This is a genomic window from Micromonospora sp. HB375, from assembly GCF_017872985.1.
GTDB lineage: Bacteria > Actinomycetota > Actinomycetes > Mycobacteriales > Micromonosporaceae > Micromonospora > Micromonospora chalcea.
In genome coordinates this window covers 786,733-1,701,089 of the sequence record NZ_JAGGJO010000001.1, presented here as the reverse complement: position 1 = coordinate 1,701,089, position 914,357 = coordinate 786,733, and the positions used below count along the sequence as shown (strand labels likewise).

General features: G+C 73.1%; 827 protein-coding genes, 14 tRNA genes, 1 other RNA gene, 5 pseudogenes and 1 riboswitch (2 of these 848 only partly in view). Of the genes and pseudogenes, 322 read left to right on the top strand and 525 right to left on the bottom strand.

Annotated elements, in window-relative coordinates; translation table 11 throughout:
* Both J3R08_RS08140 and J3R08_RS08135 read left to right on the top strand, forming a co-directional pair.
* A protein-coding gene (locus J3R08_RS08140; RefSeq protein ID WP_209960555.1) for a phosphoketolase crosses the window boundary here: on the top strand, positions 1-1,969 show its 3' portion. 434 nt of this gene lie to the left of the window's left edge; the window shows 1,969 of its 2,403 coding nt (coding positions 435-2,403); the start codon falls outside the window, past its left edge; its stop codon occupies positions 1,967-1,969.
* Positions 1,966-2,829, top strand: coding sequence for a universal stress protein (locus tag J3R08_RS08135; RefSeq protein WP_209960554.1), 864 nt, complete (start codon positions 1,966-1,968; stop codon positions 2,827-2,829). Before J3R08_RS08140 ends, J3R08_RS08135 begins: the two co-directional genes overlap by 4 nt.
* Before the next feature lie 6 nt (positions 2,830-2,835).
* On the opposite strand, the gene J3R08_RS08130 is transcribed toward J3R08_RS08135, so the two are convergent.
* A complete protein-coding gene (locus J3R08_RS08130) occupies positions 2,836-5,184 on the bottom strand; it encodes a heavy metal translocating P-type ATPase (RefSeq protein WP_187694496.1) in 2,349 nt (782 codons plus the stop codon).
* Between the two features lie 91 nt (positions 5,185-5,275).
* Between J3R08_RS08130 and J3R08_RS08125 the strand changes: the two genes are divergently transcribed.
* Positions 5,276-6,313, top strand: coding sequence for a nitroreductase (locus J3R08_RS08125; RefSeq protein ID WP_245254686.1), 1,038 nt, complete (start codon positions 5,276-5,278; stop codon positions 6,311-6,313).
* A 93-nt stretch (positions 6,314-6,406) separates the two neighbouring features.
* Positions 6,407-8,074, top strand: a complete 1,668-nt coding sequence (locus J3R08_RS08120; protein WP_176722880.1) for a GAF domain-containing sensor histidine kinase — start codon at positions 6,407-6,409, stop codon at positions 8,072-8,074.
* Positions 8,075-8,081: 7 nt separating this feature from the next.
* On the opposite strand, the gene J3R08_RS08115 is transcribed toward J3R08_RS08120, so the two are convergent.
* Positions 8,082-8,720 carry a response regulator transcription factor gene (locus tag J3R08_RS08115; protein ID WP_013284884.1) on the bottom strand — a complete coding sequence of 213 codons (639 nt, stop codon included), beginning with the start codon at positions 8,718-8,720 and terminating at the stop codon, positions 8,082-8,084.
* Positions 8,721-8,906: 186 nt separating this feature from the next.
* On the opposite strand from J3R08_RS08115, the gene J3R08_RS08110 reads away from it, so the two are divergent.
* Positions 8,907-9,881: a hypothetical protein gene (locus J3R08_RS08110; RefSeq protein WP_064447202.1), complete on the top strand. Its 975-nt coding sequence runs from the start codon at positions 8,907-8,909 to the stop codon at positions 9,879-9,881.
* Positions 9,882-9,932: 51 nt separating this feature from the next.
* Here the strand turns inward: J3R08_RS08110 and J3R08_RS08105 are convergent, their stop codons facing one another.
* The gene (locus J3R08_RS08105; RefSeq protein ID WP_209960550.1) at positions 9,933-10,934 is read right to left on the bottom strand and encodes an NAD-dependent epimerase/dehydratase family protein; all 1,002 of its coding nucleotides are present in this window, start codon (positions 10,932-10,934) and stop codon (positions 9,933-9,935) included.
* A gap of 1,028 nt (positions 10,935-11,962) precedes the next feature.
* Between J3R08_RS08105 and J3R08_RS08100 the strand changes: the two genes are divergently transcribed.
* Positions 11,963-12,538, top strand: coding sequence for a hypothetical protein (locus J3R08_RS08100; protein ID WP_209960548.1), 576 nt, complete (start codon positions 11,963-11,965; stop codon positions 12,536-12,538).
* Between the two features lie 64 nt (positions 12,539-12,602).
* On the opposite strand, the gene J3R08_RS08095 is transcribed toward J3R08_RS08100, so the two are convergent.
* From J3R08_RS08095 to J3R08_RS08085, 3 genes are all read right to left on the bottom strand, one after another.
* Complete coding sequence (locus J3R08_RS08095; protein WP_209960545.1) at positions 12,603-14,252, bottom strand: PKD domain-containing protein; 1,650 nt, start codon at positions 14,250-14,252, stop codon at positions 12,603-12,605.
* A 153-nt stretch (positions 14,253-14,405) separates the two neighbouring features.
* Positions 14,406-14,477, bottom strand: a tRNA-Val gene (locus J3R08_RS08090).
* 11 nt (positions 14,478-14,488) lie between these two features.
* Positions 14,489-14,561: transfer RNA gene (locus J3R08_RS08085), tRNA-Gly, on the bottom strand.
* A gap of 159 nt (positions 14,562-14,720) precedes the next feature.
* Here J3R08_RS08085 and J3R08_RS32625 point away from each other — a divergent pair.
* Positions 14,721-14,966, top strand: coding sequence for a DUF6458 family protein (locus J3R08_RS32625; protein ID WP_158559994.1), 246 nt, complete (start codon positions 14,721-14,723; stop codon positions 14,964-14,966).
* 76 nt (positions 14,967-15,042) lie between these two features.
* Here the strand turns inward: J3R08_RS32625 and J3R08_RS08075 are convergent, their stop codons facing one another.
* The 6 genes from J3R08_RS08075 to J3R08_RS08050 form a co-directional block, all read right to left on the bottom strand.
* Positions 15,043-15,711: a hypothetical protein gene (locus tag J3R08_RS08075; protein WP_209960543.1), complete on the bottom strand. Its 669-nt coding sequence runs from the start codon at positions 15,709-15,711 to the stop codon at positions 15,043-15,045.
* Between the two features lie 96 nt (positions 15,712-15,807).
* Positions 15,808-17,193, bottom strand: a complete 1,386-nt coding sequence (locus J3R08_RS08070; RefSeq protein WP_209960541.1) for a response regulator transcription factor — start codon at positions 17,191-17,193, stop codon at positions 15,808-15,810.
* A gap of 124 nt (positions 17,194-17,317) precedes the next feature.
* Positions 17,318-18,136: an isocitrate lyase/phosphoenolpyruvate mutase family protein gene (locus tag J3R08_RS08065; RefSeq protein ID WP_209960539.1), complete on the bottom strand. Its 819-nt coding sequence runs from the start codon at positions 18,134-18,136 to the stop codon at positions 17,318-17,320.
* 111 nt (positions 18,137-18,247) lie between these two features.
* A tRNA-Val gene (locus J3R08_RS08060) sits at positions 18,248-18,322 on the bottom strand.
* Between the two features lie 12 nt (positions 18,323-18,334).
* Positions 18,335-18,405, bottom strand: a tRNA-Cys gene (locus J3R08_RS08055).
* Between the two features lie 34 nt (positions 18,406-18,439).
* Positions 18,440-18,512 (bottom strand) — tRNA-Gly (locus tag J3R08_RS08050).
* Between the two features lie 275 nt (positions 18,513-18,787).
* On the opposite strand from J3R08_RS08050, the gene J3R08_RS08045 reads away from it, so the two are divergent.
* Positions 18,788-19,390, top strand: a complete 603-nt coding sequence (locus J3R08_RS08045; protein ID WP_043330511.1) for a TetR/AcrR family transcriptional regulator — start codon at positions 18,788-18,790, stop codon at positions 19,388-19,390.
* Between the two features lie 39 nt (positions 19,391-19,429).
* Here J3R08_RS08045 and J3R08_RS08040 read toward each other — a convergent pair whose 3' ends face one another.
* Positions 19,430-20,257, bottom strand: coding sequence for a hypothetical protein (locus J3R08_RS08040; RefSeq protein WP_064447271.1), 828 nt, complete (start codon positions 20,255-20,257; stop codon positions 19,430-19,432).
* A 189-nt stretch (positions 20,258-20,446) separates the two neighbouring features.
* Between J3R08_RS08040 and J3R08_RS08035 the strand changes: the two genes are divergently transcribed.
* The 4 genes from J3R08_RS08035 to J3R08_RS08020 all read left to right on the top strand — a co-directional run bounded on the left by J3R08_RS08035 (position 20,447) and on the right by J3R08_RS08020 (position 24,108).
* On the top strand, positions 20,447-21,115 hold the full coding sequence (locus J3R08_RS08035; protein WP_209960538.1) for a methyltransferase: 669 nt from the start codon (positions 20,447-20,449) through the stop codon (positions 21,113-21,115).
* A gap of 9 nt (positions 21,116-21,124) precedes the next feature.
* Positions 21,125-22,288 carry a cytochrome P450 gene (locus J3R08_RS08030; RefSeq protein ID WP_174537630.1) on the top strand — a complete coding sequence of 388 codons (1,164 nt, stop codon included), beginning with the start codon at positions 21,125-21,127 and terminating at the stop codon, positions 22,286-22,288.
* A gap of 69 nt (positions 22,289-22,357) precedes the next feature.
* Positions 22,358-23,290 (top strand): ABC transporter ATP-binding protein, encoded by a 933-nt coding sequence (locus tag J3R08_RS08025; protein ID WP_043325584.1) that lies wholly within the window; start codon positions 22,358-22,360, stop codon positions 23,288-23,290.
* Positions 23,287-24,108 (top strand): hypothetical protein, encoded by an 822-nt coding sequence (locus tag J3R08_RS08020; RefSeq protein ID WP_064447191.1) that lies wholly within the window; start codon positions 23,287-23,289, stop codon positions 24,106-24,108. The genes J3R08_RS08025 and J3R08_RS08020 overlap by 4 nt, the downstream gene beginning before the upstream one ends.
* 15 nt (positions 24,109-24,123) lie before the next feature.
* Here J3R08_RS08020 and J3R08_RS08015 read toward each other — a convergent pair whose 3' ends face one another.
* From J3R08_RS08015 to J3R08_RS08000, 4 genes are read right to left on the bottom strand one after another with little or no spacing between them, the layout of a single operon-like run.
* Positions 24,124-24,801, bottom strand: a complete 678-nt coding sequence (locus J3R08_RS08015; protein WP_064447190.1) for a response regulator transcription factor — start codon at positions 24,799-24,801, stop codon at positions 24,124-24,126.
* The gene (locus tag J3R08_RS08010; protein ID WP_231915535.1) at positions 24,798-26,456 is read right to left on the bottom strand and encodes a sensor histidine kinase; all 1,659 of its coding nucleotides are present in this window, start codon (positions 26,454-26,456) and stop codon (positions 24,798-24,800) included. Before J3R08_RS08010 ends, J3R08_RS08015 begins: the two co-directional genes overlap by 4 nt.
* Positions 26,457-26,502: 46 nt before the next feature.
* Complete coding sequence (gene bioD, locus J3R08_RS08005; protein ID WP_064447189.1) at positions 26,503-27,234, bottom strand: dethiobiotin synthase; 732 nt, start codon at positions 27,232-27,234, stop codon at positions 26,503-26,505.
* Positions 27,231-28,367 carry an 8-amino-7-oxononanoate synthase gene (locus J3R08_RS08000; RefSeq protein WP_064447188.1) on the bottom strand — a complete coding sequence of 379 codons (1,137 nt, stop codon included), beginning with the start codon at positions 28,365-28,367 and terminating at the stop codon, positions 27,231-27,233. Before J3R08_RS08000 ends, bioD begins: the two co-directional genes overlap by 4 nt.
* A gap of 156 nt (positions 28,368-28,523) precedes the next feature.
* On the opposite strand from J3R08_RS08000, the gene bioB reads away from it, so the two are divergent.
* From bioB to J3R08_RS07985, 3 genes are read left to right on the top strand one after another with little or no spacing between them, the layout of a single operon-like run.
* A complete protein-coding gene (bioB, locus tag J3R08_RS07995; protein WP_064447187.1) occupies positions 28,524-29,519 on the top strand; it encodes a biotin synthase BioB in 996 nt (331 codons plus the stop codon).
* A gap of 7 nt (positions 29,520-29,526) precedes the next feature.
* The gene (locus tag J3R08_RS07990; protein ID WP_064447186.1) at positions 29,527-29,742 is read left to right on the top strand and encodes a hypothetical protein; all 216 of its coding nucleotides are present in this window, start codon (positions 29,527-29,529) and stop codon (positions 29,740-29,742) included.
* 3 nt (positions 29,743-29,745) lie between these two features.
* A complete protein-coding gene (locus tag J3R08_RS07985) occupies positions 29,746-30,252 on the top strand; it encodes a GNAT family N-acetyltransferase (RefSeq protein ID WP_043325589.1) in 507 nt (168 codons plus the stop codon).
* 68 nt (positions 30,253-30,320) lie between these two features.
* On the opposite strand, the gene J3R08_RS07980 is transcribed toward J3R08_RS07985, so the two are convergent.
* Both J3R08_RS07980 and J3R08_RS07975 read right to left on the bottom strand, forming a co-directional pair.
* Positions 30,321-32,774: a non-reducing end alpha-L-arabinofuranosidase family hydrolase gene (locus J3R08_RS07980; protein ID WP_209960536.1), complete on the bottom strand. Its 2,454-nt coding sequence runs from the start codon at positions 32,772-32,774 to the stop codon at positions 30,321-30,323.
* Positions 32,775-32,983: 209 nt separating this feature from the next.
* A complete protein-coding gene (locus tag J3R08_RS07975; RefSeq protein ID WP_209960533.1) occupies positions 32,984-35,863 on the bottom strand; it encodes a glycoside hydrolase family 9 protein in 2,880 nt (959 codons plus the stop codon).
* Between the two features lie 428 nt (positions 35,864-36,291).
* On the opposite strand from J3R08_RS07975, the gene J3R08_RS07970 reads away from it, so the two are divergent.
* Positions 36,292-37,857, top strand: a complete 1,566-nt coding sequence (locus J3R08_RS07970) for an aldehyde dehydrogenase family protein (protein WP_113973399.1) — start codon at positions 36,292-36,294, stop codon at positions 37,855-37,857.
* A 177-nt stretch (positions 37,858-38,034) separates the two neighbouring features.
* Here J3R08_RS07970 and J3R08_RS07965 read toward each other — a convergent pair whose 3' ends face one another.
* Positions 38,035-39,174 (bottom strand): GNAT family N-acetyltransferase, encoded by a 1,140-nt coding sequence (locus J3R08_RS07965; protein WP_245254685.1) that lies wholly within the window; start codon positions 39,172-39,174, stop codon positions 38,035-38,037.
* Positions 39,175-39,254: 80 nt separating this feature from the next.
* Entirely contained in the window at positions 39,255-39,959 is a 705-nt protein-coding gene (locus tag J3R08_RS07960) for an amino acid-binding protein (RefSeq protein WP_069089404.1), read from the bottom strand.
* Between the two features lie 151 nt (positions 39,960-40,110).
* Here J3R08_RS07960 and J3R08_RS07955 point away from each other — a divergent pair, with 151 nt between their 5' ends.
* On the top strand, positions 40,111-41,181 hold the full coding sequence (locus J3R08_RS07955) for a phosphotransferase family protein (protein ID WP_166455432.1): 1,071 nt from the start codon (positions 40,111-40,113) through the stop codon (positions 41,179-41,181).
* Positions 41,182-42,393, top strand: a complete 1,212-nt coding sequence (locus J3R08_RS07950) for an acyl-CoA dehydrogenase family protein (protein ID WP_113973401.1) — start codon at positions 41,182-41,184, stop codon at positions 42,391-42,393. It begins immediately after the preceding gene.
* A gap of 20 nt (positions 42,394-42,413) precedes the next feature.
* Here J3R08_RS07950 and J3R08_RS07945 read toward each other — a convergent pair whose 3' ends face one another.
* From J3R08_RS07945 to J3R08_RS07920, 6 genes are all read right to left on the bottom strand, one after another.
* Positions 42,414-43,460 (bottom strand): LacI family DNA-binding transcriptional regulator, encoded by a 1,047-nt coding sequence (locus J3R08_RS07945; protein WP_043325601.1) that lies wholly within the window; start codon positions 43,458-43,460, stop codon positions 42,414-42,416.
* Positions 43,461-43,544: 84 nt separating this feature from the next.
* Positions 43,545-44,978: a GH1 family beta-glucosidase gene (locus J3R08_RS07940; protein WP_043325603.1), complete on the bottom strand. Its 1,434-nt coding sequence runs from the start codon at positions 44,976-44,978 to the stop codon at positions 43,545-43,547.
* Positions 44,975-45,775 carry a carbohydrate ABC transporter permease gene (locus tag J3R08_RS07935; protein ID WP_197494916.1) on the bottom strand — a complete coding sequence of 267 codons (801 nt, stop codon included), beginning with the start codon at positions 45,773-45,775 and terminating at the stop codon, positions 44,975-44,977. The genes J3R08_RS07940 and J3R08_RS07935 overlap by 4 nt, the downstream gene beginning before the upstream one ends.
* A gap of 105 nt (positions 45,776-45,880) precedes the next feature.
* Positions 45,881-46,861: a carbohydrate ABC transporter permease gene (locus J3R08_RS07930; RefSeq protein ID WP_043325606.1), complete on the bottom strand. Its 981-nt coding sequence runs from the start codon at positions 46,859-46,861 to the stop codon at positions 45,881-45,883.
* A 119-nt stretch (positions 46,862-46,980) separates the two neighbouring features.
* Positions 46,981-48,300, bottom strand: coding sequence for an ABC transporter substrate-binding protein (locus J3R08_RS07925; RefSeq protein ID WP_043325608.1), 1,320 nt, complete (start codon positions 48,298-48,300; stop codon positions 46,981-46,983).
* Positions 48,301-48,533: 233 nt separating this feature from the next.
* A complete protein-coding gene (locus J3R08_RS07920; protein WP_187693783.1) occupies positions 48,534-49,079 on the bottom strand; it encodes a plasmid pRiA4b ORF-3 family protein in 546 nt (181 codons plus the stop codon).
* Between the two features lie 150 nt (positions 49,080-49,229).
* Here J3R08_RS07920 and J3R08_RS07915 point away from each other — a divergent pair, with 150 nt between their 5' ends.
* The 10 genes from J3R08_RS07915 (at position 49,230) to J3R08_RS07870 (ending at position 61,218) form a co-directional block, all read left to right on the top strand.
* Positions 49,230-50,051, top strand: a complete 822-nt coding sequence (locus J3R08_RS07915; protein ID WP_209960531.1) for a pyrimidine reductase family protein — start codon at positions 49,230-49,232, stop codon at positions 50,049-50,051.
* A gap of 472 nt (positions 50,052-50,523) precedes the next feature.
* Entirely contained in the window at positions 50,524-52,272 is a 1,749-nt protein-coding gene (locus tag J3R08_RS07910) for an ATP-binding protein (RefSeq protein WP_043325613.1), read from the top strand.
* Between the two features lie 11 nt (positions 52,273-52,283).
* Complete coding sequence (locus tag J3R08_RS07905) at positions 52,284-53,432, top strand: exonuclease SbcCD subunit D (protein WP_209960529.1); 1,149 nt, start codon at positions 52,284-52,286, stop codon at positions 53,430-53,432.
* Positions 53,432-55,906 carry an AAA family ATPase gene (locus J3R08_RS07900; protein ID WP_209960527.1) on the top strand — a complete coding sequence of 825 codons (2,475 nt, stop codon included), beginning with the start codon at positions 53,432-53,434 and terminating at the stop codon, positions 55,904-55,906. The genes J3R08_RS07905 and J3R08_RS07900 overlap by 1 nt, the downstream gene beginning before the upstream one ends.
* Positions 55,903-56,874: a hypothetical protein gene (locus J3R08_RS07895; protein WP_209960525.1), complete on the top strand. Its 972-nt coding sequence runs from the start codon at positions 55,903-55,905 to the stop codon at positions 56,872-56,874. Before J3R08_RS07900 ends, J3R08_RS07895 begins: the two co-directional genes overlap by 4 nt.
* Positions 56,874-57,731 carry a spermidine synthase gene (locus J3R08_RS07890; protein WP_043325620.1) on the top strand — a complete coding sequence of 286 codons (858 nt, stop codon included), beginning with the start codon at positions 56,874-56,876 and terminating at the stop codon, positions 57,729-57,731. The genes J3R08_RS07895 and J3R08_RS07890 overlap by 1 nt, the downstream gene beginning before the upstream one ends.
* An 82-nt stretch (positions 57,732-57,813) precedes the next feature.
* Positions 57,814-58,512, top strand: a complete 699-nt coding sequence (locus J3R08_RS07885) for a sigma-70 family RNA polymerase sigma factor (RefSeq protein WP_030503038.1) — start codon at positions 57,814-57,816, stop codon at positions 58,510-58,512.
* Positions 58,509-59,291, top strand: coding sequence for an anti-sigma factor (locus tag J3R08_RS07880; protein ID WP_030503037.1), 783 nt, complete (start codon positions 58,509-58,511; stop codon positions 59,289-59,291). The genes J3R08_RS07885 and J3R08_RS07880 overlap by 4 nt, the downstream gene beginning before the upstream one ends.
* A 205-nt stretch (positions 59,292-59,496) precedes the next feature.
* Positions 59,497-60,156: a hypothetical protein gene (locus J3R08_RS07875; protein WP_064447175.1), complete on the top strand. Its 660-nt coding sequence runs from the start codon at positions 59,497-59,499 to the stop codon at positions 60,154-60,156.
* 147 nt (positions 60,157-60,303) lie between these two features.
* Complete coding sequence (locus J3R08_RS07870) at positions 60,304-61,218, top strand: DNA-3-methyladenine glycosylase (protein ID WP_064447174.1); 915 nt, start codon at positions 60,304-60,306, stop codon at positions 61,216-61,218.
* 4 nt (positions 61,219-61,222) lie between these two features.
* On the opposite strand, the gene J3R08_RS07865 is transcribed toward J3R08_RS07870, so the two are convergent.
* Positions 61,223-61,744, bottom strand: a complete 522-nt coding sequence (locus J3R08_RS07865; protein WP_209964044.1) for a DUF1990 family protein — start codon at positions 61,742-61,744, stop codon at positions 61,223-61,225.
* Positions 61,745-61,799: 55 nt separating this feature from the next.
* Between J3R08_RS07865 and J3R08_RS07860 the strand changes: the two genes are divergently transcribed.
* On the top strand, positions 61,800-62,288 hold the full coding sequence (locus J3R08_RS07860; RefSeq protein ID WP_209960523.1) for an N-acetyltransferase: 489 nt from the start codon (positions 61,800-61,802) through the stop codon (positions 62,286-62,288).
* Here the strand turns inward: J3R08_RS07860 and J3R08_RS07855 are convergent.
* Together J3R08_RS07855 and J3R08_RS07850 are read right to left on the bottom strand one after the other, a co-directional pair.
* On the bottom strand, positions 62,263-62,685 hold the full coding sequence (locus J3R08_RS07855; protein WP_209960521.1) for an SRPBCC family protein: 423 nt from the start codon (positions 62,683-62,685) through the stop codon (positions 62,263-62,265). The two genes, J3R08_RS07860 and J3R08_RS07855, sit on opposite strands and share 26 nt — an antisense overlap.
* 268 nt (positions 62,686-62,953) lie before the next feature.
* Complete coding sequence (locus J3R08_RS07850) at positions 62,954-63,166, bottom strand: hypothetical protein (protein ID WP_069089394.1); 213 nt, start codon at positions 63,164-63,166, stop codon at positions 62,954-62,956.
* Between the two features lie 136 nt (positions 63,167-63,302).
* On the opposite strand from J3R08_RS07850, the gene J3R08_RS07845 reads away from it, so the two are divergent.
* Together J3R08_RS07845 and J3R08_RS07840 are read left to right on the top strand one after the other, a co-directional pair.
* Positions 63,303-64,415 (top strand): ATP-dependent DNA ligase, encoded by a 1,113-nt coding sequence (locus J3R08_RS07845; RefSeq protein ID WP_209960520.1) that lies wholly within the window; start codon positions 63,303-63,305, stop codon positions 64,413-64,415.
* Positions 64,416-64,449: 34 nt separating this feature from the next.
* Positions 64,450-66,039, top strand: coding sequence for an alpha/beta hydrolase (locus J3R08_RS07840; RefSeq protein ID WP_307849373.1), 1,590 nt, complete (start codon positions 64,450-64,452; stop codon positions 66,037-66,039).
* A gap of 51 nt (positions 66,040-66,090) precedes the next feature.
* On the opposite strand, the gene J3R08_RS07835 is transcribed toward J3R08_RS07840, so the two are convergent.
* Positions 66,091-67,365, bottom strand: coding sequence for a YncE family protein (locus J3R08_RS07835; protein WP_140946375.1), 1,275 nt, complete (start codon positions 67,363-67,365; stop codon positions 66,091-66,093).
* Positions 67,366-67,528: 163 nt separating this feature from the next.
* On the opposite strand from J3R08_RS07835, the gene J3R08_RS07830 reads away from it, so the two are divergent.
* Together J3R08_RS07830 and J3R08_RS07825 are read left to right on the top strand one after the other, a co-directional pair.
* Positions 67,529-68,677 carry a helix-turn-helix domain-containing protein gene (locus tag J3R08_RS07830; protein ID WP_064447170.1) on the top strand — a complete coding sequence of 383 codons (1,149 nt, stop codon included), beginning with the start codon at positions 67,529-67,531 and terminating at the stop codon, positions 68,675-68,677.
* Between the two features lie 123 nt (positions 68,678-68,800).
* The gene (locus J3R08_RS07825; protein ID WP_069089391.1) at positions 68,801-69,253 is read left to right on the top strand and encodes a GNAT family N-acetyltransferase; all 453 of its coding nucleotides are present in this window, start codon (positions 68,801-68,803) and stop codon (positions 69,251-69,253) included.
* Positions 69,254-69,320: 67 nt separating this feature from the next.
* Here the strand turns inward: J3R08_RS07825 and J3R08_RS07820 are convergent, their stop codons facing one another.
* The 7 genes from J3R08_RS07820 to J3R08_RS07790 all read right to left on the bottom strand — a co-directional run bounded on the left by J3R08_RS07820 (position 69,321) and on the right by J3R08_RS07790 (position 79,163).
* Entirely contained in the window at positions 69,321-70,046 is a 726-nt protein-coding gene (locus J3R08_RS07820; RefSeq protein ID WP_030503025.1) for an ABC transporter ATP-binding protein, read from the bottom strand.
* Positions 70,046-71,035 (bottom strand): ABC transporter ATP-binding protein, encoded by a 990-nt coding sequence (locus tag J3R08_RS07815; protein WP_064447169.1) that lies wholly within the window; start codon positions 71,033-71,035, stop codon positions 70,046-70,048. Before J3R08_RS07815 ends, J3R08_RS07820 begins: the two co-directional genes overlap by 1 nt.
* A 1-nt stretch (position 71,036) precedes the next feature.
* A complete protein-coding gene (locus J3R08_RS07810) occupies positions 71,037-73,766 on the bottom strand; it encodes an FtsX-like permease family protein (RefSeq protein WP_209960516.1) in 2,730 nt (909 codons plus the stop codon).
* The gene (locus J3R08_RS07805) at positions 73,763-76,948 is read right to left on the bottom strand and encodes an FtsX-like permease family protein (RefSeq protein WP_209960513.1); all 3,186 of its coding nucleotides are present in this window, start codon (positions 76,946-76,948) and stop codon (positions 73,763-73,765) included. Before J3R08_RS07805 ends, J3R08_RS07810 begins: the two co-directional genes overlap by 4 nt.
* A 298-nt stretch (positions 76,949-77,246) precedes the next feature.
* Positions 77,247-77,948, bottom strand: coding sequence for a hypothetical protein (locus tag J3R08_RS07800; RefSeq protein ID WP_209960511.1), 702 nt, complete (start codon positions 77,946-77,948; stop codon positions 77,247-77,249).
* A gap of 146 nt (positions 77,949-78,094) precedes the next feature.
* Positions 78,095-78,277 (bottom strand): DUF397 domain-containing protein, encoded by a 183-nt coding sequence (locus J3R08_RS07795; protein ID WP_209964041.1) that lies wholly within the window; start codon positions 78,275-78,277, stop codon positions 78,095-78,097.
* A gap of 4 nt (positions 78,278-78,281) precedes the next feature.
* Positions 78,282-79,163, bottom strand: coding sequence for a helix-turn-helix transcriptional regulator (locus J3R08_RS07790; RefSeq protein WP_209960509.1), 882 nt, complete (start codon positions 79,161-79,163; stop codon positions 78,282-78,284).
* 202 nt (positions 79,164-79,365) lie between these two features.
* Between J3R08_RS07790 and J3R08_RS07785 the strand changes: the two genes are divergently transcribed.
* From J3R08_RS07785 to J3R08_RS07775, 3 genes are read left to right on the top strand one after another with little or no spacing between them, the layout of a single operon-like run.
* Positions 79,366-79,620, top strand: coding sequence for a hypothetical protein (locus J3R08_RS07785; RefSeq protein ID WP_209960507.1), 255 nt, complete (start codon positions 79,366-79,368; stop codon positions 79,618-79,620).
* On the top strand, positions 79,617-79,880 hold the full coding sequence (locus tag J3R08_RS07780; RefSeq protein ID WP_104114385.1) for a DivIVA domain-containing protein: 264 nt from the start codon (positions 79,617-79,619) through the stop codon (positions 79,878-79,880). The genes J3R08_RS07785 and J3R08_RS07780 overlap by 4 nt, the downstream gene beginning before the upstream one ends.
* The gene (locus tag J3R08_RS07775) at positions 79,868-80,119 is read left to right on the top strand and encodes a hypothetical protein (protein ID WP_209960504.1); all 252 of its coding nucleotides are present in this window, start codon (positions 79,868-79,870) and stop codon (positions 80,117-80,119) included. Before J3R08_RS07780 ends, J3R08_RS07775 begins: the two co-directional genes overlap by 13 nt.
* 12 nt (positions 80,120-80,131) lie before the next feature.
* On the opposite strand, the gene ligD is transcribed toward J3R08_RS07775, so the two are convergent.
* A complete protein-coding gene (gene ligD, locus J3R08_RS07770) occupies positions 80,132-81,157 on the bottom strand; it encodes a non-homologous end-joining DNA ligase (RefSeq protein WP_209960502.1) in 1,026 nt (341 codons plus the stop codon).
* Between the two features lie 47 nt (positions 81,158-81,204).
* Here ligD and msrB point away from each other — a divergent pair, with 47 nt between their 5' ends.
* Entirely contained in the window at positions 81,205-81,615 is a 411-nt protein-coding gene (gene msrB / locus J3R08_RS07765) for a peptide-methionine (R)-S-oxide reductase MsrB (protein ID WP_030503019.1), read from the top strand.
* 8 nt (positions 81,616-81,623) lie between these two features.
* Here the strand turns inward: msrB and J3R08_RS07760 are convergent, their stop codons facing one another.
* Positions 81,624-81,899, bottom strand: coding sequence for an isoamylase early set domain-containing protein (locus J3R08_RS07760; RefSeq protein WP_043325634.1), 276 nt, complete (start codon positions 81,897-81,899; stop codon positions 81,624-81,626).
* A 155-nt stretch (positions 81,900-82,054) separates the two neighbouring features.
* Between J3R08_RS07760 and J3R08_RS07755 the strand changes: the two genes are divergently transcribed.
* The 3 genes from J3R08_RS07755 (at position 82,055) to J3R08_RS07745 (ending at position 84,052) form a co-directional block, all read left to right on the top strand.
* Positions 82,055-82,315 carry a hypothetical protein gene (locus J3R08_RS07755; RefSeq protein ID WP_030503017.1) on the top strand — a complete coding sequence of 87 codons (261 nt, stop codon included), beginning with the start codon at positions 82,055-82,057 and terminating at the stop codon, positions 82,313-82,315.
* Positions 82,316-82,383: 68 nt separating this feature from the next.
* Positions 82,384-82,827: a GNAT family N-acetyltransferase gene (locus tag J3R08_RS07750; protein WP_069089386.1), complete on the top strand. Its 444-nt coding sequence runs from the start codon at positions 82,384-82,386 to the stop codon at positions 82,825-82,827.
* 106 nt (positions 82,828-82,933) lie between these two features.
* The gene (locus J3R08_RS07745; protein WP_113971730.1) at positions 82,934-84,052 is read left to right on the top strand and encodes a lytic polysaccharide monooxygenase; all 1,119 of its coding nucleotides are present in this window, start codon (positions 82,934-82,936) and stop codon (positions 84,050-84,052) included.
* Positions 84,053-84,147: 95 nt separating this feature from the next.
* On the opposite strand, the gene hemQ is transcribed toward J3R08_RS07745, so the two are convergent.
* The 3 genes from hemQ to hemE are packed head-to-tail and all read right to left on the bottom strand — an operon-like array spanning position 84,148 to position 87,356.
* Positions 84,148-84,849: a hydrogen peroxide-dependent heme synthase gene (gene hemQ, locus J3R08_RS07740; RefSeq protein ID WP_043325639.1), complete on the bottom strand. Its 702-nt coding sequence runs from the start codon at positions 84,847-84,849 to the stop codon at positions 84,148-84,150.
* Entirely contained in the window at positions 84,846-86,255 is a 1,410-nt protein-coding gene (gene hemG, locus J3R08_RS07735) for a protoporphyrinogen oxidase (RefSeq protein ID WP_166455457.1), read from the bottom strand. Before hemG ends, hemQ begins: the two co-directional genes overlap by 4 nt.
* A 9-nt stretch (positions 86,256-86,264) precedes the next feature.
* The gene (hemE, locus tag J3R08_RS07730; RefSeq protein WP_209960500.1) at positions 86,265-87,356 is read right to left on the bottom strand and encodes a uroporphyrinogen decarboxylase; all 1,092 of its coding nucleotides are present in this window, start codon (positions 87,354-87,356) and stop codon (positions 86,265-86,267) included.
* A gap of 172 nt (positions 87,357-87,528) precedes the next feature.
* On the opposite strand from hemE, the gene J3R08_RS07725 reads away from it, so the two are divergent.
* Positions 87,529-88,098 (top strand): DUF3000 domain-containing protein, encoded by a 570-nt coding sequence (locus J3R08_RS07725; RefSeq protein ID WP_043325643.1) that lies wholly within the window; start codon positions 87,529-87,531, stop codon positions 88,096-88,098.
* A gap of 64 nt (positions 88,099-88,162) precedes the next feature.
* Here the strand turns inward: J3R08_RS07725 and J3R08_RS07720 are convergent, their stop codons facing one another.
* Together J3R08_RS07720 and J3R08_RS07715 are read right to left on the bottom strand one after the other, a co-directional pair.
* Complete coding sequence (locus tag J3R08_RS07720) at positions 88,163-88,966, bottom strand: hypothetical protein (RefSeq protein WP_209960498.1); 804 nt, start codon at positions 88,964-88,966, stop codon at positions 88,163-88,165.
* A 93-nt stretch (positions 88,967-89,059) separates the two neighbouring features.
* Positions 89,060-90,655 carry a trypsin-like peptidase domain-containing protein gene (locus tag J3R08_RS07715; RefSeq protein ID WP_209960495.1) on the bottom strand — a complete coding sequence of 532 codons (1,596 nt, stop codon included), beginning with the start codon at positions 90,653-90,655 and terminating at the stop codon, positions 89,060-89,062.
* 234 nt (positions 90,656-90,889) lie between these two features.
* Here J3R08_RS07715 and J3R08_RS07710 point away from each other — a divergent pair, with 234 nt between their 5' ends.
* The 4 genes from J3R08_RS07710 (at position 90,890) to J3R08_RS07695 (ending at position 96,536) form a co-directional block, all read left to right on the top strand.
* Positions 90,890-92,212 (top strand): ribonuclease D, encoded by a 1,323-nt coding sequence (locus tag J3R08_RS07710; protein ID WP_209960493.1) that lies wholly within the window; start codon positions 90,890-90,892, stop codon positions 92,210-92,212.
* 101 nt (positions 92,213-92,313) lie between these two features.
* Positions 92,314-93,510, top strand: coding sequence for a thiolase family protein (locus J3R08_RS07705; protein ID WP_064447157.1), 1,197 nt, complete (start codon positions 92,314-92,316; stop codon positions 93,508-93,510).
* Positions 93,507-95,570 (top strand): 3-hydroxyacyl-CoA dehydrogenase NAD-binding domain-containing protein, encoded by a 2,064-nt coding sequence (locus J3R08_RS07700; RefSeq protein WP_209960491.1) that lies wholly within the window; start codon positions 93,507-93,509, stop codon positions 95,568-95,570. Before J3R08_RS07705 ends, J3R08_RS07700 begins: the two co-directional genes overlap by 4 nt.
* A gap of 183 nt (positions 95,571-95,753) precedes the next feature.
* The gene (locus tag J3R08_RS07695; protein WP_064447155.1) at positions 95,754-96,536 is read left to right on the top strand and encodes a hypothetical protein; all 783 of its coding nucleotides are present in this window, start codon (positions 95,754-95,756) and stop codon (positions 96,534-96,536) included.
* A gap of 56 nt (positions 96,537-96,592) precedes the next feature.
* Here the strand turns inward: J3R08_RS07695 and J3R08_RS07690 are convergent, their stop codons facing one another.
* From J3R08_RS07690 to J3R08_RS07675, 4 genes are all read right to left on the bottom strand, one after another.
* Positions 96,593-96,979, bottom strand: a complete 387-nt coding sequence (locus J3R08_RS07690) for a VOC family protein (RefSeq protein ID WP_043325653.1) — start codon at positions 96,977-96,979, stop codon at positions 96,593-96,595.
* A 248-nt stretch (positions 96,980-97,227) separates the two neighbouring features.
* Positions 97,228-99,774: a malectin domain-containing carbohydrate-binding protein gene (locus J3R08_RS07685; RefSeq protein WP_166455461.1), complete on the bottom strand. Its 2,547-nt coding sequence runs from the start codon at positions 99,772-99,774 to the stop codon at positions 97,228-97,230.
* A gap of 205 nt (positions 99,775-99,979) precedes the next feature.
* Positions 99,980-101,137 (bottom strand): cell wall metabolism sensor histidine kinase WalK, encoded by a 1,158-nt coding sequence (locus J3R08_RS07680; protein ID WP_176722869.1) that lies wholly within the window; start codon positions 101,135-101,137, stop codon positions 99,980-99,982.
* Between the two features lie 2 nt (positions 101,138-101,139).
* Positions 101,140-101,805 (bottom strand): response regulator transcription factor, encoded by a 666-nt coding sequence (locus tag J3R08_RS07675; RefSeq protein WP_043325656.1) that lies wholly within the window; start codon positions 101,803-101,805, stop codon positions 101,140-101,142.
* Positions 101,806-102,440: 635 nt separating this feature from the next.
* Here J3R08_RS07675 and J3R08_RS07670 point away from each other — a divergent pair.
* A complete protein-coding gene (locus J3R08_RS07670) occupies positions 102,441-103,631 on the top strand; it encodes a C39 family peptidase (protein ID WP_245254682.1) in 1,191 nt (396 codons plus the stop codon).
* On the opposite strand, the gene J3R08_RS07665 is transcribed toward J3R08_RS07670, so the two are convergent.
* Positions 103,632-104,924, bottom strand: a complete 1,293-nt coding sequence (locus J3R08_RS07665; RefSeq protein ID WP_140946383.1) for a PQQ-binding-like beta-propeller repeat protein — start codon at positions 104,922-104,924, stop codon at positions 103,632-103,634. It lies immediately after the preceding gene.
* A complete protein-coding gene (locus J3R08_RS07660) occupies positions 104,921-106,156 on the bottom strand; it encodes a PQQ-binding-like beta-propeller repeat protein (RefSeq protein ID WP_166455463.1) in 1,236 nt (411 codons plus the stop codon). The genes J3R08_RS07665 and J3R08_RS07660 overlap by 4 nt, the downstream gene beginning before the upstream one ends.
* A 93-nt stretch (positions 106,157-106,249) precedes the next feature.
* On the opposite strand from J3R08_RS07660, the gene J3R08_RS07655 reads away from it, so the two are divergent.
* Positions 106,250-108,118: a hypothetical protein gene (locus J3R08_RS07655; RefSeq protein ID WP_181373762.1), complete on the top strand. Its 1,869-nt coding sequence runs from the start codon at positions 106,250-106,252 to the stop codon at positions 108,116-108,118.
* 13 nt (positions 108,119-108,131) lie between these two features.
* Here the strand turns inward: J3R08_RS07655 and J3R08_RS07650 are convergent, their stop codons facing one another.
* Both J3R08_RS07650 and J3R08_RS07645 read right to left on the bottom strand, forming a co-directional pair.
* Positions 108,132-109,919, bottom strand: coding sequence for a hypothetical protein (locus J3R08_RS07650; RefSeq protein WP_209960489.1), 1,788 nt, complete (start codon positions 109,917-109,919; stop codon positions 108,132-108,134).
* Positions 109,877-111,628 (bottom strand): hypothetical protein, encoded by a 1,752-nt coding sequence (locus J3R08_RS07645; RefSeq protein WP_280841730.1) that lies wholly within the window; start codon positions 111,626-111,628, stop codon positions 109,877-109,879. Before J3R08_RS07645 ends, J3R08_RS07650 begins: the two co-directional genes overlap by 43 nt.
* 333 nt (positions 111,629-111,961) lie before the next feature.
* Between J3R08_RS07645 and J3R08_RS07640 the strand changes: the two genes are divergently transcribed.
* Positions 111,962-113,152, top strand: coding sequence for a hypothetical protein (locus J3R08_RS07640; protein ID WP_209960485.1), 1,191 nt, complete (start codon positions 111,962-111,964; stop codon positions 113,150-113,152).
* A 302-nt stretch (positions 113,153-113,454) separates the two neighbouring features.
* On the opposite strand, the gene J3R08_RS07635 is transcribed toward J3R08_RS07640, so the two are convergent.
* The 5 genes from J3R08_RS07635 to J3R08_RS07615 all read right to left on the bottom strand — a co-directional run bounded on the left by J3R08_RS07635 (position 113,455) and on the right by J3R08_RS07615 (position 120,663).
* Positions 113,455-113,961, bottom strand: a complete 507-nt coding sequence (locus tag J3R08_RS07635; protein ID WP_233514555.1) for a GNAT family N-acetyltransferase — start codon at positions 113,959-113,961, stop codon at positions 113,455-113,457.
* Between the two features lie 129 nt (positions 113,962-114,090).
* Positions 114,091-116,034 (bottom strand): 1-deoxy-D-xylulose-5-phosphate synthase, encoded by a 1,944-nt coding sequence (gene dxs / locus J3R08_RS07630; RefSeq protein ID WP_064447144.1) that lies wholly within the window; start codon positions 116,032-116,034, stop codon positions 114,091-114,093.
* A gap of 58 nt (positions 116,035-116,092) precedes the next feature.
* Complete coding sequence (locus J3R08_RS07625) at positions 116,093-117,253, bottom strand: anhydro-N-acetylmuramic acid kinase (RefSeq protein WP_209960483.1); 1,161 nt, start codon at positions 117,251-117,253, stop codon at positions 116,093-116,095.
* A 45-nt stretch (positions 117,254-117,298) separates the two neighbouring features.
* Positions 117,299-118,579, bottom strand: a complete 1,281-nt coding sequence (locus tag J3R08_RS07620) for a class I SAM-dependent RNA methyltransferase (protein ID WP_209960481.1) — start codon at positions 118,577-118,579, stop codon at positions 117,299-117,301.
* A complete protein-coding gene (locus tag J3R08_RS07615; RefSeq protein ID WP_043325667.1) occupies positions 118,576-120,663 on the bottom strand; it encodes an APC family permease in 2,088 nt (695 codons plus the stop codon). The genes J3R08_RS07620 and J3R08_RS07615 overlap by 4 nt, the downstream gene beginning before the upstream one ends.
* A gap of 158 nt (positions 120,664-120,821) precedes the next feature.
* On the opposite strand from J3R08_RS07615, the gene J3R08_RS07610 reads away from it, so the two are divergent.
* Positions 120,822-121,487 carry a TrkA family potassium uptake protein gene (locus J3R08_RS07610; protein WP_043325668.1) on the top strand — a complete coding sequence of 222 codons (666 nt, stop codon included), beginning with the start codon at positions 120,822-120,824 and terminating at the stop codon, positions 121,485-121,487.
* A 3-nt stretch (positions 121,488-121,490) separates the two neighbouring features.
* Positions 121,491-122,174, top strand: a complete 684-nt coding sequence (locus J3R08_RS07605) for a TrkA family potassium uptake protein (RefSeq protein ID WP_043325670.1) — start codon at positions 121,491-121,493, stop codon at positions 122,172-122,174.
* Positions 122,175-122,181: 7 nt separating this feature from the next.
* On the opposite strand, the gene J3R08_RS07600 is transcribed toward J3R08_RS07605, so the two are convergent.
* From J3R08_RS07600 to dut, 4 genes are all read right to left on the bottom strand, one after another.
* Complete coding sequence (locus J3R08_RS07600; RefSeq protein WP_043325672.1) at positions 122,182-122,862, bottom strand: DUF3159 domain-containing protein; 681 nt, start codon at positions 122,860-122,862, stop codon at positions 122,182-122,184.
* Positions 122,859-123,239, bottom strand: a complete 381-nt coding sequence (locus tag J3R08_RS07595; RefSeq protein WP_043325675.1) for an OB-fold nucleic acid binding domain-containing protein — start codon at positions 123,237-123,239, stop codon at positions 122,859-122,861. Before J3R08_RS07595 ends, J3R08_RS07600 begins: the two co-directional genes overlap by 4 nt.
* Positions 123,240-123,411: 172 nt before the next feature.
* Positions 123,412-124,035 carry a DUF3710 domain-containing protein gene (locus J3R08_RS07590; RefSeq protein WP_043325677.1) on the bottom strand — a complete coding sequence of 208 codons (624 nt, stop codon included), beginning with the start codon at positions 124,033-124,035 and terminating at the stop codon, positions 123,412-123,414.
* 25 nt (positions 124,036-124,060) lie between these two features.
* On the bottom strand, positions 124,061-124,558 hold the full coding sequence (dut, locus tag J3R08_RS07585) for a dUTP diphosphatase (RefSeq protein WP_030502984.1): 498 nt from the start codon (positions 124,556-124,558) through the stop codon (positions 124,061-124,063).
* Positions 124,559-124,643: 85 nt separating this feature from the next.
* Between dut and J3R08_RS07580 the strand changes: the two genes are divergently transcribed.
* The gene (locus J3R08_RS07580) at positions 124,644-125,135 is read left to right on the top strand and encodes a DUF3093 domain-containing protein (protein WP_064447141.1); all 492 of its coding nucleotides are present in this window, start codon (positions 124,644-124,646) and stop codon (positions 125,133-125,135) included.
* A gap of 62 nt (positions 125,136-125,197) precedes the next feature.
* On the opposite strand, the gene J3R08_RS07575 is transcribed toward J3R08_RS07580, so the two are convergent.
* On the bottom strand, positions 125,198-126,016 hold the full coding sequence (locus J3R08_RS07575; protein WP_374102400.1) for a hypothetical protein: 819 nt from the start codon (positions 126,014-126,016) through the stop codon (positions 125,198-125,200).
* Between the two features lie 260 nt (positions 126,017-126,276).
* Positions 126,277-126,573, bottom strand: a complete 297-nt coding sequence (locus J3R08_RS07570; protein WP_013284790.1) for a DUF4193 domain-containing protein — start codon at positions 126,571-126,573, stop codon at positions 126,277-126,279.
* Between the two features lie 438 nt (positions 126,574-127,011).
* Between J3R08_RS07570 and J3R08_RS07565 the strand changes: the two genes are divergently transcribed.
* Positions 127,012-127,527, top strand: coding sequence for a LytR C-terminal domain-containing protein (locus tag J3R08_RS07565; protein WP_181373764.1), 516 nt, complete (start codon positions 127,012-127,014; stop codon positions 127,525-127,527).
* 71 nt (positions 127,528-127,598) lie between these two features.
* Here J3R08_RS07565 and J3R08_RS07560 read toward each other — a convergent pair whose 3' ends face one another.
* Positions 127,599-128,420: an inositol monophosphatase family protein gene (locus tag J3R08_RS07560; protein ID WP_069089366.1), complete on the bottom strand. Its 822-nt coding sequence runs from the start codon at positions 128,418-128,420 to the stop codon at positions 127,599-127,601.
* A 287-nt stretch (positions 128,421-128,707) separates the two neighbouring features.
* Between J3R08_RS07560 and J3R08_RS07555 the strand changes: the two genes are divergently transcribed.
* Together J3R08_RS07555 and J3R08_RS07550 are read left to right on the top strand one after the other, a co-directional pair.
* Positions 128,708-130,312, top strand: coding sequence for an RNA polymerase sigma factor (locus J3R08_RS07555; RefSeq protein ID WP_064447138.1), 1,605 nt, complete (start codon positions 128,708-128,710; stop codon positions 130,310-130,312).
* A gap of 244 nt (positions 130,313-130,556) precedes the next feature.
* Complete coding sequence (locus J3R08_RS07550) at positions 130,557-130,790, top strand: hypothetical protein (protein WP_013284786.1); 234 nt, start codon at positions 130,557-130,559, stop codon at positions 130,788-130,790.
* Positions 130,791-130,941: 151 nt separating this feature from the next.
* On the opposite strand, the gene J3R08_RS07545 is transcribed toward J3R08_RS07550, so the two are convergent.
* The 3 genes from J3R08_RS07545 to J3R08_RS07535 all read right to left on the bottom strand — a co-directional run bounded on the left by J3R08_RS07545 (position 130,942) and on the right by J3R08_RS07535 (position 133,764).
* Entirely contained in the window at positions 130,942-132,663 is a 1,722-nt protein-coding gene (locus J3R08_RS07545) for a DEAD/DEAH box helicase (RefSeq protein WP_043325686.1), read from the bottom strand.
* Between the two features lie 191 nt (positions 132,664-132,854).
* Entirely contained in the window at positions 132,855-133,505 is a 651-nt protein-coding gene (locus tag J3R08_RS07540; protein ID WP_043325688.1) for a trimeric intracellular cation channel family protein, read from the bottom strand.
* Positions 133,506-133,545: 40 nt separating this feature from the next.
* Positions 133,546-133,764, bottom strand: a complete 219-nt coding sequence (locus J3R08_RS07535; RefSeq protein WP_030502976.1) for a DUF3039 domain-containing protein — start codon at positions 133,762-133,764, stop codon at positions 133,546-133,548.
* Positions 133,765-133,852: 88 nt separating this feature from the next.
* Between J3R08_RS07535 and J3R08_RS07530 the strand changes: the two genes are divergently transcribed.
* Together J3R08_RS07530 and J3R08_RS07525 are read left to right on the top strand one after the other, a co-directional pair.
* Complete coding sequence (locus tag J3R08_RS07530) at positions 133,853-134,779, top strand: pseudouridine-5'-phosphate glycosidase (protein ID WP_209960478.1); 927 nt, start codon at positions 133,853-133,855, stop codon at positions 134,777-134,779.
* Positions 134,776-135,672 carry a carbohydrate kinase family protein gene (locus J3R08_RS07525; protein WP_064447137.1) on the top strand — a complete coding sequence of 299 codons (897 nt, stop codon included), beginning with the start codon at positions 134,776-134,778 and terminating at the stop codon, positions 135,670-135,672. The genes J3R08_RS07530 and J3R08_RS07525 overlap by 4 nt, the downstream gene beginning before the upstream one ends.
* A gap of 40 nt (positions 135,673-135,712) precedes the next feature.
* Here the strand turns inward: J3R08_RS07525 and J3R08_RS07520 are convergent, their stop codons facing one another.
* Positions 135,713-136,069 carry a DUF3099 domain-containing protein gene (locus tag J3R08_RS07520; protein WP_013284780.1) on the bottom strand — a complete coding sequence of 119 codons (357 nt, stop codon included), beginning with the start codon at positions 136,067-136,069 and terminating at the stop codon, positions 135,713-135,715.
* 107 nt (positions 136,070-136,176) lie between these two features.
* Here J3R08_RS07520 and J3R08_RS07515 point away from each other — a divergent pair, with 107 nt between their 5' ends.
* Both J3R08_RS07515 and J3R08_RS07510 read left to right on the top strand, forming a co-directional pair.
* Positions 136,177-136,488, top strand: coding sequence for a hypothetical protein (locus tag J3R08_RS07515; protein WP_043325691.1), 312 nt, complete (start codon positions 136,177-136,179; stop codon positions 136,486-136,488).
* Positions 136,478-136,789 (top strand): hypothetical protein, encoded by a 312-nt coding sequence (locus J3R08_RS07510; RefSeq protein ID WP_030502972.1) that lies wholly within the window; start codon positions 136,478-136,480, stop codon positions 136,787-136,789. The genes J3R08_RS07515 and J3R08_RS07510 overlap by 11 nt, the downstream gene beginning before the upstream one ends.
* 4 nt (positions 136,790-136,793) lie before the next feature.
* Here J3R08_RS07510 and J3R08_RS07505 read toward each other — a convergent pair whose 3' ends face one another.
* Both J3R08_RS07505 and J3R08_RS07500 read right to left on the bottom strand, forming a co-directional pair.
* Positions 136,794-138,026: a low temperature requirement protein A gene (locus J3R08_RS07505; protein WP_209960476.1), complete on the bottom strand. Its 1,233-nt coding sequence runs from the start codon at positions 138,024-138,026 to the stop codon at positions 136,794-136,796.
* Between the two features lie 72 nt (positions 138,027-138,098).
* The gene (locus tag J3R08_RS07500; RefSeq protein WP_043325693.1) at positions 138,099-138,683 is read right to left on the bottom strand and encodes an HhH-GPD-type base excision DNA repair protein; all 585 of its coding nucleotides are present in this window, start codon (positions 138,681-138,683) and stop codon (positions 138,099-138,101) included.
* Between the two features lie 92 nt (positions 138,684-138,775).
* Between J3R08_RS07500 and J3R08_RS32620 the strand changes: the two genes are divergently transcribed.
* The 3 genes from J3R08_RS32620 to J3R08_RS07485 all read left to right on the top strand — a co-directional run bounded on the left by J3R08_RS32620 (position 138,776) and on the right by J3R08_RS07485 (position 143,050).
* Positions 138,776-140,134, top strand: a complete 1,359-nt coding sequence (locus tag J3R08_RS32620; protein WP_209960475.1) for a DUF2716 domain-containing protein — start codon at positions 138,776-138,778, stop codon at positions 140,132-140,134.
* Between the two features lie 131 nt (positions 140,135-140,265).
* Positions 140,266-141,849 carry a DUF262 domain-containing protein gene (locus tag J3R08_RS07490; protein ID WP_069089363.1) on the top strand — a complete coding sequence of 528 codons (1,584 nt, stop codon included), beginning with the start codon at positions 140,266-140,268 and terminating at the stop codon, positions 141,847-141,849.
* 1 nt (position 141,850) lies between these two features.
* Entirely contained in the window at positions 141,851-143,050 is a 1,200-nt protein-coding gene (locus J3R08_RS07485; protein WP_043325695.1) for a type II toxin-antitoxin system HipA family toxin, read from the top strand.
* Positions 143,051-143,123: 73 nt separating this feature from the next.
* Here J3R08_RS07485 and J3R08_RS07480 read toward each other — a convergent pair whose 3' ends face one another.
* Positions 143,124-144,344, bottom strand: coding sequence for a S8 family peptidase (locus tag J3R08_RS07480; protein WP_043325696.1), 1,221 nt, complete (start codon positions 144,342-144,344; stop codon positions 143,124-143,126).
* Positions 144,345-144,524: 180 nt separating this feature from the next.
* On the opposite strand from J3R08_RS07480, the gene J3R08_RS07475 reads away from it, so the two are divergent.
* Both J3R08_RS07475 and dtd read left to right on the top strand, forming a co-directional pair.
* Positions 144,525-146,009, top strand: a complete 1,485-nt coding sequence (locus tag J3R08_RS07475) for a methyltransferase (RefSeq protein ID WP_209960472.1) — start codon at positions 144,525-144,527, stop codon at positions 146,007-146,009.
* Complete coding sequence (dtd, locus tag J3R08_RS07470; protein WP_064447133.1) at positions 146,009-146,431, top strand: D-aminoacyl-tRNA deacylase; 423 nt, start codon at positions 146,009-146,011, stop codon at positions 146,429-146,431. Before J3R08_RS07475 ends, dtd begins: the two co-directional genes overlap by 1 nt.
* On the opposite strand, the gene J3R08_RS07465 is transcribed toward dtd, so the two are convergent.
* Positions 146,428-147,216, bottom strand: coding sequence for a sporulation protein (locus J3R08_RS07465; RefSeq protein ID WP_043330535.1), 789 nt, complete (start codon positions 147,214-147,216; stop codon positions 146,428-146,430). The genes dtd and J3R08_RS07465 overlap by 4 nt on opposite strands.
* A 220-nt stretch (positions 147,217-147,436) precedes the next feature.
* Here J3R08_RS07465 and sigB point away from each other — a divergent pair, with 220 nt between their 5' ends.
* From sigB to J3R08_RS07445, 4 genes are all read left to right on the top strand, one after another.
* Entirely contained in the window at positions 147,437-148,423 is a 987-nt protein-coding gene (sigB, locus tag J3R08_RS07460; protein WP_043325701.1) for an RNA polymerase sigma factor SigB, read from the top strand.
* Between the two features lie 103 nt (positions 148,424-148,526).
* Complete coding sequence (locus tag J3R08_RS07455; protein ID WP_199495896.1) at positions 148,527-148,868, top strand: helix-turn-helix transcriptional regulator; 342 nt, start codon at positions 148,527-148,529, stop codon at positions 148,866-148,868.
* A complete protein-coding gene (locus J3R08_RS07450; protein WP_051611190.1) occupies positions 148,865-149,356 on the top strand; it encodes an SRPBCC family protein in 492 nt (163 codons plus the stop codon). Before J3R08_RS07455 ends, J3R08_RS07450 begins: the two co-directional genes overlap by 4 nt.
* Positions 149,353-149,760: a VOC family protein gene (locus tag J3R08_RS07445; RefSeq protein ID WP_043325703.1), complete on the top strand. Its 408-nt coding sequence runs from the start codon at positions 149,353-149,355 to the stop codon at positions 149,758-149,760. The genes J3R08_RS07450 and J3R08_RS07445 overlap by 4 nt, the downstream gene beginning before the upstream one ends.
* 196 nt (positions 149,761-149,956) lie before the next feature.
* On the opposite strand, the gene J3R08_RS07440 is transcribed toward J3R08_RS07445, so the two are convergent.
* The 3 genes from J3R08_RS07440 to J3R08_RS07430 are packed head-to-tail and all read right to left on the bottom strand — an operon-like array spanning position 149,957 to position 154,623.
* Positions 149,957-152,512, bottom strand: coding sequence for a bifunctional GNAT family N-acetyltransferase/acetate--CoA ligase family protein (locus J3R08_RS07440; RefSeq protein ID WP_209960471.1), 2,556 nt, complete (start codon positions 152,510-152,512; stop codon positions 149,957-149,959).
* Positions 152,513-152,536: 24 nt separating this feature from the next.
* Entirely contained in the window at positions 152,537-153,718 is a 1,182-nt protein-coding gene (locus J3R08_RS07435) for an acetoin utilization protein AcuC (RefSeq protein WP_166455470.1), read from the bottom strand.
* Positions 153,719-153,765: 47 nt separating this feature from the next.
* On the bottom strand, positions 153,766-154,623 hold the full coding sequence (locus J3R08_RS07430) for a sulfurtransferase (protein ID WP_069089358.1): 858 nt from the start codon (positions 154,621-154,623) through the stop codon (positions 153,766-153,768).
* 98 nt (positions 154,624-154,721) lie between these two features.
* On the opposite strand from J3R08_RS07430, the gene J3R08_RS07425 reads away from it, so the two are divergent.
* Entirely contained in the window at positions 154,722-155,408 is a 687-nt protein-coding gene (locus tag J3R08_RS07425) for a metal-dependent transcriptional regulator (protein WP_082931031.1), read from the top strand.
* Between the two features lie 6 nt (positions 155,409-155,414).
* Here the strand turns inward: J3R08_RS07425 and J3R08_RS07420 are convergent, their stop codons facing one another.
* The 4 genes from J3R08_RS07420 to J3R08_RS07405 form a co-directional block, all read right to left on the bottom strand.
* The gene (locus J3R08_RS07420; RefSeq protein WP_209960469.1) at positions 155,415-155,963 is read right to left on the bottom strand and encodes a hypothetical protein; all 549 of its coding nucleotides are present in this window, start codon (positions 155,961-155,963) and stop codon (positions 155,415-155,417) included.
* Between the two features lie 86 nt (positions 155,964-156,049).
* On the bottom strand, positions 156,050-156,283 hold the full coding sequence (locus tag J3R08_RS07415) for a DUF5522 domain-containing protein (protein ID WP_069089357.1): 234 nt from the start codon (positions 156,281-156,283) through the stop codon (positions 156,050-156,052).
* Between the two features lie 58 nt (positions 156,284-156,341).
* Positions 156,342-156,992, bottom strand: coding sequence for a class I SAM-dependent methyltransferase (locus J3R08_RS07410; protein ID WP_209960467.1), 651 nt, complete (start codon positions 156,990-156,992; stop codon positions 156,342-156,344).
* A gap of 160 nt (positions 156,993-157,152) precedes the next feature.
* Positions 157,153-158,088 carry a DUF2332 domain-containing protein gene (locus J3R08_RS07405; RefSeq protein ID WP_209960465.1) on the bottom strand — a complete coding sequence of 312 codons (936 nt, stop codon included), beginning with the start codon at positions 158,086-158,088 and terminating at the stop codon, positions 157,153-157,155.
* Between the two features lie 113 nt (positions 158,089-158,201).
* Here J3R08_RS07405 and J3R08_RS07400 point away from each other — a divergent pair, with 113 nt between their 5' ends.
* The gene (locus tag J3R08_RS07400; protein WP_209960462.1) at positions 158,202-159,002 is read left to right on the top strand and encodes a maleylpyruvate isomerase N-terminal domain-containing protein; all 801 of its coding nucleotides are present in this window, start codon (positions 158,202-158,204) and stop codon (positions 159,000-159,002) included.
* A gap of 92 nt (positions 159,003-159,094) precedes the next feature.
* On the opposite strand, the gene J3R08_RS07395 is transcribed toward J3R08_RS07400, so the two are convergent.
* Together J3R08_RS07395 and nrdR are read right to left on the bottom strand one after the other, a co-directional pair.
* Positions 159,095-161,992, bottom strand: a complete 2,898-nt coding sequence (locus J3R08_RS07395) for a vitamin B12-dependent ribonucleotide reductase (protein WP_187693256.1) — start codon at positions 161,990-161,992, stop codon at positions 159,095-159,097.
* A 34-nt stretch (positions 161,993-162,026) separates the two neighbouring features.
* Positions 162,027-162,527: a transcriptional regulator NrdR gene (gene nrdR / locus J3R08_RS07390; protein ID WP_013284751.1), complete on the bottom strand. Its 501-nt coding sequence runs from the start codon at positions 162,525-162,527 to the stop codon at positions 162,027-162,029.
* 489 nt (positions 162,528-163,016) lie between these two features.
* Between nrdR and lexA the strand changes: the two genes are divergently transcribed.
* Positions 163,017-163,799, top strand: a complete 783-nt coding sequence (lexA, locus tag J3R08_RS07385; RefSeq protein ID WP_043325711.1) for a transcriptional repressor LexA — start codon at positions 163,017-163,019, stop codon at positions 163,797-163,799.
* Between the two features lie 56 nt (positions 163,800-163,855).
* Here the strand turns inward: lexA and J3R08_RS07380 are convergent, their stop codons facing one another.
* Positions 163,856-165,553, bottom strand: coding sequence for a hypothetical protein (locus J3R08_RS07380; protein WP_209960460.1), 1,698 nt, complete (start codon positions 165,551-165,553; stop codon positions 163,856-163,858).
* A 50-nt stretch (positions 165,554-165,603) separates the two neighbouring features.
* Entirely contained in the window at positions 165,604-167,094 is a 1,491-nt protein-coding gene (gene hflX / locus J3R08_RS07375; RefSeq protein ID WP_231915529.1) for a GTPase HflX, read from the bottom strand.
* Between the two features lie 169 nt (positions 167,095-167,263).
* Between hflX and J3R08_RS07370 the strand changes: the two genes are divergently transcribed.
* Positions 167,264-168,736 carry an NAD-dependent malic enzyme gene (locus J3R08_RS07370; RefSeq protein ID WP_064447117.1) on the top strand — a complete coding sequence of 491 codons (1,473 nt, stop codon included), beginning with the start codon at positions 167,264-167,266 and terminating at the stop codon, positions 168,734-168,736.
* A gap of 679 nt (positions 168,737-169,415) precedes the next feature.
* Here J3R08_RS07370 and dapF read toward each other — a convergent pair.
* From dapF to J3R08_RS07355, 3 genes are read right to left on the bottom strand one after another with little or no spacing between them, the layout of a single operon-like run.
* A complete protein-coding gene (dapF, locus tag J3R08_RS07365; RefSeq protein WP_209960458.1) occupies positions 169,416-170,294 on the bottom strand; it encodes a diaminopimelate epimerase in 879 nt (292 codons plus the stop codon).
* Positions 170,295-170,301: 7 nt separating this feature from the next.
* Complete coding sequence (gene miaA / locus J3R08_RS07360; protein ID WP_209960457.1) at positions 170,302-171,207, bottom strand: tRNA (adenosine(37)-N6)-dimethylallyltransferase MiaA; 906 nt, start codon at positions 171,205-171,207, stop codon at positions 170,302-170,304.
* A complete protein-coding gene (locus J3R08_RS07355) occupies positions 171,204-171,923 on the bottom strand; it encodes a hypothetical protein (RefSeq protein WP_209960455.1) in 720 nt (239 codons plus the stop codon). Before J3R08_RS07355 ends, miaA begins: the two co-directional genes overlap by 4 nt.
* Positions 171,924-172,128: 205 nt before the next feature.
* On the opposite strand from J3R08_RS07355, the gene J3R08_RS07350 reads away from it, so the two are divergent.
* Both J3R08_RS07350 and J3R08_RS07345 read left to right on the top strand, forming a co-directional pair.
* Positions 172,129-173,337: a DUF349 domain-containing protein gene (locus tag J3R08_RS07350; protein WP_064447113.1), complete on the top strand. Its 1,209-nt coding sequence runs from the start codon at positions 172,129-172,131 to the stop codon at positions 173,335-173,337.
* 331 nt (positions 173,338-173,668) lie between these two features.
* On the top strand, positions 173,669-175,291 hold the full coding sequence (locus J3R08_RS07345; protein ID WP_209960452.1) for a cellulase family glycosylhydrolase: 1,623 nt from the start codon (positions 173,669-173,671) through the stop codon (positions 175,289-175,291).
* Between the two features lie 91 nt (positions 175,292-175,382).
* Here the strand turns inward: J3R08_RS07345 and miaB are convergent, their stop codons facing one another.
* Positions 175,383-176,882 carry a tRNA (N6-isopentenyl adenosine(37)-C2)-methylthiotransferase MiaB gene (gene miaB, locus J3R08_RS07340; protein ID WP_209960450.1) on the bottom strand — a complete coding sequence of 500 codons (1,500 nt, stop codon included), beginning with the start codon at positions 176,880-176,882 and terminating at the stop codon, positions 175,383-175,385.
* A gap of 52 nt (positions 176,883-176,934) precedes the next feature.
* Here miaB and J3R08_RS07335 point away from each other — a divergent pair, with 52 nt between their 5' ends.
* A complete protein-coding gene (locus J3R08_RS07335; protein ID WP_043325723.1) occupies positions 176,935-177,162 on the top strand; it encodes a DUF2277 family protein in 228 nt (75 codons plus the stop codon).
* Between the two features lie 79 nt (positions 177,163-177,241).
* Here the strand turns inward: J3R08_RS07335 and J3R08_RS07330 are convergent, their stop codons facing one another.
* The gene (locus J3R08_RS07330; protein ID WP_043325725.1) at positions 177,242-177,721 is read right to left on the bottom strand and encodes a hypothetical protein; all 480 of its coding nucleotides are present in this window, start codon (positions 177,719-177,721) and stop codon (positions 177,242-177,244) included.
* Positions 177,722-177,934: 213 nt separating this feature from the next.
* A complete protein-coding gene (gene selD / locus J3R08_RS07325; RefSeq protein ID WP_064447111.1) occupies positions 177,935-178,924 on the bottom strand; it encodes a selenide, water dikinase SelD in 990 nt (329 codons plus the stop codon).
* A 198-nt stretch (positions 178,925-179,122) separates the two neighbouring features.
* Between selD and J3R08_RS07320 the strand changes: the two genes are divergently transcribed.
* The 4 genes from J3R08_RS07320 to J3R08_RS07305 all read left to right on the top strand — a co-directional run bounded on the left by J3R08_RS07320 (position 179,123) and on the right by J3R08_RS07305 (position 182,470).
* Positions 179,123-179,878 carry an amino acid ABC transporter ATP-binding protein gene (locus J3R08_RS07320; protein WP_030504151.1) on the top strand — a complete coding sequence of 252 codons (756 nt, stop codon included), beginning with the start codon at positions 179,123-179,125 and terminating at the stop codon, positions 179,876-179,878.
* Between the two features lie 52 nt (positions 179,879-179,930).
* A complete protein-coding gene (locus J3R08_RS07315; protein ID WP_121685686.1) occupies positions 179,931-180,866 on the top strand; it encodes a glutamate ABC transporter substrate-binding protein in 936 nt (311 codons plus the stop codon).
* A 78-nt stretch (positions 180,867-180,944) separates the two neighbouring features.
* Positions 180,945-181,601, top strand: a complete 657-nt coding sequence (locus J3R08_RS07310; protein ID WP_013284735.1) for an amino acid ABC transporter permease — start codon at positions 180,945-180,947, stop codon at positions 181,599-181,601.
* A complete protein-coding gene (locus J3R08_RS07305; protein ID WP_209960448.1) occupies positions 181,598-182,470 on the top strand; it encodes an amino acid ABC transporter permease in 873 nt (290 codons plus the stop codon). Before J3R08_RS07310 ends, J3R08_RS07305 begins: the two co-directional genes overlap by 4 nt.
* A 1,026-nt stretch (positions 182,471-183,496) precedes the next feature.
* Here J3R08_RS07305 and J3R08_RS07300 read toward each other — a convergent pair.
* From J3R08_RS07300 to J3R08_RS07265, 8 genes and pseudogenes are all read right to left on the bottom strand, one after another.
* A complete protein-coding gene (locus J3R08_RS07300; RefSeq protein WP_209960446.1) occupies positions 183,497-183,673 on the bottom strand; it encodes a hypothetical protein in 177 nt (58 codons plus the stop codon).
* Positions 183,674-184,417: 744 nt separating this feature from the next.
* Complete coding sequence (gene rny / locus J3R08_RS07295; protein WP_030504155.1) at positions 184,418-186,184, bottom strand: ribonuclease Y; 1,767 nt, start codon at positions 186,182-186,184, stop codon at positions 184,418-184,420.
* A 719-nt stretch (positions 186,185-186,903) separates the two neighbouring features.
* Positions 186,904-187,608 carry a 3-keto-5-aminohexanoate cleavage protein gene (locus J3R08_RS07290; protein ID WP_209960444.1) on the bottom strand — a complete coding sequence of 235 codons (705 nt, stop codon included), beginning with the start codon at positions 187,606-187,608 and terminating at the stop codon, positions 186,904-186,906.
* A 111-nt stretch (positions 187,609-187,719) separates the two neighbouring features.
* Positions 187,720-188,412 (bottom strand): regulatory protein RecX, encoded by a 693-nt coding sequence (locus J3R08_RS07285; RefSeq protein ID WP_209960442.1) that lies wholly within the window; start codon positions 188,410-188,412, stop codon positions 187,720-187,722.
* Between the two features lie 11 nt (positions 188,413-188,423).
* Complete coding sequence (gene recA / locus J3R08_RS07280; protein WP_013284729.1) at positions 188,424-189,473, bottom strand: recombinase RecA; 1,050 nt, start codon at positions 189,471-189,473, stop codon at positions 188,424-188,426.
* A 185-nt stretch (positions 189,474-189,658) separates the two neighbouring features.
* Positions 189,659-189,859 (bottom strand): DUF3046 domain-containing protein, encoded by a 201-nt coding sequence (locus J3R08_RS07275; protein WP_030504158.1) that lies wholly within the window; start codon positions 189,857-189,859, stop codon positions 189,659-189,661.
* A pseudogene (locus J3R08_RS07270) lies at positions 189,850-191,162 on the bottom strand (MFS transporter). Before J3R08_RS07270 ends, J3R08_RS07275 begins: the two are co-directional and overlap by 10 nt.
* Before the next feature lie 67 nt (positions 191,163-191,229).
* Positions 191,230-192,372, bottom strand: coding sequence for an acyl-CoA dehydrogenase family protein (locus tag J3R08_RS07265; RefSeq protein ID WP_043325741.1), 1,143 nt, complete (start codon positions 192,370-192,372; stop codon positions 191,230-191,232).
* Between the two features lie 89 nt (positions 192,373-192,461).
* On the opposite strand from J3R08_RS07265, the gene J3R08_RS07260 reads away from it, so the two are divergent.
* Positions 192,462-193,112, top strand: coding sequence for a 4a-hydroxytetrahydrobiopterin dehydratase (locus J3R08_RS07260; protein ID WP_209960438.1), 651 nt, complete (start codon positions 192,462-192,464; stop codon positions 193,110-193,112).
* A gap of 1 nt (position 193,113) precedes the next feature.
* Here J3R08_RS07260 and J3R08_RS07255 read toward each other — a convergent pair whose 3' ends face one another.
* Both J3R08_RS07255 and J3R08_RS07250 read right to left on the bottom strand, forming a co-directional pair.
* A complete protein-coding gene (locus tag J3R08_RS07255; RefSeq protein WP_166455483.1) occupies positions 193,114-193,812 on the bottom strand; it encodes a UdgX family uracil-DNA binding protein in 699 nt (232 codons plus the stop codon).
* An 81-nt stretch (positions 193,813-193,893) separates the two neighbouring features.
* A complete protein-coding gene (locus tag J3R08_RS07250; protein ID WP_209960437.1) occupies positions 193,894-195,231 on the bottom strand; it encodes an aminotransferase class I/II-fold pyridoxal phosphate-dependent enzyme in 1,338 nt (445 codons plus the stop codon).
* 38 nt (positions 195,232-195,269) lie between these two features.
* Here J3R08_RS07250 and J3R08_RS07245 point away from each other — a divergent pair, with 38 nt between their 5' ends.
* Positions 195,270-196,517 (top strand): bifunctional pyridoxamine 5'-phosphate oxidase family protein/GNAT family N-acetyltransferase, encoded by a 1,248-nt coding sequence (locus J3R08_RS07245; protein WP_209960434.1) that lies wholly within the window; start codon positions 195,270-195,272, stop codon positions 196,515-196,517.
* The gene (leuE, locus tag J3R08_RS07240; protein ID WP_043325749.1) at positions 196,514-197,176 is read left to right on the top strand and encodes a leucine efflux protein LeuE; all 663 of its coding nucleotides are present in this window, start codon (positions 196,514-196,516) and stop codon (positions 197,174-197,176) included. The genes J3R08_RS07245 and leuE overlap by 4 nt, the downstream gene beginning before the upstream one ends.
* Positions 197,177-197,237: 61 nt before the next feature.
* On the opposite strand, the gene J3R08_RS07235 is transcribed toward leuE, so the two are convergent.
* The 10 genes from J3R08_RS07235 to J3R08_RS07190 all read right to left on the bottom strand — a co-directional run bounded on the left by J3R08_RS07235 (position 197,238) and on the right by J3R08_RS07190 (position 207,553).
* Positions 197,238-198,167, bottom strand: coding sequence for a sporulation protein (locus tag J3R08_RS07235; RefSeq protein ID WP_043325751.1), 930 nt, complete (start codon positions 198,165-198,167; stop codon positions 197,238-197,240).
* A gap of 198 nt (positions 198,168-198,365) precedes the next feature.
* Complete coding sequence (locus tag J3R08_RS07230) at positions 198,366-199,430, bottom strand: hemolysin family protein (RefSeq protein ID WP_209960432.1); 1,065 nt, start codon at positions 199,428-199,430, stop codon at positions 198,366-198,368.
* Positions 199,427-200,782: a hemolysin family protein gene (locus J3R08_RS07225; RefSeq protein WP_043325755.1), complete on the bottom strand. Its 1,356-nt coding sequence runs from the start codon at positions 200,780-200,782 to the stop codon at positions 199,427-199,429. Before J3R08_RS07225 ends, J3R08_RS07230 begins: the two co-directional genes overlap by 4 nt.
* Before the next feature lie 163 nt (positions 200,783-200,945).
* Positions 200,946-201,281 (bottom strand): monovalent cation/H(+) antiporter subunit G, encoded by a 336-nt coding sequence (gene mnhG, locus J3R08_RS07220; protein ID WP_166455486.1) that lies wholly within the window; start codon positions 201,279-201,281, stop codon positions 200,946-200,948.
* On the bottom strand, positions 201,278-201,541 hold the full coding sequence (locus J3R08_RS07215) for a monovalent cation/H+ antiporter complex subunit F (RefSeq protein ID WP_043325758.1): 264 nt from the start codon (positions 201,539-201,541) through the stop codon (positions 201,278-201,280). Before J3R08_RS07215 ends, mnhG begins: the two co-directional genes overlap by 4 nt.
* On the bottom strand, positions 201,538-202,188 hold the full coding sequence (locus J3R08_RS07210) for a Na+/H+ antiporter subunit E (protein ID WP_209960431.1): 651 nt from the start codon (positions 202,186-202,188) through the stop codon (positions 201,538-201,540). Before J3R08_RS07210 ends, J3R08_RS07215 begins: the two co-directional genes overlap by 4 nt.
* Complete coding sequence (locus tag J3R08_RS07205) at positions 202,185-203,690, bottom strand: Na+/H+ antiporter subunit D (RefSeq protein WP_043325762.1); 1,506 nt, start codon at positions 203,688-203,690, stop codon at positions 202,185-202,187. Before J3R08_RS07205 ends, J3R08_RS07210 begins: the two co-directional genes overlap by 4 nt.
* Entirely contained in the window at positions 203,687-204,166 is a 480-nt protein-coding gene (locus J3R08_RS07200; protein WP_043325764.1) for a Na(+)/H(+) antiporter subunit C, read from the bottom strand. The genes J3R08_RS07205 and J3R08_RS07200 overlap by 4 nt, the downstream gene beginning before the upstream one ends.
* Positions 204,163-206,997, bottom strand: coding sequence for a Na+/H+ antiporter subunit A (locus J3R08_RS07195; protein ID WP_209960429.1), 2,835 nt, complete (start codon positions 206,995-206,997; stop codon positions 204,163-204,165). Before J3R08_RS07195 ends, J3R08_RS07200 begins: the two co-directional genes overlap by 4 nt.
* Before the next feature lie 235 nt (positions 206,998-207,232).
* Positions 207,233-207,553, bottom strand: a complete 321-nt coding sequence (locus J3R08_RS07190; protein ID WP_030504176.1) for a hypothetical protein — start codon at positions 207,551-207,553, stop codon at positions 207,233-207,235.
* A 178-nt stretch (positions 207,554-207,731) separates the two neighbouring features.
* On the opposite strand from J3R08_RS07190, the gene J3R08_RS07185 reads away from it, so the two are divergent.
* The 3 genes from J3R08_RS07185 to J3R08_RS07175 are packed head-to-tail and all read left to right on the top strand — an operon-like array spanning position 207,732 to position 213,844.
* Entirely contained in the window at positions 207,732-212,480 is a 4,749-nt protein-coding gene (locus J3R08_RS07185) for a DEAD/DEAH box helicase (protein ID WP_209960427.1), read from the top strand.
* Between the two features lie 30 nt (positions 212,481-212,510).
* On the top strand, positions 212,511-213,014 hold the full coding sequence (locus J3R08_RS07180; RefSeq protein WP_064447100.1) for a GNAT family N-acetyltransferase: 504 nt from the start codon (positions 212,511-212,513) through the stop codon (positions 213,012-213,014).
* Positions 213,011-213,844, top strand: a complete 834-nt coding sequence (locus tag J3R08_RS07175) for an S-adenosyl-l-methionine hydroxide adenosyltransferase family protein (RefSeq protein WP_064447099.1) — start codon at positions 213,011-213,013, stop codon at positions 213,842-213,844. The genes J3R08_RS07180 and J3R08_RS07175 overlap by 4 nt, the downstream gene beginning before the upstream one ends.
* A gap of 103 nt (positions 213,845-213,947) precedes the next feature.
* Here J3R08_RS07175 and J3R08_RS07170 read toward each other — a convergent pair whose 3' ends face one another.
* The gene (locus tag J3R08_RS07170) at positions 213,948-215,198 is read right to left on the bottom strand and encodes a hypothetical protein (RefSeq protein WP_064447263.1); all 1,251 of its coding nucleotides are present in this window, start codon (positions 215,196-215,198) and stop codon (positions 213,948-213,950) included.
* 108 nt (positions 215,199-215,306) lie between these two features.
* Here J3R08_RS07170 and J3R08_RS07165 point away from each other — a divergent pair, with 108 nt between their 5' ends.
* Complete coding sequence (locus tag J3R08_RS07165) at positions 215,307-216,098, top strand: DNA-formamidopyrimidine glycosylase family protein (RefSeq protein WP_064447098.1); 792 nt, start codon at positions 215,307-215,309, stop codon at positions 216,096-216,098.
* A gap of 170 nt (positions 216,099-216,268) precedes the next feature.
* Positions 216,269-219,895 (top strand): multicopper oxidase domain-containing protein, encoded by a 3,627-nt coding sequence (locus tag J3R08_RS07160; protein ID WP_064447097.1) that lies wholly within the window; start codon positions 216,269-216,271, stop codon positions 219,893-219,895.
* A gap of 644 nt (positions 219,896-220,539) precedes the next feature.
* On the opposite strand, the gene J3R08_RS07155 is transcribed toward J3R08_RS07160, so the two are convergent.
* The 7 genes from J3R08_RS07155 to J3R08_RS07125 all read right to left on the bottom strand — a co-directional run bounded on the left by J3R08_RS07155 (position 220,540) and on the right by J3R08_RS07125 (position 226,682).
* Entirely contained in the window at positions 220,540-221,313 is a 774-nt protein-coding gene (locus J3R08_RS07155; RefSeq protein WP_043325768.1) for a hypothetical protein, read from the bottom strand.
* Between the two features lie 16 nt (positions 221,314-221,329).
* Positions 221,330-222,181 (bottom strand): PspA/IM30 family protein, encoded by an 852-nt coding sequence (locus J3R08_RS07150; RefSeq protein ID WP_030503385.1) that lies wholly within the window; start codon positions 222,179-222,181, stop codon positions 221,330-221,332.
* 127 nt (positions 222,182-222,308) lie between these two features.
* Positions 222,309-222,749 (bottom strand): helix-turn-helix domain-containing protein, encoded by a 441-nt coding sequence (locus tag J3R08_RS07145; protein WP_043325770.1) that lies wholly within the window; start codon positions 222,747-222,749, stop codon positions 222,309-222,311.
* A 210-nt stretch (positions 222,750-222,959) separates the two neighbouring features.
* Complete coding sequence (locus J3R08_RS07140) at positions 222,960-223,505, bottom strand: CinA family protein (RefSeq protein WP_209960425.1); 546 nt, start codon at positions 223,503-223,505, stop codon at positions 222,960-222,962.
* Between the two features lie 71 nt (positions 223,506-223,576).
* Positions 223,577-224,158 carry a CDP-diacylglycerol--glycerol-3-phosphate 3-phosphatidyltransferase gene (gene pgsA / locus J3R08_RS07135; RefSeq protein WP_187693674.1) on the bottom strand — a complete coding sequence of 194 codons (582 nt, stop codon included), beginning with the start codon at positions 224,156-224,158 and terminating at the stop codon, positions 223,577-223,579.
* Positions 224,159-224,205: 47 nt separating this feature from the next.
* A complete protein-coding gene (gene rimO, locus J3R08_RS07130) occupies positions 224,206-225,708 on the bottom strand; it encodes a 30S ribosomal protein S12 methylthiotransferase RimO (RefSeq protein WP_043325775.1) in 1,503 nt (500 codons plus the stop codon).
* 50 nt (positions 225,709-225,758) lie between these two features.
* Positions 225,759-226,682 carry an ornithine cyclodeaminase family protein gene (locus J3R08_RS07125; protein ID WP_187693670.1) on the bottom strand — a complete coding sequence of 308 codons (924 nt, stop codon included), beginning with the start codon at positions 226,680-226,682 and terminating at the stop codon, positions 225,759-225,761.
* Between the two features lie 96 nt (positions 226,683-226,778).
* A riboswitch (guanidine-III (ykkC-III) riboswitch) is annotated at positions 226,779-226,844 on the top strand.
* A gap of 57 nt (positions 226,845-226,901) precedes the next feature.
* On the opposite strand from J3R08_RS07125, the gene J3R08_RS07120 reads away from it, so the two are divergent.
* Positions 226,902-227,216, top strand: a complete 315-nt coding sequence (locus J3R08_RS07120) for a multidrug efflux SMR transporter (protein ID WP_043325778.1) — start codon at positions 226,902-226,904, stop codon at positions 227,214-227,216.
* 88 nt (positions 227,217-227,304) lie between these two features.
* On the top strand, positions 227,305-227,547 hold the full coding sequence (locus tag J3R08_RS07115) for a hypothetical protein (protein WP_043325780.1): 243 nt from the start codon (positions 227,305-227,307) through the stop codon (positions 227,545-227,547).
* Between the two features lie 64 nt (positions 227,548-227,611).
* Here J3R08_RS07115 and J3R08_RS07110 read toward each other — a convergent pair whose 3' ends face one another.
* Positions 227,612-230,068: a DNA translocase FtsK gene (locus J3R08_RS07110; RefSeq protein WP_043325782.1), complete on the bottom strand. Its 2,457-nt coding sequence runs from the start codon at positions 230,066-230,068 to the stop codon at positions 227,612-227,614.
* 113 nt (positions 230,069-230,181) lie between these two features.
* Between J3R08_RS07110 and J3R08_RS07105 the strand changes: the two genes are divergently transcribed.
* Both J3R08_RS07105 and J3R08_RS07100 read left to right on the top strand, forming a co-directional pair.
* Complete coding sequence (locus tag J3R08_RS07105) at positions 230,182-230,661, top strand: YbjN domain-containing protein (protein WP_043325784.1); 480 nt, start codon at positions 230,182-230,184, stop codon at positions 230,659-230,661.
* The gene (locus J3R08_RS07100; RefSeq protein WP_124779015.1) at positions 230,658-232,304 is read left to right on the top strand and encodes a YbjN domain-containing protein; all 1,647 of its coding nucleotides are present in this window, start codon (positions 230,658-230,660) and stop codon (positions 232,302-232,304) included. The genes J3R08_RS07105 and J3R08_RS07100 overlap by 4 nt, the downstream gene beginning before the upstream one ends.
* 89 nt (positions 232,305-232,393) lie before the next feature.
* Here J3R08_RS07100 and J3R08_RS07095 read toward each other — a convergent pair whose 3' ends face one another.
* From J3R08_RS07095 to J3R08_RS07070, 6 genes are all read right to left on the bottom strand, one after another.
* Positions 232,394-233,944 (bottom strand): S1 family peptidase, encoded by a 1,551-nt coding sequence (locus J3R08_RS07095; protein ID WP_209960422.1) that lies wholly within the window; start codon positions 233,942-233,944, stop codon positions 232,394-232,396.
* 174 nt (positions 233,945-234,118) lie between these two features.
* Positions 234,119-235,807: a ribonuclease J gene (locus J3R08_RS07090; RefSeq protein WP_043325788.1), complete on the bottom strand. Its 1,689-nt coding sequence runs from the start codon at positions 235,805-235,807 to the stop codon at positions 234,119-234,121.
* Between the two features lie 51 nt (positions 235,808-235,858).
* A complete protein-coding gene (gene dapA / locus J3R08_RS07085) occupies positions 235,859-236,785 on the bottom strand; it encodes a 4-hydroxy-tetrahydrodipicolinate synthase (RefSeq protein WP_043325790.1) in 927 nt (308 codons plus the stop codon).
* Between the two features lie 52 nt (positions 236,786-236,837).
* Positions 236,838-237,575 carry an FAD-dependent thymidylate synthase gene (thyX, locus tag J3R08_RS07080; RefSeq protein WP_043330542.1) on the bottom strand — a complete coding sequence of 246 codons (738 nt, stop codon included), beginning with the start codon at positions 237,573-237,575 and terminating at the stop codon, positions 236,838-236,840.
* 134 nt (positions 237,576-237,709) lie between these two features.
* Positions 237,710-238,303: a DUF2752 domain-containing protein gene (locus J3R08_RS07075; protein WP_280841726.1), complete on the bottom strand. Its 594-nt coding sequence runs from the start codon at positions 238,301-238,303 to the stop codon at positions 237,710-237,712.
* On the bottom strand, positions 238,293-239,522 hold the full coding sequence (locus J3R08_RS07070; protein ID WP_043325793.1) for a winged helix-turn-helix domain-containing protein: 1,230 nt from the start codon (positions 239,520-239,522) through the stop codon (positions 238,293-238,295). The genes J3R08_RS07075 and J3R08_RS07070 overlap by 11 nt, the downstream gene beginning before the upstream one ends.
* Before the next feature lie 79 nt (positions 239,523-239,601).
* Between J3R08_RS07070 and J3R08_RS07065 the strand changes: the two genes are divergently transcribed.
* Complete coding sequence (locus J3R08_RS07065; protein WP_069089334.1) at positions 239,602-240,147, top strand: GNAT family N-acetyltransferase; 546 nt, start codon at positions 239,602-239,604, stop codon at positions 240,145-240,147.
* Here the strand turns inward: J3R08_RS07065 and J3R08_RS07060 are convergent.
* On the bottom strand, positions 240,052-241,356 hold the full coding sequence (locus J3R08_RS07060) for a glycosyltransferase family 87 protein (protein ID WP_166455498.1): 1,305 nt from the start codon (positions 241,354-241,356) through the stop codon (positions 240,052-240,054). The two genes, J3R08_RS07065 and J3R08_RS07060, sit on opposite strands and share 96 nt — an antisense overlap.
* A 35-nt stretch (positions 241,357-241,391) precedes the next feature.
* Here J3R08_RS07060 and J3R08_RS07055 point away from each other — a divergent pair, with 35 nt between their 5' ends.
* Positions 241,392-241,985, top strand: a complete 594-nt coding sequence (locus J3R08_RS07055; RefSeq protein ID WP_064447090.1) for a GNAT family N-acetyltransferase — start codon at positions 241,392-241,394, stop codon at positions 241,983-241,985.
* A gap of 166 nt (positions 241,986-242,151) precedes the next feature.
* On the opposite strand, the gene J3R08_RS07050 is transcribed toward J3R08_RS07055, so the two are convergent.
* The 7 genes from J3R08_RS07050 to truB all read right to left on the bottom strand — a co-directional run bounded on the left by J3R08_RS07050 (position 242,152) and on the right by truB (position 249,946).
* Positions 242,152-242,622, bottom strand: a complete 471-nt coding sequence (locus tag J3R08_RS07050; RefSeq protein WP_209960420.1) for a GNAT family N-acetyltransferase — start codon at positions 242,620-242,622, stop codon at positions 242,152-242,154.
* Positions 242,623-242,697: 75 nt separating this feature from the next.
* The gene (dapB, locus tag J3R08_RS07045; protein ID WP_209960418.1) at positions 242,698-243,459 is read right to left on the bottom strand and encodes a 4-hydroxy-tetrahydrodipicolinate reductase; all 762 of its coding nucleotides are present in this window, start codon (positions 243,457-243,459) and stop codon (positions 242,698-242,700) included.
* 108 nt (positions 243,460-243,567) lie between these two features.
* Positions 243,568-244,902, bottom strand: coding sequence for a pitrilysin family protein (locus tag J3R08_RS07040; protein ID WP_209960416.1), 1,335 nt, complete (start codon positions 244,900-244,902; stop codon positions 243,568-243,570).
* Between the two features lie 153 nt (positions 244,903-245,055).
* Entirely contained in the window at positions 245,056-247,431 is a 2,376-nt protein-coding gene (locus J3R08_RS07035; protein WP_174536233.1) for a polyribonucleotide nucleotidyltransferase, read from the bottom strand.
* A 220-nt stretch (positions 247,432-247,651) separates the two neighbouring features.
* On the bottom strand, positions 247,652-247,921 hold the full coding sequence (rpsO, locus tag J3R08_RS07030; protein ID WP_013284678.1) for a 30S ribosomal protein S15: 270 nt from the start codon (positions 247,919-247,921) through the stop codon (positions 247,652-247,654).
* Positions 247,922-248,102: 181 nt separating this feature from the next.
* Positions 248,103-249,029 (bottom strand): bifunctional riboflavin kinase/FAD synthetase, encoded by a 927-nt coding sequence (locus tag J3R08_RS07025; RefSeq protein ID WP_030503409.1) that lies wholly within the window; start codon positions 249,027-249,029, stop codon positions 248,103-248,105.
* Between the two features lie 32 nt (positions 249,030-249,061).
* Positions 249,062-249,946 carry a tRNA pseudouridine(55) synthase TruB gene (truB, locus tag J3R08_RS07020; RefSeq protein ID WP_043330544.1) on the bottom strand — a complete coding sequence of 295 codons (885 nt, stop codon included), beginning with the start codon at positions 249,944-249,946 and terminating at the stop codon, positions 249,062-249,064.
* A gap of 108 nt (positions 249,947-250,054) precedes the next feature.
* Between truB and J3R08_RS07015 the strand changes: the two genes are divergently transcribed.
* The 3 genes from J3R08_RS07015 to J3R08_RS07005 all read left to right on the top strand — a co-directional run bounded on the left by J3R08_RS07015 (position 250,055) and on the right by J3R08_RS07005 (position 252,412).
* Positions 250,055-251,050 (top strand): hypothetical protein, encoded by a 996-nt coding sequence (locus J3R08_RS07015; RefSeq protein WP_209960415.1) that lies wholly within the window; start codon positions 250,055-250,057, stop codon positions 251,048-251,050.
* Positions 251,051-251,092: 42 nt separating this feature from the next.
* Positions 251,093-251,386, top strand: a complete 294-nt coding sequence (locus J3R08_RS07010; RefSeq protein WP_043325804.1) for a hypothetical protein — start codon at positions 251,093-251,095, stop codon at positions 251,384-251,386.
* Positions 251,387-251,470: 84 nt separating this feature from the next.
* Entirely contained in the window at positions 251,471-252,412 is a 942-nt protein-coding gene (locus J3R08_RS07005) for a hypothetical protein (RefSeq protein WP_209960413.1), read from the top strand.
* Positions 252,413-252,419: 7 nt separating this feature from the next.
* Here the strand turns inward: J3R08_RS07005 and J3R08_RS07000 are convergent, their stop codons facing one another.
* The 12 genes and pseudogenes from J3R08_RS07000 to rimP form a co-directional block, all read right to left on the bottom strand.
* Entirely contained in the window at positions 252,420-253,742 is a 1,323-nt protein-coding gene (locus J3R08_RS07000) for an MATE family efflux transporter (RefSeq protein WP_209960411.1), read from the bottom strand.
* Between the two features lie 47 nt (positions 253,743-253,789).
* Complete coding sequence (locus J3R08_RS06995) at positions 253,790-254,110, bottom strand: hypothetical protein (protein WP_209960409.1); 321 nt, start codon at positions 254,108-254,110, stop codon at positions 253,790-253,792.
* A gap of 475 nt (positions 254,111-254,585) precedes the next feature.
* Complete coding sequence (locus J3R08_RS06990) at positions 254,586-254,795, bottom strand: DUF6186 family protein (protein WP_176722875.1); 210 nt, start codon at positions 254,793-254,795, stop codon at positions 254,586-254,588.
* Positions 254,795-255,202 (bottom strand): hypothetical protein, encoded by a 408-nt coding sequence (locus tag J3R08_RS06985; RefSeq protein ID WP_043325811.1) that lies wholly within the window; start codon positions 255,200-255,202, stop codon positions 254,795-254,797. The genes J3R08_RS06990 and J3R08_RS06985 overlap by 1 nt, the downstream gene beginning before the upstream one ends.
* A 136-nt stretch (positions 255,203-255,338) precedes the next feature.
* Positions 255,339-256,385, bottom strand: coding sequence for a bifunctional oligoribonuclease/PAP phosphatase NrnA (locus tag J3R08_RS06980; protein WP_064447083.1), 1,047 nt, complete (start codon positions 256,383-256,385; stop codon positions 255,339-255,341).
* On the bottom strand, positions 256,382-256,864 hold the full coding sequence (gene rbfA / locus J3R08_RS06975; RefSeq protein ID WP_043330546.1) for a 30S ribosome-binding factor RbfA: 483 nt from the start codon (positions 256,862-256,864) through the stop codon (positions 256,382-256,384). Before rbfA ends, J3R08_RS06980 begins: the two co-directional genes overlap by 4 nt.
* A 181-nt stretch (positions 256,865-257,045) precedes the next feature.
* A complete protein-coding gene (locus J3R08_RS06970) occupies positions 257,046-257,339 on the bottom strand; it encodes a DUF503 domain-containing protein (RefSeq protein WP_043325814.1) in 294 nt (97 codons plus the stop codon).
* Between the two features lie 41 nt (positions 257,340-257,380).
* Positions 257,381-258,424: a TRM11 family methyltransferase gene (locus J3R08_RS06965; RefSeq protein WP_064447082.1), complete on the bottom strand. Its 1,044-nt coding sequence runs from the start codon at positions 258,422-258,424 to the stop codon at positions 257,381-257,383.
* An 82-nt stretch (positions 258,425-258,506) separates the two neighbouring features.
* Positions 258,507-261,512 (bottom strand): translation initiation factor IF-2, encoded by a 3,006-nt coding sequence (gene infB / locus J3R08_RS06960; protein ID WP_069089329.1) that lies wholly within the window; start codon positions 261,510-261,512, stop codon positions 258,507-258,509.
* 93 nt (positions 261,513-261,605) lie between these two features.
* Positions 261,606-261,942, bottom strand: a pseudogene (locus tag J3R08_RS06955) (YlxR family protein).
* A gap of 15 nt (positions 261,943-261,957) precedes the next feature.
* Positions 261,958-263,001 carry a transcription termination factor NusA gene (nusA, locus tag J3R08_RS06950; protein WP_030503423.1) on the bottom strand — a complete coding sequence of 348 codons (1,044 nt, stop codon included), beginning with the start codon at positions 262,999-263,001 and terminating at the stop codon, positions 261,958-261,960.
* Positions 262,998-263,654, bottom strand: coding sequence for a ribosome maturation factor RimP (gene rimP / locus J3R08_RS06945; protein WP_043325821.1), 657 nt, complete (start codon positions 263,652-263,654; stop codon positions 262,998-263,000). The genes nusA and rimP overlap by 4 nt, the downstream gene beginning before the upstream one ends.
* A 263-nt stretch (positions 263,655-263,917) precedes the next feature.
* Between rimP and J3R08_RS06940 the strand changes: the two genes are divergently transcribed.
* The 7 genes from J3R08_RS06940 (at position 263,918) to J3R08_RS06910 (ending at position 270,339) form a co-directional block, all read left to right on the top strand.
* A complete protein-coding gene (locus tag J3R08_RS06940) occupies positions 263,918-264,367 on the top strand; it encodes a hypothetical protein (protein ID WP_209964033.1) in 450 nt (149 codons plus the stop codon).
* Positions 264,364-264,807 carry a ferritin-like domain-containing protein gene (locus J3R08_RS06935; RefSeq protein ID WP_209960408.1) on the top strand — a complete coding sequence of 148 codons (444 nt, stop codon included), beginning with the start codon at positions 264,364-264,366 and terminating at the stop codon, positions 264,805-264,807. The genes J3R08_RS06940 and J3R08_RS06935 overlap by 4 nt, the downstream gene beginning before the upstream one ends.
* A gap of 69 nt (positions 264,808-264,876) precedes the next feature.
* Positions 264,877-265,458, top strand: a complete 582-nt coding sequence (locus tag J3R08_RS06930; RefSeq protein WP_030503427.1) for a PadR family transcriptional regulator — start codon at positions 264,877-264,879, stop codon at positions 265,456-265,458.
* Between the two features lie 19 nt (positions 265,459-265,477).
* Positions 265,478-266,209: an ABC transporter ATP-binding protein gene (locus J3R08_RS06925; RefSeq protein ID WP_043325826.1), complete on the top strand. Its 732-nt coding sequence runs from the start codon at positions 265,478-265,480 to the stop codon at positions 266,207-266,209.
* Positions 266,206-268,884 (top strand): FtsX-like permease family protein, encoded by a 2,679-nt coding sequence (locus J3R08_RS06920; protein WP_209960407.1) that lies wholly within the window; start codon positions 266,206-266,208, stop codon positions 268,882-268,884. The genes J3R08_RS06925 and J3R08_RS06920 overlap by 4 nt, the downstream gene beginning before the upstream one ends.
* A gap of 153 nt (positions 268,885-269,037) precedes the next feature.
* Positions 269,038-269,505 carry a nitroreductase family deazaflavin-dependent oxidoreductase gene (locus tag J3R08_RS06915; RefSeq protein WP_043325828.1) on the top strand — a complete coding sequence of 156 codons (468 nt, stop codon included), beginning with the start codon at positions 269,038-269,040 and terminating at the stop codon, positions 269,503-269,505.
* A gap of 105 nt (positions 269,506-269,610) precedes the next feature.
* Positions 269,611-270,339, top strand: coding sequence for a nucleotidyltransferase domain-containing protein (locus J3R08_RS06910; protein ID WP_166455507.1), 729 nt, complete (start codon positions 269,611-269,613; stop codon positions 270,337-270,339).
* Between the two features lie 13 nt (positions 270,340-270,352).
* Here J3R08_RS06910 and J3R08_RS06905 read toward each other — a convergent pair whose 3' ends face one another.
* Both J3R08_RS06905 and map read right to left on the bottom strand, forming a co-directional pair.
* Positions 270,353-271,069, bottom strand: coding sequence for a VIT1/CCC1 transporter family protein (locus J3R08_RS06905; RefSeq protein ID WP_030503432.1), 717 nt, complete (start codon positions 271,067-271,069; stop codon positions 270,353-270,355).
* The gene (gene map, locus J3R08_RS06900) at positions 271,066-271,923 is read right to left on the bottom strand and encodes a type I methionyl aminopeptidase (protein WP_043325831.1); all 858 of its coding nucleotides are present in this window, start codon (positions 271,921-271,923) and stop codon (positions 271,066-271,068) included. Before map ends, J3R08_RS06905 begins: the two co-directional genes overlap by 4 nt.
* A 94-nt stretch (positions 271,924-272,017) precedes the next feature.
* On the opposite strand from map, the gene J3R08_RS06895 reads away from it, so the two are divergent.
* Positions 272,018-272,332: an STAS domain-containing protein gene (locus tag J3R08_RS06895; RefSeq protein ID WP_069089251.1), complete on the top strand. Its 315-nt coding sequence runs from the start codon at positions 272,018-272,020 to the stop codon at positions 272,330-272,332.
* Between the two features lie 22 nt (positions 272,333-272,354).
* Here J3R08_RS06895 and J3R08_RS06890 read toward each other — a convergent pair whose 3' ends face one another.
* From J3R08_RS06890 to J3R08_RS06865, 6 genes are all read right to left on the bottom strand, one after another.
* Positions 272,355-273,602, bottom strand: coding sequence for an aromatic acid exporter family protein (locus J3R08_RS06890; protein ID WP_069089250.1), 1,248 nt, complete (start codon positions 273,600-273,602; stop codon positions 272,355-272,357).
* A 54-nt stretch (positions 273,603-273,656) separates the two neighbouring features.
* Positions 273,657-277,325, bottom strand: coding sequence for a SpoIIE family protein phosphatase (locus J3R08_RS06885; protein ID WP_209960405.1), 3,669 nt, complete (start codon positions 277,323-277,325; stop codon positions 273,657-273,659).
* Positions 277,326-277,529: 204 nt separating this feature from the next.
* Positions 277,530-278,240, bottom strand: a complete 711-nt coding sequence (locus tag J3R08_RS06880; protein WP_209960403.1) for a gamma-glutamyl-gamma-aminobutyrate hydrolase family protein — start codon at positions 278,238-278,240, stop codon at positions 277,530-277,532.
* Complete coding sequence (locus tag J3R08_RS06875; RefSeq protein WP_043330553.1) at positions 278,237-279,004, bottom strand: 3-oxoacyl-ACP reductase; 768 nt, start codon at positions 279,002-279,004, stop codon at positions 278,237-278,239. The genes J3R08_RS06880 and J3R08_RS06875 overlap by 4 nt, the downstream gene beginning before the upstream one ends.
* A gap of 5 nt (positions 279,005-279,009) precedes the next feature.
* Positions 279,010-280,356, bottom strand: coding sequence for an aldehyde dehydrogenase (locus tag J3R08_RS06870; protein WP_374102399.1), 1,347 nt, complete (start codon positions 280,354-280,356; stop codon positions 279,010-279,012).
* 155 nt (positions 280,357-280,511) lie between these two features.
* Positions 280,512-281,876: a glutamine synthetase family protein gene (locus J3R08_RS06865; protein ID WP_166455512.1), complete on the bottom strand. Its 1,365-nt coding sequence runs from the start codon at positions 281,874-281,876 to the stop codon at positions 280,512-280,514.
* Positions 281,877-281,962: 86 nt separating this feature from the next.
* On the opposite strand from J3R08_RS06865, the gene J3R08_RS06860 reads away from it, so the two are divergent.
* On the top strand, positions 281,963-283,135 hold the full coding sequence (locus tag J3R08_RS06860; protein WP_209960399.1) for a sorbosone dehydrogenase family protein: 1,173 nt from the start codon (positions 281,963-281,965) through the stop codon (positions 283,133-283,135).
* A 31-nt stretch (positions 283,136-283,166) separates the two neighbouring features.
* Here J3R08_RS06860 and J3R08_RS06855 read toward each other — a convergent pair whose 3' ends face one another.
* Complete coding sequence (locus J3R08_RS06855; protein ID WP_043325839.1) at positions 283,167-283,415, bottom strand: hypothetical protein; 249 nt, start codon at positions 283,413-283,415, stop codon at positions 283,167-283,169.
* Positions 283,415-283,708 (bottom strand): hypothetical protein, encoded by a 294-nt coding sequence (locus tag J3R08_RS06850; protein WP_223201207.1) that lies wholly within the window; start codon positions 283,706-283,708, stop codon positions 283,415-283,417. Before J3R08_RS06850 ends, J3R08_RS06855 begins: the two co-directional genes overlap by 1 nt.
* 452 nt (positions 283,709-284,160) lie before the next feature.
* On the opposite strand from J3R08_RS06850, the gene J3R08_RS06845 reads away from it, so the two are divergent.
* Together J3R08_RS06845 and J3R08_RS06840 are read left to right on the top strand one after the other, a co-directional pair.
* Positions 284,161-284,910, top strand: a complete 750-nt coding sequence (locus J3R08_RS06845; RefSeq protein ID WP_051611197.1) for a helix-turn-helix transcriptional regulator — start codon at positions 284,161-284,163, stop codon at positions 284,908-284,910.
* Positions 284,897-285,097: a DUF397 domain-containing protein gene (locus J3R08_RS06840; protein ID WP_043325844.1), complete on the top strand. Its 201-nt coding sequence runs from the start codon at positions 284,897-284,899 to the stop codon at positions 285,095-285,097. The genes J3R08_RS06845 and J3R08_RS06840 overlap by 14 nt, the downstream gene beginning before the upstream one ends.
* 13 nt (positions 285,098-285,110) lie before the next feature.
* Here J3R08_RS06840 and J3R08_RS06835 read toward each other — a convergent pair whose 3' ends face one another.
* From J3R08_RS06835 to pcaF, 6 genes are all read right to left on the bottom strand, one after another.
* The gene (locus tag J3R08_RS06835) at positions 285,111-285,488 is read right to left on the bottom strand and encodes a nuclear transport factor 2 family protein (protein ID WP_043325845.1); all 378 of its coding nucleotides are present in this window, start codon (positions 285,486-285,488) and stop codon (positions 285,111-285,113) included.
* 30 nt (positions 285,489-285,518) lie between these two features.
* Positions 285,519-287,093 (bottom strand): amino acid permease, encoded by a 1,575-nt coding sequence (locus J3R08_RS06830; RefSeq protein ID WP_043325847.1) that lies wholly within the window; start codon positions 287,091-287,093, stop codon positions 285,519-285,521.
* A 262-nt stretch (positions 287,094-287,355) separates the two neighbouring features.
* Positions 287,356-287,856 (bottom strand): DUF456 domain-containing protein, encoded by a 501-nt coding sequence (locus J3R08_RS06825; RefSeq protein WP_043325848.1) that lies wholly within the window; start codon positions 287,854-287,856, stop codon positions 287,356-287,358.
* A 90-nt stretch (positions 287,857-287,946) separates the two neighbouring features.
* On the bottom strand, positions 287,947-290,097 hold the full coding sequence (locus J3R08_RS06820) for a bifunctional diguanylate cyclase/phosphodiesterase (RefSeq protein WP_043325850.1): 2,151 nt from the start codon (positions 290,095-290,097) through the stop codon (positions 287,947-287,949).
* Between the two features lie 4 nt (positions 290,098-290,101).
* Positions 290,102-290,920, bottom strand: coding sequence for an SAM-dependent methyltransferase (locus tag J3R08_RS06815; RefSeq protein WP_043330555.1), 819 nt, complete (start codon positions 290,918-290,920; stop codon positions 290,102-290,104).
* A gap of 115 nt (positions 290,921-291,035) precedes the next feature.
* Positions 291,036-292,241 (bottom strand): 3-oxoadipyl-CoA thiolase, encoded by a 1,206-nt coding sequence (pcaF, locus tag J3R08_RS06810; protein WP_209960398.1) that lies wholly within the window; start codon positions 292,239-292,241, stop codon positions 291,036-291,038.
* Positions 292,242-292,329: 88 nt separating this feature from the next.
* On the opposite strand from pcaF, the gene J3R08_RS06805 reads away from it, so the two are divergent.
* From J3R08_RS06805 to J3R08_RS06790, 4 genes are all read left to right on the top strand, one after another.
* The gene (locus tag J3R08_RS06805) at positions 292,330-293,295 is read left to right on the top strand and encodes a glutathione S-transferase family protein (protein ID WP_043325853.1); all 966 of its coding nucleotides are present in this window, start codon (positions 292,330-292,332) and stop codon (positions 293,293-293,295) included.
* Positions 293,288-293,956, top strand: coding sequence for a DUF998 domain-containing protein (locus J3R08_RS06800; RefSeq protein WP_209960397.1), 669 nt, complete (start codon positions 293,288-293,290; stop codon positions 293,954-293,956). The genes J3R08_RS06805 and J3R08_RS06800 overlap by 8 nt, the downstream gene beginning before the upstream one ends.
* Positions 293,957-294,092: 136 nt before the next feature.
* On the top strand, positions 294,093-295,373 hold the full coding sequence (locus J3R08_RS06795) for a dicarboxylate/amino acid:cation symporter (protein ID WP_181373726.1): 1,281 nt from the start codon (positions 294,093-294,095) through the stop codon (positions 295,371-295,373).
* A gap of 72 nt (positions 295,374-295,445) precedes the next feature.
* Positions 295,446-296,513, top strand: coding sequence for an NADH:flavin oxidoreductase/NADH oxidase (locus J3R08_RS06790; protein ID WP_209960396.1), 1,068 nt, complete (start codon positions 295,446-295,448; stop codon positions 296,511-296,513).
* 82 nt (positions 296,514-296,595) lie between these two features.
* On the opposite strand, the gene J3R08_RS06785 is transcribed toward J3R08_RS06790, so the two are convergent.
* From J3R08_RS06785 to J3R08_RS06760, 6 genes are all read right to left on the bottom strand, one after another.
* Positions 296,596-300,081 carry an ABC transporter ATP-binding protein gene (locus tag J3R08_RS06785; RefSeq protein ID WP_209960395.1) on the bottom strand — a complete coding sequence of 1,162 codons (3,486 nt, stop codon included), beginning with the start codon at positions 300,079-300,081 and terminating at the stop codon, positions 296,596-296,598.
* A gap of 90 nt (positions 300,082-300,171) precedes the next feature.
* Positions 300,172-300,765 carry a TetR/AcrR family transcriptional regulator gene (locus J3R08_RS06780; protein WP_209960394.1) on the bottom strand — a complete coding sequence of 198 codons (594 nt, stop codon included), beginning with the start codon at positions 300,763-300,765 and terminating at the stop codon, positions 300,172-300,174.
* A 10-nt stretch (positions 300,766-300,775) separates the two neighbouring features.
* Positions 300,776-302,926, bottom strand: a complete 2,151-nt coding sequence (locus J3R08_RS06775; RefSeq protein ID WP_064447065.1) for a YhgE/Pip family protein — start codon at positions 302,924-302,926, stop codon at positions 300,776-300,778.
* The gene (locus J3R08_RS06770) at positions 302,923-303,639 is read right to left on the bottom strand and encodes an ATP-binding cassette domain-containing protein (protein ID WP_209960393.1); all 717 of its coding nucleotides are present in this window, start codon (positions 303,637-303,639) and stop codon (positions 302,923-302,925) included. Before J3R08_RS06770 ends, J3R08_RS06775 begins: the two co-directional genes overlap by 4 nt.
* A 93-nt stretch (positions 303,640-303,732) precedes the next feature.
* Complete coding sequence (locus tag J3R08_RS06765) at positions 303,733-304,572, bottom strand: DUF4081 domain-containing GNAT family N-acetyltransferase (RefSeq protein WP_209960392.1); 840 nt, start codon at positions 304,570-304,572, stop codon at positions 303,733-303,735.
* A gap of 76 nt (positions 304,573-304,648) precedes the next feature.
* Positions 304,649-305,875, bottom strand: a complete 1,227-nt coding sequence (locus J3R08_RS06760; protein WP_209960390.1) for an MFS transporter — start codon at positions 305,873-305,875, stop codon at positions 304,649-304,651.
* A 121-nt stretch (positions 305,876-305,996) separates the two neighbouring features.
* On the opposite strand from J3R08_RS06760, the gene J3R08_RS06755 reads away from it, so the two are divergent.
* On the top strand, positions 305,997-306,584 hold the full coding sequence (locus J3R08_RS06755) for a PadR family transcriptional regulator (protein WP_030504225.1): 588 nt from the start codon (positions 305,997-305,999) through the stop codon (positions 306,582-306,584).
* A gap of 48 nt (positions 306,585-306,632) precedes the next feature.
* Here J3R08_RS06755 and J3R08_RS06750 read toward each other — a convergent pair whose 3' ends face one another.
* Positions 306,633-307,451: a class I SAM-dependent methyltransferase gene (locus tag J3R08_RS06750; protein ID WP_209960388.1), complete on the bottom strand. Its 819-nt coding sequence runs from the start codon at positions 307,449-307,451 to the stop codon at positions 306,633-306,635.
* 129 nt (positions 307,452-307,580) lie between these two features.
* On the opposite strand from J3R08_RS06750, the gene J3R08_RS06745 reads away from it, so the two are divergent.
* Positions 307,581-308,255 carry a helix-turn-helix domain-containing protein gene (locus tag J3R08_RS06745; RefSeq protein ID WP_209960386.1) on the top strand — a complete coding sequence of 225 codons (675 nt, stop codon included), beginning with the start codon at positions 307,581-307,583 and terminating at the stop codon, positions 308,253-308,255.
* 57 nt (positions 308,256-308,312) lie between these two features.
* Here J3R08_RS06745 and ispG read toward each other — a convergent pair whose 3' ends face one another.
* The 5 genes from ispG to J3R08_RS06720 form a co-directional block, all read right to left on the bottom strand.
* Entirely contained in the window at positions 308,313-309,488 is a 1,176-nt protein-coding gene (gene ispG / locus J3R08_RS06740; protein WP_030504228.1) for a flavodoxin-dependent (E)-4-hydroxy-3-methylbut-2-enyl-diphosphate synthase, read from the bottom strand.
* 9 nt (positions 309,489-309,497) lie between these two features.
* Complete coding sequence (locus J3R08_RS06735; protein ID WP_030504229.1) at positions 309,498-310,745, bottom strand: RIP metalloprotease; 1,248 nt, start codon at positions 310,743-310,745, stop codon at positions 309,498-309,500.
* Positions 310,742-311,956: a 1-deoxy-D-xylulose-5-phosphate reductoisomerase gene (dxr, locus tag J3R08_RS06730; protein WP_209960384.1), complete on the bottom strand. Its 1,215-nt coding sequence runs from the start codon at positions 311,954-311,956 to the stop codon at positions 310,742-310,744. The genes J3R08_RS06735 and dxr overlap by 4 nt, the downstream gene beginning before the upstream one ends.
* 154 nt (positions 311,957-312,110) lie before the next feature.
* Positions 312,111-313,340, bottom strand: a complete 1,230-nt coding sequence (locus J3R08_RS06725) for a PP2C family protein-serine/threonine phosphatase (RefSeq protein WP_209960382.1) — start codon at positions 313,338-313,340, stop codon at positions 312,111-312,113.
* Positions 313,341-313,402: 62 nt separating this feature from the next.
* A complete protein-coding gene (locus J3R08_RS06720; RefSeq protein WP_043325869.1) occupies positions 313,403-313,948 on the bottom strand; it encodes a GNAT family N-acetyltransferase in 546 nt (181 codons plus the stop codon).
* A 51-nt stretch (positions 313,949-313,999) separates the two neighbouring features.
* Between J3R08_RS06720 and J3R08_RS06715 the strand changes: the two genes are divergently transcribed.
* Positions 314,000-314,842: a YhjD/YihY/BrkB family envelope integrity protein gene (locus J3R08_RS06715; protein ID WP_043325870.1), complete on the top strand. Its 843-nt coding sequence runs from the start codon at positions 314,000-314,002 to the stop codon at positions 314,840-314,842.
* Positions 314,843-314,851: 9 nt separating this feature from the next.
* Here J3R08_RS06715 and J3R08_RS06710 read toward each other — a convergent pair whose 3' ends face one another.
* Positions 314,852-316,021 carry an alkaline phosphatase PhoX gene (locus J3R08_RS06710; RefSeq protein ID WP_209960380.1) on the bottom strand — a complete coding sequence of 390 codons (1,170 nt, stop codon included), beginning with the start codon at positions 316,019-316,021 and terminating at the stop codon, positions 314,852-314,854.
* Positions 316,022-316,125: 104 nt separating this feature from the next.
* Complete coding sequence (locus J3R08_RS06705; protein ID WP_043325875.1) at positions 316,126-316,545, bottom strand: 50S ribosomal protein L7/L12; 420 nt, start codon at positions 316,543-316,545, stop codon at positions 316,126-316,128.
* 66 nt (positions 316,546-316,611) lie between these two features.
* Here J3R08_RS06705 and J3R08_RS06700 point away from each other — a divergent pair, with 66 nt between their 5' ends.
* Positions 316,612-318,222: an NAD(P)/FAD-dependent oxidoreductase gene (locus tag J3R08_RS06700; protein WP_209960378.1), complete on the top strand. Its 1,611-nt coding sequence runs from the start codon at positions 316,612-316,614 to the stop codon at positions 318,220-318,222.
* Positions 318,223-318,278: 56 nt separating this feature from the next.
* Here the strand turns inward: J3R08_RS06700 and J3R08_RS06695 are convergent, their stop codons facing one another.
* Together J3R08_RS06695 and J3R08_RS06690 are read right to left on the bottom strand one after the other, a co-directional pair.
* Positions 318,279-318,917 (bottom strand): TMEM175 family protein, encoded by a 639-nt coding sequence (locus J3R08_RS06695; RefSeq protein WP_051611534.1) that lies wholly within the window; start codon positions 318,915-318,917, stop codon positions 318,279-318,281.
* Positions 318,918-319,024: 107 nt separating this feature from the next.
* Positions 319,025-320,593 (bottom strand): Rieske 2Fe-2S domain-containing protein, encoded by a 1,569-nt coding sequence (locus J3R08_RS06690; protein WP_209960376.1) that lies wholly within the window; start codon positions 320,591-320,593, stop codon positions 319,025-319,027.
* 247 nt (positions 320,594-320,840) lie between these two features.
* On the opposite strand from J3R08_RS06690, the gene J3R08_RS06685 reads away from it, so the two are divergent.
* On the top strand, positions 320,841-321,065 hold the full coding sequence (locus J3R08_RS06685) for a hypothetical protein (RefSeq protein ID WP_082931019.1): 225 nt from the start codon (positions 320,841-320,843) through the stop codon (positions 321,063-321,065).
* A 69-nt stretch (positions 321,066-321,134) separates the two neighbouring features.
* On the opposite strand, the gene J3R08_RS06680 is transcribed toward J3R08_RS06685, so the two are convergent.
* The 11 genes from J3R08_RS06680 to J3R08_RS06630 all read right to left on the bottom strand — a co-directional run bounded on the left by J3R08_RS06680 (position 321,135) and on the right by J3R08_RS06630 (position 341,950).
* Positions 321,135-322,325, bottom strand: coding sequence for a DivIVA domain-containing protein (locus tag J3R08_RS06680; RefSeq protein ID WP_069089228.1), 1,191 nt, complete (start codon positions 322,323-322,325; stop codon positions 321,135-321,137).
* Positions 322,326-322,347: 22 nt separating this feature from the next.
* Entirely contained in the window at positions 322,348-323,493 is a 1,146-nt protein-coding gene (rlmN, locus tag J3R08_RS06675) for a 23S rRNA (adenine(2503)-C(2))-methyltransferase RlmN (RefSeq protein ID WP_104113933.1), read from the bottom strand.
* A gap of 104 nt (positions 323,494-323,597) precedes the next feature.
* Positions 323,598-324,920 (bottom strand): phosphatidate cytidylyltransferase, encoded by a 1,323-nt coding sequence (locus J3R08_RS06670; protein ID WP_209960374.1) that lies wholly within the window; start codon positions 324,918-324,920, stop codon positions 323,598-323,600.
* Positions 324,921-325,171: 251 nt separating this feature from the next.
* On the bottom strand, positions 325,172-325,729 hold the full coding sequence (gene frr, locus J3R08_RS06665) for a ribosome recycling factor (protein WP_043325889.1): 558 nt from the start codon (positions 325,727-325,729) through the stop codon (positions 325,172-325,174).
* An 87-nt stretch (positions 325,730-325,816) separates the two neighbouring features.
* Positions 325,817-326,584 (bottom strand): UMP kinase, encoded by a 768-nt coding sequence (gene pyrH, locus J3R08_RS06660; RefSeq protein ID WP_043325891.1) that lies wholly within the window; start codon positions 326,582-326,584, stop codon positions 325,817-325,819.
* A gap of 158 nt (positions 326,585-326,742) precedes the next feature.
* Positions 326,743-327,570, bottom strand: a complete 828-nt coding sequence (gene tsf, locus J3R08_RS06655; RefSeq protein WP_064447054.1) for a translation elongation factor Ts — start codon at positions 327,568-327,570, stop codon at positions 326,743-326,745.
* 130 nt (positions 327,571-327,700) lie between these two features.
* Positions 327,701-328,552: a 30S ribosomal protein S2 gene (gene rpsB / locus J3R08_RS06650; protein WP_043325892.1), complete on the bottom strand. Its 852-nt coding sequence runs from the start codon at positions 328,550-328,552 to the stop codon at positions 327,701-327,703.
* A gap of 323 nt (positions 328,553-328,875) precedes the next feature.
* Positions 328,876-329,940 (bottom strand): hypothetical protein, encoded by a 1,065-nt coding sequence (locus J3R08_RS06645; protein ID WP_113971807.1) that lies wholly within the window; start codon positions 329,938-329,940, stop codon positions 328,876-328,878.
* Positions 329,941-330,229: 289 nt separating this feature from the next.
* Positions 330,230-330,562, bottom strand: coding sequence for a hypothetical protein (locus J3R08_RS06640; protein WP_158559959.1), 333 nt, complete (start codon positions 330,560-330,562; stop codon positions 330,230-330,232).
* A gap of 32 nt (positions 330,563-330,594) precedes the next feature.
* Positions 330,595-341,406 (bottom strand): LamG-like jellyroll fold domain-containing protein, encoded by a 10,812-nt coding sequence (locus J3R08_RS06635; protein WP_209960372.1) that lies wholly within the window; start codon positions 341,404-341,406, stop codon positions 330,595-330,597.
* 79 nt (positions 341,407-341,485) lie between these two features.
* Positions 341,486-341,950: a hypothetical protein gene (locus J3R08_RS06630; RefSeq protein WP_209960370.1), complete on the bottom strand. Its 465-nt coding sequence runs from the start codon at positions 341,948-341,950 to the stop codon at positions 341,486-341,488.
* A 279-nt stretch (positions 341,951-342,229) separates the two neighbouring features.
* On the opposite strand from J3R08_RS06630, the gene J3R08_RS06625 reads away from it, so the two are divergent.
* The 4 genes from J3R08_RS06625 to J3R08_RS06610 all read left to right on the top strand — a co-directional run bounded on the left by J3R08_RS06625 (position 342,230) and on the right by J3R08_RS06610 (position 345,932).
* Positions 342,230-342,589, top strand: a complete 360-nt coding sequence (locus tag J3R08_RS06625; RefSeq protein WP_069088764.1) for a YraN family protein — start codon at positions 342,230-342,232, stop codon at positions 342,587-342,589.
* A 1-nt stretch (position 342,590) separates the two neighbouring features.
* Complete coding sequence (locus J3R08_RS06620) at positions 342,591-344,111, top strand: YifB family Mg chelatase-like AAA ATPase (protein ID WP_166455530.1); 1,521 nt, start codon at positions 342,591-342,593, stop codon at positions 344,109-344,111.
* The gene (locus J3R08_RS06615; RefSeq protein ID WP_104113927.1) at positions 344,108-345,286 is read left to right on the top strand and encodes a DNA-processing protein DprA; all 1,179 of its coding nucleotides are present in this window, start codon (positions 344,108-344,110) and stop codon (positions 345,284-345,286) included. The genes J3R08_RS06620 and J3R08_RS06615 overlap by 4 nt, the downstream gene beginning before the upstream one ends.
* A gap of 259 nt (positions 345,287-345,545) precedes the next feature.
* Positions 345,546-345,932 (top strand): hypothetical protein, encoded by a 387-nt coding sequence (locus J3R08_RS06610; protein ID WP_064447049.1) that lies wholly within the window; start codon positions 345,546-345,548, stop codon positions 345,930-345,932.
* Positions 345,933-345,970: 38 nt separating this feature from the next.
* On the opposite strand, the gene J3R08_RS06605 is transcribed toward J3R08_RS06610, so the two are convergent.
* Positions 345,971-346,312 (bottom strand): hypothetical protein, encoded by a 342-nt coding sequence (locus J3R08_RS06605; RefSeq protein ID WP_043325899.1) that lies wholly within the window; start codon positions 346,310-346,312, stop codon positions 345,971-345,973.
* A 426-nt stretch (positions 346,313-346,738) separates the two neighbouring features.
* On the opposite strand from J3R08_RS06605, the gene J3R08_RS06600 reads away from it, so the two are divergent.
* Positions 346,739-347,665 carry a tyrosine recombinase XerC gene (locus J3R08_RS06600; protein WP_209964030.1) on the top strand — a complete coding sequence of 309 codons (927 nt, stop codon included), beginning with the start codon at positions 346,739-346,741 and terminating at the stop codon, positions 347,663-347,665.
* 49 nt (positions 347,666-347,714) lie between these two features.
* A complete protein-coding gene (locus J3R08_RS06595; RefSeq protein WP_209960368.1) occupies positions 347,715-348,896 on the top strand; it encodes an aminotransferase class V-fold PLP-dependent enzyme in 1,182 nt (393 codons plus the stop codon).
* On the opposite strand, the gene J3R08_RS06590 is transcribed toward J3R08_RS06595, so the two are convergent.
* Positions 348,810-349,490, bottom strand: a complete 681-nt coding sequence (locus J3R08_RS06590; RefSeq protein ID WP_374102398.1) for a murein hydrolase activator EnvC — start codon at positions 349,488-349,490, stop codon at positions 348,810-348,812. The genes J3R08_RS06595 and J3R08_RS06590 overlap by 87 nt on opposite strands.
* Positions 349,491-349,684: 194 nt before the next feature.
* Between J3R08_RS06590 and J3R08_RS06585 the strand changes: the two genes are divergently transcribed.
* Positions 349,685-350,344: a methyltransferase domain-containing protein gene (locus J3R08_RS06585; protein ID WP_209960366.1), complete on the top strand. Its 660-nt coding sequence runs from the start codon at positions 349,685-349,687 to the stop codon at positions 350,342-350,344.
* Positions 350,341-351,447, top strand: coding sequence for a sulfite oxidase (locus tag J3R08_RS06580; protein ID WP_209960364.1), 1,107 nt, complete (start codon positions 350,341-350,343; stop codon positions 351,445-351,447). The genes J3R08_RS06585 and J3R08_RS06580 overlap by 4 nt, the downstream gene beginning before the upstream one ends.
* 23 nt (positions 351,448-351,470) lie before the next feature.
* On the opposite strand, the gene J3R08_RS06575 is transcribed toward J3R08_RS06580, so the two are convergent.
* The 12 genes from J3R08_RS06575 to proS form a co-directional block, all read right to left on the bottom strand.
* Positions 351,471-351,794, bottom strand: a complete 324-nt coding sequence (locus J3R08_RS06575) for a DUF2469 domain-containing protein (RefSeq protein WP_011905215.1) — start codon at positions 351,792-351,794, stop codon at positions 351,471-351,473.
* A complete protein-coding gene (locus J3R08_RS06570; protein WP_209960362.1) occupies positions 351,791-352,666 on the bottom strand; it encodes a ribonuclease HII in 876 nt (291 codons plus the stop codon). The genes J3R08_RS06575 and J3R08_RS06570 overlap by 4 nt, the downstream gene beginning before the upstream one ends.
* A complete protein-coding gene (locus J3R08_RS06565; RefSeq protein ID WP_043325908.1) occupies positions 352,660-353,127 on the bottom strand; it encodes an NUDIX hydrolase in 468 nt (155 codons plus the stop codon). Before J3R08_RS06565 ends, J3R08_RS06570 begins: the two co-directional genes overlap by 7 nt.
* A 90-nt stretch (positions 353,128-353,217) precedes the next feature.
* Positions 353,218-353,850 (bottom strand): signal peptidase I, encoded by a 633-nt coding sequence (gene lepB / locus J3R08_RS06560; protein ID WP_043325910.1) that lies wholly within the window; start codon positions 353,848-353,850, stop codon positions 353,218-353,220.
* The gene (gene lepB / locus J3R08_RS06555; protein WP_043325911.1) at positions 353,847-354,731 is read right to left on the bottom strand and encodes a signal peptidase I; all 885 of its coding nucleotides are present in this window, start codon (positions 354,729-354,731) and stop codon (positions 353,847-353,849) included. Before lepB (J3R08_RS06555) ends, lepB (J3R08_RS06560) begins: the two co-directional genes overlap by 4 nt.
* A 168-nt stretch (positions 354,732-354,899) precedes the next feature.
* Positions 354,900-355,259 (bottom strand): 50S ribosomal protein L19, encoded by a 360-nt coding sequence (gene rplS, locus J3R08_RS06550; protein WP_013284591.1) that lies wholly within the window; start codon positions 355,257-355,259, stop codon positions 354,900-354,902.
* A gap of 143 nt (positions 355,260-355,402) precedes the next feature.
* Entirely contained in the window at positions 355,403-356,191 is a 789-nt protein-coding gene (gene trmD, locus J3R08_RS06545) for a tRNA (guanosine(37)-N1)-methyltransferase TrmD (RefSeq protein ID WP_043325913.1), read from the bottom strand.
* 27 nt (positions 356,192-356,218) lie between these two features.
* The gene (rimM, locus tag J3R08_RS06540; protein ID WP_043325915.1) at positions 356,219-356,758 is read right to left on the bottom strand and encodes a ribosome maturation factor RimM; all 540 of its coding nucleotides are present in this window, start codon (positions 356,756-356,758) and stop codon (positions 356,219-356,221) included.
* Positions 356,758-357,018: an RNA-binding protein gene (locus J3R08_RS06535; protein WP_026268109.1), complete on the bottom strand. Its 261-nt coding sequence runs from the start codon at positions 357,016-357,018 to the stop codon at positions 356,758-356,760. Before J3R08_RS06535 ends, rimM begins: the two co-directional genes overlap by 1 nt.
* Positions 356,993-357,442, bottom strand: a complete 450-nt coding sequence (rpsP, locus tag J3R08_RS06530; RefSeq protein ID WP_209960360.1) for a 30S ribosomal protein S16 — start codon at positions 357,440-357,442, stop codon at positions 356,993-356,995. Before rpsP ends, J3R08_RS06535 begins: the two co-directional genes overlap by 26 nt.
* Before the next feature lie 242 nt (positions 357,443-357,684).
* Positions 357,685-358,332, bottom strand: coding sequence for a DUF402 domain-containing protein (locus J3R08_RS06525; RefSeq protein ID WP_209964024.1), 648 nt, complete (start codon positions 358,330-358,332; stop codon positions 357,685-357,687).
* Positions 358,333-358,408: 76 nt separating this feature from the next.
* Positions 358,409-359,815 carry a proline--tRNA ligase gene (gene proS, locus J3R08_RS06520; protein ID WP_113971817.1) on the bottom strand — a complete coding sequence of 469 codons (1,407 nt, stop codon included), beginning with the start codon at positions 359,813-359,815 and terminating at the stop codon, positions 358,409-358,411.
* A gap of 92 nt (positions 359,816-359,907) precedes the next feature.
* On the opposite strand from proS, the gene J3R08_RS06515 reads away from it, so the two are divergent.
* Positions 359,908-360,483 carry a TetR/AcrR family transcriptional regulator gene (locus J3R08_RS06515; RefSeq protein WP_064447041.1) on the top strand — a complete coding sequence of 192 codons (576 nt, stop codon included), beginning with the start codon at positions 359,908-359,910 and terminating at the stop codon, positions 360,481-360,483.
* Between the two features lie 36 nt (positions 360,484-360,519).
* Here J3R08_RS06515 and J3R08_RS06510 read toward each other — a convergent pair whose 3' ends face one another.
* The 8 genes from J3R08_RS06510 to ftsY form a co-directional block, all read right to left on the bottom strand.
* Positions 360,520-361,599, bottom strand: coding sequence for an amidohydrolase family protein (locus tag J3R08_RS06510; protein WP_113971818.1), 1,080 nt, complete (start codon positions 361,597-361,599; stop codon positions 360,520-360,522).
* Positions 361,600-361,617: 18 nt separating this feature from the next.
* Positions 361,618-362,199 (bottom strand): Uma2 family endonuclease, encoded by a 582-nt coding sequence (locus J3R08_RS06505; protein ID WP_209960358.1) that lies wholly within the window; start codon positions 362,197-362,199, stop codon positions 361,618-361,620.
* Positions 362,200-362,265: 66 nt separating this feature from the next.
* Positions 362,266-363,819, bottom strand: a complete 1,554-nt coding sequence (ffh, locus tag J3R08_RS06500; protein WP_209960356.1) for a signal recognition particle protein — start codon at positions 363,817-363,819, stop codon at positions 362,266-362,268.
* A gap of 186 nt (positions 363,820-364,005) precedes the next feature.
* The gene (locus J3R08_RS06495) at positions 364,006-366,270 is read right to left on the bottom strand and encodes a [protein-PII] uridylyltransferase (protein ID WP_209960354.1); all 2,265 of its coding nucleotides are present in this window, start codon (positions 366,268-366,270) and stop codon (positions 364,006-364,008) included.
* Between the two features lie 17 nt (positions 366,271-366,287).
* Complete coding sequence (locus tag J3R08_RS06490; protein ID WP_174537509.1) at positions 366,288-366,626, bottom strand: P-II family nitrogen regulator; 339 nt, start codon at positions 366,624-366,626, stop codon at positions 366,288-366,290.
* Between the two features lie 25 nt (positions 366,627-366,651).
* Positions 366,652-367,947 carry an ammonium transporter gene (locus tag J3R08_RS06485; protein WP_231915538.1) on the bottom strand — a complete coding sequence of 432 codons (1,296 nt, stop codon included), beginning with the start codon at positions 367,945-367,947 and terminating at the stop codon, positions 366,652-366,654.
* 227 nt (positions 367,948-368,174) lie between these two features.
* Positions 368,175-369,038 (bottom strand): aminoglycoside phosphotransferase family protein, encoded by an 864-nt coding sequence (locus tag J3R08_RS06480; RefSeq protein WP_174537508.1) that lies wholly within the window; start codon positions 369,036-369,038, stop codon positions 368,175-368,177.
* An 8-nt stretch (positions 369,039-369,046) separates the two neighbouring features.
* Entirely contained in the window at positions 369,047-370,228 is a 1,182-nt protein-coding gene (gene ftsY / locus J3R08_RS06475; protein ID WP_043325927.1) for a signal recognition particle-docking protein FtsY, read from the bottom strand.
* A 148-nt stretch (positions 370,229-370,376) separates the two neighbouring features.
* Between ftsY and J3R08_RS06470 the strand changes: the two genes are divergently transcribed.
* The 5 genes from J3R08_RS06470 (at position 370,377) to J3R08_RS06450 (ending at position 375,309) form a co-directional block, all read left to right on the top strand.
* The gene (locus tag J3R08_RS06470; RefSeq protein WP_069088767.1) at positions 370,377-372,089 is read left to right on the top strand and encodes an alkaline phosphatase D family protein; all 1,713 of its coding nucleotides are present in this window, start codon (positions 370,377-370,379) and stop codon (positions 372,087-372,089) included.
* A 13-nt stretch (positions 372,090-372,102) separates the two neighbouring features.
* The gene (locus J3R08_RS06465; RefSeq protein WP_043325928.1) at positions 372,103-372,528 is read left to right on the top strand and encodes a MarR family winged helix-turn-helix transcriptional regulator; all 426 of its coding nucleotides are present in this window, start codon (positions 372,103-372,105) and stop codon (positions 372,526-372,528) included.
* 110 nt (positions 372,529-372,638) lie between these two features.
* A complete protein-coding gene (locus tag J3R08_RS06460) occupies positions 372,639-374,228 on the top strand; it encodes an MDR family MFS transporter (protein ID WP_209960352.1) in 1,590 nt (529 codons plus the stop codon).
* A gap of 2 nt (positions 374,229-374,230) precedes the next feature.
* Positions 374,231-374,719 carry a universal stress protein gene (locus J3R08_RS06455; protein WP_043325931.1) on the top strand — a complete coding sequence of 163 codons (489 nt, stop codon included), beginning with the start codon at positions 374,231-374,233 and terminating at the stop codon, positions 374,717-374,719.
* 62 nt (positions 374,720-374,781) lie between these two features.
* The gene (locus J3R08_RS06450; RefSeq protein WP_043325933.1) at positions 374,782-375,309 is read left to right on the top strand and encodes a DinB family protein; all 528 of its coding nucleotides are present in this window, start codon (positions 374,782-374,784) and stop codon (positions 375,307-375,309) included.
* A 6-nt stretch (positions 375,310-375,315) separates the two neighbouring features.
* Here the strand turns inward: J3R08_RS06450 and J3R08_RS06445 are convergent, their stop codons facing one another.
* The 3 genes from J3R08_RS06445 to J3R08_RS06435 form a co-directional block, all read right to left on the bottom strand.
* Positions 375,316-375,933 carry an HAD-IA family hydrolase gene (locus J3R08_RS06445; protein WP_043325934.1) on the bottom strand — a complete coding sequence of 206 codons (618 nt, stop codon included), beginning with the start codon at positions 375,931-375,933 and terminating at the stop codon, positions 375,316-375,318.
* Positions 375,930-379,529, bottom strand: coding sequence for a chromosome segregation protein SMC (smc, locus tag J3R08_RS06440; protein WP_209960350.1), 3,600 nt, complete (start codon positions 379,527-379,529; stop codon positions 375,930-375,932). Before smc ends, J3R08_RS06445 begins: the two co-directional genes overlap by 4 nt.
* 315 nt (positions 379,530-379,844) lie before the next feature.
* A complete protein-coding gene (locus J3R08_RS06435) occupies positions 379,845-380,039 on the bottom strand; it encodes a hypothetical protein (RefSeq protein WP_013284566.1) in 195 nt (64 codons plus the stop codon).
* A 373-nt stretch (positions 380,040-380,412) separates the two neighbouring features.
* Here J3R08_RS06435 and J3R08_RS06430 point away from each other — a divergent pair, with 373 nt between their 5' ends.
* Together J3R08_RS06430 and J3R08_RS06425 are read left to right on the top strand one after the other, a co-directional pair.
* Positions 380,413-381,600: a CAP domain-containing protein gene (locus J3R08_RS06430; protein WP_209960348.1), complete on the top strand. Its 1,188-nt coding sequence runs from the start codon at positions 380,413-380,415 to the stop codon at positions 381,598-381,600.
* Between the two features lie 77 nt (positions 381,601-381,677).
* Complete coding sequence (locus tag J3R08_RS06425; RefSeq protein ID WP_209960346.1) at positions 381,678-382,547, top strand: endo alpha-1,4 polygalactosaminidase; 870 nt, start codon at positions 381,678-381,680, stop codon at positions 382,545-382,547.
* 271 nt (positions 382,548-382,818) lie between these two features.
* Here the strand turns inward: J3R08_RS06425 and J3R08_RS06420 are convergent, their stop codons facing one another.
* The 9 genes from J3R08_RS06420 to rsmD form a co-directional block, all read right to left on the bottom strand.
* Positions 382,819-385,044, bottom strand: coding sequence for an MMPL family transporter (locus tag J3R08_RS06420; protein ID WP_209960344.1), 2,226 nt, complete (start codon positions 385,042-385,044; stop codon positions 382,819-382,821).
* Positions 385,045-385,283: 239 nt separating this feature from the next.
* A complete protein-coding gene (gene mutM, locus J3R08_RS06415; protein ID WP_104113906.1) occupies positions 385,284-386,141 on the bottom strand; it encodes a bifunctional DNA-formamidopyrimidine glycosylase/DNA-(apurinic or apyrimidinic site) lyase in 858 nt (285 codons plus the stop codon).
* Positions 386,134-386,922 carry a ribonuclease III gene (gene rnc / locus J3R08_RS06410; RefSeq protein WP_043325941.1) on the bottom strand — a complete coding sequence of 263 codons (789 nt, stop codon included), beginning with the start codon at positions 386,920-386,922 and terminating at the stop codon, positions 386,134-386,136. The genes mutM and rnc overlap by 8 nt, the downstream gene beginning before the upstream one ends.
* Complete coding sequence (locus tag J3R08_RS06405; protein ID WP_176722757.1) at positions 386,919-387,878, bottom strand: phosphate acyltransferase PlsX; 960 nt, start codon at positions 387,876-387,878, stop codon at positions 386,919-386,921. Before J3R08_RS06405 ends, rnc begins: the two co-directional genes overlap by 4 nt.
* Before the next feature lie 132 nt (positions 387,879-388,010).
* Positions 388,011-388,184, bottom strand: a complete 174-nt coding sequence (gene rpmF, locus J3R08_RS06400; RefSeq protein WP_030500827.1) for a 50S ribosomal protein L32 — start codon at positions 388,182-388,184, stop codon at positions 388,011-388,013.
* Between the two features lie 5 nt (positions 388,185-388,189).
* On the bottom strand, positions 388,190-388,753 hold the full coding sequence (locus J3R08_RS06395; protein ID WP_043325942.1) for a DUF177 domain-containing protein: 564 nt from the start codon (positions 388,751-388,753) through the stop codon (positions 388,190-388,192).
* A 123-nt stretch (positions 388,754-388,876) separates the two neighbouring features.
* Positions 388,877-389,374 carry a hypothetical protein gene (locus tag J3R08_RS06390; RefSeq protein ID WP_043325943.1) on the bottom strand — a complete coding sequence of 166 codons (498 nt, stop codon included), beginning with the start codon at positions 389,372-389,374 and terminating at the stop codon, positions 388,877-388,879.
* Positions 389,375-389,531: 157 nt separating this feature from the next.
* Complete coding sequence (gene coaD, locus J3R08_RS06385) at positions 389,532-390,008, bottom strand: pantetheine-phosphate adenylyltransferase (RefSeq protein ID WP_043325944.1); 477 nt, start codon at positions 390,006-390,008, stop codon at positions 389,532-389,534.
* A complete protein-coding gene (rsmD, locus tag J3R08_RS06380) occupies positions 390,005-390,568 on the bottom strand; it encodes a 16S rRNA (guanine(966)-N(2))-methyltransferase RsmD (protein WP_069087646.1) in 564 nt (187 codons plus the stop codon). The genes coaD and rsmD overlap by 4 nt, the downstream gene beginning before the upstream one ends.
* A gap of 249 nt (positions 390,569-390,817) precedes the next feature.
* On the opposite strand from rsmD, the gene J3R08_RS06375 reads away from it, so the two are divergent.
* Positions 390,818-391,756 carry a cell wall anchor protein gene (locus J3R08_RS06375; RefSeq protein ID WP_166455543.1) on the top strand — a complete coding sequence of 313 codons (939 nt, stop codon included), beginning with the start codon at positions 390,818-390,820 and terminating at the stop codon, positions 391,754-391,756.
* A gap of 83 nt (positions 391,757-391,839) precedes the next feature.
* On the opposite strand, the gene J3R08_RS06370 is transcribed toward J3R08_RS06375, so the two are convergent.
* Genes J3R08_RS06370 through J3R08_RS06360 form a run of 3 tightly spaced genes read right to left on the bottom strand, consistent with a single transcriptional unit; the run spans position 391,840 to position 396,644 of the window.
* Positions 391,840-392,772 (bottom strand): serine hydrolase, encoded by a 933-nt coding sequence (locus J3R08_RS06370; RefSeq protein WP_209960342.1) that lies wholly within the window; start codon positions 392,770-392,772, stop codon positions 391,840-391,842.
* 60 nt (positions 392,773-392,832) lie between these two features.
* Positions 392,833-395,034 (bottom strand): ATP-dependent DNA helicase RecG, encoded by a 2,202-nt coding sequence (gene recG, locus J3R08_RS06365; protein WP_064447024.1) that lies wholly within the window; start codon positions 395,032-395,034, stop codon positions 392,833-392,835.
* Positions 395,031-396,644 carry a DAK2 domain-containing protein gene (locus tag J3R08_RS06360; RefSeq protein ID WP_166455546.1) on the bottom strand — a complete coding sequence of 538 codons (1,614 nt, stop codon included), beginning with the start codon at positions 396,642-396,644 and terminating at the stop codon, positions 395,031-395,033. Before J3R08_RS06360 ends, recG begins: the two co-directional genes overlap by 4 nt.
* A gap of 210 nt (positions 396,645-396,854) precedes the next feature.
* Between J3R08_RS06360 and rpmB the strand changes: the two genes are divergently transcribed.
* Both rpmB and J3R08_RS06350 read left to right on the top strand, forming a co-directional pair.
* Complete coding sequence (gene rpmB, locus J3R08_RS06355; protein ID WP_011905179.1) at positions 396,855-397,046, top strand: 50S ribosomal protein L28; 192 nt, start codon at positions 396,855-396,857, stop codon at positions 397,044-397,046.
* A gap of 184 nt (positions 397,047-397,230) precedes the next feature.
* Entirely contained in the window at positions 397,231-398,487 is a 1,257-nt protein-coding gene (locus J3R08_RS06350) for an ATP-grasp domain-containing protein (RefSeq protein ID WP_043325949.1), read from the top strand.
* Here J3R08_RS06350 and J3R08_RS06345 read toward each other — a convergent pair.
* Positions 398,484-398,951 carry a GNAT family N-acetyltransferase gene (locus J3R08_RS06345; protein ID WP_064447021.1) on the bottom strand — a complete coding sequence of 156 codons (468 nt, stop codon included), beginning with the start codon at positions 398,949-398,951 and terminating at the stop codon, positions 398,484-398,486. The genes J3R08_RS06350 and J3R08_RS06345 overlap by 4 nt on opposite strands.
* A 62-nt stretch (positions 398,952-399,013) precedes the next feature.
* Positions 399,014-399,964 carry a thiamine-phosphate kinase gene (locus J3R08_RS06340; protein WP_209960339.1) on the bottom strand — a complete coding sequence of 317 codons (951 nt, stop codon included), beginning with the start codon at positions 399,962-399,964 and terminating at the stop codon, positions 399,014-399,016.
* 163 nt (positions 399,965-400,127) lie between these two features.
* Here J3R08_RS06340 and J3R08_RS06335 point away from each other — a divergent pair, with 163 nt between their 5' ends.
* Both J3R08_RS06335 and J3R08_RS06330 read left to right on the top strand, forming a co-directional pair.
* Positions 400,128-400,361, top strand: coding sequence for an Lrp/AsnC ligand binding domain-containing protein (locus tag J3R08_RS06335; RefSeq protein WP_013284547.1), 234 nt, complete (start codon positions 400,128-400,130; stop codon positions 400,359-400,361).
* On the top strand, positions 400,362-400,946 hold the full coding sequence (locus tag J3R08_RS06330; protein ID WP_043325952.1) for a DUF3515 family protein: 585 nt from the start codon (positions 400,362-400,364) through the stop codon (positions 400,944-400,946).
* A gap of 16 nt (positions 400,947-400,962) precedes the next feature.
* On the opposite strand, the gene J3R08_RS06325 is transcribed toward J3R08_RS06330, so the two are convergent.
* Together J3R08_RS06325 and J3R08_RS06320 are read right to left on the bottom strand one after the other, a co-directional pair.
* Positions 400,963-402,066, bottom strand: coding sequence for a D-alanine--D-alanine ligase family protein (locus J3R08_RS06325; RefSeq protein ID WP_043325953.1), 1,104 nt, complete (start codon positions 402,064-402,066; stop codon positions 400,963-400,965).
* A 172-nt stretch (positions 402,067-402,238) separates the two neighbouring features.
* Complete coding sequence (locus J3R08_RS06320) at positions 402,239-402,463, bottom strand: hypothetical protein (protein WP_064447019.1); 225 nt, start codon at positions 402,461-402,463, stop codon at positions 402,239-402,241.
* A 278-nt stretch (positions 402,464-402,741) separates the two neighbouring features.
* Between J3R08_RS06320 and J3R08_RS06315 the strand changes: the two genes are divergently transcribed.
* Together J3R08_RS06315 and J3R08_RS06310 are read left to right on the top strand one after the other, a co-directional pair.
* The gene (locus tag J3R08_RS06315) at positions 402,742-403,587 is read left to right on the top strand and encodes a helix-turn-helix transcriptional regulator (protein ID WP_043325956.1); all 846 of its coding nucleotides are present in this window, start codon (positions 402,742-402,744) and stop codon (positions 403,585-403,587) included.
* Positions 403,588-403,592: 5 nt separating this feature from the next.
* Entirely contained in the window at positions 403,593-403,793 is a 201-nt protein-coding gene (locus J3R08_RS06310) for a DUF397 domain-containing protein (RefSeq protein WP_064447251.1), read from the top strand.
* A gap of 10 nt (positions 403,794-403,803) precedes the next feature.
* Here J3R08_RS06310 and J3R08_RS06305 read toward each other — a convergent pair whose 3' ends face one another.
* The 5 genes from J3R08_RS06305 to J3R08_RS06285 all read right to left on the bottom strand — a co-directional run bounded on the left by J3R08_RS06305 (position 403,804) and on the right by J3R08_RS06285 (position 408,802).
* On the bottom strand, positions 403,804-404,868 hold the full coding sequence (locus tag J3R08_RS06305; protein WP_043330564.1) for an ROK family protein: 1,065 nt from the start codon (positions 404,866-404,868) through the stop codon (positions 403,804-403,806).
* A 110-nt stretch (positions 404,869-404,978) separates the two neighbouring features.
* Positions 404,979-405,770 carry a putative protein N(5)-glutamine methyltransferase gene (locus tag J3R08_RS06300; RefSeq protein ID WP_043325957.1) on the bottom strand — a complete coding sequence of 264 codons (792 nt, stop codon included), beginning with the start codon at positions 405,768-405,770 and terminating at the stop codon, positions 404,979-404,981.
* A 172-nt stretch (positions 405,771-405,942) separates the two neighbouring features.
* The gene (locus tag J3R08_RS06295; RefSeq protein WP_043325958.1) at positions 405,943-407,061 is read right to left on the bottom strand and encodes a cystathionine gamma-lyase; all 1,119 of its coding nucleotides are present in this window, start codon (positions 407,059-407,061) and stop codon (positions 405,943-405,945) included.
* Between the two features lie 11 nt (positions 407,062-407,072).
* Entirely contained in the window at positions 407,073-408,080 is a 1,008-nt protein-coding gene (locus J3R08_RS06290; RefSeq protein WP_209960338.1) for an NAD(P)H-dependent glycerol-3-phosphate dehydrogenase, read from the bottom strand.
* On the bottom strand, positions 408,077-408,802 hold the full coding sequence (locus tag J3R08_RS06285; RefSeq protein WP_043325959.1) for a 1-acyl-sn-glycerol-3-phosphate acyltransferase: 726 nt from the start codon (positions 408,800-408,802) through the stop codon (positions 408,077-408,079). Before J3R08_RS06285 ends, J3R08_RS06290 begins: the two co-directional genes overlap by 4 nt.
* Before the next feature lie 95 nt (positions 408,803-408,897).
* On the opposite strand from J3R08_RS06285, the pseudogene cofC reads away from it, so the two are divergent.
* The 4 genes and pseudogenes from cofC to J3R08_RS06270 form a co-directional block, all read left to right on the top strand.
* A pseudogene (gene cofC, locus J3R08_RS31855) lies at positions 408,898-409,518 on the top strand (2-phospho-L-lactate guanylyltransferase); the annotation flags it as partial.
* A 21-nt stretch (positions 409,519-409,539) separates the two neighbouring features.
* On the top strand, positions 409,540-409,737 hold the full coding sequence (locus tag J3R08_RS31850; RefSeq protein WP_043330566.1) for a cold-shock protein: 198 nt from the start codon (positions 409,540-409,542) through the stop codon (positions 409,735-409,737).
* A 54-nt stretch (positions 409,738-409,791) separates the two neighbouring features.
* Positions 409,792-412,089, top strand: a complete 2,298-nt coding sequence (locus J3R08_RS06275) for an RNA degradosome polyphosphate kinase (protein WP_369799305.1) — start codon at positions 409,792-409,794, stop codon at positions 412,087-412,089.
* Between the two features lie 7 nt (positions 412,090-412,096).
* Complete coding sequence (locus J3R08_RS06270) at positions 412,097-413,014, top strand: NUDIX hydrolase (RefSeq protein ID WP_064447016.1); 918 nt, start codon at positions 412,097-412,099, stop codon at positions 413,012-413,014.
* 6 nt (positions 413,015-413,020) lie between these two features.
* On the opposite strand, the gene J3R08_RS06265 is transcribed toward J3R08_RS06270, so the two are convergent.
* From J3R08_RS06265 to leuC, 4 genes are all read right to left on the bottom strand, one after another.
* Positions 413,021-414,997, bottom strand: a complete 1,977-nt coding sequence (locus tag J3R08_RS06265; protein WP_209960336.1) for an endonuclease/exonuclease/phosphatase family protein — start codon at positions 414,995-414,997, stop codon at positions 413,021-413,023.
* A gap of 135 nt (positions 414,998-415,132) precedes the next feature.
* The gene (locus tag J3R08_RS06260; protein ID WP_091419419.1) at positions 415,133-415,738 is read right to left on the bottom strand and encodes an HU family DNA-binding protein; all 606 of its coding nucleotides are present in this window, start codon (positions 415,736-415,738) and stop codon (positions 415,133-415,135) included.
* A 159-nt stretch (positions 415,739-415,897) separates the two neighbouring features.
* Positions 415,898-416,485: a 3-isopropylmalate dehydratase small subunit gene (gene leuD, locus J3R08_RS06255; protein ID WP_043325965.1), complete on the bottom strand. Its 588-nt coding sequence runs from the start codon at positions 416,483-416,485 to the stop codon at positions 415,898-415,900.
* 15 nt (positions 416,486-416,500) lie between these two features.
* A complete protein-coding gene (leuC, locus tag J3R08_RS06250; protein ID WP_043325966.1) occupies positions 416,501-417,943 on the bottom strand; it encodes a 3-isopropylmalate dehydratase large subunit in 1,443 nt (480 codons plus the stop codon).
* Between the two features lie 49 nt (positions 417,944-417,992).
* On the opposite strand from leuC, the gene J3R08_RS06245 reads away from it, so the two are divergent.
* Positions 417,993-418,679 (top strand): IclR family transcriptional regulator, encoded by a 687-nt coding sequence (locus J3R08_RS06245; RefSeq protein ID WP_013284529.1) that lies wholly within the window; start codon positions 417,993-417,995, stop codon positions 418,677-418,679.
* A gap of 148 nt (positions 418,680-418,827) precedes the next feature.
* On the opposite strand, the gene J3R08_RS06240 is transcribed toward J3R08_RS06245, so the two are convergent.
* The 4 genes from J3R08_RS06240 to J3R08_RS06225 form a co-directional block, all read right to left on the bottom strand.
* Positions 418,828-418,900: transfer RNA gene (locus J3R08_RS06240), tRNA-Glu, on the bottom strand.
* 161 nt (positions 418,901-419,061) lie between these two features.
* Positions 419,062-419,134 (bottom strand) — tRNA-Glu (locus J3R08_RS06235).
* 76 nt (positions 419,135-419,210) lie between these two features.
* Positions 419,211-419,282 (bottom strand) — tRNA-Gln (locus J3R08_RS06230).
* A 107-nt stretch (positions 419,283-419,389) separates the two neighbouring features.
* Positions 419,390-420,193, bottom strand: a complete 804-nt coding sequence (locus J3R08_RS06225; protein WP_013284528.1) for a fumarylacetoacetate hydrolase family protein — start codon at positions 420,191-420,193, stop codon at positions 419,390-419,392.
* A 214-nt stretch (positions 420,194-420,407) separates the two neighbouring features.
* On the opposite strand from J3R08_RS06225, the gene J3R08_RS06220 reads away from it, so the two are divergent.
* On the top strand, positions 420,408-421,826 hold the full coding sequence (locus J3R08_RS06220; protein ID WP_209960334.1) for a hypothetical protein: 1,419 nt from the start codon (positions 420,408-420,410) through the stop codon (positions 421,824-421,826).
* 34 nt (positions 421,827-421,860) lie between these two features.
* Complete coding sequence (locus tag J3R08_RS06215; protein ID WP_209960332.1) at positions 421,861-422,745, top strand: 3-methyladenine DNA glycosylase; 885 nt, start codon at positions 421,861-421,863, stop codon at positions 422,743-422,745.
* 24 nt (positions 422,746-422,769) lie between these two features.
* Here J3R08_RS06215 and J3R08_RS06210 read toward each other — a convergent pair whose 3' ends face one another.
* From J3R08_RS06210 to J3R08_RS06170, 9 genes are all read right to left on the bottom strand, one after another.
* Positions 422,770-423,903: a cellulose binding domain-containing protein gene (locus tag J3R08_RS06210; protein ID WP_209960330.1), complete on the bottom strand. Its 1,134-nt coding sequence runs from the start codon at positions 423,901-423,903 to the stop codon at positions 422,770-422,772.
* Between the two features lie 87 nt (positions 423,904-423,990).
* The gene (locus J3R08_RS06205; RefSeq protein ID WP_209960328.1) at positions 423,991-424,563 is read right to left on the bottom strand and encodes a GNAT family N-acetyltransferase; all 573 of its coding nucleotides are present in this window, start codon (positions 424,561-424,563) and stop codon (positions 423,991-423,993) included.
* Positions 424,564-424,612: 49 nt separating this feature from the next.
* Positions 424,613-425,038 carry an alternative ribosome rescue aminoacyl-tRNA hydrolase ArfB gene (arfB, locus tag J3R08_RS06200; RefSeq protein ID WP_043325975.1) on the bottom strand — a complete coding sequence of 142 codons (426 nt, stop codon included), beginning with the start codon at positions 425,036-425,038 and terminating at the stop codon, positions 424,613-424,615.
* A 9-nt stretch (positions 425,039-425,047) separates the two neighbouring features.
* Positions 425,048-425,344 carry a hypothetical protein gene (locus tag J3R08_RS06195; protein ID WP_043325976.1) on the bottom strand — a complete coding sequence of 99 codons (297 nt, stop codon included), beginning with the start codon at positions 425,342-425,344 and terminating at the stop codon, positions 425,048-425,050.
* A 152-nt stretch (positions 425,345-425,496) separates the two neighbouring features.
* Positions 425,497-426,357 (bottom strand): S1C family serine protease, encoded by an 861-nt coding sequence (locus J3R08_RS06190; protein WP_209960326.1) that lies wholly within the window; start codon positions 426,355-426,357, stop codon positions 425,497-425,499.
* 39 nt (positions 426,358-426,396) lie between these two features.
* Positions 426,397-427,356 carry a VWA domain-containing protein gene (locus tag J3R08_RS06185; RefSeq protein ID WP_104113889.1) on the bottom strand — a complete coding sequence of 320 codons (960 nt, stop codon included), beginning with the start codon at positions 427,354-427,356 and terminating at the stop codon, positions 426,397-426,399.
* The gene (locus J3R08_RS06180; protein WP_064447005.1) at positions 427,353-428,369 is read right to left on the bottom strand and encodes a DUF58 domain-containing protein; all 1,017 of its coding nucleotides are present in this window, start codon (positions 428,367-428,369) and stop codon (positions 427,353-427,355) included. Before J3R08_RS06180 ends, J3R08_RS06185 begins: the two co-directional genes overlap by 4 nt.
* Positions 428,366-429,415, bottom strand: coding sequence for a MoxR family ATPase (locus tag J3R08_RS06175; protein ID WP_043325980.1), 1,050 nt, complete (start codon positions 429,413-429,415; stop codon positions 428,366-428,368). Before J3R08_RS06175 ends, J3R08_RS06180 begins: the two co-directional genes overlap by 4 nt.
* A 192-nt stretch (positions 429,416-429,607) precedes the next feature.
* Positions 429,608-430,129 (bottom strand): hypothetical protein, encoded by a 522-nt coding sequence (locus J3R08_RS06170; protein WP_043325982.1) that lies wholly within the window; start codon positions 430,127-430,129, stop codon positions 429,608-429,610.
* Positions 430,130-430,410: 281 nt separating this feature from the next.
* On the opposite strand from J3R08_RS06170, the gene J3R08_RS06165 reads away from it, so the two are divergent.
* Entirely contained in the window at positions 430,411-431,403 is a 993-nt protein-coding gene (locus tag J3R08_RS06165; RefSeq protein ID WP_113971836.1) for an endonuclease/exonuclease/phosphatase family protein, read from the top strand.
* 1 nt (position 431,404) lies between these two features.
* On the opposite strand, the gene cimA is transcribed toward J3R08_RS06165, so the two are convergent.
* The gene (gene cimA / locus J3R08_RS06160; RefSeq protein ID WP_209960325.1) at positions 431,405-433,003 is read right to left on the bottom strand and encodes a citramalate synthase; all 1,599 of its coding nucleotides are present in this window, start codon (positions 433,001-433,003) and stop codon (positions 431,405-431,407) included.
* A gap of 318 nt (positions 433,004-433,321) precedes the next feature.
* Between cimA and J3R08_RS06155 the strand changes: the two genes are divergently transcribed.
* The 4 genes from J3R08_RS06155 (at position 433,322) to J3R08_RS06140 (ending at position 435,863) form a co-directional block, all read left to right on the top strand.
* A complete protein-coding gene (locus J3R08_RS06155; RefSeq protein ID WP_030500869.1) occupies positions 433,322-433,882 on the top strand; it encodes a peroxiredoxin in 561 nt (186 codons plus the stop codon).
* A gap of 2 nt (positions 433,883-433,884) precedes the next feature.
* Complete coding sequence (locus J3R08_RS06150) at positions 433,885-434,415, top strand: carboxymuconolactone decarboxylase family protein (protein WP_104113885.1); 531 nt, start codon at positions 433,885-433,887, stop codon at positions 434,413-434,415.
* A 192-nt stretch (positions 434,416-434,607) separates the two neighbouring features.
* Entirely contained in the window at positions 434,608-435,072 is a 465-nt protein-coding gene (locus J3R08_RS06145; RefSeq protein ID WP_030500871.1) for a hypothetical protein, read from the top strand.
* A 50-nt stretch (positions 435,073-435,122) separates the two neighbouring features.
* The gene (locus J3R08_RS06140) at positions 435,123-435,863 is read left to right on the top strand and encodes a tyrosine-protein phosphatase (protein ID WP_069087634.1); all 741 of its coding nucleotides are present in this window, start codon (positions 435,123-435,125) and stop codon (positions 435,861-435,863) included.
* 52 nt (positions 435,864-435,915) lie between these two features.
* Here J3R08_RS06140 and J3R08_RS06135 read toward each other — a convergent pair whose 3' ends face one another.
* The gene (locus J3R08_RS06135) at positions 435,916-437,010 is read right to left on the bottom strand and encodes a branched-chain amino acid aminotransferase (RefSeq protein ID WP_043325988.1); all 1,095 of its coding nucleotides are present in this window, start codon (positions 437,008-437,010) and stop codon (positions 435,916-435,918) included.
* A gap of 194 nt (positions 437,011-437,204) precedes the next feature.
* Positions 437,205-438,236 carry a 3-isopropylmalate dehydrogenase gene (locus J3R08_RS06130; RefSeq protein ID WP_030500874.1) on the bottom strand — a complete coding sequence of 344 codons (1,032 nt, stop codon included), beginning with the start codon at positions 438,234-438,236 and terminating at the stop codon, positions 437,205-437,207.
* Positions 438,237-438,455: 219 nt separating this feature from the next.
* Between J3R08_RS06130 and J3R08_RS06125 the strand changes: the two genes are divergently transcribed.
* Both J3R08_RS06125 and J3R08_RS06120 read left to right on the top strand, forming a co-directional pair.
* The gene (locus J3R08_RS06125) at positions 438,456-439,328 is read left to right on the top strand and encodes an FAD:protein FMN transferase (RefSeq protein WP_043325992.1); all 873 of its coding nucleotides are present in this window, start codon (positions 438,456-438,458) and stop codon (positions 439,326-439,328) included.
* A 296-nt stretch (positions 439,329-439,624) separates the two neighbouring features.
* Positions 439,625-439,978 carry a hypothetical protein gene (locus J3R08_RS06120; RefSeq protein ID WP_030500876.1) on the top strand — a complete coding sequence of 118 codons (354 nt, stop codon included), beginning with the start codon at positions 439,625-439,627 and terminating at the stop codon, positions 439,976-439,978.
* Positions 439,979-440,039: 61 nt separating this feature from the next.
* Here the strand turns inward: J3R08_RS06120 and serA are convergent, their stop codons facing one another.
* The 5 genes from serA to J3R08_RS06095 form a co-directional block, all read right to left on the bottom strand.
* A complete protein-coding gene (gene serA / locus J3R08_RS06115; protein WP_043325995.1) occupies positions 440,040-441,638 on the bottom strand; it encodes a phosphoglycerate dehydrogenase in 1,599 nt (532 codons plus the stop codon).
* 315 nt (positions 441,639-441,953) lie between these two features.
* Positions 441,954-442,967: a ketol-acid reductoisomerase gene (gene ilvC, locus J3R08_RS06110; protein WP_043325996.1), complete on the bottom strand. Its 1,014-nt coding sequence runs from the start codon at positions 442,965-442,967 to the stop codon at positions 441,954-441,956.
* Positions 442,968-443,026: 59 nt separating this feature from the next.
* Positions 443,027-443,542 (bottom strand): acetolactate synthase small subunit, encoded by a 516-nt coding sequence (gene ilvN / locus J3R08_RS06105; protein ID WP_018786257.1) that lies wholly within the window; start codon positions 443,540-443,542, stop codon positions 443,027-443,029.
* On the bottom strand, positions 443,543-445,438 hold the full coding sequence (locus J3R08_RS06100; RefSeq protein ID WP_166455561.1) for an acetolactate synthase large subunit: 1,896 nt from the start codon (positions 445,436-445,438) through the stop codon (positions 443,543-443,545).
* 180 nt (positions 445,439-445,618) lie between these two features.
* Positions 445,619-448,066 (bottom strand): bifunctional diguanylate cyclase/phosphodiesterase, encoded by a 2,448-nt coding sequence (locus J3R08_RS06095; RefSeq protein WP_209960323.1) that lies wholly within the window; start codon positions 448,064-448,066, stop codon positions 445,619-445,621.
* Positions 448,067-448,176: 110 nt separating this feature from the next.
* Between J3R08_RS06095 and ilvD the strand changes: the two genes are divergently transcribed.
* Positions 448,177-450,024, top strand: a complete 1,848-nt coding sequence (gene ilvD, locus J3R08_RS06090; RefSeq protein ID WP_083296934.1) for a dihydroxy-acid dehydratase — start codon at positions 448,177-448,179, stop codon at positions 450,022-450,024.
* Between the two features lie 94 nt (positions 450,025-450,118).
* Positions 450,119-450,829 carry a hypothetical protein gene (locus J3R08_RS06085; RefSeq protein WP_209960321.1) on the top strand — a complete coding sequence of 237 codons (711 nt, stop codon included), beginning with the start codon at positions 450,119-450,121 and terminating at the stop codon, positions 450,827-450,829.
* 76 nt (positions 450,830-450,905) lie between these two features.
* Here the strand turns inward: J3R08_RS06085 and J3R08_RS06080 are convergent, their stop codons facing one another.
* From J3R08_RS06080 to J3R08_RS06070, 3 genes are all read right to left on the bottom strand, one after another.
* Complete coding sequence (locus J3R08_RS06080) at positions 450,906-451,079, bottom strand: hypothetical protein (protein ID WP_166455563.1); 174 nt, start codon at positions 451,077-451,079, stop codon at positions 450,906-450,908.
* Between the two features lie 97 nt (positions 451,080-451,176).
* Positions 451,177-452,571: a stress response protein gene (locus J3R08_RS06075; RefSeq protein WP_069087631.1), complete on the bottom strand. Its 1,395-nt coding sequence runs from the start codon at positions 452,569-452,571 to the stop codon at positions 451,177-451,179.
* 219 nt (positions 452,572-452,790) lie between these two features.
* Positions 452,791-453,483, bottom strand: coding sequence for a TetR/AcrR family transcriptional regulator C-terminal domain-containing protein (locus J3R08_RS06070; RefSeq protein ID WP_069087630.1), 693 nt, complete (start codon positions 453,481-453,483; stop codon positions 452,791-452,793).
* A gap of 97 nt (positions 453,484-453,580) precedes the next feature.
* Between J3R08_RS06070 and J3R08_RS06065 the strand changes: the two genes are divergently transcribed.
* Positions 453,581-454,264: a DUF4386 domain-containing protein gene (locus J3R08_RS06065; protein ID WP_209960319.1), complete on the top strand. Its 684-nt coding sequence runs from the start codon at positions 453,581-453,583 to the stop codon at positions 454,262-454,264.
* Here the strand turns inward: J3R08_RS06065 and J3R08_RS06060 are convergent.
* The 6 genes from J3R08_RS06060 to J3R08_RS06035 form a co-directional block, all read right to left on the bottom strand.
* Positions 454,261-455,955: a SulP family inorganic anion transporter gene (locus tag J3R08_RS06060; RefSeq protein WP_043326022.1), complete on the bottom strand. Its 1,695-nt coding sequence runs from the start codon at positions 455,953-455,955 to the stop codon at positions 454,261-454,263. The two genes, J3R08_RS06065 and J3R08_RS06060, sit on opposite strands and share 4 nt — an antisense overlap.
* Positions 455,952-456,290, bottom strand: a complete 339-nt coding sequence (locus J3R08_RS06055) for a helix-turn-helix transcriptional regulator (RefSeq protein ID WP_069087627.1) — start codon at positions 456,288-456,290, stop codon at positions 455,952-455,954. The genes J3R08_RS06060 and J3R08_RS06055 overlap by 4 nt, the downstream gene beginning before the upstream one ends.
* An 81-nt stretch (positions 456,291-456,371) precedes the next feature.
* Positions 456,372-458,822: a glycoside hydrolase family 2 protein gene (locus tag J3R08_RS06050; protein WP_209960318.1), complete on the bottom strand. Its 2,451-nt coding sequence runs from the start codon at positions 458,820-458,822 to the stop codon at positions 456,372-456,374.
* Positions 458,819-459,679, bottom strand: coding sequence for a carbohydrate ABC transporter permease (locus tag J3R08_RS06045; RefSeq protein ID WP_069087625.1), 861 nt, complete (start codon positions 459,677-459,679; stop codon positions 458,819-458,821). Before J3R08_RS06045 ends, J3R08_RS06050 begins: the two co-directional genes overlap by 4 nt.
* On the bottom strand, positions 459,676-460,677 hold the full coding sequence (locus J3R08_RS06040; protein ID WP_069087624.1) for a carbohydrate ABC transporter permease: 1,002 nt from the start codon (positions 460,675-460,677) through the stop codon (positions 459,676-459,678). Before J3R08_RS06040 ends, J3R08_RS06045 begins: the two co-directional genes overlap by 4 nt.
* 70 nt (positions 460,678-460,747) lie before the next feature.
* Positions 460,748-462,031 (bottom strand): ABC transporter substrate-binding protein, encoded by a 1,284-nt coding sequence (locus tag J3R08_RS06035; RefSeq protein ID WP_069087623.1) that lies wholly within the window; start codon positions 462,029-462,031, stop codon positions 460,748-460,750.
* A 339-nt stretch (positions 462,032-462,370) separates the two neighbouring features.
* Here J3R08_RS06035 and J3R08_RS06030 point away from each other — a divergent pair, with 339 nt between their 5' ends.
* Complete coding sequence (locus J3R08_RS06030; RefSeq protein ID WP_209960317.1) at positions 462,371-463,396, top strand: LacI family DNA-binding transcriptional regulator; 1,026 nt, start codon at positions 462,371-462,373, stop codon at positions 463,394-463,396.
* A gap of 11 nt (positions 463,397-463,407) precedes the next feature.
* Here the strand turns inward: J3R08_RS06030 and J3R08_RS06025 are convergent, their stop codons facing one another.
* Positions 463,408-465,765: a GGDEF domain-containing protein gene (locus J3R08_RS06025; protein WP_280841729.1), complete on the bottom strand. Its 2,358-nt coding sequence runs from the start codon at positions 465,763-465,765 to the stop codon at positions 463,408-463,410.
* Between the two features lie 371 nt (positions 465,766-466,136).
* On the opposite strand from J3R08_RS06025, the gene J3R08_RS06020 reads away from it, so the two are divergent.
* Positions 466,137-466,520: a PH domain-containing protein gene (locus tag J3R08_RS06020; RefSeq protein ID WP_064446987.1), complete on the top strand. Its 384-nt coding sequence runs from the start codon at positions 466,137-466,139 to the stop codon at positions 466,518-466,520.
* Here the strand turns inward: J3R08_RS06020 and J3R08_RS06015 are convergent.
* Positions 466,514-467,440, bottom strand: coding sequence for a 2-hydroxyacid dehydrogenase (locus J3R08_RS06015; protein ID WP_187694517.1), 927 nt, complete (start codon positions 467,438-467,440; stop codon positions 466,514-466,516). The genes J3R08_RS06020 and J3R08_RS06015 overlap by 7 nt on opposite strands.
* Positions 467,441-467,582: 142 nt before the next feature.
* On the opposite strand from J3R08_RS06015, the gene J3R08_RS06010 reads away from it, so the two are divergent.
* The 3 genes from J3R08_RS06010 to J3R08_RS06000 are packed head-to-tail and all read left to right on the top strand — an operon-like array spanning position 467,583 to position 472,282.
* A complete protein-coding gene (locus J3R08_RS06010) occupies positions 467,583-469,388 on the top strand; it encodes a SpoIIE family protein phosphatase (protein ID WP_209960316.1) in 1,806 nt (601 codons plus the stop codon).
* A gap of 45 nt (positions 469,389-469,433) precedes the next feature.
* Positions 469,434-470,609, top strand: a complete 1,176-nt coding sequence (locus tag J3R08_RS06005; protein ID WP_166455567.1) for a sorbosone dehydrogenase family protein — start codon at positions 469,434-469,436, stop codon at positions 470,607-470,609.
* 53 nt (positions 470,610-470,662) lie between these two features.
* The gene (locus tag J3R08_RS06000; RefSeq protein ID WP_104113640.1) at positions 470,663-472,282 is read left to right on the top strand and encodes a metallophosphoesterase; all 1,620 of its coding nucleotides are present in this window, start codon (positions 470,663-470,665) and stop codon (positions 472,280-472,282) included.
* A 339-nt stretch (positions 472,283-472,621) separates the two neighbouring features.
* Here the strand turns inward: J3R08_RS06000 and J3R08_RS05995 are convergent, their stop codons facing one another.
* From J3R08_RS05995 to ligA, 7 genes are all read right to left on the bottom strand, one after another.
* Entirely contained in the window at positions 472,622-474,979 is a 2,358-nt protein-coding gene (locus J3R08_RS05995; protein ID WP_069087618.1) for a pyruvate dehydrogenase, read from the bottom strand.
* Positions 474,980-475,090: 111 nt separating this feature from the next.
* Entirely contained in the window at positions 475,091-476,584 is a 1,494-nt protein-coding gene (gene gatB, locus J3R08_RS05990; RefSeq protein ID WP_209960315.1) for an Asp-tRNA(Asn)/Glu-tRNA(Gln) amidotransferase subunit GatB, read from the bottom strand.
* Between the two features lie 99 nt (positions 476,585-476,683).
* A complete protein-coding gene (locus J3R08_RS05985) occupies positions 476,684-477,832 on the bottom strand; it encodes a putative Ig domain-containing protein (RefSeq protein WP_245254676.1) in 1,149 nt (382 codons plus the stop codon).
* Between the two features lie 192 nt (positions 477,833-478,024).
* Entirely contained in the window at positions 478,025-479,500 is a 1,476-nt protein-coding gene (gatA, locus tag J3R08_RS05980) for an Asp-tRNA(Asn)/Glu-tRNA(Gln) amidotransferase subunit GatA (RefSeq protein WP_043326045.1), read from the bottom strand.
* A 76-nt stretch (positions 479,501-479,576) separates the two neighbouring features.
* Positions 479,577-479,882: an Asp-tRNA(Asn)/Glu-tRNA(Gln) amidotransferase subunit GatC gene (gatC, locus tag J3R08_RS05975; RefSeq protein ID WP_013284468.1), complete on the bottom strand. Its 306-nt coding sequence runs from the start codon at positions 479,880-479,882 to the stop codon at positions 479,577-479,579.
* A gap of 98 nt (positions 479,883-479,980) precedes the next feature.
* Positions 479,981-482,551 carry a bifunctional diguanylate cyclase/phosphodiesterase gene (locus J3R08_RS05970; RefSeq protein ID WP_069087616.1) on the bottom strand — a complete coding sequence of 857 codons (2,571 nt, stop codon included), beginning with the start codon at positions 482,549-482,551 and terminating at the stop codon, positions 479,981-479,983.
* Positions 482,552-482,703: 152 nt separating this feature from the next.
* Positions 482,704-484,857, bottom strand: a complete 2,154-nt coding sequence (ligA, locus tag J3R08_RS05965) for an NAD-dependent DNA ligase LigA (protein ID WP_083296931.1) — start codon at positions 484,855-484,857, stop codon at positions 482,704-482,706.
* Between the two features lie 179 nt (positions 484,858-485,036).
* Here ligA and J3R08_RS05960 point away from each other — a divergent pair, with 179 nt between their 5' ends.
* Positions 485,037-485,582 carry a type II toxin-antitoxin system PemK/MazF family toxin gene (locus tag J3R08_RS05960; protein WP_209960313.1) on the top strand — a complete coding sequence of 182 codons (546 nt, stop codon included), beginning with the start codon at positions 485,037-485,039 and terminating at the stop codon, positions 485,580-485,582.
* 19 nt (positions 485,583-485,601) lie between these two features.
* Here the strand turns inward: J3R08_RS05960 and J3R08_RS05955 are convergent, their stop codons facing one another.
* From J3R08_RS05955 to J3R08_RS05925, 7 genes are all read right to left on the bottom strand, one after another.
* A complete protein-coding gene (locus J3R08_RS05955) occupies positions 485,602-486,636 on the bottom strand; it encodes an ADP-ribosylglycohydrolase family protein (RefSeq protein ID WP_043326052.1) in 1,035 nt (344 codons plus the stop codon).
* 26 nt (positions 486,637-486,662) lie between these two features.
* A complete protein-coding gene (locus J3R08_RS05950; RefSeq protein ID WP_181373736.1) occupies positions 486,663-487,031 on the bottom strand; it encodes a VOC family protein in 369 nt (122 codons plus the stop codon).
* 36 nt (positions 487,032-487,067) lie between these two features.
* Positions 487,068-488,072: a methionine synthase gene (locus J3R08_RS05945; RefSeq protein ID WP_209960312.1), complete on the bottom strand. Its 1,005-nt coding sequence runs from the start codon at positions 488,070-488,072 to the stop codon at positions 487,068-487,070.
* A gap of 30 nt (positions 488,073-488,102) precedes the next feature.
* Positions 488,103-489,179 (bottom strand): tRNA 2-thiouridine(34) synthase MnmA, encoded by a 1,077-nt coding sequence (mnmA, locus tag J3R08_RS05940; protein ID WP_069087612.1) that lies wholly within the window; start codon positions 489,177-489,179, stop codon positions 488,103-488,105.
* Positions 489,180-489,216: 37 nt separating this feature from the next.
* A complete protein-coding gene (locus J3R08_RS05935) occupies positions 489,217-490,392 on the bottom strand; it encodes a cysteine desulfurase family protein (protein WP_113971863.1) in 1,176 nt (391 codons plus the stop codon).
* A gap of 98 nt (positions 490,393-490,490) precedes the next feature.
* Entirely contained in the window at positions 490,491-491,156 is a 666-nt protein-coding gene (locus J3R08_RS05930) for a class F sortase (RefSeq protein ID WP_209960310.1), read from the bottom strand.
* Complete coding sequence (locus J3R08_RS05925; RefSeq protein ID WP_069087611.1) at positions 491,153-491,986, bottom strand: DUF4397 domain-containing protein; 834 nt, start codon at positions 491,984-491,986, stop codon at positions 491,153-491,155. The genes J3R08_RS05930 and J3R08_RS05925 overlap by 4 nt, the downstream gene beginning before the upstream one ends.
* A 240-nt stretch (positions 491,987-492,226) precedes the next feature.
* Between J3R08_RS05925 and J3R08_RS05920 the strand changes: the two genes are divergently transcribed.
* Positions 492,227-492,832, top strand: coding sequence for an RNA polymerase sigma factor (locus tag J3R08_RS05920; protein WP_013284457.1), 606 nt, complete (start codon positions 492,227-492,229; stop codon positions 492,830-492,832).
* Positions 492,786-493,559 (top strand): anti-sigma factor, encoded by a 774-nt coding sequence (locus tag J3R08_RS05915; protein WP_064446974.1) that lies wholly within the window; start codon positions 492,786-492,788, stop codon positions 493,557-493,559. The genes J3R08_RS05920 and J3R08_RS05915 overlap by 47 nt, the downstream gene beginning before the upstream one ends.
* 95 nt (positions 493,560-493,654) lie before the next feature.
* Here J3R08_RS05915 and J3R08_RS05910 read toward each other — a convergent pair whose 3' ends face one another.
* From J3R08_RS05910 to J3R08_RS05895, 4 genes are all read right to left on the bottom strand, one after another.
* Positions 493,655-494,614 (bottom strand): electron transfer flavoprotein subunit alpha/FixB family protein, encoded by a 960-nt coding sequence (locus J3R08_RS05910; RefSeq protein WP_209960307.1) that lies wholly within the window; start codon positions 494,612-494,614, stop codon positions 493,655-493,657.
* Between the two features lie 12 nt (positions 494,615-494,626).
* Positions 494,627-495,406: an electron transfer flavoprotein subunit beta/FixA family protein gene (locus J3R08_RS05905; RefSeq protein WP_209960305.1), complete on the bottom strand. Its 780-nt coding sequence runs from the start codon at positions 495,404-495,406 to the stop codon at positions 494,627-494,629.
* Between the two features lie 177 nt (positions 495,407-495,583).
* Positions 495,584-495,988 carry a hypothetical protein gene (locus J3R08_RS05900; protein ID WP_030500918.1) on the bottom strand — a complete coding sequence of 135 codons (405 nt, stop codon included), beginning with the start codon at positions 495,986-495,988 and terminating at the stop codon, positions 495,584-495,586.
* A gap of 2 nt (positions 495,989-495,990) precedes the next feature.
* A complete protein-coding gene (locus J3R08_RS05895; protein ID WP_043326068.1) occupies positions 495,991-496,788 on the bottom strand; it encodes a GNAT family N-acetyltransferase in 798 nt (265 codons plus the stop codon).
* A gap of 41 nt (positions 496,789-496,829) precedes the next feature.
* On the opposite strand from J3R08_RS05895, the gene J3R08_RS05890 reads away from it, so the two are divergent.
* The 3 genes from J3R08_RS05890 to J3R08_RS05880 are packed head-to-tail and all read left to right on the top strand — an operon-like array spanning position 496,830 to position 497,934.
* Positions 496,830-497,216, top strand: coding sequence for a YidH family protein (locus tag J3R08_RS05890; RefSeq protein ID WP_030500920.1), 387 nt, complete (start codon positions 496,830-496,832; stop codon positions 497,214-497,216).
* Positions 497,213-497,512 (top strand): DUF202 domain-containing protein, encoded by a 300-nt coding sequence (locus J3R08_RS05885; protein WP_030500921.1) that lies wholly within the window; start codon positions 497,213-497,215, stop codon positions 497,510-497,512. Before J3R08_RS05890 ends, J3R08_RS05885 begins: the two co-directional genes overlap by 4 nt.
* A 26-nt stretch (positions 497,513-497,538) precedes the next feature.
* Positions 497,539-497,934, top strand: coding sequence for a PLD nuclease N-terminal domain-containing protein (locus J3R08_RS05880; RefSeq protein ID WP_030500922.1), 396 nt, complete (start codon positions 497,539-497,541; stop codon positions 497,932-497,934).
* Positions 497,935-497,990: 56 nt separating this feature from the next.
* On the opposite strand, the gene J3R08_RS05875 is transcribed toward J3R08_RS05880, so the two are convergent.
* Both J3R08_RS05875 and J3R08_RS05870 read right to left on the bottom strand, forming a co-directional pair.
* Positions 497,991-499,613 (bottom strand): acetolactate synthase, encoded by a 1,623-nt coding sequence (locus tag J3R08_RS05875; RefSeq protein WP_209960303.1) that lies wholly within the window; start codon positions 499,611-499,613, stop codon positions 497,991-497,993.
* Between the two features lie 70 nt (positions 499,614-499,683).
* Complete coding sequence (locus tag J3R08_RS05870) at positions 499,684-500,457, bottom strand: enoyl-CoA hydratase-related protein (protein WP_043326074.1); 774 nt, start codon at positions 500,455-500,457, stop codon at positions 499,684-499,686.
* A gap of 130 nt (positions 500,458-500,587) precedes the next feature.
* Here J3R08_RS05870 and J3R08_RS05865 point away from each other — a divergent pair, with 130 nt between their 5' ends.
* Positions 500,588-501,151, top strand: a complete 564-nt coding sequence (locus J3R08_RS05865; RefSeq protein ID WP_043326076.1) for a DUF6232 family protein — start codon at positions 500,588-500,590, stop codon at positions 501,149-501,151.
* Here J3R08_RS05865 and J3R08_RS05860 read toward each other — a convergent pair.
* Positions 501,097-501,528, bottom strand: a complete 432-nt coding sequence (locus tag J3R08_RS05860; protein WP_209960301.1) for a nuclear transport factor 2 family protein — start codon at positions 501,526-501,528, stop codon at positions 501,097-501,099. The two genes, J3R08_RS05865 and J3R08_RS05860, sit on opposite strands and share 55 nt — an antisense overlap.
* Before the next feature lie 58 nt (positions 501,529-501,586).
* Between J3R08_RS05860 and J3R08_RS05855 the strand changes: the two genes are divergently transcribed.
* On the top strand, positions 501,587-502,069 hold the full coding sequence (locus J3R08_RS05855) for a DUF6232 family protein (RefSeq protein WP_064446971.1): 483 nt from the start codon (positions 501,587-501,589) through the stop codon (positions 502,067-502,069).
* 15 nt (positions 502,070-502,084) lie between these two features.
* Here the strand turns inward: J3R08_RS05855 and J3R08_RS05850 are convergent, their stop codons facing one another.
* Entirely contained in the window at positions 502,085-503,560 is a 1,476-nt protein-coding gene (locus J3R08_RS05850; protein ID WP_209960299.1) for an alpha/beta fold hydrolase, read from the bottom strand.
* A gap of 94 nt (positions 503,561-503,654) precedes the next feature.
* Between J3R08_RS05850 and J3R08_RS05845 the strand changes: the two genes are divergently transcribed.
* On the top strand, positions 503,655-504,419 hold the full coding sequence (locus J3R08_RS05845; RefSeq protein WP_064446969.1) for a hypothetical protein: 765 nt from the start codon (positions 503,655-503,657) through the stop codon (positions 504,417-504,419).
* Between the two features lie 45 nt (positions 504,420-504,464).
* On the opposite strand, the gene J3R08_RS05840 is transcribed toward J3R08_RS05845, so the two are convergent.
* A complete protein-coding gene (locus tag J3R08_RS05840; RefSeq protein ID WP_069087606.1) occupies positions 504,465-505,361 on the bottom strand; it encodes a ribokinase in 897 nt (298 codons plus the stop codon).
* Between the two features lie 17 nt (positions 505,362-505,378).
* Positions 505,379-506,218 carry an ABC transporter ATP-binding protein gene (locus tag J3R08_RS05835; RefSeq protein ID WP_064446967.1) on the bottom strand — a complete coding sequence of 280 codons (840 nt, stop codon included), beginning with the start codon at positions 506,216-506,218 and terminating at the stop codon, positions 505,379-505,381.
* A gap of 132 nt (positions 506,219-506,350) precedes the next feature.
* On the opposite strand from J3R08_RS05835, the gene J3R08_RS05830 reads away from it, so the two are divergent.
* Both J3R08_RS05830 and J3R08_RS05825 read left to right on the top strand, forming a co-directional pair.
* Positions 506,351-507,361 (top strand): ABC transporter ATP-binding protein, encoded by a 1,011-nt coding sequence (locus J3R08_RS05830; protein ID WP_043326083.1) that lies wholly within the window; start codon positions 506,351-506,353, stop codon positions 507,359-507,361.
* A complete protein-coding gene (locus tag J3R08_RS05825) occupies positions 507,358-508,368 on the top strand; it encodes an ABC transporter permease subunit (protein ID WP_043326085.1) in 1,011 nt (336 codons plus the stop codon). Before J3R08_RS05830 ends, J3R08_RS05825 begins: the two co-directional genes overlap by 4 nt.
* A gap of 85 nt (positions 508,369-508,453) precedes the next feature.
* Here J3R08_RS05825 and J3R08_RS05820 read toward each other — a convergent pair whose 3' ends face one another.
* Positions 508,454-509,659: an ROK family transcriptional regulator gene (locus J3R08_RS05820; protein WP_209960297.1), complete on the bottom strand. Its 1,206-nt coding sequence runs from the start codon at positions 509,657-509,659 to the stop codon at positions 508,454-508,456.
* Between the two features lie 124 nt (positions 509,660-509,783).
* Here J3R08_RS05820 and J3R08_RS05815 point away from each other — a divergent pair, with 124 nt between their 5' ends.
* From J3R08_RS05815 to J3R08_RS05800, 4 genes are all read left to right on the top strand, one after another.
* Positions 509,784-511,235 (top strand): glycoside hydrolase family 3 protein, encoded by a 1,452-nt coding sequence (locus tag J3R08_RS05815; protein ID WP_209960296.1) that lies wholly within the window; start codon positions 509,784-509,786, stop codon positions 511,233-511,235.
* 83 nt (positions 511,236-511,318) lie between these two features.
* On the top strand, positions 511,319-511,756 hold the full coding sequence (locus J3R08_RS05810) for a hypothetical protein (RefSeq protein WP_209960293.1): 438 nt from the start codon (positions 511,319-511,321) through the stop codon (positions 511,754-511,756).
* The gene (locus tag J3R08_RS05805) at positions 511,753-512,235 is read left to right on the top strand and encodes a thiol-disulfide oxidoreductase DCC family protein (protein ID WP_043326091.1); all 483 of its coding nucleotides are present in this window, start codon (positions 511,753-511,755) and stop codon (positions 512,233-512,235) included. The genes J3R08_RS05810 and J3R08_RS05805 overlap by 4 nt, the downstream gene beginning before the upstream one ends.
* Positions 512,174-512,875: a TetR family transcriptional regulator gene (locus J3R08_RS05800; protein ID WP_043326093.1), complete on the top strand. Its 702-nt coding sequence runs from the start codon at positions 512,174-512,176 to the stop codon at positions 512,873-512,875. Before J3R08_RS05805 ends, J3R08_RS05800 begins: the two co-directional genes overlap by 62 nt.
* A 174-nt stretch (positions 512,876-513,049) precedes the next feature.
* On the opposite strand, the gene J3R08_RS05795 is transcribed toward J3R08_RS05800, so the two are convergent.
* Entirely contained in the window at positions 513,050-513,715 is a 666-nt protein-coding gene (locus J3R08_RS05795; protein ID WP_113971868.1) for a GNAT family N-acetyltransferase, read from the bottom strand.
* Positions 513,716-513,944: 229 nt separating this feature from the next.
* Between J3R08_RS05795 and J3R08_RS05790 the strand changes: the two genes are divergently transcribed.
* The 4 genes from J3R08_RS05790 to J3R08_RS05775 all read left to right on the top strand — a co-directional run bounded on the left by J3R08_RS05790 (position 513,945) and on the right by J3R08_RS05775 (position 515,497).
* Complete coding sequence (locus J3R08_RS05790; protein WP_209960291.1) at positions 513,945-514,130, top strand: DNA repair protein; 186 nt, start codon at positions 513,945-513,947, stop codon at positions 514,128-514,130.
* A gap of 63 nt (positions 514,131-514,193) precedes the next feature.
* Positions 514,194-514,451, top strand: a complete 258-nt coding sequence (locus J3R08_RS05785) for a type II toxin-antitoxin system VapB family antitoxin (protein WP_043326097.1) — start codon at positions 514,194-514,196, stop codon at positions 514,449-514,451.
* Entirely contained in the window at positions 514,451-514,870 is a 420-nt protein-coding gene (locus J3R08_RS05780) for a PIN domain nuclease (RefSeq protein WP_043326099.1), read from the top strand. Before J3R08_RS05785 ends, J3R08_RS05780 begins: the two co-directional genes overlap by 1 nt.
* A gap of 108 nt (positions 514,871-514,978) precedes the next feature.
* A complete protein-coding gene (locus J3R08_RS05775) occupies positions 514,979-515,497 on the top strand; it encodes a hypothetical protein (RefSeq protein WP_043326101.1) in 519 nt (172 codons plus the stop codon).
* A 48-nt stretch (positions 515,498-515,545) separates the two neighbouring features.
* Here the strand turns inward: J3R08_RS05775 and J3R08_RS05770 are convergent, their stop codons facing one another.
* Positions 515,546-516,283: a Clp protease N-terminal domain-containing protein gene (locus J3R08_RS05770; RefSeq protein WP_043326103.1), complete on the bottom strand. Its 738-nt coding sequence runs from the start codon at positions 516,281-516,283 to the stop codon at positions 515,546-515,548.
* Positions 516,284-516,349: 66 nt separating this feature from the next.
* Between J3R08_RS05770 and J3R08_RS05765 the strand changes: the two genes are divergently transcribed.
* Positions 516,350-518,059, top strand: a complete 1,710-nt coding sequence (locus tag J3R08_RS05765) for a Na+/H+ antiporter (protein WP_209960289.1) — start codon at positions 516,350-516,352, stop codon at positions 518,057-518,059.
* Positions 518,060-518,086: 27 nt separating this feature from the next.
* Here the strand turns inward: J3R08_RS05765 and J3R08_RS05760 are convergent, their stop codons facing one another.
* Both J3R08_RS05760 and J3R08_RS05755 read right to left on the bottom strand, forming a co-directional pair.
* Complete coding sequence (locus J3R08_RS05760) at positions 518,087-520,741, bottom strand: DUF4132 domain-containing protein (protein ID WP_280841859.1); 2,655 nt, start codon at positions 520,739-520,741, stop codon at positions 518,087-518,089.
* Positions 520,742-521,050 (bottom strand): hypothetical protein, encoded by a 309-nt coding sequence (locus J3R08_RS05755; RefSeq protein ID WP_209960287.1) that lies wholly within the window; start codon positions 521,048-521,050, stop codon positions 520,742-520,744.
* Positions 521,051-521,162: 112 nt separating this feature from the next.
* On the opposite strand from J3R08_RS05755, the gene J3R08_RS05750 reads away from it, so the two are divergent.
* Both J3R08_RS05750 and J3R08_RS05745 read left to right on the top strand, forming a co-directional pair.
* A complete protein-coding gene (locus J3R08_RS05750) occupies positions 521,163-522,632 on the top strand; it encodes a sigma-70 family RNA polymerase sigma factor (protein ID WP_280841860.1) in 1,470 nt (489 codons plus the stop codon).
* 21 nt (positions 522,633-522,653) lie between these two features.
* Positions 522,654-523,634, top strand: coding sequence for a DUF2804 domain-containing protein (locus J3R08_RS05745; RefSeq protein WP_209960283.1), 981 nt, complete (start codon positions 522,654-522,656; stop codon positions 523,632-523,634).
* Here the strand turns inward: J3R08_RS05745 and J3R08_RS05740 are convergent.
* From J3R08_RS05740 to amcA (J3R08_RS05710), 7 genes are all read right to left on the bottom strand, one after another.
* Complete coding sequence (locus J3R08_RS05740; RefSeq protein ID WP_209960281.1) at positions 523,619-525,376, bottom strand: glycoside hydrolase family 2 protein; 1,758 nt, start codon at positions 525,374-525,376, stop codon at positions 523,619-523,621. The genes J3R08_RS05745 and J3R08_RS05740 overlap by 16 nt on opposite strands.
* Positions 525,373-526,701: an MFS transporter gene (locus J3R08_RS05735; protein ID WP_166455586.1), complete on the bottom strand. Its 1,329-nt coding sequence runs from the start codon at positions 526,699-526,701 to the stop codon at positions 525,373-525,375. The genes J3R08_RS05740 and J3R08_RS05735 overlap by 4 nt, the downstream gene beginning before the upstream one ends.
* A gap of 138 nt (positions 526,702-526,839) precedes the next feature.
* Positions 526,840-527,502 carry a pentapeptide repeat-containing protein gene (locus tag J3R08_RS05730; protein ID WP_209960279.1) on the bottom strand — a complete coding sequence of 221 codons (663 nt, stop codon included), beginning with the start codon at positions 527,500-527,502 and terminating at the stop codon, positions 526,840-526,842.
* 61 nt (positions 527,503-527,563) lie between these two features.
* Complete coding sequence (amcA, locus tag J3R08_RS05725; RefSeq protein WP_209960277.1) at positions 527,564-527,746, bottom strand: multiple cyclophane-containing RiPP AmcA; 183 nt, start codon at positions 527,744-527,746, stop codon at positions 527,564-527,566.
* A complete protein-coding gene (amcB, locus tag J3R08_RS05720; protein ID WP_209960275.1) occupies positions 527,743-528,879 on the bottom strand; it encodes a cyclophane-forming radical SAM peptide maturase AmcB in 1,137 nt (378 codons plus the stop codon). Before amcB ends, amcA (J3R08_RS05725) begins: the two co-directional genes overlap by 4 nt.
* A complete protein-coding gene (locus J3R08_RS05715) occupies positions 528,876-529,223 on the bottom strand; it encodes a hypothetical protein (RefSeq protein WP_064446953.1) in 348 nt (115 codons plus the stop codon). Before J3R08_RS05715 ends, amcB begins: the two co-directional genes overlap by 4 nt.
* Complete coding sequence (amcA, locus tag J3R08_RS05710; RefSeq protein WP_209960273.1) at positions 529,220-529,384, bottom strand: multiple cyclophane-containing RiPP AmcA; 165 nt, start codon at positions 529,382-529,384, stop codon at positions 529,220-529,222. The genes J3R08_RS05715 and amcA (J3R08_RS05710) overlap by 4 nt, the downstream gene beginning before the upstream one ends.
* Positions 529,385-529,754: 370 nt before the next feature.
* Between amcA (J3R08_RS05710) and J3R08_RS05705 the strand changes: the two genes are divergently transcribed.
* Positions 529,755-530,981: a helix-turn-helix domain-containing protein gene (locus tag J3R08_RS05705; RefSeq protein WP_176722749.1), complete on the top strand. Its 1,227-nt coding sequence runs from the start codon at positions 529,755-529,757 to the stop codon at positions 530,979-530,981.
* Between the two features lie 6 nt (positions 530,982-530,987).
* Here the strand turns inward: J3R08_RS05705 and J3R08_RS05700 are convergent, their stop codons facing one another.
* Complete coding sequence (locus J3R08_RS05700) at positions 530,988-531,668, bottom strand: YdcF family protein (protein WP_181373748.1); 681 nt, start codon at positions 531,666-531,668, stop codon at positions 530,988-530,990.
* Between the two features lie 693 nt (positions 531,669-532,361).
* On the opposite strand from J3R08_RS05700, the gene J3R08_RS05695 reads away from it, so the two are divergent.
* Entirely contained in the window at positions 532,362-533,249 is an 888-nt protein-coding gene (locus J3R08_RS05695; RefSeq protein ID WP_043330585.1) for a hypothetical protein, read from the top strand.
* Here J3R08_RS05695 and J3R08_RS32810 read toward each other — a convergent pair.
* From J3R08_RS32810 to J3R08_RS05680, 3 genes are all read right to left on the bottom strand, one after another.
* On the bottom strand, positions 533,242-533,667 hold the full coding sequence (locus J3R08_RS32810) for a DUF4326 domain-containing protein (RefSeq protein WP_084789521.1): 426 nt from the start codon (positions 533,665-533,667) through the stop codon (positions 533,242-533,244). The two genes, J3R08_RS05695 and J3R08_RS32810, sit on opposite strands and share 8 nt — an antisense overlap.
* Before the next feature lie 143 nt (positions 533,668-533,810).
* A tRNA-Lys gene (locus J3R08_RS05685) sits at positions 533,811-533,886 on the bottom strand.
* Between the two features lie 63 nt (positions 533,887-533,949).
* Entirely contained in the window at positions 533,950-537,009 is a 3,060-nt protein-coding gene (locus J3R08_RS05680) for a VWD domain-containing protein (protein WP_209960270.1), read from the bottom strand.
* A gap of 77 nt (positions 537,010-537,086) precedes the next feature.
* On the opposite strand from J3R08_RS05680, the gene J3R08_RS05675 reads away from it, so the two are divergent.
* Positions 537,087-537,821: a trans-aconitate 2-methyltransferase gene (locus J3R08_RS05675; RefSeq protein WP_209960268.1), complete on the top strand. Its 735-nt coding sequence runs from the start codon at positions 537,087-537,089 to the stop codon at positions 537,819-537,821.
* Between the two features lie 64 nt (positions 537,822-537,885).
* Here the strand turns inward: J3R08_RS05675 and J3R08_RS05670 are convergent, their stop codons facing one another.
* The 4 genes from J3R08_RS05670 to J3R08_RS05655 form a co-directional block, all read right to left on the bottom strand.
* Positions 537,886-538,719, bottom strand: coding sequence for a MerR family transcriptional regulator (locus J3R08_RS05670; RefSeq protein WP_209960266.1), 834 nt, complete (start codon positions 538,717-538,719; stop codon positions 537,886-537,888).
* A gap of 47 nt (positions 538,720-538,766) precedes the next feature.
* Positions 538,767-539,297, bottom strand: coding sequence for a kinase (locus J3R08_RS05665; protein ID WP_209960264.1), 531 nt, complete (start codon positions 539,295-539,297; stop codon positions 538,767-538,769).
* 109 nt (positions 539,298-539,406) lie between these two features.
* On the bottom strand, positions 539,407-539,661 hold the full coding sequence (locus J3R08_RS05660) for a hypothetical protein (RefSeq protein ID WP_043326130.1): 255 nt from the start codon (positions 539,659-539,661) through the stop codon (positions 539,407-539,409).
* A 269-nt stretch (positions 539,662-539,930) separates the two neighbouring features.
* Positions 539,931-540,006 (bottom strand) — tRNA-Lys (locus J3R08_RS05655).
* A gap of 187 nt (positions 540,007-540,193) precedes the next feature.
* Here J3R08_RS05655 and J3R08_RS05650 point away from each other — a divergent pair.
* From J3R08_RS05650 to J3R08_RS05640, 3 genes are all read left to right on the top strand, one after another.
* Positions 540,194-541,471 (top strand): Ig-like domain-containing protein, encoded by a 1,278-nt coding sequence (locus J3R08_RS05650; RefSeq protein WP_209960262.1) that lies wholly within the window; start codon positions 540,194-540,196, stop codon positions 541,469-541,471.
* A 161-nt stretch (positions 541,472-541,632) separates the two neighbouring features.
* A complete protein-coding gene (locus J3R08_RS05645) occupies positions 541,633-542,946 on the top strand; it encodes an Ig-like domain-containing protein (protein WP_113971879.1) in 1,314 nt (437 codons plus the stop codon).
* 147 nt (positions 542,947-543,093) lie between these two features.
* Positions 543,094-543,375 (top strand): hypothetical protein, encoded by a 282-nt coding sequence (locus J3R08_RS05640; RefSeq protein WP_069087504.1) that lies wholly within the window; start codon positions 543,094-543,096, stop codon positions 543,373-543,375.
* Between the two features lie 281 nt (positions 543,376-543,656).
* Here J3R08_RS05640 and J3R08_RS05635 read toward each other — a convergent pair.
* Positions 543,657-543,729: transfer RNA gene (locus J3R08_RS05635), tRNA-His, on the bottom strand.
* A gap of 90 nt (positions 543,730-543,819) precedes the next feature.
* Positions 543,820-544,410: an oligoribonuclease gene (gene orn / locus J3R08_RS05630; RefSeq protein ID WP_082931010.1), complete on the bottom strand. Its 591-nt coding sequence runs from the start codon at positions 544,408-544,410 to the stop codon at positions 543,820-543,822.
* A 74-nt stretch (positions 544,411-544,484) separates the two neighbouring features.
* On the opposite strand from orn, the gene J3R08_RS05625 reads away from it, so the two are divergent.
* The gene (locus J3R08_RS05625) at positions 544,485-545,780 is read left to right on the top strand and encodes a glycosyltransferase 87 family protein (RefSeq protein ID WP_209960260.1); all 1,296 of its coding nucleotides are present in this window, start codon (positions 544,485-544,487) and stop codon (positions 545,778-545,780) included.
* Between the two features lie 100 nt (positions 545,781-545,880).
* Here J3R08_RS05625 and J3R08_RS05620 read toward each other — a convergent pair whose 3' ends face one another.
* The 3 genes from J3R08_RS05620 to J3R08_RS05610 form a co-directional block, all read right to left on the bottom strand.
* On the bottom strand, positions 545,881-546,732 hold the full coding sequence (locus J3R08_RS05620) for a hypothetical protein (protein ID WP_209960258.1): 852 nt from the start codon (positions 546,730-546,732) through the stop codon (positions 545,881-545,883).
* 140 nt (positions 546,733-546,872) lie between these two features.
* Complete coding sequence (locus J3R08_RS05615) at positions 546,873-547,607, bottom strand: YcnI family protein (RefSeq protein WP_043326141.1); 735 nt, start codon at positions 547,605-547,607, stop codon at positions 546,873-546,875.
* Positions 547,608-547,623: 16 nt separating this feature from the next.
* Positions 547,624-549,291 carry a copper resistance CopC/CopD family protein gene (locus J3R08_RS05610; protein WP_043330589.1) on the bottom strand — a complete coding sequence of 556 codons (1,668 nt, stop codon included), beginning with the start codon at positions 549,289-549,291 and terminating at the stop codon, positions 547,624-547,626.
* A 222-nt stretch (positions 549,292-549,513) separates the two neighbouring features.
* Between J3R08_RS05610 and J3R08_RS05605 the strand changes: the two genes are divergently transcribed.
* Genes J3R08_RS05605 through J3R08_RS05590 form a run of 4 tightly spaced genes read left to right on the top strand, consistent with a single transcriptional unit; the run spans position 549,514 to position 552,453 of the window.
* Positions 549,514-550,101, top strand: a complete 588-nt coding sequence (locus J3R08_RS05605; protein WP_064446940.1) for a sigma-70 family RNA polymerase sigma factor — start codon at positions 549,514-549,516, stop codon at positions 550,099-550,101.
* Positions 550,102-550,131: 30 nt separating this feature from the next.
* A complete protein-coding gene (locus J3R08_RS05600) occupies positions 550,132-550,656 on the top strand; it encodes a MauE/DoxX family redox-associated membrane protein (RefSeq protein ID WP_043326143.1) in 525 nt (174 codons plus the stop codon).
* Positions 550,649-551,365 carry a thioredoxin domain-containing protein gene (locus J3R08_RS05595; protein ID WP_043326145.1) on the top strand — a complete coding sequence of 239 codons (717 nt, stop codon included), beginning with the start codon at positions 550,649-550,651 and terminating at the stop codon, positions 551,363-551,365. Before J3R08_RS05600 ends, J3R08_RS05595 begins: the two co-directional genes overlap by 8 nt.
* Positions 551,362-552,453, top strand: coding sequence for a hypothetical protein (locus J3R08_RS05590; RefSeq protein WP_280841865.1), 1,092 nt, complete (start codon positions 551,362-551,364; stop codon positions 552,451-552,453). Before J3R08_RS05595 ends, J3R08_RS05590 begins: the two co-directional genes overlap by 4 nt.
* A 200-nt stretch (positions 552,454-552,653) precedes the next feature.
* Here the strand turns inward: J3R08_RS05590 and J3R08_RS05585 are convergent, their stop codons facing one another.
* Genes J3R08_RS05585 through J3R08_RS05570 form a run of 4 tightly spaced genes read right to left on the bottom strand, consistent with a single transcriptional unit; the run spans position 552,654 to position 555,350 of the window.
* Positions 552,654-553,415 carry an energy-coupling factor ABC transporter ATP-binding protein gene (locus J3R08_RS05585; protein WP_064446939.1) on the bottom strand — a complete coding sequence of 254 codons (762 nt, stop codon included), beginning with the start codon at positions 553,413-553,415 and terminating at the stop codon, positions 552,654-552,656.
* Positions 553,412-554,182: a cobalt ECF transporter T component CbiQ gene (cbiQ, locus tag J3R08_RS05580; RefSeq protein ID WP_043326150.1), complete on the bottom strand. Its 771-nt coding sequence runs from the start codon at positions 554,180-554,182 to the stop codon at positions 553,412-553,414. The genes J3R08_RS05585 and cbiQ overlap by 4 nt, the downstream gene beginning before the upstream one ends.
* Before the next feature lie 2 nt (positions 554,183-554,184).
* Positions 554,185-554,634 (bottom strand): PDGLE domain-containing protein, encoded by a 450-nt coding sequence (locus J3R08_RS05575; RefSeq protein ID WP_209960256.1) that lies wholly within the window; start codon positions 554,632-554,634, stop codon positions 554,185-554,187.
* On the bottom strand, positions 554,631-555,350 hold the full coding sequence (locus tag J3R08_RS05570) for an energy-coupling factor ABC transporter permease (protein ID WP_043326154.1): 720 nt from the start codon (positions 555,348-555,350) through the stop codon (positions 554,631-554,633). Before J3R08_RS05570 ends, J3R08_RS05575 begins: the two co-directional genes overlap by 4 nt.
* Before the next feature lie 123 nt (positions 555,351-555,473).
* Between J3R08_RS05570 and bcp the strand changes: the two genes are divergently transcribed.
* The 3 genes from bcp (at position 555,474) to J3R08_RS05555 (ending at position 556,740) form a co-directional block, all read left to right on the top strand.
* Positions 555,474-555,944, top strand: coding sequence for a thioredoxin-dependent thiol peroxidase (bcp, locus tag J3R08_RS05565; protein WP_043326156.1), 471 nt, complete (start codon positions 555,474-555,476; stop codon positions 555,942-555,944).
* Between the two features lie 108 nt (positions 555,945-556,052).
* Positions 556,053-556,128 (top strand) — tRNA-Leu (locus J3R08_RS05560).
* 84 nt (positions 556,129-556,212) lie between these two features.
* The gene (locus J3R08_RS05555; RefSeq protein ID WP_064446937.1) at positions 556,213-556,740 is read left to right on the top strand and encodes a GNAT family N-acetyltransferase; all 528 of its coding nucleotides are present in this window, start codon (positions 556,213-556,215) and stop codon (positions 556,738-556,740) included.
* A gap of 147 nt (positions 556,741-556,887) precedes the next feature.
* Here the strand turns inward: J3R08_RS05555 and J3R08_RS32375 are convergent, their stop codons facing one another.
* Together J3R08_RS32375 and J3R08_RS05545 are read right to left on the bottom strand one after the other, a co-directional pair.
* Complete coding sequence (locus J3R08_RS32375; protein ID WP_209960253.1) at positions 556,888-557,877, bottom strand: expansin EXLX1 family cellulose-binding protein; 990 nt, start codon at positions 557,875-557,877, stop codon at positions 556,888-556,890.
* Positions 557,878-557,948: 71 nt separating this feature from the next.
* A complete protein-coding gene (locus tag J3R08_RS05545) occupies positions 557,949-558,248 on the bottom strand; it encodes a hypothetical protein (protein ID WP_043326160.1) in 300 nt (99 codons plus the stop codon).
* A 165-nt stretch (positions 558,249-558,413) separates the two neighbouring features.
* Between J3R08_RS05545 and J3R08_RS05540 the strand changes: the two genes are divergently transcribed.
* Together J3R08_RS05540 and J3R08_RS05535 are read left to right on the top strand one after the other, a co-directional pair.
* Positions 558,414-559,481, top strand: coding sequence for an LCP family protein (locus tag J3R08_RS05540; protein ID WP_043326162.1), 1,068 nt, complete (start codon positions 558,414-558,416; stop codon positions 559,479-559,481).
* A 109-nt stretch (positions 559,482-559,590) separates the two neighbouring features.
* Positions 559,591-561,033 carry a sugar transferase gene (locus J3R08_RS05535; protein WP_069087512.1) on the top strand — a complete coding sequence of 481 codons (1,443 nt, stop codon included), beginning with the start codon at positions 559,591-559,593 and terminating at the stop codon, positions 561,031-561,033.
* Here J3R08_RS05535 and rfbD read toward each other — a convergent pair.
* Positions 561,002-561,880: a dTDP-4-dehydrorhamnose reductase gene (rfbD, locus tag J3R08_RS05530; protein ID WP_030501823.1), complete on the bottom strand. Its 879-nt coding sequence runs from the start codon at positions 561,878-561,880 to the stop codon at positions 561,002-561,004. The two genes, J3R08_RS05535 and rfbD, sit on opposite strands and share 32 nt — an antisense overlap.
* Positions 561,877-562,878, bottom strand: a complete 1,002-nt coding sequence (gene rfbB / locus J3R08_RS05525) for a dTDP-glucose 4,6-dehydratase (protein WP_064446935.1) — start codon at positions 562,876-562,878, stop codon at positions 561,877-561,879. Before rfbB ends, rfbD begins: the two co-directional genes overlap by 4 nt.
* Before the next feature lie 86 nt (positions 562,879-562,964).
* Between rfbB and rfbA the strand changes: the two genes are divergently transcribed.
* The 8 genes from rfbA to J3R08_RS05485 are packed head-to-tail and all read left to right on the top strand — an operon-like array spanning position 562,965 to position 570,688.
* Positions 562,965-563,846 (top strand): glucose-1-phosphate thymidylyltransferase RfbA, encoded by an 882-nt coding sequence (gene rfbA / locus J3R08_RS05520; protein WP_043326169.1) that lies wholly within the window; start codon positions 562,965-562,967, stop codon positions 563,844-563,846.
* A complete protein-coding gene (locus J3R08_RS05515; RefSeq protein ID WP_064446934.1) occupies positions 563,843-564,445 on the top strand; it encodes a dTDP-4-dehydrorhamnose 3,5-epimerase family protein in 603 nt (200 codons plus the stop codon). Before rfbA ends, J3R08_RS05515 begins: the two co-directional genes overlap by 4 nt.
* The gene (locus J3R08_RS05510; protein WP_233607867.1) at positions 564,442-565,710 is read left to right on the top strand and encodes a hypothetical protein; all 1,269 of its coding nucleotides are present in this window, start codon (positions 564,442-564,444) and stop codon (positions 565,708-565,710) included. Before J3R08_RS05515 ends, J3R08_RS05510 begins: the two co-directional genes overlap by 4 nt.
* Before the next feature lies 1 nt (position 565,711).
* On the top strand, positions 565,712-566,563 hold the full coding sequence (locus J3R08_RS05505; protein WP_113971887.1) for a glycosyltransferase: 852 nt from the start codon (positions 565,712-565,714) through the stop codon (positions 566,561-566,563).
* Positions 566,560-567,636, top strand: coding sequence for a glycosyltransferase family 4 protein (locus tag J3R08_RS05500; protein ID WP_209960252.1), 1,077 nt, complete (start codon positions 566,560-566,562; stop codon positions 567,634-567,636). The genes J3R08_RS05505 and J3R08_RS05500 overlap by 4 nt, the downstream gene beginning before the upstream one ends.
* A 5-nt stretch (positions 567,637-567,641) precedes the next feature.
* On the top strand, positions 567,642-568,550 hold the full coding sequence (locus J3R08_RS05495; protein WP_244206178.1) for a glycosyltransferase family 2 protein: 909 nt from the start codon (positions 567,642-567,644) through the stop codon (positions 568,548-568,550).
* Positions 568,550-569,380: a glycosyltransferase family 2 protein gene (locus J3R08_RS05490; RefSeq protein WP_209960251.1), complete on the top strand. Its 831-nt coding sequence runs from the start codon at positions 568,550-568,552 to the stop codon at positions 569,378-569,380. The genes J3R08_RS05495 and J3R08_RS05490 overlap by 1 nt, the downstream gene beginning before the upstream one ends.
* A gap of 15 nt (positions 569,381-569,395) precedes the next feature.
* A complete protein-coding gene (locus J3R08_RS05485; RefSeq protein ID WP_209960250.1) occupies positions 569,396-570,688 on the top strand; it encodes an acyltransferase in 1,293 nt (430 codons plus the stop codon).
* Here the strand turns inward: J3R08_RS05485 and J3R08_RS05480 are convergent.
* Positions 570,604-572,352, bottom strand: a complete 1,749-nt coding sequence (locus tag J3R08_RS05480) for an O-antigen ligase family protein (protein WP_209960248.1) — start codon at positions 572,350-572,352, stop codon at positions 570,604-570,606. The genes J3R08_RS05485 and J3R08_RS05480 overlap by 85 nt on opposite strands.
* Before the next feature lie 153 nt (positions 572,353-572,505).
* On the opposite strand from J3R08_RS05480, the gene J3R08_RS05475 reads away from it, so the two are divergent.
* A complete protein-coding gene (locus J3R08_RS05475; protein ID WP_209960245.1) occupies positions 572,506-574,110 on the top strand; it encodes a hypothetical protein in 1,605 nt (534 codons plus the stop codon).
* Positions 574,111-574,123: 13 nt separating this feature from the next.
* Here J3R08_RS05475 and J3R08_RS05470 read toward each other — a convergent pair whose 3' ends face one another.
* Entirely contained in the window at positions 574,124-575,317 is a 1,194-nt protein-coding gene (locus J3R08_RS05470) for a hypothetical protein (protein ID WP_209960243.1), read from the bottom strand.
* A 114-nt stretch (positions 575,318-575,431) separates the two neighbouring features.
* On the opposite strand from J3R08_RS05470, the gene J3R08_RS05465 reads away from it, so the two are divergent.
* From J3R08_RS05465 to hutH, 6 genes are read left to right on the top strand one after another with little or no spacing between them, the layout of a single operon-like run.
* On the top strand, positions 575,432-576,280 hold the full coding sequence (locus J3R08_RS05465) for a MurR/RpiR family transcriptional regulator (protein ID WP_113971894.1): 849 nt from the start codon (positions 575,432-575,434) through the stop codon (positions 576,278-576,280).
* A 12-nt stretch (positions 576,281-576,292) separates the two neighbouring features.
* Positions 576,293-577,939 carry a urocanate hydratase gene (hutU, locus tag J3R08_RS05460; RefSeq protein ID WP_209960242.1) on the top strand — a complete coding sequence of 549 codons (1,647 nt, stop codon included), beginning with the start codon at positions 576,293-576,295 and terminating at the stop codon, positions 577,937-577,939.
* A gap of 11 nt (positions 577,940-577,950) precedes the next feature.
* Positions 577,951-579,171, top strand: coding sequence for an allantoate amidohydrolase (locus J3R08_RS05455; protein WP_209960240.1), 1,221 nt, complete (start codon positions 577,951-577,953; stop codon positions 579,169-579,171).
* Positions 579,168-580,532 carry a formimidoylglutamate deiminase gene (locus tag J3R08_RS05450; RefSeq protein ID WP_064447244.1) on the top strand — a complete coding sequence of 455 codons (1,365 nt, stop codon included), beginning with the start codon at positions 579,168-579,170 and terminating at the stop codon, positions 580,530-580,532. The genes J3R08_RS05455 and J3R08_RS05450 overlap by 4 nt, the downstream gene beginning before the upstream one ends.
* Entirely contained in the window at positions 580,529-581,698 is a 1,170-nt protein-coding gene (gene hutI, locus J3R08_RS05445) for an imidazolonepropionase (protein ID WP_064446923.1), read from the top strand. Before J3R08_RS05450 ends, hutI begins: the two co-directional genes overlap by 4 nt.
* The gene (hutH, locus tag J3R08_RS05440) at positions 581,695-583,233 is read left to right on the top strand and encodes a histidine ammonia-lyase (protein ID WP_043326196.1); all 1,539 of its coding nucleotides are present in this window, start codon (positions 581,695-581,697) and stop codon (positions 583,231-583,233) included. The genes hutI and hutH overlap by 4 nt, the downstream gene beginning before the upstream one ends.
* A gap of 2 nt (positions 583,234-583,235) precedes the next feature.
* Here hutH and rdgB read toward each other — a convergent pair whose 3' ends face one another.
* The 9 genes from rdgB to J3R08_RS05395 all read right to left on the bottom strand — a co-directional run bounded on the left by rdgB (position 583,236) and on the right by J3R08_RS05395 (position 589,980).
* Positions 583,236-583,853, bottom strand: coding sequence for an RdgB/HAM1 family non-canonical purine NTP pyrophosphatase (gene rdgB / locus J3R08_RS05435; protein ID WP_043326198.1), 618 nt, complete (start codon positions 583,851-583,853; stop codon positions 583,236-583,238).
* Positions 583,850-584,578: a ribonuclease PH gene (rph, locus tag J3R08_RS05430; protein ID WP_043326200.1), complete on the bottom strand. Its 729-nt coding sequence runs from the start codon at positions 584,576-584,578 to the stop codon at positions 583,850-583,852. The genes rdgB and rph overlap by 4 nt, the downstream gene beginning before the upstream one ends.
* 73 nt (positions 584,579-584,651) lie before the next feature.
* Positions 584,652-585,398 carry an MBL fold metallo-hydrolase gene (locus tag J3R08_RS05425; protein WP_043326202.1) on the bottom strand — a complete coding sequence of 249 codons (747 nt, stop codon included), beginning with the start codon at positions 585,396-585,398 and terminating at the stop codon, positions 584,652-584,654.
* Positions 585,399-585,621: 223 nt separating this feature from the next.
* The gene (locus J3R08_RS05420; protein ID WP_069087527.1) at positions 585,622-586,587 is read right to left on the bottom strand and encodes a PLP-dependent cysteine synthase family protein; all 966 of its coding nucleotides are present in this window, start codon (positions 586,585-586,587) and stop codon (positions 585,622-585,624) included.
* Positions 586,588-586,598: 11 nt separating this feature from the next.
* Positions 586,599-586,937 (bottom strand): MoaD family protein, encoded by a 339-nt coding sequence (locus tag J3R08_RS05415; RefSeq protein WP_030501846.1) that lies wholly within the window; start codon positions 586,935-586,937, stop codon positions 586,599-586,601.
* Between the two features lie 67 nt (positions 586,938-587,004).
* Positions 587,005-587,493: a Mov34/MPN/PAD-1 family protein gene (locus J3R08_RS05410; RefSeq protein ID WP_030501847.1), complete on the bottom strand. Its 489-nt coding sequence runs from the start codon at positions 587,491-587,493 to the stop codon at positions 587,005-587,007.
* A gap of 54 nt (positions 587,494-587,547) precedes the next feature.
* The gene (locus tag J3R08_RS05405; RefSeq protein ID WP_030501848.1) at positions 587,548-588,051 is read right to left on the bottom strand and encodes a DUF2017 domain-containing protein; all 504 of its coding nucleotides are present in this window, start codon (positions 588,049-588,051) and stop codon (positions 587,548-587,550) included.
* Complete coding sequence (gene clpS / locus J3R08_RS05400; protein ID WP_030501849.1) at positions 588,048-588,338, bottom strand: ATP-dependent Clp protease adapter ClpS; 291 nt, start codon at positions 588,336-588,338, stop codon at positions 588,048-588,050. Before clpS ends, J3R08_RS05405 begins: the two co-directional genes overlap by 4 nt.
* Positions 588,339-588,453: 115 nt before the next feature.
* Positions 588,454-589,980: a hypothetical protein gene (locus tag J3R08_RS05395; protein WP_064446922.1), complete on the bottom strand. Its 1,527-nt coding sequence runs from the start codon at positions 589,978-589,980 to the stop codon at positions 588,454-588,456.
* 192 nt (positions 589,981-590,172) lie between these two features.
* Here J3R08_RS05395 and J3R08_RS05390 point away from each other — a divergent pair, with 192 nt between their 5' ends.
* Genes J3R08_RS05390 through J3R08_RS05375 form a run of 4 tightly spaced genes read left to right on the top strand, consistent with a single transcriptional unit; the run spans position 590,173 to position 596,010 of the window.
* Positions 590,173-592,845, top strand: a complete 2,673-nt coding sequence (locus J3R08_RS05390) for a LuxR C-terminal-related transcriptional regulator (protein WP_209960237.1) — start codon at positions 590,173-590,175, stop codon at positions 592,843-592,845.
* A gap of 16 nt (positions 592,846-592,861) precedes the next feature.
* Complete coding sequence (locus tag J3R08_RS05385; protein ID WP_043326210.1) at positions 592,862-594,148, top strand: nicotinate phosphoribosyltransferase; 1,287 nt, start codon at positions 592,862-592,864, stop codon at positions 594,146-594,148.
* An 11-nt stretch (positions 594,149-594,159) separates the two neighbouring features.
* A complete protein-coding gene (locus J3R08_RS05380) occupies positions 594,160-594,741 on the top strand; it encodes an isochorismatase family protein (RefSeq protein ID WP_043326212.1) in 582 nt (193 codons plus the stop codon).
* 39 nt (positions 594,742-594,780) lie between these two features.
* A complete protein-coding gene (locus J3R08_RS05375; protein WP_069087529.1) occupies positions 594,781-596,010 on the top strand; it encodes an MFS transporter in 1,230 nt (409 codons plus the stop codon).
* Positions 596,011-596,686: 676 nt separating this feature from the next.
* On the opposite strand, the gene ctaD is transcribed toward J3R08_RS05375, so the two are convergent.
* Complete coding sequence (gene ctaD / locus J3R08_RS05370) at positions 596,687-598,444, bottom strand: cytochrome c oxidase subunit I (protein WP_043326216.1); 1,758 nt, start codon at positions 598,442-598,444, stop codon at positions 596,687-596,689.
* A gap of 127 nt (positions 598,445-598,571) precedes the next feature.
* On the bottom strand, positions 598,572-599,678 hold the full coding sequence (locus J3R08_RS05365) for an FAD-dependent monooxygenase (protein WP_064446918.1): 1,107 nt from the start codon (positions 599,676-599,678) through the stop codon (positions 598,572-598,574).
* 329 nt (positions 599,679-600,007) lie between these two features.
* On the opposite strand from J3R08_RS05365, the gene J3R08_RS05360 reads away from it, so the two are divergent.
* Positions 600,008-601,144, top strand: a complete 1,137-nt coding sequence (locus tag J3R08_RS05360; protein ID WP_064446917.1) for a cellulose binding domain-containing protein — start codon at positions 600,008-600,010, stop codon at positions 601,142-601,144.
* Between the two features lie 63 nt (positions 601,145-601,207).
* Here J3R08_RS05360 and J3R08_RS05355 read toward each other — a convergent pair whose 3' ends face one another.
* Positions 601,208-601,990, bottom strand: coding sequence for an aldo/keto reductase (locus J3R08_RS05355; RefSeq protein WP_043326222.1), 783 nt, complete (start codon positions 601,988-601,990; stop codon positions 601,208-601,210).
* Between the two features lie 78 nt (positions 601,991-602,068).
* On the opposite strand from J3R08_RS05355, the gene J3R08_RS05350 reads away from it, so the two are divergent.
* Both J3R08_RS05350 and J3R08_RS05345 read left to right on the top strand, forming a co-directional pair.
* Positions 602,069-603,103: a DNA polymerase ligase N-terminal domain-containing protein gene (locus tag J3R08_RS05350; RefSeq protein WP_064446916.1), complete on the top strand. Its 1,035-nt coding sequence runs from the start codon at positions 602,069-602,071 to the stop codon at positions 603,101-603,103.
* 8 nt (positions 603,104-603,111) lie between these two features.
* Positions 603,112-604,293, top strand: a complete 1,182-nt coding sequence (locus J3R08_RS05345) for a threonine synthase (protein WP_209960235.1) — start codon at positions 603,112-603,114, stop codon at positions 604,291-604,293.
* Positions 604,294-604,341: 48 nt separating this feature from the next.
* On the opposite strand, the gene J3R08_RS05340 is transcribed toward J3R08_RS05345, so the two are convergent.
* A complete protein-coding gene (locus tag J3R08_RS05340) occupies positions 604,342-604,734 on the bottom strand; it encodes a cupin domain-containing protein (RefSeq protein WP_113971905.1) in 393 nt (130 codons plus the stop codon).
* 250 nt (positions 604,735-604,984) lie between these two features.
* Positions 604,985-605,389: a hypothetical protein gene (locus J3R08_RS05335; protein ID WP_043326228.1), complete on the bottom strand. Its 405-nt coding sequence runs from the start codon at positions 605,387-605,389 to the stop codon at positions 604,985-604,987.
* A 209-nt stretch (positions 605,390-605,598) separates the two neighbouring features.
* Here J3R08_RS05335 and J3R08_RS05330 point away from each other — a divergent pair, with 209 nt between their 5' ends.
* A complete protein-coding gene (locus tag J3R08_RS05330) occupies positions 605,599-606,690 on the top strand; it encodes a hypothetical protein (RefSeq protein WP_209960233.1) in 1,092 nt (363 codons plus the stop codon).
* Position 606,691: 1 nt separating this feature from the next.
* On the opposite strand, the gene J3R08_RS05325 is transcribed toward J3R08_RS05330, so the two are convergent.
* A complete protein-coding gene (locus J3R08_RS05325) occupies positions 606,692-606,973 on the bottom strand; it encodes an iron-sulfur cluster biosynthesis family protein (protein WP_030501863.1) in 282 nt (93 codons plus the stop codon).
* 192 nt (positions 606,974-607,165) lie between these two features.
* On the opposite strand from J3R08_RS05325, the gene dacB reads away from it, so the two are divergent.
* Positions 607,166-608,749, top strand: coding sequence for a D-alanyl-D-alanine carboxypeptidase/D-alanyl-D-alanine-endopeptidase (gene dacB, locus J3R08_RS05320; protein ID WP_209960231.1), 1,584 nt, complete (start codon positions 607,166-607,168; stop codon positions 608,747-608,749).
* Positions 608,750-608,771: 22 nt separating this feature from the next.
* Here the strand turns inward: dacB and J3R08_RS05315 are convergent, their stop codons facing one another.
* From J3R08_RS05315 to J3R08_RS05295, 5 genes are all read right to left on the bottom strand, one after another.
* The gene (locus J3R08_RS05315) at positions 608,772-609,083 is read right to left on the bottom strand and encodes a hypothetical protein (RefSeq protein ID WP_043326231.1); all 312 of its coding nucleotides are present in this window, start codon (positions 609,081-609,083) and stop codon (positions 608,772-608,774) included.
* 88 nt (positions 609,084-609,171) lie between these two features.
* Positions 609,172-610,077 (bottom strand): hypothetical protein, encoded by a 906-nt coding sequence (locus tag J3R08_RS05310; RefSeq protein ID WP_231915516.1) that lies wholly within the window; start codon positions 610,075-610,077, stop codon positions 609,172-609,174.
* 125 nt (positions 610,078-610,202) lie between these two features.
* Positions 610,203-611,771, bottom strand: a complete 1,569-nt coding sequence (locus J3R08_RS05305; RefSeq protein WP_209960229.1) for a hypothetical protein — start codon at positions 611,769-611,771, stop codon at positions 610,203-610,205.
* Positions 611,772-612,104: 333 nt separating this feature from the next.
* Entirely contained in the window at positions 612,105-612,557 is a 453-nt protein-coding gene (locus tag J3R08_RS05300) for a pyridoxamine 5'-phosphate oxidase family protein (RefSeq protein ID WP_113971908.1), read from the bottom strand.
* 43 nt (positions 612,558-612,600) lie between these two features.
* Complete coding sequence (locus tag J3R08_RS05295) at positions 612,601-613,194, bottom strand: pentapeptide repeat-containing protein (RefSeq protein ID WP_209960227.1); 594 nt, start codon at positions 613,192-613,194, stop codon at positions 612,601-612,603.
* A gap of 56 nt (positions 613,195-613,250) precedes the next feature.
* Between J3R08_RS05295 and J3R08_RS05290 the strand changes: the two genes are divergently transcribed.
* Both J3R08_RS05290 and J3R08_RS05285 read left to right on the top strand, forming a co-directional pair.
* Positions 613,251-614,483 carry a serine hydrolase gene (locus J3R08_RS05290; RefSeq protein ID WP_209960225.1) on the top strand — a complete coding sequence of 411 codons (1,233 nt, stop codon included), beginning with the start codon at positions 613,251-613,253 and terminating at the stop codon, positions 614,481-614,483.
* A 54-nt stretch (positions 614,484-614,537) separates the two neighbouring features.
* Positions 614,538-615,179, top strand: a complete 642-nt coding sequence (locus J3R08_RS05285) for an NAD(P)-dependent oxidoreductase (protein ID WP_043326240.1) — start codon at positions 614,538-614,540, stop codon at positions 615,177-615,179.
* Between the two features lies 1 nt (position 615,180).
* Here J3R08_RS05285 and J3R08_RS05280 read toward each other — a convergent pair whose 3' ends face one another.
* Together J3R08_RS05280 and J3R08_RS05275 are read right to left on the bottom strand one after the other, a co-directional pair.
* On the bottom strand, positions 615,181-615,645 hold the full coding sequence (locus J3R08_RS05280; protein WP_030272926.1) for a PPOX class F420-dependent oxidoreductase: 465 nt from the start codon (positions 615,643-615,645) through the stop codon (positions 615,181-615,183).
* Positions 615,646-615,676: 31 nt separating this feature from the next.
* Positions 615,677-616,318, bottom strand: coding sequence for a DUF6642 family protein (locus J3R08_RS05275; protein ID WP_209960223.1), 642 nt, complete (start codon positions 616,316-616,318; stop codon positions 615,677-615,679).
* Positions 616,319-616,574: 256 nt separating this feature from the next.
* On the opposite strand from J3R08_RS05275, the gene J3R08_RS05270 reads away from it, so the two are divergent.
* Positions 616,575-617,354, top strand: coding sequence for a D-Ala-D-Ala carboxypeptidase family metallohydrolase (locus J3R08_RS05270; RefSeq protein WP_209960221.1), 780 nt, complete (start codon positions 616,575-616,577; stop codon positions 617,352-617,354).
* A gap of 124 nt (positions 617,355-617,478) precedes the next feature.
* Here the strand turns inward: J3R08_RS05270 and J3R08_RS05265 are convergent, their stop codons facing one another.
* The 4 genes from J3R08_RS05265 to J3R08_RS05250 all read right to left on the bottom strand — a co-directional run bounded on the left by J3R08_RS05265 (position 617,479) and on the right by J3R08_RS05250 (position 621,549).
* Positions 617,479-618,063: a hypothetical protein gene (locus tag J3R08_RS05265; protein WP_209960219.1), complete on the bottom strand. Its 585-nt coding sequence runs from the start codon at positions 618,061-618,063 to the stop codon at positions 617,479-617,481.
* An 87-nt stretch (positions 618,064-618,150) separates the two neighbouring features.
* On the bottom strand, positions 618,151-619,575 hold the full coding sequence (locus J3R08_RS05260; RefSeq protein ID WP_280841867.1) for a DUF234 domain-containing protein: 1,425 nt from the start codon (positions 619,573-619,575) through the stop codon (positions 618,151-618,153).
* Between the two features lie 70 nt (positions 619,576-619,645).
* Positions 619,646-620,338, bottom strand: coding sequence for a response regulator transcription factor (locus J3R08_RS05255; RefSeq protein ID WP_222948720.1), 693 nt, complete (start codon positions 620,336-620,338; stop codon positions 619,646-619,648).
* Entirely contained in the window at positions 620,314-621,549 is a 1,236-nt protein-coding gene (locus tag J3R08_RS05250; RefSeq protein ID WP_069087538.1) for a sensor histidine kinase, read from the bottom strand. Before J3R08_RS05250 ends, J3R08_RS05255 begins: the two co-directional genes overlap by 25 nt.
* Positions 621,550-621,681: 132 nt before the next feature.
* Between J3R08_RS05250 and J3R08_RS05245 the strand changes: the two genes are divergently transcribed.
* The 10 genes from J3R08_RS05245 (at position 621,682) to J3R08_RS05200 (ending at position 631,417) form a co-directional block, all read left to right on the top strand.
* A complete protein-coding gene (locus J3R08_RS05245) occupies positions 621,682-622,581 on the top strand; it encodes an ABC transporter ATP-binding protein (protein WP_064446907.1) in 900 nt (299 codons plus the stop codon).
* The gene (locus tag J3R08_RS05240) at positions 622,578-623,363 is read left to right on the top strand and encodes a hypothetical protein (protein WP_069087540.1); all 786 of its coding nucleotides are present in this window, start codon (positions 622,578-622,580) and stop codon (positions 623,361-623,363) included. Before J3R08_RS05245 ends, J3R08_RS05240 begins: the two co-directional genes overlap by 4 nt.
* Before the next feature lie 2 nt (positions 623,364-623,365).
* Entirely contained in the window at positions 623,366-624,070 is a 705-nt protein-coding gene (locus J3R08_RS05235) for a hypothetical protein (RefSeq protein ID WP_209964008.1), read from the top strand.
* Between the two features lie 154 nt (positions 624,071-624,224).
* A complete protein-coding gene (locus tag J3R08_RS05230) occupies positions 624,225-625,031 on the top strand; it encodes a CDP-alcohol phosphatidyltransferase family protein (RefSeq protein ID WP_205795783.1) in 807 nt (268 codons plus the stop codon).
* Positions 625,028-626,797 (top strand): sulfatase, encoded by a 1,770-nt coding sequence (locus J3R08_RS05225; RefSeq protein ID WP_209960216.1) that lies wholly within the window; start codon positions 625,028-625,030, stop codon positions 626,795-626,797. The genes J3R08_RS05230 and J3R08_RS05225 overlap by 4 nt, the downstream gene beginning before the upstream one ends.
* A 13-nt stretch (positions 626,798-626,810) precedes the next feature.
* Complete coding sequence (locus J3R08_RS05220) at positions 626,811-627,554, top strand: FkbM family methyltransferase (protein ID WP_064446905.1); 744 nt, start codon at positions 626,811-626,813, stop codon at positions 627,552-627,554.
* A gap of 37 nt (positions 627,555-627,591) precedes the next feature.
* Positions 627,592-628,131 carry a DUF1697 domain-containing protein gene (locus J3R08_RS05215; RefSeq protein ID WP_043326260.1) on the top strand — a complete coding sequence of 180 codons (540 nt, stop codon included), beginning with the start codon at positions 627,592-627,594 and terminating at the stop codon, positions 628,129-628,131.
* 42 nt (positions 628,132-628,173) lie between these two features.
* Entirely contained in the window at positions 628,174-629,355 is a 1,182-nt protein-coding gene (locus J3R08_RS05210) for an endonuclease (RefSeq protein ID WP_209960214.1), read from the top strand.
* 115 nt (positions 629,356-629,470) lie between these two features.
* Positions 629,471-630,325 (top strand): aldo/keto reductase, encoded by an 855-nt coding sequence (locus J3R08_RS05205; protein WP_209964006.1) that lies wholly within the window; start codon positions 629,471-629,473, stop codon positions 630,323-630,325.
* Positions 630,326-630,433: 108 nt separating this feature from the next.
* Positions 630,434-631,417 carry an aldo/keto reductase gene (locus tag J3R08_RS05200; protein ID WP_166455619.1) on the top strand — a complete coding sequence of 328 codons (984 nt, stop codon included), beginning with the start codon at positions 630,434-630,436 and terminating at the stop codon, positions 631,415-631,417.
* Positions 631,418-631,480: 63 nt separating this feature from the next.
* On the opposite strand, the gene J3R08_RS05195 is transcribed toward J3R08_RS05200, so the two are convergent.
* Positions 631,481-633,022 (bottom strand): collagen binding domain-containing protein, encoded by a 1,542-nt coding sequence (locus J3R08_RS05195; RefSeq protein ID WP_209960212.1) that lies wholly within the window; start codon positions 633,020-633,022, stop codon positions 631,481-631,483.
* Between the two features lie 352 nt (positions 633,023-633,374).
* Between J3R08_RS05195 and J3R08_RS05190 the strand changes: the two genes are divergently transcribed.
* Complete coding sequence (locus tag J3R08_RS05190) at positions 633,375-634,388, top strand: ATP-binding cassette domain-containing protein (protein ID WP_064446900.1); 1,014 nt, start codon at positions 633,375-633,377, stop codon at positions 634,386-634,388.
* A complete protein-coding gene (locus J3R08_RS05185) occupies positions 634,385-635,239 on the top strand; it encodes an ABC transporter permease (protein WP_043326269.1) in 855 nt (284 codons plus the stop codon). The genes J3R08_RS05190 and J3R08_RS05185 overlap by 4 nt, the downstream gene beginning before the upstream one ends.
* A 51-nt stretch (positions 635,240-635,290) precedes the next feature.
* On the opposite strand, the gene J3R08_RS05180 is transcribed toward J3R08_RS05185, so the two are convergent.
* From J3R08_RS05180 to J3R08_RS05160, 5 genes are all read right to left on the bottom strand, one after another.
* Positions 635,291-638,500 (bottom strand): AAA family ATPase, encoded by a 3,210-nt coding sequence (locus tag J3R08_RS05180; protein ID WP_209960210.1) that lies wholly within the window; start codon positions 638,498-638,500, stop codon positions 635,291-635,293.
* Between the two features lie 43 nt (positions 638,501-638,543).
* Positions 638,544-638,951 (bottom strand): hypothetical protein, encoded by a 408-nt coding sequence (locus tag J3R08_RS05175; RefSeq protein ID WP_030501892.1) that lies wholly within the window; start codon positions 638,949-638,951, stop codon positions 638,544-638,546.
* Positions 638,948-639,208 (bottom strand): hypothetical protein, encoded by a 261-nt coding sequence (locus J3R08_RS05170; RefSeq protein WP_030501893.1) that lies wholly within the window; start codon positions 639,206-639,208, stop codon positions 638,948-638,950. The genes J3R08_RS05175 and J3R08_RS05170 overlap by 4 nt, the downstream gene beginning before the upstream one ends.
* Before the next feature lie 13 nt (positions 639,209-639,221).
* Positions 639,222-639,935, bottom strand: a complete 714-nt coding sequence (locus J3R08_RS05165; protein ID WP_064446897.1) for a hypothetical protein — start codon at positions 639,933-639,935, stop codon at positions 639,222-639,224.
* A gap of 138 nt (positions 639,936-640,073) precedes the next feature.
* Positions 640,074-640,460, bottom strand: a complete 387-nt coding sequence (locus J3R08_RS05160; RefSeq protein WP_280841868.1) for a globin — start codon at positions 640,458-640,460, stop codon at positions 640,074-640,076.
* Between the two features lie 116 nt (positions 640,461-640,576).
* Between J3R08_RS05160 and J3R08_RS05155 the strand changes: the two genes are divergently transcribed.
* Positions 640,577-641,143, top strand: coding sequence for a snapalysin family zinc-dependent metalloprotease (locus tag J3R08_RS05155; RefSeq protein ID WP_064446896.1), 567 nt, complete (start codon positions 640,577-640,579; stop codon positions 641,141-641,143).
* 27 nt (positions 641,144-641,170) lie between these two features.
* Here the strand turns inward: J3R08_RS05155 and J3R08_RS05150 are convergent, their stop codons facing one another.
* From J3R08_RS05150 to J3R08_RS05110, 9 genes are all read right to left on the bottom strand, one after another.
* The gene (locus J3R08_RS05150; RefSeq protein WP_209960208.1) at positions 641,171-642,259 is read right to left on the bottom strand and encodes a hypothetical protein; all 1,089 of its coding nucleotides are present in this window, start codon (positions 642,257-642,259) and stop codon (positions 641,171-641,173) included.
* Entirely contained in the window at positions 642,256-643,620 is a 1,365-nt protein-coding gene (locus J3R08_RS05145; protein WP_280841869.1) for a hypothetical protein, read from the bottom strand. The genes J3R08_RS05150 and J3R08_RS05145 overlap by 4 nt, the downstream gene beginning before the upstream one ends.
* Positions 643,617-643,922: a DUF6403 family protein gene (locus tag J3R08_RS05140; protein ID WP_043326275.1), complete on the bottom strand. Its 306-nt coding sequence runs from the start codon at positions 643,920-643,922 to the stop codon at positions 643,617-643,619. The genes J3R08_RS05145 and J3R08_RS05140 overlap by 4 nt, the downstream gene beginning before the upstream one ends.
* Positions 643,923-643,969: 47 nt before the next feature.
* On the bottom strand, positions 643,970-644,227 hold the full coding sequence (locus J3R08_RS05135) for a hypothetical protein (RefSeq protein WP_209960204.1): 258 nt from the start codon (positions 644,225-644,227) through the stop codon (positions 643,970-643,972).
* 76 nt (positions 644,228-644,303) lie between these two features.
* On the bottom strand, positions 644,304-645,596 hold the full coding sequence (locus tag J3R08_RS05130) for an AAA family ATPase (RefSeq protein WP_209960201.1): 1,293 nt from the start codon (positions 645,594-645,596) through the stop codon (positions 644,304-644,306).
* A gap of 60 nt (positions 645,597-645,656) precedes the next feature.
* Positions 645,657-646,037, bottom strand: a complete 381-nt coding sequence (locus J3R08_RS05125; RefSeq protein ID WP_209960199.1) for a hypothetical protein — start codon at positions 646,035-646,037, stop codon at positions 645,657-645,659.
* Between the two features lie 19 nt (positions 646,038-646,056).
* The gene (locus J3R08_RS05120) at positions 646,057-646,311 is read right to left on the bottom strand and encodes a hypothetical protein (RefSeq protein ID WP_209960197.1); all 255 of its coding nucleotides are present in this window, start codon (positions 646,309-646,311) and stop codon (positions 646,057-646,059) included.
* Complete coding sequence (locus J3R08_RS05115) at positions 646,304-646,546, bottom strand: DivIVA domain-containing protein (RefSeq protein WP_043326289.1); 243 nt, start codon at positions 646,544-646,546, stop codon at positions 646,304-646,306. The genes J3R08_RS05120 and J3R08_RS05115 overlap by 8 nt, the downstream gene beginning before the upstream one ends.
* Entirely contained in the window at positions 646,543-646,773 is a 231-nt protein-coding gene (locus tag J3R08_RS05110) for a hypothetical protein (protein WP_209960196.1), read from the bottom strand. Before J3R08_RS05110 ends, J3R08_RS05115 begins: the two co-directional genes overlap by 4 nt.
* 311 nt (positions 646,774-647,084) lie before the next feature.
* On the opposite strand from J3R08_RS05110, the gene J3R08_RS05105 reads away from it, so the two are divergent.
* From J3R08_RS05105 to J3R08_RS05095, 3 genes and pseudogenes are all read left to right on the top strand, one after another.
* Positions 647,085-648,521, top strand: a complete 1,437-nt coding sequence (locus tag J3R08_RS05105; protein WP_209960194.1) for a helix-turn-helix domain-containing protein — start codon at positions 647,085-647,087, stop codon at positions 648,519-648,521.
* Complete coding sequence (locus J3R08_RS05100; RefSeq protein WP_209960192.1) at positions 648,518-649,417, top strand: phosphotransferase enzyme family protein; 900 nt, start codon at positions 648,518-648,520, stop codon at positions 649,415-649,417. Before J3R08_RS05105 ends, J3R08_RS05100 begins: the two co-directional genes overlap by 4 nt.
* 187 nt (positions 649,418-649,604) lie before the next feature.
* Positions 649,605-650,770 (top strand): annotated as a pseudogene (locus tag J3R08_RS05095) (IS701 family transposase).
* A gap of 145 nt (positions 650,771-650,915) precedes the next feature.
* Here J3R08_RS05095 and J3R08_RS05090 read toward each other — a convergent pair.
* The 5 genes from J3R08_RS05090 to J3R08_RS05070 all read right to left on the bottom strand — a co-directional run bounded on the left by J3R08_RS05090 (position 650,916) and on the right by J3R08_RS05070 (position 655,505).
* Positions 650,916-651,581: a GIY-YIG nuclease family protein gene (locus J3R08_RS05090; RefSeq protein WP_209960191.1), complete on the bottom strand. Its 666-nt coding sequence runs from the start codon at positions 651,579-651,581 to the stop codon at positions 650,916-650,918.
* A 328-nt stretch (positions 651,582-651,909) separates the two neighbouring features.
* Positions 651,910-652,359 carry a very short patch repair endonuclease gene (locus tag J3R08_RS05085; RefSeq protein WP_209960189.1) on the bottom strand — a complete coding sequence of 150 codons (450 nt, stop codon included), beginning with the start codon at positions 652,357-652,359 and terminating at the stop codon, positions 651,910-651,912.
* A gap of 3 nt (positions 652,360-652,362) precedes the next feature.
* Positions 652,363-653,502, bottom strand: a complete 1,140-nt coding sequence (locus tag J3R08_RS05080; protein WP_209960187.1) for a DNA cytosine methyltransferase — start codon at positions 653,500-653,502, stop codon at positions 652,363-652,365.
* A gap of 903 nt (positions 653,503-654,405) precedes the next feature.
* Entirely contained in the window at positions 654,406-654,948 is a 543-nt protein-coding gene (locus J3R08_RS05075; RefSeq protein WP_245254673.1) for a hypothetical protein, read from the bottom strand.
* Positions 654,945-655,505 (bottom strand): DUF1772 domain-containing protein, encoded by a 561-nt coding sequence (locus J3R08_RS05070; RefSeq protein WP_280841870.1) that lies wholly within the window; start codon positions 655,503-655,505, stop codon positions 654,945-654,947. Before J3R08_RS05070 ends, J3R08_RS05075 begins: the two co-directional genes overlap by 4 nt.
* Positions 655,506-655,674: 169 nt before the next feature.
* Between J3R08_RS05070 and J3R08_RS05065 the strand changes: the two genes are divergently transcribed.
* Positions 655,675-656,847 carry a sensor histidine kinase gene (locus J3R08_RS05065; RefSeq protein ID WP_209960185.1) on the top strand — a complete coding sequence of 391 codons (1,173 nt, stop codon included), beginning with the start codon at positions 655,675-655,677 and terminating at the stop codon, positions 656,845-656,847.
* Positions 656,844-657,506 (top strand): response regulator transcription factor, encoded by a 663-nt coding sequence (locus J3R08_RS05060; RefSeq protein WP_166455634.1) that lies wholly within the window; start codon positions 656,844-656,846, stop codon positions 657,504-657,506. Before J3R08_RS05065 ends, J3R08_RS05060 begins: the two co-directional genes overlap by 4 nt.
* 22 nt (positions 657,507-657,528) lie before the next feature.
* Here J3R08_RS05060 and J3R08_RS05055 read toward each other — a convergent pair whose 3' ends face one another.
* Positions 657,529-659,691: an MMPL family transporter gene (locus J3R08_RS05055; protein ID WP_209960183.1), complete on the bottom strand. Its 2,163-nt coding sequence runs from the start codon at positions 659,689-659,691 to the stop codon at positions 657,529-657,531.
* Between the two features lie 587 nt (positions 659,692-660,278).
* On the opposite strand from J3R08_RS05055, the gene J3R08_RS05050 reads away from it, so the two are divergent.
* Positions 660,279-660,644, top strand: coding sequence for a VOC family protein (locus J3R08_RS05050; protein ID WP_069087558.1), 366 nt, complete (start codon positions 660,279-660,281; stop codon positions 660,642-660,644).
* 32 nt (positions 660,645-660,676) lie between these two features.
* The gene (locus tag J3R08_RS05045) at positions 660,677-661,411 is read left to right on the top strand and encodes a YqjF family protein (RefSeq protein WP_209960180.1); all 735 of its coding nucleotides are present in this window, start codon (positions 660,677-660,679) and stop codon (positions 661,409-661,411) included.
* Positions 661,412-661,501: 90 nt separating this feature from the next.
* Here the strand turns inward: J3R08_RS05045 and yidD are convergent, their stop codons facing one another.
* Positions 661,502-661,873 carry a membrane protein insertion efficiency factor YidD gene (yidD, locus tag J3R08_RS05040; protein WP_280841871.1) on the bottom strand — a complete coding sequence of 124 codons (372 nt, stop codon included), beginning with the start codon at positions 661,871-661,873 and terminating at the stop codon, positions 661,502-661,504.
* Positions 661,874-661,994: 121 nt separating this feature from the next.
* Here yidD and J3R08_RS05035 point away from each other — a divergent pair, with 121 nt between their 5' ends.
* A complete protein-coding gene (locus tag J3R08_RS05035; RefSeq protein WP_064446879.1) occupies positions 661,995-662,855 on the top strand; it encodes an AraC family transcriptional regulator in 861 nt (286 codons plus the stop codon).
* Here the strand turns inward: J3R08_RS05035 and J3R08_RS05030 are convergent.
* Both J3R08_RS05030 and J3R08_RS05025 read right to left on the bottom strand, forming a co-directional pair.
* Positions 662,852-664,024, bottom strand: a complete 1,173-nt coding sequence (locus J3R08_RS05030; protein ID WP_209960178.1) for a phosphotransferase family protein — start codon at positions 664,022-664,024, stop codon at positions 662,852-662,854. The two genes, J3R08_RS05035 and J3R08_RS05030, sit on opposite strands and share 4 nt — an antisense overlap.
* Before the next feature lie 42 nt (positions 664,025-664,066).
* A complete protein-coding gene (locus J3R08_RS05025; protein ID WP_043326319.1) occupies positions 664,067-665,221 on the bottom strand; it encodes a hypothetical protein in 1,155 nt (384 codons plus the stop codon).
* 244 nt (positions 665,222-665,465) lie between these two features.
* Here J3R08_RS05025 and J3R08_RS05020 point away from each other — a divergent pair, with 244 nt between their 5' ends.
* Both J3R08_RS05020 and J3R08_RS05015 read left to right on the top strand, forming a co-directional pair.
* Positions 665,466-667,007: a gluconokinase gene (locus J3R08_RS05020; RefSeq protein WP_069087562.1), complete on the top strand. Its 1,542-nt coding sequence runs from the start codon at positions 665,466-665,468 to the stop codon at positions 667,005-667,007.
* 22 nt (positions 667,008-667,029) lie between these two features.
* Positions 667,030-668,538, top strand: coding sequence for an SLC13 family permease (locus J3R08_RS05015; RefSeq protein WP_043326323.1), 1,509 nt, complete (start codon positions 667,030-667,032; stop codon positions 668,536-668,538).
* A gap of 4 nt (positions 668,539-668,542) precedes the next feature.
* Here the strand turns inward: J3R08_RS05015 and J3R08_RS05010 are convergent, their stop codons facing one another.
* The 12 genes from J3R08_RS05010 to J3R08_RS04955 all read right to left on the bottom strand — a co-directional run bounded on the left by J3R08_RS05010 (position 668,543) and on the right by J3R08_RS04955 (position 680,246).
* Complete coding sequence (locus J3R08_RS05010) at positions 668,543-668,827, bottom strand: putative quinol monooxygenase (RefSeq protein ID WP_013474158.1); 285 nt, start codon at positions 668,825-668,827, stop codon at positions 668,543-668,545.
* A gap of 27 nt (positions 668,828-668,854) precedes the next feature.
* Complete coding sequence (locus J3R08_RS05005) at positions 668,855-669,613, bottom strand: MerR family transcriptional regulator (RefSeq protein ID WP_069087564.1); 759 nt, start codon at positions 669,611-669,613, stop codon at positions 668,855-668,857.
* A 110-nt stretch (positions 669,614-669,723) separates the two neighbouring features.
* Complete coding sequence (locus J3R08_RS05000) at positions 669,724-670,356, bottom strand: hypothetical protein (RefSeq protein ID WP_043326326.1); 633 nt, start codon at positions 670,354-670,356, stop codon at positions 669,724-669,726.
* Positions 670,357-670,486: 130 nt separating this feature from the next.
* Complete coding sequence (locus J3R08_RS04995; RefSeq protein WP_181373807.1) at positions 670,487-672,766, bottom strand: bifunctional diguanylate cyclase/phosphodiesterase; 2,280 nt, start codon at positions 672,764-672,766, stop codon at positions 670,487-670,489.
* Positions 672,767-672,912: 146 nt separating this feature from the next.
* Positions 672,913-674,418, bottom strand: a complete 1,506-nt coding sequence (locus J3R08_RS04990) for a hypothetical protein (protein WP_043326328.1) — start codon at positions 674,416-674,418, stop codon at positions 672,913-672,915.
* Positions 674,415-675,485: a hypothetical protein gene (locus J3R08_RS04985; protein WP_043326330.1), complete on the bottom strand. Its 1,071-nt coding sequence runs from the start codon at positions 675,483-675,485 to the stop codon at positions 674,415-674,417. Before J3R08_RS04985 ends, J3R08_RS04990 begins: the two co-directional genes overlap by 4 nt.
* A gap of 72 nt (positions 675,486-675,557) precedes the next feature.
* Positions 675,558-675,734 (bottom strand): hypothetical protein, encoded by a 177-nt coding sequence (locus J3R08_RS04980; protein WP_157539057.1) that lies wholly within the window; start codon positions 675,732-675,734, stop codon positions 675,558-675,560.
* Between the two features lie 2 nt (positions 675,735-675,736).
* Complete coding sequence (locus J3R08_RS04975; RefSeq protein WP_043326332.1) at positions 675,737-675,970, bottom strand: zinc-ribbon domain-containing protein; 234 nt, start codon at positions 675,968-675,970, stop codon at positions 675,737-675,739.
* Between the two features lie 78 nt (positions 675,971-676,048).
* A complete protein-coding gene (locus tag J3R08_RS04970) occupies positions 676,049-676,876 on the bottom strand; it encodes an SRPBCC domain-containing protein (protein WP_187693774.1) in 828 nt (275 codons plus the stop codon).
* Entirely contained in the window at positions 676,869-677,429 is a 561-nt protein-coding gene (locus J3R08_RS04965) for a helix-turn-helix domain-containing protein (protein WP_187693773.1), read from the bottom strand. The genes J3R08_RS04970 and J3R08_RS04965 overlap by 8 nt, the downstream gene beginning before the upstream one ends.
* A gap of 91 nt (positions 677,430-677,520) precedes the next feature.
* Positions 677,521-678,864 (bottom strand): class I SAM-dependent methyltransferase, encoded by a 1,344-nt coding sequence (locus tag J3R08_RS04960; protein WP_209960176.1) that lies wholly within the window; start codon positions 678,862-678,864, stop codon positions 677,521-677,523.
* A complete protein-coding gene (locus tag J3R08_RS04955; protein WP_064446871.1) occupies positions 678,861-680,246 on the bottom strand; it encodes an FAD-binding oxidoreductase in 1,386 nt (461 codons plus the stop codon). The genes J3R08_RS04960 and J3R08_RS04955 overlap by 4 nt, the downstream gene beginning before the upstream one ends.
* A 91-nt stretch (positions 680,247-680,337) precedes the next feature.
* Between J3R08_RS04955 and J3R08_RS04950 the strand changes: the two genes are divergently transcribed.
* The 3 genes from J3R08_RS04950 to J3R08_RS04940 are packed head-to-tail and all read left to right on the top strand — an operon-like array spanning position 680,338 to position 681,908.
* Entirely contained in the window at positions 680,338-680,808 is a 471-nt protein-coding gene (locus J3R08_RS04950) for an aminoacyl-tRNA deacylase (protein WP_069087588.1), read from the top strand.
* A 40-nt stretch (positions 680,809-680,848) separates the two neighbouring features.
* Positions 680,849-681,133, top strand: coding sequence for a DUF427 domain-containing protein (locus J3R08_RS04945; RefSeq protein ID WP_043330617.1), 285 nt, complete (start codon positions 680,849-680,851; stop codon positions 681,131-681,133).
* 58 nt (positions 681,134-681,191) lie between these two features.
* Positions 681,192-681,908, top strand: a complete 717-nt coding sequence (locus tag J3R08_RS04940; RefSeq protein ID WP_113971947.1) for an RICIN domain-containing protein — start codon at positions 681,192-681,194, stop codon at positions 681,906-681,908.
* A gap of 15 nt (positions 681,909-681,923) precedes the next feature.
* Here the strand turns inward: J3R08_RS04940 and J3R08_RS04935 are convergent, their stop codons facing one another.
* A complete protein-coding gene (locus J3R08_RS04935) occupies positions 681,924-683,222 on the bottom strand; it encodes an MFS transporter (RefSeq protein ID WP_064446869.1) in 1,299 nt (432 codons plus the stop codon).
* Between the two features lie 71 nt (positions 683,223-683,293).
* Between J3R08_RS04935 and J3R08_RS04930 the strand changes: the two genes are divergently transcribed.
* Positions 683,294-684,379 (top strand): GlxA family transcriptional regulator, encoded by a 1,086-nt coding sequence (locus J3R08_RS04930; protein WP_209960174.1) that lies wholly within the window; start codon positions 683,294-683,296, stop codon positions 684,377-684,379.
* A 38-nt stretch (positions 684,380-684,417) separates the two neighbouring features.
* Here J3R08_RS04930 and J3R08_RS04925 read toward each other — a convergent pair whose 3' ends face one another.
* The 5 genes from J3R08_RS04925 to J3R08_RS04905 form a co-directional block, all read right to left on the bottom strand.
* The gene (locus J3R08_RS04925) at positions 684,418-684,894 is read right to left on the bottom strand and encodes a hypothetical protein (protein WP_064447233.1); all 477 of its coding nucleotides are present in this window, start codon (positions 684,892-684,894) and stop codon (positions 684,418-684,420) included.
* A gap of 149 nt (positions 684,895-685,043) precedes the next feature.
* Entirely contained in the window at positions 685,044-685,619 is a 576-nt protein-coding gene (locus tag J3R08_RS04920) for a hypothetical protein (RefSeq protein ID WP_209960172.1), read from the bottom strand.
* A 969-nt stretch (positions 685,620-686,588) separates the two neighbouring features.
* Entirely contained in the window at positions 686,589-688,544 is a 1,956-nt protein-coding gene (locus J3R08_RS04915) for a VWA domain-containing protein (protein ID WP_209960170.1), read from the bottom strand.
* 2 nt (positions 688,545-688,546) lie between these two features.
* Entirely contained in the window at positions 688,547-690,028 is a 1,482-nt protein-coding gene (locus J3R08_RS04910; protein WP_209960168.1) for a magnesium chelatase, read from the bottom strand.
* 58 nt (positions 690,029-690,086) lie between these two features.
* A complete protein-coding gene (locus tag J3R08_RS04905) occupies positions 690,087-691,055 on the bottom strand; it encodes an aldo/keto reductase (RefSeq protein WP_209960166.1) in 969 nt (322 codons plus the stop codon).
* Between the two features lie 57 nt (positions 691,056-691,112).
* On the opposite strand from J3R08_RS04905, the gene mgrA reads away from it, so the two are divergent.
* On the top strand, positions 691,113-692,102 hold the full coding sequence (mgrA, locus tag J3R08_RS04900; protein ID WP_209960164.1) for an L-glyceraldehyde 3-phosphate reductase: 990 nt from the start codon (positions 691,113-691,115) through the stop codon (positions 692,100-692,102).
* A gap of 1 nt (position 692,103) precedes the next feature.
* On the opposite strand, the gene J3R08_RS04895 is transcribed toward mgrA, so the two are convergent.
* Positions 692,104-693,009 (bottom strand): lytic polysaccharide monooxygenase, encoded by a 906-nt coding sequence (locus tag J3R08_RS04895; protein WP_140946168.1) that lies wholly within the window; start codon positions 693,007-693,009, stop codon positions 692,104-692,106.
* A 155-nt stretch (positions 693,010-693,164) separates the two neighbouring features.
* Between J3R08_RS04895 and J3R08_RS32370 the strand changes: the two genes are divergently transcribed.
* Positions 693,165-695,597, top strand: a complete 2,433-nt coding sequence (locus J3R08_RS32370; protein WP_209960162.1) for a DUF4153 domain-containing protein — start codon at positions 693,165-693,167, stop codon at positions 695,595-695,597.
* Positions 695,598-695,632: 35 nt separating this feature from the next.
* On the opposite strand, the gene J3R08_RS04885 is transcribed toward J3R08_RS32370, so the two are convergent.
* Both J3R08_RS04885 and J3R08_RS04880 read right to left on the bottom strand, forming a co-directional pair.
* Positions 695,633-695,974: a VOC family protein gene (locus J3R08_RS04885; protein ID WP_043326359.1), complete on the bottom strand. Its 342-nt coding sequence runs from the start codon at positions 695,972-695,974 to the stop codon at positions 695,633-695,635.
* Positions 695,971-696,915, bottom strand: a complete 945-nt coding sequence (locus J3R08_RS04880; protein ID WP_209960160.1) for an AraC family transcriptional regulator — start codon at positions 696,913-696,915, stop codon at positions 695,971-695,973. The genes J3R08_RS04885 and J3R08_RS04880 overlap by 4 nt, the downstream gene beginning before the upstream one ends.
* Positions 696,916-696,985: 70 nt before the next feature.
* Between J3R08_RS04880 and J3R08_RS04875 the strand changes: the two genes are divergently transcribed.
* Positions 696,986-697,474: a DUF1772 domain-containing protein gene (locus tag J3R08_RS04875; protein WP_209960158.1), complete on the top strand. Its 489-nt coding sequence runs from the start codon at positions 696,986-696,988 to the stop codon at positions 697,472-697,474.
* Between the two features lie 94 nt (positions 697,475-697,568).
* Here the strand turns inward: J3R08_RS04875 and J3R08_RS04870 are convergent, their stop codons facing one another.
* The 3 genes from J3R08_RS04870 to J3R08_RS04860 form a co-directional block, all read right to left on the bottom strand.
* A complete protein-coding gene (locus J3R08_RS04870) occupies positions 697,569-698,696 on the bottom strand; it encodes a hypothetical protein (protein ID WP_209960156.1) in 1,128 nt (375 codons plus the stop codon).
* Positions 698,697-698,759: 63 nt separating this feature from the next.
* On the bottom strand, positions 698,760-705,425 hold the full coding sequence (locus J3R08_RS04865; protein ID WP_209960154.1) for a polymorphic toxin-type HINT domain-containing protein: 6,666 nt from the start codon (positions 705,423-705,425) through the stop codon (positions 698,760-698,762).
* A gap of 79 nt (positions 705,426-705,504) precedes the next feature.
* Entirely contained in the window at positions 705,505-709,857 is a 4,353-nt protein-coding gene (locus J3R08_RS04860; RefSeq protein ID WP_146074810.1) for a LamG-like jellyroll fold domain-containing protein, read from the bottom strand.
* Positions 709,858-710,276: 419 nt separating this feature from the next.
* Between J3R08_RS04860 and J3R08_RS32615 the strand changes: the two genes are divergently transcribed.
* A complete protein-coding gene (locus tag J3R08_RS32615; RefSeq protein ID WP_167435536.1) occupies positions 710,277-710,498 on the top strand; it encodes a type II toxin-antitoxin system prevent-host-death family antitoxin in 222 nt (73 codons plus the stop codon).
* Positions 710,499-711,140: 642 nt separating this feature from the next.
* Here J3R08_RS32615 and J3R08_RS04850 read toward each other — a convergent pair.
* Both J3R08_RS04850 and J3R08_RS04845 read right to left on the bottom strand, forming a co-directional pair.
* Positions 711,141-711,213 (bottom strand) — tRNA-Ala (locus tag J3R08_RS04850).
* A 90-nt stretch (positions 711,214-711,303) separates the two neighbouring features.
* The gene (locus tag J3R08_RS04845) at positions 711,304-711,894 is read right to left on the bottom strand and encodes a YqgE/AlgH family protein (RefSeq protein WP_043330624.1); all 591 of its coding nucleotides are present in this window, start codon (positions 711,892-711,894) and stop codon (positions 711,304-711,306) included.
* Positions 711,895-712,042: 148 nt separating this feature from the next.
* Here J3R08_RS04845 and J3R08_RS04840 point away from each other — a divergent pair, with 148 nt between their 5' ends.
* On the top strand, positions 712,043-712,843 hold the full coding sequence (locus J3R08_RS04840) for an S-methyl-5'-thioadenosine phosphorylase (RefSeq protein WP_064447741.1): 801 nt from the start codon (positions 712,043-712,045) through the stop codon (positions 712,841-712,843).
* Between the two features lie 109 nt (positions 712,844-712,952).
* Positions 712,953-714,545, top strand: coding sequence for a benzoylformate decarboxylase (gene mdlC, locus J3R08_RS04835; protein WP_209960152.1), 1,593 nt, complete (start codon positions 712,953-712,955; stop codon positions 714,543-714,545).
* Between the two features lie 3 nt (positions 714,546-714,548).
* Here mdlC and J3R08_RS04830 read toward each other — a convergent pair whose 3' ends face one another.
* The 9 genes from J3R08_RS04830 to pruA form a co-directional block, all read right to left on the bottom strand.
* Complete coding sequence (locus tag J3R08_RS04830; RefSeq protein ID WP_043326369.1) at positions 714,549-715,493, bottom strand: hypothetical protein; 945 nt, start codon at positions 715,491-715,493, stop codon at positions 714,549-714,551.
* A 41-nt stretch (positions 715,494-715,534) separates the two neighbouring features.
* Positions 715,535-715,957 carry a hypothetical protein gene (locus J3R08_RS04825; protein ID WP_209960150.1) on the bottom strand — a complete coding sequence of 141 codons (423 nt, stop codon included), beginning with the start codon at positions 715,955-715,957 and terminating at the stop codon, positions 715,535-715,537.
* Between the two features lie 175 nt (positions 715,958-716,132).
* Positions 716,133-716,508, bottom strand: a transfer-messenger RNA (tmRNA) gene (gene ssrA / locus J3R08_RS04820).
* A 103-nt stretch (positions 716,509-716,611) separates the two neighbouring features.
* Complete coding sequence (smpB, locus tag J3R08_RS04815) at positions 716,612-717,091, bottom strand: SsrA-binding protein SmpB (RefSeq protein WP_030501421.1); 480 nt, start codon at positions 717,089-717,091, stop codon at positions 716,612-716,614.
* Positions 717,092-717,222: 131 nt separating this feature from the next.
* Complete coding sequence (gene ftsX, locus J3R08_RS04810; protein WP_030501420.1) at positions 717,223-718,098, bottom strand: permease-like cell division protein FtsX; 876 nt, start codon at positions 718,096-718,098, stop codon at positions 717,223-717,225.
* A gap of 65 nt (positions 718,099-718,163) precedes the next feature.
* Positions 718,164-718,844 carry a cell division ATP-binding protein FtsE gene (gene ftsE / locus J3R08_RS04805; protein WP_013284225.1) on the bottom strand — a complete coding sequence of 227 codons (681 nt, stop codon included), beginning with the start codon at positions 718,842-718,844 and terminating at the stop codon, positions 718,164-718,166.
* A 118-nt stretch (positions 718,845-718,962) separates the two neighbouring features.
* A complete protein-coding gene (prfB, locus tag J3R08_RS04800) occupies positions 718,963-720,084 on the bottom strand; it encodes a peptide chain release factor 2 (RefSeq protein WP_043326373.1) in 1,122 nt (373 codons plus the stop codon).
* A gap of 45 nt (positions 720,085-720,129) precedes the next feature.
* The gene (locus tag J3R08_RS04795; RefSeq protein WP_043326375.1) at positions 720,130-720,645 is read right to left on the bottom strand and encodes a PadR family transcriptional regulator; all 516 of its coding nucleotides are present in this window, start codon (positions 720,643-720,645) and stop codon (positions 720,130-720,132) included.
* A gap of 134 nt (positions 720,646-720,779) precedes the next feature.
* On the bottom strand, positions 720,780-722,408 hold the full coding sequence (gene pruA / locus J3R08_RS04790) for an L-glutamate gamma-semialdehyde dehydrogenase (RefSeq protein ID WP_064447768.1): 1,629 nt from the start codon (positions 722,406-722,408) through the stop codon (positions 720,780-720,782).
* A gap of 568 nt (positions 722,409-722,976) precedes the next feature.
* Between pruA and J3R08_RS04785 the strand changes: the two genes are divergently transcribed.
* Complete coding sequence (locus tag J3R08_RS04785) at positions 722,977-724,095, top strand: hypothetical protein (RefSeq protein WP_209960148.1); 1,119 nt, start codon at positions 722,977-722,979, stop codon at positions 724,093-724,095.
* Between the two features lie 9 nt (positions 724,096-724,104).
* On the opposite strand, the gene J3R08_RS04780 is transcribed toward J3R08_RS04785, so the two are convergent.
* Entirely contained in the window at positions 724,105-724,614 is a 510-nt protein-coding gene (locus J3R08_RS04780) for a hypothetical protein (RefSeq protein WP_043326377.1), read from the bottom strand.
* A 195-nt stretch (positions 724,615-724,809) separates the two neighbouring features.
* On the opposite strand from J3R08_RS04780, the gene J3R08_RS04775 reads away from it, so the two are divergent.
* Both J3R08_RS04775 and J3R08_RS04770 read left to right on the top strand, forming a co-directional pair.
* A complete protein-coding gene (locus J3R08_RS04775; RefSeq protein ID WP_030501414.1) occupies positions 724,810-725,037 on the top strand; it encodes a helix-turn-helix domain-containing protein in 228 nt (75 codons plus the stop codon).
* Positions 725,038-725,132: 95 nt separating this feature from the next.
* The gene (locus J3R08_RS04770; RefSeq protein ID WP_043326379.1) at positions 725,133-725,711 is read left to right on the top strand and encodes an Rv3235 family protein; all 579 of its coding nucleotides are present in this window, start codon (positions 725,133-725,135) and stop codon (positions 725,709-725,711) included.
* Between the two features lie 218 nt (positions 725,712-725,929).
* Here the strand turns inward: J3R08_RS04770 and secA are convergent, their stop codons facing one another.
* A complete protein-coding gene (secA, locus tag J3R08_RS04765; RefSeq protein ID WP_043326381.1) occupies positions 725,930-728,827 on the bottom strand; it encodes a preprotein translocase subunit SecA in 2,898 nt (965 codons plus the stop codon).
* Positions 728,828-728,996: 169 nt separating this feature from the next.
* On the opposite strand from secA, the gene J3R08_RS04760 reads away from it, so the two are divergent.
* Positions 728,997-730,154, top strand: coding sequence for a GNAT family N-acetyltransferase (locus tag J3R08_RS04760; protein WP_209960146.1), 1,158 nt, complete (start codon positions 728,997-728,999; stop codon positions 730,152-730,154).
* On the top strand, positions 730,151-731,257 hold the full coding sequence (locus J3R08_RS04755) for a GNAT family N-acetyltransferase (RefSeq protein WP_209960144.1): 1,107 nt from the start codon (positions 730,151-730,153) through the stop codon (positions 731,255-731,257). Before J3R08_RS04760 ends, J3R08_RS04755 begins: the two co-directional genes overlap by 4 nt.
* A gap of 45 nt (positions 731,258-731,302) precedes the next feature.
* Here the strand turns inward: J3R08_RS04755 and hpf are convergent, their stop codons facing one another.
* The 5 genes from hpf to mtrA all read right to left on the bottom strand — a co-directional run bounded on the left by hpf (position 731,303) and on the right by mtrA (position 737,165).
* Complete coding sequence (gene hpf / locus J3R08_RS04750) at positions 731,303-731,947, bottom strand: ribosome hibernation-promoting factor, HPF/YfiA family (protein WP_064447737.1); 645 nt, start codon at positions 731,945-731,947, stop codon at positions 731,303-731,305.
* A 250-nt stretch (positions 731,948-732,197) separates the two neighbouring features.
* Positions 732,198-732,902, bottom strand: a complete 705-nt coding sequence (locus tag J3R08_RS04745) for a ComF family protein (protein WP_209960142.1) — start codon at positions 732,900-732,902, stop codon at positions 732,198-732,200.
* A gap of 6 nt (positions 732,903-732,908) precedes the next feature.
* Positions 732,909-734,708: an LpqB family beta-propeller domain-containing protein gene (locus J3R08_RS04740; RefSeq protein WP_043326390.1), complete on the bottom strand. Its 1,800-nt coding sequence runs from the start codon at positions 734,706-734,708 to the stop codon at positions 732,909-732,911.
* Complete coding sequence (gene mtrB, locus J3R08_RS04735; RefSeq protein ID WP_374102378.1) at positions 734,705-736,459, bottom strand: MtrAB system histidine kinase MtrB; 1,755 nt, start codon at positions 736,457-736,459, stop codon at positions 734,705-734,707. Before mtrB ends, J3R08_RS04740 begins: the two co-directional genes overlap by 4 nt.
* A 16-nt stretch (positions 736,460-736,475) precedes the next feature.
* The gene (gene mtrA, locus J3R08_RS04730) at positions 736,476-737,165 is read right to left on the bottom strand and encodes an MtrAB system response regulator MtrA (RefSeq protein WP_030501405.1); all 690 of its coding nucleotides are present in this window, start codon (positions 737,163-737,165) and stop codon (positions 736,476-736,478) included.
* A 214-nt stretch (positions 737,166-737,379) separates the two neighbouring features.
* Between mtrA and J3R08_RS04725 the strand changes: the two genes are divergently transcribed.
* From J3R08_RS04725 to J3R08_RS04705, 5 genes are read left to right on the top strand one after another with little or no spacing between them, the layout of a single operon-like run.
* Complete coding sequence (locus J3R08_RS04725; RefSeq protein WP_209960140.1) at positions 737,380-738,225, top strand: hypothetical protein; 846 nt, start codon at positions 737,380-737,382, stop codon at positions 738,223-738,225.
* Positions 738,222-738,821 (top strand): DUF4129 domain-containing protein, encoded by a 600-nt coding sequence (locus J3R08_RS04720; RefSeq protein ID WP_209960137.1) that lies wholly within the window; start codon positions 738,222-738,224, stop codon positions 738,819-738,821. The genes J3R08_RS04725 and J3R08_RS04720 overlap by 4 nt, the downstream gene beginning before the upstream one ends.
* On the top strand, positions 738,818-740,116 hold the full coding sequence (locus tag J3R08_RS04715) for a DUF4350 domain-containing protein (protein WP_209960135.1): 1,299 nt from the start codon (positions 738,818-738,820) through the stop codon (positions 740,114-740,116). The genes J3R08_RS04720 and J3R08_RS04715 overlap by 4 nt, the downstream gene beginning before the upstream one ends.
* Entirely contained in the window at positions 740,113-741,090 is a 978-nt protein-coding gene (locus J3R08_RS04710; RefSeq protein ID WP_064447732.1) for a MoxR family ATPase, read from the top strand. The genes J3R08_RS04715 and J3R08_RS04710 overlap by 4 nt, the downstream gene beginning before the upstream one ends.
* Positions 741,087-742,397, top strand: coding sequence for a DUF58 domain-containing protein (locus J3R08_RS04705; protein ID WP_209960133.1), 1,311 nt, complete (start codon positions 741,087-741,089; stop codon positions 742,395-742,397). The genes J3R08_RS04710 and J3R08_RS04705 overlap by 4 nt, the downstream gene beginning before the upstream one ends.
* Here J3R08_RS04705 and J3R08_RS04700 read toward each other — a convergent pair.
* A complete protein-coding gene (locus tag J3R08_RS04700; RefSeq protein WP_043326396.1) occupies positions 742,375-743,328 on the bottom strand; it encodes a stage II sporulation protein M in 954 nt (317 codons plus the stop codon). The genes J3R08_RS04705 and J3R08_RS04700 overlap by 23 nt on opposite strands.
* Before the next feature lie 23 nt (positions 743,329-743,351).
* Here J3R08_RS04700 and J3R08_RS04695 point away from each other — a divergent pair, with 23 nt between their 5' ends.
* Positions 743,352-744,344 (top strand): RDD family protein, encoded by a 993-nt coding sequence (locus J3R08_RS04695; RefSeq protein ID WP_209960131.1) that lies wholly within the window; start codon positions 743,352-743,354, stop codon positions 744,342-744,344.
* A gap of 26 nt (positions 744,345-744,370) precedes the next feature.
* Here the strand turns inward: J3R08_RS04695 and efeB are convergent, their stop codons facing one another.
* From efeB to J3R08_RS04625, 14 genes are all read right to left on the bottom strand, one after another.
* Positions 744,371-745,693, bottom strand: coding sequence for an iron uptake transporter deferrochelatase/peroxidase subunit (efeB, locus tag J3R08_RS04690; RefSeq protein ID WP_209960128.1), 1,323 nt, complete (start codon positions 745,691-745,693; stop codon positions 744,371-744,373).
* Positions 745,690-746,820 (bottom strand): iron uptake system protein EfeO, encoded by a 1,131-nt coding sequence (efeO, locus tag J3R08_RS04685; protein WP_209960126.1) that lies wholly within the window; start codon positions 746,818-746,820, stop codon positions 745,690-745,692. The genes efeB and efeO overlap by 4 nt, the downstream gene beginning before the upstream one ends.
* Before the next feature lie 27 nt (positions 746,821-746,847).
* Positions 746,848-747,735 carry an iron uptake transporter permease EfeU gene (gene efeU, locus J3R08_RS04680; RefSeq protein WP_209960123.1) on the bottom strand — a complete coding sequence of 296 codons (888 nt, stop codon included), beginning with the start codon at positions 747,733-747,735 and terminating at the stop codon, positions 746,848-746,850.
* 175 nt (positions 747,736-747,910) lie between these two features.
* The gene (ahcY, locus tag J3R08_RS04675) at positions 747,911-749,410 is read right to left on the bottom strand and encodes an adenosylhomocysteinase (RefSeq protein WP_043326405.1); all 1,500 of its coding nucleotides are present in this window, start codon (positions 749,408-749,410) and stop codon (positions 747,911-747,913) included.
* A 298-nt stretch (positions 749,411-749,708) separates the two neighbouring features.
* Positions 749,709-750,869 (bottom strand): mannose-6-phosphate isomerase, class I, encoded by a 1,161-nt coding sequence (manA, locus tag J3R08_RS04670; RefSeq protein WP_209960122.1) that lies wholly within the window; start codon positions 750,867-750,869, stop codon positions 749,709-749,711.
* Positions 750,870-750,872: 3 nt separating this feature from the next.
* Positions 750,873-751,895 (bottom strand): cation diffusion facilitator family transporter, encoded by a 1,023-nt coding sequence (locus J3R08_RS04665; protein ID WP_069087457.1) that lies wholly within the window; start codon positions 751,893-751,895, stop codon positions 750,873-750,875.
* A 28-nt stretch (positions 751,896-751,923) separates the two neighbouring features.
* Positions 751,924-753,120, bottom strand: a complete 1,197-nt coding sequence (locus J3R08_RS04660; RefSeq protein WP_043326408.1) for an SIS domain-containing protein — start codon at positions 753,118-753,120, stop codon at positions 751,924-751,926.
* Entirely contained in the window at positions 753,117-753,323 is a 207-nt protein-coding gene (locus J3R08_RS04655) for a Trm112 family protein (protein WP_030501390.1), read from the bottom strand. Before J3R08_RS04655 ends, J3R08_RS04660 begins: the two co-directional genes overlap by 4 nt.
* A 199-nt stretch (positions 753,324-753,522) precedes the next feature.
* A complete protein-coding gene (locus J3R08_RS04650; protein ID WP_113971974.1) occupies positions 753,523-754,494 on the bottom strand; it encodes a hypothetical protein in 972 nt (323 codons plus the stop codon).
* A gap of 105 nt (positions 754,495-754,599) precedes the next feature.
* Entirely contained in the window at positions 754,600-755,319 is a 720-nt protein-coding gene (nfi, locus tag J3R08_RS04645; RefSeq protein ID WP_209960120.1) for a deoxyribonuclease V, read from the bottom strand.
* A 16-nt stretch (positions 755,320-755,335) separates the two neighbouring features.
* Complete coding sequence (locus tag J3R08_RS04640; RefSeq protein WP_043326415.1) at positions 755,336-755,779, bottom strand: hypothetical protein; 444 nt, start codon at positions 755,777-755,779, stop codon at positions 755,336-755,338.
* Positions 755,776-759,984, bottom strand: a complete 4,209-nt coding sequence (locus tag J3R08_RS04635; protein WP_245254994.1) for a toxin glutamine deamidase domain-containing protein — start codon at positions 759,982-759,984, stop codon at positions 755,776-755,778. Before J3R08_RS04635 ends, J3R08_RS04640 begins: the two co-directional genes overlap by 4 nt.
* A gap of 24 nt (positions 759,985-760,008) precedes the next feature.
* Complete coding sequence (locus J3R08_RS04630; RefSeq protein ID WP_113971977.1) at positions 760,009-760,365, bottom strand: hypothetical protein; 357 nt, start codon at positions 760,363-760,365, stop codon at positions 760,009-760,011.
* 3 nt (positions 760,366-760,368) lie between these two features.
* Entirely contained in the window at positions 760,369-760,782 is a 414-nt protein-coding gene (locus J3R08_RS04625) for a YbaB/EbfC family nucleoid-associated protein (protein ID WP_043326418.1), read from the bottom strand.
* Between the two features lie 78 nt (positions 760,783-760,860).
* Between J3R08_RS04625 and J3R08_RS04620 the strand changes: the two genes are divergently transcribed.
* Positions 760,861-762,096: an SUKH-3 domain-containing protein gene (locus J3R08_RS04620; protein ID WP_209960117.1), complete on the top strand. Its 1,236-nt coding sequence runs from the start codon at positions 760,861-760,863 to the stop codon at positions 762,094-762,096.
* Between the two features lie 10 nt (positions 762,097-762,106).
* Here the strand turns inward: J3R08_RS04620 and J3R08_RS04615 are convergent, their stop codons facing one another.
* Positions 762,107-763,546, bottom strand: a complete 1,440-nt coding sequence (locus J3R08_RS04615) for an aldehyde dehydrogenase family protein (protein WP_209960114.1) — start codon at positions 763,544-763,546, stop codon at positions 762,107-762,109.
* 142 nt (positions 763,547-763,688) lie between these two features.
* On the opposite strand from J3R08_RS04615, the gene J3R08_RS04610 reads away from it, so the two are divergent.
* Positions 763,689-765,125 (top strand): gamma-aminobutyraldehyde dehydrogenase, encoded by a 1,437-nt coding sequence (locus J3R08_RS04610; protein WP_209960113.1) that lies wholly within the window; start codon positions 763,689-763,691, stop codon positions 765,123-765,125.
* Between the two features lie 5 nt (positions 765,126-765,130).
* Positions 765,131-766,402: a 4-aminobutyrate--2-oxoglutarate transaminase gene (gabT, locus tag J3R08_RS04605; RefSeq protein ID WP_064447722.1), complete on the top strand. Its 1,272-nt coding sequence runs from the start codon at positions 765,131-765,133 to the stop codon at positions 766,400-766,402.
* Positions 766,403-766,468: 66 nt separating this feature from the next.
* On the opposite strand, the gene J3R08_RS04600 is transcribed toward gabT, so the two are convergent.
* The 6 genes from J3R08_RS04600 to J3R08_RS04575 form a co-directional block, all read right to left on the bottom strand.
* A complete protein-coding gene (locus tag J3R08_RS04600; protein WP_064447721.1) occupies positions 766,469-767,128 on the bottom strand; it encodes a hypothetical protein in 660 nt (219 codons plus the stop codon).
* Positions 767,129-767,203: 75 nt separating this feature from the next.
* A complete protein-coding gene (locus J3R08_RS04595; protein WP_209960111.1) occupies positions 767,204-767,839 on the bottom strand; it encodes a M15 family metallopeptidase in 636 nt (211 codons plus the stop codon).
* Positions 767,836-768,969: a D-alanine--D-alanine ligase family protein gene (locus J3R08_RS04590; RefSeq protein ID WP_209960109.1), complete on the bottom strand. Its 1,134-nt coding sequence runs from the start codon at positions 768,967-768,969 to the stop codon at positions 767,836-767,838. Before J3R08_RS04590 ends, J3R08_RS04595 begins: the two co-directional genes overlap by 4 nt.
* Positions 768,966-771,068 carry a pyridoxal-phosphate dependent enzyme gene (locus tag J3R08_RS04585; RefSeq protein WP_209960106.1) on the bottom strand — a complete coding sequence of 701 codons (2,103 nt, stop codon included), beginning with the start codon at positions 771,066-771,068 and terminating at the stop codon, positions 768,966-768,968. The genes J3R08_RS04590 and J3R08_RS04585 overlap by 4 nt, the downstream gene beginning before the upstream one ends.
* A 116-nt stretch (positions 771,069-771,184) precedes the next feature.
* On the bottom strand, positions 771,185-772,237 hold the full coding sequence (locus J3R08_RS04580; RefSeq protein ID WP_209960104.1) for a HAMP domain-containing sensor histidine kinase: 1,053 nt from the start codon (positions 772,235-772,237) through the stop codon (positions 771,185-771,187).
* Positions 772,234-772,899, bottom strand: coding sequence for a response regulator transcription factor (locus J3R08_RS04575; RefSeq protein ID WP_209960102.1), 666 nt, complete (start codon positions 772,897-772,899; stop codon positions 772,234-772,236). Before J3R08_RS04575 ends, J3R08_RS04580 begins: the two co-directional genes overlap by 4 nt.
* Before the next feature lie 235 nt (positions 772,900-773,134).
* On the opposite strand from J3R08_RS04575, the gene J3R08_RS04570 reads away from it, so the two are divergent.
* The 4 genes from J3R08_RS04570 to J3R08_RS04555 all read left to right on the top strand — a co-directional run bounded on the left by J3R08_RS04570 (position 773,135) and on the right by J3R08_RS04555 (position 776,852).
* Positions 773,135-774,418, top strand: a complete 1,284-nt coding sequence (locus J3R08_RS04570; protein ID WP_209960100.1) for a transcriptional regulator — start codon at positions 773,135-773,137, stop codon at positions 774,416-774,418.
* A gap of 40 nt (positions 774,419-774,458) precedes the next feature.
* Positions 774,459-775,964 carry an aldehyde dehydrogenase gene (gene adh, locus J3R08_RS04565; RefSeq protein WP_043326441.1) on the top strand — a complete coding sequence of 502 codons (1,506 nt, stop codon included), beginning with the start codon at positions 774,459-774,461 and terminating at the stop codon, positions 775,962-775,964.
* Positions 775,964-776,311 carry a DUF779 domain-containing protein gene (locus J3R08_RS04560; RefSeq protein ID WP_043326443.1) on the top strand — a complete coding sequence of 116 codons (348 nt, stop codon included), beginning with the start codon at positions 775,964-775,966 and terminating at the stop codon, positions 776,309-776,311. Before adh ends, J3R08_RS04560 begins: the two co-directional genes overlap by 1 nt.
* A gap of 97 nt (positions 776,312-776,408) precedes the next feature.
* The gene (locus J3R08_RS04555) at positions 776,409-776,852 is read left to right on the top strand and encodes a hypothetical protein (protein ID WP_209960099.1); all 444 of its coding nucleotides are present in this window, start codon (positions 776,409-776,411) and stop codon (positions 776,850-776,852) included.
* 19 nt (positions 776,853-776,871) lie between these two features.
* Here the strand turns inward: J3R08_RS04555 and J3R08_RS04550 are convergent, their stop codons facing one another.
* The 9 genes and pseudogenes from J3R08_RS04550 to J3R08_RS04510 form a co-directional block, all read right to left on the bottom strand.
* Positions 776,872-777,183, bottom strand: coding sequence for a helix-turn-helix domain-containing protein (locus tag J3R08_RS04550; protein WP_013284175.1), 312 nt, complete (start codon positions 777,181-777,183; stop codon positions 776,872-776,874).
* Entirely contained in the window at positions 777,180-777,572 is a 393-nt protein-coding gene (locus J3R08_RS04545; RefSeq protein ID WP_209960096.1) for a type II toxin-antitoxin system RelE/ParE family toxin, read from the bottom strand. Before J3R08_RS04545 ends, J3R08_RS04550 begins: the two co-directional genes overlap by 4 nt.
* Before the next feature lie 40 nt (positions 777,573-777,612).
* Complete coding sequence (gene speB / locus J3R08_RS04540) at positions 777,613-778,626, bottom strand: agmatinase (RefSeq protein WP_064447714.1); 1,014 nt, start codon at positions 778,624-778,626, stop codon at positions 777,613-777,615.
* Positions 778,623-779,824: pseudogene (locus J3R08_RS04535) on the bottom strand (saccharopine dehydrogenase C-terminal domain-containing protein). The gene speB and the pseudogene J3R08_RS04535 overlap by 4 nt, the downstream one beginning before the upstream one ends.
* Positions 779,824-781,245: an FAD-binding oxidoreductase gene (locus J3R08_RS04530; RefSeq protein ID WP_209960094.1), complete on the bottom strand. Its 1,422-nt coding sequence runs from the start codon at positions 781,243-781,245 to the stop codon at positions 779,824-779,826. The pseudogene J3R08_RS04535 and the gene J3R08_RS04530 overlap by 1 nt, the downstream one beginning before the upstream one ends.
* Complete coding sequence (locus J3R08_RS04525; protein WP_083296919.1) at positions 781,242-782,075, bottom strand: ABC transporter permease; 834 nt, start codon at positions 782,073-782,075, stop codon at positions 781,242-781,244. Before J3R08_RS04525 ends, J3R08_RS04530 begins: the two co-directional genes overlap by 4 nt.
* Positions 782,072-782,980: an ABC transporter permease gene (locus J3R08_RS04520; RefSeq protein WP_209960092.1), complete on the bottom strand. Its 909-nt coding sequence runs from the start codon at positions 782,978-782,980 to the stop codon at positions 782,072-782,074. The genes J3R08_RS04525 and J3R08_RS04520 overlap by 4 nt, the downstream gene beginning before the upstream one ends.
* A gap of 76 nt (positions 782,981-783,056) precedes the next feature.
* On the bottom strand, positions 783,057-784,214 hold the full coding sequence (locus J3R08_RS04515; RefSeq protein WP_166457251.1) for an ABC transporter ATP-binding protein: 1,158 nt from the start codon (positions 784,212-784,214) through the stop codon (positions 783,057-783,059).
* Complete coding sequence (locus J3R08_RS04510; protein WP_043326462.1) at positions 784,211-785,395, bottom strand: spermidine/putrescine ABC transporter substrate-binding protein; 1,185 nt, start codon at positions 785,393-785,395, stop codon at positions 784,211-784,213. Before J3R08_RS04510 ends, J3R08_RS04515 begins: the two co-directional genes overlap by 4 nt.
* Before the next feature lie 206 nt (positions 785,396-785,601).
* On the opposite strand from J3R08_RS04510, the gene J3R08_RS04505 reads away from it, so the two are divergent.
* The 3 genes from J3R08_RS04505 to J3R08_RS04495 all read left to right on the top strand — a co-directional run bounded on the left by J3R08_RS04505 (position 785,602) and on the right by J3R08_RS04495 (position 788,994).
* Positions 785,602-786,114, top strand: a complete 513-nt coding sequence (locus J3R08_RS04505; RefSeq protein WP_030501361.1) for an Lrp/AsnC family transcriptional regulator — start codon at positions 785,602-785,604, stop codon at positions 786,112-786,114.
* A gap of 148 nt (positions 786,115-786,262) precedes the next feature.
* Positions 786,263-787,609 carry an aspartate aminotransferase family protein gene (locus tag J3R08_RS04500; protein ID WP_043326464.1) on the top strand — a complete coding sequence of 449 codons (1,347 nt, stop codon included), beginning with the start codon at positions 786,263-786,265 and terminating at the stop codon, positions 787,607-787,609.
* Positions 787,610-787,614: 5 nt separating this feature from the next.
* On the top strand, positions 787,615-788,994 hold the full coding sequence (locus J3R08_RS04495) for an FAD-binding oxidoreductase (protein WP_113972357.1): 1,380 nt from the start codon (positions 787,615-787,617) through the stop codon (positions 788,992-788,994).
* A 100-nt stretch (positions 788,995-789,094) separates the two neighbouring features.
* Here the strand turns inward: J3R08_RS04495 and J3R08_RS04490 are convergent, their stop codons facing one another.
* Positions 789,095-789,469 carry a DUF3499 domain-containing protein gene (locus tag J3R08_RS04490; RefSeq protein WP_043326466.1) on the bottom strand — a complete coding sequence of 125 codons (375 nt, stop codon included), beginning with the start codon at positions 789,467-789,469 and terminating at the stop codon, positions 789,095-789,097.
* A gap of 153 nt (positions 789,470-789,622) precedes the next feature.
* On the opposite strand from J3R08_RS04490, the gene J3R08_RS04485 reads away from it, so the two are divergent.
* On the top strand, positions 789,623-790,072 hold the full coding sequence (locus J3R08_RS04485) for a metallopeptidase family protein (RefSeq protein WP_018787548.1): 450 nt from the start codon (positions 789,623-789,625) through the stop codon (positions 790,070-790,072).
* Positions 790,073-790,154: 82 nt separating this feature from the next.
* On the opposite strand, the gene J3R08_RS04480 is transcribed toward J3R08_RS04485, so the two are convergent.
* The 6 genes from J3R08_RS04480 to J3R08_RS04455 form a co-directional block, all read right to left on the bottom strand.
* Complete coding sequence (locus J3R08_RS04480) at positions 790,155-790,415, bottom strand: WhiB family transcriptional regulator (protein ID WP_013284161.1); 261 nt, start codon at positions 790,413-790,415, stop codon at positions 790,155-790,157.
* A gap of 460 nt (positions 790,416-790,875) precedes the next feature.
* Entirely contained in the window at positions 790,876-791,214 is a 339-nt protein-coding gene (locus J3R08_RS04475) for a hypothetical protein (protein WP_043326469.1), read from the bottom strand.
* A 12-nt stretch (positions 791,215-791,226) separates the two neighbouring features.
* Positions 791,227-792,624, bottom strand: coding sequence for a DUF4331 domain-containing protein (locus J3R08_RS04470; protein ID WP_187694040.1), 1,398 nt, complete (start codon positions 792,622-792,624; stop codon positions 791,227-791,229).
* Positions 792,625-792,697: 73 nt separating this feature from the next.
* The gene (locus J3R08_RS04465) at positions 792,698-792,994 is read right to left on the bottom strand and encodes a hypothetical protein (protein ID WP_030501355.1); all 297 of its coding nucleotides are present in this window, start codon (positions 792,992-792,994) and stop codon (positions 792,698-792,700) included.
* A gap of 153 nt (positions 792,995-793,147) precedes the next feature.
* On the bottom strand, positions 793,148-795,673 hold the full coding sequence (locus J3R08_RS04460; RefSeq protein ID WP_113971995.1) for a bifunctional FO biosynthesis protein CofGH: 2,526 nt from the start codon (positions 795,671-795,673) through the stop codon (positions 793,148-793,150).
* A gap of 159 nt (positions 795,674-795,832) precedes the next feature.
* Positions 795,833-796,783: a hypothetical protein gene (locus J3R08_RS04455; RefSeq protein ID WP_043326476.1), complete on the bottom strand. Its 951-nt coding sequence runs from the start codon at positions 796,781-796,783 to the stop codon at positions 795,833-795,835.
* A 98-nt stretch (positions 796,784-796,881) separates the two neighbouring features.
* On the opposite strand from J3R08_RS04455, the gene cofD reads away from it, so the two are divergent.
* Both cofD and J3R08_RS04445 read left to right on the top strand, forming a co-directional pair.
* Complete coding sequence (cofD, locus tag J3R08_RS04450; protein ID WP_209960090.1) at positions 796,882-797,829, top strand: 2-phospho-L-lactate transferase; 948 nt, start codon at positions 796,882-796,884, stop codon at positions 797,827-797,829.
* On the top strand, positions 797,826-798,911 hold the full coding sequence (locus tag J3R08_RS04445) for a coenzyme F420-0:L-glutamate ligase (protein WP_209960088.1): 1,086 nt from the start codon (positions 797,826-797,828) through the stop codon (positions 798,909-798,911). The genes cofD and J3R08_RS04445 overlap by 4 nt, the downstream gene beginning before the upstream one ends.
* A 16-nt stretch (positions 798,912-798,927) precedes the next feature.
* Here J3R08_RS04445 and J3R08_RS04440 read toward each other — a convergent pair whose 3' ends face one another.
* Complete coding sequence (locus J3R08_RS04440) at positions 798,928-799,917, bottom strand: helix-turn-helix transcriptional regulator (protein ID WP_043326482.1); 990 nt, start codon at positions 799,915-799,917, stop codon at positions 798,928-798,930.
* 298 nt (positions 799,918-800,215) lie between these two features.
* Between J3R08_RS04440 and J3R08_RS04435 the strand changes: the two genes are divergently transcribed.
* On the top strand, positions 800,216-800,791 hold the full coding sequence (locus J3R08_RS04435) for an NUDIX hydrolase (RefSeq protein WP_209960086.1): 576 nt from the start codon (positions 800,216-800,218) through the stop codon (positions 800,789-800,791).
* Between the two features lie 28 nt (positions 800,792-800,819).
* Here the strand turns inward: J3R08_RS04435 and J3R08_RS04430 are convergent, their stop codons facing one another.
* On the bottom strand, positions 800,820-801,911 hold the full coding sequence (locus tag J3R08_RS04430) for a mannose-1-phosphate guanylyltransferase (protein ID WP_043330633.1): 1,092 nt from the start codon (positions 801,909-801,911) through the stop codon (positions 800,820-800,822).
* Positions 801,912-801,976: 65 nt separating this feature from the next.
* A complete protein-coding gene (locus tag J3R08_RS04425; RefSeq protein WP_209960083.1) occupies positions 801,977-803,122 on the bottom strand; it encodes a glycosyltransferase family 1 protein in 1,146 nt (381 codons plus the stop codon).
* A gap of 150 nt (positions 803,123-803,272) precedes the next feature.
* Here J3R08_RS04425 and J3R08_RS04420 point away from each other — a divergent pair, with 150 nt between their 5' ends.
* Positions 803,273-803,962, top strand: a complete 690-nt coding sequence (locus J3R08_RS04420; protein WP_209960080.1) for a TIGR03089 family protein — start codon at positions 803,273-803,275, stop codon at positions 803,960-803,962.
* 118 nt (positions 803,963-804,080) lie between these two features.
* Here the strand turns inward: J3R08_RS04420 and J3R08_RS04415 are convergent, their stop codons facing one another.
* Together J3R08_RS04415 and J3R08_RS04410 are read right to left on the bottom strand one after the other, a co-directional pair.
* Complete coding sequence (locus J3R08_RS04415) at positions 804,081-806,072, bottom strand: acetoacetate--CoA ligase (RefSeq protein WP_209960078.1); 1,992 nt, start codon at positions 806,070-806,072, stop codon at positions 804,081-804,083.
* 318 nt (positions 806,073-806,390) lie between these two features.
* Positions 806,391-806,906 carry an acyl-CoA thioesterase gene (locus J3R08_RS04410; protein ID WP_030501344.1) on the bottom strand — a complete coding sequence of 172 codons (516 nt, stop codon included), beginning with the start codon at positions 806,904-806,906 and terminating at the stop codon, positions 806,391-806,393.
* Positions 806,907-806,929: 23 nt separating this feature from the next.
* Here J3R08_RS04410 and J3R08_RS04405 point away from each other — a divergent pair, with 23 nt between their 5' ends.
* A complete protein-coding gene (locus J3R08_RS04405) occupies positions 806,930-807,583 on the top strand; it encodes a hypothetical protein (protein ID WP_209960076.1) in 654 nt (217 codons plus the stop codon).
* A gap of 52 nt (positions 807,584-807,635) precedes the next feature.
* Here J3R08_RS04405 and J3R08_RS04400 read toward each other — a convergent pair whose 3' ends face one another.
* A complete protein-coding gene (locus tag J3R08_RS04400; RefSeq protein ID WP_043326488.1) occupies positions 807,636-808,799 on the bottom strand; it encodes an acyl-CoA dehydrogenase family protein in 1,164 nt (387 codons plus the stop codon).
* A 248-nt stretch (positions 808,800-809,047) separates the two neighbouring features.
* On the opposite strand from J3R08_RS04400, the gene J3R08_RS04395 reads away from it, so the two are divergent.
* Together J3R08_RS04395 and J3R08_RS04390 are read left to right on the top strand one after the other, a co-directional pair.
* Entirely contained in the window at positions 809,048-810,475 is a 1,428-nt protein-coding gene (locus J3R08_RS04395; RefSeq protein ID WP_043326489.1) for a UDP-glucose/GDP-mannose dehydrogenase family protein, read from the top strand.
* 162 nt (positions 810,476-810,637) lie between these two features.
* Positions 810,638-815,545, top strand: a complete 4,908-nt coding sequence (locus tag J3R08_RS04390; RefSeq protein WP_209960074.1) for an SCO7613 C-terminal domain-containing membrane protein — start codon at positions 810,638-810,640, stop codon at positions 815,543-815,545.
* 418 nt (positions 815,546-815,963) lie between these two features.
* On the opposite strand, the gene purE is transcribed toward J3R08_RS04390, so the two are convergent.
* The 6 genes from purE to mca all read right to left on the bottom strand — a co-directional run bounded on the left by purE (position 815,964) and on the right by mca (position 823,690).
* The gene (purE, locus tag J3R08_RS04385) at positions 815,964-816,455 is read right to left on the bottom strand and encodes a 5-(carboxyamino)imidazole ribonucleotide mutase (RefSeq protein ID WP_104114281.1); all 492 of its coding nucleotides are present in this window, start codon (positions 816,453-816,455) and stop codon (positions 815,964-815,966) included.
* A complete protein-coding gene (locus J3R08_RS04380) occupies positions 816,455-817,612 on the bottom strand; it encodes a 5-(carboxyamino)imidazole ribonucleotide synthase (protein WP_209960072.1) in 1,158 nt (385 codons plus the stop codon). The genes purE and J3R08_RS04380 overlap by 1 nt, the downstream gene beginning before the upstream one ends.
* A gap of 64 nt (positions 817,613-817,676) precedes the next feature.
* Complete coding sequence (locus J3R08_RS04375) at positions 817,677-819,713, bottom strand: thioredoxin domain-containing protein (protein WP_209960070.1); 2,037 nt, start codon at positions 819,711-819,713, stop codon at positions 817,677-817,679.
* Between the two features lie 50 nt (positions 819,714-819,763).
* Complete coding sequence (locus J3R08_RS04370) at positions 819,764-822,253, bottom strand: bifunctional diguanylate cyclase/phosphodiesterase (protein ID WP_069087480.1); 2,490 nt, start codon at positions 822,251-822,253, stop codon at positions 819,764-819,766.
* Positions 822,254-822,475: 222 nt separating this feature from the next.
* Positions 822,476-822,760, bottom strand: a complete 285-nt coding sequence (locus J3R08_RS04365; RefSeq protein ID WP_043326501.1) for a hypothetical protein — start codon at positions 822,758-822,760, stop codon at positions 822,476-822,478.
* Positions 822,761-822,808: 48 nt separating this feature from the next.
* Entirely contained in the window at positions 822,809-823,690 is an 882-nt protein-coding gene (gene mca, locus J3R08_RS04360) for a mycothiol conjugate amidase Mca (protein ID WP_043326504.1), read from the bottom strand.
* Between the two features lie 238 nt (positions 823,691-823,928).
* Here mca and J3R08_RS04355 point away from each other — a divergent pair, with 238 nt between their 5' ends.
* Both J3R08_RS04355 and greA read left to right on the top strand, forming a co-directional pair.
* Positions 823,929-824,363: a DUF4307 domain-containing protein gene (locus J3R08_RS04355; RefSeq protein WP_043326506.1), complete on the top strand. Its 435-nt coding sequence runs from the start codon at positions 823,929-823,931 to the stop codon at positions 824,361-824,363.
* A 144-nt stretch (positions 824,364-824,507) separates the two neighbouring features.
* On the top strand, positions 824,508-825,008 hold the full coding sequence (gene greA, locus J3R08_RS04350) for a transcription elongation factor GreA (protein ID WP_043326508.1): 501 nt from the start codon (positions 824,508-824,510) through the stop codon (positions 825,006-825,008).
* A 151-nt stretch (positions 825,009-825,159) separates the two neighbouring features.
* Here greA and ilvA read toward each other — a convergent pair whose 3' ends face one another.
* The 4 genes from ilvA to J3R08_RS04330 form a co-directional block, all read right to left on the bottom strand.
* Complete coding sequence (ilvA, locus tag J3R08_RS04345) at positions 825,160-826,380, bottom strand: threonine ammonia-lyase (protein WP_043326509.1); 1,221 nt, start codon at positions 826,378-826,380, stop codon at positions 825,160-825,162.
* On the bottom strand, positions 826,377-827,207 hold the full coding sequence (locus J3R08_RS04340; protein ID WP_280841791.1) for a DUF4328 domain-containing protein: 831 nt from the start codon (positions 827,205-827,207) through the stop codon (positions 826,377-826,379). The genes ilvA and J3R08_RS04340 overlap by 4 nt, the downstream gene beginning before the upstream one ends.
* Positions 827,208-827,354: 147 nt before the next feature.
* Positions 827,355-828,767 carry an amidase gene (locus tag J3R08_RS04335; protein ID WP_043326513.1) on the bottom strand — a complete coding sequence of 471 codons (1,413 nt, stop codon included), beginning with the start codon at positions 828,765-828,767 and terminating at the stop codon, positions 827,355-827,357.
* 16 nt (positions 828,768-828,783) lie between these two features.
* A complete protein-coding gene (locus tag J3R08_RS04330; protein ID WP_043326515.1) occupies positions 828,784-829,926 on the bottom strand; it encodes a cystathionine gamma-synthase in 1,143 nt (380 codons plus the stop codon).
* Positions 829,927-830,026: 100 nt separating this feature from the next.
* Between J3R08_RS04330 and J3R08_RS04325 the strand changes: the two genes are divergently transcribed.
* The 4 genes from J3R08_RS04325 (at position 830,027) to msrA (ending at position 832,322) form a co-directional block, all read left to right on the top strand.
* Positions 830,027-830,356 (top strand): hypothetical protein, encoded by a 330-nt coding sequence (locus J3R08_RS04325; RefSeq protein ID WP_223201236.1) that lies wholly within the window; start codon positions 830,027-830,029, stop codon positions 830,354-830,356.
* Positions 830,356-831,048, top strand: a complete 693-nt coding sequence (locus tag J3R08_RS04320; protein WP_245254980.1) for a nucleotidyl transferase AbiEii/AbiGii toxin family protein — start codon at positions 830,356-830,358, stop codon at positions 831,046-831,048. The genes J3R08_RS04325 and J3R08_RS04320 overlap by 1 nt, the downstream gene beginning before the upstream one ends.
* 124 nt (positions 831,049-831,172) lie before the next feature.
* Positions 831,173-831,586 (top strand): HIT family protein, encoded by a 414-nt coding sequence (locus tag J3R08_RS04315; protein ID WP_209960066.1) that lies wholly within the window; start codon positions 831,173-831,175, stop codon positions 831,584-831,586.
* Positions 831,587-831,662: 76 nt separating this feature from the next.
* Positions 831,663-832,322 carry a peptide-methionine (S)-S-oxide reductase MsrA gene (gene msrA / locus J3R08_RS04310; RefSeq protein WP_209960063.1) on the top strand — a complete coding sequence of 220 codons (660 nt, stop codon included), beginning with the start codon at positions 831,663-831,665 and terminating at the stop codon, positions 832,320-832,322.
* Between the two features lie 69 nt (positions 832,323-832,391).
* Here msrA and J3R08_RS04305 read toward each other — a convergent pair whose 3' ends face one another.
* Together J3R08_RS04305 and J3R08_RS04300 are read right to left on the bottom strand one after the other, a co-directional pair.
* Entirely contained in the window at positions 832,392-832,745 is a 354-nt protein-coding gene (locus J3R08_RS04305) for a hypothetical protein (RefSeq protein WP_209960061.1), read from the bottom strand.
* Positions 832,742-833,209, bottom strand: coding sequence for a hypothetical protein (locus tag J3R08_RS04300; RefSeq protein WP_245254670.1), 468 nt, complete (start codon positions 833,207-833,209; stop codon positions 832,742-832,744). Before J3R08_RS04300 ends, J3R08_RS04305 begins: the two co-directional genes overlap by 4 nt.
* 205 nt (positions 833,210-833,414) lie before the next feature.
* Between J3R08_RS04300 and J3R08_RS04295 the strand changes: the two genes are divergently transcribed.
* The 5 genes from J3R08_RS04295 to J3R08_RS04275 all read left to right on the top strand — a co-directional run bounded on the left by J3R08_RS04295 (position 833,415) and on the right by J3R08_RS04275 (position 839,972).
* Complete coding sequence (locus J3R08_RS04295; protein ID WP_104114275.1) at positions 833,415-835,205, top strand: N-acetylglutaminylglutamine amidotransferase; 1,791 nt, start codon at positions 833,415-833,417, stop codon at positions 835,203-835,205.
* Between the two features lie 2 nt (positions 835,206-835,207).
* Entirely contained in the window at positions 835,208-837,046 is a 1,839-nt protein-coding gene (gene ngg / locus J3R08_RS04290; RefSeq protein ID WP_209960059.1) for an N-acetylglutaminylglutamine synthetase, read from the top strand.
* Positions 837,043-838,227, top strand: a complete 1,185-nt coding sequence (locus J3R08_RS04285) for an osmoprotectant NAGGN system M42 family peptidase (RefSeq protein ID WP_030501323.1) — start codon at positions 837,043-837,045, stop codon at positions 838,225-838,227. Before ngg ends, J3R08_RS04285 begins: the two co-directional genes overlap by 4 nt.
* Before the next feature lie 309 nt (positions 838,228-838,536).
* On the top strand, positions 838,537-839,466 hold the full coding sequence (locus tag J3R08_RS04280) for a ribonuclease Z (protein ID WP_209960057.1): 930 nt from the start codon (positions 838,537-838,539) through the stop codon (positions 839,464-839,466).
* A complete protein-coding gene (locus tag J3R08_RS04275) occupies positions 839,463-839,972 on the top strand; it encodes a GNAT family N-acetyltransferase (RefSeq protein WP_209960055.1) in 510 nt (169 codons plus the stop codon). The genes J3R08_RS04280 and J3R08_RS04275 overlap by 4 nt, the downstream gene beginning before the upstream one ends.
* 89 nt (positions 839,973-840,061) lie before the next feature.
* Here the strand turns inward: J3R08_RS04275 and J3R08_RS04270 are convergent, their stop codons facing one another.
* Together J3R08_RS04270 and J3R08_RS04265 are read right to left on the bottom strand one after the other, a co-directional pair.
* The gene (locus J3R08_RS04270) at positions 840,062-841,432 is read right to left on the bottom strand and encodes a cystathionine beta-synthase (protein WP_043326537.1); all 1,371 of its coding nucleotides are present in this window, start codon (positions 841,430-841,432) and stop codon (positions 840,062-840,064) included.
* A 76-nt stretch (positions 841,433-841,508) separates the two neighbouring features.
* Positions 841,509-841,865 (bottom strand): YkvA family protein, encoded by a 357-nt coding sequence (locus J3R08_RS04265; protein WP_013474058.1) that lies wholly within the window; start codon positions 841,863-841,865, stop codon positions 841,509-841,511.
* A 141-nt stretch (positions 841,866-842,006) separates the two neighbouring features.
* Here J3R08_RS04265 and J3R08_RS04260 point away from each other — a divergent pair, with 141 nt between their 5' ends.
* The 4 genes from J3R08_RS04260 to J3R08_RS04245 are packed head-to-tail and all read left to right on the top strand — an operon-like array spanning position 842,007 to position 846,746.
* Entirely contained in the window at positions 842,007-843,053 is a 1,047-nt protein-coding gene (locus J3R08_RS04260) for an SGNH/GDSL hydrolase family protein (RefSeq protein WP_209960053.1), read from the top strand.
* 34 nt (positions 843,054-843,087) lie between these two features.
* Positions 843,088-843,900 (top strand): SGNH/GDSL hydrolase family protein, encoded by an 813-nt coding sequence (locus J3R08_RS04255; protein WP_209960051.1) that lies wholly within the window; start codon positions 843,088-843,090, stop codon positions 843,898-843,900.
* A gap of 58 nt (positions 843,901-843,958) precedes the next feature.
* On the top strand, positions 843,959-845,221 hold the full coding sequence (locus J3R08_RS04250) for an acetyl-CoA C-acetyltransferase (RefSeq protein WP_043326544.1): 1,263 nt from the start codon (positions 843,959-843,961) through the stop codon (positions 845,219-845,221).
* 40 nt (positions 845,222-845,261) lie between these two features.
* Positions 845,262-846,746 (top strand): CYTH and CHAD domain-containing protein, encoded by a 1,485-nt coding sequence (locus J3R08_RS04245; protein ID WP_209960049.1) that lies wholly within the window; start codon positions 845,262-845,264, stop codon positions 846,744-846,746.
* Between the two features lie 100 nt (positions 846,747-846,846).
* Here J3R08_RS04245 and J3R08_RS04240 read toward each other — a convergent pair whose 3' ends face one another.
* The 4 genes from J3R08_RS04240 to J3R08_RS04225 form a co-directional block, all read right to left on the bottom strand.
* Complete coding sequence (locus J3R08_RS04240) at positions 846,847-847,167, bottom strand: hypothetical protein (RefSeq protein ID WP_069087424.1); 321 nt, start codon at positions 847,165-847,167, stop codon at positions 846,847-846,849.
* Between the two features lie 38 nt (positions 847,168-847,205).
* Positions 847,206-847,964: a Bax inhibitor-1/YccA family protein gene (locus J3R08_RS04235; RefSeq protein ID WP_209960046.1), complete on the bottom strand. Its 759-nt coding sequence runs from the start codon at positions 847,962-847,964 to the stop codon at positions 847,206-847,208.
* Positions 847,965-848,087: 123 nt separating this feature from the next.
* Positions 848,088-848,933 carry a Bax inhibitor-1/YccA family protein gene (locus J3R08_RS04230; RefSeq protein WP_043326550.1) on the bottom strand — a complete coding sequence of 282 codons (846 nt, stop codon included), beginning with the start codon at positions 848,931-848,933 and terminating at the stop codon, positions 848,088-848,090.
* A 110-nt stretch (positions 848,934-849,043) separates the two neighbouring features.
* A tRNA-Leu gene (locus tag J3R08_RS04225) sits at positions 849,044-849,124 on the bottom strand.
* Between the two features lie 101 nt (positions 849,125-849,225).
* Between J3R08_RS04225 and J3R08_RS04220 the strand changes: the two genes are divergently transcribed.
* Entirely contained in the window at positions 849,226-851,043 is a 1,818-nt protein-coding gene (locus J3R08_RS04220) for a hypothetical protein (protein WP_280841792.1), read from the top strand.
* Between the two features lie 54 nt (positions 851,044-851,097).
* Here the strand turns inward: J3R08_RS04220 and J3R08_RS04215 are convergent, their stop codons facing one another.
* The 8 genes from J3R08_RS04215 to J3R08_RS04180 form a co-directional block, all read right to left on the bottom strand.
* Positions 851,098-852,429: an NAD(P)/FAD-dependent oxidoreductase gene (locus J3R08_RS04215; protein WP_043326553.1), complete on the bottom strand. Its 1,332-nt coding sequence runs from the start codon at positions 852,427-852,429 to the stop codon at positions 851,098-851,100.
* A 103-nt stretch (positions 852,430-852,532) separates the two neighbouring features.
* Complete coding sequence (locus tag J3R08_RS04210; protein WP_043326554.1) at positions 852,533-853,096, bottom strand: hypothetical protein; 564 nt, start codon at positions 853,094-853,096, stop codon at positions 852,533-852,535.
* Between the two features lie 55 nt (positions 853,097-853,151).
* Positions 853,152-854,513: a DUF58 domain-containing protein gene (locus J3R08_RS04205; RefSeq protein WP_209960041.1), complete on the bottom strand. Its 1,362-nt coding sequence runs from the start codon at positions 854,511-854,513 to the stop codon at positions 853,152-853,154.
* A complete protein-coding gene (locus tag J3R08_RS04200; protein WP_043326556.1) occupies positions 854,513-855,511 on the bottom strand; it encodes a MoxR family ATPase in 999 nt (332 codons plus the stop codon). The genes J3R08_RS04205 and J3R08_RS04200 overlap by 1 nt, the downstream gene beginning before the upstream one ends.
* On the bottom strand, positions 855,511-856,095 hold the full coding sequence (locus tag J3R08_RS04195; RefSeq protein ID WP_043326557.1) for a hypothetical protein: 585 nt from the start codon (positions 856,093-856,095) through the stop codon (positions 855,511-855,513). Before J3R08_RS04195 ends, J3R08_RS04200 begins: the two co-directional genes overlap by 1 nt.
* Positions 856,092-856,823, bottom strand: a complete 732-nt coding sequence (locus tag J3R08_RS04190) for a DUF4129 domain-containing protein (RefSeq protein ID WP_069087419.1) — start codon at positions 856,821-856,823, stop codon at positions 856,092-856,094. Before J3R08_RS04190 ends, J3R08_RS04195 begins: the two co-directional genes overlap by 4 nt.
* Positions 856,824-856,843: 20 nt before the next feature.
* On the bottom strand, positions 856,844-857,557 hold the full coding sequence (locus J3R08_RS04185) for a uracil-DNA glycosylase (protein ID WP_209963995.1): 714 nt from the start codon (positions 857,555-857,557) through the stop codon (positions 856,844-856,846).
* Positions 857,558-857,576: 19 nt separating this feature from the next.
* Complete coding sequence (locus tag J3R08_RS04180; RefSeq protein WP_043326560.1) at positions 857,577-858,281, bottom strand: dienelactone hydrolase family protein; 705 nt, start codon at positions 858,279-858,281, stop codon at positions 857,577-857,579.
* A gap of 176 nt (positions 858,282-858,457) precedes the next feature.
* On the opposite strand from J3R08_RS04180, the gene J3R08_RS04175 reads away from it, so the two are divergent.
* Both J3R08_RS04175 and J3R08_RS04170 read left to right on the top strand, forming a co-directional pair.
* Positions 858,458-858,820, top strand: a complete 363-nt coding sequence (locus J3R08_RS04175) for a type II toxin-antitoxin system RelE/ParE family toxin (RefSeq protein ID WP_113972017.1) — start codon at positions 858,458-858,460, stop codon at positions 858,818-858,820.
* On the top strand, positions 858,817-859,134 hold the full coding sequence (locus J3R08_RS04170) for a helix-turn-helix domain-containing protein (RefSeq protein WP_113972018.1): 318 nt from the start codon (positions 858,817-858,819) through the stop codon (positions 859,132-859,134). Before J3R08_RS04175 ends, J3R08_RS04170 begins: the two co-directional genes overlap by 4 nt.
* An 81-nt stretch (positions 859,135-859,215) precedes the next feature.
* Here the strand turns inward: J3R08_RS04170 and J3R08_RS04165 are convergent, their stop codons facing one another.
* From J3R08_RS04165 to eno, 7 genes are all read right to left on the bottom strand, one after another.
* Positions 859,216-860,172, bottom strand: a complete 957-nt coding sequence (locus J3R08_RS04165) for a hypothetical protein (protein WP_104114259.1) — start codon at positions 860,170-860,172, stop codon at positions 859,216-859,218.
* Positions 860,169-860,501, bottom strand: coding sequence for a PadR family transcriptional regulator (locus tag J3R08_RS04160; RefSeq protein WP_209960039.1), 333 nt, complete (start codon positions 860,499-860,501; stop codon positions 860,169-860,171). Before J3R08_RS04160 ends, J3R08_RS04165 begins: the two co-directional genes overlap by 4 nt.
* A 180-nt stretch (positions 860,502-860,681) precedes the next feature.
* Positions 860,682-861,611 (bottom strand): Ppx/GppA phosphatase family protein, encoded by a 930-nt coding sequence (locus J3R08_RS04155; RefSeq protein WP_209963994.1) that lies wholly within the window; start codon positions 861,609-861,611, stop codon positions 860,682-860,684.
* A gap of 46 nt (positions 861,612-861,657) precedes the next feature.
* Entirely contained in the window at positions 861,658-862,167 is a 510-nt protein-coding gene (locus tag J3R08_RS04150) for an amino-acid N-acetyltransferase (RefSeq protein ID WP_043326570.1), read from the bottom strand.
* Between the two features lies 1 nt (position 862,168).
* Positions 862,169-862,723, bottom strand: coding sequence for a DUF501 domain-containing protein (locus J3R08_RS04145; RefSeq protein ID WP_064447681.1), 555 nt, complete (start codon positions 862,721-862,723; stop codon positions 862,169-862,171).
* A 23-nt stretch (positions 862,724-862,746) separates the two neighbouring features.
* Positions 862,747-863,382, bottom strand: a complete 636-nt coding sequence (locus tag J3R08_RS04140) for a septum formation initiator family protein (protein WP_043330639.1) — start codon at positions 863,380-863,382, stop codon at positions 862,747-862,749.
* Between the two features lie 28 nt (positions 863,383-863,410).
* The gene (gene eno / locus J3R08_RS04135) at positions 863,411-864,694 is read right to left on the bottom strand and encodes a phosphopyruvate hydratase (protein ID WP_064447680.1); all 1,284 of its coding nucleotides are present in this window, start codon (positions 864,692-864,694) and stop codon (positions 863,411-863,413) included.
* 213 nt (positions 864,695-864,907) lie between these two features.
* On the opposite strand from eno, the gene J3R08_RS04130 reads away from it, so the two are divergent.
* Together J3R08_RS04130 and J3R08_RS04125 are read left to right on the top strand one after the other, a co-directional pair.
* Positions 864,908-865,600, top strand: a complete 693-nt coding sequence (locus J3R08_RS04130; protein ID WP_064447679.1) for a hypothetical protein — start codon at positions 864,908-864,910, stop codon at positions 865,598-865,600.
* A complete protein-coding gene (locus J3R08_RS04125) occupies positions 865,597-866,436 on the top strand; it encodes an NAD(+) diphosphatase (RefSeq protein WP_209960037.1) in 840 nt (279 codons plus the stop codon). The genes J3R08_RS04130 and J3R08_RS04125 overlap by 4 nt, the downstream gene beginning before the upstream one ends.
* A 4-nt stretch (positions 866,437-866,440) precedes the next feature.
* On the opposite strand, the gene J3R08_RS04120 is transcribed toward J3R08_RS04125, so the two are convergent.
* The 4 genes from J3R08_RS04120 to mfd form a co-directional block, all read right to left on the bottom strand.
* On the bottom strand, positions 866,441-868,060 hold the full coding sequence (locus J3R08_RS04120) for a DUF885 domain-containing protein (protein WP_209960035.1): 1,620 nt from the start codon (positions 868,058-868,060) through the stop codon (positions 866,441-866,443).
* A gap of 353 nt (positions 868,061-868,413) precedes the next feature.
* The gene (locus J3R08_RS04115) at positions 868,414-869,388 is read right to left on the bottom strand and encodes a nucleoside triphosphate pyrophosphohydrolase (RefSeq protein WP_064447676.1); all 975 of its coding nucleotides are present in this window, start codon (positions 869,386-869,388) and stop codon (positions 868,414-868,416) included.
* Positions 869,385-870,155, bottom strand: coding sequence for a SurA N-terminal domain-containing protein (locus J3R08_RS04110; protein WP_043330641.1), 771 nt, complete (start codon positions 870,153-870,155; stop codon positions 869,385-869,387). Before J3R08_RS04110 ends, J3R08_RS04115 begins: the two co-directional genes overlap by 4 nt.
* Before the next feature lie 47 nt (positions 870,156-870,202).
* Entirely contained in the window at positions 870,203-873,850 is a 3,648-nt protein-coding gene (mfd, locus tag J3R08_RS04105; protein WP_209960033.1) for a transcription-repair coupling factor, read from the bottom strand.
* A gap of 155 nt (positions 873,851-874,005) precedes the next feature.
* Here mfd and J3R08_RS04100 point away from each other — a divergent pair, with 155 nt between their 5' ends.
* Positions 874,006-874,914, top strand: coding sequence for a cyclase family protein (locus J3R08_RS04100; protein WP_043326589.1), 909 nt, complete (start codon positions 874,006-874,008; stop codon positions 874,912-874,914).
* Between the two features lie 204 nt (positions 874,915-875,118).
* Here J3R08_RS04100 and J3R08_RS04095 read toward each other — a convergent pair whose 3' ends face one another.
* A complete protein-coding gene (locus J3R08_RS04095; protein ID WP_209960030.1) occupies positions 875,119-876,159 on the bottom strand; it encodes a S66 peptidase family protein in 1,041 nt (346 codons plus the stop codon).
* A gap of 85 nt (positions 876,160-876,244) precedes the next feature.
* Here J3R08_RS04095 and J3R08_RS04090 point away from each other — a divergent pair, with 85 nt between their 5' ends.
* Both J3R08_RS04090 and ppc read left to right on the top strand, forming a co-directional pair.
* On the top strand, positions 876,245-877,273 hold the full coding sequence (locus tag J3R08_RS04090; RefSeq protein ID WP_064447671.1) for a hypothetical protein: 1,029 nt from the start codon (positions 876,245-876,247) through the stop codon (positions 877,271-877,273).
* Between the two features lie 123 nt (positions 877,274-877,396).
* Complete coding sequence (gene ppc, locus J3R08_RS04085) at positions 877,397-880,183, top strand: phosphoenolpyruvate carboxylase (RefSeq protein WP_064447670.1); 2,787 nt, start codon at positions 877,397-877,399, stop codon at positions 880,181-880,183.
* 125 nt (positions 880,184-880,308) lie between these two features.
* Here ppc and J3R08_RS04080 read toward each other — a convergent pair whose 3' ends face one another.
* Positions 880,309-881,109 carry a hypothetical protein gene (locus J3R08_RS04080; RefSeq protein WP_209960027.1) on the bottom strand — a complete coding sequence of 267 codons (801 nt, stop codon included), beginning with the start codon at positions 881,107-881,109 and terminating at the stop codon, positions 880,309-880,311.
* Positions 881,110-881,163: 54 nt separating this feature from the next.
* Here J3R08_RS04080 and J3R08_RS04075 point away from each other — a divergent pair, with 54 nt between their 5' ends.
* Positions 881,164-882,342 (top strand): DNA recombination protein RmuC, encoded by a 1,179-nt coding sequence (locus tag J3R08_RS04075; protein WP_209960024.1) that lies wholly within the window; start codon positions 881,164-881,166, stop codon positions 882,340-882,342.
* A gap of 148 nt (positions 882,343-882,490) precedes the next feature.
* Positions 882,491-885,784, top strand: a complete 3,294-nt coding sequence (locus tag J3R08_RS04070) for a S8 family serine peptidase (RefSeq protein WP_209960022.1) — start codon at positions 882,491-882,493, stop codon at positions 885,782-885,784.
* A 58-nt stretch (positions 885,785-885,842) separates the two neighbouring features.
* Here J3R08_RS04070 and J3R08_RS04065 read toward each other — a convergent pair whose 3' ends face one another.
* Both J3R08_RS04065 and J3R08_RS04060 read right to left on the bottom strand, forming a co-directional pair.
* Complete coding sequence (locus J3R08_RS04065; protein WP_043326603.1) at positions 885,843-886,253, bottom strand: hypothetical protein; 411 nt, start codon at positions 886,251-886,253, stop codon at positions 885,843-885,845.
* 37 nt (positions 886,254-886,290) lie between these two features.
* The gene (locus J3R08_RS04060) at positions 886,291-887,280 is read right to left on the bottom strand and encodes a 4-hydroxy-3-methylbut-2-enyl diphosphate reductase (protein ID WP_064447666.1); all 990 of its coding nucleotides are present in this window, start codon (positions 887,278-887,280) and stop codon (positions 886,291-886,293) included.
* Between the two features lie 87 nt (positions 887,281-887,367).
* Between J3R08_RS04060 and xseA the strand changes: the two genes are divergently transcribed.
* Together xseA and J3R08_RS04050 are read left to right on the top strand one after the other, a co-directional pair.
* Positions 887,368-888,624: an exodeoxyribonuclease VII large subunit gene (gene xseA / locus J3R08_RS04055; RefSeq protein ID WP_209960020.1), complete on the top strand. Its 1,257-nt coding sequence runs from the start codon at positions 887,368-887,370 to the stop codon at positions 888,622-888,624.
* A 13-nt stretch (positions 888,625-888,637) separates the two neighbouring features.
* Positions 888,638-888,847, top strand: coding sequence for an exodeoxyribonuclease VII small subunit (locus J3R08_RS04050; RefSeq protein ID WP_064447665.1), 210 nt, complete (start codon positions 888,638-888,640; stop codon positions 888,845-888,847).
* 40 nt (positions 888,848-888,887) lie between these two features.
* Here the strand turns inward: J3R08_RS04050 and J3R08_RS04045 are convergent, their stop codons facing one another.
* Positions 888,888-889,727 carry a hypothetical protein gene (locus tag J3R08_RS04045; RefSeq protein WP_209960018.1) on the bottom strand — a complete coding sequence of 280 codons (840 nt, stop codon included), beginning with the start codon at positions 889,725-889,727 and terminating at the stop codon, positions 888,888-888,890.
* A gap of 92 nt (positions 889,728-889,819) precedes the next feature.
* Positions 889,820-890,509 carry a DUF4245 domain-containing protein gene (locus J3R08_RS04040; protein WP_043326612.1) on the bottom strand — a complete coding sequence of 230 codons (690 nt, stop codon included), beginning with the start codon at positions 890,507-890,509 and terminating at the stop codon, positions 889,820-889,822.
* Positions 890,510-890,656: 147 nt separating this feature from the next.
* On the opposite strand from J3R08_RS04040, the gene glpX reads away from it, so the two are divergent.
* Positions 890,657-891,688, top strand: a complete 1,032-nt coding sequence (gene glpX, locus J3R08_RS04035) for a class II fructose-bisphosphatase (RefSeq protein WP_043326614.1) — start codon at positions 890,657-890,659, stop codon at positions 891,686-891,688.
* Between the two features lie 25 nt (positions 891,689-891,713).
* On the opposite strand, the gene J3R08_RS04030 is transcribed toward glpX, so the two are convergent.
* Positions 891,714-892,649, bottom strand: coding sequence for an NAD-dependent epimerase/dehydratase family protein (locus tag J3R08_RS04030; protein ID WP_209960016.1), 936 nt, complete (start codon positions 892,647-892,649; stop codon positions 891,714-891,716).
* 139 nt (positions 892,650-892,788) lie between these two features.
* Here J3R08_RS04030 and J3R08_RS04025 point away from each other — a divergent pair, with 139 nt between their 5' ends.
* The gene (locus J3R08_RS04025) at positions 892,789-893,475 is read left to right on the top strand and encodes a TetR/AcrR family transcriptional regulator (protein WP_113972034.1); all 687 of its coding nucleotides are present in this window, start codon (positions 892,789-892,791) and stop codon (positions 893,473-893,475) included.
* Positions 893,476-893,482: 7 nt separating this feature from the next.
* On the opposite strand, the gene J3R08_RS04020 is transcribed toward J3R08_RS04025, so the two are convergent.
* The 7 genes from J3R08_RS04020 to J3R08_RS03990 form a co-directional block, all read right to left on the bottom strand.
* Positions 893,483-895,075: a hypothetical protein gene (locus J3R08_RS04020; RefSeq protein ID WP_209960013.1), complete on the bottom strand. Its 1,593-nt coding sequence runs from the start codon at positions 895,073-895,075 to the stop codon at positions 893,483-893,485.
* A gap of 58 nt (positions 895,076-895,133) precedes the next feature.
* Positions 895,134-896,102 (bottom strand): NAD(P)/FAD-dependent oxidoreductase, encoded by a 969-nt coding sequence (locus J3R08_RS04015; protein ID WP_043326622.1) that lies wholly within the window; start codon positions 896,100-896,102, stop codon positions 895,134-895,136.
* Between the two features lie 106 nt (positions 896,103-896,208).
* Entirely contained in the window at positions 896,209-896,868 is a 660-nt protein-coding gene (locus J3R08_RS04010; protein WP_043326624.1) for a rhomboid family intramembrane serine protease, read from the bottom strand.
* A gap of 103 nt (positions 896,869-896,971) precedes the next feature.
* Entirely contained in the window at positions 896,972-897,655 is a 684-nt protein-coding gene (locus J3R08_RS04005) for a transglycosylase SLT domain-containing protein (RefSeq protein WP_043326625.1), read from the bottom strand.
* A 231-nt stretch (positions 897,656-897,886) separates the two neighbouring features.
* A complete protein-coding gene (locus J3R08_RS04000) occupies positions 897,887-899,296 on the bottom strand; it encodes a PhoH family protein (protein ID WP_043326627.1) in 1,410 nt (469 codons plus the stop codon).
* Between the two features lie 318 nt (positions 899,297-899,614).
* Positions 899,615-900,040, bottom strand: coding sequence for a hypothetical protein (locus J3R08_RS03995; RefSeq protein WP_064447659.1), 426 nt, complete (start codon positions 900,038-900,040; stop codon positions 899,615-899,617).
* A complete protein-coding gene (locus J3R08_RS03990; protein WP_064447658.1) occupies positions 900,037-900,378 on the bottom strand; it encodes a hypothetical protein in 342 nt (113 codons plus the stop codon). Before J3R08_RS03990 ends, J3R08_RS03995 begins: the two co-directional genes overlap by 4 nt.
* 264 nt (positions 900,379-900,642) lie before the next feature.
* On the opposite strand from J3R08_RS03990, the gene J3R08_RS03985 reads away from it, so the two are divergent.
* The 3 genes from J3R08_RS03985 to otsB all read left to right on the top strand — a co-directional run bounded on the left by J3R08_RS03985 (position 900,643) and on the right by otsB (position 902,494).
* On the top strand, positions 900,643-901,083 hold the full coding sequence (locus J3R08_RS03985) for a helix-turn-helix transcriptional regulator (RefSeq protein WP_030501268.1): 441 nt from the start codon (positions 900,643-900,645) through the stop codon (positions 901,081-901,083).
* 163 nt (positions 901,084-901,246) lie between these two features.
* Complete coding sequence (locus tag J3R08_RS03980; protein ID WP_013284062.1) at positions 901,247-901,600, top strand: hypothetical protein; 354 nt, start codon at positions 901,247-901,249, stop codon at positions 901,598-901,600.
* 69 nt (positions 901,601-901,669) lie between these two features.
* Positions 901,670-902,494, top strand: coding sequence for a trehalose-phosphatase (otsB, locus tag J3R08_RS03975; protein ID WP_043326635.1), 825 nt, complete (start codon positions 901,670-901,672; stop codon positions 902,492-902,494).
* Between the two features lie 101 nt (positions 902,495-902,595).
* Here the strand turns inward: otsB and J3R08_RS03970 are convergent, their stop codons facing one another.
* From J3R08_RS03970 to J3R08_RS03955, 4 genes are read right to left on the bottom strand one after another with little or no spacing between them, the layout of a single operon-like run.
* A complete protein-coding gene (locus J3R08_RS03970) occupies positions 902,596-903,366 on the bottom strand; it encodes an isoprenyl transferase (RefSeq protein ID WP_043326637.1) in 771 nt (256 codons plus the stop codon).
* Positions 903,367-903,397: 31 nt separating this feature from the next.
* Positions 903,398-904,558, bottom strand: a complete 1,161-nt coding sequence (locus J3R08_RS03965; protein WP_166455854.1) for a geranylgeranyl reductase family protein — start codon at positions 904,556-904,558, stop codon at positions 903,398-903,400.
* A gap of 36 nt (positions 904,559-904,594) precedes the next feature.
* On the bottom strand, positions 904,595-905,440 hold the full coding sequence (locus J3R08_RS03960) for a hypothetical protein (RefSeq protein WP_209960011.1): 846 nt from the start codon (positions 905,438-905,440) through the stop codon (positions 904,595-904,597).
* 40 nt (positions 905,441-905,480) lie between these two features.
* On the bottom strand, positions 905,481-907,322 hold the full coding sequence (locus J3R08_RS03955; RefSeq protein ID WP_043326644.1) for a phosphoenolpyruvate carboxykinase (GTP): 1,842 nt from the start codon (positions 907,320-907,322) through the stop codon (positions 905,481-905,483).
* Positions 907,323-907,813: 491 nt separating this feature from the next.
* On the opposite strand from J3R08_RS03955, the gene J3R08_RS03950 reads away from it, so the two are divergent.
* Positions 907,814-908,350, top strand: coding sequence for a GtrA family protein (locus tag J3R08_RS03950; RefSeq protein ID WP_043330644.1), 537 nt, complete (start codon positions 907,814-907,816; stop codon positions 908,348-908,350).
* A 62-nt stretch (positions 908,351-908,412) separates the two neighbouring features.
* Positions 908,413-909,105, top strand: a complete 693-nt coding sequence (locus J3R08_RS03945) for a GtrA family protein (RefSeq protein ID WP_043326646.1) — start codon at positions 908,413-908,415, stop codon at positions 909,103-909,105.
* Between the two features lie 63 nt (positions 909,106-909,168).
* Here J3R08_RS03945 and J3R08_RS03940 read toward each other — a convergent pair whose 3' ends face one another.
* Both J3R08_RS03940 and J3R08_RS03935 read right to left on the bottom strand, forming a co-directional pair.
* A complete protein-coding gene (locus J3R08_RS03940) occupies positions 909,169-909,738 on the bottom strand; it encodes a PH domain-containing protein (RefSeq protein ID WP_043326648.1) in 570 nt (189 codons plus the stop codon).
* 142 nt (positions 909,739-909,880) lie between these two features.
* The gene (locus tag J3R08_RS03935) at positions 909,881-910,753 is read right to left on the bottom strand and encodes a biotin--[acetyl-CoA-carboxylase] ligase (protein ID WP_043330645.1); all 873 of its coding nucleotides are present in this window, start codon (positions 910,751-910,753) and stop codon (positions 909,881-909,883) included.
* A gap of 72 nt (positions 910,754-910,825) precedes the next feature.
* Here J3R08_RS03935 and J3R08_RS03930 point away from each other — a divergent pair, with 72 nt between their 5' ends.
* A complete protein-coding gene (locus J3R08_RS03930; RefSeq protein ID WP_069087137.1) occupies positions 910,826-912,409 on the top strand; it encodes an acyl-CoA carboxylase subunit beta in 1,584 nt (527 codons plus the stop codon).
* Between the two features lie 43 nt (positions 912,410-912,452).
* Here the strand turns inward: J3R08_RS03930 and J3R08_RS03925 are convergent, their stop codons facing one another.
* From J3R08_RS03925 to J3R08_RS32610, 3 genes are all read right to left on the bottom strand, one after another.
* Positions 912,453-913,325 (bottom strand): hypothetical protein, encoded by an 873-nt coding sequence (locus tag J3R08_RS03925; RefSeq protein ID WP_043326653.1) that lies wholly within the window; start codon positions 913,323-913,325, stop codon positions 912,453-912,455.
* Complete coding sequence (locus J3R08_RS03920) at positions 913,318-913,818, bottom strand: SigE family RNA polymerase sigma factor (protein ID WP_043326656.1); 501 nt, start codon at positions 913,816-913,818, stop codon at positions 913,318-913,320. Before J3R08_RS03920 ends, J3R08_RS03925 begins: the two co-directional genes overlap by 8 nt.
* A gap of 62 nt (positions 913,819-913,880) precedes the next feature.
* A protein-coding gene (locus J3R08_RS32610) for a ketopantoate reductase family protein (protein ID WP_043326659.1) crosses the window boundary here: on the bottom strand, positions 913,881-914,357 show its 3' portion. It continues 507 nt past the right edge of the window; the window shows 477 of its 984 coding nt (coding positions 508-984); the start codon falls outside the window, past its right edge; the stop codon is at positions 913,881-913,883.

The window sequence follows — 914,357 nt, the reverse complement described above, 5'->3', positions numbered from 1 at the left end:
CCACGAGGGCGGCGAGCTGGGGTACGCGCTGAGCCACGCGTACGGCGCCGCGTTCGACAACCCGGACCTGCTGGTGGCCTGCGTGATCGGCGACGGCGAGGCGGAGACCGGCCCGCTGGCCGGGAGCTGGCTGTCGAACGTGTTCCTCAACCCGGCCCGCGACGGCGCGGTGCTGCCGATCCTGCACCTCAACGGCTACAAGATCGCCAACCCGACCGTGCTGGACCGGATCCCCCGTGTGGATCTGCGCGAGATGATGCGCGGCTTCGGCTACCAGCCGTACGTGGTGGAGGGCGACGACCCGGCGACAGTGCACCAGTCGCTCGCCGCCACGCTGGACCGGGCGGTCGACGAGATCGGCGAGATCCAGCGCCGCGCCCGCTCCGGTGAGCGCGTGGAACGCCCACGCTGGCCGATGATCGTCCTGCGTACGCCGAAGGGCTGGACCGGGCCGTCCCGGGTCGACGGCAAGCAGGTCGAGGGCACGTTCCGCGCCCACCAGGTGCCGATCTCCGGCGTCCGGGACAACCCGGAGCACCTGGCCGAGCTGGAGCGCTGGCTGCGCAGCTACCGTCCGGAGGAGCTGTTCGACGCCACCGGCGGCCCGGTCGCCGAGGTGGCCGACCTGCCGCCGACCGGTGACCGCCGGATGAGCGCGAACCCGGTGGCCAACGGCGGCCGGCTGCTGCGCGACCTGGAGCTGCCCGACTTCCGCGACTACGCGGTCGACGTGCCGACGCCGGGCGAGCCGATGGCCGGCGCGACCGGTGTGCTCGGCCCCTGGGTCCGCGACGTGATCGCGCGTAACCCGGAGACGTTCCGCCTGTTCGGCCCGGACGAGGTCGCCTCGAACCGGCTCGGCGCGGCGTTCGAGGTGACCGGCCGCGCGTTCATCGGCGCGGAGGTGCCCGGTGACGACCATCTCTCCCCCGACGGCCGGGTGATGGAGGTGCTCTCCGAGCACCTGTGCCAGGGCTGGCTGGAGGGCTACCTGCTGACCGGCCGGCACGGCATCTTCACCAGCTACGAGGCGTTCATCCACATCGTCGACTCGATGGTCAACCAGCACGCCAAGTGGCTGAAGGTGACCCGGGACATCCCGTGGCGGGAGCCGGTGGCCTCGCTGAACTACCTGCTGTCCAGCCACGTGTGGCGGCAGGACCACAACGGCTTCTCGCACCAGGACCCGGGCTTCATCGACCACGTGATGAACAAGAAGGCCGAGGTGGTCCGCGTCTACCTGCCGCCGGACGGCAACACGCTCCTGTCCACCATGGACCACTGTCTGCGCAGCCGGCAGTACATCAACGTGGTGGTGGCCGGCAAGCAGCCCGCGCCGAACTGGCTGACGATGGACGAGGCGATCCAGCACTGCCGCCGCGGCCTGGGCATCTGGGACTGGGCCAGCACCGACGACGGCGTCGAGCCGGACGTGGTGCTCGCCTGCGCCGGCGACGTGCCGACGCTGGAGACGCTCGCCGCTGTCGACCTGCTGCGCCGGCACCTGCCGGACCTGAAGGTGCGGGTGGTCAACGTGGTCGACCTGATGCGCCTGCAACCGCCGTCGGAGCACCCGCACGGTCTGCCGGACAACGAGTTCGACACCATCTTCACCCGCGACAGGCCGGTGATCTTCGCCTACCACGGCTACCCGTGGCTGATCCACCGGCTCACCTACCGCCGGACCAACCACGAGAACCTGCACGTACGCGGCTACAAGGAGGAGGGCACCACCACGACGCCGTTCGACATGGTGATGCTCAACGACCTGGACCGCTTCCACCTGGTCATCGACGTGATCGACCGGGTACCGGGGCTGCGGTCGCGGGCCGCGCACCTGCGTCAGGACATGGTGGACGCCCGCCAGTCCTGCCGCGACTACACCCGGCGCTACGGCGAGGACGACCCCCGCGTCGCCGAGTGGCGCTGGGTCTGCGAGAACGATCCGGCGGTAAGGAGTGGCGAATGAACGAGGAGATCCTCGTCGGGTACGACGGCTCCCCTGACGCGGTTGTCGCCCTGAACTGGGCGCTGGACGAGGCGGGCCGCTCGGGCTGGCCGGTGCGGCTGGCGTACGTCTTCGAGTGGTTGACGGTGACCGGCTGGATCGGTCCCGGGGTGGCCCCGGGGGTGTGGCCGGACGAGGCCGCCCGCCGGCAGGTCGAGGAACTGGTCCGCAAGGCGGCGGCGGACGCCGCCGCCGACCGGCCCGGCCTGACCGTGCACGGCGAGGTGTTCGACGGCCCGCCCGCGCTGGTGCTGCAGGAACGGTCCGCCGAGGCCGGGATGCTGGTGCTCGGCAGCCGCGGCCACGGCGGCTTCGGCGGGCTGCTCGCCGGCTCCACAGCGGTCTCGGTGACAGCGCACGCCCACTGCCCGGTGGTGGTGGTCCGCGACGGTCAGGCCGCCACGTCCGGGCCGGTGGTGGTCGGCTCGGACGGCTCGGAGACGGCGCTGCGGGCGCTCGGCTTCGCGGTCGAGCGGGCCGCCCAGCGGGACGTGCCGCTGCGGGTGCTGCGGGCCTGGGAGCCGCCCGGCGACAGGTGGGTGCCGCCGGGCTTCGACCCGGAGGAGACCGCCGCCGCCGAGCGGGCCGCCGCCGAGGCGGAGCTGGCCACCTGGCGGGAGAGCTTCCCCGACGTGCCGGTGGAGGTCGAGGCCGTTCCCGGCAGCCCGTCGGCGCTGCTCGTGGAGGCGAGCCGGTCGGCACAGCTCGTGGTGGTCGGCAGCCGGGGCCGGGGCGGGTTGCGCGGCATGCTGCTCGGCTCGGTCAGCCAGCAGCTCATCCAGCACTCGCACTGCCCGGTCGCCGTGGTACGCGAGCGCTGACCACCCTCAGCGGCCGGACGCGGTGGAGCCCTCCTCCGGGTTGAGCGAGAAGTAGTCCTCCTCCTCCTGCGCCAGGTGCAGGCGCAGCACCGCGTCCAGGCCGTAGAGCGCGGCGAGCAGATCCGGCACCTCGTCACGGCGCAGCCGCCCGTCCGGCTGCGCCGTGAGATGCCCGCCGATCCGCTCCACCAGCCGCACGATCTCCACGTGCGCCCGGCTCATCGTGGAGGTCGCCTCGTCGCTGCCGAGCGGCCCGGCCAGCGCCGGGTACAGCTGCCGGTCCTCGGCCGCCTCGTGCGGCAGCACCTCGTCGACCAGACGCCGGTGCACCTCCCGCAGCGCCGGCAGGCACGCCGGGTCGTCCGGTCGGGTCGCCACCATGTCGGCGGTGTCCCGCAGCCGGGCCAGCACGTCCCGGATGCCACCGTGCTCGCCCGCGTACCTGTCGATCAGCTCCGCCGTGTGCGGGGGCAGGTCCCGCCGCCGCAGGCCACCGCCGAGCGCGCGCAGCGCATTGAGGATCACCAGGACGTCGATGCCCTCCTGCAGGAACGCGCCGGCCACCGGGGGCAGCCGGCCCGCGGCCGCCACCAGCATCGCCAGCACCGCCAGGCCCATCCCGACGGTGGCGCTCTGCACCGCGATGCGGCGGGCGTACCGGGCGATCTCGACCGCGTCCGCGAGCCGGTCCAGGCGGTCCACGGTGAGCACCGCGTCCGCCACGTCGGCCGAGGCGGTCGCCCCGGTCGCGCCCATCGCCACCCCGACGTGCGCCTCGGCCAGCGCGGGCGCGTCGTTCACGCCGTCGCCGACCATCACTGTCACCGCGTGCGCCGACTCCTCGCGTACCCGCTCGGCCTTCTCCTGCGGCGAGCAGCGCGCGATCACGTCGTCCACGCCCACGATCTGCGCCACCTGGCGGGCCGTGCCCGGACGGTCGCCGGTCACCATCACCAGCCGGGTCAGGCCCGCCTCGCGCAGCCGCCGCACGGTCCGCCGGGCGTCCGGGCGCACCGGGTCCTCCAGCAGGATCGCGCCCAGCGGCCCGTGGTCGTCGCTGACCCAGACCGCGGAACGCCCGGCCCGTTCGGCGCGCTCACCGAGCCGGCCCGCCCACTCCGGCGGCTCACCCGCGAACTGCCCGACGTGCACCGTCCGCCCGTCGACGCGCCCGCTCACGCCGTGCCCCGGCTCCTCGGTGACATCGGTCGGCTCGGCCAGCGCCAGCCCGCGCTCGCGGGCCTGCCGGACCAGCGCGGCGGCCAGCACGTGCGGGGAGAGCTGCTCGACCGAGGCGGCCAACCGCAGCACCTCGTCCCGGTCGCCGCCCGGCGCCACCACCACCTCGGCCGCCCGGGGCCGCCCGGCGGTGAGCGTCCCGGTCTTGTCCAGCAGCAGCGTACGAGCGCGGCCGAGCTGCTCCAGCGAGCCACCGTCACGCACCAGCACGCCGCGCCGGGCCACCCGGGACAGGCCGGACACCACGGCGATCGGGGTCGCCAGCAGCAGCGGGCACGGGGTGGCCACCACGAGCACCGCCACCGCCCTGGTGAACTCGCCGGACAGCAGCCATGCCAGCCCCGCCAGCACCAGCGTGAACGGCACGAACGCGGCGGCGTACCGGTCGGCGAGCCGTACCATCGGCGCCTTGCGGGCGGTGGCCTCCCCGGCCAGGCGGACGATGCCGGCGTAGGTGCTCTCCGCCGCGTTGCGGCGGGCCCGCAGCCCGAACCCGGCGCCCGCGTTGACCACGCCGCTGGCGACCTCGTCGCCCGCCGCGCGGGTGACCAGCTGCGACTCGCCGGTGACCACCGACTCGTCGAGCGTGGCCGCCTCCTCGACCACACCGTCGACAGGCACCACGTCGCCCGGCCCGACCACGAGGCGGTCCCCCACCTCGACGCGGTCCAGCGGCACCACCTCGATCCCGCCGTCCGGGGTCCGCCGCCGCGCCTGCCGGGGCGCGCGTTCCAGCAGCGCCCGCAGGTCACGGGTGGCGCGGCGCTGGGCGTACTCCTCCAGCGCCCGCCCGGTCGCGACCATCACCGCGATCACGGCGCCGGCCAGGAACTCCCGCACCAGCAGCGCGCCGAGCAGCGCCAGCACCGCGATGACGTCCACGCCGAACTGCCGCAGCCAGAGCTGGCGCAGCGTGGTCCAGGCGGCCGGGACGAGCGCGACCACCGTGACCGCCGCCCAGACCAGCCGGGCGGCGTCGTGCGCGCCCACGAACCACAGCGCCGCCCCGGCCAGCACGGCCGCGGTGAGCAGCACCAGCGGCGCCCACTCGGCCCACGCCCACCGCCGGGCACGGGCCGGCTGCTCGGGTACGCACTCGCGTGGTTCGCTTCCCACGTGTGGATCGTCTCAGCCGGACGTGGGGCGGGCGGGCCGACACGGGTAATCCGGGGGATGGAACGGCGTCCCCACCCGGGCGTGGGGCACGATGGGGAAAACAGGAAAGGTCGTGACGATGAGCCACGAGACGCCGGCCGGCGATCGCCCGTTGACCACCGCGCTCGCGGAGGCCGCCGGAATGGCCGGCCATGCTCCCTCGGTGCACAACACGCAGCCGTGGCACTGGACGGTCCTGCCCGACGCGCTGGAGCTGCGGGTGGTACGCGAACGGCACCTCAGCGCCATGGACCCGGAGGGTCACCTGCTGGTGGTGAGCTGCGGCGCCGCGCTGCACCACGCCCGGGTGGCGCTGGCCGCCGAGGGCTGGACCCCGGTGGTGGAGCGGCTGCCCGACCCGGCCGAACCCGACCTGCTGGCCCGGATCACCAGTCTGAAGCACACCGGAGCCGACCCCGACGCCATGCGCGTCGTGCAGTGCATGCAGGTCCGGCACACCGACCGGCGGCCGGTCAGCGACGAGCCGATTCCGACCGCCGCGCTCGATGACATCGACCGGGCCGCCACCCGCGAAGGCGTGAACCTGCAACTGCTCGACGACACCCAGAAGATCCAGCTCGCCGCCGCCGCCCAGCAGGCCGCCGCCGTCGAGGCGGACAGCCCGGAACTGCGCGAGGAACTGGCGTACTGGACCAGCCGGGCCGGCACCGGCACCGGGCTGCCGCCGGAGGTGCTGCCCGAGCAGGCCCCCCAGACGACCGTTCCGGCCCGCGACTTCGGCCGCGCCGGATCGCTGCCGATCGGCCCCGGCCACGACAAGACCGCCGTGTACGGGATCCTCTGGGGCGCCGACGACGAGCTGATGAGCTGGCTGCGCGCCGGTGAGGCCCTCTCCGCCGCCTGGCTCACCGCCACCCGGCACGGGGTGTCGCTGGTGCCGCTGTCCGGCGTGGTGGAGGTCGAGGGCACCCGCGAGGTGCTGCGCCAGATGCTCGCCGGCCTGGGGTTCCCGTACATCAGCATGCGGCTGGGTGTGGCCGACCCGAACCACGCCGGCCCGCCGCACACCCCCCGGCTGGACGTCGCGCAGACCGTCGACACCTCGGCGGTCCGCGACCGGCTCACCTGACCGGTCTCGATCAGGGCGGCCGCCGGGCGATACCATCGCCCGGTGGCCGCCGCACCCCAGCCCCAGCACGAGCACGTCGCGCCGTCGCTCGGGCTGACCCCGCTGTCCCGCGTCCGCCTGGACGAACTGCTCCAGGAGATGCTCGACCGCGTCGGCGAGGTGGTGACCAGCCGCGAGCGGCTCCGGGCGCTGCTGGACGCCGTCGTCGGCATCGGTTCCGACCTCGACCTGCGCAGCACGCTGCAGCGGATCGTGCAGTCGGCGTGCGAGCTGGCCGGCGCCCGCTACGGCGCGCTGGGCGTGATCGGCCCCGACCGGATGCTGCACGACTTCATCGTCCACGGCATCAGCCCCGAGCTGCACGCGAAGATCGGCGAGCTGCCGCACGGCCGCGGCGTGCTGGGCCTGCTCATCGACGAGCCGAAGCCGGTACGCATGCCGGACATCACCAAGCACCCCAACTCGTACGGTTTCCCGCCGCACCACCCGCCGATGCACAGCTTCCTCGGCGTGCCGGTGCGCATCCGCGACCACGTCTGGGGCAACCTCTACCTGGCCGAGAAGCAGGGCGCCGCCGAGTTCACCGAGGACGACGAGGAGATCGTGGTGGCGCTGGCCGCCGCGGCCGGCGTGGCGATCGAGAACGCCCGCCTCTACGCGCTGGCGCACCGGCGCGAACGCTGGCTCGCCGCCGCCGCCGAGATCACCTCGGTGCTGCTCGGCGAGGTACGCCGCACCGACGCGCTGACCCTGGTGGCCCGCCGCGCCCGCGAGGTCGCCGAGGCCGAGCTGGCGTTGGTGCTGCTCTACGACGAGGACGAGGCGCAGTTCACCGTCGAGGTGGTCGACGGCGCCGACCCGGTCACCCGGGAACTGGTCGGCGCGGTGCTGCCGGCCGCCGAGACCAGTTTCGCCGCGTCCGCCACGTCGGGCCGGCACGACCAGGTGGAGAACCTGGCCGCCGCGGCGCCCTGGCCCCGGCCCGTGGTCGCCGGCCCGGCAGTGGTCTCCCCCCTCGCCGCCGCCGACACCCTGCACGGCGTCCTGGTGATCGGCTACCGGCCCGACCACGGCCCCGCCGCCGACGACGACCTCGCGCTGCTGGCCAGCTTCGCCGGGCAGGCCGCGCTGGCCATGGAACGGGCCCGCGGGCAGGAGGAGCGGGAACTGCTGGTGGTCCTGGAGGACCGCGAACGCATCGCCCGCGATCTGCACGACGTGGTGATCCAGCGGCTGTTCGCCACCGGCCTGCAACTGCAGAGCGGCGCGATGAACGCCCGCCCCGAGGCCGCCAAGCGGATCAACCAGGCGGTCGACGACCTGGACGCCACCATCCGCGACATCCGCCGCACCATCTTCGAGCTGCGTACCCCGATGAGCGCGGCGCTGCGCACCGAGATCCGCGAGGCCATCGAAGTGGCCGCCGAGTCGCTCGGCTACCGGCCCGACCTGGAGCTGGTCGGCCCGATCGACAGCGCCGTGCCGGACGAGCTGCGCGGCGAACTCACCGCCGTGCTGCGCGAGGCGCTGTCCAACGCGGTACGCCACGCGCAGGCCGACCGCGTGTCGGTGCGCGTACGCGTCGACTCCGGCCGGGTCGAGATCACCGTCACCGACGACGGGATCGGCTGCGACCCGGAGGCGGCCCGCAGCGGGCTGGTCAACCTGCGGGAGCGGGCCGAGCGGCTGGGCGGCGAGTTCTCGCTGCGCCGGGCCGAGCCGCGCGGCACCGAGGTGCGCTGGAGCGTCCCGCTCGGCTGAGGCGGCGTCAGGTGTTCTTGCCGAGCAGCCGGGTCGCCAGCACCGCCGCCTGGGTGCGCCGCTCCAGACCGAGCTTCGCCAGCACGCTGGAGACGTAGTTCTTCACCGTCTTCTCGGCCAGGAACATCTTCCCGGCGATCTCCCGGTTGGTGAGCCCCTCCGCCACGTACTCCAGGATCCGCCGCTCCTGCTCGGTGAGCGACTTCAGCTCCCGGGGCTGCTCCACGCCGCTGCGGATGCGCTCCAGCACGCGGGTGGTGATCGCCGGGTCGAGCAGGGACTGCCCGGCCGCCACCCGGCGGACCGCGTCCACCAGGTCGGTGCCGCGGATCTGCTTGAGCACGTACCCGGCGGCGCCCGCCATGATCGCCGCGAACAGCGCCTCGTCGTCCTCGTACGAGGTGAGGATCAACCCCTTGATCGAGGAGTCCACGGCGCGGACGTCCCGGCACACGTCGATGCCGTTGCCGTCGGGCAGCCGGGCGTCGAGGATCGCCACGTCGGGGCGCAGCGCGGGGATGCGGCGCGCCGCCTCCTGGGCCAGGCCGGACTCGCCGACCACCTCGATGTCGCCGCTGCTCTGCAGCAGGTCGGCAAGGCCACGACGGACGACCTCGTGGTCGTCGAGCAGGAACACCCGGATCATCAGTCCTTTCTACCCGCTTTCCCGCGTCAGTAGCACGGGTCGAAAGTCCCGTCCTGCACGCGCCGGCCGGGACCGACGGCCGGGCCCAGGTGGGGACCTCCGGCCCTGCTCACCGCGCCGCCCGCTGACGCACCGTAGTGGTGTACCGGACGGGGGAGCCGGCGCCGCACGAGAGGAAGCACCACCATGACGACCGAATACACCACCGCGGACCTGCGGGCCGCGGTCGCCGACGCGGTCCGGGCGCCGTCGCTGCACAACACCCAGCCGTGGCGGTTCCGGGTGGTCGACGGCGGCATCGAGGTGTCCGTCGACCCGCTGCGCGGCCTGCCCGCCACCGACCCGACCGGCTGGGGCGCGCGCATGGCGGCCGGCGCGGCGCTGTTCAACCTGCGGCTCGCGCTCGCCGTGGCGGGCACCCCGGCCACGGTGCGGCTGCGCCCGTACCCCTCCGACCCGGACGTCGTGGCCCGGCTCGTGCCGGACGTGCCGCGCCGCCCCACCCCGACCGAGCAGAGCCTGTACGGGGCGATCAACCGCCGGTTCAGCAACCGCGCGCCGTTCTGGCCGGACCCGGTGCCGGCCGAGGCCCGCTGGCGGCTCGGCGAGGCGGCCCGGGCCGAGCAGTGCTGGCTGGAGCTGGTGATCGGCACCAGCGCGGTGAACGCGGTCGCCGAGGTCGCCCGCAGCGCCCACCGGGTGCTGGAACGCGACCCCGCGTACGTGGCCGAGCGGGCCGAGTGGATCCGCTCCGAGCCGGCCCCGGACGGCGTGCCCTCCGGCGCCGGCGGACCGCAGAGCGAGCCGCAGGACCTGCTTCCCCAGCGCGGCTTCGGCGGCCGCAACCGCGCCCCCGGCCGCGACTTCGAGCCGGAGCCGCTCGTCGCGGTGCTCGGCTCGGCCGGCAACACCTCCGCCGACCAGATCCTCGCCGGGCAGGCGTTGCAGCGGGTGCTGCTCACCGCCACCGACGCCGGGCTCAGCGCGTCGATGCTGTCCCAGCCGATCGAGGTGCCGGCCGCCCGGGAGGCGCTGCGGATGTCGCTGGGCCGGTTCGGCACCCCGCAGATGGTGATGCGGATCGGGTACGGCCAGCCGGGCCGCGCCACCCCGCGTCGCCCGGTCGAGGAAGTGCTCGACCTGCCGGTCGTGCCGGCCTGACCCGAACCCCTCCGCGGGTCAGGCCGGCCGCACGGCCCCTTCTGTGCCGGTTCAGGCCGGGAGCGAGGCCAGCAGGGTGGCCTCCCGCTCCGGCGCCAGGCCGACCGGCGCGCGCGTGGGCCGCCCCGCCCGGGCCGGCACCTGCCCCACCTCGCGCAGCCACCGCCAGGTGTCGGCGACCGTCTCGGTCACCGGCCGGCACACCAGCCCCGCCGCGTACGCCCGCTCGACGTTCCGCTCCTGCAACCACCGGTACTCGTGCCCCCGCGGCACCCAGACCGGCAGGTCGTTCCACGGCACCACCCCGGCCGCCAGGATCGGCTCCGGCGGCGTCCACCGCAGCGTCGCGCCCGACCCGGTCGCCGCCACCGCCGCGTCGAGCAGCTCACCCATCGTCGCGTGCCCGGTGCGACCGATCACGTTGTACGCCCCGCCGACGCCCTCGGCCCCCCGGTCCAGCAGCCAGGTCGCCAGGTCACGGACGTCCACGTACTGGATCGGCAGGTCACGCGGCCCGGGCGCCAGCACGTCCCCGCCCCGGGCGATCCGGTTCAGCCACCACGGCAGCCGCCCGATGTCCTCCCCCGGCCCGAGGATCAGCCCGGCGCGCACGAGCAGCGCCCGGTCACCGAACACCCGCGTGGCGGCGAGTTCCCCGCCCGCCTTGTTCTCCGAGTAGTCGCCGTCGTCGGCGTCCGGGTCCGCCGCCACCGTCGGCGCCTCCTCGCCGGTGCCGAGCTCGACGGGTGGCGCGTACACCGAGCCGCTGGACACGTAGACGTAGTGCGGCACCGCGCCGACGAGCGCCGACGCCGCATCCCGGACCGCCCGGGGCGCGCCGTCCCAGGTGTCCACCACCAGATCCCACTCGCCGCCGGCCAGCGCGGCCAGCCCGTCCGGCGCCGTCCGGTCACCCCGCAACCGGTGTACGCCGGGCGGCGCCTGCCCGTGTACGCCCCGGTTGAACACTGTCACCTGCCAGTCGCGGCGTACCGCCTCGGCCACCACGGCACCACCGACAAAGCCCGTACCACCCAGCATCAGCAGTCGCATGCGTCCCAGCCTGCCGCCGCCCGCCGGCCATGGCGCCCCTTGTTCACGGTGAGCGGATCTGCCAGCGGCAGAACCCGGTCCGAGGGCAGCTCGGCCCGGACGGGGCGGCGGCGCATGTCTTTGTCCGCCGATCTTGGAGTAATGGTGCCCAGTATGCCCGGTTGACACCCTTCGCAAAGCACCACAACTCCAAGATCGGCGCACCCGCCCAAGACCACGGCGGTTTCCGAGCCCTCTCAAACAGCCCTCGCCCCAGTCCTCCGCGATCTTGCACTTCGGTATCCCGCATAACGCGCAAACGGGGGCATCCGAAGGGCTGCACCTGCAAGATCGACGCGGTACTACGCCGCCCTTCGGTCCGATCCGGCCCCGCCCCGCCCCGCGCGAGCCGCCCCAAGGGCGTCGATCATGAAGTTGACGGCACTTGGTGTCCGGTTTGTCGCCGCCAACCTCATGATCAACCGATGGCGGGGTGCCTGGGGAGGGCTTGTTCGATCTTGGAGTTGTGGTGCCCAGGATGCCCGGCTTGACATCGTTCGTGAGGCGCCACAACTCCAAGATCGCGGTGATCAAGGAGTTTGTGTGCTCGTGGGTGCCGGAAAGGGCCGCAAACTCCTTGAGCACCTGTGCAGAGCGAGGTGCCGGGTGGGGTGGGTGTGTCTGGTCGGTGGTGGGCGGGGTGTCGGGTTCGGGGGTGGTGGGCGGCACTCTGGTGGCGGAATCGTGGGCGGGTGCGGGGCGTTGTAACCGGGTGAACGACCGAGCAGGACCGCCCCCGAGCGGTCGGCTGAGGGAACACGGCCTGCGGGTCGTTGAGCCTGGTTCCGACGACGTGAACCCGCGCCCGGGTGGTGTGAGGTGCCCGGGAATGATGCCGGGTCGCAGGTCGTTGGACATCCTTCCGGCGCCGCGTAGAGGCCCCCGCCCCGCGAGCAGCCGGGATCCCCTTGAGACTTTCTTGAGCGCCTGACGGTGCCCACGTATCCCGTCCCCCACGGGTGCGTCGACCCCCGAATGGAGCCCCCATCATGAACACGATTCTGCGTAAGAGCATCCTGGGTATTGCTGGTCTGGCTTTCACCGGTGGCGTGTTCGCCGGCCCGGTCGCCGCCCACGCGGCCGACACCACCCACGCCGTCAAGCCGGTCACGGCCACGGTGCAGTCCGACAAGCTGATTCCGCACGGCGTGCAGGGCGACCAGTCCCGCATCGACCTCAATGACGAGCAGACCAAGAACGTAAAGGCGATCATCGCGGCGACGAAGAAGGCCGGCATGGACGAGCGTGCCGCGGTCGTGTCGATCGCGACCGCGTTGCAGGAGTCGAAGCTGGAGAACCTCGGCCACCTCGGTGACCGTAACGACCACGACTCGCAGGGCCTGTTCCAGCAGCGCCCCTCCTCCGGTTGGGGCACGGTGGAGCAGATCACCGACCCCGAGTACTCCACGACCGCGTTCCTGAAGGGTCTGAAGCAGGTCGACGGCTGGCAGGACATGCCGCTGACCAAGGCCGCCCAGACCGTCCAGGTGTCCGCGTACCCGGACCACTACGCCCAGTGGGAGCAGCAGGCCGCCGACCTCGTCGCCCAGCACTGGAACAAGTAAGAAAAAACGTGAAGGCCGGCACCCCGCACCAACGGGGTGCCGGCCTTTTCGCGTACCCGATGGGTCAGGCCGGGGGCAGGACGAACGTCCAGGTGGTCGTGGTCGTGCTGGCCGCGGCCCCGGTGGCGGTGAGCCCGCCGTAGCTGCCGGTCGGCACGCTGCTCGCCGAGTCGGCGAGCAGGCCGGTCACCCGGCCGCCGCCGGTCTGCGAGGTGTTGCTGCGTACCGCCACGCCGGCCGGCGGGGTCAGCGCGGTGGAGGTGCTGTCGCCGTGCAGCCAGTACGACACGGCCCAGCTCTGCGCGGTGGTCACCGGCGCGTACGGGGTGATGCGGGTGGCGGTGCTCGCCGGGTCGGTGGCCCGGGTGAAGACCGGCGCGCCGGGCGCCACCCCCCGGTACGCGGCCAGCACCAGGTTGCCCTTCGCCTGACTGTCCAGCGTCACCCGGACCGCAGTGCCCGCGTCACCGGCCCCGGCGGTCTTCCACCAGGCGGTGGTGGTGGCGAAGCCGCCGTCGAGGCGGTCGAGCCTGCTCCAGCCGGTCACGCCGGCCGGCTCGCCGGTGCCGGTGTGCGTGTTCTGGCTGAGCAGGAGCAGCAGCATGTCACCGGCCTGCACGCCCGCCGGGACGGTCACGGTGTGGCTGGTCCAGTTGGCGTTCGCGGTGGCCTGGCCGACGAACGAGATCCGCTCCGGTACGGGCGCGACAGTAACCTCGACGGTCGCGGTGCCGGTGGCGCCCCGGTCGTCGGTGACGGTGAGCGTGACCGGGTAGGTGCCGGCCGCCGCGTACGTGTGCGACGTGGTCGGTACGGAGGCGGTGCCGGTGGTGTCGCCGTCGCCGAAGTTCCAGCTGTGGTCCTGGATCGCGCCGTCGGCGTCGGTGGAACCCGCGCCGGTGAACGTGCACACCAGCCCGGAGCAGGTGGGCGTCAACGCGGCCACCGGCGCCTGGTTCGCGGGGCCGCCCGATCCCTTCAGGATCTTCACGTAGTCGATGTCGCCGGCGAAGTAGTCGCAGGTGACCTTCGTACCGTCGCACTGGCTCTTGCCACCGACGGACAGCGGCCAGGTGTTCGCGATGGTGCCGGTCGGCCCGTTGAGGCGGCTGGTCCGCACGCCGTCGACGTACATCTCCACGTACGCGGAGGTGCGGTTGCAGGTGATCGTGTGCCACTGGCCGTCGGAGATCGGCACGTCGGTGTAGCCGGTACGGGAGGCGCCGTCCGCGCCCCGGAACAGGCACTTCGGCTTGCCGTTCGGGGCCTCGAACTTCCAGTAGCCGCCGGCCGTGTTGCCCTGTCCCTTCTGGAGGATGTTGCCGAAGGAGTACGTGGTCCGGTAACGGATGGTCACCGAGAAGTCCCCGGCGTCCGGGTTGAAGTCGGTGGTGTGCGGCACCAGGTCGACGTGGCCCGGGACGTACTCCTTGTCGGTGGGCAGGTGCGTGGCGAAGCGGTGACCGGTCGCCCCGGCGTAGAGCGCGCCGGTGACCACCTCACCGCCGATCGTGCCGTGGCGGCCGTTGCCGCTGTAGTCGGTCAGCACCGTCGACGACGACGCCGGCTCGTCCATGCTGTAGAACGCCACCGTCCGCGTCGCGGTGGCCTGCGCGGGCGCGGCCGATACCGTCACCCCGGCCGCCGCGACGACAGTCGCCACCCCTAATCGTGCGGCCGTCCGCCGCCACCGTCCCCGCTCGATCGTTGCCATGTGACCGCCTCCCTGCGCATCGGGCCTCACAGTGACACGCGCGATGGCAGCGGCAGAATAATCCGCACGGTGGACCTGGGAGACCGATGTAGCCGGTGCCGGCTGTCCGGTGGGAGACGACCGCCTGTCGACCGGCGGCGTGGTGACTCTCGGTGGGCGATACTGGGTTTGAACCAGTGACCTCTTCCGTGTCAAGGAAGCGCGCTCCCACTGCGCCAATCGCCCGGGCAATCGCGAGCGGACGACGGGATTCGAACCCGCGACCCTCACCTTGGCAAGGTGATGCGCTACCAGCTGCGCTACGTCCGCGTGCCGCCGGTTCGCGCCGGCGACGGGGTGAACTCTACCCGATGCCAAGATCGCCGTGCGGCAGACCCCCGCCGCGCCAGGTGGCCGTGTGGTTGCGCCGCTCACCGCCGGGGTACTGAGGCCGGTGACAGCACAACCATCCCCCCGAAGGAGGCTGTCGTGGGTATCGGTACGAGCATTTTCCTGATCGCGGTCGGCGCGATCCTCACGTTCGCGCTCAACGCCAGCGTCGGCGGGGTCGACCTCGACGTCGTCGGCTGGATCCTCATGGCGGCCGGCGTCCTCGGCCTGATCATGACCACGCTGGTCTGGGGCCGGCGCCGTCAGGTGGTCGCCACGACCGCCGACGAGCCGGTGGAGTACCGCCGGGTCGAGGAGCGCCGGGACGTCGCGCCGCCCATGTGATCGTGAGCGGGGCCGACGGAGCTGATCGGTCCCGGGACCGGACCGGCCGGATCGAACATCCGGCCGGTCCGGTCTGCTATGCCCGCTCGCCGTCGGTGGCGGCGCGCAGCCCGTACCAGCCGATCGCAGCCACCAGCGCCACCTGCGCCAGGTAGCTCGCGACGACCACCGCGCGAGCGGCGTCCTGCGGCACCAGCACGAACGCCACCACGTAGACGAGCGCGGCGACGACCAGCGGACGCGGCATGGTCCGGCCGATCAGGATCCCGACGAGCGCCAGGACCATGCCGAGGACGATCGCCACCTGGCTGCCGAGGACGGCCGGGAGCAGCTCGTCCAGTTGGTCGTTGAACACGTCGAACAGCGCCCGTCCCTGCGCCTCCGGCACGACCGCCGGGTCGGCGGCGTAGGCGAACGGCAGCACCTCCGCGGTGATCGCCAGCGCGAACACCACGCCGCCGAGGCCGGCCAGGAAGGCACCCACCAGGTTCAGCACGCCCGCGCGGCCCCGGGCCAGCCCGACGATGAACACCGCCGCGGCGATCCAGGACACCGCGTACGCGGGCCCGCCCAGGTAGAGGTTCATCGGCCAGTACGCGGACCCCAGCTCGCGGACGTCGTCGTAGTGGATCGCGCCGTCGAACGGCGGCTCCCACAACATGAAGACGGTCCGTCCGGCCAGGGACGCCAGGAGCAGGACGAAAAGGGCGACGAGCGCGGCACGGCGCAACTTCGGTACGGGCACGATGAGAGCCTCCGTCGATTCAGGTGTCGCCCCACCGTGCCGAGGTACCGCCCGCGCGGGCATCGGCCTCAGCACCTATCTTCGGAAAATCCCTGCTCAACGCGGTTGTCGGGCGTGCTCCAGCCAGATCCGCGCGGCCCGCACCCGACGGTTCGTGCCGCCGCCGGGCGTCAGGTCGAGCTTGACGAAGATCGCGCGCAGATGGGCGTCGACGGTCCGCTCGGAGACCACCAGCTGCGCGGCGATCCCCGCGTTGCTGGCGCCGTCGGCGAGCGCGGCGAGCACCTCCCGTTCACGCGCCGTCAGCCCGCCGACCGACACCGGGCCCGCGGCATCCACCGCCGCCCTGGCCGGGGCCGCCGGCTCGATGACGTTCGTCGTCTCCGCCGCACCGCCTCCCGTCGTACCCTCTGCGCCGCCTCGCGGCGTCACCGGCGCTGTCGGCGCGGCGGTGAGCAGCGCCGACAGCCGGCCGGTGCCGGCCCACGCCCCGCCGACGACGGCGACGGTCAGCGCCGACACGACCAGGGCGACCGAGGTCGGGCCGAGGGACGTCCCGGGAGCGGCCACGAGTGTGCCGACGCCGACCACCAGCAGGGCCGCGGCGGCCAGGCCGGCGCCGCGCACCACGGCGCCGACCCGGCGCGGCTCGGTGGCGCCGCGGGCGGCGGTGACCGCGCACGCGGCGGCGAACACGGCGGCCCCGGCCAGCGCCACCAGGAAGGCGACCGAGCCCAGCGACGGTTCGACGTCGCCGGGCGTGCGGGCGACGGCGAGCAGCAGGCAGAAGACGACTGTCAGCGGCGCGGCGGTGGTGGCCGCCGCGGCCACGCCGAGTCGCGCCCGGACGGCGTGGTGCGATCCGAGAGCGGCCCGCCAGAGCGTCACCGGGAGCAGGAACAGCGCCACCGCTGCCAGCAGGGTGACGGCGGCGCCGACCGGCGCGAGCGCGGTACGCCAGGATTCCGCGGCGATCGTCGGAACCCCCGCGAACGGCTGGGTCGCCGTGGTCAGCAGCGCGTTGACGAGCGTGGCCACGCCCAGAGTGAGGCCCACGAGCCGGTGCGTCCACGGGACGGCGTCGCCGGTGCGGACGGCGGCCGAGGCCGTCAGCTGAAGGAGTGCCAGCGGCGGGATCCACGCCGAGTTCCACGCCGCGACGGCCGGCCCGGCCCACGGGTGTCCGGCCGCGACGGCGGCCACCGCGACGACGGCGAGCGCCAGATACGCCAGCAGCGACGCGGCGAGCCCGGCCGCCAGCCGGCCGGCGGCACGGTGACCCGACCGGCTGAGCCGGAGCGCGGCGAGCGCGGTGACCACGGCTGCCGTCGCGAGGGCAATGGCGCCGACCGGGTCGCTCGCGAAACCGCCGTGCCCGGCCGCGCCCAGGACGGCGAGCGCCGCGACGCCGAGGGTCGCCGTGGCGGCGGTGAGGACGGCCAGGCTCCGCAGCGCGGGCACCGGGCGGACGACCGCCGTCATCCGTGGTGATCCCGTCGGGACGGGCGCCGGGGACAGCCGGTCGCCGTCCGCCGGCTCGGACGCGGGACAACGGCCACCAGCACATTCAACCCGGTCCCCCGCCCGAGGTCGATCCCGTGGCCGGTCAGTCGCGCATCAGCTCGTTCAGCTCGCCGAAGTCGAGCCCGCCGGCGAGCGCCTCGTACGTCCCGGCGCCGAGCACCTCCGCCGCCGCGCGCCGGACCACCGCGTACGCCGTCTCGGCCAGCGCCGGGCCGAGGCTCACCCGGGCCACCCCGAGCCGCGCCAGCTCGGCCACCGGCGGCGCGCCCGGCCCGGCCAGCACGTTCAGCGGGGCCGGGATCGCCGCCGTCAGCGCGGCCACCGTCTCCGGCTCCACGGTTCCGGGTACGAAGATCCCGTCCGCGCCGGCGGCCAGGTACGCCTCGGCGCGCTCGACCGTCTCCGGTACGCCCCCGGCGCCCCGCAGGTACGTGTCGACGCGGGCGTTGACGTACAGCGGGATGCCGGCGCGGTCGGCGGCGGCCCGGACCGCGGCGAGCCGGGCGACCTGCTCGTGGATCGGGCGCAGCGGACCGCCGCCGTCGTGCCGGGCGTCCTCGACGTTGACGCCGACGGCTCCGGCGGCGAGGACGGCGGCGACGGTCTCGGCGACCTGGTCGGGGTTGTCGCCGTACCCGGATTCGATGTCGGCGGTGACCGGAAGGCGGACCGCGTCGGCGACGCGGCGGATGACGTCGACGGCGGTGTCGCGGGCGAGCAGGTCGCCGTCGGGGGCGCCGCGACTCCAGGCGACGCCGGCGCTGGTGGTCGCGATCGCGTGGGCGCCGGCCGCGGCGACGAGCCGGGCGCTGACCGCGTCCCAGGCGTTGGCCAGGATCAGTGGGTCACCGGGCCGGTGCAGGGCGCGGAACCGCTGGGCTCGGGTCTGTTGATCGTCCACCGGGCCAGTCTGGGTGGGGCACGCGGGTGCGGCAATGGCCAGCGGCGCGGCACTGGACTGATCGATGGCGACGAGAAAGGCCGTGTCGAATGATCGACACGGCCTTTCCGCTGGTGGGCGATACTGGGTTTGAACCAGTGACCTCTTCCGTGTCAAGGAAGCGCGCTCCCACTGCGCCAATCGCCCTCGTCTACTGCGAGGTGGAGACGGGATTTGAACCCGTGTACACGGCTTTGCAGGCCGTTGCCTCGCCTCTCGGCCACTCCACCGAGGTTGCCCCCGAACTGCGTGGCGGCATCTCCGAGCGGACGACGGGATTCGAACCCGCGACCCTCACCTTGGCAAGGTGATGCGCTACCAGCTGCGCTACGTCCGCACGCCCCCGGTGTTATCCGGTGACGGATGAGAACTTTAGCCGAGCCCGGGAACGGTTGCCAAATCGGGTTCCGTTTCCGGCGCGTCCGGTGGTGGCGGACCCCGCTCCCCCTCGGCTTCCTAGGAGCCTGGGTGGCTTCCGTCCGAGAGCACCGGCGAGCGCTCCCACCTGCGGAAGCAGACCGGCGCGTCGAGTGTCCGGCATCCGACTGCCCGCCCGCCGACCAGCCGCTTCGGTAACTCCCCGTGGTCATGCGGATGGGTTACCGTAACGCCGTGACGAGACGAGCCGCCGAGATCCGCCTGGACGCGCTGCTGCGTACGGCCTGTGAGGTGATCGCGGAGCGAGGGCTCGCCAACACCCGCACGGCCGACGTGGCGGAGGCCGCCGGGGTGAGCCAGGCGCTCGTGTTCTACCACTTCGCCACCAAGGACCGACTGCTCGCGCAGGCGTTCGCGTACGCCGTCGAGCAGGACCTGGCCAAGCTCGACGCGGTGCTCCGCTCCTCCGCGCCGCCGCTGGCGAAGCTGCGCCGCATGCTGCGCCTGTACGCGCCGGCCGGCCGGGCCACCTCCTGGTCGATGCGCATCGACGGCTGGGCGGAGTCGCTGCGTACCCCGGAACTGGAGAAGCTCTCCCGGCGGCTGGACCTGCGGTGGCGGCAGGACCTGGCCGCGCTGATCACGGACGGGGTCGCCGAGGGCACGTTCGACTGCCCCGACCCGGCCGGCGCGGCCTGGCGGATCAGCGCGGTGATGGACGGCCTCGCGGTCCAGCTCGCGGTGCACGAGCGGGTGATCACGCGCCGCCAGATCGCCGAGTGGATCCGCCTCGTCGCCGCCCGCGAACTGGGCCTCGAACCCAGTCAGCTCGACTGACCGGGCCCCGCCCCCGGCCCGCGCAGGCGGGTCCGCCGGTCAGGGCCAGGTCGGGCGGGGGCGCTCGAAGGGCGGTGGCAGGGTTTCCGGTTCGGTGACGGCGGCCGGGCGCAGCAGGCGGCGCATCCGCAGCAGCAACCCGGCGCCGAGGAACAGCAGCAGCCCGCCGAGCAGGAACGCCGCCTGCACGAGGCCGAAGCCGCCGCTGTCCGCGACCGGGCGTCCGGCCACACCACCGGGCGGCGGCGGCTCCACCACTGCCGCGTCGGTCGGCTCGTCGGTCACCGGGTCGTCGGTGGGTGGCTCCTCGCTCGGCGTCTCCGAGGGCTCCGCGCTGGTGGGCGCCGGCGTCGGCGAAGCCTCCTCCCCCACCACCTCACGCGAGGCGGTCCGCCGGGCCAGCAGCCGCAACTGCGGGTCGTACGCCTCGGCGGCGAAACTCACCCGGCCGCGCGCGACGTCCTCGGCGAACGCCACCCGGTAGCGGGCGGTCACGGTCCGGCCCGGGCAGAGCACACCCGGGTCGAGTTGCCGGTCGGTGAGCCGGGCGGTGTCTCCCTCGGTGCGGATCTCCAGCGGGAACGACCCGCTGTCCTCCACCCGGTCCACCTTGAGCTGGTCCAGCCGCAGGCCCTGCACCCGCACCAACATCGACCAGCGCACCTTGACACAGCCGCCCCCGTCGGAGCGGGACACCACGGCGGACAGAGTCTCCACCCGGTTCCCGGCGGTGAACTCGTCCGGCAGACCGCTCAACTCGGTGGAGAAGGCCGCCGCCGCCCGCGCGGGCAGGGCTCCCCCGTACCCGGTCCCGGCCACGAAGGTCAGCACCAGTCCGATCCGTAGCGCGTGCCGCCACCCGCTCACCACGCCTCCTCACCCTCGGTCGTGTCCACAGGCAACGCTAGGAGCGCGCCGGGCACGCCGGTAGACGGGCGTGTTCGCATCCAACGCCACAACACGGGGGCCATTTCACCGAGCGTGGTGAACCGGTCACGGCCCTGCCGCGACACGCCCGGGATCGGGCCCGGCCGGCGGGTGGGACACAATTCTCCGGTGTCCGAGCTGTCCGCCGCGTTCGTCCGGCTGCACGCCCGCCTCGCCCCCGTGGCGTTCGTACCCGAGGTGCGCCTGCACCAGGCCGACGAGCCGATCGGCCTGTGGGAGCTGACCGAGGGCGAGTTCCGCAGCGCCCAGCCGCCGCCGTTCTGGGCGTTCGCCTGGGCCGGCGGGCAGGGCCTGGCCCGCTACGTCACCGACCACCCCGAGGTGGTCGCCAGCCGCCGGGTGCTCGACCTGGCCTCCGGCTCCGGCCTGGTCGCCATCGCCGCCGCCCGCGCCGGCGCGGCCGCCGTCCGGGCGGTCGAGGTGGACGAGCGGGCCGTCGCGGCCGTCGCGCTCAATGCCGAGGCCAACGGGGTACGCGTCGACGCCGAACTCGGCGACATCCTCGACGCCGACGCGGGCGACGCCGAGGTGGTGCTGGCCGGGGACGTCTTCTACAGCGAGGCGATGGCCCGCCGGATGCTGCGCTTCCTGCTCCGGGCCGCCCGCGCCGGCGCCCGGGTGCTGGTGGGCGACCCGGGCCGGGCGTTCCTGCCCCGCGAGCGCTTCCACGAGCTGGCCGCGTACGACGTGCCGGTGTCCGAGGCGCTGGAGAGCGTACGGGTGAAGCACGCCACCGTGTGGGAGCTGGACCCGAACCCGCCGGGCGCCCGCCGCTAGCGTTACCGCGTGCTGTTCCGGGGCTGGGGGGAGTCCGTCGACGGGCAGTGGCCGGACGTGGCCACCGTTGTCGACCACGTCGGCGTGCCGCACCTGGTGGTGACCCGGCACGCGCTCGTACGCAAGGTGCTCACCGATCCGGTGACGTTCCGGCCGGACAACGCGCTCGACGCGGTCACGCCGATCCCGGTGGCCGCCCTGCGGGTGCTCGCCGGGCACCGGTTCCGGCTGCCGCCGACGCTGGCGAACAACGGCGGCGCCAGCCACCCGGAGATCCGCGGCATCGTCGCCGACGCGCTGCACCCGCACCGGGTGGCGGCCCAGCGCCAGTGGCTGACCGGGCTGGTCCGGGAGCGGGTGGCCGGGCTGGCGGCGACGCTGGACGAGGGCCGCCCGGTCGACCTGTACGCCGGGCTCGCCGCCGACCTGCCGCTGCTGGTGCTGGCCCGGCTGGTCGAGCTGCCGGACGCGCCGGTCGGCGCGGTGAAGGACTTCGCCCGGGCCGCGCTGGAGCTGTTCTGGGCGCCGCTGGACTCCGCCCGGCAGCTCGCGCTGGCTGCCGAGGTGGGCCGGTTCCACACCGTGCTGCGGGAGTTCGCCGCGACCGGGGGCGGGCTCGCCGCGCGGCTGCGCGACGCCGGGCACTCCCCCGACGTGGTCGTCGGCGCGCTGTTCTTCCTGCTGGTCGCCGGCCAGGAGACCACCTCGCAGTTCCTGACCCTGCTGCTGCACCGGCTGTCCGGCGAACCGGCGGTACGGGCCGGCCTGCGCACCGGCACTGTCGCGGTGGACGACGTGGTCGAGGAAGGGCTGCGGCTGGAGCCGCCGATCGTCACGTGGCGGCGGGTGGCGGCGGTCGACACGACGCTCGGCGAGCTGCCGGTGGCGGCGGGCACCAGCGTGGTGGCGTGGCTGGCCCGCGCCGGGCGCGACCCGGCGGTGGTCGGCGCGCCGGGCGAGTTCCGCCCGGGGCAGCCCGGCTCGCGGCGGCACCTGGCGTTCGGCGCCGGGCCGCACCGCTGCGTCGGCGCGCAGCTGGCCCGGATGGAGGCCGCCGTGGTGGTCGCCGAGGCCACCGCGCTGCTCGACGGCGTGACGGTGGTGCGTCCGCCGTGGTGCCCGGACAACCTGACGTTCCGGATGCCCGACGCGTTCGTGGTCCGTCGCACCTGACGAAAGTCGGTGTCGGCCGTTGCCGTTCGACGGCAGTGTGGCGCCACCGCCGCGCAATAGCGTCGCCGCATGATCACACTTCGTGGGTTGACGAAACGGTTCGGCGCCGTGACGGCCGTCGACGACCTGACCGTCGAGATCCGCCCCGGCCAGGTCACCGGGTTCCTCGGCCCCAACGGCGCCGGCAAGTCCACCACCATGCGGATGGTGCTCGGCCTGGACCGGCCCACCGCCGGGCAGGCGCTGGTCAACGGGCGGGACTACCGCACGCTGCGGCACCCGCTGTACGAGGTGGGCGCGCTGCTCGACGCCACAGGCGTGCACCCGGCCCGCTCCGGCGTGGCGCACCTGCGGGCGATGGCGCGCAGCAACGGCGTACCGGCCCGGCGGGTGACCGAGGTGCTCGACCTGGTCGGCCTGGACGCCCGCGCCGCCGGCAAGCCGGGCCGGGCGCTGTCGCTGGGCATGGGCCAGCGGCTGGGCATCGCCGGCGCGCTGCTCGGTGACCCGCCGGTGCTGCTGCTCGACGAGCCGGTCAACGGGCTCGACCCGGACGGGGTGCGGTGGATCCGCGGGTTCACCCGCCGTCTGGCCGACGAGGGGCGCACCGTCCTCGTCTCCAGCCACCTGATGAGCGAGATGCAGCAGACCGCCGACCGGGTGGTGGTGCTGGGGCGCGGCCGTCTGGTCGCTGACGCGCCGCTGGCCGAGCTGATCGCCGCCCGGCCCGCCGCGTCGGTCCGGGTGCGCGGGCCGGAGCCGGCCGCGCTCGCCGCGCTCGGTGACCGACTGGCCGCCGAGGGCGCGACTGTCACCGCCGACGAGGGCGGGATGTCCGTCGCCGGCAGCACCGCCGGCCGGGTCGGCGACCTGGCGCACGAGATGGGGGTACGGCTGCACGAGCTGACCCCCGTCGCACCCTCCCTGGAGGAGGCGTTCCTGGAACTGACCGCCGACAGCGTGGAGTACGCCGCCGGCTCGACCGGAGGTGGCACCCGATGACCGCACAGTCCACGCTCGACCCGGCCCGTCAGTCCGCCCGGCCCGCGCCCACCGGGAATCCGCTCGCCGGGGCGGTGGCCGCCGAGTGGACGAAGCTCTGGTCGGTCCGCTCCACCTGGTGGACGCTGCTCGCGGCGGTGCTGACCATGGCAGCCACCAGCGCCCAGCTCGCCATCTACGCGCAGAACGCCAACACCGACGACGACCCGGCCAACAACCCGGGCGTGGTGGACGTCGGCGAGATCGTGGCCGGGTCGCTGGAGCTGACCCAGTACGTGGTGCTGGCGCTCGGCCTGTTCGCGATCACCAGCGAGTTCACCACCGGCACGATCCGCACCACGCTGCGGTGCACCCCGTCGCGGGGGCGGGTGCTGGCGGCCAAGGCAGTGGTGGTGGGCGCGGTGACGTTCGGCGTCGGGCTGCTGCTCGGCACCGTTGGCGCGGTGACGGCCCGGCCGGTGCTGGGCGAGTGGGGCCGCGCCCCGCTGGGCGCGACGGTGGCCGACGTGGTGGCCGCCGCGGCGTACCTGGCGCTGATCGGCGTGCTGGCACTCGGCCTGGCGGCGGCGCTGCGCGGCGCGGTGCTGGCCCTGACCGTCCTGCTCGCGCTGCTGATGATCGTGCCGCTGTCGTTGCAGGAGCCGGACATCACGGTGCTCACCCGGATCGCCGACGCGTTCCCCGGGGTGGCGGGCAACCACTTCCTGGCCGGGGACACCGAGCCGTACCCGGCGGTGGTCGGGCTGCTGCTACTCGCCGGCTGGGCCGCCGCCGCGCTGGCGCTGGGCCGGTGGGCGCTGGCACGGCGCGACGCCTGAACGGGGCGGGGCTGGTCAGCCGGTGGGCGGGACCAGCCCTGCCTCGTACGCGAGGATCGCCGCCTGCACCCGGTTGCGCACGTCCAGCCGGGTGAAGATGCTGGTCAGGTAGCTCTTCACGGTGCCCTCGACGAGGTGCAGCCGGCGGGCGATCTCGGCGTTGGACAGTCCCGCGCCGACCAGCGCCAGCACGTCGCGTTCCCGGTCGGTGAGCCCGGCCAGCCGGTCCCGCGCGTACGGGCCGCGGGCCAGCCGTCCCCCGCTCAGCTCGATCACCCGGCGGGCCACCCGTGGCGACAGGTACGCCCCGCCCTCGGCCACCGCCCGCACCCCGGCCAACAGTTCGCGCGGGTCACCGGACTTGAGCAGGAACCCGGCGGCGCCGTGGCCGAGCGCGCGGGCGATCAGGTCGTCGTCGCCGAACGTGGTGAGCATGACCGCCGCCGTCTCCGGCACCAGCCGGCGGATCTGCGCGGCGGCGCTGAGCCCGTCGCCGCGGGGCATCCGGATGTCCAGCAGCGCCACCCGGGGGCGGTGCGCGCGGACCAGCTCGACCGCGGCGAGGCCGTCGCCCGCCTCGCCGACCACCTCGATGCCAGGGTCGGCGGCCAGGATCGCCCGTACCCCAGCCCGGACCAGCGCCTCGTCGTCGGCGAGCACCACCCGCAGCGGGCGGTCGTGGTCGTCGCTCATGGTGCGATCTGCTCCTTGCTGACCAGCCGCCCGTCGGCGAAGCAGAGCCGCCAGGTCGCCTGGGCGAACGGGAAGTTGCCGTCGGTGTAGAACTCGCAGCCCGGCGCGGCGCCGGTCGCGGGCGGATCGGCCTGCCGGCGGGGCAGACCGAGCGCGTCGCGCGGCTCACCCAGCCGCAGCCGTTCGTAGCCGGACCGGTCCAGCACCGCGCCCGCAGTGGCGAGCGGGTAGTAGACGAGCGCCAGCACCAGCGCCAGCCCGGCGGGCGCGCCGATCGCCACGAGCAGGCTGCGTCGCGCCCGCCGCCGGGCCTCCCGCAGCCGCCGGGCCGCGTCCCCGTGTCCGTCCCGGCCGGGTACGCCGACGCGTCCGGCGTCGAGCGGGTCGATCTCCGCGAGGTCGTCGTCGCCGGATCGCGGGGCGGTCGCCCCGGAACCGTCAGCCGGGCCGGTGACCGGCGGACCGGCGTCGGCGAGGGCCGGCGTCCCGGAGGCTCGGATCGGGTCGGCGACCGGTGAACCGGCGCCCGCGCGGCCGGGCGGCGGCGTGCCGGGACGGGCCGCATCAGCGAGCGGGATGTGTGCGGTGACCGCCCAGCCGCCGTCGCACGGGCCGGCGTCCAGGGCGCCGCCGGCGAGGCGTACCCGCTCGCGCAGCGCCAGCAACCCGGAGCCGTGCGACGGCGGCCCGGGCAGCGGACCGGCCGGCGGTGGCGCGTTCACCACCGCGACAGTCACCGCGTCGTCGTCGCGTGCCACAACGACGGTGACCGGAGCGCCGGGGGCGTAGCGGGCGGCGTTGGTGAGCGCCTCCCGGACCACCCGGTGCACCGCGTGCGCGGGCAGCGGCGGCAGGTCCGCCTCGTCGGCGCGCAGGTCGACTGTCATCCCGGCGTCGCGCGCGCCGTCGACCACGTCGGCGACCGTCTCCCCCGGCGGCCGCAGCGTGCGCTCCTCGCGCAGCACGCCGATCACGTCGTGCAGGCGTTCGGTGGCGGCGGCGACGCTGGCCCGCAGCTCACCGGCCGCCGCCCGGTGCGCCGCGGACAGGTCCGGCGCCAGTTCCAGCGCACCCGCCCGCAGCGCGATGAGGCTCAGGTCGTGGCCGAGCGAGTCGTGCATGTCCTGCGCGATGCGGGCCCGCTCGCGCAGGCGTACCCGCTCGATCTCGGCCCGGCGCTGCGCCTGCGCGTGCCGCAGTCCGGCGTCGGCGAGCGCGCGGTGCTGCCGCCGCAGCCGGCCCAGCAGCCAGGGGAACACCCCGGCGAACAGCAGCACCGAGGCGAGCAGGAACCAGGTGGACGGCTCGGTGCCGAGCAGCCCCAGGTTGAGCACCGAGCCGGTGACCGCGATGGCGGCGAAGACGGCGGCGGCCGGCGCGGCCCGGTCGCTGCGCCGCCCGGCGAGGTAGCCGAAGACCGGGATGGCGAACACGACGTTGCCGTCGACGAGCGAGCCCGCCACCACTGCGAGCACCGCGACCAGCGGCCACCGGCGCCCGATCCACACCGCCGTGCCGAGCAGCGCCAGCGCGGCGGCCAGCGGCGGAAGCTCGCCGATCTGCGGCGGGGTGAGCCGGCCGTACGCCACCGGCGCCGCCAGCACTGCCCAGAGCAGCAGGTCACCGGCCCGGCACTGTCGTTCGCGGGGTTCCACGGCGGTCACGCTACCCACGCCCGGCCGGGCCGGGCACCGACGAAAGTCAGGTCTCCTCGGCCCAGGCGCGCCAGTCGTCGAGCACGCCGTACAGGGCGGGGGTGAGCCACCCGGGAGCGGACCGGCGGAACACACCGGGGTCCATCCCGCCCGCGCCGGCCGGTACCGCGCCGAGCAGGTTCGGCAGCAGCTCGGACAGGTTGAGCCAGTGCACCAGTTCCGGTTCGGTCGGCCAGGCGCCGATCACCACACCGGCCGGGACGGCCCGCCGCTCCAGCGCCTCCAGCGTCAGCGCGGTGTGGTTGAGCGTGCCGAGCCCGGCCCGCGCCACCACCACCGCGGGCGCGCCGAGCGACACCGCGAGGTCGGCCACCGTCCACGGCTCGCCGGACGGGCGCAACCCCATCGGTACGAGCAGCCCGCCCGCGCCCTCGATCAGCACCAGGTCGTGCTTGTCCGCCTCCTCGCGGATCGCGTCGACGGCGTTGTACAGCTCCAGCGGCGGCAGGTCCGCCACCCGGGCCGCGGCCAGCGGCGCGAGCGGGTCGGGATAGCTGGCGAGCGTCCGGCCGGTGAGCGGGGCGGCCAGCCGGGTCACCGAGTCGACGTCGCCGGGCTCGCCGGTGGCCGTACCGGTCTGGCCGGGCTTGACCACCGCTACCCGCAGCCCGGCGGCCTGCGCGGCGGCGGCGACGGCGGCGGTCACCACCGTCTTGCCGATCTCGGTGTCGGTGCCGGTCACCAGCACCGGCCCGGTCCAGGCGTCGCCGAGGCTCATGGCGCACACTCCACGATCACGTCCAGGGCCCGGTCGAAGTCGGCCCGGTCCACCCCGGCGCTGACGGTGAGGCGCAGCCGGGAGCGGCTGTCCGGTGTGGACGGCGGACGGAAGCAGCCGACCGCCACACCGCGCTCCCGGCAGGCGGCGGCCCAGGCGGTCGCCGCCTCCGGTCCGGGCGCGGTCACCGAGATCACGGCGCCGTCCGGGGCGGACACGGACAGCCCGGCAGCGCCGAGGCGGCGCACCGCCGTCGCGACCCGGTCGGCCAGCTCGGCGCGCAGCGCGTCGCCGTCGCGGGCCAGGCGCACCGCGGCGCGTACCCCGGCCACCACGGCGGGCGGCGGCGCGGTGTCGAAGATGAACGTGCGGCCGGTCTCCACCAGGTGGCGGACGAACTCGGCCGGCCCGGCGACCACGCCGCCGGCCCCGCCGAGCGCCTTGGACAGCGTCGCGGTGACCACCACGTCGGGCGCGCCGGCCAGCCCGGCGGCGGCCACCCCGCCGGCCCCGGCCGGGCCGGTGACGCCGAGCGCGTGCGCGTCGTCGACGAGCAGCAGCGCGCCGTGGCGGCGGGCCACCTCGTGCAGCTCCGCGAGCGGGGCCAGGTCGCCGTCGACGGAGAAGACCGACTCGGTCACCACCACGGCCGGGCGGCCCGGCGCGGCGGCCAGCGCCGCGGCCACCGCTGCGACGTCCGCGTGCGGCGTCACCAGCGTCTCGGCGCCGGAGATCCGGCAGCCGTCGATCAGCGAGGCGTGGTTGTGGGCGTCGGAGACGAGCAGCGTACGCGGCTGCGTCAGTCCCCGGACGGCGGCGAGGTTGGCCAGGTAGCCGGAGGAGAACACCAGCGCCCGGTCGACGCCGAGCCAGTCGGCCAGGTCGTCCTCCAGCGCGTGGTGGGCGTCGGTGGAGCCGCGCACCAGGCGTGACCCGGTGGCGCCCAGCCCGTACGCGGACAGGGCCTCCGCGGCGGCGGCGGTGACCTGCGGGTGGGTGGCCAGGCCGAGGTAGTCGTTGCCGGCCAGGTCGACCACCGCGTCGTCGGCGGCCCGGGGACGCAGCGTGCGGGTCAGTCCCGCCCGGGCCCGCAGCTCGGCGCGGCGGTCCAGGGCCGCCAGCCAGTCCGCCACCGTGCCGTCCCCTCCCGCCGACCACCGCCCCGCCGGGCGCTTCCGCGGGGCGAAGTTACCACCCGTCCCGAGGGCTCCGGCGTGGCGCGGTCCCGGCTCGCCGGGGCTGCTGGCGGCGGTTTCCCGGCCCCTCGGTGGCCTGTTAGGTTACGAGCCATGCCAGAGATCCTCGACCAGGCCCGGGAGCGGGTGCTGGGCAACGGTGTCGGCCTCGACGAGGCCGGTGTCCTCGCGGTGCTGAACCTTCCCGACGAACACCTGCCCGCCGCCCTCCAGCTCGCGCACGAGGTCCGGATGCGCTGGTGCGGTCCGGAGGTCGAGGTCGAGGGCATCGTCTCGCTGAAGACCGGCGGCTGCCCGGAGGACTGCCACTTCTGCTCGCAGTCCGGCCTGTTCACCTCGCCGGTCCGGTCGGTCTGGCTGGACATCCCGGCGCTGGTCGAGGCCGCGAAGCAGACCGCCGCGACCGGGGCGACCGAGTTCTGCATCGTGGCCGCCGTGCGCGGTCCGGACGCCCGGCTGATGAAGCAGATGCGTGAGGGCGTCGCGGCCATCCGCGCCGCTGTCGACATCCAGGTCGCCGCGTCGCTCGGCATGCTCACCCAGGAGCAGGTCGACGAGCTGGTCGAGATGGGCGTGCACCGCTACAACCACAACCTGGAGACCTGCCGCTCCTACTTCCCGAACGTGGTCACCACGCACTCGTGGGAGGAGCGCTGGGAGACGCTGCGGATGGTCCGCGAGTCCGGCATGGAGGTCTGCTGCGGCGGCATCCTCGGCCTCGGCGAGACGGTCGAGCAGCGGGCCGAGTTCGCCGCGCAGCTCGCCGAGCTGGACCCGCACGAGGTGCCGCTGAACTTCCTCAACCCGCGGCCGGGCACGCCGCTCGGTGACCGTCCGGTGGTGGAGGGCAAGGACGCGCTGCGCGCCATCGCCGCGTTCCGGCTGGCCATGCCGCGCACCATCCTGCGGTACGCGGGCGGCCGCGAGCTGACCCTCGGTGACCTGGGCACCCGCGACGGTCTGCTGGGCGGCATCAACGCGGTGATCGTCGGCAACTACCTGACCACGCTGGGTCGCCCGGCCAACGCCGACCTGAAGCTGCTGGAAGACCTGAAGATGCCGGTGAAGGCGCTCTCGGCGACCCTGTGAGGCAGCGGTGACCGATCTTTCCCCCGCCCCGGCCGCGCCCGTGGCGCTGTGGTGCGACAGGTGCGGCGAGTCGGTGGCGGCCGGGCCGCATCCGGCGTGCGAGGCGGCCCGGGCGTGGGAGCCGCCGCGCTGGTGCGCGTCCTGCCGGCGGCGGATGAAGGTGCAGGTCGTACCGGCCGGCTGGTCGGCGGTCTGCGTCGAGCACGGCGAGCGGCGGGGCTGAGGGGTGCTGCGGGGGCGGGCGGTGACGCTGCGGCCGGTGACCGACGCCGACGTGCCCGCGCTGGCCGCGATCCGGGCCACCCCTGAGGTGCGCCGCTGGTGGCGCGGCGGGGACGATCTGGCCGAGTCGGTCCGGGCCGACCTGGCCGATGACGCGGTGACGATCTACGCGGTCGAGCACGACGGCCGGCTGGTCGGGGCGATCCAGTGGTACGCCGAGACCGACCCGGACTATCGCCACGCCAGCCTGGATGTCTTCCTCGACCCGGCGGTCCGCGGCTCCGGGCTGGGCGGCGACGCGATCCGCACGCTGGTCCGGCACCTGATCGACGAGTACGGCCACCACCGGTTCACGATCGACCCGGCGGCGGCGAACACGGCGGCGATCCGCGCGTACGCGAAGGTGGGGTTCCGTCCGGTGGGCATCATGCGCCGCTACGAGCGCGGGGCGGACGGGCGCTGGCACGACGCGCTGCTGATGGATCTGCTGGCCGAGGACCTGGCCGGCTGAGCTGACGGACGGGCGTGCCCGGCACCACGCGGGTGCCGGGCACGCTCTCCGGTAACTGTGTGACGGTGTCAGCGCTGGAGGGTCAGCACACCCGGCCGCCACGGCAGCAGGTTGTAGTCGCCGCCCGCACTGGGGTTCTTGCCCTGGTACAGGAACTGCAGGTTGCAGGGGTCGATGGTCTTGGTCTGGTCGGGGTTGTTGCGGACCAGGTCACCGTGGCTGATGTCGTTGGTCCAGGTCGCGCCGCTGTTGGCCTTGCCGGCGAACGGGTTGCTCTCGGTGGCGGCCTGCGGGGTCCACGAGCCGCTCAGGCTGTTGGACGTGAACGACCGGAAGTAGCGTCCCTGGCTTCCGATCGCCTCGACGATCATCAGGTACTGGTTCTGGCCCGCCACCTTGTAGACCTCGACGCCCTCGAAGAGGTTGTTCGTCGAGTCCGACATGATCGTCGTGTAGCTCGAGCCGAAGCTGCCCGGGAAGTTCCCGAGCGGCATGCTCGACCGGTAGATCTTGCCGTTGTCCCCGGCGAAGAACAGGTACATGTTCTGGTCGTCACCGATCAGGGTCTGGTCGATGACGCCGTACGGGGCGTCCGGCAGGGTGGCGGTGGACAGCGTCTGCGCCGAGGACCAGCCGTTGGCGTTGGTCGGGTCGCTCGACGTCTTGTAGCTGAACGAGGTCGGTCCCCACTGGTACGCCAGCACCCAGATGTTCTTCGGGGCGAAGTACAGCAGCGTGGGCGCCACGGTGCCCTGGCTCATCCCGTTCTGGCCGGCCGAGGCCATGTCGGACCAGTTGGTGAACGGGGTGAAGTTCATCGAGCTGTACTGGCCGCTGCTGTTGACGTACGACCCGTAGACCAGGTGCTTGCCGTTGTGGACGACGTTCGTGAAGTCCTTGAGCGAGACCCAGCCGTTCTGCGGGTTGGCCAGCGCGCCGGTCGACGACCACCGGTAGGTCGACGGGAGCGAGCAGCCCCCCGGCGGGGGCGTCGTGGTTGGCGGCGGCGTGGTCGGGGACGGCGAGGTGCCGCCACCGAAGTCGGTCCGCCACTGCTGGTTGGTCTGTCCGTGGCAGTCGTACAGCTGGATCTGCTGGCCGTTGCCGGTGCCCCAGACGTCCAGGCAGCGACCGGACTGCACGCCGCTGATGGTGCCGTTGGAGTTGATGTTCCACTGCTGGTTGGACTGGCCGTTGCAGTCCCAGATGATGATTCCGGTGCCGTTGGCGGTGGCCGCGCCGTTCGCGTCGAGGCACTTGGTGCCGTAGACCATCAGCTGCTTGCTGGAGGTGTACGTCCACTGCTGGTTCGACTGACCGTTGCAGTCGTAGAGCTGGACCCGGGTGCCGTTCGTCTGGGTGGCGTTCGGCACGTCGATGCACCGGCCCGACTGCACGCCGACGATCCGCCCGGCGCCGCCGCTCGGCGGCGGTGCCGTGGTCGGGGTCGTGGTCGGGGTCGTGGTCGGCCCGGAGGTCGGGGCGGCCGCGTTGAGCGCGTTGAGGACCGAGTTGTACGCGGCCTTCTTGTTGCCTCCGCCGTCGAACAGCAGCGGGCTCTCGTTCGAGCGCCACGAGTCGCTGTCGCGCACGCCCCACACGGTGATGCCGATGCAGCGCGGCACGTTGATGCACGCCTGGGTCAGCCCCGCGTACTGGCTGGTCGAGGAGTTCGTGACGTCGACCTCGGTCAGCGCCACGTCCACACCCAGCGCGGCGAAGTTCTGCAGCGTGGTCTGGAAGTTGCCCGGCAGCGAGCTGCCGCCGGTGAAGTGGGTCTGCAGACCCACGCAGTCGATCGGCACACCCCGGGACTTGAAGTCCCGGATCATGTTGTAGACGCCCTGCGTCTTGCCGTACGACCAGTTCTCGATGTTGTAGTCGTTGTAGCACAGCTTCGTCGACGGGTCGGCCGCCCGCGCGGTGCGGAACGCCACCTCGATCCAGTCGTTACCGGTGCCCTGCAGGTTCGACTGCCGACGGCTGCCGTCCTCGTTGAACGCCTCGTTCACCACGTCCCACGCGGCCAGCTTGCCCTTGTAGTGGGCCATCACGCCGTTGATGTGGTCGATCATCGCCTGACGCAGGTTGCTGCCGTTCAGGCTCTGCATCCAGCCCGGCTGCTGCGCGTGCCACGCCAGCGTGTGGCCACGGACCTTCAGGCCCCGCTGGGTCGCCCAGTTGTAGATCTGGTCGCCCGAGTTGAAGTTGAACTGGCCGCGCTGGGGCTGCGTCGCGTCCGGCTTCATCTCGTTCTCGGCGGTGATCATGTTGAACTCACGCGCCGCGATCGTGCTGTACGTCGAGTCGCCGAGCCGGCCCGCCGCGATGGCGGTGCCGAAGTAGCGGCCCGACTGCGCGGCGGCCGCGCCCAGCGTGCTCGCGGCGGCGTTCGCCGCCGGCATCATCACCGCGACGGCGGCCACCGTCACGGCGCTGACCGCGCCGGCGAGCAGCGCTCGGACGGCTGGTGATCGCCGTCGCCGACTCCCGCCGCGATGAGCGGATGGGCTCATTGCCATCTTGGCCTCCTTACTGGCCAACACCCAGGCCGTCGGGGCGGGACGACTGGACGTTTCGGTTGGGGTATCTAGCTTTGTCGATGCTTCCACCACGCATCGGTGGGGACAATGGTGTTTCGGAAAAGTTTCGGAACGTTTTTGGCCGCGCGGGGCCGAGTGCGGCGTGGCCGGTCACACGGGGTGCGGTACCGGCCACGCCACGTCGACGGTCAGGAGACCGTGCAGGCGGTCCCGTTGAGCGTGAAGGTCGCCGGCCTCGGGTTCGAGCCGGTGTGGGTGCCGTTGAAGCCGAAGCTCGTCGACGCCCCGGGCGCCAGCGTCCCGTTGTAGGACAGGTTCGTCGCGGTCACCGCCGTGCCCGTCTGGGTCACGTTCGCCGACCAGGCCTGCCCGACCTTCTGCCCGGTGTTGCCGAACGTGAACGCCAGCGTCCAGCCGTTGATCGCCGTGGTGCCGGTGTTGGCGACGGTGATGTTCGCGGTGAACCCGGTGTCCCAGGAGTTCGCCGTCCAGGTCACCGCGCAGGTGCCGCCGGCCGGCGGCGCGGTGGTGGTCACCGTGACGCCGGGCGAGGCGGGTGAGACGTTCCCGGCCGCGTCCACCGCCACCACCGTGAAGGTGTACGTGGTGGAGGCGGTCAGCCCGGTCACCGCCAGCGTGGTGCCGGTGGCGGTGCCGACCAGGACGTTCCCGCCCCGGTAGACGCGGTACCCGGTGACGCCCACCGCGTCGGTGGACGGACCCCAGGTCAGCGTCAGTCCGGTCGGGCCGATCGCGGAGGCGGTGGGGGTGCCCGGCGCGGTCGGCGGGGTGGTGTCGGGCGCCGGGCCGGCCGGCGTGGTGACGCTGACCGCAGCCGACGACGCGGATCGGTTGCCGGCGCCGTCGAGCGCCCGCACGGTGAACTGGTACGTCCGCTCGGGTGCCAACCCGGTCACGGTGAGGGTGGTGCCGGTCGAGGCGGTGACGACCGGGTCGGCGCCGGCCGAGGTACGGGTCACCTCGTACCCGGCCAGCCCGCTGCCACCGGTGTCGGTGGAGGCGGCCCAGGTCAGCGTTAGTCCGCTCGACGTGACGGCGGACGCGACAGGGGTGCCGGGCACCGAGGGCGCGGTGGTGTCCGGGGTGACCGGGCCGGGCTCCTCGCCCCAGACCCGTACGCCGCCGGAGTAGAGCGGCACCTTGCGGTTGGGCCCGGCGGTGGCCTGGTACGACGGGTCGTTGGTCGGGTCCCAGGTGCCGCCCTCCGGCACGCCGATCTTGAACTGCACCTCCATCCGGTGCTGGGACTGCCCGGCGGGCGCGATGGTGTAGCCGGTGCAGTCGACTTCGACGTACCAGATGTCGCCGGAGAACTGCTTCGCCGTCGACGGCGACGGGCAGCCCTGGGTGTAGCCGGGGGTGACGGTGACCGGTCCGGTGCCGTCGGGCCGGAAGAAGTACCGGAACTTTCCGGTGGTCAGCGCCCGGGCCGGGAACGCCGACTTGTTGTAGATGATCGCCTTCAGTCCGGTGGCGCGCGGCTCGGCCTGCATGACTGTGGTCTCCACGGTCATCTCGTCCATGTCGGGCGTCTCGGCGGACGGGAACCCGGCGCGCGGGCTGCCGCCGTACTCGTTGGCGAGCCGGGCCAGCGCGGAGGTGAAGCCGGCGTTGTAGTCGGTGGCCACCTCGTTCATCACGTAGTCGGACCGGCTGTCGGTGTACGCGTCGTTTGCCGATGACGGGCCGCCGACCAGCGCGCCGTAGAGCACGTGCCGGGTCTCGGTGGGCACGGTCTGGCTGTCCCACCAGGAGCCGTGCGCGGTGCGGTGGTGCGGGTTGCGCGGCGAGTTCGTGCCGAAGCCGATCTGGTAGCTGGAGTTGCGCGGGTTGTCGCCGAGCGCGTAGTTGATCTGCCGGACCGCGAAGTCGTGGTAGCGCGCCTTGCGCGTGGTGTCGGTGGTCTTGTCGCTGTAGACCAGCGCGGCGAACGCGGTGTTCGAGGCGTACCGCAGCGCGCCCCAGGAGTCGAGCACCGCCATCCCGCCGGGCGAGTACGGCACCCGCTGCCCGTTGACGCCCACCGTCCAGTAGTCCAGCCACCGGTTGGCGTCGTCGGCGTACTTCTGCTTGCCGGTCAGGTTGGCCAGCAGCACGTACGCGCCGAACTGCTTGTTGTCCCAGGCGATGGTCCACTTGTAGGAGCGGGTGGTGGACTGCGGCTCGGTGCCGAGCTTGTCGTACTCGCTCTCGGCCTTGGCCAGGTAGGTGGCGTCGCCGGTGGCCCGGTACAGCCAGATCGCGCCCCAGACCAGCTCGTCCTGGTAACCGCTCCACGACTTGTAGAAGCTCGTCGCGTCGGTGATGCACTCGTGGTAGCTCTTCCGCACCGTGTCGGCGAACGTGTAGAGCTGCTTGGCGTGGCCGAGCAGCTTGTCCGCGTAGGTCGCGTCGGTGGGGCGGAACACCATGGACGAGGCGGCCATAGCGGCCGCCGTCTCCCCCGCCAGGTCCGCGCCGCCGCAGCTCGCGTCGATCTTGTACGCGGGCCGCGCCATCGGCATCACCTCGGCCGGTCCCCACCACTTGTGGTCGTCGTCGCCCTTGCCGACCTGTCCGTAGAGGACGTTCGGCGCGGGGTGCGCCTTGACGAAGTAGTCGTTGACGAAGCGCAGGTTGTTCAGCAGGTGGGTGAGCTGCCCGGAGGCGACGTAGCCGTCGCGGTACTCGACCGCGCCCCAGGCCAGCATGGTGGCGCTGAACGCCATCGGGAAGCCGAACTTCACGTGGTCGCCGGCGTCGTACCAGCCGCCGGTGAGGTCGACGCCGACGTCGGCGCCGTCGGTGAGCGCCGAGTCGCCGCGCCAGGAGACGCGGTTCCACGAGGGCTTGGGGCCGGACTGCTGCGCCTCGTAGAAGAACAGCGACTTCTGCAACGCCTCGGCGTAGTTGAACGTGGCCGCGGCCTGCGCGGCGGGCACCTCGACGGCCGACGCGGGCGGCGCGGCGGCGACGGCCGTGGCCAGGCCGACGGCCAGCGCGGCGCCGGCGGCGAGCAACCGGCGCAGCCGCGACCGGCCTCCGGGCGGCGGTATCGGACGGGGCATGGCGAGCTCCTGTGGCTGGCGCCGCGCGGCAGCCGGAGCGGGGACGGCACTCGGGGCTCCGGCTGCCGCGAGGCAGTGGTGGTGGGGTGACCGCAGGAGCCTCGGGAGCGCTCCCATGGATAAGCGACAATGTAATGCGCGGGCAACATGTTGGGAAGGCCACCGTCGGCGGGGCCCGCTCGGCGTACCGACGGGTAACAAACGGGAGCTGGATCACACCATCGATGCAGCTCGATATCTAGCCGACTCGTTCCCAGCTCAGCGGCATCGCGGTGACGACGAACGCGCCGCGGACGACCCCGTCCGGGCCGCCGCCGTCCTGGCATACGAGCGTACGGTTGCCCGCCCGCTCGGCACCGCGCGACAGTACGCCTCACCTGCGGTGCCATCGACGCCGCCGCTCCCCGGACGACACTGAGGAGATCGCGATGGCTCTACGACTCGCCGAGGGCACCTCCTGGTCCGACACGCTCGCCCGAGCGGTGGCCGCCACCCCCGAGGCCTTCGACACCACCTCCGACGGCGTGCCCACGCTCCACAATCTCGTCCAGGGGCAGTGGCGCGCGCTCGGCACACCGGCGCCGGTCCGTACCCCTGTCGACAACACCGTCCTCATCCACCTGGCCCGGCTCGACGCCGAGGCCGCGCGCGGCGCGGTCGCCCACGCCGCGGCGGCGCACCGGGAGTGGGCGCAGACCCCGCTGGCCGAGCGCGTCGCCCGCGTCACCGACGCGCTGGACGCGCTCACCGGGCACCGCGACCTGCTCGCCCTGCTGCTGGTCTGGGAGATCGGCAAGCCGTGGCGGCTGGCCTGCGCCGACGTGGACCGGGCGCTGGACGGCGTGCGCTGGTACGTGGACGAGATCGAGCGGATGCTCGCCGACGGCCGGGAGCCGCTGCCCGGCCCGGTCAGCAACATCGCCTCCTGGAACTACCCGATGAGCGTGCTGGTGCACGCCGAGCTGGTGCAGTTGCTGGCCGGCAACGCGGTGATCGCCAAGACGCCGTCCCAGGGCGGCGCGGTCTGCCTCACCGTCGCCCACGCGCTGATGCGCCGTGCCGGACTGCCCGCCACCCTGCTGTCCGGCAGCGGCGAGGAACTGTCCGAGGTGCTCGTCCGCGCGCCGGAGATCGGCGCGGTGGCGTTCGTCGGCGGGCGCTCCAACGGCGGCAAGGTCGCCGCCGCGCTGCTCGACTGCGACAAGCGGCACTTCATCGAGCAGGAGGGCCTCAACGCCTGGGGCATCTGGAACTTCTCCCAGTGGGACTCGCTCGCCGCGCACCTGCGCAAGGGCTTCGAGTACGGCAAGCAGCGCTGCACCGCGTACCCCCGGTTCGTGGTCCAGCGCGACCTCGTCGACGAGTTCCTCGACACGTACCTGCCCGTGGTCCGCTCAATCCGCTTCGGCCACCCGCTCGCGGTCGACGAGACGTGGCGGGCCGGCGACCCGCTGCCGGAGCTGGACTTCGGTCCGCTGATCAGCGCCGCCAAGGCCGAGGAGCTGCGCCGCAAGGTCGAGGAGGCGGTACGCGGCGGCGCCGTACCGCTGCACCGGGGCAAGCTCGACGGCGCACCGTTCCTCGACGGGCAGGACACGTCCGCGTACGTCGCGCCCGCCGTGCTGCTGGCCCCGCCCGGCCGGTCCCGGCTGATGCACGCCGAGCCGTTCGGCCCGGTGGACACCATCGTGGTGGTGGACACCACCGACGAGCTGCTGGCCGCGATGAACGCCTCCAACGGCGCGCTCGTGGCGTCGCTGGCCTGCGACGACGAGGAGCTGGCCGGCAAGCTGGCGGTGGACCTGCAGGCGTTCAAGGTGGGCATCAACAAGCCCCGCTCCCGGGGCGACCGGGACGAGCCGTTCGGCGGCCGGGGCGCCTCCTGGAAGGGCGCGTTCGTCGGCGGCGACCTGCTGGTGCAGGCGGTGACGGTGGGCGGAGACGGCCGGCTCTACGGCAACTTCCCCGACTACAGCAGCTACCCCGCCACCTGATCCCCGCGAACACGGACGGGGCCCCCGCATCGGGGGCCCCGCCGTGTCACCGTCCCCCGCATCGGAGGTCGGTCCGGGTGGCGCGCGAACGCGCCGGTTGCGGCCCTCCGGCCGGACCCCTCGGGCGTGCCGCGCCGTTGCGGCTCACCTCCGTGGTCCGGCCGGACGGCCGTCAGCTCATCCCGGCCGCTGCGCCGGCACGACCGCGCCGGCACGCGCGCCGCTACCGGCCACCGCCGGTGCGCCGGTCACCGCGTCACCGCCGGACGCCGGCTCGCCCGTCGACGGCGCGGGAACCAGCGGAAGCGTCGCGGTCAGCACCGCGCCGTCGCGTTCCAACGCCACCGGCCGGTCCAGGCGGCGCAGCGTCCGCAGCATCGGGGTGTTCTCGGCCTGCACGTGCAGCAGCACCGCGGCGTACCCGGCCCGGTCGGCGTGGTCGAGCAGGCGGCGCAGCAGCGCCGAGCCCAGGCCGCGGCGCTGCCAGTCGTCGCGCACCAGCAGCGCCGCCTCGGCCTCGTCGCCCTCCCCGAGCAGGTTCGCCATCGCCACGACCGGCTCCGCCGCCCCGCCGGAGCCCGCCGTCGCGAGCAGGGTCACGCCCCGGACCGGCTCCAGCAGCCGGCGCAGCCGCGCCGGCGCCGGGTCGGCCGCCCCGCTCAGGTAACGCCGCTGCCGGCTGCGCGGCGAGCAGGCCGCGTGCAGCTCGCGTACGCCGGGCACGTCCTCGGCCGTCGCCGCGCGCACGGACACCTCCCCGCCGTCGGGCAGCACCAGCGTGACCCGTTCGGTGTCCCGGCGGGCCAGCATCGCCGCCAGCTCGACCACTGCCTGCGCCCGGGCGTACTCGGCCGGGGTGAAGCTCGGCTCCCGGCGGCACAGCTCGTACGCCCCGCCCGACGGGTCCGCGAGCGCCATGGTCGTGCCGCCCACCCCGCCCGGCGCGGTGGCCGGCGTCGGACGCCAGGTCACGGTGTCGGCGCCGAGCAGCGTGCGCAGCGCCGCGCCGGTCGCCTCCGGGTCACGGGCCAGCCGTCCGGCGAGCCCGAGCACCCGGGTCGGCTCGTCGGCCAGCCCGCGCGCCTCGCTGCGCGCGACCCAGCAGTCCCGGCCCCGGCCGCGCTCCACGGCGGCCCGCAGCTCCGCCTCGGTGACCTGCTCGGGCGCGTCGGCCAGGAAGTCGTCGACCGCGCCGGCCTCGGTGGTGTGCACCTGCACGCTGAGGATGTTGACCCCGCGCAACGCGAGGCTCGCCGTGAGCACCGACAGGTAACCCGGCCGGTCGTCCACGGTGGCTCGGATCCGCCACAGCGCCATGGTTGTCTCCCTTCCTCGGCACCGACCATGCCGTGCCCCTGTTGCGGGCCCGTTGCCCCGGGGTGACGCGGCCCGTCCGGTCAGGTGACGGTGGTCACGGGTGGCGTGCCGACCAGGTCCAGCCGGTCGCCGAGGATCACCGCGCCGGCGCGGACGATCTGGGCGAGCCGGTCCACCTCGGTGGAGTGGAACCCGGCCGCGGCCAGTGGCTCGCTGTGGTCGCGGGCGACCACCAGCACCAGGCCGGCCCGGCCGAACGGCGCGACCGCGTAGTGGTGCCCCTCCGGGCTGGTCATGGCCCGCGCCCGCAGCGGGGTCACCTCCGGCAGCCGGGGCGGCGCCGGGGCCCGCCAGCTCGCGTGCCCGATCGCGGCGACGCCCGCCTCGCCACTGCGCGAGGCCCAGTCCAGGGGTACGACGGCGGCCACCGCCCAGTCGGCGGCGAGCAGCCCGGGTGCCGCGTCGACGAGCGTGGCCACCCCGTCGGCCGGGTTGGCGGCCACCTGGGCGAGCAGTTCCGCGTCCTGCCCGGTGGTGGTGGGCGCGCCGATCGCCCGCCACACGCCGTCCACCCGCACGCCGGGGATCGCGGCCAGCCCGGCGAGCATCCGCTCCACCCGCGCCGCGCCCGGCCACACCACAGTGAAGTCGTCCACCGCCCGGCCGCCGAGCCGTTCCAGGACCACCACCTGCACGATGTCGGCGCCGGAGACGCCGAGTGTCCGGGCCACCTGGCCGAGCGTGCCCGGACGGTCCGGCAGGGTCACCCGAACTCTCAGCAGCATGTCTGATCCCCTCCGCTCGGCGGGCCGGCCGAGCGGCCGGCAGGCTGGGGCCCAGCCTGCCGGTTGACCATTTCGCCCCTGTTGCAGCGGCATGTCCCGCCGGGAAAACCCCGACCTTGACAACAAAGCTGAGCTGCCATCAACTAATCGGATGACCGATCCGGCCGCCGCTGCCCGGCTCTCGGCCGGCTCGGCACCCCGCGGGCTCGACCTCGACCGGCTCGCCACCTACCTGGCCGCGCACCGGCCGGACCTGACCGGCCCCCTGTCGGCGCGGCTGATCGCCGGCGGCAAGTCCAACCTCACCTACCTGCTGCGCGCCGGTGACCGCGAGGTGGTGCTGCGCCGGCCACCGCTGGGGCACGTGCTGGCCACCGCGCACGACATGGCCCGGGAGCACCGGGTGATCTCGGCGCTCGCGCCGACCGGCGTACCGGTGCCGGAGGCGCTGGCGCTCTGCGCCGACGAGAGCGTCATCGGCGCGCCGTTCTACCTGATGGCGAAGGTCGACGGCGAGGTCTACCGGCGGCGCGAGCAGACCGACACGCTCACCGCCGCCCAGCGGCGCGACCTCGCCATGGCGATGATGGACACGCTCGCCACGCTGCACCGGGTCGAGCCGGCCGAGGTCGGGCTGGCCGACTTCGGCCGTCCGGAGGGCTACCTGGCCCGGCAGGTACGCCGCTGGGCCGGCCAGCTCGACAGGTCCCGCAGCCGGCCGCTGCCCGGCATCGACGAGCTGCGCGACGCGCTGGCCGCCAGCGTGCCCGAGGGCGCGAACGCGGGCCGGATCGTGCACGGCGACTACCGGCTGGACAACCTGCTCGCCACCGTCGACCCGCCGGCGGTGCGGGCGGTGCTCGACTGGGAGATGGCCACGCTCGGCGACCCGCTGGCCGACCTCGGGCTGCTGCTGACGTACTGGGACGTGCTCGGCGACAGCGACCACGGCGAGGGCAACCCGGTGGCCGACGGCATCGGGCCGCGCGCCGGGTTCCCCACCGGGGCCGAGCTGATCGAGCGGTACGCCGGGCGCAGCGACGTCGACGTCGGCCCGCTGCACTGGCACGTGGCGCTCGGCTGTTTCAAGCTCGCGGTGATCTGCGAGGGCATCCACTACCGGCACACGCTCGGCCAGACCCTGGGCGAGGGCTTCGACCGGATCGGCGACATGGTGGCGCCGCTCGTGGCACACGGGCTGCACGCGGTGAGGGAGAGCTAGATGGAGTTCGCGTACGACGACCGGACGGTCGAGCTGCGGCAACGGCTGGAGGCGTTCCTCACCGAGTGCGTGTACCCGGCCGAGCCGGTGCACCACGAGCAGGTGCTCGCGGCCGGCGACCCGTGGGCCCGCCCGCCGGTGATGGCGGAGCTGAAGGCGCAGGCGCGCGAGCGCGGGCTGTGGAACCTGTTCCTGCCCGACGCCCGCTACGGCGCCGGCCTGACCAACCTGCAGTACGCGCCCCTGGCCGAGCTGACCGGCCGCAGCCCGCACCTGGCCCCGGAGGCGCTCAACTGCGCCGCGCCGGACACCGGCAACATGGAGCTGCTCGCCGAGTTCGGCTCCGAGGAGCAGCGCAAGCAGTGGCTCATGCCGCTGCTCGCCGGGGAGATCCGGTCCGCGTTCTGCATGACCGAGCCGGAGGTGGCCTCCTCCGACGCGACGAACATCGGCACCCGGATCACCCGCGACGGCGACCACTACGTGATCAACGGCCGCAAGTGGTGGTCGTCCGGGGCGATGGACCCGCGCTGCGAGATCTTCATCGTGATGGGCAAGACCGACCCGGACGCCGACCGGCACCGCCAGCAGAGCATGATCCTGGTGCCCCGGGACACCCCCGGCGTGACGGTACGCCGCGGCATGCGCGTCTTCGGCTACAGCGACGCCCCGCACGGCGGGCACGCCGAGATCGACTTCTCCGACGTACGGGTGCCGGTCGAGAACCTGGTCGGCGAGGAGGGCACCGGGTTCGCCATCGCCCAGGCCCGGCTCGGCCCCGGCCGGATCCACCACTGCATGCGCCTGATCGGCATGGCCGAGCGGGCCCTGGAGCTGCTCTGCCGGCGCGTGCTCGACCGGGTCGCGTTCGGCCGCCCGCTCGCCGAACAGGGCGTGGTACGCGAGTGGATCGCCGAGTCGCGGGTCCGGATCGAGCAGGCCCGCCTGCTGGTGCTCAAGACCGCGTGGCTGATGGACACCGTCGGCAACAAGGGCGCGCACACCGAGATCCAGGCCATCAAGATCGCCACGCCGCTGATGGCCGAGTGGGTGATCGACAAGGCGATCCAGGCGCACGGCGGAGCCGGGGTCAGCCAGGACACCCCACTGGCCGAGCTGTGGGCGGCGGCCCGCACGCTGCGCCTGGCCGACGGCCCCGACGAGGTGCACCGCGCCTCGCTGGCCCGCCGGGAGCTGCGCCGCTATTCCTGACCGGCTCCCGCCGGGCGTGGTCAGGCGGAGGCGCGGTGGATCAGCTCGGTGTCCAGCAGCACGTGCGGCGAGGGAACCTCCTCGCCGCGGATGCGGGAGACCAGCAGCCGGGCCATCTGCCGGCCCATCTCCTCCACCGGCTGGAACACGGTGGTCAGCGGCGGCTCGGCCTGACGCGCGATCGGGGCGTCGTCGAAGCCGATCACCGCGACGTCCTCCGGCACCCGGCGGCCCGCCTCGCGCAGCGCGCGCAACGCGCCGAACGCCATCAGGTCGGAGGCGACGAACACGGCGTCCAGTTCCGGGCAGACGTCCAGCAGCCGGCGCATCGCGGCGGTGCCGCTGCCCTCGCTGAAGTCCCCGTACGCGATCAGGCCCGGGTCGATCCGGCCGCCGGACGCCCGGACGGCCTCCTGGTAGCCGGAGAGCCGGGCCAGGCCGGCGCCCATGTCCTGCGGGCCGGCGATGGTGGCGACCCGCCGGCGGCCCTGGCGGAACAGGTGCTCCACCGCCTGCCGCGCGCCGCCGACGTTGTCCATGTCGACGAACCACGCCGGCTGGGCGTTCGGGTGCAGCATCCGCGCCGGGCGGCCGCCGAGCACAGTCGGCAGGCCGCGCTCCTCCAGCAGCGTGGGCAGCGGGTCGGCGTCGTGCAGCGAGAGCAGGAGCACGCCGTCGACGTGCTGGTTGGTCAGGTGGTGCTCGACCCGTTCCCGCTCGATCGGCGACTGCACCATGGCCAGCCAGAGCTGCATCGGCGTCTCGACCAGCCCGGAGCTGACGCCCCGCACGATGGCCGCGAAGAACGGCTCGGTGAAGACCCGCTCCCCCGACTCGGAGACGACCAGGGCCACCGAGTCGGTCCGCTGGGTGACCAGCGCACGGGCGGCGCGGTTCGGCACGTACCCCAGCTCGGCGATGGCCTGCTGGACGGCGGCCCGGGCCTCCGGGCTGACCTGCGGCGAGCCGTTGACCACGCGGGAGACAGTGCCGCGCCCGACGCCGGCGCGGGCCGCGACCGCGTCGAGGGTCGGACGCCCGAGCGAGCGGGTGCGCTGCGTTGTCATCGTCTGTTGCTCCTCCGACGGTCGGGCGGGCCCGGCACCGATTGAGGCGTCGGCGCCGGGCCGCCCGTTACTGGCTGGCCCAGCTTATTGTGCGGGCAGTCCGTTGCGTCGGATCACGTCGGCGTACCACCTGGCGCTGGACTTCGCGATCCGGGCCTGGCTGTCGTAGTCGACATAGACCATGCCGAACCGCTTCGTGTAGCCCCAGGCCCACTCGAAGTTGTCCATCAGCGACCAGGCGAAGTAGCCCTTGAGCGGCACGCCGGCCTCGATCGCGGCGTGCGCCGCCCGCAGGTGCGCGGCGAAGTAGGCCAGCCGGTCCGGGTCGTCCACCCGGCCGTCGACCAGCTCGTCGACGAACGCCGAGCCGTTCTCGGTGACGTAGAGCGGCAGGTCGGTGTACTCCCGGTGGACCCGCTCCAGCGTCTCCACCAGGCCCGGGGCGTCGATCTCCCAGTCCATGTCCGTCACCGGGACACCCCGGGTGACGAACCGGACGTCCTCGCTGCCCGGCCAGCAGGACGGCGCCCGCCAGTAGGGCTCCGGCTCCGCGCCCTCGACCGGCGCGGCGACCACGTGCCGGCTGTAGTAGTTGATCCCGACCATGTCCAGCGGCGTGGCGATGGTCGCCAGGTCACCGTCGCGCACGTGCCCCATGTCGGTGATCTGGCGCACGTCGGCGACCAGGTCCGCCGGGTACGCCCCGCGCAGCACCGGGTCGAGGAAGAACCGGTTCGCCAGCGCGTCGATCCGGCGGGCCGCGTCGGCGTCCGCCGCCGAGTCGGTCGCCGGGGTGACCGGGTACAGGTTGACGGTGATCCCGAGCTGCGCGTCCGGGCGGACCGCGCGGACCGCCTGCACGGCCAGGCCGTGACCGAGCATCAGGTGGTGCCCGGCCCGCAGCGCGTCCGCGCCGTCGCGGCGGCCCGGCGCGTGCACGCCGGAGCCGTAGCCGAGGAACGCCGAGCACCACGGCTCGTTCAGCGTGGTGAAGTACTTCACGCGGTCGCCGAGCGCGTCGGCGACCAGATGCGCGTACTCGGCGAACCGGCCGGCGGTGTCCCGGGCCGGCCAGCCGCCCGCGTCCTCCAGCGGCTGCGGCAGGTCCCAGTGGTAGAGCGTCAGCCAGGGCTCGATGCCGTGGCCGAGCAGCTCGTCGATCAGGCGGCGGTAGAAGTCCATGCCCTCCTGGTTGACGCCGCCCGTGCCGCCCGGCTGCACCCGCGGCCAGCTCACCGAGAAGCGGTACGACCGCAGCCCCAGGTCGGCCATCAACCGCACGTCGTCCGGCATCCGGTGGTAGTGGTCGCACGCCACGTCGCCGGTGTGCCCGGCCACCGTCCGCCCCTCGGTGTGGCTGAAGGTGTCCCAGATCGACGGCGCACGGCCACCCTCCGCCGCCGCGCCCTCGATCTGGTACGCGGCGGTGGCCGCGCCCCAGAGGAAGTCCGGCGGGAAGGTCAGGGCCGGACCGGCGTCGAGGAGACCGACGGCGGGCGGGCTTGCTGGATTGCTCACGACTTGACGGCGCCTTCCATGATGCCGCCGATGATCTGGCGGCCGAACAGAACGAACACGACGAACAGGGGCAGGGTCGCGATCAACGTACCGGCGAAGATCTGCGAGTTGTCGGCGAAGTAGGCGGTGTTGAGGCTGCGCAGCGAGATCTGGACGGTCGGGTTGGACGGGTCCGCCAGCACCACGAACGGCCAGAAGAACTGGTTCCACTGCTCCATGAAGGTCAGCAGACCCAGCACCGCGGCGGCCGGACGCAGCGCGGGCGCCACCACGTGCCAGTACACCCGCCAGGTGGAACAGCCGTCCACCCGGGCCGCCTCGATCAGCTCGTTCGGTACCGCCTGCTCGGCGTACTGGCGCATCATGAAGATGCCGAAGCCGCCGATCAGGAACGGAACGGTCACCGACGGCATGGTGTTCAGCCAGTCGAGCTTGGCCATCAGGATGTACAGCGGCAGCACGCCGAGCTGGATCGGCACCATCATCGAGGTGAGGATGATCAGCAGCAGCGCGTTCTTGCCCCGGAAGCGCAGCTTGGCGAACGCGAAGCCGGCCAGCGAGCCGAAGAACACCGTCGCGACGGTGATCGTCCCGGCGACCAGGAACGAGTTCATCAGGCCCTTGAGGATGTTGGCGTCGCTGTTGGCGAGCACCCGCTCGATGTTCTCGCCGAGCTTGCCGCCGGGCAGGAACGGCGGCGGCCAGGAGTTGGCCGCGTCGTTCGTCCGGCTGGCGATCACGATCATCCAGTAGAACGGGAACAGGGAGAGCAGCACGCCGAAGATCAGGCCGATCATGGTGAGCGGGCTGGCTTTCCAGAGCCGCTCGGCCCGGTGGGTGGTCTTCACCGGCGCGCTGTGCCGGGTGGGCGGGCGGACCGCGGTGGTCGTCATCTCGTCACCTCACTTGTCGGAGCTGATGCGGCGGGCGAGCAGGTAGTTGATCGCCGACATCAACGCGATGAGCACGAAGAGCACGAGCGCGACCGCTCCGGCGTACCCCCACCGGAAGCGCTGGTTCATCACGTCGAGCAGGTACATCGTGATGGTCTGGAACTGCCCCTCCGAACCACCGGAGAGACCGCCCGAGCCGCTGGTGAACAGCAGGGGCTCGGTGAACAGCTGAAGGCCGCCGATGGTGGAGATGATCAGCGTGAAGATGATCGTGGGGCGCAGCTGCGGGACCGTGATCGACCAGAACTGCCGCCGCCGGGAGGCGCCGTCCAGCGCCGCGGCCTCGTACATGTCCTTGCTGATCGACTGCATGGCGGCGAGGTAGATCAGCGCGTTGTAGCCGACCCACCGCCAGTCGACCATGGTGGAGATGGCGAACCATGAGGCGAAGCGGTTCGCCCGCCAGTCGATCGGGTCCAGGCCGATGCTGTCGAGCAGCCAGTTGACCAGGCCGAAGTCCTTGGCGTAGAGCATCGAGAAGATCAGCGCGACCACGGCGGTCGAGGTGATGATCGGCATCGCGATGGCCATCCGGAAGAACGTCTGCGCGCGCAGCTTCCGGTTCAGCGCGTTGGCGAGCATCAGCGCCAGCAGCAACTGGGGCACTGTGGAGAGCGCGAACATGCCGAACGTGTTGACCACCGCGTTCCAGAACTGCGGGTCCTCGGTGATCAGTTCGACGAAGTTGTCCATCCCGACGAAGGAGATCGTCGGGTTCAGCGGCGACCGGTCGGTCAGCGCGATCCAGACCGTGTACGCGATCGGGTACACGCCGAACACGGCGAAGATCACGAAGAACGGCAGGACGTACAGGTAGGGCGAGTACTTCAGGTCCAGCCGGGTCATCGAGGCGGCGCGGCGGCGTGTGTGACGTGCGGAGCGCGGCGCGCCGGGCTCGGGCGGCGCCGCGGCGTGCAGGTCGAGGCTCATGGGGAGTCCTTCTCCTCGGCCGGCGTCACCCGCCACACGGGCGACGCCGGACTCTGCGGGCACCGCGGGTGGCGCCGGCAGCATGGGCTGCCGACGCCACCCGCGGGCGGCTCAACCGGTCACTTACCGGCGGCCGCACCGTTCTTCAGGGCCGCCTGCCACTGCTCGCCGGCCGACTTGCCCTGCTCCACGGCGCGCAGCGTGTTCTCCACGGCGGTGCGGACCGCGTTGTTCTTCGGGCCGAGGTAGACCGGCTTCAGCTCGGTCGCGCCGGCGGCGAAGATCTTGCCGACCGGGGCCTTGCTGAAGTAGTCGTTGGTCGAGTCGGCGACGGCCGGGTCGGTGAGCGCCTGCGGGTTCGACGGCAGGTTGCCGACCGCCTTGTACGCGCCGATCTGACCCTTGGCGCTGGTCAGGAACTTGGCCAGCTCCGCGGCCTCCTTCTGGTGCTTGCTCGACTTCGGCACGCCCAGGAAGGAACCGCCCCAGTTGCCACCGGCGCCCGGCGCCTTGGCGATGTCCCACTTGCCGGCCGCCGCGTCACCGGCCTGGCCCTTGATGACACCGGTCATCCAGGCGGGGCAGGCGATGGTGGCGAAGGTGCCGTTCTTGAAGCCGGCGTTCCACTCGTTGGAGAACGACTGGAGGTTGTTGGACAGCCCGGCGGCGATCATCTTGGTGGTGAGGTCGTACGCCGTCTTCACGTCCGGGTTCTGGTCGATGACCATCTTGTTGCTCTTGTCGTAGTACGTGTAGCCGCTGCCCTGGCCCGCGACCTGCATCAGCACCACGTTGTAGAAGTTGGTCGCCGAGTCGACGAACTTGTGCTTCTTGTCCGCGGCGGCGAACTTCTGGCCGGTGGCGATGAACTCGTCCCAGGTCGGCCAGAGCGCGCCGACCTGCTCGCGGTCGGTGGGCAGCCCGGCGGCCTTGAACAGGTCGCTGCGGTAGCACAGCGCCATCGAGCCGACGTCGGTGCCGAGGCCCAGCACCTTGCCGTCGGGGGTGGTGCCCTGCTCCCACTTCCACGGCAGGAAGTTGCCCTTGAGGTCGTTCGCGCCGTGGTCGGCGAGGTTCACGAACTTGTCGGCCTGGGCGTAGAACTGGACGATGGTGCCCTCTTCCAGGGCCACCACGTCACCGGCGCCCGAGCCCGCGGTGATCTGCTGGGTCAGACGGGTGTTGTAGTCACCGAGGCCGAGACCCTTGCCCCGCTCCTGGATCTTGACGTTCGTGTGCTCCGCTTCGTACTGCTTGTACAGCTCTTCGTAGCCGAAGCCCTGGTCGCCGAAGACGTCGACGACCAGCGTGATCGGGCCGTCGCCGCTGCCGCTGTCGCCGCTGTCCGAGTCGTCGCCGCAGGCGGCGGTGGTGCCGAGCACGACGACGGACGCGAGCGCGATGGCCGCGAACCGCCGACGACGGATTGGGACGCTCATCCGAGACCCCTCTTTCGGTGGTGAGGCGATATCTGCTGTGTGGTGGGGGGTGCGTTGCGCGCGGGCCGGAGCGGGGCAGGAGGGAGATCCGCACCACTCTCGGGAGCGCTCCCATGAGGTTGCCGGGAGGTGACAGGGGTGTCAATAGACCGTTGGGAGCGTTCCCATTTCGTTACCGCGCCGCTGGCGACCCCTCCTCGGAGCCCGCGATCAGCGGCGCGCGGACGGCGCGATCAGCAGCAGCGGCGCAGCAGGACGGTGGCGCGGCCGGCGTCGAACGCGGCCGGATCGAACGCCGGGCCGGCCCACTCGCGCATCGTCACGTGTTCCGGGTGCGCCGGGTCGGCGAGCGCCGCGAGCAGGACCGCGTACCCGGCCGGGCCGCCCACGTCCTCCGGCGGGCAGGCCCGCTCCCCGTCCAGGCAGACCGGGTAACGCTCGTCCGGGTCGGCGGCGCAGCAGTCCTCGACCACCAGGTCGTGCTCCCACCAGTCCCCGAAGTCGTAGGTGTAGCGGAACCGGTCGCCCTTGCCCACTACCGTGTCCAGCCGGACGTCCAGTTCGTCGCGCAGCGCCAGCTCGCCGTCCGGGTCGGGTTCGCCGTACTGCCGGCCGTCCACGTCGAACGAGTGCAGGTGGCAGTCGCGCCAGCCCATCGCGTGCTGGATCACCCGGTGCAGCCGGTCCAGCGTGTAGCCGCCGGGCACCAGCACCCGCCGCCACACCGGCGGCCGGACCCCGGCCAGCGACACCATGAGCTGGAAGATCTGACGCGACACGACGTCCCATCCTTCCTCGGCATAGGCTGCCTGCATGATCTGCCGAGCCTGCCGGGAACGGCGGCACGACGACTGTCCTGGCCGGAAGTGGTGCGACTGCCAGCACCGTACCCCCGAACCCACCCCTCCGGTCACCGGTCCGGCCGGCGAATGAGCGTCGGAACCCCGATCGAACGGATCTGGCCCGCACCCGTCACCGGCGCGCTGACCGATCCGGAACTCACCGCGCTCTACGGCCGGGCGGCCCGCCCGCACCTGCGGGTCAACTTCGTCGCCAGCGCCGACGGGGCGGTCACTCTGGACGGCTACTCCGCCGGGCTCTCCGGCGAGCCGGACAAGCGGGTCTTCGGGCTGCTGCGGATGCTCTGCGACGCTCTCGTGGTGGCCGCCGGCACGCTGCGGCACGAGGGCTACCGGGCGGTCCGGCTGAGCCCGGAACGCCGGGCCTGGCGCCGCGAACGCGGGCTGGCCGAGTTCCCGACGCTCGTGGTCGTCTCCGGCTCACTCGACCTCGACCCGGCCCAGGCCGCGTTCGCCGACGCCCCGGTCCGGCCGATCGTGCTCACCCACGCCGACGCCGTACCGCCGCCCGGCCTCACCGACGTCGCCGACCTGGTCCGCTGTGGCACCGGCCCGGTCACCAGCACCGACCGGGTCGACGGCAGCGGCCGGGTCGACTTGGCCGTGGGCCTGGCGGAGCTGCGCCGCCGAGGGCTGGACCAACTGCTCTGCGAGGGCGGCCCGCACCTGTTCGGCGCGCTCACCGCCGCCGACCTGGTCGACGAGCTGTGCCTGACCGTGGCGCCGCTGCTCGCCGGCGCCGGCCCGGGCCGGATCACCGCCGGGGACGCCAGCCCGCCCCGGCACCTGCCGCTGCGCCACGTGCTGGCCGCCGCCGACGGAGTGCTCATGTTGCGGTACGCCCGCGACCCCGCCGACCCCACACCCGCCGGATCCGCCCCCGCCGCCTGACCAGCTCCCGGCTCCCGGCTCCCGGCTCCCGGCTCCCGGCTCCCGGCTCCCGGCTCCCGGCTCCCGGCTCCCGGCTCCCGGCTCCCGAGATCTTGGTACCAAACGGCCCCTATGAGGGCGCTCTCGTACCAAGATCTCCGAGCGTCCCGGAGAGCGGGACGTGGGTCTCGACATTGGGGGCGGCTCTCGCGCGCCAAGCAACCCGGGGTTCGCGGGGCGAGTGGAACGTCATGGGTGTCAGAAGCGCGCGGAGACACCCATGACGTTCCACCGAGTCGGCCGGGCCGGGGGCCGGAGACAGCGCCGGAGCGGGCAGAAACGTACGCACCGTGGCCGGGCGGATCCAGGCGGCTACCGTTCGGCGCACGCTCGGCGTGGCGTCCGCCGCGTCGCGTGGCAACCTGTCGCATCCCTCGGGCAGGATGCACGACGTGCACCGCCAACGGTACGACCAGCCGACCGGAGACCGCCGATGACCGACGACCAGCTCGACGGGCCCGGCGAGGGTGTCGGCCGGGTGCTCGGCACCGCCGACGCCACCCCGCTCACCTTCTGGACGGCGGTCGCGCCGGGCAGCTACCTGCAGCTGGACGACGTGGTGGTGACCCGCCGCGACCTGCCCGACCGGGAGCCGGTGACGATCGCCGGGGTGGTGACCCAGGTGCGTGCCCGGCACGAGGGGGCGCAGTTCGACTCCGACGTCTTCGCCATCGCCGACGGCACGCTGCCGGCGCAGGTGCAGGAGGCGGCCGAGGTGACGACCACGCGGGTCGACCCGGAGTTCTACGTGCCGCCGACGCCGGGCGCCGTGGTGCACCGGGCCGAGGGTGACGCGCGGGCGCGGGCGCTGCACTTCGACCGGATGGAGCGGCGGATCCCGATGGGGATGGGCCGCGACGGGGTGCCGGTCTACCTCAACGCCGACTTCCTCGACGGCACCCGGGGCGCGCACGTGTCGATCTCCGGCATCTCCGGCGTCGCGACCAAGACGAGTTTCGCCACGTTCCTGCTCTACTCGGTGTTCCGCTCCGGCGTGCTGGGCGGCGACGCGGTCAACGCGAAGGCGCTGATCTTCAACGTGAAGGGCGAGGACCTGCTCTTCCTCGACCACCCGAACAGCCGGCTCGACGATCCGACCCGGGCGGCGTACGCGAAGCTGGGCCTTGATGCCGGCGCGTTCCCGGACGTGCGGGTGTACGCCCCGCCGCGGGTCGGCGACTCCTCCGGCACGCCGGATGTGAGCAGCCGGCTCACCGGGGTGGACAGCTTCTACTGGACGCTGTCCGAGTTCTGCGCCGACCGGCTCCTGCCGTACGTGTTCGCCGACGCGGACGACGAGCGCCAGCAGTACACGATGGTGGTCCACTCGGTGGCCGCGCACCTGGCCCGTTACGCCCAGCCGGCCGACGGCGGGGTGAGCATCGACGGGGTGCGGCTCGGCTCGTACGCGGATCTGGTCGACCACGTGGTCGAGCAGCTCAACGACGACGAGACGCGCGGCGAGTGGGCGGGCAGCGCGGTCGGGCTGGGCACCGTGAACGCGTTCGCCCGGCGGCTGATCGGCAGCAAGAAGGACCTGGGCCGGTTGATCCGTGGTGACCTGGCGACCCGCCGCCCGCACTCGATCAACACGGCGGAGAGCGCGCAGGTGACAGTGGTCGACCTGCACAACCTGCCCGATCGCGCGCAGCGGTTCGTGGTCGGTGTGACGCTCAAGAGCGAGTTCGAGCGCAAGGAGAAGGCGGGCACCGCCAAGCCGCTGCTGTTCGTCGTACTCGACGAGCTGAACAAGTACGCGCCGCGGGAGGGCTCGTCGCCGATCAAGGAGGTGCTGCTCGACATCGCCGAGCGGGGCCGCTCGCTGGGCGTGATCCTGGTCGGCGCGCAGCAGACCGCCAGCGAGGTGGAACGGCGGATCGTCACCAACTCGGCGATCCGGGTGGTGGGCCGGCTCGACCCGGCCGAGGCGTCCCGCCCGGAGTACGGCTTCCTGCCGCCCGCCCAACGGCAGCGGGCGCTGCTGGCCAAGCCGGGCACGATGTTCGTCAACCAGCCGGACATCCCGGTGCCGCTCTGCCTGGAGTTCCCGTTCCCGGCGTGGGCCACCCGGGTCTCGGAGGCGGGCCGCGCGCCCTCGGAGACGCTACGGTCGATCACGCAGGCCGCCGATCCGTTCGCGGTGGTCGGCTCCGGCTCCTCCGACGACGACATCCCGTTCTAGGCGGCACCCAGATGAAGATCCTGCACACCTCCGACTGGCACGTCGGCAAGGTCCTCAAGGGGCAGTCCCGGGCCGAGGAGCACAAGCAGGTCCTCGCCCAGGTCATCGAGATCGCCCAGCGTGAGCGGCCGGACCTGGTCATCGTCGCCGGTGACCTGTACGACACCGCCGCGCCCACCCCGGAGGCGACGCGGCTGGTGACCCGGGCGCTCACCGCGCTGCGGCGTACCGGCGCGGACGTGGTGGCGATCGGCGGCAACCACGACAACGGCGCGGCGCTGGACGCGCTGCGCCCGTGGGCCGAGGCGGCCGGGATCACGCTGCGCGGCAGCGTCCGGGAGAACCCGGACGAGCACGTCGTCGACGGGGTCACCGCCGGTGGGGAACGCTGGCGGCTGGCCGCGCTGCCGTTCCTGTCCCAGCGGTACGCGGTGCGCGCGGTGGAGATGTACACGCTCACCCCGGCCGAGGCGAACCAGACGTACGCCGACCACCTGGGCCGGGTGCTGGACCGGCTCGCCGAGGGGTTCACCGAGCCGGACCGCGTGCACCTGGTGACCGCGCACCTGACAGTGGTCGGGGCGAGCACCGGCGGCGGCGAGCGGGACGCGCACACGGTGCTCGGATACGCGGTCCCGGCCACCGTCTTCCCCGGCAACGCGCACTACGTGGCGCTGGGTCACCTGCACCGCTCGCAGCGGGTCGTCGGCCCGTGCCCGATCCGCTACAGCGGCAGCCCGCTCGCCGTCGACTTCGGCGAGCAGGAGAACGTCAGCTCGGTGACGATCGTGGAGGTCACCGCCACCACGGCCGCCCGCATCCGGGAGGTGCCGGTGCCGGGCGCGGTGCCGCTGCGCACGGTACGCGGCACGCTCGCGCAGCTCGCCGAGATCGAGGCGCCGGAGGGCTGGCTGCGCGTCTACGTCCGGGAGCAGCCCCGGGCCGGGCTGCGCGAGGAGGTGCAGGAGCTGCTGCCCCGGGCGCTGGAGATCCGGATCGACCCGGAGCTAGTGCCCGCGCCGGGCAGCGGGACCCGGACCGCCCAGCGGGCCGGGCGGTCGCCGGGCGAGTTGTTCGGCGACTACCTGGACAGCCGCGGGCACGCCGACGAGGGTGTCCGGGAACTCTTCGACGAGCTGCTCGAGGAGGTGGAGCACTGATGCGGCCGATGCGGCTGGACATGGCCGGGTTCACGGTGTTCCGCGACGAGACCACTGTCGACTTCACCGACGCGGACTTCTTCGCGCTGGTCGGGCCGACCGGTTCGGGCAAGTCGACGGTGCTCGACGCGATCTGCTTCGCGCTCTACGGCACGGTGCCGCGCTGGGGCGGCGCCCGGGGGCTGGCGAACGCGCTGGCGCCGTCGGCCACCGAGGCGCGGGTCCGGCTGGTCTTCGAGTCCGCCGGGGACCGTTACGTCGCGACCCGGGTGGTGCGCCGGGACGGCCGGGGCACCGTGAAGACGGCCAACGCCGGGCTGCAGCTCATGCCGCCGGGCTTCGACGTCACCAAGCTCGACACCGGGCTCAGCCCGGAGGATCTGGGCGAGGTGGTGGCGGGCACCCCGGCCGAGATGGAACAGGCGGTGCTGGACGCGGTCGGGCTGCCGTACGAGCAGTTCACCTCCTGCGTGGTGCTGCCGCAGGGGCAGTTCGCCGACTTCCTGCACGCCAAGCCGGCCACCCGGCAGCAGATCCTGGTGAACCTGCTCGGGCTGGGCGTCTACGAGAACGTGCAGAAGAAGGCGGTCGAGCGGGCCGGGCAGGCCGAGGCGAAGCTGGAGACCGTCGACAAGCTGCTCGGCGGGCTCACCGACGTCGACGACGAGAGTCTGGCCGCCGCCCGGGAGCGGGTGGACGCGATGCGGGAGCTGGCCGCGGCGGTCGCTGCCGCCGTACCCGAATGGGAGCGGGCCCGGGCGACGGCGGGTGAGCGGGCCGCGGCGCTGGCCGCCCTCGACGCGGAGCTGGGTGTGCTGGCCGGGGTGCGACCGCCGGACGGCACCGCCGAGCTGGCGCGGGCGGTGGCGGCGGCCCGGGTGGCCGCCGACGAGGCGGCGGCCACGGTCGGGCTGGCCGAGGAGCGCGAGGAGAAGCTGCGCGGGGAGCTGACCGCCGCCGGTGACGAGAGCGCGTTGCGGTTGCACCTGAAGGCGTACGCGGACCGGGACCGGCTGACCGCGGAGGCGGCGACTGTGCGCGCGGCGGTGGACGCGGCGCGCGGCGAGCACGACGCGGCGGTGGCGGCGCTGGCGGCGGCGCGGGCGGACGCGCAGCGGGCCGAGACGGAGCTGGAGTCGGCGTTCCGCGCGCACGAGGACGCGAAGGCCGCCGACCAGGCGGCGGCGCTGCGGGCGCACCTGGTCGACGGCGCGCCCTGCCCGGTGTGCGAGCAGACGGTCACCACCGTGCCGGCGGTGCCGAAGGGTTCGGCGGTGAGCCGGGCGATCGAGGCGGGCAAGGCGGCGCGGGCGGCGAGCGAGGCGGCGAAGCGGGTGGTGCAGGAACGCGACGCCGCGGCCCGCGAACTGGACCGGGTGCTGCTGCGCGCCCGGACCCAGCACGACCAGCTCGGCGCGCGCCTGGCCGAGCTGGACGAGCAGCTCACTGACGCGCCCACGCCGGAACGGCTGCGGGAGGCGCTGGCCGAGCACGCCCGGCTGCGCGCCGCGCTGGAGGAGGCGGCCGGCGCGGTGCGGGCCGGGCGGGAGGCGGCCCGGCGGGCGCGGGGCGCGCTCGACGCCGCGCAGGATCGGCTGCGCCGGGCCTGGCGTGACTTCGACGCGGTACGCGACGGGCTGGCCCGGTTCGGGCCGCCGGCCGCCGACCGGGACGACGTGGCGGCGGCGTGGACGGCGCTGGCCGACTGGGCGGGCGAGCAGGCGCGGGCGCGGCGCGCGGACCGCGACGGGCTGGCCGAGTCGGTGGAGGCGGCGCAGCGGGCCGCGGCCGAGGTCGCCGACGGGATCGCCGCGTTGTTCACCGCGGCCGGGCTGGACGCCCCGCAGGACGCGTCGCGCGACGTGGCGGTGGCGGTGGAGCGGGCCGAGGCGGAGTTGCGCCGCCTGGACGAGCGCCGCGAGCAGGCCGCCGGGCTGCGGGAGCAGCGGGCCGGGCACGAGCACGAGGCGCGGGTGGCGCGGGCGCTCGCCTCGCACCTGCGGGCGAACAACTTCGAACGCTGGCTGCTCACCGAGGCGCTGGACCTGCTGGTCGACGGCGCGTCGCGGATCCTGCGGGAGCTGTCCGGCGGGCAGTACGACCTGGTGCACGACAAGGGCGAGTTCTTCGTGGTCGACCACCACGACGCGGGGCTGCGGCGCGGGGTGCGCACGCTGTCCGGCGGGGAGACGTTCCAGGCGTCGCTGGCGCTGGCGCTGGCGCTGTCCGAGCAGCTCGCCGGCATGTCCACCACCGCGGCCAGCCTGGAGTCGATCGTCCTGGACGAGGGTTTCGGCACGCTCGACGCGGCGACGCTGGACACGGTCGCGGCGACGCTGGAGAACCTGGCCGCCCGGGGCGACCGGATGGTCGGCGTGGTCACCCACGTGCCGGCGCTGGCCGAGCGGATCCCGGTCCGGTTCGAGGTGCGCAAGGACGCGCGGACGGCCCGCGTGGAACGGACCGGCCTGTGACGTCACAGTCGCCGGCGTTCTTCGTCGACGCCTGGGATCCGGCGTACGGCGCGTCGTTCGAGGCTGCGGGCGGGTCCGGTCCGGCCGCGCCGAGCAGCGCCCAGGTGGACGCCGACGTCGAGCTGCCGGCCGCCGACTGGCGAGCGATCGGCCCCCGCGCGGGCGTGCGGTCGCCGGACGTGGTGCTGCTCGTCGACGGGGTACGGCGGATCGACGCGAGCGTCTGGACGGCCGAGGAGGACGGCGGCTCGTTCCCCGGCATCGCCGCCTCGTACGCGGCCGGTGTGGTGCGCTGCGACCTGGACCGGGGCGCCGCCGAGATGGCCGGCGCCCGGGTGGGCCGGGGCCTGTTCACGGCGAGCCCGTCGGCGCAGGACGTGGTCGCCGGGACTGTGCGTTACCCGGTGCACCGGGTCAGCGGCACCGGTGAGCTGAGCAAGCTGCCCGCGGCGGTGCAGGCGCCGCTGACCGCGCTGGAGGTGGCCGTCTCCGACGCGGTACGCACCGACGGCGACCTGCTGGTGGTGGACGGTCCGCTGCGCAGCCGGCGGAACCTGCCGCGCACGCTCGGGTACATCAAGACGCAGCACAGCCAATACCTGGACGGGCGGCTGACCGCCGTGGTGACCGGGCTGGCGCCGGGTGAGCGGTGCCCGGTGTTCCGGCTGGGCACGGCGTGGGGCGGCTGGTCGTGGTATCTGCGCCTGCCGGTGCGCGCCGGGGCGCCGTGGGCCGGGATCGTGCGGGTGGAGTGCTCGGCCGACCTGACCGTGCCGGAGGCGATCGCGCTGGCCGACCTGTCGCTGGTGACGCTGCCCCGGTTCGCCTCCACCCCGTACAAGGATCCGCGTGCCCCGCAGAACCTGGTGCCGATCGCCGGGCTGGAACGCCGGTTGCGCGGGATGCTCGGCGACGCGCGGCTGCTGCACCGGGTGCTCACCGCGGCGGCGCGCGGAATGCGGCGCTGATGGGCCGGCGACGCGACGCCGACCGGGTAGTGGCCGACGTCGACACCGGGCGGGCCGAACTGGTGCCGGACCGGGACCGCCCGGGCTCGTGGACGTTGCTGCTGGACGGCGCGCCGCAGTCGCATGTGGACCTGACCGATCCGGCGCACCTGGAGTTCGAGTACGTCCGGCGGCTGGCCGCCGCGCTGGACCTGGTGGCACCGGCCGGGGCGCCGCTGCGGGTGCTGCACCTGGGCGGCGGCGCGCTCACCCTGCCCCGGTACGTGCAGGCCACCCGCCCGGGTTCGACGCAGCGGGTGTCCGAGGTGGACGGCGCGCTGGTGGAGCTGGTCCGCCGCGAGCTGCCGTGGCCTGCCGATCCGCGCCTGCGGGTACGGGTGGCCGACGCGCGGGCGACGCTGACGTCGAGCCGGGACGGCGCGTACGACGTGATCGTGGCGGACGTGTTCGCGGGTGCCCGTACCCCCGCGCACCTGACCTCGGTGGAGTACGCCGCCGAGGTGGCCCGGGTGCTGGCGCCCGGCGGCAGCTACCTGGCGAACGTGGCCGACGGCCCGCCGCTGCGGCACGCGAAGGCGCAGGTCGCCACAGTGCGTACCGTGCTGCCCCGGGCCTGCCTGGTCGGCGACGCGGCGGTGCTGCGCGGCCGCCGCTACGGCAACCTGGTGCTGGTGGCGTCCCGGGTGGAGCCGCCGGTGCCGGAGCTGGCCCGGCGGGCGGCCGGCGACTGGTTCCCCGGCCGGGTGCTGGCCGGCGCGGAGCTGGACCGCTTCACCGGCGGCGCGGCGGTGGTCCACGACGCGGGCGCCGTCGACTCCACTCCCCCGCCGCCCGGAATTTTTTCCGTCAAACGTTGATCCGATCGGCTGGTGGCTGCGTATCACCGGGCGGCCATGCCCGTGGGGGGCCGGCTGATGTCATTGGACAGCGGAGGTCTGCATGCATGCGGTGGCGGCCGGCTGGCACGGCGAAGTGGCGCGGCCCGAGTGGATGTTCGCCCGGGCACAACCACACTCGCGCGCCTCGCGTTCCCGCCGGGGGGTCGACGCCCGGCCCGCCGATCGCCAGAATGACCCGGTGCCGCCGCGACCCGCTCCCGGACGCCACCAGGCGACCTCCGCCGAGGCCAGCCACTCCGACCAGCTGATCCGCCTGCTGTACGCCGAGCACGCCGGCCCGCTGCTGATGTTCGTGATGCGGCTGACCGGCGGGGACCGGCAGCGGGCCGAGGACATCGTGCAGGAGACGCTGCTGCGGGCCTGGCGCAACGCGCACCGGCTCGGCGTGCAGGGCCAGGGCTCGTTGCGTCCCTGGCTGGTCACGGTGGCCCGGCGGATCGCCATCGACGAGCACCGCAGCGAGCAGGCCCGCCCGCCGGAGACGTACGACCGGGATCTGACCGCGTTCGCCGAGGCGGACAGCACCGACCGGGTCCTGCGCACGATGACGGTGGCGGACGCGCTGCGTACGCTGAGCCAGTCGCACCGGGAGATCCTGGTGGCGACGTACTTCCGGGGGCGCACCGTGCCGGAGGCGGCCGAGGAGCTGGGGCTTCCGCTCGGCACCGCCAAGTCGCGGGTCTACTACGCGCTGCGCGCGCTGCGCACGGCTCTGCAGGAGAGGGGGGTGACCGAATGAGCCGGGCCGACCACATGGACGTCGCCGCGTACGCGCTCGGCGTGCTGGACGCGGAGGACGCGGAGCGGTTCGAGGAGCACCTGGCCACCTGCTGGGCCTGCGCGGCGGAACTGGAGACGATGGTCCCGGTGGTGGGGCTGCTCTCCGGCATCGACGGCGAGGCGATGGCCGCGCTGGAGCAGACGCACACCGATCCGGCGCTGCTGGACCGGACGCTGGTGGCGGTGCGGCGGGACCGCCGTCGTACCCGGGTGCGGCAGTTGCTGGCGACAGCGGCGGCAGTGGTGGTGTTCGGCGGCCTGAGCGGGGTCGCCGCCGGGATGCTCGGCGACGAGCCGGGGCCGACGCCGCAGGCCGGGCCGACGCAGACCGCGCCGACCGCGGCGCCGAGCGGCGAGCCGGGCAACCCGAACGACCCGGGCGTCGGCGGGGAGAAGCCGATCGAGGGCGACCAGCACAACGCCACCGACGCGGGCACCGGCGTGCAGACCACGATGTGGCTGGCGCGCAAGGAGTACGGCACGCAGATCTCGGTGCAGCTGAGCCGCCTGCCCGGGCCGCGTGTCTGCCGGCTGGTGGTGGTGCGCAAGAACGCCACGAGCGAGGTCATCTCCACCTGGTCGGTGCCGGCCGGCGGCTACGGCACGAACCAGAACCAGCTTCCGCTGGAGCTGACCGCGTCCACCTCCGCCCCGGTGCGCGACATCGACAAGCTTCAGGTGCAGTCGGTGGACGCGAACGGGGTGGCGAGTCCGCTGGTGACGGTGGACGACATCTGATCCGGTACGACGACGGCGCCGGGCGGCTGGACCGCCCGGCGCCGTCTTGTCGTGTCCGGGCCGGCAGACCCCCTCGTGCTGACGCACGCGCCAGAACGGCTGTCGGTTCAATCAGTCCACTGTGAAATGTGCCACCGTTTCGACTTCAACCTTGACAGTGCCGCGCCCGTACTACTCGGCGAACTGCCAAGAACGAGGAGGGCACGTGGCACACCACAAGCGGACGACCGTCATCGTCGCGAGCGCGATGGTCGCACTTACGGCCTGCGCCCCCGCAGGCTACAACGGGGCGAACTCGAGCGCGGCCGAGCCGGTCGCCGTCGCCGCGGCCGAACCCACCGCGGCGGCCGAACCGGAGGCGTCGGCGGCTCCCGAGGAGGAGCCGGTCGCGGACAAGGCGCCCCCGGCCAACGTGAAGATCACCGACGAGCTGGTCGGCAAGAAGCTGCCCCGGATGGGCCGCGTCGTCACCGACCAGGACGGCTGGGTGCTGTACCGGTTCGACAAGGACTCCGACGACCCGCCGCAGTCCAACTGCGTGGACAAGTGCGCCGAGGTCTGGCCGCCGTCGCTCACCGACGGCAACCCGAAGCTGCGTGGCGTCTCCGACGACAAGGTCGGCACCATCACCCGCCAGGACGGCACCCGGCAGCTCACCATCGGCGGCTGGCCGGTCTACCGCTACATCGGCGACAAGAAGCCGGGCCAGTGGAAGGGCCAGGGCGTCGGCGGCACCTGGTTCGTGGTCGACCCGAACGGCAAGAAGAACCTGACCTGCCTGCCCACCGGCACGCCCAAGCCGGTCGCGCCGCCCGCGGCGGGCAGCTCGAACAGCTCCGGCGGCGGGTCGGACTACTCGTACTGACGCACCAGGTCACGGTGACCGGTCGCCGCCGGGGAGGGCGCGGCCGGTCATCGTCGGGAACCCGGGAGGCGGGGCGCACCGGCATCGCCCCGCCTCCCGGCTCGGCGTGTCCGGCGTCACCGCCGGGACGCGTGGCAGAGTGGCCGGGTGACCTCGCCCGCCGCCCGCCGCACGCTGCGCCCCCCGGCCGGCTACCGGCTGGCCGCGTCGGTGCGGGCGCTCACGTTCAGCCCGTACGACCCGTGCGCGCGGATCGCCGCCGGCACGTTCTGGTGGGCCACCCGCACCCCGGACGGACCGGCCACGCTGGCGCTGCGCCCGGAGGCCGGCGAGCTGACCGCCGAGGGGTACGGCCCCGGCGCCGGCTGGGTGGTCGAGCGGGCCGACCGGATCGCCGGACTGCGCGACGACCTGACCGGGTTCGCCGCGCTCGCCGCCGCGCACCCGCTGGTGGCCCGCCTCGCCCACACGCACCACGGGCTGCGGATGCCCGCCACCGGCCAGATCTTCCCCCGGCTGCTGCGGGCCGTCTTCGAGCAGAAGGTCACCGGCAAGGAGGCGTACCGGGCGTACGCCGCCACCGTGCGGCACTTCCGCGAACCCGCCCCGGGTCCGCTGCAACCACTGCTGCTGCCGCCAGAGCCGGCCGCGGTGGCGGCCACGCCGTACTGGGTGTTCCACCCGTTCGGCGTGGAGCAGCGACGCGCCGACACGCTGCGCCGCGCGGCGGCCGTCGCGGACCGGCTGGAACGCTGCGCCGACTCGGCCGAGGCCACCCGGCGGCTCACCGCGATCCCCGGCATCGGGCCGTGGACCGCCGCCGAGGTGGTGCGCATCGCGTACGGCGACCCGGACGCGGTCAGCGTCGGCGACTACCACGTGCCGAACACGGTGGCCTGGGCGCTGGCCGGTGAGCCGCGCGGTGACGACGCCCGGATGCTGGCGCTGCTGGCGCCGTTTCGGGGGCACCGGGGCCGGGTCTGCGTGCTGCTGGAGGCGGCCGGGATCCAGGCGCCGAAGTACGGCCCGCGCGCCCCGATCCGCTCCTTCGCCCGCTACTGACCGCTCAGCGCCGCCGGCACAGCCGCCGCAGCGTCCGGCCCAGCCACCAGGCGTACGCCCGCTGGAAGCCGAGCACGACCGGCCCGCCGGCCCGCACGTACCAGTGGGCGGGGCGACTGAACGCGGTCACCTCGAACCAGACGCCGTCGGCGCCCCGGGTGACCAGGAACGCCTCCTCACCGACCTCCGGGTGCCCGGGCAGCGTGCCGTAGCCGAACCCGGCCCGGTCCGGCTCGTCCACCACCCAGACCACCTCGGTCGGGCCCCACAGCCGCGCCGGGCCGACGCCCAGTCCCGGCGTGACACGTACCCCGGGCGCCGCGCGCGGCGCGTCCGCGCGCATCACCACGCCCGCGGCGCGGTGCAGCCGCCAACCCAGCAGCGCGTCCGCCGCGACCGGGAAGCCGCCGTCCGGCAGCCGGACCCGGTGGCGCAGGTGGTGGTAGCCGGCCGGCAGGCCGCCGGCGCGGGTCGCGCCCACCTCCGGGTACGTCAGCTCGGGCACGCCGGTCACCTCCACGCTGATGGGAACACCCCCGCCAGCGTACGGCCGCTTCTGAGCGCTGTGGTGAGCTGAGCCGGTGACCGACGTGACCATCGCCCCCGCCGACGTCGCCGACGCCGGTGAGATCCTCACCGTGCAGCGCGCCGCGTACCTGGTGGAGGCGCAGCGCTACCGGGACGTGTTCCTGCCCCCGCTGACCGAGACGCTGGACGAGGTCCGGGCGGCGCTGGCCGGCCCGGACGTGGTGCTCGCCGCGCGTAGCGGCCCCCGCCTGGTCGGCTCGGTACGCGCCCGCGTCGACGGCGACACCGCCCACGTGGGCCGCCTCTCGGTCGCGCCGGACCAGCAGGGCCGGGGCGTCGGCGGACGGCTGCTGGACGCCGTCGAGCACGCCTGCGCGGGCCGGGTGACCCGGTTCGCGCTGTTCACCGGCGCGGACAGCGCGGCGAACCTGGCCCTGTACGCGCGGCGCGGCTACCGGGTGGTGGCACACCGGCCGGACGAGAACGGCAACCGCCTCGCCGTGCTGGAGAAGACGGTCAGCCCTGCTCGCAGCGGCGCCTGAGCCCGTCCGCCTCCTGCCGCAGGTAGCGGCGCATCATCGACCCGGCGAACAAGCCGATCAGGCCGGCCAGCGGCCCGGTCTGCACCAGGGCCAGCTCGGCCCGGGTGCGCCCGTCGCCGAGCGCGACGAGGCGGTGCTCACCCCGGCTGCGCACGCCGGCGCTCGTGGACTCCCAGACGAACGAGTACGGCGGCTCGATCTCGGTGACCCGCCACACCGCCGGGGGCAGGCGCGGCTGCTCCAGCCGGGCGGTCGAGCCGAGCGCCAGCGGACCGGGCTCCAGCCGGCGGGCGGCGGTGACCGAGGGCGTCCACTCCGGCCAGCGCTCGACGTCGCTCTGCACCGCCCAGACCCGGTCGACGTCGGCGGCGATCTCGACGGACTCGACGAACCGCATCGGCGTTCCTCCCCCGTGGACGGTCCGCTCAGGCTACGCCCGCACTCCACCCGCCCGCCGTCCCGCGCGCGCCCCGCTCCGCCCTCGCCCCGCCCCCGCTTCGTCGATCTTGGACTAAGGGTGCCCAGGATGCCCGATTGACGAACTTTACGAGGCACCACAACTCCAAGATCGGCGGCTTGCCGGGGCGGAGATGCCGGGGCGGAGGGGCAGCCGGCATTCCGTCGCTCGGCGCCGGCCGGCGGGCAGCGGGTCGCCGGGCGGAGGGTCAGGCGGCCTCGTGGAGGTCGGCCAGGGTGACCGGGGCGTAGCGCTTCAGCAGGCGTTCCAGCTCGGTGATCGAGCCGACCTCGCCGAGGACGTTCGCGCCGCCGCCGTGCTCGGCCGGATAGCGGTGCGCCAGCCGGTAGCGGTAGCGGCCACGGATCAGCTCGACGCTGACCCGCCAGCGCCCGCAGCATCCGCAGCTCCACTCCGGCACGCCGCGAAGGTAGCTCTGACCTGCGGTTTCACCATCCGGGCGGCGGTGACGAAGGCGACCGGTACGGGACACGCCGCCCGGCCACCCCGGGTGATCTGCCTCACCACTGTCGGTGGGGTCTGGTTGACTGGTCGCCGTGGACCTGCCGATCAACCCTCCGGTCGAGCCGATGCTGGCCAAGAGCGTGTCCGAGCTGCCCACCGATCCCGGCCTGACCTACGAGCCGAAGTGGGACGGCTTCCGCTGCATCGTGTTCCGCGACGGTGACGAGGTCGAGCTGGCCAGCCGGGGCGGCAAGTCGATGACGCGCTACTTCCCGGAGGTGGTCGAGCAGGCGCGCCGGCAGCTCCCGCCCCGGTGCGCCGTCGACGGCGAGCTGATCGTGATCCGCCGGGACGGGCCGGGCGGGCACCCCCGGCTCGACTTCGAGCTGCTGGCCCAGCGGATCCATCCGGCCGCCTCCCGGGTGAAGCTGCTGGCCGAGACCACCCCGGCCGACTTCGTCGCGTTCGACCTGCTGGCCATCGACGACGAGTTGCTCACCGGGCAGCCCTATCCGCGGCGCCGCGAGCGGCTGGAGCAGGCGTTGTCCGGGGTGCGGCCGCCGGTGCACGTGACCCAGGTGACCACCGACCCGGAGACGGCCCGCCGCTGGTTCGAGGTGTTCGAGGGCGCCGGCCTGGACGGGCTGATCGTCAAGCAGGCCGACCTGCCGTACGAGCCGGGCAAGCGGCTCATGTTCAAGGTCAAGCACGCGCGCACCATGGACGCGGTGGTGGCGGGCTTCCGCTGGCACAAGTCCGGCCCGGTGGTGGGCTCGCTGCTGCTGGGGCTCTACGACGACCAGGGCGTGCTGCACCACATCGGCGTCAGCTCCTCGTTCACCATGGCCCGCCGCAAGGAGCTGCTGGACGAGCTGGAGCCCTACCGCGAGGTGGGCGGCGAGCACCCGTGGGTGCACGGCGACCACGAGCGCGGCCAGCGCATCCCGGGCGGGGTGAGCCGGTGGACCGGCGGCAAGAACCTGGAGTGGGAGCCGCTGCGTCCCGAGCTGGTGGTCGAGGTGGCGTACGACGCGATGGAGGGCGACCGGCTGCGGCACACCGCCCGGTTCGTGCGCTGGCGCCCCGACCGTGATCCGCGCTCCTGCGACTACGGCCAGCTCGACCGCCCGATCCGCTACGACGTCGACGAGGTGCTGCGCGGCGATCCGGCGGCGACGGTCGGTGACGCGGCCGGCCGGGCGTAGCCTGGCGGTCGACACGATCATGGAAGGCGCCCACGTGACAGGCTTCCCCGACCGGACCCGCCGGTTCCGGCCCGCCCTCGCCGCGTTCGTCGCGGCGGTGGTGCTCACCGCCGGCTGCACGCTGCCGGCGTTCGCGCCGCGCGCCGAGAGCGAGGGCGAGGCCGCCCCGCCGGGCACCGCCCCACAGTGGCGGGCCTGCCCGGAGGTGCCGAACGAGCTGGTCGGCCGGGGTGCGGCGGACATGCGCTACGACTGCGCCCGCATCGCCGTGCCGCGTAACTGGGGCACCGGGGCAACCACCGGCGCGACCGCCGGGCCGGGCGCGGGAGAGACGTTCGAGATCGCGCTGATCCGGGCCCGTTCGACAAAGCAGCGCGACCGGATCGGGTCGCTGGTGGTCAACCCCGGCGGGCCGGGGGCCTCGGGCGTGGACACCGCCGTCTACCTGTCCTTCGGTCCGGCGTTCGGCGGGCTGCCGACGTCGGTCACCGACCGGTTCGACATCGTCGGCTTCGACCCGCGCGGGGTGGCCCGGTCCAGCCCGGTCAAGTGCATCTCCGACGCCGACCTGGACGCCAGCTTCGGCTACGACCCCGACCCGGAGAGCCAGTCGTCGTTCGACGGCTTCGTCGGCCTCAACCGGCGCATCGGCGAGCGGTGCGGCGCGAAGTACGGCGACCAGCTTCCGCTCTACGGCACCGAGCAGGCGGCCCGCGACATGGACGCGGTCCGGGCGGCGGTCGGCGACGACAAGCTGACGTACCTCGGCTACTCCTACGGCACGCTGCTCGGCGCCACCTACGCCCAGCTCTATCCGCAGCGTGTGCGCGCCCTGGTGCTCGACGGCGCGGTCGACCCGCAGCAGAAGCTGATCGCCGGGTCGGAGAGCCAGGCGAAGGGCTTCGAGCGGGCGTTCGACAACTTCTCCCGCTGGTGCGCGGCGAACGCCGGCCGCTGCCCGATCGCGCCGGACGCCCGGGGCGCGGTCACCGACGCGATCGCCAAGGCGAAGACCTCTCCGGTACGCGGGCAGGACGGCCGGGAGGCGACCTCCGGCTGGGTCTTCTACGCGGTGATCTCCTCGCTCTACACCGAGCAGGGCTGGCAGGAGCTGGCCCGGGCGATCGACGAGTTGCAGGGCGGTGACCCGGACGGCGTGTTCAAGCTGGCCGACTCGTACGCGGGCCGGGAGCCGGACGGGCACTACTCCAACCTGTTCGACGCGAACCTGGCGGTCAACTGCGCGGACGAGACCGAGAAGCCGACCCGGGAGCAGGTCCGCCAGTTGCAGTCGCAGTGGCGGCAGAAGTACCCGCTGTTCGGTCCCGCCCTCGCGGTGGGGATGCTCGGCTGCGTGGAGTGGCCCGGCGAGCGGGACCCGTATCCGACCGGCCGGGCGAACGGCGCGCCGCCGATCCTGGTGGTCGGCACCACAGGTGATCCGGCCACGCCGTACGAGCAGACGCCCGCGCTGGCCGCGATGCTGGGCGTGGGTCGGGTGCTCACCTGGGAGGGTGAGGGGCACACCGCGTACCCGCAGACGCCGTGCGTGACGTCGGCGGTCGACGCGTACCTGATCTCGCTCACCGTCCCCCGGGAGGGGCTGCGCTGCCCCGCCCGGTGACGGTCCGGCCGGCGGCCGGGAGCCGGACGCCGGCCGGTCGAACGTCGGCGGTCAGCCGGCGGCCGGGGGCGTCCAGTCCTGCGGCACGTGTCCGATCCGGACGCGCTGGGGGTGGTCGCCGACCGGGACGCTCGCGACCTTCTGCCCGGTCGCGAAGTTGATCGCGGTGACCTGGTCGGCGCCGGATTCGGAGATCACGCAGTCCCGGCCGTCCCCGCTGACCGTGGCCCAGTACGGCTTGTTCGCGGGCACCAGCGGCCCCTCGCGCAGCGTGGCCCGGTCGAGCACCGTGGCGTAGTCGTCCATGGTCCCGGCGACGCAGATCCGGGCGCCGTCGGGGCTCATCGACAGGCCGTGGTGCCGAGAGTCGTTGACCCAGGTGGTGCGGTCCTCGCTGGTGGCCGGGTTCTTCGGCAGCGTGGCGACGCGGGTGATCCGGTCGGTTGCCACGTCGTACTCGACCACGCCGTTGAAGAAGGACACCTGGAAGTAGAGCCGGCTGCCGTCGGGGGTGAACACGGCCGGGCGGACCGCGTCGGAGAGGTCGCGGCGGCCGGCGGCGTCGAGACGGTCCCGCATGTCGATGACCTTGACCACCTGGTACGTGCTGGTGTCGGCGACGGTGATCCGGCGGTCGCCCTTGGTCCAGTCGAGCCAGGGCGCGTCCAGGTCGGTGTTGACCTCGCCGATGGACATGTTCCACAGCCGGGTGCCGCCGTCGGTGTAGATGTTCTCGTGCGGCTTGTCGCCGGCGCCGAACGAGCCGAGCTGCGTTCCGGTGCGGATGTCCAGCACGTGCACGGTGTTGGAGGTGGAGGCGGAGACCGCGACGCGCGTGCCGTCGGGTGACACGGCCATGTGGTCGGAGCGGTAGCCGGAGACCGGGAACCGCCAGCGCAGCGCGCCGGTGGCCAGGTCGATCGAGACGACGTCGGCGAAGCTGGGCCGGGACACCACCACCGCGCTGCCGTCGGGGGTGGTGTACATGTCGTCGACGAACTGGTCGTGGCCCTCCCCCGGGCCCTGCCGGATGCCGAGGAAGTACGCCAGTTTGATCGGGTTGAGGTAGATCTCGCGCAGCCGCGCGGCGCGGTCCGGGATGACGTTGATCCGGCCGAGCTTGGCGTAGTCACCACGGGACCGGATGACGTCGGCGGTGCCGTCCCAGTTGTTGCCGACGAACATCACCTCCTGGAGCGGGACCGCGGCGGCGGCCGGCGCGGGCGCCGTCAGCAGCGGGGCCGGGGCGACGAGGGCGAGCGCGGCCAGCACGGCGAGCGCGGCGCGGCGGCGGGGTCGGGGCGGGCGGAGTGGCACGGGGGTCATGGACGCCTCCTGGCAGCCGGTACGACATCGACGTTTCTCAGTGGCGCGAACGGTGTTACCTTGCGGTAACAACCAGGAGAGCAACCGGCCGGCTACCGGGGCTAGGGACCGGACGCCAACGCCCGCGCGACCCGGTTGTGCCGCGACGACAACGGGAGGCGGCGTGACCCGGACCGGGAACGTCCCCACGTTCGGCACGCTGCTGCGCGACCTGTCCGCCGACCCGGCCGCCGTCGACGAGGTGGCGCGGGCGGCCCGCGTGAACTCCCCCGAGGTGGCCCGGCTGCCCGCCGACGAGGTACGCCGCCAGGTCGTCCTGCTGCTGACCAGTGGCCTCGGCGCGCTGGAACGCCACGAGGACCCGGCCGGACGGGACTTCGCCGAGGCACGCCGGCTGGGCGCGGACCGGGCCGCGCAGGGCGTCACGGTGGCCGGGCTGCTGCGCGGGGTGCAGGCCGGGCGGGACCGCGCGGTGGAGCTGGTGGTCCGGCACGGCCGGGCCGCCGGCATCCCGGACGAGGTGCTGCTGGAGGGGCTGCTCACCATCGGCCGGTACGCCGCGGCGGTGGAGCGGGCAGTGGTCGACGGGCATCGGGCCGCCGAACGGGACCTGCTCCGCACCGGCGCGGCGGCCCGGGCGCACCTGCTGCGGCGGCTGCTGCGCGACGGCCCGGCGGGCCTGCCACCGGCCGAGCTGACCCGGTTCGGGCTGCGGCCGGACGGGCGCTACCACTGCCTGGTCGCCGCGCCACCCGACCCGGTACGCGCGCACGCGCTGCACCGGCAGCTCATCCGGCACGGCGGGCTGCTCGGCACCGTCGACGACCGGCTCGCCGGGCTGCTCCCGCGACCGCCCGACGCCGTACCGGCCGACCTGCTGACGCTGGTGACGCCCGCACAGCCGCTGGCGCGGGCACCGGCCATGTACGCGCTCTGCCTGGCGGCGCTGGCCACGGCGGCGCACCGGCGGCTGCGCGGCCTGCGTCAGGTCACCGACCTGGCCGGGGAGACCGCGCTGGCCGCCCAGCCGGTCCTGGCCGAGCTGCTGCGCGGCACGCTGCTCGGCGCGCTCGACCCGGCCGACGACTTCCACCGGGACCTCGCCGGCACCGCGCTCGCCTGGCTGCACCACGGCCAGCGGCTGGACCAGACCGCCGCCGCGCTGCACGTACACCCGAACACGGTGCGCTACCGGCTGCGGCGGCTGCGGGAGCTGACCGGCGGGCCGCCGGTCGAGGAGGGAGCGCGGTGCACGGTGCCGGAGACCGTGCACTGGTGGTGGGCGTTGCGCAGCTGGCTGGACGGCGGCTGACCCCGGACGGCGCAACCGGACGCCGCGCCCCGGCGACGCGGCCGGACGAGCGACACGACCGGACGACCCGTCCGGACGCCGCCCGGGCCACGCCGGCGCACGGCACTGTGCCAGGCTGGCCGGATGACCGAGGTGATCTTCCGGGAGGCGGTCCGCGCCGACCTGCCGGCCGTGCTCGCGCTGCTCGCCGACGACGTGCTGGGGCGTACCCGTGACCTGCCCGAGGTGGACGCGGCGTACGAGCGGGCCTTCGCCGACCTCGACGCCGATCCGCGCAACGAGCTGATCGTCGCCGACGACGGCGGGGAGCTGGTCGGCTGCTTCCAGCTCACCTACATCCCCGGGCTGGGCCGGCACGGCGCCGAGCGGTGCCTGATCGAGTCGGTGCGGGTCCGCTCCGACCGGCGCGGCCGTGGGCTGGGCGGGACGATGATGCGCTGGGCGATCGACCGGGCCCGGGAGCGCGGCTGCGCGCTGGTGCAGCTCACCACCGACAAGCAGCGCGCCGACGCGCACCGGTTCTACCGCGACCTGGGCTTCGTGGCCAGCCACGAGGGCATGAAGCTGGCGCTCTGACCGGGCCGCGACCGCCGCGACCCGGCACCGGGCCGCCACCCGAAGGCGCGCGGCCCGGTCACCCGGGTCAGTCCTCCGGCGCCAGCCGGCCGTCGCGCAGCGTCAGCGTCCGGTCGGCCATCTCGATCAGCGCCGGATCGTGCGTGGCCACGAGCGCGGTCATCCCCCGCGCGTGCACCACCGCGCGGAGCAGGTCCATGATCGAGCGGCCGGTCTCGGAGTCGAGCTGGCCGGTCGGCTCGTCGGCGATCAGCAGGTCCGGCTCGTTCGCCAGCGCCCGGGCCACCGCCACCCGCTGCTGCTGCCCGCCGGACAGCTCGTACGGGCGCTGCGCCGCGTGCCCGCCCAGCCCGACCAGCTCCAGCAGCACCGCCACCCGCTGCTCCCGCTCGGCCGCCGGCACCTTGGCCAGCCGCAACGGCACCCCGACGTTCTCCGCCGCGGACAGGATCGGCACCAGGCCGAACGTCTGGAACACGAACCCGATCGTGCCCCGCCGCAACGCCAGCAGCTCCCGCTCGCCCGCGGCGGTGACCTCGTGCCCGGCCACCCGGATCAGGCCGGCGTCCGGGCGGTCCAGGCCGCCGACCAGGTTCAGCAGCGTGGTCTTGCCGGCGCCGGAGCGACCCCGCACCGCCACCAGCTCGCCGCGCCGCGCGGTGAACGAGACGTCCCGTACGGCGTGCACGGCGTGCTCCCCCTTGCCGAAGGTGCGGCTCACCCCCTCGACCCGGACCACGTCCTCGACTGCCGTCCCCGGCACCGCCGGCAGCACCACTGTCTGGTCGGTCATCACTCACTCTCCTCGGCGTGCGTCCGGTCACCGGGGCGCACCTCGACGTGATCGGGTTCCAGATTGAGGCGGACCCGGTCACGCAGCGACAACGCCTCCACGAACTGCGCCGGCAGCTGCATCCGGCCGGTGCGGTCCAGCACCGCGTACTCCTCGCTGACCATCTCGGTGCCGCCGTCGGCGGTGACGCGCGCGGTCCGGCGTACCTCGGAGGCGGTCCGGCCGTCGCGGATCGCGACGGTACGGCGGACCTGGCCGGCCACGGCGTGGTCGTGGGTGACCACCACGATGGTGACCCCCAGCTCGGCGTTGATGGTGCGCAGCGCGGCGAACACCTCCGCGCCGGTGGCCTCGTCCAGCTCACCCGTGGGTTCGTCGGCGAAGAGGATCTCCGGGTCGTTCGCGACCGCCACGGCGACCGCGCAGCGCTGCTGCTCGCCGCCGCTCATCTGGCCCGGACGGCGGTCCGCGCAGTAGCCGACGCCGACCATGTCCAGCAGCTCGCGGGCCCGTTCCCGCCGCTTGCGCCGCCCGCCGGCCCGCCCGGCCAGCTTCATCGGCAGCTCCACGTTCTCCAACGCGGTCAGGTACGGCAGCAGGTTGCGGCCGGTCTGCTGCCAGATGAAGCCGACCACCTCCCGCCGGTACGCCAGCCGCCGCTTGTTCGACAGCGACAGCAGGTCGTAGTCGGCGACCCGGGCGATGCCGGCGGTCGGGGTGTCCAGGCCGGACAGGATGTTCAGCAGGGTCGACTTGCCGGAGCCGGAGGCCCCGACGATCGCGACCAGCTCACCCCGGTCGATGACCAGGTCGAGGCCCTGCAGGGCGACGACCTCGACGCCCTCGGTCTTGAAGATGCGTACCAGGCCGTCGCAGACGATGTGCCCGCGCAGCCGGTCCCGCCCTCCGGCCCGTTGCGCGGCCCGTTCGGCCGCGCGTTGCTGCAGGGACGCCAGGTCCGGTACGGACGTCTCGGCGGTCGCGGTCATCTCAGCTCTCCTCTCCGAGCCGCAGCACCTCGCCGAGGCGCATCCGGCGGTTGTTCACGGCCTCCACGGTGATCGCGAAGCCGAGGGCCAGCATGGCCAGGACCGACACCCCGGCGACCAGGCCGGGTTCGAACTGCGGGCGTACGTCCACGCCGCCGGTGAAGGCGGGCAGCCCGAGCACCGGCGTGAGCAGCAACGGCAGCAACGCGCCGACCACCGCCCCGGTGAGCACCGACACCAGCACCAGCGGGGTCAGCTCGACCATCAGCATGCCGCGCCACTGCCGGCGGGACAGGCCCATGGTGCGCAGCCGGGACAGCACCTGCCCGCGCGAGCGGGCCCCGGCGAGCACCGCGAGCGCGAGCCCGAGCAGCCCCAGCACGGCGCCGCCCCCGGCACCGAGCGCGAAACCGAACACCAGCAGGCCGTTCACGCCGGTGCCGCCCAGGTCCGCGCGGACGGCCGAACGGGTGGTGACCTCCGGCGCGCGGGCCTTGTCCCCGGTGCCGACCCCGCCGATGCGCAGGTAGCGGTTCTGCCCCTCACGCGCGACCCGGTCCACCTCGGCGGCGTCCACGCCCGCGCCGGCCAGCACGAACCCGGTGGGCGCGAGCTGGTGCGGCGCGTCCGCCGGCAACGCCGGCCACGGCAGCACCACGAACCGCGCCACGCCGTCGCCGACGAGCGCGAACTCGTCGACAGTGGCGGCGGTGCGCACCGGCAGCCGGTTGCCCTGCACGTCCAGCCAGGCGGGCCGGTCCCCCTGGGCGTCGGCGAGCCCGGCGTCGGCCAGCTCGTCGGCGACCGCCGGGGACACCAGCGCCGGCAGCGGCGTGCTCCCGTCGGCGCGGGCCCGCACCGGGTCGGGCACGCTCACCGGTACGCCTGCCGCACTGGCCACCTCGGCGAACCGCTCGCCGTCCACGAGCACCACGCGCAGCTCGGTGACCGGCGCGGGGCGTCCGGCGCGGTCGGCGTACGGCCGCTCGGCCGGCACCGTGAGCAGCGGCGCGACAGCGCGTACCCCGGGCAGCTCAGCCAGTTTCCCGGCGGTGTCCGGCGCGAAGCGCTCCCCGCGTACCAGCAGGTCACCCGGCACGGCCTGGGCGGCGGCGGTGTCCCGGCCGCTCTCGATGCCGGTCGCCACCACGCCGCAGAACGCGGCGGTGGCGACGGCCAGCACCACCACGACCAGCGGCCCGGTGCTCGCGGCCCGGCCCGCGCGGGCGGCGCCGAGGAACGCGACGCTGCCGCGCGCCCGGGCCGCGACGCGGCTGAGCAGCCGCAAGGGCCAGGGGTACGCGCGCAGCGCCACCAGCGCCGCCGCGATCGCCAGCAGCACCGGCACGGACACCAGCAGCGGATCCACCGAACCGGCGGTGAGCCCGCGGCGGCGCAGCAGGAACGCGCCGAGCACGGCCAGCCCGAGCACCGCCACCTCGACGGTGAGCCGGACGGCGGGCGACCGGCCGCCGAGGTCGGAGCGGCCACCGGCGCGTCGGCCGACCGCAAGCGCGGCGAGTGGCGGCAGCAGCGTGGCCAGCAGCCCGGCGATCAGCACCCAGAGCCACGGCGACCCGGCGCCGGGCAGCAACCCGCCGAGCAGCCAGCCGATCCCGGCCGCGGCCGGCAGCACCAGCAGCGACTCGGCCAGACCGCGGCGCAGCACGTCACCGGTCGAGCCACCGCGGGCCCGGATCAGGTGGAACTCGGCGCGGCGTCGGTTCGCGGCCAGCCGGGCGGCCAGCAGCGTCAGCCCGGCCAGCGTGGCGAGCAGCCCGGCGGCGATGACCGCGAGCAGGGTACGCGCGGCGGCGAGCGAGTCGGCGAAGCGCCGCAGCGGGATGTCCACGCCCTGGCTGAGGGTCACCTTGACCTCGGTGGGCAGGGCCCGGTCCAGCCCGTCGACGCCGGCGATCAGCGCGTCGAGGCGGCCCGGTTCGAGCCGGTCCGGTGCGATCCGGTACCGCCAGCCGAAGGCCACCGGCCATTCCCCGGCGGTGATCGAGTTCAGACCCGCGTCGGCGGTGTACGCGACGCCCACGAACGGTTGGCCGTCGCCTTCCGGCGGGCTGAGCTTCAGCATCGACGGCAGCGTGTCCCAGACACCGCCGGCCGGGTCGTTCGGCCGCCACACGCCGACCAGGTCGACCGGGCGGGAGTTGAGCACGTTGTTGTCGGCGTCCAGCAGCGAGAGACGGAACCGGTCGCCGGCCGCGACGCCCAGCGTGGTGGCGATCGTCTCGGCGAGCGTCACCTCGATCGCGCCGGCCGGGGTGACGCCGCGTTCCGGCCACCGCCCGTCGACCAGGGTGGCCGCCTCCCGGATGCCGGTGCCGGCGCGCAGGTGCAGGTCGATCAGCCCCTTGTCGTCGCTGAGCGTCGGACCGCGCAGTCGCCCCGGGACGGTCTGCGCCGCGAACCAGCGCTCGCCGATCGTGTCGCGCACCTCGGCGGGCATCTTCTCCTCGATCGCCGCGAGCAGGGTCCCCCGGCTGGCGGCGACGGGCTGCTCCGAGGCGGGCACGACGTCCGGCGCGGTGCTGTACGTGAGGTCCCGGCGGGCCACCGGCTGACCGGCCACGTACTCGGTGAGCCCCTGCCCGGTCAGCCGGTCGGCGACCCGGGGCACGCCCGTGATCAACAGCGCGGTCACCAGGGTCAGGACGGCGAGCAGCAGGAACTGCCCCCCGTATGCGCGGACCCGGCGCGCGGCACCAGGAAGGCTCATCGTTCTCCTCCGATCCGGAGCTGCGCGGCGGCGACCCGCTGGCGGATGCCGGTGGTGATGACGGCGGCGAAGGCGAGCGCGGCGAGCAGCAGCCCGGCGGCGGTCGCCCCGATCGGCACCCAGGGCACTGTGAAGACCGCCTCGGGCACCGGCCGGCCGGCGGCCGGGGTGAGGATCACAAGCGGCACCATGGTGGCCGCGACGAGGGCGCCGACCAGCAGCCCGACGCCGACTCCGATCGCGGCCAGGAAACCCTGCTCGGCGAGGTAGGCGCGGGCCAGCAGCCGGGTGTTCGCGCCGAGCGTGTTGAACACGGCCAGTTCGGTGAGCCGCCGCCGGGTGGTGGCCCACACGTCGACCGCCAGGCCGACCAGCGCCAGCAGCACCGACCCGAGCGCGGCGGCGAGCAGCCCGGTGCGGGCGCCCTGCCAGTACGGGTCCCCCGCGGCCTCCTCCGCCACGCGCTGCCGGTCCAGCAGCACCGTGCCGCCGACAGCGGCGAGGGCCTCGGTCGCGGCGGCGTGCCCACCCGGCGTGGTACGCAGCCACCACTCGGCCACCGGCCGTATGCCTCCGCTGCGTTCCAGCAACTGGGTACCGGCGGTGGGCAGGTCCAGCAGCACGCCGTCGCCAGCGGTGCCGGGGATCGCGGCGACCTGGCCGACCACCGTGGCCTCGATCGTCACCTCGGAGACCGACAGCTTGACGGTGTCACCGGTCTGCACGCTCAGCGCGGCGGCGACCCCCGGTGTGATCAGCACCGGCACCGGCGGGTCCTCGGCCATGGGCACCACGGCGAACCGGGACGACGGCACCCGGGCAAACTGCAACAGCCCCGCGGGCACGTCGAAGCCCTGCGTCGCGTCCACCTCGGTGGGGGTGGCCCGGGCGTCCCGGCGCGGCCCGCTGCCCGGGTCGATCACCCGCCACGCCCCCTCCACCGGCAACGGCAGCGCCGCGCCGCCGCCGTCGGTGAGCCGCAGGTCGCTGAGCAGCAGCCGGTACGAGTTGCCGGTGGCGTCACCGCCGTCGGCCTCGAAACCGGCCAGCCGCAGCGGGGCGCCGCCGGTGTCGGGCAGCGGCACGGAGAAGCGCACCGGCCGTCCCTCGCCGCCGGCCTCGGCCAGCCGGACCCGCCACGTGGCCCCGGCGTCGGTGGCGAACAGCGCGGTCACGGCGACGCGCGGCCGGTCGTACATGCTCTCCACCGGGGTGCGGACAATGCCGGAGAACGTCTTCGCCCCGGCCGGCAGGACACCGCCGACCGGCGCGCCCCGGCCGCGCGCGAGCCGGTCCAGCAGGGCACCGGTGGACGCCCCGCCGTCGGCGTCGTCGAGCCGGATCATCCCCTTCGCGGCGGCGGCGTCCAGGGCCACCACCGTCGCCGGCCGGGCCTCGCGGCCCAGGCGCACGTCGTCACGCCAGGCGGGCAGCACCCGGTCGATCCCGGGCACCGCGGCCAGCTGGGCGGCCCGGTCGGCCGGGGCGGTGCCGTCCCGTTCGGTCAGCCGCAGGTCCGTGCCGACGGTGTGCTGCGACTGGTCGCGCTGCGAGCGTTCCCAGGAGGCGACGAGCGACCACGCGAGCGTGCTGCCGCCGACGGCGAGCGCGAGCAGCAGCACCGGGCCGGCGTGCGGGCGGCGACCCGCCTGCCACATGCCGAACATGGTGGCGTTCCACGGCCGGCGGTCGACGAAACGTTCCGCGAGCCGGGTGGTCGGCGGCAGCAGCCGCAGCGCGATCACCGCGCCGGCCAGCACGCCGATCGTGGGCGCGGCGGCCAGCAGCGGGTCGATGCCGAGGTTGCCGTTCGCGCCGGCGAGCGGCGAGGAGTACTGCCGCAGCTGGGTCCACGCGAGCACAGCGAGCGCCACCAGCACCACGTCCACGCTGGCGCGCTGCACGGCGGCGCTGCGGGACGGGCGGGACCGGGCCGCCATGTCGGCGACGTAGGTGCCGGCCCGGCGCAACGCCGGCAGCACCATGGCGAGCAGGCAGCCGACCGCCGCGCCCACCGCGACCACCCAGACCCGGGCCAGATCGCCGTCGGCCAGCCGCAGGTCCGCGCCGAGATACCGGACCGCCTGCCCGGTCAGCGCCGGAGCCAGCAGCAGCGCCGGCGCCACCACGAGCGTGGCCTCGCGTACGGCGAATCCGGCGATCTGCCGACGCGCGGCGCCCCGGGCCCGCAGCAGCGCGGTCTGCGCCCGCCGGTCCTCGTTGAGCAGCGCGGCCACCAGCACCAGCGCGTACCCGCCGAGCACGACGATCAGCAGCAGCGGGGTGAGCAGCGCGGAGCGGCCCACCAGGTCGGCCCGGCCGAGCCGGTCCACCAGCCGGTCCAGGTGGCTGACCTGCTGCGTCGAGGAGCCCAGGCCGGTGGCCTCGGGCAGCTTCTCGGTGATCTCGTTCAGCGCTGTGGTCACGGCCGGCAACCGGGCCGGCTCGACGGCCACCAGGTCGGGGTCCACCAGCCAGGCCGCCGAGGTCGAGCCGGGGAAGGTACGGGCGAAGTCGGCCGGGTCGAGCGCGAACGGCCCGTACGAGGTGACCTCCGCGTCGCCCTGGCTCTCCCCCACCCCCGGGGCGAGCCGCCAGTACGCCTCGGCCGCGTCCCGGGGCCGCCACGTGCCGGCCACCACCACCGTGCTGGCCCGCTCCGCGCCCCGGTCGTACAGCGGCACCCGCTCGCCGACCTCCAGGCCCAGTTGCGCGGCCACCTTCTCCGGCAGCGTCACCTGCAGCGGGTTGCTGCCGGGCACCGGCCACGCCCCGGCGGTCAGCTCGGCGTGCGCGGGCAGGTCGTCGAGCGTGGCCAGGTTGGCGAACATCGGGTCGTCGTCGGTGCGGGCGGCGCCCACGTCACCGGTCAGCTCCCGCCCGGTGCCGGAGCGGATCCCGGCCACCGTGACCGGCGCCCCGCCCAGCCCGTTCGCGAACTGTGCCCGTACCGCCCGGTCCCGCTCCGCGTACGCGGCGGCGTCCGCCCCGCCGGAGCCGCTGATCAGCAGGCTGCGCTCCTCCGCCGGGGCGGCGTCGAGCACCGCCCGGGCGCCCGCGTCCACCGCCCGGCGGTTGTAGTCGGAGAGCCCGGTGACCAAAGCGACCGCGACGAGTGCCGCGACAGCGGCGGCGAGCAGCAGCCCACGGGCCTCTACCGCCCGCCTCCACACCAGCTTCATCCGACGTCCTCTCCTGGCCCCGGCGGGCCGATGCCGAGAGAGAGCAGTGACACCCACGAAAAGGTTCGCGCCCGTTACATGATCGTTATCGGGCTCCGGCTCGCCGCTCCGAGACACGGGGAGCATTCGTACGACGTGCTACGCCGTGACCGGTCCCCACCCGCGACAGGCGGTACCCGAACCCGCCCTACCAACGGGGATGCGACGCATGAGCATCGCCGCCCCGAAGCCTCGTCAAGCCGAGGCCCGGGGCGGCGATGCTCATGCGTCAGCGGGCGTCAGCGGGCGTCAGCGGGCGTCAGAACTGCCCCTTGTAACGAAGCACCACGTCCCCCAAACGAGCATCGGGGTCTCCGCTGCAGGCGTAGGAGATAGCCGGTGGCGCCAGCGGGCTGCCAGTCCTAACGCCGAGTTCCGTGCCCACTTTCCGCAATCCTCGCAGCGCCTCTTCCGAAGGCGCCTCAAGGAACTCCTGACAGGTGGAGTCCTGGGTGATCTCACCCCCGGATGAGAACTGTCCGGCAATGTAGAACAAGAAAATCGCGAGCAGGCCGACGAGGAGGACTCCGCCACCGAACTTGAAATTGTTCGATTTGCTAACCCTGTCGCCGATCTGGGCATCGCCGTGAAAATTCCCGCTCATGACGCTGGACTTACCGCTGGCCGTAACCACGCTGCTCACCTGGTCACCGAGCACGGCGTTGCCCTCGTGCACGATCGAGAGGGCCCTGGCCTCCTCAATCAACTCTCGCAGTTTTCTTTCGAAGTCGGGGTAGTCCCGGGCCAGAAACCCGATTGCCGCAGCAAGGTCGCCCTGCCGGTCGACGTTCCTCGGATCCCCTGCCCACCGCTCAAATATTTCATCGCTGTCGACATCCAGGAGCTGAGCGTGAATCCGCGAGTGCAGTTTCTTAGCTGCCGCTTGCAGACCGGCGCTCGCGGTGCCCCCCAGCGCAGCAACCAGGATACCGACGGCCGCCTTACCGAGTTCTTCATCCATGACACCCGAGTCTTGGGCAGAGACGATGAGAAACAAGCCAGCCGATTAGCCCTCGTTGATGTAAGAAAACCGACAGGACGAGACAAGAAAGATCGCCTGCCGAACCGCGGGTGACGCTGGTACTTCGGCATCACCCGCGTCACGGCTCAGGCCCGTTCGTTCCACCGTCCCCCGCGAACCGCCCCGACGAATCGGGCCCAGGCCCTCGGGTCGAAGCTCAGCGCCGGCCCCTGCCGATCCTTGGTGTCCCGCACGCCGACCGCGTCGGCGAACCCGGCCACCTCGACGCAGTCGCCATTACTGCCGGACCGAGACGACTTGCGCCACACTCCGTCACGTTCCATCGACAATCTCCTTCGCTATCGCCCCGATGAACTCACGGGATTCATCCGCATCGAGTGCTCGCTCCATGAGCGAGCGCCACGCTTCTTCGTAAATCTGGATCTCGTGTGGCTTGTCAAGGTAAACGGCGCCGCAAGGGCCATCCATGTAGATCGTGGTCGGCTCCGGTGCCCGCACCTCCGTTGGGAAGTCGAGCATCGTGAAGGTACCGGTGGACGCCCATCGCGACAGGCCCGCCTGCAGGGGGAGGACTCGAACGCTGATGTTGTGTCGCCGCCCGTTTACCACAAGCGCGTCCAACTGCCGCCCCATCGCCACGCGGTCCCGCAGCGGCCGACGCAACACTGCCTCGCTGAGGATCACGTCGAGATAGGGGGCTCGCGGTACCGCCCGCGCCAACAGTCGCTGCCGACGCAACCGAACATCGATTTTCGCCTGACGCTCGGCCTCCGACAAGCCAGGTTGGTCTGCCGCGATCAGTTCGCGCATGTACTCGACCGTCTGCAAGAGCCCTGGGATCAGATCAGCCTCATACTTGCGGATCTTGGTCGCCGCAGATTCCAGACCCACGTAAAGCTTGAACCAATCCTCTACTGCCTCCCCGTAGCTGTGCCACCAGCCGTGCGCCTTGGTTTCCCGGGCCAGAGAGCGCATGGTTTCGATGGTTTCTCGCGACGCGCCGTAAACGCGGCACATGGCTTCCACGTCGTTCGGGTGCATCGGCACCTGGCCCGTTTCGTAACGCCAGATCCGGGGCGCCGACCATTCCAGCTCCTTGGCCGCCGCTGTCACCGTGACGTGCGCGCCTTCGCGAAGTTCTCTCAGATATCTGCCGAGCTGCCTACGCGGGACGGTGCTTCCCGAGTCGTCCACGTCATCTCCTTTGGTGTTGTCGCGTAAGGCACCTCATCCCTTGGTCTGCATTCTGCCGCGAAAGATTGTCCCGGGCCAGAGGGGAATTGACCATTGTGGTGCCCGCCGGGGACGCGGCGGGTTTCGCGGGGACGGATGCCTTTCCCCGAACCTCATCCCGGCATCCGTCCCCGCACCTGACGTATATCCACAAGGGAGAGTCATGGACTCGATCGATCGTATCCTCGGCGACATTCCACTTCCGCCCTACATCACCGCCGAGGATGTCACCTTCGCGGTCCGGGCGATCACCGTGCACGCCCCCGAGCAGTGGCCCGAGGGACCGCGCTGTCGCAACGACCGGGCGCCCCACCCGTGCCGGCTGCACCGCTGGGGCCGGCGGGTGCTCGACCAGCGCGGGCTCACCGACCGGCAGATCCGCGCGCTCGTCGCCGAGCAGACGGCGCCCGTGCGGTGATCTACGTGACCGGGGAACGCCTGCTCCCGCACCACGTCCGGGCCGCCTACTTCGACCGGCGCTGGCGCGGCCTCGACCCGACCCAGGTGCGCGACCACCTCGACCGGGTGGCCGACGAACTCGAACGCCTGAGCCGTGAGCTGGTCACCACGCGGACCGAGGCCGAGCGCGTCCGCCAGGCGCTGCGGCAGTGGCAGTCCCAGCATCGCGCCTGCCGTCTCCGCGACCCGGACGCCCCGCCGGGCGGATGGCCCCGATGACGGCACAGCGCTGGATCATCCACCTGCCCACCAAGCTGACCAGCGCCGACGAGGCGGCTGCCCTCGCGGTGACGCTGCGCGACTCGCTCGGCCACGTCACGGTCATCGACTTCGGCGAGACCACGCTGAGCGAGGAGGACAGCCAGTTCGTGCGTACCCGGGTCTGGTGCGACGCCCGGCTCGACGGCGCCGGCCGGTGCGGCCACCTCAACGACCATGACGGCCCGTGCGCGGCGTGAGCGCGGCGGGCGTCAGGGGCGGGGGCGGTCGCGGTCCTTGGACGGCTGGACCCGCTTCGGCTCGCCGGGCATCTTCGGGTATTCCGGCGGGTACGGCATGTCGCCCAGCCCGTCCGCCGCGTCCCGCTCGGCCCACTCCAGCAGCGGCGTGATGTCCCACGGGGCGTCGTCGATGCCGGCGTGCGGGTCGCCGCGCTCGGCGAACCGGGCCGGCACCGTGCCCAGGTGGAAGTCGTCCGGGTCTACCTGGGGTAGTTCGTCCCAGTCGACCGGGGTGGAGACGGTGGCGCGCGCGTTGGCGCGCAGCGAGTACGCGCAGGCGATTGTGCGGTCCCGCGCCATCTGGTTGAAGTCGACGAAGACCCGTTCGCCCCGTTCCTCCTTCCACCAGGCGGTGGTGACCAGCTCGGGGCGGCGTCGTTCCAGCTCGCGGGCCAGCGCGATGGTGGCGCGGCGGACCTCCACGAACGTCCAGCGCGGCTGGATGCGCAGGTAGACGTGCACGCCCCGGCCGCCGGAGGTCTTCGGCCAGCCGGGCACGCCCAGCTCGTCGAGCAGGGCGCGTAGCTCACCGGCGGCGGTCACCGCGTCGGCGAAGTCGGTGCCGGGCTGCGGGTCGAGGTCGACGCGCAGCTCGTCGGGGCGGTCGGTGTCGGCGGCGCGCACCGGCCACGGGTGGAACACGACGGTGCCCATCTGCGCCGCCCAGGCCACGTGCGCCAGGTCGGCGGGGCACAGCTCGTCGGCCGGGCGGCCGCTGGGGAAGGCGATCCGCGCGGTGCGGACCCACGGGGGTACGCCCCGCTGCGGCACCCGCTTCTGGAAGAACATCTCCCCCTCGATGCCGTCGGGGAAGCGCTGGAGCGTGGTCGGCCGGTCACGCAGGGCGCGCATGATCCCGTCGCCGACGGCCAGGTAGTAGCGGAAGACGTCGGCCTTGGTGAAGCCCCGCTGGGGGAAGATCACCCGGTCGGGGCTGCTCAACCGCACCGTGTGCCCGGCTACCTCGATCTCTTCGACCGTGCCCTTGCCCGCCATCACGCGACCATATGCGATGCCACCGACAGCCGACGTACCGTGAAGGGGTGAGTCTTTCCGACAACGAACTGCCCCGTACCGAGGACGAATGGCGCGTGCGGCTGAGCCCCGAGGAGTTCCGGGTGCTCCGCGAGGCCGGCACCGAGGCGCCCTGGACCGGTGAGTACGTCGACACCAAGACCCCCGGCGTCTACCACTGCCGGGCCTGCGGGCTGGAACTGTTCCGCAGCGAGGACAAGTTCGACTCGCACTGCGGGTGGCCGAGCTTCGACGACGCCATCCCGGGCGCGGTCAAGGAGATCCCGGACAACACGCTCGGGATGCGCCGGATCGAGATCCGCTGCGCGCGCTGCGACAGCCACCTCGGGCACGTCTTCGAGGGTGAGGGCTTCACCCCGAAGGACACCCGGCACTGCGTCAACTCGATCTCGGTGCGGCTGGAGCCCAGCGCCGGCTGACGGCGGCGTCACAGCCGCAGCAGGCCGCCGGCCTCGTCCACCCGGTCGGCGGCCTCGTCGTCCAGCCACACGCCGCCGGTGGCCAGGTAACGGAAGCGGTACTCCCCCGGCTTCAACCGGACCGTCACGGTACGGGTGCCGTCGCGGCGCGGCACCAGCTCGTGCCGGCCGGGCTCCCAGCCGTTGAAGCAGCCGACCACGCTCACCGTGCCGGGCGGGGTGTCCCGGGGCAGCGAGAACGTCACCCGGGTCTGGTTGCCGAAGAGCTTGTTGCGCTTGATCACGAATCCTCCGGGGATTTTCGGCGGTCACCGGAGTCAACGCTCGACACGCCGGGAGCGACTCGCCGTAGGGCCGGATCAGGTTCGCCGGTTCCGGTTGCTCGATGGTGTCGTCTGCGCGACTCTCGGATGACAGGTCCGTTTTCGGGGGGTTTCGCATGGCAACCTGCGAGGTTTGCGGTAACGACTACTGGATGGCGTTCGAGGTGCGCACGGTCGACGGGTCGCGGCACACGTTCGACTGCTTCGAGTGCGCGGTGCACAAGATGGCGCCGATCTGCGAGCACTGCCAGATCAAGATCGTCGGCCACGGCGTCGAGGTCTCCGGCCGCTTCTTCTGCTGCGCCCACTGCGCCCGCGCCGTCGAGGGCGAGCAGGGCGCCGAGGTACGCGACGCGGTCGGCGCCCGCCCCGCCTGACGCGGGCGCTCCCCGGCCGTCCCGCACCCGGCCCGGCCGGACCGCGGGGCGCCGCCTAACCTGGGCCGATGCCCGTCGAGTCCCACCTGGCCGGTTTCGCCGACCTGGACGCCCGCACCTTCCACGACCTGCTCCGGCTGCGCATCGACGTGTTCGTGGTCGAGCAGTCCTGCCCGTACCCGGAACTGGACGGCCGGGACGTCGAGCCCGGCACCCGCCACCTGTGGCTGAGCAGCGACGGCGCCGTGGTCGCGTACCTGCGGATCCTGGCCGACCCCGGCGGCGTGGCGCGGATCGGGCGGGTGGTGGTGGCGCCGGCGGCCCGCGGCGCGGGCCTGGCCGGCGCGCTGATGGCCGAGGCCCTCGCGGTGGTGGGTGACCGGCCGTGCGTGCTCGACGCGCAGACGCACCTCGTGGGCTTCTACGAGGGCTGCGGTTTCACGGTCGACGGCCCCGGTTACGTCGAGGACGGCATCCCGCACACCCCGATGCGCCGCGACCCAACTCATTGACGTTTGTCACTTTTTGTGGCAACGTGCGGGCGGAGCCGCCACGCGGGAGAGGGCAACTCCCGACAGTCCGGGCGTCGTGCACCGACACCCATCCCGGAGGCTTTCCATGTCCACTCCGTACCGCCGCCCGTTACCGCTCGCGGCGGCGATTCTCGGCGTCTGCGCGGTCGTCGCGGCGCTGCTCACCACCGCGTTCTCCGGCCCGGCCTCGGCGCACGGGTCGGTGGTCGACCCGGCCTCGCGCGCCTACAGCTGCTGGCAGCGCTGGGGCGGTGACTTCCAGAACCCGGCCATGGCCACCCAGGACCCGATGTGCTGGCAGGCGTGGCAGGCCGACCCGAACGCCATGTGGAACTGGAACGGCCTGTTCCGCGAGGGCGTGGCCGGCAACCACCAGGGCGCCATCCCGGACGGTCAGCTGTGCAGCGGCGGCCGCACCCAGAACGGCCGGTACAACGCGCTCGACACCGTCGGCGCGTGGAAGACCGTGCCGGTCACCAACAACTTCCGGGTCAAGTTCTTCGACCAGGCCAGCCACGGCGCCGACTACATCCGGGTGTACGTGACCAAGCAGGGTTTCAACGCGCTCACCTCGCCGCTGCGCTGGAGCGACCTGGAACTGGTCGGCCAGATCGGCAACACCCCGGCCAGCCAGTGGACGCGTGAGGTGGACGGCGTGTCCATCCAGATCCCGGCGAACGCGCCGGGCCGCACCGGCCGGCACATCGTCTACACCATCTGGCAGGCCAGCCACCTGGACCAGTCCTACTACCTGTGCAGTGACGTGGACTTCGGCGGGTCCGGCCCGACCACCCCGCCGCCCACCAGCACCCCGCCGACGAGCACCCCGCCCACCAGCACGCCGCCGACGAGCACGCCGCCGACCAGCCCGCCGCCGACCACGCCGAACCCGGCCGGCGGCTGCACCGCGACGTACGCGATCACCGGTTCGTGGGGCGGCGGCTTCCAGGCCGACGTGAAGGTGACGAACAACAGCGGCTCGCCGATCCGCGGCTGGTCGGTGAGCTGGAACTACCAGAACGGCCAGCAGGTCAGCTCGGCGTGGAACGCCACTGTCACCACGAGCGGAACACTGGTGACGGCACGAAACGCCGCCTACAACGGCTCACTCGCGCCGGGTGCGAGCACCTCGTTCGGCTTCACCGGATCGGCCGGTGCGACGAACCCGGTGCCCAGCATCGTGTCCTGTACGACGACCGCCTGACGCCGGTCTTCCCGGTCGGGGCCCTGCTCGACACCCGCTGGGTGTTAAGCGGGGCCCCTTCCTCTACCGCAGGCGTTAAGAAGGTGCCCTTCCTTTCACACCAGGCAGTTCACGATGTCGGCCACCGAGCGGCGGCGGCCGGTGTAGAACGGGATCTCCTCCCGCACGTGCCGCCGGGCGCCGGAGGCGCGCAGGTCACGCATCAGGTCCACGATCCGGTGCAGCTCGTCGGCCTCGAACGCGAGCATCCACTCGTAGTCGCCGAGCGCGAACGACGCCACCGTGTTGGCCCGCACGTCCGGGTAGCCGCGGGCCATCTTGCCGTGCTCGGCCAGCAGCTCGCGCCGCTCCGCGTCGGGCAGCAGGTACCACTCGTACGAGCGCACGAACGGGTAGACGCACAGGTAGGGGCGCGGCTGCTCGTCGGCGAGGAACGCCGGGATGTGGCTCTTGTTGAACTCGGCCGGGCGGTGCAGCGCCATCTGCGACCAGACCGGGGTGAGCGCCCGGCCCAGCGTGGTGCGGCGGAACCGCAGGTACGCGTCCTGCAGCGCGTCGCTGGACGACGAGTGCCACCAGATCATCAGGTCGGCGTCGGCGCGCAGCCCGGCCACGTCGTACGTGCCCCGCACCGTGACGTCCTTGCCGGCCAGCTCGGTGAAGAGCGACTCGACCTCGTCGACGACGTTCTCCCGCAGCGACGGCAGCGGGCTGGTGGCCCGGTACACCGACCACATCGTGTAGCGGATGGTCTCGTTGAGCTCCCGCAGCCGCGCCGCGTTGGTCTGCTCGGTCATGCTGCCGATCCTTCCAGTGCCGTGATGATCTCTTCGGCCGCCGTCTCGCCGGAGCGGACGCACACCGGGATGCCGACGCCGTCGTAGCCGGCCCCGGCCACCGCAAGCGTCGGGTACGCGGCGCGCAGCGCCGCCCGGACCGCCGCCACCCGGGCGGTGTGCCCGGGCGTGTACTGGGGCAGCGCGCCGCCCCACCGCTGCACGTGCCGGGCCACCGGAGTCGGCAGCGGCGCGCCGAGCACCGCCGACAGCTCCCGGTGCACCGCGTCGGCCAGGTCGTCGTCGGTGAGCTGCAGCGACGTCTCGTCGCCGTACCGGCCGACCGAGGCGCGCACCAGCGCCAGCCCGTCCGGCCGCCGCAGGTGCCCCCACTTGGTGGTGAAGAACGTGGACGCCTTGATCGTCAGCCCCTCACCGGCCGGCACCAGGAAACCGGACAGCTCCGGCAGGGCCGGACCGGGCAGGGCCAGGGTGATCAGGGCGACGCTGGCGTAGTCGAGCGCGCCCACCGTCTCGGCCGCCTCGGGCGCGGCGGCGGCGAGCAGCCGGGCGGCCGGGCGGGCCGGCACCGCGAGCAGCACCGCGTCGGCCTCGACGTGCTCGGCGTCGCGGGTCGGCCCGACGGTGAGCCGCCATCCGGACGGGGTGCGGCGCAGCTCGCGTACCGCGGCGCCGCGCCGGATCGTCGCGCCGCTCGCCGTCGCCGCCGCCTCGACCAGCGTGCTCAGTCCACCGGCGAGGGTGCCGAAGACCGGGGCGCCGGGCGCGCGCGGCGCGGCGGCCTGCGCGGCGCGTACCGCACCGACAAGCGTGTGCTCGGCGCGTGCCGCGCGGGCCAGCGCCGGCATCGTGGTGACCAGCGACAGGTCGTCGGCCCGCCCGGCGTACACGCCGCCGAGCATCGGGTCCACGAGGCGGTCCACCACCGCGTCACCGAGACGCTTGCGGACCAGCTCACCGACCGAGGTGTCCTCACCGTCGGCCAGCAACGGGTGGCCCGCGTCGCGGTCGGCGTCCGCGGCCGGCGGCGCCACCGCCGCCACCTTCTCCAGATCCCCGGGTACGCCGACGAGCGTGCCGCCCGGCACCGGGCGCAACGTGCCGTCGACGAGCAGGGCCGCCTGCCCGACGGTCGGGTGCACGATCGCCTCGGCCAGCCCGAGGCGCCGGGCCAGCGTCACCGCCGCCGACTCGCCACCGGCCGGGTCGCGCATCAGGAACGACTCCGCGCCGAACTCGACCGGCCCGCCGGCGAGCTCACCGGTGAACAGCTTGCCGCCGAGGCGGCCGGACTGCTCGTACACGGTGACCTCGGTGCCCTCGGGAGCACTGTCGCGCAACCGGACGGCGGCGGCCAGCCCGGTGATCCCGCCACCGACGATCGCCACCCGCCACGGTCGCACCACTGTCGCCTCCTAGCGCTCCGGTCGCGCGGTCAGCTCGTGCACCAGCGCGACCACCCGGGTCAGCACCTCGGGGTCGGTCTCCGGCAGGACGCCGTGGCCGAGGTTGAACACGTGGCCGGGAGCGGCCCGGCCCTGCTCGACGATGCGCCGCACCTCGGTCTCCACCACCGGCCAGGGCGCGAGCAGCACAGTCGGGTCGAGGTTGCCCTGCACCGCCTTGTCCGGCCCGATCCGGCCGGTGGCGACGTCCAGCGGCGTACGCCAGTCCACGCCCACCACGTCGGCGCCGGCCTCACCCATCGCGCCGAGCAGCTCGCCGGTGCCCACCCCGAAGTGGATCCGCGGCACGCCGGAGTCAGCGAGCCCGCCCAGCACGTACGTCGAGTGCGGCAGCACGAAGCGGCGGTAGTCGGCCTCGGAGAGCGCGCCGGCCCACGAGTCGAACAGCTGCACCGCGGAGACCCCGGCGTCGATCTGCACCTGGAGGAACGCCAGCGTCACCTCGGCCAGCCGGGCGCACAGCGCGTGCCACAGGTCCGGGTCGCCGTACATCAGCGCCTTGGTCTTGGCATGGGTACGCGACGGCCCGCCCTCGACCAGGTAGCTGGCGAGCGTGAACGGGGCGCCGGCGAAGCCGATCAGCGGGGTGCCGCCCAGCTCGACGACGAGCTGGCGGACCGCCTCGTCCACGTACGACACCTCGTCGCGGCCGATCGGGGAGATCCGCTCGACGTCGGCGGCGGTACGGATCGGCTCGGCCACCACCGGGCCGGTGCCGGGCACGATGTCCAGGTCGATGCCGGCCGCGGCGACCGGCACCACGATGTCGCTGAACAGGATCGCCGCGTCCACGCCGTGCCGGCGCACCGGCTGGAGCGTGATCTCGGTGACCAGGTCCGGCCGGCGGCAGGACTCCAGCATCGGCACGTTCGCCCGGATCTCGCGGTACTCCGGCAGCGACCGGCCGGCCTGGCGCATGAACCAGACCGGCGTGTGCGGGCCCGGCTCGCGCCGGCAGGCGCGCACGAAGGGCGAGTCGGCCGGCCCGCCGCGGCGGGGTTCTCCGTCTCGGGCGGCAGTGCCCGTGGTGTCGGTGGTCATCGCGGCAATCGTGCCACGCCCCCGGCAGGCGCCCGCGCTCACCGTCCGCATTTGTGACGTAGAAGGAAGGGCCCCCGCTTAACGCCTCCGGTAGAGGAAGGGCCCCTTCTTAACCGTCGATCACCCGGCGCGCCGTCGCGCGCCGTACGGTGGGCGCGCATAGGCTGCCCGCATGGCCCCCCCGATCGCGCTCCCGGAAACGTTCGCTCGCGCGGTCGCGGGGCTGCGGTCGGTGACACCCCGCCCGGAGATCATCCTGGAGGAGGTCGGCGCCCCCCAGCGGCTGGCCCCGTTCGCGTTCGCGCTCTCCGCCGCCGTGATGCGCGACGACGACGAGGTGGCCACCGGCCGGCTGATCCTGCTGCACGACCCGGCCGGGCACGAGGCGTGGCAGGGCACGTTGCGGCTGGTCACGTACGTCACCGCCGAGCTTGAGGTCGACCTGGCCAGCGACCCGCTGCTGCCGGGCGTCGGCTGGACCTGGCTGACCGACGCGCTGGACGCGCAGGGCGCCGGGCACCGGGCGATCGGCGGCACCGTCACCCAGACGCTCTCCACCCGGTTCGGCGAGCTGGCCGGGCCGCCCGCCGCCGGTGACATCGAGATCCGCGCCTCCTGGACGCCGCTGCGCGCCGACCTGGGGCCGCACCTGCTCGGCTGGTGCACGCTGCTGGCCTCCACGGCCGGCCTGCCGCCGCCCGGCGTCACCGCGCTGCCCCGGCGCTCCGCCGGCGCCGCCTGACCACACCCGGCCGGATACGCGAAGGCCGCCCCGGCGAACCGGGGCGGCCTCGGGCGAGTACAGGTCAGAGATAGTTCTCGGCCTCGTCGCAGACCTTGTCCAGACCCTTGTTCGCCGCCTCGAAGGCAGCCCGGTCGCCACGCGACGCGGCGGCGATGGCGGTGGTCAGCTTGTCCAGGCAGCTCGCGATGACCTTCTTCTGCCGGGCCTGCTCGTCCCGGTCGTTCTTGGTGCCGGTCAGGTCCTGCTGGGTGTCCGACAGCCGCTCCTGCACCGTCTTCAGCTCACCCTTGAGCTTCTCGATCTCCTGCTGGTTCGCCGAGATGGTGCCGTCGCGCTGGCTGACCAGCCGCTGGGACTTGTCCAGCTCGCCGTCCGTGGAGACGTACAGGAAGGTCATCACGCCACCGAAGACGAACAGCAACGCGGCGACGAGGCCGAGGACCAGCGGGGCCCACCTCCGGCCGCCGCCGGCGGGCGCGCCGCCGGCCGGTCCGTAGGGGCCGGGCGGCCCGGACATCGGCGGCGGGCCGTAGCCGGGGCCGGACACCGGTGGGGCGGACTGCGGCGGGGCCGACAGCGGCTGCGGGTAGCCGGGGCCGGAGACCGGCGGTACGGAGACCGGCGGCGCCGACATCGGCGGGGGCACCGGAGCGGCGCCCGGCGCGTAGCCCGGCTGACCCGGCGCGGCGGGCTGGTATCCGCCGTACCCGGGTGCGCCGTCGGGCGCGGTGGGCTGGTGCAGGGTCGGGGCGGGCTGGTTCGGGTCGTACTGCTGGGGCGCGGGCCGGCTGCCGTACACGTTGCCGTAGACCGTGCCCCCCGGCGCCGGGGGCGGGTTGTCGCCCCCGGCCGGTGGGTAGGACATGTCGTTCCTCCAGATGAGCTGGTCCCCCGCGGGGTGGCCCGATGGGCCGGGGTCGATGCGCTGCGGTCGCCCCACACCGGCGTGGGCGACCGGTCAGCAGAGGCGGAACCGGTCACAGGCGGTCTTGATCGGCACCGCCAACCCGATGCCCTCGGCGTTGCGGGCCTTGGCCGTGGCGATGCCGACGACCTCCTTGGCGCCGTTGATCACCGGGCCGCCGGAGTTACCGGGGTTGATCGGCGCGTCGAACTGGATCACCGGGCCACCGCCGCGCTCGTCTTCGCGGAACGCGCTGACCACGCCCGTGGTGACGCTGTCCTGCAACCCGAGCGGCGCGCCGACCACGATGATCTGCTGGCCGGACCGCACCGGATCACTGGCCGCGACCAGACCGGCGAACTTGGCGGTGGTGCGCAACTGCGCCAGGTCCTTGTCCTTGTCGGTGGCGATGATCGTCGCCTCGAACCGCTGGTCCTTGCGCTCCAGGAACACCTTGCGCTCACCGGCGGTGAAGACCGACTCGACCACGTGGAAGTTCGTCAGCAGCGTGGTGCCGCCGCCGGACGGGGCCTTGCCGACGGCGAACGCCGTACCGGTGAACTGCCCGGCCCGCACCCGGAACACGCTCGGCAGCACCGCGCTGGCCACCGCCTCCGGGTTGAAGGCGGCTCCGGCCTGCTTCTCCAGGCTGCCGGCGCGCTGCTCCAGGCCGTCGAGCCGGCTGGCGTCCGCGCCCTGCCCCTCGGCCATCCGCTTGTCGGCGGCGGCGAGCCGGTCGTCGAGCCGGTAGATCTGGTACGCCTGCACGCCGCTGACCACCGCCAGCACGGCGGCCAGGGCCAGCGCCACCACCGCGAGCCGGCTGCGCCGGGGGGCGCGCTCCGGCGGACCGAGCGGCGCGCCGAAGCCGGAGACCTGCTGACCCGGGTACGCCGCCGGCTGGCCGGGATAGGACGGCGCGGACACCGGCTGGCCCGGATAGGCGGGCGCGGAGACCGGCCGGCCCGGGTAGGACGAGCCGGAGCCGGACGGGGCGCCGGAGTGCCGGTCCGCGTACGGCGACGAGGCCTGGCCCGGGAACGACTGTGACCCGGCGGGCGCCTGGCCCGGGTAGGCGGCGGACTGGGCCGGTGCCGAGCCGAAGGAGGACTGCCCCGGCTGGGCCGACGGCGTGCCGTAGGAGGACTGCCCCGGCTGGGCCGGCGCGCCGCCGAACGACGACGGGCCCGGCTGGGACGGCGCGGCGCCGAACGACGGCTGGGACGGCGCGGGCGAGGTCGCGACACCCGACGACGCGGAGTAGGCGGCCGACGGCGACGCCCCGGCCGCGTCGGCGCGGCCCGGGTAACCGGCGGACGGCTGCGCGGCGGCCCGCGCCGGATAGCCCGCGCCCGAGGACGGGGCGGGGTAGCTCGTGCCCGAGGACGCCGGGTAGCTCCCCCCGGACGATCCCGGGTAGCTCGCGCCCGGCGACGTGGTCGGGTAGCCCGTGCCCGACGCCGCGTGGCCGGGGGCGCCGCTCCACGCCGGACCGCCACCGCCCGCTGCCGACCCGGGCAGGGCCGGCCCGGACAGCGGAGCCGGACCGCCGGGCGGGTCGAAGCGCGGCGGCAGCGGGCCCGGCCGATCGGCCGTCGGGTCACCGCCCTGCCCCGGCACGCCGTCGCCGGTTCCGTACCCGCCTGTCATGCTCGACCGTCCTCCCCGTCGGCTTCGCCGACGCCCCCGACCGCTGTCGTCCGGCCCTGTGCGCCGCTCGCGGCTCGATGGACCGTACCGGCGGAAACGGGCTTTGTCTCCCCCGCTGTCCGACCCTCTCACGGCCCCGCAACCCGGTTCGTTCCGGACACCTGACGGACACCGCGCCGACACGCGCCGGACCGGCTGCGCACACCGGATCGTCCGGCCTACTAGGGTTGTCAGGTGACCGACGAACCACCCCTGCGCCGTCGGGCCGCCGAAAGCCGTACGGGAGAGGTCTCCGCCGATCCGACGTCGGCCCTGCCGGAGCCGGCGGACGCGGGGACCGAGACCGAGCCGGGCGCGGCCGTCCCCCTGACCGCGCCGCGCGACGGCACGCCCGCCCCGGTGGCCACACCGACCGAGTTGAACGAGGTCGTGGCCCGTTTCGCGGGCGGCACCGGCCCGGTGGCCCTGGACGCCGAACGCGCCTCCGGCTACCGCTACAGCCAGCGCGCCTACCTGGTGCAGTTGCGCCGCGTCGGCGCCGGCACCGCGCTCATCGACCCGCTGCCGCTGCCCGACCTGTCCGCCCTCGACGAGGCGATCGCCGAGACCGAGTGGGTGCTGCACGCGGCCAGCCAGGACCTCGCCTGCCTGGCCGAGCTGGGCCTGCGCCCGCGCCGGCTGTTCGACACCGAACTGGCCGCCCGGCTGGCGGGATTCGAGCGGGTCGGCCTGGCCGCGCTGACCGAACAGCTGCTCGGGTTCAGCCTGGAGAAGCACCACTCCGCCGCGGACTGGTCCAGCCGGCCGCTGCCGGAGTCCTGGCTGACGTACGCGGCGCTGGACGTCGAGCTGCTGGTGGACCTGCGCGACGCGCTGGACGAGGAGCTGGGGCGGCAGGGCAAGTCCGGCTGGGCGGCGGAGGAGTTCGACGCGCTGGTGCGCAACGGCGCCCGTCCGCCGCGCGTGCGCGCCGAGCCGTGGCGGCGCACGTCCGGCATCCACCGGGTACGCGGCGCGCGCGCCCAGGCCCGGGTGCGGTCCCTCTGGTACGCGCGGGACCAGATCGCCGCCCGCCGGGATGCCGCGCCGGGCCGGGTGCTGCCCGACTCGGCCATCGTGGCCGCCGCCGAGCTGGACCCGAAGGACGAGAAGACACTGCTCACGCTCCCCGGTTTCGGTGGGCGCTCGGTGCGCCGGCTGGCACGTACCTGGCTGGCGGCGCTCGACGACGCGCGTCAGTTGCCGGACGACGCGCTGCCGGTGAGCCCGACGGTGGAAGGGCCGCCTCCGCCGCACCGCTGGGCCGAGCGTGACCCGGTGGCGGCCGGGCGGCTGGCCCGGGCCCGGGAGGTGGTGGTCGGCACCGCCGGGGCGCACCGGCTGCCGGCGGAGAACCTGATCGCGCCGGACTCGATCCGCCGGCTGGCGTGGCAGCCGCCGGAGGAGATCACCGACGACACCGTCGCGGAGGCGCTGCGCGCCTTCGGCGCCCGGGAGTGGCAGATCGGGCTGCTGCTGCCCGCTCTTACCGAGGCGCTGCGCACCCCCCAGCAGTAACGTCGGCGGCAGGTGTGAGGTGGGCCACGCGGGGGGTGGTGCCGCGTTTGGTTACTGGCGAGTAGCATCCGGGGAAATGCCCGTGCCGAGGGAGGCTCCAAGTGCCCCGTGAAGTCCGGGATGTCGTCTTCGTCGACGGCGTCCGTACCCCGTTCGGCAAGGCGGGTGGGATGTACGCCAACACCCGCGCCGACGATCTGGTGATCCGCTGCATCCGCGAGCTGATGCGCCGCAACCCGCAACTGCCGCCGGAGAAGGTGGAGGAGGTGGCGATCGCCGCCACCACCCAGATCGGTGACCAGGGCCTGACCATCGGCCGTACCGCCGCACTGCTGGCCGGCCTGCCCAAGACCGTGCCGGGCTTCGCCATCGACCGGATGTGCGCCGGCGCGATGACCGCCGTCACCACCGTGGCCAGCGGCATCGCCATGGGCGCGTACGACGTCGCGATCGCCGGCGGCGTCGAGCACATGGGCCGCCACCCGATGGGTGAGGGCGTCGACCCCAACCCGCGCATCGTCGCGGAGAAGCTCGTCGACCCGTCCGCCCTGGTGATGGGCTCCACCGCGGAGAACCTGCACGACCGGGTCCCGCACATCACCAAGGAGCGCACCGACGCGTTCGCGCTGGCGTCGCAGCAGAAGACCGCCAAGGCGTACGCCAACGGCAAGCTCCAGGGCGACCTGGTGCCGGTGGCGGTGCGCGACCCGGAGGCGGGCTGGGGCCTGGCCACCGTGGACGAGGCGCCCCGCGACACCTCGATGGAGAAGCTGGCCGGGCTGAAGACGCCGTTCCGGCCGCACGGCAAGGTCACCGCAGGCAACGCGGCCGGCCTGAACGACGGCGCCACCGCCGCGCTGCTGGTGGCCGAGGAGACCGCTCGTGAGCTCGGCCTGCCGGTCGGCATGCGCCTGGTGTCGTTCGGCTTCGTCGGCGTCGAGCCCGAGGTGATGGGCGTCGGCCCGATCCCGTCGACCGAGAAGGCGCTGCGCATCGCCGGCCTCAGCATCGACGACATCGGCCTGTTCGAGCTGAACGAGGCGTTCGCGGTGCAGGTGCTCGCCTTCCTCGACCACTTCGGCATCGCCGACGACGACCCGCGGGTCAACCCGTGGGGCGGCGCGATCGCCATCGGTCACCCGCTCGCGTCCTCCGGCGTCCGGCTGATGACCCAGCTCGCCCGCCAGTTCGCCGAGCACCCCGAGGTCCGCTACGGCCTCACCGCCATGTGCATCGGCATCGGCATGGGCGGCACCGTGATCTGGGAGAACCCGCACTGGGAGGGTGGAGACAAGTGAGCCTCGCCGCACCGAACGAGGTCGTCACCAAGGCGCTGCTGCGCCAGGTGGCCGTACCCGGGCTGGACCGGCCCGCCGCCCTCATCACGCTGGACAACGGCTTCGACCACACCAAGCCGAACACCTTCGGCCCGGCCGGTCTGACCAGCCTGGACGAGGCGATCACCGCCGCGCTGGCGGCGGAGCCGGCGTTCATCGCGGTCACCGGCAAGCCGTACATCTTCTGCGTGGGCGCGGACATCACCAGCCTGCCCGCCCTGGAGAACCGCGAGCAGGCGCTGGAGATCGGCCGGCTCGGCCACCGCGTGTTCGCCCGGCTCAAGGACAGCGCCGTCCCCACCTTCGCGTTCGTCAACGGCGCGGCGATGGGCGGCGGCCTGGAGCTGGCGCTGCACTGCCACTACCGGACGCTGTCGGCGGGCGCGGCGGCGCTGGCGCTGCCCGAGGTCTCGCTCGGCCTGATCCCCGGCTGGGGCGGTACGCAGCTGCTGCCGAACCTGATCGGCATCCCGGCCGCCACCCAGGTGATCATTCAGAACCCGCTGATGCAGAACAAGATGCTCAAGCCGAAGCAGGCGGCCGAGATGGGCATCGCGGACGTGCTGCTGGAGCCGGCCGACTTCCTGGAGCGGTCGCTGGAGTGGGCCGCCGGCGTGGTCCGGGGCGAGGTCGCCGTGACCCGCCCCGAGGTCGACAAGGACATGTGGGCGGGCGTGCTCTACTTCGCCCGGCAGACCCTCGACCAGCGGCTGCACGGCGCGGTCCCGTCCGCGTACAAGGCGCTGGACCTGCTGGAGACGGCGAAGGACGCCGACTTCGCCACCGGCACCGCGGCGGAGGACGAGGCCCTCGCGGACCTGGTCTTCTCCGAGGAGCTGCGCAGCGGCCTGTACGCCTTCGACCTGGTGCAGCGGCGGGCCAAGCGCCCGGCCGGCGCGCCGGACAAGGGCCTGGCCCGCCCGGTCACCAAGGTCGGCATCGTCGGCGCCGGCCTGATGGCCAGCCAGCTCGCGCTGCTGTTCGCCCGGCGGCTGCAGGTGCCGGTCGTCATGACCGACCTGGACCAGTCGCGGGTGGACAAGGGTGTCGGCTACGTGCACACCCAGATCGAGAAGGCCGTCAGCAAGGGCCGGATGGACAAGGGCACCGCGGCCAAGCTGTACGGCCTGGTCAGCGGCTCGGTCGACAAGTCCGTCTTCGCCGACGCCGACTTCGTCATCGAGGCCGTGTTCGAGGACCTGGGCGTCAAGAAGCAGGTCTGGGCCGAGCTGGAGAAGATCGTCAAGCCGGAGGCGGTGCTCGCCACCAACACCAGCTCGCTGTCCATCACCGAGATGGCCGCCGACCTGGAGCACCCGGAGCGGGTGGTCGGCTTCCACTTCTTCAACCCGGTCGCGGTGCTGCCGCTGCTGGAGATCGTCCGCGGCGAGCGGACCGACGACGCCACGCTGGCCACCGCGTTCGCTGTCGGCAAGCAGCTCAAGAAGTCGTCGGTGCTGGTCAAGGACGCCCCGGCGTTCGTGGTGAACCGGCTCCTGACCCGCTTCCTCGGCACCGTGTTCGCGGCCGTCGACGCCGGCACCCCGCTGGACGTGGCGAACAGCGCGCTGGACCCGCTGGGCCTGCCGATGCGTCCGCTGGCGCTGCTGCAGCTCGTCGGGCCGGCCGTGGCGTACCACGTCGGCGGCACCCTGCACGAGGCGTTCCCGGACCGGTTCGGCGTCAGCGAGAACCTCAAGCGGATCGCCGACTCGGGCCAGCCGATCGTGGTCGACGACCAGATCAACGACGAGGTGGCGAAGCTGCTGGTGGTCGGCGACGAGCCGCTCACCGCCGAGCAGGTGCGGCAGAACGCGCTGGACGCGCTGGCGCAGGAGATCCGGCTCATGCTCGACGAGGGCGTCGTCGCCGAGGCGCAGGACATCGACCTGTGCATGATCCTCGGCGCCGGCTGGCCGTTCCACCTGGGCGGCGTGACGCCGTACCTGGACCGGACCGGCACCTCCGAGCGGGTGACCGGCAAGCGGTTCCTGCCGCGCGGCGTGGCCAGCCTGCGCTGACCGATACCGCATCGATCGCGGTGGTCGGGCTGTCCGAGACGGACGCCCGGCCACCGCGATCGGCGTTTCGCGGGCAGGTCACGGGTCGGATGCGGTTTCGTCCCACCGGCCTTCCACGGACAGCGGCATGTCGGTGCTCCTGGCTACGATCACGCCTTCAGTTTTCTCACAGGAGCTGCCTACATGTCCCAGCCGCCGTCCAATCCCTACCCCGGCCACTACCCGCCGCCCCAGCACCAGCCCGGCGGCTTCCAGCCGCCCCAGCAGCCGCAGTACGGCGGTGGCTACCCGCAGGCTCCGCAGCAGCCCCAGTACGGCGCTGACTACCCGCAGATCCCGCAGCAGCCCCAGTACGGCAACCAGTTCGGCGCGCCGGTCCCGCCGAAGAAGTCCGGCGTCGGCAAGATCCTGCTGATCGTCCTCGCGGTGGTCCTGGTGCTCTGCGTCGGTGGCGGCATCGTCACCTGGCTCGTCACCAAGGACACCGTCGGCGAGGTGGTCACCGCCACCAAGACCCGGGTGGTCGAGCCGCAGACGCTCGGTGGCCGGCCGAAGGTCACCGACCCTCAGCTGCAGAACGCCGCGACGCAGATGAAGGCCTCGCTCAGCAAGGACGTGCCGGACGCGACGAGCACGGCCGGCGCCTTCTACGGCAACCCGGAGAAGAAAGACCTGGTCATGATCGTCGCCGTGTCCGGCGTCATGGCCGACCCGAAGAAGGAACTGGACGACGCCGCCACGGCGGTCACGCCGGACCTGGCCACCAAGGACTTCAAGACGGTCGACCCGGGCCCGCTTGGCGGCGACGCCAAGTGCTCCGACGGCAAGGCCTCGGGTGAGCAGGTGGCCGTCTGCATCTGGGCCGACCGGGGCAGCCTCGGCATGGTGGTCGTCTACTTCAAGTCCGCGGCCGAGCTCCAGAAGGAGTTCGTCACGATGCGCGGCGAGATCGAGAAGCAGGGCTGACACCGCTACGCACCGGGCCCCCGCCGCGACGGCGGGGGCCCGGTGTCGTTTCCGGATCAGGCGGACTCGGCCCGTTCGGCAGGGCTCCGGCAGACGCAGAACTCGTTGCCCTCGGGGTCGGCCAGCACCACCCAGCCGCTGCCGTCCGGCCGGCGCCGGTCGGCCACCAGCGTGGCGCCGAGGTCACGCAGCCGCGCCACCTCCTCGTCGCGGGTGCCCTCGGCCGCGTGCAGGTCGATGTGGAACGCGCCCTTGCCGTGCCGCTCGCCCACCCGGACGAACAACAGGTCGGGGCCGTCGCCGGCGGGCGCGGCGAGGACCGCCTCCGGGTCGTCCGGGTGGTCGTCGTCGGCGAGCCGGCGGTCGAGCACCCGGGCCCACCATCCGGCGAGGGTGTACGGGTCGTCGGACTCGACTGTCACGCAATGGAACTGTGCACTCATCGGTGCTTCCTCCTGTGGGGTACGCGCCCCGGCGGAGTGGGAACGTCAGCGGGGAACGCGGGGCGCGGGACGGTTCACGAAAGACATCGACCACACCCCCTTCCACCTCATCGGGCTGACCGGTTGATCATTCCACCGCCCTCCGGCGCCGGCAACCCCGCCCCACCGCAAGGAAGGGCCCCTTGTTAACAGCTGCGTGTTAACAAGGGGCCCTTCCTCTACCGAAGGCGTTAAGAAGGTGCCCTTCCTTACGGGCCGACGAACACCGCCTTCGCGCGCCAGTCGACGCCGTCGACCGCCGGGCCGCTGCGCACGGTGAACGTCGCGGCCGGCACGCCGTTCACCCAGTCGGTGGCGGCCAGGTCACCGGTGTTGCGGTTGACCTTGTAGAGCGTGCCGCCGGAGACGAATACCGCGCCCGCGTCGGCGAACCCGCTCGCCCCGGACACCGTGAACCGGTCGGCGCCGACGACGCCGCTGTCCGGGGTGAACCAGCGCCAGAACAGTCCGTTCTGCCCGTTGAGCGTGTAGTAGAGCCGCCCGCCGGAGAAGAACATGCCGGTCACGTTCGGGATCTCGGCGTAGAAGCCGGTGGTCGCGCCGACGTACGTCTGCCCGGTCGGCCCGGAGTTGGTGATCACGTTGTCCCAGTACGGGTCGTGGTACGGGTCCACCAGTTCCGGCGCACCGAACGTGGTGCCGTTGAACGTACGCCGCCACAGCGCGCCGTCGGCGCCGTAGAACACCGTCCCGCCGACCCAGAACGCGTTGCGCGCGCCCGCCCAGACGGTGCCGTTCGGGTCGGTCACCGGGTCCGGCGCGCCGACCGTGCTCTGCCCGTCGTACGAGCGCACCTGCACCGGCGAGCTGGCCGGGGCGGGCGGGGGCCCGGTCTTGACGATCTCGACGGCGTTCACCAGCGGGTTCTCCCGCACGTGGCGGAACTCCACGTCGATCGAGCCGTCGCTGACCACCGTGAACTCCCGCATGGTGCCCACGTTGTGCCCGGCGGTGGCGGACAGGTCGAGGTCGTCGAGGACGACAGCACCCTCCAGCGCCACGTCGAAGATCCGCGTGCCGGCGTTGGCGGTGCCCGCGTACCGGTTGGCCATGTAGAGCCGCACGTGCACCTCGGTGCCGTTGGGCACCGGGAACTGCCAGGTCATCTCCGCACCGCCGGACGGGTCGTACCGCTCGTGGTTGTAGAGCTCGACCGGGGTGCCGGCCGGTACCGTCGAGTCCAGGCTCGCGGCGGTGGTGTAGCTGGAGACGCTGCTGCCGGTGTTGTGGTACGGGCTGGGGCTGGAGCTGGTGTCGGCCGCCCAGTCCGGCCCGCCGTCGGTGGCGGCGACGGACGAGCCGCCGGCGTTCACCCGGTACAGCACGTTCGTCGGCTGCGGCAGGCCCGCCTGGTAGATGTTGCCGGGCAGGGTGGCCGTGGTGGTGGGGTGCACCGCCGTCCCGCCGGCCAGCGGGAAGAACGCGATCCGCTCCCGGCGGTACTGGAAGTTGCCGATCCACAGCGTGTCGCCGCCGACCCAGAGCCCGGTCGGCGTGACGAGCATCTCGGAGGCGCCGATGCCGCGCGGGTGGCGGCCGGGGTTCCAGGACAGCGGCAGGCCGTTGGCCGGGTCGAGCGCGGCGATGCTGGCCCGGCCGACCGCGCCGGCCCGGGCGTTGTCGGTGCCGGTGGTGTTGTTGAGCCAGCGGAGGTGGCCGCCGACGTAGACCGCCTCTTCGCTGATGCCGACGGACAGGAACGTGTCGCCGCCGCTGTAGTCGACCCAGGTCGGCTGGAGAGCGGAGCCGGTCGCGCCGGCCTCCCAGCGGGCCGCGGTGTCGCAGAGCGTTCCGCTGTACGGCGCGCCGGTGGTGACCACCACGAAGTAGCTGTTGTCCGGGGAGAACGCGACGTCACGGACGTACGAGTCGAAGGACTGCCACTTGCAGCGCGGCGTGTAGCGGGCCGTGTTCCAGTCCGCGACGGTGGCGGCGGTGGCACCCAGGTCGATCTTGACGATCTGGTCGTGCAGCACCCCGTCGGCCTTCTTGAAGTTGCCGATGACGACGAGCTGCGTGCCGTCCGGGGAGACGGCGAGCTTCTCCGCGCCGACGCCGGCCTTGGCGCCGCTGACCCCGTCCCAGTTGTGGTTCTCGGTCAGCGTGGTGGTGAGGTAGCTGTCCACGGCGCCGGTGGTGGCGTTGAGCGACGCGAGTCCGCCGCGCGGGTTGGGGTTGCCGGCCGTGGTGAAGATGCCGCCGACCAGCAGCCGGTTGCCGACCAGCGCGATGTCCTTGATGAGCCCGTTGAACGCGGGCGGCGCGAAGCTGGTGACGACCGCCCCGGTGTTGACGTCGAGCAGGGCCACCTTGCGCCGGGTCACGCCGTTGACGGTGTTGAACTTGCCGGCGACGAAGACCGTGTTCGCCGTGGGCCCGCCCGTGACCGCTGTCACCTCGTTGTCGAGCGTGGGCGCGAACGCGGTGTCCACCGCGCCGGTGGCCTTGTCGAACGCGAGCAGGTAGTCGCGGGGGATGTCGACGTCGGAGTTGCGGTTCTGCACACGGGTGAAGGAGCCGCCCGCGATGATCTTCGTACCGGCGTCGTGGATCGCGTCGACCGAGCCGTCCTGGACGTCGGGCGAGGCCGTGGAGGGGACGGTGTGGACCACTTTGTCGTGGCCGGGCGCGGCGGCGGCCGCGGGCGTGGCCGGAGAGAGGCCGACGACGGTGAGGGCGCCGGCGGTGAGGACCGCGAGAAGACGGCGGCGGCGCGGGGCCGAGAGGTGGGTCACGGGCAGCTCCGGTGGGTGAGCAGGGTGAGGCGTCGCTGCGCTTACTCTCCGTTGATCACCGCTCCGCGTCCAGCGTGAGCCGAGCATTCTGCCCGACCACCGTGCCGCCGGGGGCCGACCACCGCCGGGTCCGGCCAGGACAGCCGAGGCTGTCCGCACGAAAAGGTGAGGCCGCCTCACCGGCTGGACGGATCGGGATGGGCGGTCAGGTGGCCGCGGGCGGGTCGGCCGACGGAAGCGTGACGGTCACCTCCAGGCCGCCACCGGGCTGGGCGACCGCCTTCACCGTGCCGCCGTGCGCGTCGCAGACGGCCCGCACGATCGACAGACCGAGCCCGGAGCCGCGAGCACCGGTGCGTTCCTGGCCGCCGCGCCGGAACGGCTCGAACAGCCCGGGTACGTCGGCGGGGGCGACCTCGAAGCCGGTGTTCCCCACCACCAGCCAGGACCGCTGCCCGTCGGTGCCGGTGCGCACCCAGATCCGCCCGTGCAGGTGGTTGTAGCGGACCGCGTTCTCCACCAGGTTGCCGGCCAGCCGGTCCAGCAGCCCCGGGTCACCGACCACCGGCGCCGGACGCAGCGACGTGTGCACCTTCAGGCCGATCCGCTCGACCTCCCGGGACACCGCGGACAGCGCGTTGGCGGTGCCGACGGCGAGGTCCGACTCCGCGCGCCGGGCCAGCCGCCGGCCGGTCTGGGCCTCGCTGCGGGCCAGCACCAGCAGCGCGTCGACCAGGCCGTTGGCCCGCTCCGAGGCGTCCCGCACCACCCCGGCCATGCGGCGGTACTCGGCGAGGTCGGCGTCGTCGTCGCTGAGCGTCACGTCGATTTCGGTACGCATCACCGCGAGCGGTGTCCGCAGCTCGTGCGAGGCGTTCGCGACGAACCGTTTCTGTGCCTCGAACGCGCCGCTGATCCGGTCCAGCATCGCGTCGAACGTCTCGGCCAGCTCGGCCACCTCGTCGTCGGCGCCGGACCAGCCGATCCGCTCGTCGAGCGTGGCCTCGCCGAGCCGGCGCGCGGTGGCTGTCACCTGGTGCAGCGGGCGCAGCGCCCGGCCGGCCACCAGGTACGCCCCGGCCACCCCGACGACGCTGATCGCCACGAGCGCGAGCAGTCCCTTGACCAGCAGTTCCTGCGACGCCGCGTCGACCAGTTGCCGCTGCCACTGCCCGGCGTCGAGGGTGCGGCCGTCGGTGAGCACCACTGTGGTGCCGGGCAGCAGCTCGTCGGTGGGGCGCAGCGCGTCGCGGACCAGCAGCCAGGCCAGCAGCACCAGGATCGCCCCGGCGCCGACCAGCAGGACGCCGTTGAGCAGGGTCAGCCGCAACCGCAGCGTCGGCCGCACCCGCCGGGTGCCCACGCTCACTGCGTGCGGCCGATCCGGTAGCCCGCCCCGACCACCGTGTCGATGAGCGGCGGGTCGCCCAGCTTCTTGCGCAGCGTCATCACGGTGACCCGGACGATCGTGGTGAACGGGTCGGTGTTGGCGTCCCAGACCCGTTCCAGCAGCTCTTCGCTGGACACCACCGCGCCGCGCGCCTTGAGCAGCTCGGCGAGCACGCCGAACTCCTTGTTGGTGAGGTCGAGCGGCACGCCACCACGGGTGACCACCCGCCGGGCCGGGTCGAGCACCAGGTCGGCCACCTCCAGCACCGGCGGCGCGGCCGGGGTGGCCCGGCGCCCGAGCGCCTGCACCCGCGCCACCAGCTCGTCGAACGCGAACGGCTTGGCCAGGTAGTCGTCGGCGCCGAGCTGCAGCCCCTCCACCCGGTCGGCGACGGTGCCGCTCGCGGTGAGCATCAGCACCCGGGTCAGCGCGCCGGAGGCGGCCAGATCGGCGCAGATCTGGTCGCCGTGCACACCCGGCAGGTCGCGGTCCAGGATCACCACGTCGTACCGGGTGACGAACGCCGCCTCGTGGCCGGCGTCGCCGTCGTAGGCGACGTCCACCGCCATCCCGCGCTTGCGCAGCCCGCGCGCGATCGCGTCGGCGAGGTTGCGCTCGTCCTCGACCACCAGTACCCGCATCCCGGCCCTCCCGCCTCGTGACCTCTGACAACCTAGTGCCGCCGGCCAAGCGTGTCGCCGGAGGAGCTGTCCCGGCGGCGCATGATCCGCCCGCCGTCCACCGGGTCGCTCTTCCTCGCACGCGCGGATTTCTGTGACTGTCCGTGAGATTGGCGACGGCGCGCCGCTGCGTCACGCACTGTCACCGACGGTTGCTCCTCCACGCGAGACTGCCGCCGAGTCAGAAGCCGTTGACCTGCAGATACGCCAATTCAGCCGTCGGGGTCTGCGATGCCCTTCCGTCGACTTTGCTCTGCAGCCCGATACGCACTTGTTGCGGTGAGTCACCGTTGCGTCGATGGCTGCAGAGCAAAGTCGGCGCAGGGTGAACCCCGGGAGCTCACGTCACGGTTACCTTCGGTGACGAAAATGCTGTCAGGTGGGCCGCCCCATCGACTCGCTACGCCCCTGATCACACCGGGCCCGGCGAGCAGGCGGACCCTCCCGCGCGGCTGGCCCGAACCCACTGGCCGACCGGTCCAGCGCGGGGCCCGCACCCACCGCCGTTGCACAAAACCTTCGGGTACGCGATGCTCAGCGGCAATGATCGACAAGCACGCGGTCGAGACACCCGATCCACGCCGGGCGGCACCCCGATGACCGGCCGCGACATCGCGTACCGCCGGTTCCGTTTCCCGGCGGACCGGGACGTGGGCCTCGCCGACGGGCTCACCGCGGGGCCGGACGGGCTGGTGCTCGACGGCGCGCCCGGCCGCCTGACCCACACCGATCCGCACTCCGGGACCACCGCCGAGTACGCCGCCGGGAGCTGGACCTCCCCGGTGACGCCGCTCGGCTTCGCCGCCGTCGAGCTGGTGCCCTCCTGGACCGCGCACACGCCGGCCGGCTGCTGGCTGCGCGTGGAGCTGCGCGGCTGGGCCGGCGACGCGGCCTCCACCGGCTGGTACGAGCTGGGCAACTGGGCCGCCGACGACAGCACGGTGCACCGGGCGTCCGTACCCGGGCAGGCGGACGACCGGGCGCGGGTGGCCGCCGACACGCTGCGGGTGACCGGCGCGACGGTGACCGGCTGGCAGGTGCGGGTGACGCTGCTGCGCCGCCTCGACGCGGCGGACGGCCCGGCGCTGCGCACGATCGGCGTGGTCGCCTCCACCGACCCGCCCGGCGTCGGACAACGAGCCGTCGCAAGAACCGATGCCGGCGCGGGCGGCGCGCGAGGGCGGGTGCTGGACGTGCCGCGCTACGCGCAGCGGCTGCACGCCACCGGGGAGACCCGCTGGGGCGGCGGTGGAGACTCCTGGTGCAGCCCCACCTGCGTGTCCATGGTGCTCGACTTCTGGGGCGCCGGCCCCACCCCGGACCGGTACGCCTGGGTGACGCCGCCCGGCCCCCGCCCGCGGGTGGTGCACGCCGCCCGGCACTGCTTCGACCACGCGTACGCCGGAGCGGGGAACTGGCCGTTCAACACCGCGTACGCGGCGACGCACGGGGTGGACGCGTTCGTCACCCGGCTGCGTTCGCTGGCCGAAGCGGAACTGTTCGTGGCCGCCGGCATCCCGCTGATCGTCTCGGCGGCGTTCACCGCCGGGCAGGTGCCGGGGCTGGACTACGACACCCGGGGGCACCTCATCGTGCTGGCCGGCTTCACCGCCGACGGCGATCCGGTGCTGAACGACCCGTACGCGCCGGACGACGAGCGGGTCCGCCGCACCGTGCCGCGCGCGCCGTTCGAGCATGCCTGGCAGGTGGGCAGCGGCGGCATCACGTACGTGCTGCGGCCCGAGTCGACGCCCCTGCCGCCGCCACCGGCGCAGGCCAACTGGTGATCAGCGTCCGGCCGGCCAGATCGCCATGCCGCCGGTCGGGCGCAGGCACACCAGCTGCGTACCCGTGTCCGCGCACTCGGACCAGGCGCCGGGCAGGATCCCCCGGATCCGCACCTGCCCGGCCGCCACGTCCAGCGCGCCGACGAGCGTCCGGTCCTCGGTGAGCGTGCGCAGCCCGAGCAGCGGCCCGGACGGGAGGTCGTTGCCCGAGACGCGCCAGCGGCCCAGCCGGGCCAGCACCCGGCCGGTCGGCGGGTCCAGCGCCGACAGTTCCAGCTCCTCCCCGACCCCGCGCTCGGCGGCGATCAGCCGGTCGCCGACCGGTCCCATCCCGAGCCACCGCTCGTCGGTCCAGGCCGGGCGGCCGGTGGCCGGATCGAGGGCCTGCGCGCCGCCCACCTGGTTGCGCAGGCACACCATCCCGGCGCAGTCGGCGAACCAGAGTCCGGCGCGGGAGCCCACCGGCAGGCTCCACCGTTCCTCAAGCCGGTCCAACCCGTACCCGGTGACCGAGCCCCGGGCGTCCTCGACCAGCAGCAGATCGGCCACCACCTGGGCGTACCGGTAGGCGGCACGGCCGGCCGCGGGCGCCACCCGGCCGGTGTGCGCGACGGTGCCCGCGTCCGCGTCGTACACGGTCACCCGGCCCTGCGGGGTGACCAGGACGAGCTGTGTCACCCCGTGGTCGTCGCGGCGGTACCCCACCTCCTGGCCCGGTACGGGCAGCGTCCACCGCACCGCGCCGGAGGCCGGGTCCACGGCCCGTACGGTGCCCGCGCCGGGCGGGCGGGGGTTCTCCAGCAGCAGCCCGCCGGAGGCGGTCGGGACCGGGTATCCGGGATGCCGCCAGCGCAGCGTGCCGGTCGCCGGGTCGAGCATCGCCGACACCGAGTCACCGTCCCCGGCCGGGCTGCTCGTCACCAGCAGTCCCCCGGCCACGGTGGTGAGGCCGAGCACGTGGTCGCCGTCGGTCAGCGCGAACCGCCACGCCGGTTCCCCGCCGGGCAGCCGGTACGCGGCGACCACCCGCCCGCCCCGGCCGGTCGCGCCGGGGCCGTCGGCCACCACCACCCGGTCCGGCCGCACCACGAACGCCGCGCCCTGCGGGGCGGGAATCCGGATCGGCACGGGCCGGCGCGGCGGCCCGGCGGCAGCGTGCACGACGAGCAGCACCAGTACGCCGAGCAGCGCCACCCGGACCGCCGGGCCGGGCGGCCGACGGGGCGGCGCGGGTTCCGGCTCGTCGGCGGACTCGCCGTGCCGCATCTCGCCCAGTTCGATCACCGGGCTCACGGCAGCCGCCGCACCACGTAGTCACCTGCGGGCCTGCGGCAGACCAGCAGCGTCACGCCGGTCGTGCAGTCGGTCCCGGTGATCACTCCCCTGATCGGGGGCGGACCGCCGGACAGGTCCATCTCGGCCAGGAGCTGCCGGCCGCCGCCCAGCAGCCGGGTGGCCAGCAGCGGGCCGCCGGACCCGTGCTGCGGGGCCAGGGTCCAGCCGCCCAGCTCGGCGATCAGACGCCCGTCGGCCTGGCCGAGCACCGCCAGGCCGCCGGCGCCGATCGCGGTGTCGCCGACGAGCAGCCGGTCGTCGCGCGCCGCCACGACGCGTGCCCACCGGTCCACGCTCCAGCGCACGGCGCCGGTCGCCGGGTCGAGCGCTGTCATCCCGGCGCCCGGCCGGACGGCGCAGAGCAGGGCGCCGCACCTGTCGACGTAGTCGACGAGCTTCTGTTCGACGGTCCAGCGCGGTCGCAGCGTGTCCAGGTCGTACGCCTCGATGAGCCCGCCGCCGATCTCCAGCAGCAGCCCGGCCACGGTCATCACGTGGCGCGGGCCGGGCGGTCGCACCGGGTGCAGGTCCCGGGCCGCGACCCGCGCGCCGGTGCGCGCGTCCACGACCACCACCTGCCCGGTGGCCGGCCACAACAGCATGCGTTCCGTCCCGGAGCCGTAATCGAACCCCAGCATGCCCGTCGAGGGCAGCGTCCACATCGTCCTTCCGTCGGCGGGGTCGACCCGGGTGATCGACGGGCGGGGGTCGGACGCGGCGGACTGCGACAGCAGCACCCGGCCGACCGCGAACGCGACCCCGCGCCGGCGCCAGACGTCCGCGCCGGTGGCCGCGTCGTACGTCACCGTCTCCCAGTCCTCGTCGCCGCCGGCCGGGCCGGCCACCATCACCCGGCCGTCCTGCTCCCACACCGACACGGCGGTGCCGATGCCGGGCAGCGGACTGCGCCACAGTTCCCGCCCTTCGCGGTAGGCGACGATCTCCCGCCCGTCACCGCGGTTCGGCCGCACCACGTACACCACGTCGCCGGAGACGAACACGGCCGAGCCCAGGCCGCCGGGCAGCGTCCACTCCGCCGGTCCTCGCGGCGGCGCGGCGGCGGCGAGCGTGAGCAGCGCCAGCAGCAGGAGCGCCAGGGTGCGGGCCGGCCGCCCGACGCTGCGCGGCGGGCGGGGGGCCGCCGGGGGCGGAGCGTCGTGACGCAACTCCCCCAGATCGATGACGGTCACGACCATCCTCTCCCGCGCGCCCGGCCGCCGTCCGGCCGTGACCGGCATTGCCACAATTCGCCTGTACGATGGCGCGTCGTGGCCGTGCCCGTGGTGGACCCCTCGTTGAACCCCTCGTCCGTCGAGACGGACGCCGTCGTGGCCGATCCGCCACGCCGTGCCCGTCGCCGGCCGGCCCGCGCCGATCTGCTGGCCATCGGAGCCTATGTGCTGCTCGGTGTTCTCGTCTGCCTCAACTACTGGGGCGACGTGGAGCACCGGGTCTCCTCGCACCTGCCGACCGACCACAGCTGGTTCGAGTGGCTGTTCGCGCACGGCGCGTACTCGGTGCAGCACCTGGAGAACCCGCTGTTCACCACCCGGCAGAACGCGCCGGACGGGGTGAACATGATGGCGAACACCTCGCTGCTCGGGGTGACGCTGCCGCTTGCGCCACTGACGCTGCTGCTCGGCCCGCAGGTGATGTACGCGCTCTACCTGGGCGCGGCGCTGTCGGCGACCGCCGCCACGTCGTACTGGGTGCTGTCGCGGCACCTGGTCCGGTCCCGGGCCGCCGCGTTCGCCGGTGGCGCGTTCCTCGGCTTCGCGCCGGGCATCGTCCACCACGCGAACGGCCAGCCCAACTTCGTGTCGAACTTCCTGCTGCCGCTGATCGTGGCGCGGGTGCTGCGGCTGGGCGAGCCGGGGCGGTGGCGGCGCAACGGGCTGGCGCTCGGGCTGCTGGTGGCGTACCAGGTCTTCATCAACGAGGAGATGCTGCTGCTCACCGCGCTGGCCTGCCTGGTAGTCGTGGTGGCGTACGCGGTGCAGCGGCCCCGGGCGGCCCGCGAGCGGGCCGGGTCGTTCCTGGCCGCGCTCGGGCTCGGCGGCGGGCTGGCGCTGTTGCTGACCGCGTACCCGATCTGGTTCCAGTTCAACGGGCCGCAGTCATACCGCGGGTTGCAGGGCGGCGTCTTCCACAACTGGGGCGAGGACCTGGTGGCCTTCGTCACGTTCGCCCGGGACACGATCGCCGGTGACGAGGCGGTGGAGAAGACCATCGGGCTGACCGAGCAGAACACCTGGTTCGGCTGGCCGCTGGTGCTGGTGGCGCTGGGCGCGCTGGTGCTGCTGGTCCGCCGGTCGGTGCCGGCCCGGATCCTGGCCGTGCTGGTGGTCGTCTTCACGATCGCCTCGATCGGCCCGGTGGTGCGGTTCAACGGTGTGGAGACCGACGTCGACGGGCCGTGGGCGTACATTCCGGACGACCTGCCGCTGGTCGAGATGATGATGCCGACCCGGTTGAGCCTGGTCGTGGTGGCCGCCGTGGGTGTGCTGCTCGCCCTGGCGTGGGACGCGCTGGCCGGTGCCGGCCGTCCGCCGGTGCCCGCCCCCCGCGCCGCCGCCGACGACAGCACGGACGGCGACGGCGACGGGACGGCCGCGCGCGACACGCGCCGCCGGGTGCTGCGGCTGGCCGGGTACGCCGCGATCGTGGCCGCCCTGGTGCCGCTGATCCCGCGTCCGCTGCCGGCGGAACACATCGACCCGCCGCCGCGCTTCATCACCGCCGGTGGCTGGCGGCCGTACGTGCCGGAGGGCCGCACGCTGGTGCCGGTGCCGATCCCGAGCAACGTGCACGGGCTGCACACGCTGCGCTGGAGCGCGCTGACCGGGCACGAGTTCCCGATTCCGGGCGGCTACTTCATCGGCCCGAACGAGCGCGGTGAGGGTGTCTTCGGCGCGCCGAACCGCCCCACCAGCACGCTCATCTACTCCACGATGGACGCCAACGCGGTGCCGGAGATCACCGAGGAGAACCGCCGCCAGGCCGTGGACGACCTGCGCTTCTGGCGGGCGTCGGTGGTGGTGCTCGGGTCCGGTCCGCGCGAGGCGGTGCTGCGTGACCTGATGGCCGAGCTGCTCGGCCCGCCGCAGCGGGTGGACGACGTGTGGCTCTGGGACGTGCGCGACCGGGTCTGAGCCGGCGTCCCGGTCAGCCGGTCAGCGCCCGGACGTCCCACAGGTGCCCGCCGGGCACGTCCCGGCCGGGGCCGAGAAGTGCGTCCAGCGTGGCGCGTACCGGGTCGGCCGGCGTCGAGTCGGCCTGCACCAGCGCCGCCGCCCGCCAGTGCCGCAGGTCGGCGACCGCCTGCCGGCGTTCCGCGTCGCCGACCGGCGGCACCTGGCCGGTCTCGGCGGCCCGGCGCAGCAGCAGCGACGTGGGCCGGTCCGGCGCGCCCCAGCGGGCGGCCGGGTCGTCCGCCGAGCGCGGGCCGATGAAGTAGCCGCCCGGCGCGTCGAACGCCAGCGCGGTGCGCGCCGACCAGAACATGGCCGGGCTGACCGCCGCCCCGGTCACCGGCGGCACCGGAACCAGCGTGCGGCCCGCCGGCACGTACGCCTGCCAGCCGCCGCCGGACACGACGGCCGGGACCGGCGCGACCGGCACCGTGCGGATCGGGGTCGGCGCCAGCGGCAGCAGCGCGGCGGCGACCGCGCCGGCCCACGGCGCCCAGGCGCGCACGGCGCCGTGCCGGACCCGGTCGACTGCGAGCGCCAGCAGCACCCCGAGCACCGGTACGCACACCAGCGCGAAGCGCGCCGGCACCACCAGGTCCAGCAGCGGCACCCCGGCGAGCAGACGGTACGGGCCGGGCAGTCCGGTGTCGTCGCGGTTCACCACCACCGAGGCGCCGAGCGACAGCGCCGCGAACAGCAGGCCGCACGCGGCGAGCGCGCGTACCAGCGGCCGCCGCCACAGCCGTACCACGACGAGCAGCGCCAGCAGCGGCAGGAACGGGCCGAAGAACGAGTTCTGCTCGGTCGGGTTCGGCGACAGCAGCCCGGCCCGGTGCGCGTCTCCGGCAACTGTCTGCCGGGCGGAGGCGACGAACGAGACCAGGTCCAGCCGGTAGCCCCCGGTGTGGAACGGCATCCCCCGGTAGTGGCCCGGCCCGGCGAACTGGAACCACAGCGGGTACGCCAGCAGCACGCCCGCCACCAGCGCGCCGATGCCAAGCCGGCGGGCCACCACCGGCGCCAGGCGACGCGCGGCGGCCCGGTCGGCGAGCGCGTACGCCCCGGCGAACACCCCGGCGGCCAGCGCCAGGAAGACGAGCACCTCCTCGCCGAGGAACACCTGGTACGCGACTGCGAGCCCGAGCAGCACGCCGTCGCGGCGTACCCGGTCGGTGGCCGGGCGGAACACCAGCGCGAGGATCACCGGCACCAGGAACTGGGCGGCCATGTGCAGGTGCGCGCCGGCCTGCGCCACCATGCCCGGGGCGAAGCCGCAGACCAGGCCGCCCACCGCGGCGGCGGCCCGGGAGCGGACCAGCCGGCGGGCGAGCAGCGCGTACCAGGCGGTGGCGGTGCCGGCGAGGCTGATCGTCACGGCGACGAGGAACGCCGCCTGGGAGCCGAACGCGACGGTGACCGGGGTGAGCGGCACGCCCAGCCCGAGCACCGACGTGTTCGCCATCAGGTTCACCCCGTCCGGGGCGTTCAGCGCGGCGCTGTGCAGCAGGTTCTCGCCGCCGGTGACCGCGCGGGCGGCCCGGGCCAGCATCCACTCGAACAGGATCTGGTCGCCGGCCTGGTGGAACAGCCGTTCCGGGCGGCGCCACTGGTCGCTGGTGAGCAGCACCGCGAGCGCGAGGTAGCCGGCCACCACCAGCGCGTCGACCGGCCGGCGGCGGGGCGCGGGAGCGGGAGCGGGAGCGGGCTGCTCGGGTGCGGTCAGGCGGGCCGGCTGGTCAGTTTCCGCACGTCCCACAGCCACACGTCCAGCTCCTGCCGTCCGGGCCCGACCAGTTGCTCCACCGTGCGGCGCAGCGGCTCGGCGTTCTGCTCGGCCAGCGGCAGCACCACCACCGCCGCGTTCCAGTGCCGCAGCTCGTCCAGGTAGCGGCGGCGCTGCCGGTCGTCGAGCTTCGGCGTCCGGCCGGTGGACGACACCTCCCGCAGCATCTCGCCGATGCCGCTGGGCCGCCCGCCGAAGCGTCCCGGGTCTCCGGTGACGCCGTTGCGCGGGGCGAGGAAGTAGCCGCCGGGGATCTTGAAGTCGAGGTTGGTGCTGGCCGCCCAGCGCATCGGGTCGGTGTTGCCCATCGCCGGCACCGGCACGGACACGAGCGTCTGGTCCGGGCCGACGTACTGCCGCCACCGGTCGGCGGTGATGAACTTCGGCACCGGCTCCCGGGTGGTGACCCGCAACGGCATCGGCGCGATCGGCAGCAGCGCGAGGATCAGGCCGGCGGCGGTGAGCTTGCGGGCCGTCCGCCGGTCCACGCCCCGCAGCGCCCAGGCGCGGCGCACCGCGTACGCGAGCAGGATCGCCACCGTCACGCTGGTGATCAGGCCGAAGCGGGTGGGCACCACGGCGTCCAGCAGCGGCAGCCGCACCAGGAACTCCCACGGCCCGGTGACGAGTTCCCGGTCCCACCAGGAGATCCGCTCGCCGAGGGAGAGCACGGCGAAGAACAGCCCGGTCGCGGCCAGCGCCCGGACGATCACGTCGCGCCGCAGCCAGATCACGATGCCCACGGCAATCAGCGACAGGCTCCAGCCGAAGAACGCGTTCTCCTCCGAGTAGTTCGGGGCGAGGTTGACGTTGGCGCGCTCGTTGCCGCCGAACGTGGGCGAGCCGGGGGCGAAGTACGCGGCGATGTCGTTGCCGTAGTCGCGTACCGCGTCGCTGAGCCCGTGGTACGCCATCGGGCCGGCGAACTGCACATACAGCGGGTACGCCAGCAGCGCGCCGGCCAGCGCCGCGCAGACCGCCAGCCCGGCGCCGAGCGGACGCCACGCGGTCGTCCACCGCTCGCGCTGCTGCACCACCACGGCGATCAGGAACACGCCCAGCGCGAGCGCGGTGAAGAGCAGGATCTCCTCGTTGATGAACGCCTGCGCGGTGACCAGCAGCGCCAGCAGCACGCCGTCGCGCACCGGCCGGGTCGAGCGGGTCAGCACCAGCACCCGCCACACGATGAACGGCAGCAGGAACTGGCTGATGATGTTCGGATGCCAGTTGGCGTGCGACAGCATGGCCGGCGAGAACCCGCAGAACCAGGCCGCCACGGCGGCGGCCGGGCGGTGCCGGATCACGTGCCGGGACAGCACCCGGTACCAGGCGGCGGCGGTGCCGGCCAGGCCGAGCGTGACCAGCGTGACGAAGGAGACCGCCGGTCCGAACAGGAGGGTCACCGGCACCATCGGGATGCCGAGCGCCAGGATGGCGGTGTTCGCCATCAGGTTGACGCCGTCGGGGTAGTTGAACTGCTCGGTGAAGAACGGGAACTCGCCGTGCAGCACCACCCGTACCGAGTGGGCCAGGAAGAACTGCACCTGCGCCGGGTCGCTGCTGTAGAGCGCGGCCACCCGCCCGGCCGGGTCGGCCCAGATGCCGCTGGTCACCCAGATCGCGGCGAGCAGGAATCCGCCGTACACGATGAGGTCGATCCGGCGGCGGGTCCACCGCCACCGGCGCACGCGCCGCGCGCCCGGCGTGGCCGGCGCCTCGGGCTCGGCCGGCGGTTGCGGAGGTGTCGTGGTCGCCGGCTCCGGCTCGGCGACGGTGACCGGTGGTGGATCAAGGGTGACGGAGCGGTGGCCCGTCGGGGCGGCGGCGTCCGGCGTCGAGGCGCCGCGGGTCTCGGCAGGCGTCACAATCGGCGGAGTCTACCGGAGCCGGATATTGATACCCGAATCGCCCGTCACGTTCCGCAGTGGTCACTCGACCGAAAGGGTGAGCCGGGCGCGGCCGGGCGGCGGGCCGTCTCGTACCATGTGGGCTTCCGACCGACGACCGGCGAGGGGATCAGGGTGCTTTCAGCCCGCCGAAGCGCTACGACGGGCACCGCGCTGGCAGCTCTGCTGCTGGTCACCGCGGGTTGCGGACCGATCGCGGACCGGAAGCCGGCGGATCTGCGGGTCGGCTACGACAGCCTGGACGGCAACCTCGCGGTGTGGCCGCCGCGCGGCAGCCTGGCCGGCGACGCGGCGGCGACCGCCGCGATCACCACAGCGGTACGCGAGTGGCGCTCCCCGGTGGACGACCGGGTACACGTGCCCACCTCCGGCATCCTCTTCTCCGGTCAGGTGGCCGGCTCCGCGCTGGCGCTGGTCGCCGCCGATGTGCCCGGTGACGCCGCCTCCTGGCTGCTGCAACTCGACCGGGACGGGCAGCGGTGGCGGGTGGCCCACGCCACCGAGTACACCGATCCCGGCTACCTGGTCTACTCCGACGTGCTGCCGGTGCGCGACCCGGACGGCCGCCGCTACCTCACCTCGGCCCGCGTCGCACGCCTGCTCGGCCCCGACGGCAAGGCCGTCGCCAGCACCGACGGCGTCACCGAGCCGGTCGCCGTGCCGGACTGCCGGGCCGTCGAGCTGACCGCGGCGCTGCGGCCCACGACGTCACTGCCGCGCGGCAAGGCCGCGGACCGCGTCCTGGACCTGGGTACGGCCACCGAAGCGCCCCGCTACCCCCTGGTACGCGACGACACGGGCGCCGGGAAGCGCGCGCTGACCGGGCTGGACACCTGCGTGCTGGCCGGTGAGCGGGGCCCGTTCGGCAGTGTGCCGCGCCGCATCGGCGACCGGGACGCGCCCCGTTCCGCGCCGGAGTCCTGGCCGATGGCGAAGATCGCCACCCGTTCGCTCGGCTCGGTGGCGCTCGGCGACGGGGAGCCGGGCGAGTTGGAACAGTTGAGCTGGGACAGTCCCAGCGGGACGATGACCGCGGTGGTCTACCGGCCCGCGGACGGCGGCACGCCGGTGGTCTCCCCCGCCGACCGGTCCACCACGCTCCAGGCGTACCACCTGCCGATGCCCGGCCGGCCGCTGGCGGTGCTGAGCTGGCGTACGGGCGAGGTGTCGTTCTCCGCCCCGCCCGGCACCACCCGCCTGGTGGACCGTCCCGGCCTGGTGGTCGTCGAGCACACCGAGCAGCGGCAGACGTTCAGCCTGGCCGGCACCGAGAAGACCTGGTACCGCTCCCTCCCCACCCCGTAACCCCGCCGTGGTCCCCGTCGATCATGAACTTGACGGCGACAAACCGGACACAATCCACGGCCAACCTCATGATCACCCGACTGGCTCGGTGATCAAGGAGTTTGTGTCGTCCGGGAGGCTCTCCACGCACCCAAACTCCTTGGTCAACAGGGCAGGCCAGGGCGGGGCCAGGGCTGGAGGGACTCGGCGATCTTGCAGTGAGGGCCCCGCCGATCAGGGCAAAACCGGCAACCTCGGGGTCGGAAGTGCAAGATCGACGGGTTCAGGGCGGGCTGAGGTGAAGGTGAGGGCTAAGCGACGGGCTAAGGGTGGGTCAGCTGCATGCCTACGTAGGGGGTTCGGGCCGGGCCGGGGCGGGAGGTGCCGTCGGGGCGCCAACCGTGGCGCGTGTAGAACGCGCGGGCCCGGGTGTTGCGCTCCCACACCTCCAGCACGCCCAGCACCAGCCCTTCGTCCGCCAGGTGCCGCACGAACATCGCGTGCAGCGCGCCACCGACGCCTCGGCCCCAGAGTCCCGGATCGACGTGGATCTGGTAGAGCTGCGCGGTCGTCCGCGGATCCAGGTCGGACGAGTGCGGCGGACCCATGGCCAGCACCCCGGCCAGGACACCGTCCACGATGGCGACTCGCACCTGCTTGCGCGCCGAGGTGATTGCCGCCGCCCAGCCCTCCCGCTGCTCCCGAGCCAGCTCCGGAGTGAGGATCTCCTCGGTCGGCAACCCACCGGCCCCGTAGTAGGCGACCCGCGCCCGGCTGTGCAACTCGACGATCCCCGAAAGATCCCCGAGCCCGGCCTCCCGAATCTCCACCGCCCCTCCCTCGACACAAGACATCCAGCGATCTTGCGGTTGCGGCCCTCCCTTATCGGGCGAAGCCGACATCAGGAGGGCCGCAAGTGCAAGATCGACGCGGGCGGGCGGGCGCGACGGAGAGCGGGGTCAGCTCTGGGCTCGGGCTCCGTTCGCGGCCGGGTCGACCGGGGTGGCGTCGAGGCTGGAGATCCAGCCGGTGACGTCGCGTGCCACGTCCTGCGCGGTCAGCCGCAGGTCGGCCAGGATCTGCGCGCGGCTGCCGTGCGGGTGCCAGTCGGCCGGCACGCCCATGTCCTTCACCGGTACGCGGACGTCCGCGTCGCGCATCGCCTGCGCCAGCGCGGAGCCGACGCCGCCGATGCGTACGCCGTCCTCCACGGTGACCACGAGCCGGTGCGCGGACGCCAGCTCGACCAGTTCGGCCGGCACCGGGCGCACCCAGCGCGGGTCGACCACAGTCACGCCGTACCCCTGCTCGGCGACCCGGGCGGCGACCTCGACACCGAGGCCGGCGAACGAGCCGACCGCCACCAGCAGCACGTCGGTACGCGCCGACTCGGCCAGCACGTCGACCGGGCCGACCCGGCGTACGGCCGGCAGGTCGGCGGCGACGGTGCCGGTCGGGAAGCGCAGGATGGTCGGGCCGTCGTCCACGGCGATCGCCTCGCGCAGCTCCTCACGCAGCGTGGCCGAGTCGCGGGGCGCGGCGATCCGCAGGCCGGGCACCACGCCGAAGACCGACATGTCCCAGATGCCGTAGTGGCTGGGCCCGTCCGGGCCGGTGATGCCGGCGCGGTCCAGCACGAACGTGACGGGCAGCTTGTGCATCGCCACGTCCAGCAGGACCTGGTCGAACGCGCGGTTGAGGAACGTGGCGTAGACCGCCACCACCGGGTGCAACCCGCCCATGGCTAGGCCGGCGGCGGAGGTGGCCGCGTGCTGCTCGGCGATGCCCACGTCGTAGACCCGCTCCGGGTACTTGCGGGCCAACGTGGCGATGCCGGTGGGCTCGGCCATGGCGGCGGTGATGCCGACCACGTCGGGCCGCTCGTCGGCGATCGCGACCAGCTCGTCGGCGAAGACGTTGGTCCACTTCACCGACGGCACGGCGAGCAGCTTGCCGGTCTCGGCGTCGAACGCGCCGGGGCCGTGCAGGCAGTCGGCCTCGTCGTCCTCGGCGGGACGGTAGCCGTAGCCCTTGCGGGTGACCGCGTGCACGATCACCGGGCCGCCGAAGTTCTTGGCCGCGCGCAGCGCCGCCTCGACCGCCGGCACGTCGTGGCCGTCGACCGGGCCGACGTACTTGATGCCGAGGTCCTCGAACATGGCCTGCGGGGCGACCGCGTCCTTGATGCCCTTCTTGACCGCGTGCAGCACCTCGTACATCGGCTTGCCGACGAACGGGGTGTTGCCCAGCGCGTCCTTGACCGTGTCGAGCACCTTCTCGTAGCCGGGGTTGAGCCGCAGCGACGACAGGTGGTCGGCGAGGCCGCCGATGGTCGGCGAGTAGGACCGGCCGTTGTCGTTCACGACGATCACCAGCGGGTTGCCGGCGGTGGCGATGTTGTTCAGCGCCTCCCAGCACATGCCGCCGGTGAGCGCGCCGTCGCCGACCACGGCCACCACTGAGCGCTTCTCGCCGCGCAGCGCGTACGCCTTGGCGAGGCCGTCGGCGTACGACAGGGCGGTGGAGGCGTGCGAGTTCTCGATCAGGTCGTGCTCGCTCTCCGCCTGGCTGGGGTAGCCGGAGAGGCCACCGCGCTGGCGGAGCTTGTCGAAGCCCTCCTGCCGGCCGGTGAGGATCTTGTGTACGTACGCCTGGTGGCCGGTGTCGAAGAGGAGCCGGTCGCGGGGGGAGTCGAAGACCCGGTGCATCGCCAGGGTCAGCTCGACCACACCCAGGTTGGGGCCGACGTGGCCGCCGGTGCGGGAGACCTTGGCGATCAGGAAGTCACGGATCTCGGCGGCGAGGATGTCCAGCTGCTCGGCGGTCATCCGCTTCACGTCCTGCGGGCCGCGGACGGTGCCCAGCAGCCGACCGTGGTTGGCCGTGCCCTCTTCAACACTCATGACCGGAGAGTCTATCGGCCGCGCGACAGTCCGCAGCCCGGCCGTGCATCGACCCAGGTCAGGCGTCGACCACCAGCCGCCGGGGCGCGGGTGGGCGCGGCGCGGCGGCGGACGGGCCGGCCGGCGTCCAGGAGCCGAGCACGGCGGCCCGGGACGCGCCGGTCACCGACGGCACCGCGCCCGGCAGGCCGTGCCAGGACAGCCAGCCGAGCAGCGCGAACGCGTACGCCTCCTTGGCCTGGGCCGGTATGCCCAGCTCGTCGGTGGTGCGCAGCCGCCAGCGTCCCACGCCCAGCGCGGCCAGCCGCGCCCGGAGTGTGGGATTGCGCACTCCCCCGCCGGCGGCCACCACCTCGGTGACCCGGTGCCGGTCGCAGGCGTCGGCCACCGTGCGGGCGGTCAGCTCGGTGAGCGTGGCCAGCACGTCGTCGGCGGCCACCGGCTCGCCGAGCGCGGCCAGCGCGGCGTCCACGTAGCCGCCGTGGAACAGCTCCTTGCCTGTCGACTTGGGCGGCGGCGCGGCGTAGTACGGCTCGGCGAGCAGCCGGGCCAGCAGCGCCTCGTGCACCCGCCCGGCCGCGGCCCGCGCTCCGTCGACGTCGCAGGGCCGGTCCAGGAAGCGCCGGGCGGCGGCGTCCAGCAGCGCGTTGGCCGGGCCCACGTCGTACCCGAGGACGGGCGCGCCGGGCGCGACCACGGTGAGGTTCGCGATCCCGCCGAGATTCAACGCCGCACGTGGGCCGGCAGCCGGGTCGAGCAGCAGCGCGTCGAACGCCGGGACCAGCGGCGCGCCCTGGCCGCCGGCCGCCACGTCCGCCGAGCGCAGGTCGTGCAGCACGGGTACGCCCACCCGGGCGGCCACCCGGGCCGGCGCGCCGAGCTGGAGCGTGCCGCGCACCCGGCCCGCCTCGACCCAGTGGAAGACCGTCTGCCCCGGCGACACGACCGCGTCGGCAGCGCCCCCGGCCAGCTCGACGCCGGCCGCCGCCGCCTCGGCGAACACCTCGCCGAGCCGGTTGTCCAGCCGGCAGACCGCCTCGATGGTGGTGGCCGCCGGGGGCAGCAGCGCGCTGATCTCGGCCCGCAGGTCGTCCGGGTACGCCAGCTCGCGGTGCCCGAGCGGCCGCAGCCGCAGCGTGTCGCCGGCGGCGGTGAACTCGGCGGCCACCACGTCCACGCCGTCGTAGGACGTGCCCGACATCAGCCCGACGATGCGCAAGGAAGGGCCCCTTCTTAACGGATCCGGTAGTAAAAGGGCCCCTTGTTAACGCGCGGGGCCGGGGCCGTGCGCGGGCAGGAACAGGCCGACCAGCTCCGCGTGCTGGGTCATCGGGAACAGGTCGTACCCGCGCAACTCGGCCAGCCGCCACCCCGCCTCGCGGAACGTGCGGACGTCCCGGGCGAAGGCGGCCGGGTCGCACGCCACGTACGCGACCGCGCGCGGCCCGGCGGCCACCACGTCGCGGACCACCGGCGCGCCCGCGCCGGAGCGCGGCGGGTCGAGCACCACCAGGTCGACCGGGCCGGTGATCCGGCGCCGGGCCAGCGCGGTCTCCACCCGCGCCGCGACCACCTCGACGCCGCGCAGGTCGGCGAGGTTCTCCCGGGCCGCGGCCACGCCGTCCGGCGCGGACTCGACGAGCGTCACCCGGGCCCCGTCGACCCGTTCGGCGAGCGCGGCGGCGAACAGCCCGGCGCCGCCGTACAGGTCCCAGGCCGTCTCGCCCGGTTGCGGGTCGAGCAGGTCGAGCACCGCGCCGGTCAGCGCGTCCGCCGCCGCCGGGTGCACCTGCCAGAACCCGGAGGCGGGCAGCGTGAAGGACCGCCCGGCCGCCGTCTCCCGGACCCGCTCCGGCCCGCTCACCGCCGTCGGAACCCCCTCGGCGTACGCGACCACGGCGACGTCCCCGCCGGTGCTGGCGACGGTCTCCACCGCGTCGGCGTCGGGCCAGCGGGCGCCGGTCGGCGGGAGCACCGGCAGCCCCTGGATCGCCGGGTGCGCAATCAGGCACCGCTCGATCGGCACCACCTCGTGCGAGCGGTGCTTGAGCAGCCCGGCCCGCCCGGCCGCGTCGACCGCGTAGCGGACCCGGGAGCGCCAGCCCAGCGGCCCGCCGGGCAGCGCCTCGACGCGTACGCCGAGCGCGTCGATCTGCTCCGCGGTGAGGCCGCCCAGCCGGGTGAGCTGCTCGCGCACCACGGCGAGCTTCCAGTCGAGCTGGGCGGCCGGGGCGACGTGCTGGAGGTCGCAGCCGCCGCACCGGCCCGGCCGGGCGTACGGGCACGGCGGGGCGACCCGGTCCGGTGCGGCGTCCAGGATCTCCACCGCGTCGGCGCGGGCGAAGCCCCGGTGCAGCTCGGTCACCTCGGCGATCACCCGCTCGCCGGGCAGCGCGTGCCGGACGAAGACCACCTGCCCGCCGACGCGGGCCACGCAGTGCCCGCCCGGCGCGACCGCGTCGACTGTCAGCTCGACCCGCTCGGCCTCCTCCAGCCCGGGGCGTTCCGCCGTCGGCACCGGACCGGGACGCTCGTCGGCGCTCACGGCCGCTCCTCCCGCTCGGCGGAGGGCGCGGACGGCGTGGAGGGCGCGGACGGCGCGGACGGGGTGGACGCCACCGGCGGCGGCAGCGTGCTCTGCGGCGCCACCCGGGGGCCGCGCGCCGGACCCCGGCTGAGCGTGGCGTCCAGGCGGTCCAGGTTCTTGCTGGCGGTGGAGGCGAGCTGCCAGGGCACGCTCGTCACCATCACGCCCGGCTCGAACAGCAGCCGCCCCTTGAGCCGCAGCGCGCTCTGGTTGTGCAGCAGGTTCTCCCACCAGCGCCCCACCACGTACTCGGGAATGAAGACGGTGACCACGTCGCGCGGCGACTCCCGGCGCACCGACGCGACGAAGTTGAGGATCGGCCGGGTGATCTCCCGGTACGGGGAGTCGATCACGGTGAGCGGCACCGGCAGCTCGCGGCGCTCCCAGTCGGCCTGCAGTTCCCGGGTGTCCTGCTCGTCCACGTTCACGGTGACCGCGGTGAGCGTGTCCGGCCGGGTCGCCCGGGCGTACGCGACCGCCCGCAGCGTCGGCTTGTGCAGCTTGCTGACCAGCACGATGGCGTGGTTGCGGGCGGGCAGCACGCCCCGCTGCTCGGTCGGCTCCAGCTCCTCCGCGACCCGGTCGTAGTGCCGGCGGATGCCGAGCATCACCACGTACATCACCGCCATCGCGACGATCGCGATCCACGCCCCGAGCAGGAACTTCGTGGCCAGCACGATGACCAGCACCACGCCGGTCATCACCATGCCGAACGTGTTGATCGCCCGGGAGCGCAGCATGCGGCGGCGCGCCTCCGGGTCCCGCTCGTTGCGAAGGTGCCGGTTCCAGTGCCGGATCATGCCGGCCTGGGAGAGCGTGAACGAGACGAACACCCCGACGATGTAGAGCTGGATGAGCTTGGTCACCTCGGCCTGGAAGCCGATGATCAGCACCACCGCGAAGACGGCCAGGAACAGGATGCCGTTGGAGAACGCCAGCCGGTCGCCTCGGGTGTGCAGCTGGCGCGGCAGGTAGCGGTCCTGCGCGAGGATCGAGCCGAGCACCGGGAAGCCGTTGAAGGCGGTGTTGGCGGCCAGGAACAGGATCAGCGCGGTCATCCCGGCGACCACGTAGAGCAGCACCGAGCCGCCGCCGAACACGGTCTCCCCGAGCTGCACGGTCACCGTCTTCTGCACGTAGTCGACCGGGCCGGAGACGATCTGCGTCCTCGGGTCCTCGACGAACTGCAGGCCGGTGAGCCGGGACAGCCAGATGATGCCGACCAGCATGGTGACCGCGATGCCGCCGAGCAGCAGCAGCGTGGTCGCCGCGTTCTTCGACTTCGGGGCCTTGAAGGCGGGTACGCCGTTGGAGATCGCCTCCACGCCGGTGAGCGCCGCGCAGCCCGACGAGAACGTGCGCAGCAGCAGGAACACCAGCGCGAACCCGGTGACGCTGTGCTCGGCCTGGATCTCCAGGCCGGCGCTCGGCGCGCGCAGGTCGTCGCCGAGCACGAAGACGCGGACCAGCCCCGTCAGCAGCATGCCGCCGATGACGATCACGAAGCCGTACGTGGGGATGGCGAAGGCGGTGCCGGACTCGCGCAGGCCGCGCAGGTTGATCGCGGTGAGCAGCACCACCGCGCTGACCGCGATGAGCACCTTGTGGGTGGCCACGAACGGCACCACCGAGCCGAGGTTCGCCACGCCGGAGGAGACCGAGACGGCGACGGTGAGCACGTAGTCGACGAGCAGCGCGCTCGCCACCGCCAGGCCGGCCTTGGGACCGAGGTTGACCGTCGCGACCTCGTAGTCGCCGCCGCCGGAGGGGTAGGCGTGCACGTTCTGCCGGTAGCTCGCCACCACCGTCAGCATGACCACGACCACCGCGAGCGCGACCCACGGCGAGAAGAAGAACGCCGAGGCGCCGGCGATGGACAGCGTCAGGAGGATCTCGTCCGGCGCGTACGCCACGCTGGAGAGCGCGTCGGAGGCGAAGACCGGCAACGCGATGCGCTTCGGCAGCAGCGTGTGCTGCAGGCGGTCGGACCGGAACGGTCGACCGAGGAGGAGTCGCTTCAGCAGCGAGGTGGGTCGGGCCACAACCGCCAAGCGTACGACCACCTGGTGCCGGGCGCGGGGGTGGTCGATCTCCGGCCTGCGCGCCCGCGCGGTACGGTTCGGTCCCCCGTCCCGTGGAGGGACGTGGCAGGCTCGCAGGCGACGGGTCGGCGGGCGGCGCCGTGGGAGGAGCGGACACCGTGCATGTGGTGATCATGGGCTGCGGCCGGGTCGGGTCGACCCTGGCCCACAGCCTGGAGTCGCGCGGCCACTCGGTGGCGGTGATCGACCAGGACGCGGACGCGTTCCGCCGTCTCGGGCCGGACTTCGCCGGCATCACCGTGACCGGCGCGGGCTTCGACGGTGAGGTGCTGCGCCAGGCCGGCATCGAGCGGGCCGACGCGTTCGCGGCGGTCTCCAGCGGTGACAACTCCAACATCATCTCGGCCCGGCTGGCGCGGGAGACGTTCGGCGTGTCCCGGGTCGCGGCCCGCATCTACGACCAGCGCCGCGCGCAGGTCTACGAGCGGCTGGGCATCCCCACCGTGGCGACCGTCCGGTGGACGGCCGACCGGATGCTGCGCCACCTGGTCCCCGAGGGCAACGTGGAGATCTTCCGCGACCCGACCAGCACCGTGTCGATCATGGAGGTGCCGGTGCACAAGGACTGGATCGGCCGGCCGCTGCGGCAGCTGGAGCAGGCCGCCGGCGCCCGGGTGGCCTACCTGAACCGGTTCGGCATCGGCACCCTGCCCACCGCCTCCACCGTGGTGCAGGAGGGCGACCAGGTCTTCATGCTGGTGACCGACGACATCAACGGCCCGGTCACGTCGGTGGCGGCGGCGCCGCCGGAAGGGGGGCACTGAGCCATGCGGATCGCCATCGCCGGCGCCGGCAACGTGGGCCGCTCGATCGCCCAGGAGCTGATCGACAACGGCCACCAGGTGATGCTGATCGAGCGGCAGCCGAAGATGCTGCGGCCCGACCGGGTGCCCGCCGCCGACTGGGTGCTCGCCGACGCGTGCGAGCTGGCCAGCCTGGAGGAGGCCGATGTGGCCGGGTGCGACGTGGTGGTCGCGGCCACCGGCGACGACAAGGTCAACCTCGTGGTGTCGCTGCTGGCCAAGACCGAGTTCGCGGTGCCCCGCGTGGTGGCCCGGGTCAACCGGGCGGAGAACGAGTGGCTGTTCACCGAGCAGTGGGGCGTCGACGTCGCGGTCAGCAAGCCGCGCGTGATGGCGGCGCTGGTCGAGGAGGCGGTCACCGTCGGCGACCTGGTCCGGCTGATGACGTTCCGGCAGGGCGAGGCGAACCTGGTCGAGATCACCCTGCCGCCGACCGCGCCCTACGTGGGGCAGGCGATCCACGCGGTGCCGATCCCCCGGGACGCGGCGCTGGTGGCGATCGTGCGCGGCAAGCGGGTGCTGGTGCCCACCCCGGACGACCCGATCGAGGCCGGCGACGAGCTGGTGTTCGTCTGCACCGCCGCGGTGGAGGACGACGTACGCGCGGTGATCCTCGGCCCGGCCAGCGCGGACCGCCACCGTTCCTGAAGCGGCCTCAGGCGCCCGGCAGCGGGGTGGGCGCGCCCTCCCGGGTGACCCGGCGCACCACCCAGACGGTGATCAGCAACAGCAGCGCGTACGGCGGGTAGCCCAGCGCGAGCCGGGCCACGCCCAGCGCGGTGTCCTGGTGGGCCAGGTAGAGCCCGGCCTGTACGCCCACCTTGGCCAGCCACACCACGCCCCACAGCACGGTGAGCTGGGTGAAGGTGCGGACCAGCCTGGGGTCGTCGCGCCACTCGGAGCGGCCCTTGGCGACCAGCACCGACCAGATCCAGCCGACCAGCGGCTGCCGGATCGCGGCCGAGAGCAGCAGCGCCAGGCCGTAGCCGATGCCGTAGAGGATGCCGGGCAGGTAGAAGTCGCGCTCGTCGCCGGTACGCAGGGCCAGCAGCGCGCCGATGCCGACGCCGAACAGGCCGTTCACCGCGTGCCGCACCGGCTTGCGCTGGGCCAGCCGCAGGCCGGCGATCAGCAGCGCCACCGCCACCGAGGCGTACACGGCGGGGCGCAGCTCGCCGATCACGTTGGCGACCACGAAGACCACCACCGGGATGCTCGACTCGACCAGCCCGCGCCATCCGCCGAGCTGGTCGGCCATCTGCTCGGCGAGGCTGGGCAGCCGCTCCTCGTCCTGCGGGCCGAGACCCGACGGGGTGTGCTGCTGTCCGGTCGTCACTTCGGCGACTCCAGCTCGTAGTACGGGTTGTAGATCACCTTGCGGTCGTCACGCACCGCCACCCGGCCGCGCGCGGTCAGGTGCCGGCCCGGCTCGATCCCGGCGATGTGCCGACGGCCCAGCCAGACCAGCGTGACGACGTCGGTGCCGTCGTAGAGGTCCGCCTCCAGCGTGGGCAGGTTCGTGCGCGGCGTGTAGACGACGGTGCGCAGCCGCCCGGCCACCGACACCACCTGGCCCCTGTTGCACTGGCGGGCCGGCGTGCCGCCGGACTCGGCGCTCTCCCGGCGCAGCTCCTGCGCCTCGATCTCGGCCTCGCTGGCGGTGAGCCGGTGCAGGAGCCGCCGCAGCGACCCCCGGCTCTCGTCGGTCGTCATGACCTCCGCGTCACCCTCTCCACAGCGGGGCCCCGCTGGTGGCGGAACCGTCCCGCCAGAGTACGCCGACACGGCCCGCCGGCGGGAGCGCCGTGGTACGCGTACCGCCGCCCGGGACGCCGGCACGCCGCGGGCCCGGCGCCGTTCGACGCCGGGCCCGGGCACGTGTGGATCAGACCTCCTGCTGCTCGGCGGCGGCCTGCTGCTCGGCGACCTCGCGGGGCAGCCGCAGCGGCAGCGGCTCGCGCACCGGCTTGGCCTCCTGCCCGCGGTCGACCACCAGGCCGTCCAGGCAGGCCGTCAGCGGCCCGGCGGTGGCCGCCTCGGTGGCCGCGAGGCCCTGGAAGACGCCGCGCACCATCCAGCGCGGGCCGTCGATGCCGACGAAGCGCAGGTCGGTCGGGCCATCCGGGGTACGCACCCGGGCGCGCAGCTCGGGACCGCGCTCCCCGTCGACCTCCTGGACGGTGGCGCCGTCGGCGACGAGCGACTGGCGGATCTCCTCGCGCACCTCGTCCCAGATGCCCTCGGAGCGGGGCGCGGCGAAGACGCCGAGCTGCAGCGCGCTCTGCCCGTGCACCAGCACCACCTGCTGGATCACGCCCTGCGGGTCGGCCTGGACGCGCACCTCCACGTCCGGCACCGCCGGGATCTGGAGGCTGCCCAGGTCGAGCCGGGGCGCGTCGGGGGCCTCGCTGACGTCGTACGGTCCGCGGTCCGGCGCCGACGGGGTCTCCTCGGCGTCGAGGACCCCATTGTCACGCGCCTCGTCGGCCCGCTTCCGGGAGAAGATCACTGCGCCCACCCTCCGCTGTTCGCACTCACCCTGCCACCTCTTCGCTCTGCCCGCCGGACGGCGCCGGGACCAGGCCGGCGTGCCCGCCGGTGGACCCATGCCCGCCCGTGCCACGCCGGGACGCGGGCAGCTCGGCCACCGGCCGGAACTCGGCCCGGGCGACCCGCTGGACCACCAGTTGCGCGATGCGGTCGCCCCGGCTGATCTTGGCTGGCGTGTCCCGATCGTGGTTGATCAGGTTGACCAGGATCTCACCCCGGTAGCCGGCGTCGACCGTACCGGGCGCGTTGAGCACCGTCACGCCGAGCCTCGCCGCCAGACCGGATCGGGGGTGGACCAGCCCGACGTACCCGTCGGGCAGCGCCACCGACACGCCGGTGGGCACCAGGGCCCGGCCGCCGGGGGGCAGCTCGACGTCCGCGGCGGCCACCAGGTCCGCGCCGGCGTCACCGGGATGGGCGTACGCCGGCAGCGGCAGCTCCGGGTCGAGCAGTCGCACGGGCACGGGTACGACGTCTGTCACGGTCATCCTCTTCCGTCCGGTCCTGCGGGGGTGCCCTGTCATCCTGCCGGTTGCCGGGCCCGCGACGCGCCGTACCCTCGTCAGTGTGCGTCAGTCGTCATCTCCGGCCGCGCCGCCGGCCACCGCCGCGCCGTACGCGGAGCGCCTCGGTCTGCCCTGGTGGGCCTGGCCGCTCGGGCTGGCCGCGGCCGCGCTGCTCGCGGTCGAACTGTGGATGGGCGCGACCGGCGTCCGCGCCTGGCTGCCGTTCGTGCTGCTGATCCCCGCCGCAGTGGCCGCCCTGTGGTGGCTGGGCCGGATCCGGGTCGAGGTGCGCGACGGCGAGCTGCGGGTGGACGACGCCCACCTCCCGGTGCGGTACGTCGCGGACGTGGTGCCGCTGGACGCGGCCGGCCGGCGCGAGGTGCTCGGCGTCGGCTCCGACCCGCTGGCCTTCGTGGTGCAGCGTCCGTGGATCGACGGCGCCGTGCAGGTGGTGCTGGACGACCCGGAGGACCCGACCCCGTTCTGGGTGGTCAGCACCCGGCACCCGGTCCAGCTGGCGGCCGCCGTCCTGGCCGCCCGCGACGCGGCCTGATCCGACGCCGCCCCGAGGCGGCCTGACCCGACGCCGCCCGCGAGCGGCCGGTCCGCCGCCGGTCAGGACGGCTTGTCCGGCAGTGCCCGGGCGGTCCGCCGCAGGTCCTTGCGCAGTTGCTCGCCGAGCGCGCGGGTGGCCCGGCGGTTGAGGTAGCCGGCCACGGCGGCGCCGGTCAGGAACGGCCCGAGCGTGGTGAGGTTGCGCCCGAATCGGCGCATCAGACTGTCCCGCAGCTCGCGGCGGGCGGCGGTGCCGAGCACCGCGCTCACTCCGACGCCCGGCATCATCGGGTTGACCCCGCGCTGGGTGGCCCAGGACTGCACCAGCGACACCGCGCGGCCGGTGCCGCCGGCCGGCAGCGGCACCCGGTGGACCTCGTGCAGCTCGCCGATGAGTTTCAGCTCGATCGCCACCACCGCGACCGTCTCGGCGGCCAGCAGGACGGGGGCGGAGAGCAGCGTGGGCGTCACCGCCCACTCGACGGCTGCCACTCCGCCGCCGGCCGCGCCGACCCCGGCGGTGGCCCGGGACGCGTTGCGGACCAGCCGGTCGGCGAGCGCGTCGTCGTCCAGGCCGGGGAAGTGCCGCCGCAGCGTGGCGAGGTCGCGGATCGGCACGTGCGGGGCGATCTCGGCGACCGTGTCGGTCATCCAGCGCACCGCCGCCCGCGGCTTGAACAGGTCGGTGATCCCCCGGGCGCGGGCCTGCCCGACCAGCCGGGTCAGCAGTTGCCGCCGGCGGGCCGGGGCGATGTCGTCGGCGGTCAGGGCGGCGACCGTCGCGCCGAGTTCCCCGGCGTCCGCGCCCGGCTCACCGGACATCGAACCGGAGCCGGTAGTGGCCGCCGTCGCGGCGATTTCGGTGGAGGCCGGCGGCACGGTGGAGCCGCCAGGTGCGGGCACGGCGGAGCCGGTCGGTGTCGCATCCGGCCCGGTCGGTGCCGGTCTCGCCGCTGGAGCCGGGGTCCGGTCGGCGCCGGTCCCCTCGCTGCGCTCGCTCACCCGTCCGCCCTCCTTGCTCCGCGCGGCGTGGCAGCCGCCCGTAACGAGTCAAGCAGCAACCGGCCACCGGCGCACGGCGGCGGCTCGAACAGCGGCGGCCCCGTCGAGGAGGCCGCCGCTGGTGTCCCCGGTCGGGATCAGACGCACTCGCGGCAGATCAGGTCGCCGTTGCGCTCGACCGCCAGCTGGCTGCGGTGGTGGACCAGGAAGCAGCGGGCGCACCGGAACTCGTCCTGCTGCATCGGAAGGACCTTGACCGTGAGCTCCTCGTCGGCCAGGTCGGCGCCGGGCAGCTCGAAGCTCTCGGCCACCTCGGCCTCGTCGACGTCCACGGCGCCCGACTGTGAGTCGACCCGCCGGGCCTTGAGCTCTTCGAGGCTGTCCTCGCCGAGGTCGACCTCGTCGCGACGCGGGGCGTCGTAGTCGGTGGCCATCGGTTTCACTCTCCAATATCGATATTGTCGCTGCCGGTTGTAACGCCGGACGACGCCGTTTCGGTTCCCCTGACCGGCCACCATCTCTGTCGGGCACCCGACCCGACGAGCGGTGGGCCGGGCTCGCCGGTGCGAAATGCCCCCGGTGAGCGCGGAACCTTACCCCCCTGTGGGCGAGGCATGTATACCGCCCTCGCGGGGGAGATGTACGCCTCGGCGCCCGAAGTTGTTCCCAATGTGACTCAGGCGACACGAAGATAGGGGTAGTCCTACCGGTTCACCGCGTGGCGCGCCGGTATGTCGGACTGTTTCCACGCCTGAGCCGGACAACGGTTAACCTCAGCGGCGTACTGGACGGCCGACCGGTCGCGGCCCGACCGCGTCGCCCGCCACCACCCAATCACTGTCCGGGGAGCGCCCAGGATGAGTTTTGCGCGAGTGCGGGCACTCGTTGTCGTCGGACTGCTGGCGGTCGTCGCCCTGGTCGTCGTGGTCGTCGCCGTGTTGAAGGACAGTCAGGGCACAGCCGGTACGGCGGCCGCCTGCCCGGACGGCTGGCCGCTGGTCGACCTGCGGCTGCGGGAGCAGAAGGACGTCAAGATCAACGTCTACAACGCCACCGACGAGGCCGGCCGGGCCGGCAGCGTCGCGGACGACTTCCGCAACCGCAAGTTCCAGGTCAAGAAGGTCGGCAACGAGAAGAAGGCGTTCGACGGCGTGGCCGAGTTGCGGTTCGGGCCCAACGCCGTGGGGTCGGCGCACCTGCTGCGCGCGTACTTCCTGAACGAGGCCAGCCAGAAGTTCGACGCGAACCGCAAGGACGACGTGGTCGACGTGGTCCTGGGCAACCAGTTCCAGCAGCTCGCCACCACCACCGAGGTCAACCAGTCGCTCGGCGACCTGGGCGCCCCGCAGGCGCCGCCGGAGACCTGCCCGAAGCCGGTCGAGAAGTAGGCGACCGGCGGCCCGACGACGCAGGGCGGTCCTCCTCCGGGAGGGCCGCCCTGTCGCGTGTGCGGGGCAGGTCACGGCCCGCCGGAGGCATCCAGGTCGGCCAGCCGGGCGTGCAGCGGCCCGTGCAGCGCCGGCGGCGCGGCGAGCACCAGGTCCGGTCCGGCCGGGCGGCCGGACAGGCCGGTCACCAGCAGCCCGGCCTCCCGGGCGACCAGCCCGCCGGCGGCCAGGTCCCAGTCGGCCAGGCCCTTCTCGTAGTACGCATCCACCCGCCCCTCGGCGGCCAGGCAGAGGTCGAGCGCGGCGGCGCCCATCCGGCGGATGTCCCGGATGTGCGGGATCAGCTCCGTCACCACCCGCGCCTGGTGGGCCCGGCGGCCGGCGTCGTAGCCGAAGCCGGTGGCCACGAGCGCCTGGCCGAGATCGGTCGCGGTCGAGCCGCTCAGCCGCTGCCCGTCGCGCCAGGCGCCGCCGCCGAGCGTCGCGGTCCACTCCTCGCCGGTGACGACGTTGCGGACCACCCCGGCGACCACCTCGCCGGCCACCTCAGCGGCCAGCGAGACCGCGCAGTAGGGCAGCCCGTACAGGTAGTTGACGGTGCCGTCGATCGGGTCGAGGATCCAGCGCACCCCGTCGGCGCCGGCGGGGCCGGTCTCCCCCGCGCCGTACTCCTCGCCCAGCACCGCGTCGCCCGGCCGCCGCTGCCGCAGCGCGGCCAGCACCTGCCGCTCCACCGCCCGGTCGGCGGCGGTGACCACGTCGGTCACCGTGCTCTTCGTCGCGGCCACCGAGACACCCTCGACCCGCATCCGGTACGCGGTGGCGGCGGCCTCCCGGGCCACCTCGACCGCGATCGTGAGCAACTCCCGCGCCGTAGGCGTCGCGGTGATCATGTTTGTCCCCTTCCCGCACGATCGGGACCGGCCCACCCGTGCGCGGGTATCATCCTTACAAAGTCCACATCTGCGCCGATTCGGCGGTCCCGGACCGCCGGTCCGCCGTGCGGCGCGGGATGATCGCGGCAGACGGCGTTACAATTCACCCTGCCCACGCGCCACGGACCGCCAGCGACCGGACGGCCCGGGACACGGGGGTCCTCAACGACTCGCCCGGCACGGCCGTCCCATGCTGCGCCGGACGACCCGGCCGTGCTCGCTCTTTTCGCCTCCGGAAGGTCTTCGTGACAGATCCCCGCCAGACCGGCGCCGACGTTCGCTCGCTCACCGACACCCTGATCGCCCACGCGCAGAGCGCCGGCGGTCAGCTCACGTCGGCCCAGCTCGCGCGCACCGTCGAGTCCGCTGAGGTGACCCCGGCCCAGGCCAAGAAGATCCTCCGCGCGCTCTCCGAGGCGGGCGTGACGGTGGTGGTGGACGGCTCGGCGAGCACCCGCCGCCGCGTCGCCGCCGCCCGGTCCGCCACCCCGGCCTCCCGCGCGACCACCGCCAAGACCACGAAGAAGGCCGCCGCGCCCGCCCCGAAGCAGGCGCCGGCCGCCGAGGAGGCGCCCGCCGCCCCGGCCCCCCGGAAGGCGACCGCGCGCAAGGCCACCACGGCCGACGTCGCCAAGGCCGCCGCCCCGGCGAAGGCCACCAAGGCGACCCGCGCCACCAAGGCCACGGTGGCCGCCAAGACCGCCGCGGCGAAGCCGGGGAAGGCCGGCGGCAAGGCGGAGGGCCCCGACGGCGAGATCGACCCGGAGGAGCTGGCCGCCGAGATCGAGGACGTGGTGGTCGAGGAGCCGGCCGAGCTGACCCAGGCCGCCGAGGCCGACGCGGCCAGCTCCGCCACCGACAACGACTTCGAGTGGGACGACGAGGAGTCCGAGGCGCTCAAGCAGGCGCGCCGGGACGCCGAGCTGACCGCCTCCGCCGACTCCGTGCGGGCGTACCTCAAGCAGATCGGCAAGGTTCCGCTGCTCAACGCCGAGCAGGAGGTCGAGCTGGCCAAGCGGATCGAGGCCGGCCTCTACGCCGCCGAGCGGCTGCGCGCCGCCGACGAGGGCGAGGAGAAGCTGGTCCGCGACCTGCAGCGCGACCTGATGTGGATCTCCCGGGACGGCGAGCGCGCCAAGAACCATCTGCTGGAGGCCAACCTCCGCCTGGTGGTCTCGCTGGCCAAGCGCTACACCGGTCGCGGCATGGCCTTCCTCGACCTCATCCAGGAAGGCAACCTCGGCCTCATCCGCGCCGTCGAGAAGTTCGACTACACCAAGGGCTACAAGTTCTCCACCTACGCCACCTGGTGGATCCGCCAGGCCATCACCCGCGCCATGGCCGACCAGGCCCGCACCATCCGCATCCCGGTGCACATGGTCGAGGTGATCAACAAGCTCGGCCGGATCCAGCGCGAGCTGCTCCAGGACCTGGGCCGCGAGCCCACCCCGGAGGAGCTGGCCAAGGAGATGGACATCACACCGGAGAAGGTGCTGGAGATCCAGCAGTACGCCCGGGAGCCCATCTCGCTCGACCAGACCATCGGTGACGAGGGTGACAGCCAGCTCGGCGACTTCATCGAGGACTCCGAGGCGGTCGTCGCCGTCGACGCGGTGTCGTTCTCGCTGCTGCAGGACCAGCTCCAGCAGGTCCTCCAGACGCTGTCCGAGCGTGAGGCGGGCGTGGTGCGCCTGCGCTTCGGCCTCACCGACGGTCAGCCGCGCACCCTGGACGAGATCGGCCAGGTGTACGGCGTGACCCGGGAACGCATCCGGCAGATCGAATCGAAGACCATGTCCAAGTTGCGGCACCCCTCGCGTTCCCAGGTGCTCCGCGACTACCTGGACTGACCGCGTACGTCAACAATTCGTGCCGGTTTGATCACCAGCCGTAGAACACTCATCAGTGATCGATCGGTTGCCTGTTTGTGATCGTTGACGTGGCACCCTTGGTGCACGGCACACTGTCCCCCACGCCATGTGTGACCTCGGTCCCCCGCGGGCACACAGGGAAGGCAGGGCCCGAGATGGGTGTTGCACGATAGGTGAGCAACCGAAGAGAGTGTTCATCGGTGACGACCAGAGGAGGAAGGCGATGACCCCGACCCTCACGCCGCCGCCCGAGACGGTGAGCCCCCCGGCCGCCGATGAACGGTGCGACCGCTGCAATGCTGCCGGCAAGCTCCGGATCACTCTGGCGGGTGGGAGTGAGCTGGTGTTCTGTGGGCACCACGCGAACAAGTACGCGGAGGATCTCGTGAAGATCACCGTGCGCTACGCGTCGGACCCGGAGTTCAGCTGGCGTGGCGCCGATCTCATGGCGAACTGAGGTCCGACAGGAAATCCACATCACGACATAACCGGCCGGAGGCACCCACGCGGGTCGCCTCCGGCCGGTTTTTCGTGCCGGTGCCGCCTGCGCCGCCCGGTGTTAAGAAGGGGCCCCTGCTCTACCGGAGGCGTTAACAGGGGGCCCTTCCTTACAGGGTCTGCACGGTGGCGATGCGCTCTTCGAGCTGCTCGATCGTCGCCTGCGCGCTGGGTGGGCCGCCGCAGATCCGGCGCAGCTCGGCGTGGATCTTGCCGTGCGGCTGGCCGGTGTGGTGGTGCCGGGCGGCCACCAGAGCGTTCAGCTGCCGCCGTAGCGCCACCCGGCGCTGGGCGGCACTCATCGGTGGGGGCGCCGCCGCCGGGGCCGCAGCGGCCGGCTCAGCGGTCCGCTGGGCGGCCCGGCGCTTCTGCGCGGCGAGCTGCTCGGCCTGCCGCTTGGTCAGCAGCAGCGAGACCTGGTCGGCGGTGAGCAGACCGGGCAGGCCGAGATATTCCTCCTCCTCCGGCGTACCGGCCTGGGCGGCGGTGCCGAAGGACGCGCCGTCGAAGATGACCTGGTCCAGCTCGGCGGTCGCGGAGAGCGCGGCGAAGCGCTTCTCCAGCTCGCCGCTGGCGCCGTCGTCGCGCTGGGCGCGCTCCAGCAGGTCGTCGTCGAAGCCCTCGCGGTCCTTCGGCTTGCCGAGCACGTGGTCCCGCTCGGCCTCCATCTCGCTCGCCAGCCCCAGCAGGTGCGGCACGCTGGGCAGGAACACCGACGCGGTCTCGCCGGGACGGCGGGCCCGGACGAACCGGCCGATCGCCTGCGCGAAGTACAGCGGGGTGCTGGCACTCGTCGCGTACACGCCGACCGCGAGCCGGGGGATGTCGACGCCCTCGGACACCATCCGCACCGCTACCAGCCACCGTTGCTGCGAGGCGGCGAACGTCGCGATCCGCGCGGACGCGCCCTGGTCGTCGGAGAGCACCACGGCTGCCTTCTCACCGGTCACCTGCTCCAGCAGCTTCGCGTACGCGCGGGCCACCTGCTGGTCGCTGGCGATGACCAGGCCGCCCGCGTCGGGCATGCCGTTGTCGCGCAGCACGCTGAGCCGGGCGTCGGCGGCGCGCAGCACCTGCGGCATCCAGTCGCCGGCCGGGTCCAGCGCGGTACGCCACGCCTGGGCGATCAGGTCCTGCGTCATCGGCTCGCCGAGGCGGGCCGCCAGCTCCTCACCGGCGTTGGTGCGCCACCGGGTCTCCCCCGAGTACGCCAGGAACAGCACCGGCCGGACCACGCCCTCGCGCAGCGCGTCGGAGTAGCCGTAGACCGAGTCGGCGCGGGAGCGCAGCAGCCCGTCGCCGCCGCGCTCGTAGCTGACGAACGGGATCGGATTGTCGTCGGAGCGGAACGGCGTGCCGGTGAGCATCAGCCGGCGTACCGCGGGCTCGAAGGCCGCCTTGACGCCGTCGCCCCAGGTACGCGAGTCGCCGGCATGGTGGATCTCGTCGAGGATGACCAGCGTGCGTCGGGTCATGGTGCGCCGCCGGTGCACCTGCGGCGCCATGCCCACCTGCGCGTACGTGACCACCGCGCCGTGGAAGTCGGCGGCGGAGTGCAGGTCGGCGTTGCGGAACGCGGCGTCGAGCTGGATGCCGACCCGGGCGGCGGCCTGCGCCCACTGGGTCTTCAGGTGCTCGGTCGGCGCGACCACGGTGACCGCCTCGACGGTGCCGTCGGCGAGCAGCTCGGCGGCGATGCGCAGCGCGAACGTGGTCTTACCGGCGCCGGGCGTGGCGACCGCTGTGAAGTCCTCGGTCCGGCGGCGCAGGTATTCCACGAGCGCCTTGCGTTGCCAGGCGCGCAGGGGCGGGAACGTGTCGAGCGCCGGCATCCGCGGTGGCACGCGTAGCTCCTCTCCGCCGCGGACGGCGGCGGGCCCGACCGGGGCCACGGGAGCCGCCGCCCATGAAAACGCCCTCGCGCATCCGGTGCCGCGAAGGCGGACTCAGCATAACCAGCGCGGGCCGTACGCCCCACTCGACGCCACGCCTGTCACATCCGCCCACCCCGGTGGGAAGCGGGTCAGGGCAGTGGTCCCCGGGTGCCGGTGCGCGGCGGCCGCAGCGTCGCCACCGGCGCGGACCAGCGTCGGCGCAGCGCGATCAGGCGCAGCCCGAACACGAGCAGGGCGGCGGCGGTGAGCGGCACGGCGGTCGCCTGTCCGGACGCCGACAGCAGCGCCACGGTGACCGCGCCGGCGAGCGCGGCGAGGGCGTAGATCTCCCGGCGCAGCACCACCGGGATCTCGCCGGTGAGCAGGTCGCGGCCCAGCCCGCCACCGATCGCGGTGAGCATGCCGATCATGCAGGCGCCGACCGGGGGCACGGCGGCGTCGAGGGCCTTGAGCGTGCCGATGACGGTGAACAGGCCGAGGCCGGCGGCGTCGAGCACCAGCACCGTGGTGCGCAGCCGGGCGAGCTGCGGGTGAAGCCAGAACACGGCGGCGGCGGTGACGGACGCGGTGGCGGCGTACCGCCAGTCGGCGAACGCCAGCGGGGGCACCTCGTCGATCGCCAGGTCACGGAAGATTCCTCCGCCGAGCGCGGCGACCACGCCGACGAAGACGACGCCGAACAGGTCGAGCCGTTTCGCCACCGCCGCGGAGGCGCCGGAGGCGGCGAAGACCGCCACGCCGGTGAGGTCGGCGACAAGCAGGGCGGTGGAGGTGGTCACCGCCGCAGGTTACGTCGAGGGGCGGCGGAGCCGCCCGCTGTCACTCGGCGTACGAGTCGTAGATCTCCTTGCACTTCGGGCACACCGGCGAGCCGGGCTTGGCCGCCTTGGTGACCGGGAACGTCTCGCCGCAGAGCGCGACCACGAAGGTGCCCATGACGGCACTCTCAGCGATCTTCTCCTTACGGACGTAGTGGAACATCTCCGGACCAGTGTCCGCGTCCTTCAGCTCGGGACGCTCGAGAACCTCTGTGCTCACGACTCCACCTCCGGCGTTCCAGTTTTCCAGGTCGGTCCGTCCTGGTCCACCTGGGCCCCGGGCGGGAGCGGGCCGTACGGTAGCCGACGTGACCAACTTTCACATCAGTCTCGGTAGTGAGGTGGCCGACGCCCTGCGCGACGGCCGCCCGGTCGTGGCGTTGGAGAGCACGATCGTCTCGCACGGGCTGCCCCGGCCGGACAACCTGCGCGTGGCGCGCGAGATCGAGCAGGCGGTACGGGACGCGGGCGCGGTGCCGGCCACCATCGGCATGGTCGCCGGCGAGTTGCGGGTGGGGCTGGACGACGCCCAGCTCACCCGCCTCGCCACCGTCGACGGCGTGAGCAAGCTCTCGGTCCGCGACCTGGCCCCGGCGGCGGCCACCGGCGCGGACGGCGCCACCACCGTCGCGGCCACCAACGCGGTCGCTGCGGCGGCCGGGATCGGCGTGTTCGCCACCGGCGGGCTCGGCGGCGTGCACCGGGAGGCGGCGCAGACGTTCGACGAGTCGGCGGACCTGGTCACGCTGGCCCGGACCCCGATCGCGGTGGTCTGCGCCGGGGTGAAGTCGATCCTCGACGTGGGCGCCACGCTGGAGCGGCTGGAGACGCTCGGGGTGGGCGTGGTCGGCTACCGCACCCGCCGCTTCCCCGGCTTCTACCTCACCGACGCCGGCTTCGACCTGGACTGGTCGGTCGAGTCGCCGGAGCAGGTGGCGGACGTGCTGGCCGCCCGCGCGGCGCACGGCGTGCACCACGGCGGCCTGGTGGTGGCCAACCCGCTGCCCGCCGACGAGCAGCTCGACCCGGCGCTGCACGACCGGACGCTCGCCGAAGGGCTGGCCGCGCTGGCCCGCGAGGGGATCACCGGCAAGGCGGTCACCCCGTTCCTGCTGTCGCACTTCCACTCGGCGACCGAGGGCGCCAGCCTGGCGGTGAACGTCCGGATCATCCTGCGCAACGCCGACCTCGCGGCCCGGATCGCGGTCGCCGCGGCGACCCGTCGCGCCCCATGAGCGCCACGCCGCGCATCGTCGTCGTCGGCGACGTGATCACCGACGTGCTCGCGGTGCTGTCCGGGCCGCTCGCGACCGGCTCGGACACCGCGGCCGGGATCCGGTTCAGCGGCGGCGGGCAGGCGGCGAACACCGCGGCCTGGCTCGCCGGGCAGGGCGCGGCGGTGACGCTGGTCGCCGCCGTCGGCGACGACGAGACCGGCCGGGAACGGGTGGCCGAGCTGACCCGGATCGGTGTGGACTGCGCGGTGGAGCGGCACGAGGGCTACCCGACCGGCACCGTCATCGTGCTCGCCCACGACGGGGAGCGCACGATGATCAGTCAGCGGGGCGCGAACCTGCGGCTGACCGCCGCGCACGTGGACGCGGCGCTGGCCGCCGCGCCCGACGCCGGGCATCTGCACCTGTCCGCGTACACCCTGTTGGACGTCGGGTCGCGCGGCGCCGGCCTGCGCGCGCTGGCCACGGCCCGCGAGCGCGGGCTGACCGTCAGCGTCGACGCGGCGTCCGCGGCGCCGCTGCGGCGCGTCGGCGGGGCGTTCCTGACCTGGGTACGCGACGTCGACCTGCTGCTGGTCAACACGGACGAGGCGACGGTGCTGGCCGGCGGGCTGGACCCGGCGGCGCAGGCGCGGGCGCTGACCGCGGTGGCGCACCGGGTGGTGGTCAAGCGCGGCGCGGCGGGCGCGGTGTGGGTGGAGCGCGGCGGTGTGGTGGAGTTCGCGCCGGCACCCGGGGTGGACGTGGTGGACGTGACCGGAGCCGGGGACGCGTTCGCCGCCGGGCTGCTCACCGCGTGGCTGGCCGGCGCCGACCCGCGCGCCGCGCTGGCCCGCGCCGGTGACCTGGGCGCGCTCGCCGTGACGACGGTGGGCGCCCGCCCGGCGCCCTGACGGCGGTGGCCGGTCCGGGCGGGTGCTCCGCCCGGGCCGGTCAGGGCTCGGCGTCGATGATCTTGTGCGGGTTCTCCTCGGCGGTGAGGGCGGTGGGTGCGGGCTCCTCGCGGCGCCGGTTCTGGAACCGGTTCGCCAGCCGGTGCTCCTCCTTGGGCGGACGGTCGTTGGCGAGCAGCACGGCGAGCCAGGGCACGAGCACCATGCCGAGCGCGCACAGCGGCAGCCAGAGCCAGAGCAGCGGTGCCTTCGCGCCGACCAGGATCGCGCCCGCCACCAGACACGCGACCCGGATGGCCATCATCAGCACGTAACGCTTCTGCCGGCTGTTGAGCTGGTCGTCCTGGCTGCGCGGGGCGTCGGTGATCAGGATCGGCTGGTACGCCTGACGCTTCACCACGGACCTCCTACGAGGGGATACGGCCCATCCTGTCACTCCGGACGGATGATCGGCGAAATTCGTGACGAGCGGTCGCGTGTTACGTGGGTGGTACGCTTCAATCCGTGGCCAACCGGTTCAGCTTCACCGACGAGGCGCTGGCGAACCTGCGGGTCTACGACGTCACACCCGGGGAAGTCTGGGAGGCCCTGCACAGCAGGCACCGGGTCATCCGGCACCTCGGTGACGACGTGATGGTGGTCTACGCCACCGAGCACCGCGGCCGGCGACTCGCCGTGCTGCTGGCCGAGGCCGACGGCACCGACAACGACTGGGACATCCTCTCCGCCCGCGAACTGAGCGACGTCGAGGCCAAGCGCTACGACGAGGCGGTGCGGAACTCACGCCGACGAGGAGGCGGTCACGATGCACCGTGACGAGGCGACCAAGCGGTTCCACGCCGGGGGCGACACGTTCGCCGACCTGATCGACGACACGTCACCGGCCCAACTGCCCACCCCCGACACCGACGTGCCGATGGTGAGCCGGTCGGTCCGGCTCCCGCTGGAGACGTACGAGCGCGTCCGCGCCGCCGCCGACGCGCGCGGCATCGGCGTGACCACGCTGATGCGGCAGTGGATCGAGGCCGGCCTGGCCGACCTGGACGACTCGGCCACCGTCTCGCTGGCCGACGTACGCCGCGCGCTGGCCTCGCTGTCCCGCCCGACCGCCGCCTGACAACTCACGCCTCGGGGCCACCCTCGCCGAGCGCCTCCCGCCCGATCGGCGAGGCGGAGGACTCCGGCGGCCGGTGCCAGGCCCGGCGGGCGTCGGCGAACGCGACGAGCGCCAGCAGGACGGCCACCGCGCCGAGCGCGAACATCGCCGGCACGGCCATCAGCGCGGGCAGGAGCAGCACCAGGGCCAGCAGCCCGGCGAGCCGGGGGCGGGACACCCGGCCGAAGATCTCGTACTCGAACCGGGAGCGGGCGGCCAGGAACAGCGCCGGACCGCCCACCACGAAGACCAGCCAGTCGGGCCGGGCCGTGTCGTACGGGTGGGCGATGACCAACTCGTAGCCGACCGCCGCGCCGATCACCCCGAGCACCATGAACAGGTGGGTCTGCGCCGCCGACTCGGCCAGCCGTCCCGGCGTGCCGGCCGTCCGCAGCGCCTGCGCGAGCAGGTGACCGGCCCGGTAGAAGTAGATCCGCCAGAGCAACGCCGTGATCACGAACGAGATCGCGAACGCCACCGCGGCGTCGCCGGAGAACTCCTTGCCGCTGTAGGTCACGCCGATCACCAGGATCGACTCGCCGAGCGCGATGAGGAAGATCTGCTGGTAGCGCTCGGCGAGGTGCTCCCCGGCGACGAGCCACTGCCGGACCCGCGAGGCCCCGAGCCGGGGCAGCGGCCAGCCCAGGAGCGTGCCGAGATGGTCCACCGCCAGCGCGACGACCCACAGCGCCAGGCGCGGACCGGGCATCAGCGCGCCGGCGAGCCAGAGCGGGGCGCTGAATCCCGCCCAGGCGGCCAGCCGCAGCGGGACCATGCGGCGCGGATGCCCCCGCAGCGCCACCGCGATCAGCAGCGGCCGGCCGACCATCACCGCGACGTACGCGAGCGCGAACGGCAGCGCCCGTTCCTCCAGCGCCCGGGGCAGCGTCACCCCCAGCACCAGGCTGCCGAACATGGTGCCGACCACCACGACCTGGATGACCGTGCGCTCCGGCTCGTACCGGCTGGTCACCCAGGTGGTGAGGGTCCAGACCTGCCAGAGCACCAGGAACAGCAGCAGGGTCTTGCCCACATCGGCGGCCACCGCACCGGCCGAGCCGTCGAGCCCGTCGATCAGGCGCTGCGAGACCCGGGTCAGCGCGAACACGAAGACCAGGTCGAAGAAGAGCTCCAGGAAGGTGGCCCGGCCGGGGCTGGACGCGGTACGCAGCAGCGCCCCGCCCCGCTGCTCGGTCATCGTCCGCCCCCGTCCCCCGTCCTGGCAACAAACGACAGGGGCGGCGGGCCGGTTGCGGCGGCGGGCGGCGGATCAGCCCTTCGCGGCCTTCGCCTCCGCCTTCATCCGCTGCTTGAACTCGCGTACCCGGCGCAGCGACTCCGGATCGGTCACGTCCGCCACCGACCGGTGGGCGTCCGCGTCGCCGTAGTCACCGGCCGCCTCGCGCCAGCCGTCCGGAGTGACTCCGAACCGCTTCCCGAGCAGCGCGACGAAGATCTGCGCCTTCTGCCGGCCGAACCCGGGCAGCTCGCCGACCCGGCGCAGCAGTTCCCGCCCGTCGGCCACGTCCGACCAGAGCCGGGCCGGGTCGCCGTCGTAGCGCTCGACGAGCATCCGGCACACCTCCTGCACGCGGGCCGCCATCGCCTTCGGGAAGCGATGCAGCGCCGGCGGCCGGGCGAAGAGCTCCACCAGCGCCTCCGGGTCGTACCCGGCCAGTTCCGCGGCGTCCGGCTCGTGGCCGAGCCGCTGCGCCAGCACGTACGGGGAGGAGAACGCCTTCTCCATCGGCACCTGCTGGTCCAGCACCATGCCGAGGAGCAGGGCCAGCGGGCTGCGCGCCAGAAGTTCGTTGGCCTGCGGGTCGATGGGCAGTGACAGCGTCATGGCGAACATGCTGTCACCCCGCATCGGCCGACGACGGGGACACGCGTACGGCACACAGGAGGAATACTTACGGATCCAGTACGGGAACGGGGGAACAGCCGGTGCCGTCCGTGGCCGATGAGTTGCTCGCCGCCTACGACACTCAGTTGCGGGCCTGGACACCGCCGGCCCTCGGCCCACTCGGAGTCGTCTTCGAGCAGGACGGACCCGTCGTACGGGCGCATTTCGGCACCCACGGCACGGTGGACCACCGTGACCTGCCCGGGGCCGGGCTGGGCGCCCTGATCCGGCGGCAGCAAGAAGCCTTCGCCGCAAGCGGCGAGCCGGTCGAGTGGAAGGTCCACGCGTACGATCCACCGCAGCTCGCCGAGCACCTCGTCGCCGCCCGATTCACCCCCGGCTGGGAACGTCACGTGCTGGTGGCTCCGATCGACTCCCTGCCCTCCGCACCGTTTCCGCTTCCCGTCGGACAGCGCGTCCGGGAGGTCACGTTCGGGGAGCACCCACTGCTGGCGCGGGTACAGGCGATGGCTGCGGCCTCCGGCCCGCACCGGACGACGCTGGCGCAGTCGGAGGCGGACGGCGACGCCATCGGCTGGTGCCGAAACCTGGCGGTGCGAGAACTCGACGGATGGGCTCTGGCAGCCGGCTGGGCCATCCTCGTCGACGGCACCGAGTTCGTCTCCATCGGCGGCATGACCTTGCCTGAGCCCGCATTCCTGCCCGGTTGGCGGGCCTGGATCGACCTGCGTACCCGGCACCCGGGGGATTCTCGTCCGCCGGATGGCTGCCGATGGCGATACATTGTCGCGGAGGCCACCGGTGATCTCCGGGCGATGCTTCTCGGCGTGGGCTTCCATGATGTGACGACGGTCCGTTCCTACCACTGGTCTCCCCCGAACCCGCCGGCGCGGGAGCGTCCGGTGGTGCTGGTCTTCGACGATCCGCAGGGGGATGAGATCTGGGGGCGATTCGCCTCTCAGTGGGAGTTCTCGGCCGCGACGCAGGCTCATCCTCGGCTGGTGGAGCCGCCGGAGTCGGTGGCCTGGCACCTCGCCGCGATCGAGGAGGACGAGGCAGGCATCGCGGCACTGGAGTCGATCGTCCAGCGCGGCCTGCGGGCCACCGTTCGCCCCGGCGAGCGCGTGTATGCCCTTCATCCGTTCGTCCAGGGATACCACTTCGACCCGCGACGGACCGGCGGGCCGGGGCAACCGCCTACGCCGCGCTGCGCCTTCCCGGACCGCGGCGACCACCGCCTTTTCACCACAGCCGACCTGCGGCTGGGCACGTTCGGCGACCCGTGGGGCCAATCGCTCTGCGTCTTCGGCGGTGATCTGCTCGCCGAGGTCGAGGCCGACCTCACCGCCCTGCTCGGAACCGTTCTCCGCCGTGGGGGCCGTCCCGTGGGCAACATCTGGAGTTTCGGCCCGGACGGGCACAGCGTCAGCGGCCCGTGAACGTCTCCCTGGGTTGCCGCTCTGGTCGGCGGTCGTGGGTGCCGACTCTCCGACAGGAGACATCGAGTGCCTGAACAAGCCGCGAGGAGCAGAACGGTTACCCTCGGTGCGTCGTCCCAACGGAGGTTGCCGTGCCGAGTCTGGAGAGGCCCCGCGTCGAGTACCGCACGCCCGAAGATCTGGTCCGGGACGTCACGGCAGGGCTGGTGCGGATTCCCCCCTTTCAGCGCTCCTTCAAGTGGGAGGGATCGGACATCGTCCGGCTCTTCGACAGTCTGTTGCGCGGATTTCCAATCGGGAATCTGCTTCTCTGGCAACGCCCCGCACCGGCCCAGCGGCTCCAGGTGGGGCCGCTCGACATCGAGGCTCCCGAGGTAACCGCCGCCCTCTGGGTGGTGGACGGGCAGCAGCGCATCGTGTCCATCGTCGGCGCGCTGACCATGGCTGACCAAGCTGTCGATCCACGATTTCGCATCCACCTCGATCTCGACACCGGCGAATTTCACACCGCCGGCACCCGTCAACGGCCCCCACGTACCTGGGTGCCCGTCAGCTTCCTGCTCGACACCGCGGTCCTGCTCCGCTGGATGCGCGACAACTCGTGGCTGTCAGAGAGCCAGCTAGCGCTGGCCGACCAAGCCGCCAAAGCGATCCGCGAGTACCAGATCCCGACCTACGTGGTGCACTCCGCCGATGAGCACGCGCTGCTCGAGATCTTCACGCGGATGAACTCGACCGGCAAACGCCTGACCAAGTCCGAGGTCTTCCAGGCTCTGCATGCCGGCGCCGTCGGCGACGAGTTGAGCAGCCTGCACGAACTGGGTCAGGTTCCCGCCGTCCTGGGATTCGGCGCGCTTGACGATCGGTTGACCCTCCGCTGCGTCCTGGCGTACCGAGGTGGAGACATCTTCCGGGAGGACTTCCGCCAGGAGTTCGGGCCGCGGGACGACCCGGGCGAGACGCTGCGCGAGGTCGCCGCACGACTGCGTGAGGCCGTCGAATTCCTCCGCGGTACCTGCGGCATCCCACACATCAGGCTGCTGCCCTACTCCCACGTGCTGCCGATCCTGGTCCGTTTCATCCGCTTGCACGGCGTACCGGCCGGCCGGCCGGCGACTCTGCTTCGACGCTGGGTCTGGCGGAGCGCGGTCGCTGGAACGCGGGCCCGCGCAGTGAGCGTCGCGGACATCCGCAGCCAGGTCGAGGCGGTCGGCACCTCCACCGCGCAAGCTGCGGCAACGAACCTGCTGCGGCAGGTGCAGCAGTTCCCGGATTTCGTCGCGGAACTGGACAAGGTCCACTTCAATCACGCGATGGCGAAGCTCAACACCCTCGGGTTGCTCTCTGCCGAACCTCGCGACCCGTTCCGGGGCGAGATTCTGGACGTCAGCCGCCTGCTCGACCAAGGGAGCCCGTTGAGACCACTCCTGGCCGTCAGTGGACACGCTGGCGGAACGATCGCCAACCGGTTCATCCTGCCGCCCGGGGAACGCCCGTCACCGCAGCTCCTCGCGTCGGCTGAACCGGCCGTCGCCGCCAGCCACCTGATCGACGAGCAAGCGCAGGAACGATTGGCGCGCGAAGACTGGCCAGCCTTCCTCGAGCTACGCGGCAGGTCGTGCGAGCGGACCATCACCGAGCACGTCAACCGCATGGCCGAGTGGGGCGCGCGGGACGGCCGCGCGATGGCTGACATTCTCCGACCGGTCGCCTGACATGGCAGTCGTCACTGCCGAAGTACGGCTGCACGGTAGACAGGTAGGCGAGCTGAGGTTCCGGCAGGGCGGCTCGGAGTTCAGCTACGACGACGATCTCGCCTCGCCCCGGCACCAAGTGCTGGGGCAGGTCTTCGAGGACGATCCGCGGGCGATCCGGCGGGCGAGGGTGGGCCTGCCCGCCTGGTTCGCCAACCTCCTGCCGGAGGGTGCCCTCCGCCGCCAGATCGTCCGGGAACTGGGCGGGGGGAACATCGGCGACTTCACGCTGCTGCTACGTGTGGGCGGCAACCTGCCGGGGGCGGTGACGGTTCACGCCGATGTCGAGCCGGCGGATGACGTGATCTCCAACGCGCTGGATGAAGCGAACCATCCTCTGCGGCATTCCCTGGCAGGCGTGCAGCTCAAGTATTCGATCTCCGCAGACCGCCTGGCTGTTCCCGTGAGCGGGCAGGGTTCCTGGTGGATCGTGAAGCTGCCCGACCAGGGCCTGCGAAATCTTCCCGTCAACGAGTACCTCACGATGAGTTGGCTTCGCGCGGCTGACTTCCCGGTGCCGCCGGTGGACCTGATCCGGGCGGATGCCGTGAAGGGTCTCCCCGACGGAATGATCGATCCCGGTGACCTCGTCTACCTCATCCGGCGGTTCGACCGGTCGACCACCGGGCGTATCCACGTGGAGGACTTCGCCCAGGTTGCGGACATCGGGCCGATGTTCAAGTACAGCGAGTCGGGCGCGAGCTACGACACGTTGGCCGCAGCGATCCTCCAACTCACCGGAGAGGACGGCTACCTCGACTTCATCAGCCGCTTGGTCGCGATGCTGGTGGTCGGAAACACCGACGGGCACCTGAAGAACTGGGCCCTGATCTATCCGGACGGCCGCACGCCACGCCTGGCTCCGGTCTACGACTTCCACTCACTGTCGGTCTATTCCCGTTACCGCTGGTCGCCGTTGGCGCTCAGCCTCGGTGCCGAGACCGTCCCGGCGCTCATCGACCAGGAGCACTTCCACCGACTGGCGGACGGTGCAGGCGGTGATCCGGGCCGCACACTGGAGACGGTCGCCCGGACGGTGGACCGCCTCCGCGAGGCGTGGCACAGCGGCCTGATGAACGAGACTCATGCCCGTTTTCCGGCCCTGGCCGACCACTACTCCCAGCGGCTGACGAGCCTGCCGATCTGTCAGTCCGCTCACTGACGTGACGCGGCCCGGCGGACCCCTGGAGGTCCACCGGGCCGCGGCCCACGGTGTGGTCAGGTCACCCGTGTCGTCAGTTGACGACGAAGAGCAGCCGGTTCGGCGAGCCCGAGCCCGGGCTGGTCACCTTGCCGGTGGTGGCGTTGCTGGTCAGGTAGCTGGCCACCTGAGCCGGGGTGTAGGAGGTGTTGGCGGACAGCACGAGCGCCGCCGCGCCGGCCACGTGCGGGGACGCCATCGAGGTGCCGCTGATCGAGTTGGTGGCGGTGTCGCTGGTCCGCCACGCCGAGGTGATCGACGAACCCGGGGCGAAGATGTCCACGCAGGAGCCGTAGTTGGAGTAGGAGGCACGGGCGTCGGTGCTGGTGGTGGCGCCCACCGTGATCGCCGCGGCGACCCGGGCCGGCGACGAGTTGCAGGCGTTGGCGCTGGAGTTGCCGGCCGCGAGCGCGTACGTGATGCCGGAGTTGATCGAGTTGGCCACCGCGTTGTCCAGCGTGGTGCTGGCGCCGCCGCCGAGGCTCATGTTGGCCACGGCCGGCTTCACCGCGTTCGAGGTGACCCAGTTGACGCCGCTGATCACGCCGGCGGTGGTGCCGCTGCCGGAGCAGTTGAGCACCTTGACGGCCACTAGGCGCACGCCCTTGGCCACGCCGTACTTGGTGCCGCCGACGGTGCCGGCGACGTGGGTGCCGTGGCCGTTGCAGTCGGTGTTGTTGGTGTCGACCGTGTTGGTGCCCCAGGTGGCCCGGCCGCCGAAGTCGCTGTGCGTGGTGCGGATGCCCGTGTCGATGATGTAGGCGCGCACGTTGCTGGCGGTGTTCGGGTAGGTGAAGGTGCTGTTCAGCGGCAGGTTGCGCTGGTCGATCCGGTCCAGGCCCCAGGTGGCCCCGGTCTGGGTGCCCTGGGTGGTCATGACGCGGTCCTGCTCGACGTACGCGACCGCCGGGTCGGCGGCGAGCCGGCGCGCCTGGGCGGCGGTCATCTTCGCGCTGTAGCCGGTGAGAGCGGAGCTCCACACCGTGCCGACGTTGCCGCCGTAGCGCTTGGCCAGGCCGGCGGCCCGGTCCGGGACGGCGGTACGGGCGGCGAGGGTGTTCGCGGTGCCGACCGCGTCGCCCTTGAGCACGACCACGTAGCTGCCGCTGACGGCGTCGGCGGCACCGGCGTACCGGATCTCCCCGGTGGGCGCGGCGAGAGCGGGCGTGGAGGCGGCGGCGGCGAAGGCCGCAGCGGCGGCCGTGACGGCGAGCGCACGCAGCGCGCGGCGCCGGGGAAGGGACACGTCGGGCATCGTCTGGCTCCCTACCGGGGCAGCCCGGTTTGTGGCCGGATCACCCCATCGACGGATGTTGGCAGGAATGCTAACCAGAGATCGACAAACATGAAAGAGATAGTTGCCGATAGATACGGTCCACGTTATGGATCGGCGGGTGCGCGCCACGCCGGACGGCGCCCGAGGCAGGATGAGCACGTGGACCGTCACGACATGCTGCTCTCCCCCGCCGGGGTCGACGCGCTGCGCACCGCGCTGACACTCGCCCGCTTCACCGCCAACGGGATCGCCGACCGCCTGGGCCCGCAGGGCACCGGCGGCGTGGCCCGCAACGACTACCGGGCCGCGCTGCGCGCCACCGAGGACCGGGACCGGCTGGCCACGCTGATCCGCGTCTTCATCTGCGACCAGACCGAGCCGGAGGCGGCGGTCGCCGACGCGCTGGCCCCGCTGGCGCTGGACGAGGCGCTGGCCGGGGGCATCGTCGAGCGGCACGGCGACGGCCTTCGCGCCGCTGTCGACCTGGAGCCGTACGGCGACGACTGGTGGGTGCTCGCCGACGTGCCCGCCAGCGCCCGGCCCGGCCGTCCGCTGCACGCCGAGCACGTGCTGGGCATCGGCGGCGCGACCCAGACGCTGATCTCGGCGGCCGTACGCCCGGTCGTGGACACCGCACTCGACCTCGGCACCGGCTCCGGCGTACAGGCGCTGCACCTGGGCACCCACGCCCGCCGGGTCACCGCCACCGACGTCTCCGAGCGGGCGCTGCGGTTCGCCGCCACCACCGCCGCGCTCAACGGGCAGGACTGGGAACTGCTGCGCGGGGACATGGTCGCCCCGGTGGCCGGACGCCGCTTCGACCTGGTGGTCAGCAACCCGCCGTTCGTGGTCGGGCCGGGCACCACCACGCACGTCTACCGGGACTCCGGGCGGGTCGGCGACGCGATCGGCGCGGAACTGGCCGCCGCCGCGCCGGACCTGCTCACCGAGGGCGGCACCATGCAGTACCTGGCGAACTGGGTGCACGTCACCGGTGAGGACTGGGCCGAGCGGGTCACCGGCTGGTTCGCCGGCACCGGCCTGGACGCCTGGGTCATCCAGCGCGAGGTGGCCGACCCGATGGCGTACGTGAACCTCTGGCTGACCGACGTCGGCGAGAGCGCCGACCCGCAGCGGATGGCGGCCTGGCTGGACTGGTTCGACGCGCACAAGGTGGAGGCGATCGGTTTCGGCATCGTCTCGCTGCGCCGCTCCGGCCACGCCCGGCCGGTCGTCCGGGTGGAGGACCTGCGCCAGCGGGTCGAGCCGCCGCTGGGCGACCGGATCGGCGAGTGGTTCACCAGGCAGGACTGGCTGCGCGCCCGGGACACCGAGGGCCTGCTCGCCGCCCGCTACCGCGCCGCCGAAGGGCTCCAGCTCCGGCAGGAGGCCACCATGGGCGACGACGGCTGGGCGGTGGACCGGCAGGTCCTGGCCATGCCGCGCGGGCTGCGCTGGTCGGAGGAGATCGACCCGCTGGTGCTCGCCCTGGTCGGCGGCGCGGACGGCCGGCTGCCGCTGCGCGACCAGCTCTCGCTGCTGGCCGCCGCGCACGACGTGGCGCCGGACGAGCTGGCCGAGGCGGCCGGGCCGATCGTGGCGCACCTGGTCGAGCGCGGCATCATCGAGCCGGTGACCGACTGATGCGGGCGGTGGTGCAGACGGTCGGCCGGGCCCGGGTGACAGTCGACGACGAGGTGACCGGTGAGATCACCGACGGGCTGCTGGTGCTGCTCGGCGTCACCCACACCGACACCCCGCAGGTGGCCGCCACGATGGCCCGCAAGCTGCACGAGCTGCGCATCCTCGACGACGAACGCAGCGCCGCCGACGTCGGCGCGCCGCTGCTGCTGGTCAGCCAGTTCACGCTCTACGGCGACGCGCGCAAGGGCCGGCGGCCGAGCTGGACCGCCGCCGCTCCCGCCGAGGTGGCCGAACCCCTGGTGGACGCGGTGGTCGAACAGCTGCGCGCCCGGGGCGCGAAGGTGGAGACCGGCCGCTTCCGCGCCCACATGCTGGTGGAGAGCGTCAACGTCGGTCCCCGGACCCTCGTGCTCGATCTCTAGAAGAACAGCCCACGGCGGGACAGCGACTGCCGCAGCCAGCCGTCGAGCTGGGCGGCCCAGTCGGTCTGCTCCGCCGTGGCGTGGTCCACGGTGAACCGGCCGAAGGCGTCGCGGCCCTCGGTGAACAGGCCGCCCCGCTTGTCCAGCTCCAGCACCACGTGCACCTGCTGCGGATCGGTGACGAAGGTGACCTCGAGCTGGTTCATCGCGCCCGCGTACTGCGGCGCCGGGTAGAACTCGATCTCCTGGTAGAAGGGCAACTGCTGGCGTACGCCGTAGATGTGCCCACGCTCGACGTCGGCGCGCGCGAAGCGGAAGCCCAGCCGCAGCAGCGCCTCCAGCAGCCGCTCGTGGGCGGGCAGCGGGTGCACCGACACGGCGTCCATGTCGCCCTTGTCCACCGCCCGGGCCACCTCCAGCTCGGTACGCAGACCCATCGTCATGCCGTGCAGGTGCTGGCCGTACAGGTCGGTGAGCGGGGTCTCCCAGGGCACCTGGTAGCGGAACGGCACGTCGTAGCGCTGCCCCGGCTCCAGCCGGAACGCGCCGGTCATCTGGGCGCGGCCGAACTCCTGGTTGACGTCGTACTCCGAATCGGAACTCTCCACCTCGACCCGGGTGACCAGACCGAGCGCGACGTAGCTCACGTCCACCGGGTGGTCGCCGCCGACCACCTGGATCCGGCCCTCCAGAACGCCGCCCGGGCGACAGTTCGGGTTGGCCAGGACCGTCTCCACCGACGGTCCGCCCACACCCATCGCCTGCATGAGCCGCTTGAAGACCACCACGTTCTCCGATCATCAGTGCCGGGCCGGCCCCGACGGCCGGTCGGTGGCACGGTAACCGCGCCGGACAAGGGAATGCCGGATTCCCACGTGGATTCCTGTCGGGTCCCCGATCGCCTCACTCCCGTCTCACGCCCCGACCGCCAAGCTGTTTGTCATCGGCCCCCACCGCGTGGGCGGCACGGGACCGGTAGGCACGTCGGACACGGGGAGAACAGAGATGACCCAGCAGATGATCGAGCACCAGGACATGGACGTCACCCTCACGGACCTCGACGCCACCGACGAGCGCGGCGTCTCCACCGACCTGGTCCGGGCGTACCTGAACGGCATCGGCCGCACCAAGCTGCTCACCGCGGCGCAGGAGGTCGAGCTGAGCAAGCGGATCGAGGCCGGCCTCTTCGCCGAGGAGAAGCTGGCCACCTGCACCCCCGTCTCCGCCGAGCTGCGCGCGGACCTGGCGCTGATCGCGGCCGAGGGCCGCGCCGCCAAGGACCACCTGCTGGAGGCGAACCTGCGGCTGGTGGTGAGCATCGCCAAGCGCTACACCGGTCGCGGCATGGCCTTCCTCGACCTCATCCAGGAAGGCAACCTCGGCCTCATCCGCGCCGTCGAGAAGTTCGACTACACCAAGGGCTACAAGTTCTCCACCTACGCCACCTGGTGGATCCGCCAGGCCATCACCCGCGCCATGGCCGACCAGGCCCGCACCATCCGCATCCCCGTGCACATGGTCGAGCAGGTCAACCGGATGGTCCGGGTGCGCCGTGAGCTGTCCGTGTCGCTGGGTCGCGAGCCCACCGTGAGCGAGGTGGCCGTGGCGCTGGAGATCCCCGAGTTCCAGGTGATCGAGCTGATCTCCTACGACCGGGAGCCGGTCAGCCTGGACCAGGCCGTCGGCGAGGACGGCGAGAGCGCGCTCGGCGACTTCGTCGCCGCCGTCGACCCGCGTACCGAGCCCGGTGACGCCGCCACCAACGGCGAGCTGCGCAACGAGGTCCGGATCGTGCTGGCCACGCTGTCCCAGCGCGAGCAGGCGGTGATCCGGCTGCGCTTCGGCCTGGACGACGGCCGGCAGCGCACGCTGGACGAGGTGGGCCGCGAGTTCGGGCTGTCCCGGGAGCGGATCCGGCAGATCGAGAAGGTGACGCTGCTGAAGCTGCGCGACCCGGAGCGGGCGAACCGGCTGGAGGCGTACGCCTGCTGAGCCACCCCTACCGCGACAGGCCCCGGCGGTTCGCCGGGGCCTGTCGCGCTTGACCCGGGCACTCCCAGCGTATAGAACCGAATGATTAAACAACCAGGAGGTTATGAAAGTGCCCCCGGATGTGCTCGACGCCACCTTCGCCGCGCTCGCCGACCCCACCCGGCGGGCCATCCTCGCCCGGCTGGCCGCCGGGGAGGCCACAGTCACCGAGCTGGCCGAGCCGTTCGCGATGAGCCAGCCGGCCGTCTCCAAGCACCTCAAGGTGCTCGAACGCGCCGGCCTGGTCACCCGGGGCCGGGACGCGCAGCGCCGCCCCTGCCGGCTCGACGCCCGGCCGCTGCGGGAGGCCGTGGCGTGGCTGGCGAACTACCGGGACTACTGGGCCGAGAGCTACGCGCGCCTGGACGAGGTGCTCGCCGAACTGACCGCCGAGGAGCAGCGGTGACCGACCTGACCGTGACCCTGCACGGCGACCGGGAGATCCGCCTCAGCCGCGACTTCGCCGCTCCCCGGCATCTGGTGTTCGCCGCCTTCACCCGCCCCGAACTGCTGATGCGCTGGTGGGGCGCACGCGGCTGGCATCTCGTCGAGTGCGAGGTGGACCTGCGGGTGGGCGGACGCTGGCGGTTCGTCTCCCGCGGGCCGGACGGCGACCTGATGGCCCAGGGCGGCACGTACCGGGAGATCGACCCGCCGGCGCGGCTGGTCTGCACCGAACTCTTCGACGACCAGTCCTACCCGGGCGAGACGCTGGTGCGGCACGACTTCACCGGCTCGGCGGACCGGACGACAGTCGTCACCCACCTGCGCTACGCCACCCCGCAGGGCCGCGACACCGTCCTGCGCTACCCGATGATCCGCGGCCTGAGCGAGGCGTTCGACCGGCTCACCGCCGTGCTGCACACCGACTCGACAACAGGAGCGACAACATGAACTGGACGCTGGAAGTGGTGGTCGTACCGGTCTCCGACCTGGACCGGGCCAAGGAGTTCTACGCGCAACGGCTCGGCTTCGCCGTCGACCACGACACCGATCTCGGCGGGATGGGGCGGATCGTGCAACTCACTCCCCCGGGCTCCGGCTGCTCGATCGTCCTCGGCCGGGGCGTCGTACCGGAGATGCCGCCGGGCTCACTCAAGGGCCTGCAACTCGTCGTGGCCGACCTGGAACGGGCGCGCGCCGAACTGGTCGAGCGGGGCGTCGAGGTGAGCGAGATCCAGGTGATGGGCCAGAACCCGCACCCGGTGCCGCACCCGCTGGACAACGTCGGCTTCGTCTTCTTCCGTGACCCCGACGGCAACGGGTGGTCGGTGCAGCAGATCTCCGCCCGCGGCTGAGCGCTGCGGCGCCCGCGGTCGGGCGCGGCGGCGCGCGGCCGTCGCGCGGGCGGGCGCTGCGGGTCGCGCGGGCGGGCGCTGCGGGTCGCGCGGGCGGGCGCTGCGGGTCGCGCGGGCGGGCGCTGCGGGTCGCGCGGGCGGGCGCTGTTAAGAAGGGGCCCTTCCTCTACCGGAGGCGTTAATAAGGGGCCCTTCCTTACAAGCGGCGGGGGCCGGTGTCGGGGCGCGCGACCTCCGCGCCGGTGCGCACGGTGGCGTGCAGCACCGAGATGCCGTCCGGCCTGGCCAGCACCGGATTCAGCGTGAGCGACCGCACCCGGGGCTGCTCGTCGGCGAGCCGCCCGACCCGCACCAGCAGGTCGACCAGCGCCGCCCGGTCCACCGGCGCGGCGCCCCGGTGCCCGCGCAGCAGCGGCGCGGCCCGGGGCTCGTCGACCAGTTCGGCGGCGTCCCGGTCGGTCAGCGGCACCGCCCGCCAGGCCCGGTCGCCGAGCAGCTCGGTCGCCACGCCGCCGAGCCCGAACCCGACCACCGGCCCGAACGCCGGATCCTCCACCAGCTCCACCACGCACGCCACGCCGGGCGCGACCATCGGCTGGACCAGCACCTCCGCGCCGAACACCGGGGCCATCTCGGCGTACGCGCGGCGCAGCGCGGCGGCGTCGGCCAGGTCGAGGCGTACCGCGCCGAGGTCGAGGCGGTGCCGCAGCCCGGGGGCGGCGGCCTTGAGCGCCACCGGCCAGCCGAGCCGCTCGGCGGCGGCCAGCGCCTCCTCCGTCGTGGTCGCCGGGACCGACTCCACCACGTCGATGCCGTACGCGCGCAGCAACGCCGCCGCGTCGGCCCCGTCGGGCCGCAGCGCGGCGTGCCCGGCCGTCCGGTCCACGTCAGCCAGTTCCGGCAGCACGCCGGCGGGCCGGCGCAGCCAGTCCGCGTACGCGGTGACCCGGCCCAGCGCGCGTACCGCCTCCTCGACGCTCGGGTACGCCGGCACCCCGGCCGGCACCAGCCCGGCGAGGAACGTCGCCACCACCGGCTTGCCGGTGACCCGCGCGTCGGGCAGCGCCGAGGCGAAGTCGGCCACCGGGTCGGCGAGCTGCCCCGGCAGCGGCGGCGCGAACACCGCCACCACGGCGTCGACCCGCTCGTCGGCGACCGCGTCACCGAGCGCGGCGGCGTACGCGGCGGCCCCGGCGCTCGGCCCGACGTCCCGCGGGTACCCGTCGGCGACCGTCAGTCCCTGAGCGGCGCAGGCGGTGGCGGCCAGCCCGGTCAGCGCCGACGAGTTGCCCACCACGGCGACCCGCCGCCCGGCGGGCAGCGGCTGGTGGGCCAGCAGCACACCCACGTCGAGCAGCTCGGACACGGTGTCCACCCGGATCACCCCGGACTGGGCGAACAGCGCGCTCACCGCCGCCGCGTCCAGCGCGGGCGCCTCCCCCACGCCCGGCGGCCGGGCCAGCGAGGCGAGCGCCACCACAGGCTTGCTACGGCCGATGCGCCGGGCCAGCCGGGCGAACTTGCGCGGGTTGCCGAACGTCTCCAGGTAGAGCGTGATGACGTCGGTGGCCGGGTCGTCCTGCCAGTACTGCAGCAGGTCGTTGCCGGACACGTCGGCCCGGTTGCCGGCCGACACGAAGCTGGACAGGCCGAGCCCGCGCCGGGACGCCTCGGCCAGCAGCGCCACCCCGAACGCGCCGGACTGGCTGAACACGCCGACCCGGCCCGCCGCGGGCAGCACCGGGGCGAGCGTGGCGTTGAGGCGTACCGCCGGGTCGGTGTTGGCGACGCCGAGGCAGTTCGGGCCGACCACCCGCATGCCGGCCAGGTGCGCGGCGCGGACCAGCGCGCGCTGCGCCGCCGCACCGGCCGGGCCGGACTCGGCGAACCCGGCCGAGATCACCACCAGGCCGTGCGCACCGGCGCGTGCGGCGTCGTGCACCACGTCGGTCACCGCGTCCGGCGGCACCGCCACCACGGCGAGGTCGACGTCCTGGCCGGCGTCGGCCGCCGACGGGTACGCGGGCAGCCCCGCCACTGTCGCCGCGCTCGGGTGCACCGGCACGATCGCGCCGGTGAACCCGCCGTCGCGCAGGTGCCCGAGCAGCGCCGCGCCGACGCCCTGGCCGGTGGTGCTGGCGCCGTAGACGGCGATGCCGCGCGGCGCGAGCAGCCGGGCGATCGAGCGGGCCTCGGTACGGTGCTCCCGGCCGCGCTGCACCTCGAGCGTCGCCTCGGTCGGCGCGATCGGGAAGGTCAGGTGCACCACGCCGTCGGCGTACTGGCGCTGGACCTGGTAGCCGAAGTCGGCGAAGACCCGCAGCATCGCCCCGTTGGCCGGGAGCACCTCGGCGACGAAGTGCACGATGCCGTTGCGTCCGGCCGCGTCGGCCAGGTGCTCCAGCAGCACCGAGCCGATGCCCCGGCCCTGGTAGGCGTCCTCGACCACGAACGCCACCTCGGCCTCCGGCGAGGCGGGGCCGAGGCGCTCGTACCGGCCGACGGCGACGATCCGCTCGCCGGCCAGCACCACGAACGCCTCCCGGTCGCGGTGGTCGACGTTGACGAAGCGCTTCAGGTCGCGTTCCGGGATACGCGGGTACGGCGAGAAGTAGCGCAGGTAGCGGGTGCGCTCGGAGAAGCGGCCGTGCATCGCCACGATCTCGGGCGCGTCCTCGGGACGGATCTGTCGCAGCTGGACGGCCGTACCGTCGCTGAGCAGCACGTCCACCGGTTGTTCGACGGTGGTCACCGGTCGGTCCTCCCTGCCGCCGGCTCAGTCGCGCGGGTCGTGCGGGTCGAGCCCGAGCAGCGGGAAGACGGCCTTGCGGGTGGCCGCGACGGCCCGGTCCACCGCGTTCGGCTCGCCGCTGGGCTGCCACGGCAGGTACGACGGGTCGACGTCGTCGGTCATCCGCAGCGGCACCTCGTGCCCGGGTCGCCGCCGCGCGGCCAGGTCCCGCCAACCCGGCGGGGTCAGCGTGGCCGGGTCGACCGGCTCGCCGGTCGCGATCGCGAGCAGGTGCGTCCAGGCCCTCGGCACCACCTCGACCAGCGCGTACCCGCCGCCGCCCGTGGCGATCCAGCGGCCGTCGCACAGCTCGTCGGCGAGCGCGCGCAGCGAGCGGTAGGTGGCCCGCTGCCCGTCCACCGACAGGTGCAGGTCGGCCAGCGGGTCCTTGCGGTGCCCGTCGGCGCCGCACTGGGTGACGAGCACCTGCGGCCGGTACGCGCGCAGCACCGACGGCACGACCGCGTGGAACGCGCGCTGCCAGCCGGCGTCGCCGACCCCGGGCGGCAGCGGCACGTTGACGGCGGTGCCCTCCGCGCCCGGCCCGCCGGTCTCGTCCGGGAACCCGGTGCCGGGGAACAGCGCGAGCGGCGTCTCGTGCAGGCTGATGGTGAGCACCCGCGGATCGCGGTAGAAGATCTCCTGCACGCCGTCGCCGTGGTGCACGTCCACGTCCACGTACGCGATCCGCTGCGCACCGAGGTCGAGCAGGCGGGCGATGGCCACGGCCGGGTCGTTGTAGACGCAGAAGCCGGCGGCGCGGGCGGGCATGGCGTGGTGCAGCCCGCCGGCCACGTTCACGGCGCGGCGGGCGTCGCCGCGCCAGACCGCCTCGGCGGCGGCCACTGTGGCGCCGGCGATCAGCGCGCTCGCCTCGTGCATGCCGTCGAAGACCGGATTGTCCGAGGTGCCCAGGCCGAACCCGGCGAACAGCGGGTCGCGCGGCGCGGCCCGGACCGCGTCCAGATAGGCCGGATCGTGGACGCGGGTGAGCAGCGCGTCGTCGGCCGGCTCGGGCTTGACCAGCCGCACGCCGGGCCGGTCCAGCACGCCCAGCTCGCGGGCGAGCGCCATGGTCAGCTCGACCCGGACCGGGTCCAGCGGATGGTCGCCCATGTCGTAGGTGAGGAGAGCCTCGTCCCACACCACCACCGTGTCGTCGGCCATGCGGCCATCGTCGCACGTGGGGCCGGGTGCGCCCACCTGACGTACGCTCACCGGCCGGACGTGCCACCGGTGGCGACCGGACGGTCCGGGTCGGCCACCCACTCGCTCCACGAGCCGACGTACAGCGCGGCGTCCGGACGGCCGGCCAGGTGCAACGCGAGCACGGCCTGCGCGGCGGTCACCCCGGAGCCGCAGTACGCGCCGACCGGCGCGCCCGCGTCCACCCCGGCGGCGGCGAACCGCTCCCGCAGCGCGTCCGCGTCCGGGAACCGGCCCTGCGTGACGTACTCCGGGGCGGGCAGGTTGACCGCGCCCGGCACGTGCCCGGCGACCGGGTCGACCGGCTCGTGTTCGCCCCGGTAGCGCGGCGCGGCCCGTACGTCGAGCAGCACCCCGGGCTCGGCGGCGGCGAGCCGGGCGGCCCGCGCGGCGTCCAGCACCGGCAGCGCGCCCGGCGCCACCGTCACGTCGCCCGGCGCCGGGGCGGGTACGCCGGTGTCGACCGGCAGGCCGGCGGCCGTCCAGGCCGGGTAGCCGCCGTGCAGCACGCGCACCTGCCGGTGGCCCGCCCAGCGCAGCGTCCACCAGGCCCGGGCGGCGGACATCCCGTCGCCGCCGTCGTACACGACAACGGGGTGACCGGCGCGGACGCCCGCCGCCCGCAGCGCGGCCTGCAACGCCGCCGGGTCCGGCAGCGGGTGCCGGCCGGCGGCGCCGGGCCGCCCGCACAGCTCGGTGTCCAGGTCGACGAAGACCGCGCCGGGCAGGTGGCCGGCAGCGTAGTCCGCGCGGCCGGGCGGCCCGGTGAGCCGCCAGCGGACGTCGAGCAGGGTCGGCGGGTCGGCATGATCGAGTTCGGCGGCGAGCCGGTCGGGCTCGACCAGCAGGTCTGCGGTGGCGGACATGCGGTCCAGTCAACACCATCCGGGCCGCCACCTCCGGCTTCGCCTGCCGTCGATGGTCGGTGGTAACGGGTACCATCGGTGCCCGGGAGGCCGCTGACGTGAAGCACGACCTTGTTGACACGACCGAGATGTACCTGCGCACCATCCTCGAACTCGAGGAGGAGGGTGTGCCGCCGCTGCGTGCCCGCATCGCCGAGCGGCTCAAGCAGAGCGGCCCGACCGTCAGCCAGACCGTCGCGCGGATGGAGCGGGACGGCCTGCTCACGGTCGAGGGCGACCGGCACCTGAGCCTCACCCCGGCGGGTCGCAACACCGCCGTGTCGGTGATGCGCAAGCACCGGCTGGCCGAGCTGCTGCTGGTGAACGTGATCGGGATGCCCTACGAGGAGGCCCACGAAGAGGCCTGCCGGTGGGAGCACGTGATGAGCGACGCGGTGGAGAAGCGGGTCTTCGACCTGCTCAACCGCCCCACCCGCTCGCCGTACGGCAACCCGATCCCGGGCCTGGAGGAGCTGGGCGACCCGGGCCAGCCGCCGGTCGAGGCCGGCGAGAGCGAGCGCAACCTGGCCTTCCCGGGCCTGTCCGGCCAGGTCGTGGTGCGCCGTATCTGCGAGAGTGTGCAGACCGACTCGGACGTGCTCCGGCAGTTGCACGCAGCCGGTGTCGACCCGGGCGCGACGGTGACCGTGGCGCAGGAACGCGACGGCGTCTCCATCGACCGCTCCGGCGACCGGGTCCGCCTGCCCCGCGAGGTGGCGTCCCGGGTGTTCGTCGCGGCCCGCTGACCCGGGTCAGAGCTGGCGGGTGTCGATCACCTTGGCCAGCGTGACCAGCTTGCCGGCCGTCTTGTCCGCCTCCGCCTTCGCGGTGCCGGTGGGAGCGGTCCAGCGTAGGGTGGCGAGCCGGCCCTCGGTGGCCAGCCAGCCGACCTCGGCGACCGGGCCCGCCTTCGCGGTCTTGGGCAGCGTGCGCCGGTAGCCGGCCTTACCCAGCTTGGTGATCTTCGTGGCGCCGCTGGGCTGCACGTCGAGGGTGAACGTGGCCGCGTCGATCGACGTCTCGGTGACCGACAGCGTCAGCTCCGGCAGCACCGCCCCGGCCGCGCGCACCACGCAGGTGTGCGTGTCGCCCCGCTCGGTGGCGGCGGCCACGTCGAACTCGCCACCGGTGTGCTCGGCGATCACCGCGAAGTCGAGCAGCCGGCAGGCGCCGCCCGAGGAGGCGGCCGCGACCGCGACCGGTGGGCGCGGTTCCGTCGGCACGTCGACCGTCGGGGCTTCCTCGGCGCAGCCGGCGGCGAGCAGGACGGCCGGCAAGGCCAGCCAGATTCGGGCACGCACGGGAGACCTCCGCGGTCGGCGGCGGGTCCGACCCGCCGGAGTTCCGTCGGACACCGTACGGCGTGCCCGCGCGGGGACGGAAGCCCCTAATCGGTTACGTACGGACAGTGCCGACATCCTCGCCCGCAGCACGTCCCTCGCCGGGCCAGGAAGCCCGCGCTGAGCACGAACAGTCCGGTCTCCGGGTCCAGGTAGCCGGCCTCCCCGGCGGCCAGGGCGGCGGCGTGCACGGCCAGGATCCGGTCCCGCCCCGGGTGATCCGGCGACAGCCGCGACGGGTGCGGTTCGGTAAGCGGCCGGTCCGCCAGCTCGTCACGCACCGCTGAAGTGTAAGGAAGGGCCCCTGCTTAACGTTTTTTGCATAGGAGGGGCCCCCTTTTAACATCCCCCACGGATGATCCGCTCGGCCAGCAGGAACGCCTGGGACTGCCGCTCCGTGGCGACCGGCGCGCGGACCAGCGTCGCCGAGACCGTGAACCCGGCCGTCGCGAGTTGCGCGGCCAGTCGTTCCGGCGGCAGCCAGTGCACGTCGTACGCGACGTCGTGGCCGTACGCCCGCTCCAGCCGTACGCACCGGTCACCGGCCTTGACCGCGAGGAGCAGGTGACCGCCCGGGGCGAGCGCCCGGTGGAAACCGGCGAACACCCCGGGCAGCAGCTCCGGTGGCATGTGGATGATCGAGTACCAGGAGACCAGCCCGGCCAGCGAGGCGTCGGGCACGGTCAGCTCGGTCAGCGAGCCCACCTCGAAACGCAGCTCCGGGTACGCGCGGCGGGCCACCGCCACCATGCCGGGCGACAGGTCGACGCCGCCGATGTCCAGGCCGAGCCGGTGCAGGTGGGCGGTGACGCGACCGGTGCCGCAGCCCACTTCCAGCACCGGCCAGCCCGGCCCGACCGTCTCGGCGTACGCGGCCAGCAGCGCCCGATCCAGCGGCGGCTCCACCACATCGGGCAGCAGCCGCGCGTAGTCCTCGGCGACGGCGTCGTAGGCGGCACGCGTCTCGACCAGCCAGGCAGGTTCGGTCACGCCCGCCGACCCTAGTTCAACGCCCGCCCGCGCCCCGCCCGCCCGCGCCCCGCCCGCCCGCCCGCCTTCGTTGACCATGAAGTTAGCGGCCACCGCATCGGCGTGTCGCGCCGTCAACTTCATGATCGACGAGGACGGCGGGCCGGGCGGGGGTGGGCGGTCAGCGGAACCAGGTGAGGGACTGGCCGTGGCCTGTCGTCCAGGCCACGGGACGGCCGTCGAGGGCCAGGACGTTGTGGAAGCCGTCGGTGGGCGGCTCCGGCAGGTCGGCGTGGGGCAGAACCGACGGGTCCTCGTTGGCTATCCAGTGGCCGGGCAGGGTCCGGACCAGCGCGGTGAACGCGTCCCGCCGTGGCTGCGGCACCTGGTAGAGCACCGAACTGTGGAACACCACGAGCGTCGCCCCGGGCGGGGCCTGCGCCGCCAGCGCGGGCAGGTCGTCGACCAGGTCCCCGCGTACCAGCAGTGGCGGATCGGCCGCCGCGACCGCCGCCGCGGCGCGCAGCCGGTCCCGGCGGCGCCGGTGCTCCGGCCAGATCAGCGCCTCCAGCCAGGCCACGTCGGCCGGGTCGGTGACGTCGAGCGGGTTCAGGTCCAGCCCGGCCCGCCACACCACCTCCGGACGCCGCTCCGGCGGCTCGGCGCCGGTCAGGTCACAGTCGAGCACCGGCTCGCCCTCGCCGAGCCGGTGCTCGCCGTAGCGGTAGGCGTACCGGTCCGGGTAGAGGCACAGCCCGGCGGAGGCGCCGACCTCCAGCAACGCCAGCGGCTGCGGCAACGCGGCGAGCACCGGCAGCAGAGCCGCGCAGCGTCCCGCCTCGTTCGTCTGCGTCGCCCGCACCCGCATCTGCGCCGCCACGTCCGGCCAGTGCCCCATCACGTACGCGCGGAACGCCGCCGGGTCGTCCACCGGCCCGCCGCGCAGCCGCACCACCCCGAACAGCAGGTTCGGCTGACGCTTGGCCGGCGGCAGCGTGTCGAGCAGGGCGAGCAGCTCCGGGTCACCGGCGACCACCCGCGACAACCGCTCGTACGCCGGGGACACGCCGCGCGTCTCACGCTCGGCGAAGACCCGATAGATGTCTGTCGTGCTCATCCCCCGAGCATTCCAGCTCGCGTACGCGATGGGCTGTGACCGCCGGCACCGCCCGCCGCGTGCGCGGCGAAACTCGCTGTCGATTTGTCGAGGAACGCTGATAGACAGCCCGGGTGCACACGAATCTCACCTTTGCCGATCACCTGCGGCTGATCGACGACCGGTCGACTGCTTTCCGCGCCGCGGTCGCTGCGGCGCCCAGCCTCGACACGCCGGTGCCGAGCTGTCCGGAGTGGACGCTGTTCGATCTCGTACAGCACCTGGGCATGGGCCGCCGCAGGTCGGCCGCCATCGTCGCCGCAGGGCCGGCCGACGGTCCCCCGGACAAGTCCGTGTGGGACGACGGCACGGGTGCGCCTCGGGAACGCGAGGCTCTCCTGGCCTGGTGGACCGAGTCCGTCGAGCGGCTGACGAGCGTGCTGCGCGAGGCCGGCCCGGACCGCCGGTGCTGGACGTGGTGGGGTGATTCGCAGTCACCGGAAACCTCCGGTGCATGGGCTCGGCGCCAGGTCGCCGAGATCGCTGTGCACACCCACGACGCTCAGCTCGCCGTGGGGACCCCGGAGCCGCTGCCGGACGAGGTCGCCCTCGACGCTTTCGACGACTGCCAGTTCACGCTCTGCTCGACGGATGTCGCCTGGCCGCACGAACCCGCCGTCGTCGAATACCACGCCACCGAGGGCCGCTCGTGGCGCCTTCGCCTGTCCGGCGACGGCGCACAGGCCAGCCGGCTCGGCGAGCCGGCCGCCGGTGAGGACCCGGACCGGGACACGGCCTTCGTCTCCGCCCGGGGCACGGCCAGTGACCTGGTCCTGTTCTTCTACGGCCGCATCACGCCGGATTCCCCGAAGCTGGAGCTGGACGGCGACCGCCGCATCTTCGACCAGCTCATTGCCTGGGACCCGTCCGTCTGACGATCGACGACACCTCGTACCTGCCGCAGCGACCGCCCGACCCCTGGAGGATCGGGCGGTCGCTGTCGCAACAGATGCGACTCAGCTCGATGTCAGCTGCAGCCGCTGGTGGAGCCGCAGCCCTCGCAGACGTAGCAGCTACCGGCGGGCCGCATCTTCGTGCCGCAGGTGAAGCAGAGCGGCGCGTCGGCGGCCTTGCCGATCACGGCCTCCAGCAGCTCCGTGCTGGAACCCACCACCGGAGCGGGCTTGACCGCGGCGACGTCGGCCATCTCCTGCGCCGGCTGCGCGACCGGGCCGGTCTTCGGCTCCGGCGCCTCGACCGGGGCGGAGGCGGCCATCGCGGTGAGGTCCGCACCGCTCGCCTCCGCCTCCGCCTCGGCCGCGAGCTGGGCGGCCCGCTCCTTGGCGGTGAAGATGCCCAGCTCGGCGCGGCGGTCGTACGGCAGGAAGTCCAGCGCCAGGCGACGGAAGATGTAGTCCATCACCGAGGCGGCCATCCGCACGTCCGGGTCGTCGGTCATGCCGGCCGGCTCGAAGCGCATGTTGGTGAACTTGCTGACGTACGTCTCCAGCGGGACGCCGTACTGGAGACCGATGGAGATGGCCACCGAGAAGGCGTCCATCACGCCGGCCAGGGTCGAGCCCTGCTTCGACATCTTGAGGAAGACCTCGCCGAGACCGTCGTCCGGGTACGACGAGGCGGTGAGGTAGCCCTCCGCGCCGCCGACCGAGAAGGAGATGGTCTCCGACGGGCGCTTCTTCGGCAGCCGCTTGCGCACCGGGCGGTACTCGACGACCTTCTCCACGACCTTCTCCGGCTCGGCGGCCGGGGCCTGGGTCTCGACGGTGCTCTTGTTCTTCTTCGCCGCCGACAGCGGCTGGCCGACCTTGCAGTTGTCCCGGTAGATCGCCAGCGCCTTGAGGCCGAGCTTCCAGCCCTCGAAGTAGATCTTCTCGACGTCCTCGACGGTGGCCTGCTCCGGCATGTTCACCGTCTTGGAGATGGCGCCGGAGATGAACGGCTGGACGGCCGCCATCATCCGCACGTGGCCCATCGGCGCGATCGAGCGCTCACCCATGGCGCAGTCGAAGACCGGGTAGTGCTCCGGCTTGAGGCCCGGGGCGTCCACCACGTGGCCGTGGTCGGCGATGTGCTCGACGATCGCCTCGACCTGCTCCTCGGGGTAGCCGAGGCTGCGCAGGGCGCGCGGCACGGTCTGGTTGACGATCTGCATCGAGCCGCCACCGACCAGCTTCTTGAACTTCACCAACGCCAGGTCCGGCTCGACGCCGGTGGTGTCGCAGTCCATCATCAGGCCGATGGTGCCGGTCGGGGCGAGCACGCTGGCCTGCGAGTTGCGCCAGCCGTGCTTGTCACCGAGCTTGTTGCCCAGCGTCCACTGCTTGGTCGCCTCGCGCTGCACGGCGGTGGCCACGGTGCCGGTCGGCTTGATCGCGTCGTTGGCGGCGGCGTGCTTGCGCATGACCCGCTTGTGCGGCTCGGCGTTGCGGGCGTAGCCGTCGTACGGGCCGACGATGCCGGCCAGCTCGGCGGACCGGCGGTAGGCGGTGCCGGTCATCAGCGAGGTGATCGCGGCGGACACCTCCCGGCCCTGCTCCGAGTCGTACGGCAGGCCGGAGGCCATCAGCAGCGCGCCCAGGTTGGCGTACCCGATGCCGAGCTGCCGGTAGGCGCGGGTGGTCTCACCGATCTTCTCGGTCGGGAAGTCGGCGAAGCAGATCGAGATGTCCATCGCGGTGATGACGAACTCGACCGACTTGACGAACTTCTCCACCTCGAAGCCGCCGTCGGCGCGCAGGAACTTCATCAGGTTCAGCGAGGCCAGGTTGCACGAGGAGTTGTCCAGGTGCAGGTACTCCGAGCACGGGTTCGACGCGGTGATCCGCCCGGTCTCCGGGCAGGTGTGCCAGTCGTTGATGGTGTCGTCGTACTGCAGGCCCGGGTCGGCGCACTCCCACGCGGCCTGGGAGATGGTGCGGAACAGCTTCTTCGCGTCGATCGTCTCGATGGTCTGCCCGTCGAGCCGGCCGCGCAGGTCGAAGCCGCCACCGTTCTCCACGGCGGTCATGAACTCGTCGGAGACGCGGACCGAGTTGTTGGCGTTCTGATACTGCACGCTGACGATGTCGGCGCCGCCCAGGTCCATGTCGAACCCGGCGTCGCGCAGCGCGCGGATCTTGTCCTCCTCGCGCGCCTTGGTCGCCACGAACTCCTCGATGTCCGGGTGGTCGACGTCGAGGATGACCATCTTGGCCGCGCGCCGGGTGGCGCCGCCGGACTTGATGGTGCCGGCGGAGGCGTCCGCGCCGCGCATGAAGCTGACCGGGCCGGAGGCGGTGCCGCCGGAGGAGAGCAGTTCCTTCGAGGAACGGATGCGGGACAGGTTCACCCCGGCGCCAGAGCCGCCCTGGAAGATCCGCCCCTCCTCCTTGTACCAGTCGAGGATGGAGTCCATCGAGTCGTCGACCGACAGGATGAAGCAGGCGCTGACCTGCTGCGGCGACGGCGTGCCGACGTTGAACCACACCGGCGAGTTGAAGCTGAACACCTGGTGCAGCAGCATCCAGGTCAGCTCGTGCGCGAACACCTCGGCGTCGGCCGGGGTGGCGAAGTAGCCGTACTCCTCACCGGCGGTGCGGTAGGTGTCGACCACCCGGTCGATCAGCTGCCGCAGCGACCACTCCCGCTCCGGGGTCCCCACCGCGCCCCGGAAGTACTTGGTGGTCACGATGTTCGCCGCGTTCACCGACCAGGACTCGGGGAACTCCACCCCGCGCTGCTCGAAGTTGATCGAGCCGTCCCGCCAGTTCGTCATGACGACGTCGCGGCGCTCCCAGGTGACCTCGTCGTAGGGATGCACCCCCTCGGTCGTCCAGACGCGCTCGATCTTCAGCCCCGCCCCGGCCTTGTTCCGTGACCTGCTGGTCGTCACGCCCTCGCCCCCCTCGTCGGCACGGTCACCCACCGCGCCTCGTGTACCTGTCAGAAACCCGAAAATGTCAGCTGATCGCGCCGGCGGCGTCCGCCGCACCGGCACCGGCGCCCTCCCGGGCGCGCGCGGCGGCCCGCAGCGTCTCGATCTCCCGCTCGAAGTCGGCGAGCGAGTCGAAGGACCGGTAGACGCTGGCGAACCGCATGTAGGCCACCTCGTCGAGGTCGCGCAACGGGCCGAGGATGGCCAGGCCCACCTCGTGGCTGGGGATCTCGGCCGCCCCCTTGGCCCGTACGGTCTCCTCGACCTTCTGTGCCAGCAGCGCGATCGAGTCGTCGTCGACCGGCCGCCCCTGGCACGCCTTGCGCACCCCGCCGATGATCTTCGTACGGCTGAACGGCTCGGTCACCCCGCTGCGCTTGACCACCGCGAGCACCGCCTCCTCGACGGTGGTGAACCGTTTGCCGCACTCCGGGCAGGACCGCCGCCGCCGGATGAGCTGGCCGTCGTCGGCCTCCCGCGAGTCGACCACCCGGGAGTCGGCGTGCCGGCAGTACGGACAGCGCATGGGCCCGACCTCCTCCGTCGATCGCGGGCACACCTACCGACTCCCGGGCACACGTCGGCACGGCGGAGTCATCGTCCGATGACCGTCGCCGGATGCGCGGTGCGGGAGTGCGTTCGGTAGTTGAACCCAACCTGTGGGCGACTTACGCCCGTGTGACTACTACATCTAGGGGTCGACCGTATGCCGAACCCCAAGCGAGGTCAAGTTGGCGGGCGTGTCCGGCGCGTCATCAGAATCACGGTCGGCGCGACCCCGCCGAGGAGCCCAACGGACGGCCTCCCGCGCTGGACACGGCCCGCCGCAATGGAACATCTGTACGAGCGGCGTACTCTTCTATCAGAACAACAGTTCGGAAATCCAGGAATTCGGCACGACACGCCGACAGCAGGTCGTACAGATGTTTGAAAATGACCGATCTCACCTATACGGTCAGACCACACGCACCACGAGCCGACGAGGCACCCCAGCGCCGACCAGGGAGGGACGGACGTGACCGAGGACCGGGCCAGCCGGCAGAAGAACCCGCAGCCGAACGACGGGGCGGGTCCTCCGGCGACCCGCCGCCCCCGCGCCGCCCGCAGCCGCACCGCCCCGGCGGCGGTACGCCCGGTCACGCCGGTGGTGAGCAGTTTCCCCGACCCGACGAGCGTCGACCTGACCGCCCGGCAGCGGCGGATCCTGGAGTTCATCCGCACCTGGGTCGAGCGGCACGGCTACCCGCCGAGCGTGCGCGAGATCGGTGAGGCGGTCGGCCTGGTCTCCCCGTCCAGCGTCGCCTACCAGCTCAAGGAGCTGGAGAAGAAGGGCTTCCTGCGCCGCGACCCGAACCGGCCACGCGCCGTCGACGTCCGGGCCCCGGGCGAGGCCGACGACGAGGCCGCCCGCGCGCAGCGCCCCACCCCGGCGTACGTGCCGATGCTGGGCCGCATCGCCGCCGGTGGGCCGATCCTGGCCGAGCAGGCGGTGGAGGACATCTTCCCCCTCCCCCGCGAGCTGGTCGGCGAGGGCGAGGTCTTCATGCTCCAGGTCAAGGGCGACTCGATGCTCGACGCGGCGATCTGCGACGGCGACTGGGTGGTCGTCCGGCAGCAGCCCAACGCCGAGGTCGGCGACATCGTCGCCGCGATGCTCGACGGCGAGGCGACGGTCAAGACCTACCGGCGGCGGGACGGGCACGTCTGGCTGATGCCGCAGAACCCGGCCTTCGACCCGATCCCCGGCGACGACGCCACCATCATGGGTCGCGTGGTGGCGGTGCTGCGCCGCATCTGACCCCACAGCAGCGGAAAGGGGGTGACCGTCGCGGTCACCCCCTTTTCCATGTCGTCTCAGTAGCGGTCGCCCCGGTACTCCCGGCCACCACCGGACACCGGGCCGTACTGACCCCGATCGTCGTAGCCGTCGTCGCGGCGCGCGCCACGCGGGTCCTGGCCGCGACGCGGCGGCTCGGCCCGGCCGCCGCCTCCGCGCGGCCCGCCACCGGGCTGCCCGCGGTAACCGGGCCCGCCCGGGCCGCCGCCGTAGCCGCCACCCTGACCGCCACGACCTGAACCGCCCTGGCCGCCGCCGCCCTGGCCACCGCCGTAGACACCGCCACCGCGACCTCCGCCGCCGGCCGGGGCGCCACCGCCGTACACCCCACCACCCTGCGGACGGGTGCCGCCCGGGGGACGGCCACCGCCCTGGCCACGGCCGCCCTCCTGAGGGCCGCCGCCGTACACGCCGCCACCCGGCCGGCCACCGCCGTAGACACCGCCAGAGGGCGGACGGTCGCCGTTCGCCGCGCCACCGTAGACGCCGCCCTGGCCCCCGCCGTAGACCCCGCCGCGTGGGGCGTCAGGCCGTTCCGCCGACGGGAACCCGCCGTTCACCGGGAACTCGCCGCTGCGCTCCGGCTCCTCGGCCCGCGGCGCGGGCTTGCGCCGCGACCGCAGGATCCCGAAGACGCCCGCGCCGACCAGGAGCGCGCCGATCACCCCGACCGCCGCGATCAGGTACGTGATCTCGTCGAGTGAGAGCCCTTCGAGCCAGGACTTCTCGGCGGCCGCCTTCGTCTCGGCCTTGCCGCCGTTCGGGAGCGCCTCCGCGCCACTGGTGGACGGCGTGTAGCTGAGAATGTCGATCGGATCCGAGTCGTCCAGCGTCCCGCCGTCGGAGACGGTGACGAACAACTTGCCGTCGGGCGTGTACGAGATCGCCTCGCCGAACGGGTCGGCCAGCGGGGTGATCCGGGGCTTACCTGTGGTCAGCGCCTTGACGATGTCGCCGCCGGACACGTCGAACTCGAACGCGTCGGCGTACGTGCGCAGCACGACCTTGCTGCCGTCGGGTGAACGGGCCGCGCCGGTCACCAGCGCTCGCCCGGGCGACCCGAGCTTGTTCTCGGTGTCGGTCTTCGGCAGCGTGACCTCGCCGACCTTCTTCATCGGGATCGGCTCGGGGTCGCCGGCGGTCTTCAGCTTCACCGTCGGCGTGAAGATCTCCGACTTGCCGGACAGGTCCTTGGTGATCACCAGCGGCATGTTGTCGTCGCCGACGAGCAGGGCCTCCGCGTCGTGCGGCTCCTTGCCCGGGTAGCTGAGCCGGTGCAGCACGGGCTGCTTCGCGCCGCTGAGCGGCATCGTCCAGACCGCGACCCGCTCCCGGCGGGTCTTCTTCTCCACGTTGTCGCCGGTGTCGGCGATCCAGAGGGTCTTGCGGTCCGGGCCGAGCGCCAGGTCCTCCGTGTCGAAGGGCCCGTCACCGGAGTACCGGACCTCCTTCTCGACCTTGCACTTGGCGTCCAGGTAGAAGACCCGCTTGCGGCTGGGGTCGTCCGTGCCGTCGTTGATCACGACGTACCCGCTGCTGGTGGCGATCAGGCCGGACAGCTCGCGGAGGCGGTTGTCCTCGACCGTGCACTTCTTCTTGGGAGCCGCGGCCAGCACGGGGGCCGCGGCGGGAGCCGCCGGGGCCGGCCCGGCCGGCGCCACGACCGCGCCGACCAGGCCGAGCGCGAGCGTGACCGAGGAGACAACGTGCCGCATGACGCTCAGTGTCGCACGACGCGGGTTTCCGGCGGGTGACGCCGGACGGCTCACCGTCCGGCGCCCACCCGCTCGTCGCTGGTCAGCCGATCCCCCGCCCGGTAGGGCGCGAGCTCGGCGGCGAGCCCCTGGCCCACCCGTACGTGCAGCAGCGTGCCTTCGGGCAGGTGAGCGGTGCTGAGCACCTCACCCTGCCGGTGCGCCCGGGCGACCAGGTCACCCCGGTCGTACGGGAGCACGACGCGCACCTCGACGGCCGGCCGGGGCAGCCGGCGCTCGACCGCCTCGCGCAGCTCGTCGATCCCGCGGCCACTGTGCGCGGAGACGAACACGGCGTCCGGCCACAGCCGCTTGAGCCGCAGCATCGTCTCCTCGTCGGTGGCGTCGGTCTTGTTCACCACCAGGAGCTCCGGCAGCCGGTCGGCGCCCACCTCGGCGAGCACCTCGCGTACCGCCCGGACCTGCTCCTCCGGGTCCGGGTGGGTGCCGTCGACCACGTGCACGACCAGGTCCGCGTCGGCGACCTCCTCCAGCGTCGAGCGGAACGCCTCGACGATCTGGTGCGGCAGGTGCCGGACGAAGCCGACCGTGTCGGACAGCGTGTAGAGCCGCCCGTCGGACGTGGTGGCGCGGCGGGTGGTCGGGTCCAGCGTGGCGAACAGCGCGTTCTCCACCAGCACGCCCGCCCCGGTGAGGCGGTTGAGCAGGCTGGACTTGCCGGCGTTGGTGTAGCCGGCGATGGCCACCGCCGGCACCGCGTTACGGGTGCGTCGGGAGCGCTTGGTCTGGCGTACCGTCGCCATGCTCTTGATCTCGCGGCGCAGCCGCGCGATGCGGTGGCGGATACGCCGACGGTCGGTCTCCAGCTTGGTCTCACCGGGACCGCGCAGGCCCACGCCGCCGCCGGCGCCACCGCCGCGACCGCTACCGCCGGTCTGCCGGGACAGCGTCTCGCCCCAACCGCGCAGGCGCGGCAGCAGGTATTCGAGCTGGGCCAGCTCGACCTGCGCCTTGCCCTCCTTGCTCTTGGCGTGCTGGGCGAAGATGTCGAGGATCAGGGCGGTCCGGTCGACCACCTTGACCTTGGTGCGCTGCTCCAGGTTGCGCAGCTGCGACGGCGACAGCTCACCGTCGCAGATGATGGTGTCGGCGCCGGTGGACAGCACCACCGCGCCCAGGTCGTCGACCTTGCCGCGACCGATGTACGTGGCCGGGTCGGGCCGGTGCCGGCGCTGGATCAGCCCTTCGAGCACCTGCGAGCCGGCCGTCTCGGCCAGCGCCGCCAGTTCGGTGAGGCTGTTGTCGGCGTCGGTCTGGGTGCCCTCGGTCCAGACGCCGACCAGGACGACCCGCTCCAGCCGCAGCTGGCGGTATTCGACCTCGGTGATATCTGTGAGTTCGGTGGAGAGGCCGGGGACCCGCCGCAGCGCCTGCCGCTCCGACAGCTCGTACTCGCCCGTGGTGGCCTCGAGCTCGTCGTCGGTGTAGGGATGGAAGGTCTCCTGCTCGCGCAAACTGCGTCTCCTGTCCGTTATGTGCATCGCCGAGAATTTTCGGCGCGTGACAGCAATCCTGACATGTGACAACGCCCGGCGCACCTGCCTTATGCCCGTGACGCTACTGACCGGTAGCGGGGGCGGATGCCGGGCGACCTGCGCGGGCGAGTAGAAATGCCAGTCGAGCCGCTCAGCGCCGACGGAGGAGTTTCTCGTGGCCAACACACGACTGCCGAGTGCCGGATTCTCCATCACCATCCGGATCGCGGTACCCGCCGACGCCTCCTCCATCGGCCGGCTCACCACCGCCGCCGGCGAGGCCGGGGCCATCGTCACCGCGCTGGACGTGGTCGACTCCGACCCCGCGCACGTGATCGTCGACCTCACCTGCGACACCGCCGACGCCGGGCACGCCGACCAGGTCGTCGACGCGCTCACCGCGCTCGACGGGGTGGACGTCCGCAAGGTCTCCGACCGCACGTTCCTGCTGCACCTCGGCGGCAAGATCGAGGTGACCCCGAAGGTCGCGCTGCGTACCCGCGACGAGCTGTCCCGCGCGTACACCCCGGGTGTGGCCCGGGTCTGCATGGCCATCGCGGAGAACCCGGCCGACGCGCGCCGGCTCACCATCAAGCGCAACACCGTCGCCGTGGTCAGCGACGGCACCGCCGTGCTCGGCCTGGGCAACCTCGGCCCGGCCGCCTCGCTGCCGGTGATGGAGGGCAAGGCCGCCCTGTTCAAGCGCTTCGGCGGGGTGGACGCCTGGCCGGTGGTGCTGGACACCCAGGACACCGACGAGATCGTGGCGATCGTCAAGGCGATCGCGCCCGCGTACGGCGGGATCAACCTGGAGGACATCGCCGCGCCACGCTGCTTCGAGATCGAGGCCCGGCTGCGCGAGGCGCTGGACATCCCGGTCTTCCACGACGACCAGCACGGCACCGCGATCTGCGTGCTGGCCGCGCTGACGAACGCGCTGCGCGTCGTGGGCAAGCAGCTCGCGGACGTCCGGGTCGTGGTCTCCGGCGCCGGCGCGGCCGGCACCGCGATCATGAAGCTGCTGCTGCGCCAGGGCGTGGGCGACATCATCGCGTACGACCGCCAGGGCGCCCTGCACCGCGGCCTGCCGGACCTCAACCCGGCCTGGCAGTGGCTGGCCGAGAACACCAACAAGGAGAACTACTCCGGCGACCTGGCCGGTGCGGTACGCGGCGCGGACGTGTTCATCGGCGTGAGCGCGCCGAACCTGCTCACCGGCGACGACATCGCCCAGATGGCGAAGGACTCGATCGTCTTCGCGCTGGCGAACCCCGACCCGGAGGTGGACCCGCGCGAGGCGCGCAAGTACGCCGCAGTAGTCGCCACCGGCCGCTCCGACCAGCCCAACCAGATCAACAACGTGCTCGCCTTCCCCGGCGTGTTCCGCGGCATGCTCGACGCGCACGCCGAGGAGTTCACCGAGGAGATGGCGCTCGCCGCCGCCCGGGCCATCGCGGACGTGGTCGGCGAAGACAAGATCAACCCAACGGTGATCGTGCCGAGCGTCTTCGACTCCCGGGTCGCCCCGGCGGTGGCCGCCGCGGTGCGGGCCGCCGCCCAGAACCCGGCCGCCACGCCGGCGCCGGCGGCCGACCCGGGCCCGGCCGACCTGCCCGAGATCGCCGCCAACGCCAGCGCCACCCCCTGACGCGCTCCTCCCGCTCGCGGCGCCCTCTCGCAGGGCAGCGCCTCCTCGCGGGGCACGCCCCTGCCGGGTCGGAGACACGAGCGCGCGTGTTCCGGGCACGCGCACGGCTTCTGGGTGCACGTGCCGATTCGGGCACACCAGCAGCTTCCGGGACAGGGGCATGGCTTCCACCGCACGCGAGTGCCCGGCTCAGACGCTCTTCTCAGCACACGCGCGCACTTCTTCGGCTACGCACGCCACCCGCGCCCGAGTGGACGCGCGTCGCCCGACGCGCGTCCACGCGAGATCTTGGAAGGAAATGGCAGCCAGAGGGGTCCCAATCTTCCAAGATCCACAACAGCGCCCCGCCCCGGGGGGAAAAGCCGGACAAATGACCCTCACCCCGGCTTGATCGACTCCACTTCCCCGAAGTGGCGGCATCATCGCCCTTGATCAACACCAGTTCCCCGAGGTGGTGCCATCAGAGGCTCCGCGACACCACCACTTCGGCGAGCTGGTGTTGATCATGCCGGGCGGCAGCGCGCCAGGGCGGGATGGTACGGACGGCCAAGGCCCCGCGTGCCAGGGCCGCGAACACCCCAAGTTGACCAAGGAGTTCGTGTCACTGGGACGCCGGAAATCCCCCGCAAACTCCTTGATCAACCGCGAAGGGGGGGCGCCGCAGACGGAGAGGGCGCGGTCAGGGGGTCAGGGCGGACGGGGTCAGGGTGCCGGTGGCCACCAGGACCGCCGGGCCCGACAGCCAGCAGGAGTCGGGTGTCACGGTGACCGTGAGGCGTCCACCGGGTACGTCCACCGCCACCGTGCCGGTGTCGAGGCCGGCGTCGCGCAACGCCACCGCGCCGACCGCGCACGCGCCGGTGCCGCAGGACAGTGTCTCGGCCGAGCCGCGCTCGTAGACCCGCATCAGCACGTGCGCGTCGGCGCCGGTCACCGGCTCGCCGGGCGTGGTGAACTCCACGTTCACCCCGGCCGGGAAGGTCCCGGCGTCCACCTCGGGCGCGCGGGTCAGGTCGAGGCCGGTCAGCTCCAGCGCGGCGGGCAGCGCGCACACCAGGTGCGGGTTGCCGACGTCCACCGCGGCACCGGGCAGCGTCAGCCCGCCGAGCGTGGCGGTCGCCGTGTCGTACAGCCGGGGGCGGCGCATCTCGACCGCCACGTCCGCGCCCTCGACCCGGGCCCGCACCAGACCGGCGCGGGTGGCGATGGGCAGCGTCCCGCCCGACGAGGACGAGGACGACGAGGACGACGAGGACGAGGCGGCGGCCAGCGAACGGTCCAGCAGGTAGCGGACGAACACGCGGGCCCCGTTGCCGCACATCTCGGCGAACGAGCCGTCGGAGTTCCAGTAGTCCATGAACCACTCGGCCTCACCGGCGAGCGCGACGCCCTCGGGGTGCTTGGCGGCGCGTACGACGCGCAGCACGCCATCGCCGCCGAGGCCGCGCCGCCTGTCGCAGAGCGCGGCCACCAGGCCGGGTGTCAGGTCGAGGGTGCCGTCCGGGTCGGGCAGGATGACGAAGTCGTTGCCGGTGCCGTGACCCTTTGTGAACTCCACGCCCCCATCATGGCCGATGCTCGGCGACCACCCGCAGGGCAGTGTCGAGAAACGTGGGCGACGCCGAGTCCAGCCAGTGCACGCGCGGGTCGCGCCGGAACCAGGAGCGCTGCCGGCGGACGAACCGGCGGGTCGCGCGGACGGTCTCCTCGTGCGCTTCGGCCTCGGTCAGCTCCCCGGCCAGGAACCGCAGCACCTGCTGGTAGCCGAGCGCCCGGCTGGCCGTACGCCCCTCGGGCAGCCCTTCGCCGACCAGCGCCCGCACCTCGTCGACCAGGCCGTCGGCCCACATCCGGTCCACCCGCAGCGCGATCCGCTCGTCCAGCGACGCGGTGTCCAGGTCGACGCCGAGCTGCACCGACGGGTAGTACGGCGTGGGCGACGGCAGCGACGCGGTGAACGGCGCGCCGGTCAGCTCGATCACCTCCAGCGCCCGCACGATCCGCCGTCCGTTCGTGGGCAGGATGCTCGCCGCCGCCCCCGGGTCCGCCTCGGCCAGCCGCGCGTGCAGCGGCAGCGGGCCGACAGCGGCCAGCTCCGCCTCCAGCCGCTGCCGCAGCGCCGGGTCGGTGCCGGGGAACTCGAACTGTTCGAGCACCGCCCGCACGTACAGCCCGGAGCCGCCGACCAGCAGCGGCACCCGCCCCCGGGCCAGGATGTCGTCGACGGCAGCGCGGGCCAGCGCCTGGTACTCCGCGACGCTCGCCGGCTCGGTCACCGGCCAGATGTCCAGCAGGTGATGCGGCACACCCTCGCGTTCGGCCGGCGTCAGCTTCGCGGTGCCGATGTCCATGCCCCGGTAGAGCTGCATCGAGTCGGCGTTGACCACCTCGCCGCCGAGCGCGTGCGCCAGCGCGATGCTCAGCGCCGACTTCCCGGCCGCGGTCGGCCCGACCACCGCCACGACGGTCATGCCCGCTCCCAGTTCGCCACGAAGTAGGCCACGCCGTAGGGCGCGTCCTGGTAGCTGACGTCACCACGCCAGTCGCCGCCCGCCGCCCGGGCCGCTCCGGCCAGCACCTGCCACGGCGCGCGCCCGGCAACCCGCAGCTGCGCCGACAGCACCGGGTCCAGGTCGCGCAGCGCCGCCGTGTCCGCGTCGGCCAGGGCAACCGCAACCCCTTCGTCGTACGCCTCGGCGCGCGGATCGTCGTACCCCGGCGCCTTGACGCCGCGGCAGGCGGACCCGTCACCGAGCACGAGCAGCGCGACCCGCGGATCGTCGTCGGCGATCAGGCTCGCGCCGAACGCCGCGCACTGCGCCGGTGTGGCGTCGTGGGCCACCGACCGGGCCAGGCGGGGCAGCTCGGTGCCGGAACGGTTGAGCAGCCAGGCGCCGACGGTCAGGCTCAGCGGCAGGCGCTCCGCGCCGGAGCAGGAGATCTTCCACAGCCGCACCGGCCGGTCCAGCCCGAAGCCGCGCAGGGAACCCCAGTCGGCGGCGTTGAACCGGACGGTCTCCGGCCCTGCTCCGACGAGCAGGACCGCCTCGGGCCCGGCGGCGAGCAGCCGTGCGACAGCGGCGTCGGCGGCGGCGCGCAGGTCGTCCAGCTCGGGCGCGGCGGCGCCGGCCAGCTCGGGCACGATAAGCGGCGGATGGGGGCAGACTGCGGCGGCGACCAGTGGCACGCCCCCAAACCTATCGGGATCCGCCGGTGCGTCCCCGCGCCGATCCGGTCATCGAGGGCGTACGACACCGTATGGTCACGGTCGACGGCAGGCGCTCGACACGGACCGGGTCGGACCTGTGACAATGCCGGGAGAAAGTTTGCTGCGCCGTGGCGGCGATTCGAGGGGACTGTCCCCTCGACGCCGGGAGAACGAGGATGGGCACATGAGCGACTGGACTGCCTTCGGACGGGTGGACGAGGACGGCACCGTCTACGTCAAGACGACCGAGGGCGAGCGGGTGGTCGGATCCTGGCAGGCGGGCGCACCGGAGGAAGGGCTCGCCCACTTCGCCCGGCGCTACGCCGATCTGGTGACCGAGGTCGACCTGACCGAGGCCCGGCTCAACTCGGGCGCGGCTGATGCCGGCCACTCCCTGACCACGATCCGGCGGATCCGCGGTTCGCTGGCCGAGGCGCACGTGGTCGGTGACCTCGACGCGCTGGCCGCCCGGCTGGACAAGCTCGCCGTCGTCGCCGAGGAGAAGGCCGGCGAGGCCAAGGCGGCCCGCGAGGCCGCCCGCGGTGAGGCGCTGGCGCGCAAGACCGCCCTGGTCGAGGAGGCCGAGAAGCTGGCGGCCGAGTCGACCGGCTGGAAGACCGCCGGGGACCGGCTCAAGGAGATCCTCGACGAGTGGAAGACCATCCGCGGCGTCGACAAGAAGACCGACGGTGAGCTGTGGAAGCGGTTCGCCGCCGCGCGGGACGGCTTCACCCGCCGCCGGGGCGCCCACTTCGCCTCCCTGGACCAGCAGCGCAAGCAGGCGCAGACGGTCAAGGAGGAGCTGGTCGCCGAGGCGGAGAAGCTCAAGGACTCCACCGACTGGGGCGTCACCGCCGGGCAGCTCAAGGACCTGATGGCCCAGTGGAAGGCCGCGCCGCGCGCCGCCAAGGAGGCCGAGCAGAAGCTCTGGGAACGGTTCCGGGCCGCGCAGGACGAGTTCTTCAGCCGGCGCAGCGAGGTCTTCTCGGCACGCGACAACGAGCAGCGCGCCAACCTGGAGCGCAAGCAGGCGCTGCTGGCCGAGGCCGAGGCGCTCGACGTCGACGCCGACCCGAAGGGCGCCCAGGCGAAGCTGCGGGAGATCCAGGCGCAGTGGCACGAGGCCGGTCGCGTGCCCCGCGAGGCCGCGTCCGGGCTGGAGCGCCGGCTGCGGGCCGTGGACGACAAGGTCCGCGAGGTGATGGACTCGGCGTGGCGGCGTACCTCCAAGGAGGACAACCCGCTGCTGGCGCAGATGCGCGCCCAGGTCGCCGAGGCCGAGGACCGGCTGGCCCGGGCCCAGGCCGCCGGTGACGCCCGCCGGATCAAGGAGGCCGAGCAGGCGCTCGCGTCGAAGCGGCAGTTCCTCCAGCTCGCCGAGCAGGCCGGCTGACGCACGCACCCCGGCCGGGCAGGCCGGCGGACAGACACATCGGGTGAGCCCCCGGCCGTTCCGGCCCGGGGGCTCACCTGCGTCCGGGCCGGGTTGACGCATCGAGGCGGGCTGATCAGAATGAGCGGCGGAGCCAGGTTCAGGCACCGGCACGAGGGCACCGACGGCTGATCTCGCCGTCGACGGTCGCCGGTGCGACATCTCGCGGTTGGCCGTCCACACGACACGGCCCGGCGCGCGCTGCGCGCGTACTCGATGACGAGCGGGACGTGCCTCCTGGTCCTGCCGCCCGCGGCGCCTGCGCGGCGCGGGCATCCGAAGTGGAGCTCCCATGCACCGACGCACCGCCCTCGGCGGCGCCCTGACGGCGCTCGCCACCGCTGCGGCCGGCGTTCTCGTCGCCGCCGCCGTCTCCACCACACCGGCCGCCGCGGCGGCCGGTGGCACCGGCACCGGTTACCTGCACACCAGCGGCAACAAGATCGTCGACAGTACCGGCGCGACAGTCCGGCTGACCGGCATCAACTGGTTCGGGATGGAGACCGACAACAAGACGTTCCACGGGCTGTGGTCGAGCAACCCGTGGCGCGGCCAGCTCGACACCATGGCCCGGCTGGGCTACAACACGCTGCGGATTCCGTACTCGAACGACGCGCTCAAGTCCGGCGCGACAGCCACCGGCATCAACGACTTCGTCAACCCGGACCTGATCGGGCTCTCCCCGCTGCAGATCCTCGACAAGGTCATCGACTACGCGGGCAGCAAGGGGATGCGGGTCATCCTGGACCGGCACCGGCCCACGTCGGCCGGGCAGTCGCCGCTCTGGTACACCTCGACCGTCTCCGAGGCGACCTGGATCAACGACTGGAAGATGCTGGCCCAGCGGTACGCCGGCAACACCACAGTGATCGGCGCGGACCTGCACAACGAGCCGCACGCCGAGGGCACCAACCCGGCCGCCACCGGCGCCTGCTGGGGCTGCGGCGACACCGCGCGGGACTGGCGGCTGGCCGCCGAGCGGGCCGGCAACGCGATCCTCGGCGTGCAGCCGAACTGGCTGATCTTCGTGGAGGGCGTGAGCTGCCCGAGCGGCGGCCTGTCGAACGTCTGGGACAACGACCCCAGCAACGACGAGGACTGCGGCTGGTGGGGCGGCAACCTGTCCAAGGCCGGGCAGTTCCCGGTCCGGCTGAACGTGGCCAACCGGCTGGTCTACTCGCCGCACGAGTACGCCACGTCGGTGTACCGGCAGGCCTGGTTCGACGACCCGACGTACCCGGCGAACATGCCGGCCATCTGGGACAAGTACTGGGGTTACCTGTACAAGCAGAACATCGCGCCGATCATGATGGGCGAGTTCGGCACCACGCTGCAGGACCCCAAGGACAAGATCTGGCTGCAGAACCTGATGGCGTACACCGGTACCGGCGTGAACGGCATGTCGTTCACGTACTGGTCGTGGAACCCGAACTCCGGTGACACCGGCGGCATCGCCAACGACGACTGGACCACTATCAACCAGCCGAAGCAGGACATCCTCACGCCGTACCTGATCCCGCCGTCCGGTGGTGGCGGCACCACCAGCCCGTCCCCGACCGGCACGCCGAACACGTCACCGGCGCCGACCACCCCGCCGCCTCCGGTGACCGGTGGCTGCACCGCCACCTACAAGCAGATCAACTCCTGGGCGGGCGGCTTCCAGGGTGAGCTGACGGTCAAGAACACCGGCACCGCCGCGGTGAACCCGTGGTCGGCCACCTGGACCTGGCCGTCCGGGGTGACGCTGGCGAGCGGCTGGAACGCCACTGTCACGCAGTCCGGCACCACTGTGACTGCCGCCGCGCCGGGCTGGGCGTCGTCGCTGGCGGCGGGCGCGTCGGTCACCGTCGGCTTCACCGCCAACGGCACCGCCGCCGCCCCCGCCACGGTCAAGCTCAACGGCACCGCCTGCTGATGCAAGGAAGGGCCCCTTATTAACGCCTGAGGTAGAGGAAGGGCCCCCTTTTAACACCAAGTGTTAAAAGGGGGCCCTTCCTTGCATCCGGTCAGTGGGCGGCGCAGCCGCCGGTGGGGGCGGGCGTCGCAGCCGGCGCGCCGATCGTCGGCAGTCCGAGCAGCACCCCCGGGGTACGCGGAACCTGTCCCGCCTCGGCCGCGTCACCGGCCCGGGTACGCCGATGCGCCAGCGGCGCACCGTCGGCGTTCAGGTGGTGCGGTGCGGCGTACGTGACGACTGTGTGCACGATGTCGCCGGGGCGGATCTGCCCGGCCAGCTCACCGGTGGCGAAGTGCACGAGCCGGCCGTCGCGGGCACGGCCGGACATCCGGCCGGTGCGCTCGTCCTTGCGGCCCTCGCCGACCGCCACCAGCACCTCGACGGTCTCCCCGACCAGCTTCTTGTTCTCCGCCCAGGTGATCTCCTCGACGCAGGCGATCAGCCGCTCGTAGCGCTCCTGCACGACCTGCTTGGGCAGCTGCCCGTCCATCGTGGCGGCCGGGGTGCCGGGGCGCTTGGAGTACTGGAACGTGAACGCCGACGAGAACCGCGCCTCCCGGACCACGTCGAGCGTGCGGGCGAAGTCGGCCTCGGTCTCGCCGGGGAAGCCGACGATGATGTCGGTGGTGATCGCCGCGTCCGGCATCGCCGCCCGGACCTTCTCGATGATCCCCAGGTACTTCTCCGACCGGTACGAGCGGCGCATCGCCCGCAGCACGTCGTCCGAGCCGGACTGCAGCGGCATGTGCAGCGAGTGGCAGACGTTCGGCGTCTCCGCCATCGCGGCGATCACGTCGTCGGTGAAGTCCTTCGGGTGCGGGCTGGTGAACCGCACCCGCTCCAGCCCGTCGATGTCGCCGCAGGCGCGCAGCAGCTTGCCGAAGGCGTACCGGTCGCCGAACTCGACGCCGTACGAGTTGACGTTCTGCCCGAGCAGCGTCACCTCCAGCACGCCGGCGTCGGCGAGCGCGCGCACCTCGGCGAGGACGTCGCCGGGGCGGCGGTCCTTCTCCTTGCCGCGCAGGGAGGGCACGATGCAGAACGTGCAGGTGTTGTTGCAGCCGACGGAGATCGAGACCCACCCGGCGTACGTCGACTCGCGCCGGGTCGGCAGCGTGGAGGGGAAGACCTCCAGCGACTCCAGGATCTCCACCTCGGCCGCGGTGTTGTGCCGCGCCCGGTCCAGCAGCGCCGGCAGCGAGCCGATGTTGTGCGTGCCGAAGACGACGTCCACCCAGGGCGCCTTGCGGACGATGTCGCCCCGGTCCTTCTGGGCCAGGCAGCCGCCGACGGCGATCTGCATCCCGGGGTGCTTGGCCTTCACGGGGCGCAGATGACCCAGGTTGCCGTAGAGCCGGTTGTCGGCGTTCTCCCGGACCGCGCAGGTGTTGAACACCACCACGTCGGGCTGCTCGTCGGCCTCGGCGGCGCGCACGTACCCGGCGTCCTCGAGGAGGCCGGAGATGCGCTCGGAGTCGTGCACGTTCATCTGGCAGCCGTACGTACGCACCTGGTAGGTGCGCGGGCTGCCCGCGGCTGCGGTAGTCATGACCCGGACAGCGTATCCGGGTGGAGCTGATCGGATCGAACGAGGAGGAGCCGTGTGCCGGAGCATCAAGACCCTGCGTGAGCCGTACGTCCCGGTGGTGACCGAGGAGGACATCCGCGCCGCCGCGTTGCAGTACGTCCGGAAGATCTCCGGATTCCGTACCCCGGCGGCGCACAACGCGGCCGCGTTCGACGCCGCGGTGGACGCCGTGGCCGCCGCCACCGCGACGCTGCTCGACCAGCTCGTGGTGCGGGGCCAGCAGCCGGCGACCCGGGACTGAGCCCGGGGCCGCCACGGCTCGCCGCCGGGCGGGGGCACGGCGGCGAGCGCCGGTCACCGCCGCCGGCCGGCGCTCGCGGTCAGGCGGCGGCGAGCGCCGGGGCGACCGTGTCGGGAGCCCAGCGGGAGCGGTGGCACTGCGACCAGCCCCGGCAGCGCGGGTCGGCCTGGGTGCAGAGCCGGTGGTGGCTGAGCACCTCGCCGTCGTCGGTGTCGGCCACGTCGAAGTGCACCGGGCGGATCGTGCCGTCCGGCGCGAACAGCAGGTGCCGGCCGGCGTCGAGGGTGTCGTCGCGCATCAGGCAGTTGCGGCCCAGCAGCCGGGCCAGCGCCGCGAGCGCGGGCAGCTCGGCCAGGCTCTCGGGCACGCCGTAACAGTCGACCACGGTGCCGTACAGCCCGGGCGCCTCCCACACGTCGCAGACCACCGCGTACGCGGGGAGCCGCATCGGGTCGGCGACGGCCATGGGCATCACCACCCGGCCGAGCGCCTCGGCCAGTGCCGGGTAGACCTCCACCGGCTCGCCGCCGTCGATTCTCCAGTTCCACAGCTCGGTCATGCCGCCTCCTCGCCGCGCTCGTTTCCACCGGCCTCCGGATCGGGCCCTACTGACGATGGTGGAGGGCATTTGCCCTCAGCCGGGCGCAAGTTACCGGTCTGTGACCATTCCGGGCAAAATTCCCTCGGGCGACGTTGCCCAGAGTAGCTGGAAGATGACAGTTTATCGGGTACGGTGCCGCGTTCGCGTTCCCGCCGCGCCCGACCGGCGCGTTCAGCGAACCCGGATCAGGTGCTCCGAGGCCGGCAGCAACTCACCGATGACGGTCCCACCGGGCACCTCACCGGCGACCAGCAGGCCGCCCGAGGTCTGCGCGTCGGCCAGCAGCAGCCGCTCTCCCTCGTCCGCGTCGCCGAAGTCGGTCCACGGGTTGACCCACTCCAGGTTGCGCCGGGTGCCGCCGCTGACGTACCCGTCGCGCATCGCCTCCCGCGCGCCCGGCAGGTACGGCACCGCCGCCGCGTCGATCGCCACCGTGAGGCGGCTCGCGCGGGCCAGCTTCGAGGCGTGCCCGAGCAGGCCGAAACCGGTGACGTCGGTGCCGCAGCGGATGCCGGCGGCCACCGCCGCGCGGGCCGCGTCCCGGTTGAGCCGGGCCATCGACTCGACCGCCTCGGGAAAACGCTGGCCGGTCTGCTTGTGCCGGGTGTTGAGCACGCCCACGCCGAGCGGCTTGGTCAGCGACAGCGGCAGCCCGGCCCGCCCGGCGTCCAGCGTGATCAGCTCCTCCGGCCGGACCACGCCGGTGACCGCCAGGCCGTACTTCGGGCCGTCGTCGTCCACGCTGTGCCCGCCGGCCAGGTGGCAGTTCGCCTCCCGGGCCACGTCCAGACCGCCGCGCAGCACCTCCCGGGCCATCTCCGGCGGCAGCACGCCGCGCGGCCAGCAGAGCAGGTTCAGCGCGACGAGCGGGGTGCCGCCCATCGCGTACACGTCGGAGAGCGCGTTGGCGGCGGCGATGCGCCCCCAGTCGTAGGCGTCGTCGACCACCGGGGTGAAGAAGTCGGCGGTGCTGACCAGGCCCGTACGCTCGTCCAGCCGGACCACCGCGGCGTCGTCGCCGTTCTCCAGCCCGACCAGCAGGTCGGCGGAGCCGCCGGTCGCGCCGAGGCCGGCGACCATCGCCTCCAGCTCGCCCGGAGGGATCTTGCAGGCGCAGCCGCCACCGCGGGCGTAGTCGGTCAGCCGGATCGCGTCGGTCATCACCTCATGATCTCTGGCCAGCGCCTTCGGCGCCACTCGGCCCACCCGGACGGCGACAAAATTCGGACGTGCCGGTATGCAGGTGACCGGTGTTACCGCTCCGTGACCATCTGAGTTGCGTACTGCCACATCACCCCGCCTACAGTTGCCCAACCGGGGGTCGATCGACCCCCAATTCCGGCATGGACGACAGGGACGGTGGACGACGTGACGACGGGCGACCCGCTGATCGTGCTCGACGGGGTCAACAAGTGGTTCGGGCCGCTGCACGTGCTCGACGACGTGTCCCTCTCCGTCGGCCGGGGCGAGGTGGTCGTGGTGATCGGCCCGTCCGGCTCCGGCAAGTCGACGCTGTGCCGCACGATCAACCGGCTGGAGCCCATCGACAAGGGCACCATCACGTTCGACGGGCAGCCGCTGCCGGCCGAGGGCAAGCCCCTGGCCAAGCTGCGCAGCGAGGTCGGCATGGTCTTCCAGTCGTTCAACCTCTTCGCCCACAAGACCATCCTGGAGAACGTCACGCTGGGGCCGGTCAAGGTGCGCAAGGAGAAGCCGGCCGCCGCCCGCGAGCGCGGCCTGGCGCTGCTCGACCGCGTCGGCATCGCCAACCAGGCGGACAAGTACCCGGCGCAGCTCTCCGGCGGTCAGCAGCAGCGGGCGGCGATCGCCCGCGCGCTGGCCATGCAGCCCAAGGCGATGCTCTTCGACGAGCCGACCAGCGCGCTGGACCCGGAGATGGTCGGCGAGGTGCTGGACGTGATGACGTCCCTGGCGAGCGAGGGCATGACCATGGTCGTGGTGACCCACGAGATGGGTTTCGCCCGGCACGCCGCCAACCGGGTGGTCTTCATGGCCGACGGGCAACTGGTCGAGGACGCGCCGCCGGCCGAGTTCTTCGCGAACCCGCGCAGCGAGCGGGCCAAGGACTTCCTCTCCAAGATCCTCACTCACTGAGCGTCCGTAGTTGGAGTCGTCCCGGCGGCTCCGTCGAAGAAGGAGATTGAGTATGCGTTACAAGCGCGTGGCGGCGGTGGCCATGATGGCCTCGCTCGCCCTGTCCGCGGCCGCCTGTGGCAAGGAGGGGGACCCCGCTCCCAGCGGCGGCGGCAACGCCAGCGGTGGAGCCCAGGGCGACAGCTGCAGCAGCTCGGGCGTGACCTTCACCCCCAAGACGGACGCCAACGTCGCCGGCAGCCCGGCCTTCGAGAAGATCAAGTCGGCCGGCAAGGTCGTCATCGGCGTCAAGTTCGACCAGCCGAACCTCGGCTACAAGGACGCCCAGGGCAAGCGCTGCGGCTTCGACATCGAGATCGCCCAGTACGTCGCCAGCACCCTCGGCGTCGACCCGGCGAAGATCGAGTACAAGGAGATCGCGTCCGCCAACCGCGAGACCGCGATCAAGGGTGGCGAGATCGACTACTACGTCGGCACCTACTCGATCACCGACAAGCGCAAGAACGACGTCTCCTTCGCCGGCCCGTACTTCGTCGCCGGCCAGGACCTGCTGGTCCGCAAGGACGAGTCGTCGATCACCGGCAAGGACACGCTCAAGGGCAAGAAGGTCTGCTCGGCCACCGGCTCCACGCCGATCCAGAAGATCCGCGACGAGGGCCTGACCGAGGGCGAGAACATCGTCGAGTTCAAGACCTACTCCGAGTGCGTCTCGCAGCTGCTCGACAAGAAGGTCGACGCGGTGACCACCGACGACGCCATCCTCAAGGGCTACGCCGCGCAGAACCCGGACGAGCTCAAGGTCGTCGGCCAGCCGTTCAGCACCGAGAAGTACGGCATCGGCCTGCCGAAGGACGACAAGGCGCTGCGTGACTACGTGAACGACCAGATCGAGGCGGCGTTCACCGACGGCACCTGGAAGAAGATCTACGACGGCACGCTCGGCAAGTCCGGCTCGCCGGCCACTGCGCCGCAGCTCGAGCGGTACTGACGGTCCGCACCGACGTCGGACCGGGCGGGGAGGTCCTCCTCCCCGCCCGGTCCCGTCTGGAGAGAGTGAGAGCGAGGTATGGGCGAGTTCTTCCGCGTCCTGACGGACAACGCGAGCCTGTTCCGCGAGGGGTTCTACAACACCGTCAAGCTGTTCCTGATCGCCGGCGTCGGCAGTCTCGTCCTCGGCATGCTGCTCGGCGCGATGCGGGTGTCCCCGGTCCCCGCGCTGCGGGCGTTCGGCGCCACCTACGTCAACCTGGTGCGCAACACTCCCCTGACGCTGGTGTTCGCGTTCCTCGTCTTCGCGGTGCCGAAGCTGGACGTCAACATCGACTACTTCAACAGCGCCTGCATCGCGCTGATCGCGTACACCTCGGCGTTCATCTGCGAGGTGGTCCGCTCCGGCGTGAACACCGTAGCCACCGGACAGGCCGAGGCGGCCCGCGCGCTGGGCATGACATTCGCCCAGGTGCTGACGCTGATCGTGCTGCCGCAGGCGCTGCGGGCCATGGTCCCGCCCATGATGAGCGTGCTCATCGCCATGCTGAAGAACACCACGATCGCCGCCGGCTTCTCCGTGCTGGAGGCCGGCGCCATCCCGGCGTACATGTCGGAACGGGGTGAGCCGCAGTTCATCGTGCTCACCTGGATCGTGATCGGCTTCCTGATCCTGATCATCCCGCTGGTGGTGCTCCAGCGGATCCTCGAGCGCAAGTGGGCGGTGGCCCGGTGAGCAGCAGCAGCGTCCTCTACGACATCCCCGGCCCGAAGGCCCGCAGGCGCAACCGGATCCTCGGCGTCGTCTCGATCGCGGCGATCGTCGCGCTGATCGCGTTCGTGGTCTACAAGTTCGACCAGACCGGCCAGTTCGAGGCCCGCAAGTGGGAACAGTTCCAGTACGCGGCCGTGCAGCGGGAGCTGCTGAACGGCCTCTGGGCCACGCTGAAGGTCGCCGCCGTCGCCACCGTGCTGGCACTGCTGTTCGGCGCGTTCTTCGCCAGCGCCCGGCTCAGCGACAAGGTGTTGTTCCGGGCGCCCGCCACGTTCGTGGTGGAGCTGTTCCGGGCCATCCCGCTGCTGATCCTGATCTTCTTCGGCTACTACGTGCCGTTGCAGTACGGCTGGCCGATCGACAAGTTCTGGGCGCTGGTCATCGGGTTGACGCTCTACAACGGCTCGGTGCTGGCGGAGATCTTCCGGGCCGGCATCAACGCCGTGCCGTACGGGCAGTCCGAGGGCGCGTACGCGATCGGCATGCGCAAGAACCAGGTGCTCCGACTGATCCTGCTGCCGCAGGCGTTCCGGTCGATGCTCCCGGCGATCGTGAGCCAGCTCGTCGTCCTGCTCAAGGACACCGCGCTCGGCTTCATCATCACGTACCCGGAGCTGCTCTTCGTGGGCAAGCAGATCGGCGGCCGGCTGGCGTTCGGTCTGCCGTACGTGCCGACGTACCTGGTCGTCGCGGCCATCTACATCAGCATCTGCGGCCTGCTGTCGGTCCTGGCCTGGTGGTTGCAGAAGCGGCTGACCCGGCTACCGAAAACGGCCGGCAAGGTTGTCGCGGCGCGAGACGCCAGCGCGGACGTCTCGCGCCCGGAATGATATGCCGCGCCCCTGCATTGATTCGATCGATGGCTACGTCCCATACGGCAGGGCCGACCTGTTCAGAGCATTCGACCGGCTGGTCAATTGCGAAAACGCATCCATGCCATCGTCAGCGGCGGCCGGCCGATCCGCTCGCTGGTGGGCGTGCAGTCGTTGTGGAGTGACAACTACGTCTGGAGGTTACCCAGCAACGCGCAGCGGCCGGGGCGGCGGTGGCCGACGCGGACGCACGGTAGTGCAGGCCGCCCGTGCCCACAGCATCTCCTCGCCGATTGTCGTAGCCGCTTCACCGCCCACGCCGCTGCGCTGTTGCCGACCGAGTCTGGGCCGGTCGTAGCGCTCGGCATCGACGAGGTCCGCCGAGGCAAAGCCCCGCTGAGCCTGGGATGAGCAGGCCGCCCTCGTGAACCACGACTGGGACCGGTGGCATGTGGGCTTCTCGGTCTGTCCGGCGGCCCTGTGTCGGCTCCGCCTGAAACTGGCGGAGCCGACACAGATTCTAGCGGCACCGAACCACAGGTCATGGCCGCCCTACGCAACGCGGCCATCAGCGCATTTCGCCTTAACGGATTCCATCATCGCCGCTGCCAATCGGCATCCGTCCGCCGACGGCACCCGCCCACTAGCCCTGCTCGGTAGCACGTAACGACAGCCAAGGCCCTGGCAACATAGAGACCACCAGCCCCATATCGACCGCCTGCCAACCGCCCCCTTCACGGCATCGAGACCACCGTGACCAGCAGATACTCGACTACGCGTGACCCTGACTCAAACGCCGCGGCCGAACCCAAGACGCGAAGCCGACGCCTTCCCTCAGCAACTTTCCGGAGTTGCTCCAGCTAGCAATCCCTTGACCCTGGCAAGTGCATCACATAGGCTCGCGTCAGTAGCTGTCAGTGCAGCCGAGAATTTATCGGCAGCAGCAAGCAGCGGCTAGCGTAAATACAACGGGGGTGGCAGCGGGAAAGTCTCAATCATTGCCCGGGTGCAGCGTCCGCAAAAGCAATGAGGCATTGGAGCCGATTAATCGATGGTGGTCAGAAGATTTCTCTTATCGTTAATTCGTATCTCAGCGGTGGCAACCGTCGCAGCCGGCACGGCATTTACGCTGTCTCCCTCAACAGCCAGCGCCGCTACTTCCTCTTCCTTCTGCGAGACCTGGGTTTCCAGCGACCGATTTGCGATGGCCCGGTGCAACACGCCGACAAGCTATCGAATCGAGGCGCGGTGCGAGGAGAATTCAGGCGCAACGTACACCGCTTACGGAAATTGGGTCTCCAACAACTCAACCTCCTATGCACAGTGCCACGAATATGCATGGGTGATTGAGCGCTGGGTCAAATTCGCCACCTAATCCCACTCAAGCCGACGAGAATCTGACGTGAGGACTTCCAATGAAGCTAAGAAGAATTCAACTCACAGCACTTTCAGCATTGACGCTTCTCGCCACCAGCGCCGCCACCGTCGTCACGACCTCCCCCGCCATGGCTGCGGGCTGCTACACGAGCCTTGTCAACGACAGGACCGCCAAAGGCTACTGCACTGGAACCAAAAGTTACCAGGTCTACGTCAGGTGTGAGGAGAATTCGGGACACGAATACACAGCTGCGGGCTCACTCGCCTGGGGTGGCACGGACTCGTACGCAACCTGCCATGAGTATGCCTGGGTGATTGACCGGTGGATGATTCAGCTCTGACGTCTCCCTACCCGCCTGCACCTGACAACGTCAAGTGACATCATCACGATCGCTGGCATCACGCAGATAGGCACGGGGCGGAAGGTGCAATTGCATCTTCCGCCCCGTGCGCCGGTCTACGGCGCCTTCCCTGGCTCCAGCCATTGGGGCCTATCGGAGCTACCAGATCGAACACCCAGTGCAACAATGCTATTCGTACGCTGCAACACAAGCGCGGCAATGCCCTGGCGTCTGTATCGTGTGTACCTCAGCGGGCGATCTCGGTGACCCGGGACTCGCGCACCACGGTCACCCGGATCTGACCCGGATAGGTCAGCTCCTCCTCGATCTGCTTGGCCACGTCCCGGGCCAGCACCGCCGCGCCGATGTCGTCCACGTCGTCGGGCTTGACCATCACCCGGATCTCCCGGCCCGCCTGCATGGCGAAGACCTTCTCCACGCCCAGCTTGCCGGCCGCGATCTCCTCGATCCGCTCCAGCCGCTTCACGTACGCCTCGAGGCTCTCCCGCCGCGCGCCCGGCCGCCCGCCCGAGCAGGCGTCCGACGCCTGCGTCAGCACCGCCTCGATGGTCTGCGGCGGCACCTCGTTGTGGTGTGCCTCGATGGCGTGCACCACGTCCTCGCTCTCGCCGTACTTGCGGGCCACGTCCGCGCCGATGATCGCGTGGCTGCCCTCCACCTCGTGGGTGAGCGCCTTGCCGATGTCGTGCAGGAACGCGCACCGCTTGATCGTCGGCACGTCCAGCCGCAGCTCGGCCGCCATCACGCCGGCGATGTGCGCGGTCTCCACCAGGTGCTTGAGCACGTTCTGCCCGTACGAGGTGCGGTAGCGCAACCGGCCCAGCAGCGTCACCAATTCCGGGTGGATCTCGGTGATGCCGACCTCGACCAGCGCGTCCTCGGCGGCCCGGTGGCACAGCTCCTCCACCTCCTGCCGGGCCAGGTCGTAGACCTCCTCGATCCGGTGCGGGTGGATCCGGCCGTCCAGGACCAGCTTCTCCAGCGTGACCCGGCCGACCTCCCGGCGTACCGGGTCGAAGCAGGAAAGCAGCACCGCCTCGGGGGTGTCGTCGATGATCAGGTTGACGCCGGTGACCGACTCGAAGGCGCGGATGTTGCGCCCCTCCCGGCCGATGATGCGCCCCTTCATCTCGTCACCGGGCAGGTGCAGCACGCTGACCACGCTCTCCGCGGTCTGCTCGCTGGCGACCCGCTGGATGGCGTCCACCACGATGTTGCGGGCGCGCTGCTCGGCGCTACCCCGCGCGTCCGCCTCGATCTCCCGGACCAGCAGCGCGGCCTCCCGCTTCGCCTGCCCCTCGATCGACTCGACAAGCTCGGCGCGGGCCGCGTCGGCGGTCAGGCCGGCCACCCGCTCCAGCTCCCGGCGGCGCTGCTCCTCCACCTCGGTCAGCGTCCGCTCCCGCTCGGCCAGGGCGGCCTCCCGGGCGGCGAGCGCCGCGGTGGCGGCGGTGAGCTGCCGTTCCCGCTCGGCCAGCCGCTCCACCTCCTCGGTGTGCAGCCGTTCCCGCTCGTCCATCCGGGCGGCCCGGCGTTCCACCTCGGCCGCCTGCTCCCGGGTGGTGGCGGCCAGCACCGCCACCTCACGCTCGCCGCTGCGCCGCGCGGTGGCGCGCAGCTGCTCGGCGTCCGCCTCGGCCTGCTTGTGCGCGCGCTCCAGCACGGTGTCCGCCTCGGCGCGGGCGTCGTCGAGCACCCGCCGCGCCTCGGCCCGGGCCGCCTTCGCCTCCGCCTTCGCGGCGGCCGCCTCGGCCCGCGCCGCCGCGGCCGCGGACTTCGCCACGTCGATGGTGCTGTTGGCCTCGCTGGCGGCGGTCCGCAGCGCCGCGAGGGACTGCTCCTGCCGGTCCTTCTCCGCGATGAAGGCCGGATCCTCCGGCGCGGGCGCCAGGCTGAGCCGCTTGAGGGTACGCACGCCGAACAGCACGGCGCCGACCACCACTACGACGAGCAGCAGCACCACCACGAGGAGAACGATGTCGAAGGCGCTCATCGAACCGCTCCGCCGGCCCGGCCGGCGTTGCCGGCTCGTCGATACCCGGTGGCCGGGCTGTCGCCCGCCGATGCGGGGTCGGGGCCGTGTGGCAGACCGCCGGTGAACCTGTGCCGCCCCGCCATGGCCGCCTCCCCCTGAACGTCGGCGCCGCAGGACACGCGCGAAGGACACGCGCCTGCGGCTCTGTACGCCCGACCGGAGCGGCTGGTTCTGGGCAGCTTTCCGTCGGCGGTGACCCGCGAGGGGCACCGCTGGCGGCCGGTTGCAGTTGTCGGAGGCCCCGAAAGGTTCCGGAGCTTCCGTCAAGGGCCGGTGTAGCTGGCCAAAGTGATGCTGTTCTGTTACGAGATCTATGTTGTGCGCTTAGCCTGCGCTGGTCGGGCAAAGTGAGCCTGTATGGCGAGGCTAGGTCGCGAGGGGCCGTTCGGTCAAGAAGTCATGATCAAACCACCCGGACGGAGAGAAGTTACAGCGTCACTCATTGGTGATCAGATGCCGGACAGGCCCGGACAAACCTCGCCGTCCGGCACCACCACTCGCCGCTCCCGACCTGCTCAGGCCACCTCCCCCATCGACGCCGCCCACCACTCCCCCGCACGATCATGAGGTTGACGGGCGCGATCATGAAGTTGGCCTGGACAAAACGGACGGCAAGTGCCGTCAACTTCATGATCAACGGGGCAGGGGCGGTCGGGGTGGGTGGGTCAGTGGGTGGGTCAGTGGGGGGCGAGGGTGCGGGCTGTGGTTACCAGGGTGGCGTTGTCGCGGGCCTGGGTGCCGTCGGGCAGCAGCAGCGTGTCCTCCAGGCCGATCCGGGTGTGCAGACCCCGGCGGACCGCCTCGGCGTAGACCGGCCAGGTGGCGGGCCCCTCGCCGTGCAGCAGCACCGGCGGGCGCTGGTCGGGCAGCGCGGCGAGGATCGCCGCCGCGTCGGCGAGCGCCGTCTCGACCTGTTCGTCCATGCACTCGACCAGGACCCGCCCGGTGGGCGCGGACCAGCGGCGCCAGGCGTCGACCGCAGACGGTGTCCACAGGCCCGCCTCGACCATCACGCCACGCTCGTGCAGGGCGGCGGCGACCTGGGCCGCTCCGGGTTCGTGGGCGTTGACCGAGGCGAAGTCGGGCAGCACCGTCCAGGCGCGGACGGCGGCGACCCGCTCGGCCGGGTCCGGGACGATCCAGGCGCCGGTGCTCACGCCCACCGGCAGGCCGGGACGGGAAGCCCGGATGGCGGTGACCGCAGCAGCGATCACCGCCGGGTCGAGCGACTCGGCGCCGGTGTCGTCGCGCGGGTGCACGTGCACCGCCGCCACCCCGGCGGCCGCGCAGCGCACCGCGTCGGCGGCCAGTTCGGCCGGCGTGAGCGGTACGGCGGGGTGCTCGTCCCGCCGCCGGGTGCCGTTGAGACATGCCTTCAGCACGGTGTGCGCCTCCCCTCGGGACGGCGGCCGCGACACCGACCGTCGGTCGGTCAGTCAGTCGGTCAGTCAGTCGACGGCCGGTCGGTCGGTCGACGGCCGGCCGGCGGTCGGTCAGTCGAGCCGGCGGGAGTCGAGATCGTGCTCGGCGTCGGCCATCGCGTCGGCGTCGATGTGCTCGGCGAACTCGGCCGCCTCGGCACTCTGCGCGGCCAGCGCGTCCTTCACCGCCCGGATCGCCACCCCGGCCGGGTAGCCCTTGCGCGCCAGCATGCCGACCAGACGCCGGAACACCGCGTCCGGCTCACCCCGGGTGCTGCGCAGCTTGCGGTCCACCAGGGCACGGGCGGTCTCCGCCTCGGTCTCCTCGTCCAGGTCGTCCAGGGCAGCGCCGGCCACCTCGCCGTCGACGCCGCGCTGGCGCAGCTCGTTGGCGAGCGCCCGGCGGGCCAGCCCACGACCGTTGTGCCGGCTGCTCACCCAGGCACGGGCGAAGGCCGCGTCGTCGACGATGCCCACCTCGTCGTACCGGTCGAGGACCTGCTCGGCGACCTCCTCGGAGATGCCGCGCCGGGCCAGCGCGCCGGCCAGCTCGGCCCGGGTGCGCGGGCGCACCGCGAGCTGCCGAAGGCAGATCTCCCGGGCCAGCTCGGCCTCGTCGCGCGGCGGAGCCAGAGCCTCCCCTGCGTCGGACTCCGCCGCGCGATCACGGCGTCCCCGGCGGGGCCGGGGCGTACCTGTGGCGTCGCCCGTACGGGGAGGACTGGCATCCCAGCCCCGGCCCGTACGGGCGCGTCGTCCTGCCACGGGTCAGCGGATCAGAAGTCGACCGGCGGCAGTTCCGGGCCACCGGCGGCGTCGCCCGCACCACCGGTGCCGACGCCGAGCTTCTCCAGGATCTTCTTCTCGATCTCGGCCGCGACGTCCGGGTTCTCGCGGAGGAACTCGCGGGCCTTCTCCTTGCCCTGGCCGAGCTGGTCACCGTCGTAGGTGTACCAGGCGCCGGACTTGCGGATGATCGCCTGCTCCACGCCGACGTCGATCAGCGAGCCCTCGCGGGAGATGCCCTTGCCGTACATGATGTCGAACTCGGCCTGCTTGAACGGCGCGGCGACCTTGTTCTTCACGACCTTGACCCGGGTGCGGTTACCGACCACGTCGGTGCCGTCCTTGAGGCTCTCGATGCGGCGCACGTCGAGCCGGACCGAGGCGTAGAACTTCAGCGCCCGACCACCGGTGGTGGTCTCCGGGCTGCCGAACATCACGCCGATCTTCTCGCGGAGCTGGTTGATGAAGATCGCGGTGGTGCCGGTGTTGTTGAGCACACCGGTGATCTTCCGCAGCGCCTGGCTCATCAGCCGGGCCTGGAGGCCGACGTGGCTGTCGCCCATCTCGCCCTCGATCTCGGCGCGCGGCACCAGGGCCGCCACCGAGTCGATCACGATGATGTCGATCGCGCCGGAGCGGACCAGCATGTCGGCGATCTCCAGCGCCTGCTCGCCGGTGTCCGGCTGGGAGACCAGCAGGGCGTCGGTGTCGACGCCGAGGGCCCGCGCGTACTCCGGGTCGAGCGCGTGCTCCGCGTCGATGAACGCGGCGATGCCGCCGGCCCGCTGGGCGTTCGCGACCGCGTGCAGCGCGACGGTGGTCTTACCGCTGGACTCCGGACCGTAGATCTCGACCACCCGGCCGCGGGGCAGACCGCCCACGCCGAGCGCCACGTCGAGCGCGATGGAGCCGGTCGGGATGACAGCCGTCTGCACGACGGGCCGCTCCCCCAGCCTCATCACCGAACCCTTGCCGAACTGCTTGTCGATCTGAGCGAGAGCAAGGTCGAGCGCCTTCTCCCGGTCAGGCCCTGCTGCCATCGTTGCCACCCCTGCCTTCGCCGGCGTCTTTCCTGAGCTTCGCGTCACGCGGGACACGCTAGGCGCTGGGTCCGACAGAAAACCAGCCGACGGGCCGTGAGCTGTGGACGAGCACCCCGCTGTGGACAATAGCCGAACAGGTGTACGACTGGGCAAGCGACACGCGGGATCGATGAAAAGGCTGCTCAGCGTAGTCGGGCGGGCACCCGGTCGGGGTACGCGGCGACCACGGCGCGCCATACCACGTGCGTTTGCTCACCGGCCGCGAGCGCCTGCTCGATGGTCCGCCCACCGAGCTGGGACAGCACCTGGTCCCGGGCGATGCTGGCCGCGTAGCCGGGCCCGAACGCCTCCTCCAGCCGCGTCCAGAAGTCGGTCAGCCGCACGTGTTCAGTCCTCCTCGTCGAGTGGCGCCGGGCCGGGACGGCGCAGCGCCAGCGCCACCAGCGGCACCACGGCGATCGCCGCCAGCAGGGTGAGCGTCGGGTACCCCACGGCCCGCATCACGAACCCGCTCGCCGCCGCCGCGCCCGCCCCGGCCAGCCCCATGAGCAGGTCGGACAGCCCCTGCACACCGGGCCGGTCGGCGGTCGGCACCGACTCCGACAGCAGCGTCGAGCCCGCCACCATCGTGCCCGACCAGCCCAGCCCGAGCAGCGTCAGCCCCACCGACAGCGGTGCCGTGTGGTGCCCGGCGGTGCCGGAGACCGCGCACGCGGCCAGCAGCAGCGCCACCCCACCGAGGATCACCGGCCGGCGGCCCACCCGGTCGGTGAGCCATCCCACCACCGGCGACAGCGCGTACATGCCGGCGATGTGCAGGCTCAGCACCAGGCCGACCACCGGCAGCACGTCCTCGTCGGAATGCCACTCGCCGAGGTGCACCGGGGTCATCGACATGACAGCGACCATCACCAGGTGCCCCACCGCGACAGCGGCGATGCCGAGGCGGGCGGCCGGCCGCCCGCGTACCGTGCGCCACGCGGCGACCATGCCACCGCGGCGGGTGACCGCCGGCGCGGCGCCCGGCGCCGGCTCGGCCGCCGCCAGCCGGCGCGCGGTGAGCAGCGGGTCCGGCCGCAGCAGGACCAGGAGTACGACGGCGGTCAGCGTGAACGCGACGGCGCTGAACGCGAACGGGCCGGACAGCGCCGGCAGGCCCCAGCCCCGGGTGGTCTCGTCGGCGAGCGCGGCGAAGTTCGGCGCGGCCACCGCGCCGATGGTGGTGGCCCACACGACCAGCGAGAGCTGCCGCCCCCGGCGCTGCGGCTCGGCGAGGTCGACCGCCGTGTAGCGGGCCTGGAGGTTGGCCGCCGTGCCGCCGCCGAACAGCAGCATGCCGACGAAGAGCAACGGCACCAGGCGCGTCACGGTGGCGACCACCACCAGCACGCCGCCGACCGCGCCGACCGCGTACGCGAGAACCAGGCCCGGTCGCCGGCCACGCGCGGCCATGAGCCGGGTGACCGGGACGGCGAGCAGCGCGGCGCCGACCACCCCGGCGCTCTGCGCGAGCCCGGCCAGGGCGGTGCCGGCGACCCGGGCGGCGAGCAGCGCGCCCACCGAGATGCCGATGGTGACGCCGATGCCGCCGATGATCTGGGTGAGGAACAGCAGCCGGACGGTACGCCGCTGGATGCCGGCGACGTCGGGCCGGGGCGGGGCCGGCGCGGTCAGGTCGGTGGACATGCGCGCTCCTGGTGGGACGGGTGCCCCATCCTCCCGCACCGGCCCGCCCGGCCGGCACCCGGTTTCGCTACAGGCCGAGGCCCCGGCCGATGATCTCCTTCATGATCTCGGTGGTGCCGCCGTAGATGGTCTGCACGCGGCTGTCCAGCCACGCCTTCGCCACCGGGTACTCCGCCATGAAGCCGTAGCCGCCGTGCAGCTGCACGCACCGGTCGGCCACCTTGGTCTGCAGCTCGGTGGTCCACCACTTGGCCTTCGCCGCGTCGGTCACCGACAGGCGGCCCGCGTTGAACTCGGCGACGCAGTGGTTGACGAACGTGCGCGCGATGGTGACCTCGGTGTCCAGCTCGGCCAGCAGGAACCGGTTGTGCTGGAACCGGCCGATCGGCCGCCCGAACGCCTCCCGGGAGCGGGCGTACTCGATGGTGAGCGCGAGCAGCTTCTCGCAGGCCGCCACCGCGGCGACGGCGATGCTCAGCCGCTCCCGGGGCAGGTTGGCCATCAGGTGGTAGAAGCCGTGGTTCTCGGTGCCGATCAGGTTCTCCGCCGGCACCCGGCAGTCGTCGAAGAACAGCTCGGCGGTGTCGTTGGCCTTCAGGCCGACCTTGGCCAGCCGGCGGCCCCGGCTGAAGCCCGGCGTGCCGCTCTCCACCACGACCAGGCTCACCCCGTGGGCGCCCTGGTCCGGCGCGGTCTTGACCACCACAACCACCAGGTCGGCCATCTCACCGTTTGTGATAAAAGTCTTCTGCCCGTTGAGGACCAGGCTGTCGCCGTCACGGACCGCGCCGGTGCGGATGCCGGCCAGGTCGCTGCCCGCGCCCGGCTCGCTCATCGCGATCGCGGTGACCAGGTCGCCGGAGCAGAAGCCCGGCAGCCAGCGCTTGCGCTGGTCGTCGGTGGTCAGCTCGGTCAGGTACGGCGCGACCACGTCGTTGTGCAGCCCGAACCCGAGGCCCGAGCACCCGGACGCGACGATCTCCTCGTCGAGCACCGCGTTGAACCGGAAGTCGCGCTGCCCGCCGCCGCCGTACTCGGGGTCGACGTCGGGGCCGAGCAGCCCGGCCGCGCCGGCGGCCCGCCACACCTCCCGGTCGACGATCCCGTCGGCCTCCCAGCGCTCGTGGTGCGGCACCGCCTCCCGGGTCAGGAACCGGCGGCACAGGTCACGGAACTCGTCGTGGACGGGTTCGTAGAGATGCTGCTCCATGCCGGCAAGTCTGGCACCGCTCACCCGCCCCGGACAGGGGCGAGCCGGGCGGGGTGGCCCGCCCCCGCGCGGTGGGCCAGGATGGCCGGATGGGCACACTCACGGGGAAACAGGTCGCCGAGGCCGGGCTGGACGGGTGGACGTACCTGCTGGGGGCGTTGCAGACGCGCATCCGTACCCCCGATTTCGCGGCCGGGCTGGCGTTGGTGGCCGCGGTGGGCGCGGAGGCCGAGCGGGTCGATCATCATCCCGATCTGGACCTGCGCTACACCCACGTGGACGTGCGGCTGTGGTCGCACGACGCGGGTGGGGTGACGCAGCGTGACCTGCGGCTGGCCCGGTTCGTCTCGGGGCTCGCCGCGGACTCCGGGCTGACCCTGTCGGCCGCCGGGCTGGCCCGCCTGGAGCTCGCGCTCGACACCCCGGAGCACGCGGCGGTGCTGCCGTTCTGGCGGGCGGTGCTGGCGCCTGGCGCGCCGCCCGGCCCGGGCGCCGACGAGGTACGCGACCCGGACGGCGCGCTGCCCACGGTCTGGTTCCAGCGCTCCGGCCGGGACGAGCCCCGGCAGCGGTGGCATCCGGACGTGTGGGTCGACCCGGCCGAGGTGGACGCGCGCATCGCCGCCGCGCTGGCGGCCGGCGGGACGCTGGTCAGCGACGCGGAGGCGCCGAGCTTCTGGGTGCTGGCCGACCCGGACGGCAACCGGGTGTGCCTGTGCACCTGGCAGCAGCGCGCCTGACTCAGCGCAGCGCCTTGGCGGCCACCTTCAGGTCGGCGACCAGGCCCTCGTACGCGACGTCCTGGTTGTCGGCGCGCAGCACCGCCGACGGGTGGATGGTGGCGAGCAGCCGGGCCGCCGGGGCGTCGGCGACCGCGCCCGTCCGGTCCACCGGCACCCGTTCGAAGTCCTCCGGGCGCTGGGCGGCGGCGGGCCAGGGCAGCAGCTCGCCGCGTTGCTTCGTCACCCGGAAGCTCGGGCCGAGCAGCGCCTTGGCGGCGGTGGCGCCGAGCACCACCACGATCTCCGGGCGCAGCCGGGCGAACTCGGCGACCAGCCAGGGCCGGCAGGCGGTGACGTGCACCCGGTCCGGGGTCTGGTGGATGCGCCGCTTGCCGCGCAGCTCGAACCGGAAGTGCTTGACCGCGTTTGTGAGGTAGATCTGGGCGGGGTCGAGCGCCGCGTCGTCGACGGCCTTGCGCAGCAGCCGCCCGGCCGGGCCGACGAACGGCAGGCCCTTCTGGTCCTCGATGTCGCCCGGCTGTTCGCCGACGAAGACCACGCGCGCGTGCTCGTCGCCGCGGCCGAAGACGGTCTGGGTGGCGTCCCGGTACAGCTCGCAGCCCCGGCAGTCGCCCGCCGCGGCGCGCAGTTCGTCGATGGTGTCCGCCGACGGCGGGATGAACTCCTGCGCTCCGGGTGCGCTCTCGGTCTCGGCCATGCCGATCGTTCTACCCCGTCCGGCGGCGCGCACGCGAGTGGCCCGCCGCGCTCGCCCGGAGGTGTTAAGAAGGGGCCCTTCCTATACCGAATGCGTTAAGAAGGGGCCCTTCCTTCCGGCGGTGAGCGCGTCGGCGAGCGCGGGGATGTCGGCCTCGTCCAGCGCGCTCACCGAGACGCGCACGGCGGGGTCGGCCGCGATCCGGTAGAGCCGGCCGGGCGCCACGGCCCATCCGGCGTCGCGCAGCGTCGTGACCGTCACCGTCTCGTCGGGCACCGGCACCCAGACGTTGATCCCGGTACGCCCGTGCGCGGCCACCCCGCGCGCGGCCAGCGCGGCCACCAGCCCGTCGCGCCGCCGGTCGTAGCTGTCCGCCGCGCGCCGTACCAGCCCGGCGGTGGCCGGGTCGCGCCAGAGCGACACGACCAGCCGTTGCAGCACCGTGGACACCCAGCCGGCGCCGACCCGCGCCCGGCCGGCCACCCGGGCCACTGTGGCCTCGTCGCCGGCCAGCACCGCGAGCCGCAGGTCGGGCCCGTAGGGCTTGCTCACCGACCGGACGAAGGCCCACGCCGGTGTCGCCCCGGCGAGCGGATGCAGGGGTACGCGGGCCAGCTCGGCGGCGTGGTCGTCCTCGATCAGCAGCAGGTCGGCGCGGCCGTCCAGCAGCGTCCGCAGCGCGTCGGCCCGGTCGGCGGAGACGGCCGCGCCGGTCGGGTTCTGCGCCCGGCTGGTCACCACGAGCGCCCGGACCCCGGCGGCCAGCGCCGCGCGGACCCCGCCGACTGTGGGGCCGTCGTCGTCCACCGGCACCCCGACGGTACGCAGCCCGAGCGCGGCGATCAGGTCGAGCAGGTTGGCCCAGCCCGGGTCCTCCACCGCGACCGCGTCGCCGGGGCGCAGGTGGGCGGCGAGCAGCCGTTCGATGCCGTCGAGCGCGCCGCCGGTGACTGTGAGCTCGCCGGCCGGGACCCCGTCCGCGGCGAGCCGGTCCGTCGCCAGGGCGGCCAGGTCGGGCAGCACGGCGTCGGTGGCGTACCCGCCGGGGGGTCCGATGTCGACGGCGAGCGCGGCGAGGTGCGGCCCGAGCGGGGGCAGCAGCCGGGGGTCGGGCTGACCGGCGGAGAGGTCACGGCCACCGGGCAGCGGCGGGGGCAGCAGCGCGGCGCGGCGGGTGCCCACCGGTGGGCGGGGGCGGACCCGGGTGCCGTGCCGGCCGGCGGTCGCGACCAGGCCACGTTGCCGCAGTTCCTGGTACGCCTTCGCGACGGTGGCCGGGCTGACGCCGAGGTCGGCGGCGAGCGCCCGGACGGCGGGCAGGGCGTCGCCCGGCGCGAGGTCACCGCTGCGGATGCCGGTTTCGACGCTGGCCGAAATCGCGGCGGAGGTCGAGCCGGCGACCTGATAATGTGCTGCCACAGTCTTGGAATTGTACTAGAACAAAGGTGGGATGTCACATGTACCCTCCGACCCCCCGCACCACGGCCAGCCGCGTCCGCGACCGGATGCGCTACGACGCGGCCACCGCGCACGCGCTGCTCGACGAGGCGTACCACTGCGCGCTGTCGTTCACCGTCGACGGCGAGCCGCGCGTCCTGCCGACCCTGCACGTGCGCGTCGGCGACACGCTCTACCTGCACGGCTCCACCGGCAGCCGGCCACTGCTGGCCGCCCGGGGCGAGGCCGGGCTGCCGGTCTGCGTCGCCGTCACCCACCTCGACGGTCTGGTCTACGCGCGGTCGCAGTTCCACCACAGCGCCAACTACCGGTCCGTGGTGGCGCACGGCACCGCCCGGCTGGTCGAGGACACGGACGAGAAGGCGGCGGTGATGACCGCGCTGATCGAGAAGGTGGCCACCGGGCGCTCCGCCGAGAGCCGCCCGCCGAACCGGCGCGAGCTGGCCGAGACGGCGGTGCTGGCGCTGCCGCTGCGGGAAGTGTCGGTACGGGTGCGCACCGGCGGCGTCAACGACGAGCCGGCCGACGAGGCGCTGCCGTACTGGGCCGGTGTGGTGCCGCTGCGGCTCACGCCGGGCCGCCCCGAGCCCGCCCCCGGAGTGAGCGCGCCGGTGCCGGCGTACCTGCGGGCGGCCCGCTCGCCGTGGCACGAGCCGGCGGTGCTGCGCGGCGAGCACGTGGTGCTGGAGCCGCTCGACCTCGCCCACGCCGACGAGCTGCACGCCGCCACCGACGACCCGCAGGTGTGGCAGCACCTGGGTGGTACGCGGCCGGCCGACGCCGACGAGATGCGCCAGGTTGTCGCCAGTTACCTGGACGCGCAGGAACGCGGCGAGCAGGTGTGCTGGGCGCAGCGCTGCGCCACCACCGGCGCGGTCATCGGCACCACCTCGTACTACGAGATCGACCCGGTCCGCCGGTCGCTGGCGATCGGCTACACCTGGCTGGGCCTCCCCTGGTGGCGTACCGGCGTCAACACCGAGGCGAAGCAGCTGCTGCTGGGCCGCGCCTTCGACGAGCTGGACGCGGTGCGCGTGGTCTGGCACACCGACATCCGCAACGAGCGCTCCCAGCGGGCCATCGAACGGCTCGGCGCGAGCCGGGAGGGCGTGCTGCGGCAGCACAAGCAGCGCGCCGACGGCTCCTGGCGGGACACCGTGCAGTACTCCATGCTCGCGCAGGAGTGGCCGAGCGCACAGGCCAGCCTGCGGGAACGTCTTCGCGCGGCGGCCCCCGTGGCGTCATGATGTCCGGCGTGCTGGGGATCACCGACATCTGGACGTACGTGCTGGGCACCGTGGCGATCGTGCTGCTGCCCGGACCGAACTCGCTCTTCGTGCTGGCCACCGCCGCCCGCCGGGGCGTGGCCACCGGCTACCGGGCCGCCGCCGGGGTGTTCGTCGGCGACGCGGTGCTGATGTTCCTGTCCGCCGCCGGGGTGGCCTCGCTGCTCCAGGCGTACCCACCGCTCTACCTGGTGATCAAGTACGCCGGCGCGGCGTACCTCGGGTGGTTGGGGCTGGCCATGCTGCGCGGCGCGTGGCGGCGCTGGCGCGACCGCAACGACCCGGCCACGCCGCGCCTGATCGACGAGGTCGAGCCGGCCGGGCCGCAGGAGCCGTTCCGGCGGGCGCTGGTGATCAGCCTGCTCAACCCGAAGGCGATCCTGTTCTTCGTCTCGTTCTTCATCCAGTTCGTCGACCCCGGGTACGCCTGGCCGGCGCTGTCGTTCCTGCTGCTCGGGCTGATCGCGCAGGTCGCCAGCGCGCTCTACCTGACCGCGCTGATCTTCACCGGCACGTTCCTGGCGGCCCAGTTCCGGCAGCGCCGTCGGCTGGCCGCGACCGGGACCACGGCGGTGGCGATGCTGTTCCTCGGCTTCAGCCTCAAGCTCGCCGCCGGCTGAGGTGTAAGGAAGGGCCCCTTCTTAACGCCTCCGGCATAGGAAGGGCCCCTTCTTAACAAGATCACGTGCCGTCGCCCCCACCGCCACCGCCGCCGATGCCCGCGCCGCCGGCCGTGCCGCCGAGCCCGTAGCCGGGCGCGACCGGCCGGTCGGGCGGGCGGCTGACGTGCGCCGACTCGCGGATCGTGGCCGACCAGTCGGCGTGCGCCGCCGCTGCCGCGTGCCGGTCGATGGCGTGCCGCAGCCAGCCGTCCACAGTCGCCACCCAGTCCCGCTGGTCGGCACCGGCGTGCCAGATCCGGAACCGGCTGATGCTCTGGTGGGTGATCCCGGCCAGGGAGAGCCGCCGGTCCAGCCAGAGCAGCACCTCCATGCCGGCCGAGTCGGTCAGCATGATCATTTCGAGTTCGGTCATCGGGCCGGCGTAGAGCGGGGCGGCCCAGAAGCCGTACCACTGCTGGAACGGCAGCGTCTGCTCCACCCCCGGCAGGCGTCCCTCGCGCAGCCCGGCCTGCCGGATCGCGAAGCCGAGCGTGTCCAGCGCGGCGAGCACGTGCTCCTGGGAGGGCAGCGGGTGGATCAGCACCGGCACCATCGCGCCCTGGTCGACCTCCGGATCCACCGACACCTCGGTGCGCAGCCCGGTACGCAGGCTCAGCAGCGGCACCCCGCCGTACGTGGTCACCGGTGACTCCCACGGCAGCGGCACGGCGAACTCGACGGCGCGCCGTCGTCCGGCCGGCACCACGAACCGGCCCGCGATCGTCCACGTCTGGAACTGCACCAGGCGGCGCGGCGCCTCCGGGTCCTCCGGTTCGACCTGGGTGACCAGGCCGAGCCGGATGTGCCGGACCGGTACGTCCGATCCGCCGGCGCTGAGCGTCACCCGGCCCGGCAGGCGCAGGCCCGGCCGGGTGCTCGGGTTGGGCAGCGTGGTGCTCACCGAGAGCCCCGTCCAGGCGGAGTCCCGCGACACCCCGGTCAACCGCATGGCGGGGCTTTCCCGCTGCCCGCCGGGCCATGCCCGACCGAAGCGGACGCCGGACGCCGGCTGCCGGGCGCCGGACGCCGGGTGCCGGGCGCCGGACGCCGGGTGCCGGGCGCCGGACGCCGGGTGCCAGACGCCGCAACGGACGCCGGCCCGGCGAGGTGGTCTCCCACCTCGCCGGGCCGGTACGGATCATGACGGTCAGCGCATCCGGCGGCCTCGCGGCACCGGGTCGGTCTCGTCGTCGAACTCGCCGATGACCTCCTCCAAGAGGTCCTCCAGCGCGACGAACCCGATGGGCCGGGTCGGCCCGCCACCGTTGCTCACCAGCGCGAGCTGCGCCTGCTGCGCCCGCATGGCGGCCACCGCCTCGGTCACCGACGCCTCGGCCGGCAGCGTGAAGGCGTTGGTCATCAGCTCGTCCGCGGTCGCCGGGCGGCCGGTGGTGACGGCACGCACCGCCTCGCGTACGTGCACCAGGCCGCACACCTCGCCACCGGCGTCGACCACGGCGAGCCGGGACCGGCCGCTGTCGCGGGAGACGTGCTCGATCCGCTCGGCGGTCTCGCCGCGGCCCACCGTGACGATCCGGTCGAACGGCTCCATCACCTGCGCCACAGTGGTGCCCTGAAGCTCCAGCATGCTGCTGAGCAGCTGGTGCTGCTCGGCGCCGAGCAGCCCGTGCTCCCGGGACTGCTCCAGCAGGATGCGCAGCTCGTCCGGGCCGTGCACCTGGGCGAGCTGGTCCTGCTGCTGCACGCCGAACAGCCGCAGCATCGCGTTGGCGAGCCCGTTGAGCACGGAGAGCACCGGCCGGACGATCCGGGCGAAGGCCCGGAACGGCAGCGCCAGCAGCGTCGCCGAACGCTCCGCGTCGGTGATCGCCCACGACTTCGGGGCCATCTCGCCGACCACCAGGTGCAGGAACGTCACCAGGGACAGCGCGAACACCAGCGCCACCACGTGACTGGCCGCGGTGGGCAGGCCGACCGCGTGCAGCAGCGGGCTGATCAGCCGTTCGATGGCCGGTTCGGCCAGCGCGCCCAGGCCCAGCGTGCACAGCGTGATGCCGAGCTGCGCGCCGGCCAGCATGAGGCTCAGCTCGCGGACGCCGTCGAGCGCCGCGCGGGCGGCCCGGCCGCCACCGGCGGCCGACTGCTCCAGCCGGTACCGCTTGGCCGCGACGAGCGCGAACTCGGCGGCCACGAAGAATCCGTTGAGCGCGAGCAGCACCACGGAGAAGAACAACGCGAACCCGGGGGTCATGCCGCACCCTCCCCGGACACGTCGGCGGTGGACCGCAGCCGTACCGAGTCGGCCACGTGCCGGTCCACGGCGAGCACCTCGACCAGCACCCGCGGGCCCGAGGCCGGCTCGTCGCCGTCGGCGGCGACCGGGATCTCCAGCCGGTCACCGACCTCGGGCACCCGGCCCAGCTCCCGCATCACCAGACCGGAGAGCGTGTCGTACTCGGGCGCCTCGGGCAGCTCGATGCCGGTGCTGTCGGCGACCTCGTCGATGCGCCAGCGCGCCGGGACGACCCAGGAGCCGTCCTCCTGCCGCGCCGCGGCCCGGTCCGGCGGGTCGTCCTCGTCCCGGATCGGCCCGACCAGTTCCTCGGCCAGGTCCTCCAGCGTGATCACGCCGGCGAAGCCGCCGTACTCGTCGACCACGCAGGCGAGCTGCCGGTGCCCGGACCGCAGCCGGTCGAGCACCGTCGGCAGCGGCAGCGTCTCGGGCACCAGCAACGGGGGTACGGCCACCGCGTCGACCCGGGTGGTCGCGCGCTGCGCCGGGGGCACCCCGAGCACGTCGGCGATGCCGACCACGCCGATCAGGTCGTCGACGCCCTCGGCGCCGCGCACCGGGAACCGGGAGTGGCCGGTGTCCAGCAGCTCGACGATGCGGCTGACCGGCTCGTCGGCCCGCACGGTGTGCACGTCGACGCGGGGCACCATCGCCTCGCCGGCGGTCAGCTCCCGGAAGTCCAGGCCCCGGTCCAGCAGGTCGGACATCTCGGCGTCGAGGTGCCCCTCCTCCCGGGACTCGGCGATGATCTGCTCCAGGTCCTGCGGGGTGGCGCCGCTGGGCAGCTCCTCGATCGGCTCGATGCCGATGCGGCGGAGCAGCCGTACCGCGGCCCGGTCGAAGAGCGTGATCAGCGGGCCGGCGATCTTCAGGTACATCAGGGTGGACCGGGACAGCGCCCGGGCCAGCGGCTCGGCGCGGGCGATGGCCAGGTTCTTCGGGGCCAGCTCACCCAGGACCATCTGCACCACTGTGGCGATGACCAGGGCCAGCGCCACCGACAGCGGCAACGCCACCGCGCTGGAGATGCCGGTCAGGCCGAGCAGGTCGGCCAGCCCGGCGCCGAGGAACGGCTCGGCGACGTAACCGACGAGCAGGGCGGTCACGGTGATGCCCAGTTGGGCGCCGGACAGCATGAACGAGAGCCGCGCGGTGACTTCCAGGGCCCGGGCCGCGGCACGATCGCCACCGTCGGCGAGCTGCTTGAGCTTGCCCCGGTCCACGGCGACGTAACCGAACTCCTGGGCCACGAAGTAACCGGTGGCGGCGGTGAGCACGATGATGAGAAGGAGACCGACGAGGATCAGCACGGGAGGTTCAGTGCTCCCGGGGTCGTCGGGGAGGGAATTCGCCGGGTATGACCCGGCCGGCTACTGCTGCCCTCCGGGGCAGGAGAGTCGATCATGCGGCCCATTTTATCGGTACCGGCTGGACGTCCGCTGAGGGTGCCGGGAACCCTCCCCCACGTCCGGTTCACCGCCCGGCGAGCTCGTCCACGTCCAGCAGGCTCCGGTCGACCCGGCCGGACCGGTAGGCCGCCCGGCCGATCATCTGCGCCGCCACCGGCGCGGTGGAGAGCTGGAAGATCGCCACCAGGACCAGCATGCCCAGGTCCGAGGGGGTACGCAGACGCAGCGCCAGCCCGGCCAGCAGCAGCAGGACGCCCAGCACCTGCGGCTTGGTGGCCGTGTGCATCCGGTCCAGCACGTCCGGGAAGCGGACCAGCCCGATGCCGGCGATCAGCCCCAGCACCGCCCCGGCCAGCAGCAGCGCTCCACCCGCCCAGTCCGCGACGGCAGCGACGCTCACGATTCACCCCGGACCGCGAAGCGCACCAGCGACACCGAACCGATGAAGCCGAGCAGGGAGAGCACCACGAGCACGGGCAGCGTGGTGGCATGCCGGTTCACGGCGGCCTCCGCCCCCACCGCGGCGAGCATCGCCGTCAGCAGCAGGTCGGCGCCGACGACCCGGTCGAGCAGGGACGGGCCGCGGTAGATGCGGGCCAGGGCGAGCAGCGCGGTGGCCGAGAGCAGCACGGTGAGCGCGACGGCGAGCAGGACTGTCACGGGTGGTTCCTCCGTTCGGCGGGTTCGAGGTCGAGCCGGCGTACCTCGGCGGGAGATCCGATGGCGCGGACGATGCGCCGTTCGACGGCGAGCACGCGCTCGCGGCTGCCGGTGATGTCCTCGGGGCCGCGCACGTCGAGCACGTGCACGTAGAGCACGCCGGCGGCCCGGTCGACGTCGATGATCAGCGTGCCCGGCACCAGCGAGATCACCTCGGCGGTGAGCGCCAGGTTGAGGTCGGTACGCACGCGCAGCGGCACCGCGATGATGGCGCCGCGCGGGCGGTAACCGAAGCGCAGCGCCACGGCGGCCACGTGCAGGCTGGCGCTCACCAGCTCCGCGATGAAGGTGATCAGGAAGACCAGCAGCGCGCGGGGGCGGAACCGGCCGCCGAACGTGACCGGCGGCAGCGGGAAGAACAGCAGCACGGCCGCGCCGACCACCAGCCCGGCGATGAGGTTGCCCACTGACACGTCGCCCCACAGCAGCAGCCACGCGGCGACCAGCCAGCCGAGCGCGAGCGCCTGGTCGCGGCGCCGCCCACCCCGGCCCACCACCTGAATCGGCACGTCGGGCTCGGGCGCGGCCCGGGGTACGCCGGTCGGCTCCCCGGTCGCGCCCCCGCCCGGGGGCAGGTCGTCGGTCATGGCACGTCCCGGGGCAGGACCGCCCGCACGTACGGGGTGCGTTCGCGCAGGTCGGTGGCCGCGTTCGAGGTGACCTGGAACAGCGGCCCGGCCGCCAGCGTGAACAGCACGCCGAGCGCGACCAGGGCGGTGGTGGCGCCGACCATCAGGCCGGGCAGCCGGGCCGGCACGGTGGTGGAGGCCAGCCGGGGCGCCCGCCAGAACGCGATGTTCCACACCCGGGAGGCCGCGTAGAGCGTGAGCAGGCTGGTCAGCGTGCCGGCCCCGACCAGCACGGCGGGCAGCGTCCCGCCCGCCGCCACGCCGGCCTGGAGCAGACCCAGCTTGCCGAGGAAGCCGGAGAACGGCGGGATGCCCGCCAGGTTCATCGCCGGGACGAAGAAGAGCACGCCGAGCATCGGGGCGACCCGCGCCAGCCCGCCGATACGGCGCAGGTCGGTGCTGCCCGCCCGCTCCTCGACCAGGCCGGCGACCAGGAACAGCGTGGTCTGGATGGTGATGTGGTGCACCACGTAGAAGATCGCCCCGGACAGGCCGGCGACGCTGCTCAGCGCCACCCCGAAGATCATGTAACCGATGTGGCTGACCAGCGTGAACGACAGCAGCCGCTTCAGGTCCGACTGGGCCACCGCGCCGAGGATGCCGACCACCATGGTCAGGCCGGCCACCACCATCAGCAGGCCGGCGACCTGGCCGCCGGGGAACAGCAGCGTCTCGGTGCGGATGATCGCGTACACGCCGACCTTGGTGAGCAGGCCGGCGAAGACAGCGGTCACCGGCGCGGGCGCGGTCGGGTAGCTGTCCGGCAACCACGCCGACAGCGGGAACACCGCCGCCTTGATCCCGAACGCGAGCAGCAGCATCAGTTGCAGCGTCAGGCGTACGCCCGACGGCAGCGCGTCCAGCCGGCCGGCGAGCTGCGCCATGTTCAGCGTGCCGGTGGCCGCGTACACCAGCCCCACCGCGGACAGGAACAGCAGCGACGACAGGATGCTGACCACCACGTACGTCGAGCCGGTGCGCAGCCGCACCTCGGTGCCGCCCAGCGTGATCAGCACGAAGCTCGCCGCGAGCAGGATCTCGAAGCCGACGAAGAGGTTGAACAGGTCCCCGGCCAGGAAGGCGTTCGTCACGCCCGCGGTGAGCACCAGGTACGTGGGGTGGTAGATGCTCACCGGCGCGGTCTCGCCGGTCTCCCCCCGGCCCTGGCCGATCGAGTAGAGCAGCACGCACAAGGTCACCGCTGAGGAGACCAGCACCATCAGCGCCGCCAGCTGGTCGGCCACCAGCACGATGCCCACCGGCGCCGGCCAGCCGCCCACCTGCACCACCACCGGCCCGAACCGGTACGCCTCGACCAGCAGCACCGCCGCCACCACCAGGACGCTGGACAGGCAGAGCACGCTTATCGACCGCTGCAGGCGGGGCCGCCCGGACAGCAGGAGGGTGAGCGCCGCGCCGAGCAGCGGCACCACCACCGGCAGCGGCACGAGCCCGCTCATGTCTCACCGTCCCGGCGCAGCCGCCGGCGGGCCGGCTCCGGGTCCACCTGCTCCGGGTCGTCGTCCGGGCCCTCGCCGCCGTGGTCCGCGGTCGACACCTCGTTGCTCTCGGCGAGCCGGACGATCTGCCGGTCCTCCAGGTCGTCCTGCACCTCGTCGTCGCCGCTGGTGTACCAGCTGCGGTACGCGACGGCGAGCAGGAACGCGGTCAGCCCGAACGTGATCACCACTGCGGTGAGCACCATGGCCTGGGGCAGCGCGTCGCTCATCTCACCCTGCGGGGAGGAGCCCACGAACGGTGCGGCGCCGGCTCGCCCGCCGAGCAGGATGAGCAGGTTCACGCCGTTGCCGAGCAGGATGATGCCGAGCAGGATCCGGGTCAGGCTGCGTTCCAGCAGCAACGTGACACCGGCGGCGACGAGCACCCCGACCGCCAGCACCAGCACCAGCGTCGGACCGGCCGCGCCCCTGGTCATGTCGGGCCGTCCCGCTGGACGATCAACCCGCGTCCCGCCTCACCGGCGGCCTCCACGTGCCGGTCCACCTCGGCGCCCAGGCTGCGCAGGATGTCCAGCACCAGCCCGACCACCACCAGGTAGACGCCGATGTCGAAGAAGAGCGACGTGACCAGGTAGAAGTCGCCGATCACCGGCAGCCACAGGCCGACCTTGACGCTCTGCAGCACGTCGCCGGTCAGCGCCAGCCCGAGCACCCCGCTGCCGACCGAGATGCCCAGACCCGCGCCGAGCACGGTGCCGGCCCCGACCGGCGCCGCCTCGGCCAGCTCGTACCGGCCGCCGGCCAGATAGCGCAGGGCCAGCGCGAGGCCCGCCACCAGGCCGCCGGCGAAACCGCCACCGGGGGCGTTGTGCCCGGAGAAGAGCAGGAACAGCGAGAAGATCAGTACGGTGTGGAAGATCAGCCGGGTGACCACCTCGAACACGATCGAGCGCCGCCGCTCCGGCAGCGTCTGCCCGCCGCGCAGCCACACCGTGCGCCGGTCACCGGCGCGCATCGCGACCGGCCGCGGGCGGCGCGGACGCGGCCCGGTGCGGGAACGCTCGTAGATCAGGCTGGCCACACCGGTCGCGGTCACCACGAGCACCGAGATCTCCCCCATGGTGTCCCAGGCCCGGATGTCCACCAGGGTCACGTTCACGACGTTGCGGCCGTACCCCTCGACGAGGGCGAGCTGGGGGAAGTCGGCGGAGATCGACGGCGCCCGGCGCGCTCCGGCCGCGGTCAGCGCCAGGCCGGCCATCACCACGCCGGCGGCGATCCCGATGCCGCGCCGCACCCAGCGGCTGCGGCGCAGCGGACGGGCCGAGAAGCGTTCCGGCAGCCGGCGCAGCACCAGCACGAACACGGCGATCGTGGCGGTCTCCACCAGGAACTGGGTCAGCGCCACGTCCGGCGCGCCGTAGAGGACGAACATCATCGCGGTGCCGTAGCCGGTGACCCCGACCAGCAGCATCGCGGTGAGCCGGCGACGCGCGCCGACCGCGAGCAGCGCGGCCACCGCGATCACCACCGCGACCACGAGCTGGGCCGGGTTGTCCCACACCGCCAGCTCGACCCGCCACGGCGCGGTGGCGAGCATCGCCCCGCCGGGCACGAACACCAGCGCGAGCAGCACCGTACCGAGGTACTGCGGCAGCGAGCCGCGCTGGGTGGCGCCGGTGACCTCGATGGCGAGCCGGTCGAAGCCGTGCGTCACCCACTCGTACCCCTGGTTGCCGCTCACCGGCGAGCGCAGCCGCGCCAGCGCGGGCGCGAGCGGGCCGCGGACCAGGTGCAGTGCCGCGCCGCCGGCCAGCACGAGGGCGGAGAGGCCGAGCGCCGCAGTCGGCCCGTGCCAGAGCGCCAGATGCTCCTCGACCGGTCCGAACAACTCCGCGTACGGCTCGAACAGGCCGCTCAGCCACCCGGCGGCCGGACCGGCGGCGAGCCCGGCCACGGCGAGCAGCGCCGGGGGTACGAGCATCGCGGCCGGTGGCCGGGCCACCTCCGTGTCCGCGACGCCGGGCCGGGTGCCGAACGCGCCCCAGACGAACCTGATGCTGTACGCGACGGTGAGCGCGCTGCCGGCCACCAGCACGGCGAGCACGAGCGGGTCGCCGGTGAACGCGGCGAGCACCGACTCCTTGGCCACGAACCCCAGCAGCGGCGGCACGCCGGCCATCGAGGCGGCGGCGAGCGTGGCGACGATCGCCAGCCACGGCGCGGCCCGGCCCACACCGGACAGGTCCCGCAGGTCACGGGTGCCCGCCTCGTGGTCGAGGATGCCGACGACCAGGAACAGCGCCGCCTTGAACAGCGCGTGCGCCGCCAGCATCGCCACGCCGGCCAGCGCCGCCTTCGGGGTGCCCGCCCCGAACAGCACGGCGAGCAGTCCGAGTTGGCTGACCGTGCCGTACGCCAGCAGCAGCTTCAGGTCGGTCTGCCGCAGCGCCGCCCAGCCGCCCAGGACCAGCGAGAGCAGCCCGGCGACGACGGTGACCGGCCGCCACGGTCCGGCCGCGGCGAGCGCCGGGCCGAGCAGTCCGATGAGGAAGATGCCGGCCTTCACCATGGCCGCCGCGTGCAGGTACGCGCTGACCGGTGTCGGCGCGGCCATCGCCACCGGCAGCCAGGCGTTGAACGGGAACACCGCCGACTTCGCCAGCGCGCCGGCGAGGACGAGCAGCACCGCCAGCGCCAGGTATCCGCCGCCGGGCAGCGGCGCGGACGCCACCGACGACCAGCGGTAGCCACCCGCGTGGTGACCGAGCATCAGGAACCCGACGAGCATCGCCAGGCCGCCCAGCGTGGTCACGGTGAGCGCCTGCGCGGCCGCCCACCGGCTGGACCGGCGCTCGGTGCTGTGCCCGATCAGCAGGTACGAGAAGACGGTGGTCAGTTCCCAGAAGACGTAGAGCAGCAGCAGGTCGTCGGAGACGACGAGGCCGAGCATCGCCCCGGCGAAGGCGACCATGACGGCGGCGAACCGGGCCAGCCCGACCGACCCGGGCTCGAAGTAGCGGGCGGAGTAGACGAGCACCAGTGCGCCGACGCCACCGACCAGCAGCAGCATCAACCAGGACAGCGTGGTGACCCGCAGCGCCACGTCGAACTGCAGCTCCGGGATCCACTGGTACGTCTCGACGACCGCGCCGCCGTCGCGTACCGCCCCGGTGTGGGCCACCGCCCAGACCGCGGTTGCGGCCGGGGCGAGCGCGAGCAGCAGGCAGGCGCGCGGACCCCACCGGCGGACCAGCAGCGGGGCGAGCAGCGCCGCCACCAGGTGCACGATCAGCAGGACGAGCACGCGTACTCCCGGTCGAGGTGACAGCGCGCCGGAACACGCTGGGACACAACCGATCAGACTTCACAACCAACCCCAACCGCGCCCTTTTCCCCAAAAGCCACCCATCTCCCCCCCCACCCACCCCACCCGCCTTCTCGCGGTGATCAAGGAGTTTGTGTCCGGAGCAGGCCCGTGCGCTGACACAAACTCCTTGATCAACGCGGAGTTCGGGCGCCGGTCAGGTCGGGTGGGCCGGTCAGGACAGGGCGGTGGAGTCCAGCTGGCGGGCGGCCCGGTCGACGGCGCGCTGGGCGACGGCGAGGGACCGCAGTGGCAGCCGGGCGTCGCGGCTCTCCCGGCGCTGGACGAAGTAGTGCACGGCGGCCCGCACGCGCGCCCGGTCGGCGGCACTGGAACGGGCGGTGGCGAGGATCATCTCGCGCAGCCGCCGGGCCAGTTCCTCGGCCAGTTCGAGGTCGGGACCGCGCAGCCCGGCGCGGAGCGCGGCCAGCCGGCCGTCGACCTGACGGAGGAGCAGGTCGGTGCCGGGCCCGAAGCCTCGTTCCTCGACGGTCATCCACGCCTCCAGCCCACGCCGCATCGCGAGTGAAGTTACTTTATGTTGCAGTGCACAAGCAACCAGTTAAGTAAGACTTAACGGAATAACCACCCATTTCCCTCCCTGAGCGTCGTCGCCGGGACAGATCGCTCCGGCGAGGCGGCCGGATGTCACACCGGCGCGGCAGGATGGGGTCGTGGCGGACGAGGTGACCCGGTCGGGCGGGGTGCTCCAGGAGTTCGGCGCGGCGACCCGGGAGTGGTTCACCGCGGCGTTCGCCGCGCCCACCCCGGCCCAGCAGGGCGCCTGGCACTCGGTGGCCGCCGGGCGCAACGCCCTGGTCGTCGCGCCGACCGGCTCCGGCAAGACGCTCGCGGCCTTCCTCTGGTCACTGGACCGGCTCGCCAAGGAACCGCCGCCGGCCGACCCCCGCCGACGCTGCCGCGTGCTCTACGTCAGCCCGCTCAAGGCGCTCGCCGTCGACGTCGAACGCAACCTGCGTGCCCCGCTCACCGGGATCCGCCAGGCCGCCGCCCGGCTCGGCCTGGCCCCGCCCGACGTCACCGTCGGCATGCGAACCGGGGACACCCCGGCCGACGAGCGCCGCGCCTTCGCCCGCACCCCGCCGGACATCCTCATCACCACGCCCGAGTCCCTGTTCCTGCTGCTCACCTCCGCCGCCCGCGACTCGCTGCGCGGCGTGGACACGGTCATCCTGGACGAGGTGCACGCGGTCGCGGGCACCAAGCGCGGCGCCCACCTCGCGCTGTCCCTGGAACGCCTCGACGCGCTGCTGGAGCGGCCCGCCCAGCGGATCGGGCTCTCCGCCACGGTCCGGCCGATCGACGTGTGCGCCCGCTTCCTCGGCGGTGCCCGCCCGGTCGACGTGGTGCAGCCGCCGGCCGACAAGACCATCGAGGTGAGCGTCCAGGTCCCGGTGGAGGACATGACGCGCCTCGACGAGCAGGAGCCACCGGAGGACGACCTCGGCGGGCTCGCCCCCCGCCGCCCCTCGATCTGGCCGGCCGTCGAGGAACGCGTGTTCTCGCTGATCCGCGCGCACCGGTCCACGATCGTGTTCACCAACTCCCGGCGCAGCGCCGAACGGCTCTGCGCCCGCCTCAACGAGCTGGCCGCCGAGGAGTTGGAGGCGGCGTCCGCCCCGGATGGCAGCCGCGTGGCCCGGGGCGGGGAGCCGGTGCGCGTATCCGATCTGCTGCCCGGCGTCGACGGCCCGCCGGCCGGCGACGAGGCCGGGCTCGACGACGCCGACGGGCTCGGCCCGATGTCCGGCGGCGGGCCGGCCGACGGGAGCCGGGCCCGGCGCGGGGCGGAGGCGTTCGGCGGGCCGGTGGGGCCGGTGCGCGCGCCGCGGCAGCCGGCCGAGGTGATGGCGCAGTCCGGCGCGGCGACCGGGGCGCCGGCGGTGATCGCGCGGGCGCACCACGGCAGCGTGTCCCGGGAGGAGCGCAAGCAGATCGAGGAGGCGCTCAAGTCCGGGCGCCTGCCCGCCGTGGTGGCCACGTCCAGCCTGGAGCTGGGCATCGACATGGGCGCCGTCGACCTGGTGGTGCAGATCGAGGCGCCGCCGAGCGTGGCCGCCGGGCTGCAACGGGTCGGGCGGGCCGGGCACCAGGTGGGCGCGGTCTCGCGCGGCGTCGTCTTCCCCAAGCACCGGGGCGACCTGCTCTCCTGCACGGTGGTGGCCGAGCGGATGGGCGCCGGGGCGATCGAGGAGCTGCACTACCCGCGCAACCCGCTCGACGTGCTGGCCCAGCAGATCGTCGCGATGGTGGCGCTGGAGCCGTGGCGGCTCGGCGACCTGGCCGTGCTGGTCCGCCGGGCGGCGCCGTTCGCGGAGCTGCCCGACTCGGCGCTGCACGCGGTGCTCGACATGCTCTCCGGGCGCTACCCGTCCACCGCGTTCGCCGAGCTGCGGCCGCGGCTGGTCTGGGACCGCGCCACCGACGTGCTGACCGGCCGGCCCGGCGCCCAGCGGCTCGCCGTGACCAGCGGCGGCACCATCCCCGACCGGGGCCTGTTCGGTGTGTTCCTGGCCGGCGCCGAGCGGGCCGCCCGGGTGGGTGAGCTGGACGAGGAGATGGTCTACGAGTCCCGGGTGGGTGACGTGTTCCTGCTCGGCTCGTCGTCCTGGCGGATCGAGGAGATCACGCCCGACCGGGTGCTCGTCTCCCCCGCGCCGGGGCAGGCGGCCCGGATGCCGTTCTGGAAGGGCGACCAGCTCGGCCGTCCGGTCGAGCTGGGCCGGGCGATCGGGGCCCGGGTCCGGGCGCTGCTGCGGCAGTCAGACGCCGACGCGGTGGCGGCGCTGCGCGCCGGTGGGCTGGACGACTGGGCCGCCGGCAACCTGATGAACTACCTGCGCGAGCAGAAGGCGGCCACCCGGTCGCTGCCGGACGACCGGACGGTGGTGGTCGAACGGTTCCGCGACGAGCTGGGCGACTGGCGGCTCGCCGTGCACTCGGTGCTCGGCGCGCGCGTCAACGGGCCGTGGGCGCTCGCGATCGGCCGCCGGCTGGCCGAGCGGTACGGCGTGGACGCCCAGGTCATGCCCTCCGACGACGGCATCGTGGTGCGCCTGCCGGACACCGCCGAGACGCCGCCCGGCGCCGACGTGGTCGTGTTCGAGCCGGACGAGATCGCCCAGCTGGTCGAGGAGTCGGTGGGCACGTCCGCGCTGTTCGCGTCCCGGTTCCGCGAGTGCGCGGCCCGGTCGCTGCTGCTGCCCCGGCGTGACCCCCGGCGGCGGCAGCCGCTGTGGCAGCAACGCCAGCGGGCCGCGCAACTGCTCGACGTGGCCCGCGAGTACGCCGACTTCCCGGTCACGCTGGAGGCCGCCCGCGAGTGCCTCCAGGACGTCTTCGACCAGCCCGCTCTGGCCGAGTTGATGCGTGACCTGGCCGCCCGCAAGGTACGCCTGGTCGAGGTGGAGTCCGAGCGCCCGTCGCCGTTCGCGCGGTCGCTGCTGTTCGGGTACGTCGGCGCGTTCCTCTACGAGGGCGACGCCCCGCTGGCCGAGCGGCGGGCCGCCGCGCTGGCGCTCGACTCCGGGCTGCTCGGCGAACTGCTGGGCCGGGTCGATCTGCGGGAGCTGCTCGACCCGGAGGTGCTCGCCGAGACCGCCCGTCAACTGCGCTGGCGCACCGAGCAGCGTCGGCCCCGCGACCCGGAGGACGTGGTCGAGCTGCTGCGCGTGGTCGGTGACCTGAGCAGCGCCGAGCTGGCCGAGCGGGGCGCGCCGGAGTCCTGGGCCGACGAGCTGGCGGCGGCCCGGCGCGTCCTGCGGGTCCGGATCGCCGGCGAGGACCGCTGGGTAGTGGTCGAGGACGCCGCCCGGCTGCGCGACGCGCTCGGCGTAGCGCTGCCCGTCGGGGTCGCCGAGGCGTACCTCGCGCCGGTGGCCGATCCGCTCACCGACCTGGTCGCCCGGTACGCCCGCACGCACGGCCCGTTCGCGGCGGCCACCTGCGCGGCCCGGTTCGGGCTCGGCGTGTTCGTGGTGGAGCAGGCGCTGCGGCGGCTCTCGGCGAACGGCCGGGTGGTCTCCGGCGAGTTCGCCCCGGACACGGTGGGCACGCAGTGGTGCGACGCGGAGGTGCTGCGCCTGCTGCGCCGCCGCTCCCTGGCCGCCCTGCGCCGGGAGATCGAACCGGTGCCGCCGCGCGCGCTCGCCACGTTCCTGCCCCGCTGGCAGCAGGTCGGCTCGTCGGCCCGGGGCGTCGAGGCGGTCGCCGCCGCCCTCGAACAGTTGCAGGGCGTGAACGTGCCGGCGTCCGCGCTGGAACGCCTGGTGCTGCCCGCCCGGGTCGCCGACTACTCCCCCGCCCAGCTCGACGAGCTGTGCGCCAGTGGTGAGGTGGTGTGGGCCGGCGCGGGCGCGATCTCCGGCGGCGACGGGTGGGTGACGCTCGCGTACGCCGACGTCGCCCCGCTGCTGCTCCCCCCGCCGGACGAGGCGCTGACGCTGACCCCGCTGCACGAATCAGTGCTCGACGCGCTCGCCGACGGGCAGGCGCTGTTCTTCCGGTCGCTCTCCGACCGGGTCGGCGCCACCGACGACGCCCTGTCCGGCGCGGTGTGGGACCTGGTCTGGGCCGGTCACCTCACGAACGACACGCTCGCCCCGTTGCGGGCCGCGCTCGGCGCGGGCGGGGCGCACCGGTCCCGGCCGTCGGCGCCGCGCACCCGCTACCGCCGGCCCGGCCGGGTGGCACTGCCCAGCCGGGGCGGCCCGCCCACAATGGCCGGTCGCTGGTCCCGGCTGCCCGAACGCGACAGCGACCCCACCCGGCGCGCCGCCGCGCTCGCCGACCTGCTGCTGGAACGGCACGGCGTGGTGACCCGGGGCGCGGTCGTGGCCGAACAGGTCACCGGTGGTTTCGCCGCCGTCTACCCGGTGCTGTCCGCGCTGGAGGAACGCGGGGCGGCCCGGCGCGGCTACTTCGTGGAAGGGCTGGGCGCGGCACAGTTCGCGGTGCCCGGCGCGGTCGACCGGATCCGGGCGCTCGCCGACGACAGCCAGGGCCGGGGCGGCCCGGCGGTGGTGCTCGCCGCCACCGATCCGGCGAACCCGTACGGCGCGGCGCTGCCCTGGCCCGAGCGCGTGGTCGACTCCGGCGACGGCGCGGCACCGGCCACCGGGCACCGGGCCGGGCGCAAGGCGGGCGCGCTGGTCGTCCTGGTCGGTGGTGACGTGGTGCTCTACGTGGAGCGGGGCGGCCGGACGATCCTGTCGTTCACCGACGACACCGACACGCTCGGCGCGGCCGGCAAGGCGCTCGCCGACGCGGTGCACTCCGGCGCGCTCGGCGCGATCTCGGTGGAACGCGCCGACGGCGAGGCCGTGCACGCGTCCCCGCTGCGCGACGCGCTCACCGCCGCCGGTTTCCGCGCCACCCCGCGCGGTCTGCGGCTGCGCGGCTGAGGGCCCGGCCGCCCCGGTTAGGGTGTGCCGATGGCCTCGATCCGGGTACGCCAGGCGCGCGACGAGGACCGCGCGGCGCTGGCGGCGTTGCACGAGCGGGAGTGGGGCGGGCCGATCGTGGTGGTCCACGACACCCGCTACGACCTGCGTGCCCTGCCCGCGCTGGTGGCGGTGGACGAGACCGGCGGGTTCGCCGGGGCGCTGGCGTACCGGGTCGACGCCGACGGGCTGGAGGTGGTCAGCCTGGCCGCGGCGGCACCGGGCAACGGCGCGGGCACCGCCCTGCTGGCCGCCGCGCAGGAGACGGCCACCGCCGCCGGGGCGGACCGGATCTGGCTGGTCACGACGAACGACAACCTGGGCGCGCTGCGCTTCTACCAGCGCCGGGGGCTGCGGATCGTCGCTGTGGACGCGGGCGCTGTCGACCGGGCCCGCGCGGTCAAGCCGACGATCCCGGAGGTCGGGGCGGACGGCATCCCGCTGCACGACGAGTTGCGCCTGGCCCGGCGCCTGACCGTGGCGGAGCGGCGATGAGCGGCCCGGTCTCCGCGGGCCAGGGCCGCGCCACGCCGGGCGACGTTCCGAGCTGTGTCTCGCTGACCACCGACTACGGGCTGGCCGACGGGTTCGTGGCGGCGTGCCACGGGGTGCTGGCCCGGCTCGCCCCGGCTGTCCGGGTGATCGACGTGACGCACCTGGTGCCGCCGGCCGACGTACGCCGGGGCGCGGCCGTGCTCGCGCAGACAGTGCCGTACCTGCCGTGGGGCGTGCACGTGGCGGTGGTCGATCCGGGTGTCGGCACCGCACGCCGAGGCATCGCGCTGGCCGCGCCCGGTGGGCTGCTGGTCGGGCCGGACAACGGGCTGCTGCTTCCGGCCGCCGAGGCGCTCGGCGGGGTGAGCGCGGCGGTGGAGCTGACCAACCCGGACTGGCTCGGCCCGGCCGTCTCCCGCACGTTCCACGGGCGGGACGTGTTCGCGCCGGTCGCCGCGCGGCTGGCGCTGGGCGCGCCACTGGCCGAGGCCGGTCCGGCCGTGGATCCGGGCACGCTGGTCCGGCTGCCGGAACCGGTGGTCCGCGCCGAGCCGGGCAGCCTCACCGCCGAGGTGCTGACCGTCGACCACTTCGGCAACGTCCAGCTCGCCGCGCCGGGCACGCTGCTCGACGGCCTGCCGCCCCGGGTGCTGGTGAACGGCCGGGAGGCGGTCCACGGCCGCACGTTCGGCGACGCCCCGCCCGGCGCCCTGGTGGTCTACGTCGACTCCGCCGGCCTGGTCGCCGTAGCGGTGAACAGCGGCCGAGCCGCAGAAACCCTCCACACCACCCCCGGCGCCCTCCTCACCCTCACCACCCCCCACCCTTGACCCCCGCGATCTTGCAGTTGGCGCCCCGGCACAGAGGACAAATGCCCCACCGAAAGGGCCGAAACTGCAAGATCAACGGGAGTCAGGGGGCGAGAGGGCAGGGTCAGCAGCGGGGGACGGTGCCGCCGTAGATCGAGGACAGGTACGCGTGGCTGACGTAGGTGCCGCCGACCAGGCGGTACCACCTCGTCGTGGTGCGATAGGTACCGGTGATCTTCTGCCCGGTCACGTAGCACTGCACCGGCACCTGGGCGTACGTGGCGGCCAGGCCGCGGCTCGCGTACGAGGTGCCCGCCCCGGCGCGCAGGTTCAGCGGCCCGGAGCCGACGACCGCTCGCGCCCCGCCACCTGTCCAAAGCAGCGTCACGTCCACCCACGCGTTGTCGGTGAGCCGCAGCCCGTCCCAGAACGTCCCGTCGGCCAGGTCCAGCCCGGCCGGGTTGCGCACGGTGCGTCCGAACTGGTCCAGCCCGCCGTTGTAGTTGCTCTGGTACGCCGCCTGGGCCTCGGGCCGCCCGCGCGGCAGGTCCTTCCAGTTCTCCCGGATCGACGACGGGTTCCACCAGTCGTCGCGGGTGTTCCACGGGCCGACGTCCCAGACCGGGGCGTACTCGCAGCGGCTTCCGCTGGTGGTGCAGACCTTGACCGTGTAGTCGCCGGTGCCACGCGGGGACAGTCCGCGCCGGCTGGGCAGCGCCGCGAAGTGGTCCCGGGCGCGTACGGTATGCCCGTTCGCGGTGGTGCCGCCGACCAGGCCGATCCGGGTCGCGTACACCCGGTAGGTGAGCGGGGCGGCCGGCTGGACCGCCGTGGTGGCGGCCGAGTCGGCGGCGAGCGTCAGCCCGGTGACGGTGGCCTCCGAGGCGGCGTCCCGGGTGGTCAGCACGACGCGCGCCTGCACCCGGCGGACCGGTTCGTCGAACACGGCCTCGGCGGCGTCGCGCCACTCGGTCCAGCCCCGGGCGCGCCAGCCGCGCACCTGGGCCACCGCCGTACCCCCGTCGCCGGTGCGGGCGGCGAGCCGGGCGCGTACCCGGGTGGCGGGCCGGTCCAGGACGCGCGGCGCGGAGAGCAGGATGCCCTCGGCGACCGGACCGCCCACGGCGGCCGGGCGGGTGCGGGCGGAGGGGCGGGGATCGGCCAGCCGGAGGCGGCCGGAACGCCAGGCGACGTTGACGTCGTCGCCACCGGCGACGGCGAGGTCGACGGACCAGCGTTCGGGGTCGGGCGCGCCGGCGCGAGCCGGCACGGCGGTGGACGGGTGCGCGGCCGACGCGGGCGTGCCGGGCAGTCCGGCGGCCACGGTGAGCAGGGCAGTCAGGGCGACGACGATACGACGTCCGGAATGAGCCATCAGCATTCTCCTCAGAACCCCCTGATCGTTGCGTTTCCGCTGATCAAGTGGAACCTCAGTACAAATGGCGACACATGCGAATTCTGTTCGGTAGGGAACAATGGCGGGGTGCCCGAAGGCGACACCGTCTGGAACACGGCGCGCGTCCTGGATCGCGCGCTGGCCGGGGCCCGGCTCACCGGGTCCGACTTCCGCGTGCCGCAGCTCGCCGCCACCGACCTGACCGGCTGGACCGTGCGCGAGTCGGCCAGCCGGGGCAAACACCTGCTGCTGCGCCTCACCGCGCCCACCGCAGCGCAGTGGACGCTGCACTCGCACCTGCGGATGGACGGCGCATGGCGCGCCTACACCCCGGGTGAGCGCTGGACGGCGCGGCCGGCGCACCTGATCCGCGTGGTGCTCCGCTCCCCCGGCGCGGTCGCCGTCGGCTACCACCTGCACGAGCTGGCGCTGGTGCCGACGGCCGAGGAGCTGTCGCTCGTCGGTCACCTCGGCCCGGACCTGCTCGGCCCGGACTGGGACGCGGACGAGGCGGTACGCCGCCTGGCCGCCGAGCCGGAACGCACCATCGGTGAGGCGCTGCTCGACCAGCGCAACCTCGCCGGGGTGGGCAACCTCTACAAGTGCGAGGTGCTGTTCCTGCGCGGGGTGTCCCCGTGGACGCCGGTGGGCGCGGTGCCGGACCTGCCGGGCACCGTCGCGCTGGCGCAGCGGCTGCTCGCGGCGAACCGGGGCCGCTGGACGCAGAGCACGACCGGGGTGCTGCGCCGGGGCGGGACCAGCTACGTCTACGGCCGCCGGGCCCAGCCGTGCCGGCGCTGCGGGACGGCCATCCGCAAGGAGGAACTGGGCGAACGGGTCACCTACTGGTGCCCGGTCTGCCAGCCCGACCGCTCGTGACGTGGAACTTCCACGAAACGCCAAAGATCGCCGAGAATAGGGACGATTGGGTACTTCCGTCCCACCCCCGTGGCGTCGCATGCTGCGATTGACCGCTCACCGATCGTCAGCAGCGCGTACGCCCGCCACGCCGGGGTGTCGGCCGGCGCGCCCCGACCCCGGGGAGAGCCATGGTGCTGTTCCGCAGACTCCGGCCGGGACGGCCCGACCGGGCCGGAGTCGCCGAGGAGACCGCGTTCACCGGTTCCGCAGCGCGGGGCGTTCCCGCCGCGCGCGCCGGCGACGACGAGCCGGGGACCACCCCGGCGAGCCTGGACCCGGCCGCCGTCCCGCGCCTGTTCGGCCCGGTGCCGAACACCGCCGCCAGCCCGCTGCCCACGCTCGACGCCGACGGCCGCCCGGCGCCCGGCACCGGCATCCGCAAGTTCGTCGACCCGCTGCCGCTACCAGGGCAGCCCGCCACCGACGGGCTCGGCGCCCGCCTGCCGGTAGCGGTCCCGGACACCATCACCTGGCCGGGCTGCGACTACTACGAGATCGGCCTCCAGGAGTACGCGCAGCGCCTGCACCGCGACCTGCCGGCCACCCGGCTGCGCGGCTACCGGCAGCTCAACCTGGGCACCGACGCCGCCGGCCACAACACGGTCAGCCCACCGGACCGCCCCTGGCACCTCGGCCCGATGATCGTCGCGCGGCGGGGCCGCCCGGTCCGGATCAAGTTCATCAACCAGCTCCCCACCGGACGGGCGGGCGAGCTGTTCCTGCCGGTGGACGAGACCGTCGACGGGGCCGGCGCCGGCCCGCTGGACGGTCCCGCGCCGTACCCGCAGAACCGGGCCGTGCCGCACCTGTCCGGCGCGCAGACCGGGTGGATCAGCGCCGGCAACCCGTGGCAGTGGGTGACCCCGGCCGGCGAGATCACCCCGTACCCGGCCGGGGTGGGTGTCACCCCGGTGCCGGACATGCCGCCGCCCGGCGCGGGCGCCACCACGCTGTACTTCCCGAACGAGCAGAGCGGCCGGCTGATGTGGCTGCACGACAACACGCTCGGCCTGTCCCGGCTCACCGTCTACTCCGGGCAGATCGCGCTGTACCTGCTCACCGACCCCGCCGAGGACCGCCTCGTGGACGACGGCGTGCTGCCCGCGGAACAGTTCCCGCTGGTGATCGAGGACAAGACGTTCGTACCCGACGACGCGCAACTCGCCGCCCAGGACCCGACCTGGGACCGGGACCGCTGGGGCGCCAAGGGCAGCCTCTGGCACCCGCACGTCTACCAGCCCCGGCAGAACCCGTACCGGCTCACCGGCGGCAACCCCACCGGCCGCTGGGACTACGGCCCGTGGACCCACGACCCGGACGGCGGCGCCAGCCCGTGGGTCGCCCCGGTGCCGAACCCGCACCACGACCCAGACGCCGACCCGGACGAGCCGCCGCTGGCGCCCGCCGTGCCGCACCCGTCGGCGGTGCCCGAGGCGTACGGGGACACCCCGCTCGTCAACGGCGTGGCCTACCCGTACCTGGAGGTCGCCCCGCGCGCGTACCGGTTCCGGATCCTCAACGCCTGCGCGGACCGGGCGCTCAACCTGCAGCTCTACCGGGCCGCCTCGGACGGCCCGATGTGGGCCGACGACGGCAGCCCGGCCGACCCGGACGCCGGCGAGGTGCCGATGGTCGAGGCGGTACGCGCGCCCGGGCGGCCCGCGTACTGGCCGGTGGACGGGCGCGACGGCGGCGTGCCCGACCCGGCCGCCGCCGGACCCGACCTGATCCAGATAGGCAACGAGAGCGGCCTGCTCCCCGCCCCGGTGGTGCTCGCCAACCGGCCGGTGGACTACCGCTACGACAGGCAGGACCCGACGGTGCTCAACGTGGACGGCCACGCGCTGCTGCTGGCCCCCGGCGAGCGGGCCGACGTGATCGTGGACTTCGCCACCGTGCCGCCGGGCAGCACGCTGATCCTCTACAACGACTGCCCCGCGCCGCTGCCCCGGTTCGACACGCGCTACGACCACCACACCGGCGCGCCCGACCGGACCGGCTCGGGCGGGCTGCCGCCGACCCGGCCCGGCTACGGCCCGAACACCCGCACGCTGCTCCAGATCCGGGTCACCGGCAGCCCTGCGCAGCCGTACGACACGCGCCGGCTCGCCGACCGGCTGCCCGGGGCGTACGCGCACAGCCAGCCGCCGCCGATCGTGCCGCAACCGGCGTACGACGCCGCGTTCGGCACCCACACCCCGCGTCCGACGCTCGTCGGCGCGCGGGACGGCTCGGTCACGTTCACCCCGCCCGGCGCGGCGGCCCCGGTCACGCTGCCGCTGGCGGTGAAGTCGGTCGGGCAGGTGTTCGAGCCCCGGCACGGCCGCGCCGTGGGCCGGCTCGGCGTCGGCCACCCGGTCAGCGGGCCGCTGCTGCCGGCCACGCTGCCGCTGGGCCCGGTCGAACCCGCCACCGAGGTGCTGCACGCCACCGACCCGGCCGTGCCGGTCGGCGCGCCGGGCGACGGCACGCAACTGTGGCGGATCGTCGGCGACGCGCCGCGCACCCATCCGGTGCACATCGAGGGCTGCGACGTGCAACTGGTCAACCGGGTCGGCTGGGACGGCACGCTGCGCCCGCCCGAGCCGGGCGAGCTGGGCTGGAAGGACACCGTCCGGGTCAACCCCCGGGAGGACGTCGTGGTGGCGCTGCGTCCCGTACCGCCGCCCCTGCCGTTCAAGATCAGCGACAGCGTACGGCTGCTCGACCCGTCCCGGCCCGCCGGCGCGCGGCTGGACGCGAGCCCGGTCAGCCCGGCCGACGGCCGCCCCGCCACGGTGGTCAACCAACTCGTCAACCTGGGCTGGGAGTACCGCTGGCAGACCCGCTCGGCGGGACTGCGCGACCAGGGCATGAGCCGTCCACTGGTGCTGCGGGTGGCACCCAAGGCGCCCACCGGGCTGACCGCCACCCCGGCGCCCGGCAGCGCCACCGCGCTGCCCGCCATCGCGCTGACCTGGACCGGCAACGGCAGCCGCCCGGTGCCCACCAGCCACCTGCTGCAACGCGCCACCGACAGCGCCTTCACCGCCGGGCTGACCGAGATCACCGTGGCCGCCACCGCGACCCGCTACACCGACGCGACAGTCACCCCCGGCGTCACCTACCACTACCGGATCCGCGCCGAGAACGCGGTGAGCTGCTCGTCCTGGTCGAATGCCGTACCGGCGGCGGTGCGTCTGGCCGCGCCGGCCCGGCTCACCGCGGCGGTGCCGCCGACCGCGCCGCTGCGGGTGGCGCTGCGCTGGGCGAACCACTCCTTCGCCACCGGTGTGGACGTGCAGCGCGCCACCAACCCGACGTTCAGCAGCGGCCCGGGGACCACTGCCATCGCCGTGGGCGAGAACCACGTGGACCCGGCCGTCGCGCCGGACACCACGTACTACTACCGGGTACGCACGACGTACCTCGGCGCGGCGTCCCCCTGGTCGACAGTGGCCCGGGTGACCACCCCGGCCCGGCCGACGACGCCCACGGCGGTGAGCGTCATCGCGAGCGCGCCGGGACCGGACACCGCCACCGTGACGCTGAGCTGGTCGGCCGAGACGCCGGCCGGACCGGGCGCCGGCTTCATCGTGCAGCGCGCCACCGACGCCGCGTTCACCAGGGAGCCGGCCACGTTCCGCGTCACCGGCCGCGGCTTCACCAACACCGGCCTGGCCCGCTCCACCACGTACTACTACCGAGTACGCACGACGAACGTGGTTGGCACGTCCCCCTGGACCCCACCAACCCCCATAACCACCCCCACCTAGCCCTCCCTCTCAGGGTCGATCATGAAGTTGACGGCAGTTTCCGAGATCAACAACACCGCCAACCTCATGATCACCGTGGCTGGCGGGAGCAACGCCCTGCGCTCACCCCGACACGGTCCGGTCCGCCTCGGTCGGCAACCCCGCCCGTTGATCAAGGAGTTTGTGTCCATTTCCCGCCCTCCACAGGACACGAACTCCTTGATCAACGGCCCACAGGCACGAGGGTCAAAGCACGGGAAAGGAGGCCCGCCCTAGCCGAACGAGGGCCGCACGATCATGAGGTTGACGGCGGAATCCGAGATCCACAACACCGCCAACCTCATGATCACCGGCGCTGGCGGGGCGATGGGCGGGTGTGGGGGTGCCTGACCGCGAGTTGCCCGCCCGGGCAGACCGAAGCCCTCCGCCCGCCCCCTGTCCGCGCCGGTGATCAAGGAGTTGGTGTACGGATTCGGCCCGCCTCAGGACACAAACTCCTTGATCAACGCGCGGGACGACCAGCGCGCGGGACGATCAGCGCGCGGGACGATCAACACGCGGGACGATCAGCGCGCGGGACGATCAACACGCGGGACGATCAGCGCGCGGGACGATCAACACGCGGGACGATCAGCGCGCGGGGGATCGGCGTGCGGCGGGGGCGGTCAGCGGCCGGGCTGGGGGGCTCGGAGGGGGGTGCGGAGTTCGGCCAGGGCCGAGGCCACCCCGTGCAGCAGGTCGGTGGCCTCGGTCAGCCGCGCGGCGGCCGGGTGCGCGGTGTCGGGACGGGCGTCCTCGGCTACGTAGCCGGCGGCGGCCACCACCAGCCGCTCGTACGCGGCCACCCCGTCCTCCAACTGGGCCACCAGCGTGGCGTGCACCTCGTCCAGCGTGCTCTGCGGGGTCAGCTTCGCCGCGCGTTCCACGCCCGCGACCCGGTTCGCCAGCTCACGCAGGGAACGATCGGCCTCGGCCGCCTCCCGGACCGCCGGCTCGGCCAGACCCGTCAGCCGTCCGGCGAGCCCGGCCAGGGTGAGCGCGGCCCGGTCCAGCCGTGCCCACGGCTCGGCCGCGGCGGTGCCGCGCAGCGCCATGCGGGAGCGGACCCGGCGTACCTCGGCCAGGACACCCGGCCCGACGGGCAGCCGCTCGACGGCGGCGACCAGCCGGGCGCGGGAGCGGGCGGCGGCCTCCGCCGGGTCGAGGGCGGGCGGCGCCGGCACTGCTGCGAGCGCCCGGTGGTCGGCCCAGCGCCAGGCGGCGATCGCGATGGCGCTGCCCGCGGCGCCGGCCCAGGCCGCGTCCGGCAGGCCCAGTCCGGCGTACGGGGTGAGCACCGCCGCGGCGCCGCCGAGCCCGCCGGCCAGCACGCTCCACCGTCGCGCCGAGTTGCGCAGCCTGCGCAACCTGCGGAAGTGTCGGGCCCGTTCGTCCGCCATGGTGTCCGCCCCTCCGTCAGCCGGTCGTGCTCTCCCCGGTGCCGCGTTCCCGGCTCATGCTGGCCCGGATCTCGTCGAGCCGGGCCGCGGCGGCCGGGTCGGCCGGCTGCCCGACGGCGGGGGTCTCCTGCCGGCCACCGAGCTGCTCGCCGGCCATGCTCGACCGGATCTGTTCCAGTCTCGCCGATCCGGCCGAGTCGAGCGTGGCCTTCTGGATCTCCAGCATCCGGCCCTCGACCGAGTTGCCGGCCAGCTCGGCGCGGCCCATGGCGGTGGCGTAGCGGCGTTCGATCCGGTCGCGGACCTCGTCGAGCGACGGGGTGTTGGCGGGTGCGGTGAGCGACGACATCGACTCCAGCGAGCGGGCCACGCTCTCCTGCATCTTGGCCTGCTCCAGCTGGCTGAGCAGCTTGGTGCGCTCGGCCAGCTTCTGCTGGAGGATCATCGAGTTGTTCTCGACCGCCCTGCGGGCCTGGGCGGCCGCGCCGAGCGCCTGGTCGTGCAGCGTCTTGAGGTCCTCCAGGGCCTGCTCGGCGGAGACCAGCTGGGTGGCCAGCATCTGGGCGGTCTGCTCGTAGCGCCCGGCCTCGGCCTCGTCGCCCCGGCCCCGGGCCTGGTCGGCCACTGCGAGCGCCTGCCGCGCGTTGCCCTGGAGCTGTTCCACCTCGGTCATCTGCCGGGACAGCTTCATCTCCAGCTGGCGCTGGTTGCCGATCACCGCGGCCGCCTGCTGCACCAGCGCCTGGTGCTGGCGCTGCGCCTCCTCGACGGCCTGCTGGATCTGCACCTTCGGATCGGCGTGCTCGTCGATCTTCGCGCCGAAGAGCGCCATCAGGTATTTCCAACCCTTGACGAACGGGTTAGCCATCTCCGCCTCGTCCCCTCAGTAGCGTCGCGCCTACATCGTTCCAGCCGGACGCCACTCCGGCACCCGTACGCTCCTGATCAACAGTACGACGCGGACGCCAGCACCGCCCACGACGCGACAGCCGGGGTCAGGCGGCGCAGACCACGTCCCGCTCCGCGGGGCGTACCCGGGTGCTGCGCAGCGTGGCCTTGAGCGGCGAGTCCTGCCGGACCTGGACGGCGACCGCGCCGTCGGTGGTGACCTGCCGGACACCGCGGTTGGTCGCCTTACGCACGGCGGCCGTGGCCACCGGGGCCGGCTCGTCGGCCACCGGGACCAGCACGCCGGGCATCTGCTCGGCGAGGGCGACGGTGTCGCTCACCTCGCGCAGCAGTTCCGACAGGCGGGCGCCGAGCGCGTCGCAGATGGCGGCCAGCAGCTCGCTCGACGGTTCCTTCTGGCCGCGCTCGATCTCGGAGAGGTAGCCCAGGCTGACGTTGGCGGCGGACGACACCTCGCGGAGGGTGCGGTGCTGCCCCTGCCTGCGTGTCCGCAGCGCGTCACCGATCACCCGGCGTAGCAGGACCATCGCACCTCCCCCTGGACGGGACCACCATGCCCGGCCGAGCCGCGCCGGGCGCCGGACGCGGAAACCGCTCCGGCGCCGACGGCGACCGTCGGAGCCTTCCCGCAACCGTACCCGTTGGTTGCCACGACGACATCCCACCCCGCCTCTGAAAATCCGTGCGGATCGGCCGGCCGGCGGGCCCGCGGCCGGGCGTGTCGGCGCCGGGCCGGCTCATCGGCGGCCGGCCCCCGCCGCCTCGGCGGCGTCGGTGTCCTCGGGAAGTTCGATGCGGTCGGCGAGCAGGCGCAGCGCCTCGATCACCACGGCCGAGCGGATGTGGTCGCGGCCGCCGTCGAGGTCGAGCCGGCGTACCTGCGTGCCGTCCGGCCCGGCGACCGCCACGTAGACCAAGCCGACCGGCTTGCCGTCCTGCGGCTCCGGCCCGGCGACGCCGGTGGTGGCCAGGCCCCAGTCCGCGCCGCACCGCTGCCGTCCGCCCTCGGCCAGGGCGGCGGCCACGTCGGGGTCGACCGGGCCGCGCTCGGCCAGCAGGTCCTCCGGTACGCCGGCGAGCGTCGCCTTGAGTTCGGTGGCGTAGACCACCATGCCGCCCCGGTAGATCGAGCTGACCCCGGCGATCTCCACGACCGCCGCGGCGAGCAGCCCGCCGGTCAGCGACTCGACGGTGGCCAGCGTCTGGCCGCACTCGTGCAGGCGGTGCACGACGGAGGCCGCCGGGTTGCCGGCGGGCCGCTGGTGTCTCTCGTCGGTGTCCATGCCCGCCCTCTCTTCCCGCGCCAGGGCGGCTTACTCTTCGGCCGCCCGGAGCGACGAGCCGGCTGCCCGGGTCAACGGGCCGGACGCCGCAGCCGCAACGCCTGGGCGATGTAGTCGAACCCGGTGACCACGGTGACCACCACCGCCGCGCCCATGATCCACGGACCGATCGCGGCGAGCGCCTCCGGCATCGGCCAGAGGTACCAGGTGATCGCCAGGATCTGCAGCGCCGTCTTGACCTTGCCGCCCCGGCTGGCCGCGATCACGCCGTGCCGGATCACCCAGAAGCGCAGCCCGGTGATGCCCAGCTCACGGGCGAGGATCACCACAGTCACCCACCAGGGCAGGCGGTCGTAGACGGAGAGCAGCACCAGCGCGGCGCCGGTGAGCGCCTTGTCGGCGATCGGGTCGGCGACCTTGCCCAGCGAGGTGACCAGCTCGAACCGGCGGGCGATCCAGCCGTCGACCAGGTCGGTCGCCGACGCCACCACGAAGATCAGGCAGGCGGCCATCCGCCAGCCCGCGTGGGTCATCGCGGACGCGACCACGGTGGCCGCGAAGACGGGCACCAGCACCAGGCGCGCGCCGGTCAGCACATTCGCCGCGTTGAGCAGCGGTACGGGGGCGGCCGCCGTCGACTCCGCGCCCGTCATGTCCCGCATCGCCCCACGTGGCTTCCCCGCTTCGTCCGGGCCCGCCGTCACCGTACCGCGCCGGGCGCCGCCGAGATCATCTCATCCGGTACGGCGACCAGGTCCACGCCCTCGGTGGCGGTGACGGTGGCCCGGACCAGGTCACCGGGGCGCAACGCGGCCAGGTCGACGCCGCCGCCGACCGGCGCGACGAGCGTGGTCGAGCCGTCGACCTCGGGCGCCTGGTGGGCGGCCCGCCCCTCCACCACGCCGTCGGCGACCGAGTCCACAAGCACCTCCACCGTCGCGCCGAGGCGCTCCTCGGCGCGCTGCGAGCAGAGTTCGTCGGCCAGCGCGCTGAGCTTGTCGTACCGCCGCTTGATCGTGGCGGCGGAGACCTTGCCGGCCAGTCCGGCGGCCTCGGTGCCGTCCTCGTCGCTGTAGTCGAACATGCCGATCGCGTCCAGCCGCGCCTCGGTCAGGAACCGGACCAGCTCGGCCACGTCCTGCTTCGTCTCGCCGGGGAAGCCGACGATGAAGTTGCTGCGCGCGCCCGCGTCCGGCGCCAGCGCGCGGGCGGAGGCGAGCAGCTCCAGGAACCGGTCGGTGGAGCCGAAGCGCCGCATCCGGCGCAGCACCGGCTCGCTGGAGTGCTGGAACGACAGGTCGAAGTACGCGGCCACGCCGGGCGTGGTGGCGATCACCTCGACCAGGCCGGGCCGGGTCTCGGCGGGCTGGAGGTAGCTGGCGCGGACCCGCACGATGCCGTCGATCGCGGCGAGCTGCGGCAGCAGCTTCTCCAGCGCGCGCGGGTCGCCCAGGTCCTTGCCGTACGAGGTGGAGTTCTCGCTGACCAGCACCAGCTCGCGGACGCCGGTCTTGGCCAGCCACTCGGCCTCGGCGAGCAGCTCGTCCGGGGTACGCGAGACGAACGCCCCGCGGAACGCCGGGATGGCGCAGAACGCGCAGCGCCGGTCGCAGCCGCTGGCGAGCTTCAGCGAGGCCACCGGGCCGGTGTCGAGCCGGTGCCGCAACACCTGCCGCAGGTGCGCCGGGGTGTGCGCGTCGGTCTCCGGCGCGACCCGGGCCGGGGTGCCGTGCCCGGGCAGCGACACCGCCGCGTCGCGGCGCTTCACCGGGGTCAGCGGCAGCAGCTCCCGCCGGTCGCGGGGGGTGTGCGCGCCGATCGCCTCACCGGCGAGCACCGAGTCGAGCCGGGCGGCGATGTCCGGGTAGTCGTCGAAGCTGAGCACCGCCTGCGCCTCGGGGAGGCTGTCGGCCAGCTCACGGCCGTACCGCTCGGCCATGCACCCGGCGGCGACGACCTTCGCGCCGGTGTCGGCGGCGGCCAGCAGCGTCTGGATCGAGTCCTGCTTGGCCTTCTCGACGAAGCCGCAGGTGTTCACCACCACCACGTCGGCACCCTCGCCGTCGGTGGTGACCTGCCATCCGTCGGCGTGCAGCCGGGCGGCCAGCTCCTCCGAGTCGACCTCGTTGCGGGCGCAGCCGAGGGTCAGCAGGGCGACCCGGCGCCCGTCGGATTGCGGGGTGGAGGAGGTGGCAGACACCATCCGAGGGTACCGGGCCGGTTCCGTACCGCCACGCCGCCCGTCCGGCACGCTCAGCGGGCGGGAGCGGCCACGCGGGCCAGCCGGTCGAGCAGGAACACCTCGGTGCCGGCCAGACCGGTGGAGCAGAAGACCGAGATCTGGTCCGCGCCGGTCCGGCCGGGGACCGCCCCGGCCAGCACCGCGCCCAGGTCGCGCAACCGACCGGCGTACGGCTCGACGGCGGCGAGCATCGGCGGCACGTACGCGGCGGCCTGCCCGGGTGAGTCGGTGACCAGCAGGTCGGCGGCGTCGAGCAGGTCGGGGCCGAACTCGTGCCGGTCGGTCTGCTTGAAGCCGACGGTGTTGACGTGCGTGCCGGGGGACAGGTCGGCGGCGTCGATCACCGGGACGGTGCTGGTGGTGGCGAGCACCACCACGTCCCGGTCGCGCACCGCGGCGGCGGCCGAGCCGACGGCGCGGGACGGCACGCCCAGCTCGGCGCGGACCCGGGCGGCGAACGCCTCCCGCCGGGCCGCCGAGCGGCTGTACACGGTCACCTCGCGCAGCGGCCGGACCGCCGCGGCGGCCCAGACCTGGGTCCACGCCTGCCGGCCGGAGCCCACCACGCCGAGGGTGGCGGCGTCCGCGCGGGCCAGGGCGTCCACCGCCACGCCACCGAGTCCTCCGGTACGCCGGGAGCCGAGTTCCTCGCCGACGGCGATGGCGCGTACCGCGCCGGTGGTCGCGTCGTGCAGCACGACCAGTTGACCGCTCTCCGGGTGGCCGAACGTGTCGTAGGAGCGGAAGCCGTACCACTGCCCGGTGAGGTGACCGGCGGTGAGCACCATCCGGCCCCCGCCCAGCGGCGCGGACGCCCGGGGCGGGGCGATGAGCCGCCCGGCGTATGCGGCCAGCAGCGCGTCCCGCATGGCCGCGACGGTGAGCGGGGCGTCCACGGCGGCCGCGACGTCGTCGTCGGAGAAGAGCACGGTCATGCCTTCCATCGTGCAACCTGAAGTTGACGTCAACTCCACTCATGGTGGGCTTTCTCACCCCGCCGCCCGTTCCGCCCGGCCGGTGCTACCGTCGGCCACGACGGCCCGCGGGCCGTCCCGGACGAGTGGTGGGCGTACCCGGTCAGGCCAAGACGCCCCGCGTGACCCGACCGTCGCCCGGCCCGCTCCACGCCGGGCCCGCCCGTCAGAGGTGATCTCATGGCCTGGCTCGTACTGGTGCTCTCCGGACTCCTGGAGACCGCGTGGGCGATCGCGCTCGATCGCAGCGCCGGCTTCACCCGTCCCCTCCCCTCCGCCGTCTTCGGCGTCACGCTCGTCGGCAGCATGGCCGGCCTGGCGTACGCGCTGCGCGACATCCCGGTCGGCACCGGCTACGCGGTGTGGGTCGGCATCGGCGCGGTGGGCACCGCGCTGGTGGGCATGCTCGCGCTCGGCGAGCCGGTCAACCTGCCGCGCGTGGCCTGCCTGCTGCTGGTGGTCGCCGGCGTGATCGGATTGAAATTGTTCGCCTGATCGATGCCGCATCCGGTTTGGACGACGCGGCGGCCGGGGTACCGGATCTTTCGTTGACCGGTAGCGAGATCACTCACGGAGGAACCCCATGGCCGACATCCACGCCAGCGCCCGTCCGCGTACCAACGCCGCCCGGATCTGCACGATCATCGCGTTCGTCTTCGCGGCTCTCGCGATCTTCCTGTCCCCGCTGATCTTCGGCGTCCTCGGCCTGATCCTCGGCATCGTCGGCGCCGTCCTCGGCGACAAGCCGCTGGGCTGGTACGCCGCCGCCGCGAGCGTGGTCGGCGCGATCATCGGCGCCGTGCTCGTCGCCGCGCTGCTCAACTGAGCCGGAAACCGCCGACGGCGGCTCCCACCTGACGGTGGGGGCCGCCGTCGTCCGTCGTGGGTCGTCAGTCCTCGCCGCCGCGCAGGCCGGCCAGGACCTCCTCCAGCTCGTCCGGCTTGACCAGCACGTCGCGGGCCTTGGAACCCTCGGACGGCCCGACCACGCCGCGGGTCTCCATCAGGTCCATCAACCGGCCCGCCTTGGCGAAACCGACACGCAGCTTGCGCTGGAGCATCGAGGTCGACCCGAACTGCGAGGTGACCACCAGCTCGACCGCCTGCACGAGCAGGTCCAGGTCGTCGCCGATGTCCTCGTCGATCTTCTTCTTGCTGTCCTGCGCCGGGGCGAGCACGTCCGGGCGGAACTCCGGCTCCCGCTGGTCCTTGCAGAACTTGACCACGTCGGCGATCTCGCGCTCGGTGACCCAGGCGCCCTGGATGCGCTGCGGCTTCGACGCGCCCATCGGCAGGAACAGGCCGTCGCCGCGGCCCAGCAGCTTCTCCGCGCCGGGCTGGTCCAGGATGACCCGCGAGTCGGCGAGCGAGGAGGTGGCGAACGCGAGCCGGGACGGCACGTTCGCCTTGATCAGGCCGGTGACCACGTCCACCGAGGGCCGCTGGGTGGCCAGCACCAGGTGGATCCCGGCGGCGCGGGCGAGCTGGGTGATCCGGACGATGGAGTCCTCCACGTCGCGCGGCGCGACCATCATCAGGTCGGCCAGCTCGTCCACGATCACCAGCAGGTACGGGTACGGCCGCATCTCCCGCTCGCTGCCCGGCGGCGCCTTGATCTCGCCGTTGCGCACCTTGCGGTTGAAGTCGTCGATGTGCCGGACCCCGTTGGCGGCGAGGTCGTCGTAACGCATGTCCATCTCGCGGACGACCCACTCCAGCGAGTCGGCCGCCTTCTTCGGGTTGGTCACGATCGGCGTGACCAGGTGCGGGATGCCCTCGTAGCCGGTCATCTCGACCCGCTTCGGGTCGATCAGCAGCAGCCGCACCTCGTCCGGCGTGGCCCGGGTCAAAATGGACACAAGCAGACTGTTGAGGCAACTCGACTTGCCCGCGCCGGTGGCGCCCGCGATCAGGATGTGCGGCATCTTCGCGAGGTTGGCCACCACGTAGCCGCCCTCGATGTCCTTGCCGAGCGCCACCACCATCGGGTGGTGGTCGCTGGTCGCCTCGCGGGAGCGCAACACGTCGCCGAGCGACACGTTCTCCGGGTCGGTGTTCGGGATCTCCACGCCGACCGCGCTCTTGCCCGGGATCGGGCTGAGGATGCGCACGTCCGGCGACTTCACCGCGTACGCGATGTTGCGGGACAGCTGGGTGATCCGCTCGACCTTCACGCCCGGGCCCAGCTCCACCTCGTACCGGGTGACCGTCGGGCCGCGGGTGAACCCGGTGACCGCGGCGTCCACGTCGAACTGCTCGAAGACGCCGGTCAGCGCGGCGATCACCTCGTCGTTGGCCTTGCTCCGGCTCTTCGGCTTGGCGCCGCTGCCGAGCAGGTTCGCCGGCGGCAGCGTGTAGTCGCCGGCCAGCCCGGTGAGCGCGAGCTGCTCGGCGCGGGTGGGCAGCGGCGAGTGCTCCGGCGGCTCGACCGGCTTGCGGTTCGCCGGCACCCGCGGCGGCTTGCGCGGCAGCACGAGCGTCTCCTGGAGGTCGACGCCGGCCAGTTCGTCGTCCGGGTCCAGCGGCTCCAGCGGCGACGGCATCCGCTTCGCCGGCCGCTTACGGGCCGGCTTCGCCGCCGCCTCGGCCTCGGCTTCCTCCTCATCGTCCTCGGGCGCGGCCGGGTCGGCGCGCAGACCGAGCCGCTCCGGGATCTTGTTGATCGGGGTCGCGGTGACCACGAGCAGGCCGAACACCAGCAGCAGAAGCAGCAGCGGCATCGCCACCCACGCGGTCACCGCCGACTTCAGCACGTCGCCCACGCCCGCGCCGATCAGGCCGCCGGCGTAGTCGCGCTGGACCTCGTCGACCGGGTTCTGCCCGATGTGCAGCATCGAGGCGGTCGCCAGCATCATCGAGCCCCAGCCGACCAGGCCGCGACCGCGGTGCTCGGGGTCGGCCGGGCTCCGCATCAGCCGCCACGCGCCGACCATGAACAGCACCGGAAGGATTATCGAGATGGCGCCGATGAACAGCCGTACGGTGTCGGCCAGGTGCCGGCCCACGGGCCCGGCGCCGCCGCCCCAGATGCCCACCGCGCTGAGGATGGCCAGGCCGAACAGCAGCAGCCCGGCGCCGTCGCGGCGGTGCTCCGGATCCAGCTCCCGGGTGGACGCGGCCTGCCGGCCGGCGGCCCGGAACGCCCAGCCCACCGTGTGGGCCAGTCCCATCCAGACGGCGCCCGCGGCGCGGCCGACGAACGCGGCCGGGGCCGGCCCGCGGCGCGCCGGCCGCCGCGCCGGTTTCCGCGCCGCCGCCTTCTTCGCCGGTTGCCGGGCGCGGTTGTTCGTGGTGCCACGCGGCGACGCGCCGCGCCGCCGGCTCGCCTGAGAGGTACGGCCCGCCATAGAGTCACGGTAACGGCGGCACCCGGTGGAACGCCGCTTTTCCGGGTCGTGTCCGCGCGTCGCAGCACGGGTCGGACCGTCGTTTGTGTTATTCGCCTCAGAAGGGATGCCCGATGGCGTCGCCGGAGATCGAGGACGGTCCGGACGGTCCGCTGACCGGACACCCCCAGGCGCTGCGCCCGCTGACCGGCGAGCTGATCGCCGCCGTGCTGGCACACCGGGGGTACGCGGTGGTCGAGGAGCCCGACGGCGCGCTCGTGGGCCGCTGGGAACGGAACCTGATCTGGTTCCACCGCCGGGGCGCGGCAGGTGAGCTGCTCCAGGTACGCACCGTCGTGGCGCCGCACTTCGGCATCGAGCACGTGCCCGAGCTGCACGCCTTCTGCAACAGGTGGAACCACGACCGGCTCTGGCCCAAGGCGTACGTGCACGTGGCCGACGACGGGTCGGCCCAGATCTGCGGCGAGGTCACCACCGACCTGGAGCGCGGCGTCACACCGCACCAGCTCGACCGGCTGGTCGACTGCGGTGTCACCACCGGCTGTCAGCTGGCCGCCGCCGTCGCCGAGCTGACCGGCGGGACGCTCCGATGACCACGGCACGCGACCGGGGGCTGGCCGCCGCGCTCGCCGACGCCCGGGACCGGCCCGACGGCGAGGAGCGCTGCGCCGAGCTGGAGCGGATCGCCTCCCGCGCGGACGCCACCGGTGACCCGCGTACCGCCCTGTCGGCGCGGTTCGCGCTGGTCGAGGCGTACCTGCACCTGGGTGAGCGGTGGCGCGCGGTGGAGCCGGTGCGGCGGATGCGGGAGACGGTGGCCCGGCACCCCGGGCTGCTGGACGCCCGGCCCGACGAGCTGACCCGGCTGCGCCGGCACCAGCGGCAGGCGGTGGAGGCGCTGTTCGGCACGCCCCGGGTGGGCCTGGATCAGGCCCGGTCCCTGTTGGACACGCTCGCCGGGGAGCTGGGCGAGGACGCCGCGCCGGTCGCGGAGCTGCGCTGCCGCGTCGCCGACCACCTCGGCGACGAGCCGGCGGCCCGGCGGGCGTACGAACGCTGGTCGGCCGCCGACGCGACGGACCCGGTGGGTGGCTGTGCGGGGTGCGCCCCGGCGCGGCGGGCCGACCTGCTGGCCGGGTGGGGTGACCCGGAGGCGGCGCTGGCGGCGCTCGCGCCGGCGCTGACCGGCTGGGTCGAGCCGCAGGGGCCACCGACCCGGCGGGCCGAACGGCAGACCGCCGCGACAGTGGCGACGACCTGCACCGACCAGCCCGAACGGGCGCTCACCGTGGGACTGCTGCCGTGGCTGCGCACCGGCGCGGTGACCGAGGCGGCCCGGGCGCACGTACGCGCGTACCGCCGGCACCGCCGGGAACGGGCCGCGTTTCCGCTGCTCGCCGCGCACCTGCGCTTCTGCGCGCTGGGCGGCTACCTGCATCGCGGGCTGGAGGTGCTGACCGAGCAGCTGCCCCGGCTGGACCGCCCGGCCGACGACCTGTCCGCGATGGAGTTCGCCGCGGCCGGCGCGCTGCTCTGCGGGCTGGCCGCCGAGGCCGGGCTCGGCGGGCGGCGGATCCACCGCCCCGGGCACGGTTCCCGGCCGGCCGCCGAGGTGGACGTGGCGACACTCGGGGCGCAGCTCCAGGCGCTGGCCACGGCGCTCGCCGGCAGCTTCGACGCCCGCAACGGCACCGGGCACCAGTCCGGCCGGATCGCCTCGTGGCTGGCCGAGCGGCCGCTCGCCGCGCCGGTGTCGCTGGCCGCCGAGAGCGAGTTCGACGAGGAGCCGGAACCGGACCCGGCCGAGCCCGGCCCGCCCGGCCCGGAGGAGCCCGCCCCGCTGGACGCGGCGCTGCTCGCCGCCGCGCTCGACGCCCGGGGCGAGCCGTACTCGCCTGAGCCGGACGGCACACTCGTCGGGCGGTGGGGCGAGGCCACGATCCAGTTCCGCCTGCTCGGCCGCCACGGTGACGTGCTGCACGCCCGCGTGGTGGCGCAGCGGCGGCTGCCGGCCGAGCGGCGCGCCGAGGCGTACGCCTTCTGCAACGCCTGGAACCACGACCGGCTGCTGCCCGCCGCCTACGTGCACGAGCCCGGCGACGGAACGCTGGTGCTGGCCGCCGGCGTCTCCACGGACCTGTCCTGCGGGGTCGCCCCGGCGCAGCTGGAGGTACTGGTGGCCGCGGCGGTACGCACCGGCGCGGCGTACGCCGAAGCGGTCGCCGCCCTGGCCTGAGCCGCCGAGCCGACCGGCCGGCCCGCTACGCGACGCGGCCCCCGACCACAAGGCGGTGGTGGTCGGGGGCCGCGGTTCCGATGCGGCGGTCAGCGGGCGGAGAACGCCAGCGTGTACTCGCCGGAGCCGGACAGTCCGGTCACCCGGTACCGGTAGGCGCCGGCCGGGCCCTCGACGGTCAGCCGGGCCACACCGTCGGCGCTGGTGGCGCGGGCGACGGTACGGAACGCGCCGTTGGTGAAGCGTTGCAGCTCCAGCGTCACCCGGACGCCGTCCGGCGCGGCCAGGCACGCCTCCTGGGTGCCGCCGGGCACCCGGAAGAAGCGCCCGTCCGGCTGCACCTGGACCCGCCCGGCGGCGATCCGGCCGCTCCGGCTCACCTGGCCGGCGCACTCGGTGTCAGCGGCCGGCGGGGTCGGCGGGACGGTCGCCGGCGGGGCGGTCTCCCCGCCACCGGCGGGCGGCTGCGTCGGGGCCGGCTGGCCACCGGCGGTGACGAGCGTGAGGTTGTTGCGCTGGAGGATCTCGTTGACCGGCTGGAAGAACGTGACCCCGCCCCGGGTGCAGTCGCCGGAGCCGCCGGAGGTGACGCCCTGCGCCTGGTCGCCGGAGAGCCACGCGCCGCCGGAGTCGCCCGGCTCGGCGCAGACGTTCGTCCGGGTCAGCCCGGTGACCGTCCCCTCCGGATAGTTGACAGTGGCGTTCTTGGCCTGGACCAGGCCGCAGCGGGTGCCGGTGGTGGAGCCGGACCGGCAGATCGAGGCCCCGACCGGCGCCTCGGTGGAGCCGTTGACCGCCACCGTGCGGCCGTCGCTGAAGTCGGTCACCACGCCCTGCGGCGTCCAGTCGCCGTTTACCCGCACGAACGCCCAGTCGTCGCCGGGGAACGAGGAGGCCGCGAACGTGCCCTGGGCGACCCGGTTGGATCCGGTGGTGCGGTCCCCCGGCCGGCCGCAGTGCCCGGCGGTGACGAATCCGCCCACCACCGAGAAGCCGACCGAGCAGCGGCCGGCGTTGTTGATGAAGAAGGCGTCGCCGCCCCGCACGTCGAACAGCGGGCGCGGGGCCTCGTCGGCGGTGCGTACCCGGACCATCGCGGTCTTCGACCCCGCGGTGGCGGCGAACCGGCGGCCGTCGGCCTCCGCGCCCGGACGGGCGACCACCACCACCGTGTTGTCGGTCACGTCGACGTACCAGCCGGCGATGTCCGGGCTGGCCGCGCCGCCCGCCGCGTCGAGCCGGGACTTCACCGCGTCCAGCTCGGCGACGCCCCGGGCGACCCGCTTCGGGACCGCGCCGGCCGCCTTGACCCGCGCCTCGCCGGCCGCGTCGGCCACCGCCACGGTGAGCGTCGCGCCGTCCGCGCTGAGCCAGCTGCCCCCGTAGCCGGCGCCGAGTTCGGCACGCAGCCGGGTGAGGGTGCCGGCCGCCCACCGCTCGGTGCGCAGCCGCTTCACCGCCTGGTCGCGGGTGAGGGAGAGGTCGCGGCCCATCGCGTCCAGGACCTCCGGGGCGACGCCGTCGGTGGCCGGCGCGGCCCGCCGGGGTTCCTCGCCGGCGAACGACGGTACGGTCACCGCCGCCGTCAACCCGGCCGCCGCCACCAGTACGCCGATGGCTGTCATCCGTCTGCGGTCCATCCGCCACGCTCCTCCCGGCCGGCGCAGGGGCACGCCGGCCGTCCCGGAGTACGGAGACGGACGCCGATCGGATGAGGGTGAGCGGAGGTTTTCGACGCGGCGTGTCGGGACGTACCCGGAAAGCGACGGCGCCGGCCCACCGTGGACGGTGGACCGGCGCGCGGCGCGGTCGGGTCAGACCTCGACGACTGTCGGGACGATCATCGGCCGACGGCGGTACGCGTCGTTGACCCAGCGTCCGACGGTGCGGCGGACGATCTGCTGGAGCTGGTGCGGGTCGGTGATGCCGTCCGCGGCGGCCCGGTTCAGCGCCTCGGTGACCAGCGGAACCACCGCGTTGAAGGCGGCCGGGTCCTCGGAGAAGCCCTTCGCCGAGACGGTCGGCCCGGCGACCACCTTGCCGGTGACCGAGTCGACCACGACCGTCGCGGCGATGAAACCGCCGTCGCCGAGGATCCGCCGCTCGGTGAGCAGCGACTCGCTGACGTCGCCGACGGCGAGACCGTCGACGTAGACGTACCGGCTCTTGACCCGGCCGACCAGGCTCGCGCGGCCCTCGACCAGGTCGACCACGTCGCCGTCCTCGCAGAGCACGACCCGGTCCGGCGCGACGCCGGACTCGATGCCGAGCCGGGCGTGCGCCCGCAGGTGCCGCCACTCGCCGTGCACCGGCATCAGGTTGCTCGGGCGGACGACGTTGAGCAGGTAGAGCAGCTCGCCGGCCGGGGCGTGGCCGGAGACGTGCACCTTCGCCACGTCCTTGTGCACCACCACGGCGCCGGCGCGGGCCAGCCGGTTGATCACCCGGTAGACCGAGGTCTCGTTACCGGGCACCAGCGAGGACGCCAGCACCACGGTGTCGCCGGGCGCGATGGTGATGTGCCGGTGGTCGCCGCTGGCCATCCGGCCCAGCGCGCTCATCGGCTCGCCCTGCGAACCGGTGGACATCAGCACGATCTGCTCGGGCGGCAGGTTCGTGGCCTCCTCGATCCCGACCACCAGGCCGGGCGGGATGTTCAGCAGGCCCAGGTCGCGGGCGATGCCCATGTTGCGGACCATGGACCGGCCGATCAGCGCCACCTTGCGGCCGTGCTCGACCGCCGAGTCGAAGACCTGCTGCACCCGGTGCACGTGCGAGGCGAACGAGGCGACGATGATCCGCCCCTTGGCCTTCGCGAAGATCGAGTCGAGGACCGGGCCGATCTCCTTCTCCGGCGTGACGAAGCCGGGGATCTCCGCGTTCGTCGAGTCCGACAGCAGCAGGTCGACGCCCTCGGCGCCGAGCCGGGCGAACCCGGCCAGGTCGGTGATCCGCCCGTCCAGCGGAAGCTGGTCCATCTTGAAGTCGCCGGTGTGCAGCACCAGGCCGGCGGGCGTACGGATGGCCACCGCCAGCGCGTCCGGGATCGAGTGGTTCACCGCGAAGAACTCGCACTCGAACGGGCCCAGCCGTTCCCGGCCGCCCTCCCGCACGGTCAGCGTGTACGGCTGGATCCGCCGCTCGGCCAGTTTCGCCTCGACCAGCGCGAGCGTGAACTGGGAGCCGACGAGCGGGATGTCCGGCTTGTGCGCGAGCAGGTACGGCACCGCGCCGATGTGGTCCTCGTGGCCGTGCGTGAGCACGATCGCCTGCACGTCGGCCAGCCGGTCCAGGATCGGGCCGAAGTCGGGCAGGATCAGGTCCACGCCCGGCTGCTCGACGTCGGGGAACAGCACCCCGCAGTCGACGATGAGCAGCTTGCCGTCGTACTCGAAGACGGTCATGTTCCGGCCGATGGCGCCGAGTCCGCCGAGCGGGATGATCCGCAGGCCGCCCTCGGGCAGCGGCGGGGGCAGCTCACCCTCGATGTGCGCCTCGGTCACGCGTCACCTCATTCTGCGACGCCGTCGCGCGGCGTCCGTCGTGTCGTTTGTTCATTCGGGCAGGGGCAGGCCCGCCGCCGCGCAGTCGGCGCGCAGCTGGGCCAGTTCGTCGCCGGTGGCGTCCACCAGCGGCGGTCGCACCGGGCCGGCCGGGCGGCCCTGGGCCGCGAGACCCGCCTTGACCAGGATCGTGCCCTGGGTGCGGAAGATGCCGGTGTAGAGCGGCAGCAACTGCCGGTGCAGCGCGAGCGCCCGGGCGTTGTCGCCCGCCTCGAACGCCTCGATCATCTGCTTGGTCGGCGCGCCGGTGAAGTGGGTGGAGGTGCCGACCACGCCGACCGCGCCGATCGACAGCATCGGCAGGGTGAGCGCGTCCTCGCCGCTGTAGAACGCGAGGTCGCTGCGGGCCAGCACCCAGGAGGTGGCGGTCAGGTCGCTCTTGGCGTCCTTCACTGCCACGATGCGGCCGTGCTCGGCCAGCTTCACCAGCGTCTCGGTGGCGATCTCCACGCCGGAGCGGTGCGGGATGTCGTAGAGCATGACCGGCAGGCCGGTGGCGTCCGCGACGGTGGTGAAGTGACGCAGCAGCCCGGCCTGCGGCGGCTTGTTGTAGTAGGGCGTCACCACCAGCAGGCCGTGCGCGCCGGCCTTCTCGGCCTGGGTAGCCAGCTCGACTGTGTGCCGGGTGTCGTTGGTGCCCACCCCGGCGACGATGCGGGCCCGGTCGCCCACCGCCTCGGCCACGGCGCGGATCAGCGACTCCTTCTCCGCGTCGGTGGTGGTCGGTGACTCACCGGTGGTGCCGTTGAGGACCAGCGCGTCGTTGCGCTGCTCGTCCACGAGGTACTCGGCCAGCCGGGCGGCGCCGGCGAGATCGAGCCCGCCGTCCGGCGTGAACGGGGTCACCATGGCCGTCATCACTCGCCCGAACGGGCGCGACGCGCCCCGGCTCGGGGCGGCGGAGTGGTCGTGCGTCATGCTCACAACCTAGCGGACGACCACCGGTGACCCGGCGGCGAAGGGCGACAGGTCACTCGGCGTACGGGGACGCCGCCACCTCGGTGCCGTCGGGCAGGGTGGAGATCTCGAAGTCGGCGAACACGTTCGGCGCGACGCTCTTGAGCTGCCGCAGGCACTCCACCGCCAGCTCGCGGATCTCCACGTCGGCGTGCTCGGTGGCGCGCATCTTGACGAAGTGCCGCCACGCGCGGTAGTTGCCGGTCACCACGATCCGCGTCTCGGTCGCGTTCGGCAGCACCGCCCGCGCCGCCTGGCGCGCCTGCTTGCGGCGCAGCGTCGGGTTGGGCTCGTCGGTGAAGCGGGCCTCCAGCCCCTCCAGCAACTCGGTGTACGCCCGCACCGCGGCGTCGGTGGCCTCGACGAACTTCTTGTGCAGCTCCGGGTCGTCGGCGATCACCGACGGCTCGACCATCGCCGCGTCCCGCTCCGGCACGTAGCGCTGGGAGAGCTGCGAGTAGGAGAAGTGCCGGTGCCGGATCAGCTCGTGCGTGAACGACCGCGACACGCCGCTGAAGTAGAAGCTCACCGAGCCGTGCTCCAGCACGCTCAGGTGGCCGACCTCCAGGATGTGCGCCAGGTAGCCCGCGTTGGTGGCGGTGGCCGGGTTCGGCTTCTTCCAGCTCTGGTAGCAGGCCCGGCCGGCGAACTCGGCGAGCGCCTGCCCGCCGTCGGCGTCGGTGGACCAGGGCACCTCTTCGGGCGCCTGGAACTGGGTCCACGCGATCAACTTGACCTGGGGCTGCACCATCTCCGGCATTCCTGGGACTGTAGTTGGCCCTCGCCCGGCGCGGAAATCGGGCGCGCGGCCGACCTGCCGCCCAGCTCAGCCCGGGTGTCCAAGATCTCCCGGCCCTCGCGTCAGCGCGGTCCCTCGGCGGGAGGCTAGACGTAGAGCGAGGTGAAGGGCGCCCACGGCAGGTTGCGGGCCACCGAGAAGACCCCCCAGGCGGCCAGGAACAACCCGATCGCCTTGGGGCTGAACCGCGGCTCGGGCAACTTCCAGCCGAACGCCCGGTTGCCGCCCCAGGCCACGAAGAGCCAGGTCAGGAACGGCAGCGCGAACACGAACAGGAAGTGGTGCCGGGCGGCGGCCGGCAGGTCGCCGTGCAGCACGTACCAGAGCGCGCGGGTGCCGCCGCAGCCCGGGCAGTCGAGCCCGGTGGTGAGCTTGAGCAGGCAGGTCGGACGGGCGTCCGGGTCGCTCTGCGTCGGGTTGCTGATCATCGCGTACGCCAGGCCGAGGACGACGCAGCCGAGCGCGGCCAGCGGCACCGCCCAGCGCGGGGCGCGGGCGTGCAGGCGCAGGACCATACGGGTGAACCGGTCGGTCTCGACCGGCTGGTACGCGACCGGGTACGGCCCCTGCCACGGCCCGTCGGGAGCGTGCGGCCCAGCGTGGACGTGCGGCTCACTGTGGGCGTGCGGGTCGGGCTCGGTGGCAGGCCGGTCAACGCTCGTCACGCGCTCACCGTACACCGGCCACGCCCACCAGCGCGGCGGCCAGCGGCCCCGCGAGGTCGCCTGCGGCGGGCGGGGCGACCGCGTCCAGGCCGAGCCACCCGGCCAGCCGGTACAGCTCGGCGGCGAGCGCCACAGCGGTCTCCCCCGGGTCGGCGCCCGGCTCGACCCAGGCGGCCGGCACCAGCAGCACGCCGGCCTTCCGGTCGGCCTTGAGATCGACCCGGGCGGTGAAGCGCTCGCCCTGGCGGAACGGCAGCACGTAGTAGCCGTACACCCGCTGCGGCGCGGGCACGTAGATCTCGATCCGGTAGGTGAAGCCGAACAGCCGCTCCGTGCGCGCCCGCTCCCAGACCAGCGGGTCGAACGGGCTGACCAGCGTGTTCCCGCGTACCCAGCGGGGCATCCGGGCGTCGGCGTGCAGATAGGCGGGGTGCCGCCAGCCCTGCACGGTGACCGGGGTCAGCTCGCCCGCCTCGACCAGGTCGGCCACCGCCTGCCGCGCCCCGGCCACCGGCAGCCGGAAGTAGTCGCGCAGCTCCGGCTCGGCGGCCACGCCGAGGCAGCGGGCCGCGATCGAGACGAGCGTCCGGTACGCCTCGGCGTCGGTCGGGGTGGGCGCGTCCAGCACGGCGGCCGGGAGCACCCGCTCGGGCAGGTCGTAGCGGCGGGCGAACGAGTTGGTGCGCTCGGCGGCGGTGACCTCGCCGGCCCAGAACAGGAACTCCAGCGCCCGCTTCACGGCGGACCAGTTCCAGCCCCAGTTGCCGGTCTCCCGGGGCGCGTCGTGCTCGATCTCGGCCGCGGTCAACGGCCCCCGGGCGGCCACCTCGTCGCGGACCCAGGCGACCAGCCCGGGCTGCTCCTGGGCGATCCGGCGCATGCCGCCCCACGCCTCGTCGCGGGCCTTCGCCATCCGCCAGCGCAGCGCCGGGTGCAGCCCGACCGGCACCAGCGACGCCTCGTGCGCCCAGTACTCGAACAGCTCACGCGGGCGGCGGTAGGCGGCGGTGTCCAGCAGCGCGGTCGGGTAGGGCCCGAGCCGGCTGTAGAGCGGCAGGTAGTGCGCCCGCTGGAGCACGTTCACCGAGTCCATCTGGATCAGCCCGACCCGGTCGAGCACCCGGCGCAGGTGCCGCCGGGTGGGCACGCCGGCAGGCGCCGGGTCGGCGAAGCCCTGGGCGGCCAGGGCGATCCGGCGGGCCTGGGCGAGGGAGAGCGATTCCGGTACGGCCATCGCCGGCGACCCTAATCCAGCGGTACGACACCGGGAGCGGCGGCTGGACCGATCGCCCGTCTGGGCATAGAACGGACAGATGCTCACCATTCGCCGGGAGGAACCGGACGACGCCGAGGCGATCGCCCGGGTGCACGTCCACGGATGGCAGTCCGGTTACGCCGGGATCATGCCCACGGAGGTGCTGGCCCGGCTGAACCCGGCCGCCTGGGCCCAGCGCCGCCGCGACCTCGGCACCGCCGACCCGGAGCACCCGTTCACCACGCTCGTCGCCGAGGACGGCGGCACGATCGTCGGGTTCACCACGTTCGGGCCGTACCGGAACAACCAGGACCGCGGCGACCTGGACCCGGCGCACGGTGAGCTGTTGGCGATCTACGTGGAGCCCGCGTACTGGGGTTCGGGTGTCGCCCGGACGCTGCTCGCGGCGGCCCGGGACGGCCTGGCCGAGCGGGGCTGGACCGGGTACCGGCTCTGGGTGCTCGCCGACAACGCCCGGGCGCGCCGCTTCTACGAGCGGGCCGGGCACTCACCGGACGGCGAGGAGTCCACCTATCCGGTGCCGCTGTCCGGCGGACTCCCCCCGCTCCTGCTCCGCGAGCTGCGCTACACCGCCGGAGGCTGACCCGGCCGGGACCTCCCCGCCGGGACGCCCACCGCCGTCCGGGGTGAGCCAGCGCCGGATCGGCAGCCCCAGCAGCAACGCCAGGCTGATCCACACGTACGTGTTGCTGCCGAGGAAGCCGTCCACGCCGGTGAAGTCCTTCTCCCAGGCCCAGACGATCCGGCTGCACAGCAGCGCGTACCCGATCAACGCGGCGGCCAGCAGCAGACGGCGCCGCCGGCTGCGCGCGGGCGCTGCCATGCCGTTGTCCACGAGCAGGATCAACCCGGGCAGCAGCCACACCAGGTGGTGCACCCAGGTGACCGGGCTGACCAGGCACATCACGGCGCCGGTCAGGGCCAGGCCGGTGGCCTCGTCGCCGGCGGCCACCGCCGCCCGCGACCGCCACGCCCACACCACGAGCGTCACGAGTACGAGCGCCAGCCAGGCGATCGTGCTGGGGTGCTGCGGGTCGAGCCGGGCGACCACCCCGCGCAGCGACTGGTTGGAGACGAACGCCAGCTCGCCGACCCGGTCGGTGTTCCACAGCGCCTCGGTCCAGAACTCCCGGGAGGCGTCCGGGAAGAGACCGGCGGCCACGAGCGTGGCGACGGCAGCCGTGCCGACCGACGTGGCGGCGGCCCGCCAGCGGCCGGTGACCAGCAGGTAGACGATGAAGATGCCGGGCGTCAGCTTGATCGCGGTGGCCAGGCCGATGCCCACGCCCGCCCAGCGGCTGCGGGCCGGCAGCAGCCACAGCAGGTCCACCGCCACCAGGAACAGCAGCAGCATGTTGACCTGGCCGAAGTTGACCGTCTCGCGCATCGGCTCGTACGCGGCGGCCAGGCACAGCGCGACGGCGAGGGCGAACCAGCGGGTCCAGCCGGAGCGGCGGGCCACCGGGTCCAGCAGCCGCCAGATCACCACGGCGCTCGCCAGCACCGTGAGCGTCACGCTCACCACGATCGCGGCGTTCCACGGCAGGTACGCCATCGGCAGCATCACCAGCGCGGCGAACGGCGGGTAGGTGAAGCCGTACTGGGTGCCGGGGCGCAGGAAGTCGTAGATCTCCCCGCCGTCACGCGCCCAGTAGGTGAGCGCGCCGTAGTAGACCTGCAGGTCGAAGAAGCCGTGCCGCACCGCCGCCACGGACAGGAACACGGTGACCGCCGCGGCGAGCGCCGCCACGGCGACGGCCTGCGTGATCGTGCGCCCGGCACCCTGCGCCACCGTCACCCTCCTCGCCCTGCGTAGGCTCACGTGCCATGGCTGCAGGCTACGTCCGGCCCGCGCGTCCCGAGGACGCCGGCGAGATCGCACGCGTCCAGCTCGCGACCTGGCGGGTCGCGTACCGCCGGATCCTGCCCCGGCACGTGCTCGACAACCTGGACGAGGCGTACCTCGCCCGGCGGTGGAGCGCGGCGGTGCAGGAGCCCCCCTCGGGCGCGCACCGGGTGCTGGTCGCCGTCGAGGAGGCGGCGCAATCCTATCTGGTGGGGTTCATCGCCTCCGGTCCGGCCGACGCCGAGGCGCTGGCTCCCGGTGAGCCGGCCGACGCGCTCGCGTCGGGCGTCGCGGCGGTGACCGACCTGCTGGTGGAGCCCCGGTGGGGGCGGCGCGGGCACGGCAGCCGGCTGCTCGCCGCTGCCGTCGAGCACTGGCGCGCCGACGGGCTGACCCGGGCGGTGGCGTGGGCGTTCGACGCCGACGCGGCGACCCGCAACTTCCTCGGCTCGACCGGCTGGGAGCCGGACGGCGCGACCCGCGCGCTGGACGTGGACGACATGCTCGTCCCCCAGCTCCGCTTCCACGTGGCGGTCCCGGAATCCGCTGACGAAAATCCTTCAGCCGACCGATGAGTTCCCGCCCGGCCGCCGGTCCACCCTCACGTGGGTGGGCCGGCGGTCCCGGCACGGGGCAGGACCGCCACCCCACCCGCCCCGACGCGGTCGATCATGAAGTTGGCGGCGGCCAGGGAGATCGAAAACGCCGCCAACTTCATGATCAACGGGGTTGGCGCGGGGGTCAGGCCGAGGGGCGGAGTTCGGCTACCAGCTCGTCGTCCTCCATGGCGCCGGTGGGGTGGAAGCCCAGGGCGGTGTAGAGGGCGGCGGCGGGCCTGTTGTCGGGGTGGTAGCTCAGGCGGATCGGCTCGCCCGCCTCGGCGAGCCAGTCGGCGAGCGTCCGCACCGTGGCGCGGCCCAGGCCACGGCCCTGCTCGGCGGCGTCGATCACCATGCCACCGATCCAGCGCGACTCGTCGTCGTCCACGCCCCACATGACATGGCCGACGACAGTCTCGTCGGCGTAGACGGCCAGCGAGTTCCAGACGTCCGAGCGTTCGGTGAGAAGCAGGTAGCGGGCGGCGAGCGCGGCCACGAAGGCGCGCTGGTCGTCGTGCGGCGCGACGTCCGCCACGGCCCGCCAGTTGTCGTCGTCCACCGGGCGCAGCGTCACCCGGCGGCCGGTGCGGTCGGATTGTCCGGAATCGATCATGGAAAGCAGCCTAGGTCGACGCCCCCGACCAGGCAAAACGGTTTCCCGCAGCAGGCCGGGGGCACACCGCGGCAGTCAGTCGAGCAGGGCGTCCAGGCCGACCGTGAGACCGGGCCGGCGGCCCACCTCGCGGACCGCGAGCAGCACGCCGGGCATGAACGACACCCGGTCGTACGAGTCGTGCCGGATGGTCAGCGTCTCACCGGTGGTGCCGAACAGCACCTCCTGGTGGGCGACCAGGCCGGTGGCGCGCACCGCGTGCACGCGTACCCCGTCGATGTCGGCGCCGCGGGCGCCGGCCACCTCGTCGCGGGTGGCGTCCGGCACCGGCCCGAGCCCGGCGTCGGCGCGGGCCGCGGCGATCAGCCGAGCCGTGTGGGTGGCGGTGCCGCTCGGCGCGTCCAGCTTGCGCGGGTGGTGCTGCTCGACGATCTCGACCGACTCGAAGTGCCGGGCCGCGCGCGCGGCGAACTGCATCATCAGCACGGCGCCGATGCCGAAGTTGGGGGCGATCACCACGCCCACGCCGGGACGACCGGCCAGCCACTCGCGTACCTGGTCGAGCCGCTGCTCGGTGAAGCCGGTGGTGCCGACCACCGCGTGCACGCCGTTCTCGACGCACCAGCGCAGGTTGTCCATGACCGCGTCGGGAGTGGTGAAGTCGACGACCACGCCGGCGCCCGCCTGCGCCACCGCGTTCAGATCGTCGCCCTGGTCGACGGCCGCGACCAGCTCCAGGTCGGAGGCGGAGTCGACCGCCTTGCAGACCTCCATGCCCATCCGGCCCCGGGCGCCCAGCACACCGACCCGGGCCGCCGTGTTCTGCTGCTCAGTCACGGGCCACAACCTATCCCAGCCCGCACGGCGCGGTCCGGCGGACCGCACCGACGCCCGGCATCCGGCGAACCGGCGCGGCCGACACCCGGCCGACCGGACCGCCGCCGCTCAGCGGTCGACGGTGAAGCTGCCGGAGTCGAACGGGCCCACCACGGCCAGCGACATCGGCCGGCCGAGCAGTTCGGCGGCGAGCGTGTTCACGTCCGCCAGCGTCACCGCGTCCACCCGGGCCAGCAGGTCGTCCACCGGCATCAGGTTGCCGTAGAGCAGCTCGCCCTTGGCGAGCCGGCTCATCCGCGAGCCGGTGTCCTCCAGCCCGAGGACGAACGAGCCCTTGCTCATCCCCTTGCCCCGGGCCAGTTCCGCCTCGGTGATCCCCTCGGCGGCGACCCGCGCCAGCTCGGCGCGGGTCAGGTGCAGCACCTCGTCCACCTTGCCCGGAGCGCAGCCGGCGTAGACGGCGAACACGCCGCTGTCGGCGTACTGGCTGGCGTAGGAGTAGACCGAGTACGCGAGGCCGCGCTGTTCCCGGATCTCCTGGAACAGCCGGCTGGACATGCCGCCGCCGAGCACGTTGTTGAGCACGCCGAGGGCGAAGCGCCGCTCGTCGGTGCGGTCGATGGCCGGGCAGCCGAGGACGACGTGCGCCTGCTCGGTCTCCTTCGGCTCGACGAGCGTGGTGGCCGGCTTGGTGCGTACCCCCGGGGTGGCCGGGCGGTGCGCCGCCGGGCCCGCCGGGTCGGTGTCCAGCGGGGTGCCGCGCAGCGCCTGCCGGACCAGCTTGACCACCGCGGCGTGGTCGAGGTTGCCGGCGGCGGCGATCACGATCTGCGGCGCCGTGTAGCGGCGGCGGTAGAAGCCCTGGATCTGCCGCCGGGTCATCGGCGTGACGGTCTCCTCGGTGCCGGAGATGAGCCGGCCCAGCGGGTGGTCGCCGTAGACGGCGCGGGCGAACAGGTCGTGCACCTCGTCGCCGGGCTCGTCGTCGTGCATGGCGATCTCTTCGAGGATGACGCCGCGCTCGGTCTCCACGTCGGCCGGGGTCAGCACCGAGTCGGCGACCAGGTCGCACATGACGTCGATGGCCAGCGGCAGGTCCTCGTCCAGCACCCGCGCGTAGTAGCAGGTGTATTCCTTCGTGGTGAAGGCGTTCGTCTCGCCGCCCACCGCCTCGATCTGGGACGAGATCTCCAGCGCGCTGCGCTTGTTGGTGCCCTTGAACAGCAGGTGTTCCAGGAAGTGCGCGGCACCGGCCTGCGGGCCGGTCTCGTCGCGCGAGCCGACCGCCACCCAGATGCCGAACGACACGCTGCGCATGGCCGGGATCGCCTCGGTCAGCACCCGCAGCCCGCTGGGCAGCACGGTACGGCGGACGGTGCCGCCGAGCGGGTCGTCGCTGAGCGTCCGGGTGACCGCGCGGGCCGCCGAACCGGTCGACGCCACCCCCCGTCCCGTCGAGGCGCCTGACGAACTCACGAGAACCTGCTCTCCGGATGACGAGGAACGGCGGGACGTACGACGGCTCCAGGTCGCGCACGCGATCTGGAGCCGTGGTCCGGCCCGGGTGACGCGGACGTCACCCGGGCCGGCGGTGGATCAGCTGTGCCGGGTCCGGCGACGCGGACGGGACTCGCCGCCGCCCTCGCCACCCTCGGAGCGGCGCTCGCCGCCCTCGGAACGGCGCTCGCCACGCTCCCCGCCCCGGTCACCCCGGTCACGCGGGCCGCGGTCGCCGCCGCGGTCCCGGCCGCCCGACGGACGGTCGCCACCCTCGGCGGCGGCCGGCGCCTCGGCGCCCTCCGGACGGATCTTGTCCAGGTAGATCTTGCCGCGGGCGTCGATGTCCGCGATCTCGACCTCGACCTTGTCGCCGACGTTGAGGTAGTCCTCGACCTTCTCGACCCGCTTGCCGTCGCCCACCTTGGAGATGTGCAGCAGGCCGTCGCGGCCGGGCAGCAGCGAGATGAAGGCGCCGAACGCGGCGGTCTTCACCACGGTGCCGAGGAACCGCTCGCCGACCTTGGGCAGCGTCGGGTTGGCGATCCCGTTGATCCGGTCCACCGCGGCCTGGGCCGCCGGCCCGTTGGTCGCGCCGACGTAGATCGTGCCGTCGTCCTCGATGGAGATCTCGGCGCCGGTCTCGTCCTGGATCGCGTTGATGGTCTGGCCCTTCGGGCCGATCACCATGCCGATCTTGTCGACCGGGATCTTCACGGTGGTCACCCGCGGCGCGTAGTCCGACATCTCGGCCGGCGCCTCGATGGCCCGCTGCATCACGTCGAGGATGGTCTGCCGGGCCTCGTGCGCCTGCTGCAGCGCGGCGGCCAGCACGTCCGACGGGATGCCGTCGAGCTTGGTGTCGAGCTGGAGCGCGGTGACGAAGTCCCGGGTGCCGGCGACCTTGAAGTCCATGTCGCCGAACGCGTCCTCGGCGCCGAGGATGTCGGTCAGCGTCACGTACTGGGTCTTGCCGTCGACCTCGTCGGAGATGAGGCCCATGGCGATGCCGGCGACCGGCGCCTTCAGCGGCACACCGGCCGAGAGCAGGCCCAGCGTCGACGCGCAGACCGAGCCCATCGAGGTGGAGCCGTTGGAGCCGAGCGCCTCGGAGACCTGCCGGATGGCGTAGGGGAACTCCTCGCGCGAGGGCAGCACCGGGATCAGCGCCCGCTCGGCGAGCGCGCCGTGGCCGATCTCGCGCCGCTTCGGCGAGCCGACCCGGCCGGTCTCACCGGTCGAGTACGGCGGGAAGTTGTAGTTGTGCATGTAGCGCTTGCGGTTCTCCGGGGACAGCGTGTCCACCATCTGCTCCATGCGCAGCATGTTCAGCGTGGTGACGCCCAGGATCTGGGTCTCGCCGCGCTCGAACAGCGCCGAGCCGTGCACCCGCGGCAGCACGCCGACCTCGGCGGTCAGCGGACGGATGTCACGCGGGCCGCGGCCGTCGATGCGGACCTGCTCGCGCAGCACCCGGTTGCGGACCTCGGACTTGGTCAGCGAACGGAACGCGGCGGAGAGCTCCTTCTCGCGGCCCTCGAAGCGGCCGGTCAGCTCCTCGGCGACCTTGGCCTTGATCCGGTCCAGGGCCTCCTCGCGGTCGGCCTTGCCGGCGATCTTCAGCGCCTCGGTGACGTCGGCGCGGGCCACGTCGGCCACCGCGTCGTACACGTCGTCGGAGTAGTCCAGGAACACCGGGAACTCGCTGACCGGCTTGGCGGCCACCTCGGCCAGCTCGCTCTGCGCCCGGCACAGCTCGCGGATGGCCGGCTTGGCGGCCTCCAGGCCGCTGGCCACGATCTCCTCGGTCGGCGCGGTGGCGCCGCCCGAGATCAGGGACACCGCGTTCGGGGTGGCCTCGGCCTCGACCATCATGATCGCGACCTCGCCGTCCGGCAGGGTGCGGCCGGCCACGACCATGTCGAACGTGGCCCGCTCCAGCTCCTCCAGGGTCGGGAAGGCGACCCACTGGCCGTCGACGTGCGCGACCCGGGTCGCGCCGATCGGGCCGGAGAACGGCAGGCCGGACAGCTTGGTCGACATCGAGGCGGCGTTGATCGCCACCACGTCGTACGGGTGCTGCGGGTCGAGCGCCAGCACGGTCTCGACGACCTGGACCTCGTTGCGCAGGCCCTTGACGAACGACGGGCGCAGCGGCCGGTCGATCAACCGGCAGGTGAGGATGGCGTCCTCGCTGGGCCGGCCCTCACGGCGGAAGAACGAGCCGGGGATCCGGCCCGCGGCGTACATCCGCTCCTCGACGTCCACGGTCAGCGGGAAGAAGTCGAACGACTCGCGCGGCTGCTTGCCGGCCGTGGTCGCGGAGAGGACGACCGTCTCGCCGAGCTGGGCGACGACGGAGCCGGCGGCCTGACGGGCCAGGCGGCCGGTGGAGAAGGTGATCTCACGGGTGCCGAAGGACCCGTTGTCGATCACCGCGGTGCGGGATTCGGTGCCGAGGTTGGTCTCGGTCATGTGCTGTGGTGCTCCTTCGCGTCGTCGGCCGACGACACGGGAACTGCTCAGGCGGCCGGTCTTCGATCGAAGCGCCCGGGGAGGCCGGCGTCGTGCCGGGGTTCCCGGGGGCCACTACCGGAGACCGGTGCTGACCGGCTCCCTCTTCGGGTGTCGCGCGGCCGGGTTCTTCGGTGGTACTGCAACGGGGGAGCGGCCAGGCGGCCACTCCCCCGTCAGGTCATCGGCGCAGGCCGAGCCGCTCGATGAGCGACCGGTAGCGGTTGATGTCCTTCTTCTGGACGTAGTTCAGCAGCCGGCGGCGCCGGCCGACCAGCAGCAGCAGCCCACGGCGGCTGTGGTGGTCGTGCTTGTGCACCTTCAGGTGCTCGGTGAGCTCAGCGATCCGCTTGGTCAGGACCGCGACCTGCACCTCGGGCGAGCCGGTGTCGCCCTCGGCGGTCGCGTACTCCTGGCGGATCTTGGCCTTGGCTTCCTGGTCGAGCGCCATGTTCTCCCTGTTTCGTGGGTCATTCGATGAGGTCCGGAGCGGTCGTGGTGACCGGTGCAACGGACCGGTTCCTCGCACCCGCGGCGTCGTGCAGGCACGCGAGGCCCCCGTCGGTCAGCCGACGTCTCCGCCAGCCTACCAGCCCTCGGGCCGGACGGCCGGTCAAGGTCGCCCGAGCGGGTCAGGACACCGCCCGGCGGGTGCGCTCCACGTCCTCGGCGATCTGGGCCACCAGCGGCTCGATCGCGTCGTACGTCCGCTGCTCGCGCAGGTGCGCCACGAAGTCCAGGGCCAGCCGCTCGCCGTACAGGTCGCCGGTGAAGTCCAGCGCGTACGCCTCCACCCGCCGTTCCCGGCCGGAGAACGTCGGGTTGGTGCCGATCGACACGGCCGCGGCGAGCGGTTCGCCGTCGCGGCGCACCAGGCGGGCCGCGTACACGCCGTCGGCGGGCACCGCCGCGTACCTGTGGGTCAGCAGGTTGGCGGTGGGGTAACCCAGCTCACGTCCGCGCTGGTCGCCGCGGACCACCACGCCCTCGACCCGGTGCGGGCGGCCGAGCGCCGCCGCCGCCGCGCCCACGTCGCCCGCGTCGACGCAGGACCTGATGTACGTGGAGGAGAAGACCGTCCCCGCCTCGGCGACCAGCGGCGCGCCCTCGACGGCGAAGCCGAAGGTGCGGCCGAGCCGTTCCAGCAGCGGCACGTCCCCGGCCGCCCGGTGCCCGAACCGGAAGTTGTCGCCGACCACCACGAGCGCGGCGTGCAGGTGCTCGACCAGGACGTCGTGCACGAACGCCTCGGGTGGCAGCCGGGAGAACTCGACCGTGAACGGCACCACGCAGAGCACGTCCACGCCGAGCGCCTCGATCAGCTCGGCCTTGCGCGCCGGCTCGGTGAGCACCGCCGGGTGCGAGCCCGGGCGCACCACCTCGGCCGGGTGCGGGTCGAACGTCACCACCACCGACTTGACGCCCAGCTCCCGGGCGCGCGCCACGGTGTGCCCGATGGTGGCCTGGTGCCCCCGGTGCACGCCGTCGAAGACGCCGATGGTGACCACTGAGCGTCCCCAGCCGCCGGGCGCCGCCTCGTACCCCCGCCACCGCTGCATGCCGTTCCTCCCCCTGTCCGCCCGCGCGCCGTTCAGGCCGGGGCCAGCACGATCTCCGCGCGGGCCCGACCGTCCCGCTCGCTGACGATAGCGATCAGCCCGCCCGCCGGGTCGAAGACCGCGTACGGCCCGGTGATCCCGGCCGGGGTCAGCGGCCCGCCGTGGGAGAGCACCCGGGTCTCGTCGGCGGTGGCGTCCCGGCGCGGGAAGAACCGCGCGGCGGCGGCGTCCAGCGGCAGGTTCACCACGTCCGGCGCGCGCTGCTCCAGCTGGTCGAGCGTGGCCGCCTCGGCGAGCGTGAACCCGCCGACCGCGGTGCGGCGCAGCGCGGTGAGGTGGCCGCCGACGCCGAGCGCGGCCCCCGCGTCGCGGGCCAGCGCCCGGATGTACGTGCCGGACGAGCAGGTCACGTCCACGTCCACGTCCACCACGTCCGGGGCGTCCCGGCGGATGTCCCGCACGTCCAGCCGGGAGACGGTGACCCGGCGGGCGGGCAGCTCGACCGTCTCGCCGTCACGGACCCGCTTGTACGCCCGCTGGCCGTTGATCTTGATGGCGCTGACCGCGCTGGGCACCTGGTCGATCTCGCCGGTGAGGGCGGCCAGCGCGGCGCGTACCCCGTCGTCGGTGACCGCGCCGGCCGGGGTGGTCGCGACCACCTCGCCCTCGGCGTCGTCGGTGACGGTGGCCTGCCCCAGCCGGATCGTCGCGGCGTAGCTCTTGCCGGCGCCGATCACGTACGTGAGCAGCCGGGTCGCCCGGCCCACCCCGATCACCAGCACGCCGGTGGCCATCGGGTCCAGCGTGCCGCCGTGCCCCACCCGGCGGGTACGGGCCAGCCGGCGGATCCGGGCCACGACGTCGTGCGACGTCATGCCGCCGGGCTTGTCGACCACGATCAGACCGTCTGTGCTCACGACCGCCAAGCCTGCCAGACGGCGCCGATCCTCCCTGCGGGGGATACCGCCCTGCTTCGGCGGGGTGTCAAGATCGTGCGCCCCCGCCCCGTCTGCCCGGGAAGTCCGATGACCGATCACCGTTCCGTCCCCGATCCCCACGCCACCGATGGCCCGTCGGAGGACACGCTGGGTCGGGTACCCGAGTGGCTGCGCCAGCCCGCGCCCGAGGTCGAGCCGGGCCGCGGCGACCGCCTGCGGATCGCGCTCGGCGGGCACTCCGGCAAGCTGCTCGGCGGCGTGGTCGTGCTGGCGCTGCTCGCGTTCTTCGGGCTCGTCGGCGGCCTCGGCTACCAGGGCTTCCAGCGCTGGCGGGAGCCGCCCGCCGAACACCCCACGGTGAGCCTGCCGGTCGGTGAGCAGGCGTCCTCGTCGGCCTCGCCGCCACCGGCCGCCGGCCCGTTCGACGGCACCCCGGCAGCCGGCTTCCCCGAGGGCACGGCCGGGATCGCGCTGCCCCGGGCCAAGCGGACCGGCGCGTTCACCGAGAAGCAGGTGGCAGACACGCTGGCCAAGGTACGCAAGGCGCTGATCACCGCCCGGCTGGACCGCACGTTCTTCACCGCGAAGGACCCGGAGCGGCTGGTCCGCCAGTTCGCCCCGGACGCGCGGGCCGGCGTACGCGACGACTTCCCCACCGGCGAGGCGGGCACCTACTCGACCCGGCTCGCCCCCGGCGCCCGGCTCACCGACGACGAGCCCCGGGTCAAGGGCCGGATCAGCTACCGGGCGACGAAGGACCGGGACGGCATCCGCATCCTGGAGGTGACCACGAACTTCGTCTGGGCGTACGCGTTCTCCACCACCCGCCCCGCCCCGGGCGCCGGCGTGGTGGTGGTCCACGACACGGTGAAGTGGAGCGTGCCGCACCCGGCCGACGTGACCACCGCCTCCGCCGGGCTGTGGATCGAGCGGGCCGACTCGTACGCCTCCAACATCGACTGCGTCGCGCTGGACAAGGGGCTGCTCGCGCTGGGCCGGCCCTCGCTCGCCGGTCCGGCCGACCCGGACCCGGACGCGGTCTTCGACCCGGACAAGACGGTCGACCTGCCGGACACCTGCTGACCCGCCCACCTCACCACGCCACCCCGCGGTAGGAGCCTTTCGATGAGCGACGCCCCGCCACCGCACCGCGCCCGGGTCGACCTGCCGGACTGGATGCGCAATCCGGAGCCGCCCCGCCGTACGCTCGGCCGCCGCCTGTCCGGCCTGGTCGACGGTGTGCCGGCGCTGGCGGCGGCGCGCCACCGGATGTGGGCCTGGCAGGGCCGGACCCGGTTCGGCGAGCGGCACCCCACGATGGCCGCGATCGGGTCGTTCGTGTTCGTCCTGGTGACCGCGACGCTGCTGGTCGTCGGCACGCTCTACCTCGGGTGGGCGATCCGGCAGGGGCGGATCTGACCGGCACGGAAACGGGACAGCGGGATCGGCGGCCGGGTGCGATGATCATGCGCCCCCTGCCCCTGCACCCCTCTGGAACGCCGCATGAGCACCGAAGACGGGACCACACCGCCCGAGCCGGATCCCTACGCCGTCGCCTCCCGGGGCGCGGAGATCCAGCTGCCGAGCTGGATGACCGGCGCGGACGCGGACGTCCCGCTGACCCGCGGCGAGCGCTTCCGCATGGTCTGGTCGCGGCAGCGCGGCAAGCGCCGCGTCGCCTTCGTGGTGGTGCTGGCGCTGGCGCTGATCGGCGGCACGGCCGTGCTCGGCCGGGTCACCGTCGACCGGGTACGGTCCGGCACCGCCGCCGCGGCGTCGGCCGAAGCCAGCCCGTCGCCGGTGCCGCTCAGCCGGGTGGGCGAGCCGCGCGACCTGTTCGCGGGGACCATCGGCGCGGACTTCGCGGTGGGTGAGGCCGGGATCGTCCTGCCGGAGGCCACGGCGCGGCCCCCGTTCACCGCCCGCGAGGTGGCCGCGGCGCTGACCCGGGTCCGGGCCGCGCTGGTCCAGGCCCGGCTCGACCTGTCCATGATCCTCGGCGACACGGAGCCGTTCCTGGCGCTGCTGGCGCCGGCCGCGCGCGCTCAGCTGCGTACCGACTTCGAGGACTTGTCGTTCGTGAACTACGCCACCCGGATCGGCTCGCAGGACAGCGCGGACGAGATCCGGGTCCGGGGTGAGATGCGCTACCGGGCCGTCACCGGCGACGACGGCCGGCCGATCCTGCGGATCACCACAGAGTACGTCTGGATGTACGCGTTCGACGTGCCGCGGACGACACCGGGCCGGGCCGGGATCGCCGCCATCCGTGACCGGGTCGTCTGGGAGGTCCCCCACCCCGAAGGGTTGCCGGCGGCGAAGCGCGGGCTCTGGCTCGTCTCCGCGCAGGCGAGCACGAACAACGTCGACTGCGCCCGGCTGGACGAGGGCTTCTTCGTGGTCGAGCCGTGGATGGGCGGCCCCGGTTCGTTCCAGCCCTGCTGACCCGGCGTCAGCGGACCGCGCCGACCACCGCCCACGCGCCCGAGCGCATCCGCAGCAGCAGGCCGGCCAGCCGCAGCACCACGAACAGCGTCAGCCCGGCCCAGATCCCGCCCAGCCCGAGTTCCAGCCCGTACGCCAGCCAGATCGCCGGCAGGAACCCGCCGAACGCGCACACGATGGTGAGGTTGCGCAGGTAGCGCACGTCGCCCGCGCCGATCAGCACCCCGTCGAGCGCGAACACCACGCCGCCGATCGGCTGGAGCGCGACGAACCAGGGCCAGGCCGTCATGGCCTGCTCGCGTACCTGCGGATCGGAGCTGAACCACGACGGCACGACGCCGGCGCCGGCGGCGATCAGCACCGCGAAGGCCACGCCGCACAGCCCGCCGAGCAGCGCGACGCGGCGGGCCAGGAACCGCGCGCCGGCCGCGTCGCCGCCGCCCAGCGCGGCGCCGACCAGCGACTGCGCGGCGATGGCCAGCGCGTCGAGCACCAGCACGGTGAAGAACCACAGTTGCAGGGCGATCTGGTGCGCGCCCACCGCGGCGGCGCCGAAGCGGGCCGCGACGGCGGTCGCGGACAGGAAGCTGGCCTGGAACGCGACACCGCGCACCAGCAGGTCCCGGCTGAGCACGAGCTGCTGACCGATCACCCGGGGCCGGGGCCGCAGCGAGACCCGCTCGCGCACCAGCGCGGCCGCGAACAGGACGCCGGAGAGCGTCTGCGCGATCGCGTTCGCCACCGCCGAGCCGACCAGCCCGAGCCCGGCCGGATAGACCAGCAGCGGGCAGAGCACCGCGGAGAGCAGGTTGGGGCCGAGCACGAACAGCAGCGGCCGGCGGGTGTCCTGGATGCCGCGCAGCCAGCCGTTGCCGGCAGCGGCGAGCAGCAGGCCGGGCGCGCCGAGCGCCGCGACCCGCAGCCATCCGGCGGCGGCGTCGGCCACCTCGCCGGGGCCGCCGACGAGGGTACGCGTCAGCGCGCCCCCGCCGATGCCGATGGCGACCGCCACCAGCACTCCGGTGGCCAGCGCGAGCCAGGACGCCTGCACGCCCTCGGCCACCGCGGCGGCCCGGTCCCCCGCCCCGAAGCGGCGGGCCGAGCGCCCGGTGGTGCCGTACGCGACGACGGTGCCGACCCAGGCGGTGAGCGTCATGACGGTGCCGCCGACGGCGAGCGCGGCCAGCGGCACCCGCCCGAGGTGACCCACCACTGCGGTGTCGACCAGGACGTAGAGCGGCTCGGCGGCCAGCACCACGAGGGCGGGCAGCGCGAGCGTGGCGATCCGCCGGGGTGTGGCGGCGGTGGCGGGGGCGGCAGTCGTGCTCATCGACGCCGATCCTGGCACGCTCCCAGTAAGGTCCGCAAGGCGGGGGGCTACTTACTTGCGTCGGCCAGGAACCGGGCCGTGTCACGCCGCAGGCAGCGCAGCCGGGAGGTGTCGCAGAGCACCAGCAGGTCGGCGCGGGGCAGCCGGAGGTCGAGCGTGCTCGCGTAGTTGCCGTCCATCACCCAGGCCGGGCGGGCGGCGAGCGCTGCCACCTCGGCGCGGAAGTCGGCCGGGGCCGGTGCGGTCCAGCCGGGGCGCCAGTAGTGCCGGTCGAGGTGGATCAGCGGAAGGTCGCGTCGCCGGGCCAGTTCACCGGCGAGCGTGCTCTTGCCGGCGCCGGAGGCGCCGACGACCAGGATGCGTCGCACCGGGTGACGGTAGCGCCGTCCGGCACGGCGGTCGGTCCCGAGCGGCGGTGACGTCGGCGTCGGGCCACGGGTGCGGCCCGGCCGGCGTCACCGCCGGACGGCGTACGTCACTGACGGGTGTCCATCGAGGTCTGCAGCGCGCGGCGCATCTGCTCGCGCGCCTCGTCGGTGGTGGTCTCGGTCTGCGGCTTGCGCTTGCTGGGCATCTGAGGTCCTTCCAGGGTGCGGTCCGCCGGACACGGCGGCCCTACGGGCGCCCGGCTGCGGTCCGGGATCACCGGAGCGGCTCGCCTGGCAGCGTGAGCCCGGGTCGGTCTGACCCTGGAGGGAGGCGAGGCCGGGTGCGGCAGCACCGCCCGTGACCAGCGCCGCGAAGCGCCGGCCCTCACCCAAATTAACGTTCACTTTCCAGATGCTGCCCACAGTTCCCGAAATGCGGAAAGATCAACCTCGTCGTCCGGCTCGGCCGGCCGCGTCAGCGGGCCAGGAAGTGCCAGCCCAGCCACCACCAGAAACCGAACAGGCCGATCCGCCCGACCGGCACCGGGCCCACCTCGTACCGCATCACGAAGGCGCAGACGTCGGCCAGCGACGGGACCCGCGAGCCCTCCCGGCGCGCCACCCATTCGACGACCGCGAACAGCACGAGCGAGACCAGAAACCCGCCGATCGCCAGTGCCCGCATCATCGGCGCACCAGTCCCCAGAACGTGGACAGCCACGCGAACCAGGCCGCCGAACGGATCACACTGTCCTCCAGCAGCGGATCGGCCAGCCGGGAGAGGGTGGGGAAGTCGTCACCCGCCGCCGCCATGAACGTCGCCCCCTCGAAGACCCCGAAGACGGTCACCGGCACCAGCCACCAGAGCGCGACCGACGGCAGCCGGCGGGGCGCCGGGCGCCGGGGCACCCGGTTGCTCAGGCCGACCCAGATCAACCCTCCGCCGGTGGTGAGGATGTAGAGGTTGGCCGCGGTCGAGAAGGACGGAAGTTGACCGCCGACCAGGGACAAGCAGATCAGCACCGGCACGGAGACGACCGGCCGGTCCCAGGCCCGGGGCGCCTCGACGGTGAGCTCACGGGGATGATCCATCACCCGATTGTCCCCAGCGTCACGCACGGCGGAAAGGCTGGCACGCCTCGTAATCCCTGGAAAAGCCGCCGATCAGCTCACACTTCCGATCATCGCCGCGCCTCGGCCCGGCAGAAATATCGGCACAATTCCGCTTTTAGGGGGCTACCAGCGTTGCGGTAGCGAGTTCGGCCCGGATCCGTCCGACCAACTCGTCGAGCGCGCCCCGCCCGGTGAAGCCGGCCGCGAACCGGTGCCCGCCACCGCCCAGCGCCACCGCCACCGCGCTCACGTCCACCGCGCCCTTGCTGCGCAGCGACACCGCCCACTCGGCCTCGCCCGCCTGCTTGATCACGCAGCTCACGTCCGCCTCCTCGGTGCACCGCACCGAGTCGATGAGCGCCTCCAGCACGTACGCCGGCTGGTCGTGCCGGACCAGGTCCTCGCGGGTCGCGTACGTCCAGACGAGCCCGTGCCCGGCGGCGGCCGCCGGTTCCAGCGTGGCCCGGCCGAGCACCTCGCCGAACAGGCGGACGGCGCCGAACGGGCGGGTGTCGAACACCCGCCGGGAGATGTCGCCGGGCCGGATGCCGGTGGCCAGCAGACGCGCCGCCATCCGGTGCACGGCAGGCGTGGTCGCCTCGAAGCGGAACGAGCCGGTGTCGGTGGTCAGCGCGACGTAGAGCCCGGTCGCCACCTCCGCGTCGAGCGTCGCCCCGAGCCGGTCCAGCAACTCCAGCGCGACCACCGAGGTGGCGGCGGCGTGCGGGTCGACCAGGTTGATCCGGCCGAAGCCGGTGTTCGAGGCGTGGTGGTCGAGCACCAGCGAGGTGCCCGCCGTGTCCAGCCGGCCCACCAGGTCACCCAGCCGCGACTCGCTCGCCGCGTCGAAGCAGATCACCAGATCCGGATCGGGGTACGTGTCGTCCTGCGGCACCAGCAGCTCCACGCCGGGCATCCAGCGGAACGGCTCGGGCACCTCCGGCGGGCCGGGGAAGGTCGCCTGGAGATCGCGTACGCCGAGCCGCCGCAGACCCAGCCCGAAGCCGAGCATGCTGCCCAGCGCGTCCCCGTCCGGGTTCACGTGGCAGATCAGCAGCACCCGCGCGTCGGCGGGAAGGTCGCGTACCGCCGCGACGGCCGCCGCCCACTCCGATTCGGCCGGGCCGGCCGGCAGGCCACCCGCGACGGCGACCTCGGTCACCGGCGGTCGCCCTCGCGCGGCTCGTCGTCGGCGGCCGGCTCGTCGTCCGCGGCGTCCTCGTCGTCCTCGACCCGGTACGGCTGGGCGTCGCCCGCGTACGAGGACTTGGCGGCCAGCCGCTGCACCTCGGCGTCGGCGGTACGCGCTGCGGCGAGCAGGTCGTCGATGTGCTTGACCTGGTCCTGCACGTCGTCGAGGACGAAGGTCAGCGTCGGCGAGTGCCGCAGCCCGAGGGCCTTGCCGACGGTGCTGCGCAGCATGCCCTTGGCGCTCTCCAGCGCGGCGGCGGTGCTCGCCTGGGCCGCCGCGTCACCGAGCACCGTGTAGAAGACGGTGGCGTCGCGCAGGTCGGCGGTGATCCGGGCGTCGGTGATCGTGATCATGCCGAGCCGGGGGTCCTTGATCTGGCTGCGCACCACCGACGCGACGAGTTCCCGGATACGCTCCGCGTGCCGGCGAACCTTTGCCTGATCCGTCATGTCCCCCACCTCCGGGATCACCTGTACCGATGACGGCGCCGGGTCACCGTGCGACCCGGGCCGTCGGCCGGAGACGGCGGGCGCGTGGGCGCCGCCGGGTCCGACCGCCCAACGCTGAAGAACACTACCCGCGTCCCACCGGACCTCACGCGGCACGGGCGGAGTACCGCGCGACGCGCCGTCAGTCGTCCTCGCCGTGCAGGCGACGGCGCACCGACAGCAGTTCGGTCTCCGGGCGGGCGGCGACCAGCCGCTCACAGGAGTCGAGCACCTCGCGGACGTGGGCCGGCTCGGCGGCCACCACCGCCACCCCGATCTCGGCCCGGCCGTGCAGGTCCAGCGCCCCCACCTCGGCGGCGGAGACCTCGAACTTGCGCAGCGCGGCGACGATCGGCCGGACGTAGGACCGCTTGGCCTTCAGGGACCGGGAGTCACCCGGGAGCAACAGGTCGAACAGTGCGGTTCCGGTATACACGGCGAGCAACGGTACGCCGGGTGGCGCACCCCGGCACGCGATTAAGGCGCGACCGCCACCAGCACGTCCCGCTCGATCGCCTGGTCGACCCGGTGGGCGAAGTCACCGAAGCCGGGGCCGTCGAGCACGCGCAGCCCGGCGTCGGCCAGCACCGCCTCCGCCTGCGCCCGCGGCGCCACGTGGGTGTTCCAGGACAGCCCGAGCGCGCCACCGGGGCGCAGCAGCTCCCGCCACACCGGCACGGCCGCGGTGAGCAGCTCCAGCGGGCTGCGGGACAACCCCTGATCGGTACGGCTGCCGTGCGCCACCCCGTACGGCGCGTCGGTCACGATCACGTCGGCGCAGCGGGGGCGCAGCGCCTCGCGGGCCCGGGTGGTGTCGGTGTTCAGCACGGTGACCCGCTGGGTGGCCCCGGCCCGGTGCTCGTCCCGCGACGGCGCGAGCACCGCCTCGAACCGGCGGGCCACCAGCTTGCGGTCCCGGCGCACCGACGTCGACTCGGTGGTGTGCTTGAGCCGCTTTCGGCGCAGCCAGGTACGCAGGAACGTCGCGTACGCGTCGACGTCCTTGCTGTCGCGCTCGACCCCGATGCCGTCGTAGCCGTACATCAGCGCCTGGTTGAGCGTGGTGCCCCGGCCGCAGAGCGGGTCCAGCACCACCACCGGCCCGTCCAGCATCCGGGGCGCGGCGGCGGAGGCGAGCACTGTGACGTTGAGCAGCAGCCGGGTGAACTGCTCGTTGGTCTTGCCGGCGTACTTGGGGATGGTGATCAGGTCGGAGTCGTACCGGGCCAGCGGGCTCAGCGGCACCGGCCGCAGCAGGTCGTCACCGACCCGCTCGAACAGCGCGTACGCCGCCGACAGGTTCGCCAGGTGGGCCAGGTCCCGCTCGCCGAGTCCGGGTTCGGGGGCGGTGAACGTCAGGTACTCCACCCCGCCGATCCGGGTGACCTCGGCGTCGCCCGGCACCACGTCGAGCACGCCGGAGCCGGCGAACACGGCCAGTTCGGCGCGGGCCAGCCGGGCCGCCGCGTCGGCGTAGACGCGGTTGGCGGAGGGGGCGAGGAGCAGCGCGTACCGGATCACGCCGCAGATTGTCGCAGCCTGGGAAAACGGCGACGGCCGGGGCCCGAAGGCCCCGGCCGCCGGCCGGTCGTACGTGTGGAACTCAGGCGCGCGGCTTCTCGCGCATCTCGAACGTCTCGATGACGTCGCCGACCTGGACGTTGTTGTAGCCGCCCAGCGTCAGACCACACTCGAAGCCCTCGCGGACCTCGGTCGCGTCGTCCTTGAACCGCTTCAAGGAGCTGATCGTGAGGTTGTCCGCCACGACCGCACCGTCCCGCAGCAGCCGCGCCTTGGCGTTGCGGCGGATGAGGCCGGACCGGACGATACAGCCGGAGATGTTGCCGATCTTGGACGAGCGGAAGACGTCGCGGATCTCCGCGGTGCCCAGCTCGACCTCCTCGTACTCCGGCTTGAGCAGACCCTTGAGCGCGGCGTCGATCTCCTCGATGGCCTGGTAGATGACCGTGTAGTACCGGATCTCCACGCCCTCGCGGTCGGCCATCTCGCGGACCTTGTTCGAGGCCCGCACGTTGAAGCCGATGATCGTGACCGCCTCGGACGAGGCGCTCGCGAGCATGACGTCGCTCTCGGTGATCGCGCCCACGCCCCGGTGGATGATCCGAAGCTGGACCTCCTCCGGGATGTCGAGGTTGAACAGCGCGTCCTCGAGCGCCTCCACGGAACCGGAGACGTCGCCCTTGAGCACCAGGTTGAGCGAGGTCTTCTCGCCCTCCTTGAGCTGCTCCATGAGCGTCTCGAGGGTGGCCCGGCCACGGGAGTTGGCGAACGACGCCGCCCGCCTCCGCGCCTGCCGCTGCTCGGCGATCTGCCGCACGGTGCGGTCGTCCTCGGCGGCCAGGAAGGTGTCACCCGCACCCGGCACCGTGGTCAGACCCAGCACCATGACCGGACGCGCCGGACCGGCCTCGTCGACCGGCTTGCCGTTCTCGTCCAGCATGGCCCGCACGCGGCCGTGCGCCCCACCGGCGACGATCGAGTCACCGGCACGCAGGGTGCCCTTCTGCACCAGCACGGTCGCCACCGCGCCACGGCCCTTGTCCAGGTGCGCCTCGATCGCGACACCCTGCGCCGGCCCGTCGATCGGAGCGGTCAGCTCCAGCGACGCGTCGGCGGTCAGCAGCACGGCCTCGAGCAGTTCCTCGATGCCGATGCCGGGCTTGGCCGCCACGTTGACGAACATGGTGTCGCCGCCGTACTCCTCGGCGACCAGGCCGTACTCGGTCAGCTGCTGGCGGACCTTGTCCGGGTTCGCCTCGGGCTTGTCGACCTTGTTGACCGCGACCACGATCGGCACGTCCGCCGCCTTGGCGTGGTTGAGCGCCTCGATGGTCTGCGGCATCACGCCGTCGTCCGCCGCCACCACCAGGATCACGATGTCCGTGACCTGGGCGCCACGGGCACGCATGGCGGTGAACGCCTCGTGACCCGGGGTGTCGATGAACGTCACCGCGCGGTCCTCGCCCTCGTGCGGGACGTGGACCTGGTAGGCGCCGATGTGCTGGGTGATGCCACCCGCCTCGCCGGCCACCACGTTCGCCTTGCGGATCGCGTCGAGCAGCTTGGTCTTACCGTGGTCGACGTGACCCATGACGGTCACGACCGGCGCACGGCTGACCAGGCGGTCCGCCGCGACCTCGGCGTCGAGGTCGATGTTGAACTGCGCGAGCAGCTCGCGGTCCTCGTCCTCCGGGCTGACGATCTGCACGTCGAAGCCGAGGTGCTCACCCAGCAACTGCAGGGTCTCGTCGGAGCACGACTGGGTCGCCGTCACCATCTCGCCCAGGTTGAACATCTCCTGGACCAGCGAACCCGGGTTGGCGTTGATCTTGTCGGCGAAGTCCGACAGCGAGGCGCCACGGGACAACCGGACGACCTGACCCTGACCGCGGGGCGCGCCCGAGGACATGGTCGGGGCCGACAGGTTGTCGAACTCCTGTCTGCGCTGCTTCTTGGACTTGCGACCGCGGGTCGGGCGACCACCCGGACGCCCGAAGGCACCCGCAGCGCCACCGCCACGGCCACGACCGCCGCCACCGGGACGGCCACCGCCGCCGACCGGACCACCCGGACGGAAACCACCGCCGGGAGCACCGCCACCGCCGCCGGGACCGCCGCGGTAGCCACCGCCACCGCCGCCACCACCGGGACCGCCGCGGTAGCCACCGCCACCGCCGCCACCACCGGGTCCACCGCGGTAGCCACCGCCACCGCCACCGGGACGACCGGCGCCACCACCGGGTCCGCCACGACCGCCACCGGGGCCGCCGGGACGGCCGGTGGTCGGACGCTGGCTCGGCATCGAGGCCGGGCTCGGCCGCGGCGGCATCGACGCCGGGCTGGGCCGCGGCGGCATGCCGGCCGGGCTGGGACGGGGACCGCCCGCACCGGCGGCCGGGGGCCGCTGCTGCTGGCCGCCCTGGATGCCGAACGGGTTGTTACCGGCGCCGCGCGCCGGCGGACGACCGCCGGGCCGGGCACCGGGGCCCTGACCCTGGCCCGGACCGCCGGGGCGACCGGCGGCCGGGGAACCCGGACGCGGCGGCATGGCGTTCGGGCCGGGACGCGGGCCGGGACGGGGACCGCCCTCGGCCGGAGGCTCCCGGCGTACGGTCTCGCGCTGCTGCTGGCGGGCGGCCTGCGCGGCCTTGACCGCGGCCTCCTGCTCAGCCTTCAGCGCGGCGGCACGCGCTTCGGCGGCCGCCACTTCGATGTCGTGCGCGCTCGCCGGCTTGGCGACCGGAGTCGCCGGCTGCGGCGGGCCGGGGACCGGGCCCTTGGGCTTCGGTCCAGGGGTCGGCGCAGCCGGACGCCGGGGCGGCATCGGCTTGGCCGAGACCCGGGGGGCACCCGGGGTCGGGGTGGGCGTCGGGGTCGGTGCCGGACCGCTGGGCGCGGCAGCCGGCGGGCCGGCGGGCGCCGACGAACCGGCTACGAAGGCGCTACGCAGCCGCCGGGCGACAGGCGCCTCGACGGTGCTGGACGCGGACTTCACGAACTCGCCCATTTCCTTGAGCTTGGCGAGAACGGTCTTGCTTTCGACCCCGAGCTCCTTGGCAAGCTCGTGTACGCGGGCCTTTCCTGCCACTGCACTCCTCACTCCGAGGTCGTGCGGGCAGCACCCGCAGCGACCTCACTCGTGCACTTGAAGCCTGGTCATTTCAGGGACTTCATCGTGTGCTCATGTCGGTCGTCCTACCTTGCTAGCGACCCTCGACCGGTCGGGCTTGACCGGTCGTCGGGGGTTGCGCGTCGACGTGCTCCGCAAGCGCACCGTGGTCAGGAACCCCGGTGAGGCGCAGTGCCCGCCCGAAGGCGCGACGCCGCACCGCCTGCGCGAAGCAGGCCGGATCAGGGTGCATGTTCGCTCCCCGACCCGGCAGTCTGCGGGCCGGATCGGGCCTGAGACTGATGTGACCAGCCTCGTCACCGATCGCGACAACCCGCAACAACTCGCTGGCCGGCGCCCGTTTCCGGCAGCCCACACAGGTGCGCTCCGGAATCGCGCGTCGTGCCACTGAGTAAGTCTACCCCTAGCCGCCGGAGATCGCGCCGCCCGGCTCCGGGACGTGATCAGCTCCGCCCCGGCTCTGCGGGGCCGCGGTCTCCGCGTCGGACCGGATGTCGATGCGCCAACCGGTCAGGCGAGCCGCCAGGCGGGCGTTCTGCCCTTCCCGGCCGATCGCGAGCGAGAGCTGGAAGTCCGGGACGGTCACCCGGGCGGTACGGGAGGCCAGGTCGACCACCTCGACCCGCAGCGCCTTGGCCGGCGACAACGCGTTGCCGACGAACGTCGCGGGGTCGTCCGACCAGTCGATGATGTCGATCTTCTCGCCGTGCAGCTCGCTCATCACCGCGCGGACCCGCTGCCCCATCGGGCCGATGCAGGCGCCCTTGGCGTTGACTCCGGACGCGGTGGAGCGGACCGCGATCTTCGTACGGTGACCTGCCTCACGGGCGATCGCGCCGATCTCCACGGTGCCGTCGGCGATCTCCGGCACCTCCAGCGCGAACAGCTTCTTCACGAGCGCCGGATGCGACCGGGACAGCGTGATCTGCGGCCCGCGCATGCCCTTGGCGACGTGCACGACCACGCAGCGGATCCGCTCGCCGTGCTCGTACCGCTCGCCGGGGACCTGCTCGGACTGCGGCAGGACACCCTCCAGCTTGCCCAGGTCGACGCTGACGATGCCCTTCTCCCGGCGCGTCTCGTGCGCCTGCACCACGCCGGTGACCAGGTCACCGTCGCGGCCCACGTACTCACCGAAGTGCACCTCGTCGGTGGCCTCCCGCAGCCGCTGGAGGATCACCTGCTTGGCGGTCATGGCGGCGATCCGCCCGAAGTCGTGCGGGGTGTCGTCCCATTCCCGGGTGACGGTGCCGTCGGCGTCGAGCTCCTGCGCGAAGACCGAGGCGGCCCCGCTCTTGCGGTCGATCTCCACCCGGGCGTGCGACTCGGCGCCGTCGGTGTGCCGGTAGGCGGTCAGCAGCGCGGTCTCGATCGCCGCGAGGATCGTGTCGAACGGGATCTCCCGCTCGCGCTCCAGGGCGCGCAGCGCCGCGAGGTCGATGTTCACCTCTCCTCGTCCTCCAGATCTTCGTCGTCGTCGGTGTCTGTGTCGTCGCCGAGGTCCTCGTCGGCCAGGTCGTCCAGGCGGCTGAACTCCACCTGGACCCGGCCGGGCCCGAGTTCGGCGTACGGGTGTGCCACGGGGCCGGCGTCGGTCTCCAGCTCCACGCGCTCGTCGTCGGCGGCCGTGATCCGGCCGGTGAGCTGGCGGTCCCCGGCGTCGCCGCGGACGGTGACCTTGACCAGCCGGCCCACGTTGCGCCGCCAGTGCCGGGGCAGGGTGAGCGGGCGGTCCACGCCGGGCGAGCTGACCTCCAGCTGGTACTCGCCGGCCACGATGTCGCCGCCGGACTCCTCCGCCGCGTCCAGGGCCGCCGACACCGCGCGGGAGATGTCCGCCACGGCGTCCAGGTTGATCCCGCCGTCGGCGTCCACGATCACCCGGACCACGTGCCGCCGTCCGGCGCGGGAGACGGAAAGGTCCTCCAGGTCGTAGCCGGCCGCGGCGACGACCGGTTCGATCACCTCGCGCAGCCGGTTGCGGCGCGCGTTCAGATCGCCACGGGGTGCGCCGCTGCGCTCCGCGCCGCGGGGGCCGTCGGACCGGCGGGGCCGCCCGGCGGGCCCCGTCGGCCGGGTGGCACGGCCACGCTGCGTCATTCCGCGCACCTCTCCTGCTGTTGCCACGACCCGCGGGCCGTGTTGTCCCGGGCCGGTGCGGGCGGTCGGCCCGCCATACCGGCACGCCACCGGGGCGTCCGCGCCCGGTGGTTGCGCAGAGCGTAACGCTAACGGCCGCGGACGGACCCGGCGGCGCACCGAGACCCTGACCCACGAGGCGGCGCGAATGGTGTTGACTCTGTCAGGTGGGGACCGGCAGAACACCATCCGACCAGGTCAGAGCGGGGCATTCCCGGCGCTGGCTGCTGCGCGCCGGAGGGCTCGTGGCGCTCGGCGGCGCGGCCGCGCCGCTGACCGGTTGTGATCTTTTCGACCGCGACCGGCAGCCACCGGCGCCTGATGCGCTGGAGCCGCTGGCCGCCGAGGCGCTGGCGCTGGAGGCCCGCTACCGGGCCGCCGCCACCGCCGCCCCGGCGCTCGCCGAACGGCTCACCCCGATCGCCGACGCGCACAAGGCACACGCCGAGGAGCTACGCCGGGTCATCGGCCGGCCAGCTCCCTCCGGCACGCCGGCGGCCGCCGGCTCGGCGAGCGCGCCCGCGCCCGACGCCGTGCTCACCGAGCTGCGTCAGGCCGAGCAGGAGGGCCGGACCAACGCGGCGAAGGCCTGCGCCGAGGCGCCGGCCGAGCGGGCCGCGCTGCTCGGCTCGATCGCCGCCGCGCGGGCGACCCACGTGGAGGCCCTGAAGTGAACAACCCGACGACCGGCCCGGCCTCCGCCCTCGCCGACGCGCTCGCCGCCGAGTACGCGGCGATCTGGGCGTACGGGGTGATCGGCGTGCACCTCACCGGCGCGGCGCGGACGGCGGCCCGGGCCGCCGAGGCGGCGCACCGGTCCCGCCGCGACGCGCTGCTCCTGCAGCTCGCCGAGGGCTCCGGCCAGGTCCCCGCGGACCGGGCCGGGTACGCGCTGCCCTATCCGGTCACCGACCGGGCGGGAGCGCTGCGGCTGGCGGTGGAGATCGAGGAGCGGACCGCCGGGCACTGGCGGGCCGCGCTCGCGCACACCAGCGGCGTGGAGCGGAACACGGCGCTCGCCGCGCTCACCGACTGCGCGCTGCGGGCCACCCGCTGGCGGCGTACGGCGGGCGTGACACCGGTCACCGTTCCGTTCCCGGGCCGCCCCGCCTGAGCGCGACGCCGGTCACCCGGCGAAGCTTCCCGGTTGCGCTGCGCATACCAGGTATGCATACTCGCGGTCATGTCCATCCGTCACGGCCTGCTCGCCCTGCTCGAACGCGGCCAGATGTACGGCTATCAGCTCCGTGCCGCGTTCGAGGAGTCCACCGGGTCGACCTGGCCGCTGAACATCGGGCAGGTCTACACCACGCTGGCCCGGCTGGAACGCGACGGACTGGTGCGCCCGCTGCCGGAGAACGAGAGCGGGCAGCGGCCGTACGAGATCACCGACGCCGGACGGGCGGACCTGGCGATGTGGTTCGCCACCCCGATCAGCCGCGCCGACCGTCCCCGCGACGAGTTGTCGATCAAGCTGGCGCTGGCGTTGACCACGCCGGGCGTCGACGTGCGGGCGGTGGTGCAGACCCAGCGCACCGCCACCATGCGCGCGCTTCAGGAGTTCACCCGGTTGAAGTACACGAGCGACAAGCCGGAGGATCTACCCTGGCGGCTGGTGCTGGACGCGATGATCTTCCAGACCGAGGCCGAGGTGCGGTGGCTCGACCACTGCGAGACCAGCCTGGTCCGGCACCGCCCGGCGCCGATCCGGGCGGTCGACCACCCCGAGGCGGTGGACCGGGCCGGCGACGAAGCCCGCCGGTGAACCGGCACGGGAGGCGCTGATGGACCCGATCGACGGGGTGCTGGAACTGCGGGACGTACGCCGTACCCACGGCGCCGGTGAGGCCGCCGTGCACGCGCTGCGCGGCGTGAGCCTGACCGTGCGGGCCGGGGAACTGGTGGCGGTGATGGGCCCCTCCGGGTCCGGCAAGTCCACGCTGCTGGCGCTCGCCGGCGGCCTGGACCGGCCCACCGGCGGCGAGGTGGTGGTCGAGGGCGAGGCGCTGGTCGGGCTGTCCGCCCGGGAGCTGGCCCGGCTGCGCCGCCGCCGGATCGGGTACGTCTTCCAGGATCTGAACCTGCTCGGCAGCCTGACCGCGGTGGAGAACGTGGCGCTTCCCCTGGAACTGGACGGCGCCGGCGTACGGGCGGCCCGCCAGTCGGCCCTCGACGCGCTGCGCGAGGTCGACCTGGAGGACCTGGCCGACCGCTTCCCGGACCAGATGTCCGGCGGCCAGCAGCAGCGGGTGGCGATCGCCCGGGCCCTCGTCGGCGAACGCCGCCTGGTCCTCGCCGACGAGCCGACCGGCGCGCTGGACTCGCAGACCGGTGAGGCGGTGCTGCACCTGCTGCGCCGCCGGGTGGACGCCGGGGCGGCCGGGGTGCTGGTCACCCACGAGGCCCGGCACGCGGGCTGGGCGGACCGGGTGGTCTTCCTGCGCGACGGGGTGATGGTCGACTCGACCGCCCCGCTGATCGGCGTCGACCACCTGCTCAGCGGCAGCATCCGGTGACCGGCGGCCGCCTCGCCGCCGTACGCGGATCGTGGCGGACCGCGCTGCGGATCGCCCGCCGGGAGGCCCGGCGGTCCCGGCGGCGCACGCTGCTGGTGCTGGTGATGATCGCGCTGCCGGTGCTCGGCCTCAGCTTCGCCGCGGTCAGCTACGACATGGGCGACCTGACCCGCGCCGAGCGGATCGAACGCCAGCTCGGCGGCGCCGACGTCGCGCTGCGCTGGGAAAGCCTGACGGCGGTGAGGCAGGACGCCTGGGGCGAGTCGGCCTGGCCGGTCGAGGGCGAATGGGTCGGCCGGACCCGTCCGGCGACCGCCGAGGAGGTGCGCGCGCTGCTGCCCGAGGGCAGCCGGGTCGCCCGCACGCGCTGGTGGATGACGTTCTCGACGCGGATCGGCCGGCACGTCGAGTCGCTCGACGCGCGCGCCCTGGACCTGACCGACCCGCTCACCCGGCCGCTGGCCCGGGTCCTCGACGGCCGGCCGCCGGTGCGCCCGGACGAGATCGCGGTCAGCCCCGCGGCGCTGCGCCGGCTCGACACCCGCATCGGCAACCCGGTACGCACCATCGACGGCGCCACGTACCGGGTGGTCGGGGTGGTGGAGTACCCGGACAACCTCCGGGAGGTGATCACGCTGGCCGGGGTGACCCCGGAGACCGCGGCCGGCAGCGACACCTGGCTGGTGGACCTGCCCGGCCCGCTCGACCCGGGGCTCGCCGACCGGCTGAACGCGCAGGGCATCCAGATCGTCGTCCGCGACCCGCTGCCCGGGCGGGAGGAGCTCACCCGCGGTATGCGCGTGCCGGACGCCGACGAGGCCGGCGTCGTCGGCGTGGTCGGCGGGCTGGGCCTGCTGGAGGTGGTGCTGCTGGTCGGCCCGGCCTTCGCGGTGAGCGTCCGCCGTCGGCGGCGCGACCTCGCGCTCGTCGCGGTGGCCGGTGGCGACGCCTCCCACCTGCGCCGGATCGTGCTCGCCGACGGGGTGGTGCTCGGCGCCGGCGGGGCCGCCCTCGGGCTGCTGCTCGGCATCGGCGCCGCGTTCGCCGGCCGGCCGCTCGTCGAGCAGTACCTGCTCGGGGAGCGCCTCGGGGCGTACCGGATCTTCCCGGCCGCGCTGGTGGCGATCGCCGCGACGGCGGTGCTGGCCGGGGTGCTGGCGGCGATGGCGCCGGCCTGGACGGCGGCCCGGCAGGACGTGGCGACCGGCCTGGCCGGCCGGCGCGACGGGTCCCGGCCCCGCCGCCGCTGGCTGCTGATCGGGGTGGCGCTCACCGTCGCCGGGACCGCGATCGCCGCGTTCGCCGCCGGCCGCACCTCGCAGACCGGCGTGCTGGCCGGTGTCGCCCTGGGCGAGCTGGGGCTGGTGTTCTGCACCCCGACGCTCGTGGGCGTGCTGGGCCGGGCCGGCCGGCTGCTGCCGCTCACCCCCCGGCTCGCGTTGCGCGACGCCAGCCGCAACCGGTCGTCGGCCGCGCCGGCCATCTCGGCGGTGATGGCCGCCGTCGCCGGAAGCGTCGCGCTCGGCGTCTACGTGGCGAGTGACGAGACCCGCTCCCGGGAACTCTGGCAGCCCGGCCTGCCGCCGGGCAACGTGCTGCTCACCCACTCCGGGCCGACCCCGACGGGCCCGCCGTCGGCCGAGGTCGTCGCCGCCCGGGCCCGCACGGTACTGCCCGACGCCACGGTGACGCCCGTCGCCGTCCCCGGGTGCGCCGGCGACGTCCGGGACAAGAACGACTGCGCGGCGTACGCGCTCGTTCCGCCGGAGCGGCGCTGCCCGTACACCTCCTCCGACCCGGTTCCCGACTCGGCCCGGCGCGATCCGCGCTGCGTGAGCCCCTTCCAGGAGCCGGTCGACGTCTACCTGCCGGCGCTCGTGGACGACGGCGCCGCGCTGGCCGCGCTCACCGGCGCGCCCGCCGACGAGCTGGCCGCCGCGCGCCGGACGCTCGCCACCGGCGGTGTGGTGGTCACCGACGCCCGGCGGGTGGTGGACGGGCAGGTCCGGGTGGAGGTCAACTACAACTCCGGCGGCCCGCCCACCGGGCGTCTCCTGCCCGCGTACGCGCTGCGCGGCGGTCTCAGCGTCGACCGGTTGGTGCTCTCCCCCGCCGCCGCGGACGCGCTCGGCCTGTCCGCCGTACCGCTTGGCTACCTGCTGGACACCGCCGGTTCGCCCACCGATCGGCAGATGGAGATGCTGACCGACGAGCTGTACGACATCGGGCCCATGTCGGCGCAGGTGGCGACCGCCGACCCGCCGTCGGACCAGCGCCCGATGCTGCTCCTGCTGGCGGTGGCCTCGGGGGTGATCACGCTGGGCGCCGCCGCTGTCGCCACCGGCCTCGCCGCGGCCGAGGGCCGCCGGGACCTGTCCACGCTCGCGGCGGTGGGCGCCGATCCCCGGGTACGCCGCCTGCTGTCGCTCTGCCAGGCCGGGGTCATCGCGGTGCTCGGCTCCGCGCTGGGCATCGTCGCCGGGCTCGGCTCCGCCGTGGTCGTCCTGGCCGCGCTCAACCAGCGGTACGCGGATTCCTGGCCGGTGCAGCCGCCGTACCCGGTGACGGTGCCCGGCGTGACGCTCGCCGCGCTGGTCGTGGTGCCGCTGGTGGCGATGGGCGGCGCGGCGCTGTTCACCAGGTCCCGCCTGCCGATCGAACGCCGGCTCGACTGAGCCGGCCACCCAGGCATGGTCCACACCATTTCGCCGGAGTGGCGGCATCGCGGTGGGGTGGATGCCACCACTTCGGGGAAATGGAGTCGACCTTGGGGCGGACTGACCGTCCGAGGGGGTGACGGGGCGCGGTGCGGGCGGCACACTTGTCGGATGTCAGCCCTGGGAACCCTCACCCGCCGTCTCGGTCACCAGCGTTGGTTCGGCGCCACCATGCGCCTGCTCGTCCCGGCCGACCGGCTGGTCGGCCGGATGACGAAGGGCCGAGTGGTCGCCTTCGGGCTCGTGCCCACGCTGGTGCTCACCTCCACCGGCCGCCGCTCCGGCAAGCCCCGCAGCAACCCCCTGGTGTACGTCCCCGACGGCGACGCCTACGTGGTGATCGGCTCGAACTGGGGGCAGCAGCACCAGCCGTCCTGGACGTTCAACCTGATGGCTAATCCGGCCGCCGAGGTGGACGTCAAGGGCCGCCGGATCCCGGTCACCGCCGAGCAGGTCACCGGCGAGGAACGGGAACGGCTGTTCCAGCGGCTGGTGCAGGAGTGGCCCGCGTACCGCACGTACGTCGAGCGCGCCGGTAACCGCGAGATCCGCGTCTTCCGCCTGGTCCCGAACGCCTGAGCGCCCTTGCCGCAGACGCGCACAATCCGACATCCGCGCCCCCGGGGCCGCCCGGCCCGATCTGGCTAGGGTTGCCGCAGGCGAGCGCTCGGACGGAGGTGGACCGTGGCTGTCGACGTGAACGCCGAGCGGCGTCTGGACGACCCGCGGTGGCAGGTGGCCGAGCGCGTCGGTGACGCCGTCCTGCGGCGGTTCCCGGCCGACGTGCTGGCGGTCGCCGTACACGGTCCGCTCGCGCACGGCGACGACGACGGCGGCGGGGACCGCGAGGTCGGGTTGCTGGTCGTCACCTACCGGCCCGACGCCGGGCCGCCGCCGGCCACCCGCCGGGTCGACGGGGTGCTCGTCGACCTGACAGTGGCCGGGGCGGACGACTACCTGCGCCGGGCGACGACGATCACGTCCCGGTGGCCGCTGGCCGCTGATCGGTACGTCACCACCCGCGCCCTGCACGACCCGACCGGCTGGCTGCCGAAGCTGCGCGACGAGCACCTGGCACGACTGGCGCGGGCCCGGCCGGCGGAGTTCACCGGCGCCGCGCGGCAGGCGTGGTACCGGGGCAGCGCGGCGCACGCCCGGGCGTTGCGGCTGGCCGAGTGGTACGAGACGGACCAGGCACTGCTCATGCTCGGCGAGGCGCGGCTGGCCGCGGCGACGGTGCAGGGGCTGTTCAGCCGCACCTACTTCCGCGACCCCGGGGACGCGGTGCGGCGTACCGGGCTGGCCGGCGCGGACATGACCGAGGTGGGCGCGGCGCTGACCCGCCAGGCCGAGGAGCTGGCCGCCCGGGGCCGGCCGGTCGACGGCACGATCGACGACCTGTTGTCCGGCTGAGGACGGCTCCGCCTCAGCCGATGCCGCCGCCGACGCCGATCAGCGCGCCGATCAGGTAGGTGGCGCCGGCCGCCAGCGCGCCGAGCAGCAGCTGCCGCAGACCGGCACGCCACCAGGCACGGTTGGTGAACCGGGCCACGATCGCACCGGCGACGAAGAGGCCGACGCCGCCGACGGCGAGCGCCAGCCAGAGGCTGGTGAAACCGAGCAGGTACGGCAGCAGCGGCACCAGCGCGCCGATCGAGAAGCAGACGAACGACGAGATCGCGGCGGCCCACGGGCTCGGCTGGTCGTCGGGGTCGACGCCCAGCTCCTCCCGCACGTGCACCCGCAGCGCCTCCTCCGGGTTGGCGCGTACCGCCTCGGCGACCTGCGTCGCCAGCTCGCGGGGCAGTCCACGGGCGACCCAGGCGTCGGCCAGCTCCCGGGCCTCGGCCTCGGGGTGGCGTTCCAGCTCGCGCCGCTCCTTGGCCACCTCGGCGGCGACCTGCTCGTTTGCGGACCGGACGCTCGTGTACTCGCCGAGACCCATCGAGATAGCGCCCGCCACCAGGCCGGCCGCGCCGGTGAGCACCACGTTGCGCGGGGACACCCCGCCGCCGCCCACACCGGCGATCAGCGCGATGTTGGTGACCAGTCCGTCCATCGCGCCGAAGACGGCCGGCCGCAGCCAGCCGCCGGAGACGTCCGCGTGGTGCGCCTCGCGCAGCGCCGCCGGGGTGTCGGTCACGGCAGCGTCAGGATCTCGTAGCCGTCGTCGGTGACGACGATGGTGTGTTCGAACTGGGCCGTCCACCGGCGGTCCTTGGTGACCACGGTCCAGCCGTCGTCCCACATGTCGTACTGGTAGGTGCCGAGCGTGATCATCGGCTCGACGGTGAACGTCATGCCGGGCTCCATCACGTCGGTGGGGCGCGGGCTGTCGTAGTGCGGCACGTAGAGGCCACTGTGGAACGCCTCGCCGATGCCGTGCCCGGTGAAGTCGCGGACCACGCCGTAGCCGAACCGCTTCGCGTACGACTCGATCACCCGGCCGATGACGTTGATCTGCCGGCCCGGCGCGATGGCCTTGATGCCGCGCATCATCGCCGTGTGGGTCCGCTCGACAAGCAGGCGGGCCTCCTCGCTCACCTCGCCCACGCAGAACGTGGCGTCGGTGTCGCCGTGCACGCCGTTCAGGTACGCGGTGACGTCGACGTTGATGATGTCGCCGTCCTGGAGCACCGTCGAGTCGGGGATGCCGTGGCAGATCACCTCGTTGAGGCTGGTGCAGCACGACTTCGGGAAGCCCCGGTAGCCGAGCGTCGACGGGTAGGCGCCGTGGTCGCAGAGGAACTCGTGCACCACCCTGTCGATCTCGTCGGTGGTCACCCCCGGCTTGCAGTGCTCACCGGCGAGCTGGGTGGCCTGCGCGGCGAGGCGCCCGGCCACGCGCATCTTCTCGATGGTTTCCGGCGTCTGCACGTGCGAGCCGCGCCACTCCTGCGGGCGCTTCTTACCCACGTACTCCGGGCGCGGGATGTGGGCGGGAACCGCTCGCCACGGGGAAAGCGTGCCGGGGGTCAGCGGCGCACGGACGGTCATGGCCCAAGCCTATCGCCGGGGGTGGTGTGCCCCCCGCCACAGCCCGGCCGGGCAGGTTGTTGCCGTACCGCAAACGCTGTGCCATTGTTGCTCCGTGGATCAAGGGGGCGCGGCGCCCGTCTTCTCCGTGACGGCGCAGGTCGACGGCGACCAAGTGCGCGTCCAGGTGACCGGCGAGGTCGACATGGCGACCGCCGACACCATGTTCCAGACCGCGCTCCGCGAGCCTGCCGAGCAGCTCACGCTCGACCTGCGGGCGGTGACCTTCTTCGACTCGGCCGCCATCCACGCGGTGGTCCGGCTCGCCCAGCGGTTCCCGAACGCGCTCACCGTGCTGCCGTCCCCGCAGGTCCGGCGCGTGCTGGACATCTCCGGCCTGGGCGACCAGGACTGGCTCGTCCCCACCTGACCGACTCGGGTGCCCTTCGGGTCTAGAAGGCGTCTCCCATCGCCGGCGGCAGGGGCAGGTCCGGTCTCGGCTGCCCCTGATCCGACGCGGGGTGCCGCTTTCCCGACTCCCCGGCGGTGTTCGGGGCGAGATCACGACGCAGCGACTCGGCGTCGCGCTTGCGCACCCCGCTCGCCCGGATCGTGTTCACCGCGATGATGGTGAGTTCGTTCGCCACGTTGATGCCGCTGACGCGCGGGCCGCTGCGCAACGCCTCCTGAACCAGGCGGAGGGCAGACATCGCGGCCCGCTGGGAACGGGAGGGCCGGCTGGCGGACGGGGACCAGCCCTTACCGACGGTGCGCGCGGCCTCGGCCAGGCACCGCGCGGCCTCGGCGAGCGACGGCGGAACGGGCTCGTCGTCACGGATCGCGCGTTCGAGGTTGAGCGCGACGTCGCGGCTGTGCAGCAGGGAGCGGATCATGAGGATGGCGCCGTGCCGCCATCCCTGCAACGCGCTCTGGTTGTGCCACCGCAGCGGCGAGATGCGGACGACCTCGTCGGCGCCCGACATTGCGGCCTCCACCTCCGAGGTGTCGAGCCGGCGCAGCCTGTCGAGACCCTGACGGGCCAGCTCGGCGTCCCGGGCCAGGGCCGCGTCGGCGAGGCGGTCCAGCTCGGCGGCCATCTGGTCGAGCAGTGGCCGGCCGGCCCGCCGGATCCGGTGGATCGGGTGCAGGGGCAGCACCACGACCGCGACCAGGATGCCGACCACTCCACCGACGACGCCGTCGAGGAAGCGGGGCAGCGCGATGTCGGTCCGGGCCGGGAAGAGCACGGCGATCACCAACGCGCTGCCGCCGACCTGGGTGACGAACGCGCCCTCGTCGCTGAGCAGGACGGCGACGAGGATCGCGGCGGCGACGATGACGCCGATCTGTACGTATCCCTGCCCGACCCAGGAGACCAGCAGGTCGCCCAGCGCGATGCCCACCGCCACGCCGGCGATGAGCAGCAGCGTACGGCGGAAGCGCTGACTCACCGAACTGGCGATGGTGCCGACCGCGACGGCGGGCGCGAACAGCGGTTGCGGGTTGTGGATCAGATCCTTCGCGACCCACCACGCGACTGCGGCGGCCACCCCGCACTGCACCGCCACGAGCAGGCTCAACCGCACCCGCCGCAGTCGCTCTCCCACGGTCGCCCGGCCGGTGCGGCGAATCGCCGTCCACGCCGCGCCAACCGGGTCGTTCCCGCTGTCCCGCGAAAGACGGAACGGCTCACGCCCCATGAGGCGATCCTAGGGACTTCGCCGCATTTGATCCGCTTTACGCTACAACAGCCCTCAGTCCCGGTCGGCCAGCCGGCGGCGCAGCGTCAGTTCGGTGCCCTCCTCGGTACGGGTCACGTTCATCTCCCCCAGCGCCTGGATCAGCGCCAGCCCGCGCCCCCGGAAGCTCGACCCGCTCGACTCCCGCCAGCGCCCGGTGTCCCGGACGGTCGCGGTGACCGTACGGTCGGCGATCGTCACCTCGACCTCGATCGTCGGGTCCACCGGGTCGACCGGGTGCTCGATCGCGTTCGCCGCCGCCTCGGAGACCGCCACGGTCAGGTCGAACAGGTCGGTCTCGCCGACCTGGTGGGCGACGAGGAAGTCCTCCAGCCGCTTGCGCAGCACGCTGAGCCGGGTCGGGTCGGCGGGCAGACGCAGCGCGAAGCGGTTCAACTCGGCCGCCTCCAGCGCGAGGACGGCCACGTCGTCGTGCCGGGAGCGCCCGGCCACCCGCGCCATGACGGCGTCGACCAGGTCCGCCACGTGCTCGGCGCGGGCCGTCGCGTCCGACCGCAACTGGCCCAGCCCGGCGTCGATGCCCGCGGACCGGTCCTCGATCAGGCCGTCGGTGTAGAGCAGTAGCCGGTTGCCCGGCGCGAGTTCGCCTTCGGCGGCCGGGTAGACGGTGCCGGGGATCGCCCCGATCGGCGGTCCGAGGGCCCGATCGTGCAGGAACGCCACGTCGTCTCCTCGGATCAGCAGGGGTGAGGGATGGCCGGCGCTGGCGTACCGGATCCGGCCGGTGCGCGGGGAGAAGCCGAGGCAGACGACGGTGGCGAAGGAGCCGCTGCCGGCGGAGTGGACCAGCCGGTTGAGGCGGGTCAGCGCCTCGCCCGGGTCGTAGCCCTCCAGGACGTACGCCCGCAGCGCGTTGCGGAGCTGGCCCATCGCCGCGGCGGCCCGCACGCCCTTGCCCACCACGTCACCGATGACCAGCACCAGGTCGTCGTCGGCGGTGGCCATCACGTCGTACCAGTCGCCGCCGACCTCCACGTCGGCGCTGCCGGGCAGGTAGCGGCTGGCGACCACCGCGCCGGGCAGCTGCGGCAGCGTACGCGGCAGCAGGCTGTGCTGGAGCGTGGTGGCGATGTGGTGCTCGGCCTCGTAGAGCTGGGCGTTCTCCAGCCGGACGCCGACCAGCCGGGCCAGTTCGGTCAGCGCCGCCTGCTCGGTGCCGCCGCCCTCGCGCCGCCACACCCGCAGCTCACCGAGCTGCTCGCCGGACGTGCCGGTGAGCGGCAGCACCACTGTCGGGTCGGCGGGCAGGTCGCCGCCGGCGTCCTCCTCGTGACGGGCCCCGGTGGTGGTGACGCGGACCCGTCCGGCCTCGGCCAGGCGCAGCGCGTGCCGGGCGGCCACCCGCACCACCTCGGCTGTCGACCGGGCGGTGTTGATCTCCACGGCGGCGTCGGCGAGCGCACGCAGCCGGCGGATGATCTGCCCACGCAACTGGCCCAGCTCGACGTTGGCCCGGACCCGGGCCACCAGTTCCTGGCTGGAGAAGGGCTTGGTCAGGTAGTCGTCGGCGCCCGCGGACAGGCCGGCGACCTCCTCGGCGGCGCCGGCCCGGGCGGAGAGCAGCACGATCGGCACGTACCGGGTGGCCGGTTTGGCGCGCAGCGCGGCGACCAGCCCGAAGCCGTCCAGCCGGGGCATCATCACGTCCGTCAGCACCAGGTCGAACGGGGTCTCGACGGCCAGCCGCAGCGCCTCCGCGCCGTCCGGCACGGCGACCACCTCGTACGCCGGGGAGAGCAGCCGGACGACGTGCTCGCGCAGGTCGGCGTTGTCGTCGGCGAACAGGATCCGGCCCGCGCCGCCCGGCGTGCCGTTCGGCTCGGGCAACCCGACGGGCCGGGCCACCTCGTCGGTCCAGAGCGCCGTCTCGGCGACGTAGAGGCGGGCCTGCTCCGGCTCGGTCAGCGGCACCGGCGAGAGGGCGGACACCCGGTCGGCGGGCAGGTGCGCGTACCCGAACGGCATGGTCACGGTGAACGTGGTGCCCCGGTCGACGACGCTGTGCGCGGTGACGATGCCGCCGTGCATCTCGACCAGCTCGCGGACCAGGGCCAGGCCGATGCCGGTGCCCTCGTGGGTACGCGAGCGGGCGCCGGCGACCCGGTGGAACCGCTCGAAGACCTGCGGCAGCTCCTCCGGCGCGATGCCGACGCCGGTGTCGGTCACCTCCAGGACGGCGGCCCGGTCGGTCGCGCGTACCCGGACCCGGATCTCGCCGTCGAAGGTGAACTTGACCGCGTTCGACACCAGGTTGAGGACGATCTTCTCCCACATGTCCCGGTCGACGTAGACCGGCGCGGGCAGCGGCGGGCAGTCCACCACCAGGCGCAGCCCGGCCCGCTCGGTGGCCGAGCGGAACGTGCTGGCCAGCCGGGAGGTGAAGTCGGACAGGTCGGTGGGCTGGTAGCGGGCGGCCAGCCGGCCGGACTCCAGCCGGGAGAAGTCGAGCACCGTGTTGACCAGCTTGAGCAGGCGCAACCCGTTGCGGTGCATGACGGTGAGCCGGTCGAGGTAGCGATCCGGCAGTTCCCGGTCGGCGAGCATCTCCTCCAGCGGCCCGAGGACCAGGGTGAGCGGGGTGCGGAACTCGTGGCTGACGTTGGCGAAGAAGTTGGTCTTGGCGCGGTCGAGCGCGGCCAGCTCGGCGGCGCGGGCGCGTTCCTGCTCGTACGCCCGCTGCTTGCCCACCGCCCGGCTGACCTGCGCGGCGACCAGGCCGACGAAGTCGCGGTAGTCGTCACTGAACGGCAGCCGGCGGGACACGCCGAGCAGCAGCACCCCGGCCGCCTCGTTCGTCGCGGTCAGCGGCAGCAGGAGCGCCTGGCCGGCGGCGTCCGGCGGCACCGCGCCGGGCAGCTCGGCGGTGGCGATCCAGCGCGGCTCGGTGAGCGGCTCGCCGTCGGACACTCCGGGCGGCGGACCGGCGACAACGGCGGGGTCCACGCCCGAACAACCGCCCGCCACGAGATCGCCGCGCTCGTCGGGGAACCACAGCGCGCTGAACGGCACGTCGGCTCGGTGGGCGTCGAGCACCCGGGTGACCGCCCGGCCCAGTTCCCGCATGTCCGGCACTTCGCCCAGCTCGTTGCCCAGCTCGGCCAGGGCCCGCAGCCGGCGCTCGCCGAGCACCCGCCCGGTGGTCTCGTTGACGAAGCAGAAGATCCCGCTGACGGTGCCGTCGACGTCGCGGATCGGGTCGTACGAGACGTCGAAGTAGACGTCCTCCAGGAAGCCGTGCCGGTTCAGCACGAAGGGATGGTTCTCACCCCGGTAGGGCACGCCCGTGCGGCGCACCCCGTCCAGCAGCGGGCCGAGCACGTCCCAGGTCTCGGCCCAGTGCCGGTGCGCGGCCTGCCCGATCACGGCGGGGTGCTTGTCGCCGATGGTCGGCCGGTAGGCGTCGTTGTAGAAGGCCAGGTGCTGCTCGCCCCAGAACACCACCATCTGGGCGCGGGACGACAGCATGGTGCTCATCGCGTGGGAGAGCGCGGCGGGCCAGCGGTCCGGGCTGCCGAGCGGGGTGGCGGCCCAGTCGAAGGCGCGCAGCCGCTCGCCCATCTCGCCGCCGGCCGCGAACGCCGCGGCGAGCAGCGGCGACAGTGACGCCTCGCCGGCCGCCGGGGACGAACGACTGTCGTCCCCGCCCCCCTGGGCCGAGCCCATGCAGCCTCCCGCTCCGGCCATGATCACGACGGTCGGCGCTGTCACGCCGACCGTCCCCGCCTACTACCCCGACGGACGAGCAACGTAACGCACCCGCACCGTTCGACGCTGGTTACCTCCGCCTCATCCTGGCGTAACAGACGGGCCGGGGCGACTCGGGCGGTCCGGCCGGGATGACCAGGCCGGAGATTCAGCTGTCCCCACCTACGAAATGTGAGTGTGTGATCTGGCCGACACCACGGACCGGACCAGCGCGGCCACCGGTCGCGGGTCCGGCTCGTTCTCCGGATGCCACTGCACCCCGAGCACGAAGCGCCGCGCCGGATCCTCCACCGCCTCGATCACCCCGTCGTCGGCCCAGCCGGTCACCGCCAGGCCGCCGGGGTCGGCCACCGCCTGATGGTGGTACGAGTTGACCCGGTCCACCCCGGCCATCACCTCGGCGGTCCGGCTGCCGGCGGCGAAGCGCACCGGGTGCGACCCGTACACGCCCGGCGCGGGACGGTGCCCGTCGTGCCCGACCACGTCCGGCAGGTGCTGGTGGAGCAGGCCGCCGTACGCCACCGCGAGCAGCTGCATCCCCCGGCACACGCCCAGCACCGGCAGGTCGGCGGCGAGCGCGGCGCTCAGCAGCGTCGTCTCCCCGGCGTCGCGCTCCGGCCGGCTCTCGGTGCGCGGGTCGGGCGGCTGCCCGTACCGCTCCGGGCCGACGTCCGCGCCGCCGGCCAGCAGCAGCCCGTCCAGCAGCCCCAGCACGTCCGCGTCGGCGTCGTCCGGGGGCAGCACCACGGCCCGGCCGCCCGCCGCGGTGACCGCCCGGACGTACGCGTGCGGCACGAGCGTCGCCGGCACGTCCCGCCACACCGCCCAGCCGGCCGGCTCGACGTACGCGGTGATGCCGATGACCGGCCTCATAGCGGTGTGACGTAGGCGCCGGTGATCCCGCCGTCGACGACGAACTGCGCGGCGGTCATGAACGAGGCGTCGTCGCTGGCGAGGAACGCCACCGCGGCGGCGATCTCGGTGGGATCGCCGAACCGGCCCATCGGCACGTGCACCAGCCGCCGGGCCGCCCGCTCCGGGTCCTTGGCGAACAGCTCCAGCAGCAGCGGCGTCGCCACCGGACCGGGGCACAGCGCGTTGACCCGGATGCCCTCGCGGGCGAACTGCACGCCCAGCTCCCGGGTCATCGCCAGCACCCCGCCCTTGCTCGCCGTGTACGCGATCTGCGACGTCGCCGCGCCCATCAGCGCCACGAACGACGCGGTGTTGATGATCGAGCCCTTGCCCTGCCGCCGCATGTGCGGGATGACGTACTTGCAGCACAGGTAGACGCTCGTGGTGTTCACCCGCAGCACCCGTTCCCAGGCGTCCAGGCCGGTCTCCAGGATGGAGTCGTCGTCCGGCGGCGAGATGCCCGCGTTGTGGAACGACACGTCCACCCGGCCGTGCCGCTGCACCACCCCGTCGAACAGGTCGCGGACCGCCGTCTCGTCGGCCACGTCGGCGGCGACGAACTCGCCGTCCACCTCCTGCGCGGCCCGGGTACCGGCGTCGGCGTCGATGTCCACGCACACCACCCGGGCGCCCTCGGCGGCGAAGCGCCGCACGGTGGCCAGCCCGATGCCGCTGCCCGCGCCGGTCACGACCGCCACCCGGTCGGAAAGCCGTCCCTGCACTGTGATCACTCCTCGGTGCCGATGAACACGTTCTTGACGTCGGTGAAGGCGTGCAGCGCGTCCGGACCCAGCTCCCGGCCCAGGCCGGAACGCTTCATCCCGCCGAACGGGGTCCAGTAGCGCACCGAGGAGTGCGAGTTGACGCTGAGGTTGCCGGCCTCGACCGCGCGGGCCACCCGCACCGCCCGCCCGACGTCCCGGGTCCAGATCGAGCCGGAGAGGCCGTACTCGGTGTCGTTGGCGAGCCGGATCGCGTCCGCCTCGTCGTCGAACGGCAGCACCGAGACGACCGGGCCGAAGACCTCCTCCCGCCAGTGCCGGTCGGCCGGGGAGCCGGCGAGCAGCACCGTCGGGGCGTACCAGAAGCCGGGGCCGTCGGGGCAGGAGCCGGTGAACGCGACGTCCGCGCCGTCGACGTACCCGGCGACGCGGTCCCGGTGCGCGGCGGAGATCAGCGGGCCCATCTCGGCCGTGTCCCGGGCCGGGTCCTCCACCCGCACCGCCCGTACGGCCGGTTCGAGCAGTTCCAGGAACCTGTCGTACACCTGACGCTGGACCAGGATGCGGGAGCGGGCGCAGCAGTCCTGGCCGGCGTTGTCGAAGACCGCGTACGGCGCGGTGGCCGCCGCCTTCTCCAGGTCGGCGTCGGCGAAGACGATGTTGGCCGACTTGCCGCCCAGCTCCAGCGTCACCCGCTTCACCTGGGCGGCGCAGCCGGCCATGATCCGGGTGCCGACCTCGGTCGAGCCGGTGAAGCAGATCTTGCGGACCGCCGGGTGGGTCACGAACCGCTCGCCGACCACGCTGCCCCGGCCGGGCAGCACTGTGAACACGCCGTCAGGCAGGCCGGCGTCGCGGGCCAGGTCGGCGAGGCGCAGCGCGGTCAGCGGGGTCAGCTCGGCCGGTTTCAGCACGACCGTGTTGCCGGCGGCGAGCGCCGGGGCGAACCCCCAGCCGGCGATCGGCATCGGGAAGTTCCACGGCACGATCACGCCGACCACGCCCAGCGGTTCGTGGAACGTGACGTCGAGCCCCCCGGGCACCGGGATCTGGTGCCCGGTCAGCCGTTCCGGCGCGCCCGCGTAGTAGTCGAGCACGTCGCGGACGTTGCCCGCCTCCCAGCGCGCGTTGCCGATGGTGTGCCCGGCGTTGCGCACCTCCAGCAGAGCCAGCTCCTCCAGGTGCGCGTCGACCTGGGCCGCGAACCGCCGCAGCAGCCGCCCCCGATCCCCCGGCGCCACCCGACGCCACGTCTCGAACGCCGCGGAAGCCCGCGCGACAGCCGCATCCACGTCCTCAACGGAGCACCCCGGAACGACCCCGATCCCCGCCCCGTCAACAGGCGAGATCACCTCACCCACGCGGTCCCCCTCCCCTCAGCTCGGCGATCTTGTAGTTGCTGCCCCGGCGAAAGCCGCACAACGCCCGCGTCGAGGGCTGTAAGTGCAAGATCGGCGTCGACAGCGGGAGCGCGAGGGCGGGCGCGGGGGCGAGGGAGGGCGGCGGGTCAGAGGCGTTCGAAGCCACGGGTCAGCTCCCAGTCCGTCACCGCGGCGTCGAAGGCGGTCAGCTCGACCTTCGCCTGGTTGGCGTAGTGGTCGGCCACCTCGTCGCCGAACGCCGTCCGGGCCACCTCGGAGCGCTGCCACAGGTCCAGCGCGTCACGCAGCGTGGTTGGCACCCGCTCGGCGTCCGGGTCGTCGTACGCGTTGCCGGTGCACTCGTCCGCCAGCTCCAGCTCGTTCTCGATGCCGTGCACCGCCCCGGCCACCAGTGCGGCGATCGCCAGGTACGGGTTGACGTCGGCCCCCGGCACCCGGTTCTCCACCCGCATCCCCTGCCCGTGCCCGACCAGCCGCAGCGCGCAGGTGCGGTTGTCGGTGCCCCAGCGCAGCGCGGTCGGCGCGAACGAGCCCGGCTGGTAACGCTTGTACGAGTTGATGTTCGGCGCGAAGAACAGGCTGAACTCGCGCATCGTGGCGAGCAGCCCGGCCAGCACCCGCTGACCGGTGACGCTCAGGTGCGCCGGCCCGTCCCCCAGCATCGCCGACGAGCCGGAGGCGTCACGCAGCGAGAAGTGGATGTGGCAGGAGTTGCCCTCCCGCTCGTTCGGCTTCGCCATGAACGTGATCGCCATGCCCTCCTGGGCGGCGATCTCCTTCGCGCCGTTCTTGTAGATGACGTGGTGGTCGGCGCAGCGCACCGCCTCGTCGTACCGGAAGGCGATCTCGTGCTGGCCGAGGTTGCACTCGCCCTTCGCGCTCTCCGGGGTGAGCCCGGCGCCGGCCATCTCGGTGCGGATACGGCGCAGCAGCGGCTCGACCCGGGCGGTGCCGAGCAGCGAGTAGTCCACGTTGTACTGGTTGGCCGGCGTCAGATCGCGGTAGCCGCGCCGCCACGCCTCCTCGTACGAGTCGCGGTAGAGCACGAACTCCAGTTCGGTGCCGGCGTACGCGGTCAGCCCGTGCGCGGCCAGCCGGTCCAGCTGCTTGCGCAGGATCTGCCGGGGCGAGGCGACCACCGGGCCGGAGCCGTCCAGCCACTCCAGGTCGGCCAGCAGCAGCGCGGAGCCGGGCTGCCAGGGCATCCGGCGCAACGTGTCCAGGTCGGGGCGCATGGCGAAGTCGCCGTAGCCGCGTTCCCAGCTCGACATCGCGTACCCGTCGACGGTGTTCATGTCGACGTCCACGGCGAGCAGGTAGTTGCAGCCCTCGCTGCCGTGCGTGACCACCTGGTCGAGGAAGTAGGGCGCGTGGAACCGCTTGCCCTGCAAGCGCCCCTGCATGTCGGTGAGGGCGAGCACCACCGTGTCGATCTCACCCTCGGTGACGGCGACCCGCAACTGTTCCAGCGAGAGCGGCGTTGGTTTCATCAGGGGCCTCCATCACCAAGGTCTACTGGCAAACCGGATCACCGTCAATGCCCCGGCGAGGCCGGGTGCGAAACCGTGGAGAGCACATGCGCCGTCGTACCGTCGCGGTCGTCGCCGCCGTCCTCGCGATCGTGCTGGCCGCCACCGACGCGCACGCCGACCGCAGACCCGCCGAGGGGCGACCCGCTGCCGGGCCGGACCGGCCGGCGACCGCCGACGCGCGACCGGTCATGCTCGACCTGCGCGGCTTCGACGGACGCTCCGGCTGGTCCGGCTACGACCTGAGCCGCCCGCACGTCGTCGCCACCGGCCTGGAGGCGCCGTGGGGCCTGGGCTTCCTGCCCGACGGCAGCGCCCTGGTCGCGCAGCGGGACCGGGGCACGATCCTGCGCGTACGCCCCGGACGCCCGGCCCGCGAGGTGGCGCGGATCGCCGACGTGGTCGCCGGTGGGGAGACGGGCCTGCTCGGGCTGGCGGTCTCCCCCACGTACCGCCGGGACCGGTGGGTCTACGCCACCTACACCACCGCCACGGATCTGCGGATCGTCCGGTTCCGCCTCGGCTCGTCCCGCGCGCCCCGGGTGCTGGTCAGCGGCATCGCCCGCAGCTCGGTGCACGCCGGCGGGCGGATCGCGTTCGGCCCCGACGGCATGCTCTACGCCGGGATCGGCGACGCCGGGGTGGCCGCCCGCGCGCAGGACCTGACCAGCCGCAACGGCAAGATCCTGCGGCTCCGCCCGGACGGCCGGACGCCCGCGGACAACCCGTTCCCGGGCTCGCTCGTCTACAGCTACGGCCACCGCAACGTGCAGGGCCTCGCCTGGGACCGGCACGGCCGGCTCTTCGCCACCGAGTTCGGGCAGAGCACCTGGGACGAGGTGAACCGGATCGTGCCCGGCGGCAACTACGGCTGGCCGGTCGTCGAGGGCGTCGCCGGTGACCCCCGGTTCCGCGACCCGGTCGTCGTCTGGCCGCCCGCCCAGGCGTCCCCGAGCGGCGCCGCTTTCGCCAGGGGAACGCTCTACGTCGCCGCGCTGCGCGGCGCCCGGCTGTGGGCGGTGCCCGTCGACGCCGCCGGCCGCGTCGGCGTACCGGTGGCGGAGCTGGCCGGCACGTACGGCCGCCTGCGTACCGTCGAGGTGGCCCCCGACGGCGCGCTCTGGGTCGCGACCAGCAACCGCGACGGCCGCGGCACCCCGGCGGCCGGCGACGACCGCATCCTGCGCTTCCCGCTCACCCACCGCCGCCCCACGATCTGACCCCTGGGGTACGCGGACAGCCCGCGCCGCGTCAGCCACGAACCCGCGCCCAGGCCAGGAATCGGCTGTGCAGGTCCGGCGCGTGGTCGGGATTCAGTTGGGCGAGTTGTTCCCGCGCCTCGGTCATCAGCCCGCCGAGATAGAGCAGCAACGCGGTACGGTCCTCCCGGTACTCGACGAGCAGCGACAGCCGGGCCGGCTGGCAGGGCCACTCCGCCCCGCAGTTGCGGCACCGCCAGAGCGGGCGCACAGGCAGGTGCGGAACCACGCGCCGGCCCATCACCGCAGCCTTCGGGCGATCGCACGCGCCTCGTCGTCGGTGAGCGGAAGGAACCAGAAGAACCGCCGGACGATCTCGGGCGGTTCCGGCCCCTCGACGCGGCCACGCAGATCCCGGATCGCGCCGCGTACGAGGAACGCCATCATCCGGATGAGCGCCGCCGGTTCGAGCTGGTCGCGGGGAATGCGACGCAGGGTGGGACACGGCCACGGCTCCCGGCAGCGCTCGCATGTCCAGTCCGGCTGATACCCGACGTGCCCGATGGCGCTGAGGACACCGACCAGAGCCGTCACCAGCGGCCCCCGTTCGCCCGCCACTCCTGCGCCGGTGTCAGACGCCCCGGGCTGCCCGGGCGAACCGTGGGAAACACCCGGGTCGGCTCGCGCATCCACGCCGGCAGGTTGCTGCCGGGGTCTCGCTTCGGCAGGGTGGGCAGCTCCCGGGTACGGCACCGGAACCATCGGACACGCACATCGGCCTCCTCGTTGATGGAGGGGGCCGCCCGGCATCGTCGGGACCGGGCGGCCCCGGGCTGGAATCCGCCCGTGCTCGCCTGCGACGAGCGGATCCGCATGCGTGACAGTCTGGTGAGGACACCGCTACGGTCGGAAGGCATCGAGCCTGGTCACGGCGCACCAGTGAAGCACCGGGCCGGTCGGCGGATGTCGAATGAAATTCACGCACGGACTGTGGAGGAACTGTGGAGGAACCGACAGCCGATCTCATCCGATCGCAGCTCCGCCGGATGCGCTCCGCCGCCGGTCTCAGTCAGGAGGAGTTCGGCAGGCTTCTGCACTACTCCGCGTCCATGGTCTCGGCAGTGGAGACTGGGGCCCGTCCGCTGGATCGCGTGTTCCTTGCGCGAGCAGATGAGGCGCTGAAGACCGGCGACCTGCTGACAACGCTGCTGAAGATGGCCGAACGGGAGAGCCAGCCTTCGTGGTTCCGTCCCTGGCTGGAGGCCGAGCGCTCGGCCCGTCAGCTTCGGTATTTCAATCCGTCCCTGATCCCTGGCCTGCTTCAGACGGCGAACTATGCCCGGATGGTGCTGCGCTTCGACAGCACGAGACCCCACGAGGAAGTGGAGAAGCAGGTAGCTGCACGATTGGAGCGGCAGGAGATCTTGCTTCGCGACCGTCCCCCGCTCGTCATCGCAGTGACTGATGAGTCAGCGCTCCGCCGCCGTGACGCCATCATGGCCGAGCAGCTCGCGCACCTGCTGCACATGGCCGAACTGCCGCACGTCCAACTACACGTTATTCCAGCCGATGCCGGTCATCACGTCGGCCTTTCCGGGCCGCTGGCGCTGGCCCACTCGGCGGAAGGCGGCTGGGTGGGGCACCTGGAGAACCAGCTTGCGGGTCTGGTCGTCGATGGCGAGGATGCGATGGCGACGCTCCTGGCACGGTGGGAAGGCGTCCGCAGCGTAGCCTTGCCGCAGACCCTGTCGGTCGCCCTGATAAAGGAAGTAGAGAGTCAGCATGGACCTCAGTAGCGCGATCTGGAAGAAGTCCACCCGCAGCGGCACGAGCGGTGGTGACTGCGTGGAGGTGGCCGACAACCTGCCGGGAGTCGTACTCGTACGCGACAGCAAGGACCGCGACGGCGGCACCCTCCACGTCACCCCGTCCTCGTGGCGGTCATTCATCGCCCTGGCCAAGCAGACCGGACCCGCAGCCTGACCAACAGGCCACTTCACATCGGCTGGACCCAGGCGGCTCGCCACTGCGGGGACGGGTCCTGGCCGAGGCTGGTCCAGTACTCCCGGCCCTCGACGATCCGCCCGTCGCGCACGGTCCAGAACGAGGCGACCCGGTGCACGCCCATCCCCTCGTGCGGCACCTCCACCTCGGACACCACCGTCTCGCCCGACGCCACCACCCGCAGCACCCGGATCGACCAGCCCTCCGGGTACTCGGCGTTGATCTTCACGTAGTTGTCGCGACCCACGATCCGCTCGGCGCTGGCCGGCCACTCCACCACCACGTCGTCGGCCAGCAGCTCGCCGACGCCGGCCCAGTCGCGGGCCTGCATGCGATCCCACAGCGCGCGTACCACCGCTTCCGCATTCATGGGCCGGATCATGGCAGGCCCCACCGACAGCTACGACGGCTCGGCGGGCTCCGGCTCCGGATCGGCCTGTTCGACGGTACGGCGCGGGCCGGTGAACCACTTGCGGGCCGAGGCGTACCACCAGATGGCGACGCCGAGCAGCACGCCACCGATCGCGATGGGCGCGTAGTTCACAGCCGTCCAGCTGAAGTCGGGGTTGCCTGGTACACCCGCCGGGACGATCGGCAGCACGAAGTAGATCGAGATCACGGCGATCTCGACCACCGCGATCCAGCCGAGCAGCTTGTAGCGGCGGCCGAGCGTCCACGGGCCCGGGGTGAACCGGTCGCCCATCCGCAGCCGCAGGAAGATCGGGATGATGAAGGACAGGTACAGCCCGATCACCGCCACCGACACCACCGCGTAGAACGCGACAGGGATGCCGCCGCGCTGGTAGAGCGCGGGCAGCGTGAGCACCAGCCCGGCCAGCGTCGCGCCGATGATGGCGTTCACAGGCGTGCCGTTGCGGTCGACAGTCGACCACAGCCGCCAGCCGGGCACGGCCCGGTCGCGGCTGAACGCGTACGCCATCCGCGACATCGACGTCACGCAGCTCATGCCGCAGAAGAACTGCCCGATGGTGGAGATGATGATGACGGCCTTGAAGAAGAACGGCGTCAGCGCCGTCTCGAAGATCGCCCCGGAGAAGCCGCCCGCCTCGTTTATCGCGTCCACGTCGGTGGCGGCGAACAGGAACGCCAGCAGCAGGATCCAGCCGCCCACCGCCGAGTAGAAGATCGACCGCCACAGCCCCTGCGCGGCGGCCTTGGACGCGCCGCGGGTCTCCTCGGAGACGTGCGCGCAGGCGTCGAAGCCGGTGATCGTGTACTGCGTGAGCAGGAAGCCCAGCGGCAGCACGTAGAACCAGAACGCCAGCCCGCCGGTGTCGCCGTCACCGAAGCCGGAGTTGTTGAACCGCTCGGTGAACACGAACTGGAAGCTCTGGTGGTTGTCCGGGACCAGGACCAGGATCAGCACCACGGCGGCCGCGCCGGCCACGTGCCACCAGACCGAGACGTTCTGGAGTACGTCGATGATCCGGTGCCCGTAGATGTTGATCAGCCCGTGCAGCGCGAGGATCACCACGAACAGCCCGAACGTCTGGTGCCCGGTGCCGGCCCAGCCGTCGAACAGCGCCGACAGCGTCAGGTTGAGGAACGTGGCGCAGCCGTAGTCGACAGAGGCGGTCACCGCGACCAGCCCGATCAGGTTGAGCCAGCCGGTGAACCAGCCGTGCACCGGCCGGCCCATGGTCGCCGCCCACCAGTAGATCCCGCCCGCCGTCGGGTACGCGGAAACCAGCTCGGCCAGGCAGAAGCCGATGATCAGGATGAACAGCGAGATCAGCGGCCAGCCCCAGGAGATCGCCACCGGGCCACCGTTGTTCCACGCCTGGCCGAACGTGGTGAAGCAGCCGGCCAGGATCGAGATGATGGAGAACGAGATCGCGAAGTTGGAGAAGCCGCTCCACTTGCGGCGCAACTCCTGTTTGTAGCCGAGTTCGGCGAGTCGTCGGGCGTCGTCGTCCATCGGCTGCTCGGCGGTCGGCGCGGGCGTCGTGGCCACTGCACACCTCCTCGAGGCGATGCTCGTGCGAGTGCTCGCAGTGTGCTCCCGGCCGATCAAGGTGGTCAATACGTACCCCGGTAATTGCGTTGTCGCCGGATCCCACCGGGGGCATCATTGTGGGCGTGACCAGGCCCGACCCGACGGGCCGGCGCCGGGCGCTCGGCAACGCCCGGTCCGCGGCGGCGCGCGGCGTCCACCTCTCTCTCACTGAAGTACGGCGATCGGCCGTACCCTCCGGACGCCCCGCGCCGCCGCACCTCTAGACGAACAGCAACCCGGCGACCCAGAGCGCGGCGATCATCAGGCCGGCCATGAACTCCAGCAGCATGGACAGCCCGGCCGCCTTCAGCGCCTGCACGGTGGCCGGCCAGGCGAGCCGGGTGTCGCCCAGCCGCAGCCGCTCCGCGCCGAAGATCCCGCCGACGAAGCCGATCGGCAGCCCGACCACCGGGATCACGAAGAAGCCGACCACCCCGAGCAGCCCGCCGACCAGCAGCGACGACGTGGGCACGCCGGTCCGCTTCAGGTTCCGCCCGGGCCACAGGTACTTGAGCACGGTGCCGCCGGCGGCGATCACTGTGGCGGCGGCGAGCACCGCCCAGCGGCCCGGCCCGGCGCCGCCGAACAGCGCCCACACCAGTACGCCGCCCCAGCACAGCGGCAGCGCCGGCAGCCCGGGCACTACCACTCCGGCCAACCCGGCGATGATCGCCAGCGCGGCGACCACCGACACCACGGCCTGCGAATCGGTGAGGCTCACCGTTCTCCCTTCCTCGCCTGCCGCCGCGTGAGCGGGAGGTGTTAAGCGGGGCCCCCTGCTCTACCGGAGGCGTTAACAGGGGGCCCTTCCTTACCCGCCCAGGCGGGCGCGGATGCCGTCGGCGGGCATCGGGGCGCCGAACAGGCGGCCCTGCCCGGTGTCGCACCGCAGCGCCCGCAGCCGCTCGGCCTGCACCTCGGTCTCCACCGCCTCGGCCGTCACCGACAGCTCCAGCGCGTGCGCCAGCCGGACCAGCGCGTCCACGATCCGCTCGTCCCGGTGGTCGGCGACCGCGTCCCCGCCGTCACCCTTTATCCCCTCGACGAACGGGCCGGCCAGCTTCACGCAGTGGATCGGCAGCCGCCGCAGGTACGCCAGGTTCGAGTACCCGGTGCCGAAGTCGTCGATGGCCAGCCGCAGCCCCAGGTCGGCGAGCTGGTGCAGGGTCCGCAGCGGCTCACCCGCGCTGCCCATGACCGCGCTCTCGGTCAGCTCCAGCTGCAACAGCTCGGCCGGCAGGCCGGTGTGCTGCAACGCCTCGGCGACCGTCTCCACGATGGCCGGGTCGTCCGCCTGCCGGGCGGCCAGGTTGACGCTGACCACCAGCGACGTCTCCGGGTACGCGCGCCGCCACGACTCGGCGTCGCGGCACGCCTGACGCAGCACCCACGCGCCGAGCCGGACGATCAGGCCGGTCTCCTCGGCCAGCCCGATGAACCGGTCCGGCCCGATCAGGCCCAGCTCGGGGTGCTGCCAGCGCACCAGCGCCTCGACCGCCACCATCGTGCCGTCCAGCAGCGACACGATCGGCTGGTAGTGCAGCACGAACTCGTCCCGGTCCAGCGCGGCGGGCAGGTTCGCGGCCAGCGCCGAGCGGGCGATGTCGGCGGCGCTGCGCTCCGGGTCGTACACCGCCCAGCGTCCCCGGCCCTCCGCCTTGGCCCAGTAGAGCGTGGTGTCGGCGGCCTTCATCAGGTCACCGACGCTGGTTTCCGCCGCCGGGCACTCCACGATGCCGATGCTCGCCGACACGGCGAGCTGCTGGTCGGCGACGTGCACCGGCGCGGAGACGGCGGCCAGGGCCAGTTCGGCGACCTCCACCGCGTCGTCGATGCCGCCGTCGGAGTCGACCAGGATGACGAACTCGTCGCCGCCCATGCGGGCCACCAGGTGACCGCGCCCGGCCACGCAGTCGCTGAGCCGGCGGGCGATCACCTTGAGCAGCCGGTCGCCCAGGTCGTGGCCGAGGCTGTCGTTTATCGCCTTGAAGCCGTCCAGGTCGATGAAGCAGAGCCCGACGCGCTGGTCGTCGCCCGCCCCGTCGAAGACGGTGCCGAGCGTCTCGAAGAACAGCGTCCGGTTGGGCAGGCCGGTCAGCGGGTCGTGCAGCGCCTGGAACCGCAGCCGCTGCTGCAGCTCGTACCGCTCGGTGATGTCCTCGACCATGGCGACGGTGAACCGGGGCCGGCCGTCGTCGTGCCGGATCAGCGAGACCGCGAGGTCGGTCCAGACGACGCTGCCGTCCTTGCGGTAGTAGCGCTTCTCGACCCGCGCGCTGTCCCGCTTGCCCTCGATCAGCTCCTGGTACAGCTCCCACATGCCGGCCGCGTCGTCGGCGTAGGCCAGCGCCGACACGTTCATCCGCCGCATCTCCGCGACGGTGTAGCCGAGCATGTCCGCGAAGGACTGGTTGACCTCGATGATCTGCCCGTCCACACCGGCGATGCCGATGCCGATGACGGCGCCGGTGAAGACCGCCCGGAAGCGGGCCTCGCTGTCCCGCAGCGCCTGCTCGACGGTGTCCCGCGCCTGCCAGGCGGAACGGGAGATTCGCTCCTGCTGGCTGAACACCCGGTCGCGCAACGCGCGGGCGAACCCGGCGGCGAACGCGCCCTGCAGCAGCGCGACCCGCTCGCGCAGTTCGGGTGACTCCGCCCGGCCGGGCAGCACCCACTGCAGGAACCGGTCACCGAGCGCCTGCACCGACCAGTCGAGCACGCCGGGCTCGGTGAGATGCGCCTGCACCAGGGCCCGTCCCACCTCCTCCGCCGGGCGGGCGGAGAAGGTGGGGGCGAGCAGGGCCTCGCCGAGCCGCTCGGTGAGCGGCACCAGCAGGCGCTCGGTCTCGGCCGCGGTCAGCGGCACGAATCCGATGCGGCGCACCGCACGAGCCCACTCGGCGGCGTACGCGACGGCGCCGGGCCGGCTGACGTCTCCCCCGTCGATGTCCGGGGCGCGCATGGGATCAGCCGAGGGCGCGGTCGTGCCGGGCGACGCCGCCGAAGGCGCCGAACCGCTCCGGGTGCTCGTCCACGTCCGACGGTGACTCGGGCCGCCACAGCGGCATGTGCACCACGCCCGGTTCGAGGATCGTCCAGTCGCCGAAGAAGCCGGTGATCTCGGCCCGCGAGCGCAGCGTGATCTCGGTGGCGGTACGCGCGGACAGCCGCTGCGCGTCCAGCATCTCCTGCGGCTGGTCCTCGAACGTGGAGTGGGAGATGACCAGGTAGCTGCCCGGGGCGGCGGCCGCCCGCAGGGTGGCCAGGATGTCGGCCGGGCGGTCGGCGTCCGGGACGAAGTGCACGACGCCGGCGAGCAGGATGCCCAGCGGCCGGTCGAAGTCGATCAGCCCGCTGGACCGGGCGTGGTCCAGGATCAGCTTCGGCTCACGCAGGTCGGCCAGGACCGCGGTGGCGCGCTCGTTGCCGGCGAGCAGCTCGTGGCTGTGCGCCACGGCGACCGGGTCGATGTCGACGTACACGATGCGGGCGTCCGGGTTCGCGGCCTGGGCGACCTCGTGCACGTTGCCGACGGTGGGGATGCCGGAGCCGATGTCGAGGAACTGGTCGATGCCGGCGTCGAGCAGCACCCGTACCGCCCGGCGCAGGAACTCCCGGCCCGAGCGCATGGTGGCGGCCAGGTTCGGTGTCATGGCCGCGATCTGCTCGGCCAGCTGCCGGTCGATCTCGAAGTTGTGGGCCCCACCGAGGAAGTAGTCGTAGACCCGGGCGGCGCTCGGCCGACTCAGGTCGATCTCGGTGGGCACGCCGTCCGGCGTCTGCATCGCTCGGTCCCCCAGGTCGTCGCCGCCGTCGCTGGCGGGTCGTGTGGTGCAGACCACTCTAGGCCGGTACGGCCAGGTATGGGAGATCCACAACGGGCGATGCTGCCGGCCGGCGTCAGTCGGCCGACTCCAGCAGCAGCGAGATGCCCTGGCCGACGCCGACGCACATGGTGGCGAGCGCCCGGCGGCCGCCCCGGCGGCGCAGTTCCAGCGCGGCGGTCAGCGCCAGCCGGGCGCCGCTGGCGCCGAGCGGGTGGCCCAGCGCGATCGCCCCGCCGCCCGGGTTGACGTGCTCGGCGTCCTCCGGCAGGCCCAGCTCGCGCAGCACCGCCACGGCCTGCGAGGCGAATGCCTCGTTCAGCTCGATCACGTCCACGTCGGCGAGCGACAGGCCCGTCCGGTCGAGCAGCTTGCGGGTGGCCGGCACCGGGCCGACGCCCATGATCCGCGGCGGTACGCCGGCCGCCGCCGCGCCGCGTACCCGGGCCAGCGGGGTGAGGCCGTAGCGTTCGACGGCGGCCGCGGAGGCGACGAGCAGCGCGACCGCGCCGTCGTTGACGCCGGAGGAGTTGCCGGCCGTCACCGTGCCGCCCTCACGGAACGGGGTGGGCAGCGAGGCGAGCTTCGCCAGCGTCGTCTCGCGCGGGTGCTCGTCGGCCTCGACCAGCTTCGTCTCGCGCTTGCCGGCGGGCACCGTCACCGGGACGATCTCCTCGGCCAGCCGGCCGTCGGCCTGCGCCTTGGCGGCCCGCTGCTGCGACCGGTACGCGAAGGCGTCCTGCGCGGCCCGGTCCACGCCGAACTCGGCTGCCACGTTCTCCGCCGTCTCCGGCATCGAGTCGACGCCCCAGCCCTTGCGCATCAGCGGGTTGACCAGCCGCCAGCCGATGGTGGTGTCGTACACCTCGGCGGTGCGGGCGAACGGCGTGGCCGCCTTCGGCATGACGAACGGCGCGCGGCTCATGCTCTCCACGCCGCCGGCCACCACCAGGTCGGCCTCACCGGCGACGATCGCGCGGGCGGCGGAGGCGAGCGCGTCCAGGCCGGATCCGCAGAGCCGGTTGACGGTGCTGCCCGGCACCTCCTCCGGCAACCCGGCGAGCAGCGCGGCCATCCGGGCCACGTTGCGGTTGTCCTCGCCGGCCTGGTTGGCGCAGCCCAGGATCACGTCGTCGGTACGCGCCCAGTCGACCGACGGGTGGCGGGCCACCAGTTCGCGGACGACGTGCGCGGCCAGGTCGTCGGGGCGGACCCCGGCCAGGGCGCCGGCGTACCGGCCGATCGGGGTGCGGACTCCGGCAACGAGATAGGCCACTGTCATCGCGCGTACGTCCTTCGGGGGGTGGGAAGGGGTCGGTGGGGGTACCCGGCGCCAGGATATCCGTGACCGGAGCGGATAGGTTTGCCGCATGTCCGGGGCCCAGTTCAGCGCAGAGACAAGCGGCGGCGGCGCGTTCGTCCGCCAGCCCAACCGGTTCACCGGCCGGGTCACCCCCCACTCCACCTCCCCGGAGGGCGGCGGGCCGGACGATCAGGGGCGCTGGCCGCTGGAGGCGGGCCGCTACCGGCTGATCTGGTGCCGGGCCTGCCCGTGGGCGCACCGGGCCCGGATCGTGCGCGGCCTGCTCGGGCTGGACGAGGTGATCTCGCTGGGCACCGTCGACCCGATCCGGGACGAGCGGGGCTGGCGGTTCGCGCTCGACCCGGACGGCTTCGACCCGGTGCTCGGCATCGGCTTCCTGTCCGAGGCGTACCTGTCCACCGACGCGGACTACACCGGCCGGGTGACCGTGCCGGCGCTCGTGGACACGCTCACCGGACGGGTGGTCACGAACGACTATCCGCAGCTCACGCTCGACTTCTCGACCGAGTGGCGGCGGTTCCACGCGCCGGACGCGCCGGATCTGTACCCGGTCGAGCTGCGCCCGGAGATGGACGCGCTGATGGCGGAGATCCACCGGGACGTCAACAACGGCGTCTACCGATGCGGGTTCGCCACCTCCCAGGAGGCGTACGACGAGGCGTTCACCGCGCTGTTCGCCCGCCTCGACGCGCTGAGCGAGCGGCTGGCCGGCCGGCGCTACCTGATGGGCGACGCGATCACCGAGGCGGACGTGCGGCTGTTCACCACGCTGGTGCGCTTCGACGTGGCGTACCACGGGCACTTCAAGTGCAACCTGCGCAAGCTGACCGAGATGCCGGTGCTCTGGGCGTACGCGCGGGACCTGTTCCAGACGCCGGGCTTCGGCGAGACGGTGGACTTCGACCACATCAAGCGGCACTACTACGCCACCCACGACATGATCAACCCGACCCGGATCGTGCCGCTCGGCCCCGACCTGTCCGGCTGGACCACCCCGCACGGACGTGGCTGAGGACACCGGCCGCCGGATCTCCGCCGCGTTCGCCGCCGTCTGCCTGGCCGCCGGCGCGGCGGCGGTGACTGTTGCGGTGGTCGCCGGTCCCGGTCCCGGACCCGTCGCGTACGTGAGTGAGGCGGGCATCGCGGACAGCGGGTACGCCGGGGCGTACCGGATCGGGATCTTCTCGGTGGCCGCGTCGCTGCTGCTGCTCGCCGGGGCGCTGCCGCCGGGGTTGCGGGCGGCGGCCGGGCTGCTCGGCATCGGCGCGGTCGCGACTGTGCTGTCCGGCGCTGTCACGTGCAGCGAGGGCTGCCCGTTGCCGCCGTTCGAGGCCCCCACGGTGGCGGACCTGGTGCACGGCGGGGCCAGCATCGCGGCGACCGCCGCCGTGGTGCTCGCCATGCTCGTGGTGCTGTTCTCCCCGACGGCGGACCGGGGGCTGCGGCGGATCGCCGCGGTCGGCGCGGCGCTGGCGCTGCCGGTGGCCGCCGTGGTCGCGCTGGCGCTGCTGCTGGTCGGGCGCAGCACGCTGCTCGGGCTGTCGGAACGGGTGCTGCTGGTCGTGGTCGCCGCCTGGGGACTGGTCACCTCCGGCTACCTGGCTGTAAGGAGCCTCACCGGCGACGGTCCTTCCGTTCCGGCGCCGGAGGGGAGTAACGTGTCGCGACGATGACCAATGTCTGGTGCCTCACCGAGCGCCTGTACGTCGATCTGCGACGGCAGGCCAGCGGCGTCTGTCCGGCGTAGCTCCACGCCCTGACGCCCGCCTTCCCTCTCCAGACCTTGGACCCGTCCTCATGGCTTCCGCCCTGCGCAGAATTCCCTTCTCCGTCCAGATCCTGCTGGGCCTCGTGCTCGGTGTGGCGCTCGGTTTCCTCGCCCGCGCCGCCGACCTCGCCTGGCTGACCAGCACGCTCGACACCGTCGGCGGCCTCTTCGTCCAGCTGCTCAAGCTGGCCGTGCCGCCGCTTGTCTTCACCGCCATCGTGGTCAGCGTGGTCAGCCTGCGCGGCGTCGCCAACGCCGCCCGGCTCGCCGTCAAGACGCTGCTCTGGTTCGCCGTCACCGCGCTCATCGCGGTGAGCATCGGCATCGGCCTCGGCCTGCTCACCGACCCCGGCCGCGGCGTCAACCTGGACCCGGCCGGCGCCACCGCGCCGAAGACCACCGGCTCCTGGATCGACTTCCTCACCGGCATCGTCCCGACCAACCCGGTCGGCGCGTTCGTCGAGGGCAACGTCCTGCAGATCGTCTTCCTCGCCCTGGTGGTGGGTGCCGCCGCGCTGCTCGTCGGCGACGCCGCCGAGCCGTTCGTGTCGCTCAACCGCTCGCTGCTGTCGATCGTGCAGAAGGCGCTCTGGTGGGTCATCCGGCTCGCCCCGATCGGCACGCTCGGCCTGATCGGCAACGCCGTCGCCTCGTACGGCTGGGACCTGCTGGCCCCGCTCGCGAAGTTCACCACGGCCGTCTACGTCGGCTGCGCGCTGGTGCTGTTCGTGGTCTACCCGGTGCTGCTCGCGGTGGCCGGCAAGCTCAACCCGCTGCGCTTCTTCGCCGGCGCCTGGCCCGCCATCGAGCTGGCGTTCGTGTCCCGCTCCTCGGTGGGCACCATGCCGGTGACCCAGCGCTCGGTGGAGCGCCTCGGCGTCCCCCGCGAGTACGCCTCCTTCGCCGTGCCGTTCGGCGCCACCACGAAGATGGACGGCTGCGCCGCCATCTACCCGGCGCTCGCCGCGATCTTCGTGGCGCAGGTGTTCGGCGTGAACCTGGGCGTCACCGACTACCTGCTGATCGCGTTCGTCTCGGTGGTCGGCTCGGCCGCCACCGCCGGCCTGACCGGCGCGATCGTCATGCTCACGCTGACCCTGAGCACGCTGGGCCTGCCGCTGGCCGGGGCCGGCCTGCTGCTGGCCATCGACCCGATCCTGGACATGATCCGCACCGCCACGAACGTGGCCGGTCAAGCGGTGGTGCCGACCATCGTGGCCGCCCGGGAGGGCACGCTCGACCGGGCCGCGTACGACTCGGCCGGCAAGCGCGACCTGATCGAGCCGGTCGAGACCGAGCGGCTCGACCCCGTACCCGCCTGATCCACACTTCTTCGGGTGCGTCTTCCGAAAGCGGGAGGCGCACCCGAAGCCATGACCGGAGGATCTTCGACAATGAGCGCCCTGTTCACCCCGCTCGCCCTGCGCGGCGTCACGCTGCCCAACCGGATCGCGCTGGCGCCCATGTGCCAGTACAGCGCCGGGCCCGACGGCCTGCCCACCGACTGGCACCGCGTCCACCTCGGCTCCCGCGCGGTCGGCGGGGCCGGGCTCGTGATCACCGAGGCGACAGCTGTGGTGCCCGAGGGCCGGATCAGCCCGCAGGACACCGGCCTCTGGTCCGGCGCGCACGTCGACGCCTGGCGGCCGATCACCGCGTTCGTCGCCGCCCACGGCGCGGTGCCGGCCGTGCAGCTCGCGCACGCCGGGTTCAAGGCGTCCACGTACCGGCCGTGGGCGCCCGCGCGCGGCGGCGTGCCGGACGCCGAGGGCGGCTGGACCCCGGTGGGCCCGGGCGACCAGCCGTTCGTGCCGGAGTACCGCACGCCCACCGCGCTGGACGAGGCGAGCATCGCCGCCGTGGTGGACGCCTTCGCCACCGCCGCCGGGCGGGCGCTGGACGCCGGGTTCGCCGCCGTGGAGATCCACGCCGCGCACGGCTACCTGCTGCACGAGTTCCTGTCCCCGCTGACCAACCGGCGCACCGACGGCTGGGGCGGCGACCGGGCCGCCCGGATGCGGCTCACGCTGGAGGTGGCCCGCGCGGTACGCGCCGCCGTCGGCGAGTCGGTGCCGGTGCTGACCCGGATCTCCGCCACCGACTGGACCGACGACGGCTGGACCGTCGAGGACAGCGTGGTGCTCGCCGGGGAGCTGGCCGCCGCCGGGGTGGACCTGGTCGACACGTCCTCCGGCGGCGCGGCGGTCCGGGCGTCCATCCCGGTCGGGCCCGGCTACCAGGTGCCGCTGGCCGCCCGGATCCGCCGCGACGCCGGGGTGCCGACCGGTGCCGTGGGCCTGATCGTCGAGCCCGAGCAGGCCGAGCAGATCGTGGCCGGCGGCGAGGCGGACCTGGTGCTGCTGGGCCGGGAACTGCTGCGCGACCCGTACTGGCCGCGCCGCGCCGCCGCCAAGCTGAACGCCACCCCCGCCTGGCCCAACCAGTACGCCCGCGCCTTCTGACCGTGCGCGTCGATCATGAAGTTGGCGGCGTTCCGCGTCCGATTTGACGCCGCCAACTTCATGATCAACCGGGAGAACGCGGTCAGCCGGCCAGGTGGTTCCAGCGGGGTTCCAGGTCGGTCCAGGTGCCCTGGTCGGCCACCGTGCCGTCGATCAGCACCACCACGTGGTCGGCCCGGACCAGCGCGGCCCGCTTCGCGGTCGAGCCGACCACAGTCACCCCGTGCTCGCGCAGCGCCGCCCACAACGCCAGCTCCGTGCTCACGTCCAGCGCCGACGACACGTCGTCGGCCACCAGCAGCTCGGTACGCGGCGCTAGCGCCCGGGCCAGCGCCAGCCGCTGGAGCTGACCACCGGAGAGCCGGGTGCCCTTGTGCCCGATCAGCAACCCGAGCCCGCCTCCCGCGGCGGCCAGGTCGTGTTCGAGCTGGGCGGTCGAGACCGCACCGGCGGCGTCCACCTGGTGCCCGAGCGCGATGTTGTCGGCCACCGTGCCGGAGAGCACCCGGGGCAGCTGACCCACGTACCCGACCTGGTTGGGGCGCAGGAACATCTCCGGCTCGGTCACCGGGTCGCCGTTCCAGCGCAGCTCGCCGACGTGGTGCACGATCCCGGCCAGCGCGCGCAGCAGCGACGACTTGCCGGACCCGACCGGGCCGACGACGAGCACCAGCTGCCCGCGCTCGACCACCAGGTCGACGTCGCGCACGGCCAGCGTGCCGTCGGAGTGCAGCGCGCCGAAGCCGGCCAGTTCCAGGCGGCGCAGCGGGTGCCGGGGCGGCGGCTCGGGCGCGGGCGCGGTGCCCGCGACCAGATCCAGGCCGGGCACCGGCGCCGCGTACACGGCCTCGCCGGTCATCGCCACCGTCCGCTTCGTCCACACCCGCGCCGACGGGTACTGCGAGACCAGTGACGCGGTGGTCCACGCGAACCAGCGGGCCGCGCCGAGCGTGGAGACGGCCACCAGCGTGGCGCCGGCGGACAGCCCGCCGGCCAGGTAGAGCGCCCACGCGCCGATCGGCAGCAGGCCGCTGGCCACCGACGGGGTGGACCGGGCCCACACCTGCATGGCGATCTCGCGCCGCTGCCGCTCACTGCGTACCTCGTCGAGCCGGGCGAGGTGCCGCAGCACCGGGCGGGTGGCGCCGGCCAGCTTGACCGTACGGGCGGCGGACAGCGCGGACACCAGCGCGGTGGCGAACGCGGCGCGCGCCTTCACCGTGCCGGCCGCGGTGCGTTCCAGCCTCGGCCCGAACAGCGTCGCCGCCAGCCCGGAGACCACCATCGTGCCGACGAAGAACAACGCCGGTACGAAGCTGCCGGTCACCAGCGTCATGGTGACCACGATGACCAGCGAGATGAACTGGTCCATCAGGTTGTCGGCCAGGTGCACCACCCGGTCGGTGTCACCGCCCTGGGCCACCACCTCGGCCGGGGTGTGCCCGCTGACCCGGCGCGCGCCGGTCTGCCCGTGCACCAGCCGGGCGCTGATCCGCAGCATCTGCCGGATCCACCACTGCGGGAACCACAGGTTCGTCAGGTACGGCAGCGGCAGCACCACGAGCAGCGCGGCCACGATGCCCAGCGCCGGCAGCCACGGGTCGCCGCCGCCGACCAGGTCGGCCCAGAGCCAGGGCAGCACCGCGCCGTCCATCCCGAGCACAGTCATCACGATGAACAGGCCGACCGAGATCAGGCCGTACCGCGGGTCGTTGAGGCCCAGCCGGAGGATCTCCCGCATGGTCCGCGCGGGGGGCGCGGGCGGCGCGGGTGGCGGGTCGGCGCGCGGCACGGCGGCCGGCCGCGTCGCGGGCGCGGTCGGCGTGGCGGGCGCGTCGTCCCAGGCGGGCGCGTCGAGCAGGTCGACGCCGCCGCGCCGGGCGCCCACTCCGGCGTACGCCCCGGCGTGGCTGGTGGCGAGCAGTTCGGCGAAGCGGGCCGACTCGCGCAGCGGACCGGCCTCCAGCACCGCTCCGTCGGCCATCACCACCACCTCGTCGCAGCGGCGCACCGAGGAGAGCCGGTGCGCGATGACGATGCCGATCCGGTCGGTGAGCAGCCGTTCGGTGGCCTCGCGTACCCGGTTCTCGGTGACCGGGTCGAGCCGCGCGGTGGCCTCGTCGAGGATCACCACGTGCGGGTCGCGGACCAGGATGCGGGCGAACGCGACGAGCTGCTCCTGCCCGGCGGAGAGCACGTAGCCGCCGTCGCCGAGCCGGGTGTGCACGCCGTCGGGCAGCTCGGCGATCCAGCCGGACAGGCCCAGCTCGGCCAGCGCCCGCTCGGCGGCGTCCAGCAGCTCCGGGTCGAACAGCGCCACGTTCTCGGCGAGCGTGCCGGCCAGGATCTCGGTGCGCTGCGGCACCACGGCGATCCACCGGCGCAGTTCCTCCACGTCCAGGTCGACCAGGTCGGTGTCGCCGAGGAACACCGTGCCGCGGGGCACGTCGACCGCCCGGGTGAGCACCTTGGCCAGCGTCGACTTGCCCGAGCCGGTACGCCCGACGAGCGCGTACGAGCGGCCCCGGACGAAGTCGAGGCGCACGTCGCGCAGCGCCGGCCCGCGCTCGTCCCCGCCGGCCGGGTAGCGGTAGGTGAGCCCGCGCACGGTCAGGTCGCCGTCGACCGGGGTGGCCCCGCCCTCCGGCTCCTGCGGCGACCCGGCGAGCAGTTGCACCCGGCCCCACGCGCCGAACGCCTGCTGCAGGTGCGGCACCCAGCGGGCTATGTGCTCGACAGTCGCGCCGAACGCGATGGCCAGCAGCCAGATCCCGGTCAGCCGGGCGGCGTCGACGCGGCCGGTGGCGAGCGCCCACGCGCCGCCCAGCACCACACCGGCGATGCCGACCCGGACCGCGCCGGCGGCGGCCGCGGTGACCCGGGCGGAGAGCCGGAACACCCGGACGCACCGGGCGATCACCTCGGCCGCGCGGCGGGCGTAGAGGCGCAGCACGTACGGCCGGGCGAGGCTGGTGCGCACGTCGTCCTGCCCGTGCACCGCCTCCTCCATCACCGCCGCGAGGTCGGACCACGCCTCCTCCTCGGCCATCCGGGCCGGGGCGATCCGGGCGGTCGGGCGGCGCAGCGTCACCGCGAGCAGGGAGGTGAGCACGATCATGCCGACACCGGCGGGCCACCAGACGATCAGCGCGCTCACCGTCGCGAGGACGCAGACCGCGAGGCCCTGCGCCAGCCGTACGCCGGTGTTCCGCATCTCGGCGGCGACCTGGTAGACGTCGTTGTCGATCCGGTCGAGCAACTCGCCGACCGGCGTGGTCTCCAGGGTGGGCAGGTCCTGGCCGAGCGCGACCCGGCAGAGCCGCCGCCGCACGTCGGCCGACCAGTCGGCGGTGAGCCGCGCCATGATCAGGCCGATCAGCAGGTCGGTGACGACAGCGGCGACGAGCGCCACCGCGAGCGCGACGAACCAGCCGGACGAACGGTGCACCAGCACCGGCCCGGCCAGCGCGGACGCGGCCGCCTGGCCAGCGGCCCCGAGCACGATCAGCAGCAGGACCGCCGCCATCCGCCGGGGCGCCGTGGCCCAGAGATCTCGGAGCAGGCGCATGGAAGGTCCTCCGGACTCGGATCGGTGGGGGCGGTGACCTCACCCTCACCCTTCCGGCGGCCCGGAATCAACCGAATTACCGACCGCTGGTCAGGTCCGCGCGACCCGCCGGACGATGCCGAGCAGCGACTCCTGCACCTCGTCGATCGAGCGGTCCGGCGAGAAGACGAGCCAGTCCACCGCCACCACCAGCCCGACGCCGAACAGCGCCGAACTCGCGGTACGCACGTCCAGGTCGGCCGGGAGGCCGCCGCTGTCCACGCCGGCCTGCACCGTGTCGGCGATCACCGCGATGGCCTCGCCGCGCAGCAGCCGCAGCGTCTGCTGCCACTCCCGGTTGGTCCGCCACATCTCCGAGAGCAGCAGCTGGGCGAAGGCGCGGTAGCGGCGGATGTACTCCAGTTGCGCGCGGACCAGCGCGCCCAGCGCCTCCAGCGGCGGCAGCCCGTCCACGGCGGCCCGGAACTCGGCGGTGAGCAGGCCGATGCCGTGCCGCAGCAGCTCCTCGAACAGGACGGTCTTGGACTCGAAGTTGTAGTAGACGGTCCCCTTCGCCACGCCGGCCCGGGCCGCGATGTCGTCCACCGTGGTGGCCGAGAAGCCCTGCTCGGCGATGAGGTCCACCGCCGCCACGAAGAGGCGCTGACGGGTGTCCTCGCGCCGGCGTGTCCGTCCGTCCGTCACCGGCTCATCCTCACATGGTCAGTTCGGGGTGCAGCTTGGCCGGGGTCAGCCGGCGGGAGCGGCGGGCCGCGCCGACGGTGAGCGCCATGGCGCCCAGCCCGAACGCGAGCAGCACCAGCGCGCCGGTGACCACCGGGGCGGTGGTGCCGCCGTTGATGGTGTGCCGCAGGCCGTCCACCACGTACGTCATCGGCAGCCAGGGGTGGATCGCCTGGAAGAAGCCGGGCGACGTCTGCACCGGGTAGGTGCCGCCGGACGAGGTGAGCTGGAGCATCAGCAGCGCCAGCGCGGCCAGCCGCCCGGCCGGGCCGAGCGCCACGCCGAGCAGTTGCATGATCGCGGTGAACGCCAGCGAGGTGAGCGCGAGCAGCCCGAACGTGGCCGCCCCGTGCCGCGGGTCGAGCCCGAGCGCCAGCGTCACCACCGTGTAGAGCACGGTGACCTGGGCCAGGCCGATGCCCGCGGCCGGGAGCCACCCGGCGAGCACGACCCGCCAGCCGGGAGCGCCGGACATCACGTGCCGCCGGTTGACCGGCCGCAACAGCATGTACGTGATCATCGCGCCGACCCAGAGCGCCAGCGACAGGAAGTACGGGGCGAAGCCCACGCCGTACGAGCCGGCCGGGTTCTGCGAGTCGCGGATCAGGCCGACCGGGTCGCCGAGGACGCCGGCGCGGGTGGTCGCGTCGTCGTACCCGGGTAATTTCCGCTCCCCGGCGGCGAGCCCGTCGGCGAGGTCGCCGGCGCCGCCCTCCAGCCGGGTCAGCCCGTCGACCAGCCGGTTGCTGCCGCTGCCGAGCTGGGCCAGGCCGCCGTCGAGCTGGCGGGCGCCGGTGGCGAGCCGGTAGAGGCCGCCGCGCAGCTCGGTCGCGCCGGTCGACGCGTCGCCGAGGCCGTCGCGGAGCTTGGCGCTGCCCTGGGCCAGCGTGGCGAGCCCGCCGGCCAGCTCGTTGACCTTGGCGCGGGCGGAGGCGACGTCGTCGGCCAGGTGCGGCGCGGCGGCGGCCACCTCGCGGGCGGTCTTCGCCACGTCGGTCATCTGCTTGCGCAGCGTGGCCATGTCGGTCTCGTCGAGCGCGGCCACCACGGAGCGGGCCTGCGTGACGGCCCGGTCGGCGGCCTTGCGGGCGGCGGCGAAGTCCGGGTCGTCCGCCAGTTCGGGGTGTTCCTTCGCGACCGCGTCGAGCCGGTCACGGATCTCCTCGGCGGTCGCCACCACCTCGGCGGCCTTGCCGGGGAGCGCGTCCAGCCCGGCGGCGAGCTGCTGCGCGCCGTCGGCGACGAGCGTGGCCGCCTTCTCGATCTTGTCGGCGTTGCGGCGCAGCACCGGCTCGTACTTGTCGGCGGCGGCGTTCACCGTCGCCGCCGCGGCCTTGGTCTCGGTGGCGGCGCGCCCGGCGCCGTCGGCGAGCTGGGCGGCGCCGGTACGCAACTGGTCGAGGCCCTTGGCGAGCTTGTCCGCGCCCTGGACGGACTGGTTCAGTCCACCGGTGAGCTGCCCGGCGCCGTCCGAGGCGTCACCGAGCCCGTCGGCGAGCTGATCGGCCCCCCGCTGGGAGCTGCCGAGCCCGTCGGCGATCTTCCCGGCGCCGTCGGCGGCGCGGCCGGTCTCGGCCTTGGCGTCGGTGAAGCCGATCAGCATCCGGTCGAAGTACGTGGCGGCGGTGCTCTGCGCGGCGGCGGCCCGGATCTCGCTGAACGCCGACCGGGCGAGCAGACCGGAGAGGTAGTTGGTGGCGTCGTCGTTGACGACCTTCAGCTCGCCCTGCCGGGCCGGACGGTCCGGTTCCGGGGCGGCGGCGAGCGAGGCGGAGAAGTCCTCCGGAATGGAGAAGACCAGGTGGTAGCGCCCGTCGCGCAGCCCCTTCGCGGCGTCGGCCTGGTCGGTCACGGTCCAGCCGAACACCTTGCGGTCGAGCAGCTTCTCGGTGAGGTCGCGCCCGGCGTGCACCTCGCTGCCGTCGCCGGCGGTGGCCGGGCGGTCGGCGTTGACCAGGGCGACCGGGATCCGGTCCATCTTCCCGTAGGGGTCCCAGAACGCGTACAGGTAGAGCGCGCCGTAGAGCAGCGGGACGATGGTGAGCACGGCCAGGGCGGCGCGCGGCAGCCGGCCCCGGGTCATCCGGCGCAGCTCGAACAGGGCAAGTCGCAGGACGCTCATGCGGGCACCTCGGCGGGACGGTCGGGAGCGGGCTCGGCGGGAAGGGCGGGGGCGGGCACTGCCGGGTCGCCGATGCGGTGCACGGTGGCGGCGACGCCGGGTTCGACCGCGCGGGCGCTGGCGACCACCGCGTACCCCTGATCGGCGAGGCGTTTCAGCGCGCCCCACATCCACTCCCGCTCGGGGCGGTCGGCGCCGGCGTCCACGTCGTCGGCGACGATCAGGCTGGGGCCGCCGAGGCTGGCCAGCACCAGGCCGAGCACCTGCCGTTCGACAGGGGTGAGGTCTCTGCCGTACCGGTCGGGGTCGAGTGGCGCGTCGGTGAGTCCGGCGCCGGCGATGGCGGCGGCGTAGGCGTCGCGGCGGTAGGCCCGGCGGGCCCGCACCGCGGTCACCGGCACCAGGCGCCGGCGGCGGCGCGGTACCGGGCCGAGCAGCAGCAGCCGTTCGGTGATGTGCTCGGCGACGGTGAGCGTCGGGTCGGGCTCGTGCACGCCGGCCACCTGGCCGAGCGCGGCCGGGCCCCGGCGGCGCAGCTCGCCGTGGCTGTGCGGGAAGCGCCCGGCGAGCGTGAGCAGCAGTGAGGTGCGTCCGCTGCCGGGCGGGCCGGTGAGCGCGACCAGCTCACCGCTCGCGGCGGTGAGGTCGACGTCCCGGTAGACCCAGCCGCGGCGGGTCCGTAGCCCCAGGCCGCTGGTCTCGACGATGTTCATCAGACCCCGAATTCCGAACTGACTAGTCAGTATAAAAACATGCCCAGCCTAGCGCCGGGTGTCCGGTTCGGGACCTCCGGCGGGACGTGATCCTCAGAACAGCACTGTGGCGAGCGTGCCGACCGGGCGGAAGCCGCAGCGCTCGTAGACCCGGCGGGCGGGCAGGTTGAAGTCGTTGACGTAGAGGCTCACCGTCGGCGCGACCCGTTCCAGCGCGTCGCGGACCACGGCGGCCATCGCGGCGGTGGCGATGCCCCGGCCACGCCACTCGGGCGCCACCCAGACGCCCTGCACCTGCGCGGTCCGGCGGGTCACCACCGCCAGCTCCGCCTTGAAGACCACCCGCCCGTCGACGAAACGAGCGTAGGCGCGGCCGGCGCGCACCAGCTCGGTCACCCGCCGCCGGTAGCCGCGCCCGCCGTCCTCGGCCAGCGGCGACACCCCGACCTCCTCGGTGTACATCGCCACCGCCGCCGGGAACAGCCGGTCGACCTCGCTGCCGCGCACCCGCCGCACGTCCGGGTCGGGCGCCACTGCGGGCAGCGCGTCGGTGGCCAGCAGGGGCTGGTTCGGGCGTACGTCCCGGGCCGGCCCCCAGTACGGGCCGAGGCGGTCCCAGAGCCCGAGTACGGCGTCGGCGCGGCCCACGATCGAGGAACAGAGCCGCTCCTGCCCGCTCAACTGCTCGGCGAACGCGGTCACCGCCGGCTCGGACGCGAGCACCGGCGTCAGGTTGCCGCCCAGCCAGCAGATCGACTCCAGGTTGCGGCGGGAGCCGTAGCCGAGGATCCGCGCCTCGGCCCGCCACCAGGCCAGCCCGCGCGCCGCCACCCGCTCGGCGACCTGCGCGCCGGCGTACGGGTCGAGATCGAGCAGCCGCTCGACCGCGCGGCGCTCCGACTCCCCGAGTTGGCGTACCGGCATCGTGAGCACGGTTACCAGCCTGCCAGATCCACGCCCGGGCGCGCGGGCCGACCGGGCACCCCGGACCGCTCCGGTGAGCGGCGGCTCAGCCGACCGTCGCGGGCGCCGGTTCGGGCGCGGGCGGCCGGGTCCGGGCGGCCCACCGCACCACCGGCGGCACGAGCGCGCCGAGCAGCAGGAACACCGCGCCGAGCACCAGCCAGCCCGGCACGCCCCAGCCGATCGCGAGCGTGGTCACCACCACCGGGGCGACCATCGACCCGAGCTGCATGCCCATCCCGTACGCCCCCTGGTACTGGCCGTGCGCGTGCGCCGGAGCCAGTCCGAACGAGATGCCCCAGCCGGCCGCCGCGTGCCACAACTCCCCCACGACGTGCACCAGCGCGCCGGCCAGCAGCAGCGGCACCGCCGCCGCGACAGGTACGCCGCCGCCGGCGGCGAACAGCGCGCAGGCGCCGGCGAGCAGGACACCGGCCCGGCGGGAGGCCCGGCCCGCGCCGGTCAGGTCCTCGGTGCCCCGCGAGGCGCGAACCTGGAACAGGATCACCACCACCGTGTTGACGAGCAGGCAGACGGAGATCAGCCAGTTCGGCGCGGTGGTGTGCCCGGCGATCCAGAGCGGCAGGGCGATGTTGATCAGCGAGAAGTGCATGGACATCAGCCCGTCCAGCACGGTGAAGGCGAGGAACGGGCGGTCCCGCAGCGCGATCAGCCGCGGTCCGTGCGCCGGGGCGGGCACCGGCGGGACCGGCGGGAGCCGCAGCAGCACCGCCGCCGCCAGCACGTAGGTCGCGGCGTCGAGCAGGATCAGCGTGACGTACGCGCCGCGGGTGTCGGCGGCGAGCGCGAACCCGGCCAGCACGGTGCCCACCGAGATGCCGACGTTGGTGACCGCGCGCAGGTAGGCGCGGGTGCGGACCCGCTGGTCGGGTGGGACGGCGCCGGCGATCAGCGCGCCCCGGGCGCCCCGGGTGCCCGCGTCGGCGAGCGCCATCAACACGCCGACGGCCAGGAAGCCGGGGAACGAGCGCACCGCTACCAGCGCGGCGGTGCATCCGGCCGAGGCGAGCAGCGCGGCCATCTGGAGCCCGCGCGGGCCGAGGCGGTCGGCCAGGTAGCCCATCGGCGTGCTCGCCACCAGGCTGACCAGCGCGGTGAGGGTGAGCGCCACGCCGACCTCGGCCACCGTGAGCCCGACCGAGCGGGTGAGGAAGAGCGCGCTGGCGGTGAGCCAGGTGCCCCGCCCGACGGTGTTGACGAGCGTGGAGAGGGCGAGGGTCCGGGACGGGCCCGGTTCGGGAAGCAGGCGCACGCCGGCAGCCTAACAGTACGAACGTACGGTTTGCAGCCGAGTTTCATCCGCGTCTTGTCGGCGATGCATTGCCGATATATCGTTGATGCATCAGTGATACGACGACAGAAGGAGAGCCCTGATGGGTTTCCACCGACGCATGCACGCCATGCACGACGAGATGCGCCGCCGGGGCGGCTTCGGCTTCCCGCCCGTACCCCCCGGTCCGCCGCCCTTCCCGCCCGGACCGCACGGTCACGGGCGGGGCCGCGGCGGGCGCGGACGCGGTCGGCGGCCCAACGTGCGCGGCGCCGTGCTGGCCCTGCTCACCGAACGGCCGATGCACGGCTACGAGATGATCCAGGAGATCGACTCCCGCACCGGCGGGGCCTGGCGGCCCAGCCCCGGGTCGATCTACCCGACGCTGCAACTGCTGGAGGACGAGGGCGTCATCGCGACCGCCGCCGACTCCGAGGGCGGGCGCAAACGGTTCGCGCTCACCGAACAGGGCCAGGCCGAGGCGACCGCCGCTGCGCAGACCCCGCCCTGGGCGGAGTTCGCCGAGCAGACGGTAAACAGCTGGCACGACATCCGCGACGCCGGCGCACAGGCCATGCAGGCGCTGCGGCAGGTGATGACCACCGGCACCGACGACCAGCGCGCCCGCGCCGCGCAGGTGCTCGACGAGACGCGGCGCAAGCTCTACGCCATCCTCGCCGAGTCCGAGTGAGCGCCGCCGCCGCGACGGCACGCCGGCCGGACCACGACCGGCGTGCCGTCAGGCGCGGCGTGCGGTGACGAGCAGGTACTCCCAGCGCATCACGCCGCCGTCCAGGTGCCGGGCGGCCAGGTCGGTCAGCGCGCGGTCGAGCCCGGCCGTGCGCTCCGGGTCGCCCGCGTTCGCGCGGTAGGCCGCCACGGTGGGCCCGTAGTGGGTCGCGAAGAAGTCCCGGAACTGTTCCGGCGTGGCGAACCGGTCCACCACCACGGCGTCGCGCCCCAGCGTGAGCGCGTCGACCCGGTCGCCGAACAACTCCCGGACGTGGTTCTCGTCGCCCCAGAGCGGGGGCGGCTGCGCGCCCGGCGGCGGTGGCGGCGCGAACGGCCGCATGGCCGCGAACAACTGGCCCACGAAGCCCTCCGGGGTCCAGTTGACCAGGCCGATCGTCCCGCCCGGCCGGCACACCCGCAACAACTCGTCGGCGGCGACCCGATGCCGGGGCGCGAACATCACGCCCACACAGGACAGCACCGCGTCGAACGCGCCGTCGGCGTACGGCAGCGCCTCCGCGTCCGCCTCCTCCCAGATCAGCGTCACGCCCTCCCGCTCGGCTGCCGCCCGCCCGATCGCCAGCAACTCCGGGGTCAGGTCCCCGGCCACCACCTGCGCGCCGGTCCGGGCCGCCGGCAGAGCCGCATTGCCGGTCCCGGCCGCCACGTCCAGCACCCGCATGCCCGGTCCCACCCCCGCCGCCCGGACCAGCGTCGCCCCCAACTGCGGGATCACCTGCGCGGCCACTGCGGAGTAGTCGCCCAGCGCCCACATCGCGCGGTGCCGGGCCTTCACCGCCGCGTCCTGTTCCCGTTCCTCGATCATCTGTCGCTCCTCAGCTGTCGTCCCTGCACAGGACGCTAGGCAGCGGACGACACGGCCCCCAGTACGAGATCTGTACCGCTCCCGACAGGCGCCTGGCCGGGCCGCCGGGCCGGGCGTAGCGTGCCCGCCATGGGGGCCTCCTACCACCAGTTCTGCCCCGTGGCGAAGGCCATGGAACTGCTCGACGAGCGGTGGACGCTGCTCGTGGTCCGGGAGCTGGTCAGCGGCTCGGAACGCTTCAACGACCTGCGCCGGGGCCTGCCCCGGATGTCACCCACGCTGCTGTCGCGCCGGCTGCACCAGCTCGTCCGCGCCGGGGTGGTGGAGCGGCGGGTCGACGGCGCCGACGTACGCTACGTCCCGACCGCCGCCGGGCGGGAGCTGCGGCCCGTGCTGGAGGCGCTCGGCGCCTGGGGCGTGCGCTGGATCGGCGAGCTGGGCGACGCCGACCTGGACCCGAAGCTGCTGCTGTGGGACATGCACCGGCACGTCGACCACGACGCGGTCCCGCCGGGGCGTACCGTCGTGCGGTTCCGCTTCCGGGACGTGCCGGCGGCGCAGCGCGACTGGTGGCTGGTGATCGCCGCGGGCGAAGCCGACGTCTGCGACATCGACCCCGGGCACGACGTGGCGGTGACCGTCACCGCGGACCTGCGTGCCCTGGTGCAGGTCTGGATGGGCGACCTGGGGTGGGCCGCGGCGCTGCGCGGCGGCGCGGTGGAGGTGAGCGGGCCGGAGGCGCTGCGGCGTGCCGCGCCCGGCTGGTTCACGCTCTCCCCGTTCGCCGCCGTGCCCCGCCCCTGAGACGGCGCGTGCGGCCGCCCCCGACGGGGACGGCCGCACGGCGACGCGAAAAGCAGATCAGTGCACGGTGACGGTGGCGCCGCCCGGCACCAGGTCGCGCAGCTCCTCGGGGATCTCGGCGCCCATCTCGTCGGCGATCCGCAGCGCCTCCTCGATCAGCGTCTCCACGATCTGCGCCTCGGGCACGGTCTTGACGACCTTGCCCTTGACGAAGATCTGGCCCTTGCCGTTGCCGGAGGCCACACCCAGGTCTGCCTCGCGGGCCTCACCCGGACCGTTCACCACGCAGCCCATGACCGCGACGCGCAGCGGCACCGGCAGCCCCTCCAGACCGGCGGTGACCTCCTCGGCCAGCTTGTAGACGTCGACCTGCGCCCGCCCGCAGGACGGGCAGGAGACGATCTCCAGGCCGCGCTCGCGCAGGCCCAGCGACTCCAGGATCGCGGCGCCGACCTTGATCTCCTCGACCGGCGGGGCGGACAGCGAGACCCGGATGGTGTCGCCGATCCCCTCGGCCAGCAGCGCGCCGAACGCCACCGCCGACTTGATCGTGCCCTGGAACGCCGGACCGGCCTCGGTCACACCGAGGTGCAGCGGGTAGTCGCACTTCTCGGCCAGCAGCCGGTACGCCCGGATCATCACCACCGGGTCGTTGTGCTTGACCGAGATCTTGATGTCCCGGAAGCCGTGCTCCTCGAACAGCGAGCACTCCCACAGCGCCGACTCGACCAGCGCCTCGGCGGTGGCCTTGCCGTACTTGGCCAGCAGGCGCTTGTCGAGCGAGCCCGCGTTGACGCCGATCCGGATCGGCACACCCGCGTCGCCGGCGGCCCGCGCGATCTCCTTGACCTTGTCGTCGAACTGCCGGATGTTGCCCGGGTTCACCCGCACCGCGGCGCAGCCGGCGTCGATCGCCGCGAAGACGTACTTCGGCTGGAAGTGGATGTCGGCGATCACCGGGATCTGCGACTTCTTGGCGATCGCGGGCAGCGCCTCCACGTCGTCCTGCGACGGCACGGCGACCCGGACGATCTGGCAGCCGGACGCGGTCAGCTCGGCGATCTGCTGGAGCGTGGCGTTGACGTCGGCGGTGAGGGTGGTGGTCATGGACTGCACCGAGACCGGCGCGCCGCCGCCGACCGGCACCGAACCGACCATGATCTGGCGGCTGGCCCGGCGCGGGGCCAGCGGCGGCGGCGGTACGGGGGGCATACCGAGACTGACAGCGGTCACTTCAGGCACTCACCTTGAGAAGAGCGTGATGGGGTTGATGACATCGGCGGTGACTGTCAGCAGCGTGAACGCGCCACCGATCAGGATCACCGCGTACGTGAACGGCATGAGTTTGAGGTAGTCGACCCGGCCGGGATCCCGGCGGCCGATGCGCGCGTACAGCCAGGAGCGCGCCCGTTCGAACCAGGCGATGGCGATGTGCCCGCCGTCCAGCGGGAGCAACGGCAGCAGGTTGAACACGCCGATGAAGAAGTTCAGCGACACGAAGAGCATGAAGAACACCAGCCAGGCGTTGTTCTCCACGGCCTCGCCGCCGAGCCGGGTGGCGCCGACCACGCTGATCGGGGTGTCCATGTCGCGCTCGCTGCCGGTGATCGCGCTCCACAGCGCGGGCACCTTCTGCGGGATGCGCTGCATGGCGTGCGCGGTCTGCACCGCCATGGTGCCGGTGAAGTCGGCGGTGGCGCCGAACGCGGCGATCGGGCCGTACTCGACCCGCGGCGGGGTGCTCGGCCGCAGGGCCACGCCGAGCGCGGAGACCGACGAGGTGGCGCCCTTCGGATCGTCCAGCGGCGGGCGCTGCACCGCGGCCAGGTCGACCCGGGCCTCCTGCGACCGGCCGTCGCGCTCGAAGGTGACGGTGGCCGCGCCGGGCGGGGTGGCCCGGACCACGTCGAGCATGTCGCCCCAGGTGGAGACCGGCCGGCCGTTCACCGCGGTGATCCGGTCGCCGTCCTTGAGCTGGGCCTTCTCGGCCGGGCTGGCCGGGTCGTCGGCCTGGCAGGCGCGGGCCGCATTCTCCACCACGACGCAGGGGGCCAGCGCGATCACGGCCGGCTCCGCCTTGAAGCCGTCCTCGGTGGAGGGGAACTTCGGGTTCGGCAGGCCGGCGGTGATCGCGATGATCCAGAGCGCGATCAGGGCCAGTGCGAAATGGGTGATCGAGCCGGCGGACATCACGATCGTCCGCTTCCAGACCGGGTAGCGCCACATCGCGCGCTTCTCGTCCCCGGGCTCGACGTCGTCGTCCTGCGGCGTCATGCCGACGATCTTGCAGAACCCGCCGAGCGGAATGCCCTTGATGCCGTACTCGGTCTCGCCCCGCTTGAACGACCACAGCGTCGGGCCGAAGCCGACGAAGTAGCGGGTGACCTTCATCCCGAACGCCTTGGCGGTCAGCATGTGCCCCGCCTCGTGCAGGCTCACCGAGATGAGAATCGCCAGGGCGAACAGCACCACCCCGAGCAGATAGCTCATCGAGCTCCTTCCACCGACCCGACGATGATCTCCTGGGCGTGCGCCCGTGCCCACGACTCGGCGGCGAGCACGTCCTCGACGGTACCTGGTTCGTCGAAATCGGGTGCGTCCTCCAACACCCACTGGAGGGTGTCGACGATCCCGAGGAACGGCAGCCGGCCCGCGACGAACGCGGCCACGCACTCCTCGTTCGCCGCGTTGTAGATCGCCGGGCGGCAGCACCCGGCCTCACCCGCCGCCTTGGCCAGCGCGACCGCCGGGAACGCCGCGTCGTCCAGCGGGAAGAACTCCCAGGTGTGGGCAGTGGTCCAATCGACCGCCGAGGCCGCCTCGGGCACCCGGTCCGGCCAGCCGATGCCCAGCGCGATGGGCAGCCGCATGTCCGGCGGGCTGGCCTGGGCGAGCGTGGACCCGTCGGTGAACTCGACCATCGAGTGGATCACCGACTGCGGGTGCACCATCACCTCGATGTCGGCGTACGGCACGTCGAACAGCTCGTGCGCCTCGATCACCTCCAGCGCCTTGTTGACCATCGTGGCGGAGTTGATCGTGACGACCGGGCCCATGTTCCAGGTCGGGTGCGCCAGCGCCTGCTCCGGCGTGACGGCGGTCAGCTCGTCGCGCCGCCGCCCCCGGAACGGGCCGCCGCTGGCGGTGACCACCAGCCGCCGCACCTCACCCCGGGCGCCGCCGCGCAGGCACTGCGCCAGCGCCGAGTGCTCGGAGTCCACCGGGACGATCTGCCCCGGTCGCGAGACGGCGGCCTTGACCAGCGGGCCGCCGGCGACGAGGGACTCCTTGTTGGCCAGGGCGAGGGTACGCCCGGCGTGCAGCGCGGCCAGCGTCGGCGGCAGGCCCAGCGAGCCGACCACCCCGTTGAGCACCACGTCGCACGGCCACTGCGCCAGCTCGGTCATCGCGTCCGGCCCGGCCACGATCTTGGGCAATTTGAAGTCACCGGTGGCCCAGCCGCGCTTGCTCGCCTCGGCGTAGAACGCGAGCTGAAGGTCCTGCGCGGCGGATGCGCGGGCCACGCCGACCGCCTCCACGCCCAGCTCCAGCGCCTGCGCGGCGAGCAACTCCACGTTGCCGCCACCCGCGCCGAGGGCCACCACCCGGAAGCGGTCCGGGTTGCGCTTGACGATGTCGATGGCCTGGGTGCCGATCGAGCCGGTCGAACCGAGCAGCACGAGATCTCGGGGAGTGGTCACCGGACCATTGTTCCCCAGCGCCTCACCCCGGTTCGTCCCGGAGTGCCCGGCGGCATGATCGACTCCACTTCGCCGAGGTGGTGGCATCCCACGCGCCGCGATGCCACCACTTCGGCGAACTGGTGTCGATCACGCCTCGATCGCCTCCTCGACGCTACGGGGACACGATCGTCCCGTCTGGCGCGGTGAGGTGCTCCAGGTGCGCCAACGGCAGGTGCGAGGGCTGCCACTCCAGGAACAGCGCGGTGGCGTCGTCGTCGAGCTGGTCCTGCTGGTAGGCGAGGACGGCGCGCACCAGTCGGCGCATCGTCTCCGGGCTGGGCAGCCGCTCGTTGAGGGCACGCTCGACGAAGTCGACGAGCCGGTCCAGCCCGAACCGTTCCCCGTCGTCGCCCCGGGCGTCGGTGATGCCGTCGGTGTACGCGAGGATGCGGTCGCCCGGGTGCAGCGCCTCCTCGTGCGCCCGCGGGCGCCGCGTCGACAGGTTGCCCAGCCCGAGCGGCAGCGCGGTCGGTCCGGGCAGTGCCCGGACGGCCTTGCCGTCCCGCAGCAGCATGGCGCCGGGGTGGCCGGCGTTGATGATCCGCAGCACGCCGGTCCGCCGGTCGAGTTCGGCGAGCAGCGCGGTCGCGAACAGGCCGGGGTGTTCGGAGCGGACCCACCTGTCGATGCTGATCGCCGTGTCGACCAGGTCGAGACCGGTACGCCGGGCGTTGCGGTACGCGCTGACCACGAGCGAGGCCATCGCGCTCGCCTTGATCCCGTGCCCGCAGGTGTCGAAGAGCCCGACGCTGAGCACGTCACCGTTGAGCGCGTAGTCGAAGATGTCCCCGCCGACGTCGTAACACGGTTCGAGGATGGCGGTGATCACCAGCTCGTCCGTTGCGAAGGTCAGCGGCGGCAGCAGCCCCCACACGGTCTCGGCGGCGACCTGCATCGGCAGGCGGCGGCGAATCCGTTCCACGACGTCGCCGTAGAGCCGGCGGTTCACCAGGACCTGAGCGACGGCGACCGCAACCTCCCAGGCCGGCCGGTCCAGCGCGGGGTCGCCGGCGCGCGACGACACGATCTCCAGTGCCCCCAGCCGTTCGCAGCCGAGCAGCAGGGGCACCCAGAGCCGGTCCGGGCGGTCGGGAGCGCGCTGCACCTGGAGGCAGGTGAACGCCCGGCCGGCCAGCGTCGTCTCGATCGTGAGTTCGTCCCGAGGCGCGCCCGCGCCGACCAGGGGTACGAGCGAGGACTGCGTGTAGTCGGCCAGGTAGATCACGATGTCGGTGGCCCCGATGGCGGGCGCGACCCGGTTCACCAGGAGCGACAGGTCGTCCGGGCCGCCCCGGGCGGCGTGGAGGTGCAGCCAACGCGCTGCGTCGCCACCGTCGACCATCAGTGCCTCCCCCGTATCCCCACCACCGTAGGAGGCCGAGGGCGAACTGCCAACGGCACGGCTCAGGCCGGACGTTCCAGGACGAACGTTTCAACCTCGGCACCGCCGTACCAGTCGGTGCGCACGCCCACGTGCGTCATGCCGAGGCGCCGGGCCACCGCCATCGAAGGGTCGTTCCCGGCCATCACCACCGCGTACACCCTCGGGGTGCCGGTGGCGAACTCGCGCTCCAGCACCGCGCGGGCCGCCTCGGTGGCGTAGCCGTTGCCTTGGGCGTCGGGGTGCAGGTGCCAGCCGACCTCGATGTCGTCGGTCAGGGTGACGCCGTCGCGTCCCGGCAGCGGCTTGAGCAGGATGCTCCCGGCCACCGGCCCGCCGGCGCGCGGCTCGATCGCCCACAGGCCCCAGCGGCCGCCGTACGGCGCCCAGCGTTCGTGCCAGGACCGGACCCGCTCGCGCGCCTCGGACGGGTCGGTCATCCGGCCCTTGCCGCCGCCCAGCCAGCGCATCACCTCGTCCCGGGAGTAGATGTCGTAGATCCGGGCCAGGTCGTCCGGGGACTCGGTCCAGTCCCGGAGCACCAGCCGGTCGGTCGTGGCGATCGTCATGCCGCCGGATCGTAATGCGTGGCGCGGGGCCGTACGGGGAACGAGAGGGCGATGGGCGACGGGTGGGATCGGGCGAAGCGGATCACGGCTGCGGCGTTCCGGCCGGTCCGCGGCCGGGATCTCTCCCTGCACGCCGCCGCGATCACGTTCTACGGCGCGATCGCCGTGGTGCCGGTGGCGCTGCTGGCGATCTGGCTGACCGGGCTGCTCGCCGGGGCGGACCGGGTGCGGCGGCTGACCGGGTACGCGATCGAGACGCTGCCCACCGAGATCGGCGCGCACCGGGCGGCGGCCGCGCTGGTCGAGGCCGGGCTGGGGCTGACTCCGCTGCTGGCGCTGGCCTCGCTGCTGCCGGCCTCGCTGTACGGCGAAGGTCTGCGCCGCGCGTTCGTCTCGGTGGCCGAGCCGCGCGCCGAGTCCGGTGCGCTGGTCGGCTGGCGGGGTCGCCTGCTGCTGCTCCCGCTGCTGGCGCCGGCCCCGGCGCTGCTGCTGTCGATCCTGCTGGGGCTGCCGCTGACCACCCGGCTGGTACGCCAGGGCGGCTGGATCGGCGCGCTCGGCGTGGTGCTGTCGTTCCTGGCGGTGTGGCTGGTGCTCACGCCGGTGCTGATCTGGGTGTTCCGGGTGGTCGGCCCGGCCTCCCCGGACTGGCTCGCCACCGTCGTCCTGGGCTCGTTCACGGCGGCGAACCTGTCCGGTTTCCTGCACGGTTTCGTGCTGTTCTGCTCGCTGCCGCTGGACCTGGGCGTGCCGTTCGGCGGGTTCGACGAGATCGGCGGCGGCGTGGCGGTGCTGCTGTGGCTGTACCTGTTCCACGTGATCGTGCTGTCCGGCTATTCCGCGACGCTGGCGGCGAGCCGGTGGCGGGCCGCCCGGGAGGCGGCCCGCGCCTGACGGGCGGCGTCAGCGCCGGAACGGGCCGCGCACCTCGTACGTGATGCCGCCGGTGCCGGCCCGGGCGCCGCTGGTGCCGCGCTGGGACGAGAAGTAGAGCCGGCTGCCGTCCGGCGAGAACGCCGGCCCGGTGATCTCCGACTCGGACTGCCCGAGCAGCCGCACGAACGGGGTCACCACACCGGCGGGCGTGATCACGTTGATCTCCATGTTGCCGCCGTCCTCGGCCACGTAGAGGTCGCCGCCGGCGGTGCCGGTGATGTTGTCGACGCCGGTCAGCGGCGCGGCGCCGGCCGGCACCAGCGAGTCGTCGTACGCGAGGTCGAGCCGCTGGTTCACCGCGTCGTACGCCCACACCCGGTTGTCGCCCTTGGTGGTGAACCAGCAGGTGTCGTCGGCGTACCAGCAGCCCTCGCCGCCGTCGAACGTCTGCGCGGCGCCCACCTGGTGGCGGGTGGGCACCGGGAACCCGTCCCGGTCCGGCAGGTCCCGCCAGGTCACCGGGCCGGTGACCTGGCCGTCCGGGGCGCAGAGCACCTGCACCCGGCCGGTGCGCAGGTCGCCCCAGGTGTCCGGCACGAACCGGTAGAAACAGCCGTCCGACTCGTCCTCGGTCAGGTAGACCACCCGCCGCCGCGGGTCGCAGGCCGCCGCCTCGTGCTTGAAGCGGCCCATCCGGGTCCGCTCCTCGCCGGCCCGGCCGCCCTCCGGCCAGGTCTCGAAGACCCGGCCCAGCGGCACCTCCTCGCAGGACAGCCACGTCCCCCACGGGGTCGGCCCACCGGCGCAGTTGACGTTCGTGCCGCCGAGGATCCGGTACGCGGCGGCCATCGCGCCGTCGGCGGCGAACCGCACCGCCGACGCGCCGCCGACGAGCGGCACCTCCGAGTTGGAGACGTAGATCCAGCCGTCGCCGGACGGGAAGCAGGCGCCGCCGTCCGGCGCCGGGTGCCAGGTGTACGAGGTGCCGGCGACCCGCTGCCCGGAACGCGCGATCACCCTGCTGGTGAAGCCGGCCGGCAACTGGAGACCGTTGACGTCGGCGGACAGCAGGTCGCCGTACGGGCCGGGGCCGGGCTGGGCGGGCTGGGCCGGTGCGGCCGCGGCGGCCCAGAGACCACCGGCGAAAGCGGCGGCGCCGCCGACGGCTGTGGCACGCAGGACGGTACGACGATCCATCGGGGGTTACCTCCCGGAGGCGGTGGGTGTCCCGTCGACGGTAGGACGGAAATGCATCGACAACTGCCACTATAAGGTGAACGCCCGGTGGCGGCCGTCCGGCGTCAGAGGCCCTCGACGTACCGCTTCGCGTCGGCGAGCGACATGTGCGTGTGCTCGCGTACCACCTTGATCGCCTGGATCTTCTCGCCCCGGTGCAGCAGCCGCGCGGCCTCGGCCCGCACCGCGTCGTCGACGCCCTTTCCGGGCGCCGGAGGGCCGGGCGACCAGGACCCGCCGGCCGCCAGCGCGTCCACCGCCTGCTTCGCCTCCAGCAGCGACAGGCCGGTCTGCTCACGCAGCACCTTGACCGCCTCGACCCGGCGCCCCGCGTGGATCAGGCGGAGCACCTCGGCCTGCCCGCCGCCGGCCGGGCGATCCGGGGCGACCAGGTCCCGGGGGCGGTCGCGCCGCAGCACGAGCAGGAGCAGGAACACCACCACGACGAGCGCCACCGCGAGCGCGATCTGGACAGCCGGAGACATGCCGGGAACGGTAGCGCCCCGCTGCGAACCCTCCCGCCCGTGCCCGGCCGCCGCTAGGGTCGCGGCATGAGCGAACGCACCGGGAGCGACGCGAGTGAGCTGCCGTCCCGCGCCGACGTCGTGGTGGTCGGCGCCGGGCACAACGGCCTGGTCTCGGCGATCCTGCTGGCCCGCGCCGGCCTGGACGTGCTGGTGCTGGAGGCGTCCGGGGTGATCGGCGGGGCGACCCGCACCGAGAACCCGTTCCCGAAGGTGCCGGGGCTGCGTCACTCCACCGGGTCGTACCTGCTCGGGCTGATGCCCCCGGAGCTGCTGGCCACGCTCGACGTGACCATCCCGGTACTGCGCCGCGACCCGCACTACTTCCTGCCCACGCCGGGCGGGCTCGGCTCGCCGTACCTGCTGGCGGGCAGCGACGTGGCGGCGAGCCGGCGGCAGCTCGCGGAGATGTTCTCCCCCGCCGACGTGGCAGCCGACGACGCGCTGCACGCCGAGCTGACCCAGCTGCGGGAGGATCTCGCCCCGGCGTGGCTGGCCGAGCCGCTGCCGGTCGAGGAGACCGCCGAGCGCTACGTGCGGCCCGCGCTGCGGCAGGTCTTCGTCGACCTGGTCCGCGGCTCGGTGGCCGACCACCTGGCCCGCTTCGACTTCCGCTCCGAGCTGCTGGTCAGCATGTACGCGGTCACCGACGGCCTGTCCGGGCTCAACGCCGGCCCGGACGACCCCGGCACCGGGCACAACTTCCTGGTGCACAACATGTGCCGGCTGCCCGGCGCGGACGGCACCTGGATGATCACCCGGGGCGGCATGGGCACGGTGTCGCGCACGTTCGCCGAGGCCGCCGTGCGCGCGGGCGCGCGGATCGTGGCCGACGCGCCGGTCACCGCCATCCGGCTGACCGGGGGCGCCGCCGCCGGAGTGACACTCGCCGACGGGCGGGAGGTGGACGCCCCGGTGGTGCTCGGCGGCTGTGACCCGTACCGGCTGATGGAGCTGCTGCCCGACGGCGCGCTCCCGGCGGAGCTGAGCACGCGGATGGCGGCGGTCCGCCGCCCCGGCACCACGCTCAAGCTCAACCTGGCGCTGACCGGGCTGCCCCGCTTCTCCTGCCTGCCGGCGGACGCGCCGAGCCCGTTCGGGTCGACCATCCACCTGCTGCCCGGCTCGGCCTCGCTCGTCGGCGACGGCGGCGAGTCGCCGATGGCGGCGCTGCGCGGCATGTGGGCGGACGTGCGGGCCGGGCGGCTGCCGGACGAGCCGACGATCGAGTGGTACCTGCACACGACTGTCGACCCGTCGCTGTCCGACGAGGCGGGGCACCACTCGTCGGCGCTGTTCGTCCAGTCGGTCCCCTACGAGCTGGCCGGCACCACCTGGGACGCGGCGCTGCCCGGCTACGTGGAGCGGCTGCTCGCGATCTGCGAACGGTACGCCCCGGGCGCCGGTGACCTGGTCGCGGACGCGGTGCCGCTGCCGCCGCCCGGCATCGAGGCGCACTTCGGCATCACCGGCGGGCACATCCACCACGTCGACAACACGGTGTCGTTCACCGACCGGATGCCGTACGCGACGGGTGTGGACGGCGTGTACGCGGGCAGCGCCGGCTGCCACCCGGCGGGCAGCGTGATCGGCGCGGCCGGGCACAACGCGGCCCGCCGCATCCTCGCCGACATGTAAGGAAGGGCCCCTTATTAACGCCTCCGGTAGAGGAAGGGCCCCTTCTTAACAACCGCTCACGGCGTGTCGGGCGCCTCCTGGCCGGCGGGCGGGAGATCGCCCGGACCCCGCACCAGGTAGACGCCGACCAGCAGCAGGTACGCCAGCAGGCTCAGCAGCGGGTCGATGAACACGATGGCGAACGCGACCAGGTAGAGCAGCGGGCCGAGCCGGAACCGGCGGGCCACCGCGCTCGCCAGCCTCGGGTCCAGATCCGCGTGCAGCAGCCCGCGGCGGCGCGCCCACCACCAGCTCAGGTTGAAGAAGAGCGCCTCGCCGAGCACCACGCCCACGTACAGCGCGGCGGTCAGCCGCTGGTCGCGTACGGTGCCGCGCAGGTTGTCCGCGAGCAGGTCGGCGGTGAACGGGATCGCCGCCACGAACATCAGCAGCAGCAGGTTCAGCACCAGCAGCATCTGGTCGACCCGGCGGACGTAGCGCCACATGTTGTGGTGGGTCAGCCAGACCTGGCCGACGATGGCGAAGGTGATCACGTACGCCAGGTAGGCCCGCCACTCCTGCACGAGCACCGCGGCCAGCCCGTCGTCCTGCGGCAGGTCCGGGTCGAACGCCAGCAGTTCGACGGCCATCAGGGTGAGCACGATGGCGATCACCGCGTCGCTGAACGCCTCCACCCGCGAGGCGTCCCGCGCCATCTCGCTGCCGCGCCCGAACCGGTACACCGGTTCCCTGTCCGCACCCGTCACGCCGCCCCCTCACGACCGATGGTCGCGTGCCGGGGGCGGCGTGCGGGGCGAAACCGTCAGACGGCCGGCGTCGAGGTCTCCGCGTCCGCGCGGTGCGCCCGGATCTTGTGCCCGACGCTGGTCAGGCAGCGGCCGCTGGCCAGGTCGAACTTCCAGCCGTGCAGCTGGCAGGTCAGCTGGTCGCCGTCGACGATGCCGAACCGGCTCAGGTCCGCCTTCAGGTGCGGGCAGCGCCGCTGCACCACCCAGCCGTCGAGCGTGATGTCCTCGGCGTCGACGGCCCGCTCGTGCTCGTCGTACCAGCCCTCGGCGTACTGGAGGCGCTCCTCGGAGAGGCACTTGAAGAAGGCGTAGACGAACTCGTTGTACTGGCCGATGCGGGCCGCCGAGAAGCGGCACGACAGGAACAGCGAGTTGACCCAGTCGACCTCGCCGATGTGCAGCAGGTGCTCGATGAGCGCCCGCTCGGTACGGAAGCGGTAGCGGACCTTCTCGTCCGCGTACGGCCGGACCTCCTTGCCCGGGAAGTCCACCACGATGGATTCGACCTCGGAGCCGTCGTAGCCGACCAGGTCGAAGCGGACCGGCCCGCCGACGCCCTTGGCCAGGTAGATCGACTCGTCCAGCAGCGGCTCGATCCGGCGCTTCATCTCACCCAGCACGTCGACCTCGGGGTGCCGCCAGGACGCCTTCTCGGCCTCGATGACGCCGCGCTTGCGCTCCCGCATCTCCTCCAGGTGGGCGACCTTGTTCGCGAAGAACTCCTCCACCGGCACCGGGTGCGTGGTGGTCGCGCCCTCGGTGGTGATCTCCGAGACGCTGCCCGGCAGCAGCACGATGCCGTTGGTGCCGCCGACCTTGGCGTACTCGGACAGGAACACCGACTGGTCGGGGAAGATGTTGCCCTCGTCGCCGAAGATGTCGTTGAACTGCCACAGCTCGTCGTCGAGGAAGCACGGCGGGCCGGCGATCGGGAAGACGTGGTCGGCCTTCAGGTCGTCGATGTAGCGCCACGTGCGGTCGAACTGCCGGTCCCGCTTCTGCTTGCCGAACGCGGTCTTCGCCGCCTGCGGCAGTTCGTAGACCATCGGGTACCAGATCGCGCCGGAGAACTGCAGCATGTGCGCGTGCACGTGGCCCAGCTCGGCGAAGACGCTCAGGTCGGTCGGGCGGGCGTCGTTCTGGTTGAGCAGCCGGACGCCGTCGTACTCGACCCAGAGCGAGGAGTCGCCGATCGGGCCGTCGGTTGGGCTGGTCAGCGCCTGGATCATGATCTTCAGGCCGCCGGGCAACTCCACGACCTGCTCGTTCGGGGCCTTGAGGAACTTGGTGAAGCCCAGCTCCCGGAACTCGTCCTCCATCTCCGAGGTGGGGAACTCGGGGAGCAGGACGGTGGCGTCCTTGGACACGAAGTCGCGCAGGTGCTTGGCGTCGAAGTGGTCCCGGTGCAGGTGCGACACGTACAGGTAGTCGACCTGGCCGAGGGTCTCCCAGTCGAGCAGGGAATTGTCCGGGAAGGGGAACCACGAGGCGAAGTAGGCGGGATTGACCCACGGGTCGCACAGGATGCTGCCCGCGGCCGTGTCGATCCGCATGCTGGCATGGCCCGTACCGGTCACTCGCACCGCAGTCCCCCTCAAAAAGGCATCAGGTGTACGTCAAGACGCTACCGGAGGCAGTGTGCTCGCCGTCCCGCGACGCCGGTAGTGCCCAACCGCCCCGACCCGGACGGGACCTACGGCCCGGGTCATGCGACAACCACGCTGTCGCCCGCCCGGGTCATCAAGCGCACCGGAGGCCGGACCCTGCGCCGGGGCCGGTTGAGGGCGTGCCAGACTGATCGGAGATCCGATCGCGAGGGAAGGACCGACAGTGGCAGGAGACGAGCCGGTAACCGCGCCAGATCAGCACAAGCCCGGGCACCGCAAGTCCGGACGGATCGGCGCGTTGCTGTCGGCGCTGGTCTTGGTTCTGATGGCGCTCTGCGGGATCGAGGAGGGCCGGGTGGAGCACATCTGGCTGTTCGGGATCGCCGGGCTGCTGGTCGCCATCGTCATCGGCGACGCCGTGCTGCGCCGCAACGGCCTGCGGTCCTGACGAGCGGCGCAAACGGTACGCGGAAGGGCCCACCCCTCGCGGGGTGGGCCCTTCGTCGTCGGGTGCGGGTCAGCGGCCGAGCAGGATGTCCTGCACGTCCTTGAGCGCGGCGTCGACCTCGGCCTCGAAGTAGCCGCCGGGCACCAGCCCGAAACGCAGCGTGTCGAGGTCCTTCGGGTTCACCGGCATCGGGTTGCGGCCCTGCATGCCACCGAGCAGCGTGTCGAAGAACCGGTCGACCTGGTCCGGGTCGTACCCGCTGCCGAACCGGCGGACCTGGAAGCTGCGCCGGATCTGGTCGACCCGGTAGAGGTCGCTGCCGGGCGGGCCGGCCATCGGCGGGCCCACCATCGGCGGACCGGCGACCGGCGGGGTCACCAGCGGCGGGCCGGTCATCGAAGGGCCGGGGCCGTAACCCTGGTCCGGCGGCCCGTAACCGGGCTCCGGCGCGCCGTAGCCCTGCTGCGGCAGCGCGGGCGGGCCACCCGGGCCACGACCACGCAGCTCACGCTCGGGCATGCGGATCTCGGCGGTCATGTCGGCACGCCCGCGCCGGCCGGCCTCGAAGCCGTCGAAGCGCTCCTCCTGGCCGTACCCGCCGGGGCCGCTGTCCTGGCCGTACCCGCCGCTGTCCTGGCCGTAGCCGCCCGGACCGGTGTCCTGGCCGTACCCGCCGGGGCCGCTGTCCTGGCCGTAGCCGCCGGGGCCGGGCGGCAGGCCACGCGGCGGCGGGCCGCCGTGCCCGATCGGCGCGCCCGGGCCCATCGGGCCGGGGCCGCCCGGGCCACGCGGGCCGTCGTAGCCACCGCGCGGACCGTCGTACCCGCCGGCGAACGCGCCGGTCGGCTCGTCGTAGCGGCTGCCGTAGCGGTCGGCGGGCGGGCCGGGCTGGGCCGGCATCTGCCGGGGCGGCATCGGCGGCTGCGGCACCGGCGACATGCCCCTGTCGTCGCGCATCGGCGGGCCGAGCCGGTCGGGAATCCGGGGGTCGCCACCGCGCCCGGCGGGGGCGCCACCGCGCTCCTCCAGCTCGGCGAGCTGCCGCTCGACCCGGTCGAGGTGCAGGTCCACCTGCCACTCGTCGTAGCCGTTGAAGCGGACCCGGAAGACGACGTCGTGGACCTCCTGGGAGGCCACGGGCGCGCCGACCGGCTGACCGGCGAGTGTCGCCTCGACCCGGTCCAGGAAGGCGTCGACCTCGTCGACCTTGTATCCCCGGCGGAGCGCCTTACGCCGGAAACGCTGACCCTGACTCGCCACTATGTCTCCTGGTCTCGTACCGCTACGCCGTTGCCGCGCGTGAGTCGCCGTCCGTGTCCCCGGCGGCGGCGAGCTGGCCACACGCCCCGTCGATCTCGCGTCCCCGGGTGTCCCGCACGGTGGTCGACACCCCGGCGTCGCGCAACCGCCGGACGAACTCCCGCTCGACCGGCTTCGGGCTGGCGTCCCAGCGGCTGCCCGGAGTCGGGTTGAGCGGGATCAGGTTCACGTGGGCCAGCTTGCCGGCCAACAGCCGCCCGAGCAGATCTGCTCTCCACGGCTGGTCGTTCACGTCCTTGATCATCGCGTATTCGATGGACACGCGACGCCCCGTCGTGGCCGCGTAGTCCCACGCCGCGTCCAGCACCTCGGACACCTTCCAGCGCTGGTTGACCGGGACGAGTTCGTCGCGCAGCTCATCATCGGGGGCATGCAGCGACAACGCAAGGGTCACGGAGAGGTCTTCGCTGGCCAGTCGCCGGATCGCCGGGACCAGCCCGACCGTGGAGACGGTGATGTGCCGCTGCGACAGGCCCAGGCCCTCCGGCGCCGGAGCGACCAGCCGGCGGATCGCCGCCACCACCCGCGAGTAGTTGGCCAGCGGCTCGCCCATGCCCATGAACACCACGTGCGACAGCCGCGGCGGCGAGCCGGACACCGCGCCGGAGGCGGCCACCCCGGCCAGGTAGACCGCCTGGTCGACGATCTCGGCGGTGGACAGGTTGCGGGTCAGCCCGGCCTGGCCGGTCGCGCAGAACGGGCAGGCCATGCCGCACCCGGCCTGGCTGGAGATGCAGACGGTCACCCGGTCCGGGTAGCCCATCAGCACGCTCTCCACGAGCGAGCCGTCGTGCAGCCGCCAGAGCGCCTTACGGGTCGCGCCGTCGTCGCAGGCCAGCTCGCGTACCGGGGTGAGCAGGGTGGGCAGCAGCTCACCCGCCAGCCGCTCCCGGGTCGCCGCCGGCAGGTCGGTCATCCGCTCCGGGTCGCGCACCAAGCGGCCGAAGTAGTGGTTGGAGACCTGCTTGGCGCGGAACGCCGGCTCGCCCAGCTCGGTGACGAGCGCCTGCCGGCCGGACAGGTCCAGGTCGGCGAGGTGGCGCGGAGGCATCGAGGGTCGGCGGCCGCGGGCGTCGGGGTCTACGGAGATCAGCGGGAGACTCGTCATGGCGCGTCCAGTCTGACACGCTCCCGCCCGGACGCACCCGTCCGTACGTGTCGAATCGCCCCCGGCCGCCCGGCCCGCCGCGGGTCCCCGCCGTGACGCATACCTCAGCTCACCACCGGGACGAACACGGCGAGCAGAAGGTAGGCCACCGGCACCGCGAACAGGATCGAGTCGAGCCGGTCCATCAGACCGCCGTGCCCGGGCAGCAGGTTGCTCATGTCCTTGACGCCGAGATCCCGCTTGATCATCGACTCGGCGAGGTCGCCGAGCACCGCGGAGACCGAGATCGCCATCCCGAACAGCGCGCCCCACCAGGGCGCCACGTCGAACAACACCCACAGCAGCACCGCGCTGCCCGCCGCCGCGGCGGTCACCGAGCCGGCGAAGCCCTCCCAGGACTTCTTCGGGCTGATCGTGGGCGCCATCGGATGCTTGCCGAACGACACGCCGGCCGCGTACCCGCCGGTGTCGGAGAGCACCACCGCGACGAGCGTCACCAGCACCCGCAGGTGCCCGTCGCCCGGCGCCGCCGCGAGCATGGCCGCGAACCCGGCGAGGAACGGCACGTACACCGCGATCAGGGTGGCCGCGGTGAGGTCGCGCTGGTAGTTGCCCGGCCCGTCGCCCAGCCGCCAGATCATCGTGCCGAGCACCGTGACCAGCAGGCCGAGGCAGAGCGCGTCCGGGCCGGCGAACCAGGCCAGGCCCACCGTGATCACGCCACCGGCGACCAGCGGCGCCAGCGGCGGGTGGGCGCCGCTGCGGCGTACCGCCCGGGCCATCTCCCAGATGCCGATCCCGACCGCGGCCGCCAGCACGGCCAGGAACGCCGGCATGAAGAAGAACAGCGGCACCACCACCGCGGCGCCGAGGGCCACCCCGACGCCGATCGCGGCCGGCAGGTTGCGCCCCGCCCGGGACGTCGTCGGCGTGGTGGTCGGCGGACGCTCGGCGCTCGCCCGCCGTCGCCCCCGACCCCGGCGACCTGGCGGCGGCTCGGGCTCGGGCTCGTCGCGTACCGCCGGGATCTGGTCGGTGGGCTCGTCGCGCACCGGCGCGATCTGCGCGGTCGGGTACTCGTCGTCGCGGGCCGGCTCACCCCACGGGCCGCGGTGCTCCGGCCCGTCGGGCCGGCCGCGGTCGCCGGCCGGCGGTCCGTCGTACCGGCCCGGTCCGTCGTGGCGCCGACCGCTGTTCGGGTACGGCCCGGCGTACGTGTCCGGGGCGGCGTACGTGTCCGGGGCGGCGTACGTGTCCGGGGCGGCGCCGGGGCGGGCGTAGCCGCCCGGCTCGGTCGGGTGGGTGGGCGCCGCCGGGGCGGGCCGCCAGGGGCCCGGCTCCAGATCGGTGTCCGGCCAGGGCAGAGCGGGGGCCGGACGGTCCCAGCCACGCGGCTCGGTGCTGCCGTAGGGGTCGGGGTGGGACATCACGCACCGGCAGCCGGTACGAGAGCCACCACATGACGCAAGACCAAAACCATCCCCTACCGGCGTGAGACTTCTGTTGACCGACCGACGGCCGGGCGACCCCCGCCGTTCACCCCGTGGTGGCCGGGAATCGTGCCGAGCCTACTGCACCCGCCGGAGCCCCGAGGGTCTGCGCCGCCGGGCACGACGACGGCACCGGGCCGCCGCCCGTGCGGGCGACGGCGGCGGTGCCGTGCGGGGTACGCGCGCGCTCAGACCTCGAGCAGCTCGTTCTCCTTGTGCTTGACCAGCTCGTCGACGGTAGCGACGAAACGCTGGGTCAGATCGTCCAGCTCCTTCTCCGCGCGCCGGCCCTCGTCCTCGCCGACCTCGCCGTCCTTGACCAGGCGGTCCAGCTCCTCCTTGGCCTTGCGGCGGATGTTGCGGACGGCGACCTTGGCCTCCTCGCCCTTCTGCCGGGCGACCTTGATCATCTCCCGGCGCCGCTCCTCGGTCATCTGCGGCAGGACGATGCGGAGCTGGTTGCCCTCGTTGTTCGGGTTGGCCCCGAGGTCCGAGTCGCGGATCGCCTTCTCCATGGCGCCCAGCTGCGAGTTGTCGTACGGCTTGATGATCACCATGCGGGGCTCGGGCACCGCGATGGAGGCCATCTGCGGCAGCGGGGTCGGGCTGCCGTAGTAGTCGATGACGATCCGGGAGAACATGGCGGCGTTGGCGCGACCGGTACGGATCCCGCCGAACTCCTCCTTGGCGTGCTCGATGGCACGCTCCATCTTCTCCTCCGCCTCGAGGAGGGTGTCGTCGATCACCGGTCTCCTCGCCTCCTTCTGTCGCTCGTCGTGGGTAGTGCGGGTGCCGCCGTGGCAGAGGGACCGCTTGTCGATCCGGCGGGCCGGTCAGGCGGTGATCAGGGTGCCGATCTTCTCACCGGCGACGGCCCGGACGATGGTGTCGTCGCCCTGGGCGCCGAAGACCAGCATCGGCAGGCCGTTCTCCATGCAGAGGCTGAACGCGGCGGCGTCGGCCACCCGCAGGTTACGGCGCAGCACCTCGGAGAAAGTGATCGAGTCGAGCTTGCTCGCGGTCGGGTCGATCCGGGGGTCGGCGGTGTACACCGCGTCCACGCCGTTCTTGCTCATCAGCACCACGTCCGCGCGGATCTCCAGCGCCCGCTGGGCGGCCACCGTGTCGGTGGAGAAGTACGGCATGCCGGCGCCCGCGCCGAAGATGACCACGCGGCCCTTCTCCAGGTGCCGGATCGCCCGCAGCGGGATGTACGGCTCGGCGACCTGGGCCATGGTGATCGCGGTCTGCACCCGGGTCTCGATGCCCTCCTTCTCCAGGAAGTCCTGGAGGGCCAGGCAGTTCATGACCGTGCCGAGCATGCCCATGTAGTCCGCGCGGGCCCGGTCCATGCCCCGCTTCTGCAGCTCGGCGCCGCGGAAGAAGTTGCCGCCGCCGACCACCACGGAGACCTGCACGCCACGGCGTACGACGGTGGCGATCTGCCGGGCGATGCCCTGCACGACGTCGGGGTCGACACCGATCGCGCCGCCGCCGAAGACCTCACCGGAGAGCTTCAGCACCACCCGGCGGGACCGACCGGGAGGAGGCGCGGTCGGATCCTCCATCGCCAGGCTCCGGTCACTCACAACCTGCGTCATCCGCCCCGCCCCTTCTCCCCGCGCATAGCGCGGGCGTCGCGTACGTGCCCTTGCCGACCCTATGTGACGAGGAGGCCGCGGTGCCTGTCGCGTACACCGGCGGCCTCCTCGTCGACGTTCTCCCCTGTGCCCGGGCCCGGAAGGCCCGGCGCGGCGGCTCAGGCCTGGCCGACCTCGAACCGCAGGAAGCGGGTCACCTCGATGCCGGCGTCGGCCAGCACCTGCTTGACGGTCTTCTTGTTGTCGGCGACCGACGCCTGCTCCAGCAGGACGAAGTCCTTGAAGAAGGCGTTCACCCGGCCCTCGACGATCTTCGGCAGCGCCGCCTCGGGCTTGTTCTCCTCGCGGGCGGTCTGCTCGGCGATGCGCCGCTCCGACTCGACGGTCTCGGCCGGCACCTCGTCGCGGGTGAGGTACTTCGGCCGCATCGCGGCGATCTGCATGGCCACGGCGCGCGCGTCGGCGTCCGCCGCCTCGTCGTTCTTGCCGGTGAACTCCACGAGCACGCCGACCGCCGGGGGCAGGTCCTGGCTCTTGCGGTGCAGGTAGACCGCGGTGGTGCCGTCCAGCTTGGCGAAGCGGTTGAGCACCAGCTTCTCGCCGATCTTGGCGGACTGCTCCTGGATCAGGTCGGCCACGCTCTTGCCGTCGATGCTGCTGGCGAGCAGCTCCTCGGCGTTGGTGGCGCCGCTGGCCACGCCGTGCTCGACGAGCTGCTGGGCCAGCGCGATGAAGGCGTCGTTCTTGGCGACGAAGTCCGTCTCGCAGTTGAGCTCGAGCAGCGCCTGGCCGGAGTGGGCGACGAGCCCGTTGGCGGCGGTGCGGCCGGCCCGCTTGCCGACGTCCTTGGCGCCCTTGACGCGCAGGATCTCGACGGCCTTGTCGAAGTCGCCCTCGGCCTCCGTCAGCGCCTTCTTGGAGTCCATCATGCCGGCGCCGGTGAGGTCGCGGAGCTTCTTGACGTCCGCGGCGGTGAAGTTGGACATGACTCTCTCTTCGGTGTCAGTGAGGTGGTCTGGGGTGCTGGTTACCCGGTTCCGGGCCGGTGCTGCCGCCCGGCGTACCCGTCGCGCCCCACCGCCGGGAATCGCCGACGGTGGGGACGCGACGGCGAGATCACTCGGCGGCGGCGGTCGCCGGCTGCTCGGCAGCGGCGGCGGCGGGCTGCTCGTCGGCCTTCTTCGGCTCCTCGAGCAGCTCACGCTCCCACTCGGCCAGCGGCTCGTCGGCGGCGACCTGGCCGGCCTCGGGCTTCTCGTCCGCGCCCCGGTTACGGCCGGAGCGGGCGATCAGACCGTCGGCGACGGCGGCGGCGACGACCTTGGTCAGCAGCTCGGCCGAGCGGATGGCGTCGTCGTTGCCCGGGATCGGGAAGTCGACCTCGTCCGGGTCGCAGTTGGTGTCGAGCACGGCGATCACCGGGATGCCCAGCTTGCGGGCCTCGTCGACGGCGATGTGCTCCTTCTTGGTGTCGACGATCCAGACCGCGGCCGGGAGCTTCTGCATGTCCCGCAGACCACCGAGGGTCTTGGTGAGCTTGATCTTCTCGCGGGAGAGCTGGAGCGTCTCCTTCTTGGTGTAACCGGCGGCGGTGCCGCTCAGGTCACCCAGGGCCTCCAGCTCCTTCATCCGCTGCAGCCGCTTGTACACGGTCTGGAAGTTGGTCAGCATGCCACCGAGCCAGCGGTGGTTGACGTACGGCTGGCCGACCCGGGTCGCCTGCTCGGCGATGGCCTCCTGGGCCTGCTTCTTGGTGCCGACGAACAGGATGCTGCCGCCACCGGCGACGGTGGTGCGGACGAACTCGTACGCCTTCTCGATGTAGTCGAGCGTCTGGCGCAGGTCGATGATGTAGATACCGTTGCGCTCGGTGAAGATGAAGCGCTTCATCTTCGGGTTCCAGCGCCGGGTCTGGTGCCCGAAGTGCACACCGCTTTCCAGCAGCTGACGCATGGTCACGACGGCCATGGTGGGTTACTCCTACATTGTCCCTGGTTGTCCGTCCGGCCGGCGGCCGGACGCCTGGCGCCCGGTCGGCGGCCGGGGTGGGCCCGGGTGAAGAACCGGGACCAGGGAGGCCGTCGCCCCACGGAGGAGACCGTGGAGAGGGCACGCGAGGTCGACCGCGCGAGGCGGTCGCCAGTCGACCAGTGTACGCGCCCTGTCCGCCGCACGGCCCTCGGGTGCGGGAGGCGGCCTTGCTCAAACCTTGATCGACTCCGGTACGGCGAAGTGGCGGTGTCAACCTGCCTGTGACACCGCCACTTCGGGGTGGATGGGCGTTTCCCCGCTCAGCCCGCCGCGAGGGCTGCGGCGAGGAAGAGGACCAGCCCGACCGTCAGGTACGCCGTCGGCGGGCGCAGCCAGCCCCGGCTGCCGTCGGCCAGCGCCAGCCCCCCGGTACGCAGCCCGTACAGGCCGGTGCCGAAGATCGGCAGCCCGACGGTCAGGAACATGCCCACCACCACGTGCGACGTCGACACCGGGTCGCCGAACAGGCCGTGCAGCAACACCCGTACCGCCGGCACCTCCAGCACCAGCACCATCACCGCCAGCAGCACCGCGAGCGCCGGACGCCGGGTCCGGTAGACGCCGTCACCGGGCGGCGGACCGTCCGGCCGGGGCATGAGTGCCGGCATCGGGCCGGTCGGCATCTCCAGCGGATTCGGGGTCGCCGCCGGCTCGGCCGGACCGGCCGGGCGCTCACCGATCCGCAGCGGAGTCGCCTCGCCGGGGTTGAGCCGCGCCGCGGCCGACGGGTCCGTCCCACCGGTCACCGGCGGCTCGGCCGACCGGCCGGTGTCCACGATCGGGTAGCCGCCGAGCGGCCCCGGACCGGCCTGGCCGGCAGCGCCGCCGAGGGCCAGCGCGTTACCGCCACCGCGCGGATCGGCGTGGTGAGCGGCCAGGCCGTACGGGTCGCCGCCGGTACGGGACGCGCCGTCGGAGGCCGGGGTGCCGAGCGGGCTCGCCGGCGCCGCGCTCAGCGGGTTGCCGTGCGCGGCGGTGCCGAGCGCGTCCACACCGCTGCGGGACACCGCGGCGAGCGAATCGTCCGCGGACTCGCGGGCCGCCCGCCGCCCGGCACGTGACCCGGGCAGCTCACCGGAGACCTCCGGGTCGTCCGGCCGCTGCGACCGCCAACTGCTCGTGTCGTCCACCAGCGGGTCGGCGGCGGAGTACCGGCCCGGCTCGGCGTACCGGCTCTCACCGGCGCGCTGCTCCGGCGTGCGGTAGTCGTCGTCGCGGTAGCGGGGCTCACCCGCGGCGCGCCAGTCCGACTCGTATCCGCGGTCGCCCCATCGCGACCCCTGCTCATCCTCGGGATAGCTCCGTCGTCCGTCCACGACGGGCACGGTATGCGACCGGCTCCAGCCGCGCCATTCGGGTCGGGGGGCCGTCGACGCAGGTCAGCGCCTACGCCGCCAGAAGGCCCCCACCCAGCGTCCGTTGCGGATCAAGCAACAGACTCAGGAGCAGCCCGTAAGGCTCGAACACGAGCCGTCATCGACACGAACACCGCTCACACGTGGTCGCGCCGACCGTCCTCAACGAGTCGTGAGACCTGACAGGGCTCGACCTTCCGAGCGAACCCAAGGAGCGGGGTAGCCCGCCCAAAGAATGAAGGCGGCGATCGGACAGTCTTTATTCAACAACATATTCGCTGAGACTGGGTTCCACCCACGCCGCATACCCAAGGATCGGGCGCTGCTTGAGTTCACCCTCCGAATCATCGATCAAGTCTCGGCGCACCCGCAGGCCATAATGGACAGAATACTTGATTCCTTCGATAAAGACAGATCCACACTCAGTGGATCCGCGAGGATCACGATAGCTTGATTCAGCTAACTCCCACCCCGCCTTACGAATCTTGTCCAGCACAACTTCAAACGCTCTCTCGCTGCCACCGATACCGGGCAGAACCCCTCCAACCCGGGCCAGAATCTCTACCGGATCTACACGGCTCTCGTTAGTCATATCCCGCCTCCGAACAGTTGTTCTGGCGCAGTCTATCTGGTGCTCTGCCACACTCGGACTTCACCTTCATGCTCCCAGAAGTACGTAAAGGTTGCGCCGGCATCCTCCGCTGCGCGATTCATCGCGCCTTGACAACTCGAACACGGCGCCCTCGTACCCTGGATCACCACATGCCCATCCAGCGGCACTGGCTTCTCCATGAAGAACTCATCATCACGAATAACCCGCAAACCGTAACTCGGAACACCACCAGACATTCTCGCCACGCGGTTTTCGGTATGACTCAGCGTCTCCCCGCCTCGACCAATGGCCGCCTCCGACGGCCGCTGCGCGCCACTACGTATTGAGTAATCGTGGACGACTTTTCCCTTAGAATCCGTTACGGTCACGTCCGCCCAGTGAGTTGTAGGCGAAACGGGGCAAGAATTCAGTGCACCTAGATCAACGTTGTGTACGAGAACCGGCTCGTCGTCGGCGAGCACGTAGTACGTGTGGATGTCCGCGACCGTCAGGTCGCGCATCTCCTCGTCGCCGGCGAAGTTGTCGACCGCGACGACGGCGACCTCGCGTCCAGGTCCACCACCACCCATTCCGGCGCCGGTACCGTCACCCTCCAGCCGCTTGTCGTCGTGGACGAGCAGCCGGTGGCCCACGGCGAGCTTGGCGGCGTCCACCCACGCGCTGTCGGTAGCGTCCCAGAACGGATGGTGCTGCGTGGTCTTCAGCACCGTCGTCTTGCCGGCGCTGTCCTTGACGGTGACGTCGGTGAGGTCGCGGTCCCGGTTCTGGTGCAGGGCGGTGACCGGCTTCGCCGCCGTCTGTCCGGCCTCCGGATCGGTCGCCGCGACCTTGTCCCCGAGGGCGACGTCCTTGATCGCCTTGCTGGACCCGTCTGCCATCAGCACCCGGGTCTCCGGGTCGAAGCTGTGCCTGGTGCGGCAGCCCGGCGACCCACCGGACGAGGAGGCCCGTTCCTCGGTGCTCGAGCGCGGCCGGGCGGCCGGGTTCGGTCCGCCCGCGCCGTGCAGGTCATTGCCGCGGCCCAGCGACGGCAACTTCCCGCCGAGACCCGGGGCGCGGCTGGCCCCGCCGGCGAGCATCTTGCTCGCGCCGCCGGTGAACTTGCTGATGCCGGCCGACAGCGCGCCGTCCAGGCCGCCCTCGATCATGGTCCCGGCCAGGCCGCTCCAGGAGAACTCCTCGTCACCCCGGGCGACGTCGACCATGTAGCCGGCGCCGGAGGACATGGCCCCGGCGACCGCGCCGGCCAGGATCAGGCAGCCGACCCCGGTGGCGCAGAGCGCGCCGACCGCGACCGTGGCCGCGACCGCCACCGCTGCCGTGGCGACGAACTTCCACGGATCCTTCTTGATCGCCGCCACCGTGGACTTCACGCTCGCCACGGCGCGTTTCACCGTTTTCTTGGCAGCCTCCCGCACACATTTGGAGGTGCCCTTCTTCAAACATTTCTTCGTGGCGTTGTAGGCGTCGGCGACCTTCTGGACCTTCTTCTTCGCCCAGCGTTTGGTCGAGTCCCAGGCGACCTTTCCGGCCTTCTTGATTTTCTTCTGGACCTTCTTGGCGCCCTTCTTGACGTCCTTCCACGCCTTGCCGGAAGCGACGTAGTGGTAGGTGTTCACCGTCGCGCGGTACGTGCTGACGGCTGCCTTGTAGCTGTAGTTGACGACCTGTTGCGCGGCCGCGACCGGGCGGGTCACCACGTTGACCACGGACTTCCAACTCGGCAGGCCCCAGTGACCCGTCGGGTCGGTGGTGGTCAGCGGGTTCCCGTCGCCGTACTGGAAGCGGTTGGCGGCCACGGAGTCCGGGACCGGGTCGTTGGCCGCGGTGTCCCGGGTGTCGAACTGTCCGGTCGCCGGGTTGTACCAGCGGGCCAGCATGTTGACCCGGCCCGTGGCCGAGTCGGTCCACTCGGACTGGTAGCCGAGGTTGCCGAGCAGCCCGGAGCCGGCGACGACAGTACCCAGGGGGTCGTAGGTCCGGGAGCCGCTCAGCGCCGTGCCCGTGGCGGTGAACTGCCCCACCACGTCGTCGTGCTGGTCGGTCCAGGTGTAGACGGAGTTCGCGCCGTTGCCGGCACCGGTGGCCAGCAACTCGCCGTTCGTCCCGCGGGTGTAGGTGGTCCCGGAGTCCTGGGCCAGGTCGTTGCCGAGGCCGCTGTAGCGGAATCCGGGCTGGATCGCCCGGCCCTGCGCGTCGTAGGTGTAGGTGCTGGTCCCGGTCGCGGACTGCTGCGACAGCACCTGTCCGTACGCGTCCGCGACGGTGGTGAGGACGCCGCCGCCGGATGACGTCTGCCGGAGGGTGCCCCGCGCGGTGTAGGCGTACGTCGCGCCGTCGCTGGCCGTCGCCAGTTGGTTGCGGGCGTCGTACGTGAAGGTCCGGGAACCGGCCTGGGTCCGGTTGCCGGCGCCGTCGTAGGCGTACCCGATGGTGGTGCTGCCGTTGTTCCAGGACGTCAGCCGGTCGGCCAGGTCGTAGGTGTAGGTGTTCGAACCCGACCCGGCGAAGCCGGTGGTCACCTTCGACGTCTCGTTGCCGTTGTTGTCGTAGCCGTACGTGATGGAGGCCAGCGTCGTGGTGCCCGCTGCGTTCTTGAGCGTGTCGGTCTTCAGCCGTTGCAGGTAGTCGTAGCCCAGCGTCCGCACGTTGCCGGACCCGTAGGTCATGGTGGCGATCTGCGACATGGCGTTGTAGCCGACCGTCAGGTTGACGCCCGTCGTGGTGTTGGCGGCGGTCCGCAGCCGGCCCGCGCCGTCGTAGCCGAACGTGGTGGCGCCGGCCGCGTCGCTGCGCGAGGTGACGTTGCCGTCGCGGTTGTACGCGTACGAGACGTTGTCCTGCGGGCCGGTGATGGACAGCGGGAGGCCGCGGTCGTCGTACGTGATGGTGTTGGTGCCGGCGGGAACCGACAGCGACGTGATCCGGCCCGCGTCGTCGTAGCCGAAGCTGCGGCTCGCGGTGGCCGCCTCGGCGCCGGTACCGGTCTGACCGGTCAGCCGGCCGAGGTCGTCGTAGTCGTTGTGCACCCGCACGCCGCCCGGCGCAAGCTGGTCGGTCACCCGGCCGGCCGCGTCGTAGACCAGGCTGAAGGTGCGGTCGGCCGCGTCCGGGAACGCCGGGGTGGCCGGCTCGATCTGGGACTCCGGCTTGCCCCACGAGTTGTACGTGGTCCAGAACGCCAGTGCCCGGCCGTTTGTGAACCTGGTGCGGTTGCCGGCCGCGTCGTAGCCGAACGAGGTCTGGATCGACGTGGTGGGCGTGGTCGGCTGGTTCTCGCCGGTCATCCGCCCCATCGCGTCGTACGTGAACGTGGTCGTGGTGGTGCGGGCGTCGGTGGCCGAGGTGAGGTTGCCGTTGTCGTCGTAGCCCGCCGACTGGGTGGTGAGCACCGCGTTGGCCGGGTCGAGCCGCTGCACCCGGGTCTGCCGGCCCGCCGCGTCGTACGTGACGACCTGCTTGCTGGAGTCCGGGTTGGTGGTCTTGACGACCTGGCCGAGGCCGTCGTACTCCAGCAGCGTGACGTTGTTCGCGCCGTCCTTGACGCTGATCGTCTCACCGGCGGAGTTGTAGCCGTACGAGGTGACGACGCCCTCGGGGGTGGTGGTCTTCTGCAGCCAGGGACCGGTGCCGTACGCGCCGGTGCCGTAGTCGTTGACGCTGGTGTTGGTGGCCGGGGCGGGTTGGCGGACCACCTCGCTGCTGGTCAGCGTGCGACCGAGCATGTCGTAGGTGGCCGTGGTCTTCGCGCCCGTCGCGTCGACCGATTCGAGCAGGTCACCGACCTTGTCGTAGAGGGCGGTCGCGGAGCGGCCGGTCGGCCCGGTCACCTTCGTGACGTTGCCGAACATGTCGTACTCGAAGGCGGTGGTCTTGTCGAGCGGGTCGGTGCTGGCGATGACCTGGCCCAGCTTGTCGTAGGTCGTCACGGTGCGGGCGCCCACGATCGGCGCGCCGCCGCCGGGCGGCGTGTAGTCGGGCAGGATCATCTGGTGCGGGCGGCCCAGCGCGTCGACCCGGCTCTGGGTGACGTTGCCGAGCGGGTCCTGCACCTCGACCTGCTCGCCGAAGGTGTTGTAGCCGATCCGGCTCACCGGGCGGGAGTTGACCGTCTCGGCGCCGTACGACTCCGTGGTGACGGTGGGCGCGACGGTCTGGACGGCCTGGTCCGCCTCGTCGTAGTCGTAGTTGGTGACGTTGTTGAGCGGGTCCTTGACCGCGGTGGTGAGACCGCGCTTGTCGACCGTGTTGACGGTGGTCATCTCGTTGGTCCACAGCGCCGCCGCGGTCCGGCCGTTGCCGCCGTTGTAGAGGGTGGACACCTCGGCGGTCGACAACGCCCGCTGGTACGCCTGCACGTTGTCGACCGAACCGACGAAGGTGCTGCCGCCGGTGCTCCAGGAGTTGCCACCGATGGTCATTCCGGTGGCCGAGGCGAACGGGGTGGGATTGGTGACCGAGGTGCCGGCGACGTTGTTGACGTACAGCGACATCCGCTTGGTCGGGGCGTCGAACACCGCCACCATGTGCACCCAGGTGTTCGCGGCGACAGCGGTCGCCGACGTCGCCGAATAGGTGGTCGACGGCGAGGCGACGTCGGTGGCCGGAGCGCTGAACGCCCACTTCGCGAGGCTGCTGTTGTACTGGAGGGAGAACGCGGCGTTCTTGGTGCCGCCCTGCCCGAGCGCGGTCTGCGTGGCGGTCAGGTTCCCGGCCCGGACCCAGGCCGACACCGAGTACGAGGCGGTGGTGTCGAGCACCTTGTTCGGGGTCTGCATGTATCCGGCGGTGGTGAACGTCGCCACGCCACCGCTCGTGGTCACGTCGGATGCGCGGAACTCCATGTCGTTGTGCGACGGGGAGGAGTCGTAGCTGATGAACGGGCGCAGGGCGAGGAAGCCCGCGTTGTCGTTGTAGCTGGTCTCGTCGAGCTTCCACCAGCCCGCCGGTCCGCTGTCGGCGCTGCGGCCCACGCTGCTCGACGTGGGCCGGCCCATCGGGTCGTAGCCGGTGCGGGTGGTGCTCAGCACCGTGCGCTTCGCACCCGACATGGTGCGCGTCGCCGTGACGCGGTCGTCGCCGTCGTAGGCGTACGTGCTGATCCGGTCGACGCCGTCCGGGCTGACCGTCGACGAGACCACCCGGCTGGCCGGGTCGTAGAGGTAGCTGGTGGTGGTGGCGCCGTTGTTCTCCTTCTTGACGGCGAGGTTGCCGGCCTCGTCGTAGGTGTTCTCCTCCAACACCTGAGTGGTGGTGCCGTCCGTGCGGCTGACCTTCTTCAGCTTGCCGTCGCTGTAGTAGTCGTACTTCGTGGTCCAGTTCATCGCGTCCGTCTCGGACGCCAGGTCGCCGTTGGCGTAGTAGGCGCGGGAAAGGATCTGCGTGGTGGTGCCGTCCTTGCCGGTCAGCGTGGCGGTGAGAACCTGGCCCTCGCCGTCGTACGTGGTGCGCAGCCGGCGCAGCACGTCACCGCTGGGGCACTGAGACGACGGGGCGGGGTTGCTGTCACAGGTCGTCTCGGTGGTCTGGTTGCCGTAGGCGTCGTACTCCTGGAGCGTGACGACGCCGACCGGGTCGACCACCTTGACCAGCCGACCGCGCTCGTCGTAGCTGTTCGTCACGGTCCGGCTGGCGTCGCCGCCGGTGAGGTCCTGCTGGGTGCGGGTCAGCACGTTGCCGTCGGCGTCGAACGTGTCGACGGTGCGCAGCGTGTGCACCGCGCCGGTCACCCGGTTGGTCACCGCCGGCTCGGTGGACTCCGTCACCTGCCCGTCGGCGTCGTAGCGGAACGTGGTGACCAGCCCGGCCGGGTAGGCGTCCGAGATCACCTTGCGGCTCGTCGCACGCCCGAGACCGTCGTACGCGAACTCGGTGACCAGCCCCGCCGCATCCGTGATCTTGACGGCGTCGCCGGCGGCGTTGTACTCGGTCCGCTGGACCGACCCGGCGGCCGAGGTGGTGGTGAGCGGCAGTCCGGGCGGGGTGACGCCGCCGCCCACCGCGGGCGTGGTAGCCGTCGTGTACGTCATCGACACGGTACGACCGGCCGGGAAGTCGGCCACCGGCGGCGACACCATCGAGGTGCGGTTGCCGGCGGTGTCGTAGGTGAACTTCGTGCGGTAGCGCTCGTCCTTGTCGTTGCGCGAGCGCGGATCCCGGATGTCGGTGATCTGGTCGTTGCGCGCGTCCGGCGTGAGCTGGGTGGTGGTCGCGTCCGGCCAGTAGCTGTAGTAGGTGGTGTCGCACTCGCTGAGCCAGTCGTCGTGCGGTCGCGCGCAGGTGGTCGAGCGGATCGTGTTGCCCCGCGCGTCCTTGCCCGACTCGGTGAGCTGGCCCAGCGGGTCGTACTCGATAGAGGCGAACCCGCCCACGTCGTAGCCGTAGCTCGTGGTGTTGCCGAGCACGTCGGTCTCGGCGATCAGCCGGTTACCGTTCACCAGGTCGAAGTAGCGGCTGGAGACCTTGTTGCCCGGATCCGTCACGGTGACCTTGGAGACCGGGGTCAAGGTCGGGCCGGTGGTGTCAGCAGTCGGCGACCCGACCGCCTTCGACGCCTCGTAGTGCGCGTTGACCTGGGCGGCGGTGAGCAGCTTGTCGTAGAACGCGAACTCGGCGATCTCACCGGTGAAGTAACTCGTCGCGCCGGACGACCCCGGAAGCCCTGAGGTATAGCCGGCGCCGATGTAGGCCGGACGAAAGCCGCCCTGGTATCCCTCGTTCTTGGTCGCCACGAGCTTGTTGTCCAGGAAGAGCGCCTGCCCGTTGGGCCAGTGCTTGCCCAGCACGACGTGGTGCCACTTGCCGTCGTTGACCTTGGTGGTGCCCGAGGTCATCGTGATGGCGGCTCCGATTTGCTCCAGGCCGCCGCGCAGCACACCGTCCGAGCCGACGTACAAGGCGGGGATGTTCGACGATCCGGTGGGCGTGCTGTCGATGCTGTACAGCACGCCGCTCTTGGTGGTGCCCGCCGGGATCCGGAACCACATCTCCACCGACGCGGGGAACTCCACGGTTCCGACTGCGGTATCGCCGGTGCCGCTGAGGTACGACGAGGTGCCGTTGAACCTCGCGCCGAACCGGTCCGGGAACGGGCTCGTGGTGTTCGGCTGCGAGGTGTCGAACGTGACGTTGTGGTACTGCATCGAGCCGCCGACGACCTCGTTCACCGCCTGGGCCGGGGCGTCGATGTCACCGAGGCGGAAGTAGTCGCGCGGGCGGGTGCCGAGGACGGCGGAAACGTAGCCCTGGCTGGACGAGATGCCCTGCGGCACACCGATCTTCCAGGTGCCGCCGTTCTCGTCGGTGACCTGGCTGACCCGGCCGGAAACCGGGTCGTATGTGACCTGCGCCTGCACCCGGCCGGCCTCGCTGGTGATCTTCGACATCGAGGGGGCCGCGGTACGGCCGCTGTTCCACATCGCAGTCACGGTGCTCGCGGTCACCGCGGTGTTGAACATCGCCACCTCGGCGACCGACCCGTTGAAGAACGAGGCCGTACCCGTGGTGTTCGGCTGCGCGGGCCACGCGCCGCCGAGGAACCCGGCACCCACGTAGACGTTCGGCACACCGGTGAAGGCCATGTTGATGGCACCGGTCAGCGTGCCGGCGACGGCGCCGTCCAGGTACAGCGTCTGGCCGCCGCCGTTGCCGGCGAGCACCACGTGGTGCCAGCGGTCGTCGGTGACCACCGCCGCCGAGGCCATCGCCGACGCCGGGCTCACCAGGTACTCGCCGCGCAGCTTGCCGTCGGTACCGATGTACAGCGCCGGGACGTACGCCTTCGTCGTCGTGGCGCCCGGCGTGACCAGATCGTCGGAGTAGCCGAGCAGCACCCCACCGGCCGTGCTGGTCTTGAACCAGAGGCTGACCGACTGGTACGACGCCTCGTTGATCGCCTTCTGCCGCAACTGCACGCTGGAGGTGGTGCCGTTGAACCCGGCCGCCGTCGCCGACGAACCCGCGAGCGGGCCCGGCGAGCCGAGGGTGACGTTCGTGTACGCGGCGTTGTCCGCGCCGTCGTTCGACAGCACCGTGCTCATCGCGCTGCTCGCGCCGGCCGGCTCGTTCAGCCTCCAGTACGAGTACGGCCCGGCGTTGAGCGTGGTCGCCTCGTACTGCGAGGAGGTGGTGTAGTCGTACCGGGTGCAGTCGGTCGTCGTGCCCGGCGGGCACACCGTCCTCAGCAGATCCTTGTCGTAGCTGTACTGCCAGGTCAGGCGAGTGGTCGCATCGCCGGCCGTCACCGGGTCGGAGGTCACCTGCGTGACGTGCGGATACCCCGCGTCGGCCGGGGTCGACCAGCTGACCGCCAGCGTCCGACCGGACGAGACGGAGGTGAGCAGGTCGACCAGCCCGTTCGCGTCGTACCGCAGGGTCTCCGCGCGCCCGGAGGAGTCGGCGATCCGGGTCAGCCGGTAGACGCCACCACCGACCGAGCGGGTGAACTCGTACGCGGTGGCGTCCTTGTCGGTCAGCGAGTAGCCGCCGGTGATCGGCTTGAACACCGAGAATCGGCCGGACGGGGGAACGAAGACGCCGTCCGCGTTGCGCCCGAACGCGACCTCCTCACCGGAGGGATAGCGGACCGCGACGGTCTGCACCGCGCCGGAGGCGTCGGGTTGCTCCCGCACCTGCATGTCCAGCAGCGACGACCAGCCCTGACCGAACGCGCTGTCGGCCCGTACGTCGCGGCTGTTGTAGTCCCGCGTGATCGACAGCGCCGGACCGGCGGTGGCGACCTCGGCGTCGCTGTCCGAGATGGTGTAGTTGCCGGTGCTCGGCTCGAACCCCTTGCCGCCGTTCTGGCCGAGGTCCGCGCTGATCATCGGTTGCGGAACGGCCGTGGTGAACGCGTACGCCACGGGCGTGGCAGGTGCCGTGGAGGACCAGTCGTTCACCTGAACCGTGTACGTGTAGGTCTTGCCCCAGGACAGCGCGCCGGCGGGTACCTTCCACACCCCGCTCGTCACCCACCCGGAAGCGGCCACCTGCGTGCCGGCGGAGTCCTTCACCACGAACGTGTAGCGCAGCCCCTTGTTCGGCCAGGCATCCGAGTCGCGGCCGCTCGCGGCCAGCTCCGGGGTCAGCGTGGAGACCGTGTAGTTGTCCGCCGGGTACCGCACGTCGATCTGCGGCGCGACGTTGTCGGTGTAGGTGACGTCGATGAACGGCGTACAGGAGATCGTTCCGTACGTGGAGTGCGCGCAGTTCAACGGCGAGTTCGCCGAGGTGAACCGCTTCCAGGCCGTGGAGTCGGTCTCGCTGGCCTTGATCGCCAGCCCGTAGGTGCCGGCGCCGGTGACCCACTCGTTGACCTCGGCGGCGTTCAGCGGCACCGAGACCCACGTGCCCACGTTCCGGGTCTTGGCGGTGTTCCCGCAGGCAGCCGTGTTCGAGGGTGAGGCGTTGCCGATCGAGGCGGACAGGGTGGGGAACGTGCCGAACTTGACGGTGGAGGCGGCCCAGTTCTGCGTCACCCGGTAGACGTCGAACCGGCGGGCGACACAGCCGGTTCCGACGCCCTGGTAGCTCATGAAGACGTTCAGGTCGGCCGCGCTGAGCCTCTTGCCCGCGTAGGTGCTGCCGAAGGTGGAGAACGGCAGCAGGGCCCGCGCCTTGCCGGTGGCGGTGCCGTCGAAGGTGCCGGCGGCCACGTTGTCCTCGCCGGAGCGCTGGGTCTCCGTGACGTCGGACTGCACGTACGTGTCACCGGTCGCCGTCTTGATCGTGCCGGTGGACGGGTCGAGCAGCACCGGGAACTTCCGCTTCGGGTCGCGCAGCCACGCGCCGTCGATCGTGACCTTCAGCGCCTGCCCGGTGCCGTGCGGGACGAGGGTGTAGTGCACCGAGTGCGAGATCGCACCCGTGCCGGACGCGTCCACGGTCGCGTCCTCCAGGTAGCCGACCGGCATCCGGGCCGCCTCGGTGCCGTCCGCCCGGAGGAAAACCGCGTCGCCGTCGGTGTCGATACCGGCGGTCAGCCCACGCAGGCGCAGCGGATAGACGTACTCGGTGGGTGCCTTCGCCGAGTGCAGGACCAGCGTTTCCTTGACGTCGGTTCCGGTCACGGCCATCGTGACGTCCACGTCCGGCAACGCGCGTTCGTAGGTGAGTTCGTTGCCGTTCACCCGGGCGGTGGGCGCAACGGCGCCGGCCAGGTCGAAGCCGAGGCTGCGGTCGTCGTCGAGCCTCAGGTCGACCAGGGGTTGCCCGGGCTCACCGGCGGCGGCGAAGGTGACGCCGAGAGGATGCGCCTTGACGGTGAAGCGCCCGTCGGGCCGCCGGACGATCGCCGGGTCGATGGAGCGCCAGGTGCCGTCGGCGTCGCGCCAGTTGACCGGCCGCTGGTAGACGCGCCGGGTGACCGACCCGTCGGCGTTCTGGAAGACGTCCGATGTGGTGGTCGACGCCGCGGGCAACCGCTTGCTGGTACGGGGCTGGTAACCCTGCCGTCCGGGACCGGTCTGGCGCACCTGTCCGGCCGGCCGGTGAGGCTGGAAACGGGGCAGCTCCCCCTTGGCCCGCTCGCCGCTGGGCCGGGCGCGGTCGCGCGCCGCAGCGACGTAGTGCCCGCCGGGCGCCCGGCCCGCTTTCTGCTTCGGGGTGGGCGGTTCGGCGCCCCACGACGGACGCAGCGACAGCATGTCGGTGAGCCAACTGGTCGGCCATCCGTCTCCGGCGACCGGCGGCAGCGGCTCACGTGGTGCTGCGGTGAGCAGCGCCAGCGCCAGGATCAGCACTGTCGCGACTCGGCGCACGCCGCTTCGCACCGAGATCTGCCTGGCCGCCGTCGGGCGCAGGGCAGGATCGTATTGACCGCCCATGGCAGCCTCCCCCGTGGTAATCGAACCCAGCGGAAGCTTCCTGGACGTTTACTGAAAAAGCAACGGTCAATCTTGAAGATCATCGATCGGCGGCGGAGGCCACCTGGCGCTCCACGCCCGCCGCCAGATCCTCGGCCGATTCGCCGGACACCGCCGGAACGGCCGGGTCCGGCGACACGCCGACCACGAGGTACTGCACGTCGGGGAAGCGCTTGTGCCCCGCGACCAGGGCCGCGACCGGGGCTGCGCCCACCGCGACCACCATCCGGCAGCGCTGGACGCCGAGCGTGTTGAAGAAACCCTCGGCATTCTCCGGCGTCTGCTTTCCGACCACCGCCAAATGCTGGATCTTGATCGAGGTGGCCGACGACGCCCGTTGCATCCCCTGCCAGCTGGCCGCCGCCTCGGGCCCTGCCAGACCCCGGTCGTCGGTCAGCATGCAGGCCGTGAACGCCCGGTACTGCCGTTCCCGGGGCGGCGGGGCGGGCTCGGGCCAGAGCAGCCACGCAAGCGCCGCGACGGCCAACAGGCCCGCCGTCACCACCGCTACCAACCGCCACCGCCTGTCCACTGCGAACACCGCGAGACTCCCTCCGCCGTTGCCGGCTGCGACACCCGGCGGGAGCAAGATACGGCGCGCGGCCCCGGGCCGGGGCCCGGTCGCCCAGGAACAGGACCGCCGTATACCTGGCGGCAGCGGGTCGCAGACGCAGCCGTAGCACGTCGGGCGCATGATCGTGAGCCCGTCCACAGAACGGTCCTCGTCCACAGGCCGAATCCGCGCATCCCCTCCGCCGGACCCGCCGCACGCATCCTGGCCGGCATGACGAACCGGAACCGAGCCGTCGGCGCGTACGGCGAGCGGTGCGCGCTGCGGCACCTGATCGAGACGGGCCTGCGCCCGGTCGCCCGCAACTGGCGCTGCCCCGAGGGCGAGATCGACATCATCGCCTGGGAGGGCCCGGTCCTGGCCATCTGCGAGGTCAAGACCCGCCGCAGCGAGCAGTTCGGCTCCCCCGCCGAGGCCGTCGTCCCGGCCAAGGCCCGCCGGCTGCGCGGCCTGGCCGCCCGGTGGCTCGCCGAGACCGGCACCACCGCCGACGAGGTCCGCTTCGACGTGCTGTCCGTCCGGCTCCCGCTCACCGGCCCCGCCCGGGTCGAGCACCTGCGCGGCGCGTTCTGACATGGGGTACGCGAAAGTGCTGAGCGTGGGCCTGGCCGGAGTCGCCGGTCACCTCGTCGAGGTCGAGGCCGACCTCGCCCCCGGCCTGCCCGCCGTGATCATCTCCGGTCTGCCCGACACCGCGCTGCACGAGGCGCGCGACCGGGTCCGTGCCGCGATCGTCAACTCCGGCCAGAAGTGGCCCAACCGGCGGATCACGCTCAATCTGCTCCCCGCCACGCTGCCCAAGTACGGCTCGGCGTTCGACCTGGCTATCGCCGTCGCCGTGCTCGCCGGCTCGGGTGAGCTGCCGCCGGTGGCGCTGGACGCCACTGTCGTGCTCGGCGAACTCGGCCTCGACGGCGCGGTGCGCCCGGTACGCGGCACGCTGCCCATGGTCGCCGCCGCAGCCCGCGCCGGGCACACCCGGGTCGTCGTACCCGCCGGCAACGCCGCCGAGGCGGCGGTCATCCCCGGCGTACGGGTGCACGCCGTCGACACGCTGCACCGGCTCGTCGCACACGTCCGCACCGGCGCGCCACTGCTCGCCCCGCCCGCTCCGGCCCCGGCCGGGACCCCACCCGGGCCGGATCTCGCCGACGTGGCCGGCCAGCCGCTCGGGCGGCGCGCGCTGGAGATCGCCGCCGCCGGCGGTCATCACCTTGCGCTGCTTGGCCCGCCCGGCGCCGGCAAGACCATGCTCGCCGAGCGGCTGCCGTCGGTGCTGCCCGAGCTGGACGACGAGGCCGCCCTGGAGGTGACCGCGCTGCACTCGATCGCCGGCCTGCTGCCGCCCGGCGGCGGGCTGCTGCGCCGTCCCCCGTTCCAGGCGCCCCACCACACCGCCACGGTGCCTGCCCTCGTCGGTGGCGGCTCCGGGCTGGCCCGTCCCGGCGCGGTGTCGCTGGCCCACCGCGGGGTTCTGTTCCTCGACGAGGCGCCCGAGTTCGGCAAGGGCGCGCTGGAGGCGTTGCGGCAGCCGCTGGAGAGCGGCCGGGTACGTGTGGCACGCACGCGCGGCGCGACCGAGTACCCGGCCCGCACGCAACTGGTGCTGGCCGCCAACCCCTGCCCGTGCGCGAAGCCGTCCGGCGACGTCGACTGCGAGTGCACACCGCTGGCCCGGCGGCGCTACCTGGGCCGGCTGTCGGGGCCGCTGCTCGACCGGGTGGACGTGCAGGTCCGGCTGCAGGCGGTACGCGCGGCGGAACTGTTGCGTACCGATGCCGCGCACGAGTCCTCGGCCACCGTCGCCGCCCGGGTCGCCGCCGCACGACGAGCCGCCGCCGACCGCTGGGCGGCCACCGGGCACCGGGTCAACGCCGACGTCCCCGGCCCGTACCTGCGCCGCCCGCCGTGGCACCTGCCGGCCCGGGTCACCGCGGACCTGCGGCACCGGCTCGACACCGGTTCGCTGTCCGCGCGCGGCTACGACCGCGTACTGCGGCTCGCCTGGACCATCGCGGACCTGGACGGGCGGGACCGCCCCGGCCACGACGACGTCGCGGAGGCCATCCAACTGCGGACGGGAGAGGCCGCGTGAGCACCGAAGAAACCAAGCTGGCGCGGGTCGCGCTCACCTGGCTCGCCGAGCCCGGCACCCGATCCGTGTACGCCCTGGTGCAGCGGATCGGCCCGGTCGCCGCGCTGGACCTGCTGCTGTCCGGTGGCGCGCCGGAGCGGACCCTGCGCTCGGCCGTGGCGGCGCGGGCCGCTGCAGGTGACGCCCGGGCGGTCGCGGCCGAGGCGCTGGCCCGTGGTGAGCGGCTGGGCGCCCGGCTGGTCACCCCGGACGACGACGAGTGGCCGGCCCAGGTCCGTGACCTCCGGCGACTGGCGCTGCCCGGCGCCACCCGCCGGGTCGATGTGGAGACCGACCCGCCGCTCTGCTTCTGGGTACGCGGGGCGTGGCCGCTCGGCGAGACGCTGGCGCACTCGGTGGCGGTGGTCGGCGCCCGGGCGGCCACCCCCTACGGCTCACACATCGCCACCGAGCTGGGCTACGGCCTGGCCGACCGGGAGTGGACTGTGGTGTCGGGCGGGGCGTTCGGCATCGACTCCGCCGCACATCGCGGCGCGTTGACAGCGGGCGGGCGCACCGTCGCCGTGCTGGCGTGCGGGGTGGACCGCCCGTACCCGATGGGCAACGCCGCGCTGTTCGACCGGATCGCCGAGACCGGCCTCCTGGTCAGCGAGTGGATGCCGGGCGCGGAGCCGCTGCGGCCCCGGTTCCTCATCCGCAACCGGGTGATAGCGGCGGCGACACGCGGCACGGTGCTGGTGGAGGCGGCGGCGCGCAGCGGCGCCACCCAGACGCTCAACCGGGCGCTCGGCCTCCGGCGCCACGCCATGGTGGTTCCCGGGCCGGTCACCTCCGCGATGTCGGTCGGCGGGCACGAGGTGCTGCGCGAGCGGCCGGACGCCCGGCTGGTCACCGGCCTCGCGCACGTGCTGGAGGAGGTGGGGCGGATCGGCTACGACCTGGCCCCGCCGGCCCGAGCGCCCGAGCGCCCACGGGACCGGCTCGACGAGGAGGCCACCCAGGTGCTGGAGGCGTTGCCCCGCCGCCGGGCGCTCGACCTGGAGAGCGTCGCCGCCCGGGCCGGCGTGGACCTGCGTACCGCGATGCGCAAGCTGTCCCTGCTGGAGGAACTGACGATGGTGGTTCGTCGCGACGGCGGCTACGCGCTCGCCCCGCCGGCGGCCGGCCCGACGTGACAGGCGGCGCGTACCCCCTCGCAACCGCCCGGCGACGGGGCCGTGGGACCGGCCCCGGTCTTCTAGGATCACCATTTCGCGCGCGGCGGAAGCCGTTGCGGGAACGATCGCGCCCCGGCCGGACGCCGGGCGCCGTCACGGGGAGAAGGATGACTGGGGCAGCGAACCGTCGCACATGTCCACAATGGTCGGAGTCCGGCGCCGAGGTGCGGCTCGCCGGGCCGGCGTCGGCCATCCCGCCGACGCGCGGAGGCGGCCGATGAGCACGCAGGAGACCTCGCGCCGCAACCCGGCGGCCGGCCCACCCGGGTCGGGGCGTCGTGCGTTCGGCGGCATGCTGGTCGTGGTCAGCCTCTTCGTGGTGTTCTTCGCGATCCTGTCCCACCGCGACATCGGCGACTACGACCCGAACGGCCCGACGATGTGCGGCGAGGATGTGATGACGCCCCGGGACCGGTGCATGTTCGGCGCGGGCGACGGCTCCTACGAGGCGCAGAAGGCCGAGGCGGAGAAGCAGCACGACATCGACCTGATGATCCGGGACATCGGCTTCGTCGCCGGTCCGGCGCTGTTCGTGGCCGGAGTCCTGCTGATCGTGTGGGGCACGCGCCGGATCCGGGCCACGCGGCAGCCGGCCGAAGCCTGAGCCGGCACGGCACGGCACGGCGACGGGACGCGCGATCGTCAGTCGCCCTCGAACCGGATCTCGGTGTCTCGGCGCTCCGCGCAGCGGCGGGCCAGCCGGGCCAGCCGGCGGATGTGGTCGGCCTCCGCCGGCGCCCCGGCCACCTCGGCCAGGCACCGCAGGTCGGCGAGCAACTGCGACATCCGATCGGTGTCGACTGTCAGCTCGCCGAGCGGGTCGACGCGATCCAGCAGCGGCGTCCGGCCACCGCCGCGGACCCGCGCCAGCAGACCGAGCAGCACGTCCTGCGGATCCGCGACGACCTCGATCGAGACGTACGCGGGCCGGCGACGACTGCTGCCCGCCGATATCTGTCGGTAGAGGACCGCGTCCACTCCCACTCTCGGCCCCTTTTCGTACCGGGCGTCACCGTCGCGGGACGCGGCTGTCCGATCGCGGCCGGATCGGCCACCCGTGGGGCGCGCCGGCTCAGCCACGCTGCCGTCCGGTTGCCGCCCTGTGCCTGGCCGCAGCATGAGTTTCCTCTGTCCAGGCCCGGTTTAGCCACCCTGCTCGGCGCGGCGCGATCGTCACGCCGGAAGGCACTGGCGCGGCGGCGCACGGCACACCGCGGCCACGGCGGCGCCGACGGCCCGGCCGGCGCGGTGAAGGCGTGCGGCGGCTCAGCGCGCGGCGGCGCTCCGGCCGTACGCTGGACCGGTGATCGCTGTCCGCCTCCGTTACGACCGCGTGCGCCAGGTCGGGGTGCCGCGGTGAGCAAGCGGCAGCGCGGCACCCGGGACGCGCACGAGGAGCTGCCCGCGTCGATGCGCGAAGCGGTGGACGACTTCGCCGACCACCTGTCGCGGGTGCGCAACCGGTCCGTCCACACCGTTCGCGCGTACGTCACGGATCTCGTGTCGCTGCTCGACCACGCGGTCCGGATGGGCTGCGCCGAGCTGCCGGAGCTGGACCTCGCCGTGCTGCGCAGCTGGCTGGCGAAACAGCGGACCATGGGCGCGGCCCGGACGACGATGGCCCGCCGCGCCGCCGCGGCCCGGACGTTCAGCGCCTGGGCGCACCGCACCGGCCTGCTCGCCGACGACATCGCCGCGCCGCTGGCGAGCCCTCGGGCCCGGCGCGAACTGCCCACCGTGCTGCGGGCCGACCAGGCCGCCGCCCTGATGGAGGCGGCCCGGCCCGCCGACGCCCCGCAACCCGAGGGAGCACCGGGCGCGGACACGCCCGAGGCGGTGCTGCTGCGTGACCGGCTGCTGCTCGAACTGCTCTACGGCACCGGGGTACGGATCAGCGAGGCGTGCGGCCTGGACGTGACCGACGTCGACCAGGGCCGCCGGGTGGTGCGCGTACTCGGCAAGGGCGGCCGGGAGCGGTCGGTGCCCTACGGGGTGCCGGCGCAGCGGGCGCTCGATGCGTGGCTGAGCGTCGGGCGGCCGACGCTGGCGACGCCCGGCTCGGGCCGGGCGCTGCTGCTCGGGGCGCGGGGCGGGCGGCTCAACCCGACCACCGCGCGGCGGATCGTGGCCGACTGGACCGAGGCCGCCGGGGTGCCCCGGGTGACGCCGCACGGGCTGCGTCACTCGGCCGCCACCCACCTGCTCGAAGGCGGCGCGGACCTGCGGGCGGTGCAGGAGTTGCTCGGGCACTCGTCGCTGGCGAGCACGCAGATCTACACGCACGTGTCGGTGGAGCGGCTGCGCGCGGCGTACCGGCAGGCGCACCCCCGCGCCTGACCGGCGGAATCCCGCCGGGTGATGATCCATCTCGGGCTAGGATCGATGGATGACGGTGCCGCAGCCGCCCGAGCCGATTCCCGGTGCTCGGCTGCTCTTCTCCCTCGATCCCTCCGTCAGCCACCTCAACCACGGCTCGTTCGGCGCCGTGCCGATCGCCGTGCAGCGCGCCCAGCAGCGCCTGCGCGACGAGATGGAGGCCAACCCGCTGCGGTTCTTCACCCAGGGCCTGGTCGACCGGATCGCCCACGCCCGCCGACACCTGGCCGCGTTCCTCGGCGCGGACCCGGACGGCACCGCGCTGGTCGGCAACGTCACCGCCGGCGCGGCGGTCGTGTTGCAGTCGCTGGCGCTGCGCCCCGGCGACGAGGTCCTGACCACCGACCACGGCTACGGGGCAGTGGCCCTCTCGATCGCGCGGGAGTGCGCCCGCACGGGGGCGGTGTCGCGCACCCTGCCGGTGCCGTTGGCCGCCACCGACGAGGAGGTGGTCGAGATCGTCCGCGCCGGGTTGCGCCCCGGGCGTACCCGGCTGCTCATCGTCGACCAGCTGACCTCGCCGACCGCCCGGCTGTTTCCGGCCGCCGCGCTCGTCGCGGTGGCCCGCGAGCAGGGCGTGCCGGTGCTGGTGGACGCCGCGCACGCGCCGGGCATGCTGCCGGCTACCGTCGCGTCGATCGGCGCCGACTTCTGGGTGGGCAACCTGCACAAGTGGGCGTACGCACCGCGCGGCACCGCCGTGCTCGTGGTGGCGCCGCAGTGGCGGGAGAAGATCCAGCCGCTCGTCGTCTCGTGGGAGCAGGACAGCGGCTTCCCGACCCGGGTGGAATGGCAGGCGACGCTCGACTACACCGGCTGGCTGGCCGCCCCGGTGGGCCTGTTCACACTGCGCAGCCTCGGCGTCGACCGGGTACTGGCGCACAACGCGGCGCTGGCCGCGTACGGGCAACGGGTCGTCGGGGACGCGCTGGGTGTGGCGCCCGAGCGGCTGCCGGAGCCCGGCGGACCGGCGGTCGCCATGCGTCTGGTGCCGCTGCCGCCGGGCGTCGCGACGACACTTGACGCGGCCCGGGAGCTGCGGGCCCGGATCGCCGACCGGCTCTCCGCCGAGGTGTCGGTGGCCGGCTGGAACGGGCGCGGCTACCTACGGCTGTGCGGCCAGGTCTACAACACCCCCGACGAGTACGACCGGCTGGCCGTCCGGCTGCCCACGCTGCTCGCCCAGCGCTGAGCGGCGCATCCGGCCGAAGCCGGCGGCGGCGCCACGACTCAGGGGACCGGCGTCGGCTCCCGGGTCGAGCGGCAGCAGCCGGACCCGGCCGAGCCCGAGCAGCGCCAGCGGATCCAGGTACTCGGCGCCGCGTCGCAGCCCCCAGTGCAGGCAGGCCGCCTCGGCGCAGCCGGGATGCCCGGCGAGCAGGTCACCGATCGGGGTGCCGGCGTCGACCCGGGTGCCGGCGGTGACCCGGGACCGGACCGGCTCGTAGGTGGTGCGCAGCCCGTCGTGGTGGCCGACGGTGAGGACCGGCCGGCCGGCGACCGAGCCGGCGAACAGGACGGTCCCGGCGCCAACCGAGCGGACCTGCGCGCCGGGCGCGTCTGCCAGGTCCACGCCCCGGTGCCCGGACATCCACGGCTGCGGCGGCGGGTCGAACCCACGTGCCACGCGGGGTGGACCGGGCAGCGGCCACCGGAACCGTCCGGCGATCGCCGGCCCGCCGGGCGCGCCCCGGTATCCCGTCGTGACGTCCGGCCCGTCAAGGACCGCCGCCGAGCCGCCCGCCGCCACCGGCCTGTCAAGGCTCGCCGCGGGGACGCCCGGCAACCAGAAGGCGAGCACGAGCACAAGCAGCAGGCCCCTGCCGGCCCGACCGATGGGGATACGCACACCGCGTACCCTGACCGTCCGCGTGCTGCCCCGCGCGCGCCACGCGGTCGTCCTGTGGACGACGCCCCCACTGTGGACGAGCGCCGAAATCGGGGCGGATCTGCTACGGCCGGGACGCCTATGCTGGCCGGGTGACGAAGGACTGGTACGCCTGGCACCGCGACTACGACCAGCCCGAGTCCGCACTGGCCCGGCGGCTCGCCGAGGTGCGGCGGCGTGTCGCCGACGCCCTCGACGCCGCGCCGCCCGGTCCGCTGCGCGCGCTGAGTCTCTGCGCCGGTCAGGGCCGTGACCTGATCCCGGCGCTGGCCGCTCACCCCCGGGGCGCCGACGTGACCGCCCGCCTGGTCGAGCTGGACCCGCGCAACGCCGATCTGGCCCGCCGCGCCGCCGCCGACGCGGGGCTCACCGGCGTGCAGGTGGTGACCGGGGACGCCGCGCTGACCGACGGCTACGCCGATCTGGCCCCGGCCGATCTGGTGCTGGTCTGCGGCATCTTCGGCAACATCACCGACGACGACATCCGGGCGACGGTGCGGCACTGCGCCTCGCTCTGCGCCACCGGCGGCATGGTGCTGTGGACGCGGCACCGGCGCGAGCCGGATCTGGTGCCGGTGATTTGCGAGTGGTTCGCCGAGGAGGGCTTCGAGCCGGTCGCGGTGGGCAGCCCGGCCGACGGTGTGGGGGTCGGCGCGCACCGCTTCACCGGCACCCCGCGCCCGCTGGTGCCGGGTGCACGGATGTTCACGTTCGTGGGCTACGACGTGCTGGAGCGGACGGAGCAGGCATGACCACAGTGGACGACGCGAGCCGGCCCGCCCGGGTCGCCGGACCGGACGAGGCGATCAGCGCCGAGGAGCTCCAGCTCGCCGCGCGCAACCACGGCATCCCGCTGGAGGCGCTGCGCTACGACGTGACCCCGGCGGGCCTGCACTACCTGCTCATCCACTACGACATCCCGGACGTCGACCCGGCCGCGTACGCGCTGAGCGTGTCCGGCGCGGTGCAGCGTCCACTGCGGCTGGAGCTGGCGGCGCTGCGTGACCGGCCCCGGGTGACCCACCGGGTGACGCTGGAGTGCGCGGGCAACGGCCGGGCGCTGCTGCGGCCCCGCCCGGTGAGCCAGCCCTGGCTGGTGGAGGCGGTGGGCAACGCCGAGTGGACCGGTACCCCGCTGGCGCCGCTGCTGCGCGAGGCCGGGCTGTCCGGCGACGCGGTGGACGTGGTGTTCACCGGGGCGGACCACGGGATCGAGCGCGGCGTCGAGCAGGACTACCAGCGGGCGCTGCCGGTGGCCGACGCGCTGCGCGAGGAGGTGCTGCTGGCGTACGAGATGAACGGCGCTCCCCTGCTGCCGCAGCACGGCGCGCCGCTGCGGCTGATCGTGCCCGGCTGGTACGGCATGGCGCACGTGAAGTGGCTGCGCGACATCACGGTGACGACCGAGCCGTTCGACGGCTACCAGAACGCGGTGGCCTACCGGTTGCGGCGCGACGCCGACGACCCGGGCGTGCCGGTGACCCGGATCGAACCGCGTGCCCTGGTGCGCCCGCCCGGGTTCCCGGACTTCATGTCCCGGACCCGGGTGGTGCGGCCGGGGCTGTGCACGGTGGACGGCCGGGCCTGGTCGGGGCACGCGCCGGTGACGTCGGTCGAGGTGACGATGGACGGTGGCGGCACGTGGGCGCCGGCGGTCCTGGACGAGCCGGCCGGCGGCGAGTGGGCGTGGCGTCGATGGTCGGTGAGCTGGACGGCGACCCCGGGGCGGTACGTGCTGGGCGCCCGGGCGACCGACGCCTCGGGGCGCACTCAGCCGGTCGAGCAGCCGTGGAACCGGGGCGGGTTCGCGAACAACCTGGTGCAGCGGGTGGAAGTGGTGGTGCCGGAGCGGTGATCCGGGCGGCGGGCCGCTCCGGCTCAGCTCCCGAATCCGGAATCTGCGGGAAGCGAGATGTCGGGCTTTTCGAGCTCTTCCACATTGACATCCTTGAACGTCATTACTCGGACGTTCTTGACGAAACGGGCAGGCCGGTACATGTCCCACACCCAGGCGTCGTGCATCTCGACCTCGAAGTAGACCTCGCCGTCCGAGTTGCGGACGTGCAGGTCGACCTGGTTCGCCAGATAGAAACGGCGCTCGGTCTCCACCACGTAGGAGAACTGGCGGACAATGTCGCGGTACTCCCGGTAGAGCTGCAGCTCCATCTCGGTCTCGTACTTCTCGAGATCTTCCGCGCTCATCGCACTCCGCCTTCCATGACCACATCTTCCCCCACCGACGCCGGAGGTCGCGGCTGCTCGCCCAACGCCACGCCGACGGTACCCCCTGGCGCGCCGGAGCGCCCCATCGGCTCGTCCGGGTGCCCGGCGAACGCGCCGGCCCCGAGTCCCGGCAGCCCGGCCACGGGCTCGGGCGACACCACGTCGGCGCCCGCCGGGCGGCGGGCGCGGGGAGGCCGGCCGTCCCGTCCGGAGACGGCGGCCACGTTCACGTACGAGAAGCGGTGCTCCCGGCAGGGCCCGAGCGCGCGCAGCGCGGCGCTGTGCTCGGCGGTGATGTAGCCCTTGTGTTCGGCGAAGCCGTAGCCGGGGAACCGCCCGTCCAGTTCCACCATGATCCGGTCCCGGGTGACCTTGGCGAGCACACTGGCCGCCGCCACGCAGGCGGCCACCCGATCGCCCTTCCAGACCGCCAGCCCCGGAACGTCGAGCCCGTCGACGCCGAAGCCGTCGGTCAGCACGTACTCCGGGCGGGTGGTCAGCGAGGCGAGCGCCCGGCGCATCGCGGCGAGGTTGCACACGTGCAACCCGCGGGCGTCCACCTCCTCGGCCGGGATGACCACCACGGCGTACGCCAGGGCCCGCGCCACCACCTCGTCGTGGACGCGCTCCCGGGCGGCCGGGGTGAGCAGCTTGGAGTCGGCCAGCTCGTCGATCTCGCCCCGGCGCCCCTCGGGCAGGATCGCGGCGGCGGCGACCAGCGGCCCGGCGCAGGCGCCCCGGCCCGCCTCGTCGGCGCCCGCGACGTAGCGGAAGCCCCGCCGTTGCAGGGCCCGCTCCAGCGCGTAGAGGCCGCCGTCACGGCGCACCACCGTGCGCGGCGGGGTCAGCATGCGCCGCCTCCCACCAGCACGGCGCCGAGCCGGCCCGGCAGGTCCGGCGGGTAGTAGCGCTCGGCGGTGGCGGCCAGGTCGGTCACCGTCCACCAGCGGTGCCCGTGCACGCTCGCGCGCTCGACGTCGTTGAATCCGGTGGTGTCGACCTCCCAGCCCGCCACCCGGACCAGGTAGAACTGCTGCTCCTGGCGGTACCAGACGCCGTCGAACGGGAACTCGACGGTCTCCGACCAGACCGGCGCGCCCAGCTCGGCCGGGGCCAGCCGCAGGCCGGTCTCCTCGGCCAGCTCACGGGCCGCACCGTCGGCCGGGGCCTCCCCCGGGTCCAGCCCGCCGCCGGGGGTGAACCAGTAGCGGTGACCCGGCCGGGCCGGATCACTGCCCTCGAAGAGCAGCACCCGGTCGGACGCGTCGACCAGCAGCACCCGGGCCGCGCGACGAGGGGTGTAGACGGTCACCGCACCAGCCTGCCAGACGGCTGCGACGAACGACCACGCCCTCCCGCCGGCGGCCGGGGGTGGGCGTGGGGGCGCGCGGAAGCCGTCGGGTCAGGGATTGGGGATCCCTTCGAACTGCTTCGGCACGCTGAGCCAGGTGGCGCGGCTGACCGGCCAGAAGATGGTGAAAGCCCGCCCGACGACCTCGCCCTCCGGGATGGTGGCGACGGTGATGTCCTCGCCGGACTGCTGCCAGTGCTCCAGCGAGTCGCCGGAGGCCTCCCGGTGGTCACCCATGACCCACAGCCGGCCCTTCGGCACGGTGATGTCGAAGTCCTGGTCGGCGGGCTTGTTGCCGGGGAAGATGAACGGCTCGTCGACCGGCTTGCCGTTGATGACCAGCCGGTCCTGCCCGCCCGTACGGTCGCAGCAGACCACGTGATCGCCGCCGACGCCGATCACCCGCTTGATGAAGTCCTCACCGTCGGGGTTGCCGCTCCACTCGGTGGGCGCCTTGAAGACGATCACCTCGCCCCGGTGCGGCGAGCGGAAGTCGTAGACCAGCTTGTTGACCAGCACCCGATCGTCGATCTTGAGGGTGTTCTCCATGGACGGCGACGGGATGAAGAAGGTCTGCAGCACGAAGGCGCGAACCAGCACTGCGACCAGGATCGCCACACCCAGGAGGATGGGCAGCTCCTTCCAGAAGGAGTTGCGCGGCTTCTCGGTCTGCTCGTCGATCACGGGAGGAGCCTACGTCCCCGGGTGCGGCGCAGTCGCCCCGAACCCGCGAGAACCGTGAGCGTCGCCACGACCGGCACGATCAGGACGACTCCGCCCACCGGGTCGGGATCCACCGGGACCGGGCCGGAGGCAGCCGCGGCGTCCGCGCGCGGCACGTCCGCGAACGTCTCCGGTACGGGCAGGGTGGTCCACCGCTGCGACGGCCAGACGATCATGAAGGCGCGACCGATCACGTTCTCGATCGGCACCGGCCCCTGACATCGGGCGTCCTGCGAGACCAGCCGGTGGTCACCCATCACGAAGATCTGCCCCGGCGGCACCACCACCTCGGTGAACTGCCGGGACCGGCATTCCTTCGGATTGGGCGGAAGCTCGAGCGGGGAGTCCTCGGAGACGTACGCCTGCTCGTCCAGCGGCACCCCGTTGACCACCACGCGGCCGTCGTCGCAGCACCAGATCTTGTCGCCCGGCACGCCGATGACCCGCTTGATGAAGTCCTTCTCACCGGGGCGGCTGACGCCCACCAGGTCACCGAGCGTGCGGCTGACCTGGCCGGCGAAGTTGGTGGGCGGCGCGGGCGCCTCCTGGGCGACCCAGCGGTCGGTGCCGCGGAACACCACCACCTCGCCGCGGACCGGGTCGCGGACGTCGTAGACGACCTTGTTGACGAGCACCCGGTCGCCGACGAGCAGCGTGTTCTCCATCGACCCGGAGGGGATGAAGAACGCCTGGAGCAGGAACGTGCGGATCAGCACCGCCAGGCAGAACGCCACGATGAGGAGCAGCGGAAGCTCCTGCCAGAGCGGCATCTGGCGACGCCCGCGCCGGGCCCGCCGGCGCCAGGGATCGACGGCGCCGTCCTCGTCAACCATCTGCACCATGCCACTCTCCGGTCCGCGGAAACGACACTACCGCCCGGGAGTCTCCTTCGAGACCCCACGGGCGGTAGTGGACCGTTTCGCACCGTCCGGCTGCGCCCGTACCGACCAGGGTAATGCGGTCTGGTCGATACGACATCCGCGCAGGCCGGGCGGCGTGGCGAACGCGAATCAGTTCGCCGGCTGCTTCTCCCGCAGCTCCTTGATCTTGGCCTTCTTGCCCCGCAGCTCACGCAGGTAGTAGAGCTTGGCGCGACGCACGTCACCGCGGGTCACGACCTCGATCCGGTCGATGCCCGGGCCGTTGAGCGGGTAGGTCCGCTCCACGCCGACACCGAAGCTGACCTTGCGGACCGAGAAGGTCTCACGCAGGCCGTCACCCTGGCGGCGGATGACGACGCCCTGGAAGATCTGGACCCGGGAGCGGTTGCCCTCGACGACCCGCGCGTGCACCTTGACGGTGTCACCGGCACGGAAGTCGGGCAGGTCGGTACGCTTCGACTGGGCGTCAAGGGCGTCCAGGATGTTCATCGCTGCGTCCTCGTGAGGCTCACGGCGCATCGTCAGTCGATGCGCGGATGGGTGATTCTGACCCCCGGGTGGTGACCGGCGAGACCGGCCCCGGTCGAGGGTCCTCGCAGCCGCCCACGGCGTGGACGGATGCGGCAACCCCTCTACTTTGCCACATGCCCCGGTGGCGGGGAAAATCCGCCCCGGTCCAGCGTCGCCCGGTCCCGCTTGTCGAGCGTCTCCGGGGCCAGCGCGCCGATCATGTCGGGGCGGCGCCCGGCCGTGCGCAGCAGCGCCTCGTCCCGTCGCCAGCGGGCGATCCGGCCGTGGTCGCCGGAGCGCAGCACCTCCGGCACGTCCAGCCCGCGCCAGGTCGCCGGCTTCGTGTAGAGCGGGGCCTCCAGCAGCCCGTGCGCGTGTGACTCCTCGTCCAGCGAGCCGGCGTTGCCCAGCACCCCGGGCAGCAGCCGGGTGACCGCCTCCAGGATCACCAGCACTGCCACCTCGCCGCCGAAGAGCACGTAGTCACCCAGGGAGACCTCGGTCACCGGCATCCGGGTCGCCGCGTGATCCAGCACCCGCTGGTCGATGCCCTCGTACCGGCCGCAGGCGAACAGCAGGTGCGACTCGGCGGCCAGCTCGTGCGCCAGGGCCTGGGTGAACGGGACGCCGGCCGGGGACGGCACGATCAGCCGGGGCAGCGTGTGCCCGTCCGGGCTCAGCTCGCCCGGGGCCAGCGCGTCCAGCGCCTCGCCCCACGGCTCCGGCCGCATGACCATGCCGGGACCGCCGCCGTAGGGCGTGTCGTCGACGGTGCGGTGCACGTCGTGGGTCCAGGTCCGCAGATCGTGTACTGCCAGCCGCAGCGTGCCGTTCGCGCGGGCCTTGCCGATCAGCGACAGGTCCAGCGGGGCGAAGTACTCAGGGAAGATCGACACGATGTCGACGCGCATGCGGTGGCTCCAGCCGGAGGTCGAGAGCTAGAGATCGAGCAGGCCGTCGGGCAGGTCGACGACGACGCGACCGCCGGCCAGATCCACCTCGGGCACGATCGCCTTGACGAACGGGACCAGCGCGGTACGCCCCTCGGGCCGCCGCAGCACCAGCATGTCGGACGCGGGCGCGTGGTCGATGCGGGCCACCTCGCCCACGTGCTCCCCGTCGCGGGTGACCACGGCGAGCCCGACCAGCTGGTGGTCGTGGAACTCCTCCGGGTCCTCCGGCGGGGCGACGTCGGCGCTGTCCACGCCGAGCAGCGTGTTGCGCAGCGCCTCGGCGACGTTGCGCTCCAGCACGCCCTCGAAGGCGACGAGCAGCCGCCCCTGGTGCCAGCGGGCCGACTCGACGGTGAGCGTCGGCGGCACCCGCCAGGCGCCGGGCTCCGACGGGGTGACCCCCGGCTCGGTGGTCAACACCGAACCGGGGGCGAACCGTGCTTCGGGCTCGTCGGTACGCACCTCCACGGTGACCTCACCGCGGATGCCGTGCGGCTTACCGATCCGGCCGACGACGAGAAGCATCAGTACGAGTCGACGATGTCGACGCGTACCCCACGCCCGCCGATGGACCCGATCACCTGGCGCAGCGCCTTGGCGGTCCGGCCGGACCGCCCGATCACCGTGCCGAGGTCCTCGGGGTGCACGCGGACTTCGAGGCGCTTGCCCCGACGGGAGTCGACCATCCGCACCCGGACGTCGTCCGGGTGGTCGACGATGCCCTTGACCAGGTGCTCCAGAGCGGGACGCAGCGGCATGTCAGGCCTGCTCGCCGGACTCGGCACCGGTCTGCTCCTTGGCCTCGGCCTTCGGCTCCTCCGCCTTGGCGGCGGCCTTCTTGGCCGGCTTGGCCGGGGTGTCCGCCACGCCGGCGGCGGCCTTCGCCTCGGCCTCGTACGCCGCCTTGCGGTCGGCCCGCTCAGGGGCGACCTTCAGCGGCGGCGGGGCCGGCAGGCCCTTGAACTTCTGCCAGTCGCCGGTCAGCTCCAGCAGGCGCTGCACGGCCTCGCTCGGCTGGGCGCCGACCGAGAGCCAGTACTGGACCCGCTCCGACTTGACCTCGATCACCGAAGGGTCTTCCTTCGGCTGGTACACACCGACGAACTCGATCGCGCGACCGTCACGCTTGGTGCGCGAGTCGGCGATGACGATGCGGTACTGCGGGTTGCGGATCTTGCCCATCCGCAGGAGCCGGATCTTTACGGCCACAGTTGTTTCGCTCCTGTTGCGATCTCACCGGCCCGTACGGGCGGTGTGGCGGGTGAGCGCCGACCGGCACAGTGGGGTTTGGGCCGGAGACTGCTCGGTGAACTGGCGACGCGCCCGGGTTAGAGGGCGCCGGACGCGCGCCGGATACCAGCGAACCATTCTGCCAGATCCGCCCCGGAACTCTCACACCGGACCCGGACACCACGCCCGCGGCGGGTCGGGCCGTGACGGACGACACCCGCTCAGCGCACCGGCGGGCGGTCCCACCCCGGCGGAAGTTCGTCCGGTACATCCCATTCCGCGGGCGGGGTGAAGTCGCACCAGGTGCCGTCGAACGGGAACGCGCCCGCCTCGGCGATCCGGATCACCCGCTCACCCTCGGCGCGTACCGCCTTCTCGTCTGCCACCCAGTAGTGCTCCGGGAACGCCAGCCGCTCGGCGAACTCGTCCTCGTCCTTCCACTCCCAGCTCAGGTCCGGGTACACCACCACGTCGAGGTCCTGGTCGACCATGTCGACACCGGCCACCGCGCCGTCGTCCCAGCGGACGCCGGGCTCCTCCAGGTTGACGTACCAGTTCTGGAAGCGCCCGTGCGCGTCGCGGAACCACCAGACCGAGTGGGCCGCGCCGGTGGGCAGGAACTTCAGCACCGGCGGACCGTTCCACCGGCCCTGCGCGAGCCGGTAGGACGACGTCACCCACTCGGCGAACGGCACGGCCCGCATGCCCAGGCCGGCGGCGTTCACCTCGTGCGCGACGGGCGCCGTCCGCGCCACCCAGAGCAGCAGGCCGCGCTCGTCGTCGGAGACCACGCGGGCCGACCGGACCCACCCGATCCGGCCATGCCGCACGTTCCGGTGCATGATCAGCCGCCCCGGCTCGAACCGCACGCTCACCCCCGCCGTCGTGTTAACAAGGGCCCCCGCCTATGCAGAATGCGTTAAGAAGGGGCCCTTCCTTACACCCTCAGTAGGCGCGGGCGAGGATCGCCACCAGGTCGGGCTCGTCCTCCGAGTCCGGCACCGAGCCGTCGGCGCGCACCAGGCAGCGAACCGTCACGCCCTGCCCGTTCGCCTCGGCCTCGCCCTCGACGCCGACCGCCGACCACGGCACCCGCGCCCAGCCGGTGGCGGACGCCTCGATCGCCTCGGCCAGCGTCGACACCTCGACGGTGCGGGACCGGCGGAACTCCAGCGCCTGGTCGTGCAGCGCCCGCTGGTCGGCCTCCAGCGCGGCGAGAGCCGCGCCGACCACGTCGGCCACCGGGGTCGGGGCCTTCGAACCGTCCGTACGCCGGACCACCACCGCGTTGCCGGCGGCCAGGTCACGCGGGCCGACCTCGACGCGTACCGGGTAGCCGCGCAGCTCGGCGTCGACGGCCCGGCGGCCGAACGCGGTGTCGGTCCGGTCGTCGAGCGCTACCCGCACCCCGGCGTCGCGCAGCGCGTCGCACAGCTTGGCCGCCGCCTGGCTCACGCCGTCGCCGTCCTTGACGATCATCACGTACGCCTGGACCGGCGCCAGCTTCGGCGGCACCCGCAGCCCGTTGTCGTCGCCGTGGCACATGATCAGGCCGCCGAGCATCCGGGTGGACGTGCCCCAGGAGGTGGTCCACGCGTGCTCCCGGCCACCCTCGGCCGAGGAGTAGCTGATGTCGAACGCCTTGGCGAAGTTCTGGCCCAGCTCGTGGCTGGTGCCCAGCTGCAGCGCCTTGCCGTCGCCCATCATGCCCTCGCACGTGTACGTGGCGGTGGCGCCGGCGAAGCGCTCCCGGGCGGTCTTCAGGCCGACCACGACCGGGATGCCGAGCACGTTGACCATCAGGTCCTCGTACGCCTCGTGCAGGATCCGCCGCGCGTAGGCGCGGGCGTCCTCACGGGTCGCGTGCGCGGTGTGCCCCTCCTGCCAGAGGAACTCGCTGGTACGGAGGAAGATCCGCGGGCGCAGCTCCCACCGGACCACGTTCGCCCACTGGTTGAGCAGCAGCGGCAGGTCGCGGTACGAGTCGATCCACTTGGCCATGAACTCGCCGATGACCGTCTCGCTGGTGGGGCGCACCACCACCGGCTCGGCGAGCTGCTTGCCGCCGCCGTGCGTGACCACCGCCAGCTCCGGCGAGAAGCCCTCGACGTGCTCGGCCTCGCGCTTGAGGTAGCTCTCCGGGATGAACAGCGGGAAGTATGCGTTCTCCGCGCCGGCCGCCTTGATCCGGGCGTCCATCTCGGCCTGCATCCGCTCCCAGATGGCGTAGCCGGCCGGTCGGATCACCATGGTCCCCCGGACCGGGCCGTTGTCGGCCAGCTTCGCCTTGGCGATCAGGTCCTGGTACCAGCGGGGAAAGTCCTCCGCACGGGGAGTGAGCACGCGTGCCATGACCGCACATCCTATGCGCCGTGCGGGGCGGGGGTTCGCCGGGGAGCCGGGCCGCGCCGTGTCGCCCGGCGCGGCCGTAGACTTCGACGGCGATGGGTGAGACACGGGACGCGATCGTGGAGGCCGCCCGGGCGCAGACCGTGGCCCTCGGGTGGGACCGTGTCCGGATGGGCGCGGTGGCCGCCGCCGCCGGGGTGAGCCGGCAGACGGTCTACAACGAGTTCGGCACCAAGGCGGGCCTGGGCGAGGCGCTGGCCCGGCACGAGGTGGACCGGTTCGTCGGCCAGGTCCGGTCCGCGCTCGGCGAGCACGACTCCGACGTGCGGGCGGCGGCGTACGCGGCGATCCATCGCACGCTCGCCTCAGCCGCCGAGAACCCGCTGGTCCGGGCGGTGCTGACCAGCACGCGGGGCGGCTCGGAGGAGTTGCTGCCGTACCTGACCACCCGGTCCGAGCTGGTGCTCGCCGAGGCCGCGGCGGCGCTGCTGGAGTGGACGGGTGACCGCCTGCCCGACGCCGATCCGGCGGCCCTGGCGTTCGCGGCGGACAGCGTCGTACGCCTGGTGGTGAGCCACATCGTGCTGCCCGGCGGCCCGGTCGACGAGACCGCCGACCGGCTGGCCGACCTGGCGGTGCGCCTGTTCCTGATGGCGGCGACGGCGCGCTAGCGACGACGGCGGCCGGTCAGCGGGCGACCCGGCCCGTCAGCGGACGACCCGGCCGCGCAGGACGATCCGGCTGGGCGTCCGGACCACGCGCAGGTCACGGCGCGGATCTTCGGGGTAGACCACCAGGTCGGCGAGACCGCCCTCGACCAGCCCGGGGAAGCCGAGCCACTCCCGGGCCCGCCAGGAGGCGGCGGCCAGCACGTCCGGCGCGGACATGCCGGCCTGCTCGTGCAGCAGGAGCATCTCCTCGGCCGCGAGCCCGTGGTCGATGCCGCCGCCCGCGTCGGTGCCGACGTAGATCGGCACACCGGCCTCGTGCGCGGCGCGCACCACCTCGGGGAAGCGGTCGCGCAGGGCGAGCATGTGGTCGGCGTACCCGGGGAACTTGGGCCGGGCCTGCTCGGCGATGTGGCCGAACGTCCGGATGTTGATCATCGTGGGAACCAGCGCGGTGCCCTGCCGGGCCATCAGGTCGATCAGGTCGAGGCTCAGCCCGGTGCCATGCTCCACCGAGTCCACCCCGGCCCGCACCATGATCTCCACCGCCGACTCGGAGAACGTGTGCACCGCCGCGCGTACCCCGGCGGCGTGCGCGGCGGCGACCGCCGCGGTCATGGTGTCGGCGTCCCAGGCCGGCGCCAGGTCGCCCACTCCCCGCTCGATCCAGTCGCCGACCAGCTTGACCCAGCCGTTGCCGGCCGCGGCCTGCGCGGCCACCGTCTCGGCGACCTCCGCCGCGCCGACCTCCACGCCGATGTCGCGCAGGTACCGCTTGGGCGGCGCGATGTGCCGGCCCGCGCGGGCCAGTCGCGGCAGGTCCGGCTCGTCCTCCAGTTCGGGGTACGGGTACGGCGACCCGGCGTCGCGGATCGCCAGCACGCCCGCGTCCCGGTCGATCCGGGCCAGTTCCCGCGCCTGGTCGAGCGAGGTGATCGGGCTGCCGCCGCGGGCGATGCCGATGTGGCAGTGCGCGTCGGTCAGACCGGGCAGCACGAAGCCGCCGTCGGCCACCGTCTCGGCGCCGGGCACCGGTTCGAAGGTGACCCGGTCGCCGACCAGCCAGACGTCCCGGACCTCGTCGTCGGGAAGGAACACACCGCGCACGTGCAGAGCCATGTGCACAGTCCTACCCGATCAGTCCTCCTCGCCGGCGAGCAGGTCGTTGCGCCGCGCGGTCAGCGCCGGCAGATCGACCGAGACCTTCCAGGGCCGCTCGGTGACGAACAGGTCCTCGGTGTGTGCCAGTTGCTCGTACTCGCGGGCGGCGCCGTCGAGCGTGTACTCGGTCAGCGCGATCCGCTCGTGCTGCGGATCCACCACCCAGTAGGAGCGGACCCCGGAGCGGGCGTAGACCTTCGCCTTGTCGTACAGGTCGCGGAAGTGCGACGTCGGCGAGACGACCTCGACGGCGAGCAGCGCGTCCTCGACCGGGACCGGCGACCGGCCGGCGTGCTTGCGCCGGATCACCACCACATCCGGGCGCGGCTCGTTGCGGCGGTCCACCCGCATGGACAGGTCGATGCTCACCAGGAACTCAGGCGGGCAGTTGACCTCAAGCGCGAGTAGGAGACGGACACACAGATCCTGGTGCAGGGCGGTGGGCGACGGCACGATCAACCTTCCGTTGATCAGTTCGTACGGAAGGTCCTTGGGCAGGTCGCCCAGGTCCTCGACCGTCCACTCGTGCCGCTCGGGCAGGATCGGCGCCGCGGTCATGACATCTCCTTCCAGGGGGCGAACCGCCCCTAGGTGATGATCACATCGCCCACTGTCACCGACACGCTAGCGGGGGCCCTTGTCGCCGCCCTTGCCCAGCTTGTTGAAGTCGATCTTCGGAAGCTTGAAGCCCGGCGGCAGACCCTGCCCACCCGCCAGGTCACCCGGGTCCAGGCCCGGCGGGAGCTGCGGCATCCCGCCCGGGAAGCCACCCGGCATGCCGGCGCCGGTACGCGGCCGCCCGCCGCCCTTCGTGCCCTTGCGCTTGTTCTTCGGCGACTTGGTCGCCTTGCGCCGGCCACCGCCGGGCAGGCCCATCATGCCGCCCATCTGCTTCATCATCTTCTGCGCGTCGGTGAAGCGGTTGAGCAGCTGGTTGACGTCCATGACGGTGACGCCGGAGCCGCCTGCGATCCGGGCCCGGCGGGAGCCGTTGATGATCTTCGGGTTGGTGCGCTCGGCCGGGGTCATCGACCTGATGATCGCGGTCACCCGGTCGAAGTGCTTGTCGTCCAGCTCGGCGAGCTGGTCCTTCATCTGCCCCATGCCCGGCATCATGGCCAGCACGTTGGCGATCGGGCCCATCCGCCGGACCGCGATGAGCTGATCGAGGAAGTCCTCCAGCGTGAAGGTCTCCCCGCCCATCAGCTTGGCGGTCATCTTGTCCTTCTGATCGGAGTCGAAGGCCGCCTCGGCCTGCTCGATCAGAGTGAGGACGTCGCCCATGCCGAGGATCCGGCTGGCCATCCGGTCGGGGTGGAAGACGTCGAAGTCCTCCAGCTTCTCGCCGGTGGAGGCGAACAGGATCGGCTGGCCGGTGACCTCGCGGACGGAGAGCGCGGCGCCGCCGCGGGCGTCGCCGTCGAGCTTGGACAGCACCACGCCGGTGATGCCCACGCCGTCGCGGAACGCCTCTGCGGTACGGACCGCGTCCTGGCCGACCATCGCGTCGATGACGAAGATGACCTCGTCGGGCTGGACCGCGTCGCGGATGTTCGCGGCCTGCTGCATCATCTCGGCGTCGATACCGAGCCGGCCGGCGGTGTCGACGATGACGATGTCGCGGGCGGCGCGGCGGGCGTGCTCGATCGAGTCGCGGGCCACCTGCACCGGGTCGCCGACGCCGTTGCCGGGCGCCGGGGCGTACACCTCGACGCCAGCCCGGCCACCGAGCACCTGGAGCTGCCCGACGGCGTTGGGACGCTGGAGGTCGGCGGCGACCAGCAGCGGCTGGTGGCCCTGGCTCTTGAGCCAGCGGGCCAGCTTGCCGGCGAGGGTCGTCTTACCGGAGCCCTGGAGGCCGGCCAGCATGATCACGGTCGGCGGGTGCTTGGCGAACTGGAGCCGCCGCCCCTCGCCGCCGAGGACGTTGATCAGCTCCTCGTTGACGATCTTGATGATCTGCTGGGCCGGGTTCAGCGCCTGGGAGACCTCGGCGCTGCGCGCCCGCTCCTTGACGTTCGCGATGAAGCCCTTGACCACCGGCAGGGCGACGTCGGCCTCCAGCAACGCCATCCGGATCTCGCGCGCGGTGGCGTCGATGTCGGCGTCGGTGAGCCGGCCCTTGCCGCGGAGCTTGGTGAAGATCCCGGACAGGCGGTCACTCAAGGTGTCAAACACGCGAACATCCCGTTTGTCGTTTTCGGCGGGCACATGCTGGCGGGCCGATGGTCCAGCCCACCGTTAGGGTAGCCCGCCGCCCGCACCCTCGCTCCGGCCCGGCCGTCCACGCGCCCGCGCCGCTCGTCGGCCGGGTGTTAACAGGGGTCCCTTCCTCTACCGGAGGCGTTAACAAGGGGCCCTTCCTTACACGGCGGCGAGCACGGCGGCCTCGACGCGCGCTCGTTCCTCGTCCGAGGGCCAGCCGCCGACCAGGTAGAAGGCGTCCACCACGTCGCCGCCGAGCGTGGAGATCCGGGCCGCCCGCACCTGGGCGCCGGCCTCGTCCAGCGCGCAGGTGACCCGGTACAGCAGCCCGGCCGCGTCCGCGGCGCGCAGTTCCAGCAGCACCGCGTCGGTGGCCGCCTCCCGGTGCCAGACCACCCGGGGCGCGGCGCCCTGGCTGCGGGCGGCGAGCGCCCGGCCACGCAGCCGCTGGATCACCGAGACGTCGCCGCCGACCGCGCGGCGCAGGTCGGCGCTGAGCGCAATGGGGTTCGGCGCCAGCCCGTAGCGCGGCTGCACGCGGCACTGCACCAGGGCGCGGCCGTCCACGGTGGCGGCGTCCGCGGAGATCACCTCGAGGCGGTGCAGGGCCAGGCAACCGGCGACCGTGGCGAGCAGTCCGCGCCGGTCCGCCGCGGCCACCGACACCCGGTCCTCCCCCAGGTGTACGACAGGCAGCGGCCCGGCCACGAGCGCCGGGTCGGGGGCCGGCGGGGCGGGCACCACGCCGGTGTCCAGGGTGGTGCGCACCCGGGCCACCAGCTCGGCGATCAGCCGGCCCTTCCAGGCCGACCAGGCGGCCGGGCCGGTGGCGGCGGCGTCGGCGCGCACCAGGGCGTGCAGCAGTTCCAGCGTGGCGGTGTCGCCGACCCGCTCGGCCACACCGGCGACTGTCTTCGGGTCGGACAGGTCCCGGCGGGTGGCCACGTCGGGCAGCAGCAGATGCAGCCGGACCAGCGTGCCGATCAGCTCCGCCTCGGCTGGTGGCAGCCCGACCCGGGTGGCCACCGCCTCGGCCAGCGGCGCGCCGACCGTCGAGTGGTCTCCTTCCAGCCCTTTGCCGATGTCGTGCAGGAACGCTCCGAGCAGCAGCAGGTCGGGGCGTTCCACGTCGCGGGTGTGCCGGCTCGCCTCGTACGCGGTCTGCACCAGGTGCCGGTCGAGCGTGAACCGGTGCACCGGGTTGTGCTGGGGCAGGCTGCGCATCCGGGTCCACTCGGGCAGCCAGCGGTCGATCAGCCCGTACCTGTCGCAGGTCTCCCAGGCGGGCACCAGGCCGGGACCGGCGCCGAGCAGCGTGATCAGCGCGGCCCGTGCCGCCGGCGGCCAGGGCGCGGGCAGCGGCGGGCAGTACGCGGCCAGCCACTCGCAGGTGGCGCGCGCGATGGGCAGCCGGGTGGTGGCGGCCGCGGCGGCCACCCGCAGCGACAGGCTCGGGTCGGGGCGGGCCCCGATGGCGGTACGGGCGAGCACCAGTTCCCCGTCCTGCTCGACCACGTCCCGCGCGACCGGGCGGCGCAGCGGCCGGCCGGGGGCGGCCCGGTGGCGGCCGGAGCGGAGCCGGTCGGCGGCCCGCCAGGCGTCGTCCAGGGCATGGCTGACGGTGCGGGCGTCGCCGGCAACGAGCCGCAGCAGCGCGTCGCCGTCCTCGGCGCCGAGCAGCCGCGCCACGCCGTCGCGTTCCTGGGCGACCAGGCGGTCGACCCGGCGGCCCACCTGCTGGTGCAGCGCGTCGCGGGTGTCCAGCAGCCGCCGGTGCGCCGCGTACACGGCCGGGCGGAGCGCGTCGGTGACCCCGGCGGTGGCGATGGCGCGCAGGATCCCCACGTCGCGCAGCCCGCCGGCCGCCTCCTTGAGGTCGCCTTCGAGCAGGAACGCCAGTTCGCCGTGCGCCTCCCAGCGCGCGGCGGTGATCTCGCGCAGGCCGGGGAGCTGGCGGATCGCGGTCCGCCGCCAGTGGTCGGTGGCGGTACGCGCGAGCTGGTCGGTGAGCGCCGGGTCGCCGGCCACGTGCCGGGCGTCGAGCAGGCCGAGGGCGACCTTGACGTCGTCCTGGGCCACCGACAGCGCCTCGGCGACGGTGCGTACCGAGTGGTCCAGCCGCAGTCCGGCGTCCCAGATCGGGTACCAGAGCGACGCGGCCAGCTCGTCGATGCCGGGCACCCCGGCGTGCAGCAGCACCAGGTCGAGGTCGCCGTAGGGGGCGCACTGGCGGCGGCCCAGCCCGCCCACCGCGACGAGCGCCACCCCGTCCCGGTCCGGGAAGGCCCGGCGCAGCCAGGCGTCGAGCGCCTCGGCCCGCGCGTTCCGGGCCGGCTCACCGATGCCCCCGGGTACGCCGACGACCTCGTTGACCACGGGCACGCCGTCCCCGGTGGGGGTGGCAGCCGTGGTCAACGAGGTCACGTCGGCAGGTCCGGCCGTCAGAGGGCGTCGAGCCCGCGCTCGCCGGTACGCACCCGGACGACCTCTTCGACGCCGGTCACCCAGACCTTGCCGTCGCCGATCTTGCCGGTCCGGGCGGCGCCGACGATCGCGTCCACGATCTTGTCGACGTCGATCTCGTCGGTGAGCACCTCGACCCGGATCTTGGGCAGGAACTCGACCGTGTACTCGGCACCCCGGTAGACCTCGGTGTGCCCCTTCTGCCGGCCGTAGCCCTGGACCTCGCTGACCGTCAGCCCCGCCACGCCGAGGGCGTGCAGAGCCTCCTTCACCGCGTCCAGCTGGTACGGCTTGATGACCGCGGTCACCAGCTTCATGTCCAACCCCTCCATCCCAGGAACGTTAACCGGCGACCTTCTCGCTGACCGGCGCGGACTCGTCCGACTCGGCGGCGGGCTCCGCGCCGGGCTTGCCGGCTCCGATCCCGGCCATCGCGAACGCGCCACCGCCGCTGCCCGTGGTGGGCGACAGGTCGTAGCCGCTCTCCGCGTGCTCGGCGATGTCGATGCCGTCGACCTCGGCCTCGGCGGAGACCCGGAGGCCGATCGTCTTGTCGATCACGAAGCCGAGAGCGTAGGCGACGACGAAGGAGTAGACGCTGACGATCAGCGCGCTGATCGCCTGCTTGCCGAGCAGGCTGGCGTCGCCGCCGACGAACAGGCCGTCGGTCTCCACCAGCGAGCTCACCGAGGCGGTGCCGAACAGGCCGATCCAGAGGCAGCCGATCCAGCCGCCGACGAAGTGCACGCCGACCACGTCGAGGGAGTCGTCGTAGCCGAGCCGGTACTTCAGGCCGACCGCGAGGGCGCAGACCGCGCCGGCCACCACGCCCAGCAGCACCGCTGCGGCCGGGGTGATGAAGGCACAGGCCGGGGTGATGGCGACCAGACCGGCGATGGCGCCGGACGAGGCGCCGACCAGGGTCGGCTTGCCGTCACGCACCCACTCCACCACGATCCAGCCGAGCAGCGCCGCGGCGGTGGCGACCTGGGTGTTGATGAACGCCAGCGCGGTGACCCCGTCGGCGGTCAGCTCGGAGCCGGCGTTGAAGCCGAACCAGCCGAACCACAGCAGCGCGGCGCCGAGGGCGACCATCGGGACGTTGTGCGGCTTCATGCTCTCGCGCGGCCAGCCGACCCGCTTGCCGAGCACGAGCACCAGCGCGAGCGCCGCGGCGCCGGCGTTGATGTGCACGGCGGTACCACCGGCGAAGTCCAGCGCGCCGATGTCGCCGCCGATCAGCCCGCCGCCCCAGACCATGTGGGCGACCGGGAAGTAGACCAGGGTCGCCCAGCCGAACGCGAACAGCAGCCAGCCGGCGAACTTCACCCGGTCGGAGAGCGCGCCGCTGATCAGCGCCACGGTGATGACCGCGAACATCATCTGGAAGGCGATGAAGACGTAGATCGGGATTCCGGTCTCGCCCCACAGGTCGTTCTCGCCGACGAACGTCTTGGTGCCCAGGTACTGACCGAGGTCACCCCAGAACTTGCCGCCCTCGCCGAAGGCGACGGTGAAGCCGTAGAAAAGCCACAGGATGCTGACGAGCCCGATGGACGAGAAGCTCATCATCATCATGTTCAGAACGCCCTTGGACCGGTTCAGGCCGCCGTAGAACAGCGCGAGACCGGGGGTCATGAGCAGCACGAGGGCAGTCGAGACAAGCAACCAGGCAGTGTTCCCGGTGTCGATCTCCACGCTGCCTCCTCTCGTTGTCGTATTCCTCCCTCCGACTGAAGACCTGGCAGCATCGCCCGTCAGCCGGTTGCGCGGAAGCTTTGTCGCCGGCTGTTTCCTTCAGCGACACCCCGCGATTTCCGACACGTGACGGGTTGTTTCCGGCGTGTGAAGAACGCCGATCTTGCTCAGCGGAGCGCGTACTCCAACTGGTGCCGCTCGTAGTCGAGCAGCCGCAGGTCGCGCATGGGGCGACGCAAATGGCCCTTGTGGACGATCCGGACGAAGGCCGGCTCACCGGCGGCGGCCATCCGCCGGATGCCCTCGACGTGGTCGACGATGCGCTTGCGGATGGTGCGGATGAGCCGGTGCCGGTCGCGCGGGATCAGCCCGTACGCGTCGGCGAACAGGCGCAGCCGGCGCGGCCGGTCGGGGCGCTTCCAGCCCAGCGTCACCGAGTCGCGGTCGGAGAAGATCGGCACCCAGGTCCAGGCCGCGTACGCCACGTCGTAGATGCGGGCGCCGGGCGAGGCGAGGTCGAAGTCGATCAGCCCGAGCGTGCCGTCCGGGCGCCAGATCACGTTGTGCGGCGCGGCGTCGTGGTGACAGATCACCTCGGTGTCCGGCGGGGGCGGCCCGAACGAGCGCCAGACCGCGCCGGGCGGCGGGGTGAAGCCGTACTGCGCGTCGTGGAACATCCGCAGCATGGTGGCCACCGTGACCAGGGCCTCGTCGGTGACCCAGTGCGGGGCCAGCGGGTACTCCCCGCACTCCCCCTCCAGGTACGACAGGACCTCGCGGTTGCGCTCGTCCATGCCGAGCGCGCGGGGCGCGCCGGTGAAGCCGACGTACTCCAGGTGGCGCAACAGCGCGTGCACGGAGGGCGTCCACGGGCCGGCGTTGCGCCGGACCGTGTCTCCGACACGGACCACTGTGCTCACGTTCCCGCCGTGCAGCGGGATCTCCTGCGAAGTCACGTACGGTCTCCCGAGGCGTGGCGACGGGTGGCTGGGGTCGCGCCACCCCGCGTAGGCGCGATCGTCAGTCGTCACGGGAGAGGTTACGCGTCCCGGGCGAGCGGCTCGGTGCCGAGCAGCGCGTCGACGAACTGGGCCGGGTCGAACGGGGCCAGGTCGTCCTTGCCCTCGCCGAGGCCGACCAGCTTGACCGGGATGCCGAGCTTGCGCTGCACGGAGATCACGATGCCCCCCTTGGCCGTCCCGTCGAGCTTGGTCAGCACCACGCCCGTCACGTTGACCACCTCGGTGAAGACCCGCGCCTGCTCCAGCCCGTTCTGGCCGGTGGTGGCGTCGAGGATCAGCAGCGTCTCGTCGATCGGGCCGTGCTTCTCCACGACGCGCTTGACCTTGCCCAGCTCGTCCATCAGGCCGATCTTGTTCTGCAGCCGGCCGGCGGTGTCGATGAGCACGGTGTCCACGCCGGTGTCGATGCCGCGCTTGACGGCGTCGAACGCGACGCTGGCCGGGTCGGCGGCCTCGGGCCCGCGGACCGTCTCGGCGCCCACCCGGCCGCCCCAGGTCTCCAGCTGGTCGGCGGCGGCGGCCCGGAACGTGTCGGCCGCGCCGAGCAGCACGCTGCGGCCGTCCGCGACCAGCACCCGGGCGATCTTGCCGCAGGTGGTGGTCTTGCCGGCGCCGTTCACGCCGACCACCAGCACGACCGCCGGGACGCCCTCCTTCGGGGCGGTCCGCAGCGAGCGGTCCAGGCTCGGGTCGAGCGCGTTCACCAGCTCGGCGGCGAGCAGCGCGCGCAGTTCCTCCCCGGTGCGGGTGCCGAGCACCCGGGTCCGCTCGCGCAGCCGGTCGACGATCTCCCGGGTGGAGTCGATGCCGACGTCCGCGGTGATCAGGCTGTCCTCGATCTCCTCCCAGGTGTCCTCGTCCAGCCGGTCGCGGCTGAGCAGGCCGAGCAGGCCCTTGCCGAAGACGTTCTGCGAGCGGGACAGCCGGGAGCGCAGCCGGACCAGCCGGCCGGCGGTCGGCTCCGGCACCTCGACCGGGGGCGCCTCCACCGGGGGTGCCTCGACCACCACGCCGGTGGTGAGGTCCGCCTCCGGGGCCTCGACCGGCGGGCCGGCCAGATCCTCCTCGGCCCGGGTGTCGACCTCCGTGCGCGGCAGCGGAGGCTCCGGCCGCCGGCGCAGCCGGGGCACCACGAGGCTCAGGCCGCCGATGATCAGCACGCCGAGCAGGGCGAGAGCGACGAGGAGGTATTCCGTCATGCCCGAAATCCTGTCAGATGCCGGCGACGGCGTCCCACTCACCGCCTCGGCACGCGAACAACCTGCGGGTACGCTCACACCGGAAGGCGTACCGCAACCGCCGGCCGGGTAGGGAACAGCCGAAACGATCTTGTCGGAGGTGGATGTCGTGCCCGGTTCCCGCCTGCTCATCGGCCCGTTGCTGCGCCGGGTCGTCGACACGCGGGCGACCGTCTGGGTGGAGACCAGCTCGCCCGCCGTGGTCACCGTCCGCACGGCCGACGGCGCCACCGGCAGCGCGCCCACCTTCTCCGCGTACGACCACCACTACGCGATCGTGGTGGTGACCGGGCTCACCCCGGACAGCGCCACCACCTACGAGGTGCTGATCGACGACGAGGTGGCGTGGCCGCTGCCGGACTCGTCGTTCCCGCCCAGCGTGATCCGGACCCGCGCGCTCGACGACGCCGACCAGCCGGTGCGGCTGCTGTTCGGCTCCTGCCGGGAGACCACCCAGCACTCCACCGCGCGCAAGCTGCCGCCGGACGCGCTCGACGCGTACGCCCGGCGGGTGATGGCCGCGCCCGAGCAGGCCGTGCTGCCCGACCTGCTGGTGCTGCTCGGCGACCAGGTGTACGCGGACGAGACCTCGCCGACCGTGCGGCGGCTGCTCAAGCGCCGCCGCAAGCGGCCGAAGGACGCCCCGGCGACGCAGGTGGTGAGCTTCGACGAGTACACGAAGCTCTACCTGGAGTCGTGGCGTGACCCGGAGATCCGCTGGCTGCTCTCCACCGTGCCGAGCGTGATGATCTTCGACGACCACGAGGTGATCGACGACTGGAACACCTCGCAGTCGTGGCGCGCGGACATGCGCGAGCAGCCGTGGTGGGCCGAACGGATCCGCAGCGGCCTCGCCTCCTACTGGGTCTACCAGCACCTGGGCAACCTGAGCCCGGACGAGATCGCCGCCGACCCGGTGTACGCGAAGGTCATCGCCGCCGAGGACGCCACCGGCGTGCTGCACGAGTTCGGCGAGCGGGTCGACAAGGAGGCCGACCTGGCGCACGACACCGAGCGCTGGCGGGCCGTGCAGTACCAGTGGAGCTACGCGCTGGACCTGGGCCGCACCCGCCTGGTGATGCTGGACAACCGGTCCAGCCGGGTGCTCCTGCCGGGCAGCCGGGCGATGCTGCCGCCGGGCGAGTGGTCGTGGTTCCTCGACCAGGCGCACGGCGAGTACGACCACCTGGTGGTGGGCAGCTCGCTGCCGTGGCTGCTGCCACCGGGCATCCACCACGTCGAGGCGTGGAACGAGCGCCTGGCCGACTCCGGCCGGCCCTGGGTGGCCCGGATCTCCGAGCAGATCCGCCGGGCCCTGGACCTGGAGCACTGGGCGGCGTTCCGGCGCTCGTTCGAGGCGCTGGGCGAGCTGTTCGCGCGGCTGGGCAGCGGCACCGCGCCGCGCACCGGGGCGCGGGTGGGCGCCGGGCCGGCGTACGCGCGACCGGCGTCGATCAGCGTGCTCTCCGGGGACGTGCACCACTCGTACGTGGCGCGGGCCCGGTTCGCCGACCGTGACGTCCGCACGCCGGTGCACCAGCTCACCTGTTCACCGATCCACAACCAGGTGCCCGCCGGCATGCGCCCGCTGATGACGCTGGGCTGGAATCCCGGCCCGGCCGGGGCGACCCGGGCGCTGGCCCGTGCGGCCGGGGTACGCCGCCCGCCGGTGCGCTGGCGGAAGCTGGCCGGGCCCTATTTCGGCAACGCCGTGGCCACGCTCACCCACCGGGGCCGTGAGGCCGCCGTGGTGATCGAGGGCACGACCAGCGACGGCGAGCTGCGCCCGGTGGCGCAACAGCAACTCAGCGACGGGGACTGAGTACCCTCTGAGCGTGGACGAGACGCTGCGCGCCGTGGAGCACGAGTTGACCGCGTTGCTGCGCAGGGGCCGGGCGCTGTCCTGGGAGATCGCCCGCGAGGTCCACCCGAACCTGGAGCCCAACGCGTACGGCCTGCTGCTCTGGCTGCGGCGGTCGGGGTCGATCCGGCTCACCGACCTGGCCGTCAAGCTGGGCATCGGCAAGGGCACGCTGAGCCGGCAGATCGGCGGGCTGGAGGCGCTGGGCCTGGTACGCCGCGACCCGGACCCCACCGACCGCCGGGCCGCCCAGCTGAGCCTGACCGAGGAGGGCACCCGGCGGTTCGACGCGGCCCGCGCGGCCCGACTCGGACAGATCAGGCGTTCGCTGGAGAGCTGGCCGAAAGAGGACGTGGCGGACCTCGCCCGGCTGATGCACCGCTTCAACGAGTCGTTCTGATCTTCCGGCGAGGGGGAACAAACCCGACCCCGCAAGAGTTGTTGCTCAAGGCAACGGCTTCTACGGTTGCCCAAGGCAACCTTTCTCCCCCGTTCCGGAGGCAATCCACGATGACCCAGGCGACTGCGCCCGCGCGGGCGACCGCCGTCGACATGTCCCACCGCCAGATCCTGGAGGCGCTCTCCGGCCTGCTGCTGGGCATGTTCGTCGCGATCCTCTCCTCCACGGTCGTCTCCAACGCGCTGCCGCGGATCATCACGGACCTGCGCGGCGGCCAGTCCGCGTACACCTGGGTGGTCACCTCGACGCTGCTGGCGACCACCGCGACCACGCCCATCTGGGGCAAGCTGTCCGACCTGTTCAGCAAGAAGCTGCTGGTCCAGATCTCCCTGGTGGTCTTCGTGCTGGGCTCGGTGCTCGCCGGGCAGGCCCAGACCACCGGCGAGCTGATCGCCTGCCGGGTGGTGCAGGGCGTCGGCGCGGGCGGCCTCACCGCCCTCGCCCAGGTGATCATGGCGACGATGATCGCCCCGCGCGAGCGCGGCCGGTACAGCGGTTACCTCGGCGCAGTGATGGCAGTCGGCACCATCGGCGGCCCGCTGATCGGCGGCGTGATCGTGGACACCTCCTGGCTCGGCTGGCGCTGGTGCTTCTACGTCGGCGTGCCGTTCGCCGTACTCGCCCTGATCGTGCTCCAGCGGACGCTGCGTCTGCCGGTGGTCAAGCGCGACGTGAAGATCGACTGGTGGGGCGCCACCCTCATCACCGCCGCCGTCTCGCTGCTGCTGGTCTGGATCACCCTGGCCGGCGACAAGTACGACTGGATCTCCTGGACCAGCGGCGCCATGGTGGCCGGCGCGGCGCTGCTCGGCGTGCTCGCCGCCCGGGTCGAGAAGCGGGCCGCTGACCCGATGATCCCGCCGCGGCTGTTCCGCAACCGCACCATCACGCTCGCCGTGATCGCCAGCATCGCCGTCGGCGTCGGCATGTTCGGCGCCTCGGTGTTCCTCGGGCAGTACTTCCAGATCAGCCGCGGCGCCAGCCCCACCATGTCCGGCCTGATGACGCTGCCCATGATCGGCGGCCTGCTGGTCTCCTCGACGGTGGTCGGCCGGATCATCACCAGCACCGGCCGCTGGAAGAGCTGGCTGGTCATCGGCTCGGTGCTGCTCACCGCCGGATTCGCGCTGATGGGCACCATGCGGGCCGACACGCCGTACTGGCGCCTGGCCGTGTTCATGGCGCTGATCGGTCTCGGCGTCGGCATGAGCATGCAGAACCTGGTGCTCGCCGTGCAGAACACGGTCCGCCCGGACGAACTCGGCGCGGCCAGCTCGGTGGTGTCCTTCTTCCGCAGCCTCGGCGGCGCGATCGGCGTGAGCGCGCTCGGCGCGATCCTCGGGCACCGGGTCACCGGCTACCTGGCCGACGGTCTGAGCCGCCTCGGCGTCCCGGCCTCCGGCTCGGGTGGCGGCGGCCTGCCCGACGTGCACACGCTGCCCGGGCCGATCCGGGACGTGGTCGAGGCCGCGTACGGGCACGCCGCCGGTGACATCTTCCTGGCCGCCGCCCCGTTCGGGCTGCTCGCCCTGATCGCGGTGGTCCTCATCCGGGAGGTCCCGCTGCGCCGCTCCAACGCCGAGCCGGTCCCCGCCGGGCCCGAGAAGGCCGAGGCGATCCCGGCCGGAACGCGGGACTGACCATGGACGCCGCGGAACGTGAACGGTACGGCCCGCGGACCCGGCCGTCGCCCTACGAGCGGGGTACGGACGGGCCGCGGGTGGTGCTCGTCGGCGTGGACGGCAGCCGCACCTCGATGCGTGCCGCCGCGTACGCCGCCGGACTGGCCCGGCGACAGGGCGCCACGCTGGTGGCGGTGTTCGTCAGCTCGCCGGCCTCGTACAGCGCGATGCTCTCCGGCGTGGTGGCCGGCGCGGTCCAGCAGACCCACGACGAGCTGGCCGCCGAACTGCGCGCGGAGTGCCGGCGCGGGGCCGAGGAACTGGACCTGCCGGTGACGTTCCTGTGCCGGCGCGGCGACGCCTACACCGAGCTGTGCCGGGCCGCCGACGAGCACCGCGCCGACATGGTGGTGGTCGGCTCGTCCGAGCAGGCCGGGCACAAGCTGGTCGGCTCGGTCGCCACCCGGCTGGTCCGTACCGGCCGGTGGCCCGTCGTCGTGGTGCCCTGAAAGGAAGGGCCCCCTGTTAACGCCTCGCGTTGTGCAGGGGGCCCCTCTTAACATCTGCGCCCATGACCTGGACCGTGCCTGAGATCGACCGCCGCCACGAGCCCTACGTCGCCGACGAGCGCACCATGCTCGAAGGCTGGCTCGACCACCATCGCGACACGCTGGTGCACAAGTGCGCCGGACTCACCGCCGAGCAACTGCGTACCCGAAGCGTGGAGCCCTCCGGGCTGACGCTGCTCGGCCTGGTCCGGCACATGGCCGACGTGGAGCGGTGGTGGTTCCGCATCCGCGCCGCCGGGCAGGACGTGCCGACGCTCTACGACTACAGCGCCGACCCGGACGCCGACCACAACGACGTCGCCGACGCCGACCCGGCCGAGGCGTTCGCCACGCTGCGCGCTGAGATCGAGGCGGCCCGGGAGGCGGTCGCCGGCCTGCCGCTGGAGCACACCTTCCGCCATCGCCGGGGCGACACCGTCAACGACGTCAGCCTCCGCTGGGTCTACGTCCACATGATCGAGGAGTACGCCCGGCACAACGGCCACGCCGACCTGATCCGGGAACGCATCGACGGCGTCACCGGCGCCTGAGCCGGATCAGTACGCCAGCGCCGCCCGCAGGTAGCGCAGGTCGGCCGGGCCGCTCCAGCGGTGGGCGGACAGCCCGGCCACCCGGGCGCCGGCCACCGAGCGGTCCTCGTCGTCGACGAACAGCACCCGCCCCGGTGGCGTCTCCAGCGCCTCGCAGGCGGCCTGGAAGTACTCCTTCGCCGGCTTGTGCACGCCGACGACAGAGGAGTTGACGATCACGTCCAGCTCGTCGGTCAGGTCGAGCGCGGCCAGGTCGGCGTCGAGCAGGTCGGTGGCGTTCGTGCCCAGACCCACCCGGATGCCCGCGGCCCGCACCTCGCGGACGAACGCCAGCACCTCCGGGTCCACCTCGCCGCGGTAGCTCTGCCACTCCTGGACCGCCGCGCGGGCCCGGTCCGCGCCGACCGCGGGGGTCAGCGCGTCGGCCACGCTCACCATCCACTGGGCGTGGCTGACCTGGCCGGTCAGCACCGGCTGGAGTAGACCCCAGGACATCGCGATCTCACCGAGGACGCCCTCGGTCAGCCCGTACTCCCGCTCGACGCCGGCGGCCACCGCCGGGTCCCAGCGGCGCAGTACGCCGTCGAAGTCCACCAGGAGCGCCGTGGCGCGTTCCCGACTCACTCGCTCGTCACCTGTTCCTCGTCGTCGGCCCGGTTGAGCCGCTGGCTGATCACCTGGGTCACACCGGCGCGCATGGTCACGCCGTACAGCGCGTCGGCGATCTCCATGGTCCGCTTCTGGTGCGTGATCACGATCAGCTGGCTCTTCTCCCGCAACTGTGCCAGCAGCGTGATCAGGCGGCCCAGGTTCACGTCGTCGAGCGCCGCCTCCACCTCGTCCATGATGTAGAACGGGCTGGGCCGGGCGCGGAAGATCGCCACGAGCATCGCCACGGCGGTCAGCGACCGCTCCCCGCCGGAGAGCAGCGACAGCCGCTTGATCTTCTTGCCCGGCGGCCGGGCCTCGACCTCGACGCCGGTGGTGAGCAGGTCCTCCGGGTCGGTGAGCACGAGCCGGCCCTCGCCGCCGGGGAACAGCACCGTGAAGACCTGCTCGAACTCCCGCGCGGTGTCTTCGAACGCGCTGGCGAAGACCTCCAGGATCCGGTCGTCCACGTCCTTGACCACGGTGAGCAGGTCACGCCGGGTGGCCTTGAGGTCCTCCAGCTGCTCGGAGAGGAACTTGAAGCGCTCCTCCAGCGCGGCGAACTCCTCCAGCGCGAGCGGGTTCACCTTGCCCAGCAGGGCCAGTTCCCGTTCCGCCTTGGCGGCCCGCTTCTCCTGCACCGGCCGCTCGTAGCGGACCGGCTCCGGCACTGGCCGCCCGTCCTTCTCGGCCAGCGCCACGTCCGCGTCGGTGGGCGGCACCAGCCGGTCCGGGCCGTACTCGGCGACGAGCGTGGCCACGTCCAGGCCGAAGTCCTCGGCCGCCTTGGCCTCCAGCTGCTCGATGCGCATCCGCTGCTCGGCGCGGGCCACCTCGTCGCGGTGCACCTGGCTGGTGAGCCGTTCCAGCTCGGCGGCGAGGCGCTTGGCCGCGCCGCGTACCTCGGACAGCTCGGCCTCGCGGGCGGCGCGTTCGCGGGCAACGGCGTCGCGGTGCTCCTCGGCCCGGGCGATCGAGACGGTGAGCCGGGTGAGCGCCTCGCGGGCGCCGCCGACCACGGCCCGGGCGATCTGGGCGCCGCGGGCGCGGGCCGCGCGCCGGGCCGCGGCGCGCTCCCGCGCCGCGCGTTCGGCGGTGGCCTGCCGGGCCAGCGAGTCGGCCCGCCCGGCGATCGAGGCCACCCGCTCCTCGGCGGTACGCACCGCGAGCCGGACCTCCATCTCGTTCTGCCGTGCCTGCGGCACCATGGCGGCGAGCTGGTCGCGTTCCTCGGTGGACGGTTCCGCGTCGATCGGGGTCGCCTCGGCCAGCCGCAGCCGTTCCTCCAGCTCGGCCAGCGCCGCGAGGTCCCGTTCCCGGGCCGCCTCGGCGCGTGCCCGGGACTCGCCGAGCCGGTCGGTCTCCGCCTTCGCCGACCGGGCGGCCGCGCCCAGTTCGGCGAGGCGGCGCGCGGCGGCGTTGCGGTGGCTCTCCGCCTCCCGCTTCGCGGCGGCGGCGTGCTGCACGGCCTCCTTGGCGGCGGCCACCTCGGCGCGCGCCTCGGCGAGCTGTTCGCGCAGCTCGGCGGCGGTCCGCTCGGCGGTGGCGCGGTTGGCCCGCGCCTCCTCGACGGCGGCCTGCACCTCGATGAAGCTGGGCGCCTTTGCCGACCCGCCCGCCGCCGCGTACGCCCCGACCACGTCGCCGTCGGGGGTGACCGCGCGCAGCTCCGGGTTCGCAACGACGAGCGCGGACGCGGCGGCCAGGTCGTCGACGAGCGCGACGTCGCGCAGCGCCCGGTGCACGGCCGGCCGGATCTCGGCCGAGCACTCCACCAGGTCGGGCGCCCAGCGGGCGCCCTCGGGCAGCTTCGGGCGCAGCGCGTCCGCGGAGCCGTCCATGCCCGGCCCGGCGGGGCTGCCGACCAGCAGCCCGGCCCGTCCGGCGTCGGAGATCTTGAGCAGCCGCATCGCCTCGACCGCTTCGTCCACGCCGCTGACCGCCACCGCGTCGGCGAGCCCGCCCAGCGCGGCGGCGAGCGCCGCCTCGTCACCGGGCGCGACGGTGAGCAGCCCGGCGAGGCTGCCGAGCAGGCCGGGAACCTGGTCGGCGCGGGCCAGCAGCTCGCCGGCGCCGTCCTTGCGGCGCAGGCCCATCGCGAGCGCCTCCTCGCGGGCCTTCCAGGTGGCGGCGTCCTTCTCCGCGGCGCGCTCCCCGTCGGTCAGGCTGCGCACCGCCGCCTGGGCCCGCTCGTGTACGGCCACCGCCTCGTCGTGCCGGGCGTCCAGGTCGGCGTTGTCCCGGTCGGCCTCGGTCGACTGCTCGGCGACCGCGTCCAGGTCGGCCTGCGCCTTCTCGGCCCGGCCCATCGCGTCGGTGTGTGCGGCGGCGAGCCGTTCGATCTCCTCGCCGGCGCTCGTGGTCCGGGCCCGGGCGGAGTTCACCTGGCCGGTCAGGCGGGCCAGTCCCTCGCGCCGGTCGGCGATCGCCTTGGCGGCGGCGACCAGTTCCCGCTCTGCGGCGGCGAGCTGGCGTTCCAGCTCCTGGCGGTGCTCGACCGCCTCGGCCAGCCGGATCTGGTCCTCGGTGAGCGCGGCGCGCAGCTCCTCCTCCTGCTCGCGGACGCGCCGCGACTCCGCCTCCAGCTGTTCCGGGTCGCGGCCGGGGCGCTCGTCGTCACCGGCGGCGCTGAGGTGACGCAGCCGTTCCCGGGCCAGTTGCTCGATCGAGCGGAACCGTTCCTGGAGCGCGGAGAGGCGGTACCAGGTGTCCTGCGCCGCCGCGAGCAGCGGGGCGTCCTCGGCCAGCGCCGCCTCCAGCTCGCCGAGGCGGCCCTGCACCTCGCTGTGCTCTGCCTCGATCAGCTCGCGCCGCTCGCGCAGCGCGGTCTCGTCGGCGATCTCCTTGTCCAGTGTGGTCCGCAGCGTGTGCAGGTCGTCGGCGAGCAGCCGCAGCCGGGCGTCACGCAGGTTGGCCTGGATCGCGGCGGCGCGACGGGCCACCTCGGCCTGCCGGCCCAGCGGCTTGAGCTGGCGGCGCAGCTCGGCGGTGAGGTCGGTCAGGCGGTTGAGGTTGGTCTGCATCGCGTCGAGCTTCCGCAGCGCCTTCTCCTTGCGCTTGCGGTGCTTGAGGACGCCGGCCGCCTCCTCGATGAACGCCCGTCGGTCCTCCGGCTTGGCGTGCAGCATGCCGTCGAGCCGGCCCTGCCCGACGATGATGTGCATCTCGCGGCCGATGCCCGAGTCGGAGAGCAGCTCCTGGATGTCGAGCAGGCGGCAGGAGTCGCCGTTGATCTCGTACTCGCTCTCGCCGGAGCGGAACATCCGGCGGGTGATGGAGACCTCGGTGTACTCGATCGGCAGCGCGCCGTCGGTGTTGTCGATGGTGAGGGTGACCTCGGCCCGGCCCAGCGGCGCGCGTCCGGCGGTGCCGGCGAAGATGACGTCCTCCATCTTGCCGCCGCGCAGCGCCTTGGCGCCCTGCTCGCCGAGCACCCAGGCGATGGCGTCGACGACGTTGGACTTGCCGGAGCCGTTCGGGCCCACCACGCAGGTGATCCCGGGCTCCAGCTTCAACGTCGTGGCGGAGGCGAAGGACTTGAACCCCTTCACCGTCAGGCTCTTGAGATGCACCTTCTCGATCCTCGTCCGGTGGCCGCCGTACCGTCGCCGGCTGCGCGGACCTGGTGAACCCGCAGACTAACCCGGGACCGCGACGTCGCCGCCACGCGACCCACCCGGCACCTGCGGTGTCCGCTTTCCGCCCGGCCGTCGCGGTGGGAACGGAAATGCATGATCACAATTACCGGACGCAATTCCGGGCGGTTTCGCAAGATCGAGAATCACGGCGGGAACGGCGAAAAAGGGTACGCACATGGCTGCGCGCCGGCACTTGAGTGTCGGCGCGCTTTTCGGTGTGGTGCGATTCAGTTTTCCGGCGACTGGAGATCAGGTCAGCGCGGGCTCGGCCAGACGGAGGAGGTCGTCGGCCTCCGCCGCTGCCGCCGCGAGCCGATCGTTGTCGGCACGCAGACGCGTGATCTCGAACTCCAGTGCCTGAACCCTGGCACGCAGACGGGTGACCTCGTCGAGCAGGCGCCGGTCGGGCGCTGCGCTTACGTGGCCGTAGAGGGCCTTCGCCATGCTGAACTCCTTGATGTGCGCTGCCGGAAAGGCCGGCCAACGCGCGCCCATGATGTTCGCGGCTACCATTCCCGCTGTATCGGGGCATGGCTGGGCGCGACTGGCGACACCACTATATTGAGCCGAAACCCCCTCCTTCGTCAAGTTGACCAAGGCCGTAGATCATCTCCACGTCGGCCGGGCCACTCGCCGGGGGGCTGCCACAAGGCGCGGACACGCTCTGTCCGGACGCCTTTACTGTACGCCGGAAATGTGTGAACGCCTCATCCTCGGCGGCTGCTTCGCCTTAACTCTTTCTTAGCCACGTTGCCGCAGCTCCGAGCGCGCCCGTAGCGTCACCCCGGCCCGTAACCAACCCGTGGAGGGGACAGGCGTGTACCGCTGGAACGACCCGATCGAACCGGAGGGCGCCCGCCGGCGTCCCGAGCCGCCGACCGACGAGGGTCCGGCGTGGCTCAGCGACCGGCCCGAGCCGCGGTCGTCGTACCTCTTCGGCGACGGAGGGCAGCAGCAGCCGCCCGCCGGCTACGGCCCCGCCGGTTACGGCGCCGAGCCGGCCGGCTCCTACCCGCCGCCCCGCGACCGGTGGAACGGCGAGGAACAGCCCACCGCCGCCTGGCACGGCCAGGAGCAGCCCGCCAATGCCTGGCACGCCCAGGGGCCGGCCAGGACCGGCCACGAGCAGCCCACGGCCGCCTGGCACGGCCAGGAGCCCGCGTGGCACGGCCACGAGCAGCCGGCCGGCGGCTGGGAGCAGCCGGCCGCGACGTGGCAGCCGGCGGACGACATCCCGGCCGACGAGCCGCGACGCCGCAAGCGGCGCCTGTCCCGGCCGCTCGTGATCGGCGGGGCAGCCGCCGCGGCGACGCTCGTGGTGAGCCTCAGCGTGGGCGCCGTCCTGCTGCCCGGCGACGACCAGGGCACCAAGCGTACCTCCGCCGACGCTCCGGTGGCCGCCGCGCCGCAGGCGCCAGAGGACGCCGGGGACACCCCGGCGGACACGCTCGCTGCCGAGTCGGCCAGCCCGTCGGCCGTTCCGACCACGGCCGCGCCGAGCCCGTCCAAGAAGGCCACCCCGAAGCCGAGCCGCAGCACCGCGCCGTCGCGGCAGCAGGAGCGCAGCAGCGCCCCGAGCGGCGGCGGCACCGCGGCCACCAAGGCCACCGCCACGACCGCGCTGAGCGCGGAACTCCAGAAGGTCGTCACGCTGGTGAACCAGGAGCGGGCGAAGGTCGGCTGCAAGGCGCTGACCGTGAACGCCAAGCTGAACCTGGCCGCCCAGCGGCACAGCCAGGACCAGGCGGACCACAAGAAGATGGACCACAACGGCAGCGACGGCAGCGAGCCCAAGGACCGGGTGGAGCGCGCCGGCTACAGCTGGAGCATGGTGGGCGAGAACGTCGCCTGGGGCTACCAGAGCGCGGCCGAGGTGATGGACGGCTGGATGAAATCCGAGGGGCACCGGAAGAACATCCTCAACTGCGGGTACACCCAGATCGGAATGGGTCTGGCGCGCAGCAACGGGCCGTACTGGACGCAGGTCTTCGGCACGCCGCGCTGACCGCGCGTCGTGACGGGCCCGGCGCTCGTTGACCGGTCGGGGGCGGCGTCGGGCCGCCCGCGTCCGGGGAGTCGTCGATGCGGATCCGGCCGGGGTGGGCCGTGCCGCGCGCCCGGCCGGCCCGCGTCCGCCGACGTGGCCCGCGCCGGGGCGTGGCGCTCGCGCTGACCGCGGCGCTGCTCGTCCCGGCGCCGGCCTGCCGGCGGCCGATCACCCCGCCCGGCGCGCCCACGCCCTGGCCGGTCGCGCAGGCCGACAGGTGGCGGTGGCAGTGGCAGCTCACCACCCCGGTGGACGTCACCGTCGACGCCGACGTCTTCCTCCTCGACCCGGTGGCGACCACCTCGACCGAGACCGCCGCGCTGCGCGAGCAGGGCCGCCGGTTGGTCTGCCACGTCCGGGTCGGCACGAACGCCGCCGACGATCCGGACGCCACCCGCTTCCCCGCCGCCGTACGCGGCGCTGCCGTGCCCGGGCGGCCGGGCAGCCACTTCCTGGACGTACGGCGCTGGGACGCGCTGTCACCGGTGCTGGCCGACCGGCTCCGGCTGTGCCGGGGCAAGGGCTTCGGCGCGGTGGCGCTGGCCGACGCGGACGGCTACCGGTACCGCTCCGGTTTCCCGCTGGGCTTCGACGACCAGTTGCTGTTCAACCGGCGGCTGGCCGGGCTGGCCCGCAAGCTCGACCTCTCCCCCGGCCTGGTCGACGACGTGGCGCAGGTTGCCGCGCTGGCGCCCGACTTCGACTTCGCGGTCAACCAGGAGTGCGTACGCCGCCGCGAGTGCGCGAAGCTGCTGCCGTTCGTCGACGCCGGCAAGCCGGTCTTCCACGTCGAGTACACGGGTGAGCCGGCGGACTTCTGCGTCACCTCGCTCGGCTACGGCTTCGCCTCGATGCGCAAGGATCGGCAACTGGACGCCTGGCGGGAACCCTGCGTGCTGCCGTGACGCGTCGGGGCACAGCTCAGCCGGTGGTCGCGTCGCGGGCCGGAGTGCCGGTGGCGGCGTCGCTGCTCACGACGCGCTCCGGGGCCGGCGCCTCCGGCCATCCGTCGTCAAGGCGGCCACGAGAACTGCCGATACTCTCCGTGACCTCACCGGCGGATAGCTGCACAGAACGCGGTATACCTGAGAGGCATAATCATGACTCTCAGGTATACCGCGCGAACACGGATGCCTTCTCGGCGGCCGGCACGAGCCGGAACGGGTCCGATCGGGCTCAGCGGGCGCCGACCAGCTCCGGGGCCGGGGCGGGCGGCGGCTCCACCGCCGGGGCGACGACCGTACGGCGGCGCATGAAGCGTGGCGCCCACCAGTTCGCGTCACCCAGCAGCGTCATCACCGAGGGCAGCACGACCGCCCGGATGATCGTGGCGTCCAGCAGGATCGCCGCCGCCAGGCCGATGCCGAGCTGCTTGAAGTCGATCATGCTGAGCGTGGCGAAGATGGAGAACACCGCCACCATCACCACCGCCGCGCTGGTCACCACCCCGGCCGAGGAGGTGATGCCGTGCGCCACCGCCTCCCGGTTGGGCATGCCCCGGTCGACCGCCTCACGGATCCGGCTGACCACGAAGACGTGGTAGTCCATCGACAAGCCGAAGAGGACCACGAACAGGAACAGCGGCAGCCAGGTGACGATCGCGTCCATCGAGGTGAAGCCGAGGAGCCCTTCCGCCCAGGTGCTCTGGAAGACCAGCACCAGCAGCCCGTACGCGGCCCCGGCGGAGAGCAGGTTCAGCAGGATCGAGGTCAGCGCCACCACCACCGACCGGAACGTCCACGCCATCACCAGGAACGTCAGCGCCAGCACGAACGCGGCGACGATCGGCAGCTTCGCCCAGATGTGGGCGGCGTAGTCCTCGCTGGCGGCCACGCCGCCGCCGACCGCGTACTCCACACCCGGGATGCCGCCGAGCGTGGCCGGCACCAGGTCCTCGCGCAGCTCGTGCAGCGACCGGGACGCCTCGTCGGAGCGGCTGGCGTGCGGCGTGGCCACCTCCAGCACCGACACCCGCCGGTCCGCCGACACCTGGATCTCCGGGCCGTCCGCCTCGGCCGGCGCGAAGAGCGGGTCCGTGGCGGTCCGGCCGGCCAGGTCGGTGAGCGCGGCCCGTACCCGGTCGGCCTGCTCGGCGGGCGCCCGCACGGCGACCGTGTGGCTGGTGCCGTTGCTCGGGAACGCCGCGGTGAGCCGGTCGTACGCCTGCATGGCGGCGGTGGTGCGCGGCACGTCCTCCGGGCCGGGGAACTTCAGCTTCATGCCGAGCGCGGGCGCGGCCAGCGCGAGCAGCAGCGCCACCGAGATCAGCAGCGTCGCCACCGGCGCGCGCAGCGCCGGCTTGAGCACCGCCGGCCAGAACCGGGGCCGGGCCGGCTGCCCGTCCCGCCCGGTGCGCGGCGCGGTGAGGCGCCACAGCAGCGGCACCCGCGGTCGGTCCACCCAGCGGCCCAGCTTCGCCAGCAGCGCCGGCAGCACTGTGAGCGAGCCGATCACCGCGACCGCCACCACCAGGATCGAGCCGACGGCCAGCGAGGAGAAGATCGCGTCCTGGGCGAGCAGCAGACCGCCCATCGAGATGATCACGGCGGTGCCGGAGACCACCACGGCGTGCCCGGAGGTCTCCGCCGCGATCTCCACCGCGTCCAGACCGGAGCGGCCCTTCGCTCGTTCCTCCCGCTCCCGCCGCACGTAGAACAGCGAGTAGTCGACGCCGACCGCCATACCGATCAGCAGGATGACGCTGGCGGTGGTGTCGGTGGCCGGCACCAGGTGCGAGGCGAGCGTGGAGAGGCCCATCGCGGCGGCCACCGAGGAGAGTGCCAGCAGCACCGGCACACCGGCGGCGATCAGCGCGCCGAACGCGATGATCAGGATGGCCAGCGTCACCGGCAGGCTGAGCAGCTCGGCGCGCTTGAAGTCCTTGCCGAGCGTGTCGTCGAGCGCCTTGTCGATCGACGGGCCGCCGACCTGCTCCACCCGCAGCTGCGGGTGCGCGTCCTGCACCTTCGCGGTGGTGTCCCGCAGCGGCTGCACCCGGTCCCCGGCGGTGCCCGGGTCGCCCGACATGGTGATCGGCACCAGCAGCGCGCTGCCGTCGCGCGACGGCATCGGCGTACCGATCGACGCCACGCCGTCGACCTGCCGCAGCCGGTCGGCCGCGTCCTGCGCGGCGGCCTTCGCCGCGGCCTGGTCGAGCGAACCCGAGCGGGCGGTGATCAGCACGTTCTCGGTCGCCGGCCGGTCGAACCCGCCACTGTCGACGATCAGCTGTGCCCGTCCGAACTCGCCGATCGCCTGATCCTCGTCGGTCGCCTCGTTCAGCCCGGCGGCGCTGCCGCCCACGAAACACACCGCCACGAAGACCACCCACAACGCGATCGCGCGCCACGGATGCTCCGCACTCCACCGTGCCAGCCGCACGGTCACCGGTCGCCTGCCCATGTCCCGGGTTCCACCCTCCTGATGCCGGCCCTGCGCCGACCCCAGATGACGCTAGGCAGCAGGCGGGGCCCCGGCATCGGGGAACGGCCCCCGCTCGTCCCCGATTCGGCGGGCGCGGTCCGCGCGGCCGGAACCGGCCGCACGGACCGGGCGGAAAAGGGCATCTCCGGGTACGCTCCGGCGCGTCTCCGGGGACTGTCGGGCGATGCACACCGGCGCAACCCCGAATCGGCTCGGGGTCATCCCCGGAGGGTGCCCCGGGGCCGCGGCTGGCATCGCGGGCAGCTGTAGGAGGACCGGTTCATGAACGCCTCCCGCCGGATCGGCGCGCCGCAGCGCGGGCAGGGTTCGGCCTCCCGGCCGTAGGCGTTCAGCGACCTGTCGAAGTAGCCGCTCTCGCCGTTGACGTTCACGTACAGCTCGTCGAAGCTGGTGCCGCCCTGCTTGATCGCCTCGGCGAGCACGTCCCGGACGTGCCCGAGCAGCCGCAGCGCGGCCGGGCGGGTGAGCGCGTCGGCCGGGCGGGCGCCGTGCAGCTTCGCCCGCCACAGTGCCTCGTCGGCGTAGATGTTGCCCACCCCGGAGATCAGCGTCTGGTCGAGCAGCGCGCGTTTGATCTCCGTACGCTTGCGGCGCAGCGCCGCCACGAACGCCTCGTCGGAGAACTCCGGGTCCATCGGGTCGCGGGCGATGTGCGCGATCTCGGCCGGCAGCTCCGCCCCGCCTTCGGAGACGGACAGCCCGCCGAACGTGCGCTGGTCGACGAAGCGCAGCTCCGGCCCGTCGTCGGCGAACCGGAACCGGACCCGCAGGTGCAGCTCGTCGGCCGCGCCGACCGGCTGCAACAGCAACTGGCCGGACATGCCGAGGTGGCCGATCACCGCGTCACCGCTGTCCAGCGGCAGCCAGAGGTACTTGCCGCGGCGGCGTACGCCGGTGATCGTCCGCCCGGCGAGCACGTCGGCGAAGTGCGCGCCGCCCGGCGCGTGCCGGCGTACCGCCCGGGGGTGGCGCACCTCGACGGCGGCGATCCGCCGGCCGATCACCCACTGGGCCAGCCCCACCCGGACGGTCTCGACCTCGGGCAGCTCAGGCACGGCCGGCGCCCGCCTCGACGTCCGCCGTCTCGTCCTGCCCCGCCGTCTCGTCCCCCGCCGCCTCGGCCTCGGCCCGCTCGGTGATCATCCGCCAGGCCGACTCGGCGGCGCGCTGCTCGGCTTCCTTCTTGCTGCGCCCCTCCGCGCCGCCATAGCGGTTGCCGGCGACCACCACCCAGGCGGTGAACGTCTTCAGGTGGTCCGGTCCGGTGCCCTCGATCCGGTACTCCGGCACGCCGAGCCCCAGCGCCGCGGTCAGCTCCTGGAGGCTGGTCTTCCAGTCCAGCGCCGCGCCCCGGCCCGCCGACTCGGCCATCAGCGGGTCGAAGAGCCGGTGGATCACGATGGCCGCGGTGTCCAGGCCGTACTGGAGGTAGATCGCGCCCAGCAGCGCCTCCAGCGTGTCGGCCAGGATGCTCGCCTTGTCCCGCCCGCCGGTGGCCTCCTCGCCCTTGCCCAGCAGCAGGTACGCGCCCAGCCCGTCCGGGCCCAGGCCACGCGCCACGTCGGCGAGCGCCCGCATGTTGACGACGCTGGCGCGCAGCTTCGCCAGCTGGCCCTCGGGCAGGTCTGGGTGGTTGTGGAACAGCGCAGTGGTGATCACCACGCCGAGGACCGAGTCGCCCAGGAACTCCAGCCGCTCGTTCGTGGGCAGGCCGCCGTTCTCGTACGCGTACGAGCGGTGGGTCAGCGCGCGTTCCAGCAGTTCCGGGTCGAGCGACACTCCGAAGGCCGCCTCCAGGTGGCCGACGGGAGCACGCCGCCGCTTGTCGTTGGTCATGGTGCTACCTCGGTGTCGTGTCGGTCAGGTGCGGGTTCGTGCGCAACGTCGGCGAGCAGGGCGCGGACCGTTCCGGCGGCGTCGCGGCGCCACAGGTGAGCGGCCAGGGCGATGCCCGAGGCGACGTCCTCGGAGCCGGCCGCGCCGTGGCACACGACCACGGTGCCGCCCACCCCCAGCAGGGCGGCGGCGCGGGGCGCGCCGCCGCCGGGCGGAGGGCCACCGGCCATCGCGTACGCGCCCTCGATGGCCTTCAGCAGGACGTTGCCGGTGAAGCCGTCGGTCACCACCACGTCGGCGCGGGCGCCGAGGGAGATGTCGTACCCCTCGACCAGGCCGACGTAGCGCGCGTCACAGGGCAGCGCCAGGGCGGCGATCGCGGGATCGGTGTGGCGGCGCAGCCGGTCGCCCTTGCCGGTCTCGTGCCCGACGGAGAGCAACCCGACGCGGGGCGCGGTGACGGAGTGCGCCACTGCCGCGTAGGCGGCGCCCAGGACGGCGTGCCGGGTCAGCGTGGCGGGGCCGGGTTCGAGCGTGCCGCCCACGTCCAGCAGCACCACGGGCCCCTCGACGGCGGGCAGCGTGGCGACGAGCGCGGGGCGGCGTATCCCGGTCCAGCGGCCGAGGCCGAGCGCGGCGGCGGTGACTGTGGCGCCGGTCGAGCCGGCGGAGACCACGGCGTCGGCGAGGCCGTCGCGGACGGCCTGCACGGCCGTGCGTACCGTGCTCTCGCCGCGGGCGGCGGTGGGATGGTCGGCCATGCCAACGGCGGTCCGCACCGGGCGGACCGTGACCCGGGCTCGCTGCGCCGGGTCGAGCGCACCGATCAGCTCGCCGGCCACCTCGATCGGGCCGACGAGCATCAGGTGCAGGGCGGGATCAGTGCGTACCGCTCGCAGAGCGCCGTCAACCACGACGGCGGGAGCATCGTCCCCGCCGAGGAGGTCGACGGCGATCCGCGCGGTGCCCGGCTCCGCCGGCCCGCCGGCCGGGGGCCGGTCGGCGGTGGAGGGAGCCGGGGCACCGGGCGTGAGCCTTGGTGCGCGCGTCACCCGACCGGTGGTCGGGGACGTCACTCGGCGTCCGCGTCAGACCTCGAGGACCTGACGGCCGTTGTAGGTGCCGCAGACGGAGCAGGCGGCGTGCGGCAGCTTGGCCGACTTGCACTGCGGGCAGGCCACGGTCGCCACCGCCGAGGCCTTCCAGTTCGCCCGGCGGGCGCGGGTGTTGCTGCGCGACATCTTGCGCTTGGGGACGGCCACGGTTCTTACTCCTCTGTACGGGTCAGTTGCGTCAGGCTCGCCCAACGCGGGTCGACCTGCTGATGGCTGTGATCGGCCGGCAGATCGTCCCAGTGCACCCCGCAGTCGGGGCACAGGCCTGGGCAGTCCTCCCGGCAGAGCGGGTTCGTCGGCAGCGCCAGCACCACCGCGTCCCGCAACGCCGGCTCCAGGTCGATCAGATCGCCCTGCATCCGGCCCACCTCGTCCTCATCGGTCGTGTCGTCCGTGGTGCTGTTCTCGTACGCGTACAGCTCCTGGATCGTCACGGCCAACGATTCGTCGATCTCGCGCAGGCAGCGGCCGCACTCGCCCTTGACGGGACCGGTGACGGTCCCGGAGACGAGCACGCCCTCGGACACCGACTCCAACCTCAGGTCGAGGTCGAGGTCCGCGCCCTCCGGCACACTGATCAACTCCACGCCGAGGTCCGCCGGTGCCGGCACGACCCGCTTGTGCGTACGCAACGCGCCAGGTCGGCGCGGCAGTTCCCTCGTGTCGAGGACCAGCGGCGACCTGGGGTCGAGTGTGCTTGGCGAGTGTTTGGGCATAGTCAGACTCCGGCCGATGAGAGGCCGACAAAGAAGGTTACCTGCCTGGCGGCGGACCGTCGAACCGGGGGCGGACCTCCGGCTCGGCGGCAGCCGGCTGTCGGCGACCGGCCCGCGCGCCGCTCAGAAGGGTAGCGGGCGGTCCGGCTCGTCCCCGGCGAAGGTGCCGATCTCGCGCAGCGCGTGCATCTTGTCCCGGCCGCGCTCTATCGAGGCGAGCGCCCGGGTGAGGAACTGCTCGAAGTTCGCCAGCGCGGTGTCGACGTAGTCGTCCACCTCCTCGCGGAGGCGCTGCGCCTCGGCCCGCGCCTCGGCGATGATCCGCGCGCCCTCGTGCTCGGCCGAGACGGTGATCTCGTTGACCGAGACCAGCCGGGCGTGTTCCGCCTCACCCTCGCTGATGATCCGGTCGGCCTCGCGCTTGCCGGCCTCCATGATCTTGTCCCGCTCCTCCAGCAGCGCGGCGGCCCGGCGCAGGTCGGCGGGAAGCTCCGCGCGCAACTCGTCGAGCGCGGCGATCATCTCGCCCCGGTCGACCATGCAGTTGTTGCGCGACATCGGGACGGAGCGGGCCTGCTCCACCATGGCGATCAGTTCGTCGATGCGATCGAGCGGGTCCACCGGTACCTCACTCCTGTCTTCGTCGGCCGCCCTCCATGATGCGGCCTGCGCCCGGCTTCGGCGCTGCACACATCATGTCGCGCCCGAGCCACCCACGCCCCACCCGCCCCACCCGGCGCGTCGCCCCGGGCCGCCGTCGCCGCCCACTCCAGGTGGGTCAGGGGCGGAGGCGGGTGGCCAGCTGCTCCCGGACCAGGTCGGGGACGTGGGCGGAGACGTCGCCGCCCCACTTCGCCACGTCCTTGATCAGGCTGGACGAGATGAACGAGTAGAGCGGGTTGGTCGGCATGAACAACGTCTCCACGCCGGCCAGGCCGATGTTCATCTGGGCCATCTGCAGCTCGTAGTCGAAGTCGCTCACCGCCCGCAGGCCCTTGATCAGCACACTCGCCTGCTGCGCCCGGCAGAAGTCGACGAGCAGACCGCGGAACGACTCGACCCGGACGTTGTCGTACGAGGCGGTGACCTCGTGGAGCATGTCGATCCGCTCCTCGACCGTGAACAGGCCCTGCTTCGACTGGTTGACCAGCACCCCGACGATCACCTCGTCGAACAGCCGGCTCGCCCGGCCGATGATGTCGAGGTGACCGTTGGTGACCGGGTCGAACGAGCCCGGGCAGACCGCACGTCTCATGATCGGCGACCGTACCAAAGAGTGGTCTCGCCGTAACGTCTGCTGCGCTCCGGAGTGACACCTTCCACCCACGTGACCGATCCGGAACGACTGGACCGCTCGACGATCACCAGGGCGTCCGGGGCGAGCCAGCCGCCGTCGACCAGCGCCGTCAGCATCGCGGTGATCTCGGCGTCCGGCACCGCGTACGGCGGATCGGCGAAGACCACGTCGTACGGGCCGTCGGCCGGACCGGCGGCCAGCACGGTGGCGACCTTGCCGGTGACCAGACGCGCGGCGGGAGCGGCCCGGAGCGCGGCGATGTTCTCCCGGATCACCCGGGCGGCACGCGCGTCGGACTCGACGAGCAGCACGTGCGCGGCGCCCCGGGACAGCGCCTCCAGGCCGACCGCGCCGGAACCGGCGTACAGGTCGGCGAAACGTGCCCCGTCCAGGTCGACGTGCGAGTGCACGGCGCTGAACAGCGCCTCCCGGACCCGGTCGGAGGTGGGCCGGGTGCCGGCGCCGGGCGGCGCGGCAATCCGCCGCCCGCCGAGCGTGCCGGCCACGATCCGGGTCACCGTCGCTCCCTGCGCATGCCCCGACGCTACGCGACCCGCGCGCCGGGGTGGATCGAGCACCCGAGGTGACGCCGGGTGACTCGACGTACATCAATGATCTCGGATTCATAACGGACCCTTTACGACCCGTCGATCTCGGTAACGCCCGCACTGTCGATCTCGCTAGGGTCTGGCCCGATTGCCGGACGGACGCGCGGCTCCGGCCCCTCCGCCCGGTCTCTCCCATCCTCCCCCTCGTCAGGAGCAGGCGTGAATCGTCTCCACCTCCGGCGTGCCGCCGCCCTCACCGCCGGCACGCTGCTCGGCCTCGCGGGCGTCGCCACCGTCGCCGGCCCGGCCGCCGCCCACCACCCCGAGCCGTCCGGCAGCTACTGCGCCACCCCGAACGGCGCGGTCACCGTCACCTGGTCCGTGACCAGCAGCGAGACCGACATCTCCGGCCGCATCACCAAGCTCGTGTCCACAGTGCCCGGCCCGGTCAGCGGGGACCTGGCGGTCGGCGCCGAGCTGAAGCCGGCCGGCAAGGGCACGCTCACCGGCACCCAGACCCACACGTTCGCCGGCGCGATTCCGGAGCTGAAGCTGACCGTCGGGGCGCACTGGGACCGGGGCCGCAAGTCGCACGAGGGCGAGCGGACCGTGATCGCCCGCCCGGCCCGCGACTGCGTGACGCCGAGCCCGTCGCCGTCGCCCAGCACGCCGCCGAGTCCCACGCCCACGCCGAGCACGCCGGCCTCGCCGACCCCGACGCCGTCGGCGTCCCTCCCGCCGAGCCCGTCCACCCCGCCGTCGCCGTCCGCCCCGCCGGCGGAGCCGATCTTCAAGCTGGACCAGGACTGCGACTCGATGACGTTCGTCGTGGAGAACCCGGCCCAGGGCGCGCCGTTCACCGCCACGCTGACCACCGAGAAGGGCGTCACCAGGACGCTCGCGTCCGAGCCCGGCAAGACCAGCTCGGTCGAGTTCGACGCCTACCCGGGTCTCAAGGTCACGGTGAAGTACGACGTGGTCGAGGACGCCGAGACCATCCCGTACACCCAGCCGGACGACTGCTCCGGCCAGGGCGGCGGCCTGCCCGTCACCGGCCCGGCCGCCGGCGCCATCGTCGGCGGCGCCGCGCTGCTGCTCACCGCCGGCGCGGTGCTGTTCGTGGTGGCCCGTCGCCGCCGGATCCGCTTCACCGCCTGATCCGCACCCGAGGGCGCGTCGACCACCCGGTCGGCGCGCCCTCGCCGTGCCTGCCGCGGGTCCGGTACAGGGCGCGCGGGCGGTCAGACCGCGTCGAGCACCGACGTGACCGCGACCGGGTCGACCTCGGCCTGGTTGGTCAGCAGGACGAGCCGCTCGTCGGAGTCGGGCAACCAGGCGGCGAACGCCTTGTAGCCACCGTTGTCCCCGGAGTGGTGCAGCGCCCGCCGGCCGGCCAGCGGGCCGACGAAGAACCCGTAGCCGTACGCCTCGTCGGGCCGTCCGGTGGGCGCGTGCGGCGCCGTCATCGCCGCCACCGAGGCCCTGGCGAGCAGCCGCCCCCGGCGCGGTACGTCGAGCCAGGTGAGCAGGTCCGCCCCGGTGCACCAGACGTCACCCGCGCCCATGCTCACCGTCGCGAGGTCCCAGGACGGCACCGGGCGGCCGCCCTCGTGCCCGGTCGCCACGTCCGGCCGCCCCTCGCCGGAACCGGCGAAGCTGCCGGTCATGCCCAGCGGCGCGAAGACCTCCCCGGCGAGGAACTCGGCGTACGGCCGGTCGGCCACCTGCTCGACGGTCCGGGCCAGCAGCACGTAGCCGGGACTGCTGTAGTGCCACCCGGCGCCGGGCGGGAACAGTGGCGGCAGCGCGGCGAACCGGTCGAGCAGCTCGTCCGGTTCGGCCGGCCCGTGCAGGTCGATCGCCGGGTAGTCCTCCCAGTGCCCGAGCCCCGAGGTATGGGTGAGCAGGTGGTGCAGCGTGATGCCGGACCACTGCGGCGGCGTGCCGGGCAGCCGGCGTACGACCGGGTCGGACAGGCTCAGCGCGCCCCGCTCGGCGAGCAGCAGCACCGCCACTGCCGCCATCTGCTTGCTGATCGAGGCGATCTGGAATCGCGTCGCCGGAGTGCAGCGCCGGCCGGACGCCTCGTCGGCGACCCCGGCGACCCGGTCCACCAGGAGCTCGTCACCTCGGGCCAGAAGCAGCACGCCGCGTTCGGGTGATGGTGTCGACATCTGCGCGAGCCTAGGCACGCCACGGGCGTGCCGCTGCCCCGCGACCGCACCGGCCCGCCGTCAGCCCTTCTCCAGGTATTCGGCGCGCTCCTCGTCGACGAGCGCGGCCACCGAGGCCGCGAGCGCCGGATGCCGGGTCAGGTCCGGGTCCTCCTCGACCAGTTCGATCGCCTCGGCCCGCGCGTCGCGGATCAGCTCGGCGTCGCGTCTGAGCGACAGCAGCCGCAGGTGCGAGCGCCGGCCGGACTGGGTCGCGCCGAGCACGTCGCCCTCGCGGCGCTGTTCCAGGTCGAGTTCGGCCAGCTTGAACCCGTCGGTGGTGGAGGCGACCGCGTCCAGCCGTTCCCGCGCCGACGAGCCCTCGACCGCCTCGGTGACCAGCAGGCACAGACCGGCGGCCGAGCCCCGGCCGACCCGGCCCCGCAACTGGTGCAGCTGGGAGACGCCGAAGCGGTCGGCGTCCAGCACGATCATCACCGTCGCATTCGGCACGTTCACGCCGACCTCGACCACTGTGGTCGCGACCAGCACGTCCAGCTCGCCGTCGGCGAACGCGCGCATCACCGCGTCCTTCTCGTCGGCGGGCAGCCGCCCGTGCAGCACCCCGATCCGCAGCCCGTGCAGGGGCCCCTCGGCCAGCAGCGGGGCCACCTCGGTCACCGCCAGCGGCGGGCGCCGGCCGTTGTCGTCCTCCCGCGGCGCCTCCTCGTCCGACACCGGTCCCTCACCGATGCGCGGGCACACCACGTACGCCTGGTGGCCCTTCGCGACCTCCTCGCGCAGCCGGCGCCAGGCCCGGTCGAGGAACGCGGGCTTCTCGGCGGCCGGTACGACGTGCGAGGCGATCGGCGAGCGGCCCTGCGGAAGCTGGGACAGCGTGGAGGTCTCCAGATCGCCGTAGACGGTCATGGCCACCGTGCGCGGAATCGGGGTGGCCGTCATCACCAGCACGTGCGGCGGCTGGTCGGCCTTGGCGCGCAGCGCGTCGCGCTGCTCCACGCCGAAGCGGTGCTGCTCGTCCACCACCACCAGGCCCAGGTCGTGGAAGTCGACGCCCTCGTAGAGCAGCGCGTGCGTGCCGAGCACGATGCCGGCCCGCCCCTCGGCCACCTCGGCCAGCGCCCGGCGCCGGGCCGCCGCGCCAAGCGAGCCGGTGACCAGCTCCACCCGGGTGGCGTCCTCGGCGGCGCCCAGCTCACCGGCCCGGGCGAGCGGGCCGAGCAGGTCGAGGATGCCCCGGTGGTGCTGGGCGGCGAGCACCTCGGTCGGCGCGAGCAGCGCGGCCTGCCCACCGGCGTCGACGACCTGGAGCATGGCGCGCAGCGCCACCACGGTCTTGCCGGAGCCCACCTCGCCCTGCAGCAGCCGGTGCATCGGGTGCGCGGCGGCCAGGTCGGCGGCGATCTCCCGCCCGACGACCTGCTGGCCGGAGGTCAGCTCGTACGGCAGCCGGGCGTCGAACGCGTCGAGCAGGCCGCCCGCCTTCGCCGGCCGGGCCCGCGCCGGCCACGCCGCGGCCCGGTGCTTGCGCTGCACCAGCGTGAGCTGCACGGCGAACGCCTCGTCCCACTTGAGCCGCCGACGCGCCCGGTAGAGCGCCTCCTTGCTGGTCGGACGGTGGATCTCGCGCAGCGCGGTGCCGATGTCGGCCAGGTTGCGGGTCGCCCGCACGGTGGCCGGCAGCGGGTCGTCCGGCGGGGTGAACGTGTCCAGCACGACGCGCACGCAGCGGGCGATCACCCAGGTCGGTACCGCCGCCGCGGCCGGATAGACCGGGATCAGGGCACCGGCGAACTCCTCGACCTCCTCGTTCGCCGCCGCCTCGCCCTCGCCGCCCTCGCCCAGCAGGACGTACTCCGGGCCGTTGAGCTGCCGCTTGCCCCGGAACTCGGTCACCTTGCCGGCGAACAACCCCCACCGGCCGGGCCGCAGCTCCCGCTCCCGCCACGCCTGGTTGCCGAAGAACGTGCAGGTGAGCACGCCGCCGGAGCCGTCGCCGACGGTGACCTCCAGCAGGTTGCCGCGCCGCTGGCGCATCGGGCGCACGGCGGTGCGCTGCACCTGGGCGAGCACTGTGACCTGCTCCCCCACGTCGAGCGAGCGGATGTCGGTGTGCTCGCCGCGCTCGTCGTACCGGCGCGGGAAGTGGTAGATCAGGTCGCCCGCGGTGTGCAGGTCGAGATGCCCGGCCAACGCCTTCGCGGTGCGCTCGCCGACCAGCTTCTTCAGCGGCGTGTCCACAGTGGCCGCCTCGCTCGTCATTCGACCCCCACCAGGAGCGGATAGTGCGGCTGCCCGCCCTCGTACGCCTGCACCTCGACGAACGGCCAGGCCCGCTCGACATGCTCACGGACCCGGTCGGCCAGCCCGGCCGGCGCATCCGCGCCGCACAGCAGCGTGACCAGCTCACCGCCACCGCCGAGCATCCGGTCCACCACCGCGATGCAGGTGTCGGTCAGATCCTGCCCGATCAGGTGCACCTCGCCCTCGACCAGCGCCAGCACGTCACCCGCGCGGGCCGGGCCGGCGACGGTGAGCGCCTCCCGGGCGGCGTGGCACACCTCGGCGTACCGGCAGGCGCCGGCCGCCTCGGCCATCGCGATCACGTCGTCCTCGAAGCGCCGCTTCGGATCGCGTACTGCGAGCGCCGCGAGCGCCTGCACCGGGGAACGGGTGGGCACCACGCTCACCTTGACGCCGAGGCCGTACGCCTCCTTCGCGGCCGCGCTCGCCACCGACTGCGTGTTCGGGTCGTTCGGCAGCACCACCACCCGGGCGGCGCCGGTGGCCCGGATCGCGTTCAGCAGCTCACCGGTGGACGGGTTGGCCGGCACCACCACGGCGCCCTCGGCGGCGAACAGCTCGGCGATGCCCGCGCCGGTGGCCACCACCACGGCGGCCCGGCCGTCCGGGCGCGCCACCTGCAGCGCGGGCGCCGGGGCGGTCTGGTCGGCGAAGCGGGTCACACCGATGCGGTGCGGCCGGCCGGCGACCACGCCCGCCTCGATCGCCGCCCCGACGTCGTTGACGTGCACGTGCACGTTCCAGGTGCCGGCGCCGTCGCCGACGATCGCCAGCGAGTCGCCGAGCACTGCCAGCTCGGCGCGCAGCCGGGCCACCGCCTCGTCGTCCGCGTCGAGCAGGTACTGCACCTCGTAGGCGTACACGTCGGAGCCGCTCTCCCGCACAGCGGTGGCCGGCGGACGGCGGGTGGGCGGCGCGGGCGCCGCCTGCGCCGGGCTCTCCCCCGTGACCACCTCGACCAGCGCGTCAAGCAGCAGACACAGGCCGCGCCCACCGGCGTCGACCACGCCCGCGCGGGCCAGCTCCGGCAACTGCTCGGGGGTACGCGCCAGCGCGTGCGCCGCCGCCTCGGCCGCGGCCCGGGCCACTGTGCGCAGGTCGTCGCTGTCCGCGAGACGGGCCGCGTGGGCCGCCGCGGCGACCACGCTGAGCAGGGTGCCCTCGACCGGCCGGGCGACCGCGGCGTAGGCGGCTGTGGTGGCGTCGGCCAGCGCGTCGGCGAGTTGCCGCCCGCCCACCGCGGGAGCGGCGGCGAGCGTGTCGGCGAGGCCGCGCAGGATCTGCGAGACGATCACCCCGGAGTTGCCGCGCGCCCCGAGCAGCGCGCCCCGGGCCATCAGCCGCAGCGCGTGCCCGTGCGGGGTGTGCCCGTCGTCGGGGAGGGTGCCGAGGTCCATGGCCAGGGCCTGCTGGGCCGAGGTCAGCGTGAGGACCAGGTTGGTGCCGGTGTCGCCGTCGGGCACCGGGTAGACGTTCAGCTCGTCGATCTCGCCCTGGTGCCGCCGGAGGGCGGCCAGCCCGCTCGCGCACCAGCGGCGCACCGCTGCGGCGTCGAGGGTCTCCAGCACGTCGGGAAGCCTACTGGCGCGCACCGACACGCGCCGGGGTCGTCCGCCGCGTGTCCGCCCCGCCCGCCGGCCCGGCCGGGTCGCCGGTACGCTGGGTGGGCTCGCGAAAGGGCCGGTTGGGCGTACCGACTGTCATCGGGTAACCTGACCAGGTTGCCCGGGCAGCGCCTGGCGGCGACCTCATGAACGTTTCAATCCCAGGAGTATCCCGTGGCTAGCGTGTGCGACGTCTGTGGCAAGGGGCCGGGCTTCGGCCACAACGTGTCCCACTCGCACCGGCGGACCAACCGCCGCTGGAACCCGAACATCCAGTCGGTGCGCACCCCGGCCGGTGGCGGCAACACCAAGAAGTTGAAGGTCTGCACCTCGTGCATCAAGGCCGGCAAGGTCACCCGCGCCTGACGCGGTAGCGCCACCGAACATCGTCGGTCGCCGGCGGATCCCTCGGGATCCGCCGGCTTCTGTCGTATCCACCGACCCGCGCCGCACACCTGACCGACCGTACGGCGACCGGCTGGTACGGGCCGGTTAGGGTGCTGCTGCGCCGGCCGTCCGGTTCCGGCGCGAGCCGTGGGGAGGGTGACCGGTGGATCTCGATCTGGGTCGCGAGCAACTGGTGGTGGTGGGCGCGTCGTTCGGCTCACTGAGCTGGTTCGACCAGCAACTGCCGGCCGGCACCGTGGTACTGGTCGAGGAACCGGACGTGATCGCCCGCCGCGACCTGGCCCGGTTCGCCGAGCGGCTGCCGATGATCGGGCGACTGGTCGAGGCCGAGTACCAGACCGGCTTCGACGCCGACGCCCTGCTCGCCCGCGAGCCCGCCCTGGCCGACGCCCGGCTGGTCCTGCCCGGCCTGGAGTACGCGGTCGGCGCCGCCGCCCGGCTCGCCGAGCGGCTCGGGTTGCCCGGCGCCGGGGCGGAGGCCGCTGACATCTTCTCCGACAAGCACCGGATGCGGCTGCTCGCCGACCGGATCGGGCTGGCCAACCCCGTCTACGAGCTGGTCGACGACCCGGCGCGGGCGGTGGAGTTCGCGCGGGCGCACGGCGGCCGGTGCGTGCTCAAGCCCACCCGCCGTTCCGGCAGCCTGGGCGTGCAGCTGATCACCGACCCGGCCGAGGTGCCCGCCCGCTGGGCGGCGAGCGCCGCGCCGCCGGACCCGGCCGAGGCCACCGAGCGCGGCCTGCCCACCGGCGTGCTGGTGGAGGAACTGCTGGTCGGCTCCGAGCACAGCGTCGAGCTGCTGGTCGCCGACGGCGAGGTGATCTTCGCTAACGTCACCGACAAGCGGATCGCCGGTGGCCGGTACCCGGTCGAGACCGGCCACACCGTGCCGTCCGCGCTGCCCGCCACCGAGCACGACGCGCTGCGCGCCGCCGCGGTACGCCTCGCCGAGGCGGCCGGCTTCCGCAGCGGCATGCTGCACAGCGAGTGGATCCTCGTCGACGGCGTGCCGACGCTGGTGGAGTGCGCGGCCCGGATGCCCGGCGACATGATCACCGCGCTGATCTCGATCGCCTACGAGCGCGACGTCATCGAGGCGTACCTGCGGGTGCTGCGCGGCGAACGGCCGGCGTTGCCGGCGCGGCCGACCGGCGCGGCGGCCATCGAGTTCCTGATCGCGCCGCCCGGACAGGTCACCGCCGTCGACGGCAAGCGCGACGCGCTGCGCGTGCCGGGCGTGCTCGACGTGCAGGTCGAGACGAAGGTCGGTCAGACCGTGCCGGAACTGCTCTCCTCGGCGCACCGCAGCGGGCACCTGATGGCCTGGGGCGCGACCCCGGACGAGGCGGCCAGTGCCGCGCGCCGCGCCGCGAACGAGATCCGTATCACCGTCGGCTAGAGCGTGCGGCCGTAGGACAGGCAGCCCGGGGCGTCCTTGTAGTAGCCGAAGTTCGGGATCCGCTCGTAGCCGGACGAGGTGTACATGGCGATCGCCTCGGGCTGCTTGTCGCCGCACTCCAGCACGATCCGTTTGCGGCCGTGGTCACGGGCGGAGCGCTCGACCGCGCCGAGCACCGCACGGGCCACGCCCCGGCCCCGGGCCGCCGGGTCGGTGTACATCCGCTTCAACTCGGCCGTGTCGCCGTCCGCGCCGTGGCTGCGCCAGCCGCCGCAGCCCACCGGACGCCCGTCGAGGTAGGCGACGAGGAACGCGCCGTCCGGCGGGGTGAACTCGGCCGCGTCGACGGGGGTGTCGTCGCCGCTGCCGCCGTAACGGGCGCCGAGGTCGGCCAGCGCCGCCCGGATCAGCGCCTGCGACTCGGGCGCGTCGAAGCGCCGCTCCCGGATCTCGATCTCGCTCACCGTGCCAGGTTACGACCGCCTCCGACCCCCGCCCGGCCCGGCGGCCGGGGGTCGGACGCAGATCACTCCGCCGTTCGGCGGAAGTGGTCCCAGCCGCGCGGGCCGTCGTACCCGGCGCCGTCGACGGTGACCCCGGCGCCGGCCGCCACCCGCCCGACCGGCCGCCAGCCGTCGGGCAGCGCGGCGTCGGGCGGGAACGTCGCCGCCAGGGCGTGGTCGTCGCCGCCGGCCAGGATCCAGGTGTACGGGTCGACGCCGAGCGCCGCCGCCGCGTCGCGCATCTGCCGGGGCACCTCGAACGCCTCCCGGCGCAGGTCGACGGCCACGCCGCTGGCGGCGGCCACGTGCCCGAGGTCGGCCAGCAGCCCGTCCGACACGTCGATCATGGCGGTGGCGCCGGCCGCGGCGGCGGCCGGTCCGGCCGCGTACGGCACCTCCGGGCGGCGGAACGCCTCGACCAGCAGCCGGGGCGTGCGGAAGCCCCGGGACAGCACGGTGTAGCCCGCCGCCGCCCAGCCGGTGCGCCCGGCCAGCGCCACCACGTCGCCGGGCCGGGCGCCGGAGCGGACCACCGGTGGTCGCCCGGCCAGGTCGCCGAGCGCGGTCACCGCGATGGTGAGCGTCGGGCTGGCCGACATGTCCCCGCCGACCACGCTCGCGCCGACGAGCGCCGCCTCCGCGCCCAGCCCGTCGGCCAGCTCCTCGGCCCAGGTCGGGTCCAGCTCGGCCGGCATGCAGAGCGCGACGAGCAGCGCGGTCGGGGTGGCGCCCATGGCGGCGATGTCGGCGAGGTTGGCCGCCGCCGCGCGGTGTCCCACGTCCCGCGCCGCCGACCAGTCGCGCCGGAAGTGCCGTCCCTCCACCAGCACGTCGGTCGATGCGACCACCCGCCGGTCCGGCGCCGCCACCACCGCGCCGTCGTCGCCCGGGCCGAGCAGGCAGCTCTGTCCCTGTGCCAGCCGGGCGGTCACCCGGTCGATCAGCCCGAACTCGCCGACATCCGTGACCGTCATGCCGTCCCCTCGATCCGCTGCGTCGTTGCGCACGTTCCACCCCTGTCCGCGCCGGCGTGTGCTCGCTCACCGCGTACGACCGGCAACCGATAGGGATCACTGCCGCTCAGTACGGTAGTTTCACCCTTCGGGTCGCCCGGAGGCGACGGACGGAGGTCGAGTCGTGGTACAGGCGTACATCCTCATCCAGACCGAGGTCGGCCGGGCGCGTGACGTGGCCGGTCTGATCGCGGACCTGGCCGGCGTGGTACGGGTCGACGCCGTCACCGGGCCGTACGACGTGGTGGTGCTCACCGAGGCGAACACCGTCGACGAGCTCGGCAAACTCATTGTCAGCAAGGTGCAGATGGTGCCCGGCATCACCCGCACCCTCACGTGTTCGGTGGTGCGGCTGTAAGTGGACGAGAAGACTTCCCCGCGCCCGGACCGCTCCACCCGCCGCGCCGCGCTCTGGGCGACTCTGGTCGCCGTGCCGGTGACGGTGGCGGTGGCCGGGTTCACGTTCGCCAAGCTGGCCCCGGAGTCGCCGGACGCCGGGCCGAGCGCGTCGGCGAGCCCCCGGGCACAGTCGAGCGCGCCGGTCGAGATGGCCGCCCCGGCGCTGGCCGAGCGCCCGACCGTACTCTGCCGTGCCCTGATGTCGCAGCTTCCGGACAGCGTGCGTGACCTGCCGCAGCGTCCGGTCACCGCGGGCCCGGAGCAGAACGCCGCGTACGGCGACCCGGCGCTGACGGTGGCCTGCGGCGGCAGCCCGGCGCAGTTCCCGCCCACCGACGAGGTGTGGACGGTGAACAAGGTCTGCTGGCACGCGGCCGAGGAGGCCGACGCCACGGTGCTGACCACCGTCGACCGGGAGACGCCGATCCGGGTGCGGGTGCCGAAGTCGTACGAGCCGCCGCTGCAGTGGGTGACGACGATCTCCGACACCATCGTCAGCTCCGTGCCCTCGGCGAAGCAGGCCCCCTCGGGCTGCTCCGCCTGACGCCCGGCCGGCCGGTTCAGCGGCCGGCGCGGCGGTGCAGGGCGGTACGGATCAGCCGGTTGACCAGCTTCGGGTACTCCAGCCCGCTGGCCGACCACATCCGCGGGAACATCGACGTCGGGGTGAAGCCCGGCATCGTGTTGATCTCGTTGAGGTAGACGTCCATCTGCGGGGTCACGAAGAAGTCGACCCGGGCCAGGCCGGAGCAGTCGAGCGCGGTGAAGGCCCGGGTGGCGTAGTCGCGCACCTGCCGCGCGACCGGCTCGGGCAGGTCGGCCGGTACGTCGTACTCGCAGACCTCGTCGGCGAAGATGTACTTGGCCTCGAAGTCGTACCAGTCGCGGTCGCCGATCATCCGCACCTCGGCGAGCACCGAGGCCTCCGGCGCGCCGCCGGCCTCGCCCTCCAGCACACCGCACTCGATCTCGCGGCCGACCACGGCGCCCTCGACGAGCACCTTGCTGTCGATCTCCCGGGCGGTGACGAGCGCGGCGTCCAGGTCCGCCCAGTCGTCGACCTTGGTGATGCCGAACGAGGAGCCGGCCCGGGACGGCTTGACGAAGACGGGCAGCCCGAGGCGCTCCTTGTCCTCCTCGCTCAGCGACATCCCGGCGCGCAGCACCGCGTACGGGCCGACCGGGATGCCCTCGGCGGCGCAGAGCTTCTTGGTGAACTCCTTGTCCATGGCCGCGGCGGAGGCGAACACGTTCGCGCCGACGTAGGGGATGTCGGCCATCTCCAGCATTCCCTGGATCGTGCCGTCCTCGCCGTACGCGCCGTGGAGCACCGGGAAGACCACGTCCACGTCGGCGAGCGCGACCGGCCCCTGGGCCGGGTCGAGCACCATCAGGCCGCCCGCGGCCGGGTCGGCGCGCAGCACCAGCTCGGCGCCGGACCCGGCGGTGATCTCCGGGAGCTTCCGGTCGGTGATGGCGAGCCGGCTCGGTTCGCCGTCGGCGAGCACCCACTGGCCCTGCCGGGTGATGCCGACCGGCACCACCTCGAACTCGTCCGGGTCGAGCGCGGCCAGCACGCTGCCGGCGCTGACGCAGGAGATGCCGTGCTCGGGGCTGCGGCCACCGAAGACGATCGCCACACGGGTCTTGCCTGGGGTGGTCATGGTCACCTCATCGTCGCGACTGCGGCTGGCCGTGCTCGCCGGTGGCGCTCACCCGATTGACCTTACTGTGCGTTGTCGGCGGGGGTGGTCGATACCCGGGGAGACGCGGAGCCGCGTGGCAAACGGTCAAGGTGACATATACAGGGAGTAACCATACGAGGGTGGCTCCGACTCAGAAGACCGGGTGCCGGGGCCGGCGGCCGACCGCGATCACCTTGACGCGCTGCCGGCCGGCCCGCACCATGCCCAGCGCCATGAACGCGCCGGCGATCCGGTCGGCCGCCTCCCGGCTGCTCGCGCCGACGACCTGCCGTCGGCGTTCGGGGCTGGTCCGCTCGTCGCGCCCGGCGCCGTCCGGGGGTCGCACGTCGGTGAGGACCACGAGGAACCGGGTCATTCCCGGCCACCTCCGCTCCGCAGGCGGCAGGCCGTCACCGTCATCGCGGAACCCCTCCCCATCTCGTGGACCGGCAGGGGCACGCGGCGGCCGGATCGTGGGGGAGTAGAAATCCGACCACCGCGCGCCCCATCCCCTCCGGTCGCTCACCGCCACCGTCGCCACGACAACCGGCGGTGAGGACGCCGTCACAGGTTGACAGGTTCACGGGCGTGAATGCAACTCTCATCGACTTTCTCTCACGCACATTTTCCCACCAGATGTGCGACCATCGATGCATGGCGCCGAAGACCGCCCGGGCCCGACGGCTCGGCATCGCACTGCGGACCCACCGGGAGGCCGCCGGCCTCACCCTGGAGTCCGCGGCCGACGAGATCAACAGCACCCGGAGCACGCTGTCCCGCTACGAGAACGCGCAGACGCTGATCAGTCCCGCCACCGTGCGCGCGTTGCTGACCAGCTACGGCGTGGGCCCGGACGAGATCGCCGCGGCCGTGGAGCTCGCGAAGGACGCCCGCAAGCCCGGCTGGTGGGTGTCCTACTCGTACCTGCTGGACCGCCGCACCATCGACTTCATCGCGCTGGAGGCCGAGGCCACCGGCATCGCGAACTTCGAGCCGTCGGTGGTGCCCGGTCTGCTGCAGACCGCCGACTACATCCGCGGCGTGATGCGCGGCGGCCCGCACACCCTCAGCGACGAGCAGGTCGAGCAGCGGGTGCAGCTACGGCTGGACCGCCAGCAGCGGCTCTCCGGGGACGAGCCGCCGATCCTCGACGCCATCATCGACGAGGGCGCGCTGCTGCGCCCGGTCGGTGGGCCCTCGGTCATGTCCGCCCAGCTCCAGCACCTGGTGAAGATGGCCGAACTGCCGAACATCACGGTGCAGGTGATCCCCCTGGCCGCCGGTTACCACCGCGGCACCCGGGGCTCGCTGCACATGCTGGAGTTCGCCGACCCGGAGGACCCGATCATCGCCTCGGTGGAGACCGTCGCCGGGCAGATGATCCTCGACCGGCCGGGCGACCTGCGTACCTGCACCAAGATCATGGAGCACCTGCGGACCGTGGCGCTGAGCCCGGCGGCCAGTCGGGACCAGTTGCTCCGCCTGCTGAACGAGAGGTGACCCAGATGAACGGCACGAACCGTCCGCACCCGACACCGGCCGGCTGGCGCAAGAGCAGTCACAGCGGCGACGAGGGCGCATGCGTGGAGATGGCGCCGCTGCCCGGCTCGGTGGCGGTCCGCGACTCCAAGGACCCGGCCGGCCCGGTGCTGGTGTTCCGGCCGCACGCCTGGGCCGCGTTCACCGCGGCGCCGCCGCGCCCCTGACCGCGGCTCCTCAGGCGGACGCGCCGCCCGGCCGCAGCGGCGCGGCCACGGCGGCGGCACGCACCGCCTCCAGCGCGGCGATGGCCACCCCACGCGCCCCGGCCATGTCCCGGTCCGGCACCAGGGCGAAGGTGGCCACCGCCCGCTGCTCCGCACGGAGCACCGTGTGCTCGGCGACAGCGGCGAGGAACCAGTCCCGGAACTCCGGCGCCGCCTCCACCACGCCCCCGCCGACGAAGTACGCGTGCGGGTCGGTGAAGTTGGCCGCGATGGTGAACAGCCGCCCCAGCGCCCGCGCCTGCTGGCCGAACACCTGGCGGGCCAGCGGGTCGCCCCGCTCGCCGTAGCCGCGCAGCAGCTTCGCGGCCCGGTCCGGCTCCTCCGCGGCCAGCGGATGCTCCGGATGCCGGGCCAGCCAGTACGGCAGCAGGTTGCGCCGGATCGCGGTCAGCGAGGCGACGCTCTCCGCGTCACCGGTGAAGCCGCACGCGCAGACCGGCGCCGCCTGGTCCGGCTCGACCAGGCCGTCCAGCGGGATGTGCACGTGCCCGAACTCGCCGGCCATGCCGGCCGCGCCGCCGACCACCCGCCCGGACTCCACCACACCCCCGCCGAGCCCGGTGCCGACGATCGCGGCCACCGAGGACCGGGCCATCGCGTCCGCGCCGAAGTGCACGTGGTGGGCGTAGAGCGCGGCGGCGTTGCCGTCGTTGGCGTACACCACCGGCAGGCCGAGCCGCCGCTCCAGCGCGGTACGCACGTCGAAGCCGCGCCAGGCCGGCTGGGAGAAGTTGGTGGAGCCCCGCGAGGAGATGACCCCGGTGGCGCTGGCCGGGCCGGGCGTGTCCAGCCCGACCGCGCGTACCAGGTCGCGGGGCACGCCGGTGTGGGCGAGCACGCCGTCGAACGCCCGCGCCAGCGCCTCCACCGCCGCCTCCGGCCCGGCGCCCACGTCACTCGGGATCTCCAGCAGCCCGTCCACCAGGAACCGGCCGTCGACGGTCAGCACAGTGGCGTTGTCGCTCGTGCCCCCGTTGTCCAGCCCCACCACCACCGGCACACCTGCGCTGCCCACCGCCACCGCCTCCCGCCGCGCCTGACCCGAGGCTAGTTCCCGTCCGGCCCACCCGCCACGCCCCCGGCGGGACTCCCCCACCGCGATCAGCCGGGACTCCCCCGCCGCGGTCAGCCGGGACGGCGGGCGGTCACCGCTGTCGCCTCGCGTTCCTCGTCGCGGACCACCGCCGGCTCCAGCCCGGCGGCGGTGAACACGGCGCACAACTCCGGGGCCTGCGCGACGCTCACCTCGACCACCACATGCCCGCCCGGGGCGAGCCACTCGGCCGCGCCGGAGGCGACCCGGCGCAGCACGGCCAGGCCGTCCGTGCCGCCGTCCAGCGCCACCGGCGCCTCGTACAGGCGCGCCTCGGCCGGCAGCGAGGTCACCGCGGCGGTCGGCACGTACGGCGCGTTCGCCACCACCAGGTCCAGCGTCCCGCGCCGGCCGGCCGGCAGCGCGTCGAACAGGTCGCCCTCGTAGACCGGGACGCCCAGTGGTTCGAGGTTGCGCCGGGCGCAGGCCACCGCCACCGGGTCGATGTCGGCGGCGGCCAGCCAGCGCGGCGTCAGCCGCTCGTGCAGCACCACGGCGGCGGCGCCGGAGCCGCAGCACAGGTCGAGCACCGCGGGGGCCGGCCCGGCCAGCGCCGTCGCGGCGTCGACGAGCAGGGCGGTCCGGCCGCGCGGCACGAACACACCCGGGTGGACGGCGATCCGCCGGCCGCAGAACTCGGCCCAGCCGAGCAGATGTTCCAGCGGCAGGCCGGCGACGCGACGGTCGACCAGCCGGGTCAACGCCTGCGCCGAGTCGGCGGCGGCGATCAGCAGTTCCGCCTCGTCCTCGGCGAAGACGCAACCGGCGGCGCGCAGCCGGCGGACGAGGGCCGGACGATCGGGAGTGAACACGGTGGATGCCATGGCAGGCCTTTCGGGAAGCGCTCGTCGGCGCTCCCGGCGTCGCCTCAGCTCCTGGGCGACGCGGACTCGGAGGGAACGCCGGTCCTCTGCTGGGGGATCGGACTCACCTCCTCGGGTCGGGGCCGCACGGGCCGTGGCTGCCCGTCACGATAGCCCAGCGGGCGTCGCGCCGTCAGCCCGCCGCGTCCAGCGCGGCCGCCACGTCGGCGAGCAGATCGGCGGTGTCCTCGATGCCGCAGGAGAACCGCACGAAGCCGGGCGGCGTGGCGTCGCCCCACTGGGCGCGCCGGTCGGCGGTGCTGTGCAGCCCGCCGAACGAGGTGGCGGCGGCCACCAGCCGGGAGGCGCCGAGGAACCGGGCCACCCGGCCCTCGTCGCCCAGGTCGAACGAGACCACGCCCGGCACGCGCCGCATCTGTGCCGACGCGACCGGGTACGCCGGGTCGTCCGGCCGTCCGGGCCAGCGCACCCCGGTCACGTCCGGCCGGGCCGCGAGCAGGTCGGCCAGCGCCCGCGCGTTGGCGGTCTGCCGGGCCAGCCGCAGGTCGAGCGTGGCCAGTGACCGGTGGGCCAGCCAGCAGTCGAACGCGCCGGGCACCCCACCGGTGGCGTTGCGCCAGGTGGTCGCCGCGTCCCGCAGCCCGGCGTCGCGGGTGGCCAGATAGCCCAGCAGCAGATCCGAGTGGCCGGTCAGCGCCTTGGTGCCGGAGGCGACCACCACGTCCGCGCCGAGGTCCAGCGGGCGCTGCCCGAGCGGCGTCGCGGTGGTGTTGTCCACCGCCACCAGCGCCCCGGCGGCGTGCGCGGCGGCGGCCACCGCCCGCACGTCGACGACGTCCAGGCCGGGGTTCGCCGGGGTCTCCAGCAGCACCAGCCGCACGCCGTCGAACGACGGGTACGGCCCGGCGGTCGGCACCAGCGTCACCCGTACGCCGAGCTGCTCCAGCGTGCCCGAGGCGAACGAGCGCACCGAGTAGTAGCCGTCGGCGGGCAGCAGCACGGTGTCGCCGGGTCGCAGCACCGTCAGCAGCAGCCCGGTGATGGCGGCCTGGCCGCTGGCGAAGACGCGGCAGTCGGCGCCCTCCAGCTCGCCGATCGCCGTCTCCAGCAGTCGCCGGGTCGGGTTGTCCGGCCGCCCGTACCCGTCCGCCGCCGCCGACGGGCCGCGCTCCGGGTCGAGGTGGTACGGCGCGGCGAAGACCGGGCCGGGCAGAAACGGCTGCCCGGGTACCGCCTCCGGCAGTCCGGCGTGGACGCTGCGCGTGCCGTCGCCCCAGTTCTCGCCACTCATCCCGGCTCCGCTCACTCGTACGACTCCGGCTTGGCGGTACGGCTCATCAGCGCGTCCACCGCGAGGCGCGGGTCCATCCCCTCGTGGCAGATCCGCTCGATCTGCTCGGTGATCGGCATCTCGACCCCGTGCGCGCGGGCCAGGTCGCGGATGGCCAGGCAGCTCTTGACGCCCTCGGCGGTCTGCCGGGTGGCCGCCTGGGCCTGCTCCAGCGACTCCCCCCGGCCGAGGTGCTCGCCGAAGGTGCGGTTACGGGCCATCGGGGACGAGCAGGAGGCGACCAGGTCGCCCATGCCGGCCAGCCCGGCGAACGTGATCGGGTCGGCGCCGAGCGCCACGCCCAGCCGGGCGGTCTCGGCCAGCCCCCGGGTCATCAGCATGGCCCGGGTGTTGTCGCCGAAGCCCATCGCGGTGGCGATGCCGTACGCCAGCGCGATCACGTTCTTCACCGCGCCGCCCAGCTCGCAGCCGATCACGTCGTCGTTCGTGTACGGGCGGAAGTACGGGGTCCGGATGGACGCCTGCACCAGCGCGGTACGCCGGCTGTCGGTGCCGGCGACCACCGTCGCGGCCGGCTGCTCGGCGGCGATCTCCGGGGCCAGGTTGGGCCCGGAGACGACCACCACCCGGTCGGCGGGCACCCCGGCGGTCTCCATGATCACCTGGCTCATCCGCTTGGTGGTGCCCAGCTCGATGCCCTTCATCAGCGACACGAGCGTGGCGTCCGGCGTCACGTACGGCGTCCAGTCGGCGAGGTTGCCGCGCAGCGTCTGCGACGGCACCGAGAGCACCACCACCTCGGCGCCCTCGATCGCCTCGGCGGCGTCGCCGGTGGCGGTCACCCGCTCCGGCAGGCGCACGCCCGGCAGGTACTCCGGGTTCTCCCGGCCGGTCCGGATCGCCTCGGCCACGGCGGCGCGGCGGGCCAGCACTGTGACGTCCCGCCCGGCGTCGGCGAGGATCTTGGCGAACGCGGTCCCCCAGGACCCGGCGCCCAGCACCGCCACGTGCCCGCTCATTCGCCGGCCTCCCGGATGCCGGTGCGGGCGGGCCGCTGCCAGAGCGGCGGTGGTGTGCCGCCACGGATCTCCGCGACCAGATCCCGGATGCGCAGCATGATGGTGTCCGTCATCTCCTCCAGGATCGGCCGGGTCGGCGTGGCGCCGGCCCAGGGGCTCAGGTCCACCGGCGGGCCGGCGACCACCGTCACCGGGGTACGCGGGCGCAGCCCGAACCGCGCCGTACGCGGGTCGAACATCCGCTCCGGGCCGACCATGGCGATCGGGACCACCGGGGCGCCGGTCGCGAGCGCCAGCCGGGCCGCGCCGGTCTTGCCCTTCATCGGCCACAGGTCCGGCTCCCGGGTGGTGGTGCCCTCCGGGTAGATCACCACGGCGCCCCCCTCGGCCAGCGCGGCGACCAGCTTGTCCAGCGACTTGACCGCCTCGACGGTGCCGCGTTCGACAGGGATCTGCTGGCAGCGGTGCAGGATCGCGCCGACCACCGGCACCCGGAACACGCTGGCCTTGCCGAGGAAACGCGGCCAGCGCCCGGCGTCGTAGATGTAGTGGGCGACCACGAGCGGGTCGGCGTGCGAGATGTGGTTCGGCACGAGGATCACGCCGCCGTCGCCGCGCAGGTGCTCCATGCCCCGCCAGGTGCGCCGGGTCCAGACCGTCATCAGCGGCTTCACCAGCACCACGGCGAGCCGTCGCCAGAACCCCAGCCTCCGCCGTGCCACAGTGCCTCCTCGATCCGCCCACGCGCCCCGGCACAGAATCATGCCTGTTCGCCCCCGCTGCGGCCAGTGCGGGTACCGGCGCTCCCGCTGGCAGGATGGTCGGCGTGTCTGAGGCCCGCTGGACCGTGGTGATGCCGGTGAAGCGCCTGGGAGCGGCGAAGAGCCGGCTGCGGGGCGCGCTGCCCGGCGTACCCCATGAGGAGCTGGCGCTGGCCCTGGCGGCCGACACGCTGCGCGCGGCGCGGGCGTGCCCGGCGGTCGCCGGGGTGCTCGTGGTGACCGACGACGCGCGGGTGCGCGCGGCGGCGGACGCGGCGGGCGCCCGGGTCGCCGCCGATCCGGGCGCCGGGCTGAACGCGGCGTTCCGGCACGGCGCGGCCGTCGCCGGGCCGCGCGCCGCCGTGGCCGGCCTGACCGCCGACCTGCCCGCGCTGCGACCGGCCGAGCTGGCCGCCGCGCTGCGGGCCACCCAGGGGGTACGCGGGTACGTCGCGGACGCACCCGGCGGTGGCACCGTGCTGCTGGCCGCGCCGGCCGGGGTGCCGCTGGCGCCACGGTTCGGGCCCGGCTCGGCCGCCGCCCACGCGGCGAGCGGGGCGCTGCCGCTGGCCGGTGACTGGCCCAGCCTGCGCCGGGACGTGGACACCCCGGCGGACCTGGCCGCCGCCGCCGGGCTGGGTCTGGGGCCACGCACGGCGGCGCTGCTGGCCGGGGCCGAAGTCCGGTACGGTGCTGGCATGCAGGGCACGGTGGCCACCTACGACGCGTCGACCCGCAGCGGCGTGCTGCTGCTCGACGACGGCACCGAGCTCGCGTTCCCGGCCCGCGCGTTCGACGCCTCCGGGCTGCGGCTGCTCCGATTGGGGCAGCGTGTCCGGATCGAGCGGGACGCCGACGGCGAGGTCGTCCGGGTGACCTTGCCGACCATGGCGTGAACAACCTGGCCGGAGTTCATTTTCCGTTCACCCTTATCGGGGAATCATGAGGTGGTGAGCACCCCTCGCGAGCACCCCGACGGCCCGCCGCCGATCCTCGACCCCGGCCCGCCCCGCAACGGCCGCCCCAGCCGCGGCCCGGACGGGCGGTTCCGCCAGCCCCGGCCCCCGGAGGAGCGCCTCGGCGCCGACCCGGACGCGGCCGGCGCCACCGGGCTGGACGAGCCGCTCGACCCGGTCGAGGGCCCGGACGAGACCGGCCCGGACGCCGGGTCGCCACCGGCGCAGCCGCTGCCGGAGGACCGCTTCCTCAACCGGGAGCTGTCCTGGCTCGACTTCAACGCCCGGGTGCTGGCGCTCGCCGAGGACCCGCGCACCCCGCTGCTGGAACGGGCGAAGTTCCTGGCCATCTTCGCCAGCAACCTGGACGAGTTCTACATGGTCCGGGTGGCCGGGTTGAAGCGCCGCCTCTCCGCCGGCCTGCCGGTGCGCGGCGGCGACCGGCTGCCGCTGCGCACCCAGCTCGAACTCGTCACCGAGAAGGCCGCCGGCCTGGTCGCCCGGCACGCCGCCTGCCTGGTCGACGACGTGCTGCCGAAGCTCGCCGCCGAGGACATCCGCATCCTGCGCTGGAGCGACCTGGACGACGCCGAGCGGGAGCGGCTGCGCACCTGGTTCCGGGAGCACATCTTCCCGGTGCTCACCCCGCTGGCGGTCGACCCGGCGCACCCGTTCCCGTACATCTCCGGCCGGTCGCTGAACCTGGCCGTCTCGGTACGCGACCCGGACGGCGGCTCGGAGCTGTTCGCCCGGGTCAAGGTGCCGAACAACGTGCCCCGGTTCGTCCGGGTCCACCGGGAGCAGCCGGGCGTGCGGTTCCTGCCGGTGGAGGACCTCATCTCGGTGCACCTCGGCCAGCTCTTCTCCGGCATGCAGGTGGTCGAGTGCCACCTGTTCCGGGTGACCCGCAACGCCGAGGTCGAGGTGGACGAGGACCGCGACGAGGACCTGCTCCAGGCGCTGGAACGGGAACTGGCCCGGCGCCGGTTCGGTCCGCCGGTACGCCTGGAGGTGGCCGCGTCCATCTCCGACCACATGCTGGAGCTGCTCGTCCGCGAGCTGGACATGGACGACCACGACGTGCTGCGGGTACGCGGGCTGCTCGACCTGTCCGCGCTGTGGCAGGTCTACGGCGAGGCGGACCGGCCCGACCTGAAGGACCCGTCGTTCGTGCCGGCCACCCATCCGCGCCTGGCCGAGGGCGAGGTGCCGCGCAGCGTCTTCGCCACGCTGCGCGACGGCGACGTGCTGGTGCACCACCCGTACCACTCGTTCGCCACCAGCGTGCAGCGCTTCGTCGAGCAGGCCGCGGCCGACCCGAACGTGCTCGCCATCAAGCAGACGCTCTACCGCACCAGCGGCGACTCCCCGATCGTGGACGCGCTGGTCGACGCGGCCGCCGCCGGCAAGCAGGTGGTGGTGCTGGTGGAGCTGAAGGCGCGCTTCGACGAGGTGGCGAACATCGGCTGGGCGCGCACGCTGGAACGGGCCGGCTGCCACGTGGTGTACGGCCTGGTGGGCCTCAAGACGCACTGCAAGACCGCGCTCGTCGTACGCCAGGAGGGCAACCAGATCCGCCGGTACTGCCACATCGGCACCGGCAACTACCACCCGAAGACGGCAAGGCTCTACGAGGACTTCGGCATGCTCACCGCCGACCCGGAGATCGGCGCCGACCTGACCGACCTGTTCAACGTGCTCACCGGCTACAGCCGGCAGACCGCGTACCGGCGGCTGCTGGTGGCGCCGCAGGGCATCCGCAGCGGCCTGATCGAGCGCATCGACAGGGAGATCGAGCACGTCCGGCTGGGCATGCCGGGGCTGGTGCAGTTCAAGGTGAACTCCCTGGTGGACGAGGAGATCACCGACGCGCTCTACCGGGCGTCGCGGGCCGGCGTGCACGTGGACCTGCTGATCCGGGGCATGTGCACGCTGCGGCCGGGCGTGCCGGGGCTGTCGGAGAACATCCGGGTCCGCTCGATTCTCGGCCGGTTCCTGGAGCACTCCCGGATCTTCCGGTTCGGCAACAACGGCGACGCCGAGTTCTGGATGGGCTCCGCCGACCTGATGCACCGCAACCTGGACCGCCGGGTCGAGGCGCTGGTGCAGGTGAGCGATCCGGTGGCCCGCGCCGAGCTGGACCACGTCCTCACCGCCGCGTTCGACCCCGACGTGGACGCGTTCGAGCTGGCCGCCGACGGCACCTGGCACCGGCGTACCGGCGACGGCGACACGCCGCTGACCCACCTGCAGGACCTGTTGCTGCGCCGGGTCGGCGGCCGGGCGGACTGAGCGGGCCGTGGCGCGTGCCGGGCGGGCATACGGTGAGCGGGTGAGCGACGACGAGCCGGTACGGATCCGGGCCGCGGGCGGCGTGGTGTGGCGCCCGGGCCCGGCCGGCGTCGAGGTCTGCCTCGTGCACCGTCCCCGGTACGGCGACTGGTCGTTGCCGAAGGGCAAGCTGGACCGCGGCGAGCATCCGCTGGTCGCCGCCGTCCGTGAGGTCGCCGAGGAGACCGACGTACGCGCGGTGCCGCAGGTGCGCCTGCCCACCGTCCGCTACCGCAGCGAGGGTCACGCCAAGGCGGTCGACTACTGGTCGATGCGGGCGGCCGGCGCCGGCGGCTTCCAGCCCGGCACCGAGGTCGACGACGTGGCCTGGTTCCCGGTCGACGACGCGGTACGCCGGGTCAGCTACCCGCACGACGCCGAGGTGATCGCCGCGTTCGCGGCGCTGCCGCCGGTCACCGCGACCGTGCTGCTGGTGCGGCATGCCAGCGCCGGCAAGCGCGGCACCTGGACCGGCCCGGACCACGGGCGCCCGCTGGACGACGACGGGCAGGCCCAGGCGCTGGCGCTGGTGCCGCTCGTGGCCCTGGTCCGCCCGGCCCGCCTGTGCTCCGCCTCGGCGCGCCGCTGCGTGCAGACGCTGAGCCCGGCCGCGGCCCGGCTGGACCTGCCGATCGAGGTGTGCGGCGACTTCGACGAGCCGGAGCCGGGCCAGCAGGCCGAGGAGTGCGCGCTCGCCGCCGCGGCCCGCCTGGTCGCGCTGGCGCAGGCCGCCGGGACGGTGGCGGTGTGCAGCCAGGGCAAGGTGATCCCGGGCGCGCTGGAACGGCTCACCGGCCGCGTGGACGAGGACTTCACCACCGCCAAGGGCGGTGGCTGGCTGCTGCCGTTCGCCGGTGACCGGCTGGTCCTCCCGGACCGGCTGTGAGGCGGCTCAGGGCAGCGTGACGGTGAGCGTCACCGGGAGGTGGTCGCTGGCCTCGGTACGCGGCGCGCGTACCTCGGTGGCGGTCAGGCCCGGGGAGACGAAGACGTGGTCGATCTGGGTGCGCGGGTCGTCGGCCGGGCTGGTCCGCAACGGCCGGGCCGGGGCCAGCGCGTCCACCAGCCCGGCGCCGGTGAACTCGGCGAACGCCGGGTCGGCCGGCTCGGTGTTCAGGTCGCCACCGAGCACCAGCGGACGGCCGGCGGCGTACCGGCCGGCGAACGCGGCCACCTCGCGGGCCTGCTCCACCGGATCCCGGCCGGGCGGCGGTTGCAGGTGCGTGGCCACCACTGCCAGCTCGCGCCCGCCGAGGTCGAGCGTGACGCCGAGGGCCTGCGCACCGGTCGGCGCGCCGTGCGCGGTCAGCCGCCGCGTCTGCCCGGAACGCGCCGGGAACCGGCTGAGCACCGCGTCGCCCCAGACCGGGTCGGCGGCGGGCGCGAAGACGTACGGCATCTCCAGCCGCCGGGCCAGCAACGCCAGCGTGTCGTGGCCGCCGTTGAGCCACCAGCCCCGGTCCACCTCGCTGAGCAGCACGATGTCCGCGCCGCGCAGCTCCCGGGCCAGCGCGTCGAGGTCCAGCCGGCCGTCCAGGCCGAACCCCATCCGGATGTTGTACGCGGCCACCCGTACCGCCGCCGGCGCGGCCGTGGCCCGGGCCGGCGCGGGCGGTACGTGCAGCGCGGCGCCCAGCGCGGCCAGTGCGGTCAGGCCGGCCAGGACCGTGACCCGGACCGTGGTGGGCAGCACCGGGCCGGGTGAGGCCGCGCCGGACGATGCCGGGGTGGCCCGGACAGGCGCGGTAGCCGCCACCAGAGCCACCAGGACGGCCGTGGCGACCGGCGCCCAGCCGTTGGGGTACCCCAGGTCGTAGGCGGCGTAGTAGGCCACCGTGGCCACCGCGAACACCAGCATCCCGAGCGCCGCCGCCCGCCCGCGTCGCGCCCCCGCCCGTCCGTCGTCGCCCGGCCCGGCCGCGTCGTCGGCGGCCGCGGGCCCGTCGCCGGTCGTGTCGGTGAGGGCCAGGCAGCCGCCGAGACCGGCGGCGGTGAGCAGGTACGCCGGAACGAGATGCCCGGTCACGAACAGCACCGACCCGGCGAGCAACACCAGTGGCCACAGCACCCGCGCCACGCGCGCCGGTGCCCGGAACAACGCCGCCGCGAGGAACAGCAGCACCGCGAGCGCGCCCGGCAGGGCACCGCTGCCGGGACGGGCGAGCCCGGGGAAAGCAGGCGATCCGGTGCCGGCGGCGGCGCTCCAGAGCGCCGGGGCGAGCGCCACCTGACCGGCCAGCAGCAGCGCCGGCCCGCACAGCAGCCAGGCCCGGCGTCCCGGAACGCGGATACGCCGCCCGGTTGTGCCGTGGCCCGCGCCCGTCGGGGACGGCCCCGCCGCCGACGTGTCCGCCCGCTCCCGCCGTACCGCCACCGACGCGGCCAGGAACGCCGGCACCAGCAGGGCGCTCAGGCTCCAGGCGAGCACACCGCCGCGCCACACCAGGTCCTCGGTGCCGAGCAGGGCGTGCCCGACCGCGTTCCCGGCCATGCCCAGCGCCAGCCCGGCCACCGGCCGGGGCACGGACGCGGCGGTGGCGGCGAGCCAGACCAGGCCGGCGAGCAGCCCGGCGCAGGCCAGCCAGAGCTGGGCCGGACCACCGGGTTGCGCGGTGAGCGCCAGCCGCGCCGCCGCCAGCACAACGGCGGCGACGAGTCCGACCGGGGCGGCGCCGGTGCGGCGTACGAGCGCAGGCGCGGCGAGCGCGAGCAGGAACCAGCCGAGCGCGAACGCGCCGAGCAGCTCGGCCGGTGTCTCGGCGGCCCGCCCGAAGAGGGTGATGACCGACGGGAGCCAGACCCGCAGCACGTCCAGCAGGACCGCGATACCGAGCGCGAGCGTGAGGGTGGAGAGGTGACGGTGCCGCACGGGCGCCTCTTCTCGTGACCGACGGGGGTTTTCGGCACGGCGATTCTGCGGGGCGCGACGGCGGGCGGTCAACGGCGTACCCATGCGAAAGGGCGCCCACCGGCAACGGTGGGCGCCCTTTCGTGGGCCGTCCGGTCAGCGCCGGGTGGCGGCCTTCTTGGCCGGTGCCTTCTTCGCGGGCGCCTTCTTGGCCGCCGTGGTCTTCTTGGCCGTGGCGGACTTCGCCGCGGTCGTCTTCTTGGCGGTGGTGGTCTTCTTCGCCGCGGTGGACTTCGCCGCGGTCGTCTTCTTCGCCGCCGTGGTCTTGGTCGCGGCGGCCTTCTTCGCCGGCGCGGCCTTCTTGGTAGCGGTGGTCTTGGTGGCCTTCGCCGCCGTGGTCTTCTTCGCGGCGCCGGTGGTCTTCGCCGCTGTGGTCTTCTTCGCGGCGCCGGTGGTCTTCTTCGCGGCGGCGGTGTCCTTCGGCACCTTGCCGCTGGCCACCATCTCCTTGAAGCCCGCGCCCGCCCGGAACGTCGGGACGGAGGTCTTCTTGACCTTCACCGCCTCGCCGGTACGCGGATTGCGCGCTGTTCGGGCTCCCCGGACGCGCTTCTCGAACGCTCCGAAACCGGTGATCGCCACCTTCTCGCCCTTGGTGACCGCCGCCTGGACCTCAGCGAGAACCGCGTCGAGCGCGGCCGTCGCCGTCTTCCGGTCCCCCAGGCGAACGGCGAGCGCCTCGATGAGCTCGGCCTTGTTCACGACTTCCTCCCGATTGTGCAACTGACTCGACGCGAGCCATTCTGCGCGCACGTTATGCCCTGTGCTGCCTGGACACAAACATTCGGTGGAAAAAAGCCCTTGTGTCGTAACGGATTCGCCCCCACCGGGCGCACCGGTGGGGGCGAATTCGGGCCGGAGTCAGGCTACCGAGGGCAGGAACGACGGCCGGGACGCCTCGTACGAGGCGATCTCCGCCTCGTGCCGGAGGGTGAGTCCAATGTCGTCCAAGCCCTCCATCAGCCGCCAGCGGCTGTGGTCGTCCAGCGGGAACGCCCAGGTGGCGTCACCGGCGTGGACCTGGCGGGCGGCGAGGTCGACAGTGATCGGCGTGGTCGGCTCGGATTCCACGAGATCCCACAGTTCTTCCACGGCTTTCAATTCCAGCTCGACCGGAAGGAGGCCTTCCTTGAGCGCGTTGCCGCGGAAGATGTCGCCGAAGCGGGGCGAGATGACGGCCCGGAAGCCCCAGTCCCGCAGCGCCCAGACGGCGTGCTCCCGGGATGATCCGGTGCCGAACTCGGGGCCGGCGATCAGAATCGACGCACCCGAATGGACGGGATCGTTGAGGACGAATGACGGGTCCTCCCGCCACGCGTTGAACAGACCGTCGGCGAATCCGGTCCGGGTCACCCGCTTGAGGTACACGGCGGGGATGATCTGGTCGGTGTCCACGTTGGATCGGCGCAGCGGCACGGCGGTGCCGGTGTGGGTGGTGAACTTGTCCATCTCTCGGCTGCCCTTCTACAGGTCGGCGGGGGCGGCCAGCCGGCCGACCACGGCGGTGGCGGCGGCGACCGGCGGGGACACCAGGTGGGTACGCCCGCCCCGGCCCTGGCGGCCCTCGAAGTTGCGGTTGGAGGTCGAGGCGGAACGCTCACCCGGCTTCAGCGTGTCCGGGTTCATGCCCAGGCACATGGAGCAGCCGGCGAAACGCCACTCGGCGCCGGCCTCGGTGAAGACCTTGTCCAGCCCTTCGATCTCGGCCGCCTCGCGGACCGCGGCCGAGCCGGGGACCACCAGCATGCGTACGCCGTCGGCGACGCGGTGCCCGCGCAGCACGTCGGCGGCGGCACGCAGGTCCTCCAGGCGGCCGTTGGTGCAGGAACCGACGAAGACCACGTCCACGGCCAGGTCACGCATCGGCGTGCCCGGGGTGAGGTCCATGTACTCCAGCGCGCGCCGGGCGGCGACCCGCTCCGGCTCGGTGACGAAGTCCTCCGGGGCCGGCACCGTCGCGCCCAGCGGCACACCCTGCCCGGGGTTGGTGCCCCAGGTGACGAACGGCGTGATCCGGCTCGCGTCGAGCGTGACCTCGGTGTCGAACGTCGCGCCGTCGTCGGTGGGCAGCGTCCGCCAGTACTCCAGCGCCGCGTCCCAGGCGTCGCCCTGGGGCGCGTTGGGCCGCCCCTTCAGGTACGCGAACGTGGTCTCGTCCGGCGCGATCATGCCGGCCTTGGCGCCCCACTCGATGGACATGTTGGCGATGGTCATCCGCCCCTCCATGGAGAGGTCGCGGATCGCCTCGCCCCGGTACTCGACGATGTGACCGCGACCGCCGCCGGTGCCGACCTGCGCGATCAGCGCGAGCACCAGGTCCTTGGCGGTGACGCCGGGCGCCAGCTCGCCGACCACGTTCACGGCCATGGTCTTCGGCCGGGCCTGCGGCAGCGTCTGCGTGGCCAGCACGTGTTCGACCTCACTGGTGCCGATGCCGAACGCGAGCGCGCCGAACGCGCCGTGGGTGGCGGTGTGCGAGTCGCCGCACACGATCGTCATGCCGGGCTGGGTGAGGCCGAGCTGCGGGCCGATGACGTGCACGATGCCCTGGTTCTCGTCGCCCAGCGCGTGCAGGCGGACGCCGAACTCGGCACAGTTGCGACGCAGCGTCTCGATCTGGGTGCGGGAGGTGGGGTCCGCGATCGTGAGCAGGTCGCCGCGCCGGAGGCGGAACGCCGGGTCGTCGTACCCGGTCGGGGTGTTGTGGTCCTCCGTCGCGATCGTCAGGTCGGTACGGCGGACCCCGCGCCCGGCCAGACGCAGCCCGTCGAACGCCTGCGGGCTGGTCACCTCGTGCAGCAGGTGCAGGTCGATGAAGAGCAGGTCCGGCTCGCCGTCGGCGGAGCGGACCACGTGTGCGTCCCAGACCTTCTCGGCCAGGGTCCTCGGTTGAGTGACTCCCACCATCTGGACATCCTAAATTCTGGGAGGTAAATTTCGGCTTGTGGGACACAGTATGAGCGGTGTCGGCGTTCTCGACAAGGCGGTGGTCATCCTGGCCGCCTGTGTCGACGGCGCCAGCCTGGCCGAACTCGTTGAACGCACCAAGCTGCCCCGGGCCACCGCGCACCGGCTGGCACAGGCGCTGGAGATCCACCGGATGCTCGTCCGGGACACCCAGGGGCGCTGGCGCCCGGGTCCACGCCTGGGCGAGCTGGCGAACGCGGCCCCGGACGTGCTCCTGACCGCCGCCGAGCCGCTGCTCGCCGCGCTACGGGACGCCACCGGCGAAAGCGCCCAGCTCTACCTGCGGCGCGCCGACGAGCGGATCTGCGTGGCCGCCGCCGAGCGTGCCAGCGGCCTGCGGGACACCGTCCCGGTCGGCTCGGTGCTGCCGATGACCGCCGGGTCGGCGGCGCAGATCCTGCTCGCCTGGGAGCCGCCGGAGGCGGTCATGCCGCTGCTCCCCCGCTCCAAGTTCACCGGCCGCACGCTGGCCGAGGTGCGGCGGCGCGGCTGGGCGCAGAGCGTCGCGGAGCGGGAGGCGGGTGTGGCGAGCGTCTCGGCGCCGATCCGGGACCGCACCGGCCGGGTGATCGCCGCGATCAGCATCTCCGGCCCGATCGAGCGCCTCGGCCGCCGCCCCGGAGAACGCCACGCCATGGCCGTCGTCCGAGCCGGCCAGCGCCTCTCCGGCCTCTGACCCACCCACCCCCACCCCCCTCTCGCGTTGATCATGAAGTTGGCGGCATTTTTGATCTCCCAGACTGCCGCTAACTTCATGATCAACGGGGTGGGGCGGGGAATGCGAACGGCCCGCCTCGCGTAGCGAGACGGGCCGTTCGGTGACGTAGCCCCGACCGGATTCGAACCGGCGCTACCGCCTTGAGAGGGCGGCGTCCTGGGCCGCTAGACGACGGGGCCAGGCACTTTTCCTGCTTCGCCGCCCTGCCGGGTGGCGTGGCAGTAGTCTAGCGGCATCGCGTCCGGCACCGCGCCGCGGGGTCACCCCCACCGCACGCGGAAAACGTTGCCCGGACAGCAGAAAGCCCGCCCCGGGGAAACGGGACGGGCTGTCGGTGCTGTAGCCCCGACCGGATTCGAACCGGCGCTACCGCCTTGAGAGGGCGGCGTCCTGGGCCGCTAGACGACGGGGCCAGAACCTTCATTGCACTCCGCCAGCGTGAGCTGCCGGAATCCAGCGTCCGCGAGCTCTTGCGAACCCGCGGCTGCGCTGGGGTACCAGGACTCGAACCTAGACTAACTGAACCAGAATCAGTCGGGCTGCCAATTACCCCATACCCCATTGGCCCCTTGCGGCGCCGGGAATGAACTTTACCCTCCCGGTGCCGACAGGCCAAATCCAACCCCTCGAAACCAACCTGACCAGCGGAAACGAGGCATCGGAGCGAATCAGGCGACAGGGACCACCGGGTTGCTGAGCTCCCCGATCCCCTGGATCCGCACGGTGACCGTATCCCCCTCGGTGAGCGGACTAACCCCCGCCGGCGTGCCGGTCAGGACCACGTCGCCGGGCAGCAGCGTCATCACGTGCGAGATGTACGACACCAGGCCCGGTACGTCGAACACCATGTCCTTGGTCCGGCCGAGCTGGCGTACCTCCATCTCCTCCGGGTTGCGGCCCACCTCACACCGGATCTCCAGGTCGCTCACGTCGAGCCCGGTGGTGATCCACGGCCCGATCGGGCAGAACGAGTCGAAGCCCTTGGCGCGGGTCCACTGGCCGTCGGAGCGCTGGAGGTCCCGCGCGGTGACGTCGTTGGCGCAGGTGTAGCCGAAGATGGCCCGCTCGGCGGCGGCCCGGTCGGCCCGGCGGGCGCCCGGAGCGCCGATCACCACGGCGAGTTCCGCCTCGTGCTCGACCTGCTTGGAGAAGATCGGCAGCCGGATCGCGTCGCGCGGACCGATGACCGACGTGGACGGCTTGAGGAAGAGCAGCGGCTCCTTCGGCACCTCGCTGCCGTGTTCGGCGGCGTGCTCGGCGTAGTTGCGGCCGACGCAGACCACCTTGCTGGGCAGGATCGGCGACAGCAGCCGGACGTCGGAGAGCGCCCAGCGGGCGCCGGAGAACTGGATCTGCCCGAACGGGTGGCCCTCGATCTCGGCGATGGTCAGGCCCTGCGGCCCGGCCTCCGGCTCGCCCTCGACGACCCCGAACGACATTCCCTTGGCATGAGCGAAACGAGCGATACGCACCCGGCCAATCTATCCCCGCCCGCGCGTCGCCCGTCGGACACCGGCAGGCAGCGCGCCCGGGCGGCCCGCGCCGCACCCCTCGCCGCCCGCCGGCGCCGGGACCGGCGAGAGAGCGACAGGGTACGCCGGATCGCGCCGGACGGGGCGGGAATGGCGGCTTCGTACCCGCCCGGCGGGGCCCGGCCCATAGCTTCGGTTCCGGAGGTTCGTTGGTATGCCTGCATCGAGACGACACCACAAGGCCCTGGCAGTGTTCGTGAACTGCCTCGGCGTCATCGCCGCCGTACCGGCGCTGTCCCCGGCGACGCCCCGCGCGGCCGAAACCCCCGCCCGACCGGCTCCACCGCCGGCCGCCGTCCCGGTCGCCCTGCCCGGCGCGGGGGCGACCCCGATCCCGACCGGCGTGCCGGCGGTCCCGCCGGCGGTGCCGACCACCGGCCCGGCGCCGGTCCGCCCGTCGATGCCGCCGGTGAGCGTGGCGGTCGGCGCGGCGGGCACTCCGGCGCCGGGTTACCGGATCGAGGTCCGCAACGCCGGCACGGCGCCGGTCGACACGATGGTGCGGCAGGAGCTGCCGAGCGGGTCGCGGGCCACCACGGTGACCGGCGGCGGGCGGACCACCCGGCCCGCCGGGTCCAGCGCCGGGGAGGTGACGTGGCGGCTGCGCCTGCCGGCGAAGAGCACCACCACGTTGCACACCGCGCTGTCGGTTCCCGGCCCGGGCCGGTCGGTGACCGCGCCCACCTGCGTCTACGGCACCGACGGCACGCGCCCGTACGACTGCGCCACGGCGACCTGGGTGGGCGCCGCGACGGCCCCGGCGGCGCAGGTGACGGCCGCCCCCGCCTGGCGGCGGCCACCGGTGCTGCTTGCCGCGTTCACCGCGTTGCTGGTGGTGACCGCGGGCGTGCTGTGGTGGGCCCTGTGGCGCCGCCGTCGGCGCACGGCCGCGACGGCGGGCACCGGCCTGTCCGGAAGCGGGGCGATGTCCGCCGGTCCCGGCGCGCCGGGAAGCGGCGTCCCGGGGCAGGGCAGCCCGGCCGAACGGGGCACGGTCTATCCGCGTACTGCGGTGCCGGCGCCCGCGAGCCGCCGTCGCCGGCCGCCGGTCTGGCTGGTGGTGGGCGTGGCGGCGGCGGTGCTGGCCGGGGTGGTCGGCGCGGCGGCCTGGTCGGCCACGCAGCGGGTGGCGGCGATGGACACCACCAAGCAGCCGACGAGCGGCGCGTGGGTGGGCAGCAGCGTCACCGGCGCGTTGGGCCAGCCGCTGCGGGAGACCGCGTTCGAGTTCACCGTCTACCGGGTGAGCTGCGGCGCGGACGTCCTGCCGGCGGCGCCCGGCGGCGGACGCCCCTGTCTGGCCACGGTCGGGGTGCGCAACGTCACGAACGAGGACCAGACCTGGCACGGGCAGTTGCAGCGCGCGTACCTGCCGAGCGGGAACTGGGTGGCCGCCGACGAGGACGCGACCCGGGTGGCGAACCTGGGCCGGGACGTGTTCTCCCAGCCGGTGGCCGCCGGGCGGCGGGTGCTGCTGCCACTGGTGTTCACCATGCGCGGCGACGAGCCGCCGAAGCGGCTGGAGCTGCGCAGCGGCGTCTTCTCCGCGGGCGTGCGGGTGGACGTGCCGTGACCCGGCGGCGGGCGGCGGTCGTACCCTGGGGTGCGTGACCGCCGCCCTCGCCCCCGCGCTCGACGTCGCCGACTGGCAGGCGCGCCGGGCCGCCCACGAGCAGCGGGTGGACGCCTGGCTGACGCCGCATCTCGGCCGCCGCCGGGCGGGCGTGAAGCATCCGGTGGAGGACTTCCTCTTCACCTACTACTCGCACCGGCCGGCCCAGCTGCGCCGCTGGCACCCGGGCGCGGGCGTAACGCTGCGCGACGCCGACCCGGCCGGTTTCGGCCCGGACTACACCGCCTGCGCCGCCGGGCTCACCCTCGACACCGATCGGGTACGCGCGCGGCGCGCCGAGTCGATCGCCTGGATCCGTACGCTGCTGGCGGCGACCGCCGGACGCCCGGCGCAGTTCGGCTGCTTCGGCATGCACGAGTGGGCGATGGTCTACCGGCAGACCCAGGAGCAGGTACGGCACAACTCCTGGCCGCTGCGGCTGAGCCCGGCAGCGACGGCGGCGGTGGTCGAGGAGCGCGGCGTGCGGTGCAGCCACTTCGACGCGTTCCGGTTCTTCACCGCGCCGGCCCGCCCGCTGAACGTGCTCCAGCCGACCCGGGACAGCCAGCACGCGCTGGAGCAGCCGGGTTGCCTGCACGCCAACATGGATCTCTACAAGTGGGCGTACAAGCTGTCGCCGCTGGTCTGCTCGGAACTCGTGGCGGACTGCTTCGAGCTGGCCCGGGAGATCCGGACGCTGGACATGCGTGCCAGCCCGTACGACCTGGCCGCCCTGGGCTACCCGCCGGTGCCGGTGGAGACGCCGGAGGGCCGGGCCGAGTACGCCACCGCGCAGCGCGGGTTCGCCGAGCGTGCCGCCGGGTTGCGCGCCCGGCTGCTGGCCGCGCTGGACCGGGCGGTGCCGGCCGACCACCGCTGAGCGGGGCCGGCCGGCACGCGACGGTCAGCTCGGCGCGCAGGTCAGCGCCGGGCTCGGCGCGGTTCCCTCGGCCAGGAACCCGAACGTGGTCTGGGCGGCCGGGGCCAGCGCGCCGTTCCAGCTCGCGTTCCGGGCGGTCACAGTGGTTCCGCTCTGCGTCACGTCGGCGCTCCACGCCTGGCTGATCCGCTGTCCGCCGGCGAGCGGGAAGCGCACGGTCCAGCCGGCGATCGGCGCGGCGCCGTCGTTGCGCACTGTCACCTCCCCCTGGAAGCCGCCCGGCCACTGACCGGCGAGGCGCCAGGTGGCGGTGCAGCCGCCGGGCGCCGACGTCGGGCTCGCGGTGGGCGACGGGCTGGTCGTCGGTGACGGGCTGGCCGTGGGCGACGGCGTGGGGCTGACGGTCGGGGACGTGGTCGGGCCGGGCGTGGCGCGGCCGAGCGCGGCGACCAGCGCCGGGTACCACCTGTCGGACATCTTCTGGTCCCCGGCCGCGTTCGGGTGCACCCCGTCGTAGGTGTCGGTGGCGGTGCTGAACCCGGTCCACTGGTCGACCACCACGATCGGGGAGGCGGCCGTGGTCTTCCCGGCCGCCCAGCCGTCGATGAGCGAGTTGAGCGCCACGGTCCGCTGGCCGCACTCCGGGCAGCTCGCCGGGTTCATCGGGATGATCTTCGCGACCAGCACGGTCGTGGCCGGGTTGGCGGCCCGCATCTGGTCGACCAGCTTCGAGTACGCGGCGAGGATCGTGGCGGGCGCGATGTTGCTCCACACGTCGTTGGTGCCGAAGTGCATGAGCACGACGTCCGGGCGGGTGGCGGCGAGCCAGCCGGGCAGCAGGTTCTGGTTGGCCACGTTCGTCGCGAGGTAGCCGCCGTGGCCCTCGTTGTCGCCGTCGTAGGGCACGCCGCAGCCCTGCGGCCCGAGCGTGCCGACGAAGTCGACGTCGGTGTGGCCGGTGGACTGGAGGCGGTTCCAGAGCAGGGCGCGCCAGCAGCCGGGCGACCCGGTGATGGAGTCGCCCAGTGGCATGACGCGGACCGGCGTGGCCGCCGCGGCGGCCGGGGGTGTGGTGGCGGTGAGGGCGAGGCCGAGAGCGAGGACCGGTAGCAGCGCGGCGAGCACGGTCAGCGCGGCGCGTACGGGGTTTCGGGACATGCGGAAGGGACTCCTGTCACTGTGACGTGGTGGTCGGTGACGGCCCTGAAGCTCCCGTACGCATTGAAGCGCTTCGACGCCTCCGGCTCAACCCTCCGGGTGCCCCCGGTGCCGGTTCCACTCCGGAGCGAGGATCGACATGACAGTGGCGTCCACCCAGCCGTCGCCGTCGCGCAGCACCTGCCGCAGCGTCCCCTCGGCGACGAAGCCCACCTTCTCGTAGGCGCGCCGGGCACGCGGGTTGAACGCGAACACCTCCAGGCCGATGCGGTGCAGGCCGAGCTGCTCGAAGCCGTACCCGACGATCAGCCGCACCGCCTCGGTGCCGAGGCCGCGGTCGCGGCCGCCGGGGCCGATCAGCGTGCGGAAGTTGCAGCTCGCGTTGGCCCGGTCCCACTCGTTGAGGACCACCTCGCCGACGCAGGTGCCGCTCGCCCGGTCCACCACCGCGAGGTCGAGCCGGTCGGCCTGGCTGTTGCGGGTGCCGTACCAGGCGCGCAACCGGGCCGGTTCGAACGTCTCGCCGGCCGGGCTGCCGGTCAGCCGGACCACCTCCGGGTCGGCCAGGATCTCCGCGAGCGCCGGCAGGTCGTCGTCGTGGAACGGGCGCAGCGCCACACGCTCGCCGGTGAGCGTGGGCTTGACGGAGAAGTCGATCACGGGGCGGAATTCTCCGGGCGGCGCGCCGGGCGGTTCAACCGTTTTTCGGTCAGTCGCCGTCCACCCGGCGGTCGCGTTTGCGCTGGGACTGGCGCTTCTTCTCGGCCAGCCGGCGCTCCTTGGCGCCACGGGAGGGGCGGGTCGGGCGGCGCGCCTTCGGCGGCGGGGCGACGGCCTCGCGCAGCAGCGCGGCCATCCGTTCCCGGGCCGCTTCCCGGTTGGCCAGTTGCGCGCGGTGCTCACTGGCGGTCACGGTCAGCACGCCGTCGACCAGGCGTCCGGCGAGCCGGGTCAGCGCCCGTTCCCGCAGCGTCTCCGGCACGCTCGGCGAGCGGCCCAGGTCGAAGCTCAGTTCCACCCGCGAGTCGGTGGTGTTCACCCCCTGGCCGCCGGGCCCGGACGACCGGGAGAACCGTTCCCGCAGCTCGACTGCGGGCACCACGAGCCGGTCGGTCACCCGCAGTCCGTCGTCCACTCCCCGAGGCTAGCGCCCGGCGCGGTGACTCGGGGTGGGGGTGGCGCTCGGGGTGGGACCGGCCCGTTCCTCGCCGCCGCCGGAGGCCGCGTACGCGGCCGCGCCGACCAGCAGCAGGGCGATCACCGCGAGCTTGACGACCACGCCGCGAATCGCGAGCCAGGCGTTGCGGCGGGCGCCCGGCACGCTGGTCCGGATCGTCTGGTAGTCGGTCCAGCCGCGTTTCGCACGCGCGTAGGACGCGCCGACACCGGCGCCGATGATCAGGCCCATCACGAGGAGGGCCGCAATGACAGCTTGCTCCACCTCCGCCAGTATCCATACTCAGCGTAATATTTCTATGCCCCAATGATCCCACGCCGGATATCCGACAGTTCGCACCGATCTTGCAGTGCTTGTGCAGGTCAGCGCCGCGCGAAGCGCCGAGGCAACCCGCGCGGGAGACCGCGCCCGGTGACTCAGCCGCCCCGGCCGATGATGGTGTCGGCGGTCTGCTGGACCTGGTCGATCGGGATGGCGAAGCCGATGCCGATCGACCCGTTGCCGTCGATGGTGGCGATGGCGGTGTTCACGCCGACCACCTCACCGCGCGCGTTCACCAGCGGCCCTCCCGAGTTGCCCGGGTTGATGGAGGCGTCGGTCTGCACCGCCGTGTGCCGGCCGTTGCCGATCCGCACCTGCCGGTTGAGCGCGCTGACGATACCGGCGGTGACGGTCCCGGCGAGCCCGAGCGGCGACCCGACCGCGAGCACCGGCTCCCCCACCCGGGTCGAGTTCGCCTTGGCCAGCGGCAGCGGCGGCAGCCCGGCGGACGCGGGCACCTTGAGCACGGCCAGGTCGCTGGCGGGTTCCCGGCCCACCACCTCGGCCGGGAAGCGACGCCCGTCCGAGGTCTCCACAGTCACCGCGCCCGAGCCGCCGCGGGCCAGGATGTGGTCGTTGGTGACGATGTGCTGCTCGTTGTCGATGGCGAATCCGGAGCCGGACGCGGACGCGCCGGATCGGCCCCCGACGATCACCGAGACCACGCCGGGCACCGTCTTGCCGGCGGCGGTGACCAGTTCCGCGGGCACCGGCGCGGCGGATGCCGCGCTCGGTCCCGGCGAGCCCTGGTCGGCCGCCCAGGTGCCGGCCACCGCGCCGGAGACGGTGGAGAGCGCCACCACCGCCGCCACGCTCAGCAGCCGGTGCCGCAGGCTGCGCCGTCCGGCCTCCGGCCCGCCCCCGGGTACGTCCCGGTGGCCGCGCCCGTCCGGGTCCAGCTCCGGCGAGACGAACCACGGTCCGCGTGGCTCGCCGAGTCCGGTCTGCACTGCCATGCCTGGCTCCTCACATGTCGTGCGGTAGTGGTGTGCGGGTCAGGGCAGCCGGGAGAACCACCGCAGCGAGCCGGCGGCGGCGCCCATCGCCAGGACCAGCCCGAGGCCGATGAAGCGGGCCGAGATGTCCTGCCGTTCGGTGCGGTAGCCGACGGACGTGCCGATGTCCTCGTAGACGTCCTTCAGCTCGGCGGTGGTGGACGCCTCGTGGAAGCCGCCACCGGTCTGCTCGGCGACCGCCCGCAGCGTCTGCCCGTCCACCGGCACCTGGATCGCCCGGCCGCCCCGGTCGACCGAACCCCCGGGCGTGCCGAAGGAGATCGTGTGCACCGGCACCTTGGCGGCGACGGCCTGGTCGGCCGCCTCGATCGGGTCCATCCCGGAGGTGTTCGCGCCGTCGGAGAGGATGATGATCCGGGCCGGCGGCGGGTCCTTCGCGGCAGTCGCGTCAAGGCTCTTGACCGCGCCGAGCGAGGTGCTGATCGCCTCGCCGATCGCGGTGCCCTGCACGCCGGTGATGCCCTCGGCCAGCCGCCCGATGCCGTCGTGCAGCGCCTCCCGGTCGGTGCTCGGCGGCACCAGCACCGCGGCGCTGCCGGCGAACGCGACGAGGCCGACGTTGAACTCGTCCGGCAGCCCGTCGACGAACCGCCGGCCGGCCTCCTTGGCCGCTGTCAACCGGTCCGGGTCCACGTCACCGGCGAGCATCGAGGTGGAGACGTCGACAGCCACCATCACGGTGGCCCGTTCCCGGGGGACCCGCACCTCCGCCTCGGGGCGGGCGAACCCGACCACGAGCAGCGCCAGCATGGCCAGGAACAGGCCCGCCGGCACGTGCCGGCGCCAGGCCGGGCGGCGCGGGGCGACCCGGTCCAGCAGGCGCAGGTTGGTGAAGCGCACCGCGTACCGGCTCTGCCGCCGTTGCAGCACCAGATAGCCGGCGACCAGCGCGAGGACGGCGAGCAGCAGCCAGAGGCGGGCTGGTGACTGCCAGGTCATGCGACACCTCCCCGGGCGGCGGCCGGCACGGTGGCCAGCCGGCGCTGCTCGTGCACGTGCCGCACCACGTCCGCACACCAGTCCCGGTCGGTGCGCAGCGCCATGTGGGTGGCGCCGGCCCGGCGCAGCGTGTGGCGTACCTGCTCGCGCTGCTCGGCGGCGGCGCGCGCGTACCGCTCGCGCAGGTCCGGGTCGCCGGTCCACACCTCGCGGTGCCGGCCGCTCTCCGGGTCGACGAGCGTGATCAGTCCGACGTCGGGCAGTTCCAGCTCGCGCGGGTCGGTCACCTCGACCGCGAGCACCTGATGACGGACCGCGAGGCGGCGCAGCGCCGCGGCCCAGGGCGGTGGCGCGGCGTCCGGGTCGTCGGGCAGTTCATCGAGGAAGTCGGAGACGATCACCACGAGCCCGCGCCGGGTGGCGACACGCTGCAGGCCGTCCAGGCCGTCGGCCAGGCCCGGCCCCGCGGCGGGCGGGCGTGCGCCGGCCGCGCCCGCGCCGTCCGGGTCCCGCCGGTCGTCGGTACGCGGGGCGCCGAGCAGCGCGCGGAGCAGCCCGAGCAGATGGGTACGCCCGCTGCGGGCCGGGAATCGGCGCAGCCCGTCGGGCGTGAGCACCTGCGCGCCGAGCCGGTTGCCGACTCCGGCGGTGAGGAAGCCGATCGCTGCCACAGCGGCCACCGCCAGCTCCCGTTTGTCCAGCGTGGAGGTGCCGTACTCCATGCTGGGGCTGGCGTCGACGAGCAGCCAGGTGGTCAGTTCCCGGTCCGCGTCGACCTGGCGGACGTGCGGCACCGTGGTCCGGGCGGTGACCGCCCAGTCCATCCGGCGTACCTCGTCCTCGCCGGGGCGGTACTCCCGGCTGCCGGCGGCCTCGCTGCCCGGCCCGGGCAGCAGGCCCCGGTACCGGCCGTGCAGCAGGCCGTCGAGCCGCCGGGTCACCGTCAGCTCCAGCCGGCGCAGCCGCTGGTCGGGCGCGAGGTCGGTCAGCCCGGGCTCGGCCGCGCCGGTCATGCCGCCGCCAGGTCCGGCGCCGCCTCGGTGGGCCCGTTCACCAGCCGGGGCGGTGGCACCGCCTCGATCACCCGGCGCACCACGTCCTCGCCGGAGATCCCGTCGGCGACCGCGTCGAAGGTGAGCACGAGCCGGTGCGCCAGCACGTCCACCGCCAGGTCCCGGATGTCCTCGGGGAGGACGTAGTCGCGGCCGTGGATGAGTGCCTGCGCGCGGGCGGCGGCCACCAGGCCGAGCGTGGCCCGGGGGCTGGCCCCGTACGCCAGCAGCGGCGCGATGTCGGGCAGGCCGAAGCGTTGCGGGTCGCGGGTGGCGAGGATGAGGCGGACCACGTACTCGGCGAGCGCGTGGTGGACGAAGACGTCGGTGGCGCGGCGCTGGAGTTCCCGCAGCCGGATCGGGTCGAGCACGGTGCTCGCGGTGGGGCGCTCGGTGCTCATCCGGTAGAGGATGGCCAGCTCGTCGGCGTCGCTCGGGTAGTCGACCACGACCTTCATGAGGAAGCGGTCGCGTTGCGCCTCGGGGAGCTGGTATACGCCCTCGGACTCGATCGGGTTCTGGGTGGCCAGGACCAGGAACGGCTCCGGCACCGGCCAGCTCCGCCCGCCGATCGAGACCTGCCGCTCGGCCATCGCCTCCAGCAGGGCCGACTGCACCTTGGCCGGGGCCCGGTTGATCTCGTCGGCGAGCACGAGGTTCGCCATGATCGGTCCCAGCTCCACGTCGAACTGCTCGGTCGAGGCGCGGTAGATGCGGGTGCCGACGATGTCGGAGGGCACCAGGTCGGGCGTGAACTGGATCCGGGAGAAGGTGCCGCCGACGACTGTGGCGAGGGTCTGCGCCGCGAGCGTCTTGGCCACCCCCGGTACGCCCTCCAGCAGGCAGTGACCGTCGGCGATGAGGGCGGTGAGCAGGCGTTCGACGAGCCGATCCTGCCCGACGATCACGCGTTTGACCTCGGCGAGGGTCTGTTCCAGCTCGACGCCGCTCGCGTCGGCATCGACCGGGCTGGGCACGCTGGCCAGGGTGTCCGAGATGTCCGTCACGGTGCTTGCTTCCCGGGCCGGACCGGCGACAAACGTCGGATTATCGGACCCGGACCGGCAGTGGCCGAACCGGACGGGCAGCATCTCCCCGATCGGGCGGCAACGGCGCGAACCCCATCGGTCCGGGCGGGACCGGGACGGAACACGACACCGGCCCCCGCCGCAGCGGAGGCCGGTGCGCGGCCGGACGGGTCAGTTGGCGACCAGGATGTGGAACGGCCGGTCGGCGAAGCCGCCGGTGGAGTTGCGGGTCTGCACGAAGACCGCGTTGGGGGTCAGCGTGCGCGGCGCGGCCGAGATCTCGCCGCCCGGCGGCACGTTCGCCGAGTCGTTCGTGCCGATCGAGACGTGGTACGCCTTGGCGGACACGTCGTAGTCGAACAGCACCTGGTACTGCCCGGCGGACACGCCCGGGCCGGGTACGAACCGGAGCGAGGACACCACGTTGCCGGAGTGCTGCAGCAGCGTCCCGTTCGCCGACACGACCGCCCAGGCGACCTGACCGGGGGCCGGCGGGGCCAGCGTGGCCCGCATGGCGGCGCGGGCGGCCTGCCGCTCGGCGGCGGTCACCGGCGGCTGCGCGGTGCTGTGCCGGGCGCCGGGCTGGGGTCGCGCCTCCGCCTGGGCGGCCGCGGCGATCCCGCCACCGGCCAGGGTGAGGGACAGCGCGGCGAGCGCCACCACCGTCGCCTTTCGCTTGAAGAATGTGGCCATGAGTTCTCCCTTGGTTAAACCGTGGTGATACGGCGACTGCGCGCGTCAAATTGCGGATCATCGGGAATCCGCCCGGGGAGCGCACCGCTCGTGAGCTGGCCTTACTACAGAGAGTCGCGACGTCTCAACCAGGGGGAACGTAGCACCGGAAAACGCGGGCGGTCAATAGCTTATATTGCGTGTCCGACCGATCGAAAAAGTGCTCAGAAATTGCGGTCGAGCATTCACGAAATTGTTTCGCCGGGCATCGCGGCAGCGCGGACCCGGGTAGCCTGACGGCCATGATCACAGCGCCGGACCTGTCCCGGGGCGGCACCCGGGGCGGCCGCTGGGCCACCGCCGCGTGCTGGCTGGCAGCGGCGCCGGTCGCCGCCTGGGCGCTGGTACGCCTGGCCGGGCTGGAACGCGGTCCGCTGGTGCTGGCGATCGCCTTCACGCCGTACGTCGCCGCGCTGGCCCCGGTCGTGGCGGTGTCGGCGCTCGCCCTGCGGCGCCGGGCCCCGGCGGTGGTCGCGGCCCTCGCCGCGCTGTCGTTGATCGGCGCGGTGGCGCCCCGGGCGGTCCCCGACGCCCGTCCCCCGGCCGACGGGCCGACGCTGCGGCTGCTCACCGCCAACCTGCGCCTCGGCTCGGCCGACCCGGCGGGACTTGTCGACCTGGCCCGGGTCCGGCGGGTGGACGTGCTCACGGTGCAGGAGCTCACCCCGGCGCTCGCGGCCGAGCTGGACCGGCTCGGCCTGGCCACGCTGCTGCCCTACCGGTCGCTGAGCCCCGAGGTCGGCTCCACCGGCTCCGGCGTGTACGCCCGCCACCCGCTGCGCGACACCGGGCACCGCCGCAACCAGGGGTTCTTCTTCACCCAGGCGTACGCGACGGTGACGGTGCCGGGCGCGCCGCCGTTACGGGTGGAGTCGGCGCACCCGGCCGCGCCGTACGCGGTGGACGTGGTGCCGGACTGGTGGACCGACCAGCGCGCCCAGCCGCCGGCCACCCCGGACGGCGGGCTGAGCGTGCTGGCCGGGGACTTCAACGCGACGCTCGACCACGCGGCGCTGCGGGAGCTGATCGCCACCGGTTACACCGACGCGGCGGACGCGGCCGGTGCCGGGTTCGGCGGCACCTGGGGCCCGTACGACGGCGACCCGATCCCGCCGGTCACCATCGACCACGTCCTGGTGGACCGGCGCATCGCGGTGCGCGCCGCCGGCACCTTCCCGGTGCCGGGCAGCGACCACCGCGCGTTGCTGGCCGAGCTGCGCCTGCCGGCCGGGTGAGTCAGGCCGCGGTCCCGCCCGTCACGCGGGTCCGGTCCAGGCCGTAGGTGAGCGCGTCGACGAGCGCGTGCCAGCTGGCCTCGACCACGTTCGGGTGCACGCCCACGGTGGTCCAGTCGCGGCCCACCCCGGCGGTCTCCACGAGTACGCGCGTCACCGCGCCGGTGCCGTGGCTGCCCTCCAGGATGCGGACCTTGTAGTCGGCCAGCTGGAACTCGCGCAGCTCCGGGTAGTGCCGGGACAGCGCCACCCGCAACGCCTCGTCCAGCGCGTTGACCGGGCCGTTGCCCTCGGCGGTGGCGATCACCCGCTCGCCGCGTACCCGGATCTTCACCGTGGCCTCGGAGACCACCGCGCCGTCCTCGCGGTGCTCGACCAGCACCCGGTACGACTCCAGCGTGAACGGCCGGACCGGCGCCGCGCCCGGCAGTTCCGAGCGGACCAGCAGTTCGAACGAGGCGTCGGCGGCCTCGAACGACCAGCCATCGGCCTCCAGCTCCTTGACCCGCCCGGTGACCTTGGACAGGGTGTCCGGATGGCCGGCCAGGTCCAGACCGAGCTCACGGCTCTTGAGCTCGATGCTGGCCCGGCCGGCCATCTCGGTCACCAGGATCCGCATGTCGTTGCCCACCACGGTGGGTTCCACGTGGTTGTAGAGCAACGGGTCGACCTTGATCGCGCTCGCGTGCAGCCCCGCCTTGTGAGCGAAGGCGGCGGCCCCGACGTAGGCCTGGTGGGTGTCGGGGGCGATGTTGGCGATCTCGGCGATGGCGTGCGAGACCCGCACCATCTGTTCCAGGCAGCCCTCCGGTAGGACGGGCATGCCCAGCTTGAGCTGAAGATTGGCGACGATCGCGAAGATGTCGGCGTTGCCGGGGCGCTCGCCGTACCCGTTGGCGGTGCCCTGCACGTGGCGGACGCCGGCCTCGACGGCGGCGATGGTGTTGGCGACCGCGCAGGCGGTGTCGTTCTGCGCGTGCATGCCGAGCCGTTCCGGCGCGATCCCGGTGCGCGCCACCAGCCCTTCGATCACGGCGGTGACCTGGGAGGGCAGCATGCCGCCGTTGGTGTCGCAGAGGACGAAGCGCTCGGCGCCGGCGGCCAGCGCGGTCTCCGCCACGGCGGCGGTGTAGCCCGGGTCGAAGCGGAACCCGTCGTAGCAGTGCTCTCCGTCGACGAAGACCCGCCGGCCCTGCGCCACCAGGTACGACACGGTGTCGCGGATCATGGCGAGGTTCTCCTCGGCGGTGGTGCGCAGCGCGCGTTCCACGTGCCGCAGGTCCGCCTTGGCGACCAGGGCGACGGCCGGGGTCTGCGCGTCGAGCAGCCCGCGCACCTGCGGGTCGTCCTCGACCGCGAGGCCGGCCTTGCGGGTGGCGCCGAAGGCGACCAGGATCGCGTGCCGCAGTTCCAGCTCGGTGCGGGCCCGGCGGAAGAACTCGGTGTCCTTGGGCACCGCGCCCGGCCAGCCCCCCTCGATGAAGCCGACCCCGAGGTCGTCGAGCAGGCGGGCCACCGCCAGCTTGTCGACCACCGAGTACGTGAGTCCTTCGCGCTGGGCGCCGTCGCGCAGCGTCGTGTCGTACACCTGGAAGGTCATCGGAGTCCTCTTCTCGTGTCCGTCCCGGGGCGCAAACAAAAAGACCCCCCGCGGATGCGGGAGGTCTGCGCGCTCGGCGAGGGAAGGCCGGCGCGCTAGCTGCTAATGATCAGGACGAAGCTGGTCACGACCAGTACTCTGCCACCCCGCCCCCGCTTTTGGGAGGCGAAACCCATATTCCGGGACGATCGCGGGGCTGGTGACCGCCTTCACACCCGGCCACCGCCCGCCACGAGCGCAAACAGGGCTGCGGAAGAATCTTGAACAGATCCAGTTACTGGCCCGGCGGTGCTGCCGGGTCACGCTCAAGGAGGACCCGTGCTCACTGTCGGTGACCACTTCCCCGAGTACGAACTCACCGCCTGCGTATCGCTCGACGCCGACAAGGCGTTCGAGACGATCAACCACAAGTCCCACGAGGGCCAGTGGCGCGTCGTGTTCTTCTGGCCGAAGGACTTCACCTTCGTCTGCCCCACCGAGATCGCCGAGTTCGGCCGCCTCAACGGCGAGTTCGCCGACCGCGACGCCCAGGTGCTCGGCGTCTCCGTCGACAACGAGTTCGTCCACTACGCCTGGCGCAAGGACCACCCGGACCTGCGCGAGCTGCCCTTCCCGATGCTCAGCGACATCAAGCGTGAGCTGACCTCCGCCTGCGGCGTGCTCGGCGCCGACGGTGTCGCCCAGCGGGCCACCTTCATCGTGGACCCGAACAACGAGATCCAGTTCGTCATGGTGACCGCCGGTTCGGTCGGCCGCAACGTCTCCGAGGTGCTGCGGGTGCTCGACGCGCTCCAGACCGACGAGCTGTGCCCGTGCAACTGGAACAAGGGCGGCGCGACGCTCGACGCCAACGCGCTCCTCGCCGGCGCCGGGGCCTGACCATGGGCCTGGACGCGATCAAGGCGGGCCTGCCCGAGTACGCCAAGGACATCCGGCTCAACCTCGGCTCCACCATCACCACCTCGACGCTGAAGCCGGAGCAGGCGTGGGGCACCGCCCTGGCCTGCGCGGTGGCCGCCCGCAACCCGGTGGTGCTGCGGGAGATCGCCGCCGAGGCGGCCGGTCACCTCACGCCCGAGGCGGTCGCGGCGGCCAAGGGCGCGGCTGCGGTCATGGCGATGAACAACGTCTACTACCGGGCCAAGCACCTGATCGGCGACGAGCAGTACGCGTCGCTGCCGGCCCGGCTGCGGATGCAGATCATCGCCCGCCCCGGCGTGGAGAAGACCGACTTCGAGCTGTGGTGCCTCGCCGTCTCGGCGATCACCGGCTGCGGCGTCTGCCTGGAGTCGCACGAGAAGACGCTGCGCGCCGCCGGGTTCAGCCGGGAGCAGGTGCACGAGGGGCTGCGGATCGCCGCCGTCGTACACGCCGCCGCGGTGACCCTGGACGCGGAGGCCGCGCTGGCCTGATCCACCGGCCCGGACGCGCCCGACCGGCGCCGCGCGGGCCGACCTCCCGAGGGGCCGGCGTCACCACCGTGGCGCCGGCCCCTCGGCGTCGGCGGGCCGGCCGCCGGCGGGTTGGTGCCCGGACAGGGTGGGTAACCCTCCCGACTGATGACGGCGCCGCGACGGCCGCGGCCCTGGGACGGGAGGCGGCACATGGACGGACTGGACCCGCGCGCCACGCACGGCGGCACCGAGCCGATCCTCGACGACGGCCGGGGCACCGTCGCCGGGGGCGCCCCGGCGGGCGCCTTCGACCCGTGGCGCTACCGCGACGAGGCGGGCGTGGCGAGCGCCGACCTGACCGGCTACAAGGTCGAGGCCACCGACGGCGCCATCGGCAAGATCGACCGGGCGAGCCACGAGGTGGACGACAGCTACCTGGTCGTGGACACCGGGCCGTGGATCTTCGGCAAGAAGGTGATGCTCCCGGCCGGGACCGTGAACCACGTCGACCACGACGCCCGCACCGTGCACGTCGACCGGGAGAAGGACCAGATCAAGGCCGCCCCGGAGTACGACGAGTCCAGCCACGCCGACCCGGGCTACCGGGACCGGCTCGGCGGCTACTACGGCGAGAGCCACTCGGCGCTGCCACCGGACGTGCCGCCGCGCATCTGACACCGCGGCGACGGCCGGCGGGGACGTGGGAACGCCCCGCCGGCCGTACCGTGTCGGATGTGGACGCCCCGCAGAGCCCCTTCCCCACCCTGTTCAACTTCCGCGACGTCGGCGGATACGCCGCTCAGGACGGGCGCACCGTGCGCCGCGGCCGGCTCTACCGTTCCGACTCGCTGCACCGCATCGACGAGACCGACCGGGCGGCGTTCACCGCGCTCGGCATCCGTACCGTGATCGACCTGCGCCGCCCCACCGAGGTGGAACGCGACGGGCGGGTGCCCGCCTACGACGGGCTCGCCTACCGGCACATCCACCCCGAGCACGCCGACTGGGGCGCGAACCGGTTCGACGCCTCCGGCGTCAGCCTGGCCCGCTACCTGGCCGACCGGTACGCCGACCTGGCGCGTACCGGGACCGCCGGGCTCGCCGAGGCGGTCGGGCTGATCGCGGACAGCGCCAACGCGCCGGTGGTGGTGCACTGCGTCGCCGGGAAGGACCGCACCGGCATCGTCTGCGCGCTCACGCTGTCCGTGCTCGGGGTGCCCGACGAGGACGTGGTCGCCGACTACGCGCTCAGCACCGCGGCGTCGCAGCGCTTCACCGAGTGGGTCCGCGCCACGCTGCCGGACGCGGAGGAACCGCCGCCGCCGTTCCTGGAGTCACCGGCCGAGACGATGGAGCTGTTCCTGGCCGAGCTGCGCGCCGGCCACGGCTCGGTCGAGGGTTACCTGACCCACGCGGGCGTCACCGAGACGCAACTGGAGTCGCTGCGCACCCACCTGCTGGACTGACGCCGCGCGGTGAGCAGGGAGCGGACTCGCTGCTCACCGCGCGGTCGGGCGGTCAGATGACCCGGGTGACCCAGCCGTGCGGGTCCTCGGCGCGACCGCGCTGGATGTCCACCAGCTTCTGGCGAAGGGCCATGGTGACCTGGCCGGGCTCGCCGCCGCCGATGAGGAACTCGCCCTCCGGGAAGCGCACGCCGCCGATCGGGGTGACGACAGCGGCCGTGCCGCAGGCGAACACCTCGCGCAGCCGCCCGCTCGCCGCGTCGGCCTGCCAGTCGGCGAAGCTGACCGGCGCCTCCCGCACCTCGTGCCCGGCCTCGGCGGCCAGGGTGAGGATCGCGTCGCGGGTGATGCCGGGCAGGATCGTGCCGCCCAGCGGCGGGGTGACGATGCTGCCGTCGTCGTAGACGAAGAAGACGTTCATGCCGCCCAGCTCGTCCACGTAGCGCCGCTCGACCGCGTCCAGGAAGACCACCTGGTCGCAGCCCGCCTCGATCGCCTCGGCCTGCGCCGCGAGCGACGCGGCGTAGTTGCCGCCGCACTTCGCCGCGCCGGTGCCGCCGGGCGCGGCCCGGGTGTAGTCCGGCGAGACCCAGACCGTCACCGGCTTCACCCCGCCGGAGAAGTACGCCCCGGCCGGCGAGGCGATGACGCAGTACAGGTATTCGTTGGCCGGGCGCACGCCGAGGAAGACCTCGCTGGCGAACATGAACGGACGCAGGTAGAGGCTGGCGTCCTCGTGCTCCGGGATCCACGCCTGGTCGATCTCGACCAGGCGGCGCAGCGACTCCACGAACGTCGCCTCCGGCAGCTCCGGCATGGCGAGCCGGCGGGCGGACGCGCTGAACCGGGCCGCGTTGGCCTCCGGGCGGAACATCGTCACCGCGTCGCCGGTGCGGTACGCCTTCAGCCCTTCGAAGATCTCCTGCGCGTAGTGCAGCACCGCCGCGGCCGGGTCCATCGGGATCGGCGCGCGCGCCTCCAGGCGGGCGTCGTACCAGCCCTTGCCCTCGGCGTAGCGGATGGTGACCATGTGGTCGGTGAAGACCCGGCCGAAACCGGGGTTCGCCAGCAGGGCGGCCCGGTCGGCGGCGGATACCGGCGCGGGATTCGGACGGATCTCGAAATCGAGCTTGTCACCACCGCTCATCGCGCTGACCTCCCTGCGGGTTCACGGCATGCGGGATCGCACGCCGACGTCACTGGTGCCAGAAACTTACCCCGAACGGTCGTTCAGCGGATAGGTCCGCCCCTCGGACGGCTGCGCTGCACCGGACCGCCGAATCGGGCCCGGAGACGGGTCTGGCGGCCCGTTACCGGGCCGCCAGGTGAGGATCGGCCCGGTCAGGATACGGCGTACCCGGCGAGCCGGTCGCCGACCTCCTCGGTGCGCAGGGGCGCGCCAGGCGTGCGCGCGGCCAGCTCGGCGCCGACCGCGGCGGTGACCCGGGCGGCGGCGTCGGCGTGGCCGAGCTGGTCCAGCAGCAGCGCGGCGGAGAGCACGGCGGCGACCGGGTCGGCGACGCCCTTGCCGGCGATGTCCGGCGCGGAGCCGTGCACCGGCTCGAACATCGACGGGTAGCGCCCCTCCGGGTTGATGCAGCCGCTGGCCGCCAGCCCGATGCCACCGGTCACCGCGGCGGCGATGTCGGTGAGGATGTCGCCGAAGAGGTTGTCGGTGACCACCACGTCGTACCGGGACGGGTTGGTCACCAGGAACATCGCGGCGGCGTCGATGTGCTGGTACTCGGTGGTGACGTCGGGGTGCTCGGCGGCCACCGCGGCGAAGGCGCGCGACCAGAGCGAACCGGCGTGGGTGAGCACGTTGGTCTTGTGCACGAGCGTGACCTTGCGCCGTTCGCGACGGCGGGCGCGGGCGAAGGCGTCGCGGATGACCCGCTCGACGCCGTGCCGGGTGTTCAGGCTCTCCTCGGTGGCCACCTCGGCCGGGGTGTCCCGGTGCAGCGCGCCACCGGCGCCCGCGTACAGCCCCTCGGTGCCCTCGCGGACCACCACGAGGTCGACCTCGCCGGGCTTGACCGCGGCGAGCGGGCCGCCGACGCCGGGCCAGAGCCGGGACGGGCGCAGGTTGACGTACTGGTCGAAGGCGAACCGGAGCTTGAGCAGCAGGCCGCGCTCCAGCACGCCCGGCGGCACGGTCGGGTCGCCGACCGCGCCGAGCAGGATCGCGTCGTGACCGGCCAGCTCGTCGAGGACGGAGTCGGGCAGCGCCTCGCCGGTGCGGTGCCAGCGCGCCGCGCCCAGGTCGTACTCGGTGGCCTCGATGCCGGGCAGCACCGCGTCGAGGACCTTGCGGGCCTGCGCGACCACCTCGGGTCCGATGCCGTCGCCGGCCACCACCGCGATGCGTGCCACCTGATGCTCCTCGTCTCGACGTTCCCGGCAACGGTACGTCGGTGTCCCGTCCCCCGGTACGAATCTTCCACCATTCGGGAACGCGAGTCACAGAATCCTCCCAGCTGACACCCATGGCGCGGTCATCTCCACTGCTTAGGGTCGGGTTTCATCGGGTCGACGCAGGCCCGGAACCGGCCACCGCCGCGACACGGCGGCGACCACCGAGGGGCAGGTGTCATGCGGATCGAGCACCGGCGGACCCACTGGGCGGACGAGCAACCACGTACCCGCTGGGTCGACCAGTCCGCGTTCCGCCCGGTCCGTCCGGACCTGCACCTGGGCGCCAGCAGCCACCGCGTCGAGCGGCCCGGCGCCGGCGCGTCCGGCCGGATCACCGTCCGGCACACGGTGGCCACCTCGACCGCCGACTACACACTGCTGCTCAACGCGCCCGAGTGGCTGGGCCACCGGGTGGTGGGCGAGGCGCTGCGGGACGCCGTCGCCGAACTGCGCGCCATCGACCTCACCTACGGACCGAACCGGCCGGACAGCCTCGTGTCCCGGCTGCGCCGCGACGAGATCAGCCCCGACTCGTACCCCCCGCTGGCCGACCTGATCGACCTCTGCGCGTCGATGCGGGCGGCGACCGACGGCTGGTTCGACGCCTGGGCCGTGCCCGGCGGCTTCGACCCGGGCGGCCTGCTCGGCGGCTGGGCCGTGGAGCGGGCCGCGGCGCGGTTGCGCGCCGCCGGCATCCACGACTACGCCGTGCTCAGCGGCGCCGACCTGACGGTACGCGGGCGCGCGGCGCACGGCGGGCCGTGGCGCGTGGCCGTGCACCACCCCACCGACACCCGGCGCACGCCGCTCGTGCTGGAGATGACGACCGGCGCGGTGGGCACCTCCGGTGTCACCGGGCGGCGGGGGCACGTGATCGACCCGCACACCGGCGAGCCGACCGACCGCCTGGCGGCCGCCACCGTGATCGGCCCGGACCTCGCCGTCGCCGACGCCTACGCCACCGCCCTGTACGCCGCCGGACCGGCCGGACTGGCCTGGTTCCGCCAGGACTCGGACTACCGCCCGCTGTTCGCGCAGCACCGGCGCTGAGCCGCGATCGGCCCCCGCGGTCTCGGCAACGACCGTGGGGGCCGGTCAGCGACGAGTGCGCGTGGCTCGCGCAATCGAGGGGTGCGGGCCGACGGGGCGGACGCCCGACCGCGCCACCCGAAGACGGGCCGGGGAATCGACTCAGCCGGAAACCGCAACGGTACGCTAGCGAATCGACGCAACTCGGCGCAAGAGTCTCCACAGCGGACGCCGGGGAATCGGTGTCGGCAATCAGCCGGTGAACGCACGGTGGGGCAGAGGTGACGGGCCGGGCCCGGGATGGCACGCTGTCCGCCGTGAGTTTCGATCTGAGCGTGTGGGCCCTGCCGAACGGGGCGACACCGGAGCAGGTGCGGGCGGCGGTGCAGCAGTGCCGCGAGGGCTGGCACGGCAAGCAGCAACCCGACCCGAGGCTGGTCGCCTTCTACCGGGCGATCACGGCGAGCTACCCCGACGGTCCGACCCGGCCGGGTACGCCCTGGGAGGCGCCGCTGCACACGGCCGCCGACCACATCGAGATGAACCTGAACCCGACCTGCCCGGACCAGGTCCTGCTGGACATCGAACGGCTGGCCGGCGAACACGACCTGATGCTCTTCGACGCGCAGGACGGCTCGGTCTACCCGCCACCGGCCCGCGTGCGTTCCTGACCGGCCGGAACGACGAAGGGCCCGGCCGCATCCGGCCGGGCCCCGATGTGTCCTGTCCGGACTACACGTCGCGCAGGTCGGCCGCGCTGGCCGCCACCGCGCCGATCGAGTCGGCGGCGGAGGTGAGCAGGTCGGCGCCGAGCGCCTGGTCGACGGTGAGCGTCATCAGCGTCTCGCCGCCGGCCTCACGGCGGGCCACCTGCATGGCGGCGATGTTGACGCCGGCCTCGCCGAGCAGCGTGCCGACGGTGCCGACCACGCCGGGCCGGTCGGCGTAGCGCAGGAAGACCAGGATGCCCTCCGCGCCGATCTCGACGTCGAAGCCGTCCACCTCGGTCAGCTTGAACACGTCCCGGGCGCCGGTGTGCACCACGGTGCCGGACACCCGGACGGTACGGCCGTCCGGCAGCGCGCCGCGCACGGTCACCAGGTTCGGGTGGTCGACCGTCTCGCCCGGCGTGGCCAGCGTGACCTCGACACCCCGCTCGGCCGCCAGGTGCGGCGCGTTGACGTAGGTGACCTGCTCCTCCACCACGGAGCTGAACAGGCCCTTGGTCGCGGCCAGCTTGAGCACCGACACGTCGTGGGCGGCGATCTCACCGCGCACCTCGACGGTGACGCTGGCGGCCACCCCGCCGGCCAGGGCGGTGAACGCCCGGCCCAGCCGCTCGGCCAGCGGCAGCAGCGGGCGTACGTCCTCGGCGACCACGCCGCCGGCCTGCACGTTCACCGCGTCCGGCACGAACTCGCCCTGCAGCGCCAGCTTGACGCTCTTGGCCACGGCCAGACCGGCCTTGTCCTGCGCCTCGTTGGTGGAGGCGCCCAGGTGCGGGGTGGCCACCACGTTGTCGAAGGCGAACAGCGGCGAGGAGGTGCAGGGCTCCTTGGCGTACACGTCGACGCCGGCGCCGGCGACCCGGCCCTCCGCGATCGCGTCGGCGAGCGCCTGCTCGTCGACCAGCCCGCCCCGGGCCGCGTTGACGATCCGGACGCCCGGCTTGACGATCGCCAGCTCCTTCTCGCCGATCAGGCCCACCGTCTCCGGCGTCTTCGGCAGGTGGATCGAGATGAAGTCGCTCTCCCGCAGCAGCTCCTCCAGCCCGACCAGGCGGACACCGAGCTGCGCGGCGCGGGCCGGCTGGATGTACGGGTCGTACGCGATCAGCCGGGTGCCGAACGCGGCGATGCGCTGTGCGAACAGCACGCCGATGCGGCCGAGGCCGACCACGCCCACGGTCTTGCCCTGGATCTCCACGCCGGTGTACTTGGACCGCTTCCACTCGCCGGCCTTGAGCGCGGCGCTGGCGCTGGCGGTGTTGCGGGCCACCGCGAGCAGCAGCGCGACGGCCTGCTCGGCGGCGGAGACGATGTTCGAGGTGGGCGCGTTCACCACCATGACGCCCCGGGCGGTGGCGGCGGGCACCTCGACGTTGTCCAGACCGACGCCGGCCCGGGCGACCACCTTGAGCCGCGGCGCGGCCGCGATCGCCTCGGCGTCGATCTGGGTGGCGCTGCGTACGATCACCGCGTCGGCCTCGGAGAGGGCGGAGAGCAGGGCCGGGCGATCGGTGCCGTCCACGTGCCGCACGTCGAAGTCGTGGGCGAGCACCTCGATGGCGGCGGGGGCGAGTTCTTCGGCGATCAGTACGACAGGATTCATCGGTCCTCGTAGACGCTCGGTAATGGTGCGGCCTGGGACGCCGGGGCGCCGCGCTGCGCCCTACGCCGATCCGTGCCATGGCCGTCGGGTGCGCCGGGGCACCACACCAAGGATGGTAGGTGGCTGCCCGCCCGGCGTGTCCCGGAGTGCGGGGTGAGGGCCCTCACAAAGGCCCGTCGCACGCCCGTCATCCCCCGTTAACGGGTGCGGTACGGGACGAGGCGCTACTCACCGTGTCTCAACACGTGAACGCACGGCGGCCCGCAGCCGGACGCCGGGGAGAGCGTCGGGCCACGGGCCGCACGAGGGAAGAACTCAGGCGGTCTCGGTGATCGGCCGGTCGACCCAGCTCATCATGCCGCGCAGCTTCTGCCCGGTCTCCTCGATCGGGTGCGCCGCGCCCTCGGCCTGCCACTTGGCGAAGTTCGGCCGGCCGGCCTCGTCCTCGGCCACCCACTCGCGGGCGAACTCGCCGGACTGGATCTCGCCGAGGATCTTGCGCATCTCCTCCTTGACCCGCGAGTCGATCACGCGCGGGCCACGGGACAGGTCGCCGTACTCGGCGGTGTCGGAGATGCTGTAGCGCATCCGGGCGATGCCGCCCTCGTACATCAGGTCGACGATCAGCTTCAGCTCGTGCAGGCACTCGAAGTAGGCCACCTCGGGCGCGTAGCCGGCCTCGGTGAGCACCTCGAAACCGGTCTGCACCAGCGCCGCCGCGCCGCCGCAGAGCACCGCCTGCTCGCCGAACAGGTCGGTCTCGGTCTCCTCGGTGAACGTGGTCCGGATCGCACCGGCGCGGGTGCCGCCGATCGCCTTGGCGTACGCCAGAGCCAGGCCGAACGCGTTGCCGCTGGCGTCCTGCTCGACGGCGACCAGGCAGGGCACGCCCTTGCCGTCGACGTACTGGCGGCGGACCAGGTGACCGGGGCCCTTCGGGGCGACCATCGCCACGTCCACGTCGGCCGGGGGCTTGATCAGGCCGTACCGGATGTTGAAGCCGTGCCCGAAGAACAGCGCCTTGCCCGCGGTCAGGTTCGGCGCGATGGCCTCGGCGTAGATGTGCCGCTGGGCCGTGTCCGGCGCCAGGATCATGATCACGTCGGCCTCGGCGGCCGCCTCGGCGGGCGTGAGCACCCGCAGGCCCTGCTCCTCGGCCTTCGGCCGGCTCTTCGACCCGGCGGGCAGGCCGATCACCACGTCGACGCCCGAGTCGCGCAGCGACAGCGCGTGCGCGTGGCCCTGGCTGCCGTACCCGATCACGGCGACCTTGCGGCCCTGGATCAGGCCCAGGTCGGCGTCGTCGTCGTAGAACACCTCAACGCTCATTGACTTCCCTTTCGTACGGCGGAGCCCGTCGGCCCGTCGAAAAAACTTGTGGGTACGGATCAGGCGGCGCGCAGGGCCGGGCCGGCGGTGATGGCCCGGGAACCCCGCCCGATGGCCACCGTGCCGGACTGGACCATCTCCTTGATGCCGAACGGCTCCAGGTCACGCAGCAGCGCGTCGAGCTTGTCCGGCGTGCCGGTGGCCTCGATCGTCAGCGTGTCCGGCGCGACGTCGACCACCCGGGCACGGAACAGGCCGACCGTCTCCAGCACCTGGGCGCGGGCCGTGCGGTCCGCGCGGACCTTGACCAGCAGCAACTCCCGCGCCACCGACACCTGCGGGTCCAGCTCCACGATCTTGAGTACGTTGACCAGCTTGTTGAGCTGCTTGGTCACCTGCTCCAGCGGCGAGGACTCGGCGTTGACCACGATGGTGATGCGGGAGACGTCCGGGTTCTCGGTCTCGCCGACGGCGAGGCTGTCGATGTTGAACCCGCGCCGGGAGAACAGCCCGGAGACCCGGGCCAGGACGCCCGGCTTGTTCTCCACCAGCACGGAGAGCGTGTGCATCGTCATTTAGAGTTCGTCCTCGTCGAAAGCAGGGCGCACGCCCCGCGCGAACATGATCTCGTCGTTGCTGGTGCCGGCGGCGACCATCGGCCAGACCATCGCGTCCTTGCCGACCACGAAGTCGATGACCACCGGCGCGTCGTTGATCGCCATGGCCGCCTCGATGGTCTTGTCCACGTCGGCGGCGTTCTCGCAGCGCAGCCCGACGCAGCCGAGCGCCTCGGCGAGCTTGACGAAGTCCGGGATGCGGTGCTTGTGCGTGCCCAGCTCGGTGTTGGAGTAGCGCTCCCCGTAGAACAGGGTCTGCCACTGCCGCACCATGCCCAGGTTGCCGTTGTTGATCACGGCGACCTTGACCGGGATGCCCTCCAGCGCGCAGGTGGCCAGCTCCTGGTTGGTCATCTGGAAGCAGCCGTCGCCGTCGACCGCCCACACGGTGGTGTCCGGCTTGCCGACCTTGGCCCCCATCGCGGCCGGAACGGCGTAGCCCATGGTGCCCAGGCCACCGGAGTTGAGCCAGGTGTGCGGCTTCTCGTACGAGATGAACTGGCTGGCCCACATCTGGTGCTGGCCGACGCCCGCCACGTAGATCGCGTCCGGGCCGGCGATCTCGCCCAGCCGCTTGATCACGTACTGCGGGGAGAGCGTGCCGTCGGCCGGCTCCTCGAAACCGAGCGGGTACCGCTCGCGCAGGTCGTCGAGCTGCGCCCACCAGTCGGTCAGGTCGACCGACGGGTGCGCGGCCTGCTCGGCGGTGACCGCCGCGATCAGCTCGTCGATGACGTGCCGCGCGTCGCCCACGATCGGGACGTCGGCGTGCCGGTTCTTGCCGATCTCGGCCGGGTCGATGTCGGCGTGGACCACAGTCGCGTCCGGCGCGAACGAGTCGAGCTTGCCGGTCACCCGGTCGTCGAAGCGGGCGCCCAGCGCCACGATCAGGTCGGCCTTCTGCAGGCCGTAGACCGCGGCCACGGTGCCGTGCATGCCCGGCATGCCCAGGTGCTGGCGGTGCGAGTCGGGGAACGCGCCGAGCGCCATCAGCGTGGTGACCACCGGGATGCCGGTCTGCTCGGCCAGCTTGCGCAGCCCCTCGGTGGCGCCGGCCTTGAGCACGCCGCCGCCGACGTAGAGCACCGGACGGCGGGCATTGGTCATCAGCCGGGCCGCCTCGCGGATCTGCTTGCCGTGCGGGTGCAGCGTGGGCCGGTAGCCGGGCAGGTCGAGCGCGGGCGGCCAGGAGAAGGTCGCCGGCGCCTGGAGCACGTCCTTCGGGATGTCGACGAGCACCGGGCCGGGCCGGCCGGTCGCGGCCAGGTGGAACGCCTCGGCCAGCACCCGCGGGATCTCGTCGGCCGTCTGCACCAGGAAGTTGTGCTTGGTGATCGGCAGCGTGATGCCCTGGATGTCCGCCTCCTGGAAGGCGTCCGTGCCGATCGACGGCCGGGCCACCTGGCCGGTGATCGCCACCATCGGCACCGAGTCCATGTAGGCGTCGGCGATCGGCGTCACCAGGTTCGTCGCGCCCGGGCCGGAGGTGGCGATGCAGACGCCCACCCGGCCGGTGGCCTGCGCGTAACCGGTGGCCGCGTGCCCGGCGCCCTGCTCGTGCCGGACCAGGATGTGGCGGACCGTGGAGTCGTAGAGCGGGTCGTACGCGGGCAGGATCGCACCGCCCGGAATGCCGAAGACCACGTCGACGCCGAGCGCCTCCAGCGACCGCACGAGCGAACCGGCGCCCGAGACCTGCGCGGTGGCGGGCTCCCGTACGGGCGTCTCGGTGGTGGCGGCCGCCGGGGCGGCACGGCCGGGGCGGGCGGCGGAGTCGGAGTCACCGGCCGCGCCGGTGCCGGAACGGGCACGGCGGGCGGAGTGGGCGAGGGTCTCTGGCGTGGGTCTCGTCATGGCGGTTCAAGCCTTCGGAAGTGAGTGGGTGACGCGCTTCTCAGGATGGGACGCGGAGGTCCCGCGATGGGTCCGACGGCAACAAAAAAGCCCACGTGCAGGATGCACGGGGCCAGCGCACTCTCGGTGGGAGAGTGCGCTCAGGTAAGTACTCGCGGCGACCGGTTCGACGACATGCGGCTAAGCCTGACGCATCTCACGCGATGAGTCAACTGATCCCACATTTTGGTTCACGGACGTGGGCGTTTCGGCACCCGGCATGCCCTCCACCCCCGGTGCCACCTGCGAAGATCCCTCCATCGGAGGACGCTGCGCGGGCACCGTGGCGGGCGGGTTGTTGCGCAACCGGGGCAACAACGGAGACGGGCTGTGCGCCGGCGGGGCGGGTGGCGTCTGCGGCATCGCGGTGTGCCGGTTCCCGGGCGCGGTCGCCGCCTCCAGCATCGCCTCCAGGTGCTCGGCCGGCACGCCCCAGCCGAACAGCGCCCCCTGACCGAACCGGCAGCCGGCGGCCACCACCGCGGCCAGCTCGGTCGGATTGGTCACGCCCTCGGCGATCACCTCCAGGCCGAGCTGATGCCCCAGGCGCATGACGATGTCGACCATCGGCGCGAAGGCCGGACCGTCCCGCCCGACCGGCCGGACCGGCTCGTGCTCGGCGACCAGACTGTGGTCGATCTTGAGGATGTCGATCGGCAGCCGCCGGAGCTGGCCGAGCGACGAGTAGCCGGCGCCGAAGTCGTCCAGCGCGATCCGGACGCCGGTCAGCCGCAGCGCGGTGAGCCGCCGGATCAGCTCGTCCAGGTCGGTGGCGACCGCGTGCTCGGTCACCTCCAGCACCAGCCGCTGCGGCGGCACGTGGTGCGCGCGCAGCGCCTCGGCGACCTGGACCACGTACTCCGGCGCGTGCAGCTCGCGCGGTGAGACGTTCACCGACACCCACACGTCGTGCCCGTCGGCGAGCCAGCGGGAGAGCTGGTAGCAGGCCTGGTGCAACACCCACGCGCCGAGCTTGGCGATCATCCCGCACTCCTCGGCGAGCGGGATGAACTCGTCCGGCCGGACGTTGCCCAGCTCCGGGTGCCGCCAGCGCAGCAGCGCCTCGGCGCCGACCGGGCGCACCGACGGCAGCGAGGCCACCGGCTGGAAGACCAGCCGCAGCTCGTCGCGCTCGATCGCGCCGCGCAGCTCGTGCTCCAGCCGGGTACGCCGGCTCAGCAACTGGTCGTACGTGGCGTCGTAGCGCTCGATCCGGTTCTTGCCCCGCTGCTTGGCGTAGCGCAGCGCCAGGTCGGCGTTGCGCAGCAGCAGCTCCACGTCCGCGTCGCCGTGCCCGGCCGCCACGCCGATGCTCACCGACAGGAAGACCGGACCGTCCCCCTGCTCGTACGGGCGGCCGAGCACCCCGAGCAGCCGGTCGGCCACCGGGCCGGGATCGGCCGACCCGTGCATCAGCACCGCGAACTCGTCGCCGCCGAGCCGGGCCGCCAGGTCACCCGGCCGCAGGTTGCCCCGCAGCCGCCGCCCCACCTCGATCAGCACCGCGTCGCCGACGTCGTGACCCCGCATGTCGTTGACGTTCTTGAACCCGTCCAGGTCGAGCCCGAGCAGGACGCAGGGCACGCCCGACTCGGCGCAGCGGTGCAGGGCCCGCAGCAGCCCGCGCCGGTTCGCCAGCCCGGTGAGCGGGTCGGTGTGCGCCAGCTCACGGAAGTGCGCCTCCCGCTCGGCCAGCCGGCCCGCGTAGCCGCGTACGTCGTTGAGCGCCAGGTACTGCCGGGTGACCAGGGCGAAGCCCTCGACCGTGCCGGCCACGATGGCGTACCCGTCGAACCCGCCACCCTGCACCAGGTGGTACATCGCGGAGGCGGCGATGGCGAACATCGGCACGAAGGCGTACTCGCCGTCGCGGCGGATGAGATCGACGTCGAGCTGCGTCAGGTCGGCCCGGCGTCCGGCCACGGCGGTGGCGAGCAGGCCGGCGGCGGTCAGCGTGGCGCCGGTCAGCGCCAGGCCGGGACCGGCCTGGCAGAGCCCGGCCGAGACGCCCAGCCCGCCCGCGGTCACCGCTATCGCGCCGACGCCGAGCAGGGTCAGCCACCCGCGTGGCGGCGCGACCCGCAGCACCAGGATCACGGTCAGCCCGGTGGTCAGCGCCGCGATGATCGAGGCCAGCACGATCGGCAGGCAGGCGACCGGGGTGGCGTCACCGAGCAGCCGGGTCGGCTCGCTGAACGCCACCCAGCCGACGAACCAGAGCGCGCTGCCCATGATCAGGCCGTCCAGCAGCAGCCGGGCGGTGGCGGCGCGGGTCGCGGCGGCGCCGGGCAGCCGGAGCACGGCGGCGCCGAGGCCGAGCCCGGCGAGCGTGGTGCCCACCGCGACCACTGCCGCCCAGCCGGTCCGCTGGCCCTGCCGGTGCGCCCAGTGGTCCCCGGCCGCGAGCAGACCGCCGAGACCGACCAGCAGGCTGAGCAGGGCCGCCCCGGCGGCGACGGCCAGCAGCAGGTGGGCCTGCCGCCGAGGGCCGGTGCGACGCCGCGCGGACGCGGCGAGCAGCACCGTGGCGGCGGCCGCGGCGATCCCGCTCAGCGCCGCGACGGTGACCATCCCCGGGGACGACTGCACGCGTCAACTGTGCCGGATGAGCGCCCCCCGTGGGGCACCGGGTGTGCAACTGTTGGGACACAGGGTGCGCGGCGGGGGCGCGCCGCCGGGATGGTGTCAGACTGGTTGTCATGCCTGAGCTGCGGTCGAGGACCTCCACCCACGGTCGGACGATGGCCGGCGCCCGGGCCCTGTGGCGGGCCACCGGGATGACCGACGACGACTTCGGCAAGCCGATCGTCGCCATCGCCAACAGTTTCACCCAGTTCGTACCCGGTCACGTCCACCTCAAGGACCTCGGCGGCCTGGTCGCCGACGCGGTGGCCGAGGCCGGCGGCGTGGGGCGGGAGTTCAACACCATCGCCGTGGACGACGGCATCGCCATGGGCCACGGCGGCATGCTCTACTCCCTGCCCAGCCGGGAGCTGATCGCCGACGCGGTCGAGTACATGGTCAACGCGCACTGCGCGGACGCCCTGGTCTGCATCTCCAACTGCGACAAGATCACCCCGGGCATGCTGCTCGCCGCGCTGCGGCTCAACATCCCCACCGTCTTCGTCTCCGGCGGCCCGATGGAGGCCGGCAAGACGGTGGCGATCGAGGGAGTCGTGCACTCCAAGATCGACCTGATCGACGCCATGATCGCCTCCTCGAACGAGGCGGTCACCGACGACCAGCTCGGCGAGATCGAGCGCTCCGCCTGCCCGACCTGCGGGTCCTGCTCCGGCATGTTCACCGCCAACTCGATGAACTGCCTCACCGAGGCGATCGGCCTCGCGCTACCAGGCAACGGCTCGACGCTCGCCACCCACGCCGCGCGCCGGTCGCTGTTCGTCGAGGCCGGGCGCACGATCGTGGAGATCGCCAAGCAGTGGTACGAGAACGACGACGCCTCGGTGCTGCCGCGCTCGATCGCCGGCCGGGAGGCGTTCGAGAACGCGATCGCCCTCGACGTGGCCATGGGCGGCTCCACGAACACGGTGCTGCACCTGCTCGCCGCCGCCCGCGAGGCCGAGCTGGACTTCGGCGTCGCCGACATCGACGCGATCTCCCGCCGGGTGCCGTGCCTGGCCAAGGTCGCCCCGAACTCGCCGAACTACCACATGGAGGACGTGCACCGGGCCGGCGGCATCCCGGCCATCCTCGGTGAGCTGGACCGCGCCGGGCTGCTGCACCGAGACGTGCGCGCGGTGCACTCCCCCGGCCTCGACAAGTGGCTGGCCGACTGGGACGTGCGCGGCGGCGCGGCCACGCGAGAGGCGATCGAACTGTTCCACGCCGCCCCGGGCGGCGTGCGCACCACCGAGCCGTTCTCCACCACCAACCGCTGGTCGTCGCTGGACACCGACGCGGCCGGAGGCTGCATCCGGGACCGGGAGCACGCCTACAGCGCGGACGGCGGCCTGGCCATCCTGCACGGCAACCTCGCGCCGGCCGGCTGCGTGGTGAAGACCGCCGGCGTGCCCGAGGAGTGCCTGACGTTCCGCGGCCCGGCCAAGGTCTACGAGTCGCAGGACGACGCGGTGACCGCGATCCTCGCCAAGGAGATCGTCGCCGGGGACGTCGTGGTGATCCGGTACGAGGGCCCGAAGGGCGGCCCCGGCATGCAGGAGATGCTCTACCCGACCTCGTTCCTCAAGGGCCGCGGGCTGGGCCGCTCCTGCGCGCTGCTCACCGACGGCCGGTTCTCCGGCGGCACCTCCGGCCTGTCCATCGGGCACGTCTCCCCGGAGGCCGCCTCCGGTGGGCTGATCGCGCTGGTCCGCGACGGCGACGAGATCGTCATCGACATCCCGGGCCGGTCGATCGAGCTGAACGTGCCCGCCGACGAGCTGGAGGCGCGCCGGGTGGCCGAGGAGAAGCGGGACCGCCCGTACACCCCGGTCGACCGGCAGCGTCCGGTGTCGGCGGCGCTGCGCGCGTACGCCTCGATGGCGACCTCGGCCAGCGACGGCGCCTACCGCCGCGTCCCGGAGTGATGTAAGGAAGGGCCCCTTCTTAACGCCTCCGGTAGAGGAGGGGGCCCTTCTTAACACCCGCGCGCCGGTAGGGTCCGGCGGCGTGGAGACGACGGTGAGTTACGCGCGACTGGTCCGGCCGGCGATCGACCGGGTGTACGTGGGCGCCCGCTGGGCAGCGCGCGCCCGGATGGAGGCGTTCTACGCCGAGCGGGGCTGCACACTCGGCGCGGAGAACAGCTTCTTCTCCGGTGTGCTGGCCCGGCCGATGCCCGCCGAAGCGCTGGCCGACGGCCTGATCTACACCTACGGAAGCATGGACGAGGAACTGGCGCAGGGCGTCGTCGTCCGGGACGACGAGGGCGCGTGGCACCTCACCGACCTGGGCCGGGAACTGACGCTGTTCGCCCAGCGGGCCACCGGCGAGGCCGCCGAGGAACTGTGGGCCATGCTGCCCGGCGTGCTGCCCGGCCTGGGCGTCGTGCCCCGGCTCGCCGACCTGGTCGGCCGGGTGCTGACGCACGCGCAGGCCACCGCCGGGCCGGTGTTCCGGGCGATGTCCCCGCCGTACGAGCCGGCGGGCGCCTCCCAGGCGCTGCTGCTCGTGACCCGGCTGGGCTCGCTGCGGCACCACCGCGCGGACGCGCACCGGGCCGCGTGGCGGGCCGCCGGGCTGACCGCCGACGAGATCCGCGCGCTGCCGGACGGCCCGGAACGCGCGGCGATCGAGGCGGACACCGACCGCCGCGACGAGCCGGCGTACGCGGCGCTCACCGAGGCCGAGCGCTGGGAACTGCTGGCCGGCCTCGCCGCACTGCCCAACTAGCGCCCGCGGCCTCCGCGGCCATCGGGTGGAACGTCATGGGTGTCGCGGGACCCGTTTGACACCCATGACGTTTCACTCACCGCTGGGTGGGGTCCTCCTCGGCCGGGGCGGTGCCATCTATCGGCAGGCCGAACTCCGCCGGTGAGTTCTCGTCGGTGCCGTCCAGGTCCGCGTGCGGCTCGTCCGGGATGACGTCGTCGGGATCGGCGCCTCCGGCGTGCAGTTCGGACAGCTCAACCGGATCAGTCATGCCGTGCTGGTACCCGTCCGACGCTGTCCGAACCCGCCGGTCCGGTGGGACGTCCGCATCGGCGGGGCGTCGCACGGCGCTTCATGCAGAGGTGGGATCACTCGTCGGTGCGATCCGAGGAACCGGAGCCCCCGTGCGTTCCCTGGGTGTCGAACTCGGGGCTGTCCTGGGACGAGATGGCGGTGGAGACGAGGCTGGAAGCGACCGGCTGAACGGGGATCACATCCTCCGACGTACGCAACCGGGGTGCCGCGGGCATCCACGGCTTGAGGTTCTGGATGATCTGCTCGTAGAAGTCGTCGATGGCGTGCAGCACAGAGTCGATGAAGGCACCCCGACCACTGCCACGCTTGGTTCCCGCAGTTGCGCTCTGGGCGATCCGGAAAGCCCGAAGTTCACGCGAGGGATCGTTGATGAGTGTCGTCGGCTCGGCACGTACCTGACGGAGAAGATCGGTGGCGCCACCGCCCCGGGCGTGCATGGCGAACGCCTCGATCCGCACCGTGTCCGGTGCGTCCTTCAGTTGACGGACCAGCCAGTTCACCCGGGTGGTCGGACGGCCTGACCGCGGAGCGTCGACATCGACGTGGCAGACGATCTGCCCAGCCCGCAGATCGGCCGTCACGTGAAGATGCCCGACCGCGCCCGGGATCCGGATGCTGCCGCTCAGGGTGCCGGCGCTGGCGAGCTGGTTGGCGAGCGATTGGGTGCGTGCGGCCGGATCGGCGAGGTCGCGGCGGCTCAGCGCGGGGGTCACGTCGGTGCCCAACTGCCGGCCGAGTCGGAGGCATGCGTAACGAATCAAGGCGTCGAAGCGCCCGGCGACCTGCGCTGCCGCGTCGTCGCCGGCCCGCAATGTCCCGGCCGACACCCCGTCCCGGACCTGCACCCAGGCCGGCCCCATGTCGCTGAACTCGAGAGCGCCCGAACGCGGGTGTTCGAGGTATCGGATCAGTTCGCCCAGAACCCACGCCTGATCCGGGTCTGCGACGCCACGGTACTCCTTCTGGATCACGGCCTGGGTCAGGATCTCCGTCCACGGCAGGTGATACAGGGCGACCCTACGCAGTTTCCGGCGATCGACGGTCGTCGGATGCTGGCCCGGGACGGGAGCGATCTCGTTCGAGATCGTGATGAGGGCGTCGAATCCCTGCTCCCGCGCAATGTCCAGGTAGGCCTCCAACTGCTCGGATCGCAGCGGGTTACTGCCGGTCTTCACCTCCACGAGCGCGGTCCACTGGCGCTGCCCCCTGGTGACGCGGATGAGGCCGTCCGGAAAGAGTTGCTGGTTTCCGAGTTTGAACGGAACCTCGATGAAGGTCTGCACGACTCCGGCCGGCGCGCCGACGGACTGGGTCAGGACACGCCCGAACTCCCGTACCGAGCTCATCACCGCCAGCAGGGCGGAGGTCGCCCGGCGTTCCTGCTCCTCGGCGCCATTGATACCCGAGGTGGGAATCAGACGCGCCGCGAGCCAGGTTTCCTCAGACATAAGTGACTCCTCGTGAAGGCGGTGGTACGAGAAGTTACTCGCGAGGCCAGCTGGAAAGCAGCGCGACAATTGGCGCGTACGAACGGAAAGAGTTGACCGGTCGGATGTCGAGCGATCCGTCCCGGCCGAAAGCGAATGCCGGACGGATACGCTGTCTCATCAGTTCGGCTTTCGTCGGCTTCTCAGTCCGATACCTGACTGCGAATAGCGCAGGCCGGGTCAATGGCTCGGCAGGTGTCGTTCGAGGCCGTCGAAGAGCAGGTCGAGGGTGAACTCGAACTCGGTCTGCGAGTCGCACCAGCCCAGCGTCGGATCGGCCGCGTCGTGCGTCTCGGCGGCCACCATCGCGGCCAGGTGCGGCAGCCGTTCGGCCAGCGCCACCATCTCCGCTTCCGCGGCTGCGGCGTCGGCCGCCCCGCCCGCGTCCGGGCGGAACACCTCCTGGGCGAAGCCGAGCGCCATGCTGCCGAACGCGTGCAGCGCCCGGTGGGCGATCCGGTACGAGAAGCCGCCGTCGACGAGCGTGGCGAGGATGCCGTCGTAGTAGGCGTACACCCCGGCGGGGACGGTCGGGCGCGAGCTGAGCAGCGCGGGGGCCCACGGGTGCCGCAGCATGACCGCGCGCGCGGCGAGGAAGCGCAGCCGCAGCCGGGTACGCCAGTCGCCGCCGGGCGCGTCCGCTTCGGCACGCTCGGCGGCCGAGGTGATCTCCGTGGCGACCGCGTCCACGAGGCCGTCGAGCAGTCCGGCCTTGCCGGGTAGGTGGTGGTAGAGCGACATGGCCTCGACGCCGAGTTCGGCGGCGAGCCGGCGCATCGTGAGCGCCTCCATCCCTTCGGCGTCGACGAGGGCGATCGCGCTGGCCAGGGCCCGCTCGCGGCTCAGCGGCTCCCGAGGTTTCCGCGCTCCCATCCGGCTCCCCTTCTCCCCTTGACCTTACAACGTATGGTTGGCCTTACGGCGTAAGGCCAGCCCCGCCACCGCGTCGTTCACCCCCGAAGGAGCCGCCATGCACCAGCTGATCCGTACCGCCCGGGTGACCGGGCTGTTCTACCTCGGGCTCGCCGTCACCGGCGCGCTGGGGTTCCTCACCGTCCGGCCGATGATCTTCAACCCGGACGACGCGGGCGCGACGTTCGCCAACCTGGTGGCCCACGAGTCGCTGGCCCGCGTCGGCGTCGCCCTCGAACTGCTCGTCGTCCTCACCCAGGCGCTCACCGCCGTCTGGTTCCACCGCCTGTTCCGGACTGTCGACAGCACCGCCTCGGGCAGCATCGCCGCCTTCGGGCTCGTCAACGCGGTCGCGATCCTGGGCAGCGCCGCAGTGCTCGCGACGGCCCTGGGGGTGGCGACCGGCGGGCCGGGCGACGCCGACACGGTCCAGCTGCTCTACCTGGTCAGCGGGAACCTGTGGGAGGTGGGCGGCCTCTTCTTCGGGCTCTGGCTGGTGCCGATGGGCTGGTGCGTGCTCCGGTCGGGCTGGCTGCCCCGGCCGCTGGGCCGGCTCCTCGTCACCGGTGGCGTCGGCTACGTGCTCATGACGTTCGTCGCGTACCTCTCCCCCGGCGCCGGCATCGTCGGCGATCTGCTGGTGGTGCCCGCCACGGTGGGCGAGGTGTGGATCCTCGGCTACCTGATCATCTTCGGCGTGCGAAAGCGCGCGGAGACGGATGCCAGGGCGACCGCAAACTAGGCGGGGCTCGCGGCCAGGGCGACACCCCGGGCGTACCGGATGGCGGCCGGGGTGTCCGCGAACACCAGGCCCTCGCGGCGCAGCTCCTCGGCGACGCCGAGCGTGCTGAGCACCTGGTCGTGGCCCGGGGTGATGCCGGAGAGCAGCACCGTGATCCCCCGGGCGCGCAGCCGGGCGATGGCGTCGCCGAGCACCTGCGCGCCGGTGGCGTCGATGGTGGAGACGCGGGACATCCGCAGGATCACCACCCGCACGTCGGCCACCTCGGCCAACTCCAGCAGGAACGTGTGCGCGGCGGCGAAGAAGAGCGGCCCGTCCAGCCGGTACGCGACGATGTGCTCGGCGAGCAGCGCGTGCTCCTCGGCGCTGTGCTCGCCGGTGTCCAGCGGCACCTGTTCCAGCTTGGCGCTGCGGGCCACCGCGCGCAGCGCCAGCACGACCGCGACGGCGAGCCCGACGACCACAGCTGTCACCAGGTCCCAGATGACGGTGACGGCGAACGTCAGCACCAGCACCACCGCGTCGGCGCGGGTGGCCCGCATCAGCGCCAGCAGGGAGGCCGCCTCCACCATCCGTACCGTGGTGGCGAGCAGCACCCCGGCCAGGGCGGCCAGCGGGATGCGCCCGACGAGCGGGGCGGCGGCGAGCACGATCGCGGCGAGGGCCACCGCGTGGGTGAGCGCGGCGAGCTTCGAGGACGCCCCGGCGCGGACGTTCACCGCGGTACGGGCGATGGCGGCGGTCGCCGGGATGCCGCCGAAGACCGGGGAGGCGAGGTTGGCCAGGCCCTGGCCGAACAGTTCGCGGTCCGGGTCGTGCCGCTCGCCGACTGTCATTCCGTCGGCCACGGTGGCGGAGAGCAGGCTCTCCAGCGCGGCGAGCGCGGCCACGGCAAGGGCGCTGGGCAGCAGTACGCCCAGCGCGCCGAGGTCGACGAAGTCCAGCGACGGCGCGGGCAGCCCTTGCGGCAGCTCGCCGATCCGGGCCAGGTCGATCGGGGCCAGCTCGGCGAGGAGCGTCGCGGCGGCCACCCCGACCAGGGAGAACGGCACGGCGGGCCGCCACCGGCCGCCGAGCAGCATCAGCGCCGCCACGCCGAGCGCGACAGCGATCGCGGCGGGCCGGGGATGCGCGGCGAACCGGGCGACCGCGTCGGCGGCCACCGCCCACACCTTTTCGCCGTGCGCGCCGGTGACGCCGAGCGCGGCCGGCACCTGTTGCAGCGCGATGACCACGGCGATGCCGGCGGTGAACCCCTCGATCACCGGGGACGGCAGGTAGCGGACGTACCGGCCGAGGCGGGCCAGGGCGAGCGCGATCAGGATCAGCCCGGCCAGCGCGCCGACCATCAGCACGCCACCGGCGCCGAACTGCTGCACCACCGGCACCAGCACGACAGTCATCGCTCCGGTGGGGCCGGAGACCTGGAGGTTGGAGCCGCCGAAGACCGCCGCGACCGCTCCGGCGACGACGGCGGTGACGAGGCCGGCCTGCGCGCCGAGGCCGGAGGTGACGCCGAAGGCGAGCGCCAGGGGCAGCGCCACCACGGCGACGGTGAGCCCGGCGAGCAGGTCGCGCCGGGGCGAACGGCGCGCCGCCGCCCAGTCGGCCCGGCCGGGCAGCAGCCCGCGGAACAGCCGGCCCGTCTGCCGTACGACGTCACCGGCGCGAAGGGCAGTCGCCGCGCTCACCGGTCCGTCCCCGAGGCCCGCAGCTCGTCCAGCAGGCCGTCCCGGTCGGTGAGGACCGCGCCGAGGATGCGCCGCCCGGCGGCGAGCAGGTCCGCCACGTCGGGGGTGCTGAGCGCGTACATGACGAGGGGACCGTCCCGGTACGAGGTGACCATGCCGGCGCGGCGCAGCACGGCGAGCTGCTGGGAGAGGTTGGACGCCTCCACGTCGATGGCGGCGAGCAGGTCGCGGACCGGTCTCGGCCCGTCCTGGAGCAGTTCGAGCACCCGGATGCGCACGGGGTGTCCGAGGGTGCGGAACAGCTCCGCCTTGGCCTGGTACAGCGGCACCGACACGACACACCCCTCCGACGACGACTCTGAAGACTTTAGCACTTGCATAAATCTTCAAATCGACGGAGATGGAGGGCGGCGCGCTCAGGCCAGGTCGTTGACGCAGCGCAGCACCGGCCGGGAGATGAGCGCCTCGGCATCCAGCGGGCACGTGGTGCTCACCGTGAAGACGACGCTCTCCCCCGGCAGCAGCGTCACCAGCGCCCGGTCCACCTCCGCGGCCGGATCGAGGCGGTCCGGGAACAGCGTCAGGTCGCGCAACACCGTCCGCGCGGTCACCCGGACCCGCCGGCCGCCGTCCACCGGCTCGACCGCCGCGTCCCACTGCGCCGCCGGCCACCGCACGTCGCGGTCCTCGGCGAAGAACCACAGCGCGCGCTCCGCGGCGTCCCCGGCGTCCGCGACGAGCAGTTCCGCGCGGCCGTCGTCCGGCCGCGCCAGCTCCGCCGGCAGTTCCACCACGACCGAGGAGTACGCCGGGACGTCGAGGTCGACCGAGGTCTTCGCCCTCGGCTCCCCGGTGACTGTCAACCGGGTGACCGTGGCCGGCCCGCGCCACGCCTGCGCGGTCTCGTTCACCGCCACCAGCGCCGGCCGGCCGTCGCGCGGCTGCACGGTGAGCAGCCGGTCGGCGTAGGCGCGGCGCAGCGCGTACCACAGGGGTTTGCGGCGCCCGTCGCCGTCGATCGCCGACCACGACGTGACCGGCCAGCAGTCGTTGAGCTGCCACACGACGGTGCCGGCGCAGACCGGCCGGTGCGAGCGGAAGTGCTCCACGCCGAACTGGATGGCGCGGGCCTGGTTGAGCTGAGTGAGGTAGTGCCAGTCGTCGAAGTCGGCGGGCGGCGGCAGGTGGGCGTCGAGCCCGCGCCGCAGCTTGCCGTCCCCGTCGGCTGCCTTCTGGTGGTGCGTCATGCCCGGCGAGTCGTGCGCGAGCGGGTCGTCGGAGAGGGCCCGGCGCAGCGTCGCGTATGTGGGCGGCGCCTGGTAGCCGAACTCGGCCACGAAGCGCGGCACGTAGTCCCGGTAGCGCGTGTAGTCGTCGGTGTTCCACACGTCCCAGATGTGCGTGGTGCCGTGCGCCGGGTCGTTGGGGTGAAGTTCTTCCTCGCTGCCGGACCAGGGACTGCCCGGCCAGTACGGGACGGTCGGGTCCAGCTCCCCGACGACGGCGGGGAGCAACTCCAGGTAGTAGCCGCGCCCCCAGGTGCGCCCGGCCAGGGGTTCCTGCCAGTCCCAGTCGTGCCAGCCCCAGATGTTCTCGTTGTTGCCGGTCCAGAGCACCAGCGACGGGTGCCCGGCGAGGCGGGTGACCTGCTCGCGCGCCTCCGCCTCGACCTCGGTGCGGAACGGTTCCTCCTCCGGGTACGCGGCGCAGGCGAACAGGAAGTCCTGCTGCACCAGCAATCCCATCTCGTCGGCCAGGTCGTAGAAGTCGTCCGACTCGTACCGGCCGCCGCCCCAGACGCGCAGCAGGTTGACGTGCGCGCCGGCCGCCTGGCCGAACCGCTGCGCGAGGCGCTCCCGGGTGACCCGGTTCGGGAACGCGTCGTCGGGGATCCAGTTGACGCCCCTGACGAACACCGGCACGTCGTTGACGTGCAGCGCGAACGGGGTGCCGTGCGCGTCGGGCGTGGTGTCCAGGCGTACCGAGCGGAACCCGATCCGGCGGGACGCGGCGTCCAGCTCCCGGCCGTCGGCGGCGTGCAGGGTGGCGTCGAGGTCGTAGCGGGGCTGGTCGCCGTACCCGATCGGCCACCACAGCGCGGGGTCCGCGACGGCGAACGTCACGACGGCGGTCGGCTCCCCCGCCGGTACGGGGACCTCGGCGGTGACCCCGGCGACGGTGGCGCGGACGGTCAGCGGCTCGTCGCCGGTCCGCTCGACCTCGGCGTGCAGCTCGACCCGGCCGACGCCGTCGACCACGGTGACGATCGGCCGCACCGACGCGAGCCGGGCGGTGGACCAGGCGTGCAGGCCGATGTCGCGCCAGATGCCGGCGGTGACGAGCGTCGGTCCCCAGTCCCAGCCGAAGTTGCAGGCGGTCTTGCGGATGAAGTGGAACGGCTCCGGGTACGCGTTCGGCCGGTCACCGAGCCGGTCCCGGTGCGCCTCGGCATACCGGTACGGCGAGTCGAAGCGTACGGCCAGGGTGTTGCCGTCCGGGCGCAGCAGCGCGCGGACGTCGAAGCGGTACGAGCGGTGCTGGTTCTCGGTGCGGCCGACCTCGACGCCGTTGAGCGTGACGGTGGCGACCGTGTCCAGGCCGGCGCAGACCAGGTCGACCCGCTCTTCGTCGCCGGGCTGCCATCCGAACGTCGTCTCGTAGACCCAGTCGGTGCGCCCGATCCAGGTGAGGCGGTTCTCGTTGTCGTCCAGGTACGGGTCGGGGATGAGGCCGGCCGCGAGCAGGTCGGTGTGCACGCATCCGGGCACTGTCGCCGGCACCGCCGTCCCGGCGATCTGCGGCGGCACCGCCGGACCGGGCTCGGCCCGCAGCGTCCATCCCTCGTGCAGCAGAGTTCGACGGCTCACGACTTCACCGCGCCTTCCATGATTCCGCGGACGATCTGACGTCCACCGATGAACAGCATGACCAGCAGGGGCACGGTGGCGATGAACGCACCAGCGAGCACCCGCCGGTAGATCACGTAGTTGCCGCTTGCGAGGTCGGAGACCGCCACCATCGACGTCGGGTAGTCGGTGCCGCTGAGCGTGATGAGCGGCCACTGGAAGTCGTTCCAGGTGGCCACGAACGTGAGCAGGCCGAGCACCGCCAGCGCCGGGCGGATCGCGGGGAGCACGATCGTCGCGTACACCCGCATGGTCGTGGCGCCGTCGACCCGGGCCGACTCGATCAGCTCGTCCGGGACGGTGTTCAGGATGAACTGCCGCATGTAGAACACGCCGAACGCGGTGACCAGGCCGGGCGCGATGACCGCGAGCAGCGTGCCGTTCCAGCCGAGCTTGCCCATCACGATGTAGAGCGCCACGATGCCGAGCTGGTTGGGCACGGTGAGCGTGAGCACCACGAACAGCATCAGCGCGCGGCTGCCCCGGAAGCGCAGCTTGGCGAACGCGAAGCCGGCCAGCGAGCAGAAGAACAGCACCGAGGCGGTCACCACCACCGAGACGATGACGCTGTTGATCAGCGACGCGGCGAAGTAGACGTCCTGGAGGGAGAAGACCTCCTCGACGTTCGTGAGGAACCGGTCGCCGGGGACCACCGCGGGTGGCAGCTTCGCCAGCGCCTCGTCGTTGCTCGTGGCGATGACGAACATCCAGTAGAGCGGGAACGCGGCGAACAGCATGCTGACCGCGAGCAGCAGGTAGGTCCAGAGCCCGGCCGGGGTGTCCTGCGGGGCCCGGGCCACCACACGTCGGGTCGTCACCGGCGGCCTCCGGAGAGTCGGTTGGTCAGCAGGTAGTTGAGGCCGGCCACGATCAGGATGATCAGGAACAACGCCCAGGACATGGCGGCGGCGTAGCCGAGGTTGAGGTCCTTCCAGCCGACCTTGTAGATGAGCTGGGCGATGGTCTGCCATTCACCGTCCGGCCCGCCGGTCGCGGCCTGCGCGTTCGGGTCGAACAGCATCGGCTCGGTGAACAACTGCAACCCGCCGATGGTGGAGAGGATGACTGTGAACAGGACCACCGGCTGGATCATCGGCACGGTTATCCGCCAGAGCTGCTTCCACTGCCCGGCGCCGTCGATGGCGGCGGCCTCGTAGACGTCGCGCGGGATGGACTGCATGGCGGCCAGGTAGAGCAGCGCGTTGTAGCCGATCCACTTCCAGTTGACCATGGTGGCGATGGCGATCCAGGCCTGGAGCTTGCCGGCCCGCCAGTCGATCGGGTCGTCCGCGCCGCCGATGCCGAGCAGGCCGAGCACCCAGTTGGCCATGCCGAAGTCGCGGGAGAAGAAGACGCTGAACACCATCGTCGAGGCCACGATCGGTGTCACGTACGGCAGCAGGACACCCACCCGCCACCAGGTCTGCGCCCGCAGCTTCCGGTTGAGCAGCGACGCGACGAGCAGCGCGAGCAGCAGTTGCGGCACTGTGGAGAGCAGGAAGATGCCGAACGTGTTGTAAAGGGCGTTCCAGAAGTCCTCGTCGGCGGCCAGGCGGCTGAAGTTCTCCAGGCCCGCCCAGTACGGCAGCGTCGGGTCGTCCAGGCGGTAGTTGCGCAGCGACACGACCGCGTTGAACAGCAGCGGGAACAGCCCGAACACGAGGAAGAGCAGGAAGAACGGCGCGATCATCAGGTACGGCATGTAGCGCATGTCGAAGCGGTACAGCCGGTCGCGCCAGGTCATCCGCCGGTCGCCGGCACTGCCGCCCTGCGGCGCGGGTGGGCGGCGGGGCGGTGCGGCACGGGTGCTGGACATCTGTTCACTCCAGGGCCGGGAGATCGGACGGTGACGGGGCGGGCCGGGCCGCCCCGTCACCGCTGACACGTCAGGACTTCGCGGCCTTCTCGGCCTCCTTGACCGCCTCGTTCCAGGCGGCGTCGGACTTGAGCGACTTGTTCTCCACCCGCCGGATCACGTTCTCCACCGCCACCCGGGTCGGGCCGTTCTTGCGGCCCAGGTACTGCGGGGTGAGGCCCTGCGCCATCTTCGGGAAGATCTGGCCGACCGGGGCGTCGTTGAAGAACGGGTTCTTGAAGTCGGCGATGGCCGGGTCGGTGTAGAGCGCCGGCTGCGACGGCAGGTTGCCGACCTTCTTGAAGATCTCGATCTGCTGCTCCGGCGCGACCAGCCAGGTCAGCAGCTTGTACGCCTCGTCGACGTTCTTGCCCTGCTTCGGCAACGTCAGGAACGATCCGCCCCAGTTGCCGCCGCCACCCGGTACCGCGGCGATGTCCCACTTGCCCTCGGTGCCGGGCGCGGTGTCCTTGATGTGGCCGAGCATCCAGGCCGGGCAGGCGAGCACCGCGAACGCGCCGCTGGTGAAGCCCTTGTCCCAGTCGGCCTGGAAGCTGACCAGGTTCGCCGAGAGCCCGGCGCCGACGGCCTTGACCGTGTAGTCGAACGCGACTTTCGGGCCCTGCTCCATCCGGAGCTGGTCCTGCTCGTCGTAGAACCCGACCGGCTGCTGACCGAGGATCGGGTTGAACAGGTTGGTGCCGGCGTCGATGAACTTCTTCTTCGTCGTGGTGGTGTACTGCTGGCCGACCTCGATGAACCTGTCCCAGGTGGGCCAGAGCGCTGACACCTGGTCGCGTTCGGTGGGCAGGCCGGCGGCCTTGAACAGGTCGGTGCGGTAGCACATGGCCAGGCCGCCGACGTCGGTGCCGAGGCCGATCTGCGTCTTGCCGTCCGCCGACAGCGACTGCTTCCACTTCCAGGGCAGGTACTTGCTCTCGTACGAGCCGGCGCCCTTGTCGAGCAGGTTGACGAACTTGTCGGACTGGCTTCGGAACTGGACCATGAAGCCCTCGTCGATCGCCGCGATGTCCGGCGCGCCGTTGCCCGCGACGAGCTTCTTCTGCAGGTCCTCGTGCTGGGCGTTGTACTCGCCCGAGTTGAGCTGGATCTTGACGTTCGGATGTTCGGCCTCGTACCTGGCCTTGAGGTCCTGGAGCCCGAAGTCGCCCCAGAAGTTGATTTTCAGCGTGACCTGACCACCGGCCGGGTCGGAGCCGCCGGTGGTGCTCCGGCCGCTGCAGGCGGCGATCATGACCAGGCTGACGGCACCGACGGCGGTCACCCGCGCCAGGTGCGTCCAGGACCGTCTCATCTCATCCTCCGCGCCGAAATGGGAACGCTCCCGAATATCGAGAGACGTTGACTGAACCGGATAAGTGACGCCACCGTACGGTTCCCATTCACGACTGTCAACGGCCGGTTACCGATGTGCCGATCCGGTAACCTCGCCGCCGCTCACGACCACGCTGCGGGCGGTCTCGTCGGGTCCGCGCTCTAAGCTGAACCGCACAAGCGACTGCCGCCGGATGCGGTCCACCGATGCCGCCCGCGGCACCCGGACCCGGCACCGCGTGCAGTAGCGTCACCAGACGCCGGTGATCCGGCGACCGGAAGCGCCCGCGAGGGCCGGACACAGTGGAGGAACGCTCCGGTGAAGCGGCCGACCATCGCCGACGTCGCCCGGCGCGCCGGGGTCTCCAAGGGCGCGGTGTCGTACGCGCTCAACGGCCAGCCCGGCGTCTCCGAGGCGACCCGCCAGCGCATCCTCGCGATCGCCGCCGAGATCGGGTTCCGGCCCAGCAGCGCCGCCCGCGCGTTGTCCGGGGCGACCGCCAAGGCGGTCGGGCTGGCGCTGTGCCGCCCCGCCCGGATACTCGGCATCGAGCCGTTCTTCATGGAGCTGATCAGCGGCGTCGAGGCCGAGCTGTCGGCCCGCTCGTACGCGCTCACGCTCCAGGTGGTCAGCGACCAGGACGCCGAGATCGCGGTCTACCGGCGGTGGTGGGCCGAACGCCGGGTCGACGGCGTGCTCGTCTGCGACCTGCGCACCGACGACCGGCGGGTGCCGGCGCTGGAGGAGCTGCAACTGCCGGCGGTGGTGATCGGCGGCCCCGGCCACACCGGCGGCCTCGCGAGCGTCTGGGCCGACGACGCGGCGGCGCTGGTCGAGACGGTGGAGTACCTGGTCGCGCTCGGCCACCGGCGCATCGCCCGGGTCGGCGGGCTGCCCTCGCTGCTGCACACCGAGATCCGCACCGAGGCGTTCACCGGCGTGTGCCGGCGGCTCGGGCTGGAGGAGGCGCAGACGGTCTGGTCCGACTACACCGGCGAGGAGGGCGCGCGGGCGACCCGCCGGCTGCTCAGCTCCGCCGCCCGCCCCACCGCGGTGATCTACGACAACGACGTGATGGCGATCGCCGGGCTCTCGGTGGCCCAGGAGATGGGCCTGGCCGTCCCCGGCGACCTGTCCATCGTGGCCTGGGACGACTCGCCGCTCTGCCGGCTGGTGCACCCGCCGCTGACCGCGCTGGGCCGGGACATCCCGGCGTACGGCGCGCACGCCGCCCGGCAGCTCCTCGCCGTGATCGCGGGTGAGCCGGCCGCCGTGGTCCAGGACGAGACCGCGCACCTCACGCCGCGCGGCAGCACGGCCCCACCTCGTACGACGGGCCGCTGAACCGGTTCAGCTCAGCGGGCTGCGGACGGGAACTCCTCGAACCACGCCTCGACCCGCTCGGCGGTCGCCGGGCGGGCCAGCGCGAAGCCCTGCCCGTACCGGCAGCCGGCCCGGCGCGCGCCCGCCACCTGGCCCTCCGACTCAAGCTCCTCGACCACCAACTCGACCCCGAGCCGGTCGGCCAGGTTCGCCACCACGTCGATGAGCGGACGCTGCCCGTCCCCACCCGGCCGGACCAGATGCGGACCCACCTTGAGCAGGTCGATCGGCAGGCGGCGGAGCTGGGCGAGCGAGGCGTGCTCGGCGCGGAAGTCGTCGAGCGCGGTCCGCACGCCGATCGAGCGGAGACCGGCGAGCCGGGCCACCACAGTGGACAACTCGGCGCCCACCCCCGGCTCGGCCACCTCCACCACCAGCCGCTCCGGCGACACGTCGTACGCGGCCAGCGCGGTCGCCGTACGCGCCACGAAGTCCGGCGCGGCCAGCTCACGCGGCGTCACGTTGACAGCCATCCACAGCTCCCGGCCGCCCCCCGACCACGCGGCGAGCTGGCGGCAGGCCCGGTCCACCACCCACCGCCCGATCTCGCCGACCAGATCGAGGTCGGCCGCCACCGGCAGCAACTCCGCCGGCAGCACGGTGCCCAGCGTGGGACTGCGCCAGCGCAGCAACGCCTCGGTGCCGACCGGTGTCCGCTCCGCGAGCGCCACCACCGGCTGGTAGACCAGGTCCAGCTCACCGCGCGCCACCGCGCCGGGCAGCTCCCGTTCCAGATCCAGGCGCCGGACCAGTTGCTCCTCCAGGTAGGCGTCGTACCACTCGACCCGGTCCCGGCCGAGCTGCACCGCCCGGCGGCGGGCCAGGTCGGCCTGACGCAGCACGTCCTCCGGCTCGCCGCCTCCGGTCTCGGCCAGCCCGACGCTCACCCGCACCCGGGCCACCCCGCCCGGCCGCGGGTACGGCTCGGTCAGCGCCGCCAGCAGCCGGGTGCCGAGCGCGTACGCCAGCACCGGCCCGACATCGGTGAGGACCGCGTACTCGGTGTCGCCCAGCCGGGCGACCAGGTCGTGCGCCTCGACGCCGGCTCGGAGCCGGCGCGCGACCTCGGTGAGCACCGGCCCCTCCGGCACGGCCGCGCCCTCGCCGTGCAGGTCGACCACGAGCAGGGCGCCACCGCTGCGCTGCGCCAACGCCCGGACCAGATCCGCGCGCGTCAGCGGCGCGGGCTCGACGGCCCGGGCATCAGGCCCGAGCCGGCGCCGCAGCCACGCCTCCCGGGCCGCCAGTCGTTGCACGCGGCGACGCTGGTCCGCGGCGGCGAGCAGCTCACCCACCATGATCGGCGGAACGACCGTCAGGCCCAGGGCCATCGCGCCAGTGCTGAACTCCCCCACCACGCACAGATGGACACCGGCGGCCAGCGCGGCGATCCCGGCCGGCGCGGTGAGGCGGGGCCAGGCGGCCGGCGCCACGTCCCGGTCCGGCCGCTCCCCGGCCCAGGCACGCCGGAGGCCCGCGACGGTCAGCAGCGCCCCCGCCAGCAGCGGCGCCGCGACAACCGGCAGCGCCCGGTCCGGCGCGCCGTACGCCAGCAGCACCACAAGCAGCGTCAGCCCGCCGAGCGTCAGCGCGGCCCCGGCGTGACAGCGTGCGGCGCCCGGCCGGCGGTGACGTTCGGCGAGGGCCGCCACCACGAGCACGGCCAGCACCACCGCGCCGCCCGACGCGGCGATCCCGGCGGCGGCCGGGACCGGGCCGCCCGGCAGCAGCATCCAGCCGGCGAAGACCAGGCTGACGCCGAGCGCGAGCACGTCGACGGTACGGCGTACCAGCTCGGGCCCGGACAGCCGGGACCGGCCGGGCAGGCGCAGCAGCGCCGTCACGTACAGCGGCGCGGTGAGGCACAGCCCGGTCAGCGCGATCGGCAGCCGGTACGCGGGATCACTCAGCGGCAGCACCGCCACGGAGAGCCCGGCGACCAGGACGGCGGCGTCGAGGATCGCGGCGACCCGACGGGACAACGCGACCCGGCGCGCCTGCCGCCCGGTCGTCACGCCCGCCGCGAGTGCGTCCCGGCGCTCGGGTGGGCCGGTTTCGGTGCTCCGGGCTGGTGATTCGGCGGTTCGGGCGTCGACGGTCGGCGGCGCGTTCGGGGCGAGGTCGCTCGGAGCGGGCAGCGCTCCACCGGCCAGCCAGGCGAGCCGGACGCAGGCGAGTGCGGATCCACCGGCGACGGCGAGCGCGGTCGCGGCCGGACCGGGTAGGAGCCCGGCGACGCCCGCCAGGAGAAAGACCGCGCCGGTGAGCGACACGGCGACATCGGGCAGGGGTGGCCGCCGACGGGGACCGGCGGGAGGAGGGACGGGCACGGCGGTCGCCTTCGTGAGGGGGCACGGGGGCGGTGCGGTTGCGGTTCGCGGTTACGACGTGCGGGGTCGGGGCGGGCGGGACGCATCGGCGGGGACCGCTGCGGCCACGCCTAGAAACGATCCCGGAAGCGCCCGGTGACGTCATCCCACCAGTGACATCCGTCACACCCCCGCCTCCCCGACGAGATCTCGGAAGCAAAGGGCCACCATGAGGACCGTTTCCTTCCAAGATCTCCATCGCACGACCCGCCCGCGCCAGATCTTGGTACGCAGTCGCCCTCGGGAGGGCGGAGACGTACCAAGATCTCCGGGGTTGGCGGGGCTGCCGGGGCGCGGGGCGGCGGGAGTCGGCCGGGTGGGATCATCGGAGGGTGAGCCGTGCCGATACCGTCCGTTTCCGACACAACCAGGCCATCCTGGTCGCCGCGATCGTCGCCACCATCGGCGCGCTGCCGCTGGCCTCCGCCCGCTGGTGGCTGCTCTGGGTGCTGCTCGTCCCGCTCACCGTCGCGGTCTGGGCGTGGCGCGCCGGCACCGACGCCGACGCCTCGGAACTGCGGCTGCGGGCGATCGCCGGGCAACGCCGGGTGCCGTGGACGCGCGTCACCGAACTGGCCGGCGACGCCCGGGGCCGCGCGCTCGCCCGGCTCGACGACGGCGAGGTGGTGATGCTGCCGGCGGTACGCGCCACCGAGCTGCCCCACCTGATCGCCGTCACCGGGCAGGAGCTGCCCGGTGAGGCGAACGATCAGTAGCCGTCGACCACCCGGTTCGTCAGCTCCTCCCCGGCCACGTACCGGCGCAGCTGCTCGGCCACCAGGCGGTACGCCCGGGGCAGCAGACCGCGTACCGAGCCGCCGATGTGCGGGGTGAGCAGCAGGTTCGGCAGCTCCCACAGGGGATGGTCGGCGGGCAGCGGCTCCGGGTCGGTGACGTCCACCGCCGCCCGCAGGCGCCCCGAGGTCAGCTCGGCGAGCAACGCGGGGGTGCTGACCACCGGCCCCCGTGCGGCGTTCACCAGCAACGCGCCGTCCGGCATCGCGGCCAGGAACTTCTCGTCGACAAGCCCCCGGGTCCGGTCGGTCAGCGGCACCAGCAGCACCACCACGTCCGCCTCCGGCAGCAGGGCTGGCAGCTCGTCCACCCCGTGCACACCCTGGTCCGGGCGCGGCGTACGGGCCACCAGCGTGAAGCTCACCTCGAACGGAGCGAGCCGGTCACGCACCGCCGTGCCGATCGAGCCGGCGCCCACGATCAGCACGCGCTTGCCGGCCAGCTCGTCGGTCGGCGCGACCTCGTCGTACGCCCATTCGCGCCGCGCCTGCGCCCGGGCCAGCGGCGCGAACCCGCGCAGCGAGGCGAGGATCGCGGCCACCACCCACTCGGCGGTGGGCGAGTCGTGCACGCCCCGGGCGTCGCAGAGCGTCACACCGTCCGGGACGCGCCCCACCCAGGCGTCCGCGCCGGCGGAGAGCAGCTGCACCACCTCGACGTCCGGCAGGCGGGCCAGGAACGCGCCGGCGTCCGGGCCGGACAGGAACGGCGGTACCCAGAACCGCACCCCGGCCGGGGACGACGGGGGCCGTTCCGGGTCCTCCAGCAGCTCCACGGTGACGCCGGGCGGCAGCTCGCCGAGCAGCCGGAGGCCTTCGGGGTGCGGGATCCATGCCTTCACGACCGCCGACCATATCGGCAGCCCCGGGCCGGCATGGCGTGGGCCGTGACGAACGCCCCGCCCGGGGTCGATTGACAGTGCAGCGGGGTATAACCGAGGACGGGATGCCGGTCGGGTGTTCCGCTTGCTGAGGGCGGTGGCGATGAGCGAGGACGGCCGGGGCCGGGTGGCCGTGCCGATTGCCGCGCTCACCGATCCCGACCGGTTGCGTGCGCTCGACGAGACGCGGCTCGACGCCGTACCCGACGAGGCGTTCGACAGGTTCGCCCGCCTGGTCGGCGACCTGCTCGACGTGCCGGTCGCGCTGGTCTCCCTGGTCGACGCCGACCGGCAGTTCTTTCCCGGCGCGACCGGGCTGCCGGAACCCTGGGCGGCGCGCCGGCAGACACCGCTGAGCCACTCGTTCTGCCAGCACGTCGTCGACATCGAGATGCCGCTGGTGCTGCCCGACGCCCGCCTCTACCCCCGGGTACGCCTCAACCTGGCCATCGAGGACCTGGGCGTGGTGGCGTACGCCGGAATGCCGCTCACCGACCTGGACGGGCGGGTGCTCGGCTCGCTCTGCGCGATCGACAGCAAGCCCCGGGCCTGGACCCCCGAGCAGTTGCGTACGCTCGCCGACCTGGCCGCCGCGTGCTCCTCGGAGCTGCGGCTACGCATCGCGGTCCGCGGCGCCGAGCAGGCCCGCCGCCGCGCCGAGGAGGCGCACGACCGGCTCGCCATGCTGGCCGGGATGAGCGAGATGCTCGGCGGCACGCTCGACGTGGCCACTGCCGTCGACCGGCTCGGGCACGCGATGGTGCCGCTGCTCGCCGACTGGTGCCTGATCACGCTCGTCGACCCGGCGGGCCGCCCGCGCACCGTCACCGGCGTACACCGGGACGCCGAACGCGAGGCCGACCTGGCCCGCTTCGCCGAGTTGCTGACGACCGGCCTCAGCGCGGAGTCGCAGATCCGTTCGGTGCTGCGTACCGGGCGGCCGGCGGTGCGGGCCGTGGCCGGACTGGACGACGTGGCGCGCGGCACCACGCGCCCGGAGCTGGTGCCGCTCGCCGACCGGCTCGGCATCGGCTCCCACCTGACCGTGCCGATCACCGCCGCCGGGGACCGGGTGATCGGGGCGGTCACCCTCGTCAACCGCCAGGGGCGGCGCGGTTTCGACGACAGCGACCTGCGCACCGCGCAGGACATCGGAGTACGCGCCGGACAGGCGGTCGGCAACAGCCGCCTCTACGGTGAGCAGCGCCACGTCGCCGAGGTGCTCCAGCACAGCATGCTGCCCACCCTGCCGACGGTGCCGGGGATCGAGCTGGCCGCCCGCTACCTGCCGGTCGCGGACCGGGTCGAGGTGGGCGGTGACTGGTACGACGCGTTCGTCCAGCCCGACGGCGAGCTGGTGGCCGCGATCGGTGATGTCGCCGGTCACGACATCGAGGCGGCGGCCACCATGGGCCAGTTGCGCAACCTGGTGCGCGGCAACGCGTACGGGCGCGACGACCCGGTGGAGTTGCTGGTGGCGCAGCTCGACCGGGCGATGGGCGGGCTGCGGGTGCCCACCGTCGCCACCGCGGTGCTGGCCCGGATCCGCCCGGACGGGGACGGGCTGCGGGTCTCCTGGTGCAACGCCGGGCATCCCCCACCGGTGCTGGTCCGGGCGGACGGCACGGTCTCGGTCGCCGAGGGACGCGGGCCGCTGCTCGGCCTGGCCCGGGCGCCCCGGCGTACCGGCCGGACACTGGTCCTCGCCCCGGGCGACACGCTGCTGCTGCACACCGACGGGCTGATCGAGCGCCGGGACCGGTCGATCGACGAGGGACAGGCCGACCTGCTCGCCCATCTCCGCGCCGACGGGCCGGGCGCACCGCTGGACCTGCTCTGCGACCGGCTGCTCGCCGCCGCCCACCGCCGTGAGGACGACGTGGCCCTGCTCGCCCTGCGTGCCGGCTGAGCTGAGCGGCCCGGTTCGGCGCTTCGCCCGGCTAGGCTGGGCCGGGTGAGAGCGCGTCTTCCGTACCCCCGTGCCCGCCGGCTCCGCACGGCGCTGGCGGTGTCCTGCGCGGCGCTGCTGCTGGGCAGCGCCGGTTGCGCCCTCGGCGAGCCCGAGCCGGACCCGGCCGGCGCGCCGCCCAACCTGCCGAGCCCGTCCAGCACCGCCAGCCCGGGTGGGGCCGGCCAGCAGGTGGTCGCCACCGTGCTGGCCAAGGGCCTGGAGGTGCCGTGGGGCATCGCGTTCCTGCCCGACGGCGCGGCGCTGGTGACCGAGCGGGACAAGGGGCGGATCCTTCAGGTCGGCCCCGAGTCCGGCCCGGACGGGCTGGCCGTGCGGCCGGTGCAGACCGTGCCGGACGTGGCCGCCGGCGGCGAGGGCGGTCTGCTCGGCATCGCGGTCTCGCCGGCGTACGAGCGGGACCGGACGATCTTCGTCTACTACACCGCCGAGAACGACAACCGGATCGCCAAGATGCGGCTCGGGCAGGCGCCGACGCCGATCCTGACCGGCATCCCGAAGGCCGGCACGCACAACGGCGGCGGGCTGGGCTTCGGCCCGGACGGTCTCCTCTACGCCAGCACCGGCGACGCCGGGCGCACCGAGAACGCCCAGGACGCGAAGAGCCTCGGCGGCAAGATCCTGCGGATCACCCCGGACGGCAAGCCGGCGCCGGGCAACCCGACCGCCGGGTCGCCGGTCTGGTCGACCGGACACCGCAACGTGCAGGGCTTCGCCTGGACGCCGGACAAGAAGATGTACGCGGTGGAGTTCGGGCAGAACACCTGGGACGAGATCAACCCGATCAACAAGGGCGGCAACTACGGGTGGCCCCGGGTGGAGGGGCGCAGCGACGACAGGCGCTACGTCAACCCGATCACGCAGTGGCCCACCGGTGACGCCTCCTGCTCCGGCCTGGCCGCCATGGATCGGCTGCTGGTCGCCGCCTGCCTGCGCGGGCAACGGCTGTGGCTGGTGGAGCTGGCCGGCAACGGGACCGTCCTCGGTCAGCCGCGCGACCTGCTCAACGACAAGTACGGCCGGCTCCGGGCGGCGGCGGTGGCCCCGGACGGCTCGCTCTGGGTGAGCACCTCGAACCGGGACGGGCGGGGCCGGCCCGCCGCCGAGGACGACCGCCTCCTGCGGCTGGTCTTCGCCGACGGGGGCGCCGGCCGGAGCTGATCCGGGTCGGCAGGTTTGTCAAGATCGCTCAAGGGGCAGGTCAGGATCTCAGCATGGACGGCCACGACAACGAAGAGCACCGCGCGGGGGACGAGACGTCGCCCGGGCGCGGGCCTGCCCGCCGCTGGACGGCGTGGCGGCCGGGTCACCGGCTGCGCCGGCTGGGTGTCGTGCTGGCCCTGTTCGCGGTCACGCTCGGCGGCATCGTGGTCGGCACGTACGCGGGCGGCCACGTCGGCACCGACATCGGCCCGTTCCGGGCCGAGCTGAAGCTCAGCCCGTCACTGAGCGGCGGCACCACCGTCGACATCCCGCCGCTGGGCGCGTTGCTGCTGGACAGCCACGACGGGCCGGCGTACCTGACCGTCGAGGTAGGCGCGCTCGACCAGGGGCGCACCGAGGCGCTGATCGACGACCCGGCCAGCATCAGCCGGGCCAGCCAGTCGGCGGTGCAGGACGTCCGCGACGGCGTGATGCGGCTCGGGCTGCGTACGCTCGCCTCGGCGGTCCTGGCCACACTGATCCTGGCCGCGCTGGTCTTCCGCGACGTGCGCCGTACCGCCTGGGCCGGCGGCCTGGCGCTCGTCATCACCGCCGGCAGCCTCGGAGTGGCCGCGACGACGCTGCGTCCGCAGGCGATCGAGGAGCCACGGTACGAGGGCCTGCTGGTGAACGCACCCGCGATCGTCGGTGACGCGCGGCGCATCGCCAACGACTACACCAAGTACGCCGAGCAGTTGCAGCGGCTGGTCGGCAACGTCAGCAAGCTGTACACCACGGTCTCCGCGCTGCCGGTGGTGCAGCCGTCGCCCGGCACCACCCGGGTGCTGCACGTGTCGGACATGCACCTCAACCCGACCGGCTGGCAGTTGATCCGTACCGTGGTCGAGCAGTTCGGCATCGACGTGGTCATCGACACCGGCGACATGACCGACTGGGGCAGCGAGCCGGAGGCGTCCTTCGTCGGCTCGATCGGCCTGCTCAAGAAGCCGTACGTGTTCATCCGCGGCAACCACGACTCGCCGCGCACCGCCGCCGCGGTGGCCCAGCAGCCGAACGCGATTGTGCTGAACAACTCGATCACGACGGTGGGCGGGCTGACCATCGCCGGCATCGGCGACCCCCGCTTCACTCCGGACAAGGAGACCTCACCGGCCGGCAGCGGCCTCACCGCCGCCGTCGCCGACCAGGTGATCGGCGCCGGCGAACAGCTCGCCGCGACGGTCGAGAAGTCGCCGCGCAAGGTCGACATCGCGCTCGTGCACGATCCCGCCTCGGCCGGCCCGCTCTCCGGCACCTGCCCGCTGGTGCTCTCCGGGCACACCCACGCCCGGCAGGTGTCGAAGCTGCCGGAGGTGCCCGGCAAGCAGCCGACCACGCTGATGGTGGAGGGCTCGACCGGCGGGGCCGGGCTGCGCGGCCTGGAGGGCGAGAAGCCGACGCCGCTGACCATGACGGTGCTCTACTTCGACCAGCAGAAGCTGCTCCAGGCCTACGACGAGATCACCGTGGGCGGGACCGGGCAGTCGCAGGTCAACCTAGAGCGGCACGTCATCCGCGACCCGGCCAAGGGCGACCAGGTGCCGGTCACCCCGACCCCGACCCGGGGGCCCTCCGAGTCGCCGTCGCCGGGTACGACCACCCTGAGCCCCACCGCCACCCCCACCCGCTGACCGTCCGGGCGTTCTCCGGCCGCCTGCCGCGCGGACGTCCGGTCACCGCGTGTCACCGACCCGTCCGGCACTGGCATGTCCTGCCGCCGCCTTTGCTCTGCAGCCATCGGCGCGGCAGGCACCGGGAGTGACCGCACGGACGGCCGCGCGCCGCGGGCACTCTTCGCCGCACCCCAGCTCAGGGCGATGCTGCGGATGTGGCTGCAGAGCAAAGGCGGCGAGAGGCGACCGCCCGGGTCGCCGGAGACGGTCACTCTCAGCAATCGGGCCAATCTGTCACGTTCCGTGACCACCACGGCCTGCCGCGCCGCCGGGTCGAGCCGGACCAGCCCGGCGCGGTCAGCGCAGCGCGATCGCGGCCAGCGCGGCGTTGACGATGCTGCCCGGCAGCAGGTCGTGCAACTCGTACAGCTCCCGGACGTTGCCGGACTGGCCGAACTCGTCCACGCCGAGCGGCACCGCCGGGGCGCCGACCGCCGAGCCGAGCCAGGCCATCGCGTGCGAGGCCGCGTCGTGCACGGTGACCACCGGCACCCGGTCGGCGAAAGCCGACCGCAGCGCGCCCGGCACGCTCGGCACCGTCGCGGTCCGCACACCTTGACGCAGCGTCCGCTGCCACGCCCGGTAGAGGCGGTCCAGGCTGGTCACGTCCACGACGTGCGCGGCCACGCCCTCCTCCGCCAGCTCCGCGGCGGCGGCGAGCACCTCCGGCAGCACCGCGCCGGAGGCCGCGAGCTGCACGACCGGGGCGTCAGCCAGATCGGGGTACGCCTGGTGCGCGTCGACGAGCCGGTACGCGCCGGCCACCACCTGCCGCCGCAGCACCGCGTCCCCGAGCCGGGTCCGGGCCGCCTCGAACGGGGCCTGGTCGATCGGCCGGGTGCTGAGCCGGAAGTAGTACGCCCCGTCCTCGGCCGGCGCGGCGGTGGCGGCGGGCGCGGCGCCACCGGCGATCTGCCCGAGCGCGTCGCAGAGCAGCCAGTCGAGGCTGCCGGCGTACGCGGGCTCCAGGAACGTCACGCCGGGCAGCTCCAGGCCGACCGACGCGGTGATGGTGGACTGGTGCGCGCCGCCCTCCGGGGCCAGCGTGATGCCGGACGGGGTGCCGGCCACCACGAACCGGGAACCGGAGTACGTCCCGTAGAGGAACGCGTCGAGACCGCGCAGCACGAACGGGTCGTAGACGGTGCCCACCGGCAGCAGCGGCTGGCCGGACAGGTCCCACGACAGGCCGAGCTGGCCCAGCAGCAGGAACAGGTTCATCTCGGAGATACCCAGCTCGATGTGCTGCCCGGCGGGGCTCTCGGTCCAGCGCAGCATCCGGTCCTCGGTCCAGGAGCGCTGCTCGGTCGGGGCGAACACGCCCGTCTTGTTGATGAACCCGGCCAGGTTGGTCGAGGTGGCCACGTCCGGCGCGGTGGTCACCAGGTAGGGCGCCACCTGCGGATCGCGGGCCAGGTCGACCAGCACCCGGCCGAAGACCTCCTGGGTGGAGACCGGCTTGTTCGCGCGTACCCGCGTGGTTTCCGGAACGGTGACGCCCAGCGCCCGCTCGCGCGGCGGGCGGGACAGCGCCTCCCGGCGCTCGCCGGCCCGGATGCCGGCCGGGGACGCCGGGTCGAGGCGGTCCCACTCGGTCTCCGGGGTCAGGCCCTGCGCGGCGCGCAGCGCGTCGACCTGCTCGGTGGTGAGCAGCGCCGAGTGGTTGCGCGGGTTGCCGGCGATCGGCAGACCCCAGCCCTTGACCGTGTACGCGAACACGACGCTGGGCCGGTCGGTCACCGCGTCGCACTGGGCGTACGCGTCGAGCATGGCCTGCGCGTCGTGGCCGCCCAGGTCGGTGACGAGCGGGCCCAGCTCGTCGTCGCCGATGTCGGCCACGAACGCGGCCACCTCGGCCGGCGCGCCGTCCAGGAACTGCTTGCGCAGCGCCGGGCCGGCCAGCCCGAACAGCGACTGGTACTGCTCGTTGGGCATCCGGTCGATCCAGTCGCGCAGCGCCGCGCCACCCGGCCGGGCGTACGCCTCGGCGAGCTTGCGGCCGTACTTGACCTCCACGACGTGCCAGCCGGCCGCCTCGAACTGGCCGCGCCACTGGTTGATCCGGATGCCGGGGACGACCCGGTCCAGCGACTGCCGGTTGAAGTCGACGAGCCACATCACGTTGCCCAGGCCGGTGGTGGCCGGGTCGGCGACCGCCTCCCAGATGTTGCCCTCGTCCAGCTCGGCGTCGCCGATGATGGCGACGAACCGGGAGTGCGGGCGCGCGCCGAAGTGCGCGTCGACGTAGCGGCGGGTCACGGCGGCGAACAGCGGCGCGGCGGCGCCCAGGCCGACCGAGCCGGTGGAGAAGTCCACCTCGTCCGGGTCCTTGGTCCGCGACGGGTACGACTGGAGGCCGCCGCGCGCCCGCAGCTTCGGCAGGTACGACTTGTCGAGGTTGCCGAGCAGGTACTGGATGGCGTGGAACACCGGCGAGGCGTGCGGCTTCACCGCGACCCGGTCCTCGGCGTCGAGGTGCTGGAACCAGAGCGCGGTCATCGCGGTGACCAGCGAGGCGCTTGATGCCTGGTGGCCGCCGACCTTCACCCCGTCGCCGGTGTCGCGGTCGTGGTTGGCCGCGTCGACGATGCGAGTGGCGAGCCAGAGCACCCGGCGCTGGATCTCGTCGAGGACGTCGAGGTCGTGCTGGTTCACGGTGACTCCATCCGGGCGTCGCCGTTGACGCCCACTGAGTGGGGGTGAGGCGTTAGGAAGGGCCCCTTCCCATGCACCAGGCGTTAAGAAGGGGCCCTTCCTTACAACACGTCAGGCGCCGAGGCGCGCCAGGATCAGCTCGCGGACCGTCTTCGCGTCCGCCTGGCCGCGGGTGGTCTTCATGACCGCGCCGACCAGCGCGCCGGCCGCCGCGACCTTGCCGCTGCGGATCTTGTCGGCCACGTCCGGGTTGGCGGCGATCGCCTCGTCCACGGCGGCGGTGAGCGCGCCGGTGTCCGAGACGACCTCCAGGTTGCGGTTGGTCATGATCTCGGTCGGCGAGCCCTCGCCGGCCACCACGCCCTCCAGCACGGTACGGGCCAGCTTGTCGTTGAGCTTGCCCGCGTCGACGAGGCCCTGCAGCTCGGCGACCTGGGCCGGGGTGGCGCCCACGTCGGTCAGCTCCACGCCGGTCTCGTTGGCGCGGCGGGACAGCTCGCCCAGCCACCACTTGCGGGCCGCCGCGGGGGTCGTGCCGGCGGCCACTGTCGCCTCGATCAGCTCGACCGCGCCGGCGTTCACCACCGACTGCATGTCGAGGTCGGACAGGCCCCACTCCTGCTGGATCCGCTTGCGGCGCAGCCGCGGCAGCTCCGGCAGGGCGGCCTTCAGCTCGGCCACCCACGCGGTGTCCGGGGCGAGCGGCACGAGGTCCGGCTCCGGGAAGTACCGGTAGTCGGTGGCGGTCTCCTTGGACCGGCCCGACGTGGTGTCGCCGGTGTCCTCGTGGAAGTGCCGGGTCTCCTGGGTGATCCGGCCACCGGCCTCCAGCACGGACGCCTGGCGCAGCATCTCCGAGCGCACCGCCCGCTCGACCGAGCGCAGCGAGTTGACGTTCTTGGTCTCGGTGCGGGTGCCCCACTCCTCGCCCGGCCGGTTCAGCGACGTGTTGACGTCGCAGCGCAGCGAGCCCTCCTCCATCCGCACGTCGGAGACGCCGAGCGAGCGGATCACGTCGCGCAGCTCGGCGACGTAGGCGCGGGCGACCTCGGGCGCGAGCGCGCCGGTGCCGGGGATGGGCTTGGTGACGATCTCGACCAGGGGGATGCCGGCCCGGTTGTAGTCGACGAGCGACTCGGTGGCGCCGTGGATGCGGCCGGTGGCGCCGCCGACGTGCAGCGTCTTGCCGGTGTCCTCCTCCAAGTGCACCCGCTCGATGCCGATGCGCACCAGCTCGCCGTTGACCTCGACGTCCAGGTACCCGTCGAAGCACAGCGGCTCGTCGTACTGGCTGATCTGGAAGTTCTTCGGCATGTCCGGGTAGAAGTAGTTCTTCCGGGCGAACCGGCACCATTCGGCGATCGAGCAGTTGAGCGCCAGCCCGATCCGGATGGTCGCCTCGATGGCGGCCTTGTTCGCCACCGGCAGCGAGCCGGGCAGGCCGAGGCAGACCGGGCAGACCCGGGTGTTCGGCTCGCCGCCGAAGTCGGTCGGGCAGCCGCACCACATTTTGGTGTTCGTGCCCAGCTCGACGTGGGTCTCCAGGCCGATCACCGGTTCGAAGCGCGCGACGACCTCGTCGTACGCGGGCAGTGTCGTCGTCATCTGAGCTCCAGGCGCGATCCGGACAGAACCGTTCCAGCCTAATCGGCTGGCCCGGCCACCCCGCTGCCGGGCTTCGAGATCACCGCGCGGGGCCCGGCGTCACTCGGGTGTGGTGAAGGTGCGGCGACGGTTGTACGCCAGCACGAGCAGGATGCCGCCGATGGAGAAGGCCACGATGCTCAACAGCAGCAGCACGAGCGGCGAACCCGGCCCGGTGATCGGCAGCCACGCGCCGCTCACCTTCGACGGCGAAGCCGTCGGCAGCGGCGCCGAGGTGCTGCTCTCCGACGGTGTGGCGGCCGGGTCGTCAGGGGTCGGCGTAACAGTCGGGTCGGCCGGGTCGGGCGTCGAGCCGGTCGGGGACGCCGTCGGGGTGCCCGGGTTGCGGGCGGCGACGGTCAGCGACACCTGCTTCGTGGCGCTGGTGCTGTAACCCTTCGCCGCGACGGTGAAGGCGAACGTGCCGGCGCTGCCCGGGGTGCCGCTGAGCTTGCCCTCCCCGTCGAGGGTGAGGCCGTCCGGCAGGGCCCCGGCCGCCAGGGAGAACACGATGTCCGAGTCACCGGCGGCGGTGAACCGGAAGGAGTAGCGCTTGCCGACCGTGGCGGCGGGCGGATCGCCGGAGGTGAACGCGGTCGCCGCCTCGGCGACCACGATGGTGGCGTCCTGCTCGTCGAAGCGGTCGTTCTTGTCGGTCATCCGAAGCGTGAACGTGTACGTCCCGGCAGTGGTCGGCGCGCCACCGAGCGACGTACCCACCACGAGCATTCCCGGCGGCAGACTGCCCGAGACCACCGACAACCGGTACGGCCCGGTGCCGCCGGTCGCCTCGACCGTGTGGATCGCGTACACCCGGCCCAGGTACATGGGCGACCGGGGCTTGCCCGACGTGATGACGACCTTGGGTTCGCGCACCTCGATCGTCGCCGTCTGCTCGTCGAAGAGGTCGTTCTTGTCGGTCATCCGCAACGTGAACGTGTACGTCCCGGCAGTGGTCGGTGAACCCCCGAGCGACGTACCCACCACGAGCATCCCCGGCGGCAGACTGCCCGAGGTCACCGACAGCCGGTACGGCGCGGTCCCGCCTGTGGCCTCGACCGTGTGGATCGCGTAGACCTGCCCGATGACCATGACCGACCGGGGCTTGCCCGAGGTGATGCTGACGGCCTCGGTGGCGACGGTGGCCGGTTGCGCGGCGGCCGGTTGCCCGGCGCCCAGCAGCAACGCGACGACCATCGTCAGGGCCATGACCGGGCGAAGTGTCCCCATCGCACATCCAGCTCTCGGTCGGAACCGCTCGCGTCCGCCAGCGGGCCACAGTCCAGTCGATCCAGCAGACTCGCAGTTTATTCGACCAGTGCCAGTGACCCCCGGCAATCCCCTGATCGGTGATCACCGTGTCGGTACGGAGGCGGGCGGGCCGCCTCCGTACCGTCCGGTTCAGATCGTCGGCGGGGTGAGCGTGCCGACGGCGCTCTCCAGCGCGGCGGCGATCCGGTACATCCGGTCGTCCGCCATGGTCGGCGCCATGATCTGGAAGCCCACCGGGAGCCCGTCGGACAGGCCGCACGGCACCGAGATGGCCGGGCCGCCGTACAGGTTCGTCGGGATGGTGAACAGGTCCGCCAGGTACATCTGGTACGGGTCGGCGGTACGCGACCCGAGCGGGAACGCCACGAACGGCGTGGTCGGCGAGATCAGCGCGTCGACCTGCTCGAACGCGCTGGTGAAGTCCCGCGTGATCAGGGTGCGGACCTTCTGCGCCTGGCCGTAGTAGGCGTCGTAGTAGCCCGAGGAGAGCGCATACGTGCCGATCATGATGCGGCGCTTGACCTCGGGGCCGAAGCCGGCCTCGCGGGTCAGCGACATGACCTCCTCAAGCGACCGGTTGCCGTCGTCGCCGACCCGCAGACCGAACCGGACGCCGTCGAACCGGGCCAGGTTGGAGGAGCACTCGCTCGGCGCGATCAGGTAGTAGGCCGGCAGCGCGTACTTGAAGTGCGGGCAGGAAACCTCGACGATCTCCGCGCCCAGCTTCGCCAGCGCCTCGGCCGCGTCGCGGAACGCGGCCATCACGCCCGGCTCCGCGCCCTCGCCGATGAACTCGGTGACCATGCCGAGCTTCACGCCGGTCAGGTCGCCGGTGGCGCCGAGGCGCGCGGCGGCCACCACGTCCGGCACCGGGGCCGGGATCGACGTGGAGTCGCGCGGGTCGTGACCGCCGATCACCTCGTGCAGCAACGCGGCGTCGAGCACGGTACGCGCGCACGGGCCGGGCGTGTCCAGCGACGAGGAGAACGCCACCAGGCCGTAGCGGGAGGTGCCGCCGTAGGTGGGCTTCGCGCCGACGGTGCCGGTGACCGCGCCGGGCTGGCGGATCGAGCCGCCGGTGTCCGAGCCGATCGACAGCGGCGCCTCGTACGCGGCCAGCGCCGCCGCGCTGCCACCGCCGGAGCCGCCCGGGATCCGGTCGGTGTCCCACGGGTTACGGGTCGGCCCGTACGCCGAGTATTCGGTGGAGGAGCCCATGGCGAACTCGTCCATGTTCGTCTTGCCGAGCATCACCGTGCCGGCGGCGCGCAGCCGCTCGACGATGGTCGAGTCGTACGGCGGGCGCCAGCCCTCCAGGATCTTCGACCCGACGGTGGTCGGTACCCCCTTGGTGGTGAGCACGTCCTTCACCGCGACCGGCACACCGGCCAGCGGGCCGAGTTCGTCACCGGCGGCGCGGCGCTCGTCCACGGCACGCGCGGCGGCCAGCGCCCCCTCGGTGTCGACGTGCAGGAACGCGTGCACCCGGTCGTCGACGGCGCCGATGCGGTCCAGGTGGGCCTGGGTGACCTCGACGGCGGAGGTCTCGCCGCTCGCCACCAGCCCGGCGATCTCAACAGCGCTCAGCTTGGTCAAGTCGCTCATGCCGGCACTCCGCTTCGCTCCGTGCCGTCATGAGCGACAGCCATGCTGGGCCCGATGATTCGCTCGCTGCGCTCGCTCATGAGGCCACATCCTCGTCCAGGATCCGCGGGACGCGGAACCGCTGCTCCTCGGCGTCGGGTGCGCCCGACAGCGCCTCCTGCGGGGTCAGACCCGGCCGTACGACGTCCTCGCGGAGCACGTTCGTCAGCGGCACCGAGTGGGACGTCGGCGGGATGTCCGCCGCGGCGACCTCGCCGACCTGCGCGACCGACTGGAGGATCACATCCAGCTGGCCGGCGAAGGTGTCCAACTCCTCCTCCGTGACGGCGAGCCGCGACAGTCGCGCGAGGTGCGCGACCTCCTCGCGGGAGATGGCGGCCATCGGGTGCCCCCTTCGTGGCTGTCCTGAGACGTCTGCGGTGGGCCGGCCGCGCGTACGGGATGACGCGCGGTGACCGGAGCGAGTCTATTGTCCCGCCGTCACGACGACGCCTTCGCCTCCCCCTCCGGCGCCGCACCGCTGCGGCTCCCGGCCTCCACCGGGCGCACCGGACGGTAGCGCGACAACCAGGCCACCAGGTCCTCGGCCGGCATCGGCCGGGCGTGGAACCAGCCCTGCGCCACGTCGCATCCGGCGGCGTGCAGCAGCCGCCAGGTGCGCTCGTCCTCCACGCCCTCGGCCACCACCCGCAGCCCGAGCGCGCCGGCCAGCTCGATCATCGAGCGGACGATCGCCGCGTCGTCCGGGTCGTCGGCCATCCCGAGGACGAACGAGCGGTCCACCTTCACCTCGGACAGCGGCAGCCGGCGCAGGTGTTGCAGCGACGAGTAGCCGGTGCCGAAGTCGTCCAGCGCGATGCCGACGCCGATCCGGTGCAGCTGGGTGATGCTGGCGAGCACCCGCCGGGGGTCGGCCATCAGCGCGCCCTCGGTGATCTCCACCTGGAGCCGCTGCGGCGGCACCCCGTACCGGGCCAGCCGGTCGGCGATCTGGTCGGCGATCTCGCCGGTGTGCAGGTCACGGACGCTGACGTTGAGCGCGGCCCGCAGCGTGAGCCCGGCCGCCGACCACTTGGCCAGCTGCTCCACCACGTCGTCCACCACGCGGCGGGTGAGCAGCCGCATCACCGCGCTCTGCTCGGCGACCTGGATCAGCTCGCCCGGGTCGACCATGCCGCGGCGCGGGTGCCGCCACCGCAGCAGCGCCTCGACGCCCACCACCTCGCCGGTCGCGATCGCGATCTGCGGCTGGTAGTACATGGTGATCTCGCCCGGGTGCCCGGACTGGTCCTCCGGCTCGGCGCTCCCGTCGGCGGTCGGCCCGATGACGCCGGGCGCGCCGGTGCTCACCGCGGCCTGCGCGTCGTGCCCGGTGTCGGTCTCGTGCGCGGCCTCCGTGTCGCGCCCGGTGCCGGTCTCCGCCGCGTCGGCGTCCCCGCCACCGACCACTGGCGTCGCCACCACCGCTCCGGCGCGCGCGGCCCGGCTGCGGATCGGGTCGGCGCCGGTGAGGATCCGCTCGATCAGGTCGTCGTCGTGCCGCTCCGCGGCGCGGTCCCGACGACGCCGCAGCCACCGGTTCGGCCCGTCGCCGGAGCGTCCGCCGCCCCGGCCGTCGTCGCGCGCCGGGCGCTGGTTGCGCGACGGCCGCTCGGCCCGGGCCGGTCGCGGCGCCGACAGCGCCGGCGTCAGTGCCGCGCCGTCACCCCCGCGTACGCCCACCGTCTCCCCGCCCTGCGCGGACGGGCCCGACTCCAGCACCCGGCGCAGGTCGGCCAGGAGGCTCAGCCGCTCGGCCGAGTTGTGGTCGGACTCCGGCGCGTACACCGCCACCGTGTCGTTGCGATGCTTCGCGTCGTACATGGCCACGTCGGCGTGGCGCATCAGCGTGGCGAAATCCTCGCCGTGGTCCGGGTAGAGCGCGATGCCGATCGAACCGCCCACGTCCAGCGGCAACCCGTCCAGCGGCACCGGCTCGGCGAGCGCGGCGACCACCCGGTCGGCCCGCTCGCGGGCCTGGTCGATGTCGGTGAGCCGGGGTACGACTATGGCGAACTCGTCACCGCCCAGTCGCGCCACCATGTCACCGGCGCCGACCACGCCCATGAGCCGGGCGCTCACCTCGACCAGCAGACGGTCCCCCACCGCGTGCCCGAGCGCGTCGTTGACGTGCTTGAACCGGTCGAGGTCGAGCAGCAGCAGCGCCAGGTGCGCGTCCGGCGCGCCCCGGGCTGCCCGCTCGCCGTGCAGGTGCACCTGCTCGGCCACCTCGGTGAGCAGCGCCTTGCGGTTGGGCAGCCCGGTGAGCGGGTCCACGTCGGCGAGCTGTTCCCGTTCCTCGGACAGCCGGGCCATCCGGTAGACGGCGAACAGCGGCACCAGCACCAGCGGGATCAGCGCCGCGCTGGCCCGGGCGGCGGCCACCAGCACCGGCGCGAGCAGCAGCAGCGAACCGGTGGACAGCAGCTCGTACGCCAGCCCGCTGCGCACGCTGGGCCACCACCGGTCGCCGAACCGCAGCCGCACGGCCGAGCTGACCAGCCCGTAGTTGACCACGAACCAGGCGAGCGTCGCGCCGCCCACCGCCGCCACGTCGGTCCAGTGCAGCCGGCCGTCGCCGAACAGCTCGCCCGGACCGAGCCGGCTGACCGCGTACGCGGCGGCGAGCGCGCACGCGTACTGCGCGGCGTTGAAGCCGGTACGCCAGGGCGCGTACCCGAGCCGCCAGCCGCTCACCGCGACGGCCACTGCCTGGACCGCCACCGCCGGGCCGAAGCCCCAGCCGAGCAGGATGGCGAAGGTGAAGCAGGTCGACGGGAACACGGCCGAGGTCTGCCGCCGCCCGGGCGGCACGAACGGGCGGGCGTCGCAGGCGACGGCGAGCGCCGCCATGGTCCAGAACGCGGCCGGCAGCTCGGTCAACCGGTCGGCGAGCGCGATCAGCGGCCCGGCCGAGACAAGTACGGCCACCACGCCGACCGCGCCGACGAAGCCGAAGAACGGCCCGCTCCGCCCGGGCGGGACGGAGTTACGCGGGTCGCCGGTCTCCATCGCACCTCCCGGGGGCAACGTCGTGGCGCGCGCCGTCACGCGCCGTACGCCAATGAAACGCCCTCCGAGGCGGTTTCCCCGACACGACAGTCACGAATCGGTCGGAGTCGTAATTAACTTGGTATCCGCGGACGATCGCCGTGACCAGCCCGTCAGTCCTCCACCCGGGCCACCTCGCGGGCCGCGTCCGGGCCGGAGTCCAGCAGCACCCGGAAGCCGTCCTCGTCGAGGATCGGCAGTTTCAGCGTGGCCGCCTTGTCGGCCTTGGAACCCGGGTTGTCGCCGACCACCACGAACCCCGTCTTCTTGGAGACCGAGCCGGTCACCTTGCCGCCCCTGACCTGGATCGCCTCGGCGGCCTGGTCACGGCTGAACCCACTGAGCGTGCCGGTGACCACGACGGTGACGCCGTCGAGCGGTCGTGGCCCCTCGTCGGCGGCCTCCTCGGCCATCCGTACGCCCGCCTCGGCCCACTTGCGCACGATGTCGCGGTGCCAGTCGACGGCGAACCACTCCTTGACGCTCGCGGCGATGGTCGGGCCGACGCCGTCCACCGAGGACAGCTCCTCCTCGCCGGCGGCCTCGATGGCGTCGACCGACCGGAAGTGCCGGGCGAGCGCCTGGGCGGCGGTCGGGCCGACGTGCCGGATGGACAGTGCCACCAGCACGCGCCACAGGTCGCGTTCCTTGGCCTCGGCCAGGTTGTCGAGCAGCTTGACCGCGTTGCTGCCCAGGCTGCCGTCCTTGTTGACGAAGAACGGTGACCGGCTCAACTGCTCGGCGTCGAGCTGGAACAGGTCGCCCTCGTTCGTGATGATCTGCGCGTCCAGCAGCGCCGCCGCGCCCTTTTCGCCGAGCACCTCGATGTCGAGCACCTTGCGGCTGGCCAGGTAGAAGACCCGTTCGCGGATCTGACCGGGGCAGGCGCGCCCGTTGGGGCAGCGGATGTCGACGTCGCTCTCCTTGGCCGGCGCGAGCGGCGTGCCGCAGGCCGGGCAGGTAGTCGGCATGACGAACGGACGGGCGTCGGCCGGGCGCAGCTCGACCACCGGGCCGAGCACCTCGGGGATCACGTCGCCGGCCTTGCGCAGCACCACCGTGTCGCCGATGAGCACGCCCTTGCGCTCGACCTCGCGGGCGTTGTGCAGCGTGGCCAGCGCGACCGTGGAGCCGGCGACCCGGACCGGTTCCAGGACGGCGAACGGGGTGACCCGGCCGGTGCGCCCGACGTTGACGTCGATGTCGAGCAGCTTCGTGTTCACCTCCTCCGGCGGGTATTTGAAGGCGATCGCCCAGCGGGGGGCCCGGCTGGTCGAGCCGAGGCGGCCCTGGATGGAGACCGGATCGACCTTGACCACCACGCCGTCGATCTCGTGCTCGACGTCGTGCCGGTGCTTGCCGTAGTAGGCGATGTAGTCAGCGACGCCGGCGAGGTCGTCCACCACCCGCCAGCGGTCGCTGGTGGGCAGCCCCCACGCCTTGAGCGCGGCGTACGACTCGGACTGCGCCGCCGGCCGGAAGCCGGTGCGGGCGCCGATGCCGTGCACCACCAGGCGCAGCGGGCGGGAGGCGGTGACCCGCGGGTCCTTCTGGCGCAGGCTGCCGGCGGCGGCGTTGCGCGGGTTGGCGAACGGCGCCTTGCCCTGCTCGACCAGGCTCGCGTTGAGGTCGGCGAACGCGGCCACCGGGAAGTAGATCTCGCCGCGCACCTCGATCAGATCCGGCACGTCGGGGAAGTCGTCGGCCGGGGTCAGCCGGGCCGGCACGCCCTTGATGCTGCGCACGTTCGCGGTGACGTCCTCGCCGGTGCGGCCGTCGCCCCGGGTGGCGGCGCGCACCAGCCGGCCCTTGGAGTAGGTCAGGTTGATGGCCAGCCCGTCGACCTTCAGCTCGCACAGGTAGGGCACCGGGCCGCCGGCGTCGCGCTCGACCCGCTCGGCCCAGGCGGCCAGCTCCTCGTCGGCGAAGGCGTTGTCGAGCGAGAGCATCCGCTCGGCGTGGGCGACCGGCGTGAAGTCGGTGGAGAAGGTGCCGCCGACGCGCTGGGTGGGCGAATCGGGGGTGCGCAGCGCCGGGTATTCCGCCTCCAGCGCCTCCAGCTCCCGCAGCTGCGCGTCGAACTCCGCGTCGGTGATCGTCGGCGCGTCCAGCACGTAGTAGCGGTACTGGTGTTCGGTCAGCTCCTGACTGAGCGTGGCGTGCCGCTCCCGGGCCGCCGGGGTCGGCTCGGCCCCCGCCGCCGCCTCCTGGGCCGCGTCGGCCGCAGTGGGAACCGCTTCTTCGGACACGCCGCCGCCTTCGGACACCGCTGTCGCCTCCCGTGCTCGCGCTACCCGAGAACCGTAGCGGTCGGCTGTGACAACAGTCCGGCCACCCGCACGAGCAGGGCGAACCGGCGCGCGTCACGCCCCCGCGCGGTCCGGCCCCGGGCGTGCGACCATCGCCTCGGCGGCGCTGTGCGGGAACGGTCGGAAGGCGGGTACTGATGCGCGACGGAGTTCTCTGGGCACTGGTGATCGTGGCCTGCGTCGCAGCCGGCTGGCTCTGGAACGAGTGGCGCCGCCGGTCGGCCGACCGTTCCGCCGGGGCGCGCGGCCGGGCCGACGGGCGACGGCCGGGCTCCGGGCGCGGTGGCCGGACCGGCGCCGGCGCACGGGGTGACCGGGGTGGCGTCCCGCCACGGCCGCGCGGCGCCGGGCGGACGGACCGGGACGAGCCCCGGCCCGGGGAGATCTGGTGGGCGGACGTGCCCTACGCCGACGGGACCGGCTCCAAGGTGCGGCCCTGCCTGGTGCTGCGGGTCGACGACGGGGACGCCGAGGTCCTGAAGATCACCAGTCAGGACAAGTCGGACCGGGACGACCACCTGCCGATCCCGACCCGGAGCTGGGACCCGGACGCCGACCACGACAGCTACCTGGACATCAGCGAGCCCATCCCGGTGCCGCTCACCGCGTTCGCCGACCGGGCCGGCACGTGCGACCCGGACCTGTGGCGGGGCGTGCGCCGCCTGAACCACCTCACCGGCTGACGCCGGCGGCCTCCGGACCTCAGCGCTGCGACGCCCCTGCGTCGAGCGCGTCGGCGAGCGCGGCGAGCTGACCGGCGTACTCGATCCGGTCAGCCCACCCGGCCGGCCAGGCGGCCATGCCGTACGCGGCACCGGCGAACGCGCCGGCCAGCGCGGCGATGGAGTCCGAGTCACCGGCCGTGGTGGCGCCCCGGGCCAGCGCGCCGACCGGGTCGTCCGCGTGACGCAACGCGCAGAGCAGCGCGGTCGCGAGCGCCTCCTCGGCGATCCAACCCTCGCCGGTGAACCGGCACGGGTCGCCGCCGTCGTCGGGACGGGCGAGTGCCGCCTCCAGCCGGTCGAGCACCCGCAGGCAGTCGTCCCAGCCGCGGGCGACGAACCCGGCCGCGTCGCTCTCGCCGGGCCGCTGCCACAGGTCACCCAGCCAGTCCTCCCGGTAGACGGTGCGCTGCTCCCGCGCCCGCTCGGTGAGCAGGCCGGGCAGCTCGGGCAGCGCCGCGCCGTCGCGCAGCAGCCGGACCGCGTACGCGGTCAGCTCGCTGGCCGCCAGCCCGGTCGGGTGGCCGTGGGTGAGCCCGGCCTGGAGCTGGGCCAGCCCGGCCATGGTGTCGAGGTCGACGTCGAGCAGCCCGACCGGGGTGACGCGCATGTTCGCGCCGCAGCCCTTCGAGCCGGCGACTGTGGCCTCCTGCCAGCGGGCGCCCCGGGCCAGCTCGGCGCAGGCCCGCAGGCAGGTCATGCCGGGCGCGCGGTTGTTCTCCGGGCTGACCGACCAGTCGACGAAGCGCTGCCGCAGCAGCGGCTCCACCGCCTCGGCCGTGTACGCGGGCGCCTCGTGCAGCGCCCACGCCACTGCGAGCGCCATCTGCGTGTCGTCGGTGACCAGGGCCGGGTCGCCGGTCAGCTCGCGCGGACCGCCCGGGCCGTAGCGCCGGACGATCTCGGTGACGGTGAGGAACTCGGTCGGCTTGCCCAGGGCGTCGCCGTAGGCCAGGCCGAACAGCGAGCCGGCGACGCGGCCGGTGGCGGTGGAGGCGGTCACGGTGGCGATCATGCCTCCGCCGCGCAAGCCCGGGAAGATCAGTCCCAGCAGAGGCAGAACGGGTGGCCGACCGGGTCGGCGTAGACCCGGAAGCCCTCCCCCTCGCCGGGTAGCCGCCGTGCGCCCAGCGCCAGCGCCGCCTTCTCGGCCGCCTCGATGTCGTCGACGCTCACGTCGAGGTGGAACTGCTGCGGCCGGGCCGGGTCGGGCCAGTCGGGGGCGCGCAGGCCCGGCGCCCGCTGGAAGGCCACCCGCGGCTGGTGCCCGGGTGGCCCGCCGAGCACCACCCACTCGTCGCCGTCGGAGTTCTCCTCCACCACGGGCAGGCCGAGCAGCTCGGAGTAGAAGGCGGCGAGCGCGCGCGGATCGGGGCAGTCGATCACTGTGGAACGCAGTCGTCCAATCATGCCGGTCATCGTGCCCGGCGGGTACGACGGAAAACGTCAGTCCTCGGCCAGCCGCCGGCCCGCGTCACGGCAGGCGGTGAGCACCGCGCGGGCGTACGCCGGGGTGGCGCCGGCCAGGCCGCACGCGGGAGTGACCACCACCTGCTCGGCCAGCCGGCGGCGGGGGAAGCCGAGCTGGTCCCAGACCCGGCGGACCCGGCCGGCGACCTCGGCCGACGTCGGCGCCCGGCCGGAGGCCGGTGGCAGCGTCGGCGCGGCGCCGGCCAGCAGCCCGAGCCCGGCGTCGATCGCCTCGCCGAGCGGGTCGAGGTCGGTGACCAGCGACAGGTCGAGCGCGACGCCCACCGCACCGGCCGAGCGGATCAGCTCCAGCGGTACGTCCGGCGCGCAGCAGTGCACCAGAGCCGGTACGCCCGCCGCGTCGATCACGTCGCGCAGCAGTCCCCGCGCCACCTCGGTCTCCACCGGGCGGTGGGTGCCGAAGCCGCTCTCCGTGGGCACCCGCCCGGCCAGCACGGTCGGCAGGGACGGCTCGTCGAGCTGGAGCAGCACCGAGGCGCGGGGCAGCCGCCGGGCGACCGCCTCGACGTGCCCGCGCAACCCTTCGCCGAGCGAGCCGGCGAGGTCGCGGACCGCGCCCGGGTCGCGCAGCATCCGGCCGCCGATTGGCAGCTCCAGCGCGGCGGCCAGGGTGAACGGGCCGGCGGCCTGGACCTTTACCGGGCCGGCGTACTCCTCGGCCTGCTCGGCGAGCTGGTCCAGGTCGCGTTCCATCAGGTCGCGGGCGCGGCGCAGGTCACGGCCGGGGCGCGGGGCGATCCGCCAGCGGGCCGCGTACAGCTCGACGGGCAGTTCGACGAGCAGGCCGGCGGTGCGGCCGACGAGGTCCGCGCCCGGTCCCCGGGCGGGCAGCTCGGGCAGGTGCGGCAGGGTGGGCAGTTCGCCGAGCACGATCCGCTGCGCCTCGGCGATGTCGGTGCCGGGCAGCGACCCGATGCCGGTCGCCGCTCCGGTGGGCCAGGGCCATGCCTGCTCAGTCACGGCCGCAGCCTATCCGCTGCCGATGCGAGGTCAGGCGGCGGTGATGGTGGCGGAGCCGAGGACCACGTCGCCGGCCGGGTCCGGCCGGTAGGCCACGATCGCCTGGCCGGCGGCGACACCCCGGACCGGGCGGCGCAACGACGCGCGCAGGCCGTCGGCGTCCACCTCGACGGCGGCCGGCACCACGTCGCCGTGCGCCCGCAGCTGCACCTCGCACTCGACCGGCCCGTCCGGGCGCGGCCCGCCGGTCCACACCGGGCGGGTCGCGCGTACGTCGGAGACCTCCAGCGCCTCGGCCGGGCCGACCGTCACCGTGTTGGTGGTCGGGGTGATGGACAGCACGTAGCGGGGCCGGCCGTCCGGCGCCGGGCGGTCGAGGTGCAGGCCGCGCCGCTGCCCGACGGTGTACTGGTAGGCGCCGCTGTGGCTGCCCACCACCGCGCCGGTGAGCGCGTCCACCACCTGGCCGGGCGCCTCACCGAGCCGCTCGGCGAGGAAGCCGCGGGTGTCGCCGTCGGCGATGAAGCAGATGTCGTGCGAGTCCGGCTTGTCGGCCACCGCGAGACCGCGCCGGGCGGCCTCCGCGCGCACCTCGGCCTTGGTCGAGTCGCCGAGCGGGAAGATCGACCGGTCGAGCTGCGCGCGGCTCAGCACCGCCAGCACGTACGACTGGTCCTTGGCCGCGTCGACGCTGCGCCGCAGCAGGCCGTCCGCGCCGAGCCGGGCGTGGTGGCCGGTCACCACGGCGTCGAAGCCCAGGGCCACGGCCCGGTCCAGCACCGCGGCGAACTTGATCTTCTCGTTGCAGCGCAGGCAGGGATTCGGGGTACGCCCGGCGGCGTACTCGGCCACGAAGTCGTCCACCACGTCGTCGTGGAACCGGTCGGCCATGTCCCACACGTAGAACGGGATGCCGAGCACGTCGGCGGCGCGCCGGGCGTCCCGGGAGTCCTCCAGCGTGCAGCAGCCCCGGGCCCCGGTGCGGTAGGTCTGCGGGTTGCGGGCCAGCGCCAGGTGCACGCCCGTCACGTCGTGCCCGGCCTCCACCGCCCGTGCCGCCGCGACGGCGGAGTCCACCCCGCCCGACATCGCCGCCAGAACCCTCACCGGCCCACTCCCCTCGTCCTCACCGAGCGTATCCGGGTCAACGGGGCGTACGGAGGGCGGCCGCGCGGCGGGCCCGCTCCACAGCGGCGGGCAGCGCGGCGATCAGCGCGTCCACGTCCGCGCCGGTGCTGGTATGCCCGAGCGTGAAGCGCAGCGAGGACCGGGCCCGGTCGTCGTCCGCGCCCATGGCCAGCAGCACGTGCGAGGGCTGGGCCACCCCGGCCGAGCAGGCCGACCCGGTGGAGCAGGCGATGCCCTGGGCGTCCAGGAGCAGCAGCAGCGCGTCCCCCTCGCAGCCGGGGAAGGAGAAGTGCGCGTTGCCGGGGAGCCGGTCGGCCGGGTCCCCGTTGAAGATCACCTCGGGGACCGCCTGCCGGACCCGCTCGACCAGTTCGTCGCGGAGCGCGGCGACGCGGGCCGCGTACTCCTGCTGGCCCTTCACCGCGGCCTCGACGGCGACCGCGAACGCGACGATGCCGGCGGTGTCCAGCGTGCCGGAGCGGACGTCGCGCTCCTGGCCGCCGCCGTGCAGCAGCGGAGTGGCGGCCACGTCGCGGGCCAGCAGCAGCGCGCCCACGCCGGTCGGCCCGCCGAGCTTGTGCCCGGTCACGGTGAGCGCGGACACGCCGCTGGCGGCGAAGTCGACAGGCACCTGCCCGACCGCCTGGATGGCGTCGGTGTGGAACGGCACCCCGTGCTCGGCGGCGACAGCGGCCAGCTCGGCGACCGGCTGGACGGTGCCCACCTCGTTGTTGGCCCACATGGCGGTGACCACCGCCACGCGCTCGCCGTGCTCGGCCAGCTCGGCGCGCAACCGCTCCGGGTCGAGCCGGCCGACCGCGTCGACCGGAAGGAGACCGGCCTGGGCGCCCTCGTGCTCGACCAGCCAGTCCACCGCGTCCAGTACGGCGTGGTGCTCGATCGAGCTGGAGACCACCCGGACCCGGTCGGCCCGGGCCGCACGGCGGGCCCAGAACACGCCCTTCACGGCGAGGTTGTCGCTCTCCGTCCCGCCACCGGTGAAGATCACTTCGGAGGGCCGGGCGCCGAGCGCGGCGGCCACCCGCTCGCGGGACTCCTCCACCCGCCGCCGGGCACGGCGGCCCGCCGCGTGCAGCGACGACGCGTTCCCCACCTCGCGGGCGGTCGCGACGTACGCCTCGAGTGCCTCGTCCAGCATCGGGGTCGTCGCCGCATGATCAAGGTATGCCATCACCGTTCAGCCTAACGGCCTGCGAACCCGCGGCCGGGGGCCGGACCGCCCCGTCCCACCCGGGGCGGTCCGGCCCGCTCACGACCGAACGGCCGCGATCACGCGGGAACCGCCGTGATCACGATGTTGTCCCGGTAGCTGCGGGTCTTGGCGTCGAACGGCCCGCCGCAGGTGATCAGCGTGAGCCGGGGCTTGCCGTCGCGCGCGAAGTACCGCTCGAGCGGGATCTTCGACTTCCGGTACTCCTCCCGGGCCACCACCCGGTAGGAGCGCTCGCGGCCGTCCGCGCCGGTGGCGGTCAGCTTGTCGCCCTGGCCCAGCTCACGAAGCCGGAAGAACGCGCCCTTGCCCTGCTCGGCGCTGTCCACGTGCCCGGCGATCACCACCGAGCCGGCGTCGGCCTCCAGGCCCGGGCCGTAGCGGTACCAGCCGACCTGGTCCACGCTGGGCGGGACGTCGAACTCGTCGGTGCGCTCGTTGACGCCCACCGGGTTGACGGTGGCGGTGACCCGGATCGGCGGGATGCTCAGCTTCACCGGCGGCACGATCTCACTGCCGGCGGGCAGCGTGCCCGGGTTCACCGGAACCGAACCGCCGCCGGTCGCCGCCGGGGCCGGCGTGGGAGTGGCACTGGCCAGGGCCGTCACCTCGTCGCCGCCGACGTCCTCGGCGGGCTCGGATCCGCACGCCACCACGCCCGCCAGGGTGAGCGCGGCGGCGCCGGCGGCCATCGCCGCCAGCGCCCCGCGGTTGCGCACCGTCACCGGCGACCGGCCCGGGCGGTTGCCGCCACCCGCGCACCGCCGCCGACCAGGAGCAGCACGCCGGCCCCGGCCAGCACGTACCACCAGGTGTCCACGCCGGTGCCGGCCTGGCCGCCGGTGCCGCTGGGCACGCCGCCCGGAGCCGAGTGCAGGCCGGTGATGGTCTGGGCGACCACGCTCAGGTTCTTCGCCTCGGCCGAGCCGATCGCGTAGACGATGGTGGCGGTGCCCTCCTTGAGGTTCAGGTCGGCCGGGCCGATGGCGACGGTGTCGGTGCCGGCCAGCACCACGTCCGCCTTCACCGAGCCGGCGGCCACGTCCGCCTTGGCCTCCTTCGGGTTGGTCAGGTCCTCGAAGACCGGCTTGCCGCCGGCCCGCACGTCGACGGCCGGGGCGGCCGCGGTGTGCCGGACGATCAGCCGGGCCTTGCCGGCGCCCACCTTGGACACGTCGTTGACGAACGGCGTGATCTGCGGGTTGCCGTCGGCGCTCAGGTGCGCGGCGAGGCTGATGTTCGCCCCGCCCGGCACCGCGGCGTCGTCCACCTTCAGGATCGCCTTGTCGATCGCCTCGCCGGGCTTGGTCAGGGCGATGTCGTACTCCCCCTCGGGCAGGGTGAGCGGGCCGGCCACGTCGCCCGGCTTGAAGTTGTTAAGCGTCTTCTCGCCGTTGACGTACACGTCGACCGGGGTGTCCGGAATGCCGTGGACCACGGAGACCTTCGACGAGGCGGCGTAGGCCGGGCTCATGGTGGCGGCGCCGACGCCGGCGAAGGTGAGGGCGGCCACCGCGCCGCCCGCGGCGACCCGACGGAACATCGCGTACTGCATTGTCTGCCTCCTGGTAGTTCATGCTGATTCGTCAGGCCTGGCTTGCAGAACGGGTTACGCCGGCTCCGTGGCCCCCGGATGCGCCCGGATCCGATTTCTTTTTCCGGTCTCCGGGCGCATCCGCCGGAGCCTCCGGCGACGAAGGAGAGGTGACGAGGGTCGTGACGGACACACCGGGAGAGTGGGGCGGGGGCTGTGGGAGTTACAGTCGGGCATGCCCCACGGAAGGCGAGCCGCCCGGTGACGGCGGCCAGGCAGGGCCCCGAACCGCCGGGCGAGGACGACCTCGCCACCCGGTTCCGCGACGGCGACGAGGCGGCCCTGCGAGAGGCGTACGACAGGTACGGGCGGGCGGTGCTGCACCTGGCCACCACGACGCTCGTGAACCGCAGTGACGCCGAGGACGTGACCCAGGCGACGTTCGTCGCCGCCTGGCTCGGCCGGGAGACGTTCGACCCGGCGAAAGGCTCACTGGTCGGCTGGCTGCTCGGAATCGGGCGGCGCAAGGTGGTCGACCGGATCCGGGCCTCAGCCCGGGAGACCCGGGTGGTCGAGACGGTGAAGCAACTGCCGGAACCGGTCTCCACCGGCCCCGACCCGGACACGGTGGTCGACCGGCTGGTGGTCGCCGACGAGCTGGCCCGGCTCCCCGACGAGCAGCGCCGGATGCTGGAGCTGGCGTTCTACGACGACCTGACACATCAGCAGATCGCGGCGGTGACCGGAGTGCCGCTCGGCACCGTCAAGAGTCACATCAGACGCGGCATGCAGAGCCTGAAACGCAGATGGGAGGTGGACGGTGCAGCACCTGGACCACGACCGGCTGGTCTTTCTGGCGCTCGGTGAGAGCGAGGCGGCTGACGGCGAGGCCACCCATCTGGGCACCTGCGACCACTGCCGGGGCGAGATGGAGACGCTCCAGCACGTCGCCGGGCTCGGCGCGGGCACGCAGGGCCTGGCGGAGCTGCCCGACCCGCCGGAGCACATCTGGCAGGGCATCGTGGCCGAGATCCGGGCCGCCGAGGAGCTGCCGGCGTTGACCGAGCGGCGCCTGCCGCGCCCGGCCGACCCGGTGGAGCCGGCTGCCGTACCCGTGGTGGCACGTCGTCCGCGGCGGAGCCGGCGCTGGCCGGGGTGGGCGACCACGGCGGTCACCGCCACCGCCGCCGCGGTGATCGGCGTGGCCGGCACGGCCGCGGTGCTCGGCGGCGGCGGTGGCGAGCCGGCCGACCCCGACCCGCCGGTGGTGGCCAGCGCGCCGCTCGCCGCGTTCGGCTCGACGCCGAAGGACGCCTCCGGCGACGCCCGGGTGCTCGGTGACAATCGATTGCATCTGCACGTGGCGAATCTCCCGAGCGTTCCGGGGTACTACGAGGTCTGGCTGATCGATCCGAACACGATGAAGATGTTCTCCGTGGGTACGCTGAGCAACGGTTCGGGGGACGCGCTGCTGCCGATCCCCCCGAACGTCGACCTGCGCACCTACACCGTTGTCGACGTCAGCGCGGAGCAGTACGACAACAAGCCCGGCCACTCCGGCGACAGCCTGCTGAGGGGCACCCTGACGGGCTGATCGGCGGGCCGGCTCAGCTCCCCGGCCCGCCGATCAGCTCCCTACGAGAAAGGCCGCCGCCCGGTGCACCGGGCGGCGGCCTTTTCACGCGACGCTCACTTGCGCTTGCGGATCTCCTCGGCGGCCTGGGGGACGACCTTGAACAGGTCGCCGACCACGCCGTAGTCGGCGAGTTCGAAGATCGGCGCTTCGGCGTCCTTGTTGACCGCGACGATGGTCTTCGAGGTCTGCATGCCGGCCCGGTGCTGGATCGCCCCGGAGATACCCAGCGCGACATACAACTGCGGAGACACGGTCTTGCCGGTCTGGCCGACCTGGAACTGGTGCGGGTAGTAGCCGGAGTCGACTGCCGCGCGGGACGCGCCGACCGCGCCGCCGAGCAGGTCGGCGATCTCCTCGACCAGCTTGAAGTTGTCCGCGTTACCGACACCCCGCCCGCCGGACACGACGACCGACGCCTCGGTCAGCTCGGGGCGGGAGCCCTTCTGCTCGGCGACCCGCTCCACGACCTTGGCGAGCTTGTCCGCGTCGGTGACCGACACGGTGAGCTGCTCCACCGCCGGGCTGGCCGCGGCCGGGACCGGGTTGAGCGAGTTCGGCCGGACGGTGACCAGCGGCAGGCCCTTGGTGACCTTCGCCTTGACGATGGTGGAGCCGGCGAACGCCACCTGGGTGGCGGTGCCGTCCGCGGCCAGGCCGACCACGTCGGTCAGGATGCCGTTGTCCAGCTTCACCGCCAGCCGCGCGGCGATCTCCTTGCCCTCCTGCGACGACGCCAGCAGCACCGCCGCCGGCTGCACCCGCGCGACGAGGTCGGCGACCACAGTCGCCTTCGGGGCCACCAGGTAGCCGTCGATCTCCTCACCCTCGGCCGCGTAGATCTTCTCCGCCCCGTACTCACCCAGCTTGCCGCTCAACGCCTGCGCGGCACCAGGACCACCGAGCACGACGGCGCTCGGGGTGCCCAGCTCGCGGGCGAGGGTGAGCATCTCCAGGGTGACCTTCTTGACGCCGAACTCCCGGGTGGCTTCGACGACGACGAGAACCTCAGACATGTCAGCGACCTCTCACACGAACTTCTCGGTGGCGAGGAACTCGACCAGCTTCACGCCGCCGTCGCCCTCGTCGGTGATCTTCTCGCCGCCGGAGCGCGGCGGGCGCTTGGAGTGCTCCACCACCGCGCTGGTGGCGCCGTCGAAGCCCACCTCCGCCGGGGCCACGCCCACATCGGCCAGGGAGAGCGTCTGCACCGGCTTCTTCTTCGCCGCCATGATGCCCTTGAACGACGGGTACCGCGGCTCGTTGATCGTGTCCCACACGGAGACCACAGCCGGGGTCGAGGCGGTCACCACCTCGTAGCCCTCCTCGGTCTGCCGCTCCACCGTCAGCGTCGAGCCGTCCACGGTCAGCTTCCGCGCGCCGGTCAGGGCGGCCACACCCAGCCGCTCGGCGATCATGTGCGGCATCACCTGCACCCGCCCGTCGGTCGACTCCGCACCGCACAGGACCAGGTCGGCGTTCAACTGCCCGAGCGCGGCGGCGAGGACCTTCGAGGTGGCCACCGCGCAGGAGCCGTGCAGGGCGTCATCGACGACGTGGACGGCCTTGTCCGGGCCCATGGACAGCGCCTTACGGATCGACTCGGTCGCCCGGTCCGGACCCATCGTCAGGATGGTGACCTCACCACCATGCGCTTCCTTGATCTTCAACGCCTCTTCGATGGCGTACTCGTCCATCTCATTGATCACGTTGTTCGCCGAACCGCGGTCGACGGTGTTGTCGTCAGAACGCAGGCTGCGGTCCGCGCCCGAATCAGGCACCTGCTTGACGAGTACGACGATATTCATCGCGCTTCGACGACCCTCCTGTTTGGTGTAGCGATCACTCGCCCGGTCACGGGCGCAGCCTCCCGCGTGACGGAACGTGGGTCAACCGCGGGCAGCTGTGCACTTCCCCACGAGCGCAATGTTACCCGCAAGTAGCATGACGGCCCCGGCCGCCCGCAGTGACGCAGGTCACCGGCATCAGACCGATCCGGCCAGCGCCTGCGTGATCTTCTCGATCGCCGCCGCTTCGGCGGGCTCGATCCCCCGGTGCGCCTGCGCCACCCGCTCCGCGGCGGCCAGCACCACCGACCGGTACGTCTCGGCGTCGGCGGGCGACTTGGCCCGGAGGATCTCCATCGACCGGCCCAGCGCGGGCAGCACCACGGACTCGACCTCCAGGGCCGAGTCCCGGGGCAGCTGCGGCAGCGGGCCGGTGGTGAGCGCCTCCTTGACCACGCCCCCCACCTCGGCGAGCGCCCCGGAGGCGGCGAAGCTCTCCCGCACCATCGCCAGCACCCCGGGTACGGCGTTGGAGACCAGGAAGACCGCGCCGAACGCACCGGTCTTCAGGGTGAGCCGCTCGTCCGCCGTCAACCGTTCCATGATCACGGAGTGTAGACGTACGGCGTGGAGGTGGTGACCGCAACGAGTCCGAGCCGCTCCAGGATGGGCCGGCTGTCCGGCGAGCAGTCCACCTGCAGCAGCGTCTTGCCGCGCTGCTGCGCCAGCCGCGCCCGGTACGCCACGAGCGCCCGGTAGATGCCCTTCTTGCGCCACTGCGGCAGCGTCGAGCCGCCCCAGAGGCTGGCGAAGCCGGTGCCGCGCTGGTAGCGGATCCAGCCGGCGCTGACCACCGTCTCCCCGGCCTCGGCCACCACGATCGTGATCGACTGCGGATCGGCCTCGACCTCCCGGGCCAGCCCGTACACCAGGTGGCTGCGGTCCTCCCGCCAGACCTCCTCCTCCATGGCGGCGATGCGCTCCAGGTCGGCCCGGCTGGTGACCTCGCGCAGGCGTACCCCCTCGGGGAGCACCGGAACGGCGGCGGCGAGCGGCGCGACCGGCCCGACCACCACGGTCTCCTGGTCCTCCGGCACGAAGCCGGCGGCGCGCAGCCGGTCGCCCAGGTCGGCCGGCTCGTCGTGACCGGCGAGCTTCCACTCGACCGACTCGCCCCGGGCCCGGAAGACCTCGACCTGCCGGGCGATCAGCGCGTCCAGCTCGGCGCCGGCCAGGCCGTCCAGCGTCCGGTAGGTGAGGAAGCCGCGGTGGTCGAGGCCGAGCACGCGGAACAGCGGGCCGTCGCGCTCCACCGTCACCCCGTCCGGCAGCGGGTCCGGCAGCTCCGGTCGGATCTGTGCGTCGTAGGCGGCGCGCAGCTCACGCGCGTCAAGATCGGTCATCCCCCCAGGCTAGGCGTGGGGCAAAGCGGATAATCGGCAGCGTGTGGGAGTCGATCAAGAACTGGTTCGACCCGCGTGAGCTGCGTTCGGTCGGCAACCCGCCGGACTACCGCTTCTCGCTGGCGAACGAACGGACGTTCCTGGCCTGGCTGCGTACCGGCCTGGCGCTGGTGGCGGGCGGGCTCGCCGCGGCGCAGTTCCTCCCGCCGCTGCGCCTGGCCCACCTGCGCGAGGCGCTCGCGATCGCGCTGCTGCTGCTCGGCGCGACCGTCTCGATCCGGGCGGTCGACCACTGGGCGCGCACCGAGCGGGCCATGCGGCTGGACGAGGAACTGCCCGCGTCCCGCTTCCCAGCCGTGCTGGCGCTGATCGTCGCGATCGGCGCGCTGCTGCTGGTGGCCGCCGTGCTGCTGGGCGGCGCGGGATGACCCGCGACCCCGGCCTGCAACCCGAACGCACCCGGCTGGCCTGGCGGCGGACGCTGCTCACGCTGACCGCGGTGCTGCTGCTGCAGCTCCGGCTGGCGTTCACCGGCCGGGTCCTCGACGCGCTGCTGACCGGAGCAGCGCTCCTGGTCTGGCTCGCCGTGCTCGTGGTGACGTGGCACCGGGCCACCGGCGCAGGGCCGCGGCGGTTCGACAGCTGGTCGGTGCCGCTGACCGCGATCGGGGCGGCCGGACTTGCGGTGCTCGGCGTGGCGCACGTGCTGGGCGGGGTGCGCTGACGTGCGCGGGTGAGCCATCATGGGGCATGGCCCGCCTCTACGTGCTGCTCTTCCTGGTTCAGATCGTCCTCGCGGTCGTCGCGCTGATCAGTTGCCTCTCCGCCGACGAGGAGAAGGTCAAGGCGCTGCCCCGGATGATCTGGGTGCTGATCATTCTGTTCTTCCCGCTGGTCGGCTCGATCGCCTGGTTCCTGGTGGGCCGCGAGCGCCCGGCCGGAACCACCGGCGTCACCGGCGCGGCCCGGCCCGCCGCCCCGGCCGGTCGCCCGCTCGCCCCGGACGACGACCCGGAGTTCCTCGCCTCGCTCGACGAGCGGTCCCGCCGCGAGGACCAGGAACGGCTGCGGCTGTGGGAGGAGGACCTGCGCCGCCGCGAGGAGGAGCTGCGCCGCCCGGACGACCGGGACCGCCCCGAGGTCTGACACGCGCCGCGGGCCGCCCGCCGGTCACCCGGCGGACGGCCCCGCACGCGCCGCGGTCAGGCCAGGTTCGACGACCGGGGGTACGCGTCAGCCGGGTCGGTCAGCACGTTCACCAGGTACGGCACGCCCGAGTCGAACGCGCGCCCCAGCGCGGGCCCGAGGTCGGCCGCCTTCTCCACCGTCTCGCCCCCGCCGCCGAGCGCCTCGACCACCTTGTCGTAGCGCAGCCCGGGCTGGAGGTCGGCGGCCACGTCGTAGCCGTACATCGCCCGCATCGGGTGCTTCTCCAGCCCCCAGATGCCGTTGTTGCCGACCACGATCACCACCGGCAGCTTCTGCCGGACCAGCGACTCCACGTCCATCAGCGAGAAGCCGGCCGCGCCGTCGCCCATCAGCACGCAGATCTGCCGGTCCGGGTGGCTGATCCGGGCGCCCATCGCGTAGCCCATGCCGGTGCCGAGGCACCCGTACGGGCCGGGGTCGAGCCAGGTGCCGGGCTGGGCCGGCTCCAGGTAGCGCCCGGCGTACGACACGAAGTCGCCGCCGTCGCCGATGGTGACCGCGTCCGGGGCGAGCACCTTGCGCAGCTCGCCGTAGACGCGGGCCGGGCGGATCGGGTCGCTCTCGGCGGCCATCTCCTCGGCGTCGCGGGCCTTCGCCGCGTCCTCGGCGGTACGCAGCTCGGCGATCCAGTCGGCGTGGTCGGCCCGGTCACCGGTGTGGTCGGCGAACGCGCCGAGGATCAGCCGCAGGTCACCGGCGGGCGCGGCGGCCGGCTGCACGTGCCCGGCCCGCTGGCTGGGCGCGTCCACCACGTGCACGACCTGCGCGTCGCCGAAGTCGCCGAAGGAGAGCCGGAAGTCCAGCGGGGTGCCGATCACCACGACCACGTCGGCGCCCTTGAGCGCGACCCGGCGGGCCTTGGCGAACGCGAGCGGGTGCTCCGGCGGCAGCGCGCCCCGGCCCATCCCGTTCGTGAACACCGGCACCCGCAGCGACTCGGCGGCGGCACGCAGCGCCTCGACGGCGTCGCCCGCGTACACGTCGGAGCCGGCGATGATCACCGGCCGGGACGCGCCGGCGATCAGGCGGGCCGCCTTCGCGACCTCGTCCGGGTCCGGCTCGATCGGTGCCGGCGGCGTGACCGCCGGCAGGTCGGCGTCACCGACCGAGAAGACCGCCTCCAGCGGGAAGTCCAGGAACACCGGGCCGCGGTGCGGGGTGAGCGCGGTGGTCAGCGCCGCCGACACGGCGCGCGGGATGTCGTCGGCGCTGAACACCGTCTCGGCGTGCTTGGTCACCGGCGCGACGAGCGGCAGGTGGTCCATCTCCTGGAGGCTGCCCGAGCCCCAGCGGAACTGCGGGGCCCGCCCGCCGAGCACCAGCACCGGCGAGGCGTTGAAGAACGCGCTGGTCAGGCCGGAGACGCCGTTGGTGACGCCGGGGCCGGCGGTGAGCACGGCCAGGCCGGGGCGGCGCTGGAGCTTGGCCACCGCCTCGGCGGCGAACACGGCGGACTGCTCGTGCCGCACGTCGTAGAGGGGGAAGCCCGCCTTGTGGGCGGCGTCGTAGAGCGGGAAGACGTGCCCGCCGGAGAGCGTGAACATCTCCCGTACGCCGTGCGCGCGTAGTGCCGCGAGCGCCAGATCGCCGCCGTGGCCCTCGACCCGTTCCGTCATGCCATTCCCCTTCATCGACCGACCGGGGTCACGCTACTGGCCGGTAGCGCAGATGTGAACAGCTCTCGCGTCAGCGGCCGGTGAAGCCCGGCTTGCGCTTCTCCACGAACGCGGTCATGCCCTCGCGCCGGTCGTCGGTGGCGAACAGCGCCGCGAAGAGCTGACTCTCCCAGGCCAGGCCCGAGGTGAGGTCCATGTCCAGACCCGCGTCGACGGCCGCCTTCGCCGCCCGCAGCGCCTGCGCCGGCCCGGTCAGGAACGGCTTCACGTACGCCACCGCGGCGTCGTAGACCTCCGCGGCGGGCACCACCTGGTCGGCCAGGCCGATCCGCAGCGCCTCGGCGGCGTCGACCATCCGCCCGGTCATGATCAGATCCTTGGCGCGGGCCGGGCCGACCAGGCGGGCCAGCCGCTGGGTGCCGCCCGCGCCCGGGATGATGCCGAGCTTGATCTCCGGCTGGCCGAGCTTGGCGTCCTCGGCCACGATCCGCCAGTCGCAGGCCAGCGCCAGCTCGCAGCCGCCGCCGAGCGCGTACCCGGTGATCGCGGCCACTACCGGCTTGGGGATACGGGAGATCGCGCCGAGCGCGCTGGACAGGTCGGCCGCGCGCTCCGCCATGTCCACGTAGGACATGTCGGCCATCTCCTTGATGTCCGCGCCGGCCGCGAAGACCTTCTCGCCGCCGTACACGATGACGGCGCGGACCTCGGCGTCGGCGGTGGCCGCCGCAGCGGCGGCGCGCAACTCCTCCTGCACCTGGGTGTTGAGCGCGTTCATCGGCGGCCGCTCCAGCCGGATGGTGCCGATGCCGTCCTTGGATTCCAGCTTGACGAACTCGCCCACGCTGCCCTCACTTCCTCGTCGAAGTCGCGTGCCAACCTTACGGCTCGCCTCGTTGGGGTAGACAGTGTGGTGTCGGCGACTCCCCAGGTAGCCGCCGGAGTCACCGCCGCCCCGCCACCGGGAGTGAGCCATGATCACCTACTTCGACGACCGGTCCGTCCAGGTCACCTCCACCACGGTACGGGTGGACGGGCGCACCTACCCGCTCGCCGAACTCACCACCGTGTGGCACCGGCGGGGCGAACGCTCGTGGCGGGTGCTCGCCGGGCGCGGCGCGATCGGGGCCGCGATCGCCGGGCCGCTGGTCACCGCCGTGCTGGGCATCGGGCTGGCCGTGTGGCTGCAACGCTCGGCGGTGGTCACCATCGCCATCGTCGGGATCTCGGTGCTGATCGGCCTGGCCGTCGGGCCGGTGGCCGACTTCCTCTTCGAGTACCTGGACCGCTCCTACGCCCGGGGCAGCCGGGAGATGGAGATGTGGGCCGACTGGCGGGGTCGTCCGGTGCGGCTGCTGCACACCCGGGACGCGATGCGCTTCGGCCAGATCTACCGGGCGGTGCAGCGGGCCATGGAGAGCCTGCCGGCCGCGCCCGGTCGTCCCGCGGCCGACCCTGCCGCGACCGGTCCTGCCGCGACGGGTCAGAACGTGATCGGCTCGTCCGGCAGCAGGCCCAGCCCGCGCAACAGGCCGTAGGTGTCCTGCTCGCCCCAGAACTGGACGATCCGGCCGCCGGCCAGGCGGTACATCTTGCAGGCGCTCTGCACGGTGGTCGCCCCTGTCGCGTCCCGCCGGTACGTCTGCGCCAGCGACACCACCACCCGGTCCCCGGCCGCGAAGATCTCCTGGATCTCCTGGTCGAGCACGGTCAGGCCGGGCGAGGAGACGGCGGCCTCCGGATAGCGGCGACCGCGTACCGCCACGCCGGAACCGTAGATCTCCACGTCCTCGTCGACCACCTCGGCCAGCTCGGTCAGGTCCTTCGTCACGAAGGTTCGCAGGTAGCGCTTGACCACCTCGACGTTGCGCGCCTGCTCGTCGCCGCCGGTTCCGGCCCCGTTCCGGTCCGCCATACCGTCACCCTACCGACGCTCGACCGTCCGGTGTCGACACACGCGGTTAGGCTGATTTATGGCCCTCTATTACCGGGACGACGCGGTGCAGGTCACCTCGGACGCGATCCACGCGGGTGGTCGGGTCGTCGCGCTCGCCGACGTCACGTACGTCTGGCACGAGCGCGGCGCCACCACCCTCGCGGTCCGGGGACGGGTGCTGGGACGCGGGGTGCTGGTCCTGCTGCTGTCGCTGCCACCACTCGTCGCCGTGGTCTGCGTGCTCTCCCTCGCCTGGTCGGCGCAGGACCGGGGCGAGTGGAAACTGGCCCTGATCATCCTGGCCGCGTTCGTGGTGATCGGCCTGGCGCTCACTCCGTTCCTGGAGGTGCCACTCGGCTGGCTGGACCGCTCCTACGAGCGCGGCAACCGGGTGCACGAACTGTGGGTGCAGCACCACGGCCGGGAGACGATGCTGGTCCGCACGCCCGACGCGCTGCGGTTCGGGCAGATCTACCGGGCCGTGCAACGTGCCGTGGAACAGCAGACCGACCGGCGCTGAGCCGCTTCGCGCCGGTCAGGCCAGCGGCAGCGTGGTCGCGATCGGCCAGGCCAGCAGCACCGCCCCGAGCAGCGGCGCGAGCCACCACGGCGCGGCCCGGCGGCGCAACACCGCGGCCCAGGCCGCCTGCCAGGCCACCAGCGCGGCGAACAGCGGCACCACCAGCAGCACGAACCCGGGCGCCAGGCCGAGCACCGCCGCGGCGGCCAGCAACAGCACGGCGATGCCGCCGGTGGCCGCGTAGCGGAGGCCGTCGCCGCCCGCGAGCCGCTCGGCGCCGAGCAGGAACACCAGGCAGCAGAACGCCACCAGGGGCAGCAGCCACCACCGGGCCCCGACCGGCACGGTCGAGGTGAGCCCGAGATGAAGCGGCAGCGCGACGGCGAGCACCGCGTACCCGAGGAACGCGACAGCGACCACCGCGGACCGGACGCCGCTCGCGGTCGGCGGTGTCCCACCGGGGCGCGCGTAGCGTGCCGCGGCGGCCAGCAGCACGCCGGTGAGCAGCAGGAACACGGCGACGTATCCGCCCACGGCGAGCGGCAGGCGGGCGGTCGGCAGCAGCGCGGCGGACACCGCGCCCAGCCCGGCCGCCGGCACCGTCGCGGCCAGCCACCAGCCGGTACGCGGACCGCCCGCGCCCGGCCGCGTCCGGCGCGGCAGCAGGGCCGCAAGCGGCACGAAACCCAGCGCGAGCCCGGCCAGCAGCAGCCCGGCGCCGCCCGGCCGGGTCAGCGGGGACGGCTCCGGCCCGCCGGTACGGCCCGGGAGCGCGTCGAGCACCGCGGCGTGGGTACGCGGCGCGAACAGCACCGACACGTGCTCGACGCCGGGCGCCACCACCCGCGCCCGGGAACCCGGTGGCGCGTCCCGGGTCGCCTCGTCGACGGCCTGGCGGAAGCCGGCGAACTCCAGCCCGCCCACCACCAGCGTCAGGTTCCCCGGCCAGCCGGCCGGCACGTCACCGCCGTCGGGCAGCGAGATCGCCACCGTCCGGTCGATCTCCGGATGCGCCACCGCGTACCGGACGACAGCGCCGGCGCCCATCGAGTGCCCGACCAGGACGATCCGGTCCCTGTCGACGCCGGGACGCCCGCGCAGCCACCCGACCGCCACGTCCAGGTCGTGCCGCAGCCGCGCCCGGGCGCGTTCGTCGTCCCGCCCGGCGCCGGGCAGCCGGGACCCACTGGCGCCGTGCCCGGCGAAGTCCAGCAGCACCGCGACGCCGCCCTGGCGGGCCACCGAGTCGGCCAGCGGCCGCATCAGCCGGGCCGACCCGGCGAAGCCGTGCGCGATCACCACCCCGGGCCGCAGGTCACCGGCCCCGCCGTCGGCCCGTACCTCGGTCAGCGGCACCCCGGCCACCGTCGCCCGCGCGGTGCTCAGCCCGGCGTCGGCGCGGACCAGGAGCAGGGCGCCGAGGACGACGGCGAGCAGCGCGACCACGCCGCAGGCGAGCGTTCGCCGCGACGCCGGGCCGGGGGTGGGCATGCCGGCACCCTACGCCGCGTCGGCGGCCCGGCGTGACCTTCGCCGCCCGGCTGCCGCCGGGCGGCACTGGCCGCGACGCCGCACACTGGAAGCCATGGCGATCCCTCTCCCCCGGCCCGGCGCCCTGCTCGGCCTCACCCGTACCGCAGTGGACCAGGCGCTCGGCTCCGCCGCCACGATGGCCTCGGTACCCGCTCGCGCCTTCGCCGTCCTCGACCAGGTCGAGGCGCTGGTCCGGCGGATCGACGGAGTGGTGGACCGGATCGAGGGCACGCTCGACCGCACCGACCGGGTGCTGGCCGACGCCGAGACGGCGGTCCGCGAGGTGGCGGTGATCAGTGCCGCCGCGACCGCGGCGATCGACACGGCGACCGAGGTGGCCGCCGCCGCGACGGTGGTGGTCGGCGAGGCGCAGCGGGTCTCCGCGGCGGCGGCCACCGTGGTCGGCGAGGCGGACCGGGTGGCCCGCAGCGCGGCCGGTGTGGTCACCGAGGCGGAGACGGTGACCGCGCGGGCGGCGGGCACCCTCGCCACCGCCGAGAAGGCCACCGGCGTCGCGAACGAGCTGCTGGCCGCGTACGAGTCGACGCTGCGCCGGGCCGCGCCGATGGCGGCACGTTTCGTGGAGCAGCTCAGCCCGGAGGAGGTGACCGCAGCGATCCGTCTCGTGGACGAGTTGCCGAAGCTCAAGGACCACCTCACCTCGGACGTGCTGCCGATCCTGGCCACGCTGGACCGGGTCGGCCCGGACCTGCACGACCTGCTGGACGTCACCCGCGACCTCAAGCTCGCGGTCGCCGGCATCCCCGGGCTCGGCATGCTGCGCCGCCGCGGCGAACGCCTCACCGACGAGGTGTAAGGAAGGGCCCCTTGTTAACGCCTCCGGTAGTGAAAGGGGCCCTTCTTAACAGTCGGCGAACAGCTCGTCGATCTCCGCGCGGTGCGGCAGCGCCACCGAGGCGCCGAGCTTGCGTACGCACGCCGCACCGGCGGCCGCCGCCCAGCGCACCGCGTCGGCCAGGTCCCGCCCCTCACCCCAGGCCACGGCGAGCGCCGCGGTGAACGCGTCGCCGGCGGCGGTCGAGTCGACCACGTCCACCGGCACCGCCGGCACGTGCGTCGCCGGCCGCTCCCGGTCGACGTACCAGGCGCCGTCGCCGCCGAGCGTGAGCACCGCCCGGGGCACCAGATCCAGCAGCGCCGCCGGCTCGTCCCGGCCGCGACCGGTCAGCGCCTGCGCCTCCGGCTCGTTCACCACGAGCAGGTCGGTGGCCGCCAGCAGCTCGGCCGGCACCGGCCGGGCCGGCGCGGCGTTGAGCACCACCCGGGTGCCCGCCGACCGGGCCGCGAGCGCCGCCTCGGTCACCGTCTCGACCGGCACCTCCAGCTGCGCGACCAGCACGTCCGCATCGCGTACGGCGGAAAGCTCGTCGGCGGTCGGCGACGTGAACGCGGCGTTCGCGCCCGGCGTGACCAGGATGGCGTTCTCCCCCGCGCCGCCGACCATGACCAGGGCGACGCCGGACGGGCCGTAGACCACGCGCAGGTGCCCGGTGTCCACGCCGGCCGCTGTCATCCGGGCCCGCAGCGTCACGCCGAACGAGTCCGAGCCGATCGCGCCGAGGAAGACGCAGGAGGCGCCGGCGCGTACCGCGGCGACGGCCTGGTTGGCGCCCTTGCCGCCGGGCAGCATGACGAAGTCGCTGCCCAGCACCGTCTCACCCGGCCGGGGCAGCGCCGCGCCGATGCCGACCAGGTCCATGTTGGCGCTGCCGACGACGGCGATCCGGGTCTGCGGCACGGTGTCCGTCCCGTCGCTCAGGCGGCGCGGGCGGCCCAGCGGTCGCCGGACCGCGTGACCACCAGCGGCAGGCCGAACGTCTTCGACAGGTTGTCGGCGGTGAGCACGTCGCCGAGCAGGCCCTGCGCCACCACGCCGCCCTCGCGCAGCAGCAGCGCGTGCGTGAAGCCCGGCGGGATCTCCTCGACGTGGTGGGTGACCAGCACCATCGCGGGCGCGTCCGGGTCGTACGCCAGCTCGGCCAGCCGGGCCACCAGGTCCTCGCGCGCGCCCAGGTCGAGCCCGGCGGCCGGCTCGTCGAGCAGCAGCAGCTCCGGGTCGGTCATCAGGGCGCGGGCGATCTGCACCCGCTTGCGCTCGCCCTCGGACAGCGTGCCGTACGCGCGGTCGGCGAGGTGCCCGACACCGAGCTGGCGCAGCAGCGCGGCGGCGCGCGCCTCGTCGGTGCGGTCGTAGCTCTCCCGCCAGCGGCCCACCACCGACCATGCGGCGGTCACCACCACGTCGGTGACGCGCTCGTCGGCGGGGATCCGCTCGGCGAGCGTCGCGGTGGACAGGCCGATGCGGGTACGCAGCTCGTTGACGTCGGTGCGGCCGATGCGCTCGCCGAGCACGTGGGCGACGCCGTTGGTCGGGTACAGCCGGCCGGAGGCCAGGTTGAGCAGTGTCGTCTTGCCCGCGCCGTTCGGCCCGAGCACCACCCACCGTTCGTCCAGCTCGACCCGCCAGTCGACGTCGTGCACCAGCGCCGTGCCGGAACGCTTGACGCCGACCCCGTCGAGGCTGACCACCAGATCCGCGTCCACGGTCGAGGGGGCGGGGGCGCCCGGGGCGCCGGGGATCAGGTCACCAGTCACCGCACCATCCAATCACGCATCCGGCACGGTGCCCCCCACGGGAGGCGTCGCCACCATAGGGTGGGGCGCCGTGTCGTTGGTCACCGCTTCCGGAAGGACACCCATGCCCGACCGCTGCCGGAAGGCGCGCGGATGAGCGCGGTCATCGAGATCGCCGGCCTCCGCAAGACGTTCCACTCGCTGCGCCAGGGGCGGCGGGTCGCCGTCGACGGCTTCGACATGCTGGTCGAGGCGGGTCAGGTGCACGGTTTCCTGGGGCCGAACGGGTCCGGCAAGACCACCACGCTGCGTGCGCTGCTCGGGCTGGTCCGGCCGGACGCCGGGCGGATGCGCGTGCTGGGCGCCGATTCACCCGAGCGCCTGCCGGACGTGGCCGGCCGGGTCGGCGCGATCGTGGAGAGCCCGCAGTTCTTCGCCAACTTCACCGCGCACCGGACGCTGCGGCTGCTGGCCGTGGCCGGTGGCGTGCCGACCGTCCGGGTGGACGAGGTGCTGGAGCAGGTCGGGCTGCGGGACCGGGGCCACGAGCGGGTCAAGGGTTACTCGCTGGGCATGAAGCAGCGGCTGGCGGTCGCCTCGGCCCTGCTGAAGAACCCGGAGCTGCTGATCCTGGACGAGCCGGCGAACGGGCTGGACCCGGCCGGCATCCGGGAGATGCGCGACCTGACCCGGTCGCTCGCCGAGGCCGGGGTGACGGTGCTGCTCTCCAGCCACATCCTGGCCGAGATCCAGTTGATCTGCGACCACGTGACGATCGTCAGCCGGGGGCGGCGGGTCGCGTACGGGCCGGTGGAGGAGGTGCTGGCCGGCTTCGACCAGCACCAGTGGCGGGTGCGGGTGGCCGACCCGGAGCAGGCCGGTGACCTGCTGGGCCGGGCCGGTCTGTCGGTGACGGCCGGGCCGGACCACCTGGTGGTGACCGGCGTGGAGGATCCGGAGACGATCAGCCGGACGCTCGGCGAGCAGGGCGTGTGGGTACGCGAGCTGGTCCCGCTGCGGCCGGACCTGGAAAGCGTCTTCCTGGAACTGACCGGCGACCACGAGCACATGGGCGTGGAGGTGCCGCGGCAGGTCGACGGCGCGCCGCCGAGCGACGGAGTGATCGACCTCGACGTCCGGGAGAGCCGGGAGGTGGACGCGTGAACCTGGTCCGTGCCGAGCTGGAGCGGCTGGCCGCCCGGCGCTTCGTGCAGCTCATGGTGGTGCTGCTGGCTGCCGCCTTCGCGGTGACGGTGGTGACCACGCTCGCCGGTTCGCACCGGCCCAGCCCGGCGGAGCTGAGCCGCGCGCAGGCGCAGGCGGCGGAGAGCGTCCGCGAGATGGAGATGACGTACGACCGCTGCCTGCGGATCCGGGAGGGCTCGCTCCCGCCGGCCGAGAACGACTACCTGCCGCGCGACTGCGCCCAGATCGACCCGGCCCAGCTCGACGAGCTGCCGACCGCGGCCGACTACCTCAGCGGTGTCTTCGTCTTCGCCAAGGAGGCCGAGCCGCTGCTCTACTTCCTGATCGCGTTCCTGACGCTGTTCGGGTTCCTGGTCGGCGCCTCGTACATCGGGGCCGACCTGAACTCGGGCGGGGTGGTCAACCTGCTGCTGTGGCGGCCCCGGCGGTCGACGGTGCTCGCCGCGAAGCTGGGCACGCTGCTGGGCGGGCTGGTCGGCCTGTCGGTGCTGGCCTCGGTGGCGTACCTCGGGGCGTTCTGGTTGATCGGCCAGGCGTCCGGTCTGGTGGGGCGGACCGGTGGCGACTTCTGGCCGTCGCTCGCCGCGATCTGGGGGCGCGGCCTGGTGCTGGTGCTGCTCGCCGCGGCGCTCGGCTTCGCCGTCGCCACGCTGGGCCGGCTGACGTCGGCGGCGCTCGGCGCGGTGGCCGCGTACGTGGTGGTGTGGGAGCTGGGGGCACGGCTGGTGTTCCAGATCCTCCAGGTGGGCCGGCCGGACCGGTACATGCTGTCCAGCTATCTGGCGGCCTGGCTCTCCGGTGAGGTGCGGCTCTGGGACGGCAACGCCTGCGGCCCCGGGATCTCCGGCTACTGCGACGGCTCGTACACGGTGACCTGGCCGTCGGGTCTGGTGGTGCTGCTCGGGCTCACCGGCGCGCTCGTGGCCGCGGCGTTCACGGTGTTCCGCCGCCGCGACCTGATGTGACGGAAGGGCAGGCCCGGCAACTCCTTGCGAACCCTGACGCCATGATGAAGGATTTCTTCACATGGCGTCAGGGCGCACGACGCGGTCAGCCGACCGTCGAGCCGAACACCTCGTCGCGCACCGCGTCCAGCGCGGTACGCAGCGCGCCGCGCAGGATCGGCTCCTCGGTCAGCCCGGTGGTCACCACCCGGGGCCGGACGAGCGTGATCGCGGCGACCTCGTGCTGCACCCGCTCGGCCAGCGCCGCCCCGCCCGCCTGCCCGACCGCGCCGGCGAGCACCACCAGCGGCGGGTCCAGCACCACGCAGGTACTCGCCACGCCGAGCGCCAGCCGGCGGGCCAGCTCGTCCAGCATCGGCCCACCGGCGGTGCCGGCCGCGATCGCCGCGCTTACCACCTCGGCCGCCCGGGCCGCCGCGACGCCCTGCTCCGCCGCCTTCGGGGTGGCGAAGCCGTGCTCGGCGGCCACCGCGCGTACCGCGTCGGCGCCGACGAGCTGCTGGAATGCCGGCTTGGCCCGCTTGGACACGTCGCGCGGGATGGGCGCGCCGGGCACCGGCAGGTAGCCGATCTCGCCGGCCGCGCCGCTGCTGCCGTGGTGCAGCCGCCCGCCCAGCATGATCGCCAGGCCGACGCCGGCGTCCACCCAGACCAGCACGAAGTCGGAAGTGCCCTGGGCCGCGCCGGACTGCGCCTCGGCCACCGCGGCGAGGTTCACGTCGTTCTCGAACACGACCGGGGTGTCCAGGTCCTCGCGCAGCGCGGCGAGCAGGCCGCTGTGCCACCGCGGCAGGTTGAACGCGAAGGTGATGTCGCCGGTCTGCGGGTCCACCAGGCCGGGGGTGCCGAGCACGACGCGCCGGACGGCGGACAGCTCCGCCCCGGCGCTGCTGGCCGCCTGGACCACCGCGTTGTGCACCACCCCGACCGGGTCGTCGGTGTCCTTCGTGGACTGCTCGACCCGGCCGGCCACCGTACCGGTGATGTCGGCGCAGGCCGCCACCACCCGCTCCGCGCCGACGTCCACGCCCACCACGTACGCGCTGCCCGGCCGGACGGCGTAGAGCTGGGCGTTCGGGCCCCGCCCGCCGGCCTGCTCGCCGACCCGGGCGACCAGGCCGCGCTCCTCCAGCCGCTCGACGAGCTGGGACGCGGTGACCTTGGACAGCCCGGTCAGCTCACCGATCCGGGCCCGGGTCAGCGGGCCGCGTTCGAGCAGCAGCTCCAGCGCCGCACGATCGTTGAGCGCCCGCAGGAGTCGGGGGGTACCGGGCAGCCGGGTCGCACTCATGCCGTCGTCCTCAATTTTCAGTAAAGTTTTCTAACCACAAAACGCCTGCCGAGGGGCGTCCGTTAGCGTATCGGCCGCCCCGATCCGCGAAGGTCGGACGACCCGGCAGGGAAAGGGGATACTCGTGGGTCAGGATCCAGGACTCCGGCGGCTCGCGCTGGGCACGCTGCTGGCCGCGTACCCGGGTCCGGTCCCGCCGGACTGGGCGGTCGACCTGCTCGCCGACGGGCTCGCCGGGCACACCCTGTTCGGCACCAACATCCACGACCCGGCCCAGGTCGCGGCGTCCACGGCGGCGCTGCGCGCCGGCCGCCCCGACGTGATCGTCGCGATCGACGAGGAGGGCGGCGACGTCACCCGGCTGGCCCACGCCACCGGCAGCCCGTACCCGGGCAACGCCGCGCTCGGCACCGTCGACGACCCTGCGCTGACCCGCGAGGTGTACGCGGCGATCGGCGCCGAGCTGGCCGCGCTCGGCGTCACGCTCGACCTGGCGCCCACCGTCGACGTGAACACCGCCGACGAGAACCCGGTCATCGGCACCCGCTCGTTCGGCGCCGACCCGAAGCGGGTGGCGGTCCACTCGGCCGCCGCCGTCGCCGGCCTCCAGTCGACGGGCGTGGCCGCCTGCGCCAAGCACTTCCCCGGGCACGGCGCCACAGTCGCCGACTCCCACCACGAGCTGCCCACAGTCGACGTGCCGCCGGCCGTCCTGCGGGAACGGGACCTGCCGCCGTTCGCCGCGGTGGTCGACGCGGGCGTCCGCGCGGTGATGACCGCGCACATCCGGGTGCCGGCGCTGACCGGCGACGGCCCGGCCACGTTCAGCCGCGCGGTCCTGCACGACCTGCTGCGCGTCGAGTACGGCTTCACCGGCGCGGTAGTCACCGACGCGCTGGAGATGAAGGGCGCGGTGCTCGCCGCCGGCGGGGTCGGCACGGGCGCGGTCCGGGCGCTGGCGGCCGGCGCGGACCTGCTCTGCATCGGCGCCCGGGTCGACGCCGAGCTGGTCGAGTCGGTCGCCGCCGAGATCGTCGCGGCGATCGGCGACGGGCGGCTGGCGCGCGAGCGGGTCGAGGAGGCGGCCGGCCGGACCGCCGCGCTCGCCGCCACCGGCCCCGCCGACGCCCCGCCGCCCGCCACCGACGGCCTCGGCTACGCCGCCGCGCTGCGGGCGGTACGGGTCGAGGGCGACCTCACCCGCGCCGCCGCACCCCTGGTGGTGCAGGTGCACGCCACCTCCACCGTCGCCGAGGGGCGGGTGCCGTGGGGGCTCGGCCCGCACCTGGCCGCCGGGATCGAGCAGGCCCGCGCGGTGGCGGGCGAGACCGACCCGGAGAAGCTGCGGCGGCTCGCCGGGGACCGGCCGGTCGTGCTGGTCGGGCGGCACCTGCACCGGCTGCCCGGCGCGCGGGAGCTGGTCGAGGCGCTGGCCGCCACGCATCAGGTGACAGTGGTCGAGATGGGCTGGCCGGGCGCGTGGCGGCCGGCTGGCGCGCGCGCGTTCGTCGCCACCCATGGCGCCAGCCACGCCAACGGCCGCGCCGCCGCGCAGACGCTGGGCCTGACCGGCTGACCGCATCACTCTTGAACACGTTCAAAATCTGTCGTACGCTCAGGGCGTCCTTGATTTGAACACGTTCAAGAGAGGCGACGGGGATGGACGTGAAGGTCTGGATGTACCTGGCCTACCTCGCGGTCAGCATCGGTCTGACCATCTGGGTGGCCCGGGCACTGTCCCGCAACGGGCTGGTGTTCCTGCAGGACGTGTTCGCCGACAGCCGGCTGGCCGAGGCGGTCAACAGCCTGCTCGTGGTCGGCTTCTACCTGCTCAACCTCGGCTACGTCACGGTGGCGATGAAGGAGACCGGCCCGGTCGGCGACACCAGCCAGGCGCTGGAGCAGCTCTCCATGAAGGTGGGCCTGGTCCTGCTGGTACTGGGCGCGCTGCACTTCTTCAACGTCTTCGCGCTCGGCCGCTACCGGCGCGGCCGCCTGCGGCAGCAGGCCACCCACCCGCCGCTGCCGCCGGTCCGTATCCTCCCGCCGCAGGGTGGGCCCGTACCGGCAGGCGGCCCGAACCCGCCGGCCCGGTGACGTCCGCCCCGGGCGGGCGCCCGTCGGATCCCACCGGGCACGGGGCCGGTGGGATCCGCGGGTTCACCGTCCTGTTCGACGCGGGCTGCCCGATGTGCCGGGGCGCCCGGCGGTGGCTCGCCTCGCGGCCCCAGCTCGTACCCCTGGAGTTCGTGCCGGCCGGGTCCGCCGAGGCCCGGCGGCGCTTCCCCGGCCTCGACCACGACGCGACGTTGCGGGACCTGACAGTGGTGGCCGACACGGGCGCGGTCTACAGCGGCGACGGCGCCTGGTTCGCCTGCCTCTGGGCGCTGGCCGAGCATCGGGGTACGGCCGAGCGGCTGGCCCGCCCGCACCTGCTGCCGCTGGCCCGGCGGGTGGTGGCGGCGGCCTCCGCGGTCCGCGAACGGATCCGGGAACCGGGATACGGTGACGACGATGACCGAGCAGAGTGCGCCGACGACCGCTGCGGGTGGGCAGGGGTCGACGGCCCGGGGTGAGCAGACCCGCCAGTTGATCCTGGACACCGCGATGCGGCTGTTCCGCGAGCGCGGGTACGCGCGCACCACCATGCGGGCGGTCGCCCAGGAGGCCGGCGTGGCGGTGGGTAACGCCTACTACTACTTCGGCTCCAAGGAGCACCTGGTCCAGGAGTTCTACGCGGGCACCCAGCGCGATCACCGGGAGGCGGCCGGCCCGGTGCTCGCCCGGGAGCGGGAGTTCGCCGCGCGACTGGCCGGGGTGCTGCACGCGGGCATCGACGTGCTGAGCCCGTACCACGCGTTCGCGGGCGCCTTCTTCAAGACGGCGGCCGAGCCGACCTCGCCGCTCAGCCCGTTCTCCGCCGAGTCGTCGGAGCCGCGGGACATGTCGATAGCACTGTTCCGCGAGGCCCTCACCGGGTCCACCGTCAAGCTCGACGACGAGCTGCGCGAGGCCCTGCCCGAACTGCTCTGGCTCGGCTACATGGGTGTGGTGCTCTACTGGGTGCACGACCGCTCGGACGGGCAGGTCAAGACCCGCCAGCTCATCGACGGCGTGGTGCCGCTCGTGGACCGGCTGGTGGGCCTGTCCCGGCTGCGCGTGCTGCGGCCGGCCACCCGGCAGGCGCTCGCCCTCATCCACACGCTGCGTCACTGACCTCGCCCGCGCATCTGCCAGCGATTTCGCAGGTGAGAGTCCGCAACCGGACAGCAACACACCCCTTGTTCACGGTCGGTAATACACATAGCGTTACCGGTGTCGGGGCCTGGGGGAGAGCTGCGGACCGTGGATCCGGCCCGGGATCCACGGTCCGCGCCGAGCCGGGCCGGCTCAGCGGGGGAACACGCCGAACGCGGTGAAGCCGCGATCCGGGAAGCCGGCCGCCTCGGCCACCCGGCCGGACGCCGCGTTGCCCGGGTCGTGCAGGTAGGTGGGAATCGCTCCCTCGTCCAGCACCCGGCGCGCCGCCTGCGCGACCAGCCGCCGGGCCAGGCCGCGCCCGCGCGCGGCTGGCACCGTGCCCACCGCCAGCTCGTGCCCGTACGAGTCGTGCCGCTTGATCCCCACCCCGGCCCGGTACGCGCCGTCGGCGCCCCGGACCACGAGCACCTCCCGGTCGAACAGCCGCAGCCACGGCGGCAGCCCGGGCAGCGTGGGCGGCACCCACTCCCCCACCTCGGGCAGCGGCGCCGGGTCGGCGCACCAGCGGAAGACGGACGTGTGCGAGATGAAGTCGGGCGTGCCGACCGCCGCCGGGAGGGCGGGCAGCCACTCGCCGGGCGGCCGTCCCCGGACCAGCGCCCGGACCGCCTCCACCCGATCGACGGCGACCGAGAGGACGGTGCTGCCGTGGGCGGTCACCGCGAGGGCCGGGCGCAGGCGGCCGTCCCAGGCCGGACGGGCGCGGCGGTGGGACCGCACCACGTGCAGTCCCGGGCCCGCCGGCCACTGTCCCAGCCAGGTCGCCAGATGGAGGAAGACCCGCCGGTCGAGCACGTGATCATGGTACGCCGGGCCGGACCGCCCGTGCTCGCGTAATCAACTGATCCCACCGGGGTTGAGACCCGCGGCGGATGGGTAGTGGGGCGGCACGCCAGCGACGGATGACGATGTGTGGTCCGGCGGAGGGCCGCAGGAATTTGACGCTTCACGGGAACCCGAGGCATCGACCCTGCGTCATATTCATTTCCATACATGGACAAGTTTTTCTGGGACGGTAGTGGTCATGCCTCACGAACCGAATGACCGATTCCAGCAGGACCCGGAGCGGAGCTGGCGGGCCGCCGGCGACGCCGGACGCTTCCCGGCGCAGCGGGCGTACCGCGAAGCCCGCAACCGGGGGCTCTCCTGGGCCGAGCTGAACGCGCAACCATCGGGCGCCGCCGCCTGGCGCGGGTCGGCGGCCGCCTGACGCACCAATTTCAAGCGCAGCTTGGTGCGCAGATCCAGCACTTCCTGGTGTACGGTCGAACGCATGACCCGCATCACGGTGGACGTCAACGATGAGTGGCTGGAGTCCGCCCGCGAGGTGCTGGGCACCGACACCAAGGTCGCCACCATCAACGCCGCGTTGCACGCCTTCGCCGTCCGGCGGCAGGCGAAGGAGATCGTCGCCGCGTTCGATCAGGTCGAGATGGACTTCGCCGAGTCGGACGAGGGCTGGCGTTACGGCGGTGGGCGCGACTTGAGCCGGCTCGCCGAGGACGCCCGCGACGGCGAGGCCGCGGCCTGATGGCCGGCCAGGTCTACCTGGCGGACACGTCGGTGTACGTGCTTCAGGCTCGGCACCAGGCCGTCCGGAAGCGCTTCGAGACGCTGCTGGCAGAAGGGCGCCTCGCCGCGTGCCAGATGACCTCGCTGGAATATCTGAACAACGCCCCCACACCGAAGGGATACGAGATCCTGTGGCAGGCGCTCCGGGGACACCGCTGGCTGGATGTCACCGCCGAGGCGATGGACCGCGCCATGGCGGTGCACCGCCTACTGGCCGCCGAGAGCCAGCACCGCAACTTTCGGCTGCCTGATCTGATCATCGCGGCGACCGCCGAGCTGCACGGTGCCACGGTGCTGCACTACGACGCCGACTACGACCGGATCGCCGCGCTCACCCACCAGCCCACCGAGTGGGTCGCCCCGAAAGGCAGCCTCTAGGAACGCGGGCGGCGACACACCGGCCGGGCGGGCGTACCGGTCTTCGCACACCTGTGCGGTAGCGTCTTGTGGTCCGATTTCCGGCCTACGACAGGAGAAGCTCCGCGCATGGGCAAGAAGACGATCCACGTCTCCGACTTCACCGGCCAGGTGCTGAGCGCCGACGACGAGGTGGTCAAGGTCGTCGTACTGGAGCACCCGGACCTGGTCGCCGGGCCCGTGCAACTGGACGCCACCCCGGTCGACGTGGAGAGCATCGACGACGCGGCACTGGACGTCGCGGTGGTGGAGATCCACGACCGGCACGGCCACGGTGAGCCGCGCCGGGTGGTGCTGACCGCCAGCGAGTTCGACGCGATGGCCACCGACGTGCCGATGGCGCAACTGCTGCGTACCGCCGAGCGGGTCAAGCCGCCCAAGGCACGCCGCGCCACCGAGAAGATCGACTACGGCACCATCGAGCACGCCGGGCGCCCGCACCGCGGCCGCGTCACCGAGGAGGAGGCCCGGCTGGTCCGGGAACGCCTGGACGAGGTGAACAAGCGCCTCGCCGACGCCGGCATCCGCCAGGTCGACCCGGCCGACCCGGAGCACGCGGCCCGCTACGGGTTCCCCACCGCCGACTGACACACGCGGGCCGGGCACGCGCCCCCGTGGCGCGTGCCCGGCCCGGTGTCAGGCCCCTTTTCGGGTGATCTCGGCCAGCGCCGCCTCGAACGCCGACTCCAGCGCGTCCTTGCGCAGCCCGAGTCCGGTCAGCACACCGTCGCCGCCCTCCTCCTCCAGCAGGGCGAGCAGGATGTGCTCCGTACCGATGTAGTTGTGTCCCATCCGCAGCGCCTCCCGGAACGTCAGCTCCAGGACCTTTTTGGCCCGCGCGTCGTAGGGGATCAGGTCCGGGACCTGGCCGGCCTTCGCCGGCAGCGTCGCGGTGACGACCTCCCGCAGCCGCTCCAGGGGTACGCCCTGCGCCACGATCGCGGCGGCGGCCAGCCCTTCCGGCTCGGCGAGCAGCCCGAGCGCGACGTGTCCCGGGGTGATCTCGGCGTTGCCGGCCGCCCGTGCCTCCTCCTGCGAGGCCAGCACGACGTTGCGGGCGCGCGGGGTGAACCGGCCGAACCCGGAGTTCGGGTCGAGCGCGGCGGCGGTCTCCGCCTTGGCCGCGGAACGCTTCTGGGCGGCCTGCTTGCTCACGCCCATACTGCGGCCGATCTCCGTCCACGACGCGCCGGAGCGGCGCGCCTGGTCGACGAAGTGCCCGATCAGGTGATCGGCGACGTCGCCCAGGTGGTCGGCGACGAGGACGGCGTCGGCCAGTTGGTCGAGCGCGTCGGTGTGTGCCTTCTTGATGCCGTCGATGAGGTCGTCGAGGCGTACCGGGTGGGTCATCTTGTGCGGTTCAGTCTCCTCCATGCGTCAACCATAGGTTGACGATGCGGGTGCGTCAACCCTCGGTTGACGGCCCCTTCCCATCGCGCGATGATCTCGATCCCGGTAGTGTCGACCGGGGTGAGCACCCATTCGACACTGCTGTTCGTGCTCGCCGCCGTCGCGGTCGTCATCGCCGTACGGTGGGTGGCCTCCCGCACCGGCCTGCCCGCCGCCGCGCTCCTGCCGCTCATCGGCATCGCGTACGCGCTGCTCCCCGGCCCCAACATCGGCCTCGATCCCGACCTCGTGCTCATGGTCGTGCTGCCGCCGCTGCTCTACAGCGCCGCGCTCGACTCGTCCCTGCTGGACATCCGGCGCAACCTGCGGATCGTGGTCAGCCTCTCGGTGCTGCTGGTGCTCCTCACCGGACTGCTCGTCGGCGTCGGGTTCCACCTGTTCGTCGCCGGCGCGACCCTGGCCGCCGGCATCGCGGTCGGCGCCGCCGTCGCCCCGCCCGACCCGGTCGCCGCCCTGGCCGTGGGCCGCCGGGTCAACCTGCCGCCGAAGATGGTCACGATCATCCAGGGCGAAGGGCTGCTGAACGACGCCACCGCGCTGACCATGCTCAGCGTCGCGGTGGCCGCCGCCGTGGGCGGCGAGTTCTCGTTCCACGCAGCGGTCGGGCAGTTCGTGCTCGCGGCGGCCGGCGGAATCGCCGTAGGTGTCGTCGTCGCCCGGGCCAAACGGCTGGTCCGGCCGCTCACCGCGGACCCGCTGCTGTCCAACGCCATCTCGCTCGCGACACCGTTCGTGGCGTACCTGCTCGGCGAGGCGCTGCACGTCTCCGGCGTACTCGCAGTGGTGGTCGCCGGCCTGATCGTCGGCCACCAGACGCCGCAGTTCGGGTCCGGGGCGGCCCGCCTCCAGACCAACGCCGTGTGGCGGCTCGTCGACTTCCTGCTCGAAGGCTTCGTCTTCCTGCTCATCGGCCAGCAACTCCCCGCCGTCGTGCGGGGCCTGCGCCAGTACGAGACGTCCACCATCGCCGTCGCCGTCGCCGTGTCCGTCGGCGTGGTCCTGCTCCTGCGCCCGGCCTGGCTGATCCTCACCCAGTGGCTCCCCCGGTCGCTGCACACCCGGCTGGGCGGCGTCGCCGAACAGGACGACACCGACCCACCCGGCGCGGCGCGGCGAACCGGGCGAGCCGACCGCAACGCCCGCGGACTGACCGCACGCGAGGTGGTGGCGCTGAGCTGGTCCGGCACCCGGGGCGTGATCAGTCTGGCCGCCATCTTCACGCTGCCGCTCACCACCAACAGCGGAGGCCCGTTCCCCGACCGCGACCTGCTGCTGTTCTGCACCTTCGTGGTGGTCCTGGTGACGCTGGTCGGGCAGGGCCTGACGTTCGCGCCGCTCGTGCGGATGCTCGGCCTGCGCGCCGACGAGGCAGACCAGGCCCGGGTACGCAACGAGGCCCGCTCCGCCGCCGTCGAGGCCGCCCTGGCCCGCCTCGACACCGTCGCCGCCGAGGAACCGGACACGCGGGTGGCGGTCGACACCACACGCGCCCAGTTGCTGACCCGGCTGGCCCGCTACCGAGGGCGGCTCGACCTGCTCCAGCAGAGCGGATCGTCGGAGCTGCCCACCTCACCCGAGTACGAGACGGCGCTGCGGGTCCACCGGACCGCGCTGGAGGCACAGCGCGAGGAGTTGCTGCGGTGGCGCGACTCCGGCCGGCTGCCGGACGAGGGACTGCGCGTGCTGGAACGCGAACTCGACCACGAGGAACTGCTGCTGCCGAAGCGGGCGCCGAGCTGACTCCGGGCCCGGCGCCCGCCGGCCGCCTCACAGCTGGCGCAGGATCACCGGATCCTTGATCTTCTTGTCGGCGGCCAGCAGCAACGCCTTGCTGATGATCTCGCCGAGCCGGCTGTCACCCTCGAACGGCAGGAACATCTCCGGCTCCTTCGCCTTCGCCGAGTCCGGGATGACGCACAGGTACCGCTCGTCCGGCGCGATCAGGATGTTGCCCGAGCCGCAGTGGATGCGGTACGTGTGCAGGTCGCCGCGTACCTCCAGGAACCTGTCGGTGAGCGTGCAGCGACCGGCGATCGCCAGCCGGGGGATCAGCCCCGCCAGCACGTCCCGGCGCGTCCGGCCGGTAGGGTTCAGCTCGCCGAAGCTGTTCTGCGCCCAGTAGTCGCGATACCGGCCCTCCGGCCCACCGTCGTACCAGTTCGGGTCGGCGCCCACCCCGGCCGCGGCCACGAACAGGTCGACGTCGCGCATCACCTCGCTCAGCACGACCGGCGGAACCTGCGCCAGCGGAACCGGCAGGCGCTCGCCCCGGATGAAGAACAGCTGGTCGGTTCCCATCGTGTCGAACACGAGGTCGTCGTCCCGGTCCTCGATCCCGGCGACACCCAGTTCGACGCGCAGCCCCCAGTCCGGGAGGGCCAGCCAGGGCAGGTTGTAGGACGCCCCGTCGTTGCGGTGCTGGACGTACGACCAGCCGCGCCGGGACAGCAGCGCGTTGAGCCGGTGCTGACGCACGATGTGCGCGGCGAACCGGTTGGAGTACACGCCAGTGGCTCGCTCCGCGTCGGTGAGCAGATACTGCTCCCGGTGCGCCTGCTTGAACGGCTGGGTGATCGCGTGCCGGGTCAGGAACTCCCGCCACGGCCCCACCGCGTCGGGGTCGAGCACCGGATGCCACAACCGGACCGTCGCGTCGTCGGCCGGCTCGAACACGGTGTCGTCCACTGTGCGCAACGCCTCACCGGCCCAGCAGCAGGCGACGCCGTCGACCGTCCAGACGAGCCGCCGGGCCAGCGTACGGGCCAGCGGATGGTCCAGGAGCCGTTCGCGCCACTGCTCGACGGTCCACGAACGGTCGCGCCGCAGCAGCCCTTCCAGCCGGTCGCGGGTGGCGACGAGCGTCGCGGCGACGTCGGCGACAGTCGCCTTCAGCTCCTTCACCTCCTCGCCGTGCTCCCTGCGCACCTGCGCCGGAGGTGTCCTGACCACCTTGCCGTCCGCGTTGCGCCACATCACTACGGCGTCGACACCGCGCACCTCCAGCTCGTACGAACAGTCGCCCAGCTTGTCCGCGAGCGGCAGCCCGAAGCCGGGCAGGGCCATCTCCTCGACGTCCTCCCGGCTGACACCGAGCGCCTCGGCGTGCCGAGTCAACCCCTTCTCCACCAGGCGCAGGGTGCTCTTGTAGGTCAGCCGCGAGGACAACCGCGCCAGCTGGGCGAGCGCGGCCGGGTGATCGGTGTCGACGAGCGCCGCGACCGCGGCGTTCGCCAGCTTCGGGCTCGCCGGGCCGTGGCCGGAGATCTTGCGGGCGGCCCGTTCCGCGATCTGGCCGAAGCTGCGCAGGGTCTCTTCGGACGGCGGGCACATCGTCCGCATCCAGAGCAGGCCCCACAGCAGCCTGACGTTGTAGCGGTCGATCATCCGTGGTGGCATGTCCTTGATGTGGCCGGCGCAGCACGTGGTCATGCGCAGTGGCAGGCTGCGGGACTGCCCGACGAGCGGGAGCCAGTCGTCGAGCCGGGCGGTGAACTCGTCGACGCCCACCGCGTCGAGCAGCGACCGGGCCTGCTTGCGCCAGGCGGCCGTCGGCTTCGCCTTGTCCGCCTCGACCGGCCAGTGCGCCAGCAGCGCCTCCCAGGCCGACCTACGGTCCGCCGGCATCGCCTCGATGTCCGCGACGGCGCGGTCGGCCCACTGCTCACCGACGTTGGGGATCGGCCAAATCCGGTCGGCCTCGTCGCTGATGTAGCTCAGCGAGCGCTCGATCCCGGTCCGCCGCCAGGTCGCCAGCGCCGCCGGGTTCACCCGCCCGGCCGAGGCCTCCGCCTGGAGGGACTCCCAGGTGAACCGCGTGAGATGGGAGCTCCAGTAGTTGAATCCCAGCCAGGCCTGAGTGCTCAGCCGGCCGAGCCAGGCCGAGCCGTCGAGGCCGCCGCCGGAACACGCGGCACGGATCAGCGTGGCCCACCCGTCCTTGCCCGAGCCCGGCACGGCCAACGCGTCGAACACCACCTGCCGTACCGGCGCCGGTTGTGCGGCCAGGAGTTCCTTCGTGCGGCGCCACGCTTCGCCCCGGGCCCGGTCCCGCGGGTCCTCGTGCGCGTACGGCAGCGACGGCAGGCGGTCGATCAGTGTCGACGCAGCGGTGACACGGCGGTCGTGATCCGCGTCGTCACCGGCCAGGTCGGCCACGGCGGCGGCGACCGTCTGCGCCTGCCGGGTCGCCTCCGGTAGCAGCTCGACCAGCGGCGGAGCGAGATCGTACGGCCCGTGCGGATCGTTCAGTGCCGCGAGCAGCGACGGAACCGTCCCGGCCGGCGCCCAGCCGCACACGGTCACCACCAGGCTGATGGATTCCCGCTGAGTGGGCTCGTTGAGGGTCTGGCCGCTCCGCTCGCACCACCTCTTGACGGTGGCGACCACATCGCGCAGGGCCGACTCGGGGTCGTACGTGTCCACTCAGCCACCCACCAGCGGGACGAGCTTGAGGAAGGTGACGCGCGATCCCGCGTGCAGGCGGACCTTCTCGTCCAGGTCGGTGACCTGGTGGTCGTCGACGAGCACCACGAAGGCGTTGCGGCCGAACGCGTCGAGTGTCGTCCGCGTCCGCTCCTCGGGATCGGCGTCCGCGCCGGACTCGGCGATCTCGAGGGAAACCCGACGGCGGATCAACTCGGCGAGGGGCAGCGTCTCCTCGAAGACCTCAATGGTCCACGCGGGCCCGCCCGGAGCTCCGATCACCTCGTCGGTGACTGTGATCAATGGCATGGCGGAGAAGGTAACGCTTCCCTCCGACACCTCAGCATTTTGTGTGACCTGACCGCGTACCGGACAGTCTCCACGGTGTACGAGATCATTCCGTGAAGGCGAGGTTGTGAGCGTGTCCTATCCCGCGTACCCGAACAGGGCCGACATGTCGGCGGTGGTGGACGCGGCGCGCCGCGGCGACCGGGCGGCGACGGACGAGGTGGTCTCGCACTGTCTGCCGCTGGTCTACAACATCGTGGGCCGGGCGCTGAACCGGTCGGCCGACGTCGACGACGTGGTGCAGAACACGATGCTGAGCGTCGTACGCGGCCTGCCGGGCGTCCGCGAGCCGCGGCTGTTCCGGTCGTGGCTGGTCGCCGTCACCATGAACGAGATCCGCACCCACACGCAGCGCCGGCCGACCACACCGGCGCCGCCGGAGGACATCGACAACGTGATCGACCCGCGCGCGGACTTCGAGGACCTGACCCTGACCCAGCTCCGCCTCGCCGACCAGCGCCGCGAGGTCGTGCTGGCCACGCGCTGGCTGGACGACGACCACCGCCATCTGCTGTCCCTGTGGTGGCTGGTCGAGGCCGGTCACCTCACCCGCGCCGACCTGGTCGACGCCCTGCGCCTGGAGCCACATCACGTGACCGTGCGGGTGTCCCGGATGAAGGCGCAACTGGACACCGCCCGGCTGGTGGTGCGAGCCCTCACCGCGCGGCCCGGCTGCGCCGGCCTGCGCGACACCGCGTCGGGCTGGAACGGTCAGCCGGCGCCGCTGTGGCGCAAGCGGTTCGCGCGGCATCTCCGGGACTGCGCGCACTGCCCGGACGCGACGAACGACCTGGTGCCCGCCGAACGACTGCTCGCCGGCCTGGCGCTCACGCCGCCCCCGGCCGCACTCGCCTCGGACGTCACGCAGAAGCTGCACGCCGTCGCCTCCGTGTCGCCCGTCGCCCCGGCCGGTACGCACGCCGTGGCGGCCGGAGCGAGGTCCGGGCTCTCGTTGTCCAGGACCCTGGTCGGCGTCGCCGCGGCCGTTGCCGTGCTCGGCGGGGGTGGTCTGATCCTTGCCAACTACCCGAGCGGGCCCGACCGGCACCCCGCGGCCGCGACTGCTGTGCAGCCCGCGCCCGAGACGACCGCACCCGCGCTCACACCCTCCCCGACCGCCGCCCTCCCGAGCCCCACCCCGAGCAGGGCGGCGAAGCCCAGCAAGTCGCCAAAGCCGACCCCGTCGCCGGTCAAGTCCACCGCCACGTCCAACGGCTTGTCAGCAGCGGAACGGCGGCTGCTGGTGCTGCTCAACGAGCGGCGCCGCGCGCTCGGGCTGACCGAGGTCAAGCTGGGCGCGGCGCAACACCGGGAGGCGGAGTCCTGCGTACGGCGGAACCTGAACGCGAGCGGGTTGCAGCACTGCGGGCACGAGGTGCTGTTCGCGTCGTCGGGCAACTCCTCGCCGGAGCAGATGATCGAGGCGTGGTTCAACAGTCCGGGCCACAAGACGGCGCTGACGTACGCCAGCTCCCGCTTCGCCGGCCCGGCGATCGTGTTCAACGGCAGTCGCCAGGTCGCCGCCATCAACATCGACTACTGAGGCGGTCGCTACGCTCCCCCGATGACGCACGAGAAGGAGATCGTCGAGCCGGTCGACCTGTGCCTTCCGGACGGGCGGCTCAACCCCGCCGCGGTCGGCTGGACCCGCCGGCCGCTGCACCGGGCGAACCTACGCGGCTGGGGTAGAGCCAAGCGCTGGGAGTACTGGGGGATCGTGACGCCGACCCACATCGTCGGCCTCGTCGCGTCGTCGCTGGACTACGCCGGGGTGCACGGCGTCTACGTGCTCGACCGCGCCACAAAGGTCGAGACCGGCACGGACGCCGTGGTCCCGTTCGCCCGTGGCGCCGTGCTGCCGCCGGTCAGCGGCGCGGGCACCGTGTGCGCACGCGGGGGCGGCCTGTCGATCGACATCGACCAGACCATCGAGGGCAGCACGATCCGCGCCACCGCACCGGGCATCGAGATCGACCTCGTGGTGCCGCTCCCGCCTGGCCACGAGTCGCTCGGTGTCGTGGTCCCGTGGAGCAAACGCCGGTTCCAGTACACGGTCAAGGACGTCGGGCGTCCGGTGCACGGCTCGCTACGGGTCGACGGTACGACGCACGTCGTGGACGAGCGGGACTCGTTCGCCGTGCTCGACCACGGCCGGGGCAGGTGGCCGTACGCGATCACATGGAACTGGGCGGCGGGCAGCGGATCGGACGTGTCGATCCAGCTCGGCGGTAAGTGGACCGACGGCACCGGCTCGACCGAGAACGCTCTGTTCGTCGGCGGCCGGCTGCACAAGCTCGGCGCCGAACTGCGCTGGAGCTACGACCGCCGCGACTGGCTGCGGCCGTGGCGGATCAGCGGTGATCGCGTCGCTGTGGAGTTCCACCCGTTCCACGAGAAGGTCTCCCGCACCAACCTCGGCGTCGTGGCCAGCGAGACCCACCAGTGCTTCGGGCACTTCTCCGGCTGGGCCCAGGCGGACGACGGCGAACGGGTGGCTCTGGACGGCCTGGTCGGCTGGGCGGAGGAAGCTCAGAACCGCTGGTGACGCAGCCGCTCGTTGACCTGCCGGACCACGTCCTCGGGAAGCTTGACCACGCGCCGGTCGTACGTGAGCAGACCGTTCAGCTCGTCCTCCACGTCGGACAGCTGGGTGTAGACGGTCGCGCTCAGACCGGCCCGGATCGCGGGCACGATCTGCTCGGTGTGCAGCCGCGTGAACGCCTCCGCCAGGTCCTCGGTGCTCCGGTACCGCCGGTAACCGAAATCCTTGCGGCTGAAGGCGTGCCCGTCGACGCGCAGGTTGTAGCCGCCGTACTCGGACAGCACCAGCGCCCGGCGGTCGCCGCGTCGCCGCGGCACCCGGAAGCGGCGGAAGTAGACGTGCAGGCTGCGCAGGTCGCCGCCGCCCTGGTCGTGCCAGCCGCTGGCGTGGTCGACCGTACGGGTGCTGTCGAGTTCGGCGACCTCGCGGGCGATCCGGGCCGCGTCGAACTGCCCCCAGCCCTCGTTGAAGGGCACCCACACGGCGAGGCTCACCACGTTGCGCAGGTGCTCGACGGTGTCGCGCAGCTCGGCCCGGAACCGGTCCCGTCCACCGGCGTCGGCACGGCCGAACCAGCGCCGCCACCGGCCCCGGTCGGGCAGCCGCAGCGGCGTCACCGCCGGCGCGGTGACGACCAGCGGGTGGTAACTGCTGCCACCGTTGACCATGTCCTGCCAGACCAGCATCCCCAGCCGGTCGCAGTGGTGATACCAGCGCAGCGGCTCGATCTTGATGTGCTTGCGCAGCATGGTGAACCCGAGCCGCTTCATGGTGGCGATGTCGGCGATCATCGCCTCGTCGGAGGGCGCCGTGTACATGCCGTCCGACCAGTAGCCCTGATCGAGGATGCCGGCGTGGAAGTACGGCCGCCCGTTGAGCAGCAGCCGGGGCACGCCGTCCCCGTCCGGTCCGACACCGAACGAGCGCATGCCGAAGTAGCTGCGTACCCGGTCCGCGCCCAACTCGGCGGTCACGTCGTAGAGGAACGGATCCTCGGGGCTCCACTGCCGTACCTCGGGGATCGGGATGCGAACGGCCACGCCGACGGGTGCGGTGGCCTCGGCCACCGCGACCCCGTCGGCCAGGATCCGGATGCCGGCGTCGCCGGCATCCGCCGTCGCGTGCACCGTCACCTCGACGCACCGCTCGTCGAGGAGCGGGGTCAGGGTGAGGTGCCGCAGGTGTACGGCGGGCACGCTCTCGGCCCACACCGTCTGCCAGATCCCGGACTGGGCGGTGTACCAGATGCCGCCGCGGCGCAGCCGCTGCTTGCCCCGGGCGTGGTGGCCGGTGTCGCTGTCGTCCTGGACCGCCACGACCAGGACGTTGGCGTCCTCGCCGAGCGCGTCGGTGATGTCGCAGGTGAACGGCAGATACCCGCCGGTGTGGTCGCCGACCGCAACCCCGTTCAGGTAGACCTGGCAGGTCTGGTCGACCGCGCCGAAGTGCAGCAGCAGCCGCGAGCCGGCCGCGTGGAAGCCCACCGGGAGGGTCAGCGGTCGGCGGTACCAGAGCGTCTCGCCCGGCTGGAGCTGCCGCCCGACGCCGGAGAGCGTGGACTCCGGGGAGAACGGCACGAGGATTTCCCCGTCGTAGCGTTCCGGCTCGGTGGACGAACCGGTGATCGCGTACTCCCACCGGCCGTTGAGGTTGAGATAGCTGTCCCGGGCGAACTGCGGGCGGGGGTATTCGGGCAGGACACGCTCCGGGTCGAGCGTGGAGCCCCACGGGGTCAGCAGCGTCATGCCCGGGCCTCCCGCTCCCGCCGCCGCAGCGCCACGGCCGGCACCGCGATGAGGACCAGCACTGCGAGCGCCATGAGGAAGATGCCCGGCGTCGGAACCTGCTTCACCACGCCGAGATCCTCGTAGACCTCGCCGGCGCCGGTGATCACGGCGGCGCCGAGGTAGGGACCGACGAGCATCGGCACGAGGATGGCGAAGACCATCCGCAGCCCCTGGACATGGCCGGCCCGATCCGGTGGCGAGTAGTCGCGCACGATGGCGCCGATCGGGGCGAGGACGAGCATGAAGCCCGACATCATCACGACCCCGGCGGCGATCACGGGAACCATGCCGCGGGCGAAGAACATCAGCGCCAGGCCGGCGCCGTACACCACTACTGCCGGCAGGAGGAAGCGCACCTTGCCGACGCGGTCGATGAGCCGCCCGCCGACCACGCTGACCGCCGACGCCGTGACGAGGACGACGGCCAGGACTATCGCGTACCCCTCGATCCGCAGGTACCGCTGCAGGTAGATGATCAGATACGGCAGGAACACCTGCGTGGAGATCCCCCAGATCGACCAGGCCGCCAGGGCGAGGTAGAGCCCCGGGTTGGCCCGGACGGCGGCCGGGCGCAAACCGTGGACGACGGCGCGCAGGTAACCGCCCTCGTGCCGGACGAGTGACGGGCTGTCCTCGACCAGGAACCAGGCCAGCACCCCGGCCACGGCCATGATCGCGCCGATGACCACGAAGAACAGCCGCCAGTTCCCGGCGCGGGCCAGCCCGTCGAACCCGCCGAAGATCACCAGCATCGAGACCAGCGGCATGATGGCGAGCACCGACTCGACCCGGCCACGGTTGGCCGGCTCGGTCACGTCGGTGACCCACGCCTGGAACGCCGCGTCGTTTGCGCCCGAGCCGAGGAAGGACATCAGGCAGTCGAGGGTGATGACCGCGATCGCCGTGACCAGCACGACGTTCGCGACGGGCGCGATGTCCTCCACGAAACCCACTGTCAAGAAGCCGAAGGCAGCGGTGGAGACGCCCCACAGCAGGTAGCCGCCCGCGATGAACGACCGGCGCCGCCCGGTCCGGTCGGAGAGGGCACCGAGCAGCAGGGTGGCGACAGTGGCGGTCACGGCGCTGGCGGCGACCATCGTGGCGATCGCGTTGGGATCGTCGGTGATCGTGTCGTACACGAACAGGTTCAGGTAGATGTTCTCGATGGTCCAGGCCATCTGCCCGACGAGCCCGAGCACGATCAGCGCGGTCCAGGTGCGGGGGCGCAGGCCGGCTGGACCGGCCGAGGTAGCCGGGGTGAGCACGCTCCGGGTGGCGGACACGACGGCCTCCTTCGACGGGTCAGAATATGATCCGTCCCGCCCGGCCGTCGATGGGTCCGGGGTCGGCCAGGCAGCTGCGTCCGAGCAGGCACGACGAAATGACCCCGGTACGGAGTCGCCGGACCATGGCCTTCGTCATCAGTCTTTGCGGACGGCGAGGTTGAGGGCAGCGACGGTCAGCTGAGTGAGGTCAGGAAGCTGGTCCTCGCCGAGGGTGACGCCACGCAGGTTGTCCAGCGCCGTCTTCAGCCCGTGAAGGCGACTGCCCCGCAGATCGGCACCGTCGAGGTGACAGGAATCCAGTTCCAGGCCTGCAAGGTCACATGACCGCAGTGCGGTGCGCGGTAGACGGCAGGACGACCACGCGCCGTTCGTGAGAGTGCAGTCGGTGAAGGCGACCGAGCCGGCGGCGGCGACGCGCTGGAGGGTGGCGTAGTCGAAGCGGCAGCCGTCGAACAGGACGTCCTTGAGGCGTACGTCGGTGAGTCTGGTGCCGGTGAACCGGGAGCCGGTGATCGCGCAGCGTTCGATGGTGATGCCGGTCAGGGCCGCTCCGGAGAAGTCGGTGCGGGTGATCTCGCAGCCGTAGAGGCTGCCGGCTTCCCAGGTGCTCGCGCTCAGGTCCACACCGGTGATCAGGCTGCTGCGGATACTGGCGTCCTCAAGGTGCGAGCCGCGCCACGCCGCGCCGGTGACGAGGGCCTCGGTGAGGCCGCCGTCCAGGTTCGTCGTGGTGTCGAGGTCATCCGGTTCGAGGTCCGGCAGCAGAACCTTCACGTCGCCGATCGTGGTGGTGCGCATGTGTCCTCAACCTCTGCGGGCGCGGGGTGGGCACGTCACCCCGCGCGCCCCGTGGCGGGGGCTACTTCTTCTTGTTCCAGTTGTCCCAGCCGGGTCGACTGTCGAACTTACCCTTGTTGGCCCAGGTGGGGCGGTTGTCGAACTTCGCCGCGTCGATCGCCGCGACCGACCGCTGCGGGTCGACGCCGAGGCGGGCGAGTTGCTCGGGTGCGGCGTGAACGAGGACCGCGAGAGCGTTGATCATGGTGCTCCTCCTTGAGGGGTGAGGTAGTCCGCGGCGGCGCGGACGAGGGCCTGTCGGGTGGTTCGGCAATAGGTGGTCTCGCGGGCGGTGAACGTGGCGTGCTCGAAGTAGCGGTTGCCGGCCTGCGCGCCCCGGCAGAAGTCGTAGAAGGCGCAGTGGTCGGCGCAGTCGTTGAGGGCTGTTACGAACTCGGCGACGTAGTCCAGGTCGCCGGCGCGGGCGAGCATGGCGGTGATGGGTTGCTGAAGGACGTTGCCGGCGATGAAGTCGCCGTATCGCGCCTCGGCGATACCGAGCAGTTCCGGTGACAGCAGCACCACCTGCCCATCCCAGGAAACGGTCGGGATCGGCTCGTACGGGGCGTGGTCGACGCGCCCAGCGCGGGTGGCGGCGAGATAGTCGGCCAGCCGGTCCACGTCGCGGATCCGCAGCGGGCTGCCGCCGACGCGACGTGCGATGAGGCGCTGCCAGAACCGGTACGCGGCATCCTCCGACACCGGTGCCCGGTCGGCACCCTCCTGCTCTTCGATGTTGAAGCCCACCGACTCGCAACCAGGCAGGCCGGTGAAGAAGTCGACGAGGGCTCCCGCGTGGTCGATGGTTTCCGGGGTGACCACACAGATCACCGAGTACCTCAGCCCCATGTCGGCCAGCATGTGCATGCCGCGCAGGGTGCGAGCGTCCGTCGGGTTGCCGGCCCGATCGAGGCGGTTACGGTTCAACGCGCCCGGTCCGTCGATGCTGACCCCGACCTCGAACCCGTAAGCGGTGAACAGCTCGCACCACTGGCGGTTGATCAGCGTCGCATTCGTCTGGATCTCGTGACGCACCATCCCCGCACGCCGCAGCTCCTCGAACGGGGCCAACAGGTCCCGGAACAGCCCGGTGGGTGTGGCGGTGGGTTCACCCCCGTGCCACACGACGCTCACCGGATGACTGCTGTTCTGCTGGGCTATCGACTCGGCGCAGGCCTGCGCGACCACGCCGCTCATCAGGCGCAGGGATCTCCGGTCGGGCAGGTAGCAGTAGGTGCAGTCGAGGTTGCAGAAGCTCGTCGGCTGCACGACCAGGGTGTGGAAGCTGCCGGCGACCGCCGGTTGGCCGGTGGCGTTGATGAGGCCGAGGCCGTTCACGAGGTGGCCTCCTCGTCGATGCTGGCCGTGGTGGTGCTGACCCGATAGGCGGGAGCGTGGCGGGCCGGCCAGCCGAGGAACCGGTCGAACATGTCGGCGGCGCTGCCCGTGACGCTCGGGTTGAGCCGGTGCAGGTCGTCGATCGCGTCGTGCAGGCAGCCGGCCAGGTAGAGGAACAGGCTCACCGGCACTTCTCGGTACTCGGCCAGGAGCGCGAGCTTCGCCGCGCCGCAGGGCCACGGCTGCCCGCATCGGCGGCACAGCCACAGCGGGCGCATCGGCAGATGTTCCACCTCGGCGGGTACGAGCCGGTTCACCGCGGGACGACGCTGCGGCCCGGTCACCGGCGACCGCCCTCGCGGGCCTGCTGCTCGAACAGCCGACGCCACACGAAGGTGAGCAGCGGCGGATCAGCCGGCCACACCCGTCCCGGCGAGGCCGTCCACCTGGGCTCGGGGTGCCGGGGCTGGCTGGCCATGGCGTTACGCGAGACATACACCGTCATGCCGCCACCCCCGTCAGGGACGATGAGCGGCGGGCTCGCCGGGGGAAGGGCGAGCCCGCCGCCGCATCACGGCGGCTGGAAGCAGACCGCCGATCACCCACCCACGCAGCCCTCATGGCGGTACGCAGGCGGGGAAAGCGCCGAGACAGTTCGCTCCCGGACGGGCCGAGCCAGCGGCCCAAGCCGTGGTGTGGTGCGCCGCTCATCGATCCCTCCATCTGCAGCTCCCTGTCAGTCATCCCTGACATCGGCATCGACACGCGCCGGTGATCCGGGGTGAACTGAACGTAAGGGCGGTCCGTCCGGAGGACCGGGAAAATCCGTACCGGGTCCGGCGACCTTCAGCGGGCAGGGTGACGGTGTGCGAGGAATGACGGACGACATGACGATCGGCCAGCGCGTCGCCTTCTACCGGCGTCGACGCGGGCTCTCCCAGGAGGTGCTGGCCGGTCTGGTCGGCAAGACGCAGGAGTGGTTACGCAAGGTCGAGACCAACCGGGCCGACCTCGACCGGCTGTCGGTCATCCGCGCGATCGCCAAGGCCCTCGACGTGTCCCTCGGCGACCTGATCGGTGCGCCGAGCCTGTTCGAGTGGTCGGATGACTCCGGGCGCGAGACGATCCCGGCCTTGCGGGCCGCGCTCCACGACTACCGTCACCTCGCGCCGGCGCTTGCCAGCACGGTGGACGTCGAGGCACCCGCCCTGCGCGAGATCGAGAACGACGTCGCCGAGATCTGGACCGCCTACCAGCACTCGCGGTACGGCACCCTCGCCCGCCGACTGCCCTACCTCATCCACGACTGCCTCACCGCCACCGAGGCGTACGACGGCGACGACGGCCAGCGCGCGCATGCGATGACCGCCTACGCGCACCAGCTCGCCGCGTTGTTCCTTACCAAGCTCGGCGAGGGCGACCTCGCGTGGACCGCTGCCAGCCGAGGGCTGGCCGCCGCCAACGTTAGCCAGGATCACGTCGTCATCGGCTCACTCAGCCGCTCCGCCGCACACTCGCTGGCATCCATCGGGGAGTACGCCCAAGCCCTGGGCCTCGCCGCCACGGCGGCGCGGTTCCTGGAACCCCGGCTCGCCAAGCCGACTCCGCAGCTGCTGTCGGTCTACGGCAGCCTGCACCTCGTCTGCGCGCTGGCCGCCGCCCGAGACGACGATCGCGCCTCGGCCGACACCCACATCACCGAGGCCGACGCCGCCGCAAGACGGCTCGGCGCCGACGGCAACCACGTGTGGACCGCGTTCGGCCCGACCAACGTGTCGATCCACAAAACGACCGTGGCGATGGAACTCGGCGACGTGCAACGCGCCATCGCCATCGGCGCCCCACTCGACACCAGCACCGTGCCCGTCGAGCGACAGGTTCGGCACGCCATCGAAACCGCCCGAGCCCTTGCCCGGTGGAACCGCATCGACGACGCGCTCGCCGCGCTCCTGGACGCCGAGGTCATCGGCCCCGACCAGGTGCGCTACCACTCGCTCTCCCGCGACCTTGTCCGGGACATCCTCACCCGCCCCCGGCCACCTCGACTGGCCGTCGAACTCAGCGACCGGATGGGCGTCCGGTCGGGAGGACCGCGCTGGTAGCTGGGCTCAGATCAGCCGGCTCGTGTAGCCAGCCGCTACCAGGCGCTCGAAGGCCTCCCGTACCTCGTCCGGCATCTCCTGGGGGATCGCGAACCCGCGCTCGGCGTACACCTCGATCCGCTGCGTGTCGCCGACCAGCATGTCCACCACCCGCCGCGGGTCGCCGATGCTGCGCACGTAGTCGTCCAGGTCAAGCGGGTTCGACGCGCACACCACATCGACCTCGGGCCACATCAGCCTGCAGGTGGCGTAGGCCCGACGCTGCTGGTACGGCCGAGACATGATCAGCACCGACTTCACCGGGATCCGGTGTTCAGTCAGGAGCCGACGCGAGTACTCCAGGTTCTGCGCGGTGTTCGTGGCACGTGGCTCCACGAGAATCGCTTCCCCGGGTACACCCTGCTCGATGGCGTACTCGCGGTAGTGCACTGCTTCTCCACGCGGAAAACGCTCGACGGTCGTCGGGGCGTTCGCGCCCGTGAACACGATCCTTGGGAACAGTCCCTCGTGAAACAAGCGCGTCGCGATGACAGCCACGCCGAGGTCATGACTCCCCAACCCGATTCCCACGTCGCACGGGCGCAACTCGTGACGCATGTCGTGGTAGCGCCACAGCGTCTCCACGTCCGCTCGGATCGCGTCACGGATCGCCTCGGAAGGTGCCGCCGCATGCCGGTTCATCAGCACCTACCAGTCCGGTCCGCGCTGGGTTCCCTCATGCCGCCAGCGTAGGGGTAGCAGGGCAGCACCACGCCGCTGAGTCCAGCACCACGCCGCTGGCCACGTCACAATCAGGTACGACAGGATCCGCCACCGCCTCGGGGACAACCGCCTCGCGGCATGCTGGTCACCCATTCCCTGGTGATCCCTCCGAGCCTCGGCGGTTCGACATCCTGTTTCCCAAAGCCCCAACAGAGAGTGATCGATGCTCTGACCGGGAGATCGGAGGCCAGGGACCGCCGCGACCGGAGACAGCGCCCGTCGTGGGCCGTTGGGCGAGGCGTCGGCGGGCCGTGCGAGCGCCCCACATACCCAAACCGTGGTTTTGGGACCGATTTTGGAGATCACTGTTCAGTGAATCAGCCGAATAGCCGAGAACGAAGAAACGAAGCGGTCAAACCGGGCCACCAAAAGTCGATCTCCATGGAGAGCGCCGCACCGCCAGCACCGATCGCCAGAAACGCCTGACACGCGCCTTCCCGGCTCAGCGACGAAGCGCCACACACTGAGAAAGTGGTTACCGAAAGTGACGGATTCACGCGAGCCCTCCGCGCCAGCGTTCGGCTGATCAGCCACCCCTCGCCGCGGCCGCCTAGCGCCAGCCCTCCAGATGTGAGACTGTCTATGTAACTGAATGTGCCTGTGCAGCTGCATTTAGCGATGTGGGTGGTTCCGTTGGAACAGCTTCCATTGTGGGGACCGAGCACCGACGAAGAGCCGAGACCGAAACCAGTCCTGGCACGACCAACGAAACTCCGCCTTCTGATCACAGTGAAAGCGGCACCCAACCCCTCCGCGCAGTACGGGGAGACTGTCTGCGTCGGGGCACTCGGCATAGACCCACCCTGGACGGGCTGGATTCGCCTCTACCCAATCCACTACCGGCACCTCGATGACGACGGCAAGTTCCACAAGTACGACATCATCCACGTCGAGGCACTCCCAGCCAGGCAGGACCAGCGGCGCGAGAGCTGGAAGCCGATCGTGGACACCATCACCACCGAACGGCATATCGCCAATCGGCAGTCGCGTCGGAACCTTCTCGATCCACTCGTCGAAGACTCCATGTGCCGACTCAACAGACAGGCCCGCGACGACCCGAGCGCACGATCGATCGCTCTCATTCGCGCGGCCGACATCTCGGCGCTTAAGGTCAAGCGACACCCCGGCTGGTCGGCGGAGGATCGCAGGAAGATCACTGGCTACCTCAACCAGCTCGACCTACTGGAACCGGCCAAGCGCAGCCCGCTTCAAGCACCGCGCTTCACCGGCGCCTACCGCTACCGCTGCGCGGACCGTCATTGCCGCGGTCACCAGCAGACACTCTGGGACTGGGAGTTCGTCGCCCTACAGCGTCGCCTGAGCAAGCTCACCGACGCGGAGGCCGAGGAGCAGCTGAGAGACAAGTTCCTCACCCAGCTCTGCGCCGCCGACCGCGACGTCGCCTTCTACGTAGGCAACCAAGCGGCACGACCGCAGTCCTTCAGCATCGGCGGCGTCTACGCACCAAGACGGCCCACCGCCCGGTACCGGCTGCACGTCAACTAATGAGGTCGGCCAGCACGTCGGCATGGCACGCATCCTCGACCCGACACCAGCACGCCAACTGCTTCCCCGCGAGTTCCCGACGCGCCCGCTCAACAAGGGCTGGCTGCCCCACAAGCCACTGCCGATAGAGGCGTAACGCCTCCGCCCGATCATGCTTCCGCAGGCTAAACGGATTGGCCCAAGGAGAACGCCGCAACCCGAACCCCTGCCGCCCCACGTACACGGCACCCGGTGGTACCACCGGGTGATAGAGATCCCCCTGCACACGAACCCGAGGCTGTCCCCCCACGCCGCCAGCGTAATCGGCGACGACCGGCCCCGCGTGGATGCTCGAAGGAAGCGCGTCGACGCCCGGACTGGCGAATGCCCCAATGACCACGAAGGCCCGATGCAGGCTGGCCACCTCAGAGATGACCATGAGGGCAGTCGTCCACGGAACAACCACATGTCCCAGCAACCCCGGCCCGGTCCAACGGCTCCCGAGCACCCACCGAGCGACCACCCACGCACACGAAAAAGGCCCCGACCCGGCGTGAACCACCAGGTCAGGGCCTTGATCGTTGGTGCGCCGCCAGGGACTCGAACCCCGAACCCGCGGATTAAGAGTCCGCTGCTCTGCCAGTTGAGCTAGCGGCGCTCGCTGACAACGGGACGAGACGTTAGCACGCCCGCCCAGCACCCCCGAAATCCAGGGTCGGCCTCACCGCACCGCCAGCGTGACCTGCCCGGTCGCGGCCCCCGACGGGTCCACCATCAGGGTGTACGCCCCGGAGGCCGGCAACACGGTCGGCCCGAGTTCACCGGCCCCGTTGATCACGCAGCCGCTGCCGACGGTGCTGCCGTCGGGCGCGCGCAGCGCCAGCACGCCGCACTGGTCCGGCAGGTCGGAGGCGGTCGCGCTCACCGTCACCGACGTGCCGGCGACGGCGGTGAACCGGTAGCCGATGACCGCGCCGGGCCGGTCCACGACGGCGACGACAGGTGGCCCGCCGGGCGTGATCGCCGCCTCGCGGTCCCGGCTGGTGACCAGCCGCAGCGTGGTCGTGCCGGTGCCGCGTTCGGTGGGGTCGACCACCACTGTGTACGTCCCGTCGGCGGGCAGCACCGTGCCGTCGATCTCGCCGGTCCCGTTGATCACGCAGCCGCTGCGCAGCAGCCGCCCCTCGGCGTCCCGCAGCTCCAGCGGGGAGCACTGGTCGGTGAGCGTGCTCGTCGGCACCTCCACGTAGACGCGCTCACCGGCGCGCCCGGTGAACCGGTAGCGGGCCCGCGCGCCGGGTTGCTCGACGGTCGCGGTGACCACCGGGCCGTTCGGCTCCAGCGTGCCGTCCCTGTCCCGCGCCGCGTACACCCGGACGGCGGCGCGGCCGGTGTCGCCGGGCGCGGCGACGACCCGCAGCGCGTACGTGCCGGTGGCGGTGAGGTCGACGCGGTCGACGTACCCGTTGCCCTTGATGTTGCATCCACTGGCGATCTCCCGGCCGCCCGGCTCGGTGAGCACGTACGGCGAGCAGCGGTCGCCGATGCCGGGCGCGGTGGCGTCGACGAAGACGGCGTCCCCGGCGCGGACGGTGAACGTCAGCGGCGCGCCGCCGGGGGTGAGCGAGGCGGTGGCGACGGGTACGGCGGTGATCGGGGTGGCCGCGGGTGGGGCGACCCGCTCCGTGCTCGCGCCGGCGACGGCGAACTCGGGGCGCCCGCTGACCGCGACGTCGAAGACGCACTCGGCGAGCTGGGCGGGCGCGGTGACGCCGGCCCAGCGGCAGACCTGTTCGGCCGCCGCGCGCCGGGCCGGGTCGAGGTCGGCGACGGTGACCTCCCGTTCCGGGAACGCGCGGTCGGTGAACGTGCCGGTGTTCTGCCCGTCGTCGTAGTGCAGCAGCGAGCGGTCCGCGGCGATCCGCCAGCTGTCCGCGTACGCGGGATAGAGCTTGCCGAAAGGCACCGGCTGGGCCAACGGCGCCCCGGAGGCGGGCGCGATGTCGTCGGCCGGGTCGCCGTCGAAGTCGCCGAGCAGTCCGCGTACCTTTCCGGCCCGGGTCTCGGCCAGCCGCACCAGGATCCGGTAGCCGTACCGGCCGATCTGGTCCACCGCCGCCGCGGACCCGTCCGGCCACGTCACGTCGTACCCGTCGGTGGGCCCGGTGTCCGACGGGCGGCGGGTGAGCGTGCCGCCGCCGGCCAGGTCGGTGCGGTCCGGGGGTACGGCGAGCGGCGCGCCGTCGACGTGTACCCGCGTGCCGCCGTCGGTGAGGGTCAGCGCGACGCGGTGCGCGCCGACCCGGAACGCGACAGCCGAGTTGACCGAGGCGGTCCGCGTGCCCGCCATCGGGGCCTGCCGTACCTGCACCTCCAGCGGGTCGCCACCGGTGGAGGCGACCAGCGTGAACTCGCCGACTGCCTGGAAGTCGTAGGCGACCCGGTCGAACGTGACCAGGTGCGGGTCGCCGTTGCTGCCGCCGCAGTCGGCGCCGTCCTCGCAGAGCTTCACCGGCCCCTTCGGCGGCGGCGTCTTCTTGGCCGGCTTCTTGCACTCGTCGAGGCTCTTCGGCAGCGTCTTCCCGTCGTACTCGGTGCGCGGCGGCAACCCCTTCGCCGCCCGGTAGCGGTTCTCCGCGAGCGTCGCCTTCACCTCGGCGGTACGGATGCCGGTGCCGCCGCACTCGCCCTGCGGCACCGCGTTCCGGGAGATGTCGTCGGCGTGGTTCAGCTCGTGGTACAGCGCGGCGCAGGGGTCACGGGCCACCCCGTCGCCGTACGGGTCGGTGGAGGTCGGGTTCCAGGTGACGGTCGAGGAGCCCTTGCCGTCGGCGCTGTCCGGCGTCTCGAACGCGCCGGAGCCACCAGTGGTCGGAATGATCCGCACCCGGGGGCTCTTCTTGTCGCGCAGCCTCGGCAGCAGGCCGGACGGGTCGCCGCCCGGTAGCGCGAACCCGGCCAGGCAGCCGTCGACAGCCGCCTGGAAGTCGACGCCGCTGACCGGCACCCCGGCGGTCGGGTCGACGCCGTAGTCGGCCCGCGCCGCCCGGGCACCGCCGCCGACGTACGCGCCGACGGCGACCAGCAGCAGCGCCACGACGGCGGCGGTCGGCCGGCGGCGTACCAGCAGCAGCACCACCAGCGCGACGACGAGCAGCACGAGGACTCCCCCACCGACGAGCCAGAGCCAGCGTCGGCCGGGACCGCCGTCGTCGGACACGGTGAACGTGCTGGTCCGCAGCACCGTCGCGCCCGCGCACAGGTCCGCCGCGCCGGTCACCGGCAGCGTCACGTAGCCCGCTGTCACCTCGTACCGGCCGGGTGCGCCGACCGGCCAGAGCGTGTCCAGCCCGCCGCCGTCCGGCGTGGCGGCCACCGAGCGGAGGACCACCTCGCCGTCACGCAGCCGTACCCCGGTCGAGGTCACTGTGGCGGTCGCGCCCGGCTCCACCGTGGTCAGTCCGGCGGTGGCGGCGGCGCCGATCCCGTCGTCGTGGAAGCTGCGGGCGAGCGTCGGCGTGACGTCGCGCCCGTCCCGGCGTACCCCGGTGATCTGCACGGTGCCGACGGCGCTGGTGGCGAGCGCGCAGGCCGCGCCGGTGGCGTTCGTGACGGTGAGGTCGAGGCGGACCTGGTCCCCGGCGCGGTAGTCGGCCTGACCGGGCCGCAGCGCCAGGCCGAGGCCGCCGTCGGCGGGCGCCGCGGCGGCGCTCGCCGCCCCGGTCGGCAGAGCGGTCACGAGTACGCCGAGCGCCGCAGCCAGCCGCAGGGTCCACCTCATGGTGCGGACTGTAGAAGCGGGTGGGCCGGTTTCCGCGCGGTCTGTCGGGGACCGGTCGGAGCCGTATCCTGCTGGTGATGAAGCTCTTCGGTACGGTCGCCGACCTGTACGAGCGCGCGCGGCCCGGTTATCCGCCGGAGATCGCCGAGTCGATCCTCGCCTACCACGGCGGTACCCCGGCCTCAGTGGTCGAGGTCGGCGCGGGCACCGGCAAGGGCACCGACGTGCTGGCCCGCCTCGGCGCGCCGCTGACCTGCTTGGAGCCGGACGCGCGGATGGCGGCCCGGCTGGCCGAGCGGTTCCCGGACGCCCGCGTCGAGGCAACGACGTTCGAGCGGTGGTCGCCGCCGGCCGGCGGGGTGGACGTGCTCGCCTGCGCGATGGCCTGGCACTGGCTGGACGCCGCCACCCGCAACGCCCTGGCCCGGCGCACCCTGGCACCCGGCGGCACGCTCGCCGTCTTCGGGCACCGCTACGACTACGCCGACGCCGGCCAGCAGGCCGCCGTCCGGGCCGCACTGCGATCCGTCGACCCCACCGTCCGGAAGCGGCCCGTCGACTGGTTCCACCAGGACATCCTCGACAGCGGACAGTTCGACGACGTACGCCGCGAGGTGTTCCGGCGGGAACTGCCGCTGGACAAGGAGCGGTACCTGGCGCTGATGCGCACGTTCGGGCCGTACCTGTCCCGGACCCCCGAGCAGCAGCAACGCGGAATCGCCGCCCTGGACCGGCTGGTGGACGACTTCGGCGGCACCGTCGTGCTCGACCTGCGGACCACGCTGGTGCTGGGCCGCGCCGATGCTCGGTGACCTGGTGATGGCCCGCGGCAGTTGCTGAACCCCAAGCGGCTCGCCGAGTCCGCAGCTCATTCGGTCACTCCGGGCGTCGTTCGACCGGCGCGCTGCTCACCACGCCGTCGGGGCGGACCTCCTGACGCAGACGCGCCAGGTTGACGAACCGGTCGCCGTCGGGCGGTACGGCGTCGAGCAGGCGCAGGACCACAGTGCAGTACTTGGCCATGGTGTTGCGGCCCGGCATGAAGATGGACAGCTCGTCGTGGGCCTCGGGCGTCTGCACCATCAGGCCGGCGGGCAGGGACGGCAGCGTCTCCGGGGTGCCCGTCACCGCGACCTTGACCGTCCAGAACGGCCCGGTGCCGTCGAGTACGCGCCGGTCCTGTTCCGGCGTCTCCAGCGCCAGCGTCCGCCACGGCTCGCCCAGGCAGGTGAGGCCCGCCTGCCGCACGGTGGCGACCAGCTCGGCCGTCGCCGCCGTGATGATCTCCTCGGCCCGGTCCCACTCCTGCGCGTCCCGGCCCAGCGGCGTGCCCGGCACGAGCCGCGCCACCACAGTCGTGGCCGGCACGTGCCGCAGCCGCGGCTCGGGCTGCGCCTCGAAGACGGCGCGAGCGGCAGCGATCGCGTCCGCCTGCGCCTGGCGTTCCCGGCTGACCTCGTCGCTGTGCCGATCGAGCAGGGCGAGCGCCTGGTCCGGTTCGTCGAGGGCCCGCCGGACGAGCTTCACGCTCATCCCGGTGTCCCGCAGCAGGGTGATCAGCATGGCGCGTTCCACCTGCTCGAAGGCGTACGAGCGGTGGCCGGTCCGGTCGTCGACCTCGGCGGGCACGAGCAGCCCTTCGGCGTGGTAGAAGCGCAGCGCCTGCGGCGACAGGTGACACATCTGGCTGAACTCGCTGATCGACAACATGATCCCAGCCTGCCCCCTTCAGTAACCGCAAGGGCAAGCGCCGCCGCCTAATGCTGGGGCAGCCCGGCGGCGGCCGCGATCGTCTCGACCGCCTGCTCCAAGCCGGTGCTCTCCGGGAGGACGAGTTCGCCGGGCCAGCCCAGGATGTCGTGCGCGGCGTACCAGCCGCTCATCTGCTCGGCGGTGAAGTCACCGGCCTGCGGGCGGGTCAGATGCCGGCGCAGCGTCTCGGCCAGCGACACGTCGAGGTAGCAGAACAGCGACCGCCCCCGGTGGCCGTCCCGCAGCGAGGTCAGCATGTCGCGGTAGCGGCCGGTGTACAGGATGCCCTCCAGGACCACGTGGTAGCCGTGGTCGAGCGCGAACCGGACGGTCTGCTCGATCAGGGCGGGCGCGACGCCGCCGGGCTTGTCCCGTTCGCGCAGGACGACGCGGCGCAGGTAGTCCTGTTCGACGAGGGCGCAGCCCCGGCCGTGCCGGCGGCGCAGCTCACGGGCGATGCTGCTCTTGCCCGAGCCGGAGTTGCCCCTGATGCAGACGAGGACCGTGTCCGGGCTCCCGGTGGTCTCAGCGGGCACGGCGCCTCCCTGGCTTCGGCTGCCGCGGTCGGATGCCGACGGCGGCGGTCGCCCGCCGGCGCTGCCCCTGGCAGTCCGACGGGCGACCCGGCCCGGGCGCTCCGGGCTACTAGGCCCGGGTGATCACCAGGAACGCGTACCCGATCACCTTCGTGCCGTCCCAGTTGTACATGGGGCGGCACGCCTGCGGCTTCGTCCACGACGACTGGTACTTGGGCCGGGCTTCGTTGCAGGCCTTCAGGGTCGGGTAGGTCGGGCTCGAGTAGTCCGCGTACGCGGGCACGCCCAGACCGAGCACCAGGGCGCCCGCGACCGAGGTGGCGGCGACGAGGCTGCGGATCCGCGGCCGTCGGAAGGCTTTCACGTCTTCTCCCATTCTCATCATCGTCGCCCGACCGTCCATCGTGGTCGTACGACCATGATCAGCTTAGGGCGGCGGCACAAGGCGCCCCCACGGGCCGGTTCCACCCCGCCACCAGGCTGGCCGCGCTCGGTGGAACGTCATGGGTGCCTCCCGGCCCGTTTGACACCGATGGTGTTCCACCCGCGGACGATCGCCCCGCGGCCCCGGCGGGCGGCGTACGCGAAAAAGGCCCCGAACGGCGTGGAACGCCTGCTCAGGGCCTTGCTCGTTGGTGCGCCGCCAGGGACTCGAACCCCGAACCCGCGGATTAAGAGTCCGCTGCTCTGCCAGTTGAGCTAGCGGCGCTCGCTGACAACGGGAAGAAGATTAGCACGCCCGCGGAGCCGGGTTCCAATCCGATACCGGGGTCCCCCCTTCGGTCGAGCTTAACCGGCGAAAGCGACTAAAACGGTCAGACTGTTCAGCGCCGGGGCGGGTCAGATGGCGTCGATACGGCACGATGTCCGCCAGGCATGTGAGGACAGGGGTGGGCATGGGCAGGTTCTCGCGGGCCGGGGCGACGGTGGGCGCCCTGGTCCTCACGGCGTCGCTGGCACTGACCGGGTGCGGCGGCGGCGACGAGGGGAAGAAGCCGGCGTTCGAGCCCGGCCAGCAGCAGGTCGGCGGCGTCTCGGCCTCGGCGCCCGCCGACCCGAGCGCCGCCCCGACCGGCGGCGCCCCCGCGGCGGCGCTGACTGTCAGCCCGGCCGACGGCGCGGCGAGCCGGCCGGTCAGCACCGAGATCAGCGCCCGCATCCCGGGCGGCGGCACCGTGTCGAAGGTGGCGCTCGCCACCGCCGACGGCACCGCCGTCGCCGGACGGATGCGGCGGGACGGGTCCAGCTGGGTGCCGTCGGCCGCGCTGAAGTACGGCACGAAGTACACCGCCACCGTCACCGGCGCCGGCAAGGACGGCCAGACGTACGAGGGCACCAGCACGTTCACCACGATGGCCAAGCCGAAGTCGATGATCGGCTCCGGGCTCTACCTGTTCAGCGACAAGACGTACGGCGTGGCCATGCCGGTGGTCGCCGAGTTCTCCCCGGGCATCCCGAAGAAGGACCGGGCCGCGGTGCAGAAGCGGATGTTCGTGCAGACGGACCCGCCGCAGCCCGGCGCCTGGCACTGGGTCGACAACGGCACGCAGGCGTACTACCGCGCCCCGGAGTACTGGAAGACCGGCACCACGATCACCGTACGGCTGGCGCTGGCCGGGATCCCGCTGAGCAACGGCCGCTACGGCAACATCGACCGGAGCGCCACCGCGAAGATCGGCCGCGCGTTCGAGATGACCGTCGACAACGCAACGAAGCGGATGACGGTCTCCGAGAACGGCACGGTGATCCGTACGCTGCCGGTGAGCCTGGGCAAGAAGAGCACCCCCTCCTCCAGCGGCACGATGGTGGTGATGGAGAAGAAGGAGTCCACCGTCTTCGACACCCGCAGCGAGCCGGACCCGGCCAACCGGTACGTCACCGAGATCGACTTCGCCCAGCGGATCACCTGGGGCGGCGAGTACATCCACGCCGCGCCCTGGTCCGAGGGCGTGCAGGGGCGCCGGAACGTCTCGCACGGCTGCGTCAACGTGTCGATGGCCGACGGGCGGTGGCTGTTCGGCAAGACGCTCGTCGGTGATCCGATCACGGTGAAGGGCACCGAGCGGCGCCTCGCGCCGGGTAACGGCTGGACTGCCTGGAGCTTGAGCTGGTCGGAGTTCGTCGCCGGCAGCGCGCTGCCGGTGCCGGAGGGCGGGCAGCCCGCCCCGTTCTGACCGGCGTACCGTGGTCGGACACGCCACCTCCGACGAAGCGCCGGGCGGCCGTGGAATCGTTACATCCCGGCGGGGTGTTCCGGTTCACGCCCGGCAACGCGTAAGCGCTCCGGCGCGTCTGACCTGAGACGACGCCGAACGGCATCACTTGTGAGGGAATCATGCGAGCTGGCCAGGACGAACCGATCAGGGGCGGGAGCGCCCCGCGCGTCGGCCGCCGCCGCGCGCTGGCGGCCGGGGTGCTCGCCGCCGCGTTGGCCCTGACCTCCGCCTGCACCGGCGGCGGTGGCGGCAAGCCGTCGAGCTGGCAGGGCGGCGGCGACGGTGGCGAGAAGGCCCCGAAGGCCGCCGCCACGATCAGCGAGCCCGCCGCCGACGCCAAGGATGTGCCCGCCTCCACCGCCATCGTCTTCACCACGACCGAGGCGCAGGAGACGACGGTCGAGGTGAAGGACTCCGCCGGCAAGGCCGTTGACGGCGCGGTCGCCGCGGACGGCAAGAGCTGGCTGCCGGCCGGCGCCCTGGAGTACGGGCAGACGTACACCGCGACCGTGACGGCGACCGGCGACGACGGCAAGCCCGCGACCGCCACCAGCACGTTCACCACCATGGCGAAGCCGGCCAAGCAGGTCCGGGTCACCAGCTTCCTCGGCGACAACCAGGTCGTCGGCGTGGCCATGCCGCTGATCGTGAAGTTCGGCCGGGCCATCCCGGAGGACTACCGCGACGACGTGCAGCGCCGGATGATCGTCACCGCCAAGCCGGCCCAGGAGGGCATCTGGCACTGGGTGAGCCCGACCGAGGTGCGCTACCGGCCCAAGACGTTCTGGAAGCCGAACAGCACCGTCAGCTACAAGGTGCAGGCGGGCGGGCTGCCGCTCGGCGGCGGCTGGTACGGCCGGTCCGACCTCACCGTCGACGTCAAGATCGGTCCGTCGTTCGTGATGACGGTCGACAACCGCACCAAGCGGATGACAGTCACCCGCGACGGCAAGGTGGTCAAGACCATCCCGGTGAGCCTCGGCAAGAAGAGCACCCCCTCGTCCAGCGGCACGATGGTGGTGATGGAGAAGCTCCGGCACACGGTCTTCGACACCATGGAGGAGCTGGGCCCGGAGGAGGGCTACCGCACCGAGATCGACTACGCCCAGCGGCTCACCTGGGGCGGCGAGTTCATCCACGCCGCGCCCTGGTCCGAGGGCGTGCAGGGCCGGTCGAACGTGTCGCACGGCTGCGTCAACGTCTCGATGAAGGAAGGCAACTGGCTGTTCGCCAACACCCGCATCGGTGACCCGATCACGGTGAAGGGCACCGAGCGCAAGCTCCAGAACGGCAACGGCTGGACCGACTGGAACATGAGCTGGGAGGAGTACGTCAAGGGCAGCGCCCTGCCGTACGAGCCGCCGGCCGCCGACACCCCGGACCCCGACACCACGCCGGACGCCGGTACGCCCAGCGTCGAGCCGACCCCCTGACCTCGCGCACACGACGAAGCCCCCTCCGGAAGGAGGGGGCTTCGTCGTGAGGAGACACACAGGCCATGTCTTGTCGGGACCGCGCTCGTTCCCCTCATGGCCGGGCGCGCCATGGACCTTCCGTCAGCCGGTCGTTGAGGTGGTCAGATGAGCAGCGCGGCCTGGCTCGACGAGTCGATGCGTCAACGGCCCGACCGCAGCGGCATCTACGTGCTCGCAGCGGCGGTGATACAGACCGGCGAGGTCGAAATGGTCAGGTTCGACGCTGCCAGGCTGGCTCCGACGCCCCGGGCCCGCGTTCACTACCGGGACGCGACCGACGGCGAACGGCGCAAGATGGTCCAGGCCGTGGCGTCCATGACTGCAGCGGTCCAGCTGCTCGCTCCGCTGACGCCCACACTGAGGATGTCCGAGATCGAGCTGCACTGACTGTGAACATGCGCGGGGCCGAGGTCCCGGTCTGCCCCGGGAGTCCTCGGCCCGACTTCCGACCACATCCGCGGACTGATCGGCTCTATGTACCACCCCAGTGTAGGCGTGCTTCTTCGGACAGGAAGCACATCGCGTCGATTTCCAGCCGGAGTTCGAACGCCTTCCGCAGGGGAGACGCGCACTGGCGGGGCCACGACTCCCCTGCGGTGCCCCTGAAACGACTCACGCCCCCTCGGAGGAGGGGGCGTGATCAGGCAGTGGAGCAGATCCACTATCGGGGTGACTGATGGGAATTGAACCCACGACAACCGGGACCACAACCCGGTGCTCTGCCAACTGAGCTACAGCCACCATGCTCGCCGCTTGCGGTTGCCCGGGCGGTGCGCGGACTAATAATAGCCACACTCCGGCCGACCCCGTCCACCGGGTTCGGCGCGGGCGTCAGAGCTGGGCGGCGATCGCCTTCGCGGCCTCGACGTCCGGGCCCGGCAGCGGCACGAACACGGTCCGCCGGTAGTACTCCAGCTCGCGGATGCTCTCCCGGATGTCGGCGAGTGCCCGGTGGGCCAGGCCCTTCTGCGGCTGCCCGAAGTACACCCGCGGGTACCAGCGCCGGCACAGCTCCTTGATCGACGACACGTCGATCATCCGGTAGTGCAGGTGGGCGTCGAGCCGGGTCATGTCGCGGGCCAGGAAGCCCCGGTCGGTGGCGATCGAGTTGCCGCACAGCGGCGCGGTACGTGGGTCCTTCACGTAGCTGGTCACGTAGTCGAGCACCATGTCCTCGGCCTCGGCCAGGGTGACCGTGGAGCGGCGTACCTCCTCGGTGAGCCCGGACTTGGCGTGCATGCTGCGCACGATCTCCGGCATGCCGTCGAGCACCTCGTCGTCGGCGTGGATCACAACGTCGACGCCGTCACCGAGCACGTTGAGATCGGGATCGGTGACCAGCGCCGCGACCTCGATCAGCGCGTCCCGCCGCAGGTCCAGCCCGGTCATCTCACAGTCGATCCAGACGAGAAGATCAGCCACCGGAACAGACTACGCGCCGCCGACCCGCCCGCGCCTCGGCACGGTGGCCGACGTGGACCGCTAGGGTTTCCTGCGTGCCAGCCGAACCCGCCGCCCCACCCGCCGTCGCCCGCGGCGACGTGGGCGCGCGTACGGTCCGGCGGGTCGTAGCGGTGCTGGCGCTGGTCGCGATCCTGCCGGCGCTCTACCTGCCCAACCTGCGCCACGATTACTACGACCAGAAGATCTACATGTCGGCGATGGACTGGTGGGCGGCCGGGCATCCGCTCTACGACTACGTCCAGCCGGACCGGGTGCAGGGCGCGCTCTACTTCACCTATCCGCCGTTCGCGGCGCTGCTGCTGCTGCCGTTCGGCTATCTGCGGCTCGGCGTCGCGGTCGCCACGTTCGTGGTGCTGACAGTGGCCGCCGTGGTGGTGACGACCCGCTGGCTGGTGCTGCCGGTGCTGCGGCGGCACGACCTGCCGCGCGGGTTCGGGCTGACGGTCGCCGTGCTGCTGGTGCTGGCGGTGGAGAGCACCCGGGAGACGCTCACGCTCGGGCAGATCAACATGCTGCTGGTGGTGCTGATCCTGGCCGACCTGCTGTTCGCCGTACCCCAGGGGCGACGCTGGGCCGGCGTGGGCGTGGGACTGGCCGCGGCGCTCAAGCTCTTCCCCGGCATCTTCGTCCTCTACCTGCTGGTCGCCCGCAAGTGGCGGGCGGCGGCGGTGGCGGCGGCGACCGCGGCGGCGGCCACGTTGCTGGCGGCGGCGGTCGCGCCCGGTGACTCGTGGCGGTTCTGGACCCACGAGCTGTGGGCCACCGACCGGGTGGGCCGCACCGACTACACCGGCAACCAGTCGCTGTTCGGGCTGCTCAGCCGCCTGTCCGCGTCGGCCGAGGCGGACCGGCTGCTGTGGCTGCTGCTCGCGCTGGCGGTGGCCGCGTTCGGCCTGTGGCGCGCGGCGCGGGCGGCGCGCGCCGGGGACGCGCTGGTGGGGCTCACAGTGACCGGCCTGGTGGGCGGGCTGGTCAGCCCGATCACCTGGATCCACCACCTCTACTGGTTCATCCCCGCCGTGGTGGTGCTCGTCGACGCGGCGCTGGACGCCGATCCGGCGACGCCCGCCGGGGCGCGCCGTCGCGGCGGGCTGTTCGCGCTGGCCGCCGTGGTCGGCCTGCCGATCGTGTACGGCCTGGTGACGTTCCAGGACTGGGGCACCGCCATCGTGCACACGGACGACCCGGTCGACTTCGTCGTGCGCAACGTGTACGTGCTGCTCAGCCTGCTGTTGCTGGTGGCGCTCCCGATCCGCCACCACCGGGACGAACCTCAGATAACACGGACTGAACGGACACACCTCGCAACAAACGGCGATCAGCGCTAATCTGGTCTCAACTACCTCAGATTTCTCCCAGGTAGCACCGATCCCCCGGTGAGGACGGCCCTCCGCGTCGGCAGCGCGGAGGGCCGTTCGGTTCTTCCGGTCAGTCCTGGTCGTCCGGGCACCGGCCGGGCGGCGGGGCGATCGCCGCGCGGGTCCGCCCGTGGGCGCCCGAGCCCACCGCCACCAGATGCCGTTCGGGCCGCGACGCCGGACCCGGCTGCCGGCCCAGCCCACTCAGCGAGGTGACGCCGAGGCGCCCGGCCAGCACCGGCACCTGGTCCGGCTCGACCACGAAGACCACCTCACGCGGCCGCAGCGGCCGCAGCAGCACCACCACGGCGAGGACCACCACCAGCGTCCCGCCGGTCAGCAGCGCCCACGCCAGCCCGGGGAACCAGCCGGCCCGCAGCTCGCCCCGCATCCGCAGGTCGAGCCCGTCGGCGCCGTCCACGCGCATCACGACCAGGCTCAACGACCGGCCACCCAGCTCGGCCGGGCTCCACTCCAGCGAGCCGATGCCCTCGCGTACCCAGAAGGGCTGGGCCAGCGGCACGGCGACGCCGTCGCCGGCGGTGGCCGGGTCGAGATCGACCGGAAGCGGGCCCCGGGTGACGGCGACGCGGCGCACGGTGCTGTGCGGGACGTCGGCCAGCCACCGCCGCACCTCGTCGGCCGGGGCGAGGCCGAGGAAGACCGGGCCGTGGTCGTCCCGCGCGGTGAGGTGCAGCCGGGCCTGCCCGGTGCGCGCCACCGGCAGGTCGGTGCGCAGCAGCGCGTCCACGTCGGTCACCAGCACCGCGCGGGCGGGCGTGCGGACCGGCTCGAACCGGGCGCCGAAACCGCCGTCCGGGTCGGCATGCCCGGCCGCGAGCCAGAGGCCGGCGCCGGCCAGCAGGGCCGGAACCCCCAGCGCCAGCAGCACCATGCCGGCGATCGTGCGTGCGAAACGCATTCGCGTCGTCCCTCTCGGTAGCCAACTACCCGCCAGACCTTACCGACGCGGGTCGGCCGATCGCCGGATATCGGCGGCACCCGGCCGGGACGGCGACCGGCCCGGCGGATCGTTCCGCCGGGCCGGTGCGTCGCTCGCGTTCAGGACTTCGCCGCGGGCTCCCGCCGGGTACGCGCGAACGCCAGACCGCCGAGGACCAGGCCGGCCAGTCCGGCGACCAGACCGGCCACCCCGAGGGCGGTCGCCGCGCCGGAGCCGGCGTCGTCGTCATCGTCGTCGGCCGCCGCGGCGGCCGGCGCGCTCGCGCCCGGCGAGGCGGGCGCGTTCTCGGCGGCGGCCAGCTTGAGCACCGGCGCCGGGTTCTCCGGCTCCTCCGCGCCCGGCGTCGGCTCCTCGATCCACCGGGAGACGTTGCCGTCGGAGTACGTCTGGAGCACCTTGAACACCATCGTGTCGACCTGCGGCAGCGGGCCCATCGACACCGGGAACTCCTGGAACTCGCCCGGCTTCACGCCGCCGTTCGGCGCCGCGGTGAAGGTGAGCTTCGACACCGCCTCGGTGAGCTGGCTGCCGTGCACCTCGATCGGCGGGTCGACCTTGCGCTTCTCCACCGCCACCGTCCAGCCCGGCACCGGCATCGTGGACACCGAACCGACGGGTGCGTTCTCCGGCAGGTTCACCTCGACCTTGACCGTCGACGCCGTGTCGCTCTCGTTCGGCACCCGGAAGGCGAACCGGCCGTAGCCGCCCTGCTTGCCCTCGGCCGGGTTGATCGTGACGTGCGCCGAGGCCGGCCCGGCCAGGCCGAGCACGGTCGTGGCGACGGCGGTCAGGGTCAGCGCGGCGACGGTCGCGGAGCGCCGGAGACGGATCATCAGTGGGACCTTCCCGTTACTTGATCGGCACGGTGGCGGTCACCGTGGCCTGGTCGATGTCGGACGTGCGGACGGTGATGCGCAACTGCCAGTCACCACGGGCCGGCAGGTTGACCTCCCCGGTGGCGTGGTTGTCGCTCAACGGCAGCAGCGGGACCGTGATCGGCTCGATCCCGGCCGACGGCAGGGCGGCGGTGACCTTCCACTCCTGCACCGGCTGCGGCCGGTTGTCCGGGGTGTAGGCGTACAGGTGCATCGAGTTGTTGCCGGTCTCGGCCGGGTCCAGCTCGACCTGCAGCGAGTAGATCGGGCTGCTCAGCGTGGTGGAGAAGTAGCCGGGCGAGGCGCCCGGCGCGTCCGCGACAGCGGTCCGCGCCGGTGTGGTCTGCACGAGCGTCGCCGACACGCCCAGCACCACGGCCGTGATCACCAGCTCGGCCACCACCGCCCGCCGCATCGAGCCCGGCCGTCCGGCGGCGACGCGCCGCCGCACCAGCGCCCGGGAGTACGCGGCCACGCCGATCACCAGCGCGAACAGCGCGATCTTGGCGAGCAGCAGCTGCCCGTACGTGGTGTCGATCAGGGCCTGGAGGCTGGCCACCTCGATCAGCCCCTGCACGGTGCCGGCCAGCAGCAGCGCGGCCACCGCGAGCGCCGCCCAGCGGGACCAGATCGGCAGGATCGCGTCCAGCTCGCGCTCGTCGGCCCGGCGCAGCAGGAACACCGCGAGCATCACCAGGCCGCCGAGCCAGACCGCCATGGCGCCCAGGTGCACCGCGTCCACCACCACCGACACGGCCGGGGCCGGCGAGGCCGCCGCGTGCCCGGCGAGCGGCCAGGTGAACAGCGCGGCGCCGCCGAGAACGGCGAGGATGATCCCGTCGGTGCGGCCGACCGGGCCGGCGAACAGCGGCCGGAGCAGGAACGCCGCCGCGGCGAGCAGGCCCAGCCGGACCAGGTGGGTCGTGCCGTACGCGCTGCCGAGCACGTCGCCGAGCCCGGAGCCGGTCACGTCGAACAGGCCGCCGCCGTTGACGTAGGGCACCTGGAGCCAGATCTCGGCCAGCGTCGCCACCGCCAGCACGCCCAGCCCGGTCCAGGCCAGCCGGGCCGGGCCGCGGCGGGACAGCCGGCGCGGCCAGAGCGCGGCCAGCACCAGCGCCGGGCCGACGAGCAGCAGCAACCCGGCGTAGCCGGCGTACTTCGCCACCTTCACCGCGGTCTCGGTCACCGGGTTCGCCCGGTTGTCGGTGCCGCTGTCCGTCGGCGGCTCGGACGGCGCGCCGACGGAGTAGGTGAAGGCGCCGGAGACCGGGTGACTGTCCGCCGAGATGACCCGGTAACTCACCAGATAGGTGCCGCGCCCCGCGCCGGGGTCCACCGGGATGGTGACCTCGGCGCCCTGGAACGTCGGCTCGCCCCGGTCGGCCCGCGAGCCGTCGGGGGCGATCACGCGGACCTTCCCGGGCACCTTGCGGACGCTCTCGCTGAAGGTGATCACCACCTGCGCGGGCGCGTCGGGCACCACGGCGGAGGCGGCCGGGCTGCTGCTCACCAGCACCGCGTGGGCGCTGGCCGGGGTGGCCGGGACGAGCAGCAGGGCGACCAGCAGGAGCAGCAGCCCGGCGACGGCCCCGGATCGGGCGGCGACGGCCCGGGACGGGCGGCGTACGGCAGCAGTCATGACCGCCATGGTTCCCGAACCGGAGCCGATCCGGCGAGCCGGTCCCGGGCGGGCGTGACCGAGCGCCCACCCGGCGCGGCGGCGCGCGCCACGCCGGGCCTGCTCGGAGGTCATGGGAGGGTAGTCGGACGGCGGCGGGAAAAAGTTCCCGGCGTGTGCGGGACCACGGAATGGGCCGAAGGACCCTGTCCCCTCCAGGTACGCCGCGTAACCTCGGGTGACGTGATCCCCGGCTCGCGTGACACCGCCGACGACCGCCCCGAGGCGGCCGCCGAGGCTGTCCGGGACACGGCCACCGGCTGGGCGCTCGCCGCCCGCGACGGGGACCGCGACGCGCAGGCCGCCCTCGTCCGGGCCACCCAGGCCGAGGTGTGGCGCTTCGCCGCCGCGCTCGTCGACCCGGACAGCGCGGACGACCTGACCCAGGAGACGTACCTGCGGGCGTTCCGGGCGCTGCCCGGCTTCGAGGGGCGCTCCAGCGTGCGTACCTGGTTGCTCGGCATCGCCCGCCGGGCCTGCGCCGACCACCTGCGCACGGTGGTACGCCGCCGGCGGCTCGACGCGCGACTCGCCGCCCAGGCCGCCACCGACCGCCCCTACCCGGACCCGGCCGGTCAGCTCGGCGCCACCGACCTGGTCCGCCGGCTACCGGCCGAGCGGCGCTCCGCGTTCGTGCTCACCCAGTTGCTCGGCCTGTCCTACGCCGAGGCCGCCGACGTGGAGGGGGTGCCGGTGGGCACCATCCGCTCCCGGGTGGCCCGCGCCCGGGACGAACTGGTCGGCGCCGTCGGCGACACGATGACCGGATAGCGGGAACCTTTCGTGACGCTCGGACGACGAATGACTGTGACCCCCTCCCCCTCCCCGGCCGGCCGCTGGCAGACCCTGCGCCCCTGGCTCGGCGTCGCCGCCCGCCTCGGACTGGCCGCCGTCTGGCTGATCGCCGGCGGCACCAAGGTCGGCGATCTCGCCGCCTCCGGCCGGGCCGTCAACGCCTACCAGGTGATGCCGTACGAGCTGGCCACCGTGATCGGCGCGGCGCTGCCCTTCGTCGAGCTGGCCCTGGGTCTGCTGCTTCTCGCCGGGCTGGCCACCCGGGTCAGCGCCGGGATCTCGGCGGTGCTGCTCGTGGTCTTCATCGCCGGCATCGCCTCGGCCTGGGCGCGCGGCCTGGCCATCGACTGCGGGTGCTTCGGCAGCGGCGGCCAGCTCGCCGCCGGCGAGACACCCAGTTACCTCCCGGAGATCCTCCGGGACCTGGGGTTCCTGGCGCTCGCCGGGTTCCTGCTGATCTGGCCCCGCACGCCGTTCTCGGTGGACGGCTGGCTGGCCGGCGACGACACCGTGGAGGACACCGATGAGTAGCCGCAAGGGCCGCAGGGACGCGGCGCGGGTGGTACGCGAGCAGATCGCCCGGGAGAAGCGCCGCAAGCGCACGCTCTGGACCACGATCGCCGCCGTGCTGGTGCTGGTCATCGCCGGTGGCATCGGCTGGGCCGTCTACTCCAGCCAGAAGTCGGACGACTTCACCGCGCCGCCCGGCGCGAACGACGCCGGCACCGGCATCGTCCAGGGCACCGGGCCGGTCACCATCGACCTGTACGAGGACTACCTCTGCCCGGCCTGCAAGCAGTTCCAGCAGATCAACGGCGAGACGCTCAACCAGCTCGTCACCGAGGGCAAGGCCAAGCTGGTGTTCCACCCGGTCGCCTTCCTCAACCGCTTCTCCACCACCGAGTACTCCACCCGCTCCTCGGCCGCCTCCGGCTGCGCCGCGCAGGGCGGCAAGTTCCGCGAGTTCACCGACCAGCTCTTCGCCAAGCAGCCGCCGGAGGGCGGCGCCGGGCTCAGCAACGACGAGCTGGTCGACATCGGCGCGGGCGTCGGGCTGAACCGGGACGAGTTCGCGTCCTGCGTCTCCGACGGCACGTACCGGTCGTGGACCGAGCACGTCACCGACGAGGCGAGCAAGGCCGGCGTGACCGGGACCCCGACCATCAAGATCAACGGAAGTGAGCTGCGGGACCGCAGCCCCGAGGGGATCAGGGCAGCGGTGGAGGCGGCCGGGAAGTGATCCCCGCACCCCTGCGCCGGGCCGCGCTGGTGTTCACCGGCGCGGCCGTCGCCCTGCTCACGTTCGCCGCGCCGGCCGCCGCGCACGGCGCGGACGCGCCCGACGGCACCGACTACCGCGCCACGATCACCGGCGTCGAGCCCGACCGCCCCGGGCTCAGCGCCCGCATGGTGGAGGCCGGCGCACGGCTGGAGCTGACGAACGACACCGGCGCCGACGTCACGGTGATGGGCTACTCCGGCGAGCCGTACCTGCGCGTCGGCCCGGGCGGCGTGTACGAGAACGTCCACTCCCCCGCCACGTACCTGAACCGGACGCTGGCCGGCGAGACCCGGCTGCCGGCCGAGGCGAACCCGGCCGCCGCGCCGGACTGGCGGCGGATCGACGACGGGCCCACCGCCCGCTGGCACGACCAGCGCACGCTGTGGCGGGAGGACGCGCCGCCGGCCGCCGTCGCCGCCGACCCGGAGCGGGAACACCGGGTACGCGACTGGACGGTGCCGCTGCGCGCCGGTGACACCACCGGAGCCGTACGCGGCACACTGGACTGGGTGCCGCCGCCCGACCCGTACCCCTGGTGGGTGGCCGCCACGCTCGGCTTCCTGGTGATCGGCGCGGCCGGGCTCGCGCCGGGCGGCACGACCGCCGGGGTACGCGCGCTGCGCGGAGTGGGCGCACTGCTCGCCCTGGGCGGCGCGGCGACAGTGGCGCTCACCGTCGCCCGGGCGTTCGACACCGGCACCCCGGGCCCCGGCGGAATGCTCGCCGAACTGTTCACCGGGCAGGTGTGGACGCTGCTCACCGGCCTCGGCGCGCTCGCCGCGGGCGGGTACGCGCTGGCCCGCCGCCCGGCCGCCGACTTCGTGCTGGCGCTGGCCGGCGCGTGCCTGACGGTGTTCGCCGGGGTGACGAACCTCGCCGCGCTGTCCCGCGCGATCCCCCCGGCCGCCGGCCCGCCGGTCCTGGTGCGGGTGCTGGTAGTGGTCGGCCTGGCGACGGGAGCCGGCGCGGTCGCGGCGGGCCTGTTGCGCCTGCGCACCGCAGCAAGAGCAGCCCGCCCCACCCCCCACCCAACCCCCACGCCCTGACCATCTGCGAGCGCCGGGCAGCCCGAGTGGAACACCACGGGTGTCAAACCCCCCTCGACACACCCATCACGTTCCACTCCCGCCGCACTCACCCCCCCGGGCGGCGCGATCTTGCAGTTGCCGCCCCGGGCGTGCGGCTTTTTGCCCGGAATGACCGGGCGGAAAGTGCAAGATCGCGGCGGGGGGGGGCTAGGGCGGGGTCAGGACGGGCGAGGGGCGAAGCCGTAGGGGAGTTCCAGGCGGTGGGCCGTCAGCAGCGCCTCGTCGGACAGGAGGTCCGCGGTCGGGGCGTCGGCGACGATGCGGCCGCCGTCCAGGATCACCGAGCGGGGACACAGCTCGGCCGCGTACGGCAGGTCGTGCGTGACCATGAGCAGCGTCACCGGCAGGGCGCGCAGGATCTCCGCCAGCTCCCGGCGGGCGGCCGGGTCGAGGTTCGACGACGGCTCGTCCAGCACCAGGATCTCCGGGCGCATGGCCAGCACAGTGGCCACCGCCACCCGGCGCCGCTGCCCGAACGACAGGTGGTGCGGGGCCCGGTCCCGGTGCTCGCTCATCCCGACCGCCGCGAGCGCCTCGTCGACCCGGGCGGCCAGCTCGGCGCCGCGCAGGCCCAGGTTGGCCGGGCCGAACGCCACGTCCTCGGCGACCGTGGGCAGGAACAGCTGGTCGTCCGGGTCCTGGAAGACGATGCCGACGCGGCGGCGTACCTCGGCCAGCGTGTCCCGGTCCCGGGTGACGGTGAGGCCGCCGACGCTCACCGTGCCCTCGGTCGGGGTGAGGATGCCGTTGAGGTGCAGCACGAGCGTGGTCTTGCCGGCGCCGTTGGGCCCGAGCAGCGCCACCCGATCGCCGCGCGGCACGGTCAGGTCCACGCCGTGCAGGGCGACGTGACCGTCCGGGTACGCGTACCGGACGCCGCTGACGTCGAGGGAGGGCGGCTGCTGCACGTACCCGATCATTGCAGGACGAGCGCGACGGCGGCGATGGTGGCCGCGATCGCCGGCACCGTCGCGGCGACCGCCCACTGGCCGGCGGTGGCCGCGCCGGCCCCCTGCCACACCGCCGGCATCCGGCCGGTGTAGCCCCGCGAGAGCATCGCCAGGTAAACCCGCTCGCCGCGCTCGAACGCGCGCAGGAACAGCGCGCCGACCCCGGCCGCGAAGCCGCGCAACTGCCACAGGAACCGCGGGTCGTCGCCGCGCGACACCCGCGCCACCCGCATCCGGCGGGCCTCGCCGACCAGCACCTCCAGGTAGCGCAGCATGAACGTGGCGATCTGGGTGAGGATCTGCGGGCACCGCAGCCGGTCCAGGCCGAGCAGCAGGTCCCGCGTCGTCGTGGTCGCCGCCAGCAGAAGCGACGCGAGTACGCCGAGCGTGCCCTTGGCGAGGATGTTGAACGCGCCGTGCAGCCCGTCGACGGACAGGGCGAGCCCCGCCACCTCGACCCGCTCCCCCGCCCCGAGGAACGGCAGCGCGAACGCGAACAGCACGAACGGCAGCTCGATCAGCGCCCGGCTGAGCAGCCAGCGCGGGCCGACCCGGGCCAGCGCGGCCACCACGGCGACCAGGAGCGCGTACCCGCCGAAGGCCCAGTACGCCTCCCGGGGCGTGGCCACCACCGCGACGGTGAACAGCACCATCGCGGCGATCTTCACCTCGGGTGGAAGGCGGTGCACCGGCGAGCCGGACTCGCGGTAGAGGACGTGCGCGTGCCCGGCGCCCATGGTCAGCGGCTGCCGGTGGACGGGGTCGCTGCGTCGTCCGCCGGGTCGGCGCTCGCGGTGGTCGGGGCGGGCGCGGCGGGGCCGGCGGACGTGGCGGGCGCGGCGGGCGTGGCGGGGCCGCGGCGGCGGCGGGCCAGCCAGAACAGGCCGGCGCCGAACGCGAAGGTGAGCAGCACGCCGAGCACGCCGGACAGGCCGGTGGAGACGAAGTCGTTGCCGATTCCGCGTACGCCGTAGTCAGCCAGCGGGCTGTCCGCCAGCTCGTGGTCCTTCGCCTCCTGGGCCGGGCAGCTGCCGCCGGTGATCTCGTCGTCGGCGTTCACCGTGCAGCCCTTGAGCAGCGAAGAGTCGAGCCCGTCCGGGTGCGAGGAGGCGTAGTTGCTGACCACGCCCGCCAGCAGCAGCGCCACCAGCAGGCCGCCGAGAAGGAACGGCCACTGACGCTTGCTCATCGGGCACCTCCGGCGACCGGGACGGCGGGAGCCGGCGTGACCGGCTTGAGGGCGCGCAGCGCGTACACCAGGTCGGGCCGGACCTTCGCCACGGTGACCACGGTGGTCGCGGTGATCAGGCCCTCGCCGATGCCGATCAGCAGGTGGGCGAAGGCCATGGTGCCGGCCAGGCCGGTCAGGTTGCCGCCGAGGTCGGTGGTGCCGCCCAGCCAGTACTGCAGGACGAAGCCCTGGGACGCGACCACCACGCTGACCAGCGCGGACACGAACGCGGTCACCGCCAGGCCGGCCGGGGTACGCGGCAGCACACGCAGCAGGAGCGCGATCAGCAGGTACGCGGCGGCGGTGCCGAGCAGCGCCATGTTGGTGATGTTGAGGCCGAGCATCGCCACGCCGCCGTCGCCGAAGACCAGCGCCTGCACGATGAGCACCACGGCCACGCAGAGCGCGCCGACCCAGGGGCCGACGAGCATCGCCGCGAGCGCGCCCCCGAGCAGGTGGCCGCTGACCCCGGCGGTGAAGATCGGGAAGTTGAGCATCTGCACGGCGAAGATGAACGCCGCCACCAGCCCGGCCATCGGGGCCAGCCGGTCGTCGAGGTCGGCTCGGCCCCGCATCACGCAGAACGCGAGCGCGGCGAGGGCGAGAGCCGCGAAGATCGCGGCGACCGGACCGTTGATGATCCCGTTGGAGATGTGCATCGCCAGGGTGTCCACACGCTCAGCGTATTTCCAGGAAGGCACTGTTGCCAATATCTGGCAACAACCTCATGATGGCCGTCACCGCGTCCGCGCGTCGCCGTCCGCCGAGCGCACCGGCCCGGCGGTATCGTCACCGCCATGACCGACCGCCTCAAGCCCGGCGACCCCGCCCCCGAATTCACCCTTCCCACCGACGACGGCGGGACGCTCTCCCTGGCCGACCTGCGCGGCCGCAAGGTCATCCTGTACGCGTACCCGGCCGCCATGACGCCCGGCTGCACCAAGCAGGCATGTGACTTCCGGGACTCCCTCGCCTCCCTGCAGGCCGCCGGCTACGAGGTGGTGGGCATCTCGCCGGACAAGCCGGCCAAGCTGGCGAAGTTCCGCGAGCGCGACGCGATCACGTTCCCGCTGGTCTCCGACGCGGACAAGGCGGTGCTGACCGCGTACGGCGCGTTCGGCGAGAAGCAGATGTACGGCCGCACGGTCACCGGCGTGATCCGCTCGACGTTCGTCGTGGACGAGGACGGCAAGATCGAGCAGGCGTTCTACAACGTGCGGGCCACCGGCCACGTCGCCAAGCTGCGCCGGGATCTCGGGCTCGACTGAGGTCGGCGCGCGGTCCGGCTCGTGACGGCCGCGCCGCAGTGGTGACCCCGAATGTGGTCTACGATCCGGAGGCTGTGACACCGGTCCGCGGGCGGTGGTCACGATGAAGGGGCCGTAGCCCAACGGCAGAGGCATGCGGTTTAGGTCCGCACCAGTGCGGGTTCGAATCCCGCCGGCCCTACCAGTCGCCGGTGCCACGCGCACCGGCGACTGTCGGGAAGGTCACGAACGCGGGTCCGCACCGCGCCGCCACGAGCAGGATTACGGCGTGGACCTGCGTTTCTCCCTCGACCCCGACCTGACCCCCGAGCTGCGCGAACAGATCATCGCGCTCTGGGTGGACGTGACGAACGCCGGCGGCGCCGTCGGCTTCGTCGCCCCCGTGACCGCCGACGAGGTACGCCCGCTCGCCACCTCCACGCTCGACGAGGTCGCGGACGGGCCGGACCGGCTACTCGTCGGCCACGAGGGCGAAAAGCTGGTCGCGGTGCTGGTCATCGCCGACAACCGGTTCCACCTCAAGACGCACTGGCGGGTGCTCAAGCGCGTCATGGTGCACCCCGACACGCAGGGGCGCGGCCACGGCGCGGCGCTGATGCGCGAGGCCGAGCGGATCGCCCGAGGGCTGGGCCTGGCGGCGCTGCACGTGACGGTCCGCGACGGGCTGGGGCTGGACCGCTTCTACAAGCGCCTCGGCTACCGCGAGATCGGCCGCCTCCCCGCCGCGCTGCGCCTGTCCGCCACCGACGCCCGCGACGAGATCCTCATGTGGCTGGACCTCCCCACCCCAACCTGACCCCCTCCCCACCTCGCCCCGCCCCGCCTCCCCCCGCCCCCGCCGCGCCGATCTTGCACTCATGGCCCCGGCAGATCGGGCATTCACGACACGCACGGGTCCCCAAGTGCAAGATCAGCGAGGGCGGGGGCGAGGGGCGGGCGAGGGCTAGGCGCAGCTTGTGGGGGTGGGTGGGGTGGCGGCTGCCTGCACGACGGGGTCCGCGAGGGCTGACGTGGGGGCCGCGGGGGTGGGGGTGGACGGGGTCGTGGTGGGGGTCGGAGGGGTGGGGCGGGACTCCTTCGGGGTCGGTGTGGTGGCGGCGGGCTTCGCGCCGTACATCCGGACCGCGCTGCGCTGCACCTGGCCCGGGAGCATCCGGACGCCGGTGGCGGTCGCGCGGTTGCCGTACACGTCGGTGACCCGGATCGTGTACGGGCCGGGGCCGGCGCCGGAATCGATCAGCCAGTAGTTGTAGTCCTGCCGCTGGGCCGCCCGCCACGATCCGTTCTGCCGGACCTCGACCGAGCGCAGCGGGTTGCCGTGGTCACCGACCAGGACGGCGAACCACCACTGCGACGAGCCCTCCTTCATGCGGAAGGTGAGCGGCCCGGGCAGCGGCGGGTTCACCACGGCCCGGTAGCTGACCTTCACCACGCCCTGCACCGGGTCGGCGATCCGGGCGAACGCTTCCGCGGACAGGTCGAGGTGGCCGGGGGCGCACTCCGGGCACTGGTCCATGACGAGCACCCGGACCGTGCCGCGCGGACCGGTGACGTCGAGGAACCCGCCGCAGGAGGCGTCGGCCGCGTACTCGCCCGGGCCGAGCGCGACGTACATCCGGTTGGCCGGGGCGGCGGGGCGGGAGCAGTTGCCGCCGGCGCCCGCGGAGTCGTAGAAGGTGGCCTTGCCGCTGCGGGTCGTCCCACCGACGGGCGGAGCGGCGCCGAGTGGACCCGCCGCCAGGACCGGGACGCCGGCGGGTGGAGGCGGGGCCGCGCAGGCGGGGGCGGCGCCGCCGCGTACCGCGAGGGCGACAGCGACCGCCGCCGCGACGGTGACCAGACCGGCGGCGGCGAGCCGGCGACGGCGCGTGGCCGCACGGCTGGCGGGCGCGTGGTCGTCGGTCGGCGGGTGGGGTACGGTGCCGTCGGTCACGCCGGTCGATGCTGCCGGACCGGCGTGCCGCCGGACAAGCGAGCTAAGCGAAAGCTAAACCGGCGCGGCGGCTAGTACGGCCGGACCGCGCGGGCGGTGGCGACGATGCCGGCCAGCTCGTCGGCGAGGTCGGGGCGTCCGCGCAGCGAGTCCTCCAGGCGGACGCGCCACACTCCGGTCTCGACCGGGATCCGTTCGTCGCCGGACCAACGGACCCGGTCGCGGGTCTCGTCGAGGGCCGCCCATGTGGCGGGGCCGAGCAGATCGCCGAGTACACGGTAGAGCCAGCGGAACAGTTCCTCGTCGTGGATCGACGCGCCGATGACGCGGGCCGCGTCCCACGCCACCCGGGGCTGGTGGATAACCTGCATCTCGACTCCTCGGTCGACCTGGCTGCCTCACCATCATCGATCCGTGACGCTCCTCACGGCAAGGCCCGGCACGCCGGTCGTGCGGCTCGCCGACCGGTGCCGAGGCCCACCGCCTGCCGTCCGAGGGTCCCCCCGCGGCGCAGCGCGAATCAGTAGCATCGCAGCATGTCAGATCGCCATCAGCTCGCCGATTCCGACGCCCGCTCCGGGGTCTCCGATGTGGAGGCGGGCGAGCCGGTGCGGGAGAAGGCGCCGCGCCGTCGCCGGGGCCGCCGGATCGCCCTGATCGTGCTGCTCGTGATGGTGCTGCTCGCCGGCGGGGGCGCGCTGGCCGGCGGCCTGTACTACCGCTCCGTCGACAAGTCGATCGAACGGGTCGACGCCTTCGAGGGCGTACCGGAGGAGTCGCGCCCGCAGGTCGAGGTCAAGGGCGCCATGAACATCATGATCCTGGGCAGCGACTCCCGCGACCCGGAGAGCACCGGCGGTTCGCGCAGCGACACGATCATCCTGGCCCACCTGCCGAAGGACCGGTCGAGCGCCCAGCTCATCTCGATCCCGCGGGACACCTGGACGGCCGTCCCGAAGTCGAAGGAGGGTCGCGGCGGTCGCGACGCGAAGATCAATGCCGCGTACGCCTGGGGCGGTGTGCCGCTGATGGTGCAGACGGTGGAGAAGTTCAGCGGCGTACGGGTGGACAACGTGGCGATGGTGGACTTCGCCGGCTTCAAGGAGATCATCGACGCGCTGGGCGGTGTCGAGATCGACGTGGAGAAGGGGTTCACCACGAACTACTCGCTGATCGGCACGCGGACGTTCAAGAAGGGCCGCCAGACCATGGACGGCGCCGCCGCGCTCGACTACGCGCGGGAACGGCACGCCTTCCCCGACGGCGACTTCGCCCGCATCCGGCACCAGCAGCAGGTGATCAAGGCCATTCTGGACAAGGCCGCCTCGGGCGGGGTGATGACCAACCCGGCGAAGCTCAACTCGTTCGTCCGCGCCACGTCGAACTCGGTGGCCGTCGACAAATCACTGTCTCTGGTGGACCTCGCGATGGAGATGCGTGGCCTGCGCAGCGGCAATCTGACGTTCTTCACCTGCCCGGTGAAGGGGACCGGCCGGGTCGGCAGCGAGAGCGTCGTGTTCCCGGATCCGGCGCGCGCGAAGACGCTGTTCGACGCGGTCCGCCGCGACTCGGTCCCGGAGATTCTCGCCGTCAGCGGAAAGTAGGACGTCGATCTGCCATGCCGGTGGTGGCGGCGCGGCGGGGCCGCTCGTATCCTGCGATCGTCGTCGGTCTCCGCATCCGGGCCGGCGGCGTCACGGGGGAGGATCGACAATGCCACGCCTTCCGGCGTTCGAGCATCCGGCCGCGCCGTCGAGCGATCCGCCGATGAACAGCGGCCTGGACACGACAACGGTCCTGCCCTACGCCGGGTCGCGGGCGTCGACGCGTACCCGATGGGTGCGCGCGTGGATGGTGACCGCGCCCATCGACGTGGCGGCGCTGCTCGCGCCGCTGCTGCTGACCCAGAACTACTGGCGCGGCACGCTGGCCAACGCGGCCCTGACGGTGGGCTTCTTCGCGGCGGGCGGACTGTACCGGCCGCGCCGGCACATCAGCATCCTGGACGAGCTGCCGAGCCTCGGCGGGCGGCTGCTGGCCTCCGGCGCGGTGGTGGCGATCATCGCGGCGCTGCGGCACGACTCGGTGCCGCACGTGAGCGGCTTCGTCCAGGGCGTCGCGTTCTCCGCCGGCCTGGTGATCGTCGGGCGCGCGCTGAACAGCCGGCTCGTCCTGCTGGCCCGTAAGCGCCGGTGGGTGGAGCGCAACACCATCGTCATCGGCGGCGGTCCGATCGGCGGGGAGCTGGCCCGGCTACTGCGCCGCCACCCGCAGTACGGGCTGCGGTTCGTCGGCGCGGTGGACGCCCCGTCGAGGCCCCGCATGGGGGCGTTGCCGCTGATCGGCACGATCGACGACCTGGAGAAGCTCACCGACATGCTGGAGTGCGAGGTCCTGGTCATCGCCGACCCGGACTGCTCCGAGTCGGAGCTGATGGAGTCGCTGCTGCGTCCGGCCAGCTCGCGGTGTGACCTGTGGGCGGTGCCCCGGCTGTGGGGCTCGCGGTCGCAGGGCGGCTACCCCGACCACATCGGCGCCATTCCGATCGTCAAGATCGGCGACACCACGCTCACCGGCCCCCGGTGGCGGCTCAAGCGGGCCTCGGACGTGGTCTTCGCGGTGACCGCGCTGGTGGTGCTGAGCCCGCTGCTGCTGCTCTGCGCCCTCGCCACGTTCCTCGACGGCGGCCGGGGCGTGTTCTTCCGGCAGGAGCGCATCGGCCGGTTCGGCAAGCCGTTCCACGTCATCAAGTTCCGGTCGATGCGCCCGGAGGACGAGCACGAGTCGCAGACGACCTGGTCCATCGCCCACGATCAGCGGGTCGGGCCGATCGGGCGGTTCATGCGGCGCACCTCGCTGGACGAGCTGCCGCAACTGTGGAACATCCTGCGCGGTGAGATGAGCGTGGTGGGGCCCCGCCCGGAGCGGCCGTACTTCGTGGAGAAGTTCTCGGTGGAGTACCCGACCTACGCGATGCGGCACCGCGTACCGGTCGGGCTCACCGGGCTGGCGCAGGTCAGCGGCCTGCGCGGGGACACGCCGATCTCGGACCGGGCGCGGTTCGACAACTACTACGTCGAGAACTGGTCGCTCTGGCTCGACATCAAGATCGTGCTGCGTACCGTCAGCGAGGTGTTCCGGGGCGGTGGAGGCTGAGCGCCTCGGCCAGGTCGGCGTACCAGTCCCCCGGCGGCGGCAGCTTCGCCGCGGCCCACCGGCCGTGCGCGAGCACGCTGTAGCGGGGACGCCGCGCCGGGCGCGGGAAACTGTCGCTGGTGGTGGGCCGGATCCGGTCCGGGTCCAGGCCGCGCAGGGCGAACACGGCGCGGGCCAGGCCGTACCAGGTGGTCTCGCCGGCGGCGGTGCCGTGGTACGTCCCGGGCGCCGCGTCGCCGGCCAGCGCCGCGTCGGCGAGCGCCACGAGCCGCTCCGCGAGACGGTACGACCAGGTGGGCTGCCCGCGCTGGTCGTCCACCACGTCGAGCCGGTCGCGTTCGGCGGCCAGCCGCAGCATCGTGGTGACGAAGTTGCGGCCGTGGGTGGCGTAGAGCCAGGCGGTACGCACCACGTACCCGGTCTCGGGCAGCAGCCGGGCCACCGCAAGCTCCCCGGCGAGCTTGCCGCGCCCGTACGCGTTGACCGGGCCGGTCGGGGCGTCCTCCGGGTACGGCTCGACCGCGTCCCCGGCGAACACGTAGTCGGTGGAGACGTGCACCAGGCGCGCGCCGGACCCGGCGCAGGCGTGGGCCAGGTGGGCGACCGCGTCGCCGTTGACAGCCGTGGCGTCCGCCTCGCGGGTCTCCGCGCCGTCCACGTCGGTCCACGCTGCGGCGTTGAGCACCACGTCGTGCCCGCTCACCGCGTCCCGGACGGCGTGGGCGTCGGTGACGTCGAGGCCGGCGCGGGTGGCGGCGGTGACCGACAGGTCCGGCCGGGTCCGCAGCACGGCGAGCAGGTCCCGCCCCAGCATGCCGCCCGCGCCGGTGACGAGCACCCGGGTCACCGGTGGCCGGCCGTCTTCAGCGGTTCCCACCAGGCCCGGTTGTCCCGGTACCAGCGCACGGTCTCGGCCAGCCCCCGGTCGAGGTCGATGGTCGGGGCGTACCCCAGCTCGTCGCTGATCTTGCTGATGTCCAGCGAGTAGCGGCGGTCGTGGCCCTTGCGGTCGGTGACCGGGACGACCCGGTCCCAGCCGGCGTCGCAGGCGGCCAGGAGCCGCTCGGTGAGCTGCCTGTTGGTCAGCTCGGTGCCGCCGCCGATGTGGTAGACCTCGCCGGCCCGCCCCTTCTCCTGGACCATCGCCACGCCCCGGCAGTGGTCGTGCACGTGCAGCCAGTCCCGCACGTTGCCGCCGTCGCCGTAGAGCGGCACGGTGCCGCCGTCGAGCAGGTTCGTCACGAACAGCGGGACGACCTTCTCCGGGTACTGGTACGGCCCGTAGTTGTTGGAGCAGCGCGTCACCACCACGTCCAGGCCGTGGGTGCGGTGGTAGGCCAGCGCCAGCAGGTCGGACCCGGCCTTCGAGGCGGAGTACGGCGAGTTCGGCGACAGCGGCCAGTCCTCCGTCCAGGAGCCGGAGTCGATCGAGCCGTACACCTCGTCGGTGGAGACGTGCACGAACCGGCCGGCGCCGTGACGCAGCGCGGCGTCCAGCAGCGTCTGGGTGCCGAGCACGTTCGTGGTGACGAACGGCGCCGCGCCGGTGATCGAGCGGTCCACGTGCGACTCGGCGGCGAAGTGGACGATCACGTCGTGGCCGGGCACCACCTCGTCGACGAGCGCCGCGTCGCAGATGTCGCCGTGCACGAAGCGCAGGCGCGGGTCGTCGCGTACCGGGGCCAGGTTCGCCAGGTTGCCGGAGTAGGTGAGCTTGTCCAGCACGGTGAGCGCCGTGGGCGCCGTCGCGGGCACCCCGGCCGCGTCGCCGCCGGGCACGCCCAGCAGCATCCGCACGTACTCCGACCCGATGAAGCCGGCGCCGCCGGTGACGAGGATCCTCACGGGTGGAGGAGTCTACGCCGTACCCGCAGCGCAGGCGGGACGTCGACGGGCCACGGTGGTGACGGCGTCACGGGTAGTCTCCGCGAGTGCGTGGAATCCTTCTCGCCGGCGGCACCGGGTCCCGGTTGTGGCCGATCACCCGGGCCGTCTCCAAGCAGCTGATGCCGGTGTTCGACAAGCCGATGGTCTACTACCCGCTCTCCACTCTGGTGATGGCCGGCGTGCGGGAGATCCTGGTGGTGACCACTCCGGAGGACCGCGCCCAGTTCGAGCGGCTGCTCGGCGACGGCAGCCAGTGGGGGCTGCGGCTGGCGTACGCCGAACAGCCCCGTCCGGAGGGCATCGCGCAGGCGCTGGTGCTCGGCGCGGACTTCATCGGCGACGAGTCGGTGGCGCTGATCCTCGGCGACAACATCTTCCACGGCGTCGGGCTCGGCCGGCAGCTCGCCCAGCACGGCGAACCGGCGGGCGGCCGGGTCTTCGCGTACCCGGTGGCGAACCCGCAGGCGTACGGCGTGGTCGAGTTCGACGCCGACGGCCGGGTGCTCTCGATCGAGGAGAAGCCGGCCCGTCCCCGGTCCCGGTACGCGGTGCCCGGCCTCTACTTCTACGACAACCGGGCGGTCGACATCGCCCGCAAGCTGACGCCGAGCGCGCGCGGCGAGCTGGAGATCACGGCGGTCAACGAGACGTACCGGGCGTGGGGCGAGCTGACCGTGACGGTCCTCGACCGGGGCACGGCGTGGCTGGACACCGGCACGTTCACCTCGATGATGCAGGCCGCGGAGTTCGTCCGGGTGATCGAGGAGCGCCAGGGCATGAAGATCGGCTGCGTCGAGGAGGTGGTCTGGCGGTCCGGGCTGATCGACGACGAGCGGCTGCGCGTGCTCGCCCATCCGCTGACCCGCAGCGGCTACGGCGAATACCTGTTGGGCCTGCTGGCCGAGCGGAGCGGGACCGAAGGATGAAGATCCGGCCGCTGAGTATCGAGGGGGCGTGGGAGATCACGCCCCGGCAGCACGGCGACTCCCGCGGGTTGTTCATGGAGTGGTACCGGTTCGACCGGCTCGCCGAGGTGGTCGGGCGTCCGCTGCGGCTGGCCCAGGGCAACCTGTCCGTCTCCGCGCGGGGCGTGGTCCGCGGCATCCACTTCGCCGACGTCCCGCCCGGCCAGGCCAAGTACGTGACCTGCGTACGCGGGGCCGTGGTCGACCTGGTGGTGGACATCCGGGTGGGCTCGCCGACGTTCGGCCGGTGGGAGGCGGTGCGGCTGGATGACGTCGACCGGCGAGCCGTCTATCTCAGCGAGGGCCTGGGGCACGGTTTCTGCGCGCTGACCGACGACGCCACGCTCAGCTATCTCTGCTCCACCACCTACAACCCGGGCGCCGAGCACACGGTGCACCCTCTCGACCCGGACCTGGCGATCGACTGGCCGGCCGAGGCGCCGGTGCTGTCGGCCCGGGACGCCGCCGCGCCGAGCCTGGCCCACGCGCGTACGGCCGGGCTCCTGCCCGACTACCGCAGTACCCGCACCTGTGCCGCACCGTTCGGGGGCGACGAGTGACAGGCGGTTCGCTGGTCGACGCCGCGCAGTCCTCGTCGGACCCCGGCACGACGCCTCCGTCCGGGCGCCGGGCGGCCGGTCTGCTGCGGCGGCTCGTCGCGCCCGAGCGCCTCTATCTCGGCGCGCTGGGACTGACCGGCCTGGCGGCGGTCATGTCGGTGGCGCTGCCCGCGGCGGAGCGCGGCGAACTGTCGGCAAACATGGTGAGCGCGACGCTCGGCGCGGCCGTCGGCGGGCTGTCGCTCGACACCTTCCTCATCTCGCGTCCGGCCGGCTGGGTGCAGTCCCGGGGACGGGCGTACGTGATCGCGATCCTCGGCGTCGCCGTACTCCTCTCCGGTGTCGCCGCCGCGCTGCTCACCGCGGCGGCGGGCGTCGGCGCCTATCTGGTCGGCGTCGGGTCCGCGGTGGGTCTGACCGTGTTCAACACGGTCTCGTCGCTCGCCCTGCGGCAGCGCAGCTTCCGGCTGGTCTACGCGATGCGCGCGGCGAGCGGCGCGGTCCTGGTCGCCGGGTACGCCGCCCTCTACGCCGCCGGCCGGCTCGACGGCGGCGTGTGGAGCATGGTGTGGCTCGCGGTGCAGTGGCTCAGCGCCTTCGCCGTGTGCGGCCTGGTCCTGGTCCGGCTGCGGCGGGCCGGCGCGGCCCCGGCGCCCACCTCGACCGGCGCGGACCTCCGGGCCGACCTGCTCGCGGCCGGGAGCCTGCACCTGGGCATCTTCGCGCAGATGATGACGCTGCGGTTCAACCAGGTCCTGGTGGCCCGGTTCGCCGGGGCCGGTCCGCTCGGCGTCTACGCGCTGGCGGTCGCCGCCCTGGAGTTCGCGCAGGCCGGAGCCGTGGTGCGGGCACAGCGCATCCTCGCCGACCGGGACGGCGGGAACGGCCCGGACCCGACGCGGGCGGTGGTGACGGCGGCCCTGCCGATCGCCCTGGCCGCGATCGTCGGGCTCGGCGTGCTGGGCTTCCTGGCGCCGGAGTACCGGCACGCCTGGCTCCTCGGGCTGCTGCTCCTGCCGGGCTCGCTGGCCACGGCGGCCGGAAAGAGCTGGAGCGCCCTGCTGCTGAAGCGGCGGGGTGAGAGGGCGACCACTGTGGTCGCCGTGGTCACGTCGGCGGTCGCGGTTCCGGCATACCTCGGCGTCATCCCGTGGGCCGGTGTGGTCGGGGCGGCGGTCGCCTCCTCGCTCGCCTACGCCGTACACGCGTTCGCGTCGAGAGCGAGCCTGCGCCGGGCGCAGCCGCCGAATCCTGGGATGGTGTGAGTTGGACGTCTCGATCGTGGTTCTCGCCTGGGAGGACTTCCACCGCACCCGCGACTGCGTGCTGTCCCTGCCCGCCGAGGCCGAGATCGTCGTGGTGGACAACGGCAGCTCGGCGGAGATCCGCGAGGCGCTGAGCGAGTTCTGCGCCCAGCAGGGCGTCACCTACGTCCAGTCCGGCTCGAACCTGGGGTACGCCCGCGGCATGAACCTCGGCGTACGGCACACCAGCAGGGCGCACGTCATCCTCTCCAACAACGACATCGTCGTGCACGGTGACGCGGTGGCCCGGCTGCTGACAGCTCTGGAGGACCCGGAGGTGGGCGCCGCCTTCCCCGCTGTGGTGACGCCGGAGGGCGTGCCGCAGACCGAGGGCGGCCGGTTCCTGACCATGGGGGTCGGGCTGGGCCACGCCACCGGGCTGAGCCTCGTGGTGCCGCGCCTGCGGATCGTCGCGCCCCCGGAGCAGGCGGACTGGCTGACCGGGCCGTTCGTCGCGTTGCGGCGCAGCACCTTCGACGCCATCGGCGGAGTCGACGAGACGTCGTTCTTCTACTCCGAGGACATGCGGCTGTGCTGGGCGGTACGCCGGCAGGGCAAACGGCTGGCGTACGTGGCGGACGCCGTGATCATGCACGAGGACGACGCGACCGCCAAGCGGCGCTGGTCGGCGGAGGAGATCTCCGAGCGGCGTACCCGGGAGTTCATCCGGGCCAGCCGGGACCTGGGCGGCCGCCGTGGTCGCGTGGCGGCCACCGCGTACGTCTGCGGCATCCTGCTGCGGGCGGCGGTGGGCCGCGACTCCGTGCGCCGCGCGATCGCGCGCGGGGCCGTCGCGGGGCTGCGTGCGTCGTGAAGGTGCTCTTCGTCTGCACGACCGGTGGCTCCGGGCGGCGGCAGCTGGGCGGCGCGGAACGGATGCTCGCCGAGCTGGTGCCGGCGCACGCCCGTACCGGTGTCGACGTGGTGGCCGCCACCTCGGACGACGAGGTGGGCCGGTCGCTGCGCGAGGCCGGGGTGCCGTGGGTCGGGCTGGGCGCGACCAGCCGGATCGACCTCGGCTACGCGCGTCAGATCCGCCGTCTCGTCCGCGAGGTGAAGCCGGACGTGGTCTGCGCCCACCTGCTGTCCGCCGCGATGCACGCGCGGGCCGCGCTCAGCCTGGACCGCACCCCGCTCGTGGTCACCCTGCACAACAGCCTCTGGCAGTACCGGGACACCGCCGGGTCGTGGCAGCAGAGGGCCGCCACCCAGTCCAACATCACGCTGGACCTGGCGATGCGCCGCCTCCGGCCGCACGCGACGGTGGCGGTGTCCGAGTTCGAGGCCACCGAGCTGCGTCAGCGGGGCCGCGTCCGGAACGTCCACCTGATCCCCAACCCGCTGCCGGCCGACTGGCCCGCCCCGAAACCCGCCGACGCGCCGGCGTCCGACCGGCGTCCAGTGGTCGGCTACCTGGGCCGGCTGGAACGGGAGAAGGGCGCGGACCTGCTGGCCGAGACCGCCGCGCACCTGCCGGAGATGGACGTCCGGGTCGCCGGGGCCGGCTCGCTGCCGATCGCGGCCCGGCCGAACCTGGAACTCGTCGGCCGGGTCGTCGCGGCGGACTTCCTCCGCGGGATCGACTGCCTCCTGGTGCCGTCGCGGGTCGAGTCGTTCGGGCTCAGCGCGTTGGAGGCGCTGTCCCTGGGCGTACCGGTGGTGCACACCGGGGCCGGCGGGCTGGCCGAGGTCACCCGGCACGCCACCGGCACGCTCGCCGTCCGGGCCGACCCCAGCCCCGCCGCGCTGGCCGGCGCCGTCCGCCGGGCGCTGGCCCAGGCCGGGCCCGCCGAGGAGCGGCGGGGTATGGCCGAGTGGTACGCCCAGGAGTACGCCTTCGACCGGTGCGTGACGCGCTGGCAGAGCCTGTACCGGTCGCTGCGGTGACCGCCGTGGAACTGACTGTCGTCACGGTGCTCTACCGGTCCGCCGGCATGCTCGCCGAGACGCTGCCCACCTGGGTACGCAGCGCCGAAGGGCTGCCGGTGCGGTTCGTCTTCGCCGACAACTGGCCCGAGGACGGCTGCGCGGAGATCATCGCCGGTTGCCTCGACCAGGACCGGTACCGGTACCTTCCCGACTCGTCCAACCCGGGGTTCGCGGCCGGCTGCAACCGGGCCGTCGCGGCCACCACCACCGGCCACGTGCTGCTGCTGAATCCGGACGTCTGGCTGCCCGATGGCGCGCTGGCCCGCATCTGCGCCGCCGTCGCGGAGGACCCCGGCACCCCGGTCGCGGTCGGCCTGGCCATGCACGGCGGCGAGTACGTGGGCATCGACCTGAATCCGGTCTCGCTGTTCATCGACCGGTCCGCCACGACGGCACGGGCGCCACTGGGCCCGTCCGGCGGCGCGGCGGTCTTCCCCACCGAGCTGTACCGCAGGTTCGGCGGGTTCTACGAGCACCTGTTCGCCTGGGGTGAGGACGCCGACCTCGCCCTGCGGCTCCACGCCTCGGGGGTTCGTACCCGGGCGCTGGATCTGATGCTGCCGCACGCCGGTGGGCACAGCGTCGACGGCGACGACCGGCTGCAGGGATTCCGGGCGTTCCTCCTGGCCCGCAACCGGCTCCTGGTCGCGGCGCGCACCCTCACCTGGCCGCTGCTGCTCGTCGCGCTGCCGGTCCTCGCGCTGGCGCACGTCGCGCTCGCCGCCCGGCGGGCCCGCCAGGGCCTGCTGCGGCCGTTCCTGCGCGGCGTGGGACACGGCCTGCGGCAGGGGCCGGCCGCCCGCCGGCAGTGGACCGGCAAGCGGTTCGGCTTCGCGACCCTGCTCAGCTATCTGACAGTTCGGAGAGCGTGATGACGGGACACCCGTGGAGTGTCGTGACTGTCACCTACAACTCGGCCGACACGCTGCGCCGCTGCTGGCGCGGCGAGAAGCCGTACGAGTGGATCGTGGTGGACAACGCGTCGTCCGACGACTCGGCGGCGGTGGCCCGGGAGCTGGGCGCGCGGGTCGTCCGGCTGCCGGAGAACGTGGGCTTTTCCCGGGCCAACAACGTCGCGCTGCACGAGGCCGCCGGCAGGTACGTCCTCTTCGCGAACCCGGACCTGGAGGTCCGCCCGGACGGGCTGGAGGCGCTCGCGCGGCACCTGGACGCGCACGGCGGACTGGTGGCGCCCCAACTGCTCTCCACCGACGGGACCCCGCAACCAAACGGGCGTGGCTTCCCGTACGCCACCGCGAAGCTCGGCAACCGGAAGCTGTGGCCGCTGTCCCGCCTGCACGAGTCGTACCGGATGGTGGCCGAGCCGGGCGAGGTCCGCTACGTCGCCTGGCTGATGGGGGCGGCGGTCGCCGGACGCACCGGTGACCTCGTCGAGCTGGGCGGATGGAACGAGCGTTTCTTCCTCTACTACGAGGACCATGAGCTGGGCCTGCGGGCGTGGCAGCGCGGTTTCCCGGTCGCCCTGCTCGGTGACGTGCGGTGGACCCACCACTGGGCGCGGGCGACGAACTCGGTGCGGTGGTCACCGGCGCACACGCTGGAGTTGCGCAGCGCCCGGATCTTCTTCGGCATGTTCCCCGAGTTCCTGGTCGGCCTGCCGCCCGCTGCCCGCCGGCACCACCGGGCGGCCGGGCTGGTCGGTTCACGGGTGCCCGCGCCCCGCCCGCCGGTGGCCGGCTGAGCCGGGACGGTCCGCGTGTCTCCCCTCCTGAAGGCCGCCGTCCGGCGTGCGCTCGTGTCGCAGCCGCTGGCGAGCGCGTACCACGGGCGGGCCAACGGTTTCGGCGCGCTGCGGCTCGTCTTCGCGCTGGCCGTCGTGCTGTCCCACACCGCCGCCCTCGGGTTCGGGCGTCCGCTGCTGCACCGGGTCGACCTGGGCGCCCTGGCGGTGGCGGGCTTCTTCACGATCTCCGGTTTCCTCGTCGTCGGCTCGGCGCGACGCAACTCGGTGCCCCGCTTCCTGTGGCACCGGGCGCTGCGGATCTGGCCCGGGCTGTGGGTCTGCCTGCTGTTCACCGGCCTGGTCGTGGCGCCCCTGCTGTACCTCGACCGGCACGGCACGCTCGACGGGCTGTGGCGCAGCCCGGGCGGCGTGCTCGACTACCTGCGGCTGAACTGGTGGGGCGGGCTGCGGCAGTTCGGCATCGCCGACCTGCTGCGCGGTGACACGCCGTACTGGCACTGGCAGGGCGGGAACACGATCAACGGGTCGTTGTGGACGCTCGCCTACGAGATCTACTGCTATCTGGCGGTGGCCGTCCTGGCCGCGCTGACCGTCCTGCGCCGGCAGCTCCGCTGGGTCACGCTGCTCGCCGTGGTCGCGGTGTTCGGCGTCCTCTGCTGGAACCACCTCCGGCCCGGTGCGGCGCTCTGGACCAGCGGGGCGGTCGGTCCGCTGCCGATGCTCGGCGCGCTGCAGAAGACCTACCTGCTCTGGTTCGGGTTCATGTTCCTGGCCGGCGGGGCCGCCGAGCTGTACCGCGACCGGCTGCCGATGAACGACCTGCTCGGCGTGCTCGCGCTCGGCACGGTCGGCTGGCTCGCCGTGCGGGGCGACTTCGTCGGCCCGGGGGTGTACGCCGTCGACGGGGCGTTCTTCGCACCGGCGCTGCTCGCCTACGCGTACGCCGTCCTCTGGCTCGCCGTACGGCTGCCGCGCGTGCTGCACCGCGTCGGCCGCGACAACGACTACTCGTACGGGGTCTACATCTACTCGTTCGTGGTGCAGCAGGTGCTCGCCAAGTTCGGCCTGCCGGCTCTCGGCGTGGCCGGGTTCTTCCTGGTCAGCGCCGTGCTCAGCCTTGGGCTGGCGATGCTCTCCTGGCATCTGGTCGAGAAGCCGGCGCTGCGGGGAAAGGACTGGACGCCGCCCGCCCTGCGCGAGCCGCCGGACGATCCGCCGGGTCAGGACGGTCCCGACGTGCCTGCGCTGCCCGGGCGCGCGGCGGGCGCCGAGCCGGATCCGGCCGCCGCGCCGGCCGCTGGCTGACGGGGGCCGGCGGCGGCCTGCGCGCCAGGTTGCCGGCGACGCGGCACCGGTAGCGCCCGCGCCGACAGGGACGGGTTGTCGGCGGCGCCCAGCGCGACCGCCAGGAGCAGCACGGCCACGGCGCCCAGCCACAGCCACACGTCGAAGAAGAAGATCTGGGCCGCGAACCCGACCAGCAGGAGGCGGGCCGGCAGCGACCGGAGGCGCCGGTAGAGCAGCACCAGGAGCGTCAGCAGGCAGGCCAGCCCGATCAGGCCGAAGTTGTACCAGAACGTCAGGTAGGTGTTGTCGAAGACCTGGGCCTGGCCGTCGCCGATGCCGACGTTCTCCAGGAACCGCACGTTTGCCTCCGGCCCGTTGCCGAAGACGACTGTGGACCAGTCGCGGGTGATGCCGTCCCAGACCACGCTCATGCGCGTGAAGCGGGCGTCGGCGCTGGCCGGGTCGGAGATCCGTGATCCCGCCACGTCGACGGAGTCCACGGCGCTGGCGGTGGGCGCCGCCGGGACCGGCGCGCCGGGCTCCGACGGCAGGGAACTCGCCGCCGGAGGCGCCGGAGCGGCCGGACTCGGCGCGGCCGGACTCGGCGCGGCCGGACTCGGCGCGGCCGGACTCGGCGCGGCCGGGCTCGGCGCGGCCGGGCTCGGCGCGGCCGGGCTCGGCGTGGCAGCGGGCGATTCGGGGGCCGGCGCCGCCGAACTCGCCGCCGGAGCGGCCGGGCTCGGGGTGGGTGCGGCGGTGGTGGTGTCGGGCCGCAGGGCCGGCGGGTTGACCGCCACGAGCGTGAAGGTGACCGCGGCGACGGCGGCAGCGACGCCCAGGCCGCGCCAGCTGACCTTCCGCCACTGGAGGAACAGCCAGAGCCCGAGCGCGAGAACCGTGCCCACCCAGGCGCTGCGGGTGCCGGAGAGCACCAGGCCGACGAGGTTGGCGGTGACCGGCACGTACCAGAACCGGCCCCGGAGCGTCAGCGCGACGAGCACCATGGCCATGGCGAACGTGCCGTAGATGATGGGGTGCCCGGACAGGCCCACCGCCCGGGTCGCGTCGAACGCCGAGGTGTAGGTCCAGTCGTACGCGAACTGGTCGAAGATCGGCCAGCTCCGGGAAGCGGTCTGGTACTTGGCGAACACGGCCACGGCGACGCTGAACCAGGTGAGCGCCTCCGCGATCCGCCGGACGCTCCGCCGGTCGTGCCGTGCCTCCTCGGCGAGGTGCCAGGCCAGCACGCCGAAGCACAGCAGGGGCGCGACGCCGACCGCGATCGGCTTCACCCCGTGCCAGTGGACCAGCCCCGCGAGCACCGCGCACGCCGGGAGCAGGAGCGCCGCCGCGAGCGCCTTCGGCGGCCACCCGTCGCGTTCGGCGCGCAGCACCCGCCCCCAGACGGCGAGGAGGAACAGGACCAGCAGCAGCGCGTACGAGGGATTCGTCGGATAGCCGACGTCGATGGTCACCGGGACGGCGAACGCGATGACGAAGACCGCCCAGGTGATCCGGACCGGGTCCGTCAGCACCCAGCCGAGCAGGGCGCCGACGGCGACCCCGAGCGCGAGCTGCCACCTGCCCGTCAGCAGGAACCCGGCCGCCAGAACGACGAGGCCGAGGCCGAGGTAGCGGACCCTGCGCTCCACGCCCCTGATCCGGTCAGCCAACACGCGCACCGCACGATCGTACGGATCAGCAGTGGCCGATCGGCACCAGCCCCGGCGACGGGGACGCGGACCCGCAGTTCCGGGCCTGTCGACGCACCTGAGTGGTGGGTTAGGGTGACGGCCGGTCGGCAGGCGGGGATAGGGATCTACGTGGTGACACGGGTGGAACCAGCCGATGTGGACAGAACCGGCGCGGCGGTGGGCCGACCGCCGGGGCCCCGCCCGATCCTGTGGGACAGCACCGCCGTCCTCGCGCTGCTGTGCCTGCTGCCGATCCTGCACGACGTCAAGACCATGCTCGGCGCGCCGTACTGGCTCGACGAGGCGTGGGTCGCGCTGTCCGTCCGGTTCCCGCTGGGCGACCTGCCGGTCACCACGTCGTCCAGCCCGCTCGGCTGGAGCTTCCTGCTGCGGCTGGTGCCGGACCCGGACGACCTGCGGCTGGTCACCCTGGCGTTCCAGGGGCTCGCGGTCGTGGCGGCGTACGGGCTCGGCAGGTCGCTGCGGTGGTCGACGCCCGGCCGGGGCGTGGTGGCCGGCGCGGCCTGCGCGGCGGCGGTCCTGCTGCTCCCCGCCCAGCAGGTGCGCCACGACCTCAAGCAGTACACCGCCGACGCCGCCGTGGCCGTGGGCGTGCTCGCCCTGGTCGCCTGGGTCGAGCAACGGTGGTCGCGGCGGCGGCTCAACGTGCTGACCGCCGCCGTCGCCGCGGGCATGCTGGTCAGCCACGTCACCGCGATCGTGGCGCCGTGCGCGTTCGGCGGGCTGCTGCTGGTCACCACGGTGCGGCGGCAGTGGCTACGCCTGGTCGAGGTGGCGGTGGCCGGGCTCAACGCCGGGCTGGTCCTCACCGGCGTCTACTTCGGCATCTCGATGCAGGGCCGCAACGTACCCATGCAGCAGTTCTGGGCCGGCAACTTCCCCGGCGTCACCGAGCTGCCCGGCTACCTGGCGCGGCAGGTCGACACGCTGATGCCGGTGGTCGGCGCGCCCGGGCTGGTGGTGGTCGCCCTGCTCGTGGCCGGCACGCTGACGCTCCGCCGGCACGGCCGGCCCGCCGCCGCGGTCGCCGTGATGCTCCTGCCGGTGGTGGCGACGATCGTCGGCGTCGCGAAGGTCTATCCGCTGCTGGAACTGCGTACCTCGCACTTCCTGCTCGTCACCGCCGCCGCGGTGGCCGGGCTCGGGGTCGCCGGGTCGGCGAGCCGCGCGGCCGACCTGGCCTGCCGCCGGCTCCCCCGGGTGCGGCCCGCCGTCCTGGCCGCTGCCGCCTGCGCGGTAGTGCTCGGGGGGTACGCGGCCGGCAACAGCCACTGGTACCGGTTCGACGGGAACGAGCCGGGGCTCTACTACACGGCGATCGCCGTCACCGACGTGCGTTCGGCGACCGAGTACGTGGCCCGGCACCGGCTCCCGAACGACGTCGTGGTCATGAACAACGCGGCCTGGTACGGGTTCGCGTTCTACTCCCGGCACGAGCGGCTGAGACTGGTGGTGCCGCACGGCAACACGGTGGGCTGGTGGGTCGACATGCCCGACCGGCCCGACGTCGTGGTGGTGCCCGGCCACGACACCACTGCGGTGCAGGCCGGTCTCCGGCACGCGGTCGAGCTGGCGGCCGAGCGCGGCGACGGGGCGCGCGTCTGGCTGATCCGCTCGCACGTCGTCGGCGACGAGGTGGACGCCTGGCGGCAGGCGCTCGCCGCCTACCGCGTCGAGCAGGTCACCGGCGGGGTCGAGCCGGTCGCGCGGATCAGCGCCGCATGACGCGGCGCGGCGGTCAGCTGCCGCGCTGCCACAGGTCGCGCAGGGCGTCCCAGTCGCCGTCCACACCGTCCTTGCAGAGCGTCTCGATGTAGAAGGCCCCCTGCATGTCGTCGGGGTCCCACCAGACGCCGCAGATCGCCCGGCCGTCCTCGCCCTCGAAGGCGTACTCGACGTAGCTGCCGGGCTTGCCGGTCACCCCGCCCTTCGTGGTGCTCGCCTCGCGCAGCCCCGGCGCCAGCGAGCCGCCGGCCAGGTTGAGCTGCTGGCGGTACGCCCGCGCGGTGTCCTTCTGCTTTTGTCCCGGGTAGAGCGTGAAGTGCAGCCACGCGCCGCCGTAGTGGCAGAACACGTGCCCCTTCTCGTCCGCCGGCAGCTTCGGGGCGCCCGGCTGGTCGTAGACGGTGCAGCCGCCGATCCGGGTCAGCCAGGGCTCGACCAGCGGGGCCAGCTCACCCTCGAACTTGGCCTTGTTGATGGCGAGCTGCGTGGCCTCGTAGGGCGGCAGCGACGGGCTGGCCGACGGCGTGGGCGTCGCGGCCTCCTTCTCGCGTCCTGCGCCCAGGAAGAACCCGGCGGTGCCGGCGACCAGGGTGAGCACCAGGGCGCCGACGATCGAGATCCAGTCGCGCCGCTTCGGCGCCGGCTGCACCGGGGCGATCCGGCGTCCGCCGGACGGGTCCAGCGGGTCGGTGGCCACCGGCGCCGAGCCGACGGCGGGTGGCGCGGAGACGGCGGACTGCGCGGGGACCCCGGAGGTCGCGGAGACGGCGGCCGGGGACATCGGCGCGCCGGAGATCGGCTGGGCCGCCATCGCCCAGGGCTGCGGAACCCACGGCAACTGGGACGGCGGGGAGACCGGGGCGGCGGCCGGGGGCGGTGGGAGCATCTCGGCCGTCGGGGTGCGCTGGTAGTCCATGCCGAGGCTGCGGAACAGCCGCTCGGCCGCACCTTCCTCTTCGGACGGGTACGCGATCCAGGGCTCGGCGGCGGCGAAGTCGGCGTTGACGTACCGGTGGCCGCCGGAGGTCTGGGCCAGCACGTTCGCCGCGTTGGCGAACGCCTCCCGCCAGCGCTGGTCACCGGCGGCGGCGCCTTCGAGGACGGCGACGGTGACCGGGCGGTCCTGTCCGTCGAGAGCCGCCCACGCCCGGCCGACCTGGCACTCGCCCAACGTCTCGGTGAACCTGTACGGCCCCTCCGGCTGCATGCCCCACTCCTCTGTTCACCCGCCGTGCGGATAGTACAGAGAGCACGCTCATCGGACCTCCCTGCGGTCGCGCGACGCTTGCGCTCTGAAAGTTTTCATGCATAGAGTCGGCTCGTGAATGAAAGCGGTGCGGCCTCCCCTGACCGCCTGCTCGACCTCTTCCACGGCGTACGGCTCACCCCGACGCAGCGCCGCATCGCGCACTGCCTGGTGCGGCACGCGGGCGCGGCGGCGTACCTGTCCGCCGCCGAGGTGGCCGAGCTCGCAGGCGTCAGCCAGCCGTCGGTGACCCGGTTCGCCATGGCGCTCGGCCACGACGGCTACCCCGCGCTGCGCCGCCGCCTGCGCGAGCTGGGCGCGCGCGACGCCGCCGACCAGGACCGCGCCGGGAACGCCCTGCAACGGGCGGTGCGCGCCGAACGGGACAACCTCGACCGGCTCGCCGCGCAGCTCGCCGACGCCGACCGGGTCGCCGAGGTGGGCCGCCTGCTCGCCGCCAGCCGCCCGCTGCCGGTGCTCGGGCTGCGGGCCGCCGCGCCGCTGGCCGCCTACTTCGCCTACTTCGCGGCGAAGGTGCACCCGGACGTACGGGTGTTCGACGACGGCGGCAGCATGCTCGTGGACCGCCTGGACCAGGCGGTGGCGGCCGGCGCGACGGCGATGCTCGCGTTCGTGCTGCCCCGCTACCCCCGGGAGACCCTGGAGGCGCTGCGCGAGGCCCGGGACGCCGGCCTGACCGTCGTGGCGATCACCGACTCGCCGGTCAGCCCAGCCACCGAGCACGCCCAGGTGGTGCTGCCCGCCGCCGTCGGCGCCGACCTCGTCTTCGACCTGCACACCGCACCGATGACCCTGGCCATGGTGGTGCTCCAGGCGATCTGCGACGCCGCACCGGCCGAGACCCAGGACCGGCTCGAGGCGTTCGAGTCGTCCGCCGCCCGCCGCCAGTTGTTCCTCGGCTGAGAGGAGTACGAGATGCACCAGCCCGTCCGCGCCGCCCGCGGCGTCACCCGCACCGCGAAGGGGTGGCCGCAGGAGGCCGCCCTGCGGATGCTGATGAACAATCTCGACCCGGAGGTGGCCGAGCGCCCCGACGACCTGGTGGTCTACGGCGGCACCGGCAAGGCGGCCCGGGACTGGCCGTCGTACCACGCGCTCGTGCGCACGCTCACCGAGCTGCGCGACGACGAGACGATGCTGGTGCAGTCCGGCCGGCCGGTCGGTGTGATGCGGACCCACGAGTGGGCGCCGCGCGTGCTGCTGGCCAACTCCAACCTGGTCGGCGACTGGGCCACCTGGCCGGAGTTCCGCCGCCTGGAGTCGCTGGGCCTGACCATGTACGGGCAGATGACCGCCGGTTCGTGGATCTACATCGGCACCCAGGGCATCCTCCAGGGCACGTACGAGACGTTCGCCGCCGTCGCCGCCAAGCGCTTCGGGGGCACGCTCGCCGGCACGCTGACGCTCACCGCCGGCTGCGGCGGGATGGGCGGGGCGCAGCCGCTCGCCGTCACCATGAACGGCGGCGCCTGCCTGATCGTGGACGTGGACCGGTCGCGGCTGGACCGCCGGGTGCACGACCGCTACCTCGACGAGGTGGCCGACTCGCTGGACGACGCCATCGAGCGGGCGCTCGCGGCCAGGCGGGACCGGCGGGCGCTCAGCGTCGGCGTGGTCGGCAACGCCGCCACCGTCTTTCCCGAGCTGCTGCGCCGGGGCGTAGCCATCGACATCGTGACCGACCAGACCAGCGCGCACGACCCGCTGTCGTACGTGCCGGAGGGCGTGGACCCGGGCGACGCGCGGGACTACGCGGCGGCCAAGCCGGCCGAGTTCACCGACCGGGCCCGCGCGTCGATGGCGAAGCACGTGGAGGCGATGGTCGGCTTCCTGGACGCGGGCGCGGAGGTCTTCGACTACGGCAACTCGATCCGGGGCGAGGCCAAGCTCGGCGGATACGAGCGGGCGTTCGACTTCCCCGGGTTCGTGCCCGCGTACATCAGGCCGTTGTTCTGCGAGGGCAAGGGCCCGTTCCGCTGGGCCGCGCTCTCCGGCGACCCGAAGGACATCGCCGCCACCGACCGGGCGATCCTCGACCTGTTCCCGGAGAACGAGTCCCTCGCCCGGTGGATCCGGATGGCCGGCGAGCGGGTCGCGTTCCAGGGTCTGCCGGCGCGGATCTGCTGGCTCGGCTACGGCGAGCGGGACCGGGCCGGGGTGCGGTTCAACGAGATGGTCGCGTCCGGCGAGCTGAGCGCGCCGGTGGTGATCGGCCGGGACCACCTGGACTGCGGCAGCGTGGCCAGCCCCTACCGGGAGACCGAGGCGATGGCCGACGGCTCCGACGCGATCGCAGACTGGCCGCTGCTGAACGCGCTCGTGAACACCGCCAGCGGCGCGTCCTGGGTGTCGATCCACCACGGCGGCGGCGTCGGCATCGGCCGGTCCATCCACGCCGGGCAGGTCTGCGTGGCCGACGGCAGCGAGCTGGCCGGCCAGAAGATCGAGCGGGTGCTGACGAACGACCCGGCGATGGGCGTCATCCGGCACGTCGACGCCGGCTACGACGACGCCCGCGCGGTGGCCGAGCGCACCGGTGTCCGCGTCCCGATGGCCGAGTAAGGAAGGGCCCCTTGTTAACGCATTCTGCATGGGAAGGGTCCCTTCCTAACCGGTTCCGGGAGCTGTGGGACGAGATCGCGCCGATCGGGCGCGACGAGGGCAGCGGCGGCTACCTGCGCTACGCGCTGACCGAAGCGGAGCTGCGGCTGCGGGAGTGGTTCCACAACCAGGCCGACGCCCGCGGGATGCCGGTTCAGCAGGACGGCAACGGCAACCTGTTCGCCTGGTGGGGCGACCTGGAGGCCGGCGACGCGGTGCTCACCGGCAGCCACTTCGACTCGGTGCCGCACGGCGGCGCGTACGACGGTCCGCTCGGCATCGTCAGCGCGTTCCTCGCCGTGGACGAGCTGCGGGCCGCGGGCATCACCCCGGAACGGCCGGTGGTGGTGGCCGCGTTCGTGGAGGAGGAGGGCGCGCGGTTCGGCGTACCCTGCCTGGGGTCGAGGCTGCTCACCGGCGAGATCGACGTCGACCGCGCGGCCGGGCTGCGCGACCAGGCCGGGACGACCTTCGCGCAGGCGCTCGGCGAGCGGCCGGCGGGCGCCGACCCGGCGCTGCTCGGCCGCTTCGCGGCCTTCGTGGAGCTGCACGTCGAGCAGGGCCGCGCGCTGGTCGACCAGGACGCGCCGGTCGCGGTGGCCTCCGCGATCTGGCCGCACGGCCGGTGGCGGTTCGACTTCACCGGCGAGGGCAACCACGCGGGTACGACAGCGATGGCCGACCGCCGCGATCCCATGCTCACCTACGCGTTCACCGTGCTGGCCGCGAACAAGGAGGCCCGGCTGCGCGACGCGCACGCCACAGTGGGCCGGGTGTCGGTCGAGCCGAACGCCACGAACGCGATCCCGTCCCGGGTCACCGGCTGGCTGGACGCGCGGGCGGCCGAGGCGGAGACGCTGTACGGTCTGGTCGAGGCGGTACGCGCCAAGGCCGCCGACCGGGCCGGCCGCGACGGCACCGCGCTGACCTGCACCCAGGAGTCGGCGACCCCGCTCGTCGCGTTCGACCGCGGGCTGGCCGACCGGCTGGTCACGCTGCTCGGCGCGCCGGTGCTGCCCACCGGCGCCGGGCACGACGCGGGGGTGCTGGCGGCGCACCTGCCCACCGCGATGCTGTTCGTGCGCAACCCGACCGGGGTGTCGCACTCCCCCGCCGAGGCGGCCACCGACGCCGACTGCGCCGCCGGGGTGACCGCCCTGGCCCGGGTCCTGGAGGAGCTGGCATGCCGCTGACCCGCTGGCTGGCCGAGTACGCCTGGCTGCCCGACCGCGCCGAGCCCACCCGGGACGTGCTGATCGAGGCGACCGACGGGCGGCTCACCGCTGTCACCCCGCTGACCGGGGACGGTCCGCCGACCGCCGGGGTGGAGGTGCTCGGCGACGCGGTACGGCTGCCCGGGCTGACGGTGCCCGGCCTGGCGAACGCGCACTCGCACGCGTTCCACCGGGCGCTGCGCGGGCGCACCCACGACGGGCGCGGCGACTTCTGGTCCTGGCGCAGCCTGATGTACGCGATCGCGACCCGGCTCGACCCGGACACCTACCTGGCGCTGGCCCGCGCCGTGTACGCGGAGATGGCGCTGTCCGGGATCACCTGCGTGGGCGAGTTCCACTATCTGCACCACGGTCCCGGCGGCACCCCGTACGACGACCCGAACGCGATGTCCGCCGCGCTGGTGGAGGCCGCCGCGCACGCCGGGATCCGAATCACGCTGCTGGACACCGCGTACCTGGCCGGGGGCGTGGACGGCGCGCCGCTGACCGGGCCGCAACGCCGGTTCGGTGACGGCGACGCGCTGCGCTGGGCGGCGCGGGTGGACGCGTTCGGGCCGGCCGACGACCACGTCCGGCTCGGCGCGGCCATCCACTCGGTGCGCGCGGTCCCGGCCGAGCAGCTCGCCACCGTGGCCGGCTGGGCCGACCGCAACGGGCTGCCGCTGCACGTGCACCTGTCCGAGCAGCCGGCCGAGAACGACGCCTGCCGGGCCGTGCACGGCTGCACCCCGACGCGGCTGCTGGCCGACCACGGCGTGCTCGGCCCGCACACCACAGCGGTGCACGCCACCCACCCGACCGCCGCCGACGTGGCGCTGCTCGGCGACAGCCGTACCCGGGTCTGCGTCTGCCCCACCACCGAACGCGACCTGGCCGACGGGGTCGGCCCGGTGCGGCGGATGGCCGACGCGGGCAGCCCGCTGAGCCTGGGCAGCGACAGCAACGCCGTGGTGGACCTGTTCGAGGAGGCCCGCGCGCTGGAGATGGACGAGCGGCTGCGTACCCGACGGCGGGGGCACTTCACGCCGGTCGAGCTGCTCGGCGCCGCCACCGTCGGCGGCCACGCCGCGCTGGGCTGGGGCGACGCCGGCCGGCTCGCCGTCGGGCAGCGGGCCGACCTGGTCACGGTACGGCTGGACAGCGCCCGCACCGCCGGGGTGCCGCCGGCCGGCGCGTTCTTCGCCGCCACCGCCGCCGACGTGACGAGCGTGATCGTGGACGGGAGGCCGGTGGTGGACGGCGGCCGGCACCTGACCGTGGACGTGCCCACCGAGCTGCGGGACGCGATCGCGGCGGTGACCGCGAAGGAGGACTCGTGACGCGCGGCAGCCTGCTCGTCGACCACATCGGCGAGCTGGTCACGAACGACGGCCGCGACGGCGACCCGCTGGGCATCAGGCGCGACGCCGCGCTGCTGGTCGAGGACGGCCAGGTGGCCTGGATCGGGTCGGCCCGCTACGCGCCCGCCGCCGACCGGCGGATCGACGCCGGTGGCGCGGCGGTACTGCCCGGCTTCGTGGACAGCCACGCCCACCTGGTCTTCGCCGGGGACCGGGCCGCCGAGTTCGCCGCCCGGATGGCCGGCGAGCCCTACACCGGCGGCGGCATCCGCACCACAGTCGGCGCCACCCGCGCGGCCTCCGACGGCGACCTGCGCGCCACTGTGGGCCGGCTACGCGCGGAGATGCTGCGGCAGGGCACCACCACCGTCGAGATCAAGAGCGGGTACGGCCTCACCGTCGCCGACGAGGCCCGCTCGCTGCGCATCGCCGCCGAGTTCACCGAGGACACCACGTTCCTCGGCGCGCACGTGGTCCCCGCCGAGTACGCCGACCGCCCGGACGACTACGTCGGCATGGTCTGCGGGCCGATGCTCGCCGCCGCCGCGCCGTACGCCCGCTGGATCGACGTGTTCTGCGAGCGGGGCGCGTTCGACGCCGACCACGCGCGGGCGATCCTCGCCTGCGGGCAGGCCGCCGGTCTGGGCGTACGGCTGCACGCCAACCAGCTCGGCCCCGGGCCGGGCGTACGGCTCGGCGTTGAGCTGGGCGCGGCCAGCGTCGACCACTGCACCCACCTGACCGACGCCGACGTCGACGCGCTGGCCGGCTCGGAGACGGTCGCCACGCTGCTGCCCGGCGCCGAGTTCTCCACCCGGTCGCCGTACCCGGACGCCCGGCGGCTGCTCGACGCGGGCGTGACAGTCGCGCTCGCCACCGACTGCAACCCCGGCTCGTCGTACACGTCGTCGATGCCGTTCTGTGTCGCGCTCGCCGTACGCGAGATGCGGATGACCCCGGCGGAGGCGGTGTGGGCCGCTACCGCCGGTGGGGCGGCGGCGCTGCGCCGCACCGACGTGGGGCGGCTGACCCCCGGGGCGCGGGCCGACCTGATCATCCTCGACGCCCCGTCCCACCTGCACCTGGCCTACCGGCCGGGGGTGCCACTGATCCGCCAGGTTCTGCACAACGGAGTGCCGCGATGACCACAGTGACCATCCTGTCCACCGGGGTCACCCCCGCCGACGTGCTCGCGGTGGCCCGCGGCACCGCCAAGGTCGTGCTCGACCCGGCCGCCACCGAGGCGATGGCGACCTCCCGGTCCATCGTGGACCGGATCGAGGCGGCCGGGCGGCCGGTGTACGGCGTCTCCACCGGGTTCGGCGCGCTCGCCAACACGTTCGTCGCACCGGAGCGCCGGGCCGAGCTGCAGCACGCGCTGATCCGCTCGCACGCCGCCGGGGTGGGCGCGCCGATGCCGCGCGAGGTGGTACGCGCCATGATGCTGCTGCGGGTCCGCTCGCTGGCGCTCGGCCGCTCCGGGGTACGCCCGCTGGTCGCCGAGGCGCTCGTGGACCTGCTCAACCACGACGTCACCCCGTGGGTGCCGGAGCACGGCTCGCTCGGCGCGTCCGGCGACCTGGCGCCGCTGGCGCACTGCGCGCTGGTGCTGCTCGGTGAGGGCTGGGTGCTCGGCCCGTCCGGGGAGCGCGTCCCGGCCGCCGACGCGCTGCACCAGGTCGGGCTGAAGCCGGTGTCGCTGGCCGCCAAGGAGGGGCTGGCGCTGATCAACGGCACCGACGGCATGCTCGGCATGCTGCTGCTGGCCGTCTCCGACGCCCGGCACCTGTTCGCCATGGCGGACGTGACAGCGGCGCTCGCCATCGAGGCGATGCTCGGCTCGGAGCGGCCCTTCCTGCCCGAGCTGCACGCGATCCGCCCGCATCCCGGCCAGGCCGCCTCGGCGGCGAACATCCACCGGCTGCTGCAGGGCTCGGCGGTGATGGACTCGCACCGCGACGACCTGGCGCACGCGGTGCAGGACGCGTACTCCATGCGCTGCGCCCCGCAGGTCGCCGGCGCGGCCCGGGACACGCTCGACTTCGTCGAGGTGGTCGCGGGCCGGGAACTGCTGTCCGTGGTGGACAACCCGGTGGTGCTGCCGGACGGGCGGGTCGAGTCGACCGGCAACTTCCACGGCGCGCCGCTCGGCTTCGCCGCCGACTACCTGGCCATCGCCGCCGCCGAGGTGGGCGCGATCGCCGAACGCCGGGTGGACCGGCTGCTGGACGTCACCCGCTCCCGGGAGCTGCCCGCGTTCCTGTCCCCCGACGCCGGGGTGAACTCCGGGCTGATGATCGCCCAGTACACCGCCGCCGGGATCGTGGCGGAGAACCGCCGGCTCGCCGCGCCCGCCTCGGTCGACTCGCTGCCCACCAGCGGCATGCAGGAGGACCACGTCTCGATGGGCTGGGCGGCCACCAAGAAGCTGCGCACCGTGCTGGACAACCTGACCAGCCTGCTCGCGGTGGAGCTGCTGGCGGCCGTACGCGGGCTCCAGCTCCGCGCCCCGCTGACGCCGTCACCGGCCGGGCAGGCGGCGCTCGACGTGCTCGGCCGCACGATCGGCGAGCCGGGACCGGACGTGTTCCTCGCGCCGCTGATGGAGGCGGCGCGCGACGTGGTACGCGGCCCGGAGCTGCGCGCGGCGATCGAACGGGAGATCGGCCCCCTCGGCTGATCTCAGGTGGCGGGCGGGAGCACCTTCGCGACCAGCTTGGCCAGCTCCCGCAGCGCCTTGCCGCGGTGGCTGACCGCGTCCTTCTCCTCGGGCGTCAGCTCCGCGTTGGTGCGCTCCTGCCCGTCGCCCAGGAAGATCGGGTCGTAGCCGAAGCCGCCCTCGCCGCGCGGCGCGCGCAGCAGCCGGCCGGACTGGCGGCCGTCGACCAGGTGCTCCTTGCCGCCCGGCAGCACCAGCGCGACGGTGCAGACGAACGCCGCGCCCCGGTGCTCGTCCGGCACGTCGCCGACCTGGTCCAGCACGAGCTGAAGGTTGGCGTGGTCGTCGCCGTGCCGGCCGGACCAGCGGGCGCTGAACACACCCGGCATGCCGTTGAGCGCGTCCACCGCCAGCCCCGAGTCGTCGGCGATCGTCGGCAGGCCGGTACGCCGGCAGCCCTCCCGCGCCTTGATCAGCGCGTTCTCGCCGAACGTGAGGCCGGTCTCCGGCAGCTCCGGGTACTCCTCGACGTCGTCGAGGCCGAGCAGCGCGATCCGGTGCGCGCCGAGCGCGCCGTCCAGGATCCGCTGCAGCTCGACGAGCTTCTTCCGGTTCCGGGTGGCCAGCAGGACCTTGTTCATGACGAGAGCGCCTTCCGCTGCGCGTCGGCCAGTTCCAGGCAGCCCGCCACGCCCAGGTCGAGCAGCGCGTCGAGCTGATCGCGGGCGAAGACACCCGCCTCGCCGGTGCCCTGCACCTCGACGAAGTCGCCGGCGCCGGTGCACACCACGTTCATGTCGACCTCGGCGGTGACGTCCTCGGCGTAGCAGAGGTCGAGCATCGGCTCGCCGCCGATCACCCCGACGCTCACCGCCGCCACCGAACGGTGCATCACCTTCTCCACCTTGCCGGCCAGCGCCTTCCGCTCGGCCAGCCAGGTCACCGCGTCGTGCAGCGCGACGTACGCGCCGGTGATCGCCGCGGTCCGGGTGCCGCCGTCGGCCTGGAGCACGTCGCAGTCGAGCACGATCGAGTTCTCGCCGAGCGCCTTGAGGTCCACGCAGGCACGCAGGCTGCGGCCGATCAGACGGGAGATCTCATGGGTACGCCCGCCGACCTTGCCGCGCACGCTCTCCCGGTCCGAGCGCGTGTTGGTGGCCCGGGGCAGCATCGCGTACTCGGCTGTCACCCAGCCCAGCCCGGAACCCTTGCGCCAGCGCGGCACGCCCTCGGTGACGCTCGCCGTACAGAGCACCCGGGTCGCGCCGAACTCGACGAGCACCGAACCCTCCGGGTGGGTGCTCCAGCCCCGGGTCAGGGTCACCGGTCGGAGTTGGTCGGGCTCCCGCCCGTCAGGTCGCGCCATGCCTGCACCCTATGCGGTGCGGTGATCGGATCGTCCGCGGGTGTCCGCCGACACGGCCCGGCCGCCGCCGGGGTCACACGTCGTAGCAGGCGCCGGGCCGCACCACGTCCAGCGGCCCGGCGTACGCCCCGGCCGCCGCCTCCACGGTCTGCGACTCGCTGCCCCAGGCCGGTACGAGATGGGTGAGCAGCAGCCGCCCCACGCCCGCCTTGGTGGCCGCCTCGCCCGCCTCCCGGCCGGTCAGGTGCAGATCCGGCGGGTTCTCCACGCCGTCCATGTAGCTCGCCTCGCAGAGGAACACGTCGGCGTCCTGGGCCAGGCGCAGCAACGCCTCGCAGGGCGCGGTGTCGGCGGAGTAGCAGAACACCCGCCCGCCGTGCTCCAGCCGCACCCCGTACGTCTCGACCGGGTGGTTCATCCGGTCGACGGTGACGCTGAACGGGCCGATCGGGAACGTGCCCGGCTGGAGACCGTAGAACTGGTAGACGTCCTCCACCGAGCCCTCCTCCTGCCCGTACGCGGCGGCGAGCCGGTCGGGCGCGCCGGAGGGGGCGTACATCGGCAGGGGCGGGTACGGACCGTCCGGAGCGTACCGGCGCACCACCACGTAGGACACCGCGTCGAACATGTGGTCGCAGTGCAGGTGGGTGAGGAGGACCGCGTCGGGGGCGTGCAGCCCGACGTAGCGCTGGAGCGTGGACAGGGAACCCACGCCGAAGTCGATCAGGAGCCGGAAGCCCTCGGCTTCCATGAGATAGGCCGAGCAGGGCGATTCGGGGCCCGGGAAGCTGCCCGCGCAGCCGAGGACGGTCAGTCTCATCCGGTGGCCTCGATCTCACCATGAGTAGTCGATGCGCCGGCGGCGACGCCGCCGATGATCTCTACCGACGCGCTCGCCACGCTGCGCAGCCTACGCGCCGCCCCGGTCGGGCAAGAATCATCTGCCGGAAGTTGTCATCAACGTGACACCCATACACGTCCGTCCGGGCAGACGCGGCGGTCCGGCCGGCGGGGACACCACCGGCCGGACCGAACGCGGGCCGTCACGCCCAGAGCTGCCCCTCCAGCGACTCCTCGGCGTCGGCGAGCGTGCCGCCGTACGCGCCGGTCGACAGGTATTTCCAGCCGCCGTCGCAGACCACGAACGCCACGTCGGCGCGGCGGCCGTCGCGGACCGCCTCGTGCGCCACCGCGAGCGCGGCGTGCAGGATGGCGCCGGTGGAGAACCCGGCGAAGATGCCCTCCACCTCGACGAGCTGCCGGGTCCGCAGCACGGCGTCCCGGGTGCCCACGGAGAAACGGCGGGACAGCACACCCGCGTCGTACAGCTCGGGCACGTAGCCCTCGTCGATGTTGCGCAGACCGTAGACCAGCTCGCCGTACCGCGGCTCGGCCGCCACGATCTGGATCCCGTCGACCTTCTCCCGCAGGAAGCGGCCGGTGCCCATGAGCGTGCCGGTGGTGCCCAGCCCGGCCACGAAGTGGGTGATGCCCGGCAGGTCCTGCAGCAGCTCCGGTCCGGTCGTCTCGTAGTGCGCCCGGGCGTTCGCCTCGTTGCCGTACTGGTAGAGCATCACCCAGTCCGGGTGCTCGGCGGAGATCTGCTTCGCGGTCGCGACGGCCTGGTTCGAACCACCGGCGGCCGGCGAGAAGATGATCTCCGCGCCGTACATCCGGAGCAGCTGCACCCGCTCGGTGGAGACGTTCTCCGGCATCACGCAGACCAGCCGGTAGCCCCGCAGCTTCGCCACCATGGCCAGCGAGATGCCGGTGTTGCCGCTGGTCGGCTCCAGGATCGTGTCACCGGGACGGAGCCGGCCGGCCTCCTCGGCCGCGCGCACCATGTACAGCGCCGCGCGGTCCTTGATGCTGCCGGTCGGGTTCCGGTCCTCCAGCTTGGCCCAGAGCCGCACCGGCGGCGCCCCGGCGGGGGCCGTCGGCGAGAGGCGGGGCAACCCGACCAGCGGGGTGCCACCGCACGCGTCGAGCAGGCTGTCGTACCGCGCCATCGCGGGCCCCCTCAGCGGGCGGCGCGCGTGGAGACCGCGTGCGAGGCGATCGCCGCGGCGGCCGCGAAGCCGAACGCGCCACCGGCCACGGCCGGCAGGATGGTCACGCTGTCGCCGTCGTTGAGCTTGGCGTCGAGCGCGCCCAGGAAGCGGACGTCCTCGTCGTTGACGTAGACGTTGACGAACCGGTGCAGCACGCCCGCGTCGGTGACCAGGCGGGCCTTCAGGCCGCCGTGCCGCGAATCCAGGTCGGCGATCAGGTCGGCGAGCGTGTCGCCGCTGCCCTCGACGACCTTCGCGCCGCCGGTGTAGCTGCGCAGGATGGTGGGGATGCGAACCTCGATGGCCATGATGTCTCGTGCTCCTCGTTCGGGATGGTGCCAGGTGACGGGAAAAGGAAGGTGCCGGCGCTGAAGGTCAGCGGTCGGAACACTCGTAGTCGACCGTCGCCGGGCTCTGCCCGAACATGTAGGACTGGACGGCGTTCGGGTCCACGGCGGCATCCACGATCTTCACCGGTTCCTCGGTGATCACGCCGTCGACGATCCGGAAGGAGCGGATCTCCTCGGTGTCGGGCTCGCGGGTCGAGACGAGCAGGTAGTGCGCGCCCGGCTCGCCGGCGAAGGAGACGTCCGTGCGGGACGGGTAGGCCTCGGTCGCGGTGTGCGAGTGGTAGATCACCACCGGCTCCTCGTCGCGGTCGTCCATCTCCCGCCACACCCGCAACTGCTCCATCGAGTCGAACTCGTAGAAGGTCATGGAGCGGGCCGCGTTGTCCATCGGGATGTGCCGGGTCGGGGTGTCGCTGCCGACGGGGCCGGCGACCACGCCGCACGCCTCGTCCGGGTGGTCCCGACGCGCGTGGGCGACGATCGCGTCGATGATCGACCGGTCGATGCTCAGCACGCCACCAGCCTAGCCCCTGGCCGGGCCGGGCGGCGAGGTGGCAACCGTCACCACTCAGTCGATGAGCGCGTTGAGCAGGGACTCCTGCAGATAACCGAGGTAGGCGTAGACCGACAGTTGGAACACCCGGGACGAACCGGGGTCCTCGGCGACCGCGTCGTCGAGCTCCTCACCCAGGTCGGTGCCGTCCTTGATCTCCAGGCGTACGCCCATCGCCAGCCGGGCGTCGTTGAGCGCGCGCAGCCACGCCTCGGCCGCCTCCGCGTCGAGTCGCACCTCGCCGCCGGAGTCGCCGTCGGGCAGGGCGGCGAGGATCGCGCCCGCCTGGTCGATCTTCCCGGTCTTCAGATCGCCCTCGGTGTAGCGGCGGAACTCGGCGGTGCCGGCGTCGTCGTCCGGGTAGACGTCGGGGAAGAGCCGGCCGACCACCGGGTCACCGTGGTCGAAGCCGTCGGTCAGCAGCCCGACCACCTCGGCGGCGACCTTGCGCAGCACCCGGACCTCGTCGACGGCGAACGTCGCCACGTAGTGGTCGCCCCGGCGGCGGAACATGCTCATGACCTCTCCACCGTCGCCCAGAGACCGTACGCGTGCAGCTGCGCCGCGTCGTGCTCCATCCGTTCCCGGGCGCCGGTGGACACCACGGCCTTGCCCTTGTGGTGCACGTCCAGCATGAGCCGCTCCGCCTTCTCCCGGCTGTATCCGAAGAGCTTCTGGAACACCCAGGTCACATACGTCATCAGGTTGACCGGATCGTCCCAGACGATGGTCACCCACGGCCGGTCGGAGACCGGCACCTCTTCGGTGTCCGGCGTCTCGACCGGCGCAACCTGTGGAGCCGCCATGCCCCCCATCGTGCCACCGGATCCGGGGAACCGATGAACCGGAACGCCGCGGCGGCCGTCGTCACCCGCCCGGGCCGCGTACGCGAGCCCGGGTCGCGGTGTGCCCGCGCCGTGGTCAGGCAAGCAGGATGCCGTGGTCGACAGCATCGGCGAGCACCCCGGTCAGCGAGAGACGGATCACCTCGAAGCGGCGGGACACCTCGCGGGACAGTTCGAGTTCGACCTCGCGCAGCGCGCGCTGGGCCCAGGACCGGGCGGCGTTCGGGTCGTTGTTGTCGGTCGCCCGCCAGTGCTGCCAGCAGCCGCCGTTGAGGGCGACGCCCACGGGCGGGAGCATCTCGTCCCGCTGCCCGCCGGGCAGCCCGGCCAGGGCGTCGAGAGCGCCTTCGCCGGTCAGCGCGGCGACCCCGGCCGTGCTGGTGACCAGGAGGACCCGGTCCAGCTCCCGGCCGTCCGGATGGTCGGCCAGGCTACAGCGCACCGCGTGCGCGATCCGCCCGCGTACGCCCTCTGCCAGCGGCGCGCCGAAGACCCGGGCGGCGGCGGCGTCGACGAGACCGCGGACGGCCTCGTCGCACTGCGCGGTGGCGAGCAGCGACAGCGCCTCCAGTTCGCGGTCGAGCATCTGCGGCAGGCCGGCGCAGCCGACCCCGAAGACGATCTCCTGCACCACCCGCAGGTGGATGTTCGCCAACTCCAGGGCGAGGTGCTGACGGATCCGGCGGGCGCAGGCTCGTGACCCCCTGTCGATCCGGTCGGCCAGCTCGCCGGGCTCGACGCCGGCCAGCACCGGCACCCGGCCGTGCGCGCCGGGCGGCACCGGCGGGCTTGCGCTGCCGCGGCGCAGTCCCTCGTCGGCGGCCCAGCCGACCAGGGCACGCCGCAGGTGCGGCAGCTCGGCCCGGCGGGCCGGGAACCACCGGGCCGGGGTGAGCGCCGGCACCGCGGCCAGCAGCGCCGCGCGGTGCGCCTCGATGGAGACCGACACCGGGTCGAGCCGGCGGGCGGACGGACCGGTGGCCTCCGCCGCCGGGCCGTCGGCCGACGCGGTCCAGCCGGTCGTGCCGGGGGTGACGGCGAAGAACACCTCGACCCGGGCGCGCGCCATCTCGGCGAGCAGGTGCAGCTCGGCCGCGCTGAACGCCTGGTCGGCGGAGATCACGAAGAGCAGCGCGCCGGCCCGGCCGACGGCGTCGCGCAGCACCCGGCCGCCGGCCACGCCGAGCGTGCCGGTGTCCGGCGTGTCGACCACGGCGAAGTGCCGCAGCAGCGGGTCGGGCAGGCTCAGCTCGACCCGGCGTGGCGGCCGGGCCAGCGCCGGGCCGGTCGCCATCGGGTCGGCGCCGTAGGCGTGCGGCTGGCGGTAGCCCGGGACGTACGCGGCGCGGGTCGCCTTCTCGGCGTGCTGGACCAGCAGGTTGCTTCCCGCGGGCACGGCGAGCGTCGCGGAGTCGATCCCGAGCAGGCCGGCGATCACCTCGCGCCGGCCGGCGCCGGCCGGGCCGGCGACGACCACGGCCATCGGATCGTCCGGTCCGGGCGTGGCCGCCCCGAGCCGGGTCGGCAGCGGGGCGCACCCGGGCGGGCCGGCCTGACGGCGCGGGTCGGGCACGTCGACCGAGGGGAGTGGACCCGGCGTCATCAGGTGGCCTCCCGGTCAGGCGACCGGGGTGCCGGTCGCGGCTTTTCCCTGGTTGCAGGGGCTGTCGGAAGAGTACGGCTGTCGGCCATCCGACAACGAACACCTCCGATACTCATGGGTAACGGCCAGATTACTCAACTTCACTGCGTAACGGCCCGCACGCGGACGGAGCACGGTCGATATGCTGCTCCGATGAGTAGGTGGGAGTTCGTCGGCCGTAGGGATGAACTCAACCGTCTGTTGTCGACGATCGGCCGACCCGGAGGGCGCGGGTTGCTCTTCAGCGGCGACGCCGGGGTCGGCAAGAGCCGGCTGCTGCGCGAGGGCGTCTCCGAGCTCTCCCCCGAGCGGTACTCGATCTGGTCCATCGCGGCCAGCGCCACCACCGCCGCGCTCCCCTTCGGCGGGCTCGTCCAGGTGCTGCCCGCCACCCAGCCGCAGGGGCTCTCCCCCGCCGGAATCCTGCGCTGGGCCGTCGACGTGCTGCAGGAACAGGCCGCCGGCCGGCCCATCGTCCTCGCCATCGACGACGCGCACCTGCTCGACCCACCCTCGGCCGCGCTTGTGCACCTGGTCGCCCGCTCCGAGAACGCCACAGTCATCGGGACGCTGCGCAACGGCGAGCAGATCCCGCTGCCGATCCGCGCGCTCTGGACCGACGACCTGGTCGAACTGGTCGAACTGGGCCCGCTCGGCCGCAGCGAGACCACCGGTCTGCTCGCCGCCATCCTGGGTGGACCGGTCGACGCCGGCTCCTCCGACCGGCTCTTCCAGCTCTGCGCCGGCAACCCGCTGCTGCTGCGCGAGCTGGTCCTGGCCGCCGACGACGAGCTGCGCCGCACGTACGGGATCTGGACCTGGACCGGGCGGCTGGAGCTGGCGCCCAGCCTCACCGACCTGATCGACACCCGGATCGGGCAGCTCACCCCCGGCGTCCGGGCGGTGGTCGAGCTGGTCGCCTTCGGCGAGCCGCTGGGCCTGCAACTGCTGGAACGGGCGGTCGACCCGGCGGACGTGGAGACGGCCGAGGAGCGCGGGCTCATCACCCTGATCCACGACGACCGGCGGCTCAACGTCCGCCTGGCGCACCCGCTCTACGGCGAGGTGATGCGCCGGCACTGCCCGGTCAGCCGCACCCGCCGGCTCCAGGCCACCCTCGCCGGGCTGCTGGAGCAGGTCGGCACACGCCGCCGCGACGACCTGCTGCGGGTCGCGGTGTGGCGGCTCGACTCGGGCACGGCGCAGGACGTCGCCCTGCTGCTCGACGCGGCGGTCCAGGCGTTCGGCCGGTACGACGTGCCGCTGGCCACCCGGCTGGCCCGCGCCGCGCTGGAGGCCGGCGGCGGCACCGACGCGGCCGAACTGCTGGCCACCATCCTGATGTTCGGCGACCGGCCGGACGAGGCGATCAGCGTGCTCGACCAGGTCGCCGGGGAGATCCACGACGACCGCCGGCGCAGCCGGTGGCTGACGGTCCGGGGCATGGTCAGCTACTGGGGACTCAACCGGGAGTCCACGGTGGAGGAGATCGCCGCGCGCGGCGAGGAGCTGCGCGACCCCGCCGACCGGACTCGCGTACGCGCGTTCGAGGCCATCATGCGACTGCACCGGCTCGACGTCGACGTCGCGGTACGGCTGGCCCAGGAGGTGCTCGACCGCCCGGCCGCCCCGATGGCCGCCCGGGAGCTGGCCCGCTGCACGCTGGCCCACCTCCAGGCCGCGCAGGGGCAGTATCAGCGCAGCGCCACCGCGATCGCCCGGGTCCAGGCCGAGGCGGCGTGCTGGCGGGCCGACATGCCCTACCTCCAGCTCGCCATGGAGCTGGCCCGGGGCACCCGGCTGACGCTCTCCGGCGACCTGCCCGGCATCGACGCGATAGTCGCCGACGAGTTCGCCGACCTGGCCGGGGCCGGTGACTTCCGGCTCGGCACCGGCTACCTGGCCATCCTCCAGGCGTACGCGGCGCGGCTGCGCGGGCGCGGCGACGAGGCGCTGCGGACCAGCCTGGAGGCGTGCGCGGTGCTCGCCACCAGCCGCGTGTACGCCGGGCTGGCGCACGCCGAGCGCGCCCAGGCCGCCGCGCTGCGCGGGGACGTGACGCACGCGGCCGACGCGATGGCCGAGGCGGACCGGACGCACGCACCCGGCATGGCCGTGCTCTATCCCTGGCTGGAGCAGGCCCGGGGCGCGGTCCAGGCCGCGACGGGTGACCTGCCGGCGGCCACCAAGCACCTGTGCGCGCTCGCCGACCGGCTGCGCGAGGACGGCCTGGCCGGGCACGAGCTGCTCGTCCTGCTCGACCTGGTCCGGTTCGACCAGGCCGCCGCGCCGGTCGGCCCGACCTGCACCGACGGCGGCCGGCGCACCGTGGCGCAACGCCTGGCCGAGCTCTCCGAGAAGGTCGACGGCGTGCTGCCGCCGCTCGTCGCCCGGTTCGGCCGGGCCGCCGCCGACGGCGCCCCGGACGCCCTGCTGGCCGTCGCCGACGGTTTCGCCGACCGCGAGCTGACCGTGTACGCCGCCGAGGCGACCGCCATGGCGCTGCACCGGACGCGGAACGCCCGCGCCGGCGCCACCGGGCCGGTCCGGGAACGCCTCGCCGACCTGCTGCGCCGCTGCGACGAGATCTCCACCCCGGCGCTGCGGCGGCTCCGCCCGACGCTCAGCGACCGGGAGTGGGAGGTCGCCCGCCTGGCCGCCGACGGGGTGACCAGCCGGGCCATCGCGGAGCGGCTGTTCCTGTCCACGCGAACGGTGGAGAACCACCTCCAGCGCGTCTACAGCAAGCTCGGCGTCGCCGGGCGCGGCGAGTTGCGGGCCGCGCTGCGGTCGATGCCGGGGCACGACGGCACGGAGCCGGACTGAACTCTAGGCTGGAGCGGTGAGCACCCTTCGCCCCGCGCTGCTGACCGACCACTACGAGCTGACCATGGTCAGCGCCGCGCTGCGTGACGGCACGGCCGACCGGAGCTGCGTCTTCGAGGTGTTCAGCCGGCGGCTGCCGGCCGGGCGCCGGTACGGGGTGGTCGCCGGCACCGGCCGGTTGATCGAGATGATCCGCGACTTCCGGTTCGACCCGGCCGAGATCGACTTCCTGCGCCGTACCGGTGTGGTGGACGACCGGGCCGCGCAGTGGCTGGCCGACTACCGCTTCACCGGCGACATCGACGGCTACGCCGAGGGCGAGCTGTTCTTCCCCGGCTCCCCGATCCTCACCGTGTCCGGCACGTTCGCCGAGTGCGTGGTGCTGGAGACGCTCGTGCTGTCGGTGCTCAACCACGACTGCGCGGTCGCCGCCGCCGCGGCCCGGATGGTCACCGCCGCACGGGGGCGGGCGCTGATCGAGATGGGCTCCCGCCGCGCGCACGAGGAGGCTGCCGTCGCCGCGGCGCGGGCCGCGTACCTGGCCGGCTTCCGGTTCACCTCCAACCTGGCCGCCGGGCAGCGCTACGGCATCCCCACCGCGGGCACCGCCGCGCACGCCTTCACGCTGCTGCACGACGACGAGCGGGCCGCGTTCGCGTCCCAGGTCGCCACGCTGGGCAAGGACACCACGCTGCTGGTCGACACGTACGACATCGCCCAGGGCATCCGCAACGCGATCGCGGTGGCCGGGCCGGAGCTGCGGGCGGTCCGGATCGACTCCGGCGACCTCGCGGTGATCGCCCAGCAGTCCCGCGAGCTGCTCGACTCGCTCGGCGCCACCGAGACGAAGATCATCGTCTCCGGTGACCTCGACGAGTACGCCATCGCCGCGCTCGCCGCCGAACCGGTGGACATGTACGGCGCCGGCACCGCAGTGGTGACCGGCTCCGGCGCGCCCACCGCCGGACTGGTCTACAAGCTGGTCGAGGTGGAGGGGCGGCCGGTGGTCAAACGCTCCGAGCACAAGGCCACCATCGGCGGCCGGAAGGTCGCGGTCCGCCGGCACAAGCCGACCGGGACCGCCACCGAGGAGGTCATCGTCCCGCAGGGCGTGCCGGACCGGCAGCCCAACGACCGGTTGCTCCAGCGCTCGTACGTGGTGTCGGGCGAGCCGGAGACACTGCCCACGCTGGAGGAGTCGCGGGACCACCTGCGTCAGTGCCTGATCTCCATCCCGTGGGAGGGGCTCAAGCTCTCCGCCGGCGACCCGGCCGTCCCCGTCACCGTCGTACCCGCGAGCTGAGGAGGAACCCGATGGCGAACGCCCTGATCATCGTGGACGTGCAGAACGACTTCTGCGAGGGCGGCTCCCTCGCGGTCGGCGGCGGGGCGGGAGTGGCCGCCGGGATCTCCCGGCTGCTCGCCGCCGAGCCGGACCGGTGGGACCACGTGGTCGCGACGAAGGACTACCACATCGACCCGGGCGCGCACTTCGGCGACCCGCCGGACTACGTCGACTCCTGGCCCCGGCACTGCGTGGTCGGCACCTCCGGCTCCGAGTTCCACCCCGAGCTGGCGACCGACCGGGTGGAGGCGATCTTCCACAAGGGCGAGCACGCGGCCGCGTACTCCGGTTTCGAAGGCCATGCGCCCGACGGCGAGTGCCTGGCCGACTGGCTGCGCCGGCACGACGTGGACCGGGTCGACGTGGTCGGCATCGCCACCGACCACTGCGTGCGCGCGACCGCGCTGGACGCCGCCCGGGAGGGTTTCCGGACCACTGTGCTGCTCGACCTGACCGCCGCCGTCGCGCCGGACACGCTCGACGTGGCGCTGCGGGCCCTCGACGGCGCCGGGGTGACAATGGTGGGCGAGCCTGTGATCGCCACCGCTTGACCCGGTAATCGCTTGCGGGTGTCGTACCCCGGCCCCAGGATGACGCCGGAGGTACGGACCGTCGTGAACCTGAAGCCTTACCGGGAGGCGCTCGCCCTACCCGGTGTCCGATCGTTGCTGCTGGTGTCGGTGCTGGCCCGCGTGCCGCTCACCGCCACCGGGGTGACGCTCACCTTCTACGTGGTGCTCGACCTGGGCCGCGGCTACGGCGCCGCCGGCCTGGTCGGCGCCGCGTCGACCATCGGCGCGGCGGTCGGCGCCCCGCTGCTCGGGCGGCTCATCGACCGCCGGGGACTGCGGCCGGTGCTGGTGCTCACCACCGTCGCCGAGGCGCTGTTCTGGTCCGCCGCGCCCACACTGCCGTACCCGGTGCTGCTGCCGGCCGCGTTCCTCGCCGGGCTGCTCGCGCTGCCGATCTTCTCGATGATCCGCCAGTCGATCGCCGCGCTCGTGCCGGCCGAGAAGCGCCGCCCCGCGTACGCGCTGGACTCGATGGCGATGGAGCTGTCGTTCATGGTCGGCCCGGCGCTCGCCGTCGCCCTGGCCACCGCCGTCACGCCGCGCCTGACGCTGTGGGCGGTCGGCGCCGGGATCGTCGGCTCCGGCATCTGCTTCTGGCTGCTCAACCCGCCGGTGCGGGCCGCCGACGAGCAGACCGGGCCGCAGCGCCCGGTACACCGCCGCGAGTGGCTCACCCCGCGCCTGCTCGCCGTGCTGGCGGTCAGCCTCGCCGCCACCCTCGTGCTCGGCGGCACCGACGTCGCAGTGGTCGCCGTGCTCCGCTCCGGCGGCGAGGTCGGCTGGACCGGCGTCGTGCTCGCCGCCTGGGCGGTCGCCTCGCTGGTGGGTGGCTTCGCGTACGGCGCGGTACGCCGCTCGTTCTCCCCGCTGGCGCTGGTGGCGGTGCTGAGCCTCGCCACCATCCCGGTCGGGCTGGGCGGATCGCACTGGTGGCTGCTCTGTCTCGCGCTGATCCCGGCCGGTGCGCTCTGCGCGCCCACCCTCGCGTCCACCTCCGACGCGGTCAGCCGGCTGGCCCCGCCCTCCGTACGCGGTGTGGCGATGGGGCTGCACGGCTCCGCCGTGACGGTGGGCATCGCGCTCGGCGCGCCGCTGGCCGGCGCGGTGATCGACGCCTCCGCGCCCGCGTGGGGCTTCGCGGTCACCGGCGCGATCGGGGCGCTGGTGGCGCTGGTGGTGCTCCCGATCGAGCTGCGCCACCGCCGCACCCCGATCCCGGACCCCGACCTGGCCCTCGCCTCCCGCTGACCCCTCGGCCGGAGTTCGTGTCTCCGCGAGGCGGAGGGCGAGGCCAGAACGGGGAAGTGGCTGGGTCCAGGTGCCCTTGACACCCCCACTCCCCCGAACATGTGCCTGCGTGACGCCCCCGCCGGCCCGGAACCCCACCCTCCCCGAAGTTGACCAAGGAGTTGGCGTCCCCTCAGGCACCGCAGGACCACACAAACCCCTTGATCACCGGAGCGCCCGAGGCAGGGGCGGAGCCAAAACGGGGAAGTGGCTGGGTCCACGCACCCCGGATACCCCCACTCCCCCGAACTGGTGCCCGCGCGATGTCCCCGGCCCCGAACCCCACCACCCTGCAAGTTGACCAAGGAGTTGGCGTCCCCTCAGGCACCCCAGGACGACACAACCTTGATCACCGGAGCGCCCAAGGCAGAGCGAAGCCAGAACGGGGAAGTGGCTGGGTCCAGGTACCCCGGACACCACCACTTCCCCGAACTGGTGCCGCGCCCCCGCCTCACCCCGCCTCACCCCGTCGATCATGAGGTTGGCAGCGACAAAACGGACACGGACTGCCGTCAACTTCATGATCGACGGGGACGGGCGGATCGGGACAGGCGGGACAGGGCGGGCAGGGAAAAGGGCGGGCGCCGCACCCCCGGTTGGGGAGTGCGGCGCCCGGCTCGACGTGACGGCGCGAAACTCAGCGCTGGTCGAGGTTGCCTGCGGTGTCCTCCTGGTAGCTGGCGCCACCGTTGACCTCGCTGGTCAGCGGCTTGGCACCACCCTCGGGCGGTCCGGCCAGGCTCTGCCCGGCGGCCAGCTCGGGGAACTTCGCGTCGAAGGCCGGCCGCTCGGAGCGGATGCGCGGCATGCGGTCGAAGTTGCGCAGCGGCGGCGGGGAGCTGGTGGCCCACTCGAGCGAGTTGCCGTAGCCCCACGGGTCGTCGACCTCGACGACCGGGCCGGTCTTGTACGACTTCCAGCAGTTCCAGATGAACGGCAGCGTCGAGATACCGGTGATGAACGCGCCGATCGTGGAGATCGTGTTCAGCGTGGTGAAGCCGTCGATGGCCTGGTAGTCGGCGTACCGGCGCGGCATGCCCTCGTTGCCCAGCCAGTGCTGCACCAGGAACGTGGTGTGGAAGCCGATCATGGTGAGCCAGAAGTGGATCTTACCGAGGCGCTCGTCCAGCATCCGGCCGAACATCTTCGGGAACCAGAAGTAGATGCCGGCGAAGACGGCGAACACGATGGTGCCGAAGAGCACGTAGTGGAAGTGCGCCACCACGAAGTACGAGTCGTGCAGGTGGAAGTCGAGCGGCGGGCTGGCCAGCAGCACACCGGTGAGACCACCGAAGAGGAACGTCACCAGGAAGCCGATCGAGAACAGCATCGGCGTCTCGAAGGTGATCTGGCCCCGCCACATGGTGCCGATCCAGTTGAAGAACTTCATACCGGTGGGCACCGCGATCAGGTAGCTCAGGAAGCTGAAGAACGGCAGCAGCACCTGGCCGGTGGCGAACATGTGGTGCGCCCAGACGCTCATCGACAGCGCGGCGATGGCGATGGTGGCGGCCACCAGGCCCTTGTAGCCGAAGATCGGCTTCCGGGAGAACACCGGGATGATCTCGCTGATGATGCCGAAGAACGGCAGCGCGATGATGTACACCTCGGGGTGGCCGAAGAACCAGAACAGGTGCTGCCACAGCATCGGCCCGCCGGTCGCCGGGTCGTACACGTGGGCGCCCATCAGGCGGTCCGCGGCGAGCGCGAACAGCGCGGCGGCCAGCAGCGGGAAGACCAGGATCGCCAGCAGGCTGGTGACCAGCATGTTCCAGGTGAAGATCGGCATCCGGAACATGGTCATGCCGGGCGCGCGCAGGGTCAGGATCGTGGTGATCAGGTTGACCGCGCCGAGGATCGTGCCCAGACCGGAGATGGCCAGGCCGACGACCCACATGTTCGCGCCGACGCCCGGGGCGTGGTCGGCGGTGCTCAGCGGCGTGTACGCGGTCCAGCCGAAGTCGGCCGCGCCGCCGGGGGCGATGAAGCCCGCCGTGGCGAGCGTGCCGCCGAACAGGTAGAGCCAGTACGCGAAGGCGTTGAGCCGCGGGAACGACACGTCCGGCGCGCCGATCTGCAGCGGCACCACGTAGTTCGCGAAGGCGAACACGATCGGCGTCGCGAAGAACAGCAGCATGATCGTGCCGTGCATCGTGAAGAGCTGGTTGTACTGCTCGGGCGACAGGAACTGCAGGCCCGGCCGCGCGAGTTCGGCTCGCATGATCAGGGCCATCAGGCCACCGATCATGAAGAACACGAACGCGGTGACCATGTACATGATCCCGATCTGCTTCGCGTCCGTGGTGCGCAACAGCCGCGCGAGGGCCGACCCCTTGACCGGCTCCCGGACCGGCCAGGGCCGGGTCACGACCGGCTTGGGTGCGACGGTGGTCACGAGTGGCCTCCGGTTCTGGTTGTCCCGCTCGGCGCGCTGGTCATCGGCGCAGCCGTCATCCGCAAGGAGGATAGTCCCCGGTAGGTGGCCCCGCCGCGTGGGGTGGGCGGCTACGATCTCCGGCCGCCTAGAGCGGGCCGGTCAGGAGCCGGTAGTGCTCCCGGAAGATCCGTCCGCCGCGTCCGCGCAGCAACGGGTCGCGCAGCGCCGGCGGCACGTCGCGGGTGCGGTTGCGGTCCCGGGTCCGGTCCCGCACCCAGCGGGTACGCGGGCGGCGGCGACTCTCGTACGCCAGCAGCGCGGCGTCGACGCTGCCGGCGGCGCGCAGCGACTCGGCGAGCACGACGGCGTCCTCCAGCGCCATGGCCGCGCCCTGGGAGAGCGTCGGCGCGGTGGCGTGAGCGGCGTCACCGACGAGCAGCACCCGGCCGTGGAACCACCGCCCCAGCTCGACTTCCTCGGTGCGCTCGACGCACACCGTCTCCAGCGCGTCCAGCACCTCCGGGACGGGGCCGCCGTAGGAGCCGAACAGCTCGCGCAGCCGGGCGAGCGGGTCGGCGGGCAGGTCGGTGCCGGCCTCGTCGGCGTAGCAGTAGAGCCGCCCGGCGCCGAGCGGCACCACCAGGAACCCGGCCCGCTGGCCGAGCAGGGCGGTCCAGTCGGCGATCGGCGGGCCGCCGCGCACGAGGGCCCGGTAGACCACGTGACCGGCGGGGCGGGGCGGCCCGCCGAGCGCGGCGAGCGTGCGTACCGCCGAGCGTGGCCCGTCCGCGCCGACTACCAGGTCGTACTCCGCGCTGGTGCCGTCGGTGAAGCCGACCGCCACGCCTCCGGGCAGCGGGTCGACGGTGCTGACCTCGGCGCCGTGGCGGACCGCGCCGCCGGCGCCGGTGAGCAGCACCCGGTGCAGCTCGGCCCGGGGCAGCGCCCGGCATTCCCCCACTCCGGTCCAGAGCGCGTCGAGGTCGACCTCGCACAGCGGCGCACCGGCGGCGTCGAGGAAGCGCTGCCGGTGGATCACCTGGCCGAGCGGGCGCAGCGGGCCGTCGAGGTCGAGCCGGCGCATCGCCCGGGCCGCGTTGCCCGGCAGGTAGAGGCCGGTGTCTGTCGACTCCGCGGGTGGCAGCCGCTCGGTGACGTCGGGCCGGAATCCCGCCAGGCGAAGCGCCCGGGCGACGGCGAGTCCGGCGATGCCCGCGCCGACGACGAGGACGCGCAGGGGTGAACCACCCATGGTGGGTTACGCCTCCGGAGGGGAACGGCACGCGTTGGAGGCAAGACATTACTCGCCGCAACCAGGCGGCGGAAGTGCCCGCTCGCCCTGGCACGGACCGCCGGTCGGCGGCACACCCCGTCCCACCGGCAGGAATCCCGCCTCCATCTGGGGGAAGGGGTCGGCCGCGGCACTCGGTCGCACCACCGGCCGTACGCGGAGCGTTAACGAGCCCGGCGCATTTGCGCAATGATTTGAGACATGTAAATGTATTCCCTGCACCGTGGGAGCGCTCCCGTCCGTAGCACCGACCGAACCGGCGCCGTCCCCGCGCCGAGCCAAGGAGCATCATGAAGCGTCCACTCAGGGCTCTCGCCGCAGCCGGCCTGCTGGCCGCCGGCACCATCGTCGCCGTAGCGCTCGGCGGCACCGCCTCCGCCGACACGCAGATCTGCGAGCAGTACGGCTCGACCACCATCGGCGGCAAGTACGTGGTGCAGAACAACCGCTGGGGCACCAGCGCCCAGCAGTGCATCAACGTCACCTCCACCGGCTTCTCGATCACCCGGGCGGACGGCTCCGCGCCGACAAACGGGGCGCCGGTCGCCTACCCGTCGATCTTCGTGGGCTGCCACTACACCAACTGCTCGCCCGGCACGAACCTGCCGGTGCAGGTGAAGAACATCAGCAGCGCACCGTCCAGCATCAGCTACAACTACGTCAGCGGCGCGATCTTCAACGCCTCGTACGACATCTGGCTCGACCCGTCGCCGAAGCGGGACGGCGTGAACCAGATGGAGATCATGATCTGGCTCAACCGGCAGGGCTCGATCCAGCCCATCGGCTCCCCGGTCGGCACCGCCAACATCGCGGGCCGGACCTGGGAGGTGTGGCGCGGCAGCAACGGCTCGAACAACGTCATCTCGTACCTGTCGCCGTCGGCCATCCCCAGCTTCAGCTTCGACGCGCTGGCGTTCATCAACGACACCCGTAACCGGGGCGCGATCACGAACGACTGGTACCTGACCAGCATCCAGGCCGGCTTCGAGCCGTGGCAGGGCGGCGTCGGGCTGGCGGTCAACTCGTTCTCGCAGAACGTCAACACCGGCGGCTCCAACCCGCCGCCGACCACGTCGGCGCCGACCACGCCCCCGCCCTCGGGCGGCGCGTCCTGCACCGTCACCTACAAGGCGGCGAACGTGTGGAACAACGGCTTCACCGCCGAGGTGACGGTCAAGAACACCGGCTCCGGCACGATCAACGGCTGGACCCTCAACTACAACCTGCCCTCCGGGCAGACCGTCACCAACGCGTGGAACGCCACCGTCAGCCAGAGCGGCTCCGCGGTGACCGCCCGCGACGCCGGCTACAACGGCACGCTGTCGCCCGGCACGTCGACCACCTTCGGCTACCAGGCGACGCTCAACGGCAGCTACTCGGCACCGAGCAGCTTCACGCTCAACGGCTCCACCTGCGCCCGGGGCTGACCACCGCACACGGGAGGGGGCGCGGTCCGTCGCGGACCGCGCCCCCTCCCCCCCGGGTACGCCTCAGCCGGCGAGCGCGTCGATGTCGCGCATCTCCTCGGCGGTGAGCGAGAACCCGAACACGTCGACGTTGGCCCGGATCCGCTCCGGCGTGACCGACTTCGGGATGACCACGATCTCGTGGTCGATGTGCCAGCGCAGCACCACCTGGGCCGGCGACACGTCGTGCGCCTGGGCGATGCGGACCAGCACCGGGTCGGACAGGTCGCTGGTCTTGAACGGGCTGTACCCCTCCAGCGCCACGCCCCGGTCCCGGTGGGCGGCGTGCGTGTGCCGCTCGTACAGCGAGGGGCTCCAGCGGATCTGGTTGACCGCCGGGGTCTCCTCGGTGGCCTGGATCAGCTCGTCGATCTGCCCGATCGAGTAGTTGCTCACCCCGACCGTGCGCGCCATGTTCTCGTCCCGCGCGGCGAGCATCTCCCGCCACACCGGGATGCTGTCGCCGGGCGCGGACGGCGGCCAGTGCACCAGCCACAGGTCCACGTAGTCGGTGTCCAGGGCGGCCAGGCTCGCCTCGATGGTCTCCCGCTCCCGGCCCACCCGGTCCGGCGGCAGCTTGGTGGTGATGAAGACGTCCTCGCGGCGCAGCCCGCTCTCCTTGACCGCCCGCCCGACCTCCTTCTCGTTGCCGTACATGGTGGCCGTGTCGATGTGCCGGTAGCCGGCGTCGAGCGCGGCGAGCACGGCCTGGAAGCCGGCCTCGCCGGTGGCCTGCCACGTCCCGAAGCCGAGCAGCGGGATCCGGACGTCACCGGCGAGCGGAAGGGTGGGCTGGTCGCTGTCCATGTCCCCCGTTCTACCCCGGTTCGCCGCACACACACCGGCATCCCGGCGCGCACGGCGCGTCTGGGGGAGGATGCGGGGATGGCGGACCGGCTGGACGAGTACCGGCGCAAACGGGACGCCGCGCGTACCCCGGAACCGGTGCCCGAGCGGGCGCCCGGCCGGAAGCGGTCCGCGCGGCGCGCGCCCCGCTTCGTCATTCAGCAGCACCACGCCCGGAGCCTGCACTGGGACCTGCGGCTGGAGCACGACGGCGTGCTCGCCTCCTGGGCGGTGCCGCGCGGCCTGCCCCGCGACCCGGGCCGCAACCACCTCGCCGTGCACACCGAGGACCACCCGATGGAGTACCTGACGTTCCACGGGGAGATTCCCGCCGGGGAGTACGGCGGCGGGCGGATGACAGTGCACGACACCGGCACCTACCGGGCCGAGAAGTGGCGCGACGACGAGGTGATCGTGGTGCTCGACGGCGAGCGCACGAAGGGGCGGTACGTGCTGTTCGCCACCGGCGGGCGGGGCCGGGACTGGATGATCAGGCGCACCGACCCGGCGCCGGAGGGCTGGACGCCGATGCCCGACCTGGTCCGCCCGATGCGGCCCGCCGAGGGTGGGCGGCTGCCGCGCGACGCCGACGCCTGGGGGTACGAGCTGCGCTGGGCGGGCGTGCGCGCGATGGCGTACGTCTCGGGCGGCCGGCTGCGGCTGCTCGACGGCGACGACAACGAGGTCACCGGGTCGTACCCCTGGCTGCGGGCGATGGCCGAGGCGCTGGCCCCGGCCGAGGCGGTGCTGGACGGCGTGCTGGTCCGGATCGACCCGGCCGGGCGGGTCCGGCCGCCGACCCGGCGCGACGGGCAGTTCCTCGCCGTCGACCTGCTCTGGCTGGAGGGCGTGCCGAGCCTGGACGTGCCGTACGCGCAACGCCGTGACCTGCTCGACGGTCTGGCGCTCGCCGGTCCGCACTGGCAGACTCCGCCGTGGTTCCCGGGAGTCGGTGCGGACGCCCTGCGGGCCGCCCGTGAGCAGGGGCTCCCGGGAGTGGTGGCGAAACGCCTCGACTCCCCGTACGAGCCGGGCCGGCGCAGCCGGCACTGGCTGAGCATCGACGCGAGCTGAGGACCACCGTGCACCTGACGCACCTGGAGTGCCCGCGCTGCGGTCGTGACCATCCGGCCGACGTGTTGCAGAACCTGTGCGGCTGCGGCTCACCGCTGCTGGCGCGCTACGACCTCGCCGAGGTGGCCGCCACCGTGGCCCCGGAGCAGTTCGGGCTGCGCCCGGCCGACCTGTGGCGCTACCGGGAGCTGCTGCCGGTGGCCGATCCCCGGTGCGTCACCACGCTCGGCGAGGGCTGGACGCCGATGTGGCGTGCGCCCGCGTACGGCCACGAGATCGGCATCGCGGATCTGCTCGTCAAGGACGAGGGGCTGACCCCGACCGGGTCGTTCAAGGCGCGGGGCGCGTCGGTGGGCGTGAGCCGGGCCCGGGAACTGGGCGTGGAGCACATCGCGATGCCCACGAACGGCAACGCCGGGGCGGCCTGGGCCACGTACGCGGCGCGGGCCGGGATGGGCGCGACGATCGCCATGCCGTTGGCCGCGCCGACCATCTGCCGGGAGGAGTGCCTCGCCGCCGGCGCGGACCTGCGGCTGATCGACGGCCTGATCAACGACGCCGGCCGGGACATCGCCGAGCTGATCGCCGGGTCGGACGGGCGGATCTTCGACGCGGGCACGCTGCGCGAGCCGTACCGCCTCGAAGGCAAGAAGACCATGGGGTACGAGATCGTCGAGCAGCTCGGCTGGCAGGTGCCCGACGTGATCGTCTACCCGACCGGCGGGGGCGTCGGGCTGATCGGCATCCACAAGGCGCTGCACGAGCTGCGCGAGCTGGGCTGGGTCGAGGACCGGCTGCCCCGGCTGGTAGCGGTGCAGTCCACCGGATGCGCGCCGATCGTGCGGGCGTTCGCGGCCGGCGAGGACCGCGTCACCCCGTGGGAGGACGCGCGCACCGTCGCGTTCGGCATCACCGTGCCCGCCCCGCTCGGCGACGAGCTGATCCTGTCCGCGCTGCGGGAGAGCGCCGGCACCGCGATCGCCGTGGACGACGCGGAGATCCTCACCGACCTGCGCGACTTCGCCGCCCGCGAGGGGCTGCTGCTCTGCCCGGAGGGCGCGGCCTGCCTGACCGCCGCCCGGCACCTGCGGGCCGGTGGCTGGATCCGTCCCGGCGAGCGCGTGGTGGTGCTGAACACCGGCGCCGGCCTGAAATACCCCGGCCTGGTGCAAGGAGGGGCCCCTTCTTAACGTCTCCGGTATAGCAGGGGCCCCCGCTTAACACGTGCGCACCGGGCGTCAGGACGTCGGCGGCTCGTCCTCGCCGGCCTCCTCGGCGGCGTCCGCCTCCTCCTTCGTCTTGTGCACCGCGCCGTCGGCGTGCTCCGGCGGGCCGTAGACGGTGTAGAGCACCAGCGGGTTCGGCCCGGTGTTGACGAAGTTGTGCTTCGTGCCGGCCGGGACGACCACGAGGTCGCCGGAGACGACCTCCTTCTTCTCGCCGGCCACCCGGGCCTCGCCGGTGCCGCTGACGAACGTGAGGATCTGGTCGATGCCCTCGTGGACCTCCTCGCCGATCTCGCCGCCCGGCGGAATGGTCATGATGACCAGCTGGGTGCGCTCCCCGGTCCAGAGCACGCGGCGGAAGTCGGGACTCTTCTCGGCGACTGTCGCGATAGTGAAATGCTCCATGGCCCGCTCATACCCCGATCACGCGCCCGCCACGCCGGGAGTCGCAGATGGTGGAATTCCCCACGCCGATCCGGTTTGGATCCCCGGAGAAGGGGCATGTGCTGCCGACAAGACCGGTGCGGGACGGGCCGGTCGAGCCAAGTCCCCGCTGGCGTACCGCCTGTACGGCTGCGGCGGTGGGAGACGGCCGGAGCGCGGCGACGTTACGACCGGAGGTCGTGCGGCGCCGTGCGCTCGTCTGCGCGTCCGGTCAGGCCAGCACGGCCAGGTGGAACGGACGGTCCACGTGCCCGCTCGTGCCGTGCGTCTCGACGAACACGGCGTTCGCGATACCCGAGCGCGGCGCCACGGTGATGACACCCTGCGGGACCAGCCCGTTCGCCGTCGCGGGGCCCACCGATCCGACGTACGCCGCTCCGGCCACGTCCTGGTCGAACGCGACCTGGTACATCCCGGCGGCGAGCCGGGTGGCCGAGGTGGCGCCGAGGCCGCGGACGAGTTTTCCGTCGGCGTCGACCACGGCGAACAGCATCCGTGCGGTGGCCGGCAGCCCGACCGGCGAACACGAGTTGATCTCGGTGTCGGCGCGTGCGGCCTCCCGCATGCTCGGGATCGGCTGGCCGGTGGTTTCCCTCCTACCTCTGCGGCTGGGCATGGTGATCCTCTCTCCCGCCGGTACGCCGGCCGGAGGCGTTCGTGCGCGTTCGGGCGATCGTCGGCGGTCACCCTCGATGATTCCGACGCTATGTCGGCGCACCGCCCGGCAACCAGCCGATGAAGTGTCCGATCACTGACAGCAAACGGCTCTGACCTGCGAAAACGTTCACAACATGACGCAGAGCGATCGGCTGGCTACATTTAAGTATGGTGCAGTCGCCCCGAGGCCCGGTCTACCGCCCGGTGCTGGCCGCGCGGCGCGGTGAGCTGGAGGCGCTGTCCCATCTCGACGGAGCCTCCACCCCGCTGCTCGCACCGGTTCTCGACGTCGCGGCGGACGCACCGTCCATCAAGGACTCGCTGGCTCGACTGCCGGACGGGCTGCTGCCCGCCGTCGACGTGTCGGCGCTTCCGGACACCCCGGAACACGATCCGGTCCGTTGGGGCGTACCGCTGGCGCCGGTCATCGGCCTGACGGACAGCGACCGGCGGCTGGCCGCGCACGGCGCGGCGGCACGGGCCTGGGCGCGCCACGCGGTCGTCCGGTTGCGCACCGGCCCGGACCGAAGCGGGCCGGACGCCGCGACGGCCGCCGCGGAGCGGGTGTGGCGGCTGACCGGCCTGATGCCGGAGCAGTGCGACCTGCTGCTCGACGCGGAGGACGTGTGCTGCACCGCGGACGTCCGGCTGGCCGAGCCACGGGTGCGGCGCGCGGCGGAATGGGCCCGGCGGCACGCCTGGCGCTCGGTGACGGTGGCGGCCGGCGGGATGCCGCCGGCCCTGTCCCGGCTTCCGGTGGACGAGCCGGTCCGGCTGGACCGGTACGACTGGTCGCTCTGGCAGCGCCTGGCCGACCTGGACCTCGGGTACGGCGACTACGGCGTGAGCTGCGCGGTACGCGGCGCGGACGAGCCGGTCGACCGGGTTCCCACGCTGCGCTGGGCAACCGACGACGCGTGGTGGGTCTACCGCTGGTCGCGGCGCGGCGGGCGGGGCGACGAGCGCTTCGCCGACCTGTGCCGCACGGTGACCGCCGCCGCGCACTGGCCGGCAGCCGGGGCCGGCTTCTCCTGGGGCGACCACGAGATCGTCCGGCGGGCCCGGCGCGGCGCGGGCGCAGGTTCCCCGGCCAACTGGATCGCGTGGAGCACCTCCCACCACCTGGCGCAGGTGCTGGCCGCACTGATCCGACCGGAACGGGACCAGCGCGGCCGGGCGTGGTGGGCCGACCCGGACGTCCCGGAACGGGGACGTACCGGCCGCTCGCCGCGCGGCGGGGAGTCCCGCCGCGCCGGCTGACTCACTCCTTCTCGGTGAACCCGAACTGCACCACGCCCTCGTCGTCGACGACCGCGTCCACCGAGGTGTCGTTCAGCAGTTCGGCGGCGTCGGAGTCGAGGAAGATGCGCGCCCCCTCGGTGTCCACCACCTGGTCGCCCCGCACCGGCTCCGGCACCAGTTCGATGGAGAGCGAACCGGCCTCGGTGTCGGCGGCGATGCGCAGCCCACCGGCGTCGGCCACGTCCTGCTGGGCGGCGAGGTCACGGATCACCAGGACGGCGTTGTCGGTCATGGTCAGCATCGCTGAACTCCTCATGGCTGGATGTCGGGATTCGCGCGGGCGACAAGGCCCACGTACAGGTCTTTTCCCTCCCTCGGCCCGGCGAATCCCTAGGCTGGGGGCAGAGACGGCGCGGTGCGCGCCACGTCTCCTGGCGATAACCTTTCACACCGGAGTCTTTCCCGCAGGAAATCTCCATGGCAGCATCGGCACATGCATCGTCGCCTATTCCCCCGGGCGCTCGCGGTGCTGGTGCTGGTCGCCACCGCGGCCACCGCCGGCGCCACCACCGCCACTGCCGAAGCGCCCACCCCCGCGCAGACCCGGCTGCACGCCACCATCGACGCCGTCCTCGCCGACAGCCGGCTCGACGGCGCGCAGGCGGGCGTGGTCGTCGTCGACACCACCACCGGCCGCACGCTGTACGACCGCAACGGGACGCGACGGCTCATCCCGGCCTCCAACACCAAGCTGTTCACCTCCGCGGCGGCGATGGAACTGCTCGGACCGGGCCACCGGTTCACCACCGACGTGAGCGCCGACGGGCCGCGCCACGCCGGCATGCTCTCCGGCGACCTCTACCTGCGCGGCGGAGGCGACCCCACCATCCTCGCCGCCGACTACGACCGGCTCGCCGCGCAGGTCGCCGCGACCGGCGTACGGGTCGTCGCGGGCAACCTGGTCGCCGACGACACCCGGTACGACCGCGACCGGCTCGGCCCGGACTGGACCTGGGACGACGAGCCCTACTACTACGCCGCCCAGGTGTCCGCGCTCACCGTGGCCCCGGACACCGACTACGACGCCGGCACGGTGATCGTCCACGCCGCGCCGGGAACGCGGGCGGGCGCCCGACCGAAGATCACCATGACTCCGGACAACGGCTGGCTGCGCATCGAGAACCGGGCCGAGACGGTGACCGAGGGCGAGAGCACCATCTCGTTCGAGCGCGAGCACGGCGGCAACACAGTGGTGGTCACCGGCCAGATCGCGCTCGGCCAGGCCACCGAGAGCGACTGGGTGACGGTCTGGGAACCGACCGGGTACGCGGCCGACGTGTTCCGGTCCGCGCTGCGCCGCCACGGCGTACGGGTGCTCGGGCGGACCGTGCTCGGCGCCGCCACCCCGGACACGGCCAAGCCGCTGGCCCGGCACGACTCGATGCCGCTGACCGACCTCATGGCGCCGTTCCTCAAGCTCTCCAACAACGGCCACGCCGAAGTGCTCACCAAGGAACTCGGCCGGCAGCTCTCCGGCTCCGGCACCTGGGCCGCCGGGCTCTCCGCGATCAGCGGGTACGTGGGCGACACCGGGGTGGACACCGGCACGCTGCGCCAACGTGACGGCTCCGGCCTGTCCCGGCGCAACCTCGTCCCGCCGGGACAGTTCGTCACGCTGCTCTCGGCGGTCCGCGCCGAACCGTGGTTCGACACCTGGTACGCCGCGCTGCCGGTGGCCGGCAACCCGAACCGGCTCGTCGGCGGGACGCTGCGCAGCCGGATGAGCGGCACCGCCGCCGCGAACAACGTGCACGCCAAGACCGGCAGCCTGACCGGCGCGTCAGCGCTCTCCGGCTACGTCACGAGTGCGGACGGCCGGCTGCTGGCGTTCTCGATCGTGCTGAACAACTACCTGACCTCGTCGGTGAAGGGGCTGGAGGATCAGATCGCGATCGCCCTGGCCGCGTACACCGAGAGGGAGACGGCCACCGCCCGGCGTACCGTGCCGGCCGCGCCGGAGTCACCGCGCGTACCGGAGGGACGGGAGTGCTCCTGGGTCAAACCGGCGCTCTGCTGACCGGCGCCGTACCGCCCCGGTGCTAGGCGCCGGGGCGGCGCGGCTGCGGGCCGGCGGCGGGGTCACCCCGCTCGACGAGCGCGTCGATCTCGGCCGGTGGGAGCCCGCGCAGGGTGAGCACCCGGCGACCCCACCGGTGCAGCCGGCACGGGTGGGGGCTGGCGTCGTTGCGGCAGATGGTCCCGCCCGACCACGTCCGCGGCGCGTGCACCACCACCGCGCGCACCGCGAACTGGACGTCCTCGACCGTCACGTACGGCGGCATCGGGATCTCGCGCAGCACGTCACCGTCGGCGCGGGGGCGGGCGGGGACGACGGGAGCAGGGCCGGTCATCGGTCGTGCCTCCACAGGGGATGGTCGGACGGGAACAACGGAAACCTACGACGCCGTGCCGGGTACGCGACGGACAAACTGTCCCCGCTCAGCGCAGCGCCACCGCCTGGAGGCTGACGTTGCCGCAGTCGCCGAGCGACTCCTCCACCGTCCAGTTCAGCAGCAGCCGCGCGCCACGCTGGGCGCGGAACTTGATCGTGAACTCGGTGGTGAGCGCGGTGTGCGGGTCCTCCATCCGGAGCGTGGTCACCGGTCCGCCGGTGGAGACACGCACGTCGAGGCGGCCACGGGCCATCCAGAGCCCGGCGTACAGACGCACCGTGCGCTGCTGCCCGTCGGCGGCCACCGCCAGATTGAACCCGCTGCCCCGGTGGCAGGCGTACACGCCGGACATGGTGCCGCTCGCCGACGCGACCGGGTTGCCGTCGCGCCAGGCGTACGCCTCGGGGTTGTTGCTGAAGCTCTGCCGCCGCCCCCGGCCGCCCTCGTCGCGGATCTCGCCGGAGCCGCCCCGCTTGCGGACCGTCCGGTCGGCGCCGGTGAGCCCCCAGTGGACCCAGTCGGTGGTGCCCACGGCGGTGAGGTCGACGGTGGCGGGCACCTCGGCGCGGGTCACGGTGACTGTCGGCGGGAGCGCGCTCGTCGGCGACGGCGACGGCGTGGACGGCGTCGGGCTCGGCGACGGTGGCCGCTGCCGGGGACGCAGTCCCGGATTGGCCACCGTGTCGTCGGCCTCGTTCGGCAGCCCGACCCGGCCGGGCGGCGCGGCCGGCAGCCGGGCGTGCTCCTCGCGTGGCGCGTCGTGCCGCTCGACGCCGAGGTAGAGCGCCAGTGCCGCCAGGCAGAGGAACGCGGCCAGCCCTTCCAGCATCAGCCGACGCCGACGGCGCAGCCGCCGCAGCGCGGAGCGGGTACGCGGAAGGCCGTGCCGATGCGAGCCGGGGCCGGTACGCGGACGGTCCTCCTGGCCCACCACACCCTCCACTTCGGTCACGACACCGCCGGATACGACTGGTGCGCGACGGGCTTCACGGTGTCACCGGACGGCTCTTTGCGCCATATGTCGAGTGACGGGCGTTTCCAGTTCGTTACCTGGCGGCCGCTCGCCGGACCGGCCGCTCAGCTTACCGTGACCGCCTGCAGGGCCACCCCGTCGTTCTGCGCGCCGGTGACCGTCAGGGCCTGCCATTTGATCAGCAGCCGCTCCCCCGGGGCCGCCCGGAAGCGGATGACGTACTGGTAGAAGCGGTCGCCCGCGGCGAGGGCGACCTCACGGACGACGGGATCGCCGCCGCTGGACAGCGTCAGGTCGAGCCGCGCGCCGGCCGAGAACGTGCCGACGAACAGCCGGACCGTGCGCAGGTCCCCGCTCCCGGCCACCCCGAGCGTGAAGCTCTTCCCGGCGCCGCGCTGGAAGACACCCGCCCGGGTGCCCTCCTGGCGCGCTGTCGGCGTACCGTCGGTCCACTGGAGATCACAGGCGCCCGCGTTGTGCTCCAGCCGCTCGCCACCCGGATCCTGGATCTCGCCGGTGCCGCCCGCCTTGCGATGGAAGCTGTCCGCGCCGGTACCGCCCCAGTGCCGCCAGTCCCGCGTACCGAGCGCGGTGAGCGACAACGCCCCCGGCAGCGGCGCCAGGTCCACGTCGAGCAGCGGCCCGCCGGGTGACACCGGGTCGGCCGGCGCCTGATCGGGCGCCTGGTCGCCGGGCGCCTGATCGCTCGGCGCCGCCACGGGCGACGTCTCCCGGTTCGACGGTGGCGCGGGTGACCGGCCCGCGTACGCCAGCGCCGCCACCAGCCCGGTCACGGTCACCGCCGCCAGCACGGCGCGCCGGCGCCGACGACGGGCCCGGGCCACAGCGACCCGGGTGGCCGGGGCGTCGGCCGGGGGCCGGGTCGGGCCGAGTGTCAGCCTGGTTCGCGCCGCGTCGCGCAGCCGGACGCCGATCCCGCCCGCCAGATCGCCGATCCGGCCGGCCAGGTCGCCGATCCCGCTGGTCAGGTGGCCGATCCCGCTGGTCATATCGGCGAGGCGCGCCGGGACGCTCTCCCGGGCGGAGTGCCAGCCCGGTCTCGCTTCCGTTTCGGCCACCTGCGGCGGGCCGGGTTCGGCCGGATCGGGAGCGGGCCGGACCGGCGACGGAGCGGACAGGTGCAGTCCGATCGGCGGCGGCCCGACCAGCGGAACCCGGCCGCCGGGCGGGTTCGGACGCGACTCGGGGACGGCCGATGCAGCCGCCCCGGAGACGAGTGGCCTCGGGCCGAGCGAACCCGGAGCGGGCGTGCCGGAGCCGGGCGGACCCGGAGCAGGCGCACCCGGGCTGAGCGGACCCGGAGCGAGCGGCCCCGAAGCGAGCGAGCCCGGGGCAAGCGCGCCCGGGGCGGGCGTGTCGGCCGGGAGCGGGCCGGCGGCCGGAAGGTCGAGAGCCGGCGGTCCGCCGGCGCGCGGAGGCGGCCAGACAGCGGTACCGGGCGGATCCAGGTCGACCGGCGGCACCGGATCGTCCGCGCCGAAAGGTGAGCGTTCGGCGTCCGGGGGCGTCACCGGCCGGGACACGCCGGGGTCGGTGTCCCCGGGCAGGCGGCGTGGACCGGTGGGCCGCGCCGGCGCGTCTGCCGATTCGTCCGGCGCGGGCAGCCAACCCCCGACCCGGATTCCGGTCCGCGCGATGTCGTCCTCAGCCACCGACCCTCCTCGGCCACCGGCGGCGAGCGGCCCGGCCCCGTGGCTCGCCGTAGGGAGGATGACACAGAACGCGATCTTGCAGAAGGCATCCGCCCTCGCAATTCCCACGCACCCCACGCCGCCAACCCGCCCCACGGACCAGATCTTGGAAGATTCAGGTCCCCATAGGAGCCATTTCCTTCCAAGATCTCCCCCGGCCGGGCGCGCCCACCCTCGTCAACCTGTTGATCATGAGGCTGGCGGGGACATTTCGGGCGCGGAATGCCGTCAACTTCATGATCGACGGGAGCGGGGCGGGGGTGGGGCGCCCCGGGGGCGGGATGGTGGGTGGCGTCAGTGGCGGGTGCGGCGGCGCAGGCCCCGGGTGGGGTGCCAGCCCTCGATCAGCAGGTGGTCGGGCGGGTCGCCGACCCGGGTGAGCACCACCTCGGTCAGCTCGATCCGGAAGCTGTGCGAGCCGTCCTCGGCGGGCTGCTCCTCGTGCGCCCGGCCGGCGATCTTCGCGTCCCCGTCCCAGGTGGACGGGTCGTCCGGCGGGGCGTCCTCGGTCGGGCTGTGCAGCGCCACCCGAGGATCGCGGCGCAGGTCGAGCGCCTTGACCGCGCCGGCCATGCTGCCCAGCCGCAGCTGCCCGTCGTCACCGAAGTCGAACTCGGTGCCGCTGATCCGCGGCGAACCGTCCCGCCGCAGCGTCGCCATCGTGCCGTGCTTGCGGACCGCGAAGCGGGCGCGCACCCGCGCCGCGAACTCGGGTTCGGCCGCCACCAGATCGGACCACCATGTCATGCGCCCGATTCTGGCCGGGAAACCTGACAACCCGCGGCAGCTTTCAGCCGACCTGGAAACCGAGCGCCTGGGCCAGCATCACCGCCTGCTCGGCGTCGATCCGCGCGCCGGAACGCTGCACCGCCGTCGGGTCGAGCGCGGACAGGTCGCTGCCGCGCAGGTCGGCCCGGATCAGCTTGGCGGCGTGCAACTGGGCGCCGGAGAGGTCCACGCCGGTCAGCGTCGCGCCGGTGAGGTCGGCGCCGCTCAGGTCGACCTCCCGCATCCGTACGTCGGTGATCCGCGCCCCGCGCAGGTCGGCGCCGGCGAGCGTGACGAAGGACCAGTCGCCCCGGTCGACCCGCAGCGGGCGCAGGTCGCAGCGGTCGAACGTGCTGCCGACCAGCTTGCAGCCGGTGAACTCGGCCTCGAAGAGGTTGCACTTGCTGAACGAGCACCTGGTGAACGCCGAGTCGGTGTGCCGGGAGGCGTTGAACGCCACGTTGCCGAACACGCAGTCGGTGAAGACCGCGCCCCGGCTGACCGCCTCGGTCAGGTCGACGTGGAAGAACTCGCACCGTACGAAGTGCCTGTCGCCCAGCTCCTCGGCGTACCAGTCCTGCTGGCGGTAGGTGACGTCCTCGACCTGCTCGGGCATGCCACCGACCCTAGTGACACTTCCCGGCCGCGGTACCTGCGGGTAGGTTCGCGGTCGTGAGTGTCACCGTGAGCACCGACCCCGGACGTGTCGGCCTCGATCCCGCCCGGCTGGCGCGGATCGACGAGCACTTCGCCCGGTACGTCGACGACGGCCGGCTCGCCGGCTGGCAGATCGTCGTCACCCGCCGGGGCGAGATCGCCCACTCCTCGACGTACGGGCTGCGCGACCGGGAGGCCGGTACGCCGGTCGAGGCGGACACGCTCTGGCGCATCTACTCGATGACCAAGCCGATCACCTCGGTCGCCGCGATGATGCTCTGGGAGGAGGGCCGGCTCGAGCTGAACGACCCGGTCAGCCGCTGGCTGCCGGAGTTCGCCGACGTACGGGTCTACGACCGGGGTTCGGTGCTGAAGCCGTACACGGTGCCGGCGGTCGAGCCGATCCGGATCTGGCACCTGCTCACCCACACGGCTGGCCTGACGTACGGCTTCGCCCAGGTGTCGGTGGTCGACGGCCTGTACCGGGCGGCGGGCTTCGACCTGGGCGTGCCGCCGGGCGCGGACCTGGCGGCGGCGTCGGCCGGGCTGGCCCGGCTGCCGCTGCTGTTCCAGCCGGGCACGAGCTGGAACTACGGCGTCTCCACCGACGTCCTGGGCCGCCTGGTCGAGGTGATCTCCGGGCAGTCGCTCGACGCGTTCTTCGCCGAGCGGATCCTGGCCCCGCTGGGCATGACCGACACCCGCTGGTGGGTGGACGCGGCGGACGCGAAACGCCTGGCCGCGCTCTACGCCCCGCACCCGGCGACCGGTCAGGCGGTACGCGCCGACGGGGTGGGCCGGGCCGCGCTGGCGGAGCCGACGTGGCACTCCGGCGGCGGCGGGCTGCTCTCCACGGCGGCCGACTACCACCGGTTCACCCAGTTCCTGCTGCGTGGCGGCGAGCTGGACGGGGTGCGCCTGCTCGGGCCGCGCACGGTGCGCTTCATGACCCGCAACCACCTGCCCGGCAACCGGGACCTGGCCTCGTTCTCGCCGGAGGGCTTCGCCGAGACGATCCTCGACGGGGTCGGCTTCGGGCTGGGCTTCGCGGTCGTGCTGGACCCGGTGCCGTCGCGGGTGCCGAGCAGCGTCGGCGAGTTCTACTGGGGCGGCCTGGCCAGCACCGCGTTCTGGGTGGACCCGGTGGAGGAGGTCACCGCGCTGCTGTTCACCCAGTTGATGCCGTCCAGCACGTACCCGCTGCGCAGCCAGTTGCGCCAGCTCGTCTACTCGGCGATCGTCGACTGAGCCGGTTCGGCGGAACTCCCGCCGTCCGCCGGCAGGCTGCCTAGCCTGTGAGGCATGAGCGACATCGTCGTGTTCGGCGCCGGCGGGACGGCGGGCTCGCGGATCGCCGCGGAGGCGGTCGAGCGGGGGCACCGGGTGACAGCGGCGGTGCGGCGTCCGGAGGCGGTCGGCTACCTACCCCCAGGCGTACGCACGGTGACCGGCGACGCCACGTCGGCGCGGAGCGTACGCGAACTGGCCGAGGACGCGGATGTGCTGGTGGTGGCCATCGGCGGCGGCGAGCGGGCCCTGTGGCGCGACGCCGCGCGGACGCTGGTCGACACGCTGCGTGAGTTGCCGGACCCACCTCGGGTGATCCACGTCGGCGGTGGCTCGACGCTGCTCACGCCGAAGGGGACCCGGTATCTGGACGAGCCGGACTTCCCGGAGGAGTACCGGGACTCGGCGCACGGTCAGGCCGACGCGCTGGAGTTCTACAGGTCCAGCGCCGACGGGGTGACCTGGACGTACGTCTCCCCGCCGCCGCTGGAGTTCCACCCGGGCGAGCGGACCGGGCACTACCGCACCGGCACCGACCACCCGGTGACCGACGCGCAGGGCCGTTCGGTGCTCACCTACGAGGACCTGGCGGTGGCGATCGTCGACGAGATCGAGGATCCGCGCTTCGGCAACGCCCGGTTCACGGTCGCGTACTGATTCAGTCGGCCAGCCGGGCCGGGAAGCCGCCGGTGGCGATCGGGCCCCAGGACTCGATCGTGACCCGGATCAGCGACTTGCCCTGCGCGACCATGGCCGACCGGTACTCGTCCCAGTCCGGGTGCTCGCCGGAGATGCTGCGGAAGTACTCGACCAGCGGTTCCAGCGCCTCGGGCAGGTCGAGCACCTCGGCCACGCCGTCGACCTGCACCCACGGGCCGTTCCAGTCGTCGGAGAGCACGCACGCGGAGACGCGCGGGTCGCGGCGGATGTTGGCGACCTTGGCACGCTCGGGATAGGTGGAGATCACCAGCCGGCCCTCGGCATCCACCCCGCAGGCCACCGGGGAGGACTGCGGGCGCCCGTCGGAGCGGGTGGTCATGAGCACGACGTGGTGGCGGGGGCGGAGGAACTCGATCAGGGCGTCCCGGTCGACCCGGGTGTTCTTCGCGATGCTGCGTGCCATGCCTCGGTTCTACCAGGCATGTCCGTCGTTCTCAGCGCGGGCGGCCGGCGGACCGCTGCGCGGTGACCTGCTCCGGCACGCGCGGGCGGGCCGAGGGCCGCCAGGCGCGGCCGTTGGCGTAGATCACCCGGAAACCGAGGTACGCGGCCAGCGGCGCCCAGTGCGCCGAGCGCATCCGCAGCTCGGCGGCGTTGTGCCGCTGCCCGTTGGCGAGCACGTCGAGCAGCACCGTCTCGAAGGCGGCCGACTCGACCCAGTCCACCTCGCGGGTGGAGCCGCAGATCAGCGCCGCGCCGGTGACGTCGAGGAACTCGCGCAGCGTGGCGTCGGAGGCACGCAGCACCGAGCAGCTGCCGAAGTAGAGGCGGCGGCCCTCGCAGCGGCCGGCCATCCGCTCGGCCACGTCCGACAGCTCGACCGAGTCCCAGTCGGTGAGGCAGAGCCGACTCGGCTCGCCGTGCATGGCGAAGAAGCCCACCCGGTGGTCGGCGTACTGCTTGAGCAGCCAGCGGTCGACGAAGTAGAACAGCTCGTCGCGGGTGGCCGCGTCCTTGTGGATGTAGCGGATGCGGCCGAGCCGCTCCAGCAGGTCGAGCGTGGGCAGGACGGACCCGCGTTCGTTGAGGTCGCGGTGCCACTGCCCCTCGACGCAGAACACGCCGCCACGCGCCAACGCCCACCTCCCCGCCCGTCGAGGTCGCCGCCCGGTCCGGGAGCAGACGTTACCGGTCACGTCCGACGGGCGACACCCGGCAGCGCGTACGCAAACAGGCAGTATTCACAGCCAATACCCAGCAAACGGGCGATGTGAGAACAATTTCCGCTAATCACCACGAAGAATCCTCGTACCTGTCACGGTGAGAGGGACGGGACGTACCGGTCGATGTGCCCGTCGGATCCCAGTTCCGCTCTGACATCGGGAGGACTCTGTGCGCGTCAACACCCTGAAGCGGGCGGCGGTCGCGTTCGCGCTGGCCCTGCCCGGGGCCGCCGTGGCGACAGTCGTGGCCGCGCCACCGGCGCACGCCGACGGCTGCTACACCTGGAACCGGACGCTGTCCCAGGGAAGCTCCGGCGACGACGTCCGGCAGCTCCAGATCCGGGTGGCCGGCTGGGCCGCGTACGGCGGCATCGTCCGGGTCGACGGCGTGTACGGCCCGGAGACGGCCGCCGCGGTCAAGCGCTTCCAGACCGCGTACGGGCTGCGCGCCGACGGCGTGGCCGGGCCGCAGACGTTCGCCAGGATCTACGACCTGCAGAAGGACAGCGACTGCACGCCGAAGCACTTCAGCTACGCCGAGCTGGACAACGGCTGCGGCAAGGGCGGGTGGGCCGGTGGCCCGCTCTCCGCGTCGGCCACCCGGGAGAACGCGCTGCGCACCATGTGGAAGCTGGAGGCGCTGCGGCGCAGACTCGGCGACAAGCCGCTCTACGTGACCAGCGGGTTCCGCAGCATCGCCTGCAACCGGCAGGTCGGCGGCGCCGCGGACAGCCAGCACCTCTACGGCAACGCGGCCGACCTGATCGCCAAGCACCGCAGCCTCTGCGACATCGCCCGCTCGGCCCGCAGCCGGGGCTTCAGCGGCATCTACGGCCCCGGCTACCCGGACCACGACGACCACACGCACGTCGACTCGCGGCGGGAGAACAACCGGGACAAGTCGTCGAACACGAAGGGCTGGTCCGCACCGGACTGCGGAGTCAAGTGATGCGGTGACGGCGGCCCGGACCGGGGGTGGGGGCTCCCCGTCCGGGCCGCCGTCGGCATGCTCCGGCGCGACCGACGCCACTCCGCGACGAGGCGTCGGCGCGACCGGAACCGGGCGCCGGGCGTCAGCTCGCCCGGGGCCAGCGGGGCCGGGCGGTGGGAGCCGACCGCCCGGCGACCGGCCGCAGACCGGGCCGCACCGGCGGCGCGGCGGCCCGCGGAACCGCACCGCGCGCCGCCTGCGCCGCGGCGGGGCGGGCGGCCTGACCCGGCACCGACCGGGCCGGCTGTCCGGGCACAGGGCGGCCGACCTGACCGGGTACGCCGGGCCGCGCCACCTGACCGGGTACGCCCGGTCGCGCCGTCTGACCGCGGGCGGCCTGCCCGGGGGCGGGACGGGCGCCGGACGGTCCGGTCAGCACGAACGGGAAGGGCACGTGCACGAACGGGTTGCCGTGCCGGATCAGCGCGTCGATCTGGCGGTCGTTGAGACCGTGTGTCTCCAGCACGCGCCGGCCCCAGCGATGCAACCGGCAGGGGAACGACGAACCGTCGTTGCGGCACTTCGGCCCCGCGGGCCACTCCTCGGCGGCGTGCACCACCACCGCCCGGACCGCGAGGCGGACGTCCTCAGGGGTCAACGGCGCCGGTACCGGCACCTCGCCCAGGATCTGGTCGATGGGATCCGTCGACTGCTCACCAACTCGCACGGCAGGCCTCCCGCAGTTCGGCAGCGGTGCGGCGGAACGGCCGCACCACATCCTCGACCACTGGTACGGCCGGATGACGGCAGCAGTTCAATCCCGCCACGCGGCGAGCAGTTCGGCCGGCCCGAGCGCGGTGACTCCGTCGACCGCACGGCCACTGCGCACCACCGCGACGACCGGTGTGTCGTCGTCGGCGCCCGGTAGCTGGGCGCGGTGGTGAAGCAGCCGGGCCAGGTCGTGACCGTCGAACGCGCCGTTCTCCAGCCACTTGACCGAGCCCACGAACGTGATCCGCTTGGCCACCGGGCTCCGATCGCCGCCGACCAGGTCGATCTCGGGATCGTTGGCACGCGTCCAGTACCCGCCCACCTCCGCCGTCCCGGACGGCAGGCTCCCCGGCGGCAGCCGCCGCAGGGACTCCCGGATCACCGGCTCGACCGCACGCCCTCGCCATGAGGTCCAGGACGAATGGATGCGGGCGAGCGTCAGATCCCCTCTGCCGCGCTCGATCTCGGCGAGGTAGGGGTCGAGGAAGGCGAGCCAGAAGCGGAGATACGGATCGGCGACCACGTAGCGGGTCTCGCGCGACGGACGGGTGGACAGCGGGAGGGCGGCCTCCACGACCCGCTTGTCGGTCAGCAGTCGGAGCGCGCGGTGCAGCGACGCCTGCGGGATTCCGCCGGCCGCCCGCGCGATGGAGGAGGAGGTGCGCTCCCCGGAGCCGATGGCGCGCAGCACCACGCCCGGCTGGGACTGCGGCGGAAACTCGGCAGCGAGGGCCCGTTCCCCGCTGACGAGCAGCGCGGAAGTGGGGTCCGGGACGGCCTGGGCGAGGTAGTCGCGCACGGTCTCGCCGGGGGTCCAGTCGTCGAGGACGAGCGGCAGGCCACCGGTGACGAGGTACGCGTCGATGGCATCCGCCGGCGGCAACTGGAGCATCTCGGCCACGTCGCCGGGGCTCAGGGGCGGCACGACCATCTCGGTCGCGCGCTGGTGGAACGGGCGGCCGTAGTCGTTGAGCGCCTCCATCATCGCCAGGTCCGAGCCGACGCAGATCAGCAGGACCGGCCGACGGGACAGCTCCCGGTCGAAGACCTTCTGGAGGGTGCCCTCGAAGCCGGGATCGGTGGCGATGAGGTAGGGCATCTCGTCGAGCACGACGACGCTGGGCTGATCCGTGGGCAGCGCGGCGGCGAGGAGGGTGAGAGCCGCGTCCCAGGTGGCCGGCGCCTGTCCGGCGAACAGACCCGCTCCAGGGAGCGTCGAGCCGGCCGCCGCTTCGACGAAGAGCCGCAGGTCGGCGGCGGGGGTGGGTTGCGCCGAGGCGGTGAAGAAGAGGTGGGGTACGCCCGCGCGCTCGACGAACTCCTCAACGAGGCGGGACTTACCCACCCGTCGGCGTCCACGCATGAGCAGCGCCCGTCCCGGGCGCCCCGCCCGGCCGCCGCGTTCGACGCGCGCCAACATGCCGTCGAGCCGGGCCAGCTCCCTCGTCCTGCCGACGAAACCGGCCACGTCATCACCTCATACTCTCAGGACGGATACTCTCATCTCTGATAGTATCCCGAATGAGAGTGTCTATGCCTCAGACCAGGCCGGCGTCCTGGACCAGCAGGGCCACCTGCACACGGTTGTTCAGGTCGAGCTTCGTCAGCAGCCGCGACACGTACGCCTTCACCGTCGCCACGCTCATGAACAACTCGGCGGAGATCTCCGCGTTGGTGCGGCCCCGGCCGAGCAGCACCGCGACCTCCCGTTCCCGTTCGGAGAGCCCGTCGAGCAGCCGTACCGCCCGTTCCCGCTTCGGGTCCGGGCCGGGCGCCGGCGCGGCGCCGGTGACGTGCGCGATGAGTTTGCGGGTCACCGCCGGGGACAGCGTCGCCTCCCCCGCCGCGACCCGGCGTACCGCCGCCACGATCTCGGCCGGCGGGGTGTCCTTGAGCAGGAAGCCGCTCGCCCCGGCCCGCAGCGCCCGCAGCACCTGCTCGTCCGCGTCGAACGTGGTGAGCACCAGCACCTCGGGCGGTTCCGCTGTGGCACGCAGCGCCTCGGTGGCGGCCAGGCCGTCGACCCGGGGCATGCGGATGTCCATCAGCACCACGTCCGGGGCGTGGGCGGCGACGGCCTGGGGCACCTCGGCGCCGTCGGTGGCCTCGCCGACCACCGCGAGGTCGGGTACGCCGCCGAGGATCATCGACAGCGCGCCGCGGACCAGCGGGTCGTCGTCGACGATCAGCACCCGTACCGGGGCGCTCACTGCGCCGCCCAGGGCAGCCAGGCGGTCAGCCGGAACGTGCCGTCGGCGTCCCGCCCGTGTTCCAGGCGGCCACCGGCGAGCGTGACCCGCTCGGCGATGCCGACCAGGCCGGTGCCGGTGCCCGGGATCGCGGTGGCCGGGCTGCCCACCGGCCACGGGTTGCTGATCTCCACCACCAGCCCGTCACCCGGGCCACCGGCCAGCCGGACGGTCACCACCGCGCCGGGCGCGTGCTTGCGGGCGTTTGTCAGCCCCTCCTGCACGATCCGGTACGCGCTGCGCCCGATCGCCGCGGGCACCGCCTCCGGCTCGGTCACCTCGTCGACGACGGCGACCCGTACCCCGGCGTCGCGGCTCTCGGCGACCAGCGCGGGCACGTCGGCCAGCGTGGGCTGCGGCCGTTCGGGCGTGGCCTCGGAGCCGACCTCGGCCCGCAGCACGCCGATCACCTCGCGCAGGTCCTGGAGCGCGGCGTGCGCGCTGGCCCGGATCACCCCGGCCGCCCGCGCCACCTCCTCCGGCGGCGCGTCCGGCCGGAACTCCAGCGCGCCCGCGTGCAGGCTGAGCAGGGAGATCCGGTGGGCGAGCACGTCGTGCATCTCCCGGGCGATCCGGCCGCGTTCGAGCTGCCGGGCCTGGTCGAGCCGGAGCTGCTGCTCGGCCTCGGCCCGCTCGGCGCGGTCGCGCAGGGACAGCACCAGCTGGCGGCGGGCCCGGACGAACAGCGCCCACGCCACCACCACGCCGATGAACAGCGCGGTCCAGATCACCGAACCCCAGAACGGCATCGTCGGGTCGGGCCGGACGGCGAGGTAGACCGGCAGGCTGAGCACGTTCCAGGCCGCCAGGGCCAGGCCCACCGGCAGTGGCCGGTGCACCAGCACGGTGAACGTGATGACGAGCAACGCGACGCCGGAGGTGACCGAGAAGAACACCAGCGGCGCGGTGGCCAGTGCCAGCCCGACCGGCCAGCGCCGGCGCAGCCAGAGCGCCCCGCTGATCCACAGGCCGATCAGCAGGTCGACCTCCTCCAGCCAGGCCGGACCGGCGTTGAGCCCGAACTCCGGGCTCGCGCTGGTGACGTCGCCGTGGGCGATGAGCACCCAGAGCAGCGAGGCCACGAACAGCGCGCCGTCGACGAACCAGTCCCGCGGGGTCCGCCGGGCGGTCCGGGCGGGCACCAGGGAGCCCGGCAGGAGCCAGGGATGATCGGGTACGACGGCGCTGCTCACCCACCCATGCTAGGAAGCCGTCCGGACCGGCTACCAGCTACCAAAGTCGACGACTGCGGTGAACCGAGGTCGACGGCGACGCCGACCGCCGGCCGCAGCGCGTGACCGGGTGGCCCCGGCAGGCTCGACGGCATGATCGAAGTCGACCAGCTCACCAAGCGGTACGGCCCGCACACCGCCGTCGCGGACGTCACGTTCCGGTGCGAACCGGGCACAGTGACCGGTTTCCTCGGGCCGAACGGCGCCGGGAAGTCCACCACGATGCGGATGATCTGCGGGATGACGCCGCCCACAGCGGGCGGCGCCACGGTCGCCGGCCGCCCCTACCGCGACCTGCCCAATCCGGGGCGGGAGATCGGCGTGCTGCTCGACGCCTCGGCGCAGCACGCCGGACGCACCGGACGGGAGGCGCTCACGCTCGCCGCCCGCACCATGGGCGTGGACCGGGCGCGGGTGGCGGCGGCACTGGACCGGGTCGGGCTGAACGAGACCGCCGCCCGGCGCCGCGTCGGGGCGTACTCCCTGGGCATGCGGCAGCGGCTCGGCCTGGCGCTGGCGCTGCTGGGTGACCCCCGGGTGCTGATCCTGGACGAGCCGGCCAACGGCCTCGACCCGGAGGGGATCTTCTGGATGCGCGGCCTGCTGCGCGACTTCGCCGACCGGGGCGGCACGGTGCTGCTCTCCTCGCACCTGCTGCGCGAGGTGGAGGCGGTGGCCGACCGGCTGGTGGTGATCGGCGGGGGCCGGGTGGTCGCCCAGGGCGGCAAGGACGAGCTGCTGGCCGGCGCCGGCACGCTGGTGCGCGCCCGCGACGCGCACGCCCTGCGCCTGACGCTGGAGCGGGCCGCGCTGCCCGCCACGGCCGGCACCGACGGCGGCTACGTGGTCCGGGCCGAGCCGGGTCAGGTCGGCCAGGCCGCGGCGGACGCCGGACTGGTCCTCACCGAGCTGCGCCCGGCCGGCAGCGGCGGCCTCGAACAGCTCTTCCTCACCCTCACCGCCGGCGCGTCGACCAAGGAGGCCGTCCGATGACCACCGCCACCCGTACCCCAGCGCCGCCGCGTCCCGAGGCCGCCGTCGCCGGACCGACGCTGGCCCGGCTGACCGCCGTCGAACTGCGCAAGCTCGCCGACACCCGGGCCGGACGGTGGCTGCTGATCACGATCGGGCTGATCGCGGCCGTGATCGTGGTGGTGCAGCTCTTCGTCGTCGAGGCGCCGGACCAGACGTTCACCGCCTTCTTCACCCCGTCGCTGCTGCCGGTCGGCCTGCTGCTGCCGGTGCTCGGCATCCTCTCCATCACCGGCGAGTGGTCGCAGCGCACCGCGCTCACCACGTTCGCGCTGGTGCCCCGCCGGGAACGGGTGATCGTCGCCAAGCTCGCCGCCGTGGTGCTGGCCGCGCTCGCGTCGGTGCTGGTCAGCCTCGCGGTCGCCGCGGTCGGCACGCTCGCCGCCGGCGCCACCGGCGGGGCGGGCGCCTGGACGTTCGACTGGCAACTGCTGCCGCACGCGGCCGTGTTCCAGGTGGTGAACGTGCTGATGGGCGCCGCGTTCGGGCTGCTGCTGCTGAACACGCCGCTGGCGATCGTCACCTATCTGCTGCTGCCCACGGTGTGGAGCCTGCTCGCCGCGATGATCTCCGCGCTGCGGGAGCCGGCCCGCTGGCTCGACACGTCGTACACGATGGAGCCGCTGCTCGGCGCCGAGATGACCGGCGGGCAGTGGGGCCGGCTCGGCGTCTCGCTCGCCGTCTGGGTGCTCCTGCCGCTGGTCGCCGGTCTGGTCCGCACGCTGCGCCGGGAGGTGTCGTGACCATGGTGGCCCGGCACACCGGCGAGGACGTCGTGGTCGACGGCGGGCGCGGCGAGCTGGTGCTGTTCTGGGCGGGGTTCCCGCTGCTCGGGGCGGCGCTGGGCGCCGGGCTGACCGCGCTGTCCGGCTGGATCGCCGGGCTGCCCTGGTTCCCGTTCCAGGGCCTGTTCGAGCTGCTCGACAGGTGGCCGGACGAGCGGGCGTACCCGATCGGGGCCGGGCTGGGCCTGCTCGGCGGCCTGGCCCTGGCGGTGGTGGCGGTGCGCGACCGGCTGACCGTCACGGTCGGGCACCGCACGGTACGGCTGCACCGCGACGGGCACGGCCGGGACGTGGCCCGCGCCGACGTCGCCGGGGTGTTCGTCGACGGTGCGGCGCTGGTGCTGCTGGACACCGCCGGTGGCGAGCTGGCCCGGGAGAAGTCCGACCTGGACGCCGAGCGGCTGCGGGAGGCGTTCACCAGGCAGGGCTGGCCGTGGACCGGGCAGGACCCGCACCGGGACGCGTACCGCAGGTGGGTCGAAGGGCTGCCCGACCTGCCGCCGGGCGCGGACGCCCTGCTGCGCGCCCGGCAGCGGGCGCTCGACGGCGGCCACGACGCCGAGACCCGGGAGCTGCACGGGGAGCTGGCCCGGCTCGGCGTCGTGGTCCGCGACGAGGGCAAACGGCAGTACTGGCGGCTGGTCCCCGGATCGCCGCCGCGCTGACGGCCTCCGCTCCGGCGCCTGATCCCGCGCGGCGCCCGCCGCGACGCCGGTGGACGTGACAAGTCACATCGCTGGCGCGTTTCCGGCATCAGAACGAACTGTTCGGGCATGTTCTCCGTACACAGGTGTGGTACGTGACGTCTACCTCGGAGGCATGGTGTCCGCAGTTCGAACTGATCCATTCGCGGGGGCGATACTCCAGGTCGGCGTACTGGCGGCCCTGGCCGGCACGGTCGGCCTGAGCGCGTACGGCTGGCTGGCCGGTCTGCTCTTCGGGGTGGTCATGGTCGCGGCGCTCGGATACGGGCTGCGCCGCTCGGGCGCGGACCGGCTCGGCCCGGCCGACTGGGTGACGCTCACCCGGGCCACGCTCGCCGGCGGGGTGGCTGCGTTGACAGTCGAGGCGTTCCGCGGGCCGATCGCGGTGCCGGTGCTGGTCGCGCTGGCCGCCGTGGCGCTCTCCCTGGACTGGGTCGACGGGCAGGTGGCCCGGCGCACCGGCACGACCAGCGCGCTCGGCGCCCGGTTCGACATGGAGGTCGACTCCTTCCTCGTCCTGGTCCTCTGCGGGTACGTCGCCGACCAGGTGGGCGCATGGGTGCTGGTGATCGGCGCGATGCGGTACGTCTTCGTCGCCGCCGGCTGGGTGCTGCCGTGGATGCGCGGCTCGCTGCCGCCGCGCTACTGGCGCAAGGTGGTCGCCGCCACGCAGGGCATCGCGCTGACGGTGGTGGCGGCCGGTGTGCTGCCCCGGCCGCTGGCCCTCGCGGTGGTGCTCGGCGCGCTCGCGCTGCTGGTCGAGTCGTTCGGACGCGACGTCGGCTGGCTGTGGCGGCACCGCGTACGGCCGGCGCTCCCGGCGGCGCCGGTCTCCCCCGCGCCGGCGGGCCACGGGTCCGAGTGGACGCCGGGCACGCGGATCGTGCGCCAGCCCGTCGAGGTCGGCGGGCGGCGCCGGTGACCGACCTGTCCCGGCCGGCCGACGGCGACGACGTCCCGGCCGGCGCCACGTCCACGGAAGACAGCACGCCGGACAGCGCCGGCGCCTCGGCCGAGAGCGGCGACCGCACCCCGAACGACAGGGAGACGAGCGACCCGGGCAACGACGCGGTCGGCGCGTGGAGCGCCCGGCGGCTGCTCGGCGCGGCGGTCACCGCGCTGGCCGGAGCGCTCGTGTTGGTGGCCCTGGTCGCGCCGAGCGAGGTCAAACTGCTGTCCCTCGGGGCGTTGCTCCGCATCCCGGTGGAAGGGCTGCTCGCCGTCGCCCTGCTGCTGGTCCTGCCGGCCCGCCCGCGCCGCGTGGTGGCCACGCTGCTCGGCGCGCTGCTCGGCCTGATCCTGGTGCTCAAGGTCACCGATCTCGGGTTCTCGATGGTGCTCGACCGGCGCTTCGACCTGATCGCCGACTGGACGTTCCTCGGCGCGGGCGCGGAGTTCCTGTCCGAGTCGTACGGCGGGGCCGCCGAGGTGGGCGCGCTCGCCCTGGCCGTGGTCGCGGCGCTCGCCGTACCGGTGCTGGTGACGCTCTCGGCGCGGCGGCTGGCCCGCGCCGCGGCGGCCCACCGCCGGGTGACCACGCGCGCCGTCACCGCGCTCGCCGCCGCCTGGGTGGTCTGCGCCGTGCTCGGCGCGCAGATCGTGCCCGGCCTCCCGGTCGCCGCGGACACCGTCGCCGCCGACGTCTTCGACCGTGCCCGGCAGGTGCGGGCGGGCCTGAACGACAAGGAGACGCTGAACACGCAACTCGCCGGCGACCCGTTCCGGGACGTGCCGGGTGAGCGGATGCTCACCGCGCTGCGCGGCAAGGACGTCCTGTTCACGTTCGTGGAGAGCTACGGCCGGGTCGCGCTGGAGGATCCGGAACTGGCCCCGGAGGTGGACGCCGTCCTCGACGAGGGGACCCGGCAGTTGCGCGCGGCCGGTTACGGCAGCCGCAGCGCGTTCCTCACCTCGTCCACCATCGGCGGTGGAAGCTGGCTCGCGCACGCCACGCTGATGAGCGGCATCCGCACCGACAACCAGTTGCGCTACACCAACCTGGTACGCAGCGACCACCTGACCCTCAACGGCGCGTTCAAGCGCGCCGGCTGGCGGACCGCGCTCGTCATGCCGGCGCTGAACCGGGCGTGGCCGGAGGCGGCATTCTTCGAACCCGACACGCTGTACGGGGCAAAGGAACTCGGCTACAAGGGGCCGCTGTTCAGCTTTTCCTCGCCACCGGACCAGTACACGCTGGCGGAGTTCCAACGCCGCGAGCGCGGCCCCGGGCGCACGCCCGTGATGGCCGAGATCCCGCTGCTCTCCAGCCACCTGCCGTGGACGCCGGTCCCGCCCCTCGTCGGCTGGAACGACATCGGCGACGGCTCCGTCTACAAGGGAACGGCGCGCGCCGACCGCTCGGCGGAGGGCACCCGGGAGGCGTACCGGCAGGCCGTCGTGTACTCGCTGCGCACGCTCATCTCCTACGTGCAGCGGTACGGTGACGAGAACCTGGTGCTGGTGTTCCTCGGCGACCATCAGCCCGCCCGCACGATCACCGGCGACGACGCCGGCAAGGACGTGCCGATCACCGTCGTCGCGAAGGACCCGGCAGTGCTCGACCGCATCGCCGGATGGGGCTGGCAGGACGGGCTCAACCCGGACCCGCAGGCCCCGGTCTGGCCGATGGAGTCGTTCCGGGACCGCTTCCTGCGGGCGTTCGGACCGCAGTCCACCACTCACAGTTAGGGATGTCGTGACGATGCTCGCGCGGGCCTGGGGGATCACCCGTTCCCTGGCCGTCTACCACGGTCAGCCGGCCAAGCACCGGCGTGCCCGGCAGCTCTACGGGCAGTTCCTCTCCCCCGGCGACCTCGCCTTCGACATCGGCGCCCACGTCGGCGGCCGGGTGCGCACCTGGCGGCGGCTGGGCGCGCGCGTGGTCGCGGTGGAGCCGCAGCCCGACTGTCTGCGGGTGCTGCGCCTGGGGTTCGGGCGGGACGCCGACGTGGTGATCGAGCCGACGGCGGTCGGTGCGCGGTCCGGGAGCGCGCGGCTGGAGCTGTCGTCGGCGACGCCGACGGTGTCCACCATGTCGTCGTCCTGGATCGAGTCGGTCACCGCCGATCCGAGCTTCGCCGGGGTCCGCTGGGACCGGTCGGTCGAGGTGCCGGTGGTGACGCTCGACGACCTGGTGGCGCGGCACGGCGTACCGGCGTTCTGCAAGGTCGACGTCGAGGGCTTCGAGGTCGACGTGCTGTCCGGGCTCAGCCACCCGGTGCGCGGGCTGTCCTTCGAGTACCTGCCACCGGCGCACGACGCCGCGCTCGCGTCGCTGGACCTCGTGGAACAGCTGGGCGCGTACCGCTACAACTACTCGCCGGTGGAGACCATGCGGTTCGCGAGCGAGAGCTGGCTGGACGCGGCCGGGCTGGTGCGGCTGCTGGAGACGTACCGTCCCGGCGGTCGCTCCGGCGACGTCTACGCCCGGCTGTCGGACTCCTGACGTAGGGTCGGCCCCGAGCACGAGCCGAGGAGGGCCGATGGCCAGGTACGCCGCTCTGCTGCGGGCCGTCAACGTCGGGGTCAACAAGCTGGCCATGGCCGACCTGCGCCGCGTGGTCACCGACCTCGGTCACACCGACGTCAAGACCTACCTGCAGAGCGGCAACGTGGTCTTCACCAGCCCGCCGGCCCGGCCGGAGACGCTGGCCGAGGGCATCGCGAACCGGCTCGGCGACGAACTGGGCCTGCGGGTGCCGGTGCTGGTCCGCGACGGGGACGAGCTGGCCGCGGTGGCCGCCGCGAGCCCGTACGCGGGCCGGCAGGACGACCACACGCGGGTGCTCGTGGTGTTCCTGTCGGCCGCGCCCGCCGCCGCGCGGGTGCGCGAGCTGGCCGTGCCGCCGGGCGAGACGATGGAGTACGAGGTGATCGGCCGGGAAGCGCACCTGCACTTCCCGGCCGGCGGCTACGGACGGACGAAGTTCACCGCCGCGTACCTGGAGAAGAAGCTGGGTGTGGTGGCGACGGCCCGCAACTGGCGGTCGGTGCTGGCGCTGCGCGACCTCACCGCCGCCTGAGCCTCTCCTCAAACCGGCCCGCAGCACCTAGCATTGCTGCTCATGAATATGAAGCGCGTCACCCGCTCGCGATCCGGGCGGATGTTCGCGGCGGTCGTGCTCGCCGTCGCGGTCGCGATCCCGCTCGGCGTGACCGGCGCCGCCTCGGCCGCGACCACACTGACCGTGGCGCAGGCCCTCGCCGCGCAGGACGGCCGGACCGCCACGGTGACCGGCTACGTCATCGGCCAGCCCACCGCCACCAACACGGTGCTCAGGTCCGGCTTCACCGCCGACACCGCCATCGCCATCGCCGACCAGGCCGGCGAGACCGGCACCTCCCGGATGCTGTACGTGCAGGTCACGGCCGCCTGGCGGAGCACCTTCGGGCTGCTCGGCAACCCGTCACTGCGCGGGCGGCAGGTGACCGCGACCGGCGCGCTGACCGCGTACTTCAGTCATGGCGGGCTGAAGAACCCGAGCGCGATGAGCCTCGGCGGCGGCGCCACGCCGAGCCCTTCCCCGACCCCGACCCCGACCCCGGCGCCGACCGGCACGCCCGACGCCTACTACGCGGCCGCGGCCGGCAAGACCGGGCCGGCGCTGCGCACCGCGCTGCACGGCATCATCCGGGTGCAGACGAAGCTCAGCTACGACCAGGTGTGGGACGCGCTCAAGGACACCGACCAGGACCCGGCCAACCCGGCGAACGTGATCCTGCTCTACAGCGGACGCTCGCAGAGCAAGACCAGCAACGGCGGCGGTGCGAACGACTGGAACCGGGAGCACGTCTGGGCCAAGTCGCACGGCGACTTCGGCACCGCCACCGGCCCCGGCACCGACGTGCACCACCTGCGGCCGGAGGACGTGTCGGTCAACTCGCTGCGCGGCAACAAGGACTTCGACGCCGGCGGCGGCGCGGTCGCCGAGGCGCCCGGCTGCTACACCGACGCCGACTCGTTCGAGCCGCGCGACGCGGTGAAGGGCGACGTGGCCCGGATGATCCTGTACATGGCGATCCGGTACGAGGGCGGCGACGGCTGGCCGGACCTGGAACCGAACGACTCGGTGTCGAACGGCTCCGCGCCCCGGCTCGGGCGGCTGTCGAAGCTGCTGGCCTGGAACGACCAGGACCCGCCGGACGCCTTCGAGCAGCGACGCAACCAGCGGATCTACGAACGCTGGCAGGGCAACCGCAACCCGTTCGTCGACCACCCGGAGTGGGCCCGGTCGATCTGGAGTTGACGCTCGTCCCCGATGTGAGGAAGCGTGGCGAGCGGGTAGAGACATCCGGTTGGCACGGCCGGGGCGGGCGGCACGGACGCGCCCCGGCACCGCACGATCGGAGATGAGACTCTTCATGGCCCCCAACAGCGTTCCGGACATCGCGCTCAACGACGGAAACTCCATCCCACAGCTCGGCTTCGGCGTGTTCCAGATCGAACCGAAGGACACCGCCCGGGCGGTCGGCACCGCGCTGGAGATCGGCTACCGGCACATCGACACCGCCCAGATGTACGGCAACGAGGCCGAGGTGGGTCAGGCGCTGCGCGCCTCCGGGCTGGACCGCGGCGAGGTCTTCGTGACCAGCAAGCTGAACAACGGCTTCCACCGCCCGGACGACGCCCGCAAGGCGTTCGAGCAGACGCTGCGGGAACTCAAGTTCGACTACCTCGACCTGTTCCTGATCCACTGGCCGCTGCCCACCCGCTACGACGGCGACTTCGTCTCCACCTGGAAGGTGCTGGAGGAGCTGCGTGACGCGGGCACGGTCCGGTCGATCGGCGTGTCCAACTTCCAGGTCGCGCACCTGGAGCGGCTGGCCGCCGAGGCGGACGTGGTGCCGGCGGTCAACCAGATCGAGGCGCACCCCTACCTCGGCAACGAGGAGGTGCGGGCGTACGACAAGGCGCACGGCATCCTCACCGAGGCGTGGTCGCCGATCGCGCAGGGCGCGGTGCTCGACGACCCGACGGTCGTCGACGTGGCCGAGCAGGTCGGCCGGAGCCCGGCCCAGGTGGTGCTGCGCTGGCACGTGCAGCGCGGCGACATCGTCTTCCCGAAGTCGACCACCCCGAAGCGGATCGAGGAGAACTTCGCGATCTTCGACTTCACGCTCGACGACACCGCGATGGAGCGGCTCACCTCGCTGGACCGGGGCGAGGACGGCCGGACGGGCCCGAACCCGGACGAGTTCGACTACATCCCGAGCTGAACCGCCGCACACCGAAGGGCCCCGGGGAACCGGGGCCCTTCGACGTTTGACTTCGCGCGCACTCGAAGGGGCAGGGTGACCGGCAAAGCTCCGACGGGGAGGAAATCCATGCGCTACCGCACCATCGGCACCGACCCTGCGACGCGCCGCAAGGTCAGCGTGCTCAGCCTCGGCGCGATGCTCTTCGGCACCGCCACCGACGAGGCCACCTCGTTCGCCATCCTCGACCGCTACGTGGAGGCCGGCGGCACGTTCATCGACACCTCGGACAACTATGCCTTCTGGCAGAACGGGGGCCAGGGTGGCGAGAGCGAGGAACTGCTCGGCCGCTGGCGGCGCAGCCGCGGGGTCGGCGACGAGGTGGTCATCGCCACGAAGCTCGGTGCCCGGCCACTCGCCCCGGGCACCAGCTACGTGGACAACCCCGAAGGGCTGTCGGCGAAGGTGATCCGCGAGTCCGCCGAACGCAGCCGGGAGCGGCTCGGGCTCGACCGCATCGACCTGCTCTACGCCCACATCGAGGACCACACGGTTGCGCTGCGGGAGACCGTGGAGGGCTTTGCCGAGCTGGTCGCGGAGGGCACCGTCGGGCTGCTGGGCGCCAGCAACCACCGCGCCTGGCGGGTGGAGCGGGCGCGGGCGCTCGCCGCCGCGGCCGGGTTGCCCGGGTACGAGGTGCTGCAGTACCACCGCAGCTACCTGCCCCGGCGGCTCGACGTGCCGAGCGAGCTGGACCGGGACGGCGACGTCGGCTGGGTCGGCCCGGACCTGCTCAGCTACCTGCGGGCCGAGCCGCAACTCACGCTGGTCGCGTACTCACCGCTGCTCAAGGGCGCGTACGTCCGGCCGGAACGGCTCGGCGAGGAGTACGCGGTGCCCGCCACCCCGGCCCGGCTGGAGGCGTTGCGGGCGGTGGCCGCCGAGACCGGGGCCACCGTCAACCAGGTGGTGCTGGCCTGGCTGATGGGCGGCGACATCCCGTCGATCCCGCTCGTCGGCTTCTCCTCGGTGGCGCAGCTGGAGGAGAGCCTGGGCGCTGTCGACCTGGAGCTGACCGCCGAGCAGCGGACCCGGCTGGACTCGGCGCGCTGACCGGCGCCGGGCCGGGTGGCTCACACGCCACCCGGCCCGTGCCGATCGACCGGATCGTGTCGCTCAGGCGGCCGGGTACCGGTCGACAGCGACGTCCAGCCGCAGGGTGCCGGTGCCCGGCAGGGTCACCTCGGTGGCGTCGGCGGGGCGGGCCGCGCCGTCGTACCAGCCGGCGTAGCTGACGAACGGCGGCGTCCACAGCCACGCCACGATGACCGGCTGGGGGCCGAGCACGCGCAGCGCGTACTCGCCGTCGCGGTCTGACGTCCGGCCGATGACCTCACGGGTACGCGCGTTGCGCACCGTCAGCTCGGCGACCACCGGGCGGCCCTCCGGATCGACGAGCCGGCCGGTGACCAGGACGCCTCGCCGCACGGCGAGGTCGTAGACGGTGGTGGCGCCGGCCCGGACCGTGACCGGCACGGCCTTGCCCCGCAGGGCGAACCCGCCGGACCACTGGGGGGCGTTGTCGGCGGTGGTGAACAGCAGCGGCCACCCGTACGGGCCGAGCCAGTCGATCCGGTAGCGGCCCTGCGCGTCCAGTTCCACTCCCCAATCCGGGAAGTCGCCCGTCTCGGGCGCGAGCGTCACGGTGCCGGAGGTCGCCGGCTTGCCGGTGGCCGCGCTGGTCACGGTGCCGGTGACGACACCGGCGCGGTCGAGCCGGATCGGCGGCACGGTGACCGTCTGCCCGGCCCGGAGCGCGACCGCCCGGGCCTGCTTCGCGTCACCGGTGCCGCCGGTCGCGCCGACCCACTGCGCGCCGTACGCCGATCCGCCGGCGGGGCGGACGAACAGGTTCCAGGAGCCGGCCGTGATCAGGCCGACGCGGACGTTCCCGGAGGCGTCGGAGCAGTACCGTCCCGGGTTGGCGGGCAGCTCGCCGGTGCCGGCGGGCGCCGGCGTCACACAGGCCCCGGCGACTGGCGCGCCGGTCGCCGCGTCGACCACCCGGGAGACCACGTTCGCGGCCGGGGTCAGGACGACCACGGCGGTGCCGCTGCCGTCGGCCAGGACGTTCACCGTGGCGTAGCGGGGCAGGTGGGTGTCGTCCCGGGTGTAGACCCACACCTCCTGCGGGCCGGGGATCAGCGGCGGGACGGTCACCCGGGTGTCGCCGCACGGATTGCGCCGGGGGTCGAGGAACACGCACACCCCGTCGACCGCGGCGCCGGTGACCGCGTCGCGCGCCCGCAGGGTCGACCCGCTGGGCGTGACCAGGCGCTCGGAGACCTCCGTCGTGTCCCCCGCGGACACCCGGACCGTTCCGGCCTGCGCCCAGCTGGTCCGGCCCGGCACCCATTGCCGGAGCACCTCGTCGTCCTGGCCGTCGCTGTACACCGGGGTGATGGCGATCTTGTAGTCGCCGGCCGGCACCTCCACGCTGAGCTGCCCGGACTCATCCAGCGGCAGCAGGTCCTTGTCGTAGCTGCTGTCGGCTGCGGTCACGGCGACGTTACCGGCGGCCGGGCTGCCGTCGGGGCTGGTGACGGTCAGATGGAGCACGCCTGCCGGATCCGCCGCCGCACCGGCGGCGGTGGGTGCGGCGGTGACGGCCAGGGCCGCCACGGCGAGTGCGCCGAGCACTCTTCGGACGATGGACACGGTGGACCCCTCTCGGTTTCAATGCGCTCAAGAGGCGTCCGCGTCACCACAACCAGGGCACGCCCCCCGTGCGTCGGATGCCGGCGCAGCATATGGCAGAAGATCGATCGCGCACTGTCCGCGACCGGTCATCCGGCGGACTGCTGCGGGAACGGTCATAACCGCGCCTTTCTCCCGTACCGGCCGCCGTCGGCCGGGAATCGCCACCGCCAGATCGGATCTGGCGGACCGTCTGGCGCCGAAGGGGTGAGGCCGGCACAACACCACAGCTCCCCGGCCTCGTTGAAACAGGCGATCGGTCCGGCGGCACGCCGTACGCCTGTCGAGACACCGACGAGAGAGGTAGCAATCCATGAGTAACCGGAACACCGGCCTGGCCGTCGAGGCCGAGGGCCTGGTCCGGTCCTTCGGTACGACGCGGGCGCTCGACGGGCTGGACCTGCGGGTCCCCGCCGGCACCGTGTACGGGGTGCTGGGCCCCAACGGCGCCGGCAAGACCACAGCCGTACGGGTGCTGGCGACGCTGCTGCGCCCGGACGGCGGCACCGCCCGGGTCTTCGGCCACGACGTCGTGCGCGACGCCGACGCGGTCCGCTCCCGGGTGAGCCTGACCGGCCAGTACGCCTCGCTGGACGAGGACCTGACCGGTGCGGAGAACCTGATCCTGCTGGCGCGGCTGCTCGGGTTGAGCCGGGCCGGCGCCCGGGACCGCGCCGACCAGCTGCTCGCCGCCTTCGGGCTGACCGAGGCCGCCGGGCGGCAGGTGAAGAAGTACTCCGGCGGGATGCGGCGGCGCATCGACATCGCCGCGAGCATCCTCAACACCCCGGATCTGCTGTTCCTGGACGAGCCGACCACCGGGCTGGACCCGCGCAGCCGCAACCAGGTGTGGGCGATCGTGCGGGCGGTGGTGGCGTACGGCACCACAGTGCTGCTGACCACGCAGTACCTGGACGAGGCGGACCAGCTCGCCGGGCGGATCGCGGTGGTCGACCACGGCCGGGTGATCGCGGAGGGCACCCCGGGCGAGTTGAAGTCGTCGGTCGGATCCGGCAGCGTCCACATCCGGCTGCGCGATCCGGGGCAGCGGCCCCAGGCCGAGAAGGTGCTGCGGGCGGCGCTGGGCGTACCGGTGCAGCTCGACACGGACCCGGTGGCGCTGACCGCCCGGGTCGGCGAGGACGGCACCGACCTGGAGGCGAGCGCGCAGGCCGCCCGCGCGCTCGGTGAGCTGGCCGGCGCCGGCATCGTGGTGGACGACTTCTCCCTCGGCCAGCCCAGCCTGGACGAGGTCTTCCTGGCCCTGACCGACCACCCGGCCGTCCCGGCGGACGAGCGGGACGACGAGCTGGAGGCGGCGCGATGAGCGACACCGCGATCACCACCGGGCGCGCGCCGTCCGTCTACGTCCCGTCCGCCGAGGCGCTCGCCACGGTGCTCGCCCCGGCGGAACGGCCGGCCCGGCCGAGTCCGCTCGCCGCGTCGCTGACGTTCGGCTGGCGGGCCCTGCTGAAGATCAAGCACGTGCCGGAGCAGCTGTTCGACGTGACCGCGTTCCCGATCATCATGGTGCTGATGTTCACGTACCTGTTCGGTGGCGCGCTCGCCGACAGCCCGCGTGCGTACCTGCAGTTCTTCCTGCCCGGCATCATGGTCACGAGCGTCGTGATGATCACCATGTACACCGGGGTCGGGCTGAACAACGACATCGAGAAGGGTGTCTTCGACCGGATCCGTACGCTGCCGGTCTGGCGGCCGGCCGCGCTGGTCGGGATGATCTTCGGGGACGTGCTGCGCTACGTGCTCGCCGCGGTGGTCATCCTCTCGGTCGGGCTGGTGCTCGGCTTCCGCCCCGACGGCGGGCTGCTCGGGGTGCTGGCCGGGATCGGGCTGCTCGTGGTCTTCTCGTTCGCGTTCTCCTGGGTGTGGACGTTCTTCGGCCTGGTGCTGCGCAGCGAGAAGTCGGTGATGGGGGTCAGCATGATGGTGCTGTTCCCGCTGACGTTCCTCAGCAACGTGTTCGTGGAACCGTCCACCATGCCCGGTTGGCTGCAGGCGTTCGTCAAGGTCAACCCGATCACCCACCTGGTCGGCGCGGTCCGCGCGGCGATGGCCGGCTCGATGGACGGCCCGAACACGATGTGGTTGCTGCTCTGGAGCGCCGGTTTCGTGGTCGTCTTCGGCACGCTGACCATGTACCGCTACAACCGCCACTGACCGCCCGCCGGGGTGGCGGGACCCGAACCCGCCACCCCGGCGTACGGCAGGTCAGAGCCGCCAGGACACCGGTTCGGGCGGCAGGTAGCGGCAGGCGCCGCCGGTGGTGACGGACTCACGCAGATGGGCGGCGAGCGCCGGATGCCGCTGGTCGATGCGGCGCAGCGTGTCCCGGATCCGCCCGGTCACCGCCTTGCGTGCCCGTTCGGCCTGGTCACCGAGGCGGCGGCTGCGCCCGGCCAGCCCGGCGGCGGTCCGCAGCTGGTCGAGCAGCGCGGCGCGCTCGGCGTCCAGCGCGGACAGCCGCCGCTCGTCGTGGCGTACGGCGGCCCGGTCGATCTCGTCGTCGAGCCGCCGCAGATGCCGGCGGTAGCGGGCCTTCGCCTCGTCGTCCAGCACCGGGTCGGCGCCGAGGCGGCGGGCCGCGACAAGTTCCGGGCCGGCGGCCGGGTCGAGCAGCTCGACGGCGGGCACGTCGGTGCCGGGCCGGCTCAACAGCAGCCGCAGGTCGTGCAGCCCTTTGGCGTCGGGTAGGTGCACCACCACACCGCCGTACCCGAGGCGCCACACCGGCCCGTCCGGGCGGAACTCCGGCGGAGCGGACACCGCCGGGCGGACAGCGGCCAGCGGAGAGACCACCACCGCCGGAGGGTCCACCCGGGCGGCGGCCAGCCGGCCGGGCACCTGTCTCATGCCCAGCGCCCGCGCCTCGGCCGCCGTCGCGGCGCGCAGCCGCCGCGCCTCGGCCGCGTCGCCCGGCCCGTCGCGCCCGGTCAGCGCGGCCACCAGCCCGGCCCGGGCCAGCACCGACCACGGGCGGGCGCCCAGCCGGTCGGCGGCGTCCCGGGCCGCCGTGTAACCGGCGACCGCGTCGTCCCACCGGCCGTCGGCCGCGTCCACCGCGGCCAGCCACAGGTCGACCGGGCCGGCGATGTCGCAGCCGAACAGCGCGGCCATCCACCGTCCCCGGTGCGGCGCCAGCGCCGCCCGCGTCTCGGCGCACCGGCCCGGGTCGCCGTCCACTGCCGCCGCCTGGGCCCGCAGCCGCAGCCACAGCGGCGACACCGACCGGGGGTACGTGGCGCCGGCGGCCTCGATCCCGGCGGTGAGCCCGCGTACGGCGGCCGGGTCGCCGCGTTCGGCGGCGGTGATCGCCCGGAGCAGCTCGGCCTGCGGGTGGCCGGCGCCCACCTTGTCGAGCAGGGCCTCGGCCTCGGCGACGCGGCCGTAGAGAAGCAGCACCGACCAGCGGATGTGGTACGTCATGAAGGCGTGGTCGGAGTGTTCCGGCTCGGGGTGCCTCTCCACCTCGGCGAAGCACTCCTCGGCGGTGGCGAGGTCGCCCCGGAACGCGGCGATGATGCCGCTGTCCATGGTGGCCGCCATCCGCTGCCGGGGCACCTCGCCCTGCCGGGCGCCGGCCACGAACGAGGCCAGCTCCCGGCGGTATCCCGGGTCGCCCAGTTCCAGCAGCGCGACCCAGCGCAGCGCGGTGGCCCACAGCTCGGTCTCCCGGTCGCCGCCGCGGCGGGCCACCTCCCGGATCTCGGCGGTCACCTGGGCTCGCTCCTCGGCGGTCCCGAGCCCCCAGGTGGTGTCGTGGCGGGCCCACAGGCTGAACGTGAGCGCCTCGTCGTCGCTGCCGTGCCTCGCGAGCGTCTCGGTGGCGGTGATCAGGTCGGTGACCAGGCTGCGCACGGACCGCTGCGGATCCGGCTCGCCGATCAACCGCCGGTACGCCTCGCGGACCAGGTCGTCGGCGTCGAGCCGGCGGCGGGTGGCCGAGTGCCGCCGGTGCGCGGTGAGCGCCACCCGGGTGAGCACGCCGGGGTCGTCGGCCTGCCGGGCCAGCGCGGCGGCCTCGGTCAGCAGCCGCTCGACCTCGTCGGCCGGGCCGATGTGGTGCAGCAGCCCGGCCAGTTCCAGCAGCAGCCGGACCCGCGGGACGGGCTCACCGGGAAGATCGAGCGCCCGCCGGTAGTGCCGGACCGACTCGTCCACGGCGAGCCGGCCGGCCGCGTCCCGCGCGGCTGTGACCAGCAGGTCACCGGCGCGTACCGGGTCCAGCTCGGTGCCGGCCAGCCACGCGTGCCGGGCCAGGTGGGCGGGGCTGAGCGCGCCGGCGAGCGCGTCGGACCTGTCCACGGCGCGGACGACGCCCGCGTGCCGGGCCCGCCGCGCGTCCGCGGCGAGCCCGTCGTAGAGCGTCTCGCGGACCAGGTCGTGCACGAAGACGAACCGCCCGCCGCCCCGGGGCAGCACCAGCCGGGCCGCGGCGGCGCGGCCGAGCATGCGGTCGACCTGGGCGACCGGAGCGGGTACGCAGGCCGCCACCGTCCCCCTGTCGAACTCGTGGCCGAGCACCGCGGCGACGGTGAGCGCCTCGACGACCGGGGCGGTCAACTGGTCGAGCCGGCGGCGCACCACCTCCCGGACGCCGGGCGCGATGGTGTCGGTGAGGCCGTCGGTGTGCCAGAGCCGGGCGGTCTGCTCGACGAAGAACGGGTTCCCGCCGGTGCGCCGGTGCACCTCGGCGACCAGATCGGCGCCCGGCTCGCGGCCGGCGGTGCGGGTCATCAGGGCGGCCACGTCGTCCCGGCCGAGGCCGGTGAGCGTGACCGTGGTGGCCTTCGCGCTCAGCGGCACCAGCAACGGGCGCAGCGGATGCTCGCCGGACTCGACCTCGGCGTCCCGGTAGGTGCCGACGAACAGCAGCCGCTCGAACCAGGTGTGCCGGGTGACGAACTGGAGCAGCCGGACCGACGCCGGGTCGGCCCAGTGCAGGTCGTCGAGGACCACCACGACCGGCCGGTGCTGCGCGACGGCGACGAGCGCCGCGGTCACCGCGTCGTGCCTGTCGAACTCGGCCCGGCCGCCGTCCCCCGCCTCGTCGCCGTCGTCCCCCGCTTCGTCGCCCTCTCCGGCGGGGCGCTCGCCGAGCAGCGCGGCCAGCCCGGCGTCGACCGCTTCGCGGGCGCCGGACGGGTCGTCGGCGAAGCGGGCCAGCCGGCGCAGCACCTGGACCCAGGGCCAGTAGTCGGGGGCGGTGTCGGAGTCCCAGCACGCGGCGCCGAGCACGAGCGCGCCGCTTCGGCGGGCCTCGTCGGCGGCGGCCGAGACCAGTGTGGTCTTGCCGATGCCCGGCTCGCCGGTGACCAGGGCGAGGCCGCCGTGGCCCGCGGTCAGCCGGGCCACCTCGGCGCGCAACAGCGCCGCGGGGTGTTCCCGCCCGATGATCTGCTCGCCGAACCGCGGCTCCATGACCTCCCGACGCTAGTCGAGGGGTCCGACAAGACGACAGCGATCAGGTCCGCGCGTCGGTCACCACGTGCGCGCACGCCGGGCACGCCGACGGCCCCTGCTCGGCGAACCACCGGCAGGTACGCCGGATGGCGCACTTCGGCAGCGCCTCCTCGGCGGGCGGGGCGGTCTCGGCGTACGAGGCGGCCATCCGCGCGCCCAGCCCGCAGTGCGAGCCGGTCCAGAAGCCGCAGGACGAGGTGACGCACGGACCGGCGAGCCGGACCCGTGCCTCGACCGGCTCGTCGGAGTCGCCGAGCCCGGCGAGCGCCACCTCGGCCGGTACGGCCGGGGTCACGTAGGCCACCCGGCCCGCCGGAGTGATCATGCCCAGGAACACCGTGGCGTTCGACGCCGGGGTGCTCGGGCACATCCGCTCCGGCGCGCCGGCCGGCCGGGCGGCGTCGGTCACCGCTGGATCCAGAACCCGATGTCGTTGATCTTCTGCCCGAGGTCCTGGGCGAACGGGCCGTCGATGACCCAGAGCCCGTACCACTCGGGGCGCAGCTTGATGTTGCCGTGGCCGACGGTCAGCGGGTTGGTCAGTTTCGCGTCGGCGGTACGCAGGGCGGCCAGGCCGGCCTTCTGGATCTCCGCGGCGATCAGCGTCTGCTGCTCGGCGCTCAGGTCGACACCGTCGACCACGAAGCGGAACTCGTTGCGGGCCATGTGCTTCCTCCGGTCACTCGTACGATTCGGTGCCCAGCCCGCGACGCAGGCTGGTTCGGGTGAAGGCCGCCCAGCCGGCGTGCGAGGCGGCGTCGGTGCGTTGCCCGGCGCGGGCGAGCACCCGGGCGGCGTGTTCCGCCCAGCGGCCGGGGGTGGCCGCGGCGTCGCCCCACAGTTCGCGGCAGGCCGCGACCGCGAAGGCGACCTGCTCCGGCGCGCCGGTGAACCCGGCCGGTCCGTCGGCGACCCGGATCGTGCCGTCCGGCCGGACCCGCACGTCCGGGAAGTGGTGGTGCAGGCTGGCCAGCGTGGCCAGGTGGGTGGCGTCGCGCCGGCCGGCGGCGAACCCGGCGTGCAGCTCGTCGTCGCGGCGGTGCCGGATCGCGTGCAGCACCAGCGCGTCGCCGGCCGGCTCGACCCGGGCGACCACGTGCACCGGCGTACTCCAGGCCGGCGGCGAGTTCGCCGACCAGAAGGCGAGCCAGGCGGCGAGCCGGGCGTGGAAGTCGGTCTGGACGCCGACCGCGGGCGCGGAGCCGTCGGGCGCGCGCAGCGCGGCGGTGGCGATGCGGTCCCGGGCGATCAGCGGTGTCGCGGGACGGGCGGGAGCCGCCGCGGCGGCGGCTCCGGTGGAGGCGACGGCCAGGCCGGTCACTGTGACCGCCGAGGCTGCCGCCGCGCCGGCGAGCAGTCGCCGGCGGTCGAGCGGGTGTCCGTTGTCGTTCATCGTCGGCCCTTCGTCGACGGCAGTGGCCCGACGTTATCGACCGGAAGCGATCAGAAAAACACCCCGCGTGACGGGAGGTTGACAGGAAAACCGGGGATTCCCGGCGGCGTGAACGACCTTTCCTGTGCTGGTGGGCGATCAGGCGCGCAGCAGTCCGGCGACGGCCCGCTGGGCGTCCACGAGCGCGGTCGGCGGCAGGTCGAGCGTCCAGAGCGCGGCGGCCAGGTAGTCCAGGACGCGCCAGCGCTGCTCCTCGCTCAACGGCGGTCGCCGCGCGCCGCCGAGGACCGGCCCGCCGTCCGGGCCGGCGCCGCCGGGGCTGCGCCACACACCGCCGAGCGCCGCGTCCAGCCGGTCGGTGAGCAGCGCCGCGAGCCGGCGGCGGTCGACCCCGATCAGGTACGGGGCCAGTTCCGCGTCCGCCGCGATCAGCCGCAGCCAGCGGTGCACCGCCTCGCGTACGGCGACCGGGCCGAGCCGGTCGCGCGGCTCGCGGGGACAGGTCACCAGCTCCGTGGTCCGCACGACAAGGGGTACGGATGATCGAGCCCGGTCAGTTCACCGCGACACTTGATATCGATGGATACCAATCTATAGGCTGGCGGCGTTCCGCTCACCCCCCATCCCAAGGAGTGTGAACCATGCGTAAGCCCAAGCTGTCCCGGATCCTCGCCACCCTCGCGGCCGCGACGCTGGCAGCGCTCGGCGCGGTAGCCGTCAACCCGGCTCCGGCCTCCGCCGCCGTCCGCAACGTCTGCTACAACATCAGCCAGGCCGGCCCGTTCGCCAACACGGCGGTGCAGGCGGCGGCGATCTGGAACAACTACACGAACAACATCAACATGGCCCAGTGCGGGTCCAACCTGCGGATCACCTACACCTACGGCGGCGGCTCGTACGCCCAGCGCACCAGCCTCGGCAACGGCCGCGTGGTGATCGACTACAACCAGGCCCAGCAGTACTCGGCACTGCGCATCATGACGCACGAGATCGGCCACATCCTCGGCCTGCCGGACAACTACAACGGCAACTGCGCCATCCTGATGTCCGGCGGCAGCGCCGGTACGAGCTGCACCAACCCGTACCCCAGCTCCGCCGAGGCCTCCCGGGTCGACTCGCTGTTCGGCTTCGCGGCCCGCAGCGCGACGCCCGCCCAGGTCTTCACCGGCAGCTGGCCGGCCGCCGCGACGGTGGGCGCCCAGCGCTGACGACGCAGTGACGACGGGGTCGGCGGGTCACCGCCGGCCCCGTCCGCGCGTCCGGCCCTTCCCCGGCGCGCCGGCCGCCGTCCGGCCCGGACGCCCGCCCGCCGACCTGCCGGCGCTCCCGGCCGGCGGCTTGTCCTGGTTGCGGCCACCCGCGCGATCGGCGCCCCGCCCGGACGCGGCGTCGTCGGCCAGAGCCGCCGCGCGGCGGTTCAGCTCCTCGACCCGCTCCCGGAGCCGGCGCAACGCCCCGGCGTCGTCGTCCACCTCGGACACCTCGTCGAGCAGACCGACGTAGTCGGCGGCCAGCCGCCGGTGCGCCGGCGCGGCCGGACCGGCGTACCCGTCCAGGTCGATGATCTGCTGGGCGAGCACAGCGGTGGCGGCGCCGAGCGCGGCCCGTTCGTCGGCGCGCGCGTCCCGCCCGGCCCGGCGCGCGTCGGCCAGACGACCGGCCCGGCGACCGCCGAACCAGAGCACCGCCGCGCCGGCCACCACGCCGGTCACCGCGCCACCGGCCAGCAGGTACCGGGGCAGCGACGGGCTGATGGTACGAGCGCCGTCCGGCACCAGACCGGCCCGGACCAGCCGGTCGTAGTTGAGCACGATCACCTTCAGCGCCTCGACCGGCCGGTCCACGAACGCGTCGGCGCCCCGGCCGATGGTGGTCTCGGCGACCACGGCCCGGCCGAGGTCCTTGGCGCCGTCGCCACCGAGCCGGGAGCAGCCGTAGGTGTCCCAGTCCTCGCCGTCGCGGCTCATCGCCAGCACCAGCGTGCCCTGGGCGGCGCGCTTCGTGTCGGCGCACGCCTCGCGCAGGTCGGCGCCCGGCTCCATGATCAGCACCACCAGCCGCCGGTTGCCGATGACCCGCTCGGCGGCGGCCCGGTCCAGGTCCACCCCGGGAGCGGCGTAGACCGACGAGACGCGCACCTGCCGCGCGACCGGCCCGTCCAGGATGCCGCCGGACCACAGCGCCCAGCCGGCCAGCGCCAGGCAGGCGAGCGTCGCCCGGCCGAAGGCGGTGCCGACCAGGCGGCCGAGCAGCCGGCGCGGACCGGTCGCCGCCGCGCCGCGCCGGGCGGGCACCCGCGCGGGCCGGGTCGCGACGCCGCTCACGACAGCCTCGCCCGCAGGTAGACGTCCGGCCGGTAGCCGGGCATCCGCACGTCCCGGGCCACGTCGTCCAGCTCGGCCGCCGCGTCGGCCAGCAACTCCCGTACGTGCCGGTCGGGCAACCCCTCGCCCAGCGCGTCCCGGGCCGCCCGCAACCGGCCCACGCCCCGCACCAGCGCCGGGTCGGTGCGGGCGTCGGTGAGCAGCGACAGCTCCACCGCCAGCGCGGAGAGCCCCGCCAGCCGGGCCGGCGTACCGCCCGGACCGACGTCGGCCGGACGGCGGCCACTGCCCCGCACGGTACGGATCGACAGCGCCACGAAACCGGCCACGCAGGCGGCGAAGATCCAGGGCAACGCCGGCAGCGCCACCCGCAGCGGGTCGAACGGCCGGTACGGCAGCGGCCGGTCGAACAGCCCCGCGTACCGCACGTCGGTCACCTGGCCAAGGTACGTGGCGAGCACGTTCTGCTGCGGGTAGGCGTACCGGCCGAGCCGGCTGCCGAACTGGGCGTAGAAGCTCGCGCCGGCCACCTCGGCGAACTCCGCCGCACTCGGACCGTGGTACTCGATCCAGTCGCCGTACATCACCAGGAGCGGCTGATCCGGGGCGAGCCGGTGCAGCGCCGGCCCGTACGCGGGCAGCGGCTCCCCGTACGGCTGCGCGGGCAGCACCACGAACCAGGCCCCGTCCGGGAACGCGCTGCTCGCCGCCTTCTCCGGCAGCCTGGTCAGCGTGGCGCCGGGGCCCACGTACCGGCCGGTGGCGCGCAACGCGGCCACCATCGGGGCCAGCTCCGGACCGGTCGGTTCCCGCCAGCGCAGGTCGTCGCGGTCGGGCGGGGTCGGCTGGTCGTGCAGTGTGGCCAGCAGCGTGAGCAGCGGGCCGGTCACGTCACGGGTGGCGAACCGGGCCCGCCAGCCCGGCAGGTCGTCCGGCGAAGCCACGTAGAGCCCGCCGCTGACCTCGGTGCCGACGATCCGGATCTCGGCGTTCTCCACGTCCTTGACCCGGCGGCGTTCCGCCTCGTCCAGACCGGGCGGGGCGACCAGGATCCGGGTGCCCCGGTCACCGATGGCCGCCCGTACCCGCTGCTCGTCCCAGCGCGCGACCGCCCCGGGCAGCCGCACCACGGGTTCGGCCGCGACCAGCGCCGTCATCTCCTCGACCGACGGCACGCTCGCGTCGCTCAGCTCCCCGGCCGACCCCTCCTGCGGCAGCGCGCCCGCCGACGGGGACCGCCCGTAGCTGACCTCCACGCTCTGCCGTTGCGCCCCCAGGAACACCACGAGCACTGCCGCCGCGGCGGCCAGCAGCGACCAGCGCACCAGATCCCGGCGTACCGGCAGCTTCGGCGCGGTCACCGGCCGGCCCGCCACAGCTCGTCGGCCCGGCGGGCGTGCTCGGCCGCGGCCCGGGCCGCGTCGGCGCCGCCCCGGGCGGCGGCGAGCATCTCGGCCCGGGCCAGCAGCCGCTCCGCCTCCGGCACCGCCGTCGGGGACGCGTCCCGGCTCACGGTGGCGTCGTGGATCGCCGCCCGCGCCGAGGACCAGGCGACGCGCCGGCCCTGCGCGCGGGCGCGGCGCCGGGGCAGCAACGCGGCGAGGAACCCGGCCGCCAGGGCCACCACGCCCCCACCCAGCCAGGGCAGCACACTCGCGGTCATGATCCCTTCCTAACGCACCGCCGCCAGCGGCGCGCGCCGAGGTACGCCTACGACGACGAATAGCCCTCGTTGAACCCCTCGATGAACCCGCCCGCGAACCCGGACGCGACACAGCCGGCACAGCAGAGGATCACCAGCAGCGCCGGCACCGCCACCCACAGGACGATCGCCCACCTGTTCGTCGGCTGCTCCGGCTGCGGCGCGTACGCCTGCGGCGGGTACTGCGGGTACTGCGGCGGCGGATACTGCTGCTGGTACGGATCCGGCTGGTACGGATCCTGCTGATACGGGTCGTGAGGGTACATCCGGCCATCGTGCCCACCGCCCTCCACCGCCCGGAAGATCCGTTCGGTTCGCCGGACATGCCACGACGGCCCCTCGTCACGCCCGGTGCGCGTCCAGGTGGGTCAGCACCGTCTGGTTGGCCTCCCAGCCGTCCGGGAACTTCACCGGCACGTCCAGGTGCACCCGCTCGGTCGACGGGTACGCGTCGAGCAGCTCACCGATCCCCGCCCGGGCCACCACCACGCAGGCGTGCCGGTGCCGCGACGCCAGCACGCACAGCCGCCCCGACTCCAGGTGGAACGCGGTCGCGTCCCGCCGGCCGGAGAGCGGGTGCAGCACTATCGTCACGTCGTACTCCCGGCCCTGGAGCCGGTTGGCGGTGTCCACGGTGATGCCCGCCCCGGCCGTGCCCAGCCGGGACCGGATGGCCGCGACCTGGTCGCGGTGCGCGGCCCCGACGGCGATCCGGTCCGCGGTGACCGGCGCGCCGCCCGGCGCTGCTTCGCTCACCGCCACCGCGCCGCGCGCCAGCACCCGCAACGCCAGCTCCGCGCAGGCCGCGGCGGCTTCGGCATCGGTACGCACGGTGTGCCGGGCCGGCAGCTCGTGCAACGCCCAGCCGGTCGCGGCGGCCACCTCCACCGAGGCGTCGTAGGCGTCCCCCGGACCGGGCTCGGTGAACGTCAGCACCCGGTCGGCCGGACCGGTGCCGGCGCGGAACCCGGTGAACGGGTAGAACGCGGCGGACACCACCGGGGCGGCCGAGTCGGGCAGCCGCCACGACACCGGCAGCCGGTGCACCGGGAGCTCCGGGTTGTGCCGCAGCAGCGTGGCCACCGCCGACTGCATCGGATCCCAGGTCAGCCCGGTCCAGCGGAACGTCTCCACAGTGGAGAACGGATCGAGCTGCCCGGGATCACCGACGAACAGCGCCCGCTCGAACCGCCCCGCCACGCGCAGCAGCGCGTCCGCGCGCATCTGGTACGCCTCGTCGACGATCGCCCACGGCCAGCTTCCCTCGGTGACGGTGGCCCACTTGGCCGCCGTACCGATGGTCACCGCCGGCCCGCCCAGGTCGGCGACCTTCGCCGCGACCCGGACCGCCGGATGCCCGGTTACCCGCTCGGTGGGCCGGTAGTCGGTCGCGGAGAGCCGCCCGACGCGCAGGTCCGGGGCCTTACGGCCGAGCCGGTCGATGAGGTCGTCCACCTGCTCGTTGGTCTGCGCCACGATCATCAGCGGGTCGCCGGTGGCGGCGATCTCGACCGCGGCGCGGACCACGAGGGTGGACTTCCCGGCACCGGGAGGCGAGTCCACGACGACGCCGCGGTGCGCCCCCTCCCGGAGGTCCCGCAGCACCCGTTGGATCACCTGCTCCGCTTCGTGCAAGGAAGGGCCCCCTTTTAACGTCTCCGGTAGAGGCGGGGCCCCTTCTTAACACGCGCCGCCTCAGCGAGGCTTCGGCACCTGGCGGTTGAAGCGGGGACGCAACGCCAGGACCAGCGCGTCCTTCGTACCCTCGGGGTGGTCGGTCTCCAGCCAGCGGACCTCGCGCCGCCCCAGCCACCCGGCGATGTCGTCGCGGGTCGCGGCGCGGCCGGGCGTGTCGAGGAGCTGGCCGACCTGGTCGTGCAGCACCGACGAGTCGCGGTTGCCGGTGAGGTGCTGCCGCAGCCGGGAGCGCAGGTTGCCGGTGTAGCCGACGTAGACCACCACGCCACCGTCGAGCACCAGGTGCACGCCGGGCGCGGCCGGCGCGTCGGCGACGACCGCCATCGTGTACGGGCGGGGCGACGTGAACTCGGCGAGTAGTTCTTCGGTGTCCAGCACGCCGGGGACGGTACCGGCGTCAGCGCAGCTCCGTCGCCCCGCACGACCCACCGTGACCGTCCCGCAGCCCACAGCGTCCACCCTCTGGTAACCGTTGATCACACCAGACCCGGTGCCGCAGGTGCTGTGCGTCATCCTCGCTGAGCGTGGTCTCGCCGAAATCAACGACGTTGACGTGCCCGAGCGACCCGGCGAGCGCGGCGGCCAGGTCGGCGGCGGCGTCCCGGCTGGTGAGCGTGGTCGGCAGGTGGATGATCCAGCGAGGCTCAGTCATCGTGGCCGCGTCGCCGGCACCCGTTGTGGCGGGACTGCCACTGCCGCAGGGCCTGACGGACGCGCTCCGACTCGGTCCGGGCGGTGGCCAGTTCGCGGTGCAGGCGGTCCATCTCGTCGGCGACCCGGCACAGGTAGTCGTGCACCTGCGCCGGGTCCAGCCCGCGCCAGCGGGTGTCGAAGACGGCGCTGCGCACCTGGTACGCCTGCACCCGCTCCCCGGTCACGTAGATCACGACGCCACCATCCCGGCCGCCACGGCCTCGTCGGGCAGCCCGGCCACGGCGAGCGTCGCCCTCCCCCACCGGGCCAGCCGGCAGGGGTACGGCACACGCTCACTGCGACACAACGGCCCCTGCGGCCAGTGCTCGGGAACGTGTACGCGCACGGCCAGCGCGGCGACGAGCAGATCCTCGTCGGTGACGGGGGTGAGGACGGGAAAGTCGGCGAGTACTGCGGACATCGGCTGGCGCCTCCGGGTCGGTTCTCGTGGAGTGGCACCGGAGCGGGCGGGGACGGCGGGAGCCGCGATCGGGGGACGCGGTGCCACCGGAACCCGGCACCCGCCCCGGGCCATGCGCCGACTCTCGGTCCCTCCCAGCAGGAGCCGCATGCCCTGGTGATCGTGGCTGTCATGCACACACCGCATACTCTCGGTGACCGCCGCGAGACATCCGGCGATATGCGCGGTGCGTATACCAGGCCGCTCCGGAACGGGTTGAATGGCTAGGCTCGACTTCGGACACAGGTTCTCCGCGAACGGCGAGGTTGCCGGTGACACCTGCGAACTGCCCCCGCTGCGGCGGGCGCCTGGCGCGCGACAACGACACGGGACGCTGCGCGCCCTGCCAGGCCGCCGAGCGCGACCGCCTCAGCACGCCGCCCGCGGTGCCCGACTCGTTCTGGGACCATGAACCGCTCCGGGCGGCGCTGGCCGGACGGCACCTCGGGCAGGTGATCCGGGCGTACCGCCACCACCCGTACCACGGGCGGAACCCGCTGCCGCAGAGCGTCGTCGCGGGGTGGCTGGGGATCACGCAGGCGCAGTTGAGCCGGATCGAGAACGGCCCCGCCCTGGTGCATCTCGACCGGCTGGCGCACTGGGCGACAGCGCTCCGCATCCCGCCGGGATCTCTCTGGTTCGCCGTCGGTCCCGCCTCCCCGGGCAGCCCTCGGGCCGACGGGAGCCGCGCCGCACCAGACATGGGCCGGCGGACCCTCCTGGCTGGCATCGCGGCGGTTTCGGCGGGAGCCGGGCTGGTCGGAGCCCCTGAGGATCCCCGTCCTCGCCGAATCGGCAGCGCGGACGTGACTCGACTAAACGCGGTACTGGAGCTCTACCGGTCGGTCGACTACGAATGCGGTGGCGGTCTGCTCTATCGGGAGGTCGCCCGGTTCGCGGAGTCGGTGTACCGCATGCTCGACTGGTCGCACTCGCCCGGGGTGACACCCCGCCTGGTCGCGGCCATCGCGGCAGCTCGCCAGTTGGCTGGCTGGACCGCGCTCGACGCCGGCCGGCACGCGGACGCTCAACGGCATTTCGCCGCCGGCGAGCGGGCCGCGATGTCCGCTGACGACGCTCCGCTGGCGGCTCTGATCCGCTACTCGCAGGCCAAGCAACTGCAACACCTTCGGCATAACCACGATGCTCTGGCCACGCTGCGGCTGGCCCACTCAGAGCTGGGATCCCGGGCGACCCCTGCCGTGAAGGCGCTGCTCTGGGGCGCGGAGGCAGCCTCGTCAGCCGCACTCGGCGACCACCAGAACGCGCTGGCCCTCCTCGGTCAGGCGAGTGATCAGTTCGAGCGTGTGGATCCCGAGCGCGAGCCAACCTGGATGGCCTTCTACGACCGTGGCGAGCTGCTAGCGCAGTACGGTCGCGTGTACCGCGACATGGCTCGGCAGGCCGGCACGCACGCGACGCAGGCGGTGCGGAGCGTCGAAGAGGCGATCGTCGCCTTCGGCCCGGCGAACGTCCGCAGCATGGTCCTGAACGAGGTCGGCCTGTGCAGCGCGCTCTTCCTCACCGATGAGCCCGAGCGGGCGGTCGCTGTCGGCACGCGCGTGGTCGAGCAGTCGCGAGCGCTGAGTTCCAGTCGAGTCGTTGATCGAGTACTCAACCTACGCCGTGATCTCCGACGGCACCGCCACCTTGCCGTCGTTGCCGAATTCGAACGGACGCTCACCGCACGAGCTGCGGCCACGGTATGAACGGACGGTTCTCGGAAGAAGCGATGACCCTCGCCATGCGGGAGATCGCCGGCGGGCTTGAGGTGCCGACCGAGGATGCCCGCCTCCTTCGGCTGACCAACAACGCCGTGTTCGCGTTGCCGGAATCCGGGCTCGTCATCCGCATCGCGCGGACGCACCGGCTCCGGGGCCGGGTGACGAAGGTCGTTCAGCTTGCGCGATGGTTCGCCGAGCTGGACGCGCCCACGATCCGGCTGGCGCCCGGCGTGGCGCAGCCGGTTGCGGTCGGTGACTTGGTGGCCTCGGTGTGGGTCTACGTGCCACCCGCCGCGCCTACTCCGACGATGAATGACCTCGGCTCGGCGCTGCGGCGGTTTCATGCGCTCGGACCCCCGCCCTTCCCGCTGGCCACCTGGGATCCGATCGGAGACGCGCGTCGACGCCTGGCGGATGCCGACGGGTTGACCGCAGAGGACCACGATTATCTGGCGGCGTGGTGCGACCGCCTGGAGCCGCAGGTCGCCGACCTCAACCAGCGCGGGGAGCAGTCGCTCATCCACGGGGACGCGCACGTCGGCAACCTTCTCCGGGATGCGTCGCGCGGCATCCTGCTCTGCGACTTCGACGCCACCTGTCTCGGGCCTTGGCAGGTGGACCTGGCAGCGGTCGCCGTGGGTGAGGTCCGCTTCGGGAAGACCGGGGCGCATCGGGCGCTCGCCGAGGCGTACGGGTACGACGTGATGTCCGACCGCAACTGGCCGCTTCTACGGGAAGCCCGCGAGCTCAAAATGATCGCTGCTGCCACGCCGCTTCTCGCAAGTTCGACACGAGTCTCGGCCGAGTTTGCGAGCCGACTGCGGTCGATACGCTATGACAATCCGACTAAAGTCTGGAAGCCATTTGCGGACCTCACCTAATACTCCAGCCGCACTTTCATGATTTAGAGTTTCAGCAGCTCAGCGGCATGATCGACGTCCGGGTTATGTCGTCCGCGTAGCTGCGGATGTCGATGCTATTGGATGGATGTGTGGTTTGGTCGCACCGTCTGTCTGTTGTGGCCGATCGTACGGCGGGCAGGCTCCCGTGCTTGTGTTGATCGATGCGATCGTGGGCTGGCGGGCGGGTTTGGATGATCTGCTGGCGGGTTCGCGCACCGTTTCGGGCGGGCGGAGCCGCGCCGGCAGGCGCTGGCGTACCTGGTCGGGTTGCTGTCGCCGTTGGCGAGCAAGAACGGCTGGACCCTCGCCGAGGCCGCCGGAGATACCACGCCGAATCGGATGCAACGGCTACTCAACAAGTCTGCGTGGAACCCGGGCGCTGTTCGCGACGACCTGTTCGCCTACGTGGCGGAACATCTCGGCCATGACGACGGGGTGTTGATTGTCGACGAGACCGGGTTCCTGAAGAAGGGGGTCAAGTCGGCTGGGGTGCAGCGTCAGTACTCGGGCACGGCCGGGCGGACGGAGAACTGCCAGCTCGGGGTGTTCCTTGCCTACGCCGGGCCGCAAGGGCGCACCCTGGTCGACCGGGAGTTGTATCTGCCCCGCCGCTGGTGCGACGATCCCGCCCGCCGCACCGAAGCCGGCGTCCCCGCCAGCGTCGGGTTCGCCACGAAACCCGCGCTGGGGCTGCGGATGCTCGAACGCGCCGTCACCGCGGGCCTACCAGCGAAATGGGTGACCGCTGACGAGGCATACGGGCAGGACTCGAAGTTCCGGACGTGGCTGCAGCAGCAGCGCATCGGTTACGTCCTGGCCGTGCCCTGCAACCAGCGGGTCCCGACCACGGTGGGCAGTTCCCGTCCGGATGTCCTCGCCGCGAACGCGCCGGCACTGGCGTGGAAGCGGCGCAGTTGCGGCGACGGCGCCAAAGGGCCGCGACTCTACGACTGGGCCGTGGCCTCCCTGCCCGGCACGGTTGACGGCTACGGCCACTGGCTGCTGATCCGCCGCAGCATCACCGACCCCACGGACCTGGCCTACTACCTGTGCTTCGGCCCCGTAGGCAGCAGCCTCGACGAGGACCTGATCCGCGTGGCAGGGACCCGTTGGGCGATCGAGGAGTGTTTCCAGACCGCCAAGACCGAGGTCGGCTTGGATCACTACCAGGTGCGCCGGTACGACGCCTGGTACCGGCACATAACTCTCGTTCTGTGCGCCCATGCCTACCTCACCGTCACCGCCACACAGGCCAAAAAGGGGGCACCGAATCCGATGACGGCCTCATTCCCCTCACCCTCGGCGAGGTCCGACGTCTCCTGGCACACCTGATCACCACCACCCGACCCTTCGACCACATCCATCGATGGTCACGATGGCGACGACGACACCAATACCGCGCCAGAAGAGCCCACTACCAGCGAAGACTCCGGCTCCACCAGGTGCGGCTGGAGTACTAACGCCCACCTTGCCAAGGCTACTCGTCATCAGCTTCTCCATCACTCACCTCCTGGAGGACGCTACCAACAAGCGCAGGCACGTCAATCGCACCAGGAGATGGCCTAGCCCTGCCTTCCGCATACGCAAGCCGCGCAGCCGCCAGGTCAGCGAGCCGAATCGCCTGAATCACGATGACGCGCCGCAGCCCTGGCGACACCTCGCCCCGCTCGTGCGCCACCGCTGACACTCTCGCCAAAGTCTCAGCACGACGGGCGATACGGACGTCTGGATGCTCGCGGTCTTCGCGCATATCATCTGGGATCAGATTGAAGCGATACGAATGCGGCAGCTCCACGAGGTCAGAGACCGGAGGGATCTTTTCGTTCAAGATCGCGTGGTATTTAGATTGATCGATTGCCCATCGGTACGCCGAATATTCAATGGCATTGAGCTTCGCATGCTTGTCGGGGTCGCTGCGGAGGTGCTCCGTTGGCCAAAACTGCAACTCCGCGACCTCGAACGGATCGAGGATCCGGTACGCCAGGGTGTCACTCCGTTGACCGGTCATATGCCTGCCGACACGAGACCCGAAGCTTTCCAAGGTCTGTCCGATATAAATGGGCTCGCCATCATAGTCGTAGAATCCGTATACGCCGATGCACTTGCCCAGTCGCTTACCGCTCGCTATGTCCAGCGAGCCCATTGCGTCCTTTAGAAGCAGTCGGAAGCCCTGGACGAACTTGGTGGGCAACGAGGAACGCGTCGGCGGCCGGTGATCCGGCTCGTTGTAGGATGCGACGCCTCGACTAGTCACTCTCCACCCCTCGACATCGTTCGCCTCATGACTGCGGTAAGAGTCTAGAGTGCGACTTGCCCGGCGTCGAGGGGCCGGGGAAGCGTAGACGGAGACCGGCCATCTTGCGCCGACAGTGAGCTGGGGCGACTAACCTTGGCGGAAATTATTTGGATTCCGCCGGCATGCAGTCGACAGGGCGCACTCGCGAGCTGCCGCGGTGGAGGCGAGCACGAGACTAAACTTCTCGGCACCGGCGGAGGGTAGCCGCGATGGCGTCCGCTGACAATTCCACGGGCTCGTGCTCCCAGACCCGAAGGACGGTCCAGCCAGCCTCGCCCAGCGCGTCATTAACTACCTTATCTCGCGCTTTGTTTCGATCTATCTTCTGATGCCAATACCCGCTGGGATCGGACGGCATCCGACAGTGAAGTGAACAACCATGCCAAAAGCAGCCGTCTACAAAAACAGCGACCTTCTGCCGAGTGAATACTATGTCGGCTCGCACGGCACGCCGGGGAAGTGAGATCCGATAACCAACTCGGTAACGCATCCCCCGCCGAAAGAGCTGTCGCCGGAGCGCCATCTCAGGCTTGGTGTCGGCACTCCTATTGGATCTCATTGCCTTAGAGGCCGACGATGGCGGAGGCGCGGGCAGCGGAGGAGCCCCCTCTAAAATTCGCGCCATCAATCACTCCGCAAGGGTTGCGCCATGCGGCCTCAGGACTGGCGCGAGATAGTGGTTACCAATCCATTCAATGACGTCAACCACAACTGCGTCACCGAAACCGAAGAGCTGCTGATTTGGCGTCCCCGCGATGAGCTTATAGTCGTGAGCGCCCATAAGGTTGGCGTACTCTCGGGGAGTCATCCACCGGATCGCCTTACTGCCCCTTCCTAGGCGCACCAGGGCCTGCTTACTGGACCCACCACCCGTCGTTCGGAGGCACCCTGCGATGGCATCCTTGCGGAGTTCCCACATTGAAACGCCTTGACGTGTACGCCGATAAGCAGTTCTATATGCAACAACGTCACCGGCAAGCAAGGCATCGAAGCGCGCTTTTTGCACTTCGCTGAGCGAATTCACAAACGCATCTACACGACCCTCATCCCACCACAAAGCGGGACTCACCTCCTTCTCCACAAAACCTTCGAGATCCTGTGGGCCTTCCGGCAACATCGGGAGGTCGGCATAGTGCATGCCGAGCGCCTTCCCATGCTTTTCATGAATGGCAACGACCCATGGGGGACGCACATCACTAACTGGCGGGATATCGAACTTAACCCAGCCCGGCACGCTATCCTTCTGAATGCCCACGATAAACATTCTGGGACGAGATTGCGGCACGAAATGGCGAGCATCGATCGCAAATACATCGACGGAGTAGCCCAGCTCGGCTAGACATACCAGCGCGGCCGTGAGGTCGCCTCCTCCGTGGCTAGTGGCGAAGCCATGGACGTTCTCAAGGAGCACAACCGCTGGCCTTGGGGACATTCCTCGCAAGATCCTGGCAAACTCCCAGAACATGCCTGACTGCTCGCCCACCAGGCCCCGCCTGTTACCAGCCAGCGACAGGTCTACGCAGGGGAAGCTACTCGTTGCTAGCTCAATCCCAGAGGGAAGGTCCTGAGCTGCTACCTCACGGATATCAAGGACTACGAAGTGATCTTCGGCGTCGGGGTAGTTAGCGACGTAGGCGTCGGACTTGGCTTGCTTGATGTCGTTGGCCCACACGACCTGCACCTGAGCGCCTTTAACTCGCTCTAGAGCAGTCCTCACGAGTCCGATACCAGCGAAGAACTCTGCTGCCCGGATGGGCGTGCTCTCCATGCTTCCCCCCTCGCCCACCATCGCCGAAGCCTATAGCCCTGTCGCTGGTCAACCCTATGCCTGACACGGACCTGTGATGATTCGATCATTTCGTTCAAGCTGGGTAGCCGCCTGGATGCGGAAGGTGATCGGATAGCCGAGCGATCCCCCCGACCACCGTGCGGGTGTCGGGGCTCAACATCGCCGGCGCGCCGCGCAACAACCTTCCGACGAGCCCTGGACGCGTCCGTTACCAGGGACGAGTCGCAGAGCCGATCTCCAGGAATACCCTCGTACAGCACGCCGATCACGACCATCGCCAAGAGTGGTGCGGCGGCCCGACCCCTAGCTGCACCGTCAGGAACGCGCCCCGGCACCACGGACGCCACGCAGGGCCACACGATGCCCGCCTCGCGCGACCACCACCGTCAGGTAAGCCCGAGGGCACGGCGGGCCCGCGCTCATGGCGTCACCCTCATCGGTGCCGAAGCCGGTGGCGCCGCAGTCGGTGCGACGGACCCTGCCCTAGGGGATTCGGCGGAGGTGGGACCACTTCTCGATAGGCGGCGGGCAAGGCTGCGGATATGGGTCAGCCCGCGCCGCTCCCCCGGCCCAGCGGATCAGCTAATTTGTCGAGCTGCTCAGGGCCGACAGCGGGACGACGCTGAGCGGCCCGACTCGCAATCGCGCGTCCGTTTACCCTTGGAGATCGACACTGAGGAGGTTTCATGGCACGGGTACGGTCGTTCAGCGCGTCCCGGCAGCGCATCAAGCCCCATCCCACTGAAGTCGACTGTGAGTACGCCGTGATTGAGGGAGGCGACCTTCGTCTGCTTCACCTCAGCACCTTCGGGAGCGACGACCGTGCAAGCGAGCGCAAGTCCAGTCAGAGTCTCCAGCTGGACCTGCAGACTGCGCGCCAGCTCATGGAGGTGATCGAGGAAGCCTTTCCCGGCATTCGTCGGTAGTGGACTGAGCCCCTTGAGGACGCCGGGATCCAAGCGGACGCTCAGCAGGAGCGCGACCAGCAACATCGGAACGTTTGCGCAGCGCCCGGCTTAGCAGCACCGCCACCACCCCGGCCACCACCCCCACCACCGTCCCGGTGACCAGGCTCGACATCACCGCAGCACCCCGCAACAACGCCTCCCGCGCCCACGGCGCCAGCCCGGCCAGCCCCGGCGCGTCCATCCCCAGCGACGAGTCCCAGAACACCTGGTGACCGACCGCGAGGAACACCCCGTACAGCGCCCCGACCACGACAAGCGTCAGGAACGGGCGCGGCGGTCGCCGCCACAGCACGGCGGCCACCCAGCACAGCGGCGGCCCGACCGCCAGCAGCGCGGCCACGATCGTGCCCTCCGGCACGACGCCCAGGTCGTGCAGAGCCACGCGCGGGGCGGCCAGCGCGGCGAGCGCGACCAGCGCCGGCCAGGAGAACCCGAGGGTACGGCGGGCCCCGCTCATCGCGTCACGTCGGAAGAATCCGCAACCGAAACAGAAGCAGGCGCGGGAGCCGAAACCGGGGCCGGCGCGGTCGAGCGCACGAACTTCAACAGCGCAACGAACGCCAGTACGGCGGTGACCGCCCCTCCGGCGACGCGCACCCAGTGACCGGCGACGAACTCGGCGGCGACCTGCCGCAGGTATTCCGGCGAGTGCGTCCCCACCGGGTCCACGAACATGATCTCGTTGCGTGGCCAGAAGAAGACGGCCGAGAACAGGAACTCGCAGACGACGAAGACGGCTGTGGCGCCGGCGATCCACCAGCGCAGCCGGCCGTCGCGCCAGGTGAGCAGGGTCGCGGCGACGCTGCTCAGGATCACCGACGCGCCGAGCGGCGGGAAGTAGTCGTGCGGGCCGCCGTGGACGAGGAACTCGCGGGCCCGGTCGAGGGAGGCGGGGGCGTCGTTGAAGATGTTCGGGTAGAGCATGACTGTCTCGGCGGCGACCCCGCCGAACGACATCATCGATGCCCAAACCATCGCAATAAGGGCGATGCAGGTCAGTCGTGTGCGTACCACGAGGGTTCTCCTCACGTTTTGGGGACGCCATCGACGCTAGGTCGGGGGCCGGGCACCGTCGTCCGCGTGGCCGCGCGACCGGTTGTCGCTTCTCGGCGTACGCCTCGGGGTTGTCCCTGACGCCTGCGGACGACAGCGGCGAAGGGCCGCGCGGACCTAGGCTCGAAGCGTGCCCGACGCCCTGCCCACACGTGCCGATGCGCTGCTCGCCGCGGCCACGCTCGGCCTGGTCGCGGTGGCCGTGGCGGCCGAGCGGCCCGCTGCCGGCGGCGCGGCGCTCGCCGTGGTGGTCGGCGCGGTGCTCGGTGGGCTGGTGCTGTGCGCCAGGCGGTGGCCGGTGCCGGCGCTGCTGGCCACGGCGGTCGCCATTCTTTTGTACTACGCGCTGGACCTGCCGCCGGTCGGCGTGGCCGCTCCGGCCGCCGCAGTTCTCTACCGGGCGTCGGAACGCGGGCGGGTGGTCCCTGCTGCTGTGGTCGCCGGGAGCCTGCTGGCCGTATCGGTGGTCGCGCGGCTGGCCGAGGGCGACGACGTCGGCGTCGTCGTCGGTACGCAACTGGGCTCGGAGGCGGCGTTGCTGCTCGCCGTCATCGCCCTCGGTGATGCGGTACGCAACCGCAGGTCGCTCCGGGCGGCGTTGATCCGGCAGGCGGTCGCGGCCGACGAGGAGCGCCACCGGGAGGCGGCCCGTCAGGTCGAGGCGGAACGGCTGCGCATCGCCCGGGAGGTGCACGACACGCTCGGCCACACCATGTCGGTGATCACGTTGCAGTCCGCAGTCGCCCAGGAGGCGCTCGCTGACAGCGATCCGGCGCAGGCGGAGAGCGCGCTCGCAGCGATCCGGTCGGTGAGCGGCAGCGCGATGGCGGAGTTGCGGGCCACGCTCGGCACGCTGCGCCGCGAGCCCGGGCCACGGGAGCCGGCCCCCGGCTTCGACCGGCTCCCGGCGCTCGTGGACGGCGTACGCCAGGGCGGGCTGGCAGTCGACCTGCGCGTCGAGGGGCCGGTGGACAGACTGCCGGCGGTGGTGGGCAGCACCGTCTACCGGGTCGTGCAGGAGGCGCTGACGAACGTGCTGCGCCATGCCGGGGCCACCCGGGTCACCGTCACGGTGCGCGCCACGGCCGCTCGGCTCGCGCTTGAAGTGGTGGACGACGGTCGCGGCGGCCCACCCGCCGGTCGGGCGGACGGGAGGGGCCAGGGCCTGCGCGGCATGGCCGAGCGGGTCGCCCTGCTGGGCGGCACAGTCGAAACCGGCACAGTCCAGAACGGCACCGCCGCATCCGGCGGCACCGGTTTCCGGGTGGCGGTCAGCCTGCCGCTGACGGGGGTCGCCGCGTGAGCCCGGTCCGCGTCGTCCTCGTCGACGACCAGCACCTCGTCCGTACCGGCCTGCGGGCGCTGCTCGACCGGGCGCCGGACATCGAGGTGGTGGGCGAGGCGGGCGACGGCCGCAGCGGCCTCGCCGTGGTACGCGAGCAGCGGCCCGACATCGTGCTGATGGACGTACGGATGCCCGGCGGGGACGGGCTGGAGGCGACCCGGCGGATCCTCACCGACCCGACGCTGGACGGCGTGCAGGTGCTCATGCTGACGACGTTCGACGACGACGAGTACCTGTTCGAGGCGATCCGCGCCGGGGCGGCCGGTTTCCTCCTGAAGGACACCGCACCGGACGCCCTGCGGGACGCGGTCCGGACGGTGGCCGGTGGCGACGCGCTGCTGTCTCCCGCCGTGACCCGGCGGGTGCTCGCGGCGGCGGCCCGCTCGCCGGTGGCTGACCCGGCGCGGCTGGCCGGACTGACCGCGCGGGAGCGGGACGTGCTCGCGCAGGTGGGCGCCGGACGGTCGAACACGGAGATCGGGCAGGCACTGTTCCTGAGCCCTGATACCGCCCGCACCTACGTGAGCCGCCTGCTGCAGAAGTTGAACGCCCGGGATCGGGCGCAGCTCGTCGTGATCGCGTACGAGAGCGGGCTGGTCCGCCCCGGCGAGGGCTGAGCCGCGCCGGGGCGGGTGAGTGTCAGACCGGCGTCGCGTCGGCCGGCTCGGGCGCGGCGTGCCGGCCGCCACCGCCGTCACGCCGTTCGTCGCCGTGCCCCGGCCACCATGCCGTGTGGCCGATCAGCCCGGTCAGCGCCGGTACGAAGAACATCGACATGACGAACGCGGACAGCACGATCCCGATCGCCACCGCGAAACCCATCTGCTGCAGGAACGAGATCGGCGCGAGCATCAGCACCCCGAACGTGCCGGCCAGGATCAGCCCGGCCGCGGCGACTGTCGGGCCGGCGTGTTCCACCCCGATCGCGGCGGCCTCGTGCGGTTCGTGCCCTTCGCGCGCCTCCTCGCGAAGCCGGGCGATCATCAGGATGTTGTAGTCGGTGCCGATCGCCACCACGAACAGGTAGAGGATGATCGGCAGCTGGAACGTCACGCCGGGGTTGCCCTGGAGCCCTTGGAACACGTACACGGTCGCGCCGAGCGTGGCGGCGAAGTTGAGCAGCACCGCGATCACCAGGTAGACCGGCGCGACGAGGCTGCGCAGCAGCAACCCGAGGATGAGCGCGATCAGGCCGGCGGCGACCGGCAGGATGACCGAGAGGTCCCTGTTGTTCGCCGAGTTGATGTCCGCGAAGATCGCGGTGGCGCCGCCGACCAAGGCCTTGGTGCCCGGCGGCGCGGCGGCGTGCAGCACGTCCCGCAGGTCGTCGCGGACCAGCGTGATCGCCTCGTTGGACATCGGGTTCTCGTTCAGCAGCAGGCTGATCCGGGCGACGCTCGGGTCGGTGGCGCTGCGCTCCGGCGGCTGCGCCCGCCCGACGCCCGGCGCCTTGGCCGACGCGGCGGCGAAGTCGTTCACCTGCTGGTCGGTGAGCGGGGTGCCGTTGCCGGTGGTCAGGTAGACCTCGGTGGGCGCGAGCGCACCGGCGGCGAATCCGCGCTGGAGGTCCTGGGCGGCCCGCGCCGACTCGGTGTCCTGCGGGAATCCGGCGCTGAAGTCGTAGTCGGCCTTGTAGCCGAGCACCCCGGCGGCGAGCGCGACGAGCAGCACGCCGGAGGCGGCTGCGACGACGGCCGGGCGACGGCCGACGGCGGCGCCGAGTCGCCGGGACAGCGTCGCCTTCGGTGGGCGCTGCCACGCCTTCGACGGCCAGAACACCCACCGGCCGAGCAGCGACACCAGTGCCGGGATCAGGGTCAGCGAGGTGACGAGCATGACGCCGACGGCGATGGCGAGCGCGGGGCCGAGCGAGCCGAAGAAGCCGAGCGAGGCGAGCAGCAACACCAGGAACGCCACGATGACCGCACCGGCGGCGGAGGTGATGACCTCGCCGACCCGCTGCACCGAGACGACCATCGCGGTGCGCTTGTCGTCACCGGCGCGCAGCCGTTCCCGGTAGCGGAACAGCAGGAACAGGATGTAGTCGGTGCCGATGCCGAACAGCACGATCAGCAGGATGGTCTGCAGGTCCTGGCTGACGTTGAGGTCGAACGCCTTGCCGGCGGCGGCGACCAGGCCGGTGGTGACGGACATGACCACGCTGATGACCACCACCGGCAGCAGCGCGGCGATCGGGCTGCGGAAGATGATCAGGATCAGCCCGATGATGAGGATGATGGTGGCGACGCCGACCACCGCGAACGCGTCGTTGAACGTGTCCTCGTTGTCGACGAAGCTGGCCACGTCGCCGGCCACCCCGGCGGTAAGGCCGCTGCCGGCCAGGTCCGGCCCGAGGGCGGCACGCAGATCGCGTACGGCGTCGAGCAGGCCCGGGTCGTCGGGGCTGTCGGCGTCGAGACCGACGGTGACCACCTGCACCGACTTGTCCGGCGCGACGGCCTGCGGCCCGGTCAGGTAGCCGGAGGTCTGCGGGATGTTCCGCGCCTTGAGCGCGGCGGCGAGCTGCCCCACGCGCGCCTCGTCGGCCGCGGTGAGCGGCTTGCCGTCGCCGCGTTTGACCACGACGGTGGCGGTGGCGGTGGCCGCCTGTGGGAACGACTTCCCGGCCAGCTCGGTGGCCTGCACCGACTCGTAGGAGCTCGGCAGGAAGCTCTCCTGGTCGGCGGAGGTGATGTCGCTCAGTGACGGGCTGGCGGCGATGATCGCTATCGCGGCGACGACCCAGCCGCCAATCACCCACCACGCCTTGCCCACGACGAATCTGCCCAGGCGCTCGAACATCGTTTCCCCCGTGTGTTCGGCTGTGTCGCACGCGATCCTACGCTGCGTGAGCAATCCCTTTCGGACGGCTCGCGGACTTCGTCGACGATCCGGTCTCCACCGCGCTGGTGGCCCGTGCTCGCGGCGCCGGTGCTCGCCCCCGTGCTGACGGTCCACCAACCCCGACGCCCCGCCGCTGATCGGGTACGCCGTCGTGTTCCGCGCGCTGCTGGCGCAGAGCACGGTACGGCTCGGCGCCGAGGACAGAACCCACTACGTGGTGGGTGGCGTGCGGAAATCCGGGGCGCGGTGGGCGAGTTCATTCACCGCCCGGCGACGACGCGCGTCCCGCCCGACGGTCCTTACCGCCGCCGGAAATACATGGAGGCAAAAGCGATATACCTCAGAGTCATAGTTATGACTCTGAGGTATATCGCTCTGGATGGCACACGTCTTCAACGAGGCTGGACCACCGAGCCCGGGCGCTCGACGACGGCTGGCGTCACCGCGACGGCTGCCCGGCGGCGGGCGCGACGCAAACCGGGCGGCGAAAGTGTCGTAGAGGGCTCGTAGCCTGGCGCGGTCAACGACGATCGCAGGGAGGCGACGTGCTCGACCACTTCTCCGTAGCGGTACGCGACCTGGCGGCCAGCGGCGCCTTCTACGACACGGTGCTCGCCCCGCTGGGCGCGCGGCGGCTCATGGAGCCCGGCCCGATCGGCTACGGCGTCGACAAGCCCGACTTCTGGGTGGAACCCGCGCCGTCCGACGCCACGCCGGTGCCGGTGCACATCGCGTTCACCGCCGCCGACCGTGCCACGGTGCGCGCGTTCCACGACGCGGCTGTCGCGGCCGGCGCGGAGGTGCTGCACGCGCCGAAGGAGTGGCCGGAATACCACGCCACCTACTACGGCGCGTTCGTCCGCGACCCGGACGGCAACAACGTCGAGGCGGTCTGCCACCGTCCGGAGTGAGTCCGGTTGCGTCGGCGAGACAGGATGGACCGGTGGAGATCGAACCGGTCGAGCACGCTCCGGTACGCGCCATCCGCCGGTCCTGGCTGGCACAGCGCTGGCACGACCTGACGTTCCTGCACTGGGCGGTCCCGCCGGAGCGGGTGGCTCCACTGCTGCCCGCCGGCACCCGGCCGGACACGTTCGACGGGCTCACCTACGTCGGGCTGATCGGGTTCCAGATGGTCGGGCTGGGGCTCGGCGTCGGCCCGGGCGTGCCGTACTTCGGCACGTTCTGGGAGACGAACGTCCGGCTCTACTCCGTCGACGGCTCCGGGCGGCGCGCCGTCGTGTTCCGCTCGCTCGACGCGTCCCGGCTGGTGCCGGTGCTGGTGGCCCAGCTGAGTCTGCGCCTGCCGTACAAGTGGTCGGCGATGCGGCTGGACCGCTCCGGCGACACGCTCACCTACCGGTGCCGCCGCCGCTGGCCCGGTCCGTCCGGCGCGTCCAGCCGGATGACGGTGCGCGTCGGCGCGCCGATCGCCGAGCCGACGCCGCTGGAGCACTTCCTCACCGCGCGCTGGGGTCTGCACACCCGCGCGTACGGCCGCACCCTGCACGTGCCGAACTGGCATCCACAGTGGCCGCTGCACCGTGCCGAACTGCTGGACCTGGACGACGAACTGGTCACCGCCGCCGGCCTGCCCGCGCCGGACGGCCCACCGGTGAGCGTGCTCTACTCCCCCGGCGTCCCCGTCGTCTTCGGCGGCCCCACGTCGGCCGGATGACCGCCACCGCCTTGATCGACACCAGGTCGCCGGAGTGGCGGCATCCGGCGCACCGGGACACCGCCACCTCCCCGACGTGGCGAGGGCGCGTCAGCGCAGCGGGTCGTGAGTGCCGTGCGGCACGTCGGGACGGCATCGGCGTACCCGGTCGGCGGCCATCCGGCCGCCCACCGCCAGCCCGTACCGCTCGACCGCTGCGAGCCCGTACGCGCTGCACGTGGGCGAGTAGCGGCAGGTCGCCGGCCAGCGGTGCGACAGCCAGCGCCGGTAACCGAGGATGGCGGCCCGGCCGGCGCGGTCCACGGCGGGTCGGCGCACGACGCCGGCGGTCACCGAACCGAGGGTGAGCAGCATCGAGAAGAGGCCCAGGTCGCAGCAGCCCGGCCCGTCACAGGTGGGCACGTCGCAGTTGCACCAGTCCCGGCTCTTCTTCTTGTGGCGGTGCCGCTTCCGGAAGATCACCACGTCATGATGCGACACGCCCGCCAGTGCCGAATGAGGCGACCGGACCGGGTCCGGTGTGATCGGGTCTGTGGACGGCCGGGAACCTAGCGTCGAGGTCGTCACCAGGAAGGAACATCGGGTGCTGGATCGGCTCAACGCCGCGTTGGATTACCTCGAACAGCGGCTCGAGCAGCCGCTCGACGTGGCCGCGCTGGCCCGGATCGCGGGCGTCTCGGAGCACCACTTCGGCCGGCTGTTCTCGGCGCTGGCCGGGCTGCCGCTGTCGGAGTACGTCCGCCGTCGCCGGATGACGCTGGCCGGCGCGGACGTGCTCGCGGGGCGGGAGTCACTGCTCGACGTGGCGGTCCGCTGGGGTTACGGCTCGAACGAGGCGTTCGCCCGCGCGTTCCGGGCCGTGCACGGCGTCGGGCCGACGCAGGCCCGGCAGGCCGGGGCGGTGCTGCGGTCCCAGCCCCGGCTGTCCTTCCGGCTCGTCGTCGAAGGGAACACCAGCATGGACTACCGGATCGTGACCAAGGACGCCTTCCGGCTCGCCGGGCTGAAAGCGCGGGTGCCGCTCGTGCACGAGGGGATGAACCCGCACATCGTGGCGTTCGTCAGGGGCATCGACCCGGCCACCGTACGCCGCATCGAGGCGCTGTCCGACCAGGAGCCGCGCGGGATCGTCAACGTCAGCGCCGAGCTGGCCGGTTCCCGCGACGAGGGTGCCGAGCTGGACTACTGGTACGCGGCGGTGACCGGCGCGGAGGTGCCCGGCGATCTGGACAGCCTGCCGGTCGAGGCCGGTGACTGGGCGGTGTTCTCCAGTTCCGGGGCGTTCCCGGTGGCGGTGCAGCACCTGTGGCGGGCCGTGTTCACGTCCTGGTTCCCGTCCAACCCGTACGAGGCCCGCCCGGGGCCGGAGATCTCGCGGGTGCGGGTCGCCGAGGACGGCGGCACCGCCGACGCGGAGCTGTGGATCCCGGTCCGCCGGGTCTAGGGAGTAGCTGCCGCTCGCGCCAGCGCGGCCGGCACGTCGTGTACGTGGTACGGATGCTCGCTCGGCTCGATGGCGGCGAGGAACATCGCGTACACGGCGGCCAGCCGCAGCGGCGCGACCGGCCGGAGCAGGTCGACGGCCCGGTGCGGGTCGCTGCCCGGTACGTCGGTGCGCCAGCGCCGCGCCCACGCGCCGGTCAGCCGGGCGGCGGCGTCCGCGTCGACGTCCTCGGTGAGGCGCAGGATGTCGAAGGCGGGGTGGCCGACGAACGAGTCCGCCCAGTCGATCACCACCCGCCGCCGCCCGTCGCCGCGCACGTTGCCGGGGTGCAGGTCGCCGTGCACGAGCGTGTCGGGCAGGCCGCAGTCACGGACCTGCTGGAGCCGGTGGTCGAGCCCGTCGAGCAGACCGGCGGCCGCCGACACGTCGTGCCCGGCGAGCCGCTCGCGGATCCAGTCCGCCAGCCCCGTCCCGCGCAGATCCGGCACCCCGGCGGCGACCAGCTCACCGACGACCCCACACGCCCGCAGTTGCACCGCGTGATGCTCTACCGCGATGGAGGCACGCTCCCCTTCCCCGGCCCCGTACCGGTCCTGCCCCGGCACGTCCGCCAGCAGCATCCGCCCCTCCCCGTCGGCGGCGAGCACCGTCGGCCCGTTGACCAAGGAGCTCGGGTCACCGGGGAACGCCAGGACCGTGGGCTCGTGGCGGGCGAAAGGGGGGAGCTGCTTCAGCCACGTAGGGCCCGCGTCGGTGTCCAGGCGCCAGATGGCGGAGAGGTTCCAGGTGCGCTGCTGCGCCACCGCCGTCACCCGGCGGCCGAGCCGGCGCAGCTCACCCGCCGCCCAGGCGACGCTGCGCGCCGGGCCGCCGGCCCGCGCCCACGGCTGGCGCAGCGGGTGCGGCGCGAGGTCCACGGCAACCGGTTCCAGGGGTACGGCGGGAGCGTCGGCGGTCTGCGCCAGGTAGCGGACGTGGCCGCCGGGCGGCGCGGGACGGTCGGCGTCGAGCAGCCGCAGCACGGCGACTTCCAGACCGTGACGACGACGAACCTCGGCCACGATCGAGGCGACCTCCTGCCACCACGGCTCCGGTACGCCGAACGGCGGCAGCGCGCCGAGCGGACGGCCGGCGGCGTCGAGCAGGATCAGCGTGACGGTGCGGGACACGGCCGGACGGTAGCCGGACGCCCCGACGGGAGGCGAGCGGATTCAGCGCCAGACGGTGCGGCGCAACCCCTGGTGCCCGGCGCACACGTCGCGCTGGCCACCCGTGCGGCTGATCGAGCCGTCGCGGCACTGCACCAGCCAGCCGCGATCGGACCAGAACCCGGGTACGCACTCGAACCAGTCGCACACCCCGGCGGCCGGCCTGCGGATCCGCTGGCCGCCGCAGAAGTCGTACCCGAAGGGGTTCGCCGGGGCGCCGCAGCGGCGCTCGACCGGTGGCTGCGGCGTGCCGCGCGGCGGCGCGGGACGGGCGCGCGACGGCTCGGGGCTGGTCGTGGGCCGGACCTGGACGGCGGGCGCGACCTGCGGTGGCGCGGGAGTGCCGGTGGCCGCCGGGGTGGCCGCGACGGCGCGCTCCGAGCCGGCCCGGGTCGGCGGGTTGGACTCGAAGAGCATCGCCGGGACGACGAGCGCGAGCGCCGCGCCGACGGCCACCGTGCGCCGGCCGCCGGGCACCAGCGCGGAGACCCGGGCCTGGGCGGGGGTGAGCACGGGCGGGCGCTGGGGGCGCTCCGCCGCGTGTTCCTCGATCAGCTCGTCCAGCTCGGCCACGACCGCGGCGCGCTGCTCGATCGCGTCGGCGAACGCGAGCGTGAGCGTGAACCGGAAGTCGGCCACCGCGCCGGTGGGCAGCAGCAACCCGGAGGTACGTCGCCGGTCCAGCACCTGGATCAGGGTGACCGGCGCGCCGGGGTCGTGGGACAGGCCGGTCATCCGGCCGTACGCCCAGTCGCGCCTCCCGCGCCCGCCGAGCAGCACCAGCCGGCGGTTGGTGAGCACGGCGAGCCCGGCGTCGACCACCTTGACCCCCTCGGGGCGGCGCGGGCGCAGCACGGGCGGGTCGGGGTCGACCGTCAGCTCGGGGGCGGGCAGCACGGCGGTGTGCCGGACCTCCACCAGTTGCGCGGCCGGGAGCGTCCAGAAGACCACCTCACCGGGGGCCAGCTCCATCGGCAGGCCGACGCCCGCCTGGGCCGAGCCGTGGAAGGACACCGCGAGCGTACGCAGGCGGCGCAGCTCGTCGTCGCGGCGTCGCCACGCCTCGTCGGCCGCGCGGAAGGCCCGCTGCCGCCGTTCGTTCTGCCGGTGCGCCCACCGGTACCGCCATGTGGAACCCGTCGAATCAGTCTTCGTCACGCCGACTCCTCCGCCGCGCGAGCCCACCAATCGGGGTGTCATTCATGTCAACGATCCGGCAGGGGTACGAAGACACGCGAAAGTCGCCAATTAGACCGATCGGCTGATTGACCGACACTATCGACGGAAACTCCCCCGCGCTTCCCGGCGGCGCTGCTTCGTCATGCGCGCGCGGGAGCACGTCGGTAACGTCAGCCGCACAGCGGGGCGTACCGCGGCCCCCGGGCGGCGAGGAGGTGCACCGGTGGGCGACCCGGCCGTCGTGGTGGGCGTGGACATCGGCACCACCAGTTCCAAGGCGGTCGCGTTCGACACCTCCGGCCGGCAACTGGCGAGCCACTCGATCGGTTACCCGCTGGAGGAGCCGAACCCCGGCTGGGCCGAGCAGGACCCGGACCTCATCTACGAAGCGGTGCTCGGCGTCATCCGCGCGGTCGTCGACGAGCTGGCCGCGCCGATCGCCGGCCTGTCGTTCAGCACCGCCATGCACAGCCTGATCGGGCTGGACGCCGACGGCACCCCGCTGACCCCGTCGATCACCTGGGCCGACTCCCGGGCCAGCGCGCAGGCCGAGCGGCTGCGGGCGGTGCCGTCCGGGCTCGCGCTGCACCGCCGCACCGGCACCCCGGTGCACCCGATGGCGCCGCTGCCCAAGCTGGTCTGGTTCGCCGAGCAGGAGCCGAAACTGCACGAGCGGGTCGCGCACTGGGTCGGCATCAAGGATCTGGTGCTGCGGCGGCTCGCCGACGCGCTCGTCACCGACCACTCGGTCGCCTCCGCCAGCGGGCTGATGGACATCCACCGGCTGGCCTGGGACACCGAGGCGCTACGCCTGGCCGGCATCACCGAGGAGCAGCTCCCCCAGCTCGTACCCACCACGCACGTGCTGCCCGGGCTCACCGCCGAGGCGGCGCGGGCCACCGGCCTGCCGGCGGACACCCCGCTGGTGGTGGGAGCCGGCGACGGGCCGCTGGCCAACCTCGGCCTCGGCGCGGTACGCCCCGGCGTGGTGGCCTGCTCGATCGGCACCAGCGGCGCGATGCGGGTGATGGTGGAACGCCCCGGCGTGGACCCGCTCGGCGGCGTGTTCTGCTACGCCCTCACCGAGGACCGCTGGGTGGTCGGCGGCGCCATCAACAACGGCGGGATCGTCCTCCAGTGGGCGAACGACGCGCTCGCCCCGGAGCTGGGCGAGCACGCCGAGGAGGAACTGCTCGACCTGGCCGCCCAGGCGCCGGTCGGCTCCGGCGGGCTGATCATGCTGCCGTACCTGCTCAGCGAGCGGGCGCCGCACTGGAGCGCGCTGCCGCGCGGCGCGTACGTCGGGCTGACCCACGGCCACGGCCGGGCGCACCTGGTCCGGGCCGCGCTGGAGGGCGTCTGCCAGCAGCTCGCGCTGGTCCTCGCCTCGGTCCGGGCGGCCGGGAACGAGGTACGCGAGGTCCGCGCCAGCGGCGGCTTCGCCCGCAGCCCGCTGTGGCGGCAGATCCTCGCCGACGCGCTCGGCATGCCGGTGCGGTTCCCCGCCGGGCACGAGGGGTCCGGCTTCGGCGCGGCGCTGCTCGGCATGCAGGCGCTCGGCCTCATCGAATCGATCGAGGTCGCCGCCGACCTGGTCCGGATCGAAGAGACGGTCCGCCCGGATCCCGCCTCCGCCGCCACGTACGCGGCGCTGCTCCCGCTCTTCTCCGAGCTGTACGACGCACTGGTACCCACGTTCGCCTCACTGCGACGGATGGCGCCGAGCCTGCCGCCGGAACCCCCACCCACCGCACCACCCCGCTGACCGACCGAAGGGCGTGATAGCCGTGGTCACACTGCTCGCCGCACCAGCGGAACCGCTCACGAACGCCGGTGACACCCAGCTCGTCCTCGCCGCCCTGCTCGGCATCGCCGCTGTCGTGCTGCTCATCGCGTGGGGCAAGGTGCACCCGTTCCTGGCGCTGATCCTCGGCGCCGCGGTGCTCGGGGTGGTCGCCGCCGTACCCGTCGACAAGATCGTCACGTCGTTCAGCGGCGGCGTCGGCTCCACGGTCGGCGGCGTGGGCCTGCTGATCGCGCTCGGCGCGATGATCGGCGGCCTGCTGGCCGAGTCCGGCGGCGCGGACGGCATCGTGGAACGGGTGGTCGGCCGGGTCTCCGGGACCGCGCTGCCCTGGGCGATGGCCGGCGTGGCCGCGCTCATCGGCCTGCCGCTGTTCTTCGAGGTCGGCGTGGTGCTGCTGGTGCCGATCGTGCTGCTCGTCTCGCTGCGGGTGAACGTGCCGCTGATCAAGATCGGCATTCCCGCGCTGGCCGGCCTGTCGGTGCTGCACGGCCTGGTGCCGCCGCACCCGGGCCCGCTGGTGGCGATCGACGCGCTCGGCGCGAACCTCGGTCAGACGCTCGCCCTGGGCCTGCTGGTGGCGATCCCCACGGTGATCATCGCCGGGCCGGTCTTCGGTAACTTCATCGCCCGGTACGTGCCGGCCACCGCCCCGGCCGAGCTGCTGCCGACCCGGCGTGACGCCGACGACCGCAGCCCGACCCGTCCCGGTGACGGACGGCTCGACGCCGACGGCGACCTGGTCACCGAGGACGACCTGGTCAACCCGGGCACCGGGCGGCCCGGCGGCGCGATCGACGAGCCGGCCGGACGGCGCTCGCGCCGCGCCCCGGCGCTGTGGGCGGCGGTGGTCACCGTGCTGCTGCCGGTGGTGCTGATGCTGCTGCGGGCGATCGGCGAGCTGACGCTCGGCGAGGACACCACCGGCCGCAAGGCGCTGGACATCGTCGGCACCCCGATCATCGCCCTGCTGGCCGGCGTCATCTTCGCCATGATCTTCCTGGGCTACCGGTCCGGCTTCAGCCGTACCCAGGTCTCCGGTTTCCTCGGCGGCTCGCTGCCGCCGATCGCCGGCATCCTGCTGATCGTCGCCGCCGGTGGCGGCTTCAAGCAGGTGCTCGTCGACGCCGGCGTGGGCGACCTGGTGGCGAACGCCGCCGACGGCGCGAACCTCTCCCCGCTGCTGCTCGGCTGGCTGGTAGCTGTCGGCATCCGGGTCGCCACCGGCTCGGCCACCGTCGCCACCATCACCGCCGCCGGCATCGTCGCGCCGCTGGCCGACACGCTCGCCGCCCCCGAGGTGGCGCTGCTGGCGCTGGCCATCGGCTGTGGGTCGCTGTTCTTCTCCCACGTCAACGACGCCGGCTTCTGGCTGGTGAAGGAGTACTTCGGGTTGACCGTCGGGCAGACCATCAAGAGCTGGTCGGTGATGGAGACCATCATCTCGGTGGTCGGTTTCCTCGGCGTCCTGCTGCTCGACGTCTTCATCTAGCGGGTCAGGGAGCCTCGACGCCGGAGATGCGGAACTTGTGCACCTCGGCGCCGAGGATCTCCGTCACCTGCTCGGCCTCCGGGCCGGAGCCCCGGAACGCCAGCAACTGCTCGTCGGACTCCCACCGCTCGTAGACGTTGATCCGGCCCGGCTCGACCAGGTCCGCGCTGACCGCGAAGTCCACGCAGCCGGGCGCGTCCCGGGCCGCGCGGACGGCAGCCTCGCAGGACGCCAGGTAGGCGTCCCGCCGGGCCGGATCGACGTAGAGGGTGCCGGCGACGATGAGCATGCCGGCCATCCTGCCACCCGCACCCGGTCAGGACCGGGTGATCGCGTTGGCGTGGATCGCCTCGTTCAGGTACGCGGCCATCCCCGGCCGCAGCGCCTCGAAGTACGCGGTGAACCGCGGGTCCGCCACGTACATGTCGGCCAGACCGGTGTGGATCTCGTACGAGCAGTCGTACCACCACTTGGTGATGAGCTGCCGGTGCTCCTCGGCCAGCGCCATCGCCTCCGGGCCGTCAGCCGGCGCGCCCGAGTCCATCAGCGCGGCGAACCGCCGCCCCCACTCCTCGTTCTCCGCCTTGTTGCGCAGCCAGTCCTCCTTCGAGTAGCGGCCCGCGCGCTCCTGCGACTGCCGGTACGCCTCGGTGCCACCCCAGCGCTGCTCGGCCTCCTCGGCGTGCTCGTCCGGGTCGAAGTCCCCGAACACCTCGAACCGCTCCTCCGGCGTCAACTGGATCCCCAACGTCCTCGCCTCCATCGCGTGTTCGATCGCCGCGACCATCTCCTGGAGCTTCCCGATCCGCCCGGACAGCAGCTCGTGCTGCCGGCGCAGGTGCGCCACCGGGTCGGCGTCCGGATCGTCCAGGATCTCGGCGATCTCCTCCAGCGGGAACCCCAGCTCCCGGTAGTAGCGGATGAGCTGCAACCGGTCCAGGTCCGCCTCGTCGTAGCGGCGGTAGCCCGCCGACGTGCGCCCGCTGGGCCGCAGCAGCCCGATCTCGTCGTAGTGGTGCAGCGTCCGGACCGTCACCCGGGCCGCCCGCGCCACCTGCCCCACCGTGTACGCCATGGTTCCCTCCCTTCCGCGACCAAGGCTGCCGCCTTCCGCTGCGTGAGGGTCAAGCCGGAAAACACGACGACGCCCCCGACCAGGATCGGCCGGGGGCGTCGTCGGTGCGGTCAGTTGGTGACCTTCTCCTTCTCCGGGGCGGCGAAGGTCGCGGTCGGCGGGGTGCGGAAGGCGTGCACCAGGCCGGCGGCGGAGAGCAGCAGGAGCAGGCCCGCGCCGAGGTACACGGCCAGGGCGCCCTGCTCGGCCTTGCGGCCGAACTCGCTGAAGCCGTACGAGGTGAGCAGCAGGCCGCGCAGCGTCTCGCCCTTGAACACGGTCTCCCGCTGGGCGGTCACCTCGGCGAGCTGCTTCTGCAGGTCGGCCAGGTTCGCGGCGTTGCTCTGCTCGGCCTGGGCCACCTGCTCACGAAGCGCGCTCTGCGGCTCGCCCAGGTCGGCGTAGGTCTTGCCGCCGGCCATGTTCTTCAGGTGCAGGCCGATGTACTCGTTGGCGTAGCACTCCGCCTGCTTGCCGGTGGTCATCTTCTGGCCGGCGTACTCGCGCAGGCAGTCCGACTTCTTCTCCTCGTCGGAGAGCTTGTCCGCCGGGGTGAAGGTGATGTTCTGCTCGCCGAGCTGGCTGCGTACGTAGTCGTTGGCGAAGTTGGCGTTCGTCGTCAGGACGACGCCGACGACGAGCAGCAGGACCGCCAGGCCCAGCCCACCGATGCTGAACAGCAGGTCGAGAGTCCGTCGCTTCATATCAAGCTCCCGTGTGGAGGGTGTGTTCGTCTTGTTGACGAGAACCATCATGGCGGTGCCGGACCGCCCGTGAGCAGGGTCGAACCCCCTGTCCCGTCCGGGACCTTCGGCCCCCGTGGACCCGGGCCGGTCAGCGGTCCGCGCCCGCCCCGGACAACGCGGGAAGCAGATCGGTCAGGGCGGCCGGGCGGCCGTACCGCCAGCCCTGGCCCTGCCGGCAGCCGATCGCAGTGACCGCCGCGTGCTGCGCGACCGTCTCCACCCCCTCGGCCACCACGGCCAGGTCGAACGCGCCGGCCAGCCGGTTCACCATCTCGACTGTGGCGTACGCGCGGCTGTCCCCGGCGTCCAGCCGGGACACGAACGACCTGTCGATCTTCAGCTCGGTGGCCGGGATGCGGTGCAGATAGCTCAGCGAGGAGTACCCGGTGCCGAAGTCGTCGATGGCGATGCGGATGCCGAGGTCACGCAGCTGGGACAGCCGGTCCAGCACCGCCTCGCTGCCCTCGATCAGCGCGGACTCGGTGAGTTCCAGGGTGAGCGCGCGGGGCGGCAGGCCGGCCGCGGCGACCGCGCCGGTGACGGTGGCGATCAGGTCGGGCCGGCACAGGTGGGCGGCGGCGATGTTGACCGCGACCGTCACCTCCGGCGCGTGCGCGCGCCAGGTCGCGGCGGCCCGGCACGCCTCGTGGATGACCCACCTGTCGATCGCCACGATCAGCCCGGTCTCCTCCGCCAGCGGCAGGAACCGGGCCGGGGTGAGCACGCCGAGGCGGGGATGCCGCCAGCGCACCAGCGCCTCGGCGCTGCGTACCGCGCCGGTGTCGAGGTCGACGATCGGCTGGAACTCCATCAGCAACTGGCCCTCGTCCACCGCCCGGCGCAGGTCGGCGATCAGCTCGGCGCGGCTGACCGCCGACTCGCGCAGTTGCGGCGTGCACGTGCGGTACGCGGCCTTGCCGGCCGCCTTCGCCGCGTACATGGCGATGTCGGCGTCGCGGAGCAGGTCGGTGTGCGAGGCGTGCTGGGGCCCGTACTCGGCGATACCGATGCTCGCCGACGGGTGCACTCCCAGGTCCTCCTCGCCGGGCAGCGGCTCCAGCGCGGCCAGCAGCCGGATCGCGAGCCGCTCGGGCGGTACCGCGCGGTCCCCGGCGACCAGCACCGCGAACTCGTCGCCGCCCAGCCGCGCGATCATCCCGTCCGGGCCGACCGCGTCCCGCATGCGCTCCGCCGTGGCGGTGAGCAGCCGGTCCCCGGCGGCGTGCCCGAACCTGTCGTTCACCTGCTTGAAGCCGTCCAGGTCGAGCAGCACCACGGCGACCGGCCCGCCGGTGCGCAACGCCCGCCGCAGCCGCCGGACGAACGTCAGCCGGTTCGGCAGGCCGGTGAGCTGGTCGGAGTACGCGAGCCGGCGCAGCCGGCCGACCAGCCGCAGGTTCTCGTTCGCGGCCAGCCCCTGACGCAGCGCCAGTACGCCGAGCAGGGCCATCATGCCGACGAAGACCACGTGCGGGGTCTGCCCGCTGGGCCGCCGCGACAGCATGACCGCGACGATCGCGCCGCCCACCGGCAGGTACGGCAGCGCCACCCGCCACCACGGCGGCAGCGGTGACTCGACTACGTCGTCGTCGCCGTCCTCGTCGACCGGCGGCGGATAGCGGGTGGCCAGGCCGACCAGCAGGTAGCTCAGCGGCCAGCAGATGTCGACCGGGTGACCGGGCGTGTAGTTGCCGTGCGCGACCAGGGAGACGTAGACGGCGTCCGCGCCGGCCCGGATCGCCAGGCCCGCCCCGATCACGGTGAGCGCCCGCCACATCGGCCGGCCCGGACCGGCGACCGCCACCAGGATGGTGAGCTGCATCAGGTCGAACATCGGGTAGAGCAGGCCGAACGTACGCATCGGATCGGCCAGGCCGGCCTCGGTGATCTCCTGGAACACCACCACCCAGCCGATCGGGAGGAGGGCCAGCCCGACGATGACCCCGTCGAGCAGGGTGCGTGCCCGGCCGATCAGGCTGCGCGGGCCGGCGCGGAAACTGAGCAGGGCGGCGGTGCCGGTGACGATGCCGCCGGCGAACAGTCCGGCGACCAGCGGCGTGTGCGGCAGCCCGAGCCCGCCGAGACGTTCGACCGTCCACACCGTACGGCCGAGCGCGGCGAGGACCATGGTGACCGCGAGCAGCTCCCAGAACCGGCGTAGCGCGACCGGGTGGCGCCGCGCCGCGCCGACGCAGAGCACCGCCGCGAGGCTCGACACCGCCACCGCGCCGAGGTCGCTGACCAGCGCCGCGCCGGGCAGCCGGGCGACCAGCCAGGCCGTCTCCCCGAGTACGACGACGGCGGCCGCGACAAGTCCGACACGGCCGGCGAGCGGATGACGGGCCGGCGCAGCGGCGGCGAGGCTCACGTCGAGCTGGGGTACAACGATGCGCTCCGGCTCTCTTCCAGACGTGCACCCTCGACGCCGAGGGCAGGACGACGGACGGCGCAAGCCTAGTCAGCGCCGGGGGCCGCCGCCAGAGTCGACGGCTGTCGGTCAGCGGACCGTGACGGTCAGGACCAGTCCTCCGCCGGGGCCGGGTCCGGCGTTGCGGCGGCCGTGCCGGGCGGGCCGCCGTGCGTCCACGGCGTCTCCTCCGGCGCGGGGAACGCGCCACCCGGCAGGAAACCGTCGGAGAGGCTGGTCAGGCAGATCCGCTCGCCCACCTCCGGAACGCTGCCGGGCGGCGCGGTCAGCCCCCGGCCCATCCCGCCGGACAGCTCCAGCACCACCTCGGTCTTGCCGTCCGCGCCGGGCGTCACGAACACCACAGTCGCCTTCTGCGCCGGGCGCTGCGGCGAGTACAGCCTCGCGCCCACCGGCATCGGCACCGGCTCGGTGGTGACCACCTGGATGCGCGGGCGCAGCACCGGCCGTTTGCCGGAGTCGTCCACCCGCGCCGGGTCGGCGAGCGTCACCTCGCCGACGAACGCCTCCCCGGACAGCCGGTGCTCGGCCATCACCAGCGGATCGTCGTAGGCGCGCTGCACCGCCCACGCGGTCGACGCCCGTTCCAGCCGCTGCAACCGCAGCGCCGCCGCCACCGCGCCGTCGCGCCGCGGCTGCGGGCCGCCCCCGGCGTCGACGTGCTCGGCGTGCGCGGTGAACGCGTCCCGGTCACCGGCCCACCGGCCGGCCACCCGAGCACCGGCCGGCAGCGTCCGCAGCAGGCCGACGCCGCGCCACATCAGCTCCCAGGTGGGCGCGAGCTGGTCGCGCAGCAGGCCGGCGAGCTCGTCGTACGCGGCCGCGCGGGCCGCCGGGTCGTCCCCGGCCCGGGTGTACGCCTCGATCGCCGGGGCGAGCCGACGGTTGTCGAAGTCCGGGTCGGTGGCCGGCCCGGCCGGCGGGCAGTGTGCCGGGTCCTCGGCGCGGGCCGCCGCCTCGGCCCCGGTCAGCCCGGCCGGCGGGTCCAGCCAGCCCAGCACCGCCGGCAGATGCAGGTCCTCCACCACGCTCTGCCCGGTCGCCCAGTGCAGCGTCAGCGCCTCGGTCAACGCCAGCAGCGCCGACGAGCCGGGCTGCTCGGCACGCTCGGCGAAGAACGTCAGCCAGCGACCCAGCAGCGGCACCGACTGGTGCACCGGATAGTCGCCGTCGGTACGGCGGAACCGGGTCGAGCGCCCGAACAGCCGCAGGAACGTGATCCCGGCCGGGTTCGGCACCAGCAGTTGCGGCGCGTCGACGTACCGGTGGCGGACGTCGCGGCCCCGGTCCACCGGCACCGCCTCGGTCAGGTCACGGAACTCGTCCAGGTACGGCAGCACGATCGCGGCCAGCTCGGCGGCGAACGCGAACCGCTGGTCCCGGTTGCGCGGCTGCGGCACCACCAGCAGCCGGGCGTCGTCGGGCGCGGCGCCGACCATCGCGGCGAGCGGGGCGTTCGCCTCACCGGCGAGCGCGAGCGGCACCAGCACCAACGGCCGCTCCGACAGGTGCAGGTGCCGGACGGTGGCCACCGGCTGGGCCCGCCCGGAGGCGACCGCCTGCGCCCGGGCGAGCGCGCGCAGCGTACTCATGCGGTCTGCCCGGCGAGGGCGTCGGCGCGCAGGCGCGCGGCGGCCCGCAGCAGCGCGGCGGCCTCCGCCTGCCCCGGCTCGGGCGCGGCCGAACCCTCGGCGAGCGCCAGCACGTCGGCCACCTCCTCGACGCCGCCCAGCGCCTCGCGGACCGGCCGGCCCAGCGCGCCGGTCTGCCCGCGCGCCTCGTGCCGGCAGAAGTACGCCAGCTCGCACGCGGCCAGGCAATCAGGCGCGTAGCGGGCCGGCACCTCGTGCAGCGCGGCGGCGAGCGTCGCCGGATCGGCCGCCGGATCGACCGTGAACCCGGCCGGTACGGCGGCGAGCAGGTCCTCGACCCGGGCCATCCGGGCCAGCTGGCGGCGCAGCACCAGCAGCTGGCGGCGCACGTCGAGCAGGCTGGCCACCGGCTGGTTGGCGAAGTCGCGCGGGCAGACCAGCACCACCTCGTGCGACACCAGCTCCGGGTCGTGTCCCTCGGCGGCGAGCAGCTCGCGCAACGCCAGCACGTAGACAGCGGACTGGATCGCGGCGGCGGCGACCTTGCCCGGGTCGGCCTGCCCGTCGATCACCGGGAACGACTTGATCTCCACGACGTGGAACCGGCCCGCCAGCCGGGCGGCGACCAGATCCGGTTCCAGGTGCACCCGGGTACCCGCCACGTCCAGGCCGAGCAGCGGGTGGTCGAACAGCGCCGGGCCGTCGCCGCTCGCGGTGAGCGCCGCCCGGGACCGTTCCGGCCGGTCGTCGTCGGCGCCGAGGTCGGTCCAGGTCGCGCCCTCCGGGACGGGTACGCCGAGCCGCTCCGCGACCAGGCGCAGCAGTTCCTTCCCGCCGTCGGCCTTCACCTGCGCCTCGAACGCGTTGCCGCGGGTGATCGCGAAGCGGGACTGACCGAAGCGGGCCGGGAAGCCGAGTCGTTCGGCCAGCGCCGGCTTGTCCGCGCCCGCGCTGTCCAGCACGGCGCGGCGGGTGCAGCCGGGGTTGCCGGTCAGCGCGGCGATGGTACGGGCGTTGTGCCGCCGGGGCGGCCCACCACCCCTGATCCGTGCCAGCCGATCTTCCACCCGATGAAGTGTAAGGAAGGGCCCCCTGTTAACGCCTCCGGTAGAGGAAGGGCCCCTTATTAACACCGTGCGTCAGCGGTCGGCGGAACGGTTCCAGGGCGAGCGGGGCGACTGCGCGCCCGCGACCCGGCGACGCCGGCGGTGGTGCCGGCGCCCGGGCGTGCAGGGTGGACGGGCGGCGGTGTGCACCGGCGGGGCGGCCGGAGCGGCCGGCTGCCGGCCGATCAGCCAGTAGAGGAAGCGGGTCACGGTCAGCCGACCGGGAGGCGCTCGGCCTCGGCGCGGGAGATGTCGTACTCGGCGCCGCAGAACGTGCACTGCTGCGCGTACCGGGTGCGCAGCGGGATCAGCGGGACGAAGAAGAGGCTGAACTTGGTGACCCGGCGGGTGATCACCTGGGCGGCCTGGTTGCCGCAGTTGCGGCAGACCTCGGTGACGACGCCGGACCGGACGACCTTGGTCCGCAGCCCGAAGATGAAGAACATCGCCCGGCATTACCCACCCGGGCGCCGTGTTAAAAGGGGCCCCCTCCTCTACCGGAGGCGTTAAGAGGGGGCCCTTCCTTACAGCCAGATCGGCTTCCAGTTGGGCACCTCGTGGAAGCGCCGCAGCTCGGCCCACCCGGCCACGTTCCCGCTCCACGCCGCGTACGGCGGGTTGCCCTCGTCGAAGCCGGACTGCACGAACGTCAGCTTCGTCCTGCCGTCGGACTCCGCCAGTTCCCAGGACGTCACGCCGACGGGCCCCCAGTCGATGGACAGCGCCCGCCCCGGCGTCACGTCGAACACCTTCGCGGCCTCACCGGCGTCGAGGCCGCCCATCGCGTACCGGCCGCCCTCCCAGGGCTCCACGCCGATCGGGTAGCCGAACCAGGCGGTGACCTGCTCCGAGTCGGTGAGCGACGTCCACACCTTGTCCATCGGGGCGTCGATGACCACCTCGCCGCTCAGGTCGGCGGAGGTGAAGTCGGTACGCGGCAGCAGCGGCCGGCCGTCCAGGTGGTCGTTGAGGTGGGCGATCGCCAGGTACCAGTACGTCTGGAGCACGCCCCGGATGCTGCTGCCGCTCATCGCCTCCGCGTAGTCGAAGTGGCTCTGCCGCAGCGTGAGTATCGTGCCGTCGCCGTCGGGCTCCAGTTCGAACTCGGTGGTGGTCTCCACCCCGTCGAGCGTCCACGCGAAGCGCAGTGTCCGGTCGTCGACGTGCAGCAGCCGCTGGTGTGGCGCGTCGCCCTCGGGTGTGTAGCGGCCCCAGAACTCGTACCGCCGCGGCAGCTCGACCTCGGCGTGCTCGGCCAGCCAGACGCGCAGCTCGGCGGGGTCGGTCAGGGCCCGGCGGACGGTGGCCACGGGTGCGGCGAGGCGGGCGCGGATGGTCATCGGCTCACTCATGCTTGTCGCCTTTCGGGTAGCAGGCCACGGCGAGTTTGAAGGCGTCGCCCTCGGCGCCGCCGTAGCGCGTGAACAGGTCCTGCAGCGTCGTCTGCAGGTCGTGCAGGAACTCCTGCCGCCGCTCGGCGGGCACCCGGATCTCGCCGGAGACGCCGACGGACGGCAGTTCGGGGGCGGCGCGGTCGAGCGCGGCGATGTCGGCCTGGACCTCTTCCATGAGGTCGAGCAGGTAGCCCAGGCTCAGCTCGTCGCGGGCGCGGCGGGCGCCGCCGATGCGGCCGACCAGGCGGGGCGAGAGCCAGTACGACCGGGCGGCGGCCTGGTAGATGCCCTCGGTGATGCCGCGCACCTGGCGCTGCGCCACCTGCTCGGCCAGCCCGGCCGCGACGAGCTGCTTGACGTGGTAGTAGACGCGCTGCGGCGTCTGTTCCAGCCGGGCCGCGACCTCGGTGCAGGTGCGGGGTTCAGCCAGTTGCCGTAGCACCTCGATGCGCTGCGGCTTGAGCAGGGCTTCGGCCTGCTCGCGCTGTTCCAGGTACAGGACGTCTCTCATGGCAAAATCAGTTTGTACGTACAAAACTTCTTTGTCAATGACTTCGACGAGAGGCCGCGCGGTCCGCGCGGCCTCTCGTCGGTACGACCGGTCAGGGCGTCCAGTCCGGACGCAGCGGGTACCCGTTCACCCCTTCCGGGCCGTTGTGCGTGGCGAGCACGTGGTGCAGCTGGATGCCGTTGCGCTCGAACGCCAGCCGGGAGCCGGCCATGTAGAGGCCCCACACCTTGGCGGTGCCCGGCCCGACCTCGCCGACACAGAAGTCCCAGTGCTCGACCAGGTTGCGGCACCAGCCGGCGAGCGTCAGCGCGTAGTGCTGGCGCAGGTTCTCCTCGTGGTGCACCTCGAACCCGGCGTCGTGGATCTCGCTGATCAGCCGGCCCGGACCGGCCAGCTCGCCGTCCGGGAAGACGTACCTGTCGATGAACGCGCCGGAGCGGTGCGGCGCCCGGTTGTCGGCCCGGGTGATGCAGTGGTTGAGCAGCCGCCCGCCGGGCTTGAGCCGGGAGCGCAGCGCGCCGAAGTAGGCCGGGTAGTTGCGCACGCCGATGTGCTCGGTCAGCCCGATCGAGGAGATCGCGTCGAACTGCTCGTGCGGCGCGTCCCGGTAGTCCAGGTGGCGCACCTCCGCCAGCTCGCTCAGCCCCTCCCGCTCGATCGCCGCCTGCGCCCACTCGGCCTGCGCGCGGGACAGGGTGACGCCGAGCGCCTTGACGCCGTACTCCCGGGCCGCGTGCCGGACCATGCCGCCCCAGCCGCAGCCGACGTCCAGCAGCCGCATCCCCGGCTTGAGCGCCAGCTTGCCGGCGACCAGGTCGTACTTGGCCCGCTGCGCCTCTTCGAGGGTGTCGCCGGGGCTGCGGAAGACCGCGCAGGTGTACGTCATGGACGGCCCGAGCACCTTCTCGTAGAAGGCGTTCGACACGTCGTAGTGGTGCGAGATCGCGCTGCTGTCCCGGGTACGCGAGTGACGCAGCCCGGTCATCAGCCGCCGCCAGCGCGGGGCCGCCTCCTGCGGCGGGGGCGGCGGCGGACGCAGCCGTTCCCAGCCCAGCCCGCGGACCAGCGCGAGCGCCTCGCTCATCGCCGGGATCCGCAGCGGCACCTCGTCCTTGATGACCCGCAGCGCCTCGTACGGGTCGCCCGGGTGCACGCCCTCCAGCCCGAGGTCGCCGCTGACGTAGGCCCGGGCCATGCCCAGGTCGCCGGGCGCGGTGAGCAGGTAGGACAGGCCGCGCTCGGTGTGGATCGCCAGGGTGATGCCGGCGTCGGCCGGGCCCACCGCGCTGCCGTCGTAGCCGGTCACCCGGACGGGCAGGTCGCCGGTGGTGACCGCGCGGACCACGTCCGCGACTGTGGGTCCGGTACGCCGGCCGCCCGCCGGCGGGCCGGCCGGGGCGCTCGCCGCCCCCGGTGTTCGGTCGGTCAGACTCATGCTCGGGATACCGCCTTCTCGTACAGTCCGGTGAGTCGGTGGTCCGGGTCGTAGCGGTCCTTCACGGCGCGCCAGGTCTCCCCGCCGTAGAGCCGGTCGAACTCGCCCCGGTCGTAGTACGCGTCGGAGTAGAGCGACTTGTGACCGCCCACCTCCGACACCATGCGCTCGATCTGGCGGTTGACGTCCCCGTCGGCGGCGCCCGCCGCGATGGGCACGCTTCCCCAGAAGCCGATGTTCACATACGTTTCGCCCGGTCGGAGCGGATATAGCGGCCACGCCTTCGCCGACCCGGGGCCGGCGGGCTCGCGCAGCCGCAGCGGGCACAGCCACACCGGCGTCATGCCCACGTTCGCCGCGAACCAGCGCAGGAACTCGGGCGTGCGGTCCAGCGGGACCTCCACGTCCTGCACCACCCGCTCGCGGGCCGGGCGGCCCCGCCACCTGTCGACGCGCGCGGCCACCTGGTGCCGGTGCTCCAGCCGCACGATCCGGTGGTAGACGTCGCTGCGCCGGTAGCGCCGCGGCCACAGCCTCCGCACCACCGGGTGCTGCACCCCGAACGCCGCCGAACACCAGAACCAGTCGGTGTCCCAGCGCCAGAGATAGTCGTACGCGGTGAGCGTGTCCCGGGTGCGCCGGCGCAACGAGCGGTAGTAGATCTCCTGGCCGGTGTAGTCGGACGGACCGTCCTCGGCCTCGTCGGTGAACGTGCCGAGCACGAGGTACGCCTCGCCGGGGCTGAACATCACCCCGTCCATGGCGTCGACCGGCTCGCCGCCCCAGGCGCCCTTGGCCACCACCTCGCCGACCGCGTCGACCAGTTCCTCGAGCCGGGTGAACCGGATGTTGCGCAGCGCCATGTGACGGCGTACCGGTTGCAGCTCGATGCGCAGCCGGGTGGCGTAGCCGAGGCTGCCCAGCGAGTTGGGGAAGGCCCGGTGCAGCTCGGCGTGCTCGCCCCGGGGCCGGGTCGTGACGATCTCTCCCGAGCCGGTGAGCACGTCCATCTCCAGCACCGACTCGTGCGGCAGGCCGTTGCGGAAGGAGGTGGACTCGATGCCCAGCCCGGTCACCGCGCCGCCCAGCGTGATCGTGCGCAACTGCGGCACGACAAGCGGCATCAGGCCGTGCGGCAGCGTCGCGTCGACCAGATCCTCGTAGGTGCACATGCCCTGCACGTCGGCGGTGCGGGCCGCCGGGTCGACGGCGAGCACCCCGGTCAGGCCGCTCACGTCCAGACCCGGCGTTCGCGGTGCGGAGCGCGGCCGGAAGAGGTTCGAGGTCTGCTTGGCCAGCCGTACGGGTTCCCCGGCGGGCACCGCGGCGTAGGAGCGCCGCAGCGTGTCCACCGCCCGTTCATGATCACGGACAGCGTGCATGAGATCACCTTACGCGCGGGTACGACAATTCGGGGGACGTCCACGATGGCCTCGCCGACTCACGGTCGGCGCGCGCGTTACCGTGACCGCCATGGCGAATCCCGCGCTGACCGCTCTCGACCACACCGGCCTGCCGTACCGGGTCATCCGGCACGGCCCGGTGGCGAGCCTCGCCGAGGCGGCCGCGGCGCGCGGCGTCGAGGTGCCGGACGTGGTCAAGACGATCGTGGTCCGCCGCGGCGAGGGCGACCTGCTGTTCGTGCTGACCCCCGGCGGCCGGGTGATCTCCTGGCCGAAGCTGCGCGCCCTGCTCGGTGTCAGCCGGCTGTCGATGCCGGACGCCGAGGCGGCGAAGGCCGCCACCGGGTACGCGCGCGGCACCATCACGCCGTTCGGCTCCACCACCGCCTGGCCGGTGGTCGCCGACGAGCGGCTGCGCGGCCGGGAGATCACGCTCGGCGCGGGCGAGCACGGCCTCGCCGTCGCCGTCGACGCGGACACCGCGCTGGCCGCGCTCGGCGCGACTGTGGCCGACGTGACAGACGAGGAGCCGACGCGCTGAGCGGTGGCCGGTGGAGGGCCGGCGGCATAGCGTGGAGGACATGCCGAAAGCCGTCTGGAACGACCTCGTCGTCGCCGAGAGCGACGACACGGTGCTGGTCGAGGGCAACCACTACTTCCCCCGTACGGCCCTGCGCGAGGACCTGATCCGCCCCTCCGACACCCACACGGTCTGCCCGTGGAAGGGCACCGCCTCCTACTACACGCTCGAACACGGCGGCGTGACCAGCCCGGACGCCGTCTGGTACTACAGCGACCCGAAGCCGGAGGCGGAGATGGTCCGCGACCGGGTGGCGTTCTGGAAGGACGTCCGGGTCGTCGACTGAGTCACCGTGCCGCCGGGGTGACTGGCACCCGGCGGCCCCGGTGGGTCACCATGCTCCCATGGCCGACCCGCACTCCGACCCGTCCGGCACCGTCTACGGGGCCCGCCGCGCCCGTGGCGCCCGTGGTCTCCGGCTGCCGCAGGACCCGCTGATGCGGATCGCGCTGGGCGTCGGCGTGACCGGCGTACTCCTCGGGGCCTTCTTCGCCACCGGCGTGCTCGGCGGTGGCGACGAGCGGCCGGTGGTGCCGGCGGCGGCAGTGCCGACCGCGACGGCGAGCGAGCCGAGCGCGGAACCGTCGGCGGAGCCCACGCCGTCGCCCTCGCCGAGCGCGGCGCCGACCACCCCGGCCGCGCCGGTGGCCACGCCGAAGGTGCTCCGGGGCGTGCCGTCCGGGCGCTGCCTCGGCGTGACCGGCGACGAGGCCGAGGGCGCGCAGGCAGCGCTCGCCGACTGCACCGGCGGGCCCGAGCAGCAGTGGGTGGTCACGCCGGTCACGAACGACACCTACCTGCTGGTCAACGCCGCGAGCAGCAAGTGCCTGGACGTCAACGAGGCGAAGACCGACGACGGCACGGACGTGCAGCAGTGGTCCTGCAACGGGCAGGCCAACCAGCAGTGGCGGTTCCAGCAGGCCGGCGACGGCGTGGCGCTGCTGGTCGCGGTGCACAGCGGCAAGTGCGCGCAGGTCGACGACGCGGGCACCGAGCCCGGCCGTGAGCTGGAGCAGGCGCCGTGCAGCGGCGCTCCGGAGCAGCAGTGGGCGGTCGGCTGACCGGCAGCGCGGGCGTCAACCCCGGTAGCTCCAGGCCCGCCGGCCCGCGACCACCGGGAGCGCGAACGCCGGTTCGTCGGCGGGACGGCGGCGCAGCAGCAGCGACAGCCCGGCCGCGCCGACCGACAGCGCGCCCGCCACGTACCAGGCCATCGCGTAGTCGCCGAGCCGATCCCGGACCAGCCCGGCGCCGGTGGCTGCGAGCGCGGCCCCGAACTGGTGCGCGGCGAACACCCAGCCGAACACCACCGCCCCGGACGCGCCGAACCACTCCCGGCACAGCGCCACAGTGGGCGGCACAGTCGCCACCCAGTCCAGCCCGTAGAAGACGATGAAGACCAGCATGCTCGGCCGGGCCGACCCGGCGAACAGGCTCGGCAGCACCAGCAGCGACGCCCCGCGCAACGCGTAGTAGGCGCCGAGCAGCAGCCGCGCGTCGACCCGGTCGGTGAGCCAGCCGGAGGCGATCGAACCGGCGATGTCGAAGAGCCCGACCAGGGCGAGCAGCCCGGCCGCTGTGGTCTCCGGCATGCCGTGGTCGTGCGCGGCCGGCACGAAGTGCGTACCCACCAGGCCGTTCGTGGTCGCGCCGCAGATCGCGAAACCAGCGGCGAGCAGCCAGAACGGCCGCGTCCGCGCGGCGGCGGCGAGCGCGCCGACCGCCCGGGCCGCCGCGCCGCCCTCCGGCCGGGCCGGCGGCACGACCTCCGTCGCGCCGTAGGCGGGCCGCCCCAGATCCGCCGGGTGCTCGCGCAACAACCACACCACAAGGGGTACGACCGCCAGCGCGGCCCCGGCCACGACGAGTGCCGCCGTGCGCCAGCCGTGGTCGCGCACCAGCACCGCCAGCAGCGGGAGGAAGACCAGCTGCCCGGCCGCCCCACCCGCGGTGAGCACACCCGTCACCAGGCCCCGGCGCTTGACGAACCAGCGCCCGGTCACCGTCGCCACGAACGCCAGGGCCATCGAGCCGGTGCCCAGCCCGACGAGGACGCCCCAGCACAGGATGAGCTGCCAGCTCTCGGTCATCGCCACGGTCAGGCCACTTCCGGCGGCCACCAGCACCAGCGCGCCGGCCACCACCCGGCGGATGCCGAACCGGTCCATCAGCGCGGCGGCGAACGGCGCGGTGAGCCCGTACAGCAGCAGGTTGACCGAGACGGCGGCGGAGATGGTCGCCAGCGGCCAGCCGAACTCGGCGTGCAGCGGGTGCAGCAGCACGCCCGGGGTGGCCCGGAAACCGGCCGCGCCGACGAGCGCGACGAAGGCGACGGCGGCGACGAGCCAGGCCGGGTGCAGGCGGGATCGGTTCACCAGCCGAGTCTCGGACCGGGGTGGCCTCGCCGACGAGTGGCCGGAAAGCCATCGTGCGCAATAATCGGGCCATGTCCGTACCGCACCGGGTCGCCGTCCTCGCCCTCGACGGGGTGGTGGCACTCGACCTCGGCACCCCCGCCCAGGTCTTCGGCGCCGCGCGCACCGACGGCGGCGTCCCCCTGTACCTCGTCGCCACGTGCACCCCCGGCGGGCAGCCGGTACGCAGCAGCGCCGGCTTCCAGGTGCTCCCCGACCACGGCCTGGAACTCCTCGACACCGCCGACACCGTGATCGTCCCCGGCATCCACGCCGGCGCGCCACTGCTCGACGGCACGGTGGCCGCCGAGGTGGCCGACGCGCTGCGCGCCGCGTACACCCAGGGAGCGCGCGTCATGTCCATCTGCACCGGCGCGTTCGTGCTGGCCGCCGCCGGTCTGCTCGACGGCCGCCCGGCCACCACCCACTGGGCGTACGCCCCACGCTTCCGTCGCCTGCACCCCGGCGTACGCCTCGACCCCGACGTGCTCTTCGTCGACGACGGGCGCGTGCTCACCTCGGCCGGGGTGGCCGCCGGCATCGACCTGTGCCTGCACGTCGTCCGCACCGACCACGGCAGCGCGGCGGCCAACCGGGCGGCCCGGCGCTGCGTGGTGCCGCCGTGGCGGGACGGCGGGCAGGCCCAGTACATCGAACGGCCGGTGCCCCGGGGCACCGACCACGGCACCGCCGCCACCCGCGAGTGGGCCCGGCAGCGCCTGCACGAGCCGGTGGCGTTGCGCGAGATGGCCGCGCACGCGCGGATGAGCGTCCGCACGTTCACCCGGCACTTCCGCTCCGAGACCGGGCTCAGCCCGGCGCAGTGGATGCTCCAGCAGCGCACCGAGCACGCCCGGGTGCTGCTGGAGACCACTGACCTGAGCGTCGACCGCATCGCCCAGGACGCAGGTTTCGGCACCACAGCCGCGCTCCGCCAGCACTTCCACGCCCGGGTCGGCGTGGCCCCCACCGCCTACCGCCGCACGTTCCGCCACCCTTCCCCCGCGGCGTCCCCCGCGACGTCCCCGCGTTCCCCGCGCCCCGCTCCCGTCGATCTTGGAGTTGTGGCGCCTGGAAGGCCGGACGTGCCGGAGTTGTCCACCGCCACAACTCCATGATCGGCGGCGGGGCGGATCGGCGGCGGGCGGTCCCGCGGTCAGGCGAGGTGGGGCTGGCGGCGCAGGGCGCGGAGCTGGGTCAGGTGCAGCGGCAGGTGCACGCGGATGTGCAGGTCCAGCGCCCTGCCCCAGGGCAGCGACTCGTCCACGTCCAGGTCGAAGCCCTCGCGCAGCACCGTGTCCACAGGTGTCTCCGCCGCCGGGCCGAGCCGGTCGGCCAGCGCGCACAGCTTCTGGCTGGTGGCCCGGAACAGCACCGCCAGGCCGTCCAGCCCGCCGCACTCGGACACCAGCGCGTCCAGCTGCGGCCGGTGAATGGTGTCCAGGTCGTAGTAGGCGAACGGCGAACCGGCCAGCACCGCCTCGGTCGCCTCGCTCATCAGCTCGTCGTTGGCGGCGAGGTGCGCGACGATCTGCTCGGCGCTGAGTTGCCCCTCCGGCGGCGGCCCGAACCCGCCCGCGTCGATCTCCGCGAACAGTTCGTCATACGCCTGCCGCAGTGCCGCGACGTCCACCTCGTCCATGTCCCGCATCCAACCCCCGTCGCTGCCGCGCCCACCCCGGCTACCGCGCCCGGTTCACCCGGACGGGTCCGGACAGGCGTGAAGGCCGGCACCCCGTTGGTTCGGGGTGCCGGCCTTTCGCTGTGTCTTACGTGTTCGTCTTAGCTGTTCCAGTGCTGGGCGACGAGGTCGGCGGCCTGCTGTTCCCACTGGGCGTAGTGGTCCGGGTACGCGGACACCTGGACGGTCTGGGCGGCCTTGGTCAGCGGCATGTCCTTCCAGCCGTCGACCTGCTTCAGACCCTTCAGGAACGCGGTCGTGGAGTACTCGGGGTCGGTGATCTGCTCCACCGTGCCCCAACCGGAGGAGGGGCGCTGCTGGAACAGGCCCTGCGAGTCGTGGTCGTTACGGTCACCCAGGTGACCGAGGTTCTCCAGCTTCGACTCCTGCAACGCGGTAGCGATCGACACGACCGCGGCACGCTCGTCCATGCCGGCCTTCTTCGTCGCCGCGATGATCGCCTTCACGTTCTTGGTCTGCTCGTCATTGAGGTCGATGCGGGACTGGTCGCCCTGCACGCCGTGCGGAATCAGCTTGTCGGACTGCACCGTGGCGGTGACCGGCTTCGCGTGCGCGGTGGTGTCGGCCGCGTGGGCGGCGACCGGGCCGGCGAACACGCCACCGGTGAAAGCCAGACCAGCAACACCCAGAACGCTCTTACGCAGAATCGTGTTCATGATGGGGGCTCCATTCGGGGGTCGACACACCCCCCGGGGGGACCGGGGGTGCGTGGGCACCGTCAGGCGCTCAAGAAAGTCTCAAGGGGATCCCGGCTGCTCGCGGGGCTGGGGGCCTCTCCGCGGCGCCGGAAGCATGTCCAACGACCGTCGACCCGGCATCATTCCCGGGCGCCTCACGCCACCGGGGGGCGGCGCGGGGTTCACGTCGTCGGAACCAGGCTCAACGACCAGCCGGACGAGATCATTCCCCGCGGCTCACGCCGTCGCACGTACTCAACGGCCTGAGGTCTGTTCCCACAGCCGACGCGCTCGGGGGCGCGGCCTTGCTCGGTCGTTCACCCGGTTACAACGCCACCGGCCCGCCCACGATTCCGCCACCAAAGTGCCGCCCACCACCCCCAAACCCGACACCCCGCCCACACACGCCAAACCCCACCGCGCCCAGCCCGGCCGCCTCGCTCCACGCCCTGTTGATCAAGGAGTTTGCGGCCCTTTCCGGCACCCACGAGCCCACTAACTCCTTGATCACCGCGATCTTGGAGTTGCGGCACCTCACGAAGGGCGTCAAGCCGGGCATCCCGGGCACCACAACTCCAAGGCCCAACAAACCTCCACCAGGCCCCCACACCGGGTTGATCATGAGGTTAACGGCGACAAACCGGACACCAAGTGCCGCCAAGTTCATGATCGACGCGACCGGGCAGGACGGTGCGCTGGACGGGAGCGAAGCGGCCGCGACCGGCCCCGCGATCTTGCAGTTTGCGCCCTCCGAGCACCCGATTTGCCCTGTTTGCGGGGTACCAAAGTGCAAGATCGCGCGCACTTAGGGGGCCTGGGGTCGGGGATCTTGGAGTTGTGGCGCCTCGCGAAAGGTGTCAAGCCGGGCATCCCGGGCGCCACAACTCCAAGATCGACGAGAACAGGCGGGGACGCGGGGACGGGAGCGGGAGGACGAGGGAACGCGGGTCAGCGGCGGCCGTGGCGGGCTCGTAGGTAGTCGGACACCACGTACTCGCCCAGGTCGTCCAGGTCGGGGGTGAACATCCGGCCACCAGAGCGCCGCGCCACCGCGTCCACGAACCGGCGCAGCCCCGGGTCGTCGCCCAGCATGAACAGGTTGAGCGTGGCGCCGGACCGGGTCAGCCGGTCCACCTCCCGGATCGTCGCCGAGATGGTCTCCGGCAGCGGCGGCCAGTGGAAGTACGCCTCGCCGTCCTCCGGGTCCAGGTGTGCGGTCGGCTCGCCGTCGGTGACCACGAGCACCACTGGCTCGGCACCAGGGTGGCGGCGCAGGTGCCGGCCGGCGAGCCGCAGCGCGTGCTGCAGGTTCGTGCCCTGCTGCATGTCCGGCTCCACCGCCGCCAGTTCCTGCTGGGTCAGCGGCATCGCCTCCCGGCCGAAGCCGACGATCTGCAACGCGTCCTGCGGGAACCGGGTGGCCATCAGGTGCGACAGGGCCAGCGCGGTCTGTTTCATCGGGCCCCAGCGCCCCTGCGAGATCATCGAGTACGACAGGTCGACGCAGAGCACCACGGCCGCCGACGCCCGCCGTTCGGTCTCCACCACCTCGAAGTCCTCGACCGCGAGCGGCACCGGCACTCCGGGGCCGGCCCGGCGTACCGCGCGAGTGAGTGTGCGCACCACGTCCAGCGGCTGCTCGTCGCCGTACTCCCAGGGGCGGGACGCCCCGCTCACCTCGCCGGCCGCGCCCGCGGTGCGCAGGTCGTGCTGACCGCGCGGGCCGGCGGTCAGGTCCGAGAAGACGCGCCGCAGCGCGGTGCTCGCGAGCCGGCGCAGCGCCTTCGGGCTGAGCGTCAGCCCGTCCGCGTCGCGGGTGACCCAGCCCTGGCGGCGCAGTTCGCGTTCCAGTTCCTGCAACCGGCGTACGTCGTCGGCGGCGTCACGGCCCAGCGTGCGGGCGACCGCCTCCACGTCGACGTCGTCGAGCGTGGCGCCGGGCTGGTCCTGGTCGAGGGAGTCCAGCAGTTCGTCGAGTTCGGCGATCTCGTCGAGCGCGCCGGTGGCCTCGCCGTAGCCGAGCGGCTGGTCGCCGCGTACGCGCTCGCCGCGCTGCCAGTTGAGGTCCGGCCGCAGCGACCGCAGGTGCGCGTCGAGCTGGGACAGCTCACCGGCCAGCCGGTCGCCGAGCGACTGGCGCATCAGTCCGGCCAGTTCCTCGCGCTGCCGGTCGGACAGCGACCGCATCAGTCGCTCACCTGCAGCCGCCCGCCGGGCCAGCACGTCGATCAGCTCGTCGACGTTCCTGGGCCGCTCCGGGAAGAACTCCCCGTGCCGCCCCATGAACTCGGCGAACGCGTCGGTGGTGTCCTCCGAGCGGGCGTGCCGGGCGAGCAGGTCGTTGAGGTCGCGCATCATCTCGGCGAGCTGCCGCTGGGCGGCCGGGTCGGCGGCGGCCCGCGCCGCGTCGCGCAGCCCGGCGAAGCGCTGCTCCAGCACGTCGCCACGCAACCCGTCGAGGATGCGCTGGTAGGTCTGCCGGGCCTCGGCGCTGACCCAGTCGTACCCGGAAAGCTCCGACACCGCGCGGGCGGTGGAGCGGGGCAGGTTGTCGAGCACGGCCTCGGCGAACCGGGCGTCGTCGCCGTCGCGGCCGCGCAGCTCGTCGCGTTCGGCGGCGAGCGCCTGGTCGAGCAGCGCGCGGGCCCGGGTTACAGCGCCGTCCAGGTCGCCGCGGCGCAGCGCCTCCCGGCGCAGGCGGCGGGCGCGGGCGGCCAGGTCGTCCAGGCCGCCCCGCCCCTGCGGGCCGCGCCGCAGCAGCTCACGCAGCGACTCGCGCAGGCTGCCGCCGGCGAGCACGTCCGAGCCGACCGCGTCCACCGCGGCGCGCACGTCGTACGGCGGGGCGAGCGGGTCGGGTCCGCCGCGCCACTGCCCGTACCGGAAGCGGTTGCCGCCGGCCATTGTCAGTCCCGGTCCCCGTAGACGGTGCGCCCGGAGTCGGTGACGTCCTTGCCGAGCCGGCGGGTCAGGTGCAGCCCTTCCAGCACGAACTCGATGCCGGCGGCGGCCTCCTCCGGGCTGGGCGCGTCGCCGAGCCCGAGCCGGTCGAGCACCTTGGCCAGCCCCGGTACGGTGCCGACCTGGCGCAGCAGCTCGGCCGAGGAGACCAGTTCCCCGGTCTCCACGGCGCCGCCCTCGGCGACGATCGCGGTGAAGCCGGACAGGTCGAGCCCGGCCAGGCGGGCGCGGAACGTCTCGGCGGTGGCGGTACGCAGCAGGTGCGCGAGCACCTCGATCTCGCGTCCCTCCTCGCCGCTCTCGAACTCGACCTTGCCGCGCAGCGTGGAGGTGACCGACACGGTGTCGCCGATCCGGGCCACCGGCGCCTCCGGCCGGGACGCCGACCCGGCCCCGCCACCCGAGGCAGCAGAGGCACCGGCCAGCAGACCGGAACGACGCAACGCGGCGGCGGCCACCGTCTCCGCGGCGGCGATGGCGAACCGGGCGGACACACCCGAGCGCGGGTCCACCGACGGGGACTCCCGCACGTCGCGGGCGAACCGGGCCAGCACCTCCAGCACGTGTTCCGGTACGACGGCGACCAGGTCGGCCTCCTGCCGGATCAGCGAGAGCTCCAGGTCGAGGTCGAGGGGGTAGTGGGTACGGATCTCCGCGCCGAACCGGTCCTTGAGCGGCGTGATGATCCGGCCCCGGTTGGTGTAGTCCTCCGGGTTGGCGCTGGCCACCAGCAGCAGGTCCAGCGGCAACCGCAGCTGGTAGCCGCGGACCTGGATGTCGCGCTCCTCCAGCACGTTGAGCAGCGCCACCTGGATGCGTTCGGCCAGGTCGGGCAGCTCGTTGACGGCGAAGACGCCCCGGTTGGTACGCGGTACGAGCCCGAAGTGGATGGTCTCCGGGTCGCCGAGCGTGCGCCCCTGGGCGAGGCGGATCGGGTCGACGTCGCCGATCAGGTCGCCGACGCTGGTGTCCGGCGTGGCGAGCTTCTCGCCGTACCGCATCGAGCGGTGCAGCCAGCCGATCGGCAGGTCGTCGCCGGCCGAGTCGACCAGTGCCCGGGAGGCGGGGGTGATCGGGTGCATCGGGTGCTCGTTGAGCACCGAGCCGGGAATCACCGGGGTCCACTCGTCCAGCAGCGCGCCGAGCGAGCGGATCAGGCGGGTCTTGCCCTGCCCGCGTTCGCCGAGCAGCACCATGTCGTGCCCGGCGAGCAGCGCGCGCTCGACCTCGGGCAGCACCGTGTCCTCGTAGCCCACGATGCCGGGGAAGCGGTCCTCGCCGGAGCCCATCCGGGCGAGGAGGTTGTCTCGGAGTTCCTGCTTGACCGTGCGGTACTGGTGGCCGGCCGCGCGCAACGCGCCGAGCGTGCTCGGCAGCTCGGCGGGCGGGACCGAAGGAACCTGGTTGGGAGCGGTCACCCGATCCACGCTAGCGCGCTCCGGTGACCGGCGGCGCCCGTCGCCACTGACGCCGCCGGAGCGCCGCTCACCTCCCGAGGCGGGCGCGGACCATCCGGGGCACCGCGGCCAGGCCGGTGACCGGGCGGAACGCGCGCGCGGCGGCGACCAGCGCGGCGTACTCGTCGTCGGTCAGGTCGATCTCGGCGGCGGCCGCGTTGCGTTCCATCTGCTCGACCCCGGACGCGCCGGGGATGGCCACCACGTTCGGGTGCCGCAGCACGTACGCGAGCGCGATCTGGCTCGGCGTGGCGTCGTGCGCGTCCGCGACCTCGCGCAGCGTGGCGATCAGCGCGGTGCCGCGTTCCAGGTTCTCGGGCAGGAAGTACGGGTTGGCCCGGCGTACCGCCCCGGCGGGCGGGTTCGTGGCGTCGTAGCGGCCGGAGAGGAAACCCTGCGCCAGCGGCGAGTACGCGATGACGATCCGGCCGGCCTGCTCCGCGTACGGGATGAGCTCTTCTTCGGGGCCGCGGTCGATCATGCTGTAGCGGACCTGGTTGCTCAGCACCCGGCGGCCCAGCGCGGCCTCGGCGAACCGCCACCGGCGCAGGCCGTAGTTGCTGACGCCGACCTCGCCGACCAGTCCGACGTCCTGCAGCGAGCGCATGCCGCGCATGGTGGTGGTGTCGGCGACCACCGGGTTGGCCTGGTGCACCTGGTAGAGGTCGATGCCGTCGACGCCGAGCCGGGCGGCGGAGGCGACGGCGCGCTGCTGCACCACGGGGGCGACAGGCAGCAGCGGGAAGATCTTGCTGGCGACGACGACCTTGCTCCGGTCGTCGCCCAGCGCCGCGCCGAGGATGCGCTCGCTGCGGCCGAAGCCGTACAGCTCGGCGGTGTCGAACAGGGTGACGCCCAGGTCGAGCGCCCGCCGGACGATCTCGGCGGCACGGCGCTCGTAGTCGGGGCCGTAGCCCCACTCCTTGGAGCCGAACTGCCAGGTGCCGAGGCCGATCTTGGAGATGGGCTTGGGGGTGTCGAGCTGCACGTAACGCATGTGGCCGAACGTACCCGCGCCGCTGCGACAGCACTCCGCTGCGGACAGAATGGCCCCGTGACATACCTCGCCAGCGACGACCGTTACCACGAGATGATCTACCGGCGCAGCGGCCGGAGCGGGCTGAAGCTCCCCGTCATCTCCCTCGGCCTGTGGCACAACTTCGGACCGGACCGGCCCTTCGAGCGGCAGCGCGACATCGTCCGCCGCGCCTTCGACCTCGGCATCACCCACTTCGACCTGGCCAACAACTACGGCCCGCCGCCCGGTTCGGCGGAGGAGAACTTCGGCCGGCTGCTCGCAGGCGACCTGAAGCCGTACCGGGACGAGCTGGTGATCTCCAGCAAGGCCGGGTACCTGATGTGGCCCGGCCCGTACGGCGAGTGGGGCTCGCGCAAGTACCTGATCTCGTCGCTGGACCAGTCGCTGCGCCGCCTCGGGCTGGACTACGTCGACATCTTCTACTCGCACCGCTTCGACCCGGAGACCCCGCTGGAGGAGACGATGGGCGCGCTCGACGCGATCGTCCGCTCCGGCAAGGCGCTCTACGTGGGCATCTCCAACTACGACTCGGAGCAGACCGAGCGCGCCGCCGAGATCCTGCGTGACCTGGGCACGCCGCTGCTGATCAACCAGCCGTCGTACTCGATGATGAACCGCTGGACGGAGAGCGACGGCCTGCTGGACACGCTGGAGGGCGTCGGCGCCGGCTGCATCGCGTACAGCCCGCTCGCCCAGGGCCTGCTCACCGACCGTTACCTCACCGGCATCCCGGCCGACTCCCGGGTACGCACGAGCGTCTTCCTCAACGAGGCCGACCTCGACGAGGAGACGATGGCGACGGTCCGGGGGCTCGCCGCGGTGGCCGAGCGGCGCGGTCAGACGCTCGCCCAGCTCGCCCTCGCCTGGGCGCTGCGCGACCCGCGCATGACCAGCCTCATCACCGGCGCGAGCAGCGTGGCGCAGCTGGAGGGCAACGTGGCCGCGCTGGACAACCTCGACCTCGCCGGTGACGACCTGGCCGAGATCGAGGTCCTGCTCGGCTGACTCACCAGACGCGGCGCCGCCCGGCGCGGTGGTTGCGGACACCGCACGGCCGTCCGGGCGGAGGGCCGCCGGCCCGGCTCAGCCGCCGTCCGACCACTGCCGCGGCGAGCAGCGCGACGACGAGCGCCGCCGCGCCGAGCACGAGCGGCCGGGACAGCGGTCCGCCGTCGGTCACCGTCGCCACCGGCACCGCCGGCTCGTCGTCGGTCGCCGCCCCGGCGAGGGTACGCGGAGGCGACGCGCTCGCCTCCGGCGCTGCCGGTGTCGCGTCCGGCTCACCGCGTGCCGCCCGGAAGATCACGTCCGAACAGGAGTAGTAGGTGTCCTGGGTGTCCGAGTTCTGCCAGATGACGTAGACGATGTGCCGGCCGGTCCGGTCGGCCGGCAGCCGCCCCCGCATCTCGTACGCGCCGGAGCGGATCGGCGGGTCGGTGACCTGAAGGAACGGCTTCTTCTCCAGGTCCGCCCAGGTCAGCCGCCGCTGCGGCGAGTACGAGCCGGTGGTGACGTAGAACCGGAACGTGCCCTGGTGCGGGATGGTGGTGCGGTAGCGGAACGTGTGCCGGGCGCCGGCGGTGAGCGTGGTGGCCGGCCAGTCCGCGCGCGGCAGGTCCAGCCCCCGGTACGCGGACAGCCCGCCGCTGCACAGTTCCCCGTCCGGAATGCGTTCCCGGTCCCGCCCGTCGACGCGGGCGACCCGGATGTTGTCCCACTCGCGTACCGCCGCTCCGGCGGCGATCGCGGCCCGGCACGCGGGCGTCCGCGCCCGGCCACCGCCCTCCGGCCCGCACGCGGCGGCCCGGCTCAGCGGGCTGGTCGGCGCACCGTGCGCGCCGGCCGGCGTGGCGGCGAGCGGCACCGTCACGGCGACGGCGGCGAGCGCGGCGAGCGCGCGGCGTGCGGCCATGTGATCGACCTCCCGCGCACTGGTACGGCCGCGAGACGTCAAAGGTTCGATCCGCGCCGATCGGCCGGGCCGACGTGACCGAACGGACAGACGGGGCGGCGGGGCGCATGTGGGGGGACCTAGAGTGACGAAACCCTGTGATCGAGGAGCGTCCCTTGCCCGAGCCGGAACCGTCCCCCGAGCCCTCCCGCGCCGCCCCGGCGAACGGGCCTCCCGCGGGCGACGTCCCACCTTCCCAGCCCTATCTGCTGGTGATGCCCAGCATGGAGGGCGCGCCCCCACCGGTGCCGTGGCCCGGCGCGGAGGGGCAGCCCGGCTGGGCGATTCCGGTCACCGTCCCGCCCGGCACCCAGGGGTACGCGCTGTTCCTCCCGCTGGTGCCGGCGGCCGGCCAGCCGAGCGCGGTGCCTGCCCAGGCGACAGCACCGGCCGTCGAACGCTCCCCGGTGGAGGATGCCGCCCTCTCCCCCACCACCGGCGACGTCGCCAAGACGCCGCCGACTTCCGCGGGCGCGGGCGTGTCCCCGGCCGGGGACGGTTCGACGGGGGCGGCGGATCATGGGGAGCCCGCCACCGCACCGGCCGACCGTCCGGCGGAGCCCGTCGCCGCCACGCCGGACGCCGCTCCGGCGGCCCGGCCTGCCGCCACCCGAGCCGACGGAACCCCTTCGGCTGCCGAGGACGCCGCATCGGCGGGTCCGTCCACCTCGGGCGCCGGCACGACGGCTCCGGCCACCGGTTCGCCTGCCGCCCCGGGTTCGTCCCCGTCGGATGCGCCGAACCCGCAGGCCGGCTCCGGCACACTGGCCAGTTCGGGCGCACCGGGTGCGCACCCGCAGGCCGGTTCCGGCGCGCCCGGCACGCCGCACGCTTCCAGCCGGCCCGGGACCCCGAGCACGCCGCCGATCCCCGGCGCGTCGCCCGCGCTGATCCCCGGCGCGTCGCCCGCGCCGGTCACACCGCACGCTCCGGGGATGCCGCAGCCTCCCGGTCGGCCGGTGGGCGCGCCGCCGTACCCCGGTGTGGGGTGGACCGGCCATCCGCAGGCGCCGGTCTGGACGCCGCGACCGCCGACGCCGCGGACCTCGTTCCTCGGCGCGCGGTGGCCCGGCCCGAAGGCGGCGACCGGCCGGGCCGTGCCGCTCGCGGTGCTGGCCGGCGCGGTCGGCGGCGCGGCCTTCGTGCCGCTGGGCCGGGTCGGCGTCGGCTGGTTCCTGGGGTGGCTCACGCTCACTGTCGCGGTGGTGCTGGCGATCCGGTCGAAGACCGCTGACCTGCCGCGCGCCGACCGGCTCATCCGGGCCGGGTGGGCGGCGGCCGCGCTGGCGCTGATGGCCGTGCCGGCGTTCCGCAACGCCTGGTGGCTCGTGACGTTCTGCGTGCTCGGCGCGCTGGGCTGCGCCACCCTCGCGATCGTCGGCGGACGGTTGGTGCGATCGATCCTGTTCGGCCTGGTCGCCACGCCGTTCGCGGCGCTACGCGGCCTGCCCTGGGTACGCCGGCACGTCACCGCCTCGGCGTCGGCGGCGACGGTGAGCAAGGTGACCGTCTCGGTGGTCGCCACGGTCGTGGTGCTCGTGGTCTTCGGCAGTCTGCTCGCCTCCGCCGACGCGGCGTTCTCCGAGGCACTCGGCTCGCTCGTTCCCGAGACCGACATGGGTTCGGTGTTCAGCTGGGTGTTCCTGGCCGTGGTGGGCGGGCTTATCGCGGTGGCCGCGGTCTACACGCTCGCCGCGCCGCCCGACCTGTCCACCGTGGACAGGTCCGGCGAGCGGCGGATCGGCCTGCTGGAGTGGGCCCCGGCCATCGGCGCGCTCGTCCTGCTGTTCGCCGGGTTCGTGGTGGTGCAGTTCACTGTGCTCTTCGGCGGGCAGCAGCACGTGCAGCGGGTCGCCGGTCTCAGCTACGCCGAGTACGCGCGCAGCGGCTTCTGGCAGTTGCTCTTCGTCACGCTGCTGACGGTGGCGGTGCTCGGCGGCGTGGGCCGCTGGGCGCGCCGGGAGCGGCCGGTCGAGCGCGTCCTGCTGCGTGTGCTGCTCGGGCTGATCAGCGCGCTGAGCGTGGTGATCGTGGCGTCGGCGTTGTCCCGGATGTGGACGTACCAGAAGGTCTACAGCTTCACCGGCGAGCGGATCTTCGTGATGGCGTTCGAGATGCTGCTCGGCACGGTCTTCCTGATGATCATCCTGGCCGGCGTCCGGTTCAAGGGCCGGTGGATTCCCGGCGCCACTGTCGCGCTGGCCGTGACGATGCTGCTCGGCCTGGCGGTGCTCAACCCGGAGGACTACGTCGCCCGCCGCAACACGCTGCGGTACGAGCAGACCGGCAAGATCGACGCCTGGTATCTACGGGCGCTGTCCGCCGACGCGACGCCGTCGCTGGCCAAGCTTCCCGATCCGGTACGCCGATGCACGCTGAGCTGGATAGCCGACGACCTCGCCGAGCCCGACCCCTGGTACGCCTGGAACCTCGGTCGGCAGCGCGCCCGTAAGGCACTGGAGGAGGTCGGCCCGCAGGCGGTCGGCGGCCCGAAGGACTGCCGCCGGGCGGACCAGTTCGACCTGCCGAAGACGCGCGGCCCACGCTGACGTCGCCGACCGGGCCGCGGATCGCCGCGGCCCGGTCAGGCGGGGCCGCCGCCGAAGCCGATCTCGTTGCCGTCCGGGTCGTGGAAGATCGCCTTCCGGACGCCGTTGTCGTAGGTCTCCTGCGCAGCCGGCTCCAACCCTCGGGCCGCGATCGCCGCGAGACGGAGTTCGAAGTCCTCGACGAAGACAGTCTGCATGGCGTGACCGGCGTGGTCGGGCCGCACCTCGATGTAGAGGTAGCGGTGCTCGGCCAGCTCCCACACCGCCTCGTGGTCGTTGGGCAGGAACTGCGGCGGAGCGCCGAGCAGCCGCTCGTACCAGGCCGTCGACACGGCGATGTCGTGGATCGGGACGCCGGCGAACAGGTCGACAGTCATCCGGTCAATCTAGCCGCGTCGACGTGCCGACGAGGGCTCGTGCCGTACCGGCGTTTGAACGCGGTGCTCAGGGCGAACGAGCTGCCGTAGCCGACCCGGCGGGCCACCGCGCCGACAGTGGCGCCGGGCTCGCGGAGCAGGTCGGCCGCGAGCGCCAGCCGCCAGCCCGTCAGGTACGCCATGGGCGGCTCGCCCACCAGGGCGGTGAACCGCCGGGCCAGCGCCGCCCGCGACAGCCCCACCTCGGCGGCCAGCGACGCCACCGTCCACTGCCGGGCCGGGTCGTGGTGCAGCATCCGCAGCGCGCGGCCGACCACCGGATCCGCGTACGCCCGGTACCAGCCGGGCGCGGCAGCCCCGGGCCGTGCGAACCACTCCCGCAGCGCGGCGATGAGCAGCAGGTCCAGCAGGCGGTCCAGCACCGCATCCTGGCCGGGGTCGTCCTTGACGATCTCGTCGGCCAGCAACGGCACGAGCGGAGAGTCCCAGGACTCACGGCGGACCACCGCCAGCGGCGGCAGCGTGTCGAGCAGCCGCCGCCCGACAGTGCCCCGCACCGGGTACGTGCCGGTGAGCAGCACGGTCCGGCCGTCCGGTCCGTTGCCCCAGGTGCGTACGCCCCACCGCGTCATCGCGAACAGCTCGCGCCCGTCCGGCGTGGTGCAGCGCTGCCCCGGGTGCACTACCACCTGCGGCGCCGTGGCCGGGTCGTCCGCCACCGTGTACGGGGCCGGGCCACGCACGATCGCCACGTCACCATCGCCGAGCCGCGCGGCCTCCCCCTCCTCCGGGACGATCCAGGCGTCCCCCCGCACCACGGCGACCAGCGTGAGCGGCGCCTCGTCCCGGATCAGCATCGACCAGGGCGGCGTGAGGATCGAGCGCAGCAGGAAGGCACCCCGCGCCCGGGGACCGTCGAGCAGGCCGGAGACGGCGTCCACGAGACGATTGAACACAGGATCGCGCGTCCTGGCCATGGGCCGTCTCACCGCGCGGCGGTTCGATGAACACATGCGACTCGTACAACAACTGACGCTGGTCGGCGCCACAGTCGGGGCCGGGCTGATGGCGGGCCTGTTCGCCGCGTTCGCGTACGCGGTGATGCCGGCGCTGCGCGGCGCGGACGACCGTACGTTCGTGGACGCGATGCAGCGCATCAACGTCTCCATCGTCAACGGCTGGTTCCTGCTGGCCTTCCTGGGTACGCCGGTGCTGGCCGCGCTCGCGGCGGTGCTGGCGTGGCGCGGGGCGGTCCGGCCGGCGCTGCCGTGGATCGTCGCCGGGCTCGCTCTCTACCTGGTGATGTTCGTCGTCACCGTGGCGGTGAACGTGCCGCTGAACGACGCGCTCGCGGCGGCCGGTTCCGCCGATCTCGGTGCGGCACGGGAGCGCTTCGAGTCCGCCTGGGTCACCTGGAACCTGGTCCGGACGCTGGCGAGCACGGCCGGTTTCGGCGCGCTGTGCTGGGCGCTGGCGCTCGTCGGGCGGGCGGCCGGTTGAGCGGATTCCGGCCGGTTCAGCCCATTGCCGGCACCACCCGGATTGCTGGCACACCGCCGTTCACCAACTCACACCACCGGTGGGCCGGCGGTCATCAGCGGGGGCCGAAGACGGTGCCCAGCTTGGACAGCCGAGCGTTGTCCAGCTCCCACTGCAGCACGGTATCGAGCGTGTCGAGTGCCCGCCCCTCGACCGATGCCTTTGTACTCTGCAGGCCGTCGACCACCTCGGGCAGGGCCGCCACCACCGCTGCGGTGGCGGTCCGCATGGGCTCTTCGGCGCCGTCTGCCACGGCCCGGATCAGGTTCACCACCGGGATGCGGGCGGTGCCCGCGTACCGCCCCGCGATCCGCTCCAGGCCGGCCGGCTTTCCGGCCCCCGCCTCCCGCGTGGCCGCGGACAGCCCGGCGAGCAGGAACTCGGCCAGTTCACTGCGGCCCACGGCGAGACCGGGCAGCACCGCCGCGACCGCGGCCCGGGTCGCCGTCTCCACGGGCGTCTCGGCACCGCCGTCTTCCGGGGCGTCCGCTTGGTAGGCCAGCCGCCGCCGACCCGCGGTGCTCATCTGGAACAGCACCATGAGCGTCATCGCCCGGTAGAAGTCGCTTACCCCCGCGGCACCTGCCAGCGCGGCCAGCCGCGGCACCGCCCCCGGGGTGGCGGGCACCACCGAGCCCTGCGGGAACGCGTCGCTCGCGATCGCTGCGATCAGGTCGCCCACACCGTCGAAGGTGCGGCCCTCGAAGGGCACCACCTCGGCGGCCGCGCGAAGATCGGCGGCAGGACGACGGAAACCGCCGCACTTGAGTCCGGGAGGCGCGGGCAAGGACGGCGCGACGGCTGCCTGCCCGCCGACGAGCTCCGCGCGGATCCGGTCGGCCTCGGCCCGGTCGAGCTCGTGCACGAGGCCCTCCCGGGAGAAGCGCTCGATCGCCTTGTCCGGAAACTGGCCACACGCCGAGTTGACCTGCCCGCCGTACTTCCGGGCAATTGCCGCAACGGCCTTCTTCTCGGCCGGTGAGACCTCCAGCGGACCCTCATAGGGCGGGTCCACGGCCAGCGAGTGAACTCGCCACCAGCCGGCGAAGCGACCCTCCAGCGGGTCGGTCGGCACCTCCCGTACCGCGACCAGCAGGTGGCCGCGCTCGGCCAGCTTCTCGGCGACGGCATGGGCCGAGACCTCATCCGGCACCGACACGACGAAGCGCATCTCACGAATCACGGCGGCATTCTATCGACGATGGGTCGGGCTGCCCGGCGCCACAAGCGCCGGGCAGCCCGGTGCTCAGAGCAGCAGGGTGCCGCCGTTCACCTTGATGCCATACAGTGAGCCGTTGCGGTAGATCTCGAAGCCGCGCTGCCCCTTCGGGTATTTCTTCTTGCCGCCCGCCGCGGGAACCGCCTGCCGCCACTTCGAGCGTCCGGTGAGTCGGCCGCCGCGATCCCGGATCGAGTTTTCACACCAGGGACAGACGTTGCGACTCGCCGCGCCGTGCAGCGGCTCGTACTTCGAGTCCACAGCGTGCTTCAGGGCGTTCATCTCGGCGTGCAGGTCGTCGAAGTTGACCGCTTCTTCCTCGTTGCCGCGCAGCGCCGCCCTCTGCGCCGCCGTCAGTCCCTTGCCGTTGGCCGCGACCACGTCGACGTAGGTGACCGTGCCGTCCGGCAGCACCTTCTTGCTGCGAACGATCGCCGTCGTGCCGAGCTTCCACTGGAAGTAGCCAGCCGCCGTGCCGTCCCGGCGCAGGTCGTGCAGCTCCTTGGCTCGGTGCTCGAGGATCGAGCAGGCTTCCGCGTTGTGAACCAGGACCGGCGTGCCACCGGCGACGACGTAGTACGTGTCGATGTCGTCGACGTCGAGGTTGTGCACCGTGGCGACGGCACCGTAGGCGACCACCGCGATGACCGTGACGCGGGCGCCGTCCGGCGTGAGCAGCTGCATGCCCGCCTTCAGCACGCCGGCGTCCAGCCACTTCCGCTCGTCTTCCACCCAGATCGGGTGGCCGTCGGTGGCGGCCACGGTGCCGTCCTCGACGCCGTCGCCGTCGGCGTCGATGGTGATCTTCACGAGCTGCTTGTCACCGGTGCCCGTGATCAGTGACGTGACGGGGCGGATGCCGTCCTCACCGGTCTCCGGGTTCCGCGCGACGACCTGATCATCCAGGTCGACGTCCTCGATCGGCTTGGTGCTGCCGTCGGCCATCAGCACCCGCGTGCCGGGCAAGAAGCTGTTGCAGCCCTTGGAGAAGACACCCTTCGCGGCGTTCTTCAACGACCCGATACCTCGTGCGGCGTTCTTGGCCTGCCGGACGCCGGGAACCATGCCGGCGATGCCCGACGCACAGCCGCCGACGTCACCACCCACACAGGACTTGGCCGTGTCGATCGCTCCGGCGACGGCCGCCACCGCACCGGCCGCCGCAGCGACCACCTGCGCGGGCGGGGGCAACACCGCCGCGACCATCGCCACGGTGCCGGCCACCGACGCGATCGTGCCGGCGTTGTCGACCACCGCCTTGGTGGCCGCCTTGGCGCCGTTCGCCACCGCACTGGCCGTCTTCTGGATGCCATTCTTGATGGCACCCCAGAACAGGCCGTCCGGGTCGGAGAACGTCGTCGGGTTGTTGTTCGAGTACGCGTACGGGTGAAGCCGTTGCGGGTCGTGCTCGTCGATCTCGGGGTCGACCGAGATGAACGCGCCGGTTCTCGGGTCGTAGTACCGGGCGCCGAGCAGGGTCAGTCCGGTCGGATCGTTGATGCCGCCCACGAACCCGCGCTGGCCCGAGGGCCACTGCGGGGTCGGCGATCCGTCGCGCGGGTTGCCGTACGGGTCGTTGTACTTGATCGTCGCGGCCCGGGTGACCGAGTTGACCGCCCAGGTCGCGGAGTCCTGGGCGTCCGACGCCAGCCAGATGATGTCGCCCTTGCGGCTGGTGGTGTCGGTCCGTGACGCGATCGTGTCACCCGCGTGCTCGTAGTACCGCGTGGCGCTGGTGTTCGCCGGCGACGAGGTGTACTCGTTGCCGAACAGGAAGGCGGTGGCCGCCCCCGTCGGGTCGATCCGCGCGATGCGGTTGCCGTCGACGTCGTACACCATCGTGGTGTCGCCCTCCGGCCCGCTGATCTTGGTCAGCTTGCCGTGCGGACTCCACTGGAACGTCTCGGTGCGGTCGCCCACCTTGCGGTACTTCAGGTTGCCCCGCTTGTCCCAGTCGTAGTGGTCGACCTGCTCACCGGTCGTAATGGTGCGCACGCCGTGCGGCTGGGCACCGGCCGCGTACCCGTAGATCGAGCTCTTGTCGGTGAGCTTGTCGCTGGTGGTGGTCCGCGACCCGTGTTCGTCGAACGCCCAGGTCTTCCAGTACGGCGCCTTGCCACCCGCAGCGGTCGGGCCGGCGCACTCGGTGGCCACCTGCGTCCAGGCCTCCGTCAGGCGACGCAGGTGGTCGTAGGTGAAGCACTGGACGTCTTCCTCGCCCGCACGCGGGTTCTTGTCCGCGTCCACCGGCCGGTTGGCGACCGAACGGACGTTTCCGACCTCGTCGTAGTCGTACGTGACCGCGGCCACGTTCGGCACGCTGCCGTCGCGGTCGAACCGGAACTCCGACAGCCGCCGGGTGGCGTCGTCGTAGACGTAGTTCTGGTACGCCTGCGGCTTGTCCCCGACCGGAGTACCGAGCCAGCGGTTGAGCACCTCGCCGTACGGCGAGTAGGTGGTCCGGTCGACGTACGTGCGGGTGGTGCCGGACGGCGAGGAGGTGCCCGCCAGCTTGACCACGTTGCCGAGGTCGTCGTACGTGCGGGTCAGGCCCTCCTTCTCCATCGGGCCGATCTTCGGCAAGCTGGAACGCAACGGCAGGCCGTTCGCGGTGTACGTGTACGTCGCGACGTAGGTGCCGGCGAGCCCTGTCAGCCCCGGCATCGCCGGGATGGTGACCTCTTCGTCGACGACCTGGTACGCGTCGCTGTACTCGAAGATCTCCTTGGTGAAGGAGTGCCCGCCGACGATCGAGGTCGACTTGCTGAGGTGTCCCTTCGCGACAGTGTCGTAGGTCCACTCCGCCGCCTTGACGCCGTTGAACAGGCGCTGCTTCTGGCGGCCCAGGTCGTCGTAGGTGGTCGAGACCATGTCGCCCTCGGCGTCGGTCGACTTGGTGACGTCGTCGCCGTTGTTGTACTCGAGCACCGTGGTGCCCTTGTCCGGGTCGACCGTCTTGATCTCACGACCGCGCAGGTCGTACTCGTACCGCCAGGTGAGGGCCCCCTTCACCACGGTCTCGACGTCGCCGCGCGGCGTGTATGTGTACGACGTCTTGTCGAACGCGCCCTCCGGCTCGGGCCCGTGGAACTCCCGCTCCTCGATGACGTCGCCGTCGACGTTCTCGATGGTCGCGGTCGCGGTGCCGCCCTTCGGCGGCGTGACGGCCACCTGCCAGCCCGCCGAGTTTCCGCCGTACGCCGTGGTGGTGCCCCACTTGCGGACATTGTGCGACCAGAGCGCCTCCTCCACGACGCGCCCCAGCCGGTCGTAGGTCGACACGGTCCGGCTGCGGTCCTCGCCCGGTGTGATGTTCACCAGTCCGGTGCCCGGCCTGCCGAGGGCGTAGTTGCCGTCCGACTTGTACTCGACCTGGCCGCGGTCGTTGTAGCCGGTGCCGGTGACCAGGCGGGCGTCCTTGCCGTCCTTGTCCTTCTGCGCGTCCTCCTGGACCTGCACCGACCGGTAGAGCGAGTCGAACAGGCCGATCTCGCTGATCTGGTTGTTGTTCGGGCCGAGCCGCTTGGTGGTCACCGCCAGCGGCCCGTTGTTGCGGACCAGGTAGGAGAACTCCAGGTTCGGCGTGGCGGTCCTGGCTCGACCGGGCAGCCAGACCTTCGCCAGCCGGCCCATCGGGTCGTGCTCCAGGTCGGTGCGCTTGTTGTTGGCGTCCAGGATCGAGGTGGGCGTGGCCCACGCCGGGTTCTGGTCGGTGATCACCTCGTGTTCGAGTGGGTTGCGCGTCCGGGTCTGGGTGACCGGGCCGGGACCCGCCGGGGTGTAGTACGTCTTGCTGGTCTTGCCGAGCGAGTCGGTGTTGCTGGTCGGCCGGCCCAGCGCGTCGAAGGCCGCCCGGGTGGTCACCGTGTACTTCGGCGCGCCGTCCATCCACTCGTCGAGCGTGTCGACTCGGGTCGCCCTGCCCTTGCTGGGCACCGCGCCATGTGTGTCCGACCCGTCGTAGTAGGTCTTGACGTCGGCGACGACGTCGGCCGGCCGGGACACCGTCGCGCCACAGGCCTTGGACACGGTCTCGCTCCGCGACACCAACCCGCGCAACCAGAGGGCGTCGTTCTGCACGTACGTGTTACGGGTGCACGACTCGTCGCCGGTCTTGCTTGTGTCGCCCAGTTCGTACGCGACCTCGGCGTAGCCCTCGTCGTCGTACGTCGTCCGGGTCTCGCTCTGCTCCCAGGTGCCGGGTGCGAGCAGGCGGCGCTCCTTCTTCACCGACGGAGCGATCTTGTACGCCCGGTCCGATCCGCCGGTACGCGTGCGGGTCGCGGTCTGCTTGACCCAGTACGACGTGATCGACGATTCGACGACCGCGGTGCCGTCGAGCGAGGCCACCTCGAGCGTAGAGCCGGCGAGCGCGGGCTGGTCGGTGTAGCTGTTGCCGGCCGAGTCGATGACCTGCACGCTGCGGGTCTTGTCGCCGGGCAGCGGCTGGTCGTCGAGGCCACGGAAGAACTGCTTGCGGGTGACCAGCGGAGCCTGCGTGCCGCCGACCGTGGCGGTCACCCGGGAGTAGCCCCGCCACTGACCGTAGGTGCGGTGCTTCTTCTTGGTGAACTCGCCGTCGTCCCAGCCCCAGAGCACGTTGGTATTGGTGCCCTCGTTCGAGTACGCGTAGCGGGTGGTCACCGGCGGCTGGCCGGCGGTGTTCTCGTACGTGGTGACCTCCTTGACCACGTACTTGCGGAACCAATCCCTGGTCGGGTCCCAGTAGCCGTCCGGGGTCCAGTACACCGGGTAGCAGAGCCGGCTGTTGTTCTCCACAGCCGGCAGGTCGTTCGCGTCGCAGTCGGCGTCCGAGTAGCTGACGAAGATGTCCGCGCCGGACTCGGTGCGGATGTTCTGGACCCGCCAGCGGGAGAAGAACTCTGTTCCGGCGATCGCGTTGACCTGGTTGGCCAGCTCGACGCCGGTGAACACCACCGGCGGGTCGGTGACGGTGCCACCGACGTGCCCGGCGTGCGTGATCGACTTGAGCCACAGCGACGCGGAGCGCGCCGCCTTGGGCGCCTTGAACTCCTGGTCGAGCGTCCATGACTCGACCGGGTCGAACCCGGTCGCGCTCGTGCGGATCTGAGTGGTGATCTTGGTGAGCCGCTTGATGGAGTAGAAGACCGGCGCGAGCTTGTCGGTGCACGGCTCGGCGGTGCACTCCTTGTCCCACGGCACGTCGGGCCAGTTCGCGGTGACCGGCTTGCCGTCGGAGTAGCACTCGGTCGCAAAGCACCGGTCCGCTGTGCTGAAAATGATCCGGCCGGTGGCCGCGACGTCCGGGTACGCCGTGTGCAGGCCGTACTCGATGCGCTCGAGGTTGCCGCCGCGGTCGAACGAGACGCGGTTGCTCTTGTCGCCGGCCGCGCCGTAGTGCCCGGTCTCCTTCTTGTAGAAGTAGCGGGTCATGTTGCCGTGGACGTCGATCTGCTTGTCCAGCAGCCAGCGCCAGACCTGCTGACAGGACGAGTCCTTGAACACGTCGGCGTGGCAGTCTTCGCCGTCGTGGTTGCCGAAGACCGGCACCGACCACCGCGAGTTGGACGTGGCGACCTCGGCGGCGAAGAAGTTACGGGTGCCGTCCGGGGTCGTGATGATCCACCGTTCGGTGGTCGCGGTGCCCTTCTTGGCGGGCGAGCCCTCCAGCTGCACCTTCCAGTTGGCGTCCGCGGCGGGCCGCCAAGTGCCCGTCGCGTCGTCCTTGACCAGCGCCGTGTTCGTTCCGCTCAGCGAGACGGTGATGTTCGGCGACTTGTCCTTCCAGCACTGGTCGAGAGTCTTCTTGTCCTTGTTGTTCGGGTCTTTGCCGGCGACCTTGTCCACGTCGTCCTGGCAGGTGACGTAGCTGCGCTCGATGTAGCCGGGGGTGTAGTCCCAGCCGTCGCCGGCCCAGGACGCCTGGTTGTTGTTGCCCGCCATCCGGCCGTCGACCATCTGCGACGAGTAGTTCAGCGCGACGTCCGGCACCGGGCCGGGCGCCGGAGGCACCTTGATGGCATTCGAGTAGTTGAACGCCCCTGAGCTGTCGCCGGCCGTCCACGAGCCGGACGCCTGCAGGTCGCTGGCCTTGTAGTCGCCCTCACCGGACTCGGTGTCCGCGGAAAGGGCGAGCATGGTCGGCCCCGCCGCCGTCAGCGCCATCGGCGCCGCCAGCGTCGTCGCCTGCTTCGCCGTCTTCAGCGGCACCGCGTCCTGGCACTCCGCCTTCTGCGGGGTCGTCGCCGCGCACGCCGGCAAACGGCTGAGGTTGAGTCGGCCCGCCCAGCCGCCGCCGTACATCTGGCTGAAGCTGTCGATGTCGACCTCGGTCTCCACGTCGCCGGGCTGGTCGCCCTCGACCGCGAGCACCGGGCCGCTCAACCCCAGCTTGGTGGACTGCTCCTCGGGCAGGGACGTGACCCGCACCCGGTCCGGCGCTTTCTTGCCGGGTATGGCCTTGACCCGCACCGTGATCGAGCCAGCCTTGCCCTCGACCGCGCGGCCGGCGGCGCCGGCCAGGACGATCTCGGTGGAGCCGGCGGCGGGCCAGCGGCCCTTCTCCGGCCCCTTCCAGGCGCCGCCGTCGGCGGGCAGCGGGACCGGGTCGACCTTGACGGTGCCGAAGTTGGTGGCGGCGACGGACTGGCTGTCCCGCTCGCCGTCCAGCGCCTCGGCGACCCAGTTGTAGGTCAGGAAAGAGGTCAGCATCAAAGCCGAGGCAGCCAGGGCGAACCCGCGCCGGTCTGATGAGAAGAACTTCTTTTTCTCAGTCATGAACGTTCTCCGGTCAGGCGTGGGCGAAGGTGCCGAAGAGGTCGGGGTCGACCGTCGAGGTCCAGACGCGGACGTCGTCGACGATGCCGCCCAGGTAGTTGGAGCGGGTCCCGCCGGTCAGGGCGAGACAACCGACTCGAAGCGGGGAGGATCCAGACCACAGCGAGCCGGTCAGTGTGGTGCCCTCACCCTGCGGCTCGCCGTCCACATAGAACGTGAGCTTGTTCGTCAGCCCATTGAAGACCGCCGCCACGTGCGTCCATGCGCCAGCCGCCGGGGCGGCCAGCGAGCGCACCTCCGCGGTCGGCGCGTCAGCGGAGTCACCGCCGGTCATCACCACCCGCAACCGGCCGACGCCGGCCGCGTACTCGATGAGGAAGCGGTGCTTGACGCTGCCCGACTGCGACAGCACGGTGCGGTCGCCGGTCAGGTCGTCCAGCGATACCCAGGCGGCGACCGAGAACGACTCGTTCGCCTGAATCACCGGCGCATTGGTCTCGGCGCACGAGCCCTCGTCGAGGGCCAGGCCCAGCGCGCCGTTGCGGCTGGCGAACCGGTCCTGCTCCCAGTGCGGCTCACCGGAGGCCATCGAGAGGTGCCTGGCGTTGCCGGAGCGGTCTTCCAGGTTGGTCGGCTCCTCGGCACGCGGCCCCTCCAGCGGGTACCAGGCCTGCACACTGACCGGCGGGTTGGCGTTCTTCACGGCGGCAGCCGCGGCGTCGGTGAGCGCGCCGCGCCACACTTTCACATCGGTGATCGCGCCTCGGAAGAAGTCGTTGCGCGCGCCGGCGTACTTGGCGCAGCCGAGGCTGAGCACACCGGACGCGTTCCAGTTCGCGCCGGTCGACCGCACCACGGACGCCGCCTTCGCGCCGTTCACGAACAGCGACATCGTCTTGGTGGTGGCGTTGTAGGTGGCGGTCAGGTGCGTCCACTTGCCCACCGTCGCGGCGAACGCGTCGGTGCTGCCGCCCGCCCACTCCGAGGTCGAGGTCTCGGAGTCGGAGGCCTTCATCATGAGCGCCCAGAACGGTACGCCGGCAGCGTTCGTGCGGGCGCCGAGAAACAAGCCGCTGACCCGGTTGCCGTCGGTGCCGATGATCGTCTGGTTCATCGCGCTCGGGTCGTCCAGACGGGCCCAGACGGCGAGCGTGAACGACTCGTCGCTGCGGATCACGCTGTGCTGCGTGGTGGCGCACCGGTCACCGCTGACGTACCAGGCGGAGCCCGGCCGACCGTACGCGTCGTCGGTCCACTCCATGGGAACCGTCGGTGCCGGCGTCGGCTCGGGGGTCGGTTCCTCGGACGGATCCGGCGACGGCTCCTCGGTCTCCTCAGGCACCTCGGGACTACCGGTCGGGTCCGGCTCGTTCGGGTCGCCGGTCTCGGTCGGCTCGGGCGTCGGCTCCTCGCCCGGCGGCGGGGTCGGGCCACCGCCCGGGCCCGGATCGGGTGCCGGGTCGTCGGTGACCTCGGGCTCCGGGGTTGGCTCGGGCGTAGGCGGCGTCGCCGGGGCGGGCACGGTCAGCGTGTGGCCGTGGTTGCTGGCGTCGTCACCGGTGCCGCGTAGCTTCCAGGCCGCAGCGACACCGGCCGGCAGTTCGTCGCGCGCCGCGGCGATCTGCGCGTCGCTGAGCAGGCCGCTCCACATCGCGACGTCGTCCACCGCGCCGATCAGATGCTCATTGATCACACCGGCGGTACCGCCGCAGCCGACCAGGGTGCGGGCGGTGCCGCGCCACGGCAGGGCGCCGATCGCGGTGGTCGCCTGTACTGCGCCGTCCACATAGAGCCGCATCGTCTTGCCGACCGGGTCGACCGTGGTCGCCACATGCTGCCAGCCGTTGAGCGGCGGGGAGGTGGTGCCGCGGGCGATCGTTGAGGTTCCCGTAGCCGAGTCGGCGTTGGTGATCGCCGTCTGCCAGCGGTCACTGGCCTGGTCGTAGGAGAGCGCGAAGGCCGGCGCGTTGGTGCCGGCGACGGCCAGCACGGTGCGGTTCGACCCGGCCGCCTTGCTGGTCAGCTTGACCCAGGCCGTGGCGGTGAACGCCGCGTCACTGCGCACCACCGGAATCGTGGTGGCGCAGCCCGTACCGGTCAGGTCGAGCGCGGTGCTGCCGTGGTTCAGCCGGTCCGCCGAGTACGTCGGCGTGCCGGAGACCGTCCACCGCAGGTCCTTCGCGGTGGACGCCTCACTGGTGTTGCCCTCGTCGTCGATGGTGCCGGAGTCGTCACGCAGGTTGCTGGTCATCCGCCAGACGGCCATCGGCTCGACCGGCGTGACCCGCCCGGTGAAGATGTTGTAGATCGCCCGCGACGAAGAGTTGAGGGCGTTGTCCCGGGCCCACACGTAGATCTGTGTCAGCCCGCTGTCCGCGGTGAAGGTGACCTCCGCCTTGCCGGCCGACGCCGTGACGTTCGACGACTTCACGTCGACGCCGATGCCGTAGTCGAAGCGCTCGACGCCGGAGAGCGCGTCGGTCGACGAGAAGGTGAGGGTCACCGGCTTGCCCAGCTCGGGCGTCGGGGTGCCGGCCTTGCGGGCGATCACCGGCAGGGTGGGCGGCGTGTGATCCTGCCGGAAGTAGCAGGTCTTGCTCCAGCCGGTCTTGTCCGTGCCGTCGGTGGCGTAGACCCTCCAGTTGTAGCTGCCGTCCGCGAGCACCGGGGTGGTCCAGGTCGCTTCCTTGCCCGAGGCCACCGCGGCGGAGGTGTAGTCGGCCGGCGCCGTCGGGCCGTTCACGTCGAAGACGAGCCGCACCGAGTTGTCGGCGTCGGTTGCCGTGGCGTACAGGGCCGGGGTGCTGTCGTTGATCCAAGGACCGGGCGAGGCGGCGCAGTTACCGCCCGGCGCGGTGCGCACCGGCACCGGCGAGGTCGGCTTCGACTGGTACTCGACGACCAGCTTGATCTTGCCGCGCTCGGCCTTGACCCAGTGGCCGCCGCTCTCGGTGGGCACCCGCAGGCCGAATGTGATGGTGCTGTAGTTCTCGTCGGCATGCCGCTGCACGTGGGTCTTCACACCGCCCGCGTTGAACTTGACCCAGGCCGGCTTCTGGCCGCTGCAGCCGCTGTTCACCTTGACTGTCTTGGTATGGATCGCCTTGCCGTGCAGCCACTTGCCCTTCATGCCGTTCCAGGTCGGGGTGTTGCCGTCGATGGCGTTGGTCTGCCAGAGCGCCAGCGACTCACCGGCGCACCAGGCGCTGTGCGTCAGGTAGGCGTCGACGCTGGGCGTATTGATGACCCGCTTGCCCCTGAGCGCGCTGATGTCGAACTGCATGTGCGCGCGCCACACGTCGCCGTAGTTGTCGTAGTTGGACCCGATCCGGATGACCTCACGCGGCCAGGCGTCGCCGGAGACCCACTTGGTGTCCGGCCGGGAGTCGTTGACCGGAATCCACTTCGCGTAGTACTTCGAATAGGTCGGGTCGATGTAGACAGGGAACGTCGACTGCGCGGACAGCAGATCCTCGTCGACGCTCACCGTCAGCCTCTTGCCGGCAACCCGTACGTCCAGGTCGGACCGGCGGGCGAACTCGCTCGGAGCCTCGGCGGTGGACGGCTCGGCCACCCGCGGTGGGGCGAGGCCCTCGGGATCCTCCCGGCGCAGCGCGGCGGTCTGCGGGTCACGGACCTGCCGGGTCGAATCCCAGGCCATCGCCTTGGGAGCGCCGGCGATCACACCGGCCGGGCCCTTGATGACGATCTCGTCGTTGGTCTCGGTCACGGTCGCCGAGCCGCCGATGACGTAGGCCGTCTCGCGCACCTCGGGGTTCGCGGCAGCCTCGGCGTTCTTCACTACGAGCACGTGCGAGAAGCCGCCGGGCACGGCACGCACCACCAGGTCCACGCCCGGGTGAACCTCCGGGTACGTGACCGAGTCCTCGCGCACGACGCCGGCCGGCAGCGGCGCGGGCCAGGTCAGCGTGAAGTCGGCGCCACCCTCGCGGTAGGTCGCCAGCGGGCCGGTGCCACCGGTCGAGAACGACACGTCGGCCGCAGCCCTGGGCCGGAACCGGCCGTCCGCGCCGCGCTCGAGGTTCGTGTCCAGCGCGATCCAGCGGTCGTTTCGCTCGACGCGCTGCGGCTCGAGGTAGGTCTCCATAGAGAAGTCGCCGCTGGGCAGGGCGACGACCTTGGTGGTCTCATCGGCTTCGGCGAGGACCTCGACGGGCTTGTCACAGAGCTCCGCGAGGCGCTGTGCCGCCGCCTCTGTCTCGGCAGCCGGCTCACTCTCGGCGACCACTCCGGACGGACAATCCGCAGCATGAGCGGCGGTAGGTGGTGATGTAACGACTGAGAGTAACGTCGCCAGGATCGCCAAAGTGGCGCCCTGCGCGATGCGGGCGTGCGCCATCGTCATTTGTGTTGCTCCCCCGTGAACCATGCGATGAAGTCGTTCTCGCGCAGGGTTCAGCGGTTGCCCATCTGCCCCCGTACGGCAAAGCGCGTGGGCAGATGGTAGGAGCCAATGGTGACCTTGGTCAATGAGCTTTCACCTGACTGGCGCTGCCCCTCGGTCAGATCCTCGCCCAGGCAAGTCGTGACAGTGTTTGACGTGTGGGGCTTGAGGTAGAAGCGCCGCTGTTGGTGGCAGCAAGGCCGCGCTGCCATCATCGCTGGTCTCGTCACTGTCCTGCGTACCGGCTCTGCTACCTGCGACACCGACCGCAACACCGACCGCCGCCAACCGGCATCACGCCCGCGACAGCACCCGCCCGCTGGCATTGTTCGGCACCTAACGACTTTGCCGGGGCCGTGGTCCCAAGCCGGGCAACACTCGTGCTCGACGACGTCTTCGACGACTCGCAGCTCCGTCACGGGGCTTCCAACGCCGTACGGGAACTGCACAAACGCAGCAGCGAAGTGACCATGCATGGTCGGCCGTCCGCTGTGCTGGTCTCGGTGGAGGACTTGAAGCGTCTGGAGGAACGGGTCGCGGTTCTCGGGGATGCGGGCACCCTGTGGCGGCCGGCCGACTCGACGCGGAACGTGCCGAGGTGAAGAGGTGTCTGCCCGCCCTCGCGCGGAGATCATTCGCGCCCGTCGCGCCTCGGTCGCGTAAGGCCCCGGCCGTCACTGTGGCCTCGTACGAGTTCATGACCGGGCCGTTGGCGCGAAACCCTGCCGGGTCGGGAAGCGTCTGCTGCCGCCATTGTCAGATCGATTCAGCGCCCGGCGAGGCACCTATCGGATCATCTACCGCATTGACGATGACATTCACACCGTCACTGCTGTGGAAGTGCTTATCGAATTGACGTGTACCGCCCATGACGCCCCTGGCTCCGTGCCCGATCGCGACAGGCATTCAGTGCGGTAGGTGCCGTGTCGATGAGTGTGGCTGACCAGGCTGCGGTCCTTGAGGCTCAGGTGGCGCAGCATCCGGACGAGCCACCGAAAAACTCGATCGACCGCTACCACACGGCAAATCGAAAACGGCACCATGGACGACGCCACCGCCGGACCCCGCATCCGCGAACTCCGCCAACGACTCGCTCAATTCCAAGCCCGTCATCGCCGAAGTCCGATTCACCGACCAGGGAGTCGTACCCGCGTTCAAGATCCCCGCCGACACGACAATGCCCCCGCCCGAAACGGACGGGGGCACCTCAGGAGTACCACCGGTTCGCACAACGGTGCGATCGGTGGAGCCGAGGGGACTCGAACCCCTGACCCCCACACTGCCAGTGTGGTGCGCTACCAGCTGCGCCACGGCCCCTTGCGTTCGCACCCGGTCGCCCGGGCACGGGAAGAACTATACACACGCCGCCCCGCATGGTCATCTCGCGGGGGTCCCCCACCGAGGGGGTCAGTTCAGTGCCACATCCGGCGGGAAGTGGGCCACCGCCGCCATCATGCCGCCCTGCCGGCGCAGCACCATCGGCCAGAGATCATCCGGCCGGTCGACGAAGGCGTCACCGGGCAGCGCGTCGAGCACGAACCAGGAGCCCTCCTCGATCTCGCGCTCGACCTGTCCGGCGCCCCAGCCGGAGTAGCCGGCGAACACCCGGATCCCACCGACCGCCTCGCGCAGCTTCTCCGGGTCGACGGAGAGGTCGATGGTGCCGACCGCGCCGGAGACGCGGTGGAAGCCCTTGACCGGCCGGACGGGGTGCCGCATCCGGGCCAGGCAGATGGCGGAGTCGGGCTGCACCGGGCCACCCTCGAACAGCACGGCCGGGTCGCGGGCCAGGTCGCTCCAGTCGCCGAGCACGTCGGCCACCGAGACCTCGGTGGCGCGGTTCAGCACCACCCCGAGGGCGCCGCCGGGTTCGTGGGCGACGAGCAGCACGACCGTACGGTCGAAGTTCGGATCCTTGAGCCCTGGTGTCGCGACCAGCAGTCGTCCGGTCATCGACTCCATGGCTCGGCCACCGATCGCCTGCCCCTCACTCTGCATGTCCGACACCCGTCAGCCGTGCGCCCGTACGGGCCCGAGGCCGTCGACCGTCCATCCTGTCAACGCCATGTCACGCACCATAGCCTGCGTCCGGCCCGCTGGTTAAGGTCTGACGGCGGGTGATCACGACGGATCGAGGGAGGGTCGGATGGCGGCGCAGGCCGAACTGGCGGTGATCGGCGGGTCGGGTCTCTACGCCCTGCTCGACGGGGTGGAGCACGTGGTGGACACCCCGTACGGCGAGCCGTCGGGCCCGATCACCGTCGCCGAGGTGGGCGGTCGCCGGGTGGCGTTCCTGCCCCGCCACGGGCGTGATCACCGCTACCCGCCGCACCTGATCCCCTACCGGGCGAACCTGTGGGCGCTGCGGTCGCTGGGCGTACGCCAGGTGCTGGCGCCCTGCGCGGTGGGCGGCCTGCGGCCGGAGCTGGGTCCGGGCACGTTCGTGGTGCCGGACCAGTTGATCGACCGCACCAGCGGGCGCGTGCAGACGTACTACGACCGGGGCGCGGTGCACGTGTCGTTCGCCGATCCGTACTGCCCGGTGGGACGGCGCACGCTGCTGGACACGGCGGCCGGGCGGGGCGTGCCGGCGGTGGACGGCGGGACCGTCGTGGTGGTCGAGGGTCCGCGCTTCTCGACCCGGGCGGAGTCGCGCTGGTTCGCCTCGATGGGCGGCACGATCGTCAACATGACCGGCCACCCGGAGGCGGTGCTGGCCCGTGAGCTGGCGCTCTGCTACACGTCGATCGCGCTGGTGACGGACCTGGACGCGGGCGTCGAGGCGGGCGAGTCGGTCACCCACGAGGAGGTGTTCCGGGTCTTCGCGGAGAACACCGACCGGCTGCGCGGGCTGCTGCTGGACGCCGTGGCGGCGCTGCCCGCCGAGCGGGAGTGCGGGTGCGGGCACGCGCTGGACGGGATCAAGCTGCCGTTCCCGCTGCCCTGAGCGCGGGAAGCGCCCGAAAAGTCGGCCTCGGCCCGATAGATTCGGCTGGTCGGGGGACCGGGCACCGGGCCGTCTCCGGCATCCGCGTGGAGGACGGAGGCAGCCGGCGATGGCGACGGTGCGGGAGGCGACCTACGACCTGCTGCGCGCGCTCGGGCTGACCACGGTCTTCGGCAACCCGGGCTCGACCGAGGAGCCGTTCCTGCAGGAGTTCCCGGCCGACTTCCACTACGTGCACGCGCTGCAGGAGGCGTCGGCGGTCGCGATGGCCGACGGCTACGCCCAGGGCACCGGCCGGCCCGCGCACGTCAACCTGCACACCGCGCCGGGCACCGGCAACGGCATGGGCAACCTGGTCACCGCCTGGCACAACCGGACGCCGCTGATCGTCAGCGCCGGCCAGCAGACCCGCGAGATGCTGCTGATCGAGCCGCGCCTGGCCAGCCCCCGGGCGGTCGAGCTGGCCCAGCCGTACGTCAAGTGGGCCCACGAGCCGGCCCGCGCGCAGGACATCCCGGCGGCCTTCATGCGGGCGTACGCCTCGGCGGTGCAGCCACCGGCCGGGCCGGTCTTCCTCTCTGTGCCGATGGACGACTGGGACCGCCCGGCCGACCCGCCGCCGCAGGTGCGTACCGTCGCCACCCGGATCGCGCCGGACCCGGACCGGCTGCGGAGCTTCGCCGACGCGCTGGCCGCCGCCCGTGCCCCGGCGCTGGTGCTCGGCGCGGCGGTGGACCGGTCGGACGCCTGGCCGGACGCGGTGGCGCTGGCCGAGCGTCTGGCCGCCCCGGTCTGGGCCGCCCCGGCCCCGGAGCGGGCCGTGTTCCCCGAGCGGCATCCGCACTTCCGGGGCGTGCTGCCGTACGCGATCGGGCCGCTGTCGGAGGCGTTGCGCGGCCACGACGTGGTGCTGGTGGTGGGTGCGCCGGTGTTCCGCTACTACCCGCACGTGCCGGGCGACTACCTGCCCGGCGACGCGCGGCTGCTGCACGTCACAGACGACCCGGACGAGGCGGCCCGCGCCCCGGTCGGGGACAGCCTGCTCGGCGACGCCCGCCTGACCATGGCCGCGCTGTGCGAGCGGCTGCCGGCGACCGACCGTCCCGCGCCGTCACCGCGCCCGCAGCCGGCCCCGCCGGAGCAGGCTGACCCGCCCAGCGCCGACGCGTTGTTCGCCGCGCTCGCCGCCGCGTGGCCGGCGGACGGGGTGCTGGTGCAGGAGTCGCCGTCCAACCTGGCCGCGCTGCGCCGCCGGCTGCCGATCGAGCGGCCGCGCTCGTACCTGACGATGGCCAGCGGCGGGCTCGGCTTCGGGCTGCCGGCGGCGGTCGGCATGGCGCTCGCCGAACGCGACACCGGGCGCGGCCGCCCGGTGGTCGCGGTGGTCGGCGACGGCTCGTTCCACTACTCGGTCCAGGCGTTGTGGACGGCGGCGCGGCTGCGCCTGCCGCTCGCCGTCGTGGTTCCGGTGAACCAGCAGTACGCGATCCTGAAGGCGTTCGCCGAGCTGAAGCACACCCCTGGTGTGCCGGCGCTGGATCTGCCCGGGTTGGACGTGACGGCGGTGGCGCACGGCTACGGCTGCGCCGGTGCGGTGACCACGCTGGACGGGCTCGGCACCGCGCTCGACGCCGCATTGGCCGCGGACCGGCCGACGGTGCTGCCGGTGCCGATCAGCACCGACGTGCCACGGATCCTCTGAGACTCAGCCGGGCTGGACGATCAGCGGGGCGCCGCTGGCGGCGTCCAGCACGGCCCGGCCGCCGAGCGGCGCGTCGAGCGTGACGCTGACCGGCTTCAGCACGAGCTGCGCGGTGCAGACGCCGGTGGAGGCGATCACGGCGCCGCCGATCACCACCACGTCCGGCCGTTCCAGCACGAGCGGGGTGGGCGGGCCGTCGCAGGCGCCGACGCCGAGCACGTAGTCGATCCGGTTGCCGTCGACCGCCCGCAACTGCTGAGCGGACACCAGGCCGGCCGGGAGCGGCCGGGTGGGCACCGCGCCGCCGGGCGCCCGGCCGGTCACGCGCGGCGCGACGGCGATCCGGGCCACGGGTACGGCCAGCTCGTCCACGGTGAACAGCCAGGCGGGCGCGTCGGCGCGGCCCCGGCTGGTCCACACCGGCGCGCTGCCCAGCCGTACCTCGGTCACGGTGAGCGGGACGCACGGCGTCGGCGCCGAGGTCGACACCGGGTCGTTCGGGCCGGGCCGTCCGGTCGGTGCCGGGTCGGGCGCGGCGGGGCGCCCGTCGCAGGGCGGCGGGTCGCCCTGGCGGAGCTGGGCGTACGCGTCGGCGGCGCTGACCAACGGCACCCGCAGCGTGCCGTCGGGGAACCGGATCGTGCCGTCCTTCGGCACGGCGGCCGGGATCGGGATCTGGTCCCGGTACCAGCCCGCCCCGAACGCCACCTTCGTCTCGTCGGTGAAGCCCGGGTCGCCGGTGAGCACAGTGGCGTCCTGGAGCGGCACGTACCCGTCGCGCCAGCCCGGCCCGGGTCGCCAGCCGGCGGCGACCTCCTCGGCCCGCTCGGTGAACGCGGGCCGCTGGTCCGGGCCGGTGGGCGGCGTCCGGACGGGAGCGGCGCCGGGCGTGGCGCAGGCGGAGAGGGTCAGCAACGAGATCCCGAGCAGGGCGAGCACGCGACGCATACCGGTTGGACGCCGGCGCGTCCCGGCCGGTTCCCCCGGGCTCAGTCCTCGCCGCCGAGGTCGGCCTGGTACGCCTCCCAGAGCAGGTCGGCACCGTGCCGCCGGTGCCGGTCGAGCGCGCGCAGCAGGTCCACGGTGCGGGCCCGCACCTGGGCGGCGGACGCCCCGGGCAGCCGGACCGTGTGCTGGAGCGCGGCCAGCGCCGCCAGGATCGCGGCGTGCTCGGCGACCAGCAGGCGTACGCCCCGGTGCAGCCGCGGCGCGGCGCGCACCAGGTCGGCGTAGTGGCCTCCCGGCCCTTCGGTGACGCGGACGTGTTCGGTGAAGCCCCGCCGGACCGGGTCGAGGTCGGTGAGCAGGCGCTCCCGCCAGCGCGGACCGCCGGTGGCCCGGGCGAGGGCGCGCAGGTCACCGGGAGCGGTGGGGAGCACGGAGATCGGCGGCTGGATCGGACTGGTGACCATGGGACACCTCCCGCTGCTGGGCGAACCCGTATGGCGATGGTGGACCCGGTACGCGGCGCTGTCCAGCGCTGCGACGCGCCTCATCTGCCGCATTGGCACCATCTGCCCCGGCTGGCTCAGAGGCCTCAGACGACTGTGCGCCCCGGTCCTCGTGGACCAGGGCGCACAGGCCGTGTGGTGGAGGTGCCGGGAATCGAACCCGGGTCCTTCGCCGGTTTGTCAGGGCTTCTCCGAGCGCAGCTCGCTGTGCCTCTACTCGGCCCCACCGCTCACGCGAGCAAGTTGGTGTGACGGGCCCAGTCGCTGATTGATCTCGCCGCACGGACCCCGCGACCGGGTCCGATTGGCCAGCCTTCTAGCTGATGCCGGCTAACTGGGTCGAAGGCGCTCCCAGGCCGACAGACTTGCTACTCGCCTCAGGCGGCGAGAGCGAAGTCAGCGCGATTGTTCTTGGCGCTTATTGGTTTCCGACGACCGATTCTCGAGACGACGTCGGCTTCCTCGGCTCGCTTCCCCTGTCGCTGCGTACGAAGTCGAAACCAGTCACCCCCTCGAAGCGCTGCCCCTGTCGGCAGCACACCAAGCCTAACGCCTGGCGCAACCAGATTCATCCCGAGGCCCGCCCGACGCGGGCAGCCGGACGAACCGGACGTATCACTCAGCCATGCCCTTGCCGCGCCGGCCGACCGCCCGGGCGATCTCCTTGGCGGCGTCCCGCTTGGCCAGGTCCTGGCGCTTGTCGTACGACTTCTTACCCCGGGCCAGGCCGATCTCCACCTTGGCCCAGCCGTCGGAGAAGTAGACCTGCAACGGCACCAGCGTCAGGCCGCTCTCCTTGAGCTTGCCCAGCAGCCGGTCGATCTCGATCCGGTTGAGCAGCAGCTTGCGGGTACGCCGCGGCTCGTGGTTGGTCCAGGTGCCCTGGGCGTACTCCGGGATGTGCATGGCGTGCAGGTAGATCTCGCCGTCACGCTCCTGGGCGAACGCGTCGACGAGCGACGCCCGCCCGGCCCGCAGCGACTTCACCTCGGTGCCGGTCAGCGCCATGCCCGCCTCGTACGTGTCGAGGATGGCGTAGTCGTGGCGCGCCTTCTTGTTGGAGGCGACCACCTTGCGACCCTTTTCCCGTGGCATCGGCGCCACCTCCCTCCCGGTCCGTCGCCGGCCACCGGCCGGCGAGCGAAGATCATGCTACCGGAACCACAAGGGCCCTCCCGCGCGGTTTATTCCGCGCGGGAGGGCCCTTGCCGGAGCCGGACGGGTGACTAGACCCGCAGGTAGAAGCGGAGCGTGACCCAGGCGGTGACCGCGCTGACCACGCCACCGACGGCGGCCATCAGCGGGAAGGTCAGGAAGATGTCGGACCAGGAGATCGGGGTGATCAGACCCTCCAGGGCCGCCATCGAACTGCCGGCCGCGAGCACCTTCACCGCGATCAACGCCAGCAGGCCGAGGATGGAGCCGAACAGACCGGCCACCACCGCCTCCAGCACGAACGGCGCCTGGATGAACCAGTTCGACGCGCCGACCAGCTTCATGACCGCCACTTCACGCCGCTTGCTGTACGCGGCCACCTGGATGGTGTTCGCGACGAGCAGCAGGGCGGCGACGGCCATCACCATAGCGATCGCGAGCGCGCCGTTCTGGAAGCCGCTGAGCACGCCGAAGACCTTGTCGAGCAGCTTGCTCTGGTCGACGATCGTGTCGATGCCCTCGGCGGTCTTGTACTTGTCGTAGATCGCCTTGTACTGCTCGGGGTCGTTGAGCTTCACCCGGTACGACTCGGGAAGCTGGTCCGGCTTGACCGCGCTGACCAGGTCCGGGGCGTCGGCGTACATCTGCTGGAAGCGCTCGTACGCCTGGTCCTTGTTGACGTACGTCGAGTCCTTGACCAGCGGGTCCTGGTCGAGCTGCTGACCCAGCGCGTCGACCTGTTCCTTGGTGGCGTCGGTCTTCAGGAAGATCGAGACCTCGACGTTCTCGTAGTAGAGGTCCTTCATGTCGCCGACCTTCTGGTACAGAAGGCCGCTGCCGCCCAGCATGAACAGCGACACCGCCATTGTGATGATCATGGCGATGGTCATGGTGACGTTGCGCCACAGCCCGACCAGTACTTCGGACAGGACGTACTTCATCCGCATCGGGATATTCCTCCGGCTCTCCGGCGTGAGGGTTCGTCGTCAGGGTCTACGGAACGTCGTACGGCTCAGCCGTAGACGCCGCGGGCCTGGTCGCGCACGATGCGGCCGCTCTCGATCTCGATCACCCGGCGCCGCATCTGGTTCACGATGTTGGAGTCGTGCGTGACCATCACGACGGTCGTGCCGGTGCGGTTGATCCGGTCCAGCAGGCGCATGATCTCGATCGAGGTGTCCGGGTCCAGGTTTCCGGTGGGCTCGTCGGCCAGCAGGATCAGTGGCCGGTTGACGAACGCCCGGGCCACCGCCACACGCTGCTGCTCACCACCGGAGAGCTCGTGCGGGTAGCGGTGCTCCTTGCCACCGAGACCGACCAGCTCCAGCACCTCCGGCACGACCCGGCGGGCGACCGCCTTCGTCTTGCCGATCACCTCCAGCGCGAACGCCACGTTCTCGTACGCGGTGCGGTTCGGCAGCAGCCGGAAGTCCTGGAAGACGCAGCCGATGGAACGCCGGAAGTGTGGTCGCTTCCAGGAACGCATCGACGTCACGTCCTTGCCGTTGACGACGACGCGACCCTTGTTGGGCGTGACCTCGTGCAGCAGCAACTTGATGATGGTGGACTTGCCGGAGCCGGATGGACCGATGAAGAAGACGAACTCGCCCTTCTCGATCGAGACGGACACGTTGTCGAGCGAAGGCCGGGACGCCTTCGGGTACGTCTTCGTCACTTGCTCAAGCTGAATCACGGGTCGGTAGTCTACGCGGTGTAACCGCAGAGCCAAGCCCCCAGGCCCGCCGAAGCGGTGCGCGTCATCGATTTACCCGGTCAGAACGGGATCGATGACGCGCTCAGTCCGAACGTGATCACGCACCGTCAGCGCTGAGCTGCTGCTGCTTCCGCCAGCGGATTCCGGCCTCGATGAAGCTGTCCAGGTCACCGTCGAAGACCGAGGACGGATTGCCCGTCTCCTGTTCGGTACGCAGATCCTTCACCATCTGATACGGGTGCAGGACGTACGAGCGCATCTGGTCGCCCCAGGAGCTGGTGCCGCCGCTCTTCAGGCCGGCCATCTTCTCCTCCTCCTCCTGCCGCTTGCGCTCCAGCAGCCGGGCCTGGAGCACCCGCATCGCGGAGGCCTTGTTCTGCAGCTGGGACTTCTCGTTCTGGCAGGTCACCACGATGCCGGTGGGGATGTGGGTCAGCCGCACCGCCGAGTCGGTGGTGTTGACGCTCTGCCCACCCGGCCCGGACGACCGGTAGACGTCCACCCGGACCTCGTTCTCCGGGATGTCGATGTGGTCGGTCTGCTCGGTGACCGGCAGCACCTCGACGCCGGCGAAGCTGGTCTGCCGGCGGCCCTGGTTGTCGAACGGGCTGATCCGCACCAGCCGGTGCGTGCCGGACTCCACGCTGAGCGTGCCGTAGGCGTACGGCACCTTCACCGTGAAGGTGGCCGACTTCAGGCCCGCCTCCTCGGCGTACGAGGTCTCGTAGACCTCGGTCGGGTAGCCGTGCCGCTCGGCCCAGCGCAGGTACATCCGCAGCAGCATCTCGGCGAAGTCCGCGGCGTCCACGCCGCCGGCCCCGGCCCGGATCGCCACCAGCGCCTCCCGCGAGTCGTACTCGCCGGAGAGCAGCGTGCGGACCTCCATCTCCTGGATGGCCTTGGTCAGCCCGGCGATCTCCGACTCGACCTCGGTCAGCGCGCCCGGGTCGTCCTCCGCCTGGGCCAGCTCCAGCAGCACCCCGGCGTCGTCGAGCCGGGAGCGCAGGTCGCCGAGCTTGGTGATCTCGCCGTTGACGTACGACAGCTGCGACGTCACCTGCTGCGCCTTGGCCTGGTCGTCCCAGAGGTCGGGCGCGGAGGCCTCCTGCTCCAGCCGTGCCTTCTGCTCGCGCAGCTTGTCGAGGTCGAGCACGGCCTCGATGTTGCGCAGCGTGGCGTCGAGTTCCTTGAGCTGTTCGGCGTAATCGGCAGCGGTCACGACAGACAAGACTACTGCGTCGTTCCCTCAACCTGCTGCAGGTGGTCAGCCGACCGGCGCGGTCTTGAGCCAGGACAGCGCCGCTTTGTGGTAGGCGACGGCGAACTCCAGCGCGCTGGCGTCGTAGCTCTCGCCTTCCTTCTTGGCGTTCTTGACCTGCTCCCGCACCGCCGCCAGCGCCTCGGTGTGGTACTCGTTCGCCGTCGCGTAGAGGTTCTTGAGCTGGCTCGCCGAGTGCAGGTTGCCGAACGCCATCCGTAGCGCTATCGGGTTACGGATGGTGTCCTTGCCGGGATTCTCCGCCAGCCAGCGGGAGAATGTCCGTTTACCGGCAGCTGTCAGCGCGTACGGCTGACTCATGCGCGGCCCGGGCTTGCCGAGACGCACCAGACCCTTCTCGGCCAGGACCGGTAGCTCCCGGTAGACCTGACTGCGGGTCATCGACCAGTACGGCGCCAGCCGGCGCTCAGCCGCGGCCATCAACTGGCCGCCAGTCATCGGGCCGTCGTGCAGCAGGCCGAGCAAAGCTGCCGCCGTCGGGTTGACTCCGGAATCCGCCATGCCCTCTAAGCTGCCACTTTGTCGGCTCTGGCGTCCAGGATTTGCCTATTTCGGCACCCGCGGACCGGTCCGATGTGCACTGTCGGATGAGGAAGAGGGCCCGTCCCGGCCGGGACGGGCCCTCTTCGAGCGTCTCAGCCCATGTGCGGGTAGGTGTGATCGGTCGGCGGAACGAACGTCTCCTTGATCGTCCGAGGCGACATCCAGCGGACCAGGTTGTGCCAGGAACCCGCCTTGTCGTTGGTGCCGCTGGCCCGGGCGCCGCCGAACGGCTGCTGCCCGACCACCGCGCCGGTCGGCTTGTCGTTGATGTAGAAGTTGCCGGCCGCGTACCGCATCTTCTCCGCCACCTGGTCGACCACCCGGCGGTCGGTCGCGAAGATCGACCCGGTCAGCGCGTACGGCGCGATCGACTCGGCCTGGGTGACCACCTCGTCGAAGCGGGCGTCGTCGAAGACGTGCACGCCGAGGATCGGCCCGAAGTACTCGGTGGTGAACGTCTCGTGCGCCGCGTCGGAGCACTCGAACAGCGTCGGCCGGACGAAGTAGCCGACCGAGTCGTCGGCGGTGCCGCCGGCCAGGATGCGGCAGGAGTCGTCACCCTTGATCAGCTCCAGCGCGGCGGTGTGCCGGCCGAACGCCTTGTCGTCGATCACCGCGCCACCGAAGTTGCTGAAGTCGGTCACGTCGCCGTAGGTCAGCGAGTCCGCGGTGGCGGCGAGCCGGTCGCGCAGCCCGCCCTCCCAGATCGACCGCGGGACGTACGCGCGCGAGGCAGCCGAGCACTTCTGCCCCTGGTACTCGTAGGCGCCCCGGATCAGCGCGGTGTGCAGCGCGTCCACGTCGGCGCTGGTGTGCGCGACCACGAAGTCCTTGCCGCCGGTCTCGCCGACCAGGCGGGGGTAACCGCGGTAGCGGGCGATGTTGTCGCCGACGGTCTTCCACAGGTGCTGGAACACCTTCGTCGAGCCGGTGAAGTGGATGCCGGCCAGGTCCGGGTCGGCGAGCACCACCTCGGAGACCTCCTCGCCGCGGCCGGTGACCATGTTGATCACGCCGGGCGGCAGGCCGGCGGCCTCGAACAGGCGCATGGTGAAGTGCGCCGCGAACTGCTGCGTCGGGGACGGCTTCCAGACCACCGTGTTGCCGAGCATGGCCGGCGCGGACGGCAGGTTGCCGGCGATCGCGGTGAAGTTGAACGGGGTGATCGCGTAGACGAAGCCCTCCAGCGGCCGGTGGTCGAGGCGGTTCCAGACCCCGGGCGAGGACAGCGGCTGCTCGGCCAGGAGCCGCCGGGCGAAGTGCACGTTGAAGCGCAGGAAGTCGATCAGCTCGCACGCCGAGTCGATCTCGGCCTGCACGGCGGTCTTGGACTGGCCGAGCATGGTGGCCGCGTTGAGCGTGTCCCGCCAGGGGCCGGCCAGCAGGTCGGCGGCGCGCAGGAAGATCGCGGCCCGCTCCTCGAACGGCAGCGCGCGCCACATCGGCGCGGCGTCCTTGGCGGCCTGCACCGCGGCGCGGGCGTCGTCGTGGGTGGCGTGCCCGGTGACGCCGAGAACGTGGGCGTGCTTGTGCGGCTGCACCACGTCGATCGACGCGCCGCCGGCCATCCGCCGCTCACCGGCGATCGTCATGGGCAGCTCGATCCGCTCGGCGGCCAGTTCGGCCAGCCGCCGCTGGAGCCGTTCCCGGTCGGCGCTGCCGGGCTCGTAGGAGTGGACCGGCTCGTTGAGCGGCTCGGGTACGGAGAACACGGCGTCCATCAACAGGCTCCTGGCGATCTCGACGGCGACGGCGAAACCGGACCCGCGGGCGCCGGCCGGGCGGCCGGACACCGGGGCGCCGCGGGGTGGGCGGCGGCGGGACCTGGCCCCGATTCTGTCACGACAAGCCCTCGCCGGGCGCGCCTCCCTGGCACACCGGACGGCCGGTTCATCTCCGGACCGTCGGCCCCAACCCGCCCGGATCCGACGAAACATCGGATCGCACCCCAGTTGGTCGACGATTCGTCGGCGCTTACTCGACCGTTGATCCAGCCCACCCTCGGGGGTGGCGGCGTTCCGGGCCTCCGGGTGGCACCTCCCCGAGCTGGAGTCGACCAACGGCACCACACGGCCCGCCCGGCTGGCGGTTATCGGCCACTGATCCACTCCACCTCGGGAAATGGCGGTATCCGGGCCCTCGGGATGCCACCACATCGCCGTACTGCAGTCGATCAACGCGCACACGGCACACGGCCCGCCCGAGGAGTGGTGATGCGCCGCGTACGCTGGATGACCGGTGACCTGCCCGGCCCGGCTCGGGGATCCGGCGACCGTCGAAGGGAAGACGATGAGCAACCAGCCCGGCAGCTCCACGGCCGCGGAGACGGATCAGCCCGAGACCGTCGGGCCGACCACGGGCGACGGGGCCACCGTCGAGACGTCCTCCGTCAAGGCGTCCTCGGGAGAGGCACCGTTGGCCGAGACACCGGCGGGAGAGACACCGTCGGGCGAGAACGCAGCCGGACCCGCGCATCCGGACGAGGGGACTGTCACCGGCGGTCGGCCGGAGTTCGCCCCGGGCGCGCTCGTACTCGCCCTGCTCTCGCTCGGATGGCTGGCCGCCATGCTCTGGTCGACCCGCGAGGCGATCCACTCGACCGCGGCCGGCGTGACCGCGATCAGCCTCTCCGCGTACGCGCTGCCCGGCGTCATCACCGCGGCGCTGGTCACCGGCGCCACCGTCGCCCTGGCCGCGACCAACCGGCTCGGCCGGGCCACGCTGCGGTTCCTGGCCGCCGTCGGGACCGGCCTGGTGGTCGGGCTGCTCGCCGCGGTGGCGATCAACCTGACGTACGCCGACAACGCCACCACGAACACGATCGCCGGGACCACGGCGGCAGCCGCGATCATCGGCGGCGCGATGGCGGGCGCGCGTCAGGCCCGGGTGGTGGGTGCGATCACCGCTGCGACGCTCACCGCGCAGATCTTCGTGGTGCTGTTCAGCCGCGCCCGGGACCCGCTGTCCGACCTGTTCGGCGCCGGGGAGACCCAGCAGTCGGTGCTCGACGCCGCCAAGTGGGTCTCGCGTACCGAATCGCTGCTCGCCGGCCTGCTCGCCGGCCTCGCCGCGTACCTCTATCTGACCTGGTCCCGCCGCCGGGCGGAGCGCCGCGACGGCGTGGCGTCGCCGCTGCGCTGGCCGGCCTACCTGGTGGCCGGCGCGGGCGCGGGCCTGCTCCTGCTGCTCACCGAGGTGATCATCCGGATCGGCGGCCGCGGGCTGCTCGACCTGGCCGCCGCGCTCAGCGAGGCCGACGAGGTCGCGCAGACCGCGCTCGGCACCTCGCGGGTGGACAACGGGATCTGGGTGCTCTTCGTGGGCGCGCTGACCACGCTCATCGTGTTCGGCCGCACGCTCGGCCCCCGCCCGGTCGAGGACGAGACGGACGAGCCGGCGGCGTCCTGAGCCGCCGGCTCAGCCGGCCTCGCGCAGCAGCAGGTCCAGCTCGGTCACGTCGTACCACTCCAGTTCGTGGTCCTCGGCGCCGTCGACGGTGAACTGGGCGTCCGGGTCCCCGGCCTGGGCCTCGGCCACCACCTCGACGGCGGCGGCCACGTCCTCGACCGCCTCCGCGCCGTCGACGTGCAGCGCGGCGACCGACTTCACCGGCACCGGTCCGGCCGGCCGGACCACGCTGGACCCCAGCTCGCCGCCGACCCGTCCGACCGCCCGGGCGGGCAGGTCGGCCGAGACGACAACCCGTCGCCGGGGCGCGGCGGGGTCGCTCCGGAGCAGGAACAGCGCGTCCTGGGCGGCCCGGGTGAAGGCCACGTACTCCAGTTCCTCCTCGTCGCCCTCGGCGTACCACTCGCGCAGTTCCGGGGTGACCGCGTGCGCCGCCTCGGCGGTCAGCCCCTCCTCGCGCAGCCGGGCGAGCATGGGTACGGTCGCCGGCAGGTACACCCGGACAAGCTCGTCGGTCACCGGTCACTCCCGCATTCAGGCCACTCACCGGCGGACGCCGGCTCCGGGCGCCGATCATGCCGTACGCCAGGACCGTCATACACCCGGCATCCGCGCGGGTGAAGTCTCCCGCCGGTGTGTCAGGCGAACGGGCATGGGGCGATGTCAGCCGGTGATGGCAAACTAAGGCAAACGAAGCCAACCCCGGGAGTCACCGTGGAGTCGAGGTTCCTGCTGCTGTCCGACGTCGCCGCCGAGCTGAACGTCTCGGACTCGCAGGTCTACCACATGGTTCGCAGTGGCGAGCTGCCGGCGATCAAGATCGGCGGTCGGGGGCAGTGGCGGGTCGAGCGCTCCCGGCTGGAGGAATACATCGAGCGGAAGTACGCCGAGACGGCGGAGTGGGTACGCGGGAACCCGCTCGGTGAGCGCGACGAGGAGTGACCACCCGAGGACCGTCGGCCATTGACGCCGGTGACGCCATTCCGGGAAGATGAAGCCCTGTCGGAGGCAAACGAAGGCAAACGCAAGGATTCGAGATGGTCGACACCCGCCGTCCCCGCGCACCCCGCCCGCCGGTCCGTCTCCGGCCCGCCCCGCCACTCGACCCGCCGTGCGTCGACGAGGAGCCGCTGTGGAGTCCCGTCGGGCAGCTCACCCTCGACCTGAGCGATCCGCGCCGCGGTGCCGCCGCACGCCCCGCCGGCCGCGCCCCGGACCCGGCACCCGCCTGGCCACGCTGGACCGGCACCCCCGCGTCAGCCCTCGCGTCCGCCGCACCCGAGGGAACGCGGGCCGCACACCGGTTCGTCCGCACCTTCCTGGAGATCGTCAACGGCTTCCGGCCGCCCGGCCAGCTCCGGCCGCTCTGCGTGCCCGAGTCGGCCGGCCCGGTCGCGGCCGAGCTGACCCGAGCAGCCCGCCGGGTGACCCCGGTCCGCCGCCGTACCGCCCGGCCGACTCTGCTCCTGCGGCGTCTGCGGGTCTGCGAGCCCCGCGCGGGCGCGGTCGAGGCTACCGCCGTGTTCGCCGGCGTCGGAGGCACGAGCTGGGCCGTTGCGATACGCCTGGAACGCCGCCGAGGCACCTGGCTGTGCCTCGTCCTGGACGTCCTCTGAGCCCGGTCGTGGCCCCCCGACCCGGCTCGACCGCGCCGCGGCCACCCGCGCCTCCACCGGCGCCGATCTTGCACTTCCGTCCCGTAGATAACGGCATAAATCGGGCATGATGAGGGCCGGAACTGCAAGATCGCGGGAGAGAGCGAGGGCCCTGGGGGAACCCAGGGACGGCGACGGGCCCCGGCCGGGAGGCCGGGGCCCGTCGTGGGCGTTCGGGGTCAGTTGCCGCCGTTGGGCGAGCCGTGGCAGCGCTTGTACTTGCGGCCCGAGCCACACGGGCAGGGCGCGTTACGGGACGGGCCCTCGCCGCCGTCGACCTGGCCCGGGGCGGCCCGCCGGGCGGTGCTCGCCGCGACCGCCTGGCCGCTCGCACCGGCCGGAGCCCGGCGCGGCCCGGCGGCGGCAGGGCGCTCCGACTGCTGGCCGATGCCGAGCGCCGGCGCCTGCTGCTCGGGCCGCTCGATCACCGGAGCGCCGCGACCGGCCTCGCCGTCCACGGCGGGAGCGGAGTACTGCAGGCCCTGCTGCTGCGGCGCGCGGTTGAGACCCTTCGCCCGGATCTCCACCGGCTTCTCCAGCAGCTGCACCTCCTCGGCCTCCGGCTCGGCCTCCTCGACCTGCACGTCCAGGTTGTAGAGGAAGCCGACCGTCTCCTCCTTGATGCCGTCCATCATGGTGGCGAACATGTCGAAGCCCTCGCGCTGGTACTCGATGACCGGGTCGCGCTGGGCGTACGCCCGCAGGCTGATGCCCTCCTGCAGGTAGTCCATCTCGTAGAGGTGCTCGCGCCACTTGCGGTCGATCACCTGGAGCAGGACCATCCGCTCGAGCTGGCGGACCGCCTCCTCGCCGAGGCTCTCCTCGCGCCTGTCGTACGCGGCGTGCGCGTCCTCCTTCAGGCGGGCGAGCAGGAAGTCCTGGTCGATGCCCGAGCGGGAACCGACCTCCTCCTCCAGCTCGTCGACTGTGACGCCGACCGGGTACAGCTGCTTGAGGCTGGACCAGAGCTGATCGAGGTCCCAGTCCTCGGCGTAGCCGTCGCTGGTCGCGCCGACCACGTACGCGGTCACCACGTCGTCGATCATGTTGCGGACCTGGTCGGACAGGTCCTCGCCGTTGAGCACCCGCAGACGCTCGGCGTAGATCACCTGGCGCTGCTTGTTCAGCACCTCGTCGTACTTGAGGACGTTCTTGCGGATCTCGGCGTTCTGGCCCTCGATCTGGGCCTGGGCACTCTTGATCTGCCGGGTGACCATCTTCGACTCGATGGGCACGTCCTCGGGGATGTTGAAGCGGTCCATCACGGCCTCGACCGCGCCGGCCCGGAAGCGCTTCATCAGCTCGTCCTGCAGCGACAGGTAGAAGCGGGACTCGCCCGGGTCACCCTGCCGGCCGGCGCGACCGCGCAGCTGGTTGTCGATCCGGCGGGACTCGTGCCGCTCGGTGCCCAGCACGTAGAGGCCACCGGCGGCGGCGACCTCCTCCGCCTCGACGTCGCACGCCTGCTTCCAGGTCGGGAGGATCTCCTCCATCGCCTTGGCGTACTCCTCCGGCTGCTCGACCGGGTCGAGCCCGCGCTGGCGCAGCTCGTTCGCGGCGAGGAACTCGGGGTTGCCGCCGAGCAGGATGTCCGTACCGCGGCCGGCCATGTTGGTCGCGACGGTGACCGCGCCCTTGCGCCCGGCCTGGGCGACGATCTCCGCCTCCTTGGCGTGGAACTTCGCGTTCAGCACGGAGTGCGGGATGCCGCGGCGGCGCAGCATGTGCGACAGGATCTCGGAGTTCTCCACCGAGACGGTGCCGACGAGCACCGGCTGGCCCTGCTCGTGCCGCTCGGCGATGTCCTCGACGACGGCGTTGAACTTGGCCTTCTCGGTCTTGTAGATGACGTCGGGCCGGTCGAGCCGGACCATCGGCCGGTGCGTCGGGATGGTCACGACGCCGACCTTGTAGACCTTGTTGAACTCGCCCGCCTCGGTCTGGGCGGTACCGGTCATGCCGGAGAGCTTGTCGTAGAGGCGGAAGTAGTTCTGGAGGGTGATGGTGGCCAGGGTCTGGTTCTCCTGCTTGATCTCCACCCCCTCCTTGGCCTCGATCGCCTGGTGCATGCCCTCGTTGTAGCGGCGGCCGTGCAGGATGCGGCCGGTGAACTCGTCGACGATCAGGACCTCGCCGTCGTTGACGATGTAGTCCTTGTCGCGCTTGTAGAGTTCCTTGGCCTTGATGGCGTTGTTCAGGTAGCCCACGAGCGGGGTGTTCACCGACTCGTAAAGGTTGTCGATGCCGAGGCGGTCCTCCACCTTGGCCACGCCGCGCTCGGTGATCGCGATGGTGCGCTTGGCGTAGTCGACCTCGTAGTCGCCCTCGCCGTCGGTGCCGGGCTGGAGCCGGGCCACCACGGTGGCGAACTCCTGGTACCACCGGGCGGAGTGCTCGGCCGGACCGGAGATGATCAGCGGGGTACGCGCCTCGTCGATGAGGATCGAGTCGACCTCGTCGACCACGGCGAAGAAGTGGCCGCGCTGGACCAGTTCGTCCTTCGACCAGGCCATGTTGTCGCGCAGGTAGTCGAAGCCGAACTCGTTGTTCGTGCCGTAGGTGATGTCGCACTCGTACGCCGCGCGGTGCTCGGTGGCGGGCCGGTTGGGCAGCACCACGCCGACGCGCAGGCCGAGGAACTCGTGCACCCGGCCCATCCAGGCGGCGTCGCGTTCGGCCAGGTAGTCGTTCACGGTGACCACGTGCACGCCCTTGCCGGCGAGCGCGTTCAGGTAGACCGGCATGACCGAGGTGAGCGTCTTGCCCTCACCGGTCTTCATCTCGGCGATGTTGCCGAAGTGCAGCGCCGCGCCACCCATGACCTGGACGTCGTAGGGACGCTGGCCGAGCACCCGGGAGGCCGCCTCACGGCACACCGCGAACGCCTCGGGCAGCAGGTCGTCGAGGGTCTCGCCGTCAGCGAGCCGCTCCTTGAACTGGTCGGTCATGCCGCGTAGCTCGTCGTCGCTGAGGTTGACGTAGTCGTCCTCGATCGAGTTGACGGCGGCCGCGATGGCCTTGAGCCGACGCACCATGCGCCCCTCGCCGGCGCGAAGGACCTTTTCCAGAATCGACACGGATCAACGCTCCCCTAGACGGTCTCGAACCATCGTAGGCGCTCGGAGGCGACGATGGTCACTGGTGGCGGCGGTCCGGGCTCCGGAACCCGACATAACGCCGCGACCGTGCGCCACCGGCCGCTAATCGGGTTACGCCGTGCGCGAACGATCCGGCACGATGGCTCGGATGGAGCCTGTGGAGATCATCGAGGACGGCCTGCTGCTGCGCCCCTGGCGTGCGGCGGACGCCGACGCGGTGCACCGTGCCTGCCAGGATCCGGACATCCAGCGCTGGACCACCGTACCTCGCCCGTACCTGCCGGAGCACGCCGCCGAGTTCGTGACCACGTTCAGCGCGACCGCCTGGGCCGAGGGCGCGGGCGCACCGTTCGCGGTCTGCGACGCCGGCACCGGGGAACTGCTCGCCTCGTGCGGCCTGGTCTCCGTGGACCGCGAGCTGGACTCGGCCGAGGTCGGCTACTGGACCGCGCCGTGGGCCCGGGGCCGGGGCGTCGCGGTCCGCGCCACCCGCGCGCTCGCCCGCTGGGCGTTCGACGCGCTCAAGCTGCGCCGGCTCACCTGGCAGGCCGAGATCGGCAACCACGCCTCCCGGCTGGTCGCGCTGCGCGCCGGCTTCCGCGTCGAGGGTGAACTGCGGCTGGCCCACCCCAGCCCCGGCGGCCGTCCGGAGGGCTGGATCGGCTCCCTGTTCCCGGCCGAGCTGGCCGCGCCCGGCGACCCGGTCCCCTACGGGCCGGACACGCTGCAGGCCCGCCGCGCGGCGGTCTTCGGCCGGCCGCAGCCGGTCCTGTTCGCCACCGCCGGGGACACCGAGCTGCGGCTGCGCGCGCTGGAGGAGCGCGACCTGCCCGCGGTGACCCGCACCTGCCAGGACGAGCAGACGATCCGCTGGACCACGGTGCCGCACCCGTACCGGCAGGAGCACGCCGAGGGCTTCCTGCACGACCTGGTCCGCCCGGCCTGGGCCCGGGGCACCGCCGCGACGTTCGCCGTGGCCGACCCGGACGACAGCTACGTCGCCTCGATCGACCTGCGCATCCTCCCCAACGACCCGCTGGTGGCCGACGTGGGCTACATGACCGCGCCGCACGCGCGCGGCCGGGGTTACCTGCCGGCCGCGCTCACCGCCGTGTGCGCCTGGGGCTTCACCACGCTCGGCCTGGCCCGGATCGAGTGGCGGGCCAACGTGGGCAACACCGCCTCGCGGCGGGCCGCCGAGAAGGCCGGCTTCACCGTCGAGGGCACGCTGCGCGGCGGCGTCCAGCACCGCGGCGAGCGCCAGGACGCGTGGATCGGCGCGCTGCTGCCGGAGGACCTGGTGTGACGCCGGAGACGATCGAGGGGTACGGCGTACGGCTGCGGCCGTGCCACCTCGCGGACGTGCCGGACATGGTGGCCGGGTGCGCCGACCCGGAGACCCGCCGGTTCATGCCCCTGCTGCCCGATCCCTACGACGAGGACGCCGCCCGCTGGTGGATCACCGAGGGCTCGCCGGCGGCGTGGGCGGCGGGTGGGGCCGCGTACACGATCGCCGACCCGGCCACCGACCGGCTCCTCGGCAGCATCGGTCTGAGCCGGCTCAGCGCGGAGCGGGCGAGCTACGAGATCGGTTACTGGGTGGGTCCCGCGGCGCGCGGCCGGGGCGTGGCGAGCGCCGCCACCCGGCTGCTGACCGAGCGTGCATTCGCCGCCGGGGCGGCCCGGCTGGAACTGCTCACCCGCGTCGACAACGTGCCGAGCCAGCGCATCGCCCTGGCCTGCGGCTACCGGCACGAGGGCATACGCCGGGCGGCGGGCGCGAGCGCGGGCGGCGTACGCGAGGATCTGATCGCCTGGGTGCGGCTGGCCGACGACCCGCCGGGACCGGTCGCCCGTCTGCTGCCGGACCTGCCCGGCGGCCGGCTCACCGACGGCGTGGTGACGCTGCGGCCGGTGGGGCCGGCGGACACCGACGTGCTGCACCGGCTGCACTCGCTGCCGGAGGTGGTGGCGAACCGGGTGCCGCCGGTGGCGCCGGAGCGGGCCGCGCTCGCGCGGCGCTGCCGGCTGGCGGCGAGCCGCTGGCTGGCCGGCGAGGCCGCCGACCTGGCGATCGTCGACGCGGCGACCGGCGCTGTCGTCGGCGGGTGCGCGCTGTTCTACGACGAGCCCGCCACCGGCCAGGCGATGATCGGCTACAGCCTGCTGCCGGAGGCGCGCGGCCGCGGGCTGGCCGCGCGTACGGTCCGGCTGGTCGCCGGGTGGGCGTTCGGCATCGGGGTGGCCCGGCTCTGGGCCGGCACCCGGCCGGACAACGTGGCCTCGCAGCGCGTGCTGGAACGGGCCGGCTTCCGGCGGGAAGGGCTGCTGCGCGGGCGGCTGCCCGGCCCGGACGGCGCCCGGGTCGACTCGGTGGTCTACGGCCGGCTCGCCACCGACGAGAACTGAGACGGGCCCCCGCGCGTGCGGGGGCCCGTCTCACCGGTCAAGGGGTCACGTGTCGAGCTGGATGATCCCGTAGTCGTACGCGTGCCGCCGGTAGACCACGCTCGGGCGGCCGGACTCCTTGTCCTGGAACAGGTAGAAGTCGTGGCCGACCAGTTCCATCTGGAACAGCGCGTCGTCGACGGTCATCGGATCGGCGGGGTGGACCTTCGCCCGGGCGATGTGCCACGGCTGGTCGTCGGGTTCGACGTAACCGTCCTCGTCGGGACGTTCGGCGACGGCGGTGGCGGCGCCGTGGCCGTCGCGCGCCGCCAGGCCGGGCCCGTCGAGTTCGGCCACCGGCAGTCCGGCGGTCGCGGCGGCCACTGAGATCGGCGCGTGCCGCCCCCGGTGCACCCGGCGGCGGTCCGCCGCGCGGCGGAAGCGGGTGTCCAACTTGGCGATTGCGGCGTCGAGCGCGCTGTAGAAGTCGCTCGTGCAGGCCTCGGCCCGGATCACCGGGCCGCGCGTGACACAGGTGATCTCCACTCGCTGGCAGTGGTCCGCCTGGCGTGGATTGCGCTCGTGGAACAACTCGACGTCCACGCGAATGAGCTTCTGGTCGTAGCGTTCGATCTTCGCGAGCTTCTCGGCTACGTGCACCCGGTAATGGTCCGGCACTTCGACGTTACGGCCCTTGACCACGATGTCCACGTGACCTCCCTTGTTCGGACGGTCGTTCGGTCCGGAGAATCCGGTCGACCCGCCCGGGAGGGCCCCGCTCGGCGTCGACCGGTGGTGTTCGGCTACGCCTCCTTCCAGCGCCGGGGGAAGGTTGGCATCCTCTCTACCCCCGACACCGAAACGCTAACTCCTGTACCGCCAACCGTCACCCCTGGTTGCCGAAAGGGGTTGCGGAATTTAACACCTCATACACCATGGGGTGAAACGGATACACGAAGCGTCACCGAACGTGCCGCTTTTGCGTTGCGGCGAGCACGGCCGCGGCCTTTGGCGTCATTCCCGCGCGGTGCAACATCCGGCTCACCGCCGCGAGCGTCGCGCCGGTGGTGACGATGTCGTCCAGCAGCACCACGGTCCCGGCCGGGCGGCGCCCGGTCACGGGGCGGCGCAACCGGAACGCCGCCTCGGCCGCGGTGGCCCGTCCGGCGCTGTCCAGCGTCACCGAGTCGGGCCGGGACAGTGCCCGCAGCGGTCGCAGCACGCGTACCGGCCAGCCGGCCGCGCGCAGCCGGGACGCCGCCGGGCGGACCAGCCGGTCCAGGTGGTCGCCGTAGCGGGCCCGGGCGGCGCGGGCCGTGTCCGGCACCGCCACCAGCGTCACCGGGCCGGGCGGCCCCACCGCCTCGGCGACCACCTCCGCCAGCAGCGCGCCGAGCGGCCGGGCCAGCCCGTGCCGGCCCCGTTCCTTGTACGCGAGCAGCGCCTCGCGCAGCGCCCCGCCGTACGGGCCGAGCGCGACACAGGGCGGCAGGCCGGGCGGGGCCGGATCGGGCCGGGTGGGCGCGGGGCGCAGCGACTCCAGTTCGCGTACGCAGCCGGGGCAGAAGCCCTGCCGCAGCCGCGCCGCTCCCCCGCCGCAGCCGGCGCACCCGGCGGGCAGCACCAGGTCGGTCAGGTCCGACCAGAGCCCGCCCAGGTCACGCACGGCGGCTCAGTAGAGGAAGAACGGGGCGGTCGGGTTGGTCGCCCGGCTGCCGGCCGGCACGTCGAGCACCTGCTCCCGCTTGACGAAGTCGAACGGGTTGTTCCGCCAGGCCGCCCCGTCCGTCTCGAACATGAACGAGAACGCGGCCAGGCCCCGGTCGCTGCCGCCCGGATACCCGGCGAGCTGGGTGACCGGGGCGCCGATCTCCACCGCCAGCGGGGTCTCCCACACGCCGTCGACGCTGAGCTGGTGGATCGCCGAACGCCGGTCCGCCTCGTTGCCGGCCAGCACGAGTTCGTTCTCCGCCACCCAGTCCACCACCGTCACGCCGGTGAGCAGGGTGGCCACCCGGCGCGGCTGTCCCAGGTTGACCACGCCGCCGTCGACGCTGACCGCGGCGACGTAGAGCGCGCCGCCGCTGACCAGTGCGACCCGGTGGCCTTCGAGGGAACCGGCGACCGCCGTCACCGGGCCGGACACGGACAGCGCGATCTCGCTCATCCGGCCCGACCCGTCGAACCGGTAGAGCTTGCCGTCTGCCGCCACCAGGCCACCCGGCCGGGCCTTGGTCAGCGACCGCAGCCAGGTCGGGCGGCTCATCGCGCGGAACGTGCGGTCGCTCGCGTTGAGCGTGGCCACCGGCTCCGCGCCGGAGCCCACCTTGAGCCGCTTGCGGTTGTCGGCGCCGGTGACGACGAGCGCGGCCAGCACCTGTTCCTCGGCACGGGCGAGCGCGGCGGAGACCACGTTGCGGTTCTCCTCCGGCGGCAGCGGCACGGCGGCCCGCGGCTCGTTGCCGAACGCCAGTGGGCGTACGGCGCCGTCGTAGACGCCCAGCCGCATCGGGTTCGCCCCGCGCGGGTACGCGACGACCGAGACGCGCTCCCGCCGGAGGTCGACGGTCAGCCGCTTCTGGTTCTGGATCTTGAGGTCGACCACGCCGTCCAGGTCCGACAGGGACCAGGCCAACTGGGTGCCGAGCCGGTTCAGCCGCTGCTCGTTGGCCCCCGGCATGTTCAGGTTGATCTCCCAGTGCCCGTCCGTCCCGGTCGCGTTGTTGATCAGCTGGGTGCCGTCGGGCAGCCCGGTCACGCCGGCGGCCAGCCAGTCCGAGGGGCGGTCCGCCAGCCACTTCATCACCTCGGTGATCCGCCGCTCGGTCGGCGCCGAGGAGAGCAGGTAGCGCTGGTCCGGCACCAGCCGGGTCTGGTCCGAGTTCCAGAAGTAGACGGTGCGGGGGCGGTAGTACTCACGCATCGCCGAGTCGCTGGCCAGCAGCACGTTCGGCGCCTCGGTGATCAGCAGCCCGGTCCCGGCCGGCTCGGCGCGGCGCAGCTCGAAGACGTACTGCGTGTCGCTGGCCACCGGCGGCCCGAGCGTGCCGTCCGCCCGCAGCACGCCGACCTGCTGCACCTTGAGCGTCACCGTGCTGGTGCCCTGGTTGTTCGGCGGCGTGCTCTCCGGCTTCTCCCGCAGCCGCACCACGGTCAACTCGACCTCGCTGGTCTGCGGCTTGCCCGGGAGCAGGTCGCGGGACTCCTCGGCGAGGAACTTCCGGGCCCGGGCGTACGCCTGGTCGCGTTCCCCGGCCGCCGCCGCCCGCAGGTAGTTCTCGATGAACGGCACCGGCTCGCTGCTGTCGGCCGGTTCGGGCGGCCGGGCCGGACTGCCGTTGAGCGCCCCGCCCTGCGCGGCCGGCACCGAGCCGTCGATCTGGACGTCTGTCTCACCCGGGATGCCGCAGCCGACGAGCGCGGCCGGAAGCAGGGCGCCGGCCAGCAGCAGGGCCAGGGCGCGGCGGCTCACGGCCGGACCTCCGCCCGGTCGCCGTCGGCGGCGGCGGGCTCCACGGTCAGCGTTCCGGCGTCGGTGCCCGGGCCGATGGCGAGCAGGCCGCCGTCGCGGGGACCGCCGAACGGCACCGTGGCGTCGGCCGGCACCAGCCGCAGCGGGGAGGTGGTGAGCCGGTCCCCGGCCCGGGCCGGCAGCGTGAGCCGGAACTGGGCGCCCTGGCCGGGCGCGCCCCACGCCTCCAGCCAGCCGCCGTGCAGGCGGGCGTCCTCCAGGCTGATCGACAGGCCGAGCCCGGTGCCGCCGGTCTGCCGGGCACGCGACGGGTCGGCCCGCCAGAAGCGGTTGAACACCAGCTTCTCCTCCCCCGGCTTGAGGCCGACGCCGTGGTCGCGCACGGTGATCGCCACCGCGCTGCGGTCCTGGCCCAGAGTGATCCGTACCGGTTTGGCCTCGCCGTGCTCGACCGCGTTGCCGACCAGGTTGCGCAGCACCCGCTCGACGCGGCGCGGGTCGACCTCGGCGATCACCGGAGTGTCCGGCAGGTCCAGCTCGATCGTGACCCCGACCCGCTCGGCCAGCCCGGCCAGCCGCTCGGTGACCCGGTGCACCACCGGCACCAGGTCGGTCGGCTCGCTGTCCAGCACCGCGAAGCCGGCGTCGAACCGGCTGATCTCCAGCAGGTCGGTGAGCAGCTCCTCGAACCGGTCCAGCTCGGCCTGGAGCAGCTCGGCGCTGCGGGCCACCGCCGGATCGAACTCGTCCCGCTCGGCGAAGATCAGGTCGGCGGCCATCCGGACCGTGGTCAACGGCGTCCGCAGCTCGTGCGAGACGTCCGAGGTGAACCGGCGTTGCAGCCGGGACATCTCCTCCAGTCGGAGGATCTGCCGTTGCAGGTTCGTCGCCATCTGGTTGAACGAGGCGGCCAGCAGGGCGAGGTCGTCCTCGCCGTTCACCACCATGCGCTGGTCGAGCAGGCCGGCGGAGAGCCGCTGCGCGGTGCGCGCGGCCACCCGTACCGGCGTCACCACCAGGCGGGTGACCAGGGCGGCCAGCAGGCCGAGCAGGAGGACGAGCGCGACGCCGGTGGCGACCACCGTGGCCCGGGCGTCGGCCGCCGTCGCGTCCTGCCGGGCCAGGGGTACGAGGTAGTAGAGCTCGACCTGCCCGAACTTGGTGGGCACCGGGGAGCCGTAGACCAGGTATTTGGTGCGTTCGCCGCCGAGCGACCCGGTGCGGATCTGGTGGGCGACCTTGCCGGAGGCCACGGCGGCCCGCAGCTCGTCGCCGATCACCGTGCCCACCGGCACCTCGGGCGTGGTGCGCGGCTCGATGAACTCGGCGAAGTTGTCGGCGGTGATCGCCACCACGACGCCGCTGGTCTGCGTCGGGTCACCGCCGGCCAGGTAGTTCACCGTGCCGTCGATGGTGTTCTGGAGCTGCGCCTCCTGCGGCTGGCTGTAGAGGTTGAACTGCTTCGCCGCGTACTCGCTGCCGTTGCTCAGCCGCAGCCGCACGTCGGTCTCGGCGTTCTCCAGCAGGATGCTGGTGATCTTGTCGGCGATCAGGTAGGCGAAACCGCCCACCAGCAGACTCGACGCCACCAGCGTGATGGTGACCACACGCACCTGGAGCGACCGCCGCCAGGCCTGGTGCACTGCGGCGACCAGCCGGGCGACCCGGCCGCTCAGGGCGAGCCAGAGCGCCCGCACGGCGTGGAGCCGGCGGGGCTCGGCGGTCGGCGTGTCCGGCAGCGGGGTGGTCACCACAGTGCTGACCAGGCTATCCGGTACCCGCCTTGTAACCCACGCCCCGCACGGTCAGGATGATTTCGGGTCGCTCCGGATCCGGCTCGATCTTGGCGCGCAGCCGCTGCACGTGCACGTTCACCAGGCGGGTGTCGGCGGCGTGGCGGTAGCCCCAGACCTGTTCCAGCAGCACCTCGCGGGTGAAGACCTGGCGCGGCTTGCGGGCGAGCGCGACCAGCAGGTCGAACTCCAGCGGGGTCAGCTTCACCTCGTCGCCGTCGCGGCTGACCGTGTGCGCCGGCACGTCGATGGTGATCTGGTTGCCGGGCGGCCCGATCGTCAGCATCTCCGGGGCCACGTCCTCGCCCCGGCGCAGCCGGGCCCGCATCCGGGCCACCAGCTCCTTGGGCTTGAACGGCTTCACCACGTAGTCGTCGGCGCCGGACTCCAGGCCGAGCACCACGTCCACGGTGTCGCTCTTGGCGGTCAGCATCACGATCGGCACGCCGGACTCGCCCCGGATGGCGCGGGCCACGTCGATGCCGCTCATGCCGGGGAGCATCAGGTCGAGCAGGACGATGTCGGGTCGGTTGTCGCGGAAGGCGGCCAGCGCCCGTTCGCCGTCCGCGACGAAGGACGGCACGAAGCCCTCGCTGCGCAGCACGATGCCGAGCATCTCGGCGAGGGCGGGGTCGTCGTCGACCACGAGTACCCGGGCTCTCATGGGGTTTATCGTTCCATCCCCGTTCGTCTGGAGGGGTTCGGCGTCTCCACGGCACGGTAGCGCCGAGCGGGCCCGCGCACCACAGCAAGCGGCGTGGCCGCACAGCGTGGCGCGTCAGGGCGGACGGGTCCACCGGACGCGGACCCGCCGTGCAACCATGATCCCTCGGGCGCCACGCCGCCCGCCACCTCCGCCCTGCCCGCCAGGAGTACGCGTGCCCGACGCCGGCCCGACCGCGGTGCTGCCGCGCCGTCCGCTGACCGTCGGCGAACTGCTCGACGCGGCAGTGCTGCTGCTGCGCGACCACGCCCGGGTGCTCGTCCCGCTCGCCCTCTTGCTGGCCCTCGCCGAGCAGGCGGTGCTCCACCCGCTGCGGCTGCTGGTCGAGGCCGACCCGCCGCAGTGGTGGCCGGCGGATTTCGGTGACTCGCTGCCCTGGTACTGGCTGCTGCTGGCGACCGGCGCCGGCACCGAGGCGGCGATCATCGCGCTGCTGGGCGGCCCGGCCGCGCGCGGCGCCGGCGCGGCCCTGCTGGGGCGCCGTCCCGGGCCGGCCGAGTTGCTGCGCGGCTCCCGGCTCGGCCCCGTGGTGCTGGCCGCCTTCGCGGTCGGCCCCGTCGTCGCGCTCGCCGCACTGACCGGGCCGGGCTGGTTCCTGGCGTACGGGCTGCTCGGCCTGGTGGTGCCGGTGCTGGTGCTGGACGGGGTGCCCGGACACCGGGCCCCGTGGCGGGCGATCCGCCTGGCGGGCCGGGTGAGCGCGCGGGCCGCCGCCGTCCGGCTGCTGGGCTACCTGGGCTGGTGGCTGATCCGGCTCGGCATCGGGCTGGGCGTCTATCACGGTCTCGGCATGCTGGGCCTGTTCGACGTGTCCGCCTGGGCGCTGCCGGTGACCGTCGCCGCCTTCGCCGCGGTGAACGCGCTGGCGTACCCGGCGCTGGCCTGCCTGGACGCGGTGCTGCACCTGGAGACCCGGATCCGCACCGAAGGGCTGGACATCCGGCTCTCCCGCGCGCCGGCGGGCGTACCGGAACCGGTCCTGCTGGCGGCGCAGCGGTGAGCCGGTGGTGGACCGAGACGGTCGCGGCCCTCGGTGACCTGCTGCCGCTGCCGCTGGCCGCGCTGATCCTGCTGGCGGTCGCGCTGCTGGCCGCCCTGGGCTGGTACTTCTTCCCGGCCTGGGTGCCCCGCCGGCTGCCCCGGTTCTCACTGCCCCGGCTGCGCCTGCCGCGCCTGCCCCGGCTGCGGCTGCCCCGCCTGCGCAGGCCCGCGCGCCGCCGCCGCTCCGATCCGCCGCCGGTACGCGTGCCCGAGCCCCGGACCCCGGAGGCCGTGCCGGCCGGCGTGCCCGGGCTGGCCGACCGGCTCGCGGCCGAGGGCCGGTACGCCGAGGCGGTCCGGGAACGGCTGCGCGAGATGGTCCGGCTCCTGGTCACGCGGCACGTCGTGGAGCCCCGCCCCGGGCTCACAGTGGTCGAGCTGACCGAGGCGGCGGCCCGTGCCCGGCCCCAGGTGCGGCCGACGCTGCACACCGCCGGGGCGATCTTCTCCGACCTCTGGTACGCCCAGCGTCCCGCCACCGCCGCGCACGACCACCGGATGCGTGAACTCGCCGCCGACCTGCGTCGCGAGCTGACCGGGGAGGAGCCGCGATGACCGCCACCGTGACGCCGGCGGAAACGGCCACCGCCGCGACGCCGCGCCGTCGGCGGCACCGGCTGCTCGTCCCGCTCGGGCTGGCCGTGCTGCTGATCGTGACCACGCTCGTGCTGCACGCCGTCGACCGGCCCGACACCGACGAGCCCGGCTTCCTCTCCCCGGTCGCCACCGACGACGACGGGGGCAGCCGGCTCGCCGAGGCGCTGCGCGCGCAGGGCGTGCCGGTGCGCCGGGAGACGGCGTTCGACGGGGTGCTGCAGACCGCCGGCATCGCGCCGAGCACCGTCTTCGTGCCCGCGCCCGGACTGGTGCACCCGGACCTGCTCGACCGCCTGACCGCCCTGCCCCCGGGCACCCGCCTGGTGTTCGTCGAGCCCTCCCCGCGGGTGCTCGCCGAACTGGACACGCCGGTCGAGGCGGCCGCCCGGCGCTGGGCCGCGCGGGCCGTGCCGCCGGACGCGGACGGCACGCCGTGCCCGCTGCCCGAGGCGGTCCGGGCCGGCACCGCCGCGATCGACCTGCAGCGCTACGCCGGGCCGGCCGAGGTCGGCCACTGCTACGGCGGCGCGCTGCTGCGCGTCCCCGGACGGGTCGAGGTGGTGCTGGCCGGCGCCAGCGACCCGTTCCGCAACGACCGGATCGGCGAGTGGGGCAACGAGGCCCTCGCCGCCGGTCTGCTCGGCGGGAACCGCCCGCTCGTCTGGCTCGACCTGCCCGAGCCGGTACCGGCCCCGACCCGCCCGAGCTGGTCCCCGGAACCCTTCACCGAGGAGCCCGCCCAGGGCGGCGACGGCGAACGGTCGGAACGGCCCGACCCGCCCGACCGCGCCGACCCGCCGTGGGAGAACCCGCTCTGGGGCGCCTTCCCGCAGTGGTTCTGGGCGCTCCTGGCGCAGCTCGCCCTGGCCGGGCTGCTCGTCGTGCTCTGGCGGGCCCGCCGGCTCGGGCCACCGGTGTCGGAGCCGCTGCCGGTGACCGTGCGGGCCGCCGAGACGGTACGCGGCCGGGCGCGGCTCTACCGCCGGGCGGGCGCCCGGGACACGGTCGCCGAGACGCTGCGCGCCGCCGCGCTGGACCGGCTCCTGCCCCGGCTCAACCTGCCTCCGGACACGCCCGACGACGAGGTGGCCGCCCGGATCGCCGAGCACACCGGTGCCGACCCGGAACGGGTGGCCGAACTGCTCTACGGCCCCGCCCCGGAGAAGGACCGCGAGCTGCTGGAGCTGGCCCGCGAACTGGACGCCCTGACCCGTACCCTGGCCCCGCATCCGAGCGAAGGAGACACCCGGTGACCGGACCCGTCACGACCACCGCCCCGTCCGGCGCCCGCGCCGCCCTGCACCGGCTGCGCGCCGAGGTGGCCAAGGCCGTCGTCGGGCAGGACGCCGTGGTCACCGGGCTGGTGATCGCGCTGCTCTGCCGGGGGCACGTGCTGCTGGAGGGCGTACCGGGGGTGGCCAAGACGCTGCTGGTGCGGACGCTTGCCGCCGCGCTCGACCTGGACGCCAAGCGGGTGCAGTTCACCCCCGACCTGATGCCCGGCGACGTCACCGGCTCGCTGATCTTCGACCAGCGCACCGCCGCGTTCACGTTCCGGGAGGGGCCGGTCTTCACCAACCTGCTCCTCGCCGACGAGATCAACCGGACCCCGCCGAAGACGCAGTCGGCGCTGCTGGAGGTGATGGAGGAGCGGCAGGTCTCGGTCGAGGGCGAGCGCCGTCCGCTGCCCGACCCGTTCATCGTCGCGGCCACCCAGAACCCGGTCGAGTACGAGGGCACCTACCCGCTGCCCGAGGCGCAGCTCGACCGCTTCCTGCTCAAGCTGACGGTGCCGCTGCCGGAGCGGGAGGAGGAGCTGGGTGTGCTCCGCGCGCACCACGCCGGTTTCGACCCGCGTGACCTGCGTGCCGCCGGCGTACGCCCGGTGGCCGGTGCGGCGGACCTGGCCGCGGCCCGGGCCGAGGTGCAGCGGGTGCACGTGGCCGAGCCGGTGCTCGGCTACATCGTGGACGTGTGCCGGGGCACCCGTTCCGCCCCGGCGCTGGAGCTGGGCGCGTCGCCCCGGGGCGCCACCGCGCTGCTGAACACCGCCAAGGCGTGGTCCTGGCTGGCCGGCCGGGACCACGTCACGCCGGACGACGTGAAGGCGGTGGCCCGGCCCACGCTGCGGCACCGGCTGCGGCCGCGCCCGGAGGCGGAGCTGGAGGGCGTGACCGTGGACGCGGTGCTGGACTCGGTGCTGGCCACCGTGCCGACGCCGCGATGACCTGGCGGGCGGGTCTGCTGCTCGGCCTGGGCGCGCTGACGCTGCCGTTCTGGCCGGCGCCGTTCGTCGGGATGGCCGTGCTGACCGTCGTGCTGCTGCTGCTGGTGGCGCTCGACCGGGCGATGGCCGCCCCGCCGCACGCGCTCACGGTGACCCGCTCCGGCGACCGTACGGTGCGGCTCGGCGGCACCGCCACCGTCACGCTGCACCTGACCAACCCGACCCACCACACGCTGTACGCCCAGGTGCGCGACGCCTGGGTGCCGTCGGCCGGGGCCCGCCCGGACGTGCCGCCGCAGCGCCTGCTCACCGTGCCGCCCGGTGGCGTCGCCACGCTGCCGGTCCGGCTCACCCCGACCCGGCGCGGCGACCGGCCGGCGGTGGCGCTGACCGTACGCTCGCTCGGGCCGATGCGCCTGGGCGCCCGGCAGCGCGCCGGGCAGCCCGCCACCCCGCCGTGGACGCTGCGGGTGCTGCCCCGGTTCGACTCCCGCCGGCACCTGCCGGAGAAGCTGGCCCGGCTGCGGGTCATCGACGGTGTGCAGGTGACCCGGGGGCGCGGCCACGGCACCGAGTTCGACACGCTGCGCGAGTACGCGGTGGGCGACGACGTCCGTTCGATCGACTGGCGGGGCAGCGCCCGGCGCGCCGACATCCTGGTCCGCACCTGGCGCCCGGAACGGGACCGGCGCCTGGTCTGCGTGCTCGACACCGGCCGCACCTCGGCGGTCCGGCTGGGCGACGAGCCCCGGCTGGACACCGCCATCGACGCGGCGCTGCTGCTCACCGCGCTCGCGGCCCGCGCCGGTGACCGGGTGGACCTGCTGGCGGCGGACACCGAGATCCGGGCGCGGGTGACCGGCAGCGGCCGTCCGGCCCTGCTCGCCCGGCTGGTCGAGGCGGTGGCGCCGCTGGAGCCGACGCTCGCCGAGACCGACTTCGAGCTGATCGCCGGCGAGGTGCTGCGCCGGGAGCGGCAGCGCAGCCTGGTGGTGCTGTTCACCGCGCTGGAGGCGGGCGCGATCGGCGAAGGGCTGCTGCCGGTGCTGCCCCGGCTGGCGACCCGGCACCGGGTGGTGCTGGCCGCCGGCAGCGACCCGGTGCTGAGCAGGCTCGCCACTGCCACCCCGACCGGCCCGGACGACCCGTACGCGGCCGCGTCGGCGTGGCGGGCGCTGGCCGAGCGGGACCGGGTACGCGCCGCGCTGTCCCGCTACGGGGTGACGGTGGTGGACGTGCCGGCCCACCGGCTCGCCCCGGCCGTCGCGGACACCTACCTGCGGCTCAAGTCCCTCGGTCAGCTCTGACCGCGCGCCGGCCGAGCACCAGCGCGTACGCGAGGAAGGTCAGCCACACCGCGGCGCCGGCGGCCACCCGGAGCGCGACCGGCAGCGGCGCCGGGGTGACGAACGCCTCGACCAGCGCGGAGACCGCGAACAGGCCGACCAGCCCGGCCGCGACCACGACGGCGAGCCGGCCCGCCTCGGCGACCGCCCGGCCGCGCCCGAGGTCCGCGGGCGGGGCGATCCAGGCCCAGGCGGTACGCAGTCCGACCCCGGCGGCGACGTAGATGCCGGTCAGTTCCAGCAGGCCGTGCGGTGTGATCAGGCCGAAGAAGACGTCTCCCCGGCCGTAGGCGACCATCACGCCGCCGACCACGCCGATGTTCAGCGCGTTCTGCCACAGTAGCCAGAGCACCGGCACCACGAGCACGCCGGCGGCCAGGCACTGGGCGGCCAGCCAGGCGTTGTGCGTCCACAGGTGGAACGCGAAGGTGGGCGCGGCGAACTCGGTGTAGTAGCCGGCGAAACCGGAGTCGACGAGTTCCCGGGCGGCTTCGTCGCCGACGAACGCGGCGGCGGTGTCCGGGTTGCCGGCGACGAACCAGATGAGGAACGCGGTGAGCAGGCTGAACCCGGTGGCCACGCCGCACCACCACGGCCAGGCACGGTAGAGGGCGGCGGGCAGGTCGGCGGCCAGGAACCGGCCCACCGCCGCCCAGGAGAACCGCTGACGGCCGGTGACCCGGGCGCGGGCCGCGAGGACCAGGTGGGACAGGCGGTTGACCAGCGCCGGCTCGGGCGCCCGGGCGCGCAGGGCGGACAGGTGCGTGGCGCTGCGCTGGTAGAGCGCCACCAGCTCGTCGACCTCTGCCGCGTCGAGGCGACGCCGCCCGGTCAGGTACTCCAGCCGCCGCCATTCGGCGTTGTGTTCGGCCACGTACGCATCGAGATCCACTCGCCCTCCCCCGTTCGGCGTCCATGGTGTTCACTGTCGGGGTGCGCGCGCAACCTCCCCCACCGCCCCGGTGGGCCGACGCCGGTCTGGTCAGCGGCGAGGCGGTGGAGCTGGACGTCCGGGCGGCCCGGCTGGGCTCCCGGGTGCTGGCCCTGCTGATCGACGCGGTGATCCAGCTCGCGCTGGCGCTCGTGCTCGGCGCGGTGCTGGGGATGGTGGCGCTCGCCCTGCTCGGGGACTACCTCGACGCCGCCCTGGCGGGGGCGCTGCAGATCGTGCTGCTGGTGCTGGTGCTGATCGGCTATCCGGTGGTGATGGAACGTTTCGCCGGTGGCCGGACGGTGGGCAAGCTGGCCGTCGGGCTGCGGGTGGTCCGGGCCGACGGCGGCCCGGTGGGGGTGGGCCAGTCGCTGACGCGGGCGCTCGTCGGCGTCGCGGTGGAGTGGCCCGGGCTGGTGCTGCCGCTGCTGAGCTGGGCGGCGAGCGTCACGGTGATGCTCACCGACCCGCGCGGACGCCGGCTGGGTGACCTGGTCGCCGGCACGCTCGTGGTGCACACCCGGGGCGCGACGCTGTGGCGGCCGCTGCCGCCGGCCGCGCCGCCGCTGCTGGCCTGGGCCGGCACGCTCGACCTGACCCGCCTCGACGACGGGCTGGCGCTGGCCGTGCGGCAGTACCTGGACCGGCTGCCCCAGCTCGCCGAACCGGACCGGTTCCGGCTGGGCCGGGGGCTGTGGACGGAGGTCGCGGCGGTCACCTCGCCGCCTCCGCCGTGGGCCGCGCCGGACTGGGCGTACCTGTCGGCGGTGCTCGCCGAGCGGGGGCGGCGGGCGGCGCACCGGCTGGGCCGCAGCCGGGCGGTCGCCGCCACGCTCTGGCCGGAGCTGGTCCCGGCGCCCGCCGTGGTGCCGGGCTCCACCGGGCCGGGCGCCGTCCTGCCAGGCCCCGCCGGGCCGGGCGCGGGCCGGTTGCGGCCCGCCGCGCCGCAGTTCGAACCCGATCCGGTACGCCGCTGAGCCGCTTCGGGTGAGCTGAGCCGGCTTCAGGAGAACAGCGCGCGCCCCCACCAGTCGGCTGCGTCGCGCAGGCCGGGCGGGCAGGCGAACAGGCCGCTGGAGACGTGCCGCAGGTATTCGTTCATCGCGTCGTTGCGGGCCAGCCGGGTCTGGATCGGCACGAACTGCCGGCGCGGGTCGCGCTGGTAGGCGATGAAGAACAGCCCGGCGTCGAGCCGGCCCAGCCCGTCCGAGCCGTCCACGAAGTTGTAGCCGCGGCGCAGCAGGCGGGCGCCGTCGTTGGTGTCCGGGTGGGCCAGCCGTACGTGCGCGGTGTCGGCGATGAGCGGCTCGCCGTCGTCGCCCCTGGCGGCGAAGTCCGGCTCGTCGAACTCGTCCCGGCGGCCGATCGGCGCGCCGCTGCCCTTGGTCCGGCCGACGATCATCTCCTGCTCGGCCAGCGGGCTGCGGTCCCACGTCTCGATCAGCATCCGGATCTTCCGGGTGACCAGGTAGGAGCCGCCGGTCATCCAGTCGGGGCCGTCACCGGGCTGCACCCAGAGCTGGTCGCGGAGCAGGGCGGCGTCCTCGGCCTTGAGGTTGGCGGTGCCGTCCTTGAAGCCGAACAGGTTGCGTGGCGTGGCCTGGTCCCGCGACGTCGACGAGGTACGCCCGAAGCCGAGCTGCGACCAGCGGACGCTCACCACGCCCATGCCGATCCGGGCGAGGTTGCGGATGGCGTGCACCGCGACCTGCGGGTCGTTGGCGCACGCCTGGACGCAGATGTCGCCGCCGGACAGTTCCGGCCGCAGCGCGTCCCCGGCGAAGTGCGGCAGGTCGGCCAGGGCGGCCGGACGCCGGGCGGCGATGCCGAAGCGGTCCCGGCCCTGCGCGTCGCGGAACAGCGTCGGTCCGAAGCCCACGGTGAGGGTGAGCTGCGACGGGGGCAGCCCGAGCGCCTCGCCGGTGTCGTCCGGCGGGGCCTCGGGCATGCCGCCGACCGCGCCGATCACCCCGGCGTCCTTCCCGGCGGTCATCCGGGCCGCGGCGGCGGTCCACTCCTGGAGCATGGCGACGAGCCGGTCCCGGTCCTTGGTGACCACGTCGAACGCGACGAAGTGCAGCCGGTCCTGGGCCGGGGTGGTGATGCCGGCCTGGTGCTCGCCGAGGAACGGCACGGAACCGGCGGCCGATTCGGTCGCTGATGCCTCGTTCCCGCCGGCGAGCAGCGCGCCCGCGCCACCCGCCACCCCGGCGACACCGGCCACGCCGACGCCGGCCAGGGTCATCGCCCGGCGCCGGGACAGGCCGCGGCCGGTCCGCTCGCGGTTCGGCTCGCTCGTCGCGTCACCGCCGGCCGGGCCGGTCATCGCGCGACTGCCGCCGCGACCTTGCTGACCGGCTCGGCCAGCGCGTTGACCGCGTCCGACAGCTCCTTCAGCTCGTCCTTGCCGAGCTGGGTGTGCAGCTTCCAGCCGTCGCCGGCGCGGTGCTTGCCGAGCGTGGTCTCCACGTTCGCGAACTCGCTGTCGAGCTGCTTGACGAGGTCGGGCGCGCGCTGCTCCAGCGCCGGACGCAGCGCGGCGACGGCCGCCTTGGAGCCCTCCAGGTTGGCGTTGAAGTCCCAGAGGTCGGTGTGCGAGTAGCGCTCCTCCTCGCCGGTGATCTTCCCGCTGGCGACCTCGTCGAGCAGCGCCTTGGCGCCGTTGGCGAGCTGGAGCGGGGTGAGCTTCTCGGCGTCCGCCTTGGCCACGATCGCCTTCACGTCGGCCAGGAGCCGGTCGGCGATCGGGCCGTCGGAGCTGACGTCGCCGGTGGTCCAGAGGTCCTTCTCGATCCGGTGGAAGCCGGTGAACTCCATGCCCTCCTCGACCACCTCCTCGCGGCCGTCGATCTTCGGGTCGAGGTCGCCGAAGCTCTCCGCGACCGGCTCGATCCGCTCCCAGTAGGTGCGGGCCACCGGGTACAGCGCCTTGGCCTTCGCCACGTCGTTCGCCTTGACCGCGGCCACGAACTCCTCGGTCTTCGTCAGCAGCGCGGCGGTCTGGCTGCGCACGTACCGCTGGTAGCTCTCGGTGGCCTGGGTCAGCGCGGCGTCGGGGGCGACAGTCGCGGCGGTGCCGGAGACCTTCAGCGCGCCCCGGATGCCCCGGCCGCTCATTCCCGGCTTGCAGGCCGTCTCGTACGTGCCGGCGGTCAGCTCGACGCGCAGCTCCCGGCTGAGCCCGGGGGCGATGTTCTCCACCTCGCCCATCACCCGGTCACCGGCGGCGTAGACGTAGAACTCGTTGACCTTGGAACCGTTGTTCGTCACCTTGAACGTGACCTGACCGGCGTCGATCTCGGTGTCGGCGACCTCGCAGACGGTGTCGGTGGCCTTGACGGCGATCGGCCCGCCGTTCTTGGCGTCGGCGTCGTCACCGCCCCCGCAGCCGGTCAGTCCGGCGACGGCGAGCAGCCCGGCGGCGGCGGGCGCGACGAGTCGGGTGGTACGCATCGTGCGGTCTCCTCGGGAACGGGTGGTTCAGGCGCGGGGGGACGGAACAGCGGCGACGTCGGCCGGCGCGGTGGGTGTGGCGGCGGCCGGAACCGGCTTGGCGGACCGGGCGGGCTTGCGCAGGAAGAGCACGAGCACCGGGACCGCGTACGCGATCCAGGCGACCAGCTCCAGCACCGTCGGCGCGGCGGTGACGTTGAACATGCCGGCGAGCAGCGCGCCGTACCAGGCGTTCGGGTCGAGCGTGGTGGAGATGTCGAAGGCGAGGTCGTTCAGGCCGGGCAGCACGCCCGCTTCCTGGAAGTCGTGCACGCCGTACTTGAGGATGCCGGCGGCCACCAGGATGAGCAGCGCCCCGGTCCAGGTGAAGAACCGGCTGAGGTTGATCCGGACGGCGCTGCGGTAGAGCAGGAAGCCGATCACCACGGCGGTGGCGATGCCGCCGGCCAGGGCGAGCAGCGAGCCGGGCCCGGTGCCGCCGGCTGCGCTCTCGGCGGCGGCGTAGAAGATCAGCGCGGTCTCCAGGCCCTCCCGGATGACCGCGAGGAACGCCATGCCGGCGACCGCCAGGGAGCCGACCGCGAGCGCGTCGGTGAGCTTGCCGCGCAGCTCACCCGCGATGGTGCGGGCGGCCCGGCGCATCCAGAAGATCATCCAGGTCACGAACACCACGGCGGCGACCGAGGTGACCGCCTCGAACAGCTCGCGCGACTCCGAGGTGCGCAGCAGCGAGGTCGAGGTGTACTGGATGAGCGAGCCGAAGCCGACGGAGAGCGCCACGGCCAGGCCGACGCCGGTCCACACCTGCGGCAGCCGGTCGCGGCGCTGCGACTTCACCAGGAACGCGACGAGGATGCTGACCACAAGTGTCGCTTCCAGGCCCTCGCGCAGGCCGATCAGGTACGTGGCGAACATCAGCTGCTCCGTGGTCGCTAACTTAGGGCAGGCATACCTTCCTCCTGTTCACAGCAAACGTCAAGCTGATCGCGGTAACGTCACCCGGTTCGGCACCCGCCGGCCCACCCCGTACGCGAAAAGGGACCGGGACGGCCGCGCGGCGGCGGACCCCGGTCCCTTCCGGAGCGTGAACTCAGTAGCGGTAGTGGTCGGGCTTGAACGGGCCCTCCGTGGAGACGCCCAGGTAGGCGGCCTGCTCCTTGGTGAGCGTGGTCAGCTTCGCGCCGAGCGCGTCCAGGTGCAGCCGGGCGACCTTCTCGTCCAGGTGCTTGGGCAGCACGTAGACGCCGATCGGGTATTCCTCGGTCTTGGTGAACAGCTCGATCTGGGCGATCGTCTGGTTGGCGAACGAGTTCGACATCACGAAGCTCGGGTGGCCGGTGGCGTTGCCCAGGTTCAGCAGGCGGCCCTCGGAGAGCACGATGATCGCGTGGCCGTCGTCGAAGCGCCACACGTCGACCTGCGGCTTGATGTTCTCCCGGGTCACGTCGCTGCGCTTGGCCAGGCCGGCCATGTCGATCTCGTTGTCGAAGTGGCCGATGTTGCCCACGATGGCCTGGTGCTTCATCCGGGCCATGTGCTCGTTGGTGATGACGTCGAAGCAGCCGGTCGCGGTGATGAAGATGTCCGCCTGCTCGACCACGTCGTCCAGCGTGGCGACCTGGTAGCCGTCCATCGCCGCCTGGAGCGCGCAGATCGGGTCGACCTCGGTCACCACGACCCGGGCGCCCTGGCCGCGCAGCGACTCGGCGCAGCCCTTGCCCACGTCGCCGTAGCCCATGACCACTGCCATCTTGCCGCCGATCAGCACGTCGGTGGCCCGGTTGATGCCGTCGATGAGCGAGTGGCGGCAGCCGTACTTGTTGTCGAACTTGCTCTTGGTCACCGAGTCGTTGACGTTGATGGCCGGGAAGAGCAGCGTGCCGGCGCGGTGCATCTCGTAGAGCCGGTGCACGCCGGTGGTGGTCTCCTCGGTGACGCCCTTGATGCCGGCGGCGATCCGGGTCCAGCGCTGGTTGTCCTCGGCCAGCGAGCGGTGCAGCAGTTCGAGGATGACCGCGTACTCCTCGGAGTCGGCGGACTCGACCGGCGGCACGGCGCCCGCCTTCTCGAACTCGGCGCCCTTGTGGACGAGCAGGGTGGCGTCGCCGCCGTCGTCCAGGATCATGTTCGGGCCCTGCCCGTCCGGCCAGGCGAGCACCTGCTCGGTGCACCACCAGTACTCCGGCAGCGTCTCGCCCTTCCAGGCGTAGACCGGCACGCCGGCCGGGGCCTCCGGGGTGCCCTCGGGGCCGACCACGATCGCCGCGGCGGCGTGGTCCTGGGTGGAGAAGATGTTGCAGGACGCCCAGCGGACCTGCGCGCCGAGCGCGACAAGGGTCTCGATCAGGACGGCGGTCTGGACGGTCATGTGCAGCGAGCCGGTGATGCGGGCGCCGGCCAGCGGCTGGGCCTCGGCGAACTCACGCCGGATCGCCATCAGGCCGGGCATCTCGTGCTCGGCGAGCCGGATCTCCTTGCGACCGAACGCGGCGAGCGACAGATCCGCCACCTTGTAGTCGCCCTCGGCGAGGGTGCTCGGCCGAGCCTGCGACGACGCGCCGCTGGAGGCCGCGGGGAGGGTGCTGGTCATGGAAGCTCCTGTCGAACGATGTGGTGCGCAGCCTTCCACCTTACGCGCGCGACCCACCCGGCCGGTGCCCGGTTGACCGAGCACACAATCGGCCGGTCGGCGGACAGCGCACGGGGCGGTCGGTCGTGGACGGACTTTCCGTCCACGGCCCGGCCGCCCCGTGCATCCCCCCGGTTTGGTTCCCCCGCACGTCATCGGACCTTCGTCGCGACAACGCTGCGTACCCATAGGGTCACACCACGCCAGTAGGCCGTCAAGCTATTTCGGGAAAGTCGGACTTGCGGCTTTTGCTGAGCGCTCAGCGCAGGCCACAGGTGGCGACGAACGCCTCGCCGTCCCCGCCCAGCGTCAGCGGACCTCCCGCCGCCGTGCCCACAGCGGCCTGTCCCGCGCCCAGCGTGACCACGCCCACCCCGTCGTCAACGGTGAGCTTCCCGGTCCGGCAGAGCACCACCCGCGGCCCGGGCAGCGTCAACCGCGCCCCCGGCGACCCGGTGGCGACCTCGACCCGGTGCAGCGCGAAGTCCTCCACCGGCACCGGCCACGTCAGCACCCCGGGCGCCACCGTCTCCGGCCGCAGCACCGGCTCGGTCAGCACCTCGAACCGGAGCACCCGCAGCAGCTCGTCCACGTCCACCCGCTTCGGGGTCAGCCCGCCACGCAGCACGTTGTCGCTGGCCGCCATGATCTCCACGCCGGTGCCGCGCAGGTAGGCGTGCAGGTTCCCGGCCGGCATCCAGATGCCCTCGCCGGGCGCCAGCCGGACGTGGTGCAACAGCAACGCCACCACCACGCCCGGATCCTCCGGATAGCCGGCCGCCAGCGTGCGTACCAGCTCGGCGTCCGCCGACCCGGGACCGGCGTCCGCCGCCGCCAGCACGGCCGCCACCAGCCCGGCGCGCTCCGCCCGCGGCCAGCTCAACAGCAGGCGTACCGCCTCCCGCAGCCCCGCCGGCCCGGCGCGCAACGCCGCCACCACAGGTTCCAGCGCGGGTACGCCGAACGCGGCGATCGCCGCCGCCGACTCCCCCGGGTCGCGGAAGCCGCACAGCGCGTCGAACTCCGAGAGCGCCACCAGCAGCTCCGGCTTGTGGTACGGGTCGACGTAGTTGATCCGCTCCACGTCGGCGGCGTGCCCGGCGCGGGCCTGCTCGGCGTCCGGATGGGCCTGGAGGCTCAGCGGGGAGTCGGCGGCCAGCACCTTCAGCAGGAACGGCAGCCGGGTGCCGAACCGGCCGACCAGCCGCTCACCCAGCCAGTGGCCCGGCTCGGCCACCAGCAGCTCCGTGAGGCTGACCGGACGGCCGTCCCGCTGAACGGTGCCCGGGGCGCCCGGGTGGGCGCCCAGCCACAGCTCCGCCTCCGGCCCGTTGCTCGGCACCGGCCGCCCCTGCAACTCGGCGATCGCGGTGCGCGAGCCCCAGGCGTAGTCGCGGATCCGGCCCTGCAACAGCTCCATCGGTCAGCTCCCGGGCCGCCCGGCCACCTCGTCGGCCGCGTGCGCCTCGCCGGTGGTCGCGGCCTCCGGGACGGCGGTCGCCGCCGCCTGCCCGGTGCCCGCCCGCTCCGCCTCCGGCGAGTAGATGTCCGGCTCCAGGTAGATCACCCGGGCGGTCGGCACCTCACGCCGGATCCGGGCCTCGACCGCGTTGATGTCGCGGGCCAGATCCTCGGCGGTCTCCCAGGCCGGCACCGCGATCTTCGCGGCCACCATCAGCTCCTCGGGGCCCAGGTAGAGCGTCTTCATGTGGATGATCCGCTCGACCTCGGGACCGTTCGTGACGGCCTGCTCGATCTTGGCCAGCTCGCCCTGCTCCGCGCCCTCGCCGAGCAGCAGGCTCTTGGTCTCGATCGCCAGCGTGACCGCGATGACCACGAGCAGCACACCGATCATCGCGGTGCCCGCCGCGTCCCACATGCCGTTTCCGGTGATCAGCGTCATGCCGACGCCGAACAGCGCGAAGACCAGACCGACGAGCGCGCCGAAGTCCTCCAGCAGCACCACCGGCAGCTCCGGGGCCTTGGCCCGGCGGATGAACCGCACCCAGGTCTGGTTGCCCCGGATCAGGTTGGACTCCTTGATCGCGGTACGGAAGGAGAAGCCCTCCATCACGATCGCGGCCACCAGCACCGCCACCGGCACCCACTGCCAGCTCTCGATCGGGTGCGGATCGGACGCCTTGTGGTACGCCTCGTAGAGCGCGAACAGGCCACCGAGGCTGAACAGCACGATCGCCACGATGAACGCGTAGATGTAGCGCTCCCGGCCGTACCCGAACGGGTGCTGCGGCGTGGCCTGCCGCTTGGCCCGCCGGCCACCGAGCAGCAGCAGGCCCTGGTTGCCCGAGTCGGCCACCGAGTGGATCGACTCGGCCAGCATCGACGACGAGCCGGTGAGGGCGAACGCGACGAACTTGGTGACGGCGATACCGAGGTTCGCCGCCAGGGCGGCGACGATCGCCTTCGTGCCCCCGTTCGCGCTCATTCCCCGCCTCGCTCGATGCCCCGTGTGCTCACTGGTTCGCTAGCTCCTTCATCTCCGTGATGGCCGGTACCGCCATCGGGTCCAGGCCGTGTGCCAGGGCCAGGTAGATCGAGGCGAAGTCGGGGACCGCCACCAGCGACGCGAGCCGCTCCAGCGCGGAGCCGCCCTCGGCGGTCACCACGTCGCAGCGCACCCCACGGCGCTCGGCGAGCGTCTGCACCGCGTCCGCGCGGCGCTCCTCGACCGCCAGCGGCTCGTCGGTGTCGTCGTCGGCGTTGAGCCCGCCGTCGCGCAGCAGCACCAGCCGCAGCCGGGTGCCGTCGGACTCGTCGTCGCCCGGGTCGGCGAAGATGTCCCGCTCGCCCTCGGCCAGGCCGCCGAACACGCCGTCGAGCAGGCCGACACGACCCCGCCCCGCCTCGCCCAGCGCGCCGGCGACCACCGGGTAGCGGGCGTTGGCGGACAACGTGTCGCCGAACCGCCGGGCCGCGACGGTCGCCAGCGGAGACGAGCCCCAGACGATCGGGATCGAGCCGGACAGCCCCAGCGCCAGCGACTTCGCCGGGTTGACGAAGGACTCCGCGGTCGGCCGGCATCGATCGGCGTCCGCGTCGAGCCGGGCCGCCGTCTCCGCCAGGTCGGCCTCGTTGACCTTCACCAGCCCGAGGGTACGGGCGGCGAGCAGAACCGGCACGGTGAGCGCCCAGAGGCTGGCCCTCGCCGGCGCGCGCCGGGGCACCGGGATGAACGGCGCCCGGGCCCGCTCCGCCACCGACTGGAGTTGCGAGTCGGGCGCGCCCACCGCCACCAGCCGGGCGCCACGGCGGTGCGCCGCCTCGGCCGCGCCCAGCGCCTCGGGGCTGCGCCCGGACGCGCTCACCGCGATGACCACGTCCGCCGCACCCACCCAGCCCGGCACGCCGGCGCTGCGGTGCGGGATGACCGGCACCGGGCAGCGCGGCCCGGCGACAGTGGCCAGCACGTCACCGGTACGCCCGGCGGTGCCGATGCCGGCGATGACCACCGCGCGCGGCCGGCCGTCGTCGGCGAGCACTGACAGGTTGGCCTCGGCGGCCAGCGCCGCCGACTCACGCACCTGCGCGCCGGCGGACGCGGTGTGCCGGAGCATGCCGCCCGGGTCCCGCTCGGCCAGCAGCGCCGCGTCGTCGAGCAGGGCCTCATCGGCGTGCCGGTGCCCGCTGACCCCGGCCGTACCCTCCATCACCGCGACGACCCGCCCCGCGCCTCGTCGGCCGCGGGTCCACCGCGCGCCTCGTCCAGCAGGAGCACCGGTACGTCGTCGCGGACCTCGAAGATGCGACCGCACTCGGTGCAGGTGAGCGTCTGCGCCTGCGCGTCGTAGTCGAGCGGGGCGTGATGCGTGTCCGGGCAGGCGAGGATCTCGAGCAACTGCGGGTCCAGGGCCACGGCGCGGCTCCTTCCACGTATGCGGTCTCACCGGTCGGCGGTGCCGATCGGCGCACGCGATCTTATCGGCCAACCGGCCCCGGCACCGGGCCCCGTTCGGCCCCGGTGTCCGGTCCTCCGGCCGGGCAGGTGGCGGCCACCGGGTCACGGCGCGACCACCCACCGTCACGGTAACCCCGGGAGCCGGTCGGGTTCCGCCTCAGTCCGGCAAGCGGGGCAGGAGGCTCGTCGCGTCCCCGCCCGCGGGCGCGGGCGGCGTCGACCCGGAGACGGGCGGGGTCGGACCGGACGAAGGCGCGCCGTACACGCTGCCCGCCGGACGGGGCGCCGGCGTGCCGCCGTACACCGTGGGGGCCGGCCCGGTGGCGCCGGAGCGGTAGGTGGTGGTGCTGCGTGGCAGCGGGACCGGCGGCTGGTCGGCGACCGGCCCGCCGCCGCTGCGGTCGGCGCGACTGCGGCGCAGCAGCAGGACGATGAGCGCGGCGCCGACGAGCACCAGCCCGATACCGAACCACATGATCATGGAACCTCCGAACGACGAGTCGTCGGCCGCGGCGGTGGCCGGGGCGACGGCAGCGGCGACCGGCGACGTGTCAGTCGCCTCGGCCGGTGTGGTCTCGCTCGCGCTGGGCGTCGGCGAGGGCTTACGGGACGGACTCGGGCTCGGCGTACGCGGCGCGCCCACCAGCCGGGCCGACCCACCGGCCCGGCCGAGCACGTCACCGTTCGCGGCGCTCGCCTCGCCCGCCAGTTCCAACCGCCCGCCGACGACGCCGGCCAGGAAGGACACCCGGTAGCGCACGGTGGCGCCCTTGCCCTTGCACAGCGGCCGGTCGACCGGCGCGACCTGGGCGGTGGCGACCGCGCCGTCACCACCGGAGACCGGCACCGGCGTCCAGCCGTCCCCGGCGGCCACCTGCACCCGCACCTGGTCCGCCCGAAGGCCCTCCAACCGGAGCCCGATCGCGGTACGCAGCTGCACGCAGCCGTCGGTGCGCTTGCGCACCTCGACAGTCACGCCACCCGGCGAACCCCCGGCGGTGAAGCTGCCCGCCGAGCGCAGCCCGACCCGGTCGTCCCGGGCCGACGCCGGCGACGCCGGGACGGCGATCAGGCCACCCAGCAGCGCGCCGACAATGGCCCACCGCGCCGCGTGCCTCCCCACCGACATCCCCACCTCACCGTTGCGTCCGGACCGGATCCGCCGGTCAGGTTACTACCGGGCCCGGAGGGCACCTCCGCATCGACCACGCCACATGTGTGCCGCGCCACGCGATCACCGCCGGTCCAGGTCACCGCCGGAGACGACGGCCGAGGCGAGCGCCCGGCGGCACAGTTGGTCGGCCGTCCGGGTCGTCTCCGGCAGCCGGTACCGGGGCGTCAGTGCCAGTACCCGTTCGACCGCGTTGTCCAACCCCATCCGGTGCCCGACGCTGACGAAGACCGGCCGGACGCCCTCCCGGGTACGCAGCACCCGCCCGACCACGTCGCCCTCGTCACACAGGTCGGCGCTGTCACCACGCTCGGGGCCCGGCCCGGTCCACGAGCCGACGAGCGGCGTCTTCCCCACGCCGATCGCGGGCAGCCCGGTCACCAGACCCAGATGGCAGGCCAGCCCGAACCGGCGCGGGTGCGCCAGCCCGTGCCCGTCGCACACCAGCAGCTCCGGGCGGACGGTCAGCCGGTCCAACGCGGCCAGCAGCGCCGGCATCTCCCGGAAGGCGAACAGCCCCGGCACGTACGGAAAGGCGGGCCGCCCCACGCACACCGCCTCGTCCACCACGGCGAGGCTGACTGCGTCCAGCACCGTGACGGCGGCGGCGAGCAAATCACCGTCCTGCGCGTACGCCACGTCCAGGCCGGCCACCGTCGCGGGCGCGGCGGGACCGGGTCCCACCAGGTCCACCCGCGACCGCAGCTCCTCCTGTACGCGCCTCGCCTCCGTCGCGTCGGCGGGCGGCACGTACGGCACGGGTGGACTCTCGTCGACGGACATGACGTTCCCGGCCGCGTCAGGAGGCTGAGGCGGCGATGGTGGGGTCGGCGGCGGGGTCGCCTGCCTGCTGGAGCTGCTCCTCGAACATCACAAAGGTCCGCCGCCGGACTCCCCTGATCAACGCCTGCTCCTGGGGCGTCGGATACCGACGCTCCTCCCGTAGCGTGTCCTGGATTGCCCGAACGGTCTCGTAGAGAGCGAAGATCGGACCGTCACCACTCAGATAACGGCCCCGTTCATGCTCAGTGAGCTGAATGAACTCATCTCGCGATATCTCATTGATCTCGTCGCCGCCGACGAAAAGCACCTTGTCGATGAGATTGTTGGCCTCGCGCCAGCCTCCGGTGTCCTTGAACAGGATCCAGCCCGCTACGCCGCCGTCGGGGGTGGCTACAAGCTTCAGGGGAGAGTGGTAGTAGTCGAAGAACTTCGGCAGCTGCAAGCCCTCCACCTGCCTCATCGCGGTGATTCCTCCCCAAGACTCTCCTGCACCTTGCCCCAGTAGGCACTCTGCGCTCTCCGGAGAAGTCCATCACGTATAGCGCGTTCACCCTGCGTCAACGACCTGCCCTCGATCTCAGCCACCGCTTCCAGATCGCGTCGGATCTCGTACAGCGCATGCTCCCACTCTGCGACGTCGTCGAGCGACACCAGGTGCAGCCGAAGCTCTGCCACATGACCGTTCGGCATTCCGAGATTCAGCAGTATGTCTCGGTAACCGCTGGCCTGCGGCTTAAGGAAGCGGTCCTTTATGTGCAGGATCACGATCTCTGGATCGGCTTCAAGGCGTCCAAGCGCCTGGTAGACCGCGTCGAGGGTATGGAACTGCACTTTGGCCGCAGCCAAGTCCTTGAGCTGCGACGCGTCATACCCGTACTCAGCCTCCAGCTTGTCGAGAACCCGCTCCCGGCTCTTGGGCTCGCTTCTCCAGTCGGGCCTGCCCTCGTCCGCAGCGAGCTTGACGGCGAGTGTGTTCAACTGTTCCTGGGCGACCGCCGCATCTGCATAGAGCCGGTCGATGTATGCGAGGCGATACACCTCATCATGGCGTCGCGTCTCATCGAATCCGAGCTGCAGTGTCGACTGACTGCGCGCTGCTACCGAACTGGTGAGTTGACGCTGGGCTTGGCTGACAGGCGTCGAGTGGGGTTTCAGTGGCTCGGGCGCGATCACCGCCTCGGCCCCGCGGACGGCTATGTCGTTGATGACCTCGCCGAGTACGTCGATGGCCTGCTGGTGGCTGGCCAGGTGATGCAGGGTCAGCGGTCGCGCGGTCAGCGAGTTCGCGAGTTCCGGTGTCGCCAGGATCATCCGGACCAGGTCGGGCCGCTCCGCGAGCTGCCGTACCAGCGTCTCGGCCAGCAACTCCTCCCGTCGCGGCGGCGCCTCCCAGCTCTGGTCGAGCATCCGTTGCACGCGCGGGTCGGCGAACAACCGGCCGAGGTCGGCCGCTGCGGCATCGTCCAGCCCGGGTGCGAGCCGCCGCAGCGTCGGCGCGTCGGCGGCCTGCGCCAGCTCCACGGGTGTCACCCCGGCGGCGAAGGCCGCGTCGAGGCTTCCGCTCTCGGCGAGCACGTCGCGTACGTAGAGCCCGCCGGCGATCCGGTCGGCGTGCGCCTGCCGGTGTTCCTCGCGTACCCGGTCGGGTTGCGGCTCGACGGGCGGCGCGCTGCCCGGCGGGGGTGCGTCCGCCCGGGTGTGGAAAGTGGTGGACTCGCCGAGCAGGTGGACGTGATTGAAGTCCGGCGCGTTCCCGTCGTCGGCCGGCGGCGGCTCGGGCAGGCGTGGCGGCGCCGGGCGGGGCAAGGGCTCGGGCAGGACGTTGAACGTGCCGGGCGGGCGGCCGGTGAGCGGCATCGGCCGTCCGTCAGGGCCGAGCACCAGCGCGTCGACGCCGACCACGTTGCCCTCGAACGGGCGACCGCTGTGGTGGTAGAGCGGCCGGTCGGCGACGGCGCCCGACTGCGGGTCGAGGAAGAGGACCGTGCCGTTCTGGTTCAACGCCACCCAGGCATGCGATCCGCCACCCTCGAAGCTGGTGATGAGGAAGGCGTAGCTGCCGTGGCCGCCCGACGCCAACTGCGCGTACAGGTCGCGGTAGCCGCGATCCACCAGCCACTGGCGCTGCGGGCCGGTGATGCCGGGCCGGTCGACCGGGCACAGGTTCTGGAACCGGCCGCCAGTGGTCTGCTCGACCCGCAGCGGTCCGTCCGCCTCGCCGCCCACCGGGCGGAGCACGTCACCGCCGAGGTAGCCGTCGAACGTACGCGGAGCGGCGACCCGCGGCCGTCCGTGGACCCATGTCTCGAACAGCGACAGGGTGCAGTCGAGGCAGTTGATGCCCCGGGTCGCGTCCGCCGCCGGTCCGCCGTCGTTCGCCAGGCGGAACCATCCGCCACGCCGGGGATCGGCGGTACGCGCGACGCTGCCGTCCGGGTTGCGGGGCATCTGCCGTTCCAGGTCGGTCTGATGCAGCGCGAGCGGTGGCCGGAGCCCTCCCCGGCGGCCGTAGGGCCGGGACCTGTCGATCGGTTCGGGGTGGCCGTGGCCGGTGAGCGCGGAATGGTCGGCCGTCTCGACCGCGCCGACGGCCAGGTCCGCCACGTCGTCGTTGATCCGGTAGAAGTCGAGGTCGTCCTCGACCATCACCTGCTCCGGCACGAGTCGCCCGGCGAGGACCTGCCGAGCCTCCTCGCGCAGGTCGGCCGCCTCGAGATCCGCCTCGTGCGCTTCGCGGTGCCATCGTTGCGCCGCCAGCGTCCGCCCGGTGCGACGCAGTTCCATTGCCTGCGCGGCCCAGTCGCTGGCCCGTTCCTCGTGATAGGCGGCACGCTCGTGCAGCCAGTCGGCCCTGGTCTGACGTCGGCGATCCTCGAACCACGTCCGCTGGGCCTGCAGGTAACCGTGGTAGCGGCGCCGGTCGAACGACTCCCGGTCGGCCGCGAGGCGCGCGGCGCGCTCCTGGATGGTCCGTAGGTCGGGAGGCGGCGGGTCGACCGGGCCGGGGTTGGGTGCCGGCGGATCGATGGCGGGCCGAGGCGGCGCCAGGGACTCCAGCAGCGGAAAGCGCGGGTTCGGCGTCGGGCGGGGGTCCGGCCCGAGCGGCCCCTGGGGTGAGGCGGACTGCGGCTGTGGCGGCGGGGCGCTCAACGGTGCGGGGTGCCCGACGTCGGGGGCAGTCCGGTCCGACAGTGGTGGCGCCGCCGACTGCGGGTGCTCCCCGATCGATGGGGACAGCGTGGCCGGTCCCGCTGCCGCCTGGACCGGAGTCGATGGCGGCGGGGAGTTGCTGCCGGGCACCAGGGGCGGGTAACCCGTGCCGGTTCGCGGGTCGACCTGCTCGGCAGGGGACGCGATGGGCACATCCGTGATCACGGAGGACAACGTGGGGCTGGAAGCGACCGATAGCCGCGTCACGTCCGGTGGGGTGGCACCGGCCACCGGCGGCGTCGCCGTCTCCGGCGCCGGACGCGGCGGGTCAACCGCCAGCGGGTGAGCGGCGGCAGCGTGCGGTGGGACGGGTGCGGGTGTCGGGGAGACCTGGCCCGCCACCGCTTCGCCGCCCTGGACGAGCGGCTCGGCGACCCGCTGGGCCGGGATGAGCCCGACGGGGTCGCCGACGGGTGGCACGTCCAGCCCGACCGGCGGAACGGTCAGCCCGCTCAACTGCCCGTCGAGGCGGCGTTGCAGCGCGGAGTCGGTCTGGCCGGTGGCGGAGCCGGTCGCGCCGGACGCCGCGGCGCGCGCGAGATCCTCCAGCGACGGGCCGTGACCGGTGGCCAATCCGGCCGCGGTCTCGGCCAGCGTCTCCCCGGCCATCTCCCGGCCGAACCGCTCGCCGATCTCGGCGAACCGCCCGCTCGCATGACGGCCCAGACCCGCGAGCGGCGCGACCGCCCCACCGGCGAAGCCGCCGAGAGCCGACGTGCTCACGTCGGTCAGGTCCAGGCCGTCACGTCGGCCGGTGGTGTTCTGATACGCCTGCGTCGCGAGGTTGGTACCCGCTTCCTGACCGGCCTCCACCAGGCCGCCGAGCGCCGCCCGTCGGGCCAGTCCACGGGCACCGGCCTTCGCCGCCTCCTTCGCGGCCCGCTCACCCGCCTCCTTGAGCCCCTGCTTGACCGCCTTGCGGGCGAGCTGGGCCACCAGGCGCTTGAAGATCTGCTGGACGACGACCCTCGTCGCGGTGATCGCGGCGGCGGCCGCCGGGGAGGCGGCGCCCAGGGTGAGCACGGCGGCCACCGCCAGGGCCAGCAGTTCCACCACCAGGATGCCCAGCTCGATCCAGGCTTCGAGCTTCGCGCCCTCGATGTCGCAGCCGCAGGAGTCGACCAGCCGGCCCAACTCGTCGGTGGCCGCCACGAGGACGTGCAGCGGCGCATCCTCACCTTCGGCGAGCTTGTGCCAGGCCCTGTCGAACGCGCCGGCGACCAGGCCGACGCCGCCGTATCCGCTCTTCACCTCACCGGCGGCGGCGGTGGCGTCGTCGCGCGGACCGGTCAGGACGCCCGCGACGCCGTACCACTGGTCGGCCAGGTCCCAGACGGAGCGCTCGTTGCCCTCCGGCCACTCGACGCCCACGACCCAGTCGAGCGCTTCGTAGATCCAGCCGGGCACGTCCCACGGGCAGAAGTCGAGCGGGTGCGGGATCGGGCTGGGCAGCATGCTCACGCGCGGATCCTCCGGTGGTCAGCGCCAGGGCCGACGCGGGTTGTGGCCCTGCTGGGGGATCTTTCCGAGGTCACGGGCGTTGCTCAGGTCCGTCTCCACGGTGGCCGCGACCGAGCGGACGACATCCGACCCGAGGACCTCCAGCGACCGGCCGAGTTGTTCCCACGCCCGCAGCAGCGTCTCGGCGTAGCCCTGGTAGTGCTTGTCGAAGGCGGCGCCGATGTCGTCGCGGCCCCAGGGTCGCTGGTCGCTCGCGGCCGCGATCGGGTCGCCTGTCTCCCGCCGGGCCGCGCTCATCGCCTTACCGGACAGGGTCAGGTCGGCGCCGCCGCGCCGGGCCCGGTCCGGGTCCAGCCAGATCTCTCCCCCGGCCACCTGTCACTCGCCGCGTGCCAGCACGGCGTCGGCCCGGCCGAGCAGCGCGCCGAAGTCATTGGTACGCAGGAACTCGACCGACGGTGAACCCGGGGGCAGATAGCCGGAGACCAGCTCACGGGTGGCGGTGACAGCGGCCGTGGAGGCGCGCAGCACGGTCTCGGTGATCTTCCGGCTCAGCCCTCCGGCATCCCGGTCCCGGAAGACGGCAGGGCTCACCTCGACGCTGATCAGCTCGCCTCGCGCGCCGACCACAGCGGTCACCTGACCGTCGTCGGAGCGTTCGGTGACCCGCAGCTCGGCCAGTTTGACCTGAAGTTCGTCCAGACCGGACCGCAACCGCTGGTACTGGCCGTACACCTCGTCGAATCGCGCGCGTAGTGCACGGTTCGCATCCCGGTCCGCACTCTCGGCCACCGCCGCACCCCTTCCGTCACCGTGGGTAGGCCCGACCATACCGGGTGCCACGAAATCCGTGGGGTCCGGTAATTTCAAGTGGTGATCGAGCGACAGCAGGCCGAGCAGATCGCCTCGGTATGGGCCCGGCGGGACTCCGACCGCCTCGGTTTTCCCTGCACGCCGGTGGTCGAGGAGTTCGACCTGGGCTACGTGGTGTTGTCCACTGTGTCCGCCGATGCCCGGGCGCTGCCCGGCGACCTGCCGACCACAGTCATCGACAAGGAGACCGGCGAGGTCTCCACCTGGCCGCGGATTCCGGCGCCGGCGGTCGAGGCGTTGTACCGGCAGCAGCGGCCCGATGAACCCCGTGCGCCGCGCGCCGTCGACCCGGCCGCCCAACTGCTGCGCGAGTTGACCCGGCTGCCCACGCCGGGCGCGGCGGCGCACCTCACGCTCGACGGCCGCCGGCACGTCGCGCAGGGTGCCAAAGGAGATGTCGAGGTCCGGCACCATCCGCTGGTGCAGTCCTACCTGGACGACCTGACCCCGGGCCATCTGGTGCGGGGCGGCGAGCGGCACGCCGAGATGATCGTGGTCTCCGACGCGCTGTACGAGCACGACCACCGCCGGACCGCCGAAGGTCTGCCACCACTGACCATCGAGGACGCCCGCGACCTGCTCGGCACCAGCCGGATCGAGAGCTTCCGGGTGCGCGAGCCCGGTGACCCGGCGGGTGGTCCGGCCGACCTCCGCTGCGAGTCGTGCATCAGATTCCTCGTGCACGTCAACGTGCTTCCCTGGCCGGAACTGGCCTACGCCGAGGAATGGCAGTCCGAGCCACAGACACCCCCCGAGCCCGGCCGGTTTCCCACCGAGGTCGCGAACGCGCTGGTGATCGCCGGTTGGCGCCCGCACTTCGGCGACGAGGTCTCCGCCACCACCTCGGTCCGTAAGGTCACCGAGGTCAGCGGCACCAAGCACACCCATGCCCCCTTCCCCGCCGCGCTGGCGACACTCACCGCCTTTCCCGGCCTGGTGACCGCGCGCCAGGGTCCGGGCGAAGCGGTGTGGATCTCGCGCTTCGAGATACGACCGCGAAAGGTGGCGCACAGCGCCGACTCTCTCGCCGACTTCGGCGCGGTCATCGGCGCGCGCCTCTTCCCGCTCGGCAGCGAACGTCAGGAGAGCCTCCTCGCCGTCGACGAGCACGGCCGGATCTTCGCCCTCGACCAGGCCGGCGAGTGGTTCCTCGGCGCCGACATCGACGCCGCCCTCACCACCCTGCTGCTCGGCCGCGCCCCCGCCCGGGTCCGCGACGACGGCACCTGGTGAGGCCGAGCGATCAGAGAGGCACGCCCGTCAGCACCATCACCCGCGGCTCGGTGTAGTCGTCCATGGCGCTGCGCAGCCCTTCCCGCCCGACGCCGGAGCCCTTCATCCCGCCGTACGGCATCTGGTCGGCCCGGTACGACGGCACGTCCCCGACGATCACACCGCCCACTTCGAGCGTGCGGGCGGCGTCGAACGCCACGTCGAGCCGGTGGGTGAAGACGCCGGCCTGCAGGCCGTACGCGGAGTCGTTGACGGCGGCGCACGCGGCCCGGTCGTCCGCGACCGGGGCGACCACGAGCACCGGCCCGAACACCTCCTCGGCGCACACCTTCGCGTCGGCCGGTACGCCGCTGAGCACTGTGGGCGGATAGGTCGCGCCGTCGCGCCGCCCGCCGACCTCGACGACGGCGCCGGCGGTGACCGCCTCGTCCACCCAGGTCTCGACGCGCTGCGCCGCCTCGACCGACACCAGCGGGCCGACGTCGGTCAGCTCGGCGCGCGGGTCGCCGGTACGCAGCGCCTGTACCGCCGCGACGAGCCGGGGCAGGAAGCCGTCGTATAGCCGTTCGTGCACGTAGACGCGCTGCACCGCGATGCAGGACTGCCCGGCCTGGTAGTTGGAGAACGTGGCGATGCGCTGTGCGGCGAACGTCAGGTCGTCGTCCGCCGACCAGTCCGCGCAGATGACCGCCGCGGCGTTGCCACCGAGTTCCAGCGTGACGTGCTTGTCCGGGGCGGCCCGGCGGATGGCCGCGCCGACCGGCCCGGAGCCGGTGAACGACACGACCGGCAGGCGCGGGTCGGCGACCAGTTCGGCGGCGCGCTCGTTCGGTAGCGGCAGCACCGAGAACATGCCCTCGGGCAGGTCCGTCTCGGCCAGGATCTCGCCGAGCAGCAGCGCGGTGAGCGGGGTGGCCGGGGCCGGCTTGACCACGATCGGCGTACCGACGGCGAGCGCCGGGGCGACCTTGTGGGCGACCAGGTTGAGCGGGAAATTGAACGGCGTGATGCCGAGCACCGGCCCGCGCGGCACCCGCCGGACCAGGGCGATCCGGCCGGTGGCGGCCGGGTCGGTGTCGAGCCGTTGCAGGTCGCCGGAGAAGCGCCGGGCCTCCTCGGCGGCCCAGCGGAACGTGGAGACCGCGCGCCCCACCTCGGCCTTCGCCCACTTGACCGGCTTGCCGTTCTCGGCGGTGATCAGCGCGGCGACCTCGTCGGCCCGCCCGGCGAGCCGGCGGGAGACGTGGTCGAGGGCGGCCGCGCGGGCGTGCGCGGGCAGGGCCGCGGCCTCCGCCGCTACCCGGGCGGCCCCCGCGACTGCGGCTTCGACCTGGTCGGCCGTGGCGAGCGTGGTACGCCCCACCGGCTGCCCGTCGTACGGGTGGGTGACTGTCAGCTCGTCCTCGCCGTGGGCGGGGCGACCGGCGACGTAGAAGGCTCTCGGCTCCACGACCGGCAGCCTAGACCACAGGTGCCCACGCGGAAACAGTTGCTCAAACCCTTGTCTGCCTCGGATTTAGTAGCCAAGATGGCAGTCAGATTGCGATAACCTCCGCTGACCCTCTCCCCGGCCACCTTCACGGAGACTTCTGATGAGCGACCAGCAGCAGCTGCGCAACTTCGTCAACGGCGAGTACGTCGACCCGGTGGACGGCGGCTACGCCGACCTGATCGACCCGTGCACCGGCGAGGTCTTCGCCCAGGCCCCGGTCTCCGGCGCGGCGGACGTGGACGCGGCGATGAAGGCCGCCTCCGCCGCGTTCGAGACCTGGCGCGACACCACCCCGGCCGAGCGGCAGCGGGCGCTGCTGAAGTTCGCCGACGCGGTGGAGACGCGGGCCGCCGAGCTGGTCGACGCCGAGGTCCGCAACACCGGCAAGCCCCGGCAGCTCACCACCGAGGAGGAGTTGCCGCCGGCGGTGGACGAGCTGCGCTTCTTCGCCGGCGCCGCGCGCCTGCTGGAGGGCCGCTCGGCCGGTGAGTACATGGCCGGGCACACCTCGTACGTGCGGCGCGAGCCGATCGGCGTCTGCGCCCAGGTGACGCCGTGGAACTACCCGCTGATGATGGCGGTCTGGAAGATCGCCCCGGCCCTCGCCGCCGGGAACGCGGTGGTGCTGAAGCCGTCGGACACCACGCCGGTGTCGACGCTGCTGCTGGCCGAGATCGCCGCCGAGCACCTGCCCCCGGGTGTGTTCAACGTGGTCTGCGGCGACCGCGACACCGGCCGTACGCTGGTCTCCCACCCGACCCCGCAGCTCGTGTCGATCACCGGCTCGACCCGCGCGGGCATGGAGGTCGCCGCCGCGGCGGCGCCGGACCTGAAGCGGACGCACCTGGAGCTGGGCGGCAAGGCCCCGGTGGTGATCTTCGACGACGCCGACGTGGCGGCGGCGGCCGAGGCGATCGCGATGGGCGGCTACTTCAACGCCGGTCAGGACTGCACGGCGGCCACCCGGGTGCTGACCGGGCCGGGCATCCACGAGGACTTCGTGGCCGCGCTGACCGAGCAGGCCCGCAACACCCGTACCGGCGGGCCGGACGACGCCGACGTGCTCTACGGCCCGCTGAACAACGCCAACCAGCTCGCCCGGGTGAGCGGTTTCGTGGACCGCCTGCCGGACCACGCGAACGTCACCACCGGCGGCGCCCGGGTCGGCGAGCGCGGCTTCTTCTACGCCCCGACCGTGGTCTCCGGCGTACGCCAGGCCGACGAGATCATCCAGGACGAGGTGTTCGGGCCGGTCATCACCGTGCAGCGTTTCTCCGACGAGGACGAGGCGGTGCGCTGGGCCAACGGCGTGGACTACGGCCTGTCCGCCTCGGTGTGGACGCGCGACCACGGCCGGGCCATGCGGATGACGCGGCGGCTGGACTTCGGCTGCGTCTGGGTGAACACGCACATCCCGTTCGTCTCGGAGATGCCGCACGGCGGCTTCAAGCACTCCGGCCACGGCAAGGACCTGTCGGTCTACAGCCTGGAGGACTACACCCGGGTCAAGCACGTCATGCACAACATCGAGGGCTGATCGCGATGGCCACCAGCGAGGAGCTGCACAAGCGCCGGGTCGAGGCGGTGGCGCGGGGCGTCGGCAGCACCATTCCCGCGTACGTGGACCGGGCGGGCGGCGGCACGATCACCGACGTGGACGGGCGGGAGTGGATCGACTTCGCCGCCGGCATCGCCGTCACCAACGTGGGCAACTCCGCGCCGCGTGTGGTCGAGGCGGTACGCGCGCAGGTCGAGCGGTTCACCCACACCTGCTTCATGGTCGCGCCGTACGAGTCGTACGTGGCGGTCTGCGAGCAGCTCAACGCGCTGACCCCGGGTGGTTTCGGGAAGCGCTCAGCGTTGTTCAACTCCGGCGCCGAGGCGGTGGAGAACGCGGTGAAGATCGCCCGGCACGCGACCGGGCGGCCGGCGGTGGTGGTGTTCGACCACGCGTACCACGGCCGGACCAACCTGACCATGGCGCTGACCGCGAAGAACATGCCGTACAAGCACCGGTTCGGGCCGTTCGCCGGTGAGGTCTACCGGGTCCCGATGTCGTACCCGCTGCGCGACGGCGGGCTGGACGGCGCCACCGCGGCGGCCCGCTCGATCGAGATGATCGAGAAGCAGGTGGGCGCGGAGAACGTTGCGGCGCTGCTGATCGAGCCGATCCAGGGCGAGGGCGGTTTCGTCGTACCCGCTGAGGGTTTCCTGCCGGCGCTGCGCGAGTGGGCGACGGCGGCCGGGGTGGTGTTCGTCGCCGACGAGATCCAGACCGGTTTCTGCCGCACCGGCGACTGGTTCGCCTGCGAGCACGAGGGCGTCGAGCCGGACCTGATCACGCTGGCCAAGGGCATCGCGGGCGGGCTGCCGCTGGCGGCGGTGACCGGCCGGGCGGAGCTGATGGACGCGGTGCACGTCGGCGGTCTGGGCGGCACGTACGGCGGCAACCCGATCGCCTGCGCCGCCGCGCTCGCGTCGATCGAGACGATGCGGGAGCTGGACCTGGCCGCCGCCGCGCGCCGGATCGGCGCGGTGATGGGTGAGCGGCTGCGCGCGATCGCCGCCGGTGACCCGCGCGTGGCCGAGGTACGCGGCCGGGGCGCGATGCTCGCCGTGGAGATCGTCGTACCGGGCACGTCGACCCCCGACCCGGCCGCCACGGCGGCGATCTCGGCGGCCTGCCACGCGGCCGGGCTGCTCACGCTGACCTGCGGCACCTACGGCAACGTGCTGCGGTTCCTGCCGCCGCTGGTCATCTCCGACGACGAGCTGGGCCGAGGGCTGGACATCCTGGCGGCCGCCTTCGGCTGACCCCGGACGTGGAACACCATGGGCCGATCATCCCCAGGACCGGCCCATGGTGTCCCACCCCGGAATTCAGCGAATCAGCTCGACGGTGTTGCGCCGGACCAGGTTCTTGCCCGGTTCCCGGATGGCGTCCATGGCGGCGGTGTTGAGCAGCACGCAACTACCGGACGGCCCGGTGACAGTCACGGTCACCGCCTTGTTGTTGTCCAGGTTCGTCACCCGAAGCCGGGTGCCGAGCGGAAACTGGCCGCTGGTGGCGGCCGGCGCCCCACCTTCGGCGAAGAACGTGAGCGCGCCGGAGCAGACGCTGCCGCCGATCGGCTGCGCGGCGCCGGGCCGGGTCTCGCCCGGCTGCGCGCCCGGGGCCGGAGCGGCGCCGCCGTCGAGGCGTTCCACCACGTTGCGGCGGATGACGTTCTTGCCCGGCTCGCGTACCAGGTCCATGGCGGCGGCGTTGAGCAGCACGCAGCTACCGGACGGCCCGGTGACCGTCACCGTGGCCACCTTGCGGTTGTCGAGGTTCGTCACCCGCAGGCGTGTGCCCACCGGGAACCTGTCGCTCGTCGCGGCCGGCGGGCCGCTCTCGGCCGAGAAGGTCACCGACCCGGCGCAGGCCGACCGCCCGACCGGCGCGGTGTCCGCGAATCCCAGTCCGGTTCCCACCGAGACCGCCACCGTGGCGGTCACCGCCACGATTGCCGCCATCGCGTGCTTACGCTGCACCCTCACGTTCTCTCCCGTCGTCGCTGTCGTTCCCCGCGTGGTACGGACGGGAGGGCCGGAACGTTCACCTGAACCGACGGGCTACAACGGACCGTAACGGGTGTGCGGCGCACCGGTCATCAGCGCCCAGTACCTGTCGCCGTAGGACCAGTGCCACCACTCCGTCGGGTAGTTCACCATCCCCGCGCCGCTCAACGCCGCCACCAGCACGTTCCGGTTGCGCCACGCGCTCACCGGGATGTGCCGGGCGGCGGTGAAGCAGGCGTCGGCGCTCTCCTCCGGGGTGGCGTCGAGCACCGTGCCCATGTCCAACTCCACCCCGTCGGCGTCACACAACGTGAGGTCGACTGCTCCGCCGGTGCTGTGCGGGGCCACCTCGACCGGCGACACGAACTTGGTGGTCTCCCGGTGCAGCCGGTCCGCCGGCCAGTCCGGGTGCCGCCGCCGCAGCTCGTCCCGGTAGCCGGTGAAGATGTCGAGCTGCGCCCGGTACGGCCGGTAGCCCTCGACCACGAGCAGGCGCAGCCCGGCCGGCAGCGCGCGCTGCGCGGCCAGCAGGCGGTCCGCGACACCGCGCCGCACCCGCGCGTACGCCCCGGCGGGGTCGGCGGCCCGCGCGTCCACCCGCAGCCCGGGCACCTCGCGCAGGTCAACCAGGGGTTCGCCGTCGTCCCGGCTGGACACGGCGGCGACGCGGGGGTCGGAGAGGAGGATCACGGCGTACCCCCGGGGTGCGCGGTGGACGGCCGGGCCGCGTGCCGGGTGAAGGCGAGCGCGACCAGCCGGTCCACCACCTCGGGGTACGCGACGCCGGACTCGGCCCACACCTTCGGGTACATCGAGTGCGCGGTGAAGCCGGGCAGCGTATTCAGCTCGTTGACGTAAAGGTCGCCGGTGGTCTCGTCGTAGAGGAAGTCGACCCGGGCCAGGCCCCAGCCGCCGATCGCGGTGAACGCCCGTACCGACAGCTCGCGGATCCGCTCGGTGACCTCGTCCGGCAGCGGGGCCGGGACGATCATCGGGTCGGCGTCGCCGAAGTACTTCTGCCGGTAGTCGAACCAGCCGCCCGCGACCCGGACCTCGCCGACCGCCGACGCCTCAGGCTGCCAGCCGCCGAGCACGCCGCACTCCAGTTCCCGGCCGGTCACGCCCTGCTCGACCAGCACCACGTGGTCGTGCCGGAACGCCTCCTCCACGGCCGCGACCAGGTCGTCGCCGCCTGCGACCCGGGAAATGCCGATCGAGGAGCCCATCCGGGCCGGCTTGACGAACAGCGGCCCGCGCAGCCCGACCACCAGCTTCTCCGGGTCCGCCGCGGCCCGCCAGGTCGGCTCGTCGAACCAGACGTACGGCGTCGTCGGCACGCCCTCGGCGCGCAGCGCCCGCTTCATCGCCACCTTGTCCATGCCGACGGCGGAGGCGAGGATGCCGCACCCGACGTACGGCACGCCGAGTGATTCCAGCAGCCCCTGCACCACGCCGTCCTCGCCGTACGGGCCGTGCAGCACCGGGAACACCACGTCCAGTTCGGCGTGCACGGTGGCCGGGGAGTCGGCGGCGGTGACCGCCACAGTCCCGGCGGCTGCCCCGCGCCGCAGCTCCACCGCCGGGCCGGTGACCGGCAGCCGGTCGTCGATCGCCCGTCCGGCCGCCACCATGCCGAGGTGCTGTGCGAGCACCGGCTCGGGCAGCAGCCGGAGCCCGCCGGTACGGGTGAGGCCGAGCGCCACCACCCGGTGCCCCTGCCCGGCCAGGGCGCGGGCCACGCCCAGCGCCGAGGCGCAGGAGACCTCGTGTTCCGCCGACGGGCCTCCGAACAGGACACCGATCCGCACTGTCGCTCTCATGCCGCCACTCCTGCCGTCATCCGGTCGCCCGCCAGCCGGGCCACCAGGTCCGCTTCCACGTTTCCGCCGGTCAGCACCACGCCGACCGTCCGCCGCGTCCCGGCGCCCGAGCTGCCGGGACCGCTCACCTCGTCCAGCCGCAGCGCGCCGGCCAGCGCGGCCGCGCCGGACGGCTCGACCAGCACCTTCAGGTCCAGCAGGAGCAGCCGGAACGCCTCGACGATCGCGTCGTCGTCGACCCGGACCACGCCCCGCACACCGGTGCGGGCCACCGCGAACGGCAGGTCGCCGACGCACCCGGGGCGCAGCCCGTCGGCGAGGCTCGGCGCCGGGGCGACGGGTGTGGGCCGTCCGGCGGCCAGGCTGCGGGCCAGCGAGTCGCACCCGACCGGCTCCACGCCGTACACCTGGATCGGCGTTCCGGCCACGGCCAGGCAGGCCCCGGCGATGCCGCCGCCCCCGCCCACCGGCACCACCAGCGCATCCAGCGGTGTGCCGCGCCGCGCCGCCTCCTCGATCAGCTCCAGGCTCGCGCTGCCCTGCCCGGCCACCACGTCCGGGTGGTCGTACGCGTCGACCAGCGGGTGGCCCTCCACCTCGGCGATCCGCCGGGCAACGGCGAGGCGCTCCTCGACCGTGGTGCCGGCCCGGACCACCCGGGCCCCGGCGGCCCGCGCCCGGTCCACCTTGACCGGCGCGGCGTCCACCGGCAGCACGACGGTCGCGGCCAGCCCGTGCCGGCGCGCGGCCAGCGCCACCGCGACGGCGTGGTTGCCGGTGCTCTGCGCGACCACGCCGGTGTGCCCGGCGGCGGCGAGCCGGCCCACCGCCAGCATCGCGCCGCGCATCTTGTACGAGCCCCCGTCCTGGAGGTTCTCCGCCTTGAGCAGGATCCGGGTGCCGGCCAGGCGGTCGATCACCGGGCTGTGCAGCACCGGGGTACGCACCACCCGGCCGGACAGCGCGCGGGCGGCCTCCTCGACGTGTGTGCGGTCCGGCAGCGCCGGCCCGTCGATTCGGGGCATGGTCTCTCCTTCGGGATTCGAGTGGACGCGGCGGCGCGGCAGGTCGAACAGCCAGTGCGCGCCGAGCGCGGTGAGGCCGCGGTGCGCGGCGAGGCTGAGCGCCAGCACGAGCGCGGTGAGCAGGACCGGGTAGACGGTCACCAGCAGCGCCCGGGCGGGTCCGCCCAGACCGGCCACCGGCGCGGCGAGGAGCCGGTCGAGCAGCGCCAGCACCGGCATGTGGATCACGTAGACACCAAGCGTGCGGCGGCCCAGCCGGGCCAGCGCCGGACCGGCCAGGCGGTGCCGGGCCAGCCGGGCGGCGGCGGTCAGCCCGAACGCCACAGCGAGCACGGAGACGAGCAGGTACGCGCCGGGCCAGCTCTGCGCGCCGGCCAGGCCCATGGCGGCCAGCCCGATCGCGTACGCCGCGCCGGTGCCGGCGAGCCGCCGGGTGCTCGCGCCGTCCGCCCACCGCGTGAGGTACGGCTTCAGGCGCACCCCGGCCAGGAAGAACACCAGGTTCTGGTAGACCTGCCCCCGGTTGCCGGGGCTGTCCAGCAGCCCGGTGGCCGCCACGGCGGACAGCGCGCCCGCGGCGGTCAGCAGCACCGCCGGGTGGACCCGGCGCAGCGCCTTGGCGAGCACGAAGTAGAGCGCCAGCGCGTACAGGTACCACAGGTTCGAGGGCGTCACGGTGAGCTGGGCCAGCAGCTCACCCGGGTCGGTGGCCCGGTCGGTCGGGAAGCCGGGCGCCAGCGCCAGCAGCGCGGTGTGGATCAGCAGCCAGATCGCGTACAGGTAGAGGTTCCGCGTAATCCGGGGCCGTCCGGACACCCGCCACGGGCGGGCCACCGCGTTCGCCGCGAAGATGCCGGAGATCGCGAAGAACAACGGCATCCGCAGCGGCAGCAACTGCTCGCCGAGCAGCCCCCACGCGCCCGGCACCGGCAGGCCGGCCCGCCAGTCGATGCGCAGGTAGTCCTTGACGACGACGTGCCACAGCACCACGAGCACGATGCAGGCGCCCTTCGCCACGTCGGCCCAGGCCACCCGGTCACCGGGTGGTGCGCTCCCCTCGGTACGCGTCGGCACTGCGGTCTCCTCTCCGGCCCTCTCCGGGGCAGGCGGCGGTGCCGCCGGTCCGGTCCTCGGGCAGGTGTCATCGCGGGATGCCGCGACGGCGGCTCCCGGAGTCGTATGTGGGGTGGTCAGCCCACGTGGGGCAGGTGGACGTCGACCCGCAGGCCGCCGTCGTCACCTGGGCGGGCAGCGATGATGCCGCCGTGCGCCTGGGTGATGGAGCGGGCGATGGCCAGGCCGAGCCCGGCGCCGCCGCCCTGGTTGGTCCGGTCCCGGGCGAGGCGCCGGAACGGTTCGAACAGCCCGTCGACCGCTTCGGCGGGCACGGCCTGCCCGCTGTTGGTGACGGTCAGCGCGGGGTCGCCGCCGACGGTGACGACGAGCCGGCCGCCCGGGCGGTTGTACTTGATGCCGTTCTCCACCAGGTTGGTGACCAGGCGTTCCAGCAACACCCGTTCGCCGGTCACGATCCGGGGCGACAGCCGGGTCTCGACCGTCACGCCGGCCTCGGCGGCCCGATCGGCGTACGCGACCAGCACGCCGCTGACGATCTGTTCGAGGCGTTGCGGGGTGGATGACCGCAGGCCCTGGTCGCTCTCGCTGAGCGCCAGCAGCCCTTCGATGAGCCGCTCGTTGCGTTCGTTCGTGGCGAGCAGTTGCGCGGTCAGCAGCTCCAGTTGCTCGCCGGTGAGCGACTGCGCCATGCCGACCTCGATCAGCGTGCGTTGCACCGCGAGCGGCGTACGCAGTTCGTGGGAGGCGTTCGCGGCGAACCGCCGCTGCCCCTCGTACCCGGCGGTGACCCGGTCCAGCATCGCGTCGATCGCGCGGGCGAGCCCGGCCAGCTCGTCCCGGCCGCGATGCCGGATGCGGTAACCGAGGTTCTGCGGGCCCAGGTTCGCCATCGGGGCGGCCAGGTCGCGCACCGGACGCAGGCACCAGCGGGCCGCTCCCCACACCGCGAATCCGGCGGCCACCAGCACCAGCAGTTGGACCAGCAGCGGCAACAGCGGGACGAACGGGCGGCCCGGTTCGCACACCGCGCCGATGGTGGCCAGGCCGCAGAACCACTGGGCCTGCCCCCACACCAGTTCGAGCAGCGACTTGACCATGTTGGGCACGAAGAACCCGGCGAGCAGGGCGAGCAGCCCGACCAGCAGGATGCGGCGACGGGGGCTCATTCCGGCTCGCCGATCCGGTAGCCGGCCTTCGGCACGGTGTGGACGACCGACGGCTGGCCGAGCTTCTTGCGCAGGGTCATCACCGTCACCCGGACCGCGTTGGTGAACGGGTCGGCGAACTCGTCCCACGCCTGTTCCAGCAGCTCCTCGGCGCTGACCACCCGGCCGCCGGCCCGCATCAGCACGTGCAGGACGGCGAACTCCTTCGGGCTCAGCCCGAGCGGGCGGCCGTCCCGGGTAGCGGTGTGCCGGGCCACGTCGAGTACCACGCCGTGCCGTTCCAGCACCGGCGGCAGCGCCGGCGTGGACCGGCGGCCCAGCGCCTGGACCCGCGCCACCAGCTCGGCGAACGCGAACGGCTTGGTCAGGTAGTCGTCGGCGCCCAGCCCGAGGCCGGCGACCCGGTCCCGGATGCCGGCGGATGCGGTCAGCAGCAGCACCCGGGTGCCGGCGTCGGACCCGGCCAGGCTCCGGCACACCTCGTCGCCGGTGGCGCCGGGCATGTCCCGGTCCAGCACCGCCACGTCGTACCGGTTGACCCCGATCCGTTCCAGCGCGCCGTCGCCGTCGTAGCAGACGTCGACAGCCATGGAGAACCGTCGCAGCCCCTCGGCGACCGTGTCCGCCAAGAGCCGCTCGTCGTCCGCCACCAGCACCCGCACCTTGCGCTCCCCGTGTCTTCCCTCGTCGTCCGGCACACCTTCGCAGGCCGGAGTTAAGGGTTCTGTAAGCGTCCGCAGCAGCCATCCTCCACGCGGGCAACGCTGCGACAACCGGCGTACGGCCGTCTGGGCCGTTCGTCCGGTCCGCGGGCGGCGCGAGCACCGCTGAAGTGACCCGGATCACGCATTGGCGCTCGGGCGTGAGGTGGGTCACGATGGGTGGAAGGAGGCGCTGGTGGCTGACCCGTGGCTCGCCCTGGAGTTCGGCGCGGATCCGGCGGAGCGGATCGCGCAGGTCGGTGCCGCCCACGAGGCGTTCCTCACCGCCGGCACCACATCCGGCCGGGTCCGGGAGGTGGTGGCCCGTTCCTGGGAGCGGTCCGCGCTGCTCGACCCGGAGGCCACCGCGCCGGTCGACCTCACCGACGACGCGCTGGAGACGTACCGCGCCGCGCACCCGCTCGCCCGGGTGATGCCGCTCTTCCGCGACCTGCTCGGCGGCATCGCGCAGGACGGCGCGCACCTGATGGCGGTCTGCGACGCCGCCGGGCGGCTGCTCTGGGTGGAGGGCCACCCCGGGGTGCTGCGGCACGCCGAGCGGATGAACTTCGTACCGGGCGCACGCTGGGACGAGGCGCACGCCGGCACGAACGCGCCCGGCACCGCCCTCGCCGTCGACCACGGCGTGCAGATCTTCGCCACCGAGCACTTCGTGCGGCCGGTGCAGCGCTGGACCTGCGCCGCCGCGCCGATCCACGACCCGGTCAGCGGCGCGCTGCTCGGCGCCGTCGACATCACCGGCGGGGACCACCTGGCCAACCCGCAGAGCCTGGCTCTGGTCCGGGCCACCGCCCGGGCCGCCGAGGCGTTCCTGGCCGGCGTCGCGCCCGCCGCGCCGGACGTCGCGTACGTGTCGGCGCTCGGCCGCGACGAGGCGGAGCTGCGCGTCGGCGGCCGGCGCATCCGGCTCGGTCGCCGGCACAGCGAGCTGCTGGTGCTGCTCGTCGACCATCCCGAGGGGCGCACCGGGGAACAGCTCGGCCTCGACCTCTACGGCGACGACAGGCGGCACCCGGTCACGCTGCGCGCCGAGCTGTCCCGGCTGCGCCGCGTGCTCGGCGAGGAGCTGCTCGACTCCCGCCCGTACCGGCTGCGCCCGACCGTGCGCGCCGACTTCCGTACCGTCACCGAACTGCTGGAACGTGGCGATCCGGCGGCGGCGCTGCGCGCGTACCGTGGGCCCCTGCTGCCCCTGTCGGACGCACCGGGAGTCGCGCGACTGCGCCGCCTGGTCGACGGCCAGTTGCGCGCCGCCGTGCTGGCCGGCGGCGACCCGGGGCTGCTCGCGGCCTGGACCGCGACGGCGGCCGGCGCCGACGACCTGGCCGCCTGGCAGGCCCTGGCGCGGGCGCTGCCGCCGGGCGTGCCCCGCCGGCCGCTCGCGCTCGCGCGGGCCCGCCAGCTCGCCGAGGAGTACGCGCTGCCGCGCGCAACGTTCCTGCAACGTCCTGGAAACTAGCCTGCCCGCCATCCACCCCAGACGGACGGCGGAGGTACCCATGACGCGCTACGACGCCCCCACCCACTGGCAGTCCCGCTACGACCACTACATCGGCGGCGAGTACGTGAAGCCGCACGGTGGCAAGTACTTCGAGAACCCGACCCCGGTGACCGGGCAGACCTTCTGCGAGGTGGCCCGGGGCACCGCCGAGGACGTGGAGAAGGCGCTGGACGCGGCACACGGCGCGGCCGACGCGTGGGGCCGCACGTCGGTCGCCGAACGCTCGCTGATCCTCAACCGGATCGCCGACCGCATGCAGGACAACCTGGAGTCCCTGGCGATCGCCGAGACGTGGGAGAACGGCAAGCCGGTACGCGAGACGCTCGCCGCCGACATCCCGCTCGCGATCGACCACTTCCGCTATTTCGCCGGGGCGATCCGGGCGCAGGAGGGCTCGCTCGGCGAACTCGACGACGACACCGTCGCCTACCACTTCCACGAGCCGCTCGGCGTGGTCGGGCAGATCATCCCGTGGAACTTCCCGATCCTCATGGCGGTGTGGAAGCTCGCCCCGGCGCTGGCCGCCGGCAACGCGGTGGTGCTCAAGCCGGCCGAGCAGACGCCCGCCTCGATCCACTACCTGCTCTCGCTGATCGGCGACCTGCTGCCGCCGGGCGTGATCAACGTGGTGAACGGCTTCGGCGTCGAGGCGGGCAAGCCGCTGGCGTCCTCGCCGCGGGTGGCGAAGGTGGCGTTCACCGGCGAGACCACCACCGGGCGGCTGATCATGCAGTACGCCAGCGAGAACATCAAGCCGGTCACGCTGGAACTCGGTGGCAAGAGCCCGAACATCTTCTTCGACGACGTCAGCGCCGCCTCCGACGACTTCCTGGACAAGGCTCTCGAAGGCTTCACCATGTTCGCCCTCAACCAGGGCGAGGTGTGCACCTGCCCGTCCCGGGCGCTCATCCAGCAGGGCCACTACTCCGACTTCCTCGCCGCCGCCGTCGAGCGGACGAAGGCGGTCAAGCAGGGGCACCCGCTGGACACCGACACGATGGTCGGCGCGCAGGCCTCCAACGACCAGTTGGAGAAGATCCTGTCCTACCTGGACATCGGGCGGCAGGAGGGCGCTCGCGTCCTGGCCGGCGGCGAGCGGGCCGACCTCGGCGGCGAGCTGTCCGGCGGCTACTACGTCCAGCCGACGATCTTCGAGGGCGACAACTCGATGCGGATCTTCCAGGAGGAGATCTTCGGCCCGGTGGTGTCGGTGACCTCCTTCGCCGACCTGGACGACGCCGTGAAGATCGCCAACGACACGCTGTACGGGCTCGGCGCGGGCGTGTGGACCCGGGACCTCAACACCGCGTACCGGGCCGGGCGCGCCATCCAGGCCGGCCGGGTCTGGACGAACTGCTACCACGCCTACCCGGCGCACGCGGCGTTCGGCGGCTACAAGCAGTCCGGCATCGGCCGGGAGAACCACAAGATGATGCTGGAGCACTACCAGCAGACCAAGAACCTCCTGGTCAGCTACTCGCCGAAGAAGCTCGGCTTCTTCTGATGGGCGACACCGTGACAGTGACCCCCGCGGCGGCCGACCTGATCCGGTCGCTGCGGGGGCAGCACGGCCCGCTGATGTTCCACCAGTCCGGCGGCTGCTGCGACGGCAGCGCCCCGATGTGCTACCCGGCCGGAGAGTTCCGCACCGGCGGCTCGGACGTGCTGCTCGCCTCGCTGACTGTCGACGGCGTGCCCGAGCCGGTGGAGTTCTGGATGTCGAAGGCCCAGTGGGAGCTGTGGAAGCACACCCGGCTCACCGTCGACGTGGTGCCCGGCCGGGGCAGCGGCTTCTCCCTGGAGGCACCGGAGGGCGTCCGGTTCCTCATCCGGTCCCACCTGAACCGCTGATCTGTCCGAGATCTTGCAGCTCGCGGGCATCGCGGCGGTGGGATGCTGACGCCGTCCACTTCGGAGTCGCATCCCACCGCCCGACAGGAGACCGCCCATGCACCCGGTCCGACAGCCAGTGCTCGCCGCCGGCCTCACCGCCTTGGCCACCGCCGCCACGCTCGGGCTCTCACCCGGCGCCGCCGTCGCCGCCCCCGCGGCCTCCCCCAGCATCTCCGTCAACTGGTTCGGCGCCGCCGACGTACGGGCGCACACCGCCACCGTCGGCGGCCGGTTCGACTGCGGCGACGAGCGCGGCCTCGCGTACATCGAGGTGCACCTCGACCAGCGGCGCGGCTCGGTCACCGGCTTCGGGTTCGGCGTGATCGGCGCGTGCACCGACGAGCGCACCGCCGGCACCTGGACCGCGACCATCCCCGCCGACCAGGGCAGGTTCCGCCCCGGCCCGGCCACCACGATCGCCCGCCTGGTGATCGAGCCCAACTCGATCACCGAAACCACCGAGCCCGTACGCCTGCGCCCCCGCTGCGCCCGCCCCTGACCGTCTCGGCGGCCTCCGGTCAGGCGATCTGCCGGAGGTCGTCGCCGTAGTCGAAGATGATCCGCAGCCGGGCTCCGAGGGCATTGGCGTACCGGCTCAGCGTTGCCACCTCGTTGACGTCGAGGTCGCCGTTCTCGATCTGGCTCACCCGGCCGGGCGTGACCCCCATGATCTCGGCGACCTGCCGCTGGGTCAGGCCCAGCCGCTTGCGCTCCTCGGCCAGGTGGAACGCGCTCACCCAGGCGTCGGTCCGGGCGCGCTCCGCCTCGTAGGCCTCGTCGTCGCCGCCGAGTTCGGCGCGGACCTCGTCCCAGTGATAGAACTCCGTCACGACTCCCCCCTTCGCTCGCGCTCGCTGTCGAGCCAAGCCTTGTAGGCAACCTCCGCCGCCGGGATGTGCTGCCGGTACCAGCGACTCCAGTCGCCCGCCTTGTTGCCGGCGACCAGCAGGACCGCCTGCGACCACGGATCGAAGACGAACAGCACCCGGATAGCCATGTCCCGACCGGAGCGGGGCCGCAACTCCTTGAGATTACGGAGACTGCTTCCGCGCAGCGTGTCCACGAGCGGGCGGCCCAGCCCCGGCCCGACCTCGGCCAGCTTGTCCACCGCCACCCGGACGCTCTCGTACGACGCCGGGTCGTGGTCCCGCAGGTCGCGCAGCCAGTGCCGGACCTCTCCGGTGACCCGGACCGACCAGCGCTTCCCGTCCGCACCCATGCCCTGACTATAGCCCGGGCTAAACATCCCGGCCTACCAGTCAGCGGTCATCCAGGAGCGGCTGGGTGGGGTTCCACGGGGTTCCGGTTTCGGCGTCTCGGCGGCGGCGGGCTATCGCTGAGAGCGCCTCCAGCACCACCCGGTTGCCCAGGTACGCGGTGATGTCGGCGTGGTCGTACGGCGGGGCGACCTCGACCACGTCCAACCCGACCACCGGCAGCTCGTAACAGACCCGGCGGACCGCGTCGAGCAGCTGCCGGGAGGTGAACCCGCCCGGCTCGGGCGTGCCGGTGCCGGGGGCCATGCCGGGGTCGACCACGTCCACGTCGACGGAGAGGAACACGCCCTCGCACTCGTCGGTCGCGATCCCGAACGCCTCGGTCAGGCAGGTGTCCAGGCCGCGCGCCACGATCTCGGTCATCTCGTACGAGCGCATCCGCTGCTCGGCCATCCACGCCAGCGTGTCCGGGCCGGGCCAGTAGCCGCGCAGCCCGATCTGGAGGAAGCGGTCGCCGCGTACCGCACCGGACTCGATGAGCCGGCGCATCGGCTGGCCGTGACCGTGCAGCGAGCCGAACTCGACGTCCCCGGTGTCGGCGTGCGCGTCGAAGTGCACCAGCGACACCCGGCCGAGGCCGTGGTGCCGGGCCACGCCTGTGGCGTCGGGCAGCGCGATGGAGTGGTCGCCGCCGAGGACCACCGGGATCGCCCCGGCGGCGGCGACCGCGTGCACGGCGGTCTCCAGCGCGGCGAGCGAACGCTCGATGTCGCCGCTGAACATCTCCACGTCGCCGGCGTCGTAGACGCACAGGTCCTTCAGCCCGTCCACGCGCAGCGCCAGCGACGGGCGGGAGCCGTCGTGCGGCAGGTAGCAGGCCTGCCGGATGGCGGACGGCCCGAACCGGGTGCCCGGCCGGTGCGAGGTGCCGCCGTCGAACGGCGCCCCGATGATCACCACGTCCGCGTCGGCGTACGTGACCGGCTCCTCGACCGTGCACGGCGGCACGCCGAGGAACGTGATGTCGGGGCCGTACATCGGGCCGTACCGGGTCATCGTTCCTCCATCCCCCACGGCGAACCGTAGCCGGTGAGCAGGTCCAGGAAGGGGGTCGGCGGGAACGCCTCGGGACCGAGCACGCCCGTGCCGGACCAGGCGCCGGTGGCGAGCAGCTCCAGCGCGACGACCGGGTTGACGGCGGTCTGCCAGACCACCGCCTGGTGGCCGTACTCGGCCATCGACCACTCGTTGTCGACCACGTGGTACAGGTAGACCCGGCGCGGCCGCCCGTCCGGGCCGGTGCCGGTGACGTACGTGCCGGCGCAGGTCTTGCCGCTCATCCGGTCGCCGAGCGTGGCCGGGTCGGGCAGCGCGGCGGCCACCAGGTCGCGCGGCGACACGTCGACGCCGCGTACGCGCACCGGCTCGGTCGAGTCGAGCCCGAGCTTGTGCAGCGTGCGCAGCACCTCGATGAACTCGGCGCCGAGGCCGTACTTGAAGGTGACCCGCTTCGCCTGGACCCAGCGCGGGATGAGCAGCACCTCCTCGTGCTCGACGTTGACGCACTCGACCGGGCCGATCCGGCCGGGAAGTCGAAGACCTCCGGCTCGCTGAACGGTTCGGTGGTGAACCAGCCGCGCCCGGCCTCCCAGATCACCGGCGGGTTGAGGCACTCCTCGATGGTGGTCCAGATGGAGAACGACGGCGCGAAGTCGTAGCCGGCGACTGTCAGGTTCGCGCCGTCGCGTACCCCGATCTCGTCGATCTCGGCGAAGAGTTCGTCGGCGGCGTAGCGGGCGAAGACGTCGGACAGGCCCGGTTCGACGCCGATGCCGCAGAGCGCGAGCCGCCCCGCGGCGGCCCATTGCTCCGCGACGGCGAACTGCTCGTCGCCGAGCTTGACCCCGGTCTGGGCGTAGGGACGCTCGGGGTGCGGCCGGGACAGCGACATCGCCATGTCCAGGTAGTCGGCCCCGGCGGCGAACGCGCCGTCGAAGATCGGCATGACGAAACGCGGGTCGACCGCGTTCAGGACGTGCGTGATCCGGTGTTCCCGGCACAGCGCGGCCACCGCGTCGGCGGAGGAAGCGTCCACAGTGGCGGCGACGAACCGGTCGCCGTGCCCGGCGACGGCCCGCGCCGCCCGCGCCGGGTCGTGGTCGGCGACCACCATGAGCTCGAAGAAGGTACGGCGGGCGGCGATGGATACGGCTGCGGAGCCGACGCCACCGGCGCCGACGAGGAGGATACGCATCAGGAGTCGAACCCCAGTCCAAGACGGTCGAGAGTACGGAGCCAGAGGTTGCGCCGTCCGTCGCGCGCGTCGGCGCGGGCGAGCGACCAGCGGGTGAGGTTGATGCCCACGGACCGGACCGGTTCCGGCGGGAACGGCAGCGGCTTGCGGCGCACCAGGTCGAGCCGGGTCAGCGGGGTGTCGGTGCCGGAGAGCAGGTCGAGCGTCACGCGGGCGCCGAATCGCGTCGCGCCCACGCCGAGCCCGGTGAACCCGGCCGCGTACGCCAGGCGTCCGGAGTACGCGGTGCCGAAGAACGCGCAGAACCGGGTGCAGGTGTCGATCACGCCACCCCAGCGGTGACTGAAGCGCACATCGGCGAGCTGCGGGAACGTCGTGAAGAAGTGCGAGGCGAGCGTAGTGAAGGTGGCCTCGCGCTGCTCCAGCGCGGGCGCCACCCGGTTGCCGTAGTGGTAGATCGCGTCGTAGCCGCCGAACAGGATCCGGTTGTCGGCGGTGAGCCGGTAGTAGTGGAACTGGTTGCCGGTGTCGGCGAGCCCCTGCCGGTGCCGCCAGCCGATCGCGTCGCGCTGCGCGGCGGTCAGCGGCTCGGTCATCAGCGCGTAGTCGTAGACCGGCACGATCCAGGAACGCAGCCGGCGCAGCAGCGGCGGGAACGCGTTCGTGGCGAGCACGACCTGCCGCGCCCGTACCGCGCCGGGCGCCGCGTCCGCGCCGCCCGCCGTGCTGGCGAGCAGCGCCGCGCCGTCGCCGGCCAGGCCGGTGACGCGGGTGTGCTCGTGCACGCGTACGCCCAGGTCGAGTGCGGCCCGGCGCAGTCCCCAGGCGAGCTTCGCCGGGTCGAGCAGCGCCACCCGGTCGCGGTCCCACATCCCGCCCAGGTACGTCGGCGACGCCACCTCGGCGCGTACCTCGTCGCGGTCGAGCAGCCGCACGTCGTGGCCGTACCGGCGGGCCAGGTCGGCGTCCGCGGCGAGCCCGTCGAGCTGGTACGGCTCGACCGCCACCGCCAGCTCACCGGTGCGTTCGAAGTCGCAGTCGATGTCGTACTTCGCCACCGTGGCGGCGATGGCGTCCAGGTTCTCCCGGCCCAGCCGTTCCAGCTCGCCGATCTCGCCGGGGAACCGCTCGACGCCGTTGGCGAGCCCGTGGGTCAGCGAGGCGGCGCAGAACCCGCCGTTGCGCCCGGACGCCGCCCAGCCGCACGTGCCCGCGTCGACCAGCAGCACGTCCCGGTCCGGGTCGGCCTCCTTTGCGAGCAGCGCGGTCCACAGTCCGGCGTACCCGCCGCCGATCACGAGCAGGTCGGCGGTGTGCGAGCCGGACAGCGGCGGCAGCGGGTCGGGCCGCTCCGGGCGGTCCAGCCAGTACGGCACGGGCGCGGCGTCGGCCAGCGCCCGGCCGGTATGCGGGAGTGTCATGGCTTGCCCGCCGGTGTGGCGACCACCGCGAGGGCGGCCCGTCGCGCCCGCCGCCCGCGCAGCGAGGTGGCCCCGACCAGCAGCAACGCGATCACGAACATGGCCGTGCCGATCACGTTCACCTGCGGCGGGATGCCCCGCTGGGAGGCGCCCCAGACGTACATGGGGAACGTGACTGTGGTGCCGGCGTTGAAGTTCGTGATGATGAAGTCGTCGAAGCTGAGCGAGAAGGCCAGCAGCGCGGCGGCCACGATGCCCGGCAGCACCAGCGGCAGCGTGATCCGGCGGAACGTCTGCCACTCGCTGGCGTACAGGTCCATCGCGGCCTCCTCCAGCCGCCGGTCCATGCCGGAGAGCCGGGCCTTCACGGTGACCACGACGAACGACACGCAGAACATGACGTGCGCGATGACGATGGTCCAGAAGCCCTGCGGCACCCCGGCGGCGACGAAGAGGGCGAGCAGCGAGGTGCCCATCACGAGTTCCGGGGTGGCCATCGGCAGGAAGATCAGCCCGTTGAGCCCGGACCGGCCGCGGAAGCTGTGCCGGACCAGCGCGAACGCCATCAGCGTGCCGAGGAGCGTGGAGACGACTGTGGCGATGAGCCCGATCTGCATGCTGCGCACCACTGCGTCGCACATGTCCGAGGTGGCGCAGGGCTGCTTCCAGTTGTCGAGCGTGAACTCGTTGAAGTCGTAGGAGAGCCGGCTGGAGGGCCGGTTGAAGGACAGACCGGCGACCACCATGATCGGCAGCGTCAGGTAGCCGAGGACGAGCAGGGCCACGCCCATCACCCACCGGTCGGCGAGCCAGCGCTTCAGTCTGCTCACAGGACCTCCTCCGTTCCCGCGCGGCGCAGGTAGACGAAGACGATCGCCAGGATCGCGGCCATCAGCAGGAACGACAGCGCCGCGCCCTGCGGATAGTCCAGCCGGACCAGGAACGCCGAGTCGATGACGTTGCCGATCATGTACTCGTTCGGCGTACCGAGCAGCTCGGCGTTGATGTAGTCACCGGTGGCCGGGATGAAGAACAGCAGCGTGCCGGCGATCAGGCCGGGCATCGACAGCGGCAGCGTGACCTTGGCGAACGCGCGCAGCGGGCTCGCGTACAGGTCGCTCGCCGCCTCCAGCAGCCGGGGATCGAGCCGCTCCAGGCTCGCGTACAGCGGCAGCACCAGGAACGGCAGGAAGTTGTACGTCAGGCCGAGCACCACGGCGATCGGCGTGGCCAGCAGCCGGCCGTCCGGTCCGAGCAGGTGCACGTCGCGCAGCAGCCCGACCAGCGCGCCGTTGTCCGACAGGATGGTCTTCCAGGCCAGCGTGCGCACCAGGAAGCTGGTGAACATCGGCGCGACCACGGCCACCAGCAGCAGGTTCTTCCACCGGCCGGCCTTCTGCGCGATCGCATACGCCAGCGGGTAGCCCATCAGCAGCGCGAGCACCAGCGCGATCGCCGAGTAGAGGAACGACCGGAAGAACTGCGGCCAGTACGCCTGGAGCGCGTCCGGGTAGTTGCCGAACGCCCAGGTCATCGCGTAACCGGTGGAGAGCGAGCCGGCCGGGTCGTAGAGGCTGGCCGAGGCGAGCTGCACCAGCGGCAGCGCGAAGAAGACGAGCAGCCAGACCGCGCCGGGCAGCAGCAACAGGTACGGCAGGAGCCGGCTGCGCCCGCGCCGCACCGGCGGCGGCGCCGGTTTCCCGGCGGAGGTCGGTACGTGGGCCAGCGCGCTCATGCCGCCACTCCGCTTCGCTCCGTGCCGCCATGAGACACCTTCGCGCTGAGCCAGCCGATTCGCTCGCTGCGCTCGCTCATGCCGACGCACCCACCGGCGGCTCGTCGAGCAGCGGCGCGGTCTGGTCGTCCTCACCGGCGGCCCGGGGCAGCAGGAACGCGTGCCGCGGATCCCAGTGCGCGGTCACCGCCGTGCCGACCGCCAACTGACCGCCCAGCCCGCTGTTCGCGGCGAACGCGGTCAGCTCGCTGCCCCACGCGGTGCGCACCAGGTACTGGGTGCTCACCCCGACGTAGGAGGCGTCGCTGACCACGCCACCGACGTGCTGGTGTCCGGCCGGCACCCGGTCCGGGTCGTCGACCAGGTGCAGCTTCTCCGGACGTACGCCGAGGAAGGCCGGCCCGTCGGTGAGCCGGGCCCGGCCGGCGGGCACCGAGAAGCGCGAGCCGTGCGCCGTGACCAGCACGTCGTCGGCGGCGCGCCCGCCGGCTTCGGCGGCGAGCAGGTTGGACTGGCCGAGGAAGTTCGCCACGAACGCGGTGGCCGGGTACTCGTAGATCTCGGCGGGCGCGCCGAGCTGCTCGATCCGGCCGGCGTTCATCACCGCGACCGTGTCGGCCATCGTCATGGCCTCCTCCTGGTCGTGGGTGACGTGCACGAACGTGATGCCGACCTCGGTCTGGATCCGCTTCAGCTCGATCTGCATCTGCCGGCGCAGCTTCAGGTCGAGCGCGCCGAGCGGCTCGTCGAGCAGCAGCACCTGCGGGTGGTTGATGAGCGCCCGGGCCAGCGCGACGCGCTGCTGCTGGCCGCCGGAGAGCTGGGCCGGGCGGCGCCGGCCGTACCCTTCGAGCTGCACCAGCGCGAGCATCTGCTCCACCTGGTCGCTCACCTTGCGGATGCCGCGGCGGCGCAGCCCGAACGCCACGTTCTCGTGGATGTCCAGGTGCGGGAAGAGCGCGTAGCTCTGGAACACCGTGTTGACCGGCCGCTTGTACGGCCGCAGCCCGGCGATGTCCTGCTCGCCGAGCAGCACCTGCCCGCTGGTCGGCTGCTCCAGCCCGGCGATCATCCGCAGTGTGGTGGTCTTGCCGCAGCCGGACGCGCCGAGCAGGGCGAAGAACGAGCCCTGCGGGATGGTGAGGGTGAGGTCGTCGACGGCGGTGAAGACGCCGAACCGCTTGGTCAGGTCGACCAGGCGCAGGTCGCCGGCCGGGGTCTGCTGCCCCTTCACGCGCCGATCACCTGCTGGAACTTGGTCTCGTACTCCTTCTCCTGCGCCTCGTCGAGCGCCATGAAGACCTTGGCTTTGGACAGCATCGAGTCGTCCGGGAAGATCAGCGGGTTGCTCGCCAGGTCCGGGTCGATCTTCTCCATCTCGGCCTGCGCGCCCTGCACCGGGCAGATGTAGTTGACGTACGCGGCCAGCTTCGCCGCCACCGCCGGGTCGTAGTAGTGGTTCATCAACGCCTCGGCGTTGGCCTTGTGGGTGGCCTTGTTCGGCACCAGCATGTTGTCCGACCAGAGCATCACGCCGGACTCGGGCACCACGAACTTGATCTTCTCGTCGTCGAAGCCGAGCTGGACCACGTCGCCGGACCAGCCGATGCACGCGGCGATGTCGCCCTTGGCCAGATCGGGCGCGTAGTCGTTGCCGGTGAACCGCCGGATCTGCTTGCTGTCCACGGCCTTCTTCAGCTTGTTCAGCGCGTCGTCGAACTGGGCCGAGGTGAACTTGGCCGGGTCGTGGCCGAGCGACTGGAGCAGCAGGCCGATGGTGTCGCGCATCTCCGACAGCACAGTCACCTTGCCCTTGAGATCGGGGCGGGTGAGCAGCTCGTCGACGGTGCGGATCTCCTTGGTGACGTTCGCGTTGTACGCGAGCCCGGCGAGACCGGACTGCCACGGGACGGCGAGCTGGGTCTCGGCGTCGAAGGAGCGACCGCGCAGCGACTGCAGCAGGTTCGCCTCGACGTTCGGCATCTTCGACTTGTCCAGCTTCTGGACCCAGCCGAGGCGGATCACCCGGGCAGCCATCCAGTCGGTGAGCACCATGATGTCCCGGCCGGTGCTCTGACACCCGGCGAGCTGGTTGCGCACCTTGCCGAAGAACTCGTTGTTGTCGTTGACGTCCTCGGTGTACGTCACCTGGATGCCGGTGGCGGCGACGAACGCGTCGAGCGTGGGGCGCTTGGACTCGTCCTTCTCGTCGGTGTCCATGTACTGCGGCCAGTTCGAGAAGGCGACCTTCTTCTCGGTGGCGGACAGATCCTCGCTCTTGCAACCGGCTTCGGTCTGCTGGGCGCCCTTGGTCCCGCAGCCGGCCAGGGCGCCCGCGGTGGCGAGCAGTGCGGCCGAGCCGACGGTCCCGGTGAGCAGACCACGCCGGGTGAGGGTCCGAAGGGGACTACGCATGTGACGACTCCTTGGGGGGCATCGTCGGCGGCGGGACGGGGGGCGGCACGCCGGCGGGAGGGTCAGTGGCGATGGACGACTGATCCTGACATGAGAAAACCTCTCTCACAAGGGATTCCGTTGCTGGAATAGCCAGTCGCCACGAAATACGCCAGACTGCGCGGGGCACTACGCTCGATACGAAGAATCGGACACAAGGAGCGTCGATGGTCAACCGGCACCAGGAGAACGCCAACGGCGGCCGTCGGGTCACCGTGCGTGAAGGCGCCAATCACGTTCTGCTCGACGACGTGGCGAAGCAGATCATCGAGCAGCTCCAGGAGGACGGGCGCCGCCCGTACGCGAGCATCGGCAAGGCGGTGGGCCTCTCCGAGGCGGCGGTACGCCAGCGGGTGCAGCGGCTGCTCGACGCGGGCGTCATGCAGATCGTCGCGGTCACCGATCCGCTCCAGCTCGGCTTCCCCCGCCAGGCCATGATCGGGCTGCGCACCGACGGCGACCTGGAGTCGGTGGCCGACCGGCTGGCCGAGTTCGAGGAGATCGACTACGTGGTGATCACCGCCGGCTCGTTCGACCTGCTGGCCGAGGTGGTCTGCCGCAACGACGCGCACCTGCTGGAGATCCTGCAGAAGCTGCGCGGCGTGCCCGGAGTGCTCTCCACCGAGGCGTTCGTCTACCTGAAGCTGCGCAAGCAGACCTACAGCTGGGGCACCGCCTGATGCGGATTCCGTTGACAGCGCAGTGATATGGCGCTGAATCCGTCGCGGTTAAGCTTCTTCGCTTGCCTTATCGGCACCGCCTGTGGGATAACCGTGGGCAGAGCGGCCGGTGTCACCCCTGACCGGCCCGAGACCCGATGGGGCTGACATGGCCAACGCCACCGACCACCTGTGGATGCACTTCACCCGCATGGCGAGCTACCCCGCCGGCGAGGTTCCGACAATCGTCCGGGGCGAGGGCGCGTACGTCTGGGACGCGCAGGGCCGCCGCTACCTGGACGGGCTGGCCGGGCTGTTCGTCGTCAACGCCGGCCACGGCCGCGCCGAGCTGGCCGAGGCCGCCGCCAAGCAGGCCGGCGAGCTGGCCTACTTCCCACTCTGGTCGTACGCCCACCCGAAGGCCGTCGAGCTGGCCGAGAAGATCGCCACGCTCACGCCCGGCGACCTGAACCGGGTCTTCTTCACCACCGGCGGCTCCGAGGCCGTCGAGGCGGCGTGGAAGCTGGCCCGGGCCTACTTCAAGCGCACCGGCAAGCCCACCAAGCACAAGGTGGTCAGCCGCTACATCGCCTACCACGGCACCTCGATGGGCGCGCTGTCGATCACCGGCCTGCCCGGCATCAAGACCGACTTCGAGCCGCTGGTGCCCGGGGGCATCAAGGTGCCGAACACCAACTTCTACCGCGCCCCCGAACACGGCGACGACCCCGAGGCGTTCGGCCGCTGGGCCGCCGAGGAGATCGGCCGCGCGATCGAGCGGGAGGGGCCGGAGACGGTCGCCGCCGTCTTCCTGGAGCCGGTGCAGAACTCCGGCGGCTGCTTCCCGCCGCCGCCCGGCTACTTCGAGCGGGTACGCGAGATCTGCGACGCGTACGACGTGCTGCTGGTCAGCGACGAGGTGATCTGCTCCTGGGGCCGGCTCGGCGAGTACTTCGGCGCGGTGCGGTACGGCTACCAGCCGGACATCATCACCACCGCCAAGGGCATCACCTCCGGCTACGCCCCGCTCGGCGCGATGATCGCCAGCGAGCGGCTGATGGAGCCGTTCCTCACCGAGACCGGCATGTTCGCGCACGGCGTGACGTTCGGCGGCCACCCGGTCTCCTGCGCGGTCGCGCTGGCCAACCTGGAGGTGTTCGCCCGGGAGGACCTGATCGGGCACGTCCGGGCCAACGAGGGCGCGTTCCGGTCCACCCTGGAGAAGCTGCACGACCTGCCGATCGTCGGCGACGTCCGCGGTGACGGCTACTTCTACGGCATCGAGCTGGTCAAGGACAAGACCACGCGGGAGACGTTCGACGAGGCCGAGTCGGAGCGGCTGCTGCGCGGCTTCCTGTCCACCGCGCTGTTCGACGCCGGGCTCTACTGCCGGGCCGACGACCGTGGCGACCCGGTGGTGCAGCTCGCCCCGCCGCTGATCGCCGACCAGCAGCACTTCGACGAGATCGAGCAGATCCTGCGCGCGGTGCTGACCGAGGCGTGGTCCCGGCTCTGACGCCGATGACCGGTTACCGGCACCTCTCGTACTGGCTGTCCAGCCTGGACGAGCCGCTGACACCGCGACCCGGGTTGCCCGGCGACACGGACGCCGACGTGGCGATCGTGGGCGCCGGGTACACCGGGCTGTGGACGGCGTACTACCTGGCCGAGGCCGACCCCACGTTGCGCGTCGTCGTGCTGGAGCGGGAGATCGCCGGGTACGGCGCATCCGGGCGCAACGGCGGCTGGTGCTCGGCGCTGTTCCCCACCTCGCTGCCGGCGCTGGCCCGACGCCACGGCCGGGACCGCGCGCTCGCCCTGCAACGGGCCATGCACGACACGGTCGGCGAGGTGGGGCGGGTCACCGCCGCCGAGGGCATCGACTGCGACTGGCGGGCCGGCGGCACGGTGACGCTGGCGCGCAGCGAGGTCCAGCTCGACCGGGCCCGCGCCGAGGTCGACCAGGCCCACGCGCACGGGCTCACCGACGACGACCTGACGCTGCTGGACGCCGCCGAGGCCGCCGCGCGGTGCGACGCCGAGGGGGTACGCGGCGGCACGTACACCCCGCACTGCGCCGCCGTGCACCCGGCGAAGCTGGTCCGGGGCCTGGCGCGGGCGGTGGAGCGCCGGGGCGTACGCATCCACGAGCGCACCCCGGTGACCGCGCTGCGGCCGGGCGCGGCGGTGACACCGGCGGGCGTGGTCCGGGCGCCGGTGGTGGTCCGCGCGACCGAGGGCTACACGCCCGGGCTACCCGGCCAGCGGCGCACGGTGGCGCCCGTCTACTCGCTGATGGTGGCCACCCCGCCGCTGCCCGAGGAGACGTGGGCGCGGATCGGGCTGGCGGAGCGGGAGACGTTCTCCGACTACCGGCACGTCATCGTGTACGGCCAGCGCACCGCCGACGGCCGGCTCGCGTTCGGCGGGCGGGGCGCGCCCTACCACTACGCCTCCCGGGTGCGGCCGGGCTTCGACCGGGAGCCGCGGGTGTTCGCGGCGCTGCGCCGGACGCTCGGGGAACTGTTCCCGGTGCTCGGGCCGGACGTGCCGGTGACGCACGCCTGGGGCGGGCCGCTCGGCGTGGCCCGGGACTGGGCCGCGTCGGTGGGGCTGAACCGCCGCACCGGGCTCGCCTGGGCCGGCGGGTACGTCGGTGACGGAGTGGGCACCAGCAACCTCGCCGGTCGTACGCTGGCCGACCTGATCCGCGGCGTGGAGACCGACCTCACGGCACTTCCCTGGGTGGGCCACCGCTCCCCGCGCTGGGAACCGGAGCCGCTGCGCTGGCTGGCGATGAACGCCGGCCTGAGGATCATGTCCTCAGCCGACCACACCGAGCACCGTACGTCCCGCACGTCCCGCCGAGCCGACCTCTTCAACCGCTTCCTGGGCCACTGACCCCGGGTTCCCAATCCGTTGATCAAGGAGTTTGTGTCTCCCGGACACGGTTTCCTTGACACAAACTCCTTGATCAACGCGCGGAGGGCGGCGGGGTCGGTCAGTGGTGGGGTGGGATGACCCGGAGGTGGCCCCGGCGGCCCTGCTGGTGGGGGGCCTGGGGCTTGGTGGTGGGTTCGTCCTCGGGGGGACGGGGCGGGGCGGGGCGGGCGGCCTCACGGACCGCCTCGGCCAGCGCCACCAGGTCGTCGGTGGTGGGCGGCGGCGGCTCGAACTCACCCTCGTGCCGCACCACGTCCCAGCCGCGCGGGGCGGTCAGGCTGCGGGCGTGCGGCTCACACAGGTCGTACGTGTGCGGTTCGGCGAACGCGGCGAGCGGGCCCACCACCGCCGTCGACTCGTTGTAGACATAGGTCAATGTGGCGACCGCTTGCCGGGGGCAGCCGTTACGGGAGCAGCGCCGTGGTGACCTCACGGCGGCAGGGTATCCCCATTACCGGGTCCGGCGCACCGCTTCGCGTTACGACACGCCCGTCATGGTGATCACAATTCCTCCGATCGGCTCCCCGGCGCGCCGGACAGCCGCGCGGCGACGGGTGGACCGCCACCCCGGGCTACCCTGTCCGTCATGACGAGCCCGCAGAACCGCCGCCCCGGCTCCGGCCGGCGCACCCACCGTGACCGGCACGGTCGCGGGCTGCGCGGGCGGCTGGTGCCGGCCACCGTCCCGCTGGCCCGGACGAAGGCCGAGGTCTTCGACGACCTGGTGCTCGACACGGTGGAGACGCTCGAACGCCGGTTCGCCAAGGAACTGGCCGGGGTGGAGTTCGCGGTCGAGGACGTCCCGCCGGATCTGAACGTCTACGACTCGGACGTGCTGGAGGACGGCGAGGTGCCGCTCGCCCGGCTGCTGCCCGGGCGGCCCGGCCGCCAGGAGGTGCCGCCCCGGATCGTGCTCTACCGGCGGCCGCTGGAGTTCCGCGCGATGGACCGCGAGGATCTCGCCGACCTGGTGCACGACGTGATCATCGAGCAGGTGGCGAATCTGCTCGGGGTGGACCCGGACGAGCTGGCCTGACGCCGCCACCCGGCCGGCCCCCGCCGGCCGGACAGCGACCCGGGCCCGGGCGGCCCCCACCGCCCGTCGGCCCGTACGTGGATCAGGCGGCGACCCGCCGCTTGAGCTTGCGCCGCTCCCGCTCGGAGAGGCCACCCCAGATTCCGAACCGCTCGTCGTGGCCGAGCGCGTACTCCAGGCATTCCGTCTTCACTTCGCACCGCGAGCAGATGCGCTTCGCCTCGCGGGTCGAGCCGCCCTTCTCGGGAAAGAACGCCTCCGGGTCGGTCTGCGAGCAGAGCGCCCGCTCCTGCCACTCCGGCGCGTTCCCGAGCAGGTCGGCCACCTCGAGCTGGCCGTCCATCGATTGCCTCCTTGTCGCGCACCGGCGTCATTCGCCGCTGCAACCCCCCACGCGAAAGGCGTGCCTGTCCGTACGGTCACCATTTGTTGCGTTCCGTGCGAACAACCCCATTCAAATTACACGCGTGTAATGCGTGCGCCGTCAAGCCAAACTTGATAATGGAGTCGCCCTCCCGACACGTCCGGGACGACCGCCGCGGTCGCCCGTAGCCTCGCAACCTGCCCTATCGATTCAGACCCCGGACGAGTAACGCCCTCCCCGGCGAGTTGCCGGAAGTTTTCTGCCGTGGCGCACCGCCGGCGGGCCGGCCGGACGCCCCCGCCGGCCGCTCGTACCAAGATCAGAATTGGTGGGCCAAAGGGTAACGCGCTCGTTGCGGTACCGCCCGCCGAGCCGTCCAACGCCGACTGCGCCCCGTCCACCATGTGGACAGGGCGCAGGCGTCGGCGCGGTCGCCGGTTCAGTCCACCCGGGCGGGTGAGCTGGTCGGCCAGACAAATTCGGCGATACACCCACCGGTAACAGAGATCGCGCCGGCCGATGTGTTCTCGTCCCACCAGACGGTATAGACACCCGCCTCCAGATCCGGGTAGACGGCACTGTGGAAGACCCCGTCCAGGACGTGCCGCTCGCGTACCGCGGAGTGGGTCCGCGGGCTGTCGAGGTCCGCCCGGCTGATCTCGATTTCCCGGCCGTGCAGGTCCCGGCCGGTGTGGATGATCAGCGCGCCGCGGTCGCCGCCGAGGTCGAGCACGACGCTGCCGACCTCCGACGGGCCGAGATCGTGATGGTGTGACATCCGCGTCTCCCGTCAGGACTTCTTCGCCTGCGGGTTGCCGAACCCGTCGTACGGTGTGCCGAGGAACGGGAAGTCGGCCAGGAACGGCGCGGTGACGTCGGCCGCGCTCAGACCCGGCGTGACCGCCGCGGCGGCGGCGTCCGGGCGGAACGTCTTGTCGACAAGTGGCACGGTCAGTCCCGCGATGGCACGCAGCGCGATCGTCACCACGTCGTCGGCGACGCGACGGCCGTTCGGGTAACCGGCCAGGTCGCCGCCTAGCACGCCGAACCGGTCCGGTGTGCGGCTGGGCCGGATCGCCGTGTTCAGCCGCAGCATGTCCGCCTGGACGTCGCCGGTGGTGTTGGCGAAGCCGTCGATCAGTCCGGCCGGGATTCCGGTGAGCAGGATCGCCACCAGGTCGGCGCGCGGCTTCTTGGACTTGTTCAGCGCGTCCAGATTTCCGAACACGCCCGGGTACAGCGCCGGCAGCAGCGCGGCCAGCTCGGGCCGCTCGACGAACCCGGCGAAGCGCTTGTCCTCCGACGGCGGCAGCGTGTTCCAGACGTCCTTCCTGGACATCGGCACGATGACCTCGTTGAACAACGGGTTACCGAGCCGCGACACCTGGGTGAACGGGCCGGCGGCGGTGTCCGCGGAGACCCGGTCGCCGAGCACCCGGACCTGCTGGCGGGACGCGCTGGTCCACACCCCGATGGTCGAGGCGCGGTCGGCCACGCCGTAGCGGGCGGCCTTACGGCGCACCTGGTTCAGCGGCACCTGCACGGCGATGCTGTGCACGTTCAGCCGGTCCAGCGCGTTAACCGGCTCACCCTCGGCCTGGAACAGCTTCTTGCCGGCCACGTGCAGCTGCTGGAACGGCCGCAGCGTGCCCAGGTCGAACACCGCGCCCAGGTCGACGAAGAAGCCGTCGGCACGCTGGCCGGCGAACACCTTCTCGCCGGTGGACAGCTTGAACGTCGCCTGGCGTACCAGGTTCTGGTACTTCGGGGTGGACAGCGGCCCGACGTTGCAGGGCGGGCAGGGCAGCTTGTGCGCCAGCACCCGCGCGCGGCCGTCGGCGATCCGGGTCAGCCGGTAGAACTGCCGCCGGTTCCAGTTCTTGCTCTCCAGCGACTCGATCGGCCCGGTGTTGTAGAGAAAGCTGTTCTGGTTCGTGATCTCCGTGGTGAATTCGAAACGATAGGTGACGTCCGGATTACCGTCGCCGTCGTTGTCGATGTGAATCTCGTACCGGACGTCGTCGCCGAACTCGAAGAAGTTCGGGCCGCCGGAGGGAAGTTGCAGCGGCACGTAGTTGGCGATCAACGTGACCGTGTCCGGCTGGCTCGGCGTGACGAACGCGTACAGGTCGGAACTGTCGGCGACCGGATCCTTGGCGATCTCCGGGGCCTCGCGGTGAGAGGACATGGCGGACGCACCTTCGTCGGGAGAACGGAAGACGGAACCGGCGCCGGGAGCCCACGCCGGTGGAGGGGTGGGATCAGCGCCGGCCGGCGGCGCGCACCAGGCGGTCGGCCAGACCGCGGTCGCGGATCTCGACCCTTGTCGTACCGACGAAGACGTCGATCGCGCCGGTGGCGGCGTCGCGGAGGTGAGCCACGATCGGCTCGTCGCGCCGGCTCGCCGTGGGGGAGTTCTGCGCGGCGGACAGGCCCGGCACGGTGAGGGCGGCGGCGCCCAGCGTCGCGCTCGCCGCGGCGGTGAGCGTCTGCCTGCGGGTCAACCGCGGCCAGGTCCGCCGTTTCTTCGGCGCGTCGGTGGTCTCGTCAGTGCTCATCGGCAACCTTTCCGGACCGGCGCCGCAGCGCCGCAACGGGCCCGGGACGCCCGGACACCGCCGGGCCCCGGTTCTGGGGTCACCGGCGGCGGTCCTCGCCGAAACCGCCGCCGGCATCCACAGGTACGGCAGGCGACGGGGAAAGGTTCGACCTCAGGCGCCGGCGTGACCGTACGCGGTCGTCCGCTTGCGGAACGGGCGGCCCGCGGCGGTGGCGATGGCCCGCAACTGCTCCTCGGTACGGGCCGAGCCGTTGCCCGAGCCGGCCATCCGGGAGATGGTCTCCTCCATCAGCGTGCCGCCGAGGTCGTTGCAGCCGCCACGCAGCATCGCCACCGTGCCCTCGTCGCCGAGCTTCACCCAGGAGCACTGGATGTTGCCGATCCGCCCGTGCAGCAGCAGCCGGGCCATCGCGTGCACCGCCCGGTTCTCCCGCCACGTCGGACCCGGGCGGGCGATGCCGGCCAGGTAGATCGGCGCGTTCGTGTGCACGAACGGCAGCGCCACGAACTCGGTGAACCCGCCGGTACGGTCCTGCACCCCGGCCAGCACCCGGAAGTGGGCCAGCCACTGGCCCGGGTGGTCGACGTGGCCGTACATCATCGTGGAGCTGGACCGGATGCCCAGCTCGTGCGCCGTGCTCACCACCTCGACCCAGGCGGCGGCCGGCAGCTTGCCCTTGGTGAGCACCCAGCGCACGTCGTCGTCGAGGATCTCGGCGGCGGTGCCCGGGATGGTGTCCAGCCCGGCCTCGCGGAGCTGGAGCAGCCACTCCCGCACCGGCACGCCGGCCTTCGCGGCGGCGGTGACGATCTCCATCGGGGAGAACGCGTGCACGTGCATGCCCGGCACCCGCGCCTTGATCGCCCGGACGATGTCGGCGTAGCCGGTGACCGGCATCTTCGGGTCGATGCCGCCCTGCAGGCACACCTCGGTCGCGCCGGCCGTCCACGCCTCCTCGGCCCGGTCGGCGACCTGTTCCAGGGACAGCCGGAACGCGTCGGCGTCGCTCTCCCGCTGGGCGAACGCGCAGAACCGGCACCCCACGTAGCAGACGTTCGTGAAGTTGATGTTCCGGTTCACCACGTACGTCACGTCGTCACCCACCGCGTCCCGGCGCGCGTCGTCGGCGAGCCGGCACAACTCGTCCAGCGCCGGGCCGTCCGCGCCGAACAGCGCCAGCGCCTTCGCCTCGTGCGCCGGCGTCAGCAGCGCGGCCGGGTCGTCCGCGGCCAGCCGCAGGCCCGCGCGCAGGTCGGCGTCCGCGCCACCGGCAAGGGGTACGCCCGCGCGCGCCTGCGGCGCCACCTTGCCGGCCACCTCGGCCCAGTCGCCGTACACGCTGTCGAAGTCGCCCCGCCGGTCCTCGGTGCGGCCGGTGACGTCGATGGTGGCGTGCAGGTCGGTCCGGCCGCCGTAGGTCTCCTCCGGCTCCTGCCAGGGCTGCCCCACCGGGCGGGCCTCCTCGACCGCGAGCCCGGTGGCCGGGTCGGCGAGCGCCGTGACGTGCGGCAGCAGGCGCGGGTCCAGCCACGGGCCGCCCGCGCGGACGTACTCCGGGTAGACGGTCAGCCGCTCGCGCAGCGTGAACCCGGCACTCGCGGTACGCGCCGCCAGCTCCTCCAGGTGCGGCCAGGGGCGCTCCGGGTTGACGTGGTCGGGCGTGACCGGGGAGACGCCGCCCCAGTCGTCGATGCCGGCGCGCAGCAGCAGGTCGTACTCGCCCGCGATCAGGTTCGGCGGAGCCTGGATGCGGGCCTTCGGGCCGAGCAGCACCCGGGCCACCGCCACGGTGGCGGCCAGGTCGTGCAGCTCCGCGTCCGGCATGCCGCGCATCGCCGTGTCCGGCTTGGCGCGGAAGTTCTGCACGATCACCTCCTGGAGGTGGCCGTACTCCCGCATCGCGCGGCGGATCGCGAAGATCGCGTCGACCCGCTCGGCCCGGTTCTCGCCGATGCCGATCAGGATGCCGGTGGTGAACGGCACCCCGACCCGGCCGGCGTCGTCGAGCACCCGCAGGCGGACCGCCGGCTCCTTGTCCGGTGAGCCGAAGTGCGGGCCGCCCGGCTCGGACCAGAGCCGGGTGGCGGTGGTCTCCAGCATCATGCCCATGCTCGGCGCGACCGGCTTGAGCCGCTGCAGCTCCGACCAGGTGAGCACGCCCGGGTTGAGGTGGGGCAGCAGGCCGGTCTCCTCCAGCACCGCCACCGCGCAGGCGCGCAGGTAGTCCAGCGTCGAGTCGTACCCCCGCTCGTCCAGCCACCGGCGGGCCGCCGGCCACCGCTCCTCCGGCCGGTCGCCGAGCGTGAACAGCGCCTCCTTGCAGCCCTGCGCGGCGCCCTCGCGGGCGATCGCCAGCACCTCGTCGCGCTCCAGGTAGGCGGCGGGCAGCCGGTGCGGCACGGTCGCGAACGTGCAGTAGTGGCAGCGGTCCCGGCAGAGCCGGGTCAGCGGGATGAAGACCTTCTTCGAGTACGTGACCACGCCCGGCCGCCCGGCGTCGCGCAGCCCGGCGTCGCGGACCTCACCGGCGATCCGGAGCAGTTCGTCGAGCATCTGCCCGCGCGCGGCGAGCAGCGCGCCGGCCTCGTCGGCGTCGAGCGCCCGGCCGGTGGCGGCCCGTCCCAGCGCCCGCCGGACGCTCGCCTCGGTCGGTTCGGGGTCGCTGCGATCAACCATCCGCCCAGCCTATGCGCTGCCGGGCGACAGGCCGCCCGCGCCCGCTCGCGGTCCGGGCAACGGGACGGCCCGCGTGGCCCGCCTCACAGCGGGACCGGCGCGGGCCGTCGGGAGCCTGCCGTCGGGCGGGCGACGGCGCTCCGTCGCCCGCCGCGCGGCTCAGCGGGGCTGGTTCGGGTCCTCGCGGTCGAACCGCTGGGTGCGCTCGTCGTCGGCGGCGGGCGTCGACGCGCCCGGTTCGGCGGACTGGCGCGGGATCGCCTGCGTCGGGTCGGCCGACGGCGGCTGGCCGAACGGCGGCGCGGACTGCGGCGAGCCGTACTGCGGCGCCTGCTGCGGACCGGCGAACGGCGAGCCGGCCTGCGGGGCCGACTGCGGGTCGGCGAACGGCGGGCCGGACTGCGGGGCGTGCGGCGGCGCGGTGTTGAACGGCGGCGCCGACTGCGGCTGGCCGTACTGGCCGGGCTGCTGCGGCCAGCCGGGCGGCGGCGAGCCAGCCTGCGGGTAGCCCGGGCCGGGCTGCTGCGGGTAGCCACCCGGACCGGGGTAGCCGCCGGGCTGCCCCGGCTGCTGCGGCCAGCCGGGCTGGGCCTGGCCGTACACGCCCGGCTGCGCCTTGGGCTTCGGCACGTAGTAGAGCGTGCGCCAGATCTTGAACACCACGAACGCGGCGACCGCGAAGAGCGCCAGCCAGGCAGCGCGGGTCAGCAGACCGAGGAACGCATCGAGCACCTCACCGTCGGCGAGCCGGCCGACCAGCCAGATCAGGAACGTCAGCGCGCCGAACACGGCGGACACGGCGTACTCGACCAGCGCCACCTGCGTGATCAGCTTGGCCTTCGGCACGACCGGGCGGATCACGGTGGCGATCAGGACGGCGAGCAACGGCAGGACCGTCGCCTCCAGGCCGACGAAGCTGAAGTACGTGCTTCCCGCCCGGCCGCTGAACGTGCTGTAGTCGTCGACCGGCACCAGCAGGCGCAGCAGGCCGACGAAGAGCAGCACGGCGTTGGCGCCGAGAAGGACGAGCGCGGCCAGTTCGCGCAACGGCTTGATCAACTGGCTGGCCTGCGCGGCGTCGCCGGACGCGGGCTCGGCGGGGCTGGTCACGGACTCCCCCAGGGGACGAAAGCGGACAGTTGCCGAAGTGAGCGTAGTCTCTCCGGCCACCGAGCGATCGACGGCGGCACGTGCGGAAGGATGGACGCATGCGCATCGTGGTTCTGACCGGCGGCATCGGGGGCGCCCGTTTCCTGCTCGGCGTACGGGCGTACGCCCGCGAGGTGGGCGCCGAGGTGACCGCCGTGGTGAACGTCGGCGACGATCTGCTGCTGCACGGGCTGAAGGTCTGCCCCGACCTGGACAGCGTGCTCTACACGCTCGGCGGCGGCGCCGACCCGGAACGCGGCTGGGGCCGGGTCGGCGAGACCTGGACGGTGAAGAACGAGCTGGCCGCGTACGGCGCGGAGCCGAGCTGGTTCGGTCTGGGCGACAAGGACATCGCCACCCACCTGGTCCGCACCACGATGCTCAACGCCGGCTATCCGCTGTCCCAGGTCACCGAGGCGCTGGCGGCGCGCTGGCAACCGGGCGTACGGCTGCTGCCGGCCACCGACGAGCGCCTGGAGACCCATGCCGTCGTCACCGACGAGCAGGGGCGGCGCGCGATCCACTTCCAGGAGTGGTGGGTGCGGTACCGCGCCGACGTACCCACCGACCGGTTCGTCTTCGTGGGCGCCGAAGCGGCGAAGCCCGCGCCCGGCGTGGTGGAGGCGATCGCCGCCGCGGACGTGGTGCTGATCGCGCCCAGCAACCCGGTCGTCAGCATCGCCCCGGTGCTGGCCGTGCCCGGCCTGCGCGACGCGGTGACCGGCGGGCCGGCCCCGGTGATCGGGGTGTCACCGATCATCGGCGGCGCGCCGGTACGCGGCATGGCCGACCGCTGCCTCGCCGTGCTCGGCGTGGAGTGCAGCGCGGCCGGGGTGGCCGGCCTCTACGGCGCCCGGTCCACCGGCGGGCTGCTCGACGGCTGGCTGGTGGCGCCGGAGGACGAGGGCACGGCGGTGCCGGACGTGGTGGTCCGCGCGGCGCCGCTGCGGATGACCGACGAGGCGGCGACCGCCGCGATGGTGCGCGCCGCGATGGAGCTGATGTGAGGCTGGAGATTCTGCCGGTGCAGGGCATCGGCGACGTGACCGAGGGCGACGACCTGGCGGCGCTGATCGCCGGCGCGGCGCCGTGGCTGGGTGACGGCGACGTGCTGGTGGTCACCAGCAAGATCGTGTCGAAGGCGGAGGGCCGGCTGGTCGACGTGCCCGCCGACGGCCCGGAACGGCTCGAGGCGCGGGACCGGATCCTGGACGGCGAGACCGCCCGGGTGGTGGCGACGCGGGGCGCCACCCGGATCGTGCAGACCCACCACGGGTTCGTGATGGCCTCCGCCGGCATCGACGCGTCGAACGTGGACAAGACCCGCCTGGTGCTGTTGCCGGCCGACCCGGACGCCTCCGCGCGGGCGTTGCGTGCCGCGCTGCGCGACCGGTACGGCCTCGACGTCGCCGTGATCGTCAGCGACACCATGGGCCGCCCGTGGCGCAACGGGCTCACCGACGTGGCGCTCGGGGTGGCGGGCATGCCGGCGATCCGCGACCACCGGGGCGAGGTCGACCCGTACGGCAACGAACTGTTCGTCACCCAGATGGCGGTGGTCGACGAACTGGCCGGCGCCGGCGAGCTGATCAAGGGCAAGTGCGACCAGGTGCCGGTCGCGGTGGTCCGGGGTTATCTCGGCACCCCCCGGGACGACGACGAGGGCGCCCGGGCGCTCGTCCGCGACGCCTCGATGGACCTGTTCTCGCTCGGTACCGCCGAGGCGCGCGCCGCCGGCCTGCGGGCGGCGGCGACGCTGCCGGACCGGGCCGGGCCGGAGCCCGCCGACGCGGACGCGGTGCGGCGGGCGATCGGCTCGGTGGCCGACGTGGTAGCGCCGGGCACGACCTTCACGCACGTCACAGACGACGAGGTACGCGCCGGGCTCGCCGCCACCGTGCCCGGCTGGCCCGCCTCGGCCACCGGCCTGCTGCTCGGCGCGGCGCCGACCCCGCTCGACCCGGCGGACCTGGTCCGGTTCGGCGCGGACGTGCAACGCCTGCGCGCCGCGCTGGCCGCCGAGGGAATCGGTTCCGTCCTGCTCCCGCCCCCGGCCGGCAGCGCCGCCAGCGCCACGCTGGCGCTCTGAGACGGCCCGGCGGAGGTCAGGCGTCGAGGACGGCTCGGCCCAGTGGCGTCAGCGTGTGCAGGACGGTGTTGCGCTCGCGCTGACTGACCAGCAGCCCGGCGTTGCGCAGCACTGTGGTGTGCTGGCTGGCCGCGGCGGCGGAGATGTGCAGCCGGCGGGCCATCTCGCCGGTTGTGCAGCCCTCGTCGGCGGCATGCAGCACCCGCGACCGGGTGCGGCCGATCAGGGCCGCGAGCGCCTCGCCCTGCGGTGACCCGGCGGCGCCGGACGCCGGTGTCAGGCCGGCCAGCCGGTCCACCGGGTAGACGAGCACCGGCGGCAGGGTCGGGTCGACGAGCGCCACCGGGGTACGCGAGCAGAAGAACGACGGGACGAGCAGCAGCCCGCGCCCGTCCAGGTGCAGTTCCCGGGTGTCCGGATAGTCGAGCACCTCCAGCACGCCGGAGTTCCACCGCATGTTCGGACGCAGGCTGGCCAGCAGCCCTTCGGCGCCGCCGTCGAGCATGGCGCGGGCACGCCGGGCCCGGTCCGCCTCGACCGCTGCCTGCACCCGGGCCCAGTACGGCGTGACGGCCAGCGACTGGTATCGCGCCATGGAGTCGGTGAGGTGGTGCAGTGTCTCCGGCTCACCCCGGGCGAGCGCCGTCGCCGAGGGCGGCAACGTGGTCTCCTCGGCGAGCCGGGTCAGGTCGCGGCGCAGCATGTCCGTAGGGGTGCCGCGGACCGCGTCCAGCCCCACCTCGAAGCCCTCCCGGCTGGCGAACGGGGTGAGGAAGTCGGGGAAGTAGCCGCGCGGCGGGTTGAGCGCGAGGAGCAGGCGGTACTGCTCGGCGTCGCTGTCGGTGCGCAGCCCGTGCGCCACGGTCCGTCGCCATGTGGTCATCATCGGGTCGCGGCTGCGCCCCTGGAGCAGGTGCAGGCTGAGAACCAGCTCCCAGAGCGGGTCCGCGCGCGGGGCGACCCGGGTCCGCAGGACGTCTTCGCCCGAGAAAACGATCTTCAACATGGAGTGCTCCCGTGCGGACGGCGGGGGTGCCCGCCACGGCTCGACTTTACCCGCCGGCAGTAATCTCCATCTTTAAGCCTGAGGTGAAAGACCTCGACGGTGAGGTGACCGGTTCGGCAAACTCTTCCTTGCCCGCCGACGCCGGGGCGCAGTCTCGACCCGGTCGCCGGCTGACGGGCGTGGCCGGGCGGCACCACGAGGGTCTGCGACATCGTCGCAGGGGTGCCGCCCGGCCTTCGCTCATCCGCAGGTGGGTCGCCGCGCCGGCGTACCGTGGTGGCGCTCGTAGAGTGTCCGGGTGCCCGACACCGATCTCACCACGTACGCCGGCCTGCACGCCGACGCCGTCGCGGCGCTGAGCCGCTGGACGGCGACCAGCCCCGCCGCCGGCGCCGCCCGGGACCGGACGCTGGCGCTGCTGGCCGACGGGCCGGCGGCGATGAGCCGGACACACCGGGCGGGGCACGTCACCGCCAGCGCGCTCGTGCTCGACCCGGACGGCCGGGTGCTGCTCTGCCTGCACGGCAAGATCCGCAGGTGGGTGCAGCTCGGCGGGCACTGCGAGCCGGGCGACCGGACGCTGGTGGCGGCCGCGCTGCGCGAGGCCACCGAGGAGTCCGGCATCGCCGGTCTGACGATCGAGCCGGAACCGATCGACGTGGACATCCACCAGGTCGCCTGCCAGGGCGGGTCGTTCCACTACGACGTCCGGTACGCGGTGCTGGCCCCGGCCGGGGCGGTCGAGCAGGTGAGCGCGGAGTCCGAGGCGCTCGGCTGGTTCCCGCCGGACCGGCTGCCCGAGCCGCTCGCCCACGCGACGGCCCAGCTGGTGCCACCGGCGCTCGCCGTGCTGGCCCGTCGCGCCGCCCGCTGACCGGAAGCGGGCGGCCGCACCGGCCGGATCAGACCAGGCCCTCCTCGCCGCGTTCCTTCAGCTCGTCCACGACCTTCTTCACGTCCTGCGCGCGGTCACGCGGGCAGACCAGCAGCGCGTCCGGGGTGTCCACCACGATCAGGTCGTGCACCCCCACGGTGGCGACGAGCCGGCCGGAGTGCGACACCACGACCGTGCCGGTGGTGTCGTGCAGCAGCACGCCCGGCTTGGCGTCGCCGCCCAGCACCACGTTGCCGGCGCCGTCGGCCGGCAGCACCTCGCCGAGCGTGTGGAAGTCACCGACGTCGTTCCAGCCGAAGTCACCCGGCACGGTGCCCACCCGGCCCGCCGTCGCCGCGCCCTCCATCACCGCGTAGTCGACCGAGATCCGGGGCAGCGTCGGCCAGACCCGGCCCAGCACGTCGTCCTGCTCCGGGGTGCCCCACGCCGCCGCGATGGCGGTGATCCCGGCGTGCAGCTCCGGCTCCTGGCGGGCCAGCTCGGCGAGGAAGACGTCCACCCGCCAGACGAACATGCTGGCGTTCCAGAGGTGCCGGCCGGAGTTGACGTAGACCTCGGCCACCTCTGCGGCCGGCTTCTCCTTGAACTCGCGTACCGGGCGCAGCGTGCCGTCCCCCACCGGGTCGCCGGTCTCCAGGTAGCCGTAGCCGGTCTCCGGGCGGGTCGGGGTGATGCCCACCGTCATCAGCAGCCCCTGCTCCGCGCCGCGGATGGCCTGCCGCACCACCTCGGCCAGCCGGGCCGGGTCACCGATCAGGTGATCGGCGGCGAACGAGCCCATCACCGCGTCCGGCGTACGCGCGGCGATCACCGCGGCGGCCAGCGCGATCGCCGCGCAGGAGTCGCGGGGCGACGGCTCGACCAGGATGTTCTCCTCCGGCACGCCGGCCAGCTGCCGGGCCACCGCCGCGGCGTGCGCGGCCCCGGTGACCACGAGCGTGCGCTCGGGCGTGGTCAACGGCGACAACCGGTCGACAGTGGCCTGCAGGAGCGAGGCGGGGGTCCCGGTCAGCGGGTGGAGGAATTTGGGATGGCCGGCACGGGACAGCGGCCACAACCGTGTGCCACTGCCACCCGCCGGGATGACGGCGTAGAACATCAGCACATCATGCCCGAAGCGGGCGAGTCGTCACGGTCGGTCGGCCGGGGCCGTCCCGCCGGCCCTCAGGACCGGGCCCGTCGCCAGGCCGCGATGTGCACGTCCGCGCTGGACTCCCAGGTGAACTCCTTGGCCCGGTCGAACCCGGCCTTTGCCAGCGAGAGCCGCCGCGGCTCGTCGTCCAGCAGGGCGGCCAGGTCGGCGGCGATCTGGTCCGGGTCCTCGCTGGTGTACGCCACCGCGTCGCCGCCCACCTCGGGCAGGGACAGGCGCGGCGTGGTGAGCACCGGGGCCGCGCACGCCATGGCCTCCAGGATCGGCAGGCCGAAGCCCTCGCCGTAGGAGGGGTAGGCGGCCACGAGCGCGCCACCGAGGAAGCCGGGCAGGTCGGCGTAACGCAGGTAGCCCGGGCGCAGCAGCCGCAGGTGCGACGGCACCTCGGCCACCGCACGGTCGATGTCGTCGTCGTGCCCCTGCCCGCCCGCGACCACGAGCGCCGGCGGGTTCGGCCGGTCGGCCACCGCCCGCGCCCAGCCGCGGATCAGGTTGGGTACGTTCTTACGCGGCTCCTTGGCCCCGAGGAACGCGACGTAGCTGCTGTCGCCCAGACCCAGGCGGGCCCGCACACGCGCCTTCTCCTCGTCGCCGGGCGCGTGGAAGGCGTCCTGGTCGACGCCGTGATAGGCGACGTCGATCCGGGTCGGGTCGGCGTCCAGCAGCCGGATCAGCTCGTCCCGGGTGGCCTTGCTCGGCACGATCACCCGGCTGGCCCGCCGCAGCGAGGTCTTGATGGCGCTGCGGAAGAACGTCCGGCGCGACTTGTCGTAGTGCTCCGGCTCGGTGAAGAACGTCGCGTCGTGCACGGTGACCGTCACCGGGCATCCGGCCCGCAGCGGACAGGTGTAGAAGGGCGAGTGCAGCACCTCCGCGCCCACCTGCTGGGCCAGCAGCGGCAGGCCGGTCTGCTCCCAGGCCAGCCGCGCCGGCCGGTGCGCCACCGCCGCCGGGGCGGGGATCACCTCGGCGCCCGGCAGCATCCGGGTGTAGCGCTCCAGGTCGGTGCGGAGGCTCACCACCGCCAGGTCGACGCCGGTGCCGCAGACCCGGCCCAGCGCGCCGAGCAGTCCGTCGACGTATCTACCGACGCCGCCACGGTCGGCGGGGACACTCGTGGCGTCGATGAGAACGCGGGGCGGGCGACCGGCGGTCACGGGGCGGCTCCTCAGATGGCGCAGTTGTGGGGAAGAACACTGTCGGCAAGCGTACGCCGCGCCGGGCGCACAACGCTGACCGCGACCCGACGGTACGCCGACTTGACGTTGTCATCGAGTACGCACGCGGGGCGCGTATCGTTCGCGCCGATGGCCGACAACATTGCCCGGGTGTTCGCCGACGCGATCGCGCCGGACCCCACCCGACCGCTGCTGACCTGGTACGACGACGCCACCGGCGAGCGCACCGAACTGTCCGGCGCGACGCTTGCGAACTGGGTGGCGAAGACCGCGAACCTGCTCACCGACGAGATCGGCGCCGCGCCGGGCGACCCGGTCGGCGTGTTGCTGCCGCCGCACTGGCAGACCGCCGCCGTGCTGCTCGGCTGCTGGTCGGCGAAACTGACGGTGACCGACGCGCCGGGGCCGGTGGAGGTGCTGTTCGTGGCCGCCGACCGGGCGGACGGGGCAGCCGGGTGGCCGGCCGGCGAGCGGTACGCGCTGGCGCTCAACCCGTTCGCGCTGCCGATGCGGCAGGTGCCCGCCGGCTACGCCGACTTCGTGACGGCGGTACGCGGACACGGCGACCACTTCACGCCGTACCCCGAGGGTGGCGAGGGGGACGCGGCGCTGCTGGCCCGCGCGACGGCCCGCGCCACCGAGCTGGGCCTGACCCAGGGCGACCGCCTCCTGGTAGACGTGACCACCCACCCCGACCCGGTCGACTGGCTGCTCACCCCGCTCACGGCAGGAGCCAGCGTGGTGGCGTGCGCCCACCCCGACCCGACCCGCCTGGCTTCCCGCGCCGAAACCGAGAAGACCACCCACACCCTGCCCTGACCCTCGCCCGCCCTCTCCCCGTTGATCTTGCAGTTTCGGCCCTCGGGGCGGGTGATTCGCCCCGTTCGCCGGGGCAGAAAGTGCAAGATCAACGGGCGGGTCGACGGGGACGGCGGGATCAGCGAGGCGAGACGGGGCTGTCGGTGGTGGACCGGCGCTGGGCCAGGGCGGCGAACGCCGTCAGGGACTCGGGGTTGGCCAGGGCGCCCTTGGCCGCCGCGCTGTCCACCGGGGTACCCGTGAGGATCTTCTTGACCGGAACCTCCAGCTTCTTGGCGCTCAACGTTCTCGGCACGGCCCGGACCTGGTGAATCTCGTCCGGCACGTGCCGCGGCGACAGCGCGGTACGCAGCTCCCGGCAGATCTTCTTACGCATGTCGTCGTCCAGCTCCAGGCCCTCGGCGAGCACCACGAACAGCAGCAGCTCACCCGCGCCGCCCTCGTCGTCCTCCAGGTGCACGACCACCGAGTCGACCACCTCGTCCAGCCCCTCGACCACCGAGTAGAACTCGGCCGTCCCGAGGCGTACGCCGCCCCGGTTGAGCGTGGCGTCGGACCGGCCGGTGATCACGCACCCGCCGCGCTCGTTCACGGTGATCCAGTCGCCGTGCCGCCACACCCCGGGATAGACCTCGAAGTACGCCTCCCGGTAGCGCGCGCCGTCCCTGTCGTTCCAGAACCCGACCGGCATGCTCGGCATCGGCTCGGTGATCACCAGCTCGCCGAGCTGCCCGATCACCGCGCTGCCGTCGGCCGAGCGGGCCTCCACCTTCGCGCCCAGCGCCCGGCAGGCGATCTCCCCCGCGTACACCGGCAGCAGCGGCACGCCGCCGACGAACCCGGTGCACACGTCAGTGCCGCCGGACAGCGACTGGAGCTGGAGGCGGTCGCTCACGTTCTCGTACACCCAGGTGAAGCCCTCGGCCGGCAGCGGCGCGCCGGTCGAGCCGAGGCCTCGCACCGCGGACAGGTCGGCGATCTCACGCGGCACCAGGCCGGCCTTGCGGCAGGCCAGCAGGAACGGCGCGGACGTGCCGAAGTACGTGGTGCCGGTGTCGGCGGCCAGCCGCCACAGCGCACCCAGGTCGGGGTGGCCCGGGTTGCCGTCGAACAGCACGATCGCCGCGCCCACCGCCGGGCCGGAGACCAGGAAGTTCCACATCATCCAGCCGGTCGTGGTGAACCACAGGAACCGGTCGGACGGACCCAGGTCGTGGTGCAGCGCCAGCATCTTGAGGTGTTCCAGCAGGATGCCGCCGTGGCCGTGCACGATCGGCTTGGGCAGGCCGGTGGTGCCGGAGGAGTAGAGCACGTAGAGCGGGTGGTCGAACGCCACCGGCGTGAACGTCAACGGCTCGTCGGTCGGCGCCGCCAGCTCCGCCCACGGCAGCGCGCCGTCGGGGGCCGGGCCGTCCGGATCGAGGTACGCGATGGCGACCGTGTGCCGCAGCGACGGCAGCGCGGCCCGGATCGCGGCCACCTCGGCGCGCCTGTCCACAGGCTTGTCGCCGTACCGGTAGCCGTCCACTGCCACCAGCACCGTCGGTTCGATCTGCTGCCAGCGGTCGGTGACGCTGCGGGTGCCGAACTCGGGCGCGCAGGAGGAGAAGATCGCGCCGAGGCTGGCGGTGGCGAGCAGCAGGACGTACGTCTCCGGGATGTTCGGCGCGTACGCGGCCACCCGGTCGCCCGCACCCACGCCGAGGCGGCGCAGCCCGGCCGCCACCCGGCGGACCCGCTCGCGCAGCTCGGCGGCGGTGAGCGTCTCCGGGGCGCGGGTCTGCCCGTGCGCGATCACCGCCGGGTCGTCGTCGCCCAGCCCCGGCATGCGCAGCACGTTCTCGGCGTAGTTGAGCGTCGCGCCGGGGAACCAGCGGGCGCCGGGCATGGCCCGGTCGGTCAGCGTCGCCGTCGGCGGGGTGTGCGCGACCACGTCGAACCAGTCCCAGATCGAGCGCCAGAACGCCTCCAGGTCGGTCACCGACCACTGCCACAGCGCGTCGTAGTCGGCGAACTCCAGCCCACGGTGCTCGGCCAGCCAGCGCAGGTAGTCACCGATCCGGGACCGCTCCCGCACGTCCGCCGGCGGCGTCCACAGCACGTCAGCCACTGATCCACCCTCCCTGAGGCCCTGCCACGACGGTGTGCCGGGGCCGTGGCGCCATCTTGCCCTACCTCGTGCCGCCATTGTCCGCGCCGGGCACGGCGCACGGGGCGTGGCCCGCCCACACCCCGCACCCCCACCCCATGTGGCCCGCGTGTAAGGAAGGGCCCCCTGTTAACGCCTCCGGTAGAGGAAGGGCCCCTTGTTAACACCTCGCCCTCCGCGGGTGTCCAGGCGCCGGTGGAGGCGGCGTGTGTCGGCGGGGGTGTTAATAGGGGTCCCCTCCTCTACCGGAGGCGTTAACAAGGGGCCCTTCCTTGCACCTCAGCCGGCGCGGTGGGCCTGGATCGCCCGGCGGCGGGCCAGCCGGTGCGCCCGCCGGATCTCGGCCTCCCGGAAGCGGCGCTCGTCCTCCGGCGTCTCCGGCAGCACCGGCCGGACCGGACGGGGCGTGCCACCCACGTCGACGCCCACGAAGACCAGGTACGCGGTGGCGACCCGGACCGGTTCCTCCTCGGCCGAGTCCCAGCGCTCGGCGACCACCTTCACGCCGACCTCCATCGAGGTGCTGCCGGTCCAGTTGATCTGGGCGTGCGCGTGCACGAGGTCGCCCACCCGGACCGGCTCGGAGAAGACGATCTCATCGATGGAGGCGGTCACCGCGGTGCCGCCACTGTGCCGGGCCGCCGCCGCGCCGGCAACGTCGTCCACGAATTTCATCAGTACCCCACCGTGCACGGTCCCGTACAGATTGACATCGACCGCGGTCATGATGCGACTGAGCGTGACGCGGGAGTACGAGGTCGGTTTACCCGGCGGGACCGCGGGATGATCTGTCATGCCGAAAACGGTACGGTGCGCGGATGCGACATCTCTGGAGCTTCCTCGCCGGGTTGGCGGTGGCGCCCGTCACCTGGGTGCTCGTCACGCTCGGTCAGGACGGATCTGAGCGGACCGTCGACCGCTGGGTGGAGATCGGGACGTACAGCACGCCGAACCTGATCGAGCCGGCCGTCTATCTGGGCGTCGCCGGCATCCTGCTCGGCCTGCTCGGCACGTTGCGCTTCTCGCCGCTCGGCCCGCTCGTGGCCGGCCTGCTGCTCGCGGTCCCGTACCTCGGGCTGTTCGTCGCGCCGTTCAGCGTGCGGGACCGGGTGCCCGGTGACCTGAAGCTGCTCGGTGACCCGCTGCCGCTGCGCGACCCGCTCGACAACGGCACGCTGTTCCTCATCGGCGTGCTGCTGCTGATGGCCGTGTTCAGCACGAGCCGCTGGCGGCGTCCCGCCACACCCGCGCCGGCCGAGGCGGAGCTGACCCCGGCCGCCTCGCCGGTGGAGCACAAGCCGACGCTCACCGACTGGCCTCCGGCGCCGGCGAAGGACCCGGACACGCCACCGCTCACGCTGGCGTACCCCGAGAGCCCGACCGAGCCGCTGCCCCGCCGTACCGGCGGCGAGTCGCCGTGGTCCGCCCCGCCGCGCGGCGCGGGCCGGCCGGAGGGCACCGAGAGCCGTTGAACGAGCGCGGGCGGGCCGGTGTGCACCGGCCCGCCCGCCCGAACGCCTCCGGTCAGCCCTTGAGCAGCTGACGGGCCATGACGATGCGCTGCACCTGGTTGGTGCCCTCGTAGATCTGGGTGATCTTGGCGTCCCGCATCATCCGCTCGACCGGGTAGTCGCGGGTGTAGCCGTAGCCGCCGAGCAGCTGGACCGCGTCGGTGGTGATCTCCATGGCGGCGTCCGAGGCGAAGCACTTCGCGGCCGCGCCGAAGTAGGTCAGATCCGCGTCGCCGCGCTCGGACCGGCCGGCGGCGGCGTACGTGAGCTGCCGGGCCGCCTCCAGCTTCATGCCCATGTCGGCGAGCATGAACTGGATGCCCTGGAAGTCGGCGACCGGCTTGCCGAACTGCTTGCGCTCCTGGACGTAGCCCTTGGCGTAGTCCAGCGCGCCCTGGGCGATGCCGACGGCCTGGGCGGCGATGGTGACCCGGGTGTGGTCCAGCGTCTTCATCGCGGTGGCGAAGCCGGTGCCCTCGGCGCCGATCATGCGGTCGGCCGGGATCCGTACGTTGTCGAAGTAGACCTCGCGGGTCGGCGAGCCCTTGATGCCGAGCTTCTTCTCCGGGGCGCCGAAGCTGACGCCCGGGTCGGACTTCTCCACGACGAAGGCGGAGATGCCCTTCGACCGGGCTGTGGGATCGGTCACGGCGAAGACGGTGTAGTACTCGGAGACGCCCGCGTTGGTGATCCACCGCTTCACGCCGTTGAGCACCCAGTGGTCGCCGTCGCGTACCGCCTTGGTGGTCATCGCGGCGGCGTCGGAGCCCGCCTCCGGCTCGGAGAGGCAGTAGGAGAACATGCCCTCCCCGGCCGCTACCGGAGTCAGGTACTTGCGCTTGAGCTCCTCGGAGCCGGCCAGCAGCAGCGGCATGGTGCCCAGCTTGTTCACCGCCGGGATCAGCGAGGACGAGGCGCAGGCCCGCGCCACCTCCTCGATCACGATGGCCGTGGCCAGCGCGTCCGCGCCGGCGCCGCCGTACTCGACCGGGATGTGCGGGGCGTGGAAGTCGGCGGACCGCAGCGCCTCGTAGGACGCCTTCGGGAACTCACCTGTCTCATCGGCCTCAGCGGCATGCGGTGCCACCTTGGCCGCACAGACCTCACGGACCGCCTCCCGGATCGCCTCGTGCTCCTCCGGCAACCGGTAGACGTCGAACGACTGCTCTGCGGCCATGTCGGCCCTCCCCTTTCACCGCTATCATGCGCAGTCTGTACCGCCCGGGGGCCGAAGACTGCCGCAAACTGAAGGATAGCCACCGGCCCCTGCCGGACCTTACCGGCGGGTAGGCTCGCGCCCGAGCGTCGCCCGCCCGGCCCCACTACCCTCACAGCAGAAATTCAGTTCCCTCGGTGCCCGGCCCAGGCGCCCCCAGCAGAATGCGACGCATGGAAGCGCCGCCAGTGCGAGCGGAGAAGACAGGCGTGACGATTCCGTACCCGAACACCCAGCCGATGCCCGCCATCGCCGCGGTGACCCCGCCGTCCGGCGCCCCCCGCCCCCGGGTGACGTTCCTCGGCACCGGCTACCTCGGTGCGACCTACGCCATCTGCTACGCCGAACTGGGCTACGAGGTGCTCGGCTTCGACGTCGACGCGGACAAGATCGCCAAGCTGAACGCCGGTGAGGTGCCGATCCACGAGCCCGGCCTCGACGAGCTGCTGCGGCGCAACCTGGCCGCGGGCCGGCTGCGATTCAGCACGGACATCAACGAGACCGCCGACTTCGGCGACGTCCACTTCATCTGCGTCGGCACCCCGCAGCGGGCCGACGGCATGGGCGCCGACCTGTCGTACGTCGAGGCGTCCGTGACCAGCCTGGCCCAGCACCTGACCCGTAAGGCGCTGATCGTCGGCAAGTCCACCGTGCCGGTGGGCACCGCCGAGTGGGTGGAGCAGCTCGTCGGCAAGCACAGCCCGGCCGACCTCGGCGTCGAGGTGGCGTGGAGCCCCGAGTTCCTCCAGGAGGGCTTCGCCGTCGACGACGTGCTGCGTCCGAACCGGATCGTGGTCGGCGTCAAGAGCGAGTGGGCAAACGGCATGCTCTACGCCGCGCACAAGGGCGTCTTCGACCTCGCCGCCACCGAGGACCGCGAGGTACCGCTCGTGGTCACCGACTTCGCCACCGCCGAGCTGGTCAAGGTCGCCGCGAACGCGTTCCTCGCCACCAAGATCTCCTTCATCAACGCGATGGCGGAGGTCTGCGAGGCCGCCGGCGGCGACGTCACCCAGCTGGCCCGCTCGATCGGCTACGACCCGCGCATCGGCAACCGCTTCCTCCAGGCCGGACTCGGCTTCGGCGGCGCGTGCCTGCCCAAGGACATCCGCGCCTTCCAGGCCCGCGCGCAGGAGCTGGGCGCCGGTGAGGCGCTACGCTTCCTGCACGAGGTCGACCTGATCAACCTGCGCCGGCGCAGCCGCGTCGTGCAGCTCGCCGCCGAACTGCTCGGCCGCCGCTCCGGCCCGGCCGGGCCGGACCTGTCCGGCACCCGCGTCGCGGTGCTCGGCGCCACGTTCAAGCCCAACACCGACGACGTACGCGACGCGCCGGCGCTCGCGGTCGCCGCGCTGCTCGGCAAGGCCGGCGCCGACGTGCACGTGTTCGACCCGCAGGGGATCGAGAACGCGCGCCGCGCGGTGCCCGAGCTGACGTACGAGGAGACCATGAACGACGCCGTCCGCGGCGCCGACCTGGTCTGCGTACTCACCGAGTGGGCCGAGTTCCGCAACGCCGACCCGGTGGCCCTGGGCGAGCTGGCCAACGGCCGCAAAGTGGTCGACGGGCGCAACTGCCTCGACTCCACACTGTGGACGCAGGCCGGCTGGGAGTACCGCGGCATGGGCCGCCCCTGATCCGCTGACCGCGCGGACCGGCCGCCGGGGAACGTCTCCCGGCGGCCGGTCCGCTTTTTGTTGTCCGGAACGCGGCGGCAACTGTCGAAATCCCGGCCCACTCAAGGCATGCTGCCTCTGGGAGGTCCACAGTGCGAGGGCACGGGCGGACGGGAGACTGTCGTGGAGAGCTTCAGGTGCGCCTCGTGCGGGCAGGACATCAAGCCCGCCGTCGTCTGCCCGCACTGCGGCGCGCACCAGCCGCAGTGGGCCGAGCACCTGGCCGACATCGAGCGCTCGATCGCCGAGATGAAGGCCCGCGACGCCGAGATCGCCCGGGAACAGCGGCAGATCGCCGCCAAGATGCAGGCCGCCCTCTTCCAGCGGGACATCCTGGCGCACGCCGGTGAGGAACGGGTCCGGCAGGCCACCCGGCCGCGCCGGGTCCTGCGCCGCCGCCCCGGCCGCCGCCCGCCCACCGCCGCCACCGGCGCGCCGCCCCGGGTGCCCCGCCAGGGCACCTCCCCGTCCGGGCCGCCGGAGGACCTGCCCCCGTCGCCGCCGCGCGGTCGCCCCCGCTGGCTCGATGCGGACGACCCGGAGCACCCGCCCGAGGCGTCCTCGCGCGAGGTGCAGAACATCCCGCTGGGGCTGGGCGCGCTCCTGCTCGGCGTCGCCGCGGTGGTCTTCGCGGCGGTGGCCACCAGCTCGATGGACGCGCTGGCTCGTCTCGGCGTACTGCTGGTGGCGACGGCGCTGATGCTCGTCGCCCCGCCGGTCCTGGCCCGGCGCGGGCTGACCTCCACCGCCGAGACCGTCGCCGCGGTCGGGTTGCTGCTGGTGCCGCTGGCCGGGTACGCGCTCTGGGCCGTGGACCGGGTCGGCGGCGACGGATCAGGTGCCGCGTTCGCCGGGACGATCTTCCTGGTCACCACGCTCGTCGCCCTGGGGTACGCGTACGGGACGGGTCTGCGCGCGCCACGCTTCGCCACAGTGCTGGCCGCCCAGCCGGTGCTGCCGCTGCTGGCGTACGAGCGGATCACCGGGCCGGTCGGCTGGGCGCTGGTGCTCACCGTGGTGGCCGTGCTCGACCTCGCGCTCGTCCGTTCCGCTGTGGTACGTGAGCGGCCGGTCCGGCGTGACCTGCCCGCCACCGCGCCGACCCCGCCCGTCCCGCCCCGGCAACGCGCCGACGAGGACCGGCCCGAGTCGGCGCCGGAGGAGGCCGGCGAGGTGCTCGGCGGGGACGCTCCCCCGGAGCCGGCCGCCACCGCCCGGCCGGTGCCGTGGCTGCCCGAGCTGACCTGGCTGCTGCACGGCGTGGCGGTCGCTGTCGCGCTGGCGTACGCGGTCACCGGCCTGCTGCGCGCCGCCACCGTCCCGCCGGCCGCCGCATCGGGCGCGGTGCTGCTGCTCGCCGCCCTGGTCGCGCTGGCCGGCACGCTCGTGCTGCGCCGGCCGCCGCTGCCCGATGTCGGCGCCGGCATCCTCACGCTCGCGGTGATCGGCGCGCTCGGCCGGGTCGCCTCGGTGGCCCTGCCGGGCCGGTCCCTGCTACTGATCTCCGCCGTCATCGCGCTGACCGGGCTCGCCGTCCGGGCCGTACCGGAGGCGGCCCGGCGGGGTCCGCAGCTCGCGTCGGCGGTGGCGCTCACGGTCAGCGGCCTGGTGGTCGCCGGTGGCGCGCTGCGCGCCGGGCTGGCGCCGCTCCGGGCCGCGCTGCCGGCCTGGTCGGCGGACCTGAGCGAATGGCACGCCGAGCTGGCCCGGGCGGTCGGCCCGACCGGCTGGCAGCTCGCCGCCAGCGCGCTGCTGCTCACCGTCGCCGCCGTGATCGCGCTGCCGCCCGAGATCCGGCGTGAGTTCGCGGTGGTCGGCGCGGCGCTCACCGCGCTCGCCGTACCCGCGTCGCTCGGCCTGGGGTGGGCGGCGGCCTGCTGGCCGATGCTGCTGACCGCGGTCGTCGTCGGTGTGCTCGGGCTGAGCGCCGGCACCGAACGCGCGGCGGTGACACACGCGGTCACCGCGGCCGGGCTGGGCCTGATCGGCGCCGGCGCCGCGCTCGCCCGGCCGGCGCTGACCGCCGCGGCGCTGACGCTGCTCTTCCTGGCCGGCGCGCTGGTCTCCCTCGCCCCTCGGGTCCGGCTCGCCGCCGCCGCGACCGACACCGTCTGCGCCTGGGCGGCCGGCGGCGCGGCGTTCGCGCTGCCGGGCGCCGTCGCCGCGTTCGTCGCCGCCACCGCGCCGACCCCGCCGATCACCACTCCGGCGAACCTGCGCGAGATCACCGTTCCGATCCTCGCGGCGAGCTTCCTCGCCGTCTGCGTCACGCTCGGCTACGCCGCCCTGGTGCAGGTGGCGCAGCGGCACCTGAGCATTCCGCACGCGCTGGGCACCGTGCTCGGCACGGTGGCCGTCGCCGCCGCCGCGTTCGGCGCGCCGGGCGCGACCTCGGCGGACGCCTGGGTGGGCAGTCTGCTCCTGGTCGCCGCCGCGCTGCTGGCGCTCGCGCCGCGCATCGACGCGGGGCGCCGCGCCGACATGTCCCTGGACGGGTCCGACCTGGCCCTGGCCGCCACCACCGTGGCGCTCGTCGCCACGCTGGCCCGGATCGCCGCGGTGCTCGCCCCCGGCGGTCAGCTCGTGGTGGCCTCCGCGCTGGTGCTGCTGGTCGCGGTGGCGGCCCGGGCGCTGCCGGAGGAGTGGCGGCGCGGACCGATCCTCGGCATCGCCGCCGGTGGCCTGCTCCTCGGCCTGATCGCCGCCTGGAGCGCGCTGCGCGGCGGGCTCGGCGTGCTGGCCACCCCCGGCCCGATCTGGGCCGGGGACCTGAGCGGGTGGCCGGCCGCGCCGACGGGCGGGTCGACCTGGCAGGCACCGGTCGCGCTGGTGCTGCTCGCGGTGACCGCCGCCGTCCTGCTGCCGGCGCCGTGGAAGTACGACGTTTCTGGCCTGGCCGTCGTGCTCGCCACGGTGGGCGCGCCGGCCGCGTTCGAGTTGCCCTGGTGGTCCCCGGTGGTGGTGGGCGCAATGGTGGCCACTGTCTACGGCATGGCGGCCGTGGCCGCTGTCGATCCCCGGGCCTCGCTGTCCCGGGCCACGGTGGCCGGTGTGGTCGCGCTGCACGCGGCCGGGGCGGGACTGGTCCGCCCGGGGACCACGGCGCTGGCGCTCGGCAGCATCGCGCTGATCGGGGCGACGGTGGCCGCCCTGGCCCGTACGCTCGCGCCGTCGCTCGTGGACGACGTACGCGCCGAGGGCATGCCGCCGCACCTGGTGCAGGTGGGCGGCGCAGGCGCGGGCGCCGCGGTGCTCGCCCTGCCCGGCGCGGTGGCCGCCCTGGCCGCCGCGTTCGGCCACCCGCCCCAGGTGGTGCTGACCGCCGCGCTGGCCGCCACCAGCATCGGTCTGGCCGCGATCGCGGCCGCGCGCCGGTACGTGCCGCAGTACCTCCCGTTCGCCAGCGTGGCGGTGGTCGGCGCGGCCACCGTCACCGCTGCCGCCGCGCTCGCGGTCGGCCTGCCGGCGGGCGTGTTCGCCGCCGCCGCCGCGCTGCTCGGCGTGCTCGCCGAACTGGTACGGGCCGCCACGGTCCCGCCCGCCGGCTCGGCCCGGCCGGTACGCCGCTGGACCGTCCTGCTGAACGGGGCGATGCGACGTGACCCGGACGATCCGGTGCTGCGCTGGCGGGTCAGCCCGGCCGCCGGCGCGCTCGCCGCCGCGGCGTTGCCCACCGCGCTGGCGCTGGCCACACTGGCGCCCGCGCTTGTGGTGGCGTTGTTCTCGCCGTTCGCGGTGCTGAGCCGGGTGTGGCAGGGGCCGCCACCGGAGCTGCTGACCCCGCCGGCGAACGCGGTGAATCCCACCCACGTGCTCACCGCGCTGCTGCTCACAGTGACCGCGGCGCTCGCCGCCACCGGGTTCAGCGGGGGCCGGCGGTCCCGTGCGGTGCCGGTGATCCTGCCCGGGGCGGCGGTCACGCTGCTGATCACGCCGGTGGCGCTCGGCCGAGGCTGGCCGGTGACCGCGCTGGCCGCGCTGGCGGTGTTCACCATCTCGATGCTCGGCCTGGCGCTGACCCCACCGCCGGCGCTGGCCGAGCCGGGCCGGTCGATCCGGGTGGCCCGGGTGCTGGTCTTCGCCCTCGGGCTGGCCGCCGGTGGCGCCGGGCTGGCCGGCAGCCTCGCCACCAGCGACCTGACCGTGTTCACGCTCGGCGGCGCGGTGGGCGTGGGCGCCGTCGCCGCGCTGTTCGGCACCACCCAGCGCGCCCGCATCCTGGGCTGGCTGTTCGGCTCGCTGATGGCGCAACTCTTCGTGCTCACCGTCGGCCTGAAGTCCGGGCTCGCCGCGGTCTGGTCCGCCTTCGGGGTACTCGCGGTCGGCGCGGCGTTGCAGGTCTTCGCCGCCACACTGCCCCGGCTGCGCCGCCCCGAGGCGTACCGGGAGGCGGCCACCGTCGAGTGGAGCGGCTTCGGGGCGGCGCTAATCGCGCTGGCCCTGGCGTACGACTCGCCCCGGCACATCGCCGCGCTGCTGGCCGCGTGGGGCGCGGTCCTCGGGGTGGCGGCCACCCGTCCGGGGCGGCGGCCGATGGAGCGCAACCTGCTGTTCTGGGCGGTAGTGGCCTGCGAGATCAGCGCCTGGTGGATCCTGATGCGGGTGGCCGACGTGGCGCTGCCGGAGGCGTACACGCTGCCGTTCGCGGCGCTCGCCCTGCTGGTCGGGGTGCTGCAACTGCGCCACCGGCCCGACCTGTCGAGCTGGGTGGCGTACGGCCCGGCGCTCGTCACCGCTTTCCTGCCCACGCTTGCGATCGTGATCGCCACCGACTCCAGCATGCTGCGCCAGGTGCTGCTGCTACTCGGCGCCGTCGCGGTGCTCATCTTCGGCTCGACCAGCCGGCAGCAGGCCCCGGTGATCGTGGGCGCCGCGGTGACCGCGATCGCGGCCGTGCACGCGCTGTTCAGCCTCGGCCCGTGGCTGGTGCTGATCCCGGTCGGCATCGTGCTGCTGGCGCTGGGCGCGAGCAACGAGCGTCGCCGCCGCGCCCAGGAGCGCCTGCAGACCGCGCTGCGCGGCATGCGGTGAGCCGATCGGGCCTGGCGGTGCCGGGCCCGCCCGACTCACGCCCGACGCCGGGCCGCGTGCCCGCCGGTCCGCGGCACCTCACCCGGCCGGTCCGCGGCACCCTGCCCGGCCGGTCCGCAGCGCCCTGCCCGGCCGGCTCGCGGCGTCTCCCCGGCCGTTCAGTCCGGTCACACTCCGTGTCGAAGTGCCGGGGCGGGCGGGCACCTCTCTGCCGACTTTGCTCTGCAGCCACGGAGGCAACGGTCGCCCACCGTGACGAGTGCCGCTGCGGAGCCAATTTCGAGGAAACGCAGAACCGCAGGTCAAGGCCGCGCCGCGTCGATGGCTGCAGAGCAAAGTCGGCGGAGGGCACAAACAGGCCCGCCCAGCTGGTCACGCTCAGCAACCAACCGAGTTAAGCACGAAGAGTGACGAACGGTCAGGTGAGGGAGGCGCGCAGCGCGGCTTCCTTCTCGGCGACCAGATCCTCCAGGCTCGCCTGGTAGGCGGCCATCCTGTCGCGCAGCACCGGGTCGGCGGCGCCCAGGATGCGTACCGCCAGCAGGCCGGCGTTGCGGGCGTTGCCGATCGAGACGGTGGCGACCGGCACACCGGCCGGCATCTGCACGATGGACAGCAGCGAGTCCATCCCGTCCAGGTACTTGAGCGGCACCGGGACACCGATCACCGGCAGCGGGGTGACCGAGGCGACCATGCCGGGCAGGTGGGCCGCCCCGCCCGCGCCCGCGATGATCACCTGAACGCCCCGGCCGGCGGCGGCCCGGCCGTACTCGATCATCTTGCCCGGGGTGCGGTGCGCCGAGACCACGCCCACCTCGTACGGCACGCCGAACTCGTCCAGCGCCTCGGCGGCGGCCCGCATGACCGGCCAGTCCGAGTCGCTGCCCATGATCAGCCCGACGGTGCTCATCAGTGCCCCTCCTGGAGCCAGCGGGCGGCACGCGCGGCCCGGGCCCGTACGTCCTCAAGGTCGTTGCCGAGCACGGTGACGTGCCCGATCTTGCGGCCGGGGCGGACCTGCTTGCCGTACAGGTGGACCTTGGCCCCGGGCTCGGCGGCGAACAGGTGGTGCAGCCGCTCGTCGATGGAGATGCCGCCCGGCCCGCCGCCGAGCACGTTCGCCATCACCACGACCGGCGCGGTCAGCGAGGTGTCCCCCATCGGGTAGTCGAGGACCGCCCGCAGGTGCTGCTCGAACTGCGAGGTCCGGGCCCCCTCGATGGTCCAGTGCCCGGAGTTGTGCGGCCGCATGGCCAGCTCGTTGACGACCAGCCCGGACGGCGTGTCGAACAGCTCCACCGCGAGCAGGCCGACCACACCGAGCGCGGTCGCGAGGTCGATGGCGAGCTGCTGCGCGGCGACGGCCTGCTCCTCCGGCAGGTCGGGCGCGGGCGCCAGCACCTCGACGCAGATGCCGTCGCGCTGCACCGTCTCCACCACGGGGTACGCGGCGACCTGCCCGAACGGCGACCGCGCCACCTGCACGGCCAGTTCCCGGCGCAGCGCCACCCGTTCCTCGACCAGCAGCGGGGTGCCACCGGCGAGCAGCGTGGCGGCCAGCTCACCGGCCGCGCCGGCGTCGTCGACCATCCAGACGCCGCGCCCGTCGTAGCCGCCCCGGGCGGCCTTGAGCACCACCGGCCAGCCGGTCTCCTCGCCGAAGGCGATCAGGTCGGCCGGGGACTCCACCGGACGCCAGGCCGGGTTCGGCGCGCCCAGCTCACCGAGCCGTTCCCGCATCACCCGCTTGTCCTGCGCGTGCACCAGCGCCTCGGCCGGCGGGAACAGCTTCACGCCCTCGTCGGTCAACGCGCGGATGTGCTCGTTGGGCACGTGCTCGTGGTCGAAGGTGACCACGTCGCAGCCCTTGGCGAACGTACGCAGCGCGGCCAGGTCGGTGTGGTCGCCGTACTGGACGTCGGCGGCGACCAGCGCGGCGCCGTCGTCCGGGGCGAGCGCCAGCACGCGCAGCGACTGGCCGAGGGCGATGGCGGCCTGGTGGGTCATCCGGGCGAGCTGGCCGCCACCCACCATGCCCACGACGGGGAGACCGGTACGGGAGTCCATAGCGCCGCCAGCCTATAAGGGCCGGTGCCGGGCCGGACCGCGAGGGCGGCCCGGCCCGCTCCGCTCAGCCGAGCTGCGCGACCAGCTCCTCGACGCCGGTCACCGGCCGCTGGCAGACGAAGCCCCGGCAGACGTACGCGGCGGGCCGCCCGTCGACGAACGGTCGTCCGGCCAGCAGCGGCACGCCGGGCTGGTCCGGGGCGCCGGCCACCACCACCGCGCCGGGCGGGGCGTGGCGCCGGGCAGCGGCCACCAGCGGGTCGCCCTCCGGGTCGCCGGTCGCCACCGCGATCTCGTACGGCCCGGACAGCAGCGCCTCGCCGACAGTGGCGGCATAGCCGGTGAACCGGGCGTGCCGGTCGACGATCGGCGCGACAGTCGACAGCGTCTGCTCGGCCGCCTCCCGGTAGCGGGTCTCCCCGGTCAGCGCCGCGTACGCCACGAGCGCCGCGACGATCGCCGAGCGGCCCGACGGGGTCGCGTTGTCGGTCGGGTCGGCGGGCCGGGTGACCAGGCGCTCGGCGTCGTCGGCGGTGTCGTAGAAGGCGCCGTCCGGGCCGGCGAACCGGGCCAGCGCCACATCGAGCAGCTCACCGGCCAGGCTCAGCCACCGCCCCTCGCCGGTGAGCTGGTGCATCGCGCAGAACGCCTCGGCGACGCACCCGTAGTCCTCCAGCACCCCGGCCGGCTCGCCCACGACCTTGTCTCGGGAGACCCGGCGCAGCCGCCCGTCCACCACGTGCACGGTGGCCAGGTGCTCGGCGGCGTCCCGCATCGCGCCGTCGGAGACGATCAGCACGCCGTCCATCAGGTTCGCGTCCTCGTCGTCCGGGGACACGAGCAGCGCGGCGACCTGCTGGAACTCGGCGATGGCGGTGATCGCGAGCCCGTTCCAGGCGGCCACCACCTTGTCGTCGCGGGCCGGCTGCGGGCGGGTGTCCCGGGCGGCGAGCAGCCGGCCCACCACGTCCTGCCACCGGGCCCGCACCGCCGGGTCGGCGTCGTCGACGTCCCGGGCCAGCCGCAGCACGCTGCTGCCGTGCTCGAACGTGCCCTCGGCGGTGACCTCGAACAGGTCGGCGGCGAACCGGCCGTCGTCGGCCCCCAGCACCTCGACGAGCTGGTCGGGCGTCCAGACGTAGGTGAGCCCCTCGACGCCGTCGGTATCCGCGTCCAGCGCCGAGGCGAAGCCTTCACCGGCCCGGTGCAGCTCGTCGGCGACGAACCGGGCGGTGTCCCGGGCCACCCGGCGGGCCAGCCCGTCGCCGGTGAGCCGCCAGAGCTGGGTGTAGACGCGCAGCAGCAGCGCGTTGTCGTAGAGCATCTTCTCGAAGTGCGGCACCGTCCAGTGGCCGTCCACCGAGTAGCGGGCGAACCCACCGGCGAGCTGGTCGTTGAGGCCGCCACGGGCCATCGCCTCGCAGGTGTGCCGGACGATCTCCAGGCTGCGCGCCGAGCCGGTGCGCTGGTGGTGCCGGAGCAGGAAGAGCAGGTTCATGTGCGGCGGGAACTTCGGCGCGCCGCCGAAACCGCCGTTCGTCTCGTCGTACTCCCGGGCGAGCTGGCTCACGGCGGCGTCGAGCAGGTCGGCGGTGAGCGGGGCGGTCACGCCCCCGACCGCCTGCGCGCCGCCGATCGCCTCGACCACGGCGGCGCCCTGGCGCAGCACCGCCTCGCGCTGGTCGCGCCAGGCGGTGGCGACCGAGCCGAGCAGGCGGATGAAGTTGGCGCGCGGGAAGTACGTGCCGCAGAAGAACGGGGTGCCGTCCGGCGTCGCGAAGACGGTCATCGGCCAGCCGCCCTGCCCGGTCATCGCCTGGGTGGCGGTCATGTAGACCGCGTCGACGTCGGGGCGCTCCTCGCGGTCGACCTTCACGCAGACGAAGTCGTCGTTCATCAGCCGGGCCACTGCCTCGTTCTCGAACGACTCGTGAGCCATCACGTGACACCAGTGGCAGGCTGCGTAGCCGACCGAGATCAGCACCGGCACGTCGCGCCGCTTCGCCTCGGCGAACGCCTCCTCGCACCACGGCCACCAGTCGACCGGGTTGTCGGCGTGCTGGAGCAGATAGGGCGAGGTGGCCTTGGCGAGTCGGTTCACCACCCGACCCTATCCACCATTGCCTTCCGACGCCGCCGGTGCGGCAGGGGTCAGGAAGCGCCGTCGGCGCGCAGCGGGAAGACGTTGTCCCGGGCGCCGTCGCGCAGCGACCCGAGCACCGCCGCGATCTTGTCGGCGGGCATCGGCTTGAAGAAGTGGTAGCCCTGGGCGGCTGTGCAGCCCAGCTCGGCCAGCGCGGTGCGCTGCTCGGCGGTCTCGACGCCCTCGGCCACGACCCGCAGCCCCAACTCGTGGGCCAGCCCGACGGTGGTCCGGACGATCGCCGCCGCCTCGGGCGAGTCGGCCATCCGGAGCACGAACGACCGGTCCACCTTCAGCTCGTCCACGGCGATCCGGGTGAGGAACGTCAGCGAGGAGAAACCGGTGCCGAAGTCGTCCACCGCGAGCTGCACGCCCATGGCGCGCAGCGTGGCCAGCACCTCGTCGATGATCTCCAGCTCGCTCATCACCACCGTCTCGGTGATCTCCAGGACCAGCCGGTGCGGCGGGACCTGGTGGCGGCGAAGCGCCTCGTCGATCTCGGCGGGCAGTCGCGGGTCGAGCAGGCTGCGCGCGGACAGGTTCACCGAGATGGGGACGTCCAGCCCGTCCCGCGCCCACGCGGACGCCACGGCCAGCGCCTTGTCCAGCACGTACCGGGTGAAGCTGCCGAGCTGCTCGCTGTTCTCCACCGGGCGGATGAAGTCGGCCGGGCCGAGCCATCCCCGGCGCGGGTGCCGCCACCGGATCAGCGCCTCCACGCCGGTCGGCGCGCCGGTGGCCAGGTCCACCGCCGGCTGCAACGCCAGGACCAGCTGGTCGTCGGCGGCCAGCGCCTCCCGCATCTCCGCGAGCAACGCCAGGTGGTCGGTGCTCGCCGCGTCGCGGGAGCTGTCGTACGCGGCGACGCTGCCGCCGCCCTCCTTCGCCTGGTACATGGCGATGTCGGCGCGCCGCAGCAGCTCGGTCAGGTCGGCCGCGCCCGCGTCGGCCACCACCACGCCCACTGCCACCTCGACGGACATCCGTACCCCGGCCACCTCGGTCGGGGCGGCGAGGCGTTCGGCGACCTCCCGGGCCTGGCGCAGCGCGTACGCCAGCGGGGCCGTCCGGTCCTCGACCATCGGCACCGAGGTCAGCAGCAGCGCGAACTCGTCGCCGCCGAGCCGCCCGAGCAGGTCGCCCGGCCGGGTCAGCGCGGCGAGGCGGCTGGCGGTGAGCCGCAGCAGCTGGTCGCCCGCCGAGTGCCCGAGCGTGTCGTTCACCTCCTTGAACTGGTTCACGTCGAGCAGCAGCAGGGCCACCGGGTGGTCGTGCGGGCGCTGCCGCAACGCCTGGTCCCCCTTGGTGAGCAGCGCCGCCCGGTTCAGCAGGCCGGTGAGCTGGTCGTGCACCGCGTCGTACGACGAGCGGGCGGTGACCAGCCGCAGCTCCCGATGCGTGGCGGCGTCGTGCAGGGCGGCGGCGAGCGCGTCCCCGAAGGCCGCCACGCCGTCGCGTTCCCGGGCGCTCGGCGGGGCGGACCGGGCGAACCGCACCCGCAGCCGGCCGACCTCGGCGGAGCCCACGACGAGCCGCCGCATCAACTCGTGCTCGGCGACGCCGGCGCACCCGGCGGGTTCCACCTCCCGGTCCCGGACCTGCCCGCCACGGTCGGCCCGGTACCGGCGCCAGCGTCCCTCGCCCCGGGCCACGTCGACCTCGACCAGTTCGGCGCCGAACAGCGTGAGCGCGCCGGTCACCGCGGCGGTCGCCACGCCCCGCTCGTCGAGCTGGTTGAGCGCGGCGGTGGCCTCGGCGAACGCCCGCCAGGTCCGGCGCTCCTGGTCGGCCCGCAGCCGGTGCCGGTAGGTCTGCTGGAGCAGCCAGAGCGGCGGCGGCAGGAGCAGCAGCCAGCGCGCGTCGAGTTCGAGAAGCGCGACGACCACCAGGCCGACCGCCACGTTGCCGACGAACATGAGCAGCTTGCCGCGCAGCGCGGCGAACAGCGGCGGCCCCATCGGGATGCCGTGCCGCAGCGCGAGCGTGACGGCGCCCAGGAAGGCGGTGGTGAGCAGGTACGTCACCGCGGCGGCGGTGAGCGTGAGCGCGAGTTCCGGGGTGGGCGCGGCGAGCAGCGGCGGGCCGAGGGCGGTCGCGACGGCCGCCGCGAGCGCGGTGGCGGCGGTGAGCGAGCCGGCGATCCCCGCCAGTTCCAGGGCCGGTCGACGGTCCGACACCACCGACATCACGGTCCAGGCGGTGCCCACGCCCAGCAGGGCGGCGGCCGGAAGCCATCCGGCCGGCACCAGCCAGAGGCAGACCACCAGCGCGGCCTCGCCCCAGGTGATGCTCACCATCCCCGAAGCGGTACGGAAGCGCAGCCGGGCGAGTTGGGCAACCGCGAACGCGACAGTGGCGATGCCGAACCGCGCCGGGCCGGGCAGCGGGTGGTCCACCGGGAGGTGTGGCGGGACGACCAGGCCGAGGACGGCGGCCAGCAGACCGGTGAACGCGACCGCGACGGTCAACACGACGACGCCCGTCGGCGTCCCGCGCAGGCCGACCCGGTCCGGGGGACGGTCGGCCGGCTCGGTGGTCACGGGGCCGCCCCGTCACCGGGCCGGGCGGAGGCATGGCCGGGGGCCGGTGCTGCCTTCGACATCGGCGTCCCCCTTCCGCGCAGGGTCCGGGGCCTGACGGTCCCCCCGGCGGAAGGCTAAGCCAAAGCCGGTGGTCGCAACAGGGGGCGACGACCGGCTTGGGCGTGATTCACGCGGCGTTCAGCTGTTCCGTCGCTGCTGGGAGCCGCTGGGCGTGTTCGTCGGTGAATCCTGCTCGACGAGCCCTTCTGTCGGATCGGCGACTGCGGAATCGGCCCGGCCCGGGGTGCCCTGGTGCGGGAAGCGGTCGGGCAGCCGGCGCAGCCGGGCGTTCATGTTGCGGATCAGCAGGACGGTGACGGTGGCCAGCGCAACGATGAGGAAGAGGCCCATCGGACCGGCCAGACCACCCGTGCGGGTGTCACCGAAGTTGTTCTGTGCGAGCACCTCGACGGCGGTCAGCATGGTGTTCCTCCGATGTGCGACTGCGCACCAGGGTAGACCCCGGCCCGGTCAGTGGGCACGGCACGCCTCCCGTACGCCCGCGAAGAGGTCGGACTCGGGCAGCGGGCTGTCCACCAGCGACCGGGCGAGTTGGAAGTCCTCCGTCGGCCAGGCGCGCTTCTGCAGTTCCATCGGCACCTGGAACCAGAACCCGTCCGGGTCGATCTGGGTGGCGTGGGCGCGCAGGGCGTCGTCGCGGACCGGGAAGTAGTCGGCGCACTCGACCCGGGTGGTGATCCGCGCACCCTTGTCGGGGCGCTCGTCCCAGCGCTTCATCCACTCGCCGTACGGCGATTCGAGCCCGGCTTCGAGCACCGCCTCGTGCAGGCTCATGATCTTGGCCCGGGAGAAGCCCACGTCGTAGTAGAGCTTGAGCGGCTGCCACGGCTCGCCCAGCTCGGGATGGCGCTCCGGGTCACCGGCCGCGTCGAACGCCGCCACGGTGACCTTGTGGGTCATGATGTGGTCGGGGTGCGGGTAGCCGCCCTCCTCGTCGTACGTGGTGACGACGTGCGGGCGGAACTGCCGCATCAGGCGCACCAGCGGCGCGGCGGCGACGTCCACGTCCTGCAGGGCGAAGCAGCCCTCCGGCAGCGGCGGCAGCGGGTCGCCCTCGGGCAGCCCGGAGTCGACGAAGCCGAGCCACGCCTGCTCGACGCCGAGGATCGCCCGGGCGGCGTCCATCTCGGCCCGCCGGATGTCACCGATGTTGGCCCACACGTCGGGGCGGTCCATCTTCGGGTTGAGCACGCTGCCCCGTTCGCCACCGGTCGCGGTGACGACGAGGACGTCCACCCCCTCGGCGACGTATTTCGCCATGGTGGCGGCACCCTTGCTCGACTCGTCGTCGGGATGGGCGTGCACCGCCATGAGACGCAGCTGTTCTGCCACCTTCGGCGCTCCTCGTCTGTGCCCGCCGACCACCCTCCGGTCGGCTGACCTGCCGGAATCTCCCCCCGCGCCCGCGAAAGCCCCCGTGACGGCCGGTCGGGGGCCGCCACCGGAGTGGCCAGGGCCACGCCCGCCGGTCCAGGCCGACCTGCCATCCTTGACTCAGCGCCGGGCTGGGAAGATGGACCTAGCCATTCTTGCCGATGCCGCCGACAACAACGCCAGGAGATACCCGCCGGTGAGCGAGACGCACGCCACAGTCGCCGCGGAGGCGCCGGTCTACCCGCCCGGCCGGTACGGCCGACGCCGGGAGCCGGGGCGCCGCCGGCCGGTCCTGCTCGCCCTGACGGTGGCGGTCCTGCTCGCCGTCCTCGGGCTGGGCGCGGCGAAGCTCTACTACCAGTACGGCGACCCGGAGTACCAGGGCGAGATGATCAGCTACTCCGACATCACCGACTCCCGGGTGACAGTCGACTTCCGGGTCACCGTGCCGCCGGGTGGCTCCGCCACCTGTCTGCTGCGGGCCCGCTCGCACGACGGTGCCCAGGTGGGCAGCATCGAGACCACTGTGAGCGCCGAGCCGGGCCAGCGCCACATCCGGACCCGCCAGGAGGTGCCCACGAGCGCCCGGCCGTTCATCGGTGAGGTGTTGCGCTGCCGGCCGGCCGGCTGAGCCGGAGCGCCGGCGAGCCGCCGGCAACCGCACCCCGGTCCCGTCGCCGGCACCGGGGTGATTGAGCACACCTCGACGTGTGCGGCACTGGTAGCCTTGCAAGTTCACCTGTCAGCCAGTCCGCACCAACCGAGGAGACCGCCTGTGTCCACAAATGGAAACGAGGCGCCCGCCACCTGGCTGTCCCAGGACGCCTACGACCGTCTGCAGGCAGAGCTCGACGAGCTGATCGCCAACCGGCCGGTCATCGCTGCCGAGATCAACGCCCGGCGCGAGGAGGGCGACCTGCGGGAGAACGGTGGCTACCACGCCGCCCGCGAGGAGCAGGGCAAGGCCGAGGGCCGCATTCTCTACCTCAAGGAGCTGCTGCGCACCGCCAAGGTCGGTGAGGCTCCGGACACCGACGCGGTGTCGCCGGGCATGGTCGTGACGATCTACTTCGACGACGACGCGGACGACAGCGAGACGTTCCTGCTCGGCTCCCGGGAGATCGCCTCCACCACCGACCTGACGGTGTACAGCCCCGAGTCCGCGCTCGGCCAGGCCATCCTCGGCGGCAAGGCGGGGCAGACCTGCACCTACACCGCGCCGAGCGGCGCCGATATCAAGGTGACCATCGTCTCCTTCGAGCCGTACAGCGGCTGACCTTCCGGACCCGCGCCGGATGGCTCGGGTCCCGAACCCGACCGAGGCTGACAGGCTCCTCGGACCCGAGCCGCACACAAGAACGCCCCGACCGGATCATCCGGCCGGGGCGTTCGCGTTCCGCTGTGACGTCGGTGTTCCACCGAGGGGCTCAGCCCTCGCCGGTGAAGACCACCTGGTAGCCGCTGGCCCGCAACGCGCTGATCAGGGTGTCCGAGTGCTCCACCCCGCGAGTCTCCACGGACAGGGCCACCTCCACCTCGCCCAGGCGCAGGTGCGGGTTGGCCCGCTGGTGCACCACGTCCACCACGTTGGCGCGGTGCTCGGCGATCTCGCCGAGCAGCGAGGCGAGCTGGCCGGGCCGGTCGACGCAGCGCACCGTGATCCGCAGGAAACGGCCGGCCGCCGCCAGACCGTGCTCGATCACCCGGAGCATGAGCAGCGGATCGATGTTGCCGCCGGAGAGCACCGCCACCACCGGCGCGGTCACCTCCACCGCGCCGGACAGCAGCGCCGCCACCCCTACCGCGCCGGCCGGCTCGACCACCTGCTTGCCGCGTTCCAGCAGCATCAGCAGCGCCCGGGAGATGTCCTCCTCGGAGACCGTGACGACGTCGTCGACGAGCTTGCGGACGTGGGTGAAGGTCAGCTCCCCCGGCCGGCCGACGGCGATCCCGTCGGCGATCGTCGCGAACGAGGGCAGGCGTACCGGCTCGCCGGCCCGCAGCGAGGGCGGGAAGGCGGCGGCGCTCGCCGCCTGGACCCCGATCACCCGTACGTCGGGACGCAGCGCCTTGGCCGCCACCGCCATCCCGGAGACCAGTCCGCCACCGCCCACCCCGGTCACGATGGTGCGCACGTCCGGGCACTGTTCGAGGATCTCCAGCGCGACGGTGCCCTGACCGGCGATCACGTCCGCGTGGTCGAACGGGTGGATGAACACCGCACCGGTCCGCTCGGCGAAGGTCTGCGCCGCGACGAGCGACTCGTCCACCGTGTTGCCGACCAGCTCGACCTGCGCGCCGTACCCCTTGGTCGCGGCGACCTTCGGCAGCGGCGCGTTCACCGGCATGAAGACGGTGGCGTGCGCGCCGACCAGCCCGGCGGCGAGCGCCACCCCCTGGGCGTGGTTGCCGGCGCTCGCCGCGACCACGCCCCGGGCCCGCTCCTCGGCCGAGAGGCGGGAGATCCGCACGTACGCGCCACGCACCTTGTACGACCCGGCGCGTTGCAGGTTCTCGCACTTGAGCCAGACCGGCCCGCCGAGCGCGGCGCTGAGCGGCCGGGACGGCTCCAGCGGGGTGGTACGGGTGACACCGCCGAGCAGTTCCCGCGCAGCTTGAACGTCGGCGAGACCGACCAGTTCCGTCATGCCCCGATCGTGCCACCCGGCCCCGGTGGGATCTGCGCCGACGTGGCCGACGGCGCGGGCGGCACCGACGCGACGGAAGCGGGCCGGTCGGGGTGCCCCGGCCCGCCCGGCTGACCCGGCCACGCCGGCTGACCCGGCCACCCCTGCTGACCCGGCCACGCGGGCACGGCCCGGGCGAGCCGGTCCTGCTGGGCGGCGGAGATCCGGCGGATCAGCACGACGAACGCGATCCCGGCGACCAGGCAGGCCAACGCCGGCACCAGCCGGGGCGCGAGCGCCTCCTCGTAGTAGCGCACGTACGTGCCGAACTCCGCGTCGTTGCGGGGCAGCTCGGTCAGCCGGTCGTACCGCTGCTGCTGCGCCTGCGCGACGAACCGGTCACCGATCAGGAACACCAGCCAGCTCACCCACCACACCCCGACCAGCCACGACTGGCGGCGCTGCCAGACGCTGTTCCGGAGCAGGTCGGCGAGCACCCGGGCCGGCACCACGAGGTTGGCGAACGGCACCAGCCAGCCGGCGATCGCCCACGCCGGGCTCAGGCTCGGCACGGCGCCCGGGAAGGCGTCCAGGTTCTTGCGCGCCCGCCAGGTCCAGATCACCACGAGCGTCCCCGCGGTCAGCAGGGCGAGCAGGTAGGGCAGGGTGAACAGCACCTCGACCAGCACCGCGCCGAGCAGCACGTCCCGGTCGAGCTGCTCGGCGGCCGAGCGGGCCATCCGCACACCAACCAGCGGGAACAGAGCCGTGAGCAGGTAGCACAGGGTGGCGGCGCCGACCGCGGACGCCCCGGCCACCGCCAGTCCGCGCACGCCGTACGTGGGCACGCCGGGACTCACGGCGGGTTGGCCGACGCGCGTACCGCAGCGCTGGCACTCCTCAAAGGCCGGGGACGTGGCGTCCCCGCAGGTCTGGCAGTTCATCGGGGACCGTCCGAGTTGGTGTGCGCGACAGGGTGCGCACACGCTAGACGATCACGCGGTGGCCGGCGACCCCGTTCCGACGCGGGGGTAGCCGGGGGCGTGCCGGGCCCACGGCGCCTGCATCTCGAACTGACCGGCCACGCCGAGCAGCAGCAGCTCGGAGCCGGGCGGGCCGACGAACTGCACGCCCACCGGCAGCCCGTCCGGGCGGCGGCCGACCGGCACCACGATCGACGGCAGCCCGGCGATGTTCCACGGCGCCGCGTACGGGGCGTACCTGATGTTCGCCGACATGTTCGCCAGCCAGGAGCGGCCGGACCAGCCGGCGGCCTCCGGCGGCGGCCCGGCCAGCGCCGGGGTGAGCAGCAGGTCGATCGAGTTGTCCGCGAAGAAGTTCACCGACCGTTCGCGCCAGGCCGCCCGGTCGGCCTCCCGCACGTACCCCCGGCGCTGCGCCCACTCGCCGAGCGTGACGTGCCGGCGGCTGCGGCGCTGGAGCTGGCGCGGGGCGACCCCGGCGGCGCGCACGTCGGCGGCGGCCGCCGCGAACCAGGTGGCGATGCCCTGCAGGCCGAGCCGGGTCGGGTAGACCGGGTCGGTGGGCACGGTGTCGTGACCGGCGGCGGCGAGCAGGCGGCCGGCGGCGGCCACCGCGTCCCGGTTCGGGGCGTCCGGCGAGACGCCGCGCACCGGCGAGCGCAGCGAGACGCCGACCCGTAGCCGCGCCGGCGGGACCAGCTTGTCCGGCCGGCGACCGGCCAGCACCGAGAAACCGACCACCGCGTCGGCCACGGTGCTGGTGAGCATGCCGTGCTCGGTCAGGCCGAACCAGTCGTCCGCGCCGAGCTGGCAGGGCACCACGCCCCGGCCGGGCTTGAGCCCGACCAGGCCGCAGCAGGCCGCCGGGATGCGGATCGACCCGAGGCCGTCGTTGCCGTGCGCCATCGGCACCAGCCCGGCGGCCACCGCGGCGGCCGCGCCGCCGGAGGAGCCGCCGGGGGTACGCGCCGGATCCCACGGGTTGCGGGTGGCAGCGGTGTCGTCGTCGGTGAGCGCCCACAGGCCCAGTTCCGGCATCCGGGTCACGCCCAGGATCACCGCGCCCGCTCCGCGCAGCCGCCGGACCACCTCGTGGTCGGCCTCCGCCACCGGTGTACGCATGGCGGCCGACCCGTTCCACGTGGGCAGGCCGGCCACCGGCGTGTTCTCCTTGACCGCCACCGGCACGCCGGCGAGCGGGAGGTTCGCCAGTTCCTCCTGCTCGTCGACCTTCTCCGCCTCGGTGATCGCCTCACCGCCGCGTACCGTGCGGAACGCGGCCAGGTCGGCGTCGACCCGGGTGACGTGATCCAGGTGGTCGGCGACGACCTGGGTGGCGGAGACGTCGCCACGGCGTACCGCCCGGGCGATCTGTTTCGCGGTCGCACCGACCCACGTCGTCGGCAAGATCTCCGGCACTGCCACCCTCCCCAGCCAGCGGTCAGCCCAGGGCCTGCTCCAGATCGGCGAGCAGGTCGTCGACCGTCTCGATGCCGACAGACAGTCGCACGAGATCGCCGGGAACTTCAAGCGGCGAGCCCGCAGCGCTTGCGTGTGTCATCCGGCCCGGGTGCTCGATCAGGGACTCGACGCCGCCGAGCGACTCGGCGAGCACGAACAGCCGGGATCGGTTGCAGATGTCCACGGCATGCTCCTCGCCGCCCGCCGCGCGGAACGAGATCATGCCGCCGAACCGCCGCATCTGCTTGGCGGCCACCTCGTGGCCGGGGTGCGAGGGCAGGCCCGGGTAGATGACCTGCGCGACCTTCGCGTGGCCGTCCAGGTAGGCCGCGATCCGCTCGGCGTTGTCGCAGTGCCGGTCCATCCGTACCCCGAGGGTCTTGATGCCGCGCAGGGTGAGCCAGGCGTCGAACGGGCCGTTGATCGCGCCCATCGCGTTCTGGTGGTAACGCAGCTCCTCGCCGAGCGCCCGGTCCGCCGCGACGAGCGCGCCGCCGACCACGTCGGAGTGTCCGCCGACGTACTTGGTGGTGGAGTGCACCACCACGTCCGCGCCGAACGCGATCGGCTGCTGCAGGTACGGCGAGGCGAACGTGTTGTCGACCACCAGCAGCGCGCCGGCGTCGTGCGCCACGGCGGCCAGCGCCGCGATGTCGGCGATGCCGAGCAGCGGGTTGGTCGGCGTCTCCACCCACACGATCCGGGTGGCGCCCGGGCGGATCGCCGCGCGCACGGCGTCCGGGTCGGAGACCTTCGCCGGGGTGTAGTCCAGCCCCCAGCGCTCGGCCACCTTGGCGAACAGCCGGTAGGTGCCGCCGTACGCGTCGTCCGGGATCACCACGTGGTCGCCCGGCTTGCAGACGGTCCGCAGCAGCGTGTCCTCGGCGGCCAGGCCACTGGCGAAGGCGAGTGCCACCTGGCCGCCCTCCAGCGCGGCCAGGCACTCCTGGAGCGCGTCCCGGGTGGGGTTGCCGGAGCGGCTGTACTCGTAGCCCTCGCGCGGCGCGCCGACGGCGTCCTGGGCGTACGTGCTGGTCTGGTAGATCGGCGGAATCACCGCGCCGGTGCGGGCCTCCGGGGCCTGACCGGCGTGGATGGCGAGTGTGTCGAAGCCGTGCCTCATGCCGCAGACGTTAGTCCGCCCGCTTCCCCTTTGCTCCCGGTAGGCCGGGCGCGCCTGTCACAACCAGGACTCTGTCGGGGTGGTCGGCCATACTGGTCCGGTGAGTACGACCGAGGCGCTCCCCTCCCGCCTGCACGGCGTCGCCGACCGGATCCCGGCCTCGCTGGGTCTCCTGATCGGCCCGCGGTCGGGGCGGGTCAGCCTGCCCGTGCGCCTTGCCTGGTCGGGCCCCGGCGACTACGACGTGGGCGACCCGGGTGAGCGACTGACCCTCTACTGCCTCCTGCTTGACTGCGGCCAGCGGGACGACATCATCAGATACGTCGACGCCGCGCTGCTCCGCCAGGACTGGCCACGTATTCGACGGTTGACGGCCCGGCGGGTGACCCGGCTCTGGGAGAGGCAACTGCCCGACCTCGTCGCCGGGTGATGGACGCGCTGCACCGTCGCCTGCTGGAGATCGGTTTCGCCGCTGGTGACGACCTGGGACTGATGCTCGCCGGTGGCTACGCCATGTGTGCCCACGATCTGGTCGACCGGCCTTCCCAGGACATCGACTTCGCCACGGCCGCCGCGATGCCACTCAGTGCCGTGGCGGACCGGCTCGCCGCCGCCTACGTCGCGGCCGGGTTCTCCGCCCGGATCATCGAGGCGACGCCGCGCATGGCTCGCCTGCTGATCTCGGACGACGCCTCTTCCTGTGAGGTCGATCTGCTCAAGGAGGCACTCGCGCCGCCAGCCCGCATGGCGCTGGGCCCGGTGCTGGCCTTCGAGGACGCGGTCGGATTGAAGGTCCGGGCGCTGCACGACCGTGCCGCCCACCGCGACTACATCGACGTCCGCGCAGCCTCCCAACGGCTCACCCGGTCGGAGCTGGAGCATCTCGGCGCCCGGCACACGGCCGGCTTCTCGTTGGACGAACTGGCCGACCGGCTGGGTGGTGTGACGGAGCGGGACCGCCGGACGTTCCGTTCGTACGGGCTCACCGAGCAGCAGGTCAACGAGCTGCGCGGATGGGCGCTGCGGTGGGAGGCGGACATCCGGGCGCGCCTCGCCAACGGCGAGACCGGCCCGACCGGCATCCCCGACGACGACTGGGACGCCTACCTCGATCGCGCCTGACCTACGGCCGGCCTTCTCGTCGATCATGAGGTTGACGGTGGTCGCCGTCCGATTTGTCGCCGCCAACCTCATGATCAACGCTCGCCCGGAGGTGGGGTGGGCGGGCCGGGCCTAGGGTGGGCGGATGAGCGGGTGCGTGTTCTGCGGGATCGTGGCGGGCGAGGTGCCCGCGTTCCGGGTCACCGACGAGCCGGACGGGGTCGCGTTCCTGGACACCCGCCCGGTGTTCAAGGGGCACGTGCTCGTGGTGCCCCGCACCCACCTGGTCACCCTGTCCGACCTGCCGCCCGACGCGCTGCCCGGCTACTTCCGGCTGGTCCAGCGCATCGCCGTGGCGGTGGAGACCGGTCTGGACGCCGGTGGGACGTTCGTGGCGATGAACAACCGGGTGTCCCAGTCCGTACCGCACCTGCACACCCACGTGGTTCCCAGGACGAAGGGCGACGGTCTGCGCGGCTTCTTCTGGCCGCGTACCCGGTACGCAGGTGACGCCGAGGCCGAGGCGTTCGCCGGGCTGATCTCGGCGGCGCTGGCCTGACGTCGCGGTGGGCGGGTAAGGAACCGGAGGGCCACGCTGTTGCACACGCTGGGAAAGCCAAGAGAGGAGTCCCACCGTGTTCCTCCGCCGCATGAAGGCCGAGATGATCTCTCCTGACCAGGCCCTGCCGGGCCGCCCGATCGCGATGCCGATCGCCGACCGGCACGAGGTGCTGCCGTCGACGCTGAAGGGCCCGTTCCCCGAGGGCGCGCAGGTCGCTGTCTTCGGCATGGGCTGCTTCTGGGGCGCCGAGCGGCTGTTCTGGACCCTCCCCGGCGTGATCACCACGTCCGCCGGCTACGCGGGTGGCTACACCACCAACCCGACGTACGAGGAGGTGTGCTCGGGCATGACCGGACACGCCGAGGTGGTCCAGGTGGTCTACGACCCGTCGAAGATCGCCTACGAGGACCTGCTCAAGGTCTTCTGGGAGAACCACGACCCGACCCAGGGCATGCGCCAGGGCAACGACGTGGGCACCCAGTACCGCTCGGCGATCTACACCACCACCGACGAGCAGGCCGCCGCCGCGAAGGCGTCGCAGGACGCGTTCGCGCCGATCGTGGCCCGGGCCGGCAAGGGTGAGATCACCACCGAGATCGCCCCGCTCGGCGACTACTACTTCGCCGAGGACTACCACCAGCAGTACCTGGCGCCGACGAAGAACCCGAACGGCTACTGCAACCACGGACCGAACGGGCTGAGCTGCCCGGTCGGCGTGGCCCGCACCGCGTAGCCAGACCGAGCACTGCCCATTCCATTCGGGCCCTCGCCCCTCAGGGACGGGGGCCCGAACGCACTGCGGTCAATCGGTGGCTCTGGGATGGCCGGTTCCGGCGTGCTTGATCCAGCAGGTTCGGGTCTGGTCGTCGACCAGGTACCAGATGCGGCCGCCGGCGGTGACCTCGTACTGCCACTGCGGCAGTGACCGCCCGTTGTGCACGGCTGTGGCGAGGGAGCCCTTGAGGGGGTGCTGGCGGCTGTTCGGCGGAGACGGGCACGGGTGCGCCTCGATCGCGTCGAACGCGCCGCGCGTGTTGGCCGCGGCCTGCCGGCACAGTTCCTCCCAGCCCTTCGCCGCGTCGTTTGTGGCGAACCGCAGGGCGTACCCGCCGGGCCGGGGTGGCGGGGCGGCGCGGTCGCCGCGCTTCGCACTCACTCGTCAATCGGGCGCGTCACCGGCCCGAAGTCGTCGGCGCTGGGCGCGGCCAGGATCCGATGCAGGTCGGGATCGGCGTGCACCTCAGCGGTGTGCCGCCATTCGGTGAGCAGCTGGGACACCGCCGCGGTGCTGCCGACAGCCGCTGCGGCCTCGGCCGTGGCGATGAACTCGTCGGTCATCTGCTCGGCGTCCCCCTGCGGCAGGAACCGCATCCAGGGCAGCACAGTCGGAAGCGTCTCCCGGACCAGGGCCGGCTCTCGCCGCGCCAGGCCGGCCAGCAGCCGCGCGGTCAGGTCGACCACCTCCCCCTCGGCTTCAGCCCGCTCGGCGGACATCAGCACCAGGTCGGCGGCGTCACGGCGACGGAGCCGCAGCGCCCGGGTTCGGGCCAGCCGTTCGGCGGTTTCCGTCGGCTGGCGCAACAGCTCGGAGAACGGCACGGACTCCAAGGGCATCGACATGACATCAATAATACTTCAGAAGTAGCCTGCTGCGGCATTCCTCACACCCTTGCGGGTGCCGAATCCCGACATCGGGTGGAGCGAGGCAGGAACCGAAGGCGTGACAGGCAACCACGCTGCGTGACGGCGCATCGTAGCAAGCTGTCACACGTTCGTCATCGTCTCAACAGGCGAACCGAAACAACCTCTGGCAGCATTGGCTCGTATGTGCGGACTTGCGGGAGAGTTCCGCCGTGACGGTTCACGCGCCGATGTCTCGGCCGTGGAGCGGATGGCGGCCACGATGAGTGACCGAGGGCCCGACGACAGCGGCGTCTGGTCGCAAGGGCCGACCGCGCTGGGACACCGGCGCCTGAAGATCATTGACCTGTCCGCGGCGAGCGGCCAACCCATTGTGGACGCCGCCGCCGGGCTCACCGGTGTCTTCAACGGCTGCATCTACAACTACCGGGAACTACGCGCCGAACTGCAGGCCAAGGGCCACCGGTTCTTCTCGTCCGGCGACAGCGAGGTAGTGGTCAAGGCGTACGCCGAGTGGGGGCTCGACTTCGTCGACCACCTGATCGGCATGTTCGCGGTGGCGATCAGCGAGCGCGACACCGGCCGCCTGGTGCTGGCCCGGGACCGCCTCGGCATCAAGCCGCTCTACCTGGCCGAGACCCCCGGCGTGGTGCGGTTCGCCTCGACCCTGCCGGCGCTGCTCGCCGGTGGCGGCATCGACACCACCATCGACCGGGTGGCGCTCGCCCACTACCTGAGCTTCCACAGCATCGTGCCGCCGCCGCGCACCATCCTCGCCGGCGTCACCAAGCTGCCGCCGGCCACGGTCCGGGTGTACGAGGCGGACGGCTCCACCCACGAGCGGGTCTACTGGGACCCGTCGTTCGGCCGCGCCGCCGAGCGGGCCGGCTGGTCCGAGCGGGACTGGCAGGACGCGCTGCTCGACTCGCTGACCACCGCCGTACGCCGCCGCATGGTGGCCGACGTTCCGGTGGGCGTGCTGCTCTCCGGCGGCCTCGACTCCAGCCTGGTGGTCGCGCTGCTCGCCGGCGAGGGGCAGGCCCGGTCCGGCCTGGCCACGTTCTCCATCGGCTTCGACGCGGTCGGCGGCCGGGAGGGCGACGAGTTCGTCTACTCCGACCTGGTCGCGAAGACGTTCGGCACCGACCACCACCAGATCCGGGTGCCCACCGGCGACCTGCTGCCGCCGCTGGAGGCCGCCGTCGGGGCCATGAGCGAACCGATGGTCAGCCATGACTGCGTCGCGTTCTGGCTGCTCAGCCAGGAGGTCGCGAAGCACGTCAAGGTGGTGCAGTCGGGTCAGGGCGCGGACGAGATCCTGGGCGGCTACCACTGGTACCCGCCGCTCGCCGGGGTGGACCGGGAGCAGGCGCTCGAGACGTACGCGAAGGCGTTCTTCGACCGCGACGCGGCCGGACTGGCCCGGGTGCTCAACCCGGCGTGGCTGGCCGACGGCGACCCGGCGCGGGAGTTCGTGGCCGCGCACCTGGGCCGCCCGGGCGCGCAGACCGCCGTCGACGCCGGCCTGCGGATCGACACCCAGGTCATGCTGACCGACGACCCGGTGAAGCGGGTCGACAACATGACCATGGCGCACGGGCTGGAGGCCCGGGTGCCGTTCCTCGACCACGAGTTCGTCGAGCTGGCCGCGAGCTGCCCGCCGGAGCTGAAGCTGGCCCAGGGCGGCAAGGGCGTGCTCAAGGAGATCGGCCGGCGGGTCCTGCCGCACGAGGTCATCGACCGGCCCAAGGGCTACTTCCCGGTGCCCGGACTCACCCACCTGGAGGGCAAGCTCCTCGACCGGGTACGCGACGCGCTCACCGCGCCCGAGGCGCGCCGTCGCGACCTGTTCCGCGCCGACTACGTCGACGCGCTGCTCGCCGACCCGAACGCCGAACTGACCCCGTTGAACGGAAACAAGCTGTGGCAACTGGGACTCCTGGAAATGTGGCTCCAGAGCCACGGAATCGACTGACCGTGACCGACACCCTCGCCACCGGAACGGCACGTACCGACCGGGAACGGGTGCTGGGGCGCCGCCGGGAACGCATCGGCCCCGGCGGTGACCCGGTCGCACCGGGTACGCCGGAGCAGCGGCAGCCGGAGCCCACGTCCACCGACGCCTCGGGCGTGGTGCTGGACTGCGGCTGGGGCCGGCTGGTGTTCGGGCAGACGTTCGACGACCAGGTGCACGTGGCCGACGTGCTGCGCTCCGAGGCGGTCGGCGCCCGGGACATCTGCATCTACCTGCGCGACCCGCACGTGCTGGTGTCGCGGCTGCCGGACGAGCTGTTCATCGACCCGTCGCTGACGTACCGGCTGCCGCTGGGCGAGAAGCGGCCCGCCGCGACCGAGGGCGGCGAGGTGCCCGGGCTGACCGTCCGGCCGCTGCGTGACGCCGTCGACGCGGAGGCGGTGAACCGGATCTACGCGCGCAACGGCATGGTCACCGCCCCGGTCGAGGTGCTGGTGGACAACGCCGGTACGGACCGGTTCCTGCACCTGGTGGCCGAGGACACCACGGGTGAGGTGGTCGGCACCATCACCGGCGTGGACCACGTGGCGGTCTTCGGCGATCCGGAGAACGGCGCGAGCCTGTGGTGCCTGACGGTCGACTTCAACACCGCCCCGCCCGGCACCGGCCAGGCGCTGCTCACCGCGCTCGCCGACCGGCTCGACGGGCGCGGCCGGGCGTTCGTGGACCTGTCCGTGCTGGCCGAGAACTCGGGCGCGATCCGGCTGTACGAGCGCCTCGGCTTCCACCGCACCGGCACGCTCTGCGTGAAGCGGAAGAACCCGATCAACGAGCGCCTGTTCCTGCCCGCCATGCCCGAGGGGTACGACGAGCTGAACCCGTACGCGAAGATCGTCGCGGACGAGGCGATGCGCCGCGGCATCCGGGTGGAGGTGACCGACCCGCACTGGGGTGAGCTGAAGCTGACCACCGGTGGCCGGACCATCCACACCCGCGAGTCGCTGTCGGAGCTGACCTCGGCGGTGGCGATGAGCCGCTGCGACGACAAGCGGGTGACCCGGCGCATCCTCACCGAGGCGGGCCTGTCGGTGCCGCGCGGGCGTACCGCCACCGGTGAGCCCGACGACGTGGCGTTCCTGAACGACGTGGGTCCGGTGGTGGTCAAGCCGGCGCGGGGCGAGCAGGGCAACGGCATCACCGTCGGCGTGCGTACGCCCGAGGCGCTGACCGCGGCCGTCGAGCTGGCCCGCCGGTTCTGCCCGGACGTGCTGATCGAGGAGCTGCGCGCGGGCGAGGACCTGCGGGTCGTGGTGATCGACCACGAGGTGGTCGCCGCCGCGGTACGCCGCCCGGCGCAGATCACCGGCGACGGGGTGCACGACATCACCGAGCTGATCGAGCGGCAGAGCCGCCGCCGGGCCGCCGCCACCGGGGGCGAGTCCCGCATCCCGATCGACGACATGACCCGCGAGGTGGTGGCCGAGGCCGGGTACCGGATGCACGACGTGCTCCCGGAGGGCGAGGTGCTCGCGGTACGCCGGACGGCCAACCTGCACACCGGCGGCACGATCCACGACGTGACCGCCGAGCTGCACCCGGCGATCGCCGAGGCGTGCGTCACCGCGAGCCGGGCGCTGGACATCCCGGTCACCGGGCTGGACCTGCTGGTCCCCGCCCCGGACCGGCCGGAACACGTGTTCATCGAGGCGAACGAGCGGCCCGGACTGGCCAACCACGAACCGCAGCCCACCGCCGAGCGCTTCGTCGACCTGCTCTTCCCGGGTACCCGGGCACCGCAGCGACTCTGGTCGCCGGCCGGTGCGGCAAGCTCTGGGGCATGACCGCACGCAAGCCCCAACCGCTCAAGCTCGACCTCGACTACCTCCGCCAGGTGCTGGTGGAGCTGCTGGAGATCCCCAGCCCGTCGGGGCGCACCGACCACATCCAGCAGTACGTGGGCGAGCGGCTCTCCGCGATCGGGATCAGCTCCACGCTGACCCGTCGCGGGGCGCTGAGCGCCTGTCTGCCCGGCCCCCGGTCGACCGGCGCCGACCGGGCGATCGTGGTGCACACCGACACCATCGGCGGCATGGTGAAGCGGCTCAAGGAGAACGGCCGGCTGGAGGTCAACCCGATCGGCACGCACAGCGCCCGCTTCGCCGAGGGCGCCCACGTGCGGATCTTCACCGACGACCTGGAGCGGGTCGTCACCGGCCAGGTGCTGCCGCTGAAGGCGAGCGGGCACCGCTACAACGAGGCGGTCGACCTGCAGGGCGTCGGCTGGGAACTGGTCGAGGTGCGGGTGGACGAGCCGGTGCACGACGAGGCCGGTCTGCGGGCGCTCGGCATCGACGCCGGGGACTTCGTCGCGTTCCTGCCCAACCCCACCATCACCCCGAACGGGTACGTCAAGTCCCGCCACCTGGACGACAAGGCGGGCGTGGCGGCGGTGCTGACCGCGTTCAAGGCGATGGTCGACGCCGGTGTCACCCCGGCGGTCACCGCGCACCTGCTGGTCACCGTCACCGAGGAGATCGGCCACGGCGCGAGCCACGGGCTGGACCCGGACGTCGCGGAGATCGTGTCGGTGGACGCGGCGGTGGTCGCGCCGGGCCAGCAGTCCCGGGAGACCGCGGCGACACTCGCCATGGGCGACGGGGTCGGCCCGTTCGACTACCACCTGACCCGCAACCTCGCCTCGATCGCCAAGGAACACGGCGTCGACCTGGTCCGGGACGTGTTCGACTACTACCGCTCGGACGTGGCCGCCGCGGTCGAGGCCGGGGCGCACGCCCGGGTGGCGCTGCTCGGGTTCGGCGTGGACGCCACCCACGGCCACGAGCGCACCCACCTCGACGGCCTGCACCAGCTCACCCAGCTGCTCTGCCTCTACCTGCAGAGCCCGCTGGTGTTCCCCGAGTGGGACGCCGAGCCGGAGGGCGACCTGGCCGACTTCCCGTCGCTCGCCGTGCAGCCGGCGAACGAGGACGGCCCGCGCGAGGGCCCGATCGGCCTGGACTGACCGGGCCTGTGATCGAAATCCGTTGCCGCGGCCGCCGCGAAGTGGATAGCGTGGCGGTACACGGGAAAGGAGGTGGTCCAGACTTGTATAGCAATCGGACTCGTGAGGTGGCTGTCCGCTAGCCGCTGTCCTCGACAGTGAAAACTCGCCCGCCGCGAGGCGGGCACCTGCAGGATCGTCGAGACCGTGTGGCAGCGGTGCGGCGAAACCACGACAGCCACCCGACCCCCGGGGTGCCGGCCCAGTCCAGCCGGCCCGCGCGCGAGCGCGGAAGCCCCGGGGGTCGCTTTTTGCGCTCGGGAGGGTGCGGTGTCCATGCGTGAGCTGGTGGTGCTCGGTACGGCCAGCCAGGCCCCGACCCGGCAGCGCAACCACAACGGCTACCTGCTGCGCTGGGACGACGAGGTGATCCTCTTCGACCCGGGCGAGGGCAGCCAGCGGCAGATGCTGCACACCGGGATCACCGCCACCGACCTGACCCGGATCTGCGTCACCCACTTCCACGGCGACCACTGCCTCGGGCTGCCCGGCATGATCCAGCGGCTCTCGCTGGACCGCGTACCGCGCCCGGTGGCGGTGCACTTCCCGGCCGGCGGCGCCGAGTACTTCGCCCGGCTGCGCCACGCCTCCAGCTTCTACGAGACCGCCGAACTGGCAGTCGAGCCGATCGACGCCGACGGGCAGCGGATCACCCTGGGCATCGGCACGCTGGAGGCCCGCCGGCTGCGGCACCCGATCGAGACGTACGGGTACCGCCTGGTCGAGCCGGACGGCTGCCGGATGCTTCCGGAGCGGCTGGCCGCGTACGGCATCGCCGGTCCGGACACCGGAAGGCTGCTGCGCGACGGCCACCTGGACCGCGACGGGCGCCGCGTCACCCGGGACCAGGTGAGCGTCGTCCGGCCGGGGCAGCGGTTCGCGTTCGTGATGGACACCGGGCTCTGCGACGGCGTGTACGCGCTCGCCGAGCACGCCGACCTGCTGGTGATCGAGTCGACGTTCCTGGAGTCGGAGGCGGCGCTCGCCGCCGAGGTCGGGCACCTCACCGCCGGCCAGGCCGCGCGGGTCGCGGCCGAGTCGGGGGTACGCACGCTCGTGCTCACCCACTTCTCCCAGCGGTACGCCGACCCGCGCCGCTTCCACGACGAGGCCCGGGAACACTTCACCGGTGATCTGGTGGTCGCCGAGGATCTCCAGACGGTGCAGGTGCCGCCCCGGCGGGTACCGTCGCCCGGGTGACGATCTCCCTACGTTCCGCGACCGAGGCCGACCTGATGGCGGTCGGCGCCCTGCACCAGCGTTCCCGGGTGGCGGCGTACTCGTCGTTCCTGCCGCCCGAGGCGCTGGCCGACCCGACGCCGGAGGCGATGGGCCGCTACTGGGTGGAACGGCTGACCTGGGAGGGCGCGGACCACCGGATGACGGTGGCCGAGCGGGACGGGAAGCTGGTGGGCTTCAGCTACCTCGGGCCGGACGACGAGGGCGACCCGGCGACCGGGCTGCTCAACGCGATCCACCTGGAGCCGACCGAGCGGGGCCGGGGCACCGGACGGGCGCTGATGGTGGACGCGCTCGACGCGATGCGGGCCCGGGGCTGGACGCGCGCGGTGCTGTGGGTGCTGCGGGACAACGGCCACGCGCGCCGTTTCTACGAGCGCGGCGGCTGGACCGCCACCGGTGATGAGCGGGACGAACACATCGGCCGGGTGCTCGTCCCCCAGCTCCGCTACGCCCGCCGCTTGTAAGGAAGGGCCCCTTATTAACGCCTCCGGTAGAGGAAGGGCCCCCTTTTAACACCGCGGTGTTAAAAGGGGGCCCTTCCTTACAAGCAGGGTCAGCGGGCACCGAGGTGGGCCAGCAGGTCCTGGCGGGTCAGCACGCCCTTGGGCTTGCCGTCGACCAGCACCAGCGCCGCGTCCGCCTTCTCCAGCAGCCCGACCGCCTCGCTCACCGGCTGCCCGCCGCCGATCATCGGCAGCGGCTCGCCCATGTGCCGCTCGATCGTGTCGTGCAGGTGGGCCTGGCCGGTGAACAGCGCGTCGAGCAGGTCCTTCTCGGCGATCGAACCGGCCACCTCACCGGTCACCACCGGCGGCTCGGCCTTGAGCACCGGGAGCTGCGAGACGCCGTACTCGCGCATGTAGTCGATCGCGTCGCGGACCGTCTCGGTCGGGTGCACGTGCACCAGCTCGGGCAGGCCACCGGGCTTGCCGGCGAGCGCGTCGGCCACCGTCGGCTCGGTGCCCGAGTCGTCCAGGAAGCCGTACCGGGCCATCCACTTGTCGTTGAAGATCTTCGACAGGTAGCCCCGGCCGCCGTCCGGCAGCAGCACCACGATCACGTCGTCCGGGCCGGCCTTGCGGGCCACCTCCAGCGCGCCCACCACGGCCATGCCGCAGGAGCCGCCGACCAGCAGACCCTCCTCGCGGGCCAGCCGGCGGGTCATCTCGAAGGACTCCTTGTCCGACACCTCGACGATCTCGTCGGCGATCTTCCGGTCGTACGTCTCCGGCCAGAAGTCCTCACCGACGCCCTCGACCAGGTACGGCCGGCCGGTGCCGCCGGAGTAGACCGAGCCCTCCGGGTCCGCGCCGATCACCTTGACCCGGCCCTCGGACGCCTCCTTGAGGTAGCGGCCGATGCCGGAGATGGTGCCGCCGGTGCCGACGCCCGCCACGAAGTGGGTGATCCTGCCCTCGGTCTGCTTCCACAGCTCCGGGCCGGTGGTCTCGTAGTGCGAGCGCGGGTTGGCCGGGTTGCTGTACTGGTTGGGCTTCCACGCGCCGGGGATCTCCCGGGCCAGCCGGTCGGACACGTTGTAGTAGGAGCGCGGGTCCTCCGGCGCGACGGCGGTCGGGCAGACCACCACCTCGGCGCCGTACGCGCGCAGCACGTCCTGCTTGTCCTGGCTGACCTTGTCCGGGCAGACGAAGACGCAGCGGTAGCCCTTGAGCTGGGCCACCAGGGCCAGCCCGACGCCGGTGTTGCCGCTGGTCGGCTCCACGATCGTGCCGCCCGGCCGCAGGATGCCCGCCTTCTCGGCGTCCTCCACCATGCGCATCGCGATCCGGTCCTTGACCGAGCCGCCCGGGTTGACGTACTCCACCTTCGCCAGCACGGTGGCCTGGATGCCCTCGGTGACGTTGCGCAGGCGGACCAGCGGGGTGTTGCCGATCAGCTCGACGACGTTGTCGTAGTACTGCACCTCGTTGTGCCCTTCGTCGCGCCGCCGTCGTGGGGCGGTCGGTCAGCCGTCAGTTCGCCGACCAGCGTACGTGCCGTCAGGGCACCACATGCCCCGGGATGACCGAGCTGCGACGTGCCTCCCACTCCAGGAACCGTTCGGTCTCGGCGAGCACGCTGCCGGCCAGCCAGGTGACCATCACCGCGTCGTCGGCCAGCCCGAAGATCGCCAGCGGAATCTCCGGCAGCAGGTCGATCGGGCTGACGATGTACGCGGTCGCGCCGGCCATCAGCGCCAGGCGCAGGCCGCCGTCGTACTCGCCCCTGGTGGTGGCGCGGATCATCCTCGGCAGCGCCGCCAGCCGGGCCCCGAGCGACGGCCCGCCCCGCGTACCGGCCGCCAGCGCCCGGGCCAGCGCGGCGAACGCGGCGCTGCGCTTCAACGTCTTCCCCATGTCTTCGCCCCTCTCCGCCCGACCATGGTGCGGCCCGGGGGCAAGCCCGCGTCCGCCACCCCCATCGGTACCCAGTCCGGGCGCCGCCCAGCCATCCGATCAAGGACAGCAGTGGTCGTACCGGCGCGATACTGTCGGTTCATGGGGGACGCTGGTTCCGTCGCGCCGGTCCACTGGCAGCGCGTCCGGCAGATCGCCCGCCTCGCGGCGATCGGCACGGGCGCCACGGTGGCGGCCACCGCCGCCACCGGCGGGGTGCTGCTCGGCCAGGCCCGGCAGGCCCGGCGCACCATCCCGATGGCGCAGGCCCCGCCACCGCGCTGCGACGGCGTGTACGGCGCGAAGCTGCCCGGCCCGCCGGTCACCATGGTCATCCTGGGCGACTCCTCAGCAGCCGGCTACGGCGTGCACAGGCGCCGGGAGACACCGGGCTCGCTGCTGGCCACCGGGCTGTCCCGCCGCCTGCACCGGCCGGTACGCCTGCACCGGTTCGCCGTGGTGGGCGCGCTCTCGTCCGGGCTGAAACCGCAGGTCGAGTCCGCCCTGGAGGTCGAGCCGGACGTGGCGGTGATCCTGGTGGGCGGCAACGACGTCACCAACCGCACCCCGCCGGGGCTGGCCGTGCGCTACCTGGTCGACGCGGTCCGCACGCTGCGGGCGGCCGGCTGCGAGGTGGTCGTCGGCACCTGTCCCGACCTGGGCACCATCCGGCCGATCCAGCCGCCGCTGCGCTGGCTGGCCCGGCGCTGGAGCCGCCAGCTCGCGGCCGCGCAGACGGTGGGCGTGGTCGAGGCCGGCGGCCGGGCCGTCTCACTCGGCGACATGCTCGGGCCGCGGTTCGCCGCCGAGCCCGCCCGGATGTTCGCCTGGGACCGGTTCCACCCCTCCGCAGAGGGGTACGCGATAGCCGCGGCGGCGTTGCTGCCCACCGTGCTGTCCGCGCTGGGCGCGGTCCCGGAACGCAGGCCTGTCCTGCCCGGCGTGGAAGGCGTACGGTCGCTCCCGGAGGCGGCTCACGAGGCGGCCCGGCACGCCGGCACGGAGGTCAGCGGCGCCCAGCTCCGGGGCCGCGACCGCGGGCCCGGCGGACGCTGGGCGCAGCTTCGCCGACGGGCCTTCTTCGGCGTCGGCGCGCTGCCCCCGACCGGCACCGCCGCCGACTCGGCCACCCTGGAGGAAACGGCATGAGCGAGCGCAGCCACGGACACCGGGAGGAGGCGTCATGAGCGAGCGCAGTGAGGTGGCCCGGTGGGGCCGGGCGGCGGCCCTGTCGCTGCTGGCCGGCACGGTGGGCGGCGCAGCGGTCCTCGCCGGGCAGGCCATCGCCGCCCGCAGCCGGGAGTACGCCCAGCCCGAGCTGGGTCTGGTGTTGCGCGCGACGGTCGGCCGGGCGGACGCGCCGCCGCTGCGGCTGGTGCTGCTCGGTGACTCGTCGGCGCTCGGTGTCGGCGTCGACCGCTTCGAGGAGACGATCGGCGGTCAGCTCGCGAACCTGCTCGCCGAGGGGCCGCACGGCCGCCGGGTGCATCTGTCCAGCGTCGGGGTCTCCGGCTCCCGCGCCACCGACCTGGCCACCCAGGTGGCCCGGGCGCTGCTCGGCGAGCGGCCCGACGTGGCGGTGGTGCTGATCGGGGCGAATGACGCGACGGCGCTGAGCCGCCCGGGTGACGCGGCCGCCTATCTCGGCTCGGCGGTGCGCCGGCTGCGGGAGGCGCACGTCGAGGTGGTGGTGGGCACCTGCCCCGACCTCGGCGCGGTACGCGCGGTCGCCGCCCCGCTGCGTCAGGTGCTCGGCTGGTCCGGCCGGCGGATGGCACGGGCCCAGACAGCGGCCGTGCTGGACGCCGGTGGCACGGTTGTCGACCTGGGCGCCGAGACGGGCCCGGTGTTCCGCGCGGATGCCGGCACGCTCTGCCGCGACGGCTTCCACCCGTCCGCCGACGGCTACCGGGTCTGGGCGCACGCCCTGCTGCCGGCGGTCGAGGCGGCGGCGACTGTCGCGTTCCGGCACCACCGCCGACCGCCCACGGGGTGACATTTCCCGCCCACCGCACACCTTCCCGCGCATGTTACCGGCGCGTTAACGTTGGCTCATGCCGATTGAGTCGCCCCGCGACGCCGTCATCGTCGCCACCGCCCGGTCCCCCATCGGCCGCGCGTTCAAGGGTTCCCTCCGCGAGGTCCGCCCGGACGACCTCGCCGCCACCATCGTCCAGGCCGCCCTCGACAAGGTTCCGGCGCTCGATCCCACCACCATCGACGACCTCTACCTCGGGTGCGGCCTGCCCGGCGGCGAGCAGGGCTTCAACATGGCCCGGGTGGTCGCCACGCTGATGGGCCTGGACGGCCTGCCGGGCGCCACGCTGACCCGCTACTGCGCGTCCTCGCTCCAGACCACGCGGATGGCGATGCACGCGATCCGGGCCGGTGAGGGCGACGTGTTCATCTCCGCCGGTGTGGAAATGGTCTCCCGGTACGCCCGGGGCAACTCGGACACGCTGCCGCCGGAGGCGCAGGCGCTGGTCGGCGGCGGCTGGGAGAACCCCCGCTTCGCCGAGGCCCGGGAGCGTTCCGCGGCCCGTGCCCAGGGCGGCGCCGAGGTGTGGGCCGACCCGCGCGAGGCCGGGCAGCTCCCCGACATCTACCTCGCCATGGGGCAGACCGCGGAGAACCTGGCCCAGGTGTACGACGTGACCCGCGAGGACATGGACGCGTTCGGCGTCCGCAGCCAGAACCTCGCGGAGAAGGCGATCGCGGACGGCTTCTGGGCCCGCGAGATCACCCCGGTCACCACGCCGGACGGCACGGTGGTCAGCACCGACGACGGCCCGCGTGCCGGGGTGACCCTGGAGGCCGTGGCCGGTCTGAAGCCGGTGTTCCGCCCGGACGGCCGGATCACCGCCGGCAACTGCTGCCCGCTCAACGACGGCGCCGCCGCAGTAGTGATCATGAGCGCCGAGCGGGCGTCCGAGCTGGGTCTCACCCCGCTGGCCCGGATCGTCTCCACCGGCGTCAGCGCGCTCTCTCCCGAGATCATGGGCCTGGGCCCGGTCGAGGCGTCGAAGCAGGCGCTGAAGCGGGCCGGCATGACCATCGACGACGTCGACCTGGTCGAGATCAACGAGGCGTTCGCCGCGCAGGTGATCCCCTCGTACCGGCAGCTCGGCATCCCGGAGGAGAAGCTGAACGTCGCCGGTGGCGCGATCGCCGTCGGCCACCCGTTCGGCATGACCGGCGCCCGGATCACCGGCACGCTGCTCAACGCGCTGGAGTGGCACGACAAGACCATCGGTCTGGAGACCATGTGCGTCGGCGGCGGCCAAGGCATGGCGATGGTGCTGGAGCGACTGAGCTGAGACCGGTTCGCCGGCGTGCGGGCCGGGTACGGGAGGCCGTATGGCGACCGTCGTGGAACGTGAGCGCAAGTACTCCGGCGACGAGGGTTTCCAGCTGCCCGACCTGACCGGGTGCGGTGGCGTCGTGACCATGTCCGACGCCACCGTCTCGGATCTGGACGCCGTCTACTGGGACACCGACGACCTGCTCCTGCTGCGCAGCGGGCACGCGCTGCGCCGGCGTACCGGGGGGCACGACGCGGGCTGGCATCTCAAGGTGGGCGCGGTCGGCGGCGCGCGGGTCGAGCACCAGTTCCCGGCCGGGGCGTCCGACGACGGCCCGCCGGCCGAGATGGTCGCGCTGATCCGGGGCGCGTCGCGGGGCCGTACCGTCGCTCCGGCCGCCCGGGTGGTCAACCGCCGCCGGGAACGGCGGCTGCTGGACGCGGACGGCCGGGTGCTGGCCGAGGTGGCCGAGGACGACGTCCGGTCCGAGGATCTGGTGGACGGCGCCGCGCGGACCTGGCACGAGATCGAGATCGAGCTGGTCGACGGCGACGAGGCGCTGCTCGACGCGCTGGGCGAGCGGCTGCGCGCAGCAGGTGCCCGGGAGGTGGCGGTCAGCAAGTCGCACCGGGCCGTCGCGGGCCGGATCGAGCGCTTCGACGACCGGGAACCGGACGGCCCGGCGGGGCCGGTCCTCACGTACGCCAGGGCGCAGCGGGACGCGATCGTCGGCAACCACGCGGCCGCGTACCAGGGTGACGAGGACGCGGTCCACGACATGCGCGTCGCGGCCCGCCGGTTGCGGGCGACGCTGCGTACGTTCCGGGGGTTGTGGGACCGCCGGGAGAGCGAGGCGGTCCGGGCCGAGCTGCGCTGGCTCGGCGGCGAGCTGGGCCGGGTCCGCGACACCCAGGTGATGGCGGCCCGGCTCACCGAGGCGGTGCACGAGCTGCCGGACGAGCTGATGCTCGGCCCGGTGGCCGCGCGGATCGGCGAGCGGTTCGCGGCCGACCTGGCCGGGACGACGGTGGCGCTGCGGTCCGCGCTGGACTCCGACCGCTATGCCGAGCTGCTGGCCCGCCTGGATCGGCTGGTCGACGGCGCACCTGCCGACGTGGGCCGGCGCTGGGTGGACCGGCGGATCCGCAAGGCGGTACGCCGTGCTGACGAACGGCTGGACCGGGCGCTCACGCTCGAAGGGACGGCCGGGGACGCGGCGCTGCACGAGGCGCGTAAGAAGCACAAGGCGGCCCGGTACGCGGTGGAGGCGCGGGAGCCGAGCGCCGGCAAACCGGCCGCCCGCCTGGTGAAGCGGTTCAAGGCGCTCCAGGATCTGCTCGGCGCCCACCAGGATTCGGTGGTGACCCGGGAGACGCTGCGGCGGCAGGCGCTCCAGGCGTACGCCGACGGCGAGAACACGTTCACGTACGGCCTGCTGCACGGGAGGCAGGCGGAGGCCGCCGGCCACGACCGCCCCGCCGTCCTGCGGGCACGCGACCGGGCCCGACGCCGCAAGGCACGCCGCTGGCTCAACCCCTGACCGCCCCCCGCCACCCGGTCGATCATGAGGTTAGCGGGGATCCGCGTCCGTTTTGTCGCCGCCAACTTCATGATCAACGCGACGAAAGGGCAGGGGCGGGTCAGAGGGCGGCGCGGGTTCGGGTTATCGCCTCGGCGGCCTCGGCCAGGACGGGGGCGGGGGGATCGGCCAGCGTCAGGTCGGCGGTTACCACGCGGAGCTGGTCTGGGAGGGCCTGGTCGCTGGGGAGCCGGGGCACCTCGCGGCGCGGCTCGCCCGCCGCGTCGGCGGCCAGGTTGGCGATCTCCTGGACCAGCTTGTGCACCAGGTCGGCCCGGGACACGTTGCCGCCCTCGGCCTTGGCCGACCAGCGCGGCTGCTGCCAGTGCCCCACCTGTCGGACCAGCAGGGTCACCGCCCGGTCCAGTTCCGCTGCGCTCATCGCCGCCGAGTCTACGGCGACGCCGGGCCGGAGCGTGCTCAGCGGCGTACGTAGCTGAGCAGGCGCAGGATCTGCCAGTACAGGAAGATCAGCCCGACGAGCAGCCCGAACGCGCAGTACCAGGCGTAGCGACGGGGCAGCCGATTCGCGGCCGACCGCTCGACCAGGTCGAAGTCGAGGATGAAGCTGAGCGCGCCGGCGATGATCGCCACCACCGAGAACACGTACGGCAGCCAGCCCACCCGGTCGCTGAGGCTGTAGACGGCCACGCCCTGCCGCCCGGTGAACAGGTACGCGAACAGGTTGACCAGGCCGATCGCCACGATCCCGACGAGCGTGCCGATGACCAGGCGGGCCAGGCGCGGCGTGGCGCGTACCAGCCGGGCCCGGTAGAGCACCGCCATGCCGAGGAAGACGCCGAACGCGCCGACCACCGCCTGCGCCACGATGCCCGGGTAGACCAGTTCGAAGGCACGGCTGGCCACCCCGAGCAGCAGCCCCTGCAACACGGCGTACCCGACGATGACCGGCGGACTGGTGATCTGCTTCAGCGAGATGACGAGCACCAGGGCGAGGCTGGCCAGCGCGCTTCCGGCCAGCGCGGCGGAGATCCACGCGGCCTGCGGCACCAGCACCCAGGACAGCGCCGCCGTGACGCCGGTGACCAGCAGCAGGCCCACGGTGCGGCTCACCACGTCGGCCACCGTCATCGCGTCGGCGGTTCCGACCCCGAGCACCTGCCGCTCGGCGCGGCCGACGTCGTCCAGCCGGTCCAGCACCGGATTGGCACTGCGCACCGTGACCACCTCCCGCCCACGTACCCGAGTCCCACTCTGCCCCGGTCGGCCCGGCAGGGACGGGAAAACGGCGACGCCCGCCGCCGCGGATGCGGCAGGCGGGCGTCGGCGGAAAGCGAGACGTCAGTCGTCGCCCTGGAAGTAGCTGAGCAGCCGCAGGATCTCGATGTAGAGCCAGACCAGGCCGACCACGATGCCGAAGGCGGCCGTCCACGAGTAGCGCTGCGGGAGGCCCATCCGGACCCCCTCCTCGATGTCGGCGAAGTTGAGCACGAAGCTCAGCGACGCCACCACGATGCAGACCAGGCTGAAGCCGATGGCCAACTTGCTGCCATCCCGCAAGCCGGTGTTCACGCCGGCCAGGGACAACACGAAATTGATCAGCATGACCGCGAAGAGGCCTGCCATGATCGAGACCAGGATGCGGGCGAACTTCGGGGTAGCCCGGATGATCCGCGCCTTGTAGATCATCGCCATGAGGAAGAAGACGCCGAAGGTCGCCACCACGGCTTGGAGCACGATCCCGTCGTACCGCGCCTCGAACGCCTTGCTGACCATGCCGACGAAGACGCCCTCGATGATCGAGTACGCCACCACGAGCGCCGGGTTGGCCATCCGGGAGAACGAGATGATCAGACCCAGCACCAGGCCAACCACCGCGGCGCCGATCCACGCCACGCCGACGAGCGAGTCCGGCACGAGCACCCAGGCCGCAGCGGCCGAGGCGCCGAGGATGGCGAGCATGAGGACCGTCTTGACGACCACGTCGTCGAGCGTCATCGGGGTCACGGTGGGCGGTGCCACCGGCTGGCCGTAGCCGCCCGGGTAGGGCTGGGCGTAGGGCTGCTGCGGGTACTGCTGCTGGGGGTATCCGGGCTGACCGTAAGGCCCGGGCTGGGCGTACCCGGCCGCCCGCTCACGCTCTGCCGCCTGGCCGAGCCGGGCGAGCACCGGGTTCGAGGTCTTCACTTCTCAGGCCTCCCTCAGGGGGTCGATCGCACGTAGACGTGCTACTCCAGGGTAGACGTGGCCGCAATCGCGCGTGCGACGGCTAGCTGTGGGAAACCTGAGAGTTCGTGTGCCCGGGGCGGGGGTCGAACCCGCACGCCTTGCGGCAGCCGCTTTTAAGGCGGCCGTGTCTGCCGTTCCACCACCCGGGCGGGTGACACCGGCGCGCCGACACGCGCGGTGCAGATCTCACCGTAGCGGCTCGGCCGCGACCCGGCGTACCCCGACGGCTGCGGCCGTTATGGTCGAGGCCGTGACCAGCGCCGCCCGCACGGCCTCCGGGCCCGACCAGGTCCGGGCGGCCCGCCCGGCGACGGTCACGCGGCGGATGACGGCCGCCGTCCGGCGGCGCCGCGCCGACCTGCTCGTGGGGCTGGCGTTCGCCGCGTTCGCCGCCTGGCTCACCCACGGCCTCTGGCCGGCGCCGGGCACGCGGGTACTCGCGCTCAACCCGGCCGACCAGACGCTGTACGAGTGGTTCCTGGCGCTCGACGCGCGTGCCCTGCGCGGCGAGCTGAGCCTGGTCAGCGACCGCCTGAACGCGCCGGACGGGGTCAACCTGATGGCGAACACCTCGGTCGTCGCGCTCGGCGTGCTGCTCGCCCCGGTCACGCTGGCGTTCGGCGCGCCGGTCACGTTCGCGCTGCTGGTCGCGCTCAACCTGGCCGGTACCGCGCTGGCCTGGTACCTGCTGTTCACCCGCGTCCTACGGGCCCGTCCACTCGCGGCCGGGCTGGGCGCATCACTGTGCGGCTTCGGGCCGGGCATGGTCTCGCAGAGCAACGGCCATTTGCACATGACCGCGCAGTGGCTGGTCCCGGCGCTGGTCTGGCTGGTCGTCCGGCTGCTACGCGCCGCCGACCCGGCCGGGCGCCCGGACGGCCCGGACCGCCGCCGGATGATCTCGTCGGCGGCCGGGCTCGCCGCTGTCGTCACCGTGCAGGTGTTCGTCGGCGAGGAGGTGCTCTTCCTCACCGCGCTCACGCTGGCGGTGATGACGCTCGCGTACGGGCTGGCCGACCGGGAACTGCTGCGCCGGGCCGGTCCCGGCTTCGCCCGCGGGCTGCTGGGCGCGGCCGGGCTGGCGCTGCTCGTGCTGGCGTACCCGCTCTGGGTGCAGTTCGCCGGTCCGCAGGGCGTCGCCGACGGGATGTTCCCGCCCGCCTACTTCTCCGCCGACCTGGCCGGCTGGACCCGCCTCTCCGCGCTGACCGTGTTCGGCAGCCCGGAGGCGGTCCGGCTGACCACCGGTCCGGCCGAGTTCACCACGTTCCTCGGCTGGCCGCTGCTGCTGGTCGCGGTCGGCTGCGCGGCCTGGCTGGGCCGGCGGCCGCTGGTGGTGGCGCTGGTGGCAGGCGCGCTGGTGACGGCCGCGCTCGCGCTCGGCCCCGAGGTCGTGGTCGGCGGCGAACGGACCGGGCTCCCCGGCCCGTACCGGCTGCTGGCCGGGCTGCCGGTGGTGGACGGCGCGCTGCCGATGCGCTTCGCGCTGGCAGTGCTGCCGCTGGTCGGTACCGTGCTCACGCTCGCCGTGCACCGGGCGCTCGGCGAATCCGGCCGGGCCCGCCGGGGCGTCCCGATCGCGGTCGGCGCGGCGGTGCTCAGCGTCCTGCCGACGCCGCTGCCCACGATGGACCGGCCGCCGCTGCCCGAGTTCGTCACCGGCGGCCACTGGCGGCAGTGCGTACGCCCCGGTGGGGTGCTGGTGCCGGTGCCCACTGCCACTCCGCAGACCCCCTGGCCGATGCGCTGGGCCACCGCCACCGGCGTCGGCTTCGGCATGCCGGAGGGCTTCTTCATCGGCCCGTACGGGCGGGGCGGCTCGGCCACCATGGGCACCTGGCAACGCCCCACCTCGGCCCTGCTCGCCGACGTGGCCCGCCGGGGCGTGGCGCCGGCGGTCGGTGACCGGCAGCGCCGCCAGGCCGCCCGGGACGTCGAGTTCTGGCGCGCGTCCTGCGTCGCGGTGACCGACGACGCGCCGCACGCGGAGATGCTGCGCCGCACCCTGGAGCAGTTGTTCGGGCGGCCGGGTACGCGGCTCGCCGACGCCTGGACCTGGCGGTTCTGAGCCACGAAAACGGCGCGGGGACCTTCCGTTCGGAAAGTCCCCGCGCCGGATCCGTCAGACGCGCGCGGCGACCGGCGGGGCGGACGCCTCGGCGAACTCCTCGCGCGGGTCGTGCAGCTGACCCAGCGCCACCACCTCACGCTTGAGGAAGAACGCCAGCGTCCAGTCGACCACCACGCGCACCTTGCGGTTGAACGAGGGGATCCGCGACATGTGGTACGTCCGGTGCATGAACCAGGCCGGCCAGCCGGTCATCTTGATGCCGTAGACCTGCGCCACACCCTTGTGCAGGCCGAGGCTGGCCACGCTGCCGGCGTGCTTGTGCTTGTAGTCGACCGGCTCGCGCCCGCGGATCACGTTGGCGATGTTGTCGGCCATCCGCGCCGCCTGCCGCACCGCGTGCTGGGCGCTCGGCGAGCAGAAGTTGCCCGGCTCCTTGGTCAGGTCCGGCACGGCGGCGCAGTCGCCGGCGCTCCACGCGCCCTCGACCACCCGGTCGCCGTCCACGATCTGCAGCGTGGGCCGGCAGGTGACCCGGCGGCGCTCGTCGCGCGGGAAGTCCGTGGCGTCGAGCATCGGCGACGGCTTCACACCGGCGGTCCAGACGATGGTGTCGGACGGGAAGCTGTCGCCGTCGGAGAGCTTCACCACACCGTCGACGCAGGACTCCAGCCGGGTGTCCAGGCGGATGTCCATGTCCCGCTTCATCAGCTGCTGCACCGTGTAGGCGCCCATGTCCCGGTCGACCTCGGGCAGCACCCGCTGGGTCGCCTCGACCAGCACCCAGCGCATCTCCTCCGGCTTCAGCTCCGGGTAGTAGCGCAGCGCGTCGCGGGCCATGTCCTCCATCTCGGCGAGCGCCTCGATGCCGGCGTAGCCGCCGCCGACGAAGGTGAACGTCAGCGCGCGGCTGCGTACCGCCGGGTCGGTGGTGGAAGCCGCCACGTCGAGCCGGTCCAGCACGTGGTTGCGCAGGTAGATGGCCTCACCGATGGTCTTGAACCCGATGCCGTGCTCGTGCAGGCCGGGAATCGGCAGGGTGCGGGAGACCGAGCCGGGCGCGACCACCACGTGGTCGTACTGGATCTCCCGGGCCGGGCCGCTGATCGGCTGCACCACTGCGGTCATGCGGTCGTGGTCGATCCGGGTGACGGTGCCCGCCACCACGGTGCACTTGCGCAACTCCCGCCGCAGCGGCACGACGGCGTGCCGCGGGGAGATGTTGCCCGCCGATGCCTCCGGGAGGAACGGCTGGTACGTCATGTGCGGCTGCGGGTCGACGACGATGACCTCGGCCTCACGCCTGCTCAGCTTCTTGGACAGGCGCAGAGCGGCGTACAGGCCCACGTGACCGGCACCCACGACAAGGATCCGCTTCGGGTTCACGTCATCTATCTTTCCCCGGCGGCCCCCGGTAATCCCGCGCGAGACCCCCTTCTGTGACGGAGCACAACCCATGTGACCTGCGCAACGTCACCGGAACGCTGCGTCACTTGCGACGCAGCAACCAGCCCAGCAGCGCGCTCAGCCCCACCGCCACCAGCAGCCCCACCACCGTCGCCGCCTGCGAGCCGTCCGTCCCGCCGACGCCACCCAGCCACGCCAGCACCACGCCGAGCACAGCGCTGGCGAGCACCACCCCGCCCGCCCGGCTCAACCACCGGAACACCACGTCCGGGTCGATCAGCCCGTCGTAGGGCAGCAGCGCGGCGAGCGCGCAGAGCGAGTGCGCCAGATAGAGCAGCGTCGCCACGGCGAGCAGCCGCCACAGCGCCGGCGGCCGGTCGAAGCCGAGCGTGGCCAGCAGCCAACCGCCGACCGTCACCAGCGCGGCGAACGTCGGCCAGATCCGGCGCGGACCGAACGCCGGCAGCACCGCGGCCACCGCCAGGGCCAGCAGCGAGCGCGCGGTGAGGGCCTGCACCGGGTACGCGAGCAGGAAACCGGCCAGCACGGTGAGGAAGATGCCGCCGCGTACCAGCAGCGGCAGCGGGCTGACCCGGGCGGCCGCGTACCGCAGCGCCCGCACCCGCTCGACCAGGGCGTCCGTCACTGAGCCGGCCTTTCGTTCGCGACTGCGGGACTCCGCTTCGCTGCGTTCCTCGCGCTCACCGCAACCCTGCCTTCGGGGCGGTCGCCAGCCGGGCCACGTCGCGGAGCACCTCGTCCAGGCTGCCCGCGCCGGCCCAGCGCACCACCGGCACGCCGTGCTCGCGGAGCTGGCCGATCATCGTGTCCCGGTCCAGCCGCCACAGCCGGTACGCCACCTCGGCCCAGCCCCGCTCCTTCGGCACCGGCAGTTCGGCCGGCAGCGTGTCCACCGCCACCACGAACCGGCCGCCGCGGGCCAGCCGGGCCAGCATCTGCGCGGACCGCTCGTCGAGCAGCGGGGTGAGCACCACCACGAGCGCGTCCGAGGAGAGCAGTTGCGGGCCGAAGACCTGGTCGTACGGCTCGTGCGGGGACGACTCGGCGTGCACGTCGAGCAGCCACTCCAGCACGGTCAGGTACTGCCGCCGCCCGGTGGCCGGACGCAGCCGGCGCGCGGCCGGGCCGTACTCCAGCATCGACACCCGGTCGCCGCGGTGCAGGTAGTGCTCGGCGATAGCGGCAGCGGCCCGCACCGTGGTGTCCAGCACCGACGCCAGGCCGTTGACGCCACCGGAGCGGCCCGCCTCGGCGAGCACGTCCAGCAGCACCACCACCTCGGCGTCCCGGTCCGAGAGCGTCGCCGCCACGTGCAGTTGGCGGGCCCGCAGCGACACCCGCCAGTCGATGCGGCGCAGCCGGTCGCCGGGCGCGAACACGCGTACCCCGGCCAGCTCGCCGCCCTCCCCCGGCCGCCGCGATCGGTGCGCGCCGACCAGCCCGGCGGCCCGGGGCATCGCCTCGACCGCGTCGAACGGCTCGGTACGCGGGTAGACCCGGGCCCGGATCGGGTCGGTGATCACCGCGCGGGAGACCAGCAGCCCGTCGGCGACGGCGACCCGCACCCCGGCCGGGCCGATCGGGTGCCGCCCCCACCGCAGCGCCGTGCCGGTCAGCTCCAGGTCGACGGCGCTGCCCCGGGGTACGGAGGTGACGAACGGGCGGTCCGCCCCGCCGGAGCGGCTCACGTCCAGCCCGGTGCCGCCGAAGCCGACCTGCTCCACGCGCAGCCAGCGCGACATCCGCGTCCGCACCACCGCGAGGTCGTACCCGACCAGGTCCGGGTTGGCCACCGCGACGGTCGCGGCCAGCGGGGAGCCCTCGACCAGGTGGGTGTCCCCGACGCCCAGTTCCAGTTCCGGCAGGCCCGCGGGGCGGCGGCGCAGCGCGTACGCGGTGCCCAGCGCGAACGGCGTGGCGAGCACCACCAGGTCGATGCGGCCGAGCAGGACCGCCGCGACGAGCAGCACGCCGGTGAGCAGCACGGCCCGGCCGAGCGCCCAGGTGGGTGCCCAGCCGCTCGCCGCCTCGGCCCGATCCATCAGCGCCCGGCGGCGTAGCTGGGCAGCGCGCCGCTGGCCGGGGCGGGCGTGGACTCCAGCACCTCGCCGACCACGAACGCCGGATCCACCCGGCGCAGCCACATCTCCGGCCGCAGCGTGATCCGGTGCGCCAGCGCGGGCGCCGCCACCGCCTTGACGTCCTCCGGCACCACGTAGTCGCGGTTGGCGAGCACCGCCCGGACCCGGGACAGCAGCAGCAGCGCCAGCGAGCCGCGCGGGGACGCGCCGACGAGCACCGACGGGTGCTCCCGGGTGGCGGCGGTGAGCGCCACGATGTACCGGCCGACCGAGTCCTCGACCACCACGTCCTCCAGCGCCGCCTGCATGGCGCGCAGCGTCGCGGCGTCCACCACCGGCTTGATCTCCGCTTCCTCGCGGCGGCGGGCGATCCGGCGGCGCAGCACGTCCCACTCCTCGTCGTGGCTGGGGTAGCCGAACGACACCCGCAGCAGGAACCGGTCGAGCTGCGCCTCCGGCAGCGGGTACGTGCCCTCGTACTCGATGGGGTTGGCGGTGGCGAGCACGTGGAACGGCTCGTCCAGGCGGTAGGTCACGCCCTCCACCGACACCTGCTTCTCCTGCATCGCCTCCAGCAGCGCCGACTGCGTCTTCGGCGGCGTCCGGTTGATCTCGTCGGCGAGCAGCAGGTTGGTGAACACCGGCCCGGCCCGGAACGCGAAGTCGCCGCTGCTCTGGTCGTAGAGGAACGAGCCGGTCACGTCGGCGGGCAGCAGGTCCGGCGTGAACTGGAGCCGCCGGAAGTCCAGCCCGAGCGCCTGCGCGAAACAGCGCGCGGTGAGCGTCTTGCCCAGGCCGGGCAGGTCCTCCAGCAGCACGTGACCACCGGCGAGGATGCCGGCCAGCACCAGCTCCAGCGCGTCCCGCTTGCCGACCACGACGGTGCCGACCGCCTCCAGGACGGCCCGGGCGAGCCGGCCCACCTCGGCGGGGGCCATGCTCCGGTCCACGTCGTTCATCAGATCTTCTCCAGTTCGGCGACGATCGCCGCGAGGTCGCGCGGCGACGGAGGGCGGCGGGCGGGGGTGGTGAGGAACGTCCACAGTGGCTCGCCGAGCACCGACCGGGCGCGGGCCGGATCGGACTCGCGGGTGACGCCGTGGCGCTGGCGCAGCCGCTCGTCGGCCAGCTCGCCGAGGCGCGGCAGGATGCGTTCGGTGAACCGCTCCCGGTTGTCGGCGGACCAGTCCAGCGGGCGCTCCCAGCCGTTGATCGCGGTGCGCAGCGCGTCCCGGGCGGACCAGTTCCAGGTGCCGGGCTCCTCACCGGCGGGCGTCCGGGCGCCGGCGCGGGGCGGCGGCGGGGGCGACAGCGCGGCGGTGACCCGGCGTACGGCGAGCACGGCGAGCACCCCGGCCACGATGATCCAGATCGGCACCTTCAGGCCGACCGCGCGCAGCCCGACCACGACCACCACCACGACGGCGGCGGTGACCGCGGCGGTACGCAGCAGCAGGCGTGCCCGGCCACCGCCCGAGGGGCGTACGTCCTCCCCGGCGGGCTCCTCGCCGAACGACAGCAGGTCGTCGATGCTGGTGCTCACGACGCCTCCCCCGCCAGGCTGGTCAGCTCGCCGCGCAGCCGGCGCAGCGCGGCGCGGGCCTGGTCCCGGGTGTGCTCGTCGACCGGGTGCGTGGCGTACCGGGCCTCCCGGTAGACGTGCGCGAACCCGTCGAGCACGTCGGCGCTGGCGATCGCCGGGATGCCGGCCTCCGGGTCGCCGCGCAGCAACCGGGCCACCAGGTCGGTCGGGGTGTCGCCGGTGTGCCGGGGCACGCCCGCGTCCTCGGCGGCCTCCTCCAGGCGTACCCAGCACGCGATGACGGCGGTACGCGGGTCGGTGGAGCGGTCGTCCAGTTCGACGAGCCCAGCGTCGAGCGCGGCCACCACCTCACGCGCGGTCCCCTCGGCGGTACGCCGGGAGCGCCGCACCGGCACCGCCCGGGTCGTCCGCCGCAGCGCGCCCCGGAGCACGTTCCACAGGACGTACCCGATGGCGCCCAGCACCACCGCGAACAGCAACGCCACGGCGGCGGTGGCCAGCCAGTCGGGCACACCGCCCGCTGTGGACTCACCCACGTCGCGGGGTTCCACCGGGTACGACGGCACCGCCTCGGGCGACGGGTACTCCGGCACGTACGGGATGGTGTCGGCGGCCGGCGGGATCCGGCTGGCCCCGATGGCGGAGTGACCGGCGGCGAACGCGGCGAGCGCGAGCAGCACCGTCACCGCGGCGACCGGCCACCACCTGCGCAGTACGCCGAAATCCATCCCACCGCCTCAGGTGTTCCTCAGTCCACCCCGGCCAGGTCCTTCGCCCGGGTGAACACGTCGTCCAGCATCGCCGGTGTGAGCCGGCCGGTGAACGTGTTCTGCTGGCTGACGTGGTAGCAGCCCAGCAGGTCCGGCACGGACTCGCCGGACCAGTGTGCCCCATGGCCGAACGCCGGTCGCGGCGTGGGCGGGCGCTGCCCGTACACCTGACGGAGCACCGGCCACCACGCGGCCCACGCGAACGCGCCCAGCGCGACCACGACGCGCAGCGTGGGCCGGATCAGTTCTACCTCGCGGTGCAGCCACGGCGCGCAGGTGTCCCGCTCGGCCGGGGTGGGCTTGTTGTCCGGCGGCGCGCACCGCACGGCGGCGAAGATGCGCGTGTCACGCAGCGTCAGGCCGTCGTCGGCGGAGACGCTCGTCGGCTGGTTGGCCAGCCCAGCGCGGTGCAGCGCGGCGAACAGCACGTCACCGGACCGGTCCCCGGTGAAGATCCGGCCGGTGCGGTTGCCGCCGTGCGCGGCCGGCGCCAGACCGAGAATGGCGATGCGCGCGTCCGGCGGGCCGAGGCCGGGCACCGGCCGTCCCCAGTAGTCCTGGTCGCGGAACGCGGCGCGCTTGACCCGCGCCACCTCCTCCCGCCACGCCACCAGGCGCGGGCAGGCGAAGCAGTCGCTGACCGCGCCGTCGAGGTCGGCCAGGTCGGCCGCCCGCGCGGCGCGGGCGACCACGTCCTGCGGGGTACGCGACTCAGCCAAGCTTCGCCCGGAACAGTTCCAGCGTGCGGGCCCAGGCGGTGGCGGCGGCCCGCTGGTCGAAGTGCTCCGGCCGGTCCTCGTTGAAGAACGCGTGCGCGGTGCCCGGGTAGTCGAACGTCTGGCAGGTGCCACCGGCCGACTCGATGGACCGGCGGACGCTCTGCACCCCGTCGGCGGCGGACAGGCCGTCCGCCTCGGAGCAGTGGATGAGCGCGGCCTTCCCGGCGTAGCCGGCCCAGCCGCCTTCGTCCGCCGCTCCCACGGCCATGCCCTCCCAGGGCAGGCGCGGGTAGAACCCGGCGGTGGCCACGATGCGCTCGGAGAACGTGCCGGACCACAGGGCCAGGCTGGCGCCCGCGCAGAACCCGGCGCAGCCCACCTTGCCGGCGACCTCGGGCCGGCTCGCCAGGTATTCGGCGGCAGCGGCGATGTCGCTCGCCGCCTCGTCCATCTGGGAGCTGTTGAGCATCAGCCGCGGCTCGGTCGGCTTCACGGCCGGTCCGCCGTGCCGGAAGTCGGGCGCGAGCGCGACGAAGCCGGCCTCCGCGAAGCGGTCGACCACGGCCCGTACGTGGGGTACGAGACCCCACCAGTCCTGGATGACGATGACCGCCGGGCTGGCCACACCGCCGGAGGGTATCGCGAGATACCCCTCGCTCGTCCCCCCGTTGCCGGTGAAGCTCACCATCTCGCCCATGGGCCCGTCCTCCTTGCGGTCAGTCAACGTTGGCTGGTCGCACAGTTGGCTGTTACGTGCCGGTAGCGTGCCACGCGGTCAGCGGCCCGGGGAAGACAGAACAACAGTGGCATTCACCTCCTGTTGAACCACCCCACAGGCACACGCATAGGTATAGCGATTGCTAAACTGATCGCGTGAGGGCTGGAGACTGGGACGTCTACCTGGTCGATGAGGTGCGGCAGTGGATCGATGCACTGGACGCGCCCACCCACGCGCGGGTGGTGCAGGCGATCGACCTCCTGGCAGAGCACGGACCGGGACTCGGTCGGCCCCTCGTCGACACCATCCACGGCTCGTCCGTCGCGAACTTGAAGGAACTCCGACCCGGCAGCGTGCGTATTCTCTTCGCGTTCGACCCGTGGCGCTCCAGCATCCTGCTGGTTGCCGGCGACAAGTCCGGCCGGTGGAAGACGTGGTACCAGGAGGCGATACCGGTCGCCGAGCACCGCTACGAGCTCTACCTCAAGGATCGGGCACGAGAGGAGGGGAAGGCATGAGCGACTACTCCCGATGGCAGGACATCCGCGCCGACCACGTCGCCCGGGCCGGAGGCGAAGAGGCGGTCGACGCGGGCAAGCAGCAACTCCTCGCCGAGGTCATTGGTCACCGGCTCGCGGAAGTACGCCGAGCGCGAGGGCTGACCCAACAGCAGGTGGCTGACCGGATGGGCGTCACCAAGGGACGGATCTCCCAGATCGAACAGGGAAAGATCTCCGGTCAGGACGTGGTGGCCCGGTTCGCCGCCGCCCTGGGTGGCCGACTCCATCAGGCGATCTACTTCGACGACGGCGACATCGCCGCCATCGCCTGACAGCGCTCCGCGCGAGATCTTGGAAGATTAGGGCCCTCATGGGAGCCGTTTCCTTCCAAGATCTCGCGGTATCGAGCGCACTCAGGGAGTTGACGTGGGTTCCGGGGAAGCGCTGGTGGTGGGCGTGGCATTGCCGGTGGGGGTGGCACTGCCGGTGGGCGCGAGTGCGGGCGGAGCGATCGACGGCGAGGCCGGCGGACCGAACGGGGCCAGCTCCGGGCAGTACGGGTAGGTGTTACGCATCTCCGGCACCGCGCCGGCGTCAGCCATGCAGCTCGGCCAGCCGAGCCGGATCGGCACGCCGTTTTGGTCGAAGAGCCGCGCGTCGCGGATCAGCCGCCCCTGCTGGTCGTAGACGAAGACGTCCTCGATCCGGTCGTACCTGTGGTCCACCGACGTCTGCTCGTAACTGCCGTAGCTGTCGGTGTCGGCGCGCTCGTCCACCTGGGCCAGCACGGCGAAGGAGAACAGCAGCAGCGCGGCGGTGGCGATCTGGTGCAGTTGCCGCCGCCACCCGGTGATCCCGGCGGATCGGCGACCCCACCACATCGACGCGACGATCGCGCCGATGAGCAGCAACAGCCCCGTCGAGCTGTTGCCGTCCAGCCGGGGCACCAGGCCGGACCGGCCGTCCACCATCCACGCCACGATCAGCGCGGCCAGCCATCCGCGCACCAGCCACCAGGCCGGGCGCAGCGGGCGCAGGAAGTCGCTCACCGTCTCGTGCCCGAGCACCGGGCCGAGCTGGCGGTCGAGCAGACGCAGCTGGGTAGCCGCCTCCCGCCGGGCCTCGGCGAGGCGGTGGAAACGCGCCGGCCGCCGGCTCGGCTGGGCACCGGCGACGGCGCGCAGCTCGGCGGCGTACGCCTCGGGGGCGCCCAGGCGGTCGACCAGCGTGCCCTCGCCCTCGGCGGCAACCTCGGCGAGGTGTTCCGGCAGTTCCTCGGTCAACTCGTCGCGGACCTCCGGCGGCAGGTCGGCGAGCGCGGCCCGCACCCGGTCGACGTAGTCCGTGATCTCCTGCCCCGTGACGGTCATGCCGCCATCCCCCGATCGTCGAGCAGCGCGTCCATGGTGGTGGCGAACGAGCGCCAGGTCTTGCCGGAGCGGGTGAGCTGGTCACGCCCGGCGGAGTTGAGCGAGTAGTACTTGCGGTGCGGCCCGGACTCGCTCGGCACCACGTACGTGGTGAGCAGACCGGCCGCGAACAGCCGGCGCAGCGTGCCGTAGACCGAGGCGTCGCCGACCTCGGTGAGACCGGCCTCGCGTAGCCGCCGCAGGATGTCGTAGCCGTACCCGTCCTCGTCCTTGAGCACGGCGAGCACCGCGAGGTCGAGCACGCCCTTGAGGAGCTGCGTGGTATCCACGCTCCGCACACTAGTGCGCAATACGCACTACCGTCAACGACACAGCACCTACAGGCGGGCGGTCCATCCGATGAAACGGTCGAACAGGTCGGCCCTTCTTGTTGACCAAGGAGTTGGCGGCCCCGGAGGCGTCCGGATCGGACACAAACTCCTTGATCACCGCCGGAAGGGGCCAGAGGGCTAGGCGAGGCTCCAGGCGATGCCGTCGAGGATGTCGTGCTCGGAGGCGACCACCGACGGCATCCCGGCCCGCTCCATGATCACTCGCAGCACCAGCGCGCCCGCGCCGATCACGTCGGCCCGCCCCGGGTGCATCACCGGGTACGCCAGCCGCTGCTCACTGCTCTTGCCGAGCAGGTCGGCGGTCACCTCGGCCACCTGCTCGTACGAGACGCGGGCGTGGTGGATGCGGCTCGGGTCGTACTCCTGGAGCCCTTGCGCCAGCGCGACCACGGTGGTGACCGAACCGGCCAGCCCGACCAGCGTGGCGGCCTCGCGGCCGGGCACGGCGGCGAGCGCGCGGTCGACGGCGGCGGCGATGTCGGCCTCGGCGGCGGCGATCTGCGCCGCGGTCGGCGGGTCGCCGTGCAGGTGGCGTTCGGTCATCCGGACGCAGCCGATGTCCACCGAGATCGCGCCCCGGACGCCGTCGGCGCGGGTGCCGACGACGAACTCGGTCGAGCCGCCGCCGATGTCGACCACCAGGTACGGCGGTTCGGCGTCGGCGGGCAGGCCGCGCACCGCGCCGGTGAACGACAGGCGTGCCTCCTCGTCGCCGGTCACGACCTCGGGCGGTACGCCGAGCGTGCGCTCGACCATCGTCCGGAAGTCGGCGGCGTTGGAGGCGTCGCGGGAGGCCGAGGTGGCGCACATGCGTACCCGCTCGGCGCCGGACTTCTCGATCTCGGCCGCGTAGTCGGCGAGCGCGACCCGGGTCCGCTCGATGGCCTCGGGGGCGAGCATGCCGGTCTGGTCGACGCCCTGCCCCAGGCGGACGATCTCCATCCGCCGGCTGACGTCCACGAGCGGCACCGTTTCCCCGGCCGAGGGGCCGGGCAGGTCGGCGATCAGCAGTCGGATCGAGTTGGTCCCGCAGTCGATGGCTGCCACACGCGCACTCACGGCGCCCACCCTACGGCAGCCCGCCCGGGGCAGCTCAGAGGCGCAACAGCATGCGGGAGTTGCCCAGGGTGTTGGGCTTGACCCGTTCCAGGTCCAGGAACTCCGCGACACCCTCGTCGTACGAGCGCAGGAGCTGCTCGTAGACCGGCTGCGGCACGGGCGCGCCGTCGATCTCGCGGAAGCCGAACGAGCCGAAGAAGCCGGTCTCGAACGTGAGCACGAAGATCCGGGCGATGCCCAGGTCGCGCGCCGAGTCGATCAGCTCACCGACGATCCGGTGCCCGATCTTGTGGCCCCGGCAGGACGGGTCGACCGCCACCGTCCGGATCTCGGCCAGGTCCTCCCACATCACGTGCAGCGCGCCACACCCGACCACCGTGCCGTCCGGCGTCACCGCGACCCGGAACTCCTGCACGTCCTCGTACAGCGTCACAGTCGCCTTGCTGAGCAGCCGCCGGTCGTCGGTGTAGGTGTCCACCAGCCGCCGGATGCCGCGCACGTCGGCGGTGCGGGCCCGGCGCACAGTGATCTGGTCGGCGCTCATCTCACTCCGCCGGCACGTCCACGCAGGGGCCGGCGGCCCACCACTTCTCCACCAGCGCCAGCGTCTCGTCGCCGAACGGGTTGACCCCCGGCCCGGCGGCGAGCGCGTGCCCCAGGTGCACGTGCAGGCACTTCACCCGCCCCGGCATGCCACCGGCCGAGATGCCGGCGATCTCCGGCACCTCGCCGATCGCCTCCCGGCGGGTCAGGTAGTCCTCGTGCGCCGCCCGGTAGCGCGCGGCCAGCTCCGGGTCCTCGGCGAGCCGTTCGGCCATCTCCTTCATCAGCCCGGCCGACTCCAGCCGGCTGCACGCCGCCGTGGCACGCGGGCAGGTCAGGTAGAACAGCGTCGGGAACGGCGTGCCGTCGGCCAGCCGGGGCGTCGTCTCCACCACGTCGGGCAGGCCGCACGGGCACCTGTGGGCCACCGCACGGGTGCCGCGCGGCGGGCGTCCGAGCTGCGCGGCCACCGCGGCCAGGTCGGCCTCGGTGGCCGGCTGGCGTTCCGGCGGGGGTACGGAGTCCGCCGCCGGCTCCTGCGGTGGTACGACGCTCAAGGTTGTGCCTCTCGAATCAAAGCTCACTTGTCCTGGCGCTCGGCGTTCGCCGCCCGCACGCTCGACCACAGGGTGTCGTACCAGGGCTCCGGCGCGGTCGGCGCCCCCGGCTTCGCGTCCTTGCCGGCGTCCTTGGCCGCGCCCTCCGGGTCGGAGAGCACCACCAGCAGCGTCTCGCCCGGCTTGCCCATGAAGAACCGCTCCCGGGCCTGCGTCTTGACGTACTCCGGGTCCTTCCACTTGGCCGCCTCGGCGGTGAGCCGCTCGATCTCGGCCCGCTGGGCGGCCTGCGCGGCCTCCATCCGTTCGATGTCCGCCTGCTGGTCCAGGTAGACCCGGACCGGATAGGTGTACGCCAGCGCGAGCGCGATCAGCACCGCGAACAGCACTGTGGCGCGCCCGGTGAAGCGCCGGGGTTGGGGTGCGGTGAGCCGCTTGACCGGACCACCGGCAGCGGTACGCCGGGCCGCGGCGGGGCGGCTCGCGGAGCGTACGCCGTCGCTGGCCCGGGACGCGCCGGGTGACCGGCCGGCGGCGCGCGTCTCCGCGCGGACGCCGTTGTCGCGGGCCGTGGACCGGACCCGGGCGCCGCCCGTCCGGCCGGGCTGACCCGGCCGACGGGCGGGCCGCTGGCCACCCGGTGTGCGGCGCTGCTGCATCGTCACACCCCTCCCCCGGAGCGCTCGCTCAGGCCGAACGGTAACGCGGGAACGCGCCGGCGCCGGCGTACCGCGCCGCGTCGGCCAGCTCCTCCTCGATCCGCAGGAGCTGGTTGTACTTGGCCACCCGGTCCGAGCGGGCCGGGGCGCCGGTCTTGATCTGCCCGCAGCCGGTGGCGACGGCCAGGTCCGCGATGGTGGTGTCCTCGGTCTCGCCGGAACGGTGGCTCATCATGCACTTGAAGCCGGCCCGGTGAGCCAGGTCGACGGCGTCCAGCGTCTCGGTGAGCGAGCCGATCTGGTTGACCTTGACGAGCACCGCGTTGGCGGCCCGCTCCGCGATGCCCCGGGCGATGCGCTGCGGGTTGGTCACGAACAGGTCGTCGCCGACGATCTGGATCCGGTCGCCGAGCGCGGCGGTCAGGGTGGCCCAGCCGCTCCAGTCGTCCTCGGCCAGCGGGTCCTCGATCGACACGATCGGGTAGTCGCCGGCGAGCTTGGTGTAGTAGTTGCTCATCTCCTCGGCGCTCTTCGCGGTGCCCTCGAACGTGTACGTGCCGTTGTCGAAGAACTCGGTGGCGGCCACGTCGAGCGCGAAGACGATGTCGGTGCCGAGCCGGTAACCGGCCTTCTCCACCGCCTCGGCGATCAGGTCCAGCGCGGCGGCGTTGGTGGGCAGGTTCGGGGCGAAGCCGCCCTCGTCACCCAGGCCGGTCGACAGGTCCTTCTTCTTCAGCACCGACTTCAGCGCGTGGTAGACCTCGGCGCCCGAGCGCAGCGCGTCCCGGAACGTCGGCGCGCCGATCGGCGCGATCATGAACTCCTGGATGTCGACGTTCGAGTCGGCGTGCGCGCCACCGTTGAGGATGTTCATCATCGGCACCGGGAGCAGGTGCGCGTTCGGGCCGCCCAGGTAGCGGAACAGGCTCAGCTCGGCGCTGCCCGCGGCGGCCTTGGCCACGGCCAGGGAGACACCGAGGATGGCGTTCGCGCCCAGCTCGCCCTTGTTGTCCGAGCCGTCGATGTCGATCATCTTCTGGTCGATCAGCCGCTGCTCGCTGGCCTCGTAGCCGATGAGCTGGTCGACGATCCGGTCCTCGATGTTGGCGACGGCCTTCTCGACACCCTTGCCCAGGTAGCGGTCCTTGTCACCGTCGCGCAGCTCGACCGCCTCGAAGGCGCCGGTGGAGGCGCCGGACGGCACCGCGGCGCGGGCGATCGTGCCGTCGTCGAGCCCGACCTCGACCTCGACCGTCGGGTTGCCCCGCGAGTCCAGGATCTCCCGGGCGACGATTCCCTCGATGGTTGCCACTGAGTCGCTCCTCGTTTGTGTGGTTCCGGTCCGATATGGGCCGCGACGGTGCGGCTGAGGCAGGTGTTGAACGCAGCGTATCGGTCCCCGCCCCGCCGTACGCCGCTCGGGGCGGCCCCCGAGGCGCTTGCTGAGACGGACATTCCCGGATTACCGGTCGTCAACCGGCAACCGGTTTGCGAGAGGTTGCGTCGATCGACAAGGCTGGGCATCATGCCTGCCGCCTCGACGACTCTCCGCGTGCTCGCCGCCTCGGTCATCGCGTCGCTCTCGGTCACCGGCTGCCAGGCCCTGGACGACGCGGGCGTCGCGCTCGGTCGGGCCGACCTGGTCAACGACCTCGCCGCGCGGATGGACCGGGCGCTGGAGCAGACCTGGGCCGCCGACTACCAGCTCGACGGCGGTCGCACCGCCTCGATCGCGCAGACCAGGAAGCCGCTGCGCTCCACGTACACCTGGCCCGGCGGCAAGATCACGGTGACCCAGGAGTCGGTGACCCGGTGCGCGAGCACCGCCGCCCGCACCTCCTGCACCGTGTCTCCGCCCGTCCTCACCGCCGGAAAACCCTCGGTGATCGTCTACGACGAGGCACGCAAGCAGGGCCTGGTCACGCCCCCGGCGGTGATCCGGCTGCTCACCGAGGCCGCGCTCGCGCCGGACGCGGTCATCGAGCAGAGCGACACCACGCTGGCCGGGCACCACGCCACCTGCGTGAACGTCACCCACGACGGTGAGCGCTTCAGCACCTGCGTGACGAACGAAGGCGTGCTGGGCAGCTTCTCCGGCACGATCGACGGCAAGCCGGCCGAGGTGACGCTGAGCCGCTACACCGAGAGCGTCGAGGCCGCCGCGTTCGCCGTACCGGCCGGCGCGGGTGTGGTGGACCGCCGCCCCGCCACGTCGTGACCCCGCCCGACGGCGCCGGGTTCCGGCCCGCCGCCGATCACGGGCGGCCGCCGCAGCCGGGCGACCTGGCGCTGCCGGTCGCCGGCCGGAAACTGCTGACCGGCCCGGACGCCGCGCAGCCGCTGCGCATCGGCGCGCTGCCCGGCGACCTCGCCTGGACACCCGTCGGCACGCTCGACGGCACCCCGGCGTGGGCGGCCGAGGTCACCGACCCCGAGTCGCTGCCCGGCCGGTGGCGCGGCTGGCGCGGCCTCGCCGCCGAACTGCCCGCACCCCACGCCGACCTGGCCGGGCGGGCGCTCGCCGTGGTCACCTGGCGGCGTACGCACAGGTGGTGCGGGGCGTGCCGGGCCGAACTGGCCGACGTGCCGGGCGAGACCGCGCGGCGCTGCCCGGACTGCGGGCTGACCGTGTTCGTGCCGCTGTCCGTAGCGGTGCTGACCGCGATAACCCGCCCGGGCCGGGCCGGCGGAGCAGACGAGCTCCTGCTGGTCCGGCACGCGCACGGCCCGACCGAGTTGTGGGCGCTCGTCGCCGGTTTCGTCGAGGCCGGCGAGTCGCTGGAGGCGGCGGTGCACCGCGAGGTCGCCGAGGAGGTCGGCCTGACCCTGCGCCGCCCCGCGTACGTGGACAGCCAGCCGTGGGCGCTGACCGGACCGGGCACACTGCTCGCCGGGTTCACCGCCGAGGTGACCGACCCGGCCGCACAACCGGTGGCCGACGGCACGGAGCTGACCGAGGCGCGCTGGTTCCCGGTCGACGCGCTGCCCGCCGAGCTGCCGCCCGCGTACTCCCTGTCGCGCTGGCTGATCGACGCGGTCGCCGCCCGCCGGTGAGCCCTCACACCCCCAGCAGGGTGCGCAGGTGGCGCGGCGGCGGGCAGTCGTACGCCAGCATGGCGTCGTGCCAGTCGCGCACCGGCACGCCGTCCGGACGGGCGGCGGCGATGTCGGCCATCTCGCTGTAGCCGACGAAGTACGTCGACAGCTGCGTGGAGGTGAGCAGCGCCCGCCGCCACTTGCCGGCCGCCTCCCCCTCCTCCTGGAAGCCGCGCCCGGTCATCAGCGCCATCGCCTCGGACTCGGGCAGATCGTCGCAGTGCACTAGCTGGTCGAGCAGCGCGTTGATGGTCATCCGCAACTGCATCTTGAGCTGCTGCAACCGCACCGGCAGCCCGCCGAAGCCGAGCCCGGCCATCAGCTCCTCGGTGTAGACCGCCCAGCCCTCGATGAACACGCCCGACTCGGTGAGCGCGCGTACCCGCGTCGGCCCGTCGTAGCGGCGGGCGTGGGCGAGCTGGAGGAAATGGCCGGGCATCGCCTCGTGCACGGTCAGGTTGCGGATCATGTGGTCGTTGTATTCCCGGTAGAACGACTCGACCCGCTGCGCCGGCCAGTCCGCCGGGGTGGGCGCGATGCAGTAGAACGTCGGCACGTCGGCCGTCTCCAGCGGCCCCGGCGAATCGCAGTAGGCGACCGCCACACCCCGCGCGAACTCCGGCATCTCCTGGATCACGCACGGGTCACCGACCATGCTGACCAGGTCGTGGTGGCGCACGAAGTCACTCGCCTCGTCCAGCGTCACCGAGGCGAGGTCGACGATGGTGGCGTCGTCCGGGTGCTCGGCGGCCAGCAGGTCCAGCGCCCGGCGTACCGTCTCGTCGTCGGCCGGGCCACCGACCAGCTCGACGGCCGCCGCGCGGATCTCCTCGGTGACCCGGTCGAGGTTCGCCCACGCGCGGCGCTGCACCTCGGCGGCGCTCAGCTCGGTGTCGAGCGTGTGCCACAGCCGCGCCTCCCAGCGCCGCCGGCCCAGCCGCGGGTCACGCCCCGGGCCCGCATCGGCCGCCAGACCCTGCCGCAGCCACGCCACGAACTCCTCCAGCGCGGCGATCGCCTCCGTGGCCGCCGGGCCGACCCGGTCACGCAGCGCCGGCGCCTGGGCGAGCAACGCCGGCACCTCGTCGCGGATCAGCGCCGCCGTGCCGGTGAACTGCCCGACCGCCGTCTCCGCGTGGATGCGCGGCATGTCCCGCAGCGTCGCGCGCGCCGTCGCAAGCGCATCCGGTACGGCCGACAGGCGCCCGGCGAGGCTGGTCAGGCGCTCCTCGGCCGGGGCGAAGGGACGGGCCAGCAGGGCGTGCAGCAGCGGCCCCGGATTGTGGCGCAGCGGATCCCACTCGTGGGCGCGAATCTCGGTGGCCTCGAACAGCCCTCTGTCGATCATGCTGGTGAGCAGCGCGTGGTCGACGCTCTCCGCCACGTCGAGCGCGTCCGGGTCGATCTCGGCGAGCGCGTCCGCCGCGTCCTTCAGCATCGCCTGATCGGCGGCGAGCGCGTCCGCGGACAGATCGGGCAGCCGGTCGTCGTAGCGGTGGTCCCCGGCGGAGGTGGCCAGCCCGGGCCGGCTCTCCAGCAACGCCTCCACGATCCGCTCCGCCAGCGGTACGAACGACTCCATACCCGGCACCCTACCGATCACCCCCGACCCCTTCCGCGACCCAGCTCCCGCCCGCCGGGCCACCCTCCGCGTTGATCAAGGAGTTCGCGTCCCCAGTAGTGCCCGCCGCGACCCCAAACTCCTTGATCACCGACACGGCCCGCCGGGTGGCTGGGCAGATCTTGAGATGCGGTCTACGAGTCTCGGGAAGCGAGAGGGCTCAACTCGGGCCGGCAGCGCGCTGGGTCCCGACTGGGCGGACAAGGGCCCTCCGCGATCTTGCACTTCCTGACCGGACGGAAGGGACATTTGCGATGCCCAGTGGGCCGCAAGTGCAAGATCGCGGGGCGGGAGGGCGGGAGGGGTGGGCGGGGTCAGGTGGGGCGTTCGGCGGCTCGGACCGCCTCGGCGTACGCCAAGGTTGCACGGCGCAGGGCGGCCTCCGGGTCGATGCCGGCCTGCCGGGCGGCGGCGACAGTTGCCAGCAGGCTCGCCCCCAGCCGCGCTTCCGGGTCCACCTGCGACTCGGCCAGCGGGGGCGGTACGGCGAGGCCGACCCGGCCGGCGCGGTCCAGGATCTTCGCGGCCAGCGCGAGCGCGGGCTGGCTCAGCGCGATGCCGTCCAGCACCGATTCGCGGGTCTTCTCATCCCGCTTGATCCGTTCCCAGTTCGCCTCGATCTCCTCGATCGAGCCGGCCGGCTCGCCGGAGAACACGTGCGGGTTACGCCGCACCATCTTGTCGACAAGCGTTCCGGCCACGTCGTCGACGGTCCAGCTCTTGCCGTCCGGTAGGTCCTCGGCCAGCCGGGCGTGCAGCAGCACCTGGAGCAACACGTCGCCCAGTTCCTCGCGGAGCGCGTCGGTGTCGTCGGCGCTGATCGCGTCGTACGCCTCGTAGCACTCCTCCAGCAGGAACCCGGCCAGGCTGCGGTGGGTCTGCGCCCGCTTCCACGGGTCGCCGCCCGGGGAGGCCAGCCGGTCCATCACCTCGACCGCGTCGAGCAGCCGGGCGCCGGGTGGGTCCCACGAGCCGTACATCAGTTCCAGCTCGGCCAGCCCGGGCTCGCGGGCCAGCCGCAGCCCCAGCTCACGGGCCAGCGTCTCGTCGCCGGCCGGGCCGGCCAGCCACACCGCCCCGCCGTGCGTGGCGGCGGCGTCGAGCAGCGCCTGGGTCGCGCCCTCGGTCACCACGCTCACCTCGGCGCCGGCCGTCCGGACCGCCCGGGTCAGCTCGCTCTCCGCACCGGCGAGGACCGGCGCGGAGCGTACGGCGTCCCAGGCGGCCGAGGTCAGCAGGCCGGCGGGCAGCCGGGGCGAGGTGACGAGCAGGACGATGCGCGCGGTCATGCGGTTCCGGGGGCCGGCGAACCACCGGCCGGCGCCTCCGGCGTCGAGATGTCGGTGACCGGGCCGTCCTGGTTGACGTAGGGCAGGGAGTAGAAGACGAGCGACTGGCCGGTGTTGACGAGCGACGGCACGCCGCTCACCCCGAACCGGGGGTTGACGCTGACGTCCACCTTCTCGGCCTGCTGCTGCAGCACGTTGCTGAGCGCGGTGGCGCTGCGCACGAACCCGGCCTCGCCGAACGCCTGCCGGACCTGGTCGACGGTCAGGCCCGGCTGGATCGCCCCGGTCTTCTCGATGGCGTGGTAGACGGCCATCAGGGACTCGTCGCTGAGGTCGGCCGGGGGCAGGCTCTGCTGGAGGGTGGCGGAGAGGTCCACCCACTCGCCCCACAGCTTCGTGTACTCGGTGGTCGCCGGCATCCGCAGCGGCTGCTGAAGCTGCTCCGGGGACACCTCGTCGGTGACCTGGAGGCCCTTCTCGGCCGCCACGCGCTTGCCGAGGTCGAGCGCGACGAGCAGGTTCAGCACGTCCTGCCGGGTCACCGGGGACCGCAGCTCCTCCGGCGACGGCGTCTGCGGCGCCTGGTTCCGGACGGCGTCCGCGTACTGCCGCTGCGCGTCGTCGTAGATCGCATCGACCCGCTCGACGGAGTAACGGGTGTCTCCGACGTAGGCGGCGACGTCCGGGGCGGACCGGCCACAGGCGGCGAGAGAGAGCGCGGCAAGAGCCGCGACGCTGACGGCGACGAGGGAACGACGTGCACGCATGTGGCTCACTCTCTCACGCCCCGTACCGGCCTGTGACTCCACCCACCTCATCGCGCACCCGCCGGGACCGCACGAGCCAGCTCCTCGGGCTTGCCCAGGACATCCGCCAGGAGCTGCTCGCACCACTCCAGCAACGCCTGGTCGCGCAGCGGCTCGCCGCCGATCCGCCGGGTGCTGGGCCGGGGCACGCTGACCTGGTCGAGCGCCTGCTTGTAGACCGAGTCCGGGTGGTAGCGCTTGAGCCGCATCTGCTTCGAGTCGGGCAGCGGCAGCGGGCCGAACCGGATGTGCTTGCCCTGCATCGACACGTCGGTGAGCCCGTAACGGCGGGCCAGCAGCCGGAACCGTGCCACCGCGACCAGGTTCTGCACCGGCGCGGGCGGCTCGCCGTACCTGTCGGTCATCTCGGCGACCACCTCGCGCAGCCGCTCGGCGTCGCGGGCCTCGGCGAGCTTGCGGTACATCTCCAGGCGCAGCCGCTCCACTCCGACGTAGTCGTGCGGCAGGTGCGCATCGATCGGGAGGTCGACCTTGACCTCCGTCTCCTCCTCGGTGCTCTCGCCCTTGAAGGCGGACACCGCCTCGCCGACCATCCGGACGTACAGGTCGAAGCCGACGCCCTCGATGTGGCCGGACTGCTCGCCGCCGAGCAGGTTGCCGGCGCCGCGGATCTCCAGGTCCTTCATCGCCACGTACATGCCCGCGCCGAGTTCGGTGTGCTGGGCGATGGTGGCCAGCCGCTCGTGCGCGTTCTCGGTGAGCGGCTTCTCCGGCGGGTAGAGGAAGTACGCGTACGCCCGCTCGCGGCCCCGGCCGACCCGGCCGCGGATCTGGTGCAGCTGGGCCAGGCCGAGCAGGTCGGCCCGCTCCACGATGAGCGTGTTGGCGTTCGGGATGTCGATGCCGGACTCGACGATGGTGGTGCAGACCAGGACGTCGAACTCCTTCTCCCAGAAGCCGACCATCACCTTCTCCAGCGCCTCCTCGCCCATCTGGCCGTGCGCCACCGCGACCCGGGCCTCCGGCACCAGCTCCCGCAACTTGCGGGCCGTCTTCTCGATCGACTCGACCCGGTTGTGCAGATAGAAGACCTGACCGTCGCGGAGCAGCTCGCGGTGGATGGACGCGGCCACCTGCCGGTCGTCGTACGCGCCGACGAACGTGAGCACCGGGTGCCGCTCCTCCGGCGGGGTGGCGATGGTGGACATCTCCCGGATGCCGGTGATCGCCATCTCCAGCGTGCGCGGGATCGGGGTGGCCGACATGGCGAGCACGTCGACCGAGGCGCGCAGCGTCTTCAGGTGCTCCTTGTGCTCGACGCCGAACCGCTGCTCCTCGTCGATGATCACAAGGCCCAACTGCTTGAACCGGGTGGACGCCTGGAGCAGCCGGTGGGTGCCGATGACGATGTCGACGGTGCCGGCGGCGACCATCTCAAGCGTCTGCTCGGTCTCCTTCGGCGTCTGGAACCGGGACAGCTGCCGGATCGACACCGGGAACTGGCTCATCCGCTCGGCGAACGTGTTGTAGTGCTGCTGCACCAGCAGCGTGGTCGGCACCAGCACCGCCACCTGCTTGCCGTCCTGCACCGCCTTGAATGCCGCCCGTACCGCGATCTCGGTCTTGCCGTAGCCGACGTCGCCGCAGATCAGCCGGTCCATCGGGACGGTCTGTTCCATGTCCCGCTTGACCTCCTCGATGGCGGCCAGCTGGTCCGGCGTCTCCTGCCAGGGGAAGGCGTCCTCCAGCTCCCGCTGCCACGGGGTGTCGGGGGCGAAGTTGTGCCCCTTGGACGCCTTGCGCGCGGCGTAGAGCTGGATGAGCTGCGCGGCGATCTCGCGGACCGCCTTGCGCGCCCGCGCCTTGGACTTCTGCCAGTCCGAGCCGCCCATCTTGTGCAGCGTGGGCTGCTCGCCGCCGACGTAGCGGGAGAGCTGATCGAGCTGGTCGGTCGGGACGAAGAGGCGGTCGCCGGGCTGGCCGCGCTTGCTCGGCGCGTACTCGATGACCAGGTATTCGCGGCTGGCGCCGTTGACCGTGCGCTGCACCAGCTCGACGTACCGGCCGATGCCGTGCTGCTCGTGCACCACGAAGTCGCCGGCCTTCAGCTCCAGCGGGTCGATGGTGTTGCGCCGCCGGCTGGGCATCTTGCGCATGTCGCGGGTGGAGGTGCCCCGGCCGCCGGTGACGTCGTTGCCGGTGAGCAGCACGAACTTCGACGCCTCGTCGACGAAGCCGGCGGTCAGGCAGCCGCACGACACGAGCAGCTCGCCCGGTGCGGGCGCGGTGGGCACCTCCTCGGTGAGCCGGGCGCCGAGACCGGCGTCGCGGAGCACCTCGACGGCCCGCTGGGCGGGGCCGTGCCCCTCGAACACGAGCGCGATCGACCAGCCCTCGCCGGCCCAGCGCTTCAGGTCCTCGACCACCCGGGCCGTCTCGCCGTGGTAGAGCGGGGCCGGCTGGGCGGCCAGGCTCACCGCGATGGCGTCGTCGGGGGTGACGTCGACCTCGGCCGGCGCGTCCTCCCAGGGCTGCCGGGCCGGTGCCGCGTCCGCCTCGACCAGGCCGAACGGCGCGAGCGTCCACCAGGGCTGGCGCAGGGCGCGGGCTGCCGTGCGTACCTCGGCCAGGGTCTTGAAGGCGGCGGCGCCGAGGTCGACCGGGGCCTGGCCGCCGACGGCGGCTGCGGCCCAGCTGGCCTGGAGAAACTCCTCCGAGGTACGGACCAGGTCGTGCGCGCGGGTGCGGATGCGCTCGGGGTCGCAGAGGAGTACGTGGGTGCCGGCCGGCATGCAGTCGACGAGCAGTTCCAGCGCGTCGGCGCCGATCAGCACCGGCGCGAGGGACTCCATGCCCTCCACCGGGATGCCCTCGGCGAGCTTGTCCAGGATCTCGGCCAGCTCGGGGTGCTCGGCGGCGAGCGCGGCGGCCCGCTCCCGCACGTCCGGGGTGAGCAGCAGCTCGCGGCACGGCGGCGCCCACATCTGCGCGACGCCCTCGATGGTGCGCTGGTCGGCGACCGCGAACGTGCGGATCTCCTCCACCTCGTCGCCCCAGAACTCGACCCGGGACGGGTGCTCGTCGGTGGGCGGGAAGACGTCCAGGATGCCGCCGCGTACGGCGAACTCGCCGCGCTTGGTGACCAGGTCGACCCGGGCGTACGCCATGTCGGTGAGCCGGCGGGCGACCTCTTCCAGGTCGGCCTCGTCACCGGCGGCGAGCTGGACGGGTTCCAGGTCGCCGAGGCCCTTGAGCTGCGGCTGCAGCAGCGACCGAACCGGCGCGACCACGACCCGCAGCGGCCCGGTGCGGCCGTGCGCGTCGGCGGCCTCCGGGTGGGCGAGGCGGCGCAGCACGGCGAGGCGCCGCCCGACCGTGTCGGAGCGGGGCGACAGGCGCTCGTGCGGCAGCGTCTCCCAGGACGGGAAGACCGCCACCTGCTCCGGCGGCAGCAGGCTGCCCAGCGCGGAGGCCAGGTCGTCGGCCTCCCGGGTGGTGGCGGTGACCGCGAGCACGGGACGGCCCGCGCCGCCGGCCGGCTCGTCGGAGGCGACCGCTGCCACCGCGAACGGGCGCAGCGCGGCGGGGGCGGTGAGGTCGAGCCCGTCGACCTGCGCGGCACCGGAGCGCGCCAGGTCACGCGCCCGGGCCAGCCCCGGGTCGGCCAGGGCGGCGGAGAAGAGTCCGGTGAGCATCAGTGATCACTTCCAGCGGATCGACACACGACGACGACCCCGCGTCCAGCCGGACGGGGGGTGCACCGTTCGAGCCTATCCCCCTCCACCGACGATCCGGGCCCGCCCGATCTTCGATCTTGACCGACCGTGACCGGGCGTGGTGCGGTGGGCGGATGGTCGAGTATCGGGCGGTCTTCGACGCCCAGGTGGATTTCGCAAACGGTGGTGGCCTGCGCACGGACGGGTTCCGGTTGGACGTGCCGCACCCGGACGTCACCGACGACGAGGTGGCCGCGCTGCTGGTCCGGCACCTCGGGCTGCTCATGGTCGGCGAGGTGCGGATCACCAACCGGACCGTCGTCGAGGAGCCGCACAAGGGCGGACGGGGCCTCGATGTGCCGGCCTCGGGTGGGCGGAAGCTCGTCGAACTGAGTCACGTGATCGCCGAAGGGCTGGTCACGCTGCCCGGCTGGCCCGGCCCGGCGATCAGCGACTGGCTGACCCGGGAGGAGTCCCGGAATCGGTACGCGCCGGGCGTCGAGTTCCACGTCGCCCGGATCGACATGATCGCCAACACCGGCACGTACGTGGACACGCCGTCGCACCGCTTCGCCGACGGGCCGGACCTGACCGGGGTGCCGCTGGACCGCCTCGCCGACCTGCCCGGCCTGGTGGTGCGGGTGCCCGCCGGTACCCGGGCGGTGGACCGGCTGATGCTCGCCCCGTACGACGTGGCCGGGTGCGCGGTGCTGCTGCACACCGGCTGGGACGCGCACTTCGGCACCGACAGGTACGCCGCGCCGGAGGCGCCCTTCCTGACCGGTGACGGTGCGCAGTGGCTGGCCGAGGCGGGCGCGGCGCTCGTCGGCATCGACTCGATCAACATCGACGACATGACTCCGGCGGCAGCGGGTCAGCGCCCGGCGCACACCGGTCTGCTGGCCGCCGGGGTGCCGATCGTGGAGCACCTGACCGGCCTGGACGCGCTGCCGCCGACCGGCTTCCGGTTCACCGCCGCCCCGCCACGGGTCGCCGGCATGGGCACGTTCCCGGTCCGGGCCTTCGCCGTCGTGGCCGCCTGACCCACGCCGCCGCCCGCCGCCCGCCGCCAACCGCCGCCCGCCAAGCGCCGGGTGGAACGCCATGGGTGTCAAAAGGGCGCTGAGACACCCATAACGTTCCACTGACCGCCACTTCGAGGCGTGAGTGGAACGGCATGGGTGTCAAACGGGGACGTAGACACCCATGGCGTTCCACCGAGCGGCGGACGGCGGGGTGCGGGCGGGTCAGTAGCGCACGGCGATGCGGCGCTCCACCGCGTCCACGCGGATCTCGCCGCCGTACGGGATGATCAGCTGCGGGTCGGTGTGGCCCAGGTCGACGTCGAAGACCACCACCGGGTCGCCCGCGTAGGGGGCAAGAGCCGCCAGGATCGCCGCCCGCTGGTCGGCGGCCCAGGCCAGCCGCTCCGCGACCGTGTGGGGCCGGTCGAAGTCCCACGCCTTGGGCCGGCCCACCACGATCGCCGGGAAGCCGGCGAGCAGCCCGCGCTCGCCCAGGTTCCGCACGATCCGGAAGACCTCCTGCGCGGACGGCATCTCCTCCGAGGTCTCCAGCACCAGTACCGAACCGGCCAGGTCGGCCGCGCGCGGAACGCGGTCGGTCGCCATCAGCCAGTGCAGGATCTCCAGATTGCCGCCCCACGTGCGGCCCTGCACCACCTCGGCCGGGCCGTGCCAGCGCCAGCCCTCGGACGGGTACATCGGCGGCTCCTCGGCCATCGTGGCCGGGTCGCGCCAGTCGCACGGCTCGTCGCCCCACTCGGGGGCGGCGGTCAGCTCGTACCAGCCGGAGGTGAACAGCGCGGCGCGCAGCGAGTCGAACGTCAGCGGGTGCGGCTTGCCGGAGCGCCCGAGGTGCACCAGCACGGACCCGCCGTGGTAGCCGACGAGATCCAGCCGGTAGAGGTGGTTGAGCACGTTGGTGTTGTCCGAGTAGCCGAAGTACGGCTTCGGGTTGGCCCACAGCTCCTCGTCGTTCAGGTACGGGGTGACAGTGATCAGGTCGTCCCCGCCGACGGTGGCCAGCACGGCGGTGATCGTCGGGTCGGTGAACGCGGCCATCAGGTCGCGTGCCCGGTCGCGCGGGTCGGCGCCCATGACGCGGGTGGTCGGGTACTCCACCGGTTCCAGCCCCAGCTCGTCGCGGAGCCGGCGCAGCCCCAGCTCGTACACGTGGGGGAAGAGACCCGGCAGGCCGGCGGAGGGTGAGACGACCGCGACCCGGTCGCCCGGCTTCGGTTTGGGGGGATAGACGGGTGCCTGCATGGCCCGACGCTATCGGCCCGGACCAGCGGTTTTCGCCCTGACGAAACCGCCTCAGCCAGGCAAATGCCGCCAATAGGCTGAGCGCGTGGACGACGAGCCGGAACTGCGTACCCGGGACTGGCTGCCGCGCACGGCGGCGCTGATCCTCGGCACCCTGGCGCTGGCCAGCGCGTTCATCGCCGCCTACGTCGGCGCGCTGCACAAGCCCGACCCGCGCGACATCCCGGTCGCCGTCGTCACCGGCGACCAGCAGGCCCAGGCCGTGATGTCCGCCGTCCGCGCCCGCACCGACACGATCAAACCCGTCGGGTACGACAGCCGCGGCGCCGCCCAGGACGGCCTCACCGACAGATCGGTGTACGCGGTGCTCAGCTCCTCCCCTGACGGTGGCCTGACGCTCGCCACCGCCAGCGCCGGAGCGCCCGCCGCCACCGAACTCGTCACCGACGTGTTCACCGAGGCGGCCCGGCAGGCCGGGGTGCCGCTTCAGGTCACCGACGACGTGCCGGTCTCCGGCGACGACCCGCGCGGCCTGGTCCCGTTCTACCTGGCCGTCGGCGTGGTGCTGGGCGGCTACCTGGCGTCCACGGCGCTCGGCATCTCACTCGGCACCAGCCCCCGCGACCTGCGCCGGGCCGGGCTGCGGATCGCCACGCTCGCGGTGCACGCGATCCTGCTCGGCGTCATCGGGGCGATCCTGGTCGGACCGGTGCTCGGCGTGTTCGCCGGTCACGTGGCGGCGGTGGCGGTGGTCGGCGCGCTCGCCGCGTTCGCGGCCGGGATGGTCGCCGCCGCCGTGCAGGGCTGGCTCGGACTGCTCGGCACCGGCATCGTGATCCTGCTGCTCGTGGTGCTCGGCAACCCCGGGTCCGGTGGCATCTACGCGCCCGAGTTCCTGCCGCCGCTCCTGCGCGGCATGCACCGCTGGAACGTTCCAGGCCTCGCCACCGACCTGTTCAAATCGGCCATCTACTTCGACTGGCGCGGCGGCGGCTGGGCGCTGACCGGCCTGCTGATCTGGGTCGTCGCCGGCCTGGCCGGGCTGCTCACCGCGACCATGTTCCGCGCCCGACGGCGCCCGGCGCCGGGCCGGCACGCCGTCGACCGGGGCTGACCGGCGGGCCGTCCCAGAGTGCAGATCATCACGCGGTCCCCCTCCTGTCCCCCGGGGGTACGCGGATACGATCCAGGGGAGTCGGACAGCGCTGTCCTTCGTCCTCGCGTAAGGAGCGCAACCGTGACCGACCAGCACGACCACGACGGCCCCGACGCCGCTCTCCGGGCCGACATCCGCCGCCTCGGCACGCTGCTCGGGCAGACCCTCGCCCGGCAGGAGGGCCGCCCGCTGCTCGACCTGGTCGAGGAGATCCGCGCCCAGGTCCGCTCCGACGCGCCGGCCGCCGCCCAGCGCCTCGCCGGGCTCGACGTCACCACCGGCACGAAGCTCGCCCGTGCCTTCTCCACCTACTTCCACCTGGCGAACATCACCGAGCAGGTGCACCGCGCCCGGGACCTGCGCCGCCGCCGCGCCACCGACGGCGGCTGGCTGGACCAGGCCGCCAAGATGATCGCCGAGCGGGGCGTACCGGCCGAGGAGATCGCCGCCGCGGCCCGCCGGCTGGCCGTACGCCCGGTCTTCACCGCGCACCCGACCGAGGCGGCCCGCCGGTCCATCCTGTCCAAGCTGCGCGCGGTCGCCGACGAGCTGGACACCGAGACCGCGAACGCGATCCTGTACGGCGCCAGCGACGAGGGCCCGGCGAACCGCCGCCTGGCCGAACTGCTCGACCTGATGTGGCAGACCGACGAGCTGCGGCTGGACCGGCCGGACCCGACCGACGAGGCGCGCAACGCGATCTACTACCTGCGCGACCTGTACGCCGAGGCCGCGCCGCAGGTCCTCGACGACCTCGCCGACACGCTGCGCACGCTCGGCGTGGAGACGTCACCGACGTCCCGCCCGCTGAGCTTCGGCACCTGGATCGGCGGGGACCGCGACGGCAACCCGTTCGTCACGCCGGTGGTCACCCGCGAGGTGCTGCGCATCCAGCACGAGCACGGCATCGCCGCCACCGAGAAGGCGATGGACGAGCTGATCACCGAGGTCAGCGTGTCCCGGCGGCTGCGCGCGGTGTCGCTCGACCTGTCCGCCAGCCTGGCCAAGGACCTGGACGCGCTGCCCGAGGTGGCGCCCCGGTTCCGCCGGGTCAACGCGGAGGAGCCGTACCGGCTCAAGGCGCGGTGCGTGAAGGCGAAGCTCGCCAACACCCGGGAGCGGCTGCGCGCCGACACCCCGCACGTGCCGGGGCGCGACTACCGGGGCTCGGCCGAGCTGATCGCCGACCTGGAGCTGCTGCGCGCGTCGCTGGCCCGCAACTCCGGCCAGCTCACCGCCGTCGGGCGGCTCGCCTCGACCATCCGTACGGTGTCCGCGTTCGGGCTGCACCTGGCCACCATGGACATCCGGGAGCACGCGGAGAAGCACCACGAGGTGCTGGCCCAGCTCTACGAGGCCGTCGGCGAGGTGTCCGACTACCCGGCGCTGACCCGGCTGGAGCGCACCAAGCTGCTCGCCGACGAGCTGACCGGCCGCCGGCCGCTCTCCACCCAGGACAGCCCGCTCACCGAGTCGGCCCGCAAGACGTTCGACGTGTTCGCGGCCATCCGCGAGGCGCAGGACCGGTTCGGCCCCGAGGTGATCGAGTCGTACATCATCTCGATGACGCTCGGCGTGGACGACGTGCTCGCCGCCGTGGTGCTGGCCCGCGAGGCGGGCCTGGTGGACGTGCACTCCGGGCGGGCCCGCATCGGCATCGTGCCGCTGCTGGAGACCCCGGCCGAGCTGAACGCCGGCGGCGAGCTGCTGGACGAGCTGCTGTCGCTGCCCGCGTACCGGGCGCTGGTGGCGGCGCGGGGCGACGTGCAGGAGGTGATGCTCGGCTACTCCGACTCCAACAAGGAGGCGGGCATCACCACCAGCCAGTGGTCCATCCACCGGGCGCAGCGCGCGCTGCGGGACGTGGCCGCGCGGCACGGCGTACACCTGCGGTTGTTCCACGGCCGGGGCGGCACCGTCGGCCGTGGCGGCGGTCCCACGCACGACGCGATCCTGGCCCAGCCGTACGGCACGCTGGACGGCGCGATCAAGGTGACCGAGCAGGGCGAGGTCATCTCCGACAAGTACACGCTGCCGGCGCTGGCCCGGGAGAACCTGGAGCTGACTGTCGCGGCGGTGCTTCAGGCGACGCTGCTGCACACCGCGCCCCGGCAGCCGGCCGAGATGCTGGAGCGCTGGGACGCGGCCATGGACGTGGTGTCCGAGTCGGCGTTCCGGTCGTACCGGTCGCTGGTCGAGGACCCGGACCTGCCCGCGTACTTCTGGGCCTCCACGCCGACCGAGCTGCTCGGCGCGCTGAACATCGGCTCCCGGCCGGCGAAGCGCCCGAACACCGGCGCCGGCCTGTCCGGCCTGCGGGCCATCCCGTGGGTGTTCGGCTGGACGCAGACCCGGCAGATCGTGCCGGGCTGGTTCGGCGTGGGCTCCGGGCTGGCCGCCGCGCGGGCGGCCGGGCTGGCCGACGTGCTCGCCGAGATGAACCGGAACTGGCACTTCTTCCGCACGTTCCTGTCGAACGTCGAGATGATGCTGACCAAGACCGACCTGACCATCGCCCGGCGGTACGTGGAGACGCTGGTGCCGAAGAAGCTGCACCCGATCTTCGACAAGATCGAGCAGGAGTACGAGCTGACCAAGCAGGAGGTGCTGGCCGTCACCGGCTCGCCGGCGCTGCTGGAGAACTCCCCCGTGCTGCAGCGCACGCTCGCCGTGCGGGACACCTACCTGGAGCCGCTGCACCACCTCCAGGTGGCGTTGCTGCGGCAGTACCGCGAATCAGGTGCGGCCGGGCGGGCGGTGGCGACCGCGCCGGGTGGGCGGCGTGCCCCGAACGACGGTACGGCGCTGGAGCGGGCGCTGCTGACCACCGTCAACGGCATCGCCGCCGGCATGCGCAACACCGGCTGAGGTGTAAGGAAGGGCCCCCTCTTAACGCCTCGTGCATAAGAGGGGGCCCTTCTTAACGCCTGCGCGCGGCGCGTCGCGAGCAGCGCCCGACGCGCGGCGCACCGCGCCCGGCGCGGCGGTGCAGGCTAGAAGTCGCCGCCGCCGAAGTCACCGCCGAAATCTCCGCCGCCGAAGCCACCGAAGTCGCCACCGCCGTAGTCCCCGCCGCCGAAGTCGCCACCGGCGTAGTCGCCACCGCCGCCCACGTCTCCGCCCTGGTCGCCGAAGTCCTGGCCGTCGCCGAAGCCCTCCTGGTAGCCGGCGTCGTAGCCGTACCCGGGGTCGGCGAACGCGGGCGAGAACAGCGCGTCGGCGATCAGCAGACCGCCGACCACACCGACGCCGGCGCCGAGCGCGGTCTTCCACCACGGCGTGGAGTACCAGCCGGCCGGCACCGGCCGCCCCTGGAACCGGCCACCCGGGTAGTAGTAGGGCGTCGCGTTGCCCGGCTGCGGTCCGGCCCGGAACGTCTGCCCCTGCACGTCGACCTGACGCTCCTTGGTGAGCGCGCCCGCGCCCTGGGCGGCGGCGAGCGGCGGCAGCTCCGGGCCCGGGTCGATGCCCATCGCGGTACGCGCCGCCCGGATGTACGCCAGCCCTTCCAGCGCGGTCTCCCGGGCCAGCCCGAACTGGCGCGGCGTGCTCGCCTGCTCCAACTGGGAACCGGCCGCGTTGTAGCGCTCACCCGCGTCGGCGAGCGCCTGCCGGACCGCCGGGGCGTCGCCGTGCAGGTTCATCAGCTGGCCGCCGAGCCGCTCGTACCACCGCTGCGCCTCGGCGCGGGCGTCGGCCAGTTCGTTCGAGCGACGCGATCTGCTCCCCCTCCGCCAGAACATGAACGCACCTCCGAGCAGCAGGATCAGGAACAGCCACAACGCGAACTCCATGACTCGAACGTACCCACCGGGCGCACGTCGTACCCGTTTGGCAAGCTCTTGGCCATGAGCTTTGCGACGCTGGCCGTGGTGGTGCTCTGCCTCGCCGCGGGCGGCGCGGTGGGCTGGCTGGCCGCGCGGGCGCGCGCGGCGACCGACATCGCCCGCCTGGAGGCGACTCTCGCCGCGACCAAGGCGGGCGAGGGCCGGCTGGAGCAGTCCATGCGGGCGCTGAGCTACGAGGCCACGGCGCAGTCGCAGGAGGCGGTGGCCCGGGCGGTGGCGCCGCTGCACGACACGCTGCGCCGCTACGAGCAGCGGGTGGCGGAGCTGGAGCGGGACCGGGTCGACGCGTACGCCGAGCTGCGCGAGCAGGTGCGGTCCATGAGCGCGGTCTCCGGCGAGCTGCGCACCGAGACCAAGCAGCTGGTGGCCGCGTTGCGCGCGCCGCAGGTGCGGGGCCGCTGGGGCGAGCACCAGCTCCGCCGGATCGTCGAGGCCGCCGGCATGCTGGAGCACTGCGACTTCAGCGAGCAGGTCACCGCCGCGACCGACCACCAGGGGGTACGCCCCGACCTGGTGGTCCGGCTGCACGGCGGCCGGACGGTGGTGGTGGACGCGAAGGCGCCGTTCGACGCGTACCTGACCGCGATGGAGGCGCGCGACGAGCGGGGGCGTGACACCCACCTGGACGCGCACGCCCGGCACCTGCGCGCGCACGTCGACGGCCTGGCCGCCAAGTCCTACTGGTCGGCGTTCGACCAGACGCCGGAGTTCGTGGTGCTGTTCGTGCCGGCCGACCCGTTCCTCGACGTGGCCCTGCAACGCGACCCGACGCTGCTGGAGCACGCGTTCGCCCGCAACGTGGTGCTGGCCACTCCGGCCACGCTGGTGGCGCTGCTGCGCACGGTGGCCTACTCGTGGCGGCAGGAGGCGCTGGCGCGCAACGCGGCGACCGTCCACTCGCTGGCCCGCGAGCTGTACGGGCGGCTGTCCACGCTGGGCGACCACGTCGGCAAGCTGGGCAGCTCGCTGGGCGGGGCGGTGACGGCGTACAACCGGGCGGTGGGTTCGCTGGAGGCCCGGGTGCTGGTGAGCGCGCGGAAGCTGGCCGAGCTGGGCGTCTCCGACGACGAGCTGGCCGCCCCGGCGCAGGTCGAGCTGGCGCCGAGGCAGCCGCAGGCGCCCGAGTTGCTGGGTCCGCCGTCCACATCGGCCGAGCGGTCGACCGACGTTGACGCCTAACACGTCGCACGTGTTGACGTAGGCCGATTTCCATCACGGACTGATCACAAACCTGGGCCGAGTAGTGACACCTGCCGTCCTGGCACGCAGGATCACCGTCACACGTGCCCTGCCCCTCGGGGGCCCTGTTCTCTGGAGGAAGAGAACGTTGAGTAAACCCCGCACGCGCAGCCGGCGACCGTCCGCCGCGCTCCTGGCCTCGGTCCTCGCGGCCGGCGCCCTCACCGTCGGAGGTGGCGCCGGCACCGCGAGCGCCGCCCCCGCCGCCCCGCAACCCTCGCAGCCGACCGCCGCGAAGGCACTGGGCGCACACGACGCCAAGCTGCTCGACGAGGCCGAGGCGAAGAACGCGCCGACCGTCACGATGATCATCGCGGCCAAGAAGGGATCGGCCAAGAAGGTCGTCGACGGCCTGACCGGCCTGGGCGCGACCGTCAGCCAGCGGTACGACCAGATCGGCTACGTGCTGGCGAAGGTCCCCACCGACAAGGCGCTCAAGGCCGCCACGCTGCCCGGTGTCGCCGCGGTCGACCTGGACGAGACCATCAAGCTCCCCGACCCGGCGCCGGAGGCGGCCCCGAAGGGCGCCAAGACCGCCGCGCAGGCCCAGACGCTGGCCGGGCCGGGCGGTGACACCGGCGCGGTGAACCCGTACATGCCGACGAACGAGACCGGCGCGGAGGCCTTCAAGGCCGCGAACCCGCAGTGGGACGGCCGCGGCGTCACCATCGGCATCATGGACTCCGGTGTGGACCTCGACCAGCCGGCGCTGCAGACGACCACCACCGGCGAGCGCAAGATCGTCGACTGGGTCACCGCCACCGACCCGCTGGAGGATGCCTCCTGGCGACCGATGCTGACCGAGGTCAGCGGCCCGACGTTCACCACCTCGCTGGGCACCTGGACCGCGCCGGCCGGCAACTACCGGTTCAACGTGTTCCGCGAGAACATCACCGCGAACAGCGACGCGCGCGGCGACCTCAACCGCGACGGCGACACCACCGACTTCTGGGGCGTGCTCTACAACCCCGCCAACGGTGACGTCCGCGTCGACGCGAACCAGAACAACGACTTCACCGACGACGAGGTGATGCGGCCGTACAAGGAGAAGTTCCAGGTCGGCCACTTCGGCACGGACAACCCGGCCACCGCGGTACGCGAGCAGATCCCGTTCGTCGTCGAGTACCGGCGCAACGTGGACACCACGCCGGCCGGCGGCCCGGGCCTGGTCGACTACGTCAACATCGGCATCATCGAGAGCACCCACGGCACCCACGTCGCCGGCATCACCGCCGCCAACGACATGCTCGGCAACAGCGCCTTCGACGGCGCCGCCCCGGGTGCCAAGCTGGTCTCCGCCCGCGCCTGCTCGTGGGGTGGCGGCTGCACCGCGGCGGCGCTCACCACCGGCATGGCCGACCTGGTCATCAACCGCAAGGTCGACGTGGTGAACATGTCGATCGGCGGTCTGCCCGCGCTCAACGACGGCTCGAACGCCCGCGCGGTCCTCTACAACGACCTGATCAACACCTACGGCGTGCAGCTGTTCATCTCGGCCGGCAACTCCGGCCCGGGCCTGAACACCGTCGGCGACCCGTCGGTGGCCACCGACGTGGTGAGCGTCGCGGCGAGCGTCAGCAAGGACACCTGGCTGGCCAACTATGGCTCGGTGGTCCGCAAGGACAACGCGCTGTTCAACTTCTCGTCGCGCGGCCCGCGTGAGGACGGCGGCTTCAAGCCGAACATCGCCGCCCCCGGCTCGGCCATCTCCACCGCGCCGACCTGGCAGCCGGGCAACCCGGTGCCGGAGGCGGGCTACCCGCTGCCCCCGGGCTACCAGATGCTCAACGGCACCTCGATGGCCGCACCGCAGGCCACCGGCGCCGCCGCGCTGCTGCTGTCGGCCGCCAAGGCGACCGGCAAGGGCGTCACCCCGGCCGCGCTGCGCCGGGCCGTCTACACCTCGGCCCAGCCGATCGCCGGCGTCCCGACGTACGCGCAGGGCTACGGCATGTTCAACGTGCCGGGCGCGTGGAGCCTGCTCGCCAAGGGCGTGCCGACCCGCACGTACACCTCCGAGGCGCCGGTCTGCACCGAGCTGTCGCCGAACCTGACCCGCTACGACCGGGCCTCCGGCACGTTCGTGCCGAACCCGAACGTCGGCACCGGCCTCTACAACCGCTGCGCCGCCGACCGTGGTGGCCAGAAGGTCAAGGAGAGCCGCCACTACGAGGTCAAGCTGACCCGGACCAGCGGCCCGAACAAGGGCATCAAGCACGAGGTCGCGTTCCGCGGCAACGACGGCACCTACTCCGCCCCCAAGGTGGTCTGGCTGCCGCTGAACAAGACCGTCACGGTCAAGGTGAAGGCCAAGCCGATGACGGCCGGCGCGCACGGCGCCATCATGACCGTCGACGACCCGGCCACCAACGTGGTCGACTTCGAGGTCGCCACCGTCGTGGTCGCCTCGAACCCGGTGTCCGCTCCGGCGTACTCCTTCTCGGCCGAGGGCTCGGTCGAGCGGAACAACTTCCGGTCGTACTTCGTGACCGTCCCGCCGGGCGCGGGCGCGCTGCAGGTCAACCTGTCCGGCATCGCGACCGGCTCGCAGACCCGCTTCATCGCCATCAACCCGTACGGCGTGCCGGTCGAGAGCACCGCCAGCACCGCCTGCTACACCAACTTCTCCGACGCCGCGGTCTGCAAGCCGCAGGAGCGGGACTACCAGAACCCGATCCCGGGTGTGTGGGAGATCGAGGTGGAAGCGCGCCGCACCTCGCCGGCGCTGGACAACCCGTTCCGGCTGCAGGCCCGCGTGCAGGGCGTGAAGGTGGAGCCGGCCGTGGTGCAGCTCCCGTCGGTCACCGCCGGTACGCCGGCTCCGGTGAGCTGGAAGCTGACCAACGCGTTCGGTCCGGTCCAGGTGACCGGCGTCGGCGGTCCGCTGGCGAGCGTCCGGTCCGAGCGGCCCAGCATCACCCAGGGCGCGAGCCAGGAGTACCTGGTGGAGGTGCCGGCGGGCGCCACCTCGTTCACCGCGCGGATCGGCAACCCGTCCGACCTGAGCGCCGACCTGGACCTGACGGTCTTCCTGGGCACCACCCGGGTGGGCCAGTCGGCCGACGGTGACTCGGAGGAGGCGGTCACGCTGACCAACCCGGCGCCGGGCACCTACCGCGTCGTGGTCGACGGTTACTCGATGAGCGACCCGAGCACCGCGTACGACTACCGGGACTCGTTCGCCTCCCCGGAGCTGGGCACGCTCTCCGCGTCGTCCACGCCGCTGTCGCTGGCCAACGGCGCCACCGCCACCCTCACGGGTTCGGTGACCGCCCTGTCCACCCCGGCCGCCGGCCGGGAGCTGTACGGCGACATGGCCGTGACCACCACCGAGGGCGCGGTCGTCGGCCGCGGTTCGGTGGAGGTTCTCGCGGTCAACTGATCCGCTGACACGACGGAGCCCCGTCCCCTCTCGCAGGGGGCGGGGCTCATTCGTGTCGTCAGGCGGGGCGGGCGGACTCGACCACGAACGGGGTGCCCTGCTGGCAGGTGGTCATCATGCCCGGTTCGGGACGGCCGGTGACCTCGACCCGGGCGCCGGCCTTGAGCACGTCGCGGGGGCCGCCGACGAGCAGGTGGCCGTCGAGCAGCAGGCAGTTCGGCTCGACCCCGGCCTGCACGGTTCCGGTGATGACGGTGCCGCCGACGCCCGGCGGCGTCGACGGGCCGCCCTTCCAGGAGGGGTCCGGCCGGCTCGGGCCGGTGCCGGGATCGGGCTGGCTGGTCACCGGGGCGGCTCCCGTCGTACTCGGGCTGGGGCTGGGATCGGCGGACCCGTCGCCGGGTGCGGCGCAGGCGGTCAGCGCGAGGCCGGCGAGCAGTGCGACGAGCACCGTACGAGGAGTCTTCATGGTCGGTTGGACGCGGCGGACGGCCGTTGCGTTCCCGTCAGCCGCGCGCCGCGGCGGCGGCCTTCATGTCGCGCTTGAGTTCCTGCGGCAGCGAGAACGTCAGCCGCTCGTCGGCGGTGGTGATCTCCTCGACGTCGCCGAAGCCGCGCTCGGCCAGGTGCGCGAGCACCTGCTGGACCAGCTCGTCCGGGACGCTCGCGCCGGAGGTCACACCCACAGTGCTCGCCCCGGCCAGCCAGGCGTCGTCGATCTCGTGCGCGAAGTCGACCAGGTGCCCGGCGCGGGCGCCGGCGTCCAGCGCCACCTCGACCAGCCGGACCGAGTTCGAGGAGTTGCGCGAGCCGACCACGATCACCACGTCGCACTCGGGGGCGATCTCCTTGACCACGTGCTGGCGGTTGGAGGTGGCGTAGCAGATGTCGTCGCTGGGCGGCGACTGGAGCAACGGCAGGCGCTTCTTGAGCCGGGCCACGGTCTCCAGCGTCTCGTCCACCGACAGCGTGGTCTGGGACAGCCAGACCACCTTCTCCGGGTCGCGCACGGTGACCTTGTCGACGCCGTCGGGGCCGTCGACGAGCTGGATGTGGGCGGGCGCCTCACCGGCGGTGCCGATGACCTCCTCGTGCCCCTCGTGCCCGATGAGCAGGATGTCGTAGTCCTGCGCGGCGAACCGCCGGGCCTCGTGGTGCACCTTCGTGACCAGCGGGCAGGTGGCGTCGATCGCCCGCAGCGAGCGCTCCTTGGCCTGCTCGTACACCTCGGGGGCGACGCCGTGGGCGGAGAAGATGACGGTGGCGCCCTCCGGCACCTCCTCGTTCTCCTCCACGAAGATCGCGCCCTGGGCCTCCAGCGTGCGCACCACGTGCTTGTTGTGCACGATCTGCTTACGCACGTAGATCGGCGCGCCGTAGAGCTTCAGCGCCTCCTCGACGGTCTGCACCGCCCGGTCCACGCCCGCGCAGTAGCCGCGGGGGTTGGCTAGGAGCACGCGCTTGCCGGTCCGGGGAGTCGTCTCAGCGTCAGTCACCCGCCCATCGTACGTGGCGCTCTCCCGTGCGGCAGCGGCCGCGAGGCGCGCGCGGGCGCTGTCGGTCCCGGGCCGTAGGGTGGGCTGGTGAGCGCGGGAGAGGACGGGCAGAGCAAGCCGGACGGGCAGAGCAAGCCGGACGGGCGGAGCACGGCCGAGGAGCCGTGGCCGGTCCGGGTGGTCAGCCAGAAGGTCGGCGCCTGGATCGCCCGCCTCGGCTGGGTGTGGGTCGACGGCCAGGTGGCGCAGATCAGCCGCCGTCCCGGCGCGAGCACCGTCTTCCTCACGCTGCGCGACCCGTCGGCCGATCTGAGCCTCACCGTCACCACGAACCGCGACGTGCTGGACGCCGGCGCGCCGGAGCTGCGCGAGGGCGCCCGGGTGGTGCTGCACGCCAAGCCCGAGTTCTACGCCGCGCGGGGCACGCTCAGCCTGCGCGCCGACGAGATCCGCCAGGTCGGCCTCGGTGAGCTGCTGGCCCGGCTGGAAAAGCTCAAGAAGCTGCTCGCCGCCGAGGGCCTGTTCGACCGGTCCCGCAAGCGGCGGCTGCCGTTCCTGCCGGGCCGGGTCGGCCTGATCACCGGCCGCGCCTCGGCGGCCGAGCGGGACGTGCTGACGAACGCCCGCCGCCGCTGGCCCGCCGTCGACTTCCGCACGATCAACGTGGCGGTGCAGGGGCCGAGCGCGGTGCCGGACATCGTCGGCGCACTGAAGGTGCTCGACGCCGATCCGGCGGTCGACGTGATCGTCATCGCCCGGGGCGGTGGCGGCATCGAGGATCTGCTGCCCTTCTCCGACGAGACGCTGTGCCGGGCGGTCTTCGCCTGCCGCACGCCGGTGGTCAGCGCGATCGGCCACGAGACCGACGCGCCGCTGCTGGACTACGTGGCCGACGTGCGCGCCTCCACCCCGACCGACGCGGCCAAGCGCATCGTGCCGGACCTGACCGAGGAGGTCCGGTTGATCGGCCAGGCCCGGTCCCGGCTGGAACGGGCCGTTCGCCACCTGGTCGACCGGGAGCAGCACCGGATCGACCTGCTGCGCTCCCGCCCGGTGCTGGCCCGGCCGCAGGTGATGGTCGAGCAGCGGGCGGTGGACGTGTCGGCGCTGCGTGACCGCGCCGGCCGGTCCCTGGAGCACCGGCTGCGGGGGGCCACCGACGACCTGCGGCACACGCTGGCCCGGCTGCGCGCGCTGTCCCCGGCCGCGACGCTGGAGCGCGGCTACGCGATCGTGCAGCGCGCCGACGGCCACGTCGTCCGCGCGGCCTCCGAGGTCGCCAAGGGCGATCCACTGCGGGTACGCCTCGCCGAGGGCGAGCTGACCGCCACCGTCGACGGCTGAGGAAAGAGAGACGATGACCGGGACGAAGGACGAGCAGCTCAGCTACGAGCAGGCCCGCGCCGAGCTGGCCTCGGTGGTGGAGAAGCTGGAGGCCGGTGGTACCTCGCTGGAGGAGTCGCTGGCCCTCTGGGAGCGCGGCGAGCAACTCGCCGGGGTGTGCCAGCGCTGGCTGGACGGCGCGCGCGCCCGTATCGACGCCGCGCGGCAGCGCGCCGAGGACTGACGGTGGGGTCCGGCGTGATCGCCGAACCCCACCGCGGAGGTCAGTTGAACAGGTTGTACAGCTCGGCGGGCGCCTCGACGACCTGGTCGGCCGGGGGCTTCTGGGCCGCCGACGCGTTGCCGTAGTCGGTGTAGGTGATCTTCAGGTCCTGCGCGGCGTTCTGCCCGGCCGCCGGGATCTTGAGCACCATCTCGCTGAGCCGGCCCTGCGTGTCGACCTTGGCGGTGAACGGCACGGACTGGGCCTGCGCGCCGAGCGCGGTGATCACGGCCGGGTCGAGCGAGCCCGCCTCGGCGGCCTTGGACACGTCGACGGTGCCCTCGTACGTGCCCTCGCCGGTCTGCCGTACCTCGGTGATGCCCTGGGTGAGCACGGCGCTGCCGGCCGGGTCGAGCTTCTCGAAGTCGAAGCCCAGCGCCCGGTTGCCCTTGATCCGGTTCTGGTCGAGGTGGTGGTACTTGCCGGTGTTGAGGTTCTTCACGCCGGGGATCTGGGTCGCCGCCGTGCCGCCCAGCTCCAGCTTCACCCAGCTGTCCGGCTTGGCGTGGATCAGGTCCAGCTTCATCATCAGGTCTGACGACGGGTCGCCGATGGTCATCCGCATGTCGGCGCTCTGGCTCGGCTCGTGCACCTGCCCTTCGGCGGTGGAGCCCGCGCCGGTCATGGTGAACTTGAAGTTCCCTTCACGGATCGCGTTCGTGGAGTCGAGCAGGGCCTGCTTGGCCGCGCTGCTGGACGCCGTGGCGCTCGGTGCGACGCTGCCGGAGGCGCTCGGGGTCGAGGAGGCGCCGGAGGTCGTCGCGTCGCCGTTGCAGGCCGCCAGGCCGGGAATGAGCAGCGCCGCGGCGAACGCGGTGGCGCTGAAGCGTCGTATCTTCACGTCAACCTCTCCAGGTGGGTCGTCCGGGCTCGATGTCCCTTCTGTTCCCGGAAGCGGGGATCCGCAATCCCGCCTCACCCGGAGGGAGGACGTCAGCGCAGTGACGTGGCGAGCCTGCGCAGCTCCGTCTCCCCGGCGTCGCCGACCACGATCACGGTGCGGTTCGGCTCCAGCAGGACGAGCGCCTGCTCGTTGCCGCGGGCGGTGTAGCGCTGCCAGCTCAGCCCGTCGGGCAGGTCGGCCGCCCCCTGCGGCCGGCCCTCACTCAGCTCGGCCGGGAGGAGCTTCTCCGCCGGGACGTTGCTCTCCACGAGCTGCGCGCCGCGGCCCTCCGGGGTCACGTACCCGATCCGCAGCGTCGAGCCGTCGGCCTCGGTCCGGAAGCGGGCGTTCACCGTACGCCAGTCGTCGCCCAGACCGGTCGGCGCGCTGACCGGGAAGACGTTCGCGGAGCGGGCCTGTTCCAGCGCGGGCGCCGGGTCGACGGTGACCGGCGAGTCGCCGCCGAGGAAGCCGCGGTAGAAGGCGAGCAGCAGCGCGATCGGGACCAGCAGGATCAGCAGGGACAGCGCCATGTCCTTCGGCGACCGCTCGGAGCGGGCCTTCTCCTTACCGGCGGGCGGCGCGGGCGTGTCGCCCGCGGCGGCCGGTTCGCCCTGCTCCGCGACGAGTGCGGGCTGGCCCTCGGGCGGGGTCGGGCCGCCACCCGGTCGGACCGGTGGCTGGCCGTCCGGCGGGGTGGCGTCGGTCGGTGCGCGGTCGGCAGGCTGTGCGGCTTCCACCCGGCCATTGTCGCAGCCCGCCGGGAGGCGTGATCCTGGCCTCCTCCGCCCCGCCGGGACCGCGAACCTGAGATCGTGTGAGGATCAGCGACAAAACCGGCGGCGACGACCGCCGGTCCCACCCCGCAACGTCGCGAGGAGGCCGCCATGACAACCACCAGGACGCGGACGCCCCAGGATCTCGACCGCAACCTCGCCCTCGATCTGGTACGGGTGACCGAGGCCGCGGCGATGGCCGCCGGCCGCTGGGTCGGCCGGGGCGACAAGGAGGGCGGCGACGGCGCAGCGGTCGACGCCATGCGCAAGCTGATCAACTCCATCCCGATGCGCGGCGTCGTGGTGATCGGCGAGGGCGAGAAGGACAACGCGCCGATGCTGTTCAACGGCGAGGAGGTCGGCGACGGGACCGGCCCCGAGGTGGACGTGGCGGTCGACCCGATCGACGGCACCACGCTGATGAGCAAGGGCATGCCGAACGCGCTCGCCGTGCTCGCGGTGGCCGAGCGCGGCGCGATGTTCGACCCGAGCGCCGTCTTCTACATGGAGAAGCTCGCCGTCGGCCCGATGTACGCCGACGTGGTCGACATCAACGCCGGGGTGGCCGAGAACATCCACCGGATCGCGAAGGTCAAGGGCACCGACGCCGCCGAGGTGACCGTGTGCGTGCTGGACCGGTCGCGCCACGACGACCTGGTCAAGCAGATCCGGCGTACCGGGGCCGGGATCCGGTTCATCTCCGACGGCGACATCGCCGGGGCCATCGCGGCGGCCCGCGGCGAGTCGGACGTGGACGTGCTGATGGGCATCGGTGGCACCCCGGAGGGCATCACCGCCGCGTGCGCGCTGAAGTGCATGGGCGGCATGATGCAGGCCAAGCTCTGGCCGAAGGACGCCGAGGAACGCCGCAAGGCGCTGGACGCCGGGCACGACCTGGACCGGGTGCTGTTCACCGACGACCTGGTCACCGGCGACAACTGCTTCTTCGTGGCCACCGGCGTCACCTCCGGCGACCTGCTGCGCGGCGTGCGTTACCGCTCCGGTGGCGCGTACACCCAGTCGATCGTGATGCGCTCCAAGAGCGGCACGATCCGGGTGATCGACTCGTACCACCGCCTGGAGAAGCTCGCCCTCTACTCGGCCGTCGACTTCGACGGCCGCCCGCTGGCCGAGCAGGAGTGAGCCCGGCGGCGTCCCGCCCCCGCCCCTAACGGGCGGCGGGGGCCGGGGCGCGCAGGCCGGAGACCATCTCGTCGACGACGCGGTCCAGCGGCGTCGCCTCGATCCCGAACGTGCTGGTGGCGGCGCTGGAGTCCATCACGAACGGCGCGGCGAACTGGTGCGCGGTCTCCCGCATCTCGCGGGCGAACGGGTCGGCCAGGCCACCGAGCCAGAGCACCGGGTAGGGCATCCGGGCCAGCCGTGGCGACGCCACGCCGGCCCGCTGCGCCGCCCGCTCGGCCAGGTGCCGCATGGGCACCGGCGGCGGGCTCGGCACGTGCCAGGCCCGTCCCCAGGCGCGCGGGTCGGTCGCGGCCGTGACGAGGGTACGGGCGACGTCCGGCACGTACGTCCAGGTGTGCGGGGCGTCCCAGTCGACAGGCAGGAACACCCGCTGCCCGGCGAGCACCTTGGGCAGCACCATCATGGGCAGCGAGTTGCCGCCGAGCCCGATGTAGTCGGAGCCGCGGACCTCGGTGACCCGGGCCCGGCCGGCGCGGTGTGCGTCCAGCGCGTCGGCCCACATCCGGTTGCGGACGCGGCCCTTGACGCCGGTGGCGGCGAGCGGGGTCGCCTCGGTCATCGGCGCGTCGACCGGGCCGTACCCGTAGAGGTTGCCGACCGTGGCGAGCACGGCGTCGCTGCGCTCCGCGGCGGTGAGCAGGGCGGCGGCCAGCGGCGGCCAGTCCGTCGCCCACCTGTGGTAGGCCGGGTTGGCGCAGTTGTAGAGCGCGGCCGCGCCCTTGGTCAGCTCGGTGAGCCGGTCCGCGTCGGCGGCGTCGGCGGCCACCAGTTCGACCGCCCGGTGCTCCGGGCCGGTGCCGCGCCGGGTGACCACCCGTACCTGCTCGCCGCGCTCGGCGAGCAGGTCGGCGGTGGCGGTGCCGACGGGGCCGGCGCCGACGATCACATGCAGGGCCATGACAGATCCACCTTTTCTGAAGCAGTTGTCCGAAGCGAGAGCACCGCTCTCGAAACAGAGCATGACTCAAATGCAGGTCGACGTCAAGAGCAGTGCTCTCTCTTTTGATTGCTGCTCTCATCCGTGGCAGAGTGAGGGCATGGTCGCTCCCTCACTGCGCGCCCGGGTCCGCGCCGGAATGATCGAAGAGATCAAGACGGTGGCCCGCCGCCACCTGGACACCGACGGCGCGAACCTCTCGCTGCGCGCGGTCGCCCGGGACCTCGGCATGGTCTCCTCGGCGATCTACCGCTACTTCCCCAGCCGAGACGACCTGCTCACCGCGCTGATCCTGGAGGCGTACGACGCGCTCGGCGACGCGGTGGAGGCGGCCGACGCCGCCGCCGACCAGGCCGACCTGCGCGGACGCTGGCTCGCCGCCTGCCGGGCCGCCCGCGCCTGGGCGCTGGCCCACCCCGCCGAGTACGCGCTGCTCTACGGCAGCCCGGTGCCCGGGTACGCAGCCCCCGACGAGACCATCGTGCCGGCCCAGCGTCCACCGCTGACGCTGATCGGCATCCTGCGCGACGGGCTGGCCACCGGCCGGCTCGCCCCGCCCGACCAGGAACTGCCCGAGCCGCTGCGCGGCGACGTGGCCGAACTGGTCGAGCAGATCGGCATGGACGTGCCGCCCGCGCTGCTGGCCCGCGGCATGGCCGGCTGGACCCAGCTGTTCGGGCTGATCAGCTTCGAGCTGTTCGGCCGGATCAACCGGGCGCTGCCGCACCGCGACGAGTACTTCGACCACCAGATCGGCCTGATGGCGGACCTCATCGGCCTGCCCTGACGCCGGGTCAGCCGGGCCGCGAGCCGTCCACCGGGACCGCCGGCGGGTACGGCGGCTCGTACGGCGGTCGCCACGGCCCGATCAGCCGGGCCGCCCGCCAGCCGAGCAGCAGCCCTGGCACCGTGCCGAGCACGGCGAGCACGACGGCTGTCCCGGCGTACACCGGTCGGCCGTGCAGCCATCCCACCATCGCCGCCCCGGCCAGCGCCGCGGTGAGGCCCGCGGCGGCCAGCACCTCGGCGACCCACCGGCCGGGCGCCGCCCGCAGATCGCGCGAGACGAGGGTGAGCACCGCGGCGCCCAGCAACAGCGGCACGACGACCAGCGGAGCCAGTCTGACCAGCGTGGTGTTCTCGCTCGTCCAGACCGCGAACAGCAGCATCGCGATCAGGACCTGGAGCGCGCCCTGGAGGACAGGCAGCGACGAGCCGTGACCGGACGCCCGTCCGGCCCCTGTCCGGGCGACCAGAAGCACCAGCACGACCAACGCCGGCACCAGCAGCAGCGCACGGACCGTGTCGTCGTAACGGTCCCCCGGCGAGATCATGCCCAGCGGCGGCGGCTCCCCTTCCCACCGGCCACCCGGGAAACCGATCCGCTGCCACCTGCCGGCGACGTCACGCAACGCGAAACCGTCCCGGGCGTTCGCCACCAGCACCACGTGTCCGCCACCGGGGACGTCGAGTACGGCGAGGTCCTGACCGGTGATCCGTTTCCCGTCCGGCCCGGCCTCCTCGTAGCGGGCCTTCAACAACTCCCGCTGCTTCTCGGGGATCTCCCAGGACAGTCGCCAGGTCCGTCCGGCGTCGTCGCTCTCCTCCACGCGGATCCGGCCCGACGCCACCCGGTAGCAACGCTGGGGCGTGGCGGCAACGCACACCGGGTGGTCCGGTCCGATCCTGGTCGGCACGCGCTTCCACAGGGCCTCCTGCTCGGCGTCCACCGGGTCGCGCCACGTGACGCCGGCGTCGTCGCTGATCCGCCACCAGGTGGGGATGCCCTCCTCCGCCGACATCGGGCCGGTGGCGGCGCCGGCGGCCAGCCGACCGTCGACCACCTTGGTGGCGACCGCGTCGGGGCGCTCGATCGGGCTCGTGGCCGCCACCGCGACGAGCGCCGCCGGCAGCAGCACGACCAGCCGGACCAGCCGGGCGGCTCGGTGCCCCACCGGGTCCCGCCGTGCCGCCTTCCACGTCCACGCGGCCACCGCGAGCGCCGGCAGGGTGAGCAGGTCGGTCCGGTCGGCCCGGATCAGCGACGGCCCGCTCACCACGCTCCACAGGCCGGAGGCGGCCGTCGCGGCGTACCCACTGCTCTTGACCAGCGCGAAACCGGCACCGACCGAACCCAGCGCGAAACCGGCGACGGCCCGGGGCCGGAGCCCGGGCACGGCCAGCGTCACCAGCACCGCCACCAGCGGCGGCGCGAGCACCAGCCCGGCGACGTCGCTCAGCTTGCCGGTCACCAGGCCCGGAAAGGCCGCCTTGAACACATGGTCGTTGAGCACCAGCACGATCAACGAGAGCACGGTTCCCGGATGACCCAGCCAGGCGAGCGAAATCCGGGCACCGTCGGGTGCTGTCGACTCGGAGGGGCGCATCCGTCCATCGTGGGCGCGGACAGTCGCGCTCCGGCCACGGAACGGTGAGGATGCGGCGTCAGGTGCCGTCGGAGGAGTGACCGGGGAACAGGTGCGCGGTCGGGTCGATGACGACAGCCGCGTTGTTCACAGCCGTGGCCGCCTCGCCGAAGCCGGTGGCGATCAGGCGGACCTTGCCCGGATATTCGGTGATGTCGCCGGCGGCGAACACCCGGGGCAGGTTGGTGGCCATCGCGCTGTCCACCACGATGTGCCGCCGGTCGATGTTCAGCCCCCACTCGGCGAGCGGGCCGAGGTCGGCGGTGAAGCCGAGCGCGGCCACCACCGTGTCGACCGGCAGCGTCTCCGCCTCGCCGCCGCGTACGGTCAGCTCGGCGCCGGTGACCGTCTCCTCGCCGTACAGGCGGCTCACCTCGGCGTTGACGACGATCCGCACCGGCAGCGCGCGGACCCGCTCGATGGTGGCGGCGTGCGCCCGGAAGCGGTCCCGCCGGTGCACGAGCGTCACCGACCGGGCCAGCGGCGCGAGCGTGGCGGCCCAGTCGAACGCCGAGTCGCCGCCACCGACGATGAGCACGTGCCGGTCGGTCAGCTCGGCCGGCTGCGGCACGAAGTAGACGATGCCGCCGCCGGTGAAGCTCTCCGCGACCGGCAACGGCCGGGGCGTGAAGCTGCCGAGCCCGCCGGTGACCAGCACCGCGCCGCAGCTCAGCTGCTCGCCGCCGGCCAGGCCGAGCACCGGCCGGCCGTCGAGGTAGGACAGCTTTTCCGCGCGTACGCCGAGCTGGTAGTCGGGGTGGAACGGCGCGGCCTGGGCGACCAGGTTCGCGACCAGCTCGCGGCCCTTGATCGCGGGGAAGCCGGCGACGTCGAGGATCAGCTTCTCCGGGTACATGGCGGTGATCTGACCGCCCGGCTCGGGCAGCGCGTCGATGACCGACACGGAGAGCCCGCGGAATCCGGCGTAGTAGGCGGCGAAGAGCCCTGCGGGACCGGCCCCGATCACGGCGACATCGACCTCGCGCATGGCTCACCGTCACTTTCCGTTTCGGGATCAACCCTCGCTGATGCCGAAACGGTAGGCGGGCGGGTGGCCGCGGGCAAGCATGTCCCGGGGTCTGATCAACGCGCCGTCAGGGCAGCGTCATCCTCGGTGAGCCGAGGTGGTCGGTGTCGCCGGTGTCCCTGCGGCGGCGGAACAGGATCGCCGCCACGACGCCGCCGAGCAGCCCGAACAGGTGGCCCTGCCAGGAGACGCGCTCGTCGGTGGGGAGGATGCCGAGCAGCTGCCAGCCGTAGAGCAACCCGACGAGCAGGCCGACGGCGAAGTTCCACCAGCTCCGCTCGACGACGCCCCGGGTGAGCAGGATGCCGAGGTAGCCGAAGATGACGCCGCTGGCGCCGACCACCACCGAGTTGGGTGAGCCGGTGAACCAGACGCCCAGGCCGCTGACCAGGATGATGACGGCGGTGGACCAGAGGAACCGGCGGGTGCCCGCGGCGAGCACGAACGTGCCCAGCAGGATCAGCGGGATGCTGTTGCTGTAGAGGTGGTTCCAGCCGGCGTGCAGGAACGGCGAGAAGAAGACACCGTCCAGGCCCTGGATCCGCTGCGGGATGATGCCGGCGGTGTAGTCGAGGCCGAGTCGCAGGCCGACGTCGAGCGCCTCGATGAGGAACAGCACCGGCACGACCGCGCACATGGCGACGAAGGCCCGGCCGAGCGCCGCGTAGAACGCATCGGTGCCGAACCGGTGAGGGTCGCCGCCGCGTGGGCTGTCAGGCCAGGTCACCTACCAAGAGCTATCAGTAAAAGTGGCGGGCCGCCAGTCGGGGCCGGGTACGACGACGGCGGGGCACCCGGTTCCGCCCGGGTGTCCCGCCGTCGTCACGACGTCAGTACCAGCCTGAACTCTGCGACTTCTGCCAGGCGCCGCACGGGGTGTCGTACCGGCCCTTGATGTAGCCGAGACCCCACGTGATCTGGGTCGCCGGGTTCGTCTTCCAGTCGTCCGCGACCGAGGCCATCTTGCTGCCCGGCACGGCCTGCGGGATGCCGTAGGCCCCGGAGGAGCTGTTGGACGCCTTCGGGTTCCAGCCGCTCTCCTTGGTCCAGAGCTTGTCCAGACACGGGAACTGGTCGATGCCGAAGCCCTTGTCGAGCATGACGGCGCAACCGATCTTCCGGTTGCCGCTGTACTCCGCGCACGAGGACGGGATCGGGCCGTCGTACGGCTTGATCTTCGTCTCGCTCTCCGCCGCCTCCCGTTCCTTCTTGCGGGTGGCGGCGGCCGCCTCGGCCTTCTTGGCCCGCTCGGCGGCCTCCTTCGCCGCCGCGGCGGCACGCAGCTTCGCCTGGTACTCGGCGGCACGCTGCCGGGACGAGTCCACGCGGTGGTCGGACAGCCGTTCGCGCTGGTACGCGTACTCCGCCTGGTCGACCTCCAGGCCGACCTGCGCGGTCAGGCCCTGCTGCTGGGTCTGGCGATCCTCGCCCAGATAGAAGCCGCCGGCCACGCCCACGGAGAGCAGTGCCACAGCGGCGGTGCGGGCGCCGAACCGGCTCCACAGCCGACTCACGAAGTTTCCCTTCGTCGGGGGCAGGGACGCGGCACGCGTGGCCTACCGGGCCGCGCCGAGGTGCCGCGAGCGCTCCGGTACCGGTGTGACTGCGGGGCGTGCATGGCTCCCGAGTGGTCGGTGACGCTCGATGGACACCATTGCGCACAGTGAGGCCGGTGGGAAATGGCCGGGCCTAAAAGTGATCTGCGTCACCCTTAAAATCAGGATAAAGTGGGGCAAAAGCGGCGGTCAGCCGGGGATGTCCTCCAGTAGATCGGTGACCATAGCGGCGATCGGAGAACGCTCCGATCGGCTGAGCGTGACGTGCGCGAAGAGGGGATGCCCCTTCAGCGCCTCGATCACCGCCGTCACCCCGTCGTGCCGGCCGACCCGCAGATTGTCCCGCTGCGCCACGTCGTGGGTGAGCACCACCCGCGACCCCTGACCGATCCGGGACAGCACGGTGAGCAGGACGCCCCGCTCCAGCGACTGCGCCTCGTCGACGATGACGAACGCGTCGTGCAGGCTCCGGCCGCGGATGTGGGTCAGCGGCAGCACCTCCAGCAGCCCGCGCGAGGTGACCTCCTCCAGCACGTTCTCGTGCACCACCGAGCCGAGCGTGTCGAAGACGGCCTGCGCCCACGGCGACATCTTCTCCGACTCCGACCCGGGCAGGTAGCCGAGTTCCTGGCCGCCGACCGCGTACAGCGGACGGAACACGATCACCTTCTTGTGCCGGCGCCGCTCCATCACCGCCTCCAGGCCGGCGCAGAGCGCCAGCGCGGACTTGCCGGTGCCGGCCCGGCCACCGAGCGAGACGATGCCGATCGACTCGTCCAGCAGCAGGTCGAGCGCGACCCGCTGCTCCGCCGAGCGGCCGTGCACGCCGAACGCCTCCCGGTCGCCCCGGACCAGCCGGACCGTCTTGTCCGGCAGCACCCGGCCCAGCGCCGAGCCGCGCCCCGAGTGCAGCACCAGACCGGTGTGGCAGGGCAGGCCCGCCGCGGCGTCGACGTCGAGCGTCTCGCCCGCGTACAGCCGGCCGATCTCCTCCTCGGACAGGTCCAGGTCGGCCATGCCGGTCCAGGTCGGATCGCTGGCCTGGCCGTGGCGGTACTCGTCGGCGCGCAGGCCGACCGAGGCCGCCTTCACCCGCAGCGGCATGTCCTTGCTGACGAGCGTGACCTCACGCCCCTCGGCGGCCAGGTTCAGCGCCACGGACAGGATGCGCGCGTCGTTCGACTCGTTGCGGAAGCCGGGCGGCAGCACCCCGTCGTCGGTGTGGTTCAGCTCCACCCGCAGCGTGCCGCCCTGCTCGTTGGCGGGCACCGGCCGGTCCAGCCGGCCGTGCCGTACCCGCAGCTCGTCGAGCATGCGCAGCGACTGACGGGCGAACCAGCCCAGCTCGGGGTGGTGCCGCTTGCCCTCCAGTTCGGAGATGACCACCAGCGGCAGCACCACCTCGTGCTCGGCGAAGCGGTGGAACGCCGCCGGGTCGGAGAGGAGGACCGAGGTGTCCAGGACGAAGGCCGGGCCGGCTGGTCGGGGCTCCTCGGCCTCGACAGCGGCGCTGCGGCGGCTGCGGGTGGTCCGGCGGGTCTGGGCGGTCGAGGCCGGGGTCTGCTGCTCGGCTCCGGCGGGGGTACGGCGAGTGGTCACAGGCCTGCTCCGCGGATGGGCACCCGGCCACCCGAGTTCCGCCTCTTCCGGTGCCCGGAGGACACGGGGTCGGATGCGGGCCCCGTGTGCGAGGACGCAGGTCCGGGCTGTCCGGCTGGCCCGGGAAAACCCCGCGCCATGCCTAGACGCTAATCGCCGCGGGGCCGCGGGGCTAGAGGTGCGCGTGGATCATCGCGTGCCAGTCGCCGGACGTACACCTGTTCGGGTGACGGGCGGACCGGAACCGGCCGGGATGCATGCCCCCTGCGCGCATCCCGGCCGGTCGCCCACGGGCGGCACCGCGTCGCGGTGCGGGCCTCAGCCCGGCCGCCGCGCCAGCGTGCCGGCCCTCGGCCCGGCGCCGGCCGCGCCGAACGACGATCCGGTGTACGTGGTGCCCGCCCGCCCCACCGCGCCGAGCTGGGCGGTGGCGGTGACCCGGACGGCCGGGGCGGAGCCGGACCGCACGGCGACAGCGGCCGGTACGGCGGTGCCGGCGAACGGCACGGCCGAGCGCCCGGCCGACGTCACCACTGTCGCGCCGGGGGCGGACAGCGCCGAGGCGATCGCGGCCTGGGCATCTCGACGGCGACGGTTCCAGGCGCCCCGGTCACCGTCGAAGTAGCCCTGCCGGTAGCCGAACCGGTAGCCGATGCGGTAGCTCAGCTGCCCGTGCAGGCGACCGGCCGCGTAGCAGGTGGAGCCGAGCACCAGGACGAGCACCACGGCGAGAAAAGGGGTCATCGCTCGTCCGTCCCGGGGAGTGGGTCGACCACCAGCAGGCGTTCCAGGTCGTCGGTGCTGACCTCCTCGACCAGCTCGACGCTGATCCGGCAGCCGTCGAGGATCACCTCGGCCACCGACGCCCGGCGGATCTCGCCGCCGGAGTCGTAGACCCGCACGCTCAGCTCGGGGCAGCCGAGGTGGGTACGCCAGGCGTCCCACTCCCCCCGGTCGCCGACGCTGAGTGAGAGGTACCGGCACCCGCGGGCGAGATAGAGACGCCAGGGGGCGCTCAGCCCTGCGGACACGCCGTCCGCGATCAGCCCGAAGGCCTGGGCACGGGTCGCGAGCTCGGTCACGAGACCCCCTCGGCACCCGCGGAGTGACGCATGTGAGCACTCGTCGTCTCAAGCACGTGACACACCGTAAGTTGTCTCATGAGCGTGACAGTATCAGCTTTTCAGACCTTTGCCGCCGTACTCGTGTCCATCTATTCTGCCCAGGTGACACCCCTCAGGAGCAGCACTGGATCGTTTACCGGAAAACCGCGATCACCGTCACGTCAGCGTGACAGCAGCGTGCCGAGACCGCCCGACGGGACCGACTGGCCGTACCGTCACGGGGTGACCGAGACGGCCAACGCGCGGAAGATCGCCTTCGCCACCTTCGTCCGACGTGCGCTCGACGACGCGCGAGCGCTGCGGGCCTGGAGCGGCACCGAGGTCTCCCGGCGCACAGGCGTCTCCCGCCAGACCATCAACCGCTGGGTCCGCGGCGACTGGGCCAGCGACCCGGAGGCCGAGCGGGTGGTCGCCTTCTGCGAGGGCCTCGGGCTCGATCCGGCCGCCGCCTTCACCGCGCTCGGCTGGGACCGCGCCGCCGGCCCACGGGCCACGCCCACCCCACCTCCGATGGACCCGGACGTGGAGGCGCTGCTGCGCCGGCTGGTCGACCCGACCGTGTCGGACGCGGAGAAATTCCACATTCGAGAAACCATTCGTTACCTCGCATATCGCCCGACACTGCCGGGCGGTGTCCGAAATAGGGGGAAACAGGCCGGGTAGTTCCTCAGATGGCGAAAGAACGGAAGGTCAGACCCGATCGTTTCGCCTCGGGGACGGATCGGACCCGCTAGCGTCCACGTTTGTACTGCTAGGGGCTCGTCATCGGCGGGGGGACGGGACACAGCCGAACCCAGCCCTGCGGGACAGAAGGAGGGGTCTGTCCATGACCCTGAAATGGTTGGCAGTCGTGGTCGCGGTGGTGTCGCTGACATCGTGCGTGACCGGCAACGTGGTGGTCGGCGTACTGGACGGCGGGCAGCTTCCCCTGGTCGTCAACCTCTTCGCGCTCACCACGGCCGGCACCGCGGTGATCCTCGCCGTCGTCGCCGAACTGCACGATCGTCTCAACGACCGGGTCAGCGCGCTCACCGAGTTCCTGGTGGCGCGGCTGAACGAGATCGAGGCGCACACCGGCGACCGCAACACCGGCTTCGTGGAGGGCTACCTGCTCAGCCACGGGCAGGAGGCGGCAGTGGTGCCGTTCGGGCGCCGGGGACGGGGAGCCGCCGAACGCTGATCCCCACGACATTCCCACGTCACATCTCGGCCACGAATACGCCGCCCGGCGCGGGGTACGCTGACGCGCGTGCCGCCGTTGAATCTGGGCAACCAGCAGCCGAAGACCCCGTTGAACGCGGAGCACGCCTGGCGTGCGACCGCCGATCGCGCACGGGACGTCGTTCTCTTCTTCGACTTCGACGGCACGTTGGCGCCGGTCGACGACGACCCCACGGCCGTCCGGCCCGCGCCCAACGTGCTCACCGCGCTGGAGGCGCTCGCCCCGCACGTGCGGCGGATCGCCATCGTCTCCGCCCGGCCGGTGGACTTCCTCCGCGACCACCTCGGCGGCCTCGCCGGAATCGACCTGTACGGGCTGTACGGCCTGGAGCACAGCCACTCCGGCGGTGAGACGGTCACCGAGCCGGCCGCTCTGCCGTGGGTGCCCACCATGTCCGAGCTGGCCGAGCAGGCCCGCGCCGAGCTGCCGCCGGGCGCGCTGGTCGAGTACAAGCGGCTCTCCGTCGCGCTGCACTGGCGTACCGCCCCGCAGCTCGGTGAGCTGGTGCAGGAGTGGGGCCGCGCCCAGGCCGAGCGGCTTGGCCTGCGCGCCCAGCCGGGCCGGATGGTGCTGGAACTCAAGCCCCCCGTCGACCGGGACAAGGGCATGGTGATCGGCGAGACGGTCCGGGACGCCGGCGGCGCCTGGTACTTCGGTGACGACGTCTCCGACATCAAGGCGTTCGCCGCGCTGCGCGCCCGCGCCGCCGCCGACCCCGGCTTCCTCGGGGTCTGCGTCGCCGTGGCCAACCCGGAGACCGGGCACGAGGTGGCCGACGCCGCCGACCTGACCCTGGACTCCCCCGCCGCCCTGGCCGAGTTCCTCACCGACGCCCTGCGCCACTTGACCTGACCCAGCTTTTCCGCGTCGATCTTGCACTTGCCGCCCCGACAAACGGGGACGAAAGCCGCGCACGCGGGGCCGGAAGTGCAAGATCGACGGGGAGGCGGCGGTCAGGTGCCGAATCGGCGCTGGCGGGTGGCGTAGGAGCGCAGGGCACGCAGGAAGTCGACCTTGCGGAAGTCGGGCCAGTTCAGCTCGCAGAAGTAGAACTCCGAGTGCGCGCTCTGCCAGAGCATGAAACCGGAGAGTCGCTGCTCGCCACTGGTCCGGATGATCAGATCCGGGTCCGGCAGCCCCTTGGTGTAGAGGTGCTCGGAGATGTGGTCGACGTCGAGCGAGGTGGCCAGCTCCTCGAGCGTGCCGCCGTTCGCGGCGTGCTCCGCCAGCAGCGAGCGGACCGCGTCGGCGATCTCGCGCCGCCCGCCGTACCCGACCGCGATGTTGACCTGAGCCCCGCCGTCGCGGTCCCGGGTGCGTTCCTCGGCGGCCTTGAGTGCGGCGGCGTGCTGCGCCGGCAACACGTCGAGCGCGCCGACCATCCGCAGCCGCCAGGGGTTGCCCTCCTCGGCCAGCTCGGTGGTGAGGTCCTCGATGATCTGGAGCAGTGGGTCCAGCTCGGCGGCCGGGCGGGAGAGGTTGTCGGTGGAGAGCAGCCACAGCGTGACGTGCCCGACACCGGCCGCGTCGCACCAGCGGAGCAGCTCCTTGATCCGCTCGGCGCCCATCCGGTGGCCGTCGTTCGGGTCGACGAAGCCCATCTCCCGGGCCCATCTGCGGTTGCCGTCGCACATCACGCCGACATGCGCGGGTACGGGCTTGCCCGCGAGCTTCGCCGTCAGCCGGCGCTCGTACACGGAGTAGAGGAGTTTCCGCAGAGTCATCACCTTGCAGGGTAGCGACCCGTGAGAAAGATCAGTGTCTCGGTGGCGTATCAGCCGACGGCGAGCCGGTCCGGCGCGGTCGCGGCACGTCAGCGGCGATCGCCGCGAGCGTGCGGGCGTCCAGCCGCCCGTCGCCGAGCCCCAGCTCCACCACGGTGCGGTAGACCCGCTCGTCGCGCCCGGCCGCGCCGACCACCGCGTCGACCACCCAGCGCCGACGCGCCAGCCAGGCCGCCGCCGAGCTGTGCCGCAGGTGGGTGCCGAGCCGGGCGCGCAGCGCGGCGGCGTACCCCCGGGCGGCCTCGGCCGGACTGCCGGCCGCCGCCGCGCCGGCCAGCGCCCCCGAGCGCAGCGCGTAGAAGATGCCCTCGCCGGTGAACGGGTTGATCAGCGACAGCGCGTCCCCGGCCAGCACCACCCGGCCCCGCCCGGGCGCCGGCCGGTGGGTGGACAGCGGCAGGTGGTGCGCACGCAGGCCGGTCACCGTGGCCGGGTCGACGCCGGGGAGCAGCGCGGCCATCCGGTCCAGCAGGTGCGCGCGGCTGAGCGGCTCGCCGCGCAGCACCTCCCCGTACCCGACGTTCGCGCGACCGTCACCGATCGGAAAGACCCAGGCGTACGCGGGCCAGCGCGCCGCCGAGGTGACGATGAGCTGTTCGGGCGGCCCGGGCGGGGCCGGCGCGTAGCCCCGGATGGCGAGCGCCAGGTGCCGGTCCGGGTTGACCGGGTGCCCGAGCGCGCGCCGGACCACCGAACCGGCGCCGTCCGCGCCGACCAGCGCCCGCGCGGACAGCTCACCGTCGAGCACCACCCGGTCGGGAGCGATCTCCACCCGGCGTACGGTGTGCCGCCGCAACTCCGCGCCGGCCGCCACCGCCGCCGCCACCAGGCGTGCGTCGAACACCTGGCGGGGCACCGTGTACGCGGGCCGGGGCAGCGTCCGGGCGACGGTGCCGCCACCGGGTGCGACCAGGCGCAGCGCGGGCAGGGGCGGGTAGCCGTCGACGGCCCCGGTCACGCCCAGCTCGTCGAGGACGTCCAGCGCGTGCGCGGCGATGCCGTCCCCGCACGCCTTGTCGCGGGGGAAGTCGGACCGGTCCAGCAGCAGCACCCGCGCCGCCCCGGCCCGTCGTGCGCCGAGCGCGGCGGCCGCTCCCGCCGGCCCCGCCCCCACCACCACGACGTCCCACACCCCCTCATCCTCCCCTGCCGGCCCCCACCCCGGGCATCAACGGGACCGGGTGGCCCGGTACAGCGACCAGACGCAGAGGGCTGCCGCCGTGACCAGCGGGGCGCCGTCGCGGATCAGGCCGTCGGCGCCGAGCAGCCACCAGCACAGGGGCAGGTCGATCGCGAGGACGCCGAGGGTGACGGCCACCAGGCCCTTCCGCGCCCACGCCTTGTCGCGCAGCAGGAACGCGGTGCAGAACAGGACGGCGTAGCTGACCGCGATGCCGGCGCCGAACCAGAAGATCAATGCCGGTACGGCGGCGAGCCGCCCGTCCAGCACGGCGCCGGTCGCCACCAGCGCCGGCACCAGCATCAGCGGGCTGTAGGTGAACGCCGCGACCCGGGCGGTGAGCAGCCAGCCGTTCGCCTGCGGACGCTTCGGCGTCATCTCCCGCCAGGCGATCGTCCCGCCCTCGACGACCAGGCCCTTGCGGTGCCGGACCAGGTAGGCGCGGATCGCCTCGGAACGGTAGAGCAGCAGCACCACGGCGACGCAGAGCGCGGTGAGCACGGCGAACCCGATCAGGCCGGGCAGCGCGGGCACCCCTTGCCGGGGCACGATCAGCCGCCCGACCGCGAAGATCGTGGTCACCGCCAGGATCAGCCCGAACGGCCGGGCGCCCACCCGGCCCTTGTTCACCTGCCCGATCAGCAGCAGGAAGCCGAGCGATCGGAGCATCGCCCAGCCGGTGCGTACGGCCAGACCGAACTCCTGCTCCGGGGCGTACCAGTAGTTGAGCAGCTCGACCACGACGGTGGCCGCCGCGGTCACGGCGAGCAGCGTGGTCAGCGCCCGGACGGCGGACGGCCGCCGGACCTCGACAGGTTCAGCGGCCGTCCTCATGGCATCCGATGTTGCCCGGCGCGGGCAACAGGCACACCTGTTACTTCTGCGGCTCCGCGTCGAGGCGGGCGCGCAGCGCGTCCAGCTCGGCCCAGAGCACGCCGGGGAGCTTGTCCCCGAACTTCTCGAACCACTCGGTGACCAGCGGCAGCTCGTCGCGCCACTCGTCCGCGTCGACCTTCAGCGCGATCCGGACGTCCTCCGGGGTCATGTCCAGACCCTCGACGTCGAGCGCGTCCTGCGCCGGGACCATGCCGATCGGCGTCTCCACCGCCTCGGCCCGGCCCTCCAACCGCTCGATGACCCACTTGAGCACGCGGGAGTTCTCGCCGAAGCCCGGCCAGAGGAAGTTGCCCTCGGCGTCCTTGCGGAACCAGTTGACGTAGTAGATCTTGGGCAGCTTGGCCTCGTCGCCGTCCGCGCCCTTGCCCATCTCGATCCAGTGCCGGAAGTAGTCGCCGGCGTTGTAGCCGATGAACGGCAGCATGGCCATCGGGTCACGACGCACCACGCCGACCGCGCCGGAGGCGGCGGCGGTGGTCTCCGAGGAGAGCGTGGCGCCCATGTAGACGCCGTGCACCCAGTCGCGGGCCTCGGTGACCAGCGGGATGGTGTCCCGCCGACGGCCGCCGAACAGGATCGCGTCGATCGGCACGCCGTTCGGGTCGTAGTAGTCGTCGGCCAGGATCGGGCACTGGGTGATCGGGGTGCAGAATCGGCTGTTCGCGTGCGAGGAGAGGTTCTCGCTCTCCGGCGTCCAGTCGTTGCCCTTCCAGTCGATCAGGTGCGCCGGCGGCTCACCCATGCCCTCCCACCAGATGTCGCCGTCGTCGGTCAGCGCCACGTTGGTGAAGATGGAGTTGCCGCGGTCCAGCGTCCGCATGGCGTTGGCGTTGGTCTTCCAGTCGGTGCCAGGGGCGACACCGAACAGGCCGTACTCCGGGTTGATCGCGTAGAGGCGGCCGTCCTGGCCGAACCGCATCCAGGCGATGTCGTCGCCGATGGTCTCGACCTTCCAGCCCGGGATGGTCGGCTCCAGCATGGCGAGGTTGGTCTTGCCACAGGCGGACGGGAAGGCGCCGGCGATGTGGTAGACCTTGCCCTCCGGCGAGGTGATCTTGAGGATCAGCATGTGCTCGGCCAGCCAGCCCTCGTCGCGCCCCATCACGCTGGCGATACGCAGCGAGTAGCACTTCTTGCCGAGCAGCGAGTTGCCGCCGTAGCCGGAGCCGAAGGACCAGATCTCCCGGGTCTCCGGGAAGTGCGAGATGTACTTCGTCTCGTTGCACGGCCAGGCCACGTCCTGCTGACCCGGGGCCAGCGGCGCGCCGATCGAGTGCAGCGCGTGCACGAAGTCGGCGTCGTCGCCCATCGCCTCCAGGATCGCCGACCCCATCCGGGTCATGATCCGCATGGAGGCGACCACGTACGGGCTGTCGGTGATCTCGACGCCGAACATGGGGTTCTCGGCCTCGATCGGACCCATGCAGAACGGGATGACGTACATGGTGCGCCCGCGCATGCTGCCGCGGTACAGCTCCGTCATCGTCCGCTTCATCTCGGCCGGCGCCATCCAGTTGTTGGTGGGGCCGGCGTCCGCCTCGTCGACGGAGCAGATGAAGGTGCGCTCCTCCACCCGGGCGACGTCCGTGGGGTCGGTACGCGCGTAGAACGAGTTGGGCTTCTTCTCGGGATTCAGCCGGATGAGGGTGCCGTTTGAGACGAGCTCGTCGGTGAGGCGGCGCCACTCCTCATCAGACCCGTCCACCCAGACCACGCGGTCGGGGGTGGTCAGTTCCGCGACCTCACGTACCCAGGCCAGCAGCTTGGGGTGGGACGTCGGGGCCTGATCGATACCCCGAACAGCAGCCGGAGCAACCATGTCACTTCTCCTTGTGGTCGACGCTGACCGATCTATGGGGTGCACGAGTTCTGGCGGGCAAGTACGCCGCCTCGTGGAAACCTGGGATTGGGCTCAGCGTAAACCGGACTGCCTCGCCAGTCAGTGGGACTGGTTGTGAAGAACTGCACAAGGTACGGCCACGCTGCGGCTTCACGATCTGATACCCGCTTTCGCGCGCAGTTTCACGCAAATCCTGCGGTGAACCTTCGACGGCCCGCTCCGCCCCCGGAGTGACCGCGACGCCCGATCGCGGGGAAGCGTACGAACATGTCGTGAAAGACGATTCCGTGATGGGCTCCACAGATTCACACAGCGGGTTACCCTCTGCTCACGGACATCGAGAACGGGCGACAGATCCCCGGCCCGGGCGGCCCGGCCGCGAGGGCCACGACGAAGCCGTCGTGGCCGACTCGCCGTTGCGGTCCGCCCGTGTACCCCACAACCGGTACTCTCGGCGGGTGGCCGCGACGATGACCGGGGACCAACCGGGGGCTCCGCAGACCCGTCGGGGTCCGATCGGAGCACTACTCGACCGTTTCGGTCACCTGATCCACGAGTTGAGCAAGTTCGCCACCGTCGGCGGCTTCGCCTTCGTGGTCGACTTCGTCCTCTTCAACTTCCTGTCCAGTGGCCGGGACATGCCGCCGCTCGCCGCGAAGACCATCTCCACGGTGATCGCGGCGACCGTCGCGTTCCTCGGCAACCGGTTCTGGACCTGGCGGCACCGGCAGCGCTCCAACCCGGCCCGGGAGTACGCGCTGTTCTTCTTCTTCAACGCGGTCGGTCTCGGTATCGCGGTGGCAAGTCTCGCGGTCAGCCACTACGGGCTGGGCGCGGTCTGGCCGGCGGTGTTCCAGACCCCGCTGGCCGACAACATCGCCAGCTTCATCGTCGGCACCGGCCTCGGGACGCTCTTCCGGTTCTGGTCGTACCGACGGTTCGTCTTCGTCGACGCGGGAACACCACCCGTTCCGGCAACGAGCCACGACCGAGAGTCCGGGGCGTGACGAACCGCCCATCCCGACCCGCCGGGCCGAGCCGGCCCAGCCCACTGCCTAAGGTGTTCCGCATGCCTGGAGTCCGTCTGCTGCCCGAGCGCTGGCAGAAGTTCATCCACGAGGCGCTCAAATTCGGCATCGTCGGCGGCATCAACACCGTCATCAATTACGCGGTGTTCAATGCCCTGGCACTCACGGTTTTCCGCGACGGTCAGCTGAAAGCGACTGTGATCGCGACGATTGTCGCCACGATCACGTCGTATCTGATGAATCGTCACTGGACGTACCGGGATCGGCCGAAATCGGCACTCCGGCGGGAATACGTCCTGTTCTTCCTTTTCAACGGCGCCGGCCTGGTCATCGAACTCGGCGTCCTGGCCCTGGCCAAGTACGGCCTCGGCGTACACGGACTGCTGGCGCTGAACGTCGCCAAGACCATCGGTGTCCTGCTGGCGACGCTGTTCCGCTTCTGGTCCTACCGCACGTTCGTCTTCCAGCCGGTGCCCAAGCACGCCGAGGAGACCTGGCACTCGGTGCCGCGTGACGAGTGGGACAACGTCGCCGAGATGGACCCGGTGGCCGAGCTGGCCGAGTCGGTGAGCGAGCTGGAGGAGGAGGAACCTCCCCCGGGCGCCGGGCGACCCGACTACGCGCCACCCCGGGGCCGTCCGGCACCTGCTGACGCCGGGCTCGGCGGCGCGCTCGGCGCCGACCTGGACGCCGAATTCGCCGCCGAACTCCAGCCCCGCCGCGCGCGCCGCTGACCGACGAAGAGGGCCGGCACCTCCGCTTCCGGGGGTGCCGGCCCTCTTCGGTCGGCGGCGCGGTCAGGGCTGGTCGCGCAGGGACTTGCCCTCGGCCATGTCGGCGAGGATCTCGCGCATCTCGTCGTCGCCCAGGCTGTGCTTGTCGTGGTGCGCCTCGACCAGCTCGTACAGCTTCGTCTGCACCCGGTCCACGCCCGGCACGTCGTGCAGCACCGACTGGCCGCGCTCACCCGCCGACTCGATGGTCAGCGTGCCGCAGCCGAGCAGCCGCTCCACGAAGCGCTGGTTCATGGCGTGGTCGTTGATCCGGGTCAACGGCAGGTCCCGCCGGTTGCGCGACAGCACCCCCTGCTGGAGCAGGACGCGCTCGTTTGTGAACAGGTAGTGCGTGGTGCGCCAGACCAGGAACGGCCACAGAGCCAGCCACAGCACCAGCGCCAGGGCGACCACCGCGAGGGCGTAGAGCGCGATGGTGCCGCCGCTGCCGTCGGGCAGCAGAATCCAGCCGGCGACGACTGCCGCGACGGCGAGCACGAGCACCAGGACCGGCCGGATCAGGGCCTTCCAGTGCGGGTGCAGGTGCAACACGACGTGCTCGTCCTCGGTGAGCACGTCTTCGGGGAACGCCACGGGGGAACCTCCTCGCAGAACAGGACGCGCTGACCGTAACCGGTCGGCGCATCCCGTCGGCATCGGCCGCGCGGGCGGCTGCCCGTGGTTGTTAAGAGGGGGCCCTTCCTCTACCGGAGGCGTTAAGAGGGGGCCCTTCCTTTCACCGCAGGTGCAGCACGTCTCCCGCGGCCAGCCGCAGCGTCTCGGCATTCGTCTCCACCAGGAGCTGCCCGTCGGCGTCCACCCCGGTCGCGGTGCCGTGCGCCTCGCTGCCGTCGGGCAGCAACACCCGCACCTGGCGACCAATGGTGGCGCACCCGGCCAGGTACGCCTCGCGCAGCCCACTGGCCTCCGCATCACCTCCGGCGTCACGCCAGCGCTCGTACCAGTCGGCGAGCGAGCGCAGCAGCGCCCGCAGCAGCGGGTCCCGGTCGGTGGCGGTGGCGCCGGCGAGCTGGAGCGAGGTGGCGGGCAGCCCGGTCGGGTTCTCCGGCAGCTCGTCGGCGCGCAGCGTCACGTTCAGCCCCACACCGACCACGATCGCGGGCGGCCTGTCGTTCTCCCCCGGCACCGCCTCGGCCAGCACGCCGGCGCACTTCGCGCCGTCCACCAGCAGGTCGTTGGGCCACTTCAGCCGCGCGTCCAGCTCGGCCAGCAGGCGTACCGCCTCGACCAGCGCGACACCGGCGAGCAGCGGCAGCCACCCGTACCCGGTGACCGGCACCGGCGCCCAGCCGCGCTCGGGGACCGCCTCGCCGGGCCGCAGCAGCACGCTCGTGGCGAGACCGGCGCGCGGCGGCGACTGCCAGACACGGCCCCGACGGCCCCGGCCGGAGGTCTGCCGCTCGGCGACCACCACCAGGCCCTCCGGCTCGCCGCCCCGCGCCGCGGCCACCGTGTCGGCGTTCGTCGAGCCGGTCTCGGCCAGCAACTCCAAGCGTCGCCAGGGCCCGTTCGGCGCGACCAGCGCGCGCCGCAGCCGGGCCGCGGAGAGCGGCGGTCGGTCCAGATCCGTGTACGGCGAGCCGGGCATCACGCCAGCCTACGGCCCGGATGAGGCGTACTGCACAGCCTCAGACACCTGAACCATCGTTATATTCCACGGGTGACTACCGAGACCGGGTTCAACATCCACACGACCGCCGGCAAGCTGGCGGACCTGGAGCGACGGCTCGACGAGGCGGTGCACGCCGGGTCGGCACGCGCGGTCGAGAAGCAGCACGCGCGGGGCAAGAAGACCGCCCGCGAGCGGATCGAGATGCTCCTCGACGAGGGATCGTTCGTCGAGCTGGACGAGTTCGCCCGGCACCGCTCGACCAACTTCGGGCTGGAGAAGACCCGCCCGTACGGGGACGGCGTGGTGACCGGCTACGGCACCGTGGACGGCCGGCAGGTCTGCGTCTTCTCGCAGGACTTCACCGTCTTCGGCGGCTCCCTCGGCGAGGTCTTCGGCGAGAAGATCGTCAAGCTGATGGACCTCGCCATGAAGATCGGGTGCCCGGTCGTCGGCATCAACGACTCCGGCGGCGCGCGGATCCAGGAGGGCGTCACGTCCCTCGGGCTCTACGGCGAGATCTTCTTCCGCAACGTGCGGGCCAGCGGCGTCATCCCGCAGATCTCGCTGATCATGGGCCCGTGCGCGGGCGGCGCCGTCTACTCCCCGGCGGTCACCGACTTCACCGTCATGGTCGACCAGACCTCGCACATGTTCATCACCGGCCCCGACGTGATCAAGACGGTCACCGGCGAGGACGTCGGCATGGAGGAGCTGGGCGGCGCCCGTACCCACAACACCCGCAGCGGCAACGCGCACTACCTCGGCACCGACGAGGAGGACGCGATCGAGTACGTCAAGGCGCTGCTGTCGTACCTGCCGTCGAACAACCTGGACGAGCCGCCGGTGTTCGACGCGCCCGCGATCCTCGACGTCACGGATGAGGACCGGGAGCTGGACACGCTGATCCCGGACTCGGCCAACCAGCCGTACGACATGCACCGGGTCATCGAGCACGTGCTCGACGACGGCGAGTTCCTCGAGGTGCAGCCGCTGTACGCGCAGAACATGGTGGTCGGTTTCGGTCGCGTCGAGGGGCGCCCGGTGGGCGTGGTGGCGAACCAGCCGATGCAGTTCGCCGGCACGCTCGACATCGCCGCGTCGGAGAAGGCGGCCCGGTTCGTGCGCACCTGCGACGCGTTCAACATCCCGGTGCTCACCTTCGTGGACGTGCCCGGCTTCCTGCCCGGCACCGGCCAGGAGTGGGACGGCATCATCCGGCGCGGCGCGAAGCTCATCTACGCGTACGCCGAGGCCACCGTCCCGAAGGTCACAGTCATCACCCGCAAGGCGTACGGCGGCGCGTACGACGTGATGGGCTCCAAGCACCTCGGCGCGGACCTGAACTTCGCCTGGCCGACCGCGCAGATCGCGGTGATGGGCGCGCAGGGCGCGGTGAACATCCTCTACCGCTCGGAGCTGGCGAACGCCGAGGACCCGGCCGCGGTCCGGGCCGAGAAGATCGCCGAGTACGAGGACACGCTCGCCAACCCGTACATCGCCGCCGAGCGCGGCTACGTGGACGGCGTGATCCCGCCGCACGAGACGCGTACCCAGATCGTGCGGGCGCTGCGGGTGCTGCGGACCAAGCGCGAGACGCTGCCGCCGAAGAAGCACGGCAACATCCCGCTGTAGTACGTCGGGTGCCCCCGCCGCCTCGGTGGCGGGGGCACCGGCGTCAGCAGCCCGGGTTCGTGGCGCGGCACAGCCGCTCGGCCGCGACCCGGGCCAGGTCCCGCAGTGTCACCTCGTCGCCGCCCGGTCCGGTGCTCAGCACCGTGACGAGGTCACCGACCCGCACCACCACCTGCTCCTTCGGCGGGGTCCCGTCACCGAGCCGCGCCCCGGTGTCCAGCCGTCGGCCCTGCCCGACGGCGTGCCGCACGAGCACCGACTCGTCGCCGGCGAAGCCGCTGTCGACCGTCTGCCAGGAGTGGACGACCTCCGCCTGGACCCGCTTGCCCTTCAACTCCACCGGACCGGTGAACCGCCACGTGCGGCAGGGCGCGAGCAGCGCGGGCAGCTCGTCGAAGAGCCGCTCGCCGTCCCGCGGCGCCAGCCGGTGCACATCCTGCAGGACCACCGCCTGCGGGGCCGACTGGTCACCGGCGCCCGGCCGCTTCCGCAGGAGGGTCACCGACCGCGAGTAGCGGGACTTCACCCACTCCGTCCGCAGGCCCTGCTCCTGCCGGCAGACCTCCAGCATCTTGTCCAGCTGGATCTCCTCGTCGAGGCCGGAGTCGTTCCACGGCGTGGTGCCGGCCGGCCGCACGTCGGACGGTTGCAGCAGCGCCTCGGCGGGCACCTCCGTGGCGCTCCACGGTGTCGCCGACGGATTGGCGGCGACCGGGGCCCGCGCTGGTGAGGCGGCACGCCCGGAGGCCACGAACGCGGCCCCGGAGGTGAGTGCGAGCACCGCCACCGCCGCGGCGGCCACCGTGCGGCGGCTGCGGCGCCGGGCACGTGCCCGCAGCTCGGCCGGTTCCGCCCAGCGGACGTTGCGCAGGTCCCGCTGCATCACGTCGATGAACGCCAGGTCGTCGTCACGCATCGGCGGGCTCCTCCAGATCCACTACCGCGAGCAGTTCGGCCAGGGCGGCTCGGCCCCGGGACAGCCGGGCCTTGACGGTGCCGACCGGGGCCTCGGTCTCCCGGGCCACCTCGGCGACCGGCATGCCGAGCAGGTAGTACAGCGCGAGAGCGACGCGTTGCTCCTCGGGCAGCCGCCGCAACGCGGCCACCACCTCGACCGTGTCGGTGCTCGGCGCCGGCATGCTCTCCTCGGCGCCATGGCGCAGATAGGCGCGCGCCCGGCTGCGCAGGCTGCGCCAGCGGCTCACCGCGATCCGGCTCGCCACCACCCGCACCCATGCCTCCGGGTCGTCGTATCCGCGCACTGTGGACCACCGCTGCCAGGCCCGGATGTACGCCTCCTGCACGGCGTCCTGCGCCTCGGCGAGGTCGCCGGTGAGCACGTAGACGAAGCCGAGCAGCCGCTGTCGGCTGCCCCGGTAGAACTCGTCGAATCCGTCGACGTCCGGCACCTGCTACCTCCCGAGTGACGGTCGCAGGGGACACGCCTGGCGTGCCTGGTGCGGTTGCCCGCTCAGCCGATCATTTTCTCGAGTTCGCCGAGCGGGAAGCCGCCGGCCGGGATCCGGTCGCGGACGGCCCGGCGGACGGCGGTCTGCACCGCCGCGTTGGCCGGGGTGGGTACGCCGTGCAGGCGCCCGAGCAGCACGATCTCGCCGTTGAGGTGGTCGGTCTCGACCGAGCCCGCGCCCCGGGCCAGGCTCTGCCAGGTGGAACCGCCGGAGCGCTCCTCGCCGCCGACGGGCCGGTGCGACACCAGGTCACCGCGCTCGGCGGCCTCCTCCTCGACTGTGGTGTGCGCGATGCCAGCGGCGGCGAGCGCCGCCTCGCCCTCGGCGCGTACCCGCTTCGACAGGGCCTCGGGCACGTCCCGGCCGAGCAGCGCCTGGAGGCCGTTGCCGAGGTTGGCGAGCAGCTTGCCGTACTTCCAGCGCATCACGTCGTCGCGCACCGGCGCGACGAACCCGGCGGAGGTCAGGTCGGCGGCGAC

What these genes read in the sequence shown, in the direction of transcription:
- J3R08_RS05405 (WP_030501848.1), bottom strand. Translation starts at nt 588,051, where the DNA reads ATGAGCATGTTCCGCCGCCGGGGCGACCACTACGTGGCGACGTTCGCC.
- J3R08_RS04650 (WP_113971974.1), bottom strand. Translation starts at nt 754,494, where the DNA reads ATGTCGGTGGGGAGGCACGCGGCGCGGTGGGCCATTGTCGGCGCGCTG.
- smpB (WP_030501421.1), bottom strand. Translation starts at nt 717,091, where the DNA reads ATGCCACGGGAAAAGGGTCGCAAGGTGGTCGCCTCCAACAAGAAGGCG.
- J3R08_RS06775 (WP_064447065.1), bottom strand. Translation starts at nt 302,926, where the DNA reads ATGAGCGTCCTGCGACTTGCCCTGTTCGAGCTGCGCCGGATGACCCGG.
- J3R08_RS07190 (WP_030504176.1), bottom strand. Translation starts at nt 207,553, where the DNA reads ATGACCGTCGAGGAACGAGGCTTCGGGCCCGGCACCGACCTGCTCCTC.
- J3R08_RS04255 (WP_209960051.1), top strand. Translation starts at nt 843,088, where the DNA reads ATGAGCGAGCGCAGTGAGGTGGCCCGGTGGGGCCGGGCGGCGGCCCTG.
- J3R08_RS04950 (WP_069087588.1), top strand. Translation starts at nt 680,338, where the DNA reads ATGGCGAATCCCGCGCTGACCGCTCTCGACCACACCGGCCTGCCGTAC.
- J3R08_RS08070 (WP_209960541.1), bottom strand. Translation starts at nt 17,193, where the DNA reads ATGACGGCGGTCGTCCGCCCGGTGCCCGCGCTGCGGAGCCTGGCCGTC.
- J3R08_RS04580 (WP_209960104.1), bottom strand. Translation starts at nt 772,237, where the DNA reads ATGAGCCCCCGTCGCCGCATCCTGCTGGTCGGGCTGCTCGCCCTGCTC.
- efeU (WP_209960123.1), bottom strand. Translation starts at nt 747,735, where the DNA reads ATGTTCGCCACGTACCTGATCGGCCTGCGCGAGGGCCTGGAAGCGACA.
- rimP (WP_043325821.1), bottom strand. Translation starts at nt 263,654, where the DNA reads ATGACGCAGCGTGGCCGTGCCACCCGGCCGACGGGGCCCGCCGGGCGG.
- leuC (WP_043325966.1), bottom strand. Translation starts at nt 417,943, where the DNA reads ATGGTGGGAGTCACTCAACCGAGGACCCTGGCCGAGAAGGTCTGGGAC.
- J3R08_RS05355 (WP_043326222.1), bottom strand. Translation starts at nt 601,990, where the DNA reads ATGGACAGCGACCAGCCCACCCTTCCGCTCGCCGGTGACGTCCGGATC.
- J3R08_RS04245 (WP_209960049.1), top strand. Translation starts at nt 845,262, where the DNA reads ATGGCGACCGTCGTGGAACGTGAGCGCAAGTACTCCGGCGACGAGGGT.
- J3R08_RS06790 (WP_209960396.1), top strand. Translation starts at nt 295,446, where the DNA reads ATGAGCGCCCTGTTCACCCCGCTCGCCCTGCGCGGCGTCACGCTGCCC.
- J3R08_RS05395 (WP_064446922.1), bottom strand. Translation starts at nt 589,980, where the DNA reads ATGACGCCGGGTCCACTCCCCTCGGTCGACGTGCCCGACCCGCGCCGT.
- J3R08_RS32810 (WP_084789521.1), bottom strand. Translation starts at nt 533,667, where the DNA reads ATGGTCATCTCTGAGGTGGCCAGCCTGCATCGGGCCTTCGTGGTCATT.
- bioD (WP_064447189.1), bottom strand. Translation starts at nt 27,234, where the DNA reads ATGAGCCTCGGCGACGCCTGGACCGGGCCGGTGCTGGTGACCGGCACC.
- ftsX (WP_030501420.1), bottom strand. Translation starts at nt 718,098, where the DNA reads ATGCGGATGAAGTACGTCCTGTCCGAAGTACTGGTCGGGCTGTGGCGC.
- J3R08_RS04430 (WP_043330633.1), bottom strand. Translation starts at nt 801,911, where the DNA reads ATGTTCTACGCCGTCATCCCGGCGGGTGGCAGTGGCACACGGTTGTGG.
- J3R08_RS05600 (WP_043326143.1), top strand. Translation starts at nt 550,132, where the DNA reads ATGACTGTGACCCCCTCCCCCTCCCCGGCCGGCCGCTGGCAGACCCTG.
- J3R08_RS07525 (WP_064447137.1), top strand. Translation starts at nt 134,776, where the DNA reads ATGAGCGCCACGCCGCGCATCGTCGTCGTCGGCGACGTGATCACCGAC.
- J3R08_RS05240 (WP_069087540.1), top strand. Translation starts at nt 622,578, where the DNA reads ATGACCACCGCCACCCGTACCCCAGCGCCGCCGCGTCCCGAGGCCGCC.
- J3R08_RS05285 (WP_043326240.1), top strand. Translation starts at nt 614,538, where the DNA reads ATGAGCGACATCGTCGTGTTCGGCGCCGGCGGGACGGCGGGCTCGCGG.
- J3R08_RS06100 (WP_166455561.1), bottom strand. Translation starts at nt 445,438, where the DNA reads ATGACGAGACCCACGCCAGAGACCCTCGCCCACTCCGCCCGCCGTGCC.
- J3R08_RS07510 (WP_030502972.1), top strand. Translation starts at nt 136,478, where the DNA reads ATGCACCGTGACGAGGCGACCAAGCGGTTCCACGCCGGGGGCGACACG.
- J3R08_RS05770 (WP_043326103.1), bottom strand. Translation starts at nt 516,283, where the DNA reads ATGGAGGAGACTGAACCGCACAAGATGACCCACCCGGTACGCCTCGAC.
- J3R08_RS05745 (WP_209960283.1), top strand. Translation starts at nt 522,654, where the DNA reads ATGACGCACGAGAAGGAGATCGTCGAGCCGGTCGACCTGTGCCTTCCG.
- J3R08_RS04315 (WP_209960066.1), top strand. Translation starts at nt 831,173, where the DNA reads ATGAGCGGGTGCGTGTTCTGCGGGATCGTGGCGGGCGAGGTGCCCGCG.
- J3R08_RS06725 (WP_209960382.1), bottom strand. Translation starts at nt 313,340, where the DNA reads ATGGTCGACGGTGGCGACGCAGCGCGTTGGCTGCACCTCCACGCCGCC.
- J3R08_RS08125 (WP_245254686.1), top strand. Translation starts at nt 5,276, where the DNA reads ATGGGGAAAACAGGAAAGGTCGTGACGATGAGCCACGAGACGCCGGCC.
- J3R08_RS05875 (WP_209960303.1), bottom strand. Translation starts at nt 499,613, where the DNA reads ATGACGGAACGGGTCGAGGGCCACGGCGGCGATCTGGCGCTCGCGGCA.
- pruA (WP_064447768.1), bottom strand. Translation starts at nt 722,408, where the DNA reads ATGGACGCCGTGTTCTCCGTACCCGAGCCGCTCAACGAGCCGGTCCAC.
- J3R08_RS04635 (WP_245254994.1), bottom strand. Translation starts at nt 759,984, where the DNA reads ATGCTGCCCAGCCCGATCCCGCACCCGCTCGACTTCTGCCCGTGGGAC.
- J3R08_RS05280 (WP_030272926.1), bottom strand. Translation starts at nt 615,645, where the DNA reads ATGGCACGCAGCATCGCGAAGAACACCCGGGTCGACCGGGACGCCCTG.
- J3R08_RS06065 (WP_209960319.1), top strand. Translation starts at nt 453,581, where the DNA reads ATGCACCAGCTGATCCGTACCGCCCGGGTGACCGGGCTGTTCTACCTC.
- J3R08_RS06135 (WP_043325988.1), bottom strand. Translation starts at nt 437,010, where the DNA reads ATGAGCGGTGGTGACAAGCTCGATTTCGAGATCCGTCCGAATCCCGCG.
- J3R08_RS06485 (WP_231915538.1), bottom strand. Translation starts at nt 367,947, where the DNA reads ATGACCCCCGGTCTCGCGCTGTTCTACGGCGGCCTGAACCGGTCCAAG.
- J3R08_RS05575 (WP_209960256.1), bottom strand. Translation starts at nt 554,634, where the DNA reads ATGAGCAAGCGTCAGTGGCCGTTCCTTCTCGGCGGCCTGCTGGTGGCG.
- J3R08_RS05905 (WP_209960305.1), bottom strand. Translation starts at nt 495,406, where the DNA reads ATGAATATCGTCGTACTCGTCAAGCAGGTGCCTGATTCGGGCGCGGAC.
- J3R08_RS04885 (WP_043326359.1), bottom strand. Translation starts at nt 695,974, where the DNA reads ATGACTGTCGACCTGTTCGCCGGCGTCCCGATCCACGACATCGCCGTG.
- J3R08_RS07885 (WP_030503038.1), top strand. Translation starts at nt 57,814, where the DNA reads ATGCATGCGGTGGCGGCCGGCTGGCACGGCGAAGTGGCGCGGCCCGAG.
- J3R08_RS04695 (WP_209960131.1), top strand. Translation starts at nt 743,352, where the DNA reads ATGGTGTTCACTGTCGGGGTGCGCGCGCAACCTCCCCCACCGCCCCGG.
- J3R08_RS05330 (WP_209960233.1), top strand. Translation starts at nt 605,599, where the DNA reads ATGGTGCAGTCGCCCCGAGGCCCGGTCTACCGCCCGGTGCTGGCCGCG.
- J3R08_RS04895 (WP_140946168.1), bottom strand. Translation starts at nt 693,009, where the DNA reads ATGGCCGCACGCCGCGCGCTCGCCGCGCTCGCCGCCGTCGCCGTGACG.
- J3R08_RS07480 (WP_043325696.1), bottom strand. Translation starts at nt 144,344, where the DNA reads ATGCCCGACGTGTCCCTTCCCCGGCGCCGCGCGCTGCGTGCGCTCGCC.
- J3R08_RS05645 (WP_113971879.1), top strand. Translation starts at nt 541,633, where the DNA reads ATGCGAGCTGGCCAGGACGAACCGATCAGGGGCGGGAGCGCCCCGCGC.
- J3R08_RS04320 (WP_245254980.1), top strand. Translation starts at nt 830,356, where the DNA reads ATGGACGCGCTGCACCGTCGCCTGCTGGAGATCGGTTTCGCCGCTGGT.
- J3R08_RS06040 (WP_069087624.1), bottom strand. Translation starts at nt 460,677, where the DNA reads ATGTCCAGCACCCGTGCCGCACCGCCCCGCCGCCCACCCGCGCCGCAG.
- J3R08_RS05235 (WP_209964008.1), top strand. Translation starts at nt 623,366, where the DNA reads ATGGTGGCCCGGCACACCGGCGAGGACGTCGTGGTCGACGGCGGGCGC.
- J3R08_RS05785 (WP_043326097.1), top strand. Translation starts at nt 514,194, where the DNA reads ATGACCCGCATCACGGTGGACGTCAACGATGAGTGGCTGGAGTCCGCC.
- J3R08_RS04905 (WP_209960166.1), bottom strand. Translation starts at nt 691,055, where the DNA reads ATGCGTTACGTGCAGCTCGACACCCCCAAGCCCATCTCCAAGATCGGC.
- J3R08_RS05535 (WP_069087512.1), top strand. Translation starts at nt 559,591, where the DNA reads ATGCCACGCCTTCCGGCGTTCGAGCATCCGGCCGCGCCGTCGAGCGAT.
- J3R08_RS04505 (WP_030501361.1), top strand. Translation starts at nt 785,602, where the DNA reads ATGGTCAACCGGCACCAGGAGAACGCCAACGGCGGCCGTCGGGTCACC.
- ahcY (WP_043326405.1), bottom strand. Translation starts at nt 749,410, where the DNA reads ATGACCAGCACCCTCCCCGCGGCCTCCAGCGGCGCGTCGTCGCAGGCT.
- J3R08_RS06880 (WP_209960403.1), bottom strand. Translation starts at nt 278,240, where the DNA reads ATGAGGCCGGTCATCGGCATCACCGCGTACGTCGAGCCGGCCGGCTGG.
- J3R08_RS04170 (WP_113972018.1), top strand. Translation starts at nt 858,817, where the DNA reads ATGAGCGACTACTCCCGATGGCAGGACATCCGCGCCGACCACGTCGCC.
- J3R08_RS05325 (WP_030501863.1), bottom strand. Translation starts at nt 606,973, where the DNA reads ATGCTGACCATGACCGACAACGCCGTCCTGGTGATCCGTGACCTCGCC.
- J3R08_RS05010 (WP_013474158.1), bottom strand. Translation starts at nt 668,827, where the DNA reads ATGCTCATCGTCGCCGGCACCCTCTACGTCGATCCGGCCCGGCGGGAC.
- J3R08_RS06575 (WP_011905215.1), bottom strand. Translation starts at nt 351,794, where the DNA reads ATGAGCGCGGAAGATCTCGAGAAGTACGAGACCGAGATGGAGCTGCAG.
- J3R08_RS05315 (WP_043326231.1), bottom strand. Translation starts at nt 609,083, where the DNA reads ATGACCGGCCCTGCTCCCGTCGTCCCCGCCCGCCCCCGCGCCGACGGT.
- leuD (WP_043325965.1), bottom strand. Translation starts at nt 416,485, where the DNA reads ATGGACAAGTTCACCACCCACACCGGCACCGCCGTGCCGCTGCGCCGA.
- recG (WP_064447024.1), bottom strand. Translation starts at nt 395,034, where the DNA reads ATGACGAGCGAGGCGGCCACTGTGGACACGCCGCTGAAGAAGCTGGTC.
- adh (WP_043326441.1), top strand. Translation starts at nt 774,459, where the DNA reads ATGACGCGCTACGACGCCCCCACCCACTGGCAGTCCCGCTACGACCAC.
- J3R08_RS04400 (WP_043326488.1), bottom strand. Translation starts at nt 808,799, where the DNA reads ATGGCCGCAGAGCAGTCGTTCGACGTCTACCGGTTGCCGGAGGAGCAC.
- J3R08_RS05955 (WP_043326052.1), bottom strand. Translation starts at nt 486,636, where the DNA reads ATGATCGCCACCGTGACCGCCTCCACCGCCACCGGCCGCGTCGCCGGC.
- J3R08_RS06190 (WP_209960326.1), bottom strand. Translation starts at nt 426,357, where the DNA reads ATGGCAGTGCAGACCGGACTCGGCGAGCCACGCGGACCGTGGTTCGTC.
- J3R08_RS06295 (WP_043325958.1), bottom strand. Translation starts at nt 407,061, where the DNA reads ATGAGTGGCGAGAACTGGGGCGACGGCACGCGCAGCGTCCACGCCGGA.
- J3R08_RS04480 (WP_013284161.1), bottom strand. Translation starts at nt 790,415, where the DNA reads ATGGACGGCCAGCTCGAGGTGGCCGACCTGCTCGGGAACGCGCCGGAG.
- rbfA (WP_043330546.1), bottom strand. Translation starts at nt 256,864, where the DNA reads ATGACGGATCAGGCAAAGGTTCGCCGGCACGCGGAGCGTATCCGGGAA.
- dtd (WP_064447133.1), top strand. Translation starts at nt 146,009, where the DNA reads ATGCGGGCGGTGGTGCAGACGGTCGGCCGGGCCCGGGTGACAGTCGAC.
- J3R08_RS04240 (WP_069087424.1), bottom strand. Translation starts at nt 847,167, where the DNA reads ATGAGCGCAGCGGAACTGGACCGGGCGGTGACCCTGCTGGTCCGACAG.
- J3R08_RS05080 (WP_209960187.1), bottom strand. Translation starts at nt 653,502, where the DNA reads ATGGAGAGCACGCCCATCCGGGCAGCAGAGTTCTTCGCTGGTATCGGA.
- dapA (WP_043325790.1), bottom strand. Translation starts at nt 236,785, where the DNA reads ATGACGCACGACCACTCCGCCGCCCCGAGCCGGGGCGCGTCGCGCCCG.
- J3R08_RS06885 (WP_209960405.1), bottom strand. Translation starts at nt 277,325, where the DNA reads ATGGGCTCGGCCCAGGGGGGCGGGGACGACAGTCGTTCGTCCCCGGCG.
- J3R08_RS05680 (WP_209960270.1), bottom strand. Translation starts at nt 537,009, where the DNA reads ATGAGGTGGACCCTGCGGCTGGCTGCGGCGCTCGGCGTACTCGTGACC.
- pyrH (WP_043325891.1), bottom strand. Translation starts at nt 326,584, where the DNA reads ATGACGCAGGTTGTGAGTGACCGGAGCCTGGCGATGGAGGATCCGACC.
- J3R08_RS07690 (WP_043325653.1), bottom strand. Translation starts at nt 96,979, where the DNA reads ATGAGTGCACAGTTCCATTGCGTGACAGTCGAGTCCGACGACCCGTAC.
- J3R08_RS06490 (WP_174537509.1), bottom strand. Translation starts at nt 366,626, where the DNA reads ATGAAGCTGGTGACCGCGGTCATCAAGCCGTACCAGCTGGACGCGGTG.
- J3R08_RS07595 (WP_043325675.1), bottom strand. Translation starts at nt 123,239, where the DNA reads ATGACGACCGACGAGAGCCGGGGGTCGCTGCGGCGGCTCCTGCACCGG.
- cofD (WP_209960090.1), top strand. Translation starts at nt 796,882, where the DNA reads ATGCGCATCGTGGTTCTGACCGGCGGCATCGGGGGCGCCCGTTTCCTG.
- J3R08_RS07905 (WP_209960529.1), top strand. Translation starts at nt 52,284, where the DNA reads ATGAAGATCCTGCACACCTCCGACTGGCACGTCGGCAAGGTCCTCAAG.
- cimA (WP_209960325.1), bottom strand. Translation starts at nt 433,003, where the DNA reads ATGACCTTCCAGGTGTACGACACGACGCTGCGCGACGGCGCCCAGCGC.
- J3R08_RS05085 (WP_209960189.1), bottom strand. Translation starts at nt 652,359, where the DNA reads ATGGCGCGAATTTTAGAGGGGGCTCCTCCGCTGCCCGCGCCTCCGCCA.
- J3R08_RS06340 (WP_209960339.1), bottom strand. Translation starts at nt 399,964, where the DNA reads ATGACGGTCACGGATGTCGGCGAGTTCGGGCTGATCGACCGGGTGACC.
- J3R08_RS06700 (WP_209960378.1), top strand. Translation starts at nt 316,612, where the DNA reads ATGAGCGAACGCACCGGGAGCGACGCGAGTGAGCTGCCGTCCCGCGCC.
- J3R08_RS07000 (WP_209960411.1), bottom strand. Translation starts at nt 253,742, where the DNA reads ATGAGCACGACTGCCGCCCCCGCCACCGCCGCCACACCCCGGCGGATC.
- J3R08_RS07675 (WP_043325656.1), bottom strand. Translation starts at nt 101,805, where the DNA reads ATGCGGGTACTGGTGGTCGAGGACGAGCGCAACCTCGCCGACGCGATC.
- J3R08_RS06750 (WP_209960388.1), bottom strand. Translation starts at nt 307,451, where the DNA reads ATGATCGAGGAACGGGAACAGGACGCGGCGGTGAAGGCCCGGCACCGC.
- J3R08_RS04845 (WP_043330624.1), bottom strand. Translation starts at nt 711,894, where the DNA reads ATGCAGAGTGAGGGGCAGGCGATCGGTGGCCGAGCCATGGAGTCGATG.
- pgsA (WP_187693674.1), bottom strand. Translation starts at nt 224,158, where the DNA reads ATGACGGGCGCGGAGTCGACGGCGGCCGCCCCCGTACCGCTGCTCAAC.
- J3R08_RS07455 (WP_199495896.1), top strand. Translation starts at nt 148,527, where the DNA reads ATGAAAGTGCCCCCGGATGTGCTCGACGCCACCTTCGCCGCGCTCGCC.
- J3R08_RS05185 (WP_043326269.1), top strand. Translation starts at nt 634,385, where the DNA reads ATGAGCGACACCGCGATCACCACCGGGCGCGCGCCGTCCGTCTACGTC.
- J3R08_RS07880 (WP_030503037.1), top strand. Translation starts at nt 58,509, where the DNA reads ATGAGCCGGGCCGACCACATGGACGTCGCCGCGTACGCGCTCGGCGTG.
- J3R08_RS08100 (WP_209960548.1), top strand. Translation starts at nt 11,963, where the DNA reads ATGAACACGATTCTGCGTAAGAGCATCCTGGGTATTGCTGGTCTGGCT.
- J3R08_RS05730 (WP_209960279.1), bottom strand. Translation starts at nt 527,502, where the DNA reads ATGCGCACCACCACGATCGGCGACGTGAAGGTTCTGCTGCCGGACCTC.
- J3R08_RS07835 (WP_140946375.1), bottom strand. Translation starts at nt 67,365, where the DNA reads ATGACCCCCGTGCCACTCCGCCCGCCCCGACCCCGCCGCCGCGCCGCG.
- J3R08_RS06635 (WP_209960372.1), bottom strand. Translation starts at nt 341,406, where the DNA reads ATGGGCGGTCAATACGATCCTGCCCTGCGCCCGACGGCGGCCAGGCAG.
- J3R08_RS06455 (WP_043325931.1), top strand. Translation starts at nt 374,231, where the DNA reads ATGGACGCCGCGGAACGTGAACGGTACGGCCCGCGGACCCGGCCGTCG.
- J3R08_RS05335 (WP_043326228.1), bottom strand. Translation starts at nt 605,389, where the DNA reads ATGCCCAGCCGCAGAGGTAGGAGGGAAACCACCGGCCAGCCGATCCCG.
- J3R08_RS05365 (WP_064446918.1), bottom strand. Translation starts at nt 599,678, where the DNA reads ATGGGTGGTTCACCCCTGCGCGTCCTCGTCGTCGGCGCGGGCATCGCC.
- J3R08_RS04190 (WP_069087419.1), bottom strand. Translation starts at nt 856,823, where the DNA reads ATGGATTTCGGCGTACTGCGCAGGTGGTGGCCGGTCGCCGCGGTGACG.
- J3R08_RS07230 (WP_209960432.1), bottom strand. Translation starts at nt 199,430, where the DNA reads ATGACCCCCGGGTTCGCGTTGTTCTTCTCCGTGGTGCTGCTCGCGCTC.
- J3R08_RS04495 (WP_113972357.1), top strand. Translation starts at nt 787,615, where the DNA reads ATGACCGGTTACCGGCACCTCTCGTACTGGCTGTCCAGCCTGGACGAG.
- J3R08_RS07405 (WP_209960465.1), bottom strand. Translation starts at nt 158,088, where the DNA reads ATGAGCACGACAGACATCTATCGGGTCTTCGCCGAGCGTGAGACGCGC.
- J3R08_RS04420 (WP_209960080.1), top strand. Translation starts at nt 803,273, where the DNA reads ATGGCCGACAACATTGCCCGGGTGTTCGCCGACGCGATCGCGCCGGAC.
- J3R08_RS06460 (WP_209960352.1), top strand. Translation starts at nt 372,639, where the DNA reads ATGACCCAGGCGACTGCGCCCGCGCGGGCGACCGCCGTCGACATGTCC.
- J3R08_RS05595 (WP_043326145.1), top strand. Translation starts at nt 550,649, where the DNA reads ATGAGTAGCCGCAAGGGCCGCAGGGACGCGGCGCGGGTGGTACGCGAG.
- dxs (WP_064447144.1), bottom strand. Translation starts at nt 116,034, where the DNA reads ATGAGTGTTGAAGAGGGCACGGCCAACCACGGTCGGCTGCTGGGCACC.
- J3R08_RS05985 (WP_245254676.1), bottom strand. Translation starts at nt 477,832, where the DNA reads ATGGCCCTGACGATGGTCGTCGCGTTGCTGCTGGGCGCCGGGCAACCG.
- J3R08_RS04920 (WP_209960172.1), bottom strand. Translation starts at nt 685,619, where the DNA reads ATGAACACGATTCTGCGTAAGAGCGTTCTGGGTGTTGCTGGTCTGGCT.
- J3R08_RS06845 (WP_051611197.1), top strand. Translation starts at nt 284,161, where the DNA reads ATGCGCTCCGCCGCCGGTCTCAGTCAGGAGGAGTTCGGCAGGCTTCTG.
- J3R08_RS05855 (WP_064446971.1), top strand. Translation starts at nt 501,587, where the DNA reads ATGGCCCTCTATTACCGGGACGACGCGGTGCAGGTCACCTCGGACGCG.
- J3R08_RS05230 (WP_205795783.1), top strand. Translation starts at nt 624,225, where the DNA reads ATGGTGTCCGCAGTTCGAACTGATCCATTCGCGGGGGCGATACTCCAG.
- J3R08_RS07050 (WP_209960420.1), bottom strand. Translation starts at nt 242,622, where the DNA reads ATGATCGATTCCGGACAATCCGACCGCACCGGCCGCCGGGTGACGCTG.
- J3R08_RS08135 (WP_209960554.1), top strand. Translation starts at nt 1,966, where the DNA reads ATGAACGAGGAGATCCTCGTCGGGTACGACGGCTCCCCTGACGCGGTT.
- J3R08_RS07810 (WP_209960516.1), bottom strand. Translation starts at nt 73,766, where the DNA reads ATGAGCCTTCCTGGTGCCGCGCGCCGGGTCCGCGCATACGGGGGGCAG.
- J3R08_RS05860 (WP_209960301.1), bottom strand. Translation starts at nt 501,528, where the DNA reads ATGGCGGACCGGAACGGGGCCGGAACCGGCGGCGACGAGCAGGCGCGC.
- ftsY (WP_043325927.1), bottom strand. Translation starts at nt 370,228, where the DNA reads ATGACGGAATACCTCCTCGTCGCTCTCGCCCTGCTCGGCGTGCTGATC.
- J3R08_RS07095 (WP_209960422.1), bottom strand. Translation starts at nt 233,944, where the DNA reads ATGGACCGCAGACGGATGACAGCCATCGGCGTACTGGTGGCGGCGGCC.
- J3R08_RS05790 (WP_209960291.1), top strand. Translation starts at nt 513,945, where the DNA reads ATGCCTCACGAACCGAATGACCGATTCCAGCAGGACCCGGAGCGGAGC.
- J3R08_RS06840 (WP_043325844.1), top strand. Translation starts at nt 284,897, where the DNA reads ATGGACCTCAGTAGCGCGATCTGGAAGAAGTCCACCCGCAGCGGCACG.
- J3R08_RS04250 (WP_043326544.1), top strand. Translation starts at nt 843,959, where the DNA reads ATGCCGATTGAGTCGCCCCGCGACGCCGTCATCGTCGCCACCGCCCGG.
- recA (WP_013284729.1), bottom strand. Translation starts at nt 189,473, where the DNA reads ATGGCAGCAGGGCCTGACCGGGAGAAGGCGCTCGACCTTGCTCTCGCT.
- J3R08_RS07445 (WP_043325703.1), top strand. Translation starts at nt 149,353, where the DNA reads ATGAACTGGACGCTGGAAGTGGTGGTCGTACCGGTCTCCGACCTGGAC.
- J3R08_RS07605 (WP_043325670.1), top strand. Translation starts at nt 121,491, where the DNA reads ATGCGGATCGCCATCGCCGGCGCCGGCAACGTGGGCCGCTCGATCGCC.
- J3R08_RS06720 (WP_043325869.1), bottom strand. Translation starts at nt 313,948, where the DNA reads ATGACGATCGCCACGACCGACCGGCTGGTGCTCCGGGACTGGACCGAG.
- J3R08_RS06165 (WP_113971836.1), top strand. Translation starts at nt 430,411, where the DNA reads ATGATCACAGCGCCGGACCTGTCCCGGGGCGGCACCCGGGGCGGCCGC.
- J3R08_RS07210 (WP_209960431.1), bottom strand. Translation starts at nt 202,188, where the DNA reads ATGACCGACGACCTGCCCCCGGGCGGGGGCGCGACCGGGGAGCCGACC.
- J3R08_RS04140 (WP_043330639.1), bottom strand. Translation starts at nt 863,382, where the DNA reads ATGCAGCAGCGCCGCACACCGGGTGGCCAGCGGCCCGCCCGTCGGCCG.
- J3R08_RS07800 (WP_209960511.1), bottom strand. Translation starts at nt 77,948, where the DNA reads ATGGATGAAGAACTCGGTAAGGCGGCCGTCGGTATCCTGGTTGCTGCG.
- J3R08_RS07260 (WP_209960438.1), top strand. Translation starts at nt 192,462, where the DNA reads ATGGGCACACTCACGGGGAAACAGGTCGCCGAGGCCGGGCTGGACGGG.
- J3R08_RS07255 (WP_166455483.1), bottom strand. Translation starts at nt 193,812, where the DNA reads ATGGCCGAGACCGAGAGCGCACCCGGAGCGCAGGAGTTCATCCCGCCG.
- amcA (WP_209960273.1), bottom strand. Translation starts at nt 529,384, where the DNA reads ATGACGGTGTATGTCTCGCGTAACGCCATGGCCAGCCAGCCCCGGCAC.
- J3R08_RS07935 (WP_197494916.1), bottom strand. Translation starts at nt 45,775, where the DNA reads ATGATCGGCCTGATCTTCGGCGTGCTGCTCTCCCTGTTCCCGTTCTAC.
- J3R08_RS07070 (WP_043325793.1), bottom strand. Translation starts at nt 239,522, where the DNA reads ATGGCCGTACCGGAATCGCTCTCCCTCGCCCAGGCCCGCCGGATCGCC.
- J3R08_RS07105 (WP_043325784.1), top strand. Translation starts at nt 230,182, where the DNA reads ATGGCGTCGCCGGAGATCGAGGACGGTCCGGACGGTCCGCTGACCGGA.
- J3R08_RS05950 (WP_181373736.1), bottom strand. Translation starts at nt 487,031, where the DNA reads ATGATTGGACGACTGCGTTCCACAGTGATCGACTGCCCCGATCCGCGC.
- J3R08_RS04930 (WP_209960174.1), top strand. Translation starts at nt 683,294, where the DNA reads ATGTCCGTACCGCACCGGGTCGCCGTCCTCGCCCTCGACGGGGTGGTG.
- J3R08_RS04510 (WP_043326462.1), bottom strand. Translation starts at nt 785,395, where the DNA reads ATGCGTAGTCCCCTTCGGACCCTCACCCGGCGTGGTCTGCTCACCGGG.
- J3R08_RS04860 (WP_146074810.1), bottom strand. Translation starts at nt 709,857, where the DNA reads ATGACGATGGCGCACGCCCGCATCGCGCAGGGCGCCACTTTGGCGATC.
- J3R08_RS05615 (WP_043326141.1), bottom strand. Translation starts at nt 547,607, where the DNA reads ATGATCCGTCTCCGGCGCTCCGCGACCGTCGCCGCGCTGACCCTGACC.
- J3R08_RS05180 (WP_209960210.1), bottom strand. Translation starts at nt 638,500, where the DNA reads ATGGAGCCGCGGTTCGGCGAGCAGATCATCGGGCGGGAACACCCCGCG.
- ilvN (WP_018786257.1), bottom strand. Translation starts at nt 443,542, where the DNA reads ATGACGATGCACACGCTCTCCGTGCTGGTGGAGAACAAGCCGGGCGTC.
- J3R08_RS04715 (WP_209960135.1), top strand. Translation starts at nt 738,818, where the DNA reads ATGACCGCCACCGTGACGCCGGCGGAAACGGCCACCGCCGCGACGCCG.
- J3R08_RS04875 (WP_209960158.1), top strand. Translation starts at nt 696,986, where the DNA reads ATGCGACTCGTACAACAACTGACGCTGGTCGGCGCCACAGTCGGGGCC.
- J3R08_RS07055 (WP_064447090.1), top strand. Translation starts at nt 241,392, where the DNA reads ATGGCTGCAGGCTACGTCCGGCCCGCGCGTCCCGAGGACGCCGGCGAG.
- J3R08_RS04180 (WP_043326560.1), bottom strand. Translation starts at nt 858,281, where the DNA reads ATGGGCGAGATGGTGAGCTTCACCGGCAACGGGGGGACGAGCGAGGGG.
- J3R08_RS04520 (WP_209960092.1), bottom strand. Translation starts at nt 782,980, where the DNA reads ATGAGCGCGCTGGCCCACGTACCGACCTCCGCCGGGAAACCGGCGCCG.
- J3R08_RS05190 (WP_064446900.1), top strand. Translation starts at nt 633,375, where the DNA reads ATGAGTAACCGGAACACCGGCCTGGCCGTCGAGGCCGAGGGCCTGGTC.
- J3R08_RS05900 (WP_030500918.1), bottom strand. Translation starts at nt 495,988, where the DNA reads ATGGAACGGTTGACGGCGGACGAGCGGCTCACCCTGAAGACCGGTGCG.
- J3R08_RS04115 (WP_064447676.1), bottom strand. Translation starts at nt 869,388, where the DNA reads ATGACCGCGCGCATCGTCCTGCTCGTCACCTCGCCCCGGCTGCCCGCC.
- J3R08_RS04705 (WP_209960133.1), top strand. Translation starts at nt 741,087, where the DNA reads ATGACCTGGCGGGCGGGTCTGCTGCTCGGCCTGGGCGCGCTGACGCTG.
- J3R08_RS06925 (WP_043325826.1), top strand. Translation starts at nt 265,478, where the DNA reads ATGGACCCGATCGACGGGGTGCTGGAACTGCGGGACGTACGCCGTACC.
- J3R08_RS04380 (WP_209960072.1), bottom strand. Translation starts at nt 817,612, where the DNA reads ATGGACTCCCGTACCGGTCTCCCCGTCGTGGGCATGGTGGGTGGCGGC.
- J3R08_RS07725 (WP_043325643.1), top strand. Translation starts at nt 87,529, where the DNA reads ATGGCCCCCCCGATCGCGCTCCCGGAAACGTTCGCTCGCGCGGTCGCG.
- J3R08_RS07380 (WP_209960460.1), bottom strand. Translation starts at nt 165,553, where the DNA reads ATGCGGCACGTTGTCTCCTCGGTCACGCTCGCGCTCGGCCTGGTCGGC.
- J3R08_RS06180 (WP_064447005.1), bottom strand. Translation starts at nt 428,369, where the DNA reads ATGACCGGCGCGGCCGAGCCCGGGCTGACCGACCTCGCGCCCGACCAG.
- J3R08_RS06930 (WP_030503427.1), top strand. Translation starts at nt 264,877, where the DNA reads ATGTCCATCCGTCACGGCCTGCTCGCCCTGCTCGAACGCGGCCAGATG.
- J3R08_RS04405 (WP_209960076.1), top strand. Translation starts at nt 806,930, where the DNA reads ATGCGACATCTCTGGAGCTTCCTCGCCGGGTTGGCGGTGGCGCCCGTC.
- J3R08_RS08095 (WP_209960545.1), bottom strand. Translation starts at nt 14,252, where the DNA reads ATGGCAACGATCGAGCGGGGACGGTGGCGGCGGACGGCCGCACGATTA.
- J3R08_RS04465 (WP_030501355.1), bottom strand. Translation starts at nt 792,994, where the DNA reads ATGAGCACTGACGAGACCACCGACGCGCCGAAGAAACGGCGGACCTGG.
- J3R08_RS04100 (WP_043326589.1), top strand. Translation starts at nt 874,006, where the DNA reads ATGGTCGAGTATCGGGCGGTCTTCGACGCCCAGGTGGATTTCGCAAAC.
- J3R08_RS05780 (WP_043326099.1), top strand. Translation starts at nt 514,451, where the DNA reads ATGGCCGGCCAGGTCTACCTGGCGGACACGTCGGTGTACGTGCTTCAG.
- speB (WP_064447714.1), bottom strand. Translation starts at nt 778,626, where the DNA reads ATGACCCGGTACGGCCCGATGTACGGCCCCGACATCACGTTCCTCGGC.
- J3R08_RS06855 (WP_043325839.1), bottom strand. Translation starts at nt 283,415, where the DNA reads ATGGGCCGGCGCGTGGTTCCGCACCTGCCTGTGCGCCCGCTCTGGCGG.
- J3R08_RS03925 (WP_043326653.1), bottom strand. Translation starts at nt 913,325, where the DNA reads ATGCGTGACGACGACCTGGCGTTCATCGACGTGATGCAGCGGGACCTG.
- J3R08_RS04120 (WP_209960035.1), bottom strand. Translation starts at nt 868,060, where the DNA reads ATGGAGTCGTTCGTACCGCTGGCGGAGCGGATCGTGGAGGCGTTGCTG.
- J3R08_RS07005 (WP_209960413.1), top strand. Translation starts at nt 251,471, where the DNA reads ATGAGCACCGAAGACGGGACCACACCGCCCGAGCCGGATCCCTACGCC.
- J3R08_RS04285 (WP_030501323.1), top strand. Translation starts at nt 837,043, where the DNA reads ATGACCGCACGCAAGCCCCAACCGCTCAAGCTCGACCTCGACTACCTC.
- J3R08_RS07035 (WP_174536233.1), bottom strand. Translation starts at nt 247,431, where the DNA reads ATGACCGAGACCAACCTCGGCACCGAATCCCGCACCGCGGTGATCGAC.
- nrdR (WP_013284751.1), bottom strand. Translation starts at nt 162,527, where the DNA reads ATGCGCTGTCCGTACTGCCGGCACGCCGACTCCCGGGTGGTCGACTCG.
- coaD (WP_043325944.1), bottom strand. Translation starts at nt 390,008, where the DNA reads ATGAGACGTGCGGTCTGCCCGGGCTCGTTCGACCCGGTCACCAACGGT.
- J3R08_RS07550 (WP_013284786.1), top strand. Translation starts at nt 130,557, where the DNA reads ATGACCCCGACCCTCACGCCGCCGCCCGAGACGGTGAGCCCCCCGGCC.
- J3R08_RS05775 (WP_043326101.1), top strand. Translation starts at nt 514,979, where the DNA reads ATGGGCAAGAAGACGATCCACGTCTCCGACTTCACCGGCCAGGTGCTG.
- J3R08_RS05110 (WP_209960196.1), bottom strand. Translation starts at nt 646,773, where the DNA reads ATGTCCGCAGTACTCGCCGACTTTCCCGTCCTCACCCCCGTCACCGAC.
- J3R08_RS08115 (WP_013284884.1), bottom strand. Translation starts at nt 8,720, where the DNA reads ATGATCCGGGTGTTCCTGCTCGACGACCACGAGGTCGTCCGTCGTGGC.
- J3R08_RS06510 (WP_113971818.1), bottom strand. Translation starts at nt 361,599, where the DNA reads ATGGCTCTGCACGTGCGCGGTGTGTTCCTTCCCGACGACGAGGTCCGG.
- J3R08_RS06990 (WP_176722875.1), bottom strand. Translation starts at nt 254,795, where the DNA reads ATGCGGGCACTGGCGATCGGCGGGTTTCTGGTCTCGCTCGTGCTGTTC.
- rph (WP_043326200.1), bottom strand. Translation starts at nt 584,578, where the DNA reads ATGGCGCGACCTGACGGGCGGGAGCCCGACCAACTCCGACCGGTGACC.
- J3R08_RS03980 (WP_013284062.1), top strand. Translation starts at nt 901,247, where the DNA reads ATGACCCTGAAATGGTTGGCAGTCGTGGTCGCGGTGGTGTCGCTGACA.
- purE (WP_104114281.1), bottom strand. Translation starts at nt 816,455, where the DNA reads ATGAGCACCGTCGGGCTGATCATGGGCAGCGACTCGGACTGGCCGGTC.
- J3R08_RS07140 (WP_209960425.1), bottom strand. Translation starts at nt 223,505, where the DNA reads ATGGACACCGACGAGAGACACCAGCGGCCCGCCGGCAACCCGGCGGCC.
- J3R08_RS04485 (WP_018787548.1), top strand. Translation starts at nt 789,623, where the DNA reads ATGACGAGCCCGCAGAACCGCCGCCCCGGCTCCGGCCGGCGCACCCAC.
- J3R08_RS05935 (WP_113971863.1), bottom strand. Translation starts at nt 490,392, where the DNA reads ATGGCATACCTTGATCATGCGGCGACGACCCCGATGCTGGACGAGGCA.
- J3R08_RS05205 (WP_209964006.1), top strand. Translation starts at nt 629,471, where the DNA reads ATGGCCCCCAACAGCGTTCCGGACATCGCGCTCAACGACGGAAACTCC.
- J3R08_RS05135 (WP_209960204.1), bottom strand. Translation starts at nt 644,227, where the DNA reads ATGTACCCTCACGACCCGTATCAGCAGGATCCGTACCAGCCGGATCCG.
- J3R08_RS04590 (WP_209960109.1), bottom strand. Translation starts at nt 768,969, where the DNA reads ATGAGAGCGACAGTGCGGATCGGTGTCCTGTTCGGAGGCCCGTCGGCG.
- J3R08_RS06310 (WP_064447251.1), top strand. Translation starts at nt 403,593, where the DNA reads ATGAACGGCACGAACCGTCCGCACCCGACACCGGCCGGCTGGCGCAAG.
- J3R08_RS07910 (WP_043325613.1), top strand. Translation starts at nt 50,524, where the DNA reads ATGACCGACGACCAGCTCGACGGGCCCGGCGAGGGTGTCGGCCGGGTG.
- nfi (WP_209960120.1), bottom strand. Translation starts at nt 755,319, where the DNA reads ATGTCCGTCGACGAGAGTCCACCCGTGCCGTACGTGCCGCCCGCCGAC.
- J3R08_RS04050 (WP_064447665.1), top strand. Translation starts at nt 888,638, where the DNA reads ATGACCGGGACGAAGGACGAGCAGCTCAGCTACGAGCAGGCCCGCGCC.
- hemE (WP_209960500.1), bottom strand. Translation starts at nt 87,356, where the DNA reads ATGACCACCGACACCACGGGCACTGCCGCCCGAGACGGAGAACCCCGC.
- J3R08_RS06705 (WP_043325875.1), bottom strand. Translation starts at nt 316,545, where the DNA reads ATGTCTCCGGCTGTCCAGATCGCGCTCGCGGTGGCGCTCGTCGTGGTG.
- ilvA (WP_043326509.1), bottom strand. Translation starts at nt 826,380, where the DNA reads ATGACGGAACTGGTCGGTCTCGCCGACGTTCAAGCTGCGCGGGAACTG.
- J3R08_RS05300 (WP_113971908.1), bottom strand. Translation starts at nt 612,557, where the DNA reads ATGACATGGTGGTCCGATCTGGTGGCGGCCGAACCCGAGTTCGCGGCG.
- J3R08_RS06395 (WP_043325942.1), bottom strand. Translation starts at nt 388,753, where the DNA reads ATGCCCAAACACTCGCCAAGCACACTCGACCCCAGGTCGCCGCTGGTC.
- manA (WP_209960122.1), bottom strand. Translation starts at nt 750,869, where the DNA reads ATGGAGCTGTTGCAGGGCCGGATCCGCGACTACGCCTGGGGCTCGCGC.
- J3R08_RS04440 (WP_043326482.1), bottom strand. Translation starts at nt 799,917, where the DNA reads ATGTTGAAGATCGTTTTCTCGGGCGAAGACGTCCTGCGGACCCGGGTC.
- J3R08_RS06625 (WP_069088764.1), top strand. Translation starts at nt 342,230, where the DNA reads ATGACGAACCGGAACCGAGCCGTCGGCGCGTACGGCGAGCGGTGCGCG.
- J3R08_RS05585 (WP_064446939.1), bottom strand. Translation starts at nt 553,415, where the DNA reads ATGATCGGGTACGTGCAGCAGCCGCCCTCCCTCGACGTCAGCGGCGTC.
- J3R08_RS07180 (WP_064447100.1), top strand. Translation starts at nt 212,511, where the DNA reads ATGGCCTCGATCCGGGTACGCCAGGCGCGCGACGAGGACCGCGCGGCG.
- J3R08_RS07245 (WP_209960434.1), top strand. Translation starts at nt 195,270, where the DNA reads ATGTACCCTCCGACCCCCCGCACCACGGCCAGCCGCGTCCGCGACCGG.
- rpsB (WP_043325892.1), bottom strand. Translation starts at nt 328,552, where the DNA reads ATGGCCGTCGTGACCATGCGTCAGCTGCTGGAAAGCGGTGTGCACTTC.
- J3R08_RS08105 (WP_209960550.1), bottom strand. Translation starts at nt 10,934, where the DNA reads ATGCGACTGCTGATGCTGGGTGGTACGGGCTTTGTCGGTGGTGCCGTG.
- J3R08_RS05220 (WP_064446905.1), top strand. Translation starts at nt 626,811, where the DNA reads ATGCTCGCGCGGGCCTGGGGGATCACCCGTTCCCTGGCCGTCTACCAC.
- J3R08_RS04610 (WP_209960113.1), top strand. Translation starts at nt 763,689, where the DNA reads ATGAGCGACCAGCAGCAGCTGCGCAACTTCGTCAACGGCGAGTACGTC.
- J3R08_RS06985 (WP_043325811.1), bottom strand. Translation starts at nt 255,202, where the DNA reads ATGGATCATCCCCGTGAGCTCACCGTCGAGGCGCCCCGGGCCTGGGAC.
- J3R08_RS07350 (WP_064447113.1), top strand. Translation starts at nt 172,129, where the DNA reads ATGAGCGACTGGACTGCCTTCGGACGGGTGGACGAGGACGGCACCGTC.
- J3R08_RS06865 (WP_166455512.1), bottom strand. Translation starts at nt 281,876, where the DNA reads ATGAAACCAACGCCGCTCTCGCTGGAACAGTTGCGGGTCGCCGTCACC.
- J3R08_RS04470 (WP_187694040.1), bottom strand. Translation starts at nt 792,624, where the DNA reads ATGTCCTCTCACCGCGAGGCCCCGGAGATCGCCAAGGATCCGGTCGCC.
- J3R08_RS03970 (WP_043326637.1), bottom strand. Translation starts at nt 903,366, where the DNA reads ATGACTCTGCGGAAACTCCTCTACTCCGTGTACGAGCGCCGGCTGACG.
- J3R08_RS04530 (WP_209960094.1), bottom strand. Translation starts at nt 781,245, where the DNA reads ATGACACTCCCGCATACCGGCCGGGCGCTGGCCGACGCCGCGCCCGTG.
- J3R08_RS05610 (WP_043330589.1), bottom strand. Translation starts at nt 549,291, where the DNA reads ATGACTGCTGCCGTACGCCGCCCGTCCCGGGCCGTCGCCGCCCGATCC.
- J3R08_RS05120 (WP_209960197.1), bottom strand. Translation starts at nt 646,311, where the DNA reads ATGACTGAGCCTCGCTGGATCATCCACCTGCCGACCACGCTCACCAGC.
- J3R08_RS04365 (WP_043326501.1), bottom strand. Translation starts at nt 822,760, where the DNA reads ATGCTGACCGCCGTCGAGGTGCTCGCACAGAACAACTTCGGTGACACC.
- J3R08_RS04065 (WP_043326603.1), bottom strand. Translation starts at nt 886,253, where the DNA reads ATGAAGACTCCTCGTACGGTGCTCGTCGCACTGCTCGCCGGCCTCGCG.
- J3R08_RS05540 (WP_043326162.1), top strand. Translation starts at nt 558,414, where the DNA reads ATGTCAGATCGCCATCAGCTCGCCGATTCCGACGCCCGCTCCGGGGTC.
- J3R08_RS07750 (WP_069089386.1), top strand. Translation starts at nt 82,384, where the DNA reads ATGCCCGTCGAGTCCCACCTGGCCGGTTTCGCCGACCTGGACGCCCGC.
- J3R08_RS04300 (WP_245254670.1), bottom strand. Translation starts at nt 833,209, where the DNA reads ATGTCGATGCCCTTGGAGTCCGTGCCGTTCTCCGAGCTGTTGCGCCAG.
- J3R08_RS04020 (WP_209960013.1), bottom strand. Translation starts at nt 895,075, where the DNA reads ATGCGCCCCTCCGAGTCGACAGCACCCGACGGTGCCCGGATTTCGCTC.
- rpsO (WP_013284678.1), bottom strand. Translation starts at nt 247,921, where the DNA reads ATGGCGCTCGACCAGGAAGCCAAGGCCAAGATCCGCCAGGAGTACGCG.
- J3R08_RS06000 (WP_104113640.1), top strand. Translation starts at nt 470,663, where the DNA reads ATGGACGGCCACGACAACGAAGAGCACCGCGCGGGGGACGAGACGTCG.
- proS (WP_113971817.1), bottom strand. Translation starts at nt 359,815, where the DNA reads ATGGCACGCGTGCTCACTCCCCGTGCGGAGGACTTTCCCCGCTGGTAC.
- J3R08_RS04545 (WP_209960096.1), bottom strand. Translation starts at nt 777,572, where the DNA reads ATGGGTGCGGACGGGAAGCGCTGGTCGGTCCGGGTCACCGGAGAGGTC.
- efeO (WP_209960126.1), bottom strand. Translation starts at nt 746,820, where the DNA reads ATGCGTACCACCCGACTCGTCGCGCCCGCCGCCGCCGGGCTGCTCGCC.
- J3R08_RS07975 (WP_209960533.1), bottom strand. Translation starts at nt 35,863, where the DNA reads ATGCCCCGTCCGATACCGCCGCCCGGAGGCCGGTCGCGGCTGCGCCGG.
- J3R08_RS04130 (WP_064447679.1), top strand. Translation starts at nt 864,908, where the DNA reads ATGCCTGCCGCCTCGACGACTCTCCGCGTGCTCGCCGCCTCGGTCATC.
- J3R08_RS05005 (WP_069087564.1), bottom strand. Translation starts at nt 669,613, where the DNA reads ATGGCGTACACGGTGGGGCAGGTGGCGCGGGCGGCCCGGGTGACGGTC.
- rimO (WP_043325775.1), bottom strand. Translation starts at nt 225,708, where the DNA reads ATGGTGTCTGCCACCTCCTCCACCCCGCAATCCGACGGGCGCCGGGTC.
- J3R08_RS07435 (WP_166455470.1), bottom strand. Translation starts at nt 153,718, where the DNA reads ATGGCCGACGACACGGTGGTGGTGTGGGACGAGGCTCTCCTCACCTAC.
- J3R08_RS06370 (WP_209960342.1), bottom strand. Translation starts at nt 392,772, where the DNA reads ATGTCGACACCATCACCCGAACGCGGCGTGCTGCTTCTGGCCCGAGGT.
- J3R08_RS07695 (WP_064447155.1), top strand. Translation starts at nt 95,754, where the DNA reads ATGTCCCAGCCGCCGTCCAATCCCTACCCCGGCCACTACCCGCCGCCC.
- J3R08_RS06735 (WP_030504229.1), bottom strand. Translation starts at nt 310,745, where the DNA reads ATGAGCTATCTGCTCGGGGTGGTGCTGTTCGCCCTGGCGATTCTCATC.
- J3R08_RS07170 (WP_064447263.1), bottom strand. Translation starts at nt 215,198, where the DNA reads ATGGCTCATTCCGGACGTCGTATCGTCGTCGCCCTGACTGCCCTGCTC.
- J3R08_RS05865 (WP_043326076.1), top strand. Translation starts at nt 500,588, where the DNA reads ATGATCACCTACTTCGACGACCGGTCCGTCCAGGTCACCTCCACCACG.
- J3R08_RS06315 (WP_043325956.1), top strand. Translation starts at nt 402,742, where the DNA reads ATGGCGCCGAAGACCGCCCGGGCCCGACGGCTCGGCATCGCACTGCGG.
- J3R08_RS08110 (WP_064447202.1), top strand. Translation starts at nt 8,907, where the DNA reads ATGACGACCGAATACACCACCGCGGACCTGCGGGCCGCGGTCGCCGAC.
- J3R08_RS06715 (WP_043325870.1), top strand. Translation starts at nt 314,000, where the DNA reads ATGGGCGACGGGTGGGATCGGGCGAAGCGGATCACGGCTGCGGCGTTC.
- J3R08_RS05675 (WP_209960268.1), top strand. Translation starts at nt 537,087, where the DNA reads ATGAAGCTCTTCGGTACGGTCGCCGACCTGTACGAGCGCGCGCGGCCC.
- rnc (WP_043325941.1), bottom strand. Translation starts at nt 386,922, where the DNA reads ATGACCAACGACAAGCGGCGGCGTGCTCCCGTCGGCCACCTGGAGGCG.
- J3R08_RS05545 (WP_043326160.1), bottom strand. Translation starts at nt 558,248, where the DNA reads ATGCAGGTTATCCACCAGCCCCGGGTGGCGTGGGACGCGGCCCGCGTC.
- J3R08_RS04785 (WP_209960148.1), top strand. Translation starts at nt 722,977, where the DNA reads ATGAGCAACCAGCCCGGCAGCTCCACGGCCGCGGAGACGGATCAGCCC.
- J3R08_RS06695 (WP_051611534.1), bottom strand. Translation starts at nt 318,917, where the DNA reads ATGGCGCGGGACGCCTCGCGGGTGGAGGCGTTCAGCGACGCGGTGATC.
- dacB (WP_209960231.1), top strand. Translation starts at nt 607,166, where the DNA reads ATGCATCGTCGCCTATTCCCCCGGGCGCTCGCGGTGCTGGTGCTGGTC.
- J3R08_RS04200 (WP_043326556.1), bottom strand. Translation starts at nt 855,511, where the DNA reads ATGAACGACGTGGACCGGAGCATGGCCCCCGCCGAGGTGGGCCGGCTC.
- J3R08_RS05845 (WP_064446969.1), top strand. Translation starts at nt 503,655, where the DNA reads ATGGCGATCCCTCTCCCCCGGCCCGGCGCCCTGCTCGGCCTCACCCGT.
- J3R08_RS07720 (WP_209960498.1), bottom strand. Translation starts at nt 88,966, where the DNA reads ATGTCCTACCCACCGGCCGGGGGCGACAACCCGCCCCCGGCGCCGGGG.
- J3R08_RS07485 (WP_043325695.1), top strand. Translation starts at nt 141,851, where the DNA reads ATGGCAGTCGTCACTGCCGAAGTACGGCTGCACGGTAGACAGGTAGGC.
- J3R08_RS07315 (WP_121685686.1), top strand. Translation starts at nt 179,931, where the DNA reads ATGCGTTACAAGCGCGTGGCGGCGGTGGCCATGATGGCCTCGCTCGCC.
- gatB (WP_209960315.1), bottom strand. Translation starts at nt 476,584, where the DNA reads ATGACGACGACACTGCCCGCGTACGACGAGGTCGTCGCGCGCTTCGAA.
- gatC (WP_013284468.1), bottom strand. Translation starts at nt 479,882, where the DNA reads ATGGCCGCCATCTCCCGCGAGGAGGTCGCGCACCTCGCGCGACTGTCG.
- J3R08_RS07775 (WP_209960504.1), top strand. Translation starts at nt 79,868, where the DNA reads ATGGCCCCGATGACGGCACAGCGCTGGATCATCCACCTGCCCACCAAG.
- J3R08_RS05755 (WP_209960287.1), bottom strand. Translation starts at nt 521,050, where the DNA reads ATGCCATTGATCACAGTCACCGACGAGGTGATCGGAGCTCCGGGCGGG.
- rdgB (WP_043326198.1), bottom strand. Translation starts at nt 583,853, where the DNA reads ATGAACAAGGTCCTGCTGGCCACCCGGAACCGGAAGAAGCTCGTCGAG.
- J3R08_RS06600 (WP_209964030.1), top strand. Translation starts at nt 346,739, where the DNA reads ATGCGCGAAGCGGTGGACGACTTCGCCGACCACCTGTCGCGGGTGCGC.
- J3R08_RS07205 (WP_043325762.1), bottom strand. Translation starts at nt 203,690, where the DNA reads ATGAGCGGGCTCGTGCCGCTGCCGGTGGTGGTGCCGCTGCTCGGCGCG.
- J3R08_RS06435 (WP_013284566.1), bottom strand. Translation starts at nt 380,039, where the DNA reads ATGGCGAAGGCCCTCTACGGCCACGTAAGCGCAGCGCCCGACCGGCGC.
- J3R08_RS04795 (WP_043326375.1), bottom strand. Translation starts at nt 720,645, where the DNA reads ATGGCGGATTCCGGAGTCAACCCGACGGCGGCAGCTTTGCTCGGCCTG.
- J3R08_RS07955 (WP_166455432.1), top strand. Translation starts at nt 40,111, where the DNA reads ATGACCGATCCGGCCGCCGCTGCCCGGCTCTCGGCCGGCTCGGCACCC.
- J3R08_RS04260 (WP_209960053.1), top strand. Translation starts at nt 842,007, where the DNA reads ATGGGGGACGCTGGTTCCGTCGCGCCGGTCCACTGGCAGCGCGTCCGG.
- J3R08_RS05620 (WP_209960258.1), bottom strand. Translation starts at nt 546,732, where the DNA reads ATGCGTTTCGCACGCACGATCGCCGGCATGGTGCTGCTGGCGCTGGGG.
- J3R08_RS04760 (WP_209960146.1), top strand. Translation starts at nt 728,997, where the DNA reads ATGGAGCCTGTGGAGATCATCGAGGACGGCCTGCTGCTGCGCCCCTGG.
- J3R08_RS06580 (WP_209960364.1), top strand. Translation starts at nt 350,341, where the DNA reads ATGACCACAGTGGACGACGCGAGCCGGCCCGCCCGGGTCGCCGGACCG.
- J3R08_RS04560 (WP_043326443.1), top strand. Translation starts at nt 775,964, where the DNA reads ATGGGCGACACCGTGACAGTGACCCCCGCGGCGGCCGACCTGATCCGG.
- rny (WP_030504155.1), bottom strand. Translation starts at nt 186,184, where the DNA reads ATGAGCGCCTTCGACATCGTTCTCCTCGTGGTGGTGCTGCTGCTCGTC.
- J3R08_RS04475 (WP_043326469.1), bottom strand. Translation starts at nt 791,214, where the DNA reads ATGTCACACCATCACGATCTCGGCCCGTCGGAGGTCGGCAGCGTCGTG.
- J3R08_RS04265 (WP_013474058.1), bottom strand. Translation starts at nt 841,865, where the DNA reads ATGGGGAAGACGTTGAAGCGCAGCGCCGCGTTCGCCGCGCTGGCCCGG.
- J3R08_RS04960 (WP_209960176.1), bottom strand. Translation starts at nt 678,864, where the DNA reads ATGAGTCTGACCGACCGAACACCGGGGGCGGCGAGCGCCCCGGCCGGC.
- J3R08_RS05470 (WP_209960243.1), bottom strand. Translation starts at nt 575,317, where the DNA reads ATGCAGCCGGAGGGGCCGTACAGGTTCACCGAGACGTTGGGCGAGTGC.
- J3R08_RS06670 (WP_209960374.1), bottom strand. Translation starts at nt 324,920, where the DNA reads ATGTCCCACCCCGACCCCTACGGCAGCACCGAGCCGCGTGGCTGGGAC.
- J3R08_RS31850 (WP_043330566.1), top strand. Translation starts at nt 409,540, where the DNA reads ATGCAGGGCACGGTGGCCACCTACGACGCGTCGACCCGCAGCGGCGTG.
- J3R08_RS04965 (WP_187693773.1), bottom strand. Translation starts at nt 677,429, where the DNA reads ATGAGAGACGTCCTGTACCTGGAACAGCGCGAGCAGGCCGAAGCCCTG.
- J3R08_RS04330 (WP_043326515.1), bottom strand. Translation starts at nt 829,926, where the DNA reads ATGAGGCACGGCTTCGACACACTCGCCATCCACGCCGGTCAGGCCCCG.
- J3R08_RS07310 (WP_013284735.1), top strand. Translation starts at nt 180,945, where the DNA reads ATGGGCGAGTTCTTCCGCGTCCTGACGGACAACGCGAGCCTGTTCCGC.
- J3R08_RS07430 (WP_069089358.1), bottom strand. Translation starts at nt 154,623, where the DNA reads ATGTCCGCCACCGCAGACCTGCTGGTCGAGCCCGACCGGCTCGCCGCC.
- mfd (WP_209960033.1), bottom strand. Translation starts at nt 873,850, where the DNA reads ATGCTCACCGGACTCTTCTCCGCCGCCCTGGCCGACCCGGGGCTGGCC.
- J3R08_RS07160 (WP_064447097.1), top strand. Translation starts at nt 216,269, where the DNA reads ATGGTGCTGTTCCGCAGACTCCGGCCGGGACGGCCCGACCGGGCCGGA.
- J3R08_RS06075 (WP_069087631.1), bottom strand. Translation starts at nt 452,571, where the DNA reads ATGTCTGAGGAAACCTGGCTCGCGGCGCGTCTGATTCCCACCTCGGGT.
- gatA (WP_043326045.1), bottom strand. Translation starts at nt 479,500, where the DNA reads ATGAGCGACTTGACCAAGCTGAGCGCTGTTGAGATCGCCGGGCTGGTG.
- J3R08_RS05100 (WP_209960192.1), top strand. Translation starts at nt 648,518, where the DNA reads ATGAACGGACGGTTCTCGGAAGAAGCGATGACCCTCGCCATGCGGGAG.
- J3R08_RS04205 (WP_209960041.1), bottom strand. Translation starts at nt 854,513, where the DNA reads ATGGATCGGGCCGAGGCGGCGAGCGGCTGGGCACCCACCTGGGCGCTC.
- miaA (WP_209960457.1), bottom strand. Translation starts at nt 171,207, where the DNA reads ATGACCGTCGTGGCGGTGGTCGGGCCGACCGCGGCCGGGAAGTCGGCG.
- J3R08_RS06035 (WP_069087623.1), bottom strand. Translation starts at nt 462,031, where the DNA reads ATGAGACGGTCCTGGACGCACCTGGCGCGGGTGACCGCCGTCGGTGCC.
- J3R08_RS06010 (WP_209960316.1), top strand. Translation starts at nt 467,583, where the DNA reads ATGAGCGAGGACGGCCGGGGCCGGGTGGCCGTGCCGATTGCCGCGCTC.
- miaB (WP_209960450.1), bottom strand. Translation starts at nt 176,882, where the DNA reads ATGACTACCGCAGCCGCGGGCAGCCCGCGCACCTACCAGGTGCGTACG.
- J3R08_RS06290 (WP_209960338.1), bottom strand. Translation starts at nt 408,080, where the DNA reads ATGAGCGGGCACGTGGCGGTGCTGGGCGCCGGGTCCTGGGGGACCGCG.
- J3R08_RS04555 (WP_209960099.1), top strand. Translation starts at nt 776,409, where the DNA reads ATGCACCCGGTCCGACAGCCAGTGCTCGCCGCCGGCCTCACCGCCTTG.
- J3R08_RS06425 (WP_209960346.1), top strand. Translation starts at nt 381,678, where the DNA reads ATGCGGATCCGGCCGGGGTGGGCCGTGCCGCGCGCCCGGCCGGCCCGC.
- gabT (WP_064447722.1), top strand. Translation starts at nt 765,131, where the DNA reads ATGGCCACCAGCGAGGAGCTGCACAAGCGCCGGGTCGAGGCGGTGGCG.
- J3R08_RS04975 (WP_043326332.1), bottom strand. Translation starts at nt 675,970, where the DNA reads ATGTTCTTCATCTTCGGGCTGCGGACCAAGGTCGTCCGGTCCGGCGTC.
- J3R08_RS05640 (WP_069087504.1), top strand. Translation starts at nt 543,094, where the DNA reads ATGAGCAGCGCGGCCTGGCTCGACGAGTCGATGCGTCAACGGCCCGAC.
- map (WP_043325831.1), bottom strand. Translation starts at nt 271,923, where the DNA reads ATGACCGTCCGTGCGCCGCTGACCCCCGGCACGCTTTCCCCGTGGCGA.
- J3R08_RS07120 (WP_043325778.1), top strand. Translation starts at nt 226,902, where the DNA reads ATGGCCTGGCTCGTACTGGTGCTCTCCGGACTCCTGGAGACCGCGTGG.
- bcp (WP_043326156.1), top strand. Translation starts at nt 555,474, where the DNA reads ATGACCGACCGCCTCAAGCCCGGCGACCCCGCCCCCGAATTCACCCTT.
- J3R08_RS05375 (WP_069087529.1), top strand. Translation starts at nt 594,781, where the DNA reads ATGACGCCGGAGGTACGGACCGTCGTGAACCTGAAGCCTTACCGGGAG.
- J3R08_RS06770 (WP_209960393.1), bottom strand. Translation starts at nt 303,639, where the DNA reads ATGAACATCGTCGAGACCAGCGGCCTGGGGCTACGGACCCGCCGCGGC.
- J3R08_RS05765 (WP_209960289.1), top strand. Translation starts at nt 516,350, where the DNA reads ATGATCTCGATCCCGGTAGTGTCGACCGGGGTGAGCACCCATTCGACA.
- J3R08_RS03945 (WP_043326646.1), top strand. Translation starts at nt 908,413, where the DNA reads ATGCCTGGAGTCCGTCTGCTGCCCGAGCGCTGGCAGAAGTTCATCCAC.
- bioB (WP_064447187.1), top strand. Translation starts at nt 28,524, where the DNA reads ATGCCAGAGATCCTCGACCAGGCCCGGGAGCGGGTGCTGGGCAACGGT.
- J3R08_RS07960 (WP_069089404.1), bottom strand. Translation starts at nt 39,959, where the DNA reads ATGCTGCTGAGAGTTCGGGTGACCCTGCCGGACCGTCCGGGCACGCTC.
- hflX (WP_231915529.1), bottom strand. Translation starts at nt 167,094, where the DNA reads ATGCACATAACGGACAGGAGACGCAGTTTGCGCGAGCAGGAGACCTTC.
- J3R08_RS05650 (WP_209960262.1), top strand. Translation starts at nt 540,194, where the DNA reads ATGGGCAGGTTCTCGCGGGCCGGGGCGACGGTGGGCGCCCTGGTCCTC.
- J3R08_RS06815 (WP_043330555.1), bottom strand. Translation starts at nt 290,920, where the DNA reads ATGCAGACGCCGGACGGCGTGCCCACCGAGATCGACCTGAGTCGGCCG.
- J3R08_RS05970 (WP_069087616.1), bottom strand. Translation starts at nt 482,551, where the DNA reads ATGGAGACCGGCGACCCGCGTAACTCCGTCCCGCCCGGGCGGAGCGGG.
- J3R08_RS05670 (WP_209960266.1), bottom strand. Translation starts at nt 538,719, where the DNA reads ATGTTGTCGATCAGCGAGTTCAGCCAGATGTGTCACCTGTCGCCGCAG.
- J3R08_RS04830 (WP_043326369.1), bottom strand. Translation starts at nt 715,493, where the DNA reads ATGCGTCGCGTGCTCGCCCTGCTCGGGATCTCGTTGCTGACCCTCTCC.
- J3R08_RS07805 (WP_209960513.1), bottom strand. Translation starts at nt 76,948, where the DNA reads ATGAAGCTGGTGTGGAGGCGGGCGGTAGAGGCCCGTGGGCTGCTGCTC.
- ligD (WP_209960502.1), bottom strand. Translation starts at nt 81,157, where the DNA reads ATGGCGGGCAAGGGCACGGTCGAAGAGATCGAGGTAGCCGGGCACACG.
- J3R08_RS06450 (WP_043325933.1), top strand. Translation starts at nt 374,782, where the DNA reads ATGACCTGGACCGTGCCTGAGATCGACCGCCGCCACGAGCCCTACGTC.
- J3R08_RS04025 (WP_113972034.1), top strand. Translation starts at nt 892,789, where the DNA reads ATGGTCGCTCCCTCACTGCGCGCCCGGGTCCGCGCCGGAATGATCGAA.
- leuE (WP_043325749.1), top strand. Translation starts at nt 196,514, where the DNA reads ATGATGTCCGGCGTGCTGGGGATCACCGACATCTGGACGTACGTGCTG.
- J3R08_RS06710 (WP_209960380.1), bottom strand. Translation starts at nt 316,021, where the DNA reads ATGGATCGTCGTACCGTCCTGCGTGCCACAGCCGTCGGCGGCGCCGCC.
- J3R08_RS06245 (WP_013284529.1), top strand. Translation starts at nt 417,993, where the DNA reads ATGAGCGGTGTCGGCGTTCTCGACAAGGCGGTGGTCATCCTGGCCGCC.
- J3R08_RS07235 (WP_043325751.1), bottom strand. Translation starts at nt 198,167, where the DNA reads ATGCGGTTGACCGGGGTGTCGCGGGACTCCGCCTGGACGGGGCTCTCG.
- J3R08_RS07545 (WP_043325686.1), bottom strand. Translation starts at nt 132,663, where the DNA reads ATGCCGGCGCTCGACACGTTCCCGCCCCTGCGCGCCTGGCAACGCAAG.
- J3R08_RS07970 (WP_113973399.1), top strand. Translation starts at nt 36,292, where the DNA reads ATGGCTCTACGACTCGCCGAGGGCACCTCCTGGTCCGACACGCTCGCC.
- J3R08_RS07025 (WP_030503409.1), bottom strand. Translation starts at nt 249,029, where the DNA reads ATGCAGCGGTGGCGGGGGTACGAGGCGGCGCCCGGCGGCTGGGGACGC.
- J3R08_RS07065 (WP_069089334.1), top strand. Translation starts at nt 239,602, where the DNA reads ATGCTCACCATTCGCCGGGAGGAACCGGACGACGCCGAGGCGATCGCC.
- J3R08_RS05390 (WP_209960237.1), top strand. Translation starts at nt 590,173, where the DNA reads ATGAGTAGGTGGGAGTTCGTCGGCCGTAGGGATGAACTCAACCGTCTG.
- J3R08_RS07500 (WP_043325693.1), bottom strand. Translation starts at nt 138,683, where the DNA reads ATGTTCGCCATGACGCTGTCACTGCCCATCGACCCGCAGGCCAACGAA.
- J3R08_RS03955 (WP_043326644.1), bottom strand. Translation starts at nt 907,322, where the DNA reads ATGGTTGCTCCGGCTGCTGTTCGGGGTATCGATCAGGCCCCGACGTCC.
- J3R08_RS06300 (WP_043325957.1), bottom strand. Translation starts at nt 405,770, where the DNA reads ATGGCATCCACCGTGTTCACTCCCGATCGTCCGGCCCTCGTCCGCCGG.
- trmD (WP_043325913.1), bottom strand. Translation starts at nt 356,191, where the DNA reads ATGCGCGTCGACATCGTGTCGATCTTCCCTGAGTACTTCGCCCCGCTG.
- J3R08_RS05850 (WP_209960299.1), bottom strand. Translation starts at nt 503,560, where the DNA reads ATGCCCACCCCCGGCCCGGCGTCGCGGCGAACGCTCGCCTGCGGCGTG.
- rimM (WP_043325915.1), bottom strand. Translation starts at nt 356,758, where the DNA reads ATGCTTCTCGTCGTCGGCCGGATCGGTAAGCCGCACGGCATCCGCGGT.
- ilvC (WP_043325996.1), bottom strand. Translation starts at nt 442,967, where the DNA reads ATGAGCGTTGAGGTGTTCTACGACGACGACGCCGACCTGGGCCTGATC.
- J3R08_RS07715 (WP_209960495.1), bottom strand. Translation starts at nt 90,655, where the DNA reads ATGACAGGCGGGTACGGAACCGGCGACGGCGTGCCGGGGCAGGGCGGT.
- J3R08_RS05210 (WP_209960214.1), top strand. Translation starts at nt 628,174, where the DNA reads ATGAATATGAAGCGCGTCACCCGCTCGCGATCCGGGCGGATGTTCGCG.
- J3R08_RS06320 (WP_064447019.1), bottom strand. Translation starts at nt 402,463, where the DNA reads ATGACCCGGTTCCTCGTGGTCCTCACCGACGTGCGACCCCCGGACGGC.
- J3R08_RS06170 (WP_043325982.1), bottom strand. Translation starts at nt 430,129, where the DNA reads ATGGCCACATTCTTCAAGCGAAAGGCGACGGTGGTGGCGCTCGCCGCG.
- J3R08_RS07330 (WP_043325725.1), bottom strand. Translation starts at nt 177,721, where the DNA reads ATGACCGAGCTGTGGAACTGGAGAATCGACGGCGGCGAGCCGGTGGAG.
- J3R08_RS08025 (WP_043325584.1), top strand. Translation starts at nt 22,358, where the DNA reads ATGATCACACTTCGTGGGTTGACGAAACGGTTCGGCGCCGTGACGGCC.
- J3R08_RS06620 (WP_166455530.1), top strand. Translation starts at nt 342,591, where the DNA reads ATGGGGTACGCGAAAGTGCTGAGCGTGGGCCTGGCCGGAGTCGCCGGT.
- J3R08_RS07560 (WP_069089366.1), bottom strand. Translation starts at nt 128,420, where the DNA reads ATGATCACCGCGACGCCTACGGCGCGGGAGTTGCTCACGATCGCGGTC.
- hutU (WP_209960242.1), top strand. Translation starts at nt 576,293, where the DNA reads ATGCACCAGCCCGTCCGCGCCGCCCGCGGCGTCACCCGCACCGCGAAG.
- hemQ (WP_043325639.1), bottom strand. Translation starts at nt 84,849, where the DNA reads ATGACCGAGCAGACCAACGCGGCGCGGCTGCGGGAGCTCAACGAGACC.
- J3R08_RS05910 (WP_209960307.1), bottom strand. Translation starts at nt 494,614, where the DNA reads ATGTCTGAGGTTCTCGTCGTCGTCGAAGCCACCCGGGAGTTCGGCGTC.
- J3R08_RS07745 (WP_113971730.1), top strand. Translation starts at nt 82,934, where the DNA reads ATGTCCACTCCGTACCGCCGCCCGTTACCGCTCGCGGCGGCGATTCTC.
- rplS (WP_013284591.1), bottom strand. Translation starts at nt 355,259, where the DNA reads ATGAACATCCTGGACGCCCTTGACGCCCAGTCGAAGCGTACCGACCTG.
- J3R08_RS04460 (WP_113971995.1), bottom strand. Translation starts at nt 795,673, where the DNA reads ATGGTTGATCGCAGCGACCCCGAACCGACCGAGGCGAGCGTCCGGCGG.
- J3R08_RS04015 (WP_043326622.1), bottom strand. Translation starts at nt 896,102, where the DNA reads ATGCGCGAGGTCGATGTCGCCGTGATCGGGGCCGGTCCCGCAGGGCTC.
- J3R08_RS06505 (WP_209960358.1), bottom strand. Translation starts at nt 362,199, where the DNA reads ATGACCGCGGCGCCGATCCTGCCCGAGCGGCACGAGTGGACGGTCGAG.
- J3R08_RS04500 (WP_043326464.1), top strand. Translation starts at nt 786,263, where the DNA reads ATGGCCAACGCCACCGACCACCTGTGGATGCACTTCACCCGCATGGCG.
- J3R08_RS05000 (WP_043326326.1), bottom strand. Translation starts at nt 670,356, where the DNA reads ATGAAGCGACGGACTCTCGACCTGCTGTTCAGCATCGGTGGGCTGGGC.
- J3R08_RS06420 (WP_209960344.1), bottom strand. Translation starts at nt 385,044, where the DNA reads ATGGGCAGGCGACCGGTGACCGTGCGGCTGGCACGGTGGAGTGCGGAG.
- J3R08_RS07110 (WP_043325782.1), bottom strand. Translation starts at nt 230,068, where the DNA reads ATGGCGGGCCGTACCTCTCAGGCGAGCCGGCGGCGCGGCGCGTCGCCG.
- J3R08_RS07345 (WP_209960452.1), top strand. Translation starts at nt 173,669, where the DNA reads ATGCACCGACGCACCGCCCTCGGCGGCGCCCTGACGGCGCTCGCCACC.
- J3R08_RS04080 (WP_209960027.1), bottom strand. Translation starts at nt 881,109, where the DNA reads ATGGAGTTCGCGTTGTGGCTGTTCCTGATCCTGCTGCTCGGAGGTGCG.
- J3R08_RS06805 (WP_043325853.1), top strand. Translation starts at nt 292,330, where the DNA reads ATGTCCGGGGCCCAGTTCAGCGCAGAGACAAGCGGCGGCGGCGCGTTC.
- J3R08_RS05055 (WP_209960183.1), bottom strand. Translation starts at nt 659,691, where the DNA reads ATGTTCGAGCGCCTGGGCAGATTCGTCGTGGGCAAGGCGTGGTGGGTG.
- J3R08_RS07670 (WP_245254682.1), top strand. Translation starts at nt 102,441, where the DNA reads ATGACCGGCCGCGACATCGCGTACCGCCGGTTCCGTTTCCCGGCGGAC.
- J3R08_RS04865 (WP_209960154.1), bottom strand. Translation starts at nt 705,425, where the DNA reads ATGCTGACCTCTTTCCTGACCTACAACTGGGTCGCCGAGGCGCTGGAC.
- J3R08_RS05415 (WP_030501846.1), bottom strand. Translation starts at nt 586,937, where the DNA reads ATGGCCATCGAGGTTCGCATCCCCACCATCCTGCGCAGCTACACCGGC.
- rlmN (WP_104113933.1), bottom strand. Translation starts at nt 323,493, where the DNA reads ATGACGAGTCTCCCGCTGATCTCCGTAGACCCCGACGCCCGCGGCCGC.
- J3R08_RS07755 (WP_030503017.1), top strand. Translation starts at nt 82,055, where the DNA reads ATGGCAACCTGCGAGGTTTGCGGTAACGACTACTGGATGGCGTTCGAG.
- J3R08_RS07890 (WP_043325620.1), top strand. Translation starts at nt 56,874, where the DNA reads ATGGGCCGGCGACGCGACGCCGACCGGGTAGTGGCCGACGTCGACACC.
- J3R08_RS07785 (WP_209960507.1), top strand. Translation starts at nt 79,366, where the DNA reads ATGGACTCGATCGATCGTATCCTCGGCGACATTCCACTTCCGCCCTAC.
- J3R08_RS05360 (WP_064446917.1), top strand. Translation starts at nt 600,008, where the DNA reads ATGAAGCGTCCACTCAGGGCTCTCGCCGCAGCCGGCCTGCTGGCCGCC.
- J3R08_RS05350 (WP_064446916.1), top strand. Translation starts at nt 602,069, where the DNA reads ATGGCGGACCGGCTGGACGAGTACCGGCGCAAACGGGACGCCGCGCGT.
- J3R08_RS05420 (WP_069087527.1), bottom strand. Translation starts at nt 586,587, where the DNA reads ATGGCGCGGTACGACAGCCTGCTCGACGCGTGCGGTGGCACCCCGCTG.
- J3R08_RS05155 (WP_064446896.1), top strand. Translation starts at nt 640,577, where the DNA reads ATGCGTAAGCCCAAGCTGTCCCGGATCCTCGCCACCCTCGCGGCCGCG.
- J3R08_RS07125 (WP_187693670.1), bottom strand. Translation starts at nt 226,682, where the DNA reads ATGACCGTGCTCTTCTCCGACGACGACGTCGCGGCCGCCGTGGACGCC.
- J3R08_RS05490 (WP_209960251.1), top strand. Translation starts at nt 568,550, where the DNA reads ATGACGGGACACCCGTGGAGTGTCGTGACTGTCACCTACAACTCGGCC.
- J3R08_RS05895 (WP_043326068.1), bottom strand. Translation starts at nt 496,788, where the DNA reads ATGACCGATCTTGACGCGCGTGAGCTGCGCGCCGCCTACGACGCACAG.
- J3R08_RS06785 (WP_209960395.1), bottom strand. Translation starts at nt 300,081, where the DNA reads ATGCGCCTGCTCCGAGATCTCTGGGCCACGGCGCCCCGGCGGATGGCG.
- J3R08_RS05245 (WP_064446907.1), top strand. Translation starts at nt 621,682, where the DNA reads ATGATCGAAGTCGACCAGCTCACCAAGCGGTACGGCCCGCACACCGCC.
- J3R08_RS07265 (WP_043325741.1), bottom strand. Translation starts at nt 192,372, where the DNA reads ATGGAGCAGCATCTCTACGAACCCGTCCACGACGAGTTCCGTGACCTG.
- J3R08_RS05740 (WP_209960281.1), bottom strand. Translation starts at nt 525,376, where the DNA reads ATGACGCTGCTGACCCCGTGGGGCTCCACGCTCGACCCGGAGCGTGTC.
- tsf (WP_064447054.1), bottom strand. Translation starts at nt 327,570, where the DNA reads ATGTCCAACTTCACCGCCGCGGACGTCAAGAAGCTCCGCGACCTCACC.
- J3R08_RS07175 (WP_064447099.1), top strand. Translation starts at nt 213,011, where the DNA reads ATGAGCGGCCCGGTCTCCGCGGGCCAGGGCCGCGCCACGCCGGGCGAC.
- J3R08_RS06610 (WP_064447049.1), top strand. Translation starts at nt 345,546, where the DNA reads ATGAGCACGCAGGAGACCTCGCGCCGCAACCCGGCGGCCGGCCCACCC.
- J3R08_RS07925 (WP_043325608.1), bottom strand. Translation starts at nt 48,300, where the DNA reads ATGAGCGTCCCAATCCGTCGTCGGCGGTTCGCGGCCATCGCGCTCGCG.
- J3R08_RS04840 (WP_064447741.1), top strand. Translation starts at nt 712,043, where the DNA reads ATGGCGGCGCAGGCCGAACTGGCGGTGATCGGCGGGTCGGGTCTCTAC.
- J3R08_RS05200 (WP_166455619.1), top strand. Translation starts at nt 630,434, where the DNA reads ATGCGCTACCGCACCATCGGCACCGACCCTGCGACGCGCCGCAAGGTC.
- J3R08_RS04295 (WP_104114275.1), top strand. Translation starts at nt 833,415, where the DNA reads ATGTGCGGACTTGCGGGAGAGTTCCGCCGTGACGGTTCACGCGCCGAT.
- J3R08_RS04665 (WP_069087457.1), bottom strand. Translation starts at nt 751,895, where the DNA reads ATGAGCGCGAACGGGGGCACGAAGGCGATCGTCGCCGCCCTGGCGGCG.
- cbiQ (WP_043326150.1), bottom strand. Translation starts at nt 554,182, where the DNA reads ATGGGCGCCGGGCACGCGCACGTCCTCTACCGCGAGTCCGGCTCGCCG.
- J3R08_RS04410 (WP_030501344.1), bottom strand. Translation starts at nt 806,906, where the DNA reads ATGACAGATCATCCCGCGGTCCCGCCGGGTAAACCGACCTCGTACTCC.
- J3R08_RS07150 (WP_030503385.1), bottom strand. Translation starts at nt 222,181, where the DNA reads ATGGCTAACCCGTTCGTCAAGGGTTGGAAATACCTGATGGCGCTCTTC.
- J3R08_RS07965 (WP_245254685.1), bottom strand. Translation starts at nt 39,174, where the DNA reads ATGGCGCTGTGGCGGATCCGAGCCACCGTGGACGACCGGCCGGGTTAC.
- J3R08_RS04075 (WP_209960024.1), top strand. Translation starts at nt 881,164, where the DNA reads ATGAGCTTTGCGACGCTGGCCGTGGTGGTGCTCTGCCTCGCCGCGGGC.
- J3R08_RS05340 (WP_113971905.1), bottom strand. Translation starts at nt 604,734, where the DNA reads ATGGAGCATTTCACTATCGCGACAGTCGCCGAGAAGAGTCCCGACTTC.
- J3R08_RS05140 (WP_043326275.1), bottom strand. Translation starts at nt 643,922, where the DNA reads ATGACCGCGAGTGTGCTGCCCTGGCTGGGTGGGGGCGTGGTGGCCCTG.
- J3R08_RS06820 (WP_043325850.1), bottom strand. Translation starts at nt 290,097, where the DNA reads ATGCGCGCCCCGGACATCGACGGGGGAGACGTCAGCCGGCCCGGCGCC.
- thyX (WP_043330542.1), bottom strand. Translation starts at nt 237,575, where the DNA reads ATGGTGCAGCCCCAGGTCAAGTTGATCGCGTGGACCCAGTTCCAGGCG.
- J3R08_RS04955 (WP_064446871.1), bottom strand. Translation starts at nt 680,246, where the DNA reads ATGCACGCTGTCCGTGATCATGAACGGGCGGTGGACACGCTGCGGCGC.
- J3R08_RS05165 (WP_064446897.1), bottom strand. Translation starts at nt 639,935, where the DNA reads ATGAACGACAACGGACACCCGCTCGACCGCCGGCGACTGCTCGCCGGC.
- J3R08_RS05425 (WP_043326202.1), bottom strand. Translation starts at nt 585,398, where the DNA reads ATGAGACTGACCGTCCTCGGCTGCGCGGGCAGCTTCCCGGGCCCCGAA.
- mdlC (WP_209960152.1), top strand. Translation starts at nt 712,953, where the DNA reads ATGGCGACGGTGCGGGAGGCGACCTACGACCTGCTGCGCGCGCTCGGG.
- J3R08_RS07945 (WP_043325601.1), bottom strand. Translation starts at nt 43,460, where the DNA reads ATGACAACGCAGCGCACCCGCTCGCTCGGGCGTCCGACCCTCGACGCG.
- mtrA (WP_030501405.1), bottom strand. Translation starts at nt 737,165, where the DNA reads ATGAGAGCCCGGGTACTCGTGGTCGACGACGACCCCGCCCTCGCCGAG.
- J3R08_RS05075 (WP_245254673.1), bottom strand. Translation starts at nt 654,948, where the DNA reads ATGAGCGGGGCCCGCCGTACCCTCGGGTTCTCCTGGCCGGCGCTGGTC.
- J3R08_RS07010 (WP_043325804.1), top strand. Translation starts at nt 251,093, where the DNA reads ATGAGCGACGCCCCGCCACCGCACCGCGCCCGGGTCGACCTGCCGGAC.
- ilvD (WP_083296934.1), top strand. Translation starts at nt 448,177, where the DNA reads ATGCCTGAGCTGCGGTCGAGGACCTCCACCCACGGTCGGACGATGGCC.
- J3R08_RS04150 (WP_043326570.1), bottom strand. Translation starts at nt 862,167, where the DNA reads ATGAGCGCCGACCAGATCACTGTGCGCCGGGCCCGCACCGCCGACGTG.
- J3R08_RS06150 (WP_104113885.1), top strand. Translation starts at nt 433,885, where the DNA reads ATGGGCCTGGACGCGATCAAGGCGGGCCTGCCCGAGTACGCCAAGGAC.
- J3R08_RS06185 (WP_104113889.1), bottom strand. Translation starts at nt 427,356, where the DNA reads ATGACCTGGCAGTCACCAGCCCGCCTCTGGCTGCTGCTCGCCGTCCTC.
- J3R08_RS04940 (WP_113971947.1), top strand. Translation starts at nt 681,192, where the DNA reads ATGGCCGACCCGCACTCCGACCCGTCCGGCACCGTCTACGGGGCCCGC.
- J3R08_RS04770 (WP_043326379.1), top strand. Translation starts at nt 725,133, where the DNA reads ATGGTCGACACCCGCCGTCCCCGCGCACCCCGCCCGCCGGTCCGTCTC.
- J3R08_RS05960 (WP_209960313.1), top strand. Translation starts at nt 485,037, where the DNA reads ATGCGCGACGGAGTTCTCTGGGCACTGGTGATCGTGGCCTGCGTCGCA.
- selD (WP_064447111.1), bottom strand. Translation starts at nt 178,924, where the DNA reads ATGACCGACGCGATCCGGCTGACCGACTACGCCCGCGGTGGCGGCTGC.
- J3R08_RS07145 (WP_043325770.1), bottom strand. Translation starts at nt 222,749, where the DNA reads ATGGTCCTGCTACGCCGGGTGATCGGTGACGCGCTGCGGACACGCAGG.
- J3R08_RS03950 (WP_043330644.1), top strand. Translation starts at nt 907,814, where the DNA reads ATGACCGGGGACCAACCGGGGGCTCCGCAGACCCGTCGGGGTCCGATC.
- J3R08_RS06070 (WP_069087630.1), bottom strand. Translation starts at nt 453,483, where the DNA reads ATGGGAGCGCGGAAACCTCGGGAGCCGCTGAGCCGCGAGCGGGCCCTG.
- J3R08_RS05800 (WP_043326093.1), top strand. Translation starts at nt 512,174, where the DNA reads ATGACCGAGCAGAGTGCGCCGACGACCGCTGCGGGTGGGCAGGGGTCG.
- J3R08_RS06125 (WP_043325992.1), top strand. Translation starts at nt 438,456, where the DNA reads ATGCGGATCGAGCACCGGCGGACCCACTGGGCGGACGAGCAACCACGT.
- J3R08_RS07820 (WP_030503025.1), bottom strand. Translation starts at nt 70,046, where the DNA reads ATGACCGACCAGACAGTGGTGCTGCCGGCGGTGCCGGGGACGGCAGTC.
- pcaF (WP_209960398.1), bottom strand. Translation starts at nt 292,241, where the DNA reads ATGACAGTGGCCTATCTCGTTGCCGGAGTCCGCACCCCGATCGGCCGG.
- J3R08_RS06570 (WP_209960362.1), bottom strand. Translation starts at nt 352,666, where the DNA reads ATGCTGACCCCGCCGCGCACGGTGGTGCGCCGTGACGGCGGCCTCTAC.
- J3R08_RS07825 (WP_069089391.1), top strand. Translation starts at nt 68,801, where the DNA reads ATGACCGAGGTGATCTTCCGGGAGGCGGTCCGCGCCGACCTGCCGGCC.
- J3R08_RS04825 (WP_209960150.1), bottom strand. Translation starts at nt 715,957, where the DNA reads ATGGTCACCAGTCCGATCCAGCCGCCGATCTCCGTGCTCCCCACCGCT.
- J3R08_RS05695 (WP_043330585.1), top strand. Translation starts at nt 532,362, where the DNA reads ATGTGGGTGGTTCCGTTGGAACAGCTTCCATTGTGGGGACCGAGCACC.
- J3R08_RS04990 (WP_043326328.1), bottom strand. Translation starts at nt 674,418, where the DNA reads ATGAGTACGCTGCGCGCGCTCGCCCGGGCGCAGGCGGTCGCCTCCGGG.
- J3R08_RS05170 (WP_030501893.1), bottom strand. Translation starts at nt 639,208, where the DNA reads ATGGCCCGCAACGAGTTCCGCTTCGTGGTCGACGGTGTCGACCTGAGC.
- J3R08_RS07200 (WP_043325764.1), bottom strand. Translation starts at nt 204,166, where the DNA reads ATGACCAGGGGCGCGGCCGGTCCGACGCTGGTGCTGGTGCTGGCGGTC.
- J3R08_RS06515 (WP_064447041.1), top strand. Translation starts at nt 359,908, where the DNA reads ATGGGTGAGACACGGGACGCGATCGTGGAGGCCGCCCGGGCGCAGACC.
- amcA (WP_209960277.1), bottom strand. Translation starts at nt 527,746, where the DNA reads ATGATCAACGCTCTCGCGGTCCTCGTTCACGCCGCACCCGAGCAACTC.
- sigB (WP_043325701.1), top strand. Translation starts at nt 147,437, where the DNA reads ATGACCCAGCAGATGATCGAGCACCAGGACATGGACGTCACCCTCACG.
- J3R08_RS05820 (WP_209960297.1), bottom strand. Translation starts at nt 509,659, where the DNA reads ATGAGTGCGACCCGGCTGCCCGGTACCCCCCGACTCCTGCGGGCGCTC.
- J3R08_RS05925 (WP_069087611.1), bottom strand. Translation starts at nt 491,986, where the DNA reads ATGCAGTACGCGATGTTCCGTCGGGTCGCCGCGGGCGGCGCGGTGGCC.
- J3R08_RS04915 (WP_209960170.1), bottom strand. Translation starts at nt 688,544, where the DNA reads ATGGCCGGCGGCAACCGCTTCCGGTACGGGCAGTGGCGCGGCGGACCC.
- J3R08_RS04030 (WP_209960016.1), bottom strand. Translation starts at nt 892,649, where the DNA reads ATGGCCCTGCATGTGATCGTCGGCGCCGGCCCCGTCGGCACCGCCACC.
- J3R08_RS07505 (WP_209960476.1), bottom strand. Translation starts at nt 138,026, where the DNA reads ATGACCGAGCAGCGGGGCGGGGCGCTGCTGCGTACCGCGTCCAGCCCC.
- J3R08_RS07115 (WP_043325780.1), top strand. Translation starts at nt 227,305, where the DNA reads ATGGCCGACATCCACGCCAGCGCCCGTCCGCGTACCAACGCCGCCCGG.
- clpS (WP_030501849.1), bottom strand. Translation starts at nt 588,338, where the DNA reads ATGGCGGCTCCACAGGTTGCGCCGGTCGAGACGCCGGACACCGAAGAG.
- J3R08_RS05295 (WP_209960227.1), bottom strand. Translation starts at nt 613,194, where the DNA reads ATGCCCGAGCAGGTCGAGGACGTCACCTACCGCCAGCAGGACTGGTAC.
- J3R08_RS05830 (WP_043326083.1), top strand. Translation starts at nt 506,351, where the DNA reads ATGAGCGCGGTCATCGAGATCGCCGGCCTCCGCAAGACGTTCCACTCG.
- J3R08_RS07100 (WP_124779015.1), top strand. Translation starts at nt 230,658, where the DNA reads ATGACCACGGCACGCGACCGGGGGCTGGCCGCCGCGCTCGCCGACGCC.
- J3R08_RS03960 (WP_209960011.1), bottom strand. Translation starts at nt 905,440, where the DNA reads ATGAGGACGGCCGCTGAACCTGTCGAGGTCCGGCGGCCGTCCGCCGTC.
- J3R08_RS06890 (WP_069089250.1), bottom strand. Translation starts at nt 273,602, where the DNA reads ATGGGGCGTGAGCCGTTCCGTCTTTCGCGGGACAGCGGGAACGACCCG.
- J3R08_RS05380 (WP_043326212.1), top strand. Translation starts at nt 594,160, where the DNA reads ATGGCGAACGCCCTGATCATCGTGGACGTGCAGAACGACTTCTGCGAG.
- J3R08_RS07900 (WP_209960527.1), top strand. Translation starts at nt 53,432, where the DNA reads ATGCGGCCGATGCGGCTGGACATGGCCGGGTTCACGGTGTTCCGCGAC.
- J3R08_RS04970 (WP_187693774.1), bottom strand. Translation starts at nt 676,876, where the DNA reads ATGAGTGAGCCGATGACCATCCGCGCCCGCCTCGCCGCACCCGTGGCC.
- J3R08_RS04945 (WP_043330617.1), top strand. Translation starts at nt 680,849, where the DNA reads ATGCCGAAAGCCGTCTGGAACGACCTCGTCGTCGCCGAGAGCGACGAC.
- J3R08_RS05705 (WP_176722749.1), top strand. Translation starts at nt 529,755, where the DNA reads ATGACGGACGACATGACGATCGGCCAGCGCGTCGCCTTCTACCGGCGT.
- J3R08_RS06595 (WP_209960368.1), top strand. Translation starts at nt 347,715, where the DNA reads ATGACGGTGCCGCAGCCGCCCGAGCCGATTCCCGGTGCTCGGCTGCTC.
- J3R08_RS07930 (WP_043325606.1), bottom strand. Translation starts at nt 46,861, where the DNA reads ATGAGCCTCGACCTGCACGCCGCGGCGCCGCCCGAGCCCGGCGCGCCG.
- J3R08_RS04640 (WP_043326415.1), bottom strand. Translation starts at nt 755,779, where the DNA reads ATGAGGCAGGTGGAGGGCTTGCAGCTGCCGAAGTTCTTCGACTACTAC.
- J3R08_RS07855 (WP_209960521.1), bottom strand. Translation starts at nt 62,685, where the DNA reads ATGCGGTTCGTCGAGTCCGTCGAGATCGCCGCCGACGTCGACCGGGTC.
- J3R08_RS04110 (WP_043330641.1), bottom strand. Translation starts at nt 870,155, where the DNA reads ATGCGTGCACGTCGTTCCCTCGTCGCCGTCAGCGTCGCGGCTCTTGCC.
- J3R08_RS06745 (WP_209960386.1), top strand. Translation starts at nt 307,581, where the DNA reads ATGGGGGCCTCCTACCACCAGTTCTGCCCCGTGGCGAAGGCCATGGAA.
- J3R08_RS06755 (WP_030504225.1), top strand. Translation starts at nt 305,997, where the DNA reads ATGGGTTTCCACCGACGCATGCACGCCATGCACGACGAGATGCGCCGC.
- J3R08_RS08015 (WP_064447190.1), bottom strand. Translation starts at nt 24,801, where the DNA reads ATGAGCGACGACCACGACCGCCCGCTGCGGGTGGTGCTCGCCGACGAC.
- J3R08_RS04095 (WP_209960030.1), bottom strand. Translation starts at nt 876,159, where the DNA reads ATGCAGGCACCCGTCTATCCCCCCAAACCGAAGCCGGGCGACCGGGTC.
- J3R08_RS03935 (WP_043330645.1), bottom strand. Translation starts at nt 910,753, where the DNA reads ATGCCCGGCTCGCCGTACACGGATCTGGACCGACCGCCGCTCTCCGCG.
- lepB (WP_043325911.1), bottom strand. Translation starts at nt 354,731, where the DNA reads ATGGTGCAGATGGTTGACGAGGACGGCGCCGTCGATCCCTGGCGCCGG.
- J3R08_RS05885 (WP_030500921.1), top strand. Translation starts at nt 497,213, where the DNA reads ATGACCCGCGACCCCGGCCTGCAACCCGAACGCACCCGGCTGGCCTGG.
- serA (WP_043325995.1), bottom strand. Translation starts at nt 441,638, where the DNA reads ATGAATCCTGTCGTACTGATCGCCGAAGAACTCGCCCCCGCCGCCATC.
- J3R08_RS06080 (WP_166455563.1), bottom strand. Translation starts at nt 451,079, where the DNA reads ATGACTGATCCGGTTGAGCTGTCCGAACTGCACGCCGGAGGCGCCGAT.
- glpX (WP_043326614.1), top strand. Translation starts at nt 890,657, where the DNA reads ATGACAACCACCAGGACGCGGACGCCCCAGGATCTCGACCGCAACCTC.
- J3R08_RS08020 (WP_064447191.1), top strand. Translation starts at nt 23,287, where the DNA reads ATGACCGCACAGTCCACGCTCGACCCGGCCCGTCAGTCCGCCCGGCCC.
- J3R08_RS06220 (WP_209960334.1), top strand. Translation starts at nt 420,408, where the DNA reads ATGCCTGCATCGAGACGACACCACAAGGCCCTGGCAGTGTTCGTGAAC.
- J3R08_RS05810 (WP_209960293.1), top strand. Translation starts at nt 511,319, where the DNA reads ATGGACGTGAAGGTCTGGATGTACCTGGCCTACCTCGCGGTCAGCATC.
- J3R08_RS07015 (WP_209960415.1), top strand. Translation starts at nt 250,055, where the DNA reads ATGACCGATCACCGTTCCGTCCCCGATCCCCACGCCACCGATGGCCCG.
- J3R08_RS06835 (WP_043325845.1), bottom strand. Translation starts at nt 285,488, where the DNA reads ATGAATGCGGAAGCGGTGGTACGCGCGCTGTGGGATCGCATGCAGGCC.
- J3R08_RS06145 (WP_030500871.1), top strand. Translation starts at nt 434,608, where the DNA reads ATGGACGGACTGGACCCGCGCGCCACGCACGGCGGCACCGAGCCGATC.
- J3R08_RS07570 (WP_013284790.1), bottom strand. Translation starts at nt 126,573, where the DNA reads ATGGCCACCGACTACGACGCCCCGCGTCGCGACGAGGTCGACCTCGGC.
- J3R08_RS07980 (WP_209960536.1), bottom strand. Translation starts at nt 32,774, where the DNA reads ATGGCAATGAGCCCATCCGCTCATCGCGGCGGGAGTCGGCGACGGCGA.
- efeB (WP_209960128.1), bottom strand. Translation starts at nt 745,693, where the DNA reads ATGACCGGCCCGGCCGGCGGTGACGCGACGAGCGAGCCGAACCGCGAG.
- J3R08_RS06860 (WP_209960399.1), top strand. Translation starts at nt 281,963, where the DNA reads ATGCGCCGTCGTACCGTCGCGGTCGTCGCCGCCGTCCTCGCGATCGTG.
- J3R08_RS03995 (WP_064447659.1), bottom strand. Translation starts at nt 900,040, where the DNA reads ATGACCCCTTTTCTCGCCGTGGTGCTCGTCCTGGTGCTCGGCTCCACC.
- J3R08_RS05090 (WP_209960191.1), bottom strand. Translation starts at nt 651,581, where the DNA reads ATGGGCTCGCTGGACATAGCGAGCGGTAAGCGACTGGGCAAGTGCATC.
- J3R08_RS05880 (WP_030500922.1), top strand. Translation starts at nt 497,539, where the DNA reads ATGGCCCGCCTCTACGTGCTGCTCTTCCTGGTTCAGATCGTCCTCGCG.
- J3R08_RS05515 (WP_064446934.1), top strand. Translation starts at nt 563,843, where the DNA reads ATGAAGATCCGGCCGCTGAGTATCGAGGGGGCGTGGGAGATCACGCCC.
- J3R08_RS06325 (WP_043325953.1), bottom strand. Translation starts at nt 402,066, where the DNA reads ATGACCACCCCAGGCAAGACCCGTGTGGCGATCGTCTTCGGTGGCCGC.
- J3R08_RS07155 (WP_043325768.1), bottom strand. Translation starts at nt 221,313, where the DNA reads ATGGCGGACGAACGGGCCCGACACTTCCGCAGGTTGCGCAGGCTGCGC.
- J3R08_RS07915 (WP_209960531.1), top strand. Translation starts at nt 49,230, where the DNA reads ATGAGCGTCGGAACCCCGATCGAACGGATCTGGCCCGCACCCGTCACC.
- hutH (WP_043326196.1), top strand. Translation starts at nt 581,695, where the DNA reads ATGACCACAGTGACCATCCTGTCCACCGGGGTCACCCCCGCCGACGTG.
- J3R08_RS04165 (WP_104114259.1), bottom strand. Translation starts at nt 860,172, where the DNA reads ATGACCGTCACGGGGCAGGAGATCACGGACTACGTCGACCGGGTGCGG.
- J3R08_RS05215 (WP_043326260.1), top strand. Translation starts at nt 627,592, where the DNA reads ATGGCCAGGTACGCCGCTCTGCTGCGGGCCGTCAACGTCGGGGTCAAC.
- J3R08_RS06640 (WP_158559959.1), bottom strand. Translation starts at nt 330,562, where the DNA reads ATGACTAACGAGAGCCGTGTAGATCCGGTAGAGATTCTGGCCCGGGTT.
- J3R08_RS06915 (WP_043325828.1), top strand. Translation starts at nt 269,038, where the DNA reads ATGTCAGCCCTGGGAACCCTCACCCGCCGTCTCGGTCACCAGCGTTGG.
- J3R08_RS06210 (WP_209960330.1), bottom strand. Translation starts at nt 423,903, where the DNA reads ATGTCCCGAAACCCCGTACGCGCCGCGCTGACCGTGCTCGCCGCGCTG.
- J3R08_RS07950 (WP_113973401.1), top strand. Translation starts at nt 41,182, where the DNA reads ATGGAGTTCGCGTACGACGACCGGACGGTCGAGCTGCGGCAACGGCTG.
- J3R08_RS07815 (WP_064447169.1), bottom strand. Translation starts at nt 71,035, where the DNA reads ATGACCGCGACCGCCGAGACGTCCGTACCGGACCTGGCGTCCCTGCAG.